This is a genomic window from Halomonas sp. SCS19, from assembly GCF_040147015.1.
In the GTDB taxonomy this organism is placed as follows: Bacteria; Pseudomonadota; Gammaproteobacteria; order Pseudomonadales; family Halomonadaceae; genus Halomonas; species Halomonas litopenaei.
On record NZ_JAMSHN010000001.1, the window covers coordinates 1,036,005 to 1,945,743 of the forward strand.

The 909,739-nt window shown below is 64.9% G+C and carries 806 protein-coding genes, 17 tRNA genes, 3 rRNA genes, 2 other RNA genes and 6 pseudogenes (1 of these 834 running past the window's edge); 404 read left to right on the forward strand and 430 right to left on the reverse strand.

Annotation, left to right across the window (positions count from 1 at the left end; genetic code table 11):
* The 4 genes in view from edd to NFH97_RS04260 are tightly spaced (at most 18 nt apart) and all read left to right on the forward strand, a layout consistent with a single transcriptional unit that may run on beyond the window.
* Positions 1 to 282, forward strand: partial view of a phosphogluconate dehydratase gene (gene edd / locus NFH97_RS04245; protein ID WP_045991024.1) — the 3' end only. The gene continues 1,608 nt to the left of window position 1, outside the view; 282 of the gene's 1,890 nt are visible here — the last part of the coding sequence; the start codon falls outside the window, past its left edge; its stop codon occupies positions 280 to 282.
* Between the two features lie 8 nt (positions 283 to 290).
* Positions 291 to 1,259, forward strand: coding sequence for a glucokinase (gene glk, locus NFH97_RS04250; RefSeq protein WP_108131377.1), 969 nt, complete (start codon positions 291 to 293; stop codon positions 1,257 to 1,259).
* Positions 1,256 to 2,242, forward strand: a complete 987-nt coding sequence (locus NFH97_RS04255; RefSeq protein ID WP_045991022.1) for a D-hexose-6-phosphate mutarotase — start codon at positions 1,256 to 1,258, stop codon at positions 2,240 to 2,242. The genes glk and NFH97_RS04255 overlap by 4 nt, the downstream gene beginning before the upstream one ends.
* 18 nt (positions 2,243 to 2,260) lie before the next feature.
* Complete coding sequence (locus tag NFH97_RS04260; protein ID WP_045991021.1) at positions 2,261 to 3,217, forward strand: carbohydrate kinase family protein; 957 nt, start codon at positions 2,261 to 2,263, stop codon at positions 3,215 to 3,217.
* 51 nt (positions 3,218 to 3,268) lie between these two features.
* On the opposite strand, the gene NFH97_RS04265 is transcribed toward NFH97_RS04260, so the two are convergent.
* From NFH97_RS04265 to zwf, 5 genes are all read right to left on the reverse strand, one after another.
* Positions 3,269 to 3,691: a hypothetical protein gene (locus NFH97_RS04265; RefSeq protein WP_045991020.1), complete on the reverse strand. Its 423-nt coding sequence runs from the start codon at positions 3,689 to 3,691 to the stop codon at positions 3,269 to 3,271.
* A 36-nt stretch (positions 3,692 to 3,727) separates the two neighbouring features.
* Entirely contained in the window at positions 3,728 to 4,408 is a 681-nt protein-coding gene (locus NFH97_RS04270) for a Rossmann-fold NAD(P)-binding domain-containing protein (protein WP_124802692.1), read from the reverse strand.
* Between the two features lie 196 nt (positions 4,409 to 4,604).
* Positions 4,605 to 5,267: a bifunctional 4-hydroxy-2-oxoglutarate aldolase/2-dehydro-3-deoxy-phosphogluconate aldolase gene (locus tag NFH97_RS04275; protein WP_045991018.1), complete on the reverse strand. Its 663-nt coding sequence runs from the start codon at positions 5,265 to 5,267 to the stop codon at positions 4,605 to 4,607.
* Positions 5,268 to 5,285: 18 nt separating this feature from the next.
* Entirely contained in the window at positions 5,286 to 5,969 is a 684-nt protein-coding gene (gene pgl, locus NFH97_RS04280) for a 6-phosphogluconolactonase (RefSeq protein WP_349622264.1), read from the reverse strand.
* A 1-nt stretch (position 5,970) separates the two neighbouring features.
* Positions 5,971 to 7,470: a glucose-6-phosphate dehydrogenase gene (zwf, locus tag NFH97_RS04285; protein ID WP_045991016.1), complete on the reverse strand. Its 1,500-nt coding sequence runs from the start codon at positions 7,468 to 7,470 to the stop codon at positions 5,971 to 5,973.
* 331 nt (positions 7,471 to 7,801) lie between these two features.
* On the opposite strand from zwf, the gene NFH97_RS04290 reads away from it, so the two are divergent.
* From NFH97_RS04290 to NFH97_RS04305, 4 genes are all read left to right on the forward strand, one after another.
* Positions 7,802 to 8,659, forward strand: coding sequence for a MurR/RpiR family transcriptional regulator (locus NFH97_RS04290; protein WP_045991062.1), 858 nt, complete (start codon positions 7,802 to 7,804; stop codon positions 8,657 to 8,659).
* Positions 8,660 to 8,774: 115 nt separating this feature from the next.
* Entirely contained in the window at positions 8,775 to 9,653 is an 879-nt protein-coding gene (locus NFH97_RS04295; RefSeq protein ID WP_349624481.1) for a putative selenate ABC transporter substrate-binding protein, read from the forward strand.
* Positions 9,653 to 10,486: an ATP-binding cassette domain-containing protein gene (locus tag NFH97_RS04300; protein ID WP_349622263.1), complete on the forward strand. Its 834-nt coding sequence runs from the start codon at positions 9,653 to 9,655 to the stop codon at positions 10,484 to 10,486. Before NFH97_RS04295 ends, NFH97_RS04300 begins: the two co-directional genes overlap by 1 nt.
* Positions 10,483 to 11,991: an ABC transporter permease subunit gene (locus NFH97_RS04305; protein ID WP_349624482.1), complete on the forward strand. Its 1,509-nt coding sequence runs from the start codon at positions 10,483 to 10,485 to the stop codon at positions 11,989 to 11,991. Before NFH97_RS04300 ends, NFH97_RS04305 begins: the two co-directional genes overlap by 4 nt.
* 171 nt (positions 11,992 to 12,162) lie before the next feature.
* Here the strand turns inward: NFH97_RS04305 and NFH97_RS04310 are convergent, their stop codons facing one another.
* Positions 12,163 to 12,525: a RidA family protein gene (locus NFH97_RS04310; RefSeq protein WP_045991015.1), complete on the reverse strand. Its 363-nt coding sequence runs from the start codon at positions 12,523 to 12,525 to the stop codon at positions 12,163 to 12,165.
* A 240-nt stretch (positions 12,526 to 12,765) separates the two neighbouring features.
* On the opposite strand from NFH97_RS04310, the gene NFH97_RS04315 reads away from it, so the two are divergent.
* The 4 genes from NFH97_RS04315 to NFH97_RS04330 all read left to right on the forward strand — a co-directional run bounded on the left by NFH97_RS04315 (position 12,766) and on the right by NFH97_RS04330 (position 15,385).
* Entirely contained in the window at positions 12,766 to 13,044 is a 279-nt protein-coding gene (locus tag NFH97_RS04315) for a BufA1 family periplasmic bufferin-type metallophore (RefSeq protein ID WP_045991014.1), read from the forward strand.
* An 81-nt stretch (positions 13,045 to 13,125) separates the two neighbouring features.
* Positions 13,126 to 14,127: an MNIO family bufferin maturase gene (bufB, locus tag NFH97_RS04320; RefSeq protein WP_349624483.1), complete on the forward strand. Its 1,002-nt coding sequence runs from the start codon at positions 13,126 to 13,128 to the stop codon at positions 14,125 to 14,127.
* The gene (locus NFH97_RS04325; protein WP_349624484.1) at positions 14,124 to 14,888 is read left to right on the forward strand and encodes an HvfC/BufC family peptide modification chaperone; all 765 of its coding nucleotides are present in this window, start codon (positions 14,124 to 14,126) and stop codon (positions 14,886 to 14,888) included. The genes bufB and NFH97_RS04325 overlap by 4 nt, the downstream gene beginning before the upstream one ends.
* A complete protein-coding gene (locus NFH97_RS04330) occupies positions 14,885 to 15,385 on the forward strand; it encodes a DoxX family protein (protein ID WP_124802700.1) in 501 nt (166 codons plus the stop codon). Before NFH97_RS04325 ends, NFH97_RS04330 begins: the two co-directional genes overlap by 4 nt.
* 70 nt (positions 15,386 to 15,455) lie before the next feature.
* On the opposite strand, the gene NFH97_RS04335 is transcribed toward NFH97_RS04330, so the two are convergent.
* Together NFH97_RS04335 and NFH97_RS04340 are read right to left on the reverse strand one after the other, a co-directional pair.
* The gene (locus NFH97_RS04335; protein ID WP_108448124.1) at positions 15,456 to 16,310 is read right to left on the reverse strand and encodes a universal stress protein; all 855 of its coding nucleotides are present in this window, start codon (positions 16,308 to 16,310) and stop codon (positions 15,456 to 15,458) included.
* A gap of 183 nt (positions 16,311 to 16,493) precedes the next feature.
* Positions 16,494 to 17,996, reverse strand: a complete 1,503-nt coding sequence (locus NFH97_RS04340; protein WP_045991010.1) for a SulP family inorganic anion transporter — start codon at positions 17,994 to 17,996, stop codon at positions 16,494 to 16,496.
* 292 nt (positions 17,997 to 18,288) lie between these two features.
* Here NFH97_RS04340 and NFH97_RS04345 point away from each other — a divergent pair, with 292 nt between their 5' ends.
* From NFH97_RS04345 to NFH97_RS04380, 8 genes are all read left to right on the forward strand, one after another.
* On the forward strand, positions 18,289 to 19,389 hold the full coding sequence (locus NFH97_RS04345) for an aminoglycoside phosphotransferase family protein (RefSeq protein WP_349624485.1): 1,101 nt from the start codon (positions 18,289 to 18,291) through the stop codon (positions 19,387 to 19,389).
* Between the two features lie 91 nt (positions 19,390 to 19,480).
* Complete coding sequence (locus NFH97_RS04350) at positions 19,481 to 20,758, forward strand: ABC transporter substrate-binding protein (RefSeq protein WP_349624486.1); 1,278 nt, start codon at positions 19,481 to 19,483, stop codon at positions 20,756 to 20,758.
* Positions 20,745 to 22,454, forward strand: coding sequence for an ABC transporter permease (locus NFH97_RS04355; protein ID WP_045991009.1), 1,710 nt, complete (start codon positions 20,745 to 20,747; stop codon positions 22,452 to 22,454). Before NFH97_RS04350 ends, NFH97_RS04355 begins: the two co-directional genes overlap by 14 nt.
* A gap of 111 nt (positions 22,455 to 22,565) precedes the next feature.
* A complete protein-coding gene (locus NFH97_RS04360) occupies positions 22,566 to 23,225 on the forward strand; it encodes an ATP-binding cassette domain-containing protein (protein ID WP_258183891.1) in 660 nt (219 codons plus the stop codon).
* Positions 23,212 to 23,925 (forward strand): TIGR04283 family arsenosugar biosynthesis glycosyltransferase, encoded by a 714-nt coding sequence (locus NFH97_RS04365; protein WP_349624487.1) that lies wholly within the window; start codon positions 23,212 to 23,214, stop codon positions 23,923 to 23,925. The genes NFH97_RS04360 and NFH97_RS04365 overlap by 14 nt, the downstream gene beginning before the upstream one ends.
* A complete protein-coding gene (locus NFH97_RS04370) occupies positions 23,915 to 24,583 on the forward strand; it encodes a TIGR04282 family arsenosugar biosynthesis glycosyltransferase (protein WP_349624488.1) in 669 nt (222 codons plus the stop codon). The genes NFH97_RS04365 and NFH97_RS04370 overlap by 11 nt, the downstream gene beginning before the upstream one ends.
* Positions 24,580 to 25,161, forward strand: coding sequence for a sigma-70 family RNA polymerase sigma factor (locus NFH97_RS04375; RefSeq protein WP_045991008.1), 582 nt, complete (start codon positions 24,580 to 24,582; stop codon positions 25,159 to 25,161). Before NFH97_RS04370 ends, NFH97_RS04375 begins: the two co-directional genes overlap by 4 nt.
* The gene (locus tag NFH97_RS04380) at positions 25,158 to 25,448 is read left to right on the forward strand and encodes a zf-HC2 domain-containing protein (RefSeq protein WP_349624489.1); all 291 of its coding nucleotides are present in this window, start codon (positions 25,158 to 25,160) and stop codon (positions 25,446 to 25,448) included. Before NFH97_RS04375 ends, NFH97_RS04380 begins: the two co-directional genes overlap by 4 nt.
* Positions 25,449 to 25,704: 256 nt before the next feature.
* Here the strand turns inward: NFH97_RS04380 and NFH97_RS04385 are convergent, their stop codons facing one another.
* Positions 25,705 to 26,199 carry a DUF302 domain-containing protein gene (locus tag NFH97_RS04385; RefSeq protein WP_052704195.1) on the reverse strand — a complete coding sequence of 165 codons (495 nt, stop codon included), beginning with the start codon at positions 26,197 to 26,199 and terminating at the stop codon, positions 25,705 to 25,707.
* Between the two features lie 295 nt (positions 26,200 to 26,494).
* Between NFH97_RS04385 and NFH97_RS04390 the strand changes: the two genes are divergently transcribed.
* Positions 26,495 to 27,187, forward strand: coding sequence for a DUF3047 domain-containing protein (locus tag NFH97_RS04390; RefSeq protein ID WP_124802708.1), 693 nt, complete (start codon positions 26,495 to 26,497; stop codon positions 27,185 to 27,187).
* A gap of 2 nt (positions 27,188 to 27,189) precedes the next feature.
* On the opposite strand, the gene purU is transcribed toward NFH97_RS04390, so the two are convergent.
* From purU to gbcB, 8 genes are all read right to left on the reverse strand, one after another.
* Positions 27,190 to 28,074, reverse strand: a complete 885-nt coding sequence (purU, locus tag NFH97_RS04395; protein WP_349622253.1) for a formyltetrahydrofolate deformylase — start codon at positions 28,072 to 28,074, stop codon at positions 27,190 to 27,192.
* Entirely contained in the window at positions 28,071 to 28,739 is a 669-nt protein-coding gene (locus NFH97_RS04400) for a sarcosine oxidase subunit gamma (protein ID WP_349624490.1), read from the reverse strand. Before NFH97_RS04400 ends, purU begins: the two co-directional genes overlap by 4 nt.
* 95 nt (positions 28,740 to 28,834) lie before the next feature.
* Complete coding sequence (locus NFH97_RS04405; protein WP_349624491.1) at positions 28,835 to 31,876, reverse strand: sarcosine oxidase subunit alpha family protein; 3,042 nt, start codon at positions 31,874 to 31,876, stop codon at positions 28,835 to 28,837.
* Entirely contained in the window at positions 31,873 to 32,238 is a 366-nt protein-coding gene (locus NFH97_RS04410; RefSeq protein ID WP_108131358.1) for a sarcosine oxidase subunit delta, read from the reverse strand. Before NFH97_RS04410 ends, NFH97_RS04405 begins: the two co-directional genes overlap by 4 nt.
* A 15-nt stretch (positions 32,239 to 32,253) precedes the next feature.
* On the reverse strand, positions 32,254 to 33,504 hold the full coding sequence (locus NFH97_RS04415; RefSeq protein WP_108448117.1) for a sarcosine oxidase subunit beta family protein: 1,251 nt from the start codon (positions 33,502 to 33,504) through the stop codon (positions 32,254 to 32,256).
* Positions 33,505 to 33,596: 92 nt separating this feature from the next.
* The gene (glyA, locus tag NFH97_RS04420) at positions 33,597 to 34,904 is read right to left on the reverse strand and encodes a serine hydroxymethyltransferase (RefSeq protein ID WP_108448116.1); all 1,308 of its coding nucleotides are present in this window, start codon (positions 34,902 to 34,904) and stop codon (positions 33,597 to 33,599) included.
* Positions 34,905 to 35,348: 444 nt separating this feature from the next.
* On the reverse strand, positions 35,349 to 36,557 hold the full coding sequence (locus NFH97_RS04425) for a GlxA family transcriptional regulator (RefSeq protein WP_349624492.1): 1,209 nt from the start codon (positions 36,555 to 36,557) through the stop codon (positions 35,349 to 35,351).
* A gap of 155 nt (positions 36,558 to 36,712) precedes the next feature.
* Positions 36,713 to 37,819, reverse strand: coding sequence for a glycine betaine monooxygenase reductase subunit (gene gbcB / locus NFH97_RS04430; protein ID WP_124802720.1), 1,107 nt, complete (start codon positions 37,817 to 37,819; stop codon positions 36,713 to 36,715).
* A gap of 360 nt (positions 37,820 to 38,179) precedes the next feature.
* On the opposite strand from gbcB, the gene gbca reads away from it, so the two are divergent.
* Entirely contained in the window at positions 38,180 to 39,466 is a 1,287-nt protein-coding gene (gbca, locus tag NFH97_RS04435) for a glycine betaine monooxygenase oxygenase subunit (protein ID WP_349624493.1), read from the forward strand.
* Positions 39,467 to 39,629: 163 nt separating this feature from the next.
* Here the strand turns inward: gbca and NFH97_RS04440 are convergent, their stop codons facing one another.
* From NFH97_RS04440 to NFH97_RS04510, 15 genes and pseudogenes are all read right to left on the reverse strand, one after another.
* Complete coding sequence (locus NFH97_RS04440; protein ID WP_349624494.1) at positions 39,630 to 43,112, reverse strand: putative bifunctional diguanylate cyclase/phosphodiesterase; 3,483 nt, start codon at positions 43,110 to 43,112, stop codon at positions 39,630 to 39,632.
* 371 nt (positions 43,113 to 43,483) lie between these two features.
* The gene (locus tag NFH97_RS04445; RefSeq protein ID WP_349624495.1) at positions 43,484 to 44,635 is read right to left on the reverse strand and encodes a sugar diacid recognition domain-containing protein; all 1,152 of its coding nucleotides are present in this window, start codon (positions 44,633 to 44,635) and stop codon (positions 43,484 to 43,486) included.
* A gap of 133 nt (positions 44,636 to 44,768) precedes the next feature.
* Positions 44,769 to 45,044, reverse strand: a complete 276-nt coding sequence (locus NFH97_RS04450) for a hypothetical protein (RefSeq protein WP_045990997.1) — start codon at positions 45,042 to 45,044, stop codon at positions 44,769 to 44,771.
* A 180-nt stretch (positions 45,045 to 45,224) separates the two neighbouring features.
* Complete coding sequence (gene fdhF / locus NFH97_RS04455) at positions 45,225 to 48,179, reverse strand: formate dehydrogenase subunit alpha (protein ID WP_349624496.1); 2,955 nt, start codon at positions 48,177 to 48,179, stop codon at positions 45,225 to 45,227.
* Positions 48,179 to 49,936 carry an NADH-ubiquinone oxidoreductase-F iron-sulfur binding region domain-containing protein gene (locus tag NFH97_RS04460; protein ID WP_349624497.1) on the reverse strand — a complete coding sequence of 586 codons (1,758 nt, stop codon included), beginning with the start codon at positions 49,934 to 49,936 and terminating at the stop codon, positions 48,179 to 48,181. The genes fdhF and NFH97_RS04460 overlap by 1 nt, the downstream gene beginning before the upstream one ends.
* A 104-nt stretch (positions 49,937 to 50,040) precedes the next feature.
* Positions 50,041 to 51,165, reverse strand: a complete 1,125-nt coding sequence (locus NFH97_RS04465) for an electron transfer flavoprotein subunit beta (RefSeq protein WP_349624498.1) — start codon at positions 51,163 to 51,165, stop codon at positions 50,041 to 50,043.
* Entirely contained in the window at positions 51,155 to 52,579 is a 1,425-nt protein-coding gene (locus NFH97_RS04470; RefSeq protein ID WP_349624499.1) for an electron transfer flavoprotein subunit alpha/FixB family protein, read from the reverse strand. Before NFH97_RS04470 ends, NFH97_RS04465 begins: the two co-directional genes overlap by 11 nt.
* A 119-nt stretch (positions 52,580 to 52,698) precedes the next feature.
* Positions 52,699 to 54,729, reverse strand: a pseudogene (locus NFH97_RS04475) (DUF3483 domain-containing protein); the annotation flags it as partial.
* 60 nt (positions 54,730 to 54,789) lie between these two features.
* Entirely contained in the window at positions 54,790 to 56,892 is a 2,103-nt protein-coding gene (locus tag NFH97_RS04480; protein ID WP_349624500.1) for an oxidoreductase, read from the reverse strand.
* 202 nt (positions 56,893 to 57,094) lie between these two features.
* On the reverse strand, positions 57,095 to 57,640 hold the full coding sequence (locus NFH97_RS04485; protein WP_222515607.1) for a DUF5943 domain-containing protein: 546 nt from the start codon (positions 57,638 to 57,640) through the stop codon (positions 57,095 to 57,097).
* A gap of 42 nt (positions 57,641 to 57,682) precedes the next feature.
* Complete coding sequence (locus tag NFH97_RS04490; RefSeq protein WP_045994977.1) at positions 57,683 to 58,696, reverse strand: dipeptidase; 1,014 nt, start codon at positions 58,694 to 58,696, stop codon at positions 57,683 to 57,685.
* A gap of 285 nt (positions 58,697 to 58,981) precedes the next feature.
* The gene (gene mtgA, locus NFH97_RS04495) at positions 58,982 to 59,680 is read right to left on the reverse strand and encodes a monofunctional biosynthetic peptidoglycan transglycosylase (protein ID WP_045994978.1); all 699 of its coding nucleotides are present in this window, start codon (positions 59,678 to 59,680) and stop codon (positions 58,982 to 58,984) included.
* A 198-nt stretch (positions 59,681 to 59,878) separates the two neighbouring features.
* Entirely contained in the window at positions 59,879 to 60,994 is a 1,116-nt protein-coding gene (gbdR, locus tag NFH97_RS04500) for a choline metabolism transcriptional regulator GbdR (protein ID WP_045994991.1), read from the reverse strand.
* A 577-nt stretch (positions 60,995 to 61,571) separates the two neighbouring features.
* A complete protein-coding gene (gene fghA, locus NFH97_RS04505) occupies positions 61,572 to 62,429 on the reverse strand; it encodes an S-formylglutathione hydrolase (protein ID WP_045994979.1) in 858 nt (285 codons plus the stop codon).
* Between the two features lie 209 nt (positions 62,430 to 62,638).
* Positions 62,639 to 63,748 (reverse strand): S-(hydroxymethyl)glutathione dehydrogenase/class III alcohol dehydrogenase, encoded by a 1,110-nt coding sequence (locus tag NFH97_RS04510; protein WP_045994980.1) that lies wholly within the window; start codon positions 63,746 to 63,748, stop codon positions 62,639 to 62,641.
* Positions 63,749 to 63,932: 184 nt separating this feature from the next.
* Here NFH97_RS04510 and NFH97_RS04515 point away from each other — a divergent pair, with 184 nt between their 5' ends.
* The gene (locus NFH97_RS04515; protein ID WP_045994981.1) at positions 63,933 to 64,862 is read left to right on the forward strand and encodes a LysR family transcriptional regulator; all 930 of its coding nucleotides are present in this window, start codon (positions 63,933 to 63,935) and stop codon (positions 64,860 to 64,862) included.
* Positions 64,863 to 65,519: 657 nt separating this feature from the next.
* On the opposite strand, the gene NFH97_RS04520 is transcribed toward NFH97_RS04515, so the two are convergent.
* Positions 65,520 to 66,656: a hypothetical protein gene (locus NFH97_RS04520; RefSeq protein WP_222515610.1), complete on the reverse strand. Its 1,137-nt coding sequence runs from the start codon at positions 66,654 to 66,656 to the stop codon at positions 65,520 to 65,522.
* A 183-nt stretch (positions 66,657 to 66,839) separates the two neighbouring features.
* On the opposite strand from NFH97_RS04520, the gene NFH97_RS04525 reads away from it, so the two are divergent.
* Complete coding sequence (locus NFH97_RS04525) at positions 66,840 to 67,010, forward strand: hypothetical protein (protein WP_222515611.1); 171 nt, start codon at positions 66,840 to 66,842, stop codon at positions 67,008 to 67,010.
* On the opposite strand, the pseudogene NFH97_RS04530 reads toward NFH97_RS04525, so the two are convergent.
* From NFH97_RS04530 to NFH97_RS04560, 7 genes and pseudogenes are all read right to left on the reverse strand, one after another.
* A pseudogene (locus NFH97_RS04530) lies at positions 67,000 to 67,989 on the reverse strand (IS30 family transposase). The gene NFH97_RS04525 and the pseudogene NFH97_RS04530 overlap by 11 nt on opposite strands.
* A 177-nt stretch (positions 67,990 to 68,166) precedes the next feature.
* Entirely contained in the window at positions 68,167 to 69,084 is a 918-nt protein-coding gene (locus tag NFH97_RS04535; protein WP_371931873.1) for a branched-chain amino acid ABC transporter permease, read from the reverse strand.
* Between the two features lie 70 nt (positions 69,085 to 69,154).
* Complete coding sequence (locus NFH97_RS04540) at positions 69,155 to 70,042, reverse strand: branched-chain amino acid ABC transporter permease (protein WP_045991867.1); 888 nt, start codon at positions 70,040 to 70,042, stop codon at positions 69,155 to 69,157.
* Between the two features lie 70 nt (positions 70,043 to 70,112).
* Positions 70,113 to 71,360 carry an ABC transporter substrate-binding protein gene (locus tag NFH97_RS04545; RefSeq protein ID WP_108448079.1) on the reverse strand — a complete coding sequence of 416 codons (1,248 nt, stop codon included), beginning with the start codon at positions 71,358 to 71,360 and terminating at the stop codon, positions 70,113 to 70,115.
* 139 nt (positions 71,361 to 71,499) lie between these two features.
* Positions 71,500 to 72,252, reverse strand: coding sequence for an ABC transporter ATP-binding protein (locus NFH97_RS04550; protein ID WP_045991865.1), 753 nt, complete (start codon positions 72,250 to 72,252; stop codon positions 71,500 to 71,502).
* The gene (locus NFH97_RS04555; RefSeq protein WP_349624501.1) at positions 72,249 to 73,025 is read right to left on the reverse strand and encodes an ABC transporter ATP-binding protein; all 777 of its coding nucleotides are present in this window, start codon (positions 73,023 to 73,025) and stop codon (positions 72,249 to 72,251) included. Before NFH97_RS04555 ends, NFH97_RS04550 begins: the two co-directional genes overlap by 4 nt.
* A 335-nt stretch (positions 73,026 to 73,360) precedes the next feature.
* Complete coding sequence (locus tag NFH97_RS04560) at positions 73,361 to 74,740, reverse strand: L-serine ammonia-lyase (RefSeq protein ID WP_349624502.1); 1,380 nt, start codon at positions 74,738 to 74,740, stop codon at positions 73,361 to 73,363.
* Between the two features lie 239 nt (positions 74,741 to 74,979).
* Between NFH97_RS04560 and NFH97_RS04565 the strand changes: the two genes are divergently transcribed.
* Together NFH97_RS04565 and NFH97_RS04570 are read left to right on the forward strand one after the other, a co-directional pair.
* Positions 74,980 to 75,903: a LysR substrate-binding domain-containing protein gene (locus NFH97_RS04565; protein WP_124802750.1), complete on the forward strand. Its 924-nt coding sequence runs from the start codon at positions 74,980 to 74,982 to the stop codon at positions 75,901 to 75,903.
* A gap of 179 nt (positions 75,904 to 76,082) precedes the next feature.
* Entirely contained in the window at positions 76,083 to 76,730 is a 648-nt protein-coding gene (locus NFH97_RS04570; protein ID WP_108131340.1) for a hypothetical protein, read from the forward strand.
* Between the two features lie 216 nt (positions 76,731 to 76,946).
* Here NFH97_RS04570 and rpoD read toward each other — a convergent pair whose 3' ends face one another.
* The 3 genes from rpoD to rpsU form a co-directional block, all read right to left on the reverse strand.
* Positions 76,947 to 78,782, reverse strand: a complete 1,836-nt coding sequence (rpoD, locus tag NFH97_RS04575; RefSeq protein WP_108131339.1) for an RNA polymerase sigma factor RpoD — start codon at positions 78,780 to 78,782, stop codon at positions 76,947 to 76,949.
* Between the two features lie 312 nt (positions 78,783 to 79,094).
* A complete protein-coding gene (gene dnaG, locus NFH97_RS04580) occupies positions 79,095 to 80,909 on the reverse strand; it encodes a DNA primase (protein WP_045991859.1) in 1,815 nt (604 codons plus the stop codon).
* A gap of 178 nt (positions 80,910 to 81,087) precedes the next feature.
* Positions 81,088 to 81,303 carry a 30S ribosomal protein S21 gene (gene rpsU / locus NFH97_RS04585; protein ID WP_013333229.1) on the reverse strand — a complete coding sequence of 72 codons (216 nt, stop codon included), beginning with the start codon at positions 81,301 to 81,303 and terminating at the stop codon, positions 81,088 to 81,090.
* A 389-nt stretch (positions 81,304 to 81,692) separates the two neighbouring features.
* Between rpsU and tsaD the strand changes: the two genes are divergently transcribed.
* Positions 81,693 to 82,721 carry a tRNA (adenosine(37)-N6)-threonylcarbamoyltransferase complex transferase subunit TsaD gene (tsaD, locus tag NFH97_RS04590; RefSeq protein WP_349624503.1) on the forward strand — a complete coding sequence of 343 codons (1,029 nt, stop codon included), beginning with the start codon at positions 81,693 to 81,695 and terminating at the stop codon, positions 82,719 to 82,721.
* 79 nt (positions 82,722 to 82,800) lie between these two features.
* Here the strand turns inward: tsaD and NFH97_RS04595 are convergent, their stop codons facing one another.
* Entirely contained in the window at positions 82,801 to 83,388 is a 588-nt protein-coding gene (locus tag NFH97_RS04595) for a glycerol-3-phosphate acyltransferase (RefSeq protein ID WP_348827625.1), read from the reverse strand.
* 204 nt (positions 83,389 to 83,592) lie between these two features.
* On the opposite strand from NFH97_RS04595, the gene folB reads away from it, so the two are divergent.
* Positions 83,593 to 83,958: a dihydroneopterin aldolase gene (gene folB, locus NFH97_RS04600; protein WP_045991856.1), complete on the forward strand. Its 366-nt coding sequence runs from the start codon at positions 83,593 to 83,595 to the stop codon at positions 83,956 to 83,958.
* Positions 83,958 to 84,500: a 2-amino-4-hydroxy-6-hydroxymethyldihydropteridine diphosphokinase gene (gene folK / locus NFH97_RS04605; RefSeq protein ID WP_045991855.1), complete on the forward strand. Its 543-nt coding sequence runs from the start codon at positions 83,958 to 83,960 to the stop codon at positions 84,498 to 84,500. The genes folB and folK overlap by 1 nt, the downstream gene beginning before the upstream one ends.
* Before the next feature lie 13 nt (positions 84,501 to 84,513).
* Here the strand turns inward: folK and NFH97_RS04610 are convergent, their stop codons facing one another.
* The 8 genes from NFH97_RS04610 to NFH97_RS04645 form a co-directional block, all read right to left on the reverse strand.
* Positions 84,514 to 85,674, reverse strand: a complete 1,161-nt coding sequence (locus NFH97_RS04610) for a tRNA nucleotidyltransferase/poly(A) polymerase-related protein (protein ID WP_348827624.1) — start codon at positions 85,672 to 85,674, stop codon at positions 84,514 to 84,516.
* Complete coding sequence (gene glpE, locus NFH97_RS04615; RefSeq protein ID WP_045991853.1) at positions 85,671 to 86,009, reverse strand: thiosulfate sulfurtransferase GlpE; 339 nt, start codon at positions 86,007 to 86,009, stop codon at positions 85,671 to 85,673. The genes NFH97_RS04610 and glpE overlap by 4 nt, the downstream gene beginning before the upstream one ends.
* Before the next feature lie 66 nt (positions 86,010 to 86,075).
* Complete coding sequence (locus NFH97_RS04620; RefSeq protein WP_045991852.1) at positions 86,076 to 86,888, reverse strand: symmetrical bis(5'-nucleosyl)-tetraphosphatase; 813 nt, start codon at positions 86,886 to 86,888, stop codon at positions 86,076 to 86,078.
* A gap of 39 nt (positions 86,889 to 86,927) precedes the next feature.
* On the reverse strand, positions 86,928 to 87,308 hold the full coding sequence (apaG, locus tag NFH97_RS04625) for a Co2+/Mg2+ efflux facilitator ApaG/CorD (protein ID WP_045991851.1): 381 nt from the start codon (positions 87,306 to 87,308) through the stop codon (positions 86,928 to 86,930).
* On the reverse strand, positions 87,305 to 88,117 hold the full coding sequence (gene rsmA / locus NFH97_RS04630) for a 16S rRNA (adenine(1518)-N(6)/adenine(1519)-N(6))-dimethyltransferase RsmA (protein ID WP_045991850.1): 813 nt from the start codon (positions 88,115 to 88,117) through the stop codon (positions 87,305 to 87,307). Before rsmA ends, apaG begins: the two co-directional genes overlap by 4 nt.
* 41 nt (positions 88,118 to 88,158) lie before the next feature.
* Entirely contained in the window at positions 88,159 to 89,208 is a 1,050-nt protein-coding gene (gene pdxA / locus NFH97_RS04635; RefSeq protein WP_349624504.1) for a 4-hydroxythreonine-4-phosphate dehydrogenase PdxA, read from the reverse strand.
* Between the two features lie 11 nt (positions 89,209 to 89,219).
* Entirely contained in the window at positions 89,220 to 89,861 is a 642-nt protein-coding gene (locus NFH97_RS04640; protein ID WP_045991849.1) for a SurA N-terminal domain-containing protein, read from the reverse strand.
* A 77-nt stretch (positions 89,862 to 89,938) separates the two neighbouring features.
* Positions 89,939 to 92,401, reverse strand: coding sequence for an LPS-assembly protein LptD (locus NFH97_RS04645; RefSeq protein WP_045991848.1), 2,463 nt, complete (start codon positions 92,399 to 92,401; stop codon positions 89,939 to 89,941).
* A gap of 188 nt (positions 92,402 to 92,589) precedes the next feature.
* Here NFH97_RS04645 and NFH97_RS04650 point away from each other — a divergent pair, with 188 nt between their 5' ends.
* From NFH97_RS04650 to NFH97_RS04660, 3 genes are all read left to right on the forward strand, one after another.
* The gene (locus NFH97_RS04650; protein ID WP_045991847.1) at positions 92,590 to 93,630 is read left to right on the forward strand and encodes an aminoglycoside phosphotransferase family protein; all 1,041 of its coding nucleotides are present in this window, start codon (positions 92,590 to 92,592) and stop codon (positions 93,628 to 93,630) included.
* A complete protein-coding gene (gene murU, locus NFH97_RS04655) occupies positions 93,627 to 94,304 on the forward strand; it encodes an N-acetylmuramate alpha-1-phosphate uridylyltransferase MurU (protein ID WP_045991846.1) in 678 nt (225 codons plus the stop codon). Before NFH97_RS04650 ends, murU begins: the two co-directional genes overlap by 4 nt.
* A gap of 88 nt (positions 94,305 to 94,392) precedes the next feature.
* Entirely contained in the window at positions 94,393 to 94,812 is a 420-nt protein-coding gene (locus tag NFH97_RS04660; RefSeq protein ID WP_108131335.1) for an OsmC family protein, read from the forward strand.
* A 137-nt stretch (positions 94,813 to 94,949) separates the two neighbouring features.
* Here NFH97_RS04660 and coq7 read toward each other — a convergent pair whose 3' ends face one another.
* Positions 94,950 to 95,594 (reverse strand): 2-polyprenyl-3-methyl-6-methoxy-1,4-benzoquinone monooxygenase, encoded by a 645-nt coding sequence (coq7, locus tag NFH97_RS04665; RefSeq protein ID WP_108131334.1) that lies wholly within the window; start codon positions 95,592 to 95,594, stop codon positions 94,950 to 94,952.
* A 373-nt stretch (positions 95,595 to 95,967) separates the two neighbouring features.
* Complete coding sequence (locus NFH97_RS04670; protein WP_045992116.1) at positions 95,968 to 96,309, reverse strand: histidine triad nucleotide-binding protein; 342 nt, start codon at positions 96,307 to 96,309, stop codon at positions 95,968 to 95,970.
* Positions 96,310 to 96,531: 222 nt separating this feature from the next.
* On the opposite strand from NFH97_RS04670, the gene NFH97_RS04675 reads away from it, so the two are divergent.
* Complete coding sequence (locus tag NFH97_RS04675) at positions 96,532 to 97,776, forward strand: cation:proton antiporter (RefSeq protein ID WP_045992117.1); 1,245 nt, start codon at positions 96,532 to 96,534, stop codon at positions 97,774 to 97,776.
* A 43-nt stretch (positions 97,777 to 97,819) separates the two neighbouring features.
* Here NFH97_RS04675 and NFH97_RS04680 read toward each other — a convergent pair whose 3' ends face one another.
* Positions 97,820 to 99,247, reverse strand: coding sequence for an aminotransferase-like domain-containing protein (locus NFH97_RS04680; protein WP_108448063.1), 1,428 nt, complete (start codon positions 99,245 to 99,247; stop codon positions 97,820 to 97,822).
* Between the two features lie 115 nt (positions 99,248 to 99,362).
* On the opposite strand from NFH97_RS04680, the gene NFH97_RS04685 reads away from it, so the two are divergent.
* Positions 99,363 to 100,355, forward strand: coding sequence for a DMT family transporter (locus NFH97_RS04685; protein WP_108131332.1), 993 nt, complete (start codon positions 99,363 to 99,365; stop codon positions 100,353 to 100,355).
* On the opposite strand, the gene NFH97_RS04690 is transcribed toward NFH97_RS04685, so the two are convergent.
* The 4 genes from NFH97_RS04690 to phaR form a co-directional block, all read right to left on the reverse strand.
* Entirely contained in the window at positions 100,325 to 101,197 is an 873-nt protein-coding gene (locus NFH97_RS04690; protein WP_045992119.1) for a phosphoribulokinase, read from the reverse strand. The genes NFH97_RS04685 and NFH97_RS04690 overlap by 31 nt on opposite strands.
* Positions 101,197 to 101,631, reverse strand: coding sequence for an acyl-CoA thioesterase (locus tag NFH97_RS04695; protein ID WP_045992120.1), 435 nt, complete (start codon positions 101,629 to 101,631; stop codon positions 101,197 to 101,199). Before NFH97_RS04695 ends, NFH97_RS04690 begins: the two co-directional genes overlap by 1 nt.
* Before the next feature lie 63 nt (positions 101,632 to 101,694).
* Positions 101,695 to 102,978 carry a phosphoribosylamine--glycine ligase gene (gene purD, locus NFH97_RS04700; RefSeq protein ID WP_045992121.1) on the reverse strand — a complete coding sequence of 428 codons (1,284 nt, stop codon included), beginning with the start codon at positions 102,976 to 102,978 and terminating at the stop codon, positions 101,695 to 101,697.
* 102 nt (positions 102,979 to 103,080) lie between these two features.
* Positions 103,081 to 103,554, reverse strand: a complete 474-nt coding sequence (gene phaR, locus NFH97_RS04705) for a polyhydroxyalkanoate synthesis repressor PhaR (RefSeq protein WP_045992122.1) — start codon at positions 103,552 to 103,554, stop codon at positions 103,081 to 103,083.
* Positions 103,555 to 103,673: 119 nt separating this feature from the next.
* On the opposite strand from phaR, the gene NFH97_RS04710 reads away from it, so the two are divergent.
* Positions 103,674 to 104,387 carry a 16S rRNA (uracil(1498)-N(3))-methyltransferase gene (locus NFH97_RS04710; RefSeq protein WP_349624505.1) on the forward strand — a complete coding sequence of 238 codons (714 nt, stop codon included), beginning with the start codon at positions 103,674 to 103,676 and terminating at the stop codon, positions 104,385 to 104,387.
* Between the two features lie 39 nt (positions 104,388 to 104,426).
* On the opposite strand, the gene rloA3 is transcribed toward NFH97_RS04710, so the two are convergent.
* The 3 genes from rloA3 to NFH97_RS04725 form a co-directional block, all read right to left on the reverse strand.
* Positions 104,427 to 105,005 carry a retropepsin-like aspartic peptidase RloA3 gene (rloA3, locus tag NFH97_RS04715; protein ID WP_045992177.1) on the reverse strand — a complete coding sequence of 193 codons (579 nt, stop codon included), beginning with the start codon at positions 105,003 to 105,005 and terminating at the stop codon, positions 104,427 to 104,429.
* Positions 105,006 to 105,143: 138 nt separating this feature from the next.
* A complete protein-coding gene (locus NFH97_RS04720) occupies positions 105,144 to 106,442 on the reverse strand; it encodes a lytic murein transglycosylase (protein WP_348827617.1) in 1,299 nt (432 codons plus the stop codon).
* A 220-nt stretch (positions 106,443 to 106,662) separates the two neighbouring features.
* On the reverse strand, positions 106,663 to 107,964 hold the full coding sequence (locus NFH97_RS04725; RefSeq protein ID WP_349624506.1) for a DASH family cryptochrome: 1,302 nt from the start codon (positions 107,962 to 107,964) through the stop codon (positions 106,663 to 106,665).
* 320 nt (positions 107,965 to 108,284) lie between these two features.
* Here NFH97_RS04725 and NFH97_RS04730 point away from each other — a divergent pair, with 320 nt between their 5' ends.
* The 6 genes from NFH97_RS04730 to NFH97_RS04755 are packed head-to-tail and all read left to right on the forward strand — an operon-like array spanning position 108,285 to position 114,147.
* Positions 108,285 to 111,137, forward strand: a complete 2,853-nt coding sequence (locus NFH97_RS04730) for a monovalent cation/H+ antiporter subunit A (protein WP_213228097.1) — start codon at positions 108,285 to 108,287, stop codon at positions 111,135 to 111,137.
* A gap of 1 nt (position 111,138) precedes the next feature.
* Positions 111,139 to 111,483, forward strand: a complete 345-nt coding sequence (locus NFH97_RS04735; RefSeq protein ID WP_045992127.1) for a Na+/H+ antiporter subunit C — start codon at positions 111,139 to 111,141, stop codon at positions 111,481 to 111,483.
* Positions 111,480 to 112,988, forward strand: coding sequence for a monovalent cation/H+ antiporter subunit D (locus NFH97_RS04740; protein ID WP_108448056.1), 1,509 nt, complete (start codon positions 111,480 to 111,482; stop codon positions 112,986 to 112,988). The genes NFH97_RS04735 and NFH97_RS04740 overlap by 4 nt, the downstream gene beginning before the upstream one ends.
* Positions 112,985 to 113,485: a Na+/H+ antiporter subunit E gene (locus NFH97_RS04745; RefSeq protein ID WP_045992129.1), complete on the forward strand. Its 501-nt coding sequence runs from the start codon at positions 112,985 to 112,987 to the stop codon at positions 113,483 to 113,485. The genes NFH97_RS04740 and NFH97_RS04745 overlap by 4 nt, the downstream gene beginning before the upstream one ends.
* Positions 113,479 to 113,748 carry a K+/H+ antiporter subunit F gene (locus NFH97_RS04750; protein WP_045992130.1) on the forward strand — a complete coding sequence of 90 codons (270 nt, stop codon included), beginning with the start codon at positions 113,479 to 113,481 and terminating at the stop codon, positions 113,746 to 113,748. Before NFH97_RS04745 ends, NFH97_RS04750 begins: the two co-directional genes overlap by 7 nt.
* Before the next feature lie 15 nt (positions 113,749 to 113,763).
* Positions 113,764 to 114,147, forward strand: coding sequence for a Na+/H+ antiporter subunit G (locus tag NFH97_RS04755; RefSeq protein WP_045992131.1), 384 nt, complete (start codon positions 113,764 to 113,766; stop codon positions 114,145 to 114,147).
* A 227-nt stretch (positions 114,148 to 114,374) separates the two neighbouring features.
* Here the strand turns inward: NFH97_RS04755 and hemH are convergent, their stop codons facing one another.
* Complete coding sequence (gene hemH / locus NFH97_RS04760; protein ID WP_108448054.1) at positions 114,375 to 115,445, reverse strand: ferrochelatase; 1,071 nt, start codon at positions 115,443 to 115,445, stop codon at positions 114,375 to 114,377.
* A 108-nt stretch (positions 115,446 to 115,553) separates the two neighbouring features.
* Between hemH and NFH97_RS04765 the strand changes: the two genes are divergently transcribed.
* Both NFH97_RS04765 and NFH97_RS04770 read left to right on the forward strand, forming a co-directional pair.
* Positions 115,554 to 117,134: a cryptochrome/photolyase family protein gene (locus NFH97_RS04765; protein ID WP_213228101.1), complete on the forward strand. Its 1,581-nt coding sequence runs from the start codon at positions 115,554 to 115,556 to the stop codon at positions 117,132 to 117,134.
* Positions 117,131 to 117,511, forward strand: a complete 381-nt coding sequence (locus NFH97_RS04770) for a thiol-disulfide oxidoreductase DCC family protein (RefSeq protein WP_222568201.1) — start codon at positions 117,131 to 117,133, stop codon at positions 117,509 to 117,511. Before NFH97_RS04765 ends, NFH97_RS04770 begins: the two co-directional genes overlap by 4 nt.
* Positions 117,512 to 117,652: 141 nt before the next feature.
* Here NFH97_RS04770 and NFH97_RS04775 read toward each other — a convergent pair whose 3' ends face one another.
* The 9 genes from NFH97_RS04775 to rnr form a co-directional block, all read right to left on the reverse strand.
* Entirely contained in the window at positions 117,653 to 117,955 is a 303-nt protein-coding gene (locus NFH97_RS04775; RefSeq protein ID WP_045992135.1) for a DUF6482 family protein, read from the reverse strand.
* 396 nt (positions 117,956 to 118,351) lie between these two features.
* Positions 118,352 to 118,645: a hypothetical protein gene (locus NFH97_RS04780; RefSeq protein WP_045992136.1), complete on the reverse strand. Its 294-nt coding sequence runs from the start codon at positions 118,643 to 118,645 to the stop codon at positions 118,352 to 118,354.
* Between the two features lie 78 nt (positions 118,646 to 118,723).
* Positions 118,724 to 120,112 carry a replicative DNA helicase gene (gene dnaB / locus NFH97_RS04785; protein ID WP_045992137.1) on the reverse strand — a complete coding sequence of 463 codons (1,389 nt, stop codon included), beginning with the start codon at positions 120,110 to 120,112 and terminating at the stop codon, positions 118,724 to 118,726.
* A 209-nt stretch (positions 120,113 to 120,321) separates the two neighbouring features.
* Positions 120,322 to 120,768, reverse strand: coding sequence for a 50S ribosomal protein L9 (gene rplI / locus NFH97_RS04790; RefSeq protein ID WP_045992138.1), 447 nt, complete (start codon positions 120,766 to 120,768; stop codon positions 120,322 to 120,324).
* Between the two features lie 16 nt (positions 120,769 to 120,784).
* Positions 120,785 to 121,636 (reverse strand): hypothetical protein, encoded by an 852-nt coding sequence (locus tag NFH97_RS04795; RefSeq protein ID WP_222515625.1) that lies wholly within the window; start codon positions 121,634 to 121,636, stop codon positions 120,785 to 120,787.
* Between the two features lie 10 nt (positions 121,637 to 121,646).
* On the reverse strand, positions 121,647 to 121,874 hold the full coding sequence (rpsR, locus tag NFH97_RS04800; RefSeq protein WP_016853668.1) for a 30S ribosomal protein S18: 228 nt from the start codon (positions 121,872 to 121,874) through the stop codon (positions 121,647 to 121,649).
* Between the two features lie 45 nt (positions 121,875 to 121,919).
* Positions 121,920 to 122,291: a 30S ribosomal protein S6 gene (gene rpsF / locus NFH97_RS04805; RefSeq protein ID WP_045992140.1), complete on the reverse strand. Its 372-nt coding sequence runs from the start codon at positions 122,289 to 122,291 to the stop codon at positions 121,920 to 121,922.
* 164 nt (positions 122,292 to 122,455) lie between these two features.
* Positions 122,456 to 123,217, reverse strand: coding sequence for a 23S rRNA (guanosine(2251)-2'-O)-methyltransferase RlmB (gene rlmB / locus NFH97_RS04810; protein ID WP_502878709.1), 762 nt, complete (start codon positions 123,215 to 123,217; stop codon positions 122,456 to 122,458).
* A gap of 156 nt (positions 123,218 to 123,373) precedes the next feature.
* Complete coding sequence (rnr, locus tag NFH97_RS04815; protein ID WP_108131325.1) at positions 123,374 to 125,848, reverse strand: ribonuclease R; 2,475 nt, start codon at positions 125,846 to 125,848, stop codon at positions 123,374 to 123,376.
* Positions 125,849 to 126,111: 263 nt separating this feature from the next.
* On the opposite strand from rnr, the gene NFH97_RS04820 reads away from it, so the two are divergent.
* The 3 genes from NFH97_RS04820 to NFH97_RS04830 all read left to right on the forward strand — a co-directional run bounded on the left by NFH97_RS04820 (position 126,112) and on the right by NFH97_RS04830 (position 126,502).
* A tRNA-Leu gene (locus NFH97_RS04820) sits at positions 126,112 to 126,198 on the forward strand.
* Positions 126,199 to 126,263: 65 nt separating this feature from the next.
* A tRNA-Leu gene (locus NFH97_RS04825) sits at positions 126,264 to 126,350 on the forward strand.
* Positions 126,351 to 126,415: 65 nt separating this feature from the next.
* Positions 126,416 to 126,502 (forward strand) — tRNA-Leu (locus NFH97_RS04830).
* Between the two features lie 201 nt (positions 126,503 to 126,703).
* Here NFH97_RS04830 and NFH97_RS04835 read toward each other — a convergent pair.
* Both NFH97_RS04835 and NFH97_RS04840 read right to left on the reverse strand, forming a co-directional pair.
* Positions 126,704 to 127,576 carry a DNA/RNA non-specific endonuclease gene (locus tag NFH97_RS04835; protein WP_315901102.1) on the reverse strand — a complete coding sequence of 291 codons (873 nt, stop codon included), beginning with the start codon at positions 127,574 to 127,576 and terminating at the stop codon, positions 126,704 to 126,706.
* 115 nt (positions 127,577 to 127,691) lie between these two features.
* Positions 127,692 to 127,967 (reverse strand): Lrp/AsnC family transcriptional regulator, encoded by a 276-nt coding sequence (locus NFH97_RS04840; RefSeq protein ID WP_045992143.1) that lies wholly within the window; start codon positions 127,965 to 127,967, stop codon positions 127,692 to 127,694.
* 346 nt (positions 127,968 to 128,313) lie between these two features.
* Here NFH97_RS04840 and NFH97_RS04845 point away from each other — a divergent pair, with 346 nt between their 5' ends.
* Positions 128,314 to 128,628, forward strand: coding sequence for a high-potential iron-sulfur protein (locus NFH97_RS04845; protein WP_045992144.1), 315 nt, complete (start codon positions 128,314 to 128,316; stop codon positions 128,626 to 128,628).
* 127 nt (positions 128,629 to 128,755) lie between these two features.
* Here NFH97_RS04845 and NFH97_RS04850 read toward each other — a convergent pair whose 3' ends face one another.
* The 10 genes from NFH97_RS04850 to NFH97_RS04895 form a co-directional block, all read right to left on the reverse strand.
* Positions 128,756 to 130,321, reverse strand: coding sequence for a SpoVR family protein (locus NFH97_RS04850; protein WP_108131324.1), 1,566 nt, complete (start codon positions 130,319 to 130,321; stop codon positions 128,756 to 128,758).
* 100 nt (positions 130,322 to 130,421) lie between these two features.
* Positions 130,422 to 131,708, reverse strand: a complete 1,287-nt coding sequence (locus NFH97_RS04855) for a YeaH/YhbH family protein (RefSeq protein ID WP_045992146.1) — start codon at positions 131,706 to 131,708, stop codon at positions 130,422 to 130,424.
* Positions 131,709 to 131,771: 63 nt separating this feature from the next.
* Entirely contained in the window at positions 131,772 to 133,694 is a 1,923-nt protein-coding gene (locus NFH97_RS04860) for a PrkA family serine protein kinase (RefSeq protein WP_108131323.1), read from the reverse strand.
* 337 nt (positions 133,695 to 134,031) lie between these two features.
* A complete protein-coding gene (locus NFH97_RS04865) occupies positions 134,032 to 136,044 on the reverse strand; it encodes an NADPH-dependent 2,4-dienoyl-CoA reductase (protein WP_287163144.1) in 2,013 nt (670 codons plus the stop codon).
* 418 nt (positions 136,045 to 136,462) lie between these two features.
* A tRNA-Asp gene (locus tag NFH97_RS04870) sits at positions 136,463 to 136,539 on the reverse strand.
* A gap of 3 nt (positions 136,540 to 136,542) precedes the next feature.
* A tRNA-Val gene (locus tag NFH97_RS04875) sits at positions 136,543 to 136,619 on the reverse strand.
* A gap of 63 nt (positions 136,620 to 136,682) precedes the next feature.
* Positions 136,683 to 136,759 (reverse strand) — tRNA-Asp (locus NFH97_RS04880).
* Between the two features lie 29 nt (positions 136,760 to 136,788).
* A tRNA-Asp gene (locus NFH97_RS04885) sits at positions 136,789 to 136,865 on the reverse strand.
* Between the two features lie 40 nt (positions 136,866 to 136,905).
* A tRNA-Val gene (locus NFH97_RS04890) sits at positions 136,906 to 136,981 on the reverse strand.
* A 179-nt stretch (positions 136,982 to 137,160) separates the two neighbouring features.
* Entirely contained in the window at positions 137,161 to 137,871 is a 711-nt protein-coding gene (locus NFH97_RS04895; RefSeq protein ID WP_222515629.1) for an alpha/beta family hydrolase, read from the reverse strand.
* 165 nt (positions 137,872 to 138,036) lie between these two features.
* Here NFH97_RS04895 and ccoN point away from each other — a divergent pair, with 165 nt between their 5' ends.
* From ccoN to fnr, 10 genes are all read left to right on the forward strand, one after another.
* On the forward strand, positions 138,037 to 139,461 hold the full coding sequence (ccoN, locus tag NFH97_RS04900) for a cytochrome-c oxidase, cbb3-type subunit I (protein WP_045992149.1): 1,425 nt from the start codon (positions 138,037 to 138,039) through the stop codon (positions 139,459 to 139,461).
* A 23-nt stretch (positions 139,462 to 139,484) separates the two neighbouring features.
* A complete protein-coding gene (gene ccoO, locus NFH97_RS04905; RefSeq protein WP_108131320.1) occupies positions 139,485 to 140,102 on the forward strand; it encodes a cytochrome-c oxidase, cbb3-type subunit II in 618 nt (205 codons plus the stop codon).
* A gap of 2 nt (positions 140,103 to 140,104) precedes the next feature.
* On the forward strand, positions 140,105 to 140,317 hold the full coding sequence (locus tag NFH97_RS04910; protein WP_045992151.1) for a CcoQ/FixQ family Cbb3-type cytochrome c oxidase assembly chaperone: 213 nt from the start codon (positions 140,105 to 140,107) through the stop codon (positions 140,315 to 140,317).
* Complete coding sequence (ccoP, locus tag NFH97_RS04915) at positions 140,314 to 141,255, forward strand: cytochrome-c oxidase, cbb3-type subunit III (protein ID WP_045992152.1); 942 nt, start codon at positions 140,314 to 140,316, stop codon at positions 141,253 to 141,255. Before NFH97_RS04910 ends, ccoP begins: the two co-directional genes overlap by 4 nt.
* Before the next feature lie 116 nt (positions 141,256 to 141,371).
* A complete protein-coding gene (gene ccoG, locus NFH97_RS04920) occupies positions 141,372 to 142,790 on the forward strand; it encodes a cytochrome c oxidase accessory protein CcoG (protein ID WP_349624507.1) in 1,419 nt (472 codons plus the stop codon).
* A complete protein-coding gene (locus NFH97_RS04925; RefSeq protein ID WP_349624508.1) occupies positions 142,790 to 143,314 on the forward strand; it encodes a FixH family protein in 525 nt (174 codons plus the stop codon). The genes ccoG and NFH97_RS04925 overlap by 1 nt, the downstream gene beginning before the upstream one ends.
* Positions 143,314 to 145,788, forward strand: a complete 2,475-nt coding sequence (locus NFH97_RS04930; protein ID WP_349624509.1) for a heavy metal translocating P-type ATPase — start codon at positions 143,314 to 143,316, stop codon at positions 145,786 to 145,788. Before NFH97_RS04925 ends, NFH97_RS04930 begins: the two co-directional genes overlap by 1 nt.
* Positions 145,785 to 146,015, forward strand: coding sequence for a cbb3-type cytochrome oxidase assembly protein CcoS (gene ccoS, locus NFH97_RS04935; RefSeq protein ID WP_349624510.1), 231 nt, complete (start codon positions 145,785 to 145,787; stop codon positions 146,013 to 146,015). The genes NFH97_RS04930 and ccoS overlap by 4 nt, the downstream gene beginning before the upstream one ends.
* Positions 146,012 to 146,698, forward strand: coding sequence for a sulfite exporter TauE/SafE family protein (locus NFH97_RS04940; protein ID WP_349624511.1), 687 nt, complete (start codon positions 146,012 to 146,014; stop codon positions 146,696 to 146,698). Before ccoS ends, NFH97_RS04940 begins: the two co-directional genes overlap by 4 nt.
* A gap of 154 nt (positions 146,699 to 146,852) precedes the next feature.
* The gene (gene fnr, locus NFH97_RS04945; RefSeq protein WP_045992157.1) at positions 146,853 to 147,593 is read left to right on the forward strand and encodes a fumarate/nitrate reduction transcriptional regulator Fnr; all 741 of its coding nucleotides are present in this window, start codon (positions 146,853 to 146,855) and stop codon (positions 147,591 to 147,593) included.
* A 160-nt stretch (positions 147,594 to 147,753) separates the two neighbouring features.
* Here the strand turns inward: fnr and ttcA are convergent, their stop codons facing one another.
* From ttcA to NFH97_RS04975, 6 genes are all read right to left on the reverse strand, one after another.
* Positions 147,754 to 148,713 carry a tRNA 2-thiocytidine(32) synthetase TtcA gene (ttcA, locus tag NFH97_RS04950; protein ID WP_253555350.1) on the reverse strand — a complete coding sequence of 320 codons (960 nt, stop codon included), beginning with the start codon at positions 148,711 to 148,713 and terminating at the stop codon, positions 147,754 to 147,756.
* Between the two features lie 387 nt (positions 148,714 to 149,100).
* The gene (locus NFH97_RS04955) at positions 149,101 to 149,340 is read right to left on the reverse strand and encodes a hypothetical protein (protein WP_239452527.1); all 240 of its coding nucleotides are present in this window, start codon (positions 149,338 to 149,340) and stop codon (positions 149,101 to 149,103) included.
* Between the two features lie 95 nt (positions 149,341 to 149,435).
* Positions 149,436 to 150,128, reverse strand: coding sequence for a 3'-5' exonuclease (locus NFH97_RS04960; protein WP_308812406.1), 693 nt, complete (start codon positions 150,126 to 150,128; stop codon positions 149,436 to 149,438).
* Positions 150,125 to 151,948 carry a DUF294 nucleotidyltransferase-like domain-containing protein gene (locus NFH97_RS04965; RefSeq protein WP_222568206.1) on the reverse strand — a complete coding sequence of 608 codons (1,824 nt, stop codon included), beginning with the start codon at positions 151,946 to 151,948 and terminating at the stop codon, positions 150,125 to 150,127. Before NFH97_RS04965 ends, NFH97_RS04960 begins: the two co-directional genes overlap by 4 nt.
* Before the next feature lie 102 nt (positions 151,949 to 152,050).
* Entirely contained in the window at positions 152,051 to 153,844 is a 1,794-nt protein-coding gene (locus NFH97_RS04970) for a sodium:solute symporter family protein (RefSeq protein WP_108131315.1), read from the reverse strand.
* 38 nt (positions 153,845 to 153,882) lie between these two features.
* Positions 153,883 to 154,140: a DUF4212 domain-containing protein gene (locus NFH97_RS04975; RefSeq protein ID WP_045992160.1), complete on the reverse strand. Its 258-nt coding sequence runs from the start codon at positions 154,138 to 154,140 to the stop codon at positions 153,883 to 153,885.
* Between the two features lie 391 nt (positions 154,141 to 154,531).
* Between NFH97_RS04975 and NFH97_RS04980 the strand changes: the two genes are divergently transcribed.
* Positions 154,532 to 158,476, forward strand: coding sequence for a hybrid sensor histidine kinase/response regulator (locus NFH97_RS04980; protein WP_222515632.1), 3,945 nt, complete (start codon positions 154,532 to 154,534; stop codon positions 158,474 to 158,476).
* A 91-nt stretch (positions 158,477 to 158,567) separates the two neighbouring features.
* On the opposite strand, the gene NFH97_RS04985 is transcribed toward NFH97_RS04980, so the two are convergent.
* Positions 158,568 to 160,091: a protein adenylyltransferase SelO gene (locus NFH97_RS04985; protein WP_349624512.1), complete on the reverse strand. Its 1,524-nt coding sequence runs from the start codon at positions 160,089 to 160,091 to the stop codon at positions 158,568 to 158,570.
* Positions 160,092 to 160,203: 112 nt separating this feature from the next.
* On the reverse strand, positions 160,204 to 160,902 hold the full coding sequence (locus NFH97_RS04990) for a GntR family transcriptional regulator (protein ID WP_045992163.1): 699 nt from the start codon (positions 160,900 to 160,902) through the stop codon (positions 160,204 to 160,206).
* A gap of 291 nt (positions 160,903 to 161,193) precedes the next feature.
* Here NFH97_RS04990 and NFH97_RS04995 point away from each other — a divergent pair, with 291 nt between their 5' ends.
* The 10 genes from NFH97_RS04995 to NFH97_RS05040 all read left to right on the forward strand — a co-directional run bounded on the left by NFH97_RS04995 (position 161,194) and on the right by NFH97_RS05040 (position 174,672).
* A complete protein-coding gene (locus tag NFH97_RS04995; RefSeq protein WP_108131311.1) occupies positions 161,194 to 162,189 on the forward strand; it encodes a TRAP transporter substrate-binding protein in 996 nt (331 codons plus the stop codon).
* Between the two features lie 67 nt (positions 162,190 to 162,256).
* Complete coding sequence (locus NFH97_RS05000; RefSeq protein ID WP_222515635.1) at positions 162,257 to 162,814, forward strand: TRAP transporter small permease subunit; 558 nt, start codon at positions 162,257 to 162,259, stop codon at positions 162,812 to 162,814.
* Positions 162,814 to 164,163: a TRAP transporter large permease gene (locus NFH97_RS05005; protein ID WP_124802791.1), complete on the forward strand. Its 1,350-nt coding sequence runs from the start codon at positions 162,814 to 162,816 to the stop codon at positions 164,161 to 164,163. The genes NFH97_RS05000 and NFH97_RS05005 overlap by 1 nt, the downstream gene beginning before the upstream one ends.
* A gap of 76 nt (positions 164,164 to 164,239) precedes the next feature.
* A complete protein-coding gene (locus NFH97_RS05010) occupies positions 164,240 to 165,595 on the forward strand; it encodes a malonyl-CoA decarboxylase (protein WP_222568211.1) in 1,356 nt (451 codons plus the stop codon).
* The gene (locus tag NFH97_RS05015) at positions 165,592 to 167,115 is read left to right on the forward strand and encodes a malonate--CoA ligase (RefSeq protein WP_108131308.1); all 1,524 of its coding nucleotides are present in this window, start codon (positions 165,592 to 165,594) and stop codon (positions 167,113 to 167,115) included. The genes NFH97_RS05010 and NFH97_RS05015 overlap by 4 nt, the downstream gene beginning before the upstream one ends.
* 189 nt (positions 167,116 to 167,304) lie before the next feature.
* Positions 167,305 to 168,330: an AraC family transcriptional regulator gene (locus NFH97_RS05020; RefSeq protein ID WP_045992169.1), complete on the forward strand. Its 1,026-nt coding sequence runs from the start codon at positions 167,305 to 167,307 to the stop codon at positions 168,328 to 168,330.
* A gap of 81 nt (positions 168,331 to 168,411) precedes the next feature.
* The gene (locus tag NFH97_RS05025) at positions 168,412 to 170,226 is read left to right on the forward strand and encodes an FAD-dependent oxidoreductase (protein WP_261395050.1); all 1,815 of its coding nucleotides are present in this window, start codon (positions 168,412 to 168,414) and stop codon (positions 170,224 to 170,226) included.
* Positions 170,223 to 171,662 (forward strand): coniferyl aldehyde dehydrogenase, encoded by a 1,440-nt coding sequence (locus NFH97_RS05030; protein WP_349624513.1) that lies wholly within the window; start codon positions 170,223 to 170,225, stop codon positions 171,660 to 171,662. The genes NFH97_RS05025 and NFH97_RS05030 overlap by 4 nt, the downstream gene beginning before the upstream one ends.
* A 74-nt stretch (positions 171,663 to 171,736) precedes the next feature.
* A complete protein-coding gene (locus NFH97_RS05035) occupies positions 171,737 to 173,701 on the forward strand; it encodes an acyl-CoA synthetase (RefSeq protein WP_349624514.1) in 1,965 nt (654 codons plus the stop codon).
* Positions 173,702 to 173,796: 95 nt separating this feature from the next.
* On the forward strand, positions 173,797 to 174,672 hold the full coding sequence (locus NFH97_RS05040; protein ID WP_349624515.1) for an SDR family NAD(P)-dependent oxidoreductase: 876 nt from the start codon (positions 173,797 to 173,799) through the stop codon (positions 174,670 to 174,672).
* A 13-nt stretch (positions 174,673 to 174,685) separates the two neighbouring features.
* On the opposite strand, the gene NFH97_RS05045 is transcribed toward NFH97_RS05040, so the two are convergent.
* Entirely contained in the window at positions 174,686 to 175,996 is a 1,311-nt protein-coding gene (locus tag NFH97_RS05045) for a DUF2252 domain-containing protein (RefSeq protein ID WP_045992173.1), read from the reverse strand.
* A 113-nt stretch (positions 175,997 to 176,109) separates the two neighbouring features.
* Here NFH97_RS05045 and NFH97_RS05050 point away from each other — a divergent pair, with 113 nt between their 5' ends.
* Positions 176,110 to 177,621 carry a DNA-3-methyladenine glycosylase 2 family protein gene (locus NFH97_RS05050; RefSeq protein ID WP_349624516.1) on the forward strand — a complete coding sequence of 504 codons (1,512 nt, stop codon included), beginning with the start codon at positions 176,110 to 176,112 and terminating at the stop codon, positions 177,619 to 177,621.
* Positions 177,605 to 178,138: a methylated-DNA--[protein]-cysteine S-methyltransferase gene (locus NFH97_RS05055; RefSeq protein WP_349624517.1), complete on the forward strand. Its 534-nt coding sequence runs from the start codon at positions 177,605 to 177,607 to the stop codon at positions 178,136 to 178,138. Before NFH97_RS05050 ends, NFH97_RS05055 begins: the two co-directional genes overlap by 17 nt.
* Before the next feature lie 179 nt (positions 178,139 to 178,317).
* Here NFH97_RS05055 and NFH97_RS05060 read toward each other — a convergent pair whose 3' ends face one another.
* Positions 178,318 to 178,674 carry a DUF427 domain-containing protein gene (locus NFH97_RS05060; protein ID WP_045992174.1) on the reverse strand — a complete coding sequence of 119 codons (357 nt, stop codon included), beginning with the start codon at positions 178,672 to 178,674 and terminating at the stop codon, positions 178,318 to 178,320.
* 410 nt (positions 178,675 to 179,084) lie between these two features.
* On the opposite strand from NFH97_RS05060, the gene NFH97_RS05065 reads away from it, so the two are divergent.
* A complete protein-coding gene (locus NFH97_RS05065) occupies positions 179,085 to 179,810 on the forward strand; it encodes a hypothetical protein (protein WP_052704305.1) in 726 nt (241 codons plus the stop codon).
* A gap of 394 nt (positions 179,811 to 180,204) precedes the next feature.
* A complete protein-coding gene (gene chrA, locus NFH97_RS05070) occupies positions 180,205 to 181,425 on the forward strand; it encodes a chromate efflux transporter (protein ID WP_349624518.1) in 1,221 nt (406 codons plus the stop codon).
* Positions 181,426 to 181,681: 256 nt separating this feature from the next.
* Here the strand turns inward: chrA and NFH97_RS05075 are convergent, their stop codons facing one another.
* Complete coding sequence (locus NFH97_RS05075; protein ID WP_045991757.1) at positions 181,682 to 182,398, reverse strand: DUF3581 family protein; 717 nt, start codon at positions 182,396 to 182,398, stop codon at positions 181,682 to 181,684.
* 258 nt (positions 182,399 to 182,656) lie between these two features.
* Here NFH97_RS05075 and nhaD point away from each other — a divergent pair, with 258 nt between their 5' ends.
* The 5 genes from nhaD (at position 182,657) to NFH97_RS05100 (ending at position 189,872) form a co-directional block, all read left to right on the forward strand.
* Positions 182,657 to 184,135 (forward strand): sodium:proton antiporter NhaD, encoded by a 1,479-nt coding sequence (gene nhaD, locus NFH97_RS05080; RefSeq protein ID WP_045991758.1) that lies wholly within the window; start codon positions 182,657 to 182,659, stop codon positions 184,133 to 184,135.
* A 259-nt stretch (positions 184,136 to 184,394) separates the two neighbouring features.
* On the forward strand, positions 184,395 to 184,907 hold the full coding sequence (locus tag NFH97_RS05085) for a substrate-binding domain-containing protein (protein ID WP_231498441.1): 513 nt from the start codon (positions 184,395 to 184,397) through the stop codon (positions 184,905 to 184,907).
* Positions 184,876 to 186,096, forward strand: a complete 1,221-nt coding sequence (locus NFH97_RS05090) for a putative porin (protein WP_231498440.1) — start codon at positions 184,876 to 184,878, stop codon at positions 186,094 to 186,096. The genes NFH97_RS05085 and NFH97_RS05090 overlap by 32 nt, the downstream gene beginning before the upstream one ends.
* Positions 186,096 to 188,957, forward strand: a complete 2,862-nt coding sequence (locus tag NFH97_RS05095) for a bifunctional diguanylate cyclase/phosphodiesterase (RefSeq protein ID WP_349624519.1) — start codon at positions 186,096 to 186,098, stop codon at positions 188,955 to 188,957. The genes NFH97_RS05090 and NFH97_RS05095 overlap by 1 nt, the downstream gene beginning before the upstream one ends.
* Positions 188,958 to 189,062: 105 nt before the next feature.
* Positions 189,063 to 189,872: a PEP-CTERM/exosortase system-associated acyltransferase gene (locus tag NFH97_RS05100; RefSeq protein ID WP_052704270.1), complete on the forward strand. Its 810-nt coding sequence runs from the start codon at positions 189,063 to 189,065 to the stop codon at positions 189,870 to 189,872.
* A gap of 68 nt (positions 189,873 to 189,940) precedes the next feature.
* On the opposite strand, the gene NFH97_RS05105 is transcribed toward NFH97_RS05100, so the two are convergent.
* The 3 genes from NFH97_RS05105 to nanR form a co-directional block, all read right to left on the reverse strand.
* On the reverse strand, positions 189,941 to 191,068 hold the full coding sequence (locus tag NFH97_RS05105) for a DUF3541 domain-containing protein (RefSeq protein ID WP_261391981.1): 1,128 nt from the start codon (positions 191,066 to 191,068) through the stop codon (positions 189,941 to 189,943).
* A gap of 228 nt (positions 191,069 to 191,296) precedes the next feature.
* Positions 191,297 to 192,091 (reverse strand): trimeric intracellular cation channel family protein, encoded by a 795-nt coding sequence (locus NFH97_RS05110; RefSeq protein WP_222568417.1) that lies wholly within the window; start codon positions 192,089 to 192,091, stop codon positions 191,297 to 191,299.
* 98 nt (positions 192,092 to 192,189) lie between these two features.
* Positions 192,190 to 192,897, reverse strand: coding sequence for a transcriptional regulator NanR (nanR, locus tag NFH97_RS05115; RefSeq protein WP_045991761.1), 708 nt, complete (start codon positions 192,895 to 192,897; stop codon positions 192,190 to 192,192).
* Positions 192,898 to 193,062: 165 nt separating this feature from the next.
* Between nanR and NFH97_RS05120 the strand changes: the two genes are divergently transcribed.
* The 13 genes from NFH97_RS05120 (at position 193,063) to NFH97_RS05180 (ending at position 208,505) form a co-directional block, all read left to right on the forward strand.
* Positions 193,063 to 193,893, forward strand: coding sequence for a phosphogluconate dehydrogenase C-terminal domain-containing protein (locus NFH97_RS05120; protein WP_108448026.1), 831 nt, complete (start codon positions 193,063 to 193,065; stop codon positions 193,891 to 193,893).
* 60 nt (positions 193,894 to 193,953) lie between these two features.
* Positions 193,954 to 195,219 carry a ribulose-bisphosphate carboxylase large subunit family protein gene (locus NFH97_RS05125; RefSeq protein ID WP_222515644.1) on the forward strand — a complete coding sequence of 422 codons (1,266 nt, stop codon included), beginning with the start codon at positions 193,954 to 193,956 and terminating at the stop codon, positions 195,217 to 195,219.
* Complete coding sequence (locus NFH97_RS05130; RefSeq protein WP_349622226.1) at positions 195,216 to 196,574, forward strand: four-carbon acid sugar kinase family protein; 1,359 nt, start codon at positions 195,216 to 195,218, stop codon at positions 196,572 to 196,574. The genes NFH97_RS05125 and NFH97_RS05130 overlap by 4 nt, the downstream gene beginning before the upstream one ends.
* A gap of 60 nt (positions 196,575 to 196,634) precedes the next feature.
* Positions 196,635 to 197,651: a TRAP transporter substrate-binding protein gene (locus NFH97_RS05135; RefSeq protein ID WP_349624520.1), complete on the forward strand. Its 1,017-nt coding sequence runs from the start codon at positions 196,635 to 196,637 to the stop codon at positions 197,649 to 197,651.
* 118 nt (positions 197,652 to 197,769) lie between these two features.
* The gene (locus tag NFH97_RS05140; protein WP_349624521.1) at positions 197,770 to 198,357 is read left to right on the forward strand and encodes a TRAP transporter small permease; all 588 of its coding nucleotides are present in this window, start codon (positions 197,770 to 197,772) and stop codon (positions 198,355 to 198,357) included.
* Positions 198,354 to 199,628 (forward strand): TRAP transporter large permease, encoded by a 1,275-nt coding sequence (locus NFH97_RS05145; protein ID WP_124802823.1) that lies wholly within the window; start codon positions 198,354 to 198,356, stop codon positions 199,626 to 199,628. Before NFH97_RS05140 ends, NFH97_RS05145 begins: the two co-directional genes overlap by 4 nt.
* Positions 199,629 to 199,695: 67 nt before the next feature.
* Positions 199,696 to 201,156, forward strand: a complete 1,461-nt coding sequence (locus tag NFH97_RS05150) for an aldehyde dehydrogenase family protein (RefSeq protein WP_253029029.1) — start codon at positions 199,696 to 199,698, stop codon at positions 201,154 to 201,156.
* A gap of 120 nt (positions 201,157 to 201,276) precedes the next feature.
* Positions 201,277 to 202,173: an NAD(P)-dependent oxidoreductase gene (locus NFH97_RS05155; RefSeq protein ID WP_045991769.1), complete on the forward strand. Its 897-nt coding sequence runs from the start codon at positions 201,277 to 201,279 to the stop codon at positions 202,171 to 202,173.
* Between the two features lie 176 nt (positions 202,174 to 202,349).
* Positions 202,350 to 203,561: a mandelate racemase/muconate lactonizing enzyme family protein gene (locus tag NFH97_RS05160; RefSeq protein ID WP_124802827.1), complete on the forward strand. Its 1,212-nt coding sequence runs from the start codon at positions 202,350 to 202,352 to the stop codon at positions 203,559 to 203,561.
* A 316-nt stretch (positions 203,562 to 203,877) separates the two neighbouring features.
* A complete protein-coding gene (locus NFH97_RS05165) occupies positions 203,878 to 204,423 on the forward strand; it encodes a (2Fe-2S)-binding protein (RefSeq protein ID WP_502878688.1) in 546 nt (181 codons plus the stop codon).
* Positions 204,410 to 206,785, forward strand: a complete 2,376-nt coding sequence (locus NFH97_RS05170; RefSeq protein WP_349624522.1) for a xanthine dehydrogenase family protein molybdopterin-binding subunit — start codon at positions 204,410 to 204,412, stop codon at positions 206,783 to 206,785. Before NFH97_RS05165 ends, NFH97_RS05170 begins: the two co-directional genes overlap by 14 nt.
* Positions 206,786 to 206,845: 60 nt before the next feature.
* Positions 206,846 to 207,850, forward strand: a complete 1,005-nt coding sequence (locus NFH97_RS05175; RefSeq protein WP_348815341.1) for an XdhC family protein — start codon at positions 206,846 to 206,848, stop codon at positions 207,848 to 207,850.
* Entirely contained in the window at positions 207,840 to 208,505 is a 666-nt protein-coding gene (locus NFH97_RS05180) for a nucleotidyltransferase family protein (RefSeq protein ID WP_253555322.1), read from the forward strand. Before NFH97_RS05175 ends, NFH97_RS05180 begins: the two co-directional genes overlap by 11 nt.
* Before the next feature lie 219 nt (positions 208,506 to 208,724).
* On the opposite strand, the gene denD is transcribed toward NFH97_RS05180, so the two are convergent.
* The 5 genes from denD to ltnD all read right to left on the reverse strand — a co-directional run bounded on the left by denD (position 208,725) and on the right by ltnD (position 213,648).
* Positions 208,725 to 209,696 (reverse strand): D-erythronate dehydrogenase, encoded by a 972-nt coding sequence (gene denD, locus NFH97_RS05185; protein WP_349624523.1) that lies wholly within the window; start codon positions 209,694 to 209,696, stop codon positions 208,725 to 208,727.
* 135 nt (positions 209,697 to 209,831) lie between these two features.
* Entirely contained in the window at positions 209,832 to 210,629 is a 798-nt protein-coding gene (otnI, locus tag NFH97_RS05190) for a 2-oxo-tetronate isomerase (RefSeq protein ID WP_213228157.1), read from the reverse strand.
* Positions 210,630 to 210,712: 83 nt separating this feature from the next.
* Positions 210,713 to 211,360 carry a 3-oxo-tetronate 4-phosphate decarboxylase gene (gene otnC / locus NFH97_RS05195; RefSeq protein ID WP_045990915.1) on the reverse strand — a complete coding sequence of 216 codons (648 nt, stop codon included), beginning with the start codon at positions 211,358 to 211,360 and terminating at the stop codon, positions 210,713 to 210,715.
* Complete coding sequence (otnK, locus tag NFH97_RS05200) at positions 211,357 to 212,649, reverse strand: 3-oxo-tetronate kinase (RefSeq protein WP_213228159.1); 1,293 nt, start codon at positions 212,647 to 212,649, stop codon at positions 211,357 to 211,359. The genes otnC and otnK overlap by 4 nt, the downstream gene beginning before the upstream one ends.
* A gap of 57 nt (positions 212,650 to 212,706) precedes the next feature.
* Entirely contained in the window at positions 212,707 to 213,648 is a 942-nt protein-coding gene (gene ltnD / locus NFH97_RS05205) for an L-threonate dehydrogenase (RefSeq protein WP_213228161.1), read from the reverse strand.
* A 502-nt stretch (positions 213,649 to 214,150) separates the two neighbouring features.
* On the opposite strand from ltnD, the gene NFH97_RS05210 reads away from it, so the two are divergent.
* On the forward strand, positions 214,151 to 215,182 hold the full coding sequence (locus NFH97_RS05210; protein ID WP_108131284.1) for a LacI family DNA-binding transcriptional regulator: 1,032 nt from the start codon (positions 214,151 to 214,153) through the stop codon (positions 215,180 to 215,182).
* A gap of 106 nt (positions 215,183 to 215,288) precedes the next feature.
* On the opposite strand, the gene NFH97_RS05215 is transcribed toward NFH97_RS05210, so the two are convergent.
* From NFH97_RS05215 to zapE, 3 genes are all read right to left on the reverse strand, one after another.
* Entirely contained in the window at positions 215,289 to 215,492 is a 204-nt protein-coding gene (locus NFH97_RS05215; RefSeq protein WP_045990910.1) for a CsbD family protein, read from the reverse strand.
* A 187-nt stretch (positions 215,493 to 215,679) separates the two neighbouring features.
* Positions 215,680 to 216,171 (reverse strand): GNAT family N-acetyltransferase, encoded by a 492-nt coding sequence (locus tag NFH97_RS05220; RefSeq protein ID WP_249742799.1) that lies wholly within the window; start codon positions 216,169 to 216,171, stop codon positions 215,680 to 215,682.
* 110 nt (positions 216,172 to 216,281) lie between these two features.
* Positions 216,282 to 217,616 carry a cell division protein ZapE gene (gene zapE / locus NFH97_RS05225; protein ID WP_213228163.1) on the reverse strand — a complete coding sequence of 445 codons (1,335 nt, stop codon included), beginning with the start codon at positions 217,614 to 217,616 and terminating at the stop codon, positions 216,282 to 216,284.
* Positions 217,617 to 217,769: 153 nt separating this feature from the next.
* Here zapE and NFH97_RS05230 point away from each other — a divergent pair, with 153 nt between their 5' ends.
* Together NFH97_RS05230 and NFH97_RS05235 are read left to right on the forward strand one after the other, a co-directional pair.
* Positions 217,770 to 218,258, forward strand: a complete 489-nt coding sequence (locus NFH97_RS05230) for a DUF2946 family protein (protein WP_287163198.1) — start codon at positions 217,770 to 217,772, stop codon at positions 218,256 to 218,258.
* Positions 218,259 to 218,331: 73 nt separating this feature from the next.
* The gene (locus NFH97_RS05235; RefSeq protein WP_287163199.1) at positions 218,332 to 219,705 is read left to right on the forward strand and encodes a PepSY-associated TM helix domain-containing protein; all 1,374 of its coding nucleotides are present in this window, start codon (positions 218,332 to 218,334) and stop codon (positions 219,703 to 219,705) included.
* Between the two features lie 241 nt (positions 219,706 to 219,946).
* Here NFH97_RS05235 and NFH97_RS05240 read toward each other — a convergent pair whose 3' ends face one another.
* Positions 219,947 to 220,876 (reverse strand): DUF808 domain-containing protein, encoded by a 930-nt coding sequence (locus tag NFH97_RS05240; RefSeq protein WP_045990907.1) that lies wholly within the window; start codon positions 220,874 to 220,876, stop codon positions 219,947 to 219,949.
* 95 nt (positions 220,877 to 220,971) lie between these two features.
* Between NFH97_RS05240 and NFH97_RS05245 the strand changes: the two genes are divergently transcribed.
* From NFH97_RS05245 to NFH97_RS05265, 5 genes are all read left to right on the forward strand, one after another.
* On the forward strand, positions 220,972 to 221,346 hold the full coding sequence (locus NFH97_RS05245; RefSeq protein WP_260425278.1) for a hypothetical protein: 375 nt from the start codon (positions 220,972 to 220,974) through the stop codon (positions 221,344 to 221,346).
* Positions 221,347 to 221,648: 302 nt separating this feature from the next.
* Complete coding sequence (gene wecB / locus NFH97_RS05250; protein ID WP_287163202.1) at positions 221,649 to 222,806, forward strand: non-hydrolyzing UDP-N-acetylglucosamine 2-epimerase; 1,158 nt, start codon at positions 221,649 to 221,651, stop codon at positions 222,804 to 222,806.
* Entirely contained in the window at positions 222,799 to 224,991 is a 2,193-nt protein-coding gene (locus tag NFH97_RS05255; protein ID WP_287163204.1) for a glycosyl transferase family protein, read from the forward strand. The genes wecB and NFH97_RS05255 overlap by 8 nt, the downstream gene beginning before the upstream one ends.
* On the forward strand, positions 224,988 to 228,137 hold the full coding sequence (locus NFH97_RS05260; RefSeq protein ID WP_287163226.1) for an NfrA family protein: 3,150 nt from the start codon (positions 224,988 to 224,990) through the stop codon (positions 228,135 to 228,137). The genes NFH97_RS05255 and NFH97_RS05260 overlap by 4 nt, the downstream gene beginning before the upstream one ends.
* Before the next feature lie 101 nt (positions 228,138 to 228,238).
* Positions 228,239 to 229,105 (forward strand): DUF4434 domain-containing protein, encoded by an 867-nt coding sequence (locus NFH97_RS05265; RefSeq protein ID WP_287163228.1) that lies wholly within the window; start codon positions 228,239 to 228,241, stop codon positions 229,103 to 229,105.
* A gap of 76 nt (positions 229,106 to 229,181) precedes the next feature.
* Here NFH97_RS05265 and astB read toward each other — a convergent pair whose 3' ends face one another.
* From astB to NFH97_RS05290, 5 genes are all read right to left on the reverse strand, one after another.
* Positions 229,182 to 230,537, reverse strand: coding sequence for an N-succinylarginine dihydrolase (gene astB / locus NFH97_RS05270; protein WP_213228275.1), 1,356 nt, complete (start codon positions 230,535 to 230,537; stop codon positions 229,182 to 229,184).
* 157 nt (positions 230,538 to 230,694) lie between these two features.
* A complete protein-coding gene (astD, locus tag NFH97_RS05275) occupies positions 230,695 to 232,164 on the reverse strand; it encodes a succinylglutamate-semialdehyde dehydrogenase (RefSeq protein ID WP_213228175.1) in 1,470 nt (489 codons plus the stop codon).
* Complete coding sequence (gene astA / locus NFH97_RS05280; RefSeq protein WP_045990904.1) at positions 232,164 to 233,207, reverse strand: arginine N-succinyltransferase; 1,044 nt, start codon at positions 233,205 to 233,207, stop codon at positions 232,164 to 232,166. Before astA ends, astD begins: the two co-directional genes overlap by 1 nt.
* On the reverse strand, positions 233,207 to 234,277 hold the full coding sequence (locus NFH97_RS05285; RefSeq protein WP_108131271.1) for an arginine N-succinyltransferase: 1,071 nt from the start codon (positions 234,275 to 234,277) through the stop codon (positions 233,207 to 233,209). The genes astA and NFH97_RS05285 overlap by 1 nt, the downstream gene beginning before the upstream one ends.
* Positions 234,278 to 234,315: 38 nt before the next feature.
* Positions 234,316 to 235,530 (reverse strand): aspartate aminotransferase family protein, encoded by a 1,215-nt coding sequence (locus NFH97_RS05290; protein WP_287163232.1) that lies wholly within the window; start codon positions 235,528 to 235,530, stop codon positions 234,316 to 234,318.
* A gap of 266 nt (positions 235,531 to 235,796) precedes the next feature.
* Between NFH97_RS05290 and NFH97_RS05295 the strand changes: the two genes are divergently transcribed.
* Positions 235,797 to 236,528: a class I SAM-dependent methyltransferase gene (locus NFH97_RS05295; RefSeq protein WP_487563977.1), complete on the forward strand. Its 732-nt coding sequence runs from the start codon at positions 235,797 to 235,799 to the stop codon at positions 236,526 to 236,528.
* Positions 236,529 to 236,619: 91 nt separating this feature from the next.
* Here the strand turns inward: NFH97_RS05295 and NFH97_RS05300 are convergent, their stop codons facing one another.
* The 7 genes from NFH97_RS05300 to fabV form a co-directional block, all read right to left on the reverse strand.
* Positions 236,620 to 237,114, reverse strand: coding sequence for a cysteine hydrolase family protein (locus NFH97_RS05300; protein WP_287163234.1), 495 nt, complete (start codon positions 237,112 to 237,114; stop codon positions 236,620 to 236,622).
* 339 nt (positions 237,115 to 237,453) lie between these two features.
* Positions 237,454 to 238,842, reverse strand: a complete 1,389-nt coding sequence (gene ltrA, locus NFH97_RS05305) for a group II intron reverse transcriptase/maturase (RefSeq protein ID WP_287163236.1) — start codon at positions 238,840 to 238,842, stop codon at positions 237,454 to 237,456.
* Positions 238,843 to 239,375: 533 nt separating this feature from the next.
* Entirely contained in the window at positions 239,376 to 239,600 is a 225-nt protein-coding gene (locus NFH97_RS05310; RefSeq protein ID WP_124802861.1) for a hypothetical protein, read from the reverse strand.
* Between the two features lie 722 nt (positions 239,601 to 240,322).
* Positions 240,323 to 240,544, reverse strand: coding sequence for a hypothetical protein (locus NFH97_RS05315; RefSeq protein ID WP_045990898.1), 222 nt, complete (start codon positions 240,542 to 240,544; stop codon positions 240,323 to 240,325).
* A gap of 442 nt (positions 240,545 to 240,986) precedes the next feature.
* Entirely contained in the window at positions 240,987 to 241,499 is a 513-nt protein-coding gene (locus NFH97_RS05320; RefSeq protein WP_287163239.1) for a DUF417 family protein, read from the reverse strand.
* A 794-nt stretch (positions 241,500 to 242,293) separates the two neighbouring features.
* Positions 242,294 to 243,271, reverse strand: a complete 978-nt coding sequence (locus NFH97_RS05325) for a GlxA family transcriptional regulator (protein ID WP_181248576.1) — start codon at positions 243,269 to 243,271, stop codon at positions 242,294 to 242,296.
* A 181-nt stretch (positions 243,272 to 243,452) separates the two neighbouring features.
* Positions 243,453 to 244,649, reverse strand: coding sequence for an enoyl-ACP reductase FabV (fabV, locus tag NFH97_RS05330; protein WP_108448002.1), 1,197 nt, complete (start codon positions 244,647 to 244,649; stop codon positions 243,453 to 243,455).
* Positions 244,650 to 244,905: 256 nt separating this feature from the next.
* Here fabV and NFH97_RS05335 point away from each other — a divergent pair, with 256 nt between their 5' ends.
* Positions 244,906 to 245,295, forward strand: a complete 390-nt coding sequence (locus NFH97_RS05335) for a DUF7079 family protein (RefSeq protein ID WP_108131267.1) — start codon at positions 244,906 to 244,908, stop codon at positions 245,293 to 245,295.
* A 12-nt stretch (positions 245,296 to 245,307) separates the two neighbouring features.
* Here the strand turns inward: NFH97_RS05335 and NFH97_RS05340 are convergent, their stop codons facing one another.
* A complete protein-coding gene (locus tag NFH97_RS05340) occupies positions 245,308 to 245,793 on the reverse strand; it encodes a glutathione peroxidase (RefSeq protein ID WP_287163240.1) in 486 nt (161 codons plus the stop codon).
* An 84-nt stretch (positions 245,794 to 245,877) separates the two neighbouring features.
* The gene (locus NFH97_RS05345) at positions 245,878 to 246,429 is read right to left on the reverse strand and encodes an NUDIX hydrolase (RefSeq protein ID WP_231498436.1); all 552 of its coding nucleotides are present in this window, start codon (positions 246,427 to 246,429) and stop codon (positions 245,878 to 245,880) included.
* Between the two features lie 171 nt (positions 246,430 to 246,600).
* On the opposite strand from NFH97_RS05345, the gene NFH97_RS05350 reads away from it, so the two are divergent.
* On the forward strand, positions 246,601 to 248,247 hold the full coding sequence (locus NFH97_RS05350) for an acyl-CoA dehydrogenase family protein (RefSeq protein WP_287163242.1): 1,647 nt from the start codon (positions 246,601 to 246,603) through the stop codon (positions 248,245 to 248,247).
* 52 nt (positions 248,248 to 248,299) lie between these two features.
* Here NFH97_RS05350 and NFH97_RS05355 read toward each other — a convergent pair whose 3' ends face one another.
* Positions 248,300 to 248,908, reverse strand: a complete 609-nt coding sequence (locus tag NFH97_RS05355) for a LysE family translocator (RefSeq protein WP_083970155.1) — start codon at positions 248,906 to 248,908, stop codon at positions 248,300 to 248,302.
* A 248-nt stretch (positions 248,909 to 249,156) separates the two neighbouring features.
* Between NFH97_RS05355 and NFH97_RS05360 the strand changes: the two genes are divergently transcribed.
* Positions 249,157 to 249,879 (forward strand): response regulator transcription factor, encoded by a 723-nt coding sequence (locus NFH97_RS05360; protein ID WP_108131263.1) that lies wholly within the window; start codon positions 249,157 to 249,159, stop codon positions 249,877 to 249,879.
* Between the two features lie 30 nt (positions 249,880 to 249,909).
* Here the strand turns inward: NFH97_RS05360 and NFH97_RS05365 are convergent, their stop codons facing one another.
* Both NFH97_RS05365 and NFH97_RS05370 read right to left on the reverse strand, forming a co-directional pair.
* Positions 249,910 to 250,179: a hypothetical protein gene (locus NFH97_RS05365; RefSeq protein ID WP_124802871.1), complete on the reverse strand. Its 270-nt coding sequence runs from the start codon at positions 250,177 to 250,179 to the stop codon at positions 249,910 to 249,912.
* Between the two features lie 288 nt (positions 250,180 to 250,467).
* Positions 250,468 to 250,872: a GreA/GreB family elongation factor gene (locus tag NFH97_RS05370; protein ID WP_045992777.1), complete on the reverse strand. Its 405-nt coding sequence runs from the start codon at positions 250,870 to 250,872 to the stop codon at positions 250,468 to 250,470.
* Positions 250,873 to 251,238: 366 nt separating this feature from the next.
* On the opposite strand from NFH97_RS05370, the gene NFH97_RS05375 reads away from it, so the two are divergent.
* On the forward strand, positions 251,239 to 251,844 hold the full coding sequence (locus tag NFH97_RS05375; RefSeq protein WP_108448535.1) for an exopolysaccharide biosynthesis protein: 606 nt from the start codon (positions 251,239 to 251,241) through the stop codon (positions 251,842 to 251,844).
* A gap of 146 nt (positions 251,845 to 251,990) precedes the next feature.
* Here NFH97_RS05375 and NFH97_RS05380 read toward each other — a convergent pair whose 3' ends face one another.
* Entirely contained in the window at positions 251,991 to 253,694 is a 1,704-nt protein-coding gene (locus NFH97_RS05380) for a dihydroxyacetone kinase family protein (protein WP_349624524.1), read from the reverse strand.
* Between the two features lie 369 nt (positions 253,695 to 254,063).
* Here NFH97_RS05380 and NFH97_RS05385 point away from each other — a divergent pair, with 369 nt between their 5' ends.
* Positions 254,064 to 254,669, forward strand: coding sequence for a hypothetical protein (locus NFH97_RS05385; RefSeq protein ID WP_045992774.1), 606 nt, complete (start codon positions 254,064 to 254,066; stop codon positions 254,667 to 254,669).
* 82 nt (positions 254,670 to 254,751) lie between these two features.
* Here the strand turns inward: NFH97_RS05385 and NFH97_RS05390 are convergent, their stop codons facing one another.
* Positions 254,752 to 256,413 carry an amidohydrolase gene (locus tag NFH97_RS05390; protein WP_349624525.1) on the reverse strand — a complete coding sequence of 554 codons (1,662 nt, stop codon included), beginning with the start codon at positions 256,411 to 256,413 and terminating at the stop codon, positions 254,752 to 254,754.
* A gap of 539 nt (positions 256,414 to 256,952) precedes the next feature.
* Positions 256,953 to 257,039 (reverse strand) — tRNA-Leu (locus tag NFH97_RS05395).
* A gap of 344 nt (positions 257,040 to 257,383) precedes the next feature.
* Between NFH97_RS05395 and NFH97_RS05400 the strand changes: the two genes are divergently transcribed.
* The 14 genes from NFH97_RS05400 (at position 257,384) to NFH97_RS05465 (ending at position 273,567) form a co-directional block, all read left to right on the forward strand.
* Positions 257,384 to 258,838 carry an SLC13 family permease gene (locus tag NFH97_RS05400; protein ID WP_249742803.1) on the forward strand — a complete coding sequence of 485 codons (1,455 nt, stop codon included), beginning with the start codon at positions 257,384 to 257,386 and terminating at the stop codon, positions 258,836 to 258,838.
* A 186-nt stretch (positions 258,839 to 259,024) separates the two neighbouring features.
* The gene (queA, locus tag NFH97_RS05405) at positions 259,025 to 260,053 is read left to right on the forward strand and encodes a tRNA preQ1(34) S-adenosylmethionine ribosyltransferase-isomerase QueA (protein ID WP_108131254.1); all 1,029 of its coding nucleotides are present in this window, start codon (positions 259,025 to 259,027) and stop codon (positions 260,051 to 260,053) included.
* 105 nt (positions 260,054 to 260,158) lie between these two features.
* The gene (tgt, locus tag NFH97_RS05410; RefSeq protein WP_441319075.1) at positions 260,159 to 261,277 is read left to right on the forward strand and encodes a tRNA guanosine(34) transglycosylase Tgt; all 1,119 of its coding nucleotides are present in this window, start codon (positions 260,159 to 260,161) and stop codon (positions 261,275 to 261,277) included.
* Between the two features lie 66 nt (positions 261,278 to 261,343).
* A complete protein-coding gene (yajC, locus tag NFH97_RS05415) occupies positions 261,344 to 261,682 on the forward strand; it encodes a preprotein translocase subunit YajC (RefSeq protein ID WP_045992761.1) in 339 nt (112 codons plus the stop codon).
* A 185-nt stretch (positions 261,683 to 261,867) separates the two neighbouring features.
* Positions 261,868 to 263,718, forward strand: a complete 1,851-nt coding sequence (gene secD / locus NFH97_RS05420) for a protein translocase subunit SecD (protein ID WP_108131253.1) — start codon at positions 261,868 to 261,870, stop codon at positions 263,716 to 263,718.
* A gap of 34 nt (positions 263,719 to 263,752) precedes the next feature.
* Positions 263,753 to 264,676, forward strand: coding sequence for a protein translocase subunit SecF (gene secF / locus NFH97_RS05425; protein WP_045992759.1), 924 nt, complete (start codon positions 263,753 to 263,755; stop codon positions 264,674 to 264,676).
* Positions 264,677 to 264,921: 245 nt separating this feature from the next.
* Positions 264,922 to 265,977: a CNNM domain-containing protein gene (locus NFH97_RS05430; RefSeq protein ID WP_213228205.1), complete on the forward strand. Its 1,056-nt coding sequence runs from the start codon at positions 264,922 to 264,924 to the stop codon at positions 265,975 to 265,977.
* Positions 265,978 to 266,095: 118 nt separating this feature from the next.
* Positions 266,096 to 266,941 carry an ABC transporter substrate-binding protein gene (locus NFH97_RS05435; RefSeq protein ID WP_349624526.1) on the forward strand — a complete coding sequence of 282 codons (846 nt, stop codon included), beginning with the start codon at positions 266,096 to 266,098 and terminating at the stop codon, positions 266,939 to 266,941.
* Positions 266,942 to 267,203: 262 nt separating this feature from the next.
* Complete coding sequence (locus tag NFH97_RS05440) at positions 267,204 to 268,313, forward strand: hypothetical protein (RefSeq protein WP_349624527.1); 1,110 nt, start codon at positions 267,204 to 267,206, stop codon at positions 268,311 to 268,313.
* Entirely contained in the window at positions 268,303 to 269,928 is a 1,626-nt protein-coding gene (locus tag NFH97_RS05445; RefSeq protein ID WP_349624528.1) for an AMP-binding protein, read from the forward strand. The genes NFH97_RS05440 and NFH97_RS05445 overlap by 11 nt, the downstream gene beginning before the upstream one ends.
* Positions 269,925 to 270,443: a TRAP transporter small permease subunit gene (locus tag NFH97_RS05450; RefSeq protein ID WP_045992755.1), complete on the forward strand. Its 519-nt coding sequence runs from the start codon at positions 269,925 to 269,927 to the stop codon at positions 270,441 to 270,443. Before NFH97_RS05445 ends, NFH97_RS05450 begins: the two co-directional genes overlap by 4 nt.
* Positions 270,440 to 271,711 carry a TRAP transporter large permease gene (locus tag NFH97_RS05455; protein ID WP_349624529.1) on the forward strand — a complete coding sequence of 424 codons (1,272 nt, stop codon included), beginning with the start codon at positions 270,440 to 270,442 and terminating at the stop codon, positions 271,709 to 271,711. The genes NFH97_RS05450 and NFH97_RS05455 overlap by 4 nt, the downstream gene beginning before the upstream one ends.
* 74 nt (positions 271,712 to 271,785) lie before the next feature.
* Entirely contained in the window at positions 271,786 to 272,832 is a 1,047-nt protein-coding gene (locus NFH97_RS05460; RefSeq protein ID WP_349624530.1) for a TRAP transporter substrate-binding protein, read from the forward strand.
* Positions 272,833 to 272,907: 75 nt separating this feature from the next.
* Positions 272,908 to 273,567 carry a GntR family transcriptional regulator gene (locus tag NFH97_RS05465; RefSeq protein ID WP_349624531.1) on the forward strand — a complete coding sequence of 220 codons (660 nt, stop codon included), beginning with the start codon at positions 272,908 to 272,910 and terminating at the stop codon, positions 273,565 to 273,567.
* 121 nt (positions 273,568 to 273,688) lie between these two features.
* Here the strand turns inward: NFH97_RS05465 and NFH97_RS05470 are convergent, their stop codons facing one another.
* Complete coding sequence (locus NFH97_RS05470; RefSeq protein ID WP_045992751.1) at positions 273,689 to 274,513, reverse strand: inositol monophosphatase family protein; 825 nt, start codon at positions 274,511 to 274,513, stop codon at positions 273,689 to 273,691.
* Positions 274,514 to 274,756: 243 nt separating this feature from the next.
* Between NFH97_RS05470 and trmJ the strand changes: the two genes are divergently transcribed.
* The 14 genes and pseudogenes from trmJ to der all read left to right on the forward strand — a co-directional run bounded on the left by trmJ (position 274,757) and on the right by der (position 288,611).
* Positions 274,757 to 275,599 (forward strand): tRNA (cytosine(32)/uridine(32)-2'-O)-methyltransferase TrmJ, encoded by an 843-nt coding sequence (trmJ, locus tag NFH97_RS05475; RefSeq protein ID WP_349624532.1) that lies wholly within the window; start codon positions 274,757 to 274,759, stop codon positions 275,597 to 275,599.
* 191 nt (positions 275,600 to 275,790) lie between these two features.
* A pseudogene (cysE, locus tag NFH97_RS05480) lies at positions 275,791 to 276,588 on the forward strand (serine O-acetyltransferase); the annotation flags it as partial.
* Between the two features lie 356 nt (positions 276,589 to 276,944).
* Entirely contained in the window at positions 276,945 to 277,415 is a 471-nt protein-coding gene (locus tag NFH97_RS05485; protein WP_045992750.1) for an Rrf2 family transcriptional regulator, read from the forward strand.
* 41 nt (positions 277,416 to 277,456) lie between these two features.
* Complete coding sequence (locus NFH97_RS05490) at positions 277,457 to 278,617, forward strand: aminotransferase class V-fold PLP-dependent enzyme (protein ID WP_222515675.1); 1,161 nt, start codon at positions 277,457 to 277,459, stop codon at positions 278,615 to 278,617.
* A gap of 125 nt (positions 278,618 to 278,742) precedes the next feature.
* Positions 278,743 to 279,069, forward strand: coding sequence for a HesB/IscA family protein (locus NFH97_RS05495; RefSeq protein WP_045992748.1), 327 nt, complete (start codon positions 278,743 to 278,745; stop codon positions 279,067 to 279,069).
* A gap of 208 nt (positions 279,070 to 279,277) precedes the next feature.
* Complete coding sequence (ndk, locus tag NFH97_RS05500) at positions 279,278 to 279,703, forward strand: nucleoside-diphosphate kinase (RefSeq protein WP_045992747.1); 426 nt, start codon at positions 279,278 to 279,280, stop codon at positions 279,701 to 279,703.
* Between the two features lie 100 nt (positions 279,704 to 279,803).
* A complete protein-coding gene (gene rlmN, locus NFH97_RS05505; protein ID WP_222515677.1) occupies positions 279,804 to 280,931 on the forward strand; it encodes a dual-specificity RNA methyltransferase RlmN in 1,128 nt (375 codons plus the stop codon).
* Between the two features lie 120 nt (positions 280,932 to 281,051).
* Complete coding sequence (pilW, locus tag NFH97_RS05510) at positions 281,052 to 281,783, forward strand: type IV pilus biogenesis/stability protein PilW (RefSeq protein ID WP_349624534.1); 732 nt, start codon at positions 281,052 to 281,054, stop codon at positions 281,781 to 281,783.
* A gap of 31 nt (positions 281,784 to 281,814) precedes the next feature.
* Positions 281,815 to 282,894, forward strand: coding sequence for a RodZ domain-containing protein (locus NFH97_RS05515; protein WP_222515679.1), 1,080 nt, complete (start codon positions 281,815 to 281,817; stop codon positions 282,892 to 282,894).
* Positions 282,895 to 282,903: 9 nt separating this feature from the next.
* The gene (gene ispG, locus NFH97_RS05520) at positions 282,904 to 284,016 is read left to right on the forward strand and encodes a flavodoxin-dependent (E)-4-hydroxy-3-methylbut-2-enyl-diphosphate synthase (protein ID WP_045992780.1); all 1,113 of its coding nucleotides are present in this window, start codon (positions 282,904 to 282,906) and stop codon (positions 284,014 to 284,016) included.
* Positions 284,017 to 284,076: 60 nt separating this feature from the next.
* The gene (gene hisS / locus NFH97_RS05525; protein WP_261395062.1) at positions 284,077 to 285,360 is read left to right on the forward strand and encodes a histidine--tRNA ligase; all 1,284 of its coding nucleotides are present in this window, start codon (positions 284,077 to 284,079) and stop codon (positions 285,358 to 285,360) included.
* A 28-nt stretch (positions 285,361 to 285,388) separates the two neighbouring features.
* Positions 285,389 to 286,048, forward strand: coding sequence for a YfgM family protein (locus tag NFH97_RS05530; RefSeq protein ID WP_045992744.1), 660 nt, complete (start codon positions 285,389 to 285,391; stop codon positions 286,046 to 286,048).
* A complete protein-coding gene (gene bamB, locus NFH97_RS05535) occupies positions 286,045 to 287,211 on the forward strand; it encodes an outer membrane protein assembly factor BamB (protein ID WP_349624535.1) in 1,167 nt (388 codons plus the stop codon). Before NFH97_RS05530 ends, bamB begins: the two co-directional genes overlap by 4 nt.
* Positions 287,208 to 288,611 (forward strand): ribosome biogenesis GTPase Der, encoded by a 1,404-nt coding sequence (der, locus tag NFH97_RS05540; protein WP_045992742.1) that lies wholly within the window; start codon positions 287,208 to 287,210, stop codon positions 288,609 to 288,611. The genes bamB and der overlap by 4 nt, the downstream gene beginning before the upstream one ends.
* A gap of 166 nt (positions 288,612 to 288,777) precedes the next feature.
* Here der and NFH97_RS05545 read toward each other — a convergent pair whose 3' ends face one another.
* Entirely contained in the window at positions 288,778 to 289,653 is an 876-nt protein-coding gene (locus NFH97_RS05545; protein WP_045992741.1) for an ATP-binding protein, read from the reverse strand.
* Positions 289,654 to 289,833: 180 nt separating this feature from the next.
* Here NFH97_RS05545 and NFH97_RS05550 point away from each other — a divergent pair, with 180 nt between their 5' ends.
* On the forward strand, positions 289,834 to 290,637 hold the full coding sequence (locus NFH97_RS05550) for a M48 family metallopeptidase (protein WP_108131243.1): 804 nt from the start codon (positions 289,834 to 289,836) through the stop codon (positions 290,635 to 290,637).
* A 169-nt stretch (positions 290,638 to 290,806) separates the two neighbouring features.
* On the forward strand, positions 290,807 to 291,079 hold the full coding sequence (locus NFH97_RS05555; RefSeq protein WP_045992739.1) for a hypothetical protein: 273 nt from the start codon (positions 290,807 to 290,809) through the stop codon (positions 291,077 to 291,079).
* 142 nt (positions 291,080 to 291,221) lie between these two features.
* On the opposite strand, the gene aroE is transcribed toward NFH97_RS05555, so the two are convergent.
* The 4 genes from aroE to dprA form a co-directional block, all read right to left on the reverse strand.
* Positions 291,222 to 292,043 carry a shikimate dehydrogenase gene (aroE, locus tag NFH97_RS05560; RefSeq protein ID WP_349624536.1) on the reverse strand — a complete coding sequence of 274 codons (822 nt, stop codon included), beginning with the start codon at positions 292,041 to 292,043 and terminating at the stop codon, positions 291,222 to 291,224.
* Between the two features lie 56 nt (positions 292,044 to 292,099).
* Positions 292,100 to 293,032, reverse strand: a complete 933-nt coding sequence (gene hemF / locus NFH97_RS05565) for an oxygen-dependent coproporphyrinogen oxidase (protein ID WP_108448514.1) — start codon at positions 293,030 to 293,032, stop codon at positions 292,100 to 292,102.
* A 95-nt stretch (positions 293,033 to 293,127) separates the two neighbouring features.
* Complete coding sequence (gene tsaC, locus NFH97_RS05570; protein WP_253029253.1) at positions 293,128 to 293,688, reverse strand: L-threonylcarbamoyladenylate synthase type 1 TsaC; 561 nt, start codon at positions 293,686 to 293,688, stop codon at positions 293,128 to 293,130.
* 177 nt (positions 293,689 to 293,865) lie between these two features.
* Positions 293,866 to 295,179, reverse strand: a complete 1,314-nt coding sequence (dprA, locus tag NFH97_RS05575; protein WP_349624537.1) for a DNA-processing protein DprA — start codon at positions 295,177 to 295,179, stop codon at positions 293,866 to 293,868.
* Between the two features lie 218 nt (positions 295,180 to 295,397).
* Between dprA and def the strand changes: the two genes are divergently transcribed.
* The 6 genes from def (at position 295,398) to NFH97_RS05605 (ending at position 301,810) form a co-directional block, all read left to right on the forward strand.
* The gene (gene def / locus NFH97_RS05580; RefSeq protein WP_349622184.1) at positions 295,398 to 295,910 is read left to right on the forward strand and encodes a peptide deformylase; all 513 of its coding nucleotides are present in this window, start codon (positions 295,398 to 295,400) and stop codon (positions 295,908 to 295,910) included.
* Between the two features lie 147 nt (positions 295,911 to 296,057).
* The gene (gene fmt / locus NFH97_RS05585; protein WP_349624538.1) at positions 296,058 to 297,035 is read left to right on the forward strand and encodes a methionyl-tRNA formyltransferase; all 978 of its coding nucleotides are present in this window, start codon (positions 296,058 to 296,060) and stop codon (positions 297,033 to 297,035) included.
* Between the two features lie 71 nt (positions 297,036 to 297,106).
* Positions 297,107 to 298,411, forward strand: a complete 1,305-nt coding sequence (gene rsmB, locus NFH97_RS05590) for a 16S rRNA (cytosine(967)-C(5))-methyltransferase RsmB (protein ID WP_213228278.1) — start codon at positions 297,107 to 297,109, stop codon at positions 298,409 to 298,411.
* A gap of 59 nt (positions 298,412 to 298,470) precedes the next feature.
* Positions 298,471 to 298,677 carry a dodecin gene (locus NFH97_RS05595; protein WP_045995219.1) on the forward strand — a complete coding sequence of 69 codons (207 nt, stop codon included), beginning with the start codon at positions 298,471 to 298,473 and terminating at the stop codon, positions 298,675 to 298,677.
* A gap of 178 nt (positions 298,678 to 298,855) precedes the next feature.
* On the forward strand, positions 298,856 to 300,229 hold the full coding sequence (gene trkA / locus NFH97_RS05600; RefSeq protein WP_045995220.1) for a Trk system potassium transporter TrkA: 1,374 nt from the start codon (positions 298,856 to 298,858) through the stop codon (positions 300,227 to 300,229).
* 132 nt (positions 300,230 to 300,361) lie between these two features.
* Entirely contained in the window at positions 300,362 to 301,810 is a 1,449-nt protein-coding gene (locus NFH97_RS05605) for a TrkH family potassium uptake protein (protein WP_108448511.1), read from the forward strand.
* A 39-nt stretch (positions 301,811 to 301,849) separates the two neighbouring features.
* Here the strand turns inward: NFH97_RS05605 and NFH97_RS05610 are convergent, their stop codons facing one another.
* The gene (locus NFH97_RS05610) at positions 301,850 to 302,737 is read right to left on the reverse strand and encodes a LysR family transcriptional regulator (protein ID WP_349624539.1); all 888 of its coding nucleotides are present in this window, start codon (positions 302,735 to 302,737) and stop codon (positions 301,850 to 301,852) included.
* 99 nt (positions 302,738 to 302,836) lie between these two features.
* Between NFH97_RS05610 and NFH97_RS05615 the strand changes: the two genes are divergently transcribed.
* From NFH97_RS05615 to NFH97_RS05625, 3 genes are all read left to right on the forward strand, one after another.
* Positions 302,837 to 303,406, forward strand: coding sequence for a lactoylglutathione lyase family protein (locus NFH97_RS05615; RefSeq protein WP_349624540.1), 570 nt, complete (start codon positions 302,837 to 302,839; stop codon positions 303,404 to 303,406).
* 97 nt (positions 303,407 to 303,503) lie between these two features.
* A complete protein-coding gene (locus tag NFH97_RS05620) occupies positions 303,504 to 304,736 on the forward strand; it encodes a TraB/GumN family protein (protein WP_253029223.1) in 1,233 nt (410 codons plus the stop codon).
* A 179-nt stretch (positions 304,737 to 304,915) separates the two neighbouring features.
* Entirely contained in the window at positions 304,916 to 306,067 is a 1,152-nt protein-coding gene (locus tag NFH97_RS05625) for an alpha-hydroxy acid oxidase (RefSeq protein ID WP_349624541.1), read from the forward strand.
* Here NFH97_RS05625 and NFH97_RS05630 read toward each other — a convergent pair.
* The 6 genes from NFH97_RS05630 to NFH97_RS05655 all read right to left on the reverse strand — a co-directional run bounded on the left by NFH97_RS05630 (position 306,064) and on the right by NFH97_RS05655 (position 313,734).
* Entirely contained in the window at positions 306,064 to 306,654 is a 591-nt protein-coding gene (locus NFH97_RS05630) for a carboxypeptidase-like regulatory domain-containing protein (RefSeq protein ID WP_349624542.1), read from the reverse strand. The two genes, NFH97_RS05625 and NFH97_RS05630, sit on opposite strands and share 4 nt — an antisense overlap.
* Positions 306,655 to 306,756: 102 nt before the next feature.
* On the reverse strand, positions 306,757 to 308,172 hold the full coding sequence (locus NFH97_RS05635) for a hypothetical protein (protein ID WP_349624543.1): 1,416 nt from the start codon (positions 308,170 to 308,172) through the stop codon (positions 306,757 to 306,759).
* A gap of 352 nt (positions 308,173 to 308,524) precedes the next feature.
* Positions 308,525 to 309,406, reverse strand: coding sequence for a tRNA-uridine aminocarboxypropyltransferase (locus tag NFH97_RS05640; protein ID WP_222568257.1), 882 nt, complete (start codon positions 309,404 to 309,406; stop codon positions 308,525 to 308,527).
* A gap of 171 nt (positions 309,407 to 309,577) precedes the next feature.
* Positions 309,578 to 310,300: an SIR2 family NAD-dependent protein deacylase gene (locus NFH97_RS05645; protein ID WP_045993075.1), complete on the reverse strand. Its 723-nt coding sequence runs from the start codon at positions 310,298 to 310,300 to the stop codon at positions 309,578 to 309,580.
* Positions 310,301 to 310,347: 47 nt separating this feature from the next.
* Positions 310,348 to 312,090 (reverse strand): bifunctional isocitrate dehydrogenase kinase/phosphatase, encoded by a 1,743-nt coding sequence (aceK, locus tag NFH97_RS05650; protein ID WP_108131228.1) that lies wholly within the window; start codon positions 312,088 to 312,090, stop codon positions 310,348 to 310,350.
* Between the two features lie 165 nt (positions 312,091 to 312,255).
* The gene (locus tag NFH97_RS05655) at positions 312,256 to 313,734 is read right to left on the reverse strand and encodes a TrkH family potassium uptake protein (RefSeq protein ID WP_124804928.1); all 1,479 of its coding nucleotides are present in this window, start codon (positions 313,732 to 313,734) and stop codon (positions 312,256 to 312,258) included.
* 161 nt (positions 313,735 to 313,895) lie between these two features.
* Here NFH97_RS05655 and NFH97_RS05660 point away from each other — a divergent pair, with 161 nt between their 5' ends.
* From NFH97_RS05660 to NFH97_RS05670, 3 genes are read left to right on the forward strand one after another with little or no spacing between them, the layout of a single operon-like run.
* A complete protein-coding gene (locus tag NFH97_RS05660; RefSeq protein ID WP_045993072.1) occupies positions 313,896 to 314,672 on the forward strand; it encodes a pseudouridine synthase in 777 nt (258 codons plus the stop codon).
* Positions 314,672 to 315,469 carry a tRNA cyclic N6-threonylcarbamoyladenosine(37) synthase TcdA gene (tcdA, locus tag NFH97_RS05665; protein ID WP_045993071.1) on the forward strand — a complete coding sequence of 266 codons (798 nt, stop codon included), beginning with the start codon at positions 314,672 to 314,674 and terminating at the stop codon, positions 315,467 to 315,469. The genes NFH97_RS05660 and tcdA overlap by 1 nt, the downstream gene beginning before the upstream one ends.
* Positions 315,470 to 315,488: 19 nt before the next feature.
* Entirely contained in the window at positions 315,489 to 315,722 is a 234-nt protein-coding gene (locus NFH97_RS05670) for a DUF1653 domain-containing protein (RefSeq protein ID WP_045993070.1), read from the forward strand.
* Positions 315,723 to 316,086: 364 nt separating this feature from the next.
* Here NFH97_RS05670 and bfr read toward each other — a convergent pair whose 3' ends face one another.
* The 5 genes from bfr to lptF form a co-directional block, all read right to left on the reverse strand.
* On the reverse strand, positions 316,087 to 316,572 hold the full coding sequence (gene bfr / locus NFH97_RS05675) for a bacterioferritin (protein WP_045994716.1): 486 nt from the start codon (positions 316,570 to 316,572) through the stop codon (positions 316,087 to 316,089).
* A gap of 335 nt (positions 316,573 to 316,907) precedes the next feature.
* Complete coding sequence (locus tag NFH97_RS05680) at positions 316,908 to 317,114, reverse strand: (2Fe-2S)-binding protein (RefSeq protein ID WP_045994717.1); 207 nt, start codon at positions 317,112 to 317,114, stop codon at positions 316,908 to 316,910.
* Between the two features lie 197 nt (positions 317,115 to 317,311).
* Complete coding sequence (locus tag NFH97_RS05685) at positions 317,312 to 317,791, reverse strand: RDD family protein (protein ID WP_045994718.1); 480 nt, start codon at positions 317,789 to 317,791, stop codon at positions 317,312 to 317,314.
* A 184-nt stretch (positions 317,792 to 317,975) separates the two neighbouring features.
* Positions 317,976 to 319,040, reverse strand: a complete 1,065-nt coding sequence (lptG, locus tag NFH97_RS05690) for an LPS export ABC transporter permease LptG (RefSeq protein WP_349624544.1) — start codon at positions 319,038 to 319,040, stop codon at positions 317,976 to 317,978.
* Entirely contained in the window at positions 319,037 to 320,119 is a 1,083-nt protein-coding gene (lptF, locus tag NFH97_RS05695) for an LPS export ABC transporter permease LptF (protein ID WP_083970631.1), read from the reverse strand. The genes lptG and lptF overlap by 4 nt, the downstream gene beginning before the upstream one ends.
* Positions 320,120 to 320,313: 194 nt before the next feature.
* On the opposite strand from lptF, the gene NFH97_RS05700 reads away from it, so the two are divergent.
* The 4 genes from NFH97_RS05700 (at position 320,314) to NFH97_RS05715 (ending at position 326,837) form a co-directional block, all read left to right on the forward strand.
* Positions 320,314 to 321,831 carry a leucyl aminopeptidase gene (locus NFH97_RS05700; protein ID WP_287163273.1) on the forward strand — a complete coding sequence of 506 codons (1,518 nt, stop codon included), beginning with the start codon at positions 320,314 to 320,316 and terminating at the stop codon, positions 321,829 to 321,831.
* A gap of 241 nt (positions 321,832 to 322,072) precedes the next feature.
* Positions 322,073 to 323,167 (forward strand): branched-chain amino acid aminotransferase, encoded by a 1,095-nt coding sequence (locus tag NFH97_RS05705; protein ID WP_287163275.1) that lies wholly within the window; start codon positions 322,073 to 322,075, stop codon positions 323,165 to 323,167.
* Positions 323,168 to 323,233: 66 nt separating this feature from the next.
* Positions 323,234 to 323,758 (forward strand): DNA polymerase III subunit chi, encoded by a 525-nt coding sequence (locus NFH97_RS05710; RefSeq protein WP_287163277.1) that lies wholly within the window; start codon positions 323,234 to 323,236, stop codon positions 323,756 to 323,758.
* 232 nt (positions 323,759 to 323,990) lie between these two features.
* Positions 323,991 to 326,837: a valine--tRNA ligase gene (locus NFH97_RS05715; RefSeq protein WP_349624545.1), complete on the forward strand. Its 2,847-nt coding sequence runs from the start codon at positions 323,991 to 323,993 to the stop codon at positions 326,835 to 326,837.
* Positions 326,838 to 327,014: 177 nt separating this feature from the next.
* Here the strand turns inward: NFH97_RS05715 and NFH97_RS05720 are convergent, their stop codons facing one another.
* Entirely contained in the window at positions 327,015 to 327,260 is a 246-nt protein-coding gene (locus NFH97_RS05720) for a hypothetical protein (protein WP_108131220.1), read from the reverse strand.
* A 265-nt stretch (positions 327,261 to 327,525) separates the two neighbouring features.
* Here NFH97_RS05720 and NFH97_RS05725 point away from each other — a divergent pair, with 265 nt between their 5' ends.
* Complete coding sequence (locus tag NFH97_RS05725; protein WP_349624546.1) at positions 327,526 to 328,332, forward strand: hypothetical protein; 807 nt, start codon at positions 327,526 to 327,528, stop codon at positions 328,330 to 328,332.
* Between the two features lie 24 nt (positions 328,333 to 328,356).
* On the opposite strand, the gene NFH97_RS05730 is transcribed toward NFH97_RS05725, so the two are convergent.
* Complete coding sequence (locus NFH97_RS05730; RefSeq protein WP_124804938.1) at positions 328,357 to 328,818, reverse strand: META domain-containing protein; 462 nt, start codon at positions 328,816 to 328,818, stop codon at positions 328,357 to 328,359.
* Between the two features lie 226 nt (positions 328,819 to 329,044).
* On the opposite strand from NFH97_RS05730, the gene NFH97_RS05735 reads away from it, so the two are divergent.
* The 4 genes from NFH97_RS05735 (at position 329,045) to NFH97_RS05750 (ending at position 333,210) form a co-directional block, all read left to right on the forward strand.
* Positions 329,045 to 329,449, forward strand: a complete 405-nt coding sequence (locus NFH97_RS05735; protein ID WP_045991298.1) for a DoxX family protein — start codon at positions 329,045 to 329,047, stop codon at positions 329,447 to 329,449.
* 272 nt (positions 329,450 to 329,721) lie between these two features.
* A complete protein-coding gene (locus NFH97_RS05740; protein ID WP_108448499.1) occupies positions 329,722 to 331,185 on the forward strand; it encodes a DASS family sodium-coupled anion symporter in 1,464 nt (487 codons plus the stop codon).
* 385 nt (positions 331,186 to 331,570) lie between these two features.
* Positions 331,571 to 332,035 carry an NfeD family protein gene (locus NFH97_RS05745; RefSeq protein WP_108131216.1) on the forward strand — a complete coding sequence of 155 codons (465 nt, stop codon included), beginning with the start codon at positions 331,571 to 331,573 and terminating at the stop codon, positions 332,033 to 332,035.
* 137 nt (positions 332,036 to 332,172) lie between these two features.
* Positions 332,173 to 333,210: an SPFH domain-containing protein gene (locus NFH97_RS05750; RefSeq protein WP_045991301.1), complete on the forward strand. Its 1,038-nt coding sequence runs from the start codon at positions 332,173 to 332,175 to the stop codon at positions 333,208 to 333,210.
* Positions 333,211 to 333,385: 175 nt separating this feature from the next.
* Here NFH97_RS05750 and rpoH read toward each other — a convergent pair whose 3' ends face one another.
* From rpoH to ftsY, 4 genes are all read right to left on the reverse strand, one after another.
* Positions 333,386 to 334,252, reverse strand: a complete 867-nt coding sequence (rpoH, locus tag NFH97_RS05755; RefSeq protein WP_045991302.1) for an RNA polymerase sigma factor RpoH — start codon at positions 334,250 to 334,252, stop codon at positions 333,386 to 333,388.
* A gap of 130 nt (positions 334,253 to 334,382) precedes the next feature.
* Positions 334,383 to 335,426, reverse strand: coding sequence for a permease-like cell division protein FtsX (gene ftsX, locus NFH97_RS05760; RefSeq protein WP_045991303.1), 1,044 nt, complete (start codon positions 335,424 to 335,426; stop codon positions 334,383 to 334,385).
* Positions 335,423 to 336,091 carry a cell division ATP-binding protein FtsE gene (gene ftsE / locus NFH97_RS05765; RefSeq protein ID WP_045991304.1) on the reverse strand — a complete coding sequence of 223 codons (669 nt, stop codon included), beginning with the start codon at positions 336,089 to 336,091 and terminating at the stop codon, positions 335,423 to 335,425. Before ftsE ends, ftsX begins: the two co-directional genes overlap by 4 nt.
* Positions 336,088 to 337,635 (reverse strand): signal recognition particle-docking protein FtsY, encoded by a 1,548-nt coding sequence (gene ftsY, locus NFH97_RS05770; RefSeq protein ID WP_108448498.1) that lies wholly within the window; start codon positions 337,633 to 337,635, stop codon positions 336,088 to 336,090. Before ftsY ends, ftsE begins: the two co-directional genes overlap by 4 nt.
* A 171-nt stretch (positions 337,636 to 337,806) precedes the next feature.
* On the opposite strand from ftsY, the gene rsmD reads away from it, so the two are divergent.
* Positions 337,807 to 338,481 carry a 16S rRNA (guanine(966)-N(2))-methyltransferase RsmD gene (rsmD, locus tag NFH97_RS05775; protein WP_108131214.1) on the forward strand — a complete coding sequence of 225 codons (675 nt, stop codon included), beginning with the start codon at positions 337,807 to 337,809 and terminating at the stop codon, positions 338,479 to 338,481.
* Between the two features lie 164 nt (positions 338,482 to 338,645).
* Complete coding sequence (gene zapB / locus NFH97_RS05780; RefSeq protein ID WP_045991307.1) at positions 338,646 to 338,867, forward strand: cell division protein ZapB; 222 nt, start codon at positions 338,646 to 338,648, stop codon at positions 338,865 to 338,867.
* A 171-nt stretch (positions 338,868 to 339,038) separates the two neighbouring features.
* On the opposite strand, the gene NFH97_RS05785 is transcribed toward zapB, so the two are convergent.
* The 7 genes from NFH97_RS05785 to prfB form a co-directional block, all read right to left on the reverse strand.
* Positions 339,039 to 339,620 (reverse strand): GNAT family N-acetyltransferase, encoded by a 582-nt coding sequence (locus NFH97_RS05785; RefSeq protein WP_231498432.1) that lies wholly within the window; start codon positions 339,618 to 339,620, stop codon positions 339,039 to 339,041.
* Positions 339,592 to 340,533 (reverse strand): hypothetical protein, encoded by a 942-nt coding sequence (locus NFH97_RS05790; RefSeq protein ID WP_349624547.1) that lies wholly within the window; start codon positions 340,531 to 340,533, stop codon positions 339,592 to 339,594. Before NFH97_RS05790 ends, NFH97_RS05785 begins: the two co-directional genes overlap by 29 nt.
* Positions 340,530 to 340,841 carry a BolA family protein gene (locus NFH97_RS05795; protein WP_045991309.1) on the reverse strand — a complete coding sequence of 104 codons (312 nt, stop codon included), beginning with the start codon at positions 340,839 to 340,841 and terminating at the stop codon, positions 340,530 to 340,532. The genes NFH97_RS05790 and NFH97_RS05795 overlap by 4 nt, the downstream gene beginning before the upstream one ends.
* Positions 340,842 to 340,913: 72 nt before the next feature.
* Entirely contained in the window at positions 340,914 to 342,380 is a 1,467-nt protein-coding gene (locus NFH97_RS05800) for an MFS transporter (RefSeq protein ID WP_108131212.1), read from the reverse strand.
* 163 nt (positions 342,381 to 342,543) lie between these two features.
* Entirely contained in the window at positions 342,544 to 342,930 is a 387-nt protein-coding gene (locus NFH97_RS05805) for a hypothetical protein (protein ID WP_045991311.1), read from the reverse strand.
* A 159-nt stretch (positions 342,931 to 343,089) separates the two neighbouring features.
* A complete protein-coding gene (lysS, locus tag NFH97_RS05810; RefSeq protein WP_124804943.1) occupies positions 343,090 to 344,619 on the reverse strand; it encodes a lysine--tRNA ligase in 1,530 nt (509 codons plus the stop codon).
* Between the two features lie 150 nt (positions 344,620 to 344,769).
* A protein-coding gene (gene prfB / locus NFH97_RS05815) for a peptide chain release factor 2 (protein WP_197037043.1) occupies positions 344,770 to 345,868 on the reverse strand; the annotation gives its coding sequence in 2 pieces (ribosomal slippage) (positions 344,770 to 345,792 and positions 345,794 to 345,868; 1,098 coding nt in all).
* 386 nt (positions 345,869 to 346,254) lie between these two features.
* Between prfB and NFH97_RS05820 the strand changes: the two genes are divergently transcribed.
* From NFH97_RS05820 to NFH97_RS05840, 5 genes are all read left to right on the forward strand, one after another.
* Positions 346,255 to 347,886 carry a peptide ABC transporter substrate-binding protein gene (locus NFH97_RS05820; RefSeq protein WP_045991314.1) on the forward strand — a complete coding sequence of 544 codons (1,632 nt, stop codon included), beginning with the start codon at positions 346,255 to 346,257 and terminating at the stop codon, positions 347,884 to 347,886.
* A gap of 120 nt (positions 347,887 to 348,006) precedes the next feature.
* Positions 348,007 to 349,620 (forward strand): peptide ABC transporter substrate-binding protein, encoded by a 1,614-nt coding sequence (locus NFH97_RS05825; protein WP_349624548.1) that lies wholly within the window; start codon positions 348,007 to 348,009, stop codon positions 349,618 to 349,620.
* A 75-nt stretch (positions 349,621 to 349,695) separates the two neighbouring features.
* The gene (gene oppB / locus NFH97_RS05830) at positions 349,696 to 350,622 is read left to right on the forward strand and encodes an oligopeptide ABC transporter permease OppB (protein WP_045991315.1); all 927 of its coding nucleotides are present in this window, start codon (positions 349,696 to 349,698) and stop codon (positions 350,620 to 350,622) included.
* Between the two features lie 9 nt (positions 350,623 to 350,631).
* The gene (locus tag NFH97_RS05835) at positions 350,632 to 351,516 is read left to right on the forward strand and encodes an ABC transporter permease (protein WP_045991316.1); all 885 of its coding nucleotides are present in this window, start codon (positions 350,632 to 350,634) and stop codon (positions 351,514 to 351,516) included.
* A 20-nt stretch (positions 351,517 to 351,536) separates the two neighbouring features.
* The gene (locus tag NFH97_RS05840) at positions 351,537 to 353,171 is read left to right on the forward strand and encodes an ABC transporter ATP-binding protein (protein ID WP_108131209.1); all 1,635 of its coding nucleotides are present in this window, start codon (positions 351,537 to 351,539) and stop codon (positions 353,169 to 353,171) included.
* Between the two features lie 104 nt (positions 353,172 to 353,275).
* Here the strand turns inward: NFH97_RS05840 and NFH97_RS05845 are convergent, their stop codons facing one another.
* The 3 genes from NFH97_RS05845 to NFH97_RS05855 all read right to left on the reverse strand — a co-directional run bounded on the left by NFH97_RS05845 (position 353,276) and on the right by NFH97_RS05855 (position 357,997).
* Positions 353,276 to 354,322, reverse strand: a complete 1,047-nt coding sequence (locus NFH97_RS05845; protein ID WP_108131208.1) for an MBL fold metallo-hydrolase — start codon at positions 354,320 to 354,322, stop codon at positions 353,276 to 353,278.
* Between the two features lie 47 nt (positions 354,323 to 354,369).
* Positions 354,370 to 356,304, reverse strand: coding sequence for a TonB-dependent receptor domain-containing protein (locus tag NFH97_RS05850; protein ID WP_222515704.1), 1,935 nt, complete (start codon positions 356,302 to 356,304; stop codon positions 354,370 to 354,372).
* A 364-nt stretch (positions 356,305 to 356,668) separates the two neighbouring features.
* Entirely contained in the window at positions 356,669 to 357,997 is a 1,329-nt protein-coding gene (locus NFH97_RS05855) for an OmpP1/FadL family transporter (protein ID WP_308812410.1), read from the reverse strand.
* Positions 357,998 to 358,391: 394 nt separating this feature from the next.
* Between NFH97_RS05855 and NFH97_RS05860 the strand changes: the two genes are divergently transcribed.
* From NFH97_RS05860 to NFH97_RS05870, 3 genes are all read left to right on the forward strand, one after another.
* Positions 358,392 to 358,841 (forward strand): MerR family transcriptional regulator, encoded by a 450-nt coding sequence (locus NFH97_RS05860; protein WP_045991319.1) that lies wholly within the window; start codon positions 358,392 to 358,394, stop codon positions 358,839 to 358,841.
* Positions 358,838 to 361,519: a heavy metal translocating P-type ATPase gene (locus NFH97_RS05865; protein ID WP_349624549.1), complete on the forward strand. Its 2,682-nt coding sequence runs from the start codon at positions 358,838 to 358,840 to the stop codon at positions 361,517 to 361,519. Before NFH97_RS05860 ends, NFH97_RS05865 begins: the two co-directional genes overlap by 4 nt.
* A 95-nt stretch (positions 361,520 to 361,614) precedes the next feature.
* Complete coding sequence (locus NFH97_RS05870; RefSeq protein WP_349624550.1) at positions 361,615 to 362,070, forward strand: VOC family protein; 456 nt, start codon at positions 361,615 to 361,617, stop codon at positions 362,068 to 362,070.
* A gap of 159 nt (positions 362,071 to 362,229) precedes the next feature.
* Here the strand turns inward: NFH97_RS05870 and recJ are convergent, their stop codons facing one another.
* From recJ to ffh, 11 genes are all read right to left on the reverse strand, one after another.
* Positions 362,230 to 364,041 carry a single-stranded-DNA-specific exonuclease RecJ gene (gene recJ, locus NFH97_RS05875; RefSeq protein ID WP_253555207.1) on the reverse strand — a complete coding sequence of 604 codons (1,812 nt, stop codon included), beginning with the start codon at positions 364,039 to 364,041 and terminating at the stop codon, positions 362,230 to 362,232.
* 131 nt (positions 364,042 to 364,172) lie between these two features.
* Entirely contained in the window at positions 364,173 to 364,790 is a 618-nt protein-coding gene (locus NFH97_RS05880; protein WP_287163305.1) for a glutathione S-transferase family protein, read from the reverse strand.
* A gap of 120 nt (positions 364,791 to 364,910) precedes the next feature.
* Positions 364,911 to 366,302, reverse strand: coding sequence for a threonine synthase (thrC, locus tag NFH97_RS05885; protein ID WP_287163306.1), 1,392 nt, complete (start codon positions 366,300 to 366,302; stop codon positions 364,911 to 364,913).
* Between the two features lie 91 nt (positions 366,303 to 366,393).
* Positions 366,394 to 367,710 carry a homoserine dehydrogenase gene (locus NFH97_RS05890; RefSeq protein ID WP_045991328.1) on the reverse strand — a complete coding sequence of 439 codons (1,317 nt, stop codon included), beginning with the start codon at positions 367,708 to 367,710 and terminating at the stop codon, positions 366,394 to 366,396.
* A 104-nt stretch (positions 367,711 to 367,814) separates the two neighbouring features.
* The gene (locus NFH97_RS05895) at positions 367,815 to 368,552 is read right to left on the reverse strand and encodes a DsbC family protein (protein WP_045991329.1); all 738 of its coding nucleotides are present in this window, start codon (positions 368,550 to 368,552) and stop codon (positions 367,815 to 367,817) included.
* 3 nt (positions 368,553 to 368,555) lie between these two features.
* Positions 368,556 to 369,452: a site-specific tyrosine recombinase XerD gene (xerD, locus tag NFH97_RS05900; RefSeq protein WP_240184197.1), complete on the reverse strand. Its 897-nt coding sequence runs from the start codon at positions 369,450 to 369,452 to the stop codon at positions 368,556 to 368,558.
* 154 nt (positions 369,453 to 369,606) lie between these two features.
* Positions 369,607 to 369,963 (reverse strand): 50S ribosomal protein L19, encoded by a 357-nt coding sequence (gene rplS / locus NFH97_RS05905; RefSeq protein WP_045991330.1) that lies wholly within the window; start codon positions 369,961 to 369,963, stop codon positions 369,607 to 369,609.
* 110 nt (positions 369,964 to 370,073) lie between these two features.
* A complete protein-coding gene (trmD, locus tag NFH97_RS05910) occupies positions 370,074 to 370,880 on the reverse strand; it encodes a tRNA (guanosine(37)-N1)-methyltransferase TrmD (RefSeq protein WP_108131204.1) in 807 nt (268 codons plus the stop codon).
* A 42-nt stretch (positions 370,881 to 370,922) separates the two neighbouring features.
* On the reverse strand, positions 370,923 to 371,492 hold the full coding sequence (gene rimM, locus NFH97_RS05915; RefSeq protein WP_045991332.1) for a ribosome maturation factor RimM: 570 nt from the start codon (positions 371,490 to 371,492) through the stop codon (positions 370,923 to 370,925).
* A gap of 50 nt (positions 371,493 to 371,542) precedes the next feature.
* Positions 371,543 to 371,791 (reverse strand): 30S ribosomal protein S16, encoded by a 249-nt coding sequence (gene rpsP, locus NFH97_RS05920; protein WP_045991333.1) that lies wholly within the window; start codon positions 371,789 to 371,791, stop codon positions 371,543 to 371,545.
* 277 nt (positions 371,792 to 372,068) lie between these two features.
* Positions 372,069 to 373,478 carry a signal recognition particle protein gene (ffh, locus tag NFH97_RS05925; protein WP_045991334.1) on the reverse strand — a complete coding sequence of 470 codons (1,410 nt, stop codon included), beginning with the start codon at positions 373,476 to 373,478 and terminating at the stop codon, positions 372,069 to 372,071.
* Between the two features lie 267 nt (positions 373,479 to 373,745).
* Between ffh and NFH97_RS05930 the strand changes: the two genes are divergently transcribed.
* Both NFH97_RS05930 and NFH97_RS05935 read left to right on the forward strand, forming a co-directional pair.
* Positions 373,746 to 374,546 (forward strand): cytochrome C assembly family protein, encoded by an 801-nt coding sequence (locus tag NFH97_RS05930; protein ID WP_045991335.1) that lies wholly within the window; start codon positions 373,746 to 373,748, stop codon positions 374,544 to 374,546.
* Between the two features lie 75 nt (positions 374,547 to 374,621).
* Positions 374,622 to 375,917 carry an HlyC/CorC family transporter gene (locus NFH97_RS05935; RefSeq protein ID WP_045991336.1) on the forward strand — a complete coding sequence of 432 codons (1,296 nt, stop codon included), beginning with the start codon at positions 374,622 to 374,624 and terminating at the stop codon, positions 375,915 to 375,917.
* 214 nt (positions 375,918 to 376,131) lie between these two features.
* On the opposite strand, the gene NFH97_RS05940 is transcribed toward NFH97_RS05935, so the two are convergent.
* Both NFH97_RS05940 and NFH97_RS05945 read right to left on the reverse strand, forming a co-directional pair.
* Complete coding sequence (locus NFH97_RS05940) at positions 376,132 to 376,761, reverse strand: 1-acyl-sn-glycerol-3-phosphate acyltransferase (RefSeq protein WP_371931875.1); 630 nt, start codon at positions 376,759 to 376,761, stop codon at positions 376,132 to 376,134.
* Between the two features lie 74 nt (positions 376,762 to 376,835).
* On the reverse strand, positions 376,836 to 377,486 hold the full coding sequence (locus NFH97_RS05945) for a TetR/AcrR family transcriptional regulator (RefSeq protein ID WP_108131203.1): 651 nt from the start codon (positions 377,484 to 377,486) through the stop codon (positions 376,836 to 376,838).
* 180 nt (positions 377,487 to 377,666) lie between these two features.
* Here NFH97_RS05945 and NFH97_RS05950 point away from each other — a divergent pair, with 180 nt between their 5' ends.
* Together NFH97_RS05950 and NFH97_RS05955 are read left to right on the forward strand one after the other, a co-directional pair.
* Complete coding sequence (locus NFH97_RS05950) at positions 377,667 to 378,350, forward strand: SOS response-associated peptidase (RefSeq protein WP_222568279.1); 684 nt, start codon at positions 377,667 to 377,669, stop codon at positions 378,348 to 378,350.
* Positions 378,350 to 381,274: an insulinase family protein gene (locus tag NFH97_RS05955; RefSeq protein WP_287163313.1), complete on the forward strand. Its 2,925-nt coding sequence runs from the start codon at positions 378,350 to 378,352 to the stop codon at positions 381,272 to 381,274. Before NFH97_RS05950 ends, NFH97_RS05955 begins: the two co-directional genes overlap by 1 nt.
* Positions 381,275 to 381,498: 224 nt before the next feature.
* Here the strand turns inward: NFH97_RS05955 and sbcB are convergent, their stop codons facing one another.
* From sbcB to minC, 4 genes are all read right to left on the reverse strand, one after another.
* Positions 381,499 to 382,989, reverse strand: coding sequence for an exodeoxyribonuclease I (gene sbcB / locus NFH97_RS05960; RefSeq protein WP_108448491.1), 1,491 nt, complete (start codon positions 382,987 to 382,989; stop codon positions 381,499 to 381,501).
* A 215-nt stretch (positions 382,990 to 383,204) separates the two neighbouring features.
* Positions 383,205 to 383,459, reverse strand: coding sequence for a cell division topological specificity factor MinE (minE, locus tag NFH97_RS05965; RefSeq protein WP_045991341.1), 255 nt, complete (start codon positions 383,457 to 383,459; stop codon positions 383,205 to 383,207).
* Positions 383,456 to 384,277 (reverse strand): septum site-determining protein MinD, encoded by an 822-nt coding sequence (gene minD / locus NFH97_RS05970; protein ID WP_045991342.1) that lies wholly within the window; start codon positions 384,275 to 384,277, stop codon positions 383,456 to 383,458. Before minD ends, minE begins: the two co-directional genes overlap by 4 nt.
* A gap of 172 nt (positions 384,278 to 384,449) precedes the next feature.
* Entirely contained in the window at positions 384,450 to 385,190 is a 741-nt protein-coding gene (gene minC / locus NFH97_RS05975) for a septum site-determining protein MinC (protein WP_045991343.1), read from the reverse strand.
* A 258-nt stretch (positions 385,191 to 385,448) separates the two neighbouring features.
* Here minC and NFH97_RS05980 point away from each other — a divergent pair, with 258 nt between their 5' ends.
* Positions 385,449 to 388,226, forward strand: a complete 2,778-nt coding sequence (locus NFH97_RS05980) for a DUF349 domain-containing protein (RefSeq protein ID WP_287163314.1) — start codon at positions 385,449 to 385,451, stop codon at positions 388,224 to 388,226.
* 150 nt (positions 388,227 to 388,376) lie between these two features.
* Here NFH97_RS05980 and phbB read toward each other — a convergent pair whose 3' ends face one another.
* Positions 388,377 to 389,123 (reverse strand): acetoacetyl-CoA reductase, encoded by a 747-nt coding sequence (gene phbB / locus NFH97_RS05985; RefSeq protein WP_045991345.1) that lies wholly within the window; start codon positions 389,121 to 389,123, stop codon positions 388,377 to 388,379.
* A gap of 369 nt (positions 389,124 to 389,492) precedes the next feature.
* On the opposite strand from phbB, the gene NFH97_RS05990 reads away from it, so the two are divergent.
* Together NFH97_RS05990 and NFH97_RS05995 are read left to right on the forward strand one after the other, a co-directional pair.
* Positions 389,493 to 389,569: transfer RNA gene (locus NFH97_RS05990), tRNA-Met, on the forward strand.
* A 403-nt stretch (positions 389,570 to 389,972) separates the two neighbouring features.
* Positions 389,973 to 390,917, forward strand: a complete 945-nt coding sequence (locus NFH97_RS05995) for a thioredoxin family protein (protein ID WP_287163315.1) — start codon at positions 389,973 to 389,975, stop codon at positions 390,915 to 390,917.
* 104 nt (positions 390,918 to 391,021) lie between these two features.
* Here NFH97_RS05995 and NFH97_RS06000 read toward each other — a convergent pair whose 3' ends face one another.
* Complete coding sequence (locus tag NFH97_RS06000) at positions 391,022 to 392,206, reverse strand: MalY/PatB family protein (protein ID WP_287163316.1); 1,185 nt, start codon at positions 392,204 to 392,206, stop codon at positions 391,022 to 391,024.
* A gap of 83 nt (positions 392,207 to 392,289) precedes the next feature.
* On the opposite strand from NFH97_RS06000, the gene NFH97_RS06005 reads away from it, so the two are divergent.
* On the forward strand, positions 392,290 to 392,724 hold the full coding sequence (locus NFH97_RS06005; RefSeq protein WP_287163453.1) for a hypothetical protein: 435 nt from the start codon (positions 392,290 to 392,292) through the stop codon (positions 392,722 to 392,724).
* Positions 392,725 to 392,732: 8 nt separating this feature from the next.
* Here the strand turns inward: NFH97_RS06005 and NFH97_RS06010 are convergent, their stop codons facing one another.
* Complete coding sequence (locus NFH97_RS06010) at positions 392,733 to 393,068, reverse strand: hypothetical protein (RefSeq protein WP_249743018.1); 336 nt, start codon at positions 393,066 to 393,068, stop codon at positions 392,733 to 392,735.
* Positions 393,069 to 393,130: 62 nt separating this feature from the next.
* Here NFH97_RS06010 and NFH97_RS06015 point away from each other — a divergent pair, with 62 nt between their 5' ends.
* The 7 genes from NFH97_RS06015 to NFH97_RS06045 all read left to right on the forward strand — a co-directional run bounded on the left by NFH97_RS06015 (position 393,131) and on the right by NFH97_RS06045 (position 397,505).
* A complete protein-coding gene (locus NFH97_RS06015; RefSeq protein WP_287163318.1) occupies positions 393,131 to 393,934 on the forward strand; it encodes a hypothetical protein in 804 nt (267 codons plus the stop codon).
* 136 nt (positions 393,935 to 394,070) lie between these two features.
* Positions 394,071 to 394,475, forward strand: coding sequence for an acyl-CoA thioesterase (locus NFH97_RS06020; protein ID WP_045991349.1), 405 nt, complete (start codon positions 394,071 to 394,073; stop codon positions 394,473 to 394,475).
* 2 nt (positions 394,476 to 394,477) lie between these two features.
* On the forward strand, positions 394,478 to 394,945 hold the full coding sequence (ybaK, locus tag NFH97_RS06025; RefSeq protein ID WP_045991350.1) for a Cys-tRNA(Pro) deacylase: 468 nt from the start codon (positions 394,478 to 394,480) through the stop codon (positions 394,943 to 394,945).
* A 99-nt stretch (positions 394,946 to 395,044) separates the two neighbouring features.
* Entirely contained in the window at positions 395,045 to 395,359 is a 315-nt protein-coding gene (locus tag NFH97_RS06030; RefSeq protein WP_045991351.1) for a hypothetical protein, read from the forward strand.
* Positions 395,343 to 395,864 (forward strand): DUF501 domain-containing protein, encoded by a 522-nt coding sequence (locus NFH97_RS06035; RefSeq protein WP_108131195.1) that lies wholly within the window; start codon positions 395,343 to 395,345, stop codon positions 395,862 to 395,864. Before NFH97_RS06030 ends, NFH97_RS06035 begins: the two co-directional genes overlap by 17 nt.
* A 54-nt stretch (positions 395,865 to 395,918) precedes the next feature.
* Positions 395,919 to 396,470, forward strand: coding sequence for an LOG family protein (locus NFH97_RS06040; RefSeq protein ID WP_287163319.1), 552 nt, complete (start codon positions 395,919 to 395,921; stop codon positions 396,468 to 396,470).
* Positions 396,471 to 396,536: 66 nt separating this feature from the next.
* Positions 396,537 to 397,505, forward strand: a complete 969-nt coding sequence (locus NFH97_RS06045) for an NAD(P)H-quinone oxidoreductase (protein WP_108131193.1) — start codon at positions 396,537 to 396,539, stop codon at positions 397,503 to 397,505.
* Positions 397,506 to 397,707: 202 nt separating this feature from the next.
* On the opposite strand, the gene NFH97_RS06050 is transcribed toward NFH97_RS06045, so the two are convergent.
* Together NFH97_RS06050 and NFH97_RS06055 are read right to left on the reverse strand one after the other, a co-directional pair.
* Positions 397,708 to 398,214, reverse strand: coding sequence for a hypothetical protein (locus NFH97_RS06050; RefSeq protein ID WP_108131597.1), 507 nt, complete (start codon positions 398,212 to 398,214; stop codon positions 397,708 to 397,710).
* 321 nt (positions 398,215 to 398,535) lie between these two features.
* Positions 398,536 to 398,991 (reverse strand): annotated as a pseudogene (locus NFH97_RS06055) (tetratricopeptide repeat protein); the annotation flags it as partial.
* 258 nt (positions 398,992 to 399,249) lie between these two features.
* Here NFH97_RS06055 and NFH97_RS06060 point away from each other — a divergent pair.
* Positions 399,250 to 400,281: an NADP(H)-dependent aldo-keto reductase gene (locus NFH97_RS06060; protein WP_253555189.1), complete on the forward strand. Its 1,032-nt coding sequence runs from the start codon at positions 399,250 to 399,252 to the stop codon at positions 400,279 to 400,281.
* 176 nt (positions 400,282 to 400,457) lie between these two features.
* Positions 400,458 to 401,234: a peroxide stress protein YaaA gene (gene yaaA / locus NFH97_RS06065; protein WP_287163322.1), complete on the forward strand. Its 777-nt coding sequence runs from the start codon at positions 400,458 to 400,460 to the stop codon at positions 401,232 to 401,234.
* 124 nt (positions 401,235 to 401,358) lie between these two features.
* Here the strand turns inward: yaaA and NFH97_RS06070 are convergent, their stop codons facing one another.
* The gene (locus tag NFH97_RS06070; RefSeq protein ID WP_287163323.1) at positions 401,359 to 401,940 is read right to left on the reverse strand and encodes an isochorismatase family protein; all 582 of its coding nucleotides are present in this window, start codon (positions 401,938 to 401,940) and stop codon (positions 401,359 to 401,361) included.
* Positions 401,941 to 402,078: 138 nt separating this feature from the next.
* Here NFH97_RS06070 and NFH97_RS06075 point away from each other — a divergent pair, with 138 nt between their 5' ends.
* Positions 402,079 to 402,924 carry a Tim44 domain-containing protein gene (locus NFH97_RS06075; RefSeq protein ID WP_045991358.1) on the forward strand — a complete coding sequence of 282 codons (846 nt, stop codon included), beginning with the start codon at positions 402,079 to 402,081 and terminating at the stop codon, positions 402,922 to 402,924.
* 224 nt (positions 402,925 to 403,148) lie between these two features.
* On the opposite strand, the gene NFH97_RS06080 is transcribed toward NFH97_RS06075, so the two are convergent.
* From NFH97_RS06080 to NFH97_RS06100, 5 genes are all read right to left on the reverse strand, one after another.
* Entirely contained in the window at positions 403,149 to 403,898 is a 750-nt protein-coding gene (locus tag NFH97_RS06080) for a hypothetical protein (protein ID WP_052704223.1), read from the reverse strand.
* Between the two features lie 185 nt (positions 403,899 to 404,083).
* Complete coding sequence (locus NFH97_RS06085) at positions 404,084 to 404,833, reverse strand: carbonic anhydrase (RefSeq protein WP_249742988.1); 750 nt, start codon at positions 404,831 to 404,833, stop codon at positions 404,084 to 404,086.
* Between the two features lie 175 nt (positions 404,834 to 405,008).
* Positions 405,009 to 405,206 carry a hypothetical protein gene (locus tag NFH97_RS06090; RefSeq protein ID WP_222515712.1) on the reverse strand — a complete coding sequence of 66 codons (198 nt, stop codon included), beginning with the start codon at positions 405,204 to 405,206 and terminating at the stop codon, positions 405,009 to 405,011.
* 165 nt (positions 405,207 to 405,371) lie between these two features.
* Positions 405,372 to 405,548 (reverse strand): aldehyde dehydrogenase family protein, encoded by a 177-nt coding sequence (locus tag NFH97_RS06095; protein ID WP_287163325.1) that lies wholly within the window; start codon positions 405,546 to 405,548, stop codon positions 405,372 to 405,374.
* Complete coding sequence (locus NFH97_RS06100) at positions 405,529 to 406,428, reverse strand: LysR substrate-binding domain-containing protein (RefSeq protein WP_287163327.1); 900 nt, start codon at positions 406,426 to 406,428, stop codon at positions 405,529 to 405,531. Before NFH97_RS06100 ends, NFH97_RS06095 begins: the two co-directional genes overlap by 20 nt.
* 200 nt (positions 406,429 to 406,628) lie before the next feature.
* On the opposite strand from NFH97_RS06100, the gene NFH97_RS06105 reads away from it, so the two are divergent.
* The 11 genes from NFH97_RS06105 to NFH97_RS06155 all read left to right on the forward strand — a co-directional run bounded on the left by NFH97_RS06105 (position 406,629) and on the right by NFH97_RS06155 (position 419,922).
* The gene (locus tag NFH97_RS06105) at positions 406,629 to 407,606 is read left to right on the forward strand and encodes a TRAP transporter substrate-binding protein (RefSeq protein ID WP_287163328.1); all 978 of its coding nucleotides are present in this window, start codon (positions 406,629 to 406,631) and stop codon (positions 407,604 to 407,606) included.
* Positions 407,606 to 408,175: a TRAP transporter small permease gene (locus NFH97_RS06110; RefSeq protein ID WP_287163330.1), complete on the forward strand. Its 570-nt coding sequence runs from the start codon at positions 407,606 to 407,608 to the stop codon at positions 408,173 to 408,175. Before NFH97_RS06105 ends, NFH97_RS06110 begins: the two co-directional genes overlap by 1 nt.
* Positions 408,172 to 409,443, forward strand: coding sequence for a TRAP transporter large permease (locus tag NFH97_RS06115; RefSeq protein WP_287163331.1), 1,272 nt, complete (start codon positions 408,172 to 408,174; stop codon positions 409,441 to 409,443). Before NFH97_RS06110 ends, NFH97_RS06115 begins: the two co-directional genes overlap by 4 nt.
* 2 nt (positions 409,444 to 409,445) lie before the next feature.
* Positions 409,446 to 410,819 carry an NAD(P)H-dependent oxidoreductase gene (locus NFH97_RS06120; protein WP_287163332.1) on the forward strand — a complete coding sequence of 458 codons (1,374 nt, stop codon included), beginning with the start codon at positions 409,446 to 409,448 and terminating at the stop codon, positions 410,817 to 410,819.
* 60 nt (positions 410,820 to 410,879) lie between these two features.
* Complete coding sequence (locus NFH97_RS06125) at positions 410,880 to 411,164, forward strand: putative quinol monooxygenase (RefSeq protein ID WP_287163334.1); 285 nt, start codon at positions 410,880 to 410,882, stop codon at positions 411,162 to 411,164.
* A gap of 131 nt (positions 411,165 to 411,295) precedes the next feature.
* On the forward strand, positions 411,296 to 412,198 hold the full coding sequence (locus NFH97_RS06130; protein ID WP_287163336.1) for a LysR family transcriptional regulator: 903 nt from the start codon (positions 411,296 to 411,298) through the stop codon (positions 412,196 to 412,198).
* Between the two features lie 81 nt (positions 412,199 to 412,279).
* Positions 412,280 to 413,488: a YbfB/YjiJ family MFS transporter gene (locus NFH97_RS06135; protein ID WP_287163337.1), complete on the forward strand. Its 1,209-nt coding sequence runs from the start codon at positions 412,280 to 412,282 to the stop codon at positions 413,486 to 413,488.
* A gap of 428 nt (positions 413,489 to 413,916) precedes the next feature.
* Complete coding sequence (gene adhE / locus NFH97_RS06140; protein WP_287163339.1) at positions 413,917 to 416,712, forward strand: bifunctional acetaldehyde-CoA/alcohol dehydrogenase; 2,796 nt, start codon at positions 413,917 to 413,919, stop codon at positions 416,710 to 416,712.
* 274 nt (positions 416,713 to 416,986) lie between these two features.
* Positions 416,987 to 417,925: a helix-turn-helix domain-containing protein gene (locus NFH97_RS06145; RefSeq protein ID WP_222515717.1), complete on the forward strand. Its 939-nt coding sequence runs from the start codon at positions 416,987 to 416,989 to the stop codon at positions 417,923 to 417,925.
* Between the two features lie 118 nt (positions 417,926 to 418,043).
* Positions 418,044 to 419,444, forward strand: a complete 1,401-nt coding sequence (locus NFH97_RS06150; RefSeq protein ID WP_287163340.1) for an amidase — start codon at positions 418,044 to 418,046, stop codon at positions 419,442 to 419,444.
* Between the two features lie 106 nt (positions 419,445 to 419,550).
* A complete protein-coding gene (locus tag NFH97_RS06155) occupies positions 419,551 to 419,922 on the forward strand; it encodes a DnaJ family domain-containing protein (protein ID WP_108448480.1) in 372 nt (123 codons plus the stop codon).
* A 27-nt stretch (positions 419,923 to 419,949) separates the two neighbouring features.
* Here NFH97_RS06155 and NFH97_RS06160 read toward each other — a convergent pair whose 3' ends face one another.
* From NFH97_RS06160 to NFH97_RS06225, 14 genes are all read right to left on the reverse strand, one after another.
* The gene (locus tag NFH97_RS06160; protein WP_287163341.1) at positions 419,950 to 420,414 is read right to left on the reverse strand and encodes a hypothetical protein; all 465 of its coding nucleotides are present in this window, start codon (positions 420,412 to 420,414) and stop codon (positions 419,950 to 419,952) included.
* Between the two features lie 236 nt (positions 420,415 to 420,650).
* Entirely contained in the window at positions 420,651 to 421,877 is a 1,227-nt protein-coding gene (locus tag NFH97_RS06165) for a benzoate/H(+) symporter BenE family transporter (RefSeq protein WP_287163342.1), read from the reverse strand.
* Between the two features lie 196 nt (positions 421,878 to 422,073).
* Positions 422,074 to 422,847 carry a benzoate diol dehydrogenase BenD gene (gene benD / locus NFH97_RS06170; RefSeq protein WP_287163343.1) on the reverse strand — a complete coding sequence of 258 codons (774 nt, stop codon included), beginning with the start codon at positions 422,845 to 422,847 and terminating at the stop codon, positions 422,074 to 422,076.
* Positions 422,848 to 422,900: 53 nt separating this feature from the next.
* Positions 422,901 to 423,671 (reverse strand): ABC transporter ATP-binding protein, encoded by a 771-nt coding sequence (locus NFH97_RS06175; protein WP_287163344.1) that lies wholly within the window; start codon positions 423,669 to 423,671, stop codon positions 422,901 to 422,903.
* Positions 423,668 to 424,489 (reverse strand): ABC transporter ATP-binding protein, encoded by an 822-nt coding sequence (locus NFH97_RS06180; protein ID WP_287163345.1) that lies wholly within the window; start codon positions 424,487 to 424,489, stop codon positions 423,668 to 423,670. Before NFH97_RS06180 ends, NFH97_RS06175 begins: the two co-directional genes overlap by 4 nt.
* A complete protein-coding gene (locus NFH97_RS06185) occupies positions 424,486 to 425,580 on the reverse strand; it encodes a branched-chain amino acid ABC transporter permease (RefSeq protein ID WP_287163346.1) in 1,095 nt (364 codons plus the stop codon). The genes NFH97_RS06180 and NFH97_RS06185 overlap by 4 nt, the downstream gene beginning before the upstream one ends.
* 91 nt (positions 425,581 to 425,671) lie before the next feature.
* On the reverse strand, positions 425,672 to 426,532 hold the full coding sequence (locus tag NFH97_RS06190; RefSeq protein ID WP_045991438.1) for a branched-chain amino acid ABC transporter permease: 861 nt from the start codon (positions 426,530 to 426,532) through the stop codon (positions 425,672 to 425,674).
* A 90-nt stretch (positions 426,533 to 426,622) separates the two neighbouring features.
* Complete coding sequence (locus NFH97_RS06195) at positions 426,623 to 427,894, reverse strand: ABC transporter substrate-binding protein (protein WP_349624551.1); 1,272 nt, start codon at positions 427,892 to 427,894, stop codon at positions 426,623 to 426,625.
* A gap of 138 nt (positions 427,895 to 428,032) precedes the next feature.
* Positions 428,033 to 429,052, reverse strand: coding sequence for a benzoate 1,2-dioxygenase electron transfer component BenC (gene benC / locus NFH97_RS06200; protein ID WP_287163348.1), 1,020 nt, complete (start codon positions 429,050 to 429,052; stop codon positions 428,033 to 428,035).
* A 20-nt stretch (positions 429,053 to 429,072) separates the two neighbouring features.
* Positions 429,073 to 429,561 (reverse strand): benzoate 1,2-dioxygenase small subunit, encoded by a 489-nt coding sequence (gene benB / locus NFH97_RS06205; protein ID WP_108131177.1) that lies wholly within the window; start codon positions 429,559 to 429,561, stop codon positions 429,073 to 429,075.
* Positions 429,562 to 429,584: 23 nt separating this feature from the next.
* The gene (locus tag NFH97_RS06210; protein WP_287163349.1) at positions 429,585 to 430,952 is read right to left on the reverse strand and encodes a Rieske 2Fe-2S domain-containing protein; all 1,368 of its coding nucleotides are present in this window, start codon (positions 430,950 to 430,952) and stop codon (positions 429,585 to 429,587) included.
* Between the two features lie 166 nt (positions 430,953 to 431,118).
* Positions 431,119 to 432,078: a catechol 1,2-dioxygenase gene (gene catA, locus NFH97_RS06215; RefSeq protein ID WP_108131175.1), complete on the reverse strand. Its 960-nt coding sequence runs from the start codon at positions 432,076 to 432,078 to the stop codon at positions 431,119 to 431,121.
* A 106-nt stretch (positions 432,079 to 432,184) separates the two neighbouring features.
* Positions 432,185 to 432,475: a muconolactone Delta-isomerase gene (gene catC, locus NFH97_RS06220; RefSeq protein ID WP_045991433.1), complete on the reverse strand. Its 291-nt coding sequence runs from the start codon at positions 432,473 to 432,475 to the stop codon at positions 432,185 to 432,187.
* Between the two features lie 75 nt (positions 432,476 to 432,550).
* A complete protein-coding gene (locus NFH97_RS06225) occupies positions 432,551 to 433,669 on the reverse strand; it encodes a muconate/chloromuconate family cycloisomerase (protein ID WP_124804967.1) in 1,119 nt (372 codons plus the stop codon).
* Between the two features lie 274 nt (positions 433,670 to 433,943).
* Here NFH97_RS06225 and NFH97_RS06230 point away from each other — a divergent pair, with 274 nt between their 5' ends.
* Positions 433,944 to 434,846, forward strand: coding sequence for a LysR family transcriptional regulator (locus tag NFH97_RS06230; protein ID WP_045991431.1), 903 nt, complete (start codon positions 433,944 to 433,946; stop codon positions 434,844 to 434,846).
* A 61-nt stretch (positions 434,847 to 434,907) separates the two neighbouring features.
* On the opposite strand, the gene NFH97_RS06235 is transcribed toward NFH97_RS06230, so the two are convergent.
* From NFH97_RS06235 to NFH97_RS06285, 11 genes are all read right to left on the reverse strand, one after another.
* Positions 434,908 to 435,270: a RidA family protein gene (locus NFH97_RS06235; protein WP_108131173.1), complete on the reverse strand. Its 363-nt coding sequence runs from the start codon at positions 435,268 to 435,270 to the stop codon at positions 434,908 to 434,910.
* Between the two features lie 130 nt (positions 435,271 to 435,400).
* The gene (gene pcaG, locus NFH97_RS06240) at positions 435,401 to 436,039 is read right to left on the reverse strand and encodes a protocatechuate 3,4-dioxygenase subunit alpha (RefSeq protein ID WP_083970203.1); all 639 of its coding nucleotides are present in this window, start codon (positions 436,037 to 436,039) and stop codon (positions 435,401 to 435,403) included.
* Positions 436,040 to 436,101: 62 nt separating this feature from the next.
* Positions 436,102 to 436,839, reverse strand: a complete 738-nt coding sequence (gene pcaH, locus NFH97_RS06245; RefSeq protein WP_287163350.1) for a protocatechuate 3,4-dioxygenase subunit beta — start codon at positions 436,837 to 436,839, stop codon at positions 436,102 to 436,104.
* 214 nt (positions 436,840 to 437,053) lie between these two features.
* Positions 437,054 to 438,034 (reverse strand): pca operon transcription factor PcaQ, encoded by a 981-nt coding sequence (gene pcaQ, locus NFH97_RS06250; protein ID WP_287163351.1) that lies wholly within the window; start codon positions 438,032 to 438,034, stop codon positions 437,054 to 437,056.
* 28 nt (positions 438,035 to 438,062) lie between these two features.
* A complete protein-coding gene (locus NFH97_RS06255; RefSeq protein ID WP_045991427.1) occupies positions 438,063 to 438,500 on the reverse strand; it encodes a hypothetical protein in 438 nt (145 codons plus the stop codon).
* 458 nt (positions 438,501 to 438,958) lie between these two features.
* Positions 438,959 to 439,786, reverse strand: coding sequence for a 3-oxoadipate:acetyl-CoA acetyltransferase (locus tag NFH97_RS06260; RefSeq protein ID WP_124804970.1), 828 nt, complete (start codon positions 439,784 to 439,786; stop codon positions 438,959 to 438,961).
* Between the two features lie 370 nt (positions 439,787 to 440,156).
* Positions 440,157 to 441,335, reverse strand: coding sequence for an alpha/beta fold hydrolase (locus tag NFH97_RS06265; protein ID WP_349624552.1), 1,179 nt, complete (start codon positions 441,333 to 441,335; stop codon positions 440,157 to 440,159).
* An 18-nt stretch (positions 441,336 to 441,353) separates the two neighbouring features.
* Positions 441,354 to 442,559: a 3-oxoadipyl-CoA thiolase gene (gene pcaF, locus NFH97_RS06270; RefSeq protein ID WP_349624553.1), complete on the reverse strand. Its 1,206-nt coding sequence runs from the start codon at positions 442,557 to 442,559 to the stop codon at positions 441,354 to 441,356.
* 87 nt (positions 442,560 to 442,646) lie between these two features.
* Complete coding sequence (locus NFH97_RS06275) at positions 442,647 to 443,426, reverse strand: CoA-transferase subunit beta (protein ID WP_108131169.1); 780 nt, start codon at positions 443,424 to 443,426, stop codon at positions 442,647 to 442,649.
* Positions 443,423 to 444,244 (reverse strand): CoA transferase subunit A, encoded by an 822-nt coding sequence (locus tag NFH97_RS06280; protein WP_108131168.1) that lies wholly within the window; start codon positions 444,242 to 444,244, stop codon positions 443,423 to 443,425. Before NFH97_RS06280 ends, NFH97_RS06275 begins: the two co-directional genes overlap by 4 nt.
* A gap of 183 nt (positions 444,245 to 444,427) precedes the next feature.
* On the reverse strand, positions 444,428 to 445,816 hold the full coding sequence (locus NFH97_RS06285) for a class-II fumarase/aspartase family protein (RefSeq protein ID WP_349624554.1): 1,389 nt from the start codon (positions 445,814 to 445,816) through the stop codon (positions 444,428 to 444,430).
* A gap of 356 nt (positions 445,817 to 446,172) precedes the next feature.
* On the opposite strand from NFH97_RS06285, the gene NFH97_RS06290 reads away from it, so the two are divergent.
* From NFH97_RS06290 to NFH97_RS06300, 3 genes are all read left to right on the forward strand, one after another.
* The gene (locus tag NFH97_RS06290; RefSeq protein ID WP_349624555.1) at positions 446,173 to 446,964 is read left to right on the forward strand and encodes an IclR family transcriptional regulator domain-containing protein; all 792 of its coding nucleotides are present in this window, start codon (positions 446,173 to 446,175) and stop codon (positions 446,962 to 446,964) included.
* Positions 446,965 to 447,032: 68 nt separating this feature from the next.
* Entirely contained in the window at positions 447,033 to 448,004 is a 972-nt protein-coding gene (locus tag NFH97_RS06295) for an AEC family transporter (RefSeq protein WP_349624556.1), read from the forward strand.
* A gap of 164 nt (positions 448,005 to 448,168) precedes the next feature.
* On the forward strand, positions 448,169 to 449,092 hold the full coding sequence (locus NFH97_RS06300; protein WP_349624557.1) for a DMT family transporter: 924 nt from the start codon (positions 448,169 to 448,171) through the stop codon (positions 449,090 to 449,092).
* A gap of 21 nt (positions 449,093 to 449,113) precedes the next feature.
* Here NFH97_RS06300 and aroQ read toward each other — a convergent pair whose 3' ends face one another.
* The 4 genes from aroQ to dacB form a co-directional block, all read right to left on the reverse strand.
* Entirely contained in the window at positions 449,114 to 449,554 is a 441-nt protein-coding gene (aroQ, locus tag NFH97_RS06305) for a type II 3-dehydroquinate dehydratase (protein WP_108131164.1), read from the reverse strand.
* Between the two features lie 260 nt (positions 449,555 to 449,814).
* Positions 449,815 to 452,790, reverse strand: a complete 2,976-nt coding sequence (glnE, locus tag NFH97_RS06310) for a bifunctional [glutamate--ammonia ligase]-adenylyl-L-tyrosine phosphorylase/[glutamate--ammonia-ligase] adenylyltransferase (protein ID WP_349624558.1) — start codon at positions 452,788 to 452,790, stop codon at positions 449,815 to 449,817.
* A 181-nt stretch (positions 452,791 to 452,971) separates the two neighbouring features.
* The gene (locus tag NFH97_RS06315) at positions 452,972 to 453,346 is read right to left on the reverse strand and encodes a diacylglycerol kinase (protein ID WP_045991417.1); all 375 of its coding nucleotides are present in this window, start codon (positions 453,344 to 453,346) and stop codon (positions 452,972 to 452,974) included.
* Positions 453,347 to 453,383: 37 nt separating this feature from the next.
* Positions 453,384 to 454,862 (reverse strand): D-alanyl-D-alanine carboxypeptidase/D-alanyl-D-alanine endopeptidase, encoded by a 1,479-nt coding sequence (dacB, locus tag NFH97_RS06320; RefSeq protein WP_349624559.1) that lies wholly within the window; start codon positions 454,860 to 454,862, stop codon positions 453,384 to 453,386.
* Positions 454,863 to 455,178: 316 nt separating this feature from the next.
* On the opposite strand from dacB, the gene NFH97_RS06325 reads away from it, so the two are divergent.
* Positions 455,179 to 456,603 carry a mechanosensitive ion channel domain-containing protein gene (locus tag NFH97_RS06325; protein ID WP_349624560.1) on the forward strand — a complete coding sequence of 475 codons (1,425 nt, stop codon included), beginning with the start codon at positions 455,179 to 455,181 and terminating at the stop codon, positions 456,601 to 456,603.
* On the opposite strand, the gene NFH97_RS06330 is transcribed toward NFH97_RS06325, so the two are convergent.
* On the reverse strand, positions 456,597 to 456,926 hold the full coding sequence (locus NFH97_RS06330) for a DMT family transporter (protein ID WP_045991415.1): 330 nt from the start codon (positions 456,924 to 456,926) through the stop codon (positions 456,597 to 456,599). The genes NFH97_RS06325 and NFH97_RS06330 overlap by 7 nt on opposite strands.
* Positions 456,923 to 457,339 (reverse strand): PACE efflux transporter, encoded by a 417-nt coding sequence (locus tag NFH97_RS06335; protein ID WP_108131159.1) that lies wholly within the window; start codon positions 457,337 to 457,339, stop codon positions 456,923 to 456,925. The genes NFH97_RS06330 and NFH97_RS06335 overlap by 4 nt, the downstream gene beginning before the upstream one ends.
* Before the next feature lie 113 nt (positions 457,340 to 457,452).
* On the opposite strand from NFH97_RS06335, the gene NFH97_RS06340 reads away from it, so the two are divergent.
* Positions 457,453 to 458,358, forward strand: coding sequence for a LysR family transcriptional regulator (locus tag NFH97_RS06340; RefSeq protein WP_108131158.1), 906 nt, complete (start codon positions 457,453 to 457,455; stop codon positions 458,356 to 458,358).
* 59 nt (positions 458,359 to 458,417) lie between these two features.
* Here NFH97_RS06340 and trmB (NFH97_RS06345) read toward each other — a convergent pair whose 3' ends face one another.
* On the reverse strand, positions 458,418 to 459,107 hold the full coding sequence (gene trmB, locus NFH97_RS06345; protein WP_045991412.1) for a tRNA (guanine(46)-N(7))-methyltransferase TrmB: 690 nt from the start codon (positions 459,105 to 459,107) through the stop codon (positions 458,418 to 458,420).
* Positions 459,108 to 459,650: 543 nt separating this feature from the next.
* Here trmB (NFH97_RS06345) and NFH97_RS06350 point away from each other — a divergent pair.
* From NFH97_RS06350 to NFH97_RS06360, 3 genes are all read left to right on the forward strand, one after another.
* Entirely contained in the window at positions 459,651 to 461,582 is a 1,932-nt protein-coding gene (locus tag NFH97_RS06350) for a beta-ketoacyl synthase (RefSeq protein ID WP_045991411.1), read from the forward strand.
* Positions 461,582 to 462,061: a pantetheine-phosphate adenylyltransferase gene (gene coaD / locus NFH97_RS06355; RefSeq protein ID WP_045991410.1), complete on the forward strand. Its 480-nt coding sequence runs from the start codon at positions 461,582 to 461,584 to the stop codon at positions 462,059 to 462,061. Before NFH97_RS06350 ends, coaD begins: the two co-directional genes overlap by 1 nt.
* Before the next feature lie 187 nt (positions 462,062 to 462,248).
* Entirely contained in the window at positions 462,249 to 462,497 is a 249-nt protein-coding gene (locus NFH97_RS06360) for a YfhL family 4Fe-4S dicluster ferredoxin (protein ID WP_045991409.1), read from the forward strand.
* Between the two features lie 137 nt (positions 462,498 to 462,634).
* Here the strand turns inward: NFH97_RS06360 and NFH97_RS06365 are convergent, their stop codons facing one another.
* The 10 genes from NFH97_RS06365 to NFH97_RS06410 all read right to left on the reverse strand — a co-directional run bounded on the left by NFH97_RS06365 (position 462,635) and on the right by NFH97_RS06410 (position 472,006).
* Complete coding sequence (locus NFH97_RS06365; RefSeq protein WP_349624561.1) at positions 462,635 to 463,072, reverse strand: TadE/TadG family type IV pilus assembly protein; 438 nt, start codon at positions 463,070 to 463,072, stop codon at positions 462,635 to 462,637.
* A 3-nt stretch (positions 463,073 to 463,075) separates the two neighbouring features.
* Entirely contained in the window at positions 463,076 to 464,701 is a 1,626-nt protein-coding gene (locus NFH97_RS06370; protein ID WP_349624562.1) for a pilus assembly protein TadG-related protein, read from the reverse strand.
* 154 nt (positions 464,702 to 464,855) lie between these two features.
* Positions 464,856 to 465,275, reverse strand: a complete 420-nt coding sequence (locus NFH97_RS06375) for a DUF3613 domain-containing protein (protein WP_083970208.1) — start codon at positions 465,273 to 465,275, stop codon at positions 464,856 to 464,858.
* Positions 465,272 to 466,081 (reverse strand): tetratricopeptide repeat protein, encoded by an 810-nt coding sequence (locus NFH97_RS06380; RefSeq protein WP_349624563.1) that lies wholly within the window; start codon positions 466,079 to 466,081, stop codon positions 465,272 to 465,274. The genes NFH97_RS06375 and NFH97_RS06380 overlap by 4 nt, the downstream gene beginning before the upstream one ends.
* A gap of 22 nt (positions 466,082 to 466,103) precedes the next feature.
* Positions 466,104 to 466,982, reverse strand: coding sequence for a type II secretion system F family protein (locus NFH97_RS06385; protein ID WP_222568320.1), 879 nt, complete (start codon positions 466,980 to 466,982; stop codon positions 466,104 to 466,106).
* Between the two features lie 44 nt (positions 466,983 to 467,026).
* Positions 467,027 to 467,905: a type II secretion system F family protein gene (locus NFH97_RS06390; protein WP_124804983.1), complete on the reverse strand. Its 879-nt coding sequence runs from the start codon at positions 467,903 to 467,905 to the stop codon at positions 467,027 to 467,029.
* Complete coding sequence (locus tag NFH97_RS06395) at positions 467,902 to 469,182, reverse strand: TadA family conjugal transfer-associated ATPase (protein WP_222515740.1); 1,281 nt, start codon at positions 469,180 to 469,182, stop codon at positions 467,902 to 467,904. Before NFH97_RS06395 ends, NFH97_RS06390 begins: the two co-directional genes overlap by 4 nt.
* Before the next feature lie 43 nt (positions 469,183 to 469,225).
* A complete protein-coding gene (locus NFH97_RS06400; RefSeq protein ID WP_348827500.1) occupies positions 469,226 to 470,521 on the reverse strand; it encodes a type II and III secretion system protein family protein in 1,296 nt (431 codons plus the stop codon).
* Between the two features lie 229 nt (positions 470,522 to 470,750).
* Positions 470,751 to 471,644: a Flp pilus assembly protein CpaB gene (cpaB, locus tag NFH97_RS06405; protein ID WP_349624564.1), complete on the reverse strand. Its 894-nt coding sequence runs from the start codon at positions 471,642 to 471,644 to the stop codon at positions 470,751 to 470,753.
* 122 nt (positions 471,645 to 471,766) lie between these two features.
* Entirely contained in the window at positions 471,767 to 472,006 is a 240-nt protein-coding gene (locus NFH97_RS06410; protein ID WP_349624565.1) for a Flp family type IVb pilin, read from the reverse strand.
* Positions 472,007 to 472,445: 439 nt separating this feature from the next.
* On the opposite strand from NFH97_RS06410, the gene NFH97_RS06415 reads away from it, so the two are divergent.
* The 3 genes from NFH97_RS06415 (at position 472,446) to NFH97_RS06425 (ending at position 475,922) form a co-directional block, all read left to right on the forward strand.
* The gene (locus NFH97_RS06415; RefSeq protein ID WP_231498423.1) at positions 472,446 to 473,789 is read left to right on the forward strand and encodes an MATE family efflux transporter; all 1,344 of its coding nucleotides are present in this window, start codon (positions 472,446 to 472,448) and stop codon (positions 473,787 to 473,789) included.
* Positions 473,790 to 473,940: 151 nt separating this feature from the next.
* Positions 473,941 to 475,248, forward strand: coding sequence for a short-chain fatty acid transporter (locus tag NFH97_RS06420; RefSeq protein ID WP_045991402.1), 1,308 nt, complete (start codon positions 473,941 to 473,943; stop codon positions 475,246 to 475,248).
* 170 nt (positions 475,249 to 475,418) lie between these two features.
* Positions 475,419 to 475,922 carry an acyl-CoA thioesterase gene (locus NFH97_RS06425; protein ID WP_045991401.1) on the forward strand — a complete coding sequence of 168 codons (504 nt, stop codon included), beginning with the start codon at positions 475,419 to 475,421 and terminating at the stop codon, positions 475,920 to 475,922.
* 107 nt (positions 475,923 to 476,029) lie between these two features.
* Here NFH97_RS06425 and NFH97_RS06430 read toward each other — a convergent pair whose 3' ends face one another.
* From NFH97_RS06430 to NFH97_RS06440, 3 genes are all read right to left on the reverse strand, one after another.
* The gene (locus NFH97_RS06430) at positions 476,030 to 476,344 is read right to left on the reverse strand and encodes an I78 family peptidase inhibitor (RefSeq protein WP_349624566.1); all 315 of its coding nucleotides are present in this window, start codon (positions 476,342 to 476,344) and stop codon (positions 476,030 to 476,032) included.
* A gap of 356 nt (positions 476,345 to 476,700) precedes the next feature.
* Complete coding sequence (locus NFH97_RS06435; protein ID WP_045991399.1) at positions 476,701 to 476,832, reverse strand: entericidin A/B family lipoprotein; 132 nt, start codon at positions 476,830 to 476,832, stop codon at positions 476,701 to 476,703.
* A gap of 159 nt (positions 476,833 to 476,991) precedes the next feature.
* Positions 476,992 to 477,738 (reverse strand): sulfite exporter TauE/SafE family protein, encoded by a 747-nt coding sequence (locus NFH97_RS06440; protein WP_045991398.1) that lies wholly within the window; start codon positions 477,736 to 477,738, stop codon positions 476,992 to 476,994.
* Between the two features lie 91 nt (positions 477,739 to 477,829).
* On the opposite strand from NFH97_RS06440, the gene NFH97_RS06445 reads away from it, so the two are divergent.
* Complete coding sequence (locus NFH97_RS06445) at positions 477,830 to 478,255, forward strand: HIT family protein (RefSeq protein ID WP_045991397.1); 426 nt, start codon at positions 477,830 to 477,832, stop codon at positions 478,253 to 478,255.
* A gap of 108 nt (positions 478,256 to 478,363) precedes the next feature.
* Here NFH97_RS06445 and NFH97_RS06450 read toward each other — a convergent pair whose 3' ends face one another.
* The 4 genes from NFH97_RS06450 to NFH97_RS06465 are packed head-to-tail and all read right to left on the reverse strand — an operon-like array spanning position 478,364 to position 481,045.
* Positions 478,364 to 479,419 carry a nickel/cobalt transporter gene (locus NFH97_RS06450; RefSeq protein ID WP_349624567.1) on the reverse strand — a complete coding sequence of 352 codons (1,056 nt, stop codon included), beginning with the start codon at positions 479,417 to 479,419 and terminating at the stop codon, positions 478,364 to 478,366.
* Positions 479,413 to 480,072 carry a DUF1007 family protein gene (locus NFH97_RS06455; RefSeq protein ID WP_349624568.1) on the reverse strand — a complete coding sequence of 220 codons (660 nt, stop codon included), beginning with the start codon at positions 480,070 to 480,072 and terminating at the stop codon, positions 479,413 to 479,415. The genes NFH97_RS06450 and NFH97_RS06455 overlap by 7 nt, the downstream gene beginning before the upstream one ends.
* 44 nt (positions 480,073 to 480,116) lie before the next feature.
* Positions 480,117 to 480,494 (reverse strand): hypothetical protein, encoded by a 378-nt coding sequence (locus NFH97_RS06460; protein ID WP_349624569.1) that lies wholly within the window; start codon positions 480,492 to 480,494, stop codon positions 480,117 to 480,119.
* A gap of 17 nt (positions 480,495 to 480,511) precedes the next feature.
* Positions 480,512 to 481,045 (reverse strand): hypothetical protein, encoded by a 534-nt coding sequence (locus NFH97_RS06465; RefSeq protein ID WP_108195008.1) that lies wholly within the window; start codon positions 481,043 to 481,045, stop codon positions 480,512 to 480,514.
* A gap of 212 nt (positions 481,046 to 481,257) precedes the next feature.
* Between NFH97_RS06465 and NFH97_RS06470 the strand changes: the two genes are divergently transcribed.
* Positions 481,258 to 482,394 (forward strand): glycerate kinase, encoded by a 1,137-nt coding sequence (locus NFH97_RS06470; RefSeq protein ID WP_349624570.1) that lies wholly within the window; start codon positions 481,258 to 481,260, stop codon positions 482,392 to 482,394.
* A 182-nt stretch (positions 482,395 to 482,576) separates the two neighbouring features.
* Positions 482,577 to 483,050, forward strand: a complete 474-nt coding sequence (locus tag NFH97_RS06475) for a Dps family protein (protein WP_108131144.1) — start codon at positions 482,577 to 482,579, stop codon at positions 483,048 to 483,050.
* Between the two features lie 78 nt (positions 483,051 to 483,128).
* Here NFH97_RS06475 and NFH97_RS06480 read toward each other — a convergent pair whose 3' ends face one another.
* The 3 genes from NFH97_RS06480 to NFH97_RS06490 are packed head-to-tail and all read right to left on the reverse strand — an operon-like array spanning position 483,129 to position 488,502.
* Entirely contained in the window at positions 483,129 to 484,571 is a 1,443-nt protein-coding gene (locus tag NFH97_RS06480; protein ID WP_349624571.1) for a DNA recombination protein RmuC, read from the reverse strand.
* A gap of 12 nt (positions 484,572 to 484,583) precedes the next feature.
* Entirely contained in the window at positions 484,584 to 486,050 is a 1,467-nt protein-coding gene (locus tag NFH97_RS06485; protein WP_108131142.1) for an aminoacyl-histidine dipeptidase, read from the reverse strand.
* 34 nt (positions 486,051 to 486,084) lie between these two features.
* Positions 486,085 to 488,502, reverse strand: a complete 2,418-nt coding sequence (locus NFH97_RS06490; protein ID WP_349624572.1) for a GNAT family N-acetyltransferase — start codon at positions 488,500 to 488,502, stop codon at positions 486,085 to 486,087.
* A gap of 374 nt (positions 488,503 to 488,876) precedes the next feature.
* Between NFH97_RS06490 and dctP (NFH97_RS06495) the strand changes: the two genes are divergently transcribed.
* The 4 genes from dctP (NFH97_RS06495) to NFH97_RS06510 all read left to right on the forward strand — a co-directional run bounded on the left by dctP (NFH97_RS06495) (position 488,877) and on the right by NFH97_RS06510 (position 493,063).
* Positions 488,877 to 489,983: a TRAP transporter substrate-binding protein DctP gene (dctP, locus tag NFH97_RS06495; protein ID WP_045991388.1), complete on the forward strand. Its 1,107-nt coding sequence runs from the start codon at positions 488,877 to 488,879 to the stop codon at positions 489,981 to 489,983.
* A gap of 86 nt (positions 489,984 to 490,069) precedes the next feature.
* Entirely contained in the window at positions 490,070 to 490,582 is a 513-nt protein-coding gene (locus tag NFH97_RS06500; protein WP_045991387.1) for a TRAP transporter small permease subunit, read from the forward strand.
* Positions 490,579 to 491,907: a TRAP transporter large permease gene (locus NFH97_RS06505; protein WP_045991386.1), complete on the forward strand. Its 1,329-nt coding sequence runs from the start codon at positions 490,579 to 490,581 to the stop codon at positions 491,905 to 491,907. Before NFH97_RS06500 ends, NFH97_RS06505 begins: the two co-directional genes overlap by 4 nt.
* A 196-nt stretch (positions 491,908 to 492,103) precedes the next feature.
* A complete protein-coding gene (locus NFH97_RS06510; RefSeq protein ID WP_349624573.1) occupies positions 492,104 to 493,063 on the forward strand; it encodes an alpha/beta hydrolase family protein in 960 nt (319 codons plus the stop codon).
* Between the two features lie 83 nt (positions 493,064 to 493,146).
* Here the strand turns inward: NFH97_RS06510 and NFH97_RS06515 are convergent, their stop codons facing one another.
* From NFH97_RS06515 to NFH97_RS06525, 3 genes are read right to left on the reverse strand one after another with little or no spacing between them, the layout of a single operon-like run.
* The gene (locus NFH97_RS06515) at positions 493,147 to 496,191 is read right to left on the reverse strand and encodes an efflux RND transporter permease subunit (protein ID WP_349624574.1); all 3,045 of its coding nucleotides are present in this window, start codon (positions 496,189 to 496,191) and stop codon (positions 493,147 to 493,149) included.
* A gap of 3 nt (positions 496,192 to 496,194) precedes the next feature.
* Positions 496,195 to 497,352, reverse strand: a complete 1,158-nt coding sequence (locus tag NFH97_RS06520) for an efflux RND transporter periplasmic adaptor subunit (protein ID WP_108131137.1) — start codon at positions 497,350 to 497,352, stop codon at positions 496,195 to 496,197.
* A 16-nt stretch (positions 497,353 to 497,368) separates the two neighbouring features.
* Complete coding sequence (locus NFH97_RS06525) at positions 497,369 to 497,962, reverse strand: TetR/AcrR family transcriptional regulator (protein WP_108448433.1); 594 nt, start codon at positions 497,960 to 497,962, stop codon at positions 497,369 to 497,371.
* A gap of 217 nt (positions 497,963 to 498,179) precedes the next feature.
* Between NFH97_RS06525 and NFH97_RS06530 the strand changes: the two genes are divergently transcribed.
* Positions 498,180 to 499,835 carry an ABC transporter permease gene (locus NFH97_RS06530; RefSeq protein ID WP_231498506.1) on the forward strand — a complete coding sequence of 552 codons (1,656 nt, stop codon included), beginning with the start codon at positions 498,180 to 498,182 and terminating at the stop codon, positions 499,833 to 499,835.
* Positions 499,836 to 499,914: 79 nt separating this feature from the next.
* Here NFH97_RS06530 and NFH97_RS06535 read toward each other — a convergent pair whose 3' ends face one another.
* Positions 499,915 to 501,060: an ABC transporter ATP-binding protein gene (locus NFH97_RS06535; RefSeq protein ID WP_222515751.1), complete on the reverse strand. Its 1,146-nt coding sequence runs from the start codon at positions 501,058 to 501,060 to the stop codon at positions 499,915 to 499,917.
* 382 nt (positions 501,061 to 501,442) lie between these two features.
* On the opposite strand from NFH97_RS06535, the gene NFH97_RS06540 reads away from it, so the two are divergent.
* A complete protein-coding gene (locus NFH97_RS06540; RefSeq protein ID WP_222515752.1) occupies positions 501,443 to 502,462 on the forward strand; it encodes a Fe(3+) ABC transporter substrate-binding protein in 1,020 nt (339 codons plus the stop codon).
* 146 nt (positions 502,463 to 502,608) lie between these two features.
* Here the strand turns inward: NFH97_RS06540 and NFH97_RS06545 are convergent, their stop codons facing one another.
* Both NFH97_RS06545 and NFH97_RS06550 read right to left on the reverse strand, forming a co-directional pair.
* Entirely contained in the window at positions 502,609 to 503,118 is a 510-nt protein-coding gene (locus NFH97_RS06545; RefSeq protein WP_146164618.1) for a hypothetical protein, read from the reverse strand.
* 122 nt (positions 503,119 to 503,240) lie between these two features.
* Positions 503,241 to 504,149, reverse strand: coding sequence for a LysR family transcriptional regulator (locus tag NFH97_RS06550; RefSeq protein WP_261395131.1), 909 nt, complete (start codon positions 504,147 to 504,149; stop codon positions 503,241 to 503,243).
* A 202-nt stretch (positions 504,150 to 504,351) separates the two neighbouring features.
* Between NFH97_RS06550 and NFH97_RS06555 the strand changes: the two genes are divergently transcribed.
* The 4 genes from NFH97_RS06555 to NFH97_RS06570 all read left to right on the forward strand — a co-directional run bounded on the left by NFH97_RS06555 (position 504,352) and on the right by NFH97_RS06570 (position 509,018).
* The gene (locus NFH97_RS06555; protein WP_108131132.1) at positions 504,352 to 505,719 is read left to right on the forward strand and encodes a uracil-xanthine permease family protein; all 1,368 of its coding nucleotides are present in this window, start codon (positions 504,352 to 504,354) and stop codon (positions 505,717 to 505,719) included.
* Positions 505,716 to 507,170 carry an amidohydrolase family protein gene (locus tag NFH97_RS06560; protein ID WP_108131131.1) on the forward strand — a complete coding sequence of 485 codons (1,455 nt, stop codon included), beginning with the start codon at positions 505,716 to 505,718 and terminating at the stop codon, positions 507,168 to 507,170. The genes NFH97_RS06555 and NFH97_RS06560 overlap by 4 nt, the downstream gene beginning before the upstream one ends.
* Complete coding sequence (locus NFH97_RS06565; RefSeq protein ID WP_197037042.1) at positions 507,164 to 507,877, forward strand: sulfite exporter TauE/SafE family protein; 714 nt, start codon at positions 507,164 to 507,166, stop codon at positions 507,875 to 507,877. The genes NFH97_RS06560 and NFH97_RS06565 overlap by 7 nt, the downstream gene beginning before the upstream one ends.
* 73 nt (positions 507,878 to 507,950) lie before the next feature.
* On the forward strand, positions 507,951 to 509,018 hold the full coding sequence (locus NFH97_RS06570) for a sodium:calcium antiporter (protein WP_124804999.1): 1,068 nt from the start codon (positions 507,951 to 507,953) through the stop codon (positions 509,016 to 509,018).
* A gap of 8 nt (positions 509,019 to 509,026) precedes the next feature.
* On the opposite strand, the gene NFH97_RS06575 is transcribed toward NFH97_RS06570, so the two are convergent.
* Together NFH97_RS06575 and NFH97_RS06580 are read right to left on the reverse strand one after the other, a co-directional pair.
* Positions 509,027 to 509,755 carry a haloacid dehalogenase type II gene (locus tag NFH97_RS06575; protein ID WP_287163400.1) on the reverse strand — a complete coding sequence of 243 codons (729 nt, stop codon included), beginning with the start codon at positions 509,753 to 509,755 and terminating at the stop codon, positions 509,027 to 509,029.
* 79 nt (positions 509,756 to 509,834) lie between these two features.
* On the reverse strand, positions 509,835 to 510,716 hold the full coding sequence (locus NFH97_RS06580; protein ID WP_287163401.1) for a LysR family transcriptional regulator: 882 nt from the start codon (positions 510,714 to 510,716) through the stop codon (positions 509,835 to 509,837).
* A gap of 89 nt (positions 510,717 to 510,805) precedes the next feature.
* On the opposite strand from NFH97_RS06580, the gene NFH97_RS06585 reads away from it, so the two are divergent.
* Positions 510,806 to 511,552 (forward strand): NAD(P)H-dependent oxidoreductase, encoded by a 747-nt coding sequence (locus NFH97_RS06585; protein ID WP_287163403.1) that lies wholly within the window; start codon positions 510,806 to 510,808, stop codon positions 511,550 to 511,552.
* Between the two features lie 38 nt (positions 511,553 to 511,590).
* On the opposite strand, the gene polA is transcribed toward NFH97_RS06585, so the two are convergent.
* Positions 511,591 to 514,392, reverse strand: coding sequence for a DNA polymerase I (gene polA / locus NFH97_RS06590; RefSeq protein ID WP_348815219.1), 2,802 nt, complete (start codon positions 514,390 to 514,392; stop codon positions 511,591 to 511,593).
* A gap of 297 nt (positions 514,393 to 514,689) precedes the next feature.
* Between polA and NFH97_RS06595 the strand changes: the two genes are divergently transcribed.
* The 4 genes from NFH97_RS06595 (at position 514,690) to NFH97_RS06610 (ending at position 519,343) form a co-directional block, all read left to right on the forward strand.
* On the forward strand, positions 514,690 to 514,959 hold the full coding sequence (locus NFH97_RS06595; protein ID WP_045992628.1) for a DUF2782 domain-containing protein: 270 nt from the start codon (positions 514,690 to 514,692) through the stop codon (positions 514,957 to 514,959).
* Positions 514,960 to 515,125: 166 nt separating this feature from the next.
* Entirely contained in the window at positions 515,126 to 516,091 is a 966-nt protein-coding gene (locus tag NFH97_RS06600) for a homoserine kinase (RefSeq protein WP_045992627.1), read from the forward strand.
* Positions 516,088 to 518,007 carry a biosynthetic arginine decarboxylase gene (gene speA, locus NFH97_RS06605; protein WP_349624575.1) on the forward strand — a complete coding sequence of 640 codons (1,920 nt, stop codon included), beginning with the start codon at positions 516,088 to 516,090 and terminating at the stop codon, positions 518,005 to 518,007. The genes NFH97_RS06600 and speA overlap by 4 nt, the downstream gene beginning before the upstream one ends.
* A gap of 229 nt (positions 518,008 to 518,236) precedes the next feature.
* Positions 518,237 to 519,343 (forward strand): alcohol dehydrogenase family protein, encoded by a 1,107-nt coding sequence (locus NFH97_RS06610; RefSeq protein ID WP_349624576.1) that lies wholly within the window; start codon positions 518,237 to 518,239, stop codon positions 519,341 to 519,343.
* Between the two features lie 35 nt (positions 519,344 to 519,378).
* Here NFH97_RS06610 and NFH97_RS06615 read toward each other — a convergent pair whose 3' ends face one another.
* The 5 genes from NFH97_RS06615 to NFH97_RS06635 all read right to left on the reverse strand — a co-directional run bounded on the left by NFH97_RS06615 (position 519,379) and on the right by NFH97_RS06635 (position 524,606).
* Positions 519,379 to 520,056 (reverse strand): fumarylacetoacetate hydrolase family protein, encoded by a 678-nt coding sequence (locus NFH97_RS06615; protein ID WP_108131123.1) that lies wholly within the window; start codon positions 520,054 to 520,056, stop codon positions 519,379 to 519,381.
* A 148-nt stretch (positions 520,057 to 520,204) separates the two neighbouring features.
* Positions 520,205 to 521,206 carry an ectoine hydroxylase gene (gene thpD, locus NFH97_RS06620; RefSeq protein ID WP_348815217.1) on the reverse strand — a complete coding sequence of 334 codons (1,002 nt, stop codon included), beginning with the start codon at positions 521,204 to 521,206 and terminating at the stop codon, positions 520,205 to 520,207.
* A gap of 346 nt (positions 521,207 to 521,552) precedes the next feature.
* On the reverse strand, positions 521,553 to 523,352 hold the full coding sequence (locus NFH97_RS06625; RefSeq protein WP_349624577.1) for an ArnT family glycosyltransferase: 1,800 nt from the start codon (positions 523,350 to 523,352) through the stop codon (positions 521,553 to 521,555).
* Positions 523,353 to 523,356: 4 nt separating this feature from the next.
* Positions 523,357 to 523,689: a lipid-A-disaccharide synthase N-terminal domain-containing protein gene (locus NFH97_RS06630; RefSeq protein ID WP_222568354.1), complete on the reverse strand. Its 333-nt coding sequence runs from the start codon at positions 523,687 to 523,689 to the stop codon at positions 523,357 to 523,359.
* Positions 523,686 to 524,606, reverse strand: a complete 921-nt coding sequence (locus NFH97_RS06635) for a glycosyltransferase family 2 protein (RefSeq protein ID WP_349624578.1) — start codon at positions 524,604 to 524,606, stop codon at positions 523,686 to 523,688. The genes NFH97_RS06630 and NFH97_RS06635 overlap by 4 nt, the downstream gene beginning before the upstream one ends.
* A gap of 245 nt (positions 524,607 to 524,851) precedes the next feature.
* On the opposite strand from NFH97_RS06635, the gene NFH97_RS06640 reads away from it, so the two are divergent.
* The 3 genes from NFH97_RS06640 to NFH97_RS06650 are packed head-to-tail and all read left to right on the forward strand — an operon-like array spanning position 524,852 to position 527,496.
* A complete protein-coding gene (locus tag NFH97_RS06640) occupies positions 524,852 to 525,349 on the forward strand; it encodes a GNAT family N-acetyltransferase (protein WP_349624579.1) in 498 nt (165 codons plus the stop codon).
* Complete coding sequence (locus tag NFH97_RS06645) at positions 525,346 to 526,386, forward strand: alpha/beta hydrolase (protein WP_349624580.1); 1,041 nt, start codon at positions 525,346 to 525,348, stop codon at positions 526,384 to 526,386. Before NFH97_RS06640 ends, NFH97_RS06645 begins: the two co-directional genes overlap by 4 nt.
* Positions 526,387 to 526,437: 51 nt before the next feature.
* Positions 526,438 to 527,496 (forward strand): zinc-binding metallopeptidase family protein, encoded by a 1,059-nt coding sequence (locus NFH97_RS06650; RefSeq protein ID WP_108131117.1) that lies wholly within the window; start codon positions 526,438 to 526,440, stop codon positions 527,494 to 527,496.
* A gap of 150 nt (positions 527,497 to 527,646) precedes the next feature.
* Here NFH97_RS06650 and NFH97_RS06655 read toward each other — a convergent pair whose 3' ends face one another.
* Entirely contained in the window at positions 527,647 to 528,633 is a 987-nt protein-coding gene (locus tag NFH97_RS06655) for an alpha-E domain-containing protein (RefSeq protein WP_349622135.1), read from the reverse strand.
* 4 nt (positions 528,634 to 528,637) lie between these two features.
* On the reverse strand, positions 528,638 to 530,095 hold the full coding sequence (locus tag NFH97_RS06660; RefSeq protein ID WP_349624581.1) for a circularly permuted type 2 ATP-grasp protein: 1,458 nt from the start codon (positions 530,093 to 530,095) through the stop codon (positions 528,638 to 528,640).
* A 584-nt stretch (positions 530,096 to 530,679) separates the two neighbouring features.
* Between NFH97_RS06660 and NFH97_RS06665 the strand changes: the two genes are divergently transcribed.
* Both NFH97_RS06665 and NFH97_RS06670 read left to right on the forward strand, forming a co-directional pair.
* Positions 530,680 to 531,618, forward strand: coding sequence for a transglutaminase family protein (locus NFH97_RS06665; protein WP_349624582.1), 939 nt, complete (start codon positions 530,680 to 530,682; stop codon positions 531,616 to 531,618).
* 70 nt (positions 531,619 to 531,688) lie between these two features.
* Positions 531,689 to 532,177: a phosphatidylglycerophosphatase A family protein gene (locus NFH97_RS06670; RefSeq protein WP_108131115.1), complete on the forward strand. Its 489-nt coding sequence runs from the start codon at positions 531,689 to 531,691 to the stop codon at positions 532,175 to 532,177.
* 187 nt (positions 532,178 to 532,364) lie between these two features.
* Here the strand turns inward: NFH97_RS06670 and NFH97_RS06675 are convergent, their stop codons facing one another.
* The gene (locus NFH97_RS06675; protein WP_108448412.1) at positions 532,365 to 532,883 is read right to left on the reverse strand and encodes a fasciclin domain-containing protein; all 519 of its coding nucleotides are present in this window, start codon (positions 532,881 to 532,883) and stop codon (positions 532,365 to 532,367) included.
* A gap of 403 nt (positions 532,884 to 533,286) precedes the next feature.
* On the opposite strand from NFH97_RS06675, the gene NFH97_RS06680 reads away from it, so the two are divergent.
* From NFH97_RS06680 to NFH97_RS06690, 3 genes are all read left to right on the forward strand, one after another.
* Complete coding sequence (locus NFH97_RS06680) at positions 533,287 to 533,550, forward strand: hypothetical protein (protein ID WP_045992616.1); 264 nt, start codon at positions 533,287 to 533,289, stop codon at positions 533,548 to 533,550.
* Entirely contained in the window at positions 533,547 to 533,765 is a 219-nt protein-coding gene (locus NFH97_RS06685; protein WP_108131112.1) for a hypothetical protein, read from the forward strand. The genes NFH97_RS06680 and NFH97_RS06685 overlap by 4 nt, the downstream gene beginning before the upstream one ends.
* A 481-nt stretch (positions 533,766 to 534,246) precedes the next feature.
* Complete coding sequence (locus NFH97_RS06690) at positions 534,247 to 535,584, forward strand: Na+/H+ antiporter family protein (RefSeq protein WP_349625490.1); 1,338 nt, start codon at positions 534,247 to 534,249, stop codon at positions 535,582 to 535,584.
* A 103-nt stretch (positions 535,585 to 535,687) separates the two neighbouring features.
* Here NFH97_RS06690 and NFH97_RS06695 read toward each other — a convergent pair whose 3' ends face one another.
* Positions 535,688 to 536,578: a LysR family transcriptional regulator gene (locus tag NFH97_RS06695; RefSeq protein ID WP_045992614.1), complete on the reverse strand. Its 891-nt coding sequence runs from the start codon at positions 536,576 to 536,578 to the stop codon at positions 535,688 to 535,690.
* Between the two features lie 173 nt (positions 536,579 to 536,751).
* Between NFH97_RS06695 and NFH97_RS06700 the strand changes: the two genes are divergently transcribed.
* The 13 genes from NFH97_RS06700 to NFH97_RS06760 all read left to right on the forward strand — a co-directional run bounded on the left by NFH97_RS06700 (position 536,752) and on the right by NFH97_RS06760 (position 551,862).
* On the forward strand, positions 536,752 to 537,948 hold the full coding sequence (locus NFH97_RS06700; protein ID WP_349624583.1) for a M20 aminoacylase family protein: 1,197 nt from the start codon (positions 536,752 to 536,754) through the stop codon (positions 537,946 to 537,948).
* Positions 537,949 to 537,992: 44 nt separating this feature from the next.
* A complete protein-coding gene (locus tag NFH97_RS06705) occupies positions 537,993 to 538,217 on the forward strand; it encodes a DUF3311 domain-containing protein (RefSeq protein WP_045992612.1) in 225 nt (74 codons plus the stop codon).
* Complete coding sequence (locus NFH97_RS06710) at positions 538,210 to 539,685, forward strand: sodium:solute symporter family protein (protein WP_045992611.1); 1,476 nt, start codon at positions 538,210 to 538,212, stop codon at positions 539,683 to 539,685. The genes NFH97_RS06705 and NFH97_RS06710 overlap by 8 nt, the downstream gene beginning before the upstream one ends.
* A 169-nt stretch (positions 539,686 to 539,854) precedes the next feature.
* Entirely contained in the window at positions 539,855 to 540,523 is a 669-nt protein-coding gene (gene acuR, locus NFH97_RS06715; protein WP_349624584.1) for an acrylate utilization transcriptional regulator AcuR, read from the forward strand.
* Between the two features lie 131 nt (positions 540,524 to 540,654).
* Positions 540,655 to 541,635 (forward strand): acrylyl-CoA reductase (NADPH), encoded by a 981-nt coding sequence (acuI, locus tag NFH97_RS06720; RefSeq protein WP_349624585.1) that lies wholly within the window; start codon positions 540,655 to 540,657, stop codon positions 541,633 to 541,635.
* Between the two features lie 253 nt (positions 541,636 to 541,888).
* A complete protein-coding gene (aldA, locus tag NFH97_RS06725; protein WP_349624586.1) occupies positions 541,889 to 543,313 on the forward strand; it encodes an aldehyde dehydrogenase in 1,425 nt (474 codons plus the stop codon).
* Positions 543,314 to 543,408: 95 nt separating this feature from the next.
* Positions 543,409 to 544,644 carry a mandelate racemase/muconate lactonizing enzyme family protein gene (locus NFH97_RS06730; RefSeq protein WP_349624587.1) on the forward strand — a complete coding sequence of 412 codons (1,236 nt, stop codon included), beginning with the start codon at positions 543,409 to 543,411 and terminating at the stop codon, positions 544,642 to 544,644.
* A 4-nt stretch (positions 544,645 to 544,648) separates the two neighbouring features.
* On the forward strand, positions 544,649 to 546,265 hold the full coding sequence (locus NFH97_RS06735; RefSeq protein WP_349624588.1) for a GMC family oxidoreductase: 1,617 nt from the start codon (positions 544,649 to 544,651) through the stop codon (positions 546,263 to 546,265).
* 92 nt (positions 546,266 to 546,357) lie between these two features.
* Positions 546,358 to 547,125 carry an IclR family transcriptional regulator gene (locus tag NFH97_RS06740; RefSeq protein WP_045992605.1) on the forward strand — a complete coding sequence of 256 codons (768 nt, stop codon included), beginning with the start codon at positions 546,358 to 546,360 and terminating at the stop codon, positions 547,123 to 547,125.
* Positions 547,118 to 548,053 (forward strand): LysR substrate-binding domain-containing protein, encoded by a 936-nt coding sequence (locus NFH97_RS06745; RefSeq protein WP_348827468.1) that lies wholly within the window; start codon positions 547,118 to 547,120, stop codon positions 548,051 to 548,053. Before NFH97_RS06740 ends, NFH97_RS06745 begins: the two co-directional genes overlap by 8 nt.
* 159 nt (positions 548,054 to 548,212) lie before the next feature.
* Positions 548,213 to 549,175 (forward strand): NAD(P)-dependent oxidoreductase, encoded by a 963-nt coding sequence (locus NFH97_RS06750; RefSeq protein ID WP_348827467.1) that lies wholly within the window; start codon positions 548,213 to 548,215, stop codon positions 549,173 to 549,175.
* 70 nt (positions 549,176 to 549,245) lie between these two features.
* The gene (locus NFH97_RS06755) at positions 549,246 to 550,667 is read left to right on the forward strand and encodes an aldehyde dehydrogenase family protein (RefSeq protein WP_349624589.1); all 1,422 of its coding nucleotides are present in this window, start codon (positions 549,246 to 549,248) and stop codon (positions 550,665 to 550,667) included.
* A 178-nt stretch (positions 550,668 to 550,845) separates the two neighbouring features.
* Positions 550,846 to 551,862, forward strand: coding sequence for an Rpn family recombination-promoting nuclease/putative transposase (locus tag NFH97_RS06760; RefSeq protein WP_349624590.1), 1,017 nt, complete (start codon positions 550,846 to 550,848; stop codon positions 551,860 to 551,862).
* A gap of 154 nt (positions 551,863 to 552,016) precedes the next feature.
* Here the strand turns inward: NFH97_RS06760 and NFH97_RS06765 are convergent.
* The 7 genes from NFH97_RS06765 to NFH97_RS06795 all read right to left on the reverse strand — a co-directional run bounded on the left by NFH97_RS06765 (position 552,017) and on the right by NFH97_RS06795 (position 556,910).
* Positions 552,017 to 552,092 (reverse strand) — tRNA-Thr (locus tag NFH97_RS06765).
* Between the two features lie 72 nt (positions 552,093 to 552,164).
* Positions 552,165 to 552,239 (reverse strand) — tRNA-Gln (locus NFH97_RS06770).
* A 7-nt stretch (positions 552,240 to 552,246) separates the two neighbouring features.
* Positions 552,247 to 552,322: transfer RNA gene (locus NFH97_RS06775), tRNA-Phe, on the reverse strand.
* 95 nt (positions 552,323 to 552,417) lie between these two features.
* Entirely contained in the window at positions 552,418 to 552,690 is a 273-nt protein-coding gene (locus tag NFH97_RS06780; protein WP_045994673.1) for an oxidative damage protection protein, read from the reverse strand.
* A 179-nt stretch (positions 552,691 to 552,869) separates the two neighbouring features.
* Positions 552,870 to 553,949 carry an A/G-specific adenine glycosylase gene (mutY, locus tag NFH97_RS06785; protein WP_349622120.1) on the reverse strand — a complete coding sequence of 360 codons (1,080 nt, stop codon included), beginning with the start codon at positions 553,947 to 553,949 and terminating at the stop codon, positions 552,870 to 552,872.
* A 154-nt stretch (positions 553,950 to 554,103) separates the two neighbouring features.
* Positions 554,104 to 556,464 (reverse strand): AsmA family protein, encoded by a 2,361-nt coding sequence (locus NFH97_RS06790; protein WP_349622119.1) that lies wholly within the window; start codon positions 556,462 to 556,464, stop codon positions 554,104 to 554,106.
* Entirely contained in the window at positions 556,461 to 556,910 is a 450-nt protein-coding gene (locus NFH97_RS06795; protein WP_045994670.1) for an acetyl-CoA sensor PanZ family protein, read from the reverse strand. Before NFH97_RS06795 ends, NFH97_RS06790 begins: the two co-directional genes overlap by 4 nt.
* A gap of 173 nt (positions 556,911 to 557,083) precedes the next feature.
* On the opposite strand from NFH97_RS06795, the gene hisB reads away from it, so the two are divergent.
* From hisB to hisF, 4 genes are all read left to right on the forward strand, one after another.
* Positions 557,084 to 557,677 carry an imidazoleglycerol-phosphate dehydratase HisB gene (gene hisB, locus NFH97_RS06800; protein WP_045994669.1) on the forward strand — a complete coding sequence of 198 codons (594 nt, stop codon included), beginning with the start codon at positions 557,084 to 557,086 and terminating at the stop codon, positions 557,675 to 557,677.
* Between the two features lie 100 nt (positions 557,678 to 557,777).
* Positions 557,778 to 558,419 (forward strand): imidazole glycerol phosphate synthase subunit HisH, encoded by a 642-nt coding sequence (hisH, locus tag NFH97_RS06805; RefSeq protein ID WP_045994668.1) that lies wholly within the window; start codon positions 557,778 to 557,780, stop codon positions 558,417 to 558,419.
* Between the two features lie 134 nt (positions 558,420 to 558,553).
* Entirely contained in the window at positions 558,554 to 559,294 is a 741-nt protein-coding gene (gene hisA, locus NFH97_RS06810; RefSeq protein ID WP_108131090.1) for a 1-(5-phosphoribosyl)-5-[(5-phosphoribosylamino)methylideneamino]imidazole-4-carboxamide isomerase, read from the forward strand.
* Positions 559,295 to 559,303: 9 nt separating this feature from the next.
* Positions 559,304 to 560,077, forward strand: a complete 774-nt coding sequence (gene hisF / locus NFH97_RS06815; protein ID WP_045994666.1) for an imidazole glycerol phosphate synthase subunit HisF — start codon at positions 559,304 to 559,306, stop codon at positions 560,075 to 560,077.
* A gap of 108 nt (positions 560,078 to 560,185) precedes the next feature.
* Here the strand turns inward: hisF and NFH97_RS06820 are convergent, their stop codons facing one another.
* Together NFH97_RS06820 and NFH97_RS06825 are read right to left on the reverse strand one after the other, a co-directional pair.
* Complete coding sequence (locus NFH97_RS06820) at positions 560,186 to 560,770, reverse strand: YjaG family protein (RefSeq protein ID WP_045994665.1); 585 nt, start codon at positions 560,768 to 560,770, stop codon at positions 560,186 to 560,188.
* Positions 560,771 to 560,901: 131 nt separating this feature from the next.
* A complete protein-coding gene (locus tag NFH97_RS06825; RefSeq protein ID WP_349624591.1) occupies positions 560,902 to 561,195 on the reverse strand; it encodes an MGMT family protein in 294 nt (97 codons plus the stop codon).
* Between the two features lie 71 nt (positions 561,196 to 561,266).
* On the opposite strand from NFH97_RS06825, the gene NFH97_RS06830 reads away from it, so the two are divergent.
* Positions 561,267 to 561,956, forward strand: a complete 690-nt coding sequence (locus tag NFH97_RS06830; RefSeq protein ID WP_108131591.1) for a type 1 glutamine amidotransferase — start codon at positions 561,267 to 561,269, stop codon at positions 561,954 to 561,956.
* Here NFH97_RS06830 and mnmH read toward each other — a convergent pair.
* The 4 genes from mnmH to NFH97_RS06850 all read right to left on the reverse strand — a co-directional run bounded on the left by mnmH (position 561,953) and on the right by NFH97_RS06850 (position 566,444).
* On the reverse strand, positions 561,953 to 563,059 hold the full coding sequence (mnmH, locus tag NFH97_RS06835) for a tRNA 2-selenouridine(34) synthase MnmH (protein ID WP_349624592.1): 1,107 nt from the start codon (positions 563,057 to 563,059) through the stop codon (positions 561,953 to 561,955). The two genes, NFH97_RS06830 and mnmH, sit on opposite strands and share 4 nt — an antisense overlap.
* Positions 563,056 to 564,093, reverse strand: coding sequence for a selenide, water dikinase SelD (selD, locus tag NFH97_RS06840; protein WP_045994662.1), 1,038 nt, complete (start codon positions 564,091 to 564,093; stop codon positions 563,056 to 563,058). The genes mnmH and selD overlap by 4 nt, the downstream gene beginning before the upstream one ends.
* Positions 564,094 to 564,244: 151 nt before the next feature.
* Positions 564,245 to 565,621: a DNA repair protein RadA gene (gene radA / locus NFH97_RS06845; protein ID WP_045994661.1), complete on the reverse strand. Its 1,377-nt coding sequence runs from the start codon at positions 565,619 to 565,621 to the stop codon at positions 564,245 to 564,247.
* Positions 565,622 to 565,667: 46 nt separating this feature from the next.
* Positions 565,668 to 566,444 carry a helix-turn-helix domain-containing protein gene (locus NFH97_RS06850; protein WP_349622118.1) on the reverse strand — a complete coding sequence of 259 codons (777 nt, stop codon included), beginning with the start codon at positions 566,442 to 566,444 and terminating at the stop codon, positions 565,668 to 565,670.
* A gap of 190 nt (positions 566,445 to 566,634) precedes the next feature.
* Between NFH97_RS06850 and NFH97_RS06855 the strand changes: the two genes are divergently transcribed.
* Positions 566,635 to 566,904 (forward strand): YiaA/YiaB family inner membrane protein, encoded by a 270-nt coding sequence (locus NFH97_RS06855; protein WP_045994659.1) that lies wholly within the window; start codon positions 566,635 to 566,637, stop codon positions 566,902 to 566,904.
* 5 nt (positions 566,905 to 566,909) lie between these two features.
* Positions 566,910 to 567,635, forward strand: a complete 726-nt coding sequence (locus NFH97_RS06860; protein ID WP_348815193.1) for a PspA/IM30 family protein — start codon at positions 566,910 to 566,912, stop codon at positions 567,633 to 567,635.
* A gap of 151 nt (positions 567,636 to 567,786) precedes the next feature.
* Here NFH97_RS06860 and NFH97_RS06865 read toward each other — a convergent pair whose 3' ends face one another.
* Together NFH97_RS06865 and NFH97_RS06870 are read right to left on the reverse strand one after the other, a co-directional pair.
* Positions 567,787 to 568,242 carry a copper resistance protein NlpE N-terminal domain-containing protein gene (locus NFH97_RS06865; protein ID WP_045994657.1) on the reverse strand — a complete coding sequence of 152 codons (456 nt, stop codon included), beginning with the start codon at positions 568,240 to 568,242 and terminating at the stop codon, positions 567,787 to 567,789.
* 101 nt (positions 568,243 to 568,343) lie between these two features.
* The gene (locus NFH97_RS06870) at positions 568,344 to 569,240 is read right to left on the reverse strand and encodes an AEC family transporter (protein WP_045994656.1); all 897 of its coding nucleotides are present in this window, start codon (positions 569,238 to 569,240) and stop codon (positions 568,344 to 568,346) included.
* A 136-nt stretch (positions 569,241 to 569,376) separates the two neighbouring features.
* On the opposite strand from NFH97_RS06870, the gene hisC reads away from it, so the two are divergent.
* The 3 genes from hisC (at position 569,377) to NFH97_RS06885 (ending at position 571,945) form a co-directional block, all read left to right on the forward strand.
* Positions 569,377 to 570,432, forward strand: a complete 1,056-nt coding sequence (gene hisC / locus NFH97_RS06875) for a histidinol-phosphate transaminase (RefSeq protein WP_045994655.1) — start codon at positions 569,377 to 569,379, stop codon at positions 570,430 to 570,432.
* Positions 570,433 to 570,481: 49 nt separating this feature from the next.
* Positions 570,482 to 570,886 (forward strand): SMU1112c/YaeR family gloxylase I-like metalloprotein, encoded by a 405-nt coding sequence (gene gloA2, locus NFH97_RS06880; protein WP_213230845.1) that lies wholly within the window; start codon positions 570,482 to 570,484, stop codon positions 570,884 to 570,886.
* Positions 570,887 to 570,952: 66 nt separating this feature from the next.
* Complete coding sequence (locus NFH97_RS06885; protein ID WP_287165935.1) at positions 570,953 to 571,945, forward strand: 2-hydroxyacid dehydrogenase; 993 nt, start codon at positions 570,953 to 570,955, stop codon at positions 571,943 to 571,945.
* 779 nt (positions 571,946 to 572,724) lie between these two features.
* On the opposite strand, the gene rrf is transcribed toward NFH97_RS06885, so the two are convergent.
* From rrf to NFH97_RS06935, 10 genes are all read right to left on the reverse strand, one after another.
* Positions 572,725 to 572,840: ribosomal RNA gene (gene rrf / locus NFH97_RS06890) — 5S ribosomal RNA — on the reverse strand.
* A gap of 95 nt (positions 572,841 to 572,935) precedes the next feature.
* Positions 572,936 to 575,823 (reverse strand): 23S ribosomal RNA (locus tag NFH97_RS06895).
* A 199-nt stretch (positions 575,824 to 576,022) separates the two neighbouring features.
* Positions 576,023 to 576,098, reverse strand: a tRNA-Ala gene (locus tag NFH97_RS06900).
* Between the two features lie 38 nt (positions 576,099 to 576,136).
* A tRNA-Ile gene (locus tag NFH97_RS06905) sits at positions 576,137 to 576,213 on the reverse strand.
* A 103-nt stretch (positions 576,214 to 576,316) separates the two neighbouring features.
* A 16S ribosomal RNA gene (locus NFH97_RS06910) occupies positions 576,317 to 577,854 on the reverse strand.
* The 16S, 23S and 5S rRNA genes sit together here with 2 tRNA genes alongside, the layout of an rRNA operon.
* A gap of 640 nt (positions 577,855 to 578,494) precedes the next feature.
* Positions 578,495 to 581,410, reverse strand: coding sequence for an FAD-binding and (Fe-S)-binding domain-containing protein (locus NFH97_RS06915; RefSeq protein ID WP_287163479.1), 2,916 nt, complete (start codon positions 581,408 to 581,410; stop codon positions 578,495 to 578,497).
* 85 nt (positions 581,411 to 581,495) lie between these two features.
* On the reverse strand, positions 581,496 to 583,559 hold the full coding sequence (locus NFH97_RS06920) for a hypothetical protein (protein WP_349624593.1): 2,064 nt from the start codon (positions 583,557 to 583,559) through the stop codon (positions 581,496 to 581,498).
* 141 nt (positions 583,560 to 583,700) lie between these two features.
* Positions 583,701 to 584,357 carry a LutC/YkgG family protein gene (locus tag NFH97_RS06925; RefSeq protein ID WP_349624594.1) on the reverse strand — a complete coding sequence of 219 codons (657 nt, stop codon included), beginning with the start codon at positions 584,355 to 584,357 and terminating at the stop codon, positions 583,701 to 583,703.
* The gene (locus NFH97_RS06930) at positions 584,354 to 585,784 is read right to left on the reverse strand and encodes a LutB/LldF family L-lactate oxidation iron-sulfur protein (RefSeq protein WP_349624595.1); all 1,431 of its coding nucleotides are present in this window, start codon (positions 585,782 to 585,784) and stop codon (positions 584,354 to 584,356) included. Before NFH97_RS06930 ends, NFH97_RS06925 begins: the two co-directional genes overlap by 4 nt.
* Positions 585,781 to 586,536 (reverse strand): (Fe-S)-binding protein, encoded by a 756-nt coding sequence (locus NFH97_RS06935; RefSeq protein WP_045992224.1) that lies wholly within the window; start codon positions 586,534 to 586,536, stop codon positions 585,781 to 585,783. Before NFH97_RS06935 ends, NFH97_RS06930 begins: the two co-directional genes overlap by 4 nt.
* A 428-nt stretch (positions 586,537 to 586,964) precedes the next feature.
* Here NFH97_RS06935 and NFH97_RS06940 point away from each other — a divergent pair, with 428 nt between their 5' ends.
* The 3 genes from NFH97_RS06940 to NFH97_RS06950 are packed head-to-tail and all read left to right on the forward strand — an operon-like array spanning position 586,965 to position 591,025.
* Positions 586,965 to 587,741: a GntR family transcriptional regulator gene (locus NFH97_RS06940; protein ID WP_045992225.1), complete on the forward strand. Its 777-nt coding sequence runs from the start codon at positions 586,965 to 586,967 to the stop codon at positions 587,739 to 587,741.
* Between the two features lie 3 nt (positions 587,742 to 587,744).
* On the forward strand, positions 587,745 to 589,640 hold the full coding sequence (locus NFH97_RS06945) for a sensor histidine kinase (protein ID WP_287163486.1): 1,896 nt from the start codon (positions 587,745 to 587,747) through the stop codon (positions 589,638 to 589,640).
* Positions 589,637 to 591,025, forward strand: coding sequence for a sigma-54-dependent transcriptional regulator (locus NFH97_RS06950; protein ID WP_213227304.1), 1,389 nt, complete (start codon positions 589,637 to 589,639; stop codon positions 591,023 to 591,025). The genes NFH97_RS06945 and NFH97_RS06950 overlap by 4 nt, the downstream gene beginning before the upstream one ends.
* Here the strand turns inward: NFH97_RS06950 and NFH97_RS06955 are convergent.
* The 3 genes from NFH97_RS06955 to NFH97_RS06965 form a co-directional block, all read right to left on the reverse strand.
* Positions 590,989 to 591,672 carry a metal-dependent hydrolase gene (locus NFH97_RS06955; protein ID WP_045992228.1) on the reverse strand — a complete coding sequence of 228 codons (684 nt, stop codon included), beginning with the start codon at positions 591,670 to 591,672 and terminating at the stop codon, positions 590,989 to 590,991. The genes NFH97_RS06950 and NFH97_RS06955 overlap by 37 nt on opposite strands.
* Positions 591,673 to 591,824: 152 nt before the next feature.
* Positions 591,825 to 592,412 (reverse strand): gamma carbonic anhydrase family protein, encoded by a 588-nt coding sequence (locus NFH97_RS06960; protein ID WP_287163491.1) that lies wholly within the window; start codon positions 592,410 to 592,412, stop codon positions 591,825 to 591,827.
* Positions 592,413 to 592,453: 41 nt separating this feature from the next.
* The gene (locus NFH97_RS06965) at positions 592,454 to 593,794 is read right to left on the reverse strand and encodes a sodium-dependent transporter (RefSeq protein ID WP_287163492.1); all 1,341 of its coding nucleotides are present in this window, start codon (positions 593,792 to 593,794) and stop codon (positions 592,454 to 592,456) included.
* Positions 593,795 to 593,905: 111 nt separating this feature from the next.
* Between NFH97_RS06965 and prlC the strand changes: the two genes are divergently transcribed.
* The 4 genes from prlC (at position 593,906) to NFH97_RS06985 (ending at position 599,793) form a co-directional block, all read left to right on the forward strand.
* Positions 593,906 to 595,954 (forward strand): oligopeptidase A, encoded by a 2,049-nt coding sequence (gene prlC, locus NFH97_RS06970; RefSeq protein ID WP_287163495.1) that lies wholly within the window; start codon positions 593,906 to 593,908, stop codon positions 595,952 to 595,954.
* A 60-nt stretch (positions 595,955 to 596,014) separates the two neighbouring features.
* A complete protein-coding gene (locus tag NFH97_RS06975) occupies positions 596,015 to 596,263 on the forward strand; it encodes a YheV family putative zinc ribbon protein (RefSeq protein WP_108449991.1) in 249 nt (82 codons plus the stop codon).
* Positions 596,264 to 596,540: 277 nt separating this feature from the next.
* The gene (locus NFH97_RS06980; protein WP_045992233.1) at positions 596,541 to 597,533 is read left to right on the forward strand and encodes a TAXI family TRAP transporter solute-binding subunit; all 993 of its coding nucleotides are present in this window, start codon (positions 596,541 to 596,543) and stop codon (positions 597,531 to 597,533) included.
* 73 nt (positions 597,534 to 597,606) lie between these two features.
* On the forward strand, positions 597,607 to 599,793 hold the full coding sequence (locus NFH97_RS06985) for a TRAP transporter permease (RefSeq protein ID WP_124805095.1): 2,187 nt from the start codon (positions 597,607 to 597,609) through the stop codon (positions 599,791 to 599,793).
* Positions 599,794 to 600,039: 246 nt separating this feature from the next.
* Here the strand turns inward: NFH97_RS06985 and metF are convergent, their stop codons facing one another.
* Positions 600,040 to 600,888 carry a methylenetetrahydrofolate reductase [NAD(P)H] gene (metF, locus tag NFH97_RS06990; protein ID WP_108131758.1) on the reverse strand — a complete coding sequence of 283 codons (849 nt, stop codon included), beginning with the start codon at positions 600,886 to 600,888 and terminating at the stop codon, positions 600,040 to 600,042.
* A gap of 248 nt (positions 600,889 to 601,136) precedes the next feature.
* Here metF and NFH97_RS06995 point away from each other — a divergent pair, with 248 nt between their 5' ends.
* Positions 601,137 to 602,066 (forward strand): AEC family transporter, encoded by a 930-nt coding sequence (locus NFH97_RS06995; RefSeq protein ID WP_349624596.1) that lies wholly within the window; start codon positions 601,137 to 601,139, stop codon positions 602,064 to 602,066.
* 35 nt (positions 602,067 to 602,101) lie between these two features.
* On the opposite strand, the gene NFH97_RS07000 is transcribed toward NFH97_RS06995, so the two are convergent.
* The 6 genes from NFH97_RS07000 to metK all read right to left on the reverse strand — a co-directional run bounded on the left by NFH97_RS07000 (position 602,102) and on the right by metK (position 610,481).
* Positions 602,102 to 602,755 carry a glutathione S-transferase family protein gene (locus tag NFH97_RS07000; RefSeq protein WP_213227314.1) on the reverse strand — a complete coding sequence of 218 codons (654 nt, stop codon included), beginning with the start codon at positions 602,753 to 602,755 and terminating at the stop codon, positions 602,102 to 602,104.
* 270 nt (positions 602,756 to 603,025) lie between these two features.
* Entirely contained in the window at positions 603,026 to 603,829 is an 804-nt protein-coding gene (locus NFH97_RS07005; protein WP_045992239.1) for a UDP-2,3-diacylglucosamine diphosphatase, read from the reverse strand.
* Between the two features lie 269 nt (positions 603,830 to 604,098).
* Positions 604,099 to 605,526, reverse strand: coding sequence for an adenosylhomocysteinase (gene ahcY, locus NFH97_RS07010; RefSeq protein WP_349624597.1), 1,428 nt, complete (start codon positions 605,524 to 605,526; stop codon positions 604,099 to 604,101).
* A gap of 42 nt (positions 605,527 to 605,568) precedes the next feature.
* Positions 605,569 to 607,608: an NAD-dependent DNA ligase LigB gene (gene ligB / locus NFH97_RS07015; RefSeq protein ID WP_349624598.1), complete on the reverse strand. Its 2,040-nt coding sequence runs from the start codon at positions 607,606 to 607,608 to the stop codon at positions 605,569 to 605,571.
* A gap of 275 nt (positions 607,609 to 607,883) precedes the next feature.
* Complete coding sequence (locus tag NFH97_RS07020) at positions 607,884 to 608,351, reverse strand: hypothetical protein (RefSeq protein ID WP_349624599.1); 468 nt, start codon at positions 608,349 to 608,351, stop codon at positions 607,884 to 607,886.
* Positions 608,352 to 609,260: 909 nt separating this feature from the next.
* Complete coding sequence (metK, locus tag NFH97_RS07025) at positions 609,261 to 610,481, reverse strand: methionine adenosyltransferase (protein ID WP_045992242.1); 1,221 nt, start codon at positions 610,479 to 610,481, stop codon at positions 609,261 to 609,263.
* A 371-nt stretch (positions 610,482 to 610,852) separates the two neighbouring features.
* On the opposite strand from metK, the gene tkt reads away from it, so the two are divergent.
* The gene (gene tkt / locus NFH97_RS07030; protein ID WP_045992243.1) at positions 610,853 to 612,844 is read left to right on the forward strand and encodes a transketolase; all 1,992 of its coding nucleotides are present in this window, start codon (positions 610,853 to 610,855) and stop codon (positions 612,842 to 612,844) included.
* 165 nt (positions 612,845 to 613,009) lie between these two features.
* On the opposite strand, the gene NFH97_RS07035 is transcribed toward tkt, so the two are convergent.
* Positions 613,010 to 614,062, reverse strand: coding sequence for a class I fructose-bisphosphate aldolase (locus tag NFH97_RS07035; protein WP_045992244.1), 1,053 nt, complete (start codon positions 614,060 to 614,062; stop codon positions 613,010 to 613,012).
* A gap of 174 nt (positions 614,063 to 614,236) precedes the next feature.
* Between NFH97_RS07035 and NFH97_RS07040 the strand changes: the two genes are divergently transcribed.
* From NFH97_RS07040 to fba, 5 genes are all read left to right on the forward strand, one after another.
* Positions 614,237 to 614,620: a CidA/LrgA family protein gene (locus NFH97_RS07040; RefSeq protein WP_349624600.1), complete on the forward strand. Its 384-nt coding sequence runs from the start codon at positions 614,237 to 614,239 to the stop codon at positions 614,618 to 614,620.
* A complete protein-coding gene (locus tag NFH97_RS07045; RefSeq protein WP_045992246.1) occupies positions 614,617 to 615,333 on the forward strand; it encodes an LrgB family protein in 717 nt (238 codons plus the stop codon). Before NFH97_RS07040 ends, NFH97_RS07045 begins: the two co-directional genes overlap by 4 nt.
* A gap of 136 nt (positions 615,334 to 615,469) precedes the next feature.
* The gene (locus NFH97_RS07050; RefSeq protein WP_108449997.1) at positions 615,470 to 616,498 is read left to right on the forward strand and encodes a type I glyceraldehyde-3-phosphate dehydrogenase; all 1,029 of its coding nucleotides are present in this window, start codon (positions 615,470 to 615,472) and stop codon (positions 616,496 to 616,498) included.
* Between the two features lie 67 nt (positions 616,499 to 616,565).
* Positions 616,566 to 617,729 carry a phosphoglycerate kinase gene (locus tag NFH97_RS07055; RefSeq protein ID WP_045992248.1) on the forward strand — a complete coding sequence of 388 codons (1,164 nt, stop codon included), beginning with the start codon at positions 616,566 to 616,568 and terminating at the stop codon, positions 617,727 to 617,729.
* 145 nt (positions 617,730 to 617,874) lie between these two features.
* Entirely contained in the window at positions 617,875 to 618,939 is a 1,065-nt protein-coding gene (fba, locus tag NFH97_RS07060) for a class II fructose-bisphosphate aldolase (protein WP_045992249.1), read from the forward strand.
* A 100-nt stretch (positions 618,940 to 619,039) separates the two neighbouring features.
* Here the strand turns inward: fba and NFH97_RS07065 are convergent, their stop codons facing one another.
* Together NFH97_RS07065 and NFH97_RS07070 are read right to left on the reverse strand one after the other, a co-directional pair.
* Positions 619,040 to 620,128, reverse strand: coding sequence for a hypothetical protein (locus NFH97_RS07065; protein ID WP_045992250.1), 1,089 nt, complete (start codon positions 620,126 to 620,128; stop codon positions 619,040 to 619,042).
* Between the two features lie 268 nt (positions 620,129 to 620,396).
* Complete coding sequence (locus tag NFH97_RS07070; RefSeq protein ID WP_108131769.1) at positions 620,397 to 621,416, reverse strand: AraC family transcriptional regulator; 1,020 nt, start codon at positions 621,414 to 621,416, stop codon at positions 620,397 to 620,399.
* Positions 621,417 to 621,835: 419 nt separating this feature from the next.
* On the opposite strand from NFH97_RS07070, the gene NFH97_RS07075 reads away from it, so the two are divergent.
* From NFH97_RS07075 to NFH97_RS07085, 3 genes are all read left to right on the forward strand, one after another.
* Entirely contained in the window at positions 621,836 to 622,357 is a 522-nt protein-coding gene (locus tag NFH97_RS07075) for a 2,4'-dihydroxyacetophenone dioxygenase family protein (protein ID WP_348827446.1), read from the forward strand.
* A gap of 122 nt (positions 622,358 to 622,479) precedes the next feature.
* Positions 622,480 to 623,571 carry a zinc-binding dehydrogenase gene (locus NFH97_RS07080; RefSeq protein ID WP_213227328.1) on the forward strand — a complete coding sequence of 364 codons (1,092 nt, stop codon included), beginning with the start codon at positions 622,480 to 622,482 and terminating at the stop codon, positions 623,569 to 623,571.
* Positions 623,568 to 624,554: a 3-hydroxyacyl-CoA dehydrogenase gene (locus NFH97_RS07085; protein ID WP_349624601.1), complete on the forward strand. Its 987-nt coding sequence runs from the start codon at positions 623,568 to 623,570 to the stop codon at positions 624,552 to 624,554. Before NFH97_RS07080 ends, NFH97_RS07085 begins: the two co-directional genes overlap by 4 nt.
* A gap of 42 nt (positions 624,555 to 624,596) precedes the next feature.
* Here NFH97_RS07085 and NFH97_RS07090 read toward each other — a convergent pair whose 3' ends face one another.
* Positions 624,597 to 624,884, reverse strand: a complete 288-nt coding sequence (locus NFH97_RS07090) for a DUF4235 domain-containing protein (protein ID WP_052704310.1) — start codon at positions 624,882 to 624,884, stop codon at positions 624,597 to 624,599.
* 250 nt (positions 624,885 to 625,134) lie between these two features.
* Here NFH97_RS07090 and NFH97_RS07095 point away from each other — a divergent pair, with 250 nt between their 5' ends.
* The 9 genes from NFH97_RS07095 (at position 625,135) to NFH97_RS07135 (ending at position 634,475) form a co-directional block, all read left to right on the forward strand.
* Positions 625,135 to 625,827, forward strand: coding sequence for an HAD-IA family hydrolase (locus NFH97_RS07095; protein ID WP_349624602.1), 693 nt, complete (start codon positions 625,135 to 625,137; stop codon positions 625,825 to 625,827).
* Between the two features lie 258 nt (positions 625,828 to 626,085).
* Positions 626,086 to 627,171, forward strand: coding sequence for a LacI family DNA-binding transcriptional regulator (locus tag NFH97_RS07100; protein WP_045992256.1), 1,086 nt, complete (start codon positions 626,086 to 626,088; stop codon positions 627,169 to 627,171).
* The gene (locus NFH97_RS07105) at positions 627,168 to 628,139 is read left to right on the forward strand and encodes a sugar kinase (RefSeq protein WP_045992257.1); all 972 of its coding nucleotides are present in this window, start codon (positions 627,168 to 627,170) and stop codon (positions 628,137 to 628,139) included. Before NFH97_RS07100 ends, NFH97_RS07105 begins: the two co-directional genes overlap by 4 nt.
* Before the next feature lie 119 nt (positions 628,140 to 628,258).
* Positions 628,259 to 629,236, forward strand: coding sequence for a 2-hydroxyacid dehydrogenase (locus tag NFH97_RS07110; RefSeq protein ID WP_349624603.1), 978 nt, complete (start codon positions 628,259 to 628,261; stop codon positions 629,234 to 629,236).
* A gap of 71 nt (positions 629,237 to 629,307) precedes the next feature.
* Entirely contained in the window at positions 629,308 to 630,321 is a 1,014-nt protein-coding gene (locus NFH97_RS07115; RefSeq protein WP_108131778.1) for a TRAP transporter substrate-binding protein, read from the forward strand.
* A 60-nt stretch (positions 630,322 to 630,381) separates the two neighbouring features.
* Positions 630,382 to 630,987 carry a TRAP transporter small permease gene (locus NFH97_RS07120; RefSeq protein WP_349624604.1) on the forward strand — a complete coding sequence of 202 codons (606 nt, stop codon included), beginning with the start codon at positions 630,382 to 630,384 and terminating at the stop codon, positions 630,985 to 630,987.
* The gene (locus tag NFH97_RS07125; protein WP_349624605.1) at positions 630,984 to 632,291 is read left to right on the forward strand and encodes a TRAP transporter large permease; all 1,308 of its coding nucleotides are present in this window, start codon (positions 630,984 to 630,986) and stop codon (positions 632,289 to 632,291) included. Before NFH97_RS07120 ends, NFH97_RS07125 begins: the two co-directional genes overlap by 4 nt.
* A 58-nt stretch (positions 632,292 to 632,349) precedes the next feature.
* Complete coding sequence (locus NFH97_RS07130; protein WP_349624606.1) at positions 632,350 to 633,057, forward strand: HAD family hydrolase; 708 nt, start codon at positions 632,350 to 632,352, stop codon at positions 633,055 to 633,057.
* A gap of 242 nt (positions 633,058 to 633,299) precedes the next feature.
* Complete coding sequence (locus NFH97_RS07135) at positions 633,300 to 634,475, forward strand: acetyl-CoA C-acetyltransferase (RefSeq protein WP_108450007.1); 1,176 nt, start codon at positions 633,300 to 633,302, stop codon at positions 634,473 to 634,475.
* A 175-nt stretch (positions 634,476 to 634,650) separates the two neighbouring features.
* Here the strand turns inward: NFH97_RS07135 and NFH97_RS07140 are convergent, their stop codons facing one another.
* From NFH97_RS07140 to rlmE, 18 genes are all read right to left on the reverse strand, one after another.
* A complete protein-coding gene (locus NFH97_RS07140) occupies positions 634,651 to 636,192 on the reverse strand; it encodes a sodium:solute symporter family protein (protein WP_349624607.1) in 1,542 nt (513 codons plus the stop codon).
* Positions 636,185 to 636,487, reverse strand: coding sequence for a hypothetical protein (locus NFH97_RS07145; protein ID WP_181248653.1), 303 nt, complete (start codon positions 636,485 to 636,487; stop codon positions 636,185 to 636,187). Before NFH97_RS07145 ends, NFH97_RS07140 begins: the two co-directional genes overlap by 8 nt.
* A gap of 115 nt (positions 636,488 to 636,602) precedes the next feature.
* The gene (locus NFH97_RS07150; protein WP_349624608.1) at positions 636,603 to 637,835 is read right to left on the reverse strand and encodes an MFS transporter; all 1,233 of its coding nucleotides are present in this window, start codon (positions 637,833 to 637,835) and stop codon (positions 636,603 to 636,605) included.
* A 109-nt stretch (positions 637,836 to 637,944) separates the two neighbouring features.
* Positions 637,945 to 640,077 carry a polyribonucleotide nucleotidyltransferase gene (gene pnp, locus NFH97_RS07155; protein WP_045992263.1) on the reverse strand — a complete coding sequence of 711 codons (2,133 nt, stop codon included), beginning with the start codon at positions 640,075 to 640,077 and terminating at the stop codon, positions 637,945 to 637,947.
* Between the two features lie 234 nt (positions 640,078 to 640,311).
* A complete protein-coding gene (gene rpsO, locus NFH97_RS07160; RefSeq protein WP_045992264.1) occupies positions 640,312 to 640,581 on the reverse strand; it encodes a 30S ribosomal protein S15 in 270 nt (89 codons plus the stop codon).
* Between the two features lie 90 nt (positions 640,582 to 640,671).
* A complete protein-coding gene (truB, locus tag NFH97_RS07165) occupies positions 640,672 to 641,625 on the reverse strand; it encodes a tRNA pseudouridine(55) synthase TruB (RefSeq protein ID WP_222516166.1) in 954 nt (317 codons plus the stop codon).
* Positions 641,625 to 642,041: a 30S ribosome-binding factor RbfA gene (gene rbfA / locus NFH97_RS07170; RefSeq protein WP_349624609.1), complete on the reverse strand. Its 417-nt coding sequence runs from the start codon at positions 642,039 to 642,041 to the stop codon at positions 641,625 to 641,627. Before rbfA ends, truB begins: the two co-directional genes overlap by 1 nt.
* Before the next feature lie 21 nt (positions 642,042 to 642,062).
* Complete coding sequence (gene infB, locus NFH97_RS07175) at positions 642,063 to 644,600, reverse strand: translation initiation factor IF-2 (protein WP_045992267.1); 2,538 nt, start codon at positions 644,598 to 644,600, stop codon at positions 642,063 to 642,065.
* Positions 644,601 to 644,627: 27 nt separating this feature from the next.
* Positions 644,628 to 646,121 (reverse strand): transcription termination factor NusA, encoded by a 1,494-nt coding sequence (gene nusA, locus NFH97_RS07180; RefSeq protein ID WP_108131788.1) that lies wholly within the window; start codon positions 646,119 to 646,121, stop codon positions 644,628 to 644,630.
* A gap of 73 nt (positions 646,122 to 646,194) precedes the next feature.
* Positions 646,195 to 646,656, reverse strand: coding sequence for a ribosome maturation factor RimP (gene rimP, locus NFH97_RS07185; RefSeq protein ID WP_045992269.1), 462 nt, complete (start codon positions 646,654 to 646,656; stop codon positions 646,195 to 646,197).
* A 211-nt stretch (positions 646,657 to 646,867) separates the two neighbouring features.
* Positions 646,868 to 646,944 (reverse strand) — tRNA-Met (locus tag NFH97_RS07190).
* Between the two features lie 136 nt (positions 646,945 to 647,080).
* Positions 647,081 to 647,167: transfer RNA gene (locus tag NFH97_RS07195), tRNA-Leu, on the reverse strand.
* 17 nt (positions 647,168 to 647,184) lie between these two features.
* Positions 647,185 to 647,619 carry a preprotein translocase subunit SecG gene (gene secG / locus NFH97_RS07200; RefSeq protein WP_222516168.1) on the reverse strand — a complete coding sequence of 145 codons (435 nt, stop codon included), beginning with the start codon at positions 647,617 to 647,619 and terminating at the stop codon, positions 647,185 to 647,187.
* Positions 647,620 to 647,623: 4 nt separating this feature from the next.
* Entirely contained in the window at positions 647,624 to 648,370 is a 747-nt protein-coding gene (gene tpiA / locus NFH97_RS07205; RefSeq protein WP_045992271.1) for a triose-phosphate isomerase, read from the reverse strand.
* A 182-nt stretch (positions 648,371 to 648,552) separates the two neighbouring features.
* Positions 648,553 to 649,902 carry a phosphoglucosamine mutase gene (gene glmM, locus NFH97_RS07210; RefSeq protein WP_108450011.1) on the reverse strand — a complete coding sequence of 450 codons (1,350 nt, stop codon included), beginning with the start codon at positions 649,900 to 649,902 and terminating at the stop codon, positions 648,553 to 648,555.
* On the reverse strand, positions 649,895 to 650,758 hold the full coding sequence (gene folP, locus NFH97_RS07215; protein WP_181248652.1) for a dihydropteroate synthase: 864 nt from the start codon (positions 650,756 to 650,758) through the stop codon (positions 649,895 to 649,897). The genes glmM and folP overlap by 8 nt, the downstream gene beginning before the upstream one ends.
* A 113-nt stretch (positions 650,759 to 650,871) precedes the next feature.
* Entirely contained in the window at positions 650,872 to 652,863 is a 1,992-nt protein-coding gene (gene ftsH, locus NFH97_RS07220; protein WP_348827435.1) for an ATP-dependent zinc metalloprotease FtsH, read from the reverse strand.
* A gap of 303 nt (positions 652,864 to 653,166) precedes the next feature.
* Positions 653,167 to 653,835, reverse strand: a complete 669-nt coding sequence (gene rlmE / locus NFH97_RS07225) for a 23S rRNA (uridine(2552)-2'-O)-methyltransferase RlmE (protein ID WP_349624610.1) — start codon at positions 653,833 to 653,835, stop codon at positions 653,167 to 653,169.
* 282 nt (positions 653,836 to 654,117) lie between these two features.
* On the opposite strand from rlmE, the gene yhbY reads away from it, so the two are divergent.
* Entirely contained in the window at positions 654,118 to 654,444 is a 327-nt protein-coding gene (gene yhbY / locus NFH97_RS07230; protein WP_349625491.1) for a ribosome assembly RNA-binding protein YhbY, read from the forward strand.
* A 114-nt stretch (positions 654,445 to 654,558) separates the two neighbouring features.
* Here yhbY and greA read toward each other — a convergent pair whose 3' ends face one another.
* The 4 genes from greA to dapB all read right to left on the reverse strand — a co-directional run bounded on the left by greA (position 654,559) and on the right by dapB (position 660,654).
* A complete protein-coding gene (greA, locus tag NFH97_RS07235) occupies positions 654,559 to 655,035 on the reverse strand; it encodes a transcription elongation factor GreA (RefSeq protein WP_108131792.1) in 477 nt (158 codons plus the stop codon).
* Positions 655,032 to 658,262: a carbamoyl-phosphate synthase large subunit gene (carB, locus tag NFH97_RS07240; RefSeq protein ID WP_108131793.1), complete on the reverse strand. Its 3,231-nt coding sequence runs from the start codon at positions 658,260 to 658,262 to the stop codon at positions 655,032 to 655,034. Before carB ends, greA begins: the two co-directional genes overlap by 4 nt.
* A gap of 51 nt (positions 658,263 to 658,313) precedes the next feature.
* Entirely contained in the window at positions 658,314 to 659,459 is a 1,146-nt protein-coding gene (gene carA, locus NFH97_RS07245) for a glutamine-hydrolyzing carbamoyl-phosphate synthase small subunit (RefSeq protein WP_349624611.1), read from the reverse strand.
* Positions 659,460 to 659,835: 376 nt separating this feature from the next.
* The gene (gene dapB / locus NFH97_RS07250; protein ID WP_287163525.1) at positions 659,836 to 660,654 is read right to left on the reverse strand and encodes a 4-hydroxy-tetrahydrodipicolinate reductase; all 819 of its coding nucleotides are present in this window, start codon (positions 660,652 to 660,654) and stop codon (positions 659,836 to 659,838) included.
* 152 nt (positions 660,655 to 660,806) lie between these two features.
* Here dapB and NFH97_RS07255 point away from each other — a divergent pair, with 152 nt between their 5' ends.
* Positions 660,807 to 661,874, forward strand: a complete 1,068-nt coding sequence (locus NFH97_RS07255; protein WP_349624612.1) for an esterase-like activity of phytase family protein — start codon at positions 660,807 to 660,809, stop codon at positions 661,872 to 661,874.
* A gap of 16 nt (positions 661,875 to 661,890) precedes the next feature.
* Here NFH97_RS07255 and NFH97_RS07260 read toward each other — a convergent pair whose 3' ends face one another.
* From NFH97_RS07260 to NFH97_RS07270, 3 genes are all read right to left on the reverse strand, one after another.
* Positions 661,891 to 662,712, reverse strand: coding sequence for a class I SAM-dependent methyltransferase (locus NFH97_RS07260; protein ID WP_349624613.1), 822 nt, complete (start codon positions 662,710 to 662,712; stop codon positions 661,891 to 661,893).
* A gap of 141 nt (positions 662,713 to 662,853) precedes the next feature.
* Positions 662,854 to 663,789: a DMT family transporter gene (locus tag NFH97_RS07265; RefSeq protein WP_349625492.1), complete on the reverse strand. Its 936-nt coding sequence runs from the start codon at positions 663,787 to 663,789 to the stop codon at positions 662,854 to 662,856.
* Entirely contained in the window at positions 663,779 to 664,309 is a 531-nt protein-coding gene (locus NFH97_RS07270) for a MarR family winged helix-turn-helix transcriptional regulator (RefSeq protein WP_124805081.1), read from the reverse strand. The genes NFH97_RS07265 and NFH97_RS07270 overlap by 11 nt, the downstream gene beginning before the upstream one ends.
* A 182-nt stretch (positions 664,310 to 664,491) precedes the next feature.
* Between NFH97_RS07270 and corA the strand changes: the two genes are divergently transcribed.
* Positions 664,492 to 665,457 (forward strand): magnesium/cobalt transporter CorA, encoded by a 966-nt coding sequence (corA, locus tag NFH97_RS07275; protein ID WP_222569905.1) that lies wholly within the window; start codon positions 664,492 to 664,494, stop codon positions 665,455 to 665,457.
* Positions 665,458 to 665,479: 22 nt separating this feature from the next.
* Here the strand turns inward: corA and NFH97_RS07280 are convergent, their stop codons facing one another.
* From NFH97_RS07280 to grpE, 5 genes are all read right to left on the reverse strand, one after another.
* Entirely contained in the window at positions 665,480 to 665,752 is a 273-nt protein-coding gene (locus tag NFH97_RS07280; protein WP_349624614.1) for a DUF2218 domain-containing protein, read from the reverse strand.
* Between the two features lie 105 nt (positions 665,753 to 665,857).
* The gene (locus tag NFH97_RS07285; RefSeq protein ID WP_348827431.1) at positions 665,858 to 666,772 is read right to left on the reverse strand and encodes a DMT family transporter; all 915 of its coding nucleotides are present in this window, start codon (positions 666,770 to 666,772) and stop codon (positions 665,858 to 665,860) included.
* Between the two features lie 213 nt (positions 666,773 to 666,985).
* Positions 666,986 to 668,122, reverse strand: coding sequence for a molecular chaperone DnaJ (gene dnaJ / locus NFH97_RS07290; RefSeq protein ID WP_045992286.1), 1,137 nt, complete (start codon positions 668,120 to 668,122; stop codon positions 666,986 to 666,988).
* Positions 668,123 to 668,212: 90 nt separating this feature from the next.
* Positions 668,213 to 670,138, reverse strand: a complete 1,926-nt coding sequence (gene dnaK / locus NFH97_RS07295; RefSeq protein WP_349624615.1) for a molecular chaperone DnaK — start codon at positions 670,136 to 670,138, stop codon at positions 668,213 to 668,215.
* Positions 670,139 to 670,297: 159 nt separating this feature from the next.
* Complete coding sequence (grpE, locus tag NFH97_RS07300) at positions 670,298 to 670,942, reverse strand: nucleotide exchange factor GrpE (protein WP_348815169.1); 645 nt, start codon at positions 670,940 to 670,942, stop codon at positions 670,298 to 670,300.
* A 397-nt stretch (positions 670,943 to 671,339) separates the two neighbouring features.
* Between grpE and recN the strand changes: the two genes are divergently transcribed.
* Positions 671,340 to 673,013, forward strand: coding sequence for a DNA repair protein RecN (gene recN / locus NFH97_RS07305; protein WP_213227359.1), 1,674 nt, complete (start codon positions 671,340 to 671,342; stop codon positions 673,011 to 673,013).
* A 228-nt stretch (positions 673,014 to 673,241) separates the two neighbouring features.
* On the opposite strand, the gene fur is transcribed toward recN, so the two are convergent.
* Complete coding sequence (gene fur, locus NFH97_RS07310; protein ID WP_045992290.1) at positions 673,242 to 673,688, reverse strand: ferric iron uptake transcriptional regulator; 447 nt, start codon at positions 673,686 to 673,688, stop codon at positions 673,242 to 673,244.
* Between the two features lie 72 nt (positions 673,689 to 673,760).
* Here fur and NFH97_RS07315 point away from each other — a divergent pair, with 72 nt between their 5' ends.
* Entirely contained in the window at positions 673,761 to 674,216 is a 456-nt protein-coding gene (locus tag NFH97_RS07315; RefSeq protein WP_045992301.1) for an outer membrane protein assembly factor BamE, read from the forward strand.
* Positions 674,217 to 674,380: 164 nt separating this feature from the next.
* On the opposite strand, the gene NFH97_RS07320 is transcribed toward NFH97_RS07315, so the two are convergent.
* The gene (locus NFH97_RS07320; RefSeq protein WP_349625494.1) at positions 674,381 to 674,680 is read right to left on the reverse strand and encodes an RnfH family protein; all 300 of its coding nucleotides are present in this window, start codon (positions 674,678 to 674,680) and stop codon (positions 674,381 to 674,383) included.
* A gap of 88 nt (positions 674,681 to 674,768) precedes the next feature.
* Complete coding sequence (locus tag NFH97_RS07325) at positions 674,769 to 675,203, reverse strand: type II toxin-antitoxin system RatA family toxin (RefSeq protein WP_045992292.1); 435 nt, start codon at positions 675,201 to 675,203, stop codon at positions 674,769 to 674,771.
* A 221-nt stretch (positions 675,204 to 675,424) separates the two neighbouring features.
* On the opposite strand from NFH97_RS07325, the gene smpB reads away from it, so the two are divergent.
* The 3 genes from smpB to NFH97_RS07340 all read left to right on the forward strand — a co-directional run bounded on the left by smpB (position 675,425) and on the right by NFH97_RS07340 (position 678,479).
* Positions 675,425 to 675,916: an SsrA-binding protein SmpB gene (smpB, locus tag NFH97_RS07330; protein WP_045992293.1), complete on the forward strand. Its 492-nt coding sequence runs from the start codon at positions 675,425 to 675,427 to the stop codon at positions 675,914 to 675,916.
* Positions 675,917 to 675,970: 54 nt separating this feature from the next.
* Positions 675,971 to 676,350, forward strand: a transfer-messenger RNA (tmRNA) gene (ssrA, locus tag NFH97_RS07335).
* A gap of 995 nt (positions 676,351 to 677,345) precedes the next feature.
* Positions 677,346 to 678,479 carry a mandelate racemase/muconate lactonizing enzyme family protein gene (locus NFH97_RS07340; protein ID WP_349624616.1) on the forward strand — a complete coding sequence of 378 codons (1,134 nt, stop codon included), beginning with the start codon at positions 677,346 to 677,348 and terminating at the stop codon, positions 678,477 to 678,479.
* A gap of 510 nt (positions 678,480 to 678,989) precedes the next feature.
* Here NFH97_RS07340 and NFH97_RS07345 read toward each other — a convergent pair.
* A complete protein-coding gene (locus tag NFH97_RS07345) occupies positions 678,990 to 680,390 on the reverse strand; it encodes an aldehyde dehydrogenase family protein (RefSeq protein ID WP_213227364.1) in 1,401 nt (466 codons plus the stop codon).
* A gap of 194 nt (positions 680,391 to 680,584) precedes the next feature.
* On the opposite strand from NFH97_RS07345, the gene NFH97_RS07350 reads away from it, so the two are divergent.
* Positions 680,585 to 681,331: a GntR family transcriptional regulator gene (locus tag NFH97_RS07350; RefSeq protein WP_162816541.1), complete on the forward strand. Its 747-nt coding sequence runs from the start codon at positions 680,585 to 680,587 to the stop codon at positions 681,329 to 681,331.
* Between the two features lie 107 nt (positions 681,332 to 681,438).
* Here the strand turns inward: NFH97_RS07350 and NFH97_RS07355 are convergent, their stop codons facing one another.
* The 6 genes from NFH97_RS07355 to thpD (NFH97_RS07380) form a co-directional block, all read right to left on the reverse strand.
* The gene (locus NFH97_RS07355; protein WP_349624617.1) at positions 681,439 to 682,425 is read right to left on the reverse strand and encodes an NAD(P)-dependent oxidoreductase; all 987 of its coding nucleotides are present in this window, start codon (positions 682,423 to 682,425) and stop codon (positions 681,439 to 681,441) included.
* A gap of 29 nt (positions 682,426 to 682,454) precedes the next feature.
* A complete protein-coding gene (locus NFH97_RS07360) occupies positions 682,455 to 683,219 on the reverse strand; it encodes an HpcH/HpaI aldolase family protein (protein WP_108450028.1) in 765 nt (254 codons plus the stop codon).
* Between the two features lie 55 nt (positions 683,220 to 683,274).
* The gene (locus NFH97_RS07365) at positions 683,275 to 684,774 is read right to left on the reverse strand and encodes a tripartite tricarboxylate transporter permease (RefSeq protein ID WP_349624618.1); all 1,500 of its coding nucleotides are present in this window, start codon (positions 684,772 to 684,774) and stop codon (positions 683,275 to 683,277) included.
* A gap of 13 nt (positions 684,775 to 684,787) precedes the next feature.
* Positions 684,788 to 685,252: a tripartite tricarboxylate transporter TctB family protein gene (locus tag NFH97_RS07370; RefSeq protein ID WP_349624619.1), complete on the reverse strand. Its 465-nt coding sequence runs from the start codon at positions 685,250 to 685,252 to the stop codon at positions 684,788 to 684,790.
* 85 nt (positions 685,253 to 685,337) lie between these two features.
* Entirely contained in the window at positions 685,338 to 686,249 is a 912-nt protein-coding gene (locus NFH97_RS07375) for a tripartite tricarboxylate transporter substrate binding protein (protein WP_213227372.1), read from the reverse strand.
* Between the two features lie 708 nt (positions 686,250 to 686,957).
* Complete coding sequence (gene thpD / locus NFH97_RS07380; protein ID WP_349624620.1) at positions 686,958 to 687,884, reverse strand: ectoine hydroxylase; 927 nt, start codon at positions 687,882 to 687,884, stop codon at positions 686,958 to 686,960.
* Between the two features lie 487 nt (positions 687,885 to 688,371).
* Between thpD (NFH97_RS07380) and NFH97_RS07385 the strand changes: the two genes are divergently transcribed.
* The 9 genes from NFH97_RS07385 to NFH97_RS07425 all read left to right on the forward strand — a co-directional run bounded on the left by NFH97_RS07385 (position 688,372) and on the right by NFH97_RS07425 (position 698,916).
* On the forward strand, positions 688,372 to 688,686 hold the full coding sequence (locus NFH97_RS07385; RefSeq protein ID WP_349624621.1) for a DUF3008 family protein: 315 nt from the start codon (positions 688,372 to 688,374) through the stop codon (positions 688,684 to 688,686).
* 109 nt (positions 688,687 to 688,795) lie between these two features.
* A complete protein-coding gene (locus NFH97_RS07390) occupies positions 688,796 to 689,470 on the forward strand; it encodes a response regulator (protein WP_349624622.1) in 675 nt (224 codons plus the stop codon).
* Positions 689,470 to 690,885 carry an ATP-binding protein gene (locus NFH97_RS07395; protein ID WP_349625495.1) on the forward strand — a complete coding sequence of 472 codons (1,416 nt, stop codon included), beginning with the start codon at positions 689,470 to 689,472 and terminating at the stop codon, positions 690,883 to 690,885. Before NFH97_RS07390 ends, NFH97_RS07395 begins: the two co-directional genes overlap by 1 nt.
* Positions 690,886 to 691,346: 461 nt before the next feature.
* Complete coding sequence (locus NFH97_RS07400; protein ID WP_349624623.1) at positions 691,347 to 693,866, forward strand: bifunctional diguanylate cyclase/phosphodiesterase; 2,520 nt, start codon at positions 691,347 to 691,349, stop codon at positions 693,864 to 693,866.
* Positions 693,867 to 694,021: 155 nt separating this feature from the next.
* On the forward strand, positions 694,022 to 694,468 hold the full coding sequence (gene mntR / locus NFH97_RS07405) for a manganese-binding transcriptional regulator MntR (RefSeq protein ID WP_045993173.1): 447 nt from the start codon (positions 694,022 to 694,024) through the stop codon (positions 694,466 to 694,468).
* 261 nt (positions 694,469 to 694,729) lie between these two features.
* Positions 694,730 to 695,737: a metal ABC transporter solute-binding protein, Zn/Mn family gene (locus NFH97_RS07410; RefSeq protein WP_349624624.1), complete on the forward strand. Its 1,008-nt coding sequence runs from the start codon at positions 694,730 to 694,732 to the stop codon at positions 695,735 to 695,737.
* Positions 695,738 to 695,792: 55 nt separating this feature from the next.
* Positions 695,793 to 696,629: a metal ABC transporter ATP-binding protein gene (locus NFH97_RS07415; protein ID WP_045993172.1), complete on the forward strand. Its 837-nt coding sequence runs from the start codon at positions 695,793 to 695,795 to the stop codon at positions 696,627 to 696,629.
* A complete protein-coding gene (locus NFH97_RS07420) occupies positions 696,626 to 697,774 on the forward strand; it encodes a metal ABC transporter permease (RefSeq protein WP_045993171.1) in 1,149 nt (382 codons plus the stop codon). The genes NFH97_RS07415 and NFH97_RS07420 overlap by 4 nt, the downstream gene beginning before the upstream one ends.
* Positions 697,771 to 698,916, forward strand: a complete 1,146-nt coding sequence (locus NFH97_RS07425; protein WP_045993170.1) for a metal ABC transporter permease — start codon at positions 697,771 to 697,773, stop codon at positions 698,914 to 698,916. The genes NFH97_RS07420 and NFH97_RS07425 overlap by 4 nt, the downstream gene beginning before the upstream one ends.
* A gap of 154 nt (positions 698,917 to 699,070) precedes the next feature.
* On the opposite strand, the gene NFH97_RS07430 is transcribed toward NFH97_RS07425, so the two are convergent.
* Positions 699,071 to 699,859: a transporter substrate-binding domain-containing protein gene (locus NFH97_RS07430; protein ID WP_045993169.1), complete on the reverse strand. Its 789-nt coding sequence runs from the start codon at positions 699,857 to 699,859 to the stop codon at positions 699,071 to 699,073.
* Between the two features lie 137 nt (positions 699,860 to 699,996).
* Between NFH97_RS07430 and NFH97_RS07435 the strand changes: the two genes are divergently transcribed.
* From NFH97_RS07435 to NFH97_RS07455, 5 genes are all read left to right on the forward strand, one after another.
* Positions 699,997 to 700,935 carry a LysR family transcriptional regulator gene (locus tag NFH97_RS07435; RefSeq protein ID WP_349624625.1) on the forward strand — a complete coding sequence of 313 codons (939 nt, stop codon included), beginning with the start codon at positions 699,997 to 699,999 and terminating at the stop codon, positions 700,933 to 700,935.
* A gap of 117 nt (positions 700,936 to 701,052) precedes the next feature.
* A complete protein-coding gene (gene dctP / locus NFH97_RS07440; protein ID WP_045993167.1) occupies positions 701,053 to 702,087 on the forward strand; it encodes a TRAP transporter substrate-binding protein DctP in 1,035 nt (344 codons plus the stop codon).
* Positions 702,088 to 702,323: 236 nt separating this feature from the next.
* Positions 702,324 to 702,827 (forward strand): TRAP transporter small permease, encoded by a 504-nt coding sequence (locus NFH97_RS07445; RefSeq protein WP_045993166.1) that lies wholly within the window; start codon positions 702,324 to 702,326, stop codon positions 702,825 to 702,827.
* The gene (locus NFH97_RS07450) at positions 702,824 to 704,101 is read left to right on the forward strand and encodes a TRAP transporter large permease (protein WP_045993165.1); all 1,278 of its coding nucleotides are present in this window, start codon (positions 702,824 to 702,826) and stop codon (positions 704,099 to 704,101) included. The genes NFH97_RS07445 and NFH97_RS07450 overlap by 4 nt, the downstream gene beginning before the upstream one ends.
* A gap of 7 nt (positions 704,102 to 704,108) precedes the next feature.
* Positions 704,109 to 704,885 carry a M15 family metallopeptidase gene (locus NFH97_RS07455; RefSeq protein WP_204248955.1) on the forward strand — a complete coding sequence of 259 codons (777 nt, stop codon included), beginning with the start codon at positions 704,109 to 704,111 and terminating at the stop codon, positions 704,883 to 704,885.
* Between the two features lie 9 nt (positions 704,886 to 704,894).
* Here NFH97_RS07455 and NFH97_RS07460 read toward each other — a convergent pair whose 3' ends face one another.
* From NFH97_RS07460 to NFH97_RS07475, 4 genes are read right to left on the reverse strand one after another with little or no spacing between them, the layout of a single operon-like run.
* Positions 704,895 to 705,782, reverse strand: a complete 888-nt coding sequence (locus NFH97_RS07460; protein ID WP_052704378.1) for a DUF7281 domain-containing protein — start codon at positions 705,780 to 705,782, stop codon at positions 704,895 to 704,897.
* 13 nt (positions 705,783 to 705,795) lie between these two features.
* Positions 705,796 to 707,049 (reverse strand): hypothetical protein, encoded by a 1,254-nt coding sequence (locus NFH97_RS07465; protein ID WP_349624626.1) that lies wholly within the window; start codon positions 707,047 to 707,049, stop codon positions 705,796 to 705,798.
* A complete protein-coding gene (locus NFH97_RS07470; RefSeq protein WP_045993163.1) occupies positions 707,046 to 707,672 on the reverse strand; it encodes a condensin complex protein MksE in 627 nt (208 codons plus the stop codon). The genes NFH97_RS07465 and NFH97_RS07470 overlap by 4 nt, the downstream gene beginning before the upstream one ends.
* The gene (locus NFH97_RS07475) at positions 707,669 to 711,358 is read right to left on the reverse strand and encodes an ATP-binding protein (RefSeq protein WP_045993162.1); all 3,690 of its coding nucleotides are present in this window, start codon (positions 711,356 to 711,358) and stop codon (positions 707,669 to 707,671) included. The genes NFH97_RS07470 and NFH97_RS07475 overlap by 4 nt, the downstream gene beginning before the upstream one ends.
* A 210-nt stretch (positions 711,359 to 711,568) precedes the next feature.
* Between NFH97_RS07475 and NFH97_RS07480 the strand changes: the two genes are divergently transcribed.
* Positions 711,569 to 712,198, forward strand: coding sequence for a hypothetical protein (locus NFH97_RS07480; protein ID WP_071211124.1), 630 nt, complete (start codon positions 711,569 to 711,571; stop codon positions 712,196 to 712,198).
* A gap of 36 nt (positions 712,199 to 712,234) precedes the next feature.
* Here the strand turns inward: NFH97_RS07480 and NFH97_RS07485 are convergent, their stop codons facing one another.
* The 10 genes from NFH97_RS07485 to NFH97_RS07530 all read right to left on the reverse strand — a co-directional run bounded on the left by NFH97_RS07485 (position 712,235) and on the right by NFH97_RS07530 (position 727,333).
* Positions 712,235 to 714,064 carry a TRAP transporter permease gene (locus NFH97_RS07485; RefSeq protein ID WP_083970441.1) on the reverse strand — a complete coding sequence of 610 codons (1,830 nt, stop codon included), beginning with the start codon at positions 714,062 to 714,064 and terminating at the stop codon, positions 712,235 to 712,237.
* A 74-nt stretch (positions 714,065 to 714,138) separates the two neighbouring features.
* A complete protein-coding gene (locus tag NFH97_RS07490; protein ID WP_045993161.1) occupies positions 714,139 to 715,113 on the reverse strand; it encodes a TAXI family TRAP transporter solute-binding subunit in 975 nt (324 codons plus the stop codon).
* A 239-nt stretch (positions 715,114 to 715,352) separates the two neighbouring features.
* Positions 715,353 to 716,357 carry a Gfo/Idh/MocA family oxidoreductase gene (locus tag NFH97_RS07495; protein WP_045993160.1) on the reverse strand — a complete coding sequence of 335 codons (1,005 nt, stop codon included), beginning with the start codon at positions 716,355 to 716,357 and terminating at the stop codon, positions 715,353 to 715,355.
* A 187-nt stretch (positions 716,358 to 716,544) separates the two neighbouring features.
* The gene (locus NFH97_RS07500; protein ID WP_108131839.1) at positions 716,545 to 718,275 is read right to left on the reverse strand and encodes a purine-cytosine permease family protein; all 1,731 of its coding nucleotides are present in this window, start codon (positions 718,273 to 718,275) and stop codon (positions 716,545 to 716,547) included.
* 490 nt (positions 718,276 to 718,765) lie between these two features.
* Positions 718,766 to 720,268, reverse strand: coding sequence for a CoA-acylating methylmalonate-semialdehyde dehydrogenase (locus NFH97_RS07505; RefSeq protein WP_045993158.1), 1,503 nt, complete (start codon positions 720,266 to 720,268; stop codon positions 718,766 to 718,768).
* Between the two features lie 64 nt (positions 720,269 to 720,332).
* A complete protein-coding gene (gene iolE, locus NFH97_RS07510; protein WP_045993157.1) occupies positions 720,333 to 721,232 on the reverse strand; it encodes a myo-inosose-2 dehydratase in 900 nt (299 codons plus the stop codon).
* Between the two features lie 77 nt (positions 721,233 to 721,309).
* Positions 721,310 to 723,172 carry a 3D-(3,5/4)-trihydroxycyclohexane-1,2-dione acylhydrolase (decyclizing) gene (gene iolD, locus NFH97_RS07515; protein ID WP_045993156.1) on the reverse strand — a complete coding sequence of 621 codons (1,863 nt, stop codon included), beginning with the start codon at positions 723,170 to 723,172 and terminating at the stop codon, positions 721,310 to 721,312.
* Between the two features lie 110 nt (positions 723,173 to 723,282).
* Entirely contained in the window at positions 723,283 to 725,199 is a 1,917-nt protein-coding gene (locus NFH97_RS07520; protein WP_045993155.1) for a bifunctional 5-dehydro-2-deoxygluconokinase/5-dehydro-2-deoxyphosphogluconate aldolase, read from the reverse strand.
* A 260-nt stretch (positions 725,200 to 725,459) separates the two neighbouring features.
* Entirely contained in the window at positions 725,460 to 726,368 is a 909-nt protein-coding gene (locus tag NFH97_RS07525; protein WP_045993154.1) for a sugar phosphate isomerase/epimerase family protein, read from the reverse strand.
* Positions 726,369 to 726,499: 131 nt separating this feature from the next.
* A complete protein-coding gene (locus NFH97_RS07530) occupies positions 726,500 to 727,333 on the reverse strand; it encodes a TIM barrel protein (RefSeq protein ID WP_349624627.1) in 834 nt (277 codons plus the stop codon).
* Between the two features lie 402 nt (positions 727,334 to 727,735).
* On the opposite strand from NFH97_RS07530, the gene NFH97_RS07535 reads away from it, so the two are divergent.
* Both NFH97_RS07535 and iolB read left to right on the forward strand, forming a co-directional pair.
* Positions 727,736 to 728,599, forward strand: coding sequence for a MurR/RpiR family transcriptional regulator (locus NFH97_RS07535; protein WP_045993152.1), 864 nt, complete (start codon positions 727,736 to 727,738; stop codon positions 728,597 to 728,599).
* A gap of 85 nt (positions 728,600 to 728,684) precedes the next feature.
* Positions 728,685 to 729,491 (forward strand): 5-deoxy-glucuronate isomerase, encoded by an 807-nt coding sequence (gene iolB, locus NFH97_RS07540; protein ID WP_349624628.1) that lies wholly within the window; start codon positions 728,685 to 728,687, stop codon positions 729,489 to 729,491.
* A 194-nt stretch (positions 729,492 to 729,685) separates the two neighbouring features.
* On the opposite strand, the gene NFH97_RS07545 is transcribed toward iolB, so the two are convergent.
* On the reverse strand, positions 729,686 to 730,627 hold the full coding sequence (locus NFH97_RS07545) for a sugar phosphate isomerase/epimerase family protein (protein ID WP_349624629.1): 942 nt from the start codon (positions 730,625 to 730,627) through the stop codon (positions 729,686 to 729,688).
* A 206-nt stretch (positions 730,628 to 730,833) separates the two neighbouring features.
* On the opposite strand from NFH97_RS07545, the gene NFH97_RS07550 reads away from it, so the two are divergent.
* The 3 genes from NFH97_RS07550 to NFH97_RS07560 all read left to right on the forward strand — a co-directional run bounded on the left by NFH97_RS07550 (position 730,834) and on the right by NFH97_RS07560 (position 733,013).
* Positions 730,834 to 731,883 (forward strand): LacI family DNA-binding transcriptional regulator, encoded by a 1,050-nt coding sequence (locus NFH97_RS07550; RefSeq protein ID WP_349624630.1) that lies wholly within the window; start codon positions 730,834 to 730,836, stop codon positions 731,881 to 731,883.
* A gap of 141 nt (positions 731,884 to 732,024) precedes the next feature.
* Entirely contained in the window at positions 732,025 to 732,396 is a 372-nt protein-coding gene (locus tag NFH97_RS07555; RefSeq protein ID WP_287163560.1) for a TA system antitoxin ParD family protein, read from the forward strand.
* On the forward strand, positions 732,393 to 733,013 hold the full coding sequence (locus NFH97_RS07560; RefSeq protein ID WP_213227419.1) for an ATPase: 621 nt from the start codon (positions 732,393 to 732,395) through the stop codon (positions 733,011 to 733,013). Before NFH97_RS07555 ends, NFH97_RS07560 begins: the two co-directional genes overlap by 4 nt.
* A 40-nt stretch (positions 733,014 to 733,053) precedes the next feature.
* On the opposite strand, the gene iolG is transcribed toward NFH97_RS07560, so the two are convergent.
* Positions 733,054 to 734,040 carry an inositol 2-dehydrogenase gene (gene iolG, locus NFH97_RS07565; protein WP_349624631.1) on the reverse strand — a complete coding sequence of 329 codons (987 nt, stop codon included), beginning with the start codon at positions 734,038 to 734,040 and terminating at the stop codon, positions 733,054 to 733,056.
* Positions 734,041 to 734,349: 309 nt separating this feature from the next.
* Between iolG and NFH97_RS07570 the strand changes: the two genes are divergently transcribed.
* From NFH97_RS07570 to NFH97_RS07605, 8 genes are all read left to right on the forward strand, one after another.
* Positions 734,350 to 735,465 (forward strand): ABC transporter permease, encoded by a 1,116-nt coding sequence (locus tag NFH97_RS07570; protein ID WP_045993147.1) that lies wholly within the window; start codon positions 734,350 to 734,352, stop codon positions 735,463 to 735,465.
* Complete coding sequence (locus NFH97_RS07575; RefSeq protein ID WP_045993146.1) at positions 735,465 to 736,277, forward strand: ATP-binding cassette domain-containing protein; 813 nt, start codon at positions 735,465 to 735,467, stop codon at positions 736,275 to 736,277. The genes NFH97_RS07570 and NFH97_RS07575 overlap by 1 nt, the downstream gene beginning before the upstream one ends.
* A gap of 15 nt (positions 736,278 to 736,292) precedes the next feature.
* Entirely contained in the window at positions 736,293 to 737,123 is an 831-nt protein-coding gene (locus NFH97_RS07580) for an SDR family oxidoreductase (RefSeq protein WP_045993145.1), read from the forward strand.
* Positions 737,124 to 737,135: 12 nt separating this feature from the next.
* Positions 737,136 to 738,287: a phytanoyl-CoA dioxygenase family protein gene (locus NFH97_RS07585; protein ID WP_349624632.1), complete on the forward strand. Its 1,152-nt coding sequence runs from the start codon at positions 737,136 to 737,138 to the stop codon at positions 738,285 to 738,287.
* A 68-nt stretch (positions 738,288 to 738,355) separates the two neighbouring features.
* Positions 738,356 to 739,360: a sugar ABC transporter substrate-binding protein gene (locus NFH97_RS07590; protein WP_349624633.1), complete on the forward strand. Its 1,005-nt coding sequence runs from the start codon at positions 738,356 to 738,358 to the stop codon at positions 739,358 to 739,360.
* Positions 739,361 to 739,490: 130 nt separating this feature from the next.
* Complete coding sequence (locus tag NFH97_RS07595; RefSeq protein ID WP_045993143.1) at positions 739,491 to 740,459, forward strand: sugar phosphate isomerase/epimerase family protein; 969 nt, start codon at positions 739,491 to 739,493, stop codon at positions 740,457 to 740,459.
* An 84-nt stretch (positions 740,460 to 740,543) separates the two neighbouring features.
* Positions 740,544 to 741,755: a Gfo/Idh/MocA family protein gene (locus tag NFH97_RS07600; RefSeq protein ID WP_349624634.1), complete on the forward strand. Its 1,212-nt coding sequence runs from the start codon at positions 740,544 to 740,546 to the stop codon at positions 741,753 to 741,755.
* Positions 741,756 to 741,772: 17 nt separating this feature from the next.
* A complete protein-coding gene (locus NFH97_RS07605) occupies positions 741,773 to 742,780 on the forward strand; it encodes a Gfo/Idh/MocA family protein (protein ID WP_349624635.1) in 1,008 nt (335 codons plus the stop codon).
* Between the two features lie 129 nt (positions 742,781 to 742,909).
* Here the strand turns inward: NFH97_RS07605 and NFH97_RS07610 are convergent, their stop codons facing one another.
* From NFH97_RS07610 to NFH97_RS07635, 6 genes are all read right to left on the reverse strand, one after another.
* Positions 742,910 to 743,698: a hypothetical protein gene (locus tag NFH97_RS07610; protein WP_349624636.1), complete on the reverse strand. Its 789-nt coding sequence runs from the start codon at positions 743,696 to 743,698 to the stop codon at positions 742,910 to 742,912.
* Positions 743,699 to 743,719: 21 nt separating this feature from the next.
* A complete protein-coding gene (locus NFH97_RS07615; protein WP_045993139.1) occupies positions 743,720 to 744,460 on the reverse strand; it encodes an SDR family NAD(P)-dependent oxidoreductase in 741 nt (246 codons plus the stop codon).
* 100 nt (positions 744,461 to 744,560) lie between these two features.
* A complete protein-coding gene (locus NFH97_RS07620) occupies positions 744,561 to 745,349 on the reverse strand; it encodes an SDR family NAD(P)-dependent oxidoreductase (RefSeq protein ID WP_045993138.1) in 789 nt (262 codons plus the stop codon).
* The gene (locus NFH97_RS07625) at positions 745,346 to 746,704 is read right to left on the reverse strand and encodes an MFS transporter (RefSeq protein WP_213227432.1); all 1,359 of its coding nucleotides are present in this window, start codon (positions 746,702 to 746,704) and stop codon (positions 745,346 to 745,348) included. Before NFH97_RS07625 ends, NFH97_RS07620 begins: the two co-directional genes overlap by 4 nt.
* A gap of 62 nt (positions 746,705 to 746,766) precedes the next feature.
* Positions 746,767 to 747,648, reverse strand: coding sequence for a polysaccharide deacetylase family protein (locus NFH97_RS07630; protein ID WP_045993136.1), 882 nt, complete (start codon positions 747,646 to 747,648; stop codon positions 746,767 to 746,769).
* A 569-nt stretch (positions 747,649 to 748,217) separates the two neighbouring features.
* Positions 748,218 to 749,234 (reverse strand): GntR family transcriptional regulator, encoded by a 1,017-nt coding sequence (locus NFH97_RS07635; protein WP_349624637.1) that lies wholly within the window; start codon positions 749,232 to 749,234, stop codon positions 748,218 to 748,220.
* Between the two features lie 381 nt (positions 749,235 to 749,615).
* Between NFH97_RS07635 and NFH97_RS07640 the strand changes: the two genes are divergently transcribed.
* The 5 genes from NFH97_RS07640 to NFH97_RS07660 all read left to right on the forward strand — a co-directional run bounded on the left by NFH97_RS07640 (position 749,616) and on the right by NFH97_RS07660 (position 755,204).
* Positions 749,616 to 751,136, forward strand: a complete 1,521-nt coding sequence (locus NFH97_RS07640; protein ID WP_231498543.1) for an NCS1 family transporter — start codon at positions 749,616 to 749,618, stop codon at positions 751,134 to 751,136.
* Between the two features lie 67 nt (positions 751,137 to 751,203).
* Positions 751,204 to 752,583, forward strand: a complete 1,380-nt coding sequence (locus NFH97_RS07645; RefSeq protein WP_349624638.1) for an amidase family protein — start codon at positions 751,204 to 751,206, stop codon at positions 752,581 to 752,583.
* 41 nt (positions 752,584 to 752,624) lie between these two features.
* Positions 752,625 to 752,927, forward strand: coding sequence for a hypothetical protein (locus NFH97_RS07650; protein ID WP_045993133.1), 303 nt, complete (start codon positions 752,625 to 752,627; stop codon positions 752,925 to 752,927).
* Between the two features lie 29 nt (positions 752,928 to 752,956).
* Complete coding sequence (locus NFH97_RS07655; protein WP_349588149.1) at positions 752,957 to 753,997, forward strand: CobW family GTP-binding protein; 1,041 nt, start codon at positions 752,957 to 752,959, stop codon at positions 753,995 to 753,997.
* Positions 753,990 to 755,204, forward strand: coding sequence for an ABC transporter substrate-binding protein (locus NFH97_RS07660; RefSeq protein ID WP_045993131.1), 1,215 nt, complete (start codon positions 753,990 to 753,992; stop codon positions 755,202 to 755,204). The genes NFH97_RS07655 and NFH97_RS07660 overlap by 8 nt, the downstream gene beginning before the upstream one ends.
* Positions 755,205 to 755,382: 178 nt before the next feature.
* On the opposite strand, the gene NFH97_RS07665 is transcribed toward NFH97_RS07660, so the two are convergent.
* Together NFH97_RS07665 and gap are read right to left on the reverse strand one after the other, a co-directional pair.
* On the reverse strand, positions 755,383 to 756,126 hold the full coding sequence (locus NFH97_RS07665) for a sulfite exporter TauE/SafE family protein (protein WP_045993130.1): 744 nt from the start codon (positions 756,124 to 756,126) through the stop codon (positions 755,383 to 755,385).
* A 134-nt stretch (positions 756,127 to 756,260) separates the two neighbouring features.
* Positions 756,261 to 757,262 carry a type I glyceraldehyde-3-phosphate dehydrogenase gene (gap, locus tag NFH97_RS07670; RefSeq protein WP_045993129.1) on the reverse strand — a complete coding sequence of 334 codons (1,002 nt, stop codon included), beginning with the start codon at positions 757,260 to 757,262 and terminating at the stop codon, positions 756,261 to 756,263.
* Between the two features lie 360 nt (positions 757,263 to 757,622).
* Here gap and NFH97_RS07675 point away from each other — a divergent pair, with 360 nt between their 5' ends.
* Positions 757,623 to 758,099 carry a methylglyoxal synthase gene (locus NFH97_RS07675; RefSeq protein ID WP_045993128.1) on the forward strand — a complete coding sequence of 159 codons (477 nt, stop codon included), beginning with the start codon at positions 757,623 to 757,625 and terminating at the stop codon, positions 758,097 to 758,099.
* Between the two features lie 20 nt (positions 758,100 to 758,119).
* Positions 758,120 to 759,790 (forward strand): glucose-6-phosphate isomerase, encoded by a 1,671-nt coding sequence (pgi, locus tag NFH97_RS07680; protein WP_045993127.1) that lies wholly within the window; start codon positions 758,120 to 758,122, stop codon positions 759,788 to 759,790.
* Between the two features lie 304 nt (positions 759,791 to 760,094).
* On the opposite strand, the gene NFH97_RS07685 is transcribed toward pgi, so the two are convergent.
* Together NFH97_RS07685 and NFH97_RS07690 are read right to left on the reverse strand one after the other, a co-directional pair.
* A complete protein-coding gene (locus NFH97_RS07685; protein WP_222516209.1) occupies positions 760,095 to 760,514 on the reverse strand; it encodes a fluoride efflux transporter FluC in 420 nt (139 codons plus the stop codon).
* A 22-nt stretch (positions 760,515 to 760,536) separates the two neighbouring features.
* On the reverse strand, positions 760,537 to 760,905 hold the full coding sequence (locus NFH97_RS07690) for a fluoride efflux transporter FluC (RefSeq protein ID WP_124805054.1): 369 nt from the start codon (positions 760,903 to 760,905) through the stop codon (positions 760,537 to 760,539).
* A 422-nt stretch (positions 760,906 to 761,327) separates the two neighbouring features.
* Between NFH97_RS07690 and ybiO the strand changes: the two genes are divergently transcribed.
* The gene (gene ybiO, locus NFH97_RS07695) at positions 761,328 to 763,703 is read left to right on the forward strand and encodes a mechanosensitive channel protein (protein ID WP_261395253.1); all 2,376 of its coding nucleotides are present in this window, start codon (positions 761,328 to 761,330) and stop codon (positions 763,701 to 763,703) included.
* A 293-nt stretch (positions 763,704 to 763,996) separates the two neighbouring features.
* Here ybiO and NFH97_RS07700 read toward each other — a convergent pair whose 3' ends face one another.
* Genes NFH97_RS07700 through hemC form a run of 4 tightly spaced genes read right to left on the reverse strand, consistent with a single transcriptional unit; the run spans position 763,997 to position 768,546 of the window.
* Positions 763,997 to 765,223, reverse strand: a complete 1,227-nt coding sequence (locus tag NFH97_RS07700) for a heme biosynthesis HemY N-terminal domain-containing protein (RefSeq protein WP_045993949.1) — start codon at positions 765,221 to 765,223, stop codon at positions 763,997 to 763,999.
* A complete protein-coding gene (locus NFH97_RS07705; protein ID WP_349624639.1) occupies positions 765,220 to 766,824 on the reverse strand; it encodes a uroporphyrinogen-III C-methyltransferase in 1,605 nt (534 codons plus the stop codon). Before NFH97_RS07705 ends, NFH97_RS07700 begins: the two co-directional genes overlap by 4 nt.
* A gap of 25 nt (positions 766,825 to 766,849) precedes the next feature.
* Positions 766,850 to 767,614 (reverse strand): uroporphyrinogen-III synthase, encoded by a 765-nt coding sequence (locus NFH97_RS07710; RefSeq protein WP_045993947.1) that lies wholly within the window; start codon positions 767,612 to 767,614, stop codon positions 766,850 to 766,852.
* On the reverse strand, positions 767,614 to 768,546 hold the full coding sequence (gene hemC, locus NFH97_RS07715; RefSeq protein WP_045993946.1) for a hydroxymethylbilane synthase: 933 nt from the start codon (positions 768,544 to 768,546) through the stop codon (positions 767,614 to 767,616). The genes NFH97_RS07710 and hemC overlap by 1 nt, the downstream gene beginning before the upstream one ends.
* Positions 768,547 to 768,876: 330 nt before the next feature.
* Between hemC and argH the strand changes: the two genes are divergently transcribed.
* The 8 genes and pseudogenes from argH to NFH97_RS07755 all read left to right on the forward strand — a co-directional run bounded on the left by argH (position 768,877) and on the right by NFH97_RS07755 (position 776,407).
* Complete coding sequence (gene argH, locus NFH97_RS07720; RefSeq protein WP_045993945.1) at positions 768,877 to 770,292, forward strand: argininosuccinate lyase; 1,416 nt, start codon at positions 768,877 to 768,879, stop codon at positions 770,290 to 770,292.
* Positions 770,289 to 770,423: pseudogene (lptM, locus tag NFH97_RS21190) on the forward strand (LPS translocon maturation chaperone LptM); the annotation flags it as partial. The gene argH and the pseudogene lptM, both read left to right, overlap by 4 nt.
* A gap of 83 nt (positions 770,424 to 770,506) precedes the next feature.
* Positions 770,507 to 771,814 (forward strand): diaminopimelate decarboxylase, encoded by a 1,308-nt coding sequence (lysA, locus tag NFH97_RS07730; RefSeq protein ID WP_349624640.1) that lies wholly within the window; start codon positions 770,507 to 770,509, stop codon positions 771,812 to 771,814.
* On the forward strand, positions 771,814 to 772,647 hold the full coding sequence (gene dapF, locus NFH97_RS07735; RefSeq protein WP_045993942.1) for a diaminopimelate epimerase: 834 nt from the start codon (positions 771,814 to 771,816) through the stop codon (positions 772,645 to 772,647). The genes lysA and dapF overlap by 1 nt, the downstream gene beginning before the upstream one ends.
* Before the next feature lie 115 nt (positions 772,648 to 772,762).
* The gene (locus NFH97_RS07740) at positions 772,763 to 773,482 is read left to right on the forward strand and encodes a DUF484 family protein (RefSeq protein ID WP_045993941.1); all 720 of its coding nucleotides are present in this window, start codon (positions 772,763 to 772,765) and stop codon (positions 773,480 to 773,482) included.
* Positions 773,475 to 774,455, forward strand: coding sequence for a tyrosine recombinase XerC (locus NFH97_RS07745; protein ID WP_222516413.1), 981 nt, complete (start codon positions 773,475 to 773,477; stop codon positions 774,453 to 774,455). Before NFH97_RS07740 ends, NFH97_RS07745 begins: the two co-directional genes overlap by 8 nt.
* On the forward strand, positions 774,452 to 775,210 hold the full coding sequence (locus NFH97_RS07750) for an HAD family hydrolase (protein ID WP_349624641.1): 759 nt from the start codon (positions 774,452 to 774,454) through the stop codon (positions 775,208 to 775,210). Before NFH97_RS07745 ends, NFH97_RS07750 begins: the two co-directional genes overlap by 4 nt.
* A 75-nt stretch (positions 775,211 to 775,285) precedes the next feature.
* Positions 775,286 to 776,407 carry a fimbrial protein gene (locus tag NFH97_RS07755; protein WP_349624642.1) on the forward strand — a complete coding sequence of 374 codons (1,122 nt, stop codon included), beginning with the start codon at positions 775,286 to 775,288 and terminating at the stop codon, positions 776,405 to 776,407.
* A gap of 40 nt (positions 776,408 to 776,447) precedes the next feature.
* On the opposite strand, the gene yihA is transcribed toward NFH97_RS07755, so the two are convergent.
* Positions 776,448 to 777,056 (reverse strand): ribosome biogenesis GTP-binding protein YihA/YsxC, encoded by a 609-nt coding sequence (gene yihA / locus NFH97_RS07760; RefSeq protein ID WP_108131866.1) that lies wholly within the window; start codon positions 777,054 to 777,056, stop codon positions 776,448 to 776,450.
* A 232-nt stretch (positions 777,057 to 777,288) separates the two neighbouring features.
* On the opposite strand from yihA, the gene NFH97_RS07765 reads away from it, so the two are divergent.
* The 6 genes from NFH97_RS07765 to NFH97_RS07790 all read left to right on the forward strand — a co-directional run bounded on the left by NFH97_RS07765 (position 777,289) and on the right by NFH97_RS07790 (position 783,157).
* Positions 777,289 to 777,909 (forward strand): c-type cytochrome, encoded by a 621-nt coding sequence (locus NFH97_RS07765; protein ID WP_045993937.1) that lies wholly within the window; start codon positions 777,289 to 777,291, stop codon positions 777,907 to 777,909.
* Positions 777,910 to 778,123: 214 nt separating this feature from the next.
* Positions 778,124 to 778,765 carry a thiol:disulfide interchange protein DsbA/DsbL gene (locus NFH97_RS07770; RefSeq protein ID WP_045993936.1) on the forward strand — a complete coding sequence of 214 codons (642 nt, stop codon included), beginning with the start codon at positions 778,124 to 778,126 and terminating at the stop codon, positions 778,763 to 778,765.
* Positions 778,762 to 779,586, forward strand: coding sequence for an endonuclease/exonuclease/phosphatase family protein (locus NFH97_RS07775; RefSeq protein ID WP_045993935.1), 825 nt, complete (start codon positions 778,762 to 778,764; stop codon positions 779,584 to 779,586). The genes NFH97_RS07770 and NFH97_RS07775 overlap by 4 nt, the downstream gene beginning before the upstream one ends.
* 237 nt (positions 779,587 to 779,823) lie before the next feature.
* Entirely contained in the window at positions 779,824 to 780,384 is a 561-nt protein-coding gene (locus NFH97_RS07780) for a TRAP transporter small permease subunit (RefSeq protein ID WP_349624643.1), read from the forward strand.
* Entirely contained in the window at positions 780,385 to 781,788 is a 1,404-nt protein-coding gene (locus tag NFH97_RS07785; protein WP_108131869.1) for a TRAP transporter large permease, read from the forward strand.
* A 265-nt stretch (positions 781,789 to 782,053) separates the two neighbouring features.
* Positions 782,054 to 783,157: a TRAP transporter substrate-binding protein gene (locus NFH97_RS07790; protein ID WP_045993932.1), complete on the forward strand. Its 1,104-nt coding sequence runs from the start codon at positions 782,054 to 782,056 to the stop codon at positions 783,155 to 783,157.
* Between the two features lie 138 nt (positions 783,158 to 783,295).
* Here the strand turns inward: NFH97_RS07790 and NFH97_RS07795 are convergent, their stop codons facing one another.
* The gene (locus NFH97_RS07795) at positions 783,296 to 783,721 is read right to left on the reverse strand and encodes a YqaA family protein (RefSeq protein ID WP_045993931.1); all 426 of its coding nucleotides are present in this window, start codon (positions 783,719 to 783,721) and stop codon (positions 783,296 to 783,298) included.
* A 74-nt stretch (positions 783,722 to 783,795) separates the two neighbouring features.
* Between NFH97_RS07795 and thiD the strand changes: the two genes are divergently transcribed.
* The 5 genes from thiD to NFH97_RS07820 all read left to right on the forward strand — a co-directional run bounded on the left by thiD (position 783,796) and on the right by NFH97_RS07820 (position 788,492).
* Entirely contained in the window at positions 783,796 to 784,626 is an 831-nt protein-coding gene (gene thiD, locus NFH97_RS07800) for a bifunctional hydroxymethylpyrimidine kinase/phosphomethylpyrimidine kinase (protein ID WP_124805046.1), read from the forward strand.
* Positions 784,627 to 784,808: 182 nt separating this feature from the next.
* Positions 784,809 to 785,654, forward strand: coding sequence for a universal stress protein (locus tag NFH97_RS07805; RefSeq protein WP_045993929.1), 846 nt, complete (start codon positions 784,809 to 784,811; stop codon positions 785,652 to 785,654).
* A gap of 86 nt (positions 785,655 to 785,740) precedes the next feature.
* Entirely contained in the window at positions 785,741 to 786,352 is a 612-nt protein-coding gene (locus NFH97_RS07810; protein ID WP_349624644.1) for a chalcone isomerase family protein, read from the forward strand.
* 90 nt (positions 786,353 to 786,442) lie between these two features.
* Entirely contained in the window at positions 786,443 to 786,880 is a 438-nt protein-coding gene (gene dtd / locus NFH97_RS07815) for a D-aminoacyl-tRNA deacylase (protein ID WP_349624645.1), read from the forward strand.
* A 199-nt stretch (positions 786,881 to 787,079) separates the two neighbouring features.
* Positions 787,080 to 788,492 (forward strand): uracil-xanthine permease family protein, encoded by a 1,413-nt coding sequence (locus tag NFH97_RS07820; RefSeq protein WP_124805045.1) that lies wholly within the window; start codon positions 787,080 to 787,082, stop codon positions 788,490 to 788,492.
* 73 nt (positions 788,493 to 788,565) lie between these two features.
* Here NFH97_RS07820 and NFH97_RS07825 read toward each other — a convergent pair whose 3' ends face one another.
* A complete protein-coding gene (locus tag NFH97_RS07825) occupies positions 788,566 to 790,512 on the reverse strand; it encodes an ATP-binding cassette domain-containing protein (RefSeq protein ID WP_108131872.1) in 1,947 nt (648 codons plus the stop codon).
* Between the two features lie 71 nt (positions 790,513 to 790,583).
* Between NFH97_RS07825 and NFH97_RS07830 the strand changes: the two genes are divergently transcribed.
* From NFH97_RS07830 to NFH97_RS07860, 7 genes are all read left to right on the forward strand, one after another.
* Positions 790,584 to 791,111, forward strand: coding sequence for a TIGR02444 family protein (locus NFH97_RS07830; protein ID WP_240184267.1), 528 nt, complete (start codon positions 790,584 to 790,586; stop codon positions 791,109 to 791,111).
* A gap of 158 nt (positions 791,112 to 791,269) precedes the next feature.
* On the forward strand, positions 791,270 to 792,292 hold the full coding sequence (locus tag NFH97_RS07835; protein WP_108131873.1) for a TRAP transporter substrate-binding protein: 1,023 nt from the start codon (positions 791,270 to 791,272) through the stop codon (positions 792,290 to 792,292).
* Positions 792,293 to 792,509: 217 nt separating this feature from the next.
* Complete coding sequence (locus tag NFH97_RS07840; protein WP_045993924.1) at positions 792,510 to 793,088, forward strand: TRAP transporter small permease; 579 nt, start codon at positions 792,510 to 792,512, stop codon at positions 793,086 to 793,088.
* Positions 793,089 to 793,122: 34 nt separating this feature from the next.
* Positions 793,123 to 794,406 (forward strand): TRAP transporter large permease, encoded by a 1,284-nt coding sequence (locus tag NFH97_RS07845; RefSeq protein ID WP_045993923.1) that lies wholly within the window; start codon positions 793,123 to 793,125, stop codon positions 794,404 to 794,406.
* Positions 794,407 to 794,451: 45 nt separating this feature from the next.
* Positions 794,452 to 794,895: a universal stress protein gene (locus NFH97_RS07850; protein WP_045993922.1), complete on the forward strand. Its 444-nt coding sequence runs from the start codon at positions 794,452 to 794,454 to the stop codon at positions 794,893 to 794,895.
* A gap of 169 nt (positions 794,896 to 795,064) precedes the next feature.
* Entirely contained in the window at positions 795,065 to 795,781 is a 717-nt protein-coding gene (gene bamJ, locus NFH97_RS07855; RefSeq protein ID WP_045993921.1) for a BamJ family beta-barrel-assembly machinery protein, read from the forward strand.
* Positions 795,782 to 795,785: 4 nt separating this feature from the next.
* Positions 795,786 to 796,832 (forward strand): alpha/beta hydrolase family protein, encoded by a 1,047-nt coding sequence (locus NFH97_RS07860; RefSeq protein ID WP_124805043.1) that lies wholly within the window; start codon positions 795,786 to 795,788, stop codon positions 796,830 to 796,832.
* 109 nt (positions 796,833 to 796,941) lie between these two features.
* Here NFH97_RS07860 and NFH97_RS07865 read toward each other — a convergent pair whose 3' ends face one another.
* Together NFH97_RS07865 and NFH97_RS07870 are read right to left on the reverse strand one after the other, a co-directional pair.
* Positions 796,942 to 797,568 carry an SCO family protein gene (locus NFH97_RS07865; RefSeq protein WP_260425393.1) on the reverse strand — a complete coding sequence of 209 codons (627 nt, stop codon included), beginning with the start codon at positions 797,566 to 797,568 and terminating at the stop codon, positions 796,942 to 796,944.
* Complete coding sequence (locus NFH97_RS07870) at positions 797,565 to 798,086, reverse strand: hypothetical protein (RefSeq protein ID WP_124805042.1); 522 nt, start codon at positions 798,084 to 798,086, stop codon at positions 797,565 to 797,567. The genes NFH97_RS07865 and NFH97_RS07870 overlap by 4 nt, the downstream gene beginning before the upstream one ends.
* Positions 798,087 to 798,243: 157 nt before the next feature.
* On the opposite strand from NFH97_RS07870, the gene NFH97_RS07875 reads away from it, so the two are divergent.
* Positions 798,244 to 799,155, forward strand: a complete 912-nt coding sequence (locus NFH97_RS07875) for an AEC family transporter (RefSeq protein WP_108131876.1) — start codon at positions 798,244 to 798,246, stop codon at positions 799,153 to 799,155.
* Between the two features lie 642 nt (positions 799,156 to 799,797).
* On the opposite strand, the gene NFH97_RS07880 is transcribed toward NFH97_RS07875, so the two are convergent.
* Positions 799,798 to 800,727: a LysR family transcriptional regulator gene (locus NFH97_RS07880; protein ID WP_045993916.1), complete on the reverse strand. Its 930-nt coding sequence runs from the start codon at positions 800,725 to 800,727 to the stop codon at positions 799,798 to 799,800.
* A gap of 246 nt (positions 800,728 to 800,973) precedes the next feature.
* Here NFH97_RS07880 and NFH97_RS07885 point away from each other — a divergent pair.
* Positions 800,974 to 801,843: pseudogene (locus NFH97_RS07885) on the forward strand (DMT family transporter); the annotation flags it as partial.
* 58 nt (positions 801,844 to 801,901) lie between these two features.
* On the opposite strand, the gene trmB (NFH97_RS07890) reads toward NFH97_RS07885, so the two are convergent.
* The 3 genes from trmB (NFH97_RS07890) to thiS all read right to left on the reverse strand — a co-directional run bounded on the left by trmB (NFH97_RS07890) (position 801,902) and on the right by thiS (position 803,815).
* On the reverse strand, positions 801,902 to 802,648 hold the full coding sequence (gene trmB, locus NFH97_RS07890) for a tRNA (guanosine(46)-N7)-methyltransferase TrmB (RefSeq protein WP_045993958.1): 747 nt from the start codon (positions 802,646 to 802,648) through the stop codon (positions 801,902 to 801,904).
* Between the two features lie 85 nt (positions 802,649 to 802,733).
* On the reverse strand, positions 802,734 to 803,528 hold the full coding sequence (locus NFH97_RS07895; protein ID WP_045993915.1) for a thiazole synthase: 795 nt from the start codon (positions 803,526 to 803,528) through the stop codon (positions 802,734 to 802,736).
* 86 nt (positions 803,529 to 803,614) lie between these two features.
* Positions 803,615 to 803,815 carry a sulfur carrier protein ThiS gene (thiS, locus tag NFH97_RS07900; protein ID WP_181248714.1) on the reverse strand — a complete coding sequence of 67 codons (201 nt, stop codon included), beginning with the start codon at positions 803,813 to 803,815 and terminating at the stop codon, positions 803,615 to 803,617.
* 106 nt (positions 803,816 to 803,921) lie between these two features.
* Here thiS and NFH97_RS07905 point away from each other — a divergent pair, with 106 nt between their 5' ends.
* Positions 803,922 to 804,314: a DUF423 domain-containing protein gene (locus NFH97_RS07905; protein WP_222568042.1), complete on the forward strand. Its 393-nt coding sequence runs from the start codon at positions 803,922 to 803,924 to the stop codon at positions 804,312 to 804,314.
* Between the two features lie 9 nt (positions 804,315 to 804,323).
* On the opposite strand, the gene NFH97_RS07910 is transcribed toward NFH97_RS07905, so the two are convergent.
* Positions 804,324 to 804,737: a PaaI family thioesterase gene (locus tag NFH97_RS07910; protein ID WP_045993913.1), complete on the reverse strand. Its 414-nt coding sequence runs from the start codon at positions 804,735 to 804,737 to the stop codon at positions 804,324 to 804,326.
* Between the two features lie 200 nt (positions 804,738 to 804,937).
* The gene (locus tag NFH97_RS07915; protein ID WP_348827394.1) at positions 804,938 to 807,124 is read right to left on the reverse strand and encodes a malate synthase G; all 2,187 of its coding nucleotides are present in this window, start codon (positions 807,122 to 807,124) and stop codon (positions 804,938 to 804,940) included.
* Between the two features lie 473 nt (positions 807,125 to 807,597).
* Here NFH97_RS07915 and NFH97_RS07920 point away from each other — a divergent pair, with 473 nt between their 5' ends.
* Together NFH97_RS07920 and NFH97_RS07925 are read left to right on the forward strand one after the other, a co-directional pair.
* The gene (locus tag NFH97_RS07920) at positions 807,598 to 808,620 is read left to right on the forward strand and encodes an alpha/beta hydrolase (RefSeq protein WP_052704447.1); all 1,023 of its coding nucleotides are present in this window, start codon (positions 807,598 to 807,600) and stop codon (positions 808,618 to 808,620) included.
* Complete coding sequence (locus NFH97_RS07925; RefSeq protein ID WP_348815130.1) at positions 808,605 to 809,141, forward strand: hypothetical protein; 537 nt, start codon at positions 808,605 to 808,607, stop codon at positions 809,139 to 809,141. The genes NFH97_RS07920 and NFH97_RS07925 overlap by 16 nt, the downstream gene beginning before the upstream one ends.
* A gap of 108 nt (positions 809,142 to 809,249) precedes the next feature.
* On the opposite strand, the gene NFH97_RS07930 is transcribed toward NFH97_RS07925, so the two are convergent.
* Both NFH97_RS07930 and NFH97_RS07935 read right to left on the reverse strand, forming a co-directional pair.
* Positions 809,250 to 810,755, reverse strand: a complete 1,506-nt coding sequence (locus NFH97_RS07930) for a YifB family Mg chelatase-like AAA ATPase (RefSeq protein WP_348827393.1) — start codon at positions 810,753 to 810,755, stop codon at positions 809,250 to 809,252.
* A gap of 119 nt (positions 810,756 to 810,874) precedes the next feature.
* Entirely contained in the window at positions 810,875 to 811,255 is a 381-nt protein-coding gene (locus NFH97_RS07935; RefSeq protein WP_045993910.1) for an accessory factor UbiK family protein, read from the reverse strand.
* 385 nt (positions 811,256 to 811,640) lie between these two features.
* On the opposite strand from NFH97_RS07935, the gene NFH97_RS07940 reads away from it, so the two are divergent.
* The 3 genes from NFH97_RS07940 (at position 811,641) to glnK (ending at position 813,808) form a co-directional block, all read left to right on the forward strand.
* Positions 811,641 to 811,979 (forward strand): P-II family nitrogen regulator, encoded by a 339-nt coding sequence (locus NFH97_RS07940; protein WP_045993909.1) that lies wholly within the window; start codon positions 811,641 to 811,643, stop codon positions 811,977 to 811,979.
* A 49-nt stretch (positions 811,980 to 812,028) separates the two neighbouring features.
* Positions 812,029 to 813,279, forward strand: coding sequence for an ammonium transporter AmtB (locus NFH97_RS07945; protein WP_348827392.1), 1,251 nt, complete (start codon positions 812,029 to 812,031; stop codon positions 813,277 to 813,279).
* A 190-nt stretch (positions 813,280 to 813,469) separates the two neighbouring features.
* Entirely contained in the window at positions 813,470 to 813,808 is a 339-nt protein-coding gene (gene glnK / locus NFH97_RS07950) for a P-II family nitrogen regulator (protein ID WP_045993907.1), read from the forward strand.
* A 173-nt stretch (positions 813,809 to 813,981) separates the two neighbouring features.
* Here glnK and NFH97_RS07955 read toward each other — a convergent pair whose 3' ends face one another.
* Positions 813,982 to 814,197 carry a DUF3820 family protein gene (locus NFH97_RS07955; RefSeq protein WP_045993906.1) on the reverse strand — a complete coding sequence of 72 codons (216 nt, stop codon included), beginning with the start codon at positions 814,195 to 814,197 and terminating at the stop codon, positions 813,982 to 813,984.
* Between the two features lie 155 nt (positions 814,198 to 814,352).
* Between NFH97_RS07955 and NFH97_RS07960 the strand changes: the two genes are divergently transcribed.
* Entirely contained in the window at positions 814,353 to 814,988 is a 636-nt protein-coding gene (locus NFH97_RS07960) for an SDR family oxidoreductase (RefSeq protein WP_124804498.1), read from the forward strand.
* A gap of 102 nt (positions 814,989 to 815,090) precedes the next feature.
* Here NFH97_RS07960 and NFH97_RS07965 read toward each other — a convergent pair whose 3' ends face one another.
* Complete coding sequence (locus tag NFH97_RS07965) at positions 815,091 to 815,867, reverse strand: ferredoxin--NADP reductase (protein WP_045993904.1); 777 nt, start codon at positions 815,865 to 815,867, stop codon at positions 815,091 to 815,093.
* Between the two features lie 187 nt (positions 815,868 to 816,054).
* Between NFH97_RS07965 and NFH97_RS07970 the strand changes: the two genes are divergently transcribed.
* On the forward strand, positions 816,055 to 816,981 hold the full coding sequence (locus tag NFH97_RS07970) for a LysR family transcriptional regulator (RefSeq protein WP_045993903.1): 927 nt from the start codon (positions 816,055 to 816,057) through the stop codon (positions 816,979 to 816,981).
* Between the two features lie 58 nt (positions 816,982 to 817,039).
* Here the strand turns inward: NFH97_RS07970 and NFH97_RS07975 are convergent, their stop codons facing one another.
* Positions 817,040 to 817,471 carry a host attachment protein gene (locus NFH97_RS07975; protein WP_045993902.1) on the reverse strand — a complete coding sequence of 144 codons (432 nt, stop codon included), beginning with the start codon at positions 817,469 to 817,471 and terminating at the stop codon, positions 817,040 to 817,042.
* Between the two features lie 290 nt (positions 817,472 to 817,761).
* Here NFH97_RS07975 and NFH97_RS07980 point away from each other — a divergent pair, with 290 nt between their 5' ends.
* A complete protein-coding gene (locus NFH97_RS07980; RefSeq protein WP_253554885.1) occupies positions 817,762 to 818,280 on the forward strand; it encodes a hypothetical protein in 519 nt (172 codons plus the stop codon).
* 29 nt (positions 818,281 to 818,309) lie between these two features.
* On the opposite strand, the gene NFH97_RS07985 is transcribed toward NFH97_RS07980, so the two are convergent.
* Both NFH97_RS07985 and hemE read right to left on the reverse strand, forming a co-directional pair.
* Positions 818,310 to 818,651, reverse strand: a complete 342-nt coding sequence (locus NFH97_RS07985) for a VanZ family protein (protein ID WP_349624646.1) — start codon at positions 818,649 to 818,651, stop codon at positions 818,310 to 818,312.
* A gap of 25 nt (positions 818,652 to 818,676) precedes the next feature.
* Positions 818,677 to 819,753 (reverse strand): uroporphyrinogen decarboxylase, encoded by a 1,077-nt coding sequence (gene hemE, locus NFH97_RS07990; RefSeq protein WP_108131917.1) that lies wholly within the window; start codon positions 819,751 to 819,753, stop codon positions 818,677 to 818,679.
* Positions 819,754 to 819,924: 171 nt separating this feature from the next.
* Between hemE and ribA the strand changes: the two genes are divergently transcribed.
* The 5 genes from ribA (at position 819,925) to NFH97_RS08015 (ending at position 822,501) form a co-directional block, all read left to right on the forward strand.
* Complete coding sequence (ribA, locus tag NFH97_RS07995; protein ID WP_045993900.1) at positions 819,925 to 820,560, forward strand: GTP cyclohydrolase II; 636 nt, start codon at positions 819,925 to 819,927, stop codon at positions 820,558 to 820,560.
* An 84-nt stretch (positions 820,561 to 820,644) separates the two neighbouring features.
* Positions 820,645 to 820,929, forward strand: coding sequence for a hypothetical protein (locus NFH97_RS08000; RefSeq protein ID WP_045993899.1), 285 nt, complete (start codon positions 820,645 to 820,647; stop codon positions 820,927 to 820,929).
* 174 nt (positions 820,930 to 821,103) lie between these two features.
* Complete coding sequence (locus NFH97_RS08005) at positions 821,104 to 821,421, forward strand: hypothetical protein (protein ID WP_306169227.1); 318 nt, start codon at positions 821,104 to 821,106, stop codon at positions 821,419 to 821,421.
* A gap of 282 nt (positions 821,422 to 821,703) precedes the next feature.
* Complete coding sequence (locus NFH97_RS08010) at positions 821,704 to 822,000, forward strand: hypothetical protein (protein ID WP_108131883.1); 297 nt, start codon at positions 821,704 to 821,706, stop codon at positions 821,998 to 822,000.
* A 204-nt stretch (positions 822,001 to 822,204) separates the two neighbouring features.
* Complete coding sequence (locus tag NFH97_RS08015) at positions 822,205 to 822,501, forward strand: hypothetical protein (protein WP_045993896.1); 297 nt, start codon at positions 822,205 to 822,207, stop codon at positions 822,499 to 822,501.
* 217 nt (positions 822,502 to 822,718) lie between these two features.
* Here NFH97_RS08015 and NFH97_RS08020 read toward each other — a convergent pair whose 3' ends face one another.
* Together NFH97_RS08020 and djlA are read right to left on the reverse strand one after the other, a co-directional pair.
* Positions 822,719 to 824,269 carry a Na+/H+ antiporter NhaC family protein gene (locus tag NFH97_RS08020; RefSeq protein WP_108131884.1) on the reverse strand — a complete coding sequence of 517 codons (1,551 nt, stop codon included), beginning with the start codon at positions 824,267 to 824,269 and terminating at the stop codon, positions 822,719 to 822,721.
* 418 nt (positions 824,270 to 824,687) lie between these two features.
* Entirely contained in the window at positions 824,688 to 825,467 is a 780-nt protein-coding gene (djlA, locus tag NFH97_RS08025) for a co-chaperone DjlA (RefSeq protein WP_108131885.1), read from the reverse strand.
* A gap of 228 nt (positions 825,468 to 825,695) precedes the next feature.
* Between djlA and NFH97_RS08030 the strand changes: the two genes are divergently transcribed.
* Positions 825,696 to 825,878 (forward strand): hypothetical protein, encoded by a 183-nt coding sequence (locus NFH97_RS08030; protein WP_108131886.1) that lies wholly within the window; start codon positions 825,696 to 825,698, stop codon positions 825,876 to 825,878.
* A gap of 89 nt (positions 825,879 to 825,967) precedes the next feature.
* Here NFH97_RS08030 and dxs read toward each other — a convergent pair whose 3' ends face one another.
* From dxs to NFH97_RS08045, 3 genes are read right to left on the reverse strand one after another with little or no spacing between them, the layout of a single operon-like run.
* A complete protein-coding gene (gene dxs, locus NFH97_RS08035) occupies positions 825,968 to 827,881 on the reverse strand; it encodes a 1-deoxy-D-xylulose-5-phosphate synthase (protein WP_349624647.1) in 1,914 nt (637 codons plus the stop codon).
* Positions 827,882 to 827,897: 16 nt separating this feature from the next.
* Positions 827,898 to 828,767: a (2E,6E)-farnesyl diphosphate synthase gene (gene ispA, locus NFH97_RS08040; protein WP_045993952.1), complete on the reverse strand. Its 870-nt coding sequence runs from the start codon at positions 828,765 to 828,767 to the stop codon at positions 827,898 to 827,900.
* A gap of 4 nt (positions 828,768 to 828,771) precedes the next feature.
* Complete coding sequence (locus NFH97_RS08045) at positions 828,772 to 829,050, reverse strand: exodeoxyribonuclease VII small subunit (RefSeq protein ID WP_045993891.1); 279 nt, start codon at positions 829,048 to 829,050, stop codon at positions 828,772 to 828,774.
* A gap of 338 nt (positions 829,051 to 829,388) precedes the next feature.
* On the opposite strand from NFH97_RS08045, the gene serA reads away from it, so the two are divergent.
* The 4 genes from serA (at position 829,389) to NFH97_RS08065 (ending at position 835,030) form a co-directional block, all read left to right on the forward strand.
* The gene (gene serA, locus NFH97_RS08050; RefSeq protein ID WP_108449470.1) at positions 829,389 to 830,639 is read left to right on the forward strand and encodes a phosphoglycerate dehydrogenase; all 1,251 of its coding nucleotides are present in this window, start codon (positions 829,389 to 829,391) and stop codon (positions 830,637 to 830,639) included.
* A 241-nt stretch (positions 830,640 to 830,880) separates the two neighbouring features.
* Positions 830,881 to 831,783, forward strand: a complete 903-nt coding sequence (locus NFH97_RS08055) for a DMT family transporter (RefSeq protein ID WP_306169226.1) — start codon at positions 830,881 to 830,883, stop codon at positions 831,781 to 831,783.
* Between the two features lie 282 nt (positions 831,784 to 832,065).
* The gene (locus NFH97_RS08060; RefSeq protein ID WP_349624648.1) at positions 832,066 to 833,421 is read left to right on the forward strand and encodes an 8-oxoguanine deaminase; all 1,356 of its coding nucleotides are present in this window, start codon (positions 832,066 to 832,068) and stop codon (positions 833,419 to 833,421) included.
* Between the two features lie 259 nt (positions 833,422 to 833,680).
* On the forward strand, positions 833,681 to 835,030 hold the full coding sequence (locus NFH97_RS08065; protein WP_052704445.1) for a uracil-xanthine permease family protein: 1,350 nt from the start codon (positions 833,681 to 833,683) through the stop codon (positions 835,028 to 835,030).
* A gap of 96 nt (positions 835,031 to 835,126) precedes the next feature.
* Here NFH97_RS08065 and NFH97_RS08070 read toward each other — a convergent pair whose 3' ends face one another.
* On the reverse strand, positions 835,127 to 835,690 hold the full coding sequence (locus NFH97_RS08070) for a GNAT family N-acetyltransferase (RefSeq protein WP_162816504.1): 564 nt from the start codon (positions 835,688 to 835,690) through the stop codon (positions 835,127 to 835,129).
* A gap of 243 nt (positions 835,691 to 835,933) precedes the next feature.
* Here NFH97_RS08070 and NFH97_RS08075 point away from each other — a divergent pair, with 243 nt between their 5' ends.
* The 3 genes from NFH97_RS08075 to NFH97_RS08085 all read left to right on the forward strand — a co-directional run bounded on the left by NFH97_RS08075 (position 835,934) and on the right by NFH97_RS08085 (position 838,114).
* Positions 835,934 to 836,743, forward strand: coding sequence for an enoyl-CoA hydratase (locus NFH97_RS08075; RefSeq protein WP_045993886.1), 810 nt, complete (start codon positions 835,934 to 835,936; stop codon positions 836,741 to 836,743).
* A 123-nt stretch (positions 836,744 to 836,866) separates the two neighbouring features.
* Positions 836,867 to 837,703, forward strand: coding sequence for an IclR family transcriptional regulator (locus NFH97_RS08080; protein ID WP_108131892.1), 837 nt, complete (start codon positions 836,867 to 836,869; stop codon positions 837,701 to 837,703).
* A 36-nt stretch (positions 837,704 to 837,739) separates the two neighbouring features.
* Positions 837,740 to 838,114 (forward strand): Rieske (2Fe-2S) protein, encoded by a 375-nt coding sequence (locus NFH97_RS08085; RefSeq protein ID WP_349624649.1) that lies wholly within the window; start codon positions 837,740 to 837,742, stop codon positions 838,112 to 838,114.
* Between the two features lie 114 nt (positions 838,115 to 838,228).
* Here the strand turns inward: NFH97_RS08085 and NFH97_RS08090 are convergent, their stop codons facing one another.
* The 7 genes from NFH97_RS08090 to NFH97_RS08120 form a co-directional block, all read right to left on the reverse strand.
* Positions 838,229 to 839,659, reverse strand: a complete 1,431-nt coding sequence (locus NFH97_RS08090; RefSeq protein ID WP_348827384.1) for an MmgE/PrpD family protein — start codon at positions 839,657 to 839,659, stop codon at positions 838,229 to 838,231.
* A gap of 15 nt (positions 839,660 to 839,674) precedes the next feature.
* A complete protein-coding gene (locus tag NFH97_RS08095; RefSeq protein WP_348827383.1) occupies positions 839,675 to 840,814 on the reverse strand; it encodes an AbrB family transcriptional regulator in 1,140 nt (379 codons plus the stop codon).
* A 3-nt stretch (positions 840,815 to 840,817) separates the two neighbouring features.
* Positions 840,818 to 841,555: an SDR family NAD(P)-dependent oxidoreductase gene (locus NFH97_RS08100; protein ID WP_349624650.1), complete on the reverse strand. Its 738-nt coding sequence runs from the start codon at positions 841,553 to 841,555 to the stop codon at positions 840,818 to 840,820.
* 25 nt (positions 841,556 to 841,580) lie between these two features.
* Complete coding sequence (locus tag NFH97_RS08105) at positions 841,581 to 843,086, reverse strand: tripartite tricarboxylate transporter permease (RefSeq protein WP_108449461.1); 1,506 nt, start codon at positions 843,084 to 843,086, stop codon at positions 841,581 to 841,583.
* 14 nt (positions 843,087 to 843,100) lie between these two features.
* On the reverse strand, positions 843,101 to 843,562 hold the full coding sequence (locus NFH97_RS08110) for a tripartite tricarboxylate transporter TctB family protein (RefSeq protein WP_108449460.1): 462 nt from the start codon (positions 843,560 to 843,562) through the stop codon (positions 843,101 to 843,103).
* Positions 843,563 to 843,713: 151 nt separating this feature from the next.
* The gene (locus NFH97_RS08115) at positions 843,714 to 844,685 is read right to left on the reverse strand and encodes a Bug family tripartite tricarboxylate transporter substrate binding protein (RefSeq protein WP_108449459.1); all 972 of its coding nucleotides are present in this window, start codon (positions 844,683 to 844,685) and stop codon (positions 843,714 to 843,716) included.
* A gap of 390 nt (positions 844,686 to 845,075) precedes the next feature.
* Positions 845,076 to 845,771 (reverse strand): GntR family transcriptional regulator, encoded by a 696-nt coding sequence (locus NFH97_RS08120; protein WP_349624651.1) that lies wholly within the window; start codon positions 845,769 to 845,771, stop codon positions 845,076 to 845,078.
* 309 nt (positions 845,772 to 846,080) lie between these two features.
* Here NFH97_RS08120 and brnA point away from each other — a divergent pair, with 309 nt between their 5' ends.
* Positions 846,081 to 846,209 (forward strand): type II toxin-antitoxin system BrnA family antitoxin, encoded by a 129-nt coding sequence (gene brnA / locus NFH97_RS08125; protein ID WP_502878689.1) that lies wholly within the window; start codon positions 846,081 to 846,083, stop codon positions 846,207 to 846,209.
* Positions 846,210 to 846,235: 26 nt separating this feature from the next.
* On the opposite strand, the gene NFH97_RS08130 is transcribed toward brnA, so the two are convergent.
* Together NFH97_RS08130 and NFH97_RS08135 are read right to left on the reverse strand one after the other, a co-directional pair.
* The gene (locus NFH97_RS08130; RefSeq protein WP_349624652.1) at positions 846,236 to 846,850 is read right to left on the reverse strand and encodes a MarR family winged helix-turn-helix transcriptional regulator; all 615 of its coding nucleotides are present in this window, start codon (positions 846,848 to 846,850) and stop codon (positions 846,236 to 846,238) included.
* A gap of 84 nt (positions 846,851 to 846,934) precedes the next feature.
* On the reverse strand, positions 846,935 to 848,134 hold the full coding sequence (locus tag NFH97_RS08135; RefSeq protein ID WP_222516231.1) for a GGDEF domain-containing protein: 1,200 nt from the start codon (positions 848,132 to 848,134) through the stop codon (positions 846,935 to 846,937).
* Positions 848,135 to 848,834: 700 nt separating this feature from the next.
* Here NFH97_RS08135 and hmgA point away from each other — a divergent pair.
* From hmgA to NFH97_RS08155, 4 genes are all read left to right on the forward strand, one after another.
* Entirely contained in the window at positions 848,835 to 850,154 is a 1,320-nt protein-coding gene (gene hmgA, locus NFH97_RS08140; RefSeq protein ID WP_349624653.1) for a homogentisate 1,2-dioxygenase, read from the forward strand.
* 33 nt (positions 850,155 to 850,187) lie between these two features.
* Positions 850,188 to 851,210, forward strand: a complete 1,023-nt coding sequence (locus NFH97_RS08145; RefSeq protein ID WP_349624654.1) for a fumarylacetoacetate hydrolase family protein — start codon at positions 850,188 to 850,190, stop codon at positions 851,208 to 851,210.
* A gap of 138 nt (positions 851,211 to 851,348) precedes the next feature.
* Positions 851,349 to 851,984, forward strand: coding sequence for a maleylacetoacetate isomerase (gene maiA, locus NFH97_RS08150; RefSeq protein WP_349624655.1), 636 nt, complete (start codon positions 851,349 to 851,351; stop codon positions 851,982 to 851,984).
* A 143-nt stretch (positions 851,985 to 852,127) separates the two neighbouring features.
* Positions 852,128 to 853,336: a multidrug effflux MFS transporter gene (locus NFH97_RS08155; RefSeq protein ID WP_349624656.1), complete on the forward strand. Its 1,209-nt coding sequence runs from the start codon at positions 852,128 to 852,130 to the stop codon at positions 853,334 to 853,336.
* 88 nt (positions 853,337 to 853,424) lie between these two features.
* Here NFH97_RS08155 and NFH97_RS08160 read toward each other — a convergent pair whose 3' ends face one another.
* Positions 853,425 to 853,829, reverse strand: coding sequence for a hypothetical protein (locus NFH97_RS08160; RefSeq protein ID WP_222516236.1), 405 nt, complete (start codon positions 853,827 to 853,829; stop codon positions 853,425 to 853,427).
* A 78-nt stretch (positions 853,830 to 853,907) separates the two neighbouring features.
* Positions 853,908 to 854,804, reverse strand: coding sequence for a PhzF family phenazine biosynthesis protein (locus tag NFH97_RS08165; protein ID WP_349624657.1), 897 nt, complete (start codon positions 854,802 to 854,804; stop codon positions 853,908 to 853,910).
* Between the two features lie 273 nt (positions 854,805 to 855,077).
* Between NFH97_RS08165 and pyrB the strand changes: the two genes are divergently transcribed.
* On the forward strand, positions 855,078 to 856,106 hold the full coding sequence (gene pyrB / locus NFH97_RS08170) for an aspartate carbamoyltransferase (RefSeq protein ID WP_124804516.1): 1,029 nt from the start codon (positions 855,078 to 855,080) through the stop codon (positions 856,104 to 856,106).
* Positions 856,107 to 856,149: 43 nt separating this feature from the next.
* On the opposite strand, the gene NFH97_RS08175 is transcribed toward pyrB, so the two are convergent.
* On the reverse strand, positions 856,150 to 856,923 hold the full coding sequence (locus NFH97_RS08175; protein WP_349624658.1) for a helix-turn-helix transcriptional regulator: 774 nt from the start codon (positions 856,921 to 856,923) through the stop codon (positions 856,150 to 856,152).
* A 149-nt stretch (positions 856,924 to 857,072) separates the two neighbouring features.
* On the opposite strand from NFH97_RS08175, the gene NFH97_RS08180 reads away from it, so the two are divergent.
* Positions 857,073 to 857,885 carry a carbon-nitrogen hydrolase family protein gene (locus NFH97_RS08180; RefSeq protein ID WP_349624659.1) on the forward strand — a complete coding sequence of 271 codons (813 nt, stop codon included), beginning with the start codon at positions 857,073 to 857,075 and terminating at the stop codon, positions 857,883 to 857,885.
* 83 nt (positions 857,886 to 857,968) lie between these two features.
* Positions 857,969 to 859,291 (forward strand): APC family permease, encoded by a 1,323-nt coding sequence (locus NFH97_RS08185; RefSeq protein ID WP_349624660.1) that lies wholly within the window; start codon positions 857,969 to 857,971, stop codon positions 859,289 to 859,291.
* 91 nt (positions 859,292 to 859,382) lie between these two features.
* Here the strand turns inward: NFH97_RS08185 and ruvX are convergent, their stop codons facing one another.
* From ruvX to NFH97_RS08235, 10 genes are all read right to left on the reverse strand, one after another.
* Positions 859,383 to 859,838, reverse strand: a complete 456-nt coding sequence (ruvX, locus tag NFH97_RS08190) for a Holliday junction resolvase RuvX (RefSeq protein WP_349624661.1) — start codon at positions 859,836 to 859,838, stop codon at positions 859,383 to 859,385.
* Positions 859,838 to 860,395 (reverse strand): YqgE/AlgH family protein, encoded by a 558-nt coding sequence (locus NFH97_RS08195; RefSeq protein WP_045993847.1) that lies wholly within the window; start codon positions 860,393 to 860,395, stop codon positions 859,838 to 859,840. The genes ruvX and NFH97_RS08195 overlap by 1 nt, the downstream gene beginning before the upstream one ends.
* A gap of 151 nt (positions 860,396 to 860,546) precedes the next feature.
* Entirely contained in the window at positions 860,547 to 861,512 is a 966-nt protein-coding gene (gshB, locus tag NFH97_RS08200) for a glutathione synthase (protein WP_108131902.1), read from the reverse strand.
* A 119-nt stretch (positions 861,513 to 861,631) separates the two neighbouring features.
* Entirely contained in the window at positions 861,632 to 862,297 is a 666-nt protein-coding gene (locus tag NFH97_RS08205) for a CvfB family protein (protein ID WP_240184275.1), read from the reverse strand.
* Between the two features lie 381 nt (positions 862,298 to 862,678).
* The gene (locus NFH97_RS08210) at positions 862,679 to 863,023 is read right to left on the reverse strand and encodes a hypothetical protein (RefSeq protein ID WP_083970522.1); all 345 of its coding nucleotides are present in this window, start codon (positions 863,021 to 863,023) and stop codon (positions 862,679 to 862,681) included.
* Positions 863,024 to 863,169: 146 nt separating this feature from the next.
* Positions 863,170 to 864,750 carry an aldehyde dehydrogenase (NADP(+)) gene (locus tag NFH97_RS08215; RefSeq protein ID WP_349624662.1) on the reverse strand — a complete coding sequence of 527 codons (1,581 nt, stop codon included), beginning with the start codon at positions 864,748 to 864,750 and terminating at the stop codon, positions 863,170 to 863,172.
* Between the two features lie 22 nt (positions 864,751 to 864,772).
* Positions 864,773 to 865,762 carry an AraD1 family protein gene (gene araD1, locus NFH97_RS08220; protein ID WP_349624663.1) on the reverse strand — a complete coding sequence of 330 codons (990 nt, stop codon included), beginning with the start codon at positions 865,760 to 865,762 and terminating at the stop codon, positions 864,773 to 864,775.
* Between the two features lie 14 nt (positions 865,763 to 865,776).
* Positions 865,777 to 867,039, reverse strand: a complete 1,263-nt coding sequence (locus NFH97_RS08225) for a TRAP transporter large permease (RefSeq protein ID WP_349624664.1) — start codon at positions 867,037 to 867,039, stop codon at positions 865,777 to 865,779.
* 7 nt (positions 867,040 to 867,046) lie between these two features.
* The gene (locus tag NFH97_RS08230; RefSeq protein WP_348827373.1) at positions 867,047 to 867,550 is read right to left on the reverse strand and encodes a TRAP transporter small permease; all 504 of its coding nucleotides are present in this window, start codon (positions 867,548 to 867,550) and stop codon (positions 867,047 to 867,049) included.
* A gap of 72 nt (positions 867,551 to 867,622) precedes the next feature.
* Positions 867,623 to 868,639 carry a TRAP transporter substrate-binding protein gene (locus NFH97_RS08235; RefSeq protein WP_348827372.1) on the reverse strand — a complete coding sequence of 339 codons (1,017 nt, stop codon included), beginning with the start codon at positions 868,637 to 868,639 and terminating at the stop codon, positions 867,623 to 867,625.
* A gap of 187 nt (positions 868,640 to 868,826) precedes the next feature.
* Between NFH97_RS08235 and NFH97_RS08240 the strand changes: the two genes are divergently transcribed.
* The 6 genes from NFH97_RS08240 to NFH97_RS08265 all read left to right on the forward strand — a co-directional run bounded on the left by NFH97_RS08240 (position 868,827) and on the right by NFH97_RS08265 (position 876,417).
* On the forward strand, positions 868,827 to 870,356 hold the full coding sequence (locus NFH97_RS08240; protein ID WP_349624665.1) for a UxaA family hydrolase: 1,530 nt from the start codon (positions 868,827 to 868,829) through the stop codon (positions 870,354 to 870,356).
* A gap of 368 nt (positions 870,357 to 870,724) precedes the next feature.
* The gene (locus tag NFH97_RS08245) at positions 870,725 to 871,783 is read left to right on the forward strand and encodes a GntR family transcriptional regulator (protein WP_349624666.1); all 1,059 of its coding nucleotides are present in this window, start codon (positions 870,725 to 870,727) and stop codon (positions 871,781 to 871,783) included.
* 605 nt (positions 871,784 to 872,388) lie between these two features.
* The gene (locus NFH97_RS08250) at positions 872,389 to 873,369 is read left to right on the forward strand and encodes a tripartite tricarboxylate transporter substrate binding protein (protein ID WP_045995210.1); all 981 of its coding nucleotides are present in this window, start codon (positions 872,389 to 872,391) and stop codon (positions 873,367 to 873,369) included.
* 10 nt (positions 873,370 to 873,379) lie between these two features.
* Positions 873,380 to 873,850, forward strand: coding sequence for a tripartite tricarboxylate transporter TctB family protein (locus NFH97_RS08255; protein WP_348827370.1), 471 nt, complete (start codon positions 873,380 to 873,382; stop codon positions 873,848 to 873,850).
* 3 nt (positions 873,851 to 873,853) lie between these two features.
* The gene (locus NFH97_RS08260; protein WP_045995208.1) at positions 873,854 to 875,368 is read left to right on the forward strand and encodes a tripartite tricarboxylate transporter permease; all 1,515 of its coding nucleotides are present in this window, start codon (positions 873,854 to 873,856) and stop codon (positions 875,366 to 875,368) included.
* Complete coding sequence (locus NFH97_RS08265; RefSeq protein ID WP_253029205.1) at positions 875,365 to 876,417, forward strand: Ldh family oxidoreductase; 1,053 nt, start codon at positions 875,365 to 875,367, stop codon at positions 876,415 to 876,417. The genes NFH97_RS08260 and NFH97_RS08265 overlap by 4 nt, the downstream gene beginning before the upstream one ends.
* Positions 876,418 to 876,819: 402 nt before the next feature.
* Here the strand turns inward: NFH97_RS08265 and NFH97_RS08270 are convergent, their stop codons facing one another.
* Positions 876,820 to 877,308 (reverse strand): DUF2938 domain-containing protein, encoded by a 489-nt coding sequence (locus tag NFH97_RS08270; RefSeq protein WP_349624667.1) that lies wholly within the window; start codon positions 877,306 to 877,308, stop codon positions 876,820 to 876,822.
* 154 nt (positions 877,309 to 877,462) lie between these two features.
* Here NFH97_RS08270 and NFH97_RS08275 point away from each other — a divergent pair, with 154 nt between their 5' ends.
* Positions 877,463 to 877,975 (forward strand): helix-turn-helix domain-containing protein, encoded by a 513-nt coding sequence (locus tag NFH97_RS08275; RefSeq protein ID WP_349624668.1) that lies wholly within the window; start codon positions 877,463 to 877,465, stop codon positions 877,973 to 877,975.
* Between the two features lie 127 nt (positions 877,976 to 878,102).
* Here NFH97_RS08275 and NFH97_RS08280 read toward each other — a convergent pair whose 3' ends face one another.
* Genes NFH97_RS08280 through NFH97_RS08290 form a run of 3 tightly spaced genes read right to left on the reverse strand, consistent with a single transcriptional unit; the run spans position 878,103 to position 879,851 of the window.
* On the reverse strand, positions 878,103 to 878,843 hold the full coding sequence (locus NFH97_RS08280; RefSeq protein ID WP_349624669.1) for a 16S rRNA (uracil(1498)-N(3))-methyltransferase: 741 nt from the start codon (positions 878,841 to 878,843) through the stop codon (positions 878,103 to 878,105).
* Positions 878,843 to 879,385 (reverse strand): protein-export chaperone SecB, encoded by a 543-nt coding sequence (gene secB, locus NFH97_RS08285; RefSeq protein WP_349624670.1) that lies wholly within the window; start codon positions 879,383 to 879,385, stop codon positions 878,843 to 878,845. The genes NFH97_RS08280 and secB overlap by 1 nt, the downstream gene beginning before the upstream one ends.
* Positions 879,386 to 879,428: 43 nt before the next feature.
* A complete protein-coding gene (locus tag NFH97_RS08290) occupies positions 879,429 to 879,851 on the reverse strand; it encodes a rhodanese-like domain-containing protein (protein ID WP_349624671.1) in 423 nt (140 codons plus the stop codon).
* 494 nt (positions 879,852 to 880,345) lie between these two features.
* Between NFH97_RS08290 and gpmI the strand changes: the two genes are divergently transcribed.
* The 3 genes from gpmI to NFH97_RS08305 all read left to right on the forward strand — a co-directional run bounded on the left by gpmI (position 880,346) and on the right by NFH97_RS08305 (position 884,567).
* Entirely contained in the window at positions 880,346 to 881,917 is a 1,572-nt protein-coding gene (gene gpmI / locus NFH97_RS08295) for a 2,3-bisphosphoglycerate-independent phosphoglycerate mutase (protein ID WP_108449612.1), read from the forward strand.
* Between the two features lie 182 nt (positions 881,918 to 882,099).
* Positions 882,100 to 883,191, forward strand: a complete 1,092-nt coding sequence (locus NFH97_RS08300; RefSeq protein WP_349624672.1) for a murein hydrolase activator EnvC family protein — start codon at positions 882,100 to 882,102, stop codon at positions 883,189 to 883,191.
* A 71-nt stretch (positions 883,192 to 883,262) separates the two neighbouring features.
* Positions 883,263 to 884,567, forward strand: a complete 1,305-nt coding sequence (locus tag NFH97_RS08305; RefSeq protein WP_349624673.1) for a S41 family peptidase — start codon at positions 883,263 to 883,265, stop codon at positions 884,565 to 884,567.
* 39 nt (positions 884,568 to 884,606) lie between these two features.
* Here NFH97_RS08305 and NFH97_RS08310 read toward each other — a convergent pair whose 3' ends face one another.
* The 3 genes from NFH97_RS08310 to NFH97_RS08320 form a co-directional block, all read right to left on the reverse strand.
* The gene (locus NFH97_RS08310) at positions 884,607 to 885,869 is read right to left on the reverse strand and encodes a UbiH/UbiF/VisC/COQ6 family ubiquinone biosynthesis hydroxylase (protein ID WP_349624674.1); all 1,263 of its coding nucleotides are present in this window, start codon (positions 885,867 to 885,869) and stop codon (positions 884,607 to 884,609) included.
* Between the two features lie 229 nt (positions 885,870 to 886,098).
* Positions 886,099 to 887,427, reverse strand: a complete 1,329-nt coding sequence (ubiH, locus tag NFH97_RS08315; protein WP_349624675.1) for a 2-octaprenyl-6-methoxyphenyl hydroxylase — start codon at positions 887,425 to 887,427, stop codon at positions 886,099 to 886,101.
* 485 nt (positions 887,428 to 887,912) lie between these two features.
* Positions 887,913 to 888,497: a UPF0149 family protein gene (locus NFH97_RS08320; RefSeq protein WP_045990983.1), complete on the reverse strand. Its 585-nt coding sequence runs from the start codon at positions 888,495 to 888,497 to the stop codon at positions 887,913 to 887,915.
* A 232-nt stretch (positions 888,498 to 888,729) separates the two neighbouring features.
* On the opposite strand from NFH97_RS08320, the gene NFH97_RS08325 reads away from it, so the two are divergent.
* From NFH97_RS08325 to NFH97_RS08335, 3 genes are all read left to right on the forward strand, one after another.
* Positions 888,730 to 889,041 (forward strand): cell division protein ZapA, encoded by a 312-nt coding sequence (locus tag NFH97_RS08325; protein WP_045990982.1) that lies wholly within the window; start codon positions 888,730 to 888,732, stop codon positions 889,039 to 889,041.
* Positions 889,042 to 889,251: 210 nt separating this feature from the next.
* Positions 889,252 to 889,436, forward strand: a non-coding RNA gene (ssrS, locus tag NFH97_RS08330) — 6S RNA.
* A gap of 36 nt (positions 889,437 to 889,472) precedes the next feature.
* Positions 889,473 to 890,093 (forward strand): 5-formyltetrahydrofolate cyclo-ligase, encoded by a 621-nt coding sequence (locus NFH97_RS08335; protein WP_253554819.1) that lies wholly within the window; start codon positions 889,473 to 889,475, stop codon positions 890,091 to 890,093.
* A gap of 388 nt (positions 890,094 to 890,481) precedes the next feature.
* On the opposite strand, the gene ilvA is transcribed toward NFH97_RS08335, so the two are convergent.
* Positions 890,482 to 892,044 carry a threonine ammonia-lyase, biosynthetic gene (gene ilvA, locus NFH97_RS08340; RefSeq protein WP_260425355.1) on the reverse strand — a complete coding sequence of 521 codons (1,563 nt, stop codon included), beginning with the start codon at positions 892,042 to 892,044 and terminating at the stop codon, positions 890,482 to 890,484.
* A 204-nt stretch (positions 892,045 to 892,248) separates the two neighbouring features.
* On the opposite strand from ilvA, the gene rpiA reads away from it, so the two are divergent.
* Entirely contained in the window at positions 892,249 to 892,923 is a 675-nt protein-coding gene (rpiA, locus tag NFH97_RS08345; protein ID WP_045990979.1) for a ribose-5-phosphate isomerase RpiA, read from the forward strand.
* A gap of 6 nt (positions 892,924 to 892,929) precedes the next feature.
* Here the strand turns inward: rpiA and waaA are convergent, their stop codons facing one another.
* The 3 genes from waaA to NFH97_RS08360 are packed head-to-tail and all read right to left on the reverse strand — an operon-like array spanning position 892,930 to position 896,760.
* Positions 892,930 to 894,228, reverse strand: coding sequence for a lipid IV(A) 3-deoxy-D-manno-octulosonic acid transferase (gene waaA, locus NFH97_RS08350; RefSeq protein WP_213229449.1), 1,299 nt, complete (start codon positions 894,226 to 894,228; stop codon positions 892,930 to 892,932).
* Between the two features lie 2 nt (positions 894,229 to 894,230).
* The gene (gene hldE, locus NFH97_RS08355; RefSeq protein WP_045990977.1) at positions 894,231 to 895,661 is read right to left on the reverse strand and encodes a bifunctional D-glycero-beta-D-manno-heptose-7-phosphate kinase/D-glycero-beta-D-manno-heptose 1-phosphate adenylyltransferase HldE; all 1,431 of its coding nucleotides are present in this window, start codon (positions 895,659 to 895,661) and stop codon (positions 894,231 to 894,233) included.
* Positions 895,651 to 896,760: a glycosyltransferase family 9 protein gene (locus NFH97_RS08360; protein ID WP_108131936.1), complete on the reverse strand. Its 1,110-nt coding sequence runs from the start codon at positions 896,758 to 896,760 to the stop codon at positions 895,651 to 895,653. The genes hldE and NFH97_RS08360 overlap by 11 nt, the downstream gene beginning before the upstream one ends.
* Between NFH97_RS08360 and NFH97_RS08365 the strand changes: the two genes are divergently transcribed.
* Positions 896,759 to 897,481, forward strand: a complete 723-nt coding sequence (locus NFH97_RS08365) for a 3-deoxy-D-manno-octulosonic acid kinase (RefSeq protein WP_349624676.1) — start codon at positions 896,759 to 896,761, stop codon at positions 897,479 to 897,481. The two genes, NFH97_RS08360 and NFH97_RS08365, sit on opposite strands and share 2 nt — an antisense overlap.
* Positions 897,482 to 897,609: 128 nt before the next feature.
* Here the strand turns inward: NFH97_RS08365 and NFH97_RS08370 are convergent, their stop codons facing one another.
* The gene (locus tag NFH97_RS08370) at positions 897,610 to 898,755 is read right to left on the reverse strand and encodes a glycosyltransferase family 4 protein (RefSeq protein WP_349624677.1); all 1,146 of its coding nucleotides are present in this window, start codon (positions 898,753 to 898,755) and stop codon (positions 897,610 to 897,612) included.
* 38 nt (positions 898,756 to 898,793) lie between these two features.
* Between NFH97_RS08370 and NFH97_RS08375 the strand changes: the two genes are divergently transcribed.
* The 3 genes from NFH97_RS08375 (at position 898,794) to NFH97_RS08385 (ending at position 902,427) form a co-directional block, all read left to right on the forward strand.
* A complete protein-coding gene (locus NFH97_RS08375; protein WP_349624678.1) occupies positions 898,794 to 899,906 on the forward strand; it encodes a glycosyltransferase family 9 protein in 1,113 nt (370 codons plus the stop codon).
* A gap of 87 nt (positions 899,907 to 899,993) precedes the next feature.
* A complete protein-coding gene (locus tag NFH97_RS08380; protein ID WP_045990973.1) occupies positions 899,994 to 900,752 on the forward strand; it encodes a glycosyltransferase family 2 protein in 759 nt (252 codons plus the stop codon).
* A gap of 40 nt (positions 900,753 to 900,792) precedes the next feature.
* A complete protein-coding gene (locus tag NFH97_RS08385) occupies positions 900,793 to 902,427 on the forward strand; it encodes a sulfatase-like hydrolase/transferase (RefSeq protein WP_108131939.1) in 1,635 nt (544 codons plus the stop codon).
* Positions 902,428 to 902,537: 110 nt separating this feature from the next.
* Here NFH97_RS08385 and waaF read toward each other — a convergent pair whose 3' ends face one another.
* Positions 902,538 to 903,611: a lipopolysaccharide heptosyltransferase II gene (gene waaF / locus NFH97_RS08390; protein ID WP_502878690.1), complete on the reverse strand. Its 1,074-nt coding sequence runs from the start codon at positions 903,609 to 903,611 to the stop codon at positions 902,538 to 902,540.
* Positions 903,604 to 904,560, reverse strand: coding sequence for an ADP-glyceromanno-heptose 6-epimerase (rfaD, locus tag NFH97_RS08395; protein ID WP_108131940.1), 957 nt, complete (start codon positions 904,558 to 904,560; stop codon positions 903,604 to 903,606). The genes waaF and rfaD overlap by 8 nt, the downstream gene beginning before the upstream one ends.
* 92 nt (positions 904,561 to 904,652) lie before the next feature.
* Here rfaD and glyQ point away from each other — a divergent pair, with 92 nt between their 5' ends.
* Positions 904,653 to 905,615 (forward strand): glycine--tRNA ligase subunit alpha, encoded by a 963-nt coding sequence (gene glyQ, locus NFH97_RS08400; RefSeq protein ID WP_349624679.1) that lies wholly within the window; start codon positions 904,653 to 904,655, stop codon positions 905,613 to 905,615.
* A 2-nt stretch (positions 905,616 to 905,617) separates the two neighbouring features.
* The gene (glyS, locus tag NFH97_RS08405) at positions 905,618 to 907,684 is read left to right on the forward strand and encodes a glycine--tRNA ligase subunit beta (protein ID WP_349624680.1); all 2,067 of its coding nucleotides are present in this window, start codon (positions 905,618 to 905,620) and stop codon (positions 907,682 to 907,684) included.
* Between the two features lie 686 nt (positions 907,685 to 908,370).
* Here the strand turns inward: glyS and NFH97_RS08410 are convergent.
* Positions 908,371 to 909,537, reverse strand: coding sequence for a zinc-binding dehydrogenase (locus tag NFH97_RS08410; RefSeq protein ID WP_349624681.1), 1,167 nt, complete (start codon positions 909,535 to 909,537; stop codon positions 908,371 to 908,373).
* Positions 909,538 to 909,739 lie beyond the last annotated feature (202 nt).

Sequence of the window (909,739 nt, forward strand, 5' to 3'; positions counted from 1 at the left end):
GCGCTGGACGGTGGCCCGCTGGCCAGGCTGCGTGATGGCGATGTGGTGCGCCTGGACGCCGACAAGGGCGAGCTGTCTGTCGTGCTCAGCGACGCCGAATGGCGGGATCGTCCCAAGCGCGTGGCCGAACTGGACCACTACCATGTGGGTCTGGGTCGCGAGCTGTTCGGCGGCTACCGTCACCTGGCCATGGGCGCCGAGGAAGGCGCCGGCGTCTTCGGTGGCTTCGAGGCCGACGACCTCGAGCGCCAGCAGGGACAGATCCACGACGAGGACGCCTGAGTTCGCCCATGACACGCCAAGCGCTGATCGGGGACATCGGCGGCACCAACGCACGCTTCGCGCTGGTGTCGCCGGGCAAGACTGCCCCCCACGACATCCTGACCCTGCCCTGTGCCGACTATCCCGGCGTGGTGGAAGCTGCCCGTGACTACCTCGAGCGGGTGGGCGCCAGCGGCGAGAAGGCCCCGCGGGAGGCGTGCCTGGCGTTCGCCTGTCCGGTGCACGCCGAACGGGTCAGCATGTCCAACAATCACTGGAGCTTCCTGAAGGGCGAGGTCAAGCGTGACCTTGCCCTGGATGACTTCAAGGTCATCAACGACTTCATGGCTCAGGCGCTCGGCGTCCCCCACGTCGATTCGCATGATCTGGTCAGCATCCAGACCGGCGAGGCCGAAGGGCACGCCGCTCGACTGGTCATCGGACCGGGCACTGGCCTCGGCATGGCTGGCCTCTTCCCGGCACGGCGCGCCTGGGTGCCACTGCCCAACGAGGGTGGCCATGCCAGCTTCGCGCCCACCGACGAACAGGAGCTCGAGATCTATCGACGCCTCCACCGTCGCTATGGCCGGGTCAGTGTGGAACGCATCCTGTGCGGCCAGGGCCTGCTCGACCTTTACCGAGTACTGGCCGAGATCGATGGTCTGGAGGCCAGCGCCAGCACGCCGGCTCAAGTCACCGAGGCCGCCAACCGCGGCGACCCGCTGGGGCGTGATACCATTCTGCGCTTTCTCAAGATCCTCGGCGACGTGGCGGGCGACGCTGCGCTGACCCTGGGTGCGAGAGGCGGCGTCTACCTGTGTGGTGGCATCGTGCCACGGCTGATCGACTGGCTGCCTCACAGTGGGTTTCTCAGCGCCTTCTGCAACAAGGGAAGGATGCGCCCTTACAACGAAGCCATCTCCATCCAGGTGGTCACGGCCCCGTGGACGGGGCTGCTGGGCGCCGCCGAGGCGCTCCACAACGAGGAGGTCGAATGATTCCGGCAACGCTCAAGACACGTATCGACGAGGTAGAGGGCCAGGGGCACATCCACTGGGCCGGCCGCGACATCTGGGTGGCCAACGAGAGCTGGGGCCAGCTGGCGATCTCGTTGCAGGGCGCCCAGGTGCTTCACTTTCAACCTGCGCCCGACGCCACGCGAGCCGCAGGCGCATCTCCCGCGCCCGACCCCACGCGAGCCGCAGGCGCTTCTCCCGCCAAAGCCACCGTCGACAGCGGTGCGGATGATCCTCTGGTGCCCGCTGGCTGGCTGTGGGTGACCCCCACGCCCCAGGACGTGCCGGGTGCGATTCGTGGCGGCATCCCCCTGTGCTGGCCGTGGTTCGCCGACGAGAACACCGCCGACGAGTCCCCCGACCGCTCCGGCCCGATGCACGGCCCGGCGCGCAAGGCCGACTGGCAACTGGACGCGGTGGACGAGCACGAAGACGGCGTCGAGGTGCACCTGTCACTGCCACAGCGCCTGCACAGCCAGTTGCATCCCCGTGCGGTGGTCCAGGCCAACGCCCAGCGTCTGCACGTGGAGCTGATCACCGAGCACCTGGGCGAGACGCCGGTGAAGATGACCGCCGCCCTGCACAGCTATCTGGCGGTGGATCAGGTCTTCGCCTGTCGCGTCGAAGGCCTCGTCGGGGCCCGCTACCTGGACAAGCTCAAGGGCTTCGCCGAGAGCGAGCAGGTGGGTGAGCTCGGGGTCCGTGAAGGCGTCGATCGTATCTATCATTCCAACGCCGAGGTGGTGCTCGATGACGGCCAGCGCCGCCTGCGAGTGGCTCGCCAGAACAGCGACTCGGTGGTGGTGTGGAATCCCGGCGAGACACCCAACCCGGACACCCCGCTGGACGCCGCCCGCCGTTTTCTGTGCGTCGAGTCCGCCAACACCCGCCTCGATCCGGTGTGGCTGGTACCCGGCGCCCAGCATATGCTCGGCACCACCCTGTCGCTGGCCGACAACCACTGATCGACGAGGAATCCCGCCATGACCCCCGTGATCGCCTTTGGTGAAGCCCTGGTCGACATGCTCTCCAGTCGTCTCGGTGATGCCGCCGAGGGACCAGAGACCTTCACCCCCTACGCCGGTGGCGCGCCGGCCAACGTGGCCGTGGCCTGTGCGCGACTGGGACTGACCAGTCGCTTTCTCGGCATGCTGGGCGACGACCACTTCGGCGACTTCCTGGCCCGTGAGCTCGAGCACCACGGCGTCGACGTCTCCGGCGTATCGCGCACCCGCGAGGCCCGCACCGCCCTGGCCTTCGTCTCCCGCGACGCAGACGGCGAGCGCACCTTCGACTTCTATCGTCCTCCCGCCGCCGACCTGTTGTATCGCACCGAGCATCTGCCCCATGGAGTGTTCAGCGAGCCCGCCATCGTCCACCTGTGCAGCAACAGCCTTACGGACGATGCCATCGCCGCCACCTCCCTGGCGATCACCGAGATGGCCTCCCGGGCTGGCTGTCTGGTCAGCGTCGATGCCAACCTGCGTCACAACCTCTGGCCCGAGCACAGCATCGACGTCGGCCTGGTCACCCGCCTGCTCGACCAGGCCGACCTGATCAAGCTGTCCACCGATGAACTCGACGCCCTGCGGGGTGATCACCCACGTGACGACTGGCTGGCCGAACGCCTGGCCGCCGGTGCTCGCCTGATCGTGATCACCGATGGTCCCGGTGCAGTCGCCGCCCACACCACCCAGGGCGTCAAGCGCATGACACCGCCGCCGGTCAAGGCGGTCGATACCACCGCCGGTGGCGATGCCTTTATCGGCGGTCTGCTGGCGGCTCTGGCCGACCACGACTGGCAGCGCCCCAACTGGCAGCACGACGAGGCCTTCCTCGAACGCGCCCTGACCCTGGCCTGTCGCTGCGGCGCCCACGCGGTGACGCGCCCCGGCGCCTACGCGGCCCTGCCGCGCCGCGAAGACGTGATCGACAGCTGACATCACGACAACCTCGGGTGACCCGAAAGTCCCCCGCCGCCATGCCAGGGCCTATCGCCTCCCCGCCCTGGCATGGCGCCAGCGATTGACCAGCCTGTGGACGATCAGCGGCAGAAAGATGGCAGCCACCGCGCAGCCCTGGAACCAGGCCAGACGATAAGGGTGCGCCCATGCGCCCGAGTATCCAGTCAGGATCCCCGTGCAGGTCAGCACGATGGCCGCGGTGATCGTTGCCGCCAACCACTCGAGCCTGACCCAGCGCCGCGACCAGCGGTACACCACGACTCCTTCGACCAGCGACAGCAACACAACCCCCCACGAGTGGTAGCCCAGGGTCATCCCCCAGGACACACCACCCCGATACTCCCTGCCCAGGTAATCGGCGATCTCATGACCGACGCTGTACCCCACCACCAGTAGCAGAAAGCGCAGTCCTGGTAGTCCAAGCACGCGGTAAAGCAATCCTAGCTTCATTGACGGCCTATTCCATCACTGCGTTGACGGCTTGGGTCAGGCCAGGTCCCTGGCCTGCACCAGATGCCTTCCGGCTGGCGCGCTGATGGCGCCCTGCACCAGCGCCTCGGCGATGCGGGCCACCGGACTGGGTCGCCACTGGCGCGGCAGCAGCGGACGCAGACCGCGAGAAAGCGCGAGCCCCAGGCGCTCGGCGTGGCGCACCTCGGCTCGCTCACCGTCGATCAGGCCCGGCCTGACCAAGGTCAGGCTGGGGTAGTCGAGGTCGAGCAACTCGGCTTCCAGTTCGCCCTTGACCCGGGAGTAGAAGAAGCGCGAGCCACGATCGGCGCCTAGCGCCGAGTTCAAGGCAAAGCGTTCGGCACCGGCGGCTCTGGCGCGGCGCGCAAACCACAGCGGCAACTCGAGATCCACACGTCGAAAGGCCTCTCGCGAGCCGGCGGCCTTGAGGGTGGTGCCCAGTGCGCAGATCACGCCATCCGCCTTCCACCACTCGTCATTCCCCGCCAGCGCCTGTGCATCACCTCGTCCAGTCTTGTCCGGTCGCAGTGACTCCAGATCGGCGAAATCGACGACCGGGGCGGCTAGCCTTGGGTGCTCCAGCGTCAGCGGTCGGCGTACCGGTGCCCGCACCTCGGTGACGTCGGGATGGGCCAATGCCTGGCGCAGCGCCTCGCTACCCACCAACCCCGTCGCGCCCAGTATCAACAGTTTCATAGGTTTTCTCCGCTCGCTCAGGCAACCATCATCCCATGGCGGCGGACAAAAAAAATCCGGCCAGAGGCCGGATCAAGGACAGCACCAGCTGTCGAGAGAGCACATGGATAGGCATGACGCCCTTCCGGTGCAGAGAGCTCAGGAATCATGACGAAGCGGCCAGCGCCGCTTCGTCATCGAGCATTCGGTGATGGCTTCAGTGATGGAAACGATCCGCGGCTTCCTTGGCCAGGGCGCGGATGGCGTCCCAGTCACCGGCGTCGACCAGCGACTTCGGGGTCAGCCAGGAGCCGCCCACGCACATGACGTTAGGCAGCGCCAGGTACTCGGAGGCGTTGCCCAGGTTGATGCCGCCGGTGGGGCAGAAGCGAGCCTCGCCAATGGGGCCGGCGAAGGCCTTGAGCGCCTTGACGCCACCGCTGGCTTCGGCCGGGAAGAACTTGAAGCGACGATAGCCGTACTGCCAGCCGGTCATCAGCTCGGAGATGGTGGCCACCCCCGGCAGCATCGGCACCGGGCTCTCGACGCCATAGCGGTAAAGCGCCTCGGTGGCGCCCGGGGTCACCACGAAGTCGGCACCAGCCTGCTCGACCTGACGATACTGGGCAGGTGTCAGCACGGTACCGGCGGCGATGCTGGCCTGGGGCAGCTCCTTCTTCAGCCGGGCGATGGCCTCGATCGCGCAGTCGGTGCGCAGGGTCACCTCGAGCACGCTGAGACCGCCTTCGACCAGGGCGCGGCCCATGGGCACGGCGTCCTCGATGCGATCGATGACGATCACCGGGATCACCTCGGCCTTCAGGCAGATGCTGTCGAGCTCGGTGGTGCGGGTAGACGGAAGCTGTTTTTCAATGGTCATGAGCGTGGCTCCAGGAAATCAGGGCGCCCAGTAGACGGCCAGCGGGCAGCTAAGAAAGGCACGAATGGGCAGTTCACGTACGTTGTCACCGGCCATGGCGCTTCCCAGCACGGCGCGCTTGTCGTCACCGGTCAGGTGCAGGTAATGGCGGCGGGCATGGTGCAGGCGCTCGGCGCTCAGGGTAATGCGCGCCTGGGGCTGGCTCGGTGTGCGCACCGCCACCACATGGGCATCGGTGCTCAGTGCCAGGTCCAGTTCGCGACTGTCAGGAAAAAGTGAGGCGGTATGGCCATCGCCGCCCATCCCCAGGATCACTACCGATGCCGGCCAGGACAGGCCCGTCAGTCGCTGGGCGACCTCGTCGGTGCCTTCCTCGGGGGTATCGTGTTCGGTGGTGAGCGGGACAAAGGTGGCCGCCTCGGCCCGGTTGATCAGCAGGTGCTTCCTGACCAGCCGGGCGTTGGAATCGTCGGCCTCGGCAGCGACCCAGCGCTCGTCGGCCAGGGTCACGTCGACCCGATCCCAGGGCAGTGTTTCCCGGGACAGTGCCTCGAAGAACGGCACTGGGGTGGAGCCGCCGGACACGATCAGCAGGGCGCGATCCTGGGACGACAGATCCTCGCGCAGCGCCGTGGCCACGGTCTGGGCCAACTGGTGCGCCAGTTGCTCTCGGGGAGACGGAGAAAGTTGCTCGCTGCTCATGTCAGTAGTCCTCGTACCAGCTGCGTCCGTCCTGGGTGATCATGGCGATGGAGGCCACCGGTCCCCAGGAGCCTGCCGGATAGCGGCGCGGCGGCTCGTCACGATCCTGCCAGGTAGCGATCAGCTCGTCGCACCAGTGCCAGGCATGCTCGACCTCGTCACGCCGAACGAACAGGTACTGCTGGCCCTTCATGACTTCGAGCAGCAGACGCTCGTAGGCGTCGGGGATACGTGCCTTGGGGAAGGCGCTGTTGAAGTCCAGGTGCAGCGGGCCACGGCGCAGGCGCATGCCCTTGTCGAGACCACTGTCCTTGGTCAGCACCTCGAGGCGGATACCTTCCTCCGGCTGCAGCCGGATGATCAACTTGTTGGCGGCCAGCGCCCGCTGATCCGGGTCGAAGATATAGTGCGGCTGCTGACGGAAGTGGATCACGATCTGTGACAGCTTCTCGGGCATGCGCTTGCCGGTACGCAGGTAGAAGGGCACGCCGGCCCAGCGCCAGTTGGACACCTCGGTCTTCATCGCCACGAAGGTCTCGGTATGGCTGCGGGTATTGGCGCCTTCTTCCTCGAGATAGCCGGGTACACTGGTGCCGTCGCTGGTGCCGGCGGTGTACTGTCCGCGCACCACGTCACGTCCGATCATGTCGTCGGTGAATGGCTTGAGCGCCTTGAGCACCTTGACCTTCTCGTCGCGGATGGCGTCGGCGTCGAGGTTGGCCGGCGGGTCCATGGCGATCAGGCAGACCAGCTGCAGCAGGTGGTTCTGGACCATGTCCCTGAGCTGGCCAGCCTCGTCGAAGTAGCCCCAGCGGCCCTCGATGCCGACCTTCTCGGCCACCGTGATCTCCACGTGGGAAATATGGTTCTGGTTCCACTGGGTTCCGAACAGCGGATTGGCAAAGCGCAGCGCGATCAGGTTCTGCACCGTCTCCTTGCCCAGGTAGTGGTCGATACGATAGACCCGTGACTCGGGGAACACCGCCCCCACCGCATCGTTGACCTCCCGCGACGACTCCAGGTCGTAGCCGATCGGCTTCTCCACCACCACGCGGCTTTGCTCGTCCAGGCTGCCACTGGCCTCGAGGTGGCGGCAGATATCGCCATACAGGCTCGCCCCCACCGCCAGATAGACCACCAACGGGCGCTGCTGACCGCCCTGCTCACGCCACTCTGCGATGGCGCCATAGCCTTCCACTGTGGTGAAGTCCACCGACAGGAAGGACAGGCGATCGAGGAAACGGGCGACCACCTTGTCATCGAGCTCGCTCGACTTGACGTATTCCTTCAAGGAGCCATGGATGCGCTCGCGGAAGGCCTCCTGGTCGATGTCCTGACGCGCCAGGCCAAGAAGCCGGGTGTCATCATGCAAGAGTCCTTCGCGGTCCAGCTGGTAGAGCGCCGGGAACAGCTTGCGGCGAGACAGGTCGCCCAGGGCGCCGAACAACGCCAGATCGATGTCGGTACGCTCGGCGTCACCGGATCGGGTGTGTCGTGTCATAACCGTCCTCGTTTGGTGGTAGACCCCTGGATATCGCAGAAGGCTATCGAGCGAGATGTGTCCTGCTTACCGTCAGGGTATCTAAGTTTACAAAAAAATGGTCAACTTTCGACGGCCAGATTGAAAAATATTTTGTAAACTTACACAAAATATCCCGCTGGCGCGCTTATACGTTGGATGTAGATCGGTGGAGCGCTAGGATAGCCGCCAATACGTAGTTAAATCACCACATCCCCAGAGAGAATTGTCTCGGGTACCCCAATAAATGCGCCGCTGCCCGCGCACCACCGCGCAGTTGCCCGCGCCTTTCGTCACGGAGCCGACCTCGACCATGGTTCGCCACGACCTTATCGAACGCATTCGCACCCGCCTCGACGAGCTCAACCGCTCCGAGCGCAAGGTCGCCGACGTCATTCTGGCCGACCCCGCCGCCGCAACCGGCATGAGTATCGCCAGTTTGGCTCAAGCTGCCTCGGTCAGCGAACCTACCGTCAATCGCTTCTGCCGAAATTTCGAGGCCAAGGGCTATCCCGACTTCAAGATCCAGCTGGCCCAGAGCCTGGCCGGCGGCACCCCCTATGTCAGCCAGGCGGTGGAACCCGATGACGGTGCCGAGGCCTACAGCGGCAAAATCTTCGGCGCCACCATCGCGGCGCTGGACCTCGCCAGTCGGGAGGTCGCTCCCGAGCGCATCGAGCGCATGGTCGACTACCTGATCCAGGCCAAGCAGATCCACTTCTTCGGCCTCGGTGCCTCCGGCGCGGTGGCCCAGGACGCCCAGCACAAGTTCTTTCGCTTCAACCTGCCGGTCAGCGCCTACATCGACGTACTGATGCAACGCATGGTCGCCTCGGCCTGCCACACCGGCGACGTGGTGGTGGTGCTGTCCTATACCGGGCGCACCCGGGAACTGGTCGACATCGCCGCCCTGGCCCGTGAAAACGGTGCCGTGGTGCTCGGTATCACCGCGCCGGACTCACCTTTGTCGCGCCAGTGCACCGAAACCCTTGCGGTCAGCGCGCCCGAAGACACCGACCACTACATGCCGATGACCTCACGCATGGTACAGCTTGCGCTGATCGACGTGCTGGCCACCGGCGTCACCCTGCGTCGCGGCGAGGACTTCCTGCACCACCTCAAGAAGATCAAGGACAGCCTGCGCAGCACAAGGTACAGCGTCGACGAGTGACAACAACGTCAGGCCCGCTCCTCGGCTTGCCTCCTTAGCGTATTGGCACAACAATAGCGGCCTGTCTTGCGTCCCTGTCCGCACGCCGCCATCCACACCATTGCCAGGAAGCCTCATGCGATCACTGCCATCCCTGCCCTCTGTTCTGACCGTCTTGAGCCTGGGGCTGTTCAGCCTGCCGACGCTGGCCGACCAGACCGAGACCTTCCGCTTCACCGCCATCCCCGACGAGGACGAATCGCGTCTGGTGGAGCGCTTCTCGCGGGTGGCCGACTATCTGTCCGAGACGCTCGAGGTCGAGGTCGAGTACGTGCCGGTGAAGTCCTACGGTGCGGCGGTCACCGCCTTCCGCAACGACCAGGTTCAGCTGGCCTGGTTTGGCGGTCTGTCCGGTGTCCAGGCCCGTCGCCTGGTGCCCGGTTCCCAGGCGCTGGCCCAGGGCGTCGAGGATGCGGCCTTCGAGAGCTATTTCATCGCCCACTCCAGCACCGGACTCGAGGCCGCCGACCAGCTGCCCGAAGAGATCGAGGGCAAGACCTTCACCTTTGGCGCCAAGACCTCCACTTCCGGTCGCCTGATGCCGGAGCACTACCTGCGCGAGCGCTTCGACGCCGCGCCGGAAGAGCTGTTCTCACGGGTCGGCTTCTCCGGTGATCACTCACGCACCATCGCCCTGGTCGAGGCCGGCACCTACGAGCTGGGCGCGGTCAATTTCAAGGTGTGGGACGCGGCGCTGGAAAATGGCGATGTCGACACCGACAAGGTCAGCGTGATCTGGTCTACCCCGAGCTACCCGGACTACCAGTGGACCCTGCGCGGCGACGCCGATGAAGCCTTCGGCGAAGGCTTTACCGACAGGGTTCGCCAGGCACTGCTCGAGATGGAAGATCCCGAACTGCTGGAGAGCTTCCCGCGTTCCGGGTTCATTCCCGCCGACAACAGCATGTACGCCCCCATCGAGACGGTCGCCGAGAGCCTCGGCCTGCTGCGCTGATGGACGATGGCCAACGTCAGGTCACCGGCGGCCGGGACAACGGCCACGGTGACTTCCCGACACTGATCCTCGACGGGGTCGACCTGGGCTACGCCGACCATACGGTGCTGCATGACGTCCACCTTCGCCTTGCGCCCGGCGAGCGCGTCGCCCTGCTCGGGGAAAGCGGCGTCGGCAAGTCCACCCTGCTGGCGGAGCTGCGCCGCCGTCTTGGCCGCCACGCCGCCTGGTGTCCCCAGTACCACGGCCTGGTGCCTCAGCTATCGGTCTACCATAACGTCTACATGGGCAGGCTGGAGCGCCACTCGGCGCTGGTCAACCTGTGGAACCTGGTCAGGCCGCTGCGCCAGGCCTGGGAAGATGTCGCAAGTCTGTGCGCTGAACTAGGGCTCGAAGGCGCCATCAGGCGCCCGGTAGGTCGGCTGTCGGGTGGCCAGCGCCAGCGGGTCGCCATTGCCCGTGCGCTCTATCAGCGCCGCCAGGTATTTCTCGGTGACGAGCCGGTCGCCAGCGTCGACCCCCACCAGGCCATGGCGCTGCTCGATCGAATCGATACCCAGCACGCTACCACGGTGATGGCGCTGCACCAGCGCGAGCTGGCGCTGAGCCACTTCGATCGCGTCTGGGGGCTGGCCGACGGTCGCGTGGTGCTCGACGCGCCCAGCCAAGATCTAAGCCTTGATGATCTCGACGCGCTCTACCCAAGTGCGTCACGCACGGTCTCCTCTCCCGCTGCTCCCAGCCCTGCTCGCGACGACAACAGCGATTCGCCGGCCGAGGCCAGCGCTCGCCACGCCTTGCACCAGGCCGGCGAGGAGCAGGCACGACCGTGAGCGCCGCGCAAGCGACACGCCCAGGCCTGTTGGCCGGCGACGGTATCGGTGCCCGCCTGGCACGCCACAGCCTGTGGCTGGTGGTGCTGGCTGCCCTGGCGATTCCGCTGGCCGACCTCGAAGTATTGAGCCGCGATCCCTGGGGCGAACTCGGACGCATGGCAATGGGCCTGGCGCTGCCTGACTTCGGCGCCATCGAGACGCCCCTGCAGGCCATCGGCCTGACCATCGCGGTGGCCTTCTGGGGCACCCTGGCCGGCGTGGTGCTGGGCCTGCCCCTGGCGCTGGTCTACGCCCGCTCACGCCTGGTGCGCGCGGCCAGTGCCGCGGTGCGGGCGGTACATGAGCTGTTCTGGGCGCTGCTGTTCCTGCAGGTGTTCGGGTTGTCCGCGCTGACCGCCCTGGCGGCCCTGGCGATTCCCTACGCCGGCATCTTCGCCAAGGTCTACGCCGAGATCCTCGAGCAGACGCCCCAGGCGCCCCAGGCGGCGCTGCCCGAGGGTACCGGGCGCCTTGCCCGGCTGGCCTATACCGAGCTGCCCCAGGCCTTCGCCCAACTGGCCGCCTACACCCGCTACCGCTTCGAGTGCGCGCTCAGAAGCAGCGTGCTGTTGGGTTTTGTCGGTCTGCCGACACTGGGCTACCAGCTCGAGAGCGCCTTTCGCGAGGGTCGCTACTTCGAGGCCGGCGCCCTGCTGTGGGCCTTTTACCTGCTGATCGCCACCCTGCCCTGGTGGGCCCATCGGCGCCTGCTGCTGCCACTGGGACTGGCCAGCGTGTGGTTGCTGGGCCCCTGGCCCGAGATCGACCCAGGCCTGTTATGGCGTTTTGTCAGCGTAGACATCTGGCCCCGCGCTTTGCTTGAGGGCGACATCGGCGGTGTGCTCCGCTGGCTGGCCGAACTGCCCGACCTCGTCGGCGCGGTGGCCAATACCCTGCTGCTGGGGCTGCTCGGCACCGTCGGCGCCCTGCTGCTCGCCCTGGTGCTGTGGCCCCTGGCCTCGCGCCACTTCGGCAATCGCGTCAGCCAGGGCATCGGCCAGGGTCTGCTGATCTTTCTGCGCTCGACCCCGGAGCTGATGCTGGCCTTCGTCTTCCTGTTGCTGCTGGGGCCATCGCTGCTGCCGGCCTGGCTGGCCCTGGCGCTGCATAACGGCGCCCTGATCGCCTTCCTGGTATGTCGCCACGCCCAGGCCATCGAGCCCGGCATGCCGGGACTCCCGGCCTCGGGGCGGCTGGCCTACGAGCTGTTGCCGCGGCTGTACCCGGGCATGCTGGCGCTGGTCTACTACCGCGCCGAGGTGATCCTGCGCGAAAGCGCCCTGCTCGGCATGCTTGGGGTCGCCACCCTCGGTGACAATATCGATGACGCCTTCCAGACCTTGATGTTCGATGTGGCCTTCGCCCTGCTGGTGATCACCGCCCTGCTCAATATCGCCGTCGACGCCCTGGCCCGCCGTCTGAGGCCCTGTGAGCCGCCTATGGAAGACCCCTGCCTGCGCTGAAGGGAAGACCCCTGCCTGCGCAGAAGACAAGACGCCTTGAAGGGCGGCACATGCGCTTTATCCGGCGCACCCTGACGCCAGGACCAATGCCTCAAAACCGACACAAACGACAACGCCGGCCACGGGGCCGGCGTTGTCGTTCGAGCGGACGGCTACATCACTGCGGCTCTGTTACAGGCCCTTGACGGCGGCGGTGACGGTGATCTCAACCTTCAGTTCCTTGGCCGGCATCGGCGCGCACACGCAGGTACGGGCGGGGGCGTGGCCTTCCGGCACCCAGGCGTCCCATACCGCGTTCATGGCGGCAAAGTCCTCGCCGTTCTGCAGGTAGATGGTGGCGCTCAGCAGATGCTCGCGGTCGCTGCCCACTTCGGCCAGCAGCTCATCGACACGCTCCAGCATGCTGGTGGTCTGGGCGGTGATATCCCCCTGACGGGCGTCCGGTCCGGCGACCTGACCACACAGGTAGGCAACACCGTGGTGGATGACGGCGCGGCTCATGCGGGTCTTGGTGTCGTGACGCTGAATGCTCATCGCTCTCTCCAAAAAAGTCGGTATTTCTAAAAAATCTCGAAAAGACAGCCGATTCGACCACCTCTTCACCAGTGTCTTCTCTGCAACGTTAGACAGCCGCCCAATATAGCCAACTTCTCCCTGCGCCAGATAGTCTGTTGTCGCGCTTTTGCCTCTTTTGCGATGTCAGGTATCCCTCACCCCGGCGACATAGTCACGACAGTCCTGCTGTCGCCCAACCGTTTATATGAGGGTTTGCAAATGAAACGTTCCGTCATGATGGCCGCCGTGCTGTCCACCGCCCTGGCGCAAGCCGGCGCCATCGCCACCGTCCAGGCCGCCGATGGCGACATGGAAAAGTGTTACGGCGTCGCCCTGGCCGGAGAGAACGACTGCAAGGCAGGGCCAGGCACCACCTGCGCCGGCACCTCTACCGTCGACTACCAGGGCAACGCCTGGACCCTGGTCCCGGAAGGCACCTGTACCGATATCGAAACGCCCCACGGCAATGGCAGCCTGAGCGAGGTCGAGCGCCCCTGAGCCAGAGCACTGGCGCCACGGGGAGGCTATGGCCTTCCCGTGACGTTTACACGCCAAGCCTCAAGCCATAGCGAATCGCCCATGCCCTCTTCCCTGTCATCCAGCCTTCCACGCGAGTCGCTCGAGACGCCCGTCTCGGCGTCCTTGCCAGCGCCACAGCCAATGGCGGCCAATGCGGTCGGTATCGGCCTCAAGTTTCAGCATATGCAGGCGCTGGTCCATCTGGCTCACTCGGTTCACTCAGCCCAGTCGGCCCAGTCGGCCCAGGCCCCGGACTTTCTCGAACTGCACGCCGAGAACTACATGAACGCCGGCGGGCCCCTTCAGGATCGACTCGATGAACTGGCACGCTGCTACCCGCTCTCGGTCCACGGCGTCGGCCTGTCGCTGGGTAGTGCCGAGGGCATCGACCCGGCCCACCTGGAGCGTCTTGCACGCCTGGTCGATCACCTGAACCCCGCGCTGGTCTCCGAGCACCTGGCCTGGAGCCGTCTCGACGGCCACAGCTACAACGACCTGCTGCCGGTGCCGCTGACCGAGGAATCGCTGCGCGTCCTCGGCGACAATATCGCACGCACCCAGGACCGTCTCGGCCGGCGCCTGCTGGTGGAGAACCCGAGCCTCTACGTCAGCCTCGACAATCGCTTCAGCGAGACCGAGTTCCTCCAGCGGCTGGTGGACACGACCGGCTGTGGGCTGCTGTTCGACGTCAACAACGCCTATATCAGCGCCGCCAATCTGGGACGCGACCTGGATGCCTATCTGGACGAAGTGCCCTGGGCCGCCGTCGGCGAATGGCACCTGGCCGGCCACAGCCTCGATGCCGCCGGCGAGCTGTACATCGACGACCATGGCAGCGCCGTCAGTGAGCCGGTGTGGCAACGCTACCGCCAGGTGCTCGCCCGGCGTCCCGGCCTGCCCACCCTGATCGAGTGGGACAATCGGGTGCCGACGCTAGAGCGCTGGATGCAGGAGGTCGGCCTGGCACGGCGGCATCAGCATACAGCCCATGGCCCCGACGCCGATGCGAGCACCACCCTGGCAGCCAGCGCCTCGGCGCAAGCCACAGGGAGAGCGCCATGAGCGGCCTGCTCGATTGGCAGCGCAGCTTCATCGATGCCATGCATCGCCCCCAGGCGACGCCACCACAGCTCGGCCACAAGGCCGGGCTCGACGTCTACCGCAACAATGTTCGCTCAAGCCTGATCGAGGCCCTGAAGGAAGCCTTTCCCCATACCCTGACCCTGCTGGGCGAGGGCTGCTTCAGTGCCGAGGCCGCAAGCTACGCGGCCACAAGCCCCCCGCAGGACCCTCGACTCAGCCGCTACGGCCGGGGCTTTGCCGACGCTCTGGCGCGCGCACCGGCGCTTGCGCCCTATCGCTTCGTCGCCGATATCGCGCGACTCGAGCACGCCCGGCTTCAGGTCAGTCACGCAGCCGAGGCAGTGCCGCTGGAGGCGTCCGATATCGGCGCCGTCCTTGACGACCAGCGGCTCGTCCAGGCCCGTCCGGCCAGCCGGACCATCCGTTGCCAACATGACGTCGAAGCCCTGTGGCAGGCGCTGGAGAGCGGAGAGGGTGGCGCCCCCCTGGGCGAGCGAGGCGCCGGCCACTGGCTGGTGATCCGCTCGGGTCGCCAGGTCAGGCTTAGGCCACTCGATGCGGCAAGCGCAGCGTTATACGGCTTGCTGGACACACCGACCTCGCTGTCCCAGGCGCTGGGCGAACTGGCCGACAGCGGCGTGGCAGAGGATACCCTCGGCCACGCCCTGGGCACCCTGGTCGGCCATGGCGCGCTCGCGGTACTGGACCCCGCCCCCACTTTGCTACGAGGCACCCCATGACACCGATGACAAACCTGCTGGACACCTACTACGGGCGACTCTGCCCCTGGCTCGAGCGTCGTTCGCTGGACCTGGTGCTGGCGTTGATGCGCCTGGTACTCGGCGCCGTGTTCTTTCTGTCGGCGCTGACCAAGGTGGAGGGGTTCGGTATCGCCGACAGCACCTTCTTCCTGTTCGAGCACGAATACGCCCTGCCGTTGATTTCACCGGTGCTGGCCGCCTACCTGGCAACACTCGCCGAGTTCTCGTTGTCGCTGCTGCTGTGGGCGGGGCTTGCCACACGACTGGCGGCCTTCGGGCTGTTGATCATGACCCTGGTGATCCAGACCTTCGTCTATCCCGAGGCCTGGGTCACCCACGGACTCTGGGCGGCGAGCCTCGCCACCCTGATCCTGCGCGGCGGCGGCTGTCTCTCGCTGGAGTGGCTGCTATGCAGGATGAAAGGCAAAGGTCGCGAACCGGTGACGCGGCAGCAGGACCGCGCCGACGACGCATAGACGCATAAAAAACGACCCGCCGCCGAACAGGATTCGGCGGCGGGTCGATGTCGATGTCGGCTCAGCCTCGTCAGCGCAGCAGCAGCACCGGCAGCGAGGTGCGCCTGAGCACACTGGTGGTGGTGCTGCCCACCAGCAGATGACGAATCCGCGAGTGGCCATAGGCTCCCATCACCACCATCTCGATGGCGTGGTCCTTCTGGTAGGCGCGCAGGGTCTCCTCGACCTCTCCGGCGCGAATCTCGCCCTGGGCCTCGTGACCGGCGCCCTTGAGGCTGTCCAGCGCCCACTCCAGCTGGGTGCGGTTATCACCGGTATCGGCGCCGACCATCACCACGTGACAGGCGATCCCCTTGAATAGCGGGCTCCTGGCCAGCAGCTCGACGCCCTTGCGGGTGGTCTTGCTGCCATCGAAGGCGATCATCACCCGAGTCGGCGGCGTGAAGCTCTCCGGCACCATCAGAATCGGCCGATGCAGACCGCGAACCACCCGCTCGAGATTCGAGCCCAGGTGCTCGCTGGCCTGCTGGGCGCTCTCGCCCCGCTTGCCGATCACCAGCAGGCGGATCTCGTCTTCCAGCTCCAGTAGTGTCTCCACCAGGGTGCCGTTGCGCTGTCGGCAATGCAGGTCATCAACACCACTGGCGCTGGCGCGATCCTTGGCCGCCTTGAGCATCAGGCGGCCGTGCTCCTGGGCGACCTTGGCCCGCCGCTCATCGAGACTGGCCAGCTCCTCGAGCAGGTGCTCCCTGGCGCCGAGTCCCAGGTTACCGGACAGATCGGCCTCGGCGGTCTGGGGGTGGTTATCCACCACGTGAAGAAACGTCAGCGGCGCATCGAGGGCCTGACTGGCCCAGGCGGCAGAGTCGCAGACCCCTTCGGAAAACTGGGACCCGTCGATGGCGGCCATCACCTGTTCTGTCATGAAATCGTCCTGCCTGGCGTTGGGGGCGAACGCGCGTCCTCAGACGTCGCGTTCCATCGATTGTGGCCTTGTCGTCGCGCCCGAGCGGGGCGCGACCCTCAGACCTGTTGTCTAGCCCGATCCGGGTGTTACCTCCAGTTCTACACCAACTGGCACACACCCGTCACATCTTCGGCGCCTGCCTCAGTGACCACCCATCAGCTTTTCCACCGCCGCCGGGTTATCGTGGATGGCGTAGCGATCGACGATGGTGGCGCTGGCCTCGTTGAGCCCGATCAGCTCGACGTCGGTGCCCTCACGGCGGAACTTGATCACCACCATGTCCAGCGCCTGGACCGCGGTGATGTCCCAGAAGTGGGCACGTGACAGGTCGATGACCACCTTCTCGACGCTTTCCTTGAAGTCGAAGGCGGCGGAGAAACGCTGAGACGAGGCGAAGAACACCTGGCCGACCACGCGGTAGCGCCGTCCCTTGCCAAGCTCCTCTTGCTGTTCCAGCTCGTCACTGGCGATGTACAGGAAGTTGCCGACCTTGTTGGCGAAGTTGAGCGCGGCGATCAGCACACCGACGAACACACCGATCGCCAGGTTGTGGGTCCACACCACTACCGCCACGGTGGCGATCATCACCACATTGGTGGACATCGGGTGCTTCTTGAGGTCGCGCAGCGAACTCCAGCTGAAGGTACCGATGGACACCATGATCATCACCGCCACCAGCGCCGCCATGGGGATGCGCGAGACCCAGTCCGACAGGAACACCACCATCAGCAGCAGGAAGACCCCCGCCAGCAGGGTAGACAGGCGTCCACGCCCGCCGGACTTGATGTTGATCACCGACTGACCAATCATCGCGCAGCCCGCCATGCCGCCAAGCAGACCGGTACCGATGTTGGCCAGACCCTGGCCCTTGCACTCGCGGTTCTTGTCGCTGGAGGTATCGGTCAGATCGTCGACGATAGTGGCGGTCATCATCGATTCGAGCAGACCGACCACGGTCAGCATGACCGCATAGGGGAAGATGATGCCGAGGGTCTCGAGATTCAGCGGCACGTCAGGCCACAGGAACATCGGCAGGGTATCGGGCAGCTCGCCCATGTCACCGACGGTGCGGATGTCCATGCCGGTCGCCAGGTAGACGCCGGTCAGCACCAGGATGCACACCAGCGGGGACGGCAGCAGCTTGCCGATCCTGGGCACGTAGGGGAACAGATAGATGATGCCGAGACCCGCCGCGGTCATCGCGTAGACGTGCCAGGTGACGTTGGTCAGCTCGGGCAGCTGGGCCATGAAGATCAGGATCGCCAGGGCGTTGACGAAGCCGGTCACCACCGAGCGCGAGACGAAACGCATCAGGTCGGCCAGGCGCAGATAGCCGGCGATGATCTGCAGTACCCCGGTCAGCAGGGTCGCGGCCAGCAGATATTGAAGTCCGTGCTCCTTGACCAGGGTCACCATCAACAGTGCCATGGCGCCGGTGGCGGCAGAGATCATCCCCGGCCGGCCCCCGGCGAAGGCAATGATCACCGCCATGGAGAAGGAGGCGTAGAGGCCAATCTTGGGATCGACACCTGCGATGATGGAGAAGGCGATGGCCTCCGGAATCAACGCCAGGGCCACGACGATGCCGGACAGCACGTCGCCCCTAATATTGGAAAACCAGTCTTGCTTGATCGATCGCATCATGAGGCGGTCCAGGGGGAGTGGTTGTGAGATATCGCGACAAGCGGCCCAGGGCCGACCGTTTCTCCACGACAGCAGCGCACCGGGAGGCGTTAGCCTGGCGCTGTCATGATGTAGTGGAGACACGGGAAGGGGCGCAGTTTACCAGAACCACCCGAGCAAGGCGACGCTGCTACCCAGCCTGACTCCGACCAGTCTCGATCCGGCCAAGCCCGCCCGGTGGCATCTTCTTAAAAAAATGTGTAAGGATCGTTGCCCCCTGCCGACTCAGCTGACTACGTCCAAGGAACGCGACATGGAGCGATGCGCCTCGACGCCACCGTCATCGCGAACGGAGAGCCCATCGCCGGGCCCGCCGCTGATAGCGCTCGAGCATAGTCTCGCGCGCCATGGGAGGCCTCTGTCCGGGCATCGACTGGAGCCACTGGCCGATACCGGCCTGGCCCACTGGCATGTGCGCCTGGCCGGCGGCAGTGACAAGGGCGGCTGGCTGGCGCGGTTGCCCAAGCAGAGCCAGATGGGGCTGGACGCGGCGTCCAACCTGGCCTATCAGGTCGCCTGCTTTGACCGCGCCCAGGCCAGTGGCCATACACCCAGACTCGATGACTGGCTGCCCTGCGACGACCTGCTGCCCAGAGGCGCGCTGGTGGTGGAGGCCATCGATGGCCGTCCCGCCAGCCTGCCCTCGGACCTGCCGGCCCTGACCTCGGCCCTGGCCAGCCTGCACCGGTTGCCGCTGCCCGATCAACGCGCCCCCCTGGCCTCACCGGTGGATCCCTGGCGAGAGATGCTCGACGAGATCGCCACCCAGGCCCGCTTTCTCCCCGGGGCCGGGCTGTCTCGCACCAGCACTGCCCTGATCGAACAGGCGCTGGCACAGCTCCCTGAGCGACTTCGCATCGCCGACGACGAGATTCGCCTAATCAGCTTCGATGCTCACCCCGGCAACTTTCTGATCACGCCTCACGGACGCGCGGTACTGGTGGATCTGGAAAAGTGCCGCTATTCGCTACCCGGCTTCGACCTGGCCCACCTGAGCCTTTACACCTCCACCACCTGGGACCTCAACAGCCGCGCGGTGCTGTTCGTCGAGGATCTGGTGGCGCTGTATCGGCGCTGGCAGGAACTGATGGCCGAAGACAGTCATCACAGCGACTGGTCGACGCTGATCACCTGTCGTCGCGCCATGTGGCTATGGTCGCTGACCTGGTGTGCCAAATGGCGTGCCCAGCAGCGCCGCCAGGTCGACAGGCAGCACAGTGGTGAAGACTGGTCGGCACAGCTAAGCGACCATGCCTTGATCGCCCATGTGGCCGACCGCGTCGATCACTACCTCTCGGCCCCCATCATCAGGCGTGTCGCCGACGAACTCGAGGAACTCGCCCGTGCCGGCTGACGCTCCCGGCTCTGTCCGGCCCTGCCCGGTTCTATCCAACCCTGTCCGGCTCTATCCGACCCTGCCTATCCATCGTCACAAGGACGCGACCATGACCACGCCTTTTTCCTGTAGACGCCCGTTGTCCGACCTCCGCTTGACCTGGCCTCCCGGTGGCGCCTTCGTCCTCACCGCCCTGGCTGCCCTGGGGCTAGGCTCGCCCGCCTGGGCCCAGGATACGTCCACGCCGCTGAACCAGCCGTGGCAGGAGATCGAGCAGCAGGCCAGGGGGCAGACGGTCTACTTCAACGCCTGGGGCGGTGACCCCAACGTCAATGGCTATCTCGACTGGGTCGCCGACGAGCTCGAACAGCGCCACGACATCGATCTGGTCCACGTCAAGCTCGACGACACCGCCGCTGCGGTCTCCCGGGTACTGGCCGAGAAGTCCGCCGGCAACGTCGACGAGGGCGCCATCGACCTGATCTGGATCAACGGCGAGAACTTCGCCGCGATGAAGGCCAATGATCTGCTGCTCGGGCCCTTTGCCCAGCGGCTGCCGAACTTCGCGCTGACCTCGCCGGACGCCAATCCCGAGATGACCACCGACTTCACCGTCCCCACCGAGGGTTTCGAGTCACCCTGGGGCAAGGCCCAGCTGACGTTCTACTACGACAGCGAGCGTGTCGAGGCGCCGCCGACCAGCATGGCCGCCCTGCTCGACTGGACCGAGCAGCATCCCGGGCGCTTCACCTACCCACTGGTCCCGGACTTCCACGGTTCCACCTTTCTCAAGCAGGCGCTTATCGCACTGATCGACGACCCGGCGGTGCTTGCCCGCCCCATCGGCGAAGCCGACGCCGAAGCGACCATGGCACCGCTGTGGGACTATCTCGATGCCCTGCATCCCCATCTGTGGCGCCAGGGGCGGGACTTCCCCGCATCCGGGCCTGCGCTCAGAAGCCTGATGGGCGACGGCGAACTGTCGCTGGCCTTTACCTTCAACCCCGCCGAGCCTGCCGCTGCGGTCAACAACTACCAACTGCCTCCCTCGATTCGCAGCTATGTGCTCGACGGCGGGACCATCGGCAACGTTCACTTTGTCACCATCCCGTTCAACGCCAGCCACCAGGCCGGCGCCATGGTCACCGCCAACTTCCTGCTCTCGCCCGAGGCCCAGGCGCGCAAGCAACGCCTGGACGTGTGGGGCGACCCCAGCGTGCTCGATCTCGCGCGCCTGAATGAGGCCGAGCGTCAGGCACTGACGCCCATGGATGACCAGCCAGCGCGACTGGCGCCACAGGCCCTGCAACAGACCCTGCCCGAGCCGCACCCGAGCTGGATGGAAGCGGTAGAGGCGGCCTGGCTCGAGCGCTATGGCAGCCGCTGATACCTCGACCTTCTCCCGCCTGGTGGGGCTGGCGCCGGCGCTGACGGTGCTGCTGCTGGTGGCCCCGGTGGTGGCCGGCCTGGCAGGCGCTGCAGCGCCGGCCTTCGGCTGGCTGCCGGTGCTCGGTGGAGAGCAGCTGAGCCTGGCGCCCTGGGTGAGCCTGGCGAACACCCCCGGGCTTTTCGAGATGCTGGTGCTCAGCTTCACCACTGGCCTGATCAGCACCGCCCTGGCCCTGACCATCGTGGTGCTGTTTCTCGGTGCCTTCGCCGACAGCGCCGCCTTTGTCTGGCTCAAGCGCCTGCTGTCGCCGCTGCTGGCGGTGCCCCACGCCGCCGCCGCCATCGGACTGGCCTTTCTGCTGGCGCCCTCGGGCCTGGCCATGCGCCTGGTCTCCCCGGCCTTGAGCGGTCACGCCACGCCTCCTGACTACCTGTTTCCCGGTGATCCCTTTGGCCTTGCGCTGGTCGCCGGACTGGTGGTCAAGGAAGTCCCCTTTCTGCTGCTGATGAGTCTATCGGCGCTGCCTCAGTGCCAGGCCGACGATCGTCGGCACCTGGCACTGTCGCTGGGTTATTCGCCGGTGACCGCCTTTCTCAAGGCGGTACTGCCGAGCCTGTACCCGCTGATTCGGCTACCGGTCTATGCGGTCATCGCCTTTGCCTCGTCCAATGTCGATGTGGCCATGATCCTGGGCCCGTCCACCCCACCGACCCTGGCGGTCAGCGTGGTCCGCTGGCTTGGCGATCCTGACCTGTCGATGCGCTTCATGGCCTCCGCCGCAGCGCTGAGCCAGCTCGGCATCACGCTGCTGGCACTAGCCTGCTGGTGGTGCCTGGAACAGGCCGTACGCTGGTGCGCCACGCCACGCCTGACCGACGGCCGACGCAACAGCGGTCAACGCCTCGGTAGCCTGCTGGGCGGCGGTCTGACCTGGCTCAGCGTCACCCTGCTCGGTGCCAGTCTGCTGGGGCTGACGCTGTGGTCGCTGGCGGCCTTCTGGCCCTTTCCCTCGGCCTGGCCCACGCCCCTGACCCTGGCCAATTGGGGTCGTGCGCTGCCAGGCCTGCTGCCGGCCGCCCTCGATACCCTGTGGCTGGCGCTGGCCGCCACCGCTCTCGCGACCATCCTGGTGATCGGCTGTCTTGAGAGCGAAGCGCTCAATCACCGCAGCATGGGAGCGAGCGCCACCCTGGTGCTCTACCTGCCGCTGCTGGTGCCACCGGTCGCCTTTCTCTACGGTCTGGTGCAGCTTCAGGCGCAGCTGTCGGTGGCACCGGGCTTCATGGTGGTGGTACTGGGACACTGCCTGTTCGTGCTGCCCTACGTCTTTCTGTCACTGGCCGAGAGCTACCGGCGGCTTGACCCCCGCTGGGCCCAGGTCGCCGCAGGGCTCGGCCATGGCCCGGCCGCCGCCTTTGTACGCGTTCGCCTGCCGCTGCTGCTGGCCCCCATCGCCACCGCCGCCGCCGTGGGGGTCGCCGTCAGCGTCGGCCAGTATCTGCCGACGTTGCTGCTGGGGGCCGGACGCCTGACCACCCTGACCACCGAGGCGGTATCGCTTGCCTCCGGGGGGGATCGTCGCCTGACAGCGGTCTATGCCCTGGCCCAGCTACTCTTGCCGGCACTCGGTTTCGCCCTCGCCATCGGCTTGCCGCGCGTACTGCATCGCCACCGACGCGCCCTGCTGACCTGAACCGCCTCAACGCCATCCGAGCCCACCATGTCACAGACACCAGACACACGATGCCACCTCCCCCCCACGTCTCCAGCGAACCCGACGGGCGCACTGGTCTTCGATCGGGTCGTGATCTCGCTGGACGGTGCCCCCCTGGTATCACTGAATGCTCAGGTCGCCCCCGGCGAGGTGGTCAGCGTCATGGGGCCTTCCGGTGTCGGCAAGTCCACCCTGCTGGCCTACGCCGCGGGCTTTCTCGCCCCCGCCTTTGACGCACAGGGCGAGGTGCGCCTCGGCGACAGGCGAGTCACCGACCTGCCTGCCTCGGCCCGCCGACTCGGTCTGCTGTTCCAGGATGCGCTGCTGTTTCCCCACCTCAGCGTCGCCGGCAACCTGGCCTTCGGCATGCCGTCGTCTGCCAGCCGACGCGAGCGTCGCGAGGCCATCGAAGAGGCCCTGGCGGATATCGGTCTTGCCGGATTCGGTGAGCGCGATCCGGCAACGCTATCCGGCGGCCAGCGCGCTCGCGTCGCGCTGATGCGCACCCTGCTGTCGCGTCCCCAGGCGATGCTGCTGGATGAGCCCTTCTCCAAGCTCGACGCCGCGCTCCGCCAGGAGATGCGTGACCTGGTCTTCCAGCGCATCCGCGACCATCGTCTTCCGGCGCTGCTGGTCACCCACGACAGGGCAGACGCCGAGGCAGCTGCGGGCCCGATCGTCGAACTGGCGGCCGCCACCGAAGCCCCCGCCGGGGCCGCCTGGCAGGGTGCCCGCCGTGCCTCTCGCTGAACCAGGCTCCCCGATCGTCGCCCCACGTCTGTGTGTGGTCATTCCCGTCCTCGATGAGGCAGCGACCATCGTCGCGGGTCTTGAGCGGCTATCCGAGTGGCGCCAGCAGGGCGTCGAGGTGATCGTCGTCGATGGTGGCAGCGAAGACGATACCCAGGCGCTTGCCCGTCCCCTGGCCGATCGGGTCATCGACGGCCCCCGCGGCAGGGCGCGCCAGATGAACCAGGGCGCCGCAGCGGCGAGTGCGCCGTCCTTGCTGTTTCTGCACGCCGACACTCGACTGCCCGCGGCGGCCATGCCGGCGATACTGAAGGCGCTGGAGAAACGCCATTGGGGGCGCTTCGACGTGCGCATCCTGGGCCGGTCGCGCTGGCTATCATTGATCGCCGCCTGCATGAACCTGCGCTCACGCCTGACCGGCATCGCCACCGGCGATCAGGCGATGTTCATGCGTCGCAGCGCCTTCGACGCCGTCGGTGGCTTCCCCAACCAGCCGTTGATGGAAGACATCGAAATGTCCAAGCGCCTCAAGCGGCTGTCGCCGCCCGCCTGCCTTGGCTTCAAGGTGCTCACCGACGGTCGCCGCTGGGAGCAGGGTGGCGTTCTGACGACGATATTGCTGATGTGGCGACTGCGCTTTCGCTATTGGTGTGGGGCCGATCCCGTTCGCCTGGCCGAGGAGTATCGCCATGTGCGCTGACCACGATAGCGACGGGCTGGCAAGCAGCCTTGGCCAGGTTGGCCTGAAGCTGGCCATCCTGGCCAAGGCGCCGATTCCCGGCCTGGCCAAGACGCGGATGATCCCCGCCCTCGGCGCCGAAGGCGCCGCTCGTCTCCAGCACAGACTAATCGAGTACACCCTGAAGACGGCGCTGGAGACGACGTCCGCGCGCAACATCACGCTGTGGACGGCGCTTGAGCATGACCATCCGTGCTTTGTCGATATCCGCCAGCGGTTCGGCGTGACGCTGAGACCACAGCCTGAAGGCGACCTGGGGGTGCGCATGCACGCGGCGCTGTGCTCGGCAGGTGGCCCGAGCCTTCTAATCGGCACAGATTGCCCGATATTGGATAAGACATTACTAAAAACTTGTCATAAACGGCTTAAAGACGCAGATAGCGTCTTTCTTCCGGCCGAGGACGGCGGCTATGCTCTAGTTGGAGTTCGTCGCCCCGATCCCCGTCTCTTCCGAGGAATCGACTGGGGCACGTCCAGCGTCATGTCCCAGACGCGCACACGTCTTGCGGAGCTTTTGTGGACGCTGGAGTGTCCAACGACCGTATGGGACCTGGATACGCCCCAGGACCTGGCTCGCCTCGCCGACATGGAAGCCCTCGCCCTGGAGATTCTGCCGTGACCCAAGAAACGCTCACCGACCGCCACAAGAAACTCGCCGCCGTGCGCCCCCGCCTGGTGTCCTTCGCCCGCATGCACCTGCGCGATCATGCCGCCGCCGAGGACGCCGTGCAGGAAGCCATGATCGCCGCCATCGAGAAGAACGACAGCTTTTCGGGGCGCTCCGGCTACGAAACCTGGGTATTCGGCATCCTCAAGTACAAGCTGCTCGACCAGATGCGCCAGCAGAAGCGTCATGGTCGCTGGGAGCCCTTCGATGAAGAGCACAGCGACGACGCCATCGACCGCATGTTTCAACAGGATGGGCACTGGGCCGCCGACGCCAAGCCCCAGGCATGGAGCACCCCGGAGCAAGCGTTCGAGAACGAAAATTTCTGGAAAGTATTCGACGCTTGTATGCTGAGTCTTCCAGAAAACGTGGCTCGCGTTTTCTCCCTGCGCGAATTGATGGGCCTTTCCACCGACGATATTTGTAAGGAAGTGGGCATCAAGGAAAACAACGCTTGGGTGATCCTGCATCGGGCTCGCCTCAAGCTTCGCGCTTGCATTGAAAAGGGATGGAAGGAGGACGCGGCATGATGATGTGCAAGGCCGCTACGCGGCTGATGTCAAAGCAGTTGGATGCCCCCCTGACGGCCAGGGAGCGTATTTCGCTGCGGTTTCACTTGATGTTGTGCTCGGCTTGTCGTAACTGCGAAAAGCAGTTCGGCATGCTGCACCGGGTCGGCAATGCCTATAACGGCACAATTGATAAACCCCAGGACGGTACGTCCCCTGGCGCGACTACCGACAACGTCGCCAGTGATCAGGACCTGCTGAAGGTAAAGCAAGCGATGGCCGAGGCGGAGACCCGTCGCCAGAACTGAAGGACTCGGCTGACGGACTTGGCGCAAGGACCTCGACTGCCAGACCTCGACTGCCCTACCTCGAGGGAAGCATCTCGCTGGTCGACCCACCATTCTGCCTCCCCCTGGCGGGCCACCAAGGCAGCCCGCCGACGGGGCGCCAGTTACCCCCCACCTGAGTCAGCCTCAAGCGATTGCGTGCCAGATCCCCGGTAAAGAGGTCCCGAGCCGGACCCGGTGAGCAAGGCTCGGGAGATGCCTGGGCAAGACCAGGCCATCATTGCTGGCCCGCTGCCTCCCGCGCCAGCCCGGTCAGGGCCTCGGCGATCTTGTCCACGGGCAGCTCGCAGTCCTGTAGGCCGTGGCGCTCCACCAGGTAGTGAGGGTCGTTCCACTCGATCACCAGGTGATCATCCTGCTGGCGAACCAGCATCTTCTGGGGAAGGTCCAGCGCGACACTGCCCTCGCACTGCATCAGTCGAGTGCCCACCTCGGGCTTGCCGAAGATGTAGGTGCGTGTCGCTGGCAATTCCAGCTCCACCCCGGCGGCGTTGGCCTGGTGGTCCACGCTTGCCATCAGTCCCATTCCCCGTTTTTCCAGCCCCTCCTTGAAGCGAGATTCCACCGCCTCCAGGCTATCGGTCGACGTCAGGCTGGCAATACCGCTGTCGCTCACCTCGACCTCGCCCTGCGCCCAGGCCATGGTCGCCATCGATCCCGCCAGCACGCTGCCCAGGCACAGGGTGAACATCTTGCGATAGCACTGCTTCATGATGGAGCTTCCTTTCCAGGTCAATGTGCCTACAGCATGGTCGCCGGTCCCCGACCACCACAAGGGGAAATCTCTCACAATCCGGGTTGACGCTGTGTAAGGTTCAACGCCGGGGCGACGACCCAGTACCCATAGCCGACGCGACTGGGCATAGTGCGCGCAATGCAGCTACACGATGTGCGCACAGGCGATGGCCGCCCACACGATTTGGACCTGATGGTTCATATCGTTCATATCGTTCATATCGTTCACGTCGTTTCAGCCGCTTCCCCGATTGCCGACGACAGGAGCCTGCATGGCCCGGATTCTTCCCCTTCGCCACCTCGCTGCCCCACCGCCGCGTACCCTGACCTGCGCCCTTGTCTCGGCTGCGGTCCTGATGGCCTCCTGCGCCCAGGCCCAGACCTTCAGCCCGCGCGCCATGCTCGACTGGCCAACCAAATCCTTCGCCGGCGAAACGGCCTACCGACTGGTCGAGCGCGATGGCGTCAGCGTGCTCGAAGCGCGCTCCCGGGGGCAGGCTTCGGCCCGCTATCTGGAGCGCGACATCGACCTCGGCGAAACGCCCTACCTACGCTGGTGCTGGCAGGTATCCGGGGTCTATTCCGGGGTCGACGAACGCACAGAGAGTGGCGACGACTATCCCGCCCGGGTCTACGTGGCCAGACGCACCGGCCTTCTGCCCTGGCAGGTGGAGTCGGTCAACTACGTGTGGTCATCGAATCAGCCGGCAGGCACCAGCTGGCCCAACGCCTTTACCGATCGCGCCGTCCTGCTGGCGCTGCAAAGCGGAGGTGCCAAGGCTGGGCAGTGGGTCGGCGAGGTGCGCGACGTGGCCGCCGACTACCGTCGACTGTTCGGCGCGAGCCCCGACGGCGTCGATGGCCTGGCGCTGATGAGCGATGGCGACAACGCCGGAGGCGACGCCACCGCCTGGTTCAGCAAGATGGAGTTCAGCGCCTCGTCGTCGCCGCCTGTCTGTCCCTGACGTCAGCGCTGGAACACCACCGTGCGCGAGCCGTTGAGAAACACCCGACGCTGCAGGTGCAGGGTGACCGCCCGGGCCAGGGTGATGCACTCGATATCACGCCCCCGGGCCACCAGGTCCTCGGCGGTATCGGCGTGGGTGACCGGCTCCACCCCCTGGGTGATGATCGGGCCTTCGTCCAGGTCATCGTTGATGTAGTGGGCGGTCGCCCCGACCAGCTTGACGCCCTTCTCGAAGGCCTGGTGGTAGGGCTTGGCGCCCTTGAAGCCAGGCAGCAGCGAGTGATGGATATTGATCGCTCGACCGGCCAGGCGTTCGCTCATCTCGCTCGACAGCACCTGCATGTAGCGCGCCAGGATCACCAGCTCTGCGCCACTGTCCTCGACGATCCGCCACACCTGGGCCTCCTGCTCGGCCTTGGTCTCGGCGCTGATCGGCAGATGGTGATAGGGCAGCCCGTGCCACTCGGCCAGCGGCGCCAGATCGGGGTGGTTGGACACCACCGCCTTGATGGCCACCGGAAGCTGGCCGGTACGATAGCGATAGAGCAGGTCATTGAGGCAGTGATCCGCCTTGGAGACCATGATCACCACCGGCGTGAGGCGCTCTGGCGAGGTCAGCTCGAATGCCATGGAGAACGGTGCCGCGCGCTCGGCAAAGGCCGCCTCGAAGGCGCCTGCATCGAACTCGCCCCCCTCGGGAGGGCGAAACTCGGTGCGGATGAAGAAACGACAGGAGCTGCTGTCGTCAAAGGACTGCTGCTCGGTGATGTAGCAGCCCTGCTCGCGCAGAAAGCGGGTGACCACGTCCACGGTGCCAAGACGACTGGGGCACTGGGCGGTCAGGATCCAGTGGGTCGTGCGCACGGCGCTCACGCTGATCGTCATGTCGTCTCCCCGGCGGTGACGTCACGCTCGACGCCGATGGCGAACTCCTCACCGGCATCGAGCAACCAACGATAAACGTAGTCGGCGAAACTGCGCCGCACCACCAGCTCCCAGCGTCGCTCGTCGGGGCGACGCAGGATGACGCTGGTCTTGGCCAGCACCGTGGTCACCCCCTTGCCCACCGCAAAGTGGCGCGGGTGGACGTCGTAGACCACCGACTTCATCAACAGCTCGCGCAGGGCCTGGTCATCACCGGTCAGCTCGATCACCGTCTGACCGGCGCTGACGTCAGAGAAGGCCACGCTGGCGTCACCCAGGGCGCTGCGCAGCGCCGTCTCCACGCGGAAGGCGTCACTCTGGGGCAGCACGGCAAGCCACTCGTCGGGACTTAGCCACTGCAGCGAAGCCCTCTCTCCCTGACTGAGTTCCAGCGGACGCGCCGGCAACGACAGCCCCAGCACCGCGCGCACCGCCTCGTCGAGCACGATGGCGCCACCGCGAAGGATCAGATGGTCATGCAGGCGTTCGCGCATCACCACCCGCGAGTGGGCACTGGGCGTCGGGCAGCCGACATGCTGAAACGACCAGGCCAGCGGTGACTCCAGGGGGATGCCTTCGTCCGGGAAGGCATCAAAGGTACGGGCACGTTCTATAGCTTCAGACATTCTGGCGCTCTCCCTTGGGGTCGAGAAAAAAGGGGGTGGAGACGATGTCGGCCTCGTGGACCTTGCCGCTCAAGAGGCGGGAAGCTGGTACATGCCTAGACATTCTGGCGCTCCCCCTTGGGGTCGAGGAAGATGGTGGAAACGATCTCGGCCTCGTGGACCTTGCCGTCGACACAGGGTAGGTAGACGGTCTCGCCCATCCGCTGGTGGCCACCCTTGACCACCGCAAGGGCGAAGCCGGTTTCGAGCGTCGGGCTGTAGTAGCTCGAGGTCACGTGGCCGACCATCGGCATGGGAATCGGATGGTCAGGGTCGAGCACGATCTGGGCGCCCTCCTCCAGCACCACCGACGGATCCCTGGGTTTCAGCCCCACCAGCTGCTTGCGGTCCTGGCGCGCGGTGTCGCTGCGGGTCAGCGCCCGCTGGCCGACCCAGGAGAATGGCTTGTCGTAGCCCACCGCCCACTGCATGCCCAGATCCTCCGGGGTCACCGAACCGTCGGTGTCCTGACCTGCGATGATGAAGCCCTTCTCGGCGCGCAGCACGTGCATGGTCTCGGTCCCGTAGGGTGTCAGGTCGTACTTCTCGCCGTGGGCGAACAGCGCCTTCCACACGTGCATGGCAGCGTGGGCCTGGACGTTGATCTCGTAGGCCAGCTCGCCGGTGAAGGAGATCCGGAACACCCGTGCCGGCACCCCGGCCACCTTGCCCTCACGCCAGTCCATGAAGCGAAACGCCTCGCGATCCAGATCGATGCCCTCGGTAAGCTCGCTCATCAGCTCCCGCGCCATGGGGCCGGTGACGGTCATGGTGGCCCAGTGGTCGGTGACCGAGGTAAAGCTCACGTCGAGCTCCGGCCACTCGGTCTGGTGCCACAGCTCCAGCCACTCGAGCACTCCCGCGGCGCCACCGGTGGTGGTGGTCATCAGGAAGTGATCCTCGGCCAGACAACTGGTGGTGCCGTCATCCATGACCATGCCGTCGTCCTTGCACATCAAGCCGTAGCGCACCTTACCCACGCCCAGCTTGGCCCACTTGTTGGTGTAGATGCGGCCGAGAAACTCGCGGGCGTCCGGCCCCTGGATATCGATCTTGCCCAGGGTCGAAGCGTCGAGGATGCCGACGCCTTCGCGCACCGCGCGGCACTCGCGCATCACCGCCTCGTGCAGGGTCTCGCGCTTGCCGTTGACGGTCCTGGGGAAGTACCAGGGCCGCTTCCACTGGCCCACGTCCTCGAACTCGGCGCCCTGCCCGACGTGCCACTGGTGCAGCGCGCTGTAGCGCTCGGGATCGAACAACGCACCGCAGTGGCGACCGACGATGGCTCCGAAGGTGACCGGGGTATAGTTGGGCCGGAACACGGTGGTGCCGACCTCGGGAATCGAGCGCCCCAGGCAGCGCGCGGCGATGGCCATGCCGTTGATATTGCCAAGCTTCCCCTGATCGGTACCGAAGCCCATGGCGGTGTAGCGCTTGACGTGCTCGATGGACTCGAAGCCTTCCCGGGTGGCAAGCTCGATCCCGGCGGCGGTGACGTCGTTCTGCAGGTCGACGAACTGCTTGGGCGCCCGCAGGGTCGGCTTTTCGTGGGGCACCTGGAACAGCGCCACCGCCGCACCGTCTCGCCGCGACGCTACCGCCGGCAGTATAAGCTCGGCACTCTCGAAGCCGGCCTGGCTCGCCGCCTCGAGGCCGGCGTCGCGACCTTCCGCCAGCACCTCGGCCAGGCCAAAGGTGCCGCCGGCTGCACCGGCCGCCAACATGCCCCTGGGCAGGTTGGGCACGAAGGCGATCAGGTCGTCGCGCCAGCTCGGCCGCGTTCCGGTATGGGAGGCCAGGTGAATCACCGGACTGAATCCACCGGAACTGGCCAGCGTGTCGCAGTCGAGCGTCTCGCTGGCGCCGGTAACGCGAAAGGCGTCGATATCGATGGCGGCGACCCGCGCTGAGGTGACCCGCTGCTCGCCCCTGGCCTCGACCACGGCGGCACCCGGCAGAATGCGGATACCGCGCGCCCGGGCGACCTCGACCAGTTCACCGTCGGGGGCGGGGCGGGCGTCGGCCACCGCCACCACCTCGCGGCCGGCGTCCAGCCAGTCGAGCGCGGCACGGTAACCGTCGTCGTTGCTGGTGGAGACCACCAGCCGCTTGCCCGGCACTACCCCATAACGGCGGATGTAGGTGGACACCGCCGAGCACAGCAGATTGCCCGGCACGTCATTGCCGGCGTAGACCAGCGGACGCTCATGGGCCCCAGTGGCCAGCACGACGCGTGCGGCGCGCACCCGATGCAGGCGCGAGCGCGACTGACGGCGTCCCTCCACTCGAGGCGCGCAGTGGGCCAGGTGCTCGCTGCGCCGCTCGTGCAGGGTGACGAAGTTGTGGTCGTGGTAGCCGTTGGCGGTGGTGCGCGGCAGCAGCGTCACCTCGGGGTTGGCGGCAAGCTCCTCCAGCACCTCCTCGACCCACTGCGACGCCGGACGATCGTCCAGCAATTCCTGCCCGTCCAGCAGCGATCCGCCAAAGCGCTCCTGCTCGTCACACAGGATCACCCGGGCGCCGCTGCGCGAGGCGGCCAGGGCGGCAGCCAGTCCCGCAGGCCCTGCCCCGATCACCAGCACCTCGCAGTGGCGATTGATGTGGTCGTAGATATCCGGGTCGCGCTCCAGCGGGCTGCGCCCCAGCCCCGCGCTCTTGCGGATATAGCGCTCGTAGGTCATCCACAGCGAGGCCGGCGCCATGAAGGTCTTGTAGTAGAAACCGGGGGGCATCAGCTTGCCGCCAAGCTTGCCGATGGTCCCCATCAGGTCGCGCTGGACGTTGGGCCAGCCGTTGGTGGAACGTGCCGTCAGCCCCTCGAACAGGGCCTGCTGGGTGGCGCGCACATTGGGCACCTGCTCGGCTTCGGCCTGGCCGAGCTGGACCACCGCATTGGGCTCCTCGGCACCGGCGGCGACGATGCCGCGGGGACGCGAGTACTTGAAGCTGCGATTGACCACGTCCACCCCGTTGGCCAGCAGCGCCGAGGCCAGGGTGTCCCCGTGAAAGCCGGTGTACTCCTTGCCATTGAAGGTAAAGCGCAGGGGCGTGCTGCGGTCGATCAGTCCCCCTGTGTCGAGGCGATTGGGCTGGCTCATGCGCGAACCTCCTGGGCGGCGGTGGCGATATCACTGTCGTCAAGGGACTCAGGCGCGGACGCCACCACCCCGTCGGGGTTGTCCCGGGTAAAGCGCGGTCGCTCGCCGATGCGATAGGTCTCGAGGATTTCGTAGCTCTGGGTGTGGCGCGTCACGTTGAAAAACTTGCGACAGCCCACCGCGTGGACCCACAGCTCGTGGTGGATGCCGCGGGGGTTATCGCGGAAGAACAGGTAGTCGCCCCACTGCTCGTCGGAACAGCCGGCCGGATCCTCGGGGCGTGCGATGTGCGCCTGCCCCCTGGGATGAAACTCCTCTTCCTCGCGCCACTCGTCACAGTAGGGACAATGGATATGGAACATGGAAACCTCCTGAAATCAGTGGGCGACACCGGCGGCGCCGTGTTCGTCGATCAGCGCGCCGCTGTGGAAGCGGTCGATCGAGAAGGGGGCAGCCAGCGGGTGCATCTCGCCCTTGGCCAGGCTCGCCGCGAACACATGCCCGGAACCGGGGGTCGCCTTGAAGCCACCGGTGCCCCAGCCGCAGTTGAAGTAGAGCCCCTCGATCCGGGTCTTCGACAGGATCGGACAGGCGTCCGGGCAGGTATCGACGATGCCGCCCCACTGCCGGTTCATGCGCACCCGCGAGAAGATCGGGAACATCTCGACGATGGCCTGCAGGGTGTGCTCGACGGTGGCGTAGCTGCCACGCTGGCCGTAGCCGTTGTAGCCGTCGATGCCCGCGCCGATGACCAGGTCGCCCTTGTCGGACTGGCTGATATAGCCGTGCACGTGGTTGGACATCACCACGGTATCGAGCACCGGCTTGAGCGGCTCTGACACCAGCGCCTGCAGCGGGTGGCTCTCCAGCGGCAGGCGCAGCCCGGCCAGCGAGGCCATCACCCCGGAGTTGCCGGCGGTCACGCAGCCCACGGTGCGAGCCTCGATATCGCCGCGATTGGTGTGCACCCCAAGGATGCGGCCGTCACGGATCTTGAACCCGGTCACCTCGGTCTGCTGCAGGATGTCGACGCCGAGGGCATCGGCACCTCGGGCGTAGCCCCAGGCCACGGCGTCGTGGCGGGCGACCCCGGCGCGGGGCTGCCAGGAGGCCCCCATCACCGGGTAGCGCGCGTTCTTCGAGCAGTCGAGGATCGGCACGATCTCCTGCACGCCCCTGGCGTCGAGCACCTCACCGTCGATGCCGTTGAGCCGGTTGGCGTTGACCCTGCGCTGGATGTCGCGCATGTCCTGCAGGGTATGGCCAAGATTGAGCACGCCACGCTGGGAGAACATCACGTTGTAGTTGAGATCCCGGGACAGCCCTTCCCACAGCTTCATCGAGTGCTCATAGAGCGCGGCAGCCTCATCCCACAGATAGTTGGAACGCACGATGGTGGTGTTGCGGGCGGTGTTGCCGCCGCCCAGCCAGCCCTTCTCGATCACCGCGACATTGCGCACGCCAAATTCCTTGGCCAGGTAGTAGGCGGTGGCCAGGCCGTGGCCGCCACCACCGACGATGATCACGTCGTAGGCGGCCTTGGGGGTCGGGTTGCGCCACTGGCGCTGCCAGTTCTCGTGGTGACTCAGGGCGTGGCGGGCCAGCGCGAATCCGGAGTAGCGTTGCATAGGGTGTCCCTCAAAACTCTGGGCTAGAGCGTGTCTGAAAAGTGCCTGGGCGGTCGCTGGTGCGTCACGACCGCCGGGGGGCATCATGCCGATCAGGCCGGCTCGGCAGCGGCTTGCCGAGGGGTCGGATAGACCGGGTGGCGCGCGCACAGCTCGCCGACCCGCTGGCGTACGTCGGCCTCGATGGCGGCGGTGTTCTCGCCACGGGCCAGCACGTCCAGCACATCGCAGATCCAGCCGGCAAGCCGCTCGCACTCTTCGGCATCGAAGCCGCGGGTGGTCACCGCCGGGGTCCCGATGCGCAGGCCCGAGGTGACGAAGGGGCTCTGCGGGTCTCCCGGTACCGCGTTCTTGTTGACGGTGATGTGCGAGCGACCCAGGGCTGCGTCGGCGTCCTTGCCGGTGATCCCCTGGCGAATCAGCGAGACCAGAAACAGATGGTCTTCGGTGCCGCCGGAGACCACGTCGTAGCCGCGCTCGAGAAAGGTCCCGGCCATGGCCTTGGCATTGACGATGACCCGCTCCTGGTAGCGCACGAAGTCCTGGTTCATGGCCTCGCGGAAGGCCACCGCCTTGGCCGCGATGACATGCATCAGGGGGCCGCCCTGCTGGCCGGGGAAGACCGCGCCGTTGAGCTTCTTGTACAGCGCCTCGTCACCGCTGGCGGACAGGATCAGGCCACCGCGCGGCCCGCGCAGGGTCTTGTGGGTGGTGGTGGTGACCACGTGGGCGTGGGGCAGCGGGCTTGGATAGAGCCCGGCCGCCACCAGACCGGCGACGTGGGCCATGTCCACCAGCAGCCAGGCGCCGACGCTGTCGGCGATGGCGCGAAAGCGGCGCCAGTCGACCACCTGGGAGTAGGCCGAGAAGCCGGCGACGATCAACTTGGGGCGATGCTCCCTGGCCAGACGCTCGACCTCGGCGTAGTCGATCTGGCCGGTGGCCTCGTCCAGACCATACTGCACCGCGTGGTAGTGCTTGCCGGAGAAGTTCGGTGCCGCGCCATGGGTCAGGTGACCGCCATGGGCCAGGCTCATGCCGAGCACGGTATCGCCGGGGGACACCAGCGCCATGAAGGCGGCGGCATTGGCCTGGGCGCCGCTGTGGGGCTGCACGTTGGCGTAGTCGGCGCTGAACAGCGCGCAGGCCCGCTCGATGGCCAGACGCTCGACCACGTCGACGTGCTCGCAGCCGCCATAGTAGCGCTTGCCGGGATAGCCCTCGGCGTACTTGTTGGTCAGCTGGGTGCCCTGGGCCTCCATCACCGCGGGACTTGCGTAGTTCTCGGAGGCGATCAGCTCCACATGATCCTGCTGGCGAACGACCTCGTCGGCGATGGCCTCGGCGATCTGCGGATCGAACCGGGACAGTGACGAGCTGGACAGATGAGCGCTTGGCATGGGTATCTCCGGTAATGGCGAAGCGCCTCTTCGCGGCCGCTTTCGCCTGGTCGATGTTGTCGTTGTGATGGCTGACGAAGACGGGCAGTCCCCCGCCTCCAAGGTAAGCCGCTATCCCGGCGCCGACATTCTGGAAACGACATCGGCGTCGCCGTCAGGGACATCGACGCTGCCCGGACCGGCCCAGACGGGCCCAGACGGGCCCAGACGGGCCCAGACAGACAGAGACCGGCCCAGACGAGCGCAGGTACCCGTCGGGATAAGGTCATTGAAGCCGAGCGGCTCCTTCAAAACTTGAACAAATGCGACAGCTTTGTTGGACGCAGGCATGAGCCGAGCGCCGTGGACGAGCGCTTGGATGACGTTGCCAGCGTCACGATCAGGGGAGCTATCAGAGGCATTATCAGGAGCAATATCAGGGGCAATTGCGCCAGCGGGGGGCGCTCAGCGATGCCCCAGACGTGCACCGACATGCAGGAAGAAGGGATCGACGCCGGCCTCCTCGCGACCGACGGGATCGCGACGCAGGCGCGAGGGTGACTGTCCGAAGGCGCTGCGGAAGTGGCGGGAAAAGTGGGCGGTGTCGGCGAAACCACAGCGCTCGCCGATCTCGGTGACGCTATGGTCGGTGAAGTACAGGAGCCACAGACCGTAGCGCAGGCGCAGATCCCGGGCGAACTTCTGCGGGCCGACGCCGAAGGCCTGGCGAAACTTGCGCTCGAGGCCTCGGCGGGAGGCGCCGGCGCGCGTCGCCAGCTCATCCACCGACAGCGGCTCGCCCAGATGCTGCTCGAGAATCGCCACGGCACGACGCACGATGCGGTCCTCGATGCGATCGAAGACCACCGGCTGGGGCTGGGAGTGGTCGCCGCTTCGGTGGCCGTCCAGCAGCATGATGTGCAGGCTCTTGCGTGCCCAGGCGCGTCCCAGGTGGCGCTCCACCAGATAGGCGGCCAGGTCCGCCGCCGCAGCACCGCCGGCACAGGTCAAGCGGTCGCCATCGTCGACATAGAGGCGGTCGGCCACCGCGCTGACGGCGGGAAAACGCCGGGTCAGATCCAGGTGGTGGTACCAGCTGACGCAGCAACGCCGCCCCTCCATCACACCGGCCTGGATCAGCGAGTAGACCCCGGTGCACACCCCCACCAGCGGCACGCCCAGCGCTGCCGCATGGCGCAGATAGTCGAGGGTGCCGCCATCTCGCTCGGGGCGGTTTCGCTCGAGAGCCCGTCGTTCATGGCTCGTTCGCTCAGGGCTATCAGCTTCCTCGCCATCCCCCAGCACCCCGCCGATCACCACCAGGTAGTCGAACTGGCGGGGATCACAGAAAGGCTGCCCATGGCGCCCCCCTATCGGCTCGCAGGGTGAGATCACCGCACCACAGCTTGACGCAACCTCGGCGCCATCCTCTGACAGAAAGCGCCAGCGGCAACGTAGCTGACGACTGCGATCGCCCTCGTCGGACGCCAGCCGCAGGCAGTCGACGAAGGCAGCAAAGGGCAGCAGGGTAAAGCGCGACAGCAGCACAAAGCCCACCGACAGCGCCGGCGTGAGCGGCTCGCCGCCAGAGACATCGGCGTGCCCTTGCTGTGCTGACGCTGGTGCCGGCGATGGCCGTGATGGATGGAGCGGGTGCAGGGGCGAGGATGGCATGGCGTCCGAATACCAGCAAAAATCAGACTCCAGCCTAACCGAATTTCTCACGGCCCTCCTATTTATCAACGCCATACGGAGTCACCTGCACCGGACGGTTACACTACTGCGGCGCTGGGTGGCCCACGACCCTCCTCCGCCGGGAGCCACCGCCGCTACCAGTCCACCGTGACGTTACCCCTGGGCCGACTGCAGCAGGACAGGATGAAGCCCTCGGCCACGTCCTCGTCGGTGATGCCACCGTTGTGTTCCATGTCCACCTCACCGGCGACCAGTGGCACCCGGCAGGTGCCGCAGATGCCCATGCCGCAGGCCTTGGGAATATGCAGTCCGAGCTTCGAGGCCGCAGCGTGCACGGTCTCGCCCGGCTGGATGCGTACGCTCTTGCCCGCCGAGGCGAATTCGACACAGTGCATGTCGGCCGCCACGAGCTCCTCGGCCTCTGCCTCGGCCTGCTCCGCCAGCTCGTGGACGTCTTCCTGGACGTCGACCGGCGTGGCACCGAAGGATTCCTCGTGGTAGCGACTCATGTCGAAGCCACGCTGGGTCAACAGACGCCTGACCGCTGACATGAAGGGCGTGGGCCCGCAGCAGAAGACCTCTCGATCCAGAAAATCAGGCGCCATCAGCTCCAACATGGGCTCCGACAGGAAGCCGCGGAACCCCGACCAGGCCTGGTTCAGCTCGTTGTCCCGCTCACACACGATATTCAGCCGGAACTCGGGAATCCGCGAAAAGATATGCTCAAGCTCACGGTGGAAGATGATGTCCCTGGGGGTCCTGGCGCAGTGGATAAAGGCCAGGTCCACCGCCGCATTGGTATCGAAGAACCAGCGGGTCATCGACATCAGCGGCGTGATGCCGACCCCGCCGGAGAGCATCAGCACCTTGTCGGCGGTATGGTCGATGCAGTTGAAGTCCCCCACCGGACCGTGCACCGCCAGCTCGTGGCCCACGTCCATCTGGTCATGCAGCCAGTTGGAGACGCGCCCCCCCGGCACCCGCTTGACGGTGATCGAGAAGCTGTAGGGGATGGAAGGTGAACTGGCGATGGTATAGGAGCGGAAGACGCACTCGCCATCGATCTCGAGCTCCAGAGTGACGAACTGCCCCGGCTTGAAGAAGAACATCACCGGCTGCTCGGCCATGAAGCAGAAGGTTCGGACGTCCCAGGTCTCCTGGATGACCTTGACGCAGCGCACGACGTGGCGGCCATTGGCCCAGGTCTGGGTGGTCACCGGATTGAGAAAATTCGTCACCATGGCGGTTTCGCTCGCAGACAGTCGGCGGTTCACCCAGGCCCCGAACCTCGTTCGAGGCCTGGTCATTGAGCGCATTCTGCCCCTCGCGCCTCGCGCGCCACTTGTCTGATCGCGACATCAGCATACTCGAATCCTCCGGCCACGCTCGCTGCAGCGACAAAGAGGTCGCAACGGCATCATCTGGTGTCGCCGCCAGATACCCAGGGTCATCCCCCTTGCCCCAGACTGCGCAGCATGACAACCGCGACGCACGCCAGCCAATAGCGCCGCTAATGCTTTCCCCTGATCCATAGCGGCGCCCCTTGCCATGGGCCACCGCGCCCATCGACACCGCATCTATCGCATCACGAGGAGTGCACCATGGAGCCCATCGCCCATCTCAATCTGGAGGATCCCCTGGGGGACGCCCGTCGTTTCGCCCTGGAGACGATGTCACACCACCCCTTCGGCTTCTCGTTGCCGCAGCCGTTCTACAACGATGAACGACTGTTCCAGCTCGACATGCAGACCATCTTCGAGCGCGAGTGGATCTTCGCCGGCATGAGCTGCGAGATTCCCGCCAAGGGCAACTTCATCACCCTCGACATCGGCCATAATCCGGTGGTCATCGTGCGCGGCGATGGCGACGCCATTCACGCCTTCCACAACACCTGCCGCCATCGCGGATCTCGCCTGTGCTCCACTGAAAAGGGCAAGCTGGCCAAGCTGGTGTGCCCCTACCATCAGTGGACCTACGAGCTGGACGGACGCCTGCTGTTCGCCGGCACCGAGATGGGCGAGGACTTTCGACTCGAGGACTACGGACTCGCCCCGGTCGCGCTGACCGAGGCCGGCGGCTACCTGTTCGTCAGCCTCGCCGAGAATCCGCCGGACGTGAGCGACCTCAAGGCCATCTTCGACAGCTACCTGAGCTTCTACGACATGGCCAACCTCAAGGTGGCCGTGACCACCACCATCGAGGAGCAGGCCAACTGGAAGCTGGTGCTCGAGAACAACCGCGAGTGCTACCACTGCAACGGCTCTCACCCGGAGCTGATCAAGTCGCTCTACGAGTTTGACGACACCGAGGACCCCCGTGCCACGCCGGAATACCGCAGTCTGGTGGCACGCAAGCAGCAGGAGTGGGACGGCCTCGGCATCCCCTGGAAGATGAGCTGGGCGGGAGGCAAGCGCAATCGTCTGACCCGCACTCCGCTGGTCGAGGGCACCGTGTCCATGACCATGGACGGCAGGGCCGCCTGTCGCCGGCCGCTGACCCATCAGGGCATCGAGGACATGGGCTCCCTGCGCATCCTGCATCTGCCCAACAGCTGGAATCACTTTGTCGGCGACCACGCTGCGGTATTCCGGGTGATGCCGCTGGGGCCCCAGCGCACCCAGGTCACCACCAAATGGCTGGTCCACAAGGATGCGGTGGAGGGTGTCGACTACGACGTCGAGAACCTGAGCCGGGTGTGGGACGCCACCAACGCCCAGGACCGCCGGCTTGCCGAAGAGAACCAGCGCGGCATCAATTCCCTGGCCTATCGTCCCGGTCCCTACTCCCCCACCTACGAGTACGGGGTGATCGACTTTATCGACTGGTACCGCACCACCTTGGCAGCCAACCTGGGCAGCAGCCCGGCGTTGAGCCTGGCCAGCGGCTAGGCACTGGCGGAAAAGCCCCTACGCTCGGCCCCCTGGGTGCCTCTCTGTCACGGCCTGGTGTCTTGACCTGCTGACATAGCCTGCCGTCATCGCTTGCGCTGAAACCAGCCCTGGTGTCGTCTTCGAAACGACACCAGGGCGGATTTCAGGACTCGGCGGGCGCTCAGCGTCGGCGCGCTTCCGCCCCAATCAAGTCCTGCCGATCCACCGGGACCTCCTGCTGCGGCGCCAGATGGGGGCGACGCAGCAGGCCGGCAAGCTCCCGGAAAGGCACCGGTCGAGAGAACAGATAGCCCTGGAAGGTGGTGCACCCCAGGTCCTTCAGGGCGGCACATTGATGCGGTGTCTCGACCCCTTCTGCCAGCGCCTCGAGGCCCAACTCCTGGGCCAGGGTGATCACGCTGCGACAGACCGCCAGGTCGGGCTCGCTGTCCAGGCACTGGGCGACAAAGCCACGATCGATCTTGATCTTGTCGATCGGTAGGGACTTGAGGTAATCGAAGCTCGAGTATCCCTTTCCGAAGTCATCGATCGCCGTGGTGACCCCGCGGGCCGCCAGGGCCCTCAGTGTACGTGCCACGCGTTCCTGGTCATCCAGCAACATGCCTTCGGTGATTTCCAGCTCCAGACACTCGGCATGCAGGTGGGTCTGATCCAGCGTCTGGCACACGCTCGATAGAAAATCCATGCGATGAAATTCCAGCGGTGACAGGTTCACCGCCACCCGCCCCGGCTTGAGTCCACTTCGCCATAGGCGCTTGGCGTCGTAGCAGGCCCTGCGCATCACCCAGCGCCCCAGATCGATGATCTGGCCGGTTTCTTCGGCCAGTGGAATGAACTCCGACGGCGGTACCCAGCCGAATTCGGGATGGGACCAGCGTATCAATGCCTCCAGACCGGTGATCCTGCCCTCGCCATCCACCTGGGGCTGATAGAACAACTGCAGACGCTGCTGTTCCATGGCAATACGTAGCGCGTTGCGCAGGGTCACATGACGCCCGGGGACACCGTCCAGGGTGCGTGTGAACAACTGATACTGGTTTCGCCCGCGTTGCTTGGCCTGGTACATGGCCAGATCGGCCTGCTGGATCAGCCGTTGTGGCGACAGGGTGGTCCCGGTGTCCAGCAAGGCGATCCCGATACTCGCGGATATCTGCAGCTGGAAGCCGTCGACGCGGCAGGGTTCACGCAACTGGTTCAGCAGACGCTCGGCCACCGCGATGGCCTTGTCCTTGCCACCGATATCCACCAGCACCAGCACGAATTCGTCCCCGCCCAGGCGCGCCAGGGTATCCGAGCGTCGCTGCCCTCGGCTCAGACGTTTGGCGACCTGTATCAGCACGCGATCACCGACCTCATGCCCCAGGCTATCGTTGATCGGCTTGAACGCATCCAGATCGATGAACAGCACCGCCAGCCCCTGCCGATGACGTGTCGCCAGGGCCACGTCATGCTCCAGTCGGTCGGCCAGCAGGGTGCGATTGGGCAGACCCGTCAGGGCGTCGTGGGTGGCCTGGTGGGCCAGCATCTCTTCCTGAACCTTGCGCTGACTGACGTCATCGACGATGCCGATGTAGTGACTTACGCCTTCGCGGAGCGCATGCACCGGCGAGAGCGTCAGGTCGTACCAGCGACCGCCTCCTCCTCCCTGGCTGGCCAGCGCAGTAACCGAGCCCGGCTGCTGGGTCTTCATCCAGTGACAGATCTCGGCTTCCGTCACCGGGTCCAGACACATGGTCCTGGCAAGCTCACTCGCCAGCAGCCCGGTCACCGAGGATGCCGAAGCATCCAGCATGCGGCACAAAGCTGCGTTGGCATACATCACGGGGCAGCCCCTGGACTGGGCGTCGAAGATCACGACCCCATTGCTGCTCTCCCTGAGACAGTGCTCCATGATCGACAGCCTGGCTTGCTCCTTCTGACGCAGACTGATGTCGGCGAAACTGGCGAAAAGGCCCACACAGGCCGCCCCCACCCGGACCTGCTGCAGGCGTATCCTGAAGGTAGAATCCGCGATCGAGCACTCGAACACCACGGACCGCTGTCGCCCAGTCATGACATTGTCGAAGTGCTTCATCAATTCATCGGGCGCATCACCGCATCCCAGCAGTCGACTGGCTACCTCGGTGAAGGGTCGAGCGATAGCCTCCCCTGCGCTGTCATCCAGAGCTTCCGTGGCAGAGTCGTTGAGCGCACCGATCAGGCCCGAACGTCGAACCTGCAGCATCGGCACGGGGTGTAGTCCGAACAGGGAATGAAACTCCTGTTCACGCGTCGCCAGCGAAATCGCCTGCTCTCTACGCAATCGCGCCAGCGCAATCCAGGTCATCAGTTGATAGGTGACAAAAAGGCCCAACGCCAGCAACAGCGCAGGCAATAGCACCCACTTGAGCGACAGCGGCTTCGATGCCTGAACCCGCAGCAGCGTGCCGCCAGCCAGGGCAATATCGTCTCGCATCACGCCGGCCAGCCTGCCGCGCTCGACCCAGACCTCGCGGGCAGCATGATCCAACGCTTCTGCTGGGCGGAGCCCCAACAGCGACAGGTTCGCCGTCAGTCCTTCACTCATATGCTCAAGCCACAGCGTCGTGTCGACCAGTACGACCAGCCGGGGGCCCGCAGCACCGAAGCTGTTGACCTCCAGCAGCGCCGCGCCTTTGCCCGGAATCCACCAGCGCATGGCCTCGTTCTGACGCTGTTCGAGCCAACTTCGAACCTCGTGCAACGCCAGCATTTCTTCGAGTCGAGACGTCGCCCCACCACCGTCAGCGGGGTTCCAGCGCAATGCGCCCTTGTCCTGCCACCAGACGTAGGCAGGCACCTCTCCCCGGGCTGCGGGACCGGTGGGTTCCGGCGACCCTCCTGCCTGGGTCAGCGGAAGGCTCCATTCGCTCCAGCCCAGGCGGTAGCGTTCTTCCCAATTGGCGATGCGCTCACTCAAGGCATCCAGCTGCGTGCTCAGATCCTGTTTCAGATCGAGCGAATAGAGGTGGTAGCCCCCAAAGCCCACCAGCATGCTGAGACTGGTGCCGATAAGCCCGACCTTGATCACCCTGGGCGCCAGCCGTCGCAAGCTCAAGCTGCGCTGGCGGGCGACCAGCCAGAAGATGACTCCGTAGGTAAACACCATGACGGTGCCAAGCGGTCGAGACTCGAACAGTACAAGGCGCCAACGAGGGGCATCCTCCGTCGTCCAAAGGATCGAAAATCCCAGCGCACCAGCCACCATGCACACGATTCCCAAGGCCGCGTAGCGCCTGCGCCCGACGCCTCGACCGTGCCACAGACAGAAGGCGAACAGCAGCATCAGCAGCAACGACATTGCCGGCAGCGCCTCGAGGCTCACCTGACGATTGACTTGATCAAGCAGCCATAGCCCTTGTCCCAGGCTGTACCCCAGCAGCGCCAACGAGGCCAGCCGCCTGCCACGATCACAGCCGATAACCAGCGCCAGAATACCGAGCGTCGCCAGCAACGACGCCACCGCGCCCCAACGGCTGAAAGTCAGAAGATCGAACAGGAACAACGAGGAAGAGGAGGAGGCGAACAGGGTATGCAGGGCCATCAGGGCCCCGAAGGTCAGCACCACCAGCAGCAGTGGCGGAAAGCCCAGACTCCGCTCTTCCTCGGACTTCCAGTCACTCATCGGCCGGCCTCAGTGGTGAAGGAGCGTCCAGATGGGCGGCGCAAGCCTCCTGGGCGAACGCCTTAGATCAGCCCGCCTCAGGGGAAAGCTGCACAGATTTGTCTCCCTGCTAATTATCCTGCACAAAATGTCGCTACGACTCTCAGTAACTAATTCGTAATTTAATGTAAGAAAAAAGCCACAAGCTAAGCGCCGTGGCTTCACATTCTTATGGCAGGCAAGCCCTGACGGCTGGCTTTGTGGCAACCGCCACCCTACCTGCAGACACACCAGCAGGCCCGATGCCCCCTGCGACATGATGACTGACAGCATCGAGGCACAAGCCCGCAAGCCACCGCTCGCCGCCAGCAAGAAAGATCAGCCTGTGGGTTTCAATGAGCGCCGTCGCCGGACGACAGCTCCAGACCCAGGAAAAGCTCCACCAGGCCGGTGAAGCAATGGGGAGAAATACCGGTAATCTCGTGGATGCGATCCAGCCGATAGCGCAGAGTGTTGCGATGGACATGCAGGGCATCGGCGCAGCGACTCAGGTTGCCCTCGTGCTCGATCAGCATTGCCAGGGTCTTGAGCAGACGCCCATGGCTGTCGGCGCCACGGATGCGCTCGACCGCCTCGCGCAACTGCTCGCCTTGCCAGCCATCGTTCAGTGGCGACAGCAGCACCGGAAGGCGCAGCTCGTCGTAGTGATAGGTCATTCGCTCGGGAAACTGGCGCTTGCCGATCGCCAGTACCTGCCGGGCGCTCTCGTAGGACAGGTGGAGGTGGCCGGGTGCATCGAAGGCACGCCCGACGGCGACCTTGACCCCGTGAATATCGTGGCGTGCCAGTCGCGCCAGCAGGGCTTCGATAGCCCCGTCGGGGCCTGGGTGTGCGCCCTGCCTGCGCTGTCCAGCCTGATCCATCACCGGCTGGAGCACCAGAGCGCGATGGGGTGACACCTGGGTGACCAGGCTGTCGTGGGCCAGAAGGTCCATCAATCGCTGCATGGCGTCCAGATCTGCGCTGGGCGATCCTCTGTCCAGTTCGATCAGCACCGCCAGTCGTCGACAGGCGACGTCGATCCCTAGTCGCTCGGCCCAGTCATGAAGTTGCTCGGAAGAAAGCTCAGCGTTGACCCATGACAGGATAAAACCTTCCCGGTGGCGCTTGGCCCACTCAAGCTGACTCAGCATGTCGGCCTGTTCGACCAGCATCTCGGCGGTCACCTTGACCAGCCGCGCCGCCTGACGTACCTGCGATGGCGGACCGGTGATACCGAGCACCCCCACGGTCTCGCCGGCGCACTGAAGCAGCAGATTGATGCCCGGCCGAGCTCCCTTGAAAGCATCGACGTCATGCTCGGATATCTCGAGTCCATTGCCACGCTGAAGCGCCAGCATTGCGCCATCATGCAGGGTACCCAGACGCGAGTGATCACCGCTGGCGATGATCACCCCGCGCGCGTCCATCACGTTGATGTTGGCGTCGAGAATATCCTGGGTCTTGTCGATGATCTGCTGTGCGAGCTCAGCGCTTAGAATCATGGGGCCACCTGCCGCCGCTGGCGAAGAAACGCCATCTTCGCCTTGCGACTGAGCGGCTGCAAGCCGGCGGTCTAGCCTGCGCCCCAGGCTAAGCCATAGACGGCACCACAGTCGGCGCCCTAGGCTAGGCGCCCTAGGCTGAGCCCTTCCCTGCAGCCCTGGATTCGCCGTTATCATCGAGCCCCAGCAGGTGGGCCTGGATGGCCTGATGGACCGACGGCAACAGCACCTCCTGCTTGTCCATCAATTCGCGCACCAGCGCCGCAAGGCCGGGCAGGCCGACCTCACGTGCCTTGAGCCGGGCCATCCTGGCGCAGGTCTCCGGGCAGGCATCCTCGGGCAGGCGCACTCCCAGCGCCAACAGCCGATCACGAAAGTCACGACCGTCGATCAGCTCGGCAATCATCATGGTGGGTGACTCCTTGTTGCTGTGTCTTACGTTCAGATTAGGGCTTGTCTGAAAAGTGCCTGCGCTCGGTAATACGGCGTTAAAAATCGGATCAAAATGCTCATTTACACCCCGTAAACTGCGCTTTCTCACCGATTTTTGCCTTGTCTAACCTTCGCTCGTCGACTTTTCGGACAGCGCCTAGGTGACCTGGGCCGGCTCGGCGCGACTCAAGCGACAGGCGGCATACTTGAACTCCGGAATCTTGCCGTAGGGGTCCAGCGCCGGATTGGTCAGCAGATTGACCGCCGCCTCCACATAGCAGAAGGGCACAAACACCATGCCGTCGGGCATGCCGTCGTCGAGCCGCGCCACCAGGGTGATGGCGCCACGCCGGGTGGTGATGGTCACCCGCTCTCCCGGGTGCAGGCCCAGCCGGGTGAGTTCCCCCGCCGACAGGCTGGCCACCGCCTCGGGCTCCAGGTCGTCGAGTACCTGGGCCCGGCGAGTCATCGAACCGGTGTGCCAATGCTCGAGCTGGCGTCCGGTGGACAGCACCGTCGGGTAGTCGCGGTCGATGGGTTCGTCGGGCGGCAGCGGCAGCGCCGGCGAGAAGCGCGCCTTGCCGCTCGCCGTGGGGAAGGCCTCGGAGAACACCACGTCTTCGCCCGGCGCCCCTTCCGCCAGGCAGGGATAGGTAACCGCGCCTTCGCGCTCGAGTCGCTCCCAGTCGATATGGTTCAGCGAGCCCATCCCCTTCTGCATCTCGGCGTAGACCTCGCGCGGGTGGCCATAGTCCCAGTCGAGGCCGAAGCGCCGCGCCATCTCCTGGATGATCCACCAGTCAGGCCGCGCATCACCGGGCAGCGGCAGCGCCTGGCGCCCCAGCTGCACCTGACGGTTGGTGTTGGTCACGCTGCCGTCCTTTTCCGGCCAGCTCGAGGCCGGCAGGATGACGTCGGCGAACTGCGCCGTCTCAGTGACAAACAGATCCTGCACCACCAGATGGTCGAGGCTTGCCAGCGCCCCACGGGCGTGGGTCAGGTCCGGGTCCGACATGGCCGGGTTCTCGCCCAGAATGTACATGCCACGGATGGTGCCGGCGTGGATGGCGTCCATGATCTCGACCACGGTGAGGCCCGGCTCGGGATCCAGGGCGTCGCCGCTGCCGTCGCTGCTTGTGCCAGCGTTGCCCCAGAGTTCCTCGAAGGAGGCCCGCACCTGGGCGTCGGACACCGGCTGGTAGTCCGGCAGCACCATCGGGATCAGGCCGGCGTCGGAGGCTCCCTGGACATTGTTCTGGCCACGCAGCGGATGCAGGCCGGTGCCGGGGCGCCCGGTGTGACCACAGGCCAGCGCCAGCGAGATCAGGCAGCGGGCATTGTCGGTGCCGTGGGTATGCTGGGAGATCCCCATGCCCCAGAAAATCATCGCCCGTTCGGCGTTGGCGTATTCCCGCGCCGCCGCGCGGATCTCGTCGGCGGGCACGCCACAGGCCATGGCCACCGACTCCGGCGTCTGATCGCGCACCGCTGCCTTGAGCCGCTCGAAGCCCTCGGTGTGCTCACGGATATAGGCCTCATCGAAGAGCTGCTCGTCGATGATGACGTTCAGCATGGCGTTGAACAGCGAGACGTCGGCCCCCGGGGTGAAGCGCAGTACCCGATGGGCATAGGCGCCCATGGCCTGGCCCCGTGGGTCGATGATGATGAACCGGGTGCCACCCTTGGCCGCCTGCTTGAAGAAGGTCGCCGCCACCGGATGATTGACCGCCGGATTGCAGCCGGTGAGGATCACCACGTCGGCGTTCAGCGCCTGCATGAAGGAGGCGGTCACCGCACCGGAGCCGATGCATTCCATCAGCGCCGCCACCGAGCTTGCGTGACACAGCCGGGTGCAGTGGTCGACGTTGTTGGAGCCGAAGCCGGTGCGTACCAGCTTCTGGAACAGCCAGGCCTCCTCGTTGGAGCACTTGGCACTGCCGAAGCCTGCCAGCGCCCAGGGACCGTGGTCGGCCTTGAGCCGGGTCAGGCCCCCGGCGGCCAGCGCCAGCGCCTCGTCCCAGTCGGCCTCGCGAAAATGGGTCAGTGGCCGGGCGGGATCGAAGCCCTCGTCCATGCCCTTGGGCACGCCCTCGCGCCGCACCAGCGGCCGGGTCAGCCGCGACGGGTGGCGACCGTAGTCGAAGCCGAAGCGTCCCTTGACGCACAGCCGTCCCTGGTTGGCCGGGCCGTCGCGGCCTTCCACGTAGAGGATGGCGTCATCCTTGACGTGGTAGGTCAACTGGCAGCCGACGCCGCAGTAGGGACACACCGAGTCCACCTTGCGCTCGGCGCTGTCGCTGTTACCACGGCCCTGGGCATCGATCAGGCTGGTCGGCGACAGGGCGCCGGTGGGACAGGCCTGGACGCACTCGCCGCAACCCACGCAGCTGCTCTGGCCCATGGCGTCATCGAGGTCGAACACCACCTTGCTGGCGGCGCCGCGATGGGCCATGCCGATGACGTCATTGACCTGCACCTCACGACAGGCGCGCACGCACAGGGTGCAGTGGATACAGGCGTCCAGATTGACCGTCATCGCCGGATGGCTGGTGTCGTGGCCTGCTGTCGCGGAAGCATGGCTCCTCCCACTCGCATCATCTGCTATCGGCGGGCACTGGCCGGGAAGGCGAGCGCCGGGCGCATGACGCACGACGTCGGGCCTGCGCCTGGGGTAGCGTGCGCGGGCGCGGGTGGCGTCCACCGCCAGCTGATCGGCCATCTGCCACAGCTGGCTTGCACGGTCCGGGCTATCGTCGCGCGGCGGCTGATCGCTGAGCAGCAGTTCCAGCACGCCCTCGCGGGCGACCCGGGCGCGCTCGGACGACTGGCTCCTGACTACCATGTCAGGGCGCGCCTCCCTCAGGCAGCTGGCGGCGAGCACCCGCTCGCCTTCGATCTCCACCATGCAGGCGCGGCAGTTGCCGTCGGCGCGGTAGCCGCTGGCGTCCTTGAAGCACAGGTGCGGTATGGTCTCCCCGGCACGCTTGGCCACCTGCCACAGGGTCTCGCCGGGCCAGGCGCTCACCTCGACACCATCCAGCGTCAGCGTGAAGGACTCGAGCGTCGAATCATCTGCGACGTGGGAGACAAAAGCGTTCCGGGATCCGGTCATCAGCATGCTCCCTCGGCGGTATCGGTGACGATGATGTCGTGGCGCCCCAGGTCATCGCGGAAGTGGCGCAGCAGACTCAGCACCGGATTCGGCGCCGCCTGCCCCAGGCCACAGATCGAGGCGTCCTGCATCACCCGGGACAGTCGCTCCAGGTCCTCCACCACCCATCGATCGCGCTCGAGCAGGCTCAGCATCTTCTCGCTGCCGACCCGACAGGGGGTGCACTGACCGCAGGATTCATCGGCGAAGAAGGCCAGCAGGTTGGTGGCCACCGCACGCAGGTCGTCCTGGTCGGACAGCACGATCACCGCCGCCGAGCCGATAAAGCAGCCCTCGGCCTGGAGGGTGTCGAAGTCCAGTGCGATATCCGCCTTGGCGGCAGGCAGGATACCGCCGGAGGCGCCCCCCGGTAGATAGCCGGCCAGCTGATGGCCCTGCGCCATGCCGCCGCCGTACTCGTCGACCAGCTCGCGCAGGCTGATGCCGGCGGGCGCCAGATAGACACCAGGCCGCCGCACCCGCCCGGACAATGAAAAACTGCGCAGGCCGCTGCGCTCGCGCCGGCCCTGACCGGCGTACATGGCCACCCCCTCGCGCCACAGCACCGGTATCCAGTACAGGGTCTCGACGTTGTTGACCAGCGTAGGCCGGCCAAACAGGCCCTTGTGGGCGACCAGCGGCGGACGATGCCTGGGCTTGCCGGGCTTGCCCTCCAGCGACTCGATCATCGCCGACTCTTCGCCGCAGATGTAGGCCCCGGCGCCACGCCTGAGGATAAGCTGGCCCGGCTGCGCGATACCGGCGTCTTCGAGCTCCTCGATGGCCTCGATCAGTACCCGGTGGACGCCGGGATACTCGTCGCGCAGGTAGATATAGACGCCTTCTGCCTCAACCGCCCAGCAGGCCACCAGGGCGCCTTCCAGCATCTGGTGGGGGGCGCGCTCCAGGTAGTAGCGATCCTTGAAGGTCCCCGGTTCACCTTCGTCGGCGTTGACCGCGCACCAGCGAGGACCGGGCTCGGCGCGAACGCTCTGCCACTTGCGATGGGTCGGGAAACCCGCGCCGCCAAGCCCCCGCAGGCCCGCGCGCTCGAGCATCGAGGTCAACTCATCGGCCGTCACCTGGCCTTCCCGGCAGCCGCGCAGCAGCTCGTAGCCGCCCTCTCGGCGATATTCATCGAGGTGCTGCCACAGCACCGCCTCGGGGTGGATCTTGCCGGTTTCCACCAGCACCTCCACCGCCTGCGGGGTGGCGTGGCCCAGGTGGTGGTGCCCCACCTCGACCACCGGCGCCAGGTCGCAGCGGCCCATGCAGGGGGCGCGGGTGACACGCACCTGCTCGGGGTCGAGACCGCCGCTCAGGGCCTCGGCCAGACGCTCGGCCCCGGCCAGTTCACAGGACAGCGAGTCGCACACGCGCACCGTCAGTGCGGGTGGCGGCGCCTCGCCGTCATGCACCACATCGAAGTGAGCGTAAAAGGTCGCCGTCTCGTAGACCGCCGCCATGGGCAGCGTCATGTAGCTCGAAAGCGCCCTCAGCCAGTCAAGCGCCAGATGACCATTGGCGTCCTGGATAGCGTGCAGGTGCTCGATCAATAGATCGCGCCGCCGCAGCTCGGGGTGCTTGCGTTCATCGCCCAGCAACCGACGCAATGCCTCGAGGAGGTCGGGGTCGGTCTGGCGCCCCTTGAGGGTCGCCCGGGTACGCCGGGATCGGCTGGCGTCGGAAGTCACGGTGGTATCGGGTTCGACGGTCATTGCTTGACTCTAGTTATGTCCATGTAAGGCAGCGGTGCGGACTTTGCCGGGTCGACGCGCCCTGCCACTGGCGGTCCCTGCCTTGATGCTGGCACCGCTTGGCGTCAGCGTCCATCGCCTTGTGGACTACCTTGTTGACCGTGCCGGGCCCCGCCGGCAGGCAAGACGCCCTCTGCCTCGAGCATCGACAGGATGGCGGCGGCCCCTTCTGTGGCCGAGACATCCTCGAGCACCCGACCACCGCCACCTTCGGCCTTGACGGCGGCGGCCTTGAAGCGATCCCGGGCGCTGGTGGCGGTGACGATCTTGAGCCGCCTGGGGCGGGCGCGGGCCGGTATCAGCGGCCACTGCTCCACCGCCGGGTCCAGCACCAGCTCTTCGCCTGACTCGACCAGACGCAGCTGACCACGCCGGGCCGGACCGAAGGCGCTCTGGCGCGCGGCCGGTGCCGCACTGTCCACCCCCAGGATGGCCGGCAGGGTCACCGCCAGACGGCGTCGCTGTCCCTGCGGCAGCGCCTGCAGCACGATGGCCCGGAACAGCGCGGTCTCCTCGCAGTCATTGACCTTGCCTGGCTCGCCGTCCTCAGCGTGCCGATGGCGACCCTCGATCGTTTCAATACGCTCGAGGGCCACCACCCCAGGGACCCAGGCCCAACCGAGTTGCTCGGCCAGCACCATCGGCAGCATGCCGGTGCCCTCGCCCTGCTCGGCACGCATCCCGCACAGCGCCAGGCGCGCCTGACGGTGGTGAGCGTCCTCCGCCGAGGGCGATGTCAGCGACGCCCGAAGTGGCGCCATGGCGTCCGCCGCCGCCGGTGCCTGGATCCAGCGAATGGCGTCCAGGCCCATGCCCAGATAGCCACGCAGCGCCGCTTCGGTGTCGTCGCCCTCCGCCCCCAGGTGCCAGGGAATCAACTCCACCTCGGGAGGGGTCGTCTTCTCAGCCACTAACGCCTCTCTCAGTGACAGCGCCTGTCTCAGCGACAGCGCCATTTCCAGCGCCCGGGCGTCGCCATCGGCACGCTGGGCGCGACCGGTGAGGCGGTGGCGTCCCACCGACAGCAGCACATCCATGCGAAGCGAGGTGATGTCGCTGGCTTGCGGGTAGGTGGCGTCTGCGCTGGAGGCCTTGGCCTTTGCCTTGGCTTTGTTTTTGACACCGCCGTTGGCATCGGCACTGGCGCCGATCTGGGCCTCGCCATGGGGGGAGGAAGATTCAGGCAACATTCAGGGCCTCCTTCGAGGATGTTTCCGCTGGCCGGGACTCGTGGGTATCGCCACGCTCGCTATCACCTTTGCCTCCACGTTCCCCCCCGGCCTCGACCAGACGTACCAGTTCGGCGAGGATCTCGTCGCCATTGCCAATCACCGACAGATCGGCCCGCTTGACCATATCGCAGCCGGCGTCGCGGTTGACGGCGATGACCTTGTCGCAGCGCTGGATCCCCTGCAGGTGCTGGATCGCACCGCTGATCCCCACCGCCAGGTAGACCCGGGCGCTGACGAAGGTGCCGGTGGCCCCCACCTGGCGATGGCGTGGCATATGGCCGTCGTCCACCGCCACCCGGGAGGCGCCTTCGCTGGCGCCCAGCGCCTGGGCGGCCCGGTGAAAGCCGGGCCAGTCGCCAACGCCATTGCCGCCGGACAGGATAAAGGGCGCCTCGTGCAGCGCGATCTCGGCAGGGTCCACCGCCACCGCGCCAAGATCCTCGACCCTTGCTTGGGGTGCTTGGGGCGCGTGCGGTGGCTCCAGGGCCATCGCTCTCGCCTCATGGCGGGTCTCGACCACCGGCTCGGCGCACTCGGCCAGCGCCATCAGGATGCGCGGCAGCGGCCGGGGCTGGTCCTCGCGCCCGGACCCGGTCCGACAGACGCAGGACCCGCCGGCATCGAGCCCGCCATCCGCCTCGACCCGCCACACTCCACAGGCGGGCCGCTCACCCAGCCGCACCGCCAGCCTGCGCCCCAGATCGCCGCCATCCAGGGCGGTATCGGGAAACAGCCAATGGCGCGGGGCCAGCGCGTCGTCCACTCGGGTACAGGCCGCCAGGCGTGCCTCGGGGGCGTAGCCCTGCGCCACCGCCAGGCAGACCACCCGATCGGCCCCGGCCTCGCCGAGCGCCTGCTCCAGCGCGGGTGGCGGCGAATCCCCGAACAGGATGGCCACCACGGCCAGTTCAGCACCCTCTGGCTGCGAACCGTTATCGGCCAGTCGGCGGGCCAGGCCGAACAGATCGCGATCGTGCTCGGTCAGCCTGCCGGTGGCGGTATCCGGGACCACCGCGATCCAGCCCGCCGGGGCTTCCAGCGTCACCGCGCGGCGCCGGTCGCGGGCGGCCTGAACGTCTGGGGTCTGGGCGCGACCTGCAGGCGACGCGGTGGCTCCTGCCTGGACGCCGCTGCGATCGATACGCCGGCGACCGTTGGGGCCAATAAAGCCCACCGCGTGCGGGTTCCGGCGCAACCGTCCCTGGGGACCCATCCACGCCGGTGGCGAGGTGGCGCCCTCCAAAGCGGCCAGCACCGACTGATGCTGCGGATGCAGACGGTTGCGGGCGATCCACTCTTGCCGGGGATCGCGACGCCGCCGAGCCGTCTCTACCGGGGTGCTGCCTCGCGTCGCTTCATCGGACGTGCTCATTGGCTCAGCTCCTCTACATCATGGCCCACGCCTCGGTCCACGGCCGGGTCGGCCTCTCTTGCCTCACCTCCTTTTGCCACACCTCCTTTTGCTACACCCTCGGCGACCGTCCCGTCGTGTGCTGGCGCCTTGCGCGCTTGGTGCTTGCCGGCAGGCGGCTCGATCAGCGCCTCCGCCACCAACTCGGCGATATCGCGCACCTGGGCGGTGGCATCGACCACCCCTTCGAGCATGGCGGTGCACTGGGGGCAGCCCACCGCCACCAGCTCGGCGCCGGTCTCGGCCACGTCGGCCATGCGCATGTCGGGAATCCGACGCTCGCCAGGTACGTCGGTGATCGGGGCGCCGCCACCGCCACCGCAGCAGCGTGAACGGAAACCGGAGCGCTGCATCTCGGATAGCTCGATGCCGAGCGCCGCCAGCACCTGGCGCGGCGCCTCGTATTCGCCGTTGTAGCGCCCCAGATAGCAAGGGTCATGGTAGGTGACACGGCCACGCTGACGGGACTCGAGCGTGAGCCGTCCGTCGGCGATCAATTCCTGGATAAAGGTGCTGTGGTGGCGCACCCGGTAGTCGCCGCCGAAGGCGCCGTACTCGTTGCCAAGCACGTGGAAGCTGTGGGGGTCGCAGGTGACGATGGTCTGAAAGCGATAGTGTGAAAGCGTCGCCACGTTGGCCCTGGCCAGACGCTGAAAGGTCGCCTCGTCTCCCAGCCGGCGCGCCACGTCGCCGCTATCGCGCTCCTCGTTACCAAGCACGGCAAAGTCCACCGCTGCTGCCCGCAGGATCTTGACCAGGGCACGCAGAGTGCGCTGGTTACGCATGTCGAAGGCGCCATCGCCCAGCCACAGCAGCACATCCACCTGGCCGTAGTCGCGCATCAGCGGGAGCACCAGGTCGGCCGCCCAGTGCATGCGTGACCCAGGGGCAAAGCCGCCGGGATTGTCGGTGGCGATCAGATTGTCGAGCACCGCCGCGCCCTTGCCCGGGGTCTTGCCGCGCTCCAGGGTCAGGTGACGGCGCAGGTCGACGATGGCGTCCACGTGCTCGATCATCATCGGGCACTCTTCCACGCAGGCCCGGCAGGTGGTGCAGGACCATAGGGTATCGGCATCGAGCAGGGCGCCACCCGCCTCGACGACGATGGGTCCTCCCGGCCGGCCCTGGTTCTGAGACTTGTCTTGACCTCTATCTTGAGTGAGCGGCCGGCCGGGATAGGGCGAGCCGTGGTAGCTGTCGGCGCTGGCACCGGTCATGCCCCGCACCATGTCCTGGATCAGCTTCTTGGGATTGAGCGGCTGGCCGGCGGCGAAGGCCGGGCACACCGCCTCACAGCGCCCGCACTGCACGCAGGCATCGAAGCCCAGGCGCTGGTTCCAGGTGAAGTCCTCGGGACACGCCACCCCCAGCGGCGCCTCGGGGTCGTCCAGATCGAGCGCCTTGAGCCCGGTGGAGAGCGGCGTGCGCCCCTCGCGCTCGCTTGAGCGCGTGGAAAAGCGCTCTGCCCGGCGATGCCAGGCCAGGTGCAGCGCACCGGCGAAGGCGTGCTTCATCGGCCCGCCCCAGGTCATGCCCAGCAACATCTCGGCGAGCCCCAGTGCGAGTCCCACCAGCAACACGCCGGCAAGCGCCCAGCCGAGGATGCCGCCGAGCCAGCCTGGCGGCAGCAGCGAGGACAGCAGGCCGACCAGTGCAACGCCGGCAAGGCTTGCCGAGAAAACCGTGAGGCTCCTGGGCAGGCGCATCCAGGGGCCACGTGACAGCCGCGCCGGCGGCGAGCGCCGCCGCCTGGCGACCAGCCTGGCACCGACCAGCATCAGCACGCTGGCGGCCAGCATCAGGCCGGTCAGGCCGAGCCTTAGCCCCGCCGGCATCGGCACCAGCAACACCAGCAGCATCAGCAGCGCAGCGGCGACGAAGCCTCCGGCGGTGGCCACGTGGGTGTGGGCGAAGGCCTTGTCCCGGGCCACCACGTGGTGCAGATCCACCAGATAGCGGCGCGGCATCGCCGCCAGGCCCGCCAACCAGGGCACCGGTGAGGGCCGCCCGCGTCGCCACAGGGTGAAGCGTCTGGCCCCACCCACCAGGGTCAGTGTCAGCACGGCCAGCACCAGCACGGCCAGCAGGTCAGGAAGAACGGTTGCGGGCATCTTCTATCTCCTCTCGACGAGGGTCAGGCGGGCGGCGACTGGGCCACCCTCGTGGCTCGCTCAAACGTCCTTGCACAGACGCAGGGCGTCATAGATGGCGGCGTGCACGTTGCGCGGCGCCACCCCGTCGCCCAGTCGGAACAGCACGAAACCGGCGCTGCGATCTCCAGCGCTGCGACCTTCTCCGTCCAGGTGCGCCAGGCAGGGCTGCGGCCTGGCCGCATAGAGCGCTTCCAGATCGACCTGACCGCGATTGAGCGAGGCCTCCTTCATCTCGAGGTAGAGCCGCTCGTCCGGGCGCACGCCGTTCTCCACCACGATCTGGTCGACCACACGCTCTTCCTGCACCCCGCTGTACTCGTTCTCGAGCACCGCCACCAGCGACACCCCCTCGCGGTAGACCTCGTGCAGCATCAGGTCCGAGGTCATGATGACCTCCTTCTCGTACAGGCTGCGGTAGTAGGTGGGGAAGGTGGTGCCCCCCACCGCGGCCCCGGGCTTGATGTCGTCGGTGACGATCTCGACCCGGGCGCCCTTGTCGGCCAGAAAGTCGGCGGCGGATACCCCGGAGAACTCGCAGATGGAATCGAACACCAGCACGTTCTGGCCCGGTGCCACCTTGCCCGAGAGGATGTCCCAGGTGCTGACAACCAGACTCTTTTCCGGGTCAGGGTCGAAGCCCCAGTCGGCGTACTGGTCGAGAAACGGCTGTCCGCCGGTGGCCAGCACCACCAGGTCGGGCCTCAGGTCGTCGATGGTGGGTACATCGGCCCGGGTGCCCAGGCGCAGGTCCACCTTGAGCCGGGCAAGTTCGAGCTGATACCAGCGGGTAATCCCGGCGATCTGGTCGCGACTCGGGGCCCTGGCCGCCAGGGTGATCTGGCCGCCCAGGCTGTCCTCGGCCTCGAACAGGGTCACTTCGTGGCCGCGCGCGGCCAACACCCGGGCGGCCTCCATGCCGCCGGGACCGCCACCCACCACCACCGCGCGACGCCTCGGGCCTTCGCTCTGGCTGATGACATGCGGCAGGCCCATGTACTCCCGCGATGTCGCCGCGTTCTGGATGCACAGCACGTCGAGACCCTGGTACTGGCGATCGATGCAGTAGTTGGCACCGACGCACTGACGGATCTGATCGACCTGGCCCATCTTGATCTTGGCGATCAGGTGGGGGTCGGCGATATGCGCCCGGGTCATCCCCACCAGGTCGACGTAGCCGCCTTCGAGGATGCGGTTGGCCTGGGTCGGGTCCTTGATGTTCTGGGCGTGGATCACCGGCACGCTGACCACTTCCTTGATGCCCGCGGCCAGGTGCAGGAAAGGCTCCGGCGGATAGGACATGTTGGGAATGACGTTGGCCAGGGAATTGTGGGTGTCACAGCCGGAGCCGACTACGCCGAAAAAGTCCACCTTGCCGGTGGCGTCGTAGTAGGCGGCGATGGCCTTCATGTCGTCGTGGGTCAGCCCATCGGGGTGGAACTCGTCGCCGCAGATGCGCATGCCCACCACGAAGTCGTCGCCGACCTCGGCACGCACCGCCTTGAGCACCTCCAGGCCAAAGCGCATGCGGCCCTCGAAGGTGCCGCCCCAGGCGTCCTCGCGCTTGTTGACGCGGGGGCTCCAGAACTGGTCGATCAGGTGCTGGTGCACGGCGGACAGCTCGACCCCATCGAGACCGCCCTCCTTGGCCCGGCGAGCGGCCTGGGCGAAGTCACTGACGATACGCCAGATTTCCTCTTCCTCGATGGTCTTGCAGGTGGAACGATGGACCGGTTCGCGGATGCCCGAGGGCGACACCAGGGTGGGCCAGTCGTGGCCATCCCAGCGCGAACGACGCCCCATATGGGTAATCTGGATCATGATCTTGCCGCCGTGGCGGTGCACCGCCTCGGCCAGATTCTGAAAGTGCGGGATGATGCGGTCGGTGGACAGGTTGACTGAGCTCCACCAGGCCTGGGGGCTGTCGATGGAGACCACCGAGGAGCCGCCGCAGATGCATAGCCCGCAGCCGCCCTTGGCCTTCTCCTCGTAGTAGCGCACGTAGCGCTCCGTGGTCATGCCACCGTCGGTGGCGTGGACCTCGGCGTGGGCGGTGCTGACCACGCGATTGCGAATGGTCTGACTGCCGATGGTGATCGGCTCGAAGATCGCGTCAAAGGCCATGGGGAAACTCCTCTGCCCGGACGAAGGTGGAACCACGACAGACGCCTTGGCCTGCGGTGGTCGCTGACTGGGGTCGCTGACGGGAGCCGCTGGCTGGGCTCGCCGACGGAGGTTGCTGGCTGAGCTTGCCGATGGGGTTGCTGAACAGGGTCACCCAACAGGGAGACCAGGGCGGCGCGCCGAATCGACGAGATAGCGCAGCTCAGCGAGACACGGTGGCGAGCGGCTGGACCTCGAAGCGGCCTACCTCGCAGCCTGGCTCGGCGGCGCTCTGGGTCTGCTCGGCACGGGTGCGAAGTGCCGACCCCGAGGCCGCCAGAATCTGGTCCATGGCACCGGCGAACCAGCCGGTGAACATGTACTCGACCCGGTAGCCGACCTTGCCCAGCTGGTAGACGAAGGCGCTGTGTTCCAGTCGCACCCGGGCGGTACCCGCCTCCAGGTCGATGGCCTCGGTGATGAAGCGGCCCCAGCCCCGCTGGGACAGACGCGTCATGTAGTGCTCGAACACCGCCTCGCCGGCCAGACCGTGCAACTCGGCCTCCTTCTCGCACCAGTGCCAGGCGCTCTTGTAGCCGGCGTGGTAGAGAATCTCGGCGTAGGCCTCGACGCCCAGCGCCTGCTCCACGGCGATATGGTTGTTGATAAAGAAGTGTCGCGGCACATACAGCATCGGCAGGGCGTCGGTGGTCCAGACACCGGTCTCGACGTCCACCTCTATGGGCAGTTCAGGCGCCATCTTGGTCACGGTCGACTCCTTGGCAGGCGGTATTGTTGTGGTGGTTATGTGCTATTCGCCCCAGACATCGGCCAGCACCCGTACCCAGTTCTCGCCCATGATCTTGCGCACCTGGGCCTCGCTGAGGCCGTGGCGCAGTAGCGCCTCGGTGAGGTTGCCGAACTCGCCGATGGTGCGAATGCCCTTGGGGTTGATGATCTCGCCAAAGGAGGTCAGGCGACGGGCGTAGCCCTTGTCGTGGGTCAGCCACTCGAAGAAGGCCTGGTCGTGGCCCTGGGTGAAGTCGGTGCCGATACCGATGGCGTCTTCGCCGACGATGTTCATCACGTAGACGATGGCCTCGACGTAGTCGTCGATGGTGGCGTTGACCCCGGCCCGCAGGAAGGGGGTGAACATGGTCACGCCGACGAAGCCGCCGTGGTCGGCGATAAACTTGAGCTCCTCGTCGGACTTGTTGCGCGGATGTTCCTTGAGCCCGGAGGGCAGGCAGTGGGAATAACAGACCGGCCTGGACGACTCGAGGATCACTTCGCGCGAGGTGTTGGCGCCAACGTGAGACAGGTCACACATCACCCCGACCCGGTTCATCTCGGCGACGATCTCGCGACCGAAGCCGGACAGGCCACCGTCGCGCTCGTAGCAGCCGGTGCCCACCAGGTTCTGGGTGTTGTAGCAGAGCTGGACGATACCGACGCCGAGCTTCTTGAAGATCTCGACGTAGCCGATCTGGTCCTCGAAGGCATGGGCATTCTGAAAGCCGAAGATGATGCCGGTCTTGTCTTCCTGCTTGGCACGCCGGATGTCCGCGGTGGTGCGCACCGGCAGCACCAGGTCGCTGCACTCTTCCATCAGCGCGTTGGTGGCCACGATATTGTCCACCGTGGCCTGGAACCCCTCCCACACCGACACGGTGCAGTTGGCCGCCGACAGCCCACCACGGCGCATGTCTTCGAGGAGTTCACGGCTCCACTTGGCGATGATCAGACCGTCGATCACCGTGGCCTCGCGGTGAAGCGCCCGGGCGTCGATGGCACCAGTTTCGGTTTGCGTCAGAGGGGAGTTCATCGCTGTTGTCCTTACCCGCTTCAGGGAGAGCGCCAGCAGCAGAACGCTGGCGTTGTGCGGGCAGGATAGCGCCGCCCCGGGGGGCCACGACGCCTGATTGCGACGACGAGAATTCCAAAAGCGTCACCGCCGTTCCGGCAGCGACAAAAGGCACCCGTGGGCAAAGGAAAGAAGCGAAACGACGCGCCTCAAAACACCGCGAAGACGTGCCGGAAGCAAAGGGGCGAAGGGAAAAAGAAGCGAATGGACAGAACCCAAAGGATCAAGGACTGCGACGCCTGCCGGCTACAGCTTCTCCAGGTAGCCAAGGCCCAGGTTATTCATCTGTCGCTGAATCCAGGCGGCGTGACGGGCGGTGCGCGGCCCCGGGTGCGAGGCGCTGCGCTCTCGCGGGTTGGGCAGCACCGCCGCCAGGCGGGCCGCCTGGGCGGCGCTCAACTGATCGGCACCGACGCCAAAGTAGTGGCGACTGGCGGCCTCCAGGCCAAAGACCCCCCGGTCGAATTCGACGATATTGAGATAGACCTCGAGGATGCGCTCCTTGGGCCACAGCAGTTCCATCAGGGTGGCGAACCAGGCCTCGAACACCTTGCGCACATAGTCCCGCCCGGTCCACAGAAACAGATTCTTGGCGGTCTGCTGGGTAATGGTGCTGGCCCCGCGCAGCGAGCCTCCGTTCATGGCGGACTCGATGGCACGCTTCAACTCCACCAGGTCGAAGCCATGATGATCGGGGAAGCGCTGGTCTTCCGCCGCAATCACCGCCAGCTTGGCGTTGTCTGACAGCTCATCCCAGGGACGCCAGCGCTGCTGGATGTCCAGCGGCTCGCCGGAGAACCAGGACGAGACCTCGCGCTCCAGCATCACCATGGAGCCGAACACCGGCACCACGCGAAACACCAGCACCAGCACCACTGACCCCAGCGCAAAGGCAAGGGTGGCGCGTAGCAGAAGTCGGCTGAGAGGGCGCCACCAGTTGCGCATGCATCGGGCTCGGTTGGAATCGATCCGGGGAGTATATCAAGGCCTTGGGTGGGGCGGGCAATCGCCGCTGTCAGCATTTTACCGGTGTGGCCAAAGGCCCTCCTGCCGATATCTGGCGTCCAGGCATGCCGAAGCCTGCTCCCTGGCCTCGGCCAGCAAATTCGGCCAGCGAAGGCGCATTGTTCAACACGCCCTTCGCTACTTGGGCAACACCTTGAAGCTGCCGTAGGTCGGCTCCCCCCGCGCTTCTTCCAACGCCGACAGCGCCCGGGATACCGGTTCGTCAGGGGCAGCCGCCAGCAGCGGGGATACGGTGCTACCGGCCACCACCGGCGAGAAGGCGCTCCAGCCCAGTCGCTCCTCCCGCGGCGGCAGGCCGAAGCACTCGCGGTAGCACTTGGAGAAGTGCGGGGTGGAGACGAAGCCACAGGCGGCGGCGATGTCGATGATCGACATCGAGGTCTGCTTCAACAGCTGACGGGCGCGATTGAGCCGCAGGCGCATGTAATAGCGCGACGGCGAGCAGTGCAGGTTGCGCTGGAACAGCCTTTCCAGCTGGCGCCGCGACAGGCTGACGTAGCGGGCCAGCTCGTCCAGGTCGATGGGCTCCTCAAGGTTGTTCTCCATCAGCGCGACGATCTCCTGCAGTCGCGGCTGGGTGGTGCCGAGCATATGCTTGAGCGGCACCCGCTGCTGGTCCTGCTCACCACGCACCCGGTCGCACACGAACATGTCGGAGATGCCCGCCGCCAGCTCGCGCCCATGGTCTCGCCCGATCAGCGTCAGCATCATGTCCAGCGGCGCCGTGCCGCCGGAGCAGGTGAAACGGTCCCGGTCCATGGCAAACAGCTTCGACGTCAGGCCGATGCCCGGGTAGGCCTCCTGCAGCGCTGCCTGGCACTCCCAATGGGTGCTGACCTCATAACCCTCGAGCAGCCCGGCCCGGGCCAGCGCCCAGGCGCCGGTACACACCGAGCCAAATCGCTTGAGGTGGCGTGCCTGGGCCTTCAGCCAGCTGACGTGGCCCTGGTGCACATGGCGGGTCGGCGCCACGCCGCCGCAGACCACGACCATATCCAGCGACAGCGGCACCGTGATCGACGAGTCCGGCGTCACGGTCAGGCCGTCGCTGGCCTGAAGCGGCGCACCATCCAGGCTCAGGGTGAACCAGCGATAGAGTTCCTGGCCCGATAACTGGTTGGCCATGCGCAGCGGCTCGATGGCCGAGGCCAGCGAGATCAGGGTGAAATGCTCGAGCAGCAGAAAACCTACGGTCTGTGGCCCCTCGGGCCGGCTAGGCAGGGTCATGGTCATCTTCTCCACAGCGTCGGCCTCCTCGTCGCAAGCCACGAGGTACCGTCACGTCCATTTGTTGTTATCGCGACGTCGTAAACGGAACAGGACTCGCGCATGGTGTCGACACCCTCGACGTTGCCAGCGTCGCTACGGGTATCGCAGGCAGGAGCGTCCGTGCTTTTCTCCGACGACTTTACGCCTGGCGACTGAGTCTCGGCATCACAATAATCGCTATCGGCTGCCGCTTGACCAGTCGTCTCCGACAATGATGTCGCAGGTGACTATGACGAGGTCGCATCTGTCACCTGACAAGGCAAAGGATCGGCCATATTTCCCCATTCACGACAGGGCTATCTCTCCAGGCGACCCGTTGATGCCTTGCCGGGACGCCGCCTTTGGCTCGCCAGCCAGCGCACGCCCACCCCCTGCCCGGACACGCCAACACCCAGCACTCTCTTCCCCCACTCCATGGTCCGGAAGTTCAGGCCGCAGAAATCCCGGGCAAAAAAATAAGCCCAGAAACACCACGGCCCCCGATGATCGGGGGCCGTGGTGGATACCTTGGAGGGTACTGCAGGCTGGCGAGAAGTCTCACTCAGCGCTTGGCGTAGAGTTTCTCGGCGTGGTAGCGCAGGTGATCCTCGATAAAGGTCGCGATGAAGAAGTAGCTGTGGTCGTAGCCGGGCTGACGACGCAGGATCAGCGGGTGATCGCGCTCGGCACAGACCGCCTCCAGCCGCTCCGGACACAACTGCTCATCGAGGAAGTCATCGGCGTCGCCCTGGTCGATGAACAACGGCTGCCGTGAGGCGCCACGGGCCACCAGTTCACAGGCGTCGTACTGGGTCCACTTGCTGGAATCCTCGCCCAGATAGGCCGAGAACGCCTTGCGCCCCCAGGGGCACTGGGTCGGATTGACGATCGGCGAGAACGCCGACACCGAGCGGTAGTGTCCCGGCTTGCGCAACGCCAGAATCAAGGCACCGTGGCCTCCCATGGAGTGACCGCTGATGGACTCGCGACCGTTGAGCGGGAAGTGCTGACGAACCACCGAAGGCAGCTCCTCGGTGACGTAGTCATACATCCGGTAGTGAGCCTTCCACGGCTCCTGGGTGGCGTTGACGTAGAAGCCCGCCCCGGACCCCAGATCGTAGCTGTCGTGCTCACCTGGCAGGTCAGTCCCCCGGGGGCTGGTGTCGGGGCAGAGGATGGCGATGCCCAGTTCCGCCGCCAGCCGATGGGCACCGGCCTTCTGCATGAAGTTTTCGTCGGTGCAGGTCAGCCCCGACAGCCACCACAGCAGCGGCACCTTCTCCGTCTCGGCCTGGGGCGGCAGGTAGATGGCGAAGGTCATCTCGCAGTCCAGCGCCCGCGAATGATGACGATAGCGCTTGTGCCAGCCGCCGAAGCTGCGATTGGCGCTGACCAGTTCCAGATGTTCGCTCATGGACATGGCGACTTCCCCTCAACGATGAAGCCCCGAGGTCCGGGGCGGATAAAACGACGCGGTGCGTTCTGGCGGACGACGCGGCCGTCTGGCGGTGGGGCGAGCTGGCATCAATACTGCGCCAGCAATCGACTCACCGCCAATCGGCGCCCGCCTGGCCCATCGTTTGGGTCAGGCGGGCGTGGCCTCATCAGCGCCGTCTCGATGCTATCGGCTCAGTAATGCAGTACGGTGCGGATGCTCTCGCCGGCGTGAAGCAGGTCGAAGGCCTCGTTGATCTTCTCGAACTCCATGTTGTGGGTGATGAAGTCGTCGATGTTCAGCTCGCCCTTCATGTACTGCTCGACGTAGCCCGGCAGCTGGCTACGGCCCTTGACGCCACCGAAGGCGGAGCCCTTCCATACCCGACCGGTCACCAGCTGGAAAGGCCGGGTGGAGATCTCTTCGCCGGCGCCGGCGACACCGATGACGATCGACTCGCCCCAGCCCTTGTGACAGCACTCCAGCGCCGAGCGCATGACGTTGACGTTGCCGATGCACTCGAAGGAGTAGTCGACGCCACCGTCGGTCAGGTCGACGATCACCTGCTGGATGGAATCGCTGTAGTCCTTCGGATTGACGAAGTCGGTGGCGCCAAACTGCTTGGCCAGCTCGAACTTGTCCGGATTCACGTCGATGGCGATGATACGACCGGCCTTGGCCATCACCGCACCCTGGATTACCGCAAGGCCGATGGCACCGAGACCGAACACCGCCACGGTGGCACCCGGCTCGACCTTGGCGGTGTTCATTACCGCGCCGATCCCGGTGGTCACCCCGCAGCCGAGCAGACAGATCTTGTCCAGCGGCGCTTCCTTGGACACCTTGGCCAGCGAGACCTCCGGCACCACGGTGTACTCGCTGAAGGTGGAAGTGCCCATATAGTGATAGAGCGGCTTGCCATCCAGCGAGAAGCGCGTGGTGCCGTCAGGCATCTGGCCCTTGCCCTGGGTGGCGCGGACCGAGCTGCACAGGTTGGTCTTGCCCGAACGGCAGAACTTGCACTCGCCGCACTCGGCCGTGTACAGCGGGATGACGTGGTCGCCGGGCTTCAGGCTGGTGACGCCCTCCCCCACTTCTTCCACCACACCGGCACCCTCGTGGCCCAGTACCGAAGGAAACAGCCCCTCCGGGTCGGCCCCGGACAGGGTATAGGCGTCGGTGTGACAGACGCTGGTAGCGACCACCCTGACCAGCACCTCGCCGGCCTTGGGGCCTTCGACGTCGATTTCGGTCAGGGTAAGCGGCTTGCCGGCTTCCAGGGCAATGGCGGCGCGAGACTTCATGGCAATCTCCTCGGATCGGGGGTTGCACGCCAGGCATGAACGACCAAGCCTGGCGCACTGAAGTAAGGGGCACGGGTCATCCTGACCCGGTGGATGATGACCACAGTCTAGACCTCGCTACGGACTGGGATAAAGCACGCATTCGGCATAACATTGTTGCTGTCTCGCAACAATGGAGAGCTCCATGCATCCTTGGGCCGGCATTGAAGCCTTTATCGAAGTGGTACGCCTGAAGTCCTTTGCCGCCGCCGCCCGACGCCTGGGTGTATCCAGCTCCCACGTCAGCCGACAGGTGGCCGCCCTGGAAAGCCGGCTCGATACGCCGCTTCTGTATCGCACCACCCGCCAGATAAGCCTGACCGAGGCCGGTCGGCTCTACTATCAGCAGTGCGAGGCGCTGGTCGACGGCTTTCGCGAGGCCGACGCCGTGGTCAAGGACTTCGAGGCTCACCCCAGGGGCGAGCTGGCGCTGACCTGCGCCACCACCTTTGGCGAGCGCTACGTGGCGCCTCTGATCAATGACCTGTTGATCCAGTACCCCCAGCTCGGCGTGCGCCTGCACTTCACCAACCGCCAGGTGGACCTGATCGAGGAAGGCTTCGATATCGGCATCCGCATGGGCACGCTGGAGGACAGCACCATGATCGCCCGCCGCCTGGCCGATCGCCGCGAGTACGTGGTGGGCTCCCCCGACTACTTCCAGCGCTATTCGCAGCCCCACGCCCTGTCCGAGCTGAAGCACCACCGCTGCCTGCATGGCTCACGCGATCGCTGGCGCTTCGCCGTCGACGGCATTCCCCGGGAAGTGGCGATCAAGGGCCCCTGGCAGGGCAACTCCGGCCCGGCCCTGCTCGACGCCGTACTGAAAGGCGTGGGCCTGGGTCAGCTTCCCGACTACTACGTCGAGCATCACCTGGCCCGGGGTGAGCTGGTCTCGGTGCTCGACACCTACCGTCACAGCGATACCGGCGTCTGGGCCGTCACCCCCCACCACCGCCACCGCTCCCCCAAGGTCCGCGTGGTCATCGACTACCTGGCCGAACACCTCGCAGAGCGCCTGCCACCGCGATATCGCGACCGGCGAGGCATCGACGAGCCAGCGCCATCCGATTAACCCCCAGCGACAAAAAGGCCCTCGATACACTTTCGTATCGAGGGCCTTCAACGCCTGGCCACCAAAAGCCTTGCCTCCTATTGCCTGACATCTGTAACTATTGAGAAAAGTCCCATCCTCCTGATACTCGAGGCCGTAGTAGCTGGGAACAAAGATATTGTGTTCTTCCTGCCACTGATGGGAAAGACGGATGGCCTCACGGATTTGCTCGGGGGTCATTTGTGCTTCGAGGCGGGCTTTATCATCGTCGCCTGCTGGGGAAAGGAGGTCACAGTATTTGTATGCCTGGACGAGATCGATATCTGTACCGATTCCTTCTTCGTAGACTTTTGCCAAGCCAGAAAAGCCATCCATCGGATTACCATAGGGAAGCCCTTCGATTTTAGACATCCATTCAAAGACTTTTTCTTCGTCTTGAGAAACACCATCACCATCATAAAACATTTGAGCAACATTAGAAGAAGAAATCTTATCACCGGCATTAGCCGCTCCGATAAACCGTCTAAGAGCCGCTTCATAATCAACTTCCACCAGACCAACTGGCATTTTCCCTTTATAAGCAAAGGCAATTTCCCTCTGGGAGTTAATATAACCATTTTCAGCAGAAACTATTATACGGTCACAAAGGGAATATGCTAGCCGGAGAGGCACTCGTCTTCATTCCCGGAACAACATCGCCGCGATCTCAGGAAGCTCTGTTCCTCGAAGACGAGCAAGACGATCGAGGATAACTAACTCCAGCATCACCCCACCGGTTTCTTGTAGTGATGGAGCCTTGGTTAGCGCTTCGAAACGGCTATAATCAAATATTGCTGGTTGATCCTGAAATTCGGGAAGTAGGTAAGCGTGAATGGCGTCCCGTGCCTGGAGCAACTCAGTATCGCTCATGGAGTCACCAGCGAAAATGATTCTCGTGGCCGCTACTTCCGCCGGTCCAAAGGATGCTTCTGCGCGAGCCCGCTCCACTATATCTTCACTGAGATGCAATTTCTCGCTGACTCCTATTTCATCCTGACACTGTAGTTGGTTGATGACGAAATAGGAGTCAGCGAGTCCATCGATCACCGGGGAGGTACTGCGAGATAAACTGGTGCATAAAATCGCACTAACACAGTAATGCTCGTACGGGTCCATATGTGGATCTGGCGAAATCGCATTGACTGAGCCCACCATCTCTCTCGTAATAGAACTTTCCTCCACGAGTTGCATATAAAATGTCAGATGTTTTCCAGCATTGCATACTCGATCGGAGGCGTAGTCCATGTCGAGACGGCCCATCTCGAAGTCAGCTTGCTCAAGCTTTTCCATCGTTTGAGAAAGCCGATGTACCACTCTGTCCTTGCCCACCCTTACCGCAGACATCAGTATGAAATCGACTAGTTTGAGTACAGGCTCTTGTGCCTCGAGAGAGCGAACAGGGCGCCAGCCGATGACTCCCCGTTCCGGATCATTGAGGTCTTCATTTACCCAGCATGGCAGGTCCCCACTACGCGCAGCCCCCTCCACCAGCGTGCAAATCTCTTTCGGGAGTACGCGACAATAGCCTTCTCCGCGCAGCATGCCGGTATCGCAGACGATGGTCTCTTCGGGCGCAACCCTTGATCTAAGCACAGAATAACATGTGTGCCAGAGGCCGTTGCGCTGACCGGATTTATCGACGATACAGAGATCAGGGTCGTTGTAAAGTGAGTTCTCGTTCACGAGACTTTCTTCACCAGAGAAGGCTATTGATGCAAAGCTGAGCAATAACGCGAAGGTGATAAATCGATTATAATTATTATTAGTCCAGCACATGTTTTCCAACCTCAAAGTTACGGATCGAAAGATAAGTGGTCGCCAGCTGATTAATTATATGTGCCATTTTGGGATGATCAATATCAATCTCCTCACCCCGTGAACCTGACACCGGTAATCCCCCGAAAAACCAGTGTGCTCAAAAGTAGAATTTTCCGTATGCTAAACGCAGGAAAATTCTGCATGAAAAAATCAGGCTCTTCGTCGCTGGGTGTGGAATTCGCCCCCAGAGCTGGGCCAGGATATGACCTCCACATGGACAGGAGGTACGACATGGACGGCACGCAGATTCTGACCCTCGGCCTGGGCCTTGAAGCGCCCTGGTTGCTGAAGGACCCTGAATTCAAGCAATAAGCGCAGCACCTGCGGTATGCAGGGCTCCTGAGTATTCCCCCAAGCATACCTGCGCCGGTGTCCGATAACCGAGCCGCTTTCGGGGGCGGTTATTCAGCTTGTTGACCACCCTACGCAGCTTGGCGTCGGTGACCTGGCGGAAGTCCGTTCCTTTGGGGAAATACTGCCGTATCAGCCCATTCGTGTTCTCGTTGGACCCACGCTGACCGAAGCAGTAGGGATCACCGAAGTACGTCGCCGCCGTCACCGCCTTGGCCACGGCTTCATGGCCGGCGAATTCCGAGCCATTGTCCAGCGTTATGGTCTGGACCGCTCCCCGACGCGGCTTTAACAGGCGGATCATGGCCGCTTGCGTCAGCTCCGCCGAGATCCTGGGCAGCCGGGCCGCAAGCGAATAGCCGCTGCGACGCTCTACCAGCGTGAACAGCCCCGATTGCTTGTGCCCCTGAATCACGGTGTCGCCCTCCCAGTGGCCGATGAAGCGCCGACCATCGACCTCAGCCGGGCGGTACTCGATACCGACCCGGCTGGGGATCTTGCCCAGCCCGGCGCTCTTAGCCTGAGCCCGGTGCTTTCTGCGACGTTTGGGCTGACGGAGATGCCGCCAGAGATTCCCCCCCAGTGCCTTGTCATCCCAGATCAGCGAGTAGATCCATTGATGACTGACACCTACACCGGCCAAGGGCGCCATGAAGCCGCTGATCTGCTGTGGGCTCCACTCCTCACGCAGCCGGCCGACAACGGCGGCCATCATGCTCGGCAGGCGCTTCGTCCACTTGCAGGCGGTACGGCGCCGATGATCACTGAGGGCCTGGGCCTGCCCGGGATCATAGCCATCGGCAGTGGCGTTGCGGCGCAGCTCAGACTGATCGTGCTGCTGTGGAGGCCCAGCTCCCTGCCGATCTGCCGCTGGCTGATGCCCAAGTCATAGTGTGTGGATCTGGTATCGTTGGGTCTGGGTCAGCTGTCGGTATCTCATGCTCTGCTTCACTTTGGTCGGTAAAGCAGGGAGGGTACCGGCGCTGGCCCTCCTGCCTCTACCGTGCTGTCCAAGGTGCTGCGGTTATTCTATGAATCCAGGAAACGTCAGAATTACAACAAAAAAAAGCCCGACCTTAGAGGCCGGGCAGCGGGAGAACAGCGGCAATCGCCGTGTCTATTTGAAGTTCTTGCGTACCATGTTCTGGATCTCGCCGACGATACCGCTGCGAAAGCTCAGGACGCAGAGCACGAAGATGGACCCCAGGATGACACTGACCCAGTTGCCCAGCGGCGACTGCGCCAGCTGAGTCTGCAGGCTGACCACCAGGCCAGCGCCGACCAGCGGGCCGAACAGGGTGCCGACACCACCGACCAGGGTCATCAGGATGACCTCGCCGGACATGTGCCAGTGGGCATCGGTGAGCGAGGCAAGCTGGAACACCACCGTCTTGGTCGCGCCGGCAAGGCCAGCAAGCCCCGCCGAGATGACGAAGGCCACCAGCTTGTAGGCGTCGACGTTGTAGCCCAGCGACACCGCCCGTGGCTCGTTCTCGCGGATGGCCTTGAGCACCTGACCGAAGGGCGAGTGCACGGTGCGCTGGATGATGGCGAAGCCGATCACGAAGATCGCCAGCACCACGTAGTACATCGCCAGGTTGTCGGACAGATCGATCAGCCCCAGCAGCTTGCCCCGCGGCACACCGTGCAGGCCATCCTCGCCCCCGGTGAAGGGCGCCTGGATGTAGAAGAAGAACATCATCTGGGCCAGCGCCAGGGTCACCATGGCGAAGTAGATGCCCTGTCGACGGATCGCCAGCGCCCCGAACAGGGTGCCGAGGATCACCGCCGCCAGGGTGCCGACGACGATCCCGAGTTCCGGCGTCAGGCCCGGATAACTCGACAGCAGAAAGCCGGTGACGTAGCCCCCGGTGGCGAGAAAGGCGGCATGGCCGAAGGACAGCAGCCCGGCGAAGCCCAGCAGCAGGTTGAAGGCACAGGCGAACAGCGCGAAGCACAGCACCTTCATCAGGAACACCGGGTAGGCAAACAGCGGCGCGACCAGGGCGATGGCCAGCAACACGATCATCAGCATGCCCTGGCGTCGGCGCGCGGCGCGGGCCCGGGTCTGAGTCGGTGTCGGCGAGGTAGTGGTTGTGGACATCTCAGGCCTCCTTTCCAAACAGCCCGGCGGGCCTCAGCATCAGCACCATGATCATCACCAGGAAGATTACGGTGTTGGCTGCCTCCGGGTAGTACACCTTGGTCAGCCCCTCGATCAGCCCCATGGCAAGACCGGTCAGGATGGCACCGAGGATCGAGCCCATGCCGCCGATCACCACCACCGCGAAGACCACGATCAACAGACTCGAGCCCATGGTCGGTGACACCGGGTACAAGGGCGCGGCGAGTACCCCGGCGAAGGCCGCCAGGGCCACCCCGAAGCCATAGGTCAAGGTGACCAGCAGCGGCACGTTGACGCCGAAGGCCTGCATCAAGGCGGGGTTCTCGGTGCCCGCCCGCAGGTAGGCGCCAAGCCGGGTGCGCTCGATGATGAACCAGGTGCCCAGGCACACCACCAGTGCCGCCACCAGCACCCAGCCGCGATAGGTCGGCAGGAACATGAAGGGCAGCTTGATGCCGCCGCTCAACGCCTCGGGAATCGGGTAGCTGGCCCCGGACACGCCGAACAGGTTGATCAGGCTACCCTCGAAGATCAGCGCCAGGCCGAAGGTCAGCAGCAGCCCATAGAGGTGATCCAGATGGGCAATGCGCCGCAGCACCAGACGCTCGAGCAGAGCACCGAAGGCGCCGACCACCAGCGGCACCAGCAACAGCGCCAGCCAGTAGTTGATGCCCAGGTACTGAGCCCCGAGCAGTGCAGCAAAGGCACCCAGCATGTACTGGGCGCCGTGGGCGAAATTGACGATCTTCAGCAGACCGAAGATGACCGCCAGCCCCAGGCTGAGCAGCGCATAGAAGGCGCCGTTGATCAGCCCCAGCATCAGCTGGCCCATGAACACCGCCAGCGGTACGCCGAATATCATGGTCATGATGATTTCCCTTGAGCATCAGGCCGGGGCACCACCCTGGAGACCCCGGCGTAGATCGAGCGCGGGCGGCTCAGTTGACGAGCTTGCAGGAACTCTCGGACAGCGGACGGTAGGCCTCTTCGGCCGGGATCGTGGCCTGGATCTCGTAAAGGTCCCACTCGCCCTCGGAGTCGGCGGGAGCCTTCACCTCGGCCAGGTACATGTCATGCACCATGCGGCCATCCTCGCGAATCTGGCCATTGCGAGCGAAGAAGTCGTTGATCGGCGCCTCGCCCAGCTTGGCCCTGACGGTGGCAGGATCGTCGGTGCCAGCTTCTTCCAGCGCCTTCAGGTACTGGGTGGTGCTGGAGTAGATGCCGGCCTGAACCATGGTCGGCATCTTGCCCACCCGCTCGAAGTAGCGCTCGGCCCACTCGCGGGACTCGTCATCCATGTCCCAGTACCAGCCGGTGGTCAACAACAGGCCCTGAGTCGTCTCCAGGCCCATGGCATGGACGTCGTTGAGGAAGATCAGCAGGCCGGCCAGCTGCTGGCCACTCTGGGTCAGGCCAAACTGGCTGGCCGTCTTGATCGCGTTGACGGTGTCGGAGCCGGCGTTGGCCAGACCGACGATCTTGGCGCCGGAGCCCTGGGCCTGAAGGATGTAGGAGGAGAAGTCGCTGGTCGGGAACGGATGGCGAACGCGATCGATGATGGTGCCACCGTTGTCGGTGACCACCTTTTCCACGTCGCTCTCGAGGGCATGACCGAAGGCGTAGTCGGCGGTGAGCATGAACCAGCTGTCGCCGCCCTGCTCGACCACCGCCTTGGCGGTACCGTTGGCCAGCGGATAGGTGTCATAGACGTAGTGAATATGGTTCGGGGTGCAGTGTTCGTTGGTGATGCTCGAGGCCGCCGAGCCGGAAATGATGGCCAGACCGCCGGCCTCCTCCAGCACCTTGGTCACGGCGATGGACACCGAGGAGGCGACCATGCCGGCCACCAGGTCGACGTTCTGCTGGTCGACCCAGCCGCGCACGGTGTTGGCGCCCACGTCGGCGCTGTTGCGATCGTCGGCGCTGAACACCTCGATGGGGGCACCGGCGACTTCGCCGCCGAAGTCCTCCACCGCCATCTTCAGCGCTTCGAGGCCGCCGGGGCCGGCCAGGTCACGGTAGGTGCCGGACATGTCGGCCAGATAGCCGATACGCACCTCGCCATCGCTGATGGCGTCCTGCGCCATGGCCGACGATGCCAGGCCCAGGCCGGTGGCGGCGGCGACCGCCAGGGCCAGGTGGCGGCGGGCAAGACGGGGGGAGGAAGCGTGTACCTTGGTCATGGGAGGCTCCTGGGGCCAGCGGCCCTTGTTGTTGTTGAATAGGTTGTTGTTTAGAAAGTGGTTGTTGAACGGCTACTGCCGGACATCTTGTGGTTGATGCAAAGGTTATCTAAAGCCTGGAAGACAGCGGCCATGGACACTAGACCCCGAGCAGGCTGTTGAGGTGCTCACGACGAGCGTCCAGATCACGCGCCTCGATGGTCTCGATGATGCGACCGTGTTCCATCACGAAGTGGCGATCGGCCAGGGGCGCGGCGAAGCGGAAGTTCTGCTCCACCAGCACGATGGTCATGCCCCGAGACTTGAGGGTAATCAGCACCTCGGCGAGCTTCTGGTTGATGACCGGTGCCAGCCCCTCGGTGATCTCGTCGAGCAGCAGGATCTCGGCCCCGGTACGCAGGATGCGGGCCATCGCCAGCATTTGCTGCTCGCCGCCGGACAGCCGGGTCCCCTGACTGCGACGCCGCTCGTAGAGGTTGGGGAACATGGCGTAGATGTCATCCAGGCTCATTCCGCCCGAGCGCACGGTGGGCGGCAGCAGCAGGTTCTCCTCGACGTCGAGACTGGCGAAGATGCCACGCTCCTCGGGGCAGTAGCCGACCCCCAGACGCGGGATGTGATGAGGCTTCATGGCCAGGGTCTCCTGGCCGTTGATCTTGATCGAGCCACTGCGCGAACCGACCATGTTCATGATGGTCTTCAGGGTGGTGCTGCGTCCTGCCCCGTTGCGCCCCAGCAGGGTCACCAGCTCTCCCCGCTTCACGCGCAGCTCCACGCCGTGCAGGATATGCGACTCGCCGTAGAAGGCGTTGACGTCCGCTAGACTGAGCGCTTCGTCGCCGTGGGCGCCGACCGCCGGTGACGCAGTTGGCCTGTCGAGAGTCTGATTCATGCGCTGACCTCCTCACCGACGCTGGCTTCACTGCCCATGTAGGCTTCACGCACCGCCGGATCGGCCGAGACGCTGGCATAGTCGCCTTCGGCCAGTACCGAGCCCCGGGCCAGCACGGTGATGCGATCACAAAGACGACTGACGACGCTCAGATTGTGCTCGACCATCAACACGGTACGCCCGGCAGAAACCCGCCGAATCAGCTCGACGATACGGTCGACGTCCTCGGCTCCCATGCCCTGGGTGGGCTCGTCGAGCAGCATCACGGTGGGCTCCAGCGCCAGGGTGGTGGCCACCTCCAGCGCACGCTTGCGTCCGTAGGGCAGCTCCACGGTGAGGACATCGGCGACGTCGGCCAGTCCCACTTGCTCGAGCAGTTCCATGGCACGCTGGTTGAGTGGCTCCAGCGAGCGCTCTGACTTCCAGAAGTGGAAGGAGGTGCCGAGCTTGCGCTGCAGGGCCACACGCACGTTCTCGAGCGCGGTCATGTGGGCGAACACGGCGGATATCTGGAACGAACGCACCAGCCCCAGCCGCGCGATCTCGTTGGCCCGCATGCGGGTGATCGGCTTGCCGCGATAGAGGATCTCGCCGCGGGTCGGCGGAAGAAACTTGGTGAGCAGATTGAAGACCGTGGTCTTGCCGGCGCCGTTGGGGCCGATCAGGGCGTGGATATGCCCTTCCGTGATCTTGAGATCCACGCCGTCCACGGCGGTGAAGCCACGAAACGACTTGGTCAGGCCACGGGTCTCTAGCACGTACTGCTGGGTCATGTGGCGTCCTCTGCGGGACCGGGGTCCCTGGCTTGAGGTTGTTATGGTTGTTCGATGCCGCGATGGCGACGCTCTACTTTACGTTTACGTAAGCTAGAAGAGTCAAAGGCCCGACGCAATTGGCCAAGCGTTGAACAAGACCAAAGATGTATTCTCCGCATTTCAATAGGTTGCTTACGACAAACCGGCAACACCTTGGCCCCGCGAGGTTTTCCCCCTGAAAAGCACAAGGCCCCCGTCGCGCTGGCGCGACGGGGGCCTGAAAGAAGAGGCTCCAATGGTTCGGTCCTCGTCGAGCGACTGGTCAGCCACCACGACCAGCGCCCGCGTCCTGCTCAGCACTCGATGGCGTTGACGGCGAGCCCCCCCTTGGAGGTTTCCTTGTACTTCTCCTGCATGTCGGCGCCGGTGTCGCGCATGGTGCGGATGGCCTTGTCCAGCGAGATGAAGTGCTCACCATCACCGCGACAGGCCATCAGGGCGGCGTTGATGGCCTTGACCGAGGCAATCGCATTGCGCTCGATGCAGGGCACCTGGACCAGGCCTCCGACCGGATCGCAGGTCAGCCCCAGGTTGTGTTCGAGGCCAATCTCGGCGGCGTTCTCGACCTGGGGAACGCTGGCCCCCATGACTTCGGCGAGTCCGGCCGCGGCCATGGCGCAGGCCGATCCCACCTCACCCTGACAGCCCACCTCGGCGCCGGAGATGGAGGCATTCTTCTTGCACAGGATGCCGACGGCGCCGGCGGTCAGCAGGAAGTTGACCACGTCCTTCTCACAGGCACCGGGCTGAAACTTCATGTAGTAGTGCAGCACGGCGGGAATGATCCCCGCGGCGCCATTGGTGGGCGCGGTGACCATGCGCCCACCGGCGGCATTTTCCTCGTTGACCGCCAGGGCGTAGACGTTGACCCAGTCCATCGCCGAAAACGTCGTGGCGATCAGCCCCGCGTCATCGCCCATCGCCTCGAGACGGCGATACAGTGACGCGGCGCGACGCTTGACGTTGAGCCCGCCAGGCAACACCCCTTCCCCCTCGACACCACGGTTGACGCAGGCCTGCATGGCTTGCCAGATATCCCACAGACCGGAGCGCACCTCGGCTTCGCTGCGCCAGGCCTTCTCGTTTTCCAGCATCAGCTCGCTGATGCTCATGCCATGCAGACGACACAGCGCCATCAGTTCCGCGCCGCTGTTGAAGTCGTAAGGCAAGGGGGTGGTGTCGGAATCCAGCGCTCCGTCCCGGGCCTGGGCCTCGTCGATGACGAAGCCACCTCCGACCGAGTAGTAGGTCTCGCGCTTGACCTCCTCGCTGTGCCCCTTGGCCACCAGCGTCATGGCGTTGGGGTGATAGGGCAGGCTCTCCTCGTGCCACTTAAGGTCTCTGGCCCACAGGAAAGGCACCGCCACCTGACCACCGAGCAACAGGGTCTGGCTCTCGAGCAGCTCTTCGATGCAGGGGCCAACAACGGCCGGATCGATGCGGTCTGGACGCTCACCCATCAGTCCCATCACGCAGGCGCGATCGGTGGCGTGGCCCTTGCCGGTGGCCGACAGCGAACCGTAGAGGTGAATCTCGATCCCCGCGACGCGCTCCAGCAGGTCCTGCGACCGCAGCGCCTCGACGAAGTCGTAGGCGGCCTTCATCGGCCCCACGGTGTGGGAGCTGGACGGCCCGATCCCGATCTTGAACAGGTCGAATACGCTGATAGCCATGGCGCTGCCTCTTGTACGAATGACGCGAAGTGTGGGGCATGAGGGGCGGAGGTCCGAGACCTGCGAGGTCAATTTCGCTAAAGCGAGGGCTGTCGTGCCTCCGGGATATCGTTATGCTGGCTGCCATCGCTTCGATGGACAAGGCAGAATATCTTGCCTTCACTATAGCTCAGCTAAACCATACCTAAACCACCGCCATACCACGGCCAGACCATGACCTCTTGTCGGAACACATCGCAATGAGTCGACTGCTCAACGCCCAGACCCACGCCTGGCTGAAGGGTTTCGCCGTCAGCGCCCGCCACCTGTCCTTCACGCGAGCGGCGGAGGAACTGCACGTCACCACCGGCGCCGTCAGCCAGCAGATCAAGCAGCTGGAGGACCGGCTGGGCTTCAAGCTGTTCCGGCGCCTGCCCCGTCGCCTGGAACTGACCGAGGAAGGCAAGCGCCTGGCCGCCGTGGTGGACGACGCCTACCAGGCGGTGGGACTCGAGGTGAGTCGCCTGCGCAGCGGGGTAATGAGCGGGGTCATCCGCCTGCGCTCGGTGCCCTCCTTCCTCAACAAGTGGCTGATGCCCCGCCTGCCGCGTCTGCAGGCCAGGTTTCCCGATATCGAACTGCATATCACCGCCGAGGACAGCAACATCTCGTTGCGTGACGGCGACTTTGACCTCGCGCTCGACCTCAACGACGGCCACTATCCGGGACTTGCCATCACCCCGCTGATGCAGGAACGCATCTTCCCGGTCTGTTCACCCGGCCTGCTGAAGGGCCGCCCACCGCTCAGACGTCCCGAAGACCTGGCCTGGTACCCGCTGCTGCATGACATCACCGCCTGGCGCGGCAGCCAGGAGTATGGCGAGTGGCGCCACTACCTGTCCGCCATCGGCGCCCCTTCGATCAATCTGGAGCGTGGCTACACCTTCAACCGCAATCACCTCACCATGGAGGCCGCCATCGCCGGCATGGGCGTGGCGATCGCCCGGGAAACACTGATCACCAGCGAGTTGAAGAGCGGCGCCCTGATCGCCCCCTTCCGTGCCCGGGTCGACAGTGGCAAGCAGTACGGCATCGTCCACGCGGCAGGCGCCACCGACGATCGCCGGGTCAAGGCCGTGCACGACTGGCTGGTGGAGGAGGCCGGCCGCAGCGCTAACCACTAGCCCCCGTGCCTGGACGAGCGGCCCTGACCAAGCCATCGGGCACCTGTCTTGCGCCTTACCTATGCTGTATAAGCATATGGCGAAGACTGGCGAAGAATCCTTCGGGATTCCCAGACACTCCCCCGGCTCGACGGGTATAATCACTTCCAGATACACCCCTTTTCTGGAGATTGAGAGGGATGCTCAATACCCCCCCTTCCATCACGCCTACCATCAGCTTTCGCGCGACCTGCGCCAGAGCCTTGCTCTATATCCTGATCATCGGCGCGATGATGCAGGGCGTGCTGTGGGAGACCGGCCTGCCCGAAAAGATTCGCTTCAGCGAAGTCGGCTTTACCGAGAGCATGCAGACACTGTGGCTGCTGATCAGCTGCCTCTTGCTGATCTACGCCCGCCAGGTGCTGGGCGGCCTGCCACGGGTGACGCTATTGATGTTCGGTCTGCTCGGCGCCGCCCTGATTCGCGAGCAGGACGCCTTTCTCGACGCCTACGTTTTCGACGGCGCCTGGCAGACCCTGGTGACCCTGCTGCTGCTGCCCATTCTCTATTGCGTGCTTCGCCAGCGTCACGCCTTCGTACGCGAGTTCGAGGAGTTCGTCGAAAGCTTCGCCTTCGGCCTGTTTGCAGCAGGCTTCCTTTGCACCTTTGCCTTCTCGCGGCTCTACGGCCGCAGCGAGATGTGGGAGGCCCTGCTCGCCGAACGCTACGTCAGGGTATTCAAGGACGCCGCCGAAGAGGTCACGGAACTGTTCGGCTATACCCTGCTGATGTTCGCCATGGTCGAACTGGTGCTGTGGATCCGCCGGCGCCAGGCCAGAAGCCAATAGCTCGCGACCACCACAGCGTCGTGACACGACAACGCCCGCGGCCATCACCGCGGGCGTTGTCACTTTCAGCCTTCGCTCGCCGGAAACGCTCGCTTGCGGCAGCGCTTCACCCTGATTCGATGACATGAAAAAACGCCCGTGGCTTCCGCCACGGGCGTCCTGTGCTCACCCTACTGCTTCGCTGTCGAAACAAGCCCTGCTCGGTCGAGACAGGCGTTACTCGTCGAGGAAGGAGCGCAGCGGTTCGGAGCGGGTCGGATGGCGCAACTTGCGCAGCGCCTTGGCCTCGATCTGACGGATACGCTCGCGGGTCACGTCAAACTGCTTGCCGACCTCCTCGAGGGTGTGGTCGGTGTTCATGTCGATACCGAAGCGCATCCGCAGCACCTTGGCTTCGCGGGCGGTCAGGCCACCGAGCACGTTGCGCGTGGCTTCGACGAGGCCCTCGCCGGTGGCCGAGTCGATCGGCAGCACCATGGTGGAGTCTTCGATGAAGTCACCCAGGTGCGAATCGTCGTCGTCACCGATCGGCGTCTCCATGGAGATCGGCTCCTTGGCGATCTTGAGCACCTTGCGCACCTTGTCTTCCGGCATCTCGAGACGTTCGCCCAGTTCTTCAGGCGTCGGCTCGCGCCCCATCTCCTGCAGCATCTGCCGCGAAACGCGGTTGAGCTTGTTGATGGTCTCGATCATGTGCACCGGAATACGGATGGTGCGCGCCTGGTCGGCGATGGAACGCGTGATCGCCTGACGAATCCACCAGGTGGCGTAGGTCGAGAACTTGTAGCCGCGACGATATTCGAACTTGTCCACCGCCTTCATCAGGCCGATGTTGCCTTCCTGGATCAGGTCGAGGAACTGCAGGCCGCGATTGGTGTACTTCTTGGCGATGGAGATGACCAGACGCAGGTTGGCCTCGACCATCTCCTTCTTGGCACGGCGAGCCTTGGCCTCACCGATGGACAGGCGACGATTGACCTCCTTCACCTCGCTCACCGGCAGCTGGATCATCTCCTCCTCGAAGGCGATCTTGCGCTGGGCACGCTGAACGTCGGCCTTGAGCGGCGCGAGACGATCGGCGTAGCGGGCGTTGTCGGCCATGAAGTCGTCGAGCCAGTCGAGCCGGGACTCGTTGCTCGGGAAGGCCTTGATAAAGGCCTTGCGCGGCACCTTGGCCTGCTTCACCAGGAGCTGCATCACCGTCTTTTCCTGGGCACGCACCTGCTCGACGCTGATGCGGACCTGTCCGACCAGACGTTCGAAGTGCTTAGGCACCAGCTTGATCGGAGAGAACAGCTCGGCCAGACGTGCCAGCTCTTCCTGAGCCTCACGGGACTGACGACCGTGGGTCTCGATGGCGGCGTTGGCGGCCTGGCTCTGCTCGCGAATCTGCCCGAAACGCGCACGGGCCTCTTCCGGATCCGGACCACCACCGGAGTCGTCCTCTTCTTCCTCGCCGTCTTCGTCGTCGTCGCTGGCAGCCTGCTCGTCTACCTCGGGCACTTCGGCCTCGGCCACGCCGGGGATGCCTTCGTCGGGGTCGATGAAGCCGGAAAACAGGTCAGAGAGACGTCCCGGCGCTTCCTCGTCCTGGGTGGCATCGTAGGCATCGAGGATCGACTCGACGGCACCCGGCACATAGGCCAGCGCCGACATGACTTCACGGGTGCCTTCTTCGATGCGCTTGGCGATCTCGATCTCGCCTTCACGAGTCAACAGCTCGACGGTGCCCATCTCGCGCATGTACATGCGCACCGGGTCCGTGGTGCGACCGACATCGCTTTCCACCGCGGCCAGGGCCGCCACTGCCTCTTCAGCCGCGGATTCATCGGTTGAGTGATCCGACATCATCAGGGTATCTTCGTCGGGAGCTTCCTCGACGACGTTAATACCCATGTCATTGATCATGCCGATGATATCTTCCACCTGGTCGGGGTCGGCGATATCTTCGGGAAGGTGGTCGTTGACCTCGGCATAGGTCAGGAAGCCCTGTTCCTTGCCGCGCGCGATCAACTCCTTCAGACGTGACTGCTGCTGCGCATTTCCAGCCATAGAAACCCTATCTCGACGAAGAAGAATGAAGCACCTGAAGCGCTAAGGTGGAGAAACTCGGTAAGCCGGACAGTATAGCGGTTTTGGGGCCACTTCTGCCAGTCTGGAGTGTTTGCGCGATGTCTCAGGTGTGTTAGTTTATCTGGTTGCGCCACTTGTCAGCGCCGTATCCCTTAGATGGTGATGGTAGGACAAAATTCAACCCTACCCGCATCCATACCTCATATTTGTCGTCGATCGCTCACAGGTTCTTACCATTAGTGGTAGCCGAACCTGCCGTCGTGACAGCGCTCGCGCCCTGCCGCAAGCGACCTAGCGCCCCGCCGCCAGCAACTCCATCAAGCGCCCGCGTTCTTCACTCGACAACCGCTCGCCGGACTGTTGCCGCCTCAGCAAGGCGTCGATCTCTTCCTGCCGGGACGGAGTCTGACTGGCTCTCTGAAAATAGCTCACCAGACCATCGAGCTCCGCCGCCCTGGCTGCCACCGGGATCAACAACTCCCGTCGCGCCAGCGCCGCCAACCGCTCACCGTCCTCGCTACCGTGGAAGTGCATCAGCAGCACCTGAGCGCTTGAGTAGCCGCCAGCGCGCAGCAAGGTAATGACCTCCCGGCACAGCCGGGCGTCCTCGTCCTGCCCCCCGCACCAGTCCAGCGATTCGGGCAAGCGCTCCACCAGCCTGGGCTCGTGAACCAGCAATTGCAGGGTTCGCGCCATCAGGCCAAGGGCGCCCCCGGAACGGCGCGGCCGTGGCGCCGGCTCGCCGTCCTCGACGACGGGTTCGAAAAACTCATCGACCGGCGCGACGTCGTTGTCCTCGGGCGCCGGCGCCAGCAGCGCCTCGAAGCGCGACTGCTCGACCCCGGTGCGACGCGAGAGTTCGGTCAGCATCAGCGACTTGAGCACCCCCTGCGGCAGCTTCTCGATCGCTGCCAGCACCTGACTGGCGTAGCGCTCTCGCGACTCAAGCTGGGCCAGATCGCGCCCCTGGGCGGCGTGCTCGAACAGAAACTCCGACAGAGGGCTTGCGCACGTCACCCGATCCTCGAAGGCCTCGGTTCCCTCCTTGCGCACCAGGGAGTCGGGATCCTCCCCCTCCGGCAGGAACAGGAAGCGTGCCTGGCGACCATCGATCATCTCCGGCAGCACCGTTTCCAGCGCCCGCGCCGCCGCCTGACGTCCCGCCTTGTCGCCGTCGAAGCAGAACACTACTTCGCTGACCAGACGGAAAAGCCGACGCAGGTGATCGGCGGTGGTGGCGGTGCCAAGCGTCGCCACCGCGTTGCGGATGCCGAACTGGGCCAGCGCCACCACGTCCATGTAGCCCTCGACGATCAGCAGGCGTTCCAGGCGATGATTGGCCTGACGTGCCTCATAGAGGCCGTAGAGCTCGCGCCCCTTGTGGAACACCGGCGTCTCGGGCGAGTTCAAATACTTGGGCTTGGCGTCGCCCATCACTCGGCCGCCGAAGCCAAGCGTCCTGCCGCGAATATCGCGGATCGGAAAGACCACCCGGTCGCGGAAGCGGTCGTAGCTGCGGCCACTGTCCTCGTGATGCACCAGCAGGCCGTACTCGATCTGCACCGATTCATCGACGCCCTGGCTGCCCAGGTGTCGCTTCAGCGCCTCCCACTGGGCCGGCGCGTAACCGATGCCGAAGGTCTCGCGCACCTCATCGGACAGCCCTCGACCCTCGAGGTATTCGCGCGCCGCCTTGCCTTCCGGCATCTTGAGCCGCTCGCGAAAATAGCTGGCCGACATTTCCAGCAGGTTGACGCCTTCCTTGCGCTTCTTCTCGCGGGCCTGGGCGCGAGGGTCGTCCGCCCCTTCCCTCGGCACTTCCATTCCCATCCGCGAGGCCAGCTGCTCCACCGCTTCGGGAAACCGCAGCTTGTCGTACTCCATCAGAAAGCGCAGGGCGTTGCCGTGGGCGCCGCAGCCGAAGCAGTGATAGAACTGCTTGTCCGCACTGACCGTGAAAGACGGGCTCTTTTCCTGGTGGAAGGGGCACAGACCGGAATGGTTGCGCCCGGCCTTTTTCAGCTTGACGCGCTCTCCCACCACTTCGACCACGTCGACGCGGGCAAGGAGATCATCGATGAAACGCTGGGGAATCTGACCGGCCATATTCTGCTCGACAGGAGCCCTCTCGACTGAAGCGCGCTAGACAATGCACTAGCAGGAGCAAGAGAAGCGAAGCGGGAGTCGGCGACAAACGTCAGAAAAACAAGCGGCCACCTCAATGGCGGCCGCTTGGCGTCCTCCTGAACCGAGGGCGGCGGACCGCGCTCGACTCAAGTACGGATCAATAGAGCCGTTCGAAACGCTTGCGCTCGCGCTGGAGCTTCTTGGCGTGACGCTTGACAGCGGCAGCAGCCTTGCGCTTGCGCTCGGCAGTCGGCTTCTCGTACTGCTCACGACGACGAACCTCGGACAGAACGCCGGCTTTTTCACAGGAACGCTTGAAGCGACGCAGAGCGACGTCAAACGGCTCGTTATCACGTACTTTGACAGAAGGCATTAAGCACTCACCTACCTTGGGTAACTTGAGTTCGGTTTGTACGCACACCTTCAAGGCCAATACCCCGCACCACTCCTTGTCCGGCCAACCCTTGAGCTGACAACAGCTCAGCGCAGGAACCCTGCGGGCATGACCTGAAACGGAACAGAGACGGGGGAAGCGAGCCCTGGATGCACGACCCAGTCTTGCAGCGGACAGTATTTTAGTGACCATCCCGCTTTCTTGCAAATGCTTTCGTCTCGCTCACCCTTCAATCTGTACCCGCCGCCAGCGCTGCTTGCCTGCCACAAGGCGCGCCGCGGCCGCCGAAAGGGAGCCCGTCGCTTATGCAGCGGAAGCCAAATCGGCGTAGAATACTCCCCCCTTTCACCGTTTCCCGAGCCCGATCCATGCGCGTACTAGGCATCGAAACCTCCTGCGACGAGACCGGCGTCGCCCTTTACGACACCGACCGCGGCTTGCTGGCCGATGCGTTGCATAGCCAGGTGGCGATGCACGCGGACTACGGCGGTGTGGTGCCGGAACTCGCCTCTCGCGACCATACCCGGCGCCTGCTGCCGTTGATCGACCAGGTGCTCTCTGGAGCACAGCTCGAACGCACCCAGCTGGACGCCATCGCCTACACGGCAGGCCCCGGACTGGTCGGCGCGCTGATGGTCGGCGCCAGCACCGCCCACGGCATGGCCCGCGCACTCGGCATTCCGGTGCTCGGCGTTCATCATATGGAAGGACACCTGCTCGCTCCCATGCTCGAGGACGAGCCTCCGGCCTTTCCCTTCGTGGCATTGCTGGTCTCGGGCGGCCACACCCAGCTGGTCCAGGTTGACGGCATCGGGTGCTATCAGCTGCTGGGCGAATCGGTGGACGATGCCGCCGGCGAAGCCTTCGACAAGGCTGCCAAGATGCTGGACCTCGATTATCCCGGCGGCCCGCGGGTAGCCGCCCTGGCCGAGGGCGGCGACCCGGGCCGCTTCCGCTTCCCCCGGCCGATGACCGATCGCCCGGGTCTCGACTTCAGCTTTTCGGGGCTCAAGACCCACACCCTGACCGCCATTCGTCAGTTAGCACAGGCTGGCCAGCTCGACGACCAGGCCCGCGCCGACGTCGCCAGGGCCTTCGAGGAAGCCGTCGCCGACACCCTGGCGATCAAGTGCCGTCGGGCCCTCAAGCAGACCGGGCTCACCCGCCTGGTGGTGGCCGGCGGTGTCAGTGCCAATGTGCGCCTGCGCGCCAAGCTGGAAGAAGCGACGCGAAAACAGGGGGCTCGCGCCTACTACCCTCGCGGCCGCTTCTGCACCGACAACGGGGCCATGATCGCTTATGCCGGTGCTCAGCGTTTGATCGCAGGAGAAAAGGATATCGTGGGTCAGATGCAGGCGGTGCCGCGCTGGCCGATGGATCAACTCAGTGCGCCGTAGTCGACTAGCAAGAAGAAAGGGCCATGATTGCGCTCTCTATACGCCCAGGTGCCCTGCCTGCCCCATCGAGCCGGTCGCGTTACAGGTGGGGCTCCTTGCCCTGGCGCAACCGGCCGATATTGATGGCGTGGCGGGCCACCACAAGACCGGCGAATACCAGCACCACCCAGACAAAGTCCGGCGCCAGCCACAGGCTCAGCAGCGGGGCCAGGGTGGCGCTGGTCAGTGAGGCCACCGCCGCGGTGTGCGCCCACCAGGCAAGCAGCACCCAGATCACGGCGCTGACCAGGGCTACCCCAGGGGTCAACAACAGCATCACGCCGAAGGCGCTGGCCACCGCCTTGCCACCACGGAAGCGAAACCACGCCGGGTAGCAGTGGCCCAGCAGCACACCGAGCCCCACCAGGCCTAGCCCCCAGGGCGGCAGTTCGAGCCACAGGCCGAGCAGCAGCACAGGCCAGCTTTTCAGGGCGTCGATCGCCAGCGTCGCCAGCGCCAGCGGCACGCCGTGCTGGCGAAGCACATTGGAGAAGCCGGGATTGCAGGAGCCGCTGAGCCGCGGATCCGGGCGCCCGGCCCAGCGGCAGACGCTGATGGCGCCCAGCCAGGTGCCGCTCAGGTAGGCAAGAGCGGTCAAGGGCAGTATCACTTCCAACGATGAACCCATGGCGACTCCTGACCCGACGCAACCGGTGCTGGCGAAAGATGCCACACTCAAGGGCATTCCGTCGTAGTTTGCCAGTACGAGCACTCGCGAGTCACCCGCGGCCTGTTTCCCGGGGGGCGGCTCAAGTACAATCGGGCGCCTTGTCACACCTGCTTTTCCCGGTTCTTGCTTAGCGGCCGGGAGGACAATCACCGGGGATCACCGATGGATCAGGTACTGATCGAAGGCCTTGAACTGGATACCGTCATCGGCGTCTATGACTGGGAGCGCAGCATCACCCAGCGCCTGACGCTGGACCTGGTCCTGGCCACCGACATCCGCGCTGCAGCGCAAGACGATGACCTGAGCCAGACCCTCGACTATGACGCCATCAGCCGTCGCATCGGGGTCTTCGCCGAAGAACACAGCTTCGAGTTGGTGGAAACCTTCGCCGAGCGGCTGGCGGAACTATTGCAGGAGGAGTTCGGCGTGCCCTGGCTGAAGATGACCCTGCGCAAGCCCGGGGCGGTGGCCAACGCCCGCGCCGTAGGCGTCAGCATCGAGCGCGGTCAGCGCCCCGGGGGCCACTGATGGCGCTGGTAACCCTGAGTCTTGGCAGCAATATCGAGCGCGACCAGCATATTCGCGTCTGCCTGGACGCCCTGTCGGAGACCTTTGGCGAGCTTGCCATCTCGCGGGTCTACGAAAGCAAGCCGGTCGGCTTCGAAGACGGTCGCAACTTCTACAACCTGGTGGTCGCCCTCTACAGCGACTGGTCCGTTGGCGAACTGCAGGCCTGGTGCAAACGTCTCGAGGCCGCCAATGGTCGACGCAAGGACAGCCCCAAGTTCAGCCCTCGCACCCTCGACGTGGACATCCTCACCGTCGGCGAGCAGGTAGGCGACATCGACGGCGTCAGCCTGCCGCGAGGCGAAATCCTGCACCACGCCTTCGTGCTCTGGCCCATGGCCGAGCTGCTGCCGGAGCACCGCCACCCCCTCGACGGGCGCTGCTATCAAGAGATCTGGCAGGCCTTCGACGCGGACGACCAGCCGTTGTGGCCCATCGAGTTCCACTGGGGGGATCGGGCGCTGCCTTCACGCGCAGCACTCGAGGGGACTCTCGAGCAGTAGCCCCGCAAGCCCGCTAGCGCCAGGCGTCTTCCAGGACGGCAAGCCGCCTGTGTCGTAGCTCCTGACCCAGCGCCGCACCCTTGAAGCCCTCATCGAGCAGGTCTCTGGGCGAGAGCGCCCGCGCCGTACGATAGCCCAGCGCCAAGCGTTCGGCGTCCCCGGGACGCCTAAGTGCCAGCACCGCCAGCAGCGGCGCCACCCGCTCACCGCGGCGCCAGGCGTCGATGCCATCGAGCCAGTCCATGGCGATCAACGGCGCCGAGCGATCACCGTCCTGAGCAAGCGACGCCGCCAGCTGTCGGGTCGACGCCAACTGATGCCCGGCGTCACGATAGTCGTTGGGTAGCTTGAGGCGTTCCTCCAGGGCCTTGCGTGCGGGCGCACTCAGCGCCTCCACCAGGCGCCCCCAGCGCCAACAGGGCGAACCGGACAACGCCTCGGGCAATCTCGTCATCCGCACAAGCGCGCGCTCCAGGGCATCACCGCCCGCCTCGTTCAGCGCCGGCATCAGCCGCTCAAGTGCACCGCAGGCGGCCAGGGCATCGAAGTAATGCCGCGGCTCGGGCTCGCCGAGCGCTTTCTCGGTCTCCACCCAGACCCGCTCGGCCACCAGATGGTCGAGCTCACCGCTGTCGGCCAGTTGGCGCATCAGCGCCTGGGTCGGTTCGGCGATGCGAAAGCCAAGACCTGCATAACGGGCCAGAAAGCGGGCGGTACGCAGCACCCTCAAGGGATCCTCGACGAAAGCCGGGCTGACGTGGCGCAGCAGTCGATCATCGAGGTCTCGACGGCCATCGAAGGGATCCACCAGCGCGCCGTCGAGTGACTCGGCCATGGCGTTGATGGTCAGATCGCGGCGGGCCAGGTCTTCCTCCAGGGTCACCTCGGGGCTGGCGTGCACCACAAAGCCGGTATAGCCGTGACCGGACTTTCGCTCGGTCCGCGCCAGGGCGTACTCTTCGTGGGTCTCGGGGTGCAGAAATACCGGAAAGTCGCGCCCCACCGGGCGAAAACCACGCTGGCGCATGGCCTCGGGGGTGGCACCGACCACCACCCAGTCGGTGTCCTTCACCGGCCAGCCAAGCAGCGCGTCGCGTACCGCGCCACCCACCCGATAGACCTCCAGCCCCGCACAAGGCTCGTCGCCCTGACGCTGCTCGCGTTCCTGGGTCATGACGCCGTCCGGCTCACCCGTTCGGGCAGGCGATGCTGCCACTCGGTAAAGCCACCATCGAGGCTGTAGACGCGCTCGAAGCCCTGGGCGCTGAGCCAGCTTGCCGCCTGCTGGCTGGAATGGCCGTGATAGCACACCACTACCAGGGGTCTATCCTTCGGCGTCTGTTCGACCAACGGCCCTACGCTGTGGTTGTCCAGATGGCGGCTGCCGGGAATGTGGCCCTGGGCGTAGCTGCCGGGATCGCGAATATCGACGAGACACAGCTCGCCTTGCTCATCGAGCCACTGGCTCAGGCGCTCGATATCCAGATGTTCGAAGGCGGCGGACGTCATATGGACTCCTTGATAAAGGGAAGGGTCGGGCACGGGGAAGCGGGTATCGGCGAGTGGCCTGCGGCGTTACGCAAACTGCCGACTGGGCACGCTGATGCGCTCGCCGCTGTCCAGGTCCAGCGCGGTCAGACTGCCGCCCCAGACGCAGCCGGTATCCAGCGCCTCGGCGCGAACCCGACTGCCGATGGCCTCGCCGTTGAGCGCGGCCCAGTGGCCGAACAGCAGCCAGGGATCATCCTGGCGAGGGTACTGAAACCAGGGAGCGAAGCCATCCGGCGCACTGTCCAGGCCTTCCTTGGCGTCGAAATCCAGGCGCCCCTCGGCGTCGATGAAGCGCATACGGGTCAGGGTGTTGACGATGGCCCGCAGGCGGTCGACCCCTTCCTGGTGCGGCTTGAAGCGGCGCGGACGATTGCCGTACATGCGCGTGAGAAAATCGCCGGCACGCTCGCCGGTCAGCATCCACTCGACCTCACCGGCCAGCGACTCGGCCTGATCCAGCCCCCACTGGGGCGGCAGGCCGGCGTGGGTCATCAGGGTATTGCCATCGCGCACCAGCAGCGGCCTGGCCTGGAGCCAGTCGAGCAGGGTCTCGCGATCCTCGGCCTCTAGAATATCGTCGATGGTGTCCTTGCGCTTGGTCGCGGCGCCACCTCGCGCCACCGCCAGCAAATGCAGGTCGTGGTTGCCTAGCACCACCCTGGCCGCCTCCCCCAGCGCCATCACTTCGCGCAGGCAGGCCAGCGACCCCGGCCCGCGGTTGACCAGATCTCCGGCCAGCCACAACTGATCCCGACGTGGATCGAAGTCGAGCGCCTCGAGCAGGGCGATGAATTCCTCGTGACAGCCTTGAAGGTCACCGATAGCGTAGCGTTTCATAGGATCTCGGGGCTCTTGAAGGGCGTTCGATTCGCCAGATCAGTGAATCTGGTTGGGTGTGGCCAGGCGAAACACCGTGATCGGCACCTCGAAGGGACGCTGGCTGGCGGTGTCCACGCAGGTGTAGGCCCCTTCCATGAACCCTACCGGCCCGTCGAGAATGGCACGACTGGTGTACTGAAAGGTCTGACCGGGGCCTATCATCGGCTGCTTGCCGACCACCCCCTTGCCGCGAACCTCCTGGACCTGCCCGCTGGTCTGGGTGATCTTCCAGAAACGCGCCATCAACTGGATATTCCCCGGCGAATGATTGTGCACCGTCACCGTGTAGCTGAACACGAAGCGGTTCTCCATCGGCGAAGATTCATCTTCACGATAGGCGGGCTCCACATCGACCCTTACGTCAGGCATCTCGCTCATGACGGATTCTCCTCTGCACTCAAGGCGTTGGCGATGGACACGAACTCTTCCACCTCCAGCGTCTGGGGCCGCCGGCTCGGATCGATACCGAGGGCCTCGAGGGCGTCACCGTCGATGCGTCCCTTGAGATTGTTGCGCAGCGTCTTGCGCCGCTGACCGAAGGCCTCGCGCACCACGTCGAACAGCAACGTCTCGTCCTTGGCCCGCCCCTGGGGTCGCTCACGCGGGGTCAGCCTGACGATGGCCGAGTCCACCTTGGGACGCGGCACGAAGGCCTCCGGCGGTACCACGAACAGCGAATCGACGTCGCAGAAGTACTGCGCCAGCACCGACAGCCGCCCACGATCACCTCCGCCCGGTGGCGCCGCAAGACGATCCACCACCTCCTTCTGCAGCATGAAGTGCATGTCCTGGATGGCGTCGCCGGCCCTGAGCAGGTGCGAGATCAGCGGGGTCGAGATGTTGTAGGGAAGGTTGCCGACGACCCTGAGTGGCTGGCCTTCGCCGCGTAGCGCAACGAAGTCCATCTTGAGGGCGTCGCCTTCGTGGATGACGAAGTTCGGGTGATTGAAGAATTGCACCCGCAGCCCCGGAATCAGGTCCCGGTCCAGCTCGATGACCTCGAGATCACCGTCGGTGGCATCGAGCAGTGGTTCGGTCAGCGCCCCCTGGCCTGGGCCGATCTCGACCATACGGTCGCCGGGGCGCGCCCCGATGGAACGCACGATGCGCGAGATGACGCCGGGATCACGCAAGAAGTTCTGACCGAAGCGCTTGCGGGCCCGGTGCGCCGTGGGGCGGGATGACATGCTTGAATCCTTTGCAAAACGAGGGTTGGGGTGACGGACCTTCAGCGCTCGGCCACCCGGCTGCCCATATCCTCGGCGAGGGCAATCGCCACCGCCAGGCTATCGGGACTGGCGGTGCCATGCCCGGCCAGGTCCAGGGCGGTGCCGTGGTCCACCGAGGTCCGTGCCAGCGGCAGCCCTAATGTGATGTTGGCGGCCTGGCCGAATCCCGAGTACTTGAGCACCGGCAGACCCTGGTCATGATACATCGCCAGCACCGCGTCGACGCCGTCGAGATGACGCGGGGTGAAAAGGGTATCCGCCGGCAGCGGCCCGTCAAGGGCCAGTCCTTCTTCACGTAGCCGTTCGAGCACCGGGGTGATGATCTCGATCTCTTCGCGCCCGAGATGCCCATCCTCGCCGGCGTGGGGGTTCAGACCGCACACGGCGATCCGCGGAGAGACAACGCCAAAGAAGTCTGTCAGGTCCCGGGCCAGAATACGCAGCACTCGCTCGAGACCCTCTCGAGACAGCGCGTCGGCCACCTCGCGCAGCGGCAGGTGGGTGGTCGCCAGGGCCACCCGCAGCGGTATCGAACGCAATGAATCAGTGGTGGCGTCGGCCGAGACGACGCGCCCGTGCAGGGCGCTGTCGGTGGCCAGCATCATGACCACCTCCTCGACCCCGCAGGCATCGCGCAGGTACTCGGTGTGGCCGGTGAAGTGGTGATGGCCCGCGTCGCGGATCACCCCCTTGTGCAGCGGCGCCGTGACCATCGCCGAGGCCTTGCCGGCCAGGCACTGGGCCACCGCCATATCCAGGGTCTCGAGCACATAGTCGGCGTTGGCCGTCGACAGCACGCCAGGCTCGCTGGCCTCCTTGAGCGCGACCGGCCATACCGCCAGACGCTGCCGGCGCGGCCCCGGGTGCGCCTCGCCCGGTGCCGCTATTACCACCTCGACATCCAGTCCGAGCGCCAAGGCGCGAGCCCTCAACAGCTCTGGGTCGCCAATGGCGACCCAGTCGGTGGCGTGGCGCGCAGCCAGCATCAGGGCAAGCTCGGGACCGATGCCGGCGGGTTCGCCGGTGGTCACCACGATCGGTGCCTTCATCCGCTGCGACATCAGCCCTGGTTCAGGCGCTTCTCGACGAAGGCCTCGCCGCGAATTTCCTGAACCCACTTCTCGAGTTCATCGCCGGCCTTGCGCTGGAAGATCGCCTGGCGCGCCTCCTCGCGGCTGGTACCGACGCCTTGCTGCTGCAGATAGCGCTCGACCTCGGACTCGGAGATGTTGATCCGGCTGGACACCTGGGCCTGCTGGACCTTCATGATCAGCATCTCGCGACGGATCTGATCACGCACCTGGGACAGGCTCATGCCCTGGGACTCGAGCCGATCGGCGAACTGCTCCAGGCTGACACCGTTCTGGTTGGCCACGGCGCGCACCTGACGATTGAGCTCGGTATCGTCGACGCTCAGGTTCATGCGCTCGGCCATCTGCACCTCGATCTCCTCGACGATCATGCGGTCCAGAATCTGCTCACGCAGGGCCTGCTCCGGAGGAGTGTCCATGTCGCTGGCGCGCAGTCTGGCCATGGCCTGCTCGACACGGTCATCGAGCTGGGAGGCCATGATGGCGTCCTCGTTGACCACGGCGACGATCCGATCCAGCGGCTGGCGGTAACCGTCCTGGGCGTGGGCCGCCACGGTGGTCAGTGCCAGACAGGCGGCCATCGCCAGGGCGGCAAGGGGTCGGCTACGCATAGTCATGCTTCCTCGTTCACTCAGATTCGATGCGGCGAGCACGTCTCGTGCTCGCCGTTGGGGATACGCCAGGGTATTTAGTTCAGGCCGGGACGGTAACCGGGCACCGCAGACTGGAAGTAGGTGTCCGCGTCGCCACCGATGCCACCGAAGCCCTTGAGCACAAAGCGCAGGAAGAGCCCGCGATCCGTGGTGTCGTCCTCGATGTTGTTGGCGGTGTCCTCGTCTTCGATCCACTCGCGCCACACGACCTGCACACCATAACAGCAGTCGTTCCACTGCACACCCGCCATCTGGTCGAGGGCACGGTCGTTGGTGTTGTCGTAGAGCACCCGGCCGATGACGTCGAAACGATCCGTCGCCTTGTAGGCGAAGGACATGTCGTACTCTTCGCGGTTGTAGTTGCGAACGTCATCGTCATCGTCGGCGTTGTCGAAGCCTTCGATCTCCCAGCGGTAGCCCAGGTTGAGCACGTGACCGGCGTCGGCACGGTACTGCACGCCGAGGCCGGTGCTCTCGGTGCGACTCTCCTCGTCGTCGTAGAGCCACTGCCAGCGGGTGCTCCAATTGTCGGTGATCTGCCAGTTGATTCGGGTCACCCAGGGCGAACGATCGCGGGTGGCTTCGTAGTAGTCGAACGACTCCTCATCGCCGGGCAAGGTGTCGGGATCACCGGCCATATCGATATTGCGGTCCTCGAAGTAGGCCGACTGCCCGACCCCCACAGACAACCGCTCGCGGCCGCTCTGGTCTTCGAGGAAGCGGCTTTCCACGCCGTAGGACAAACGGTTCAGGTCGCCCAGACGATCGCCGCCGGAGAAGCGGTACGGCGACCACAGCTGGCCCCAGGAGAACGCCAGTTCCTCGGTGTCGAAGTCGGGGAAGTCACTCTGGTCGCGCTCCGGTACGTAGGCGTAGTTGAGGCGTGGCTCGAGGGTCTGGCGCCAGTCGTCACCGCCAAAGGCGAAGTCGCGCTCGAAGATCAGCCCGGCGTCGATGGTGGTCACCGGTGCGGTCAGCGTCGGGCTCTCGCTGTTGTCGGTGATGCGCTCGTCATAGTCGAGGTCATAGCTCGTGTGCTGCAGCGCCACGCGGGGTTCGAAGAAGCCCCAGCTCGGCTCGAAGCGGTAGCCCACCGCCGGCGCCAGATCCAGGCGGGCGCCCTTGACGTCTTCCCTGAGCGGGATGCGGCGCTGGGTATCCTCGTAGTCGTAGAAGCCGTTCTCGTCGCCCTCGATATCGCGCCAGAAGTAGGTGGCGTTGGAGTTCCACTCCTGATAGAAGCCGAGGTCCTGGGACCAGCGGCCGTTGGCGGTCAGGCTCGGCAGCCGGTAGAAGGGCTTGTCGCCTTCGTCGACCGGATCGTCCAGCAGCTGATAGCCCTGGGCCTTGGCCTGGAGGTTCCAGGTGTCGCCGAGGTAGTCGATCTGGGCCAGACGCGCCATGTTGCTGGTATCGGTCTCACCAAAGGTACGCCCGAAGTCATCGAAATAGCGGCCGTCACTGGCGGCGCCATAGCGCAGCCGGTAGGGAACGCGCGAGCTGAAGCGCCCGTAATGGCTGTAGTCGAAGTACCAGCGTTCGTCGCCGTTCTCGAGCTCGGTGGTGGAGTCGTCATCTCCGGCGGACTCGTCGTCACCGATGTAGGCGCCTTCCAGGGTGCCCTGATCGGTGGGAAACAGGTAGCGGAACTCCGCCCCCATCAATAACCCGCTGTCGTCGATCCAGCGCGGGGTGATGGTGGCGTCATAGTTGGGCGCCAGATTCAGATAGAAGGGCTGCGCGTAGTCGACACCACCGTCGGAGACGCCGATGGTCGGCCACAGGAAGCCTGTCTGGCGCCGCTCGTCGATGGGAAAGCGCACCCAGGGCCAGTAGAACACCGGCACATCGCCTACCTCCAGGCGGGCATGCTTGGCGGTACCGTAGCCCTGATTGCGATCCAGCAGAATATCGTTGCCGATCAGGCGCCAGGTGCTGTCGCCAGGCTCACAGGTGGTGAAGCTGGCCTCGCGCAGACGAAAGACGTTGTCACTGACTCGCTCGAGCTGGATGGCATCGCCGCGCAGGCGCGACTCGTGGGCCACGTAGTGGGCCGAATCGATGGTGGCCTGGTCGCTGTTCAGCGACACCTCGGCGCTGTCACCGCGCACCAGCAGGCCCTTGTCGCGCAGGGTCAGGGGACCACTGGCGTTGGCCAGGTCACGCTCCGGTGGTACCTGCACCCGGGTTGCCTCGAGCTGGGTATCGCCCTTGCGCAGCACCACTTCACCGTCGAGCACGGTGTCACCGTCGGTGCCGTAGTTGGCGGTGTTGGATTCGCTGTTGACCTGGCCATCGATGGCCGGCGCAGGAAGGCGGTATTCGGGCTGAACGTAGTAGCCTCGGCACACCGTCCCGGCGGGACGGTCATCGCCCCAGGGCTGCCAATCCATCTGGCTTGCCGGCAGGGGTTCAGGTGGGGCCGCCCACAGGGGGGACGACACCAGACTGGTGGTGGCGAGGCCCGCCAGGGCCGTCCATGCGTATCGCTTGGCCATGTTGCACGCTGTCCTCGACGGGGTGAATCGGTATTATACAGGCCGCGGCCGACCTGTAACGCCGATCTGTTCCAACGAGATTCGCGCCACGGCCGCCCTTGATCCATGCACAGCATGCGGTGAGGCCAACGGAGCGTCAACCGACATTGGCATCCTTCGCCCTGCCGCCACCAGGAGTTTTCCCCCCGATGTCCCAGGCTGAAAGCCCCCGCCGACTCGAGCAACTGCGCCTTTGGGCACAGGCACAGCACCCGTCCATCGAGGGCTCGAGCGATCTCGTGCTGGCCGCCGGCGACGCCAGCTTCAGGCGTTACTACCGCCTCACCCTGGAAAGTGGGGAGACCCGCATGCTGATGGACGCCCCACCCCCCCAGGAGGACGTCGGCCCCTTCGTCGCCATCGCCCGTGACTGGCACGCAGCGGGCCTGCCGGTACCCCGGGTCTATGCCGTGGACGCCGACCAGGGCTTCGTGGAGCTTGAGGACCTCGGCGACGAGCCGCTGCACCTGGCCCTCGACGGTGCCGACGAGGCCACCACCCACGCCCATTTCGACGCCGCCATCGCGCTGCTCGAGGAGCTTCAGCGGAAGGCTCCGAGCGATAGCCTGCCGCCCTACGACGCCGTAACGCTGGCCCGGGAGCTGGACCTGTTCCCCGACTGGTGCCTCGCCCAGTGGCTGGAGTTGGATGGCCAGCCTCCCGGCTGGCCTGCGCTGCGCCAGGCGCTGATCGAACAGGCGCTGGCCCAGCCGGTGGTCACCGTGCACCGCGACTTCGATGCCATGAACCTGATGCGTCACGCCGCCGAACTGTGGTTGATCGACTTCCAGGACGCCCTGGCAGGCCCCATCACCTATGACCTGATCTCGCTGTTGCACGGGCGCTATCGGCGCTTCGATGCGGCCACCCGGGCGGCCTGGAGCGAGGCTTTCCGCCAGCGCGCGATAGCCGACGGGCGCCTGTCTGACTCGGTAGATAGCGACAGTTTCCTGCGCTGGGTCAATGCCATGGCTGCCCAGCGTGCGCTCAAGGTGCTCGGCATCTTCTGTCGCCTGACCCTGCGCGACCAGCGCGACGGCTACCTGGCGCGTCTACCTCACTTTCTTGCCCATCTTCAGGACAGCCTCGAGGGGCTGGAGGGCCTCGCGGGACACGCCGACTTCAGCGCCTGGGTCGAAGACAGCCTGCGCCCGCTGATCGAAGCCCGCGTCGCAGAGGTGCGCCCATGAAAGCCATGATCCTGGCCGCCGGTCTCGGCAAACGCATGCGGCCGCTGACCGACCACTGCCCCAAACCCCTGTTGCCGGTGGCCGGCGAACCGCTGATTGGCCACCACCTCAGGCGCCTGGCCGGCTGCGGTATCGAACAGGTGGTGATCAACGTCAGCTACCGTGCCGACCAGATTATCGAGACCCTGGGCGACGGTGAACGCTACGGGGTATCGATTGCCTACAGTCGCGAGGACGAGCCGCTGGAGACCGCCGGCGGTATCGCCAAGGCTCGCCCACTGCTCGGCGAGGAGCCCTTCGTGCTGGTCAGCGCCGATGCCTTCTGCGACATCGACCCCAGCGCCCTGCCCTCTCTGGAGGGCGATCTGGCCCATCTGGTGCTGGTCGACAACCCCGTCCACAACCCGGACGGCGACTTCCACCTGGCGGCCGGCGGCAGAGTTTCGAGCGACGGCTCGCCAAAGTTGACCTACTCGGGGATAGCGCTGATCGACCCGCGTCTGGTGAATGACCTGCCCGCTCCCTGCTATCCTGTCGCTCCACTGCTTCGCGAGGCCATGGCCCGCGACCTCGTCGCCGGCACCCACCATCGGGGAGACTGGGTCGACGTGGGTACGCCCGAGCGCCTCGAGGCGTTGAATCACCGACTCGGCGGCGCTCCTGGCGAACGCTGATTGAGTCCGGCTGCATCCTGCAGACCGCATCTTGCAGACCGCATCAAAAAACATCGACATCACTATCGCAGAAAAAGAAGGAATCCCCATGAAAGCCAGCGTCAAATGGACCGACGGCCGTCAGTTCGTGGCCGAATCCGGTAGTGGCCACGCCGTGGTCATCGACGGCCCCCCCGATCACGGTGGCCGCAACACCGGGCCGCGCCCGATGGAGATGCTGCTGATGGGCATGGGCGCCTGCACCTCCTTCGACGTGCTGGAGATCCTCGAGAAGTCCCGCGCCCCGGTGGAAGACTGCGTCGCCGACATCGAGGCCGAACGCGCCGACAGCGTGCCGTCGGTGTTTACCAAGATCCACGTGCACTTCACCGTCACCGGCAAGGGGCTCAAGGAAAAGCAGGTCCAGCGCGCGGTGGAACTCTCCGCCGACAAGTACTGCAGCGCCTCCATCATGCTGGCCAAGGGCGGCGTCGAGGTCACCCATTCCTACACCATCGTCGAATCCTGAGGCCGCTTCGAGCGCCGCGCAGCAGCGAGCGCCTCGGATCGACAGCCACCCTCACGCAAAAGCCCCTGCCGATCGGCAGGGGCTTTTGCGTGAGGGCGAGGCCATCGCAGCATCAGGCGCTGGCCACCGGCACAGGATCAGATGCGGTAGACGCTCTTGGTCATCACCCTGGACATCAGCGTCATGCCGGCCTTGACCGGGCCAGGGAACCTGGCGCCACCAGCCTCCAGCGCCTGCTGGGCGTGGTGGGCCTCGTCGATGGCCATCTGCCTGAGCACCGCCCGGGAGCGCTTGTCCCCTTCGGGCAAGGTCTCGAGGTGCTCGTCCAGATGCTTGCCAACCTGCTCCTCGGTGGCGGCGACAAAGCCCAGGCTGACACGATCGCCAACCGCCCCCGCCAGCGCCCCCATGCCGAAGGACGCCGCATAGAACAGCGGATTGAGTCGACTGGTCGGCGCATTCAACTCCCTGAGCCGGTCCTCGCACCAGGCAAGGTGATCGATCTCTTCCTGGGCGGCTTCCTCCATCTGGCCGCGCACCTCCGGCAATTTGGCGGTCAGGCCCTGGCCCTGGTACAGCGCCTGGGCGCATACCTCTCCGGTGTGGTTGATGCGCATCAGGCCGGCCGCGTGATGGCGCTCATCCGGGCTCATTTCGCCGTCATGGATCGTATCGACCGCGGGCGTCGGCCGAGATGCCCGCGCCGCCCCCGGCACCAGGGTGCGCAATACATTGTCGAACTGATGGATGGCCCGATCGGCGGGGCTGAGAGAGCGGGACATGGCGCGATCCTTGTACGACTAAGTGAGCCAGCGAACATGGGCGAAACGATGAACGTTCGCATCAAGGGATTATTCTACGCAAGCGTCGGCGGCACTCAAGCGCCGGCTTTTCAAATGGGGCACCGGCCCCTCGGCAGCGCCTAGAAACAAAAAGCGATCGGCGCCGGTTCTTCATGTTGAGGGCGGCGACGCCTCGACGCTCAACACACACCAAAAGCGATCGGCGCCGGCTTTTCAAATGGGGCACCAGCCCCTCGGCTGCGCCTAGAAACAAAAAGCGATCGGCGCCGCCTGGGGGACACCAGGCGACGCCGGAGAATGCACGGATGCGTCGAGCGCTTGAACTGCCGGAAGAGACTCCGTTGCGCGCCGGCTAGCCAGCCGGCCATGTGAAGCGACGACCGCCCATCACGTGCATGTGAATATGATAGACCGTCTGGCCGCCGTCTTCATTGCAATTCATCACCACCCTGAAGCCGTCTTCGGCAAACCCGAGGTCCTTGGCCAGACGCGAGGCGGTCAGCGGCAGGCGCCCCACCAGTGCCTGGTCTTCCTCGGTGATGTCGTTGAGGGTGGCAATATGCTTCTTGGGGATGACCAGCATATGGGTCGGGGCCTTGGGATCGATATCGTTGAAGGCCAGCACCTGATCGTCCTCGTAGACGATATCGGCGGGAATCTCGCGGTTGATGATCTTGCAGAACAGGCAATCCATGGCAGGCTCCGGGGCACACTGAAAAAACGGTGTCTTCGAGATTACCCGCCAACAGGGCTGCTGTCAGTCCCCTGACTCGCCCGATCACTGACCCAGGCCCCATGAGCAACGTTCCCAAACCGCCAGTTATGCACCTCTGGTCATCGCGCTCGCCTGCCCCCCCAAGCCATTGCGGCTATGGTACAACCGTAGCTCCCATGCATTTTCGGAGTGTCGCCTGCCATGCATCACACCGCCCTGCTGCTGATCCTTCTGATCATCATCGCCTTTGCCCTGCTGTCGCGGCGCATCTCGGCCTCGCTGATCAGTCTGCCCATGGTGTTCATGGCCGCGGGGATGGGGCTGGGCGCGCTGACGCCGGACCTGGTGCCCATGGACATGCAGCAGGAGCTGACCCAGGTGATCGCCGAGATCACCCTGATCATCGTGCTGTTCGCCGATGCCTCGGTGGTCAAGCTGAAGTCTCTGCGCCAGAACCTGGCGATTCCGCTGCGCATGCTGTTGATCGGCATGCCCCTGACGGTCTTGCTGGGCACGCTGATGGCCAAGTGGGTCTCGCCGGAAGCAGCCTGGGGCACCGCCATGCTGGTGGCGGCGATTCTTACCCCGACCGACGCGGCCTTGGGCCAGGCGGTGGTATCGAGCCCCAGCGTGCCGGAACGTATCCGCCAGTCGATCAACGTCGAAAGTGGGCTCAATGATGGTCTGGCTGTACCCGTGATTCTTGCCTCGGCACTGCTGGCGGTGGCGGCCACCGGCACCGAGGTCGCCGACGCCCCGAACAACCTCTGGACCTTCGCCCTGCTGCAACTGACCCTCGGGCCGCTGGTCGGGGTGCTGTTCGGCTGGGGCTTTGCCCGCCTGCTCGACGCCGCCATCGACCGCGGCTACGTCACCGTCATCTATCAGGGCATCCTGTTTCTGGCGCTGGCCTTCCTGATCTATCTGGTCGCCGAAACCGTCGGCGGCAACGGCTTTATCGCGGTGTTCCTCGGCGGCCTGACCTTCGGCAACCAGCTACGCCATGACACCACCTTCATCGAGGAGTTCATGGAGAGCGAGGGCCAGCTCTTGACCATCGCCACCTTCCTGATCTTCGGTGCGGTAATGGTGCCGCTGGCCCTCTCGCATGCATCCTGGAAGACCGTGGCCCTGGCGCTGATGTACCTGTCGGTGATTCGCATGATTCCGATCTGGATATCGCTCACCGGACTCGGCTTGTCCGCCTATGAAAAGACCTTCCTCGGCTGGTTCGGACCTCGGGGGTTGGCCAGCATCCTGTTCGCACTGCTGATCTACGATCAGTACCCGATCCCCGGCAGCGACGAGATCCTCGCCTGCGTGGTGTTGACGGTCATGATCTCGGTGGTGCTGCACGGCGTCAGCGCCCAGCCCATGGCCCAGCGCTTTGTCGGCTCTGGCGCCGCCAAGGACGCCCCCGTCAAGCAGGCGCCTCCCGGCCACTGAGCCCCCCTCCAGGATGAGCGGGACTGGCATGGCACCACGAAGGTCAGTCCCCGCCCCGGGCCGCCCGCTCCATGGCCCGGTCCAGCGCCCTGAAGACGTCATCATCCAGCGACTGCGCCACATTGAAGCGCAGGTAGTGACTGTTCGCCGTTTCCGGGCTGAACACCTCCCCAGGCGCCAGTACCAGATCCTCGTCCAACGCCGCTCTGGCCACGTCCTTGGCGCAGAGCCCCGCGGGCAGTCGCGTCCACAGAAAGAGCCCCGCACTGGGCTCCACCCAGGGCTCCAGGCCCGCCGAGCGCAGTCGCGGCATGACCTGTCCCATGGCGTCTGCTAGGCGCGTCCTGAGCACGTTGAGGTGACGTCGATAGGCGCCTTCCCTGACCAGCTGGAACACCAGCTCTGCCGACAGCGCGCTGGCGCCAAAGGAGGTCGCCAGCTTCAGGTCGACCAGCTCCTCGAACCACTCGGGGCGGATGGCGATATAGCCACAGCGCACCGAGGCCGACAGGGTCTTGGAGAAGCTGCCCACCTGGATTACCCGCTCGAGCCCGTCCAGCGCCGCCAGGCGTGGTGACGCCTGGTGCTCGAAGTCGGCGAAGATGTCGTCCTCGATGATCAGCAGGTCGTGACGCTCGGCCAGGCGCAGCACGCGGTGGGCCACCGCCAGTGACAGGCTGGCACCGGTTGGATTATGCAGCCCCGAGTTGGTGATATAGAGCCGCGGACGATGCTGCTCGAGGGCCTCGGCAAGGCGCGATAGGTCCGGCCCCGCAGGGCTGAAGGGCACCCCCACCACCTTGACCCGGTGGGCACGCAGCAGGGCATGAAAGTTGAAATAGCAGGGGTCATCGACCAGCACGCGGTCGCCCGGCTCGAGCAGAAACCGACACAACAGATCGATGGCCTGGGTGCCGGACTCGGTCAGCAGGATCTGGGACGGCGCCGCCTCGACACCCCGCTCGGTAAGGCGATGCGCCAGCACCTGACGCAGTGCTTGCAGGCCCTGGGGCGACGCATAGTCGGTCAGGCTGGCGACAGCGCCGGAACGCCTCGCCAACTGCCTCAGCCCACGGCGAATCTCCTCGTGGGGCATCCACTCTGCCGGCAGCCAGCCACAGCCTGGCCTCAGCCGGTAATGGTCGCTCTCGAGCGCCTGGCGGGTCAGCCACAGCGGGTCCACTTCGCGCTCGCGACGGGGCGCCAGCTCCGCCAGGGACAGCGGCGGCAAGCGATCACCGACGAAAAAGCCGGCGCCGCGACGGGAATGGATGGCGCCCTCGGCGACCAGCCGATCGTAGGCCTCGACCACGGTGGAGCGTGACACCCCGAGCGATTCAGCCAAGCCGCGAATCGACGGCAGGCGCGCACCTGGCGCCAGCTGACGCTGGGCCATGCGGCGCTGGATCAGCGCTACCACCTGCTCGACCAGGCTGATGCCCGCCCGACGATCGATGTCCTGTGCCTTCATCTGTACTGGAGGCTCCACCATGACAGTTTGTCAAAACTGTACTGCACCGTCTCTGGCTGCACCAGCGCACGCCCTTCACCCTAGGCGCTACTGACCCGCCACGGAGTTCGCGCAGATGCCCTCACGACACCGACCATTGAACCCGACACACCGCCCGGACCTTGGCAAGGGCTGGGCCTGCGGCGCCCTCGGCATGGCCATCTTCAGCGGTTCATTGCCCGCCACCCGGGTGGCGGTGAGGGCCTTCGATCCGCTGTTTCTGACCTTTTCCAGGGCCAGCCTGGCGGGACTGGTGGCGGTGGTATTGCTGGCGTGCCTGAAGGGACGCCGGCCGCGGACCGATGAGCTTGCATCGCTGGGGCTGGTTGCCGCCTGCGTGGTGGTGGGGTTTCCACTGCTGACCGCCATGGCGCTGGAGCACGTCAGCGCAGCGCACTCGCTGGTCTATATCGGCCTGCTGCCGATGGCTACCGCGCTGTTCGGGGTGCTGCGTACCGGCGACAGGCCCCGCCCGGCGTTCTGGGCCTGCTCGTTGAGCGGTGCTGCGCTGGTCGCAGGCTTCGCGCTCGGCCAGCCTGGCAGCGCCTCCTTGACCGGCGATCTGTTGATGCTGGCCGCCGTGACCGTCTGCGGGCTCGGTTACGCCGAGGGCGCGCGACTATCAAGACGGCTGCAAGGCTGGCGGGTGATCTGCTGGGCGCTGACCCTGACCCTGCCGTTGATGCTGCCTCTGGCGGTCGCATCGCAACCGCCGACCCTGCAGGGTATCGGCAGCGCCGCCTGGTGGTCGCTGGGCTATGTATCGCTGTTCAGCATGCTGATTGGCTTCATCTTCTGGTATCGCGGCCTGGCGCTCGGTGGGGTGGCCGCGGTGGGTCAGCTACAGTTGCTGCAGCCGTTTCTCGGGCTTGGCCTGGCGGCCTGGTTGTTGAACGAGTCGATCAGCGTGGCGATGCTCGCCACCTGTGCCGCGGTCGTGGTGTGCGTCGCCGGCGCAAAACGCTTCGCCACACCAGCTCCGGTGCCGTCGATCCCGACCTGTCAGTCAGACGAAGCCGGCATCAACGGTGCGGCAGCTCAACGAAAACGTCGTTGGGCCAGCAGATGACGCACCAGCGGACCGAGGATCAGCTCCATCGCCAAGGATAGACGAGAGCCGGGCACCACCAGGGTGTGGGGGCGACTCATGAAGGCGTCCTGAATCATCGCCAGCAGGTAGGGAAAATCCACGGTGGACGGATCGCGGAACCGGATCACCACGAAGGACTCGGCATCGGTGGGGATATCCTGGACCTCGAAGGGGTTCGAGGTATCTACCGTGGGCACCCGCTGAAAGTTGATATGGGTACGCGAGAACTGCGGCAGGATGTAGCGCACGTAGTCATCCATGCGCCCCAGGATGGTGTCGATGACCGCTTCCTGGGTGTAGCCGCGGGCATGCATGTCGCGGTCGATCTTCTGGATCCACTCGAGGTTCATGGTCGGGGCGACGCCCACCAGCAGATCGACGTGGCGGGCGATGTCCACCTCACTGGTGACCAGCCCACCGTGCAGACCCTCGTAGAACAGCAGGTCGGTACCGGTGGGCAGCGGCTGCCATTCGGTGAAGGTGCCGACCTGGTAGCCGGCCTCGATCATCTTCTTGTCTTCGGCGTGGATATAGTGCCGGAAGGTCCCGGCGCCGCTGTCACCGTACTCCTGGAACAGCGTCTCCAGGCGATCGAGCAGGTTGGCCTCCACCGCAAAGTGGGACAGCTCATCCTTGCGCTCGGGCTCCTCGCGAAAGATCCGCGCCATCTCCTGGCGGGTGTAGCGATGGAAGGCGTCACCATCGACGAAGGCGGCATGGACATCTTCCCGGGCGAACATGCGCTCGAAGGTACGCTTGACCGTAGTGGTGCCGGCACCGGACGAGCCGGTGACCGCGATGACTGGATACTCCCTCGACATCAGCCAGCCCTCGCCAGGGCGTCACGTACCGCTTCGGGCACCGCCACCGCACGCCCTGCCTGGGGGTCGACCACCATCAGGTTGAGCCTGGCGGTCGCCACTATCCGCTGGTCGCTGTCGCGACGCATGCGATGGTAGACCGTGATGGCCTTGCGCGCCGGTTCGGGGATGGCGGTCTCGACCGTCAAGGCATCCGGCCAACGAGACTCGGCCTGGTACTGCACCGCCAGGTCAGCGGCGACACTGGGATAGCCTCCCATGTCACCTTCGTGAAGCCCGAGATGGGCCAGGGCGGCCGCCCTGGCCTCGTGCAACAGCGAAATCACGGCGTCATGGCCCAGATGGTGCCCGTAGTTCATGTCGGTCACGCGCACCGTCAAACCATGACGGTGGACGATCGCCTGCTCGGGAAACTCCAGTTTGACGCGTTCCATGCTCGCTCCTTGCTGATTATTGTTGGTCAGTACCATGGGGCAAGCCAGACCGGTACCCGACGATCAGGACTGCCGGGCCATGGCGCGGTGGGCGATGTCCGAACGCCAGAAGGCGCCTTCGAAACTCACCGTCTTGACCCCGCGGTAGGCCAGCTCCCGAGCCTCGCCAAGATCCTGACCGAGGGCGGTCACGCACAACACTCGTCCGCCGGAGGTGACCACCTGGCCATCCTTTTCCGCGGTGCCGGCGTGGAAGACCTTGACGCCCAGGGCCTCGGCACTGTCGCCTCCGCTGATCACGTCGCCCTTGCGGTAGCTGCCGGGGTAGCCTTCGGCGGCCATCACCACACCGATGGCCGGACGCGGGTCCCAGCGGCAATCGTGACCGGACAGGCGACCCTCGGCGCCGGCCAGACACAGCTCGGCCAGATCGCTCTGCAGGCGCATCATGATCGGCTGGGTTTCGGGGTCGCCGAAGCGGCAGTTGTACTCGATCACCTTGGGTTCACCCGCGTCGGTGATCATCAGCCCGGCGTAGAGGAAGCCGGTATAAGGATGCCCTTCGTCGGCCATGCCACGCACCGTGGGGCGAATCACCTCGTCCATGATGCGCTGGTAGACGCTGTCGGTGACCACAGGTGCCGGCGAATAGGCGCCCATGCCGCCGGTGTTGGGGCCGGTGTCGCCCTCGCCCACCCGCTTGTGGTCCTGGCTGGTGGCCATGGGCACGATGGACTCGCCATCCACCATGACGATAAAGCTGGCTTCCTCACCTTCGAGGAATTCCTCGATCACGACACGAGCACCGGCATCACCGAAGGCGTTGTCTTCGAGCATGTCGCGCACCGCCGCCTCGGCCTCGGCCTCGGTCATGGCCACGATGACGCCCTTGCCCGCCGCCAGGCCGTCGGCCTTGATGACGATGGGTGCGCCCTTGTCCCGCAGATAGGCCAGCGCCGGTTCCACGGCGGTGAAGGTGCTGTAGTCAGCGGTGGGAATGGCGTGGCGAGCCAGAAAGTCCTTGGTAAAGGACTTGGATCCCTCGAGCTGGGCAGCGCCCTGGGTCGGGCCGAAGATCGCGAGCCCGGCATCACGAAAACGATCCACCACTCCCTCGACCAGCGGCGCCTCGGGGCCCACGATGGTCAGGCCGACGCTCTCGCGCCGGGCAAAGTCCACCAGCCCGTCGAGGTCGGATACCGCGATATCGACGTTGGTCAGTCCCGCCTCCCGTGCGGTGCCGGCATTGCCTGGCGCCACGAAGACCGAGGAGACGCTGGACGACTGGGCGACCTTCCAGGCCAGGGCATGTTCGCGGCCACCGCCGCCGATGATCAGGACCTTCATCCGCTCAACTACCTTTCGAGTACCAAATGAGGCGGCATTATGGCAGAAAAAGCCCGCTCTCGCCCTCCTGGCCTCTCTCCATCAGAGCCGGGCGTGGGAGGGTCAGGAGGAACGCTCGTCGTCGTCCTTGGTGGTCCCGCCCTGGCTGGTTCCGCCCTGGCTGATGGTGTTCTGCCAGAAACGCATGTTTTCCTCGGCCAGCTCGCGCATCAGCTCCATCGGCGAATGCCGCATGGCCTGCTGCCACTGATCCTGCATCTTCTTCTGCTGCTCCATCATCAACCGGGTGCCCTGCTCCAGGTAGCGCGCCAGGGGCAGCGGCTGAGACATGGCGTACACCCGAATCAGCTGTTGCAGCAGGTCATTGGAGAACACCTCGGCGTCGCTGTCGGCCTGCTCCTGCTCGATGATGATCGACAGCAGAATGGTACGCGTCAGGTCCTCGCCACTCTTGGCATCTTCCACACGGAAAGGCACTTCCTCGAGAATCAGGCTTCGTAGATCCTCGAGCGTTACATAGCGGCTCTGTTCGGTATCATAGAGCCGGCGATTGGCATACTTGCGAATCACGCGCACGGCGCTGCTCCTTTGTTCGTGGGAAGCCCAGGGACTGCAGCTGCAGATCCTCGGCTTCATTCGCATCCATTTTGCACCGCGACACGGCCCTTGCAAGACAAACCGGTACTCGAGGCTCCATGAATCTGATACTTCTCACCCGGAACGACGTCGATGACGCCGGGTTGGCACGGGTCCGCGACCCCCGGCGCCTGGCCCACCTGCGCCAGGTCCACCGCGCCCGCCAGGGCGACGTGATGACCCTGGGACTGGAGAACGGCCCGCTGGGCCGCGGTCAGCTCGTGTCGCTGACGGACGATGAGGCCTGCTTCGACGTTTCCGGGCTCGATCAGGCTCCGCCCGCGGCGCTGCCGGTGCACCTGGTGCTGGCGCTGCCTCGCCCACGCATGCTGGCAAGAAGCATAGAGCATGCCACCGCGCTGGGGGTGAAGCGCATCACGTTGCTGCATAGCCGCAGGGTGGAGAAGAGCTACTGGCAGTCCCCCGAACTCGATCCCGCCAAGATCCACCAGCACCTGGTGCTTGGCCTGGAGCAGGCCCGCGATACTGCGCTGCCGGTGGTGGACACGGCGCGGGGCTTTCGGCCCTTCGTCGAGGACCGTCTGCCGTCCCTGCTGGAGGGACGGCGGGGCCTGTTGGCGCACCCCGGGATGGCGAATGCCTGCCCTCGAGGCCTGACCGAGCCCGTGACCCTGCTGGTCGGCCCCGAGGGCGGCTTCATCGAATGGGAGGTGGAACAGATGCTGGCGGCAGGCTGCGAGGGCATCCACCTGGGCGAGCGCATCCTGCGGGTAGAAACCGCGGTGACCGCGCTACTGTCCAGGCTGTTCTAGGCCAACCCTGTAGACCACACCAGCGGTGCCATCGACGTATCAGCTCTCGCTGTCCTCGTCATCGGCACCGTCATCCTTGTTGGTGCCGTACTCGCCCTCTCCCTCATGCTCGATGACCGGAGAGTTCTCGTCGCAACTCGGCTCGATCATGAAGGTCTCGCGCACGTCCAGCAGCCCGAGCTCACCGATGGTACGGCGCCCCAGCAGCATCGGGTAGTTCATCTCTTCCCGGTTGCGCAGGCTGAACTGCTCCTCGTGGATGGTGTCCCCCATGCACACCTCCATCAACACCACCAGGCGCTCGTCGCGACCGCCGGCCCCGCGCACCGTCATGTCGCGATAGAGCGGGCGTTCGAGCTGCTTCTTGAAGGTCTCGCCGGTCTCCTCGTCCTCGAGCTCGAGGGCGAAACGCACCCAGGGCTCGCCTTCCTTGTCGAAGCGCTCGATATCCCGGGCATCCAGCGAAGACGTCAGCGCCCCGCTGTCCAGCTTTGCCTTCACTTCGACGTCCCAGGGCTCCAGGGTCGCCATCTCGACCCAGCCAAAGACGTCAGGGCCGTCATCGGCCAGGGCGCCGCCGGCCGGCGCCATGCACAGGGGAAGCGCCGCCAGCGCCATCCGTCGGGCGGGGCCCGACAGCCATCGATTCCAGAGAGTCATCGTGCCATTTCCATGTGGAGGGCGTCCCGCCGGACGCCGATACGTCAGGCCCCTGAGTCAGGGGCCGCCTTGATGTTTTCAGGGCTGATTGATCGCTCAGTGGCTCAGGCGTTCGAGCAGGTTGAGCGTGGCGAAACCGTCGGGCACCAGCCCCTGGTCGCGCTGCCAGGCGCGCAACCCTGCCCGGGTATTGGGACCCATGATGCCGTCCGGGGTTCCCACCTCGTAGCCAAGCGCCTGAAGCCGCGACTGCAGCGTCTTCACCTGAGTACGAGAGAGCGGTTGCTCGTCACGAGGCCAGCCACCCTCGATGCCGGCGCGCCCGGCGATACGGTCGCTCAGCGAGGCCACCGCCAGGGCGTAGCTGGTGGCGTTGTTGTAGCGCAGAATGGCGCGGAAGTTCGGTCCCACCAGGAAAGCAGGACCACGCGCGCCGGCAGGAGTGATCACCGACGCCTCATCGAAGGCCGGCAGATCGCCACCGCCCAGCGGGCTCACACCCAGGCCGGCCCAGGCCGAGGCGCTCTTGCGGGTATCGAGCTCGGTCTGGGCGTAGTCGAACCCGGACGGCAGTTGCACCTCGACACCCCAGGGCTCGCCCTGACGCCAACCGGCACGATCCAGATAGTTGGCAGTCGACGCCATGACGTCGGGGATACTCGCCCAGATATCACGGCGACCGTCGCCGTCTCCGTCCTTGGCGTAGGCCACGAAACTGGAAGGAATGAACTGGGTGTGGCCCATCGCCCCCGCCCAGGAGCCCTTCATGCGCTGCGGTGTGATATCGCCGGCGTCGATGATCTCGAGCGCTGCCATCAGTTCACCGCGTGCAAAGTCTCGGCGCCGACCGTCATAGGCCAGGGTCGCCAGTGCCTCCAGGGTCGAGAAGTCACCGAAGTTCTGGCCGTAGTTGCTCTCGATACCCCAGATGGCGGTAAGGACCTCGGCGGGCACACCGTAGTCGGCCTCGGCGCGGTCGGCCGCAGCGCGATTGGCGGCGAGCTTGTCACGCCCCTGGGTCACCCTGGCGTTGGAGACCGCGGTATCCAGGTATTGCCAGATCGGGCGCACGAACTCCGGCTGGGAGCCGTCGAGTTCGATCACCCGGGGACGGTAGCGCAGGCCATCCAGCGCGCGCGCCAGGGTCGCTTCGCTGATGCCTTCTGCACGCGCCTGATCACGAAAGCCGGCCAGCCACTGATCGAAGCTCTGGGGCTCGGCTGTAGCGGCGGCAGGGGCGGCCTGCCCAGACGCTTCGCCACTGGCGCTGGCGGTGACGCTTGCACCAGCACTGGCATTGGTACCGGCCGCGGCATCGCCGGAGGGGGCGGCGGAGGTACTCTGGCAACCGGCCAGGGTCACCACGAGAAGGGCGGGGAACAATCGGGTCAGCATGATGAAGCAATCCTTGGCGATCAATATGCGGGCATGATGACCCAGGACCCGCTGTCATACCAGCCAGTCAGGCCGCCAGAGCATCGCAAGATGTGGCACCACTACCACCAAGGTGAGAGCCACCCGCAGGGGCAAGAGACCTCATACGGTAGGTCGAACAACGTAGTGAACAGGGCATCGCTCGTTCTTCCCTACACCGGTGCCTCAATGCCCCAGTGCCTCAATGCCCCAGTGCCTCGTAGGAAGACGGCTGCAAGCTCACCTCCTTCCAGTGGCGGACATAGCGTTCATCGGGGTCGTAGCGCCGGCTCTGTTCGTCGATATCGAAGATCCTGGGTTTGGCGTTGCGGCCCACTCCTGCGATGTACTTCCAGTTGCCCCAGTTGCTGGCGACGTCATGGTCGATCAGACAGCGTTCGAACCAGGCGGCGCCGTGGCGCCAGTCCTCCCCGAGATCGTGTACCAGGTAGCTGGCGACGAGCTGACGCGCTCGATTGGAGAGCCAGCCGCTGACCGACAACTCACGCATGGCTGCATCGATCAGCGGCTGCCCGGTAGCGCCCAGGCGCCAGCACTCGAATGCCTGCCCCGGCGATGATGGGGGATCGCCGAACAGCGCTTTGCCTTCCTGGCGTGCCGCCCAGTGGAAGTACTCGCGCCATAACAACTCGTGATAGAAGTGGCGAGATGATGCGTTGGCACCCCGCCGGTCTTCCCATTCTCTCAGTGCTTCGAGGACCTGGGTCGCCGACACACAGCCAAGCGCCAGCCAGGGCGATAGACGGGACGAAAAGCCAGCGCCGATCAAACCATTGCGCGTCTGCTGATAGGTCGCCAGCAAATCGGACTCCCACACGACGTCGTCGAGACGCTGCCAGGCGGGCGCTTCACCGCCCGCAAAGGCAAGCCCGGCGCTGTCGGGCGCGTCGTTCAAGGCGTCCGCTTCGCGTGACAATCGCTGCAACGAGGGCAGTCCGCGCGGCGCTCGCTCCGGCCACGCCGGCTGCGTCGCCGGGGCCGGACGACTGTGGCTTCGAGGAGACGCCTCGCCGAGACGACGCCGGAAAGCCGACCAGCTTGCCGGTACCTCATCCAACGTCATCGGCAACGTCTGCGACGTCCACAGCGTGCCCGCACCACGACGCTCCAGTCGACACTGCCTTGGCAGGCAGCGTGCCAGACGCTCAAGCTGGTCGTCCCCGCCTGCTGCCTCGCTGGCCACCACCCGTGTCACCTGATACTGCTCGGCCAGCCGGGCGACCAGCGACACCGGCTCGTCCACCGCCACCAGCAGGTCGCTACCCTTCTTCAACAGCGTCCCACGCAACTCCTTGAGACACTGCCACAGAAAGCGCAGCCGACGAGCGCCGATACCGGCCACGCCGTCTGCCGATGTGCCATCAAGCAGCGCCTCGTCGATCACGAACACCACCAGGCGCTCGCTGACCGAGGGCGCGATGTCCAGCAAGGGGTTGTCGGCCAGCCGCAGTTCCCCACGCAACCACACCAGCTCTGTTTCCATGTCACGCTCCCGACAGGCCTGAGGATTCGCGGCACGCGCCCCGTGGGCACAGATCGTGCGCTACCGACGGAGGCATTGCCCTACTGCATAGCGATAATATATAGGCCTTGTACACTACATGTACAATTTTTAGAGCGCCTACGGCTATCACGTTGAATCCGCACGGGGCAGCGGTCCGTCCATCTTTCGGGTAAAGTGGGTCGGCGCTTCAGGGTGAGCTGATCAACACCCCTGGCGGTAGGCCAAGGCATTGTGAGGGCTCGTGTTTTCAGACCATCGCGGCGCTCACCACGTTCAAGGACAGGCAGGATGACCGACAGATGACTTTGCTATGGATTCCCTTGCTCCCCCTTCTCGGTGTGCTGGTCCCCGCATTGACCGGATCTAGAGGCCGCCCTCTTTGCACCCTCGCCACGGCGGTCCTTCCCGCCATTGCCCTGGCCATGACCCTGGCCCAGCTACCCGCCCTGGGTGCCGGGGATATCCCTCGGGTCTCCCTGAGTTGGGTGCCCCAACTGGGGCTGGACCTGGCCTTTCGCCTCGATGGCCTGTCACTGCTGTTCAATGTGCTGATCCTGGGCATCGGCCTGCTGATCATCCTGTACGCCCACTACTATCTGGACGCCAGCGAGAACTACGCCCGCTTCTACGCCTACCTGATCCTGTTCATGGCCTCCATGGTGGGCATCGCCATGGCCGACAACCTGCTGGTGCTGTGGTTCTTCTGGGAGTTGACCAGCCTGTCATCCTTCCTGCTGATCGGTTTCTGGTCACACCGCTCGGAGGCGCGCAAGGGCGCGCGCATGGCGATGACGGTCACCGGCGCCGGTGGCCTCGCCCTGCTGGCGGGCTTTCTGCTGCTGGGCGATATCGTCGGCAGTCTCGACATGCAGGTGGTGCTGGAAAGCGGCGAGACGATCCTGGCCGACCCGCGCTACCCGCTGATGCTGGTCCTGGTGCTGCTCGGCGCCTTCGCCAAGTCCGCCCAGTTCCCGTTCCACTTCTGGCTTCCCCATGCCATGGCGGCACCGACTCCGGTGTCTGCGTACCTGCACTCCGCCACCATGGTCAAGGCGGGGATCTTCCTGATGGCGCGCCTGCATCCCGCCATCGCCGGCAGCGAGCTGTGGTCGGCCATCGTGACCGTGATCGGTATCGTCACCATGGTGTATGCCGCCTGGTTTGCTCTGATCAAGGCGGATCTCAAGGGTATCCTGGCGTTCTCCACCGTCAGCCATCTGGGCCTGATCACCGTACTGCTGGGCATCGGCAGTCCCATGGCGGTGCTGGCGGCGCTGTTTCATATCCTCAACCACGCCACCTTCAAGGCCGCACTGTTCATGTGTTCGGGGATCATCGACCATGAGGCCGGCACCCGCGACCTGGCCCGGCTGGGCAAACTGGCCAAGGCGATGCCGGTCACCTGCGTGGTGATGAGCATCACCGGCGCCGCCATGGCGGGCGTGCCGCTGTTCAATGGCTTCATCTCCAAGGAAATGTTCTTCACCGAGGCCCTCGAAACCCACGCCTTCGGCGGCCTCAGCCTGGTGCTGCCGGTACTGGCCACCATTGGCGGCGTGCTGTCGGTGGCCTATTCCGCGCGGCTGGTCCACGCGGTGTTCTTCTCCCCTCCGCGCCACGCGCCGCCCAAGACGCCGCACGAGCCGCCCCATCTGATGCGAGCTCCGGCGGAGCTGTTGGCGGTGCTGTGTATCCTGGTCGGCCTGTTCCCGGCGCTGATGGCCACCTGGCTGATGGCGCCTGCGGTCGAGGCGGTGCTGCTCGAGCCGCTGGAGTTCCACCTGGCCCTGTGGCACGGCTTCAACCTGCCGCTGGCGATGAGCGCCGTGGCCCTGGTCGCCGGCGTCATCACCTATATCCTGCATCGCAAGATTCGCCAGTTCGTGCGGGACTTCCCGCCGCGTGATGCCAGCCGTATCTTCGAGGGTGTCATCCAGTGCATCGGCGATCGCGCCGAGCGCATCACCGAATGCGTCGACAACGCCTCGCTGCAGCGCTTCATGACCCTGCTGCTGACCGCCTCCCTGGTGGTCGGCGCCATCGGTCTGGCCCAGATGGATACCCTGACCGGGGCCAAGGGCAACCAACCGGTGGACAGCGTGCTGCTAGTCGGCGCCCTGCTGCTGGTGTTCACCGGCATTGGCACCGCCATTACCCATCGCCATCGTCTGATCTCGCTGCTGATGCTGTCGGTGGTGGGCCTGCTGGTATCACTGACCTTTGCCCGCTTCTCGGCACCGGACCTGGCGTTGACCCAGCTATCGGTCGAGGTGGTCACCATGATCCTGCTGATGCTGGCGCTGTTCTTCCTGCCCCAGAAGACCCCTCGGGAATCCACCCCGGCGCGGGCGCTGCGCGACCTGGTGCTGTGTACCGGACTGGGCGGAGTGATCGCCGGACTCAACTACACCGTGTTGACCCGCGACACCGAAAGCATCTCGGACTTCTTCCTCGACAACAGCGTGCCCGGCGGCGGCGGCCACAATGTGGTCAATGTCATCCTGGTCGACTTCCGTGGCTTCGACACCCTGGGCGAGATCACGGTGCTGGCGATCGCCGGTCTCGCCATCTTCAAGCTGCTCAACCGTCTGCGCCTGTTCATGCCTCACAGCGACAGCGAGGGACGCATCTGGGCACCGGACCGCTACCCGATGATTCTGACCACCATCTCCCAGACGGTACTGCCGCTGGCACTGCTGGTGTCGGTGTTCATCTTCCTGCGCGGCCACAACCAGCCCGGTGGCGGCTTTATCGCCGGCCTGATCACCGCGGTGGGATTGATCCTGGTGTACATGGCCCGGGGCGTTGCCTGGACCCAGAAGCGTCTCGACTTCCCCTACCAGCCGGTGGCGATCCTCGGCGTCGGTGTCGCCGCCCTGACTGGCTTCGGCAGCTGGCTGTTCGGCGCACCCTTCCTGACCTCGTCCTTCGGCCATTTCCATATCCCGCTGATCGGCGATATCGAACTGGCCACCGCGATGCTGTTCGATCTCGGTGTCTATCTGGCGGTGGTCGGTGCGACCCTGATGATCCTGGCCAACCTGGGCAAGGTGACCACCCCCCACCGTCCGGCCAAGGAAGACCATGACGCGACGGAACGCGGCCTGCACCGCACCGACGACCCCACCCCCGACGGCAAGGAGACCGTGTGACATGGAAATGCTCTATGCCATAACGACCGGCGTGCTCGCCGCCAGTGGCCTGTATCTGATGCTGCGCGGCCGAACCTTCCCAGTGGTGGTCGGTCTGACGCTTCTCTCCTACGCCACCAACCTCTTTCTGTTCTCCATGGGCGGACTGACCACCGGTGGTTCCGCCATCATCGACGGCAAGAGCGACTACAGCGATCCGCTGCCCCAGGCGCTGGTGCTGACCGCCATCGTCATTGGCTTCGCCATGACCGCCTTCGCGGTGATCCTGGCGATGCGTGCACGGGGCGACATGGGCAATGACCACGTGGACGGGCGCAAGGCCGAGGACAAGGAGGAGCGACGCTGATGTCCCACCTGATCGTGATGCCCATCGTGCTGCCGCTGGCAGCAGCGGTGGCGCTGCTGCTGACCCGATTCGGCAATGCCACGCTCAAGCGTGGTCTCGGCCTTGCCACCACCCTGGCGCTGCTGGTGATCAGCGTGATGCTGCTGCGCCAGGCGGCCAGCGGCGAGATCCAGTACTACGCCCTGGGCAACTGGCAGCCGCCCTTCGGCATCATCATGGTGCTGGACCGGCTATCGGCGCTGATGCTGTTCGTGACCTCGATGCTGGCGGTTGGTGCGGTGCTGTTCGCCTGCGGCGGCGACGACGAGAAGGGCAGCAACTTCCACGGCCTGTTCCAGCTCCAACTGATGGGAATCAACGGCGCCTTCCTGACCGGCGACCTGTTCAACCTGTTCGTGTTCTTCGAGGTGCTGCTGCTGGCCTCCTACGCCCTGCTGGTCCACGGTGGTGGCAAGGCGCGCATCCAGTCGGCGGTGCACTACGCCGTGCTCAACCTGGCGGGATCGGCGCTGTTCCTGTTCGCCGTGGGTCTGCTGTACGGGGCCACCGGCACCCTCAACATGGCGGACATGGCCCAGGCGGTGAGTCAGCTGCCGGGAGAGCGTCAGGGCATGGTCGTCGCCGGCGCTCTGCTGCTGCTGGTGGTATTTGGCCTCAAGGCGGCGGTACTGCCACTGTATTTCTGGCTCCCGCGGGCCTACGCCAGCGCGCCGCCGCCGGTGGCCGCCCTGTTTGCGGTGATGACCAAGATCGGCGTCTACGCCATCCTGCGGGTCTACTGGCTGGTCTTCGGCGACCAGGCAGGTCCCCTGGAGGCGCTTGAGCAGAGCTGGGTGTGGTGGCTTTCGCTCGGCACCCTGGCGATTGCCGGTGTCGGCGTGCTGGCCGCCCGCGACCTGCGTCTGCTGGTGGCCTATCTGGTACTGGTGTCGGTGGGCACCCTGCTCGCCGGCGTCGGCATGCGCTCCCCCGAGGCGGTGTCGGGCCTCCTGTTCTATCTGGTGCACACCACCCTGGTCACCGGCGGGCTGTTCCTGCTGGCGGACATGATCGGCGTCCAGCGTGGCAAGGCCGGTACCCGCCTGGTGCGCGGCCGGATACCGCGCAACGCCACGGCGCTGGGCCTGATGTTCCTGATCGGGTCCATGGCGGTGGCGGGCCTGCCCCCGCTGTCCGGGGCGCTGGGCAAGGTCATGCTGATGAACGCCGGCGACAGCGCCCAACGTCTCTGGTTCTGGCCTCTGCTGCTGGCCACCGGCCTGTGCGCCATCGTGGCGCTGTCGCGGGCAGGGTCCACCCTGTTCTGGCGCAGCCAGGCCAGCGATGACGGCGATTCGCTGTCCCCCTGGCAGTGGGCGGGCACCGGCTGGCTGCTGGCATCGTCGCCGTTGCTGGTGATCCTGGCCGGCCCCCTGGCCGGCTACACCGAGGCCACCGCAGAACAGTTGAGCGACCCGCAACCGATGATTCAGGCCGTTCTGATCGATCAGGGAGACGCCCAATGAACCGACGCACTCGCTCACTACTGCCGACACCGCTGCTCAGCCTGCTGCTGCTGGTCGTGTGGCTGTTGCTGGTCAACACGGTCTCGGTCGGTCACCTGCTGCTTGGCGGCTTTCTGGCCGTGCTCATCCCCTGGCTGACCTACCCCTTCTGGGACATGCAGCCCGGTGTAAAGAAGCCCTGGAAACTGCTGCGCTTCTTCTTCCGGGTGATCGGTGACATCGTGGTGGCCAACATGCAGGTGGCCTGGATCATCATCAATCCCTGGCGCCGCACTCGGCCCCACTTCGTCGAGTATCCGCTGATGCTCGAGGAGCGATTCACCATCACCCTGCTGGCCAGCACCATCACCCTGACCCCAGGGACGGTGTCGGCCAACCTGCGCATGGACGGCAAGACGCTGCTGATCCACGCTCTGGACGTGCGTGACGAACAGACCCTGATCCGCACCATCCGCGAACGCTACGAGCAGCCGCTGAAGGAGATCTTCGAATGCTAGACACCGCCTTGACCATCAGTTTGGCGCTGGTCTGCCTGGCGCTGCTGCTGAACCTGTTTCGCCTGACCGTGGGCCCGGACATGCCCGACAGGATCCTGGCGCTGGATACCATGTACGTGAACTCCATCGCCCTGATCATCCTGATGGGAGTGTGGCTCAACTCCAAGACCTACTTCGAAGCCGCGCTGCTGATCGCGCTGCTCGGCTTCATCAGCACCATTGCCGTCTGCAAGTATCTGCTGCGCGGCGATATCATCGAGTAACTTCGGGAGAATTCCATGTTCTACGTCATTCTCGAGGGGCTGATCTCGGTGCTGCTGATCGCCGGCGGGCTGTTTGCCTTCATCGGCTCGCTGGGCATGGCCCACCTGCGGGACTTCTACATGCGCCTGCACGGCCCGACCAAGGCCACCACCCTGGGCATGGGCTGCATCCTGTCCGGCTCCATGGTGTACTTCAGCGCCACCCAGGAAGGCACCCACCTACAGGAGATGCTGATCACCCTGTTCCTGTTCATCACCGCCCCGGTAAGCGCCCACATGCTGGCCAAGACTGGCCTGCACCAGCGCCTCAAGTATCTGGACAAGACCCGCGGCAAGCCGCTCGAATTCCGTGAGGAAGAGGTTGGGGATAAGCCGGTGCCCCACCCCGACCGAGACTAAGGCTTGTTCGAAAAGTGCCTGCGCTCGGTAATACGGCGTTAAAAATCAGGTCAAAATGCTCATTTACACCTCGTAAACTGCGCTTTCTCACCGATTTTTGCCTTGTCTAACCATCGCTCGCCGGCTTTTCGTACAAAGCCTGGGCATCATGCAAGCCAGACACGAAACGGGCAGCCCATGGGCTGCCCGTTCTGTGTCTGGCTATCGTGGCGCGAAAGGCCGAGCGATCAGATCCAGCCGCCCAGTTCGCGCTTGACGATATCGGCCAGCACCGCGATATGGTCGTCGCGATCGTTGAGACACGGAATGTAGATGAAGTGCTCGCCGCCGGCCTCCATGAAGGCGTCGCGGATCTCTTCCTCGATCTCTTCCAGGGTCTCCACGCAGTCGGCGCTGAAGGCGGGGGACAGTACGGCGATACTCTTGTGTCCCTGACGCGCCAGCTCCGCCACCTTGTCGACGGTGGCGGGGCCCACCCATTCTTCAGGCCCGAACTTGGACTGGAAGGCGGTGACCACTTCGTCCTCGGCGTGCCCCAGCCGTTCGCGCAGCAGCCGAGTGGTCTTCCTGCACTGACAGTAGTAGGGGTCGCCTTCCTCCAGAAAGCGCTTGGGTACGCCGTGATAGGACGCCACCACCACCGAAGGCTGGTGCGTCTCGTTCTCCAGGCGTTCGCTGACCGAGGCGGCCAGGGCCTCGATGTAGCCCGGCTCGTCGAAGTAGGCCGGCACCGTTCGCACCGATGGCTGCCACTTGCGCTTCATCAGCTGACGGAAGAACTGATCGCAGGCGGTGGCGGTAGTGGGCGAGCCGTACTGGGGATACAGCGGGAAGAACAGGATACGCCGACATCCCTTCTCCTCCAGCTCCTTGAGCGCCTTGTCGGTGGAAGGATTGCCGTAGCGCATGCCGAAGCTGACCTCGATCGAGTCCCCCAGCTCAGCGCGCAGCCGCGTCGACAGCTTCTCGCTCTGGCTTCTGGTGATGGTCAGCAATGGACTCTCGTCCTTGTCGGTGTTCCAGATGCTGCGATAGGCCGCCCCGGAAGCAAATGGCCGGCGACTCAGGATGATCAACTGCAGCAGTGGCTGCCAGAGCCAGCGCGGATAGTCGACCACCCGCTGGTCCGACAGAAATTCGCTGAGATAGCGGCGCATGGACCAGTAGTCGGTATCGTCCGGCGTACCCAGGTTGGCGACCAGCACGCCGATCTTTTCACGTGCGACGGCGGGGTGGTCGACCGGCGCCTGCTCCGGGCGATGGGCCTCCACCACTGAGGGGGGAACGGACTGATCCATGAAGGTGACTTCCTCTTGGTAGCGAATGCACAAAGCCTATCACCGGTGGGTATCAGGCTCGAATGAAGTGTTACTATGAAGAGGATTTGTACAATTTTTGGTGAACCCATGTCCAGATCCTTGATCCTGATCACCGGCGACCAGTTGAGCCTGGACCTCGGACTCTTGCAGACCACTGGCGACGACGACGTCGTCGCGCTGTGCGAGGTCGCCGAGGAAGGCCGCTACGTGCCGCATCATCCTCAGAAGATCGCCATGATGCTGTCGGCCATGCGCCACTTCGCCGCCACTCTTCGCGACAAGGGCTATCGCGTCCACTACAGCGCCCTCGATGATCCGGACAACGCCCATGGCCTGCTGGCGGAGGCGGAACGCCTCGCGCAAGCCTACGACTGTTCGCGGATTGTCACCACAAGGCCCGGCGAATGGCGGCTGCTGGATGCCATGGAGCGCCGCCAGGGCGGGATACCCTGGCAATGGGTCGAGGACGACCGCTTCTACTGCACGCCTGGTGAATTCGGCGACTGGTTGTCCCATCGCCGGCAGCCTCGCATGGAGGGCTTCTATCGACTGATGCGTCGCCGCACCGGCCTGCTGATGGAGGGCGATGAACCCATGGGCGGCCAGTGGAACTTCGACAAGGACAACCGACGGCCCCTGCCCCAGCACTACACGCTGCCCAAGCCTCCCCGCCACACCGTCGACGACATGACCCGTGAGGTGCTGACACTGGTGGAGGAACACTTCGATGAACACTTCGGTCGTCTGGATGGCTTCCACTGGCCGGTCACCCGACGCCAGGCGCTGGTCGATCTCAGACACTTCATCGATCACCTGCTGCCGAGCTTCGGTGACGTCCAGGACGCCATCAGCGACAGCGATCCCTTTCTCTTCCACTCGCGCCTGTCCGCTCCCATGAACCTTGGCCTGCTCAGCCCGAGAGAGGTCTGCGAGGCCGCCGAAACCGCTTATCTCGAGGGGCATGCACCGATCAATGCGGTGGAAGGTTTTATCCGCCAGATCCTCGGCTGGCGAGAGTACGTCAGGGGCATCTACTGGACCCGTATGCCGGACTACAAGGGCTATAACGCCTTGCAGGCCCGCAGGGGTCTGCCCCACTTCTACTGGAGCGGTGACACCGGCATGCGCTGTCTATCCCGCGCGATCGGCATGACCCGGGACAACGCCTACGCGCACCATATCCAGCGTCTGATGGTGACCGGCAACTTTGCTCTGCTGTGCGACGTCAGCCCCGAGGCCCTGTGCGACTGGTACCTGGCGGTCTACGCCGACGCCTGCGAATGGGTCGAATTGCCCAATACGCTTGGCATGGTGTTGCACGCCGACGGTGGACTGATGGGCTCGAAGCCCTACTGTGCGTCAGGCAAGTACATCGATCGGATGTCTGACCATTGCCGCCACTGTCGCTATGACGTGAAAAAGACCCTGGGCGAAGACGCCTGTCCCTTCAACAGCCTCTACTGGGACTTTCTCGAACGTCACGCCGACACCCTGGCGAGCAATCCTCGCATGAAGCTGATCTATGGCTCGCTGCGCCGCATGAGCGATGACAAGCGCAGCGCCATGCGCCGCCAGGCCACGTCCTTTCTCGACAACCTGGCATGCGAACCGAGCTACGGTCAGGGTCCCCACCGCGACGGCTATCGACCTCAGGGAGCGAATCCATGAATCGGTTCGAGACACTCGCCACACCGCTTGCGCTGTTTCATGATGGTCAGTGCCCACTATGCCGCAAGGAGATCGCCTGGCTGAGGCGGCATCCGCGCAGCCGGCTGATCCACTTTATCGATGTCCGCGACGACGATTTTTGCGCCGAGGCCTGGGGCCAGCGCTTCGATGACATGCTGGGCAAGCTGCACCTGCGCGACGCCACAGGTCGCTGGTTCATCGGCATGGATGCCACTCGCGCATTGTACGCGACGCTGGGTCATCGCCGTTGGGTGCAGCTAAGCAGCGTACCCGGTTTGCGTGGACTGCTGGACATCGGCTATCTGGGCTTCGCCCGACTGCGCCCCTGGCTAACAGGGACTCAAAGGAAGCGATAAGGCAGGTCGACACCGCCAAGGGCCCTGGCAGCTTGCGCCAGGGACTTGTTCGGTGAACGTGGGTACATCAGTGGCAAGGCAGAGACGGCGAGACTGCCGTCGAGAGGGTTCCAGCACCAGGGTGGTGTGGAACGATGTCACTCAAAACACCAGGGGCATACGTGAGGCCAGCGGTTCGGCATAGTGGGCCTCGCGACCGATCACCTCGTCGTGGGCCACGTGCTGGACCAGGTAGGCGCGGTGGATACCGGCACGCTTGAGCTCCAGGTAGACGTCGTCCAGCGAGCGGAACAACACCGGCTTGCCGCGGCGGCAGAGCATCTTGCGGGCACCTTCCACGTCTTCCAGTTCGACCTGGTAAAAACGGCTGCCGGCATGGCCGATCACGCGAATCTCGAAGTTGTCGTGGCGGCCGACAAAGGCCTTGAGATCATTAATTTCCATCGTATCTTTCGCCTCTTTTCATCCTGTCGCGACGGGGGTCCTGTGGCCCCCGCCCTCCTTATGTGACGACACTACGGCGACGAGCGTGCCGATGATATTTCGGCAGACCATGACGCTCGTTTCATTTCCCTGTGCCGCGCATGTGACTCTCTGATCATGGCACAGCCTGGGCCCTTCGGGTGACATTCCCGTGACGGTGTGAAGAATTTCTCTGATCTGGATACATATTGGCCGTTTCGCGCGCACAGCGGGTTAAACGACCTCCATGATCGCGGCGGAGAAAAGGGGGTCTTCAGCGGCAGGCAGCGCCTTTGCGGGAGGAAGTGGAGAGCTTGAAGGAGGGAAAACGAAGGCCCGCGACACGAATGCTCGCGGGCGACGGATCCGGCGGTGAGACTACTGGTAGTCGGAGGGATCGATGGCCTTGCCGAGGGAGTTGCGGTCGACCCAATTGCCGGCCTTGGTCTCCTTGTAGCGAAACACCACCTTGTCGCCGATCTGCACCGGCAGCTCGGAGTCTTCTGTCTGGTAGCTGTAGTCCACGCCGTCCACTACCAGGTGATAGCGATACAGATCGGGCATGCCGAGCCATTCCTTGAACGGGCCTTCCCGTTCCACCGAGGTCAATTCGCCACGGGCTTCCAGCTTGGGCGCGCGACGGCGATTGCCGCGTCGAAATCCGCCTGCCATGTCAGGTCTCCTTCACTGTGTCTGTCGAAATCGCAAGGGGCGGCATTATACGAGCCCGTCGGTCAGGCTCAAGCACGTTTATTCGCCGAAGGTATCACCGTAGCTGTCCGGCGCCAGATCCTCGAAGCGGGTGTACTTGCCGATAAAGGCCATGTGCACCGTCCCGATGGGACCATTACGTTGCTTGCCGATGATGAATTCGGCGAGCCCCTTGTTGTCGGGATTATCCGGGTTGTAGACCTCATCACGATAGACGAAACCGATCAGGTCGGCGTCCTGCTCGATGGCCCCGGATTCACGCAGGTCCGACATCACCGGACGCTTGTTGGGGCGCTGCTCCAGCGAGCGGTTGAGCTGCGACAGCGCAATCACCGGGCAGCCGAACTCCTTGGCAAGCCCCTTGAGCGAGCGCGAGATCTCCGAAATCTCGCCGGTACGGTTGTCACCGAACCCCGGCACCTGCATCAACTGCAGGTAGTCGATCATGATCATCGCCAGGTTGCCGTGCTCGCGCACCACGCGACGCACCCGTGAGCGCATCTCGTTGGGCGACAGCGCAGCGGTGTCATCGATGAACAGTTGCTTGTCCTTGAGCAGGTTGACCGCCGAGGTCAACCTCGGCCAGTCCTCGTCCTCGAGCTGACCGGAGCGCACTCGGGTCTGGTCGATACGCCCGAGTGACGACAGCATGCGCAGCATGATCGAGTCCGCCGGCATCTCCATGGAGAACACCATCACCGGCTTGTCGCTGGACACCACCGCGTGCTCCACCAGGTTCATGGCGAAGGTGGTCTTGCCCATGGACGGGCGGCCGGCGACGATCACCAGGTCGGAGGGCTGCAGCCCGGAGGTCATGTCATCGAGATCGCGAAAGCCGGTCGACAGGCCGGTCATCTCGCCTTTCATGTTGAACAGCTCGTCGATGCGATCGACGGCCTTGGTCAGCAGCTCGCTCATGCCGATGGGGCCGCCGGCCTTGGGGCGGTCCTCGCTGATCTGGAACACCAGCCGCTCGGCCTCGTTGACCAGCTCATCGGCAGGACGCCCATTGGGGCTGAAGGCGCCGTCGGCGATCTGGTTGGCCGCCTGGATCAGCTTTCTCAGGGTGGCGCGTTCGCGCACGATGTCGCCATAGGCGCGGATATTGCTGGCCGAGGGAGTGTTGCGGGCCAGCTCCGCCAGGTAGGCGAGCCCGCCCACGGTGTCGAGCTGGTCGCGCCCCTCCAGGGCCTCGGACAGGGTCACCACGTCCAGCGGACGGCTCGACTCGGCCAGCGCCACCATGGCGTTGAACACCAGGCGATGCTCGTAGCGATAGAAGTCGTCGGCCACCAGCCGGTCGGCGATATTGTCCCAGGCCTGATTGTCGAGCATCAGGCCACCCAGCACCGACTGCTCGGCCTCCACCGAGTGCGGCGGAACCTTCAGCGCCGCGGCTTCACGATCGATGGTCTGGACGTCACTCATGCGCTTGTCTCTTCGCTGTTGTTCACGGCGCCATGCCACTGGATCCAGGCTGTGTCCGAAAAGTCGACGAGCGCAGCCACTCTCCAGACAAGCCTTAGTCTACCCGAAGCCGGGTCCGTCGCACGATCACCCGTGCGGGCGATCGCGAGCCACAAAAAAGGGCGCGGGATGTGACTCCCGCGCCCTTGCCACTGCCGTGGGAGACGACCTTACTCGGCCACCACCACCACGCGCACGGTGGCGTCGACGTCGGCATGCAGGTGCAGCACGATGTCGTATTCGCCGGTCTGGCGGATCGGGCCTTCCGGCATGCGGACTTCGCTCTTGGCGACGTCGATACCGGCGCTGGAGATCGCCTCGGCCAGGTCACGCGGACCGATGGAACCGAACAGCTTGCCTTCGTCGCCAGATTTGGCGACCAGAGACAGCTCGATGTCGTTGAGCTGCTCGGCGCGAGCTTCGGCTTCGGCCTTGCGCTCGGCGGCCTGAGCTTCGAGCTCGGCACGCTGGGCTTCAAAGGCAGCGATGTTGTCCTTGGTGGCCGGTACGGCGAGACCGTAGGGCACCAGGTAGTTGCGGCCGTAACCAGGCTTGACGGTGACCTTGTCACCGAGACCGCCCAGCTTGCCAATGTTGTCGAGCAGAATGACTTCCATCTCGTAAACCTCTATGTCAGTTGCTGTGACCCAGACGCCCGCGGAAGTCCGCGAAGGTATCGATCAGGGCCACAACCAGCACGATGAGAATCATGGGCCAGGTGGTGATCAGCAGCAGATAGAACGCGACCAGCCACAACCCGTTCATTCCCTTACGTCCAACTACACCATGTGTCAGGCCGATGCCGGCCATCAGCAGCGGAATCCAGGCCAGCATGCCGATCCCGGGGAGACCCAGCAGGGTGCCGGCGATCACCAGCACCACCAACAGGATCAGCTCCCTCGGGGTGAGCCGCAGGGCGTGGAACTCTTCCCGGAAACCTCCCGGGTTGTAGAGCCCCGCCTGCCAGCTGCGTGCCAGGGCCAGACAGGCCACCGCAGCGAGCATCACCACCAGACCGGTGACACCGCTGATGACCAGCTCGGCCAGCCGACTGGCGTCGAGCCCCTGGGCAGCCAGCTCGTCGAGCATGGCCGCCACCTCGGAGGAACTCTGGCGCAGCTGCTCCAGCATCAGGGCGGTGTCTGCCTTGGGCAGGAACACCCCCAACTGGATCATCGCAGCGCCGGCCAGCGACCCCAGGATCAGCGCCTCGCCCCAGCGCATGCGGGAGCGCAGCACGATGGCCATCAACAGCGCCAGCAGGGTGGTCGCCAGAGGGATCGGATCTCCCTGGGTCCACCACCAGCCTGCCGGCACCGCCGCAGCGGCGATCACCGGCATCGCCGGTGCCATGCCCTTGCGCAAGGTCACCAGAGCGGCAATCGCCGCCCCGAACCAGAACAGCCAGGGCACCGCAGACGCCACCAGCGCGACCAGAGTCGCCTGGGGCATGCCTTTCATCGACCATCGGGCGACGGGCAGCATCGGCGACGACTTACTGGTGGCTGTCGGTGTAAGGCAGCAGGGCCAGGTAGCGTGCGCGCTTGATCGCGGTGGACAGCTGGCGCTGGTAACGGGCCTTGGTACCGGTGATGCGGCTGGGAACGATCTTGCCGGTCTCGGTGATGTAGGCCTTGAGCGTGTCCAGATCCTTGTAGTCGATCTGCTTCACGCCTTCAGCGGTGAAACGGCAAAACTTGCGGCGACGGAAAAAGCGTGCCATGGAAAGACTCCTTATACGTGCGTTGCAGAGCTAGTGATGCGCGGCTCAGGCGGATTCAGCGGTGCGCGGCTTTTCTTCGCGACGGGCACGCTTCTCTTCCACCGGCTTCATCATCGGAGACGCTTCGGTGATGGCTTCCTTGCAGCGCACCACCAGGCTGCGAATGATGGCGTCGTTGAAACGGAAGATGTTCTCGATTTCCTCGAGGGTCTCGCCGCTGCACTCGACGTTCATCAGCACGTAGTGAGCCTTGTGGATCTTGTTGATCGGGTAGGCCAGGTGACGGCGGCCCCAATCCTCGAGACGGTGAACAGTACCGGCGTTCTCGGTGACGATGCTGGTGTAGCGCTCGACCATGGCCGGAACCTGCTCACTCTGGTCCGGGTGGACCATGAAGACGATCTCGTAGTGACGCATGGATTCTCCTTTCGGTTTGGCAGCTTCCGCAGGGGCCTGAGTAGTCTCGGCGCCGGGGGAAGCAAGGAGTGAATAACAATTAGCCTGTCCCGCGCAGAACGCACGGGCGCCCAGATTCTACGGAGTTGTGATCAGGGTTGCAAGCCGATGCTGGGGCGACACCGTCATCCGCGGGCCTTGAGCTCGCGCTGGCGCACCACCTCGAACAGACAGACGCCGGTGGCCACCGACACATTGAGACTCGAGACGGTGCCCGCCATGGGCAGCTTGACCAGGTTGTCGCAGGCCTCCCGGGTCAACCGACGCATGCCCTTGCCCTCGGCCCCCATCACCAGCGCCATGGGCCCGGTGAAGTCGGCAGCGAAGACGCTGGCGTCGGCCTCGCCGGCGGTACCGGTGATCCACACCCCTTCTTCCTTCAGTCGCGCCATGGCGCGGGCCAGGTTGGTCACCTGATAGACCGGCACGCTCTCGGCGGCACCGCAGGCCACCTTGCGCACGGTGGCGTTGAGCGGTGCCGACTTGTCCTTGGGCACGATCACGCCGTGCACCCCGGCGGCGTCGGCACTGCGTAGACAGGCGCCGAAGTTGTGAACGTCGGTGACACCATCGAGGATCAGCAACAGCGGCGGCGTCTCCAGCGGCCAGGCCTTGAGCTTGTGCCACAGGGACTCCTCGCCCTCCGGCGCCAGTGGCGGACAGAACGCCACGATACCCTGATGGGAGGCACCCTGGGAAAGGCCGTCGAGCTCTTCACGAGGCACGCTCCTGAGCCTGGCGCCGCGACTGCGCGCGGTATCGACCAGCTCACTGAGACGACGCTCTGCGTCGCCCTCCTGCACCCACAGTTCCTTGGGTGATTCGCCACGCTCCAGCAGTGCCCGGACGGCGTGAACGCCGAACACACTGTCGAGGCCGTTCGGCACTGCCGGACCATGCTGACCACGCCCCTTGCCACGCGCCTGAGTACGCGCCTGAGTACGCGCCTGGTCATGCGTCTGGGACTGGCTCTGGCCGTGGCGACGGCGTCTGGAATCATGCTTGGCCACGGGCGGCCTCCTGGTCAATCATCACGCGGGTGTTCATCCCTTGTTGCCACGCCGCGGACCGCGGCGCCGACGTCCGCCCTTCTTCTTCGGGGCGTCCTGTTCGCCGACCCCGGAAGGGCCGTCGGCACGGCGCTTGGTGTCGCCCTGGGCCGACCTGCCGCCACGCCCCTTGCTGGCCTGGGCGGGCTTGTCACCTTGCCCATTGCTACGCCCCTTGCCCTGCGCGCCTGCGTCGCGACGCTTGCGCGGTGCCCGACGAGGGCGCGGCTTGTCGTCGGCCATCTCGAAGTCGATCTTGCGCTCGTCGAGGTCGACTCGAGCCACCTGAACGGTGACCCCATCGCCCAGACGATAGCTGGTGCCGGTACGCTCGCCCTTGAGACGATGCTTCTCGGGCTCGTAGTGGTAGTAGTCCGACGGCAAGGAGGTGACGTGGACCAGCCCCTCGACATAGAACGCGTCGAGGCGCACGAAGATACCGAACTGGGTGACCGAGGCGATGGTACCGTCGTAGACCTCGCCGAGCTTGTCGGACATGAACTCGCACTTGAGCCAGCCCTCGACGTCACGGGTGGCGTCGTCGGCACGACGCTCGGTCATCGAGCAGTGCTCGCCAAGTTCGAGCATCTGCTCGAAGGTATAGGGACACCACTTGGTCGGCGGCTCCACCGGCGCTCCCTCGGCGCGCAGCACGGTGTTGGTCTGGCGCGGTCCGCGGATCACCGAACGAATGGCGCGGTGCACCAGCAGATCGGGATAGCGACGAATCGGCGAGGTAAAGTGGGCGTAGGCCGGGTAGGCCAGGCCAAAGTGGCCCTCGTTGTGGGGCGAATACACCGCCTGACTCATCGAGCGCAGCATCACCGTCTGGATGATGTCGGCATCGTCGCGACCCTTGATCGCCTCGGCCAGGTCACGGTAGTCCTGGGGCGTCGGTTCATCACCACCGCCGAGTGACATGCCGATCTCGTTGAGGAACAGCCGCAGCTTGTCCAGGCGCTCCGGCGACGGACGCTCGTGGATACGGTACAGCGCCGGCAGGTCGTGCTTGTCGAGGAAGCGCGCGGTGGCAACGTTGGCCGCCAGCATGCACTCCTCGATGATCTTGTGGGCGTCGTTGCGCGAGCGCGGCACGATCTTCTCGATCTTGCGCTCGTCGTTGAAGACGATGGCGGTCTCGGTGGTCTCGAAGTCGATGGCACCCCGTTCGGTGCGCGCTTCTCGCAGCAACTGGTAGAGGCTGTGCAGGTTCTTCAGCGACGGCACCAGCGACTTGTACTCCTGGCGCAGGGCCTCGCCTTCCTCCCCCTCGTCCTGAAGGATCGCCGCCACCTTGTTGTAGGTCAGCCGGGCATGGGAACGGAACACCGCCTCGTAGAAGCGATAACGGCTGATGGCCCCGGTCTTGGAGATGTTGAGCTCGCACACCAGCGCCAGACGATCGACGTCCGGATTCAGCGAGCACAGTCCATTGGACAGCAGCTCCGGCAGCATCGGCACTACCTGCCCCGGGAAGTACACCGAGTTGCCGCGGGCGATGGCCTCCTGATCGAGCGGGCTGCCGGGACGCACGTAGTGCGACACGTCGGCGATGGCCACCAGAAGCTTCCAGCTGCCCGAACGCGTCTTGTAGGCGCACACCGCGTCGTCGAAGTCCTTGGCGGTCTCGTCATCGATGGTGACAAGCGGCTTGTCACGCAGGTCGATGCGGTGGAGCTTGTCCTCCTCGGCGACCTCGGCGGACATGCTGGCGATCTGGTCGGTGACATCCGGCGGAAACTCGGACGGGATCTCGTAGCTTCTCAGCGCGATGTCGATCTCCATACCGGGATCCATACGCTCTCCCAGCACCTCGATGACCTCACCCACCGGCTGCACCCGGGTCTCGGGCTGCTTGACTATGCGTGCCGAGATGACCTGGCCGTCCTGGGCGCCACCACAGGCGCTGTGCGGGATGATCACCTCCTGGGTGATCCGATTGTTCTCGGGGATCAGTACCCCGAACTCGGGAGTATTCTCGCGATACACACCGACGATGGTCTGGGTGTTGCGCGCGATGACGTCCACCACCGTGGCCTCGTCACGGCCCCTGCGATCGCGTCCGCTGATGCGCACCAGCACGTGGTCACCGTGAAACACCCGGCGCATCTGTCGCGGGGGGATCACCAGATCAGGCTTCTTGCCGTCGTCGCGCAATAGAAAGCCGAAACCGTCCCGATGCCCCAGCACCTTGCCCTTGATCAGATCGAGCTTGTCGATCAGCGCATAGGCGTTGCGACGGTTGCGCAGCACCTGGCCGTCCCGCTCCATCGCGGACAGTCGGCGACGCACAGCCTCGCGCAGGTCCTCGTCATCGAGACCCAGCTGATCACTCATGGCCTCATGGGTCACCGGCGCCCCGATTTCCTCGAGCCGCTTGAGCAGGTATTCGCGGGACGGGGCGGGGTTGTCGTACTTGTGGGCTTCGCGGAGAGCGTGTTCGTCGGCGTCGAGCGTCCAATGGGTCATGCGAAAGGCATCCTTGGCAGGGTCGAGGACGGCAGGTGAGCGCCGACTCCCGGGCGCGAGCGTGCGGTCTTGTCGAAAATTTGTCGTAACATGCGCGCAGTATAGCGCTGGCGCGGCCTTGACCCAACCATAAGCGCCCGTGGATAGACCCGCCGCCCACCGAGGGCCCATTCAGGCGATGGTCACAACGGCAAAAAAAATCGCGCGATTCCCTATCGAGACGCTTGCATTATTCAGATGATTCGGTAACATACGCGCCACTTGCCCAGATGGCGGAATTGGTAGACGCGCTAGCTTCAGGTGCTAGTGTCCTTATGGACGTGGAGGTTCAAGTCCTCTTCTGGGCACCAACGATCCTTCGGGATCACGACGATGCAAGTCGTCACGCTCTTTGTCAGTCAAGCAGCACGTGTTCGCCCAGGTGGCGGAATTGGTAGACGCGCTAGCTTCAGGTGCTAGTGTCCTTATGGACGTGGAGGTTCAAGTCCTCTCCTGGGCACCATCGACTCGTCAGGGTCGACGAACACGACAGACTGATGCAAGATTGACAAGAGAATCGCATGACATGCCCAGGTGGCGGAATTGGTAGACGCGCTAGCTTCAGGTGCTAGTGTCCTTATGGACGTGGAGGTTCAAGTCCTCTCCTGGGCACCATCGTCATGCAGACAACGGATCCACATCGGATCAACAAGAACCCGCGCCTCGTCGCGGTTTTTTTGTGCCTGAAATCTGCACCGCTCCCGGCTATCCCTCTACCTCACCTTCCTCTTGCACTATCCCTCTGCGCCCCCTCCTGACGCAGCAGAACAGCAACAGCCAGCTCCGCCGTCTTTCCGGCACCCGCGAACTCTCTACCTAGTCGAATCGAGAGGGCAACTCGGCCACCTGGGACAATGCCCAGTCGCCGACCCCCGCGACCGACTCCCAGTCGGCTTCCTGGCTCGCCGCCAGCCGCGGCAGGAAATTCAGCCCGGTGCTTGCTTCTACCTCGTCGATGCTGACCAGAAACTGCTTGAGCGACTCGTCGCCACGCACGTCCTGGGGCATCACAAACGCCACCGCCAGCGGCGTATCGCCCGGCACCACCACGATCTTGTAGAACGCCACCGGCACCTCGACGAAGCCGACGCGATCGAGTAGACGATCGATCTCGAGATCGGTGATTCGTGTCTCGGCGTAGATCGGGCCGGTGATCACCTGCAGCCGGCCGAAGCGCGGCAGGAAGTGGTCCATCACCACCTCCTCCAGGCGCTGCCACAGCTGCCGATTGAGCGCGGGCTTCTGCGGCATCATGTTGCTCATCAGAAAGCTGTCGTCCTGGGCGTCTTCTCCCCACACCTTGGCCATGGCGTAGTTCGGGGCCAGGTGGCCGCGGTCGTAACCACTGCCCGAGTAGCTCGTGGTGCTGACAGGCCACAGCGTGCGCCAGTCCTGGCGAAAACCGGGGCGTGGCCCGATCTGCCGATCCCCGCTCTGGCGTAGCTCATAGCTGACCCACAGCGCACCGACGCGGACATCCGACCATCCCAGCAGATAGCCATCGTTACGCATGACGCGGGTGAAGGACAAGACGCCGGGCTCGGCCCACTCGGTTACCCCCATCCAGCTCATGCGATCACGGTAGCCCTGCTCTGTGCTGTGCCACAGAAAGGCACCCGCGGCGACCAGCACCAGCGAGACAAGGAGGTTTCGGGGGCGGGGTATCAGGCGATCGAGTGAAAGGTCCACACGCTTCCTTGATGCAAAGAGTCACGAGATGGCGAAGAGGTGCTGGTCGCCGGCGCGTCGAACGAGCGGCGTTGCGCCGGCCCGGCGCAGTCACCGGGCCGCCGACGCGATCTTGCTACCACCCCAGCGAGAACATGGTCTCCAGGTCGTGACGGGAGTGCACCTGCATGGCGTTGAGGGTCTCGGTGTCGGCGATCCCTTCCACCGCGTTCAGGCGCCCGGTGACGAGTTCGGCCAGGCTCTCGAAATCACGGGTGCGCGCGATCGCCACCAGGTCGTAGCGACCACAGGTGGAGTACACCTCGCTGATGCCGTCGACCTCGGCGAGGCGCTCCGCCACCGCCTTGACCTGGCCCTTTTCGGCATTGATCAGGATCACTGCATTCTGCATGGTCGCCCTCCTTCGATGTCCGTCTTCGCCTGGCCAACCAAGCCCACGGCACAGACGGCAAGATGTGGTGTGCTCGCGGCGCAGTATATCAGCGCCGGCGCGGCACGGGCAGCACCACCCGACAGGCACCACCTGCGTGGCGGATTGCCGCAGCGGAGTAGCGAGGATTCGCCAAGACTCAAAGGCTTAGCTAATCTGAATGTTCAGCGCCGCCTAGAGCGCACGAGGTCGCCCAGGCTCACCGGGCACACTCGATAACATCGGTCCAGCAGAAACGGACCCAACCAAGACCGTTCGACTATCGACTTCGATCACCATCGATCGAGCCACAACGAGGAGCCCCACCATGGCCAAGCACAGCCGCCGTGACTTCCTGCGCCACAGTCTGCTGGGCATCGCCGCCCTGCCTCTAGGCGCTGGCGTACTGTCCCGCACCGCCCTGGCCCAGAGCCTGCCGCGCCTGGATACCGACAACGCCCAGGCCAAGGCGCTCGGCTACGTCGAGAACGCCAGCGACGCCAGTGGCAACGCCGCCTACGAAGAGGGAGAGACCTGCGCCAACTGCATGTTCTTCAACGCCGAGACCGAAGGCTGCCAGCTGTTCCCACAGAACAGCGTGGAGCCGGGCGGGTGGTGCCAGTCCTGGACCGCCAAGCCCTGACGTCTGGCTGACCAGCGTCGGATTCACCAGGGGTAGGCTGAAAAGAGCGCGCCCCTGAGCCACACCAGAACGACAACACCCCGGGCCGATGGCCCGGGGTGTTGTCGTCTGCCGCTATTGCCGAGTCTCAAGCGCCTTCTTCGCTGTCCGGCAGCGGCCACTGATAGCGACGCACCACCTCGTCGCCGTCCCAGGACTCCAACTTGACCGGAAAGCCCCACAGTTGATGCAGATGACGGATCACCGGATAGACACTGCGTGCCAGCGGTCGCCGCTGATCCTGCACGTGGCGCAGCGTCAGCGAACGATCACCACGGATATCCGCCTCGTAGACCTGAATATTGGGCTCACGCAGCGACAGCGCATACTGCGTGGACAGCGCCTCGCGCACCCGCCGGTAGCCTCGCTCATCGTGGATGGCGCCGACTTCCAGGGTCTCCTCCTGATCATCGTCGACGATCTGGAACAGCTTCAGATCGCGAATCACCTTGGGCGAGAGAAACTGCTGGATGAAGGACTCGTCCTTGAAGTTGCGCATGGCAAAGTTCAACGTCTCGCGCCAGTCACTGCCGGCGATGTCGGGGAACCACTCGCGGTCCTCGTCATTGGGCGCCTCGCAGATACGCTTCAGGTCGGTGAAGATGGCGAACCCCAGGGCGTAGGGGTTGATGCCGTTGTAGTAGGGGCTATCGAAGGCCGGCTGACTGACCACGGCGGTGTGCGACTGCAGGAACTCGAGGATCAGCCCTTCGTCCACCGCGCCCTCGTCGAACAAGCGATTCATCAGGGTGTAGTGCCAGAAGGTCGCCCAGCCTTCGTTCATCACCTGGGTTTGGCGCTGGGGGTAGAAATACTGGGCCAGCTTGCGCACGATGCGCACCACCTCACGTTGCCAGGGCGCCAGCAGCGGAGCGTTCTTCTCGATGAAGTACAGCAGGTTTTCCTGGGGCTCCGGCGGATAACGCCCGCCACCTCGAAGCCCCAGCGGATCGTCCTCGGACGCCATGGGCTCGGCGATGCTGCCCACATCACCGGTCGGAATGGTGCGCCACAGGGTGTTGACCTGGGTCTGCAGGTAGTCTTCGCGTTCCTGCTGACGGCGAGCCTCCTCCTCGGGAGATACCGGGGACGGACGCTTGTAGCGGTCGACGCCATAATTCTGCAGGGCGTGACAGGCGTCGAGCAGCTGCTCCACCGCCTGGACACCGTGGCGCTCTTCGCACTGGCTGATGTACTTGCGGGCGAACACCAGGTAGTCGACGATCGAGGAGGCGTCGGTCCAGGTCCGAAACAGATAGTTGCCCTTGAAGAAGGAGTTGTGGCCATAGCAGGCGTGCGCCATGACCAGCACCTGCATCATCAGGGTGTTCTCTTCCATCAGGTAGGCGATGCAGGGGTCTGAATTGATCACCAGTTCGTAGGCCAGCCCCATCTGACCACGCCGATAGGCCTGCTCCACCGCCAGAAACTGCTTGCCGAAGGACCAGTGGTGATAGCCCACCGGCATGCCGACGCTGGCGTAGGCGTCCATCATCTGCTCGGTGGTGATGATCTCGATCTGGTTGGGGTAGGTATCGAGCCGGTACTCGTCCGCCAGTCGCGCGATCTCGGCCTCGAACTCGGTGAGATCGTCAAAGCTCCAGTCGGAGCCGGTGGCGATGGGCTTGGCGTGGCGCTTGGTCAAGGTGGTCATGGAGCTCCCCTCCTCTCCGGGGCTCTATCATCGCCCGGAGTTGCGTAGCGCTTGTTCAGGGGCCGCAAGGCCCCGGCCTGCTGTCGAGTCGACCGAGAGGTCAACTCTCGGCGCGACGCTTGAACAAGGCACGGAACACCGGATAGATATCCCCCGGCTCGACGATCTGACGCATGGCGAAACGGTCAGGATAGGCCGCCTCCACCCGCTCGTACTCTTCCCACAAGGCCTGGTGGGCGTGGGGCGTGATCTCCACGTAGGTGAAGTACTGCAGGCGCCCCATCAGTGACTTGGTCAGGAGCTCGCGACAGTTCACCGAATCATCGTCCCAGTTGTCGCCATCCGAGGCCTGGGCCACGTACAGATTCCACTGCCCCGGCGGGTAGCGCTTGTCGATGATCTCGTCGACCAGGGTCAAGGCGCTGGAGACGATGGTGCCGCCGGTCTCCCGGGAGTAGAAGAACTCCTCCTCGTCGACCTCCTTGGCGGCAGTATGATGCCTGACGAAGACCAGCTCGACCCGCTCGTAGCTGCGCTCGAGAAACAGGTACAGCAGCAGGAAGAAGCGCTTGGCGATGTCCTTGTGGGCCTGGGTCATCGACCCGGAGACGTCCATCACGCAGAACATCACCGCCTTGCTCGATGGCTGGGGCTGGTTGATCAGGTGGTTGTAGCGAAGATCGTAGGTGTCGATGAAGGGCACCGCCTCCAGGCGCCGCTCCAGGCGCTCGATCTCGTCCTTGAGCTCCTGGATGCGAGCGGGGTTTCTGAGCACCGGATCCTTGCGTTCCTCGACCTCCAGTGCCTCCTGAGCCTCGCGCAGGGCCCGACGAATGGGCGCCCGCATGGCGATACGTCGGGCCTGGGCCTCGCGCATGGAGCGCACGATGTTGATCCTCGCCGGCACCCCGTCCCGGGACACCCCGGCGCGCACCGGCCGCACCTCCTCGACGTCGACCAGCGGCTTGCGCTCCAGGTGGGGCAACTCCAGGCCGTCGAAGACAAACTCGAGAAATTCCTCCCGCGTCAGGGTGAAGGCGAACTCGTCCATGCCCTCACCCTGATTGGAAGCGCCGCCTTCGCCGCTGCCATCGCCACCACCGCCGCCACCGTCCGGACGGCGCAGGCGATCCCCTTCCTGAAATTCGCGATTGCCCGGCGCGACGATGGAGCGACGCCCCCCACTGCCGTGCTGGAACACCGGCTCGGAGATATCACGGCTCGGGATCGAGACCTTCTCGCCGCGCTCCATGTCGGTGATGGAACGGCGATTCACCGCCTCCTCCACGGAGCGCTTGATATGGGTCCGATAACGGTCAAGAAAGCGCTGGCGGTTGACCGCGCTCTTGTTCTTGGCGTTGGCTCGGCGATCGATGAAGTAGGTCATGGGACCTCCTGGGCGCAGTCGACAAGGGTGGCAGGCACCGGGACGCTCCCGGTGCCTTCACGGCTACTGCGACTTGCGCACCCTCAGGTACCACTCCGACAGCAGGCGCACCTGCTTCTCGGTGTAGCCTCGATCCTTCATCCGCGCCACGAAGTCCTCATGTTTCTTGATATCGGCAGAGGATGCCTTGGCGTTGAAGGAAATCACCGGCAGCAGCTCCTCGGTGTTGGCGAACATCTTGTGCTCGATCACACCACGCAGCTTCTCGTAGGACTGCCAGCCCGGATTCATGCCGTTGTTCTGGGCACGTGCCCTGAGCACGAAGTTGACCACCTCGTGGCGGAAGTCCTTGGGATTGGAGATGCCCGCCGGCTTCTCGATCTTTTCCAGCTCGTCATTGAGCGACTGGCGATCGAACAGCTCGCCGGTCTCGGGATCCCGGTACTCCTGATCCTGGATCCAGAAGTCGGCGTAGGTGACGTAGCGGTCGAAGATGTTCTGACCGTACTCGGAGTAGGACTCCAGGTAGGCGGTCTGGATCTCCTTGCCGATGAAGTCGACGTAGCGCGGCGCCAGGTACTCCTTGATGTAGCGCAGGTAACGTTCGAAGGTTTCCTTGGGCAACTGCTCCTGCTCCAGACGCTGCTCCAGCACATACAGCAGGTGCACCGGATTGGCCGCCACCTCATGGTTGTCGAAGTTGAACACCTTCGACAGGATCTTGAAGGCGAAGCGTGTGGACAACCCGTCCATGCCCTCGTCCACCCCGGCGCTGTCGCGATACTCCTGGATCGACTTGGCCTTGGGATCGGTGTCCTTGAGGTTCTCGCCGTCATAGACCCGCATCTTGGAGTAGACGCTTGAGTTCTCCGGCTCCTTGAGCCGCGACAGCACCGAGAACTGGGCCAGCATGCGCAGGGTATCCGGCGCGCAGGGAGCCTGGTTGAGCGAGGAGTGCTCGAGCAGCTTCTTGTAGATGTTGATCTCTTCGGAGACCCGCAGGCAGTAAGGCACCTTGACGATGTAGACCCGGTCGAGGAAGGCCTCGTTGTTGCGATTGTTGCGGAACGCCTGCCACTCGCTCTCGTTGGAGTGGGCCAGCACGACGCCATCGAAGGGTATCGCGCCCATGCCCTCGGTGGGGTTGTAGTTGCCTTCCTGGGTGGCGGTCAGCAGCGGGTGCAGCACCTTGATCGGCGCCTTGAACATCTCGACGAACTCCATCAGGCCCTGGTTGGCTCGACACAGGCCACCGGAGAAGCTGTAGGCGTCCGGATCATCCTGGGAGTAGAGCTCGAGCTGGCGGATGTCCACCTTGCCCACCAGCGAGGAGATGTCCTGGTTGTTCTCGTCGCCAGGCTCGGTCTTGGAGATGGCGATCTGATTGAGCCGCGAGGGATACAGCCGCACCACCCGGAACTGGGAGATGTCACCACCGGACTCCTTGAGTCGCTTGGCTGCCCAGGGCGACATCACGCTGCGCAGGTGGCGACCGGGAATGCCGTACTCCTTCTCGAGCAGCTCGCCGTCTTCTTCGGGCGAGAACAGGCCAAGCGGGGACTCGTGCACCGGAGAACCCTTGATGGCGTAGAACGGCACTTTTTCCATCAACAGCTTGAGCCGCTCGGCCAACGACGACTTGCCGCCCCCCACCGGCCCCAGCAGGTAGAGAATCTGCTTTTTCTCTTCCAGGCCCTGAGCGGCGTGGCGGAAGTAGGCCACGATCTGCTCGATGGCCTCCTCCATGCCATGGAATTCACTGAACGCCGGGTAGCGGCGTATCACCTTGTTGGAAAAGATCCGCGCCAGCCTCGGGTCCTTGGCGGTGTCGATCACCTCCGGTTCACCGATGGCCTCCAGCATGCGCTCTGGCGCACTGGCGTAGACGGAAGGGTCTTGACGGCAGAGTTCCAGATATTCCTGCAGGGACATTTCTTCCTGCTGGACGCGAGCGAAGCGGTTCTGCACATGGTCGAAGATGCTCATCGATGCCTCCTGTGATGCCCGGGACTCGATCTGGACGACGTCACCCACCCTTGCCTGCCATCGCCCTTGTCGAGGGGGTACTCTCAGCGTAGAACAGCATTAGCCAATGACGATGCTCGGATCTTCAACGCTGAACGTCCTTACCTATAAGAACTCATGCCAGCAGAAGCGTTTCATTGTCCAGACGTAATTCGACCTAAGAGGGTCAAGAGGCACCAAAGCCGAGGTAGCCGACGGCCGGGAAGCCAGCGCCGGACGCCACCTGCCCGGTCCTCATGAGGCACGACAGCGCACCTCCTGAGGATTACCGAATCTGCATATTTTATTGTCGACAATCCTACAGTGACGCCGCCAGACGCACGCCCTGATCGATGGCGCGCTTGGCGTCCAGCTCCGCTGCCTTGTCCGCCCCACCGATGATCGACACCCGAACGCCGGCGGCCTCAAGTGGCGCTACCAGCTCACGCACCGACTCCTGCCCGGCACACACCACCACACTGTCCACGGCCAGGGTGCGCTCCTCGCCGTCAACGCTCAGATGCAGGCCCTGGTCGTCGATACGCTGATACTCGCAGCCGGGTATCGCCTGGACTCCCCGATGGCGCAGCGAGGCCCGATGCACCCAGCCAGAGGTAGTGCCGAGCCCCTTGCCGGGCTTGGAGCTCTTGCGCTGCAGCAGAAAGACCTCCCGCGGTGACTCGGGACGCTGTGCGGGCTTGAGCCCTCCCGGCGCGCTCACGGAGAGATCCACGCCCCACTCGTCACACCACTCGGCCAGGGGGTCGTCACCCGGGGCGACGTGGGTCAGTAACTCCGCCACGTCAAAGCCGATACCGCCGGCGCCGATGATGGCGACCCGCCGCCCGACCCGCCCGGGTGACTCGATTGCCTCTGCGTAGCTCAGCACACTGGCATGATCGGCACCGGGCAACTGAAGCTGGCGGGGACGGACGCCGGTGGCCAGCACCACATGATCAAAGCCCTCAAGATCAGCCACCGTTGCTTCACAGGACAGCCTGACGTCGACACCGGTCTTGTCGAGCATGACCCGGAAGTAGCGCAGCGTCTCGTCGAACTCCTCCTTGCCAGGTATCCGACGGGCAAAGTTGAACTGCCCCCCCAGACTGGCCTGGCGCTCGAACAGGGTGACCCTGTGGCCCCGCTCGGCGGCACTGACGGCGGTAGCGAGTCCAGCAGGACCGCCCCCTACCACCGCCACCGTCTGCGGCGTGGCGGCCGGCTCCAGCGACAGCTCGGTCTCGTGACAGGCGCGAGGGTTGACCAGGCACGAGGTCAGCTTGCCCTGGAAGGTGTGGTCGAGGCAGGCCTGGTTGCAGGCGATGCAGGTGTTGATCTCGTCTGCCCTGTCGCCGCGAGCCTTGGCCACCCAGGCGGGGTCGGCCAGCAGAGGCCGAGCCATGGAGACCATGTCGGCGTGGCCCTCGGCGAGCACCCGCTCGGCCACCTCGGGCATGTTGATGCGGTTGGTGGTGATCAGCGGAATTGTCACCGCCTGGCGCATGCGCCGGGACACCTCGGTAAAGGCCGCCCGCGGCACACTGGTGACGATGGTCGGCACCCTGGCCTCGTGCCAGCCGATGCCGGTGTTGATCACGTCGGCACCGGCGGCTTCCACCGCCCGCCCCAGGGCGATGACCTCGTCATGGGTGCTGCCGTCCTCCACCAGGTCGATCATCGACAGCCGGTAGATCAGCAGAAAGCGATCCCCCACCGCCGCGCGTACCCGGCGCAAAATCTCCAGCGCAAAGCGACAGCGATTGTCGAAGTCGCCGCCCCAGCGATCCTGGCGCTGATTGGTGCGCCGACAGATGAACTGGTTGATCAGGTAGCCCTCGGACCCCATGATCTCGACGCCATCGTAGCCGGCCTGCTGGGCCAGGCGCGCGCAGCGCACGTAGTCGTCGATCTGCCGCTCCACATCCTCGTCAGTAAGCTCACGCGGCACGAAGGGATTGATCGGCGCCTGGATCGCCGACGGCGCCACCAGCTCCGGCGAATAGGCGTAGCGCCCAGCGTGCAGGATCTGCATGCAGATGCGTCCGCCCTCGGCGTGCACCGCCTCGACGACCTGACGGTGTCCCTCGAGCTGGTCCTCGCTGGTCAACTGCGAGGCCCCCTGGAAGACGGCGCCTTCGGCGTTGGGGGCGATGCCGCCGGTCACAATCAGCGCCACTCCCTCGCGGGCGCGCTCGGCGTAGAAGGCGGCCAGACGCTCGAAGCCGCGCGGTGCTTCTTCCAGGTTGGTATGCATGGAGCCCATCAGCACACGATTGGGCAGGCTCAGATGGCCCAGGCGCAAGGGAGTGAAGAGCTGGGGATAGGCGGTCACGGGGCGGTCCTTCGCAGCACAGGCTGCGCGTTGTTGTTGGCGGTGTCGGATGGCGCGCTCACACAATTGGCGCCACTCATCGACCAATTTCAAACAACTGTATGATAGCAGTCCACCCTCTGCCACCCCCCTCGATGAAAATGCGCGCAAAACGCATCGTCGGGCAAAGGTTTCTTTCTGGCCAGCTCCGGGGATAGCTCTTGAAAGAGCTCTTGAAAGAGCTCCTGAAACAGCTCCTAAAATAGCCCCTGGAATCGCCCTCCTGGAACAGCTCTCTGGATAGCCCTCCAGTCAACCCTCGTCCACCACCGCTGACCTGACGCACACGAAAAAGGCCCCGCTGCGTAGCAGCGGGGCCTTCCGAAATAAGCGCCGGTAACAGGACCGGACTTTTCCAGCGAACTGGATCGAGTGAAACTGGCGGACCGGACGGGACTCGAACCCGCGACCTCCGGCGTGACAGGCCGGCATTCTAACCAACTGAACTACCGGTCCGCGTGGTGGGTGATACCGGATTCGAACCAGTGACCCCCAGCATGTGAGGCTGGTGCTCTAACCAACTGAGCTAATCACCCACGTTATTTCACACGGTGCGATGTCTCGAGTTTCCTGAAGACGTCGTCTTTGGCTTGTCATCGTGGCGGACCGGACGGGACTCGAACCCGCGACCTCCGGCGTGACAGGCCGGCATTCTAACCAACTGAACTACCGGTCCGCAATGATGACCAATTCGAGAAGAGACGCTGGCGGACCGGACGGGACTCGAACCCGCGACCTCCGGCGTGACAGGCCGGCATTCTAACCAACTGAACTACCGGTCCAGCGCTCTCTACTCTACGTGTCCATCCATCATTTTCATGATGGTGGGTGGTACAGGGTTCGAACCTGTGACCCCCAGCTTGTAAGGCTGGTGCTCTCCCAGCTGAGCTAACCACCCCTGGTCACGTGGCGCTGCATTCTACAGAACATCCGGGAGATGTCAACGCGCCCCACGCATCTTTCTCGTTTTTTTTGTCCCGACTTTTGTCCGTGCATTCATCGACTTGGGCCGAAAGCCAGACGCCACAAGGGCTGGCGCCACAGCGCCGTGATATCCACCCTTGTAGAAAGAAGCGCTCACGACTTGCCCATGGCGTCCGCGGTAGCGCGCGCCGCCTTTCCCATCAGGTCCTGGCGCGACAGTCCACTCAAGCGCCGCGGCGACCAGTCGTGGTCGCCATCCTCGAGCCATTCAAGACGCGCATGCGCCGGCAACTCATAGCCCGCCACCTCGTCGCGAGTACCGAAAGGGTCCCGGGTACCCTGCAGTACCACCAGAGGGCAAGCCAGCGACGGCCAGTGATCCAGACGCAGGCGCTCGGGCTTGCCCACGGGATGAAAGGGGTAGCCAGCCAGCACCAGCCCCGGTGCACCGTCCTCGGCGGCCAGCAGACTGGCCACCCGCCCGCCCATGGACTTGCCGCCGAGCCACAGCGCCCCCGGCACCAACTGCGACAAAACGTCACGCCAGAGGCGCATTTCCTCCACCAGCCGAGCCACCCTGGGCGGCGGCCGCCGACGCCCCGCCGCACGCATCTCGCGCAGATAGGCAAACTCGAATGACAGCGTCTGTACGCCGGCCCTGGCCAGCGCCGCGCGCCATTCAAGCAAAAAGGGTGAATCGTGTCCGGCACCGGCCCCATGCGCCAGCAACAACACGTCTCGGCAAGGTGGTCCCTCCAGGATCACCGGCGCCAGGCCGGGCACCTGCCACTCGCCACGGTGCCCGGCGGCGAGTGCCTGGCTGAATTCCTGAGTAAAAGCGTCGGGTAAAACGAGTTGTGACACGGCAAAGTTTCCAAAGTTCACTGCCACCAGAGGCTAAGTTCTTCTCACTGCCAGGCTGGGCTAGAATTCTGAGTGGTTGTTGATCTGCATCATTCTGAGGCAATTGCCGGGCAGGCACTATGGCCGGGGGATCGTCCCCTTTACGCGATCGATGGGAAACTGATCATGAGCACAGCATTTGAACATCCGACCTACAACTACAAGGTGGTCCGGCAGTTCGCGATCATGACGGTGGTGTGGGGCATCGTGGGCATGACCCTCGGTGTGATTCTCGCCGCCCAACTGGTCTGGCCGGAACTCAACCTTGGCTTGCCCTGGACAAGCTTCGGTCGGCTTCGCCCGCTGCATACCAATGCGGTCATCTTCGCCTTCGGCGGCTCCGCCCTGTTCGCGACGTCCTACTACGTCGTCCAGCGCACCTGCCAGGTGAGGCTGATCAGCGACAAGCTGGCCGCCTTTACCTTCTGGGGCTACCAGGCGGTCATCCTGTGCGCGGTCGTCACCCTGCCGCTGGGCCTCACCGAGGTCAAGGAATACGCCGAGCTGGAATGGCCCATCGACATTCTGCTCGCGGTGGTGTGGGTGACCTACGCAGCCGTCTTCCTAGGCACCATCAAGGTCCGCAAGACCTCCCACATCTACGTGGCCAACTGGTTCTTCGCCGCCTTCATCCTGACCGTTGCCGTACTGCACATCGTCAACAGCGCGGCCCTTCCGGTCACCGCCACCTACTCCATCTCCATCTACTCCGGCGCCATCGACGCCATGGTGCAGTGGTGGTACGGCCACAACGCGGTAGGCTTCTTCCTGACCGCCGGCTTCCTCGGCATGATGTATTACTTTGTGCCCAAGCAAGCCGAGCGCCCGGTCTACTCCTACCGCCTGTCCATCGTCCACTTCTGGGCGCTGATCATGGTCTACATGTGGGCCGGCCCCCACCACCTGCACTACACCGCCCTGCCGAACTGGGCGCAGTCGCTGGGCATGGTGATGTCGATCATTCTGCTGGCGCCCTCCTGGGGCGGCATGATCAACGGCATGATGACCCTCTCCGGGGCCTGGCATAAGCTGCGAACCGACCCGACCCTGCGCTTTCTCGTCGTCGCGTTGTCGTTCTACGGCATGTCGACCTTCGAAGGCCCGATGATGGCGGTGAAGACCGTCAACGCCCTGTCCCACTACACCGACTGGACCATCGGTCACGTCCACGCCGGCGCCCTCGGCTGGGTCGCGATGATCACCATCGGCTCGATGTACCACCTGATTCCACGCCTGTTCGGTCACACCGAGATGTACTCCGTCAAGCTGGTGGCGGTGCACTTCTGGCTGGCCACCATCGGCACCGTGCTGTACATCGCCGCGATGTGGGTCAACGGCATCCTGCAGGGCCTGATGTGGCGCGCCATCAACGAAGACGGCACCTTGATGTACACCTTCGTCGAGACCGTCGAGGCCAGCGGCCCCGGCTACATCGTGCGCCTGATCGGTGGCCTTTTCTGGGTGACCGGCATGCTGATCATGGCCGTCAACGTGGCCATGACCGTCAAGGGTTCCGCCAAGCGCGGCGCGCCCCTGCCCCAGACCGCCTGAGTCAACGAAGGACCGAGACTGACATGAAACACGAGATCATAGAAAAGAACGTCGGTTTGATGGCGGTACTGGTGCTGGTGGTGATCAGCTTCGGTGGCCTGGCCGAGATCGTACCGCTGTTCTTCCAGAAGCAGACCACGGAGCCGGTCGAGGGCCTCGAGCCGCTGTCCGCACTGGAACTGGAAGGCCGGGACATCTATCGCCGCGAAGGCTGCGTCGGCTGTCATTCGCAGATGATTCGCCCCTTCCGTGCCGAGACCGAGCGCTATGGCCACTACAGTGTGGCCGGTGAATCCGTCTACGAGCACAACTTCCTGTGGGGGTCCAAGCGCACCGGCCCGGACCTGGCCCGCGTCGGCGGTCGCTACAGTGACGACTGGCATCGTGCCCACCTCTACAACCCGCGGGACGTGGTGCCCGAATCGGTGATGCCGGCCTACCCCTGGCTGTTCGAGAACACCCTGGACGGCGAGGACACCCCGGCCAAGATGCGCACCCTTCAGAAACTGGGCGTGCCTTACACCGACGAGCAGATCGCCAACGCCACCAGCGAGGTCCGCGGTGAGCGTGAAATCACCGCCCTGGTCGCCTACCTGCAGCAGCTTGGCACGGTGTTGCCCAGCTCGGCGAAGAGCCCGTAACCATGGATATCGGAACCTTTCGCGGCATCTTGACCGGCATCCTGCTGATCGCCTTCCTGGGCCTGGTGGCCTGGGCCTACTCGAGCCGCCGCAAGCGTGAGTTCGATCAGGCGGCGCAGCTGCCGTTCGCCGACGACGACGAACAACCGAATCGTGACCGCACGGCCGAGCGACAGGCCGATTCCCGAGAGGACAGGGGAGAGAAGAACACATGAATACGCTTTGGGGTGATGCCCTCTCAGGCTTCTGGAGTGCCTGGATCATCGTCATCACGCTCGGCACCATCGGCTTTGCGTTCTGGCTTCTGTGGGCCAACCGCAAGACCGACAAGCGCCCTGACGCCGACGGCACCGTCGAGACCACCGGCCACACCGCCGATGGTATCGACGAATACGACAACCCGCTGCCTCGCTGGTGGTTTCAGCTCTACGTTGCCACGGTGATCTTTTCCCTGGGCTATCTGGTGCTGTATCCGGGCCTCGGCAACTTCGCCGGTGTGCTGGGCTGGAGCCAGGAAGGTCAGTGGGAGGAAGAGGTCGCCCAGGCCGAAGAGCGCTTTGCACCGATCTTCGAGAAGTACCAGCAGGTACCCATCCCGGAACTCGCCCAGGACGGTGACGCCATGCAGGTGGCCGAGCGCATCTTCCTCAACAACTGCGCCATCTGCCACGGCTCCAACGCCAAGGGCGGCTACGGCTTCCCCAATCTGACCGACGACGACTGGCTCTACGGCGGCGAGCCCGAGCACATCGTCACCACCATCAACAACGGACGCAATGGCCTGATGCCGTCATGGCAGCAGCTCGGCGCGGACAATATCGAGAACCTGACCCAGCATGTGCTGTCGCTGTCCGGCCAGGCCGAGGACGCCGAACGTGCCGAAAAAGGCGGCGCCGTCTTCACCTCGGTATGTGCCGCCTGCCATATGCCTGACGGTACCGGCAACCAGGCGCTGGGCGCGCCCAATCTGACCGACGACAGCTGGCTGTACCAGGCACCGGGCCAGAGCCTGGCCGACTCCGTGCGTCAGACGCTGCGCAACGGCCGCAACGGCCATATGCCGGCGCAGGCCGCCTACATCGGCGAGGAGCGGGTCCACCTGGTCGCCGCCTATGTCTATGGTCTGAGCCAGAATCAAGACCAGAGTCAGTAGTGACCCCAGCGGGATCGCTCCCGCGGCGAGTGCGGCGCTTGGCCGCACTCGCCACCCACCTACCCGTCAATCGCTAGACTGGGGCTTCGGCCCCATCGACGCGATGTGAGTCTGCCATGAGCGACAAGATCCCTGCCCACGACGTCACCGACCCTGCGGTGTCGCACCATTCCCCCGACAGCCAGAGCATGTACGAGAGCCGCCGGCACATCTACGTACGCGAGATCAAAGGCGTGTTCCAGCGTGTCCGTCGGGTCGCCAACTGGGCGCTGATGCTCGGTTTTCTGCTGCTGCCCTGGATTCCCTGGGGTGATCGACCGGCGGTCTGGTTTGATCTGCCGGGGCGCGAATTTCATATCTTCGCCGCCACCTTCTACCCCCAGGAATTCGTGCTGCTGTCCTGGCTTTTGATCATCTGCGCCTTCGGCCTGTTCTTCATCACCGTCTTTGCCGGTCGAGTATGGTGCGGTTACACCTGCCCCCAGAGCGTCTGGACCTTCCTGTTCATCTGGGTTGAGCACCGCATCGAGGGGCCGCGCAATCGTCGCATCAAGCTCGACAAGCGCTCCTGGGACGCCGACAAGGCCTGGCGCAAGAGCGCCAAGCACGCCATCTGGCTGATCATCTCGGCGGCCACCGGCATCACCTTCGTCGGCTACTTCACTCCGATCGGTGGCCTGGTGATGGATCTTGCCACCCTCTCGGCCAGCGGCTGGTCCTATTTCTGGGTCGGCTTCTTTATCGTCTTCACCTACCTGAACGCCGGTTGGCTGCGCGAGCAGGTCTGCCTGTACATGTGCCCCTACGCCCGCTTCCAGTCGGTGATGTTCGATCGCGACACCCTGATCGTGTCCTACGACTACCACCGCGGGGAGCCTCGCGGCCCGCGCAAGCGCAACGCCGACCCGGCAGAGCAGGGCCTTGGCCACTGCATCGACTGCGACCTCTGTGTTCAGGTCTGCCCGACCGGCATCGATATCCGCGACGGTCTGCAGTACCAGTGCATCACCTGCGCCGCCTGCATCGACGCCTGCGACAGCGTCATGGACAAGATGGGCTACCCCCGTGGCCTGGTGCGTTACACCACCGAGCACGCCCTCGACGGCAACAAGACCCACCTGTTGAGACCACGCCTGATCGGCTACCTGGTCGCCCTGGTGGTGATGATCGGCCTGTTCGTCTGGACCATCGCCGACCGCACACCGCTGGATGTGGATGTGGAGCGCGATCGCGCTCGGCTCTACCAGACACTGACCGATGGACGCATCGCCAACTCCTACGCCATGACCGTGCGTAACCTCGACAACCGCCCTCATCGCTACGTGATCGAGGTAGCCGGCATCGAGGGTCTCGAGAGCGACACCACCGCCATCGAGGTTCCCGCCAACCAGTCCCGCCAACTGGTGATGACCTTGAGCGTGAATCCTGATCAGATGGAACAACGCAGTGCCGATATCAGCGTTCGCGTCCTCGCCGAGGACGATCCGTCCGTGGCCATCGAACGTGAAAGCCGCTTTATAGGAGTTACCCCCTGATGTCCCTGTCCGATCCCCAGGTGCCGCCCTGGTACAAGCAGTTCTGGCCCTGGTTCCTGATCGCCCTGCTGCTGTCGTCGGTCACCTTCAGCATGGTCTACCTGGCCTTCTCGATCCGCTACTTCGACGGTTCGGTGCCGGACGATTACTACAAGGAAGGTCTGGCCATCAACGTCCAGCTTGAAAAGCAGCAACGTGCCGAGGCGCTGGGGCTGGCGGCCGAGCTGCGCATCGACGCCACCACCGGCGACGTGGTGGTAACGCTCGATGGCGACGAACGCCCAGAGCGGCTGGACCTGGCGCTGAAGTTCCCCACCGATGGCGCCCGCGACCGGGCCCTGGTGCTGACCCACACCCGTGCAGGCCACTATGTCGGCACCCTCGAGCGCAATCTGCGCTATCGCTGGTACCTTCAGCTGCAGCCCCACGCAGAAGGCGCGTCGGGACAGCAGCCTGAATGGCGCCTGACCGGCGAGGCAGAGTTCCCGCGGGAGACCTCCGTGCGCCTGACACCGGGACTCTGATGGCGGCCTCGTGCTACCACTGTGGCGCTCCGGTGGAGGCCACAGCACCCTGGTCGATCACCCTGGATGGCCAGCGCCATCCGCTGTGCTGCCCGGGCTGCGAGGCGGTGGCCCAGGCCATCGTCGGCGGCGGCCTGGACAGCTACTATCGCTTTCGCACCGCCCTGCCGGAGCGCCCATCGCCGACACCCGCCGACGAGGCCCGCTATCAGGTATTCGACGATCCGGGCCTGCAGGATCGTTTCGTGCGTCAGGATGGCGACACCAAGGTAGCGACCCTGGCGGTGGATGGCATCACCTGCGCCGCCTGCGCCTGGCTGATCGAACACCGCCTGAATGCCCTCGACGGCCTGGAGAGCTGCGCTGTCAATCTTTCCCAGCATCGCCTTCAGGTGCGCTGGGATCCCGAACGCCTGTCGCTGTCGCGCCTGCTGGCCGAGATGGCTGCCATCGGCTATCCCTCCCAGCCCTACGAGCCGGACCAGGCTCAGCAGCGGCTCAAGCAACAGTCGCGCCAGATGATAAGACGCCTGATCGTGGCGGCCGTCGGCATGATGCAGGTGCTGATGTTTTCCATCCCGCACTACGTCGACGGCGGTGATCTCAGTAGCGAGTTCGAGCGCCTGTTTGCCTGGCTATCGCTGGCGCTGACCACTCCGGTGGTACTCTACTCGGCCCAACCCTTCTTCGTCGGCGCCCTGCGCGATCTGCGAACCCGCGTGCTGGGCATGGATGTGCCGGTGGCCCTGGCCATCGGTGGTGCCTTTATCGCCAGTACCTGGTCGGTCGTGAGCGACTCCGGTGACCGCTACTTCGACTCGGTCAGCATGTTCACCTTCTTCCTGCTGTTCGGACGCTACCTGGAGTCTCGCGCCCGTACCCACTACGGCCGTAGCGGCAATGCCCTGGCCAGCGCGCTGCCGAGCGCTGCGGTGCGCCTCGACGAGCATGGCGATGAACGCGTCATCCCCGCCAGTCGGCTGGTCCCGGGTGACCGGGTTCGGGTCAGTCCCGGCGCCCAGATTCCCGCGGACGGCACCCTGACCTCGGGCCTTGCCCAGATCGACGAGTCGCTGCTGACCGGCGAATCGCTGCCCCGCCTGCGTCGCCAGGGAGATGCCGTGCACGCCGGCACCCTGTGCATGGACAGCCCGATCGAAGTGATGGTCACCCGCGTCGGCGACGATACCCGCGCCGCCGGCATTCTCGATCTTACCGACCGTGCCTTCGCCCATCGTCCACGTATCGCCCGCCTGGCCGAGCAGGTGGCCCATCGCTTCGTGTTGAACCTGCTGGTCATCACCGCCCTGGTGGCGCTGGTCTGGAGCCTGATCGACCCGAGCCGCAGCCTGTGGATCACCCTGTCGGTACTGGTGGTGACCTGCCCCTGCGCCCTGGCGCTGGCGACCCCCACCGCCCTGACCGTGGCCCACGGCCGGCTGAGACGTGCCGGGGTACTGGTGACCCGAGCCGATGCGCTGGAGACCCTGGCCTGCCTCGATCGCGTCGTCTTCGACAAGACCGGCACCCTGACCCGGGGACGCATGCAACTCGCCGAGCACCGGCCGCTGAGCGACGCCGAAGGAAGCGCCAACAATGGCGAGATGGACGCTGCCGCCAAGCGCCGTCATCTGGCACTGGCGGCGGCACTGGAGACCGGCTCGGAGCACCCCATCGCCCGCGCCTTCGCTGCCTGGCGCGACGCCAGCTGCCAGGCCAGCGAACTGCGCAATCACCCGGGCCAGGGCGTGGAAGGCGTGATCGACGGCCGGCGCTGGCGACTGGGCCAGCCGCACTTTGCCTGCCTGGGCCAACCCGTTCCTGAGCTCCCTGGCGCAGGGCTTTGGTTGCTGCTGGCCAGCGAAGGCAAGCCCCAGGCCTGGTTCAAGCTCGACGATCAGCCCCGTGACGACGCCGCCGAGACCCTCGCCGCCCTCGCCCAGCGAGGGCTTGCCATCGAGATCCTGTCGGGCGACCGCGCCGTCAACGTTGGCCAGCTGGCCCGCACGCTGGGCGTCGGTCAGTGGCGTGGCGAGGCCACCCCGGAGGACAAGCTTGGGCACTTGAAGGCGCGGCAGGCACAGGGCGAAAAGGTGGCCATGGTCGGTGATGGCATCAATGACGTGCCGGTACTGGCCGGCGCCGACCTTGCCATCGCCATGGCCGGGGCCAGCGACCTCACCCGCACCCGCGCCGATCTGGTATTGCTGGGCGAACCGCTCACGGGTATCGTCGAAGCCATCGAGGTGGCCCGCCAGACCCGTCGCATCATTCGCCAGAATCTGTCCTGGTCGGTGCTCTACAATGTCGTGGCGCTGCCCGCAGCGGCGCTGGGCTTCGTGCCCCCATGGCTTGCCGCCATCGGCATGTCACTCAGCTCGTTGCTGGTCATCGGCAATGCCCTGCGTCTGCGGCGCGGACGCACCAGGCCGACCGCGACGCCTTCACCCGTCACCGCTAGCCCCGGCCCATGAGCATCCTTTACCTGTTGATACCCTTGTCGTTGATCCTGCTGGGCCTGGCGGTCTGGGCCTTCTTCTGGGCGGTGCGCAACGACCAGTTCGAGGACCTCGAAGGCCCCGCCTATCGCATCCTGTTCGAAGATGAAGACGACACTCGCAATGCCGATGACGGCGCTTCCTCGTCCGAAACGCCTGCGCAGACATCCGATCGTGATCCATCGTCCAGAGGGCCTGAGTGAATCCTACCGGCCTCGAGCTGCCTCCCATGATGGCGGCCTTCGTGTTTGGTCTGCTTGGTGGTGCACACTGTATTGGCATGTGCGGCGGCATCATGAGCGCTCTGACCTTTGCCATCCCCCCCAGCATGCGTCAACCTTGGCGGGTGGGCTCTCTGGTGCTCGGCTACAATGTAGGTCGTATCACCAGCTACTGTGTGGCGGGCGCTCTGGTTGCCACCCTGGGTTCGGTGATCGGCCTTTCGCCGACTCTGCGTGGCCTGATGCAGATCGTCGCCAGCCTGATGTTGATCCTGATGGCGCTTTACATTGCCGATCTATGGAAAGGCCTGCGTCACGTCGAGGCACTGGGACGTCACCTCTGGAGGTACCTGGAACCCGCAGGCAGACGCCTGTTGCCGGTGGTGCGTCTGCCCCAGGCGGTGGCGCTGGGCGCCATCTGGGGCTGGCTGCCCTGTGGCCTGGTGTACTCGATGCTGGCCTGGAGCCTGGCACGGGCCGAACCCCTCGAGGGCGCACTGCTGATGGCGAGCTTCGGTCTTGGCACGCTTCCGGCGCTGGTGGTGACGGGCCTCGCCGCCAGACAAATGCAGGCCCTGCTGGCGCATCGGGCAACACGCCTTGTCGCCGCTGGCATGATCATCGCCTTTGCCGTCTGGCAACTTTGGACTGGGCTGCATCAATGACGCATCCTACCTCTAAGTTATTAATCCTAAAGAGGTAGACGCCACTTTTAGCTGATCTGAGGGTGTAGAATAGTGCCATCAACGTGCTGTACGGGCGACGTCTGTTCTCCCCATGGCCCAGTCAATATCGATCCCAGATCCACAGGAGCTGCGAATGAGTCCTACGGCCCAAGATCGGCGGCGTCCCATGCTGCATGAGACTCGCTGTGAGTCCTGCAGCCTGAGTTCCTTGTGCCTTCCGCTGTCGCTGGAGACCGCCGACCTCGAGCGCTTCGATTCCATCATCCGTCGTCACCCGCCGATCAAGAAAGGCACACGATTGGTCGAGCAGGGAGATCGCTTCACCAGCGTCTTCGCGGTCCGGTCGGGGAGTCTCAAGCAGATCACCACCGAAGGCAGCGGCGAAGCTCAGTTGACCAACTTCTTCCTGCCCAGTGAACTGGTTGGGCTGGATGGCATCGACGACGGCCGCTATCCCGGCAGCGTGGTGGCGCTGGAGACCACCACGGTGTGCGAGATTCCCTTCGACCGCCTCGATGCGCTGACCCAGACCCTGCCGGAGCTGCGTGCCCAGCTGTTTCGCACCCTGAGCAAGGAGCTGCGAGAGGACCGCCGGATGATGCAGCTGCTGTCACGCAAGACCGCTGATCAGCGCCTGGCCTGCTTCTTCCTCGGCCTGTCGGATCGCTTCCGCCGCCGCGGCTATTCACCGTTCAGCTTCCGCCTGTCCATGTCCCGCGCCGACATCGGCAATCACCTGGGGCTGGCGGTGGAAACGGTCAGCCGTATCCTCGGGCGTTTCCAGCAGCAGGATCTGGTGGCGGTATCGGGACGTGAGGTCAATATCCTCGACCTGACCGCGCTGTCGACCCTGGCCGACACCGAAGTTACCTGAGCGGATCTGGCAGCAGCGTGCCGGGCCTGGCCGGCAGGGCCCTGTATCCAGGATCTGGAAAGCAAAGCGTAATAGATGGCGTGTGACAAAAAAGAGGCCGCATCCGGAGATGCGGCCTCTTTTGCTGTCATGGCGTCCTGCACATTCGCTGCTGGCGAGATCAGTCGGCATCCACCACGTCGATGCGCCGGGCCTGGCGTTCGGCCTGCACGGCCTCCAGCCCCTCGAAGTCGAACAGTTGCCGATCCGCCAGCTGCGACGGCGCCACATTGGTCACCGCCTTGAACATGCTCTCGAGGCGCCCGGGATGCTTGACCTCCCACTCGGCCAGCATCTCCTTGACCACCTGGCGCTGCAGGTTGGGCTGGGAACCACACAGGTTGCACGGGATGATCGGGAACTCCATCGCCTCGCTGTAGGCCTGGATATCGGCCTCGCGGCAGTACGCCAGCGGGCGGATGACGATGTTCTTGCCGTCGTCGGAGAGCAGCTTGGGTGGCATCGCCTTGAGGCTGCCACCGAAGAACATGTTCAGAAACAGCGTCTCGAGAATGTCCTCGCGGTGGTGGCCCAGGGCGATCTTGGTCGCCCCGATCTCCTCGGCGAAGCCATAGAGAGAGCCGCGCCGCAGGCGTGAGCAGAGCGCGCAGGTGGTCTTGCCCTCCGGCGTCTTCTCCTTCACCACCGAATAGGTGTCGCGCTCGAGGATGTGGTAGTCCACGCCGATACTGTCCAGATAGTTCGGCAGCACATGCTCCGGAAAGCCCGGCTGCTTCTGATCCAGATTCACCGCCACCAGCGAGAAGTTGACCGGCGCGTTGCGCTGAAGGCTGCGCAGGATCTCGAGCATGGTGTAGCTGTCCTTGCCACCAGACAGACACACCATGATCTTGTCGCCTTCCTGGATCATGCCGTAGTCGATGATGGCGTTGCCGGCCTGGCGGCGCAGGCGCTTCTGCAGCTTGTTGAACTCACGCCGTGCCTTGGCCTGAACGTGAGCTTCCGTCTGGTCGCCATCCGCAGCAGGGTCGGCCGGGCTGTCGCCGGCATCGATCGAGAGATGGTCATCCTCGGGGGTACGGGGATCGAACAGGGTGGCGGAGGCGGACTGTGGCGACATGGGAGCGGGACATCACGGCTGAAAATGAAAGAGGCGCCAGTCTACCATCCGGACGCTTTAGTGGCGAAGAGGTCAGCGACCGCTTACCCCGGCGAGGACAATAAGGGGGGGGGGCTTTTCGTCGGCGGCACATCGGAAACCGCCAGGGACGACACCGCCGTAGTGGCGCCCTTGCGCGTCGTGGCCTGGTCTGGTCTGGTCTGGTCCGGCAAGTCGAAGAACGCAAGTGCCTGTCAGCCAGGCCCTAGGCGCTGTCCGAAAAGTCGACGAGCGAAGGTTAGACAAGGCAAAAATCGGTGAGAAAGCGCAGTTTACGGGGTGTAAATGAGCATGTTGATCCGATTTTTAACGCCGTATTACCGAGCGCGGGCACTTTTCAGACAAGCCCTAGACGACGTTCAGCGCCAGCAGATAGCGCACCACCACGCCCAGCAACAGCAGCAGGATGCCGGCACGTTGCCAGCCAAACTCGCGCACGGTCAGGGTCAGTCGCTTCTCCCAGAACTTGACCATGCCCCACAGGTCCCGGGTACGGCGATAGTACTGGAGGTAGGCCACCAGCACCGAGACCAGGCCCAGCGCCAGCAGCGTGGGCTCGAGAAGGGTCAACATGGCGTGCAGACTCATGACAGGATCTCCTTGCAGGTGAATGGTTGCCGGTGCGGGTGGCACCGGGTCAGCGCGGATGACGGCAACGGGTCAGCGCGGATGACGGCAACGGGTCAGCGCGATGGCGCCGTGAGTGCCCCGCTTTCCAGGCGCAGATGCATCAGCGCCGTGGTGACGGCGTCGCCCAGGGCCGTATGGCGTCCCATGATCGGGACTCCAAGTCGCTCTGCCAATTGTTCAAAGGTCGGCTGCACCTCGATTTCCGGGTGACTTCGGCGCAGCCGCTTGCGGTACTGCTGGGCCACGTCGATGGTGGCGTTGGGCAGCGAGAAGCCAAACTCCGCCTTCAGGTAGCGATCCAGCATGGCCAGGTCGAAGTCGATACACCAGCCGACCAATGGGCGATTGCCGATAAATTCCAGCAGCGTCGTCAAGGCCTCGCGCACCTCGAGGCCGCCTTCCAGGTCGACCCCACGCAGGCGATGGATACAGATGGAGTCACCACTCAGACTGGCAGGACGCGCGAGCCGCAGGTCCAGCGACTCGCTGGTCAAGACGCGATCGTCACGAATGCGCACCGCAGCGATGGACACCAGCTCCGCATGACGGGTATCCAGGCCGGTGGTTTCGCAGTCCAGGGACACCAGCTCGTCGCCGGTATAGGGATTGAACAGCCAGGCGAAATCGCCATCGGCCTGCCGACGCCTGTCGGCCACACGCCTGATCGCTCTCAGCATCGGGTACTCTCCCAAGCGAAACCATTGACGCCAAGGCAGCTTGCCCTGGGGGGCTGCCTCGACACTCATGCATACTCCAGGTGATAGCGGTGGGACAGGCTGGCCTTGAACTCCTTGACCAGGTGCAGCGCCTCGCGCAGCAAGTCCCGCTCCAGCGAATTGAGCGACTGCACCACCACCCTGTCCGGGGCGTCCGTGGCCCGGGCATCGTCGCGCCGGTAGGCCAGCTGCGCCCGAAGCCGAAGCTCACAGAACAGCGACAACGCCTCGCCGAGATCCTCCGCCACCACTCGCTCGATGCGCCCGAGTGACGCCAGCGCCGCCAGCCGGTCGTGGGTCGAGGTCTCGCGCAGCCCGCACTCCAGCGCCATGGTGCGAACACCGTGGACGATGGGAAAGATGCCACCCTTCTTGATGTCGACGCCGTGCTCGGGCTTCTTCAGCGTTCCAAACAGGGTCAAGGGCGTCGAGAACCGCAACACTCCCCTCGCCAGATGGGTCAGCAACAGTTCATTGCCCCGTGTTTCTTCGATCAGCACGTCGTGGAGTCGGTCCACCAGGGCAAAGTCACCGGCCACCCCCGAGGCGTCGGCAAGCACCGCCAGACGCATCAGGCTTTCTCCGTCGGGTTCGCTGACCCAGCGACGGATGCGCGCGCGCCATTGCGCAAGGGTGCCGACCCACTGGGGGTTGGAGACCATGATGTTGCCCGGGCAGCGCGGATAGCCCAGATCGTCGAGCACGCTGGTGAACCGCGCGGTATCTGCGCTGAGCTCGTCCCACTGCTGGTCATCGGCCAGGATCAGCGCATTGTCCTGGTCGGTCTTCAGGATCTGCTCGCCGCGCCCTTCGCTGCCGAGCACCAGCAGACAGGCGCGCTCGCGCTGAGGGGCCGGCATCGAGAAGTGCCAGGCCTTGCTGATGATGCGCCCATTGAGCGCCGACAGCATGCCCATGGCGAAGCGCATGCGTACCCCTTGGGCCATCAGCGCCTCGACCAGCTCCGGCGCACGCTGACTTGCTTCGCTGAGCGAGGCCAGGGTCGTCGCCTGCTCGACCTGCAGGCTGACCACGTAGCTGCGGCTGGAAAAGAAGCTGAGCACATCGGTCAGCTCCACGACACCGATCAGCCGCTGGCCCTGAAGCACCACCACCCTGGCCACCTTGTGGCGGGTCATCTCGATCAGTGCCTCGAACAGGTACTGGCTTTCATCCACCGTCACCAGCGACAGATGAGCGATACCACCGACCTCGGCATCACCGTCGCACCCCTCCAGCACCAGGGCCTCGAGCAGGTCGGTCTTGGTCAGCATGCCAGGACCGTCGGGCGTCTCGACCAGCAGGCTGTCGGCGCCCTTGTCCTTGAGGGTCAGCACGGCGTCGCGAATGCATGTCGTCGAGCCGACCTTGAGCGGCTCACGCATGCACTCGTTCACCCGGGCGAGCATGAATCCGGCCAGGGTGACGCCGCCCTCGGCGCGACGTTCGGCCAGCAAGCGCGTCTTGCTGATCAGGCGCTGGTGAAAGTAGTCCGAGAAGGCGGCGTTGTTCTCGCACAGCGACAGAAACAAGGTGTGCGGCATCAGGTAACACAGGCTTTCTTCTTCGGCGACGAAGCGGTAACGGCTCTGGCCGTTGATCACGCTGATGGCACCGAACAGATCGCCCCCGGTGTAGTGGCCGATGCGCCCCCCGGCGGGGCCCTCGGCCGGGTCCAGTTCGGCGACTTCGCCCTTGTGGATCACAAAGACGAACTCGCCGGACTGCCCTGCATCGAGGATCACGTCATCCCGCCCGTAGTAGGCGATATCCAGCCCGCCCAGGACCCGCTCGCGCTCGGCCTCGTCGAGCAATGAAAACGGTGGATGAGTGAAGTCGATGTCGATCATGTCTGCTCCATGACCGACCCCGGCGAGGCCGGGGTCGGGGAGTGTTGTCGTCTGGCAGGGAGCGGCGGATGGTGGTCCGACGCCCCTGCCTGATGGCCCGCTCTAGTGAGCGTGGGCCTCACCCGCGCCTCTCGGCACACGCACGTTCTCCACCAGTTCCTGGATGTGCTCCGGCGGTGCCGCGGTTGCCCGCGAGACCACGAAGGCCACAACGAAGTGGAGGATCATGCCGAGGGTACCGATACCCTCCGGCGAGATGCCGAACCACCAGATCGAAGGATCGGTGTTGATGAACTTGGTGTAGACGATGTAGATGAAAGTGAAGCTCAGACCCAGCACCATGCCGACGATGGCCCCTTCGCGGTTCATGCGCTTGTCGAAGATGCCAAGCAGGATCGCCGGGAAGAAGGACGAGGCAGCAAGACCGAAGGCAAAGGCCACCACCTGGGCCACGAAGCCCGGCGGGTTGATGCCGAAGTAGCCGGCTACCACCACCGCCACCGCAGCAGCACTACGCGCCGCCAGCAGCTCCCCCTTCTCGCTGAGGTTGGGATTGATCTGCTTCTTGATCAGGTCATGGGACACCGCCGCCGAGATCACCAGCAACAGACCGGCTGCGGTGGACAGCGCCGCGGCCACGCCACCGGCGGCCATCAAGGCGATCACCCAGGCCGGCAGGCCGCCGATCTCGGGGTTGGCCAGCACGATGATGTCGCGGTCGATATAGACCTCGTTGGGGCTGTCGGTAGGCGTATTGGTCACCACCCGCTGCCCGTGCTCGCCGGGAGTTTCCTCTTCCAGCGGGCCGCTTTCGAAGGTCGGCTTGCCCTCGAACGGCGCGCCCGGCCCCATCTGCACCCGACCGTCGTCGTTCTTGTCGAGCCAGCCGATCAGGCCCACGCCTTCCCAGCTCTTGAACCAGGCCGGTGCCTCTTCGTAGCTGGTCTCGTGTACCGTCTCGATGATATTGGTGCGGGCGAACACGCCGACCGCCGGAGCGGTGGTGTAGAGCAGTGCGATGAACACCAGCGCCCAGCCGGCGCTGACCCGGGCGTCACGCACCCGCGGCACGGTGAAGAAGCGCACGATGACGTGGGGCAGACCCGCGGTACCGCACATCAGGGCTGCGGTGATAAAGAACACGTTGATCATCGGCTGACTGCCGTCGGTGTAGGGCGTGATGCCCAGATCCGTCAGCAGACCGTCGAGACGATCGAGAATGTACTGGCCGCTGTCGTTGCCGGCGGCATCGACGAAGGTGGCACCGAGCCCGGTCTGCGGCAGCACGTGGCCGGTCATCATGATCGACAGGAACACCGCCGGCACGATGAAGGCGGTGATCAGCACGCAGTACTGGGCCACCTGGGTGTAGGTGATGCCCTTCATGCCACCGAGCACCGCGTAGAAGAACACGATGACCATGCCGATGACCACGCCCAGATTGACCTCGACTTCGAGGAAACGGGCGAAGACGATACCGACGCCGCGCATCTGACCGGCGACATAGGTAAAGGACACGAAAATAACGCAGATGACCGCCACGGTACGGGCGATATTCGAGTAGTAACGGTCACCGATAAAGTCCGGCACCGTGAACTTGCCGAACTTGCGCAGGTAAGGCGCCAGCAGCATGGCCAGCATGACGTAGCCACCGGTCCAGCCCATCAGGTAGACCGAGGCGTCGTAACCCAGATAGGCGATAAGACCCGCCATGGAGATGAAAGAGGCCGCCGACATCCAGTCTGCCGCGGTAGCCATGCCATTGGCGGCAGGGTGGACGCCGCCGCCGGCGACGTAGAAATCCTTGGTAGACCCGGCACGCGACCAGATCGCGATACCGATGTAGAGCGCGAAGGACGCCCCTACAAATATATAGGTAAGTAGTTGTACATCCATGGAATCAATTCCCGTTCATTGACGTTATTTTGCGGGTGTCACTGTTCGTGGACGTCGTACTCTTCATCGAGCTTGTTCATCTTCCAGGCATAGAAAATGATCAGCACGATAAAGGTGTAGATGGATCCCTGCTGTGCAAACCAGAAGCCGAGCTTGAAGCCAAAGAACTGGATATTGTTGAGTACATCCACCAGCAGAATGCCGAAGCCATAGGAGACGATGAACCATACGGCCAGACAGCCGAGGATGGTTCGTATGTTTCGTTTCCAGTAGGCCTGTGCGCTCTTGTCTAGCATAAGGCTACCCTCAAGAAGTGGTTTGATCGCCAAATGCCGCCGCAAAGACGACACAAAGGCTCGAGAAGCAGACTAGACAAAATGGCCTTTCCTGGAACGATAACTTTAGTCGAAAAGCATAAATGCACCGCACCAAGAAAACCATTACATTAAATATTTCAGCAACTTACAAACATTCCTGGAATATTAGCCGATGGTCTATCACTACAAAGGTGCAATCCACCTTAGTCGCGATCCAAGGCCTTGAGACCAGGCAATGCCTTTCCCTTGATGGCGCAAAATTCCGTCAATGCTTCGCGCTTCAGGCGCCCGAATCGAGGCAACCACGCTGCGCCCCTGCCGAGCAGGCCGCCAATGCCCTAGAATGGCCGCTGACGTCGAGGAGGTGCCCATGTTTGCCGGTTGGCTATTGATCGCTGTTTCACTGCTCTACATCGCCGTGCTGTTCGCCATCGCCTGGCGCGGCGATCGTCGTGCACGCCACCTGGGGGCCAGCCATCGTCGCCCGCTGGTCTACAGCCTGGCGCTGGCGATCTACTGCACCTCCTGGACCTTCCACGGCGCCGTGGGCCAGGCGGCGACCTCCGGCTGGTCGTTCGCCAGCATCTTCGTCGGTCCGGTACTGACGCTTCTATTGTTCTGGCCGGTACTGGCCAAGATGGTGCGGGTCGCCAAGCACCAGAACGTCACCTCGATCGCCGACTTCATCGCCTCTCGCTACGGCAAGACCCAGTCTCTGGCGGCCTTCGCCAGCCTGGTCGCGCTGATCGGCACCCTGCCCTACATCGCCCTGCAGTTGAAGGCCGTGTCCACGTCCTTTGCCGTGCTCACCGACGCCTCCGACATCACCCAGGCGCCGCTGTTCGGTGACACCGCCTTCTATGTGGCCATCGTCATGGCGATCTTCGCCATCCTGTTCGGTACCCGCCATACCGACGCCACCGAGCACCACGAGGGCCTGATCCACGCGGTGGCCTTCGAGTCGCTGGTCAAGCTGGTAGCCTTCCTGATCCTCGGCGCCTACGTCACCTGGGGCATGTTCGATGGCCTGCAGGACCTGATGACCCGGGCCGACACCCACCTGCAGCTGCAGCGGCAACTGGCCCAGCAGGACTTCGGCCAGAGCTTCTGGGCCCAGACCCTGCTGGCCATGCTGGCGATCCTGTGTCTGCCGCGTCAGTTTCACGTCACCGTGGTGGAGAACACCCACCGCGACGACGCCGCCCGCGCGCGCTGGATGTTCCCGCTGTACCTGGTGCTGTTCGCCTTCTTCGTGTTGCCGCTGGCCGCCGCCGGCCTGACCATCTTCGCCGGCACCGACGTATCACCCGATACCTATGTGCTGTCGCTGCCGATGGCCGCCAACCAGAGCTGGCTGGCCCTGCTGACCTTTATCGGCGGCTTCTCCGCCGCCACCGGCATGGTCATCGTCGCCGCCGTGGCGGTCTCGATCATGATCTCCAACGAGATCGTCATCCCGGCACTGTTCCGCATGCGCTGGTTCGACACCAAGGCTCGCGACTACGGACGCCTGGTCCTGCGGGCACGGCGCATTACCATCGCCGTGATCCTGGCCATGGCCTATGGCTTCTATCAGCTGATCGGCGAATTCACCTCGCTGGCCTCCATCGGCATGCTGTCCTTCGCCGCCGCCGCCCAGTTCGCCCCGGCGCTGATCGGCGGGCTCTACTGGAAGCGCGGCAATCGCCTGGGGGTCATCGTCGGCATGAACGCGGGCTTCGCCATCTGGGCCTACACCCTGCTGTTGCCAGCGATGATCAACGCCGGTGTATTGCCCGCCGGCTGGCTCCAGGGTGGGCCGCTGGGGATCGCCTGGCTGTCACCGACCTCGCTGTTCGGCCTGCACGTGGGTGACAGCTTTACCCACGGCGTGATGCTGTCGCTGGGGGTCAACCTGGTGGCCTACATCTTTGTCTCCCAGGTAACCCCTCAGCGGGTGGTGGAACGGATTCAGGCGTCGCTGTTCGTCGACAGCGTCGAGACCCGCCAGACCTCGGTCAATCGCCCCTGGACCGGGGCTACCACGGTCGGCGACCTGAAGGTGCTGTGCCAGCGCTTCCTCAGCGCCGGCCAGGTCGACCGCGCCTTCTCGGACTACGCCCGGCGCAACGGCAAGGCGCTGGAAGACAGTGCCCGAGCGTCCATCGACGTGATCCAGTTCACCGAGCGCTTTCTGGCCTCGGTGCTGGGCGCCTCGTCGGCGCGCATCGTCGTCAACTCCGCGCTGCAGGGGCGTGGCATCGGCATCTCCGACGTCATCTCCATCGTCGATGAGGCCTCCCAGGTGCTGGAGTTCAATCGCGCCCTGCTCCAGGCCACCATCGAGAACATCAACCAGGGCATCAGCGTGGTGGATCAGAACCTGCGCCTGGTAGTGTGGAACCAGCGCTATCTGGAGCTGTTCCGCTTCCCTGACCACCTGATCCGTGTCGGCGCACCGATCGACCGCATCTTCCGCTACAACGCCCATAACGGCGAGTACGGCCCCGGCGACCCGGAAGAGCACGTGGAATTGCTGCTCGACAACATCCGCGAGGGCCAGCCCCACCGCTACGTGCGATATCGCCAGGACGGCAGCGTGCTGGAGGTCCAGGGCAACCCCATGCCCGGTGGCGGCTTCGTCTACACCTATCAGGACATCACCCAGCAGAAACGCACCGAAGAAGCGCTGATCCGCTCGGAAAACAATATCCGCATCTATACCGACAACGTGCCGGCGTTGATCGCCTACTTCGACCGGGAGTGTCGCTACCTCTTTACCAACCGTGCCTACGAGCAGGCCTTCAACATCAACCGCAACGAGGTCATCGGCAAGAAGGTGACCCAGGTGATTCCGGAGACCATGGCCGAGGAGCGCATTCCCTGGATTCAGCGCACCCTGAGTGGCGAAAGGGTCAGCTTCGAGGTGTCGCTCGAGATCACCAACGAAGGCCTGCGCTACATGCTGGTGACCTATACTCCGCACTTCGGCGACAGCGGCGCGATCCTCGGCTTCTTCGCGCTCTACCAGGACATTACCGAGCGCCGGAGGGCCGAGATCGCCCTCAAGGAAACCAACGAGACCCTGGAGGAGCGGGTACGCTCGCGCACCCTGGCCCTGTCCGAAGCCAACGCCGCGCTGCGCCAGGAGAACCGAGTGCGCGCCGAAGCCGAGCAGGCCCTGCGCCAGGCCAAGCAGGTGGCCGAGGACGCCAACGCCTCCAAGACGCGCTTCCTGGCCGCAGCCAGCCATGACCTGCTGCAGCCACTCAACGCGGCGCGGCTGTTTACCTCGGCGCTGTCCCAGGACATGGGCGCCGAGGACATGAAGCGCACCATCGGCCATATCGACAGCTCACTGCAGTCCGCCGAAGAGCTGCTCGGCACCCTGCTGGATATCTCCAAGCTGGACGCCGGCGCGCTGACCCCCAGACGCAGCCATTTTGCGCTGACCGACATCCTGCGCCCGCTGCAGGCCCAGTTTGCGGTGATGGCCGAAGATCGCGGCCTGGACCTCAAGGTGGTGGGGTCGGCCCTGTGGGTGGACAGCGACAGCCAGATGCTGCGCCGAATCATCCAGAACTTCCTGTCCAACGCCATCCGTTACACCCAGGAGGGCCGGGTGCTGCTGGGCATTCGCCGGCGCGGTGAGCGCCTGCTGATCGAGGTATGGGACAGCGGCCCCGGCATCCCCGAGGCCAAGCAGGCCGAGATCTTCCAGGAGTTTCGTCGCCTGGATCAGGCCTCGCGCCACAAGGAAAGCGAGAAGGGACTGGGCCTCGGCCTATCCATCGCCGACCGCATGAGCCGGGTGCTCGACCACCCCATCCGGGTGCGCTCCTGGGTCGGCGTGGGCACGGTATTCTCGGTCAGCGTACCCAGGGTCGAGGCAAAGGCCCCGGCCGAGGACACGGACTCCCGGCCTGCGCGCAAGGTCGCCAGCAAGCTCGACGGCAAGCGCATCCTGTGTATCGACAACGAGTCGCTGATCCTCGAGGGCATGAAGGCGATGCTGTCGGGCTGGGGCTGCGAGGTGTTCACCGCCACCTCCATCGGTGGCGCCAAGTCGGTGCTGCGCCATCTGGACGATGACCCCGACGCCATCCTCGCCGACTATCACCTGGACAACGAGGTCACCGGCCTGATGGCGCTGGACGCCCTGGGGGAGCGCCTGACCGGCGCGGTGCCCGGTATCGTGATCACCGCCGACCGCACCGAGGAGGTGGCCGAAGAGGTCCGCCGCGGTGGCTACCAGCTGCTGCTCAAGCCGGTGCGCCCGGCCGCCCTGCGGGCACTGCTGACGCGCACCCTGCAGGCCAGCCAGGCACCGCAGTAGCCGGCGCGAGCCCTGCTGGCGAAAGTTCTGTCGGCGTAAGTCCTGCTGGCGAGCAGCCCACCGGCGGCGACGACGTTGCCGGTGGGGTCCCTCAGGTACCGCAGAAGGTTCTGAGCACTCGCTCGTCGCGCCCGGGTGGGGCCAGCAGGCTGGTATCGTCCGGGATCCGGTAGGGCCGGGTCACGGCGGCGAGCAGCGTCTCGAATACGCTCAGGTCGTCGTCATCGATGGCGGCGCGAATGGCCTTCTCGACCAGATGATTGCGCGGTATCACCTGGGGGTTGGCCGCCGCCAGGCGCGCGCCGACGACCTCGTCGGAGACGCCTTCACGGGCCAGACGCTCGCGCCAGCGCGGCAGCCAGGCCTCGAGCCTGCCACTGCGCTCGAAGCCCTCGGCAAGCGCTGCCTCATCACCGGCCAGCGCCCGGGACAGATGGGCAAAGCTCAGGGTGAAGTCGGCGTTGCCCTCTTCCATGGCCTTGAGGAAGTCCTCGCCCAGGGCCAGGTCCTCGTCTGCCACCTGGCCCCCCTGACCATCGGTCGAGCGGCTTTCCGGCTGGCCTTGCGAGTCATCAGCCCCGAGTCCCAGCTTGGCACGCAGCACCGCCGTCCAGGCGGCGTCATGGCACTCAGCGAAGGCCTCGATGGTCTCGGTGGCCAGCGCCACCGCTCGCTCCTGATCGTCACTGATCAGCGGCAGCAGCGTCTCGGCCAGGCGCGCCAGGTTCCACTGGGCGATGGCCGGCTGGTTGTCCCAGGCGTAGCGCCCGCGTTCATCGATGGAGCTGAACACCCTGTGCGGGTGGAAGGCGTCCATGAAGGCGCAGGGACCATAGTCGATGGTCTCCCCCGAGATCGCGCAGTTGTCGGTGTTCATTACCCCATGAATAAAGCCGAACCCCTTCCACTGGGCGACCAGGCTTGCCTGGCGCTCGACCACCGCCTCGAGCAGCGCCAGCGCGCGCTCGGCCTCGGGCAAGTCGGCCAGCTCGGGGTAGTGGCGCTCGATGCAGAAGTCCACCAGCAGCGACAGCGCCTCGCTGTCACGACGGGCGGCAAAGTACTGAAAGGTGCCGACCCGCACATGGCTCGAGGCTACCCGGGTCAGTACCGCCCCGGGCTCTACCATCTGGCGCACCACCTGCTCGCCGCTGGCCACCGCCGCCAGCGCCCGGGTGGTGGGCACCCCCAGTGCGGCCATGGCTTCTGACACCAGATACTCGCGCAGCACCGGTCCGATCGGCGCGCGACCATCACCGCCGCGGGAAAAGGGCGTGCGTCCGGCGCCCTTGAGCTGGACCTCACGCAAGCCACCGTCTCGATGGGCTAGCTCGCCCAGCAGGATCGCCCGACCATCGCCGAGCTGTGGCACGAAGTTGCCGAACTGATGCCCGGCGTAGGCCGCGGCGATCGGCGTCGCTCCGTCGGGCACGGCGTTGCCACCAAGCACCTCGGCGGCACGGGTCGCGTCGAAGGGGTCAAGGTCGAAACCCAGCGCCTCGGCCAGCGGACGATTGAAGGCCAGCAGACGCGGCGCCGCCACAGGGGTGGGCGCCATCTCGGCGCGCATACGATCGGGCAGGGACGCATAGCGCCCGGAAAAGGCAGGAAACATGGGCTGCTACCTCAGGCTGGCAAGTGGGATGCCGACTACCCTCGGCCCTGCCTGTGGTGGTCGTCAAGCGACATTGCTTGCGACACCACCATCTCGGTACGGCAGGGCCCGGCTAGTTCGAGGCAGTGGCGCGCCGCAACTCGCCCCCTCCCTCCTCCAGCTTGCGCACGCTGGAGACAAAGTCGCTGAAGCGCTCGCCCTGGATCAGCACGTGGTCACGCAGGATGCGCTCGGCGCTCTCGGCATCACCGGCTTCGATCGCCTGGAGCACCTCACGGTGTTCATCGAGCGAGCTCTGCATGCGTGAACGCACCTGCAATTGCAGGCGTCGATAGGGCTTGAGCCGCTGCTTGAGGGTCTGGGCCTCTTCGGCCAGGAAGGCGTTGTGGCTGGCCTGATAGATGACGCTGTGGAAGGCTTCGTTCTCGTAGTAGTAGTCGTCGCTGTCACCGGTCTCGCCGGCGCGGCGGCATCCTTCGAAGGCGTCGCGCAGGGCCTTGAGTTCATCGGCTGAGATTCTCCGCGCTGCCAGTCGACCGCACATGCCCTCGAGTTCGGCCATCACCTCGAACATTTCGATCAGTCGCTCGAGCCCTAGCCTGGCGACAAAGGTGCCCTTCTTGGGGTAGACGGTCACCAGGCCACTGGCCACCAGCTGCTGGATGGCCTCGCGCACCGGGGTACGCGATACCTGGTAGGTCCGGCACAGCTCTTCGGGGTCCAGTCGCTCACCCGGTGTGCGCCGACCATTGATGATGTCGTCCTCGAGAGAGTCCCGCAGACGCTGGGCGTTGGAGGGCTTCTTGCTCATATGGCTGTCCCCTGGCTGTCCCTTGGCTGAACTCGAATCGTTCCAGCATATCCTGTCCTGATGCGACTGACCCCTCGGCGCCCTCACCCCACCATGGTCTAAGCCCTACGAATTGACAGGAATATACATGCTGGCTATTGATGTATACATCATAGCAGATAAAAAATGTTTGACCTCCATCCCCCGCGCCGACCTCGGCGCGTTTATCCCACCACCACAACAGTGATCATCACGCTCGCTACAACACCCACTACAACAATCATCACAACAACAACGCCTCGAGGAGTCACCATGAAACGCCAAGCTCTCACTCTCGCCGTCGCCGCCATCGCCACCGCCAGCGCGTCTATTGCCAGCGCCGAGACCACCCTGCGCGTGTCCCACCAGTTTCCCGGTGGCCAGGGCGACGTGCGCGACGAAATGGTCCAGTTGATGGCCAAGGAGGTCGAAGCCGCCGGCGTCGACCTGGCCCTGCAGGTCTATCCCGGCCAGTCGCTGTTCAAGGCCAAGGAGCAGTGGGGCGCGCTGGTACGCGGCCGCCTGGACATGACCTCGCTGCCGCTGGACTACGCCAGCGGTCGCCATCCCGAATTCTCGGCCACCCTGATGCCGGGTCTGGTGCGTAATCACGAGCGTGCCCAGCGCCTCAACGACTCCGAGTTCATGGACATGATCAAGCAGGTGATCGAGGACGCCGGCGCTCGCGTGCTGGCCGACGCCTGGCTGGCCGGCGGTTTTGCCTCCAACCAGCAGTGCATCACCTCGCCCGACACCGTGCAGGGCCAGACCATGCGTGCGGCTGGCCCGGCCTTCGACGAGATGCTGGCCACCGCCGGCGCCTCCATCGCCTCGATGCCATCGTCGGAGATCTATACCGCCATGCAGACCGGCGTGCTCGACGGCGCCAACACCTCGTCGGGTTCCTTCGTCTCCTATCGCATCTACGAGCAGGTCAGCTGCCTGACGGCGCCGGGCGAGAACGCCCTGTGGTTCATGTACGAGCCGATCCTGATCTCCGAACAGAGCTGGAACGGGCTCAACGAGGAGCAGCAGCAGGCACTGATCGACGCTGGCGAGAAGGCCGAGGCGTACTTCGCCGAGCAGGCCGCCCAGCTCGACCAGACCATGGTGGAAGTGTTCGAGGAAAACGGCGTCGAAGTGGTCCAGATGTCCCAGGAAGACTACGACGCCTGGCTCGAGGTAGCGAAAGAGAGCGCCTACAAGAGCTTTGCCGAGAACGTCGACAACGGCCAGGCACTGATCGACGCCGCCCTGGCGGTGGAATAGACCGAGGTGGGCGCGGCCGCTGGCCGCGCCTCGTCGTTCGTCGCTGTCGTGTCACCTCGGAGGCTCCATGTCACACACACCGTCCCACTCTCCCCCCCACGTCTCTGCACCCGCAGCCCCCGGTTCCCGGCGACATGCCTCCGGCCCGGTGGGCGCTTTCTGTCGGCTGATGGACCGGCTATCCATCGCTATGGCAGTGGTGGCCGGCGCCGCCCTCTTTGCAGGGGTGCTGGCCGTCTGCCACATGATCTTCGTGCGCTACCTGCTCGGTGAAAGCACCACCTGGCAGACCGAATTCGCGATCTTCTCGATCACCGGCGCCATGCTGCTGGGCGCCCCCTATGTGCTGCTGACCGGCGGCCAAGTGGCGGTCACGGTGCTGCCCGATGCGCTCAAGGGCGGCATCAAGTGCGCCATGAACCTGGTCGCCTCACTGTGCGGCCTGGCCTTCTGCATCGCCCTGGCCTACGGCTCCTGGCTCTACCTGCTGGAGGCCTACCACGGAGGCTGGACCACCGGCACGGTGTGGAATCCGCCGCTGTGGCCAGCACTGGTGCCGCTGGCGCTGGGCTCGACCCTGCTGGCGCTGCAGTACCTGGCGGAAATTCTGGGAGGAGCACGCTGATGGATCCGGTTACCAGTGGCATCCTTATCGTTACCGCCCTGTTCGTGCTGATGGCCATCGGCACGCCCATCGCCTTTGCCCTCGGCGGCGTGTCCCTCGCCGCCCTGGTGATGGACCGGGGCGTCAGCGAGCTGACCTACTTCGGCGAGACCTTCTTCGGCAGCCTGGCGTCGTTCGGCTTCGTCGCGATTCCGATGTTCATCCTGATGGGCGCTGCCGTGGCTTCCTCCCCCACCGGCCGCGACCTCTACCGTTCGCTGGACCTGTGGCTCGGCAAGGTGCCGGGGGGACTGGCCATTTCCAATATCGGCGCCTGCTCGATCTTCGCCGCCCTGTCCGGCTCGTCGCCTGCCACCAGCGCCGCCATCGGCAAGCTGGGTATCCCCGAGATGCGCAAGCGCGGCTATCCCGACGGCGTGGCGGCTGGCTGCATCGCCGCCGGCGGCACCCTGGGCATCCTGATTCCGCCCTCGGTCACCATGATCGTCTATGGCATTTCCACCGAGACCTCGATCGGACGGCTGTTCATCGCCGGCGCCCTGCCCGGCATCATGCTGGCGCTGTTGTTCATGGCCTGGACGCTGATCGCCTGCAAGCTGGCCGGTGGCTATGACACCCCCAGCCCCGTCGCCGATGCCGCCCGCGAGCTCAAGGACACCGTCGCCAGGAACGTCGAGACCAACATGAAGGCGCTGGTGCGGGTGCTGCCCTTCCTGGTGGTGGTCAGCGGTATCCTGTTCGCTCTCTACGGCGGTGTCGCCACGCCCTCGGAGGCGGCCGGTGCCGGGGCCTTCCTGTGTCTGGCCCTGGCCATCGTGGTCTATCGCATGTGGCAGGTGAAACCGCTGACCACCATCATGCGCGACGCTCTGCGCGAGAGCGTGATGATCATGCTGATCATCGCCTGCGCCGAGATCTTCGCCTACGCCCTGTCGTCGCTGTTCATCACCCAGACGGTGGCCGAGGCGATCGCGGCACTGGAGGTCAATCGCTGGGTACTGATGGGGATCATCAACGTCTTCTTGCTGGTGGCCGGTTTCTTCCTGCCGCCGGTGGCGGTGATCGTGATGACCGCGCCGATCCTGCTGCCGATCATTCTGGCGGCCAACTTCGATCCCTACTGGTTCGCGGTGGTCCTGACCATCAACCTGGAGATCGGCCTGATCACCCCGCCGGTGGGCCTTAACCTGTTCATCATCAAGGGGATCGCGCCGGATATCGCGCTCAAGGACATCCTGCTCGGCAGCCTGCCCTATGCCCTGTGCATGGTGCTCGGCATCGTGCTGCTGTGCTTCTTCCCGGGCATCGCCACCTGGCTGCCGGACCTGATCATGGAGAGCGCCGGATGATCCCGACGCCGACGCGTGTGACCAGCGGGCCACCAGGCCCGCTCCCACCTGGCCCAGCCCCGAGGAGATGTCCCCGATGAACTTCAGCTTTCTGCAGGAACTGTTCTCCAGTATCACGCAGCGTGACGCCTTGCTCAGACGCCGGGGCGATGGCCCGCCGCTGGAACATACCCAGGTGATCGACGCCTGTCGCAAGCTTCTGGAAAGCGATGGCGAGGCCTCCAGCATCGCCCTGGCCGGCCAGGCCCTGGACGGCTACAGCTGCCTCGATGAAGACGAGAAGACGCGCTTCTTCAAGTGCCTGACCGAGCAGTTCAGTGCCGATGCCGAGGCCGTCGACGGCGCCTACGAGTGCTACCGGGACAGTCGCGGCAATGTCGACCTGCAGCGACTGTTCGAGGCCTGCGAACCGCAGCGCCAGGAGCTGTTGCGCCGGCTCAACCTTACCGCCGGCGGCACCTATGAGCTGGTGCGCATGCGCGAGGACCTGCTGCCCCGGCTCAAGGCCTTCCCGGCGCTGGAGGCGCTCGATGCCGACTTCGCCCACCTGTTCGCGTCCTGGTTCAATCGTGGCTTTCTGGTGCTCAAGCGGATCGACTGGAACACCCCGGCGGCGGTACTGGAGAAGATCATCCGCTACGAGGCAGTGCACGAGATCTGCGACTGGAACGACCTGCGCAGGCGCCTCGACGCCCGGGACCGGCGCTGCTTCGCCTTCTTTCACCCGGCCATCGGCGACGAGCCGCTGATCTTCGTGGAGGTGGCCCTGACCAGGGGCATGCCCGAGCGCATCCAGCCGATCCTGGACGCCAACCACGAGGCCATCGAGGCCGAAGACGCCGACAGTGCGGCCTTCTTCGGCATCAGCAACTGCCAGGTCGGCCTGCGCGGCATCTCCTTCGGCAACTTCCTGATCAAACAGGTGGTCAAGGAGCTGAAGTCGGAACTGCCGCGGCTGAAGAACTTCGTCACCCTGTCACCGGTACCCGGCTTTCGCGCCTGGCTGGACGCCGAGCGCCAGGACCAACGCGGTCGCCTCGACGACGACACCCGCGCCCTGCTGGCCGAGCTCGATCAGGACGACTGGCTCGAGGACTCCGAGCGCAGCAAGGCCCTGGGTGAGGTGATCAAGCCGCTGGCCGCTCACTACCTCACCAAGGAGCGCAACGCGCGCAATCTGCCGCTGAATACCGTCGCTCGCTTCCATCTCGGCAATGGCGCCGAACTGCACCGCATCAACTGGCTCGGTGATACCTCTCGCCGGGGGCTGTCACAGTTCGGCTCACTGATGGTCAACTATCTCTACGTGCTCGACGACATCGAAGGCAACCATGAGCGCTACACCACCGAAGGCAAGGTGGCCTGCTCGTCTCAGGTCAGGGACCAGCGTCGTCGCGCCCGCAAGCACTTGAAGGGAGATCCCGTCACATGAATCACAACCTCTTTGCCACCTTTGAAAAGCGCATGACCGAGCGTGGCGACGCGCCCTTCATCACCACCCGCGAAGGCCGTGACTACCGCTACAGCGATGCGCTGGAAGCGGTGGCCAGGCTCGCCGGGGCGCTGGTCGCGCTCGGCGTGGGGCCCGGTGACCGGGTTGCCGTCCAGGTCGACAAGAGCCCCGAGGCGATCCTTCTGTACCTGGCGAGCCTCAAGGTCGGCGGGGTCTACCTGCCGCTCAATACCGGCTACACCAGCGAGGAGATTCGCTACTTCCTCGGTGACGCCGAACCCGCCCTGTTCGTCTGCCGCCCGGATTCACTCACGGCCGCCCGCGAGGTCGCTGCCTCCTGCGGTGGCGCCCGAGTCGAATCCCTGGGCACCGCCGCCGACGGTAGCCTGATGGAGGCCGCCGAGGCGGCCACACCGGTCACCGAGATGCTCGAGCGCGGGCCGGATGACCTGGCCGCGATCCTCTACACCTCTGGCACCACCGGCCGCTCCAAGGGCGCCATGCTGAGCCATCGCAATCTTGGCTCCAATGCCGAGTCGCTGGTCGAGGCCTGGCGCTTCGACGAGCACGACCGGCTGATCCATGCCCTGCCGATCTTCCATACCCATGGGCTGTTCGTGGCCTGCAACGTGATCCTGATGGCCGGCGCCAGCATGCGCTTCCTGGCGAAGTTCGACCCGGACGTGATCTTCGAGGAAATGGCCGAAGGCACCACCATGATGGGGGTGCCGACCTTCTACACCCGGCTGCTCAAGGATCCCCGCCTGACCCGCGAGGCCACCGCCCGCATGCGCCTGTTCACCTCGGGGTCGGCGCCGCTGACGGCGGAGACCCACGAGGCCTTCGAGGCCGCCACCGGCCACGCCATCCTCGAGCGCTACGGCATGACCGAAACCAACATGAACACCTCCAACCCCTACGACGGTGATCGCATCGCCGGCACCGTGGGCATGCCGCTGCCCGGCGTCGAGGTGCGCATCACCGACCGTGAGGGTGGCAACCATACGCCGCTGCCCCAGGGCGAGATCGGCATGCTCGAGGTGCGCGGCCCCAATGTGTTCCAGGGCTACTGGCGGATGCCCGAGAAGACCGCCGAGGAGTTGCTGGAAGATGGCTTCTTCATCACCGGCGACCTGGCCCAGATCGATGAGCGGGGCTATGTGCAGATCGTCGGACGCGACAAGGATCTGGTGATCTCCGGCGGCTACAACGTCTACCCCAAGGAGGTCGAGGGGCATATCGACGAGATGGACGGCGTCGCCGAATCCGCGGTCATCGGCCTGCCCCACCCTGACCTGGGCGAAGGGGTGACCGCGGTGGTGGTGCCCGCCGAAGGCGCCTCGCCCCAGGAGGCCGACGTCATCGCCGCGCTGAGCGACAAGCTGGCCCGCTACAAGCAGCCCAAGCGGGTATTCTTCGTCGACAGCCTGCCGCGCAATACCATGGGCAAGGTGCAGAAGAATCAGCTGCGCGATCGCTTCAAGGACACCTATCGCTGAGTCCGGGACGCCTCTTCGGCGCAGCTCGACACTCGCTCTATCATCGGCGGCGCCCTGCGGGGCGCCGCCGGCGTATACCAGCACCTCCCGCTTCGGCATATTAGACGCCTGGCATCTATATCTTTTGACCAAGCGCGGCCCCGCGCACAGAGCGATATACTGATCACACCCTGTCCCGGAGATACCCCCATGCAGCCCATGGTGCGTGCCGCGGCCCTGACCGGCTACCGTACCCTGCTCGACGAGCAGGGTGTCGATGCCGACCAGGCGCTGGCACGACTGTCGTTGCCGCCGGACTACCTCGACCGGCCGGACCGCCTGATTCCGGTGGCCACCAAGATCGACCTGCTCGAACTGGGTGCCCAGATGAGCGGCTGTCGCCACTTCGGCCTGCTGCTGGGGCGCTACCAGAATATCTCGATGCTGGGCATGGTGGGCCTGCTGATCCAGCAGTGCGCCACCCTGCGCGAGGCGATGGTCACCGTGGCCGAGGAAATCGGCCGCCACGTGCAAGGACTCGATGTGCGTCTCGAGGAGCGCGATGACCAGGCCTACTACCACTTCACCTATCGTGTGCCCGGGCGCAGTGCCCCATCACGCCAGCACAACGACAATACCTTGATGGGCGCCTACAACATCCTCACCTTCCTCTACGGCGAGCCGATCAAGCTGCGCGCGGTCTACCTGTGCGGCGAGGAGCCAAGAGACCTCGAACCCTACACCCAGCAACTGCACTCGGCGCTGCGCTTCAATCATCCCGAGAACACCCTGGTGTTCGACCGCAGCTGTCTCGACCACGCCATCGCCGGAGGCAGTCCGGCCCTGCGGCACCTGATCAACTCCTTGATGCACCGTCATCGCTGGGACGACATCGAAAGCAAGGTGGAGTGGATCATCACCAACCTGCTGCCGCTCGATCAGGTCAGCCTTGAGGCCGTGGCCCAGGCCCTGGACGTACCACCGCGTACCCTCCAGGACCGCCTGCTCAAGCGCGGCCTGAGCTTCCAGCAGTTGCTCGATCGCGTACGCATGCGCAGCGCTCGGGTCTACATGCTCGACACCCAACTGAGCCTGACCGAGATCGCCGACCTGCTTGGCTACAGCCAATTGAGCGCCCTGACCCGCAGCTTCAAGCGAATCATGGGCGAGAGTCCCGCCCAATGGCGACGAAAGCATAAGACCGAAACGCTCGATATTGCGCGATCTGTCAAATAGCGCGCGCCTTCGGTCAATCCGTCCGGCCCTGCCTTCACTATGCTCGGTGTAGACAACAACGACAGCGTGAGGGGCCAGTCCATGACGTCCAGCCAAGACGACCGTTTCGACTATGACCAGATCATCATCGGCACCGGCTTCGGTGGCTCGGTGAGCGCGCTGAGGCTCTCGGAAAAGGGCCATCGCGTGCTGATGCTGGAGAAGGGCCGGCGCTGGAAGGACGAGGAATTTTCGGACAACTCCTGGAACCTGAAAAAATTCCTGTGGGCCCCCAGGCTCGGTCTGACCGGCAATCTGCAGATCAGCCTGACCCGCAAGATCACCGCCCTGCACGGCGTCGGCGTCGGCGGCGGCTCGCTGGTCTACGCCAATGTGCACCTGATTCCCAAGGACGAGGTCTTTGCCGCCGAGTCCTGGACCCGGGTCCATGGCGACTGGAAGCAACGCCTGGCACCCTTCTACGGCCTTGCCCAGCGCATGCTCGGTGTCACCCGTAGCCACTACGAGAACGCCGCCGACGAAGCGCTGAAGGAAACCGCAAGGCGCATGGGCCGCGAACACACCTACCAGAGGGTCAATACCGGGGTGCTGTTTCCCGAGGATCCCGACGACGCCAGCGGCGCCGAGCGCGGTGATCCCTACTTCGACGGCGACGGCCCCGAGCGCAACAGCTGTCAATACTGTGGCGGCTGCACCATGGGCTGTCGCCACAACGCCAAGAATACTCTGGTCAAGAACTACCTGTGGTTTGCCGAACGCAACGGCGTGGAAATACGCGCCGAGAGTGAGGTCACGCGCATCGAGGCGCTGCCCGATGCCAAGGGACAGCGCGACGGCAGCGCCGGCTACGAGATCACGGTGCAGTCCTCCACCGCCTGGTTCGCCAAGAAGCCCTACCGGCTGCGCTGCCGGGGCCTGGTGCTGTCCGCTGGCGTATTCGGCACCATCCCGCTGCTGCTCAAGGCCAGGGACCAGGACCAGACCCTGCCCCGGCTGTCATCGCGCCTGGGGCGAGAGGTCCGCACCAACTCCGAGACGCTGATCGTCAACACCGCCAGGTTCGCCGACGCCAGCGGCCAGCCCCAGGAAATCTGCCACGGCCCGACCATCACCTCGATGTTCGATCCCGATGACGAGACCCGTATCGAGATCAACCGCTTCCCCCGCTACGGCGACGCCACCTTCGCGCTGCAGAGCGCCGTGCCGCTGACCGATACCCATGGTCAGGTGCCGCGCTCGGTCAGCATGCTGATCAATATCCTGCGCCAGCCGCTGACCACGTTGCGAATGCTCAACCCGGTGGGCAAGTCGAAACACTCGATCATCTTTCTGGTGATGCAGACCAGGGACACCTACGTCCACCTGAAGAGCCAGCGCCCCTGGTACACCATGTTCAAGCCCGGCTGGTCGGTATACCAGGACAAGGATGACCGGGCGCTGTCGAACTACTTCCCCATCGCCCACGAGGCGGCGCGTCACTTCGTCGAGGCCGCCGGTGGCGGCGAGGCCGGCAACGTGGCCACCGAAGTGCTCTCCGGCGCCCCCAGCACCGCCCACCTGATGGGTGGCGTCGCCATCGGCACCAGCGCCGAGGATGGCGTCGTCGATGATCGCGGTCGCGCCTTCGGCTACCACAATCTAAGGGTCATCGATGGCTCGCTGATTCCCGGCAACCTGGGGGTGAACCCTTCGCTGACCATCCTCGCCCTGGCGGAGTACGCCTGGGCCGAGGAGCCTGTGTTCGATGAAGGACGGGCCGCCGAGGTGTCCCGCATCCACTTTTCCAAGCCCCTGCCGGGCTCCTGCTCGGCCCTGGACGGCCACGGCGACCTGCACGGCCTGATTGCCAGCGACGCCGCCACAACGACCACCGCGACCTCTGGAGTCGACGCATGAATGCCCCCTTGATGTCACCCGATCCCCGCACCCTCGATCAGCTTGAGCAGTCCTTCCACCAGCAGCGAAGCGCCTATCTGGCGGCGCCGGTACCAAGCTACCGGGAGCGCATCGGCCACCTAAAGGCCCTGGCCAACATGCTCAAGGACCACCAGGAGGCGTTCGTCCAGGCGATCAGCGACGACTTCGGCAATCGCTCCCGCGAGGAGACCCTGTTCTGCGAGTTCGTGGTGGTGCTCGGCGATATCAAGGACGCCATCAAGCACCTGAAGTCGTGGATGAAGCCCCAGCGCCGCCGGGTCGACCACAGCCTCTACTTCGGTGCACGCAACAGCGTCATCCCGCAACCGCTGGGCGTCGTCGGTGTACTGGTGCCCTGGAACTTTCCGCTGAACCTGAGCCTCGCCCCCTTGATCGGCATCTTCGCCGCCGGCAACCGGGCGCTGGTCAAGATGTCGGATCGTTCTCCCCGACTGGCCCAGCTGCTGATCGACCTCAGCCCCGACTACTTCCCCGAGGAAAAGCTCAAGTTCTTCGCCGACGACGGCGAGCTGGGGCCTCACTTCACCCGCCTGCCCTTCGACCATCTGGTGTTCACCGGGTCCACCGCCACCGGGCGCAAGGTCATGGCCAACGCCGCCGACAACCTGACCCCGGTCACCCTGGAATTGGGCGGCAAGGCACCGGCGATCATCGCCCCGGACTTCTCCCTGGCCGAGGCCGCTCGGCGAATCCTGTTCGTCAAGCTGCTCAACGCCGGCCAGATCTGTACCACGGTGGACTACCTGTTCCTCCCGGAAGGTAGCGTGGATGCCCTGGTCGACACCGCCAAGGGCATCGTCGGACACCGCTACCCCGACCTCTCTAGTCCCGACTACACCTCGATCATCGACGACGCCTCCTTCGCCCGGCTCGAGGCAACCCTGGAGGACGCCAGGGCCAAGGGCGCGCGGGTGATTCCCCTGTCGCAACAGCCAAGCGACCCTGAGACCCGCAAGTTCGCCCCGCACCTGGTGCTGGACGTGACCGATGACATGGAGATCATGCAGCGCGAAATCTTCGGTCCGCTGCTACCGGTCAAGACCTACCGCCAGCCGGAAGAAGTCATCGACTACATCAACGCACGTCCTCGTCCGCTGGCGCTGTATCCGTTCTCCCAGGACAGGGCGCTGGTGGACCTTTACATCGAGCGTATCCAGTCGGGCGGCGTCTCGGTCAACCATGCCCTCTTGCACGTGGGCCAGCATGACCTGCCGTTCGGTGGTGTGGGTGACAGCGGCATGGGTCACTACCACGGCCGCGACGGCTTCATCACCTTCTCCAAGATGCGCCCGGTCTACCGTCAGGGCCCTGTCGACAGCATGAAACTGTTGATACCGCCCTATACCAGCACCACCCACAAGGTCCTCAAACTGATGCAGTGGCTGGTCCGCTAGCACGTTCAACAACAACACTTACGATTGCTGCTGTCGCGCCTGGTCCCGACGCCGCGACGCCTCGAGAAACCAAGATGACCATCGACACCGCCTCCGCCGCCGCCTCGCCCCTGCCCTCCTACCTCGAGCGAATTAGTCGTTTTCCGGCGATTCGCGATCGCGCCGACATCGAGGTCATCGAGGCAACCCCCTGGGCCTCGCTGGAGCTGCCCGACAGCACCCTCGAGCTGATTCAGATCAGCGCCAGGCGCCGACCCGACGCCACCGCGCTGCGCTTCGTGATGGACGCCACGGCCCAGCAGCAGGGACAGCGCTACACCTACGCCGAGTTTCTTGCCCGTGTGGTGCAGGCTGCCAACGCCTTTCACCGCCTCGGCGTGGACGCAGACGACGTGGTGTCCTTTCTGCTGCCGAGCCTGCCCCAGACCCACTTCACCCTGTGGGGCGGCGAGGCGGCCGGCGTGGTCAACCCGATCAACCCGATGCTGGAGCCCGAGCATATCGCCGGCATCATGAACGCCGCCGGCACCCGAGTGCTGGTGGCGCTGGCGCCCTTTCCGGGCAGCGACATCTGGGACAAGGTGGAAGCCATCAAGGACCGGGTACCGAGCCTCGAAAAGGTGCTGTACGTCGATGCCGCGCGCTTTCTCGGCGACGACGAAGCCCGCGCTCTGCGCGAACGTCTGCCGCTGCCCGACGCCGCCGACTGGTGCGAGGACTTCGACCGTTGCCTCGATCGGGCCCCCGCCGATCGGCTCATCAATGAACGTAGGATTCGCCCCGAGGAGCGCGCCTCGCTGTTCCACACCGGGGGCACCACCGGGTTGCCCAAGCTGGCACCCCATAGCCACGCCAACGAGGTGGCCAACGCGGCGATGATGCAGATGCTGTTTCGCCACCGAGAGGACGCGGTGATCCTCTGTGGCCTGCCGCTGTTTCACGTCAACGCCGTGCTGATCACCGGCCTGGTGCCGCTGATGATCGGCGCCGAGATCCTGCTGGCCACCCCGGGCGGCTTCCGCAGCCCCGGCCTGGTCGACAACTTCTGGTCGCTGGTGGAGCGCCACCGGGTCAGCTTCTTCAGTGCGGTGCCGGCGATCTTCTCTCGCCTGCTCGAGGTGCCCTTCGGTGACGCCGAGGTATCGAGCCTCGAAAGTGCATTGAGTGGCGGCGCGCCCCTGCCCCGGGCAGTCCACGGCCACTTCGAGGAGCTGACCGGCATCTCGCTGATCGAGGGCTTCGGCATGACCGAAGGCACCTGCGGCAGCATGGCCAACCCGCTCGCAGGCGAGCGTCGCACCGGATCGGTGGGCCTGGCGCTGCCCTATACCGGTGCCCGGGTGGTCGCCCTCGACGACCAGGGCCGCTACCTGCACGACTGTGCAGTCAACGAGATCGGGACACTGTTGATCCGCGGCCCCAACGTCTTCGACGGTTACTCCAGGCCCGAACAGAACCGCGACATCTGGGTCGAGGATGGCTGGTTCAACACCGGCGACCTGGCCCGCCAGGATGCCGACGGCTATTTGTGGATCACCGGGCGCGCCAAGGACCTGATCATCCGCGGGGGGCACAACATCGATCCGCAGATGATCGAAGACGCGCTCTACCGCCACCCCGCGGTGCAGATGGCCGCTGCCGTGGGCAAGCCCTGCGACCGGGTCGGCGAACTGCCGGTGGCCTACGTCAGCCTGCAACCGGGTCGCAAGGTCAACGAGGACGACCTGCTCAGCCACTGTCAGGCCCACCTGGCCGAGAAGGCCGCCATCCCCAAGAACATCTGGATCCTCGACAGCATTCCGCTGACGGCGGTGGGCAAGGTGTTCAAGCCGGCCCTACGCCAGGACGCGGTCACCCGGGTGTATGGCGAGATCGCCGACGCCGAACTGGGGTCCGGGGTGGCACGCATCACGGCATGCCAGGATGCGACCCTCGGCCTGGTGGCGGAGATCAGGGTGCCGGGCGATGTCGATCTCTCCTCTCTCAAGGCCCGCCTCGAGGCCTTCCCGATCCCCTGCCGCTGGCGACAGGCATCCTGATCACCGAGAGCGTTTGGCACACCGTCGACCACCACCATCCACAAGAGGCCACGCTTGTCAGACTGCCATGACAGGCTGGCGGCTGGAGAGTCACCATGTTCGAACATCGTCACTTCGTCATCACCGGAGGTTCCTCGGGTCTGGGCCTGGCGCTGGCACAGCGGCTGGTACGCGAGGGCGCGCGGGTCACCCTGGTGGCCCGCAACGAACAGCGCCTGCTTGCCGCGCTCGAGACGCTGCGAGGCGAGTCGCCGGCGGCGGTGGTCGACTGCCGGGTGGCGGACGTCACCGGTGAAACCGCGACGCAGGAGGCCATGGCCGCCATCGCCGCCGAAAGCGGCGCCATCGACGGTCTGATCAACTGCGCCGGGGTAATGCGCGAGGGCTACTTCGAGACACTGACCCAGCGGGACTTTCGCGAGGTCATGGAGGTCAACTACTTCGGCCCGCTCAACGCCACTCGGGCGGCGCTGCCGTTCCTGGCGGCCCAAGGCGGGCGCCAGCACGGACACAAGGGCAATGCCCCCGCGGCTTGGCTGATCAATATCGCTTCGGTAGCGGGCTTGACCGGGGTCTTTGGCTACACCCCCTACTGCGCCAGCAAGCACGCTCTGGTGGGACTGACCGAGTCGCTCTACTACGAGCTCGCACCCCAGGGCATCCGGGTACAGCTGGTGTGCCCCGGCGAGTTCGACTCGCCCATGGTCGACACCCTGGAACAGGGCCGGACGCCGGAAAATCGCGCCCAGACCCTGTCCATCCCCAAGGCCAGCCTGGACGCCATCGCTGACGATACCCTCACGGGACTGCACAAGGGTGACTACCTGATCGTGCCGACCCGCCAGGCACGCCTGGCCACCCTTGGCATGCGCCTGGTGCCCGGTCTGTCGCGCAAGCTGATGACGCGGACCCTGGCGCGGGTCTATCGAGGCCCTGCCCGCGAGCCGCTGGAGCCGGGCGAGCAGACCTGAGCCAGGCCAGGCATCACTGCCGATCCTTGCGTGACTGCACAAAGGTCTGATGGTCCTGGGCCACACAACGCGCGTAGCTGTGCGCCAGGGTGGTCACCATCTCGACCACCTGATCGAGGTGACCGTCGACCCGCCGGCCCACCGCCCGGGCAAAACGGCCCGGATCGTCCGGCGTCAGCGCAGCGGCGCCGCGCAGGTGCTCGCGGGCGAGGATGCCACCCCACTGCTTTACCAGCTGGCGATAGTCCTTGCCGCCCTTCAGCTTGTGGGTAGGAAAGTCTTCCTTGTAGGGCGAGCGCTCGCGCACCGAGAACACCTTGTCGCCCAGGTGCAGCCAGCCCAGGTAGATATCCGGGTGTTCGGCGATGGCGTGGAAAGCGGCGGCATGGCGAATGCCCTCATGCGGGAAGGTCGCCTTCCAGGCGCGCTTGCCGGCCTCGCTCATCAGCACCAGTCCGGCCGGCCCAGGCTGCTCCTTGACGTCGAGAATGACATCGTCGTGCTCGTGGTCCTTGCCACCCTCGATCAGCACGTAGAAACGGTCCAGTCCCAGTGAACCGGTGCCCGCATCCAGACGCCGCGCGGTGTCCTTGATGCGAAAGTGCTCGTCCTCGGACTCGCTGCGCTCGCCTTTCAGGGTATCGCGATACTCCTCGTTGATGGCCTTGCGCAACTGGCTGTCCAGGTGGGCAGGCAGGTTGGACAGCTTGCCCTCACGCTCGAGCCGGCGGCCGTCATCGTCGAGCCGGGTCCACTTGTCGAGCATCTTGGCCCGACTCTTCTTGCGCTCGACCTTTTGCATGAACGGCTTGAGCGGCCCCTTGGCGCTCTCCACATTGACGTACCCTGGGGTCTCGCCTCGGCGATGGTCGGCAAGCTCCCGATGGTAGGCCAGCACCAGGTGCTTGAGACCACGGCGCAGCGCCTTGGGCGAAAGACCCTGATTGTCGTGGGCGTCCAGCACCAGACTGATGGCCAGGCGCCAGAGATCATACTGATAGTCACCGATCAGCGAGTCGTCGAAATCGTCCATGCCGTAGCGCACGTGGTCATCGTGGTGGCCATAGGCGCCGAAGTTGAAGGCGTGGGCGTCACCCTGCAACCAGGTCTGGGTGTCGACCTGACCGCCGTAGAGCGAAAAGCGCCAGTCATGCCAGACATCGGCCCAGTACAGATGATTGGTGCCTCGAAAGAAGGCGTAGGGCGAGGCCGCGATCTTGTCGAACTTGGCCTGCCGGTCGTCTTCCCTGAGACCGGTATTGGCTGCCTCGATGGCGTCAAGCACCTGACGCGGACGATTGTGGCGAGTCAAGGGTAGCGACATGCGGTTCTCCTGTGCGGGGGGGACAACGATCTTCCAGTGAGTGCCGATTTCCGCCATTGTGGGGACAAGGACGCGATAGACTTGTCCTCAAGCATACCGTCTGGGAGAGGGACATGCCTGCGCCGTCCACCAACCTGAACGCCACCCGCCAGCCAGGCGCCCCGGGCCACGCATCAGGCGCCCGCGCATCCCACCCCATGACGCTTGACCTCGCGACGCTGCGACGTGCCCGGCTCAGCCGGGACCCACGCTTCGACGGTCGCTTCTTCGTGGCGGTGCTGACCACCGGTATCTTCTGTCGGCCCATCTGTCCGGCGCGACTGCCGCGGGAAGACAACGTGCGCTACTACGAAAGTGCGCTGGGCGCGCTCCAGGCGGGTTACCGACCGTGTCTGCGCTGTCGTCCCGACAGCGCCCCCGGCTCGCCTGCCTGGCAAGGTAGTGACACCACCCTCAAGCGAGCGCTTGCGCTGATCGACCAGGGCGCACTGGATGGTGACTCGGTCGAGGCCCTGGCCGCACGGCTCGGTATCGGAGCTCGCCATCTACGAGGGCTGTTTCAGCGCCACCTGGGCATTACGCCATCGGGCTATGCGCAGCATCGTCGCTGTCTGTTCGCCAAACAGTTGCTGCATGAATCGAGCCTGACCATCGGCGAGGTCGCGCTGGCCAGCGGCTTCGGCAGCGTACGACGCTTCAACGAGGTGTTCCGCGAGCGCATCGGACTCAGCCCCCGTGATATTCGCCGGCGCGTGTCGAGCACCAGCACGCGCAAGGACACAGGGCAGGGGCTCGGCCAGTGCCTGAGCCTGACCCTCGGCTATCGCCCCCCTTACGCCTTCGCCACGCTGCGCGACTTCTTCGCCCGCCGAGCGATCCGCGGTCTCGAGTGGGTCGGCGACGATCACTATGGCCGACGTTTCTGCTGGCGTAGCGCCCGTGGGCACTTCACCGCCTTCCATCAGCCCGAACGCCATGGCTTTCGTGTCGAACTGGTCATCGACGATCTGAATCAGGTGACCGGCGTCATCGCCAATATTCGGCGCATGCTCGACCTGGACGCTACCCCCTCATTGATCGACGCGACCCTGCGCGACGCGGCTCCCGGTCTGTCACTGGTGGAAGGCCTGCGCCTGCCTGGGCTATGGTCACCCTTCGAGGCTGCCGTTCGCGCCGTACTCGGCCAGCAGGTCAGCCTCGTCCAGGCGCGCGCCCTGACCCAGACGCTGGTCGATGCCCTCGGCGAGAGGACCCCGGACGGTGGCTGCCACTTTCCGAGCGCGGCGTCGCTGGCAGGCTCGCCGCTTGCCTTTCTCGGCATGCCCGACAGCCGACGCCAGACGCTTCGACGCCTGGCCGAGGCGGTGGCAGGTGACGAGCGCAAGCCTCCGCACTGGGAGGACATTCTCGGCATCGGCCCCTGGACCGCCGGCTACGCCCGTCTAAGGGGCGAAAGCGATCCCGATGTCTGGCTCGCCGGTGACGCCGTGATTCGACGCGTCCTGTCCCCCCCTTCATTGGCTGGGGGCGACAGCGACATCGGCATTGACATCGACAAGGCCCGCCCCTGGCGCAGCTATCTGCTGCTGCAACTCTGGAGTCATGACCATGACAACGACCCTTGATCCCATCGCCTGTCTCGACGCCTTCGCTGGACTCGAGGTCTACCATCCGCCCGAGGTCGACGCCCTGGGAGCCATCGTCATCGCCGCTACCGCTGGCGGCGTCGCCCGACTCGACTTTATCGACGTCGGCCGGGCCGAGACCATCACGACTCGCCCCTCGGAGCACACTCGCGCCTGCCGCGAACAACTTGATGACTACTTTCAGGGGCGACGCCAGAGCTTCTCGCTGCCGCTGGATCCCCTGGGCACCGACTTCCAGCGTCAGGTGTGGAAGGCGCTGTCGGAGATCCCCTTCGGCGAGACCCGAAGCTACGCCCAGATCGCCGAAGGACTCGGCCGCAAGGGAGCCCACCGGGCGGTGGGCGCGGCCAACGGACGTAATCCCATCGCCATCGTGGTGCCCTGCCACCGGGTCATCGGCAGTGATGGCAGTCTGACCGGTTATGCAGGTGGCATGGGGCGCAAGCAATGGCTGCTGGCCTTCGAGGCCCAGGAAGTGCCGCTGGAACTGTGCTGACCAGTTCCTGACCGCCTGACCGCCTGACCGCCTGACAGGGCTCTCTATCGTCAGGTGGCATGGGGCGCAAGCAATGGCTGCTGGCCTTCGAGGCCCAGGAAGTGCCGCTGGAGCTGTGCTGACCAGTTTCTGACCGCCTGACCGCCTGACAGGGCTCTCTATCGCCAAGCGGCCCCTCTTCAGGATTCGACGCTGGCGGTCGCCACCCTGGGATCGAATACCAGGTGGGCGCGGATCGCCTGGACGCCATCGAGGGGTTGCTCGTAGCTCCACACCGAATCTTCGTAACGGCGGCCGTTGACCTCCACATGGAAGTAGCGAGCGTCACCCTTGAACGGGCAGTGGGTGCGGGTGTCGCTTTCCACCAGACGGCTCATGTCGACGTCGCTGCGAGGCAGGTAGAGACGTGGCGGGTAGCCCGGTTCGGTGAGTTCCAGCGCGTGCAGGGTGTCGGCCAGGACCTGGCCTTCGACGTCCACTCTTACGCGGGTGGTCAAGGGGTAGATCGAGATTCGCTCCGTACGGGGGGTATCCATCGGCAGCATCCTCTGCGTGTCGGGAAGATGACGGTCTCGTCGAGTGCTGGCGAAGACCGAACCGGATTCCCGGGTGCCCTGCGCGGGCCCATTACGAAGAACCCCCGACGCCATCGCCTGCTCTCAAATTTCCATGAATCACAGTACCACGCCTGTAGAACACACTTTCAGCGTACTTTTTGCTGATTCAGCCTGATGCGCCGATTCAGCACAGCACTATCGCCCAGAGCTAGTGAGTGCTTATTAAGTGGTATCCGATATCCAGGTTTTTTATGCTAAGGACCGGGCGTGCGCTGAAATTCGGGCGTCGCTCTTGTCATGTCGTCCGTCCGTTCGACTGCCCCCCTCGTTCGACTGACCTGGTGTCTCATTCGCCCCGTCGCCATCCAACGCTCATCCAAGGACATCCGATGCCCCCCTTTGCACGTACCTCCCTCATTCTGGCGCTTCCTCTGCTGACCACCGCCTGCGCCGGCATGTCCACCAGCAAGCCTGCCGTGGCCCAGCAGCTCGACTGGTCCGCCGCTCCGGTCTATTCCACCCTGACCCTGAGCGCCGGCTTCCAGCCGGATCCCCAGACCCTCGACGTGATGGCCGGCGGCAATACCCGGGCCAGTGTGGTCAGCGCCGACTGCGCCGGCTTCGTCAACGCCGAGGCTCCGGATGTGGACATCAACTACACCGCCGGCAGCTATCCGCTGAAGATCGCCGCCACCTCGGCCAGCGATACCACCCTGGTGGTCTACGACGCCAGCGGCATCTGGCACTGCAGCGATGACGCCGACGGCACCGATCCGGCGGTGGTACTGACCTCGCCCCCCAGCGGCAACTACAACGTCTGGGTCGGCAGCTACGATGGCAGCGGCCAGCTGGCACCCGCGACCCTGGTGGTATCCGAGTCGCTGTCCACCAGCAGCGCAGCGTCGGCCGGCGCCTCTGCCAGCGCATCGAGCAGCTACGTCGGTGGCGAGATCGAGTGGGGCGACGACGGCAGCCAGTGGAGCCACGACGGTGAGTGCGATGATCCTCGCTTCGCCGGCCCCGGCGTTGCCAGCGGCAATATCGAAGCCGATCGTTTCCACGACGCCAGCGACTGCCGCAGTCTGTATGAACAGGGCCGCCTCTACCTGCGCTAGGGCTTGTCTGAAAAGTGCCTGCGCTCGGTAATACGGCGTTAAAAATCGGCTGGTTCGCCAGCCCGGTCAAAATGCTCATTTACACCCCGTAAACTGCGCTTTCTCACCGATTTTTGCCTTGTCTAACCTTCGCTCGTCGACTTTTCGGACAGCGCCTAAGGCTTGCCTGAAAAGTACCGGCGCTGGCTCACTGGCGGGATGGGGCCCTGGCCGAAGGGCCAGTCGGCCAGACTGGGGATAGAGTGGAGATTGAGTTGAGATAGGGTGGAGACAGAGCGCAGACAGAGAGGGGGCATGACGCCCCCTGTCCATGCCACCTGCCTTCCGTTATCTCCTTTCATTTCACTGTCACCTCGAGGTGCCAGACTGGACTGCCACTTTTCGCGGTGACGTCATGGAACACAGCCCTCAACAATCGCAACAACCCCTCCGACAACAGCCGCGACGCCACCTGGATATCTTTCTGACCTTCCTTGGCCTCGGGCTGACGTCCTTCGGCGGTCCGGTCGCTCATCTGGGGTACTTCCATCAGGTCTTCGTCAAGCGCCGAGCCTGGCTGAGCGAATCCGCCTACGCCGAACTGGTGGCGCTGTGCCAATTTCTTCCCGGCCCGGCCAGCAGCCAGGTGGGGCTTGCCATCGGACTGATCCGCGGCGGCCTGGTCGGCGCCCTGCTGGCCTGGCTCGCCTTCACCCTGCCCTCGGCACTGGCGATGATGGCCTTCGCCTATGGTGCCGGTGCCATGGACGGCGCCCTTGGCGAAGCGCTGATCCACTCGCTCAAGCTGGTCGCCGTGGTGGTCGTCGCCCAGGCCCTGACCGGCATGGCCCGCAGCCTCTGCCCGGATCTTCCGCGTGCCGGGATGGCGCTGGTGGCGCTTGCCATCATGCTGGTCGTCGGCGGCATCGGCGCCCAGGTGGCGGTCATCGTGCTGGGAGCCCTGGCAGGTCTCCTGCTGCTGGAAGGCGCGACGTCAACGTCGACCGACGACGCTGGCGTGCCGGCACCATCGCTGGCGTCCTGGGCGAGTCCCGTTGCCCTGGTGCTGTTCGCGCTGCTGCTGGGAGGGCTGCCCCTGCTGCACTGGCTCTCGCCCAACGCCTGGACGACGCTGGCCGACGGTTTCTATCGCGCCGGCGCACTGGTGTTTGGCGGGGGCCATGTGGTGTTGCCGCTGCTGGACGCCGAGGTGGTCGGCCGCGGGCTGGTCTCGACTCAGGAGTTTACGGCTGGCTACGGCGCCGCTCAGGCTGTTCCGGGGCCGCTGTTCACCTTCGCCGCCTATCTGGGCAGCGTTGCCGGCGGCGTGTGGGCGGGCGCCCTGGCGCTGGTCGCCATCTTCCTTCCCGGGGCCCTGCTGGTGATCGGGCTGTTGCCGGCCTGGCAACGGCTCTGCCGTCGCCCTCGCCTGAGGGCCGCCATGAGCGGTGCCAACGCCGCTGTGGTCGGGCTGCTGGGGGCCGCCTTCATCGATCCGGTGTGGCAAAGCGCCATCGTCTCGACCCTCGACGTGGCGATCGTGGTGGCAGGATTCGTGCTGCTGAAGCGGCTGCCGGTGTGGGCACTGGTGCTGGCGTTTCTGGCGTTGGGGCTGGTCAGGGGGCTGCTGGGCTAGGGCTTGTCTGAAAAGTGCCTGCGCTCGGTAATACGGCGTTAAAAATCGGCTGGTGCGCCAGCCCGGTCAAAATGCTCATTTACACCCCGTAAACTGCGCTTTCTCACCGATTTTTGCCTTGTCTAACCTTCGCTCGTCGACTTTTCGGGCAGCGCCTAGGGCTTGGCTGGTACGAAAGGTGCCTGCCTGCCCATGAAGAAGGTGTCGCTCCCGACGCCGGCGATACCAGCAGCCGGCCGTCAGGTCCGGCCCGGACTCAGCAGGGAGTGCCGGCGTGATCCCGCTTCAACTGGTAGAACTGGTCGACGATGTCGTCCATGGCCTCGGCGTCATAGGGACACAGGCCACTGACCACCAGCTTCTTGCCACCATGACCGATACTTTCTCCAGCGGCGTCGATGGCGAACTCGAGGTGCACGTCACCGCGCTTGCCGATGACCTCCAGGCGGGAATCCAGCAGCCGTAACGCCGGCGCCAGCGCATCCAGTCGCGTCAGCGAAAAGCCCATGCTGTCGTAGATCACCAGCGGCCGCTTGGGATTGAACATGACACCGCAGTCTTCCATCAGCGGCTTCATGTAGTGAGGAAAGTTCTTTCCAGAAAACGCCACGTAGCAGCGCGTGAAGGCTTCGACGACGCTCTCGTCGAAGGTCACCTCTCCGCGCCGTTCGACCTCCAGATAGCACTTGCCGTCATCGTCCAGCACCCGTATCACCCGGTCGCCTTCCTCGCGAAAACTGAGCGCCCGATCCGCCCCCACCATGGCGAGAAAGCGAAAGTTCATGTGCGGCGACAGTCCGAAACGCTTCAGCACCAGAGCGAACAACAGGTCGCCCGGCACGCAGAACCGCCGTGCGCCCGGTGTGTGAATGGGGTTGAAGTCGCCGGCTATGCACTTGGCGAAGCGGCTCGCCTGGTCAGCGGAAATCACGATGCGATCATCGACGCAGGAGTGGTAGTCATCAAGAAACATGGAGCAGGCGCCTGGCTGAAACTGAAGATGGAGCTCCCGGAGGCTCTCCAGGCGAGCATGATGCCACAGAACCTGCCGAGATGAGCACCGCCGGCATCAACTAGCACAGATTCTTGCCCCGACAACCGGACAGGGCCTCACTACTCCTACCAAAGGTGCATTCCAGCGCGCCTTTGGCAGCATATTGCAGTGCAAAACGCTGTGGTAGTCTCGACGTCGATTTCTCCCTTTCTCATTCACTTTCAGGATGACATCGTCATGCATAATTATGACAACAAGAGGATACGACGACCGGGTCGCTGGCTCGTCCTCGCCGCTCTGCTGTTGATGGGGCTCACCCTGGCGGGAGCCAGCCAGGCGGTGACCGGAGAACTCGACCTCACCGGCTCCTTCGCCGGCTTTCTGGCGGTGGCCATCTTCGTGCTGGCCTACGCCCTGGTGATGGCGGAAGAAAAGCTGCACATGCGCAAGTCCAAGCCCGTGCTGGTGGCGGCAGGCCTTATCTGGGCGCTGATCGGCTGGACCTACGTGCAATCCGGTATGCCGGATGAGGCCGAGCATGCCTTCCATATGACGCTGCTGGAATTCTCCGAGCTGATGCTGTTCCTGCTGGTAGCGATGACCTACATCAACGCCATGGACGAGCGCCGGATCTTCGATGGCCTGCGTTCCTGGATGGTCCAGAAAGGCTTCAGCTACCGCACCCTGTTCTGGCTCACCGGCGGCCTTGCCTTCGTCATCTCGCCGATCGCCGACAACCTGACCACGGCGTTGCTGATGTGTGCGGTGGTGACCAAGGTGGCCGAAGGTGACAAGCGCTTCATCAATCTCTGCTGTATCAACATCGTGGTCGCAGCCAACGCAGGTGGCGCCTTCAGCCCCTTCGGCGACATCACCACCCTGATGGTCTGGCAGGCCGGCCTGATCGAATTTCAGGAGTTCTTCGAACTGCTGATTCCCTCGCTGATCAACTTTGTGGTCCCGGCGGTGGTGATGAGCTTCTTCATCCACAATCGCACCCCGGACAGCCTCGAGGAGACGGTGGAGCTCAAGCGTGGGGCACGCCGCATCATCGTCCTGTTCCTGCTCACGGTGGCCACCGCCGTTGCCTGCCACACCCTGCTGCACCTGCCGCCGGTGCTTGGCATGATGACCGGACTGGGCTATCTGCAGTTCTTTGGCTTCTATCTGCGCAAGAGCCTGCCCAAGTCGCTGGATCGCAAGCGCACCGTCTATACCCAGAAGGGCGACTGGAAGAAGCTCGAGCAACTCGGCAGCGTGGTCCCCTTCGATGTGTTCAACCGGGTCGCCCGGGCTGAGTGGGACACCCTGCTGTTCTTCTATGGTGTCGTCATGTGCGTTGGCGGTCTTGGCTTCATGGGCTATCTCGGACTGCTGTCTGACGTGATGTACAACCAGTGGGACGCGACCTGGGCCAATATCGCGCTCGGTGTCATTTCGGCGGTGGTCGACAACATTCCGGTGATGTTCGCGGTACTGACCATGGAGCCAGAGATGTCCCACGGCCACTGGCTGTTGATCACCCTGACCGCTGGCGTCGGTGGTAGCCTGCTGTCGATCGGTTCCGCTGCTGGCGTCGCGCTGATGGGCCAGGCACGCGGCTATTACACCTTCATGGGCCACCTGCGCTGGGCCCCGGTGATCGCGCTGGGCTACGCCGCCAGCGTCGCGGCGCACCTGTGGTTGAACCAGGCCAGCTTCGCCATTCAGGGCTGAATCCCGGCCGTCCCTCTCTCTGCCATGCCACCTTCGCAAGCACCACATCGCCTTGCGTTGGTGGCATAAACTCTTTACTACCTCTCTTTTCCCCCACAGTGACTCACCTTAGGATAAGCTTGTTAATGCACAAGCTGGGCGCATTTGATGCGTAACGACATCTGGCTATCTACCTATAAAGAGCGTTTTTCTGCGGCCAAGCCCAAGAAATGCGACGTCGCAAGGAAGCCATGCAGGGAATCCGGAGCACTATGACACAGTGGATGCCACTCTCCAGGTGGCGATTGTCCTCCATCGAGGCTGCAGAGAGGCTGCGTTGATGCGTCGGTTATCTCTTCGCCTCCTGTTCTGCATCTGGACGGTCCTGATCTCCGGAGGGCTGGCCAGCACGGCTGCGTGGGGAAAGACCGCAGACGAGGTGGTGGTCATTTCTCATCCTGGCCTTGCCCTGAACGAGCTCGACCGCGATACCTTGCGGGCGATCTTTGCCATGCGCCTGCGCACCTGGCCCAGCGGGCAAGGCGCGGAGGTGTACGTCCTGGCCAGTGACGACCCCGTCCACGCCACCTTCGTCAAGGAATGGCTGTCTGTCTATCCTCACCAGTTGCAGCTGGCCTGGGACCGCATCGTCTTTTCGGGTACCGGGCAGGCGCCACATCGTGTGCGCAGTCAGCAAGACATGATCGACACGGTGGCCACCACCCCCGGAGCCATCGGCTACATCGAAAGGGAGTATCTGGATGAGCGCGTCCAAGCCATTGCCAGGGATTAGGTCGGTGGGTTGCCGCCTGGGGCTGCTGGCGCCTTCGCTGCTGGTGCCGCTGCTGCTGGTGTCCACCGCACAGGCGTCCCCCCTGGACACCTTCCAGGTGCACGGTTTTCTGAGCCAGGCGCTGGTGATCACCGACGACAACAACATGTTCGGCGACAGCAGCGATAGTGGCGGCAGCTGGGACTACACGGAGCTCGGCATCAACGCCTCCATCCGACCCACCGAGAACCTGCTGCTGGCCGCCCAGGCCCTGAGCCGGCGCGCCGGCGAGGTCGACAACGGTTCGGTGGAACTCGACTACGGTATCGTCGACTGGCAGATGCTGTCCGACCGGGATCGCACCTTCGGCATTCAGGTCGGGCGCTTCAAGAATCCCTTCGGCTTCTACAACCAGACCCGGGACGTGGCCTTTACCCGACCCAGCATTCTGCTGCCACAGTCGATCTATTTCGACCGCACCCGTTCCCTGGGGCTGTCTGCCGACGGCGTCAGCCTCTACCACGAAGAGCGCATCGACAACGGCGTGATCCATGCCCAGCTGGGTGTCGGCCAGGCGCAGGTGGATGACGATGTGGAAGAGGTGCTGGGTCTCGATGTGTTACCCGGCTCCTTCGACGCCGACACCTCGGCGGTAGGCCAGGTGCGCTACGAACACGACGGCGGTCGCATGGTATTTGCCGTCAGCGCGGCTTCGGTCAAGGCCGACTACGATTCCCCCGGTGCCTTTCCCGGAGACGGCAAGCTCGATTTCCAGCCGTGGATCTTCTCTGCTCAATACAACGCCGAGCTGTGGAGCCTGACCGCGGAGTACGCGCTGCGCGACGTCAGCCTCACCGGCTTCGACGCCTTCGAGGACAACGAGAACCAGGGTGAAAGCTGGTACGTGCAATATCGCCGGCGCTTCCTCGACGACTGGCGCTGGCTGGTCCGCTACGACAGCCTGGTCAACGACCGCGACGACCGCAACGGCACCGACTACGAACGCGAAGGCCGTGGTCCGGCCCACTCCCAGTACGCCAATGACTGGACCTTCGGTCTACAGTGGCAGCCCCATTCACGGGTCATGCTGGCGGGCGAATATCACTATGTGGACGGGACCGCCTGGCTGCCGGTTCAGGATAATCCAGATCCTGAAGACACCGAGCGACGTTGGAACATGTGGCTCTTCCAGCTCTCGTTGAGGTTCTGATGCCGGTTACCAGCCCGTCACGCCCCGAGCGCCTTCGCCTGGGCCTCACATGGCGAGTGGTCACCCTCACCAGCCTTTTGCTGGTGGCGTTGGCAGTGCTGTTCACCTACCTGTCTCACACCAACCTGACACGTCAGTTCACCGCCACGCGCCAGGAGCAGATCGAGCGCCAGCAGCGTGAGCTCGAGTTCGCCATCCGCCGTTCGGAAAAAGGGTTGCAGCAGCTGGCGGGACTGATCGCGGCCTCGCCCGACCTGGGCCCTGCGCTGGAGCAGGGGGCCCCGCCGTCACCGCCCGAGGCGCTGTCCCCTGCGTTGGCCTCACTGTGGCCCTCGCTCCAGCTGGAGGCGGGTATCGAACAGATGCTGGTCTACGATGATCGCACCCGTGCGGTCATGTCGCTGGGGCTCGAACCAGGCCAGTCGCCGCCGCCTCATTATCGGCGCTGGGTGGAAAGCGTCATGTCCCGGGAGCTCCCCCTGTCGCCGCTCGAGTGCTCTCCCGAGTGCCGCCAGTATGCCGTGGTCCCGATACTGGCCAGCGGCGGCAGCGCAGGCACCCTGCTGCTGTCTCGCTCGTTGGCGGACGTCGCCCGCCAGACTCGCGAGATATCCACCAGCGAGGTCGCCCTGATCAGCGTCGATACCAGCGCCACCGAAGCCGCCTTTGAACCACGTCGACTGGACGGCTGGAAGGGACGGGTACAGGCGGTGACCAACGCCTCACAGAGCCTGCCGCTGCTGCACCAGGCAAGCCGAAAAGGTTCCCTCGAGGCATTGGCGCAGGAACCCCTGCGCCTCGAACAGCAGGGACGTCATCTCGAGCTTTCCGCCGTCCCGCTGACCTCGTCCTCCGGGGCTCGTGCACCCGCCTATTTCGTGCTGATCTCGGACATCACCACCCAGATCCATGCCATCCAGCTCGATACCCGGACCCAGATGATGGCCAGTCTGTTTGGCTGGCTGTCTGCCGAACTCCTGCTGCTGGCGATCCTGCTGCGTCCCATGGCTCGACTGCGCCGGGTGGCCTCGGTGCTGCCGCCGCTGGCCAGTGGTGGCTTTTCCCAGGCGCGCGAAGCCTTGCCGCTGGCGCCACGTCGCCTGCCGGACGAGATCGACGTGCTGGAATCCAGCACCCTGACCCTGGCCGACAAGCTCGAGCGCCTGCAGCGCCAGGTGGCTCAGCGGGGGGATGAGCTGGCACGTCGTATCGATGAATTGGCCAGGGAGCGGGACTTTGTCAGCAATCTGATCGATACCGCCCAGGTGCATATCCTCACGCTGGACGAAGAGGGGCGCATCGACATGGTCAACGACTACCTCAAGGACCAGCTCGGCTGCCCCTCCCAGGAACTGCTGGGGCGTCGTTTCGACGACATCTTCGGCGCAGGCCCGGGGGACAGCGAGCCCAGCCAGACCTTGCATCAGGAAGAACGCACCCTGACCCTTCCCGATGGGGAGCCACGCACCATCATCTGGTACCACAGCCCGCTGAAGAGCGGTGCCAAAGCCTCCCTGGCACGCATATCGGTGGGACTCGATATCACCGAGCGCAAGGCCGCCGAGGCCAGACTGACCTGGCTCGCCGAGCGTGATCCGCTGACCGAGCTCTACAATCGTCGCTTCTTCCTGGAGTCGCTGCGCAAGGCCCTGGCCCGAGACGAGCAGGGCGTGGTCATGCTGCTGGACCTTGACCAGTTCAAGGAAGTCAACGAGCTCAGCGGCCATCATGCCGGGGATCGCATGCTGCATACCGTGGCCCGCCTGCTGCAGCAGGAGTACGCCCACCGAGGGGTCATCTCGCGCCTCGGCGGCGACGAGTTCGCCCTGCTGCTGCCTGGGGTCGACGACGACCACGCGATCCGCGTCGCCCAGCACCTCAACCAGTTGTTCGAGAGCCTCGGGTTCGTCGCCGAAGGACGTCGCCACCGGGTCACTGCGAGCATCGGTATCGTCCCCTTCCCCACCGAGGGCGCCACCCCCGCCGACCTGATGGCCAGCGCCGACGTGGCCATGTACAAGGCCAAGGCCAGCAACCTGCAACGCTGGCACCTGCTGGCCACTCTGGAAAACGCCCGGGATGAGCTCAACGAGCGTGTCTACTGGGTCGACCGTATTCGCCGAGCCCTGGTGGAGGGTGACTTCGTGCTGATGGTGCAGCCCATCGTGCGGCTGGAGGATCGCTCGATCCGCCACTACGAGGTGCTGCTGCGCATGCGCGACGACGATGGCAGCCTGATATCACCGGCACGATTCATCCCGGTGGCCGAACATTCCGGCCAGATCGTGGCCATCGATCGCTGGGTGCTGCATCACTGCGTGCATGCCCTGGCGAGGCTCGAGGGCATCAGCCTGGCGGTCAACCTGTCCGGACAGTCGCTCCACGACGAAGGGCTGAAGCAGTACCTGGCCAACCTGCTGACGGTCAGTCAGGCCGATCCCCATCATCTGGTGCTGGAAGTCACCGAGACCGCCGCCGTCACCGACTTCTCCACCGCCCGCGGGGTGCTGCAGAGCGTCCGTGATCTAGGCTGTCGGACCGCGCTGGACGACTTCGGCGTCGGTTTCTCGAGTTTCCACTATCTGGGCCAGTTGCCGGTGGACTATATCAAGATCGATGGCTCCTTCATCCGCAGCCTGGCGACCAATCCCGACAGCCGCGTCATCGTCAAGGCGGTGTCGGACATCGCCACCGGCTTCGGCAAACAGGCCGTGGCGGAGTTCGTCGACCAGGAGGCGCTGATTCCGCTGCTGTCGTCCTACAACATCACCTATGGCCAGGGGTATCACCTGGGCCGTCCTGTGCCCTTCAAAGAGGTCTTCGCCTTCGATCCAGTGATCGACATCGATTCGGTAAACTAGTGCATATTGAATGGGTATTATCATAGACAGGGTGTACTGGTGCAGGGAGCCGGGCGCCCGCCGGGCCTTTGCGGCCCGGCTATAACAACACGGAGGTGATCCCCCATGCCAGCAGCAGACACCGAGAGGCCATCCCGGCAACAGCGCCTGCTGGAGCAGTTCGCCGACCAGTTCCGGGTGATCCTGGTAAAGACGGTCGCGGACAGGGAGCGGGTCTATTCGCTGCGCCATGACGTCTTTCTACGTGAGCTTCAATACGCCCTGCCAGGCGACAGTGACAAGCAACAGGAGCATGATGACTTCGATGAACAGGCCATCCACTGCCTGGTCGAACATCGCTCAAGCGGTCTCGCGGCGGGCTGCGTGCGACTGGTATTTCCCCCCGTCGATCGTCCGGATGACCTGCCGGTGATGAACGCCACCCGCAGCGTCTTCACGGCGCCTTCGCTACATCCGCGACAGCACGACGGGCGCCAGATCGCCGAAATTTCTCGCCTGGCGATCTCGCGGCTTTTCCGGGCCCCAAGCAAGGGCGAAGAAACGCTGCCGGTACAGTTTCCTCCGGAGGAACGCCAGGCATTTCCGTTGATCGTCACCGGCCTGTTCTTGAGCGCCCACGCCCTTGCCGGCCTGACCGCACGGCGACACCTCTACGCCCTGATGGAGCCTCCCCTGGCGCGGCTGTTGACCCTGTCCGGCTTTCGTTTCCAGCCGGTGAGCGACACCATCCACTACTGCGGTACCCGGCGTGCCTACTACATCGACAACGAATGCGCCGAGCGCGAGCGCAATCCGCTGCTGACGCCGCTTTACCTTCGTCTGCACGAGTCACTGGGGGCCCAGTTGCCCGCCACCCGGGACCACCTCGACGGACTAGGGAGCCTGTGGCGCTCAACGTCGAGCTGCCGGGTATAGCGAGGCGTCGGTCGAGTGTCTGGCCTCTCGACCCGACCCTTGAGCGGACTTCCGACCCGGCCTCCAACTCAGTCCTCTGGCGACGTAGCCAGGGACCGCCCAGGCAGTCGGCAGTCACGCTCCTCGGAGATGTTCTTGAGGACCAGCCGGGGCCCTGAATACAACCGCCCGTCCCACCCCAGCGTCATGATCGCCAGCACGTTGCGATGCTCACCTTCGCCCAGATCGAACCCGCCGTCGGTAGCGGGCAGGATGCCCGACTGCGGATCCCGTCGTGCCAGCAGCGCTTCATGCAGCACCGCCACCAGCGGATGATCGGCCTGCCCTGCCAACTGCAGCGACAGCGCCACCTCGGCGATGATATCGGCCTTGACCTGCAACAACACCTCTCCCTGGCCGAGCAACGCCGCCACCGCCCAATCGAGCTCGCCGTCGGACAGCATCCGCTGGTAGTAGTGGCTCGCGGCGATGATGAAGTGGGTCAGGCCGTAGACCCAGTTGCGATATTCCGCCGGTGACAGCTCCTCGATCCGTCCGGGTGGATAACGGTCACGAAAGGCCCGGGCGAGTTCGCCACGCAGATCCACGATCCCCAGCTGGGCCAGGAAGGCGGCCTGGTTGGCCACCTGGGCGGCATACACCGACAGCACCTCGGGGTCGGTCAGAAAGGCCCGCCAATCCACTGCGCCCACGGCCTGCTCAAGCAAGCGCCGGTCAGCCTCGGAAAGTTGTCCAAGCAAGCCGTGGTAGCGGGCCTGGGCCAGCCGAAACAGGATGCTCCGAGGCAGCATCATGTCGACATGTTCCGACAGCATGGCCTTGCGCCGACGCTGCTTGGGGCTGGTCTCGGGGTAGGCCGCCAGCAACTCGCGATTGCGCTGGCGAAGCCGGTCACTGTCCGCGACGGTGAAGGCGTCACGCGCGAGCTGATCGAGCAGGCGTCGGCCGTAGGCATGATTGGCGCACAGGTAGGCAGGGTCACCGGTCACCCGCCACAGCCGCTGGGCGTAGTGGCGCTGCTTGTCGGCGGGAAGAAGGTCGAAGGAGGTTTCGTAGACGGCACGGATCTCGGCGGCGGCGCGTGCGCAGTCAGCACAGGCAGTCCTGACAGTGAGCGCCGACTCGCTGCCAGCGCCGGCCGAGACGCTGTGAGCACCCACCGATACGGCCAACCCCGACGCCAGCAGCAGCACCATAAGCACAGCCGCAGCTCGCGACCTCTTCCACAAGCGACAAACTGCACTGTCCATGCCATCTCTCCTGCCGGCGAGCAACGCCCGAGGATGGGCGTCACACCCGCAAGATAGATGCCTCCCGCCTGCCCGCGCCAGAGGCAATCGCCTGGCATCGATCGCAGAGATCCCAGCACAGAGTTGCAGACGGCGATGCTCGAGCATCGAGGAAGAAAACCGTCAATCGAGGGCTCAGTCGACGTCCTCATCCTCGGGCCACAGGCGGGCGGCCTTGCTTCGGGAGACCATCCTCACCCGCATCTTGGGACGCGCGACGTCGGCGGACGATACCGTCTCGCGGGCCGATGTCAGCGGTGTGTCATTGCCATCGGCCGGCATCGACGCCGGGGCAGCGGGCTCCGCCGCCCGACTCGACGCCGACTGGCCTGGAGATGGCTCGATCACCACCCAGGCCAGCACCGGCAGCGCCAGCTGCCAGCGGATTGCCGCGAGCCGCAGCCCCAGGGTGGTGACAAGCGACAGCAGAATGCCAAGCCTGGGGGCGCCGAGGCTTGCCAATGCCACGAAGACCACACCGCCGGCGATGGCGGCGGTGGCGTAGACCTCACGACACAGCACCATCGGCACGCGCCTTGCCAGCACGTCACGGATCATGCCGCCGGCCACCCCGGTAAACAGCCCCATCAACACCGCCACGACCCCCGAGGTCCCCAGCAGCATCGCCTTGTTGGCACCAATGATCACGAACAGCGCCAGACCAAAGGCGTCGGCCACCGGCAGCACCACCCGATTGAGGCGATGGATATAGTGAAATCCGACCAGCGCGCACAGCACCGTGGCCAGGATCACCCAAAGATAGGTCGGATCGCGGATCCAGAACACCGGGGCGACACCCAGCACCAGATCACGCAGGGTCCCTCCTCCGACGGCGGTCACCGCCGCCAGCACCAGCATGCCGATGGGATCCATGCGTGAGCGGCACGCCAGCAAGATGCCCGACAAGGCGAAGACCACCGTCCCCGCCATGTCCAGGGCGTAGACCAGATCACTATCCAAGGTCCCGTTCCTTCTCGATAAGTGTCGCCCGTCCGGGGCGAGCGTCAAAAGCGGGAATCAATGCGCCCTCAACTGGGAGCGTACACCGAACGCGCCCTTTCCAGATGACGCGTCATCTCGCGAATGGCGGCGCCTTCGTCGCCGTTCTTCAACGCCGCCAGGATGCGCTCGTGCTCCTCCAACGTCACATGCTCGCTGCCCTTCCAGTGGATCAGCGAGGTATGGAACCTGGCCAGCCACTCGAACATCGCCCGACTGACCGCGATGAAGATAGGGTTGCCGGTGGTCTCCGCGATGGCAACATGAAACCCCATGTCCGCCGCGATAAAGGCATCGATGTCCTTGTTCAACGCCACCCGCTGGCGCTCCACCAGCGCCTCGAGGCGCGCCAGATCCTTGGCGCCCACCTGCCGCGCCGCCCGCGCCACCATGCCCACCTCGAAGAATAGCCGCGCCTCCTTGAGGTGTTCGAGCGAGGCGGGTTCGGTCGACAGCAGGTGCATCGCGGTCAGTTCTATCTGGGCCAGCATGCCGTCGGCACTGGGCGTCAGCACCTTGGGCCGCTGCCCGTGGTGGATCGACACCAGCCCCAGCCGCTCCAGCGCCTGCATCGCTTCGCGGATGGCCGGCCGGCCGACCCCGAAGGTATCCATCAATTCCCGCTCAGAGGGCAGGCTGTCCCCCGGCGCATAGTCGCCGTTCAGCAGTTGCTGATAAAGCCGATCGAACACCTCGTCGGACAGTTTGCGGCGAGAAATCTTCAACGAGTCGCTCATGGCCTCTACCTCGCGGCGCCAGGCCCCGCAGCATACCCATGCCAGCGGTCCTGGAACATGACACTCGACCAAGGTCGTGTTTGACAGCCCCGGCCACTTATATTGTCATCATACCAGTTGCAGCACAGCTTGCCTCTTCCACTTTTTCACACAGGTTACCTGGCCATGACGACCATTGCCTTGATCGGTGCCGGCGGCAAGATGGGCGCCCGCCTCTCCCGCAATCTCAAGACTTCGGACTTCGACGTGCGTCACGTCGAGGTCAGCGAACAGGGCCGCCAACGGCTTCGCGACGAACTCGACATCGAGTGCGTCGACAGCGCCGAGCAGGCGGTGGCCGGCGCGGATGTGGTCATCCTGGCCGTTCCCGACACCCTGATCCAGAAGATTGCCGCCGAGCTGTCACCGTCGATCGAAGCCGGCACCATGGTGGTCTGCCTGGACGCCGCCGCCCCCTTCGCCGGCCATCTGCCCGAACGTGACGACCTGGTCTACTTCGTCACTCACCCTTGCCACCCCCCGATCTTCAACGACGAGACCACCCTCGAGGCCAAGCGCGACTATTTCGGCGGCAGCCACGCCACCCAGCATATCGTCAGCGCCTTGATGCAGGGCGATGACCGCCACTTTGCCCTCGGCGAGGCCGTGGCCAGGACCATCTATGCCCCCGTCGGGCGCAGCCATCGCGTCAGCGTTGAACAGATGGCGCTGCTGGAACCCGGTCTGTCGGAAACGGTATGTGCCACACTGTTATCGGTGATGCGTGAAGCGATGGACGAAGTCGTGGATCGAGGCGTCAGCCATGAGTGCGCCAGGGACTTTCTGCTTGGCCATCTCAACATCCTCGGTGCGGTGATCTTCGATGAACAGCCCGGCGCTTTCTCGGATGCCTGCAACAAGGCGATCGAGAACGGCAAGCCGATGCTGATGCGCGATGACTGGAAGCGGGTGTTCGAGCCGGACGCCATCGCCGACAGCATTCAGCGCATCACCTGAGGGGCCACGCTCTCCACAGAGTCTGACGACAGCGCCATCGCGAGTACCAAGAGGCCAGGCATGAACCGAATCGAAGCCAGCTACCTGATCGAGACCCCCTTCGAGGTGGAGCAGGCCTGCCAGGTGATGGCCGGGGAGCAATCCTGCGGCACCTTCACCCGCCTGGCCGCGGAAACCGATGACTTTCGAAAGCGTCATGCGGCCAGAGTCGAGTCCATCGAATTGCTCGACAGCGTCGACGCGCCCTCGCTGCCCATGCCGACCCGGCCCCAGCCGCCCGGCACCCGCTACCAGCGCGCCCGGGTGCGATTGTCCTGGCCCCTTGAGAACCTCGGTCCGTCGTTGACCACGCTGATGGCCACCCTCGCCGGCAATCTGTATGAACTCAAGGAATTCTCCGGGCTCAGGCTGCTCGACGTCAGCCTGCCCCACGCCTTTGCCGAGGCCTGCCCCGGGCCCCAGTTCGGCATCGACGGCACCCGCCGCCTCAGCGGCGTCGACCAGGGTCCCCTGATCGGCACCATCATCAAGCCCAGCGTCGGGCTCTCACCCGATGCCACCGCCGAGGTGGTGAAGGAACTGCTGGATGGCGGCATCGACTTCATCAAGGACGATGAACTCCAGGCCAACGGCCCGCACTGCCCGTTCACCGAGCGGGTCGACGCGATCATGCCGCTGGTGCTCGAACATGAGCAGCGCACCGGACGCAAGGTCATGGTGGCCTTCAACATCACCGGCGAGATCGACGAGATGCGCCGGCACCACGACCACGTGCTGGCCGCCGGCGGTAGCTGTGTGATGGTCGCCCTGAACGCGGTGGGTCTGGCCGGCGTCAGTCATCTGCGGCGCCACTGTGAGCTGCCCATCCACGGCCACCGCGCCGGCTGGGGCATGTTCAGCCGGGAGCCGCTGCTGGGCATGGACTTCGCCGCCTGGCAGACCTTCTGGCGCCTGGCCGGCGTCGATCACCTTCACGTCAATGGTCTGGCCAACAAGTTTTCGGAATCCGACGACAGCGTCGCCGCCAGCGCCCGGGCCTGCCTGACGCCGCTGTTCGAGCCCCCGGGACCGGCCCACACCGTGATGCCGGTATTCTCGTCCAACCAGACCGCCTGCCAGGCCATCGACACCTGTCGCGCCATGGGGGGCGGCAGCGACATGATCGTCACCGCAGGCGGCGGCATCATGGCCCACCCTGGAGGTATCGCCGCCGGCGTCAGAAGCCTGCGCCAGGCCTACGACGCCGCTGCACGCGGCATCTCGCTGTCCGACCACGCCCGTGACCATGGCGAATTGGCCCAGGCTCTGGAGACCTTCTGCCCATGAACGACCTGCTGCTGAGCTACTACGGCGACGACCTGACCGGCTCCACCGACGCGCTCGAGGCCCTGGCCTGCCAGGGCGTCCCCAGTGTGCTGTTCACCGCTCGCCCCAGCGCCGAGCAGCGCGCCCGCTTCGACCACTGTCGTGCCCTGGGTCTGGCCGGCACCAGCCGCAGCGAGTCCAATGACTGGATGCGCCGCGAGCTCAAGCGTTCCTTCCAGTGGCTGGCCGAACAGGGCGCAGCGCTGACCCACTACAAGACCTGCTCCACCTTCGACAGCAGCCCTGAGGTCGGCAGCATCGGTTGTGCCATGGAGGTCGCGCGCGGCGTCTTCGGCGAGACACCGATCCCACTGGTGGTGGGGGTGCCGCAGATGCGCCGCTACACCGTCTTCGGCGAGCTCTACGCCGCCTATCAGGATCAGATCTACCGCATCGATCGACACCCCGTGATGTCGCGCCACCCGGTCACCCCCATGCACGAGGCGGACCTGCGCCGCCACCTGGCCGCCCAGACCACTCTGCCGGTCGGCCTGATCGATGTGCCCAGCCTGGCCCTGCCGGATATCGACGAACGCGTGGATCACGCCCTCGCCGAGCATCCGGCGGTGCTGTTCGACGTGCTCGAACCCGCCCATCAACAGGTGGTGGGTCATCAACTCTGGCGCACTCGCCCGCAGCAACAAGGCGGCAAGGGCGGCTTCGTGGTCGGCTCGTCCGGCGTCGAGTACGCCTTGCTCGCCGAGTGGCAACGCCTGGGGCTGGTGGAAGGTGGCGAGGACTTCACTCCGCCCCGTTCGGTCGAGCGCATCGCGGTGGTCTCCGGCAGCGTCTCCAGCACCACCGCACGCCAGATTCACTGGGCGGTCGAGCATGCCGGTTTTCAGCGCATCGAGCTCGACCCTCGCAGCCTGGCCATCCCCGCCCATCGCAACGAGGCCATGGCTACCGCCATCCTCAAGGCATTGGATGCCCTGAGCAGTGGCCGCAGCGTCATCCTGCACACCGCCATGGGACCCGACAGCCACGACGACAGCCTGGCCACCGAATCCAGCCGCCACAGTCTGGGCAAGGCCCTCGGCGAGATGCTCAAGGCGCTGGTGGACGATCAGGGGCTGACCCGGGTGTGCGTCGCCGGCGGCGACACCTCGAGCCATGCCATCACCGCCCTGAACATCCATGCCCTGACGGTCAAGATGCCGCTGCCGGACACCCCGGGTTCGCCGCTGTGCCAGGCCCACAGCGACGACCCGCGCTACCAGGATCTAGAGATCGCCTTCAAGGGCGGTCAGATCGGTGGCGACGACTACTTCGAGCGGCTAAGGCGAGGACGAGCCCTGGCCGACCACGAGCACTGATCCGGCCGTGCCACCGGGCACGGCCACACCCAAGCGTCATCCCGCAAAGAGGAAACAACAATGACGACGACTGTACGCCACGCAACACGCCGCCCCGCCTTTCACCTCAAGCCCTGCCTGCTGGCCGTGGCACTGGCCGGATTTGCCCTGCCAGCGGCTGCCGCCCAGACCATCACCGTCGGCCACACCACCTCGGACAGCTCTCACTACTCCGAGGGTATCGATGCCTTCAAGGCGACCCTGGAGGAGCTGTCCGACGGCGAATTCACGGTCAACGAGCAGCCCTCCGGTGCGCTGGGCGGCGAGCGCGCCATGATCGAAGGCCTGCAGATCGGCACCATCGACGCCGTTGTCACCTCCACCGGGCCGCTGGGCAACTTCGTCCCCGAGACCTACGTGCTCGACCTGCCGTTTCTGTTCAAGGACTACGACCACGCCCGCTGCGTGCTGGATGGCGAGGTCGGCCAGGACCTGCTCGACAAGATCGGCGAGCACGACCTGGTGGGTCTTGCCTGGACCGAGAACGGCTTCCGCCACATGACCAACAGCCAGCGTAACATCGAGACCCCCGAAGACGCCCAGGGTCTCAAGATCCGTACCATGGAAAACGAGATGCACATGGCGGCGTTCAACGAGATGGGCGTACATCCGACACCGATGGCCTTCCCGGAGCTGTTTACCGCGCTGCAGCAGGGCACCGTGGACGGCCAGGAAAACCCCATCTCGGTGATCCTCACCGGCAATCTGTGGGAGGTCCAGGATCGCCTGTCGCTGACCGGCCACGTCTATTCTCCGGCCATCATGCTGGCCTCGCCGATCCTCTGGGACGGCCTGTCCGATGAGCAGAAGGGCTGGTTCATGGAGGCCGCCCAAGCCGGCGCCGAGGCCACCCGAGCGATGGTGTCGAGACTCGAGACCGAAGGCGTCGAGGAACTCAAGGCCAAGGGCATGACCGTGGTCGATGACATCGACAAGTCCCAGTTCCAGGCCGCCGTCGAGCCCTCCTACTCGGTCTACACCGACGAGTACGGCTCGGAGATGCTCGATCGCATTCGCTCCAGCGACTGCGGCAGCTGATCGTCCACTGATCCTCGACTGACCTTCCCGCCCGAGCGCTCGCTACCTGCCGTTGGCGAGCGCTTGGGCGGTCAAGCCTGACCCGTCCTCGGGCCTTACCCGCGATGAGGAAAGCCCCATGCTGGATCTGTTCTTCCGTCTCGAGCGGGCCATCTCCCAGGTCGTCCTCTACGCAGCGGTGCTGATGTTGATCGCCTCGGTAAGCCTTGGCTTCTACCAGGTGCTGACCCGGTTCGTGTTCGACGCCCCCTCCACCTGGTCGGAGGTGATGGCCCGCTCCACCATGATCTGGTGCGTCTTTCTGGGCGCCGCAGCGACCTTTCGCGGCGGCTACATGATGGCCGTCGAAGTGATCTACAAGCTGGTGCCGACCTCCGCCCTCAAGGCGCTGGAGATACTGATCGCCACCTGCTGCATGATCGTCCTGGCGATCCTGGTGATCTACGGCTATCAGATGACGCTGCGCGTGCAGAACCAGATGCTCTCCGGCGTCGGCATCTCGATCGCCTGGATCTACGCCGCCATTCCGATCGGCGCCGCCTTTTCGCTGCTGTCGGTGATCACTCGACTGATCGCCCAGTTGACCGGACGCGAGACCATCGGCGTGGTCGATGCCGAGGCCCCCGCACACGTGCCTGAACCCGAATCCAGTCCTGGCCCTGACACTGGGACCTCGTCCGGTACCGAAGGGAGGAAGCAGCCATGAACGCCGCTATCGGACTGTCGCTGATCATCCTGTTCGCCCTGGGCGTGCCGATCGCCGTGTCGATCCTGCTGGCGTCGGTGATCGGTATCGAGTTCTTCACCCGTTTTCCGCTGCTGATGGTGCCCCAGCAGATGTTCGTCGGCATCGACAACTTCCCGCTGATGGCGATCCCCTTCTTTATCCTGGCCGGCAACCTGATGGCCGCCGGCGGCATCTCCCAGCGCCTGGTGGACCTGGCCAAGTCCATCGTCGGCGGGCTCCAGGGCGGGCTCGCCATGACCTGCGTGCTGACCTGCATGATGTTCGCCGCGGTTTCCGGCTCGAGCGTGGCCACTACCTTCGCCATCGGCTCCATCCTGATTCCGGCGATGGTGGCCCACGACTACCCGCGTCCGCTGGCGGCCTCGATCCAGGCCTCCTCGGCGGAGCTCGGCGTACTGATCCCGCCCTCCATCCCCTTGATCCTCTACGGCGTCAGCACCGACACCTCGATCGGGCGCCTGTTCATTGCCGGTATCGGTCCGGGGTTGTTGATCGGCTCGGCGCTGCTGCTGTTTCTGTACATCTTCTGCAAGCTGCGCGGCTACGGCCTGCGCGACCGCGAGGATCGCGCCGCCTTCACCACCTCAATGCGTCGCGCCTGGGCCGCTCTGCTGATGCCGGTGGTGGTCATCGGCGGCATCTATGGCGGGGTCTTCACCCCCACCGAGGCCTCGGCGGTGGCGGTGTTCTACGCCCTGATCGTCGGCGGTCTGGTCTACCGTGAGCTGCCGTTGTCGGAGCTGGTGCCGATCCTGCGCCAGAGCGTGATTTCCACCGCCACGGTGATGCTGATCATCTCGGCGGCGGCGCTGTTCAGCTTCCTGATCAGCCGCTCGGGGCTGCCCGGCGAGGTTGCCGCCTGGGTCACCCAGGTGTTCGAGAGCCCGGTCAGCTTCCTGCTGGCGGTGAACGTGATGCTGCTGGTGATCGGCATGTTCGTCGAGACCTCGGCGGCGATCCTGGTGCTGGCCCCGATCTTCACCCCCATCGCCGTGCAGTACGGCATCGACCCGGTGCACTTCGGCCTGATCGTGGTGGTCAACCTGGCGCTCGGCATGTTCACCCCTCCGCTAGGGGTCAATCTGTTCGCCGCCTGCGCGGTGGCCAAGCTGTCCATCGACGAGCTGATCCCCTGGCTTGCGCGCTTCGTGCTGGTGGTGCTGGTCTGCCTGATGGCCATCACCTACATGCCCTGGATCTCGCTGGGCCTGGTCGATCTTTTGTACTGATACCGATCACTGCCCCGGCCGCGCCGGGGCCCACCCCATCTTCCGCCCCTTCTCAGGAGTCGACAGAATGCACGCCCTCCCCCTCACTCCACCCACCGGCGCCCTGATCGGCGGTCACTGGGTCGATACCGCCGACACCCTCGAGGTGCTGCGACCGGCCAGTGGCGAGGTCATCGCCCGTATCGCCGCGTCCAGCGCAGCCGACGTCGATGCTGCGGTGGCCTCCGCCCGGGCAGCCTTCACAGGCGAGCTTGGCCAGTGGTCGACGTTCTCGGCGCGGGCGCGCAGTGAATTGCTGTACGCCTTCAGCCAGGCCATCGACGCCGACAGGGACACCCTGGCCGCCCTCGAGTGTGCCGACACCGGCAAGCCGATCAGCCAGGCCCGGGGCGATATCGCCGCCTGCGCGCGCTACTTCCGTTTCTACGCCGGCGCCGCTGACAAGCTCCACGGCGAGACCATCCCCTTCGATTCCGACTATGCGGTGATGACGCTGCGTGAACCCTGGGGCGTGTGCGCCCAGATCATCCCCTGGAACTACCCGGCCCAGATCTTCGGACGCTGCGTGGCGGCGGCGCTGGCCGCCGGCAACACCTGCGTGCTCAAGCCCGCCGAGGACGCCTGTCTGAGCGTGCTGCGCCTGGCCCAGCTGGCCGTCGACTGCGGCCTACCGGAAGGCGCGCTCAACCTGGTGCCTGGCCTCGGCCGTGAAGCCGGCGCCGCCCTGGCCGCCCACCCCGGCATCGACCATCTGTCGTTCACCGGCTCGCCGGAGACCGGCACCCTGGTGACTCAGGCGGCGGCGGTGCACCACGTGCCGGTGACCATGGAACTCGGCGGCAAGTCGCCCCAGCTGATGTTCGCCGACGCCGACCGTGAACGCGCCCTGGACGCCGTGGTACGCGGGATCATCCAGAACGCCGGCCAGACCTGTTCCGCCGGCAGCCGTCTGTTGGTGGAGCAGAGCATCCACGATGAGGTGGTGGCGGCACTGAGCGAGCGTTTCGCGCGGTTGACCTGTGACGTCGGCGAGAACGACCCGGACTGCGGACCGCTGATCAATGAACGCCAGCGCGACAAGGTGATGACGCTGATCCAGGCGGCACAGGATGACGGTATCCACATCGCCGCCCGTGGACGCCTGGCCGACGACGCCCCCCGGGACGGCCACTTCGTGGTCCCCCACCTGTTGACCCAGGTGCCGCAAGGCCACGGCGTCAGCCGCGAGGAGCTGTTCGGGCCGGTACTGGTGGTCCAGGCCTTCGCCGACGAGGCCGAGGCCGCACGCCTGGCCAACGCCACCGACTTCGGCCTGTGTGCGGGCATCTGGACCGCCGACGGCGGCCGCCAACTGCGTCTGGCCAAGGCGATCCGTTCGGGCCAGGTGTTCGTCAACAACTACGGCGCCGCCGGTGGTATCGAGCTCCCATTCGGCGGCGTCGGCCGCTCCGGCCACGGCCGCGAAAAGGGCTTTGAAGGGCTCAGGAGCTATACCCGCATCAAGACCATTGCGATTCATCACGGCTAGACGTCGCTGGAAACGTCTGGGCCTGGCACGAAAGGTGCCGGCCCTCCTCTAGGCCGTCACCCAGGACTATCAAGCACCAACCACCATCATCACCACTACCACCACCACAAGGAAAGGGACATGACCACCTCGCTTCACGTCGGCCTGATCGGCGTCGGCCTGATGGGCCACGGGATCGCCACCAGCCTGCTGCGCGCGGACCATCGCCTGAGCTTTCTCGATCACCCCGGCAATCAGCCCAGCGACGACCTGATCGACAAAGGGGCAAGCGCTCTGACCAGCGCCCGCGAGGTCGCCGAGACCGCCGATCTGGTGATCCTGTGCGTCACCGGCACTCCCCAGGTGGAAAGCGTGCTGTTCGACGAAGGCGGCGTGCTGGAGGGGCTCAAGCCAGGCCAGATCGTGGTTGACTGCTCCACCGCCATCCCCAGCTCCACCCAGGCCATCGACGCCAGGGTGCGCGAGGCCGGTGGCCGTTTCGTCGACGCCGCCATGACCCGCACCCCGAAGGAGGCCGCCGAGGGCCGCCTCAACCTGATCGTCGGTGCCGATCAGGCGCTGTTTGACGAGCTCAAGCCGCTGTTTGGCGCCTTCGCCGAGCACATCACCCACGGCGGCCCGGTGGGCGCCGGCCACACCCTGAAGCTATTGCACAATTTCGTCTCGCTGGGCTTCACCGCCGTACTGGCCGAGGCCAGCGCCGCCTCTCGACGCGCCGGCATCGACGACGCCGTGCTGCTCGAGGTGCTGGGCAACGGTGGCGGCGGCGGCGTGGTGCTCGAACGCCTGCGTCCCTTCCTGACCGACGCCGACCCTGCAGGCTTCCGCTTCAGCCTGTCCAACTCGCTCAAGGACGTGGGCTACTATCAAAGCATGTCCGAGGACCTCGGCGCCTCGCGCCAGCTCAGTCAAGCGATCACCCGGCTCTACCAGGACATCGTCGATGCCGGCCACGGTGAAAGACTGGTCCCGGAATTGGTCAGTCTGCTCGGCGAATCACAGTCAAAGCAGCCATGATGCTTGCGTCACACGTCATTTGACGGCGGCCACTCGCAAGCTGCCTGAGCGGATCAAGCGACGCCAGCAAGGGTGGCCATTGAAGATGCACAACAGCGATGAACGGTGGCGGTACGCGGCAATGACGAACGGGGCCGATCAACGGTAGCGAAACACTGAACCTTGCGGAGACCAGCATGAAGATCCAGCGTATCGAAACCCTGCGTCCTGCGGCTCGTCCGTCGCTGATCTGGGTGCGCGTCCACACCGAGGACGGCCTGGTGGGCCTGGGCGAGAGCTGGTTCGGCACCGACGCCATCGACGCCGATGTTCATGGCCGCCTCGCTCCCCTGCTGCTGGGCGAGGATGCCTCCCGCATCGAGGCGCTGCACCGCAAGATGCAACCCTACGTGGGCTTTGGCGGCACCAGTGCCGAGACCCGCGCGCTGTCCTCCATCGACGTGGCCCTGTGGGACCTGGCTGGTCAGCGTGCCGGCCTGCCTCTGCATGACCTGCTCGGTGGCGCCACCCGAGCGCGGGTGCCGCTCTACAACACCTGCGCCGGCCCCGACTATGTGTCCAAGTCCGCCGAGGTACGCCCGGACAACTTCGGCATCAAGAGTGGCTCGGGGGATGACGGGGCGTCTCCCCGCTACGAGGACCTGGACGCCTTTCTCGAGCGTCCGGCAGAGCTCGCCGCAGAGCTCCTCGAGATGGGCATATCCGCCATGAAGATCTGGCCCTTCGACTTCGCCGAAGGCGCCCACCACGGCATGTCCATCTCGCCCGCCGATCTCAATCGTGCGCTGTGGCCGTTCGAGGAGATCCGTCGTGTCCACGGCGATCGCATGCGCCTGAAGGCGGAACTGCACGGGCTCTGGAGTCTGCCGGCGGCGCGCACCATCTGCCAGGCGCTGGCGCCCATCGACCCGGACTGGATCGAGGACCCACTGTGGATGGATCGCTTCGACCAGCTCGGCGAGCTGGCCGACACCTGCGTCCCCCTGGCCGGCGGCGAGACCCTCGGCGGCCTGGGGCAGATTCGCGACCTGCTGCATCGCGGACGTATCCACACCCCGATCATCGATGTGACCTGGGGCGGCGGCGTCAGCTTCGCCCGCAAGGCCGCCGCCCTGGCCGAAGCCGAGGGCCGCCCGATCGCCTTCCATGACTGCTCCGGCCCGGTGACGCTGGCGGTCTCCACCCACCTGGCCATGGCGCTTGCCAACGTCGCCGAGCAGGAATTCACCCGGGCCTTCTACTACGGCTGGTACGCCGACTGCGTCGAGGGCCTGCCGCCGATCGAGGACGGCATGATCCGCGTCAGTGGCGAGCCCGGGCTGGGCATTCGCCTGAATCCCGAAATGCTCAAGGGCGACGCACTCCATCGACGTCTCAGCGAGAGCTAGATTCACTGACGCCCTGAACTCCATGTCGAGAAGCAGCCCTCACCACGAGAGGCGCCAGACGCCCCCGGCGCCTTTGCGGTAACCGCCATCCACGCATTTCGCCCGTTCCCGCATTCAACGTTGCCCACTAGTCGACTGGTCTATAGTATCGCGACATCGCTTATTAAGAGGCAGATGGTGTGCCAGTTACGGCATCCCGACCGTCCTCGCGTCCCCTGTTGCCTCAAGAACGGGTAAAAGGGACGCAGACAAGAAAAATCAGAAGCACCAACGGACCCTGAAGCTACGCAATGAAACCAGCGAGGAACCAGCCCCCATGACCAGCTTCACCCTGAACGGCGAAGCGGTGAGCGTCGAGGTGGATCCCCAGACCCCACTGCTGTGGGTACTGCGCGATACCCTGGGCCTGACCGGCACCAAGTTCGGCTGCGGCATCGCCCAGTGCGGCGCCTGCACCATCCACTTCAACGGCTCGGCCACGCGTAGCTGCGTGCTGCCGCTGGCCGCCGCCGAAGGTGCCGAGATCACCACCATCGAAGGCCTCGACGCCGACGGCAACCACCCGCTGCAACAGGCCTGGCGAGAAGAACAGGTGCCCCAGTGCGGTTACTGCCAATCCGGCCAGATCATGCAGGCGGCCGATCTGCTCAAGCGCAAGCCTTCCCCCAGCGATGACGAGATCACCCAGGGCATGAGCGGCAACCTGTGCCGCTGCATGGCCTACGTGCGCATCCATCGCGCGGTGAAGCGCGCCTCCTCGCTTCAGCAGGGCGGCGTCGAGACCTTCGACCCCGCCACCGCTACTGCTACCCGCACTGCAACCCGTACCAGCGCCGAGGAGCCCCGCCATGAGCCGGTTTGATGACACCCTGGCGGCCCATCGAGGCGCTTCCGCAGTCCGCAGCGATACGTCCCCGGCCGACCGAAACGCAGGCCCCGGCCTTAGCCGCCGCGGCTTTCTGATCGGCACCCTGGGCGCCAGCGCGGTCCTCGCCTTTGGCCTGCCCGGCATGGCCTTCGGCGCCGCCGACGCGGCCAGCGAGGCCCTGGCCAAGGGTCGCTTCGAGCCGACCCTGTGGTACGCCATCGACGCCCAGGGTCACGTCACCCTGCACTGCACCAAGGCCGAGATGGGCCAGCACGTGGGCACCAGCCTGGCCCGCCTGGTGGCCGAGGAACTCGAGGTCGACCCGGCGACGATCGCCATCGAATACGTCGACAGCGACCCCAAGTGGGGTTACATGATCACCGGGGGTAGCTGGTCGGTGAACCACAGCTTCCTGCCGCTGTCCCGTGCCGGCGCCGCCGGACGCCAGGCGCTGATCGAAGCAGGTGCGCGCCTGCTCGAGGTCGACGCCGCCGACTGCCAGGCCCGTGACGGTCAGGTCATCAGCGGCGACAAGCGTATCGGCTACGGCGAGATCGTTGCCAGCGGCACCCTGTCGCGCAGCTACAGCGCCGAAGAGCTTGAAGCCATCGAGCTCAAGCCGGCCTCCGAGCGCCGCGTGCTGGGCACCTCCGGCCGAGCCCAGGACATCCCCGCCAAGACCACCGGCGAGGCCGTCTTCGGCATCGACGCCAAGGTCGATGGGATGCTCTACGCCCGCCCGGTGCTGCCGCCTACCCGTTTCGGCTCCCGCGCCACCTCCATCGATGACAGCGCGGCCCAGTCCATCGCCGGCTATCGCCAGACCATCCGTCTGGAGGACCCCTCGGGCCTGTGCCAGGGCTGGCTGGCGGTGATCGCCGACAACTTTTCCGCCGCCATGCGCGCCACCGATGCACTGAAGATTGAATGGGAAAACGGCTCAGGCATCTCGATCACCGAGGCCGACATTCTCGATGAAGGCCGCCGCCTGACCCAGTCGCCGAGCCGTGACAACGGCGCCCTGTTCGTCGATATCGGCGAGGTGACGTCGACCCTCGAGCAGGCCGCGTCCGCCGAGGACGTGTCGCTGATCGATGCCACCTACACCACGTCCAGTGTGCTGCACTTCCAGCTCGAGCCGGTCAACGCCACCGTGGTCGAGCGCGACGGCCACTGGCACGTCCACTGCGGCAACCAGCAGCAGTCCGTGGCGGTGCCCCTGGTGGCCAAGGCGCTGGAAGTCGACGAGAGCCAGGTGACCTTCCATCAGTACTATCTGGGCGGCGGCTTCGGACGCCGTCTCTATGGCGACTATGCTGTGCCTGCTGCGCTGGCCGCCAAGGCCGTGGGCGCCCCGGTCAAGATGGTCTTTACCCGCCCCGATGACAGTCGCATGGATTGCGTGCGCTCACCCTCGGTGCAGCGGCTGCGCTCGGCCCTGGCAGCCGACGGCGCTATCCAGGCCAGCGAACACGCCGCCGCCGCCGGCTGGCCCACCGCCGATATCGCACCCGGCTTTCTCGGCGAATTCGTCGAGGGTGGCGGCAAGATCGATTCCTTCGCCATCAGTGGTGCCGACCACTGGTACGCACTGGGCGCCCAGCGGGTGTGGGCCCAGCAGAACCACAAGGCCCACGAAGCGTTCGTTCCCGGCTATCTGCGCGCGGTGGGGCCAGGCTGGACCACCTGGGCGGTGGAGAGCCATATCGACGAACTGGCGCTGGCCGCCGGACAGGACCCCGCCGAGTACCGCCGGAACCTGCTCAAGGCCGAAGGACGCAACGCCGGCGAGGCGCCCAACAGCGTCGGCGGCGCCGAGCGCCTCAAGACAGTCCTCGAACGCACGCTCGACAAGGCCGGCTGGAACGAGCGCGACGCCCTGCCCGAGGACACTGGTCTCGGCGTGGCACTGAGCTTCGGCCAGGAACGCCATATGCCGACCTGGGTGGCCTGTGTCGCCCGTGTCAAGGTGGACCGTGCCAGCGGCGAGGTGACCGTCGAGAAGCTGACCTCGGTGGTGGACGCCGGCACCCTGGCCCATCCCGACGGTGCCATGGCCCAGTTGGAAGGCTCGCTGCTGTGGGGTCTGTCGATGGCCCTGCACGAAGGCACCGAGTACGCCGAAGGCCAGCCTGCGGACCTCAACCTGAACAGCTACACGCCGCTGCGCATGCATCAGGTGCCGGAGCTGGACCTTGAGTTCGTCGACAACGACCACACCCCGGTCGGCTTGGGCGAACCTGGCACCTGCGTTGTAGCGCCGGCCATCGCCAACGCCATCGCTCACGCCACCGGCGTGCGCCTGCGCGACCTGCCGATGCGGCCGGAGGCGCTCAAGGCCGCACTGGGGGCCTGACCCGCCACCCGAGCGCCACGCTGATCGCGTGGCGCTCGTCACACACAGGACACGCTGACCATGCAACATCTGGATCTTAGGGTGGTGCGACGTGCCCTCGCCTGGCTACGCGACGGGCGTACCCTGTGGCTGGCCACGGTGCTGTCCACCTATGGCTCCTCACCACGCGAACCCGGCGCCTGGCTGGCTGCCACCCGTGACGGTGATCACGTTGGCTCGCTGTCCGGCGGCTGCGTCGAGGAGGATTTTCTTGAGCGCCTTGGGCAGGGTGATTTCGATACGCCGGTCAGGCGGGTGCGCTACGGCGCCGGCGACGACGTCGACTACCCGGCGCCCAGCCTTCCCTGTGGCGGCGTGCTCGACGTCCTGGTCGAACGCTTCGCCCCCGACCAGGCGGCACTGGCGCACTTCTCGGCCCTGGAGGCGGCACTGGAAGGACGCAAGCCGCTGATTCGCCGGGTAGACCTGGACACCGGCACGCTCTCGCTCACTCAGGACGATGGCCTGGGTGATCGCGTCGTTCTGGTCGATGGGAATGGTGAGGCCAGTGCGCAACTGCGCGTCGGCCCGGCCGCCCGACTGCTGCTTGCCGGGGTCTCGCCGGTGGCCGTCGCCTGCGCCCAGTTCGCCGTGGGGCTCGGCTTCGAGGTGATCGTCTGCGACCCTCGGGAAGGCATGCTGGAGTCCTTTATCGATGAACTCGGGGGCGCCTCCGGCAACATCGAGAAGGTGGCGACCCTACCGTCACGCTTTATCGCCGAAGGTGGCTGCCATGCTGCCACGGCGGTAGTGGCGCTGACCCACGACCCGCGCATCGATGATCTGGCGATGATCGAGGCGGTACGCTCCGAGGCGTTCTACATTGGGGTGATGGGATCGCTGCAGACGTCCCGGGCGCGGGCCGAGCGGCTATTCCGCAGCGGTGGTCTGAGCGATGACGAGATCGCGCGTATCCATATGCCGATCGGCTTGAACCTGGGCAGCAAGACCCCGGCGGAGATCGCCCTGGCGGTGATGGCCGATATCGTTCGGGTACGCCGGGGCAAGGACCGCCATGCGCTCTAGCGGCCAGTCGGGCACTCCTGCTTCAACCCCCTCTCGTGAGGATGGCCGCCATCCGTCCCACGCCACCCCGCTGATCTGTGTAGTAGCGGCGGCGGGTCGTTCACGGCGCTTCGGCGCCGCGGACAAGCGCCATGCACGCCTCGAAGATGGTCGCCGGCTGCTGGCGGCAAGCCTTGCGGCGGCGGCCGAGCTGACCCCTCGGCGGCTGGTGGTGCTGGGGCCGGGCGAGAGCCTCGCCGACTGGGCCCGTGCACCGTCTGCCAGCCTCGAGCTGCTGTCGCTTGAACGTCCCAGCGACGCCCTCGGCGACAGCCTGTCGGCGGCCTTTCGCTGGCTGCTTCAGCAACGCCAGCAGCAAAGTCCTGAGCTCACCGCAGCGGCGGTATGGCTCGGCGACATGGCCTGGATCTCGGCGCCGACTTGCCGCCGGCTTGCCGCCAGCGCCAGGGCCGACCGACTGGTCCGGCCGCGCTTTCACGGCCAACCCGGCCACCCGGTGATCGTTGGCTGCGACTTCTGGCCCGAGATGACTCAGCTTCACGGCCAGGACGGCGCCCGAGCGTTACTACACCGCCACCGCCAGGCACTGCTCGAGATCGACGTCGATGATCCCGGCGTGGTGCGCGACCTGGATACCCCCGAAGACCCACGCTAGGCACCCTCGCTAAGGGCTCTCGCCAAGCCCCCGCGCTAGGCGCTGTCCGAAAAGTCGACGAGCGAAGGTTAGACAAGGCAAAAATCGGTGAGAAAGCGCAGTTTACGGGGTGTAAATGAGCATTTTGATCCGATTTTTAACGCCGTATTACCGAGCGCAGGCACTTTTCAGACAAGCCCTAGACCCTGGGCAACCACCGTCAGCCCCGATTCTCCACCGCTAGCCCGTCGCCTGATCCTCGACAAAGGCCTCGACGATGGCATCGAAGTCGCTGTCACCGACAAAGCCAAGGGCCTCGGCCTTGGCGGTACGAAAACGCCCAGGCCAGCTCTCGACGATGGCGCGGATACGCTCATCCTGCTCGAAACTCACCAGTTCCCGCGCCTGAGCGCCACCCTGACGCTCCAGCGCGTCGAGCATGGCCGCCACGCGCACGCTGATACCCGGCAGCATGAAGGCGCGGAAGTCACCCAGGGCATCGGCGGCAACTTCGGCGCCGTGGACCAGCGCCTGAACCACCTTGCCAGGCGACATCACGAACAGTTCGAGCTCGGTGGGCACCGGGCACACCGCTGCCTCGCCGTTCAGGGGCTCACGCAGGATACTCGAGGCAAAACTCGAGGCCGCAGCGTTGGGCCGGCCTGGACGAATGACGATGGTCGGCAGGCGCAGCACCAGACCGTCGATCAGGCCCCGTCGACTGTAGTCGTTGATCAACAGCTCACACATGGCCTTCTGGCTGCCGTAGGAGCTCTGGGGCCGCAGCGCGGTCATGTCGTCGAGCACCTCAGGCAGCTCGCCGCCGTACACCGCCACCGAGCTGGCCATGATCACCCGGGTCGCGGCCAGGCCGCGCTGGCGACAGCCGTCGAGCAGCGCCCGGGTGGCGTCGAAGTTGACCGCTAGCCCAAGCTCCAGATCGGCCTCGGCGGCGGAGCTGACCACCGCCGCCAGGTGGTAGATCACGTCCGGGGCGCCATCCAGCAGGGCGTCCCAGGCTCCCTCTTCGGTAAGATCCCGAGCGGTGGACGTCACCGCCACCTGGCCCGCATCCTGTGGGTGAGGCGGCGTGCTCTGGTCGACCAGGGTCAGGCGCGAAAGCGGCTGGCCGTTGACCTCGCCCTTGGCCAGCAGCGCCTGAACCAGACGCTTGCCAAGGAAGCCGGCTGCACCAGTAATCAAGATATGCATGGGTGTTCTCCTCCTTTAGGGACGATGGCCCACGCCGGGCGCTGCCCCAGCGATACACCAGAGGCACCAGTCATCAAGATATGCATGGAAGCTCTCCTTATTTTGTGACGGTGGCCCGCTTTATCCAGTGACGAGTTAGCTGGCAACAACGCCATGGGCGCGCGCCCAGCCCAGGCCATCGACGGTGTCACCTGCGGGGCGGTATTCACAGCCGACCCAGCCGTCATAGCCAAGGGCGTCGAGACGCTCGAGCACCGGGCCAAAGTTCACTTCCCCCTGGTCCGGTTCATGGCGCTCCGGGACCCCGGCGAGCTGCACGTGTCCCACCACGTCGAACTGGGCTTCCAGGGTACGGATCAGGTCGCCCTGGACGATCTGGCAGTGGTACAGGTCGAACTGCAGCCTGAGGTGGGGCGAGCCGACGCGCTGGATCACCTCCCTGGCAAGCTCCTGGCGCTGCAACAGGAAGTCCGGCATGTCGCGGCCGTTGATCGGCTCGATCAACAGGGTACGCCCGGCCCGGCCACAGGCCTCGGCGGCATGGGAAAGGTTGTCGACGTAAGTGGCCAGATGGGCCTCTCGGGTGGCCTCGCTGGCGCCTTGCGGCAGCAGCCCCGCCATGGCATGCAGGCGCGGACAGTCGAGCGCCGCGGCGTAGTCGAGCGCACGCTCGAGCCCCTCGCGGAACTCCCCCTCGCGCCCCGGCAGGCTGGCAAGGCCTCGCTCGCCGGCCTCCCAGTCGCCGGGGGGCAGGTTGAACAGCACCTGCGTCAGCCCATGTTGGTCGAGCCGCTCACGCAGTTCGTGCGCCTCGAAGTCGTAGGGGAAGAGGTACTCGACGCCGGTAAAGCCCGCCTTGGCGGCGGCGCCAAAGCGGTCGAGAAAGTCGTGCTCGGTGAACATCATGCTGAGGTTGGCGGCCAGGCGGGGCATCTCGCTCTCCTGATTGTCATTGTCGTGCGGGCCTCGCGTCGGGGGCCCAGTATCGAGGCATTGCCGACGCCAATAGCCCCGGGTCAGTCGCGGGGGAAGCGTGCTTCGAGTTCCTCTACCTGTTCTGGCGTCAACCCTCGAGGATTCTGGCCGCGCAGCAGCAGGAACAGCTTGGCGGTCTCCTCGAGCTCTTCGGTGGCGTAGACCGCTGCCTCCAGCGACTTGCCCGCCACCACCGGGCCGTGGTTGGCCAGCAGCACCGCGCTGTGCTTGCCGGCGAGCCCACGTACCGCGTCGCCGAGGCTGGGGTCCCCCGGCACGTGGTAGGGCACCAGCGGCAGGCGGCCGACGCGCATCACGTAGTAGGCGGTCAGCGGCGGAATGCAGTCGTGGTGGTCCACATCCGGCAGGCAGGATACCGCCACCGAGTGGGTCGAGTGCAGATGGACGATGGCCTCGGACTGGGGCCGCTCGGCGTACATCGCCATATGCAGGAAACTTTCCTTGGTCGGCTTGTCGCCATCGAGCCATTCCCCAGTCGCCGACAACGTCGAGATGCTGGCCGGATCGAGTCGTCCCAGGCAGGCGTTGGTCGGGGTCATCAACCAGCCGCCGTCGTCCAGACGCACACTGATATTACCGCTGGAGCCCATGGTCAGGCCGCGGTCGAACAATGACTTGCCGTAGGTCGCGATCTGCTCGCGCAGACGATTGACGTCACGTGCACTCATTGGCTCATCTCCTTGAGCACCTGAAAGCCGCGGCTGAAGATATCGACGCCGCCGAAGTTGCCGGACTTGAGCGCCAGCGACAGGGTCGACCCGCCGACGCGGGCCTGGGTCCAGGGCACCCCGGCATCGATCTGCCCGCCGATATGCAACTGGTCCAGCGACAGCGCCGAGACCACCGCACCGGAGGTCTCGCCGCCGGCCACCAGCAACCTGCCGACACCTTCGTCCACCAGAGTGGCGGCCAGGGTCGCCAGGGCCCGCTCGACCAGCTCGCCCGCCTTGGCCACGCCCAGGCGCTGCTGGGCGGCCTTGACCCGCTCGGGTGCAGCCGAGGCGTAGACCAGCACCGGCTCGTCTGGCGAGTCCTGATAGTGGCGACGCACGAAGTCCAGCGCTTCAGCGATGGGCGCGTCACCCTCGGCCAGCGCCAGCGGGTCCAGGGCGATCCCCGGATGGCGCTCGAGGAAGTGCTCGACCTGGGCCAGGGTAGCCCGCGAGCAGCTACCGGAAAGCACCAGGGCCTGCCCCTGGGCCGAGGCCAGCCGAGCCGCGTCGTCGACCGCCTCAAGCCAGCCCTTGCGCCGATACTCGGCGGGCAGCGCCTGGCCAAGGCCCGAGCCGCCGGTGACCAGGGGTAGCTCGACGCAGGCCGCAGCCAGCACCTCAAGGTCGGCGTCATCCAGGGTGTCACAGATGACGTGGCGGACCTTGTCACCTCCCAGGCGTTCGAGGTGGCTGGCACAGGCCTCTGCGCCCTGGCGGATCACCGAGTGAGACAGAAGCCCCACCGCATGCGAGGTCTGCGCGCCCAGCACCCGCACCAGATCGGCGTCGGTCATCGGATTGAGCGGGTGATCCTGCATGCCGCTGTCGTTGAGCAGACGATCGCCGACGAACAGGTGACCCTGATAGACCGTGCGTCCGGTGGTCGGAAAGGCCGGCACCATCACCGTCTGATCGCCGCCAAGGCGCTCGAGCAGAGCATCGGCTACTGGCCCGATATTGCCGTCTGCGGTGGAATCAAACGTCGAGCAGTACTTGAAGAAGACCTGGCGTGCGCCCTGTTCGGTCAGCCAGTCCAGCGCCGCCAGGCTGTCGGCCAGCGCCTCCTCCACCGGGCAGGTACGCGACTTGAGCGCGACGACCACGGCGTCGACACCTTCCGGAAGCGGCTTGCCGGTGGGCACACCGAGCATCTGCACGGTGCGCATGCCGGAGCGCACCAGATTGTTGGCCAGGTCGGTGGCGCCGGTGAAATCATCGGCGATGGCGCCGAGTACCAGAGTCATGGTCAGTCCTCGTCAAATACGGTGAATAAAGGGGAGGAACACAGCCGCGACGCGGCCTTATCCGGCGTCGTCGTCATTGGCCGCGGGCAGTGCGATCCCTGCGGTGGCGGCGTAGACCTTGACCACCGCGGCGTCGTCCTCGCGTCCCAGCCCCATGCCGCTGGCGGCGGTAAACTGCTGCAGGGCGCTGGCCGCCACTGGCATCGACAGGCGCAGTTCGCGGCCGGTGTCGTGGACGATGTTGAGGTCCTTGACGAAGATGTCCACGGCCGACAGCGGATGATAGTCGCCGTCCAGAATGTGCGGCACCCGGTTCTCGAACATCCACGAATTGCCCGCCGACTGGGTAATCACCCGGTACAGCGCGCGACCGTCGATGCCCATCTTCAGTCCCAGCGCCATGGCCTCGGCGGCGGCGGCGATATGCACCCCGGCCAGGTGCTGATTGACCAGCTTGACGCTGGAGCCAGGCCCCGGCGCGTCGCCCAGCCGGTGGACCGTGGCCGCCATGGCACCAAGCGGTGCCTCGGCCAGGGCGAAGGCCTCGGCACTCCCGGAGGCCATCACCGACAGCTCTCCGCTGGCCGCCTTGGCCGCCCCGCCGCTGATCGGGGCGTCGAGCATCATCAGCCCAGCCTCTGCCAGTCGGCGTCCCAGGGATTCGGCGAAACTCGGCGCCACGGTGGCGCACTGGATCACCAGGCTGCCCGACGCAAGCGTCGCTGCCAGGCCATCTTCTCCAAACAGCACCGCCTCGACCTGATCGGCGTTGACGACCACCAGCAGCACCACGTCACAGCGCGGCGCCAGCTCGCGGGCCGACGCCACCGCCTCGCCACCGGCTTCCTCGAAGGCCTGACGGGAGGCGCTGGAAACGTCGCAACCGATCACGTCAAGGCCGCCACGCAGAAGGCTTCGGGCGATACCCATGCCCATGGCGCCAAGTCCCACCACGCCACAGACAGGGGATCCGGCGGATGTCGTGGATGATTCACTCATGCTGCTCTCCGGTAACGAGGCCGTCAGGGCCGACAAACAAGAGTATGGCCTGCTTCGACTTCATCTGCGGAAGGAGCAGGGAGGCGGTATCTGTCCCCGGCACACCGAAGGCCAGCGACCAATACCGATAACAGGACGATAGGGAATCCGGTCGGCGATGATGGGTGAAGATCACCGCTGCTGCCCTGTAAAATGTTAGCGCTAACATTTTTAGTCCAGAGTCCCTTGTTGCACAAGCACGAAAGCGATAGGCATCGACCAATGTCTAACTACCGCCGTGATCCCGGTGTCGGGACCATGGGTGCCCCGAGGCGTGCAGCGCTTGATCCAAGCTGCCCTGCATGAAGCGCTCGGCATCAGCCGCTCGAGGCCGAGGCGCTGGGCCATGTCCCCACTGACCTGCGACGCAGGGACAGCCTGGGAACGAGCGAGCCAGCGCGCCCCATTCGGCATACCATGGAAGGCAGGCGTCCCTCTGATGCCATCGATCAAGGAGAGTCCGATGAACGAGACCCAGGGCGGTGATCGCCGCCGCCGCAAGGGCCTGGACAACCCGACGCTTGACGACGTCGCCCGTGAGGCTGGAGTTTCCTCGATCACCGTGTCTCGGGCGATTCACCGCCCGGACAGCGTACGCGAGACCACCCGCAACAAGGTGGAAGCGGCGATCGCCAAGGTTGGCTATGTGCCCAATATGGTGGCCGGTAGCCTGGCCTCGGCCAGCTCGCGCTTCATCCCGGTGATCGTGCCGTCGCTGTCCAATGTGGTGTTCGTCGAGGTCATCCAGGGGCTGCAGGCACAGTTCGACCAGCACGGCTACCAGATGCTGCTGGGCAACACCGACTACAGCATGCAGCGCGAAGAAGAGCTGATCCGCACCTTTCTCGGCTGGTCCCCCACCGCCCTGGTGACCACCGGCCTGCGCCACCAGCCGGGGCTAAGCGCGCTGCTGGAACGTTTTCCTCGACCGCTGGTGGAAATCATGGAACTGGGCCCGGCGCTGGACATGAACGTCGGCATGGACCACGAAAAGGCAGGCGCCGCCATGGCCGATCATCTGATCGCTCGGGGCTACCGTCATATCGTCTTCGCCGGCACCCGGCTCGAGTCCAACTATCGCGCCGCCCAGCGCTACGCCGGCCACCGCACCAGGCTCGAGAAGGCCGGACTTGCGGCCCCGCTGATGGAGTGGCACCAGGACAGCCACTTCGACCTCGGCGCCACGGCGCTGGACGAGGTCCGTCGCCACCACCCGGGCGTCGAGGCGATCCACTTCGTCGACGATGTGATGGCCAGCGGCGCCCTGCTGGGCGCACAGCGCCAGGGCCTGCGAGTGCCCGACGACATCGCCATCGCCGGGTTTACCGGGCTGCCCTTCGGCCGCTCGCTGATGCCGCGTCTGACCACCATCTCCTCCCCCCGCGAGGCCATCGGCCGGCTCGCCGCCTCGCAGATCATCGACCGTCTGGAGGGCCGTGACCCCGAACGCCAGATCGACGTCGGCTTCGCCCTGCTGGAAGGTGAGAGCACCTGAGGACACCAGACCTGACCCACAACGAACAACGGGGAGTCACGATGACTCCCCGCTGGTACAAGACGCTGCCTGCCCGCACGGGCGACAGAGCCCGCGGCACTCGCCGCTACTGATCGAGCCGACCCTTGAGCTTGTCGAACTCCTTCTCCACTTCTTCTCTGGCCAGGCCAAACTTCTGCTGGATGATGCCGATCAGCTTTTCCTTGTTGCCTTCGGCCTGCTGAATCTCGTCGTCGGTGAGTTCTCCCCACTTTTCCTTGGCGGCACCGCTCAGTTCCTTCCACTTGCCTTCGATGGTGTGCTTGTCCATGGCATGATCTCCGGGTCAGTCGATCTCATAAAGGTAGATGGCATACTCCTGACGAAGGCTAGCCTGCGGCAAACCCAGCGGCTAGCCCACCCCACCACACACCTTCGTTTTTTATAAAAAATTCAATCAGATAACTTCCGCAAAAGACTGTTTGAGCACAGTCCATCCTCCGACCAACCTTTTCACTTCACCCATCAATCAGCCGCCGCATGATGGTGACCCGCTCACCCAGATAGTCGAGCTCTTCGAGCTCCTCCCACCCCAGCCGGCGATACAGTGACTGCTGATCCGGCGTGTAGAGGTGAAGCCATTCGATGCCGTGGTCGCGAGCCTCCTGCTCTACCCGCCTTACCAGCGCGGAGGCGAGTCCCTGACCGCGTTGTTCGGGTGGCACGTAGACCGAGGCGAGCCACGGTGACAGTTCCCGGCGAATACTCATGTCATCCGGCGACAGGCTCGCCGTGCCCAGGGCCTGCCCCTCCTTCATCGCCACGAACACCGAGGGCACCCCGGCCGGACCGCACATCTGAGCCACCGCCTGGCGCCAGCCGGCGATGTCGGCCTCCGGATGCAGGTGCCCCCAGGCGCCAAAGGTCCAGTCGGCGACCTGGTCAAGCTGTTGCGAAGCGGCGCTCAAGCGCTCGATGGTGATCCCGTTCATCTGTCGATTTTCGTCCATTGCTGTCCACTTCCGTCTATTGCCGTTCACTTGTGAGCGTTATTGTCCCTGCCGACACTTTTCGACGGCGCCTGCCGATCGCGGCCTCGCCCAGGCTGACGCCGCAAGGATCAAGGCAACCGGCGCTGCCCGAAGCGCGCCAGCTGCATTTCGCCAAGCCGGCTCAGGGTGCGCCGGAAGGCAAACGCCAGATAGCCATCGGGATAAAGCTCCTCCATCGCCACCGACGCCTCGATCACCAGCGGTACCCGACGGTCGTAGCATTCGTCGACCAGGGCAATAAAGCGACGCACGCTGTCGTCCCTGGCCCCCAGCGGCGGCAGTACGCGATCACCGGCGGCCACCCGCTCACTGGCGTCTTCTGTGCCACGAGCGATGGGACGCGGGGCGCCCGGTTGCCGATCCGGCGCGGCTCTGCCGTCGCTGTCATCCTCATCAGGCCTGGAAGCCAGGCACGGCACCTCCCCCAGCAACAGCGTATCGAAGCGATCACATAGCGCGATAAAGTCGAGCGCCGCCAGCGGCGCCTCGCAAAGGGCAGCGAAGTCGCACCACAGTACCTGGCCTTCGAGGCCTCTGGCCTCCAGCTTGCGGCCGCCAAGCGCCAATGTTCGGGGCGTCGCCGCCCTGCCGCTCAGCCGAACAAACTGCTCGGACAGGATGCCGGGGTCGCCGGCCCTACGCACAAAATAGCGCTGGTGAACGTCGCCGGGATGGCGGCGATGATCCTGACCGCCATCCAGTTCGAGCACCTGAAGATGGGCCTGCATCGCGGCGATGGCCGGCAGGAAACGCTCGCGATTGAAGCCATCGCGATAGAGCTCGGCCGGCGGCTGGTTCGAGGTGGCCACCAGCGTCAGGCGTCTGGCGAACAGCTGCTGCATCAGCCCGCCCAGCAGCATGGCGTCGGCGATGTCCTCGACGAAGACTTCATCCAGACACAGCACCCCGACCTCGGCGGAAAGCTCCTCGGCGAGCCTTGCCAGCGGGTCGGGCTGTCCCCGCCAGTAAAACTGACGCTGGTGCACCCAGCGCATGAAGTGATGAAAGTGCCAACGACGCACCGTCACCGGACTGCAATCGACGAACAGATCCATCAGCCAGGTCTTGCCACGACCCACCGGCCCCCAGAGGTACAGGCCCCGGCTCGTCACGCCGCCAGCGAGCTCCTGCTGCAAGGCGTCCAGCGCCTCGACCGCCCGGGCCTGGGCGGCATCGGCAACCAGATGTCCCTCCTCCAGCAGCGCCTGATAGCCCAGCGACAACGGCTGACATCGAGACTGGTTCAACGGCCCATGGAGCGGCCGATCCAGCCGTTGGCTGCCAAGCGATGGCGCCTCTCGGTCCGGCCCAGGATGCGGTTGCAGGCCTTCACCGCTTGCTTCATCGATCCCGCCGCCGATCCTGTCACCGGTCCCTTCGCCCTCTTTGTAGCCGTCACTCATCGATAGATCCCTGGCTGGTGGTATCGACCCGTGTGCCCCCATTGCCGCCGGCACAGGTCCCTCGGAAGAGCATGCCTCCACCGTGGGCAAACGCCAGGCGCTGCACTATAGTGGCCCGTCTGCATATTCCCGATCGCCAAGGTTGCCTCTTTCATGCCCTCAGCCGCTCGTCTCTTGAGCTCCCGACCCCGCCGTCAGCGCCGGGTCTGCCTGCTGGCGGTGCTGGCCATGCTGATGCTCTTCGTGGGCCCACTGATCAGCCAGGTCCAGCGCCTGGCGATGGAGGACGAGGCCGGTCGACAACACCACCATGGACATGGTCACCACCAAGGCCTGGCTCAAGGCACCGGACAAGGCCATGCCCAGAATGATCCCACGCCGAGCGCCGCGGAAGTAGAGGGGCACGGCACGTTTGAGCCTGCCGTCGAGGGGGCGATCGGTGACGCCGGGCATCATCACCTGGCCGCCTGTGGCTACTGCGTACTGTTTGCCCAGGTGCCGTGGCTGGCCCTGCTGTTGCTGGTATTGGTTAGCCTGGCGCCGCGGGCCCCGCCGGCACGTTGTGCTGCAGGCATTCCCCCCGTTGTCAGCGGGCGCTTCCAGCGTCCGACTCCCCGCGCCCCTCCCGCGTCATTGTCGTGATCCATCGAGGCCACCGCCTCCAGAGCCACCGAACGGCATCGCCGTCGGCAACTCCGCCTTCAAGAGAATGACCATGACGACGCACGCGAAACCCGTTGCGCCGGCGCTGAAGACGCTGGTGATACGACTGCACTTCTATATCGGCCTGCTGGTCGGCCCCTTCATCTTCTTCGCCGCCCTCACCGGCACGCTCTATGCGCTGACCCCGGCACTGGAGCAGGCACTGTACCGGGACGCGCTGACCACCGGTTCGGACAGCGCTTCCGCGACCTTGGCCCGGCCATTGTCACGCCAGATTGCAGCGGCCCAGGACTATCTCGATGATTCCGCCCTGCCCAGCGCCGTGCGCCCGGCCCCCGAACCCGGCGCCACCACCCGGGTGATGTTCGCAGACCCAAGCCTTGATGCCGGCGAACACCGGGCCATCTTTGTCGACCCGCAAAGCCTCGAAATCCGTGGCGACATGACTGTCTACGGTACCAGTGGGGTACTGCCGCTACGCCGGATCATCGACCAGATCCACCGCAGCTTGATGCAGGGCGATCCCGGCCGCCTCTACAGCGAGTTGGCCGCTTCCTGGATGTGGCTCGCCGCCCTCGGCGGACTGGCCATCTGGGCGGTCACCCCCTCGCCCCGAGTGCAGCCCGGCAAGCAGACCCGCACCGCCCGTCGCTTGCGCACCCGCCGACGCCACAGTCTGCTGGGGCTGTTCCTGCTGGTCGGCCTGCTGGCCCTGTCGGCCACCGGCATGACCTGGTCGAAGTACGCCGGCGACAACTTCTTCACCATGCTCAAGGCCGCAGGCTGGGGGACGCCTCGGGTGTCCCAGTCGCTTCAGGCCCACGACGTCGCCTACGACGCACACGCCGACCACGCCATGCCCGGCGCTCACCCGACCGTATCGGGGTCGCTTGAGGCCTTCGACGCGGTCGAACGCCAGGCCCGTGAGGCAGGCCTCGACGCCGGCAAGATCGAGTTGCTGGTGCCCGGCGACAATCAGGCCTGGAAGGTGCGCGAGATCGACCGTAGCTGGCCGTCCCAGGTGGACGAGGTGGCGATCCATCCGCAAAGCTTCCAGGTGCTCGATCAGGTGAGCTTCAACGACTACCCGCCTGCGGCCAAGCTCACCCGCTGGGGCATCGACGGCCATATGGGCATCCTCTTCGGCCTGCCCAACCAACTGCTGCTGGCCGCCCTCGGCATCGGCATCATGACCATGGTCGGCTGGGGCTACGCCATGTGGTGGCGCCGCCGTGCCCTGACCCGCGACAGCCAGACGCTGTGGCAGGCCCTGCTGGAACTACCGCTGTCGGTGCTGGCGCTCATTTCGCTGGTGGCGCTGCTGCTGGGCCTGGCGATGCCGGTAATGGGGGTAAGCCTGGTGATATTCCTGACGGTGGACGCCCTGCGTACCCTGGTCGCGGCACGCCGACGCGCTACCGGCTAGGCCCCACATCAGTAAAGACAGGAAAGGGCCATCGGCAAAGCCAGGAAAGGGCCATCCACCACACAAGAAGGGCGACCCACGGGTCGCCCTTCTTGCTTGATGCCAGGAGCACGCTCCGCCCCTGTCTACCTATCCGCGATCAATGGCCCTTGCCCCGAAGCCGCTGGATGCCGGTCCACACAGCGACCAGGGCAGCACCCACGGCCAGGACGAACGAAGCATGATCGACCAGCATTGGCATTCAGTGGCCCTTGCCCCGAAGCCGCTGGATGCCGGTCCAGACGGCCACCAAGGCAGCACCCACGGCCAGGCCGAACAGGCCATTGCCCAGCATTGGCACCAGCCCGTGCATGATGGCGTCGAGGCCGGGAAGGGCTACCTCGGTCTCGGCCAGCCCCTCGATCCAGTGCCCGACCACCGGGATGCCGTGGGCAAGGATGCCACCGCCGACCAGGAACATCGCCAGGGTGCCGAAGATCGACAATCCCTTCATCAATAGCGGTGCGCCCTTGAGCAGTCCTCGGCCCAGGGCCTGTGCCAGGCCGCCGTCCTTCTGCGTCAGGTAGAGCCCCAGGTCGTCGAGCTTGACCAGCCCCGCCACCAGGCCGTAGACGCCCACGGTGATCAGCAGGCCGATGGCCACCAGCACCGCGATCTGCTGGCTCAGGGGGGCGGCGCTGACGGTGCCCAGCGCGATGACAATGATCTCCGCCGAGAGAATGAAGTCGGTGCGGATGGCGCCCTTGATCTTGTCGCGTTCAAAGGCCTTCATGTCGGTTTCGCCGTCGGCCAACGCCGCCAGTCGCGCCTGGCGCTCCTGCTCGGCGTCTTCCTTGTGCAGGAACTTGTGGGCCAGCTTTTCGGCGCCCTCGAAGCACAGAAAGGCCCCGCCAAGCATCAGCAGTACCGTCACCAGCCAGGGCACGAAGGCGCTGATCAACAGCGCGCCGGGAATCAGGAAACACTTGTTGAACAGCGACCCCTTGGCCACCGCCCACACCACCGGCAGCTCGCGATCCGCCGCCACGCCGGTGACCTGCTGAGCATTGAGCGCCAGATCGTCGCCGAGAACACCGGCGGTCTTCTTGGCCGCCACCTTGGTCATCACCGAGACATCGTCGAGCAGGGTGGCGATGTCGTCGATCAGGGTTAACAGGCTACTTCCAGCCACAGGGCATCCCTCCTTGGCCTGGGAAAACTTGGGTAGACTCAGCATAACCGCTCGGCCCCTTCGCCGCCGCAGCAATTGCCCCGGAGGTCTATGCCATGTCGCAAGCATCCACTGGAAAGCCGGCAGCATCAAAGGCCCATCCAGACTTGCCCGATGCCAGGCCGCAGCCGGCTTCAGATCCCGCTGCTGACGACCTGACAGCCGACAAGCTGACGCCCGACGACCTGGCGCTCTTGCTCGAAGGTGTGCCCGAGGGGTACAGCGAGGTGCACTACCGGGGACGCCGCTACGCCATGACCCGACGCACCTTCAATCGAGGGCGCTCGCTCAAGGTGTTCGCCCGGGAGTTGGGCGGCAACGATATGGTCAGTCTCAACGGCTACCTGACCGCTCGTGGGTGGCAACTGAAGCCTTGCGAGATGAGCGAGCACAAGGTGCTCGACTTCCTTGTGCATTGCAAAACCGGCTGACTTGCTGGCTGGGTCGTCCCGGGATTGGATTCCCGCCGCTGCTCTCTCCACGCTCGCCGCTACCCTCTCTCCACGCTCGCCGCCACCCTCTCTCCACGCTCGCCGCCGCCCTCTCTCCACGCTCGCCGCCACCCTCTCTCCCAAGAGTCGCTCCCCCTCTCCCTTACGAGGTGTCGCTCTCTCGCCGCTTTCGGCAAAAAATATCCTTTTGTTGACCTAGATCACTGCGATTGCACCCAGTTCGCACCGAAGTATGCTGAGATAATCAAAGAATACTTTACTCCGCTCCCATGGGACGTCTCATGCCTGTCGTCATGCTCGTTGTTGGAACCCGTCCCGAGGCGATCAAGATGGCCCCGGTCGCCCAGGCCATACAGGCATGCCCGGCACTATCACTGCATCTGTGTGCCAGCGGCCAGCACGACGAGATGCTGTTCCAGGCACTGTCGCTGTTCGACCTCACGCCGGACAGCAATCTGGCGGTGATGAGACCAGCGCAGACCCTCAACGGTCTGATGCAGGCCATGATCCAGGCACTCGACCAGGACATGTCACGGGTGGCCCCCGACCTGGTGATGGTCCATGGTGATACCGCCACCTGCTTTGCCGCGAGCCTCGCGGCCTTCCACCGGCGGGTCCCGGTGGCTCACGTGGAAGCCGGGCTGCGCACCGGCAATATCGCGTCGCCCTGGCCGGAGGAGGCGTACCGCAGCATGGTGGCGCGTATCGCCCAGCGCCACTACGCTCCCACCGCGTCGGCGCGTCACAACCTGCTGCGCGAGCAGGTGGCGCCGGATTCCATCCTGGTGACCGGCAATACCGTCATCGACGCCCTAACCTGGATGAAAAGCCGCCTCGACCGCCAAGGCTATCGCCCGGCAGCCCCCTCACCGCTTGCCGCGCTGCGCGACGACGCCAGGCTGGTGCTGATCACCGGCCACCGCAGGGAAAACCACGGCGATGGCATCCGTACCATCTGCACCGCCATCGCCGCACTCGCCGCTCGCTACCCGGACGTCGACCTGGTCTACCCGGTCCATCTCAACCCGGCGATCAAGGACGTCGTCGAACACGCCCTGGCGGGCATCCCCAACGTGCTGCTGGTGCCTCCCCAGGACTACCGTGACTTCGTCTGGCTGATGGGCCGCGCCTGTCTGATCCTCACCGACTCCGGCGGCATCCAGGAGGAGGCTCCCGCCCTCGGTGTGCCGGTGCTGGTGATGCGCGAGCACACCGAGCGATGCGATGCCCTTAGCGCCGGTACCGTCATCCTCACCGGCAGTGACAGCGACGCCATCGTGGCCGCCTCGGCGCGCCTGCTCGACGATGAAAAGGCGCGCCGGCGCATGGCCGCGATCCCCAATCCCTACGGTAGCGGCGACGCCGCCAGGCAAATCATCGCAGACCTCAACGATTGGCTTGTCCGCGCCGTCGAGACACTCGAGGCCGGCGATGCCTGAGTTATCCCCCGAGCTGTCACTGTGGCTGGTCGACGCCACCATCCATGTGCTGTACGCCCTGAAGTACGTCGCCATAACGCTGTGCCTGCTGATGCTGGCCATGGGCATCGATGATCTGTTTCTCGATCTGATCTACTGGACCCGGCGTAGCTGGCGCTACTGGTCGATCTATCGCGATAACCCCAGGGCCAACGAGGAGCGCCTGTATCAGGCCCGGGAGAAACCGTTGGCGGTCATGGTGCCGGCCTGGCAGGAAGTCGGCGTGGTCGGCCAGATGGCCCAGCTGATGGCCAGCACCATGGACTACGAGAACTATCAGATCTTCGTCGGCACCTACCCTAACGACCCCGAAACCCAGGCCGAGGTAGATGCGGTCTGCCAGAGCTTCAGCAACGTGCACAAGGTGGTCACGGTACGCCCCGGCCCGACCAGCAAGGCCGACTGCCTGAACAACATCATCGAGGCCATCGCGCGCTTCGAGAAGGCCGCCGGGATCGAGTTTGCCGGCTGCATCCTGCATGACGCCGAAGACGTCATTTCGCCGATGGAGCTTAGGCTTTACAACTATCTGCTGCCGGACAAGGACCTGATCCAGGTCCCGGTCTACCCCTTCCGTCCACGCTGGTATCAGCTCTCCGGCGGCCACTACATCGACGAGTTCTCCGAGTACCACGGCAAGGACGTGCTGATTCGCGAGGCCATGTGCGGCCAGGTGCCCAGCGCCGGGGTCGGCACCTGCTTCAGTCGTCGTGCGCTGGCCCACTTGAGAGAGCTCAATGACGGCATCACCTTCGACATCTGGAGTTTGACCGAAGACTACGATATCGGCTTTCGCCTGCACGAAAGCGGGCTTTCCTGTGTCTTCGTGCGCTACAGCGTCGAGCGCGACGAGCTGTCGCCTCGGCGCGAACACGCCCACGGCCTGTCGATTCGTGACAGCAAGGTGATCTGTGTGCGCGAGCATTTCCCCACGGCGCTGGGCGCGGTGGTCCGGCAGAAGTCACGCTGGATTACCGGTATCGTCTTCCAGGGTTATCAGCATCTGGGCTGGAGCCGCACCAACTGGCGTCTCAACTACTTTCTGTGGCGCGACCGTCGTGGCCTGGTGGCCTACCCCCTGGCGCTGGTCGCCACCCTGCTGATGCTGATCTTGGCAGGGCTTTGGCTGTACGCCGTGCTGTCGCCACAGGCCTGGCACTTCCAGTCGATCCTCGGTGGCTGGTTGCTGGAGACCCTGCTCACCATCAATGGCCTGTTGCTGGTCAACAGGGCCTTCCAGCGCTTCTACTTCGTCAAGATCTACTACGGCTGGCGTCAGGGCCTGCTGTCCTTTCCACGCATGCTGTGGAGCAATCTGGTCAACTTTCTGGCCAACGTGCGGGCCTGGAAGCTGTTCTTCACCCGGGCGCGCCACCGCACCTTCGCCTGGGACAAGACCACCCACGACTTCCCCCAGCTCGACGACGCCGTGCAAGTCTCTCTCGAAGCCCTGTTGATCGAGGATGGCGTTGTCACCGCGAGCGATATCGAGCGCATAGGTATTGAAGTCGGAGCACGTCGGCGACCCAGAGAGCTGATTGCTCGAGACCTGGTGTCCGGGGCGACGCTGGCCAGGCTGGATGCCAGGCGGCGGGGCATCGCCAGCGTCGAGATCCATCCGCTGGTGCTGTCGCCCGCGCTGATCGACGCCCTGCCCCGGCATGTCGCCCTGCGCTACGCCACGCTGCCCATCGGCGAGAGCGGCGACAGCCTGATCATCGCCACCGAGACCGCCTTGAGTCCGGTCGCCATCGGCGCCATTGGCCGGCGCATCAAGCGTCCTGTCGAGCAGCGTCTGGTCCCGCTCGGTCGCGTCACCCTTGGCCTGCGCCACTGGTACCTGCGAGAGCTTGGCGACGTCGACCGGGACCGGCTGCTTGAACTGGATGCAGACGCCGACGCCGCACGCCTCGATGGTTACTGCGCTCACCAGTACCTGCTCGGAGAACTGTTGCTGGAGCAAGGGCTTATCACACCCGCCCTGTTCGGTCAGGCGATGATCGACTTCGATCCTGAACAGGGTCGTCTGGGCGACTTCCTTGTCGCACGCGGGATGATCGAATCGAACGACCTTGAGCGAGCACTCGCGCTCCAGGCGGACCACCGCCGACAGGCGGCCCGCAGTCTCGAGGATGTGGCGGTATGAAGGCCAGGGCGATGTCGCTGCTGATCGCCGTGTCGCTGGCTCAGCTGCTGGCTCAGCCACCGGCCTTGGGGCTGAACCAGTTCGAGGAGTTTCACAGCTACCCTTATCTCGACAAGGCCTACCGAGCAGCAGAACAGCGCGACTGGGCGCAAGTCCAGCAGCTGATGGAGCACCTGATCAGCCAGGTGCCCGAGAACGTCGAGGCCTATCGCCTGCTGGCCCAGGCACTGGCGAAGCAGGGCAATCTGGATGGCGCCATGGCGGCGCTGGGGGCGCTGGACGCCAACGTGGCGGCGGTCCAGATCAATGCCCTGCGCCAGGCCTGGATCGCCGACGGCCACGCCAGCGAGGGCGAGTTGACGCTATGGCTCAGCGAAACGTCGGGCAGCGCCCGGGAGGCCCTGTGGAGCGCCCAGGCCAACTATTTGCGCGCAACCCGCGGCGCCCGGGCAGCACTGGAATGGCTTGCTACGGTGCCCGCCCGGCAGGACGCCCTGGCACGGGACCGCTACCGTGCCGCCCTGGCCGAGCAGATCCAGGACTGGAACGGCGTGATCGATGCGCTGGTGCCCCACGCCATGGAAGATGCGCTGAACGACGACGACTGGCGACGCCTGTCGATCGCCATGATTCAGACCGATGATGCACGAGGCATCAATGCCTTGATCGCCAGGCTTCCCGAGGGCGACGTCCGACATTTCGTGCTGCGCGCAGGCGCCGATCGCGCCATCGCCCTGGGCTACTCCGGGATCGCCCAGCGCTGGCTGGCCACCCTGGAGCAGTCGGATCAGCTGGACGCCAGCGACACCCGCAAGCTGCTGCAGACCTCGCTGGCAGTGGGCGACACCGACAGGGTCCGCCAGATGGCCAGCCGCCAGGACATGGATTGCCTGACGCTGGTGAGCTGGCTCAGCGATCATGGCGACCCCGAGGCCTTGAGCACCTTCACCGAGTGCGACGCAAAGGAAGATCCGCAAAGCTGGCTGATACTCGCCGATCGTCTCGATGCCCTCGAACTGCTGGAAACCACGGAACTGCCGGAGGCCTGGCACCAGCGACGCGATCGGGTGCTGCTGGATCGCTATCGCGCCGACGGGCTGGATGACAAGGCGCTGCGCCTGCTGACACGTCAGCCACAGACGCCGGCGATCCTGCGCGAGCGCGCCGAGGTGACCCAGCGGCTGGGACGCCCCGAGGCCGCCGAGCTATGGCAGCAGCACTATCATCTGACCGGCGATTCCGGCTCGCTTGAGCAGGCAAGCTATCTGTATCTGGCATCACAGCGGCCCCAGGCGGCCCGGCGACTGCTGGAGCAAGCCTTCAAGCTTGCCCCCGAGCGGCTATCGGCGACCTCACTGGCGCGACTGGCCCAGCTTTACGCCGACGACAATGCCGGCGTCACCGATTCAACGCTGGAAGCGCTGGTACGCCAGCTCCGACTGGCCGATACCGAGCGCAACAACCTGCTCGAGCAGCTTGCGCGCCACGATCGTTGCCCTGTCGTTCGCAGCGTGGCCGACGCCAGCACGCCACCCTGGGTGGCCCTCGGGATCTGCTCGCAAGACAGGCCCGCCCAGGCCGCCGCCTATTTTCAGAGGGCGCTGACACAGCTCACCCCGCGCCAGCCAGAAGCTGGCGCGGTGACGGCTGCAATGACGCAGCCAGAGATCCAGGCCCGCAAACGCCTGGCGTTCGCGCTGTTTGCCGCCGGCGACCCCGACGCCGCCTGGCGTCAGTGGCGAGCGTTCGAACGCGACGGCGCCAGCGACGGCGAACTCGACCAGACAGACCGCCTGGCCGGCGCGCGCAGTGCCCTGGCAAGTGGCGACACCGAGGGCGCCTGGCGCTGGTGGCCCAAGGATAGCGACAGCCCTGAGGCGAGGCTGCTCGGCGCGCGCATCGCCTTGGCCCGCCACGACGGCTCTGGCGCCGTGGCGCTGGCCAGAGACGCAGTGGCAGCCGCCGGCGGAAAGCCCAAGACCGACGCCGCCGTCCTGGAAGGCGCGAGCCAAGTGGCCCGCCAGGCCGGAGACCCGACCCTCGCACGCCGCTGGCTGACCCAGGCCCAGGCGGCCTCGCCGGGCTCGCCAAGACTTGCCCGGGAGCTGGGACTGACGCTCGCTGCAACGGAGGAAGCAGGTGCTCGGTCAGAGGCCATTGCGCTGCTGGAGCGCGCCCGTCCGGCCTATCCAGAGGACTACGTCAGCGCCGCCACCCTGGGGAACCTCTACAGCACCATTGGCGACAACGCCCGCTCCATGACGCGCATCGAGGACGCCATCGACCTGCAGCCCTTCGACCTGGCGGTGGGCGAGGACAGCCTCGAGGCCATGGCCGAGCGCCGCTACCGGCTGCGAAGGACCCACGAGACGCTGACGCGGCGCGACCGGATCACGCTGACCAGCAGCTGGTCGCCAACCAGCCCGACGCCGGGGATACGCAGTGACCCATCGAACCACGATAACGACGACGATAGCGGCCACGATATCAACACCCAGGTGGTTCAATGGGACCACGCGCTTGGCCACGATCCGATCCACCAGGGACGGGAGCTGGCCGGCTACATGAGGGCCATCATCGGCGGCGATGATCGTGACGACTACGGGCGAGGACGCTCCCTGGGCCTGGGACTGCGGGCCAAGCCGTTGGCCCGTCACAACCTGAACCTGTACGCCGAGATGTTCGCCGAGTCCCAGAAAAACGATGACGAGCACACCGACTACAATCTGCTGCTGAGGGCCACCGGCTCCTTTCTGGATCAGGGCGATTACAGCAGCGAATGGCGCGTAAGCCAGGAGCAGTGGAATGAGCGCTCGCTCTATCTCGACGCCGCCTGGTGGACCCAACGTGGCGATGTCCAGCTGTTCGGTCGCTACCGCCAGGGCCGCACCTTCAAGCTGCCGACCGGCTCGGCCCAGACGCTGATGCCCTACGCCAGTCTCCAGGCCACCAGCCACGACACCACCGGCTGGGACGAGGATGTACGCCTCGCCGCCGGACTGCGCTGGGAGCTGTGGTACGACGAGGATCACTACAACGCCTTTCGCCGCAAGCTGAGCGTCTCCACCGAGTACCAGCAATCCCTGGGGGGCAACCTCTACCAGGAACGCGACGGCTGGATGATCCATCTGGAGCTGAGCCTGTGATGAACTCAAGCATTCTTGTGGCCGGACACCTCAAAGGCACCGCGGTGCCAGTCCCATTCGCTGGCATTGTCGCGCCACTCACCCTGACGGTGGTCCTTGCCATGCCCGTGGGGACGGTCGCTGCCGCCGACGACAGCCCCCTGACAAGAGCCGCCGAGAACTACCGCAGCGAAACCCTGTTCTACCAGCCTCAGAATCGCGATGCGACGCTCAGCCGACAGCAGTGGCAGACGCTGTGGCGGCGTACCCGTGAGAACGGCGTCGAGACATTGATCGTGCAGTGGACCCAGTACGGCGAAGAGACCTTCGGTGGCGCCGATGGCTGGCTGGCCAACGCCCTGGTCGATGCCGAACGCCAGGGACTCGAGCTGATTATCGGTCTCTATCAGGACCCCGAGTACTACGAAACCCTCCCCGACAACGCCCGCTTCCGTCACTACTGGTACCAGCAGTTGGCCAAGGCCCACGCCCGACAGCAGCAGATCCAGCGCCAATGGCCACTGACGCCGGTGGGCTGGTACCTGCCGGAAGAACTCGATGACTGGCTGTTTCGTGAACCCGGCGTACGCCAGGAACTGACGCGCCAGTTGGCCAGCGCCAGCCAACAACTGACGGGCCCGCTGCACCTGAGCATGTTCAGCGGAGGCTTCGTGACGCCAGGGGTCTACGCGGCCTGGGCCGAGGACATCGCCGAAAGCGGCTGGCAGGTGTGGTGGCAGGACGACGAAGGCGCCCGCAACCTGGATCCGCCCATGCGCCAGGCCTACCGCGACGCCCTGAGCTGTCGCATCGGCGTCGTCCGCGAAGCCTTCGCCCGCACCAGCGCGACCGAATCCGACTTCCAGGCAATGCCCGCACGCCCCCGTCAGCGCGGCAGCGACTGCCATCCGGACGCGGTCTTTTCGCTGCGCTACATGCCCTGGGCAGAGGCGCTACGCCAAGGCCCACCTGGCGCTCTCGCTCAATAAAAAACCCCACCAAGAGGTGGGGTCGAATCGACAAACAGCAACCAGGATACGCGTGTTCATTTGAGCCCATCGCGGCTCAGTTGCCAGCTCCCTGGAAGGGGTACACAGGGCCCAGCGCGAGGAGGGACGTCAGCTCGTCCAGCGCCGCCAATGTCTCCTCGGCGAGCCTGGGATCGGCCAGGTCTTCCGGTGCCAGACGTTCGCGGTAGTGACGCTCGACCCAGGCGACCAGGTCGGCGTAGAGGGCGTCGTCGAGCAGCACCCGGCCGGACAGCGCCTCGCGCTCGGCCTGGCTCAGCACCACCCTGAGCCTCAGGCAGGCCGGACCACCTCCGTTGCGCATGCTCTGCTTGACGTCCTTGACCACCACCTCGCCGATCGGGTTGTTGCCGGCCAGCAGGTGATCCTGGATGCACCGCCACACCGCCTCACGCTCCTGACACTCCCCCGGCACCACCAGGGTCATGCTGCCGTCGTCATTGGACAGAAGCTGGGAGTTGAACAGGTAGGAGGCCACCGCATCCTCGAGGCTGACCGCCTCAAGCGGCACCCGCACCGGAATCAGCGGCGTCGACATCTTCTCGCGCAGTGCATCGAGGGTGGCCTCTTCGTCACGGAAGGCCAGCTCGTGGTAGAGCAGCACCGGGCCATTGCCCACAGCGATGACGTCATTGTGGAAGACCCCGGCATCGATGGCGTCGGGATGTTGCTGGGCGTAGACCACCTGATGCTCGCCAAGTCCGTGCTGACGGGCGATGGCCTGGCTGGCCTCCAGGGTCTGGCGGGCCGGAAAGCGACGCGGCTCGACGCCGTCACCACCGAAGGCCTGACGCCCGTAGACGAACAGGTGCACCCCTGGCTCGCCGTGCTCGCCGCACAGCCGGGTGTGGTTGGCCGCGCCTTCATCGGAGAACGCCGGCGTCGCCGGCAGCACCGGGTGATGGGCGAAGTGGGCGGGATCGGCGAAGATCGCCGCCAGCACCCGACCGGTGGTCTCCGGCTCCAGAAAGCGGTGGAAGCTCGACTGCAGGTTGGCCGGGGTGAAGTGCACTCGACCGTCAGCGGCATCCAGGCTCGGTGTCACGGTGCCGGCGTTGGCCGTCCACATGCTGGAGGCGGAGCACACCGCGCGCAGCAGTTGCGGCGCCTGGCTGGCGGCCTGGGCCAGCACCTGACCGTTGTCGCCGGCAAAGCCCAGCGAGCGCAGCGCCCCCAGGTCAGGGCGCTGCTGCGGCGGCAGCACGCCCTGGACGTAGCCTGCGTCCTTCAGCGCCTTCATCTTGGCCAGGCCCTGCAGCGCCGCCTCGCGGGGGTTGGACACCAGGCCACCGTGGGACATCGACGCCACGTTGCCGTGGGCCAGCCCTGAGTAGTTGTGGGTCGGCCCCACCAGGCCGTCGAAGTTGACCTCGACCACGTCCCGCTGGCTCATATCGCTCACAGACTCACCCCCGGCGGCAGCTTTTCGGGCAGATTCAGGGCTTCGCTCTCGACAGAGGCGACCGGGTAGGCACAGTAATCTGCTGTGCCAGATAAAGAGCGCGCTGGGCGCGTTGTCGCATCGACGAAGTTAGCTGCTGATAGCGTCATCACAGACTCACCCCCGGCGGCAGCTTTTCAGGCAGATTCAGGGCTTCGCTCTCGACGGAGGCGACCGGGTAGGCGCAGTAATCTGCTGCGTAATACGCACTGGGGCGATGGTTGCCGCTGTCGCCGACGCCGCCGAAGGGCGCGTCGCCGGAGGCGCCGGTGGTCTGGCGGTTCCAGTTGACGATACCGGCGCGGATGCGCAGCAGGAAGTCGTCCCAATCGGCCCGCTCACCACCGATCAGCCCGGCGGACAGGCCATAGCGGGTGTCATTGGCGAGTGCGATGGCGTCGTCCCAGCTCTGGTAGCGGTAGACCTTGAGCAGCGGCCCGAAGTGTTCCTCGTCCGGCACCTCGACCCCGGTCACATCGACGAGTCCCGGTGTCAGCAGGCTGGTGCCCGTCTCGACCTGGCGCATGCGCGACAGCACCTTGCCACCGCGAGCCTCCAGGTCTGCCTGAGCGGCGAGCAGCCCCTCGGCCGCCTCGACGCTGACCAGACCACCGTAGAACGGCGCCTCCTCGGCAAAGGGCTCGGCCACGCGCAGGCGCTCGATGGCACCGCTCAGGGCGTCGATCAGGCGATCACCGGCCTCGCCCTCGGGCACGATCAGGCGGCGGGCACAGGTGCAACGCTGGCCCCCGGACAGAAAGGCCGACTGCAGGATGGTCAGCACCGCGGCGTCCTCGTCCGGCACGTCCTTGACCACCAGCGGGTTGTTGCCGCCGAGCTCCAGCGCCAGCACCTTGCCCATCTGGCCGGCGAACTGCTTGTGCAGAAGGCCACCGACCTTGGCGCTGCCGGTAAACAGGAGGCCATCGATACCGGCATCGGCGGACAGCGCCTGGCCGACCTGTGCCGCGCCCTGGACCAGGTTGATGACGCCCGCCGGCAGGCCGGCCTCGAGCCAGCACTGCAAGGTCAGGTCGGCGGTCAGCGGGGTCTGCTCGCTGGGTTTGAACACCACGGTATTGCCGGCCAGCAGCGCCGGCACGATATGCCCGTTGGGCAGATGGCCGGGGAAGTTGTAGGGACCGAATACCGCCATCACGCCATGGGGGCGATGGCGCAGTACCGCTCGGGCGTCACCCAGGTCACGCTCGCGCTCGCCGGTGCGCTCCTCGCGGGCACGGATGGACAGCGCCACCTTGCCGATCATGGCGCCGACCTCGGTGCGTGCTTCCCACAGCGGCTTGCCGGTCTCGTGGGCGATGCTGGCCGCCAGGTCCTCGCGGTGGCTTTCAAGCACGCCTCGGAAGCGCTCGACCAGGGCTTCACGCTCGTCAAGCGAGGTCAATGCCCAGTCGGGAAAAGCCTTGCGTGCGCTGGCAACGGCCTGGGCGACCTGCTCGTCGCTGGCGGCCTTGCCCTGCCACAGCTCGGCGCCGGTGATCGGGTCGAGCTTGGTGAAGGCCTCGGCGTCGCCGGACATCCACTGTCCATCGATAAGCAATTGTTGTGTGGGTTGCATCACGCCTCCTCGTCGGAATTCAGCACGCGCAGGGTGTCGCCGGAGGCGACCTCCAGCCTGCGCGCCTCGTTGTCATTGAGCACCAGCACGCCGTCGGCGTCGGGACCGCGCCCGACCCAAGCGGCACGGAAGTCGGCCATGCGGGTGGTCGCCGCCAGCCACTGTGGCCGCTCGGCGCTGTCGGCGTTGGGGTCGACCTCGACACGCACGTGTCGCGACAAGCGCACGCCCTTGACGTCGTCGATGTAGGCCTCGACCGTGGGACCGCCGTCGAAGATGTCGATATAGCCTTCCCAGCGCAGCCCCTGCTTCTTGAGCATGGCCAGGGCCGGGCGGGTGTGCTCGTGGACCTGACCGATGCAGGCACGCGCCTGCTCCGAGAGAAACGGCGTATAGATCGGGAACTTGGGCATCAGCTCGCCGATAAAGCTCTTCTGGCCAAGGCCGGTCAGCCGATCCGCCTCGTTGAAGTCCATGGGGAAGAAGTTGGCCCCCAGGCAGTCCCAGAAGGCGCTGCGTCCGTTCTCGTCGAAGCGTCCGCGCATCTCGGCCAGCACCTTCTCGGGAAAACGATCGCGGAACTCGGCCATGAACAGCCAACGCATCATCGACAACAGCGCGCCGTTGCGCTGATGGCGGCGATCGGCACCCCGGAACTCCGGGCGCAGAAACAGCGAGGCGACCTCGGCGTCGCCGGTGTGATCCGAGCTCAGAAACAGCGTATCGACGGTGCGATGCAGGTCGAGCTGCTTGGACGAGTGCGCCAGGGTGCCCACGCGGTAGTGATAGAACGGCACTTCACGCCCGACCTGCCCCTCGATGGCGCAGCAGCCGGCCAGATGCCCGCTCTCCTCGTCCTCCAGCACGAAGAAGTAGAGACGCTGGTCCACCGGGGTCTGCTCGTTGAACGCGCTCGTGGCGGAGGCGATCTTGTCCGCCAGAAACTCGCGGTTATCGGGAAGGGAGGTGAAGCCGACCCCGGTCTCCCGGGCCAGCGCCTGGAGTTCGTCCAGGTCCCCTTCCATGATCGGTCGCATGCGCATTACAGCTCTCCCTCATCGTAGCCCGGGTCGAGCCCGTCATCGCTCAGCCCCAGCGGTGCCGCCAGCACCGCACGTCCTTCTTCCACGCCCAGCAGTTCGGCGTGGGCCGGCGACAGCATCAGCTGGCCGGTGGGCGACAGCGCGTAGCGCGCCACCGTGCAGCAGAAGCCGTCCAGGCGCTGGTTGGCGACCATCGCAGGCTCGGCGTCGGGTAGAGCGTGCTCGGGGCGGATGCGTACCGGGTGCCAGGCGGCGCGACGGAAGGACTCGAGGCGCATGCGATCGCCCTTGATCACCGGGCCTGCGTCGAACAGGTCGACGTGGCGCGAGCGCAGGAAGCCCTCGGCCAGCATCTCTTCCAGCGCCGCCTCGTGGGCCGGGTGCTCGCGCCCGATGGCCGCGCGCGCCTTGGGCGTCAGCAGCGCCAGGTACAGCGGGAACTGCGGCATCACCTCGGCGATGAAGCTCTTCGAGCGCACGCCTGCGATGTAGTTGATCTCGTGGTAGTCGCGCACGAAGAAGTGGCGACCGACACTGTTCCAGAACGGCGACTCGCCGTCGTCGTCCAGATACCCCGGGAAGGCCATCGCCAGCACCTCGGCGAAGCGCTCGGGGTACTGGGCGATGAACATCAGCCGGGCGCGGCGCAGCAGGCTCTCGGCGCTGGTGCCCTTGTACCGCGGATCCAGCGACAGCGCGCACAGCAGGCTCGCATCCGAGACCTCATGGGACAGCGCCAGGGTCGGCACCTCACGGCGAACATTGAGCTGCTGCGAGGCGTGGATCAGGGTTTCCTGGCGATAGGTGTAGTACGCCTCGTTGGCCCCGGCCAGGGCGCGGATTGTCGCCGTACCGACCACCTCACCCCGCTCGCGATCCTCGAGCACGAAGGTGTAGTGTTCGTCGCCGGGTACCTCGGCCTCACTGGCAAACGCCCGCTGGGAGCGCGCGATGCGCTCTTCCAGGCGATCACGGTGGGCCGGCAGGTTGGTCAAACGTGGCTGGGCGGAACCCGCCAGGCGCTCCAGCGCCGGCAGGTCACCTAGCCGCACAGGGCGAACGGCCAGCATCGGATGCCCTCCCGTCAGCTCATGTTGATCGGCACCTTTCACGACGCGCTGACCATCCGTGCGATGGCGCGTTCGAGACGCTCGAGTCCCTCGACGATGTCGGCCTCGGGAATCACCAGCGACGGCGCCATGCGCAGCACGTTGGGGCCGGCGATCAGCGCCATCAGACCTTCCTCGATGGCCAGCGGCAGGATGTCCTTGGCGCGACCTTCATACTCGGGGGCCATCTCGGCACCGATCAGCAGTCCCATGCCACGAATTTCCTTGAACACACCGTGCTTGCGGTTGATCGCTTCCAGGTGCTCGCGGAACAGGTCGTGACGCTTGGCGACGCCACCGAGCACTTCCGGCGTGTCGATATGGCGAATCGCCGCCAATGCCACCGCCGAGGCCAGGGCGTTGCCGCCGTAGGTAGAACCGTGGGTGCCCAGCACCAGCACCGGGGCGACGCGATCGGTGGTCAACATGGCGCCCACCGGGAAACCACCGCCCAGGCTCTTGGCGCTGGTCAGGATGTCCGGGGTGATGGCGTAGTCCATGTAGGCGTACAGCGAGCCGGAGCGGCCCACGCCGGTCTGCACCTCGTCGAACACCAGCAGGGCGTCGTGCTCGTCGCACAGGTCACGCAGGCCCTGGAGGAACTCGGGCGTGGCCGGCACGATGCCGCCCTCGCCCTGCATCGGCTCGACCATGATGGCGCAGGTGTCGTCGCCGACCAGTTCGCGCACGCTGTCCAGATTGTTGAACTCGGCGTGGAGCACGCCTCCGGGCACCGGCCCGAAGCCCTGGGAGTACTTGGGCTGGCCACCCACGCTGACGGTGAACAGGGTGCGACCATGGAAGGACTGACGGAAGGAAATGATCTTGTCCTTGTGGGCCCCGTGCTTGTCATGGGCCCAGCGACGCGCCAGCTTCAGCGCGGCCTCATTGGCCTCGCCACCGGAAGAGCACAGATAGACCTTGTCGGCGAAGGTACGCTCGGTCAGCTCCCGAGCCAGCTCCAGTGCCGGCTCGTTGGTGTAGACGTTGGACAGGTGCCACAGCTTGTCGGCCTGGGCCTTGAGGGCTTCGACCAGCACCGGGTGGCAGTGACCCAGCGAGTTCACCGCGATGCCGCCGGCGAAGTCGATGTACTCGCGGCCTTCCTGATCCCACAGACGGCTGCCTTCGCCGCGCACCGGGATGACCTTCTGAGGAGCGTAGTTGGGCACCATGTACTGGTCGAAGTCGGCACGGCTCGGGGTATGGCTCATCGGGGATCTCCGCTGTGGTTGGCGTTGCCCGTCGTCGGACGGGAGCGCGCAGCTTGCGCGCTACTGCAAAGCATGAAATGGATCGATGCTTCGAGTATAGGGACGCCCTCGCCCCACGGCTTTCAGCAATGGGACCCGCTTTTTCACAAAGCTCTGTCCTTGCGCCCTGCCCTTGCACCATCGTCATGACGCCTACCTAGGCTTCGTCTAGGCTGAAGACTCCCGCAGGACCTGACCCGATCCCTACCACCTCCAGGGGCTCCGCCATGCTCAACACCACCGTCTGGAACCGCTGGCGCTATTCGCTTTATGCCCCCGTCTACGACACGGTGGCCCAGCGTACCTTTGCCAGGGCGCGGCGGCGCTCCCTGAATCAGGTGTGCTGGCAGTCGGGGATGAAGGTACTGCTGGTGGGGGCCGGCACCGGTCTGGACCTGCCGTGGCTACCGCGCGACCTGGAGATCCACGCCAGCGACCTGTGCCCGGCGATGGTCAAGCGTCTCAAGGATCGCGCCTGTCGGCTTGGCATCGACGTCGAGGCCAGAACCATGGACGCCGAGCGGCTGGACTACGCCGACAACAGCTTCGATGTGGTGGTGATGCACCTGATCCTGGCGGTGATGCCGGATCCGGCAAAGGGGCTCGCCGAGGCCCATCGCGTCCTCAAAGGCGACGGCCAGCTATGCGTGATGGACAAGTTCCAGAGCGATGAGCGGCCCTCGGGACTGGCGCGCAGGGGACTCAATCTGCTGACATCCGCCATCGCCACCGATATCACTCGCCAGGCCCGGCCATTGCTGGACCAGGCAGGGTTTGTCATCGAACAGGACACTCCGGTGATGATGGGCTCGTTGTTTCGTGCGTTGATCGCCGCCAAGGCCGACCACGCCGAGCCTCGACCAGCGAAACCGCGACCAGAAGAACCTCGACCAGAAGAACCTCGACCAGCCGAATCTCGACCAGCAGAACCTGGGCCTACTGAACATCAGTCCGGCTGAGCCTGCGTCCACTGGCGATGCTGGCGGCGCCACCGGGCAGGCGTGTCAGCTTCAAAGCGCTTCCACAGCCGGCGCAACTGACGTTCGTCGCTCACCCCCACCCGCTCGGCGATGTCTCGCGGATGTCGCTGGCGCTGAAGGTTCGCGCTCCCCGCTGCATGGCAAAGGTCAGGGTCGCTTCACTGACGAAGTCCACTGCGTATCCCAGATCGGAGGCCACCCTGGTGGTGGTCTCGCAGCACTGCTCGGTGCGAATACCGCTGATCCATAGCCGAGACACCTCTCGACCGCGTAGCCAGCGGTCCAGCCCTGTATCGGTGAAGGCGTTGTGGGCGGTCTTGTAAAAGGTCACATCAGCGGGGTCTTCGAAGCCCTCCATGGCTCGGGTCAATCCATTGTCGGGATCAAATGCGCCCTGGCTTCCCGGCTCCGTATGGATGATTCGCACCATCAACATGCCTGCCTCGCGTGCCAGGTCGATCAAGGAGCGCTGAGCTTCCGGCCAATCACCGAGTCGAGTGGCATCCCAGTAGGGGCGCGCGAGAAACGAGGCCTGAACATCGATGACGAGAAGTGCTGTGGTCATGTCCAATCTCCAGCAAAGGGGGGGAGATTGCAGACTAGTGCCCCGCAGCAGCGATGCGCAGTGCAGGGCCGGCCCTGAAGGGGGCAGATTCGGACATGACGTGACTATCGAGGATTCCGTCCATCGGCACCAGCATAGGAATCGGTATCGGCTGCCCTGACCTTTCTCCCATCAATGGACGAGCGCTGGATACCAGCAGACCGCAGCAGCGTAGCCACGGTTGAGCATGTCATGAACGCAGGGGCATTCGAACGCAGCATCCTTCAAATCGAGTAGGAGGGGGAGTCGCCTCCCCCGTCCTCTCACACCACCGGGCATACGGTTCCGTACCGCGGCGGTTCACGAAGAACGACTAAACCTTCTTACCGTATCCAGCACCGAGACCAAGCCCAGCCTGTCGAACCACTTCTTCGGCAGGGACTGATTCATGTGCGAGGCTCCGGCATTCCACCAGGGGCCGCGCCCATTTCCCGCCGACTTCCACGCCCGATCATCACCCAGCCCCAGCGCCAGAAGCTTTCGGCTCCGAGTCTTCGGGCGCTTCCACTGCCGCCAGATCACGCAGCGCAGTCGTCGGCGTATCCAGCCGTCTAGCACTTCCAACGGGCGCTTCACGTCGACGAGACTGAAGTAGCTGGCCCAGCCCCGCAGGACTGGCACCAGTTCTTCTATGACCCGACGGATATTACGCCCCCTGCCACGCTTGAGGATCTCGCGGACACGCTGCATCAGTCGCTGCAAACTGGCTTTGGCCAGTGTCAGCTTCGGTAGCTTATGCCGGGTTAACGTGTAGCCCAGATACCCGCGGTACCACGGCCGATCCACCGCGCTCTTGGCGTGATTGACCGTCAGCCTGAGCGAGCTCTCGAGAAAATCACTCAGGCTAGCCATGACGCGCTCGCCCGCTCGCCGACTCCTGACATACACCTGCAGGTCGTCGGCGTAGCGGCAGAAGCGATGACCCCGGCGCTCCAGTTCCTTGTCCACATCATCCAGCAGGATATTCGCCAGCAGTGGGCTCAATGGCCCACCCTGGGGTGTCCCCTGCCGGCGTGGTGCAGCCAGGCCGTTCTGGAACAAGCCGGCTTCCAGGTAGCGACGAATCAAGCGCAGCACCCGCTTGTCGTGGACGCGACGCGCGACCCGCGCCATCAGCAGGTCGTGATTCACTCGATCGAAGAAGGCTTCCAGGTCGAGGTCGACCACCCAGAGGCGGCCGGCGGACACATGGGCTTTCATCGCCGAGACGGCCTGCTGGGCGCTGCGGCCCGGGCGATAGCCATAGCTCGATGCGGAGAACGCTGGATCGAAGAGTGGCGTCAGCACCTGCAGCAGCGCCTGCTGGATTAGCCGATCGGTAACGGTAGGGATACCAAGCTGCCGGGTCCCGCCCTTGGGCTTGGGAATTTCGACGGCTCGGATTGGGCTAGGGTGGTATTCACCTGCCAGCAACCGCTCGCGCAGTGTCGGCCAGTGCTGTTTCAGGTGATCTGCCAACTGGGCCACCGTCATGCCGTCGGCACCCGGTGCTCCCTTGTTGTTGGCCACCCTCCGGTAAGCCCGCGCCATGTTGGCCTTATCCACCACGGCCTCCATGAGCGGGGTAGGCTCCGCTTTCGTCCACGATGACGACGCCGGGACCGTCTCGACGCCCACCGGCCGGGACTCAGGGTACTGCCCCTGCCCCTCTGGGTGAGTGACGGTATCAGCGCCATGCTCTGTCTTCATGATCGATCCTCGAGACGTCATCGCCTACTCGCGGTTCTTCATGTTCGGCCCTTGGTGCCGCGGTGGACCAGCACTTACTATGGCCTCTGCTGACGTCTGGTGGCCCATCCCGTCGCCTCTCGACGCCGGTAGCCCCGTGGCAGACCACCAGACCTCCCAGGGTAAGACGCGCGACCTTCCCGCTTATGCCTGTCGGATTTACGTCATGGCGTTCCGTGCAAGTATCGGGCTTCAGCCAATCGTGCCGCCTCACCCCACCACGACGCCTCGTATCCGCTTCCTGTTCGTCAGGCCAGCGTTTTGCCTTGGGCTTCCTTCAGATTCTCCCTCGCGGGAGACACCCTTGCCGTCGGCTAGCACTTCCCCTTGCCGGGCGTGCAGGGGACTTTCACCCCCGAGTCATCCCGAGGCACCACTCTCGGGAACAGCGCCAGCGCCATGCCTGGCGCACACGCTAAAAAGGCCCACCTGAGTGAGCCTTTCACGTAGCGGTCGCGAAACGCGACAACACTGCTGCCGTCTTTGCTGACGACTTACATATTCGCTTCCTGGAACGCCGCGATGGTCTCGCGCAGCAGTTCCTTCAGCTCTGCAACCTCCTGCTCGAGGGCTGCAATCTTGGCCTGGCGCTCTGCGCTTTCGGCATTCTCCTGGATCCGCTGCATGTTTTTCTGCAAGGTATCGGAATCCATGGCGAAGGCTGAGCCGACGGCCATCATCGAGACCAGCGCTGCAGTTGCCAACATCTTGGTTTTCATGTCTCTCTCCTCGTTTTCGTCGAACATCCTTCGACCACTTGTCCTGACCGCCGCCCCTGGATGGCGCTGCCGGGTGGTGGCAGGAAGCGGTAATCAACCAACGTTAGTGAAAGCCAAGGTGCGTCACGGCCACCGACAGGTAGGCGCTTCGACGACCACTCCCGAGCTCTTCCGCCGGACATCCAATGTCACGCTTCAATCGCTCTGCAAGACCGCGTCCCTGCGGCCAGTGAGCCAATCCTTCGACTCAAGTCCTTGAGGCGCTCGGTCCATGAACGTCCACGTGTCGGCGAACAGGCATCGATATCCGTTCGAAAAACACTGTTCACAAATCGACAAGATCAATCTAAAGGGCACCATTTCAGCACGCAACCGACGCTTGCTCTGCATGACCAGACTTGCACAGTCCGAACATTGGTTTGACCACTAGCGCTTTTGGCTGGCGGCATCTACCCAGCGGAAACCGCCTGCATATTGATGCCCAACTTCTTGTCACAACCGACCCAAAGAGCGCTTCAAACCCGCAAGGCAAGACGGCGTCCCTGCCGCTGTAGATAAGGGAGTCATCAAGATGAGCACACCTTTTCTATCACCTTACCGACATTTCCCTTCACGCTTGCATGTCCTTTTGGCTAGTTCATGCGCTGCCAGGGCGATCCTCTCGGGTTGCAGAGCGAGCGCCCTTTACGTCAGCGTTCAAGCGTGTCTTTCTCCAGCTTGTGTTACTGGGACTCTTCCAGGCTCTCTACGGTCATTTGCAGCAGGTCCTTGAGCTCAGCCACTTCCTGCTCCAGGGCCTCGACCTTCTGCTCTTCAGAGGCTTCGGTGCTGCGCTCTTCGATTTCCTGCATGCGCTTTTGCAGGGTGTCGGAGTCCATGGCATAGACACTGCCAGCGGCAAACATGGAGGCCATCACTGCGGCAAAGATCATTTTGGTTTTCATGTCACTCTCCTTGGAGTCGTCGATAGTGTTTCGACGTTGAATCGTTCTGATATTTTGTGCGTTATCGAGCATCCCTTGGGATCATCTTCCTGGACGCGCCGACACTCTGCCCTCTACTTCTATCTTCGGTCTAACCACTTTCCGTCTTTCCGACTCTCGTCGTAACGTTTTGTTACCCGGCAACATCAAATCTAATCGGCATCCCTCATATTGGCAATTGCAAATATGTCCATCTAATCATTCAGGCACAATATTCGTTTAAGCTGCTGATTTAATTCACCCAAACTTCTTGATTAGAAAAGTGCGCCGACACGGACTCTTGCGCCCACACACCTTGGTAGCCATGTCCTCCACCAGCGCCCCTTCACAAAGGGACCAGGCGCGGAGCGGGCTTTCCAGCCCGGGAAAGCCACACTCCCGAGACCGAAAAGCCCTTTCATTTCTATGCAGCATCAGCAACCAGAGCGTCTTCCTTGGCATGCTGTGCACTGCGCTCTGCACTCACTGCCTGCCAGGCTGAGCCGGTGATCACCAGCGATGCGCCAAGCAGTACCAGATCCTTGGCCAGGAAGCCTCCGAACAGGGACGGGAACGCCAGGGTGTCACCGGACAGGCTGCTGACGTGCAGCACACCCGGCGTGGTCAACAGGAAGCTGGTCGTTGTCAGAAAGATCACGCTTGCCAAGGCACCACCCACCAGGCCGGCTTTTTTCGAGATGGGATAGGCGGCTACCAGCAGGCCGACGATAATCTCGGCGGTTCCGATCGCGGCCGATACCTGATTGACACTGGCGACATCATAGAGCCAGGCCATCAGTGGCGAACTGGCCACAATGCCCTGGATCGCTGCAGCTTCATCGGGGTGATACTTGAAAAAGCCGATCCAGAAAAGAATGGCGACGACGCCGTACAGGGCCACATAGAAACCCAGTCGAGAAATGGTGGTGTGGTTCATGTCTAACTCTCCGTCTTCACTTTTTTAGTTTGCGTGGATGGCATCCTGACACCTCCACTTTGCTGCTACCGTTTCATTAACGTTTCATTCGAATATGCACAGAATTCCGACCTCACTAGCGGCAGGCTTCCGAGCAACTCGTCTGTTGTTCATGGTGGTTGGTAGGTGTTACCTGCGACTTTCTTACACGCCTTCTTCATTTTTTTTCGTCCCGGGCCGCTATCGACACGCCCATCGACATTCCCGGGACGAAAGAAGAGCCATTTGCTTGGCCGTTGCCTGACCTCAGCCAGCGGACAAGCCGTAACGGCTCCAGGAGTTACGGTATCTATGTAGCATTTATTGGAGATTCCTTACGTGCCAATGCTGTGCCGGTCTATGCACTCGGCGACGCAAAAGAAGGAAATACGCCAATTGCTAGCGGGTAGGCACATCGGGCAGTGAACGGTAGAGATAACAAGAGGCGAAACGATAGGACGACAGAAGTCGGGGAGAGATCAGCGAGAGGAGTCGTGCTGGATATGATGTAGAGCGCAGAGGCGAGTGGAGCGCGTGCAGACGGGACGAGTGCAGACGAGGCGAGTGGAGCGCGTGCAGACGGAACGAGTACAGACGGGGCTAGAAATGCGGGAGTGAGCAGGGGCTAAGCGAGAGGTGCCGGAGCGAGAAGTTGAAACGCGACGGAGGGGAGAAGCACGATGAAGACAGCAGCCGTTACTCTCAGGAGCAGACCATTCCGACAAGCGTCGCTCATCAAGGCCTGAAGACGTACCGGATACAGAAGGCGTCGAGCGTCAGCCCAGTCGCTCTTCTCTCGGGGTCATGCCGAAGTGGTTGCGATAGGCCGTGGAAAAGTGGGCGGCAGAAGAAAAGCCGGTCTGCAGGGCGATCTCGCCCGCGGGCTGGTCGGTGTCGCGCAACATTCGACGGGCCTTCTGCAGGCGCAGGTCCAGATAGTAGCGGCTCGGCACCGACTTCAGGTACTTCTTGAACAACCGCTCCAACTGACGGCGAGAGATCCCCAGGTGCTCGGCAAGTTCATGGGTAGACAGCGGCTCCTCGATGTTGGCTTCCATCAGCTGGACCGCCTCGACCAGGCTGTCCGGCGCATGGGCCAGGCGAGAACGCAGGGGGATCTGCTGGGGCTCGTCCCCCATGCGGATGCGCTCCATCACGAAATACTCGGAGATACGAGTGGCAAGGCCTGAGCCGTGGTGGCTTTCCACCAGGGTGATCATCATGTCCATGGCGGCGGTCCCCCCACCGCAGGTGATCCGGTCGCGGTCGATCTCGAACAGCTGCTGTGACAGGCGCACCCTGGGATGGGCCGCCGCGAAGGCCTCGAAACGCTGCCAGGGTAGCGTTGCCTGGTAGCCATCCAGCAGGCCCAGCCGGGCCAGGGCTTCGGTGCCACCGCCGATACCGCCAAGCACCACCCCGGACGCCGCCAAACGCCTGAGCCAGGCGGCCAGGTCATCAGGAATGCCCCCCGGCAGCTTGGCCGGACCACACACCAGCACCATGTCGGGTTGCGACTCCGCCTCCCCCAGCGCGGCGCGTGGCAACACCGTCTGCTGGGAGGCGCTGGTAACCGCGTCGCCGCCACTGGCGTAGCTGGTCAATCGATACAGGGTCCGCCCGTGCAGCAAGTTGGCCACGTGCAGCGGTTCGGTGGCACAGGCGTGCGCCAGCAGCGAAAACCCCGGCATGACCACGACCCCGACCTGTCGAAGCAAATCCGGCGAACGTGTTGTGCTGACGGTGTGTGGCATGGGGGGTCTCGAGGAGTGTGCGCGAGGCATATATTACGCCACTGATCTGCGAGATTCAGCGCCCATGTCCGTTGCGCATGGGCTACACCAGGTCGACACCCACGGCAGCTGGCTTCACATCGAAGGAGGCCGCGACCTCTCGGTCGCGGCCTCCTTCATCGCCGAACGGCAGTCCTCTGGTTTACAGCTGCACCACGTCGAACTCGGCGACAGGATCGACGTCGGCGTCGTAGTCGACGTCATCGCGCTCAAAGCCAAACAGCTTCAGGAATTCGTGCTTGTAGCCGGCGTAGTCGGTGATGTCGAACAGGTTGTCGCTGGTCACCTGGGGCCACAGGTCCTTGCACGCCTGCTGGACATCGTCACGCAACTCCCAGTCGTCCAGGCGCAGGCGCCCGACGTCATCGGTGGTCGCCTCGCCACCGTAGAGGCGCTCGCCGAACAGACGATTGAGCTGATCGATGGTGCCTTCGTGCAGACTTTGCTCCTTCATCACGCGGTACACCATGGCGATGTACAGCGGCATGACCGGAATCGCCGCACTGGCCTGGGTCACCACGGACTTCAGCACCGCCACGTTGGCGCCGCCACCGCTCTGCTTGAGCGAGTCATCGATGGCGGAGGCTGCCCGGTCCAGGTCTTCCTTGGCCTTGCCAAGGGCGCCGTGCCAGTAGATCGGCCAGGTGATCTCGGTACCGATGTAGCTGAACGCCACACTGCGAGCGCCGGGTGCCAGCACGCCGGCCTCGGACAGCGCCTCCATCCACAGTTCCCAATCCTGGCCACCCATGACGTCGATGGTGTCGGCGATCTCCTGCTCGGTCGCCGGCTCCACCTGGGCTTCGATGATGGTGTCCTTGTTGGTATCGATGGCGGTAGCACGATAGGTCTCGCCGATGGGCTTCAGGCAAGAGCGCTTGAGCTCGCCGGAATCGGGCAGCTTGCGCACCGGGGAAGCCAGCGAGTAGACCACCAGATCGATCTGGCCCATGTCGGCCTTGATCAGCTCGATCGCCTTGTCACGAGCCTCGTGGGAGAAGGCGTCGCCATTGATGGACTTGCTGTAGAGCCCTTCTTGCTTGGCGAACTTGTCGAAGGCGGCAGAGTTGTACCAGCCCGCCGTGCCCGGCTTCTTCTCGCTGCCCGGCTTCTCGAAGAACACCCCCAGGGTATCGGCGCCGTAGCCGAAGGCCGCAGTGACGCGCGCGGCCAGACCGTAGCCACTGGAGGCGCCGATGACCAGCACCTTCTTGGGCCCTTTGGATGCATCGAGGCCGCGCGCACGGGTCGCCTCGATCTGCTCGAGGACGTTCTTCTCGCAACCGACGGGATGGGTGGTGGTGCAGATGAATCCGCGTACCTTGGGCTTGATGATCACGACAGACCTCTTCGTTACTCGCGGCTCCCGAGGGAGAGCCATCCAATGTGTAGAGCGTGGTCGCGATATTCTAGCGGCACAGCGCCGCCCTGTCCGCCTTTGTGCACATGCCCCTGACTTCCCGCGCTTTTCCTTGCCGCGCATTGCGCCTGAACACACCAGGGCCCTGTCCGGCTGTGCTGGCGATCGCGTCGCTCTCTTGCCCACCGGCACGGGGTCGGGCAGGATGCTGCCCACCGCTTGAGGAGACCGCCCGATGGATGCACAGACCCTGGTCGATGAACGCGGCGAGCTGTGGCTTGCCCTGGCGCCCATGTGGCTCGAACGCGAGCCCAGAGAGTCCGACTATGCGCGGATGGTCGAGGTGATCGAGCGCGACGGCATCGCCCTCAAGGACCTGGAATGGGTCTTTCGGATCGAGCTGGCGCCGGTATTGTCGCGTCAGCAGATGTCGGTCGCCGGTGAGTGGCGCAAGTTCGATGACCACCAATTGATGCGCCGTCTGGTCGCCCACAACCTTCGCCTCAAGGGCTGGCGACGCAAGTTCTGGGCGCTGTTCTCGGGTCTGACCACCATGATGGTGCGCCATCGCTACAACGAACTGGTGGAACGGCTGGTGGTGGCGCGCGGAGGAGACATACGCTGAGCGCCAAAGAGGTCAGGATTCGTCCAGTGCCCGCTCGAGGTCCAGCATCATGGCGTCGCCCCCATCGCGAGGCCCATAGCGCTTGAGCACACGGCCGTCTCGGGCGACCAGAAACTTGGTGAAGTTCCACTTGATGGCGCGCGTCCCCATCCATCCTGGGGCTTCGGCCTTCAGGCGTTTGAACAGCGGATGGGCCTTGGCGCCATTGACCTCGACCTTTTCCATCAAGGGAAAGGTGACACCGAACTCACGCTCACCGAAAGCGCAGAACTGCTCGGCGGACTCCGGCGACTGCCGTGCGAACTGGTTGCAGGGGAACCCGAGCACGGTGAAGCCGCGCTCGCGGTGTTCACGATAGAGCACCTCCAGCTCCGCCAGCTGAGGGGTGAAGCCACACTTGCTCGCCACATTCACCACGAGCAGCACTTGGCCACGCAGGGCGCGGAGGTTGAAGGGCTCGCCGCTATGGGTGCGGCACTCGACATCATGCAGGGTCATGGGATGAACTCGCGCTTGCTGTCTTCACGATGACATGCCCGACGTCATTGCGCCAGTCGCAACGCCCTGGCGGCAAAGCGGCATTCAGTTGTCCCCCTCGCGCTCGAGCAGCAACTCGAGGGCCAGCCGCGTATCCGGCGTCACGCCGGCGAGCTCGAGGGCTCGACGCGGTGACATCCATGCCACACTGGCGACCTCCTCGGCCTGCAGCGACAAGGGGCCGTCCCACTCTACGCAGTAGACGCTGCCGAAGATGCGATACCCGTCCTCATCGTAGCGAAACTCCAGGCAATGGCGCAGCGCTACTGCGCGGATACCGAGCTCCTCGGCCAGCTCACGACGGGCCGAGACGTGGACCGCCTCCCCCGCGCCGACCACGCCTCCCGCCGCCAGGTCCAGTCCGCCGGGAAAGGCTTCCTTGGTCAGCGTTCGATGCTGCACACATAGTTCACCGCGGCGATTGCGTACCACGATGTAGGTGGCGCGGTGCCAGAACCGATAGCGGCGCATTTCTGCGCGCCAGGCGCTGCCACAGGGACGATTGCGGGCATCCACCACCTGCACACGCTCCCGGGCGATCACCGCTGCGGGCGCCTCACGCTGGTTGTCAGGGGACGCCTCGCCAGCATTCGTCACGCCAGAGGCCGTGGGAGCCGAGTCGAAAGAGGAAACAGGGCACATCGAAGGGCTCCACCGAGAAAGCCCCAAGACTACCCATCCCGTCCCGTTGCGTCATCCCTCTCGTTTGACCCGAGGGGCACAGCACACCATGCTGACTATCAGGTCTTTCGTCATCAGGACAGGGCCATGCATGACCAAGCTCCGCGAGAGTGCCTGGCGAGCCACCGGGTCGACAATCAGCCGTACTCTCTTCCCTTCGACGCCTTCGCCGACGACGCCGTGCTTCAGTTCTGGCTGGCCCATCTGGCGCCGGCCTGGGTGAGTTGCCGACTGTCCCTGCTGGGCCAGGATGTCGGTCGTGCGGAGACCCAGCGACTGGGTGACGAGGCCAACCGCCACCCACCCTCATTGCGACTTTTCGATCGTCATGGTCGCCGGCTCGACGCCGTCGATTACCACCCGGCCTACCACGCCCTGATGCGCCTGGCTACCACCCGTGGCGTCCATACCATGGCCTGGACGGAGGAGGGGCGCGGCGGCCATCAGGCGCACGTGGCGGGACTCTATCTGCTGACCCAGGCCGAAACTGGCATCTGCTGCCCGGTGACCATGACCCACGCCGCCTACCCGGTGCTGCGTCGAGAACGCTCGCTGCCGGATTGGTGGACCTCACGGCTGCTCGTCGAGGACTACGATTCCAGGGCCCTACCGGCGAGCGACAAGCACGCCCTGACCTTCGGCATGGCGATGACCGAGAAGCAGGGTGGCAGCGATGTGCGCACCAACACCACCCGAGCCGAACATGGCGAGGACGGCTGGCGCCTGTACGGACACAAGTGGTTCATGAGCGCCCCCATGTCCGACGCCTTCCTGACCCTGGCTCAGCGAGACGAAGGCCTCAGCTGCTTCCTGGTGCCTCGCTTCGCCCCTGATGGCGAGCGCAACGCCATCGAGATTCAGCGACTGAAGGACAAGTGCGGCAATCGCGCCAATGGCTCCGCCGAGATCGAATATCGGGGGGCCTGGGCCCACCCGCTCGGCGACCCTGGGCGCGGCATCGCCACCATCCTGGAAATGGTTCAGCAGACCCGTCTCGACGCCGCCAGCGCCCCGGTGGGCATGATGCGCCAGGCCTGGCGCGAGGCCTGGCAGCATACCTGTCAGCGTCATGCCTTCGGGGCGCCCTTGGCCGAGCAGCCGGTGATGCGGGCGGTACTGGCGGATCTGGCGCTGGAGGTGGAGGCCGGCGTAGCGCTGATGCTGCGCACCGCTCAGGCCTTCGACGGCGCCAGCCGCGGGGAGGAGCAGGAGCGCGCCCTGGCCCGGCTGCTGCCGAGCCTGGCCAAGTACTGGCACAACAAGCGCGCCCCCGGCTTCATGGCCGAGGCCATGGAGTGCCTCGGAGGCATCGGCTACGTCGAGGAAGCACCGCTGGCGCGGCTCTACCGCGAAGCGCCGGTCAATTCCATCTGGGAAGGGTCCGGCAACGTGATCTGCCTCGACGTGCTGCGGGTCATGGCGCGACACCCCGAGGCCATGGCGGCCCTGTATCAGCTGTTCGAGCATGCCCGAGGTGGACATCCGGATCTGGATCGCGCCTTGGCCCTGCTGCCTCAGCCACAGACCAGCGAAGACCTGGTGCCCAGGGCCCGCTGGCTGACCCAGTGGCTGGCCCAGTGCACCCAGGCAGCGCTGCTGGTCCAGCACGCGCCCCACGAGGTGGCGGATACCTTCTGCCGCACCCGCCTGGGCCAGCACCCGAGCCCGGCCTATGGCGTGTTGCCGACGGCAAGTCCGCTGGACGCCATCCTCCATCGCTCAGCGCCAGCATGAACCGACATCGCCAGCAGCCTCGGCCACGAAATGCTCGCAGCCGACGGCGGCCTTATCCCGCCAGTACCCTCAGCGCCAGCCCCAGCAGCAGCACCCCGCTGATGCGATTGATCCAGTGGGCGCGAGCCTGGAGCCAGGGCAGCACGCGGGAGTGCGACAGCCCCAACGCCACGATGACGTACCAGCCACCGTCGATCAGCATCGCCGTCAGCACAATGATGGCACGCTCGATCGAGGACATTTCGGGACTGACAAACTGACTGAGCAGGGCGACGAAGAACAGGATCAGCTTGGGATTACCCAGGGCAACCAACAGCCCTTCTCTCGCAGCGACGCGGTGACTGGCGGCGGTGGGTCGGGCGCCCAGCGCTCCGCCACGCCCGGCCCTCAGCGCCTTTATGCCAAGCCAGGCCAGATACAGTGCCCCACCGATCGTGATCACGCGAAAGGCGGATGGATGGCGTTCGATCACCTCCCCCAGTCCCCACACGGTCAGCAAGGCGTAAAGGCCGACGCCCAGCGCATGGGCGATCGCCGCCACCACCCCGGAGCTGCGTCCCCCTCCCAGGGTATGACGAAGCACCAGGGCCAGACTTGGACCAGGAGACATGGCCCCCATGGCACAGATGGCGGCCAGAGACATCCACAATGACAGCGGCATCACACTCCCTCGTGAGAATTCCGATGGACTAGACGACGAATGGCGCACAGTTCAGCGTGCTGACACCTACGACCCACGGCGCTCAGCGGCCATCCTTTGCGGCCTGAATCAAAAAAACCATTCTTCGGAAATGACAAAGTTCACGCCCAATGGTCATTTACAAGCATATTAGTATCGATAACGATACTAAATCGGCATCACCAAAAAACGATAACGATCAATCATCGCATGGGAACAGGGAGGGGACGATGTCTGCCCTTCAGGAAGGTCCGATCGTCCGGCTGATCACGCACCCCAACGTGCAGTCGCAGTTGTTCACCCATCACCTGAGCCAGGTACTCGACTGCCAGGTCAGTCCTCTTGCCCCGGAGGCGGTGTCCGGCCTGGAAGCGGAACTGTCGAACTCACCTCCTGGTGTGCAACTGTGGCTACTGGACGCCGATCAGCTATCGCACAGCGACATGCATCGCTGCCACGAGCTCAAGGCACAGTTTCCCGACATTCTGCTGGCGGCGTTCAACCTGGCCAACCAGGAACAAGCCGCTGAATTGTTGGCGTCATTGCACCTTCAGGGCATCTTCTATCGCCGCGACGAACTGGACAATATCTGCAAGGGAATCATCCAACTCCTCGATGGCGCCCTGTGGATGTCGCGTCCGCTGCTACAGCAGATGTTCGAATATTTCCGACGACAGCAGTTCAACACCTACCGTCCCGTCGCCGGTCTGACCCAGCGGGAGCTGGAAATTCTCGGCTTCATCGGCAACGGCGCGTCCAACCAGGATATCGCCACCCAACTGTTCCTGAGTGAGCATACGGTCAAGTCTCACCTGTACAACATCTTCAAGAAGATCAAGGTGCATCACCGCGCCGAGGCCGCACACTGGGCGCGCAAGCACCTGGGCATCCCGCCCCCCATGACCAAGAATTCACATCGCAGCCGTCTGCCCCGGGAGCTCGAGCCTCGCTGAACCGATCACGACATGGCCTTGCGGCCAGGCTCACTGCAACGAGAACAACATCATCGCCCCGGCACCACTGCTGGACGAGGAAGAACGATTGCCGCGCCCGGTGACCAGCACCTCCAGCCGGCCCCCGGACGCCTGCTGGATGACGGTCATGCTGAACCTTCCGTCGGGCAGGCGCTCTACCCGAGGCGCCCGTCCCGCCCAGGTCCCGCTCCTGTGCTCCTGCCCCGGGCCCGTCCACTCCCACTGAGCGGTGAAGGGAATGCCCTGAGTACCGGAGAACCGCACGACAATATCGGCCACGGCAACGCCTGTACCCGCGAGGAAAAGCCCCAGCCCGAGGACACACCCTGAGAACCGGTGAGTGAATCGGCCCATCTCCCTCCTCCTTTGCTCATCCAGGCGATGCCAAAGGCTTCGGCTGCGCTGCTCACTGGGCCTTGAGCGAGAAGTCGATGAGCGAAAAGTCGACAAGCGAAGGTTAGACAAGGCAAAAATCGGTGAGAAAGCGCAGTTTACGGGGTGTAAATGAGCATGTTGATCCGATTTTTAACGCCGTATTACCGAGCGCAGGCACTTTTCAGACAAGCCCTAGCGATGAAACTGACGCTCTCGCTCGGGCTGCCACAGTATCTCTTCCACCCGCCAGCGCCCTGGCTTGCCCAATGCCACCTGGGTCGTCCACTCTTCCCCGACCCGACGGGTCAACAGCTCGGCGCCCAGCGGCGCCATCACCGATAGACCATCTTCGGTCGTCGCCAGCGCATGAGGATAGACCAGCGTGCGCGTCAGAAGTCGATCCGTGTCGACGTCCCTGAGCACAACCTTGCTGTTCATGCTGACCACGTCATCGGGCATCTCGTCCGGGTCGCGAATCTCGGCACGCTCCAGTCGCTCTTCCAGCAGGTCGGCGGCAGCCCGTTCGGTTCCGCAGGCTTCATCGATCAGGCGCTGTAAACGCTCCGCATCAAGACGGTTGGCAAGTCTCAACGACATCCTTGGCACCTCACTGCTAAACGTCGGCCTGCGTCGAAGACAACGATCGAGAATCAGGCCTGGCAACAAAAAAAGCCCTCCCCGATATAGGGAAGGACTCGTATCAGTTTCAGCATACGACAACTTCTAAAAATAAGAAACTACTTATATTAAACTCGCACCCGCCTCGCCCCTTGCCTGGACACCGTTCTGTCGCCGTCGCATCGACAAGCGCGGACGCAGTTGACGACCGATGTGACAGGCCTGGCAAGCCTGCCTCTACACTGCCGCCTGCCTCCGGAGGCGACAAGCGCGCTGGGTTCACGGCATGGACAGGCGGCTTTTCCAGCCCCCATACTACGTCGCTTTACCCACGCCCGAGGCCCCATGCCGACGAGTTCCACCGCTTCAGAGTCCTCTCCAGAATCCTTGACCGAACTGCTCGACCAGCTACAGGCCGCCAGCCAGGACAAGCGCTGCCTGAGTCTGGCTGAGGTCATCAACGCCGTCGGCAGGCGCAGCTTTGCCCCCATTCTGCTGGTCGCAGGCCTGGTCACGCTCACTCCGCTGATCGGTGATATCCCCGGTGTGCCCACCATGATGGCGCTGCTAGTCGTGCTTGCTGCAGCACAATTGCTGGCCGGAAAAAAGAGCGTCTGGCTGCCGGCCTGGCTGGCGCGGCGTGAGGTGGAGACCGACAAGGTCGAGCGAACCATCGGCTGGCTGCGCAAGCCGGCCGCCTGGATCGATCGGTTGTTGAAACCGAGGCTGACTGTATTCACCGGTCAGATCGCCCGTTACCCCATCGGCCTGGCCTGTCTGGCCATTGCGCTCGCCACGCCACCGATGGAACTGATTCCATTCAGTGCCACGCTCGCCGGCGCGGCTCAGACCATGTTCGGCCTGGCCCTGCTGGCGCGAGACGGCCTGATGGCGCTACTGGGCTATCTCTTCACCCTATCCACCGCCTGGGTGGTGCTGGTGGCGCTCTAGCACGAAGCCCCTCTTTAGAGCAAAGCCGGCGCGGCCCACTCTCTCTGATCACTGTTCGGCCTGGCGCTACTTGCGCGAGACGGACTGATGGCGCTACTGGGCTATCTCTTCACCCTATCGACCGCCTGGGTGGTGCTGGTGGCGCTCTAGCGCTGGCTGCAGGACCGGTCGATGGCCTCGAGCCATTTTGCCACCGCCTCGGCGCCACCGTCGGGCACGCCCATCACCCGATCGCCGAGGTAGGCCGCGCGACCAAAGCGTGGATGCATGCGGGCCGAAGCCTCGACGCCGCGCCAGGCCGCCTCGACCGCCCGAGCAAAGGCCTGAGATCCGTCCAATCCCTCTGCCAGCGCGGCCTCGAAGGCCTGGCTGGCCGGCACCAGAGCATCCAGCATGGTGCGATCCCCAGGAGCAGCACCTCCGATCTCGGCGATAGCGTCGCCGGCGGCCTTGAGCGCTCTTGCCCAATCCTGCGCCGCGACCTCCCCTTCGCTCGGCAATGCCTGCGACGCACGCAGCAGGGCAAAGGCGTAGAAGGGACCTGAGCTTCCTCCGATCGCTCGCCTCAGGGCCTCCCCGGCTCTGGCCAGGCAGTCGGCAGGCGCACCAAAAGCGCTGTCCGGCAGCTTGCGCAGCGCCTGGGCCGCGCGCACCATGCTGGCCCCCAGGTCGCCGTCGCCGGCGGCACTGTCGAGCTCGGTCAAGCGCTCCTCGCTGGCCACCATGGCGCTCGCCACCGCCGCCACCGCTCGCTGAAGTCGCTCGCAGGGTGGTCCAGCCTCGTCGGCGCCCGGCAGCGGCTCATCAAGCACGCTGGCAGTCACACTCTTCACCTCCGCTGCCACTTCGGCACTGCCTGGCCAGATGCGTACCTCGGTCGGCGACGTGAGCAAGTCCTCGCGGGCTTCGTCGAGCACCATCAACGACAGCGAGCACCCCGGCATTTCCAACGCCGTCATGAAGTTGCCGCACCACCCCAGCACCGGCTCGGCCCCCAGCTCACGCAGCCTGGTCAAGGCCCGTCGCGCCACGATGGCAAGCTCCATCGGCGGTGTGCCGCCGAGACCATTGACCAGCACACCCAGGCGACACCCCTTCACCGACAACGCCTGGCTCAGAGATTCCAGCATGCTATCGACGATGGTATCCGCCGGCAGCATGGCCGACTTGCGAACCCCTTTCTCGCCATGGATGCCCAATCCGAATTCGATCTCGTCATCACCGAGTTCGAACCCCGGCCGGCCGACCGCCGGCACCGTGCAGGCACCCAAGGAAATACCCATGGTCGCCACCGATTCGGCCGCTCCCCGAGCCAGCGCGGCGACCTCCTCGAGGGGTAGACCACGGGCCACAGCGGCACCGGCGATCTTGTGCACCAGTACCGTCCCGGCCACACCACGACTCTGCTCCCGGGGTAGTGAATCGCGCAGCGCCACGTCATCGGCGACCATCACCACCTCTACTGGAATCCCCCGGACCCTTGCCAGTTCAGCGGCAAGGCGGAAGTTGAGACGATCCCCGGTATAGTTCTTTACCACCAGCAGGGCCCCACGTGGACCGGCGCAGGCAAGGATCGCCGCCAGCACGGCATCGACGCTCGGTGAGGTAAAAACGTCTCCCGCCACGGCGGCCGTCAACATGCCGCGCCCGACGTAGCCAGCGTGGGCAGGCTCGTGTCCGCTGCCGCCGCCGGATATCACCGCCACCGGCCGACGCTCAGGGTCTTCAGACAAGCTAGCGTCGATGACCACGTTTTCTTCATCCATCAACGCAAGCCCAGGATGAAGGGCCACCATGCCTTCCAGCATCTCGCGAACGCTGCCTCTGGGATCGTTGATCAGCTTCTTCATGATGAGCCTCCTGCCCGACGGTGGATTCAGAATGGCAACATGGATGAGCCTCGAACCCTTGTAAAGCCGGCGCACGAGCCTCGCCCCGCGCTTCACGCACGGCCACGGTGCGCTGAAGCGAAGAGCTGGCCACAGGTTTTTCCGCCACACTGGGCCAGTTGTGCCCAAAAAACAGCAAAGTAGCGCTATCGCACAACCATGCTCATGGCCACCTGATCCTGGTCAAAGGCACAGCCGTCTAAGGGGGCTATTCTGATCTTGCCGACCAAGGATTGGTCGAGTGACAAGTCAGCGACGGCATGGACGCCGTCGCATCGCTTTTCGGGGGCAAGAGGTGGCATTCCGTCCCTCTTCCCAGCAGGGACCGATATGAAAACCTCTCGCCATGACCTGAAACTGTCCGACCCGCTTCACGACTACCTGCAACACCCTTCCACACGACACGCCGTGGACGCCCTGCTCGCCCATGAGCTGGAGCACCTGGCGGTCGGCATGCAGTGGGACGAACTCATCAACCACTGCAATACGCTGATTCTGGCGCATCAGATCCGCAACGATTATCTGGAAATCCTGCTGAAGGCGTCGAAGCGCATCTGGAAGCCATTGATCAAGGGCACCATCTGGCGCGAGCTCTCCATCGGAGAACTCGCCCCGGAACAGCAACCGAGCCCCCAGAACGTCTGGACCCAAGGGTTGTTTCGGTGCTTCATCAATCGCGACAACGGCCAGCCACTGACCACCTTGCTGAGCTGGCATCAGGGCGAAGGGCTGGTGGCCGCGTTCAGCATCGAACCGCGGGATGTCCAGGACATTCCGCCAGGGTGGGAGATCGATGGACAGGACTCCCGCTACTGGCGGACCCAGCCCGGCCTCGCCGAGTATCATCACTCTTCGCTGCTGGACATTTCATCGCTGGTGGGCCTGGCCGAGACCGCCATCACCGCCCTGAGTCAGACTGAAATCGAGCCATCGTGAACGGGTAAACCGGCGCCCTCCCCCCTTCGCCGCAACCTCAGCATCTCGGCCTTGCTCCATGCCTTGTGGGGCGCCTTTCGGCCTATTGGTCCCGCACAAATACTCGCTCTCCGGCAATCCAGGTTTCACTCACCCGGGTTTGCCAGAGTTCCGCCGGATCGGCACGCAGAATATCGGTATCCACCAGCACGAAATCCGCCCACTGCCCCGGCATCAAGCCACCCAGGCTACCCTCCTGGTGCGCCGCGTAGGCCGCATCGACGGTAAAGCCGCGCAGGGCTTCGGCCACGGTGAGCTTCTGCCCGGGCAGCCAGCCTCCTTCGGGCTGGTCGTCGCGGTCTTCCCGAGTCACGGCGGCGTGCAAGCCGTAAAAGGGGTTGGCAGGCTCGACCGGAAAGTCGGAACCCGCGGCGATACGACTACCGCTGTCCATGAAAAAGCGCCAGGCGTAGGCACCGGCAAGACGCTCCTGGCCTAGCCGGTCGCCGGCCATGTTCTTGTCACTGGTCGCATGGGTGGGCTGCATCGAGGGAATGACGCCAAGTTCCGTAAATCGCGGTATATCATCGACGCCCACCACCTGCGCATGCTCGATGCGATGGCGAAGCTCACGCCGCTGGGGATCCTGCTCCAGGCTACGCGCATAGACGTCCAGAGCGACACGATTGGCGCGGTCGCCTATCGCGTGCATATTGGCCTGGAATCCCTGGCTGCTGACCTGATCGACCAGCGCCTGCAGGGCGTCCTGATTCTGGATCATCAGTCCGCTGGAATCGGGTCGATCACTGTAGGGCGCCAGCAGCGCCGCGCCTCTGCTGCCGAGGGCGCCATCTGCATAGATCTTGACGCTGCGAATATCCAGCCAGTCTTCGGGGTCGTCGTGGATGCCCTGCGCGAGAATCTCGTCAAGCTGTGGGTCGCTTGAAGACACCATCGGATAGATGCGCACCCCCAACTCACCTGCATCGGCCCTGGACCGGTACATCTCAAGCTCAGCGGCGCTGGCGCCGGCATCGTGCATTCCAGTGATGCCAAGCTCCTGCAGATGTGCCACAGCGGTATCGAAGGCCTTGGCCATTTCCTGTGCACTGCGCGGGGGAATCTTGTCGGTGATGAGCAACTCGGCATTGTCGATGAAAACGCCGGTCGGTGTGCCGGCATCATCACGAATGATCTCGCCCCCTTCGGGTGCCTGGGTCTCGCCATCCACGCCTGCCATTTCCATGGCCTTGCTGTTGACCCAGATCGCATGCCCATCCACTCGACTCAGCACCACGGGGCGATCGGCAATCACTTCATCGAGCACTTGCGCGGTGGGAAATGCCTTGCCGTCCCACAGCACCTGATTCCATCCCCTGCCGCGTATCCATTCCAGATCAGGATTTGCCGCGGCGAAGTCGGCGACTTCATCAGCGCTCTGCTCGGCCGACGCCAGGCCACGCAGCTCGACCTCGAGCAGACTATAGCCGAGCCCCATCAGATGTCCGTGGGCGTCGATCAGGCCAGGCAACAGCGTGCGGCCTCCCGCATCGATCGTTGCCTGTGGTTCAGGGTACTCCGATAGCAGTTGCTCATCGCCTCGTGCCACCACCTTGCCATCCTCGACGACAAGGGTGGTAAAGCTCACCAGCTGACGATGGACATCGAAACCGTAGCCGTTGGCATCATGAATCACGGTGGTATCGGCACAAACACCAAGACTGGCGCCGGCAACCGACAACGCAAGCAACGTTTTATTGAGCATGGGCCCACCCTGTCATCTTGTTGTCATAAGGCCTGAATCAACTTTCATCCTAGCCGTATTGTTCGGCGGCACCCTACGAGCATGGGGGATACAAGGAAGGACTATTACTTACAAACACCGAGGAAAAAGGAGGCAAATAGACGAAGAAAAGACCACCAACCTGGCATACAACATCGGCACGTATTGTCACCGCTGCCTACCGAGATGCGTGCGGTGCATGCCTTCGAATCAGGCTTGAGCGTCTTGAAGGTCCTGAGCGGATAAGGCGCTCGATTTGTCGAACCGGCTGACAGACATGGTCAGGCGAGACAAGCGCCGGAATGGGTACTGGGCTTGTTTCGAGGCTCGCGACCTTTCGCGTGGACGATGGTCTGGTCGTGACAACACCGACCCTCATGATCTGCTGACCCGAGCTTGAACGGTCTCTCAGGTTGCCCATCGAGGGTACTGTTCTGGCCTGTCTCGAGTCGCTAGCGCCTAGGGAACTGCAGATAGGGGAAAACGAGCGTAAGGAGGGAATACACGAACTGCATTGGGAATGGTGCCGGTGGTCGGACTCGAACCGACACACTGTTTCCAGCGGCGGATTTTGAATCCGCTGCGTCTACCAATTCCGCCACACCGGCAACGGGCGAGGATTATACGTGGGTGGCGCCAGAGGTCAATTCCCCTGAGCCGCTCGGTGGCGCCTGTCGGGGCCGATGGCGCCGTTGTCGAGGCGACTCCCGCCCCTGTCGGGCGCGGCACCCACCGCATCCGGCCGAGCACCGACCTGGGATCGGACTCGGCCGTTGTCAGCCAAAGCCCCACCGGCCGTCGGTTTCGGCACCCTGGCGGCAGGTGGGTCATTCCTCCATGTCTTGACGCTCGCCCGCTCGGGTTAGACCTTGGTAGACTGCGCTCCGCCTGCCCCAGGTCAACCAAGCCCCTGGTCAACAAGACCCGCGTCCAGCCCAGAATGGAGTCGCCCATGGCTGACACTCGCAATGAAGCCGTTCCCCATCCGTCCATCGCCAGCCGCATCGGGCTGGTGCTGGGTCCGCTGTTGTTGATCGCCACCCTGGTGCTGCCCCCGCCCGGCGACATGTCCCAGGCCGCCTGGGGCTGCGTCGGCATGGCACTGCTGATGGCCAGCTGGTGGTCCACCGAGGCGATCCCGATCCCGGTGACCTCGCTGATCCCCCTGGTACTGGCCCCGGCGGTGGGCATCGGCAGCATCAAGGAGGTCGCGGCCAGCTACGCCAATCCGATCATCTATCTGTTCCTCGGCGGTTTCCTGCTCGGTATCGCGATGCAGACCTGGAACCTGCACAAGCGTATCGCCCTGCACGTGCTGAAGGTCGTCGGCAGCGAGCCCAAGCGCCAGATCGCCGGGTTCATGATCGCCACCGGCTTTCTCAGCATGTGGGTGTCCAACACCGCCACCTCGATCATGATGCTGCCCATCGGCATCTCGGTGCTGAGCCTGCTCGAGGATTCCGACCCTGATGAGCTGCGCCGCTTTGCCACCGCGCTGCTGCTGGGCATCGCCTATTCGGCCAGCATCGGTGGTGTGGCTACCCTGATCGGCACGCCGCCCAATGCCCTGCTGGCGGGTTATCTTGCCGATGACCGCGGTATCGACCTGGGCTTCGCCCAGTGGATGCTGGTCGGGGTACCGATCAGTGTGGTGATGATGGCGCTGACCTGGTGGTGGCTGTCCCGCGGCGGCTTCTCGCTGAAGGTCGGCAAGGGTGACAGCGACAACCTGATCAAGGACCAGCTCACCGAGATGGGCCCGATGAGTGCCGCCGAACGCCGTGTCGGCCTGCTGTTTCTGGCCGCGGCGACGCTGTGGATACTGCGCCCGCTGCTCAATGACATGGGCGCCTCCTGGCTGTCCGACACCACCATCGCCATCGTCGCCGGCATGGCGCTGTTCCTGATTCCTTCCGGCCGTCGTTCCGGCGAGGCGCTGATGGTGTGGGAAGACGCGGTGAAGCTGCCCTGGGGCATCCTTCTGCTGTTCGGCGGCGGCCTGGCGCTGGCCGGCGCGATCAGCAAGTCGGGGCTGGCCGAGTGGATCGCCAACCAGCTGTCGATCCTCGGCGCCCTGCCGGTGCTGGCGATCATCGGTGGTGTGGTGCTGGTGATCATCTTCCTCACCGAGGTAACGTCCAACACCGCCACCGCGGCGGCCTTCCTGCCGCTGCTCGGCGCCCTGGCGCTGTCGCTGGATCTGCCGGTGATGCTGATCACCGTGCCGGCCGCCATCGCTGCCAGCTGCGCCTTCATGATGCCGGTGGCCACACCACCCAACGCCATCGTCTTCGGCACCGGCCATATGAAGATTCAGTCGATGATTCGTGCCGGCTTTGCCCTCAACCTGATCAGTACGGTGGTGGTGACGCTGATGGCCTATGGACTGATCCTGCTGCTGTGGTAGCCACTCCGATGGCCCTTGGCCATCGACCCGGCTGCGCTGCCCGTCACCCGGTTAGCCGATTCGGACTGACGCTGATGGCGTGGTCGTGACACAAGATCGACGCCGTTTCCTGACGTGGCGGTCAGGAAACGGTATCCTTGTGCGCCTTTGGCATCCTTCATCCCGCCTGACGACTTGCGAATTCCCATGCAGCGCGCCGACTTTCATTTCGAGCTCCCCGAAGAGCTGATCGCCCGTTACCCGTCCGACGTTCGCAGCGACTGCCGCCTGCTGTGTGTCGACGGCGCCAGCGGACACCTCGACCACCGCCGCTTTCCCGACCTCGAGCAATTGCTCGAGCCCGGCGACCTGCTGGTGTTCAACGACACCCGCGTGATCCCCGCCCGTCTGCACGGCCACAAGGCCAGCGGCGGCAAGGTGGAAATGCTGCTCGAACGGCCGCTGGACGCCCATCGGGGGCTGGTCCATCTGCGTTCGAGCAAGTCGCCCAAGCCCGGCACCGAGCTTCACTTCGAGGGCGGCATCCAGGCGGTGGTCGAAGGCCGCCGCGACGCCCTGTTCGAGCTGCGCTTTCTCGGCGATACGCCGATGATCGCGCTGCTGGAGCGCCACGGCCATATGCCACTGCCGCCGTACATCACCCGCGACGACGAGCTGTCCGACCGCGAGCGCTACCAGACCGTCTACGCCCGCCGCGACGGGGCGGTGGCCGCGCCGACCGCCGGGCTGCACTTCGACGAGCCGCTGCTCGAGCGGCTGGCCGAGCGGGGCGTCGAGTCCGCCTACGTGACCCTGCACGTGGGCGCCGGTACCTTCCAGCCGGTGCGCGTCGACAATATCCACGAGCACCACATGCACAGCGAATGGATCGAGGTGGGTGACCAGGCCTGTGCCCAGGTGCGCGCGGCCAAGGCTCGCGGCAACAAGGTCATCGCCGTCGGCACCACCAGCGTGCGCTGCCTGGAGACGGCCAGCCAGTCGGGCGAGATCGCGCCCTTCTCCGGCGACACCGACATCTTTATCTACCCGGGCTACGAGTGGCGCTGCGTGGACGCCCTGATCACCAACTTCCATCTGCCGGAATCGACCCTGCTGATGCTGGTGTCTTCCTTCTCCGGCTACGACACCGTGATGAAGGCTTACCGCGAGGCGGTAAAGGAACGCTACGCCTTCTTCAGCTACGGCGACGCCATGCTGCTGACGCCGGCACGCTGACCCTATTTGCCAGGCGGTGGCTGCTCGGCCGAGCGGTCCACCGTCGTCAGGCTCGAATCAACGCCCCCAAGGGGCACGGAGAGACCCATGCGCGAGCAATGCTTCATGCGCTTCGACAAGCTGGCCGAGGACGGCCGGGCCCGCCGAGGTCGCATCACCTTTCCCCGCGGCACCATCGAGACCCCGACCTTCATGCCGGTGGGCACCTACGGCACGGTCAAGGGCATGACCCCGGCCTCGGTGGAAGAGATCGGCGCCGAGATCATCCTCGGCAACACCTTTCACCTGTGGCTGCGCCCCGGTACCGAGGTCATCGAGGCCCACGGCGACCTGCACGACTTCGCCCAGTGGCACAAGCCGATCCTCACCGACTCCGGCGGCTTCCAGGTGTTCTCGCTGGGCGAGACGCGCAAGATCACCGAGCAGGGCGTGCACTTCCGCTCGCCGGTGGACGGCTCCAAGGTGTTCATGGGACCGGAAGAGTCGATGGCGGTGCAGCGCTCGCTGGGCTCCGACATCGTCATGATCTTCGACGAGTGCACCCCTTACCCCGCGACCCACGACGAGGCGCGCCGTTCGATGGAGATGTCGCTGCGCTGGGCCCAGCGCTCCCGCGATGCCCACGGCGACTCACCGTCGGCGCTGTTCGGCATTATCCAGGGCGGCATGTACCCGGATCTGCGTGAGGCTTCGCTCAAGGGCCTCGGCGACATCGGCTTCGACGGCTACGCCATCGGCGGGCTGTCGGTGGGCGAGCCCAAGGAAGAGATGATCAAGGTGCTCGACTACCTGCCCGAGTGGATGCCGGCGGACAAGCCGCGCTATCTGATGGGCGTCGGCAAGCCCGAGGATCTGGTCGAAGGGGTACGCCGCGGGGTCGACATGTTCGACTGTGTGATGCCCACCCGCAACGCCCGCAACGGCCACCTGTTCACCGCCGAGGGCACGGTCAAGATCCGCAACGCCAAGCATCGTCACGACACCCGCCCGCTGGAAGATGACTGCGACTGCTACACCTGTCAGAACTTCTCGCGGGGCTATCTGCACCACCTGGACCGCTGCGGCGAGATGCTCGGATCGATGCTCAACACGATCCATAATCTGCGTCACTATCAGCGTGTCATGGCCGGTTTGCGCGGTGCTATCGAAGCGGGTACATTGGCTGACTTCGTGGAAGGGTTCTATGCCAGGCGTGGCCTGCCGGTTCCCCCCGCCCCGAATTGATGACCCGGTCGGCAGCCGCCGGCCGTCTGACTCCCTTTTCCCCACGACTTCAGGAGACCGTCGTACATGTTGGACTTCTTCATCTCCCCGGCCCTGGCCCAGGATGCTGGCGCTGCCGCCGGTGGTGGTATCGCCCAGATCGTGATGCTGGTCGGCTTCGTGCTGATCTTCTACTTCCTGCTGTGGCGTCCCCAGGCCAAGCGCGCCAAGCAGCACAAGCAGCTGATCGCTGGCCTGTCCAAGGGTGACGAGATCGTCATCGGCGGTGGTCTGATGGGCCGCATCACCCGGGTCAGCGACGACAGCGAGTTCCTCGCCATGGAAATCAGCGAAGGCACCGAAGTCAGCGTGCAGAAGAACGCCGTGGCCGCCGTGCTGCCCAAGGGCACTATCAAGTCCATCTGATTGGTGTCATTCCCCTTCGGCCCTGTGCGCCGAAGGGGGCCCCATGCTGACGCGGGGGGAGCCGATCGGTCGGCTGTCGCGCGTTGGCGAGGCAGCCGCACCCTTCGCTTTGGAAAGTCCCCGGAGCACCTCTCGAGCGCCCCCGGCTTTCCCTTATTTGTCAGCAACCTGAGGGCAGAGCCCCGATGCTCAATCGTTACCCTTTATGGAAGTACCTGCTGATCCTGGTGGTACTTCTTGTCGGCCTGGTCTACTCCCTTCCCAATCTGTTTCCCGAAGACCCAGCGGTCCAGATCAGCAGTGATCGTGGCGAGCTGAGTTTCAGCCAGTCCCAGCAGCAGAGCCTGGAACAGGCCCTGGCCGAGGCGGACATCGACGTCAAGACGGTGGAACAGGAGCCCAACAGCCTGCTGATCCGGCTGAACGACGCCGAGGACCAGATTCCCGCCCGTGACCTGATCGCCCAGCAGCTCGGCGATGACTATGTGGTCGCGCTGAACCTGGCAGAGTCCACCCCCGAGTGGCTGTCTTCGCTGGCGGCCTCGCCCATGACCCTTGGTCTGGACCTGCGTGGCGGCGTGCACTTCCTTTTGGAAGTGGACATGGAAGCGGCGGTCAACCAGCGTCTCGAGGTCAACGCCAGCGCCATGCGCGAGACCCTGCGTGAAGAGCGCATCCGCTACCGCAACACCGAGATCGACGGCCGCACCATCTCGCTGGACTTCATGAACGCCGAGGACCGCGACGCCGCCGAGACGCTGATTCGCCGCGAGTTCCCCGACTTCCAGTACCAGGACGTCGAGCGTGAACGCGGCGCCAGCCTGGCGATGACCCTGACCGACGCGTCCGTGGACGAGATCCAGGACTACGCGATCAACCAGAACCTGACCACCCTGCGCAACCGCGTCAACGAGCTCGGCGTGGCCGAACCGCTGGTACAGCGTCAGGGCCCGGATCGCATCGTGGTCGAGCTGCCCGGCGTGCAGGACACCGCCGCCGCCAAGCGTATCGTCGGCGCCACCGCCAACCTGGAGTTCCGCCTGGAGGCGCGCACCGACACCCCGTCCAACGAGACCGAGGCGCTGTCCTTCCGCAACGAGCCCGGACGCACCGCCGACCTGATGCGCGACGTCATCATCACCGGCGACAGCGTGTCCAGCGCCAGCCGCGGCTTCGACGAGAACGGTCGCCCCCAGGTCAACATCAACCTGGACGGCACCGGCGGCACCCTGATGAACCGCGCCACTCGCACCAACATCGGTCGCAACATGGCGGTGGTGTTCATCGAGCACAAGACCCGTGATCGAACGGTGATGGAGGACGGTGAGCAGGTGACCGTGCGTGATCCCTACACCGAACGCGGCATCATCAGCCTGGCCACCATCCAGAGCGCGCTGGGCAACAGCTTCCGCATCACCGGGCTGGAATCGCCCACCGAAGCCGGCGAGCTGGCACTGCTGCTGCGCTCCGGTTCACTGGCGGCACCGATCTACTTCGCCCAAGAACGCACCATCGGCCCGAGCCTCGGCGCCGACAATATCGAGCGCGGCATGCTCTCGGTACAGATCGGTCTGCTGCTGGTCGTGCTGTTCATGTTGATCCGCTACAAGGTGTTCGGCGTCATCGCCAACATCGCCCTGGCGTTGAACCTGACCCTGCTGGTCGCCGCCATGTCGATGCTCGGCGCCACCCTGACGCTGCCCGGTATCGCCGGTATCGTGTTGACGCTGGGCATGGCGGTCGACGCCAACGTGCTGATCTTCGAGCGTATTCGTGAGGAGCTGCGCACAGGACTGTCGGTGCAGCAGGCGATCCACGCCGGCTACGAGCGCGCCTTCAGCTCCATCGTCGACGCCAACATCACCACCCTGCTGGTGGCATTGATCCTGTTCTCCATCGGTACCGGCCCGGTCAAGGGCTTCGCCGTCACCCTGTCGCTGGGCATCCTGACCTCGATGTTCACCGCCCTGCTGGTGACCCGTGCCATGGTCAATCTGATCTACGGCGGCAAGCCGGTGAAGAAGCTATGGATCTAAGCCCATGTCCACTTGCACACAACGGGGAGAGGGTATGAAACGCCTCACCAACCTGAATCTCGACTTCATGGGCCAGCGCAAGATCGCCTTTGCCATATCGGCGATCCTGATCCTGGTCTCACTGGTGTCGCTGGTGGTGCAGGGCCTGGCCCTGGGCCTCGACTTCACCGGCGGCACCCTGGTCGAAGTCCGCTACGCCACCGCCCCGGCGCTGGACAGCGTGCGCGGCGCCCTCGAGGGAGCCGGCTTCAATGACATCTCGGTACAGACCTTCGGCGCCGCCAATGAGGTGCTGATTCGTCTGCAGCAGACCTTCGAGGCCAACGTCGGCGACCAGGTCGTGGGCCTGCTGGCCCAGGGCGGCGCCCAGGTGGACCTGGTGCGTGCCGAATTCGTCGGTGCCCAGGTCGGCGGTCAACTGCGTGACCAGAGCGGTCTCGGCATGCTCGTCGCCCTCGGCGTGGTCATGCTCTACGTGGCCTTCCGCTTCCAGTACAAGTTCGCCATCGGCGCACTGCTGGCACTGGTCCATGACGTGATCATCGTGGTCGGCGCCTTCTCGCTGTTCCAGATGGAGTTCGACCTGACGGTGCTGGCCGCCGTGCTGGCGGTGATCGGCTACTCGCTCAACGACACCATCGTGGTCTATGACCGTATCCGCGAGAATATCCGCAAGTCGCGTATCGACGACATGCCGGCGATCTTCAACGAGGCGATCAACCAGACCCTGTCCCGCACCCTGGCGACCTCCGGCACCACCCTGCTGGTACTGCTGGCGCTGGCCTGGCTCGGTGGCGACATGATCCACAACTTCTCGGTGGCCCTGCTGATCGGTATCGGCGTGGGTACCTTCTCGTCGATCTACGTGGCGGCGGCCCTGCTGATCAAGCTCAAGCTTCAGCGCCGCGACCTGATCCCGGAGAAGAAGGAAGACGCCGAGGAAGAGCAGCTGCCCTGATATCACCGCAACTGCCCCTCGAGGCCCCGTCGTGGATCATCCGCGGCGGGGCCTCTTGCTTTCCGAGGTCGGTGCACGATCACGGCGAGCCGGCACCGCTGTCGGCGGCCTCTCAGTTCACTTCGAAAACCATGCCGCAACGCGAGATAGGTCGTTTCCTTCCAGAAAATGCCCGCCGTCACTTGCCCTGGCCAGCGCCCCCTTTCATGCTTGTCATCCACCCCATTAAAACGTGACGAGGCCGCATGTTCCTGCTGATCGCCTTTGCCGTACTGTCCATCGGCGCCTCCTTCCTGTGTTCGGTACTGGAAGCGGCCATCCTGTCGCTGACACCGAGCTATATCGCCCAGGTCCAGGAGACCAACGAGCCGCTGCACAAGAAGCTGAACGCCCTCAAGCGGGATATCGATCGCCCGCTGGCGGCTATCCTGACGCTCAACACCATCGCCCACACCGTTGGCGCCACCGGCGTCGGCGCCCAGGTCGCGGTGGTCTTCGGCGAGGCCTGGCTGGGCGTCGCCTCGGCGGTGATGACGCTGGCCATCCTGATCCTCTCGGAGATCATTCCCAAGACCATCGGCGCCACCTTCTGGCGCCAGCTGTCGCCTTGGCTACCGCCTATCCTCAATACCCTGATCCTGATTCTCAAGCCGTTCATCTGGATGTCCGAGCAGATCACCCAGCGCATCGGCGGCAATGCCGCCGACACCGATATGCGTGGCGAGATCAAGGCGCTGGCACGCATCGGCCTGGACGAGAAGGCACTGGACCAGGACGAAGCCAGAACCATCACCAACATCCTCAACCTGCACGAGATCAAGATCAGCAAGGTGATGACGCCAAGAACCGTGTGCGTCACGGTGCGCCCATCGATGACCGTGGCCCAGTTCGAACAGGAACTGGTGCGCTCGCCGTTCACCCGCTTTCCGGTGATGGACGGCGGCGAGCAGGCCATCGGCTATGTGCACAAGGCCGACGCCTACCAGGCGGATGAATCCGTGGACATGAAGGAGATCATGCAGGACGCCCCCTCGGTACAGGCCGACGACAGCGTCGAGCACGTCTTCACCATGATGCTCAGGGATCGTCAGCATCTGGCGGTGGTCTATGACGATCACGGCACCTGGGTGGGCCTGATCACCATGGAGGACGTGATCGAGACGGTGCTCGGCCAGGATATCGTCGACGAGACCGACAACGTCACCAATATGCGCAAGTACGCCAAGCAGCGCTGGACCCAGCGTCGACAAGGCAGGTCAGCCAAGACAGACTCCGGCGACCCGGCCAGCCAGGGTTCCTGAACCCCGGCGCCAGGGAGCGTTCGCCAGTACGCAACGCAACGTAGCACGGCGACGCTCCCCCTTTGCCCGAGCATTTGCGATAACATCTCCATTGAAAATGATTATCAATGGAGAAAGCATGTACAAGCCTCTCGCCATCGCCGCCCTGCTCAGCGTCACTGCCCAGGCCTGGGCGCAACCGGTGCCGGAAAGGGTCGTCGCCCTCGACTACGCGGCCCTGGACATCCTCGACAACCTGGCGCAGCGCGAGCGTATCGCAGGTGTCGCCCAGGCAACGCTTCCCGACTATCTGTCCGACTATGCCGACGACGCCTTCACCGACGTGGGCACCCTCAAGGTCGCCGACATGGAAGCCCTTGAGTCGCTATCACCCGATGCCATCCTGATCAGCGGGCGCCTGGAAGCCGAACGCGCAAACCTGGAAGCTCTTGCCCCGGTCTACGCCGTGGCGACCGAGGGCGAGGACGCCTGGGACCAGCTCGAACATCGGGTCGACGATCTGGCTGCGCTGTTCGATGCAAAGCAAGCGGGTGAGCAGGCGCTTGCGGACCTGCGCCAGGCGCTCGATCAGCAGTTGGCCGAGATCAACGGGACGCCGAAGGTACTGGTGGTCGTCCACAACGACGGAAAGCTTATCGTCCAGCACAACGCCGTCGTGCATGACCTGATGGGACTGGCCTCGCCCGAACTTCCCGAGAACGTCGAGAGCGTGACGCGTGGTGAGCGTACCTTCACGCCGCTGACGCCGGCGCAGATCGCCGCCACCCAGCCCGACCTGGTGTGGGTGGTGGACCGCAGCGCCGCCATCGGCCAGACGCCTCTCGATGTCGAGGCGCTGACGCAGGCCGTCGGTGACGATCTGGCGATCGCCGTCGGCTCGCCGCGACTCTGGTATCTGGCCGGCCAGGGCCTGGACAGCACCCGCCTCCAGGTCGAAGAGGTGTTGGCCGCGCTGGCGCCCTGACCACGGTCACACCGAACTCACTGCACCAACAACGAATGACGCCCCCGCGGCCAGGCCGCGGGGGCGTCGTCGTTGGCGGGGCCAGAGCCGCACCGGCTCTCCACAGCGGCCATCCGATGCCCCCGTCCAACCGCCATGAATCGCCCCCTCCAGCGGCCTAACAGCCGCTACCTCCTGGGAGGTATGGCGCACCAGGGCATGCCATCTAGCCTTAAATGGCATACCAGACAACCCACCAGGCATGCCGAAGGCGACGTACACCATGACCTCTCATCTGCTTCAGGACATCGCCCCCCAGACTCCGCTGTCGGATCCGCTCTCCCCGGCCGCAGCACAGAGTGCCGTGATCGAGCTTGAAGGGACTCGCCTGGTCGCCGTTACCACCCTACCGGAGCGTGCCAGAGGCGCCATCGGCAAGCGGGAAACCGCGACCTTTCGCCAGGCCATCGCCACGGCCAGCGAACATCGCCTGCCGCTGATGATGCTGATCGACTCCGCCGGTGCCAAGGTCGACGAAGGCGTGGCGGTACAGGGCGACTTGCGTGCCTTGATAGGAGACCTGCTGGTCGGACGCCAGCGCATCCCCGGGGTCCTGGCGGTGCTGGGGCACAATACCTTCGGCGGTGCCAGCCTGGTGGCCATGTGCGCCGACCAGCGTCTCTACACGCCAGCCAACCGTCTGGCGATGAGCGGGCCTCGCCTGCTGTATGCCCGCAATCTCCACCAGCACCGAGTGGACGCCGTCATCTCGGCGGCGTCCCGACTCAGGCGCGATCCCGCCGGCCATGCCACGAGCGGGACACCGACAGCGCTGCGCGACGACATCGCCAGGTGGCTCGCCTCGTCGCGCCGAATCGACCTCAATGGCGGTTCCGCTACTGAATCCGTCGCCACCTTGCCGTCAGCTCGGGTAAGCCGGTCGCAGCAGGAGCAGCACGCTTGGGTCACCTGCCACGGAAGCGCCCCGCCGGATCACCAGGATCTCGCAGACCTTGCTCAGGCAATCCAGCGCCTCCCCGCTGGGCTTTCGCTGATACTGCGCTGCCAGTGGAGCTGCCACAGCCTGAGGGCCATCGATGAAGCCAGGCTACAAAGCCTGGCGCTGGTGCGCCTGGCCAGCTCCATCGAGTACCGAGTGCGCTCGGGTGCCGCCGTTGAGCTGGTGATCGATGGTGAACTCTCGGGTGGCATCTATCTCGCCCTCGCCGCCTGCGCAAGCCAGGTGAGACTCACCGCCAGAGGACGCGTTCGCAGCCTGCCCTCACGGGTGGCCGCGCTGATCACGCCTAGAGGCGATCATCCACAAGCCAGCGCCGAACACCTCCACGCGCTTGGCATCATCGACACCCTGGAGGCCTGGGATGAACACTGAGGCCAGCTGCCGCAACGTCTTTCGGATGTTTCAGGATGTCGCCGAGCGGGTGGGGCATGGACCCCTGCTGACCACAGCGCCATTCAACAGGGCCTCCAGCGGGGCTTCCAACAGAGCCACCAGCGGGGCTTCCAACAGAGCCTCCAGCGAGCCTTCCACCACCCTGTCCTACGCCGACGCCATGGCCCAGAGTGCCCGCCTGGCCCGCGCCCTGACAGCGCTCGGTGTCAGGCCGGGGGATCGCGTCGCCGCCCAGGTCGACAAGTCCCCGCAAGCCTTGCTGCTGTACCTGGCGGTGTTGCGTCAGGGCGCCATCCATCTGCCACTCAATACCGCCTATACCGCCACCGAGATCGCCTATTTTCTGAGTGACGCCGCGCCGGTGCTCTATGTCGCTTCCTGCGCGTGCATGGCCGCCAACGAAGAAGCCTTGAACCGCCACCCCGGTATCCAGCGGCTCACCCTGGAGGCGGACGGCTCGGGCAGTTTGATGACACTCGCGTCGGAGCAGGCCGAGCGCCACCGAGTCCAGCCTCGTCGAGGCGACGACGTGGCCCTGATTCTCTACACCTCCGGCACCACCGGCAGCCCCAAGGGGGCGATGCTCACCCACGCCAATCTGGCCAGCAATGCCAGGGCGCTGACCCGACTCTGGGAGTTCGGCTCAAGCGACGTGCTGATCCACGCCCTGCCGCTGTTTCATGCCCACGGCCTGGTCATCGCCACCCACTGCGTGCTGCTGTCCGGCAGTCGCATGCACCTGCTGCCGCGCTTCGATGCCGATACCGTGGTTCACCTGCTGCCCGAAGCCACGGTGATGATGGGCGTCCCTACCTACTACAGCCGGCTGCTGGAGCACCCTGACCTCAGCGCCGCGGCCACCTCGGGGATGCGTCTTTTCGTCTCGGGCTCCGCGCCCCTGAGCGAGGCCACCGCCAGACGCTTTCACGCCTTGACCGGGCACACCATCCTGGAGCGCTACGGCATGACCGAGGCCACCATCATCAGCTCCAACCCGGTGGTTGGCGAACGTCGCCTCGGCTCGGTGGGCCTCCCCATCGAGGGCGTCAGCCTCAGGATCACCGATGACCACGACACCCCGCTCGCCAGCGGCAACGTCGGACACCTCCAGATCAAAGGCCCTGCCGTGATGAAGGGCTACTGGCGGCAGCCACAGAAGACCCGCCAGGAGTTCACCCCTGACGGCTGGTTTCGCACCGGCGACAACGGCCGTATCGATGAGGATGGCTACCTGACCATCGTTGGTCGCAGCAAGGATGTGATCATCAGCGGGGGGTACAACGTCTACCCGGGCGAGGTCGAAGCGCTGCTCGACGCCATGGAGGAGGTCAGTGAATCCGCGGTGATCGGGCTGCCCCACGCCGACTTCGGCGAAGCGGTGACCGCCGTGGTGGTGGCGGCCGCTGGCGCCACCCTGGACGAAGATGCCATTCGCCGCCGTCTGCGCGATGTACTGGCCGCCTACAAGGTTCCCAAGCGGGTACTGGTCGCCGACGACCTGCCACGCAACACCATGGGCAAGGTGATCAAGGCCGAGCTCAGGGACAACCATCGAACCCTCTACCTTGGCCGCTCGGCTGAAGGTGCCTCATGAATCCCTTCCTCCGGCTGTGCCGCACCCTGGGCGATGCCGGCTTTTTCGCCGCCCTGCTGATCATGGTGTTCCTGGTCGCTTCGATCATCTGGGAGGTCATCAGTCGATACCTGCTGGGGGCTCCCACCGTCTGGGTCACCGAGGTCTCGGGCTATCTGGTCTCCGGCATCCTGTTCATGGCCATCGCCCGGGTCTATCGGGAAGGCGGTCATGCCCGCATGTCGCTGCTGGAGGGACGGCTGTCGATCGCCGCCCAGAACCGTCTGGGGCTGGTCGTCGACGGCTGCACCCTGGTGTTCGCGGCCTTCGCCTTCTGGGCCACCCTGGAACTCGCTCTCCTGTCCTATCAGCTCAACTGGCGGTCCTCGACCACCCTGGCGGTACCGCTGTATCTGCCCCAGTCGCTGATGCCGGCGGGCTCCGCGATCTTTGTGCTGGAACTGATCGCCCAGATCCACCAGAAGCTGGCGCACTTCAAGGCGCCCGCCACCGACGAGGACGGACCCACGCCATGATGATTCTCAGCGTCGCCCTGAGTCTGGCCATCCTGTTGATCCTTGGCGTCCCCGTGGCCTTCGCCCTGGGGCTCGCCGCCCTGGTGGGCATCATCTACCAGGGTGGCCTGGCCGCCAGCCTGGCCATGTCCGACATCATCTGGGGCACCACCTCGGAGTTCGTGCTGGTGGCCATACCGCTGTTCGTGCTGATGAGCGAGATCGTCAACGTTTCCGGGGTGGGCCGCGACCTGTTCGAAAGCGTCGACAAGTGGCTGGGACGCCTGCCCGGCGGCATCGCTATCAGTGCCATCGTCGCCGGCGCGATCTTCGGTGCGGTCAGCGGCACCGCCGTCGGCGTCGCGGCAGTCATCGGCAGCGTCGCCATCCCGGAGATGCTCAAGCGCCACTACAGTCCCGAAATGGCCACCGGCACCGTCGCCGCCAGTTCGGGGCTCGGCATGATCATTCCTCCGAGCCTGCCGCTGATCATGTATGGCGTGGTCACCGAAACCTCGATCGCCGAGCTGTTTTCCCACGCCATTGTGCCGGGGCTGGTGATCACCGCGCTGTTCGCCTCTTACGTCTGCGTCGTCCAGGGCCTGTCAGGCAAACGGGCGCCGACGATCGGTTTTGCCGCCGATCTGGGCTGGATCAGGTCACTGCTCCAGGCCGGCCCGGTCATCGCCCTGATCGTGGTGGTCATCGGCAGCATCTATCACGGTATCGCCACCCCTACCGAAGCGGCCGCCATTGGCGTCGGCGGCGCACTGATCATTGCCCTCGGGCGCAGGGGCCTGACGCGAAAGAGCCTGACCACGGCGCTGATCAAGGCCACCCGCACCAGTTGCATGCTGCTCGCCATCCTGGCCTCGGCGATGCTGTTCAGCTATGCGCTGAGCAACGCCCAGCTACCCCAGCAGCTTGCCAGAGTGGTGGTGGAGGCCGAACTCGGCGCCTGGACCTTCTTCCTGCTGGTCATGCTGATGCTGTTCGTTCTCGGCACCCTGCTCGATGCCATCTCGTTGGTCATCATCGCCGTGCCCATCGTCTTTCCTGCGATCCTCGCCTACGGCTTCGACCCCGTCTGGTTTGGCGTGGTGGTGATGGTCAACATGTGCTTCGCGGTGATCACCCCCCCCATCGGCCTGTGCCTCTACGTGGTCAGGGACTGCGTCGAGGGCATCCGGATCAGTCAGGTGGTGCGCGGCGCCCTGCCGTTCATCGCCCTCTACGTCGTATCCATCGTCATCCTGTGCGCATTTCCCGAACTGGTCACCGGTCGCTGACCCAGTGATGTCCCGCCCCTTGCGACCGAGCTTACGTCCGAGCTCCGCCGGACCTTCCTCAAGAGGACAACAAGATGAAATACTCCCTCTCCCGCCGTCGCTTCATTGCATCCGCGTCCGCCACCCCGTCCCCTACCCTGGCCATCGCCCTGACGACGGCCCTGGTCGCCGGACTGCTCACCACGACGACGACCCAGGCCGCGGAAACCCTGCGTCTGGGCCACTACTTTCCCGCCGAGGACTTCCGCGGGCGTACCACCCAGTACCTGGCCGACCAGCTCGACCCGACACTGCTCGAAATCGATGTCTTCCCCTCGGAATCCCTGGTCAAGGGACGCGACGGTCTGATGGGCACGGCACGCGGCACCGTAGATCTGTACAGCCTGTTCGGCGGCTACGTGGTGGGTACCGTGGGCATGATGAAGATCTTCACCGTGCCGTTTCCGCCCGACTCCCTGAACGACGCCGACGTGCTGGCCTTCGCCAACGACCCGCGCGTGCTCGAACCGCTGGGCGAAGCCTTTGCCGCCTCCCAGGTCAAGCTGCTGGGGTTCATCAACTCCTCCGGGCAGACCACGCTGTTCCTGGCCGAGTCGATCGACGGTCTGGACCAACTCGAAGGTCGCAAGATCCGTGGCGTGGGCGGCTACACCGACCCGGCGCTCGAAGACCTTGGCGCCACCGTGGTGTTCATGAGTGCCGCCGAGCAGTTTCTGCAGCTTCAGACCGGCGGCGTCGATGGTGTGATCACCACCGATTCCTCCTACGTCAATCTCGGGCTCTCCGAGGTCGCCCCAGTAGTGCTTGCGAGCTCGATGGTGCGCACGCCCTATCCGCTCATCATGAACCTGCGCAAGTACAATGGACTGAGCCAGGACGCTCGCGACGAACTCCATCGGGCGGTCGAGGCCACCATCGAGTGGTCGAGCGCCAACTTCACCGAGGAGTCCGAACGTCTTCGCCAGGCGGTCGATGAACAGGCCGAGACGGTGTACACCTTCAGCGAGGAGGATCTGGCGCTTGCCGACAGCCTTCGCGACAAGTACCTGTCGGCGTATATCGAGGAGTTCGGCGAGTCCGCCGGTGCGCTGGTGGAGGTCTACCGCAGCTATCTCCAGTAATCTCGACGGCGGCATCCGGCAAGACGACGTCCGGGTGCCGCCCTCCGTCCACGTGTCTACTGCAGGGACCGCTCGATGGCATCGCCCACCAGGACTACCGAACACATTCGCCAGCAGCTTGAGGATCGCATCCTGCGGGGCAGCTATCCGCCGGGACACCGGCTGAACGAGCGCGACCTGGCCGCCGAGTTCGCGGTCTCTCGTACTCCCGTCCGCGAGGTCATTCGGATGCTCACCTCCGAGGGCCTGGTCGAACACCGTGCCAACCAGGGTGCCTTCGTCCGGCGCAATTCGCTCAAGGATATTCTCGACATGTTCGAGATGCTGGCGCTGCTGGAGTCCTCCGCCGCCAGGCTCGCCGCGCGCCAGAGTACCGCCGATGACATTCCCCCATTGCTGCAGGCGGCCCAGAAAACCATCGACACCGCGGCAATCACCGCCGAACGTTACACCAGCGCCAACAGGGCCTTCCACGAAGCGATCTATCGCCTGGCCGCCAACGAGGCCCTAGCCGGCCAGATCACCGACATCCGACGCAAGATCGAGCCCTATCGCGGGCACATCCACCGCATCGCCGGCATGCGCAGCATGTCGGCCGAGGAGCATCTCGAAATCGTCTCGGCCATCGCCGACAAGCGTGAGGGAGCGGCGGCGGATGTGATGTTTCACCACCTGGACATGCAGCGAGCGGAGTTTTCCGGCTTCGTGTTCTCGCTGACCAAGGCGCTGGCCTAGCCCGCGCCATGGCGGCGACCAACGGCCGGCACCACAGACGACAACGCCCCCGCGGCCAGGCCGCGGGGGCGTTGCTGTGACGGCGTCACGATTACCGCTCGCTCGCGCGAGCGGTGCCGAATCAGTCCTCTTCGGGCTGACTGGGCGCGGTATGCACGTGGGGCGCAAGCTGCTTGATCAACGCCTTGAACAGGCGCGGGTTGGCGGCCATCAGGGCGCCTTCGATACGCACCGAGGGCTGGCCATCCGGGGTGCCGATCAGGGCACCGGACTCCTTGAGCAGCAGCGAACCGATGTCCAGGTCCTGCTCCTCGACTCCCAGCACGAAGGCGGCGTCGGCACGACCGGCGGCCAGACGGGCCATGTCGAGCAGGCCACAGGCGCTGGCTTGAAGCTGTTCGGCCTGGGGGCCGAGCTGCTGCACAAGGGTCAGGTAGGTCGGCAGAAAACGCGAGCGCAGGTAGGTATCGGGAAGCCCCAGCGACAGGCGGGCGCCAGCGGCGCTCTTGATCTTGGACACACGCAGACGCTTGCCATTGAGCTGGGCGCCACGGCCACGGCTGGCAAGGTATTCGTCATCGCTGAAGGGGCAGATCACCACCGCGTGCTCCGGACGGCCCTTGATCAGACATACCACGGACAGGGCGAACTCAGGGGACGCCACACTCAGGTTCGAGTAACCGTGGAAGGGTTCGATGCGCCACAGGATATCCGCGCCTTCGCCTTCACCGGCACGGTGGGGCGTGTAGCGACCGACGACCCCGTGCTGGGGATAACCGCGGGTCAGCTGGCGGGTAATCAGGGATTCGGCGTTGCGAGCGGTGTCCTCGAGCAGACGGTCGAGGTTGTGCTCGTCGTGGGCATTCTCGATTCGTTCGCGAATGCGCAGAAACTGTTCGCCGGCGCTGCGGGCAGCGCGCAGGGCGTACTGGACCATCGGATGCATGATCGGGCCTTGGGAGTCGGTGGTGTTAAAGAACGGAGTCGACGTGGGTAACTGACTCGGCGCGAATCCTAGCAGACCACGGGCATGAATGCCACGCACTTCGCCCCAGCGCGCATCTACCCATGCTAGACTGGCGCCCCTGGCGCTGCCGACCGGTCCGCCATCAGCGCCCTTGCATCGGTCATTGAATAGACCACTGCACCAACCACCGCATCAACCCGCCGCGTCGTTACAGGATCTTCCATGCTCGAGCGCATTCGCATCGTTCTCATCGGCACCAGCCACCCCGGCAATATCGGCGCCACCGCCCGCGCCATGCACAATATGGGACTCGCCGATCTGGCCCTGGTCGCACCACGCTGCGAGGTCATCACCGCCGACAGTGTGTCCCGCGCCTCCGGGGCAGATGCCCTGGTCCACGACGCTCGGGTGGTCGACAGCCTCGAGCAGGCGGTCACCGACTGCACCCTGGTGGTGGGAGCCAGCGCGCGCTCGCGCACCTTGCCCTGGCCGATGATCACCCCGCGTGAGCTGGGCGAGCGTCTGCCCGCCGAGCTGGCCACGCCCGAGGCCCGCATCGCGCTGGTCTTCGGCCGCGAGGACAGCGGCCTGTCCAACGCCGAACTGCAACGCTGCCACGCCCACGTCCACATCCCCACCAATCCCGACTTCAGCTCGCTGAACCTGGCCGCGGCGGTGCAGGTGCTGGCCTACGAATGCCGCCTTGCCTGGCTGGCCCAGGCCCAGACCCAGACCCAGAATAAGCCAGGCCCGGCACAGGACGATGAGGAAGAAGCGCAGCCACTGGCCAGCCACGAGGAGCTGGAGCACTATTTCGCTCATCTGGAACGCGCGCTGATCACCATCGGCTTCCACGACCCGGCGAAGCCTCGCCAATTGATGGCCAGGCTGCGCCGAGTGATCCTGCGCTCGCGCCCCGAACGCATGGAGCTCAACATCCTGCGTGGCATCCTCAGTGCCACCGAGAAGGCCGCAGGCGGCCAGGCGCTGGGCGCCCGCGAAAGCGAGCCGGAATTACAGCAAGAACATGACACGCACCAGGGCCAGAAGCCGGCCCAGGACTAGCCCGAACCGACAACAGAACCAACAGCAGAACCAACAGCAGGATCAGCGCCAGGCCGGCGGCTCTGGAGCGACACGGCGTCCACCTTCGAGCCGCTGAGCTTAACCAGATCACTGACTCGACAGGTGGCAGGCTTGAATGGCCCACCACCAGCCCCCACTATGATTCTCTTGACCGACTCAGGGACCGCCGCATGTTTCAACGCCTACGCGAAGACATCAACAGCGTATTTGCCAGGGATCCGGCGGCGCGCAACTTTCTTGAAGTCCTGACCAACTATCCTGGCCTTCACGCATTGCTGCTGCACCGGATCTCCCACCAGCTGTGGAAGCGCAATCTCAAATGGATCGCGCGTACCCTGTCGACGCTGGGCCGCTGGTTCACCGGCATCGAGATCCACCCCGGTGCCACCATCGGCCGGCGCTTCTTCATCGACCACGGCATGGGCGTGGTGATTGGCGAGACCACCATCGTCGGCGACGATGTCACCCTCTACCAGGGCGTGACCCTGGGCGGCACCAGCTGGAACAAGGGCAAGCGTCACCCGACCCTGGAGGACGGCGTGATCGTCGGTGCCGGCGCCAAGATTCTCGGCCCCTTCACCGTCGGCGCTGGCGCCAAGGTCGGCTCCAACGCGGTGGTCACCAAGGAAGTCCCGGCCGGCGCCACCGTGGTCGGCATCCCCGGCAAGATCGTCCAGCGCCGCGACCCGGACAGCGACCCGGGCCTCGAGGTCGACCCGGCCCGTCGCGAGGCGATGTGCCAGAAATTCGGCTTCGACGCCTACGGCATGAGCCAGGACATGCCCGACCCGGTGGCCAAGTCGATGCAGGCCATGCTCGACCATATGCACGCGGTGGATGAACGCATCAGCGGCATGTGCAAGACCCTGAGGCAACTGGACCACAGCTACCGCGACGGCCAGATGCCGGAAATTCGCGACGAGGACTTCGCCGAGATACTGGAAGACGTCGACCGCGCCTGCGCGCCGGTGATCGGGCGTGACGCCAACGCCGATATCCTGGGCTCCGACACCGCCACCAGCGGCAACGAAAGCGCCAGCGGCAATGAAGACGTCGGGCCAGGCATCTCCGACCAAGGCACCTCCGACCCAGACACCTCCGACCCAGGCACCACCGACAAGGACAGTGCCGGCGGCAGCGAGACGGCCAATGACGCCGAGCACGGGGCCGAGCGGGAAGACGAGGCGACGACGGCACGGCGCCAATAGTTGACCACGACACTCGGTCTTTCCCATAATATCGCTTTGATCCAAGCGTCGTCGGCTACCGACCACGCCCACACTTTCCGGACCGCCGACCCATGTCGGCGTCGAGGGTTCGCCCCATGCGCCTGACCACCAAGGGACGCTACGCTGTCACCGCCATGCTCGACATGGCGGTCAACGCCGACCAGGGCCCGATCTGCCTGGCCGACATCGCTCGGCGTCAGCAGATCTCGCTGTCCTACCTCGAGCAGCTGTTCGCCCGCCTGCGGCGCGCCGGCCTGGTCGACAGCGTGCGCGGGCCAGGCGGTGGCTACCTGCTGGCGGAGCCGGCAGCGTCCATCTCGGTGGCCCGGGTCATCGATGCGGTCAAGGAGTCGGTGGACACCACCCGCTGCGGCGGTCTGTCCGACTGCCAGAAGGGCGACACCTGCCTGACCCATCACCTGTGGTTCGAGCTGTCCGAGCGCATCCAGGACTTCCTCGACGGCGTCACCCTGGGCGAGCTGGCCGAGCGCCAGGAGATCGCCGAGATCGCCGGGCGTCAGCGCCGTCGCCAGCACAACGACGACATTGTGACCTCGGCGCCCTGAGCTAGACTTTCGCCCCTCTGCCCGCCAACGATGACATCGCCATGACTTCACCCGTCTATCTCGACTACGCCGCTACCACCCCGGTCGACCCCCGTGTCGCCGAGGTCATGAGTCGGCACCTGACCCTCGAGGGCACCTTCGCCAACCCGGCGTCGCGCAGCCATATGCCCGGCTGGCTGGCCGAGCAGGCGGTGGAGAACGGCCGGCGCCAGGTCGCCGACCTGATCAAGGCCGACCCGCGAGAGATCGTCTGGACCAGCGGCGCCACCGAGGCGGACAATCTGGCCATTACCGGCTTCCTCAGGGCCAACCGCGACAAGGGCCGCCACCTGGTCACCTCCATCATCGAGCACAAGGCGGTCATCGATACCGCCAAGGCGGCAGAGCGAGAGGGCTTTGACGTCACCTGGCTGACGCCCCAGGCCGACGGAAGCGTCAGCCCTGGCCAGCTGGCCGAGGCCATGCGCCCCGACACCGTGCTGGTATCGCTGATGGCGGTGAACAACGAACTCGGCACCATCAACGACATCCCCGCCCTGGCCGAGGTGGCCCATGACCACGGCGCCATGATCCACGTCGACGCAGCCCAGGCGGTGGGCCGCATCGACCTCGACGTGGGGCGAAGCAAGGTCGACATGATGTCGCTGTCCGGTCACAAGGCCTACGGCCCCAAGGGCATCGGCGCGCTCTATGTGCGGCGTAGCCCCGATCTTCGTCTCGAGGCGCTGATCCATGGCGGCGGCCACGAACGCAGCATGCGTTCCGGCACCCTGGCGACCCACCAGATCGCCGGGATGGGCGAGGCCTTCGCGCTGGCGGCGAACGAAGGCGAGGCCGATCAGGCACGTATCCAGAGCCTGCGGGATCGCCTGGTCGAGGCCATCGCCGATCTCGACGGCGTGCACTGCAACACCCGCCTCGAGGCCTCGGTGCCCAACATCATCAACCTCGGCTTCGAGGGCGTCGACGGCGAGTCGCTGCTGATGGCGCTGCGCGACATCGCCCTGTCGACCGGGTCGGCGTGCAACTCGGCCAGCGTCGAACCGTCCTACGTGCTCCAGGGCATCGGGGTGCCGCGCCGCCTGGCGCTGGCCTCGCTGCGCCTGAGCATCGGACGCTTCACCAGCGAAGACGACATCGACCGCGCAGGCCAGGCCCTGCGCACCGCGCTGATTGGCCTGCGCCAGCGCGCCATGCCGTGAGGCCTGAGCCCCGCGCCATGCCTTGAGACATGCCTTGAGAACATCACCCTTCGACGGGCAGCGCACGACAGAGACAGTTTCGGTGACTGCCGCCCAGGCGGCAGCGCCCGACCCAGGAGAATGATATGGCACACCTGAAGATCACCCCCGCCGCGGCCGACCAGATCCGCCGCGTGCTCGACGAGCGAGGCCAGGGGCTTGGACTGCGGGTCTCGGTCAAGCCCAGCGGCTGCTCCGGCTACAGCTACGTCCTCGACTTCGCCGACGACGTCCAGGCCGACGATGCCCTGTTCGAGGAGCACGACGCTCGGGTCTATGTCGCCCCGGAAGCGCTCGAGATGCTCGACGGCAGCGAGGTCGACTACGTCAACGAGGGGCTGAACCGGTTCTTCCGTTTCAACAATCCCAACGTCAAGGACGAGTGCGGCTGCGGCGAGAGCTTTACCGTCTGAATTCGCCGTGATCGCGGCAGAACTCGCCGGCGCAGCGACGAACAATTGTGTTCAAGGCGCCACGAGGACGCTATAATCTGCGCTCTTCGGCGCAACACGCCGCATCGCTTCGTTTTCCCGCGTCGCGCCGCCCCGGTCCCCGGGGCGGCGCGACGCCATCTACCTGGCATCCATGCCCACTTCCTGGGCCCAACTACTGGAGAGTTTCATGGCTACAGAGCGCACTCTGTCCATCATCAAGCCCGACGCCGTCGCCAAGAATGTCATCGGCGAGATCATCACGCGCTTCGAGAAGGCCGAACTGAAGGTCGTCGCCGCCAAGATGGTTCACCTGTCCCAGGAGCAGGCCGAAGGCTTCTACGCCGAGCACAAGGAACGCCCCTTCTTCGGCGACCTGGTGTCCTTCATGACCTCTGGTCCGGTCGTGGTGCAGGTGCTGGAAGGTGACAACGCCATCGCCAAGAACCGCGAGCTGATGGGCGCCACCAACCCGAAGGAAGCCGACGCCGGCACCATCCGCGCCGACTTCGCCTCCTCCATCGACGCCAATGCCGTCCACGGCTCCGACTCCCCCGAGTCCGCCGAGCGCGAAGTGAGCTACTTCTTCGGCGCAGACGAGATCTGCCCGCGCTAAGGGCGTCGGGGTCCGACCCTCGTGATTGCGGCCCCATCGGTGAACGGATGCCCCTGGCATCCGTTCGCTCCTTTCTGCCCACCGACCCGCTGAACCTGCCATGAACACCACCGCTGCTCCCCAACGCGTCAACCTGCTCGGCATGACCCGAGAAGAGATGGAAGCCTTCTTCCTCTCCATCGGCGAGAAGAAGTTCCGTGCCGCCCAGGTGATGAAATGGATTCACCACGAAGGCGTCGACGATTTCGCCGCCATGACCAACCTGTCCAAGGCGCTGCGCGCACGCCTCGAGGAAACCGCCGAGGTACGCGGTCCCAAGGTCGTCTATGAAGGCGCCTCCAAGGACGGGACGCGCAAGTGGGTAGTGGAGGTCGAGGACGGCAGCTACGTCGAAACCGTGCTTATCCCCGCCGACAACGGCAAGCGCCGCACCCTGTGTGTGTCATCCCAGGTCGGCTGCTCGCTGGACTGCAGTTTCTGCTCCACCGGCAAGCAAGGCTTTCAGCGCAACCTCACCAGCGCCGAGATCATCGGCCAGGTATGGGTCGCCTCCAACAGTGGCGGCTCACGCAAGGACAGCGCCAATCGTCCGGTCACCAACGTGGTGATGATGGGCATGGGCGAACCCTTGATGAACTACGACAACGTCGTGCCGGCGATGAAGCTGATGCTCGACGATCAGGGTTACGGCCTGTCGAAACGCCGTGTCACCCTGTCCACCTCCGGGGTGGTACCGATGCTCGACCGCCTGGGCGACGAACTCGACGTCAGCCTGGCGATCTCGCTGCACGCCGCCAATGATGCGCTGCGCAGCGAACTGGTACCGCTCAACCGCAAGTACAACATCCGCTCACTGCTGGACGCCTGCCACCGTTACCTGGCCAAGTGCGACGACACCCGCCAGGTCACCATCGAATACACGGTGATCAAGGACGTCAACGACCAGCAGGAGCATGCCCGTGAACTGGCGGAACTGTTGAAGGAACTGCCCTGCAAGATCAACCTGATCCCCTTCAACCCCTTCCCCCATTCCGGCTACGAGAAGCCCTCCCGCAACCAGGTGATGCGCTTCCAGCGCTGGCTCTACGAACTGGGTCATACCGCGCCGATCCGTTCGACCCGGGGCGATGACATCGACGCTGCCTGCGGCCAGCTGGTAGGACGGGTCAAGGATCGTACGCGTCGTCACGAACGCTACATTCAGTCGATCCAGATCGACGCCGACTGACCCTGCCGTCTTGACTTCATTCCGGCATGGCGCTTTGATATTCGGGCCTTTTCCTGCCCACGGGCGGGTGTCGCCAGACGCCTTCCCGCCACGGCCAAGCAGCGGGAGTACGACAACGCCATGACGTGCCAGGCAGACAGCTCAAGCGCCGGCCTGCGCGGCCTGGTCATCGGACTGGCCATCGCGCTTCCCCTGACGCTTGCCGGCTGCGCCGTCGCCGTGCCCCAGTCCGACGAGTCCCCCGCCGTCGCCTATCGCAACCTCGGCGAAGCCTACCTGCACCAGGGCAACCTTCCCCGCGCCACGGCGGCACTCGATCGCGCCGTCTCGCTCGATCCCGATGACGCCGCCGCGCTGCAGGCCCTGGCACTGATTCACCAACGCCAGGGGGAAGCGGCGCTGGCGGACGAGTTCTTTCGACGCGCCCTCGATGAAGACCCGAACTTCACCCGGGCACGCAACAATTACGCCGCCTTCCTGTATGATCGGGGGCAAACCGGTGAGGCCTGCGAGCAGCTTGAACAGGCCAGTCACGATATACACTATGCCCACCGGGCCCAGCTGTTTGCCAACCTGGGACGCTGCCGGTGGGAACTCGGCGAGGTCGAGACGGCCAGGGCGGCGCTGGAGCGATCCCAACGCATCGACTCGAGCCTGCCCGCGAGCCACTTGACCCTCGCCGAACTGGAATACGCACAGGGCAACCTTATGCGCGCCCGATCACAGCTGGATCGCTTCGTGAGCCAGGCGGGATGGACCACCGCCGCCAGGCAGCTTGCCGCTAGCCTGGGAGACGCCGACACCGGCGCCCGGACATCGGCCGAACCCGACCAGCCTTCACGCGCGCTTTGATCACTGTTTACACGATGAAGGAAGCTCAGCCATGAGCGACAGTCAGTACACCGACTCCGAGGTCTCCTTGTCCAAAACGCCCTCCGGGGACGCCTCTCCCGGCGCCTTGCTGTGCCATGAACGAGAGAGCCAGGGGCTGACCCGCGAGGAAGTCGGGGCAGCCCTCAACCTCCGTCCCGCCGTGATCGAGGGGCTGGAGATCGACAACTACGATGAAGTGCCGGTGGTGACCTACCGACGCGGCTACCTGCGCAGCTACGCCCAGTTGCTCGGCGTCGATGTCGGCCGGGTGATGGCGCTGTACGAAGCGCGCATGGGCAACGAGGAAGTCGAGCGCAAGGTCACCCCGGTGTACATCAACAAGCCCCCCTCGCGCCTGGGCGCCTGGCTGTTTCGGCTGATGACCCTGGTGGTCATCGCCGGCCTGATCGGGCTGACCCTGATGTGGTGGCAGAGCCGTGGTGGCAGCGAGCCGCCCGAGGTCAGCGACAACGGCCCGGTCTCGGTGGACACCATCGACGGCAACGCCGCGGTCAGCGACGAGGGCACCGAGGGCGACGACAACCTGCCCCCGCTGCCCGCCGAGGACAGCGAGATGGGACTGGTCGATGGCGAGCAGGCCTCCGCCGACAGCGCTGCAGAAAGCGCCGGCGCCGAGCCTGGCGCCTCGACGCCGAGCACCGTGGCGGCCACCGAAGCGGCTGCCGCCGAAGCCAGCGAGCCCGCTGACGACAGCGCCAACGACAGCACCGACCAGGCTGCAAGCGTGAGTGCCGACGACGCCAGCGCCGAGCAGACAGCTAGCGCCGACGATGCACAGGGCACCGAGGATGAGGGCGCCGCCGAGGCCGCGCCGGCTGCCGACAGCCGTCGTATCCTCAAGCTGACCTTCAACGAGCAGTCCTGGACCGAGATCTTCGACAGCACCAATACCCGTGTCTTCGTCGGCCTGCAGTCACCGGGCACCGAAGCCACCGTGGAGGGCGAGCCGCCCTTCCGCATGACTGTCGGCAACGCCACCGGCGTGGAGTTGTTGTGGGGCGGAGAAACCGTCGACCTGCAACAGCGTGCCGGCAGAAACAATGTCGCCCGCTTTACCCTGGGAGAGTGATTGATCGCCATGCATTCGCACTCACCGATCAAAAGACGCCAGTCACGCCAGATTCATGTCGGTTCGGTACCGGTCGGGGGCGACGCTCCCATCTCGGTGCAGAGCATGACCAACACCGACACCCTGGACGTCGAGGCCACCCTTGGCCAGATTCGTGCCCTCGAACAGGCCGGCGCCGATATCGTGCGCGTCTCGGTGCCGACCATGGACGCCGCCGAGGCCTTCGGTCGCATCAAGCAGGGCACCCAGGTGCCGCTGGTGGCCGACATCCACTTCGACTACCGCATCGCCCTGCGCGTGGCTGAGCTCGGCGTCGACTGCCTGCGCATCAACCCCGGCAATATCGGCCGTGAAGACCGCGTCCAGGCGGTGGTCTCCGCCGCCCGTGACAACGGTATCCCGATCCGTATCGGCGTCAACGCCGGCTCGCTGGAGAAGGACCTGCAGAAGAAGTACGGGGAACCGACACCGGCGGCCCTGGTCGAATCGGCGATGCGCCATATCGATCACCTGGATCGCCTCGACTTTCCCGACTTCAAGGTCAGCGTCAAGGCCTCCGACGTGTTCATGGCGGTGGCCGCCTACCGTGACCTGGCCTCACGCATCGAGCAGCCGCTGCACCTGGGTATCACCGAGGCAGGCGGTCTGCGTTCGGGCACCGTCAAGTCCTCCATCGGCCTTGGCATGCTGCTGATGGACGGTATCGGCGACACCATCCGGGTATCGCTGGCAGCGGATCCGGTCGAAGAGGTCAAGGTCGGCTTTGACATGCTCAAGAGCCTGCGCCTGCGGGCCAAGGGTATCAACTTCATCGCCTGCCCAAGCTGTTCGCGTCAGAACTTCGACGTCATCAGCACCATGAACGCCCTCGAAGAGCGCCTCGAGGATGTGATGACGCCGCTGGACGTGGCCGTCATCGGCTGCGTGGTCAACGGCCCCGGCGAGGCCAAGGAAGCCGACCTGGGTCTGACCGGCGGCACCCCGGCCAACCTCGTCTACATCGACGGCAAGCCCGCCAGCAAACTGCGCAATGACCACCTGGTCGACGATCTCGAGGCGCTGATTCGCCAGAAGGTCGCCGAGAAGGAAGCGACAGAACGCGACGTCATCGCTCGCCTGTAACACTCTCGCCCGGCGAGGCCGGGCGAGGGCCGTGACTACGGCGAGACCAAGGAGCAAGTTTTGAGCAAGAAGATCCAGGCCATCCGTGGCATGAATGACCTGTTGCCCGACGCCTCGCCGGTGTGGCAGTACTTCGAGTCCCAGGTTCAGGCGCTGATGAAGCGCTACGGCTACAACGAGATCCGTACCCCTATCGTCGAGCAGACGGCCCTGTTCGCCCGCTCGATCGGCGAGGTCACCGACATCGTCGAGAAGGAGATGTACACCTTCGAGGACCGCAACGGCGACAGCCTGACCCTGCGCCCCGAGGGCACCGCCAGCGCGGTTCGCGCGGCGATGGAACATGGCCTTCTGTACAACCAGACCCAGCGGCTGTGGTACACCGGCCCGATGTTCCGCCACGAGCGCCCGCAGAAGGGCCGCTACCGTCAGTTCCATCAGGTCGGGGTCGAGACCTACGGCCTGGAAGGCCCGGACATCGACGCCGAAGTCATCCTGCTGTCGGCGCGCCTGTGGAAGCAGCTCGGCCTGTTTGATCACGTCACCCTGGAGCTCAATTCGCTGGGCTCCAATGAGGCGCGCGCGGCCTACCGCGACACCCTGGTGGCCTACTTCGAGCAGCACCGCGAGGTCCTCGACGAGGACTCGCTGCGCCGCCTGACCAGCAACCCGCTGCGTATCCTCGACTCGAAGAATCCGGCCATGGCCGAGATGCTGAGCCAGGCGCCCCAGCTGATGGATCACCTGGATCAGGAGTCCCGCGAGCACTTCGAGGCGCTGACCGCGCGCCTCGACGCCGCCGGCATCGACTACGTGATCAACCCGCGCCTGGTGCGCGGTCTCGACTACTACTGCCGCACCGTGTTCGAGTGGACCACCGACGCCCTCGGCAGCCAGGGCACCGTGTGCGCCGGCGGACGCTACGACGGCCTGGTCGAGCAGCTCGGCGGCAAGCCGACCCCGGCGGTGGGCTTCGCCATGGGCATCGAGCGTCTGATCCTGCTGCTCGAGACCCTGGACATCGTGCCGCAGGAGGCCCGCGCTCCGCTCGACGCCTACGTGCTGGGCATGGACGCCAGCACCGACGGCGACGCCATGGCCCTGGCCGAGCGCCTGCGCGATGAGCTGCCGGCCCTTGGCGTGCAATTGCACTGTGGCGGCGGCAGCTTCAAGAGCCGCATCAAGAAGGCCGATCGCAGCGGTGCCCGCCTCGCCCTGCTGATCGGCGAAAACGAACGTGAAAACGGCCAGGTGGCGATCAAGTTCCTGCGTGACGACCGCGAACAACGCGTGGTCGAGCAAGCGTCCTTGGCCACCACCCTGACGAGCCTGCTGTCCGAGTGACGGCACGACCATTAGAAGGAGACCGCCCGTGGCGGAGCTGAGAACCGAAGAAGAACAGCTTGAGGCGATCAAGCGCTGGTGGAAGGAAAACGGCACCTCGCTGCTCGCCGGTGCGGTACTGGCCGCCGCTGGCGTGTTCGGCTGGAACGCCTGGCAGGACTACCAGCAGGGGCAGGCCGTGGCCGCCTCCAGCAGCTACCAGCAGCTTCTTGACCTGGCCAGCCGCGACAGCCTCGACGACGGGGCCCTGGCCCAGGCCCAGGGGCTGGTCGACACCCTGCAGGAAGACCACGACGGCACCCTGTACAGCGAGCTTGCGCTGCTGCTCGAGGCCCGCCTGGAGGTCGACGCAGGCGATGTCGAGGGCGCCCGCGAGTCGCTGGAGACCCTCATCGAGGGCAGCGACGATGGTTACCTGACCGGCCTCGCCCGCCTGCGCCTGGCGCGCCTGCAGAGCGCCGAGGGCAACCACGAGACCGCCCTTGCCACCCTCGACGGTGACATCCCCGAGGCCCTGGCCGCCCAGCGCGACAACGTGCGCGGCGACATCTACCACGCCACCGGCCAGCACGACCAGGCCGCCGAGGCCTGGCAGAGCGCCCAGTCACTGGCCGAAGAAAGCGGTCAGCCGCTCTACGGTATCTCGCTCAAGCTCGACGACCTCGGTGATCAGGAGGCCACCCTATGAAGACCCCGTTTAACCGAACCCGGATCGCCCTGGCGACCGCCGTCACCCTGACCGCCCTGCTGACCGGCTGCGCCAGCAAGTCCGAGCCCCAGTATCCACCCAAGGAGCTCAAGGACTTCGCCGAGTCCACCCGGGTCGAAACCCGCTGGAGCGAAGGCGTGGGCGCAGGCCTGGGTGAGGCCACCTACCCCATCGAACCCGCCCTGGCCGGTTCCACCCTGTTCGCCGCCGACGAGGAAGGCCTGGTCGAGGCGTTCAACACCGCCAACGGCGACACCCAATGGGAAGCCGAACTGGAATCACCGATCTCCAGCGGTATCACCGCAGTGGACGGCGATCTGTTCCTGGCCACCCGCAACGGCGAGGTGGTCGCCCTCGACCAGCGCAATGGCCGGGTCAAGTGGCGTACCCGTGTGCCCAGCGAAGTGCTGGCCGCGCCCCAGCCGACCACCCAGCTGTTGATCGTGCAGGCGGTGGACGGCACCGTGACCGCCCTGGATCGCCTGTCCGGTGACCGCCAGTGGGTGTTCAGCGCCAATATGCCGTCGCTGACCCTGCGCAGCACCGGCACCCCCACCGCCATCGATCAGGTGACCTTCGCCGGCTTTGCCAATGGCCGTCTGTCGATCATCGACAACCGCTCGGGCCAGCAGATCTCCGAGCGCACCATCGCCGTGGCCACCGGCATGAATGACATCGACCGTCTGGTCGACCTGGCCGGCCAGCCGGTGCTGACTCCGGACGGCCGCCTGTTCGTGACCAGCTTCAATGGTCGCCTGGTGGCGCTCAACGCCCAGAGCGGCGAGACCCTGTGGTCGACGCCGTTGTCCAGCTACCACACCCCGGTGCTGGTGGGCGAGACGCTTTACGTGGTCGACGAGGCCAGCCGCCTGATCGCCTTCGACGCCAACAGCGGCAACGAGCTGTGGCGCCTGGAGGACCTCTACGGTCGCTCGGTGACCGCCCCGGCCTTCGCCGACGGCCGCATCGTGCTCGGCGACGCCGAAGGCTATGTGCACTTTATCGACGCCAGCAGCGGACGCCTGGTCGGCCGCACCCATATTGACGGCTCAGGCATCAGCGTGCGCCCTCTCACCGACGGCAAGCGCGTGTACGCCCTGGCCAATGACGGAAGCCTGGAGGCTCTGGACATCCGCCCATGACCCCCGTGATCGCACTGGTCGGCAGGCCCAATGTGGGCAAGTCGACCCTGTTCAACCGCCTGACCCGCTCTCGCGACGCCCTGGTGGCCGATTTCCCCGGCCTCACCCGGGATCGCAAGTACGGCAACGGTATGCTCGGCAACAAGGCCTACACCGTCATCGACACCGGCGGCATCAGCGGTGACGAAGAAGGCATCGACGCGGCCATGGCCGAACAGTCGCTGCAGGCCATCGACGAAGCCGACATCGTGCTGTTCCTGGTGGACGCGCGTGCCGGCCTCAATGTCGCCGACGAGGCCATCGCCAACCACCTGCGGGTCAACCAGAAGAAGACCTGGCTGGTGGTCAACAAGACCGACGGCCTCGAGGAACACTCGGCCATGGCCGACTTCTGGCAGCTCGGTCTCGGCGATCCCCGGCCCATCGCAGCGGCCCACGGCCGTAATGTCACCGCGCTGATCGACGAGGTGCTCTCGCCGTTCCCCGAGCGCGACATGGACATCCCCGCGGACACCGGCAGCAAGGGTATCCGCATCGGTGTCATCGGTCGTCCCAACGTGGGCAAGTCGACCCTGGTCAACCGCCTGCTGGGCGAAGACCGGGTGGTGGTATTCGATGAAGCCGGCACCACCCGCGACGCCATCGAGATCCCCTTCGAGCGTCGCGGCAAGCCCTACGTACTGGTCGATACCGCCGGCGTCCGGCGGCGCAAGAACGTCACCGAGGTGGCCGAGAAGTTCTCGATCATCAAGACCCTGGACGCGATCAAGGAGTGCCACGTCGCGATCATGGTGCTCGATGCCCGCACCGGCCTGGTGGAGCAGGATCTGCACCTGCTCGACTATGTGCTGACCTCTGGCCGCGCGCTGGTACTGGCGGTCAACAAGTGGGACGGCCTGGAAAGCGAGGCCAAGGACAAGATGCGCGCCGAGATCAAGCGCCGTCTGGGCTTCGCCGACTACGCCGAGCTGCACTTCATCTCGGCCTTGCACGGCACCGCCGTGGGCGACCTGTACCCGTCGCTGGAGCGCGCCTTCGCCTCCGCCAACAGCCACTGGTCGACCAACCGTCTGACCACGCTGCTGCAGGACGCCGTCGAGCAGCACCAGCCGCCGATGGTCCACGGCCGCCGGATCAAGCTGCGCATGGCCCACCAGGGCGGCAGCAATCCGCCGATCATCGTGGTCCACGGCAACCAGACCGACAAGCTGCCCGAAGCCTACAAGCGCTACCTGACCAACACCTTCCGCAAGGTGCTCAAGGTCCGAGGCACGCCGATGCGCTTCGAGTTCCGCTCCGGCAAGAACCCCTACGACCGCCTGGCCGAAGCCTCCGACAAGGAAAAGGCCAAGAAGCGCGAACTGGGGCGCACCAAGGAGGCGCGCAAGAGCCGCCGCTAAGCGTCACCGGCGTCATTCGCCGCTCTTTCGCCCCTGGTGTTGAACGACAACGAAACGCCCGGTCCCTCGCCAGAGGAACCGGGCGTTTTCGTGCACGCATGCCGCCGGATGTCGAGACCATGCCTCGCTCGCTGCTGAGCCTGGCCTGCAAGCCTGCGGCAGCGCCTCAGGCTTGCTCTGCCAGGCGACGAGCCCCTACCCAGTCCAGCGCAAACTGGTAGGCACAGCGGCCGCTGCGTCCGCCTCTCATGGTGGCGAAGCGGGTGGCCGCCACCGGCGCTTCGTCATCCCAGTCCTGCGGCTGGCCCAGGCGCTCGACCCAGTGGCGACAGGTATCGAGATAGGTCTCCCGGTTGAACGGATGAAACGCCAGCCACAACCCGAAGCGGTCGGACAGCGAGATCTTCTCCTCCACCGCATCGCCGTGGTGCAGCTCCTCGCCGTCCGGCGTCAGGTGGCTCTGCTGGTTGTCGCTCATATGCTCCGGCATCAGGTGGCGCCGGTTGGAGGTGGCGTAGATCAGCACGTTTTCCGGGGGGCCGGTCAGGGTGCCGTCGAGGACACTCTTGAGCGCCTTGTAGGCGTCGTCGGAGCCTTCGAAGGACAGATCATCGCAGTACACCACGAAGCGCGCCGGTTCGTGACGCAACTGCTCCACCAGCAGCGGCAGTCCGGCCAGGTCGTGGCGGTCCACCTGGATCAGCCGCAGGCCTTCATCAGCCAGGGTGTTGAGCAGCGCGCGCACCATCGACGACTTGCCGCTGCCACGAGAGCCCCACAGCAGCGCGTGATTGGCCGGCAGACCGCGCAGAAAGGCCCGCGTATTGGCCAGCAGCTCACGCTTCTGGCGCTCCACCCCGACCAGATCGTCCAGGCTCAGGGCATCCCGAGGCGGCACCGGCACCAGTTGCCCGCCGAGGGCGTGGCGCTGCCACAGCGCAGCGACGTCACGACGCCAGTCCACCGCAGGGCGGGGCTCGGGCAGCCAGGGTTCGACGCGATCGAGAAGGGCCAGCAGGCGCTGGGCGAGTTGAGTGTCCATCGGGGCAGGTGTCCTTGTAACGAATGATGGCCGCCGGTCAGGGTCTGTCGCTGGATAGCGACCGGCCGTGCACTACCTTTGCTGTTGACCCTTCCAGCAGTCCGGGTATCTTGAGGCCAGTTGCCACCGATTCTACACGCTCGGGCTCGACCCCGGCGGATCATGACAAGGAGACCCCCCATGCGCTGGATGAAGGCCGTGGGCGCCTGCGCCCTGATGGTTACCGTTGCTGCCTGTTCCACCTCACCCACTGGTCGCTCCCAGATGCTGTTGCTAGACGAACAGCAGCTCAGCCAGATGGGGGCCCAGGCCTTCGACCAGTACCAGCAGGAGCTGCCCACCGTGAGCGGGCGCCAGCTCGAGTACGTGCAGTGCGTGACCCGCAACGTGGTCCAGGCGCTGCCGGAAGACCAGCGCAATCAGAACTGGCAGGTCAAGGTGTTCGAGTCCGAGGACGCCAACGCCTTTGCCCTGCCGGGCGGCTACGTGGGGGTCAACACCGGCCTGCTCGACGTCGCCACCAACCAGGACCAGCTGGCCACCGTCATCGGCCACGAGATCGGCCACGTGCTGGCCCACCACGCCAACGAGCGCGCCTCCACCGAAAGCGCGACCCAGCTTGGCATGTCGGTGGTCGGTACGGCCCTCGGCTCCCAGGGGGTCACCGGCAGCGACCAGCTGATGGCGGCCATGGGCATGGGCGCCCAGTACGGCATCCTGCTGCCGTTCTCGCGCAGTCACGAGAGCGAGGCCGACACCATCGGCCTGCAGCTGATGGCCGACGCCGGCTTCGATCCCCGCGCCAGCGTCCAGCTGTGGCAGAACATGAGCGCCGCCGGCGGCGGGCAGCCGCCGGAGTGGATGTCCACCCACCCGGCACACGGCAACCGTATCGCCGGGCTCGAGGCGGGCATGAACGACGCCATGGCCCGCTACGAGCAAGCCCAGGCACGTGGCCTGACGCCCAGCTGCAAGGCGCCCTGAACCAGAACAGCCCAGGCCCGTGGCCTGACGCCCAGCTGCAAGGCGCCCTGAATCAGAACAGCCCAGGCCCTGCAGCCCGTCCCCAGGCTGCTGACAAGGGGGCATCTATCGCCGAGGCCTCTATTCCTGGAGGCCTCGGCTCCCGTCACTTCCACGCTTCGTTGGTGCCATGAAACTCACCTCCACCAGGCTCGGCCTGATCCTGCTCGTCGTGCCCATTGTGGTGCTGTTGACCCTGTTCTTTGTGGAACTCGGCGATATCCGCCAGTGCGAACTGGTCGACCAGGGCCACTGGAACTACCTGGCCGGCCACTGTGGCGACACGCCGTCGCCCTTCGTTCCCTGGATCGTCCGCAGCCCCTGGCTGGTCAACGGCGGCCTGCTGGTGTCGGTGGTCGGGCTGGGGCTGTGCATGCTGGGGCTCTACCGTCGACGCGGCTGAATCGTGGCGCGCGGCTGGTGACTGACGACCAGGGGCTGACGGCTCCTGACCGACGACATCGACGCCCAACGACAACGGCGCCCCATGGCAGTGAGCCAGAGGCGCCGTTGTCGTTGCTGCGGATGTGTCCGCGAAAGCGGCTTCAGCCGGCGTCGAGCTCTGCTCGCAGCTTTCGATGCAGTGGGCCGGTGTCCGGCGTGACGCCACGCCAGCGTTCAAAGGCCGCCGCCGCCTGTTCCACCAGCATGCCGAGACCATCGCTGGTGCTCGCCCCTCGCTCGGCCGACCAGGCCAGAAACACCGTCGGCTCGGCGCCGTACATCATGTCGTAGGCGACAGCCCCCTCGTTGAAGAGATCCTCCGGCAGCGGCGGCAGGTCCCCGGCAAGGCTTGCGCTGGTGCCGTTGATGACCAGGTCATAGCGCTCGTCGACGGCGTCGTAGCCGCCGCCCATCACGGGGCCCAGGTCGGCGAAATCCCGCGCCAGCGCCTCGGCCTTGGCGGCGGTGCGGTTGGCCAGCCGCAGCGAGGCGGGACGTCGCGACAGCAACGTTTCCAGCGCGCCGCGCACCGCGCCTCCGGCACCCAGCACCAGGATACGTGCACCCTCAAGCCTTACCTGCTGGCGCTCCAGGTCCGCCACCAGGCCAATACCATCGGTATTGTGACCCTCGACGCTGCCATCGGCCTTGAGCGTCAGGGTGTTGACCGCCCCGGCCCGCTGCGCCTGTTCGCTCAGGCTGTCGCACAGCCGGTAGGCGTCTTCCTTGAACGGCACCGTCACATTGGCGCCGCGCCCGCCTTCGGCAACAAAGGCGCGCCAGGCTCCGCCGAAGTCCTCCAGTGGCGCCTCGATGGCGGTGTATTCCAGCGATTCACCGGTCTGCTCGGCAAAGGTGCTGTGGATCACCGGCGATTTCGAATGCCCCACCGGATTGCCGAACACACAGTAACGATCGTTCATCGGACGGTTAACCTCGCTCTTGACGTTGTCGTATGCCGCATTGTGACCGCTGACGGTCATCGCGCTTGGCTCGAGGCCTCTTCACCAAGCCAGTCCCGGGGCACCAGATAGGCATCCAGCGCCGCCTCGGGAGAGCCGGGCTGCGGCTGGTAGTCGTACTGCCAGCGCGCCAGCGGCGGCATCGACATCAGGATGGACTCGGTGCGACCGCCGCTCTGCAGGCCAAACAGGGTGCCACGGTCCCAGACCAGGTTGAATTCCACGTAGCGACCTCGCCGATACAGCTGGAATTCACGTTCGCGCTCGCCCCAGGAGGTATCGCGACGACGTTCCACGATGGGCAGATAGGCGTTCAGGAAGCCATCCCCTACCGCGCGCTGAAACGCGAAGCAGCGGTCGAAGCCCCCCTCGTTGAGGTCATCGAAGAACAGACCGCCGACACCACGGGTCTCGCCTCGGTGCTTGAGGAAAAAGTAGTCGTCGCACCAGCGCTTGTAGCGGTCGTAGACGTCGTCACCGAACGGCTGGCACAGCTCATGGGCCACCCGGTGCCAGTGACAGGCGTCTTCAAACTGGGGGTAGTAGGGCGTCAGATCGAAGCCGCCGCCGAACCACCATACCGGCGCCTCGCCCTCGGCACTGGCGATGAAGAAGCGCACATTGCCGTGGCTGGTGGGTACGTGGGGATTACGCGGATGCAGCACCCAGGACACCCCCACCGCCTGAAAGCCGCGCCCGGCGAGTTCCGGTCGTGCTGCGGTGGCCGCCGGGGGCAGGGTCGCGCCGTGGACGTGGGAGAAATTGACCCCGCCCTTTTCGAACAGCGCGCCTTCCTCGATGACCCGGGAACGGCCGCCGCCGCCTTCCTCACGCACCCAGTCGTCTTCATGGAAGCGCCCTTCGCCGTCGGCCTCGGCCAGGGCCTCGCACAGGCGATCCTGCAATTCCAGCAGGTAGCGTTTGACCTCTTCGAGATTGGGCTCGGACACGTCTGCTCCTGTTGTTAAGTAAAAAGCGATGAGTAAAAACGATGAACAAAAGCGATGCGTAAAAAGGTGCGCCCAGGGCCGGGCCGAGAGCCATGTCAGTGGCGCAGGGTCTCGCGGCTTAGCAGGTCACGGATGGTGCTGGGGCGAGGATTGCCGCCCAGCTCTCCCGGCACGACCGCGTCCAGCTCGTTGCCGAAGATTCGCCGAATGTCCGCTTCACTCATGGCCGGCGCTTCTCCTGCCCGGTTGGCCGAGGTGGACACCAGCGGCCCGCCGAAGGCACGACACAGCGCCTGTACACCGGGATGATCGCTGACCCTCAGCGCCACCTTGTCGTGGCAGCCTCGTACCAGCGACGGGGTGCGACCATTGTCCGGCACCAGCCAGGTGTTGGGGCCCGGCCAGCTGGCGACAAGAGGCGCATGAAGGTCGGCCGGCAATCCTTCGAGCCAGGGAGCAAACTGCTCGATGGTGGCGGCGATCAGGATCACCCCCTTGGCCGGGTCACGGCGCTTCAGGCGCAACAGCCGGGTCAGCGCCTCTTCGTTGTCGGGATCGCAGCCCAGGCCCCAGACGGCCTCGGTGGGATAGGCAATGACACCGCCACGACGCAGGGCGTCGACGACGGGCACGAGGGAGGAATCGGAATCACTCATGGGGTCGTTATCTGAATCGGTACCGAATCGAAAGATCAGGGTAGGGAGTATCGTTGCGCCATGCTAGCACGGCGTCGGGACTTGCGTCGCACGCCGCTGTCGCCGCCGACGTAGGCGATCCGCCCGTTCCCCCACGGCCATGGGCACCCTGTTCGGCCGGGCCTCGTCATCGGGCGGCTAGCCCTTGCCCCCATCCAGGCGCACCCAGCCGCCGGCCACCAACCCGGCCTGTCCTGCGATCTCGAGCAGCGTCAGTTCACGCTGGCAGGCGGCCACATCGCATCCCGCCAGCCCCATCAGATCGTCCACCGCCAACGGGGTGGCGCTCAGCAGATCGAGCAGCTTGCGACCCGGGGAAGGCGCGGGCCTTGCCGTGGAGCGCTCGGAGGCGCTGTCTAGAGGACTATCGACAGGATTATCGACAGAGCTATCTACAGGACCATCTACATGGCGAACTACACGACCATCGGCGGCACCAGCCGCAATGCACTGCGGGGTCGCGCGTCGCGGCCCCCAGCACGCCAGTTCCTCGAACAGGTCGTCGGGGTGTCTGACCAGGGCGGCGCCCTCGCGGATCAGCCGCAGGCAGCCCCGGGCCTGGGGCGAGTGGATGGAGCCGGGTAGCGCCAATACCTCGCGGCCCTGCTCGCCGGCCAGGCGGGCACTGACCAGCGAGCCGCTGTGTTCGGCGGCCTCCACCACCAGCACACCGCAGGACAGCCCGGTGACGATGCGGTTGCGTCGGGGAAAATCCCCCGAGCGAGGCCGCGTGCCGGGAGGAGACTCCGCCAGCAGCAGACCACCGTCGTCGCGAAGGCGCCGATACAGGGCGCCGTGCTGGCCGGGATAGACCACGTCGACGCCGCCGGCCAGCACCGCGATACTGCGCCCCCCAAGATCCAGCGCCGCCGCCTGGGCGGCACCGTCGATGCCGAGCGCCATGCCGCTGACCAGACACCAGCCGGCCTCCGCCAGCGCCACCGCAAAACTGCGCGCATTGACCAAGCCTTCGCGGGTGGGCCGCCGCGACCCCACCAGGGCAAGCCTCGGCGGTACCAGGGCATCGAGATCGCCAAGCGCCCACAGCAGCACCGGCGGGTCCGGGATCTGGTCGAGCAGGGCCGGCCAGCGCGGATGATCGGGATGCAGCAGGTGGCGCGCCTCGGCCCGCTCATGGAGGCGGCCTCCATTGGCAGCGCTGCGCTCTTTGCTGCCGTCTTGGGCGGCTTGTGAGCCTTGGCTGGCTTGGCTGGCGTGAAGCTCCCCGGCTTCGCCGGCCAGCCACGCCTCGGCCTGCTCGATCAACGCCGTCAGCGGGCTGCGCCTGGGATGATCCAGCCACAAGCGCAGTTCCGCCGCGGCCCCGGGTGGCAGCCGGGCCAGCCAGCCACCGGGCCAGTCAGGGTTTAACTGGCGCAGGCGAGCCAACCGTCGTGGGCCCACCTGAGGCAGTGCGTTCAACGCCATCCAGCGTGCGAAGCCAAGTTCCATGACAGAGCCCTCCCTGGCCGAGTGCCGGCAGTATAGGCAGGCAGGCGCGACACGCCTTGGCGGTCTTCGCCGTCTCGGCTCCAGGCGGTGCGCGACGGCGATTCTGGCATGTTATAGTAGCGACCTATCACGCTCATTGGCGCCAACGACTAGGGTCACCCCCGGCGTCGTCCTAGAATGGGCAACACGAACCGAACGAATAACGGTGGTACCACAGCATGGCCAGACTCCCTATTCTCGAGTTTCCCGACGAGCGGCTGCGCAACAAGGCAGTGCCCGTCGAAAACGTCGATGACGAGGTCCGCCAGCTGGTCGATGACATGCTGGAGACCATGTACGCCGCACCGGGTATCGGCCTCGCCGCCACCCAGGTGGACGTGCATCGCCGAGTCATCGTGATCGACGTCAGCGAAGATCAGTCCACCCCGTTGGTGCTGATCAACCCCGAGGTCACCCCGCTGGGGGACGAACGGGAACCGATGCAGGAAGGCTGCCTGTCGATCCCCGAGTACTACGCCGAGGTGCCGCGCGCGCTGCGGGTACACCTGAAGGCTCAGGGACGCGACGGCGAGCCCTACGAGCTCGAAGCCGACGGACTGCTGGCCCACTGCATCCAGCATGAGCTCGACCACCTAGAGGGCGTGCTGTTCGTCGACTACCTGTCACCGCTCAAGCGTGACCGGGTGATGAAGAAGATGCAGAAGCGCCATCGCCAGATGCAGGGCGCCTGAGCCGCTGCGCAGCCCTCAGGCCGCCGCCATCTCGGCCCCGCAACCGCCTACGACGAAGACCGACAACGTGAATCACGTTGTCGGTCTTCGTCGTTTCGCCCGTCTCCGTTACTATTGTCCCCGCATTCTTCGGCCAAGGCCCTGAACATGACCCGATCGCTGCGCGTGATCTTCGCTGGCACGCCCGACTTCGCCGCCGAGAGTCTCTCGGCGCTGCTGGCCAGTCACCACCAGGTGATTGCCGTCTATACCCAACCCGATCGCCCCGCCGGGCGCGGCCGCAAGCTGACGCCAAGCCCGGTCAAGTCGCTGGCGCTGGAGCACGGCCTGCCGGTGTACCAGCCCGAGCGGCTCAGGGACGAAGCCGAACAGCGCGCCCTGGCGGCGCTGGACGCCGACGTCATGGTGGTGGTGGCCTACGGCCTGATCCTGCCGCTGCCGGTGCTCGAGGCACCGCGTTTGGGCTGCCTCAACGTCCACGCCTCGCTGCTGCCGCGCTGGCGCGGTGCGGCGCCGATTCAGCGGGCGATCGAGGCCGGCGATGACGAGAGCGGCGTCACCATCATGCAGATGGACGAGGGACTCGATACCGGCGACATGCTGATCATCCGGCGCACCGAGATCCTGCCCACCACCACCGGCGGCGAACTGCACGATCGCCTGGCCGAGATCGGTGGCAAGGCCATGGTCGAGGCCCTCGACCGACTCGCCGACGGTGAGCTTGCCGCCACGCCGCAGCCCGAACAGGGCGTCACCTACGCCTCCAAGCTCAGCAAGGCCGAGGCCGAGCTGGACTTCGCCCAGCCCGCCGCGACCCTGGCCGCCCGGGTGCGCGCCTTCAATCCCTGGCCGGTGACCTGGTGCGCGCTGGGCGATGAGCGTCTACGTATCCACCTGGCCGAGCCGGCCGATGGCGGCGCACCAGAGTCGCCCGGCACCATCACCAGCGCCGACACCGAGCTGCTGGTGGCCTGTGGCGCCGAGGGCCGCGAGCGCCTTCGCATCACCCGGGCCCAGCTGCCCGGCGGCAAGGCGCTGGCGGTATCCGAGCTGTTGCGCGCCAGGGCCGAACGCTTTCCCCAGGGCACGCTGCTGGGACGTCCTTTCCCGGAGACCTCCGCATGAGCGATTCTCAACCCCCACGCGATCGCAAGCCACCCCACCATGGCCGTCGTCACGCCAACGCCCGACGCGACATGGGTGACTGTGTCCGCGCCGCCGCAGCCAAGGCGCTGGTGCCGGTGATCACCGGCAAGGGCTCGCTGGCCACCCTGGACGACCATCAGGTGGTGGCCCGCGACCGTGCCCTGTTCAAGGCCATGTGCTTCGGCGTCTGCCGCACCCTGCCACGGCTCGAGGCACTGGCCGCCCAGCTGCTCGAGAAACCGTTCAAGAGTCGCGATGCCGACATCCAGGCGCTGCTGCTGCTGGGCGCCTATCAACTCCTGTACCTGCGCATCCCGGCCCACGCGGCGGTAGGCGAGACCGCCGGTGCCGCGCGATTGCTCGGCAAGGCCTGGGCCACCCGGGTACTCAACGGCTGTCTGCGCCGGCTGCAGCGCGAGTCGTCGACGCTGGAAGCCGAAGTCGACCGTGACCCGGCGGTGGCGCTGTTGCACCCGCGCTGGTGGCTCAAGTCGCTGCGCCAGGCCTGGCCCGATGACTGGCAGGCGATCTGCGAGGCCAACAACCAGCCCGGACCAATGACCCTGAGGGTCAATCGTCGCCACAACGACCGCGAGCAGTATCTGGATATCCTCGACGGCGCCGGCATCTCCGCCAGGCTCTGCGCCCACGCCCCGGACGGGCTGGTGCTGGAGACCGCCCGCGACGTGGACGCCCTGCCCGGCTTCGCCCAGGGCCACGTCAGCGTCCAGGACGAGGCCGCCCAACTGGCTGCGGTGCTGCTTGGCCCGGTGGTGGCACCGCGGCCGGGTGCACGGGTGCTCGACGCCTGCTGCGCCCCTGGTGGCAAGACCGCTCACCTGCTCGAGCTGTTCGACGTCGACCTGCACGCCATCGACTCCGATGCCGCGCGCCTGGCACGGGTGGAAGACACCCTGACTCGTCTGGGCCTGTCGGCGACCCTGGCCCAGGGCGACGCCACCGAGCGTGACTGGTGGGACGGTACCCCGTTCGACGCCATCCTGCTCGACGCCCCCTGCTCCGGCAGTGGCGTCATCCGCCGTCATCCCGACATCAAGCGCCTGCGTCGGCCCAGCGACATTGCCCAGCTGGCCCAGCTGCAGCGCGCGTTGCTCGACAATCTGTGGCCGCTGCTCAAGCCCGGCGGCACCTTGCTCTACGCCACCTGCTCGGTGCTGCCGGAAGAGAATCGCGACCAGATCCGCGACTTTCTCGCGCGCACCCCGGACGCCAGCGAGCAGATGCCCGACGGCATCGCCTGGGGCCAGGTTTCCGGGGCCGGACGCCAACTGTTACCGAAGGTCGACAGCCATGACGGCTTCTTCTATGCCAGACTGGTGAAGGCGGGCCGCTAGTCCGACCAGGACGTCGGCCTGGCCGCCCGTGACCTATGCTTCTCCAACAGGGAGTCTGTATGAGCCAACACGTCTACAAGCAGATCGAGTTGACCGGTTCCTCGGAAACCAGCATCGAAGATGCGGTACAGCGGGCCATCACCAAGGCCTCGGAAACCGTGCATGACCTGCGCTGGTTCGAGGTGACCGATACCCGCGGCCATATCGAGAATGGCCGGGTGGCCCACTGGCAGGTCACGGTCAAGGTCGGCTTCACCCTCGACTGACCTCCGAGGCTGATTCGACCCGGAGACCCACGGGACTTGCATTGCACAAGTCCTGCGGTGTTTCCTTTCAGCACAGGGCGGGACTCTCCCGCCCTGTTGTACTGTTCAGAGCTCGGGTATGCTGGCTCAATGCTGCAACGCACCATAGGCTCTGAACCCCTCTTCGGACACGACGACGATGAAGATCATCATTCTCGGCGCCGGCCAGGTTGGCGGCACCCTGGCGGAGCACCTGGCCCGCGAGGAGAACGACATCACGGTGGTGGACACCGACGGTGAGCGCCTGCGCGAGCTGCATACCCGGCTCGACATCCGCACCGTCTCCGGGGCGGCCTCCTACCCCATGGTGCTACGCCAGGCCGGCTGCGAAGACGCCGACATGCTGATCGCGGTGACCAACTCCGACGAGGTCAACATGATCGCCTGTCAGGTCGCCCATACCCTGTTTCGTACCCCGACCAAGATTGCCCGAGTGCGCGCCACCGCCTACCTGGCGCGCAAGGGACTGTTCGCCCACGAGGCGGTGCCCATCGACGTACTGATCAGCCCCGAGCAGGTGGTCACCGACCATATTCGCCGGCTGATCGAGCACCCCGGCGCCCTGCAGGTGCTGGAATTCGCCGGTGGACTGGTCCAGCTGGTGGCGGTCAAGGCCTTCTACGGCGGTCCGCTGGTCGGCCAGGAGCTCGGCTTCCTGCGCCGTCACATGCCCAGCGTCGACACCCGGGTGGCCGCCATCTACCGCCGCAACCGTCCGATCATTCCGCGTGGCGACACCGTGATCGAGGCCGACGACGAGGTCTTCTTCATCGCCGCCCGGCGCGATATCCGCGCGGTGATGAGCGAGCTTAGGCGACTGGATCGCGACTTCCGCCGGGTGGTGATCGCCGGCGGCGGCAACATCGGCGAGCGCCTGGCCGAGCACCTCGAGCACAGCCACCAGGTCAAGATGATCGAGCACAGCCTCGAGCGCTGCACCCAGCTCTCCGAACGCCTCGACCGCACCGTGGTACTGCACGGCAGCGCGACCAGCAAGCGCCTGCTGGAAGAGGAGAACATCGAGGACTGCGACATCTTCTGTGCGCTGACCAACGACGACGAGGTCAACATCATGTCGTCGATGCTGGCCAAGCGCATGGGTGCCAAGAAGGTACTCACCCTGATCAACAACGCCGCCTACGTGGATCTGGTCCAGGGCGGCGAGATCGACATCGCCATCTCGCCCCAGCAGGCCACCATCGGCAGCCTGCTGACCCATGTGCGCCGCGGTGACATCGTCAACGTCCACTCGCTGCGCCGCGGCGCCGCCGAGGCCATCGAGGCCATCGCCCACGGCGACAGCCAGTCCTCCCGGGTGGTCGGTCGTGCCATCGGCGACATCGACCTGCCCGGTGGCTCCACCATTGGCGCGGTGGTGCGCGGCAAGGAAGTGCTGATCGCCCACGACGACGTGGTGGTGGAGAGCGGTGACCACGTCATCCTGTTCGTGGTCGACAAGCGCAAGATCCGTGACGTCGAACGCCTGTTCCAGGTCGGATTGACCTTTTTCTGATGGGCGCGCCCCTCGCCCCTGCCGCCATACCAAGGAGAGCCGCCGCATGAGTCCGATGCCGACCGGGCTTGAGACGACGACCCGTCCCGACATGTCCCCCGCCTGTTGCCGTCAGCAAAGGGGCAAGACGCCATGAGCCTGAGGATGATCCTGCGCATTCTCGGGCTGCTGCTGATGATGTTCAGCCTGACCATGGTGCCGCCCATCGCCATCTCGCTGTTGTTCGGCGACGGCACCTGGGACGCCTTTTTGATCGCCATCGCCATCACCGTGCTGACCGGCGCGCTGATGTTCCTGCCCAATCGTCGTGCCCGGCGGGAATTGCGCACCCGCGACGGCTTTTTGATCGCCGCCATGTTCTGGACGGTGCTGGGGCTGTTCGGTTCGCTGCCGCTGATGCTCACCGGCAGCACCGCACTGTCGTTCACCGACGCGGTGTTCGAGTCGTTTTCGGGGCTGACCACCACCGGCGCCACGGTGATCACCGGCATCGACTTCCTGCCCGAGGCGATCCTCTACTACCGTCAGCAGCTGCAGTGGCTCGGTGGCATGGGCATCGTGGTGCTGGCGGTGGCGATCCTGCCGACCCTGGGGGTCGGCGGCATGGCGCTGTACCGTACCGAGATCCCGGGGCCGCTCAAGGATTCCAAGCTGACCCCGCGGATCACCGAGACCGCCAAGGCCCTGTGGTACATCTACGCCACCCTGACGGTGGTGTGCATGCTGGCCTACATGGCCGCCGGGATGGACTGGTTCGACGCCCTGGGTCACAGCTTCTCCACCGTGGCCATCGGCGGCTTCTCGACCCACGACGCCAGCATCGGCTACTTCGACAGCGCGGTGATCGAGGCCATCTGCATCGTCTTCATGCTGATCTCCGCGCTCAGTTTCAGCCTGCACTTCCTGGCCTGGCGCGAACGCCGTATCGGCCACTACTGGGAAGACTCCGAGGCGCGCTTTCTGTTGCTGTACCTGACGGGGCTTGCCAGCATCACCGTGGTGGTGCTGTGGTTGACCGGCACCGAAGAGACCACCGTGGGACTTCGCCACGGCATCTTCGAAGTGGTCTCGGTGGCCACCACCGCCGGCTTTTCGGTGGCCGACTTCTCCGCCTGGCCCGGCGCCCTGCCGCTTTTGCTGTTCATCGCCGCCTTCGTCGGCGCCAGCTCCGGCTCCACCGGCGGCGGCATGAAGGTCATCCGCATCATCCTGATCATCAAGCAGGGCATGCGCGAGATCATGCGCCTGATCCACCCCAATGCGGTGATCGCGGTCAAGATCGGCAAGGTCAGCGTTCCCGATGGCATCGCTCAGGCGGTGTGGGGCTTCTTCTCGGCCTATGTGCTGCTGTTCTTCCTGATGCTGGTGGGGGTGATGGCCACCGGGGTCGACCAGGTCACCGCCTGGTCCACGGTGGGCTCGGCGCTCAACAATCTGGGGCCGGCGCTGGGCGAGGCCAGTCTGCACTACGGTGACATGCCGACCATGGCCAAGTGGATCCTGGTGATGGCGATGCTGATGGGCCGCCTGGAGATCTTTACCGTTCTGGTGTTGTTTACCCCGGCCTTCTGGCGCAAATAGGACCGATCCTGGCGCCCTTTCCTTTGTCGTAGCCCTTCGCTAGAGGGCGGTGTCGGTACCCGCCACCGCCTCTCGCATCACCGAAAGCGCCCGCTGTGCCCGGGCCGACAGTGGCCACTCGGCGCGCTGGATCAGGTAGAGGGTATCGCTGACCTCGGGGGCACCCTCGACCACACGGATGGCGTGCTGGTCCTCGAAGGCCTCCCGGGCAAAGCGTGGCAACACGCTGAAGCCCAGCCCCTGGGCCACCGGCGCCAGGATCAGGCCAATCTGATTGGTAAAGCCGCTGCTCGGCCAGCGAGCGTAGCCCGGCGAGCCCGGAAAGCGCCGACTGAGCAGACGGGTGGCCAGGGCCTTGCCGTCCGGATGGTCGATAAAGCCCAGCGCCATCAGCTCATCGAATGTCTCGACACGGGTGTTGGCCGGTACCACCAGTTCCAGCGCCTCGGTGGCAAACTCGCTGACCATCAGACTGGCGTCGTCGGGACGCTCGCCCACCAGCCCCATCTCCACCTTGCCGTCGATGACGGCCTCGACGATCTCCCGCGTCGGACCGAAGCGATGGCGAATCGCCAGCCCCGGCGCGCGCTTCTGCAACGCCAGCAGACGCGGGTAGATCGCAAGCCCGATGCTCCCTGGTGTCATCAGGCTGATCTCGCCATGATCGTCCAGATCACCGGCCAGGCGCTGGGTGAGACGCTGATCGACCCGTTCACGTTCGTTCAGATAGTCCAGCAGGGCGTGGCCGGCCGGGGTCAGCTCGAGCCGCCGGGGCCGGCGAATGAACAACAGTCCCAGCTCGGCCTCCAGGCGCTGGATATGCTGGCTGACCGCCGCCTGGGTCAAATCGAGGCGCTCGGCGGCGCGGGTAAAGTTGCCCTGCTCCACCAACGCCTGAAACGAGCGTAGCCAGAGCGGATTTGCCATAAGCATCTATTATCATCACCATAACGTCGCGTCGATTTTCATTATAGCGATCCCGGCCCAGACTGTGCTCATCATTCCTGCATCAAGAGGTGACACTCCATGAGCCAGCAAGACGCCTTGGCAAACGCCAACCACGACGCTCCCGCCAACTCTTCAAGCAACTCTCCAAACAGTTATCCCCGCAGCTTCTCCCATATCGGCATCTCGGTGCCGGACGTGGAGGCCGCGGTGGCGTTCTACACCCAGGTGCTGGGCTGGTACCAGATCATGGCGCCGACCACCATCGAGGAAGACGACTCCGCCATCGGCGAGATGTGCACCGACGTCTTCGGCCCTGGCTGGGGCAGTTTCCGTATCGCCCACCTGTCCACCGGTGACCGGGTAGGCGTGGAGCTGTTCGAGTTCGCCAACCACGAGGACCCGGAGAACAACTTCGAGTACTGGAAGACCGGCGTGTTCCACTTCTGCGTCCAGGATCCCGACGTCGAGGGCCTGGCCGAGCGCATCGTCGCCGCCGGCGGCAAGAAGCGCATGCCCAAGGTGCGCAAGTACTATCCCGGCGAGAAGCCCTACCGGATGATCTACATGGAAGATCCGTTCGGCAACATCCTCGAGATCTACTCCCACAGCTACGAACTGACCTATTCCGCTGGCGCCTATCAGGACTGAACGCCAGACAATGTCAGCTCGAGGGCAGGCCAGGGTTTGGCCTGCCCTCCTCGTTCATGGATAATCGATCCTTCACATTCTCAAGGCCCCGAGCCCCATGAGCGAGATCGACGACATTGCGCTGGCCGAGCGGCCCGAGACCCGAGGCGGCCCCCGACGTGACCTCCGCGTCGGCGACACCACCTTTACCCTGCTGGGCACCGCCCACGTCAGCGCCGAGAGCGCCGACGAGGTGCGCGACCTGATCGATTCCGGCGACTTCGACGCCGTCGCCATCGAGCTGTGCGACGCCCGCCACAGCAACCTGGCCAATCCCGACGCCCTGGGTGACCAGGACCTGTTCCAGATTTTTCGTCAGGGCAAGGCCGGCATGGTCGCCGCCAACCTGGCCCTCGGCGCCTTCCAGCAGCGCATCGCCGAGCAGTCCGGCATCGAACCCGGTGCCGAGATGCGCGCCGCCCTGGAGGCCAGTCAGCGCCACGAGCTTCCGCTGCTGCTGATCGACCGGGACGTGGGTCTGACGCTCAAGCGGATCTACCAGAACGTGCCCTGGTGGCAGCGCTTTAGCCTGCTGTCGGGCCTGCTCGGCAGCGTGCTGTCGCGCCAGGAAGTCTCCGCCGAGGAGGTCGAGCGGCTCAAGCAGGGCGACGTGCTGGAATCCACCTTCAGCGAATTCGCTGCCGAGTCGCAGTCGCTGTTCACCCCCTTGATCAGCGAGCGCGATCGCTACATGGTCATGCGCCTGGCCCAGCAGTGCCCACCTGGCAAGTTCAAGCGGGTGCTGGTGGTGATCGGCGCCGGCCACCTCAAGGGCATGGCCGAGCATCTGGAAGGCCCGCCTGCCGAGGACCCGGCCGAGGAAATCGCCGCGCTGGAGGCCACCCGGCCGCCGTCGAAGGTGTGGAAGATGCTGCCCTGGCTGATCACTGCCCTGGTACTGACCGGCTTCGCCATCGGCTTTTCGCGCAACACCGAGCTCGGCTGGCAGCTGGTGGTGGAATGGTTCGTGATCAACGGCGTGCTGTCAGGGGGCGCCACCCTGTTGGCCCTGGCCCACCCGGTCACGGTGATCGCCACCGTGTTCGCCGCCCCGTTGACCTCGCTCAATCCGACCATCGGGGCGGGCTTCGTCGCCGCCGGGGTGGAACTGGCCATGCGCAAGCCCAAGGTGCGCGACTTCTCCACCCTGCGTCACGACGTTACCCAGGTGAAGGGCTGGTGGAAGAACCGTGTCTCGCGCACCCTGCTGGTGTTTCTGACGGCGACCCTGGGCTCCGCCGCCGGCACCTGGATCGCCGGTTTTCGTATCGCCGACAGTCTGTTCGGCTAGCCCGGCTGCCTCGTTCGGCACCCTCGCGCCGCCGCCCCCTCGGGCGGCGGTGTCGTTTCGCCGCCCCCTACCATCAACGCGAACCCGCTCCGGGTCCACGCCAGCCCGCCATCGAAACCGGCTCCGAAGCCCGCTTAGACTATGCTCAAAGGAACAGCCTGCTGAACGGAGTCGGCCCCATGACCCGCAGCACCATCGAGGCGCTTCGCCAAGGCGCGAGACGACGACTCCCACGGCTGGTCTTCGACTATATCGAAGGAGGCTCCGGCGCCGAGCAGGCGCTGGCCGCCAACCTCCAGGCCATGTCACGAGTGGCGCTGGCACCGCGCCTGGCCGACGTCAGCCGGCGCACCCTCGGTACTCGCATTCTGGGCGAAGATATCGCGCTGCCGCTGGTGCTCTCGCCGGTGGCCCTGGGCGGCCTGGCCTGGGCCGACGGGGAACGCCTGGCCGCACGCGCCGCTGCGCGAGCCGGGGTCCCCTACACCGCCGCCACCCTGTCCAACGCCCCCCTTGCGCATATCGCCAGGGGCTGCCCGCGCCCACCCTGGTTTCAGCTGTTCGTGTTCAAGGATCGTGCCCTCAGCGAGCGACTGATGGACGATGCCCTGAGTCTCGGCTGCCGTGTACTGGTGCTGACCATCGATATGCCGCTGCTGGCCGATCACCACCGGGGACTCGGCCACGACGTCAGGCCCGATCCGGCCACCGCCCTCAAGCTCGCCTGGGGGCTGGGCCGTCACCCCGGCTGGTGGTGGCGCCACCTGCGCAGCCGTCGTTTCGCCCTGGGCAATCTGGACGGACCGCTCTCGGCCCCGGACGGCATCGCCTCACTCGCCAGTTGGCTCGACGACCAGCTCGATCCCTCACTGGGGTGGAGTGATCTGGGCTGGGTCCGCGCCCGCTGGCCAGGCGCGCTGGTCGTCAAGGGTGTACTGGACGCAGACTCGGCGCGCCAGGCCGCCGAGCAGGGGGCCGACGCCGTGGTGGTGTCGAATCACGGGGGGCGCCAACTGGACGCCGCCAGGGCCACCATCGCGGCGCTTCCCGAGGTGGCGGCGGCGGTGGGCGAGCGTCTCGAGGTGCATCTGGATGGAGGGATTCGCAGCGGCCTGGACATCCTTCGGGCGCTGGCCCTGGGCGCCGACGCCGTGCATATCGGCCGTCCCTATCTGTACGGACTGGCCGACGCGGGCGAAGCCGGCGTCGAGCGCTGCCTGTCGATCCTGCGCCGGGAGCTGGATCAGGGCCTCGCCATGTGCGGCTGTTCGAGTATCAGGGAAGTGGATGCACGCGCGCTGGCAGCGAACGGCGATCTCATCGATCGTTAGCCGGGCGGCGGCGCTGCGCCACAGTCGTTGCCTTCCGCCAGGCGCCACCGGTAATTGTCGCGTTGTATCGCGCGGGAAATCGCCTCTTTGGCGACGTGATTGCCGACCTGATCCCCGGGGCTCTTTTCCTTGACCATCGTCTCGGCAGAGCGTCCAGCGGGCGCCTCGGCATCGAACGCCAACATGGGCAGGTTCACCGTGATCGGCTGGCGCAGCGTATCCGGGACCATCTCCATCACCTCGATCCACAGCGTCCGGTAGCCGTCGCGCTCGATCTTCCAGCACTGAGGACGGAGCCCGCTTGCTGCCATCAACAACTGCCCACCGATATACGAATGTCCCGGAATGCCGAACCGCCCGTTGCTGTCGGTCACATCGGCGGCCTCGGCAAAGCCCTCGGCCGAGACCCTGGCCCCCGCCAGTGGGGCCCCGGTACGGGCGTCGATGACCTGCCCCTGCAATGGCTGGCGCGCCCAGCGCTCACTGATCACCGGCACGCAGCCAGAAACCAGCGACATCAGTACCAGCAACAGTGCCAGCACCGCCATCAACGAGATGCTTCGCCGACCACCCGTCGCCAGCCTCATGGGACTTCGCCTGTGCAGAATCGTCGACAGAAACTCTACGCCATCCCTGACCCATCGTTTCAACGCTGGGCGGGCCGGTGGTGACGCCACAGTTCCAGACCGTCAGGCCAGCGAACGACCGGCTACACGCAGGCGACTGTACTCTTCCAGCGCCGATGATTCGGTCATGCTGCAGATCCAGTCATGCACGAGGCGTCCACGATGGTAGGCCTCCCAGACCTCGCGGCTCGCCCCTTCCCAGGGCTGCGCCATGGCCTGGCGGTACACCCTGAGCACGCCGGGCGGCAACCGCTTCACCCACAGCGTCAGCCGCGGCGAGGCGCCATGGCCCTCGTCCAGCAGTCGCACGAAGGCCGCTTCCGGCAGGCGCAACGCCGGCAGGGCGGCATCGAGCAGTCCACATAAGGTGCGGTAGCCCTCGAGCTCCAGCCGTTCCAGCTCCGGATCCCGATATTCGACCCGGGTGGCCAGGCTGTCGAAGGCCTCGAGCAGAGCGCGACAGCCGACCTCCGCGCTCAGCAGCCTCAACTGAGGCTGTCCCTCCCGGATGTTCTCCAGGTGGGCCACGAAGGCATCGGCGGCGTGATTGACCAGGGTGCGCCCCAGCGCCAGTCGCAGGTAGTGAAAGAAGCGCCCCAGTTCCTCGACGTTGTCCCGCTCATAGCGGCGCAGCGCCCAGTCCAGCATGCCACCGAGGCTCCAGCGGCGTACTACTCCGTGGCGCGAGAAGCGCCGCTCCTCCAGACTCGCCCAGGGCTCTCCCTGGCGGGCCAGCCCCTCTATGTAGGCCTGTTTGAGCGATGCCACCAGGGACGTCGGGTCGATCAACCCCCGCTCCACCACCGCCTCCAGACGAGACAGGGTCCGTGCAATGACCTCGGCGGCATCCACTACATAGCTGGCCGGATGGCGATGATCCTGGCCCAGCCCCAGGACACCACGCATGGCCGTCTCCTGGTCGCTCTCGGCACGATAGCAGTAGCCCTGGCGGCCACGGCCATCGTCGCCCACTTCGCGCCACACCGCCTGCTCACCCAGCAGCACCGCGCCCTGGACATGGGTCAGCGAGATCCCCTCCTGCTTGCCGATGGTGCGGAGCGCCTGGGCCTGGGCGTCGAAACGACACAGCTCGTTGAGCAGGGCCGCGCCCTGGATATCGTCCTTGGCCAGCGGCAGCTGGCGGCCTCCCAGGGCCGACATATGGCTGTCGAACCAACCGCAGAGCGCAAGTTCTCCGGCCTGACCAAAGGGAGGTCGACCGATATCACGCAGCAGGCTGCCCACCTCGACCAGACAGATGAAGGCGTCTTCCAGACCATCGAGGCCACAGTCACCCGCCCGCTTGCCCAGCTTGCGATAGACCATCTGCACGATCCGGCGCCCCATCTGCTGTCGCTCCAGCGAGGCCGACAGCAGGCGCCTCTGGCTTGCGTGAGCCAGCACCGCGCCCTGCTGGGGCAGCAGCTGCAATCGACGCAGGCTGGCACTGTGGACGACCCGGGTACGGTCCTTTTCCAAGCGACGCTCCAGCGTCGCCACGGAAAATGCGGCATCACCATCCACCGCCAGCGATGGACAGCGATCTCCCGGGAGAGGTCGGCAGGGGTGAAAACGCCTACGAAAATCCATAACGCTCCTCGTGCGCCAAGCCGCACAGATTGACGAAACTGTGTCAAAAGAAGAGCGTCTCCCAGAAAAAGCCCGGGCGAACTAGGATATTCGCGACACCACAAGCCAGCGGTCGTGGATAGGGAATGTAGCTTTATACCGACAGGTCCGAAAAAACCCGCTCAATACGGCATAGTTATGCGTATACCGACACCGATCCTGGCGTTGTCGTCGCCTCGCCTCGATGCCTGACCACGCCCTCTCACCCTCGCCGTGCGGCCAGCCTGCGCATGGCCGGGCTTGGCGTCTCGATCTTGTGGTAGCGCCGACTGGCGGCGTAGCTGTCGTTGAAGACGTCGAAGTAATCGTCGAGCACCGAAGCGGCGTCTTCCTCGCCGCTCTGACGCAATAGCTCGGCGGCCACCTCGGCGGTGCACAGATGCGCCTGGGAAGCGGGCTTGCGCAACCGATAACGCGTCAGTCGATCGGTTCTCAACGGCAGTACCGGCAGGCGTTCCAGGTAGGGGCTCTTGCGAAAAATCCGCCGCGCCTGACGCCAGGTACCGTCGAGAAGGATCAGCACCGGGATGCGCTCCCGGGGGACTCGCCGGACCGCCTCCACCTCGACCACGCGGTCGGCGTAGTCGGGCTGGTCGTCGGGGAATACCACGAAGGGGGCGTAACGCTCGTCGGCCAGGAGCGCCAGCAGCTGTTCATCGGGCGTGGTGCGGTACCAGGTGAAGACACGAGTGGGCGCCAGCACGTCGGCGATCAGACGGCCGGTGTTGGTCGGCTTGTGGTGCTCCAGCGGATGGGTGATCAGCCACACCTGTACCCGAGAGTCGGCCTTGGCCTGATAGGGACACAGGCAGTTGAGTTCGGGCAGATTGCAGCCAGCGCAACGGGTGACGAAACTGCCGCGCGCCTTGAACTCTCGTCGCGGGGGGCGCGGATGACCGGTGGCAGGGTCCCTGTCGAGGCTCGGGCTCTCGCCGAGGTGCGGATCCCCGACAGCGCTCGGCTCACCCGGATGACGATCGGCGGACGCCTCCTCGGTGGTTGAAGCTTCCTGAGCCGAGCCGGAATCTTCGGAGCGGGCGTCTTGCTGGGAGGGGGCGGAATCGGCGAAACGAGAGTCACACATGGGCGGGATGCAGGCTGCGGCAAAGGGCGCCCAATCTACCACGCCCCATTGCCTGCGTCAGGCAAGCCACGCGAAAGACCGCTCTCTCTACCACCCGTTCGAAGGCTCTCTACACAGGCAGCTCGAAGGCTCTTTAGACAACCCGCTCGACGGCGCCACCATCGCCTGGGCCTAGCCCAATTGCGGCATGAACAGTCGACCTTCACGCTGCCAGTGACGGGTCAGGGCGGGCACGCCTTCGCCTGCCGGCATCACCAGCCGGGCAACGCCAGCAGGCACCCTGAGCGATTCGTCGGGGTCCACCAGCACGCAGTCGGCATCGAAGGGCAGTTCGTTGATCAGGGCCGCCGCCGGCATCACCGCCAGCGAAGTGCCGACCACCAGCAACAGGTCCGCCTCGGCGACGATCTCGCAGGCGTCCTGATAGGCCGGCACCGCCTCGCCAAACCAGACCACGTCCGGGCGCAGTTGGCTGCCACGGTCACAGACGTCGCCCATGGCGATATTGCGACGCCCCAGCGGATAGCGCATGCGTTCGTCTACCGAGGAGCGCGCCATCATGATCTCGCCATGCAGGTGCAGCACCCGCCGGGAGCCCGCTCGCTCGTGCAGATCGTCGATGTTCTGGGTGACGATGCTGACCTCGAAGCCACGCGCCTCGAGGTTGGCCAATGCCCGGTGGGCGGCGTTGGGACGCGCACCACGTACCTGGTCCCGACGGGCGTCATAGAAGCTCAGCACGCGCTGCGGGTCTCGTGCCCAGCCCTCGGGGGTGGCGACGTCCTCGATGGGATGATCCGCCCACAGGCCATCGGCGGCACGGAAGGTCTGGATTCCGCTCTCGGCGCTGATGCCGGCGCCGGTCAGCACCACCAGGTGGGGGGCCTTGGACATGAACTCGCTCCACAGCTTTGAGAGTCTGAATCAGCGCCGCCACGGACTCAGTAGGTCAGGCCCCCGGGGTCCGAGGCGAAGCGCTGCTTGTTGCGATAAGGGTAGACGTCGATCACCTGACCGTCGGTGATCGCCGCCTGCAGGCTCTTCCAGTAGTCGGCATCGAAAAGCTCCGGATGCAGTTCGAAGAACAGCTTGCGCAACTGCACATTGGCGAACAGGAAGGGCCCGAATTCCTCGGGGAAAATATCATTGGGTCCCACCGAGTACCAGGGTTCGTCGGCCAGCTCCTGCTCGGGGTAGAGGGGCTCCGGGATATGCCGGAAGTTGCACTCGGTGAGATAGCTCACCTCGTCGTAGTCGTAGAAGATCACCCGCCCGTGGCGGGTCACCCCGAAGTTCTTCAGCAGCATGTCGCCGGGGAAGATGTTGGCCGCTGCCATCTGCTTGATGGCATTGCCGTAGTCCTTGAGCACCGCACGGGTCTCGGTCTCGTCGCACTGTTCCAGATACAGATTCAGCGGGGTCATCATGCGCTCGGTGTAGCAGTGCTTGATGATGACCTTGTCGTCCTTCAGGTAGACGTTGCTCGGCGCCACCTCAAGCAGATGCTCCAGACATTCGGGATCGAAGTGGTCCTTGCGCGACACCAGGTAGGAAAACTCCTGGGTATCGGCCATCCGGCCGACCCGGTCATGGCGCTTGACCAGGCCGTACTTCTCGCGCACGTTGTCGCGACTCATCGCCTTGGACGGGTCGAAGCGATCCTTGATGATCTTGAACACGGTGCGGTGTGAGGGCAGCACGAACACCGCCATCACCATGCCGCGCACCCCGGGGGCGATGATGAACTTGTCCTCGCGCCGCGCGATCTGCTGGTTCAGGGCGCGGAAGAACTCGGTCTTGCCGTGCTTGAAGAAGCCGATGGCAGCGTAGAGTTCGCTGATCGGCTTGTCCGGCATCAGCATGTGCAGGTAGGCCACGAACTCACGGGGCACGGTGGCATCGACCTGGAAGTAGACCCGGGTGAAGGAGAAGATGATCGACACCTCGTCGGGCTCGATCAGCACCGTATCCAGGTGCAGCCCCTTGCCCTCCTCGTGGAGCACCGGCAGCACCAGCGGCACCTGCTCGCCATCGCGGTGGATGCGGCCGACCAGGTAGGCGCCCTTGTTGCGGTAGAAGACGCTCTTCAGCAGTTCGATTTCGGTGTCCGTGCCGTCCGCCAGCCCTTGCGGCAGGTGCTCGACCAGAAAGTCACGCGCCAGATGTCCGCAGTGGCCCAGGTCGATGAACTCCATGCCCAGTTCGGCCCCCTCCAGCGCCTCGGCGATGGCCCTTGACCAATCCCCCTCCACCGCGATGTGTCGGCACAGCTCGATGCCCGAGTGGTGTGACGCGGCGTCCCTGGAGGAGTTGACGAACATCCAGTCATCGCGGATGTGGCGGTGATGAAAGATCGAGCAGAACAGCGAATTGAAGTAGGTCTCGGCCAGCTCGTAGTCGAGTCGCTGACCGATCAGCTCGACATAGTGCCCCTTGGCCTCACGCCAGCACTCGCAGTGGGTCAGGATGTCCTCGTCAAAGGTGCGCTGCAGGCGCCCCAAGGTCTCGTCGACCTTCTCCTGATAGAGGTTGATCCGCTCCGCCGAGGCCTGCTGGGCCTCGCGCCAGGCGGCGTCGCGAAAGCGTCGATTGGCGTCCAGGGTGATCTGCTTGAAGCGCGAGCGGTACTCGTCGAATCCATGCAGGATGGTGGCGGCGATGCGATAGGCAGGGGACAGTTTCATCACGGGGCTCCCGACGGGCGTCAGCTCAGAATGACCGCCGCCGCCACCTTCGGCGAGACGACCAATGTCGACTGTCATGTTGCCGTGCAACATGGCAGCCGCCAAGCCGTCTGTCCAACCCGGCACACTACGCCCTCGATCACCTCCCCCACCGCCGCCAAAGACCTATTTGCGCCAGAACATCGGGGTCAACAGTACCAGCACGGTCAGGATTTCCAGGCGGCCCATCAGCATGCCCACACACAATAGCCACTTGGCGGCGTCGGGCAGGGTGGAAAAGTTGCCGGCTGGGCCGATGATATCGCCAAGTCCTGGCCCGACGTTGGCCACCGCCGTGGCCGCCCCGGTCAGTGCCGTGACCAGATCGAGGCCCAGCATGGCGAGGGCCAGGGCGAGGCCGGCGATGGTCAGAAAGAAGAAGAAGGAGAAGGCCACCACGCCCCGGCTGATCTCATCGGACAGCGGCGCACCGTTGTAGCGAGAGACGAAGACCCCATGGGTGTGGATCAAGAAGCGCAGCTGGCTGAGCAGCATCTTGATCGCCACCTGGAAGCGAAAGATCTTCATGCCTCCGCTGGTCGACCCACTGCAGCCACCGACAAAGGTCAGATAGAAGAACGCCATGGCGGCGAACGGGCCCCACTGGCTGTAGTCGTCGCTGGCGTAGCCGGTGGTGGTCACCACCGAGACCACGTTGAAGGCGGTGTGAGTCAAGGCATCGAACATCGCCTCGCCTCGCCATACCCGGTAGAGGCTGAGGATCAGCGTCACCACCACCAGCAGCCAGACCAGCCCACGGACCTGCTCGTCGCGCCACAAGGCCAGCGGCGAGCCGCGCAAAAAGCGGATGTAGAGCACGAAGGGCAAGGCGCCAAGCAGCATGAAGAAGGTGCCCATCCACAACAGATGCGGCTGGTCGGCGTAGGCCCCGAAGGAGGCGTCAGAGTTGGCGAAGCCGCCGGTCGACACCGAGCTCATGGCGTGTACCACCGCGTCTACCGGTGCCATGCCGCCGATACCGTAGGCCAGGATCGCCACCAGGGTACCCAGGGCGTATATGCCGAGCGTGGCCTTGGCGATGCCGCCGGTGCGCGGCATTACCTTGTCCGACCAGTCCGAGGATTCGGTCTGAAAAAGGCGCATGCCGCCGACCTTGAGAAACGGCAGGATGGCGATGCCCATGACGATGATGCCGATGCCGCCGAGCCACTGCATCAAACCCCGCCACAGCTTGAGACCATCGGACAGCTGGTCGATATCGGTGAGGATGGTGGAGCCGGTCGTGGTGATCGCCGAGACCGACTCGAACACCGCATTGGTCAGCGACAGATGGGGCGCGCCAAGCACCAGCGGCAGGCTGGCGAAACCGCTGATACTGACCCAGCTCAGGGTGGTCAACACGAACATCTGCTGGGTCTTGAGCGCCACCGGTATCCGCCAGGTCAGCCACCAGCACATCAGCACCGTGGCCAGCACCACCAGCAGAGAGCGAGCGAAGGCCGGCGCGTCGGCGTCGCCTTCCCATACCAGCACCCCCCAGGGCAGCAGCATGAACAGCGCCAGCACCAGCCAAAGTACCGACAGTACCTTGAGGACCGGTGCCCAGTCCCTGCACCAGCGCAGCATCCCTATCCCTCGGGTCATAGCCTGCTCTCTCACCGATTGTCGGGGCTCATCATAGACCAAAGCCGTAGCCAGAGATGCCCCTCGACTCACGGAGTCGTCGCAATCCGGATGACAGATCGCCGCAACATGGCGACAATAGCGCGCCTCGAGCCCGCATTCACGCCATAGGTATCGCCGCGATGTCCCTGCCCTTGCCCATTCTCTACCAGGACGACGATCTGGTGGCGGTGCACAAGCCGTCCGGGCTGCTGGTGCATCGCAGCGCGCTGGCCCGTGGCGAGCGCGAATTCCTGCTGCAGCGCCTGCGCGACCAGTTGGGCCAGCGGGTCTACCCGGTGCACCGGCTCGACCGGCCTACCTCGGGGGTCATGGTGTTCGCGCTGTCCTCGGACATGGCCCGGCGGCTGGCCGAGGCCTTCACCGAGCGCCAGGTGACCAAGCGTTACCTGGCGGTGGTGCGCGGCATCGGCCCCGAGACCGAGCGCATCGACCGGGCACTGCGCGAGGAAGACGGTAGCCGGCCCAAGGCCGAGATGCCGGCGATGCCCGCGATCACCGAGGTGCGCCGACTCGACAGCGTGGAGCTGCCGGTACGTATCGACCGCTACCCCCAGGTTCGCTACTCGCTGATGGAAGCCCGCCCGCTGACCGGCCGGCGCCACCAGATACGCCGCCATCTGTCCGGCATCGGCTACCCGATCATCGGTGACGCCAAGCACGGCAAGGGCAATCACAACCGCTTCTTTCGCGACAGCCTTGACTGCGATCGGCTGCTGCTGGCGGCGACCTCGCTCGAGTTCGAGCATCCTCGCCATCGCACCCCGATGGCGCTGTGCTGCCCACTGGACGCCTGCATGACGCGGCTGTTCGACCGTTTCGGCTGGCGCGCCCACCTGCCCCGGCCAGTCAGCACCACCAACGCCAACGTGACCGCAACGACCCAGCGAGATTCCTGATGAGCACTGACCCCAGCGACAACGACTATGACCTGCGCTTTGGTGGTATTCGCCGTCTCTACGGCACCACCGCCAGCGCCCGTCTGGCGCAAGCCCACGTGGTGGTGGTCGGGGTCGGCGGTGTCGGCAGCTGGGCGGTGGAGGCGCTCGCCAGAAGCGGCGTCGGCAAGCTGACCCTGATCGACCTCGACGACGTCTGCGTATCCAACGTCAATCGTCAGCTTCACGCCCTCGACGGCACCATCGGGCGGCCCAAGGTGGAAGTGCTGGCCGAGCGCTGCCGGGCCATCCACCCCGGCATCGAGGTCGTCGCCGATGTCGCCTTCGCCACCCCGACCAATCTCGCCGAACGCATTCCCGAGGACGCCGATCATCTGATCGACGCCATCGACAGCGTGGTGGCCAAGGCCGCACTGATCGCCTGGTGCAAGCGCCGCAAGCTGCCGCTGACAGTCACCGGTGCCGCCGGCGGCCAGACCGACCCCACCCGGATCAAGGTGGCCGACCTGACCCGCACGGAGCATGACCCCCTGCTTGCCAAGGTGCGCTCGCGCCTGCGCCGCGACCACGGCTTTTCGCGCAACCCCAAGCGCCGCTTCAGCGTCGAGTGCGTCTACTCCGACGAGCAGCTGGTCTACCCCGGCCAGGACGGTGAGGTCTGCCACACCAAGCCTGGTGCCGGCGAGTCCACGCGCCTGGACTGCGAGAGCGGCTTCGGCGCCGCCACCTTTGTCACCGGCAGCTTCGGCTTTGTCGCCGCCTCGCGGGCGCTGGCCAGACTGACCCGGGTGAAATGAGCCAGACAAGGAACCGACCATGACAACCCCGCAATCCCCCCTTCCGGTGCCCGGCATCTATCGCCACTACAAGGGCCCGCTCTACGAGGTGACCGGCGTCGCCCATCACAGCGAAAGCGAAGAGGCCCTGGTGGTGTACCGCGCGCTCTACGGGGACTACGGCCTGTGGGTGCGCCCGCTTGAGATGTTCTGCGAGAGCGTCGACGTCGAAGGTGTCACCACTCCGCGCTTTGCCCTCGAGAAGGCGTTCTAGGGCTTGTCTGAAAACTGCCTGCGCTCGGTAATACGGCGTTAAAAATCGGCTGGTGCGCCAGCCCGGTCAAAATGCTCATTTACACCCCGTAAGCTGCGCTTTCTCACCGATTTTTGCCTTGTCTAACCATCGCTCGTCGACTTTTCCGACAGCGCCTAGCAGGCCCTGACGGCGCCCGGATCCATGTCGCCGGTCCGACGCTGCCAGTTCGATAACGCTGGTCTAGCAGCGCCAGCCCGGCGACACAAGTCCACACGACCTGGCCAGCACGCAGGCAACGGAACACGCAGACGCAAAAAGGGGAAGCCGCTGACTTCCCCTTTTGCTTGCCTGGGCGCTGTCGATGCGATGCGCCAGCGCTAAATCACTCTTCGCCACCGGCCTTTTGCATTTGCGTCTGCAGATACGCCTGCAAGCCGACCTTGTCCATCAGACCCAGCTCGGTCTCGATGATGTCGATGTGCTCTTCCTCGTCGTCGAGGATCTTCTGGAACAGGTCACGGCTGACGTAGTCCCGCACCTGCTCGCAGTAGGTGATGGCTTCGATCAGGTCGTCACGCCCGGTATGCTCCGCGGCCAGGTCGGCCTCGAGCATCTCGCGGGTGTCCTCGCCGATATGCAGCTTGCCGAGGTCCTGCAGGTTGGGGATGCCTTCGAGAAAGAGGATGCGCTCGATCAGAATGTCGGCGTGCTTCATCTCTTCGATGGACTCGTCGTACTCCCACTTGGCCAGCCGGGCCAGGCCCCAGTCCTTGTACATCTTGGCGTGCAGGAAGTACTGATTGATGGCCACCAACTCGTTGCCCAGCACCTTGTTGAGATGCTCGATGACCTTGGGATCGCCTTTCATGGAAAACTCCTCAATGCTTGCCGGACTTGTGCTTGCCGGTGATTGCTGACCGGCCGTGGCCAGTCGTCGTTGATCGAACCGTCTTGCATCGGACGCCGCAGAGGCGACGTCTCTCCTTGGCCTCGCCCGCCTTCACAGGGCAACAGACGCGGGGCTACAGACACACTGGCACGACAAGCAATGCCCTACCAGCTCCCGTCAAGAAGCAGTATAGGGCATCCATGAAAAAACTCAATAAAATCAGAATCTTGAAAACCGCAACTACAACGATATCGATTGCTAATTCAAAAGACTACCGCAAAGGAAGTAGCGCAAGAGCGTACCGACGACCAAGGCTATACCGCATAGGCCAGCGCTTCGACTTCCAGACTCGACGCTTCCTGGATGGCGTCGCGGGTGATCTGCTTGCCCACACAGGCGCATTTGCCGCACTGGGTGCCACAACCGGTCTCACGCTGAACCTGACGCCAGCTACGCGCGCCGTCATCGACGCTCTGACGAATCTGTCGGTCACTGACCCCTTTGCACAGGCATACGTACATCGCCATCTCTCCTGAATCACTATAGCCAATGTAAATGATTCCCATAGCGACGCGCAACCTTTTCAAGAGTAATTCGTATTTACCTTAGCTAAAGATTTGAATTTACATGACTCAGCTCAAGCGCTGCCCCTGCCGACAGCCAATCGACAGCATCCACAAAACCAGGAAGGAAACAGAGGGGAGCGACTCGTGCAGGGTTATCGCTTCGCCGCCTTCGGCAGCACTACCACCTGAGTGCCAGACGCCAGATCCGCCCAGCTGCGCCGTTCCGCGTCGAACAGCACCCACCAGTGGCCCAGCCCCAGCGGCACGAAGGAAAACGCTCCCACGGCGAAGCGCAGCATGGTCTGACGCAGGCTGATGGGCCCGCCGTCGAGGGTCTGGACGCGCAGGCGCCAGGCCTGCATCCCCAGGGTCATGCCCCCGCGGCGCCAGAAGAAGGCAAAAAAGGCAAAGGCCGCGACCACCAGCAGCAGTCGCAGGCTGAGCACCTGCCAAACGCCTGCCCCCACCTCTTCCGGGGCCAGGCCCAGCAGCTTGCGCACCACCAGCACGTGCAAGGTGGTGATCGCGATCCAGATGGCCAGCAACAGAAAGCTGTCGTAGAACATGGCGCCCAGACGCCGGCCCAGCCCTGCGGGCCAGACATCATCGAGATGGGGAAAACGTCGTGTCATCGGGTTTGCTCAGCAGGTGAAGTCTCGGCAAGGCGCATACTAACGTTGGCGCCGGGACTATCGAGAGTGCCCAAGCCGGCGCCAGGCATGCCGCCCTTCACCCCGACCGCCTCGATAGATGAAGTCCCAGCAAGGCGCACACTAACGTTGGGGCCGGGTCGATCGAGAGTGCCCACGCAGTCCTTCACCCCGACCGCCTCAATAGGTGAAGTCCCAGCAGGGCGCACACGAGTGTGGGGGCCAGCACCGCCCAAGCCGGCGAAAAGCCGAATACCGTGGAGGCCGGTGCCAGCAGATCCTGCAGGTACTTGAACACCAGCCCGGTGATGACCCCGTAGAATACCCTCGTCCCGGCGGCCACGGTGCGCAGCGGGCCGAACACGAAGGACGCCGCCACCAGCACCAGCGAGGCCATGGTCAGGGGCATCAGCATCTTCTGCCAGAAGTACAGAAGCGGCTGGGTGGCCTCCAGGCCCTGCTCGTCCAGATAGTCGGCGTAGGCCCACAGCTCGCTCGGTGCCTGGGTCTCCACGTCGCGCAGCAGACGCGACAGCTGAGTCGGCGACAGGCTGGTGTCCCAGCGCAGGCTAGCCACCTTGTCGACCTCGGTGCGGTCATCGGTAAAGCGGGTCGTCTCGACCTGCTGCAACTCCCAGAAGTCGCCCTGCCACACCGCACGCCTGGCAGTGGTTACCGAATCCAGCCGGTGGCCGTCGAATTCGTAGCGGGTCAGATCCAGCACGGTGTCGTCGGCGCGAATCGCACCAAAGCGATAGAAGTCGTCGCCCTCGCGCTGCCAGCCACCGCGTTCGGTGACCACCGCGCCCTCGCCCTGCATCTGCTGCACCTTCCAGGCGTGGGCGAACTGCTCGGTTCTGGGGCTGACGAACTCTGCCACCGTCAGCACGATCACCACCACCAGGATGATCGGCTTCATCACCCCCCAGACGATGCGCGCCAGCGACCGTCCCGCCGCCCGCATCACCGTCAGCTCGTTGTTGGAAGCCATGCTGCCGAGTCCGATCAGGGCGCCGATCAGCACGCCTACCGGGGCATACTGATAAAAGCGCCAGGGCAGGCGCATGCACAGAAACAGGAAGACCTCGAAGGCACCATAGCCGCCTTCGATGTCTCCGAGGTCATCGATATAGGTGATGATCAGGTCCAGGCCCAGCAGCACCACCTGCACTACCAGAATGGCAGCGAGGACGTTGCGGGCGATGTAGCCGTCCAGGCGATCGAGAATCATCCGCTCATTCCCTTGCGTTGGGCATTGAAGGCCAGTCCCAGGCCGAGGATCAGGAAGCCTGCGTGGATCGGCCACATGCCGATGACGGCAGGCAGGCTGCCGCTGCCGATGGCGTCCATGGCCGCCAGCAGCAGACTCAGGTAGGCCACGTACAGAAAGATCGCCGGCAGCAGCTTGGCAAAGCGGCCCTGGCGTGGATTGACCCGGGACAGCGGCTGGGCCAGCAGGGTCAGCACGAACACCATCAGGGGAGCGCCGAGTCGCCACTGCAACTGGGCCCTGGCCTCGGGCGAAGCGTCATTCAGCAGGGTCGTGGTGGTGGCAAACTCCGCCGAGTCGGTCTCGACCGCCTCCACCGCCCGCGCCAGACGCACGGCGTAGGTACCGAACTCGAGCCGCTCGGCGTCGGCGCGACCGGCCTCTGCGCTATAGCGTTCACCGTCTTCCAGCACCAGATAGCGACTGCCAGTGTCCGGATCCACCGACTGGTAGCCCTGGGTCGCCCGGGTCACCACGCTCTCGGGGGAGCCGTCATTGCGCTTCTGGCGTTCGCTGATGAACACCTCCTGCATGCGCTCGCCGTCCTCGGACACGTCGCTGGCGTAGGCGATACGCCCACTACCGAACTCCTGAAAACGCCCTGGCGCCAGCGCCGAGAAGTCGAGCTTGCTGCGCTGTTCTTCCAGCACCAGTTCGTTGTGCAAGGCACCGGCGGGGGTCAGCCACAGGCTGAATATCCCGACCAGCAGTGCCACCAGGGCGGCGGGCACCAGGCTGACCGTCAGCAAGCGGTTGGGGCTGGTGCCGCAGGCCACCAGCACGGTGATCTCGCTGTTGAGGTAGAGCTGGCCATAGGCCAGCAGAATTCCGAGAAAGAACGCCAGCGGCAGGATCAGCTCGAGAAAGCCCGGCATGTGATAGAGCATCAGCGAGCCGAGGATGTTCGCCGGGATCTCGCCTTCGGCGGCGTTGGCAAAATAGCGGATAAACCGACTGCCCATGATCACCAGCAGCAGCACCCCGGCCACCGCCGACATGGTCAGCAGAATCTCGCGGGTGAGGTAACGGAATATGATCAATGCGCGCTCCTGCTCTCGGTCGTCCTCACCGGTCGTCCCTGATCCAGTATAGGTCCCTGATCGATGTCTCTACCCGATCGGTCGCTGCGGCCACGGTGATCATGCAAACCCCGGGGGCCTTGGGTACACTGGATGGACTCGGCATCGTGCCGGCATTATCCAGAATCCCCCCACACTTGTCTTGTGGAGTCAGCATGGAATTCCCTGTAAAGACGGCCAACCCGGTCAAGATCGAGACCGCTTGCCTGGTCATCCCGGTGTTCAAGGACGGTGAACTTACTCCTGCCGCCGCCAAGCTCGACGACGCCAGCGAGCGTCTGATCGGACAGTTGATCGAGCGTGGCGATTTCAACGCCAAGCTCGGCAACGTCCAGCTGGTGCCCTTTGCGCCTGGGCTGTGCGCCGACCGCCTGCTGCTGGTCGGCTTCGGCGAGCGCGACAAGTGCCACGAAGGCGCCTTCTGCAAGGCCGTGGACGCCGCCTTCGCGAGCCTCGGTCAGCTGACCGTGGACGAAGTCTCGGTAGCCCTCACCGACGTGCCCGTCGAGGATCGCGACGCCGGCTGGAAGGCCCACAAGATCGCCGAGAGCGCGCTGCGCGCCAGCTACCGCTTCACCGACTTCAAGCAAGAAAGTGGCCCGGTTCCCAGCCTCAAGACGGTGTCGATCCTGCTCAGTGAGGGCGAAGACCAGAACGCGGCCAGCGAAGGCGCCCGCCAGGGTGCCGCCGTTGGCCAGGGCATCAACCTGGCCCGCCAGCTCGGCAACCTGCCGGGCAACGTCTGCACGCCGCGCTACCTCGCCAGCGAGGCCGAGCGCCTGGCCAGCGAATCCGATGGCGCCCTGACCACCGAGATCCTCGACGAGGCAGCCCTCGAGGAGCTCGGCGCGCACTCGCTGTTGTCCGTCGGTCATGGCAGCGACGAGCCGTCGCGGCTGATCGTGATGCGCTATCAAGGCGCGGACGACGAAAACGAGTCGCCGCACGTGCTCGTCGGCAAGGGCATCACCTTCGACACCGGCGGCATCTCGCTCAAGCCCGGTGCCGGCATGGACGAGATGAAGTTCGACATGTGCGGCGCCGCCAGCGTGTTCGGCGCGGTAGCCTCGATCCTGGCGATCAAGCCGAAGATCAACCTGGTCGCCATCGTCGCCGCCGCCGAGAACATGCCCAGCGGTCGCGCGACCAAGCCTGGCGACATCATCAAGACGCTGAAGGGGCTGTCGGTGGAGGTGCTCAACACCGACGCCGAAGGCCGCCTGGTACTGTGTGATGCCCTGACCTACGCCGAGCGCTTCGAGCCGGCCAGCGTCGTCGACATCGCCACCCTCACCGGTGCCGCCATCATTGCGCTCGGCCACCACGCCACCGGCCTGATGTCCAACGACGACGACCTGGCGCTGGACCTTCTCGACGCCGGCGAAACCGCCTGGGATCGCGCCTGGCATCTGCCGCTGTGGGACGAGTACCAGGAACAGCTGGACTCCAACTTCGCCGACCTGGCCAACATCGGCGGGCGCCCGGCGGGCACCATCACCGCCGGCTGCTTCCTGTCGCGCTTCGCCACCGACTTCCCCTGGGCGCACCTGGACGTGGCCGGCACTGCATGGAACAGCGGCAGCGCCAAGGGTGCCACAGGCCGCCCAGTGGGCCTGCTGACCCGCTACCTGCTCGACCGCGAGGCAGAGGTGGTCAACACCGACCAGGACTGACCCGGCAAGTCCGCAGTCCGCGCGGGTGCCGACAGACGTCGGCACCCGCCCCGGCGGGCATCCCCGTCCTACAGGCTTTCCCGACCCACAGGCTTTCCCGAAAGGGCGAGCCTGTGTCATTCTGATTCCATCGGCAGGCGCGATGCCTGCCCACCCCATCCCGGTCGAGCCCCCTGACTCGACCTCGATCCGCTGTCGCCGCAGAGCCCTTGCGGCGCGATACGATTCTGGAGAACGACCCGTGTCCATCCAAGGCTTCTCGCTCGAGCCCAACGCCAACGCCACCGACGCGAGCATCCGTAACACCATTCTCGAGAACCCGGGCTTCGGTCGTCACTTCACCGACCACATGGCCCACATCCGCTGGACCGAGGACGCCGGCTTCCACGGCCATCAGGTACGTCCCTACGGCCCGCTGTCACTGGACCCGGCCGCCTCGGTGCTGCACTACGCCCAGGAAATCTTCGAGGGCATGAAGGCCTACCGCCACGCCGACGGCAGCGTCTGGACCTTCCGCCCGGAAAAGAACGCCGCGCGCTTTCGCGCCAGCGCCCGTCGCCTGGCCCTGCCGGAACTGTCCGACGAGGACTTCATCGGCGCGGTCAAGGCGCTGGTCGCCCAGGACATCGACTGGGTGCCGACGCCGGCAAGCGCAGCCGAGGAATCCAGTCTCTACCTGCGCCCCTTCATGATCGCCTCCGAGGCCTTCCTTGGCGTGCGCCCGTCCAAGGAGGTGGACTTCTACGTCATCGCCTCGCCGGTGGCGGCCTACTTCAAGGGTGGGGTCAAGCCGGTATCGATCTGGCTGTCGTCGAACTACAACCGCGCCGCCCCCGGCGGCACCGGCTACGCCAAGTGCGGCGGCAACTACGCCGCCTCGCTGCTGGCCCAGAAGGAAGCCGCCGACCACGGCTGCGACCAGGTGGCCTTCCTCGACGCCGTGGAAAACACCTGGATCGAGGAACTCGGCGGCATGAACCTGTTCTTCGTCACCCGTGACGGCCGTCTGGTCACCCCGCGCCTGACCGGCACCATCCTCGAGGGGGTGACCCGGGATTCCATGCTCGAATTGGCCAAGGATGAAGGCCTGACCCCGGAAGAGCGCCCCATTAGCATCGACGAGTGGCGCGATGGCGTGGCCTCCGGCGAGATCACCGAGGTCTTTGCCTGCGGTACCGCCGCGGTCATCACCCCCATCGGGCGACTGGTCAGCGAGGACGGCGTGATCGAGCACCCCGAGGGCAACGAGCTGGCCAGTCGACTGCGCAAGCGTCTGCTCGACATCCAGTACGGCCGTGTCGAAGACACCCATGGCTGGCTGACCCGTCTTGCCTGATCCGGCTCCTTCCCTACTAAAAGGCCGCCCCCGGGCGGCCTTCGTTCAGCCATCAAGTCAGAGCGCATGACCAAGATCGACTTCTACATCCTGCCGGACACCACCCTCGAGGCCCGCCTCGCCTTCGCCTGTCGGCTGACCGAGACCATCGCCCGCAAGGGCTACCGGCTCTACCTGTACGCCGAAGACGAAGCCATGGCCCGTGAGCTCGACCAGCGTCTGTGGGACTTTCGTCCCGACGCCTTCGTCCCCCATGCGCTCGAGGCCGGGGGCGGGGCCGATGCAAGAGCGGCCGGGGGCGGGGCCGGTATGCAAGAGACCGGCGACGGGTCGCAAGAGGCCGGTATCGAGAACGCAAGGCCGGTACCCGTCACCATCGGCTGGCAGGGCCCGCCGCAAAGCCTCGACCCGCCGCCCCAGGCGATGCTCAACCTGTCGCCGGAAATCCCCGAGTGGTTTTCTCGCTTCGAGCGAGTGGCCGAGATTATCAACCAGCACCAGGACGTACTGACGGTCAAGCGCGAGTGCTGGAAGACCTACAAGCAGCGCGGCTACCCGGTCACACCGCACCACCTCAAGGGTCAGGGGTAGGCTCCTGTCACCAAATCCTCTGGACACTGCCGGTCATCCCGTCAGCCCCTGACGCCCCGCCTCGGATCAGGGTATAATCGAGCCCATTTTTCGCAGGCCTCACTCGCGCAACCGCTCTTCGGCGGGAAGCTTTCGAGCCCGAGCGCCGGCTGTCGAACTCCAAGCCCAGCGCCATGCGCGAGCCTCTGTCTCGTGCCTGGCATGCCCCGGGCTCCGCTAGCAAGAGTACCCCATGGACAAGACCTACCAACCCGAAAGCATCGAAGCCCGCTGGTACGAGCGCTGGGAAAACGACGGACGGTTCGCGCCCTCGGGCAAGGGCGACCCCTTCGCCATCATGATTCCGCCGCCCAACGTCACCGGCAGCCTGCACATGGGTCACGCCTTCCAGGACACCATCATGGACACCCTGATCCGCTGGCGGCGGATGCAGGGTCGCAACACCCTGTGGCAGGTGGGCACCGACCACGCCGGCATCGCCACCCAGATGCTGGTGGAGCGCAAGGTCGCCGCCGAGGAAGGCAAGACGCGCCACGACCTGGGGCGCGAGGCCTTCATCGACAAGGTGTGGGAATGGAAGCATGAGTCCGGCGGCCATATCACCCGCCAGCTCCGTCGCATGGGCGCAAGCCTCGACTGGAGCCGCGAGCGCTTCACCATGGATGAGGGCTTCTACAAGGCGGTGCAGGAGGTCTTCGTCCGCCTGTACGAAGAGGATCTGGTGTATCGCGGCAAGCGCCTGGTCAACTGGGACCCGACGCTGAACACCGCCATCTCCGATCTCGAGGTCGAGAATCGCGACCAGCAGGGTCAGTTCTGGCACTTCCGCTATCCGTTGGCCGACGGTGTCACCACCGACGCCGGCCTCGACCATCTGGTGGTCGCCACCACCCGCCCCGAGACCCTGCTCGGCGACAGCGCCGTGGCGGTCAATCCCGACGACGAGCGCTACGCCGCGCTAGTCGGCAAGTTCGTCGAGCTGCCGCTGGTCGGCCGTCGCATCCCCATCGTCGCCGATGAGCACGCCGACATGGACAAGGGCTCGGGCTGCGTGAAGATCACCCCGGCCCACGACTTCAACGACTACGAAGTCGGCAAGCGCGCTGGTCTTCCGCTGATCAATGTCTTCTCGAAGACCGCCCATATCCTCGAGGCCGCCGAGGCCTTCGACATCCAGGGCCGTCCGCTGACCGACATCGACACTAGCCTGCCTGCGGCCTACGCCGGCCTCGACCGCTTTGCCGCTCGCAAGGCCATCGTCGCCGACATGGAGGCCGAGGGCCTGCTCGAGAAGACCGAGACGGTCAACAACACCCTGCCCTACGGCGATCGTTCCGGTGACGTGATCGAGCCGCTGCTGACCGATCAATGGTTCGTGGCGGTGGAAACCCTGGCCAAGCCGGCCATCGAGGCGGTAGAAAACGGCGACATCCAGTTCGTGCCCAAGAACTACGAGAACATGTACTTCTCGTGGATGCGCGACCTGCAGGACTGGTGCATCTCGCGCCAGCTGTGGTGGGGCCACCGTATCCCCGCCTGGTATGACCAGGAGGGCAACGTCTATGTGGCGCGCACCGAGGCCGAGGCCCGCGAAAAGCACGGCATCGCAGGCGACGTCGCCCTGACCCAGGACGAGGACGTACTCGACACCTGGTTCAGCTCCGGGCTGTGGACCTTCGGCACCCTCGGCTGGCCCGAGCAGACCGAAGAGCTCAAGACCTTCCATCCCAGCAGCGTGCTGGTGACCGGCTTTGACATCATCTTCTTCTGGGTCGCGCGGATGATCATGCTGACCCTCAAGTTCACCGACGAGGTGCCGTTCAAGACGGTCTACGTCCACGGCCTGGTGCGTGACGGCCAGGGCCAGAAGATGTCCAAGTCCAAGGGCAACGTGCTCGACCCCATCGACCTGATCGACGGCATCGATCTGGAGGCGCTGGTCGACAAGCGCACCGGCAACATGATGCAGCCGCAGAAGGCCAAGGCCATCGCCAAGGCGACCCGTTCGGAGTTCCCCGACGGCATCGAGGCCCACGGCACCGACGCCCTGCGCTACACCTTCCTGTCCCAGGCCACCACCGGTCGCGACATCAAGTTCGACATGGGCCGGCTGGACGGCTACCGCAACTTCTGCAACAAGCTGTGGAACGCCTCTCGCTACGTCTTGATGAACGCCGAGAACGAGGACTGCGGCCGCGAAGGCGGCGAGGTCGAGCTGTCGCTGGCCGACCGCTGGATCGAGGCCCGCCTGCAGCAGACGGTGGATCAGGTCACCCGGGCGATGGAGGAGTTCCGCTTCGACCACGCCTCCCAGGCGCTTTACGACTTCGTCTGGAACGAGTACTGCGACTGGTATCTGGAGCTGTCCAAGCCGGTACTGTGGGACGAAGGCGCCAGCGAGGCCGCCAAGCGCGGCACCCGGCGCACCCTGGTGCGGGTGCTGGAAGCCATCCTGCGCCTGGCCCATCCGATGATGCCCTACATCTCCGAGGAGATCTGGCAGCGCGTGGCGCCGCTCGCCGGCACCCTGGAGGGGGACAACGACTCGCTGATGGCCAAGGCCTGGCCGCTGGCGGACGAGGCGTTGATCGACCAGGACGCGATCCGTGACATCGAATGGCTCAAGGGGGTGATCGTGGCGGTGCGCAATATCCGCGCCGAGATGAACATCGCCCCGGGCAAGCCGCTCGACGCCCTGCTGACCAAGGGCAGCGAGGCCGACCAGGCGCGCCTGAGCGCCAACCGCCTGTTCCTGTCCAAGCTGGCCAAGCTGTCGTCCATCGAGTGGCTCGATGACGCAAGCACGGCGCCGCTGTCCGCCACCCAGCTGGTCGGCGACATGGAAGTGCTGGTGCCGATGGCAGACCTGATCGACAAGGACGCCGAGCTCGCCCGCCTGGGCAAGGAGATCGACAAGCAGGACAAGTTGATCGGCGGCGTCGAGAAGAAGCTCGCCAACGAAGGCTTCGTGGCCAAGGCCCCGGCTGCCGTCATCGACAAGGAGCGCGGCAAGCTCGAGGAGTACCAGGCCGCCCGCCGGGTGCTGGTCGAACAGCGCGACAAGATCGCAGCCCTGTAGTCGCAGCGCTTTAGTCGCGGCGCTCTAGTCGCAGCGCTTTAGTCGCGGCGCTCTAGTCGCGGCGCTCTAGTCGAGTCCCGGCCCAAGCCGGCACGACCGACGTCAGCACCACCCGAGCCGACCCCGCCACTGGCGGGGTCGGCTCTTTTTGGTCCGCCATGATCTCAAGTCAGGGTCTCAGCCTACCTTGAGTCCTTGCCTGGCACGCACGATGGCGGCCTCCACCGCCGCCAGGGCGCGTGGCGAATTCTTCCAGCAGCTGGTGTTGAGCATCGATGCCACCTGCTCGGCGATCTCCCGGGCCTCGAACGTCGCCAGATGCTCGAAGGAGTCGATACCAAGCTGCTCGAAGCGACTGATGACGGTCGGCCCTACCCCGTGAAGCGCCAGCAATGCCGCTCTCTCTTCGTTGCTGAAGGCCATCCCCCCCCCTGGCGGAACGTCGCTATTGGTTCGTGCCTGCCCCTCGCCTCAGGCAACCGTCTGCGTCGCCTCAGCCTGATCGGGTACGACACAAAGATGACGGTATTACTACAAATTTAAGTTTCTTCTATTAAAGTATTTTGCGGCACAGTGAAGCTGTCAGCACAGCCGTTCCTTCAGGCCAATCGCCGATTCGGCCGCAGATACGACAGCAGACCGAACAACGGCCATACCAACGCGTACAACAACAATAGACATTTACAACATGACGCACTCGGGCCTTTCCCCCCTGGCGTTCCCTGGCACTGCCGGGCTCGCCGCCCTGCCACGCCTTCGCCGCCGAACACGGCGTGCCCTGCTGTACCTGGCCGAGCTGTGTGGCCGTGTCGACCTTCAACGTCGCTGGCTGAATGCCAACGACCTGCCGCTGGTCGACATCGACCCAAGGCGCATCGCGCGCTGCGTCACGCGCTCTGGCTTGAGCCGTGAGTTGATCAGTGAAGGCGACTGGGACATCAGCCATGTTGCACCACTTTGCCAGGCACGCCTGAACGAGACCGCTGCAGTCGAGGACATCTTCGCCCACGACAGGCACTTCCGCGAGACCGCCCAGTACGCCCAGATGCATCAAGCGGTGGCTCACTATCGTTCCGGCGAGTGCACCGACCCGGCACAGCAAGGCGCCTACTGGTGTCGCAGCGAGGAGGATATCGCTCGCTACTTCGAGACGCTGTCTCGTGCCTACCACGGCATTCGCCGACACGGCTACAAGACCCAGCAAGAACTGGCTCGCCAACACCCCGACGACAGTCGCCACCCCGATGACGAAATGCAGGTATTGATTACCCGGGATGGCGAGGTCGTGCTCGGCTACGGCGGTTCACACCGCCTGGCCATCGTGCAATTGCTGGGACTAGCTTCCGTTCCGGTGCGCGTGGTGGCGATCCATCCCCGGTGGCTCGATCGCTTCCAACAGCGAAAGCACAGCCTGCGATCCTGCCTGCATCATGCAAGCCGCGCTGCAGCCGACATCTCGAGTACCGCGCTCAGGAGGGACAACCGGAGTCGCTGATCGCCCCGATGAACACTGGCCCGGTCAGCTAGCGTCGCGAAAACCGCCCAGCACCAGCGAGTTAGGGCCGAAGAACACCAGTCGGTCATGGTCGATCAGGTAGCGATAGGCGTTGTCGAGCATCTCGCGGACCTGCTGGGCCCCCTGGGGATTGGCACAGGCCATGCGGGTGGCGGTCAGTTCGCTGAAGTCGATACGCTGGCTGTCACCGAAGCTCACCGTGCCGGTGAAGCGATTGCAGCCGTCGCTACCGCTGACACTGCCATCGGAAGCCACCTCGAAGTACGGCTTCTGCGGCATCGACAGGCGATCGCTGGTGCCCACCAGCAACAGGTTCCAGCGCTTGCCGACCAGCGGGCTCGAGACGCTGCCCGGGGCCGCCGTGTCGCCCCCACCCACCGTGGGCCCAGGCTGGCTGGAGCAGGCACTGAGCGCCAGGGTGAAAAGAGCGAAAGCGGCGGTGCGGCGAAGTCGTGACGGAACCATGCTATCTTCCTTGCAGCTGAGTCATCTGGATAAAGCCTAATATGCCAGAATTGCCTGCGTGGTCCGACCGTTTCGGTGATTCTGGTGTTGCGACCGAAGGCACCATGCCGACGTCATCGCGATCATGCTGCGAAGCCACGGATAACTCGGCGCGACTGTTTTCTGCCCAACGCCAGAAGTGAAAGGCTCTCGAGTCAAAAAAGCCCCTAGTGAAAAGGAAGTCACCATGCTCAACGCCCTCGACAACGACGACCTGGGAAAGCTGATCCTGCGCCTGGCCCTTGGCGTGATGATCCTGCTGCACGGCGTCAGCAAGCTGATCAATCCCGGCAGCCTGTCCTGGATCGGTGAAACCCTGGCCTCCCATGGCCTGCCCACTGTGCTGGCCTATGGCGTCCTGCTGGGCGAAGTCGTCGCACCTGTCATGGCGATCCTCGGCTGGAACACTCGCATCGCCGGTCTGCTGATCGCCGGCAACATGGTGGTGGCCATCTATCTGGCGCATATGGGTGAGCTGTTCAGCCTGACCAGCAGCGGCGGCTGGGCGCTGGAGCTGCAGGGCATGTTCCTGTTCGGCGCCCTGGCGATGATGTTCCTGGGCAGCGGCCGCACCGCGATCAAGCCCGACTAGGGACCGTTCACCTCCTCTCGCGCCATGCCGGGCAGTTCCCGGCATGGCGTCGGCCGCAGCCCTCACCCAACTCCTGCACCGTTATCTCCTGCCTTGGCGCTGCGACCTCCTCAGCGCAAGTTGCACTCGACATGACCATTTCGACGAAAGTCGTACTTCTGCTTGATGTCCGTCATTCGGACGTCGCTTCGTCTATGCGTAAATGAGCACAACACCTTCGGATTCTCTCTGTGGAGAGGTGATCACTCGATCTTCCCCAAAGGAGCTCGCTTATGCTCGCATTCAAACCGCTCCCCGCCCTGGTCTCGGTGACCCTGGGGCTGGCGCTCTGGTTCGTAATCCCCGTACCTGACGGCGTCAATCCCGAGGCCTGGCACCTGCTGGCGATCTTCGTCGCCACCATCGCCGCCATCATCGGCAAGACCATGCGCATCGGCGCCCTGGCGATCATTGCCATCACCGTGGTCGCGCTGACCGGCGTCACCAACCCGGACAGTTCCAAGGGCGCGGTCTCCGACGCCCTCTCGGGCTTTTCCAACCCGCTGATCTGGCTGATCGGCCTGGCCATCATGATCTCCCGCGGGCTGTCGAAGACGGGTCTGGGCAACCGCATCGGCTACGCTTTTATCGCCGCCTTCGGCAAACGCACCCTCGGCATCGGCTACGCCCTGTCCCTGGCGGAGCTGACCATCGCCCCGATCACCCCCAGCAACACCGCCCGGGGTGGCGGCATCATGCACCCGATCATGCGCTCCATCGCCGACAGCTTCGGCTCCTCCCCCGAGTCCGGCACCAGCAAGAAGATCGGCGAGTACCTGGCGCTGGTGAACTATCACGCCAACCCCATCACCTCGGCCATGTTCATCACCGCAACGGCCCCCAACCCCCTTATCGTCGACCTGATCGCCAAGGCTACCGACTCCGCCATCTCGATCACCTGGACCCAGTGGGCGCTGGCCGCGCTATTGCCCGGCCTGGTCGCCATCGCCTTGATGCCGGCGGTGCTGTACGTGCTGTATCCGCCGGAGCTCAAGCGCACCCCGGACGCCACCTCCTTCGCCCGCGAGCAGCTCACCGCCATGGGCGCGCTCGACCGCGCCGAAAAGATCATGATCGGCGTGTTCGGCCTGCTGTTGATCCTGTGGGCCGGTATCCCGGCGATGCTGTTCGGCCCCGAGTTCAAGGTAAACTCCACCGCGGTGGCGCTGCTGGGACTGTCCATCCTGCTGGTCACCAATGTGCTGACCTGGGATGACATCCTCGGCGAGAAGTCCGCCTGGGACACCATCGTGTGGTTCGCCGCTCTGGTAATGATGGCAAGCTTCCTGGGCAAGCTCGGACTGATCGGCTGGTTCTCCGGGGTCATCGAGGAGGGCATCAGCAGCTTCAATATGGGCTGGTTCGGCATGGCCCTGGCGCTGACCGGCGTCTACTTCTACGCGCACTACTTCTTCGCCAGCACCACCGCCCATATCACCGCCATGTACGCCGCCTTCCTGGCCGCCGGTATCGCCCTCGGCATCCCTACCCTGTACATCGCCCTGCTGCTGGCCGGCGCCTCCTCGCTGATGATGTCGCTGACCCACTACGCCACCGGCACCGCCCCGATCATCTTCGGCTCCGGCTATGTGGAACTCGGCACCTGGTGGAAGGCCGGACTGGTGATGAGCCTGGTCAACCTGACAGTGTGGGTCGGTGTCGGCAGCCTATGGTGGAAGGTGCTGGGGTACTGGTAAGACGCCCGGAAGGCGGGTCCGCTCTTGATCAGAGCAGGAGCCTGGTCAACCTGACCGTCTGGGTCGGTGTCGCAGACTCTCTACGGTGGAAGGTGCTGGGGTACTGGCAAGACGCCCGGAAGGCGGGTCCGCTCTTGATCAGGGCAGGAGCCTGGTCAACCTGACCGTCTGGGTCGGTGTCGCAGACTCTCTACGGTGGAAGGTGCTGGGGTACTGGTAAGCCCCGTAACACGACAGACTTCCAGGCCTCGTGATATTGGACCACGCGCCACCGCAATCGCGGTGGCGCTGTCATCTGCGGGTCTCGCCGGCTTGCCGGGTCACGGCCGGCGGCGCAGAATCGGACAGGACAGGACGTCATTTCGCTGCTTCCAAGAGGCCCCTCATGGATTTTCTATCTCCCGCGCTGTGGTGGCTGCTGGCCGGACTCGCGGCTCTGCTGGTCGAGCTGCTGACCGGTTCCTACGTGCTGCTGGCCCTGGCGGCGGCACTCGCCCTCACCGCCCTGGCCGCCTGGCTGGGCGCCACTTTCACCCTGCAACTGATCGTCCTGGCGCTCGCCTGTGCCGTGCTGGTGCCGCTGGCGATTCGACAGCTCAGACGACGCGGCCGAGGCGCGAAAAAAGGCTTCGGCGTGGCTGGCAGCGGTGGAGGCCGCGGTCAACGCTTCGTGCTGGTCAGCCGCGACTTCGATGACGCACCCTGCATCAAGCTCGACGGTGATCTCTACCGTGCCAGCCTGGCGGACGAAGCAGGGAGTGGTCCTGCCCTTCGTCCGGGTGACGAGGTAACGCTGGTCCGCTTCGAGGGCACCCAGGCGGTGGTCCGTCCCGCCGGCGAAGGTTCTTGATCCCGGTCATGCGCTCGTTCGGGCAGCGGCCGCCAGACGCTATCGCCACTCGCCCGCCCATTGCCTAAGCTGGCTTTCGGCGGCGGGATGCCGTCGGTCGCCCTGGGCGACACTCTCGATACCAAGGAGGTACCTGCATGTTGCCGTATGCCATAAACCCGGGGCTATTGATTGCCCTGGTGGTGGTCGTCATCGCCGTAATCATGGTGATCAAGGGACTGGTGATCGTTCAGGAGTCCGAGGTGATGGTGATCGAGCGCCTCGGCGCCTACCACCGCACGCTGCAGAAGGGCATCAACTTCATCGTTCCGTTCTTCGACAAGCCAAGACCAATCAAGATGGTGCGCTACCTGCGCAAGGGCCAGGAGTTCACCCCGGTGCTGAGTCAGGAGACCCGCATCGACCTGCGCGAGTCGGTCATGGACTTCCCGTCCCAGCCGGTGGTCACCACCGACAACGTGACGGTGCGCATCGACGGCGCCATCTACTTTCAGATCATCGATCCGGCCAACGCCGTCTACAAGATCGAGAACATGAGTCAGGCGGTGGAGGTACTGGCCAAGACGACGCTGCGCTCGGTGGTCGGCCAGATGGAGCTGGACAAGATCTTCGAGTCCCGCGCCGAGGTCAACGCCAAGATCAAGGAACAGATGGAGGAACCTGCCTCCAAGTGGGGGGTGGCGATCAATCGCATCGAGGTGCAGGACATCGAGATGCCGACGGAGGTCAAGGAGGCCATGCACCTGCAGATGTCCGCCGAACGTCGCCGTCGAGCCACCGTCACCGAGGCCGAGGGCGAAAAGGCCGCGGCCATCGCCAAGGCCCAGGGCCAGAAGGAGTCAGCGATCCTCAACGCCCAAGGCGACAAGGAATCCGCCATTCTGCGTGCCCAGGGCGAAAGTCGCTCCATCGAGCTGGTACTGGGTGCCATGGGCGAAGGCGAGAAGAGCACCAGGGCGGTCATCGGCTATCTGCTCGGCCAGTCCTATATCTCGATGCTGCCGGAGATGGCCAAGCAGGGAGAGCGTGTGTTCGTGCCCTACGAGAGCTCGGCCCTGCTCGGCGCCATGGGCGCCTTTCGCGATCTCAGCGCCGGTGACGAGGCGCTGGGCGACATTGCCCGCCGCGCAGCCGCCGCTGGCGGCCTGACGGGTGCTGCCAGCGCCCAGGGCTAGGCGCTGGTACCAGGGCGTGTAGCGACTGGTATAGCGGCTGGTATAGCGGCTCAGGCAACCACCCTACAGCCCTTGTGGCAGTCGCCCTGGTACAAGCTCAGCCACAACTGAAAACGCCCGAACCGTGAGGTTCGGGCGTTTTCGTCCTGCCAGCGGCTGGCGCAATCGATGGCGGTCAGGCCGCCATGCTATCACCCAGACGTTCGCGGATCTTCTTCATGGCGTTCTTCTCGAGCTGACGAATGCGCTCGGCGGACACACCATAGACATCGGCCAGTTCATGCAGGGTCGCCTTGTTTTCGGCGAGCCAGCGCTGGCTCAGGATATCCCGCGAGCGCTCGTCGAGCTCGGCCAGCGCGCCCTGGAGGCGGCGGGTGGCGTCCTGCTCCCAGTCGCTGTCCTCGAGCTGGGTCGCCGGGTCCTGGCTGGCGTCGTCCAGATAGTGAACCGGTGCCTGATAGGCCGAATCCTCGTCCTCGGACGGTGAAGCATCGAAGCCGGCATCATGGGAGGCCAGACGACCTTCCATCTCGCGCACCACCTCGGGCTTGACGTCCAGGTCCTTGGCGATGGCGTCGACCTCGTCGCTGTTCAACCAGGCCAGGCGCTTCTTGGCGCCGCGCAGGTTGAAGAACAGCTTGCGCTGGGCCTTGGTGGTGGCGATCTTGACGATGCGCCAGTTGCGCAGCACGAACTCGTGGATCTCGGCCTTGATCCAGTGCACCGCGAAAGACACCAGGCGTACGCCCTGGGTCGGGTCGAAACGCTTGACGGCCTTCATCAGGCCGACGTTGCCTTCCTGAATCAGGTCAGCCTGGGGAAGTCCATAGCCGGAATAGCTGCGTGCGATGTGCACGACAAAACGCAGATGGGACATGACCAGACGGCGGGCGGCTTCCAGATCGCCTTCCTGCTGAAGGCGATGGGCCAGGTCCTGCTCTTCATCCACCGTCAGCAGCGGAATGCGATTGACGGCCTGAATATAGCCGTTGAGGTCGTGCCCCGGTGAAAGATGACCCACCGGCAGAAGACTGTTGCTCATGTGCAGGTTGTCTCCTCGAAGACCAACAAGATTTCGGATGCACCTTGGAGGATAAAAATAGGAAGAAGTTCCCCTTTGGTCGTAGACATCCGACGAAACCGTACAAGAAACGGGTGATTACCTGTTGCCGCTAGCGTGGCTTGATGCCCGCCAAGTGGCGGCTGACGGCGATCCAGGCTCCCAACCAGCCCAATAGTGTACTACAAGTCAGCAATGTTGTAGAGCCGACAAGGCCCAGGGTCGGTAGCTGATAGTGCGCGCCGTAGCTGGCCGCCAGCGATGCCACCGGCGCCGCCAGCCAGTCGCTGCCCAGGGTCAGAAGCCCCCACGCCAGCAGTCCGCCGCCCAGGCCATACCAGGCGCCGCTGTACAGAAAGGGTCGGCGTACAAAGGCATGGGTGGCGCCGATCAGGGTCACCACCTCGATCTCCTTGCGCCGGTTCTCCACCGCCAGGCGGATGGTGTTGCCCACCACCAGCAGCACGCCCAGACCAAACAGCACCCCCAGCGCCAGGGTCAGGCGACGACCCAGCTCAGCCAGTTGCCGCAGACGCTCGATCCAGGCCAGGTCGAGGCGCACCTCGGCCACCCCGGACATCGCCGACAGGCGCTCGGACAGCGCCGCCATGGCCTCCGGAGACGGCGTCGTCGGCGAGATCACCACCGCGGCGGGCAGCGGATTCTCGTCGAGCCGCGCCAGGGCATCATCGAGCCCCAGGGATTGCTGGAATTCCGCCATGCCCTGCTCGGCGGTGATCAATTCGGTGGCGGCGACCTCCGACTGAGCCTCCAGCGCTTCCAGGATGCGACCGGTCTCGGACTCGCTCACCCCCTTGTCGAGGTAGGCCGTCAGGGTGGCGCTGGCGTCCAGCTCGGCGTCCACCAGCTTGGCGCTGTCCAGTGACAGCCACAGGGCGCTGGGCAGCACCAGGGCGATGGCGATGGCGAGCATGGTCAAGAGGCTACCCACCGGCTGGCGCACCAGCCGGCGCAGGCTGTCCACACACATGGCGCGATGGTGGCGCAGCCAGGCTTGCCACTGCCCCTGTGCGCGCACCGTCTGCTGACGCGCACCGCGAGGTGACGTCGAGGCCTCCTGGCGGCCGCCCGTACGTGCGGCGGCCGAGGCGCCCCTGGGCGTCGCCGCGCCCTTGCGCGAATGGCGAGCGCTCATGCGGCCTCCTCGTCGGCCACCAGGCGCCCCTCGCTCAGGCGCAGGGTGCGGTGACGCAGCCTGGCGATCAACGCCAGATCGTGACTGGCGATCATCACCGTGGTGCCGATGCGATGAAAGTCCTCGAACAGCCCCATGATATCGGCGGACAACTGAGGGTCGAGATTACCGGTAGGCTCATCGGCCAGCAGCAGGGCGGGCTTGTTGACCACCGCCCGGGCGATGCCCACGCGCTGCTGCTCGCCGCCGGAAAGTTCGATGGGAAGCGCCTTTTCGCGGTGCAGCAGGCCGACCTTGTCGAGTGCGGCGCGGACCCGCCGCGCGATATCCCGCGGCGCCAGGCCGCGGATCTCCAGCGGCAACGCCACATTGTGATAGATCGAGCGGTCGAACAGCAGCTGGTGGTCCTGGAAGACCACCCCGATCTGACGCCGGTAGAACGGCAACTGGCTGGGATGCAGCTTGTCGATATCGTGACCGGCGACCATCACCCGTCCGCGACTGGGTCGCTCCAGGCGCATGATCAGCCGAAGCAGCGAACTCTTGCCGGCACCGGAATGGCCGGTGAGAAACACCATCTCGCCCCGCGAGACGCGAAAATCGATATTGGAGAGCGCCTCGAAGCGCCCTCCATAGCGCTTGCCGACGTGCTCGAAGGCGATCATTCGTCGGCGTCACTCGGGCGACGATCGAACAGGGCGTCGACGAAGTCCTCGGCCTTGAACGGCCGCAGGTCATCCAGACTCTCACCCACCCCGATAAAGCGGATCGGCGTCTTCAGCTGCTTGGCCAGGGCGAAGATCACGCCCCCCTTGGCGGTACCGTCGAGCTTGGTCAGGGTGATCCCGCTGACCGGAACCGCCTCGTTGAAGGTGGCCGCCTGGGACAAGGCGTTCTGGCCGGTACCGGCGTCGAGCACCAGCATCACCTCGTGAGGCGCCTGCGCATCGAGCTTGCCCATCACCCGATGGACCTTCTTGAGCTCTTCCATCAGGTGACTCTTGTTGTGCAGGCGACCAGCGGTATCGGCGATCAAGACGTCGACGCCACGGGCACGGGCCGCCGCCACGGCGTCATAGATCACCGAGGCGCTGTCGGCGCCGGTGTGCTGAGCCACCACCGGCACGCTGTTGCGCTCGCCCCACACCTTGAGCTGCTCTACCGCAGCCGCGCGGAAGGTATCCCCCGCCGCCAGCATCACGCTCTTGCCCTCGCGCTGGAAGCGCTGGGTCAGCTTGCCGATGGTGGTGGTCTTGCCGACGCCGTTGACGCCCACCACCAGGATGACGAAGGGCCCACCGTCGGCGGTCTCGAGGCTCAGGGGCTGGCTGACCTCGCCGAGCATGGCGGCCAGCTCCTGCTGCAGCGCACGATACAGCGCCTCCGGGTCCTTCAGCTCCTTGCGCGAGACGCGATCGGTCAGCGCCTCGATGATTTCGCTGGTGGCCTCGATACCGACGTCGGCCATCAGCAGCTGGGTCTCGATGTCCTCGATCAGCTCGTCATCGATCTGCTTGGCACCCATGAACAGGTCGGCCAGGCCGTCGCTCAGGTTGGCCCGAGTCTTGCCAAGGCCCTCGCGCATGCGCGCAAACCAGCCCTTCTTCTCGCCACCCTTGCCACCCTGCACCGGCGCTCTGGGCTTTTCCTGCAGGGCCGGGCCGGTGGGACGGCTGGGCTCGATCACCTCGGCGTGCTCGCGCTGGCCGGTGCCAGCGTCGGGAGCTGGCGGACTTGCAGGCTCGGGCACCTCCGCCTCGGCCAACTTGTGCGCCGAGGCCGGCGATTCATCTTCGGCGGGCTCGCCAGCCGGCTGGGGGGCGGCAGGCGGCGCCTGGTCGGCTTGCGACTCGCCGGACTTCTGCTCGACAGGCTCTTGCTTGACGGGCTCTTGCTTGTCGGGCTCAGGTTCAACGGGCGCCTGCTCGGCAGGGGTGGACGGCTCGGCAGGCGCTGGCGCTGCCGGCTCGACAGGCTCCGGCACCACCGCCTCGGCGGTCTCGGTCGGCTCGGGGCCAGATTCCCGGCCCTGCTGGGGCGGCTCGGCATCCGACGGTGAGCCTTGCGACAGCTCGTCGCCGAGGGGCTGTTCAGCCTCCCTGTCAGCCGCGCCTTCCGCCTCATCTGCAGACGACTGATCGACGACTTCCTGGTCCTTGGCGGGTTCTTCGCCCGTGTGCTTCTTCTTGCGCTTGAAAATACCGAACATGGATGACCTGACGCCTCAGCCGGTGAACGAACCGCCACATCCTACCACCCTGCCCGCTCGCTGTGGACACAGGACAGCCCCGAGGCGGCGACGCGACGCTGCCCACAGCCTGCCACAGAAGCGATGGCGAAGGCATGACGGCACCCTGCCATGGGGGTAGAATCGCCGCCCATGAGTCGACAACGTCCTTCAAGAAACCGTCCGCGCGGCGGCGCCGGAAAACCCCGCTCGGGCAAGAGTCCCTCGAGCGGTCGGCCGCCTGGCAAGCTGCGCATCATCGGTGGCGAACACCGCCGCCGCCAGCTACCGGTGCTCGACAAGCCCGGCCTGCGCCCGACCCCGGACCGAGTGCGCGAGACCCTATTCAACTGGCTCGGGGGCGAGCTGTACCGCGTTCGCGTGCTCGATCTGTTTGCCGGCACCGGAGCTCTGGGCCTGGAGGCGCTATCGCGCGGCGCCAGCGAGGCCCTGTTCGTCGAGCGCGATGCCCAGGTGGCCCAGGCGATCAGCGATAACCTGGCGACGCTGGCGATCGATCGCGCCCAGGTACGCCGCGCCGACGCCGCCGCGCTGCTGAAAGACGATACCGCCAGCCCCTTCGACCTGGTGTTTCTCGACCCGCCCTTTCGCCAGGGCCTTGCCGAGCCCTGCTGCCAGGCCCTGGAAGCCGGCTGGCTGGCGGATGAGGCCTGGATCTACGTGGAGGTCGAAAGCGGTCTGACTCCCGCCGTGCCCCCCACCTGGCAGCTACACCGAGAGGTCCGCGCCGGAGACAGCATGGGGCGTCTGTATCGACGCAGCGAAAGCGACGCCGACTCGCTCAAGGACGCTGCGCCTGAGAGCTGAGCCGGCAGTACCCCAAGCACGCGACTGTCGCAATTCCTGAGCCGAATCAGCAAAGCAGCCCCGTCGCCGCCCGGCGACGCTTGTTCGCCGGCGGCGGCGGCGTTACGCTCGTTCCATCGGGGCGCGCGTAGCGCCTTCACCCCACGTCATGTCAGGAGACGAGGATGAGCACGGAACTCTTCAACCAACTCGAAAAGAAGGTCTCCAGCGCCCTTGAGGCCCTGGAATTGCTGAAACTGGAAGCCGAGGAGTTGCGCGAGGAAAACGCTCGCCTGAAGCAGGATCGCGAAGAGTGGGAACGTCGCCTGACCGCCATCCTGGGCCAGCTCGATGAGGTGGAAGGCGAAACGGGCAATACCGAACAGGCGCCCGCCCATAGCCTCTGACCTGCCTTGTGTGCCGGCAGTGTCGACTCGAACGGCCGACTCGAACGGCTGATGCGAACGATCGACACGAATGAAAAGGGCTCCCATGGGGAGCCCTTTTGCATTGCGCGTACGATGGAAGCCCAGCCGCAGGCGGCCCAGACTAAAGAAAGCCGAGCGCTTCAGGCTGTTTCAGTCAAGCGCCAGCGACATCAGCAAGGCATCGACACGCTCGCCGCCATCGGCCAGCGGCGGATAGTAGCCGCGACGCACACCATCCTCGGCGAAGCCGGCGGCTCGGTAGCAGGCGATCGCCGCGCCGTTGTCGGCACGCACCTCCAGCAGCAGTCGCTCCGAGCCCCACTGGCGCGCTACCGCAATCAGGCTTGTCAGCAGCCGTGCGGCAAGCCCTTGGCGGCGAGCTTGCGGGGCCACCAGGATCGCTTCCAGCTCGGCCTCGAAGGGCTGGCGTGCCAGCAAGGCGTAGGCGTGAATAGCCCTCTGCCCCGTCATGCCCGCATCAAGGCCGCCTTCAACGCCGACATCACCCGCCGGACCCAGCCGATCGATCCCCAGCAGCAGGCGCTGGTCATCTTCCAGTGCCTGGGCCAGCGCCTGAGGGCTGGACAACGGCGCTGACGCCATCGCTTCCAGTCGCAAGAGGGCGTCAAGATCGGCGGCGCCAAGGACACGGACAGGACCGTAGCCGCCGCTATGCGGACAGCTCTGCTGGCCCGCTGTCGCCTCAAGCGCCATCGCTGTCGTCTCTGGCACCATCGCCTCCAGCACCATCACCTCGAGTGCCGTCGCTCCACTGTGCCTGCCACTCGCCGATCTGCGACCACAGCCGGCGCTTGGCCTCGGCACCGACGCCGTCATCGGCGAGCAGTTCGTCGAGCCCCGGGCCCTGCCACAACGGCAGCGCCAGGGTCTGGCTGCGCGGAGGCTGCGCGCTGTTGTCGGTGGTGTCAGGCGGGGCCAGTGCTTGCATCAGCGCCTCCTGGCGGCCGAATACCAGCACCCGCTCCGGAGCCCAGCCACGACGAGCGCGACCGGCCACAAAGGCCTTGAGCCCCTGACGCGCCTCGTCCAACGGCCGCCTGACCGGCAAGCCCTCTTCCAGCGGCCAGGCAAGGGAGTCGAACACCGGTCGCTGCGACGGCCTGACCCCGGCGCCGGTCAGGATATTGAGCAGAAGCCGCTGGTGCAGGGGCCCCAGCGGTTCGTCACGGGCAACCAGCAAAAGCCAGCGACCGTCGAGACAGGCCACCTGACAGCCGAAGCGCAGCGGCTCGGCGCCTTCCTCCACCTCATCCTCTGCCGGCATGGCCGTAGGGGCCGTCGCTGCACCGTCGTCTGCATCGGGCACGATATCACCGAGCAGCGCCCTGGCCTTGCGCGGACCAGCCGGCGCCTGGGGGGCAGGAGCCTGGACGGCAGAGGACGAATCAGCGACAGCGGCCTGCTCGGTCGCCCCGGCGGACGTGTCGCCACCGCCGGCCGAGGCGGGCATGTCATCGAGCAGCGCATGCAGGCCCTTGGCACCGGGCTGGGGCCGCTCTTCGGGTACCGGCTCGGGCCAGTCGCAGGCTTCGGTCTCGCGGGCGTTGGGTAGCTGATAGCGGGCCACCCAGGCGGTCAGCCCCATGGCATCCAGATAGGCGAGCCGTGTCGGCTCCGGCGTCACGAGCGTGAGCCGCCCATGCAGTTGGGCGAGTCCGGACGCGGTGCACTGCGGCTATCCCACTCACCGGGGGTGTAAAGGTGCAGCGCCAGGGCGTGGACCGGGCCGGACAGTTCATCGGCCAGCAGCGAGTAGATCTGCTGGTGGCGCTTGACCGGCATCAGCCCGGAAAAGCGCTCGGAGACCAGGGTCACCTTGAAGTGGGTTTCCGAGTTCGGCGGCACGCTGTGCATGTGGCTCTCGTTCTCGACCACCAGTTCGGTGGGCTCCAGGGCCTTTAGCTTGTGTTCGATGGTCGCCTGAATACTCATGATGGGTACTCGCGTCTGTGACGGTTAATTTTGTACATACTGTGCCATTGTACGCCCTCGCCCAGCCGCTGACTAAGCCCGATCCGCGACCCGGTTCGGGGAGTCCTCGCCCACTCGTTCGGAGTAGCCGGCCCGCGCGGCCTTCTTCTGCTCCCGCGCCGCACGATACGCACGATGGGCCCGGGGGATACGCACCAGGCTGATCACCAGCGCCAGCAAGGTGGTGGCAGCGCCGACCCACAACGCCTGCTGAACGCCAGCGCCGGCGGCCAGGCACAGCCCGACCAGGGCCACCCCCAGCGACTGCCCCACCGTGCGGGTGGTACTCATCACCCCCGAGGCGTTGGCGCTGCGGGCCTTGGGTACGCTGGTCATCAGTTCACGGTTGTTGGGCGGCTGGAACAGGCCGAAGCCTGCGCCACACAGGGCGGTACGCCACAGGCTGTCGATCGCGCTGGCGTCCTGCGGCAGCGCCGCCAGGCTGACCAGCCCCAGCAACAGCATGACCAGGCCGACGCTCGCCACCACGCTCGGGTTGAAGCGATCGGCCAGACGACCAGACAGCGGCCCGACCACCATGATGGTCAGCGGCCAGGGGGTAAACAACCAGGCGGTATGCAGCGCCGAGTAGCCCATCTGCTGCTGGTAGAGAAACGACAGCGCAACGAAGGTCAGCCCCTGTCCGATGAAGGCGGTGCCCTGGGCGGACACTGCCAGGCTGAAACGCGGTTCACGAAACAGCCCCAGCGGCAGCAGCGGATGGGGAGCCCGCCCCTGGCGACGGATAAAGGCCACCGCCGACACCACCGTCACCGCCAGCCAGGCCAGGATCTCGGCCAGCGGCGCGCGATGACCGACGGCGTCCATGCACATGAACAGTCCCGCCAGCATGGCCATGGAGGCCAGGGCGCCGAAGGCGTCGAAGTTGCCCTCGCGGCGTTCCTCCCTGGGCAGGGCTCGCCAGGCCATGACCGCGGCGGCGGCGCCCAGCGGCACGTTCAGGGCGAACAGCCACGGCCAGTTGGCCACCGACAGCACCAGACCACCGATCGACGGGCCGGCGGCGTAGCCCCCCGCCACCACCAGCGACGACAGGCCCAGGGCGCTGCCGAGCAGGCGCGAGGGAAAGATCGAGCGATAGAGGCTCGGCCCGATCGACAGGGTGGCGGCGGCGCCGACGCCCTGCAGGGCACGAAACACCAGCAGGGTCTCGAAGTTGGGCGACAGCGCGCTGCCTAGCGCCGCCACTACGAACAGGGTGAGCCCTGCCACGTAGACCTTGCGCCGACTGAGCAACTCACTGGCGGCGGCGAACACCAGCAGCATGGCCGCGCAGACCACCTGGAACAGGTTGGTGATCCACACCGCGCGGGCATCGGACACGCCCAGATCCCGCGCCATGGAGGGCAGCGCGATATTGATCATGGTGGTGTCCACCACCGCCATCAGGGTCCCCAGCACCAAGGCGATGACCGCCAGCCGTCGCTCCGGCCCGGGCAGGCCGTCGTCGCCGTCACGGGTGGAGAACAGTCGACTCATCGGGGCAATTCCTGGTGTTGTCTAGGCGGGTGTTGTCTTGCATCGGGGTGGTCAGGCACAGGAGGTCATGCCGGCACGCAACGAGACCGGCCGTGGCCGGTCTCGTCGACACCTGCGGGGTACATCCGGCAGACACTGATCAGCGGCGGCAGGCCGCGCTGTTTCAGTCCTGCTCGAGGTCGGCCAGCAGTTCGTCGTCCACCTCGGAGATCTCAAGCGCAGCCTCGCCATCCAGATCGATCGCCAGATAGCTGTGCTCGACCTGCAAGAAGCGCTGGAACAGCTCCCAGTTCAGGGCCTCGGGCCACTGCCGTTCGTCCTCTTCCCAGGCGCGCAGTTCGTTCTCGAGCACCTCGAGATAGCGCTCGCGAACGAAGGCTTCCAGCGCCTCGGGGGTGTCCATCTCCGGGATCAGGTAGACCGTGCTTTCCCGGTCGACGTCGGCGAGCGTGAGGTCGTCATCGCCCATGGTCGGTTCCAGGGCATTGATCCAGTCAACAAAGTGCTGGGTGGGTCTGACGCTCAGGGCGGAGCGGTTGAGCAGTTTCATCGCGGTCTCCTCGACGTCGAATCGCAGCCATTATGGGTGCTAAGGGCCTCGCTTGCCAGCAAAAGCCCGGCCCCGCCGACAATCCATCGGCCCGACCCCGCCGACAATCCATCGACCCGACCACTGGGGACATTGTCCTCGGTGGCCAGGCCGAACGGCTCAGGCCTCGCCGGCTTCCGGGCGCATCGCCGGGAACAGCAGCACGTCGCGGATCGAGGGGCTGTCGGTGAACAGCATCACCAGGCGGTCGATACCGATGCCCTCGCCGGCGGTGGGCGGCAGGCCTACCTCGAGCGCGCGCACGTAGTCGGCGTCGTAGTACATCGCCTCCAGGTCACCGGCGTCCTTCTCGGCCGCCTGGGCGCGGAAGCGCTCGGCCTGGTCCTCGGCGTCATTGAGCTCGGAGAAGCCGTTGGCGATCTCACGGCCGCCGACGAAGAACTCGAAGCGGTCGGTGACGAAGGGATTGGCGTCGTTGCGCCGCGCCAGCGGGCTGACCTCGGCCGGATACTCGGTGATGAAGGTCGGCTGGTCCAGGCGCGCCTCGGCCACCTCCTCGAAGATCTCGGTCTGCAGCTTGCCGAGTCCCCAACCATCCTTGACCTTGATGCCGAGGCGCTCGGCCAGGGCACGGGCGGCGTCGAGGTCGTCGATGTCCGCGGCCTCGATGCCTTCGCCGTGAGCCAGGATCGCCTCGCGCAGGGTCATCCGCACGAACGGCTGGCCCAGGTCGTAGGTCGCTCCCTGGTAGTTCAGGGTGGTGGTGCCGAGCACCTTCTGGGCGATCTCGCGCAGCATCGCCTCGGTCAGATCCATCAGCGCCTGGTAGTCCACGTAGGCCCAGTAGAACTCGACCATGGTGAACTCGGGGTTGTGGCGGGTGGAGAGCCCTTCGTTACGGAAGTTGCGGTTGATCTCGAAGACCCGCTCGAAGCCCCCCACCACCAGGCGCTTCAGGTAAAGCTCTGGCGCGATACGCAGGTACATGTCGATGTCCAGCGCATTGTGGTGGGTGATGAAGGGACGCGCCGTGGCGCCGCCGGGGATCGGCTGCAGCATCGGCGTTTCCACCTCCATGAAGCCGCGATCCTCGAAGAAGCGGCGCATGGCGCTGATGATGCCGGCACGGGTCTCGAACACCCGGCGCGAGTCCGGGTTCATGATCAGGTCGACATAGCGCTGGCGGTAACGCGCTTCCATGTCGGTGAGGCCGTGGAACTTGTCGGGCAGCGGGCGCAGGCTCTTGGTCAGGAGCTTGGCCTCGCGCATCATCACGTACAGGTCGCCCTTGCCGGACTTGTGCACCGGGCCCTGGCCGGCCACGATGTCGCCGATGTCCCAGCCCTTGATGTCCTCGAGCAGGGCGGAATCCAGCCCCTTCTTGTCGACGTAGAGCTGGATCTGGCCGCTGACGTCCTGGATCACGATAAAGGGACCGCGCTTGCGCATGATGCGCCCGGCGACCGCGGCCTCACGGCCCAGCGACTCCAGCGCTTCCTTATCGTACTCACCGAGTTCCGCCTCGAGCTCGGCGGCCAGGCTGTCACGGCGAAAGTCGTTGGGGAAGGCGCTGCCGCCCTCGGCCTCGGCGCGCTCGCGACGAGCCGCCAGCTTGGCGCGGCGCTCCGCGATCAGGCGGTTCTCTTCGGCAACGGCGTCATTGGTGGAAGGCGTATCCTGGTTGGCCATGGCTACTCGTCTCTGTCACGGCAGGGAAGCCGCCACGGCGGTTCCCCGAACGGCCCCGGCACGGGACCCATGAATGGTGGTGGCGAAACGCCCCGGGGCCACTTGGCTCCCGGGGCGAGGTCGCGACGCGGTGGGCTTGGCGACGGTCGCTTAAAGCCCCTGCTTGAGGCTCGCGACGATGTACTGGTCAAGATCGCCGTCGAGCACCTTGTCGCAGTTGCTCGACTGCACGCCGGTGCGCAGGTCCTTGATGCGCTGGTCGTCCAGCACATAGGAGCGGATCTGGCTGCCCCAGCCAATGTCGGCCTTGGAGTCCTCGGCCTCCTGCTTGGCGGCATTGCGCTTCTGCATTTCCAGCTCCCACAGCTTCGCCTTCAACTGCTTCATGGCGAAGTCGCGGTTGGCGTGCTGGCTGCGCTGGCTCTGGCACGACACCACCACGCCGGACGGCTCGTGGGTGATCCGCACCGCCGAGTCGGTGGTGTTGACGTGCTGACCACCGGCGCCGCTGGAGCGGTAGGTGTCGACGCGCAGATCCGCCGGATTGATCTCGACCTCGAAGCTGTCGTCGATCTCCGGCGACAGGAACACCGAGGCAAAGGAGGTGTGGCGGCGGCCGCCGGAGTCGAACGGACTCTTGCGCACCAGACGATGCACCCCGGTCTCGGTGCGCAGCCAGCCGAAGGCGTACTCGCCCTGGACGTGCACCGTGGCCGACTTGATCCCGGCCACTTCACCGGCCGACAGCTCGATGATCTCGGCCTTGAAACCGTGGGACTCGGCCCAGCGCAGATACATGCGCAGCAGCATGTTGGCCCAGTCCTGGGCCTCGGTACCGCCGGAGCCCGCCTGGATGTCGAGATAGGCGCTGTTCTCGTCCATCTCGCCGGAGAACATGCGCCGGAACTCGAGCTTCTCGAGGTTGGCCTGCATCGAGGCCAGTTCCTTCTCGACCTCGGCCACGGTGGCCTCATCGTCTTCCATCTCGGCCAGCTCCAGCAGGTCGCGGCTGTCGCCGAGGCCCTGGTCCAGCTCGTCGATGGTGGCGACCACCAGCTCCAGCGAGGCACGTTCCTTGCCGAGCTTCTGGGCGTAGTCGGGGTCGTTCCAGACCGCCGGGTCCTCGAGCTCGCGAGTGACTTCCTCTAGCCGATCTTTCTTTTCGGCATAGTCAAAGATACCCCCTCAGGACGTCTGTCCGCTCAGACAGGTCCTTGATGAGGTTGTGAATCGGGTTGGTTTCCAACATGAAGTTCGCCTTTTGTCGTCCCTCGCCGGGTGCCGGCGTGCGCTCGCGATGCGCCGGTGGCGATGGGCCAGTTGCGATGATCGTCGGCCAGGCCGCGATAAAGGGGATGCATTGTAGCCAAAACGTCTAACCCCGTCATCCTGCTCCTGCCATCGAGCCCCCTTGCCACAAGGGCTCCCACGGGGCTATCGACGAAACGCAAGACGTCATGAAAATTTTCGTCTGGACAGCACCGGAGCCACGGCGCGATGGTCGATATCGACTAAGCGGGCTTAGCCGGTGTCGCACGCCTTGTGCGGCCTTCCCACAATGGCCGTGGTCGCAGCGAACCGCGCTGCCAACGGCCCGGCCCGCGACAACAATGCCAACACGAACAAGGAACTGACATGATCGCGAACCGTGCTCGCTGGGCCCGCCGCCTGGCGCTGGCCTCCGGCCTGACCCTGTCCTCGCTGGCGGCCGCCATCAGCGCACCGGCCATGGCCGAGACCCTCGATCTTGGCGTCACCGGCGAACTCGCCTCCTTCGACACCTCCCAGATCTCTGGCGGCGTGTGGGAGTCCCAGATCCTGATGGACGTTTACGAGGGCCTGGTCAAGAACGCCCCGGACGGCGAGATCCTGCCCGGCATGGCCACCGACTGGGAGGTCTCCGAGGACGGCAAGACCTACACCTTCAGCCTGCGCGAGGATGCCCGCTGGTCCGACGGCGAGCCTGTCACCGCCGAGGACTTCGTGTTCGGCTGGCGCCACCTGCTGGACCCGGCCAACGCCTCCAAGTACGCCTATATGCTCTATCCGGTGGTCAACGCCAGGGAGGTCAACACCGGCGAGCTGCCCCTGGAGGAGCTTGGCGTAGAAAGCCGCGACGAAGGCCGCACCTTCGTGGTCCAGCTGACTCAACCGACGCCCTACTTCCTGCAGCTGCTGACCCACTACACCGGCTACCCCCAGCCACAGCACACCTTCGAGGAGTACGGCCGGGACTACGTGGATCTCGACAACATTGTCACCAACGGTGCCTTCACCCCCACCGAGTGGATCTCCCAGTCGCGCATCACCGTGGTCAAGAATCCCGAGTACTACGAGGCCGACCAGGTGGCGCTGGACGGCGTGCGCTACCACACCATCGAGGATCGCAACGCCGGCGTCTCGCGCTTTCGCGCGGGCGAGCTGGACATCATGACCGAGTACTCCTCGAGCATGTACCCGCTGTTGAAGGAAGAGATCCCCGAGGCCACCCACATGGCCACCTACCTCGGCAGCTACTACTACGTGTTCAACCACCGCGACGGTCATCCCACCGCCGACCCCAGGGTGCGCGAGGCGCTCAACATGGCGGTGCGCCGCGACGTCATCGCTCAGCAGATCATGGGCGGCACCTTCCAGAAATCGCTGTCCTTCGTGCCTGACGGCATCGATCACTACCAGGTGCAGAACACCAGCTTCGAAGACGCCGACGGCAATGACATCACCGATGACATGAACGCCCGCATGGCCCGCGCCAAGCAATTGCTGGAAGAGGCCGGCTACAGCCAGGAGTCACCGCTCGAACTGCGCCTGCGCTACAACACCACCGACGAGCACAAGAAGATCGCGGTGGCGGTGTCGTCCATGTGGCGCCCGCTGGGTGTCGAGGTGGAGCTGGTCAATGCCGAGGCCACGGTGCACTACCAGACCATCGCCGAGGGAGACTTCGACGTGGCCCGGGCCGGCTGGATCGCCGACTACAACGACGCCGAGAACTTTCTGGCGCTGCTGCGCTCCGGCGTCGGCAACAACTATGGCGCCTACGCCAACGAGGAGTTCGACGCCCTCTACGACCAGGCCGCTGCCACCCTGGACTTAGATGAGCGCAAGGCCGTCATGGAAAGCGCCGAGGCCCTGGCCATGGACGACGACGCCCTGATCCCGATGCTCTACTACGTCTCGCGCAACCTGGTGAACCCGAAGATCAGCGGCTGGGAAGACAACATCGAGGACGATCACCCGTCTCGCTGGATCTCCTTCGACGAGTAGCAGCGCTGGGACTTGTAAACAGCAGCGCTGGGCTATCTTCAAGGACTCGCTTCAAGGACTCGCCTCCACCAGGAGGCGAGTCCCCTACCGATGCTCTGCCTACCCCACAAGGACTTCACTATGGTCTCCATGGACGCCTTTCGTCCGCTGGCACTTGCCGGCCTGATGGCAACGACAAGCCTCGGACTCTGTCTGCCCGCTGCCGACGCCCAGGCCGCCACCCTGCAGGTCGGCAACGGCGCCGAACCCAGCACCCTGGATCCGCAGAAGGTCAACGGCAACTGGGAGAGCCGGATCACCCGCCAACTGTTCGATCGTCTGATCAACTACGGCCCCGACGGCGCGCTGGTGCCGGGCCTGGCCGAATCCTGGGAGCTGTCCGACGACGGTCGGGTCATCACCTTCCGGCTGCGCGAGTCGCAGTGGTCCGACGGCGAGCCAATCACCGCCGACGACGCCGTCTTCGCCCTGCGACGCCTGGTGACGCCGGCCACCGCCAACCACAACGCCAATCTCTACTACCCCATCATCAACGCCCGGGCGATCAACACCGGCGCGGCCGAACCCGAGAGCCTCGGCGTCACCGCTCTGGATTCCCACACCCTGGAAATCCGGCTGTCCGAGCCCACCGCCTACTTTCTTCAGGCCATGGCAATGACCGAGGCCGCACCTCTGCCCCGCCACCTGCTCACCAGCGACGTCGAGGACTGGACCCGGCCAGGCACCCTGGTGGCCAGTGGACCCTTCGTGCTCACCGACTGGAAGCCCCAGGACAAGGTCGAGGTGGCGCGCAACCCTCGCTACTACGCCGTCGATGAGGTGGCACTGGAGGGTGTCGACTTCCACGCCATCGAGGACACCTCGGCGCTGATGAACCGTTTTCGCTCAGGCGAGCTCGACATCGCCTACGGTGCGGTGCCTTCCGCGCGCTTCGAGTGGGCCCAGGAGAACCTGGGCGAGTCGCTGCGCGTCGGGCCGCTGATCGGCAGCTACTTCTATATGCTCAACCTGCGTGAAGGCACGCCGCTCAGCGATGAGCGGGTGCGCGAGGCGCTGAACCTGGCGCTCGACCGCGAGGTGATCACCGAGCGCCTGCTGGGCATGGGCCAGACGCCGTCCTACTGGTTTGTGCCCCGCACCATCGCCTCGCCTACCTCGGCAAGCCTCGACTTCCATGATCAGGACATGGACAGCCGCCGGGCCAGGGCCCGGGAGCTGCTGGATCAGGCCGGCTACGGGCCGGATCGACCGCTTGAACTTGAGCTGTCCTACAACACCCTGGAAGACCACAAGAAGATCGCCGTGGCCATCGCCGCCATGTGGCGCCCGCTGGGGGTGGAGATCGAGCTGGTCAACCGCGAGGCGGCGGTGCACTTCGCCGGCCTGCGCCAGGGCGACTTCGAGATCGCCCGCTACGGCTTCGTGGCCACGGTCAACGACCCCTACGACTTCCTCAACGCCTACGCCGCGGGAGGCTCGGCGGCGGCCAGCACCGGCTACGCGGACCCCGAGTACGACGCCCTGGTCGAGGCCAGCACCCATGAGCTCGACGCGGACCGACGCGCCGCGCTGATGAGCGAGGCCGAGCAGCGCCTGCTGGAAGCCGACGTGATGCTGCCGATCTACGACTACGTGGTCGTCAACCTGGTCTCGCCGGACGTCAAGGGCTGGCAGCCCACGACGCTCGACGTGCATCCGCTGCGCTACGTGTCCGTGGACGCCGACGCGCCCTGACGATCACCCGCTCCAACCCCATCGCGGGCGCGGCCAGGGATGGCCCGCCCTCCATGTCAACCGAGGAACGGCGCCATGCTGAGCTACACCTTGAAACGCCTGGCCCAGGCCATACCGACGATGCTGATCGTCATCACCATCGCCTTCTTTCTGATGCGCATCGCCCCCGGCGGGCCCTTCGACGGCGAGCGCGCCCTGCCGCCGGAGATCGAGGCCAACCTGATGGCCGCCTACCACCTGGACGAACCGCTGTGGCAGCAGTACTTCCGCTACCTGGGCAACCTGGTCCAGGGCGACTTCGGGCCCTCGTTCAAGTACAAGGACTTCACCGTCACCGAGCTGATCATGCAGGGCTTCCCGGTAAGCCTGCAGATCGGCGGCCTGGCGATCCTGCTGGCGCTGGCGATCGGCCTGCCGCTGGGCATCATCGCCGCACTCAAGCGCAATACCGCCGTGGACTACACGGTGATGGGCACGGCGCTGGCCGGCATCGCGGTGCCCAACTTCGTGGTGGCGCCGGTGCTGGCGCTGGTGTTCGGGGTGCTGCTCGGCTGGCTGCCGGCGGGGGGCTGGAACGACGGCGCCCTGCCCAACCTGATCCTGCCGGTGATCGCGCTATCGATCCAGCAGATCGCCTACATCGCGCGGATGATGCGCGCCAGCATGATCGAGGTGATGGGCAGCCACTATATTCGCACCGCCCGAGCCAAGGGACTGACCGAGGCCGAGGTGGTCTGGCGCCACGCCCTGCGCCCCGCCCTGCTGCCGGTGACCTCCTACCTGGGCCCGGCCATCGCCGGCATCATCACCGGCTCCGTGGTGATCGAGCAGATCTTCGGCATCCCCGGCATCGGCCGCTACTTCGTCCAGGGCGCGCTCAACCGCGACTACACCCTGGTGATGGGCACGGTGGTGTTCTACGGCGCCCTGATCGTGTTGATGAACCTGATCGTGGACCTGATCTACTCGGCCCTTGATCCCCAAATCCGCTATGACGACTGAGGCGACGCCATGAGTACCGATTCCCTCGCCCCGACCGCCGCCCCCGTCGGCGACAGCCTCGGCCGCGACGCCTGGCGCCGGCTGAGCCAGAACCGCGCGGCCATGGCCAGCCTGTGGCTGCTCGGCCTGATGACCCTGGCCTGCTTTATCGGTCCCTGGCTGACCCCCTGGGGGCTGGCCGACGTCGACTGGAACGCCTTCGACGTGGGCCCGACCCTGGAAGGCGGCCACTGGCTCGGCACCGACGCCAACGGCCGCGACCTGCTGACCCGCACCCTCTATGGGGGCCAGGTGTCGCTGTCGGTGGCGCTGGTGGCGACCTTCGTCAGCCTGATCATCGGGGTGCTCTACGGCGCCGTGTCCGGCTATGTCGGCGGGCGCGTCGACAACCTGATGATGCGCTTCGTCGACATCATGTACTCGCTGCCGTTCATGTTCCTGGTGATCCTGCTGATGGTGGTGTTCGGCCGCAACATCTTCCTGATCTACGCCGCCATCGGCGCGGTGGAGTGGCTCGACATGGCGCGTATCGTGCGCGGCCAGACCCTGGCGCTCAAGCAGCGGGAGTTCGTCGAGGCGGCCCACGCCCTCGGCGTCAAGGACGGCAAGATCGTCACCCGCCACCTGATCCCCAACGCCATCGGCCCGGTGATCGTCTACGTCACCCTGACGGTGCCCAAGGTCATCCTGCTCGAGAGCTTCCTGTCGTTCCTCGGCCTCGGCGTGCAGGAGCCGCTGACCAGCTGGGGCGTGCTGATCTCCGAGGGTGCCGACATGATGCAGACCTCGCCCTGGATGCTGCTGGTGCCCTCGGTGTTCCTGGCGCTGACGCTGTTCTGCCTGAACTTCCTCGGCGACGGCCTCAGAGACGCCCTGGACCCCAAGACCCGCTGATCGACGACGGAGACGCGACCATGACCGACACACAACCCAAGAACCCCCGTCGTCCCGCCCGCGAGGCGCTGCTCGAGATCGAGGGGCTCAGCGTCAGCTTCGAGCTGCCCCACGGCACCGTCCAGGCGGTCAGGGACGTCAGCTTTGCCATCAATCCCGGCGAGACCCTGGCGCTGGTGGGCGAATCCGGCTCCGGCAAGTCGGTGACCTCCACCGCCGCCATGCGCCTGCTGCCGGAGCTCGCCCGGGCCGAGGGCGTCATCCGCTTCAAGGGCGAGGAACTGCTGGGTGCCACCGCCAAGCGCATGCGCCGGATTCGCGGTGGCAATATCGCCATGATCTTCCAGGAGCCGATGACCTCGCTCAATCCGCTGCACCGCATCGGCGACCAGATCAAGGAGGTGCTCGACCGCCACCAGAGCCTCAAGGGGCGCGCCGCCACCGCCAAGGCCATCGACCTGCTCGAGCAGGTCGGCATCCCCGAACCGGCAAGGCGGGTGTCGAGCTACCCCCACGAGCTGTCCGGCGGCCAGCGCCAGCGGGTGATGATCGCGATGGCCCTGGCCGGCGAGCCGGAGATGCTGATCGCCGACGAGCCCACCACCGCGCTGGACGTCACCGTCCAGGCCCAGATCCTCGAGCTGCTCAAGGACCTGCAACGCCGCTACGGCATGGCGATCCTGTTCATTACTCACGACCTGACCATCGTCAAGCACTTCGCCGACCGGGTCTGCGTGATGCGCCACGGCGAGCTGGTCGAGCAGGGTGAGACCCGGGAGGTCTTCGCCAACCCGCGCCACGAGTACACCCGCATGCTGATCGACGCCGAGCCACGCGGGCGCAAGGCGCCGGTGGCCGACAGCGAGCCCATGGTGCTCGAGGCCAAGGACATGCGCGTACGCTTCGCCCTCAAGAAGCGCCTGTTCGGTCCCAGCGAGTACTTCGAGGCGGTGCGTGGCATCGACGTCAGCATCCGTCGCGGCCAGACGGTGGGCATCGTCGGCGAATCGGGCTCCGGCAAGTCGACCCTGGGCCGCGCCCTGCTGAGGCTGCTCAAGAGCCAGGGCGAGATCCGCTTCCACGACACCCGCCTCGACGTGCTGGACAAGACCGCCATGCGGCCGATCCGCTCGAAGCTGCAGGTGGTGTTCCAGGACCCCTACGGCTCGCTGTCGCCGCGGCTGACCGTTGGCGACATCATCGGCGAAGGGCTCAAGGTCCACGCCCCGCACCTGTCCCGCGCCGAGCGCGAGGCCCAGGTGATGGCGGCGCTCAAGGAGGTGTCGCTGGATCCTTCGATGCGCAATCGCTACCCCCACGAGTTCTCCGGCGGCCAGCGCCAGCGGATCGCCATCGCCCGGGCGCTGGTGCTCAAGCCGGAGTTCCTGCTGCTCGACGAACCCACCTCAGCGTTGGACCGCTCGGTGCAGGTCACCGTCATCGACCTGCTGCGTGACCTGCAACAGAAACACGGCCTGACCTACCTGTTCATCAGCCACGACCTGGCGGTGGTGCGAGCGCTGGCCGACACCGTGCTGGTGATGAAGGACGGAGAGATAGTGGAACAGGGCAGCGCCGAGGCGCTGTTCGCCGCGCCGAAGACCGAATACACCCGCAAGCTGCTGGCCGCCGCCATGCTCGATCAGGTGGCCTAGGCCAAGCGATCTACGAGCTCTACCTACGTAACGTAACAGGCGCTGCTTGAGCAGCGCCTGTTGTGCGAAGGCAGCGGCCGCTGCTTTGGCTCGTATGAACGTCTCTACTCTGTCGGATGCTCGCCTGCGTAGACACGCTCGGCCTGGGCCAGCGAACAGCTCATCAAGAGGTCCAGGGCACCCAGCGCCTGGTCGCTGACGAAGGGATGGGGATCGCCGGCTTGCCGCTGCTCCAACGCCTCGATCCGCGCCAGGGTGTTGTCGCGGGTGGGATGGTTGGACAGGAAGACGTCCACGCCCTGCTGTTCAGAGATCGTCTTCATTCGTGAGGCGGAGGCCGAGTACTCCCGCAAGCGGGCCTCGTCCGGCCCGAAGTTGAAACCGGTACCGCCCCACAGCACCGCCCGATGGGTACTGTCGCCATCCTTCAGCGGAATCACCAGCGACAGCGTGCCGAGGGTATGGCCGGGGGTCACGTAGGCCTCGAGGGCGGTATCGCCAAGAGTCAGGGTGTCGCCGTCGGCGATGGTGATATCGCGCACTGGAGGCTCGCCCCAGCGGGGATTGTCGATGGCCAGCTCCGGCTGTTCGAGGGCGGTCCAGTCCGCATCGCTCATGACCACCTGGGCTCCGTAGTTGTCGACCAGGTACTGCTGACCACCGTAGTGATCACCGTGGGCGTGGGTCACCACCAGATAGGTGATGTCCTCGGGATCCAGGCCCAGATCCACCAGCCCCTGCTCGATAAACTTCTGCGCTTCCTCGTTGTTGTTGAGGGCATCGATCAGAATGATCCCCTCGTTGGTGGTCAGCGCCCAGCTGGCGACGCCGGGCGTGCCGACGTAGTAGAGATTGTCGAATACCTGGGTCGGCATCGGCTCGGCCGGGCCGCGCTGGCGCCGGTCATCGCGACTGGACTCACGACGCTCCCGCTCTGCCGCCTCGCCTTTCGGACGCTGGCCCGCCACCTTGAGCCTGGCCGACAGGTCACACAGGCTGGACAGCCCGGGGAAGGCCTGTCCGGCCGCCAGGCCCCGCTCAGCCAGCTGCTCGGCCAGCTGCTCGGGCAGCTGCTGGGGAGGTTCATCCACCGCCAGGGCGGTCTGACTCAGGGTGAGGCTTACCACGGCCCCTGCGATCATCGCTTTCATGGTCCTTCCTGTTCGCTGCTGTTCGTTTAGGTGGGTCGCTGCGCGCTTTAGAACTCCAGGTCGAGCCCGACCCAGTAGCGCCGTCCATCGTCCACATGACCGAAGTTATCGAACTCGATGTCCTTGTCGGTCAGATTGTAGATGCCGGAAAGCACACGGATCTGTCGTGTCGCCTGCCAGCTGAGCCCCGCGTCCCAGGTAGCGTAGGATGGGGCCCGGATGGAGGTGCTGCTGTTGCTTGAGAGGTTCACCGGCTGGCTTTCTTCGCCGCGGAAGGTAAAGCGCAGCCAGGGAACGAGGGCCTCGGTGGCCTGCCAGTTGACGGTGGTATTGAACAGGTGGCGAGGCACCTGGGTCAGCGGCTGACCCTCGTTGTCACCGCTCTTCTGTTCGGAATCGGTGTAGGTGTAGGAGGCCTGGGCCTGCCAGCGTTCGCCGATCGGCATCTGGACACCAGCCTCGATGCCCTTGGTGATGGCGTCATCGATATTGACGTTGGTGCGGGCGTCCGGGTCGCCGGCCGCCGCATCACCGCAGTCGCGATCGCCACAGGCGATGGTGGAGATCTTGTCATCGAAGTCGTTGTAGAACAGCGTCAGGCTGGCCTGAAGGCCGTTGGCGCCGTCATGGACCAGCCCCATCTCGTAGCTACGGGACTCTTCCGCGTCCAGATCCGGGTTGCCGTAGATATCGCCGCCCCGGCTCTCCTGGACCCAGTCGCCTGACAGCTCGCGCAGGTTGGGCGCGCGGAACCCGGTGGACATACCGCCCTTCAGGGTCCAGTCGGGCAGCAGGCTCCAGACACCGTAGAGTCTTGGGCTGTAGTGGTCGCCGAAGAACTCGTGATCGTCCATGCGCAGCCCGGCGGTCAACGAGAAGCTGTCGGTCAGATACCATTCGTCTTCGAGAAACAGCGCGTACTGGTAGACGGTGATCTCGTCGGTGCCTGCCAGGGCGTTGGTGGTGGTGTCCTCGAGTTTCTCGTCCTCCCAGGTGCCGCCGAAGGTCACGAAGTGGTCGCCCAGCGGCAGTACCCAGCGTGAATCCGCCACCGTATTGTGAATCTCGATATCGCGACCGACGTTGTCGGTTTCCTCCAGCTGCACGTAGGAATCCGAGGTCAGCAACCCCCAGTTGCCCTGGTGGGACAGCGCAACGGTCTTGTGTCGATTTTCGGTCTCGGCGTCGCTCGAACGCTCGGGCAGCGAGAATCCGGCACGACTGGTGCGATCCTGCTCTCGTCGACTGACATCAAGCGAAAGTGAGTGATCGGGCGTGGCCTCCAGCGACAGCCGCGCGGCCAGGTTGGAAAACTCGCGCTTGGCATAGCCGCGCTCGATCTTGTCCTCCTGGCGATGCTGGTACTGACCGGTCAGCTGCAACCCGAGGACGTCGTCGGCCAGCGGACCGGACACATACAGCTGATTGTTGAATTCGTTGCCGGAGTCACTGTCTTCCTGAATCGTCGCCTCGGTACGCAGTTGGGTGACCCAATCCTCCGCGACCTTGCGGGTGATGATGTTGATGACTCCACCGATGGCATCGGACCCGTACAGGGTCGACATGGGGCCGCGGATGACCTCGATACGCTCGATGGCGCTCAACGGTGGCAGCCAGTCCTTCTGGAAGCCGCCCCCGCCGCTCGGCTGGGATTCCCGCGAAGTCTGCCGGCGACCGTCTACCAGCCACAGGGTGTACTGCGCCGGCATGCCACGCAGGCTGACGTCTTCGCCATCGCCACCGCCGGTCACCACGACGCCGGGCACATCCTGTAGCGCATCGGTGATGTCCCGGTAGGCACGTTTTTCAAGCGATTCCCGGGTCACCACGCTGATCGAAGCCGGTGCCTCGGTCTGCGTCTGCTCATAGCCCGCAGCGGTAACGACGATATTGTCCAGGGCGAGATCCTGTTGCGCCTGAACAGACAGGGAAGCCGCCCCCAGGGGCAGAACAGACCAGCGAATCATCAAGCGAAGGGACATCCGGAGCACCAGGTTGTTGTATTGACCAAATACGATTGATTCGCAATGTTAACCAACCGGGATACGTCCAGACAGCGTTTAGCGATCAGAAAACCGGCAAACCGATGCAACGGGATGTTCGACAATAGTGGACTTCGCCGATTCGCGTGCTATCACCCTGACGGTGAAGCATCGCTGTTGTTACCCCCTGCCCTTCCAGAAAGGCCTCCACTTGCAACGCTGATATCTTCTCTTGGCATGGCTGGCTTCCACGAACGACAGCGCCCCCTCCTGGGAGGGGGCGCTGCGCAGGGTCTGACTATGTTCTAGCGGAAGCCAATATCGGTCGCCTGGACCGAGGTGGTGGCCGGTCAGAAGCGATAGGTCAGAAGCGATAGGTCAGCTGGGCACCGAAGGCCTGGGCGGTGTTTTCGAAGTCCGCCTCGTAGGTGCCGCGATTTTCCTCTTCCTGGGACAGCTCGGCGTCGGATTCGTGGATATAGGAGTAGGCCACGTCCACGGTCAGATCCGGGGTCGGGGTCCAGCCGGCACCCAGCGAGAAGATGATGCGATCATCAGACGGCACACGCACGCTGCGGTACTCGTCCTTGATCGGGGTCTCGTCGTAGGCGAGGCCAGTACGCAGCACCCACTGGGGGTTGAGCTGATAGGCGGTACCGATGGAGTACTGCCAGCTGTCCTCATAGTTCTGGGCCTCGACGATCTCGCGAACATCGTTCTCGACACGCAGCTCATCGAACTCGCTCCAGTTGGTCATGGCGGCGCCGGCCATCACCGTCCAGCGATCATTGAGCTCGTGGGTTACCGAGAAGTCCCACACCTCGGGCAGGGTGATCGACAGATCGGCGTCGACTTGCTGGCTCGCAGTGCCTACAGGGACTACGGGGCCGATACCAGCAACGACCGTCGGGTCACCCTGTCCACGTACATTGGTAAAGCGCGCCTTGCCTTCGAGGTCATACTCCACCTCAGAGTGGTAGGCGAAACCGAAGGTGGTGTGCTCCCAGGGCTTGTACATGGCGCCGAAGGTAAAGCCCCAGGCGTTATCGTCACCCTCGATGTCCACATCCCCTTCGCCTGCGACTCCGGTAGGAGTGAAGGCACCGGTTTGGTCAAAGAAGCCCACCGGGCCTCCCTGAGTATTGGCAGTCAGCTCACCATCGATCTGGTTGTAGGTCAGGCCAAAGCCGGCCGAGAACTGCTCGCTGAACTTCACCGAGATGGTCGGCTGAACGGTGACCACCTCGACCTTGCTGCGATCGCCGAAGAAACGGCCCTGGAACTGGCCTTCGTAGTCGGTGATCAGACCGAAGGGCGCGTAGACACCGAGGCCAAAGTGCAGGTTGTCGTTGATCGGCTGGACGTAGAAGCCGAAGGGAATAAAGGTGTCCGGCACCATATCGCCTTCGTTGGAGCCCGTGGCGCTGCCGTCGGCATTCTTGATGTCGGTGTCCACGGTCAGGAAGGCGGTACCGGCGGTGACCTGGGCACGATCGAGAAACGACATGCCGGCCGGGTTGCCGAACACGATGGTGGCGTCGGTCACGGTGGAGGCACGGCCCGCGTTGGAGGTGCCCTGGCCACTTACACCCTGCTCGTTGAGCTGAAAGGCGCCGGCCATCGCCTGGCCGGAAAGAGCAGCGGTGGCCACGGCAACCGCCAGGGTCAAAGGCTTGAAGTTGTTGTGCATCATGTCGGCGTCCTTATTATCAGCAAGCGTGTCGGCGTACTTGTTATGGCGTAGTGGTTATTGTGCAGTTGCGTCCGCACACTTGTCCGGGCGCAGTTCCTTTCGAGCACTCTTTGTAATTTGTTTGACCTGAATTGCTTGGCCCTGTCGACGGGCCTGCTCGCAGTGTTTGCGAAGGCGCCAAAGAGTTCAAGGCCAAACGTTCGTTTTAATGGCCAAATTACTCATACTTTGGTCAAAGAACATTTGCCAATTCAGTCATTTCAAAGACTTAGACAAGCTAAACAAAACGCTTCCTGCATACTTCAGGCGCCCTTGACCTTTGTGCAACACACAGGTTTTACACTATCCCCATCGTTCTCCCATGCGCAGCGCCGATGGGCGCCGAGGAGTGCACATGAAGGTCAGTGAACTGGCAAGAATCACCGGCGTGACCGCCGAGACGGTGCGCCACTACACCCGCGAGGGCCTGCTGGCGCCCGATCGAGACCCTGACAACGGCTATCACCTCTATGGCGACCGCGATCGCGAGCGTCTGGACTTTATCCAGCGCGCCCGAACCCTGGGATTCAGCCTGGCCGAGATTCGCGACATCCTGTCCCATGCCGATCAGGGGGATTCGCCCTGCCCCATGGTGCGCGACCTGCTGGCCGAACGGCTGCCGCAGATCCGCAGGCGCATCGCCGAGCTCGAGGCCCTGGCAGCGCGCATGGAAGACGCCATGCAGAGCTGGCAACACCTGCCCGACGGCGTGCCGGACGGACACAGCCTGTGCCGTCTGATCGAAAGCGTGCCGACGGCGTCCGTACCACAATCCGCCACGGCCAGACAGCGGGAGTCGTCATGAATCGCCTCGAGGAGCACCAATTTCAGGTGACCGGAATGTCCTGCCAGGGCTGCGTCGGGCGCATGCGCCGGGCCATCCAGGAGCACGACGCCGAAGCCCAGGTCGAAGGCGACCCCGGGAGCGGCACGCTGTCGGTTGCCTCATGCCTCGGCGCCGACGAATTAGCCGCCCTGCTGTCGCAAGCCGGCTACCCCACCGAGGCGAGTGCCACCGATGAGCAGATAGCCAGCGACAGCACGACCACGCCGCTAGCGCCCGCCGAGGCGCCATCGCCTCAGGAAGCGTCCTCAGCGTCGCCGCATAGAGAGACCTCAGCGTCGCTGCAAGAAGCGCCCTCAGCGCCTTCGCAGCGTCTGGCGATCCAGGGCATGACCTGCGCCGGCTGCGTGGCCAGTGTGCAAAAGGCGCTGGCCGCCACCTCAGGGGTCGAGCGCGCCGAGGTCAACTTCGCCTCCCATACCGCGCGGATCCACGGCGACGTCGACGCCGAGGCGCTGGTTCAAGCGGTGGAATCCGTGGGCTACGGCGCCGAACCCATCGTCGACCTGCGCCAGGCCGAACGCCAGCGTGCCGAACGCAACCAGCGCGAATACCGACGCAAGCTCAAGGGCAGCCTAGCCTCGCTGGCGCTGGCGGTTCCGCTGATGGTGATGATGCTGATCCATCACCCTGAGCCGACGGGTCTTGCCCGCCTTGGCTGGGGACTGGTGGGCCTGGCGACGCTGGCCGTGCTGGCGTTCCCGGGACGCGCCTTCTTCGTCGGCGCCTGGAAAGCGCTGCGTCACCACCAGGCCAACATGGATACCCTGATCGCACTGGGCACCGGCACCGCCTGGCTCTACTCCATGGCGGTGGTGGTGGCTGCCCCTTGGCTGCCACAGGCCGCCCGAGGGCTCTACTTCGAGGCCTCGAGCATGATCATCGGCCTGGTGTTGCTGGGCAAGGCGCTGGAACTGCGTGCCCAGGGCAGGACCTCGGACGCCCTGCATCGCCTGCTCGACCTGCAGAGCCAGAGCGCCCGAGTGGTACGTGAAGAGGGCGAGCTGGACCTGCCCATCGACGAGGTTCGCCAGGGCGATCTGATCCGGGTGCGGCCCGGCGAGCGCCTGCCCGTGGACGGTGAGGTAGTCGAAGGCGACAGCCATATCGACGAATCGATGCTCTCGGGTGAGCCCGCGCCGGTCGCCCGAGGCCCGGGCGACGAGGTCAGCGCCGGCACGGTCAACGGCCGGGGGTCGTTGGTGTTCCGCGCGACCCGCGTCGGTGCCGATACCCGACTGGGGCGCATCACCGAACAGGTAGCCAACGCCCAGGGCTCCAAGCCGCCCATCGGCAACCTGGCCGATCGCGTTTCGGCGGTGTTCGTGCCCAGTGTGATGATCATCGCCGTGCTCACCGCCCTGGCCTGGTACCACCTCGGCCCCGAGCCGCGGGTCATCCATATGCTGGTCACCGCCACCACGGTATTGATCATCGCCTGCCCCTGCGCACTGGGCCTGGCTACCCCGTTGTCGACCATGATCGGGGTGGGCAAGGCCGCCGAGCACGGCGTGCTGATACGCTCCGGCGAAGCGCTGCAGACCGCCAGTCGACTGACCACCCTGGTCGTGGACAAGACCGGCACCCTGACCGAGGGTCGCCCCCGGGTCACCGACTGCCGCTGGTTCGATGGCAAGGCCAGCACCAGCGACGACCGCACCCGGCTGCTGGGTCTGGTCGCGGCTATCGAGGCCCGTTCCGAACACCCCCTGGCCGAGGCCCTGGGCCGCTATACCCACGACCATGCCCATGCCGACGCCGGCACCAGCGACGAACCTGGCAACAACGCCTATAACATTTCTTCTACCACCAACAGCACCATCGAGGCCTTCGAAAGCCTGACCGGGCGCGGCGTGCGTGCCCGGGACGCCGAGGGACGCCGCCTGGCCATCGGCAATGCGGCGATGATGCAGGAAGAAGGCGTCACACTCGCTGACCATGAGCTCGACGACTGGCAGGCCCAGGCCCGCACCCTGGTCTATCTGTCGCTGGACGGCGTCCTGACGGCGGGCTTCGCCATCGAGGATCCGTTGCGCGAGGACAGCCTCGACGCGGTGGCGCGACTGCGGGCCGATGGCCTCAAGGTGGTGATGCTGACCGGCGACAATAGCGCCACCGCCCGTGCGATCGGGGAAGAGGTCGGCATCGATGAGGTCCACGCCGAGCTGTCGCCGGAGGACAAGCACGCCGAGATCGAGCGCCTTCAGGCCGAGGGCGAAGTCGTCGGCATGGTGGGCGACGGCATCAACGACGCCCCCGCCCTGGCCCGGGCCGACGTCGGCTTCGCCATCGGCCAGGGCACCGACGTGGCCATCGAAAGCGCCGGGGTGACGCTGATGCGCTCATCGCTTCACGGCGTCGCCGCCGCCATCGAGATCAGCCAGGCGACCCTGGCCAATATCCGCCAGAATCTGTGGGGCGCACTGGGCTACAACGCCCTGTGCATCCCCATCGCGGCCGGCCTTTTCTACCCGCTCACCGGCACCCTGCTGTCACCGATGATCGCTGGCGCCGCCATGTCGGCCTCGTCGATCACCGTGGTGGCCAACGCCAACCGGCTGCGACTCAAGCGCCTGCGCCCCCAGAACGCGCGAGCGCCACGCCCCGCCACCCCGCCATCGCAGGAGGTGCTGTCATGAGCATCGTGGTGACCCTGACGGGACTGGGATTGATCGGCCTGATTGTGTGGTGGTTCTGGCTATCCTGAAGAGACCGCCACGCCTAGGAGCGCCCCATGAGCAAGCCTTCCGAGAGTGACCTGGATTCGCCCCCCTGCCCCCGCCTCAGGTCGGTGCTGGAAACCGCCCTGTACGTGGCCGACATGGCGCGGGCGCGCGCCTTCTTCGAGGAGGTGATGGGGCTTGAGCCCTTCAACGCCGACCATCGCTTCACCGCCTACCAGGTCGGCCCTTCGGTGCTACTGCTGTTTCTCGAGGGCGAGACCCTGGAGACGGTGGTGCTGCCGGATGACATGGGCACCATCCCGCCCCACGACGGCCGCGGCTGGGTGCATATGGCGCTGGCCATCGACCGCAAGGAGCTCGGTGCCTGGGAGACGCGCCTCGGCGCCCACGGGGTCGAGATCGAGGGTCGTACCCACTGGCCCAAGGGCGGCGAGAGCCTGTACTTCCGCGACCCCGACGGCCACCTGCTGGAACTCGCCACCCCGGGCATCTGGCCGAACTATTGATAACAGCATCGACACTGTCGCGGGACGACTCGATCGGGCACGTCAGCCGAGCGGCCCCGTCGACAGGCCCAGTCGACGGGCTGGGTCGATGGGCTTATTCGACGGGCTTATTCGACGGGCTTATTCGACGGGCTTATTCGACGGGCCTAGTCGACCGGCTTATTCAACGGGCTCTGCGTGCTCCACCATCAGCTGCAGTGACTCGCGTCCGCGGAAGCGGTTGCGATTGAGCTTGTAGGCGCAGTGGAGGGTGGCGCCCACGTCGAAGTCCGGCAACTGGCCCGGGGTCAGGCAGCGAAACCAGATGGCCTTCAGGGTCAGTCCGCGACAGGACAGCTCCAGGGTCAGGTGACTGCCGTCACCCACCGGCTTGAGCCGCTCCACCAGAAAGCGCCCCTCGAACAGCGGCGCCTCGAACTCGCGGCCGAAGGGGCCAAGGCCCTCGATCTCGGCCAGGGTCTCGAGGCTTAGCTGATGCTCGCCGAGTTCACCGTCGGTGTAGAGCCTGGGCACCAGTTCCAGATCGCCGAGCTGTTCGCTGACCGCGGTGATCAGCGCCTGGCGGAAGTCGTCGAGACGTTCCTGTACCACGCCGACGCCAGCAGCGCCCCGGTGGCCGCCGAAACGCGTAAGCGCCTCGGGGGCCAGGTCGTGGGCGCGCTGCAGAGCATCGCGCAGGTGCAGCGCCTCCACCGAGCGTCCGGAGCCGGTCAGCATGCCGGCCTCTGCGGCGGGGGTCAGCACCAGGGTCGGCCGTCCGTAGGCCTGCACCAGGCGCGAGGCGACGATGCCCTGAACCCCCGGATGGCCGTTCTCCAGATAGACGATGACCACCGGCTCGTCGGCGTCCAGCGCCCGGCGGGCCAGCAGCCTGGCCTCGGCGACCATGTCGGCTTCGATGGCCTTGCGCGACTGGTTGTCGGCGTCCAGGGTCTCCAGGTGACGCCGCGCCACCCCGTCATCCCCGGCGAGCATGAAGTGAAGCGCCGCGTAGGGATCGTCGAGGCGCGAACGGGCGTTGATTCTCGGCCCCATCTGGAAGCCCAGGGTCTCGGCGTCGAAGGGCACGCTGTCGGCGCCCAGGCGCTCCGCCATTACCCGCCAGCAGGGCTCGCCCATGCGATTGATCAGCGCCAGACCGTGGCGCACCACCGCCCGGTTGATGGCGCTGCCACCCAGTGACACACAGTCGGCCACGGTGCCCAGCGCCACGTAGGACAGCCAGGGCGAGAGCTTGGGCGTGGACGGCGACAGTACCGCCTGTTCGATCAGTACCTGGCGGGTCAGCGACATCAACAGCCAGGCCACCATGCAGCCGGCGATGGTGGCGTCCGGGTAGTCGCAGTCGGCTCGGGTCGGATTGACCGTGGCATAGGCCGAGGGCGGCGGCCCTTCCTGGGGCAGAGCGTGGTGATCGCTGACCACCACGTCGATTCCCGCCGCCTTGAGCCTGGCGATACGCGCCTCGTCGCTGCTGCCGCAGTCGGCGGTAATCACCAGGCTGGGCCGCGGGGTCAGCTTCAGAGTGCGCTCCACCAGCGGCAGGCTGATGCCATAGCCGTCATGAATACGGTGACCGATCAGACTGTGCAGACGTGACTCTGGCACCCCGAACAGTTCGTTCAGGGTGCGCCGGATCACCACGTGGGAGGTGATGCCGTCCACGTCGTAATCGGTGAGGATGCCGATGTGCTCGCCCTCGGCCACCGCCTGGGCGATGCGCTCGGCCGCTCTCGGCGCATCGGCCAGACGCTCGGGATGGACCAGATGACGTAGACTCGGGTCGACCAGCGGGCCGAGTTCGCCCTGGTAGTCGGGCAGGCGTCCGGCCAGCAGCCGGGCCTGAAGCTCCGACAGCCCGGCCTCGAGTCCCTGCCGATACAGCCTTTCGTTGCGAGGACGCGGTTCGATACGCGGACGCGGCTCGGCATGCTCGCTCGAGCCGGCATTTGCCGGAGAAGAGTGGGACATCGGATTCTCTGGAAGGTTGAAGCGAGGCTGGCGCAGGAGGGTGTCGGGAACCGAGAAGGTCGGCGCAGATGGCGTGCTGACCGCCACCTGCGCCGACGCGATACCGGCGCGTCCAACGCAGCTGGATCGACTTAACTGATCGGCAGCATCACGTGTTCGCGATAGGCGCTGCGCTGGGTCAACTTCTCGTACCAGGCCTCGAGGTTCGGCAGGCTCGGGCGCTCGATATCCAGGGCGAACCACAGGTAGACGTAGGCCCCCAGCGGAATATCACCGATGCCGAATCCCTCGCCGGACAGCCAGGGCTGGCGGGCCAGCGCACCGTCGGCGATACGCAGGCTCTTCTCGAACCCGGCCAGGCCACGCTCGATGGCCGCATCGTCGCGGGTCTCGGGGGTGCCGCGCACCAGGTTCATGATCAGATCCCGATAGGGGCCCGCCAGACTGCCAAGCGCCCAGTCCATCCACATGCTGCAGCGCGCCCTGGCGCCGGCAGAGTCGGTCGCGAGCCGACCGTCACCGTGCACATCGGCCAGATAGCGGACGATGGTGTGGGATTCCCACAGCACCAGGTCGCCGTCCTCGAGACAGGGAATCAGGCCGTTGGGATTCTTGGCCAGGAATTCCGGCGTATCGAGCCCACCGAAGGGCCCTCCCAGATCGACCCGTTCGAGGTCGATCCCCAGCTCGATGGCACACCAGACGGGCTTCTTGACGTTGACCGAGTTGTTGCGTCCCCACAGCTTCATGGAAGTCTCCCTGTCGGGATGCCCGGCAGCGGGCACCCTTGGCAAAAACCGATGGATAAGAACCGATTGGCACAAAACCGAGCCGAACGCCGCAAGGCGCTCGGCCCCATGCCGAAGGCCTCAGCGACGACGATGTTCGGCGACGAAGGCCTGTACCGCTTCGAGTCTAGCCGGCAGCACCTCGTAGCGTTCCTCGCGCTCGAGCAGATCGTCCATATGTGGCGGTAGCGGCACACCCGGGAAGCCGGCCTTGACCACTGCCTCGGCAAACTTGGCCGGGTGGGCGGTGGCCAGGGTGATCATCGGCGTAGAGGCGTCCCTGCGCTCGCGCTCGGCGGCACGATAGCCGGTCGCGGTGTGGGGATCGAGGATCTCCTGGGTGCGGTGGTGGGCCTCGCGGATCACCTCGAGGATGGTGTCGTCATCCACGCTGTGGCTCGAGAAGACCTCGCGCAGCCGGCCCAGCGGGGCTTCGGCCAGCACCGTCGGCTCGTTCTGGAAGCGCCCGAGCAGCTCGTCCACGGCGCCGCCGTCGCGGTCGTAGGCTTCGAACAGCAGACGTTCGAAGTTGGACGACACCACGATGTCCATGGACGGCGCCAGGGTGGCCAGCAGCTCCTGCTTGGAGAAGTCGTTGTCGGCCAGGGTACGGTGGAGGATATCGTTGGCGTTGGTGGCGACGATGAACTGCTTCACCGGCAGCCCCATGCGGTAGGCCACGTAGCCGGCGAAGACGTTGCCGAAGTTGGCCGAGGGCACGCAGAAGCTGACCTGACGCTGGGGCGCACCCACCGCCACGGCGGAGGCCACGTAGTAGACCACCTGGGCCATGATCCGCGCCCAGTTGATCGAATTCACCGCCACCAGCCGAGCCCCATCGAGGAAGCTCTGGTCGGCGAAGCTGGCCTTGACCATGGCCTGGGCGTCGTCGAAGTTGCCTTCGATGGCGACGTTGAAGACGTTGTCGGCCAGTACCGTGGTCATCTGCCGGCGCTGTACCTCGGACACCCGGTTGTGGGGGTGCAGGATAAAGATGTCGAGGTTGTCACAGTGACGACAGCCCTCGATCGCCGCCGAGCCGGTGTCGCCGGACGTGGCGCCCATGATCACCGCGCGCTCGCCACGCTTCTTGAGGAAGTGATCGAGGATACGTCCGAGCAGCTGCAGGGCCACGTCCTTGAACGCCAGGGTCGGACCGTGGAACAGCTCGAGCAGGAAGTGGTTGGCGTCGAGCTGATTGAGCGGCACCACGGCGTCGTGACTGAAGGTCGCGTAGGCGTCCTTGACCAGGACACGGAAGGTGTCGTCGTCGATCTCGCCACCGACGAAGGGCTTCATCACCCGAAAGGCGATCTCGGCGTAGGACAGCCCGGCCATGTCGGCCAGGTCGTCGGCGCTCAGGTGAGGGAAGTCCTCGGGAACGTAGAGGCCACCGTCGGCGGCCATGCCGGTAAGGACGACTTCTTCGAAGGACAGCGCGGGCGCCTGCCCGCGGGTGCTGATATAGCGCATCTTGTGATTCCTTGCCGCCGCCCGGGGCGCGGCCTGAGATTCCAGCGAAGCGCCCGCGAAAGCGAGCCTGGGCCCGCTCCCGCAGGCATCATCAGTCCTGCTCGTCGAGGCTCTCGACGCGAATGCGGGTCACCGAGCCGGCGATGTCGGCCAGGGACTCGATGCGGCGAATGGCCTCGTTCATGTGCTTCTCGAGGGTACGGTGGGTCAGCAGGATGATCGGCACCAGTTCGCCCTCGGTGGCCTCCTTCTGGATCAGCGCCTCGATGGAGATACCCTCCTCGGAGAGGATGGTCGCCACCCGCGCCAGCACGCCGGGGCGGTCCACCGCCAGCAGGCGCAGGTAGTAGGCCGTGGTGATGTCTTCCATGGGCATGATCGGCAGCTCGTCACAGTCATCGGTGACGCCGCAGAAGGCCAGATAAGGCGTGCGATAGCGGTGCTCGGTGGAGATGTCGCGGGCCACGTCGAGCAGGTCGGCGACCACCGCCGAGGCGGTGGGCTCGTCGCCGGCGCCGGCACCGTAGTAGAGGGTCGGACCGACGGCGTCACCCATCACCGCGATGGCGTTCTTGACCCCGTGGACGCTGGCCAGGAGCCGCTCCTTGGGAATCAGCGTCGGATGGACGCGCAGTTCGAGGCCGTCACCGGTGCGCTTGGAGATGCCCAGGTGCTTGATGATGTAGCCCAGGTTATCCGCCTGCTCGACGTCCTCGGCGGTGACCCGTGAGATACCCTCGGTGTAGGCCTTCTCGAACTGCAGCGGCACACCGTAGGCGATGGACGCCAGGATGGTCAGCTTGTGGGCGGCGTCGATGCCTTCCACGTCGAAGGTCGGATCGGCCTCGGCGTAGCCCAGTGCCTGGGCCTCGGCGAGCACGTCCTCGAACGCCCGGCCCTCGTCGCGCATATGGGTCAGGATGTAGTTGCCGGTACCGTTGATAATACCCGCCACCCAGCTGATGCGGTTGGCACCCAGGCCCTCGCGCAGCGACTTGATTACCGGGATACCGCCGGCCACGGCGGCCTCGAAGGCCACGATCACGCCCTTTTCATGGGCCGCCTTGAAGATCTCGTTGCCGTGCACCGCGATCAGCGCCTTGTTGGCGGTGACCACGTGCTTGCCATTCTCGATGGCCATCATCACCAGCTCGCGGGCCACGTCGTAGCCGCCGATCAGCTCCACCACCACGTCGATGTCGGGGTTGGTCGCCACCTCGAAGACGTCCTTGGTGGTACGAATACCGGTAAGGTCACAGGCGGGATTGATGCTGCGATGGGCGACCTGCTCGATCACCAGCGGGCGACCGGCACGCCGAGCGATCTCGTCGGCGTTGCGCGTCAGTACATTGAAGGTGCCGCCACCGACGGTACCCAGCCCACAGATTCCCACTCTCACCGGTTTCAATGTCATTCTCCCTTCTCGACCGTCGCCGCAAGCGACGGCTGTGTCAGCGATTTGGCGAGGCCCGAGTCTGGCTCGGGCCTTCTCGATTGTGTTGTCGGACGGGCTTAGCCGTCGATACCGAGGCGTTCGGCCAGCCGTTCGGCGGGCACATAGCCCGGGACCATGGTGCCGTCGGGCAGGATGATCGCCGGCGTGCCCTGCACGCCCAGCTCCAGCCCCAGATGATACTGCCGCTCCACCGGATTGTCGCAGCTTGTGGCGCCGCTCGGAACCTCTCCACTCTTGGCGGCGGTCATCGCCTCGCTGGTATTGTCGGCGCACCACACCTGTTCGAGCTGGCGGGCGCCTTCGCTCTGCATGCCGCCACGCGGGAAGGCCAGGTAGTTGACCTGGATGCCCAGCTCGTTGAGGCGCGGCACTTCCTCGTGCAACTTGCGGCAATAAGGACAGGTGGTATCGGTGAAGACGTGGATGGTGGCCTTGGGCTCATCGACCCCGCGATAGACGATCTGCTCGGACTCGTCGATGGCCGCCACGCGGCTGGCGCGGCTGGCGTTGCGGCTCTGCTCGGACAGGTTGACCAGGCCGTCCTCGGCGTTCTGGTACAGATCCCCCACCAGGAAGTGGCTGCCGCTCTCGTTGGTGTAAAAGGACTCCCCGGTCTCCAGACGCACCTCGTAGATGCCGTCCATGGGGGTATCCAGCACCTGACTCACCGGCATCTTCTGGCCGTTCACCTCAAGCTCATTGAGCGCGGCGGGAGGGGCCGCCAGCGCACCGCTGGTCCACAGGGCAGCGGTGAGCAGAGCGGGCAGGGAAAGCACGAACAGAGGGCGTTTCATGGGTCAGCCTCGAGGATGATGGTCGGCGTGCAGGGCTTCCAGTCGCGCCTGCGCCACATGGGTGTAGATCTGGGTCGTCGACAGGTCCGAGTGCCCCAGCAGCATCTGTACGACACGCAGATTGGCCCCATGATTCAACAGATGGGTGGCAAAGGCGTGCCTCAGGGTGTGTGGCGACAGCGGACGATCGATGCGTGCCACACTGGCGTAGTGCTTGATTCGGTGCCAGAAGGTCTGGCGGGTCATGGCGCCGTCGCCCCGTCCGGGGAACAGCGCCGGACGCTGGATATCGCTCATCAGCTCGCTACGCCCCTGGCGCAGGTAGCGCTCGAGCCAGTGGCCGGCTTCCTCGCCCAGCGGCACCAGACGGTCCTTCTGCCCCTTGCCGCGCACCCGCACCACGCCCTGGCGCAGATTGACCGCATCGGTGGTCAGACCGACCAGTTCGCTGACGCGAAGCCCTGCGCCGTACAGCACCTCGAGCATGGCGCGATCGCGCAGTCCCAGGGCGGTGGACAGGTCCGGCGCATTCAGCAGGCGCTCGACCTCGTCCTCGTCCAGGGTGTCCGGCAACGATGGCCGCACCCGCGGCAGGCGCACCCGGGCCAGCGGATCCGCTTCGATCATCCCTTCGGCCAGGGCCCAGCGGTAGAAGCGCCTGAGACTCGACAGCAGCCGGGCATTGCTGGTGAGCTTGTAGCCCTGCTCGCGACGCGAGTCCAGCCAGTCCGGCAAGGTCCGCTCACCCGGCGTGAGCAACACGCACGACTGATCAGCAAGCCACTTGGCCCAGGCCTCCAGATCGTGGCGATAGGCGCTCAGGGTATGGTCGCTGACGCCCTGCTCGAGCCATAGCTGGTCGAGGAAGCGGTCGATTGTCTGACGATCGCCGGCGCTCAAGCAACACCTCCTGGGCTGTGGGGCTGGCCATCGAGGGCACTGGTGAAGCACGAGAAGGCCCCCAATGCACCGACACCCCGCCCCACGAAGGTGGTGACGGGGTGTCGGGCGAGGGAGGCGGGGCCTCCCTCGGACTGGCAGACGCTTACGCGTCTTAGGCCAGCTTTTCCTTGATGCGCGCAGACTTGCCGCTACGCTCACGGAGGTAGTACAGCTTGGCCTGGCGCACGTCACCGCGACGCTTGACGCTGATGGAGTCGACCAGCGGGCTGTAGGTCTGGAAGGTACGCTCGACGCCGACGCCGTGGGAGATCTTGCGCACGGTGAAAGCGGAGTTCAGACCGCGGTTACGCTTGCCGATGACCACGCCTTCGAAGGCCTGGAGACGCTCGCGGTTGCCTTCCTTGACCTTGACCTGAACGACGATGGTGTCGCCCGGTGCAAAGTCCGGCACCTGCTTGCTCATCTGCTCGGCTTCGAGCGCCTGGATCACCTTGTTCTTGCTGCTCATTTGACTCACTCCTGAAATCGTTGTGATCCATCGATCGGTCGTGGGTGCCGATGGATCGTGATCCCGGCCCTCGAAGCTCGAGCGCGCGGGTCATTGATGACGCAGGTCCGTCAGCGGCGACTGGCCGCCTCGTCGGAATCCCGACGTTCGTCCTGCACCTCCGCCTTGTCGGCGTGTTCGTCGATGAACTCGTTCAACAGCCGCTTCTGCTCCTTCGACAGCTGCCTGCCCTCGAGCAGGTCGGGCCGCCGTTGCCAGGTACGCCCCAGGGACTGTTTCATCCGCCACTGACGGATCTGTCCGTGGTGACCGCTGAGCAGTACGTCCGGCACCTTGCGACCGTCGATTTCCTCCGGGCGCGTATAGTGCGGACAGTCCAGCAGACCGTCGTTGAAGGAGTCCTCGACCGCGGAATCCTGATGCCCCAGTACACCGGGCACCAGCCTTGCCGCCGTATCGATCAGCACCATGGCGGGCAGCTCTCCCCCGCTCAGGACATAGTCGCCGATCGACCACTCCTCATCGATGTCCGCTTCGACCACGCGTTCATCGATGCCTTCGTAACGCCCCGCCACCACCACCAGGGGCGGTCCGGACGCCAGTTCCCGCGCGCCCTGCTGATCCAGTCTGCGCCCCTGGGGCGACAGGTAGATCACCTTGGGACGCTCGCCGGTGGCCGCCTGGGCTCGGCTGCGGGCGTCGTGGATGGCACTTCTCAGGGTGTCGACCTTCATCAGCATGCCGGGACCACCGCCATAGGGGCGATCATCCACGGTGCGATGGCGGTCGGTGGCGTAGTCCCGGGGGTTCCAGAACTCCAGCGTCACCTGGCCCTTGTCGACGGCCCTGCCGGTCACGCCGTGGCGAGTAATCGCCTCGAACATTTCCGGAAACAGTGACACCACCCCTATCCACACGTTATCGATCTCCTGTCGACGCGGTTTTCGAACGCACTGCGCTCAAAACTCCGGGTCCCAGTCGACCAGCATCTCTCCTGCCTCGAGATCGACGCGCTTGACCACGTCATCGGGCAGGTAGGGAAGCAGACGTTCGCGATCGTCCGGGGCGTCGCCGCCCTTCACGACCATGACGTCGTTGGCACCGGTCTCGAACAGGTAGGCCAGGCGTCCCAGAGACACCCCTTCCAGCGTGACGACCCTGAGGCCTTCCAGCTGGTGCCAGTAGTACTCTTCACTGTCGAGTTCGGGCAGGTCTTGCTTGGCCAGCAGGATGTCCGCTCCGGCCAGACTCTCGGCGCGGTCACGGTCATCGACACCGTCCAGTTGGGCGACCAGGCCCTGTCCCTGCTTGCGCCCCTGCTTGAGGCGGTGGCGCGAAATCTGTCCGTCGTGACGGACCACCCATTCGGCATAGTCGAGAATGCCTTCCATGGGTGAGGTGTAGGAATACACCTTCAGCCAGCCCTTGATGCCGTAAGGACTGGTCAGCTTGCCCAGCACGACGTAATCGTCGCTGTGGCGATCGTCTTGCGCTTGGCGCTGCGCGCTAGGGCGTTGTGGCGATGCCATCTGGGTCAAACCTCTTTCACACCGGGACATTCACAGGCAAGGCTTGCGCCTCAGGCCTGCTTGCGAGCTTCCTTGACCAGCTCGGCGACGCGGTCAGACAGCTGCGCGCCGTGGGACTGCCAGTGGGCGATGCGGTCGAGGTCGATGCGCAGACGCTCTTCCTGGCCACGGGCCACCGGGTTGAAGAAGCCCAGACGCTCGATGAAGCGGCCGTCGCGGGCGTTGCGGGAATCGGTCACGGCGAGGTGGTAGAAGGGACGCTTCTTGGCGCCACCACGTGCCAGACGAATGGTAACCATACGTTGACTGTCCTTCGGTTGGGATTTCAGATAACGGCGACGGCCAGGCCAGCCACCGGTGTTTCGCTCACGACGAGGGCCGCGCCAGGCGCGGTCCTCGAGTGAAGAGGCAGTATTCTACGGAAAACCACCCCCCAAGGGAACCTTTTTTGCCGCTCATCCCTTGACGAGCGGCGCACCAGCGGTGCCAGGGCCGGGAGTGGCGGGCCCAGCGTATTGCATCTTCATCACGCTTCGGCGCTTGGCATTAAAAACAGCATCAGCGAAAAAAACTGACTCAGCGCCAGGGCATGCCGCCGGGGCCACCCATGCCGCCCATGCCACCGGGGCCGCCAGGGCCACCTCCGCCCATCATGCCGGACATGCCCCTCATCATCTTCTGCATGCCGCCTTTCTTACCGGCCTTCTTCATCATCTTCTGCATCTGCTTGTGCTGCTTGAGCAGACGATTGAGGTCCGGCACCTGCAGGCCGGCACCGGCGGCGATACGGCGCTTGCGCGAGCCGTTGATGATGTCCGGATTACGGCGCTCCTTCGGCGTCATCGAGTTGATCAGCGCCTCGAGCTTGCCAAGCTCCTTTTCGGGCCCAGGCCCCTGGGCCATCTCGGCCATCTGCCCCATGCCCGGCAGCTTGCCCATCAGGCCGCTCATGCCGCCCATCTTCTTGAGCTGCTGGAGCTGTTCGCGGAAGTCCTCGAGATCGAAGCCCTGGCCTTTCTTGACCTTCTTGGCGAGCTGTTCGGCCTTGCCCTTGTCGACGGTACGCTCGGCTTCCTCGATCAGCGACAGCACGTCGCCCATGCCGAGGATGCGCGAGGCCACACGATCCGGATGGAAGGGCTCGAGGGCATCGACCTTCTCGCCGACACCCATGAACTTGATCGGACGACCGGTGACGTGACGCACCGACAGGGCGGCACCGCCACGGGCATCACCGTCGGCCTTGGTCAGCACCACCCCGGTCAGCGGCAGGGCATCGGCGAAGGCGCGGGCGGTGTTGGCCGCATCCTGGCCGGTCATGGAGTCGACCACAAACAGCGTTTCGGAGGGCTCGATGGCCTGATGCAGCCCCTGGATCTCCTGCATCATCGCTTCGTCGATGGCCAGGCGACCCGCGGTATCGACCAGCACCACGTCATGGAACTGGATCTTGGCGTGTTTCAGCGCCGCCGTGGCGATGTCCACCGGGGCCTGATCCGAGCGCGACGGGAAGAAGTCGACCTCGACCTCCTTGGCCAGGGTCTCGAGCTGGTCGATGGCGGCGGGGCGGTAGACGTCGGTGGAAACCACCAGCACCTTCTTCTTTTCGCGCTCGCGCAGATACTTGCCCAGCTTGGCCACCGAGGTGGTCTTGCCCGCACCCTGCAGGCCGGCCATCAGCACCACGGAGGGCGTGCCCTTGAGCGACAGCCCTTCGTTGGCCTCGCCCATGGTGACTTCCAGCTCCTGCTGGACAATCTTGATGAACTGCTGGCCCGGCGACAGGCTGCGGGAGACCTCCTGGCCCACGGCACGTTCGCGCACTCGCTCGATGAACGCCTTGACCACCGGCAGGGCAACGTCCGCCTCGAGCAGCGCCTTGCGCACCTCGCGCAGGGTGTCCTTGATGTTGTCGTCGGTCAGGCGTGCCTGACCCTTGATCGACTTCAGCGTCTGGGACAGACGCTCGCTCAGGTTCTGAAACATGGGCCTCTCCAAATGCGATGGCCTCAAGGCGCCCTTGTCGAGACGCCCCTTGAGACGGCCGCCGGTGCGCGGCCTTGACGATGGCGCAAATTATACGCCTTGTGGCGCGGACTCTCCATGCAGTTGCCGGCAAGACAGCCGAAGAAGGCCGCCCGCTGGCTGTCAGCCGAGGCGCTATCCGGTATAGTCGGTGTCGAGGGGAAGGCATTCCCCGGACCCAGGATCCCTATCTTCAAAGGCGCCGGCAAGGCGCACGGACAGCACAGCATGCAGGCGTTACCTCTGGCTCTACTGGCCTTTGTCTTCTATCTGGCGGCTGCCTCCTGGCAAGGGCTGACCCTGATTCGCCGGGTTCCTCCGCGCGATCTACTGGTGCGTGGCTTCGGCACCCTGGCGGCGGCTCTCCACCTGGTCGTCGCCGGCGGCCTGCTTGCCCTCGAGGGCTCGATGCTGCCAGGACTGTCCACCAGCGCGGTGCTGGTCACCGCCCTGGCGGTGGTGGTGCTGCTGGGCGCCAGCCTGTTCAAACCGGTGCTCAATATCGCCGCCGTGCTGTTCCCCTTTGCCGGCGTGGTGCTGCTGCTCGGTACCGAACTACCGACCCCCACCAGCGCAAACGGCATGACCCCCGGCATCGCCTTCCACGCCGTCAGCTCCGCCCTGGCCTTCGCGGTGCTGGCCATCGCCTCGCTGCAGGCGATACTGGTAGGCGTCCAGAACAAGGCCCTCAAGCATCACCGGATTCGCGGCGTGGTACAGGCACTGCCGCCGCTGACCACCATGGAGCGGGTGCTGTTCGAGATGATCTGGGTGGGCATGGCCCTGCTTACGCTGGCCATCGCCAGCGGGTTCGTGTTCCTCGACAACATGTTCGCCCAGCACCTGGTCCACAAGACGGTGCTGTCGCTGCTGGCCTGGCTGGTGTTCGCGGTACTGCTGCTGTGTCACTACCGCCTTGGGTGGCGAGGCATGCGGGCGGTGCGCTGGACCCTGGGAGGCTATATCGCACTGCTTCTGGCCTACTTTGGTAGCAAGTTTGTCCTTGAGGTGCTGTTAGCGCACAGCTAGACAGGAGGTCTCCTTGACACTCCCGGCCCGACCCCCTACAACTCGACCCCTACCCGCGACCAAGGATTTCACGTCTTGAACGACGACTTTCCGGTGGGCCTGCTGTTCGGCCTGCTCTTTCTGCTGATTGCCCTATCGGGCTTCTTCTCCAGTTCCGAGACCGGCATGATGTCGATCAACCGCTATCGGTTGAGCCACCAGGCCAACAGCGGACAGCGCAACGCCAAGCGCGTGATGCGCTTGCTCGCGCGTCCCGACCGGCTGATCGGCGTCATCCTGATCGGCAACAACTTCGTCAACAACCTGGCGGCCTCCATCGCCACCATCATCGCCATCCACTTCTTTGGCGATGTCAGCGGCCCCGCCATCTCCACGGCGATCCTGACCATCGTGGTGCTGATCTTCGCCGAGGTTACCCCCAAGACCTTCGCGGCGGTGAAGCCGGAGCGCATCGCCTACCCGGCCTCGATGATTCTGGAGCCGCTGCTCAAGCTGCTATATCCGCTGGTGTGGGTGGTCAACGTGATCTCCAACGGCCTGCTCAGGCTGCTTGGCGTCAAGAATATCGACGGCAATGGTGACAATCTCACCCGCGACGAGCTGCGCACCGTGGTCCACGAGGCCGGCACCCTGATCCCCCATCGCCACCAGGCCATGCTGCTGTCGATTCTGGATCTCGAGAATGTCACCGTGAACGACATCATGGTGCCGCGCCATGAGGTGGTCGGCATCGATCTCGACGACAGTCTCGAGGATATCCTGACCCAGATCCGCACCAGCCAGCACACCCGGCTGCCGGTATTCAAGGGCGACATCAACAGCATCATCGGCATGCTGCACCTGCGCAATGCCGCCCGCTTCCTGTCCAGAGGCGAGGTGACCAAGGCGGCCATCGTGCAGGAAGCGCGGGAGCCCTACTTCATTCCCGAATCGACGCCGCTGCACACCCAGCTGTTGAACTTTCAGAAGCAGAAGCGCCGGATTGGTATCGTGGTGGACGAGTACGGCGACGTGGAGGGTCTGGTGACCCTGGAGGACATCCTCGAGGAGATCGTCGGTGAATTCACCACCGACGTGGCCGGCCAGGAACAGGACATGCTGCCCCAGAGCGATGGCAGCCACGTGATCGACGGCACCGCCAATATCCGTGATATCAACAAGTCGCTGGGCTGGCACTTGCCCACCGACGGCCCCAAGACGCTGAACGGGGTGATACTGGAACACCTCGAGTCCTTCCCCGACGGCCCGGCCTGCCTGCAGATCGGCAACATCCGCATGGAAATCCTCGAGATGCGCGACAACCTGATCACCTCGGTCAGCTGCTGGCCTGGCACTCGCCGCGTCCTGGCAGAATCCGACGCGGGCGACTGACCACCGCAAGGACCAGAGGGACGTCAGTCGCGACGCGACATGCAGGGAAGGAACCGGCGGGCAAGGCCCCAGCAGGCAGAGTACTTGCCAGCAAAGCACTGACAAGCAAAGCACTAACGAGAAAGGGACGGCCGAGGCCGTCCCTTTCTGCGTTATCCCTTCCCTAACCCGACCTTCCCTCTGTCGGAGCCTGCGCACCCCGGCGGCGGCTGCCTCAGGGCTGGCCGGTCTCGACCCAGCGATCGGCTTCGGCCTTGAGTTCGCGCACCCGGGCCTCCAGCGACTGACGGGTGGCTTGCCCCGGCGGCACCGGCTCGTCGAAGTAGAGCGCCACCCGGGCGCGGCAGCGCCTGGGGAAATGGGCCAGGGCCTTGCCGTGACGATTGGACGTCCACGAGCCCCACAGGCCCGACAGCGCGGCAGGAATCACCGGCACCGGATCCCTCGACAGGATCAGGTCGAGGCCCCGGCGGAAGGTCTTGACCTCACCATCCGACGTCAGCCGCCCTTCCGGGAACAGCATCACCACGTCGCCGTTTCTCAAGGCGCGGCTGACTTCTTCCAGGGCGCGACGCACATTGCCCGGGTCACGACGATCCGACTCCACGGGTATCGCCCCGACCATGCGAAACAGCCAGTTGAGGCGCTTCGACTCGTAGATCGGACGATCCATCAAGAAGCGCAGCGGCCTGGGGCTGCCGCCGCCCATCACCAGTGCATCCATGAAGCTGACATGATTGCACACCACCAGCGCCGGCCCGCGCGGGGGCACGAAGCGACGCCCCTGGAAGCGAAGTCGGTACAACACATGGATAAAGGCAAACACGAAACGTCGGATATACACCGCCGGGGCGCGATAGAAGCGCCAGGCAGCGATGCAGGCAAGCAGGCCAACGAGGCCCCAGACGAGTACGTCGATCACGGCGTGTCGTTCACCTGTCTATCGCCCCTCTGGTCACGGCCTATCTGCTTGAGTCCGGCGAGGGTGGTCGACAGCAGTTGATCGAGCAGCTCCTCGACCTCGAAGGCGCCGCCCTGGGAATAGCCAAGACGGTCATTGAGCCCCAGCTGCACCAGGCCATGAACGCTACCCCACAGGGTTCGCGCCAGGCGCTGCGCCTCGAGCGATTCGAGATCCGGCTGATACTCGGTCAGGGTCCCCTCGACCCGGGCAAACAGCGCGCCGATCATATCGGTCTGGCGCTGATCGAGCTCGCCTTCCTGGGCCAGCGGATAGTCGAACATCAGCTGCCAGCGATGGGCGTCTTCGCGGGCGAACTTCCAGTACCCCTGGGCCAGGGCACGCAGCCGGGCCTCAGGCTCGGTGGTGTCCACCAGCAGGGGCTCCATCACCGTGCGCAGCCGACCGAGGCTTTCCAGGTTGACGTGCTGAAGCAGGTTGTTGAAGCTGCCGTAGAGTTTCAGCAGGGTGCTCGGCGCACAGCCCACCTCCCGGGCCAACGAGCGCAGCGACAGGGCATGCACCGGCTGCTCAGCCAGCCAGGCATCGCAGGCGGCCATCACCTGGGCGTGAAGCTCCTCGGGGGCATGCTGTCTTGGACGCGCCATCGCTCTTCTCTCTCGCGGCCGGACATCGGCGGCTTCAGGTTCAGCGGTATCGTTCAGCATACATTAATCGAACACTGTTTTCGACCGCTCATTATGCCCCCTTCGCCGCGACAACGGGCTCAAGGCTTTCCTGACACCGGGAGCTTGGGTACGCTGGCCCTCCAGATCGCAGGAGCCCCCATGACCGGCCGTCTCTATATTCCCGCCCGCGCCATCGAGACCGCCCTCGACGACCTCGATGCTCCGGCCCAGGCCATCAGCGGCGTCAACATGGCCCCGCGCCGTCCACTGTCGATCATCCGCCTGGAAGCTGGACGCCCTACCCTGGGGATCGGTTTCTGGGGCCTGACACCGCCCTGGTTGCAGGTGCTCGATCACGCCCCCCACTGCGCCCGCGCCGAAAGCCTCGACTCGCGCCCGATGTTCCGTGACGCCTTCCGCGCGCGGCGCTGCCTGGTGCCGGTAGCCGGCGCCTACGCCTGGCAGCCGCGTCCGAACTACAAGCAGCCCTTCCTGATCACCAGAGCAGACCGCGGGCCGATGCTGCTGGCCGGACTATGGTGTAGGTTTCACACCACCCTTACCGACTATAACGACTCCTTCGCCTTGATCACGGTACCTAGCCCTGGCTTTCTAGCCCCCCTGACCGACCGTCTGCCGGCGGTCGTGCCCCCCGGTCAAGCGAGGGCCTGGCTGGACCCGCAGAGTGATCCCGAGGACCTCAAGCCACTGTTGAGCCCCCCTCCCGGGGAACTGTTGGGCGCTTTTCCGGTATCAAGACGAGTGAACAATCCTCAAGAGCAAGACCCATCCTGTGCCCACCCCATCGGCAAGATGTGGCGCCAGACTTCCAAGGAGACGTGATGGCTTCGACCCTCACACGACGCGGCGCCAGCGCCCTCGTCGCCACCCTGATCGGCCTGTGGCTACCGCTGGCTCAGGCTTCCGCGGCCCCGGCCGCTACCAGCGAGCAACCCCCCACGGCTCAGGCCGACGCCGACGTGGCCACCGCCACGACGCCGATCGTCAGCCCCCACGATGATCGCGACTATCGCGTACTGACCTTGGACAACGGCCTCGACGTCCTGCTGGTCAGCGATCCCGAGGCCGACAAGGCGGCGGCGTCACTCAATGTATCGGTGGGCAGCGCCCAGGATCCCGATGACCTGCAGGGGCTCGCCCACCTGCTCGAACATATGCTGTTTCTGGGCACCGAGGCCTACCCCGAGCCCGACGCCTACCAGGGCTACATCAGCCGCCACGGCGGGCGCCACAACGCCTTCACCGCCTCGCTGGACACCAACTACTTCTTCGATGTGGAGCCCGAGGCCTTCGAAGGCGCTCTGGATCGCTTCAGTCGGTTCTTCATCGACCCGCTGTTCAACGCCGACCGCCTGGGCAGCGAGCGCAACGTGGTGCACTCCGAATATCAGGCGCGCCTGCGCGATGACGCACGCCGCGAGAACGAGGTCCTCGACGCCCTGCTCAATCCGGCCAACCCCACCGTGGGTTTCTCGGTGGGCAGCAAGGAGACCCTGGCCGAGCGGCCCGAAGGGGAGCCCAGCCTGCGCGAGCGGGTCATGAACTTCTACGACAACCACTACGGTGCCAACGTCATGCATCTGGCGGTGGTGGCGCCGATGCCGTTGGATCAACTGCAGACACTGGTGGTCGAACGCTTCGCCGAGGTGCCCGATCGCGGCCTCGAGGCACCCGTCATCGACACCCCACTGGTGGATCGCTCACGCCTGCCGCTGGCCGCCGAGGCCCAGTCGCTGCGCGACGCTCGCCGCGTCAGCTTCCTGTTCCCGGTGCCCGACCCCGTGCTCAGCTATCGCCACAAGCCGGCCAGCTACATCGCCAACCTGATCGGTCATGAGGGGCCCGGCAGCCTGTTGAGCCGCCTGCGCGAGGCCGGCTGGGCCGACGGCCTGTCCGCCGGCGTCACCCGAGGTGACGGCCGCCATGCACTGCTGGCCGTGGATGTCAGCCTGACCCCTGAGGGTCGCGAGCATCTCGATCGCATCCAGGCCAGTCTGTTTGCCACCATCGAGCAGATTCGCCAACAGGGCATCAGCGAGGAACGCTACGACGAGCAGGCCAGCCTGTCCGAGCAGGCGTTCCAGTTCCAGCAGCACGGTAACGCCCTGGACGAGGCCATGCGCCTGTCCATGAGCCTGACCCACTACCCGCTCGAGGACGTCAACCGCGCCGGCTACCGCATGGACGGCCTCGACGCAGAGGAAGTGCGTCGCTGGCTCGATGCGCTGCGCCCCGACAACATGATCCGCCTGTACACCGGCCCCGAGGTCGAAGGCGACCAACGCAGCCGCTACTACGACACCGCCTGGCAGGAGACGCCATTGGCCGATACCGCAGCCGAACCCCTGGCGGGGCTGGCACTGCCCGAGCCCAATCCCTTTATCGCCGAGGACCTGGCGCTGCTTGAGGCCCACGACGAGCGCCCCTCACTGCTGATCGACACCCCCGAGGCCGACGCCTGGTACAAGGCCGATGCCGAGTACGATACGCCCAAGGCCTCCTGGCGCTTCAGCCTGCAGCACCCTGGCGCCAGCCAGTCCCCGCGCCAGGCCGTGCTGACACAACTGCTGGCCGGCTGGCTCAACGACAGCCTCAACGAGAAGCTCTACGCCGCACGCCTGGCGGGACAGAAGTATGAAGCCTATGCCCACTCGCGTGGCATGACGCTGTCCTTCACCGGCTGGCGTGACCGCCAGGACAGGGTGATACGGGAGGTGATCGACCAGCTCAAGCAGGGTGAGATCCTCGACGCAAGCGTCGCCCGAGTACGCTACGGCCTGGAAAAGCAATGGGGCAATGCACCACGCAATCCGCTCTATCACCAGGGGCAACGCACCCTGTCCGAGGCGCTGATTCGGCCCCAGTGGTCCCCCCAGGTACTGCTGGAGGCGCTGTCCGACCTCGAGGCCCAGGACCTGCGCGACTTCCGCGAGCGCTTCCTCGACGAGCTGCACCTGCAGGCGCTGGTGGTCGGCAACCTGGAAGAGTCGCTGGCACGCGACGAGGCCGAACAGGCCATCGCGGCGCTTGAGCCCAGTCTTGGCGCGGACGCCATCACCGACCTGCAGGTACTCAAGGCGGTCGATCTGCCGAGCCTGACGCCGGACTCCAGCCGAGACGAGTCGCTGCTGATTCGCTACCTGCAGGGGCCGGACCAGGGTATCGCCACCCAGGCCCGCATCGCGGTGCTCGGCAAGCTGCTCGAGACCCCCTTCTACCAGCAGTTGCGCACCGAACAGCAGCTCGGGTACATCGTCAGCGCAGGCTACTCACCGCTGCTGCACGCTCCGGGCATCAGCCTGCTGGTGCAGTCTCCCTCCACCCAGAGCGACGAGCTCAAGGCCAGGGTCAGCGACTTTCTCGACCGTGTGCCCGAGCGTCTGGACAGCCTGGATGACGACACCCTGGCCACCTATCGCCAGGCGGTCCACGACGAGATTACCCAGCGTGATTCGGGCCTCGAGGAGCGCACCACCCGCCTGTGGCAGGCGCTGTCCTACGGCGACACCGACTTCGATAGGCGTGAGCGGCTGGCCGCCGCGGTGCTCGAGGTCGACGCCGCCAGCCTGAAGGAAAGCTGGCAGCGTCTGGGTGGCGCCGCAGTGGTGGACGTGACCTTCGATCCGGGCGCCTCACCCAGCGACGTCATGGCGTTGAAAGGCGACCTGGAAGCCCTGCCCGGTGACGAGGAAGAAGCGCTGTCACCGACGCCGGGGGACACCAGCGCCCAGGCGGCCAAACCCTGAAAGGGCTCTACCAAAAGGCCCTGCCCCACCCCATCGCCCCCTGCTTGGGGGCGATCCCGCCCGGCTGGCGACGCCGCCGCCGACAGCAGTGACGACAAGGCCCGACCGGCAGCGCCGGTCGGGCCTTGTGGTTTCACCCGCTTCATCACATCTGATTCATGGCGCCATATTGATGATGCCCGACACGGCCAGCGCGACGCCGTGCGTCTGCGCCAGGCTGCCCCCTAGCCGAACGCCTGGGCGGGCATGATCGACTCCACAAACATCACCATCTCCTCGAGGATCTGGCGTTCGCGATCGCTCAGCGAGGTCTGGTTCAGACGCTCGATTTCACGCGCGAAGTCCTTTAGCGTCAGGCTCGCCAGCGCCGAGTCGTTCATCCGCTCCCACCGGAAGGTCTCCCAGCGCGCCTGCTCCTCGCCGGTCAGGGTGTCCGGATAGCTGCGGGCGCGGTAGCGAAACAGCATCTCCTCGAGGCGCGGGTCCTGGAAGGCAAAGCTGGCGTCGACCAGATCCCAGGGATCCATGGCACGCACGCGCTCCATCTGCTGGCGGTCGGCAGGAGAGAAGAACCCGCCGGAGTAGAGCATCAGGTCAGGATCCCTCGGCGGCTCCGGCGGTGGCTCGGCGAACACCTCCTGCACCTTGGCGACGATATCGGGGTCCTTGGCCAGCCGCTGGTAGTGACCGCGACAGGCGTCCATCTCGAGCCCCATGCGCGCCACGATCTCACCATACTCGCCCTGATGGGGCCCCGACACATCCTTGAGCGCACTGGGCGGAAAGATCACCGGACACTTGTTGATGTGCACGACCTTCAGCGGAATCCGGCTTTCGCCCTCGGCCAGGTCGTCATTGCTGACGAATACCCGAGCACGAATCTCCTGGGCCGAGAGACTGAGCATGTCGGCAGGGTCCAGCGACAGGTCGTAGACGATGACGCCGTTGGGATTGGTCGGGTGTTCGGCCAGGGGCATCACCAGAGACCCGCAGGCACGGCTGGCCGGATAGCGCCGGGAAATATGCACCACCGGCTTGCGCTGGGTCGTATCCAGGCGTTTGCGCACCTCACGCTTGGCCCTGAGCGACAGCAGGTAGTCGAACAGGTTGGCATTGGCGCCACGCAACAGTCGCGCCAGGGCGATGGTAGCGCGCACATCGGCCAGGGCGTCGTGGGCGCCGGCATGCTCGATACCGTTGGCCGCGGTCAGGTCTTCCAGGCGAAAGCTGGGACTGCCGTCCTCGCGCCTTGGCCACTCGATGCCCTCTGGCCTCAAGGCGTGAAAGGCGCGCACCACGTCGATCAGATCCCAGCGCGAATTGCCGTTCTGCCACTCCCGTGCATAGGGGTCGATCAGGTTGCGGTAAAACAGGTGACGACTGACCTCATCGTCGAAGCGCAGGCTGTTGTAGCCCACCGCACAGGTCCCGGCGACGCTCATCTCGTCGACGATGGCGCCGGCGAACTCGGCTTCGGGCACACCGTTGCGCCTCGCCTGCTGGGGCGTAATACCGGTGATCAGGCAGGCCATGGGGTGCGGCAAGGCATCATCGGCGGGCTTGCAGAACAGCTCCACCGGCTCGCCAATCTCGTTGAACTCGGCGTCGGTACGGATGGCCGCGAACTGCGAGGGACGATCGCGCCGAGGATCGGCACCAAAGGTCTCGTAGTCGTGCCACAGAAAGGTCAGCGGAGCGGCTTTCGGCTGCGCCATGGGATTGCGGTCTCCACGCGTACGTCAAAGGCCCGTCAGCCTAGCACAGGCCAACGCCGGGCTCAGCCTGCACGATCACAGGTCGAGTCCGGCGCGGGAAGGAAATACACGAAAGACGCCCCAGGGGCGTCATCTTGATGGCTGGCATTGTCGATATCGCATCGGCGATGTGGCATCGACGATATCACGACGTTCAAGCAACACCAGGCGCTGCATCAACTGCTGCGCGGCAGGGTCACGTTGAGCTCGAGCACCGAGCAGTTGTCCTCGCTGTCCAGCGACATATTGATGGCATCGTCGTCCACCTCGACATAGCGGCGGATGACCTCAAGCAACTCCTTCTCCAGCATCGGCAGGAAGTCAGGCTGTCCCCGCTGGCTACGCTGGTGCGCCACGATGATCTGCAGCCGCTCCTTGGCGACAGACGCGGACTTCTTGCGTTCGCGCTTCAGGAAATCGAGTAGTTTCACCGGCGACCTCCTCCTCCGAACATGCGGCTCAGCAGGCTTTTCTTCTGATACTCGTGGAAGCGCAAGGGCACCTCCTCTCCGATCAGGCGGCTGACCGTATCCATATAGGCCTGGCCAGCGTCACTGCTGTCGTCGTGGGTGACCGGGACCCCCTGGTTGGAGGCTCTCAGCACGGCCTCGGACTCGGGAATCAAACCTACCAGGTTGATGGCCAGGATCTCGCGAATGTCCTCGAGATTCAGCATGTCTCCCTGGTCGACCCGTCCGGGGTTGTAGCGGGTGATCAGCAGGTGCTCCTTGATCGGGTCCTTGCCCTGCTCGGCCCGCCGGGTCTTCGATGACAACAGCCCAAGGATACGGTCGGAGTCACGCACCGAAGACACCTCGGGGTTGGTCACCACGATGGCCTCGTCGGCGAAGTACATGGCCAGCTGGGCACCACGTTCGATACCGGCGGGTGAATCGCACAGTATGTAGTCGAAGTCCTTGGTCAGGGTGTCCAGCACCTTCTCGACGCCCTCCTGTGTCAAGGCATCCTTGTCCCGAGTCTGGGAGGCAGGAAGGATATGCAGGTTGTCCACGCGCTTGTCACGGATTAGCGCCTGGTTCAGCCCGGCCTCGCCCTGGATGACGTTGACCAGGTCGTAGACCACACGGCGCTCGCAGCCCATGATCAAGTCGAGGTTCCGCAGACCGACATCGAAGTCGATCACTACCGTCTTGTTGCCTCTGAGTGCCAGCCCGGTGGCAATGGCTGCCGCACTGGTTGTCTTGCCGACCCCGCCTTTACCGGAGGTCACAACGATGATCTTGGCCAAGTGTCGCATCCTGTCGTCGTAAAGTTGTTGGTCCTGTGTGGTCACCGCAGTGACCAGGCACGGCCTTATAAAAATCGCTGTCCCGCGCTAAAGCGCCCGCTGATGCGGCAATGCCCCGCTGAAGGCGCTTCACAAGCCCGGCTAAAGGCTCCTTACAAGCCCAGCCGAAGGCTCACTTCAGCGCGGTGATCCCCAACTGATCGTCCGTCAGCACGACCTGGACGGAGGAGCCGAGCAGTTGGGGGTCGATATCTTCGAGACGCTTGTAGTTGCCCGCCACCGACAACAGCTCCGCATGCAGCTCACGGCAGAAGATGCCTGCCTGGTGGTCGCCGTGAATGCCAGCGAGGGCACGCCCCCTGAGGGCACCGTAGACGTGGACATTGCCCGCCGCCAGCACCTCGGCCCCGGCATTGACCGCACCGATCACGGTCAGGTCGCCGTCGGGAGCGGTGATCTGCTGGCCGGAACGCACGGTGCCACGAAAGATACGTCCGCCATGAGGCGCGTCAGCCTCCACTTCCTCGACCACGGTGACGTCTTCGTCTTCCTGCACCGGAACGCTTTCCAGGGTACGCGCACGGGCGGCATCCTGGGGGGGGAACCAGCCAAGTCCGAGCGCCCAGGCGGACTGCTTGACCGGATCGGCACCACCGCGCACCGCTACCGGCAGCAGCTTGTGCGCCCGGCACACCGCACAGATACGTTCCAGGGCCAGGTGAGGTTCGTCGAGCTTCTCGACGCTGAGCACCACCGGGGTGTGCTGAAAGAAGGCTGGCGACTGCGAGAGCTTGCCCGCGAGCTGATCGCGAATTTCCTCGGGATCCGCACTGGAAAGCTCCATCACCGTCATGGGCAGCATCCCACCCTTGAACGTAAACGCCATGCTGTCCCTGTCCACTTTGAGGCTCATTGCCGAACTCCACGTCGGGTGTTGGTCGGGGGATGATCTCAAGCTAAGTCAGAGCCCCCGGTCCTGCAACCGATCATAAGCCTCAATTGTCCTCCTGTCAGTGTCTCCAATCAGCCACAGCCCTGCGCTGAGGCCTTTTCTGATGGTGGCGCGCATGCTTAGATAAACTTTCTATCTCGACGCCCGGCTTAGCCTGGCGCAATAACAAGATGGTGAAGCCGTTTCGCCACCTTTCTTTATTTCTTTGCAGGAAGCCCCATGCCCGGACTCCTCCGCCGCCTTTTCTCGCCACGCTGGCGACATCCCGATCCACAGGTCCGACGCGACGCCGCCGAACGGCTCGACCCCCAGAGCCAACGCGAGGCCCTCGAGACCCTGGTCCAGGACACCGAGCCCGACGTCCGTCTCGCCGCGGCGAGACGCCTGGACGACCCACAGCGACTGCTGGAGCTGCGCGTCGAGGGTAAAGGATCACGCGAGCTGGATCGTCAGCTCATCGCGCTGCTGATCGGTCGCCAGGGCGGCATCGAACTTGGCCGCCGCCAGCAGATCGTCGAGTCCCTGGACGACGCGGCGATGCTCGAGGAGATCGCCCTCCAGGGCGATAACCAGCAGCTGCGACTCGCCGCCCTGGCCAGGCTCGATGACGAGGCCGCCCTGATTCGCCAGGCCTGCGACAACGGCATCGCCGCCGTACGTCACGCCGCCGCCGAGCGGGTCACCTCCGAGGAAGGTCTCAAGCAGCTGGCCCAGGCGGCCCGCCGGGATCGCCACGTGGTGCGCGACGCCAAGGAACGCCTGGGTCGACTGCGCGCCGACGCCGACGCCGTGGAACAGGCTCGGGAACGACGCGAGCAACTGCTGGCCAGTCTCGAGCAGCACGCCCGTGCCACCTGGGAGCCTCTCTACGCTGGGCGCTTCCGCCATCTGGAGCGCGAGTGGTCTCGACTGGCGGATCTGCCCGACGCCGGGCAGGAACAGCGCTACCAGGAGGCCAGCCTGCGCTGTCGCAAGGTGATTCACGATCACGAGGCCCAGGAACACGCCCTGCGTGCCGACCGACAGCGCCGCGAGCAGGCCGACCAGGACCGAGAGGCACTGGTCATGGCGCTGGAAGAAAGCCTGGCCGCGCTCTATCAGGGCGAATATGTCGGTGAACAGGACCTTGCCAGCCTGCGCGCTCAGAAGCAGTTGATGGCCAACCGCTGGCAGGCACTGTCCGAGATCCACCTGGCCGACGACGGCCTGCGCCAGCGCTACGACAAGGCCTTGAAGAACTACGACGCCATCAACCAGGCCCACCAGCGCCTGGTCGAGCGCGCCCTGCCGCTGGAGGAAGCCATCAGGGCCGGCGACGAGGCTGCGCTCAAGCAGCTGGTGAGCGACTGCAAGTGGCCCGAAGGTCTGCCGCCAGACCCGAGGCTCGAACGTGCCCGACACCATCTTCGCCTGGAGAAGGATCTTTCCGGAGACGAACCGTCGGAGTCCCAGCTCACACGCTTCGATGAGGAACTGGATCGTCTCGAGGCGCTGCTCGACGAGGGTACCTTCAAGGGAGCAAGCCGCCTGCACCAGCGGCTTCGCCACCTCGCCGATCAGCTGCCGTCCTCGGCCGGTGCCCAGCAGTCTCGACTCAAGCGCCTCGGCGCACGACTCGCCGAACTGCGTGACTGGCGCGGCTTCGTCGCCGGTCCCAAGCGCGAGCAACTGTGCCAGGCCATCGAGGCCCTGGAGCAGGAAGCCACCCTCACCGACCGTGACCGTGACCGCCGCCATCGCCAGCTGGTCAAGGAGTGGAAGGCACTGGGCGACGCCGCGGCCAACCGCGAGCAGTCCGAGCGCTTTCGGGCAACCTCCGAACGTATTCGCGAGTCGCTCAAGGCCTGGCGTGAACAACAACAGCGCCTGCGCGAGGCCAACCTGGCAGAACGCGAAGCGCTGTGCGAGCAGATCGAGGCCCTTCTGGAGCAGCCCGCCGCCCAGGCCGACCCCGACGCGCTGCGCGAGATCCGCGACCAGGCCAGGGAACAGTGGCGCCGCACCGCCCCTGTCCCGCGCGATCACGCTGAGGCCATCGGACGACGCTTCGGCCGCATCCGGCACCAGTTGCAGGCGCTGATCGATCGCCGCGCCAACGAGATCGCCGACGCCAAGCGTGAGGTGATCGACCAGGCCCGAGCGCTGGTCGATGCACGACTGCCGGCACGCCAGCGAGCCGACCAGGCCAAGGCACTGCAACAGCGCTGGCGCGAACTGGGGCGCGCGCCCAAGGGCGAGGAGCAGACCCTGTGGCGAGAATTCCGCCAACTATGCGACCAGATCTTCGCCCAGCGTGACGCCGAGCGCGATGATCGTGCCCAGCGTGCTCGCGAGCGCCTGGAACAGATGCAGGCCCTGATCGACCGCATCGATGCCTGGCAACCCGCGGCAAGCAGCGAGGCCGACTGGCTGGACAAGGCGGTGGATGAGGCCAGCGCGCTGGAACCGCTGCCATCGGGCCGGCGCACCGAAGGCATGCGCAAGCGCTGGACCGGCATCGTACGGGCTCGGCGCGAGCGCCTGGAGCGGCTCTCCGTGGCAGAGGTCGTCGGTCGTTGGCGCGAGGTCAAACCGCTGATTCTCGAGCACCTTGAAGCAGACGATGACTGCCTCGCCGGTCGCCTCTGCAGTGATGTGGAGATTCCTGCCGCGTTATCGTTGCCGCCGGCGCTGAAACAGGCCCACGCACAGCGCAACGCCGCACGACGCGATCCTGCTCCAGCGGAGGAAGTCGCCGAGCGTCTGGCACGACTGCGGGTGCACCTGGCGCTCCTGGCGGGCCATCCGATCGGCCACCAGGACGAGCCACTGCGCCTGGCGATCCAGGTCGACCGCCTCAACGATAGCCTTGGCCAGGCGCCGAGCCGGGAAGACGAGCTGATCTCGGTACTGTGTGGGCTGCTGGCCACCGGTCCAGTGTCGCGCCAGCAGTGGGAGCGCGAGGTACAGGAGCTCGACGCCCTGCTGGATGGGCTGAGTCAACTGCCACCACCCTGAGCGATGCACGGCTTGCCGTGCCTTCCCCCCTCTTTCAACCCCTGAACTCTTTCAACCCCTGAAAACCACGATGCGAGGCCTTTTGGCCTCGCATCGTGGTTTCTGGCGAAATGTACATCGCCGAGCCTCGTGAGCCCGGCGCGACGTCTGTCAGCCCATGAACTGACCGCCATTGATGTCGATATTGGCACCGGTGATAAAACCGTTGTCCTTGCTGGCCAGGAAATTGACCAGGCGGCCGATCTCTTCCGGCGTGCCGTACCGCTTCATCGGGATGGTCTCGCGAATGGCCTCGCGCACCTTCTCCGGAATCTTCATGATCATGTCGGTGGCGATATAGCCAGGCGAGATGGTGTTGACGGTGATGCCCTTGGTCGCAGTTTCCTGCGCCAGCGCCATGGTCAGACCGTGCATGCCGGCCTTGGCGGCGGAATAGTTCACCTGGCCGAACTGACCCTTGCGGCCGTTGATGGACGAAATGTTGATGATCCGTCCGTAGCCCTGCTCCAGCATGCTCTCGATCACGCTGCGGCAGGTATTGAAGACGCTGTTGAGGTTGGTGTCGATGACCACGTTCCACTGGTCCGCCGACATCTTCTTCAAGGTGCCATCCTTGGTGATACCGGCACAATTAACCAGCACTGCGATCGGCCCATGCTGGTCCTCGATCGCCTTGACGCCATTCTGGCAGGCCTCGAAATCGGTCAGATCGATGCCGGCGATGTCGATATTGTCATAGCCATCCGACTTCTGGGTCTCCAGCCAGGTCTTGGCCTTGTCAGGATTGTTGTAACCGGCCACTACCTGATAGCCGGCATCCGCCAGTTCGCGACAGATTGAGCTTCCGATACCACCAGTACCACCGGTGACCCACGCGACGGGCTTTTGCTGAGTCATAGACGACCTCCCTGATTGTCCTTCACGCCGCCGCTTGGCGACGGCACTTGTTGTTGCAAGCATGTATAGCAGTGGATGCTCTGGTGCTGCGCATTCGCGCAACCAGGAACCTCGGGCCCAGAGCGATCGCGGGTGGCCTCCTGCCACTGCGACGCCCAGCCCCACCTGCCTACCTCGGCAGGCCTTCGTCGTGGTACTGCGTCGAATCAACGTCCACAACGACTATCCACCAGGCTAGCGTCTAGCACTGACATTTGCATGACAGCCCCTCCAGTATGGACCACAGCGCCCGAACGGCACGACCCATCACACCCGAAATCGCACAGGGTTGACGCAGCCAGAATTATCCGTATACTACGTCCTCGTTGATGCGGGGTGGAGCAGTCTGGTAGCTCGTCGGGCTCATAACCCGAAGGTCATCGGTTCAAATCCGGTCCCCGCTACCAAATACGAAAACGAGGCAGTCCTTCGGGACTGCCTCGTTTTTTTGTTGGCTGTCCGGTGCTGGCCGAGGCCAGCGCTTCGCCACCAGACGCCGTTGCGGCATCGCTGTACTACGAAGCCCGCCCCCTGATTAAATCTTAATTTTTCTGTGCCAATTCGATATTTTTTGGCGCTTCCGTGTCCCCGGATTAGCCATCCACCCCTCCTTCTTTCGTCGAAGAGCTGACCTCGATCAACCCGAGTCGGTCAAGAATCGACCGTCGCCGCAGCCCTTTACCGCGTCTTGGGCACACCGCTGGCCAGTCATCGATTCCAGGCATGCTCCGGCGTATCGGCAGGCGCCTTGAAGTCGGTGGCCGTCGCCCGCATCTTTAGGGCAATTCACTTTTGACAAGGTTGTGTCCCATGCCCATCGTCGACCCTCGTACAGGCGAACCTCTGAGCAGCGATCCGAGCAGCGAACCCGCCCAGGGTGCCGCCGCGGCGTCCCAGGGGCCGGCCGACAGCGACCTGATCTTCGACGTCGACCGCAGCAACATTCAGCAGGTGCTGGAGCTGTCCATGCGCATCCCGGTGCTGCTGGACTGCTGGGCTCCCTGGTGCGAGCCCTGCAAGAACCTGATGCCGGTGCTGGAAAAGCTGACCCGCGAGTACGCCGGCACCTTCCTGCTGGCCAAGCTCAACATCGACGACAACCAGGACATCGCCGGCCAGCTCGGCGTACGCTCGGTACCCGACGTCAAGCTGATCAGCCAGGGCGGTCTGGTGGACCACTTCCAGGGCGCCTTGCCGGAAAAGGAAATTCGCGAGTGGCTGGGCCGCTACTTCCCGGCCCCGGAAGATGCTCCGGCAAGCCCCGAAGAACAGGCCGAACAAGCCCTGGCGGCGGGCGACACCGCCACCGCGCTGGAGATCCTGCAGCAGCTGACACAGCAGTACCCCGACCACCTGGCCTACCAGATTCAGATGGCCCGAGTGCTGGTGGCGGAAGGTCGCACTGACGAAGCGCGCGCCCTGCTTGACGCGCTACCTCCGGAAGACCGCGACGGTCCCGAGGCCCGCGGCGTTCGTGCCAGCATCGAGTTCGGCGAAGAAGCGCCCGACGCCGAGACCCTGGCCGCCCTGGAGGGACGTGACGACAGCGAGGCCAACTATCTGAGGGCACTGCGCCAGGTGGCCGACGGTGACTATGAACCCGGTCTGGAAGGCTTGCTGGCAGTGATGAAGCGCGACCGTGCCTACGGTGACGACCTGGCGCGCAAGACCCTGCTGCGGGTGTTCGACGCACTCGGCGCCGATCATCCGCTGACGGTGAGCTACCGCCGCAAGCTGTTCGCCCTGCTCTACTGAGTGGATCGAGACGTCGAGCGCCTTGCCGCTCATCGCCTGAGCATGAAAACGGGGCCCCTTCGAGGGCCCCGTTTTCGTTGTCGAGGATATTACGCCAGCGCCACTCAGCCGCCCAACACCTGGTCCAGGCGCGCCAGCGCCTCGTCAAGCTGGGTGGCCGTGGTGCCGAAATTGAGCCGCGCAAAGCCCGGCCAGCCGAAGTCGGCGCCATCCGACAGCGCGACCCCGGCTCGCTCGAGCAATGCCTTGGCCGGCGACTCCTCGCCACCCAGGGTCGACTGGCGCAGATCGAGCCAGGCCAGATAGGTCGACTCGGGGGCGCTGAAGCCCACGCCGGGCCAGCCAGCGACGCGCTCGACCAGCGTCTGGCGGTGGCCACGCAGTACCGTCAACAACTCCTGGCGCCAGGGCTCGCCGTGGCGATAGGCGGCCTCAGCCGCCACCAGCCCGAGCACATTGGCGTCCGGCATCAATCCCTTGGCGGTATCACGAAAGCGCTTTCTCAGGCCGGCGTCGGGGCAAATCGCGCAGGCAGCGGTCAGCCCAGCCAGATTGAAGGTCTTGGACGGCGCCCACAGAGTGATGATGCGATCGGCCAGCGCCGGGAAGGCGGCGGCCAGGGGCTGGTGGCGCGCTCCTTCGTCGAGCAGCAGGTCGCAGTGCAGCTCGTCTGAGACCACGATCAACCGATGACGCTCGACCAGTTCGGCGAGTCCTTCGAGCTCTTCGCGGCGCCAGGCTCGTCCGGTGGGGTTGTGGGGCTGGCACCACAGAAGCAGCCGGGTCCGCTCGGTGATCGCCGCCTCCAGCGCCTCGAGGTCCAGCGACCAGGGCTCGCCCGGCGCCTGGGGCGGGCGCATGGCTGCCTGCTGGGGCTGGCGCCCGGTGCGCCTGGCCACCTGCAAGAACGGCGGATAGATAGGCGTCACCGTCAGCACCCCATCGCCAGGCTCGGTAAAGGCCAGGCTCGCCAGGTGCAACGCCGGTACCACCCCCGGCAGCCAGTGCTGCCAGCGGGCCTCGATGTCCCAGCCATAGTGGCTGGCACTCCAGTCGATCAGCGTCTGTTCCAGACTTTCCGCCACCAGACCGTAGCCAAAGACGCCGTGATCGATGCGCGCCGACAGCGCCTCGACCACCGCCTCGGGCGAGCGGAAGTCCATGTCCGCGACCCACAGCGGCAGGACGTCATCACCGTGGCGGTGCCACTTCTGTGACGGCCAATGTGGCGAACGATCATCACCGCGGGGCTGTCGTCGATCGATCGGCGTGGCAAAATCGGGTTTCATGGTCATCTCCCTGACGATGGCTGGTCGGTTGCCAGGATACCCTGGCCAAGCACTTGAAGGACGCTTCCCCCATGACAAGCACCATGCCGCATCACGGATTCTTCGCCAAGGTATGCCGAGGAATGCCTGCCCTGATCGGCCAGTGGCTGGCGCTTGGACGCGGCGACCCCGATCGCCTGGCGCTGATCCTGGCAGAAACCGCCCGGGTCGCCGGCCTCGGCGACCCGGGAGAGACCCCGGACGGCGCCACACTGGAGCGCTGGGCCGCCGCCGACAACGACGAGATCCCACCCCACTGGGCGGTGCGTACCGCGCTGTTCCTGCTGGTCCAGATGCCTGCCCGGCCGACACCCGGCGATGAGCCCGAGGCCTGCGCCTGGGCCTACTGCTGGCTGCGCAATCGCACCTTCGACAGCCGCGACGCCGCCGTCGACGCCCTGCCGGAACACCTTCGCCAACCACTGGCGGCCGCGGTGACCGCCGCCTGGGTCGATCGTCAGGGGCTCAGGCTGGTCTAGGCACCGCGCTAACGACGCCGCCGGGTCGGCCGCTTCGGCCGAAAGCCGTCGGGCTTGGTCGACAGCCATTCGACGAAGGAACGAATCTCCGGATGTGCCAGCAGCGCCTCGCGGCTGCGATAATGGTCGGCCAGCTCACGCTCGCTCAGCAGCGCGTGAAGATGGCGGTGGCAGCCATGGCACACCCACAGGATCGCCGTCAGGCGCTCGACGCGATCGTGGCGCTTGCGATAGCGCGCCTTGCCGTGCAGCGAACGCGGTATCAGATGATGCTTGGTCAGGGGCGCCCCTCGCGCGCACAGCTCGCAGCGCTCTGGCCTCGGGGGCGGCGACAGCTCGGTCATGGTCATCTCGCTTGAACCTGGTCACCAGATACCTACGATAACCCAAGGAACCCCCTCCCCTCATGGACGTCCCCCTTCATTGGCAACTGGCCAAACTGCTTATCTCCGTCGGCGTCGTGCTTGGCCTGTCGGTCATCGCCGAACGGGTCAGCACCCGGGTCGCCGGCCTGCTCTCCGGCTACCCACTGGGCACCGCCATCGCACTGTTCTTCATTGGCCTGGAGCTGTCGCCCCAGTTCGCCAGCGACAGCGCCGTACACACCCTGGCCGGCTTCACCGCGACCCTGGCACTGGGCGGCGGCTACCTGCTGGCCGCACGCGGTGACGGGCTCAAGGGCGTGGCCCAGGGAACCGCGGGTGGCCTTGCCGCCTGGCTCGCCGCCAGCAGCCTGCTGACCCAGGTCGATTTCAGCCGCCTCGGTGGCACCCTCACCACCCTGGTCGCCATCATCGTCTTCACCTGGCTGTATCGCCGGGTCCCCGACGTCAAGGCCACCCCCAAGGGCGGTTTCTCCTGGCCGGCGCTGGCGCTGCGGGCAGGGCTCGCCGCGGGTATCATCTTCCTGATCACCGGCCTCGCCCATGTGGTGCCGAGCGCCTGGGCCGGGGTCATGGCGGCGTTCCCGGTGACCATGTACCCGTTCCTGGTGATCCTCCACCTGACCCAGGGGGCAGCGCCGGTGGCCACGGTCATCAAGCACTATCCTGCGGGCCTGGGCTCGCTTCTGTGCTACGCCCTGGTGGTGTCACTGACCTACGCAAGCCTCGGCCTGTGGCCAGGCACCCTGCTGGGCTTCGCCGCCGCCACCCTATGGCTGTTGTCGTGGATGCGAGTGCAGCAGTGGTGGGCAGGCCGCCGAAGTTGAGAGACAAGGGCTGAGCTAAAGGCTGAGCCAAGCGTTGAGCCAAGACGGGCGCGCCGACGCCCGCATCTTGACCTAGCGCTTGCTTGGGATAATCCTGAAACCCTGACATCACCACCACAACAAACGAGAACGCCCTATGCTGACCCGCACCATCGAGCCCGCCTTCTACGACACCGACGCCCTCGGTCACGTCAACAATACCCGCCTGCCGGCCTGGTTCGAGCTGGCACGCAACGACCTCTTCCGCCTGTTCACCCCGGACCTGGACCCGGCCAAGTGGCGGTTGATCATGGCACGCATGGAGATCGACTATCGCGCCGAACTCCACTATGGCCATGACATCGAGGTTCGCACTTACCTGTCACGCCTGGGCAACAGCTCCTTCACCGTGACCCAGGAAGCCCACCAGAAGGGCGAGCTGACCAATCTCGGCCACACCGTGCTGGTGCACTTCGACCACCAGACCAAGAAGGCGGTGCCGATTGAAGGCGAACTGCGCGAAGCCCTGATGGAGCACCTTCACGAACCGGAGATCGCCTGACCATGACCCCTGCCGTCAAGACGCTGGAAAAGGCCGGCAGACCGTTTTCCACCCTCAGCTACGAGCATGACCCGCGCTCGCCGGCCTACGGCGAGGAGGCGGCCGAGGCGCTGGGGCTGGACCCCGCGGCGGTGTTCAAGACCCTGCTGGCCAGCATCGATGGCCAGCGCCTGGTGGTGGCCATCGTGCCGGTGTCGCGCAAGCTCGACCTCAAGACCCTGGCCAAGGCGGCCAAGGGTCGCAAGGCCGCCATGGCCGAGGCTGAAGCGGCCGAACGAGCCACCGGCTATGTGGTCGGCGGCATCAGCCCGCTGGGTCAGAAGAAGCGTCTGGCCACCTTTATCGATGACAGCTGTCACGACCACAGCCAGATCCACGTCAGCGGCGGACGCCGCGGCCTGGAAATCACCCTGGCCCCGGACGACTTGATCGCGCTGACCGATGCCCAGGTGGTGGCGCTGGCGAGATAGCCCTTCGAGACAGCCCCGTTCCCGGTAAAAAGACCGGCCGAACAAGCGTCAAAATGGCAAAAATGCTAGGGTGGAGCCATATCGACACCAGAGGTGCCCATGGCGATCCGCTACACCCTGTGGCTGGACCCGGACGACAAGGTCCGCCATCGCGCCGCCGAGGCCAGCCTGGAAGCCTTCTTCCTCGAGCGCTTCGCCGACTATCCGCACATTCGCTTGTTCGGCGCCGATCCCTACGATTATGATGCCCCGTTCAATCGCCTCTACGACGTGCTGATCGCACGCGGCGCCGAGTTCATCGAGCGCGAGCAGGCCTACGTCCCCACCCCGGAACAGCTCAATCGTGCCTTCTTTCGCGCGGTGGGGCGCTCCACCAAATTCGTAAGAGACAACCCCGATGGTGATCCGTCCTGACACGCCCCCCGATGCCGCCCAGACGGCGATCATCGCCGAGCAGCTCGGTCGCGAGCCCCGCGGCATCGAGGCCCTTGCCGCCACCGACGGCGAAGGCACTCCGCTGGTGCTGCGCATGGCCCCGATCGTCGACGGCAAGCCGTTTCCCACCCTGTTCTGGCTAAGCTCCGAGCTGCTCAAGGTGGAGCTGTCACGGATCGAGGCAGCCGGCGTGATCAAGTCGCTGGAGGCCCGGCTAAAGGAAGATGACGACTTCCGTGCGGCCTACCATGCAAGCCACCAGGACTACATCGCCACCCGCTGGGCGCACATGAGCGCCGGGCAGCGTGCCGAGGTCGAGCGTCTGGGCTATGACAAGGTGCTGCGTGAACGCGGCATCGGCGGCATCGCCAACCACGATCAGGTGCGCTGCCTGCACACCCAGTACGCCCATCACCTGTGCGGCAACAATGTGATCGGCCAGTGGGTCGACGAGCACTACGGCATCATCGATCTATTGCCCTGAGCTGCTCGCAGACAAGCGCTCTCCCCCTTCACGCCGCGACAGGAAGAACGTTCCATGGCCCAGATCTGTGTCTATCTTGGTTCACGCCAGGGCGAAGATCCCCGCTTTCTCGAAGATACCCGCGCCTTCGGCCGGCGCCTGGCCGAACGCGGCCATGGCCTGGTCTACGGTGGCGCCAGTGTCGGCCTGATGGGCGCGCTGGCCGATGCCACCCTGGAGGCCGGTGGCCAGGTCATCGGGGTCATGCCCCACCACCTGGTTGACCGGGAACTGGCCCACGATGGCCTGACCGAGCTGATTCGTGTCGGCGACATGCACGAGCGCAAGGCCCAGATGGCGGCCAACGCCGACGCCTTCGTGATGCTGCCGGGCGGGATCGGCACCCTGGAGGAATTCTTCGAGACCTGGACCTGGCGCTACCTCGGCCTACACGCCAAGCCCATCGGCATTCTCGACACTTGCGCCTTCTATCGCCCTTTGCTTACGTTCCTCCACGCCGGGGTGGACCAGGGCTTTCTCGACACCGCCACGCTCGATACGCTGATCAGTGCAGCCAACCCCGACGCCCTGCTGGAGGCGCTCGAGGCCCGCCTGGACAAGCGCTAGGCTCCTGCGTCCAGGCGGCTTCTCAGCCGCCTCGTCGACCTCTCATTTCATCATGGAGGATGTCCGATGTACGCCATGCAGCAAGACGGCGACCGCCTGATCTGGCGGTCCACCGACGATCTCCCCGCCCCCCAGGCCAGAGAAGTGCATATCGAGGTGGCCTGGGCCGGCGTCAATCGCGCCGACCTGATGCAGCGCGCCGGTCAGTACCCACCGCCCCCAGGCGCCTCCGAGGTGCTGGGACTGGAAGTCAGCGGTAGCGTGGTGGCGCTCGGCCCCGAGGTCGAAAAGCTCCAGGTTGGACAGCAAGTGTGCGCGCTGCTCGCCGGTGGCGGCTACGCCGAGAAGGTCTGCGTGGACGAACGCCAGGTGCTGCCGGTGCCCGATGGCCTTGGCCTGCGCGAGGCCGCCGCCCTGCCGGAGGTCTACGCCACCGCCTGGCTGAACCTGTTCATCGAAGGCCAACTCGCCGAAGGCGAGCAGGTGCTGCTGCATGCCGCCGCCAGCGGCGTCGGTACCGCCGCGATCCAGCTGTGCCGCGAGTTCGGTCACCCCTGCTTTGTCACCGTGGGCAGCGATGAAAAGCTCAAGCGCTGCCTGTCGCTGGGTGCCAGGGCGGGCTGGAACCGCCACCAGGGCAGTTTCGTCGAGGCGGTCAAGGCATTCGGCGAGGTCAACCTGATCCTCGACCCGGTGGGGGCCAGCTATCTGGCCGACAATCAACGGGTGCTGGCCGCCGATGGACGAATGGTGGTGATCGGGCTGATGGGCGGACGCCACGCCGAGCTCGATATCGGCCGCCTGCTGATGAAGCGCCAGCGCCTGATCGGCTCGACCCTGCGGGCCAGGTCACCGGAAGACAAGGGCAGGATTCTGGGTGAACTCGCTCGCCACGTATGGCCAAGGCTCGAGCGCGGCGAACTCGCTCCGCTGATCGACGCCGACTGGCCCATCGAGGAGGTCGAGGCCGCCCACCAACACCTCGCCGACAATGCCAACACCGGCAAGCTGCTGCTGCGTGTCGCCGCCGATTGATCTCGCTCCCTGAAGGTTCACACCAGCGCACGTTATCCACAGACGGTCAGTCGGACCGGCTGTGGGTAACTGTTCAGGTAGGCAGGCTCCCAACAGCTCCATAGAGAGCGGCGCCACATAGAGCGGCGCCATGGCGAAGCAAAGAGTGCGACAAAGAACGCGAGAAAGAGTGAGCGTCAGCGAGAGCGATAAACAGTGAGCGTCAGCGGCGCGCGCTGAGCTCCTGGGTGCGGGCAAAGGTCAACTGCAGAAGCCGGGCGTCCTCGCCGGCGCGATGGCGCTGGATGCCCCGCTCCTCGATCACCGACTCCTTGATGTCGCTCCACATCGCCATCTGGGTCTCGTCGAGCAACCGCCGCAGCGCTTCCAGGCGGAAGGCGGGAATCATGCCGGCGTGGTGGAACAGCAGCGACATCCAGGTGTTGTCGTACCCCCAGCTATCGCTGTAGGCGATGCCGATATCGTGCAGCTCATCGTTAAGCCAACGGGCGACGTGACGTACCGGATAGCCCTCGCGCTCGAGCCGGGCCCGGGATATCCCGTGCAGCAGCTCGGCCTTGGGATCCCAGTGGGTCCATTCCTCGAGGGGCTGAATCAGAAAGGCGCAGCAGCTGCCATCCGGCCGCGCCAGGCCGATCTCGATCGGGTAGCTGCCGCGCCCGAATCCAGAGGCTTCGATATCCAGCAGAGTCGGTAACACCACAGGCAGCAAACCTCGTCGTGACAGTCGGCCAAAACGCCTCCCCGACGTCACCCGACAACGAAAACCGTACCCGAGGCCCAAACTACCAGCGGCGGCCAGGGAATCCTGAACCGCCGCTCGTCTCGGCCTCACCGGGACCCGTGCGCGACCCAACCGTCGCGCCTGATACCTCTAGTGTCGCTGTTGGGCTTCCGCTTTGTCCAGCGTGACACCGTCTTGCCTGGTGGACTGCCCCGGAACAGGCTGTCCATTGGCCAGGGCGCTATTGGCCGAACCTGGCGAGGCCTGCCGTGCCAAGGTTTGCTCTGACGAGGCCTGCCCTGGAGAAGCCAGCACCGCCCAGTAGGCGGCACGCTCTGGATCCACCGGTAGCGACAGCTCACCATCCCGGTAGGCGCGCTCCAGGCGCGCCGCCGCCAACGCATGACCCGCTTCCCCGGCCCGGGCGTACCAGGTCACGGCGTGGTCGTGGCGCGCCGGGTACAGCGCGCAGCCATGTTCGTGGATCTGGCCTGCCTGGTACTGCGCCCTGACGTCCCCGCCATGGGCGGCCTGCAGCACATAGCGAGCGCCGCGTGCCTTGTCCTGGGGTGCCCGTGACCGGTGAAACAGCATGTGCCCGTACAACGACAGTGCTGCCGGGTGTCCGGCGTCCGCACAGCGTTGAAACAGACGCATGGTCAGCCTCTGGGTTCGCGGCGAGCGGGGCAACCAGCGAGTGTGAAACAACTGCTGGGCCAGACGGTACTCGAGCCGCGTCTTCAGTGACGATGCCTGCTGCATGGCAACAACCTTGAGTCCAAAGGATGGAAGTCGGACCGGACACCTCCTGTGTCGCGGGCGATCTCCTGTTGAATCGACGGTGCCACGGACTCCTCCGCGGCAACGGGGTGGCAAGCATACGCCTGGCCCGATACGGACTCAACCCCCGGGATTTGGCGACCCCTGTCGGCCAAAGGTACCATCTCGATGCTTTGCAGCAAAAACGGTCCGGCGGCGGCGCTGCGCCCCCCTGACAAAGGCCTACCACAAGGAGTCCCCATGCAGATCCGTCCCCTTGGCAACACCGGCATCGACGTCAGTCGCCTGTGCCTTGGAACCATGACCTTCGGCGAGCAGAACACCGAGGCCGAGGCCCATGCCCAGCTCGACCGCGCGGTGGCCTTCGGCGTCAACTTCATCGACGCCGCCGAGATGTACCCGGTGCCGCCCAAGGCCGACACCCAGGGACTGACCGAGAGCTATGTAGGCTCCTGGCTCAAGGGCCGCCAAAGCCGCGACGACGTGGTCATTGCCACCAAGGCTGCCGGCCCCGGTATCAAGCACATCCGCGGCGGACCTCGCCTGACTCGCGCCCATCTTCATGAGGCCATCGACGCAAGCCTTGCACGCCTGAACACCGACTACGTCGATCTCTACCAGCTGCACTGGCCGGACCGTTCGACCAACTTCTTCGGTCGCCTGGGCTATAACCACGACGAGGACGAGCAGGCCACCGATCTGGAAGAGACACTGTCGGCCCTCAAGGAACTGGTCGATGCCGGCAAGGTACGTGCCGTGGGTCTGTCCAACGAGACACCCTGGGGCGTGATGCGCTGCCTGCAACTGGCCGAGTCCCTGGGCCTGCCGCGGGTCGCCTCGATACAGAACCCCTACAACCTGCTCAACCGGACCTTCGAGGTGGGGCTGGCAGAGATCGCTCACCGCGAACAGGTGGGACTGCTGGCCTACTCACCGCTGGCCTTCGGTGTGCTGTCGGGCAAGTATCTGGACGGCGCCCGTCCGCCTGGCGCCCGCCTGACCCTGTGGGACCGCTTCAGCCGCTACAGTTCCGATCAGGCGATCGATGCCACCCGCGCCTACGTCGAACTGGCCCGCGAGCACGCCCTGGACCCGGCCCAGATGGCGCTGGCCTACGTCAACTCGCGCTCCTTCCTGACCAGCAACATCATCGGCGCGACCACCATGGAGCAGCTCGAGAGCAACCTCGCCTCGGAAGCCCTGGTGCTGGCCGACGAAGTCATCGAAGGCATCGAGGCCATCCATCACAGGCTGCCCAACCCCAGCCCCTGAAGCGGCCTCGCCCCCCCAGCCCCGGCCTCAAGTAGAGAACAACGCCTGCCCTTGCCGGCAGGCATGCCCTCTTTACTATGGCGTCCATAGCCTCGCCCTCGTCCCGAGCGGCGGCGGGGCTTGGTACAATGACGGCCACTTGCCAATTTTCCCTACCTGACATCAGGAGCACGCCCATGCTCAGCGTGATCTCTCCGGCCAAGACGCTGGACTTCGAGACCCCGGCCACCACCGATATCCACAGCGAGCCCGACTACCTCGACCGCTCCCGCGAGCTGATCGACATCCTGCGCGACTACAGCCCGGCCCGCATCTCGGAGCTGATGGGCGTCAGCGACAAGATCGCCGGACTCAACGCGGCGCGCTTCGGACAGTGGCAGACCCCGTTCACTCCGGACAACGCCAAGGTCGCCGCCCAGGCCTTCCAGGGCGACGTCTACGTCGGCCTGCAGGCCGACGCCTTCGATGAAGCCGACAACCGCTTCGCCCAGGATCATCTGCGCATCCTGTCGGGCCTCTATGGCCTGCTGCGCCCGCTGGATCTGATCCAGCCCTATCGCCTGGAAATGGGCACCCGTCTGGAAAACGCCAAGGGCAAGGACCTCTACGCCTTCTGGAAGCCGCTGCTGACCGAGGAGCTCGACCGGGCGGTGGCACAGAGCGGAACACCTGTGCTGGTCAACCTGGCCTCCAACGAGTACTTCAAGGCCATCGATGCCAGAAAGTTCAAGGCCGAAGTGGTCACCCCGGTGTTCAAGGACTGGAAGAACGATCGCTACAAGATCATCAGCTTCTACGCCAAGAAGGCCCGGGGACTGATGGCCGCCTGGATGATCCAGCAACGCCTGGACGACAAGGAAGGGCTCAAGGACTTCGACGTGGCCGGGTACCGCTTCAACGCCGCCGAGTCCGAGGGTGGCACCCTGGTGTTCACCCGCGACAACCCCGCCTGAGTCGCGCCGCCGCTACGCCGGTAGCGCTCGTCCGTGCGCCGCAGATGGTGCACGGTGCCACCTTTCAGCGATCATGAAGGCGTGGCTTTATTGACTGGCTTGGCTGGCGCGCCAGCTGTGATCCTCAGGGCGCCAGCCGCAGCGACCGGGACGCCCTGGGGCGCAGCAGTTCACGATGCACCTCGCGAAAGGTCGCGTCGTCACAGCGTTCCAGCCATTCGTAGGCCACCATGTCGGCGCTGACTTGCCAGGCGCCGGCCTGTCTTGCGCGCTCGCCGGCAAGTCTCGCTTCATCGCTGCGGCGACTGACGCAGCCTTCGACCAGCCAGAACAGCTCGACACCCCGTTCCAGCAGGCCAAGTGCCGTCTGCAGCACACAGATATGGGCTTCGGCCCCGGCAATCACGACCTGACGCGGTGCAGCCGCCTCGAAGGCCTGTGCAATATCGCGCTCCCGGCAGGCGTTGAAGTGACTCTTGGTGAACCAGCGGGTGCTCTGTGGCAGGGCACATTTCAGTCGCGGCTCGGTCGCCCCGAGCCCCTGAGGATACTGCTCGGTCACCCACACAGGCACCTCCAGGCGCTCTGCCACGGCCGCCAGCCAGCCGATCTCGGTGATCGCCTGATCCCCTCTTTCCACCACCGGCATCAATGCCGTCTGCACGTCGACCACCAGCAGCAGACTGTCACTACGTTCGATCAGCATGGGGTCTCCTCGACTTTTCGTTGTACACGGCTTCCCGCGGCGCCCGTTATCGCTAGAATGGACGAGCGACGTGCCTCTGACCACCAGGGTCAAAGGCCCAGACTGGCCAATGCAGGCCGAACTACGGAGATGTCTTCGATGCGTCACCTTCTCGTGATGATCCTTGTCGGCGTGATGGGCTTCGGCCTTGCCGTCGACAGCGCCGACGCCCGCCGCCTGGGTGGCGGCAAGAGTGTTGGTTCCTACTCGCGCCAGGCCAGCCCCAGTGCGACCCAGTCGCAGAACACCGCTCGTCCCAACGCCGCCCCGACCGCCGGCAAGAAAAGCGGCCTGATGGGCGGTATGCTCGGCGGTCTGCTGGCCGGCAGCCTCCTCGGCGCGCTGTTCTTCGGCGGCGCCTTCGATGGCCTCGGCATGGTCGACCTGCTGCTGATGGCAGGCGCGGCCTTCCTGCTGTTCAAGCTGCTGGCACGGCGGCGCACGGCCACCGCATCGGCGGGAGGCGGTTCATCCGGCATGCACCGTGAACAGCACCAGAGCTCACCGTTCAACATGCCAGGCTCCGCCGGAGGTCTCGGTGCCCACAGCGCAGGCACTCAGACCGGAGGGCCTCAGGGAGACCCCGCCTGGTTCGACCGTGAACGCTTCCTCGGCGGCGCCAAGGAGCACTTCATGACCCTGCAGCGGGCCTGGGACAACAACGACCTGCCGCGCATCCAGGAGTACGTGACGCCGGAACTCTACAACCTGCTGCGCGAACAGCGGGCCCAGGAGCCGGCCAACAACCAGACCGAAATCGTGCGCCTGTTTGCGGAGCTCGGCGGCGTTCAGGAGTTCGCCAACCAGGCCGAGGCGCGGGTGCTGTTCCACGGCGTGCTCAAGGAAAACGGCAGCGAAACCGAGTTCAACGAGACCTGGCACCTGATCCGCGAAATGCGTGACGATGCCCCCTGGTACATCCAGGGCATCGAGCAGAACGGCTGATCATCGTCGCTGCCTGCCGCCCTCAGCGGCGGGCAGTGATGGCCACCCAGCCCACAGATAGGCAACGCAAAAAGGCCGAGATCCTGGATCTCGGCCTTTTTGTGTTTCTGACGGGCTCAAGGGCCGGTGGGTGCGTCTGAAGGCGCCATGAAGGCGCCAAGCCTGACCAAACCGGGCCTGTAGAACCGACGCCCGGAGCAAAAGCCCCGACCAGAAGGTTCGACTTACTGGGCCGCCTCGTCGGTCGCCTGCTCGACCTCGTCACCGGCTTCCTCGACCGCCTGACCCGCACTTTCGGCAGCCGCATCGGCCCCCTGTTCGGCATCACCGGCCATATCGCTCAGGGCATTCTGGGCGTCCTCTGCCAGATTGCTCATGCCCTCCATGGCCTCGTTGGCCTGCTCTTGCACGGCATCAGCAGCATCACCCAGCGCTTCCTGAGCGTCGTCGACCAGGTTGGAGGCTCCTGCGGCAGCCTCGTCGGCCTGTTGCTCGGCGTCCGCGGCGGTTTCGTCCATCGCCTGCTCGGCGTCCTCGGCCTGCTGCTCGGCATCGGCGGCGGCTTCATCCATCGCCTGTTCAGCGTCGGCAGCAGTTTCATCCATCGCCTGCTCCGCCTCTTCGGCCTGCTGTTCGGCATCGGCAGCGGCTTCATCCATCGCCTGCTCAGCGTCGTCGGCGGTCTCGCTCATCGCCTCTCCGGCGTCCTCGGCCTGCTGCTCCGCTTCGGCGGCGGCTTCATCCATCGCCTGCTCGGCATCGTCGGCGGTCTCGCTCATCGCCTCTCCGGCGTCCTCGGCCAACTGCTCCGCTTCGGCGGCGGTCTCCTGCGCCTGCTCTTCCACCGCTTCGCGTGCATCGTCCACCTGAGCGCCAGCGTCTTCGGCCGCGTCGTCCTCGCAACCCGCCAGTACCAGCATCATGGACGCCACAGCGCTGGCCAGGGCCAGACGACGAAACATTCCTTGCTTCATGAAGCACCTCCAGGAGAAAAATTTGTAACTTCCCCGTTTACATTAGAGTGACAATCGCGACTTGGCTAGTACCGACAGCATCAATGATGCCATGCAAGTGCCGGCCCGGACCCAGCGCAGCAGCGCCGACGACGTCCGGGAGCGATGGTTATCACCATGTGACAAGGTGTTGTCGAGAGACAGAACTACTTGAGTGGCACTCTGGCATTCAGAGGCTGCAGCGGCCGGTTATTGGCGTCCCCGATCGCAGCAGAGAACGACTCGACCTGATCAGATGAAATATCCTGCGTGCTCTGCATGATCACCCAGCGGACGCCTTCGGAGCAGGGTGGAGTGGTCAAGGAACCGTTCAGGCGATAGTAGTCATGCTGGGCCGGCAACATCTGCGTGAAGTTCACGGTATCGGTTACGTCGGCACGTTCACCGGCGGTATCCGGCAGGCTATCGGCAAGCGAGCGCAATGCTGCATTTTCCTCGCCTTCCTCGAACAGCACCGTGACTACCGCCAGGTTGCCGTCCTTGTCGCTGTGCACCAGATGCGCTTCCAGCGGGAAACGTTGTCCGTCTACCGTGTGCTCGGAAGGCGCGTGAAAGTGCATCTGCTGCAGGGTGAAGAGATCCCCATCAAGCGTCAGCGTGTTGCCCTCGGGGGAGGCTACCTGCACCGTGTGGCCATTGTTGAAGACCCTGGTCCCGGTGGTCGCGTAGTCAAGTTGTAGCGGTGGAAGTTCGGCATCGATAGCGCCGTCGATATCGACGGGCGACTGGTTGCGACCCAGGCCACACATACTGAAGTCGTCGTCGATGTCAGCCCAGTGGGCAGGTCCCGTGTCTCCCGTGTAGGACCAGTGTGACGTTTCGGGCGCGGCGGCCATCACTGCCTGGGACATCATCAGGCCGCTCAGTGCCGCCGCAATCTTGATCCGCTTGATCATGAAACAACTCCGTTGCACACAGAAAAGGCCTGCCCCTAGGGGACAGACCTCTTATCCTGATACTCCTCAGCGGCGAAGACAGGCGACATCACCGACCCACAAGGTCAGTGTGAGCAGCCCCGTCCTTCACGCTGCCTCTTTCGGCATAGCGCCGCTGACGGTGACGCCTGTTACATCAGTTGGTGGCTTCCTCGGCCGACTCTTCCATCTCTTCGCCCATGTCTTCCATGGACTCACCGGCATCCTCGACCGCCTGATCCATTTCCTCGCCGGCCTGCTCGGCAGGGCCTTCCTCTTCGCAGGCGGCCAGACCACCCGCCATCATGGCGACCACGAAAGCCATTCCGAAACGACGCATCATGCTGTTTTTCATAACATCTCCTTGTCTAAGACGTTGGTCTTGATTCCCTTTCACCCTAGCGCTGTCGGTTGACCCTGGCCAGGGTCCAGGGACGCTCACAGAGGGTTCAAGCCACAACCCTAAGTCTACTTGACTCTAGCAGGCGGCACGCGCTTCGCACCGTATCCGAGGAAACCATCAGAAGGGATAGTCGCGAGGCTCGTGCTGGACGCTGACCCATTGCACGGTTGTCATCTCGTTCAGCACCCAGTCGCCGTTGAAGCGGCCGATCCCGGAATTCTTCTCACCACCGAACGGCATGCCATCAATCGCCGTGCCGTTGCCGTTGCCGTCGCTAATCTGACATCCCTTCAAGCTCCGATGCCACCACTGCGCTCTTTATCCAGGTGATGAAGCTCCTGACCTTATGGCGTCTCAGGTGAGCGTGAGGACAGACGATCCACAACGATGACTGCCACACCGAAGGCGGACTTGCTAACGGGCAGGTCAGGGACCCAGCGGCCATCTCGCGTGCTGCGATAACGCCACTTTCCAGGGCGATGCCGGCGCCCTGCACGGCGAGGTCAATCGACATGTACGCACGATCAAACAGCACACGAGTCAGAGGCCTGCCGGGTTGATAGCCGATCCGAGCGAACCAGTCAGGCCACTGCACCAGATTCTTGACCGAATGAATCAAGCGGTACTGCTCGAGCTCGGCAATGGTCACCGATCCCGGGGCCAGATAGTCCGGAGAACACAGTGGCAACATCGGCTCATTGACCAGTCTCTCGGAGTGCAGTCCTGACCAGTTGCCATCGCCATGACGAATTTCGAGATCGATGTGTTCCTTCGTGTAGTCCGGTGGGTCGTTGGTCGCATCCAGACGAAGTTCGATATTCGGATAAGCCTCCAGAAACTCGGTGAGCTTGGGCACGATGCACTGGGTAGCAAAGGTCGGCGCAATGCGCACATTCAACACGGTAATTGCGTTGTGGCCGCGCAGATGTTCGGTGGCAGCCTCGATACGCTCCAACTCATCGTGAATCATGGCGAAGTAACGATCGCCCGCCTCGGTCAGGACCACCTTGCGACCGACACGATTAAACAATCGCGTACCAATGTGGTGCTCCAGGATCTGGATCTGCTGACTGATGGCAGATGGGGTTACGCCGATCGCCTGGGCGGCCTGCTGCATCGTGCCGGTTCGGGCGGTGGCATGAAAGGCCATGATGGCGCGCAGTGGAAGTGTCATTGTTTAGAATTCCTAACCTGAACCACCTTAAAAGTAATTTGTGCTTTACAGCCAGCCTAGCCTAGGCTGACTCAAGCGGCAGAACAAATACCTTTTACAAAAATTTTCCTTATTTAAAACAATAAGGTAAGCCGCTTGTTGCAAAAAATTGTCGATACAACAACACCTCCGGGAAACACCCGGCAGCTGGAGAATTCGCCATGAAGCATTCTTGCACCGCTCTCTCTGTCTTGTTGGCCGCGACCCTGGTCACCCACGCCGAGGCACGCGAGCTTCGCCTGGGCCACGCCTCCACTGAATCTAACCCTCGACACGATGCCGCTCTCTACTTTGCCAAGCGCGTGGAAGAGTTGTCCGATGGCGAACTGACCGTCTCGGTGAATGGCAATGCCCAACTGGGTGACGATGTCGAGATGATGACCGGATTGCGACTGGGCACCATCGACCTGTCCATCTCGAGTCAGGGGGCCCTGGCCAGCGTGGTAGAGGAATCGACGTTGATCGGACTGCCCTTTCTGTTCGAGGACTCTCAGGCCGCCTGGACGGTGCTCGATGGTGACGTGGGCGAAACCCTGAGCCAGAAGGCCTCCGATAACGGTATCGTGGTGCTGGGCTTCTGGGACAACGGCATTCGCCTGATCACCAACAGCGTTCGCCCAGTGGTCGAACCCCAGGATCTGGCGGGGCTCAAGATCCGCATTCCCCAGGACCCAATGGCCTCGGACATCTTTTCGGCGCTGGGCGCCAACCCGGTGCCGATCCCTTTCGCCGAGACCTATGTCGCGCTGCAACAGGGAGTGGCCGACGGCCAGGAAAACCCCGCCGTCAACATTCACTCCCAGAAGTTTCACGAGGTCCAGGACTACCTGTCACTCTCCCACCACAAGTACGAGTTTCTGCCGCTTCTGGCCAGCCAGGTCACCTGGGGAAGTCTGACCGAGGCGCAACAACAAGTTCTGCGCCAGGCGGGGCGCGAATCCACCGACTTCCAGCGCAATGACGCCTACCAGGCGAATCAGGACCGGCTGATCGAAATTGAAGCCAGTGGCACCGAAATCAGCGAAGTGAATACCGAAGCCTTCCAGGCCGCGGTGGCCCCGGTATACGACAAGTGGCGCAAGGAATATCCGGAGTTTGTCAGCCAGCTCTCCGCTGCCGCCAAGCAGGCAAGTGAGTAATGGCGGTGGTCTCGTCTCAAACAGGGCGGGAGACATCTCCCGCCCTGGCGGTCGTCCATTTCATCGACCGAGGCATCCTGCTGCTGGCACAGGGAGTCGGGCTGATCGCCATGGTGGCGTTGTTCGTCGCGGTCTTCGCCGGCGTCATGCTGCGCTACTTGAGCGATCAGGGAGCTGCCTGGGTGAACGAGGTGCCCTATCTGCTGTTCCCTTGGCTATGTGCCAGCGGTATCGTCATCGCGGCTCAGCTCGGGGCGCACATCCTGGTTGAGTTTCTCGTCCATCAACTGCCCGAGCGTATGGCGCGACGCCTGGTGCTCTTCACCCAGGGGCTGTCCGCCGGTCTGTTCGCCTTCCTGGCGTTCCATGGATTGACGATCATCCAGATCACTTCGGCAGAGCGCTACCCCACCCTTGGGCTACCCACCGCCTACGCGTACAGCGCCCTGGTGGTCGCCTGCGCACTACTCGCCGTGACTGCCATCACCACGCTGCTGCTGGCCGTTCTCAGCGAAAGACCGCCAGGAGAGTTGCGAAAATCCGAAATCTCGTCGGAGGGAGCGTCATGACCCTGACCATGCTTTTCGGCTTCGCGGTGTTGATGGTGCTTGGGCTGCCTGTGGGTTACGCCTTGATTCTCAGCGCGACCATCGCGCTGGTCATCATCGGTGATCTGCCCAGTACTGTGATCCTGCTGAAGGTGTTTCAACCACTGCAGAACTTCGTGCTGATCGCGATCCCCTTCTTCATTCTATCCGGTGCGTTGATGATGACCGGCTCGCTGGGCCAGCGATTGATCGCCTTTGCCACCCGTCTGGTCGGGCGCTTCCGGGGCGGTCTTGGTCAGGTCAACGTGGCGGGATCGGCGTTGTTTGGGGGCGTCTCCGGCTCTGCGGTAGCCGATGCTTCAGCGATTGGAGGCATGCTGATCCCGTGGATGTCCCGAGAAGGTTATCCACCGCCCCTGTCTGCCGCGATCACCGCCTCATCCTCGATCATCTCGGTTCTGATCCCGCCGTCGATTCCGTTGATCCTGTACGCCACGGTATCCAACGAGTCGGTCGCGGGCCTGTTTGTGGCTGGCATCGTGCCGGGATTGATGCTGGTACTGGGACTGGCGTTCGTCTGCTGGTTGATGGGCTATCTGCGCGACCTGCCCCTTTTCAGCGGCGACGACAACAGCACCTCGCTTGGCCGAGCTCTGGCAACGGCGGCACCGGCCATCTCGCTGCCATTGTTGATCGTATTGCTGCTGCGTTTCGGCATCGCCACCCCCACCGAGGTCAGCGTACTGGCGGTGGGTTATGCCCTGCTACTGCGCGTGGCCATTTACCGCGACCTGACCGTCAACGCTTTTGTCACCAGTCTGCTGGCCACCCTGGTCACCACCGGCGTGGTGATGATCGTCATCGCCGCCTCGAATCTGGTGGGGTATGTGCTGGCCTTCGAGAATATCCCCTCCCGGGTCTCGGACTGGGCTCTGACGGTCTTTTCCGAGCCTTGGCAAATCATCCTGATGATGAACCTGGCGATGTTGATCGTCGGCATGTTCATCGATCTGTCGGCCGCCATTCTGCTGCTGGCCCCACTGTTCGTGACCATGGCCAATGCCATCGGCCTCAACCTGACCCAATTGGGGGTGATGATGACGATCAATCTTGCGATCGGTCTCTTTACCCCTCCCGTTGGCACGACGCTGTTCATCTCGTCGGCAATCGCCAAGGTCAATGTCGGTGCCGTCGCGCGTGAACTCTGGCCGTTCTATCTGGTGGCCGCCTCTGTGCTGCTGCTGGTGGCATTTGTGCCCTCCCTCACCACTTTCCTCCAGGAGAGTTAGTCATGAATCTATATCCCAAACTGGTCCAGCTGGCCGACAAGGACACCCCCATTCGCGTCGGGCTGATCGGCTCCGGCAAGTTCGGCTCCATGTTCCTGTCCCAGATCCGACACATTCCCGGCATGCACCTGCTCGGCATCGCCGATCTGGACCGAGCGCGCGCCAGAGCGGCCTTGGTCAACACCGGCTGGAACGCCGATGCCAGTACCACGGACTGCCTGGATGACGCCCTGAAAAGCGGCAAGACCTGCCTGACAGAGGATGCCGAAGAGTTGGTCCGCCATGGCGCCCTTGATGTAGTCATCGATGCTACCGGCAATCCCTCGGCAGGTATCCGCCATGCGCTTCTGGCGGTGGACAACGGCAAGCACATGGTGATGGTCAATGTCGAAGCCGATGTTCTCGCAGGTGCCTACCTGGTGGAGAAATTCAATCAGGCCGGCCTGGTCTACTCGATGGCCTACGGGGACCAGCCGGCCCTGGTGTGCGAAATGATCGACTGGGCCAGAACCTGTGGCTTTCGCGTGGTGGCGGCGGGCAAGGGCACCAAGTACCTGCCCAGCTATTCGTCTTCGACCCCGGATACGGTCTGGGAGCACTACGGTCTGACCCCGGAGGAGGCTGCGGCAGGCGGCATGAACCCGCAGATGTTCAACTCGTTCCTCGACGGCACCAAGTCCGCTATCGAGATGGCGGCCATCTCCAACGCTTCAGGTCTGATCGCACCCAAGGAGGGTCTGAGTTTCCCCCCGGTGGGCGTCCATGACCTGCCTCGGATTCTCAAGCCACGCGCCGAAGGCGGCATTCTCGAACAGGCCGGCATGGTCGAGGTCGTCTCCAGCGAGGAACGCGACGGCCGCCACGTCTTCGGTGACCTGCGCTGGGGGGTGTACATCACCTTCGAGGCCATGGAAGACGCGGGCCAGGGCGCAGACTACGTGCGACGGTGCTTCCGCGAGTACCAGGTCATGACCGACCCCAGCGGGCGCTACGCCACCTTGTTCCGGCCATCGCACCTGATCGGCCTGGAACTCGGAGTCAGTGTGGCCAGCGCGGCCATTCGCAATGAGCCAACCGGCACCCCCACCGGCCTGAATTCCGACGTGGTAGCTGTCGCCAAAAAGCCGCTGAGTGTCGGCGAGAGACTGGATGGGGAAGGCGGCTACACCGTCTGGGGGCGTGTCACCAGAGCGGTTGATTCGCTCAAAATGGGCGGTCTGCCTATCGGGTTGGCTCACGGCATGACCCTCAAGCGCGAGGTTCCCGAAGGCCAGGTGGTCAGCTGGGACGACGTGAATATCACCGACTCCCAGGCGGTGCGCGTTCGTCGCGAGATGGAAGATGTCTTTCGCCAGCGCCTGAACGGTCATCGCTGAACGCTACGTCAGTATCACCGGCACGGGGGCTTGCCCCCGTGCCGCTCGGAGCTCCCCGAAATGATCTACGTCATCGCCAGTTCCATTGCCAGACCATTATATCTGAACGACTATCGCGCCTCTCTGCTTGGGCTCGTGGCCCCGACCCGCAAGGAACCTGGCTGTCTGCTCTACGACCTGCACTGCAATCGCGACAACCCGACCCACTTCATCTTCTATGAAATCTGGGACAGCCAGGCGGCCTTAGACTCCCACTCGGAGTCTAGACACTTGACTGATCATCTCGAGCGCAGCAAGGACTGGGTCGCGTCAAGCGAACTTCATCTGCTAAAGCGCATCGCTTGATTGTGAGTGAAGTGCCCATTGGCGTTATGCTGTAGGAAGTTCTCTCATCAGCGCGGTGTCCACCGCTCCCGGCATCTCCCCTGGCCAGGACCGAAGCTGCGCAGCACCATCTTCCCGTCAGGTAAAAGCCCATGGACGCCTCAGACCTCAGGTTCTTTCTGGCCGTGTGCGAGGCCGGTAGCATGAGCGGCGCCAGCGAGGCGCTGTTCACGGTCCAGTCCAACGTCACATCCCGCATCCGAAAGCTTGAAGACGAGCTGGGTACCACGCTGTTCGTGCGCGGTGCCCGCGGGGTGGCGCTCACTCCGGCGGGAGAGCGCCTGCTGCCCCATGCACGCCGAGTCAGCATGGCGCTCAGAGACGCTTCGGCCTCCGTATCCGACAGTGACACCCTGGCGGGCCGACTGTCGATCGGGGCGCTAGAGACCACGACCGCCAGCCGGCTGTCGCCTTATCTGGCGGCATTTACTCGGCGCCATCCCGACGTCGATCTGTCCATCATTACCGGGACTTCCCGGGAACTGGTCGATCAGGTGCTGGCCGGCCGCATCGACGGGGCCTTCGTCGGCGGTCGGGTCTACCACAAGGAGATCGAGGACCAACCCATCTTCAAGGAGGAACTGGTGGTGGTCGCGGCGAAAGAACACCGCGATCTGAGCGACAGCCTGGGGATGGCCAATCTCAAGCTTCTGGTGTTGCGTCCCACCTGTGTTTACCGGACCTTGCTCGAGACACTGCTGATCCGCAACGATATTCGGGACTACCGGGTGCTTGAGTTCGCCACCCTGGAGTCCATCATCGGCGGCATCTCCGCCAATATCGGCATCAGCCTGCTCCCTCGCTTTTTGATCGACAACACCTACGCCGGCTATCCGCTGTCGGTGCATGCCATCGATCCCTCCCTGGCCATCATGGAAACCACGTTCATCAGCGCCAGAGAGCGCCCCAGGGCGGCGGCGCTGCGCGCCTTTCTCGACATCGTTCGCCCAGACAATCTGCTGCGTCACCCGACGAGCCATCTCATGTCGCGATAGCACCTGCGGTTTTATTTCATTAGTCCGTGGCGGCGGGGCTGCCTAGAGTGCGATTTCCTCCTCGTTGTCGGGTCATCGCACATGAAAGGGAACGCTGTAACCGCCCCCTCCTTCCCCATCCGGTCGCTCGCCGCCGCCTTTCTCGCCGTGCTGGTCGGTGTGGGTCTCTCTCGCTTTGCCTACAATCCGCTGATGCCGGCGACCATCCTCGCAGGATGGTTCAGCCCCTCCCACGCCATGTACTTCGCGGTGGCCAATCTGGCGGGCTACCTGCTGGGCGCCCTGACGGCCCCGAAGCTTGCGACCCTCGTCGCCCCCCACAAGCTGCTCAGGCTGTCCATGCTCGTCGCAGCCGCCGTCTTCTTCTGCTCGACCACTCCGCTGTCCTTCACCTGGTTCTTCACGCTGCGCTTTGTCTCCGGCGTCGTCGGGGCCTTCGCCATGGTGCTGTCGGCCTTGACAGTACTCCCCCTGATCCGGGAGCGTTATCAAGGCGTTGCGTCGGGCATCATCTTTGCGGGTGTCGGGCTGGGTATCGTCGTTTCCGGTTCGCTGATTCCCTACCTGCTGACCAGCGGACTGGCCTCAACCTGGGCCTACCTCGGTGCCATCGCACTGGTCGCCTGTCTCTTCAGCTGGTCCTGGTGGCCCCAGGCCGTATCGACAACCCCGCCGATCGCTGCGGAAGTCCGCCGGCATTCGCTGCCGGAGCGGAGCTTCAGCGCCACCTTTACCGTCTACTCACTTGTGTCATGTGCTCTGGTCGGCCACATGATCTTTCTGGTGGACTTCCTCTCGCGAGGCCTGGGGCACAGCATCCAGGTCGGCAGCACCCTGCTGATCGTGTTCGGCATCGGTGCCGTCGGCGGCCCGATCGTGGCCGGAAGAATGTCCGATGCCGTCGGCATCATCGCCACCACGAGACTGATGATCGTTCTGTGCATTCCCTCCATCGGCGTACTGGCCATGGATGCCTCCTTGATCGGTATCGCCCTGTCGTGTCTTGTAACGGGCTCGGCGGTGACCGCGATTCCCTCGGTGGTGCTGGGCAGAATCAAGGAATTGACCAGATCGCCCATCAGACGCCGCCAGGCCTGGGCCACGGCGACGGCCTGCTACGCCATCGCCCAGACCACCACCAGCTTCTTTCTGGCGGAAACACTTCGCTTCAGCGGTGAACGCTACGACCTGCTGTTTCTTATCTGTACCGCCTTGATGGGGATCGCTCTCGCGATCCAGCTGCTGGCCGACCACCCTCGGCGCCATCGGCTGCCCTGCGAAGGCCCCTGAACGGGGGCCTTGAACGACACCGGTGAAGGAAGGCCTCCCCCACGCCAACGCGGTTCTCGCCGCCACCATCGCCTACCCCTTCGTACCAGCGGATCGGAGCGGCTGAAGCGCCCTCCCTACCCCAGCCCACGGATAGGCCGGGCTGATGCTTGCGATCATCATGATGTTCGAATCAGCGGAATACCGGCGACAAAACTGACCCCTGTCAGCAGAGCTGAATCGAGACAGCCATAGACTGAATCTCGACGGGAAGACATCAAGCCACTTTTCAAGCCGCTTTGCTTCTTAAGCTCGCCGACACCCGAGCCGCACGCTCGCCGACGCCCGAGCCAGGCACATGCCCAGCTCCGAGCAACAGGCGCTGCACACGCCAAGGAGGTTTCGCAGGTCGCTTTTTCTTTCCTTAGTCATGTTACTGGAGGCCAATGATGGCTGTTACCAACCTCGCTGAACTCGACGCCCTCGTCGCCAGGGTCAAGGCCGCGCAACGGGTCTTTGCCAGCTTCTCTCAAGAGAAGGTCGATGCGATCTTTCGCGCCGCCTCGCTTGCCGCCAACCAGGCCCGCATACCGCTGGCCCGCCAGGCGGTGGAAGAGACCGCCATGGGCGTGCTCGAGGACAAGGTGATCAAGAACCACTTTGCCTCGGAGTTCATCTACAACAAGTACAAGGACGACAGGACCTGCGGCGTCATCGCCACCCACGATGAACTCGGCACCATGACCATCGCCGAGCCGGTGGGCCTGATCTGCGGCATCATCCCCACCACCAACCCCACCTCCACCGCCATCTTCAAGGCGCTGATCTCGCTGAAGACCCGCAACGGCATCATCTTCTCGCCCCACCCGCGCGCACGTCACTGCACCAACGCCGCCGCGAAGCTGGTGCTGGAGGCGGCGGTGGCTGCCGGTGCACCGCAGGACATCATCGGCTGGATCGACCAGCCCTCGGTGGCGCTGTCCGAGGCCCTGATGAAGCACGAGGGGATCAACCTGATCCTGGCCACCGGCGGTCCCGGCATGGTCAAGGCGGCCTACTCCTCGGGCAAGCCGGCCATCGGTGTGGGCGCCGGCAACGTGCCGGTGGTAATCGACGAGAGCGCTGACATCAAGCGCGCGGTGGCCTCGATCCTGATGTCGAAGACCTTCGACAATGGCGTGGTGTGCGCCTCAGAGCAGGCAGTGATCGTGCTCGATGAGGTCTACGACGAGGTGCGTGAACGCTTCGCCTCCCACGCGGCCTACCTGCTGTCCGCCGACGAGGCCGACCAGGTCCGTCAGGTGCTTCTGAAAAATGGCGCGCTCAACGCCGCCATCGTCGGCCAGTCGGCGGCGACTATCGCCGGGCTCGCCGGCATCGAGGTGCCCGCCGACACCAAGATCCTGATCGGCGAGGGCGAACGGGTCAGCATCGACGACGCCTTTGCCCACGAAAAGCTGTCACCGACGCTCGGCATGTTCCGCGCCAGCTCCTTCGAGGACGCGGTGGACCAGGCCTGCACCATGGTCGAGTTCGGTGGCATCGGCCACACCTCGGGGCTCTACACCGACCAGGACACCCAGCAGTCGCGTGTCCGCTACTTCGGCGACCGCCTCAAGACCGCGCGTATCCTGGTCAATATCCCCACCTCCCACGGCGGCATCGGCGACATGTACAACTTCGACATGGCGCCCTCGCTGACCCTCGGCTGCGGTTCCTGGGGCGGCAACTCGATCTCCGAAAATGTCGGTCCCAAGCACCTGATCAACACCAAGACCGTGGCCAAGCGGGCGGAAAACATGCTGTGGCACAAGCTCCCCGAATCGATCTACTTCCGTCGCGGCAGCCTGTCGGTGGCGTTGACCGACCTCAAGGACAAGCAGCGCGCCTTTATCGTCACCGACCGCTTCCTGTTCAACAACGGTTACGCCGATGAGCTGATGGCCCTGCTCAAGGGCCTCGGCATGGAGGTCCACACCTTCTACGACGTCGAGGCCGACCCCACCATGTCGATCGTCGACAAGGGCGCCGAGGCCATGGCCAGCTTCCAGCCCGACGTGATCCTGGCGCTCGGTGGCGGCTCGCCGATGGACGCCGCCAAGATCATGTGGGTCAAGTACGAGCACCCGGACGTGCACTTCCAGGATCTGGCGATGCGCTTCATGGACATCCGCAAGCGGATCTACCAGTTCCCCACCATGGGCGAGAAGGCCAGCCTGGTGTGCATCCCCACCACCTCCGGCACCGGCTCCGAGGTCACGCCCTTCGCGGTGGTTACCGATGACGCCACCGGCATCAAGTACCCGCTGGCGGACTACCAACTGACCCCGGACATGGCCATCATCGATGCCAACCTGGTGATGAAGATGCCCAGATCGCTGACCGCGTTTGGCGGCTACGACGCCGTGACCCACGCGCTGGAGGCCTACGTCTCGGTGCTGGCCAACGAGTTCTCCGACGGTCACGCGCTGCAGGCGCTGAAGCTGCTGAAACAGTACCTGCCGGCCAGCTACCGTGAGGGCGAGCGCAACGCCGTGGCCCGCGAGAAGGTCCACAGTGGCGCCAGCATCGCCGGCATGGCCTTCGCCAATGCCTTCCTTGGCGTGTGCCACTCCATGGCCCACAAGCTCGGCGCCGAGTTCCACCTGCCCCATGGCCTGGCCAATGCGCTGCTGATCACCAACGTGGTGCGCTTCAACGCCAACGACAACCCGACCAAGCAGACCGCCTTCTCCCAGTACGACCGACCCAAGGCGCGCAGCCGCTACGCCGAGGTCGCCGATCACCTGGGGCTGTCCCTGGCCGGCGACCGCACCGCCCAGAAGGTCGAGCGCCTGATCAACTGGCTCGATGAGCTCAAGCGCGAGCTGGACATCCCCGCCTCGATCAAGGACGCCGGCGTCCCCGAGGCCGACTTCCTGGCCAAGCTCGATGAAGTGGCCGCGGAAGCCTTCGATGACCAGTGCACCGGCGCCAACCCGCGCTACCCCTTGATCAGCGAGCTCAAGGAAGTGCTGCGAGCGTCCTACTACGGGGAGGTCTATGTAGAGGGAGAGACCTTCGCCGGCACCACCGTGATCAAGAAGAGCGAAGCGCGCGCGCCGGCCCGGGCGCTTGCCGATGACCCTGCCAAGGCCCCGGAAAAGGCCCCGGAAAAGGCCCGACAGAACGCCAGGGACGAAGCGAGCACACCCACCGGCAAGGCGGCTGGCCGCAAGGCGAAAAAGGAGAAGGCCGACGCCTGAGTCCAAGCTAGCGCCAGAGCCCTTGGCAGGGCTTGATCGAAAGGGGTCCCGCCACGACCACAGCCCCCGCGAGAGCGATCTCGCGGGGGCTGTTGCGTCTCGCAAACAGTCACCAGTGCTTATCCCCTGCGCTAAGGGCCCAACCGGCGTGCATGCCGCCACCAAACCCGCCTGCGCTATGCCTGTGCTATACCTGCGCTATAGTGTCGGGACGATGGCTGCATCAATGTCCATTTTGAGACCCTGTGGCCGCCCCGCCTGGAAGGACACCTGCATGACGGCCGCCTTTACCACCCGACAGATCGACTCCCGAGAGCGCTTCGCCTTCTGGCACGACGTCGTCTGCAGCCACTGCATTCCAGCCGACAGCCAATGCCTCGACGAACGGCCCTTCCATGGCAGTCTCAACGTCAGGCAATACGGCGACGTCGCCATCAGTACCATGGCCGCCTCTTCCCACCGCTGGCGCCGGCAGTCACACCACCTGTCCCGCGACAGCGACGATGACCTGTGGCTCGGCTTTCTCGAGAACGCCACGGCCAGACTCGACCAGGATCAGAGGCGTATCGCCATCGGGCCCGGCGACCTGGTGCTGTACGATGCCTGCCGCCCGTTCGAATGGTGCCTGAGCGCCAGCGCGCTTCATCTGGTGCGCCTTCCTCGGGCGCCCTTGATGCGTCGCCTGACCTCCACCGAGCCGCTGACCGCGCGACCTATCCCGGCGACCTTGCCCGGCGCCACCTCTTTGAAGGCGTTGATCCGAGACGGCGCCCGGCTAGACGCCGAAGCGTCGTCGATCGGGCTCGGCGAGGCGATGGTCGATCTGGCGGCTCTGGTGCTCGAGGGGCTGGGCGGCGCTGGCGACAGTCGCAATGACGCGCTCTACCGACGCCTTTGCCACTACCTTCGACAACAGCACCAGGACCCGTCCCTGAGCCTCGATCGCATCGCCCGGGACAACCATGTCTCTCGGCGCACCCTCACCCGGCTGTTCGCTCAGCACGGTCACACCCCCATGGCAGTCCTGTGGGCGATTCGCCTGGAGCAGAGTCGCGCCACCCTGCGGGCAGGTGGTATCCGCAGCGTCACCGAGGTCGCCCTGGAGCATGGCTTCACCAGTGTCTCCCATTTCAGCCGTAGCTTCCGTCAGGCCTACGGTCATCCGCCCTCTACCTTGCTGCAAGCAGGTCGCCACGCACCCGAGACGATGTGACCCCACCAGCTCGCTCTGGCCCTCTCGGGCCACCGCTTGGCCCGTTCAGGCAAACCTGAGTCCCACGCCCTGCCTACCCTGAAGGTGAGCGTCTTCTCTCACCATCAGGATGACAACAATGACAGACCATCCGCTGCACTTTGACGGCCTTATCGAGGTCGGCCGTCGAATCCAGTCCAGGGAACTGAGCGCCGTCGAGGTCACTCGAACCATGCTCGAGCGAATCGACAGCGTCGATACCACCCTGAACAGCTTTGTCACCGTCATGGCCGACAGTGCACTTGAACAGGCCGCCCAGGCGGACCGCGATCTGGCCGCTGGCATCCACAAGGGGCCGCTTCAGGGTGTTCCAGTGGCCGTCAAGGATCTGCTGTGGACAGCGGGGACCCGGACGACCCACGGCATGCCCCTGCACCGTGACCACGTGCCCCGGGAAACGGCCAGCGTGGTCACACGCCTCGACCAGGCCGGGGCCGTGCTGCTAGGCAAGCTGCAGCAGACCGAAGGCGCCTTCGCCGATCACCACCCCGACATCACGCCGCCCACCAACCCCTGGGGCGAGGCTTTGTGGTCAGGCGCCTCGTCCAGCGGTTCCGGCGTGGCCACCGCCGCCGGGCTGTGCTTTGGCTCGCTGGGCACCGACACCGGTGGCTCGATTCGCTTCCCCTCGGCCGCCAACGGCGTCACCGGCCTCAAGCCGAGCTGGGGCCGAGTCAGCCGACACGGCGCCTTCGAGCTGGCGGCCTCGATGGACCACATCGGGCCGATCGCCCGCAGCGCCGCCGACGCAGGGGCGCTGCTTGGCGTTATTGCCGGTGCCGACGAACGTGACCCCACCGCCGTCCCCCTCGCCGTGCCGGATTACCTGGCCGGCATGACACGGGGCCTGAAGGGCCTGCGTATCGGGCTCGACCCTCACTGGGCCATCGAAGCGGTGGATAACGAAACCCGCGGCGTCCTCGAACAGGTCGTGTCCACGCTAGGACAGCTCGGTGCAGTGATCGAGGAAATCGACTTTCCCGACACCCAGCAGGCGGTATTCGACTGGGCGCCACTGTGCGGCGTGGAGACCGCCGTCGCCCACGCCGAGACCTTCCCCAGCCAGCGCGAAGCGTACGGCCCTGGTCTTGCAGGTCTGATCGACCTGGGCCGCGCCCAGAGCGCCATGGACCACCAGCAACGACTGCTGCGCCGGGCCGAGTTCAAGGGCCGGGTCGATCGCCTCTTGGCCAGTATCGACCTGCTGATCGCCCCGGTCACCGCCTACGCCGCCCCGTCGATGGCCTTCATGGAGAAGTTTGGTGAGGATGAAGCGCTGTTTTCCGGCATGCTGCGCTATACCTGTCCTTTCGATCTGAGCGGGCACCCGGCCATTACCCTGCCGGCGGGCTTCAGCCAGCAGGGCGGGCCCATCGCCTTCCAGTTCATCGCACCGATGTTCGACGAAGCGATGCTGGTACGCGCCGGCTGGGCCTTCCAGCAGGTCACCGACTGGCATCGTCGACATCCAGAGCTGTAGCCCTCGAGCCTTCCTTCTCTTGAAGGTTCCCGGTGGCGGGTGATGGGAGCGCTCCGATGGCCTAAAGTCGGGTCAACAGGACCGCTTTACGCCACGAGGTGCTCCCATGTCCCTGCTCGACCAACTGGCCGAGGCACGTATCCAGAAGGCGCAGCAGGAAGGCGCCTTCGACGACCTGCCGGATCACGGCAAGCCCATCGAACTCGACGACGACAGCATGATTCCCGAGGCGCTGCGGGCAGGCTACCGACTGCTGAAGAACTCAGGCTATCTGCCCCCGGAGCTTCAGCTTCAGCGCGAGATTCGTGAGGTGGAAGACCTGCTGGCGCAGACACAGGAAGCCGCCGAGCGAAGCGCTTGCGAGAAGCGCCTGCGTCTTCTGCGCGCACGGCTTGGCGAAAGCGGGCGGGGTGCCAGTCGGCTTCTTGAGCTGGGGCGCTATCATGACCGGCTGCTGGAGAAGTGGGAGGGAGACTGACCCTGCGGTTACCGTCAGTACGGTGCGCTAGCGTGAGTCCGACCGGGTGCTCGACGGGACGGCACGCCTGCACCAGCGCCGTGACCGCCACAGCCCCAGCGCCAGCAAGACACCGGCGGCGATGACCGGCAGCATGGGAGGCGACGCCGGCGTCCTGAGGGCGACCCCGACCTGAGCGTAGAGCGAGGTCGCACACAGCACAAAGCCGGCCAGCGGCACCGTCCAGGTCGCCCAGTCGGCCCCCCGCCGAAACGGTCCCCACAGCAGAACCCCGACCAGCATCGCCACGCTGAGACAGGCGCCCCCCAGGGCGTGCATCAGCGCCAGCAGGACCTGCCGGGTGCCTGGAGCGACCGACTCCCAGTCGAGCCCCATGGCGGCGGCGTGGTAGGGCATGAATTCGCTGCGGCCGAGATAGACCAGACCAAAGGCGATCAGAATCAGGGTCGCCAGCGCATGGCAGGCGAGAGCACTTCTTGAATACGGGGTCACGGCGGTTTCCTGGCGATCCGAGCGAGTACAGCGGACATCTTTGCCCAAATAGGGCTCCGCCGATGATAGCCGGCAACTTTGTCACCCCGCGCTCCCACCCTGACGCAGCGATCGTTTCAGCACACTAATCCAGCGATACCAGACGGCCGCAGGTCAGGCTCACCGAGGATGCTGACATCGATGAATTCGCGACGCTCGAGCGCCATTCGGCCTGGAACCATGCATCACCGCCAGCGTCAGGCTGCGGCGCGTCCACCATGCAGCAACCTGACCGCCAGCATGCCGATCACCACCCCCCAGAAGGCCGCGCCCAGACCGAACAGGCTCATGCCCGAGGCCGTCACCATAAAGGCGATCACCGAGGCCTCGCGGTGGTCCTCGGCGGCGATCATGGCGGCCAGGTTGCTGGTGATCGCACCGATCAAGGCAAGCCCCGCCAGTACCGCCACAAAGGCGCCGGGCAAGGAGGTGAAGAGCGCCACGATAGTGCCAGCGAACAGCCCGCCGACCAGGTAGAAGACGCCGTTGGCGACCCCGGCGACGTAGCGACGGCCCGGGTCCTGGTGGGCATCCTTGCCGGTGCACAGCGCAGCGGTGATGGCCGCGATCACCGTGGTGATGCCGCCAAAGCAGGCGGTGGCGAAGGAGGTCAGGCTGGCCACCGTCAGGATCGGCCGAGCCCTGGTGTGGTAGCCCGCCGCATGCAGGATCGCCATTCCCGGCAGGAACTGGCCGGTCAGGCTCACCACCACCAGCGGCAACGCCAGGCTCAGGGTGCTGGTGATGCTCCACTCGGGAGCGATGAAACGGGGAATCGCCAGGTGCACACCGACGCCGGCGAGACTCGCGCCTTCCAGCACCACGGCGAGCACCACACCGGTGATCAGCAACAGGATCAGGCAATAGCGCGGCGCCAGCCGCTTGAACACCAGATAGGCCAGCAGCATGCCGACGGCGAGCCAGGGCGAAGTCTCGATGGCCGCAAAGGCACCGAGGCCGAACTGGAACAGGATGCCCGCCATCATGCCGGCGGCCACGCCCGACGGAATCAGCGCCATCAACCGGTCGAAGCTGCCGGTGACACCGATGATCAGCATCAGCACCGCCGCTGTCAGGTAGGCGCCTACCGCCTCGCCCAGCGACAGCTCCGGGAACAGGGTGATCAGCAGCGCCGTACCCGGCGCCGACCAGGCCGTCACCACCGGCACCCTGAGCCACAGGCTCAGGACGATGCCCGACACCGCCGCCCCCAACGAAATGGCCCACACCCAGGAGGTCATCATCTCGGGTGAGATATCCGCCGCCGCACCGGCCTGGAAGAAGATCGCCAGCGGCCCCGAGTAGGAAATCAGCACCGCGACAAAGCCTGCCGTCACCGCCGACAGCGACAGGTCACGAAAAAGGGACGACCCCGCAGCCGCCCCTTGGGGTGCGGTTACGGTATCGGAGTCTGTTTGGCGCATGGGCTGGCTCCTTGATGATGGCGTCGATGTACGGCCAGTAATGTCAGCTGGTGGGACCCCCGGCGACGTCGATGGAAGACAAAAAAGGCCCGGCACACGGCCAGGCCAAGGAGGATACAAGATTCACCACGCCGTCCCGGTGCCCCGCAGGTACAGCGGGATGCAAGCTGGGTCCACGTCACGCGGCATCAACCGGCTAGCCCAGGTCGCCGCCGGCCACCGGCACCACCGTGCCGGTGATATAGCTGGCGTCGCGGGAGGCCAGAAACAGGATCGGCCCAACCTGCTCGTCCAGGGTGCCGTAGCGGTGCATCAGGCTCGACGCCAGGGTCTGGTCGATCAACTGCTGGTACCACAGCTTGTCCTGTTCGCTCTGGGGCTCGGCGTTGCGCGGCGTCAGCCGGGGCGGCGCCTCGGTGCCGCCGGGGGCGGTGGCGTTGACCCGTACGCCGTGCTCGGCCATCTCGATGGCCAGCGCCACGGTCATGGCGTTCACCCCGCCCTTGGCCGAAGCGTAGGGCACCCGATTGACCCCGCGGGTGGCCACCGAGGAGACGTTGACGATATTGCCGCCGCTGTCGATCAGGTGGGGCAGCGCCGCGCGACAGCACCACAGCGTCGGAAACAGCGAGCGACGCACCTCGGCCTCGACCTGCTCCGGTGAATACTGGGTGTAGGGCTTGGCCCAGATGGTCCCACCGACGTTGTTGACCAGTACGTCCAGTCGCCCGAAGCGCTCGATGGCGCTCTTGATGGCGCTCTCGGCGCCCTCCCAGGTCTCCAGATCGGCGTTCAGGGCAAGGACCTCGATCCCCTGCTCGCCAAACTCGCGGGCCACCTGGTGGACATGTTCGGCACGATCGACCAGCACCAGGGCAGCGCCCTCGTCACCGGCCCGCTCGGCCAGACGCCGCCCGATCCCCTGGGCGGCGCCGGTGATCAGCATCACCTGTCCTTCGAATCGCTTCATGTTGCTGTCCTTCTGCTGTCGGATGCGGTGGGTGAAGTGGCCACGGCGTGGCCTCAGCCCACACCGAGGTGGGTATCGAGGATCGAGGGATCGGCCCTCAGCGCCTGGCTGTCACCGTCGAACACCACCTTGCCCTTGACGATCAACAGGTGGCGGTCGCCCACCTCGAGCAGGTTGTCGATGTTCTTGTCGACGATGATGCTGGCGATGCCCGAGGCCTTGATGGTGCGCAGGATCGACCAGATCTCGTCGCGGATCAGCGGCGCCAGCCCTTCGGTGGCCTCATCGAGAATCAACAGGCGCGGGTTGAGCATCAGTGCGCGGCCGATCGACAGCATCTGCTGCTCGCCGCCGGACAACAGCGAACCATCGTGGCCGATGCGCTCCTTGAGCCGGGGAAAGGTGTCCAGCACCCGCTCGATGTCCCAATCGGTGCGACCGTCAGTTCCCGGACGTGCGGCCATCACCAGATGCTCGCGCACGCTGATACCGGGAAAGATGCCCCGCCCTTCCGGCACATAACCGATACCCTGACGGATGATCTGCCAGGGACGGCGCTTGCGGGTGTCCACCCCCATGATCCGCACCTCGCCATGGCGCGGCGGCACGAAGCCGAGGATCGACTTCAAGGTGGTGGTCTTGCCCATCCCGTTGCGACCGAGCAGGCTCAGCGTCTCGCCGGCCCTGAGGGTCAGGTCCACCCCGTGCAGCACATGGCTTTCGCCGTAGAAGGTGTGCAGGCCGGTGGCCTCGATCAACGGCGACTCGACATCCTCGGCAGCGTCCACCCGTTGAGTTCCCGCCTCCTTGATCGCCACATTCATGACGTCACCTCGCTATTGCTGGAGCCGTTGCCGATATCGACGCTATCGCTGTTCGGGCGACTGTCCTCGCTGCTGTCGTGACGTCCCAGATAGACGTCACGCACCGTTTCGCTTGCACGAATGTTCTCGGTGTCGCCGCTTTCCAGCACGCAACCATCGACCATCACGGTGATGCGATCGGCCAGGCGGAACACCGAGTCCATGTCGTGTTCGATCAGCACGATGGTGTAGTCGCGAGACAGCCGCTTGAGCAGGTCGGCGACCTGGTCGGTCTCCTCGCGGCCCATGCCGGCCATCGGCTCGTCCAGCAGCATCAGCTGTGGCTGGGTCGCCAGCACCATGGCGATCTGCAGCTGGCGCTGCTCGCCGTAGCTCATGCCGGAGGACACCGTATGGGCCCGGGTCACCAGACCACAGGTGTCCAGCGCGGCCAGCGCCCGCTCATCGACTTCACGGGCCCGCCGGCGCGAGCGCCAGCTGCCGATGACGCCACCGTGGTGGATACGCGCGGCCAGCTGGCAGTTCTGCAGACAGCTCAGGCGCGGAAAGATATTGGTCTTCTGGTGGCTGCGACCGATACCGAGTCGGGCGACCTGGTGGGCCTTCTTGCCCTGGATCGCACTGCCGCGATACTCGATCTCGCCGCGGGTCGGCGGAATCTCGCCGGACAGCAGATTGATCAGGGTGCTCTTGCCGGCACCGTTGGGACCGAGGATGGCGTGGATCTCGCCCTGCTCGACCTCGAAGTCGACGTCATTGACCGCCAGCAGGCCACCGAAGCTGCGGGTCAGCCCGCGGGTCTTGAGCATGCTGCTCATGAGGACACCTCCCCGGCGCTCTTGCCAACGTTCTTGCCGTCGCTGTCGGAGGCGGAAGTCTGTTTGCCCGTCGCCAAATTGTCCTTGCCACCGCCAAGCCGCCCCAGCAGCGACGCCTGGCGCCCCGGCGGGTCGAGCAGTAGCCCAGCGATGCCCTTGGGCAGCACCAGCACCGCGATAATGATGGTCAGGCCCATCAGGATCGGCCAGTGGTTGGTCAGGTGCTCGTAGAAGTACAGCAGCAGTTCGTAGGCGAAGGCGCCGAGGATCGGCCCGAAGATGGTGCCCATGCCGCCGAGGATGACCATCATCAGCACCTCGCCGGAGTGGTGCCAGCCAAGCTGGGCCGGGTTGGCGAAGCCGTACTGCATGGCCGCCAGCATGCCGGCGACGCCGGCGATCATCGCCGACACCACGAAGGCGATCAGCTTGTATCCGGTAGTGGCGTAGCCCAGCGCCTGCATGCGGTGCTCGTTGTCGTGGATGCCGTCGAGCACCTGGCCGAAGTGGGAACGGGTCAGGGCGCGCAGGATAAGGTAGACCGCCACCAGGAGCGCCAGGCAGAAGTAGAAGAACGTCAGCGGGTTGTCGAGGTCGATCAGCGGTGTCTCGCCCATGGCAAGGCTCGGGCGGAACATGATGAAGACGCCGTCGGTACCGCCGGTCATGCTGGAGGTGCTGACGGTGTAGAACAGCATCTGGCCGAAGGCCAGGGTGGTCATGATGAAGAAGATGCCCTTGGTGCGCAGCACCAGCAGGCCGACGATGGCGGCGACCAGGCCGGAGACCAGCATCACCAGCGGCAGCATCCACCACAGCGAGGCGGCGCTGAAGTCGGGGCTGGCCATCGCCAGGGTGTAGGCCCCCAGGCCGAAGAACAGCGCATGGCCCAGGCTGACCAGGCCGAGGATACCGACCAGCAGGTCGAGACTGACGGCGAACAGGGCGAAGATCAGCATCAGGGTCAGCTTCTCCATGAAGAAGGCGCTGGACTCCCCGAATACCGCCGGCCCCCAGGCCGGATAGGCGATCAGCAGCGCCAGGCCCGCCAGCAGCAGTACCGTCACGCGCTTGGGATATCGATGCAACATGGTGTTTCTCCTCCAGACGGGTATCCCGTCTGCAAAGGGGTCCGATCAGGCGGCAAGGGATGCCCGAGCGGAGGGTGATTGTCGTCGGGTCTCAGGCGAACAGGCCGCGCGGCTTGATCAACAGCACCAGCGCCATGATCAGGTAGATCAGCATGCTGGCCAGGCTCGGGATCAGCACCGGACCGAAGGTCTCGGCCATGCCGATCAACAGCGCGCCGAAGAAGGCTCCCTTGATCGAGCCGATGCCGCCGATGACCACCACCACAAAGCAGGTGATCAAGATCGAGTCCCCCATGCCCGGCGTGATCGACGACAGCGGCGCCGCCATCATCCCGGCAAAGGCCGCCAGTGCCACGCCGACGCTGAAGATCAGGGTGAACAGGGTGCGGATATTGATGCCGAGCCCTTCGACCATCTCGCGATTGACGGCGCCGGCGCGGATCACAATACCGAGCCGGGTGTGGCGGATGATCCAGTAGATGGCCCCCGCCAGCACCAGGCATACCGCCGCCACGAACAGCCGATAGACCGGGTACTGCAGGTTGTCGGTCAGGGCGATGGCGCCGGTAAAGGGCTCCGGCAGCGCCACCGAGTGGACGTCGCCGCCCCAGATGATGCGCTGGGCCTCGTTGAGCACCAGGATCAGGCCGAAGGTCAACAGCACCTGGTAGAGGTGGTCACGCTTGTACAGGGTGTCGAGAAACAGCCGCTCGATGACCAGCCCCAGCAGCACCGCGATGGGCACCGCGATCAGGATCGCCAGCCAGAAGTTGCCGAGGCGCTGGGTCAGGTCGAAGGCCAGATAGGCGCCGATCATGTACATGGCGCCGTGGGCCAGGTTGATGATGCCCATGATGCCGAAGATCAGCGTCAGGCCGCTGGCGATGAGGAACAGCAGCAGGCCGTACTGAAAGCCGTTGAGCAGCTGCACCCCGAAGAAGGCAAGGTCCATGAAGAACTCCTTTGGCGTTGGCCCGCCCAAGAGCGCCCGGTATTCGCGGGCACCTCGGCCAGGTCATTGACGCGGTGAACGAAGGTCGCCTCAGCTCTTCATCGGGCAGGCGCTGTCGGGAACTTCCAGCTGCTCGCTGGCGATCGAGGTGACGTGGTGCTCGCCGTCCCTTACCTCGCGCAGGTAGACGTTCTGGATCGGATGGTGGGAGGCCGAGAAGCTCACCGGGCCGCGCGGGCTGTCGAGTTCCACCGCTTCCAGCACAGCGATCAAGGCCTCGCGGTCCGGCTCGCCGTCAATCGAGGCGTAGGCCTGAGCCAGCAGCTTGCCGGCGTCGTAGCCCTGCACCGCGTAGGTATCCGGGGCCTCGCCGTAGGCCTCCTGGTAGGCCGAGACGAAGGCCTGGTTCTGGGGTGTGTCCAGGGTCTCGGCGTAGTGCATGGTGGTCTGTACGCCGTTGGCGGCCTCACCCAAAGCCCCCAGGTTGCCGTCGGTCAAGAAGCCCGAGCCATACAGCGGAATGCTGTCGTTGAGCCCGGCGGCGGCGTAGTCCCGCACGAAGCCGACCCCGCCACCACCGGCGAAGAAGGTGTAGACGGCGTCAGGGGCGATGCTGGCGATCTGCGCCAGGTAGGTCTGGAACTCGGTGCTCGGAAACGGCACCAGGATCTGCTCGACGATCTCGCCACCGGCATCGGTGAAGGCCTGCTCGAAGCCAGCCAGGTCTTCCTTGCCGCCGGCGTAGTCCCAGGTGATGGTGACGATCTTGCGATGGCCCTGATCATAGGCCACCTGCCCCATGGGATAGCTGTTCTGCCACATGCTGAACGAGGTGCGAAAGACGTTGGACATGCACAGCTGGTTGGTGGCCGCCTCGAGTCCGGCGTTGGGAATGATGGTGATGGCGCCGGTCTGCTTGGCCACCCGCAGCATGCCCATGGCGACGCCGGAGTGGACCGGACCGATGACCACGTCGACGCCATCACCCTTGACCAGGCGGCTCATGTTCTGGGGCGCCTTGGAGGGGTTGGCCTCGGAGTCCAGGGTCACGTACTCGACGCCATGACCACCGAGGCTGCCGCCCTCCTGCTCGATGGCGAGCTTCAGCCCATTGGTGATGGACTCGCCCAGTGCCGCGTAGGTGCCGGAGTACGGCAGCATCAGCCCGAGCTTGACGTCGTGCTCGGCCAGGGCCTGGGTGGACAGGGCGGCGCCGGCCAGCGCCAGGGTCGCGGCCTGCAGCGAACGTGCAAGCGGGCTGTGGCGCCGGGATGACAGGGAAGCCTGGCGGCGGCTGTACGTGTTATCGGTGGTGGGCGTGTTATCGGTGTTGAGGTTTTTATCGATAGTGAGCTTGGCCATGATCATGTCTCGTCAGGTTGTGATTATCGTTATGAGATTGCGGGGCTCTCGGTCGACAGGGAGCCCCGGCCTGCGGCTGTCTGTTGTCGGCAAGGGCGAAAGGTCTCCCTTGCCAGATCTGGTTCCGGGCAGGACGCGTCAGTTGGGCGTGAACTTTTCGTAGTGAAAGCTCGCCGGCTTGATGCCCTGCTGGTCGAAGTGCTTGAGCACCGCGTCCACCATCGGCGGCGGGCCGCACAGGTAGACGTCGACGTCGCCGTCATGCAGCTTCTGCGGGTCCATGTGATGGGTGACGTAGCCCTTGCGCTCGTGGCTGCTGTCCTCGTCGGCGACCACCGTCAGGTAGTCGAAGTCGGGCAGCGCCTCGACCGCCGCGTCGAGTTCTTCGCACTTGACCAGGTGATCGTCCTTGGTCACGCCATAGATCATGTGGATCGGCTGGCCTGCTCCCTCGCCCTGGGCCTCGAGCGCGGCAAGCTGCTTGAGCATCGACAGGAAGGGAGCAAGCCCGGTGCCGCCGGCCAGCATCAGGATCGGGCGCTGGATGGCGCGCAGGTAGAAGCTGCCCATGGGGCCGGTCACCGCCATGGCGTCACCGGCCTTGGCCTTGTCCGCCAGATAGCCGCTCATCAGCCCGTCCGGCACATTGCGGATCAGGAAGCTGGCGCGGGATCCCCCCGGCAGCGAGCTGAACGAATAGCTTCTGTGCTCACCACAGCCCGGTACCTCCAGGTGCACGTACTGCCCCGGCAGGAAGTTCAGCGGCTCGCCTTCGATATCGATGGCAAGCTCGATGGAGTCCTCGGACAAGGGTTCGACGTGGACCACCGTGGAGGCACGGCTGTCGACCTCGGTCTTGCATATCGTCGAGGCCACCGGCACCGACAGCACGCAGTCAGAGGACGGCACCATCTGGCAGGTCAGCACCTGCCCCTCGTGCAGCTCCTCGTCGGACAACGCCTCATCGATGTACTCGTCACCCAGCTCGAACTCGCCCTGGTCGCAGTGGCACTTGCAGGTGCCGCAGACGCCGTCGGAGCAGTCCATCGGCAGATTGACCTTGTTGCGGTAGGCCGCATCGAGGACAGTCTCGCCCTCGTTGCAGTCGATAAAGCGCGACACCCCGTCTTCGAAGTTGAGCGCGATGGTGAAGCTCATGGTCGTTCTCCTTCACCGACTTAAATGTGATAAACGTCGATGACCTGGTGGATATAATCGTTATTGAGCTGCACCTTCTTGCGCGTGATAAGCGGGCTGTCACCGGACACGTCCAGGGTGTAGAAAGACACCCCGAAGTAGCTGTCGGTCTGCTTGTAGCGGTGGCTCAGGGTGTGCCAGTTGAAGCGCACCTCCAGGCTGTCGCCCTCCTCCTTCATCACCTCGATATTGGTGATCTGGTGGGTGGTGCGCGGCTCCGGCGTGCTGGCGCCACTGCGCTCGGTCTTGATCCGATAGACGCGATCTTCGAGCCCTTCCCGATTGGGGTAGTAGATCAGCGAAATCTCGCTGTTCGGGTCGCCGGTCAGGGTGTCGTCGTCGTCCCAGCAGGGCATCCAGAACTCGGCCTTCTTGTGGTACAGGGTCAGCCACTCGTCCCACTCGCGTTCGTCCAGAAGGCGTGCTTCGCGATAAAGAAAGGCCTGGATGTCGTGATAGCTGATGCTCATGATTCGTCTCCTTTCCGCAGGATTCAGGCTGAGGCCGTGGCGATGAACTGGCTGCGTTCCTTGTCGATGGCGCGCAGCATTTCCTCGACCCAGTGCTGGTGGTGCAGCACGTAGAGGCCTTCGTCCTCCGGCGAGGCACCGCTCTTCAGCGGCTTCATGTCGATGGCGCTGGCGTCTTCGTCGGGACCATCGATCCACTGCTTGGCGCCACGCGACAGGTCATTCCACTCGGCCAGGGCACCGTTGTAGCCGTTCTGGCAGCCGCGAAACTCTTCCAGATCATCCGGCGTGCCCATGCCGCTGACGTTGAAGAAGTCCTCGTACTGGCGGATGCGCACGCGACGGTTCTCCGCCGATTCACCCCTGGGCGCGAAGCAGTAGATGGTGACCTCGGTACGATCCACCGCCAGCGGACGCAGCACCCGAATCTGGGTCGAGAACTGGTCCATCAGATAGACGTTGGGGTACAGACACAGGTTGCGGGTCTGGTTGACGATGTTGTCGGCGCGGGCCTCGCCCAGCTCCTTCTCGATGCGCTCCTTGTGCTCGTAGACCGGACGCACCTCGGGATTGAGCAGCCGGGTCCACAGCATCATGTGGCCGTTCTCGTAGGAGTAGAAACCGCCCTTGGACTTGGACCAGCCGTCGGCGTCCACCGCCTTGGTGCCGCCTTCGTCGTAGTTGCGACGGTCCATGGTGGAGGCGTAGTTCCAGTGCACGGTGCTGACGTGGTAGCCGTCGGCGCCGTTCTCGGCCTGCAGTTTCCAGTTGCCGGTGTAGGTGTAGGACGAGGTGCCACGCAGGATCTCGAGGCCTTCCGGGGCCTGGTCGACGATGTTGTCGATGACCTTCATGGTCTCGCCCAGGTACTCCTCGATGGGCATGACGTCGTCGCTCAGGCTGCCGAACAGGAAGCCCTTGTAATTGGCGAATTTCGGCAGGCGTTTGAGGTCGTGGGAGCCGTCCTGCTTGAAGGCGTCCGGGTAGGCGCCGGCCTTCTCGTTCTTGGCCTTGAGCAGACGGCCGTCGTTCTTGAAGGTCCAGCCGTGGAAGGGACAGGTGAAGGTGCCCTTGTTGCCCTGCTTGCGACGGCAGAGGGTGGCACCGCGGTGGGCGCAGGCGTTGATCAGGGCGTGAAGTTCACCCTCCTTGTCGCGGGTGATGACCACCGGCTGGCGCCCCATGTTCAGGGTGAAGTAGTCACCGGGCTCGGCGATCTGGCTCTCGTGGGCCATGAACAGCCAGTTGCCCTCGAAGATGTGCTTCATCTCGAGCTCGAAGAACTCGGGGTCGGTGAACATGCTGCGGTGGCAGCGAAAGACGCCCTGTTCGGGGTCATCCTCGACGGCACCACGCACGCGGGCTTCGATCTGATCGAGTTTATTGCTCATCGTTGTTCTCCTCTCTCATTCGGGCAGCTGTTCCGAGTCGCTCGCCCAGCCCACCCTTTGGGGCAACATGCCCGTAGGGCAGGCGTGGCTTGGCGCGGCGCTGTCCACCACGGGGGCTCCCGTGGAACTCGGCGGTTAGTTCAGGGTTGTCGCGAGTCCAGGCGGCTCAGCCGTCTTCGAGGGCGCGGGGGCGCTTGTGGCGCTGCTGCAGCTCGGTCTCGCTGGTGGCGGCAAGCTCGATGTCGAACACCACCTCGGTGAAGGGCCCCTCGAGGCCACGATCGCTGGCCTCGCTGGCGTCCTCGATGCGCCTGGCGTCCACCACCAGCTCCTCGCGGGTGGCGAAGGCGAAGTCGTCGTAGGTGTAGGGGTCGCCGGCGAGGTTGATCTGGGTGGTCAGGTGCTTGTACCCGGGCGCCGAGATAAAGAAGTGGATATGCGCCGGTCGCTGGCCATGACGACCGAGCAGGTCCAGCACCTGCTGGGTCGGGCTGTCCGGGGGGCAACCGTAGCCGGAGGGGATGATGCTGCGCGCGCGATAGCGGCCATCGGCGTCGGTGTAGATGGTACGACGCAGGTGGAAGTCGGCCTGGGACGGGTCGAAGAAGCTGTAGTTGCCCTTGCTGTCGGCGTGCCAGATCTCGACCTTGGCCCGTGAGATCGGCTGGCCCTGGGTATCGCGTACCTGACCGGTCAGCCACATTGCCTCGGCGTCGGTGTCCGAGCCGTCGTCCAGGCGCGCCTCGCCCTCGGACTCCGGGGCACCGGCGACGTACAGGGGCCCCTCGATGGTGCGCGGGGTACCCCCGGCAAGGCCGCGGGCGGCGTCCTCGGCGTCCATGCGCATGTCGAGGTAGTGGTCGAAGCCCAGACCCGGGGCCAGCAGGCCGTACTGGGTCTCGGCGCCGAGCGCGTTGAGCACGCTGACGCCCTGCCAGAATTCTTCCGGGGTGACGTCGAAGTCATCGATCAGCTTGTACAGGTCCGACAGCAGACGGTGCAGGATTTCCTTGGCCCGCTCGTTGCCTTCGGTCTTGTCGAAGCCGGCGACGGTATTGAGGAAGTCCTGTACCTCCGGGGTGTCGAAGATGCGCACTGACTTGGTGGTGGGATTGAGACTGTTCATCTGGCGGTCCTCAGGTGTGGCGTACTTGTCGTTATCGTTGTTGGCGGTACTGGCCGGGGCCTGGCGATGCGCGCTGCCCCGACGTCTGGCTGGCCAGGGGCTGACCCTAGCTGTCGTCATCGCGGATCGAGGACGGGTGGCGGCACAGCGGCTTGACGCGGATCTCCATGTAGGGAAACAGCGGCAGGTTCGATACCAGCTCCTGCAGCTCGGCGTTGTCGGCCACGTCGAACACGCTGACGTTGGAATAGCTGCCGGCCACCCGCCACAGATGGCGCCACTTGCCGGAGCGCTGCAGCTCCTGGGCGTAGTCCTTCTCGCGGGCCTTGATCTCGGCGGCGCGCTCCGGCGCCATATCCGGCGGCAGCTTGACGGTCATTTCCACCTGAAACAGCATCTTCGTTCTCCTCTCGATCGGGGGCCGTCGATGCAGCCCTGGAGGCTCGCGCGGCCGGTCTGATGGCGATGTCGCTCAGCTGCGTGCGTACTCGCGCAGCTTGTCGTGATCCAGTTCGAGCCCGAGTCCCGGGCCTTGCGGCAGCGCCACGCCAAAGTCGTCGTAGCGCAGGGGGGTGGTGACGATGTCATCGGTCAACAGCAAGGGGCCGAACATCTCGGTGCCCCAGGCCATCTCGGGCAGGGTCGCCCAGGCGTGCAGCGAAGCGGCGGTACCGATGGTGCCCTCGAGCATGGTGCCGCCGTAGAGGCCAATGCCCCCGGCGTCGGCCAGGTGGGCCAGGCGCAGCGCGCCGCGCGGCCCGGCGCTCTTGGCGATCTTCAGGGCGAAGGCGCCGCTGAAGCCGGACTCAATCAGCGCCAGCCCGCAGCGCAGGTCCTGGACGCCTTCGTCGGCCAGCATGGTGACCTCGAAGCGATTGGCCAGCCGCGCCAGTCCTGCCCGCTCGTGGGCCGGAATCGGTTGCTCGATCAAGTCGACCCCGGCCTCCTCGAGGGCAGCGATGGCGCGCACCGCGGTGGCTTCATCCCAGGCCTGGTTGACGTCGACCCTGACGCTGGCGCGATCCCCCAGGGCGGCCTTGATGGCGGCAACGTGGCGCACGTCGTGATCCACCTCGTTGGCGCCGATCTTGAGCTTGAAGTCACGATGGCGACGCTGCTCGAGGCGCTTTCTGGCCTCCTCGATATCCTTGTCGGTATCGCCACTGGCCAGCGTCCACAGCACCGGCAGGTGATCGTGGCGGGCGCCGCCCAGCAGTGTCGCCAGGGGCACGCCGAGACGCTTGCCCTGGGCATCCAGCAGCGCGGTCTCGAGCGCCGACTTGGCGATGACGTTACCCTTGGCCAGCTTGTCGAGCCGGGCCATGGCGAGGTTGACGTTGTCCGCCGCCAGGCCGACCAGCGCCGGCGCCAGGTAGGTGTCGATGTTGACCTTCATGCTCTCCGGGCTTTCCGGGCCATAGGCCAGGCCGCCGATGGTGGTGGCCTCGCCGATGCCTTCGATACCGTCTGCGCACTTGAGGCGTACGATCACCAGCGTCTGGGTGGCCATGGTGGCCATCGACAGCTTGTGCGGTCGGATGGTGGGCAGGTCGACCAGCAGGGTCTCGACGCTTTCGATCAGGGCGGTCATGGTGGCTCCGGCGATTACCATCAGCTCGTTGTCATCCACGGGCTGGCGATCTGGGTGATGAGGAAAGCCGCAAGCGCTGTAAGCCTCGGCGACTCGTAAGCGATCAAGCCATACCTTGGTAAGATTTCTCTTACGCTGCGAAGCACCACTGCCATCGACATCGGAAGAGACCTACGGCGGAAAGGCGCTTGATCCGGCGATTGAGTGCAGTGTGATTGTCTTTGAGGGGCACAACCAATATGGTCTGGGTAGATCGCAATACCCTGGAGGTATCATGGAGCTTCGACACCTGCGCTATTTCTGTGCCGCAGCGGAAGAGCTGAACATCACCCGGGCGGCCGCCAGGCTGCATATGGCGCAGCCCCCTTTGACCCGGCAGATCAATCAGTTGGAGGAAGAATTGGGGGCCCAGCTATTCATTCGTGGTCCCCGAGGGCTGACCCTGACGCCCACCGGCAAGTTCTTCCATGAGCATGCCCTGCAGATGCTCGAGAAGCTCGATACCACGGTGGCGGCGGTACGCCGTATGTCTCGAAGCCACAAGGAAATGTTCGGTATCGGCTTTGTGCCCTCGCTGTTTTACGGCCAGCTGCCGCTGCTGGTGCGCGAGTTGCGACAAAAGGACGAGGTGGAGCTGACCCTGGCCGAATTGACCACGGTGGAGCAGGTGCAGGCGCTCAAGGCAGGACGTATCGATATCGGCTTCGGACGCCTGAGGATCGACGATCCCGACGTGGAACAGGAGGTGCTGTTCGAGGAACCGATGATGGCGGCGGTGCCGGAGGGCCACCCGCTGGTGGGCACCACCCCGACCATGGAGGAGCTCGCCCGCTACCCGCTGGTGCTGTATCCGGCGAGCCCGCGCCCGAGCCTTGCCGACCTGGTGCTGGGGCTGTTTCGCCGCCGGGGGCTCAAGGTCACGGTGGTGCAGGAGGCCAACGAGATGCAGACGGCGCTGGGCCTGGTGGTGTCGGACTTCGGCATCACCCTGGTGCCGGAGCAGGTCAAGCGACAGAACCGCGATGGCATTCGCTACCTGTACCTGGCGGAGAAGCACATAACTTCACCGATCGTCTGCAGCCGGCGCCGGGGAGAGACGCCCAGCGCGACCATGCAGGCGGCCAACGCCATCCTTGAGGTGCTGGTGGAGAATCGTCGGACGGGCAAGTACCCGTGAAACATATCGAGGGGCGGCAGGGCCAGGGCCCTGCCTGCGGCGCGTTGATAGCGCTGCGGTGTTAGCGAAACTCTTCCCCCGCCGCGGCCACGAAGGCCATCTCGACCAGCAGTTCGGGGTTGGCAAGCTCGGCCTTGACGCAGGCGCGGCTGGGAGCGGTGCCGGGCTCGAACCAGGCCTCCCAGGCGACGTTCAGGGCATCGAAGTGGGCAAAGTCGGTCAGGTAGATGGTCACCGAGATGATCCGTGTCTTGTCGCTGGCCACCTTGGCCAGCGACTCCTCGGCCTGTTCGAAGATCTGCTCCACCTGGCCGGTGATATCGGCGCGGGTGTCCGCCTCGGCGACTTCGACGAAGTGGGCCATGCCGTTGAACACGGTGATGTCGGACCAGCGGGGGGTGGGGTTGATGCGGTGGATATCCATGGGGGGCCTCGAAGCCAGGGCGGGAAAGACCGCTAGCATAGGCCATGGAAGCGTCGGTGCAAACGCGGGCAAATAGCGACACGGACGTCGCGGTTCACGCCGCGACGTCCGTGTGGTCAGGCGAACGCGATCAGAAGTCGAAGAACACCGTCTCTCCCTCACCCTGCAGCACGATATCCAGACGATAGCGTGGCAGGCCGCCTTCCCCGCCCTCTTCACGCCGGGCGATCAGCGTCTGGCGCCGGGCCGGCGACTCGATCGCACCCAGCACCGGACAGCCGGCATTGGCTTTGTGCTCGTCATCGAAGTAGAGCCGGGTCTGCAGATGCAGGTTCACGCCCCGGGCAAAGATCGTCAGGTTGATGTGCGGGGCCATGGTGCGACCGTCGGGCCGAGCGATGGCGCCGGGCTTGACGGTCACAAAGCGCCACTCGCTGTTGCCCTCGGCGGTGGTCGCGGTACGCCCGAAGCTGTTGAACGGCGCCTTGAGGTCGAACGCCGTCTGATAGTCACCATTGGCGTCGGCCTGCCAGGCCTCCAGCAGGGCGTCGCGGACCAGGTCGCCGTTGCCGTCGATGACCCGTCCTGCCACCTCGATACGCTCGCCTTCGGCGTTATCCTTGGCCAGTTCGTTCCAGATCTCCTCGTCGCGCTCGGGCAGGCCGGCGACGGCCAGCGCCAGGCCGATGTGCACGTAGGGGCCGGCGGTCTGGGACGCGGTCTCGCGCAGCATCAGGTTCGCGGTGGGGGTAAGGTTTGGCTGTTGCATGAGGTCTCCTCGCTGCCGTGGGCCGACTCGGGCACCACGGCACCTGTTGTTCCTGTTCTTGTTCACTGATTCTCGAAATAGGTCTGCAGTTCGCCACGCACCACCAGGTCGAAGCGGTAGGCCAGGGCGTCCATGGGACGCGAGCGGGCCATGTCGAGTCGACCGATCATGGTGCCCACGGCCTCCTCGTCCTTCAGGGTCTGGACGATGGGGCAGATCGGAATCAGCGGGTCACCCTCGAAGTACATCTGGGTGATCAACCGGGTGGAGATGGCCGGGCCCATGACGCTCACATGAATGTGCGCCGGGCGCCAGGTGTTGATGCCATTGGGCCAGGGATAGGGGCCGGGCTTGATGGTGCGGAAGTGGTACCAGCCATCGTCGTCGGTGAGACAGCGCCCGACGCCGCCGAAGTTGGGGTCCAGCGGGGCCAGATAGCTGTCCTTCTTGTGGCGATAGCGGCCACCGGCATTGGCCTGCCACATCTCTACCAGAGTCTGCGGCACCGGCTTGCCGAACTGGTCGACGACCCGGCCGAACATGATCACCCGCTCCCCCACCGGCAGACCGGGGCTATCGGCATCGCGGAAGTTCAACAGCAGGTCGTTGTCATGGGGTCCGATGCGCAGGCGGCTAAACTCGGGGCCGGTGAGTTCCGACACGCTGGGGGTCTGGAGGCTGACCAGCGCCTGGGAGGGGGAGCGCGGCACCGAGGTCTTGTAGCCGGGGGTGTAGGCGGCGGGGTGCCACTGGCGATCCCGCTCGACGAAGCGACGATTGAGGTTCCGATTGAGGGTCATGGGGGAAGAGGTCCTGGCGTGATTGTTGGTTGTTCACACGCGCCTCGAGACACGAGGCGATGACAGCAGTGTGACCAGCCAAGCCCGGGGAGCCAATTGAGACCTTGGCCGGTCGTCATAACCCAGGGGTTATGATGACCGGGTCGCGGGGCGTCGGATCGCAGGAACGAGTACGTACTGGCCTGCTGCTTCGCCCCCGGATATTTCGGCGCCGCTACTGGGGTCTTGCCGCGGCGGCCTGGCGCAGCGACTCGGCGAAGCCTTCCAGCGCCAGGCTGGGGCTCAAAGAGGTGTTGGTACACAGCCCTACCGAGCCACCCTGGTGCTCGAAGGACAGTGCCAGCTCGACCAGCTGGCCGCTTTCCAGATCCTCGGCCACCGCCTCGAAGGGCGCCACCCAGATGGCATCGGTGTCCAGTGTGAAGCGCCGGCTGACCGGCAGCGACAGGGTCTCCAGACAGGGCGCGGGCAAACTGATGGCGTGACGCACACAGAAGCTGTCGACCCGCTGACGCAAGGTGGTCTGAGGGGGAGGCACGGCCCAGGGGTAGTCGCTCAGGACCTCGGGAGGACAGGGCGAGGCGGTGGCCAGCGGATGCCCCTGGCGCACCACCAGCCGCAGCGATTCGTAGTAGAGATGTTCGAAGGCCAGGTCACGAATCTCGCGGGCTTCGGTCATACGCCCCACCACCACGTCGAGCTCACCCAGCGCCAGCCGCGACAGCAGAAAGGCGCTGGCGCCGGTGGTCACGGTCACGCTGGTCTCCTGGCCCAGCGGCGAGGCCTGGAAGTGCTGAATCGCCGCCGGCAGCAGCCGCGATTCCACCGTCGACAGCGCCCCGACCCTGAGCCAACGCTGCCCACCATGGCCGTCGGCCAGCGCCACCACGCCCTCTTCCAGGGCGCGCAGCGCAGGCCCCGCGTGGCGCAACAGGGTGAGTCCCGCCTGGGTCAGACTGACGCCCTGGGCGCTACGCTCGAACAGGCTGGCGCCAACGATCTCCTCGAGTTCACGGATGGCCTTGGAGATGCCCGGCTGGGTGATCGCCAGGGCATCGGCGGCACGGGCGAAGCTGCGGCTGCGCGACACCTCGAGGAAGGCGTTGAGATGGCGCAGCTTGATACGATGATTGAGCATGGTGGCCTGCGATCTGGCGACGTGACGGGTGTCCAGCGTGGCGCCGTGGCGTGGCACCTCGTCAGCCTCCACCACGCCGACAGCGCTAGCGACAGGCCGCCAGCACGCGCTCGATGGGCTCGTCGGCGCCACTCAGCGGGAAGCGTGAGGGACGGGTATCCTGGGGTGTGACCACCGCCACGTTGCCGCCTTGCAGGGTCTTGGTCAAACCGAGGGGAGACGGGGCGAACCACACGCCGTCGTGGGGGGAGTGGCGTGACTCCAGGCGATACCCGATGCCGTCCACCAGCACCTCCAGCGGCTTGCGCCGATCGGCGCCCATCTGGGAGGCATAACCGGCCACCGATACCATGGGCACACCGTTCCAGCACACCAGTGCCAGAGAATGACCGCTGCCATCATCGACTCGCGCCGCCGGGGCGTCGCCGAACATCTGGTGGGCCTGGGTGTAGCGCCACTCTGCCGACGCCGTATTCGCCATCAAGGTGCCGAGCAGTATCGCCACAAACGTCTTGAACCACATCAATAGTTGACCTCTTGCTGCCGAAACGGGCATGCATCGGGCACTCCCTGCCTGACGGAATCCTCTCCTTCTCCTTTTGCCAAGTCTAGCAACTGACCGAGGATCCACGAATGGAGCAGCAGGGTTGCCCTGCCACCTATGGCATGGCAAGTCACCAACGGGCAGGAAGCATTGCTGCCTGCCTGGAGGATTCTGTGCTCCGTGAGTCAGCTATTTACCACTCTTTTACCCCAAGCGGCAAACCATGTCCCTTATGCCGATGATTCGCCGCTTCCCCAGCCCAGTTCCTTAGCCAGGCCCGGCGCATGCCCTTCAGGGAGCCTGAGCCCCCGATACAGGCGCTTCTCGATCAGCAACAGACGAACCGATGGGGAAGCAGCCCAGACGGTCATCGCCAGCTATGGCGGATGTTCCAGTCCGAGAGCGCCAGCCTTCCAAAGGCTGAAGATGCCTCCCGATCATTCAGTCAGGTCGAGCATCCGGCGGGCCTGCTGCCAGGTGGCCACCGGCCGCTCGTACTTCTCGCACAGGGTCACGACGCGCTCGACCAGGGCCGCATTGGAGGGAGCCAGGGTATGACGATCGAGGCGCACGTTATCCTCGAGCCCGGTGCGGGTATGCCCGCCCGCAGCGATCGACCACTCGTTGAGCAGGGCCTGGTTGGGCCCGATCCCGGCGCCGCACCACTGGGCGTCCGGTGCGAGCCGATTCAGCGTTTCGACGTAGAAGTCGAGGGTGGGCTTGTCCACCGGCATGGCGTTCTTGACGCCCATGACGAACTGGACGTAAAGCGGCCCCTTGAGTTTGCCTTGTTTCGACAGCGCCACCGCCTGATGGATATGCGACAGGTCGAACGCTTCGATCTCGGGCTTGACGTCGTACTTGAGCATTTCGTCGGCGAGCCACTCCACCAGCTGGGGCGGATTCTCGTAGACGCGGTTGGGGAAGTTATTGGAGCCCACCGAGAGGCTTGCCATATCGGGCTTGAGACGTAGCATGCCGCCGCGCGCCTCTCCGGCCCCGGAGCGACCGCCGGTGGAAAGCTGGATGATCATGCCCGGGCAATGGGTCTTCAGGCCTTCCATCAGCCTGGCAAACTTCTCCGGATCCGACGTGGGCGACTGATCGTCGTTACGCACATGACAATGGGCGATGGCGGCTCCCGCCTCGAAGGCCGCCTGGGTGCTTTCGACTTGCTCTTCGATGGTCACGGGAATGGCCGGATTATGTTCCTTGCGGCCCACGCTGCCAGTGATGGCGACACAGATGATGCAGGGAGTAGACATGAGTCCTCTCTTGTTATCGAAACGCTAAGATAGGGAAAACCAAGACGAGCAGCCCCACGACGGGCAGGCGACATTGGTCCCGAGCTCATCCTTGAAGTAACGGTGGGCCTGCAAGTGGAGCGAGATGCCGCAGGCGAACAGAGGCAGGCTCGAAGGCGATGCCAGGTACCGGGGTCCTACTGACGATAGGTCTGCCGATGCGGGCCGGCGAACTGACGTCCGCACCGTTTCACGACGGCATCAGGCACGCTCGCGCCGGGGATGCTGACGCAGGAACAAGGAGCCGCCAGACACAGGCCGACATCACCAGACATGGGGCTCCCCGTCACCTTCATTCAGTGGCTTCCATCAAACGCATGACGACGAACCTTCAGGGCTCGACCGTCCCCCAGCCCAGTTCCTTGGCCAGGGCAAAGGCATGATTGGCCGCCGGCACGCCGGCATAGATGGCCACGTGCATCAGCACCTGCCGCAGCTCCGCCTCGCTGAGGCCGATACGCTGGGCGGTCTTCAGGTGCAGGGTCAGCTCCTCGCGCCCCAGGGCGGCGAGAATGCCGGTGGTGATCATGCTGCGCTCGCGTCTCGTCAGGTCGTCGTTGGACCACAGCTCGCCCCAGGCCAGCCGTGTGATCATCTGCTGAAACGGAGTGTCCAGGCTGTTGGCATTGTGGGTGGAGCGGGCCACGTGCTCCTCGCCCAGCACCTGCTTGCGGGTCGCAAGGCCAGTGGAATAGTCGACGCCCTCCGCGCCCACGTCTCCCAGGTCCACCGCCATCACCGCCAGCAGCTTCTCGGCGAATCGGCTTGGCGCCTCTACCGAAGGCACGTGACCGACGCCTTCGAGTACCTCGAGCGGGGCGCCGTCGCACTCGGCCGCCAGGGCCTCCAGGGTGGCCGGTGGCGTCGCCAGGTCCTCGCTGCCACCGAACAGCTGCACCTTGACGCCCTTGCCGGAAAGCTTGCCGGTGAAGGTGTCTCGCCCCAGCATTTCGCAGAGCAGCGCGTAGGACTCGTCGTCACCGCGCCCCATCTGGGTACACCAGCCCGCCTTGAGGGCCGGCTCGGCGTCGAAGCAGGCGGGAGCGAACCAGCGCGGCACGATCTCGCCGGACATCGCCGCCAGGCCCTCGCGCCGCACACGCTCGGCCCTGGTGGTCCATAGCTCGCTGGTGCCGATCACCGCCCCGGTGTTGGTCAGGGCGGCGGAGAGCAGGCGCTCGCCGTGTTCGCTGATCAGCTGCTGCCCCACCACGCCACCGATGGAGGTACCGACGAAGTGGAAGCGTCCGGCGCCGGCGTGGTCGGCCAGGGCGATGGCTTCCTTCGCCAGTTCGGCCGGAGTGATCGGCCCGTCGCCCCAGGCCTGGCTGGCGCCGTGACCGGGCAGGTCCCAGGTCAACACCCGGTAGCGTGGCAGCAGCACCGGCAGGACGTCGTCCCACACCGCCTGGCTCATGCCCAGCGGATGCGCCAGCACCACCAGAGGATTGGCCTCGGCGCCGAGCAGGCGATACGCGACACTGCGTCCTTCGATATTCAGAAATGCCATGACCTCTCTCCTGTTCCTCTATACCCGTTCGATCAGGGTGGCGATGCCCTGCCCCACGCCCACACACATGGTGCACAAGGCGTAGCGCTTGCCGCTCCTGTTGAGCTCGTGTGCGGCGGTCATCAACAGGCGTGCGCCGGACATGCCGAGCGGATGGCCCAGGGCGATGGCCCCGCCGTTGGGGTTGACCCTGGGGTCATCGTCGGCGACGCCGAGGTCGCGCAGACAGGCCAGGGCCTGGGCGGCGAAGGCTTCGTTGAGCTCGATCACGTCGATCTCGTCGATCGTAACGCCGCTGCGCTCGAGCAGCCGGCGCACCGCCGGGACCGGGCCATAGCCCATGATGCGCGGCTCCACCCCGCCGGTGGCCATGCCGACGATACGCGCCATCGGCACCAGGCCATGGCGCTCCACCGCCGCCTGGCTTGCGACCAGCATGGCACAGGCGCCGTCGTTGACCCCGGAGGCGTTGCCGGCGGTGACACTGCCATTGTCCTTGAAGGGGGTCGGCAAGGTGGCCAGCTTCTCAAGGGTGGTGCCGGCGCGAGGATGCTCGTCGATGTCGAACACCAGCGGCTGCTGCTTGCGCCAGGGGATCTCGATGGGGGTGATTTCCTCGGCGAAGCGACCTTCCTGCTGGGCCTGGGCAGCCTTTTGCTGGGAGCGCACGGCAAAGGCGTCCTGATCGGCGCGGGAGATGTCGAACTGTTCGGCCACGTTCTCGGCGGTCTCGGGCATCGAGTGGGTATCGTGAAGCTTCTTCATCAGCGGGTTGACGAAGCGCCAGCCGATGGTGGTGTCCTCGATCTGCTGCCCCCGTGAAAAGGCGCCTTCCGCCTTGCCCATGACGTAAGGCGCCCGGGACATCGATTCCACCCCGCCGGCCAGGGCCAGATCCATCTCGCCGGCCTTGATCGCGCGCATGGCGGTGCCTACCGCATCCATGCCGGAGCCGCACAGACGATTCATGGTGGTACCGGGCACAGAGGTCGGCAGACCCGCCAGCAGCGCCGACATGCGCGCCACGTTGCGGTTGTCCTCGCCGGCCTGGTTGGCACAGCCCATGAACACCTCTTCGATGGCGCCTGGGTCAAGCTCTGGCGCCTGGGCCAGCACCGCCTTGAAGATGTCGGCGGCCAGGTCGTCGGGACGCACGCTTGCCAGGGTGCCACCGAAGCGCCCGATGGCGCTGCGACGGGGATGACAGAGAAAGACGTCGGTCATGTCGGACTCCTTGGTCACCCCGCGCACTGGCGCAGGGTGTGTCGGGGAAGGGGCGAAATGGAGGTCTGGTTGGGGCTGACGGGCCGGTTACTGGCCGCTGTGGGCACGATCGGTGCGCGCCTTCAGCTCACGCAGCACCTCGAGCTCATGGGCACTGGGGACCGGCGTGGTCTCGAGTTCGGCGGCGAAACGAATGTCCCAGCCGGTGGCCTCCTGGACCTGCTCACGCGTCACGCCGGGATGCAGCGAGACCACCGTCAGTTCACGATCCTCCGGGTCCGGCTTCATCACGCACAGGTCACTGATCACGCGAGTCGGCCCCTTGCCGATATTGGGTACGCCGTCGCGTCCCTTGCCGTCGCGACCAAAGCCCAGGGTGGTGATGAAGTCGACGTCACGCACGAAGGCCCGCGGCGAGTGCTTCAGGGTGATGAACACTTCACCTGCGTTGGTGGCGATCTCCGGGGCGCCGCCGCCGCCGGGCAAGCGCACCTTGGGTGCGGTGTAGTCGCCGATCAGGGTGGTGTTGAGGTTGGCGTAGCGATCGATCTGGGCGGTGCCCAGAAAGCCCACACTGACCTTGCCGCCCTGCAGCCAGTAGCGAAACATCTCCGGCACCGACACCGTGGTCAGCGCCGACTCGCACAGCTCGCCATCGCCGATCGACAGCGGCAGCACGTCCGGCCTGGTCTGCAGGGTGCCGGATTCGTAGATCAGCACCACCTCGGGGGCATGGGTCAGTCGCGCCAGGTTGGCGGCCTCGGACGGCAGGCCGATACCGACGAAACAGGTCATGCCGTTTTCCAGCGCCCGGGCGGCGGTGACCGTCATCATCTCGCTGGCGCTGTAGTCGATTGCGGTGCTCATCGGGCGTCCTCCGCGGTGTTCATGATGTTGTCGTCGATCCAGCGGGTGAAAGCGTCACGATCGCGGGCGATGGCGTCCCACTCCTTGTAGAAGCGGTTGTCACGCGGGTAGTAGCCGTGAGCGTAGGACGGCAGCGAGCCCTTTTCGGCCACGGCGATGGCGTCGATGGCCCAGCCTGGGATCACACAGGCGTTGGGGTGGGTGTCCAGGTCATCGACGATCTCCTCGACGGTGACGATGGCGCGGCTGGCTGCCAGCACCGCTTCCTTCTGCACCCCGATGATCCCCTCGACCAGCACATTGCCGGCACGGTCGGCCTTCTGGGCGTGAACGATGGAGACGTCCGGGCGCACCGAGGGCACCGCCGCCAGGCGCTCGCCGGTGAAGGGGCACTCGATGAACTTGATCTGGTCATTGACGTTGGGCAGCTCGCTGCCGACGTAGCCGCGCAGCACCGCCAGCGGCAATCCGGCGGCGCCAGCCTCGAAGGCGCAGGCCATGGCGGCGTGGCTGTGCTCGAGAATCTCGACCTTGTGGGGCCAGCCCTTTTCCACCGCATCACGCAGGCGATGGAGCGAGCCGACGCCAGGGTTGCCCCCCCAGGAAAAGATCACCTTCTTCACGCAGCCGGCACCGATCAACTGGTCGTAGATCAGGTCCGGGGTCATCCGGATCAGGGTGAGGTCGCGCCTACGCTGGCGAATGACCTCATGCCCGGCGGCGAAAGGAATCAGGTGAGTAAAGCCTTCCATGGCGACGGTGGCGCCGTCATGGACGTAGCGCCTTACCGCTTCGTCAAGACTCAGGATCTCGGCCATGTGGGTTGCCTCTGTTAACGATGAACCAATGCGGTGGACAGAACAGCCTTGTTCGCTATGTGAACGTAGGTTTGTTATACGAACAAGTTACTGCCGATCGTCAGGGCCGTCAAACGCAAAAAGGGCGGGAACGGCATACGCCGCTCCCGCCCCTTCTCGTTTTTCTACCTATCAATCAACGTGTTAGCGTTGCTCCAGCCACTCCCTGGCCTTGCTGACCTGTTGTCGACTGCTACCAATGTATAACGCCGGATCGGTGGCGGCCTTGAGCTGCTCGACACTGATATCGAGGGGCTGCCGGGGAGCCTCACTGCTCTGCTCTGCGGTGGATGGCTCGCCCGCCTCCGCCTTCAGCACTCCGTGCAAGACCTCGTGATAAGGACGCCCCTGGCGGCGCGCGGTCTCGGCAGCCTCGGCCGCCAGCGCCTTGGCCCTGTCGCTGCCGAGGTGGGGTGTCAGCAGGCGCGCCACCGGCTCGGCCATGATCGCGCCGCCGGTCAACGCCAGGTTGGCGGCCATGCGCTCAGGATGTACTTCGAGTCCCTCCAGCAGGGTTGCCGCCTGCTCCAGCGCCCCTTCCACCAGCAGCACCGATTCGCTGAGCGGTGCCCACTCGGCGTGCCACTCGCCGAGGCCCCGTTCCAGCGGCTGAGCCACGGCACCGATGATCACCGTGGTGTGGCCGTGCACCCGACGCGACGCGCCGCGAATCAGGGCGCAGCGTACCGGATTGCGCTTGTGCGGCATCGACGACGATTCGCCCATGCCAGGGGCGCTCGGCTCGCTGACTTCGCCAACCTCTGTCTGGGTCAGCAGGGCGACGTCCAGCGCCAGGCTTTCCAACGCCCCGGCGACGGCGTCCAGGGCGGTCTGCAAGGCATGGATCGGCTGGCGGTCGGTATGCCAGGGCAGTACCGGGCAGGACAGGCCAAGCTCCTCGGCCAAGGCCTGCATCAGCTCGACCCCCTGTTCCCCCCAGCCCGAGTGCACCCCCACTGCACCGCCGAACTGCACCGGCAGTCCTTCGGCGGCGATATCCCCAAGCCGGCGTCGCGCGCGCTCGAGCCCGATGCCCCACTGGGCCGCCTTGACCCCAAAGGTCATCGGCAGCGCTTGCTGCATCAGGGTACGGCCGACCATGGGCGTCTGCTCGTGGTCACGCATCAGCGCGAGAACCGCGTTGCGACAGCGCTCGAGCAGGCCATCCAGGCTCGCCAGGCGCGGCGTCAGCAGGTGCATCAGCGCCGAATCCACCACATCCTGGCTGGTCGCCCCCTGGTGCCAGCACGCCTTGAGCTCGTCCGGCAACGCCGCTCGCCCGGCCTTGACGAAGGGGATCGCCGCGTTGCCGCCGCTGGCGATACCCCGGGCGATGGCCGCGGTGTCAAAGTCATGATGCTCAAGCGCCGCCGCCATGCGCCCGGCGCTGCCCGCTGGCAGTGCGCCGACACCTTCCTGGACGCGCGCCAGGGCGAGTTCGAAGGCCAGCATCGAGGCCACCAGGTCATCGTCGCGACAGGCTTCCAGGGCACTCTGGCTCATGAATGGATGGCTCAGCAGGGCGTCGGACATGGCAAGGTTCCTCTTCTTCTGGGGAGCGAATGGGGCGTATCGACCGGGGCGAGTTCAAGGGGATAGCAGCAAGGAGGCAACGACAAGGACACGCGATGGCGACAGCGTGGCCGCTCCACCAATAGTCGCACAGGTGTTCGCACCTCGAACAAGCATGCTAGATTATCGACAACACGGGAGCAAACCGTCGCCCACAGAAGACGAATGTCTTCTTGCCGCCATGACATCGGGGGCCGTATCCGGACGCTGCCCTGCTATCATCGTCGCTCGGGCTGTACAACGCTCTCACGTCGTGGCGCTCGATCACTGCAACACTAGATCTTAGTGACACTCGAATCTGAAAAAAGGACACCTCGATGGATACGGCACCGGCCGACGCCGCCCTGAGCCCGGATGACCGCGACTTCGTCACTGCCCTCGCCAGCGGCCTCGACGTCATTCTGGCCTTCGATGAGGCCCACCCTCGGATGACCTTGAGTGAGGTGGCGACGCGCACCGGCATGAACCGTGCTCGCGCCAGACGCTTTCTGCTGACGCTGCACGCCCTGGGCTATGTGCGCAAGGACCACCGCCACTTCGAGCTGGCGCCGCGAGTGCTCAAGCTCGGCTACGCCTTCCTGTCCGCCAACAATTATCAGCACCTGATCCAGCAGGTGCTCGAGGACATCACCACAGAAAGCGGCGAATCCTCTTCTCTTGGCGTACTCGACGGCGATGAGGTCACCTATGTGGCGCGCTCGGCGTCGCGCCAGCGGCTGATGGCCATCACCCTGTCGGTGGGCACGCGGCTGCCCGCCGCCTACACCTCGATGGGGCGCATGCTGCTGGCACAGAAGACCGACGACGAACTGAATGCCTTTATCGAGCGCACCACCCTCGAGCGCTTCACCGACAAGACGATCACCGACAAGGCTGAGCTCAAGCGCGCCATCCTCCAGGCTCGCCAGCAGGGCTATGCCATCGTCGATCAGGAGCTGGATTCTGGGCTGCGTTCGTTGGCAGTACCCGCCTTCGACGCCAACGGCGAGCTGATCGGTGCGATCAATATCAGCACCAATGCCGCCAGAATCGACCACGACACCTTGCTTGAGCGCTACCTGCCGCTGCTCCAGGGCAAGGCTCGCCAGATTCGCGCCAACGTGAGCTGATCGCCCTTGTCTGAGCGCACCGGGGACAGGCGCACATGGGGAAGTATGACAATGGCAGGGAGGCCTGAATGCTAGCGATACTCTCCATCACCACACCGATCTTTCTGCTGATCGGCGTCGGCTTTCTGGCCCGTCGCTGGAACCTGGTGTCGCCGGTGCAGCTCTCCGGTGTCGCCAACTTCGTGCTGTACGCCGCGCTGCCGGCACTGATCCTCGGCGCCCTGACCCGCAACTCGCTTGGCGAGGTGATCAGCCTGCCGCTGCTGGCGGCCTACGCCCTGGGCTCCGTGGCCACCTTCGTCGCCTGCCTGTGGCTGCCGCGCAATCGCCAAAAGAAGTCCCCCACCGAGCGGGCCATCCAGGCCCTTGGCATGTCCGCCTCCAACAGCGGCTTTGTCGCCTACCCGATCGCTGCCCTGGCGCTGGGTCAGGCGGCGGCGGGCATCATCATGGTCCACACCATGATGGTCGAAATCCTGCTGGTGATTCCCGGCGCCCTGGTACTGGCCGAGGTCGGTCAGCAGCGCGACACCCGCGCCGGTGATGCCCTGCGCCAGACCCTGACCAGGCTAACCCGCAACCCGATCCTGATCTCGCTGAGCCTGGGGCTGGCACTGGCGGCACTGGGAATACGCCTGCCGGCGACGCTGGATCGCACCATCGAGCTGCTGGCCGGCGCCGCCGGGCCCGCTGCGCTGTTCGTCATCGGCGGCACCCTGTACGGCCTCAAGATCCGCGGCATGGTCAAGGACATGGGCCAGATCATGCTCGGCAAGCTGGTCCTCCACCCGATGCTGGTGCTGGGCATGCTGCTGGCCTTCCAGGCTGTCCTGGCGCCCTTGCCCCCCCTGATCTTCGCCGGCGCCATGATCTTCGCCGCCTGCCCGATGATCAGCATCTACCCGCTGATCGCCCAGCGCTTCGGCATGGAGGGCGTGGGTGCCGCCGCCCTGATGGCAAGCACGCTATCGAGCTTTGTGACTCTTAGCGTTGTCCTGTGGGCGCTATCACATACCGGCCTGATGCCGCTGCTTGGTTGACACCATTGCGGTGCCGACGAGTGACTGAGGCCTGATGCCCAACCCTGGCTGACTCGCTGGCGACCGACTGCTGGCTCACGTACCATGAAAGGCATCATTTAGCTTGCTACTTTTTTTGTCGGCGCCGAATGTCGCCGTCCCGCTTCGACCGCCAACGGCCCGCCATGTCCACACCTTCATCGACACCAGACACTACGCCCCTGACGCCGCCCCAGGCCCTCAATCGCGACCGGCCGATGAAGGGCATCGCCTTCATGCTGGCGGCGGGGCTCTTGTTCTGCATGCTCGACACCGGGGTCAAGACTCTGGCCCAGGACTATTCGCCGGTGCAGGTGGTATGGGCGCGCTACGTTGGCCATATGCTGGTGCTGACCGGCTACCTGGTCTATCTGGGACGTGGGCCGGGCATGACCATGCTCAAGACGTCATCCCTGGGCGGACAGTTCGTTCGTGGCCTGCTGCTGCTGGGGGCCAGCACCTTCGCCTACCTGGCCTTTCGCACCCTGCCGATCCTGCAGGTCTACGTCATCAACTTCAGCTCGCCGCTGCTGGTGACCCTGCTGGCGATTCCGCTGCTCAAGGAGCGGGTCGGCTGGCGCCAGTGGCTGGCGATCCTGGTGGGCTTCGGTGGGGTGGTGATCTGCGTGGGCCCGGTGGACTGGCGCGCCAACCCGGCGATACTGCTGCCCTTCGGTCTGACCGCCTGTTTCGCCCTCTACCAGCTGTCTACCCGACGCTTCGGGCGCGAGGACCATCCCCTCACTTCGCTGTTCTACGCGGGCCTTGCCGGCGCCCTGGTCAGCTCAGCGGTGGTTCCGGCCTTCTGGACCCCGGTGGCACTGGGAGATCTGCCGCTGTTCGTCTTCGTCGGCCTGATGGGCGCCGCCAGCCAGCTCACGCTGATCCTGGCCATGCGCTACGCGCCGGCCTCGCTGGTCTCGCCCTTTCTGTATCTGCAGATCGTCTGGGCGGCGCTGTTCGGCTTCCTCTTCTTCGGCGACGTGCCACGCCCGGAGACCTGGATCGGCGCGGCGCTGATCAGCGCCGCGGGAATCACCCTGGCGCTGACTCGGGGGCGCGATCGCTGAACCGGCGTCAGCCCTTTCCGATCACCCCTTCCTGATCACTGCATCCAGGGCGGCGTGGTAGCCCTGACTGCCGAGCCCGGCGATGACGCCATCGGCACGCAGCGAGACGTAGGAGTGGTGGCGGAAGCTCTCGCGCTTGTGCACGTTGGACAGGTGCACCTCGATCACCGTGCCGTCGAAGGCGTTCAGGGCATCGAGGATCGCCACCGAGGTGTGGGTATAGGCTGCAGGGTTGATGATGATGGCGACGGTGCCATCGAGACGCGCGGCATGGATGGCGTCGATCAGCTCACCTTCGTGATTGCTCTGACGACTGGCGAGCTCCCACCCCTCGAGCACGGCGTGCTCGCGCAGCGCGTTGTCGATATCGGCCAGGGTCTCGTGGCCGTAGATCTCGGGCTCGCGTGTGCCCAGCAGATTGAGGTTGGGGCCATGCAGGACCAGTACCTTGCCACTCATCAAGGATTCTCCTTCAACAGTTCATGCCGGTGGTGGGCAAAAGAGAGACGGCCTGCTCGTCGGCGGCACGCTTTCGCTCATCCTCACAGAAGTGCCTGAAGGCGTCCACGCCCAGGACCACGAACCGGCTGGCGCGAACCGGCAGCGAGTTGCGACGCTTGAACCCTCAGACATGTCGCTTCATCAGGTGTTTGCCCTGTTGCCCAGACGTGCCTCGCCCTCTTGCGATGTACCACTCGAGCGGGGCTGGGCCCCGCCGTCAATCACCCCTGTTCAGGCTCGAGCCAGGCTTTCCAGGCGTCGATGATGGCTCGGCGGTGGTCCTTGAACGCCTCGACGTCGCCGCGGGCGCTTTCCCGCGTCAGGGCGGCGCGGTGGTTGGCGCTGCGCGCGGCCAGGTAGGCGTCGCGCAGCGCCTGGGCCTCGCCGGCCTCGAGGTGGTCGGTCTCCTCCAGGGTCTCGAGGATGCGCATGTTGTCGCTGAAGCGCATCAGCTCCGGTGTCTGGTGAGACAGCGCCAGCACCGCGTACTGACACAGGAACTCGATGTCGACCATGCCGCCGGGATCGTGCTTGAGGTCGAAGGTATCGGCGGAGCCCTTCGAGCCCAGGTGGTCGCGCATCTTGTGGCGCATCTTGACCACCTCCTCGCGCAGCGCCTCGCGATCGCGCTCGCGGCCGAGGATCTCCCGGCGCACCTCTTCGAAGCCTTCGGCCAGGGTCGCGTCACCGGCCACCACCCGGGAGCGCACCAGCGCCTGGTGCTCCCAGGTCCAGGCCTGCTCGCGCTGGTACTCTGCGAAGGCCTTGAGCGGGCTGACCAGCAGACCGGAGTTGCCCGAGGGGCGCAGCCGCATGTCGACCTCGTAGAGCGAACCCGCCGGCGTCACCGCCGACAACAGGTGGATAATGCGCTGGCCCAGCCGGGTGAAGAACACGGTGTTGTCGATGACCCGCTTGCCGTCGGTCTCGCCCTGGGAGGCGCAGTCGTGCAGGAACACCAGGTCGAGATCCGAGCCGTAGCCAAGCTCGATGCCGCCAAGCTTGCCGTAACCGACGATCAGAAACTCCGGCGCTTTACCGGCGCGCTCGCCGTCCTTGCCCAGTGGATAGCCGTGCTTGCGGGTCAGGGTCTTCCAGGCCATGGCCAGCACGGCGTCGAGGATCACCTCGGCGATGTAGGTGAGGTAGTCGCTGACCTTCATCAGGTGGCGGGTGCCGGCGATGTCCGAGGCCGCCACATGCAGCACCTGGGCGTGCTTGAACACCCGCAGCGCCTCGAGCTGGGCTTCCTCGTCGTCCTCGGGAATCCGCGCCAGGGTCTGGCGCAGCTCGTCGGCCAGGCGTTCCTTGTCCGCCGGGGTGTAGAGGGTGTCCGGAGTCAGCAGCTCATCGAGCAGGATCGGGTAGCGGGCGATCTGTTCGGCGATCCAGGGACTTGCACCACACAGCTTCATCAGGTGGCCCAGGGCGTCGGGGTTCTCGCGCAACAGCGCCAGATAGGCGGTGCGCCTGAGCACCGCCTCGATCAAGGGCAGCACCCGCTCAAGCGCCGCATCCGGTGCCTCGCTCTCGGCCACCGCGTCCAGCAGCAGCGGCATCAGTGCATCGAGGCGCTCGAAGCCCACCCGCTGCATGGCCTGCACCTGGCGTGACCCGGCCAGCCCCTTGATTCGCTTGAGTGCGGTGGCGGCATCGTCGAAGCCGGCGTCCTGCAGTGTCGCCTGGGCCTCGTCATCGTCCGGCTCACCGCGCCATAGCTGGCGCCAGGTGTCGAGACTGGCGCCCTCGTCGACGCCATCTTCCTCGACCTCGTCCTCGGGGTCGCTGATGACCGCGTCGAAGTGCTTGCGCACCCGCCCACGCACTTCGTCCAGGCGCGCCATCAGCGCCGGCCAGCCCTGGGCGCCCATGGCCAGCGCCACCCGCTCGCGGTCGAGGTCGTCGTCGGGCAGCGCCTGGGTCTGGCGATCCTCGAGGGCCTGGATGGCGTGCTCCAGATCACGCAGAAAGGCGTAGTCCGGCAGCAGTTCGTCGATCACTTCCTGGGGCAGCAGGCCCAACTCCGGCAGGCGCTGCATGGCGGTCTTCAGCGAGGTTACCTGCAGCTCCGTATCGCGCCCACCGCGGATCAACTGAAACGCCTGAACGATGAACTCCACCTCGCGGATGCCGCCAGGCCCCAGCTTGATATTGCCCTGCATGCCCTTGCGACGGACCTCGCGATTGATCATCGCCTTGAGCTCGCGCAGCGACTCGATGGCGCCGAAGTCCAGGTACTTGCGGTAGACGAAGGGACGGATGCTCGACAACAGCTCATAGCCGGCGTCGATATCGCCGGCCACCGGGCGCGCCTTCAGCATGGCGTAGCGCTCCCACTCGCGGCCCTGATCCTGGTAGTAGCCGGCCAGCGACGAGAAGCTGCCGACCAGGGGCCCACCGTCACCCAGCGGGCGCAGGCGCATGTCGACGCGAAAGACGAAGCCGTCGGCGGTCACCGGGTCCAGCGCCGAGATCAGCTTCTGCCCGAGTTTGGTGAAGTACTCGACGTGGTCCAGCGACTTGCGCCCACCCTGGGTCTCGCCCTTCTCGGGGTAGGCGAAGATCAGATCGATGTCGGACGACAGGTTCAGCTCGCCGGCGCCCAGCTTGCCCATGCCGAGCACCACCAGGCGCTGTTCGCTGCCGTCCTCGCGCGGGGCAGGACGCCCCCAGCGGGTCTCGACAAAGCGCTCGAGCCAGCCAAGCGCCCCTTCCAGGCAGACCTCGGCCAGGCGCGACACCGCGGCACCGGTGGCCCAGGCGTCGACGCCCTCGGGACGGTTGATGTCGCGCCATACGATGGCCAGCATGCGCGCGGCACGAAAGCGCCGAATCGCCGCCTGCATGGCAGCTTCGTCCTCGGCGGCCTCGAGGCCCTCGTCGAGCAGCTGCCTGAGCGCCTCGGGCGTCAAGGCACGGTCCAGCTCGCCGCTGGAGTCCAGGCAACCCAGCCACTGGGGATGGCGACACAGGGTCTCGCAGGCGAACTCGGAGATCGCCAGCACCCGGGCGAGCTCGACCCGACGATGGGGCTCCAGCGCCTGATAAAGTTCGCCGGGGGGCTCATTGCCGCTCATTTCGGCGACGTTGTCTGCCTGTTCGAGCCGCGAGGCAAGGCGCTCCCAGGCGGCATCCAGGGCGCCGACAAGGGCGGTGGGGATGTCGTCTCGGGGCAAGAAATCCTGGCTCAGCTGCATGGCGGCTCTCCTTGTTCACTCGTCGCCCCCGTGCGCAGATCACGGCGGGCCTGTGCTCCTCCCCTGAGCATACTCAAGCCCGGGCGTGTGAGCACGGTCCCTTAGGCCATCGGGCAAGCCCGGGCATGTGAGCACGGTCCCTTGGGCCATCAGGCAAGCCCGGTCGTGTGAGCACGGCCGCTTATGCCATCAGGAACTTCTCCACGGCCAGCAGCCCCCAGGTCAGCCCCGCCATCGCCAGCGACAGCATCACCGCCGCCGAGCCGATGTCCTTGGCCCGACCGGACAGCACATGGCGCTCGGGGCCGATGCGATCGACCACGCTCTCGATGGCACTGTTGAGCAGTTCCACGATCAGCACCATGAAGCAGCTACCGACCAGCAGGATCCACTCCACCGGGGTGTCACCGATCCACCAGGCCAGCGGTACCAGCACCAGGCACAGCGCGAGCTCCTGACGGAAGGCAGATTCGTGACGAAAGGCGGCCCGCAGGCCCTTGAGCGAGTAACGCGTCGAGTGAATCAGGTGGCGCCAGCCGGTGTGTCCGGGCTTCATGAGGGTTCCTCGTGGCGAAAGGGGCGCTCCCGGCCCCTCAGTGGTTGGCAATCATGCGGTCGAGATCCAGGGATACCAGGTCAAGCACCCTGGCCCAGCTGATGTAAGGGGTGTTGGCGGTGCCGTTGACCAGCACGGTGAAAACGCCGAAGCGGTGGCTGGCGGTACGGAAGTAGCCGGTTACCGCGCGTACCGCCACCGGCTGATTGAGGGTGCCGGTCTTGAGCGTCACGTGGCTCTGGAAGGTCGGCGAGCCGCGCCGGATAAAGCGCATGGGGCCGTTGGTCGGGGCCTGCAGGCCGGCGTTGAACACCGGGAACAGGTCCGCCCGCCCGAACATGTACTCGAGCAGGGCGTTGCCGCCCCGGGCCGAGATCTTGTTACCGGTGGTCAGGCCGCTGCCGCTTTCCAGGGTCACCTCGCCGTGGCCGGGCACCCGGGCGACGAAGGCCTCCAGCGCCGCACCGGCCTGATCGAGTTCGACCCGCGGCCCCTCCACCAGATCCAGCGCCAGCACATCGGCCATGTAGTTGTTGGAGTAGTTGAGCATGCGCAGCAGGATCTCCTGCAGCGGCTTGCCGTCCACCGCTGCCAGGCGACGGGCGCCGCCGGGGGGCGCCTCGCTGCTGGTGGCCACACCGCCTTCGACGAGGATGCCGGAGCGCGCCAGCATGGCGTTGAGGGTCGCCGCCGTCTGGGCCGCCGGGTCGGCGCTGGCACGGTAGACCTCGCGCGGCAGGGCGTTGGACGAGATCTGGCCGCTGACCGTCAGGGTCTCGCCTTCGGCGCCATTGACCCGGGTCGCCTGCAGGCTGGTGCCGGCGTTGGCGCCCTGGGTGGTGACCCTGTTGTTGACCGCGAACAGCGGCGCCTGGCTGTTGCAGCCGGTGATACGCGCCGGGCCGCCGACGGCACCAGGCGCCACCTGCACGCACCAGCTACCGTAGTTGACCCCGGCCGAGGTCAGCAGCGCGCTGTAGGCGTTGTCGGAGCGCTCGCGGGCGGTGCAGCGATCGATGGTCCGGCAGGTCACCGGGCCGAAGCGCCATTGACTGACCACCAGCCGTCCGGTCACCCGGCGCACCCCGGCCTGGTGCAGACGCTGGGCCAGGCGCCACAGGTCCTCGCTGGTCAGGCTGGGATCGCCTCCCCCCACCATAACCAGATCGCCGGTCAGGGTACCGTCGCTTCCCGGGCGCGCGGTGCTGACAAGCTCGGTGGTGAAACGATGCTGCGGGCCCCAGGCATCCAGCGCCGCTGCCGCGGTGTAGACCTTGGTCACCGAGGCCGGGGTAAGCTGGCGCTCCGGGGTCAGGCTGCCGAGGGTCTCGCCAGGCGCGTCACCGGTGCCGAGCAGACGTGCCTCGGCACTGATCAGAAAGCCCTGCTTGGATAATTCGGCCAGATTGCCGAAGCCGGCGGCCTGCGCCGAGGCGGCGGACAACAGCGTGAGGCACAACGCCACCAGGGCGGAAACGAGGAGAACGGGCCAGGCGAATGGCGAGCGAGGCGACATGAAGACTTCCCTGCGATGAACGGGCGTTGCGCCCATGTGGCGCAACGAGGGCCGAGTCTACCGCCTGGCGTCCAAGGATTCGACTATAGCTTGATGACATGACCACGCACGCTCTCTACGCCACCGGGCCGGCGGCGGATCGGTGACGATTCTCACAATCCTCGGAGAACCACCCGCCTAATTCGACCGACGTCACCCGACGCACGACCGCGCGTATCGACGAGCAGAAACAGCGCCAGCCAAGCACAGCCTGCAGTGGCTAAGCCAGGAAAATACCAGCATGCTGAGAAGCGACTTGCATTCGTGGAGAAAGGCCATGCGCGGGATCCTGTACGTACTGATCCTTGGCACCATGCTTGGCAACGTCGTACTCGACAGCAGCGCACGTGCCCAGGAGGCGCCGAGCGTCGAGGGCACCCAGACGATCGCGGTCTCAGAGCGCACCGAGGATGCCGATATCGAACGTCGATTGACCGGCATTCTGGCCTCGGCCGGCTGGTATCGTAGTCTCGCCGTCGAGGTCAAGGAAGGCATCGTCTACCTGGACGGTGCGACGGCCTCGGGGAACCACCGCGACTGGGCCGGTTCCCTGGCCGCCAAGACCGAGGGCGTTGTCGCCGTCGTCAATCGCATCGAGGTGCAGCCCGAATTCACGCTGTCGCTGACGCCGGTCATCGACGAACTTGGGCGCTTTGGCCGCGAGGCGTTGACCTATGTACCGCTGGCCTTGCTGGCGTTGCTGGTGCTGCCGCTGGCCTGGCTGCTTGCACGCCTGGTCTCGGCGCTGGCCAGGCGTCTGTTGCGCAAGCGTGTCGCCTCGCCCTTTCTACGCCAGGTGCTGGCCCGTGCCATCGCCCTTCCTGTGTTGCTGCTCGGCATCTATCTCATCCTGCAGGTCGCCGGGTTGACCGGCCTGGCGTTCTCCGTGGTCGGCGGCGCCGGCATGATCGGCATTGTCGTATCCTTTGCCTTTCGCGACATCGCCGAGAACTTCCTGGCCACGCTGATCATGTCGATACGCCAGCCCTTTCGTCGCGGCGACTGGATCACCGTCGCAGAGCACAGCGGAATCGTGCAAAGCATGAACGCCCGCTCGACGGTGCTGCTGTCTGCCGAGGGCAATCATATTCAGATTCCCAATGCCACGATCTTCAAGACGATCGTCATCAACTACTCCACCTCACCAGGCCTCAGGACCAGCGTCGATATCGGCATCGGCTACGATGACTCTGTCACCCATGCCCAGACGCTGATCCATCAGGTTCTGACCGCGCACGAAGCGATCATCGCGCACCCCGAACCCATGGTACTGGTCGATGCCCTTGGCGCATCCACGGTCAATCTCAAGGCCTACTTCTGGTTTGACGGCCAGACCATCGCCGGCGTCAAGCTGCGCTCGGCAGTACTGCGCCAGATCAAGAACACCTTGACCGAAGCCGGTATCTCGATGCCGGACGAGGCCCGGGAAATCATCTTTCCCCAGGGGGTACCCGTCGTTTCCCCATCAGATGTCTCCGCCGTCGAGCCGCCTCAGGGAGTCGCGACACCGGCCACGACAGCACAGAGCAACGTCGTCCCGGCCAGCGACAATGCCGACGTCACCAGTGCCGAAGGCGGCCTCGAGACCGAACGCCGGGCCATCGAGCAGTCCATCGGCACTACGACGCCGCCGGAAGGCCGCACCGACCTGCTGGGCGGCAACGACTCAACCCGGTCACACGACGAACCACCTCATCAGTGAGAGGACACCGAGGAAAACAGCTGAATGACAGCGACACCCCCCACGATCATGGCCAATCCGATCACCGCGGGAAGGTCTGGCTTCTCGCCGTAGACCACAATACCCACCAGGGTCACCAGCACGATGCCAAGCCCCGCCCAGAAGGCGTAGGCGATGCCTACCGGCACGCTGCGCAGCACCAGTGACAACAGATAGAAGGCCGCCAGGTAGCCGACCACCACCACCACGCTTGGCCACAGCCGGGTGAACTCGTTGGAGGCCTTGAGCGCCGAGGTGGCGATGACCTCGGCCACGATGGCGAGCGCCAGGTACAAGTAGCTCATCCGTTTGCTCCGTGGAGTCGACGTTCGACGAGGCGGTCGAACAGGGAATTGAAGACCATGGCATAGACCAGAAAGAACAGCATGAAGCCGGCGTCGAGCCAGAATGCCTCGACCAGGCCGATCTCCATCCACCAGGCCACCGCCGGCAGGGTCATGATCAGAAGCCCGGTCTCGAAGCCCATGGCCTGGGCGAAACGCTGGGACAGGGTGCGCCGACGGGTCGGCAGCCAGCGATCGAACAGCCAGTTCCAGACCAGGTTCCAGAGCATGGCGGCGGTGGCCAGCCCCGCCGCCAGCGCGCCCATCTCACCCAGACCGTGGCCTGTCAGCACGCTGGCCAACGGGGTGACGATCACCAGCCCGCCGAGTTCAAACGACACCATATGGACCAGGCGTTCCTTGAGCGACCGCATTTCACTACTCCCGCCGACGGCATGATGACTATCGATGGATCGCTATTCTAGTGACTTGGACGATGGTTGCCAGGTAGCTACTATCAGGTTTTACGATAGGTGAGACCCACCCCATGCACTGGACTCTGGATCAGCTGCGCCTGTTCATTGCCTGCGCCGAGCGCGGCTCCTTCTCCGCCGCGGCGCGCCACCTTGGCCGCGCCCAGTCGGCAGTGAGCACCGCCATCGCCCATCTCGAGCTCGATCTGGCCTGCGAGTTGTTCGACCGCAGTTCGCGCTCGCCAACCCTGACCCCGGCGGGTCAGGCGCTACTGCCGGAAGCCAGGGCGGTGCTGGCCCAGTGCGAGCGCCTGAATGCGCGAGCCGCGACCCTGTCCCAGGGCGAGGAGGCCCAGCTGGTGGTGGCCATCCACGAGGCGCTGGTCGAGATGCCGCCGGTGGATGCCACCCTGGAGGCACTGGCGCAACACTACCCGGCGCTGTCGCTGACCCTGCTCTACGGCGCCCAGGGCGACGTCGCCGACTGGGTCGAACAGGGCACCGCCCATCTCGGCATCCTGTTGAGCCAGGCCCACACCGCCGGCCCGCTGGAGGGTCAGCGTATCGCCCACCTGCGCCAGCGCTGGGTGGCGGGTAGCGACCACCCCCTGGCCAGCGTCCACTCGGTGACCCCTAGCGAACTGGCCCATCATCGCCAGCTGATGATCGCCTCGCGCCAGCCAGACCGTCAGGCCGAACAACCGTTGAGCCCCCAGCACTGGCGACTCAACAGCTTCTACTCCATGGCCGAGTTGACCGCCCGCGGGCTTGGCTGGTCGCTGGTACCGGAGCACATCGCGCACTATCCACCCTTCCGGCGCCAACTGGTCGAGCTGACCGGACCGGGACTCGGCGAGCCCCCCACCATCGAGGTGGAGACCGTGGCCCGCCGCGACGCCGCCCGTGGCCCCATCGCCAGCTGGCTCGCCCGGACCCTGGGCGAAAGCTTCCGCGCGCTAGAGCACAATTCGTCCCGGTGAGCCATGTGCCGTGCCCCCCCCCTGGTAGAGTGCCGGCCTGGGAGTCGGCGAGTGGCCGCTTACATGCCGGGCATCAGCCCCGGGCGATGGTCAAGGTTGACGACCAGGTGCCACAGCGGCTGGTGGTGCTCATGGTACTTGCGCTCGAAGTGGGTGAGCGGGTCATCGCCGGGGTCGAAGGGCCCCAGCGGTGTGGTGACGCCGGTGGCCCGGGACACGGCGATGGCGAACTCCTCGATGTACAGACGCCAGTTGGAGCGCACCTCGAGACGTCCGCCCAGGCCGACGATGGCGGGAAATACCGGATGCCCGTGCCAGCGCAGCTTGAGCTGCACCGACTTGGGATAGGGGTTGGGGTACAGCAGGTAGTGGCGCTCCGGTCGCCAGCCTTCGGCCAGCGCCAGCCGCCAGAAGTCGACCAGGTCGGCGCGCACCAGCAGGGCGTTGTCCGGCAGCCGGCCGTGGTCCCGCGACAGTCGATCGGCGCTGCGATCGACGCCGATCACGCAGTGCTCGGGAAACCGCTCGGCCAGCTTGCGGGTCGACAGCCCGACCCCGCAGCAGGCGTCGAGAATAAGCCCTCGCTCACCCTGAGCCCTGCGCCAGGTCTCGGCCTCGGCGAAGGCTTCACGGGTGTGCTCGGCCAGCGGCTTGCGCCAGACATGGGACAGACCGCGACTGACCCGACGCGGCAGGTCCTCGTGGGGGCCGGTCTGGTTCGAGGTGACGATGCGGGGGGCGTCGGACATGGGCGATCTCGGGCAGTGGAAACGGCGAGGCGAAGACCTGGTCTTGCCCTGGCGTGCAGTGTATCAAGTGCCTCACGCGTAAGCAGGGGCTTACACCGCAGGACTCGTCCCGCCTTCACCATCCACGTTGTCGAGCGAGACCAGGCGCGAGCCCCGGCGCCAAGCCTTTCTCCCCCTTGGCTTCACCGAAACGCGCATGACTGAGGCAAGACCAAGTGCTAACATCGCTGGCCTGAATCCCTCTCCCATGGCAATATCGAACGGCGTTTTGCTTGGGGCGCACGCGGCATCGCGCGAGGCACGACTCCTCGCCGCCAGAATGGTGAGGTTCAGGCTCCTCTCGACCGACGCTTGCAGGCGATCGTCACGCTATCGCTGCAAGGCAACACGAGAGTCGAGCCGTCTTTACCTCGTTCACGGACAGCCAGGCTGTCCGGGGCTGTCGCAGCGCCCTTCAATGTCGTTTCTCCGCTCCGAGAGCGAGCCTTTCACCCGCTTCAATACGAGGACTCCGGCTTGTCACACTTACCGGTGATCGTGGGCATGGGCGGCGTCAACCCGGCCGGCCGTACCTCGGGCCACCAGGCCTTCCGTCGCACCGTGCTCGACGCCCTTCCCGAGGCCGAGCAGACCTCCACCCTGCTCGGCCTGGCGGCGATGATGCGCCTGGCGCACTGCGACGCCGACCAGCGCTGGCACAACGCCCAGGGGCAGGTGCTCGATGCCGCCCAGCTGGCGCAGGAGACCCGCGACCAGGTGCTCAGTCACACCCTGATTCGTCGCATCGAGGATCCCCGTTTCAATGACGAGGGGCTGCCCGCCAATCGCCGCGCCAACCTGGCGCTGGAATCGCCGTTGACCTTTCGCCTGCGCCGCAGGCAGCTACCGGACAACCTGCCGCCCACCTGGCAGGTGCGTGAGGTCGATCGCCATCATCTGGAAGTCACGGTACCCGCCGGCCAGATGGACGTGATGCTGCCGGAGACCCGCCAGGCCCAGGTCCGTGCCGCAGGCCAGTTGCCCAGCGGCTTCGACCCGAGTCAGCTCTACCGTAGCGTGCACCACCCGCGCGGGCTGTCCATGGCGGTATTCGCCGCCAGCGACTGCCTCGGTGACAGTGGACTCGACTGGGACTCGCTGCGCGACCGCCTGGACCCGGACGCCATCGCCGTCTATGCCGGCAACTCCATCGGTCAGCTCGACGACGAGGGCTGGGGAGGCCTGCTCAAGAGCTTCGTCTCGGGCAAGCGCGCCACCTCCAAGCAGATGCCGCTGGGCTACGGCCAGATGCCCGCTGACTTCCTCAATGCCTATGTGCTGGGTAGCGTCGGTGCCACCGGCGCCGCTCTGGGCGCCTGCGCCAGCTTCCTCTACAACCTGCGCCTGGGCATCGACGACATCAGAAGCGGCCGCCGCCGCATCGTCATGGTCGGCACCTCGGACGCCCCGATCACCCCCGAGATCATCGAGGGCTTTCGCACCATGGGGGCGCTGGCCGACGACGACAGCCTCAAGGCGCTGGACGCCCTGGAGCTTCTGACCGACGCCGACTACCAGCGCGCCAGCCGCCCCTTCGCCCGCAACTGCGGCTTTACCATGGGTGAGTCCAGCCAGTTCGTGATGCTGATGGACGACAGCCTGGCGCTGGAAGTGGGTGCCGATATCCTGGCCGCCGCACCGGAGGTGTTCGTCAACGCCGACGGCTGGAAGCGTTCGATCTCGGCCCCCGGCATCGGCAACTACGTGACCCTGGGCAAGGCCTGCTCGCTGATTCGCGACATGCTCGGCGAGACCAGCCTGCGAGAACGCAGCTATATCCACGCCCACGGCACCTCGACGCCGAAGAACCGCACCACCGAGTCCCATGTGTTCGACGCCGTGGCCAAGGCCCACGGCATCACCGACTGGCCGGTGGTGGCGATCAAGGCCTACCTTGGCCACTCCCAGGGCAGCGCCGCCGGCGACCAGCTCACCAACGCCCTGGGCAGCTTCGCCTACGGCCTGCTGCCGGGCATCTGTACCCTCGACCGGGTCGCCGACGACGTCCACGCCGAGCGCCTGCGACTGTTCAAGGACACCCAGGCGTTCAAGGCCGACGCCAGCCTGATCAACGCCAAGGGCTTTGGCGGCAACAACGCCACCGGGGTGCTGATCTCCCCCGAGGCCACCGAACGGCTGCTGGCCAAGCGCCACGGCGCCGATGCCATGGCCGCCTGGCGCGAGCGTCGCGAGGCCACGCGGGCCCAGGCCGCCGTCTACCACCAACAGGCCGATGCGGGACACTTCGCCGTGCGCTATCGTTTCGGTGAAGGCGTGCTGGAAGGCCCTGAGCTTGAGGTCGGTGCCGACAGCATCCACATCCCCGGCTACCAGCAGCCGGTGTCGCTGAGCGTGGACAATCCCTTTGGCCGGCTCGACGAAGCCGGCGACGAGCTGGACACGCCGTTCGCTGACGAGAGACAGGAGAAGAGGTGATGACCACCGCCATCTATCCTGGCACCTTCGATCCCATCACCAATGGCCACTATGACCTGATCGAGCGCGCCTCGCGGCTGTTCGGCAAGGTGGTGGTGGCCATCGCCTCGAGCCCTGGCAAGGGCCCGACGCTGGACCTGGACACCCGCCTGGCGCTGACCCGCGAGGTGGTTGCCTCCCTTGGCAACGTCGAGGTGGTGGGCTTTTCCGGCCTGATGACGGAGTTCATGAAAGAGCAGAACGCCCGGGTGCTGCTGAGAGGACTGCGCGCCGTCTCCGACTTCGAGTACGAGCTGCAATTGGCCAACATGAACCGCGCCCAGATGCCAGACCTGGAGACCGTGTTCCTGACCCCGGAGGTGGAGAACTCCTACATTTCCTCCACTCTGGTGCGGGAGATCTCTCGGCTGGGCGGCGACATCTCGAAGCATGTGCACCCCAAGGTCGCACAAACCCTGCGTAGCCATTACAATACTTGACCATCACACTGGGAATTGACCTCGGCGCGCTGCGATCAGGCCGTGGTCTTCCCGTTGATCCCGAACTCCAGGGTGGCTATCGGCCATGCCGAGCCCCCGTGCAGCCTGCCCGGCCCCCTCGCGACGGCGAGATTCCGGCGGCACGCTGCCTTGGCCCTGTGGCCACGACTCTGCGCGAGGACCCCCAATGTCACTGATGATCACCGACGAGTGCATCAACTGCGACGTCTGCGAACCGGAATGCCCCAATGGCGCCATTTCTCCCGGCGAGGAGATCTACGTCATCGACCCCAACCTGTGCACCGAATGCGTGGGCCACTATGACGAGCCCCAGTGCCAGCAGGTGTGTCCGGTGGACTGCATTCCGCTGGACCCGGAGCGGGTCGAGAGCCACGATCAGCTGATGGAGAAGTACCACATCATCACCGCTGCCTGAGTCCGGCAACGGGCCAGGCCTGCTCGACGACGCAAGCCACGCCCCGCACACCACCTCTCGCAAGCCACGACCCGAAAATCTCAACGAGCCGCCCAAGGGCGGCTCGTGTCGTTTCAAGGCCAGGGGCGGCACGCCGGCTAGAGCTTGATCACCGCCCGCCCACTCAAGGCGTCGGGCAGATCGGGGACGCTGATGCCCGCCACGCTCAAGGTCTTTATCGAAAGCGAGCGCTCAAGACACACCGTGAGGGTGTCGCCCTCGATCGCCACCCTGGCACCTTCGATGCAGCCAGGGGTATCGTCGGCGAGCCAGCCCATGGCCTCGATGCTGTCCAGCACTCGCTGGGTGGCCTCGGCCAGCATATCCTCGTCGGCGAGCCAGGGGGCGCTCGCCACCACCGCGGCAGACCTGGCCGCCTCGCTGGTCACCTGGGTCAACTGGTGCTGCTGCACCATGGCCACCGAATAGCTGACCAGGGCGTACAGCAACAGCAGGAAGATCGGCAGCACGATGGCAAACTCGATGGCCACTGCTCCGCCCTGGCGGCACGCCCGCGTGCCCTTGCCTCTATGCATGGTCTAGGTTCCTCCTCGACAGCCGGCCTGGGTTGCCTCGCAGGCAGTCAACGACTCGACGCCTCCGGCGTCCACCGCCAGCACCCGCACCTCCAGGGTGTTGATACCGATGCCCAACCCCTCGAGCAGCGGCTCGAGCAGTATCGTATTGACGTCCGTGAGGGTCCCGGACAACAGCGCCGAGAGCCCCAGGTCTGATAGCAGGCCGCTGAGCACGCCGGTCAGTTGAGCCCCCCCCTGGTCATCGAACTCCGCTCCCTTCTGCGCTGGCCAGCGGATGAGCTGCGTGGCATCACCAGTCCCGCCGGAGCGCACGGTCTGCGACACCGAGCCGATGCCGAGCAATCCAGTACCCTCCACCGACTGGGTAACCTCGAGCATTTCGCGCCTGGCGGCGAGCGTCAGCGCGAGGCTATCGTCCGCTGGGGCCAGTGAACCGATCGCCGCCTTGCCACTGGCCCCGGTCACTCGCGTGCTCGCCTTCACACCGATCAGCCCAAGAACATTCAGCTCGACATCCAGCGCCAGCCCGAGCTGGGCATTGCGTGCCACGCTGCGATAGCAACTGGAAGGTGCACAATCGCTCGCGAGGCTTGCCGCTGAGGGCCCCGGAGGGCCCACGGCGATGCTCGGCGGCGAGATAACGTCGAGTTCAAGCGAGATATCGGCAAGGCCTAGCCCCAGGCCGACAACAAGCGGCGAGAGATCGGCCACGCCGAGGTTGACGCCATCCTGCTGCTTGCTGGTCGTCAGCAGCAGCGCCCCTTCGAGCAGATCCCGTACCGGAACGCGCGCCTCGAGCAAGGATGTCATCGACACTTCGCCGCTGGTATCGATCGCCAGCAGCTCGCCCAGGGTGAAGCTCTCGCCTGGCGCGTCGCCAAGCACCGGGTTGCCACCCGCCAGATCCAACACCGATGCCAGTCGACTGCCCAGCGTGTGCAGATTCAGAGGTTCGTTCAAGGTCTGGGCCAAGTTCTGAGTCAGGCCCTCATCGAGGTCGACGTCCAGCGCGTCCACGTCCAGCACCTCGCCCAGGCTGACGTCCAGGCCCACGCCGTCATCTGCACCCAGCACGGTGAGATCGAGACTCCCCCCGATCAGCTTGCCGAGCAGCGCATCGAGCAGCGTCGACTCGCTGGTATCGAGCGCAAGCAGGCGGGTGCCGGCGCTCAGGGTCACCACCGCGGTTCGCCGCGCCACACCGCTGGCCTGGAGCATGACCAGATCTTCCACCTCGTTCCCGAGCAGCTCTCCCAGGTTGGCCAGCAGGCTGCTGGGCACCTGGCGGTTCAGGACCACGCTGACGGCGTTGGCCAGTCCCGCCTCGTCATCAAAAGCACCTTCATCGTCCAGCGCCCCCTGGGTCACCGCCAGAGTGGCCTCGCCCTGTTCGCTATCGGCGCCCACGACGACGCCGTTGGCCGCGGCGGCGGCGATGGCGGCCTGGCGCAGCTCTCCCGAGCGGCACGCCTCGCCCTGAAACAGCGCGTCGCAGCCTGCTGCCGTCGAGACCGCCGCCAGGTCGGCAGCCTGCTGAAGTCGGCGCTGCTCGAGATACAGGCGACCGGCGTCCAGTGCCAGCGTCACCACCACCACCAGTCCCACCAGCAAGAAGGCGGTCATCACGCCGATGGCGCCACGCTGGGAGGCTGGGCCACACCTGCGCTCCTTCGCTCGCCCAATCGCCTGAGCACGATCGCCCTCCGGCCAGCCGTTTCTGGCCTTTCCGGTTACGTGATTCGGCCAGGGCTCAACCCGCGGCGATGGCGCCATGGCACGTCTAGTCCTCGCCAAAGCCCGTCTCGATATAGCGCTCAGGAATCGGGTGGCCGAAGCTGTCCACATAGCGCTGGTAGATCTGACCTTGCACCTTGCCCGAAAGCGCCTGGGGCGAGGGTGACGCCAGGCGCCCGTCGCGCTGGACGGCCAGCAGCGTGCGGGTACGCTCGCCGAAGGGATCCCGGGTGGCCGGCAGGCGCACGACCTGCGACGAGGCAACGGCCTGGGAGCTGGTCTGCGCGGTTCCTGTCTGCTGCGCGCTGGCACTGTCGGGCCAGAACACCAGCGCCAGACTGACCAGCAGGCAGATAAGGGCGACGGTGACCAGCGTTCGCGGCTCGAGCAAGGTCTTTTTCGACAACAGGTTCGACAGCATGGACAGGCGCTCCTTGCACGGATGGATGGATCGACGAGGCTTCATGACTCTTCACTCTCGGCCTGCGCCCCCGGACGTGATACCGACCGCGATGCCGAGCCCGATGCAGAGAGCTCTGTGGCTGCAGCGCTATCGCGCACGCCCACCAGCCGTGCATCCACGCCGAAGTGCCGGGCGGCGTCGGCGGCACGCTGCCGCTGTCCGCTGCGGCTCAGCGCCAGCACCAGATTGGCGGCGGCCTGCTCGTGCCCCGGGTCCAGCTCGAGCGCGGTGCGGAACTCCTCGGCAGCGGCCCGATTGTCCCCCGCCAGCATCAGCAGATAGCCCAGGTCGTTGCGAATGCGTGGATCAATCGGCCGTGTCTGGCGGGCTTCGCGCATCAGCGCCAGCGCCTGCTCACGCCGTCCCTCACTGAAGGCATTGCGGGCCAACCCGCGATAGCCGTCCGCGGCCAGGCAGGTGCCCAGCAGGGCCTCGTAGGCCCGGTCGCTGGCGACAGTGTCGCCGACGGCGCGTAGCGCCTCGCCCTCAAGCCGCCAGGCCAGCGGTAGACCATAGTCGCCGGCCTCTAGATGGGCCGCGGCCGAGCGCGGCTTGTCGTCGTCCAGCATGCGCTGGATCAGCGACAGCTCGACGCCGATCTCGGCGTCGTAGCGTCGGCCACAGGGGCCGACGCTCTGCTCCGGGGCGGCCCGCGAGATGTCCGGTGACAGCGCGCCCAGCGCCGCCATCGACGTCGGGCCATCCGGTGTACTCGAGCATCCGGTCATCAGCACCACACCGGTGGCCAGCCACAGGGGACGCATCTTCGGTGATGGCGAGCGCTTGTTCAGCGTTGTTGTCATGCGCATGGGCGCCTCCAGCGATCCGTTGTCATGGTCCACCGAGCGACCCCATCAGGCCGCTCAGGTTGACCAGCGCAGGCCCTGCCATGACGATCAGCAGGGCGGGAAACAGGCACAGCATCATGACCAGCGACATGGTGCCGGAGAGCTGGCTGACCTTCTGTTGCAGCCGGGTACGCCGCTGCGCCCCGAGGCGATCGACCAGGGTCGCCAGACTATCCCTGGCTCGCCCGCCGGTACGGGCGATCTGGGCGAACAGCAGAAAGAACTGCTCGACCCCTTCGCTGGCCTGCACCGCGGCCGCCTCTTCCAGCACCCGTTCCCGGTCCTGGCCGCTGTCGATACGATTGGCCACGACACGTAGCTCCAGCACCATGTCCGGGGTGGTCGCACCAAGCTGCTGGATCAGCCGGTTGAGCAGGCTCTCCAGGGTCATGCCGGTGTCCCACAGCATCCGCGTCACCTGCAGCACCAGCTCGATATCCTCGTCGAGTCGCCGAATGCGCCGCCGCCGCTTGCGCTCCATGGCGAGCCAGCCGAGCCCGAGCGCGAAGCCTCCCCAGGCGGCTCCCATGGCGACCACCGCCAACGGTGGCCTACCACCGGCCAGCGCCAGAAGCCCCCCCAGCATCACCGCACCGACAGCGAGCACGCCCCAGGCCAGCAACACCGCAAGCTGCGCCTTGGCACCGACATGCCCACACTGGCGCAGACGCAGCGACAGTCGCGCCGCCATGCCCTGCTGACGGGACCGACTACGCCACAGGCCGCGCCCCTCGCGCAGCAGCCGGGATTCGTCGTGGCGTCGCTCGCCCTCGGCGCCCAGCGGCCGGCGGGCGCTGATCAACAGCAGTGACGCCGCCAGCGCCAACGCCATCACCGCCCCGCTCCACCATAGGTTCCACATCCGCGCCTCCTGTTCGTTATCGTCATGTCGCGACGCGCCCGGGTTTACACCGACTTGAGCATTCGCCACAGCAGCCAGCCGCCGCCGAGCTGCAGCGCCACCGCCAGCATCAACGCCTGGCGTCCGCCGGCGCTTTCGAGCATCGGTGCCAGAAATTCCGGCTGGGTGAAGTGGATAAACAGCGTCAACGCCAGCGGCGACAGTCCCAGCACCCAGGCGCTGACGCGGGTCTCGCCGGTCATGGCGGCGAGTTCTCGGCCGCTTTGCTCGCGTTGATGCAGGGCCGAGGCGAAGGCGTCGAGCATCTCGGAAAGGCTGCCGCCGTGACGCTGATTGATGCGTATCGCGGTGGCCAGCAGCCGCAGTTCGTCGAGCCTGAGTATCTGGCCCTCCCGGGCCAGGCCCTCGTCCAGCTCCTGGCCCAGCTGGCGACGCAGCTTTACCCGGGAAAGGGCATCCGACAACGGCGGTCGAGAGCGCTTGATGGCCTGTTCGAAGGCGGTTTCCAGGCCCTGACCGGCGCTGAGGCCTCGCGTGATATGCCCAAGAAAGGGCCCAAGCTGGCGCCTCGCCCGGCGTCGCAGCCTCGCCGCTCTGAAGCGAATCAGGGCGTTGGCTGCCAGCACCATGACCAGCACCATGGCGGGGCCCCACACCGCCCCCAGCCGCGACAGCAGTAGCATCGCCAGCACCAGCAGGCAGCCTCCCGACAGCGCCACGACGGCCGGCGAGGCCGGCAGCCCCGCTGCGGTGAGTCGCTCCACCAGCCACTCCATCAACGAATCCTGGGACATCAGCCGCCGCCGGGCGGTACGTGTGCCACCTGCGGCGCGTTCTGTAAGCGCACTGGCGCTCTTCAGCAGCAGCCAGGCGGCGCCCCCCAGGCATAGGGCTACCAGCGAAAACATCCCCCAGACCGTCATGGCGAAGGCTCCTGCAGGGAGCTCAGCAGCCGGCGCCAGCCGATCGGTGAGTCATCGTCGCCCGGTGGCTGCAGCGAGGGCACCGCGCCACCGCCGGCTCGGTACAAGGGCTCCAGCTGGACTTCGCCGCGCTGGAGACCACCGACTCGCAGTACCTCGGCCACCCGACGCTTGCCGTCGCTGCCCCGCTCCACATGGACGATCAGATCGAGGGCGGTGGTGATGATCTGGCGTACCAGGGCGTCGGTGCCCTGAAAGCGTGACATCCGTACCATCATTTCCAGGCGCACCACGGCGTCGCCGGCGGAGTTGGCGTGCACCGTGCTCATGGAGCCCTGGTGGCCGGTATTCATGGCCTGCAGCATGTCGAGCACCTCGTCGCCCCGGCTCTCCCCCAGCAGCACCCGGTCAGGACGCATGCGCAGGGCGTTCTTGACCAGGGCGCTGGCGCCGACTTCGCCCTCGCCTTCGATGTTTGGCGCCCGGGTCTCGAGGCGTACCACGTGTTGGCTCGCGAGTTGCAGCTCGGCGCTGTCCTCGATGGTCACCACCCGCTGGCTGGCCGGTATCGCCCCACTCAAGACGTTGAGCAGGGTGGTCTTGCCGGCACCGGTGCCACCGCTGATCAGCACATTGCAGCGCTCTTCCACCGCCCGGCGCAGAAAGGTCATGAGGTTGGGCGGCACACTGCCCATGGCCACCAGGTCATCGGCACCCAGCGCCTCGCGGCGAAACTTGCGAATCGACACGCTGGGGCCATTGAGCGACAGCGGCGCGATGATGGCGTTGACCCGGGAGCCGTCGGCCAGTCGCGCGTCGACCATGGGGCTCGACTCGTCCAGCCGTTTACCCAGGGGGGCCAGCATGCGTCGCACCACCCTCAGCACATGGTCGTCGTCGAGGAAGTTGACCGCGCAGGGTTCGAGCCGACCACCGCGCTCGATAAACACCTGGGAATGGCCGTTGATCAGGATGTCCGAGATACCGTCATCGGCGAGCAGCGGCTCCAGCGGCCCAAAGCCGTTGAGCTCGCGGCAGACACCTTCGACCAGCCGCTCGAGACACTCGTCGGAACGGGCGTAGCCCCTGAGTCTGAGGGTCTCCTCGATCAGCTCCCGCACCCGCTGGCGTAGCTGCAGCGGATCGTCCAGCAGCCCCCGTGAATCATCCTCGAGGCGCTCGATGACCAGCTGGTGCAACTCGCTGACCAGCCCAGGCCCCACGACCGGGGCGGACTGGGGCTCAGTTTCCTGGACTCGCTTTTGACGAAAGTGCATGCATCCTCCTGATCTCCGAACACCAGCCGTCGAACGCCAACCTTCAGGGACTGAAGCCGACCTCGGAGACACGCTGGATCTCCTGGGCATCACGGGGATCGAACATCAGCTCGAGAAAATTGGGGTCATAGTCCTCGAAAGCCTCCCCAGGCATCGGCCCCAGATCGACGCCGGCAGCAAGTGGCCGCACCAGGTGGGGGGTCACGATCATCACCAGCTCCTTCTCGTCGCGATCCAGTCGGGTGGAGCGAAAGAAGCTGCCGATCACCGGGATATCGCCAAGCCCCGGAATCTTGTCCACGCTCTGGATGATGTTGCGACTGACCAGGCCACTGATGATGAAGCTCTCGCCGTTGCCGAGCTGCACGGTGGTGTCGGTCCTGCGCACGTTGAGTGCCGGCACCGCCACTCCTGCGGTCTGCACGCCCCGGGAGAAGTCGAGTTCGGACACCTCGGGCGCCACCTTGAGCATGATCCGACGCTCATCGAGCACCGTCGGCGTCAGCTGCAGGCGAATACCGAACTCCTTGAAGTCGACGCTGATCTCGTCATCGCCGCTTTGCACCGGGAAGGGAAACTCGCCACCGGCCAGGAAGCTGGCGGTCTGGCCCGACAGGCTGACCAGGCTGGGTTCGGCCAGGGTGTAGGCGAAGCCGTTGGCGCTCAGCGCACTGATCGCCGAAAGCACCCCGCTGGTGTTGACCTGGATGATCGAGAAGCCACCGTCTCCGGCGTTGGGTGCCACCGCACCGCCAGAAAGGAAGTCGAGGGTCTCGTCGCTGCGCCCCAGCGCGAAGCGGGTCGAGCCGGCCTGGTTGCGACCGATGAAGAAGCCGGCCGAGGCCATGCGACTGCGGTTGACCTCGACGACGCGGATATCCGTCTGCACCTGAACAGGGCCTAGCTGCTGGCTGGCATCGATGGGAGGGGTAGCGAAGCGTGACACCGCCTGATCGTGGCGTTCCAGCGACCTCGTAACGCCACGGATCTCGGCGCTGGAAGAATGGGGGGCCAGCGAGTACTCGCCTTCGAGCCCCTCGCCGCCGGCGGGACGTACCTGAATGAGCGTCTCACGGGGCTGGCTGGCCCCCGCCGTCCACACCTTGAGGGTGGTGCTGCCCGGCCCCACCGCGGTGACCAGCAGCGAACGCGGGTCCAGAACCTGGGCCTCGACCACGTCTCCCCGCCCCACCGCCGTGCGGGTGATACGGCCGGGCTGGCCCAGCCACTCCTGATCGCCGACCGCCAGGGTCAGCGGCGGCTGTTGCGCCAGCGCCTGGCCGTTGCTTGTCGTGACGCCGGCCAGCATAAGTGCCAGACCGACTACAAGGCCAAGCACCAGGCTACGCCCAAGGCCGAACATCAGGCACGGTGCCGAGGGGGCCGCGTTCGCCAGACGGCTAACCGGTGTTCCGGCGCACGTACCCCCGCGCCCCGATCTGCGTGGGACGATCTCATTGTCTCGCGTCATGGTCCTTCCTGTTCCCTGCGCGGGCGCGGTATCTCGCCTTTCCCTCGGCGACTACCGGCCTCTCGTTATGGTTGTCTGCCTGCTTCCTCCACCGCCGTCACGGCAGGGTGACCACGCTGCGACTGGCGCCGACGTGCTGCACCACCCGATAGCCGGTCTGTGGCGGCGCGGGAGCACTTTTCGCTGCCGGTCGCTCGACACCGGTCAACTCCTCGAAGCTGACGGTCTGGCCCGGCTCACTGAGGCTCTGGCCCAGGGATACCGGCAGGAAGCTGGCGCCGCCTGCCATCATGCGCAGATCATCGATCCCCTCGCCAAAGCCGGCGGCCTCCTCGCTGCCCACCACCGCCAGGCGCAGCCGCCCGGTGGTCTCGGCCAGCAGCAACCGGGCGGTCTCGGTCTCGGGCATCGCCAGCACCGCGGTGCGCTCTCCACCCTTTTCGTCGTCACCGTCCACGCCCACCAGTCGCTCGCCGACCCCCAGCACCGACACGTCGGCAAACAGTCGTCGCGCCAGGCGGTGTCGCTCGCCACCATCCCCCTGAGCCTCGGCAAAATAGAGCACGTCGACGCGATCCCCCGGGGCGACGAAACCACCGCCACCGATCACCGCATCGATGCCGACCCCCACCGCGCGAAAGCCCGGTGGCACCACCTCGGCCAGAGCGCTGCCACCGACAAAGCCGCTTTCACGCAGCACGTCGCCTTCCGCCAGAGGACGTGCCAGGCGCGTGTCGGGCAACTGATCGAGAGCAGAGAAGGTGCTTGCAGGCGGCTCGGGGAAGTAGGCCAGGCGCAACGCGTCTTCGAGATCGGCAGGACGTTCCCCCGCTGCCAGGTCCCTGGCCGCCACCAGAACCGGATGGCCCAGAGGTTCGGGGGAAATGGTCTCTAGCGCGACGTTAGCGCCTTTAGACGGGTCCCCTTTGGAACCTAGATTCCAGCCAACAATTGCCAGCCCAAGGGCAACAATCACCAGGATTGCTGCCATTGCCCTCAAGACACGTGGACTAAGGCTTTCTTTCTCGCCGGAACTTGCCATCAGCTAGTCTCCACCACTTACGCACTTACCCGAAGCCAATCGAAAAGAAGGTCATTATTTAAAAAACCATCTCAACCCTCGGTAGTAAGTGCGCTTTTGACGTCATCCAGAAGGCCGTCCAGAAGTGTTGTCAGTGTCCCGGCTTCACCGCCACCGAAAACCAGAAAAAGCGCGGCGGCTATAAGAGCCACGACAACGCCATACTCGATAGCGGTAGCACCGCGCTGTCCACGGTAGCGGGGGTGATTCAGGGTGGAAATATTGCGCACAGGGGCCGCCTCGCCCCGGGAAAAGCGCTGGAATACTTTCATTTTGACACTCCTGCGTAAAATCGTTTTTTTCTTTGTATATCGTCAGCTTTTCGCGAGTGATTCCTGTTTTCTTCTTATACCTCCTGCCTTTTATTAATCCTTTTTTATTAATATCGACCTCCCTTTATTAGTAGTCATCCTGACTATTTTTGTCATCCTCTAGAATGAAACCAAACGTATCTATTGATTAACAGGAGATACAGATTGTTTCATCACACGAGATGACACTTGAATGATATATCGGACATTTCAACTCCAGACATGGCCCTGCCCTGAGCAACCACTTCCCGCAACGCGACCGCCATGCCTGGCGACGGCATTACCTTGAGGCCGTCGCCTTGGGGTCATGGCCTTGACCCACTTCCCCCATCACCGGACACTTGCCCACCTCGCCGCCGTCCCGTTGCGCCCTTGCCTTCAGCCGAACAGGCCTTTCATCGTGTCGACCTCCACCAGCACCTTCTCGTCCACCCTCGAACGCCTGCCGCGCATCGCCGGCCTGGCCTGGCCGATCATCCTGTCCAATATCACGGTGCCGCTGCTGGGCCTCGTCGACACCGCCGTGGTCGGCCACCTGCCCGACTCACGCTACCTGGCCGGAGTGACGCTGGGCGCGACCCTGTTCGGCTTCCTCTACTGGGGGTTTGGCTTTCTGCGCATGGGGACCACCGGCCTGACCTCCCAGGCGCTGGGACGCGAGCGCGACGATCAGGTGCGCCATCTGCTGGGGCAGTCGTTGCTGTTGGCAGGAGGGATCGGACTTGCGCTGATCCTGCTGGGTGACCCGCTGATCGCGCTGGGGCTATGGCTACTGGATGGAAGCCCCGAGGCTACCGGGCTCGCCGAGAGCTATGCCGCCATTCGTCTGCTGTCGGCGCCAGCGGTGCTGGCCAACTACGCCATCCTCGGCTGGTTCCTCGGCCAGCAGAACAGTCGAGTGACACTGTTGCTGCTGCTGACCAACAACGGCGTCAATATCGTGCTCGATGTGCTGTTCGTGGTGGGGCTCGACATGACCAGCGACGGCGTGGCCTGGGCCACGGTAATCGCCGACTACACCACCGCCGCCCTGGGGCTGTGGCTGTGCCGTCGACGCCTGGGCCGACTGGGTGGACATTTCGAGCGGGCGCGACTGTTGACCATTGGCGCCTACCGGGAGCTGTTCTCGGTCAACGCCAACCTGTTCGTGCGCACCCTTGGCCTGCTGTTCGCCCAGGCCTTCTTTACCGCCCAGGGGGCGTCCCAGGGGGACACCGTGCTGGCCGCCAACGCGGTGCTGCTGCAGTTCATCATGCTGACTTCCTACGGCCTGGACGGCTTCGCCAACGCCGCCGAGGCCCTTACCGGTCACGCCATCGGTCGCCGTCGTTTCGATGACTTCGCTCTCTCGGTGCGCGCGGCGGCGTTGTGCTCGCTGGCCACCGCGGCCCTGGCAAGCCTCGCCTTCGCGCTAGGCGGCAACGCCCTGATCGCGCTGCTTACCGGCCTGCCGGAGGTGCGCGCCACGGCGGCCCAGTTTCTGCCCTGGATGGTCGCCATGCCGCTGATCGCGGTGTGGAGCTACCTGCTCGATGGGGTCTTCATCGGCGCCACCGCGATTGCAGAAATGCGCAACTCCATCTTCATCGGTCTGGCGGTCTATCTACCGCTGTGGTGGCTGACCCAGGGTCTCGGCAACCACGGCCTGTGGCTGGCCTTTACGACCTTTACCGCAGTGCGCTCGGCGGTACTTGTGACCTACTATCTTCGCTATCGCAGCACGCGCTGGCGTGACACCGCCTGAGGAGCGACGGCCGAAGATCACCGATGGTGAATGTGCCGAGACGTTATCTGCCTTAAAGGTGGTTTTGACTCACGGGCGCCTGCTGCGGCACCGTTGACTCCCAGTGGCCCGGGAAGGCCCTCTTTCACAACCAGAAGAAGCGATACACGCCATGCTGAGAGCATTGTCACGACCCGCCGTGAAACTGGTGGAACGCTATCTGCCAGATCCCTACATCTTCGTCCTGTTGCTGACGATCATCGCCGCCGCAGCAGCCATCGCCATCGAACGCCAGTCGCCCATGGCCGTGCTCACCTATTGGGGTGATGGCTTCTGGAACCTGCTGAGCTTCTCCATGCAGATGCTGCTGGTGCTGGTCACCGGCTTCATGCTGGCAAGCTCACCGCCGGTCAAGCGACTGCTGCAGAGCCTGGCAGGCCTTGCCAACAATGCCGGCGCCGCCATCCTGCTGGTGACCCTGGTGTCGCTGGCGGCCAGCTGGATCAACTGGGGCTTCGGCCTGGTGGTCGGCGCCCTGTTCGCCAAGGAGCTGGCCCGGGTCATTCGGGTGGACTACCGCCTGCTGGTGGCCAGCGCCTACTCCGGCTTCGTGGTCTGGCACGGTGGTCTTGCCGGCTCGGTGCCGCTGACCATCGCCACCGATGGCCACTTCTCGGTGGAGCAGATCGGCGTGATCGGCACCAGCGAGACGATCTTCTCCTACTTCAACCTGTTGATCGTGCTAGCTCTTTTCATCGCGGTGCCGCTGGTCAACCGGCTGATGCTGCCCGGCGAAAAGGAAAGCGTCTACGTCGATCCGGCGCTGCTGGGAGATGACGAGGACCGTCGGGTACGCATCACCCGCCCGGCCGAGCGCCTCGAGAACAGCATGACTCTGGCGCTGCTGGTAGGCGTACCGGGTCTGATCTATCTAATCAGCTACTTCGTCGGCGGCGGCGGTCTGAACCTGAACGTGGTCAACTTCATGTTCCTGTTCCTGGCCATCATCCTCCACCGCACCCCCCAGAGCCTGCTCAACAGCCTGCACGAGGGCATCAAGGGTGGCGCCGGCATCGTCATCCAGTTCCCCTTCTACGCCGGCATCATGGCCATCATGATCCAGTCGGGACTGGCCGAGACCATGTCCGAGGCGATGATCTCCTTTGCCACCGAGACCAGCCTGCCGTTCTGGACCTTCCTCAGCGCAGGCATCGTCAACATGTTCGTGCCCTCCGGCGGCGGCCAGTGGGCGGTTCAGGCCCCGGTGGTCATTCCTGCCGCCCAGGCGCTTGGCGTAGATATTCCCCGTGCAGCCATGGCCGTGGCCTGGGGTGACGCCTGGACCAACCTGCTGCAGCCCTTCTGGGCGCTGCCGGTACTTGGCATCGCCGGGCTAAAGGCCAAGGACATCATGGGCTTCTGCCTGATCCAGTTGTTCGTCACCGGTATCATCATCTCGGTCTGCCTGACCTGGCTGTAGAGGCCTCCCGGAGCGTCAGCCGGGCGCCTGGCGGCCTGTACAGCCGAGGCGACAACTGACTTTCAACGAGCGCCTTGTCCCCTTGCCGGGGGGCAAGGCGTTATGCTGTGGTGGAGCGCCAGACAGACGCCAACAGCCCCCCCCGCGCACCGTATTCCGAGGAAACTTCGATGGCAGAGCAGAGCCTACCGGGTCAGCACGAATTGAGCATGACCGTACTGATGACCCCCGACATGGCCAATTTCAGTGGCAAGGTACACGGTGGCGCCATCCTCAAGAAGCTCGACGAGGTCGCCTACGCCTGCGCCAGTCGCTACTCGGGCCATTATGTGGTGACCCTGTCGGTGGACCAGGTGCGCTTCAAGCAACCGATCCACGTGGGCGAGCTGGTGACCTTTCTGGCCAGCGTCAACCATGTGGGCCGCTCTTCCATGGAGATCGGCATCAAGGTGGTGGCGGAGGACATCCGCCAGAAGGTCATTCGCCACACCAACAGCTGCTACCTGACCATGGTGGCGGTGGACCCCGACGGCCGCCCGGCCTCGGTGCCTCCGCTGACCCTGGACACGCCGATCCGCAAGCTGCGCTACGAAAAAGCCGCGCTGCGCAAGAAGTTGCGCAAGCAGGCCGAAGAGGAAGAGATGCGAACGAACCAGGAACTGGGCGAGCGCTGACGGCGTACCATCCCCCGACAGCTCGATACGTCTTCACACAACAAGTCCACACAACAAGGCCGCCCCGAAGGGCGGCCTTGTCGATTGCCGGGCGGGCAGCGTGACGCTCAGCCGCAGGCCAGCTCACGAATGACATCGGCATCATCCAGGCGCACGTTGAGGCGATCCAGCCGCAGGTCCATGGTGGCAACCCCGCCGGGACGCAGCACCCGCACCGTCTTGGCCCCGCTCTCGGCCTTGAGCCGTTCATCGAAACTGGCGTCGTAGCTCTGGCCGACCAGACCCTGCACCGCCTCGGCGTCGCAGGCCTCGGCCAGGGGAGCGCGCTCCGGCGGCAGCGGTGCCGGTTCGCCAGATCCGCCGGACGACGACGAGCAGCCGGCCAGAGCCGCGACCAGCAGCAGGGGAAGAAGTGGTTTCATCGATGGCCTCCAGTGCCAGAAATCCTTGTGCAAGCGCCCGCCAGCCTCGTATCGCTGCAGCGCGCCTCAAAACCTATCACGACGCTGCGCCTGACGGACAGGCCGTGGTCAACTCGTTGCCAACTGACAGACCTGGCGGTCGGGACGACGAACATGGAACCTGTTGGAGACAGCAATGACGGGAAAGTTCCGACGGAGAAACGGATAGCGCGAGTCAGCAGAGGCACGGCGACAAAGAGCCCCCATGGGGAGAACAGCGACGACGAGGCGGCTCACCGCCGTGGCTCTTCTCGCTGCCCCTGCGTTTCCTGGCTCGGTCTAGCGGGAACGTTTCCGGCTAGACCGAGCTTTTCTGGCTAGCTGGAGCTTTTCTGGATCGCCTCTCCACCCTTCTCGATATCCTCGCCCACCCCACGAACGGTGTTGCAGCCGTTCAACAGCGCCAGGGTGAATACTGATACCAGAATCAACGACAGCATCCTTTTCATGGTTCCTATCTCCTTGCAGCCAGGCAGGTAAGCGAAATACATCATCCTCTGACAATCTAGCACGATCACCGCCCATCGCTAGCCTCCCAGCCAACGCTCGGACGAGGTAATCCGCCACGCGGCACAACGCCAGACGCCGTCCGGCAACTGCGAAGCCCCTCACGACAGCGCCAGCTTGAGAATGATCACGCCAATCACCGCCACCGTCAGCCACTTGACCACCATGGCGCCACGGGAACTCATGTTGACCTTCACCGCCAGCCAGGCCCCGGTCATGCTGCCGGCAGCCAGCACCAGGCCGTAGCTCCAGCGCACCTGGTCGTGCCACAGAAAGATGGCCAGCGCCGGCAGGGTGTAGACCAGGATGATCAGTACCTTGAAGGCGTTGACCTGGCCAAGATCGATCTTGAGCATGCGATAGAGCACGATCATGAACAGGATGCCGACACCCACCTGCAGGAAGCCGCCATAGAGCCCGATGACAAACATCGCCAGATAGACCCCCGGGGTCAGTCGCTCGACGGTCAGCGGGCGGGTGTCGAGCTTCGGCTGGGGCAACAGCATGATGATCGCCGCGGCCACCATCACCACCATCAAAATGGTTTCGAACAGGGCGTCGCTGACCCTGAGCGCCAGCCACACCCCCAGCATCGAGCCCAGTACCGCGGGCACCGACAGGCGCAGGCTGAGACGGATATGACGGGCACCGGCGCGGAAGAAGTTGGCCACCGCCGACACGCTCTGCAGGGTGATCGACACCCGGTTGGTACCGTTGGCCACCTGCGGCGGCAGGCCCAGAAACATCAACAGCGGCAGGGTCAGCATCGAGCCCCCGGCCGCCAGCACATTGATAAAACCTGCCACGATACCCGCAAGCAGCAGGGCCACTCCCTCGACTGGCGTCATCTGTCGTCCTCTGTTCGAATCATCTACGTTGTCACCCTGCCCACCCGCTCTGATGTACCCTAGGCGCTGGACACCATCCTGGAGGCCTTGCATGAGCGACTTCGTCGTCGATCCGCGCCTCGTCGCGGACAGCTACCCCATCACCGAACTGCCACTGTGTCAGCTGCGGCTGATGGACGACGCCCGCTATCCCTGGCTGGTGCTGATCCCGCGCCGCGCCGAGGTGAGCGAGGTGTACGATCTGTCCGAACAGGACCAGCAGCAGCTATGGCGAGAGGCCACCCGCATCGGCAAGGCGTTGAAGGCCTATGCCAGCGGCGACAAGCTCAATATCGCCAGCCTCGGCAATATGGTCGCGCAACTGCACATCCACGTCATCGTTCGCCACCAGGGAGACCCCGCCTGGCCTGGCCCGGTGTGGGGTCAGGGGCAGGCGACGCCCTACGACAAGGACAGCCTTGCCGCCACCAAGGACCGTATCCTGGCGCTGGCAGGCGGGCTGTCCTTCAAGGGTTAAACGAGACGGTGTCATGCTCGGGGCAGTGCCCCGGGCATGGCCCCGGGCCGCCAGATAGCGGACTACAGCCCAGGTCCCATCGCGAAAGCCAGGCCGAAGCGGCCTGGCTCAGGCTCCCAGTCCCCCTGGTCGCCCTCCGGGGGACATCAGTGGCAGGCTGGGGTCGCTGGCGCCGACCTGAGACATCAGCAGGATCCCGAGCCCGGCGATCAACAGCCCCCCGGTCAGCGCCACCAGCGCGCCCAGCCGCGCCATCACTCGACCACGAGCGGCGGAGGTCCGTGCGGCACGAGCGGCGACCCAGTCCCGCGCCAACACGCTGGCAAGCCCCAGCGTCGATACCGTCAAGGCGGTACCCAGCGACATCGCCAGTACCGCGGCCACCCCCATCCAGGGCTGGCCGAGCAGGCTGGTCACCCCCATCAGCAGCACCGCCCCTGAGCAGGGTCTTGCGCCGATCGCCAGCACCGCAAGCCAGGCCTCCCGACGCGGCCCGTGGGGCGAGACATGATGATGGCCGGAGCAGCAATCGTGGTGTTCGTGGTGACCGTGGTGGTGTTCGTGGTGACCGTGGTGTTGGTCGTGGCGGTGCGCTTCATGAGGGCCATGGTGGCCATCATGAGAAGGCGTCAGGTCCGCCGAGGAGGATCGCGCGATCTTGAGCAGTCGTCCAAGCGCCCGTGCACTCAGCCACAGGCCCAGCAGCGCGACCAGCGCAAAGCTCAGTCGCTCGACCCAGACCACGCTGCCCAGGGCCTCCCGGGTCAGCCAGCCAAGTCCCTGCACCAGCGCCAGGATCAGCACGATGGCCACCGCGCCCTGCAGCAGGGCGGCCGCCACCGACAGCGCCAGGGCCCGCCGCCAGGCTCCGCCCTGGGAGACCAGGTAGGCGCTGATCACGGCCTTGCCGTGGCCTGGCCCGGCGGCATGGAAGACACCGTAGAACAGGCTCAGGCCGATCAAGGTCAGCCAGGCGTCGGAGGAAGGCGTCCGGTCGAGCAGCGTTACCGCCTGGGTCAAGCGGCGGTGCAGGTCGGCCTGCATGGCGATGACCCAGTGTCCGAGGGCGTCCAGCGCACCGCTGGCCTCGAGCGCCAGGATGAGCACCGCCACCACGCCCAGTGCAAGAACCAACTGCAGCCAGGGTCGCTGCCTGCTCAGCATGACACCCGCCCCGTCTCGGCAAAGAAGCGACCGAGCCCCTGGGGGGCGCTATCGTCGACATCGAGCTGGGCCGCCGCCATGACCTTCTCGGGATCGGGGTCGGCGACGATGATCGACGCCTGACAGGCATCCGGCACGCTCAACGCCTGGGCCAGAGGCCCCTCGTCGTCGGCTTCGTGCACCACCTCGACGTAGTAGGAGGGATCGAAGACGCGATATTCCAGGGTACTGCCGGCAAGGTCCTGAGGCTCGGCCAGCGGCAGCCGAAAGTGCAGCACCACGCGCTCGTCACGGGCCATCACCGTGGCTTCGCTGACCGCTGCGAAGGCCAGCGCCTTGCCGTCGACCTCGGCCTCGGTAAAGAAGTCCCGAGGCGCAAGATTGACCAGCATGTCGCCCCCCAGCCGATCCAGCGCGGCGTCCTGGCCATCCTCGGCGGCGCGAGCCTCCTCGAGCAGCACCAGGCTGTAGAAGGGATCCAGGCGCCACACCTGGCGCAGGGCGGTGACCCTGCCCTGGTCGTCGGTCTCGAGCGTCACCGACAGATCCACCCAGCTATGGGGGTGCGCCATCGCCAGTGTGGCGGGCGCCAGCCACAGGCCGGCGCCCAGCGCGAGAGACAGAAGAAATGCCGCCACGGCGCGGCGATGCAAGTCCAAAGCGGCCTGAAATCCGGCCACAGCACGCGAGAGATAGATCAACGGGCGAGTCTTCCTTGTAGTTCGACAAACAGGGGTTCCACCACCGCAGGCGGCAGGCGCCGCCCGCCACGGTAGCCTTGCAGCGAGACGCTGGCACCGGAGGCGCCGGCAGGCTCGACCCGCGCCTCGAGGCGATAGCCCGGCGGACGTGCCAGGGAGGCGTCGATGCGCCCCAGTTCGCCGTCGGCCTGGGTGATGACATAGCCCTGCTCAAGCAGCATCGCCAGGGTTTCGTTCAGGGCCGGCCCGGGCGCTACCGCGACCAGCATCTGGCGCGGCGGCTCGGCTACCGACGATGAGCCGGCGCACCCCGACAGCCAGACGGCCATCAGCACCACCGCCAGCAGTCTCTTTCCGGGGGCCTTTCGCTCCACTGATGTCCACCTTCGCGTCATTGCACACCCCCGCTGCTGGATGCCACCGACGCCAGTTGCTGACGCACCGATGCACAGAAGTCGGCGTCACTGGCGGTGCGCGACTCACGTAGCTGGCCGGTCCAGTCAAACAGGCGAATATCCCGCGTCAGACGGACGTCCTGGCCATCCAGCGCCACCGAGACCCGCTCGACTCGGGTCGCATCGTCGTTGGTACCCCAGCCCCAGGAGCCAAAGCCGACCCCTACGCCGGCGCCGACGTGGCCACCGCTGCCACCCAGCACGAAGCCGCCCAGGCGTGGGCGCACGGCGTCGGCGTTATGGTAGGTGGTGCGCTCGGTCTTCTCGGCGCTGACCACCCCGAGTGCGGTATCGGTATCACGCACCAGGAAGTCGCGGCCTTCCAGCACCGTGACCACATCGGCCAGGGATACCGAGCCGGCTACCACCGGCCATTGACACCCGGACGAGGGAGCGGGTTCCGCCACCGGCATCTGCTGAGGCGTGCTCTGACAGGCGCTTAGCCAGGGCAACAGGCCCAGCACCGCCACTGATGAGCATTTCGCCCAAATGTTGCGGCCTCTATCGGGCAAATTTTTGTACATTTGCATCAGGACCTCCCAGCCAGGGGCGTGAAATACTGTCAAGAGTCTACGCTGTCCCGAGCCACGGGCAAACGCTCGCCCAGCCGAACCTCGGGCCCAGCGGCGATCCGCCTGTCGCCCCTCAGGCGTGCGCCCACCTTTTCACCAGAGGACCGACCATGAACCTGTTGATCTGCCCCGACAGCTACAAGGATGCCCTGGCCGCCAGCGACGCCGCCCGCGCCATTGCCGAGGGGGCCCGCCGCGCCGACCCGGACATCACCATCGACGAGTGCCCCATGGCCGATGGCGGCGAGGGCAGCCTCGACGCCCTGCTCGGCGCCACCGGGGCCGAAAAACGCAGCGCCAGGGTACAGGACGCCCTGGGGCGCCCCGCCGAGGCCGCCTGGGGTTGGCACTCAGAGTCCCGCACCGGCTATATCGAGCTGGCCGAGGCCAGCGGCCTGCAGGCGCTGAGCTCGTCAGAGCGCACCGCGCTGGACAGCACCACCCACGGTGTCGGCGAACTGATCCTGGCCGCCCTGGACGCTGGCGCCGAACGCCTGTTGATTACCCTGGGCGGCAGCGCCACCAACGACGGGGGCGCCGGCATGCTGGTGGCCCTGGGCGCCCGCCTGCTCGACGCCGACGACCAGCCGATTCCCCCCACCGGGGCGGGACTCGAGGGACTGGCACGGGTGGATCTGTCGGGGCTCGATTCGCGCCTGGCCGATGTCAGGGTGGAGGCGGCGGTGGACGTGGACAATCCGCTGCTGGGCGAGCGCGGCGCCAGCGCGGTCTTCGGTCCCCAGAAGGGTGCCAGCGAAGCCGATGTAGCGCGCCTGGACGCCGCCCTGGCGCACTGGGCCGACAAGGCCGCCGAGTGCCTCGGCGAGGACCTGCGCGACGCCCCCGGCACGGGCGCGGCCGGGGGCATGGGCTTTGCCGTCGCTGCCTTCCTTGGCGGCGAGCTTCGCCCCGGTATCGAGATGATCATGGAACAGGCCGGCATGGACAAACGCCTGGCACGAGCGGATCTGGTGATCACCGGCGAGGGTCAGCTCGATGGCCAGAGCCTGTCGGGCAAGACCCCGATCGGCATTTCGCGGGCGGCCCGCGCCAAGGGGGTGCCGGTGATCGTGCTGGCCGGTCGTATGGCGCCGGGCTGGCAGGCGGCGCTGGACGAGGGCGTCAGCGCCGCCTTCGCCCTGGCCGACGGCCCGATGGCACTGGACGAGGCGCTGGAACGCTGCGCCGAGCTGCTCGCCGATCGAAGCGAGAACCTGATTCGCACGCTCCAGGCCATCGGCCGTTGAAGGGAGGCCCGGCCTACCGAGGTGACAGGGCTGCCCTTGAAAGCGGCCTTCGTCGTCCCTATGTCATCCCTACGTCATAGGCAGGCGTCATCAATGGACACTATCGTGGCGATGGAAGAGATTCACTCTCCAACGCCCTCCCTTAGGGATAGACTGGAACACAGCGATCAAGGAGGTATTGCATGAGCGACACTAACGCCATCGGCCTGCATTCAGGCAGCGCCAGCGATCTGGCCGAAAAGCTCAACGAGCTCCTGGCCAACTACCAGATCTTCTACATGAACGTTCGTGGCTATCACTGGAACGTGAAGGGCTCGAACTTCTTCGAACTCCACGAAAAATTCGAGGAATTCTACACCGACCTGCTGGCCAAGGTGGACGAGGTCGCCGAGCGCATCCTGACCCTCGGTCACAAGCCGGTTCACGCCTACAGCGACTATATCTCGCTGTCGCGCATCACCGAGGCCAAGGACGTGCATGACGGCGAAGCCTGCGTGCGCGGCGTGCTGGAAGGCTACCAGCGGCTGATCGAACTGCAGCGCGAGATCCTGTCCGTTGCCTCCGACGCCGACGATGAAGGCACCGCCTCCCAGGTCGGAGACTACATCCGAGAGCAGGAAAAGACCGTGTGGATGCTGGGCGCCTACCTGGGCTGACCCCCTAGCGACCCACGCAGTGCAAAGGAAGACGCCCCGCTCGGCTTGAGCGGGGCGTCGTCGTTTACGGCGGTCACTTCAGTCGTCGTCGACGGCCTGACCATCGTTGCCCAGCGTCGCCGGCGACTGAGCCGCCCTTTTGAGCTCCTCCGGCAGCGGCTTTTTCATCCGCGCGCCGAGGCGTTCGAGCTCGAGCGCCTGAGCGACCAGGCTACCCTGGCCCTGGGACAACCGGTTCATCGCCTGGTGATGACTGGCGCTGGCGCGCTCCAGGTGCTTGCCGACGTCGTCGAGGCTGTCGACGAACCCCGAGAACTTGGCCAGCAGGCGCTCTGCCCGTGACACGATGACCCGGGCGTTCTCGTTCTGGCGCTCCATGCTCCAGAGCCCCGCCACGGTACGCAGACTGGCCAGCAGGGTGGTCGGGGTGACCACCACCACCTGGCGGTCGAAGGCTTCCTGGAACAGCGAGGGATCGCGCTCGAAGGCCGCGGCGAAGGCCGGTTCCACCGGCACGAACAGGAACACGAAATCCGGCGAATGCAGCCCCGGCAGGGCCGGGTAGTCCTTGGCGGCGAGCCCGCGGATATGGCTGCGCAGCGAGGTCAGGTGAGCGCTCATGGCGCTTTCGCGCTCGGTCTCGTCGTCGGCGTTGACCACCCGGGTCCAGGCGGTCAGGGAGACCTTGGCGTCGACGATCAGGTGGCGATCCTCGGGCAGGTAGATGATGGCGTCGGGACGCTGGCGTCCCTGCTCGCCGTTCATCGACACCTCGCGGCGGTACTCGATGTCGCGCCGCAGGCCGCTGCGTTCCAGCACGGTCTCCAGCATCAACTCGCCCCAGCCGCCCTGGGCCTTCTGGTCACCCTTGAGCGCCCGGGCAAGCCCCGCCGCCTCCTCGCCGAGGCGGGCGTTGAGACCCGCCAGCTGCTCGATCTGGGCCTTGAGCGATACCGCCTCGCGGCTGTGCTGTCCGGTCAGGTCCTCGACCCGCTGGCGGAACTGGTCCACCTGCTCGCGAAACGGCTTGAGCAGCGACTCGAGTCCCTCGCGGCTCTGGGTCTGGTAGGCCTGCTGGCGCTCGTCGAAGACCTGGCCTGCGAGCCGATGAAATTCCTGCTTGAGCTGCTCCCGGGAGGATTCCACCAGCGCCATCTGCTCGCGATGACGCGCCGCCATCTGCTCGCGCTCGGTCTCCAGGCGGGCGTTGTGCTCACGCACATCGGCGAGCTGCTGACGGGCGGCGCCGAGCTCGCCCCGCTGGGTCTCGAGCTGCTCTCGGCTGGCGTCGAGCTGGGCATCGCTGATGGCCAGCTCCTGCTCGAGCTGGCGTGCGACCTCGCGCCGCTGCTCGAGCTGAGCCTTGGTCGTCTCGAGCTCTGCTGCCAGGGCCTGTTCACGCCGCTGCCCCTGTCGATACCCTCGCCAGGCCAGCGCCAGCAACGCAATCGCCAGCAGCGAGACGCCGGCAAGAGCCGGCGCCAGGGGCTGGGCGAACAGTGACTCGAGGGCCGGACTCATCTCAGCCTCATATCAGCGGGTGCCCTCGGCCAGGTCGCCGATCAGCGCCTTGAGCAGGCCGTAGAATTCCTCCACCGAAGCGATCTCGACGCGCTCGTCCGGCGAGTGGGCGCCGCGAATCAGGGGGCCGAAGGAAATCATCTGAAGCTCGGGGTACTTGCCGCCGAGAATCCCGCACTCGAGCCCGGCGTGAATGACCTTGATCTCCGGGTCCACCGCCAGGCGCTGACGATGCAGCTCACAGAAGCGCTTGAGCAGGTCGCTGTCGGGCTGAGGCGTCCAGCCGGGGTAGCCGTTCTCGACCCGGGTACGGGCACCGATCAGCTCGAACAGCGCGGTGAAGCGCTCGGCCAGATCCATGGTGGCGCTGTCGCGCAGTGAACGCACCAGGGCGCACAGGTGAAAGCGGCCGTTCTCGAGGCTGACCACGCCCAGGTTGTTGGAGGTCTCGACTACGCCTGGCACCTCGACGCTCATGCGCTCGACACCGCAGGGCGCGGCATGCAGCGCCGCCACCAGCAGGCGGCTGGCGTGGCGGGTCAGCGCTTCCTCGCGCGGCGTGGCGCAGGGCTCCAGGGTCAGCCGCAGGCCCTCGTCGACGCCGGACAGCTCTCGGCGCATATCGGCCTCGAGGCGCTCGATGCGCGAGCGCAGCGCGTCGATCTCGTCCCGAGGCACCATCACCACCGCCTCGGCCTCGCGGGGGATGGCGTTTCTCAGGGTGCCGCCACGGTAGTCGACCAGGCGCACCTCGCAGCTGTCGAGGGCGCGCAGCACCCGCACCAGCAGGCGATTGGCGTTGCCCAGCCCCTTGTCGATATCGATCCCGGAGTGGCCACCACGCAGTCCCTTGAGGCTCAGCGTCAGCGCTTCTTCATCCTCGCCCACCGACTCCACCGGCAACTGGGCCTCGACCACCACGTCGGCGCCACCGGCACAACCGATGTAGACCTGGCCACGGTCCTCGGAGTCAAGGTTGAGCAACAGGCTGCCCTCCAGCCAGCCTTCGGCCAGATTCAGCGCACCGCCCATGGAGGTCTCTTCCTCCAGGGTGAAGATCGCCTCCAGCGGACCATGGACGAGTTCATCATCGCCGAGGATCGCCAGCGCCGCCGCCACCCCCAGGCCATTGTCGGCGCCCAGGGTGGTCTGGTCGGCCTTGAGCCAGCCGTCCTCGACCCGCGTGACGATGGGATCCCGGGTGAAGTCGTGGGGCTTGTCGGCGTTGGCCTGGGCCACCATGTCCAGATGGCCCTGGAGGATCACCCCCGGTGCCCCTTCGCGCCCGGGGCTCGCCGGCTTGGACAGACGCAGGTTGCCGTAGGCGTCACGGTCGTGGGCGATGCCGCGCTCGTCTGCCCAGGCTTCAAGGATCTCGACCAGAGCCGCCTCGTGGCCCGAGGGGCGCGGCGTGTTGCACAGGGTACGGAAGTGACGCCATACGGCGGTCGGAGCGAGGCTATCGAGATGTTCGTTCATGATGTCTATGTCTGCCTTTGCGAATGTTGGCACTCTACCCTCGCCCCGGGGCCTTGGAAAGGGTCTCCAGCAGTGCCAGGGCTCGGCCCACGGCGTCCCGCAACCATTGCTTGACCTGTGCCTTGCCGCGCAGCGATAGCCCCTGCGCCAGGGAACTTTCCGAACGCCCCTGAAACGCCCACGCTGCGAGCCAGGCCAGACTGTCGTGGTCATCGTCAGCCTTGGACCTCGCCTTGGACATGGACGACGACATGGGCGGCGACAGTGACAGCGACGCCAGCCGGCGAACCAGGGCCTGGATGGCCGGACGCGCCAGCGCCGGCTCGCGCTGGCCCCTGGCCAGGTCCTGGAGCTCACGACGATCCTCGGCGTCGAGAGAAAAGCGGTCCTCGGCGTCGAGAGAAAAGCGGTCATCGGCGTCGAATGCATAGCGATCGCCGACGCTCGCCAGCAGCGCCAGTACCAAGGGTGGCGACAGGCGTGTCAGTTCGAAGGCCAGCAGCCCCGGCAACTGCCGCTCAAAGCGCCGCGACAGCCGCTCGATCAGGTCCCGGTTGTGCTCCCCCAGGGCCAGCGCCACCATCGCCGCATGCTCGCCGGTGGCGGCCTCCCGGGTCAGTCCCAGGCGCACCGGACGAAAGCCCTGCGCCTGCCAGAAAGCCAGCAGCTCCGGATCGGCGCCGAAGCTCGCCCCCAGCAGTGCCTTGCCGGCCTGTTCGGCCTGGCATGCCGCCTCCTGGATCAGCCTCGCCCCGCACCCCAGGCGGCGCCAGTCGGGGTGTACGGCAATCCGAGTGATTCGGGCGCTGGGTGCCTTCAGCGCCGCGGCTTCACCGGCGTGGGCCGCCAGCGACTGGGCCATCAGGTGACCACGCGGGCGTCGCTGTCCCAGCAGCACTCGCTCGGCCAGATCGGCATCGAAGCCGCCCTCATCGACGCTCACGCACACCGCCAGCGGCGCACGTGGTGTTCCAAGGATCGAGATGCGGGTCGCCGGCGCGTCAAGCAGCGCCCGCAGGTCCGCCGGGGTGGTGCGGTAGTGAGCCTGGACCAGCAGGCCGAAGATGGCTCTCAGGGCGGCTTCGTCCCGGGCCAGGACATCGCGATCGAGCGTGGTACAGGGCAGCTCGGCCAACTTTTGACCAGGGCAAGGCGCACTCACCCTCGCCCCCTTCGGCACTGTGGGAAGTTCTGCATCCAGACACAGCAGCGCGTCGATGGCCCGCTCAAGGGGGTCTCCATCGGCCCAGCGTATCGGCGTCCTGAGCGCGATGGCCTGCCACTGGGGCGTCTGCGCCTCCAGATGACGACGAAAGCGCAACGCAAAGCCTCGCCCCGAGCCCTCGTAGCCGTGCACCGTGGTGGCGAAGGCGAGCCGCGGAAATGCCGCCAGCCACTCGCCCAGCAGCGCCGCCGGAATCGCCGCCGCCTCGTCCACCAGCAGCAGCGAGCCGGGGCCGCCGGCTTCCCCCCGGGCGACGGCGTCCGTCAGAGCGTCAGGGGCGATAAAACGCACCCGCCCCCCGGGCGCCTCGAAGCCCCTTTCGTCGCCCTGTCCCTCGGGCAGCAGCGCCGCCAGGCGCTCGAATACCGGCGCCACCGAGGACGCCCGTGGCGCGGTCACCAGGATATCCAGCGGCGCCTGGCGCTGCTGCTCGGCCTTGACCAGCAAGCGGGCGCAGGCGATGCCCAGCGCCGCCGACTTGCCGCGACCACGGTCGGCTGTGATCACCAACGGGCGGCGACGCCTGAGCCGCGTCAGCCGACGTACCACCTCGGCCTGGTCGGGGCTCAGGCAATCCGGGTCGGGGCTGTCTAGACACGGGCTGTCTGGACAAGGGTTGTCTGAACATGAGCCATCGGCAAAAGGGCTTTCCTGGCCATCATCGGGCGTTGCCGTCAGGCCCTCCCCCTGCCGCCAGCGCAGCATCCCGGGAAAACCCGCCAGCAGCCGATGGCAGCGCTCTAGATAACGGCTCGTGAGCTGGTCCGGCCGCCAAGGGTGAGCCGCCAGGCGGCGGTAGTCGTCGTCGGGTCGGCGGCCACCGTCGTCGGGGGTCAACAGCACCAGCAGGCCTCCCGCCACCAGGGTGCCGGCCACCGCCCCCAGGGCGTCAGGATCGAGGCCAGTGCCTGGCGAGGCGGCGTCGAACACCACCAGGTCGTGCTCGCCGCCGAGCCGGGTACGCGCCTTGGCGGCGGGAAGGCGCTCAAGCGACGGCGGGGGGTTGGCTGCTCTGTCAGGGGCCCTGTCAGCAGTCTCGTCGATCGACGTTTCCCCGACCCACAGCGGCGCCGACCATCCGCCTTGGGCCAGGCACTCGCGGGCAACGCCCCGCGCCCGGTCAGGAGCCTCGCTCACCCACAGCAAGCCGCGAAAGCGCCGCCCTCGCAGTTGCTGTCGAAAGGCAGCGAGCCGCGCGAGGTCCTGTCGGGTCAAAAAGTGGGACATTAAGGCTCCCTGATAAATCAACTTTGGTCTAAAGGCTGCGCCGATTAAACGATCGAGCCGACTACGGCAGCGCAGCATAGATGTCGCTCTAACTTATTCATTTTGCTGAATTGTCGAAACTTTTTCTCACACCATCGACTGTGCAGCCGCCAAAAAAGTGTGCCGTTTCATCGACATGGGTCGCATCGATCATCTCTTGAAGACCGTGCTAGCTTGATGAAGCCGAGGCGCCATCGTGGGCCAACCCCACGCTGGAACGCCACTACCCCCAGGCACCGAACCCAAGACAATGGCCCAGGGTGCCGGACGCAATTTCGGTGAGGCAGCGATCGCCTCCTTTGCACAGAACACAACAACCCACGGGGAGCACCTGCATGAAGCAAATGACCAAGTTTACCCTGACCAGCATGGCTGCCGGCATCGCCCTGGCCGCCCTGTCGAGTGGCGCCATGGCCCAGGAAAAGTGGACCATGACCACCACCTGGCCGGAAAACCTCGACCTGATCCAGATCGACAAGCACTGGGCCGAGCTGGTCAACCAGCTGGCCGGGGACGAGATCCAGATCGAGTTCTACGCTGGCGGCACCCTGATGCCCGGCACCGAGGTCTTCGACGCCACCGAGACCGGCAGCATCCAGGCCGCCGGCGACTGGCCGGGCTACTGGGCCGGCCGCAGCCCGGCGTTCTCGCCGCTGGCAGCCACCCCCAGCCTGTTCAACGGCATGGACTACCTCAACTGGATCACCCAGTGGGGCGGCTTCGAGCTCTACCAGGAGATCTACGGCCAGTACAACCTGGTCTACCTGCCCTACGGTATCACCAACAACGAGTCCGGCTTCCGCGGCGGCACTCCGATCGCTTCTCTCGCCGACATCGAAGGCAAGCGTCTGCGTCTGTCCGGGCGTGACCAGGGCCGGGTGCTCGAGCAGCTTGGAGGTTCCCAGGTCACCCTGGCCGGCGGCGAGATCTACCAGGCCATCGAGCGTGGTGTGGTCGACGGCGCCGAGTTCTCGACCCCCGGTGTCGACTACAAGGCCGGCTTCTCCGAGGTTGCCGACTACTGGATGACGCCGGGCTGGCACCAGTCTGCCAGCGTGTTCGGCGTGATGATCAACAAGGACGCCTGGGACGCTCTGTCCGAGGAGACCCAGGAGAAGCTGAAGATCGCCTCCGAGGCCACCATGGCCTGGTCGCTGGCCTGGTCCGAGAAGCAGTCCACCGAGGGTACCGCCAAGTTCCTCGAGGACGGCACCACCATCAACCAGCTGTCCGAGGAAGACCTGGCCCAGATCCAGGAGGTCACCAACCAGGTGATCGTGCAGGGTTCCTGCGAGGACCCGATGCTCGGCAAGGTCTACCAGTCGATGATCAGCTACATGCAGGACTACGCCCAGTGGCGTGACGTCTCGGTGCCCTACAACATGAGCCGCGTCACCGACAACCTGCCGTCGCTTGACGAGATCGAAGCCTGCCTCGAGTAACAACCAGGCACGTTTCTGTCACTACCGGCCGGCGGCTCTCAGCGCGAGGCCGCCGGTCATCGTTGGACTTCGACGAGAACCCCACCATGAACGCCATTGCCAAGGCCATCGACTGCTTGAACGAGTGGTTCGGCCGTTTGATCGCTCCGCTGATCGCGATCATCACCCTCGTGGTGGTCTACGACATCGCGATGCGCTTCTTTATCGGACGCCCCAGCGACTGGGCCTTCGACGTCACCACCATGCTGTTCGGTACCCATTTCATGCTGATGGCCGCCTACGGGCTGCGCCACCACGCCCATGTGGAGGTGGACATCGTCAAGCAGCTGCTGTCCCGGCGCGGTCGCGCACTGATCGACCTGCTCGGCTACCTGCTGTTCTTCACCCCCTTCATCATCATGTTCATCACCTATAGCTGGCGCTTCTTCGAGCGCTCCTGGAGCCGCGCCGAGTCCACCTACGGCATCGTCTCGATCCCGGTCTACCCAGTAAAGGCCGTGCTGGTCATCGCCAGCGTGCTGATCCTTCTGCAGGCCATCGCCATCGTCATTCGCGCCATCAATGAGCTGACAGGCCAGGGCGTGGAGGAAGCCAAATGAGCGCTGAACTTCTGACCATCTTCATGTTTGCAGGCCTGATGCTGGGGCTGTTCATGGGCCACCCGTTGGCCTTCGTGCTGGGCGGTGTCGCGGTACTCGGCGCCTGGTTCGGCCCCGGTCCCCAGGTGCTCGGCATCATCATCAACAACATCTATGGGCGCGCCATGGACAATTATGTCCTGGTGGCGATCCCGCTGTTTATTCTGATGGCGCGCTTTCTCAACGACTCGGGCGTCACCGAGAAGATGTTCGAGAGCATGCGCCTGTTGCTCGGACGCGTGCGCGGCGGCCTGGCGCTGACCGTGGTCATCGTCTCGGTGCTGCTGGCGGCCACCACCGGCATCGTCGGCGCCTCCATCGCGGTGATGGGCCTGATCGCCCTGGCACCGATGCTCAAGTACGGCTACAACAAGGGCCTGTCCGCCGGCGTCATCATGGCCAGCGGCTGTCTCGGCATCCTGATTCCGCCAAGCATCATGCTGATCCTGATGGCCAGCTACTCGCCGGTGTCGGTGGGCGCGCTGTTCGCCGGTGCCCTGGTGCCGGGTCTGCTGCTGGGCTCGATGTACGCGCTCTACGTGCTGGTGATCTGCCTGATCAAGCCCGACTTCGGCCCTCCTGTAGGTGCCGAGGAGCGTGCCGAGACCAGCACCGGGGAGCTGGTGATCCGCTTGTGCAAGTACGTACTGCCGCCGATGAGCCTGATCCTCGGGGTGCTGGGCGCCCTGTTCACCGGTATCGCCACCGCCACCGAGGCCTCGGCCATCGGCGTGACCCTGGCCTTCCTGCTGTTCCTGATCTTCGGTGATCGCAAGCTGTCGACCTGCTACAACACCTTCATCGAGGCCGGCAAGACCACCACCATGGTGATGTTCGTGCTGGTGGGGGCGACCGCCTTCACCGGGGTGTTCTCCATCGGCGGCGGCATGGACGTGATCAGCGAACTGGTGCTGGCGATGCCCGGTGGCACCACCGGCGCACTGATCCTGATGTTCCTGCTGGTATTCGTGCTGGGCATGTTCCTCGACTGGACCGGCATCGTGCTGCTGAGCTTCCCGATCATGCTGCCGATCATCGAGACCATGGGCGTCGACATGCTGTGGTTCGTGGTGATGGTGGCGGTGGTATTGCAGACCTCCTTCCTGACCCCGCCCTTCGGCTATGCGCTGTTCTACCTGAAGGGCGTGGCGCCACCGGAGGTCGAGACCCTCGACCTGTACAAGGCGGTGATCCCGTTCTGCGCGCTGATATTGATTGCCTGCGTGCTGATGTCCTACTTCCCCGCCCTGGTCACAGGCCTGCCCTCGATGCTGCTGGGCTACTGACCCTCAGGGTAACCTCCAGCACAACCACACAGCCCCCGCTTCGCGGGGGCTACTCGTTTAGAACGACGATTTTGACAGTGCGTTTCCGGCATATTCTTCGACTTTTCACCCCCTCGCGCTCCTGATTGGGTAAAGCCTCGACGCCGTTCCTGCATCGTATTAAGAGTTCTTAGACACTCTGTGCAAGGGCAGCATCATGGCCAACGTGACCCGCTTCACCCTCTCCGCCTCCGATGCCTATCCGCTCGGCGCCAGCCACTTCGAGGCCACACAGCCGCTACGTGGGGTGGTGATCATTCACTCCGCTTCGGCGGTGCCACAACGCCTCTATCAGGCCTTCGCACTATTCCTGGCCGAGCAAGGCTTCCACGTGCTGAGCTACGACTATCGCGGCATCGGGCGGTCGCGACCGGAGCATCTCGAGAAACTGGGGGTGCGCATGCAGGACTGGGCCGAGCTAGACGCCGACAGCGTGACCCAGTGGGCTCGCCAGCACTGGCCGGACTTGCCGCTGCTTGCCATCGGTCACAGCTTCGGTGGCCATGCCATCAGCCTGGGCGACGCCAGTCGACACTTGAGCGGCGCGGTGCTGATCGCCTGCAATGCCAGCTGTCTGCGCTTCATCTCATCTCCCTGGCTGCGGCTGCGCGCCTGGATGCTGCTCAAGCTGATATTTCCCTTGCTGTCCCGCCTCAATGGCTATGTGCCCTGCCGACGGCTCGGTATCAGCGAGGACGTGCCGGAGGGCGTGGCCCGCCAGTGCAGCCGCTGGACCAGCCTGCCGCGCTACTTCTTCGACGACCCGGAACTCAACGCCGAAGTGCGATTCGCCCGCGTGGCGTTACCTCTGCTGGTGGTGGGGCTCGACGACGACCCCTACGCCAGCAGCGACAGCATCGACCTGCTGGCAGGCTACTTCACCGGGGCTTCGATCAAGCGCCTGCAGCTGTCTCCCAGGGTAATGGGCAGTGGTGTGCTGGGGCACCTGGAAGGATTTCGCCGCCGCCACCGTGACACCCTGTGGCCGCTGGTTTCTTCCTGGCTGGTGGAGCGGGCCCCGTCGACGCAGCCAGATGGCGTGTCAGCCGCCCCCTGGTCCCCCATCGCCGACGAGGCTGGCCCCCATGGGGCCAGCGTTCAGGGAGCAGGCGGCTAGGCAGCGGCGGTTGGAATGTCGCGCCAGAATCAGCCGGCGCGCACTCGCACCATGGTGCGGGTGGCTAGGCAGCGGCGGCAGGATCAGCCAGCGCGAATTCGCATCAAGGTGCAATACGCCACCGGCAGGATCACCAGGGTCAACAGGGTGGCGACGCCCAGACCGAACACGATGACCACCGCCATGGAGGCGAAGAAGGCATCGGTGAACAGCGGCAGCATCCCCAGCATGGTGGTCACGGCGGCCATGGTCACCGGCCGCACACGACTGACCGCGGCCTGGATCACGGCGTCGTGGGCATTGTCCTGCTGGCCACGCTGCACGTTGATCTCTTCCATCAGCACGATGGCGTTCTTCAGCACCATGCCGATCAGGCTCAAGGTGCCGAGCAGCGCCATGAAGGTGAAGGGCGCCCCGAGCAACGCCAGGCCACCGATGATACCGATCAGCATCAGCGGCACGATCGACCAGATCGCCAGCGCCTGGCGCAGCCGGCCAAACAGCAGCACGGTGATGATGAACATGCCGAGCAGGCCCATGGGCAGCGATGACAGCAGCGCCTTCTGAGCGTCGCTGGCAGTTTCGTACTCACCGCCCCATTCGATGGCATAGCCCGGCGGCAGCTCGATGGCCTCGACCAGGGGACGCAGCCGCGCCAGCACGCTGGCAGCGGTCTCACCGGACAGCGGCATCGGCTCGGCGTACACCGCCAGCATGCGATGCCGGTCACGACGCTTGATCAGCGGATCACGCAGCTCGGTGTGCAGCTCGCCGAGCACGTTGCCGGCGCTGAGATAACGTCCCTGCTCTTCACTCCAGACGTTGACCGCGCTGAGGTTGTCGATGTCGTGGCGCTGGTCCTCCCGGGAGCGCATCACGATCGGAATCAGCTCGCTGCCTTCGCGGTAGACGCCGACCTGCTCGCCGTCATTGTTGAGCCTGAGCGCCTGGTGCAAGGCGTCCCGGGTGACTCCGACGCGACGTGCCTGTTGCTCGAGGAACTCGGGCACGATGACGCTCTCGCGATTGCTCCAGGACAGCCGGATGCTGTCGGTCATCGGCTCATCCTGGAAGATGCCACGCACCTCGGCGCCCAGGCGGTGCAGGGTCTCGGGATCGTCACCGTAGATGCGCGCCTCGATGCTGGCCTTGGCCGAGGGGCCGACCTGCAACGCCTGGACCTTGTACTGGACCCGGGGGAAGTCCTCGCGCAGGGTCTCGATCACCTCTTTCATGCGGGCTTCCCGGGACGCGCGGTCCTCGGTCTCGACGATCAGCTGACCAAAACTCGCATAGCGGTCCTCGGGGGCATAGGTCAGGGTGAAGCGCTGTGCGCCGCCACCGATCACGCTGGTCACCCGGGTCACGTCCAGCATCTCCAGCACCTGCGTCTCGAGGCGCGCGATGGTGCGCTCGGTCTCCAGCACGTCGGTGCCCTCCGGCAACCACACATCGGCAAAGAACAGCGGTGTGGTGGCGTCGGGAAAGAAGGCGTTCTTGACCTGCCCCGACAGCGACAAGGCACCGGCCAGCAGCGCCACCGCCAGCACCAATGTCAGGTAGCGGAACCGAATCCCCACCACCAACAGGCGGCGAAACACCCGGAACAGCAGGCCACGATAGGGATCGCTATCCCCCTCCTCGCCCGCTTCGATGCGTTCCTTGAAGAACAGATCGAAGAAGAAGGGGGTCAGGGTCAGGGCGGTGATCCAGCTCAGGAACAGCGAATAGCACAATACCCAGAACAGTGACCCGACGAACTCGCCGGTAGCGTCCGGCGACAGCCCGATGGGAGCAAAGGCGGTGATCGCGATGACCGTGGCACCCAGCAGCGGCAGGCGATTCTGACCGACCACCTCCAGCGCCGCCTGGCGCTTGGTCTTGCCCCGGGCAAGGCCGATCATCATGCCCTCGGTGACCACGATGGCGTTGTCCACCAGCATGCCGAGGGCAATGATCAAGGCGCCCAGCGAGATCTTCTGCAGCTGGATGCCGTGGATCGACATCATGATGAAGGTGCCGAGGATGGTCAGCAGCAGGATCAGGCCCATCAGCAGCCCGCTACGCACCCCCATGAACAGCAACAGCACCAGTATGACGATGCCGACCGCCTCGGCCAGGTTGATCAGAAAGCCGTTGACCGCGTCCTCCACCACCTCGGGCTGGTGGTAGACGGTGGCCAGTTCCATGCCCATCGGCATGCGCTGTTCGAGCTCGGAAAGCCGCTTCTCGACCCGTTCGCCGACCTCCACCACGTTGACGCCGGAACCAAACGAGATGCCGATGGACAGCGCGGACTGCCCCCCTGCGTGGTAGAGCAACTGGGGCGTATCGGTGGTCTGGCGAGTGACCTCGGCGATATCGCCAAGGCGGATCAGGCCGTCACCGGGACGGCCCACCACCAGCCGCTCGAGCGACTCGACGCTGTCGAACTCGCCGGTGGGCTGCACCGACAGCGACAGGCCATCGAGCTTGATATGGCCCGCGTCGCCCACCACGTTCTGGGCGTTGAGCAGGTCACTCAACTGCTGTGGCGAGATCCCCAGCGCGCGCATCCGGTCACGGTCCAGCGACACCACCACCTGGTCCTGCACGGTGCCGGCGATGGCGACCTTCTTGACCCCGTCGACCAGGCGCAGCTCCCGCTGCAGCAGGTCGGCGTGGTCTTCCAGGTCCTGCTGGCTGTAGTCCTCGCCGGTCAGGGTCAACAGCAGGCCGAAGACGTCACCGAAGTCATCGTTGACGATGGAGGTCCCGGCGCCAGGGGGCAGCTCGGCCTGGACGTCGCTGATCTTGCGCCGCAGCAGGTCCCAGTACTGGGCAAGTTCGTGCTCGCGCACCGTGTTCTCGAGCTCCACGGTGATCTGCGACAGGCCGTCGGCGTTGACCGAGCTGACCCGCTTCAGGTCGGGCATCTGCTGGATCGCCTTCTCCAGGCGCAGGGTGACCTCCTCTTCTACCTGTTCTGGCGTGGCGCCGGGGTACTGGGTCGAAATGATGGCGTTGCGGATGGTGAACTCGGGAAACTCCAGCTGCCCGAGCCCGAAGAAAGACACCACCCCGCCAACGGCCAGCAGCAGGGTGATCATCCAGCTGATGACCTTCTGGCGCAGAAAGTAGTCGACCATCGATCAGAGCCCCTCTTCCTTGATCCAAGGTCGTACCCTGCGTCCTTCCTGCATGCGTTCGGCACCGGCGGCGACCAGCCGGTCGCCGGCCTCGAGCTCGCCCTCGATCAGCATCCCCTGAGTGGTGATACGCCCCGGCACGACCGGCACCGCCTCGACACGTCCAGGGCCGTCGGCGCGGGACTCGTCGTCGGGCACGAAGCGCCACACCACCGCCTGGTCAGGCTGCGATTCCCGCGTGGCCACCGCCGCCACCGGCACCCGCCAGGGATCCTGGCTATCACCGGTCAGGGCGCTCATGTCCAGCAGCACCGTGGCGCTCATGCCCGACAGCACCGTGATGTCGTCGGGTTCAGGCAGGGTCAGGGTGACCTCATAGCTCAGCGACCCCTGGCTGACGCTGCTGTCGTGCTCCTTGTAGCGGGCCGGGTAGCGCTGCTGCTGGTTCTCGGCGAAGGTCACCCAGACCACCGCATCCTCGCCGTCCTGCACCGCCTGGGCGCGCTCGTCATTGATCCGGCGGACCTGCTGCTCCGGCAGCTGGAAGGTCACGTCGATGGATCCCGGCTGCTGCAGCTCGGCGATGGTCTGCTGGGCACCGACCACCTGATAGTTGTCCACCGGGACCGACGCAATCACGCCGCTGAAGGGCGCGCTGAGCTCGGTGTAGCTGAGCTGGTCCTGGGCCTGCTTGAGCTGGGCCTGGGCCGACAGAAACTCGGCACGCGCCTCGTCGAAGCGGGACCGACTGATGGCACCACGCTCCAGCGAGATACGCATACGCTCGTAGGTCGCCTCGGCCAGGTTGTAGCTCGAACGGGCGTTGGCCAGCTGGCTCTTGGCATCACGATCATCGAGGCGGGCGATAAGGTCCCCCGCTTCCACCTCATCCCCCGGCTGCACGGCCAGCTCGCGCAGTTCCCCACCGACCCGGAACGACAGCTCCGAACGCTCCGAGGCCTGCACCTGGCCGGGATAACGCATCAACATGCCCTGGCGCCCGGCGTCCAGCGACACCAGCTTCACCGGGTGTACCTGCTGCTGGGACAAGGGCGGCTGGTCGGATTCACAGCCGGCGACAAGCGCCACGACGGCAAGCAGACTGAACCTGGCCAGCAGGCGCTCAAGGCGCGACGTCGGAGGAAACGTAGAGAAGGTCATGGGGGCTCCTGAGGCGTCAGGGACGCGAGTTGTCGTGGCGAACGGCAATGGCGTCCCAGGCCATCGCAAAGGCCTGGTCGATATTGGTGTGGGTGGGCTCGAACGGGTGGCTCCCCTGGCTCTGCACCAGGTGGTAGATCGGGCGGAACATGAAGCTTTCCAGCAGCGCAAGCCCAACCGGCTTGAGCACGCCATCCCGATGCCCCTGGGCGATGGCATCGAGCAAGGGCGCCAGGCGCAGATCGTTGCGCTCGCGGACCCGATCATTCATCCATACCGAATGGCTGAAGGCGTCGTGGAAGCGAAACAGGCGCGGCTGGTCGAGGGCCAGATGAAACAGCGCATGCCACATCTCGCGCAGCGCCTGGCGCAGCTCGAGTGCCGCATCGAAGGCCTCCAGGGCGGTATCGATCAGCTGGTCACAGACGTGCACAAAGGTCGCCTCCAGCAGGGCGTCCTTGTCGGCAAAGTGGATATAGAGGGTGGCGGGCGACACCCTGGCGCGACGCGCGATACGGGCCACCGAGGCCACGCCGAAGCCGTGCTCGGTGACCTCGACCAGGGTCGCCTCGAGCAGTGCCACCCGCTTGGTGTCGTCGCGTGGGCGCATGACATTTACCCTCTTTTGAGATGCCTCTTAAAATAAATGAATAGTTATTCACTTTCAAAGCCCGCCGAGCCAAGGTCTCACTTCCGTTTGGTGCGCGTCTCCATGCCTCCCCTTGATGGCCAACTGCAGCCGCCGGCACGGACTGGTATGATCTGGCCTCCCGTCCGTCAGCGGTGCCCGCAGCAGGAGTCCGTCCGTGTCCAGCAGTACTCATTCCGTGGCCAAGGTTCGTTCCCGGCGGCTTTCGCGCTGGGGCTGGTTGACGCTGGCGGTCGCCGCGGTGGTGGCACTGCCGGTGCTGGTGATCCTGGCCCATATTCTGGTGCCCGCCGGCGATATCTGGCGTCACCTGGCCGACACTGTGCTGACGCGTTATCTGCTCAACACCCTGTTCCTGGTACTCAGCGTCGGCCTTGGCACCCTGGCCATCGGTACCGGCTGCGCCTGGCTGGTAGTGATGTGCCGTTTTCCCGGCAAGCGCCTGTTCGAATGGGCCATGCTGCTGCCGTTGGCGGTACCCACCTACGTCATCGCCTACGCCTACACCGACTTTCTGCAGTACGCAGGGCCGGTGCAGGAGGCCCTGCGCGAAGCCTTCGGCTGGTCCCGCGGGGACTACTGGTTTCCCGACATCCGCTCGTTACCGGGTGCCGCCACCCTGATCACCCTGGTGCTCTACCCCTACGTGTACATGCTGGCCAGGGCGGCCTTCCTCGAGCAGTCGGTGTGCATGCTCGACGTGGGACGCACCCTGGGCCGCGGCCCCTGGCAGATGTTTACCCAGGTGGCGGTACCGCTGGCGCGACCGGCGCTGGTGGGGGGCGTGTCGCTGGCCTTGATGGAAACCCTCAACGAGTTCGGCGCGGTGCAGTACTTCGGCGTGGATACCTTCACCACCGGCATCTATCGCACCTGGTTCGGACTTGGCGAGCAGGTCGCCGCCGCCCAGCTGGCGGCGTGCCTGCTGGCCTTCGTGATCCTGTTCGTGCTGCTGGAGCGCTGGTCCCGGGGCAAGCGCCGCTTCCACCACACCTCTCACCGCTACCAGCAACTACCGGAGTACCGTCTAAGCGGTGCACGCGCCTGGGCGGCCACCCTGGCCTGCGCGCTGCCGGTGACGGTGGGCTTCCTGTTGCCCTGCCTGCTGCTGGGGTACATGGCGCTGAAGGCCGGAGACAGCGTGCTGGGCAGCGCCTTTTTCGAGTACGCCGGCAACAGCCTGCTGCTGGCAGCCGTCGCCGCCCTGATCGCGGTGGGGCTGGCGGTGGTGCTGAGCTATGGCGCCCGACTCGAACAGGGCCCGCTGACCCGCACGGCCACGCGGGTGGCCTCGCTGGGCTACGCGATACCGGGGTCGGTGGTGGCGGTAGGCATCCTGATCCCCTTCGCCTGGGTCGACGTCCAGCTCAACCAGCTGTACAAGGCCGCCACCGGGGAGGTGATCGGCCTGATCCTCAGCGGTACCGCCTTTATCCTGATCTATGCCTATGTGGTGCGTTTTCTCGCGGTGTCGTTCAACGCCGTGGAAGCGAGCCTGGGCAAGGTCACCCCGTCGATGGACGCGGCCGCCCGCACCCTCGGCGAGACCGCCACCGGCACCCTGCGCAAGGTGCATACGCCGATCATGCGCGGCAGCCTGCTGGCCGCCGGGATCCTGGTCTTCGTCGACGTGATGAAGGAGCTGCCGGCCACCATCATCCTGCGCCCGTTCAACTTCGACACCCTGGCGGTACGAGCCCACAACCTGGCCGCTGACGAACGCCTGGCCGAGGCCTCGACAGCGTCCCTGGCCATCGTTGCCGTGGGGATCATTCCGGTGGTGCTGCTGAGCCTGGCGATGCGCCGCTCGCGCCCGGGCCAGGCCAGCGACTGACGCTGGCCCCTGCTGGATACGACTGGATACGACCCGATACGAATAGTGCCCCCCCCCTGGTGCGCCAGGGCCAGGGGCCCTAGACGGCCTCGACGCCGGACGCCTCGGCGGGGAACACGAATACCTGGGCCGGGTCGAGACTGACCTGCACGGCCTGGCCTTCCCTCGGCAGAAAGACCCCGGGTACCCGGGCGTGCATGTGGGCCTCCTGGCCATCGATACCGTGCACGCAGAGGTGCAGCAGACTGCAACGCCCCAGCAGTCGTGCCATCAGCACGTGGCTGTGGTGGGCGTGCTGGCCGGCGCTCTCGATCTCCACCACCCTGAGCGCCTCCGGGCGCATCAGCACCTGGGCGCGGGCGCCGTCAGGCAGGTCGGTGGCGACGGGCCCCACCGCGGTATGCACATAGCCGCGCTCGGCGACGCCTTCCAGGCGATTGACGTCCCCGAAGAAGGTCACCACGAAGGGGTCGGCCGGCGCGCAGTAGAGCTCTTCCGGCGTGCCTACCTGCACCACCCGACCATCGCGCATCAGCACGATGCGATCGGCCATGAACATCGCCTCTTCGGGGTCATGGGTCACCAGCAGGGTGCCGGCGCCCACCTGCTTGAGCACGTGCAGGGTGTCATCGCGGATACGGTCCCTGAGACGCGCGTCGAGGCTCGAGAAAGGCTCGTCCAGCAGCATCAATTGCGGCGAGGGCGCCAGAGCCCTGGCCAGGGCCACCCGCTGCTGCTGGCCACCGGACAGGGTGTGCGGGAAGGCCTCGGAGTAGCCGTCCATGCCCAGCTGTGCCAGCAGCTCCAGGGCACGTTCACGGCGCGCCCGCGCCGGCATCCCCTTGAGCCCGAAGGTCACGTTGTCGAGCACGCTCAAGTGGGGAAACAGTGCCGATTCCTGGAAGGCCAGCCCCACGCTGCGCTTCTCCGGCGGCACGTGAGGACGCCCCGGTGCGGCCAGGGTCTGGCCGTCGAACTTGAGCTCCCCCTGCTGCAACGCCTCGAGTCCGGCGACGATGCGCAGCAGCGTCGTCTTGCCACAGCCCGACGGCCCGAGCAGGCACACCACCTCGCCCGGCGCGATGTCGAAGGAGGCGTCGCTGACGGCAAGCTTGCTGTCGTATCGATGCTGGATATTGCGCACAGCCAGCAGAGGATCGGCGACAACGCCTTCCTCGAAGGTCTGCTCGGAAACGGTGGCGGAGCTGGCAAGGTGTGAGGTCATGGAGGGGATCGCGTGTCGAAGGTCGGATGGACGACGGCGAAAGCCGATGGATTGGCCATGGTAACGCGAATCCTTTCGACACGCCTTCTCCTTTGCCTGTGCGATATCTCCCGCTCCAACAGGTCAGCCTCGCAGTTCTGCCGGCTCCCGAAGCAGCGGGTGCCAGGGGGCGCAGCGCCAGGCTGGAGCGCCCGATGGTCGGAGGTATCCGCCCCCGACGCAGCCCCCATCAGTACATCGATCGTGCCCCCTCCACTATGCCGAGAGAAGCACCCTACATCAGCCCAAGGAGGCACAGTGATTGACGCCGTGCCCGGGAGGTCGTTCAATACGGACACCGAATGACACGTATTATCATTCCATCCGCCACTCGAGGTCTCCGATGTCCAACGTCTCTCGTCTTGCCATCGCCATCGCCCTGGCCGGCGCTTCCGGTCTCGCCTACGCCGACGGCAGCGTCAATGTGTACTCGGCACGTCACTACGACTCCGACCAGGCCATGTACGACGCCTTCACCGAACAGACCGGCATCGAGGTCAACGTGCTGCAGGGCGATTCCGACCAGCTCATCCAGCGCATCAAGCGCGAGGGCGAGGCCAGCCCCGCCGACATCATGATGACCGTGGACGCCGGCCGCCTGTGGCGCGCCGAGGAGGAAGGCATCTTCGCGCAGGTGGACTCCGAGGTGCTCAACGAGCGCCTGCCCGAGAGCATGCGCCACCCCGAAGGCGACTGGTTCGGCTTCAGCCAGCGCGTGCGGGCGATCTTCTACAACCCCGAGACCATCGAGCCCGAGCAGGTCGACAGCTACGAGAAGCTGGCGGACCCCAGCCTCAAGGGCAAGATCTGCATCCGTTCCTCCAACAACATCTACAACCAGTCACTGCTGGCCTCGATGGTCGAGCACCACGGTGAAGAAGGTGCCGAAGAGTGGGCCCAGGGCGTGGTCGACAACATGGCTCGCGACCCCGAGGGTGGCGACCGCGACCAGATCAAGGGCGTGGCCAGCGGCGAGTGCGACGTGGCGGTGGCCAACCACTACTACTACGTGCGTCTGCTGACCTCCGACGACGCCGACGAGCGCGAGGCCGCCGAGAGCGTGCAGATCCTGTTCCCCAACCAGGAGGACCGTGGTGCCCACGTCAACGTCGGTGGTGCCGGCCTGGTCAAGGGTGCACCTAACCACGACAACGCCGTCGCCTTCCTCGAGTTCCTGGCCTCCGACGAAGCTCAGGAACTGTTCGCCGTGGGCAACCACGAATTCCCGGTGGTCGAGGGTGTCGCCGTGGACGAGGTACTCGGCTCCTGGGGCGAGTTCAAGAAGGACGAAGTCAACGTCAGCGTGCTGGGCGAGAACAACCCGGAAGCGGTCAAGATCTTCGATCGCGTCGGCTGGCGTTAAGCCCGTCCACGCCAGGCCCTCGCCGCTGACGAGGGCCTGCGCAAGAAGCACAAACGCCAAGGCCACAACGACAGGGCCCGTGCCGATCGGCACGGGCCCTGTCGTTAGTGCAGCCAATGGACCCGTCATGGGCCCAACAGCGGCAGTCAGCCGTCGGTGGACTCCAGACGCAGATCATCCGGATGCTGCCACACATCCAGGCTGCCCATACGGCGGCCGCGGTCGTTGAGGAAGGTTTCCAGCGTCACGGTGGTGTCGCTGCCGGCCCGGGAGAAGACCAGACGATCGGACGTCTCGCGGGTGGAGGTCCAGTCACTGCCCAGGCACTGGCCAAGGGCCTCACCACCGGCCACCAGGGCACCACGCGGGTCGTCACTGTCCATCCGTCCGAAACAGGAGTAGTGATCCGGGCGCTGCGCCGAGGTGATCAGACAGGAGTCGTGGAAGGCCTGGACATCGGTTTCCCAGCTGCGGGTCAGCCGAGTGTCGTCGAAGCGTCCCTTGATGTCGGTGAAATCATTGTCGGCACTGGCCACGGCCTGATTGAGGGCGTCGCAGTCGAACATCTCGGCCGCCGTCTGCGGTTGTGAGGTCGACGCACAGCCAGCCAGTGTCAGCATGGCCACAGCGGCCCATCCCATCTTTCCCCGTGTCATATCCTTGTCTCCGGCAGTGAGGCCGTGGCAACCACGACCAGATAAGCAATCCATGACCGACACCATAGCACCCGCAGTGCCATCTCGGCAGTCTGAAGACCTACTTCGCGTGACGCGAGTGACTAGACGGTGGTGGCGACATCCAGTTCCTTCAGCGCCTCATCCAGCATTTCGGCGAATACGGCGATGGCCAGAGGCAGCGGACGATCCTTGGCCACACACATTTCCAACTGTGCCGCAGCGATACCGCGATCCCGCAAAGGCACAAAGACAAGCTCCCCCTCGGCCAGTTCACGTGTCACATCCAGCGGATTGAGAAACGCCACCCCCACGCCCTCTCTGGCGAGCGACTTCATGCTCAGGATGCGGCCACACGCGGCAACGGCGGAGAGCCGCACGTCCTGAGTGGACAGCGCGCGTTCCAGAGTAGAGCCACGAAACATTGCCTGGTCCGGCAAGATCACCGGGACGTTCTCGAAATCCTTGAGGCGCAGCTCGCACGCCCTGGCCAGAGCGTGCCACGGCGCCATGACCGCCCCGAAACGCAATTCGAGCCGTCGCAGGGTACGCAGACGGGGATTGGACGGCGGATTGATGCAAAGTCCGATGTCAGCCTCTCCCGACAGGATAGCGTCGATGATGGGGTCGGTAAGATCGGTGGACAGGTCGAAACGCACACGAGGATAGCGCTCCATGAAGCGCCGAATGGTCACCGGCAGCAGGCGGTCGGTCACTGACTCCACCGACGCGACCCGCACCTCGCTGGTACCGGTGCCACGGATATCGTCCAGCACCCCCAGCAGCTGACGTTCGTCCCGCTGCCACTGTCGCACCTGATAGACCAGCAGCTCGCCCGCCGAGGACAGACGCAGGCCGCGGGGAAGCCGCTCAAACAGCGGTACGCCAAGCTCGTCCTCCAGCTTGAGGATCTGGCGATTGACCGCCGATGCTGCCACATGGAGCTGGTCTGCGGCCCTGCGGATCGACCCTTGTCGGGCAACCTCATCGAAATAGCGTAGCGCGGTGGTCATCAAGGGCACGCGGTGTCTCCTGATTCGTCAGACCATGGCTGGCTCACTAATCGTTGCCATTTCGGCAACACATCTCACGAAAAACGATGATAGACGCGCACACTGACTCAGCGCTAGCTTTCACCTGAAACCCGCTGAAGAAACGCGGTTCGGCATACACCTGGACGCACACTCTTGAACGACAACAACAATGAGGCCACCCATGTCTTCTCCTCTTCACACCGATTCCGTCGATCCGGTGGATGAACGGCTGCCACTGAAGGCCGCCATCCTCTACGGCTTGCAGCACGTACTGGTGATGGCAGCCGCACCGATCACGGCGGTCTTCCTGGTCGGCCAGGCGCTGGGCTTCGGGCCTGACGTCACGGTACCGCTGATGAGCGCCACCTTCCTCGCCTGTGGCCTCGGCACCCTGCTGCAATCCATCGGGGTTCTGGGCTTCGGCGCGAGACTCCCGTTCGTGCAGGTCCCTGGCGGTGCCCCCATCGTCATCTTTCTGGCGATCGCCCAGGCCACCGATATCCAGACCGCCACCGGTGCGGTGATTCTGACCGCCTTGTTCTACTTCCTGGCACTGCCCTTCTTCACCCGAGTTCTCCGCTTCTTTCCGCCCATCGTGATCGGCACCATGCTGCTGCTGGTGGCCATCAACCTGGTCAAGATCTTCGGTGGCCTCATCGCCGGGCGCCCTGACAGCCCCGACTTCGCTGCCCCTTCGACCATTCTGCTGGCGCTGGCCACCATCGCCTGCATCGTCGTGAGTGCCAGAGTGTTTACCGGCGCCCTGCGTCGCATCTCGGTGATGATCGGGCTTGTCATGGGTGCGCTGATCGCGGCAGCCTTCGGTCACCTCAGCGTGGCGGGCATCCTCGATGGCCCCTTGATCGCCCTGCCCCAGCTCTTTCCTTTCGGCATGCCCAAGTTCGACCTGCTGGCGTCGCTGCCGCTGATCATCTTCAGCGTAGTGTCGATGACCGAGGCCACCGGCCAGACCATGGCCACCGCCGAGATCGTCGGCAAGCGAGGCGACGCCAAGGCCCTGGTTCCCAGAAACATTCGCGCCGACGCCCTGGGCTCGCTGTTCGGCGGCTGCCTCGGCACCTCGCTGATCATCACCAGCGGCGAGAATATCGGCATCATCCGGGCCACTGGCGTGCGCTCGCGCTATGTCACCATCGCCGCCGGCTGTCTGCTGATCCTGCTGGCCATGCTGGCACCTCTGGGCCGACTGGCCGCCACCCTGCCGACACCGGTGGTAGCCGGCACCGCCGTCATCGTCTTCGCCATCATCGGGGTCATGGGCATCAATATCCTGCGCCGCGTCGACTTCAATGAGCACGGCAACCTCTTCACGCTGGCCTCGGCGCTGGCCATGGGTCTGCTGCCGATCGTTGTACCGGGCTTCTACTCTGCCTTCCCGACCCACCTGCAGATCATCCTGGGTAATGGACTGGCCATGGGCACCCTCACCGCGGTGATCGTCAACCTGGCCTTCTACCACCTGGGCAGCGGCAACAGCGCCCGAGAGACCCAGCCCACCCACACCGAAGCTCCGGAGACAGATTCATGACGCTCGATCAGCAACTGCGCCAGCGACTCTCGGCCAGCGAGCTGCTGCTGTGCCCTGGCGAACTGCTTGCGAATGGAAGCATTCAGCGTGACATGGGAGTCGTGACGAGCGCCGGGCGCTTCATCGATATCGGACCCAAGGAAGCCCTGGTCGCCCGTCATCCGACGCTGCCCCCGATCGACCTGCCGGGACACCTGATGATGCCGGGGTTCGTCGACAGCCACCATCATCTGACCCAGTCACTGGGCAAGTCGCTGGTGTTCGGAGAACCCTCCGAAATCTTTCGACGCATCTGGGTGCCTCTGGAATCCAGCCTGGACGAGCGACTGCTTCACTTGTCGTCCAAACTGGCGGCGCTCGAGGCCTTGCGCGGAGGCTTTACCACTGCGGTGGACGCGGGCACCCGCAGTGCGGGGGAAATCGGCGCACTCGCCAAGGCGGCCGAAGAGAGCGGGCTTCGCTGCGTGCTCGGCATGATCTGCAATGATCGGGGCGGTAGCGCTTCGCCCCAGCAACGCAACGCCATTCTCGACCGTGCAGTGGCCCACCTGGCTGACTACCGCGACCACGCGTTGATCCATCCATCCCTGGCAATTTCCATTCCCGAAGCGGCCAGCGACGATATGCTCAATGACGTCGCCACGCTATGCCGCGACAAGGGAGCGATCTTCCAGAGCCACGTCAATGAGCACCTCCAGGCGGTCGAACGTTCTCTGGTAACGCGCTCACAGCGGCCGCTGGAGCATCTGCACGCGGTGGGCGCACTCGGCCCACAGACTCTGATCGCCCACGCCACCCTGGTCACGCCAGACGAACTCAATCTGCTGCGAGATACCGATACCGCGGTGGCCTTCAATCCGGTCGCCAGCAGCTGGAAAGGCAACGCGGTGGCGCCCGCCCTGCAGATGGCGGCGCTTGGCATCCGTTTCGGGCTCGGTACAGACGGTACCCGCAGTGATGGCTTTCGCCTGATGGATGCGGCCGAGACCAGCCAGCGAATGGCCTTCGGTCTGGCTACCGGCGACAGCTCCTGTGGCGGTGGCTGGCGCTGGCTGGAGCACGCTACCCAGGGCAGCGCCGAGTGCTGCGGGCTTGGCAGCATCACCGGCGACATCACTGTGGACAAAGCCGCCGACTTCCTGCTGGTGGACCTCGAGGTGCCTGAGATGACGCCTTCCTGGGACCGGCCCTGGGAACTTGTGCGCTACGGCAATCGGGATCAGATCGAAGCCGTGTTCACCGCTGGCCGACTGAGACTGTGGCAAGGCTGGCCAGTGGACTGGGACGCACGGGCACTGCTTGCTGAAGTCCGCGAGGTGGCTCCCGCCGCCATCAACAAGGCACCGATCCAGCGGGTCCATCCGACCTCCGAGGTGCATCGCGAGCGCCATGGAAAAGCTGGTGAAGCGACGCCCTCAAGGCAGCGAGGCAATGGGGAGCCCCGATGCTGACGACCACTACCTATGCGATCGCCGCCGTAGCCACCCTGCTGGCGTCCTTCGTCCAGGGAGCCATCGGTATCGGTTTCGCGCTGATTGTGGCCCCGGTGCTGGGAATTCTGGCACCGACTCTGCTGCCGGTGGCATTGCTGGTCCTGATGCTTCCGCTGAATCTGCTGGTGGCGCTGCGCGAGCGCGAGGCCATCGATTGGCGCGGCAGCGCCTGGATCAGCGCTGGACGATTGCCAGGCACCCTGGCCGGGCTCGCGGTGTTGATGGTGCTGAGCACTCAGGGGCTCAACCAGTTGATCGGAGCGTCCACCGTGCTCGCGGTGCTGGTCGCCCTCTTTGCTCCGGTGTTTCGACCGGGCACCGGCGCCTGCCTCACGGTGGGTGCCATCACCGGCGTCACCGAAACCGCCACCGGGGTCGGTGGCCCTCCCCTGGCCCTGCTCTACCAGCATCGACCGGGTCCCGAGCTACGCTCCACCATTGCCTGCTGCTTCGTGGTCGGCGAGGTACTGTCACTGTTGATTCTCGCCATGGCAGGTGCCGTGCAACAGACACAGCTGTGGTGGGCGCTCGCTCTTCTTCCCCCTCTGCTGATCGGAACCGTCTTGAGCCGAATCATGCACCAGCGTCTGGATGCGAAGCGCCTGCGTCAGGGCGTCCTGTTGTTTGCGCTGCTCTCCGGGCTGTTCCTGATGGTGCCGCGATAGCCAGCGTCTGTCTTTTGCGCGAGCGATCAGGAAGGCTAAGCTGACAGGGCCACTTCTCGCTCAAGGATAGGGAATGTCCGCCATCTTGCTCTGGACGCTGGTCGCCATCATCGCCACCGCCATCATCTGGAAGGGCAGCGGTCTGCTCGAACGCTCGAGCCAGCGCCTGTCGGCCTACTACCGGCTGCCGGAAATCGTTCAGGGCGCCATCGTGGTGGCGGTGGGCTCGAGCTTCCCGGAGCTGTCCACCACCGTCATCTCGACCCTGGTCCACGGCGAGTTCGAGCTCGGTGTGGCGGCCATCGTCGGCTCGGCGCTGTTCAATATCCTGGTGATTCCCGGGCTCAGCGGGCTGGCCTCGAAGTCACCGCTTCAGGCCAATCGCGACCTGGTCTACAAGGAAGCCCAGTTCTACATGATCGCGGTGGCGGTGCTGACCCTGACCTTCGCCTTCGCCGCCATCTACCATCCGGTGGAGACCTCGCCCCAGGGCGGCAGCATCCAGGGCGAGATGACCCGCTGGCTGGCCTTGATGCCGGTAGCCCTGTACGGGCTCTACCTATTTGTGCAGTACCAGGACACTCTGGATCATGAATCCGACGAGGACGTCAGCGACATCCGCCCGGGACGAGAGTGGGGACGACTGGCGCTGTCGCTGGTGGTCATCGTGGTCGGCGTCGAGGGGCTGGTGCGCGCGGCGATCAACTTCGGCGAGATCTTCGGCACCCCGAGTTTCCTGTGGGGCATCACCGTGGTCGCGGCCGGCACCTCGATTCCCGATGCCTTCGTCTCCATCCGCGCGGCACGCCAGGGACGCGGCGTCACCAGCATCGCCAATGTGCTAGGCAGCAACACCTTCGACCTGCTGGTGTGCATCCCGGCAGGCGTGCTGATCGCCGGTACCGCGGTGATCGACTTCTCGCTGGCGGCGCCGATGATGGCCGCGCTGACCTTCGCCACGGTGCTGCTGTTTCTGATGATGCGCACCCACATGATCCTGTCGCGGCGCGAGTCGATCTGTCTGCTGGTGGTCTACGCGGCCTTCGTGGTGTGGGTCTCGCTCGAGTCCTTCGGCACCATCGACCTGGTGCCGCACCTGCCGCCATCGGGCGCTGTCAGCGCCCACGCCACGACTGGATAGCGATGACACTAGGCGCCCAGACGATCGGCCAGATCGATCAACGAGGTGCAGTGGAAATCGTTGTCGGGCGAACCTTCCACCGCCTTGGGGGCGTCTTCGCCGAACTCATGGGGACGCTCGATGTAGGCGGTCTTGAGGCCGCAGCGGCGGGCGGCGTCGAGGTCATCCTGGTGGGCGGCCACCAGCATCACCTCCTCGGGGGCCACCTCGAAGACCTCGGCCACTCCCAGGTAGGTGTCGGGATGGGGCTTGTAGGCGCGGAAGACCTCGGCGGACAGGATCAGGTCCCAGGGCAGGCCGGCGTGCTTGGCCATATTGGCGAGCAGCCCCAGGTTGCCATTGGACAGGGTGCACAGGGTAAAGCCGCGCTTGAGCCGTGACAGCCCCTCGACGCTGTCGGGCCAGGGCGCCAGACGATGCCAGGCGCGGTTGAGATGGGCCCTGCCCGCCTCGTCCAGTGCCAGCCCGTGGCGATCGAGCAGCTCATCGAGAATCATCCGATGCAAGTCGTCGATACGCGTCCAGCCAAGCTCGCCGGACATCACCCTGTCCATGGCCGGCCGATAGCCCGCGCGCCAGGCTCTGGCGAAGTCCGCGGGCGTCATCGGTGCCGAGGCGCCTGGCGACGTGAGCAAACCCAGCGCCTCGACCTCCCGGACGATGCTCCCGTGCCAGTCGACCACAGTGCCGAAGATATCGAAGGCGAGTATCTGCGGGCGTACCGGTGCTGTCGTCATGATCGCTCTCCTTGTTTCGCGGCCGGTGGGTCTTGTCCAAAGTCGTAGCGGTACCCTACGGCGGGTACCAAGGCTTGGCCTAGCGCTTTGGGTCTGCCGCCCCGGGCGCCAACCTCGCCCTGAGCGACTCGGCAAGAAAGTCGAGAAACAGGCGTATACGCACGACCTGACGCATGTCCTGGTGGGCCAACAGCCACAGGTCGACCGCCAATGCCTCCAACTCATCTCCTACCTGTTTCAAGCCGACATCAGCATCGCCCAGATAACGAGGAAGCACCACCGCCCCCAAGCCACGCCTGGCGGCCTGCTGCCGCCCCAGCAGGCTATCGCAACGGAAGCGGACCATCGCTTGCTCGACCTTGTCTTCCATCCAAGCCGCCAGCGCCGCATCGTCGGGGCGCTGTCCCTGATCGATCCAGGCGGTAATATCGCCCGGCTCGGAGATGTCGCCATCGCGAGCCACGTAGATCGCCTGGCGGATCGAACCGACTCGCCGACCCACCAACGTCTCGGGCGGCTGGTTGGAGGGCCGAATCGCCACCTCGGCGTCGCGAGCAGCCAGATCATAGAGGGCATTGGAGACCGAGACATCAAGCACGATGGCGGGATGGCGTTGCTGGAACGCCTCGAATACCGGCATCAGCAGCCCCTGCAGCAAGGAGTCTGTCAGGGTGACGCGAATGACGCCCTCCAGCCGTTGATCCCTCCCCTGGATGCGGCGCGTCACCCCTTCTACCTCCTGGTGCACGCGCGCTGCCGCCTGCGCCATCTCTTCCCCCGCCAAGGTGGGCTGGTAACCACCGGGTGAGCGCTCGAACAACAGCACGCCCAGGCGCCGCTCGATGTTTCGCAAGCGCCGAAACACGGTGGCGTGGCTGACGCCAAGCTGGCGTGCCGCCCCTGAGAGAGAGCCCGAGCGCGAAATCTCGAGCACCGTCCTCAAGTCGTCCCAACTGTTCATTTTTGCAAAGCCTACCGACAAGAATAGGGAATTTTGTTGCACAAGTGTAAGGCATAGCCTGAACCACACCCACCGCAACGGAGTCGACCATGAATGTCCTGATCGTTCACTGTCACCCTGAACCCCACTCCTTGAACGGCGCCTTGACCGCCATCACCGCCGACACTCTGACCTCCCAGGGCCATAGGGTGGTCATCAGCGACCTGTACGCTGAAGGCTTCGATGCCATTGAACACCCTCGCCACTATCGCAATCGCCAGGATTCGCAGGTGTTTAGGGCACTGACGGAACAACGCCATGCCTTCGAAGGAGGACAGCTTCCCGAGGATGTGGCAAGAGAAATCCAACGGCTGGAACAGGCAGAGCTGGTGATTTTTCAGTTTCCACTGTGGTGGCATGGACCACCGGCCATGCTCAAGGGCTGGTTCGATCGCGTGATGGTGTACGGAGGGATGTACTCCGGAAGTCGCCGCTATGATCACGGGCGACTCAAGGGCAAACGCGCCATCTGCGCGGTGACGACAGGATCGCCGGCGGAAGCCTTCGAGCCCGCTGGCAGAGCGGGAGACATTGTTAGGCTGATGTACCCCTTCCACTGTTCCCTGTATTACCTGGGCCTCGAAGTGCTGCCACCACAGCTCGCCTTCGGCATCCAGGGCGGCGGCCTCGCCTATCAGGAGGAGACCGCATTCTGCCGGCACCTCGAAAGCACCAAGGCCGACTGGCGGGCCAGGCTCAAGGGCCTGGAAGGGGAGTCGACGATCCCCTTCTCAGGGTGGGATGACTGGGACGAGCAAGGTCGGCTGGGCCTGCGTCATCCTCTGCGATGGCGATAGAAGCTCCGACTCGGCACTCCAGTATCCGCGGCAACGCCTTAGTGCGCTTCGTCCCAGTTGTCACCGCACTCGGCCTCGACGATCAGCGGTACGTCGAGGCTGGCGGCGTTCTGCATGCGCGTCTTGACCTCTTCCATGAAGGTCTCGGCCTGGTCATCTCTGACCTCGAACACCAGTTCGTCATGGACCTGCATCACCATCCAGGCGTCGAAGCCGTCGCTGCCGGCCTGGTCTGCGAGCCAGGCGTCCATATCGATCATCGCGCGCTTGATGATGTCCGCCGCGGTGCCCTGCATCGGTGCGTTGATGGCGGTACGCTCGGCGCCCTGGCGCCGGGCACGGTTCTGGGAGTGGATCTCCGGCAGGTAGAGCCGGCGTCCGAACACCGTCTCGACGTAGCCGTCTTCGGCGGCCTGGGCGCGGATGCGCTCCATATAGCGGGCCACCCCCGGGTAGCGATCGAAGTAGCGGTCGATATAGGTCTTGGCCTGGCTCTGCTCGATATGCAGCTGGCGGCCCAGGCCCCAGGCACTCATGCCGTAGATCAGGCCGAAGTTGATCGCCTTGGCGCTGCGCCGCTGCTCGCCGTTGACCTTGTCCAGGGCCACCCCGAACACCTCGGCGGCGGTGGCGGCGTGGATGTCCTTGTCCTCGGCGAAGGCTGACAACAGGCCCTTGTCGCCGGACAGGTGGGCCATGATGCGCAGCTCGATCTGGGAGTAGTCCGCCGCCACGATGCGATAGCCCGGGCGTGCCACGAAGGCCTGGCGGATGCGCCGTCCCTCGTCGGTACGAATCGGGATATTCTGCAGGTTGGGGTCGGAAGACGACAGCCGCCCGGTGGCGGTCACTGCCTGGTGGTAGCTGGTGTGGACCCGGCCGGTGGCCTTGTTGACCAGCTTCGGCAGCTTGTCGGTGTAGGTCGAGCGCAGCTTGGACAGGCCGCGATGCTCGATGATCACCTTGGGCAGCGGGTAGTCCAGCGCCAGCTCCTCGAGCACCGCCTCGGCGGTGGAGGGCGCGCCCTTGGGGGTCTTCTTGATCACCGGGATGCCCTGCTCCTCGAACAGGATCTGGCCGAGCTGCTTGGGCGAGCCGAGGTTGAACTCGCGCCCGGCAAGCTCATAGGCGCGGGCCTCGAGCTCGCGAATGCGCTCCCCCAGCTCCCGGCTCTGGGTGTGCAGTAGCTCCGCGTCCAGCGCCACGCCGTTGCGCTCCATGCGCGACAGCACCCGCACCAGCGGGCGTTCGAGCTCGTCGAGGACCTCGGCCAGGCGGCCAGTCTCGTCCACTCGTGGGCGCAGCGTCTGGTGCAGCCGCAGGGTGATGTCGACGTCCTCGCAGGCGTAGGGCGCAGCCTGTTCCAGTGCGATCTGGTTGAAGGTCAGCTGCTTGGCGCCCTTGCCGGCGATGTCCTCGAACTTGACGGTGCCCTCGCCCAAGTACTTGAGCGCCAGCGAGTCCATGTCGTGGCGGGTGGCGGTGGAGTCGAGCACGTAGGACTCGAGCATGGTATCCACCAGGGGCCCCTTGACCGGGATGTCGTAGCGCGCCAGCACCGAGATATCGTACTTGAGATTCTGGCCGATCTTGGCGATCGCCTCGTCGGCCAGCACCGGCGCCAGCGCCTCGAGCACCGCCTTGCGATCGAGCTGGGCCGGGGCGTCGAGATAGTCGTGGCCCAGCGGAATGTAGGCCGCCTCGCCGGGCGTCAGGCACAGGCCGACACCGACGATGTCGGCCTCCATGTAGTTGAGGCTGGTGGTCTCCAGATCGAAGCAGAAGGCCTCGGCAGCGGCCAGTCGTTCAAGCCAGGCGTCCAGCTCGGCCTGTTCAAGGATCACCGTATCCTGACGCTCGCTGGAAGGTGCCGTCTGGGCCTTGTTCTTGTTAGCGCCTTCGCCTCCGTTGTCCCCCTCGGGGGTGTCGGAACCACCGGCGACATCATCGACGCCTTCATCCTGGCCGGCCAGCAGCTCCGACAGCCAGTTCTTGAACTCCAGGCGTTGATACAGCGTCTTCAGCGCCTCGCGATCCGGCGCGGCGATGGCCAGATCATCGAGGCCGAGCTCCAGCTCGCAGTCGGTCTTGATGGTCGCCAGTTCGTAGGACAGGTAGGCCTTGTCGCGGTGCTCCTCGAGCTTCTTCGGCAGCGTCTTGGCGCCACGAAACGACAGCGTCTTGACCTTGTCGAGATCGCCGTAGATGACGTCGAGCCCGCCTTCCATGCCCTGCAGCAGGCCGATGGCGGTCTTTTCGCCCACTCCGGGGACTCCGGGGATGTTGTCGACCTTGTCACCCATCAGCGCCAGGTAGTCGATGATCAGCTCCGGCGGCAGGCCGAACTTGTCGTTGACCCCGTCCACGTCGAGGGTCTCGCCCTTCATGGTGTTGACCAGGGTGATATGGCCATTGACCAGCTGGGCCATGTCCTTGTCACCGGTGGAAATCACCGCGTCGCGACCGGCGTCGGTGGCCATCTTCGCCAGGGTGCCGATGACGTCGTCGGCCTCGACCCCCTCGATGCACAGCAGTGGCAGGCCGAGCGCACGCACGCACTCGTGCAGCGGCTTCACCTGAGCGCGCAGGTCGTCGGGCATCGGTGGCCGCTGGGCCTTGTACTGGTCGTAGAGCTCGTCGCGGAAGGTCTTGCCCGGGGCGTCGAAGATCACCGCCATGGGACTGTCCGGGTAGTCCTTGATCAGCCGCTTGAGCATGTTGATCACGCCCTTGATGGCGCCGGTGGGCTGACCCTCGGAGGTGGTCAGCGGCGGCAGAGCGTGGAAGGCACGGTACAGATAGGAGGAACCGTCGACGAGAACGATGGGGCTTGAGGCCATGGATCGGCGTCCCTGTAAGGATAAATGACTACGATGCCACCCATGATACGCATCCCTTTCGTCTTTTGCCGGACGCTTTTGCGACCCTCGACGCGGTCACGGCCATCGCCCTGTCCTTGCGTCAGCCCCTGGCCCGCCCCACGCCCGCCCCCTGTGCCGGCCATCAGGCGTCGACCTGGGGCATCGGCCTTGTTCCTTTACTTTGCGAGGGGAACCTGTGCCGACGTATCATGGTCTGATCGAACAGTGTTCCCTTTGCTTTGCCAACCGCTCATTCTCCCATCCTGGAGACCCACCATGACGATCACCCGCATTGCGAGCGCCCTCCTGCTGTCGCTGGCCCTGCTGGCCGCCGCCGCGCCGGTGCTCGCCCAGGCGCAACCCGACATCAGCGTCCGCCAGGAAGCCAACCAGACGCTGCGCGAGTACCGCGTCAACGGCAAGCTGTACGCCATCAAGGTCGAGCCCAAGGATGGCAGCGCCTACTTCCTGGTCGACCGCAACGGCGACGGCAACTTCGAGCGCCAGGGCGGCGACAACGTCGAGATCCCCGGCTGGGTTCGCTGACCCAAGGCCGTTGCCTGGGCGGCGCGCCCGCCGCTGCGTCCCCTAGCTGTTGATGCCCGTCTGGCAAGCGGCGCGAAAGCCCGCTGAGACCACTCCCGTAGATCACGTGCAACTCGGTGCCAAGTCGCTACAATAGGCGCCTTGGCAACCCCGGGCGAGACGATTCATGGCCGTATTCACTCCGCTTGACGACGCACAGGTCGCAGGCTTTCTCAGCCGTTTTGACGTCGGCGAACTGACGAAGCTGCAGGGCGTGCCCGCGGGCACCGAGAACAGCACCTTCTTTGTCACCACCGACCGTCGCGAACTGGTACTGACGCTGTTCGAGCAGGGAGAGCACGAAGAGCTGCCGTTCTTCGTCGAGCTGCTCGACTTCCTCGACGAGCACCGAATCCCGGTGGCCGGGCCGATTCACGACCGTGACGGTATCGCCCTGCACGAGCTGGCGGGTCGGCCGGCGCTGCTGTTTCCGCGCCTGCCGGGCGCCCACCCCAGCGCGCCCGACGTGACCCAGTGCCGAGCGCTGGGGCAGGCGCTCGGCGAGATGCATCGTGTCTCCCGCCACTTCGGTGGACACCGTCCCAATCCCCGCGATATTCACTGGCTGTCGGCCATGCACCACAAGGTGCTGGTCTACCTCTCGCCCGAGGACCAGGCGCTGATGCAGGACGAGGTCGACGCCTATCAGGCCGCGCTGGAAAGCGCGGAGCCGCTGCCCCAGGGAGCCCTGCACGGCGACCTGTTTCGCGACAACACCCTGTTCGACGGCGAGCGCCTGGGTGGCATCATCGACTTCTACAACGGCTGCACCGGCGACCTGCTGTTCGACCTGGCCATCGTCATCAATGACTGGGCCACCGACGCCGACGGTCGCCTGGTAGCCGAGCGCCACGACGCTCTGCTCGAGGCCTACCTGGCCGAACGCCCGCTGACCGCCACCGAGCGCGAACTGTGGCCGCTGATGCTGCGCCTGACCGCCCTGCGCTACTGGCTGTCTCGCCTGCTGGTGGTCTACGTTGACCCGCCGGCCCACGACCTGACCCCCCACGATCCCGAACAGTTCCGGCGCATCCTGCTTGCGCGCCTGGAACATGGAGCCCTGCCCTTGCCAGATATCGAGGCCCGCCCGTGAGCCACAAGCCCGACGCCGACTCCGCCGTGCAACGCGCCCGCCGCACCTGGAACATCGACCAGTGGGGCAGCGGCTACTTTGACGTGGACGAGGACGGACAGGCACTGGTCCGCCCCCTAGGCGAGGTCGAACCCGGCCCCAGCCTGCCGCTGCGTGGCCTGGTCGACCAGGTCCGCCAGGCCGGCCTGCGCCTGCCGGTGCTGATCCGCTTCACCGATATCCTGCACGACCGGGTCGAGCAGCTGTGCGCGGCCTTCGACCAGGCCATGGGCGAGGAAAACTTCGAGAGCGGCTACACCGCGGTGTACCCGATCAAGGTCAACCAGCAGCGCCGAGTGGTGGAAGAGATCCTCGCCACCAACGAGCGCGGGCGCGACCGGGTTGGCCTGGAGGCCGGCAGCAAGCCGGAACTGCTGGCGGTGCTGGCGCTGTCCGGCGATGGCCCCTCGCTGATCGTGTGCAACGGCTACAAGGATCGCGAGTACATTCGCCTGGCGCTGATGGGCGAGAAGCTCGGCCACCGGGTCTACCTGGTGGTGGAAAAACTCTCCGAGCTGCCGATGATCCTCGAGGAAGCCGAACGCCTGGACGTGACCCCGCGCATCGGTCTGCGTGCCCGGCTGTCGTCGGTGGGCCGTGGCAAGTGGCAGGACACCGGTGGCGAGAAGTCCAAGTTCGGCCTGACCGCCGGCCAGATCCTGACCGTGGTCGAGCGCCTGACCGAAGCCGGGCGACTCGACAGCCTGCAGCTGGTGCACTTCCACCTGGGCTCCCAGATTGCCAACATCGGTGATATCCAGCGTGGCCTGCGCGAGTGCGCGCGCTTCTACCAGTACCTGCGCCAACTGGGCGCGCCGGTGGACACCGTGGACGTGGGCGGTGGTCTTGGGGTCGACTACGAGGGCACCCACTCGCGCAACTTCTGCTCGATCAACTACTCGATGCTCGAGTACGCCCGCAACGTGGTCTACGCCTTCAACCAGGTGTGTGCCGCCGAAGGTCTGCCGCAGCCGCATCTGATCAGTGAATCCGGCCGTGCCCTGACCGCCCACCACGCGGTGCTGATCACCAACGTGATCGGCGAGGAAAGCGTGGACACCGCGCCGCCGACCGAACGCAAGAGCGACGACCCCGAGGTCGAGGCGCTGTGGCGCACCCTGGACTTCCTCAAGCGCGAGCCTGAACCGCGTGGGCTGGTGGAGGCCTGGCACGACCTGATCCAGGACATGGGCGACCTGCACGACCGCTTCGTGCTGGGGGCCGCCGATCTGGCCGCCCGTGCCGAGGGCGAGAGCGTCTACTTCGCCGCCTGCGCCGCCCTGAGGTCACAGCTCGACCCACGCAACCGCGCCCACCGCGAGATCCTCGACGAGCTGGCCGAGAAACTCGCCGACAAGCTGTTCGTCAACTTCTCGCTGTTTCAGTCGATGCCCGACGTCTGGGGCATCAAGCAGATCTTCCCGGTGCTGCCGCTGTCCGGGCTCGACCGTCGCCCAAGCCGCCGTGGAGTGATTCAGGACATCACCTGCGACAGCGATGGGCGCATCGACAGCTACGTCGACGGCCAGGGCGTCGAAACCACCCTGCCGCTGCCGGAGTGGCGCGAAGACGACGAGCGCCTGCTCGGCTTCTTCATGGTCGGCGCCTACCAGGAGATCCTCGGTGACCTGCACAACCTGTTCGGCGACACCGACGCCGTCGATGCCTCACTGGATCGCGACGGCGGCTGGCGCCTGACCAACCTGCAGTGGGGCGACCGGGTCTCCGACGTGCTCGGCTACGTCAACTTCAACGCCGACGTGCTGCGCGAACGGCTCCGGGTCCAGCTCACCCGCAGCAACCTCGACCCACGCGAACAGCGTCACTTCCTCGATGATCTGTCAGAAGGGCTCGACGGCTACACCTACCTGGAGTGAGCCGACCCGCACGCCCCACTCCGTGTGAGCCTTCGCCCGGCGATGCCTAGAGGTATCGCCGGGCACCTGCTATTGGGGACTTGAGCTCTTGCGCCGGGTCCACGCTCGTGGCGAGATATGCATCAAGCCAGACACATCTTGACCACAGGAGGACAGCGCCATCGCATCCCCGGCCCCCTACCCCCAAGACTCACAGCCCCGAGACTCACAGCGCAGCATTCCCCCCACCATGATGGCGGTGGTCACCACCGGCAACGGTGGCTACGACAAGCTCAGCTATCAACAAGTCCCGACCCCGACGCCGGGCCCCGGAGAGGTGCTGCTGCGGGTGCTAGCCGCCGGCGTCAACAACACCGAGATCAATACCCGGCTCGGCTGGTACTCCGCCAGCGTCAAGAGCGACACCCGGGCATCGGCGGACGCCTTCGATGACAGCGCCGAGAACGCCGCCGACGCCGAGGATGGCGGCTGGAATGGCGCCACTCCCTTTCCATTGATTCAGGGCACCGACTGCTGTGGCGAGGTGGTGGCCCTGGGCGCGCCGGGAGAGGAAGGAGCCAACGCCTCGGTCACGGCGGACCTGCTGGGCAAGCGGGTACTGGTACGCGCCTGCATGCGCACCAGGAGCTTCGATCACTGGGACTCGGTGTGGATGGCCTCTGACTTCGACGGAGCCTTCGCCCAGTTCGTCAAGGTGCCCGCCAGCGAAGTGTTCCCGGTGGACTGCGACTGGAGCGACGAGGAACTTGCCACCATCCCCTGCGCCTACGGCACCGCAGAGAACATGCTGCACCGCGCTGGTGTCAGCGCCGGTGATCGGGTGCTGGTCACCGGTGCCTCGGGAGGTGTCGGCTCGGCGGTGGTGCAGCTGGCCAAGCGCCGGGGCGCCCACGTCACGGCGGTGGCGGGCAGCGCCAAGCACGAGGCGATCCGCGCCCTTGGCGCCGACCGCCTGCTCGACCGCGACGATGACCTGCTGGCAAGCCTCGGCGAGTCGAGCATCGACGTCGCGGTGGATAACGTTGCGGGCAAGGGCTTTGGCGGGGTGCTGGAGGTGCTCGACCGCGGCGGCCGCTACGTCTCCTCCGGCGCCATCGCAGGGCCGGTGGTGGAACTCGACATGCGCAAGCTGTACCTCAAGGACGTGCGCCTGATCGGCTCCACCGCCTGGGACGAGCCGATCTTTCCGGACATGATCGGCTACATCGAGCGTGGCGAGATTCGTCCTCTGCTGGCCAGGACCTTCCCGCTTGCGCAGATCGTCGAGGCCCAGCAGGCCTTTCTCGAGAAGCAGCACGTGGGCAACTTCGTGCTGCTGCCGCCGCCACTGGACTGACGCCGAAGGCGTCGGGACTGCGGGTTAGCCAGGCGTCAACCGAGCACGCGGGTCTCGAGGGCGTGGCGCTGGCCGCTGGGCAGTGTCAGTTCGAAAGCCAGGGTCGCGCCCTTCTCCAGCTTGCCGACACCGGCCGGGGTGCCGGTCAGTACCACGTCACCCGGGGCCAGGGTGAAGTGCTGGCTCATCTCGGACAGCAGCGCCGGGATCGCGAACAGCATGTCTCGGGCCACGCCGTGCTGGCGACGTTCACCGTTCATGTCGAGGCTGAACTCGATGGCCGACCAGTCGAGCGGCGCCTCGATGGGCACGAAACGCGACAGCGGGCAGGCGCCGTCGAAGGCCTTGGCGATCTCCCACGGATGGCCCTTCTTCTTCAGCGCCGACTGGACATCACGCAACGTCAGGTCCAGCGCAAGCCCGACCCCGACCACTGCCGCCTCGGCCTGCTCGGGCGTGGCCTCACGCAGGGTCTCGCCGATCAACAGCGCAAGCTCGGTCTCGAAGTGTACGTCGGAGCGCTCGAAGGGACCGCCGATCGGCTCTTCCAGGGGCACCACACTGGTCGCCGGCTTGATGAACAGCAAGGGTGCGTCGGGTACCGGGTTGTCGAGCTCCTTGGCGTGCTCGGCGTAGTTGCGTCCAACACAGACCACCTTGCCAAGTGGTTGGGAGAAGGCGTCACCGTCGACAAAGCTCGGGACGAGAGACATGGCAGGCTCCTGAAGGCATGAAGAAGGATAGGAAACGACACGGCCCAGCGAACGGGGTCGCGTGGCATGCAAAAAAGGCGCGCCCAGGGCGCGCCTTTCGAGTCTATCCCAGCCATCGCGCTCATCGCGAGCGGTGGCGACCGTCGCTTCAAGGATTGAAATCGCTGCCAGGCTCGTGGGCCAGGAAATCCGGGCGACGGCGGTTGGCCGCAAACGGCTCGACGCAGCGGTTGTCGACGCGGTTGTAGACAAAGAAGGCGTTGCTGCGCGGATCCGGCGACATGTTGGCGTTGGAGCCGTGCAACGTGTTGCAGTCGAACAGCAACAGCCCACCAGCGCTGCCCTTGGGCGCCTCGATACCGTTGCGATCGATCAGCTGGCGCAGGGCTTCCTGACTCGGCACCCCGATCTCCTGCTTCTGCAGCGACTTCTCGTGGTTGTTGTCCGGCGTCTCGCCAATGCACGGCACGAACACCCGATGGGAGCCGGGAATCAGCATCAGCGGACCGTTGAACTCGTGGTTGTCGGTCAGCACGATGGAGGCACTCACCGCGTGCATGTCGGGCATGCCGTCCTCGGCGTGCCAGGTCTCGAAGTCCGAGTGCCAGTTGAAGCCCTTGCCCTCGAAGCCCGGCTTGTAGTTGATGCGCGACTGGTGGACGTAGCTCTCGCCGCCGAGAATCTGGCGAGCGCGGCCGACCAGACGTTCATCATTGGCCAGGTGGGCGAACACCCGGGACAGATAGTGCACGGCAAACAGCGAGCGGATCTCCTTGCCGCTCGGCTCGACGATGCTGTAGTCCTTGCCCCGATAGGCGTCGTTGTCGAGCAATGCCTTGAGCTCTTCGCGCAGGCGTGCGAGCTCTTCGCCACCGAGGAAGTCGGGCTCAAACAGAAAGCCCTTCTGCTCGAACTCGTCGAGCTGCTGCTGGCTCAGCGGCCCCTGGTCGGCGCTGCCCTTGACCACCGGGCCCTGGCGGTCGACCCACAGGCTGTCCATCGGTTCGGGCAATCGCGTCGGGTAGCGGGTGGCGCGAGCCTGGCCGCTGTCGAGCCCGGCGAAACGTTGCCAGTCGAAACGCTGCTGGTCTTGTGGGTCCAGGTTGCTGCGATGCTTGGTTTGCGGATTGGACGATGTCTGCACTTCCATCCGATCACCCTCCCTTGGTATTGATCAGCTTTCAGATTCGAACACGTACCCGCGGCGCTACTTACCTGTACACCAGCGACTTACCTGTACACCAGCGACGGCCCAGAAATGCTGCGCCACACAGGCGTCACTGACCGTCAAAGGCCATATCACCGACTGCATCAAGGGCAGCATTCAAGGCCACATCACAGGGTGCATTTGAGGCCGCACCCAGAGTGCATCTAAGGCTGAATTCAAGGCTGAATTTGAGGTATAGCGCCGCCCTGAAGGAGAAGGCTATCTCCCCGAGCCCAAGCTACAAAAGCCGCCTCTTGAATTCAACCCTTGCACAATTTGCGTCTAACTTTCATCGATGCGTCACTCCTGCTACCTCGCCGGTGACAGGCTGTGTCTCGGTGAAGTAGCGCCAGGCGCCGGAGCCGGGCAGCGATGTTGGCGCCAGGTAGATCGGTGCGGCATCGCGATCCTGAGGGCAGCCGGCGAAGGCGCTACCCGGCAGCAGCAGCCAGTCGTGGCGATTCTGATGGCCGAGGTCGAACCCTTGGCCAAGCTCGCCGCAGTCGATGTCTTCCAGATCCTTGTCCACCACCAGCATCCAGCGCCGCGACGGCGCCTCGGCGAGCCAGGCCATGGCGGCAGGAAGCTCTTGCTCGATGGGCGTCATGTCGCCGAAGTGAACACTTGGCGTGCGCGCATGCAGCAGGATCTCCTCATCGAAGTTCAACAGCGCCACCTTGCCGGTCGGCCCCACCAGCTCCGCCACCCTGGCCATCATGTCCCGGGGCGAGCGCTCCGGGTCCATCCAGACGTAGCCTTGGGTACTCCACCAGCCCCACAGGCACCACAGAAATAGGGTCACGGCAACCAGGCCCCGGCGCGGCCTCAACACAAGCGCCAGGCCCAGGGCCAGACCCCCCAGCGCCAGCCACTCCCACCAGGGAGTGATCCCGTAGCGATGGGCCAGACGCTCCAACGGCGCGACATCGCAGAGCCCTAGAAGGCCAGCCAATCCCAGCAGCCCGCCAAGCAGGATGACGGCTCCAAAACCCGTGCGATTGGGGCCGATCCGCCTGGCAAGCGCCGGCAGCAGTGGCGCCAGCGCCAGCACCATCAGCGGCAGGGTCGGCAGCATATAGACGCCGCGTTTACCCGGTGACAGCGAGAAGAAGATCACGATCAACACCACGGCGCTTACAGGCAGCAGCGAACGCGCATCGCCGCGGCGAATGCGTCGCCACCAGTTGGGAAAGGCCCAGGGAAAGGTCAGCACCAGCGGCATCCAGGCCCAGGGCAGCACCTGGGCGATGTAGTAGTACCAGGGACGCAGGTGGGCCCAGGAGTCGGCGTAGCGCTCACCCGTCTGCTTGAACAGAATATTGTCACGATAGGCCGCCAGGCTTGGGTCGTCGCTCAGGCTGGTGATCAGGATCATCGGCAACCCCCAGGCCAGCACCACCGCGAGCAGGCACCCCAGTCCCTCGCGAAGGTCGCGAAGGCGGAGCGGCGTCAGCCGGCCAGGCCCCCTGTTACCGCTGACACCGCCGCGCCCCAACCACCACCAGGCGGGCAGCAGCGCCAGCGGCAGAAAGCCCACCCCCTTGGTCAGGATGCCGCCCCCCATGGCCGCAAAGCCCGCCCGCCACCACCAGCGAGAGGGCCCCAGCAGGGCATGGCGCAGCAGCCCGTAGGCGCCCAGGGTGGTAAAGAAGGTCAACAGCATGTCGATCTGGGCGGTCTTGGCCTGCAGCACGAACTGCAGGGTCGCCAGGGTGGCAATGCCCGCCAGCAGACCAATGCGCTGGCCATACAGGCGCCGGCTCAGATCCACGATCAGCGCCAGGGTGCCGAGCCCGGCCAGCAGCGACGGCAGCAGAAAGCCGATTCGCATCGAGCCGGTCAGCCAGATGCCCAGGGCGCTTGCCCACATGAAGATCGGCGGCTTGTCAGCGTAGAGTTCACCGCCGCGATGGGGGATCCAGAAAACTCCGGTCACCAGCATCTCGATGGCATTCAAGGCAAAACGGGGCTCATCGGCGGGCCAGGGGTCCCGCCAGCCGAGACCGAGCGCCAGCAGCAGGGCGGCGAAAGCGCCAAAGGCCAGCCACACCGTCCAGGGCAGGCGAAGAGGCATTCTCAAGGGGGGCATGACGCTATCCTCCGGCACGCGACGACGTCGACTTGATGGAGGCCTGCGACGTTTCTTGCTGGCGGAGACCCGAACTGCAGAACCTGTTGCCACGCAATAACGTCAGGTTGCGTAGATAGATAAAGAGCCCGGCCCCCTGCCCGAGCATGAACACCGGGTCTCGGCGATGGATGGCATAGACCAGCAGGGTCACACCCCCGGCCAGGCTGAGAAACCAGAAGGCCACCGGCACCACGCTGCGTTTCGCCCTCTCACTGGCGATCCACTGCACGACAAAGCGCGCCGAGAACAGCGCCTGCCCGAGAAAGCCCACCGCCAGCCACCAGGACAGCGTCATTGCGACGGCCCTGCGGCGGCCTGGTTCAGGGTAATGCTGCTGCTTGAGGCCGTACTGCCAAAGACGACACGGGGCAGGACAACATCGAGACCGTCAGGCATCGGCTGCTGCCGACCAGTTTTGCTGACGGTGGTGTCCGTCACAAAGGCCAGCTCCCCATGCCACAGCGTCGTCCCGACCCGAGGCGGGTCGAGCGCATCATCGATACCACGACAGTCCACCGGCAGTCGCGAGCGACGTTGCAGCCAGCGCACTCCGATCAGGTCGGTGATGCCGACCCACAGGCGGTTGCCGAGACCATAGTGGGAACGCCCCGCCCCCCGGGGGCGGTGATTGACGGGGCGGGACAGACAACGCCCGCCCTGGGCAGTGACCAGGGCGGGCAGAAAGCGATGCATATGATCGAAGTACGGTAGCGAAAGAAACGCCTGCCGGCGGATCACCTTGAGACCACAGCCGCTATCCGGCGAGCCATCGCCGAGCAGTCGTGCTCGAACCGCATTGGCCACCCTAGAAGACAGCCGCTTGAGCGCGGAGTCCTGGCGCGTGACGCGATGGCCGCCCACCAAGTCCACCCGCGCCGCCTTTGCGGCTTCCAGCAACGCAGGAATATCGGCGGGGTCATTCTGGCCATCGCCGTCCAGGGTCGCCAGCCACTCGCCTCGGGCATGCCTCGCTGCCTGCCATAGGGCGGTGCTCTGACCCGCGCTATCGCAATGGCGAAGTGGCCTCAGCGAGTCCTGACGGTGCGCCCGCGTCACCAGCAGCGGCCAGGTATCATCGTCAGAGCCATCGTCTACCACGATGACCTCGTAGGCCTGGTGCGACAGCGCCCGTTCGACTTCATCGAGCAGCGTGGGCAGGTTGGCGGCTTCGTTATGGGCGGGGATAACTACCGACAGGGTTACAGCGTGCATGGGATTCGCCTCGGACTGGGGAATACCGTCACCTTGCCCGGCGATACTTAAGCCACCCTTAATTCATAAATGCCGCCCTTGGTCACGACGTCACCGAGACGTCACCACGCTCACAGCGTCGCAGGAGCCTCCAGGCGAGACACCTTCATCGATCTCCTGTGCGAGACGACGTGCCACCGCATACTCGATGTCCGAAAACCGTTCCACCTGAGGTACCCTGAAGGCACCACTGCATCGAGGTAGCCATGTTGCGTTTCCAGCAAGAGGACCCCGCCGCCCCCGCCATGGCGGCGATGATCCGCGCCCACCGCCGCGGGCTGAAGAAACTGGCGCCCACCTCGCCGCCGGAAAGCCGCCATGCCCTGACCCTGGATGAACTGAAGGCGCCGGAGGTGACCCTGTGGGGGCTGTGGGAGGATGACGATCTGGTCGGCTGCGTCGCCCTGAAGGATGTCAGCCACGACCATGGCGAGATCAAGTCCATGCGGACGGCACCAAGCCACCTTCGCCGGGGTCTGGCCTCCTTGATGCTCGACAAGGTGATCGAGGAGGCCAGACTGCGTGGCTATCGCCGGCTGAGCCTGGAGACCGGCTCACAGCCGGGCTTCGCTCCGGCTCGCCAGTTCTACACGCGTCACGGCTTTACCCCCTGTGCGCCCTTCGCCGGCTATGTCGAGGATCCCAACAGCGTCTACATGACCTTGGCCGTCATCGATGGCGAGCTGAAGGAGGCCAGCCGATGAGCGAAAGTGATGACGCCAGTCCCGACAACAGCGCCACACCGTTGCCCCTCGACAGTGCCGGCACCCGCGAGCTGTCCTGCGCCGAAGCGGTAACCTTCGACAGCGGTGATACTCGCTGTCGCGGCTGGTGGTTTGAAGGTGTCGACGATGGTGCGGTGGTGGTCATGGCCCACGGTCTTGGTGGCACGGTGGCAGGCGGCCTTGTCGGCTACGCCCAGGCCCTGCATCACGCCGGCCACAGCGTGCTGGTCTTCGACTATCGTCACTTCGGCCGCTCCGACGGCGAGCCTCGCCAGCTGCTCGGCATCAAGCGCCAGCAACAGGACTACACGGCCGCCATCGAGTACGCCCGGGGCCGGGCACCGGCCCTCCCGCTGGTGCTGTGGGGTACGTCGTTCTCGTCGGCCCATGTCATCACTCTGGCGGCTCGTCGCGACGATGTCGCTGCGGTCATCGCCATGAATCCGATGCTCGACGGTCGGGCCTCGTCGCTGCTCAAGCTCAAGGACGCAGGACCTGGCACCTTCCTGCGCATGACCGGAGTGGGACTCGCCGACCTTGCCAGGGGTTGCCTCGGCCGGGCTCCTCGGTACCTGCCACTGGCCGGCGAGCCGGGGACCCTGGCCGCGCTCTCCGCCCCGGACGCCCTGACGGGGATCCTGTCGTTTGTCGATGACGACTTCGACAATCGTATTGCGCCACGCGCCCTGCTGGCGCTCGGGCTCTACCGTCCGGTCACCCGGGCCCGCCAGGTTCACTGTCCGGTGCTGCTGCAACTTTGCCTGCGTGACAGCGTCGCGCCGATTGTCCCCGGCTACCGACTGGCCGAAGCACTGGGATCACGGGCCACACTCAAGACCTACGACACCGGCCACTTCGAGATCTACGAGGGTGACTGGCGGGCGGCCTTCGCCGACGACCAGCGGGAATTTCTCGCCCAGGCGCTGGCGCAGTCGCCGGCGCCAGCGCCCACGGCCCACGCCACCGAGTCGCCTCAGCACACTCCAGACGAGACCGACCCGCCGCCCGCCCGGTAGCCTGGCTATACTGGCGACGACACCTGACTGGCCACGCCCGAGGGCATGCGAATGCGCCATTACCCCTGCCAACGCTGTGACAACCGCCTGTTCTTCGACAATACCCTCTGCCTGGTATGCCACTCCGAACTTGGCTGGTGCCCGGGTTGCCATGCCCTGGTGACGGTCGATCTCCAGCCCGATGGTCGCTACCGTTGCGTCGACGACACCTGCGCTACGCTACTGGTCAAGTGCCACAACTATTCCGTGGAAGGGGTCTGCAACCGCATGATCACCAGCGAGGAGGCCGACCGTGGCATGACGCTGTGTGACTGCTGTCGCCACAACCAGGCCATCCCCGACCTGTCGGTGCCCGGTCATCGTGAACGCTGGGCCAAGCTCGAGAGTGCCAAGCGCCGGCTTTTCTACACCCTCGACCTGCTGGGGCTGCCCCACGAGGTGGATGGCCGCCGTGCCAACCCGCCGCTGGCCTTCGCCTTCCTCGCCGACGAAGTGGCGGCGGAAGGCGACTGGCACTCCAGCGACGAGGGCATGCCGGTGTTCACCGGTCACGCCGGCGGACTGATCACCATCAACGTCAAGGAAGCCGACGACGTCGAGCGCGAGCGCCTGCGCAACGACTTCAATGAGGCCCACCGCACCCTGATCGGCCACTTCCGCCACGAGATCGGACACTATTACTGGGAGTTGTTGATCAAGAACCGGGACGAGCCAGCCTGCATCGAGGTATTCGGTGACCACAACAACCCCAGCTACAGCGAAGCCCTCGATCGCCACTATCAGCAGGGACCACCGAATGACTGGCGCGGCCGCTTCGTGTCGGCCTACGCCACCATGCACCCCTGGGAGGACTTCGCCGAAACCTTCGGCTTCTACCTGGACATGGTCGCCATCCTCGATACCGCCGGACACTTCGGCATCACCCCCACCGGCTTCGACGAGGACCTCGAAGCGATGTTGACCACCTTTCGCCGCCTGAGTCTCGGCTTCAACGAGATGAATCGCGAGATGGGGCTGCTCGACTTGGTGCCGGAGGTGATCACCCCGACCATCGCCTGCAAGCTTTGCTATATCCACGACATGGTGCTGGCGGCGCGACGACAGCAGTAAGCCGCCCGTCGTCCCACCTAGCACCACCATGCGGCCCTCTTTCCAGAGGGGCCGCAACGCTTGGCAAGATTCGGCTTGGCTAGATCCGGTTTGGCTAGATTCAGCAGTGGCTCAGCGCAGGCGGGCCGGGGCATACCCGGCCCACCGGTCTCACGCCTGGTCGCTGGCCGCCAGTAGCTCGCCATCGCCCAGGTCATCGAGGGTCGGGAAGTAGGTGCGGGCGATCGCCGTATGCAGCTCGGCAAAGCCCTGCTGCAACACGTCGATAAAGTCGTGCAGAGCCTCGGGGGAGCGCACCAGGGCACGGACGTCGGCCTCGGCCACATCGGCCAGCACCAGCGTTGCCGTTGCCAGGGCGCGTTCGTGGCGAGGCAGCGAGCGCAGCGCGCGAATGCTGTCCTTGAGACTGCGCGACACCGAACGCGGGAACAGGGAGTCCTGCACCAGGAAACGCAGCACGTCGGTGGCCCTGACCCGACAGCGCACGTGCTGTCGATACATCTGGTAGGCCGTCAATGACTTGAGCACGCTCATCCACTGCAGGTGCTCGAACGGACGAATCTCGTCGCTGTCACGCTGCAGCAGGTTGGCCGAGCGCACATCGATGATGCGGGTGATCATGTCGGCCCGTTCGAGCTGGCGCCCGAGCATCATGAAGGTCCGTGACCCACCGTAGCTGAGGGTGCCCTCGATCAACCCGATCAACGTCTGACAGCCGCGAATCACCAGCTTCAGAAAGCGCTCTCGGCGTCCCGGGCCGAGGCCCGCATCAGCGTGGGCACTGGCGGTCATGTAGAGCTGGTTGATTTCTTCCCAGACCTCCCGCGGTACCACGTCCCGCGTGGTGCGCAGATTCTCGCGGGCCTGGGCAAGGGCGGACAGGATCGAGCCGGAGTAGCGTCGGTCGGCACACAGGAACTGCACCACGTTGCGATCGTTGGGCTCGTCGTAGAGGGTCTCGAACACCTCGGCGCCCCCGGTGATATCGATCATCGCCGCCCATCCCAGCGGTTGGCGGTAGGGCATGTCGAGCATCAGGTGACTGGAGACGTTGATCAGGCGGGCGGTATCTTCGGCACGCTCGATGTAGCGGGCCATCCAGTACAGGTTTTCGGCAACTCTGGAAAGCATCAGCATGGTCTCAGTCCTCCCCCGTCTCGACGATCCAGGTGTCCTTGCTGCCGCCCCCTTGGGACGAGTTGACCACCAGCGAGCCCTTGACCAGGGCCACACGGGTCAAGCCACCGGTGGTGACGTAGGCGCCGTCCTGGCCCGACAGGATGAAGGGGCGCAAATCGACGTGGCGCGGCTCGGGCCGGCCATCGAACAGCGTGGGGGTGGTGGACAGGTTCAGCATGGGCTGAGCCATGTAGTTGCGTGGGTTCTCCTGGATCAGCCTGGCGAAGGCATCACGCTCGGCCTGGGAGGCCTGGGGGCCCATCAGCATGCCGTAGCCGCCGGACTCGTTGGCGGGCTTTACCACCAGTTCATGCAGGTGCTCCAGCACATAGCGGCGGTCTTCCTCGAGCATGCACAGGTAGCTCGGCACATTGGGCAGCAGTGCCTCCTGATCCAGGTAGTACTTGATCAGTTTCGGCACGAAGGCGTAGACCACCTTGTCATCGGCGACACCGGCCCCCGGGGCGTTGGCCAGCGCCACCTTGCCGCTGCGCCAGGCCCGCATCAATCCGGGCACGCCCAGCACCGAGTCCTTGCGAAACGCCTCCGGGTCGAGGAAGGCGTCGTCGACGCGGCGGTAGATCACGTCCACACGGGTCAGCCCCTGGACGGTGCGCATGTAGACCACGTCGTCGTCATCGACCAGCAGATCCGGGCCCTGGACCAGTTGCACACCCATTTGCTGGGCCAGGTAGGCGTGCTCGTAGTAGGCCGAGTTGTAGATACCCGGGGTCAGCACCACCACCTGGGGATCGTCCCAATGGCGTGGCGACATGCCCGCCAGCATGTCGTAAAGCTGGGGCACATAGTCGTCCACCGGATGAATCTTGCCCGGGGCAAACAGCTCCGGCAGCACGCGCTTGGTCACGTTGCGATTCTCGAGCATGTAGGACACCCCGGACGGTATCCGCAGGTTGTCCTCCAGTACGTAGACGGTGCCGTCGCCACCACGCACCAGATCGGAGCCGCAGATATGCGCCCAGACCCCGTGGGGCGGATCGATCCCTACACACTGGGGGCGAAAGTTGACGGATTGCTCGAGCACCGCCGCCGGCAGCACGCCATCCTTGACGACCTTCTGGTCGTGGTACAGGTCGTCGATGAACAGGTTGAGCGCCTCGACCCGCTGCTTGAGGCCTGCCTCGGTGCGTCGCCACTCGTCGGCGGGGATGATGCGAGGCACGATGTCGAAAGGCCAGGCGCGGTCGATCATGCTGCCCTCGGAATACACCGTGAAGGTGATCCCCATGGTGCGAATGGCGATCTCTGCTGCGTTCTTGCGCTCTTCCAACTCGTCAGGGGCAAAGCCCGCGAGCACGTCACACAGCATCTTGGCCGCCTCCCGCGGCATCCCGGGCGTCGCCACCAGTTCGTCATAGAACCCTGCGCAGTCGTACTGCTGCCAATCCACATGGCTCATCGGCACACCCTCGATTGTTTTCGGCATCCGGCGACCCGACCACGACGATGGCACCCCCGCCTTCGACCGTACCGGGTCCCTCCTTGCTGTATAGCAAGCCCTGTACCAGACCGCCGAGAATAGGCCGCAGCGCCGAGCCTTCTCGCCGAATGGGCTGGCGCAATTGAGCAATTTGGACAAAAAGCGACCACTTGCTCCTGCCGAAAGTGCCCCACGAACCAGCAAGAAGGGGCAGCGAGCACCGATCTGGTGCAATCATGGCGCCCCCCGGCAAGCGCGGGCGGTAGCCCTCGGCAGCCCTTGCAGAAGCCGGTCGATGGCACCTGCTGCTGACGACGCCCACCTTTCGGGCTTGAGAGAAAGGCAGGAGTCGGGTACATCTTGTCGCCACGGTTCGGGGGGGATATCGTCACCTTCTGCAACATTCGCCGACACCCAGGAGCCTCCTCGCTTCCCATGCCTGCCTCTTCTCGTTCCGCACTCCCTGGCTCGTGCGCACCGCTGTCCTGCCCTGCTCAAGACAGCGGCGCCAGGCGGTGCCGTCTGGCCAGCCTTGTCAGGGGTGGCACGGCGGGATCCGGCAGATGATCTATCGACTTCGCCACACCACGCGCTACCACTACAGCGAGATCGTGACACTCAGCGAGAACGAGGCCTGCCTGATGCCCCGTGAGATGGCCTACCAGCAGGTTGCCTGGGCGCAATTGTCGATCTCGCCGGGCGAGTCGCTACGCCAGAGCCGACAGGACGCCTTCGGCAACCATATCGCGCTGTTCGCGGTCGACACCCCCCATACCCAGCTCGAGGTCACGCTGGAGGCGCAGGTCATGACCTCGCCTCGCGCCACACCGCCGCAGGCCATCATTAGCTGGGAGCGGTGTCGAGAGCTGTTGGCAGACCGCCACCAGCCAGGTTTCCGCGAAGCACAGCCGTTTCTTGAAAACTCCGCCTATATCGAGCGCCGCCCGCTGCTCGCCGCCTGGGCCGAAGACTGTTTTCCCGCTGGTGGCGATCTGGTGGACTGCGTGGAGCGCTTGAACCGTCGCATCCATGAGGAATTCCGCTACGACAGCGAGTTCAGCGACATGGAGACGACACCGTCCCAGGTGCTCCAGCATCGCCGTGGGGTGTGTCAGGACTTCGCTCACCTGGCCATCGCCACCCTGCGCTCGGTGGGTCTGGCCGCGCGCTACGTCAGCGGCTATCTCGAGACTCGACCGCCTCCAGGACAGCCTCGACTGATGGGCGCCGACGCCTCCCACGCCTGGTTCTCCGTACTGATACCCGGCTGGGGCTGGCTCGACTTCGACCCCACCAACGGTGTGCGCGCCGGCGAACGACACCTGTTGCTTGGCTGGGGCCGCGACTACGACGACGTGGCGCCGCTCAAGGGCGTGGTGACCGGTGGTGGGCGCCAGCGCCTCGAGGTGGAAGTGGACGTTGTTCCCGCCGGGGAAGTCGCGGCCACCTGCCCGACCTCCGCCAGCCCTGGCGATCACCCGGCAGCGCCGATAGCCGGCTGATTCGCTGTCCTTTATATTGCGCAGGCTCTGCCCGGCCTTGCCCTGCCCACCGTCTTCCAGGAGAGATTCCATGCAGGACCTGTTGATCTGGATTGCCACCGGCTTCGGCCTGGGCTATTCCCCCTGGGCGCCGGGGACGGTCGGCTCCCTGATCGGACTGCCGGTCGCCTGGTGGCTGTTCCGGCTGCCGCTCGGCACGCGCCTGGCCGTTACCCTGACGCTCCTCGTGCTGGCCGTTCCCGTCTGCCACTTCGCTTCGCTGTGGCTGGGCGGCGGCGACCTGCCCCAGATCGTGCTCGACGAATGGGTGGCCCTGCCCATCGCGGTGCTGGCCTTCTCGCGCTACCGACGGCGCATCATCCTGCCGCTGGGCTATCTACTGTTTCGCCTGTTCGATATCTCCAAGCTGTCCCCGGTACGCGAGATCGAAGGTATTGGCGGGGGACTCGGCATCGTCGCCGACGACGCAATGGCGGCATTGTATGCAGCCCTGACCCTGGTACTGCTGGTGCGCCTGACCCGCCGCTACTGGCAACGAGATCCCGAGCAGTCCTCATAAGCCAATAGCGGCCTGCCAATGCCGGGCGGCGCTTCCTAAATCCACAGCCCTGACACAAAAAAAACCGCCCTCGACGGGCGGCCAAACGGGACAGGGGTCTATCGAAACAGTGACCGGGGGAACTCGTGCCCGGCCTCTGGCGACCAGTGCAGCAGATGTTGCACTGGCGTCAGTCACTCAGCATCGGTTATTCAGGGATCAGCACGCTGTCCACCACGTGGATCACCCCATTGCTGGCCTTGATGTCGGACTCCACCACGGCGGCATTGCCTACGCTTGCCGAGCCTTCCTGGGCGTCGATGGCCATGTCGGTTCCCTGCAGGGTGGTCACCTCGGATGACTCCTCCAGTGACACTTCTCCTTCCACCATGTGGTAGGAAACGACCTCGACCAGACGTCGGTGGGAGGCCTTGTCGTCGCTCATCCACTCATCGAGCTGTCCTGGCTGCAGGGTACCGAAGGCTTCGTTCGTTGGAGCAAAGAGCGTATAGGTTTGATCTCCCTGTAGCGGCTCGTCGAGGCCAGCCTTCTCGACAGCATCAAGCAATGTCGAGAAACGTCCGTCGGCCTGGGCGACTTCGAGCAGATTGCGTGAGGGATCCTGCTGTTGCTGCTGATCCGCTTCGGCCACCCCGCCAGCGAGCAGCGCTACGCCGAGCACGCAGCTCGGCAGGAACGACGTTGCGGCAGACATTGCTTTTTTCATGCTCTCGCCTCATTGCGGTGATTGCTCCGAGATGTCGCGTCGCCACTGCGCGCCTCCCGGGAACCTCTCTGTCGGGGCTGTTCAACCAGGACGACGCAGTTCATGTACAAAAATTAGATCAAGAACAAGTAATGTACAAGAAAAAGTTTTACGACAGCTTTCGCCACTCTGATCATCAAAGCGTCATCTTTTGACGTCATGATATGGGCGCTGCTCGGAAAGACGGTAATGACGGCGAGATGCCGATACGCTTCCGGCGACAGAAAACCTATACAATACTTGCATATCAAGCCTGGCGATGAGAACCTTTCGTACCGTTGAGGCTCGGCCAGGAGGGCCATGCGCAGCCTCGCTTCCACAACGGAACGAACGACGGCACGTCATGCGCCAAGGAGGGCGACCCGTGTACTACCCGATTTCCTGTACCCGCTGTGGCCACGACCTGGCCAGCACACCGGGACCTGTAACGGCTCAGCCCAATGACTGGGAAGAGCTGAACTGCACCGAGTGCGGTGAGTTTCATGCCACCCTGGGCGCCTGGGAAGAACAGCAGACGCCCGACCGCCTGCGCTTTCTCAACAAGTCTCGCAGCCTGATGATGGCCATGCGACGTGAGCACGATGCCTTGATCGAGCAGCAGCACACCAAGGGAGAGCGAGTCGCATGATCACCGTCGCCCTGGACCTGAGCTGCACCATCTGTGGCCACTCCCGCTTCACGCTGCCTGTTGGTCAAGACGACGGCGACAGCGTTCACTGCGCCAACTGCACTGCCTACAAGTGCAAGGCTATGGACCTGGAGCGCGCGCTGATGGCGACCCTGCCACCGTCCATGCCTGCAGTACCGGCTTCCTCTGGCGCCGCCCAGGCGGTACCCGCCTGAGCGATGGCTTGAGAGACAGCGTTTCTGCGCCCCGCTTTTCGCCGACGCGTCCTGGCGATTCACGCCGCCCCTTTCGGGGCGGCGTTTTTGATGGAAGGCAGCGCAGCCGCTTCTTTGCTTTCTTCCTTTCCTCCTTTCCCCCCTTGCCACCATGGCGGCGACCATCGAGACCGCTATCGAGGCAACTATCGAGGCCAGTGCGGGCCACGGCCCAGGTTTGGGGTATCATTCGCCCGCTAGCGAACGGCCGTCAGGCTTCAACCTCCCCTAGAAGAGGACCAGCCCTCCGCGGTTACGCCACGCTCGCCGGCACTCTCACGCCCCCTGGACACGTGGCTCATGACGAGCCGGAGACCCCATGCAAGAGACCGCCCTTACCGACCCTTCTCCCAAGGCAAACCGTTTTGCCCGCACCCGCGCACTGCCGACCATTGCTCTGTGCGCCCTGATCTACGCCTCGACCCTGTCCGTCGGCTACCACATCAACGCGGCGGTGTTGACGATCCTCAGCATGATCGTGCTGTGCCTGCTGCGGATCCCCGTGGCCATCGCCCTGATCAGCGCCGCCATGCTAGGCGCGCTGCACGCCGGGCTGTCGATGAACGACGCCATCGGCGCCTTCAATGACAACCTGCTGGTCGGCGCCCAGGTCGGCCTGACCTACGTGATGATCGGCGCCTTCGCCGTGGCGCTGTCACGCTCGGGCCTGCTCGAACTGCTGGCCGATGCTATCTCGGCGCGCCTTGGCAGCGACGAGCAAAGTACCCGCAAGGGCGTCAAGTGGACGCTGTTCGGCCTGTTCATCGTCGCCTCACTGATGTCGCAGAATCTGGTGCCGGTGCACATCGCCTTCATTCCGATCCTGCTGCCTCCGCTGCTTGTGGTGCTCGATCGCCTGCGAGTCGACCGCCGCGCCGTGGCCTGCATCCTGGCCTGCTCGATCAGCGCCAGCTACCTGCTGCTGCCCACCGGCTTCGGTGCCATCTTTCTCAACGAGATCCTGCTGGCCAACGTCAACAGCGTCGGCGCGGACTACGGACTGACCGCCACCGCCGACATGGCCCCCAAGGCCATGGCACTACCGGTGCTGGGCCTGGTCGCGGGACTGCTGGTGGCCGTTTTTATCAGTTATCGCCGCCCGCGCGACTACGTCACATCAAGTACCACCGCCGCCGCCAGGCCCGCCTCGCCGGCTCGCCTGAAGCCGCTGCAGCTGGTCATCACCTTGGGAGCCCTGGCGGTGGCCCTGGTCTTTCAGCTCAAGTTCGACTCGCTGTTGCTCGGAGCCATGGTCGGTTTTCTGATCCTGGGGGTCTCCGGTATCTTCCGCTGGCAGGAGCAGGATGACGTCTTCACCGACGGGCTGCGGATGATGGCGCAGATCGCGGTCATCATCACCGTCGCCTCCGGCTTTGCCGGCGTGCTGACCGCCACCGGCGAAATCGAGCCTCTGGTGGCGGCGTCGGCCGAACTGATCGGCGGCAACATGGCGCTGGGCGCAGCGGTGATGCTGGTGGTGGGACTGTTCATCACCATCGGCTTCGGTGACTCCTTCGCCAGCGTGCCGATCCTGGCACCCATCTACCTGCCACTGGCGCTGACCCTGGGCTTCGACCCGCTGGCGGCGATGGCCTTGCTGGGCGCCTCGGCGGCCCTGGGCGACGCTGGCTCGCCGGCCTCGACCATCACCCTGGGCGCCACCGCCGGGCTTAACGCCGATGGCCAGCACGACCACATTCGCGACAGCGTCATCCCCACCTTCCTGCACTGCAACATCGGCATGCTGGTGTTCGCCTGGATCGCCGCCATGGTGCTGTAATGCGCAGCACCTGACACCAAGCCTCGCAGCAATGGCAAAGGCCACCCCTCGGGTGGCCTTTTGCACGGCACCAGGCCAAGCGCAGATAACAGGGCGCGGCCGTTCAGGCCAGCGATTGCGACTCTGCCACCTCGATCAAGCGTCGGACCGCCGGCAGGCTGGCATCCCTGCGCCAGACCAGCATCAGTGGCAGCACTATATCCAGATCCTCCAGAGGAAAGCTGACCACGCCTTCCGGGGCCCCGGCCATGGTCATTTCCGGCAATATCGTGCAGCCCATGCCCGCCGCCACCAGGCACAGCATGGTGGCGTTGTCGGTGCCTTCCTGCACCACGTGGGGGGTGAAGCCACGTCGCTGAAAGGCATGGATCAGCTTGTCGTGATAGACCGGTGTCGCGCTGCGCTCGAACCAGATGAAGTCTTCACCGGCCAGGTCCGCCAGTCGAGAGGGGGGATGCTGCGCCAGGCGCGACCCTTCGCTGGCTACCAGCACAAGACGGTCTTCATAGAGGCAGTGGCTGTCGAGCTGATCATCATCGTCAGGGGGAAAGAACAGCATCCCCGCATCCAGCTGATGATGGCGCAGCGCCTCCACCTGGGGCGCGGACAGCAGCGACTGTACCTTGAGGCTGACGTCCGGGTAACGCTGGCGATACCCGTTGAGCAGCTTGACGATCTGGGGCACCCACAGGTGCATGACGGTGACGCCCAGACGCAGCTGTCCGAGCTGTCCATCGGCAATCCGACGAGCATCGAGCTTGGCGGTCTCGAACTCTCGCAACAGTCGTCGCGCTTCGCCGTGAAAGGCAACCCCCGCAGCGGTCAAGCTTACGCCCTGACGTGATCGCTCCAGCAGGGTGGCTCCCACCGACTCCTCCAGCAGCCTGAGCTGGCGGGTCAAGGCCGGCTGGGCCAACGGGATCTTTCTTGCCGCGCTGGAAATCGCGCCCTCCTCGACCACCGTCAGAAAGTAGCGCAGCTGCTTGAAGTCCATGTTCGATCCTTGTTGAGCGGGGCCACCACGCCAGTACCAGGGTTCACCCAAGTCGACGGCTCATACGGCAAATCCATACAATAAAAGCATGGAAATATAAAAATAATAATATTTTATCTATGACATACCGCCAACCATGATGAAGGACACAATCAACAAGCGTCCGGAATCTCATGACTCAGCCTATCGACCCCACCTTCTTCGACGACCAGCACAGCAGCTTGACCGAACTGCGCCAGCACTTTCATCGGCATCCGGAGCTCGGCTTCAAGGAACACGCCACCTCCGCGCGTGTCTGCGATGAGCTGGAGCGGCTCGACATTCCCTTCGACCACGGCCTGGGCGGCACCGGTGTCGTGGCCACCATCAGAGGGCTTGGCCCCGACAACGGTCGCCGTATTGGCCTGCGCGCCGACATGGACGCGCTGCCGATTCAGGAGGCAAGCGACCACGGCCATGTCTCCGAAGTGCCTGGTGTCATGCATGCCTGCGGCCACGATGGCCACACCACCATGCTGATCGGCGCCGCTCGCTACCTCGCCCGCCACCGCGATTTTTCCGGCACCATCCACCTGGTGTTCCAACCGGCGGAAGAAGGCCTGGGCGGTGGACGAGCGATGGTCGAGGAGGGGCTGTTCGAGCGCTTCCCCATGGATGCGATCTACGGCCTGCACAACTGGCCGGCTCTGCCCCGGGGGCAGGTGGCGATTCGCCCGGGCCCGATCATGGCCGCCACCGATCGCCTGGATATCTGCATCCGCGGCAAGGGCGGCCACGGCGGGGTGAACCCACACCTCTCTACCGACCCGGTCAGAATGGCCGGCGCTCTGATCCAGGCCCTGCACAGCGTGGTCTCGCGCGATGCCGACCCGCTGTCTCCAGCGGCACTGAGCCTGTGCGGCATCAAGGGAGGTGAACTCGACGGCTTCGCCATCATTCCCGACGAGGTCCGACTGAGCGGCACGGTGCGAACCCTCGACAGCGCTACCCAGGATCGCATCGCCGAGGCCATCCAGCGCACCTGCGATGGTGTGGCGGCGACCTACGGCGGCGAGATCGAGGTCGATCACCAGCGCATTTTTCCGGCCACGGTCAATCACCCGGCGGCGACCGACCACGTCATCGCCACCGCGAAGGAACTGCTGGGAGAGGCCGCACTGGAGCGCGACGTGAATCCCAGCCTTGGTGGCGAAGACTTCGCCTTTATGCTCGAAAAGTGCCCGGGAGCCTACTTCTTCCTCGGCAGCGCCGAATCGGACACCACCCCGCCGCTTCATAACGCTCGCTACGACTTCAACGACGCCATCATTCCCGTAGGCAGCCGACTGCTGGTTGCCATCGCTCTTGGCGCCTTGAACGACCATCGCTGAGGCGATGCCGACAACGACCACACTCAACAACAAGAGGTCTTCCCATGAACCACCAAAAAGGCATGCCTTCCAAGGGCCTGCTGATCTACTTCGTGCTGTGCACCCTGGCCATGGTGTGGCCGGGTGCGCTGATCGCCAATCGCATCGATCCGATGGTGCTCGGCATGCCGTTCTTCATGTTCTGGTACGTGGCCTGGGTCTTCGCACTGTTCGTGGGCCTGTTGATCGCCTATCGCAAGGATACCGGCGAGGAGGCAGACCATGAGTGATTCTCTGCTGATCACCGCCATGACGGTGGGCTATCTGGTCATCGTGCTGCTGGTGGGCCTGCGCGCAAGGCGTGGCCAGGGCTCCTCGCTGGAAGGCTACGTGGCGGGCGGTCGCCATATGGGCCTGCTGGTGCTGTTCTTCATCCTCGGTGCCGAGATCTTCTCCGCCTTTGCCTTCCTCGGCGCACCGGGTTGGGCCTACAGCAAGGGCGCCCCGGCGTTCTACATCATCGCCTACCTGACGCTGGCGGTGATCGTGTGGTGGCTGATCGCGCCGCATATCTCGCGGCTGGGTCGCCGCCACGGCTTTCTGACCCAGGCCGAGTTTCTGTCGGCCTGCTACCCCACTCCAAAGAATGTGCTGGGCCTGGTCATCGGTGTCGTCAGCGTGCTGGCGATGATTCCCTACCTGACGATCCAGATCGCTGGCGCCGGCATGCTGTTCGAAGCGGCGACCTCTGGCACCATTCCGTTCTGGCTTGGCAGTCTACTGGCCTGCGGCGTGGTGGCCGCCTACGTCTACGCCAGCGGCCTTCAGGGCATCGGCTGGACCAACCTGATGCAGGGCCTGATGATGGTCGTCATCGCCTGGGCACTGGGGCTGACCACGGCCGAGCAGTTCTTCGGCGGCGTCGGTGAAATGTTCCAGCAGATCAAGGACCAGGCGCCGGAATACCTGACCATGCCCGGCGCCACCGGGATGGGCTGGGGCGCCTTCTCCACTGCGGTGCTGGTCAGCGCGCTGGGCTGCGTGATGTGGCCTCACATCTTCATGAAGTTCTATAGCGCCAAGGACGTCAGGACGCTCAAGCGTGTCTTTGTGCTCTACCCGCTCTACAGCTACCTGCTGGTACCGCTGCTGATCATCGGCTTCGCCGGCATCGTGCTGCTCGCTGACACGCCACTGGATTCGCCTGACCGGGTGCTGCTGACCATCGTGGTGGAACTCGCCGACCTGCCCGCCTGGGTGATCGGACTGGCACTGTCCGGCGCCTTGGCGGCGGCCATGTCGACCGCCGCCAACCTGGCCCACACATCGGCCACCATCCTGGTACGTGACGTGGTCCAGTTCACGCCCAGGATGCGCGCCCTGCCCGAGCACAAGGCGCTGTCACTGACGCGCTACGGGGTCATCGCGATATCGCTGATGGCGTACCTGCTGGCGCTGGCCAACCCCGGCTCGCTGGTCAGCCTGCTGCTCGGGGCCTACGGCATTATTGTGCAACTGCTGCCGATGCTGCTGGGTGCCCTGTTCTGGCGTCGCGCGTCCCAGACCGCGGCCTTTATCGGGCTGAGTGTCGGCGCCGTCATTACCCTTCTGCTGCAATTCGGTATCGATGCGCCTTTCGGCTGGCACCCGGGCTTCTGCGGGTTGGTGGTCAACTCGGCGATCTTTGTCGTCATCAGCCTGATGCGCAAGTCGCGCGAGTCTCGCTCGCCGGTCGAGTGCCTGTCACCCCAGGTCTGATAGACCCTCGTCGATGACCTGCTCCAAGCGCCAGCGGCCCGATACCGGGCCGCTGGTGTCGTGTCAGGTGACGCTGTCGCCCCCCGTGGCCACCCTCGCGTGTCTTCTCGTTTGCCCTCGTGGTCAGCCCCATCATTGATTTTATAGACATCTGGTCTAAAATCATTGCATGACCAATCCGACGATAGCCAGGCGCCGGGGGCGACCGCCGAAGACCGACTACAGCGTCGGCGCCACCCAGGGCGACGCCAGAGCGGCGCTGATCGCCAGCGGCCTCGAGACCCTGACCGAACACGGCTTTCTGAGCGCGGGACTCGACGGCATGCTCAAGCGTGCCGGGGTGCCCAAGGGGTCCTTCTATCACTACTTTGCCAGCAAGGAAGCCTTCGGCCAGGCGGTGCTCGAGCGCTACGCCCGCTATTTTGCCGACAAGCTCGACCGCCATCTTTCCGACGATTCCCGGCCACCGCTCGAGCGCGTGCAGGCCTTTGTCGACGATGCCAAGGCCGGCATGGCGCGCCACGACTATCGCCGTGGCTGTCTGGTGGGCAATCTCGGTCAGGAGGCGGCTGGCTTGCCACCGGACTACCGCGAGCGGCTGATCGCCACGCTCGCCGACTGGCAACGACGTCTCGCCGCTTGCCTGGAAGAAGCCCGCCACCACGGCGATATCGCCTCCGACAGAGACCCTGACCGGCTGGCCGAGGCCTTCTGGATCGGCTGGGAGGGCGCCATCATGCGCGCCAGGCTGGAACGCAGCCCGCGCCCGATCGATGTGTTCACCGACAGTTTCTTTTCGGGCCTGGACACCCAACGCCAGGGTCGTCCGTCGCCATGAACTGAACTGAGCCGACCTGACTGGACAATAGTCCGACACTGAACCGAGAGCCCGCTCCTGCGGGGTCGTATACGGCGCCCTGATACTGCTTGCGCCAATTTATAGACAAACCGTCTAAAAAGGAGACCGCCATGTTCGACGCCATCGTGATCCGCAAGGAAGGCGACACTCAGAAGGCCGCCATCGAGTCACTGGATGACCAGGCCCTGCCCGAGGGCGACGTGACCGTGAACGTCGACTACAGCACCCTGAACTACAAGGACGGGCTGGCCATCACCGGCAAGGGCCCGGTGGTCAAGTCCTTCCCCATGGTCCCGGGCATCGACCTTGCCGGCGTGGTGGAAGCCTCGCAGCACCAGGACTTCCAGCCGGGTGACCGGGTGGTCCTGAACGGCTGGGGCGTCGGCGAGAAGCACTGGGGCGGGCTGGCCCAGAAGGCACGCCTGAACGGCGACTGGCTGATCCCGCTGCCCGAAGCCTTCAGCACCAGAAACGCCATGGCCATCGGCACCGCCGGCTACACCGCCATGCTCTCGGTGCTGGCGCTGGAGCGCCACGGGGTGACCCCGGACCAGGGCGAGGTGCTGGTCACCGGCGCCAGCGGTGGCGTCGGTAGCTTTGCCATCACCCTGCTGGCCAAGCTGGGCTACGAAGTCGTTGCCTCCACCGGCAAGGTCGAGGAGGCGGACTACCTGAAGGCGCTCGGCGCCACCTCGATCATCGACCGCGGCGAGCTCGAACAGCCCGGAAAGCCCCTGGCCAGGGAACGCTGGGCGGGTGCCGTCGACAGCGTCGGCAGCCACACCCTGGTCAATGTGCTGGCCTCGACCCGCTACGGCGGCACGGTGACCTCCTGCGGCCTGGCCCAGGGCATGGACCTTCCCGCCACGGTGATGCCCTTCATCCTGCGCGGCGTGACCCTGGCCGGCATCGACAGCGTGATGCAGCACAGAGAAGTTCGCCTGGAAGCCTGGCAGCGCCTGGCCGAGCTGATGCCTGAAGAGCGTCTCGACGATATCGCCAGCGAGATCCCGCTGAGCGAGGCCATCACCACCGCAGAGCGCCTGATGGAAGGCAAGGTCAGAGGCCGCGTGGTGGTCGCCACCCGCTAGGCCCGATGACACGTGCCCTGCTGGCCGTCGCCGGCAGGGCGCCTGATGTTGCTTTCCTCGGCGCTTTCTCGGGCCTTACCTGACGCTAACCTAACGCTTACCTGGCGCTGTCTTGGCTTCCTGCCGGCTCGCTTACAGGCACCAACACACCAGCTCATATTCCATATGCGGAATTTTATTTCTACATAAGGAATTTTCTTGACGCCCTCAGGGTCGCTTCCTAGGCTGGTTTGAACTTGACGAGGAATCAGCCATGAGCACCCATGGGAATTTCATCAACAACGACTTTGTCAGCGTCCCTCAGGCCAGCATGATCCCGGTCTACTGCCCCGCCACGGGAGCGATGGTGGGCGAGGTACAGGCCGCCACCAACGCCCAGGCGATGGAAGCTGTCGAGGTCGCGGCCAGGGCCCAGAAGCACTGGCGCAGGCTGACCAGTGCCGAGCGGGCGGTACATATGCAACGCCTGGCCGACGCCCTGATGGAGCGTCGCGAGGCCATTGGGCGGGCGCTGGCCGAAGAGTCGGGAAAGGGCCTCGAGGACGCCACCAACGAGGCGGTATACGCGGCCGATATCACCCGCTACCACGCCGAATGGGCGCGACGGATCGAGGGCGATATCGTGCCCAGCGACACCCCTGACGAGAGCCTGCTGCTCACTCGGGAGCCGATCGGCGTGGTGGCCTGCCTGATTCCCTTCAACTACCCCGTCTTCACCCTGCTGCGCAAGATTGCACCGGCGATGATCACCGGCAACAGCGTGATCGTGCGCCCGAGCAACAACACTCCGCGTTCGGCCTTCGAAATTGCCCGGGCCGTCCAGGCGGCCGAGATCCCGCCGGGGGTGGTCAACATCCTGAGCATGGACCACGCCACCGCCGAGGCCGTGTGTACCCACCCAAGGGTCGGCATGATCACCCTCACCGGCAGCGTCGGCGCCGGCCGCAAGGTGCTGGAGTACTCCCAGGTCAATATCGCCAAGTCGTCGCTGGAACTGGGTGGCAAGTCACCGGCCATCGTCGAGCCCGACGCCGACCTCGAGCAGGCCGCCCGTCAGATCGTGGCCTCCAAGACCACCAACTGCGGCCAGCTGTGTACCGCCATCGAGCGGGTCTACGTGCATCAGTCCATCGCCGAGCCCTTCATCGCCCTGCTCAAGGCCAACATGGAGGCCTGCACCTTCGGCAATCGTGCCGAGGACCCCAGCCACATGGGCCCCCTGATCAACGAGAACACCCGCCTCAATGTCCACCAGATGGTCGAACGTGCCATCGACGACGGCGCCACCCTGGCCGCCGGCGGCGCGATTCCCCCTGGCCCCGGACACTTCTACCCGCCGACCCTGCTGACCGACTGCCGCCAGGACATGGAGATCGTCCAGGAAGAGATCTTCGGCCCGGTACTGCCGGTGCTGACCTACGCCGATGTGGATGAAGCCCTGGCGCTGGCCAACGACCACCAGTTCGGCCTTGCCTCGGTGGTGTTCACCGAGAACTACCGCACCGCCATGAAGGTGGCCCACAACATCGAGGCAGGCGAGGTCTACATCAATCGCACCCCATCGGACCCCTACCAGGGCTACCACGCCGGCTGGAAGCGTTCGGGCCTCGGCGGCGACGACGGCAAGCACGGCATGCTGGACTACACCCAGACCCGGCTGGTGGTATTGAACTACTGACGCCATCCCGCGCTACCCCACACCCAAGCCCATCACCGCCGCGTCTGCGTCTGGCGGTCGGCCGCTTGCTGCCCTTTTCAGAGGACTCGCCGTTCATGAAAGTCGTCAGTTGTGAAAGCCATGTGGTCGCCACACCTCCGCCCCACATCGGCGGCATGTACTGGATCTTCGTCAAACTGGGAACCGCCTGTGGCATCGAGGGCGTCGGCGAGGTCTATGCGGCGACCTTCCACCCGCAAGTGGTGGTCGCCGCCATCGAGGACGTGTTCGAGCGCTACCTGAAGGGACGGGATCCCCACCATCTGGAACGGCTGTATCGCGAGACCTACTCGAGCGGCTTCACCCAGCGCCCGGACCTGACCATGATGGGGGTGCTCAGCGGCCTCGAGATGGCCTGCTGGGACATCGTCGGCAAGGCGGCTGGCCAGCCGGTACATGCACTGATCGGCGGCAAGCTCCACGATCGGCTGCGCTCCTACACCTACCTCTATCCCTGGGCCCCCGGCGGTGAATATGACTACGACAATGTCGAGCTGGCGGTGGAGTGCGCCCTGGAGCAGAAGGCCCTCGGCTTTACCGCGCTCAAGTTCGATCCGGCGGGCCCCTACACCGCCTACTGCGGGCATATGCTGTCACTGGAGGCGCTGGAAAAGAGCGCAACCTTCTGCCAGCGCATCCGTGAGGCGGTCGGCAACGGCTGCGACCTGCTGTTCGGTACCCACGGCCAGATGACGCCGGCCTCGGCGATCCGCCTGGCCAAGCGCCTCGAACCCTTTGACCCGCTGTGGTTCGAGGAGCCGGTGCCACCCGGCCAGAGCGAGGCCATGGCCAGGGTCGCCGACCATACCTCCATCCCAGTGGCCACCGGTGAGCGGCTGACCACCAAGTACGAGTTCCATGACCTGCTGCGCCACCAGGCCGCCTCGATCCTGCAGATGAACCTTGGCCGGGTCGGCGGCATCCTCGAAGGCAAGAAGATCGCCGCCCTGGCCGAGGTCCACTACGCCCAGATAGCGCCCCACCTGTACAACGGCCCGGTGGGTGCGGCGGCCAGTATTCAGCTCGCCGCCACCACACCCAACTTCCTGATCCAGGAGAGCATCGGCACCTGGGACGGCTTCCACGCCGAGGTGCTCGAAGCCAAGATCGAGTGGAGTGACGGCTTTATCATTCCCTCCGATCGACCGGGGCTCGGGGTGGAACTGGACATGGCGGTGGTTAGGGCCCACTCGCCCTACACCGGCAAGCGCCTGCACCTGAGCATGGACGCCACGCCCTACGACGTCGTCCAGCAGTCCTGCACCCGCTGGAAGACCCGACCGGAGGCCTGAGGCGATGGACTACGACTTCATCATCGTCGGTGCAGGTTCCGCAGGCTGCGTGCTGGCCCACCGGCTGAGTGCCAGCGGACACCACAAGGTACTGATCGTCGAGGCCGGCGGCCGTGACAGTTCCCCCTGGCTTCGGGTGCCGGTGGGCTTTGCCAAGACCTACTATCACCCCGGCTACAACTACATGTACTACAGCGCCGAGGAGCCGGCGTTGGCCAACCGGCGGATCTACACACCCCGGGGCAAGGTCCAGGGAGGATCGGGCTCGATCAACGCCATGATCTATGTGCGAGGCCAGCCATCGGACTTCGATGACTGGGAGCGCGCGGGTAACCCGGGGTGGGGCTACCAGGCGCTGTTGCCCTATTTCAGGAAACTCGAGCAGCACCCTGCAGGCGATACCGAATTCCACTCGAGCCAGGGACTGATCGGCATCACCCCGCTGAAGGAAATCGCCCATCCGATCTGCCAGTCCTACCTCAGGGCTGCCGATGAACTCGGCTATCCGCTCAATGACGACTTCAATGGCGCCTCCATCGAAGGTGCCGGCCTCTATGAGACGAACATCCGCCGAGGCCGTCGCGATTCCAGCAACACCGCCTACCTGAAGCCGGCGCTCGAGCGCTCCAATCTCACCCTCAAGCACGTCAGCCAGGTTCAACGGGTGCTGTTCGACGATCAGCGTCGCGCCAGCGGCATTGAATACCGAGAGCAAGGCCAGTTGAAGACCCTGCGCGCACGCCGCGAGGTGATCGTCTGCGCCGGTGCGGTGGACTCGCCAAAGCTGCTGATGCTCTCGGGACTCGGGGACAGCGAGAAGCTGCGACAACACGGGATCGCAGCGCTCCAGCAGCTGCCCGGCGTGGGCCGAAACCTGCAGGATCACCTGGCCGTCAGCTACTTCTATCGCGCCAACTGCCGGACCCTGAACGACGACTTCAACTCTCTGCCCGGCCTGACCAGGGCAACGATGAAGTACCTGATCAATCGCAGCGGCCCGCTGGCGATGAGCGTCAACCAGGCCGGAGGCTTCTTTCGCGGCCATGCCGACGAACCCGCGCCCAATATCCAGCTCTACTTCAACCCGCTGTCCTATCGCATCCCGGCACCGCCGGACACGACACTGACCGCGGATGCCTACTCCGGCTTCCTGCTGGCCTTCAATTCCTGCCGTCCCGACAGTCGTGGCACCATCGATCTGGCCAGCGCCGATGCCAATGAGCCGGCGGTGATCCGGCCGAACTATCTGGGAACCCGGCGAGATCAGGACGAGGCCATTCAGGGCAGCCGGCTCATTCGCGCGCTGGCCGAAACGGCGGCCCTGGGTGCCGTCATCGACGCCGAGGTCACTCCGGCGGATGCCGTCCACGATGACCAAAGCATGTTAGAATACTTTCGCGCCAACGCAGGCTCCATCTATCATCTGTGCGGTACCTGCGCCATGGGGCCCGACCCTCGCGAGGCGGTGGTCGATGGCAGTCTCAGGGTGCATGGCGTGTCCGGGCTCAGGGTCATCGACGCCTCGATCTTTCCCAACATCACCTCGGGTAACCTCAATGCACCGGTGATGATGGTGGCGGAAAAGGGGGCCGACCTGATCCTTCAGGACCACCCGATCTGAACGACGCCCAGGAGCCACATCGCCCCTGAGTCTGACCGGACGAGTCATCTGCATTCGTCCTCGCATTCGCGTTTTGGAGACCGCGGCTGATCATGAATTCGGAAAGGACCTCGGAAAAGACCAAGGCTCCGGCGGTCGATCATAGCGTCATGATCCTGGACCTGCTGGCGGCCACCAGCTATCCCATGACGCTTTCGGAAATCTGTGACGCTACCGGTATTTCGCCGGCCACCGGTCACCGTGTCATCAACGCCCTGCTTCACCACCAGCTGGTGGCCCAGGATCCAAGCCGCAAGAAGTCCTACTGCATCGGCTCACGCATCTTCCAGATATCCTCCACCATCTATAACAAGCAGAGCCTGATACCCTACTTCTATCCGATCGCGGAAATCCTGAAAAACGAAATCCACAAGACCATCTTTCTGTGCGTGCCCATCGGCAACAAGGTCGTGGTGGTGTCCAAGATCGACGGTGCCAGTGGCGCAAGCTTCAACCTTTACGTGGGCAAGACCATGGCGCTGCACGAAGCGGCCAGTGGCAAGATCATCCTGGCGATGCGCGACGAGGACTCCTGGCAGGGCTATCTCGCCGACGAGCTTGGTCTTGCTCCCGAGAACAAGGGAGTGAAAGGCGTCATGGCGGAACTGGGGCGGGCCCATCGGCTCGGTTACGCCACCTCCAACGGCGCGCCTGAGCAGGGCGTCAGCTGCATCGCCGCACCGGTGCTCAACCTGCGTAACGAGCCCATCGCAGCGATCAGCGCCGCCATCAGCAGCGACACCCTGAGCCCCCAGGAGGCGCGCCGCTACTCCAAGAACCTGGTGCAGGCCGCGCGCCAGCTGTCGTCCCGCGTTGTCTGACGTCCCGCGTCATCAGACATCCACGGCACCGCTGCCGCTGGATCGCCTGCCGCCCTTGAGTGCGCTGAAGGGATTCGAGGCCGCGGCGCGACTATCAAGCCTGCGCGCCGCAGCCGAGGAGCTGCACCTCTCCCACCCCGCCATCGCCAACCAGATACAGCGTCTGGAGCAGAGCCTGGGGACGAAACTGTTCGCCCGCCGGGGCCGGCATATCGAGCTCACCGCATCCGGGCGACGTTTCTACCCTGTCGTGCGCGACGCCCTGGAAGCGCTGATCCTGGGCGCCGAAACACTGCGTCGCCAGCCCTGCCTTGAACCCCTGCGCGTGCAGGTCTATGTGACCACCTCGATCCGCTGGCTGGCCCCACGACTGGCACAATTTCACCAGCGCTATCCCGAGACCGAACTGAGGATCAAGACCTACAGCCTGGACTGGACCTTCGACAGCGCCCACGCCGATATCGCCATCCTCTTCCGTGATGGCCCGCTGCCCTTTCGACTTGACTGGACACCGCTGTTTCCCTCGACGCTGACCCCTGTGTGCAGCCCGTCGCTGGTGATGGGGCATTCGTTGCCGCTATCCCCTGAGGCGCTGCAGGCCTTCCCGCTGATCAGCGTCTATACCGAGAGCTGGAGCTGGCAGGGCTGGTTCGACACCCAGTCGCCTCCTGCCACACGGCCCGCGCCACCACGCGCCCTGCAGGTCGACACCCTGGCTGCGGCGCTCGAGATGGCCGCCCGAGGTGAAGGCGTCGCCCTAGTCAATGGCCCCTTCGCCGAGGATGACCTGGCCACGGGCCGGCTGATCAACCCGATGGGCAAGGTACAGCCCGCCAGCGGCGAATGGGGCATCGCCTCCCCCTCCCATCTGGCCGACGATCCGCGAGTGGTGGCCTTCCGCACCTGGCTGCTGAGTCAGCGGGACTGAGTCGCCTTCACTCAACAAAAGTGACCAATCACCAAGAAAAGATGAATTGTCGTCTGCCCCCGCCGTGCCTAGCGTGAAGCCTACCTGCAGCATTTCATCCGCCCCCGCGCAAGGATGTCACTGCAAGGTGATCGGCTCACCGGCATGAGATAACCTCCCATGAACATCGGCTTTATCGGACTTGGCAACGTCGGCGGCAAGCTCGCCGGCAGCCTGCTGCGCAACGGCTATCACGTCACGATCCGCGACCTCGACCCCGAGATCACTCGACGCTTCATCGACCAGGGCGCTGCCGCCGCCAGCAGCCCCAGAGCAGTGGCCGAGGCCAGCGACATGATCATCACTTGCCTGCCATCTCCTCGCGCCTGCAGCGCGGTAATGGAAGCCGAGGATGGGGTCATCGCCGGGCTATCTGCCGGCAAGGTGTGGCTGGAGATGAGCACCACCGATGCCCAGGAACTAGTACGCATCGCCGCCAGGGTCGCCGCCACCGGCGCCCTCGCCATGGAGACACCGGTCTCCGGCGGCTGCCACCGCGCCGCCACCGGCAACATTTCGATCTTCGCCGGCGGTGATCGCGACACCTTTGAACGGGTGTTGCCGGTGCTGACCACCCTGGGGCGTCGGGTCCTGCACACCGGACCTCTAGGCACGGCCTCGATGCTCAAGGTACTGACCAACTACCTCGCCACCGCCAACCTGTGTTCGGTGGCCGAGGCCTTGACCGTGGCTCGCAAGGCCGGCCTGGACATGAACACCGCCTTCGAGGCCATCCGTATCTCCTCGGGCAATTCCTTTGTCCACGAGACCGAATCCCAGGTCATTCTCAACGGTAGCCGCGATATCAGCTTCACCATGGATCTGGTGCTCAAGGACGTGGGCCTGTTCGACGCCCTGGCCAGAAGCCTCGAGGTGCCCCTCGAGATATCGCCGCTGCTGCTCGACATCTTTCAGGATGGCCAAGAGCGCTATGGCTCCCGTGAGTGGTCATCCAACATCATCCGGCGCCTTGAGGACGCCTGCGGCGTCGAGGTGCTCGGCGACGGCTTCCCCGCCGAACTGACCGACACCGAGCCGGAAGAGGTCGGCCATGAAGTGGTCGTGCGCGGCAGGTCCGGATAAAGGGCTGCCAGGCTGACCGCGACGGCATACGCCGGTCTTGATCATCATCCGAGCCAACGAGGACCTCGCCATGCACTACAGAGAACACTTCTTTATCGATGGCCGCTGGCACACGCCCAGCGACAGCGAGCGCTTTGGCATCCTCGACCCTGCCACCGAGAATCTGTGCGCCTCGGTGCCAAGAGCGCACCGAGCGGACATCGACGCCGCCGTCGAGGCGGCCCGGCGCGCTCTGCCCGACTGGTCGGCGACCCCCGCCGGGCAACGGCGCGAGATACTTCTCGCCGTCGCCGACGAGATGCAAAGGCGCCACGCAGACCTGGTCGAGGCGCACGTCATCACCCTGGGCTGTCCGGTCCAGATCACACCCGCCATGCACGTGGATGGCCCCATCGAAGGCATGCGCTACTACGCCGAGCGGGCCTTGCGTTCCGAAGAGATCGAACGCCGCAATGGCGTCGCCATCGTCCGCGAGCCGGTCGGCGTGTGCGCGCTGATCAACCCCTGGAACTACCCACTGCATCAGCTGGTCGGCAAGCTGGCCCCGGCCCTGGCGGCGGGCTGTACCGTGGTCACCAAGCCGGCCGAACAGACGCCGCTGCAGGACTTCATCATGGCCGAGATCTTTCACAGCGTCGGCCTCCCAGCCGGGGTCTTCAACCTGGTGACGGGCTCCGGCAGCGAGATCGGCCCTCTGCTGGCGAGCCATCCCGAGGTCGACATGGTGTCCTTCACCGGCTCCACCCGCGCCGGTATCGAGGTGGCCATCAACGCCGCCGCCGGGGTCAAGCGAGTGTGTCAGGAGCTGGGGGGCAAGTCGCCGCTGATCATCACCGAGGACGCGGACCTGCCCCGGGCGGTGCGCTTCGGGGTGGAAAACGTGATGGCCAACAGTGGCCAGACCTGCGACGCCTTCACCCGCATGCTGATACCACGCTCACGTCTGGCCGACGCCGAACGCATCGCCCTGACGGTCGCCCGGGAGCAGGTGGCAGGTGACCCGACAGACACCGCCACCACCATGGGGCCGCTGGTGTCCCGACGCCAGCGCGACAGCGTACGCCAGCACATTCAGCAGGGTATCGCCGAGGGAGCCCGCTTGATGCTGGGTGGTACCGAGGCCCCTGAGGGGCTGGAGCAGGGCTACTATGTTCGCCCCACCCTCTTCAGCGACGTCAGCAACCACATGGCAATCGCACGCTCAGAAATCTTCGGCCCGGTGCTGTGCCTGATTCCCTACGACGACCTGGAACAGGCCATCGAGATCGCCAACGACACGCCCTATGGGCTGTCTTCCGCCGTCTACGCCGCCAGCGCCGAAGCCGCCCTGCCCATCGCCCGCCGCCTCAAGGCCGGCCAGTGCTACCTGCAAGGGGCGGACTTTTCCTTCGATGCCCCCTTCGGCGGCTTCGGCCAATCCGGCAACGGTCGCGAATGGGGCGAAGAGGGCCTGGAGGAATATCTGGAAACCAAGGCCATCCTGGGGGGTTGAGGGCTTGTCACTACGCCTCTCTCTGAACAAGGTCTGAACAAGACTTTGCTCAAACTTCTGACATTTGGTCAGGTTTCCACCCAATCGACTCCGTAGCCGTACATGCCAGCCATTAGCCGCCAGGATGATTGCCATCTCCTTCCATTACTGGCTCTCGCCAGTCGGCGGCTGATATCCCATGAACCACCAGCACGACCACAGCTACAAACTGCTGTTCAGCGAACCTAGAGTCATTCGAGACCTCCTGACAGGCTTCATCAAGGAGGACTGGATAGCGCATCTCGACCTCGACTCACTGGAGAAGGTCAGCAGCAGCTTTGTCAGCGACGACCTGCGCGATCGGGAGTCCGACGTCATCTGGCGCGCACGCTTCGGCGATGACTGGATCTACGTCTATCTGTTGATCGAATTCCAGAGCACCATCGATCCCTTCATGGCGCTGCGCATCATGACCTACGTGGGCCTCCTGTATCAGGACCTGATCAAGCAGCAGAAGCTCTCGCCCCACGCCAGGTTGCCCCCGGTGCTGCCCGTCGTGCTCTACAATGGAGAGAAGCGTTGGAACGCCGCCGTCGACGTATCGGACCTCGTGCAAAGCGTGCCCAGGGAGCTGGAGCGATACCGTCCACGAATGCCCTATCTTCTGCTGGACGAAGGCGCCATCGTGGACTCGGAGCATTGGTCGCCGGAGGCACGCAACGTGGTAGACGCCATATTTCGACTGGAACACCACCGTGGCACCAGGGAGGCGGTCGAACTGATCGGGCTGCTGGCAAGATGGCTCGAAGCGCCGGACCAGACTCGTCTGCGCCGTCACTTCGCCATCTGGATCAAGCGCGTGCTGCTGCCCAACTGGATACCCGAGAGCGAAGGAACCGAGTGGCAGAATCTCAACGAACTCAATGAGGTACACAACATGCTGGCCGAGCGTGCAAAACGATGGCCCGAGCAGTGGAAGCAACAGGGTCTTGAAGAAGGCCGCCAGGAAGGCCGCAAGCAAGGACGTCAGGAAGGCCTGCTGGAAAGCGAACAGAAGGGCGAACAGAAGGGCGAACAGAAGGGCGAACAGAAGGCTCGTCTGGAGGTCGCCCGCAACATGATCGAGCGGACTCAGCTAGATGACCAGACGGTGGCGGATCTGTCGGGGCTGGACATCGCGCAGGTCAGGACGCTGAGAGACGAACTCAAGCGCTAGGGCTTGTACGAAGAGTGCCTGCACAGGTGCCGAACGCCTGAAGTGCACCCGCGCTGCCGGGCACGACACCATGATTCACCCACGCACAAAAAAACCGCCTCAAGGGGCGGTTTTGATGTTGCAGCAAGTCGTTGATCCATAACCATCTTTTAGATGGTGCCGGCACCAGGAGTCGAACCCGGGACCTACTGATTACAAGTCAGTTGCTCTACCAACTGAGCTATGCCGGCTCGGGCCGACCGGAAGGTCGCTTGCTGCTCTGGTGTTACGCCTTGGGCGTCTCACCCGAAACGGGGTTGGCGTGGCTGGGGTAGCAGGATTCGAACCTGCGCATGCCGATACCAAAAACCGGTGCCTTACCACTTGGCGATACCCCAGCAGAGTTGGTGGCCAGAGACGGAATCGAACCGCCGACACGGGGATTTTCAATCCCCTGCTCTACCAACTGAGCTATCTGGCCCCTTGCCAACGCGACGTATTAAACCAATTCCTCCGTTTTCCGTCAACCCCTTTTCTTTCAAAATGATGGCGAGCGCTTTTCAAGGCGTCGCAAGGCTAGGCGTCACGCGGGACATAGCCCTCGGCGCGGTCGGTCTCTTCATTGTCGAAGAAGCGCTCCATCTGCTCCATCAGGTACTCGCGGTTGGCCGGGTCCATCATGTTCAGATGCTTCTCGTTGATCAGGCGGGTCTGCAGCGCCTGCCATTCTTCCCAGGCCTGGCGTGACACGCTCGCCTGGATTTCCTGCCCCTTCTTGCCCGGCAGCGGGGGGAAGGGCAAGGCGTCGAGCTCCTTCTGGTACTTGCGGCAAAACACGGTCTGACTCATGGCGGTCTCCTTTCTATGGTACGGCCTGCTGGCTATGGTGTGGCCTGCTGGCACGAGGATAGCAGTGTGCCCCGCCCAGACTTAAGCGTTCTGTTGCTGCAGAGCCGTGGCGCTCGTCCCGGGCTCCCTGTGCGCCAAGGTCAGCGCGGGGGCAGCACGGGGGGGGGGCAGCACGGACGTCAACGCGACGGTGGCTGGCTCAAGGCAAAGGGAGCAAGTGAGGCGAGCAGCTTCTTTACCGGTGCGGCAAGCCCCACCGACTCCGGCGCCTGGGGGTCGTACCACAGCCGTCCCTCGGCAACGCCATCGACTCGCCCGCCACGTGCCGGCACCGGCGTGATTTCCAGGCGAAAGTGACTGAACACATGAACGAAGCTCGACCAAGGCTCGTCTCGCTCGGCTCCTGGCGCGTGGGTATCGAGCCAGGCATCGATCTCGGCGTCGCTGTCGAACTGGGGAAGCCCCCACAGCCCGCCCCACAGCCCCTGGGAAGGCCGCTGCTCCAGCAGGATGCGCCCGGCCTCGTCGCTCAGCACCAGCATGCGGGTATGGCGCAAGGGGATCGCTTTCTTCGGCTTGGACTCCGGGAAGCGCTTTTGTTCCCCTCGGGCGCGGGCCACACAGACATCGGCGAACGGGCAGCGCTCGCAGTCCGGCTGGCCACGGCGGCACAGCGTCGCCCCAAGGTCCATCATGCCCTGGGTGAAATCCACCATTCGCTGTTCCGGCGTGTAGTGCTCGGCCAGGTGCCAGAGCTCGCGTTCCACCGCTGGCCGACCGGGCCAGCCTTCCAGCGCGTGCAGGCGCGTCAGTACGCGCTTGACGTTGCCATCCAGAATGACGGCTCGCCTGCCGGTGCTCTGGGCGATGATCGCCCCGGCGGTCGAGCGGCCAATGCCGGGCAGCGCGGCCATGGCATCGAGGCTGTCCGTGGGAAACTCGCCTGCATGCTGTTCCACCACGACTCGGGCCGCCTTGTGCAGATTCCGGCCTCTGGCGTAGTAGCCCAACCCGGTCCACAGATGAAGGACCTCATCCTGGCTGGCCTCGGCGAGGGCCTTTACATCGGGAAAGCGCTGCATGAACCGCTCAAAATAGGGAATTACGGTAGCAACCTGGGTCTGCTGCAGCATGATTTCCGAGACCCACACCCGGTAGGCAGTACGATCATGCTGCCAGGGAAGATCGTGGCGACCGTGCACATCGAACCAGTCGAGCAGGCGCCGGGAAAACACCTCTGTACTGAGCAGCGGCGACACTCGACCGCTATCCTTGTCGCCTTTCGCCCGACTGTCAGGGCCAGAGACTTCTGATAAATATTTCATAAAACCAATTAGTTATCATCACTCAAAAGTCAGACACGAAAAAAAGCGCCGACACGGAGGTCGGCGCAGTGACTGGCTTGCTTGATGCTCAATTAAATAGACCACGGACGGCGTCACGAAGTTCCTTGCCCGCCTCTTCTCCGATGCGTTCGTCGAGACGTTCGAGCTCCTTGCCCAGCCGCTCCTCGACTTCCTCGTTGACGCGGGAGCGGGCCTCTTCGGCGACCAGCTCGCCCAGATTGGCCTTGAAGGCGTCGGCGTCAAAGCCGCACCACTGGCTGCTGTCACCCTCCAGGCTGCCTTCGCAGCGCACCGGGAAGGGCACCTTTTCGAGACGCCGATTGACGCTGCAGGCGGCATCGGCGGTGTCGACAAAGCGCGCCGCCCCGTCGGCATCGAAACGCTGGCTGCCCAGATCGAGCTGGCCACCACCACTGACCTCGATACCCGGCAGGGTGATCAGCAGGTCGTCGTTCTGGGCGACGCCGTCACGGATGGTGAAGCGCGCGCTGATGTTCTCGAAGCGGGTGTTCTCGCTCCACTCGCGGGTGGTCTGCTCGCCTTCGAGGCGCGCCACGGCGGTACACAGCTGACGCGAAATATTGGCGCGGGGAATGCTGCCCTCGTTGATCCGCGTGTCCAGGGTTCCGTTGAGGTGACGGGTCAGCTCATGGCGAGCGTTGCCGCGGGTGGTCAGTTCACCACTGGCATGCAGCGAGCCGCTGAGCGGGGCGGGCTCCTGCCCAAGCGATGTCAGCAACGACTCCAGACGCACGCCCTCGACCTCCGGCGCCAGCTGCCAGGCGAGGTCATCGCCGCTGGCGTCTATCACCCCGGTGGCCTTAAGCCGACCTTCATGGAAGCCCGCTTCGAAGCCGGTCAGACGATGCCTGCCACCCTCGCCCTGCATGCTCAAGGACACATCCTGGTAGCGCTGGCCGCCCAGGATCAGCTGACCCAGCGCCAGCGATACGCTCTCGTCCAGCCCGGCCAGAAAGCTTTTCGGCAGGATCGCCGGTGCACCGTCCTGGTCCTGGGCCAGCGCCGACGCGATACCGGGAATGCCGTTGGCGGCGGTGTCCTGCTCGGGCGGCGGCAGATAGCTGTCGGCGTCGAGGCGGTCGCCTTCCAGATCGAGATCGACCCGGGTGCCATCGAAGCGTGCGCCGAGGGAACCGGAGAAGGTGTTGTCATCGAGCACCAGCGTCAGGCCATTGAGCGAGAGCTGCTCGAGGGTGCCTTCCACCGGACTGGTCAGCGCCACTTCCGACAGCGCCTCGTCGCTGGACATGCTGGGCATGGCGTCCATGCGCGCAAGCCAGGCACGCAGCGACAACGGTGCCAGACGCACCTGGCCGTCATAGCGTGGCGCCGAATTCAGCTCCTTCAGGTTGAGATTCCCCTTGATCGACAGACCATCGGGGCCGCTCAAGGCGATATCGCGCAGCTGAGCGGTACCGGCGCCGAAGTCCGACTCCAGCTGGAACGAAAGCGTCATGGCCACACGCTTCTCGCCTAACTGGGGTGCCAGCAGGCTGGCGTCCAGTTGACTCGGCGCCATGTGCAGACGCTGCTCGCCAAGGTTCAGCACCACCTCGTCGCTGGTCAGGGTCGCCTCCTGGGGTTCCGAGGCACCGGCCAGCAGAGTACTGGTCTCCAGCGTCACGTCGCTGAGCACGTGGCGGCTGTCGGCGAGACCCAGATTGACGTCGCTCTCCAGGGTGACATCGCTTTGCAGGCCAGGGGTGCGCTCTTCCGTTGTTTCGCCCTCACCGCCGCCATCGAGCTGGTCGAACACCTTCAGCTGGAAGGTGGAGCTGAGCGGAAAGGCGGTATCCGGATTGACGTTGCTACCGTTGATGGTGAGCTTCTCGGCCTGCCACTCACGGCCGGCCTGATGATCGACCAGGCTCAAATGGCCCTTGGTCACCTCGACGCTGGCGATGTTCAGGGCCACCGACAGACCGCCTTCATCATCCGGGTTGGGGCCTGCGCTGGCCGGCGCCAGCGCCTTTTCGGCGTCATCGGCCCTGTTTTCGAGGCGTTCGAGCAGCGCCTCCCAATTGCCGGTGCCATCACTGTCGCGCTCGAGATTCAGCGACAGCCCATCCAGGGTCAGGCCATCGATGGCGATTTCGCCGCGCAACAGCGGTGTGAACGCCAGGCTGACCGAGGCCTCGGAGAAGGCAGCAAAGGCCTGGGCGTCATCCGCCTGATCCGGCAGGCGCGCTTCGGCCTCGGCCACGCTGACACCAATGCGCGGATAGAAGGACCACTCCAATGGGCCTTCCAGCGACAGTTCGAGCCCGGTGTGCTCCTTCACCACGGACACCAGCCTCGGCTTCATGTCCTCGGGGTTGAAGAAGGTGGTGACGTAGACCACCGCGCCCACCGTGACCAGGGCGAGGACGCCGACGACCGCCAGCAGGGTTCTTACGAGTCGTTTCATTTGCCGCTTTCTCCGGTGGGCAGATCGAGTTGGAAATCATCGCCGCTTCGCGTCAGCTGATAGCCCAGACGCTTTAGCAGCATCTGGTCGGCCAGGGTCAGCTGCGAACCGGCCACGCTCAGCGCCACGCCGTCACGGTTGGCGGCAGCGCTGATCAGCGCCAGCAGGCGCGAGCCCACGCCGCGCCGGCGAGTGGTCTTGCGAACACAGAGGTCGAACATGCGCCAGCGCCCGTCACCAGGACTGACGGCGACAGCACCGAGCAGGCGATCATTGAAGCGCGCCGCCCAGAAGAAGCCATGTTCGAGCTGGCGGGTCACGTAGGCTCCCGGCGGGAGCTTGATGCGCTCCTCCGGCGCATCGGCATAAATGCGGGTCAGATCGATCCGCACCTGTTCATCGGCGTCCCAGACATCCTGGTCGACGCGAAAGAGGGTCACCGGCATACGCTGTCTCCCTTGGCCGGAGGGCGGCGACGGCCGCCACTGGAATGGCTGCATTGTAGCGGATGGGGGTGCCGATTCACTATAATGGCTGTCTTGTGCGCCTCGCACCGCGACCGGCCCACCTTAGAAACAAGGCCCCCAATTCCGACATGCGCGTGAGCGCAGGAGACGACATGTCCGAGCGTATTGCCACGGTCAGCCGTGACACCAAGGAAACCCAGATCAGCGTCACCCTCAACCTCGACGGCGAGGGCAACCTCAAGGGTGAAAGCGGGGTTCCCTTCCTCGACCATATGCTCGACCAGGTGGCCCGCCACGGCATGGTCGACCTGGACATCAGCGTCAACGGCGATTTGCACATCGACGACCACCACACCGTCGAGGACCTCGGCATCACCCTGGGACAGGCGTTCAACCAGGCCATCGGCGACAAGCGCGGCATCTATCGCTACGGCCACGCCTATGTGCCGCTGGACGAGGCACTGTCCCGGGTGGTCATCGACTTCTCCGGCCGTGCCGGCCTGTCCATGAACGTCGAGTTCACCCGCGCCACCATCGGGCGTTTCGACACCCAGCTTTTCTGGGAGTTCTTTCAGGGCTTCGTCAATCACGCCCAGGTCACGCTGCATATCGACAACCTGAAGGGCTTCAATGCCCACCATCAGGCGGAAACCATCTTCAAGGCCTTCGGCCGCGCCCTGCGCATGGCCGCCGCCGAGGACCCCCGCATGGCCGGCAAGCTGCCCTCCACCAAGGGTAGCCTCTAACGCCGCCGGCTGCGGTCCAACAGCAACAAGACGACAAGACACCAAGCGAGGCGGTCGCCGGCAGCGGCGCCCCTCCGGGCCAACCACCAAGGAGCGCTTCATGACCATTGCCGTCATCGACTACGGAATGGGAAACCTCCATTCCGTCGCCAAGGCACTGGAACACGTCACCCACGAGAACGTGCTGGTGACCCGCGACGCTCGCTCGATCCAGGGCGCGACCCGTGTCGTGCTACCGGGACAGGGCGCCATACGCGACTGCATGGGCGAACTGGAGCGTACCGAGCTCAGCGGCCTGGTTCGCGAGCTGCTGGCCAGCCAGTCCAAGCCGCTGCTGGGCATCTGTGTGGGTCAGCAGATGCTGATGGACCACAGCGACGAGAACGGCGGCATCGACTGCCTGGGCCACCTCGCCGGTCAGGTGAAGCGGTTTCCGCTGGACATGCAGGACAGTGACGGCGCTCGCCTGAAGGTCCCGCACATGGGCTGGAACCTGGTGGCGCAGCCCAACGCCCACCCGCTGTGGGAGGGTATCGAGCCCGGCTCGCACTTCTACTTTGTGCATAGCTACTATGTGGCCGCCGAGCATGACGCCGAGGTCTTCGGCACCACCGACTACGGCAGCGTCAGCGCCCATGTGGCGGTGGGTCGTGACGCCACCTTTGCGGTGCAGTTCCACCCGGAAAAGAGCGCTCGTGCCGGCCTCAGGCTGCTCGAGAACTTTGTCCAGTGGAACCCCTGACCCAGACCTGAGCGCCGGCCGGGCAGGCGCTCGCTTGCCCTGGCCGCCGCCCGACATCTGCACCGGCACGGCCCACGCCCTGCCTGCATCGATCACACTGGCACGCCCCTGAAAAGGCACCCCGAGGACACAACATGCTGGTAATTCCCGCCATCGATCTCAAGGACGGACAGTGCGTTCGTCTCAAGCAAGGCCGCATGGACGAGGCCACCACCTATGGCGACGACCCCGTCGCCATGGCCGCTCGCTGGGTCGAGGCCGGCGCGCGGCGCCTGCATCTGGTCGACCTCAACGGCGCCTTCGAGGGGCGTCCGGTCAACGGCGAGGCGGTGACCGCCATTGCCCGCCAGTACCCCGACCTGCCGATCCAGATCGGTGGCGGCATTCGCAGCGCCGAGACCATCGAGCACTACCTCAAGGCCGGCGTCTCCCAGGTGATCATCGGCACCAAGGCGGTCAAGGAGCCTGACTTCGTGACCGAAATGTGTCGCGCCTTCCCCGGCCATATCATCGTCGGCCTCGACGCCCATGATGGCCGTGTGGCCACCGACGGCTGGGCCGAGGTGTCCGAGGTGATGGCGGTGGATCTGGCCAAGCGCTTTGCCGACGACGGCGTCTCCAGCATCGTCTACACCGATATCGCTCGCGACGGCATGATGAACGGCGTCAACGTCGAGGCCACGGCAGCCCTGGCCCGGGACGGTGGCATTCCGGTCATCGCCTCCGGCGGCGTGACCAACCTCGATGACCTGCGCGCCCTGGTGGCGGCTGGCGAGCCGGGCATTCTCGGCGCCATCACCGGACGCGCCATCTACGAAGGCAGCCTGGACGTCGCCGAAGGGCAGCGCCTGTGCGACGAACTGACCCAAGGCTGAGGAGGCTCCATGGCTCTTTCCAAACGCATCATCCCGTGTCTCGACGTCGACGCCGGCCGTGTGGTCAAGGGTGTCAACTTCGTCGGCATCCGTGACGCCGGCGACCCGGTGGAGGTGGCGCAGCGCTACAACCAGCAGGGTGCCGACGAGATCACCTTTCTCGACATCACCGCCAGCCACGAGGACCGCGACACCACGGTGGAGATGGTCGAGCGCATCGCCGGCGAAGTGTTCATCCCGCTGACGGTAGGCGGCGGCATCCGCACCTGCGACGATATCCGCACCATGCTCAACGCCGGCGCCGACAAGGTCTCGATCAATACCGCAGCGGTGACCAACCCTGAGTTCGTACGTGAAGCCGCCGAGCGATTCGGTAGCCAGTGCATCGTGGTGGCGATCGACGCCAAGCGCGTCAGCGAGGAAGGCGAAGCCCCTCGCTGGGAGATCTTCACCCACGGCGGCCGTCGTCCCACCGGGCTCGACGCGGTGGAATGGGCCAAGAAGATGGTCGAGTACGGCGCAGGCGAACTGCTGTTGACCAGCATGGACCGCGACGGCACCAAGGCCGGCTTCGACCTCGGCGTCACCCGCGCCATCAGCGATGCGGTGGCGGTGCCGGTCATCGCCTCCGGCGGTGTCGGCAACCTCGACCACCTGGTCGAGGGCGTGACCGAAGGCCACGCCGATGCGGTGCTGGCGGCCAGCATCTTCCACTTCGCCGAGTACACCATCCCCGAGGCCAAGCGCTATATGGCCGACAAGGGCATCACCATGCGCCTCTGACCGACGCCTTTGGCTGGCTCTTCAGCCAGGGCTTGCAGAGCCAGCAACCAACCACCCCCGCCCGGGCAACCCGGCGGGGGTGGTCGTTTGTACGGACTGAAACCGACCTCAGTCCAGGGTCAGCCCCAGATTGCTGACACCACCGTTGCGTCCAAGCTTTCTCAACGCCTTGACGTGCTTCTTGCTCGGCTCTTCCTCCGCCGCCTCCAGCGCCGCATCCTGAAAGTCGTTCTCGTCTTCCATCAGCGGGTGCTGCTTGACCAGTTGGGCGAGCTTTTCGGCATCGTCTTCTCCCTCGGTCAGCTCGATAAAGGAGCGCACCGCTGCCTTCGAGACCTTGCTGACCTCAAGCACCGCGTCCGGCGCATCGCCCCTCAAGGTGTCGAGGATCGCCGATAGCGCGACCACCGCATCGAGGGCACGACGAGCGCCGAAGCTGTCGTCCTGTTGAGGAGGCTCCAGCTCGCCAAGCTTTTCGGCCTGGAGATCGAAGTCGATCTTGGCGTCCTTGACCGTCAACTGCTCCCACACCAGATCGAGGATCGCCCTCATGCCCGCCAGATCCCCGTGACCGCTGGTATCGGCGTAGAGCGCATAGTTGGGCAGCATGCGCTCGGTCAACGCGGCCATGAAGGCCTGTTGCTGACGTAGAGTCAGCGCCTGCAGGCGCTGGTGAAATCCTGGCTTTGCCATGATGGCTCCTGTGCTGGCGATAAACGGGCTGCCGGCCCCTTTATTCAAGGTTCAAGGTTCAAGGGGCGAGAGTCGAGGGTCGCGTGTCGAATGTCGGGAAAACGGCGATGGCCGAAAGCGGACTGGGCGACTCAAGGCCAGAAGAGCTCCTGGGCGATCCGTCCACGCTCATCGAAGGCCACACCTTCATCGATCAGACGCTTGCGCTGCTCGTCGGCTCCGCCATGGTCGGCGAGCTTGCGCGAGGCCGTCACCACCCTGAACCAGGGCAGCTCATGCCCCGACGGCAGATCGCGCAGCGCCCGCGCGACCATGCGTGCGCTGGCCCCATCGGTCATGGCGGCGATGCGTCCGTAGCTGGTCACCCGCCCCGAAGGAATCTCGCTGATGATGGTAAGAATCTGTTCTCGGACGTCCGGATTCATGTAACCTTTCGTTCTGGTTGCATTTTCATCGAGGGATGGCGCCGCCCACCCTCAATCTGAGCGAGGCCCCCATGCACCTTCATCTGCTCAAGCACCATCCAGACCTGGGCCCCGCACGCATCGGCGACTGGCTTGCCAGCATGGGCCACAGCTTCACCGTCTTCCACCTCTACGACGGTGAGCTGGTGCCGCGCCCCGGGGACTGCGACGCCCTGATCATCCTCGACGATCTCGAGGACCGCGACCAGGCACCCTGGCTCAAGGCCGAACGCAAGCTGATCGACCAGATGCTCGACGGCCACAAGCCGCTGCTCGGGCTCGGCGCCGGCGCCCGGCGCATCGCCGAAGCGCTGGACGCTCCGGTGGGCCGTGGCACCCAGGCCGAAGCCGGCTGGCAGACCGTCAGCCTGGCCGACGACAGCCCCTTCGACCTGCCCGACGACTTCCCCGCCCTGCTGTGGCATCGCCAGGTGTTCGGACTGCCCGATGACGCCCTGCCGCTGGGCGGCACGCCGACAAGCCCGGTGCTCGGCTTCGCCTGGGACGCCGGCCGGGTGGTTGGCCTGGCCTGCCATCTGCATCATCACCAGGAGAGCCTGACGGCCTTTCTCGAGACGATGCCGTTGCCGCAAGGCGCCGACGCAAGCCCCAGGACCCAGTCGCCAGAAACGATTCTTGCCGAGGCCCGGCGCCTGGATACCCTGGCGCCGCTGCTGGATCGCCTGCTGAGCCAGTGGCTGCGCACGGCACCGGACGTCTAATTCGCCACCGCGTCCCGCTGCAGCTGGCTCCAGGCCCTGGCAAACTCGAGGCAGCTGTCCCAGTCACCGACATGCAGGAAGCGACGCTCGGTGTGCTTCTCCAGCTGGTAGCGGTACATGGGGTCATAGTACTCGGTAAGCAAAGGCGCCAGCCAGGTCTCGTGGGCCTGGCGGTTTCCGGCCTCGTGCTCGCGGAAGGCCAGCGCCTGCAGCCGCTGCAGGCGGGCCAGTCGCGCGCTGCCCAGGCGCTTCTTCAGTCGCCCCAGCGCCGTCGACAACTGCTTGCGCATCAGTGACCAGCCGAGGCGCTCGCCGAACTGATTGCGATAGATCGTCCACAGGTCGTCGATGTAGTCCTTGTGGATCTGGTTGAGGCGCCAGTCCAGCGGCATCTCGACGCGGATCCTCGGCGCCGGCTCCATTCCCCGCCAGAACTCGAGCGGTATATTGGCCGCGCCGATGTGGCGCGACTCGTCTTCCAGCACCAGCGGCCCGTGCAATGACAGCAGTCGCAGGCCCATGGCGTGCTCGAAGTCGATCTGGCTGGGGGCGATCAGTGGATGGCGGCCGAAGGCCGAGCCCTTGTGACGGGCGCAGCCCTCCAGATCCAGACCGTTGTCCAGGGCCTGCACGATGGACGTCTTGGCGCAGCCGGTCAGGCCACCCACCACCAGCATGGGCTGGGCGGCGGCGTCATCGATGCGTGCGCACAACGCCTGGCGCATGGCCTTCCAGCCACCCTCGATGCGCGGTCGTTCGACGCCGGCCTCAAGCAGCCAGCGCTGGGCGATCTGCGAGCGCAGGCCACCCCGAAAACAGTAGATGATGGCGTCCGGGGCCGCCTCGAGCTGACGCTTCCAGGCTTCGATGCGCGCGGCCTTGATCTCGCCGGACACCAGCCGCTCGCCCAGGGCGATGGCGGCCTGCTGGCCGGACTCCTTGTAGGCGATCCCGACCTGATGGCGTTCCTCGTTGTTCATCAGCGGCAGGTTGACCGCCCCGGGCAGGCTGCCCTGGGCGAACTCCACCGGCGCCCGCACGTCGATCAAGGTGCGCCCCTCGACCAGCAGGGCGGGATCCGCCGGGACCAGCGGCAACTTCATCCGCGCACCTCGATCAGCGCCTCACCGCTGGCCTCGACGACCTCGCCGAAGGGTGCAAGCTCGATACCGAACTCGCGGCCGACCCGCTCGACATCGTCCTCCCAGGACGGGTGTACCGAGATCAACAGACCGCCCGAGGTCTGCGGATCACACAGCCACTGCCAGTGGGCCTCATCCATCTGCGGCAGGCTGGCCCCCAGGGCGTCACGGTTACGACGGGTGCCGCCGGGTACCGCGCCCTGGCGCCGGTAAGCCTCGGCCTCGGCCAGGCGCGGCAGGCGGCGAAAGTCGATGCGAGCCGCCACACCACTGGCCGCGCACACCTCGGACAGGTGGCCAGCCAGGCCAAAGCCGGTGACGTCGGTCATCGCACGCACCCCTTCGATGCGCGCAAGGGCGGCACCGATACGGTTGCTGATCAGCATGGTTTCCCGCGCCAGGCCATGGTGACCGCTTTCCAGAAGCCCCTGCTTCTCCGCCGTGGTCAGCATGCCCACCCCCAACGGCTTGGTCAGGAACAGCAGATCGCCGGGCTTGGCGCCCTTGTTGAGCTTCAGGTGCTTGAGTTCCACCAGACCGTTGACCGCGAGACCGAAGATCGGCTCCGGGGCATCGATGGAGTGGCCGCCCGCCAGCGCCAGACCCAGCTCACGACATACCGCCTGAGCCCCGGCCACCACGTCACCGGCGATGTCCGCGCCCAGCTTGTCCAGCGGCCAGCCCAGAATGCCCAACGCCATCACCGGGTCACCGCCCATGGCGTAGACGTCGCTAATGGCGTTGGTGGCGGCGATGCGGCCGAAGTCGAAGGGGTCATCGACGATCGGCATGAAGAAGTCGGTGGTGCTGATCATGCCGCGCCCGTCGCCCAGGTCGAAGACGGCGGCGTCCTCGCGTCCCTGGTTGCCGACGATCATCTTCGAGTGGCTCGCTCCCGGACCGGCCTTGGCCAGGATGCTGTCGAGCACATCGGGGGCGATCTTGCAGCCACAGCCGGCACCGTGACTGTATTGGGTCAAGCGGATGGCGCTCATGGAAGTCTCCTTGGCAATGATGGGCCCATTCTACACCAGCAGGACCGGCGGAATCGGCACGGCGCAGTCACCATCGTCCTGATCACATCCCGGGTAACAGGCTGTGATCAGGGTATGGTCTGGCGCCCTGGTGATCAGTTCATGGGTGGGGTCACAGTACTTCGAGGGCGTCGGCGAGCTTGTCCACCGCCACCACCTCCATCCCCGCCGGTGAGTTCTTGGGAGCGTTACCCCGGGGCACGATGGCGCGGGTAAAACCGTGCTTGGCGGCCTCGACGATACGCTCCTGGCCGCTCGGCACGGGGCGAATCTCCCCGGACAGGCCAACCTCGCCGAATACCACCAGCTCGCGCGGCAGTGCCCTACCCTGCAGGCTCGACACCACCGCCAGCAATACCGCCAGGTCGGCACTGGTCTCCAGCACCTTGACCCCGCCGACGACGTTGAGAAAGACGTCCTGGTCGCCGGTAAACAGGCCACCGTGACGGTGCAGCACCGCCAGCAGCATCGACAGGCGATTGGCATCCAGCCCCACCGCGACGCGGCGCGGGTTGCCCAGCGCCGACTCATCGAGCAGCGCCTGCACCTCCACCAGGATCGGCCGGGTGCCTTCCCACACCACCATCACCAGGCTGCCGGGGGCCTGCTCCTGCTGACGCGAAAGGAAGATCGCGCTGGGGTTCTTCACCTCCTTCATGCCGTGTTCCAGCATGGCGAAGACGCCCAGCTCGTTGACCGCGCCGAAGCGGTTCTTCTGGCCGCGCAGGGTACGGAAGCGGGAATCGGCGCCGCCTTCCAGCAACAGGGAGGCGTCGATCATGTGCTCGAGCACCTTGGGCCCGGCCAGGCTGCCGTCCTTAGTGACGTGGCCGACCAGCAGCAGCACCGTGCTGGACTGCTTGGCGAAACGGGTTAGTGCCGCCGCGGATTCGCGTACCTGGGCCACACCACCCGGCGCCGACGAGATGTCCTCCAGATGCATGGTCTGGATCGAGTCGATCACCAGCACCTCGGGGCGCTCGCGCTCGGCCACCGCCAGGATGGTCTCGACGCTGGTCTCCGCCAGCATCTTGAGTCCCTGGGTCGGCAACTGCAGGCGGTGGGCGCGCATCGCCACCTGGGACAGCGACTCCTCGCCGGTGACATAGAGAACGCTGCGCTCCTGAGCCAGCTTGCAGGCGGTCTGCAGCAGCAAGGTGGACTTGCCGGCCCCGGGGTGGCCGCCCAGCAGCACCGCGGAGCCCGGCACCAGACCGCCGCCGAGTACGCGGTCGAACTCGGCAAAGGTCGACGACAACCGCGGCACCTCCGACAGATCCACGTTGGCCAGATCCACCACCTCACGCGACAGGCTGCCGGCGTAGCCACCGCGCGCCGTCGCGCCGGCGCTCGACCCGCTTCTGGCAGGCGAGGACAGACGCACCTCGGTCAGGGTGTTCCACTCCTGGCAGCTGGAACACTGCCCCTGCCATTTGCGGTACTCGGCACCGCACTCGGTGCACACGAAGGCGCTCTTGGCCTTGGCCATGAATCCTCTCTCTATCGGTTCAATCGGGTTCGTTCGTCAGCGATGGTCAACACTGCGGCTTGCCGCCGTGTCCCGGGTAGCACTTGTCGTCCTCAGCACGGCGGTAGCGGCGAAACACCTCCATCTCCCAGGGACGCATGGCGATCATCAGGCTGACACCAAAGCGCTGCTCCAGCGGCAGCGACAGATCTTCCTGGTGACAGTGGCGAAGGTCCAGCGCCAGCCGCCGAAGCTTCTGCTGCATCACCTCATTGGAGCGCACCGACAGCATGCCATTGACGAACAGTCTTATCTCGCCCGGGCGATCGAAGCGACACGCCAGGAAATCCTCCTGGACCCGGGACTCGAAGAAGCGCTGGATAGGCCCTTGCGGCTGCCACTGGAAGTCATAGCTGATCAGCAGCTTGATGCGATTGCCCGGCAGCAGCTCGATCAATCCCATACGATCGAGCCGCACCAGGTGCGTTATCACCTGAGGCTCGCCGAGCGAATAGGTCGCACAGATATCTTCAAAGCGCCAGCGATTAAGCGCACAGAAGGCCACCAGCAGCAGCGACATGTCAGAGACCAGCTCCTGCTCAAGCTCAGGGGCGATCGCGTCGACCAGCGCCTGGGGCTCCAGCTGGCGTACAAGGTCTGTGATCTCGAGACCGACCAGGGCACACACCTGATCCAGGCGCTGCAGCGAAAACTGGCGCTCGGCGAACAGCCGCTTGACGCTGGCCTCGGACAGGCCAAGCGCCGCCGCCACCTGCTGATAGGTGACGCCATTGGCCCGCAGTGCCGCCTTGAGCGCATCCACAATCGCCACCGTCTGCGCCATGACTCACATCCCTCATCGCCGAAAGCCCCGGCCAAGGTAGCAGAATACGCGACTCACGGCTCAACAACACGCTACCTTCCGGATCCTGCTGGCGTACCGCGCCCCGACCTCGCCATAGTGCCATCGACGCCGCGCTCGCCACACCCTGTAGGCGATGTCGGCTCCACCACCCAGCAAGCAGGAGATCTCCATGGAAAATGAAGCGAGCAACAATTCGTCAGGCTGGCTGTTCTTCGTCAAGGTCACCTTTGCCATCGCGCTGGCCGCCATGGCGGTCGGTATCGTGATGGCGCCCATCGACCTGCTGGTCAAAGGCTATCTCGGCGTGTGTTCACTGTTTCTGGTCTCCACCACCATCACCCTGTCCAAGACGCTACGCGATGACCACGAGAGCCGGCGCTTCCACAACCGCATCTCCGAGGCCCGCACCCAGCAACTTCTCAAGGAATACACGGAGTAGCCACCATGTCACTTTGGACGAAACTGCACACCCTGGTTCGGGCGACAGCTCACGAACCGGTAGAAAAGCTGGTGGATGCCAACGCATTGCGGATCATGGCCCAGGAGATCCGTGAGGCCGAGCAGGCCTTGCACCGGGCACGCCTCGATCTCGCTGGCCTGATCGCCGAACGCAGACAGCTCGAGCGCCACAACCAGCAACTGGCCGAGCAGCTCGAAGCCAGAGAGCACCAGGCTCGCGCGGCCCTCGAACAGGACGATGAAGCGCTGGCCTTGGCCGTGGCCAGCCGCATCGCCGAGGTCGAAAGCCAATTGACCTCACAGCGACAGCACGCCGAGGCCTTGTCGCGACAGGAACAGACCCTGCGCGAGGATCTCGGACAAGCAGCCCAGTCACTGCGCCACTACCAGCGCGAAATGAAACTGGCCAAGGCGCGAGGCGGCAATGCTGGCCTTGGGCGGAAGCTGGGCGCTTGCAGTACCGGGCTCCAGCGACACATGGACGAAATTGCAACCAGCTACGAACGCATCCGCACGTCCCAGCAACACCAGGCAGAGGTCACGACGGCCCTCAAGGAGCTGGATGAAGAGGCCAGCGGCCAGGATCTGGATCGACGCCTCAGGACGTCGGGTATCCTCGAGGGATCGATGGACGCCAGGAGTGTGCTTGCCCGGCTGAAGGCCCAAGGGAGCGCGGCTGCCGTTCCAGGCGAATCGCCCAGTGGGGCATGAGCCCTGCGATCAGCGCGAGCACCGCCAGCGCTTCGAAACAGCTCCAGGCGGTGCCGAGCGGGCCTGTCGGCACAATACCATCACGTCAAGACGCCAAAGGGCGGCCCACCTGGGGCCGCCCTTTGTGTTCGACACTTGCATGTCGTGCGACTTACTGCTGGCGGGTCAGCTGCAGCATGTCGTTGTTCTGGAAGCGACGACGCTGGGGGTCGATCAGCTCCAGAGTCTGCGGATTGACGCGCATGAAGTAGTAGGTCTGGCCTTCACCGTTGGGGACCAGCTCGTAGACGGTGGCCTCCGGATTGTCGGCGGTACCGGTCAGCACATCCCAGTTGCCGGAGTAGTTCTCGTTCGGCGGATTCTGGGGATGGTTCTGGTAGGCCGCGGTCAGATCGAAGGTGCGCTGCGCCGGGGCGCTCTGGTCTTCACCTTCCATGGTAACCGTCAGGGCGATGCCGTCGCAGTTACGGCACGGCAGGGTCCCCTGGTAGGTCGCCGAGGTCGCCTGGATGGCTTCACCACCGGATCCCTCGTCGCTGGGGCCACTCGCACAGCCGGCCAAAAGGGCGAGCATGGCGGATCCCGCCAGCAAAGTCCTGAGTTGCATATTAGTCCTCCTAACCATTGAGCATGGAACCGACGAATCGGCAGCCTGCCGACAGCATAACCTCCCAGCTTCGTTGCGCACAGCCCTGTATCGCTGCCGGCTCACGACACCGGAGGCATCACGTGGGCGAACACCAGGCCAAGCACGATCGGCATCACGATCAGACTACCGAGGTTGCCGATCAGCACCAGCGACGCCACCGAATGCGGCTGCTGGCGATACTGCTCGGCCACCAGGTAGTTGAGCACCGCCGGCGGCAGGGCAGCGAACACCCACAGCGACGCGGCCTTGAGCCCCTCTAGTTCAAGCAGCATGATCAACGGCCAGGCCAGCAATAACCCGGAAAGCGGGCACAGCACCGCTCCGAGCAGTCCGGTCTTCCAGTCACCGAAGTCGATGTCGAGCATCCGCACGCCCAGGGCGAACAGCAACAGCGGGATGCACACACCACCGAGCATATGCATCGCCTCCAGCAGCCAGCCCGGTAGCGAAAGCCCGGACAGATTGACCGCCAGGCCAGCGAGGCTCGCCAGCACGATGGGCATGCGCAAAAGGCGCCACAGCGGCGTATGGGGACTGAGCATCTTCAGTCCCAGCGAGAAGTGCAGCAGCATTTCGACGATGAACAGCACCACTGCCGCCGGCAGCGCCTGCTCACCGAAGGCCAGGATCAGCAGCGGGATGCCCATGTTGCCGGAATTGTTGAACATCATCGGCGGCACAAAGGTCTTCGGCTCGAGCCTGAGCCACTTCACCACCGGCCATACCAGCAGCCCCGACCCCACTACCACCACGGCGCCGGCCAACGCCAGCCAGGCGTAGTCCTCAAGCGGCGCCTGGCGGTCGGCCAGCACCACAAATACCAGCATGGGCACGAACAGCTCCATGTTGAGGGTGTTGAGGCTACGGATGTCGGGAGAGCGCAACTTGCCATAGAGGGTACCGGCCCCCGAAATCAGAAATACCGGTAGCAGAGTGGCGAGGATCTGAGCGGTCATGGAGTCTCTTAGGCGGCAAACGGTCAGCGCTCGCAGCCTAGCACGTCAGCGACTTGCGCAGGGCCCTGGCAGCGGTCACCATGACCAAAGTGGTAATCAAGCCTTCGATTCTGCCAAGCCTGCCAAGCGAGAGACCATGAGCCAGTTGTGGAGTCCCAACGTTCGGGAACTGACCCCCTACGTGCCGGGCGAACAGCCCCGCGAGAAGCTGATCAAGCTCAACACCAACGAGAACCCCTACCCGCCCGCGCCTGGCGTGGAACGGGTCCTGCGCGAGTTCTCGGCGGACCATCTGCGGCGCTACCCGGACCCCACCTCGAGCGCCCTGCGTGAGGCCCTGGCCCAGGCCCTCGGCACGACCTCCGCCAACGTCTTCGCCGGCAATGGCTCCGACGAGGTGCTGGCGCTGGCCTTCCAGGCCTTCTTCCGCCAGGACAAGCCGCTGGCGATGCCGGATATCTCCTACAGCTTCTATCCGGTCTACTGCCGCATGTACGACATCGACAGCCAGCGTTTCGCGCTGGACGATCAGTGGCGTGTCGACCTGGACGCCCTGGCCAGCGACAGCGGCGGCGTGATCTTTGCCAACCCCAATGCCCCCACCGGTCACGGCCATGGCCGCGAGGCCATCGCGGCCTTGCTCGACAAGGTCACCGACCGCGTGGTGCTGGTGGACGAAGCCTACGTGGACTTTGGCGGCGAGAGCGCCGTTCCCCTGGTCGAGCGCTACCCCAACCTGCTGGTGACCGGCACCTTCTCCAAGTCGCGCAGCCTGGCAGGGCTTCGCCTTGGCTACGCGGTGGGCTCACCGGAGTTGATCGAGGGTCTGACCCGGGTGAAGGACTCCTTCAACTCCTACCCGGTGGACGCCCTGGCCAGCGCCATCGGCATCGCCGCACTGGAAGACAGCGACTACTTCGAGGCCACGCGTCAGGCGGTGATCACCACACGCGAACGTACTCGCCAGCGTCTCGATGACCTGGGCTTCGAGGTGCTACCGTCACAGACCAACTTCGTGCTGGCGTCACACCCCAAGCACGACGCAGCCCAGCTTTTCGTCGGTCTGCGCGAGCGCGGCATCCTGGTACGCCACTTCAATACCGAGACGCTGCGCGATCATCTGCGTATTTCCATCGGCACCGATGACGAGATGGACTCGCTGATCGAGGTGCTCAGCGACCTCTGTCGCTAGGCCACAACATCGGGCGCCGCGCGGCGCCCCTTCTTTGCAAGAGGCCCCCATGAGTGAGCGTCTGCCGTTGACCGGAGTGCACCACGTCGCCCTGATCACCGCCGACTACGAACGCGCCCGGCGCTTCTATATTGAGGTGCTCGACGCCCGCATCCTCAACGAGGCCTACCGCCACGAGCGTGACAGCTACAAGCTGGACCTTGCCCTGCCCGGAGGCATCCAGCTCGAGCTGTTCTCCTTTCCCTCTCCGCCACCTCGGCCAAGCTATCCCGAGGCCTGCGGTCTTCGTCACCTTGCCCTGGCAACATCAGACCTGGACGCCAGCGTCGCGTTGCTGAAGCGGCGTGGCGCGCGACCCGAACCTATCCGAGTCGACGAGTTCACCGGTGCCCGCTTCACCTTCTTCGCCGATCCTGACGGAACGCCTATCGAACTCTACGAGACGCAAGCCTGACGTCACCGCAACCACACAGCGCTTCAGCCGATTCCGCCACTGTCCCTGACCCGCGAGGCAAGCACCATGCTCAAGGTAGGCTTCTTCAGCTCTCAGCCCTACGAACGCCCCTTCTTTTCCGATGAGCATCACCCGCAGCTGAGTATCGTGAACTTCGAGCAACGCCTCAGCGCCCGCACCGTGACCCTCTGCCAGGGACTCGATGCAGTGTGCGTATTCGTCAACGATGAGCTGGATCGCACCGTGCTCGAGCGTCTGGCCGTGGTAGGAGTGCGTCTGGTCGCGCTCAGGTGTGCAGGATTCAACAACGTTGACCTCGACGCCGCTCGCCGGCTCAACATCCAGGTGTGTCGCGTACCGTCCTACAGCCCCGACGCCGTTGCCGAGCACTGTGTCGCCCTGATGCTCACGCTCAGCCGCAAGATCCACAAGGCCTACAACCGGGTGCGTGAGGACAACTTCGACCTCAATGGCCTGCTCGGCTTCAACCTCGCCGGCAAGACCGTCGGGATCGTCGGCTTCGGCCAGATCGGCCGCTCCCTGGCGGGTATCCTGAGCGGCTTTGGCTGCCGCGTGCTGGTCACCGACCCAGCCCCCATCCGTATCCCCGACCAAGCCGCCATCGCGCAGGTCGAGTTCGATGAACTGCTGGCACACAGCGACATCATCTCGCTGCACTGTCCGCTCACCCCAGACACCCACCACCTGATCGACGAGTCGGCCTTTTCCCGAATGAAGGACGGGGTGATGCTGATCAACACAAGCCGCGGCGCCCTGGTCGACACCCGCGCCTGCATCGAGGCCCTGAAGCGTCGCAAGCTCGGCTACCTGGGTCTCGACGTCTACGAGCAGGAAGCCGGCATGTTCTTCGAGGACCGCAGCGACGACATCCCGCTGGACGACGTCTTTGCCCGCCTTATCAGCTTCCCCAATGTCGTCGTCACCGGCCACCAGGGCTTCTTCACCCGGGAAGCCCTGAGCGAGATCGCATCGACCACGCTGGAAAGCCTCACCGCCTTCGAGGACGGGCGCCCCCTCGATCAGCACTGTCAGCTCTAGAGAGTCGACGCTGCCCTGAACAAAAGAAGCCCGACTCCTCTTCGAGTTGGGCTTCTTTTCGGTACATGCCTACCCTGTACCCTGAGGGGGGCCGCATGGGATGAAGCACGAGCTGAACGTAGAGAGCCCATGCATGCGGCTCTTTACAAAAAAGAAGGCCCGATTATCTTCCGATAATCGGGCCTCTTCTGAATAAATGCCTGATGGACGGGCCGGCCTTCTGCTCTACAGCGCCCGTCCGTCCTGGCCGCCGCTCTCCCCTGAAGACTGCCGGATGACGCCACCAAGGTAACAATGTTTCTACTCGTCTCATCCCTGAGACTCGCCCTTCGTTCCTCAAGGCCCGCCTGCGGCGGTTCTCCCCTGTTCCCGACAGGGTAGTCGCATGGGGGTGAGTCACCCCGAGCTTTTGCAGCGAAGCTGCAAGGGGTGACGAACGACGCGAGCTTGCGAGCGGCCGGACCGCGCCGAGGGGGTATCGGCGCGGCCCCACATATAAAGAGGGGGGTCTTCCCATGCATATGAAAAAGCCCGATTATCTCTCGATAACCGGGCTTCTTCTGAATAAATGCCTGACGCCTCTGCGGCCACTTCGTGGCCTTGAGCCTGGGCTCGGGGCGCCGCAAGCAGCTTTACATCCCTCGCCCGTTCGAGCCTGACAATGCGTTGCATTGTCCGGGCGGCTCTCACCCTACTCTCGCATGCGAGGAAGGGTCATCGTACAGACATAAACAAAAACCCCCAACTCCTTCGGAGCTGGGGGTTTTGTTTATGTAAATGCCTGACGATGACCTACTCTCGCATGGGGAGACCCCACACTACCATCGGCGCTGAGCGGTTTCACTTCTGAGTTCGGCAAGGGATCAGGTGGTTCCCACTCGCTATGGTCGTCAGGCGGAAAAAAGACAACGTACACCATGCTGACGATACGCTTCATCGTATCCGTCAATTGATTCGAGACATCATCGACCAAAACCCTTTGGGTGTTATATGGTCAAGCCTCACGGACCATTAGTACCGGTTAGCTCAACGCCTTGCAGCGCTTCCACACCCGGCCTATCAACCAGCTGGTCTTGCTGGGTCCTTTAGGAGGCTCAAGGCCTCAGGGAGATCTCATCTTGAAGGGGGCTTCCCGCTTAGATGCTTTCAGCGGTTATCCCGTCCGTACATAGCTACCCGGCAATGCCACTGGCGTGACAACCGGAACACCAGAGGTACGTCCACTCCGGTCCTCTCGTACTAGGAGCAGCGCTTCTCAAATCTCCAACGCCCACGGCAGATAGGGACCGAACTGTCTCACGACGTTCTAAACCCAGCTCGCGTACCACTTTAAATGGCGAACAGCCATACCCTTGGGACCGACTTCAGCCCCAGGATGTGATGAGCCGACATCGAGGTGCCAAACACCGCCGTCGATGTGAACTCTTGGGCGGTATCAGCCTGTTATCCCCGGAGTACCTTTTATCCGTTGAGCGATGGCCCTTCCATACAGAACCACCGGATCACTAGAACCTACTTTCGTATCTGCTCGACGTGTCTGTCTCGCAGTTAAGCACCCTTATGCTCTTGCACTCACTGCACGATTTCCAACCGTGCTGAGGGTACCTTCGTGCTCCTCCGTTACTCTTTGGGAGGAGACCGCCCCAGTCAAACTACCCACCACACACGGTCCTCGAACCGGATTACGGTCCTGAGTTAGAACGCCAATGATGCCAGGCTGGTATTTCAAGGTTGGCTCCACCCCATCTGGCGACAGGGTTTCAAAGCCTCCCAGCTATCCTACACAAGCAACATCAGCGTCCAGTGTGAAGCTGTAGTAAAGGTTCACGGGGTCTTTCCGTCTAGCCGCGGGTACACAGCATCTTCACTGCGATTTCAATTTCACTGAGTCTCGGGTGGAGACAGCGTGGCCATCATTACGCCATTCGTGCAGGTCGGAACTTACCCGACAAGGAATTTCGCTACCTTAGGACCGTTATAGTTACGGCCGCCGTTTACCGGGGCTTCGATCAGGAGCTTCGCGTGAGCTAACACCATCACTTAACCTTCCGGCACCGGGCAGGCGTCACACCCTATACGTCCGCTTGCGCGTTTGCAGAGTGCTGTGTTTTTAATAAACAGTTGCAGCCACCTGGTATCTTCGACCGCGTCAGGCTCCGGTCGCGAGGACCTTCACCCTAATGCGGCGTGCCTTCTCCCGAAGTTACGGCACCATTTTGCCTAGTTCCTTCACCCGAGTTCTCTCAAGCGCCTTGGTATTCTCTACCTGACCACCTGTGTCGGTTTGGGGTACGGTCTCACAGTATCTGAAGCTTAGAGGCTTTTCCTGGAAGCGTGGCATCGATGACTTCCTGACCGTAGTCAGTTCGTCTCGCCTCTCGGCCTTGAGGATCCGGATTTACCTGAATCCTCAGCCTACCGGCTTTCACCAGGACAACCAACGCCTGGCTCACCTAGCCTTCTTCGTCCCCCCATCGCAATACTGTGAGGTACGGGAATATTGACCCGTTTCCCATCGACTACGCCTTTCGGCCTCGCCTTAGGGGCCGACTCACTCTGCTCCGATTAGCGTCGAACAGAAACCCTTGGTCTTCCGGCGGGGGAGTTTTTCACTCCCCTTGTCGTTACTCATGTCAGCATTCGCACTCGTGATACCTCCAGCATGCTTCTCAACACACCTTCATCGGCTTACACGACGCTCCTCTACCGCTCGCCATTCGGCGAACCCGTAGCTTCGGTACCTGGTTTGAGCCCCGTTACATCTTCCGCGCAGGCCGACTCGACTAGTGAGCTATTACGCTTTCTTTAAAGGATGGCTGCTTCTAAGCCAACCTCCTAGCTGTCTAAGCCTTCCCACATCGTTTCCCACTTAACCAGGATTTCGGGACCTTAGCTGACGGTCTGGGTTGTTTCCCTTTTCACAACGGACGTTAGCACCCGCTGTGTGTCTCCCACGCTTGCACTCACCGGTATTCGGAGTTTGCCTCGGGTTGGTAAGTCGGGATGACCCCCTAGCCGAAACAGTGCTCTACCCCCGGCGGTGATACGTGAGGCGCTACCTAAATAGCTTTCGAGGAGAACCAGCTATCTCCGGGCTTGATTAGCCTTTCACTCCGATCCACAAGTCATCCAAATCTTTTTCAACAGATCCTGGTTCGGTCCTCCAGTTGATGTTACTCAACCTTCAACCTGCTCATGGATAGATCGCCCGGTTTCGGGTCTATTTCCAGCGACTGGTCGCCCAGTTAAGACTCGATTTCTCTACGCCTCCCCTATACGGTTAAGCTCGCCACTGAAAATAAGTCGCTGACCCATTATACAAAAGGTACGCGGTCACCAAACAAGTTGGCTCCCACTGCTTGTACGCATACGGTTTCAGGATCTATTTCACTCCCCTCTCCGGGGTTCTTTTCGCCTTTCCCTCACGGTACTGGTTCACTATCGGTCAGTCAGGAGTATTTAGCCTTGGAGGATGGTCCCCCCGTCTTCAGTCAAGGTTTCACGTGCCTCGACCTACTCGATTTCACAACACTCAGGTTTCGGTTACGGGGCTATCACCCACTATGGCCAGACTTCCCAGTCTGTTCACCTACCAGTTGTGTTGCTTAAGGGCTGGTCCCCGTTCGCTCGCCGCTACTAGGGGAATCTCGGTTGATTTCTTTTCCTCGGGGTACTTAGATGTTTCAGTTCCCCCGGTTCGCCTCTCATGTCTATATATTCAACATGAGATACCCAAGTTACCTTGGGTGGGTTTCCCCATTCAGAGATGTCCGGGTCGCAGGTCGTTTGCCACCTCGCCGAACCTTATCGCAGGCTTCCACGTCTTTCATCGCCTCTGACTGCCTAGGCATCCACCGTATGCGCTTCATCGCTTGACCATATAACCCCAAAGGGTCTGTCAATCGATGATGTCACGACAATTGCCGGATACGCTTGAAACGTATCTTACTTTGTCAGCATGATATACATTGTTAAAGAGCGTTAGAGCAAAAGCTCTAAGCGAGAGACTTGATATCGCCTGGTGGCGAACAAGCATCTTGCTTAGAACTTGACGACTGTTTTACTCGAGATGAGAAATGGTGGAGCCTAGCGGGATCGAACCGCTGACCTCAACACTGCCAGTGTTGCGCTCTCCCAGCTGAGCTAAGGCCCCATATCGATTTGGGTTGTTGACCAGAACCAGCTGAGAAATGGTGGGTCTGGGCAGATTTGAACTGCCGACCTCACCCTTATCAGGGGTGCGCTCTAACCAACTGAGCTACAGACCCATTTGTCACGCTGGGTCTTAGCATTTAACCCAAACAGTCACTGCTCTTGCTTGATCAGGTAATTCATTGTGAGCACTTACCGACAGTCAGATGACGTGTCGTTTAAGGAGGTGATCCAGCCGCAGGTTCCCCTACGGCTACCTTGTTACGACTTCACCCCAGTCATGAACCACACCGTGGTGATCGCCCTCCGAAGTTAGGCTAACCACTTCTGGTGCAGTCCACTCCCATGGTGTGACGGGCGGTGTGTACAAGGCCCGGGAACGTATTCACCGTGACATTCTGATTCACGATTACTAGCGATTCCGACTTCACGGAGTCGAGTTGCAGACTCCGATCCGGACTGAGACCGGCTTTATGGGATTAGCTCCACCTCGCGGATTCGCAACCCATTGTACCGGCCATTGTAGCACGTGTGTAGCCCTACCCGTAAGGGCCATGATGACTTGACGTCGTCCCCACCTTCCTCCGGTTTGTCACCGGCAGTCTCCCTAGAGTTCCCGACCGAATCGCTGGCAAATAGGGACAAGGGTTGCGCTCGTTACGGGACTTAACCCAACATTTCACAACACGAGCTGACGACAGCCATGCAGCACCTGTCTGAGAGTTCCCGAAGGCACCAATCCATCTCTGGAAAGTTCTCTCGATGTCAAGGGTAGGTAAGGTTCTTCGCGTTGCATCGAATTAAACCACATGCTCCACCGCTTGTGCGGGCCCCCGTCAATTCATTTGAGTTTTAACCTTGCGGCCGTACTCCCCAGGCGGTCGACTTATCGCGTTAACTGCGCCACAAAGCTCTCAAGGAGCCCAACGGCTAGTCGACATCGTTTACGGCGTGGACTACCAGGGTATCTAATCCTGTTTGCTACCCACGCTTTCGCACCTCAGCGTCAGTGTCAGTCCAGAAGGCCGCCTTCGCCACTGGTATTCCTCCCGATCTCTACGCATTTCACCGCTACACCGGGAATTCTACCTTCCTCTCCTGCACTCTAGCCTGACAGTTCCGGATGCCGTTCCCAGGTTGAGCCCGGGGCTTTCACAACCGGCTTATCAAGCCGCCTACGCGCGCTTTACGCCCAGTAATTCCGATTAACGCTCGCACCCTCCGTATTACCGCGGCTGCTGGCACGGAGTTAGCCGGTGCTTCTTCTGTGAGTGATGTCCTCCCTCGAGGGTATTAACCTCAAGGCTTTCTTCCTCACTGAAAGTGCTTTACAACCCGAAGGCCTTCTTCACACACGCGGCATGGCTGGATCAGGCTTTCGCCCATTGTCCAATATTCCCCACTGCTGCCTCCCGTAGGAGTTCGGGCCGTGTCTCAGTCCCGATGTGGCTGATCATCCTCTCAGACCAGCTACGGATCGCAGCCTTGGTGAGCCGTTACCTCACCAACTAGCTAATCCGACATAGGCTCATCCGATAGCGCAAGGTCCGAAGATCCCCTGCTTTCCCCCGTAGGGCGTATGCGGTATTAGCCTGGGTTTCCCCAGGTTATCCCCCACTACCGGGCAGATTCCTATGCATTACTCACCCGTCCGCCGCTCGACGCCTCCTAGCAAGCTAGGATCGTTTCCGCTCGACTTGCATGTGTTAGGCCTGCCGCCAGCGTTCAATCTGAGCCATGATCAAACTCTTCAGTTTAAAGTCTGATAGTCCGTTAAGCGGACCAAACTTGGCTCAAGGTTCAAACGTCTCGTTTGACGAGTCGCTTGCCTTGATATTTCAGTGACATTGTCACTGACTCATCGGCAAGCGCCCACATGAATTACCTGATCAAATTATTAAAGAGCGTGCTCTGGGCTCTATAGAGAGCTTAAAGAGCTGCTCTTGCGGCACCCGGCCGGAAGAGCGTCTCGCTTTGCAGCGCCTGTTGGCGCAGCGCCCTGCGAGGAAGGCGTATTCTACACAATCGAAGCGTTTCGTCAAGGCTTTCTTTTTTCGCCGTGCAAGCGATACCTGCAGGACCCAAGAGAAAGCGAAGCGAGCCTGACGCGCATCCTGCGATGCCGTCCTGGCGACTCCGATCGAGTGGCGAGCATTTTACCGATTTCTCGTTGCCCGTCAAGTGGGGAATTTTTCGAAGACTTTAAAAAGCCTTTTCAAAACAATCACTTTCACCACCCTTCACCGCCTGTGACGTTTGCTCGTCGCCGGCAGCGGATGCGTACTTTACGCATCCCCTCCGCCCTTGGCAATACCCTTATGCAAAAAAGTTTATCGAGCTGTCTTCGGGGCGTCATCGACAGCGGTTCAGGCTTCAGTCGCGACCTGGAGCAGGGCCTTACAGCGAGACGGTGCGCTCTTCCGATACGCCCCCTTGAGCAGTCGGCTGACTCGCGCGGTCCAGCAACTCCAGTATGGAGTGATAGGTAAGACCGGAGTGCTGGGTCATGCCCATCTCGCAGGTTCTCGAATTGGAGACACCAAAGTCACAGCCCGCCACCTGCCCCGACAGATCGCGCAGCGATGAAGCCGTCAGTTCCGGTACGCGCAAGCCCTTGTCGCCGGCAAATCCGCAGCAACTGATACCATTCGGCACCACCACCTCCCTGGCACACGCACGCGCCAGCTCCACGAAGGAGTCGGTCAGCCCCTTGCGATGGCTGGAGCAGGTCACGTGCACCGCCACCTTGCAGTCCAGCGGCGTCACCTCCAGGCGCGGCAACAGGTGGTCATGGGCGAAGGCCACCGGCTCCTGCACCTTCAAGCGCTCATCCAGATGCCCCTCGACCTGCAAGCTGCAAGGACTGGTATCGAACAGCACCGGGAAACGACCGTTCTGGCTCGCGACCAGCAACTCCCGGTTGAGTTCGCGCGCCTTGTGCGTCGCCTCGTTATCCATCCCCTTGGAGGAAAATGCCATCCCGCAACACAGGTGGCCTGGCATTTCGGGAATGATGACGTCATACCCGGCTCTGTCGAGCAGACTCAGTACGATCTCCATCACCGCACGCGCCGATTCGTCCCGCTTGTCGGCGCCAAACACCCGAGTGGCGCAGGAAGGGAAGTACACCACCGAATCGCGCGGCCCCTCGGCGGACGATGCGCCCGCCGATGGCCGCGACGACTTGAGCACCCGAATCGGGGCGGCGGCAGGTATCGCCGGTATCCACTGTGGGACACGCTTGCCGCTGGCCTTGTGAACACCCTGACTGGCTCGGGCCATCAAAGCGTCGCCGATGATCCCACGCCCCAGGCTGGCCGCACGTAGGCCGCCCCGGGCAATCTTGGTAGCCCCGGAGAAGTGACGCCCGATTCGCCTTGCCAATTCCTGCTTGCCGACATGACGTTCCTGGCGCATGGCGAGCACCATCTCGCCGGTATTGATACCGACCGGGCAGCGCGTCCCGCACATGCCATCGGCGGCGCAGGTGACATCGATATCGTAAAGCGCACTCTGCTCGAAGGCATCGCGACGCTCTCGCTCTTCATCGCTCAACTCATACAGGGCTGCCAGGCGAGCTCGCTCGCGGGTCAGCACGATGCGCTGGCGAGGCGTCAGCGTCAGCTCGCGTGAAGGACACACGGCTTCGCAGAAGCCACACTCGATGCAGCGATCGACGATGGGATCGGCCTCGGGCAATGGCTTCAGATTTTCGAGGTGCAGCGTCGGGTTGCGCGTCAGCATCACATCGGGGTTGAGCAGATGGCCCGGATCGAACAACGCCTTGATCTGCCACATCAGAGCATAGGCCTCTTCGCCCCACTCCAGCTCCACAAAGGGTGCCATATTGCGGCCGGTGCCGTGCTCGGCCTTGAGCGAGCCACCGAAGTCCACGGCTACCAACTGGGCGACATCTGCCATCAGCGCCTGGTAGCGCTCCTTCTCCCCCGGACGCTCAAAGCCCTGAGGGAAGACGAAGTGCAGATTGCCTTCCAGGGCGTGACCAAACAGCAGGGCGTCGTCGTAGCCATGGCGCTTGAACGCCTCGGTCAGGGCGGCGACACCCTCCTCCAGCCGTTCGATGGGAAAGGCCACGTCCTCGATCACCACGGTAGTTCCGAGATCACGCACGGCACCGACGGCGGGGAACAGTCCCTTGCGTACCTTCCAGTAGAGCGCGTAGCTGACCGGGTCTTCGGTGAAGGCGATGGGCTCGAGGGTGGTGATGCCTTCCAGCGCCTGGCCGACCTCCTCGATACGCGCCTCCAGCCGAGGCCCATCCTCCTCGCGGACATCCACCAGCAATGCCGTGGCGCCGTCCGGTAGCTCACGCAGCTGCTCCGGCATGCCCGGCTGCCGCTCCACCGAACGCAGCCCCGCACGATCCATCAGTTCCACCGCCGCCACGCCGGTGCCACGCAAGGCGATGGTGGCGCGGCAGGCGCTGCCGAGATCCGGGAAGAAGATCAGGGCGGCGGCCTTGCGCGGCGGCTCTGGTACCGACTGATAGGTGATGCGGGTGATGCAGCCCAGGGTACCCTCGGAGCCGATCATCAGGTGGGCCAGGATATCCACACCATCACGGAAATCCACCAGGCTGTTGAGAGCGTAGCCGGTGGTGTTTTTCAGGCGATACTTGTGGCGAATGCGCTTGGCCAGCTCGAGATCGGTGCGCACATTGGTCGACAGTCGCTCCAGCCCATCGAGCAGGGCCGCATGGCTTTGACGAAAGGCTGCCACGCTGTCGGCATCGGCGGTATCCAGTACCGTGCCATCGAGCAGCACCATGCGCAGGCTGTCCAGGGTCCGATAAGTATTCTGGGCGGTGCCACAGCACATGCCCGATGCATTGTTGGCGGCGATGCCGCCGATCATGCAACTGGCGATGGACGCCGGGTCCGGCCCGATCTTGCGCCCAAAGGGCGCCAGCAGCTCGTTGGCCCTGGCGCCGATAACGCCTGGCTGCAGGTCAATTCTGGCACCGTCATCGAGCACACGAGCATCGCGCCAGCCACGTCCCAGCTGAATCAGCACCCCATCGGTGATGGCCTGACCGGACAGCGAGGTACCTGCGGCGCGGAAGGTCATCGGCCAGTTGCCCTCGCGGCAGGCGCCAATGACTTCGACAAGCTCCTGTTCGGTCTCCGGCCTCACCACCAGGCTCGGCACCAGCCGATAGAAGCTGGCATCGGTACCGTAGGCCAGCCGGCGCAGCGGATCCTGGACCAATCGCTCGGTGGGCAGGCGTTCGGTCAGCATCGCCGTCAACTCGTCGATGGAAATGCTGGGCTTGGTGGTGGTGATGGCCGTCATGGTGCGCTCCCTGTCTGATTATTCGCTATTGCAGCCGTTCAGATACTAAAACGCCACTCCGAAGAGTGGCGTTTGGCGCTAGGGGTTAGCCCCTGACGTCGATCTGGACGATGCCGCCGCCCCCGCCATAGCCGCTGACGGTAACGTCATAGACACCTGGCTCCAGACGGGTTTCGATCAGCGACCCGAGTTGGGTACTGCCACCGTCGTCGTCCTGGAAGAACACGCCCTCACCCTCGAGCTCCAACAGCGTATCCACGGCGTCGGACTGAGTCTCGATGCTGATGACGCCAGCCTCTTCGACCACCAGCTGGTAGTTGAGCCTACCGCTGGCATCGAGTTGACCGTAAAGGGTCTCGCCGGTGCGAATTTCACCCTCGGAGCGCAGTTCGCCGCTGAAGGGCGTCTGCGACAGGCTCAGCGAGTAGGTGCCGGAGCCACTGAAGCTTCGCGCATCGACACTGTAGGTACCAGCCTCGAGGATCGCGCTGATACGCGAATTGGTACCCGAGCCACCATCGTCATCGCTGGTGTCGATTCCTTCGCCGCGCAGGCCAAGCATGGCGTCGAAGGCGCTGGAGTTCATATCCAGGGTCACCTCTGCGGCGTCTTCCAGGGTGAAGCTGTATTGATTGACACCGCTGGCCCCCACCATGCCGCGCACCGTCTCTCCCTGCTGCAGCTCACCGCTGTTGCGCATTTCGCCATCGAAGGCAGTGACGTCGGTCTCCAGCCGGAACATGCCCGAAGCGACACCCGAGTAGCTTGCCACCTCGATGCGATAGCTGCCGGGCTCGAGCACCTCGCTCAGCCGCGAATTGGTACCACCGCCGCCGTCATCGTCGCTGAGCGACACACCGTTGCCCTCGAGATAGAGCTGGGTGTCGAAGGCAGAGGACGACAGTGCAATCGTCACCTCGGAGGGCTGCTCGATGTCCAGGGTGTAGGCATTGGGTTGAAACCCGCCGGCCATGCCCTGCACAGACTCACCTGGCTCGATGGCCCCTTCGTTCTTCAACTCGCCGTCGAAGGGCGAGGTCGAAAGCTCCAGCGAATAGCCGCCGGACTCGCCCCCGTAGCCGCTGACCACCACCCGGTAGTCGCCCGGCATCAGTACGCTGTCGAGATGAGAGTCGGTACCGCTGCCCGAATCATCGACCTCGATATTGGTCTGGCCGCCGCGTACCCGCAGCACGGTGTCGAAATCGCTGGAGGCGAGCGACAGATTGACGCTGGTGGGCTCGTCGATCTTGAGGCTGTAGGTGTTGCTGGAGGAGGCGTCGGCCAGGGTACCGGTGATGCTGTCACCGGAGCGCAGCGGTCCGGCATTACGCTCGCCGCTGGAAAGATCGGCTTGCTGCATCGACAGACGATAGCCGTCACCGACGCTGACGAAGTCATCCTGGCATTCCAGGTCCACGCGTTCCTTGACCGGCTGACCAGGCGTCACACGCACCTCATAGTCACCAGGATCGAGGAACGCCTTCAGGGTCTGCTGGTCATCACCGCAGCGCGCGGCCTTATGCTCGACACCATTGCCACTGAGCACCAGCGATGCGTCAGACGCACCGGCAAGCACCAGAGAGACCTGGCGAGCCTGCTCGAGCGAGAAGCTGTAGCTCGCCGCCTCGCCTCCCAGCGCCCCGACGACGTCCTGGTCGTCGCCCAGCGTCTCGGACGCCTGGGCCTCAGTCGGCTTCAGCGAGTAGGGGCCAAAGCCTGCCATGTCGTCGCTGCTGACGACCACCAGCGAGCACCCCTCGGCGGAAGACAGCAACAGCGATGCCGGCGCCTCCTGGGTGCTGCTCGCACCTCCCTGCCACTTGCCGTCTTCGGAATACACCGAGAGGCTGGCGGCAAAGGGTGAATCGAGCTGGTAGAGCACACCAGATTCGGCCTCGCCGCAGACCCAGCGACGGTCGTGGCGCGAGCCATCCTTGAGGTTGATCCCGCTTTGCGAGGTCAATTCGCCCTCAATCGCTTCGCCCAGCGCAACATCCGGCGCCTCGACAAACCGCCCGCCCTGGCTACCGCCGTCGTCCTGGCATCCGCTCAGCAAGACCGCCATGGACACCCCGCTGATCACCAGCAAAGGGGAAATGGCCTTGCAAAGTGGGCGTTTCGACCCCGGACACTGCTGCTTGGACATGCCTGCCTCCATCAGTTGAATTTCGCTTCCTGCGCCGACAACAGAACATCGTCGGGAACGCACACTATAGCCAACTTGCATGACGCGCGTCAGGACGCAAACCACTCCGATGTCGCAGGTGTCGCACGCGAGCACGGTGAATCAGGCGTCGCGCAGGATGACCACCAGTTCTCTTGGACCGTGTACGCCGTAAGCCAGCGTCTGCTCGATATCCGAGGTCTTGCTCGGCCCCGAGATCAGCAGCGCATTGGTCGGCATGGCGCTCGCCCAGCCTTGCCCGGTGACGACATCGAAGAAGGTGTCTTCGACGCTGTCGGCATCGAGCACGGCGATATGCAAAGGCGGCACCAGGCTCAGCAGACGCGGTTCATCCGGGGTCGGCCACAGCCACAGACTGCCGGTCTCGGCGATGGCGCCACGGGTGGACGTAAGGCCAGCCTCGACGCCGTCGAACAGCTCACGCTTCCAGCCCTCGATGTCACGGTCGGCGTCGACCAGTTCGACCTCATGATCCGCCAGGGCCTCACGGGCCTGCTGCGCTACCGGATGCTCCCGGCCCAGCGCCAGGCGCTTGACGCCTTTGTCCGCCAGCACCTTGGCGAGGGTCTCGGTCCAGCCGGCAGAGTCACAGTGAATCACCTCACCATGCACCGAGGAGATCCAGTGCTCGAAGCGCTCGAGTCGTTCGTGGCGCGACCACTGGCGCCCGGTGACCACGCCGAAGTCGCTGTCGGGGGCCGACAGCGGTCCGCCCTGGCGATCGCGCAGGCGACCCAGAATGTTGTCTCTGGCACTCATTCGCCCTGCTCCTTGCGATGACGCTTGATCAGCGTGTGAAGTGACGTCTTGGCCGGCTTCGGGGCGCTGCGGTACTCCGTCCAGGGCCCCAGGTGGGACGGCGCCAGCGCACGGAAGCTGCCGGCGACCAGGGTAGCGCCTCGCCAGGCTCCGGGATGGGTAGCCAGCCACTGCCAGCTCTTCCACGCGGCGACCTCCTTGCGCGAGCGCTTGACCCCGGCACCGGGCACATTGCCGACGCCGTCGCCCACGGCCTCACGCCGCAGACGCACCAGCAGGTCCGGTATCGGTATCTTGACCGGGCACACCTCACCGCAGGCGCCGCACAGGCTCGACGCCGACGGTAGATCCTTGGTCGCTTCAAGCCCCATCAGGTGCGGCATCAGGATGGCGCCGATCGGCCCCGGGTAGGTGGTGCCGTAGGTGTGACCGCCGACCCGGGTGTACACCGGGCAGTGGTTCATGCAGGCGCCGCAACGGATGCAGCGCAGGGTGTCGAGCAGTTCATCGTCCTGGTAGACCCGCGAGCGACCGCTGTCGACCAGCACCAGATGCACCTCTTCGGGGCCGTCATGTTCGTCGGCCTTGCGTGGAGAACTGATCATGTTGAAGTAGGTAGTCACGTGCTGGCCGGTGGCAGAGCGCGTCAGCAGGGCGTAGAGCGGCGGCACGTCGGCCAGGTGCTCGACCACCTTCTCGATGCCGGTCACGGCGATGTGCACCGGCGGCGCGGTGGTGGTCAGGCGCCCGTTGCCTTCGTTCTCCACCAGGCACAGGGTACCGGTCTCGGCCACCGCGAAATTGACCCCGGACACCCCGACATCCGCCGTCATGAAACGCTCGCGCAGCTGGGCCCTGGCCGCTGCGGTCATCGCGTCCACGTCGGTGGTGCGTTCGGTCCCGGTGCGCTCGTGCATGATGTCGGAGATTTCACCGGTGTTGAGGTGAATCGCCGGCATGATGATATGAGACGGCGTCTGCTCATTGAGCTGCACCAGATACTCGCCCAGATCCGACTCCAGGGCATCGATGCCCGCCTTCTCCAGATGGGCGTTCAGGTGCATTTCCTCGGACACCATGGACTTGCCCTTGATCACCGAGGACGCGCCATGACGCTGACATATCTCGGTGATCAGCTCGCAGGCCTGCTCGCCGTTCTCCGCCCAGTGAACGCGGATGCCGTTGGCCTCGCAGTTGGCCTCGAGCTGTTCGAGCAGGTCGGGCAGCTTCGACAGTGCACGTAGCCGGATATTGGCCCCCAGCTCACGCAGGGTCTCCAGGTCCCAGTCGTCGAAGGCCTTGCGCCGCTTGCCCATCAGGCCGTCCATCGCCTTGCGGAAGTTGGCACGGATCTGCGGATTCTCCAGCGCCTCGTGGGCCTGGCGATGGAACGCCTGGGGGGTAAAGGTCTGAACAGGCTGGCTCATGAGGTCCTCCGCCACAGATAGGAAGCGATGTGCTCGCCTTCGAGCGTGCTGTCGCGGTGGGCCAGACGCCCGGCGATGTTCATCAGACAGCCACAGTCGGAGGTCACGAAACGCTCTGCGCCGGCGGCTTCGATGGCACGACTCTTGTCTTCGACCATGGCACCGGACACCTCCGGATGGCGCACCGCAAAAGTCCCGCCGAATCCACAGCATTCGCTGGCCCGCTCCTGCTCCACCAGCTCGACCTGGCCAAGCTTGGCCAGCAGCGCGGGGCCGGTCTCGGCGAGGCCCATTTCGCGACGGGCGCTGCACGAGGTATGCATGGCAACCTTCTCCGGCGCGCCTCGATCCTCAAGCGTCAGGTGGCAGACGTGGACCAGGAATTCGGTCAGTTCGAACACCCGATCGGCGACCTCCCTGGCCCTTGCCTCCTCGGGGGTGCCGGCAAACAGCGAGGGATAGTGGGTGCGCATCATGCCGCCACAGGAGCCCGACGGCACGATGATCGGCCAGGGCTCGGGAAACAGGTCGAGCTGGGCCCTGGCCACCGCCCGGGCCTCGGTGTGGTAACCAGAGGTGTAGGCGGGCTGGCCGCAGCAGGTCTGGTCGTCGGGGAAGATCACCTCGATCCCTTCACGCTCGAGCAGCCGAACGGCATCGAGGCCAGCCTCGGGATAGAGCATGTCGATCAGACAGGTTCCGAACAGGTAGACCTTGTCGGGGCGAGGGGGATAAAGCTTGACGGCGGTCATCGCGGGGTCCTCAGGGTCAGGCACGGCAGGACGTTGTCGTTGTTCCCGGTATCAATAGCGGCACAACAGAGGCGAGCAGGCTACCGCTGCACGCCTCGTCTGGACCGCCGGAACCGAGGCCCCCGGAGCATCATCGGTCTTGCCAACGACCGCCAGGGATAGAGTTGGAGTAAATTGGTAAAACCAATTGACAACGCCGAATCTAGGCACAGTAGGTTCGCTCTTCCAGAGTGTCAAACCAGACGCCGATTTTTGCTCGGACTTTGCGCTATACTTTGGTCTATGTCCCGATGGCTGTGAACGTAACAGGTTGATAATCTGGGAAGAACGAGGATCAGGACAGGCAACAGGACAACCCCGTTTATTGGTAATACCAATTAGTTGTCGTTACACTGGCGGCCTCGTTCCCACGTCGATGATAAACCGCCATGGCCTACCAGCCCGTGCGCCAGCCTCGCCTGGCCGATGTGATCACCGAGCGCCTCGAGGCGCTGATTCTGGAAGGCAGCCTGACCCCCGGCCAGCGCCTGCCCCCCGAACGCGAACTGGCCGAGCGCTTCGGTGTCTCGCGCCCGTCGTTGCGCGAAGCGATCCAGAAACTGGCCGCCCGCGGCCTGCTGGTCAGCCGCCAGGGCGGTGGCACCTATATCACCGAGGCCCTCAACAGCGGCTACAGCGACCCGCTGCTGGAAATGCTGTCTCGCCACGGCGAGTTCCACCTGGACCTGCTCGAATTCCGTGACGCCATGGAAGGCCTGTCAGCCTACTATGCGGCGCTGCGCTCGACACCCACCGACAGGGCGCTGTTGATTCAGCGCTTCGAAGAGCTCGAGACGTCCTTTCTCGGCGAGGACCCCCAAGGTGAGGCCAAGGCCGACGCCGCCTTTCACCTGGCGATCGCCGAGTCCGCCCACAACGTCCTTCTGCTGCACACCATTCGCGGCATCTTCCACCTGCTGGAACGCAGTATCGTCGACAATCTCGCCCATCTGTTCGAGAAGCCAGAGGCACGCCCCCGCCTGATGCAGCAGCATCGGGCACTGCTCGACGCCATCCTCGAGGGGCGCGCCGAAGACGCCCAGGCGCTGGCCCACGAACACCTGGTCTACGTCGAAGAGGGTCTGCTCGAGATGGAGCGCGCCGAGACCCGCTCGCAGCGAGCGTTGCGGCGAGCCCAGGTCATGCCGCCGCGCCGGTCGCGCTAGTCGATGCGCCGCTGGTCACGCTGGCTGAATCGTCGCACCCTGGCGCTGGCGCTGGCGCTGGGTCTCGCCCTGGTGCTGTGGCAGAGCGCCACCCTGGCTCGTGAGCAGGCGCTGGCCTCGCTCAAGCGTGATGCCGATACCGAACTCAGGCTTTCCGCCACTGGCCTGACCGGTTACCTGTCACGCCACGAATACCTGCCGGAACTGCTTGCCACCCGGGAAACCGTCAAGCGATACCTGAGCGCCCCGGACGGCCAGGACGTGATGCCGCTCAACCGACTGCTCAACCGTTTCCGGAGTACCACCGGCGTCTCCGACATCTACCTGCTCGACGCCGAGGGCACCACCCTGGCGGCCAGCAACTGGCACCGCCCCGACAACTTCATCGGCCAGAACTATCGTTTTCGCCCCTACTATCAGGACGCCATCGCCGGGCACTACGGCCGCTTCCACGGCCTCGGCGTGGTATCGATGGATCGCGGCTACTACTTCTCGGCACCGGTCTGGCTCGACGAAGTCAATCCCGACGCCACCCCGGCCGGGGTGATGGTGGTCAAGGTCCGCGTCGATACGCTGGAGGCGAGCTGGCAGAGTCCGGGGACCAGCCTGCTGGTGGTGGATCAGAACGGTATCGTGTTCATGGCCAGCCAACCCGAGCTGCGCCTGACCTCTCTCACCCCGCTGGCGCCACCGCGCCTGGCCGAGCTGCGCGACTCGCGGCGTTACGCCGATGAAGCACTGAAGCCGAGCGGCCTCGAGGTCGTCGATCACCTCGCCAACGACGCCAGACTGGTGGGCTTCGACAGCGGCCCGTTGGCGTCCGGGCACTACCTTGGCGTCACTCGGGACTTTCCCACCCTGGGCTGGCAGATGCATATCCTCAAGCCCATGGCCCCGGTGATCGAGGCCCAGTGGCAGGCGATGCTGATGGGGGGTGGTCTATACGGCCTGCTGGCACTGGCCGGAGGCATCGGCTGGCAGCGCCACCGACTGCGCCGGGAGCGCGAAGCCTTCGCCGAGCGTGAGCGCACCACCCTGGCGCAAGCCCGTGACGAGCTCGAGCGCAACGTGGCCAGCCGGACCCGCGACCTGCTCGCCACCAATCGCCGGCTATCCGACGAGATCGAGGAGCGCCGGCGCACCGAGGCGACCCTGCGCCAGACCCGTGACGAGCTGACCCAGGCCGCCAAGCTGGCGGTGCTCGGCCAGCTCGCCGCCGGCATCAACCACGAGCTCAATCAACCACTGGCGGCCATCCGCGCCTACGCCGAGAACGCCCGGGGCTTTCTCGCCCGACAGCGCCACGACACCGTCGACGCCAACCTCGGCGAGATTATCGAACTCACCGGCCGCATGGCCGAGATCAGCGCCCAGTTGCGCCAGTTCTCGCGCAAGAGCGGTGAGCCGCCAAGCCCGGTGTCGACCCGCGCCTGCCTCGACTACGCCTTGCGCCTGTTCAAGGCACGCCTCGGCGAGCAGCAGGTCGAGGTGGTGTTCGACACCCCGGAGGAAGCGCCCTGGGTACTGGCCGACCTGGTCAGACTCGAGCAGGTGCTGGTCAACCTGATCGGCAATGCGCTCCAGGCCATGGCACAGACGCCGTCACCACAGCTGATACTGGGCGTGGCCGCCGCCGATGGCCGCGTCAGGCTATGGGTCGACGACAACGGCCCCGGCGTCCCCGAGGACCAGCGCCGCCAGGTGTTCGAGCCCTTCTACACCACCAAGGCCCCCGGCGCCGGACTGGGGCTCGGGCTGTCCATCTCCGCACGGATCATCGATGATCTCGGCGGCCGCCTGCAGGCCGGTGTCTCGCCTCTGGGCGGAGCACGCTTTACCATCGAGCTGCCCCAGGCCGAGCACGTCCTCCCGCCCCACGATGAGAGCCACGCCACATGACCGACGAAGCCCCCGTGATGATCATCGACGACGAAGAGCACCTGAGGGTCACCCTGGGCCAGACGCTGGAACTGGCCGGCTATCGACCGCTGCCCTTTCCCAGCGCCGAACAGGCCTTGGCCACCCTGGACCGGGACTTCAGCGGGGTGGTGATCAGCGATATCCGCATGCCCGGCATGGACGGCATGAGCCTGCTCAGAGAGATTCGTCAGCGCGATCCGGACCTGCCGGTGGTACTGATCACCGGTCATGGCGACGTATCCACCGCGGTGGAAGCCATGCGGGAAGGCGCCTGGGACTTTCTCGAGAAGCCGTTTCCCGGTGAACGCCTGGGCGAGGTCGTGCGGCGAGGCGTCGAGAAGCGTCGACTGAGCCTGGAAAACCGCTTCCTCAAGGCCGAGCTCGAGGCCCAGCAGACCGCGCCAGGCCCACGCCTGGTAGGGCGCACCCCGGCGATCAAGCGGCTGTCGTCGATGGTCCAGCGCATCAGTCAGGTCGAGGCCGACGTGCTGCTGTTCGGCGAGACCGGCGCCGGCAAGGACCTGGTGGCCCGCGCGATCCACGAGCGCAGCGCCCGCGGCGGCAAGCCCTTCGTCGCCATCAACTGCGGCGCGGTGCCCGAGAGCACCATCGAGTCCGAGCTGTTCGGCCACGAGAAAGGCGCCTTTACCGGCGCGGTGGAGCGGCGCATCGGCAAGTTCGAGCATGCCGCCGGCGGCACCGTCTTCCTCGACGAGATCGAGTCCATGCCGCTGGCGCTGCAGGTCAAGCTGCTGCGGGTACTGCAGGAGCGCCAGGTCGAGCGCCTGGGCAGCAATACCCCGGTGACACTCGACATTCGGGTGATCGCCGCCACCAAGATCGACCTCAAGGCGGCCGCCGAGGCCGGCGAGTTCCGCGAGGACCTGTACTACCGCCTCAACGTGGTGACCCTGATGATTCCGCCGCTGCGCGAGCGCCGCGAGGATATCCCGCTGCTGTTTCACCACTTCGCCGCGGTGGCCGCCAGCCGCAGCGGCATGGAGGCGCCACCGCTGGACGCGGCCGGCGTCACCGCGCTGCTGGCCCACGACTGGCCCGGCAACGCCCGTGAGCTACGCAACCTGGCGGAGCGCTACGTGCTGCTCGGCAGCACCTGCGACTACCGCCTCGACGCCTTGATGGAAGGCGTCGGCAGCGACGGTGGCGAGCTGCCGCTGCCCCAGCAGGTGGAGCTGTTCGAGAAACAGCTGGTCAGCCAGTCGCTGGCCCGCCACCACGGCCGTATCAACGAGGTCTGCGAGCACCTGGGACTCCCGCGAAAGACCCTCTACGACAAGCTCAAGAAGCACGCCCTCAAGCCCGACGACTATCGCCAGCGCCCCGACACCAGCGCCACGCCCTGATCGACCAGCCCCTGCAGCGCGTCCCAGGACGGCAGCCAGGGCGCCAGACTCAGGGTCACGCACAGCATCGCCAGAGAGTTGCCGGGATCGCCCCAGTCAAACGGTTTGAAGGCGGTACCGAAGGAGCGTTTCAGTCGCGCCCCGTTCAGATCCACGCTGTAAAGCTCATCGAGCAACAGATGGATGGCAAAGCCAAAGGTCAGGGCGCCGCCGTGGGCCCAGGCCATGGCGTCCGGTGGTGCGAACAGATGGTGGCTGAGCGCCGCGGTCGCCAGGCCGCACATGGCCGCGGCCAGTAGCGAGTGCCAGAGCCCCCGGTGGACGGTGAAGCGGGCAAAGATCGCGCCGGCCACATAGCGCACCGCCAGATAGATGGCGCCGCACACCAGCAGCAAGGTGCCGTCGGAGAAGCGCTCCTGCAGCATCACCGCGCCGGCCACCACCGCCGGCACCGCCATCAGATTGAAGATCAGCCGGATCGCCTTGGAGCTGTCGGAGTCGATATCGGGGAGGATGCCGCCCAGGGTCGTCAGCGCCAGCATCGGCAGGCTGTCGAGCGCCGACCATAGCCCCGCCTGCCAGCCACCATGGGCCAGCACCGCGCCGCCGGCGGCGGCCACGCTGAGGTGGGTGCGGAAGTTGGCCATGCCGGGCGGGCTCCTCGAAAAGGCATATACTGGATAAATGACCAGATTATCGCCCGGCAGTTCAATAGAAACAATTGGTTGGAAACATACTGGATAAAAAAACACGGACCTGCGCGGGCAGATCCGTGTTCTTCACCACTGCGGCTCTGTCGTCAGCCCTGGGCCGAGGCCAGGTACTGATCCTTGAGCTTGACGTAGTTGCCTGCGGTGTAGGGGAAGAAGGCGCGCTCTGAATCCTTCAGCGGGCGCAGCGCCTTGGCCGGGTTGCCGGCGTAGACGTGGCCGCTTTCCAGGCGCTTGCCGGGGGGCACCACCGCACCGGCGGCGATGATCACCTCGTCCTCGACCACTGCCCCGTCCATGACGATGGCGCCCATGCCGACCAGGATCCGATTGCCCAGGGTACAGCCATGCAGCACCGCCTTGTGGCCGATGGTGACTTCATCGCCGATGGTCAGCGGCCAGCCGCCTTGATTGAAGTCGCTGGCGTGGGTGATGTGCAGCACGCTGCCGTCCTGCACGCTGGTGCGCGAGCCGATGCGAATCCGGTGCATGTCACCGCGAATCACCGCCATCGGCCACACCGAACAGTCGTCTCCCAACTCCACGTCACCCAATACCATGCACTGGGGGTCGATATAGACCCGCGTGCCCAGCCTGGGGCTTACGCCCTGCCAGGAACGGATCACCGGATAACCCGGCGCACCATCGTGCGCTTCCGTTGCCACCCTGTCTGCCATCGCTGTCTCTCCTGAAGGTTGTGCGCCGGTCGGTCGCGGCACTACAGCAGACCGCTGAACAGCACCACCAGTACCAGCGGAATCGATACCCAGCGTACCACGGCGCGCCACACGCGAAAGCCATTGGGCCCCGCATCCAGCGCCCGCAGCGCTTCCTGTTCAGGCATCACCCAGGCGGCAAAGATGGCGATCAACAGACCGCCCAGCGGCAGGAATATCTCCGGCGGGATGGTGCTGACCACGCCGAAGAAGTTCATCTCGCCGATCAGCTGGACATCGCTCAGACTCGAGAACGACAGCACGCACAACAGCCCCACCAGCCATACGCACAGGCCCACCACCAGGGCGGCCATGCGCCGCGACAGCCCCCAGCCCACCAGGGTCGAGACCATCGGTTCGGCCAGGTTGATCGATGAAGTCCAGGTCGCCAGCAGCAGCAGCAGGAAGAAAAGTCCCAGCCAGAAGGGACCACCGGGCAGCTCGGCGAAGGCCACCGGCAGGGTCACGAATACCAGTCCTGGACCCTCCCCCGGATCCATGCCCTGGGTGAACACCACCGAGAAGATCGCAATACCGGCCAGCAGCGCCACCAGCACATCAAGTACCGCCACCGCGCCGGCGGCGCCAGGCAGGCTCTGGTGGTCGGGCATATAGGCGCCGTAGGCCATCAGCGCGCAGGCCCCCACCGCCAGGGTGAAGAAGGCATGTCCCATGGCGTGCACCAGCACCATCGGCGTCAGCGCCGAGAAATCCGGGGTGAACAGCCAGGCCATGGCCGGACCGAAGCCGTCCATGGTCACGGCGTGGCCGGCCAGCACGATCAGCAGCAGGTAGAGCGCCGGCATCAGCAGGTTATTGAGGCGCTCCAAGCCCTTGGCCACGCCGGCGGCGACCACCACCATGGTCATCACCAGAAACAGCGTATGGTTGAGCGTCATCCGCAGCGGGTCAGCCAGGAAGGCGTCGAAGCCTGCGCCGATTTGCGGCGCGCTCTGGCCAGCGAAGCCTCCGCTGAAGGCCTTGACCATAAAGTCGATGGACCAGCCGGACACCACCGAGTAAAACGACAGGATACAGAACACCGTAAAGGCGCCGAACAGCCCCAGCCACTTCCAGTGGCTCGAGGTGCCGCGCTGACGCGCAAGCTCAGCGAGCGACTGCATCGGGCTGCGCCGACCGGCCCGGCCGATCATGATCTCTGCCATCATCACCGGCAGGCCCAGCACCACCACGAAGCCTACATAGAGCAGCAGGAAGGCGGCGCCCCCGTTCTCCCCGGTGATGTAGGGGAAGCGCCAGATATTGCCAAGACCGACGGCGGCCCCGGTCACGGCCAGGATAAAGGCGCGGCGCGAACTCCAGCGTTCCAGCGTTTGGTTCATGGTCTTTCGGTGTCCAGATCGAGAAAAACGAAGGCCGCAAGACTAGCACATTGAAACCGCCGGCAGTCGCCCGCATTTACTGAACCATTGTCGAATTCCCGAGAGGTGCCCATGTCCCGCAATCCGCTACTAGAACGCCACACCCTGCCGCCCTTCGGCGAAATTCGCCCGGAGCACGTCGCCCCTGCGGTGGAAGCACTGCTCGAGGAGCTGCGCGAAGGCGTCGAGAAGCTGGTGGCCGAAGCCGAGCGCGACACCCCCAGCTGGGACAGCCTGGCGGCGCCGCTGGAAGAGATGAGCGATCGCCTGGCCCAGGCCTGGTCGCCGGTATCGCACCTCAACTCGACCATGAGCACACCGGAGCTGCGCGAGGCCCACGACGGCTGCCTCGAGAAGCTCTCCGCCTACAGCACCTGGATCGGCCAGCACGAAGGCCTGTTCCGCGCCTGGCAGGCGCTCAAGGACAGCCCGGCCTTCGCCGAGCTCGACGAGGCTCGCCAGCGCTCGGTGGACAACGCCCTGCGTGACTTCCGCCTGGCCGGCGTCGACCTGCCGGCAGACAAGAAACAGCGCTCGGCGGAAATCCGCACGCGCCTGTCGAGTCTGTCGAGCACCTTCTCCAACCAGCTGCTTGACGCGACCCAGGCCTGGGCGCTGGAACTCGACGATGACAGCCGTCTGGCCGGCCTGCCCCAGAGCGCCCTGGACACCCTGGCGGCCAACGCCGAGGCCAAGGGCAACAAGGGCTATCGCATCACCCTGGACTTCCCCAGCTTCTTCCCGGTGCTGAGCTACGCCGAAGACCGCGAACTGCGCCGTGAGGTCTACACCGCCTTCGTCACCCGGGCCTCCGAGAAGGGCCCCAACGCAGGCGAGTACGACAACGCCCCGATCATGGAAGAGACCCTGGCGCTGCGCCGCGAGATGGCCGAGCTGCTGGGCTTCTCCAGCTACGCCGACTACTCGCTGGCGACCAAGATGGCCGACAGCCCCAGCGAGGTCATCGGCTTCCTAGACGACCTGGCCAGACGGGCCCTGCCCCAGGGCCAGCAGGAGTTCAGCGAGCTCGAGGCCTTTGCCCGTGACGAGCTGGGGCTCGAGGAACTCGCCCCCTGGGATGTGGGCTACGCCAGCGAGAAACTGCGCGAGGCCCGCTACGCCATCTCCCAGGAGCAGCTGCGCCCCTACTTCCCTGCGCCCAAGGCGGTCGCCGGGCTGTTCAGCGTGGTCGAGCGCCTCTACGGCGTGCAGGTCGAGCAGGATCCCGACGCCCCCAGCTACCACGAGGACGTCAGCTTCTACCGGGTGCTCGAGAACGGCCAGCCCATCGCCGGCTTCTATCTTGATCTCTACGCCCGGGAAGGCAAGCGCGGCGGCGCCTGGATGGACGAGTGCCGGGTGCGTCGTCTTCATGGCGTCGAGCTGCAGCTGCCGGTGGCCTACCTGACCTGCAACTTCACCCGCCCGGTGGGCGACAAGCCGGCGCTGTTGACCCACGACGAGGTCACCACCCTGTTCCACGAGTTCGGCCACGGCCTGCACCATATGCTCACCCGCCAGGAGGTGGCCGACGTCTCGGGCATCAACGGGGTGGCCTGGGACGCGGTGGAATTGCCGAGCCAGTTCATGGAGAACTTCTGCTGGGAGCGTGAAGGGCTGGATCTGATCTCCGGCCACGTCGACACCGGCGAGCCGCTGCCCGACGAGCTGTTCGACAAGCTCACCGCGGCCAAGAACTTCCAGTCCGCCATGGGCATGCTGCGCCAGGTCGAGCTGTCGCTGTTCGACTTCCGCCTGCATCTGGAGCCGGCCGCGCCGTCTGCCGCCGACATCCAGGCGCTGCTGGACGATGTCCGCGCCAAGGTCTCGGTGGTACCGCGGGTCGAATTCAACCGCTTCCAGAACAGCTTCGGCCACATCTTCGCCGGTGGCTATGCGGCGGGCTACTACAGCTACAAGTGGGCCGAGGTGCTGTCCGCCGACGCCTGGAGTGCCTTCGAGGAGGCCGGCACCTTCGACGCCGAAACCGGCGCTCGCTTCCGCCGCGAGATCCTCGAGCAGGGCGGTGCCAGAGACGCCGCCGAGCTGTTCAAGGCCTTCCGCGGCCGCGAGCCGAGCATCGAACCGCTGCTGCGCCACAGCGGCATCCGCGCCGCCTGACCATCCGTCTCGTCGACGCCCCCGCCGCCAGCAGGGGCGTTGCCATTTATGGAGACCGACATGACCGTCAAGAAACGCTTTATTGCCGGCGTCGTCTGCCCCCGCTGCGCCGCCATGGACCGGATCCGCGCCTGGGAGCAGAACGGCGTGCGCTACCGTGAGTGCGTCAGCTGCGACTTCTTCGAACAGCTACCGATCGAGGACGACGTGGTCGAGGAGCTCGCCACCCGGGTCAACCGGGAGTCCGAAGCCCCCGCCACTGAAGAGATCCAGCCGGTTCGCATTCTCGACCCCGGCAAACGCCACTGATTCAGCACGCGACGCTTTCGCGCTCAAGGGTGTGCGGATATCCGCACACTCTAATTCGGCAAACGTGCGAAACTTCGGACAAAGGCCTTGTCGACATTTTCGACCAATGTCTAAAGCGCCTTTTATAACCAACTGATTTACAGATAAATTCTTGGGTCGGGCACACCCCTTGCGATACCTCTTGCGTTGACCGACGTCCGGTCAGGCTCGGTCTTGGCGTCTAGGCTTGAGACCGCAGCACGATAACCACAACGTCCATCGCATTGGGAGACATTGCATGAGCACCTCTACCCGGCTCCTCACCGGCGTCCTCGCCACCACCTTCGCCGGCACCCTGCTGGTGTCCGCTGCCGCCCAGGCAGACCGTGAAGACTGGCCCGAAAGCTTCACCGTGGGCACCGCGAGCCAGGGCGGCACCTACTTCGTCTACGGCTCCGGCTGGGCCAACCTGGTCGCCGACCAGCTCGGTCTGTCCGGCGGCGGCGAAGTCACCGGTGGCCCGACCCAGAACCTGGCGCTGGTGCACGGCGGCGACGTGGCCTTCGGCCTGACCACCATGGGTCCCGCCTCCGACGCGGTGAACGGCAAGAGCCCGCTGGCCCCCGGCGTGAAGATGGACAACGTCTGCGCCATGTTCCCGATGTACGAGACGCCGTTCTCCATCACCGCCCTGTCTGACAGCGGCATCACCTCGATCTCCGAGATTCCCGACGGCGCTCGTATCGGCTTCGGCCCGGCAGCCTCCACCTCCGACACCTACTTCCCGGCCATCCTCGAAGAGCTGGGCGTCAACTTCGATCGCCGCAACGGCGGCTGGTCTGACCTCGGCGGGCAGCTGCAGGACGGCCTGCTCGACGTGATCGCCTTCGCCGCCGGCATTCCGATCCCCGCGGTCAGCCAGCTCGAGGTGCAGACCGACGTCAACATCGTCGAATTCACCGAGGAAGAGCAGCAGCAGGTCCTCGACAAGTTCCCGGTCTCGGCCTTCCAGATCCCGGCCAGCACCTACACCACCCTCGAGGAAGACGCCCGTGCGGTGTCCATGTGGAACTTCGCCATCGCCGGCTGTGACCTGCCCGAAGACTTCGTCTACGAGGTCACCAAGCTGACCATGGAAAACAACGACAAGATGCTCGACGTGCACCGCAGTGCCGCGACCACCATTCCCGAGAACATTCAGTACAACACCGTGCTGCCGTTCCACCCCGGCGCCGCGCGCTGGTACGAGGAAAACGGCTACGAGATCGATCCGTCCATGATCAAGCAGTAATCAGGATCACCCGCCCGCGGCCAGTCCGCGGGCGGGCACCCGGCCGGTCGTCCGTTTCTCAAGGTATCGCTCCATGACCCACACCCCAGATTCTCCCCGCGACGAGGATGCGACCGACGCTTCGGTCGAACCCATCGTCGCCTCGGGCGTCGACGACGAAGCCGTCGAACCCAATCGCCGTGTCTTCCAGGGCGGCAAGTGGTGGCTGTTCGGCGTACTCGCCGTGGCCTACACCGTCTTTCACCTGGTCTCGCTCAATATCTACCCCATCGAGACCTGGTCGTTCCGCATCATCCATATCGCCGGCGCGCTGATCCTCGGCTTCGGCCTCTACACCGGCTCGCGCTTCGTCGAGGACGGCCAGGACGGTGCGCCGCGCTGGGCCAGCGTGATCGCCCTGGCGTTGCTGCTGCCCGCAGGCTACGCCCTGATCCAGGTGGTGCTGATGCAGCAGACCATGGCCGGCGGCGCCATGCGCATCGAGCCGGCCATCGAAAACTGGCACTACGGCGCCCCGCTGATCCTCGCCACCGTCGGCGCCATTGCGCTTTCCTGGTTTCCCCGTCAGGCCCGCCACCAATTGCTGCTGGCCGACGTCGTGTTGATGGTCTGCGCCGCCGCCGTGGCCGGCTACCTGCTGGTGGTCTTCAACAGTCCGCTGCGCGCCTCCACCGGCACCTCCTTCGCGCCCATGGGCATCAGCTGGGCCGCCATCTCCGGCTCGCTGCTGATCCTAGAGCTGACCCGCCGCGTCGCCGGTCTGGCGCTGGTGGTGATCTCCGCCATCTTCCTGGCCTACGTCTTCATGGGCCCCTGGCTGCCGGGCTTCCTCGGCTATCCGGGGCTGTCGCTGGGGCGCTTCTTCAGCCAGGTCTACACCGACGCCGGCATCCTCGGCCCGACCACGGCGGTGTCCTCCACCTATATCATCCTGTTCATCATCTTCGCGGCCTTCCTGCAGGCCTCCAAGGTCGGTGACTACTTCGTCAACTTCGCCTTCGCCGGCGCCGGTCGCGCCCGTGGCGGCCCCGCCAAGGTCTCGATCTTCGCCTCCGGCCTTATGGGCATGATCAACGGCACCAGCGCAGGTAACGTGGTGTCCACCGGCTCGCTCACCATCCCGCTGATGAAGAAGGTCGGCTATCCGGCCAGAAGCGCAGGCGCCATCGAGGCGGCCGCCTCCACCGGTGGCCAGATCATGCCGCCGATCATGGGTGCCGGCGCCTTCATCATGGCCGAGATCACCGGTATTCCTTATACCGAGATCGCGGTGGCCGCGCTGATCCCGGCGATCCTGTACTTCGCCTCTGTCTACTTCATGGTCGACTTCGAGGCGGCCCGCAAGGGCATGCGCGGCATGCGCAAGGAAGAGATTCCGCAGTTCTCCAAGCTGATCAAGCAGGTCTACCTGTTCGCCCCGATCATCATCCTGATCACAGCGCTGTTCATGGGCTACTCGGTGATCCGCGCAGGCACGCTGGCGACCGCCTCCGCCGCGGTGGTGAGCTGGCTGTCACCCCACAAGATGGGCATTCGTTCCATCCTGCGGGCCCTCAGCCTGGCCGGCACCATGTCGATCCAGATCATCGCGGTATGTGCCTGCGCCGGCCTGATCGTCGGCGTCATCGCCCTGACCGGCGTCGGCGCGCGCTTCTCGTCGCTGCTGCTGGGCCTGGCCGGTGTCAGCCAGCTGCTGGCGCTGTTCTTCGCCATGTGCATCTCGATCCTCTTGGGCATGGGCATGCCCACCACCGCCGCCTACGCGGTGGCAGCATCGGTGGTCGCCCCGGGCCTGATCGACATCGGCATCCAGCCGCTGGTGGCGCACTTCTTCGTGTTCTACTTCGCGGTGGTCTCGGCGATCACTCCGCCGGTGGCGCTGGCCTCCTACGCGGCGGCGGGTATCTCCGGCGACAACGCCATGGGCACCTCGGTGGCCTCGTTCAAGATCGGTCTGGCAGCCTTTATCGTGCCGTTCATGTTCTTCTACAGCCCGGCCATGCTGATGGAAGGCGACTGGCCCCAGATCCTGCGGGTCGGCACCACCGCCACCATCGGCATCGTGCTGCTGGCGGCCACCGTCCAGGCCTGGTTCTTCGGACCGGTGAAGGCCTGGCAGCGGCTGGTGATGCTGATCGGCGCCCTGTGCCTGATCTACGGCGGCATCGTCACCGACCTGGCAGGACTGGCCATCGCCATCGGTCTGTTCGTGATGCAGCGCGCCAGCGGCGGCGGTACCCGCAGCGCCACCGCAGGCTGAACCCGCCCCCCTTTAACCCCGCACCTTGAGCCCCGCCCTCTGGCCCCGCCCCATGGCGGGGCTTTTTCGTGCCTGGGGCTCCCCCATGACGACGGCCGCCCGCCGTTGGCCTGCCCCCAACGGCCAGGCTTCTTCGTTTTTCTACCCTCCCCCAGAACGACGTCGGCCCCGCACAGGGCGGGGCCGACGTTCTTGTTGTTGTGGTCGCGACTGGCTAGCGCGACCCGTCCAGCGTTGTTGTTGGTGTCATGAGCGGCCGGTGATGTTGTCGACGATCTTCAGCGTCGGCTCGGCCTGGTTGAGGGTGTAGAAGTGCAGTCCCGGGGCGCCGCCGTCGAGCAGGCGCTGGGCCAGGCGCGAGATCACCTCTTCGCCGAAGTCGGCGATGGCGGCGCTGTCATCACCGTACGCCTCGAGCTGCTTGCGAATCCAGCGCGGGATCTCGGCACCGCAGGCGTCGGAGAAGCGCGCCAGCTTGGAGTAGTTGGTGATCGGCATGATGCCGGGGATGATCGGTGCTTCCACGCCAAGCTGGCGAGCCCGCTCGACGAAGTGGAAGTAGGCGTCGGCGGTGAAGAAGTACTGGGTGATCGCCAGATTGGCACCGGCATTCATCTTGCGGGCAAAGTTCTGCAGATCCGACTCGAAGCTCGCCGCCTGGGGGTGAGACTCCGGGTAGGCCGCCACCGCAATCTCGAAGTGATCACCGGTCTCCTCGCGGATGAACTCCACCAGCTCGTTGGCGTAGCGCAGCTCGCCGATGCCGCCCATGCCGGAAGGCAGGTCACCGCGCAGGGCCACCAGGCTATTGATGCCCTGGGCCTTGTAGTCGGTCAGCAGCTCGCGCAGCTGGGCCTTCTCGCTGCCGACGCAGGACAGGTGCGGCGCGGTGGTGATGCCGCACTCGCGCACCGCATTGACGGTGGTAATGGTGCGATTCTGGGTGGAACCGCCGGCACCGTAGGTGACGGAAAAGAACCGCGGGTTGCGCTCGGCCAAGAGGTCCCGGTTGCGCATCAGCTTCTCCCGCCCGGCGTCGGTATTCGGGGGGAAGAATTCGAAGCTGATGCCCAGCGGGTGCTCTTGTGCGCTCATCTCGGGGTCCTCGTGAAGCGTGTCAGGCTACCGCAAATCGGCGGCCGTAAAGGTGATGGGTGCCATTGTGACGACTCGGCCTCACCCCGACCAATGAAAGTTTCGCGGGTAAACTTCAATTCTCTTCATATAAGAAAGGTGAGACTCATAACCATCTGTTCTAAAAAATGACCTCGGCAGCCGGCCCGGGCTGACACCGGCGCGCCCAGACGGCATGATACGGGGCCTGGCACCCAAGGATGATGAACATGGCCGTCGACCCGACCTCGCTGATGGGCCCCCTGTGGACCCTGCTCGCCTTCGTCGCCCTCGGCGTCCTGTCCGCCAGGCGGCTCAAGGTCGACCCTCGTCCCATCGCCACCCTGCTGATCTACCTGATCGCTCCGCTGACCTTCTTCCGCGCGCTGGTACTGGGCGGTCCGACGCCGGTCTACCTCGCCTTGACCGCCGCCCTGTTCGTGATCGCAAGCCTGGTGGCCGTGTTCATCAATCGGCTGGGCAAGCGCTGGCTGGGGGATGAGGAAGGCTCGGTGCTGGCGTTTTCTGCCGGTACCGGCAACACCGGCTACTTCGGTTTGCCGGTGGCGCTGGTGTTGCTGCCCCCCTCCGGCGTCACCCTGTACCTGTTCTGTGCACTCGGCGTCACCCTTTACGAGTTCACCGTCGGCTTCTATCTAAGCGCCCGCGGCCGCTTTACGGTGCGTGACAGCCTGCTCAAGATCGCCAGGCTGCCGCTGATCTACGCCTTTCTGGCGGCGCTTTTGGTGGAAGGAGTCGGCATGACGGTGCCAGCGGCGGTGACCGATGCCATGTCGGTGTTTCCAGCGACCTACACCCTGCTCGGCATGATGATCATCGGCATGACCCTGGGTCGTGTTTCCGTGCGCTCGCTGGATGGGCGCTTTATCGGCGCCTGCGTGGCGGTGCGTTATGCCCTGTGGCCACTGCTGATGCTGGGCGCCGTCCTGCTGCTCAAGGCCACCACCGGGCTGTCACAGGACATGGCGTTGGCGCTGCTGTTGATCGGGGTGGTGCCCATGGCCGCCAACGTGGTGGTGGTGGCCATGGAACTCGGCATCGCGCCCGAGAAGGGCGCCCTGGCGGTGTTGATCACCACCCTGGCCGCGCCGCTGGTGATTCCGCTGTACCTGAGCGGGATGCTTGGACTGGTGCAGTGAAGCTGAAAGGCGAAAGTCGCTAGCGCCGAGAGTGACTAGCGGGGAAACACGGGCGCTACCAATACCGCCTTGCCGGAAGGCCGCGATCTCAGACGCTCCACGTAGGCTCGGACATTTGGCGCCGCCTCCATCAGCGAGGCGGCGGGCGGCGTGGCCTCCAGATAGTCGAGCATCGGCGCCGCCAGGGCATCGGCCAGGGTGAAGCCATCACCGACGAGAAAGTCTCTCCCCGCCAACTGGTGTTCCAGGATGGTCAGTATCCGTGCCACCTCCGGGGCCGCCTCGCGTACCCGGTCTTCCCTCACCTCGCCATTGGGCCCCTTGGGAAAGACCAGTTCCAGCAGGTAGCGCCGCACGATGGCCTGGTCGGCCTGGGTGGCCAGCGCAGCACACCACTGGTCCACCTGAGCCCGCGTCCAGTCATCCCTGGGTAGCAGGTCGGGCCCATCGAAGGCGCCCTCCAGGTAGCGGCAGATGGCAACGCTCTCGTACAGACGGCGTTCGCCGTGAATCAGCACGGGAATCTTGTCGAAGGGATTGAGCGCCTTGAACTCCGGTGAATGCAGCTCGACCCGACGTCCTTCGACCTCCATCCCGACACTGTGCTCGATGCCCTTCTCGTGACACACCAGCACCACGCTGCGCACGAAGTTCGAGAACGCGGGACCCACGATATGTACGCTTGCCATGCCAACCTCCTGGTTACCAGACGATAAACCGCCGGCCCTTGCCGATATATACGCCGACGTGTGCGCGCGTCGCGCTCGTCTTGCAGCATGGCCGCTGGCAGCATGAGTTCAACAACTTATTTTTACGCCGCAGACGACGCCACATGGCAGGCACGGTCAATGACCCGCGGCTGAAGAAGAAATTGCGGGTGGCCAGCAGAACGCTGGCGAAGGCCAGCGCCCCGCCCGTTAGACAAATCGAAGTGGTGAAGGAAGGCTCAAAAGCGCTCCTCAGGCCCCCGCCAGGGCGCCCTCGGGGCAGGCGCGGGGCATCGAAGGCTCGGCCTCGATCACCTGCCCTTCCCAGTCGATCAGCGCCAGGCTGCCGTCGGGACGCTCGATCAGCGCCGTGCAGTGCTCCACCCAGTCGCCGTCGTTGCAGTAGAGCACGCCGTCCTGGGCACGAAATCCGGCCTTGTGGATATGCCCGCCGACGTAGCCATCGAGTCCTTCCCGGGCCGCCTGGTGGATGGCCGCCTGCTCGAACTGTTCGACATAGCGCTGGGCCGCGCCGATGCGCCCCTTGACCGCCGCCGCCAGCGACCAGTAAGGCAGGCCCAGCAGGCTGCGCGCCTTGTTGCACCAGCGATTGAGCGACAGCACAAACTGATGCATGCCATCACCCAGCGCCATCAGCCAGGGGGCCAGGCGCACATGGGTATCGAACTCGTCGCCGTGGCTCACCAGCAGACGGCGACCATCGGCGGTCTCGTGGATCGCCCGGCGCTCGATGCGCACCCGGTGCATACGGATGCCACACAGCTGACGCAAGGCCGCGTCGTGGTTGCCGGGAATATAGATGATCTCGCAACCGCCCTTGGCCAGGCGCAAGAGACGCCCCACCAGGCGCTGCTGCTCCGCCGGCAGCGACGCCCGCCGGTGCATGGCGATAAGGTCGATCACATCCCCCACCAAGTAGAGGCGCTCCGGGCGCACGCGGCGCAGCAGCCGCGACAGCAAGGCGGCCTGGCAATCCCGGGTGCCGAGGTGAAGATCGGAAATGAACAGGGTTCGAGCGGTCAGTGACGTGGCCATGGGCATTCTCCTGTGACGCCCACCCAGCCTGTCCTGCCCCGGTGACACTGCCATGGCGCGGCCATGACGAAACGATGACCGGTGCCGCCCCCTGCCCCGCTATTCCCCACGCTCGCCCCAGGCTGACTACCTAGCCCTGATTCCCCACCCTGCACCGCCCTGACCAAGGCACGCAGGGCAGGCACAGCCCCCTTTCCGGAAAGCCTGGGCCTGGAGTGAACCTGGTGCGTCAACGTGGTCGAGCGCAGGCACTCTTGATAGGCCAAGCCTCAGTAACGATAGTGGTCTGGCTTGTATGGCCCCTCCACCGGCACTCCGACGTACTCCGACTGAGCCTCGGTCAGCTGAGTGATCACGCCGCCAAAGCCCTCCACCATGTAGCGTGCCACCTCCTCGTCGAGATGGCGTGGCAGCACCGTGACATCGATCATGCCGTCGCGTTCGTCGGGGCCCAGCTCGGCAAAACGCCGGGCATACAGATGCATCTGCGCCAGCACCTGATTGGCGAAGGAGCCGTCCATCACCCGCGAGGGATGACCGGTGGCGTTACCCAGGTTGACCAGACGCCCCTCGGCCAGCAGGTAGATCACATTGCGGCTGTCGGGATCGTACGTCTGCCCCGGCTCGGCGTCTCGGTAGATCTTGTGCACCTGGGGCTTGACCTCCTCCCAGAGCCATTGCTTGCGCATGTAGGCGGTATCGATCTCGCTGTCGAAGTGGCCGATATTACAGACCACCGCGCCATTCTTGAGAGCGCCCAGCATGGCGGCGTCACAGGCGCCGATATTGCCGGTGCAGGTCACCACCAGGTCGGTCTTGCCGAGCAGTTCGAGATCGAGACTGTCGACGCCACGATTGATACCGCCACGATAGGGAGAAACCACCTCGTAACCGTCCATGCAGGCCTGCATGGCACAGATCGGGTCGATCTCGGCGACGCGCACGATCATGCCTTCCTGACGCAGCGAGGCCGCCGACCCCTTGCCCACGTCCCCATAGCCCACCACCAGTGCCTGCTTGCCCGCCAGCAGGTGATCCAGCCCACGCTTGATGGCGTCATTCAAACTGTGACGGCAGCCGTACTTGTTGTCATTCTTCGACTTGGTGACGGCGTCGTTGACGTTGATGGCCGGCACCTTCAAGGTGCCTGCCCTGAGCATCTCGAGCAGTCGATGGACACCGGTGGTGGTCTCTTCACTGATGCCGTGGATGGCGTCAAGCTTGTCCGGATGTCGCTCGTGCAACAGCAGCGTCAGGTCACCGCCATCATCCAGCACCAGATTGGGGGTCCAGCCGTCGGCGCCATCCACCGTCTGCTCGATACACCACCAGAACTCGTCCTCGTTCTCGCCCTTCCAGGCAAATACAGGGATGCCTGCTGCGGCGATGGCGGCGGCGGCGTGGTCCTGGGTGGAAAAGATATTGCAGGACGACCAGCGTACGCTCGCACCAAGGTCGACCAGGGTCTCGATCAACACCGCGGTCTGAATCGTCATGTGGATACAGCCGGCGATACGTGCGCCCTTGAGCGGCTGAACCTCACGGTACCGGGTCCTGAGGGACATCAAGGCCGGCATCTCGCTTTCGGCGATGCGAATCTCGCGGCGCCCCCAGTCGGCCAGGCCGATATCGGCGACCCGGTAGTCATCCTGACGCTGAGCCCACTGCGCCCTTTGCGAAGCCTCGGTCGGAGTCATGCTCGCCTCCTGCTGGTTATCCAGCCTTCACTATAGGAGTCACTATGGCGGACTCGCCAACCAGGGCGCTGCGTCGATCTCTAGCCGGGCGCCAGCATCACTTTTCAGTCGAGTCGCTGAGGGGGAAGCTGGTGCGCGGTGTAAGGGACTAGCTGGAGAGCGGTTCGAAGGGCTATGCGAAAGGCTATGAGAAGGGCTAGCTGAGCCCAGCGTGGCAATCGAACGTGTCGCGTCATCGTCGAAGGCCCCGACGAAGCCAGCAATACCGGCGTCGGCCAGTTGCCTCGCCAGGGCGTCGACCTCGGGATGCGAAAGAAACGCTCGCCAGCGCCTGGCGCCAACATCACCGACGCCGGGGCGGCGGCGCCAGCCGGCTGCGTCCAACGCCGACAGCGTGCGCCAGGAGTCGTGCTCGGAGATACCCCCAGCCGAGGGCGCTCCCAGGGCGCTTAGCCACTGCGTGAAGCCGCGATGGCTGGTCTCGGAGAGGGCAACACCAAGACGCTCTGCGGTGACCTTGCCGATGCCGCTTGCCTGGGCCAGTCGCTCTGGCGACAGTTCCCGCCAGTCCAGCAACCCCGCCACCAGGCCGGCGTCCACCAGCGCCTTCCAGGTGCCTTCCCCGACACCGTCGAGATCCAGCGCCGATGAATCACTGAGCCAGGCCAGGCGAGCCAGAAACTGCTGCCGACAGCCCGGGGTCGGGTGCCAGCAACTCAGCAGGTGAAAGTCCGATTCCGCGGGAACCTCGAGGTCAACCCTCTCGGCTGCGCGCCAGGCCACCCCCTTTAGCTGAGGGATGATCAGCCCGGCCAACTCGATGATCGCCTGATCGCCGGGCCGCAGGTCCCACTCGCGCCAGCGTGACAGACTCCCCAGGCTGACCTGGCTCAGCCTGCGTCCATCCACCTCCACCGGCACAAGCCGGGCCACCGGGGTGATGCGACCGCTGCGACCAATGCGGAACGCTATGTCGGCTACCTCCGCCAGGGCCTCTCGCGGTGGATACTTCCACGCCAGTGCCCAGTGCGGCGGCTCGGCCTGCCAGACCGTACCATCCGGCCTGCGCCCACGCCGTAGTACCACGCCATCGGTGGCGAAGGGCAGCGGCGAGCGATACCAGCGCTCGCGCCAGGCGGCGGCGTCCTCCTGGGATTCAACAGGGTGGGTGTATCGCGATATTTGACCCAGGCCCAGGCGCTCGAGCCCTGACAGTCGATCCTCAAGCGTCCGCGGCCCCATCGGCCAGGACCAGACGAACAGACCGATACGCTGGCCCAGCGCAGGGGACAACTCATCGCGGGCAAGCCAGCCGGCCACATGGGAGCGTGCCCCTGCCCCGCCATCCCGCTGCTGGACATGATCTTCAAGGCGCTCATACAGCTCACCCTGAAACACCAGACCATCGCCGTCGGCAAGCGACTGCCAATCACCTGCCAGGCGCTGGGGAATCGACGGGATGACCGCGGCATGGCGTGTCCAGTCCTGGCCGGTCCGCCCGTCCCCACGACTGTACACGCCCGCCAGGCGGCCTCCGTGATAGACAAGACTGACCGCCACACCATCCACCTTGGGCTGAATCCAGACATCGGTAGCGCGGTCGGCCGGTGCCGCAGGCGGCGAGCCTGGACCTTCAGTCACCAGCCAACGCTGCACCTCGGCAGCGTCCTGCGCCTTGCGCAGCCCAGTATGCGCCACAGGATGGCGCTGCCAGGGGATGGCACTATCCGCTGTCGGCGCGGAAGCCCTATCCTTGAAGTCCGCCACCTCGAGCTCGGGAAAACAGCGCTGGAGTTCGCGCCACCGACGTTCGGTCTGGTCGAACACATCATCGCTGACCGGCGAGCTGCCGTCCTTTCGGTAGGCCTGCTCCCACTGCCGCAGGTGGCTGGTCAACTCGGTGATGCGACTGGACGCCGTGCTCGCCGTCCAGTCAGGACAGCTGGCGTTGGCCCACGACGGCAGGACCAGCGACACCACGAACAGCAGGCATCGCCAGCTGGCTGAGGAATGGAGAGACGAGAGGGTGGTGCTTTTCTGACGAGATACGAAACTCTGACAAGAGACGAGACGCCCGGCCATCTGGCCCTCCTTGGTCACGACCGAAGGTCACCATCGCAGACCACGACCTGACATGACGGCCGAACGCCTCGGCCGAACGCCTCGACCGATCGGCACGTTCGAACGGCGTGATCAGACGGCATACCTGAACGGCGCGGCTGTACGGAGAGCCCGTATGCTGAGGTGCTACTGGCGACGCTTTCTCAGATGGCGATCGGTACGTCGTACCGACCACCATGTCAGCACCAGCAACGGCGAGGTAATAGCGACGCCGAGCAGCACCTGTTGACCGATGCTCATAATCGAATATCTCCCAAGGGTTCGCTCTCGAACATCGTTGCATCATGCCCCAGGCACGAAAGGCGCTGCGTCGACAGCACAAAGGCGGGCACGCTCAGTGCAATGACGATGACGGCGGTCAAGAGTCCCTGGTGCTGAAGCAGAATCATCATGATGGCGGCGGCAGTCACCAGGAACGTTGCCAGTGCGGCGGTAGCCTCCAGCGCCAACTTGGTCATGAATAGCTCACGATACTGGAGATAATCATCGTCACCGTCCGGCGATACCACGTCATGGGAGTATCGCCATCCAGCCTCGGTGGTCCCGTCATCGCCAGCCCCCTTACGCGACGGCAACTCCTTGCGCCAGAGTTCCTGCTGTGACGCCAGCCTGGTTCGCGAGCAGGTCGGGTCCGCGTGAAGACGCTGAAAGTGCCCCTGATGATGGCGCTGATAGAAGTGATAGTGGTGCCTTGCTTCGCCCATCTTCTGATCCCCCTGTCGTTGCTACCGTCTTGGCGCAGCGCTCATGTCCCTGATCTGGTCTCACCCGCACTTTGGCTCTTCTTCGTGCCGCCCGGGGCACCAGCCAGTATTCCTGTCACGGGCGCTATGGCCTCTTTCCATCGTGCCGACCACACCATCGTGCCGACCACACTTCAATCGCGGCCAAGGCATGTCCTTCCACGAACCGCCTTCTGTCCAGCGCCCCAAATGCCAAGGACATGGATATATACCGACGTCAAACTCACACAGGCCATACATGCCTGTCGCCGAAAGCGCCTCTTTCCTGACATCTATCAGGCGGCTCGCCAGCGTTTTTTATCGCTGATCATTCTCACGTTCTGGCCGCCTTCCAACCGCTTTCTAACCGTTTTTCCGGCGACGTGGGCGTCACTTTCCCGTTCAGGCCACTTGGCCGCCGATGGTTCTTGAACAGCGGTTTCCCGACAGCGGTTTCTCGACAACGATCTGGCGATGGACGACGACACATCGAACCTTTGACTACCGAGAACCAACGACCATCACTGGCTGCCTGACAGATGGTGACGCGCTGATGCGATACCGCGCTGCCGACTTAGCGGCATCTGCATCCTGCCTCCATCTAATATTAGCCGTGAGCCAAAGGCTTCTCCGCCCGCATGCGCGGATATGAAAAGGAATGAGATGATGTCGCCGTTTGACGCATAACCCGGCGACAAAGAGGTAGGCAAAGACGCACAATCACCGCCAGGTCACCAGAAGACTTGCGACCGCTCTGCCAACGTCGCTTCGCACATTCGCGGCAAACGCCCCCCGCCGCCACAATGCGACAAGGCCCGCCTGGCGAACCAGGCGGGCCTTGTCATGTCGGCAGGCGCGTGAACGCCTCGCCGCTGATGCCACAAAGAGGGATCAGATACCGGCGGCGGCGCGCAGAGCGTCGGCCCGGTCGACCTTCTCCCACGGGAAGGCGGTAAAGGTCTCGGTGTGGATCTCGCCTTCGGTATCGGTCCAGCTATAGCTGGTCTCGAAGGGCTCACGGCCAAAGTGACCGTAGGCTGCGGTCAGCTGATACATGGGATGCAGCAGATCCAGCATGCGAGTAATGGCATTGGGGCGCAGGTCGAAGTGATCGCGCACCAGCTCGACGATACGCTCGTCATCGATACGACCCGTGCCGAAGGTGTTGATCGACACCGAGGTCGGCTCGGCGACACCGATGGCGTAGGACACCTGGATCTCGCAACGCTCGGCCAGTCCCGCCGCTACCACGTTCTTGGCCACGTAGCGGCCGGCGTAGGCGGCGCTGCGGTCGACCTTGGACGGGTCCTTGCCGGAGAAGGCGCCACCACCATGTCGCGCCATGCCGCCGTAGGTGTCGACGATAATCTTGCGCCCGGTCAGGCCACAGTCACCCACCGGACCGCCGATGACGAACTTGCCGGTCGGGTTGATGTGATAACGCGTGCTGTCGGACAGCCACTCCGCCGGCAGTACCTGCTCGATGATCTCGCGCTGGACCATCTGGCGCAGCTGCTCCTGGTCGATGTCCGGATCATGCTGAGTGGACAGCACCACGGCATCGACCGCACAGGGCTTGCCGGCATCGTCGTAACGGAAGGTCAGCTGGCTCTTGGCATCGGGACGCAGCCAGGGCAGCAGGCCACGCTTGCGCAGCTCGGCCTGGCGCTCCACCAGCCGATGGCTGTAGTGGATCGGCGCCGGCATGTAAGAGTCGGTTTCGTTGGTGGCATAGCCGAACATCAGGCCCTGATCACCGGCGCCCTGATCCTCGGGCTTTTCGCGATCGACGCCCTGGGCGATTTCGACGCTTTGCTTGCCGATCAGGTTGAGCACCCCGCAGGTCTCGCCGTCGAAACCGACGTCGGAGGAGGTATAGCCGATATCCATGATCACCTTGCGCACCAGCTCCTCGAGATCCACCCAGGCGGAGGTGGTGATCTCGCCGGCCACGATGGCGACACCGGTCTTGACCAGGGTCTCGCAGGCCACACGGGCATTCTTGTCCCGCGCGATCAGGGCATCGAGCACGGCATCGGAAATCTGATCGGCAATCTTGTCCGGGTGTCCTTCGGACACGGACTCGGAGGTAAACAGGGAGTATTCGCTCATGGCGTCCTCGACCCTCTGTAGGATAATCGGCAGGCGGGCCTGGCAAGATGGAAACGGGAGCGACCGTGATCGACGATCGCACTATGCAGATTCCGCGTGGACCTGGCGGGACGAAATTCTACACGCTCGACCGTCCGGTTCCTAGCGACAGGCCGGGCCATGGCAGACCCTGCCAGGCATGGATCAAGTCCCCGGCATTTGATGGATCTGTCATTTCCGGCGACAATATGTCCCCGATCGATCCGCGCCGCCCCTCCCGCCCTCGTTGTCCACAGGCACGACAGGCGGCGCCTATCCTTGACGCCGCTGCGCCGCCCCCACCGGGCAGGCCAACGTCAGATTGCCACTTTGCCCCAGGCGAGGAGCCCTCAATGCCGTCCCGTTTCGAACTGGCCAACGCCATTCGCGCCCTTTCCATGGATGCCGTCCAGAAGGCCAACTCCGGCCACCCCGGAGCCCCGATGGGTATGGCCGATATCGCCGAGGTGCTGTGGAACGACTACCTCGTTCACAACCCTGACGATCCCAAGTGGGCCGATCGCGACCGTTTCGTGCTGTCCAACGGCCATGGCTCCATGCTGCTGTACTCCCTCCTGCACCTGTCAGGCTACGACCTGGGTCTGGAAGAACTGCAGAACTTCCGCCAGCTCCACGCCAAGACCGCAGGTCACCCCGAGTACGGCTACGCTCCCGGCGTCGAGACCACCACCGGCCCCCTCGGCCAGGGCCTGGCCAACGCCGTCGGCATGGCCATGGCAGAGCGCACCCTGGCGGGTCAGTTCAACCGCCCGGGCCACGAGATCGTCGACCACTACACCTACTGCTTCCTCGGCGACGGCTGCCTGATGGAAGGCATCTCCCATGAGGTCGCCTCGCTTGCCGGCACCCACCAGCTCGGCAAGCTGATCGCCTTCTACGATGACAACGGCATCTCCATCGACGGCGAGGTCGAAGGCTGGTTCACCGACGATACCGCCAAGCGCTTCGAAGCCTACGGCTGGCACGTGGTACCGGCGGTGGACGGGCACAAGCCCGAGGAGATCAAAGCCGCCATCGAGATGGCCCGCACCCAGCAGGATCGCCCGACCCTGATCATCTGCAAGACCGTCATCGGCTTCGGCGCCCCCAACAAGCAGGGCAAGGAAGAATGCCACGGCGCGGCACTCGGCGAAGAGGAAGTCGCAGCGGCGCGCAAGCAACTCGACTGGCCCCACGCGCCCTTCCATATCCCCGAGGATATCTACCAGGGCTGGGACGCCTGCGAGCGTGGCCAGAAGCACCAGGCTGACTGGCAGGCTCGCTTCGAGCGCTACCAGCAGGAGCACCCGGAGCTGGCCCGCGAATTCCTGCGTCGCCAGAAGGGTGAATTGCCGAGCGAGCTCAACAGCGAAGCGCTGGTCGAGGCCGCCCAGCAGAAGGGCGAGTCCGTGGCCTCACGCAAGGCCTCGCTGAACTGCCTCAACGAGCTCGGCCCGCAGCTGCCGGAGCTGCTGGGTGGCAGCGCCGACCTGGCGCCTTCCAACCTGACCTTCTGGAAGGGTGCCGAGGCCATCAGCGCCGAAGCAGCCGGCGGCAACTACCTGCACTACGGGGTACGCGAGTTCGGCATGGGCGCCATCATGAACGGTATCGCCCTGCACGGCGGCTTCGTGCCCTACGGCGCCACCTTCCTGATCTTCATGGAATACATGCGCAACGCCGTGCGCATGGCGGCGCTGATGAACCAGCGCGCCATCTTCGTCTACACCCATGACTCCATCGGTCTGGGCGAGGACGGCCCGACCCACCAGCCGATCGAGCAGCTGACCAGTCTGCGTACCACCCCGAACCTGTGCACCTGGCGCCCCTGCGATGCGGTCGAGACCGCTGCCGCCTGGGCCCACGCGGTCAAGCGCAGCGCCGGCCCCACCGCGCTGGTACTGTCCCGTCAGGGCCTGCCCCACCAAGAGCGCAACAAGAGCCAGCTGGCCAACATCCAGCGTGGTGGCTACGTACTCAAGGACAGCGAAGGCACCCCTGAGCTGATCCTGATCGCCACCGGCTCCGAGGTGACACTGGCCATGCAGGCCGCCGAAACCCTGGAAGCCGAAGGCAAGCAGGTGCGCGTGGTATCGATGCCGGCCACCGACGTCTTCGACAGCCAGGACGCCGACTACCGTGAGTCCGTCCTGCCGCGCAGTGTTCGCGCCCGTCTGGCCATCGAGGCAGGCCATCGCGACTACTGGAGCAAGTACGTGGGCCTCGACGGCGACACCATCGGCATGTCCAGCTTTGGCGAGTCGGCCCCGGCGGGCGACCTGTTCAAGCACTTCGGTTTCACCGTGGACAACCTGGTGGAACGCGCCAAGGCGCTGCTGGGTTAAGTCCAGCGCGGGCCGGCACGCCCGGCCTGTTGCGACCGAAAGCGTGACCAGCAGAAACGAGCAGGGGCACGGCTTACGCCGTGCCCCTGCTGTATCTAGCGACCTTGATGGTCGGCCTAGGCGGTCTGATCCTCTATCCTGCGCGGTTGTTGAGGCAGGCTTGGATCAGGCGATGGTGACATCCGGCGCCAGATAGACGTCCTGAATGGCGTTGAGCAGGCTTACCCCGTCACGCATCGGCTTCTGGAAGGCCTTGCGACCGGAGATCAGGCCCATGCCACCGGCCCGCTTGTTGATCACCGCGGTACGCACCGCCTGGGTCAGATCGCCTTCTCCGGTGGAGGCACCGCCGGAGTTGATCAGCCCGGCACGGCCCATGTAGGCGTTGGCCACCTGATAGCGGGCCAGATCGATCGGGTGATCGCTGGTCAACTCGCTGTAGACCTTCTCGTGGGTGTTGCCGAAGCCGATGGTGCGATAGCCATCGTTGTTCTCGGGCAGCTTCTGCTTGACGATGTCCGCCTTGAGCGTCGCCGCCAGGTGGACCGCCTGACTGGTGAGGTCGGAGGCCACATGATAGTCGGTGCCCTCATGCTTGAAGGCCGGGTTACGCAGATAGGCCCACAGCACCGTCACCATGCCCAGCTCGTGGGCGCGCTCGAAGGCCGCGCTGATCTCTTCGATCTGGCGACGGCTCTCGGGGGAACCGAAGTAGATGGTCGCACCCACGGCGACGCACCCCATGTCGAAGGCCTGGTCGACCTCGGCGAACAGGGTCTGATCGTAGATCGCCGGATAGGTCAGCGTCTCGTTGTGGTTCAACTTGAGCATCATCGGGATGCGGTGGGCATAGCGGCGCGCCACCGACGACAGGCCACCCAGGGTAGAAGCCACGGCGTTGCAGCCGCCCTCGATCGCCAGCTCCACAATGTTGGCCGGATCGAAGTAGATCGGGTTGGGTGCGAAGGAGGCGCCAGCGGAGTGTTCGATCCCCTGATCCACCGGCAGGATGCTGAGGTAACCGGTGCCCCCCAGACGGCCATGGTTGAACATCGTCTGCATGCTGCGCAGCACCGCCGGCGAGCGGTCGGAGTCCATCATCACCCGGTCGACGAAGTCCGATCCCGGCAGGTGGAGTTGCTCCTTGGCGATACCGCGACATTCATGAGTCAAAAGGTCCTCTGCCTCGGCACCCAGCCAGCTGGCAATATCACTCATCATCAATCTCCCTGTCATGCCCGACCCAGTCGGGCGGTAGGCGAATAGTCAGTCTACACAGGGTAGCGGATGACGCGCTGCAACGAGAGCCCCTGCTGACCAAGGCACCATGAGTCGGCACAATGGCTCAATTCCCCTGGCCCCGGCCAGTGACAATGACCCAAGAGGATTGCAATGTCCGTGTTACGAGGCTTTTTATGGCTTTCGCTGCTGTGGCTGGTCGGCGACCTGGTGGTCAGCCTGGGTGAACTGCCGCTGTCCCCCGGCGTCGTCGGACTGATGCTATTGACTGGTGTCTTCGTACTACGAGGCCGCATGCACGAAGACGTGGCAGCGGCGGCACAGCCGCTGATCATGCTGCTGGCGATGCTGATCATGCCCGGCGTGGTCGGGGTGTTCTGGGTGCTCGACCAGATCTCGGGGCACTGGCTCTCCGTAGGGCTGGCGCTGACCCTGGGCACCCTGCTGAGCGTTGCCAGCACCCTGTGGCTGATGCGCCGCCTGCTGCCGGCGACGCCCTCCGAGGCGACCACCACCGCCCAAGGAAAGACCTCATGAACCTCGCCGTGGTCGATCACCTCGATACCCCAATGCTGGCCATCGCCCTGTCCATCGGCGCCTACTTGGCCGGCATGGCGCTGTTTCGGCGGCTCGGCTCTCCCGGCTGGTGCCCGCCGGTACTGCTGGCCTCGTTGCTGCTCGCCGCGACGCTCAAGGCGGCCGGCATCGCCTACGTCGACTATCGCCAGGGCGCCCAGTGGCTGATGCTGTTGCTGGGCCCGGCCACGGTGGCCCTGGCGGTACCGCTCTACCAGCAGATGCACCACATACGCGCGCTGTGGAGGCCGCTGCTGGTCTGCCTACCGGTGTCGACGGTGCTGGCCGCCTGCTATGCGTTGCTGATCGCCTGGGCACTGGGGGCGCCGCCGGAACTGCTGGCCTCGCTGGCACCCAAATCGGTGACCGCTCCCATCGCCATGGGCATCACCGAGCGCCTGGGCGGCTCCGTGCCGATCCTGATGGGGGGATTGTTGATCACCGGCGTCGCGGCCACCGCCTGCGTCAGCCTGTTCGGCCGGCTCTTGAAGATCACCGATCAGCGCCTGCTGGGGCTGGCACTGGGCATCAACGGCCACGCCATCGGTACTGTGCGCGCCTTCGAGCTGGGCCCCACCGCCGGTGCCTTCGCTTCTCTCGGCATGACGCTGACCGGGGTGCTGACGGCACTGATGATGCCGCTGGCCTGGCGCCTGGCCGGCATGCTCGGCTGAACCGATTCAGCTTTATTTTTATGCTACCTGCGCGGTTTTATGCCCAGTGTGACGCCGCTGGAGCCGCGACGCGCGGGGCGATTTGAGATAGACTTTCGCGCCTGTGTCCATCCCTCCGTGGAGAGTATCGAGCCCCATGGCCCAGCGTATTGCCATCAATGGCTACGGCCGCATCGGCCAGTGCGTCCTGCGAGCCCTCATCGAACGCAACGACCCCAGCTTCGAGGTGGTGGCGATCAATGAGCTCTCGGGACTCGATACCATTACCTACCTGACTCGCTACGACACCACCCACGGACGCTTCCCCGGCCGGGTGGAAAGCCGCGACGGCCATCTGATCATCAACGGTCATGCGATCCGGGTGCTGTCCGAAGAGGACCCTGACCGCCTGCCCTGGCGGTCACTCGGCATCGACCTGGTGCTGGAGTGCTCCGGCAGCTTCAAGGATCGCGCCACCGCCGAGCGCCATCTCGCGGCAGGAGCCGGCCGGCTGTTGTTCTCCCAGCCGGCAGAAAGCGACGTCGACGCCACCATCGTCAGCGGCATCAATGACGACGACCTGACGCCCGATGCCCGGGTGGTCTCGGCAGCGTCCTGCACCACCAACTGCCTGGTGCCGATCCTGACCGTGCTCGACGAGGCGCTGGGCATCGAGCACGGTGTGACCACGACCATTCACTCGGCCATGAACGACCAGCCGGTGATCGATGCCTACCACCAGACCGATCTGCGCCTGACCCGCTCGGCGATGCAATCCATCGTGCCGGTGGACACCGGCCTGGCCCGAGGCATCAATCGCCTGATGCCGCACCTGGCGGAGCGCTTCGAGTGCCTCCATGTACGGGTGCCGACGATCAACGTCTCGGCCATGGACATGTCCATCTGCGTCAAGCGCGATACCTCGGCCAGCGAGGTCAACCGACTGCTGCGCGAGGCCAGCGAGTCACGGCTTCCTGACCTGCTGGGGTATACCGAGGAGCCCATGGCGTCCATCGACTTCAACCACGATCCCCGCTCCGGTATCGTAGACGCCACTCAGACGCGGGTGGCCGGTGGCCGCCTGCTCAAGCTGCTTTGCTGGTTCGACAACGAATGGGGCTTCGCCAACCGCATGCTGGACGTGGCCGGGCGCCTCGCCAGCCTTCCCCGGGTTCCCGAGCGATGACACTTCCACTGACCAGCCGTTGCCATTCGCTGTCTCCCTCAGACTTTCCAGACGAGGATCTGCCGACATGAACGTGCGCAAGATGACCGATCTCGACCTCAAGGGTCAGCGGGTACTGATTCGCGAAGACCTCAACGTACCTGTCAAACACGGCCAGGTGACCAGCGATGCCCGTCTGCGCGCCAGCTTGCCGACCATCAAGGCAGCTCGCGACGCAGGTGCCAAGGTGCTGCTGATGAGCCACCTGGGCCGCCCCACCGAAGGAGAGCCCGCCGACGAGTTCACCCTGGCACCGGTGGCGGCCTACCTCGGTGACCTGCTGGACTGCCCCGTGCGCCTGGTGACCGACTATCTCGAGCAGGAACCGAGCCTGGAAGACGGCGACGTGGTACTGCTCGAGAACGTGCGCTTCAACCAGGGCGAGAAGAAGGACGACGAAGCCCTGGCCAAGCGCTACGCCGAGCTGTGTGACGTCTTTGTGATGGACGCCTTCGGTACCGCCCACCGTGCCCAGGCCTCGACCCACGGGGTGGCCCGCTTCGCACCGACCGCCTGCGCGGGCCCCTTGCTGGCCGCCGAACTCGATGCCCTGGAAAAGGCGCTGGCGACTCCCAGGCGCCCGATGACCGCCATCGTCGGCGGCTCCAAGGTCTCGACCAAGCTCGAGGTGCTCAACGCCCTGTCCGAGAAGTGCGACCAGCTGATCGTCGGCGGCGGTATCGCCAACACCTTCATCGCCGCGGCGGGTCACAATGTCGGCAAGTCTCTTTACGAGGCCGACCTGGTGGACAAGGCCAAGGCGCTGATGGCCAGGGTCGAGATTCCGCTGCCCACCGATGTGGTCGTGGCCACCGAGTTCTCCGACTCCGCCGAAGCCGTCACCAAGCCGGTGGACCAGGTCGCCGACAACGAAATGATCCTCGACATCGGCCCGGATACCGCCGCCCGCCTGGGCGACATGCTCAAGAGCGCCGGCACCATCCTGTGGAACGGCCCCGTCGGGGTGTTCGAGATCGACCAGTTCGGTGGCGGCACCGAGGCCCTGTCCAAGGCCATCGCCGAAAGCGACGGCTTCTCCATCGCCGGCGGCGGTGACACCCTGGCAGCCATCGACAAGTACGGCATCGCCGAGCAGGTGTCCTACATCTCCACCGGAGGCGGCGCCTTCCTCGAGTACGTCGAGGGCAAGGAACTGCCGGCGGTCAGCGCCCTCGAGGCGGCCGCTCGCTGAGGTTTGCCGAAAAAGCAGCGGCGCTCGCCGGTGCTTTCTACCAAGCCTAAGCCCCGGGGCCGGCCATCGCCGGCCCTTTGACAACCCAAGCGACATGGGCGCGACAGCATCGCGCTCTCGACCTCTTCAAGAATCAGGTACCTCCATGGCACTCGTCAGTATGCGCCAATTGCTGGACCACGCCGCCGAACATGGCTACGGCGTGCCGGCCTTCAACGTCAATAACCTCGAGCAGGTTCGCGCCATCATGGAAGCCGCGGACGCCACCGATTCCCCGGTGATTCTGCAGGCCTCCGCCGGCGCCCGTAAATACGCCGGCGCCCCCTTCCTGCGCCACCTGATCCTGGCCGCCGTGGAAGAGTTTCCGCATATTCCGGTGGTCATGCACCAGGACCACGGCACCAGCCCCGCTGTGTGCCAGCGCTCGATCCAGCTCGGCTTCTCCTCGGTGATGATGGACGGCTCCCTGGGCGAGGACGGCAAGACCCCGGCAGACTACGACTACAACGTCGACGTCACCCGCCGCACCGTCGAGATGGCCCACGCCTGTGGCGTCTCGGTAGAAGGTGAGCTCGGCTGCCTGGGCAGCCTGGAAACCGGCATGGCCGGTGAGGAAGACGGCATCGGCGCCGAGGGCAAGCTGAGCCACGACCAGCTGCTGACCGACCCGGAAGAGGCCGCCGACTTCGTCAAGGCCACCGGCGTCGACGCCCTGGCCATCGCCATCGGCACCAGCCACGGCGCCTACAAGTTCACCCGTCCGCCCACCGGCGACACCCTGTCGATCCAGCGTATCAAGGAAATTCACGAGCGCATCCCGGATACCCACCTGGTCATGCACGGCTCCTCCAGCGTGCCCCAGGAGTGGCTCGAGGTGATCAACGCCAACGGTGGTGCCATCCCCGAGACCTACGGCGTCCCGGTGGAAGAAATCGTCGAGGGCATCAAGCACGGCGTGCGCAAGGTCAACATCGACACCGATCTGCGTCTGGCCTCCACCGGTGCGGTACGTCGCTTCCTGGCCGAGAACCCGGCAGAGTTCGACCCGCGCAAGTTCCTCAAGCTTACCGTCAGCGCCATGAAGGACATCTGCATCGCCCGCTACGAAGCCTTCGGCACCGCCGGCAACGCCAGCAGGATCAAGCCGATCAGTCTGGAAGGCATGTTCGAGCGCTACGCCCGAGGTGAACTTGATCCAAAGGTGAAGTAAGCGTCGATCAGATTCCCGCAGCGGTAACGCAAAAACGCCCCATGCCGGCAAGGCTTGGGGCGTTTCATTGTGCGCCGCTGGTACAACACCGAACCGCTCGTCAGCAGGTGGACTCTTCCAGCCGTCGCCGCAACGGAATATTGGCCTCCGTGCGGGCCGAGGACACCGGTAGCTCGGCGCGAATGTCCTCGATGGCATTGAGCAGCGGCTCCAGCGCGGTGAGATGGCGCGGGGCACGCAGTCGCCTTTCAAGCGCCCGATAGACCTCATCGGGGTCTTCCCCCGGCGCCTGGCTCGAGGTAAAGGGTGCCCGCCGCGCAGCAGGCGCCACCGAGACAGGCTCGAATAACCGCGCGTAGGGGTCTTCGCCGGACCAGGTCAGACACAGCAGATGATCCCGGGTGACCTGAACGTTCAGTTCCGGATAACTGCGGGCAAGACGCACGAGACAGTCAACGACATCATCGGTAAGAAACGCCGCCAGGGCGTCATGTTCCGCCGTGCAGGCGACGAAATAGCGAGAAAAGGCGCCCTCTCCCCAGCGTTCGCCGGTGGAACCGTGGTGCAACAGTCGCCACTTGCCCTCTCGCGGGTTGCAAAGATCCACCGCCGCCACCTCGAAGAGATCGCAGATCAGGCCGTTGCGATGATAGGTCCGACGGTCCTTGTCCATGCCCTCGTCATAGGCGAAGCGATAGACCCAGTATTCGCCACCGACGCGCTCATCGGCCGCCCTGCGGCAGTACTCAAGCTCGCCATTGTCCGCATAGGTACGCTGAAAGTCGGTGATCTTTCGCCGGAGCGTCGTCAGCATCGCATCAAGATCGACATCGGGCTCGGCCAGTCGAAAGTCGAGCTCCGCCGCACGCCGCACCAACAGTCGCAGGAAGGCGGCCACCCGCTCGGTGGCGTGCCAGTCGAAACCCAGCAAGGCTGCCCCGACCAGCGCCAGCGGAATCAGCCACGGCCAGGAGAGCCCTCCCGCCAGGGTGATGATAAAGCCGAGCGTGCCCAGCAACAGGCAGAGAAGCCCCAGCGCCAGAATCGTGGAGGAAGGACGCGGATTGAGCGACACGTCCTCGTCCCGGGCGCGATCCAGGATCTGGATCAGCGACTCCCGTGATCTGGCCGCTTCCGCGGCATGCTGCTCGCGGCGCGTAAACCGATATGCCTTCCATAGCGGCGTCATCGTCGCGCCTCTCCTTCGCTCATGGTGATAGCTCTCTTGATGGCAACCTTGATGACAGTGATGTCAGCAGCAACAAGTCTAGTGTCCACCAAGACCTGGGCGCCCCTTGGCATGGCCACATCAGGGGTACACGGGCCGTCCCCATGGAGAGTGAAACACATCCTTCGGACCACACCCGGCTGCAGCTGTGCTGAAGCGATAACCTAAGCGCACTTCAGCGCAATCGCCTCGCGCCCACCACCCGGGCTGCCGACTCGAAGACCAGCGCCTAACCTGCGCCGTTCGATCTCCGCCGCTGGTGCTGGCGCCAGCGACTCGGCGCAACCCCAAACCAGCGGCGACAACCTCGCGTCAGCGCGCTCAACTCGGAGTAGCCCAGCAGATTCGCGATATCGGTCAACGGCAGCGACGTTTCCCGAAGATAATGAATCGCCAACTGCCTGCGGACCTCATCGACCAGATCCTGGAAACATCGCCCCCTGGTGGCCAGACGTCGCTGCAGCGTTCTCGGGTTCAGCGCCAGTCGCCTGGCGATGTCATCGAGTCCAGCGCCCCCCTGCCCCAGCTGCTGACGGATTTGCCACGACACTTCATCGACCAGATCTTGAGGGAGTTGTTCCGGCCGGTAGGTCAGATACTGCTCCATCAAGCGATGCAGACGTCCGTCGGCGGTCACCAGAGGACGCTCGAGGTCGGAACATTCCAGCAGCCAGCCATCGGAAGGGCTGTTGAAGGTCGGCACCACCCCCAGCAAACGCTGATACAGGAGCGCAGGCACGCTGGGGGACGTCGCCAGATAGATGGCCCTGGGACGCCACTGCGGCCCCAGCAGCAACGACAGCAGGCGCTGGCCGACGCCTACCGGCAACTCGCTGATCTGGCGACCGGGAGCCGCCCCGCCCCCCACCATGGTGTAGCTGAGAAAGGCTTGGCGGGGGCCACGTTCGATGTCGATGACCGCACTGCTCGAGTGGGCGGAAAAGTGATCTGCCAGCGCCTCCAGCGCCAGGCCGACCGTGGCGGCATTCTGAATCAGGTAGAGCAAGGGTCCGAAGATATCGACTCCCTGGTACTGGCCGAACTTCAGGCCGAACAGCGAATCTCCGGATGCTTCGGCACAGTTTTCGAGCAGCATCGCCAGACTCGAGAACTCGATGATGCTTTCCGGCGACTCCAGCAACGAGAGCGATAGTCCCACCCTGGCAAGCTGGGCCTCGGGGTCGATGCCCTGCTGGCGCGCGAAGTTGGCGAAACCGTGCAGTGACGACGCTCGCGAATAGTCGGCCATGCTCTCTCCCTCAGCCTGACTTCCTTACCACCTACGTTGCTCGGATGCTGATTCTCTCTTCAATTTTCGAAGCGATACATCGTTTTCGAGGCGGTTGATCCTGGGACTCTTGCCTCCAGCGCGCTTGGCCTAGGCGCTGTCCGAAAAGTCGACGAGCGAAGGTTAGACAAGGCAAAAATCGGTGAGAAAGCGCAGTTTACGGGGTGTAAATGAGCATTTTGATCCGATTTTTAACGCCGTATTACCGAGCGCAGGCACTTTTCAGACAAGCCCTAGCCCTCTCCATCTAAGGTCTAGCCCTAAGTGTCGTGCAAGGTCAAATCCTTGTCATCAAATGTCAAATCGGAGGATGTCAGGCAGACGAGGATGATGCTTCGAAGACGTTTCTTTGATCCATCCACGACAAGAGCGACAACAAGATGCCATTTCCTTTCCAGTTTTCGACCCATGATGCCCTGTTGACCCTGGATACCCAGGAACTTCCCATCTATGAAGACGCGCTGCCAGGCATCCCCGGCGTCGACGTCCAGCCGCTGTTTCTCGACCCGCACAACGGCGTCTGGGTGCTGCGGGTGAAGTTCAAACCCGGTGTGGTGCTGCCCAAGCACTACCACACCGGTACGGTGCACTTCTTCACCCTGTCGGGACGCTGGCACTATCTCGAGTATCCCGATCAACCCCAGACCGCCGGCTGCTACCTGTACGAGCCCGGCGGCTCCATCCATACCTTCGCCACTCCCGCCGACAATGACGGGATCACCGACACCTTCATGGTCGTCGAGGGCGCCAACGTCAACTTCGATCAGCAAGGCAACTATCTGGGGCTGATGGATGCCAGCAGCATCATGGGGCTCATCGATGCGCTGATCACCGAGCGTGGCCTCGACCCTGCGCGCTATGTCACGCCTCCCCAACCGCACTACACCGACGCGCCGCGCTAGCCCGCCAAGATCACGCCTCCACGCGGCGTCAATCGACAAGACTCCCTACAACAATTGCGCTCGGTATGTGTCCCGCCAGGCAGGTGCCGCGGGGCCCGTCATCGACGCCAAGGAGATTCCCCATGCGCGCGATCGTCCTGCGCAACGAGCGACTCGGCCTCGAGTCACTGCCCGACCCGACGCCGGAAGCGGGAGAAGTGCTGGTCAAGACCCTGGCCTGCGGTATCTGCGGCAGCGATCTGCACATGGCAGATCACTGTCACGATGCGCTGGCGGGGCTTCGCAAGGGCCGCGTTCCGGTGGCCTTCGAACCGGACCAGGGCGTGGTCTTCGGCCACGAATTCTGTGCCGAGATCCTCGACCACGGCCCCGGCTGCGACAAGCGATACAAGGCCGGAACCCGCGTCTGCTCGGTGCCCTACGCGGTCAACGCCCAAGGCTTTCATCACATCGGCTATGCCAACGCCTACCCCGGCGGCTTCGGTGAGCTGATGCGCCTTCAGGAACACAGTCTGCTGGAGGTGCCCGGCGATTTGCCCAGCGAACTGGCGGCACTGACCGAGCCACTGGCCATCGGCCGCCACGCCGTCGCCAGAGCCCGGCTCGCCGGAGGCGAAGTGCCGATCGTGATCGGCTGCGGTCCGGTCGGCCTGTCGGTGGTGATGGCACTGAAGGCGGCCGGCTTTGGCCCGGTGGTGGCCACCGACTTCTCCCCCCATCGGCGCCAACTGGCCGAGTGCCTGGGTGCCGATATCGTTGTCGATCCGGCCGAACGTGCCCCCTTTGATTGCTGGCTCGAGGCCGCAGAAGCGCCACAGGGCTTCGACATGTACGGCCCCATGGCAATGCTGTCGATCGGCGCTCAGCCCAGGCCTTGCGTGGCCTTCGAGTGTGTCGGCGTGCCCGGTCTGATCGCCCGGACCATGCTCGACCTGCCACCAAGAAGTCGGCTGGTGGTGGTCGGCGTCTGCATGCAGACCGATCAGATCGAGCCGATCGTCGGTATTGGCAAGGAGCTGGACCTCAGCTTCTCGTTCGGCTACCGCCCCGAGGAGTTCGCTGCCACCCTCACCGACCTCGCCGACGGCCGCCTCGATGCCGCCCCCTTGATCACCGACCGCGTCACCCTCGACGGGGTCCCTGCGGCCTTCGAGACGCTTCGCCATCCCGGTGATCACGCCAAGATTCTGATCCAGCACGGAGACAGAACATGACCCCGAGCCTTTCCTCTTCTCTCGAAAATGGACCACACAGGCTGTGCGTGCTGGGTGGCGGCGTCCTGGGTGGCCAGATCGCCTGGCACAGCGCCTTCAAGGGCAAGAGTGTCATCGTCTATGACATCGACGACACGGCGCTGGAGCGCTGCCGCGCAAGCCATGACCACTACGCCGGCATCTATCAGGCCGACGTGGGCGCCAAGCCCGAAGCCATCGCCGCCACCCGCGCGCGGCTCGCCTACACCAGCGACCTGGCCGAAGCGGTGGCCGACGCCGAACTGGTGATCGAAGCCGTACCCGAGGATCCCGAGATCAAGCGCCAGCTGTACCGGACCATGGCACCGCTGCTCGGCCCCGAGACCCTGGTGGCAACCAACTCCTCGACCCTGCTGCCCGCCGACTTCGCCGATGACAGCGGACGCCCGGAGCGCTACTGCGCGCTGCACTTCGCCAACCTGGTGTGGATCATGAATGTGGCCGAGGTGATGGCTCACCCACGCACATCACGCACTACCCTGGAGTCGGTTACGCGCTTCGCCATCGACATCGGCATGATCCCCATTCCGGTCGAAAAGCCGCGCAACGGCTATCTGATCAACAGCTGGCTGGTGCCACTGCTGACAGCTTCCCTGACCCTGCTGCGTGAGGGCATCGGCAGCGCCGAGATGATCGACCGCACCTTCATGAAGATGTGGAGCTCTGCAGCGGGGCCCTGCGGCATGATGGACATCATCGGCATGAAGACGTGCTTCAACGTCAGCCACCACTGGGGCGAGGTCGACGACAACGACGAAATGCGGGCCAACGCCAACTTCATCCATCAGCATTATCTTGCCAACGGAAAGCTCGGTCTGCCCAGTGGCGAGGGCTTCTACCGCTATCCCGACCCCGCCTATTCCCAGAGCACCTTCATGGCGGTCCCCGACCACAGCGAAGCAGGTCACATCGCGGCCCAGGTGCTCAAGGGCATGGCGGGTTGACCCAGGAAGGGGCGGTGGGCGACGCCCCTTGCTGTACTGTGATCAACGCTTGCCGGGCAGCAGCCTGGCAGAACGCCCGCCCTTGCGGGTCTTGTCCAGCGCCTTGCGCCCGGCGCTACGGCCCACTACGCGGGCCACGCCGACCATCACGCCGGTGGCGGCTCCCCACAGGATCGCCTCGCGCCACTCGACGTCGTCGCGATCCGGATTTTCCGGCGGTTCCTTGTCCGATACCTTTTGATAGGCACGCTTGGCGGCCTTGCGTGACATCACGCTGGCCCCCACCGCGGCCGCGGATCCCACGATGGACCACAGTGTCTCTTCTTTCATGAGTACCTCCTTGAACCATGGCCGGGGCCATCCCGCCCCGAGAATGTGGTGTTTCGAACACCGCAGTGTTTCAGCATAGCGAAGAGGTCCTCGCCGCCTCAAATTCCCCTTTTCCGCACCGCAATAGTGCGGACTGCGCAGCGTGAAAAAACAGTGTTCAAAAATTGTGGTTTTCGACTTCGAACACAGGCAGACTCCGCAGAAATCTGCAACACTGTTCGATAACGCAACGAATCGCGAGGTCGCCTCCATGGCTCGCCCCCTCTGCCTGCTGTTCGACTGTGACGGTACCCTGGTGGACAGTGAACCCCTGCTGGCCGCCGAGATGGCCGTCAGCCTCTCCGCCGCCGGACTGCCGTTCCAGGCCGAGGACTATATGGGCGACTTTCGCGGCGCGCGCTTTCGCAATATCGTCGCCACCCTCGAGGCACAACATGGTCAGGTCGACCCTGACCACCTCGAGGTGCTGGAAGCGAGCATGCGCGCCAACCTCAACCGCCGCCTGGCCACCGACCTGACCCCCATCGCCGGTGCCACCGAGGCCCTCGCCGCGCTGTCGCACTACCCCATGGGCGTGGTTTCCAACGGCCCCGAAAACAAGGTGCGCACCTCGCTTGCCACCGTGGGCCTGACCGAGGTGTTCGGCAATCGCCTGTTCAGCGGCTACACGGCCAACTGCTGGAAGCCGGACCCCTGCCTGTACCTGCATGCCGCCAGCATCATGGGCTTCGCCGCCGAGGACTGCATCGCCATCGATGACGCCATCGTCGGCGTCAACGCGGCCCTGGCCGCAGGCATGACCGTGGTCCACCTCAATCGCTTCGCCGATGCCGAAGAAACGCCCGAAGGCGCCCACATGATCACCAGCATGTTCCAGCTGCCGACGGTCATCTCACGGCTGCAGAAGGATCGCGACAGACACGCCATGCTCTCCAGCGGCTAAATTCCGCTGCATATACCCTGAGGCCCGGCAATTGTCGGGCCTTTTCATTGCTCTACATCACCTCAAGACCTTTGTCTAAGGCACGCCTTGTTGCTGGCTTCGGCCTTTAGCGCCTAAGCTTGTCAGCCAATGGGAACGTTCCCATACGGACTTCTCGACGTCCTGCCGTTGTCGCATCACCCGGCCTGCTCACCTCGACAGGGCTCGCCAGCGTCGCCCTTGTAAACGGACGATGCCATCTTATCCAAGAGCCGCCCCATGAATGACCGCCGTCGACCCGCCACCATCCTCGAAGTCGCCCGCCAGGCTGGCGTCTCCAAGACCAGCGTCTCGCGCTACTACAGCGGTGAACGAGAACGGCTGTCCGGGGCCATGCGCGAGCGTATCGTCGCTGCCGCCACAGCGCTGGGCTACCAGCCCAATCCCATGGCCCGGGGCCTCAAGGGAGGCCCCTCCGGCCTGGTCGGCATGCTGGTGGCCGATATCCGCAATCCTTTTTCGGTGGCGATCATGCATGGCGTCGAACAGGCCTGTCGTCAGGCGGGACTGTCGTTGATGGTGTGCAACAGCGATAACGACCTCGAGCAGGAGCGCCAGCAGCTGGCGCTCCTGTCGTCCTACCGTATCGAGGGCCTGGTGGTAAACGCGACCGGCCGCCACAGCGACGCCCTCGCCCAGCTGGCCGACAGCGGCACGCCGTTGGTACTGCTCGATCGCAGCCTCGCCGACGTCCATGCCGACGAGGTAGGGCTCGACAACGACGCCGCCATCGACATGGCCATCGCGCACTTGCGCGAACAGGGCTACGGGCGCCTGTTGTTCATTACCGAACCGCCGGCCCAGGCCAGCTCTCGTCAAGCTCGTCTGGAGCGCTTCAACCAGCGCTGCCGTGACGGCTCGCTATCCGGCGACACCCTGGTCATCGAGCTTGGCGATCGCCAACGCCTGGACCAGGCATTGGCTCGATTTGTCGATAGCGCAGGCGATTCCCGCCCGGCGATCCTCTGCGCCAATGGCCAGGTAACCCTGGCACTGACCCGACGCATGAAGGCCCTCGGCTACCTCCTGGGAGAGATCGGGCTGATGGGCATCGACGAGCTAGAGTGGTGTGACCTGACCGAACCGGGCATCACCACCCTTGCCCAGCCAACCGGTGCCATCGGTCAGGCCGCCGTCGACTGCCTGCGCGCCCGTGCCGTCGGGCCTCGGCAGGCGCCGCAGCGTGCGACCTTCGCCCCGACGCTGACGGCAAGGGGCTCCACCCAGCCCGCTGCCACCCCTTCCGTCACTGCGGAGCCTTCCTCAGTGTCCTCTTCGTCTTCCACCTCAGAGACCTCCTCATGAACCAGAACACTCCTGACATCCTTACCTTCGGCGAGGCCATGACGCTGTTCGCCGCCGACGCCCCGGGCGACCTGGCCGAGGTCGAGCGCTTTTCGCGCAGCTGTGCCGGCGCCGACACCAACGTGGCCATCGGCCTGTCACGGCTGGGCTTCAAGGTGGGCTGGCTCAGTCGGGTTGGCGAAGACTGTTTTGGCCGCTACCTGCGAGCGAGCCTGGAGCGCGAAGGCCTCGACTGTCGCCACCTGATCACCGACGCCGAGCACGCCACCGGTCTGGTGTTCAAGGAGCGCGCGGTGGGTGGCGCGGACCCCAGAGTCGAGTACCGTCGCCACAACAGCGCCGCCAGCAAGCTGTCGCCGGCCGACGCCCAGGACGTCGACTTCAGCACCCTGCGCCATCTGCACGCAACCGGCATCCCGCCTGCGTTGTCCGCCAGCTGCCGTGAACTCTCGCAGTTTCTGCTCGAAAAGGCCCGCCAGCATGGCACCAGCGTGTCCTTCGATCCCAACCTGCGTCCGACCCTGTGGGCCAGCGAAAGCGAGATGCGCGACACCCTCAACGGCCTGGCCGCCCAGGCCAACTGGGTGCTGCCCGGTCTGTCCGAGGGCCAGTTGCTGACCGGCCAGACCAGCGCCCACGATATCGCCGGCTTCTACCTGGATCAGGGTGCAGATGCCGTGGTGATCAAGCTAGGCCCGGAGGGCAGCTACTATCGCGGCACCCTGACAGGGCAAGACGAAGCCTTCACCGTGGCCGGCGTCCCGGTGGAGACGGTGGTCGATACCGTCGGCGCCGGGGATGGCTTCGCCGTAGGCTTCGTCAGCGCCATGCTCGATGGTCTCGATCCACGCCAGGCGCTCAAGCGCGCCAACCTTATCGGCGCCGAGCAGGTCCAGGTACCGGGCGACATGGAAGGACTCCCCGACCGCGAGCGCCTGGACCAACTGGAAGCCGCAACCGCGGCCTGACGCGCCGACTGCCGAAGGCCCCCTTGCCTTCGGCAGACGTCACCCGACGCGGCCCCCGGCTGCCCCATGCCGAAAAGGACGGCCGGCAACCCACCGCACCACAACGACAAGAGCACCCCATGACCAAACGCATCCTGGTATTTCGCGAGATCAACCAAGAGCAGCTCGACGCCCTGCGCGAGGAGTTCCACGTGGACTACCTGCCGGGCGTCTCGCATACCGAGGACCCGGCCTTTGTCGACGCCCTGTCACGGGCTCACGGCCTGGTTGGTTCAAGCCTCAAGATCACCTCCTCGCTGCTCGACAGGGCGCCGAACCTCGAGGCTATCGCCAGCATTTCGGTGGGCTACGACAACTATCCCCTCGACGAGCTGACCCGCCGCGGCATCCTGTTGTGCAACACCCCTGACGTCTTGACCGAGACCACCGCCGATACGGGCTTTCTGCTGATCATGAGCACCGCACGGCGAGCCGTCGAACTGGCCGAGCTGGTCAAGCAAGGCAACTGGAAGGAAAGCATCGGCAAGCCGCTCTATGGCAGCGACGTCCACGGCAAGACCCTGGGCATGGTCGGCATGGGCCGCATCGGCGCAGCCATCGCCCGCCGCGGCGCCCTGGGCTTCGGCATGAAGATCCTCTATACCAAGGCCTCACCCAAGCCTGAGCTCGAGCGAGAACTCGGCGCCCAGCGACGCGAGCTGGAAGAGCTGCTCGAGCAGGCCGATTTCGTCTGCGTCACGGTGCCGCTCTCCCGCGAGACCGAAAAGCTCTTTGGCGCCGCCGAGTTCCAGCGCATGAAGCCCGGCGCCATCTTCGTCAACCTGGCCCGTGGCAAGGTGGTAGACGAAGCCGCCATGATCGCGGCGCTGCAAGACGGCACCCTGCACGCCGCCGGCCTCGACGTCTACGAGCAGGAGCCGCTGGCGGCGGACTCACCGCTGCCGCACATGGCCAATGTGGTCGCCCTGCCCCATATCGGCTCGGCCACCCACGAGACGCGTACCGCCATGGCCCAGCGCGCGGTGGACAATATCCGCCTGGCGCTCAAGGGCGAACGCCCGTTGAGTCCAGTCAACGACGAAGTGCTGAACGACTGAAGATCCATGGGGTGGCCGGCCCCATCCCCTGAATCGGCCAACGCCTGACAACACAATAAATCGAGGTTTACATGACTCATACCCCCAAGCCCCTTTCCCGCACCTCCATTGCGCGCCTCGGCCACGGTCTGCTGGTCGGCGCTACCCTGTTCGCCGGGCTCGGCCTCGGTGCAAGCGCCCAAGCCTTCGATCTGCGCTTCGGTCACGGCGGCACCGAGGACACTGCCTACCATCTCGGTGCCACCCGCTTTAAGGAACTGCTCGAACAGTCCGACACCGACCTCGGTGTGCAGATCATGGGCAACTCCGTGCTCGGGCACGAGACAGAAATGTTCGAGCAGCAGATGGCGGGTGCCCTCGACATGTCGATCATCAACCCGGGATTGATCACCGACTTCTCGGATACCGCCAACGTCTTTTCCATTCCCTTCCTGTACCGCGACCAGGAGCACTGGCAAACCGTGCTCGACGGTGAGGTTGGCCGTGAGATTGCCGACCAGATCACCGCCGAGACCGGAGTCAAGGTGCTGGCATTCTTCGGCGGTGGCAAGCGCCAGATCGTCTCCAGTCGGGCACTCGACAGCCTCGAAGATCTCGAGGGCATGAAGCTTCGCACCAACCCCACCAAGCCGCTGATCACCGCCTGGTCTGCCCTCGGCACCGAGCCCACCGTGATGGCCTGGAAGGAAATCTATACCGGCCTGCAACTGGGCGCCATCGATGGCCTGCTCAACGAAGCGGAGTGGATCCACCGTATGCGCTTCCATGAGGTGGCGCCGCACATCGGCCTTTCCGAACACGACATCACCGTGCGCCTGCTGACCATGTCCGAGATGACCTGGGACCGGCTGGACGAAGCGCAACAGGAGGCGGTCATGGATGCGGCTTACCAGGCCGCAAGCTATGCCCGCGGGGTACAGCTCGATCAGGACTCCGAGGCGCTCGACCTGCTGGTCGAAGAAGGTGCGACCCTGCATGAACTCGACCGCGAGAAGATGCAGGAAATCGTCAGTGAGCCGCTGGCCGAGGTGATCGAGGAGATGGGCCTGACCGAGCTGCATCAAATGATCGTCAACGCCGAGTAACCTCCCCCCCCCCCCCGCACCGGGGCAAGCCCCGGTGCCAACCTTCAAGAGGATGAGACCATGAGGCTCTTCCTGAACATGCTCTCGCGCGCGAATCGCGTGCTCGAGAAACTACTGCACTGGATATTGCTGGCGTTGCTGTTCGGTTTTATCGCCATGATCATCTACCAGATCGTCAGCCGGAACCTGCCGCTGCTGCCACGCCTTTACTGGACCGAAGAATTCAGCCGGTTTGCCTTCCAGTGGATGATCATGCTGGGCACCGCCATCGGCGTGCTTCACGCCGATCACTTCGTACTCGAGGCCTTTCCCCGTGGCACTCGTGCCGATCGCCTAACCCGTTGGATCCGTGACCTGGCATGCCTTGCAGTCGGTGTCATCTTCGTCGTGTATGGCCAGGAATTCGCCGCCTCAGGCCTACGCCGCAGCGCTACCGCCTCGGGGCTTTCAATGATCTTCGTCTATTCGGCCTTTATGGTCTGTGGCCTGTTCATCGTGCTATTCGCACTTGAGCGTCTGGCCCGGGCCGTGCTCGACGGCCTTGATGCCATGGAAGCCGCCATGAACACGCCAGATCCCGTGCAGGAGGCCATAGCGGCCCAGCAAGAACACCATCTCGACCTGGATGCGCCTCAACAGAGTACCGGCGCCGGGAGGCCATCATGATCTCCATGGATGCCACCTTTATCCTGCCATGGCTGCTGTTTGGCCTGCTCGGCGTGCTTATCGTTGTTGGTGTACCCATCGCCATGGCCCTGGTGCTGACCGCAGTAGGCATGGTCATCCTCGATCCTCGCCTGACCTACTGGGTCATGTTCCAGCGCATGTACAACGGCATGGACTCCTTTGTGCTGCTGGCTGTGCCGTTGTTCCTGCTGGCCGGCAATCTGATGAACGCCGCACGCATCACCGACCGCCTGATCACTCTTTGCATGCGTCTCGTCGGTCACGTCAAGGGGGCGCTTGCCCACGTCAACGTCATGGTCAGCATGCTGTTCGCCGGCGTGTCGGGTTCGTCCACCGCCGACAGTGCCGGTGTCGGTACCGTGCTGATCCCGGCCATGCAGCGTGAAGGCTACCCCACGCACTTCGCTGTGGCCGTGACCGCCGCATCCTCAGTCATGGGCATCATCATTCCTCCATCGATCAACATGATCGTATGGGGCGCCCTGACCAATACTTCCATCGCCGGGCTCTTCTTGGGCGGGATTCTTCCGGGGGTAATGATTGGCGTCGCCCAGTTGCTGATGAACATGGGCTACGTGCGGCGCTACCAGGTGCCGGTACGCCCCCGAGCCAGCTGGCGCCAACTGGCCAGCTCCAGCAAGGACGGACTACTCGCCGCAGGCATCCCGGTGGTGATCATCGGCGGTATTACCCTGGGTATCGTAACCCCCACCGAAGCGGCGGTAATCGCCGTGCTCTACGCTCTGATACTGGGTTTCATCGTTTACCGGGAGCTGAGCTTTCGCCAGGTTCTCGATGCCTCGACCGATACCGTGCGGTTGTGCTCGCTCTCGCTCTTCAGTCTGGTGGGCGCGGCCATCTTCGGCTATCTAATCAGCTTCTATCAGATCCCGCCCAAGTTGATGGAAGGCGTCAACATCACCAACCCGGTGACCCTGTTGATCATCATGACGCTGGTGATGCTGCTCATCGGCACCTTCATGGATTCGCTGCCCGCCATGGCCATCATGGCACCGATCTTCCAGCCGCTGGCGATGCAGGCCGGGGTGCATCCGGTGCAATTCGGTGTCATCGGCGTCATGGCGCTGGGGCTCGGCCTCATTACGCCGCCCTATGGACTCTGCCTGATGATTTCCGCCAAGATCGGAGGCATTCCGCTGCTGAAAGCGCTCGCCACCACCCTGCTGTATCTAGCGGTAATGCTGGCAGTGATTCTGCTGCTGATCGTCTTTCCCGACATCGTTCTGGCAATCCCGCGCCTGATCGCGCCGGATTTCGTCTGATCATCATCCGCCGCGACCGTCCCCACTGTCGCGGCCTTCCTCCTTTTCTGAGGTATCCATGTCCGACACCACCGCCCCCCTCTGCCTGCTGTTCGACTCCGACGGCACCCTGGTCGACAGCGAGCCGCTGCTCGCCCGGGCCATGGCCGAGACCTTCCCCGACTTCGGCCTGCCGTTCACGCCCGAGCAGTACATGGAGGAGTTTCGCGGCGTGCGCTTTCTCGACATCGTGCTCGAACTCGAGCAACGCTTCGGCGCCCTCGATGACGCCCGGCGCGACGTCATGGAGGATCGCCTGCGGGACAATATGGCCGCGCGCATGAAGGCCGAGCTGACCCCGGTTCCGGGCATCCCGGAAGCCCTTGCAGCGCTTTCCGGCCACCCCAAGGCGGTGGCCTCCAACGGCCCGCTGGCCAAGATCCGCCTGGCCATGGCAACCAGTGGACTGGCGCCGCACTTCGGCGACAATCTCTACAGCGCCTACGAGTTGCAGGTGTGGAAGCCGGACCCCGGGTTGTATCTCGCCGCCGCCGAAGGCATGGGCGCCGAACGGGAGAACTGCGTGGTGATCGACGACGCTGCGGTAGGGGTGGAAGCCGGACTCAAGGCCGGCATGCAGGTCATCCACATCAACCACTTTCCCGACGAGGAGCACACCCCGGAGGGCGCCATCGCCATCACCCACGCCAGCGAACTGGTGACAGCCATCGAGCGCTTGAACCTGGAGCGGCGAGGCCACCAGCGGGGCGTCGCCGCCACCGAGTGACCGGGCCAGGGCGCTGCGAGACACTCGTCCAGGCCCCCCCCAGGCCAACCGGTGGTCTTTTCGCCACTCTTTGCTACTTTAGCGATCGTCGGTGCTCTATGCGCGATTGACCACAACGGCTCGCGAATTGATCTTGATCGCTATACTAAAGTCCCCCGTCGAAACCGGGCATACAGGGATTGCCGCGTTGCACAAGGCTCCCTATGCTGACGGGACAGCCCCTTAAAGTCAGGAGACACTCCATGCAAGAAGTGGTGATCGTTGCTGCACGCCGTACCGCCGTTGGCGCCTTCGGTGGCTCCCTCGCCGGCATTCCCGCCAGCGACCTTGGCGCCGCCGTGATCAAGGACGTGCTGGCACAGACCGGCGTCAAGCCGGAACAGGTCGACGAGGTCCTGCTGGGGCAGGTGCTGACCGCAGGTGTCGGCCAGAACCCCGCCCGTCAGGCGTCCATCAAGGCAGGCCTGCCCGACGCCGTGCCCGCCATGACCATCAACAAGGTCTGTGGCTCCGGCCTCAAGGCCCTGCATCTGGGCGCCCAGGCGATCATGCTCGGCGACGCCGAGGTGATCATCGCCGGCGGTCAGGAAAACATGTCGGCTTCCCCGCACGTGCTGCCCAATTCACGCAACGGCCAGCGCATGGGTGACTGGAAGGCCATCGATACCATGGTCCATGACGGCCTGTGGGACGCCTTCAACAACTACCATATGGGCATCACCGCCGAGAACCTCGGCGAGAAGTACGGTGTCACCCGCGAGGAGATGGACACCTTCGCCGCCGCCTCCCAGCAGAAGGCCGCCGCCGCGATCAAGGAAGGCCGCTTCAAGGGCCAGATCGTGCCGATCGAGATTCCCCAGCGCAAGGGCGACCCGGTGGTCTTCGACACCGACGAGAACCCGCGCGAAGTGTCCGCAGAAAAACTCGGCACCATGCGTCCGGCGTTCAAGAAGGACGGCAGCGTGACCGCCGGCAACGCCTCCTCGCTCAACGATGGCGCCGCCGTGGTCATGCTGTGTTCCGCCGACAAGGCCAAGGAGCTCGGCCTGGAGCCGCTGGCACGCATCAAGGCCTACTCCAACGCTGGCGTCGACCCGGCGATCATGGGCATCGGCCCGGCCCCGGCCACCCGCCGCTGCCTCGAGAAGGCCGGCTGGAGCATCGATGAGCTGGATCTGGTCGAGGCCAACGAGGCCTTCGCCGCCCAGGCCATCTCGGTCAACAAGGAACTCGGCTGGGATACCGACAAGATCAACGTCAACGGCGGCGCTATCGCCCTTGGCCACCCGATCGGCGCCTCCGGCTGCCGCGTGCTGGTGACCCTGGTCCACGAGATGATCGCCCGCGACGCCAAGAAGGGCCTTGCTACCCTGTGTATCGGTGGCGGTCAGGGCGTGGCGCTGGCTATCGAGCGCTGATCGGTGTCTCGACGCAAGAAGGCGCTGACCGACAGGCCCTCGCCAATCAAGCACTGGCCAAGTTAGCACTTGCGAAGTAAGCACTGCCCACATAGGCCCCTGCCCAGCAGGGGCCTTTTTCATGCCACGTTGAGCGCCCCCAGGACGCGCTCGCTGTCGCCTCGGGCGCCAGGGCTCACACCCCGTTGTCTACCGCCCTTCCTCTTGTCGCTCGGCCATGACGCTCTTCCCGGTGGGCTCCCCACCGCTTTTCCGCCCAGGCGGGCGCCGCCAGTCGGAAGAAGCGCTCGACCACGGCACGATCGGTAGGGGCGCTTGCCAGGCTCGTCACGACGAACACCGGCAGGTTGACCAACAGCCCCCAGAAGCCGGCATGGATGCCCAGCGGATGCGGCCACAGGGTGATGCAGGCCACCGTCACCACAAAGCCCGCGAGGATGCCGGCGGTCACGCCGCGAGCGTTGGCCCGGGGCCAGAAGAACATGCCGATGAAGGCTGGCAGCACCTGGGAGGCGAAGCCGAGACCGATCAGCAGGATCATCACCAAGCTCCCCGGCTCGGCGATCGCCAGCGGCGCAATCACCAACGCCATCAAGGGCACGATCAAGCGCTTGGCCCAGCGCCCGGCACGCTCATCGCTGAAGCCGGCCCAGGGCCCTATCACGTCGCGGCTGAGGCTCAGCGCCACCGAGTGGATAAAGGGCTCGGACGAGGACATCGAGGCGGCCAGGGTGCCGGCGCCGAGCAGCCCTACCAGCAGCACCGGCAAGTTGGCCATGGCGTACTCGAGCACCACGGTATCGGCACGCTCGAGCCCCGGCAGGGCGAAGACGCCGATAAAGCCCACCGTGACCAGCGGCAGGATCACCAGATAGTAGCTGGGCAGCCAGGTGGCAGAGAGCCGTAGGGTGCGCGCCGAGGTAGCGCTCATCCACTGGGTCCACACCGGCGGCATGAACGACAGCATCGAGACGATGATCGAGGTGGTCCAGAAGGCAAAGCTCATGTCGCCACCGGCGCCGGGAAGGGTCAGAAACGCCGGGCGCTCGGCGAGGGCCTGACGGTACACCTCGTCAAATCCCCACTGACCGGTGGCGCTGTGGGTGGCCCACAGACCGACGGACCAGGCCACCGCGAACATCAATATGCCCTGGAAGACGTTGGTACGACCGATGGCCCGCTGTCCGCGCAGGGTGAGATAGACCGCAATGGCGCCCAGCACGATCACCACCCCCAGCCAGATCGGGATGCGCCCACCACTCATCACGTTGAGGATGTAGGCCGAGCCGATGGTCTGCAGCACCGCGTAGGCCAAGGAGCCGATCGCCATCACCAGCGCCGCCAGCGCACCGAGCCCCGGGCTCTGGTAACGATCGGCGATGGCACTGGCCTGGGTAACATGGCCGAAGTGGGCACCGAAGGCCCACACCCGGGGGCCGAAGTACCAGGCCACCAGTGCCAGATAGCCCAGGTAGACCACCACGTAGAACACCGGCACGCCCTTGGCGTAGGCCCAGCCCGGCGCCCCCATGAAGGTGTAGGCACTGACGCTGCCGGCGGCGATCAACAGATACAGCGTCACCGGGCCCATGCTGCGCCCGGCCACGCCCCACTCCTCCAGCGCGTTCGACGAGCGCTCGGCGCGACCGCCCAGGCCGATGACCAGGGCCAGCAGGACGTAGCCAAGGGTCAGACTCAGCGGCAACCACTCACTCATCGTCGACCTCGCCCTCTCCCACCTTTCCAATCCTTGCGTGCGTATCGCCATTGCCAGCTTGCTCGCCGGCTTCGTCCTGACCTCGATGGAGCAGACGGTTGCCCAGCAGCATCGTCAGCGTACAGCCAACCAGGATCAGGTAGCTCCAGGCCACCAGCGCCGGCAGGCCCAGCACCAGCCGCGCTTGATTGACCAGCGCGATCACGGGCCAGATACCCGCAGCAAAGACGGCGACGGCCGCCACCAGCACCAGCCAGCCACGCAGGCTCGCTGGCACAACAAGGGAAGAAGACATCGAGGCTCCTCGACTCACGGTAAGTCCATCATCAAACAACAAGAACGAAAGCGAGCCGAGGTTACCCTCTGCCACGACTCGCCATAAGGGCTGACGCCCTGCGCCATGCCCGGGATCAAGTCCGCGAAGACGTCCCGGGCGGCCTGGTTTCCTGCCGGCTGACCACCCGCGCAGGGGTCACTGCGATCAGCAGCGCCGCCGCCACGAACAGCCCTCCCGCCGCCAGCAGCACCGCCGATAGCCCGAGCGCATCCACCACCTGGCCGCCGGACAAGGCGCCGAGGCCTATCGACAGGTTGAACACGAAGGCCATCATGGCGGTGGCCGCCTCGGGATTGGTGGCCGAGCGCAGGATCCAGGTCTGCAGGCTGACCGAGATACCGCCGAACACCAGCCCCCACAGCATCAGCAACACCGTGGCGCTGAACGGGCGGGTACCCAGCCAGGGAAAGGCCAGGGTCGTGGCCGCCAGCACCAAGGGTATCAGCAGTACCGTGAGGTAGGGCCGGCGACCGGCGAGGCTACCGGCAATGAAGTTGCCGGCGAGCCCCGCCGCGCCGAACAGCAGCAACAGGCGAGAGACATCGCCCAGCGCCACCCCGCCAAGACGCTGCAGTATCGGGCTGACGAAGGTATAGGCGCCAAAATGGCCGACCACGATAAGCGCAGTCGCCAGGGCGCCGATGCACACGCCGGGCACCCTGAGCTGGCCACCGAGACTCGCCAGTCGCACCGGCTTGCGGGCGGGCAAGCTCGGCAACAGGTGCCACAGCCCGATGCACACCACCACACTCAGCCCGCCAAGAGCGGCGAAGGCGGTACGCCAGTCACTGACGTCACCCAGCCAGGTTCCCGCCGGCACCCCCAGCACCGTGGCAGCAGCGACACCGCTGAAGATCAGCGACATCGCCCGCGGCACCTGCTCGAGCGCCACCAGTCTGCCGGCGAGTCCGCCGGCGATGGCCCAGAAGCCACCGATGCAGCAGCCGATCAGCACCCGGGTGGCCAGCAGCCAGCCAAAGCTGTCCATCAATGCACCAAGGACACTGGCCAGGGCCATCAAGGCCATCAGCCCGGTCAGCAGGTAGCGGCGATCGAGGCGCCCCACCGCCACCGGCAACAGCGGCGCGGCGAACGCCGCCACGACGCCGGGCACGGTGATCATCAAACCCGCCTTGCCCTCGCTGACGTCCAGCGAGGAAGCGAGCTGGGACAACAGCCCGATGGGGAGCTGCTCGGCGGTCACCAGCAGAAAGATGCCGGCCATCACACTGACCACGGCCCACCAGTCGCGGCGACGGGTGGTGGCCTTGGCGGGCGCGGCCGAAGAGGAATCGAGTTGCGTCATGTCCATCTCATTACCGCCCGGTGATCGCGCCGACAGGCCGAGATCAGCGGGACACACACAAAAACGCCCCCGTGGCGTCAGCGACGGGGGCGTCAGACACCGAGTGCGATCAGATCTCGGTTTCGGCTTCCTCGGCTTCGAAGGCAGCCTTCTCTTCTTCGGTCATTTCCTTGATCGTCAGCTTGACGCGATTGCGGTTGTCGATGTCGAGCACCTTGACCACGATCTCGTCACCCTCATTGAGGTAGTCACGCACGTCATTGACGCGCTCGGGCACGATCTGGGAGATGTGCACCAGGCCGTCGGTACCCGGCATGATGTTGACGAAGGCGCCGAAGTCGGCGATACGCACCACCTTGCCACGGTACAGCTTGCCGATTTCCGCCTCGGCGGTGATCGCCAGCACGGTATCGATGGCCTTCTTGGCGGCCTTCTTGTCCTCGGCGTAGATGCGCACGGTGCCGTCGTCGTCCAGATCGATGGAGGCGCCGGTGTCGTCGCAGATCTTGCGGATGGTGGCGCCACCCTTGCCGATGACGTCGCGGATCTTGTCCGGGTCGATCTTGATGGTGGCCATGGAGGGCGCGTTGTCGGAGACCTCGGCACGGCTCTCGGCGATCACGGTGTTCATCTGCTCGAGGATGCTGATGCGCGCCTCATGGGCCTGGTTCAGGGCCGTTTCCATGATCTGCTCGTCGATACCCTCGATCTTGATGTCCATCTGCAGGGCGGTCACACCCTCGGCGCTGCCGGCCACCTTGAAGTCCATGTCGCCGAGGTGATCCTCGTCGCCGAGGATGTCGGTCAGCACGGCGTAGCCGTCAGCGTCCTTGACCAGGCCCATGGCGATACCCGCTACCGGTGCCTTGATCGGCACGCCGGCGTCCATCAGTGCCAGCGAGGTGCCGCAGACAGAGGCCATGGAGCTGGAGCCGTTGGACTCGGTGATCTCGGAGACCACGCGAATGGTGTAGGGAAAGTCCTCTTCCGCCGGCAGCATGGCCTGGACGCCACGACGGGCCAGACGACCGTGGCCAATCTCGCGACGCTTGGGACCGCCCATGAAGCCGGCCTCGCCCACCGAGTACGGAGGGAAGTTGTAGTGCAGCAGGAAGCGGTCCTTGCGCTCGCCTTCCAGCGACTCGATCAGCTGGGAGTCACGCAGGGTGCCCAGGGTCGCGACCACCACCGCCTGGGTCTCGCCACGGGTGAAGATGGCGCTGCCGTGGGTCTTGGGCAGGGTACCGGCCTCGATGGCCAGCGGACGCACGGTCTTGTGGTCACGGCCGTCGATACGCGGCTCGCCCTTGATCACGCGGGCACGTACCACGCGCTTCTCGAGACCGGCGAAGGCGCCTTCGACCTCGGAGGCCTCGAACTTGCCGTCTTCTTCACCGGCCAGCTTCTCGACGGCCTCGGCCTTGAGTGCGGACAGGGCATCCTGGCGCTGCATCTTGTCGGTGATGCGGTAGGCTTCGCCGACCTTGGCTTCGAAGCCCTGGGCCAGGGCTTCCTTGAGCGCGGTGTTCTCGGCGGCGGGCTGCCACTCCCACTTGGCCTTGCCGGCCTCGGCGGTCAGCTCGTTGATCGCCTGGATGACGGTCTGCATTTCCTGGTGGCCGAACAGCACGGCGCCCAGCATCTCGTCCTCGAGCAGCTCTTCGGCCTCGGACTCGACCATCAGCACGGCCTTCTCGGTACCGGCCACGACCATGTTCAGCTCGGAGCCGCCGAGCTCCTCGACGGTCGGGTTGAGGAAGTAGCCACGCTCTTCATTGAAGCCCACACGAGCGGCGCCGATGGGACCATTGAAGGGCACGCCGGAAATCGCCAGCGCCGCCGAGGTGCCGATCATCGCGGCGATGTCCGGATCGTGGTTGCGATCGGTGGACAGCACGGTACAGATGACCTGGACTTCGTTCATGAAGCCCTTGGGGAACAGCGGACGGATCGGACGGTCGATCAGTCGCGAGGTGAGGGTTTCCTTCTCGGTGGGACGCCCTTCACGCTTGAAGAAGCCGCCGGGAATCTTGCCGACCGCGTAGGTCTTTTCCTGGTAGTGGACAGACAACGGGAAGAAAGGCTGGCTCGGGTTGGCCTCCTTTCTGGCCACCACGGTGCACAGCACCACGGTGTCGTCCATGGTGACCATCACGGCACCGGTGGCCTGGCGGGCGATGCGCCCGGTTTCCAGGGTGACGGTGCTGCGACCGTACTGAAACGTCTTCTTGACCGGATTCACGGCGACTTCCTTTACTTTTCGATGTTTGGGTCGTTTTTGACTCGGCGACTATTTTAGGGGGTCAAGCCCGTGAGGGCCACCACAAAGGTCAAGGGAGTTTCAAGTGGCCGCCGCTGCCTGCCGCGACCGCGCACAACGCTGTACCACCAACGACAACGGGCAGCCCCGTGGGGCTGCCCGTTGTCTGACGCCGCTTCCCGAAGGAAGCCTTGTCGCGCTTGCTGCTCGTGCGTCTTAGCGACGCAGACCCAGACGCTGGATCAGGGACTGATAGCGCTCGAAGTCCTTGCGCTTGAGGTAGTCAAGCAGCTTGCGGCGCTGGTTGACCATGCGGATCAGGCCACGACGGGAGTGGTGATCCTGCTTGTTGGTCTTGAAGTGATCCTGCAGGCCGTTGATGTTGGCGCTGAGCAGGGCCACCTGAACCTCGGGGGAACCGGTGTCGCTGTCACCACGGCCGTATTCGTTGACGATTTCGGCCTTCTGTTCGGCGGTAAGTGCCATCTGTCTCTCCAGTAAGCAATATGCCTGAATGATGAATGTCGGAGACCACGCATATTTGCAGTCTCCAGCTGCCGCAACCCCTTGAGGGGGTCAGTCTTGCCCTGAGCCCGCGACGAACGTGCTCAGAAGGCGCCGGGGCACGATATCCCCGGTAGGCTCGACCAGACCGAGACCGATAAAGGACTCACCCTGATAGAGGCGATACAACGACTCCTCGGCCATGGCCGAATCGCCGCCCTCGAGCTCACCGCGTGCCGGGCGTCCAAAGCGCAGGGCCTGGACACCTGCCTCACTGAGGCGATGAGCCGGGAGGTGTTGAAGCAGACTGTCGATCGGTGCCAGGCGCGCTTGGCGCTGGCCGTCGTCCTGGGCCTCGAGCGTGTCGAAATCGACCATGCCGTCGGCATCGAAGGGGCCGGTCTTCAGCCGTCTGAGCTGCGAGATATGCCCTTCGCAACCCAGCGCCTTGGCCATGTCCTCGGCCAGCGTACGCACATAGGTGCCTTTGCTGACCCGGACCTCCAGGTCGAATCCTGGGGACTCGCCCTCGAGGCTGGCGGAAAGTAGCCGAGCATCATACACCCTTATCCGCCGGGTTGCACGATCTACGCTTTTGCCCTCTCGCGCCAGTTCGTAGAGCTTGCGCCCCTGGTGCTTGAGCGCGGAATACATCGGCGGCAGTTGATCCTGCTCGCCGATGAAATTCGCCACTACCGACGCGACGTCGCTGTGCTCCAGCGCCGGCACCGGCGCCTCGGCGATGACCTCGCCTTCGGCGTCACCGGTATCGGTGCTCTGCCCGAGCTCGACTCGGGTGCGGTACACCTTGTCGGCCTCGAGCAGCTGGTTGGAAAACTTGGTAGCCTCGCCGAACAGCACCGGCAGAAGTCCTGTCGCCATGGGATCCAGGGTACCGGTATGACCGGCCTTCTGGGCCTGGTACAGGCGCCTCGCCCGCTGCAGTGCAAAGTTGCTGGACATGCCCTTGGGCTTGTCCAGCAGCAGTACACCATCGATCGGCAGTCCTCGACGACGACGGGCCATCAGTCCTTGGCCCCGTCCTCGCCGCTGTCGTTCTCGTCATCCCTCTCGGGTTGGCGAGAGCGATCGCTGGCCACCGCCTCTTCGATCAGCGATGACAGGTGCTGACCACGCACCACGCTTTCGTCATAGTGAAAGCGCAGTTCCGGCACGTGACGCAGCTTGATGCGACGCGCCACCTGGCTACGCAGGAAACCGCCGGCGCGCTTGAGCACCTTGAGGTTTTCCTTGATCCGTTCCGGGTCCTGCTCACCCAGCAGGGTGATGTGGACATCGGCGTAGCCGAGGTCACGACTGACCTCGACCCCGCTCACGGTGACCATCCCCAGGCGCGGGTCCTTGACCTCGCGCTGGATCAGGACCGCCAGCTCCTTCTGGAGCTGGTCGGCCACTCGGTCGGTACGCTTGAATTCGCGCATGGATGACGACTCCTCGAACGCTTACAGCGTGCGCTCGACCTTGACCTGGTCAAAGACCTCGATCTTGTCGTTGACCTGGACATCGTTGTAGTTCTTCACCCCGATGCCACACTCCATGCCGTTGCGCACTTCCTGGACGTCGTCCTTGAAGCGGCGCAGCGACTCGAGCTCGCCTTCGTAGATGACCACGTTGTCGCGCAGTACGCGGATCTTCTTGTTACGGAAGACCGTACCCTCGACCACCATGCAGCCAGCCACGGCACCGATCTTGGGCGCGCGGAAGACGTCACGGACCTCGGCAATACCGACGATCTCTTCCTTCCACTCGGGCTCGAGCATGCCGCTCATGGCCTGCTTGACCTCATCGATCAGGTGGTAGATGACGCTGTAGTAGCGCAGCTCCAGACCTTCACGCTCGATGATCTCGCGGGCGGCCGCATCGGCACGCACGTTGAAGCCGACCACGATGGCCTCACTGGCCAGCGCCAGGTTGGCATCGGTACCGGTGATACCGCCAACGCCGGAGGACACCACGGACACCTGCACCTCGTCGGTGGACAGCTCCTCGAGGGCGCCCTTGATCGCTTCCAGGGAACCCTGGACGTCGGCCTTGAGCACGATGTTGACCTTGGCGGCCTCGCTCTGGCCCATCTGGGAGAACATGTTCTCCAGCTTGGCCTTCTGCTGGCGTGCCAGGCGAATCTCGCGGTACTTGCCCTGGCGGAAGTTGGCGACTTCACGCGCCTTCTTCTCGTCGGCCACGACCATGAAGTCGTCACCGGCTTCCGGGGTGCCATCGAGACCCTGGATCTCCACCGGCATGGCGGGACCCACGGCGTCGACCTGCTTGCCGAGTTCGTTGGTCAGGGCACGCACACGGCCGTAGTGCAGACCGGCCAGCACGATGTCGCCCTTCTTCAGGGTACCGTTCTGGACCAGCACGGTGGCCACCGGGCCGCGACCCTTGTCGAGGCGAGACTCGACCACCACACCCTTGCCGGGTGCGCTCGGGACCGCCTTGAGCTCGAGCACCTCGGAGACCAGGTGAACGGCTTCCAGCAGCTCCTCGATGCCTTCACCAGACTTGGCGGAGACGTGGACGAACTGGGTGTCGCCACCCCACTCCTCGGAGATCACGCCGTGCTGGGACAGCTCGTTCTTGACCCGGTCGGGATCGGCTTCCGGCTTGTCGATCTTGTTGACCGCGACCACCATCGGCACTTCGGCAGCCTTGGAGTGCTCCACCGCCTCGATGGTCTGGGGCATGACGCCGTCGTCGGCCGCCACCACCAGGATGACCACGTCGGTGGCCTTGGCACCACGGGCACGCATGGCGGTAAACGCCGCGTGACCAGGGGTGTCGAGGAAGGTCACACCGTCGCTGTCGTCCTCGACGTGATAGGCACCGATGTGCTGGGTGATACCGCCGGCTTCACCGGTGGCCACCTTGGCACGACGAATGTAGTCGAGCAGCGAGGTCTTGCCGTGGTCGACGTGACCCATGACCGTGACCACCGGAGAGCGGGTGATTTCCTCGCCCTCGTAGGAGATGGCTTCGAGCACTTCGGTCTCGAGGGCATCGTCCTTGACCAGCTTGGGCGTGTGGCCCATTTCTTCCACCACGATAGCCGCGGTGTCCTGGTCGATGGTCTGGTTGATGGTCACCGCGGCGCCCATGGTGAACATGGCCTTGATGACCTCGTTGGCCTTGATCGACATCTTGTCGGCCAGTTCGGCCACCGAGATGGACTCGGGAATCGAGACCTCACGCACGATCGGCTGGGTCGGCTTCTGGAAGCCATGCTTGCCGTTGCCCTGGCTGCCGCCACGACGGCTGCCACGACGCTCGGCGCGCTTGGCCTTCTTGCCACCGCCACGACGACGCTCTTCGCGGTCGCTGCGATCATCGTCGTCACGCTCGCCACGGCCTTTCTTGCCGGTCTTGGCGGCGGCCTTCTTGACGGCGGCACGACGCACGTCGCCACGACCTTCCTTGGGCGGCGCCGGCGGCTCGTCGCCAGCCGGAGCAGAGGTGTCGAGCTCGGGCACCGGAATGTCGGGCACGACGGCGGCCTCTTCGGCCTCGCGCTTGGCCTTGGCGGCCTGCTCGGCGTCCTGGCTCGCCTTCTGCTCGGCGCGCTGCTTGGCTTCTTCGGCCTCCTGAGCCTCGCGACGTGCACGGGAATCGGCCATGTCGCCGACCAGCTGACGCGGACCGTGGTCCTCCACCGGCGCCGGGGCTTCTTCCTGGGCCTCGTCACGCTTGACGTAGGTGCGCTTCTTGCGGACCTGGACCTCGATGGTCTTGCCGCGCTCGCTGGTCTTGATCTTGCTGCGCGTCTTGCGGGTCAGGGTGATGCGATTGCGCGCAGCCGCGCCCACACCGCTGCCACCGCCATGGCTCTTGGTCAGAAAGTCCAACAGCTTGCGCTTGTCTTCCTCGGACACGGCGTCGGCTTCCGACTTGTGCTCGAGTCCGGCTTCTTTCATCTGTTCCAGCAGACGGGGCACTTCACGCCCCACCTTCGCTGCAAAATCCTTAACGGTCATCTCTGACATTACGACCCTCCTCAGCCCGTGACCCTGTTACTGTTCGCTCTCGAACCAAGGCGCACGGGCGGTCATGATCAATGCCGCGGCGCGCTCTTCGTCCACCTCTTCGATGTCCACCAGATCATCGACAGACTGTTCAGCCAGATCTTCCATGGTCTTAATGCCACGGCTGGCCAGGATGAAGGCCAGATGGCGCTCCATTCCGTCCATCTCCAGCAGATCATCCGCCGGCTGGGCTCCGTCCAGTTCCTCCTCGGAGGCAATGGCCAGGTTCAAGAGCTCGTCCTTGGCGCGAGCTCGAAGCTCCTCGATGAGGTCTTCGTCGAACTCTTCGATTTCCAGCATTTCCTCGACCGGTACGTAGGCCACCTCTTCAAGCGAGGTGAAACCTTCCTCGACCAGCAGCCGAGCGACATCATCATCGATGTCCAGGTGCTGAACGAAGTGCTCGACCAGACTGTCGATTTCCTGGTCGCGCTTGGCCTCGGCGTCGGCTTCGGTCATGACGTTGATACGCCAGCCGGTCAGCTCGGACGCGAGACGCACGTTCTGGCCACTACGGCCGATGGCCTGGGCCAGGTTGTCCTCGGCGACGGCCACGTCCATGGCGTGGGCATCCTCATCCACCAGGATGGAGGCGACGTCGGCCGGGGCCATGGCGTTGATCACCAGCTGTGCGGGATTGTCGTCCCACAGCACGATGTCGACGCGTTCGTTCTGCAGCTCCGAGGACACCGCCTGCACGCGCGAACCGCGCATGCCGACGCAGGCGCCCACCGGGTCGATGCGACGGTCATTGGTCTTGACCGCGATCTTGGCCCGGGAGCCCGGATCACGCGCCGCACCCTTGATCTCGATAAGCTGCTCGGCGATCTCGGGAACCTCGATCTTGAACAGCTCAATGATCATCTGCGGGTTGGTGCGCGACAGGATCAACTGGGCGCCACGCGCCTCGGCGTCGACCTTGACCAGCAGTGCGCGCACCCGCTCGTTCATGCGGTAGCGCTCACCGGGGATCATCTCGCTGCGCGGCAGGAAGGCCTCGGCGTTGTCGCCCAGGTCAATGATCAGGCCGTCACGTGTCGTCTTCTTGACGATACCCGCGACCAGTTCACCTTCACGCTCGGCATAGATGCGCACGACCTCGGCACGCTCGGCCTCGCGCACCTTCTGCACGATGACCTGCTTGGCGGTCTGGGCGGCGATACGACCGAAGGCCGCATTCTCGATGCGCTCCTCGACCACGTCACCCAGGCCCAGCGGCGGATCCCGCTTTTCGGCGAAGGTCAGCTTGATCTCGGCGTCGGGTCCGTCGAAGTCATCGTCCTCGACCACCACCCAGCGGCGGAAGGTCTCGTACTCGCCGGTCATCCGGTCGATGTGTACGCGGACGCTGGCTTCCTCATCCTCGAAGCGCTTGCGCGAGGCACTGGCCAGCGCCGCCTCGACGGCTTCGAAGATGACCTCACGGGGGACACCCTTCTCGTTGGAGATCGCGTCAACGACCGCCAGAATTTCTTTACTCATGCCTTAAAGCCTCGCCAAAAAACCGATCCTTGTTCTCTCTTGTCGCGCATCAGTCGTCGCGCATCAGTGAGCGTCACTCGTCAAACTGAGGAACCACCCGCGCCTGATCGATGCCGTCGATCGGAAAGCAGTATTCCTCACCGTCGATCTGCACCAGCACCTCGTCACCCTCGGTTCCGGCGAGCACGCCCTGGAACTTGCGCCGACCCTCGAAGGGAGCGCGCAGCTTCAGAGCCACGTGATGGCCAGCGTAACGGGAGAACTGATCGAGACGGAACAGCGGACGATCCATCCCGGGCGAAGACACCTCGAGACGGTACTCCCCGGCGATGGGATCCTCGACATCCATGATGGCGCTGACCTGTCGACTGATATCGGCACAGTTGTCGACACTGACGCCATCGGCGTGATCGATGTAAATCACCAGACGGGAATGTTTTCCCTGGGACAGATAGTCGATACCCCAGAGCTCGAACCCCATGGCCGTTACCACCGGTTCGATCAACGCATTGAGCGCAGCATCTTTGGTCGCCACGAATGAAAGCTCCTACAGCCGTTGCATCAGCACCTGGCCGGGAGTGAACAGGAAAGTCAGGTGGCTGATTGGCGTTCGCGCCGCCGGGCGAGCCCCGGCAAGCTGCTAACAAAAAGCCCCTTCACAGGAAGGGGCTTTTTCCAAGAAACCTGTCACCATCTGGCAGAAGTTCGCATGCCCCTTGAGGATACCTGCATGCCTGCCAAGAAGATGGTAGCGGGGACCGGATTTGAACCGATGACCTTCGGGTTATGAGCCCGACGAGCTACCAGACTGCTCCACCCCGCATCAATCTAGGCCGGTGAGTATACTGCGCCTTGACCAGGGCGTCAAGGCATTTCACCGAACCGCCAACCCTGAGAGAAGATCACCGGTCATCACCGGGAGAGCTTGTCATCCACGCCGTCATTGCAGAAGACGAGGATGGTGCCGAAGGCGGGACTTGAACCCGCACGACCGTAAGGTCACTACCCCCTCAAGATAGCGTGTCTACCAATTCCACCACTTCGGCTAGGGGAGTTCCGGAGATCAGCCTTGGCTGTCCTCCAGCACTGGCGCTGCATTATCCACGTCGCTTGAACCTTCGTCAAGCGTAGGCGCAGAATTTTCCTGACTTTCTTCCTCAAGCGCAGGCGCACTGTTCTGGGTGCTTTCGTCATCCAGGGTCGGCGCGCTGTTCTGCCGCTCGATCACCTCGGCGTCGGGAATACCCGCTTCTGGCGCGGAATTGCCCGCCTCGGAGGCGAAGTAGGCCAGGGTCAGGGAAGTGGCGAAGAAACACGCCGCCAGCGCCCCGGTCGCCTTGGACAGGAAACTGCCGCTGCCACGGGAACCGAAGACGGTCTGGGAGGCACCGCCACCGAAGGAGGCGCCGGCATCGGCGCCCTTGCCCTGCTGCAGCAGGATAAGAACGACCAGGGCGATGGCGATCGCCACATGGATCATGAGAATGGCAACTTGCATGGATTCAACCTGCTGACTGACAAATGGCTAGAAAATCGTCGACCTTCAGCGATGCTCCGCCGATCAGGCCGCCGTCGATGTCCGGTTGGGCCAGCAATTCCGCCGCGTTGTCGGGCTTCATGCTGCCGCCGTAGAGAACCTGCATGGACGCCGCCAGGGCGCCATCGTAACGTTCGAGTCGTGCACGAATCGCCGCATGCACCTGCTGCGCCTGCTCAGGCGTTGCGGTACGACCGGTGCCGATCGCCCAGACCGGCTCGTAGGCCAATACCAGGCGCGCGCGCTCGTCACCGTCGAGGGCTTCCATCACCGCCTCGAGCTGACCGAGCACCACCGCCTCGGTACGCTCGGCGTCGCGCTCTTCCAGGGTTTCCCCCAGGCACAGCACCGGCGTCAGCCCCTGACCCAGCGCGGCCTGCACCCGTGCCAGCACCGCCGCGTCGTCTTCACCGAACAGGGTGCGCCGCTCGGAGTGTCCGACCAGCACCATGTCGGCGCCGACGTCTGCAAGCATGGCGCCGCTCACCTCGCCGGTGAAGGCTCCGCTCGGCTGGTCGCTCAGGGTCTGGCCGGCCAGCCTGACGCTCTGCGGCAACCGCTCCCTGGCCACCCCGACATAGGGAAAGGGAACCGCCAGGGCCAGCGTCACCGCCTGCGGCAATTCGGCGCCGGACAGCGCCTCGGCGAAGGTATCGATCAGGCTCAGCGAGCCATTCATCTTCCAGTTGCCGGCGATCAGCGGTGCACGCATGGAACATCCTCTTTCAAGGTGGGCCGAAATGGTATAGGAGCGGCCCTGTCAAGACAAGATTTGCCGCGGGATCGAAGCCTTCGGTCCCGCGCTGGAGCAAGCCGACAAGGCGCTCTCGCCGGCATCAGGGTCCACCAGGCCTCGCGTCATGGCACCGCGAAACCGGGCGGTGAGATCAGGGTTCAGCCGACCAGCTCACGCACGTCATCGGCCAGACGCCTGGCCAGCCCTTCGACATCCAGATGAGGGCGCCCCTCGACCATGACGCGAATCAGCGGCTCGGTACCCGAGGGGCGCAGCAGCACGCGGCCCTCATCGCCAAGCTCGGCCTCGACCGCACGGGTGGCCTGTTCGAGACTCGGGTCGGCCATCACCGCCTTGGCGTCGACGCCCGCCGACAAGCGCACGTTGACCAGCGACTGGGGCGCCTTCTCGAAGCCGTGCAGCAGACGTGACAGCGGCTTTTCCTCACGCACCATGTAGGACAGCACCTGCAGCGCCGAGACGATACCGTCGCCGGTGGTCTGCACGTGGCGACAGACGATATGCCCCGAGGACTCGCCACCCAGCTGCCAGTCGTTGGCGGCCAGGCGCTCCATCACGTAGCGATCGCCGACCTTGGCACGCTCGAAGGGCACGCCCATGGACTCCAGCGCTGCAGCCAGCCCGAAGTTGCTCATCAGGGTACCGACCACACCACCACCCAACTCGCCACGCTCGTGACGGTCCTTGGCGATCAGGTAGAGCATGTCGTCACCGTCGATCTCGTGACCGTCGGCGTCCACCATCAGTACTCGATCGCCGTCGCCATCGAAGGCGATACCCAGATCGGCGCCTTGCTGGATCACCGCCGCGCGCAGCGCCGCGGGATGGGTCGAGCCCACCTCCTGGTTGATATTGAGGCCGTCGGGCTCGGCCCCGACCAGGCTGACCTTGGCCCCGAGCTCCTTGAACACCGCCGGCGCGATGTGATACGTCGCGCCATGGGCGCAGTCCAGCACGATACGCAGGCCGTGCAGGTTGACCCGGTCGGGGATCGTCGACTTGCAGAACTCGATATAGCGCCCGGCGGCGTCGTCGACCCGGCTGGCCTTGCCCAACTCCCCCGGTGACACCGTGGTCAGGGTCTCATCCAGTGCGCGCTCGATGCGCTCCTCGATCTCATCGCCCAGCTTGGCGCCCTCGGCCGAGAAGAACTTGATGCCGTTGTCCTGGTAGGCGTTGTGGGAAGCGGAGATGACGATCCCCGCATCCGCGCGAAAGGTCCGCGTCAGGTAGGCGATACCCGGTGTCGGCATCGGACCGAGCAGCATCACGTCAACGCCCGCCGCCGACAGTCCCGCCTCGAGGGCCGACTCGAACATGTAGCCGGAGATCCGGGTGTCCTTGCCGATCAGTACCCGCGCCCGCTGACGGCGTGGCTCGAGCACGCGGCCGGTAGCCCAGCCCAGCTTGAGCATGAAGTCCGGCGTGATCGGCGCCTGACCGACAGTACCGCGAATGCCATCCGTGCCAAAATAGCGTCTAGCCATGGTGTTCTCCTTCCTCGAGAACGGCCCAGGTCATGTTCACCGCGTCCACATGGGGCCCCACATCGTGAACGCGTAGTATCCGTGCGCCTCGCTCCACCGCCAGTGCCGACAAGGCCAGACCGCCCGACAGGCGCTCCTCGACCGCACGGTCGAGCACCTTGCCGATCATGCTCTTGCGCGACATCCCCACCAGCAGCGGAAGCCCCAGGGCTTCCAGGCGCTCCAGGCGATGCAACAGGCGAAGATTATGCTCCACGGTCTTGGCGAAGCCAAAACCTGGGTCAAGCAACAGTCGCTCTCGCTTGAGACCGGCGGCCTCGCACTCGGCGATGCGCCTTTCGAGGAAGTCTGCGACCTCTTCCTCCACCGGCCTGTCATAACGGGGCGCGTCCTGCATGTCGCCCGGCTCGCCGAGCATATGCATCAGCACCACCGGCAGCCCGGTGCCGGTCGCCGCCGCGACGGCGCCCTCACGACGCAGGTTGCGCACATCATTGATCATGCCAGCCCCGGCCTGGGCGCTTTCGCGCATGACCTCCGGCGTCGAGGTATCCACCGACACCAGGGCATCCAGCTCCCGTACCAGCGCCTCGACCACCGGGATCACCCGGTCGAGCTCCTGCTGCGCGGTGACCGGCGTCGCACCGGGCCGCGTGGACTCGCCGCCCACGTCGATGATGGCGGCACCCTCGGCAAGCATCTGTTCGGCATGGCGCAGGGCGTCGTCGATGACCACGTGATGGCCACCATCGGAAAAGGAATCGGGAGTGACGTTGAGGATCCCCATGATGCGGGGAAAGGTCAGATCGAGGCGGTGTCGACCACAGGGCAGTACAGCGGGGTAACGAGCGTCCATCGAAGAGGATGTCCTGGGAAAATCTGGGTATTCACCAAAGAATACTAATGCGAGAGGCGGGTCATGCAACGCCAGAGGCGCCCCGCGGGGCGCCTCTGTGAGCGGGCGGGCCGTCAGCTACCGGCGGGGCCGCCAAGGGGGTCGGAGGGGCGACGGCCGGAGCCTTTGTCATCCTCTTCCTCGTCCCCGTCGCTGGTGTCGGCGCCGGACTCCGGCTCCTTCGACGGCTCGGGATCACCGGTGACCGGAGAGCCGCCGCCGGAACCGGGCTCATCCCAGTCCTTGGGCGGACGCGGGTCACGCCCTTCCATGATGTCCTTGAGCTGATCCGCATCGATGGTCTCGTACTGCATCAGCGCTTCGGCCATGGCGTCGAGCTTGTCGCGATTGTCCTCGAGGATCTGACGCGCCTGCTCGTAGCAGCCGTCGATGATCTTGCGCACTTCCTTGTCCAGACGCGAGGTGGTTTCGCCCGACTTCAGCTTGCCACCACTCTGACCAGGGCCGCCGAGGAACTGGTGAGACTCGTCCTCGTCGTACATGATCGGCCCCATCTCCTCGGACAGGCCCCACTTCGCCACCATGTTGTGGGCAAGTTCGGTGGCACGCTTGATGTCGTTGGAGGCGCCGGTGGTGACACCGTTCGGCCCCAGCGTCATCTCCTCGGCGATGCGACCGCCGAACAGCGAACAGATCTGACTGATGATCTGCTGGCGCGACAGGCTGTAACGATCCTGCTCCGGCAGGAACATGGTCACACCCAGGGCGCGGCCACGCGGAATGATGGTCACCTTGTAGACCGGGTCATGCTCCGGCATCACCAGACCGATGATGGCGTGGCCCGACTCGTGGTAGGCGGTGTTGAGCTTTTCCTTCTCGGTCATGACCATGGAGCGGCGCTCGGCCCCCATCATGATCTTGTCCTTGGCCAGCTCCAGCTCTTCCATGCCCACCAGGCGCTTGTTGCGACGAGCGGCGAACAGCGCAGCCTCGTTGACCAGGTTGGCCAGGTCGGCACCGGAGAAGCCAGGGGTACCACGGGCGATGAAGGTCGGCTTGACGTCATCGGCCAGCGGCACCTTGCGCAGGTGCACGTTGAGGATATGCTCGCGACCACGGATATCGGGAAGCGGCACCACCACCTGACGGTCGAAGCGGCCCGGGCGCAGCAGCGCAGGGTCGAGCACGTCGGGACGGTTGGTGGCGGCGATGACGATGATGCCTTCATTGGCCTCGAAGCCATCCATCTCGACCAGCAGCTGGTTCAGCGTCTGCTCGCGCTCGTCATTGCCGCCGCCCATGCCGGCGCCGCGCGAACGACCCACGGCGTCGATCTCGTCGATGAAGATGATGCAGGGTGCCTGCTTTTTGGCCTGCTCGAACATGTCGCGCACACGGGAAGCACCCACACCGACGAACATCTCGACGAAGTCAGAGCCTGAGATCGAGAAGAACGGCACCTTGGCCTCGCCGGCGATGGACTTCGCCAGCAGGGTCTTGCCGGTACCGGGAGGCCCGACCATCAAGACACCGCGGGGGATGGTGCCACCCAGCCGCTGGAACTTGGTCGGATCACGCAGGAAGTCGACCAGTTCCTCGACTTCCTCCTTGGCCTCGTCACACCCCGCCACGTCGGCAAAGGTGGTCTTGATCTGATCCTGGGACAGCAGTTTGGCCTTGGACTTGCCGAAGCTCATGGGGCCGCCCTTGCCGGCACCACCGCCCTGCATCTGGCGCATGAAGAACATGAAGATGGCCAGGATCAGCAGAATCGGGAAGCTCGCGATCAATAGTCGCGTCCACAGACTCTGCTGTTCCGGCTTCTTGCCCACCACGGTGACATTGTTGGACAACAGATCGTCCATCAGCTTCGGGTCCTCCGCCGAGGGGCGGATGGTCTGGAAGCTGGAGCCATCGTTGCGCTCACCGCTGATCGTGTAACCGTCGATGGTTACACTGCGTACCTGCTCGTTTTGCACCTGTTCGACGAACTGGGAGTAGTTCATCTGGTTGGGTGCGTTCTCGACGCTGAAGTTGTTGAACACCGTCAGCAGCACCGCCGCGATGACCAACCACAGAATCAGGTTCTTCGCCATGTCGTTCAAGGGACCACCCTCAATTGCAAGAATCTGTCGGCCTAGGTGCCTAAGGGTTCGACACTACATGACCCGGCCTGGTTCAGCCAGCCTGATCGGATCCAACGAAGCGGCGCAAGCGCCCCTTCCGCCGGGACTCACCCTCGGAAAATGCCGAAAAAATGTCGATGCGATGACTGCCTGGCAGGCCATCGCACGCCATCATGTGTCCTTTCCTGCCTGTACCATGCCTCAAGACTGGCACAGCCAGGCCATTTTTGCCGGTATCGCTCCGGTAGGCGCGGCCTATCAGACGTCGACCGGCGCCGATGCTCAGCCCTTGAATCCCTGGGCCAGCAGGTAGACCTCGCGGGAGCGTGCCCGCGATGCCCCCGGCTTGCGCGTCACCACCTTTTGAAAGGCGCCGCGCAGCTCCTTGAGATATTCGTCGAAGCCTTCGCCCTGGAACACCTTGGCCAGGAAGGTCCCCCCGGGGCGCAGCGTCTGGCGAGCCAGGTCGAGCGCCAGCTCCACCAGGTACATTGCCTGGGGCTGATCGATAGCCGCCATACCACTCATATTGGGGGCCATGTCCGACATCACAAGGTCCACGGGGCGATCAGCGAGCCTTGCCAGCACCTCTTCCAGCACGCTTTCCTCGGTAAAGTCACCCTGAACGAAGTCGACCCCGGCCAGAGCGTCCATCTCGAGGATGTCCGAGGCGATGACCACACCGGCGTCACCGACACGCTCTGCGGCGATCTGGCTCCAGCCGCCCGGCGCCGCCCCCAGATCGATGACGGTCATGCCCGGCTTGAACAGCTTGTCCTTGTCGTCCAGCTCCACCAGCTTATAGCTGGCCCGGGAACGGTAGCCGTCCTGCCAGCTCTGCTGAACGTAGCGATCATCGAAGTGTTCCTTCAACCAGCTGGCGCTGGTCTTGCTCGCGCTGCTCTTGCCGGATGAGGTTTTTTTACCGGAGGGGGGACGGGATGCTGCCACTGAGCCACCTGAAAGAAGATTTCCTGAACAATTGCCGGAAGGGCGTTGCTCGAAGTGCATTTGCTGCGGACACCCGGCATGGCCGCCGGAGCCGAACCGCGTGGCGGGGAGGCTCGCCGCAGGAACCGAGGGGCGGGCTGCACGACGCATCGAGCGGCTTTGCCACCGCCGGCGAACGGCTGCCTGGAGATTGTCATGCACAAGCGCTTTCACCGCACGGGGAATCCCCGTACCATGTGCTGTCACGCGCCCTACGGCCAAAACGGAATGAAGCAAGATACCATGAGCTTGTCACAGGCACAAAAGAAAGCAATGCGCAGCATCGGCCACCACCTCGACCCGGTGGTGACGGCCTCGGAGAACGGTATTTCCGAAGGCATGCTGGCCGAGCTCGAACGAGCCCTGAACGACCACGAACTGGTCAAGGTGAAGCTCGCGATCCCCGACCGCGACGACCGCACCGCTGTGCTCGACGAACTCGTCGCCAAGAGCCGCTCCGAGCTGATCCAGAAGATCGGCAAGGTGGCCCTGCTGTACCGCAAGAACCCCAAGGCCAACCCGAAGCTGTCCAACATCACCCGCTTCGAGAACCACCACGGCCGCCACTGACGCACCGGCGCCGCTGCGCCCACCACCGGGCGCCGACGAGCCTGTCGCCAGAAAAGACACCGCCCCGCCAGGAATCCTGGCGGGGCGGTGTCGTCTGGATCGAAGGAGCCGGGTCTAGATGTGCTCGACGCCGGTGATCTCGTACTCGACCTCACCACCGGGGGTGCGGACCAGCACGACCTCACCCTCTTCCTTGCCGATCAAGGCACGGGCGATGGGCGAGGTGACCGAGATGCGACGCTGCTTGATGTCGGCCTCGTCCTCACCGACGATGCGGTAGGTCACCTCTTCGTCGGTATCCAGATTCAGAAGCTCGACGGTCACGCCGAAGATCACCTTGCCGGTCTTGGGCAGCTTGGTGACGTCGATGACCTGGGCGTTGGACAGCTTGCCCTCGATCTCCTGGATACGCCCCTCGATGAAGCCCTGCTGCTCGCGAGCGGCGTGGTACTCGGCGTTCTCCTTGAGGTCGCCGTGCTCACGCGCTTCGGCGATGGCAGCGATCACTGTCGGGCGAGCCTCGCTCTTGAGCTGTTCGAGCTCTTCACGCAGGCGTTGCTCACCGGCGACGGTCATCGGGACCTTGTTCATGTATTCGCTCCTGCATGCAGTTCCTGTAGCCGCCGCACGGTCACGGCATTGCCGTACTCGAGCGCCAAACAAACGGCACTGGCCCCTGCCAGCGTCGTGGCATAGGGAACCTTGCGGGCGAGTGCGGTGCGGCGGATCACCGAGGAGTCATTGATGGCCTGGCGGCCCTCGGTGGTATTGACGATATAGGCGATCTCGTCGTTCTTGATGGAATCGACGATGTGTGGCCGGCCTTCGTAAACCTTGTTGACGACCTCGACGGGCAGACCAGCCTGTTCAAGGGCTGCCGCCGTTCCTCGGGTCGCACAGAGTGTGAAGCCCAATGTTACCAGAGAACGCGCCACTTCGATAACACCCGCCTTGTCCGGTTCGCGAACCGACAGGAACGCCTTGCGATCGCCGGTCAGCGCCGGAATCGCCTCACCTGCACCGAGCTGGGCCTTGTAGAAGGCCTCGGCGAAGGTGTCGCCGGACCCCATCACCTCGCCGGTGGACTTCATCTCCGGCGACAGGATCGGGTCGACGCCAGGGAACTTGTTGAACGGGAACACCGCCTCCTTGACGCTGTAGAAGTGCGGCACGATCTCGCGCTCGAAGCCCTGCTCCTTGAGGCTGACGCCAGCCATGCAACGGGCGGCCACCTGGGCCAGCGAGGTACCGATGCACTTGGACACGAAGGGCACGGTGCGCGAGGCGCGCGGGTTGACCTCGATGACGTAGATCTCGCCGTCCTGCCAGGCCAGCTGGACGTTCATCAGGCCCTTCACGCCAAGCTCCACGGCCATGCGCTTGACCTGCTCGCGCATCTCGTCCTGAACCTCGGCCGGCAGCGAGTACGGCGGCAGCGCACAGGCAGAGTCGCCTGAGTGCACACCAGCCTGTTCGACGTGCTGCATGATACCGCCGATCACCACCTGCTCACCGTCGGACACCGCGTCGATGTCGATCTCGATGGCGGCGCTCAGGAAGTGATCGAGCAGCACCGGCGAGTCGTTGGAGACCTTGACCGCGTGGGTCATGTAGTTCTCCAGCTCGCTGGCGTCATAGACGATTTCCATGGCGCGCCCACCGAGCACATAGCTCGGGCGCACCACCAGCGGGTAGCCGATCGCCTCGGCCTTGCTGAAGGCCTCGTCAAAGCTTCTGGCGGTGGCGTTGGGCGGCTGCTTGAGGCCCAGCTTGTCGATCATCTGCTGGAAGCGCTCGCGGTCCTCGGCGCGGTCGATGGCGTCCGGGGTGGTACCGATGATCGGCACACCGGCGGCCTCGAGCGCACGTGCAAGCTTCAGCGGCGTCTGCCCGCCGAACTGCACGATCACCCCGACCGGCTTCTCCTTGTCGGCGATCTCGAGCACGTCCTCCAGGGTCACCGGCTCGAAGTACAGACGATCGGAGGTGTCGTAGTCGGTGGACACGGTCTCCGGGTTGCAGTTGACCATGATGGTCTCGTAGCCGTCGTCGCGCATGGCGAAGGCGGCGTGGACGCAGCAGTAGTCGAACTCGATGCCCTGACCGATACGGTTGGGGCCACCGCCCAGCACCATGATCTTCTTACGATCGCTGACCTCGGCCTCGCACTCCTCCTCGTAGGTGGAGTACATGTAGGCGGTGTCGGAGGCGAACTCGGCGGCGCAGGTGTCGACACGCTTGTAGACCGGACGGATACCGGCGTCATGGCGCGCCCTGCGCACATCGTCCTCGGACACGCCCAGCACCTTGGCCAGGCGAGCATCGCCAAAGCCCTTGCGCTTGAGACGATAGAGTTCGCGCGCGTCCAGCGACGACAGCGGACGGCTGGACAGATCCTGCTCGATCTTGACCAGATCCTCGAGCTGCACCAGGAACCAGGGGTCGATGTTGGTCAGCTCGAACACTTCTGCCACCGACATGCCGGAGCGCATGGCATCGGCGATGAAGAAGATACGCTCGGCGCCGGCGGCCTGCAGCTCGCCCTTGATCAGCGCCATGTTCTCGTCGCTGAACTCGGTGACGATGGGATCGAGACCGTCGTTGCCGGTCTCCATGCCACGCAGCGCCTTCTGCAGCGACTCCTGGAAGGTGCGGCCGATGGCCATGACCTCGCCCACCGACTTCATCTGGGTGGTCAGACGGTCGTTGGCCTGGGGGAACTTCTCGAAGGTGAAGCGCGGAATCTTGGTGACGACGTAGTCGATGGACGGCTCGAAGGACGCCGGGGTGCGACCGCCGGTGATGTCGTTCTGCAGCTCGTCCAGGGTGTAGCCCACCGCCAGCTTGGCGGCGATCTTGGCGATCGGGAAGCCGGTGGCCTTGGAGGCCAGGGCGGAGGAACGCGACACCCGCGGGTTCATCTCGATGACCACCATGCGGCCGGTCTCGGGGTCCACGCCGAACTGGACGTTGGAGCCACCGGTCTCGACGCCGATCTCGCGCAGCACCGCAAGGGATGCGTCGCGCATGATCTGGTATTCCTTGTCGGTCAGCGTCTGGGCCGGCGCCACGGTGATGGAGTCACCGGTGTGCACGCCCATGGGGTCGAAGTTCTCGATGGCACAGACGATGATGCAGTTGTCGTTCTTGTCACGAACGACCTCCATCTCGTACTCCTTCCAGCCCAGCAACGATTCGTCGATCAGCAGCTCGTGGGTCGGCGAAAGCTCGAAGCCGCGCCCACAGATCTCCTTGAACTCTTCCTTGTTGTAGGCCACGCCGCCACCGGAGCCACCCATGGTGAAGGACGGCCGGATGATCACCGGGAACCCCAGCTCTCCCTGGATCTCCCAGGCCTCATCCATGCTGTGGGCGACCTTGGCCTTGGGGCACTCGAGACCGATGTTCTTCATCGCCTTGTCGAAGCGATCGCGGTCCTCGGCCTTGTCGATGGTGTCGGCGTTGGCGCCGATCATCTCCACGCCGTACTTTTCCAGTACGCCGTGGCGATCGAGATCCAGCGCGCAGTTCAGCGCGGTCTGGCCGCCCATGGTCGGCAATACGGCGTCGGGACGCTCGGCCTCGATGATCTTCTCCACCGCCTGCCAGGTGATCGGCTCGATGTAGGTGGCATCCGCCATGGCCGGATCGGTCATGATGGTGGCCGGGTTGGAGTTGACCAGGATGACGCGAAAACCCTCTTCGCGCAGCGCCTTGCAAGCCTGGGCGCCGGAATAGTCGAACTCGCAGGCCTGGCCGATGACGATGGGGCCAGCGCCGATGATAAGGATGCTTTTCAGGTCTGTACGCTTGGGCATGGTGCTTCCCGCAAGAAAATTGGACGATGAACCGGAATCTGTGTCGGCGCCTTAGCGACGGCTGCGCATCATGTCGATGAAGCGGTCGAACAGCGGCGCCACATCGCGGGGGCCGGGGCTCGCTTCGGGGTGGCCCTGGAAGCTGAACGCCGGACGGTCGGTACGCTCGATCCCCTGCAGGGTGCCGTCGAACAGCGAGCGGTGGGTGGCGCGCAGGTTATCCGGCAGCGTGGTCTCGTCGGCGGCAAAGCCGTGGTTCTGGCTGGTGATCATCACGTGGCCGCTGTCCAGATCCTGCACCGGATGGTTGGCGCCGTGGTGGCCGTGATTCATCTTGACCGTAGTGGCACCGCTGGCCAGCGCCAGCAACTGGTGGCCCAGGCAGATGCCGAACACCGGCACTTCGGTCTCGAGGATCTCGCGGATGGCGTCGATGGCGTAGTCACACGGCTCGGGGTCGCCGGGCCCGTTGGACAGAAAGACGCCGTCGGGGTCGAGCGCCAGCACCTCGGACGCCGGGGTCTGCGCCGGCACCACGGTCAGCTTGCAGCCGCGACTCGCCAGCATGCGCAGGATGTTGAACTTGACGCCGTAGTCGTAGGCCACCACATGGAAGGGCCGCTCGGCCCCTTCGGTATCGGCGTAGCCCTTGCCCAGCGCCCACTCGCCCTCGTTCCAGACGTAGCGCTCGCTGCAGGACACCACCTTGGCCAGATCCATACCCTTGAGCCCGGGGAAGGCGCGGGCGGCTTCCAGGGCGCGCGCTTCGGCGTCGTCACCCAGGGCCTCGTCGCCGGCCACGATGGCACCGTTCTGGGCACCCTTGTCGCGCAGGATTCGAGTCAGCCGGCGGGTATCGATGTCGGCGATGCCCACCACGTTCTGGCTGGCGAGATAGTCCGAGAGGCTCTGGGTAGATCGGAAGTTGCTGGCGACGAGCGGCAGATCGCGGATGACGAGGCCCGCGGCGGCGATGCTGGCGGACTCGACGTCCTCGGGATTGATGCCGGTATTGCCGATATGGGGATAGGTGAGGGTGACGATCTGTCGGGAATAGGAGGGGTCGGTCAAAATTTCCTGATAGCCGGTCATGGCCGTATTGAACACCACCTCACCACTGGTCTGCCCATCAGCGCCAATGGCCGTGCCGTGGAATACGCTGCCATCTTCCAGGGCCAAGATTGCGGGTTTGTTCAACGCTACGTCCTCCCAAAGCTCGTCAAGGTATCTACGACCGCCGCCATACGCTCGCCGGCGTCGGCGACCTGTCGCCAGGCCATTCGGCACCGACCCGGCCCATCGTGCGTCAAGCACACAAGGAGCCGGGCCGTAAAAAAGCGGGACGAAACCCGGTGTTTGACCGGTTTCATCCCGCTTGTTGTCATTCGCTCGGAATGCAGAGCCGGCACCTATGCTGCGAGAGACGTACTAAACGCTCTCGACGCGACACTTTCATGCCCGGCCCGGCCAAAATTTTTGGAATGTTACAGCATCTGGGCCGGGCTGACTACCCCGGAACAAGCACTTTGCCATGGGTAACACCACCCGCGACGTCGCCAGAGGCCCACAAAACTCAGTCCAGGCCCAGCACGTCGGACATGCCGTAGCGTCCCGCCTCACGCTCGGCGACCCAGCGTGCTGCGCGCACCGCGCCCCGGGCGAAGGTCATGCGGCTGGACGCCTTGTGAGTGATCTCGATGCGCTCGCCTTCGGTAGCGAACATCACGGTATGCTCCCCGACGATATCGCCGGCACGCACCGTGGCGAAGCCGATTTCCTTGGGATCGCGAGGACCGCACTGGCCTACCCGCTCGAACACCCCGTGCTCCTTGAGGTTGCGATCCAGCGCCCCGGCGACCACCTCGCCCATGCGCAGGGCGGTACCGGACGGCGCATCGACCTTGTGACGATGGTGGGACTCGATGACCTCGATATCATAGCCCTCGTCGCCCAGCGCCTTCGCTGCAGTCTCCAGAAGCTTAAGGGTCAGATTGACGCCGACGCTCATGTTGGGCGCAAACACCGTGGGCACTCGCTCGGCATAATCGTCGAGCTCGGCCTGCTCGTCATCGGACAGACCGGTGGTGCCGATGACGATGGCCTTGCCATGCTCGGCACAGAAGGCCAGGTTGGCCAGGGTCACCTTGGGCGCGGTGAAATCGATCAGCACGTCGAAGTCATCGACGATGGCCTCGAGGGAGTCCACCGCCGCCACGCCCTGGCGGCCGACTCCGGCCAGCTCGCCCAGATCGGCGCCAGCCAGCGAACTGCCCGGCTCGACGATGCCGCCGGCGAGGACGGCGTCGTCGTCCTGCATCACGGCGTTGACCAGGGTGCGGCCCATGCGGCCGGCGACGCCGACGATGGCGATACGGGGGGCGGTACGGCTCATGCAATCTCCTGGAGAAACGAGAGTTCGAACAGACAGGCGGATCAACGTAGATACGCCAAAATGTAAAGGGATTCGGCGCAGTATACCAACGTCGCTCCCTCTTGCCTCGCCCTGGCCTTCACGCTGACATTCCCGCCCGACAGGACCGCCCCATGCCGTTCAGAAAAATGCTCCGATTGCCCCTTATCAGCACGCTGGCAGCGTCCCTGTGGCTTGGCGGCTGCACCGCCCAGGTCAAGCCGACCAGCTTGCAGGGCGAGGCCCCCGCCCAGCCGGGGCTGAGCATGTGCGGCACCCTGGCACTACCGAGCCAGTGGCGTCCCACCGAAAACAACACCAGCGTTCCCCTGGGTGGTCTCTCGGCCATGGCCTGGGACACAGACGACAACCTGCTGCACCTGGTATCCGATCGCGGGCGCGTGCACCAGGCAAGGCCAGTACTTGAACTCGGCCGCCTGGTAGACCTGCGCCCGATCACCAGCCACCGATTGAAGGCGCAGGACGGTACGCCGCTGGAAGGCAAGGCAGCAGACGCCGAGTCGCTGGTGCTGGCGCGGGCCGATGATGGCGTCACCGGCAACACCGAACTACTGGTCGGCTTCGAGCAGGACCATCGCGTGCAGCGTTTCGCTCTCGACGGGATGCCAGAGGGGGACGCCCTTCGCTCACCGCTTACCCTTGATGCAGGTGCCAATGAAAGCCTGGAAGCACTCACCCGGGTGCCGGGCATCGGACTGATAGCGGGGCTGGAGTCACCCCCCGATGGCATGAACGCGCAAAACGGTGTCAGACACACCCTTCTGTTCAGCCTGGCAGAGAACGCTACCGACACGCGCCGGTGGCACTACCCACTGGCCTCACCGGCCGACAGCGCCCTGACCGACCTGCTGGCCATTGAGAAAACTGCCACAGAGACTCCACCGCGGCTGCTGGCGCTGGAACGGGCCTTTTCTCCGCCACGTCCGCTGACCATCAGCTTAAGCCTGGTGGAGCTGCTGCCACCGCCGCAGGTACGGGTGACACGCCTGGCCAGCCTGTCCGCCGGAGAAGGCTGGCGCGTCGACAACATGGAGGGGCTGGCGCGATTGCCCGGTGGCGAATTTCTGATGGTCAGCGACGACAACTTCAGCGCCCTGCAGCGCAACCTGCTCGGCTGCTTTCGACTGCCCGATAAGGCGCTCTCTCTCGACGCTGGATCTGCCCGTGCCAACGGCCGGTAATGCCACTGCCCGCTGATCAGCGGCGGGCCACCAACAGGTGGTGATTGAACCCGTCGGGGCCCCACAGCCAGGCCGACTCAGCATCGGTGAAGCGCAGCGGCTCGCGCCTGACCCGGGAGAAGCCGACCGACTGCAGCGTCTTGACCACGGTACGCCCGGGGATCGCGACGTGGTCCACCGGCAAGACGTCGTCACCGGCGCGCACCTGACCAGGCACCAGACTCCAGGGCCGGGGCCGCTCACCCGGGGCGACGCCTGGGTCGTAGCGATAGCTGGTCAACGCCTCGAGGCGATCCATACGCGCCGGGTCAAGCACGTAGTCGTGGGTGATATCGAGCCACACCAGCAGGCCACCGGGCTTGAGCGCCTCGAACAGGTTTCGGCAAGCACGGGTGAGCATGGCCTGATGCTGGATGAAGTGGAAGGCGAAGACACTGACCAGGGTATCGAAGGGCGCCTCCGGCAGAACAAGCTTGCGATAGGCGTCCTCGACCCGAAAGCCGAGGCCCGGTGCCTGGTGGCGCCGGCTGGCCAGCGCGACCTGGGAGGGACTGATGTCGATGCCCAGCACCTCTTGCGCACCCTTGCCCTTGAATTCGGCCGCCAGCGCTCCGTTGCCACAGCCCACATCAAGAAGACGCTTGCCGACCAGATCTTCTTCCAGATTGAGATAGTGAAGAACGGAACCGGTGAAGGTGCCGTATCGCTCGTCGCGGGCCAGCTGGTCATAGCGCTCGCTCAGCGCCTCGGAGAAGACGTCGTTGGCAAGGCCGCGGTCGCCAGGCTGCTGACAAGGGGAAACGGCTTGTGCGCCGAGAAGGGGGCTGGCTGACGGCATGGGGGGCTCCTTGGCATTGATGCGCCTTTGCCCCACCTTTACAGCTTCATATAACCACCACCACACCGCACTAAGCCAAATCCGTACACCGCCCACCTCTTTGCCCAATGATGCAAAGATGTCTGAGTAAAACTCGCCTGCTCACGCCTGGCTGCGCAGCTTGACGTCCCGCCGCAGCAGCAGCGCGATGGCCAGCACGACCAGCAGACTGCCCGGCAGCCATTCGAGTGCAAGGCGTTCAGGCGCCTGGGCAAACAGCAACAGCATCGACACAAAGGGCACCAGATAACCGTAGGCGGTAACCGCCGCCGGGGTCAGGATGGCGGTCGCCCGCTGCTGCAGCCAGAAGGTCATTCCGCTGGAGAAGAGCCCGAGATAGGCCACCACCGTCAGATCGAACAGCGTCATTCGGCCCAGCGCGGCCGGATCCCCGAAGACCAGACCCGAAAACCCGATCAGCAGTGCCCCCATCACCAGGCTCCACAGGGTACGCACCCCCGCGTGCTCAGATAGCCAGCCCTTCGCCAACCCCAATTTGGACAACACCGGATACATCGCCGAGGCGATGCAACCAGCGAAGAAGGCGGCTTCGCCCACGCCGAACTGCATGCGGGCAAAGGAGCCACCGGCCTCGGCCCAGGCCAGCCCCACGGCGCCGACGGCGCCAAGTACCAGCAAGGCCAGCAGCGCCAAAGCACGGTGCTCGACCCCCACCAGCCGGCCCAGGCCGTAGGCCAGCAGCGGCACGCTGACGAACAGCGTGGCCATGGACAGCGCCGTGGTCAGGTGCGCCGCCCAGAACATGGTGCCGAAGAAGCTCGCCAGACAGAGCCCCATCAACCCATAGAGCCCGAGCCCGGCCAGACTCGGCCGGAGACCAGGCGCACCCCACACCAGCGGCAACACCGCCAGAGCGGCAATCACGAAGCGCAGTGCGGTCAGCGACAGTGGCGGAAGCCCTTCACTCAACATCCCCACCGCCGGAAAGGACAGCCCCACCAGCGTCGCCCACACCAGCATCCCGACGTGGGCCCACCACACACTGCTATCGCTGGACACCCGGCAATCAGTCGTCATCACGGCTGACCTCCCCTTCCAGCGCCAACAGCAACTGGCGTAGACCAGCCGCCAGGCCTGCCGCCTCATCATCTGCCAGGGTGGCGCGCATCGAAGCGAGTTCAGCCAGGTAGGCGTCCAGCAGCGCCGGCATCATGGCCTTTCCCGACTCACTGAGACGAATCAGTACACTGCGACGATCTTCAGGGTTGGCAACACGCTCCACCAGGCCACGACTGGCGAGCCGATCGAGGCGGTGGGTCATGGCCCCTGAACTCAGCACCACCGCCTCGCACAGGGCGTTCGGTGTCAGCCCCTCGTGCACGTCGCGCCGGTAGAGGGTCGCCAGCAGGTCAAACTCGCCTTCCTTCAAGCCGTGCTGCCGGAATACCGCCTGAACCCGACGGTCGACATGCTTCAGCACGCGATACAGCCGGGTAAAGATGCCCATGTCGCCAGGGTCGCGATCCGGGAGAACCCTGCACCACTCCGCCATCAGTCGATCGATGGCATCGTTCGGCCCGGTGGACGGAACCTGCATATCACTTATCTCCAAGAAAAGTATCTTCACTTGAAGATAGTTATTCCGACGCAAAATGCCAAGCCCCTCATGCCCACAACGCCGAACAGCGATGGTCGCCTGGGCGCAACATGCAGTCGGCAACCGCGACGTAGCGTCTACCTTTTCCTCAGAACCACGATAACAACCGCAAGGGGACAACGATGATCGTCAACTGCGTGGCGTATGAAGAAGGACGGCGTCTTTGCAACATCGACAGAGGCGAGATCGATGACTACCGCTCGCGCTCGAACTGCTTTGTCTGGGTGGCGCTGCACGACCCGGACGCCGAGGAGCTCTCCACCTTTCAGGACATCTTCGCGCTGCATGAACTGGCCGTGGAGGATGCCCTGGTCGGCGAACAGCGCCCCAAGGTGGAGGAATACGGCGACGCTCTGTTCGTCGTCACCCAAGTGATCAGCGTCAATCAGGGCGAGGTGCAGCATGGCCAGCTGGCCATCTTTGCCGGTCCCGGCTATGTACTGTCGGTACGTCAGCACTCCGGGCGTGGATTCACCGACGTGCGCGCCCGCTGCGAGCGCGAGCCCGAACTGCTCAAGCAGGGGCCGGCCTTCGTGCTCTATGCGCTGATGGATGTCGTAGTGGACCGCTACTTCCCGGTGCTCGAAGAACTCGAGGCCGAACTGGAAAGTATCGAGGACCAGATCTTCGTCCGTGGCAGCGCCCGCGCCAGCCTTGAGCGGCTGTATCAGCTCAAGCGCCGCACCATGTGCGTCAAGCACGCGGTGACCCCACTGGCCGAAGCCAGCTCCCACCTGTTCGGTGGACGCGTCCCGACGCTGTGCTACGAGACCCAGGACTACTTCCGCGATGTCTACGACCACCTGCATCGAATCGAGGCGGCCATCGATACCATTCGCGAAACCATCATTACCGCCATCCAGGTCAACCTGTCGATGGTGGCGATCGACGAGAGCGAGGTGCACAAGCGCCTAGCCTCCTGGGCGGCGATCTTCGCGGTAGCGACCATCCTCGCCGGCATCTGGGGGATGAACTTCACCCATATGCCGGAGCTGGACTGGCGACTGGGCTATCCGCTGGCGCTGGGGATGATGGTGCTGTGCTGCGGCGCGCTCTACCGACGCTTCCGTCGCACCGGCTGGCTATAGCGCCAATCGCGTCCAGCCAAACTCACTGCCAGACGACGCTGACCGGCTCCTTGCCCGCCATCCGCTCCAGGTGGCTGGCCACCACGTCCTTGAGGCGCTCCAGCCGCTCGGCGTCCTCGGCCTGGAGATCGACGCTGAGCTGCGAGTCGGACGCCTTCATCCAGCACTCGCCGCCGGGGAACACCACGTGACCGCTCTCGGCATCCACCTCGAGCTTGTGGGCCCAGTGCTTGCACAGGCGATTGATCAAGCGTTGCCCTGATGCGGTCTCGACGAAGGCTCGGGATTCCACCATGCTTTCCACCGTTTGTGAGAATACGAATATATCGCAGAATCATATCCCCCATGTCATCTCGGCGTCAGGCAACGGCGTGTTGCTGTTCATCGTACCCACGCATGTCTAGCCGTTCTCGGGCGGCGAGCGCCGGCGCGGCCACCCCAGGCGACGGCCTTCCATGGCGGCCAGGGCGGCACCGCCGAGCAACAGCGGCAGCGCCAGCAGAAAGCCGCTCGACAACGGCTGGCCAAACAGCCAGAGATCGGCCAGCACCGGCCACACCAGGGCGATGTACTCGAAGGGGGCAAGCCTCGACACCTCGGCAAAGCGCAGCGCCAAGGTCATGCAAATATGCGCCGCGCCGCCCAGCAACCCGGCCAGGATCAGCAGCGTCAGCGTCTGGGTCGGCAGTGCTACCCAGCCCAGCGGCAGGGTCGCCAGGCCCGCCAGGGTGCAGGCCAGCACAAAGTAGAAGGCGATGGCACCGGCCCCCTCAGTGCGCGAGATGCGCCGCACCGTGACCAGCGCCGCAGCCGTCAGCGACGCCCCCAGCACACCGAGCGCGTAACCCGACAACTGCCCGGCCTTGTCGGCGTTGCCGATATCCGGCACCACCAGCACCGCCACCCCGCCCACGGCGAGCAACAGTGCCAGCGCTCGCGGTGGGGTAAAGCGCTCGCCCAGCAGCACCACGCCGCCGATCGCCATCAGTACCGGCGCCAATTGGGCCAGCAAGGTGGCCTCGGCTACGGGCAGGCGCGCCAGGGCCGCAAAGGTGGCAAACATCGAGGCGGCGCCGAGGCTCGAGCGCAGCAGATGGCCCAAGGGGCGCCGGGTCGCCAGCCCTGCCGGAAACTCCCGACGCCAGGCCAGAAACAGCACGATCGGCAACAGCGCAAAGGCCGAGCGATAGAACACCACCTGGCCCAGCGGCACCTCGTCGCTCACCCACTTCACGCACACCAGCATGGCGGCGAACAGCACCCCGGAGGCGATGCGCAGCACGATGCCCGCCAGGGGCCTATCCCTATCACTCATGATCATCGTCCCTGTTCAGAAGAGCCGCGCCGTCCACAAGCTCTGCCCCACCCAATCAAGCTGCCCATCAGAAGCGCCCGAGCGTGACGCCCCGCTGACGGCCCATGTGCAGCCGACACAAAAAACCGACCCCCGGCGCCAGGCGTCGGGGGTCGATCATCGTCACTAAGCCCTGGTCGGCGCAGGATCACGCCTGGCCCGAGGCTACGCGACTTACAGCTTCATATCTTCGAAGAACTTCTTCACCCCGTCGAAGAAGCTCGACTTCTTCGGCGAGTGCTGGGCGTTGCTGCCACCCAGGCTGTCCTGGAACTTGCGCAGCAGATCCTTCTGTTCCTCGCTGAGCTTGACCGGGGTTTCCACCACCACCCGGCACAACAGATCGCCGGCGGGGCCGCCGCGTACCGGCTTGACACCCTTGCCGCGCAGTCGGAACAGCTTGCCGGTCTGGGTTTCCGCCGGAATCTTCAGCTTCACCCGACCATCCAGCGTCGGCACTTCGAGCTCACCGCCGAGGGCTGCGTCGACGAAGTTGATCGGTACCTCACACTGCAGGTGACGCCCTTCGCGCTCGAAGATATGGTGCGGCTTGATCGCGACCTGCACGTACAGGTCCCCGGGCGGACCGCCGTTGATACCGGCTTCGCCCTCGCCATTGAGACGAATGCGATCGCCAGAATCGACGCCGGCCGGAATCTTCACCGACAGGGTGCGGGTCTCGCGCACGCGACCTTCGCCATGACAGGCGTGGCACGGCACCTTGATGTGCTGGCCGCTACCGTGACAGGTCGGGCAGGTCTGCTGCACGGCAAAGAAGCCCTGCTGCATGCGAACCTGACCGTGTCCGTGACAGGTCGGGCAGGTTTCCTTGGTGGAACCCGGCTCGGCACCTTCGCCGTCGCAGCGCTCACATTCGATGTGACGCGGCACACGGATGTCGACACTGGTGCCGGCCACCGCGCTCTCGAGGTCAAGCTCGAGGTTGTAGCGCAGGTCGCTGCCCCGCTGGGGCGCATTGGGGTTACGACGTCCGCCGCCACCGCCGAAGATGTCACCGAAGACATCACCGAAGATGTCACTGAAGCCGCCAGCCCCGGCGCCGCCAAAGCCACCACCGCCCTGGCCGTCGACGCCGGCATGGCCAAACTGGTCGTAGGCCGCACGCTTCTCGCTGTCGGTCAGGACCTCGTAGGCCTCGGACACTTCACGGAATTTTTCCGCTGAGGTGTCATCGTCCGGGTTACGGTCCGGGTGGTACTTCTGTGCCAGGCGCCGATAGGCCTTCTTGATGTCCTTCTGATCGGCACCGCGCTCGACACCTAGTACCTCGTAGTAGTCTCTCTTGGACATGGGTCTGTCCGCCTCCGTCGCGACGCTCAGCAACACCAACGCGGGAGTCCGGCTCCCGCGTTGGCGTCATCCGAGGTTCAGATGTCGTGGTTACTGCTTTTTCTGGTCGTCGTTGACTTCTTCGTACTCGGCGTCGACCACGTCATCTTCCTTCTTGGCGCCAGCGTCGGCGTCACCCGCCTGCTGGCCAGCGTCCGCCTGCTCGGCGTACATCTTCTGCGCCAGGTTGCCGGAGGCCTCGGTCAGGGCGTCGAGCTTGGCCTGGATGGCGTCCTTGTCGTCGCCCTGCAGCGCTTCCTCGAGCTCCTTGATGGCGCTCTCGATGGCCTGCTTCTCTTCATCGGAGGCCTTGTCGCCGGCTTCCTCGAGGGTCTTGCGAGAGGCGTGGATCATGCCATCGGCCTGGTTGCGCAGCGCCACCAGTTCCTCGAACTTCTTGTCCTCGTCGGCGTGGGCCTCGGCGTCGCGGACCATCTGCTCGATCTCGTCGTCGGACAGGCCGCTGGAAGCCTTGATGACGATGGACTGTTCCTTGCCGGTGGCCTTGTCCTTGGCGGACACGTTGAGGATACCGTTGGCGTCCAGGTCGAAGGCGACCTCGATCTGCGGCACACCGCGCGGCGCCGGCGGAATGTCCGACAGGTCGAAGCGACCGAGCGACTTGTTGCCGCTGGACTGCTTGCGCTCACCCTGCAGCACGTGAATGGTCACGGCGGTCTGGTTGTCGTCCGCGGTGGAGAACACCTGGGTCTTCTTGGTCGGGATGGTGGTGTTCTTCTCGATCAGCGGCGTCATCACGCCACCCAGGGTCTCGATACCCAGTGTCAGCGGGGTCACGTCCAGCAGCAGCACGTCCTTGACGTCACCGCCGAGCACGCCGCCCTGGATCGCAGCACCCACGGCCACGGCTTCGTCCGGGTTGACGTCCTTGCGGGCGTCCTTGCCGAAGAACTCGGCGACCTTGGCCTGAACCATTGGCATACGGGTCTGGCCACCGACCAGGATGACGTCGTCGATCTCGGAGGCGGACAGGCCGGCGTCGGACAGTGCGGTCTTGCACGGCGCCAGCGAACGGCTCACCAGCTCTTCCACCAGCGACTCAAGCTTAGCCCGGGTCACCTTCACGTTGAGGTGCTTGGGACCGGTGTTGTCGGCGGTGATGTAAGGCAGGTTGACGTCGGTCTGCTGGGCGCTGGACAGCTCGATCTTGGCCTTCTCGGCGGCTTCCTTCAGGCGCTGCATGGCCAGGTTGTCGCCAGACAGGTCGATACCGCTGTCGGCCTTGAACTGGTCGACCAGGTAGTTGATCAGCTTGAGGTCGAAGTCCTCACCACCCAGGAAGGTGTCGCCGTTGGTGGCCAGCACCTCGAACTGCGTCTCGCCGTCGACGTCGGCCACTTCGATGATGGAGATATCGAAGGTACCGCCACCCAGGTCATAGACCGCGATGGTCTTGTCGCCGCGTGACTTGTCCATGCCATAGGCAAGGGCAGCCGCGGTCGGCTCGTTGATGATGCGCTTGACCTCGAGCCCGGCGATGCGACCCGCGTCCTTGGTGGCCTGACGCTGGCTGTCGTTGAAGTAGGCCGGCACGGTGATGACCGCCTCGGTCACTTCTTCGCCCAGGTAGTCCTCGGCGGTCTTCTTCATCTTCTTCAGCACTTCCGCGCTGACCTGGGGCGGTGCCAGCTTCTTGCCCTTGACCTCGACCCAGGCGTCGCCGTTGTCGGCTTCGGTGATGGTGTAGGGCACCATCTTGATGTCCTTCTGGACGACGTCATCCTTGAAGCGACGGCCGATCAGGCGCTTGATCGCGTACAGGGTGTTTTCCGGGTTGGTCACCGCCTGACGCTTGGCCGCCTGACCCACCAGGGTCTCGCCATCATCGGTGTAGGCGATGATGGACGGGGTGGTACGTGCGCCTTCTGCGTTCTCGATTACCTTGGCGCTGTCGCCGTCGAGCACGGCCAGACAGGAGTTGGTGGTACCAAGGTCAATGCCGATGATGCGTCCCATAGGAAATCCTCGAATTCGTGTCTTGCGTAACTGAAGTTTGGCTTGCGGCGTTCGCCGCGGGGTTGCCGACTATCTGGGGGGCGTCTCCGCCGATTTCAAGGCCCCATGTTCAACTCCTGTCGACAACCCGTATCGGTCAGGCCCCGTGGGCCGGATGTTTCAGCCGGCCGTCTGGCTCACTACCACCATCGCCGGGCGCACCAGGCGTCCGTTGAGCACGTAGCCCTTCTGCATCACGTCGATGACGGTGTTGGGGTCGACCTCGGGGTTCGGCACCATGGCCATGGCCTCGTGGTACTGCGGGTCGAACGGCTCGCCCTGGGGCTCGACGATCTCGACGCCGAACTTGGCCAGTACGTCGAGCTGCATCTTCAGGGTCATGGAGACACCCTCGCGATGCACCTCGGAGGCGTCCTCACCCATGGCCTCAAGCGCCTTTTCCAGGCTGTCGACCACCGGAAGCAGGTCCTTGATGAACTTCTCCAGCGCAAACTTGCGCGCCTTCTCGGCCTCGGCTTCCGCCCGCCTGCGCACGTTCTGCGCCTCGGCGGCGGCACGCAGGGCCTGGTCCTTGGCCTCGGTCACGCTCTGCTCGAGCTCCTCGACGCGGGCCGCCAGCACCTCGGCCTCGGGGTTGTCACCGCCTTCCACGGCCTCGGCCTGTGCCTCATCCTCAGCCTGATCGACGATGTCCTCGAGTTCGCCCTCGACGGCCTCGGCAGCATCGACCGCCTGCTCCGGCTCGCCTTCCTGCTCCTGGCGAGCGAGTTCGTCATCCAACGGGGTCTGGGGATCTTTGGCCATGTGCAGCCTCCTGAAGAAGTCCAACAATTGCGGTAGCACCGCCTTTACAGTGGCTGGTCCGGGGACCAGAGGTTGCAGAGGTATATGGGGTTGGCCACAACAATCTCAAGGGGAAAGACGCAGATCCTGATCAGACTTTCCCCGGCAGGCCCAGGATTTGCCGCAGCGCTGACCCGCAACCACTGAAGTTGCTGCGCAAGGATGCATTGAGGGCGCGCCTGGACTACTGTATAAACAGACACCACATGGATGGATAAACAGTAATGACAACCCCCACCCATTGCGCCATATCGATGCTCTAGCGATTGCGCGTGCGATTGCCGCACCCATCGCCCTGTACGACCGCCACCCTTGCACTGACCGTCGCACCGCTCGGTGACGCCACCAGGAGGCACGCATGCTGACCGAACTCTCGATCCAGGACTTCGCCATCGTCGACCACCTCGAACTCGAGCTCGAGGGCGGCATGACTGCCATCACCGGCGAGACCGGCGCCGGCAAGTCGATCCTGCTTGGCGCCCTGGGCCTGTGCCTGGGCGAACGCGCCGACGCCGGCAGCGTGCGCCACGGCCAGTCCAGAGCCGACCTGAGCGCGCGCTTCGACATTGCCAATCTGCCCAACGCCCGGGCCTGGCTTGCCAACCGAGAACTGCCCGATGACGACTGCCTGCTGCGGCGCGTGGTCACTAAAAGCGGTCGCTCCAAGGCCTGGATCAACGGCCAGCCGGCCACCATCGCCGACCTCAAGTCGCTGGGCGAGACCCTGATCGAGATCCACGGCCAGCACGCCCACCAGGCCCTGCTGGCCGAGGACACCCACCTGCGTCTGCTCGACGACCTGGCCGGCCACCGTGAATCGGTGAGTCGGCTGGCCGAGCTCTACCGTGAGTGGCAGTCCACCCGGCGACAACTGAAACGGCTGGCCGACGACGGCGATGAAATCCGCGCCCGTCGCCAGCTGTTGCGCTATCAGGTGGAAGAACTCGACCAACTCGGCCTGGGCGAAGACGAGCTCGAGCAGCTCGAACGTGAACAGGAGCTGCTGGCCCACGCCGAATCGCGCCTGGCGGAGACCCAGTTCGCCCTCGACTGCTGCGATGGCGAGGAAGGCGGCGCCCTGCCCCTGCTCCACCAGGCCAGCCAGCGCCTGGCCGCCCTGCCCGGCAGCGACAAGGGAGCCCTGGCCAACGCCATCGCCTTGCTCGGTGACGCCAGCATTCAGCTCGAGGAAGCCGGCCGCGAACTGCATCAGGTGGTCGCCGACGTGGAGCTGGACCCGGAGCGCCTGGCCTGGGTAGAGCAGCGCCTGGGCGAGGCTCACCGCATCGCTCGCAAGCACCATGTACTGCCCGACGAGATCGTCGCCCTGCACCAGCGCCTGACGGCAGAACTTCAGGGACTGGAGGGCGGTGACGAGGACCTCGAGGCGCTGACCGAGAAGGCCGACGCCCTCAAGGCAGAATGGCGTGCCCTGGCAGAGACCGTCAGCGCCGCTCGCCAAAAGGCCGCCAAGCGTTTCGGCAAGGAAGTCCAGCAGCAACTGGCGTTTCTGGCCATGGGCAAGGCCCGCTTCGAGGTCGACGTCAGTCGGCGCGATGCCGCCGCCCCAGAGGGCATGGACCGGGTGCGCTTTCTGATCGCCGCCAACCCCGGCCAGCCGCCACGCCCGCTGGCCAAGGTAGCCTCCGGTGGCGAGCTGTCGCGTATCAGCCTGGCCATCCAGGTGATCGCCGCCCAGCACTCCACCATCCCCAGCCTGGTGTTCGATGAGGTCGACGTCGGGGTGTCCGGTGCCACCGCCGAGATCGTCGGCCAGCTGCTCAAGCGACTGGGCCAGGGTGGCCAGGTACTGACGGTGACCCACTTGCCCCAGGTCGCCGCCCAGGCCCACCACCATCTGCACATCGAGAAGAAGGCGCGCAAGGATTCCACCCGCACCCGCATGGCGCATCTGGACGAAGCCGGGCGGGTCGGCGAGCTGGCGCGCATGCTCGGCGGCGTCAAACTCTCGGACCAGACCCTGGCCCATGCCCGCGAAATGCTCGACGCAAGCCAAAGGGCGCACCATTAGGCCCGGCGAACCCAGACAGCACAGAAAAGCGATACTGACGAGCAGTACGCAAGAAAAAGCAGCATTTTACAGTGAGCCAACAACGCAAGCGCCACGCCCCCAATTGACGGGGACGTGGCGCTTTTGTGTATCCACTGGCCGAACAGCGCTGATCACATCTTCCAGACACGAGAAAGCCTCCGCCCGGGGGCAGAGGCTCTTGCTCAGCGCTACGCGCAGAGGGATCCGTTACTTCTTGGCGATGCCTTCCTGACGCGTCGCCTTGGAACCCTTGGGTCTGACGTAGAGGACCAGCGCGTGATCGACGAGTTCGAAGCCGTGCTCCTCGGCGATCTCCTGCTGCCGACGCTCGATGGTCTCGTCGAAGAACTCGATGATCTCACCGCTTTCCAGGCACACCATATGGTCGTGATGCTCTTCCTGGGAGAGCTCGAAGACCGCATGGCCACCGTCGAAATTGTGTCGGATCACCAGGCCCGCCGACTCGAACTGAGTCAGCACGCGATACACCGTCGCCAGGCCCACATCTTCACCGGCTTCGAGAAGCGTCTTGTACACGTCCTCGGCGCTGAGGTGGTGCTGATCGGTGGCAGATTCGAGGATCTGCAGGATCTTTACGCGCGGCAGAGTGACTTTCAGTCCAGCCTTGCGCAATTCATGGTTCTTGTCGGCCATGGTTGCTCTTCGCAGTATCAGGTAGGGTCGGGTATGATCGACCGACCCCACGATAGTGAAGAACAGGCGCAAATGCAAAAGTTGACCGGAATTGTCACCCTTTCACTGGCCCTGGCGCTGACCAGCGGCTGCACCTACTTCAGCGTGTACAAGCGCGACCTGGCACAGGGCAACCTGGTGACCAACAGCATGGTCGAACAGCTGCGCCCCGGCATGTCCCGACAGGAGGTCATCAACCTCATGGGCTCGCCGCTGCTGGAGGCCCCGTTCAGCGCCGACCAGTGGGACTACGTCTACCGTCTCGACGAAGCTTACGGCGACGTGATGCAAAGACGCGTCACCCTGACCTTCGCCGGCAACAACCTGGTCAATATCGACCGGGAAGGCGACTTCAGCATGAACCCGGACGTGGCAGGCAAGCATAGCTACGGCGTAGGCCCCACCAGCGGCGGCGGCGACGATAACCCCGAGGGCGAAGCCAATATCGAGCCGATCTACAACCGCACCGTGGATCCCGAGCGCGAGTAAGCCGTTGGCGCCAGCGAGAACACGCATCAGGGTGGCCACAACGGCCACCCTAGTTGGTTCTACGCCTGGCTGGTTCTACGCCTGGTGGGCTCTACACCTAGGCGCTTCCATGCGCAGCGCCTTCGCTCAGACGGCGACGCACCTGCCCCGGCCGCCCAGGGTCGCTAGGAGGAAGAGCGGCTACGAGCCGCCCTCTCTGCCCTCGCCGCCTTGGGATCGATCTTCAACGGTCGATAGACCTCTACGCGATCACCGTCACGCAGCATCTGCCGTGAGGGTTCTTTCAACGCCTTGCCGAAGATACCGAGACTGGCCTCGCTGAAGGTTTCCACAGGCAGTTCGGGAAACAGCGACGGCAGGTCGGCCAACGCCAGCGCTTCGCTGGCGGTCGTGCCCTTGGCGACGCGCAGCGCGACAAGACGTTGCTTGTGCGGCAAGGCAAAGGCCACTTCCACGCGAAGCACCTCGTCGCTTGCGTCTTCCTTTATATCTGGCCCCGCCGAGTGATCGGCAGGTGCCGGCTCGACACGAGGAGCCGAGGGTCTCGCGCTGTCAGCGGCCATAGAGCTCATCGGCACGCCGCGTGAAGGCATCCACCTGCTGGCCCGCGATCTGCTGGAAGACCTTGCCAAAGGCCATGCCGAGCAGCCGGCTGGAGAACTCGAAATCCATCTCCAGGCTGACCTTGCACACGTTCTCGCCCATGGTGATGAATTTCCAGCGTCCGTCCAGTCGCTTGAACGGCCCCTTTACCAGCGACAGCTCGATACGGTCAGGCTCGTGCAGGTCATTTCGGGTGACGATGGTCTGCTCGATGCCGGCCCGCCCCAGGGTCATTTCGCCGATCAGGTGCGATTCGTCCTTCTCCAGCAGCCGCGCGCGACGACAGCCCGGCAGAAACTCCGGATAGCGCTCGAAATCGTTGACCAGATCGAACATCTGCTTGGGGGTGTGCCGCACCATGGCGGACCGATTGACGGTTGGCATTGACCTCTCCGCTGACTTCCAGAAGCCCAGGGCGTATCATGAGCGGTTATTTCGGCCTCAAATGGTAGCACGCTTCCCCGGCAGAACTGGAGACAGCCGAAAGGGGGACCGACGGGCAGCGCCGCCGTGGCAACCGCCTGGCGTCGACCCGGAAGGCTACACATCGGGCCACATCGGTTACGACACCGCTTCCACGACCGATTCAGACATCAAGAGGTTCCATGGCCAGCAAGAAGGGAAAGGACAAGGGTCCCGGCAACAACACCATCGCTCAGAACAAGAAGGCGCGCTTCGAATACCATATCGACGAGTCCTTCGAGGCCGGGCTGGTGCTGGCGGGATGGGAGGTCAAGAGCCTGCGTGCCGGCAAGGCCCAGCTCACCGACACCTACATTCTGGTGAAGAACGGCGAGGCCTGGTTGCTCGGCAGCCATATCATGCCGCTCAACACCACCAGCACCCACGAGGTGGCGGACCCCACGCGCACGCGCAAGCTGCTGCTTCATCGCAAGGAGATCGCCAAGATCTTCTCGCGCACCCAGGATAAGGGGCACACCTGTGTGCCGCTGAAGCTGTACTGGAAAGGCAGCCGGGTGAAGTGTGAGCTGGCGCTGGTGACGGGCAAGAAGCTCCACGACAAGCGCGCCACCGAGAAGGATCGCGACTGGCAGCGTCAGAAGGGCCGCGTCATGCGGGAACAAAACCGCGCCTGAGTCGTCAGATGTAGTACAGACCGCCGGATCTTTGGTACACTGGCGGGGCGTTACGGGGGCGACATGGTTTCGACGCCGATGACAACCCCTGAGGTGCATGCCGAGAGCGTGATGTATCTCGTAAATCCAACATCACGACTAAATAGTCGCAAACGACGAAAACTACGCTCAGGGCGCGCTGGCAGCGTAAAAACTGCTAGCTTCTAGTCCTACCCGGCGGCGACGTGCTCATCCGTTGCCAATGGGCTACGAGCCAAGATAGGTGAGATCGCGGTTGGCGCTGTCCTCTCGTCAATCGCTAAACTTTGGAGGAATCGCGTTTCGGGATCCTGCCCGTCGGAGCCCGAGGCGTTAAATCAAATGACGGAACTAAGCATGTAGAGCCAATGGGCGAGTGTCGGCGGACGCGGGTTCGATTCCCGCCGCCTCCACCAACACCAGAAGAAGACCACCTGTTAAAGGGTGGTCTTCTTCGTTTCAGGGCGCCCCCCCCCCCCCTGAAAAGCAGAGCCAAGGGCGAGGTCGGCGCTCTCTACAGACCCAGGGGTTCGATTCCCGCCGCCTCCACCAACACCAGAAGAAGACCACCTGTTAAAGGGTGGTCTTTTTCGTTTCAGGGCACACCCAGAAAAGAAGAGCCAAGAGCGAGGTCGGCGCTCTCTACAGACCCGGGGGTTCGATTCCCGCCGCCTCCACCAACACCAGAAAGATGCCACCTTCCCAAAGGTGGCATTTTTCGTTTCAGGGCGCCCCCCCTGAAAAGAAGAGCCAAGAGCGAGGTCGGCGCTCTCTACAGACCCAGGGGTTCGATTCCCGCCGCCTCCACCAACACCAGAAAGATGCCACCTTCCCAAAGGTGGCATTTTTCGTTTCAGCCTCCTAGATAAGGAAGCCTCTAGGGCGAAGTCGGCGCTCTCCACAGACCCCGGGGTTCGATTCCCGCCGCCTCCACCAACACCGACGAAAAAGCCACCTCATCTGAAGGTGGCTTTTTTCTACCTGGAAGATACAAAGGTTAAAGGTGAGCCAAGGGCGAGGTCGGCGCTCTCTACAGACCCAGGGGTTCGATTCCCGCCGCCTCCACCAACACCAGAAAAGAAGAGCCAAGGGCAAGGTCGGCGCTCTCTACAGACCCAGGGGTTCGATCCCAGCAGCCTCCAGCAACACCGACGAAAAGGGCTTGCCAAGACGCCGATCCCATCGAGCAACGCGATTTCCATGGTGTCGAAAGAGCCGGCTAGTGCTAAAGTCATATTGTTATGTTTTTAAGCACGCAGGAAACTTTGATAGAAGCACGAACCTCGTCAGGTACCGCAGGTGGACTCCGGCCCAGCGCTGCTTGAAAGCCTTGTCGTCGACATCACGATACTTCGGTCATCCAGATGGCTCCTGGTGGCGATCAGGCACTCTTGAAAATGGATCTGAAAACATGAACAAACCTCTCGTCATCCGCGAAGCAAGTGCCTTCGTCTATCGCTGCCCTCTGGAAACCCCGGTCGAGACTTCCTTCGGCACCATGTCGGACCGCCCTATGGTCGTGGTTCGTGTTACCGACGAGGATGGTCACCACGGCTGGGGGGAAATATGGTGCAACTTCCCGATGGTAGGGGCTGAGCACCGCGCACGACTGGTCAGCAGTGTATTTCGGCCCCTTCTACTGCAGCAACGCTACGAATCTCCCCAGCATGCGTTCGATCACCTTCAGGCGAGCACCCGTGTACTGATGCTGCAGTGCGCAGAACCGGGCCCCTTTGCCCAGTGCCTCGCTGGTATCGACCTGGCTCTATGGGACCTCTGTGCACGTCGTGAGCAACAGCCATTGTGGCGCTATCTGGGCGGCGCCTCCGACCGCATCTCGGTGTACGCCAGCGGCCTCAACCCTACCGAGCCCGAGCGCCTAGCCCGCAAGATGGCAGACCAGGGCTTTACCCGCTTCAAGCTCAAGATCGGTTTCGGCTCTCAGCGCGACCGAACCAACCTGCTGGCGTTACGCGACACCCTGGGGGACGACGCCAGCCTGATGGTAGACGTGAACCAGGGCTGGGATTTGCAGCAGGCCCGCGAACAACTACCGGCCCTTGAAGACCTGAATCTGAAGTGGATCGAGGAGCCCTTGTTGTCCACGGCACCCTGGCAGGAGTGGAAGGCTCTGGCGGAGCTAACCGACATTCCGCTGGCAGCCGGAGAGAACCTGATGGGCGAAGAACGCTTTCAGCAAGGAATTGATAGTGGTGCACTGGCCATCGTTCAGCCCGACGCGGCCAAGTGGGGGGGTATCAGTCGAGGGCTGCCTCTGGCCAAGATGATCATGCAGGCAGGCCTTGGCTACTTCCCCCACTACCTGGGTGGCGGCGTTGGCTTGCTGGCCTCCGGTCACTTGCTCGCATCCGCTGGAGGCGAAGGCGCACTGGAGATCGATTCCAACCCCAACCCGCTTCGTGGTGATCTGGCCGGGCCTCTTGGTCAGATTGAGCGTGGCACGGCTCATCTGGGAGAATCACCAGGCATCGGCAGCCTTGATGGCCTGGAGAGTCTGACAAGCTACCTGGTCAAGGAGTTCTGACGGCTCGGAGGTGAATGACGCGACTTCTGACGCTATTGTCCGGCGCTGGTCCCGATGATGTTCATGCTTGAGCAAGACCGTTCGTCGTATGTACCAGCATCCCTCGCCAGGGTGAAGCATCACATCGCAAACTTGTCGACATCCTGGCACTCAGTGGCCAGGCTATCCGGGACCGCGACCGCTCCTCCGCTCTCCTGGCTTGGAGAACGTAGACGGCTGACCTGAGCCCATCGCTGCAAGAAACAACTAACACACCATCACAAGACGGTAGACGGTCGCTACCAAGCGACCGTCTACCGTCCTCTGTGGACACGTTGCCACGCTCGCCCCCCTTGCGATCAAGGGCCGAGCCTCCTGCCTTGCTATCAACACCCATCCCACTGCTACGAAGAAATGTGAACCGGCGTCAGCGATTTTCGCCGGACAGGCACCCGCCTCGCGGGTGCTCTGTCCATGGCAAACCGTTGGAAGGGTGCCAGCGACGCACTCTCGTCGACCGACGCGCCTCTGCTATACCTTGGCTCTTTGATAGATTGAGTGCTCAGTCGTATAAAAATGAATGACAGATTGTCCGTTCGAGCCACCAACCCCCAAGGCGCTGTCCTTCACTCCGACGAAGGGCAGATGGTTCTCGGGGAAGCTACCACAGTTGACATGCAGCATCCCCGCATCGCAACGGGACAGGAACTCATCGACAGTTGCACAGTTCTCGGAATACAGGCACGCACTCAATCCATATGCAACGTCATTGGCAACCTCAAGACCTTCCTCGATGTTGCTATAAGAAATCACAGCAATCACCGGACCGAACACTTCCTCACGTGCGACTTCCATCTCGCGGGTAACACCGCCAAGTACCGTCGGCGCGTAGTAGAAACCACCACCCTTACTGGCGACATGCTCACCGCCAGCCACGACCTTCGCCCCTTCTCCCTGCGCTCGCTCCACGAAGGTAGCAACGCTATCCAATTGTGCTTTGCTAATAAGAGGACCAATACCTCCGCCATCCTTGCTGTCAGGCTCAGGTCTCTTCTGTACAGCCTGCGACGCCAACAGCTCGACCATAGACTCCACCAGGGACTCGTGCACCAGAACGCGACTGATGGCGGTGCAACGCTGACCGGATACGGCAAATGCTGCCGTTGCGACTTGCTCGGCGACAAGAGCGAGATCATGTGAATCGTGGACAATGACCGGATTCTTCCCTCCCAACTCGAGACTTACCTCTGCAAGGTGCGAGACGGCCATTTGCGCAACTTTCTTTCCCACAGACGTTGACCCGGTAAAGCTGACAGCAGCAACACCATCGTGCCCCACCAGGGTACTGGCTAAAGCGCCGTTACCGACTACCGTCCTGACCAGCCCCTTGGGAAAGAAGGCATCAGCGATCTCCTGAAACTTGACCAAGGCTCCAGGCGCCAGGGACGCAGGCTTGAGAATGATGGCATTGCCATAAAGCAATGCCGGTATCGCCTTCCTCATGGGTGTACTAAAAGGAAAGTTCCAGGGGTTGATACCTACCACAACGCCCCTTGGGCGTCGAACCGTGTATGTCAGCGTGCCAGGAACCTGTGAGGGCAGCACCTCCCCCGATGGGTTGGAGGCACGCGCTATCATGGCCCGGCCTTCTCCAAGTGCCTTGGCAACCTCACCATGGCTCTCTGCCAACACCTTGCCGGTCTCCATCGTCATGACACTGGCTATCTGGTCCTTCTCTCCCTCCAGGGCATCGAGGAACTCTCCAATAATAGCGCCCCGCCTAGGTTGAGGAATTTCGGCCCATTCAGACTGGGCGGATTGTGCAGACTGAATGATGACATCCAACTCGCTTTCTTCAGTGATCACGTAGCTTGCCACCAGCTCATCAGGAGCTGCAGGGTTGTAAGTATCTAATTTGTTTACATTGTTCATCAGAGCCACCTCATGCATCAGTATTGAAGAATTATTTGAAACACCATTGCCACTTGAATGTGGCTATTCAGTCAGATTCCCTACACCGCGCCACCGGCAAGCTGGCAGACATGCTCATCTCTGCCCCCCACCAAGTTCTTGAAAAGGAAATAAAAAGCCTCTATCTTGTAGAGACGACTACAAAGGTTGACACCATGACCGCGAAGCTCTCGATCAATCACCAGATCTCCAGAAAGAAGGGGCAACCCCTTTACATGCAGGTAGTGGATGTTATTCGAAGCCACTTGACAGAAGGCGTGTGGAAGCCTGGCGACGAGCTCCCTTCTTTTGACAAGCTTGCGAGTGAACTTGGTGTTTCCCGCATCACGATTCGAGACGCCATCAGCATTCTTTCCGATGAAGGCCTTCTTGTCTCGACGCGTGGACGTGGAACCATCGTCACGGAAAAAAGTCGTGGGCACCGCCGCTTTCGTCTTGAGACGACCTTCGAGGAACTGGTCAGCACATTGCGTACGGACCATCCCGACCTGACCACACTCGAATTGAGCCGTGGCCCGCTTCCTTCGGGGTTTCGTGGATCCCCTGTCGGCGAATATCAGTCCATCAAGCGCATACATGTTCGCGATGATCTGCGCTACTGCGTTATCAAGATTCATATCGCGACGTCGCTCTATGACCAGGAGAAGGATCTTTTTCTGTCATCTCTCGCTCTTCCGATTTTTGCAGAAAAATTCGCAGATCACGTTCATCGTATGACGCAAAAAATGAAATTCGGAAAGTGTGACGTCACTACCAGCCAACTACTTGGCTACCCTGCAGGGGACCCGGTAGCGTTTGCATGGCGATCACTGACTAATGACAAGGACGAAATCATCTACGCAGCAGAAATCACCTACAGGGCGGATATTGTCGAAATCGATCTCGACCTCTTCTCTAGATAGAGAACTTCTAGATAGAGAACTTCTAGACAAAAAAATTCTGGATAGAGTTCTTATAGATAGAGGATTTATAGATAAAGCCATTTCCACAAGGCTATCCGCCCCTGCAACTACAACCGTATTCGACAGTCGCTACGTTCCAGAACCTCCTGGTTGACCAACCTCTCTGATACCTTTCCACTTTCGATTGTCTCGATATCCTCACAGATCATCAGCCCAGCCTTCTCAATAGCTTGAACCGTATCAGCTCCACTATGCGGCGTAAAAACAGCCCCTGGGGATGAGAATATCGGATGATTGGTATCAGGCGGCTCAACGATGTAGGTGTCTATTGCTACCCCACCGATGCTTCCTGAGGCCAGTGCTTCCGCGGCTGCATCTAGATCAATCACGTCACCCCTGGCCAGGTTGATCAAACAAGCACCTTGGCGCATCATGGCGATTCTCTCTGCATTGACGAGCGCCGTGTTGCCTTCCCCGCCAAACACGTGCAGCGAAATGACATCCGATGACGCCATTACCTCCTCAAGTGTCCCAAGTTGTATTCCGTGACGCTCGATAAACGGGTGATCTGGATACTTGTCGGTTGCCATCACCTTCATCCCCAGCGCCAAGGCCTTGCCAGCAACAAGCTTTCCAATGTGGCCAAGACCTACGATGCCCAGCGTTTTTCCGGCGACCTCATTGCCTACCTGACGATTCCACCGCCCCCCAACGACGTCCTGATGCGCCTGAGGAATGTGGCGCAACATCGAAAACATCAAGCCTATCGCCAGCTCGGCCACTGCATTACCGTTGGAACGTGGGGTATTCAAAACGGCGATACCGTTTCGTGTGCAGGCATCGACATCGACATTTTCATATCCGACACCAAACCGAAGGATTGCTTTCAACTCCGGCATCGATGACAACAAGCTTTCGTCTACTCTGTGAAGCCCTGCAACGAGATATTGTGCGCTTGCCACCTGTGTGGGATCCGTTTCGCACTGCGACACGAAATCGCCAAACGACTGGAAGCTCCAGCCAGCGTTGGAAATCGCCTCCATCACAGGAGGCGACGTGGAAAACTTTGGAGAGCTTGAAACAATGCGTGCCATATATTTCTCCTCGCTGTAGTGCTCGGCTCTCAGCTTACGTAGGACGAGGCAACTTGGCGTGAATTCCGGATCAACACATTCACATCACTGGCGACAGAGACGAAGTCGAAATCGGCTTCGATAAATGCCTTCGCCTGTTCCGGAGTCGTGGCTAACGTCCCGGCAAACTTCTCTGTCCTGCGTACAACGCTCAAGGCGTCAATAATCTTGTCGGTCACTTCCTTGCTCCCTGCTTGCCCAGGCATTCCCATACTGGCCGACAGGTCGCCTGGACCAAAGAACACTGCGTCGACACCATCGACAGCAAGGATTTCGGGAAGGTTGTCCAATGCCTCCAGCGTCTCCACCTGCACGATAAGAAACAGGCTACCGGAAGCATTGGCGACGTAGTCACCGATAGCACCGTAGCGGCTGGCACGGTGAATTGCGGCCATACCCCGCACTCCACGCGGCGGATAATGCATCTGCTCGACTGCCTGCTTTGCTTCCTCTGCGTTCTGCACAAAGGGCAGCATCAGCGTCGAAGCACCAGCATCGAGGTATCGCTTGATCAGCAGCGGGTCGTTCCAGACGAGGCGGACCATAGGTACCGTCGGTGTGCCATCCAGTATCCGGAGATGGTGGATGACATCCTGAAGTTCGACAGGCGCGTGCTCGGTATCAATATTCATCCAGTCAAACCCACACCAGGCGAGACCTTCCGTCGCATCAAAGCTATTGAGTACACTCCACATGCCAACGGCGGGTCTATCACGAGTCACCAGCAATTGCCTGAAAGCATTGATCATGGTCATTTTATATTCTCCTAAGTTTTTCACTTTCCGTAACATTAAACAGAATCTTCAGTCGTTATTTCTGTTTCTTGTAATCCAGTGCCTTTCTTGTCTCACGAAACGCCGATACCAGAACGATGGATGCGGCAAGAAGGAGCAAGATCATTGCCAAGGGGTACTCGAGAGACATAAAGGACAAGAAATTATTATCTGTAATAATCAACCCTTGCCTGAGGCTCTCTTCGAATATGGGGCCCAGTACGAGACCAATTACGATTGGTGCGATAGGCACCTTGAGGAAGCGAAGAGCAACACCGACAATCCCGAAGAAGATACCGACGCCAACATCAAACATTCGTCCCGAGGCACCATAGGAACCCACCACCGAAAGTACCAGTACAGCCGTCATCAACAAGGGTTCGGGTACGCGAAGTGTCCGAGTAAGAATGGGAGCCATCACCAGGGCGGCGACAAACATCAAGATGTTGCAAACTATCAGTGCGACAAAGGTAGAGTTCATCAGTCCTGGGTTTTCCGAGAACAACCTTACTCCTGGTTGAATACCCTGGATGATCAGCGCAGACATCATGAGTGCAGTGACCGGATCTCCCGGTATCCCAAGCGCCAAGGTAGGCACGAGCGCCCCCCCGGTCACACCATTGTTGGATGCTTCGGCCGCAATAATGCCTTCGGGTTCTCCTGTACCCAACTTGTCCCGATAACGTCCGCTGCGCTTTGCCTCCGCGTAGGAGATAAAACTTGCTGTAGCGGCTCCCGTACCCGGCAGAATACCGACGAAGGTACCAATAAGACAGCTTCTCAATACTGTCTTCCAGCGCAGCATGATCTCTTTGAGTTTCGGAATCTTCATCCCGACACGAACACCGCTTTCGCCGGCTGACACCGCCTTTGTTCCCAAGCGATAAAACACTTCACCAAAGGCAAAGAGCCCTACAATGACGGGCAGCAGAGGAAAACCATTCGACATGGCGAAAACATCGAAGGTAAATCGTGCCTGACCTGTCATCTGGTCGATCCCAACCGTCGACAGAAAAAGACCAAACACTCCAGCCAATAACCCCTTTATCAGACTACCTTGCGCTACTCCAATAATACATGTCAGAGCTACAGTGATCAGGGCGAAGGTTTCTATCGCACCGAATCCAAGCGCAAACTGAGCCAATCTTGGTGCAGCAAAGATCAGCACCACAGTGGAGAAGAGCCCACCAATCAAGGACGCAGTAGCGGCCCATCCAAGTGCTGCGTCTGCGTGACCCGCCCGGGTCATCGGATAGCCATCGAGGCAAGTCGCTGCAGACTGGGGCGTCCCAGGAGTATTGATCAATATTGCAGAAATTGACCCTCCGAACACGGAGGAGCAATAGACCGCGATGACCAGCGAGATGGCTGCCACCTGACCCATGGCGAAGGTAAAAGGCAGTGCAATGGTAATAGCGAGGATAGAGCCCAACCCCGGCAGTGCACCGACAATGATGCCGAAGATAGTCCCCAACGCCATTGCCAGGATAACGTCAGGCTGCAGTACTGCCCATATGGATGACACTAACATTTCCATTAGACCATTCCTCCTAAAACCCAACGCTTAATATTGAGGACGGCAGGAAAATATCCAACCAGTGAGTAAAGGCGTACCAGACAACCAACGGAAAAATCGCCCCTACAGCAGCAACTACTTTCAGATTTCTATATCCCACGACACAGGGAAGTAAAAGACTAAAAATGATGGCTGAGACAAGAAATCCCAGCACAGGAATCACTGCTACGAATATCGACACACCGGCCACCACACTCCACAGCCGTTTGTGATTTACCTGCTCTGCCTCCTCATTCACGAAGAACCATGCTCTCACCAAAATCAGAAAAGAGAGCGACAGCCAGATAACAAGCAATGCCTTTGGAAATAGAACAGGACCGACGCCATAGTCAAACAGTGGGTTTTTGTTGGCTTCCATTGCGCCAACTTCGTTGAGAAGTATTGCTCCTGTTATTAGACCTGTTGCGCCCAGCAGCATGTCTCTCGAGCCAGCATTCATTAGATCACCTCGTTCCAGGTAACGACCTTGTCCGCTATCTAAAATCACCGGAATAGGTGCTGGTCATGCAAGGGCTGTAAGATTCCTATTGCCCTACCGACATGCCAGCACTACTGAGCAGCTCAAGATTTGCTGCGGCATCGTTCTCATAGACTTCCTGAAATGCTTCGCCAGCCAGGAAGGCGGGGGTGATCTTTTGATTCTCGAGCGCAGTCATCACTGACTCATCCTGAAGAGCCACACCTACACTCTCAGCGAACTTGGTGACGTATTCTTCCGGTACACCTTGAGGCGCCACGAAACCCAACCAGTTCTCCAGCACGACGTCATAGCCCAGCTCTTTCATGGTCGGAACGTCGGGGTAGCCGTCGCAGCGCTCTTGGCCCCAGCAGGACAGTACCTTGAGGTCAAACTGTTCGGCGACGTAGCTCATTTCCGTGGTGCCATCCAGCTCCCCGCCCATGATCGCCTTGGTGACCTCTCCAGACGCCTTGTAGGGGATATGCTTGATGTCCAGTCCCACCATATGGCTCAGGGCAACGACGGCCAGGTGAGGCATGGTCCCGATCCCTGTCGATGCCAGACGCAGGTTGCCCGGATTCTCCTGGGCGTAGGTCACCAGCTCCTCAAAGGAATTGAACTCGGAATCTTGACCCACGACGGTTGCATAGGTCGTCACGCTAACCTCCGCAACGGGGAGGAAGTCATCGGACTGATACGGTAGCGGACGAAGCAGAGGCTGAATGGTGACGGGCCCCTTGGGAGTGAAGAACATGGTGTAGCCATCGGCATCCGCCTGCATTGCCTCGGCTGCGGCTATGGTGCCTGCGGCGCCGGTGACGTTGCGGATCACGATTTCGGCGCCTAATTCGCGCTCTAGCGCGGGCTCCAGTGTCCTCACTACCAGGTCCGTGGTTCCTCCAGCGTTGAACGGGACCAGTACAGTGATGGGTCGATCAGGATAGTCGGCGAGCGCCAGACCACTGGTCGCTGCCATGGTTAGACCCGCGATGACGCTGACTACTCGGTGTGCTGTTGTCATTGTCTCACCCTCATTTGAGCGTTGGCCGGTATCCGGCGTTGTCGATGGAAGAACTCTGGTAGGTGCATGGCGCCCGGGGCCAGAGGAACATCCGGTAGACCGCCCCTGTTCATGCGACGGCCATGGGCCGCCCGACCGAACCGTGGCCAGAACAACCTCCGAGGGCTCCTTGCCATCGTCGATGCGGCGGACAAAACAACTATAGTCATATTTTTATGTTTTTAGGCGTAGACCTTCGTCTTAACCGAGTCATCCCCATGGTCGGCTCGTGACCACAGCGACTTCGCCAGCACACGCAAAGGCACCGTCCAGCGCGTCCGAGACCCTCAAGGCCTTTGCTGGCGGCCGCTTTGGTAGAACCCTGCGAAGACCGCTGCCCCAGCGAAACAGGCGGCGAACGCGATCTTGTGCCTGGATTCCGCCCCCGCCCCCAACCAAAAAAGCCACCTTGTGTATCAAGGTGGCGTTTGCTGCTGGAAGTTCTCGAGTCCCAGCGACGATGGCCAGGTAAGCGCATGACAGTGCCTGTGATGGCGGAGAGGTAGGTGACGTCGGCGCTCCCTGCGAGCGGGTGAGCATCCTCGGTGCCCTACTTTAGTCTCCCGAGGTCTCTATCTCGTCAGCCGCTCTGTTCAACCTTGCTGCACTCACCCTCTCCGGCTCTCACTCTTCCTGACGCTTTCCATCGACAGGCTTGAGCGGGCTGTAGTCCTTGCGCGTGGCCAGGAACTCGGGGCGAGGCTTGTTGCCGCAGTAGGGATCGTGGAGGGTATTCTCGACACTGTTATAGACGAAGAACAGATTGCTCCTCGGCCAGCAGGACATATTGATATTGGAGCCGTGCAGCGTATTGCACTCGAACATCACCAATGAGCCAGAATCGCCTTTCGGCGCCTCTATATCGTTCTCCAGCATCAGTTTCTTCAGGCTGGCGGCATCCGGCACACCGATGTCCTGGCTCTTCAATGACTCCTTGTAGTTGTCCTCCGGGGTGCGTCCGACACAAGGAACGAATTGCTTGTGGGACCCGGGAATCAGCATCAATGGGCCGTTGAATTCACCGTTATCCGTCAGGATGATAGAGCAGCTCAGTGACCGCATCCGAGGCATACCATCTTCGCTATGCCAGGTCTCGAAGTCCGAGTGCCAGTCAAAACCTTTCCCCTTGAAGCCGGGCTTGTAGTTGATACGCGACTGATGGATGTAGACGTCGCTACCGAGTATCTGCTGCACCATGGCCAATAGCCTCGGGTCCCGTGTCAGACGACTGAAACGATCCGAGACCTGATGTATGCCGAAGATCGACCGAATCTCCTGTTTTCCGGGCTCCAGCACCGTCCCTTCAGACAACTTGAGGTCTTCGTCCTCTTCGTACTCCCGCAATTCCTGGATAAAGGCATCCATCTCCTCCTTGTCGAAGAAGTTCTCGAAAGAGAGAAAGCCTTTTCTATCAAACTCATCAAGCTCTTCTTCGCTCAGGGGGCCGTTCGCTCGCTGCTGTTCATCGCAATGAACGACCGGGTCGATGCGCTCGAACATGCCCAGCTTGCGCTCCAGGCGTGTCGGAAAAAGATCCTGTGTATCTCGCATGGTGGCTTGCTCCCTTGTCATGGCAGAATCGCTGAACGAAAGACGAAGACGCCACGCCTGCCCGAGTCACCAATAAACCGTCGCGGACAAGACTCGATGGGCGCTTTATGTCAAAGCTGTTGCAATAGCGTCTAAACAACGTCAATTCGAAAGTCATCAAGGTAATCCTTTACGTCGCCATCAGACGCTGCCAGAGCAGGGCGCTGTTTCGTACTTCTTATTGAAAAGAGTTGTAACGCCGTGTGACTTCACTTCTTCACATTACTTCGAATCTCGACGGTCAGATTCAGCGGCGGCCAAGGTAGCACCGCTGTGCCCAGGCAAAAGCGCAAAAACCTCCAGCGAAAGGACACCTCCACGAAAGAACACAGGCAGACACACTCCCTGGCGAACGTCGCTCTTCCTTTCATATGATTTCGCCCACTCGCCTCTGGATACGTTTCGGTATTCAGGCAACTGGCGTTGAAGACGTAAATGGCAAGTGATTATGCTGGGACTGATCCGGGTCGAACCTGGCGGAGTCTGGCTTTTCGTCGTTGGGTCTGTCGAGCCTGCCAGGCAGCAAACTATTAACGCCGGTACGACAATCTTCTTTCCCTTCAAGGAGGTAACCATGCCAGCGAAATCGAAAGCCCAGCAGATGGCGGCAGGAGCGGCCCTCGCTGCCAAGCGCGGAGAACAGAAGGTGAGCGAACTCGACGGTGCCGCCCGGTCGATGTACGACTCGATGAGCGAAGACGAACTGGAAAAAATGGCGTCGACCGAGCGTACCGGCAAGCCCAGGCACGATTCGCAGTCCTAGCCAGAGAACAGCGTCGGATCAAGGCTCCCGTCGATCCTTAAGCGTAGATTAAGGTTTTGCGCCCCATACTGCCTGAGAGACAGTTGGGTAGATCGACGGAGAAGACGCCATGCGGGCACTACTGGTGGAGGATGACCCTCTGTTGGGGGACGGTATCAAGGTCGCACTTGAACGAGAGGGCTATGCAGTCGACTGGTTCACCTGCGGCAAGCCGGCTATCGAGGCTCTGGCCCTGGAGGCGTTCTCGGTGGTGATCCTCGACCTTGGCCTACCCGACTGCGATGGACTGGATATCCTGAGACGCCTGCGCCGGCAAACTGCCCTGCCGGTCCTGATCCTGACCGCCCGTGACGCCGTGGAAGAACGTATCCAGGGCTTGGACGCCGGGGCAGACGACTATGTACTGAAGCCCTTCGACCTCCAGGAACTGCTGGCGCGCCTGCGCGTGGTGATTCGACGAGCGGCCGGTCGCGCCAGTTCCACCATCGACGTCGGCACGCTGTGCATCGATGAGGCTCGCCATTGTGTCGACTGGAAGGGACGCGGTATCGCCCTGAGTCGTCGCGAGTTCGCCCTGCTGATCGAGCTCGCCCGTCATCCCGGCCAGGTACTGTCGCGTCCCCGCCTGGAGAGCCTGCTTTACGGCTGGGGCGAAGAACTCGAGTCCAATGCGCTGGAAGTTCACGTTCATCATCTTCGCAAGAAGCTGCACAAGGAGATGATCACCACGGTGCGTGGCATCGGCTATCGCCTCAATACCGACTTCCTGGCCATCACCCCGTGATGTCGATCCATCGCTATCTTTTCCGCACCCTGGCCCTATCCCTGGCCATGGTGGCGCTATTGTCGGTGGTGGCCGCCTGGCTGATCTCGCAAAACGAGCTGGAGGAAATCCTCGATGCCCAGCTCGCCTTCACCGGCAGGGGGCTGATGAGCATGCTCCCCGAGGCACCCGAGGCAGACGACTTTCAACGTCTGGCCCGATGGATGGACCAGCGCAAGGCCAGCGCCCACCTGTACACCGACAGCGGCACGTCCGATGACCTGCCGGTGCCACCCGGCCAGACCTATCACCATGAAGAGCGCAAGATGGGCTTCGGACTGTGGACCGAGACCGGCCAGCCGGTGGTGATTGGCCCTGGATGGCAAGACGTCGATCGCCAGCCCCAGATGCCGCCACCTGGTGAGCAGGGTTTCGAGTGGCGATCGCTGGGAGAGTCTCGCTGGCGAGTCTTTGCCCTGCATGACCCGAGTCGTGGTCTGTGGCTACAGATCGGTATCGAGCGGGACTTCTTCCTCGACATCATCGAGCGCATCGCGCTCAATCACCTCTGGCCCATGCTACTGCTGATGCCGCTGTGCCTGTTGCTGGTGCTGCGCCATATCCGTCGCGGCCTGCGCCCCATCGAGCGACTATCGCAGCAGGTGGAGCATCGCGACTCCGCCGACCTCAGCCGCATAGCACTGGACGTACCGACGGAACTGGCTGGCCTCAGAGGGTCGCTCAATGACTTTATCGGGCGACTCAAGGCGACCCTGGAAAAGGAGAGACGTTTTACCGCCGATGCCGCCCACGAGCTGCGCACTCCGCTGGCAGCCCTCAAGATCCACCTGGACAACGCCCTGGCGGGCGAAGGCGACGCCCTGCCCAAGGCTCGTCAGGGTGTCGAACGACTCCAGCGCGTGGTAGAGCAGCTTCTGGTACTCGCACGGGTCGATCGCCACACCGCCGCTGCACCGGAAAGCGTAGACCTGCGCTCCCTGCTGCTGGACCTCGCGGCCGAGCTCTGGCCGCTGGCCGACGCCCGTGGCCAGCAACTCCGCCTGGAAGACGTCGACCCGACCACGGTCATGGGCAATGCCACGGAGCTCGGCATCATGATCCGCAATCTGCTGGACAACGCGCTGCGCTACACACCCGACGGTGGCACCATCGAAGCCATCCTCCAGACAGAGCCCCAGGGTGTTCGCCTAAGCATCCTCGATAGCGGCCCCGGCATTCCCGATACGCACATGGAGCGTGTCGCCGAGCGCTTCCACCGCGCCAGCGACGCCACCATCACCGGTAGCGGTCTGGGCCTTTCCATCGTGCTTGCACTGGCTCATCAGCAAGAGGTCGAAGTCAGCCTGAATAACCGTGAGACTGGAGGGTTGGACGCCACGCTCCGCTGGCGTCAGCGCGCCATCGCCGCGAGGTGAGGCGCTTTCACTGACCGTCGCCGGCCCACCCGGAGGAAAACGTCACAGCTGTCCGCCCATTTGCTCCAAAGCTCATTGTGAAGGGGCACGGAAATACCAGAATGCTTGCCTGATGTAACAGGGGGTCACGTAAATCTTTGCCCGAATCGGCAACCAGGGTCGACTCGACTAAAGACAGCCGCACGCTTCGGCGCCGTCTCAGCGGCTGGCATCGCCTGCTTACGGTTAAATTTTTCTCCCGAGACAGACGCCGGCATTTACACTTTTTTCATCGCCAAGACAACAATATAGCGTCCTGTATCACGCAAGCATTGACCGACAATTCTATACTCAAACGCGAATCCATCACGCTGGCGTGGCGGCCCTTCAGCCCGGCAGGAGCCTTTGCTCTACGCGCCAGGTCATGCTAATCAATGAAGAGGTTGTCTTAAGGCCTTACTACAAGGGACCCACCCCGACCCATGCCACCCATCTTTATTACCTACCCGCAGGTCGCCCAGGCCATACAGGGAGTACACACGCCCTGGCTCGTCGCCCTGTCGTGTCTGGTGGCACTGGTATCGGTGTATTCGGCCATGGCCGTCGGCGAACGCGTTCACTCTGCGCGATGGCAACATCGACGCAGGGCCTGGTGGCTGGCCGGTGGCACCATGATGGGGCTCGGCATCTGGAGCATGCACTTCACCGGCATGCTCGCCTACCGTCTGCCCTTTCCCGCCCATCATGGTCTGTGGCTGACCCTGGCTTCATTGCTGCCGGCGGTGGTCGCCGGCCTGATCGCCGTGGCGGCGATGGCTCGCAGAGGACTGTCCACCACGCGCAAGATCATCGCGGGATGCCTGCTGGGGCTGGGTATCGCCACCATGCACTACACCGGCATGGCAGCCATGGAAGCGCCTGCCAGCATGCGCTTCGCTCCCATTCCCTTGCTGCTGTCACTGGTGATCTCGCTGCCCTTTGGTATCGCCAGCATCTACAGCTTCCATGCGTCCAGACACTTGCCCCGCGTGCAGGGCATTCGCCTGGGCAGCCTGCTGGCCGCGGTGTTTGCCGCCCTGGCCATCTGCAGCATGCACTATTCGGCCATGATGGCGGTGTACTTTCTGCCGGACCCAGGCTGGCAGGCGACAACACCAATGGCCCATCACGGCTCGCTACTGGCCACCGCCGTCGCCGTGCTGTCATTTCTGTTTGCGGTGGCCACCCTGATCACGGTGCTTGTCGACAGGCGGCTACAGGACAGCGCCATGCGCATGCAGGTCTCACGCCGCCAGTTGGTGGATGTCATCGAATCGATGCACGATGGCGTCGTACTGCTGGATCAGCGTGCCCGCATGATCATGTGCAACCACGCCTTCGAGACCCTGACCGGTGTGCCCCATACCGACCTCCAGGGCCACTCGATGCTCAAGCTCAATACCCTGCTGCGGCTCGATCAGCATCGCAGCCAGGTACTGCGCTCGCTGCGAGAAAATGGCGCCTGGATCGGCGATGTCGAGGTCCGACACCGCCAAGGTCGCCGCTTCCCTGCGCGCCTGAGCATCAATCGTGTACGCGCCGATGAAGACGGTAGCGGGCATTTTGTCGCCACCCTCAGCGATACCTCCGCCCACCATGACGCCCAGCAGCATATCCGTTACCAGGCCTATCACGACGGTCTGACCACCTTGCCCAATCGCAGTTCGCTGCAGGAACGCATCCACGCCCTGCAACTGGCCAGCGACATCAGTGGCAGGCACATCATGTTGCTGCTAGTGGATATCGACAACTTCAAGGGCATCAATGATGCCCTCGGTCAGGCCACCGGAGATCGCCTGCTCAAGGCGCTGGCGGCCCGTCTCAGGCCCTGGGCCAGGCAAGCCAACGATCTGGCCCGGCTGAGCAGCAATGAATTTGCGCTGCTCTACGACGGTCTCTCGGTCTCCCCGGAGAATGCCATGGGGCAGGCCAGGGAAAAGGCGCGCAGCGTACTGGAATCCTTGAACGGCGACTATTCGCTGGCCGGCGAGCGCCACAGCTGCCGCGTCAGCGGCGGCTACCTGTTGTTTCGTGGCGGTGACCTCGGCGTCAGCGAACTGCTCAAGCGCGCTGGCCTGGCCCTGCTCGAGAGCAAGAGCGAGGCCGCCCAGCGTCCTTGCGCCTTTGAAGCCAGCATGGTCGAGCGCCTGAATGCTCGACTCAGGCTCGAGCGACAGCTCAAGGACGCGGTGGTCGGCGAGCAATTGCGCCAGTACCTGCAGCCTCAGGTCGATCACCAGGGCTCGATTACCGGCGCAGAAGTACTGCTGCGCTGGGAGCATCCGGAGCTGGGGCTGGTCTCGCCGAGTGCCTTCATCAGCCTGGCCGAGGACACCGGCCAGATCGTCGAACTGGGCAACTGGGTGCTGCGCAAGACCTGTGAGCTGCTGGCCGACTGGCAACACGATCCCCACAGAAGCGCCTGGACCCTGTCGGTCAACGTCAGCGCCCGGGAATTCCAGCGCGCCGACTTCGTCACCGGCGTGGAGAGGGCGCTGACGGATACCGGAGCACCTGCGAGTCAGCTGACCCTGGAGCTCACCGAGTCCTTGATGCTGGGTGAGGCCTATCCGGTCATCGATACCCTGACCCACCTGCGCACCCTCGGGGTGCGCTTTGCCATCGATGACTTCGGTACCGGCTATTCTTCTCTGGCCTACCTCAAGCGCCTCCCGCTGGACAGCCTGAAGATCGATGTGGCCTTCGTCCGCGATCTGACCGATGACCCCACTGCGGCTCCCATCGCCCAGACCATCATCGCCCTCGCCCAGACCCTGCAACTCGGCGTCATCGCCGAGGGTGTCGAAACCGTGGAGCAGCAAAAGCGGCTGCTGGAGCTGGGCTGTCGTTCATTCCAGGGTTATCTGTACTCGAAGCCCCTTCCTCTCCATCAATTCCTGGCCCTGTCGTCGCGCCGCCGACTGCCGGTAGGTGGATCGGCGATGCCACTGCTTCAGGGCTGACGTTTTTCCTGGCCTGGGCATATACGAGAAGGTCTCGACACGGGTACGCCTCTTCCCGCGGAACACCTCTACGTGAGGTATCACCTTTGCTGAACTTGCATTACCGCCACCAATTGGCAAGATGGACACCCTGACCCGAGGCGACTCCATCCCCCATGAACGACCCCCTCAACCACGACGAACGCGCATCGCTGATTTCCCCGGAAAGTCACGTCGAGGGGTTTCGCAAGGCACGAGACGCCCGCCGCACCGAACTGATCGAAGACTACGTCGAGCTGATCTCGGATCTGATCACCGACGGCGGTGAAGCGCGCCAGACCGATATCGCCCGCCGCCTGGGCGTCGCCCAGCCCACCGTCGCCAAGATGCTAAAGCGTCTCGATGACGAGGGCCTGATCATCAAGCGCCCCTACCGCGGCATCTTCCTGACCGACAAGGGCAAGGCCCTGGCCGATGCCAGCCGCGAACGACACCAGATCGTCGAAGCCTTCCTGATCAAGCTGGGCATCAATCCCGAAACCGCGCGGGTCGATGCCGAAGGCATCGAGCACCATGTCAGCGCCGAGACCCTGGCCGCCTTCGAACGCTTTCTGAAACGCTGACGCCATCGCCGGGGCTTATCCGGCTCCGTGCCCCCCTCTGCCAACACTATGCCAGCCCTCTGCCAGCCCCGGCCACCTCCAGGCGACAGGGCCTGTCGGTGCGCTCCAACGCGCGAATAGCCTGACTCGATCACCTCGATTAGCGCTCTACGCTTGACGCGAGGGGCCTTAGGCGCCAAAACTTAGCCACGTCTATAAATGATAGCCAAATAGCACTTCGGTGCTGCTTGCGCGTCGTTCTTGCCCCGAGGAGCCCTGTTCATGCGTCGTTCAGCCCCGGCTTCGGCCCTGCTGACCCTGGCCTCGCTGGCCGCTCTGACCACCACCCAGGTTCACGCCCAATCCGACGCCGCGAAGACACAGGCACCGCTGGATGTGGTCGTCACTGTCGGCATGCTCGGTGATCTGGTCGAGCAGGTGGGCGGCGACTGCGTCGCGGTCAACACCATGATGGGGCCGGGGATCGATCCCCACCTGTACCAGGCCAGCGCCCGTGACGTGCACGATCTCGATCAGGCCGAGCTGATCCTCTACAGCGGCTTTTCACTGGAGGGCCAGCTCGGCAAGGTGTTCGATCGATTTTCTCGGATCAAGCCCACCGCTGCGGTAAGTGAGCAGGCCGTCGGCGACGACCAACTTATCCACACCCAGGACGCCTATGGCGTCGACCCCCACCTGTGGATGGATGCAGGACTGTGGGCCCAGAACGTTCCTGTCATCGCTGAACTGCTGGGAGAGCAGCGTCCGCACTGTGCCGAGGCCATGCAGCAGCGCGCCGAGGCCTACCAGGCGTCACTGGCCGAACTCGATGACTGGATTCAGGCCAGCATCGACAGCATCCCGGCCGAGCAACGCATCCTGGTGACCGCCCACGACGCCTTCGGCTACTACGGACGCGCCTACAGCATCGAGGTGGCCGGCATCCAGGGGCTATCCACCGCCACCGAGACCGGCGTGGCCGATATTCGCCGCATGGCCGAGCTGGTGGTCGAGCGTGGCGTTCCCGCCATGTTCGTCGAGAGCACCATCAATCCGCGCACCGTCCAGGCGGTGATCGACGCCGCCGCCGATCAGGACCACCGGGTCGAGATCGGCGGTCAGCTCTATTCCGACGCCATGGGCGCCAAGGGCACCCTGGAGGGCACCTACATCGGTATGCTCAAGAGCAACACCGAGCATATCGTCAGCGCCCTGGGCGGTCAGCCCGCCCCCTTGCCCGAGGCCCTCGCGGAGCAGATCGCCTCCGCCAGCCAGGACGCCGACCAGTGAACACCACCGCCCCGCAGCGCTTGAACGCCACCGCGAGGTCGACAGGAGCCACACCATGAGCGAGCAGCTCCACGAACCCGACCTGGCCCTCCACGTGGAGGACCTGACGGTCAGCTACCATGGCAAGCCGGTGCTGTGGGACATCGATTTCGACGTACCGCCCGGTGTCATGGCCGCCATCGTTGGCCCCAACGGCGCCGGCAAGAGCACCTTGATCAAGAGCATCCTCGGCCTGGTGCCCAGCGTCGCCGGCCACGTCACCCTGCATGGACGCCCCTACCGCCAGGCGCGGCGGCGGGTCGGCTACGTGCCCCAGCGCTCTACGGTGGACTGGGATTTCCCCACCACCGCACAGGACGTGGTCGGCATGGGCCTCTACGGCCGGCTGGGCTGGCTCAGGCGGCCCGGCCGCCGCGAACGACACGAGGCCATGCAGGCGCTGGAGATGGTCGGCATGGACGGTTTTGCCGATCGCCAGATCAGCCAGTTGTCCGGCGGCCAGCAGCAGCGGGTGTTCCTGGCCCGGGCGCTGGTCCAGAAGGCCGACGTCTACTTCCTCGATGAGCCCATGGCAGGCGTCGACGCCACCACCGAACGCGCCATCGTCGACATCCTGCGCAGGCTGCGGGACCAGGGCAAGACGGTGATCGTGGTCCACCACGACCTGCAGACGGTGCGCAGCTACTTCGACTGGATGCTGATGCTCAACGTGCGAGTGATCGCCCAGGGGCCGGTCAACGACGTCTATACCGCCGACAACCTGCGCCGCGCCTACGGCGGCCAGATCGCCCTGCTCGACGATGTCACCGGCGCCATTCCCGCCGAGCGCGAGCTCGCCGGCCAGCGACCCGAGGCGCGCCCGCAGGAAAGTCGTGAAGAGGTGCCGAGATGAGCCTGAACGCCCTGCTCGGCGACTACACCCTGCAAAACGTGGTGATGGGCGCGGCGATGCTGGGTCTGGTCAGCGGCGTGCTCGGCTGTTTCGCGGTGCTGCGCAAGCAGAGCCTGCTCGGCGATACCCTGTCCCACGCGGCGCTACCCGGTGTCTGCCTGGGCTTCATCATCGCCGGGGGCCGCGAGATGGGCAGCATCCTTGCCGGCGCGCTGTTCACAGGCTCCTTGGCGGCGCTGGTGATGCTGCTGCTGACCCGCATGAGCCGGCTCAAGACCGACGCTGCCCTGGGCATCTCGCTCAGCGTGTTCTTCGCCATAGGGGTGGTGCTGTTGACCTATATCCAGGGCACCGGCAACGCCTCCCAGGGGGGGCTCGACGCCTTCCTGTTCGGCCAGGCCGCCGCCACCCTGCGCAGCGACCTGTGGATCATGGCCGGCGTCAGCGGCGTGGCTCTGGTGCTGGTCGGCGGGCTGTGGAAGGAATTCAAGCTGGTGTCCTTCGACGCCGAATTCGCTGCCACCCAGGGCCTGCCGGTCACACTGCTCGAAGCCTTGATGACAGTGATGATCGCCCTGGCCGTGGTGGTCGGCCTGCAGATGGTCGGCGTGGTGCTAATGGCTGCCATGGTCATCGCCCCGGCGGTGGCGGCGCGTCAGTGGGCCAACAAACTGGAGACCATGGTCATGCTGTCGGCGCTGTTCGGTATCGTCGGTGGCGTCACCGGCGCCTTGATCAGTGCCCTCGGTCCGGGGCTCGCCACCGGGCCGCTGATCATCCTGAGCCTGTCCAGCGTGGTGCTGGTATCGCTGCTGTTTGCGCCTCACCGGGGCTTTGTGTGGGAAATCCTCAAGCTTCAGCGTGATCGGCGCCAGCTACGTCACCAGAGGGTGCTCACCACCCTCTACCAGCTCGCCAGCCACCACGCCGATCGCCAGTATCGCTCCGAGAAACGCATGGTGGACGCCTACCTGGGCACCGACAGCCGGCGCGCGCTGGAGCGCTTGACCGCCCGTGGCCTGATCACCCAGCAGACCCCGCCGTCCCACGAACCCGGTGACCACAAGCGCTGGGTACTGACGCCGGAAGGCTGTCGCGAGGCCGAACGCATCCTCGATGACCTGGGCCGGGGAGGCCGCGCATGATGGCATCGCTGTTCAACAATATTCCGCTGATGATCATGCTGGTCGGCGCCCTCGTCGGCATCGCCTCCAGCCTGGTCGGGACCTTTCTGGTACTGCGCGGCACCAGCATGCTGTCCGACGCCATCGGACACTCCATCGTCTTCGGCATCGTGGTGGTGTGGTTGCTGACCCACCAGGCCAGCGGCCCGCTGCAGATCATCGGTGCGGCGCTCACCGGCATCTTCACGGTGTTTCTTACCGAGCTGCTGGTGTCGACCCAGAAGGTCAAGAAGGACGCCGCCATCGGTCTGGTGTTCCCGGTGCTGTTTTCCCTCGGGGTCCTGCTGATCAACCTCTACGCCAGCGACGTGCACATCGATGCCCACACCGTGCTGCTCGGCGAGATCGGCTTCGTGTGGCTCGACACCCTGCCTATCGGCGGTGTCGAGGTGCCCCGGGCGCTGGTCTCCATGGGCGCCATGACGGCGCTGAACCTGGCCTTCGTAGCGGCCTTCTACAAGGAGCTGAAGCTCGCCACCTTCGACAGCGCCCTGGCCAAGGCGCTGGGCTTCGCGCCGACCGCGCTGTTCTATGCGCTGCTGCTGTTGACCAGCGGCACCGCGGTGGCCGCCTTCGACGCTGTGGGCGCGGTGCTGTTCGTGGCCTTTGTCATCGTGCCGCCCTCGGCGGCCTACCTGCTCACCGACCGGCTGTGGAAGATCTTCGTCTACGCCTCGCTGATCGCCGCCGCCTCCAGCGTCTCGGGCTACTATCTGGCGGTGGCCTGGGACGTCTCCATCGGCGGCATGATGGCGGTGATGACCGGCGTCTTCCTCGCCCTGGCCTTCCTCCTCGGCCCGCGCTACGGCGTCTTCGCTCAATGGCTCGAACGTCGCCGCCAGCGCGAGCTGAACGAGAGCCGTACCCTGATGGTGCACCTCTATCACCACGAGGACGGCCCGGAGAAGGCGGTAGAAAACGTCACCATGGCGCTGCGTGATCACCTGATGTGGGACCCCGCCCGTGCCGAGCGGGTGGTGGAGCGCTCGCGCCAGCGCCATCTGGTCGTCCAGGAGGGCGAGCGTCTGCACCTGACCCAGGCCGGACGCAACCTGGCCCGGGAGATACTCGAGCCCGGCGCCAAGGCCGAGACCGGGGCCTGAAGCACCGCGCGGACCCGGATACGCCTCTGGCAGCGACATAAGCCCAGCTAGCGCAACAAAAAGGGCGGCCAATGGCCGCCCTTTTCGTGTTCCAACTACCGGTAGCAAAATCGCTTACTGGGCCTGGCGAGGGTCCGGCCAGGCCAGACCATCCTCAGATCTTGATGTCGTAGTCCACGTACTTGTGCATCAGCTCGTCGTAGGTGCCGTCTTCCTTGATCTCGGCCAGGGCCTGGTTGAACTGCTCGGCGAGCTCCTTGTCGCGGGGACGGAAGGCCACCGCCACACCATGGCCGAAGTACGACTTGGGCTCACGGATCAACTCGGAGCTGACCACCACCTCGCTGTCGGCCTCGTCCACCTGCAGATTGGCCAGCGCCAGCGGGTAGTACATGAAGGCGCTGTCCAGGCGTCCGGTCTTGACGTCCAGCGCCAGGTCCTCGGCGGTGGCGTAGCGACGAACCTCCATGATGTCGCCATAGGTGTCGGTGATGAAGCGATCGCGGATGGTGCCGCGCTGTACACCCACCGTCAGGCCTTCGAGGCTGTCACGATCGTCGGGGTCGATCTGCTGGTCGCGCAGGGTCACCCACACGCTGGGGTTGGAGTAGTAGGGTTCGGAGAACAGCACCTGCTGTCTGCGCTCCTCGGTGATCGCCATCGATGACATGATGGCGTCGTACTTGCGCGCCATCAGCCCCGGGATGATGCCGTCCCAGCTCTGCTCGACCCACTCGCACTGGCGCTGGATGCGCCGGCACACCTCTTCCCCGAGTTCCACCTCGAAACCGGCAAGGGTGCCATCGGGAAGACGATACTCGAAGGGCTCGAACGGGATATCCACCCCCAGCTTGAGTGGCTCATCCGCCTGAACGGTGGTGGAAGCAAGGGCGGAGAGCCCGATCAGGGCGCCAAGCAGCAGGGGGCGGGAAAACGATCGCATCCGTGAGATTCCTTTTTTGCGTTATGGTTATTGATCTATGCCTTTTGGGCCTGATGAGTCTGCCACTCTCCGCCTGCGCCGCCAAGCCACTTGCAGGACAATGACAGACACCGCCCCACCACGACCAAGGAATTCCGATGCTCAACGGCCGTGCCCTGGCCTATCTGTGTGAAGTGCAGCGCCGTGGCTCGCTGCGCGCCGCCGCCGTCCACCTCAATGTGGACGTTTCGGCCATCAGCCGATTGATCCGGCGCCAGGAAGAAGAGCTGGCGACGCCCCTGCTGACCCGCCACCCCGACGGCGTCTCGCTGACCGAAGCCGGGCGCCTGCTGGTCGACCACCATCGCGCCCAGTGCGACGCCGAAAGCGCCACCCTGTCGCGGCTCAACGCCCTGCAGAGCCTGAACAGCGGGGAGGTCCGTCTGGCGGTGGGCGAAGGCTTCATCGCCGATCTGATCAACGCCCCGCTGCAGACCTTCATGACCGCCCACCCGGGCATCGACATCGTGGTGGTGATGGCCGGCGTCAACGAGGCCATGGCCCTGATCCGCGATCGCGAGGTGGACCTGGCGCTGCTTTATGCCCCACCGGTGGACCCGACGCTGCACTGCCATGTCGAGCGCCGCCACCCGCTGGACCTGATCGTACCCGCCGACCACCCGCTGACGCGGCGCCAGACGCCGCTGACCCTCTACGAGATCAGCGACTGGCCGCTGGCGCTGATGGACAACCCCTTCGGCATGCGCCAGATGGTCGATCAGGTGGCCCACCAGGAGCGCCTGCATCTGACCTCACGGCTGCACACCAATTCGGTGGCGGTGCTGAAGAACTTCGTGCGCTCCGGGATCGGTGTCACCTTCATACCGGAACTGACCGTTGCCGACGATATCGAGCAGGGGCTGATCCGGGTGTTGCCGCTGGCCCATCCGGTGCTCAATGGTGCCCGCGCCCAGATCGTCAGCCGCCAGGATCGACCGCTCTCGGTGGCCGCCGAGGCGTGCCTGTCCCATCTCAGACGAGGCATGCGCTTCTTTCAGGATGACGCCCCTCGCGTCAAGGCAGCTTGCCGCTACTGAGGCGTTGCCTGAAGATCAACGCCATAGGGTTTGATTAGTCAACGCGACAACGCCTAGTCTCGATATCGACTTGCAACGATGCCGTTTTACAACAACACGACAACACCGGAGAGTCCCATGAGCCTGTTTCGTCCCCTTCCCCTGGTCGCCGCCCTGTCCACCGCTGCGGCGCTGAGCCTGTCGGCCGCTTCGGCGCTGGCCGCCACCACCGTCAACCTGAGCTACAACGGCGCCCCGGATCCGGACAAGAACGCCGTCCACGTCTTCGCCACCAACCTCAAGGAACTGGTGGAAGAAAAGACCGGCGGTGAGCTCGAGCTCAAGCTCTACCCCAACAGCATGCTGGGTGAAGAGCAGGAGCGCATGGAGCAGACCATGGCCTCGCCGAGCCTGAACATCGCCTCCTTCGCCGGCATGTCGCCGATCGTTCCCGAGGTATTCGTCAGCGCCATCCCCTTCCTGTTCAAGGATTTCGATGACGCCCGCACCTTCTTCGACGAAGGCGCCTACTGGCAGGCGGTGAAGGACGATCTCGAGGGCCGCGCCGGACTTGAGCTGCTGGCGGTGGTCGAGGAAGGCGGCTTCCTGGCCTTCACCAACGACAAGACACCGATCGCCGAGCCGGCCGACTTCGAGGGCCTGCGCTTCCGCGCCATGGACCCGAGTCAGGTGGCCCTGTACGAAGCCTTTGGCGCCTCCGGCACCCCGATCCCCTGGACCGAGGTCTACATGGCGCTGAAGACCGGCGTCGCCGACGGCCAGATGAACCCGCCGATGTACATCATCCTGGGCAGCCTGTACGAGGTGCAGGACTACCTGACGCTGGCCAACATCCAGTACTCCGACCAGTTCCTGGTGGGCAACGCCAGCATGATCAACGGCTGGGATGAAGAGACCCAGGCGGCCTTCCGCGAGGCGGTGGCCGAGGCCAACCAGCTGGCTCGTGAGCACAACCAGGCCAAGGTCGACGAGCGCATCACCTACCTCGAGGAGCAGGGCATGGAGGTCATCCGTCCCAGCGCCGACCAGCTCGAGGCCTTCCGCCAGCAGGGCCAGCCGGCCTATCTGGAGTGGCTCAAGGATCAGAACATCGAGCAGCGCTACATCGACATGGCCCTGGATGACGCTGGCGTCGAGCTCAGCAGCGAATAACCGCTAGACCGTGCTCAGGCCCTGGCGGGCCTGAGCCAGACAGCCCAAGCAAGCGCCTGGTGGCCATACCCGTCGACCAGGCGCTGCCCAGAGCGCGGCTGCCTTGAGCCCCTCTAAACTGGGACTTTTCACTAAAGCCCGGTCGCTGGAAAGCCTCAATCTCCGGATAATCCTCGATTGGATGCTGCCCGAGGGCGCTCCGCCGATCTTCACCCCTGCCGTGGAAGCCTTTGCCCATGTCCTGGTCACTTGCCCACTCTCCGCCGCTGATGGCCCTGCGGCGACTATCGCTATGGGTCGCCAGCGCCCTGCTGGTGATCGACTTGCTCGCCATGCTCTACGGCGTGCTCGCGCGCTACCTGGCCGGCGGCGCGCCGATCTGGACCGATGAGCTGGCCCGCTACCTGATCATCGGCGCGGTGATGCTGGCGCTTGGCAGCGTCTGGATCGAGGGCGGCCATATGCGTGTCGCCCTGATCGAGCGGCTGATTCCGCGCCTGGCCAGCAGGCTGCTGTCCTGGTACCAGTGGCTGTTGACCCTGGTGCTGGCCATCGGCGGTGCCTGGTTCAGCTTCCAGTACGCCCAGTCGGTGGCCATCTTCCAGAGCCAGGGGCTTGGCATCAGCCGCGCGGTACCGGTGATGTCCGTGCCTATCGGGTTCGCCCTGCTGGCGCTGATGGCGCTGTGCCACGGGCCTCACCCGCTGCCCACCCTGGACACCGAGGAGCCGCACTCATGACCCTCGCCATGCTGGCGGTGTTTATCATCCATGTGCTGCTCGGCCTGCCACTGTTCATCTCGCTGCTGGCCACCGCGGTGGTCGGTTTTGCCTTCGTCGACCTGTCGATGATCCCGCGCATGATGCCCCAGCAGTTCTTCGGCGGCATCGACGCCTTCTCGCTGATGGCCATCCCGCTGTTCATCCTCGCCGGCAACCTGATGAACGCCTCGAAACTGACCGACCGGCTGATGGCCCTGGCGCGCCTGCTGGTGGGCCACCTGCGTGGCGGCATGGGCCACGTCAATGTGGTCTCCAGCGTGTTCTTCGCTGGCGTCAACGGCTCGGCGGTGGCCGACACCTCGGCGCTGGGCTCGCTGCTGGTACCGGCCATGCGCAAGGAAGGCTACTCCACCGCCTTTGCCGCCGGCCTCACCGCCGGCAGCTCGCTGATCGGGCCGATCATCCCTCCCAGCATCTTCATGATTCTGTACGCCTCTCTGACCAATACCTCGGTGGGTGACCTGTTTCTGGCAGGCGTCATCCCCGGGCTGCTGCTGGGCGCCGCCTTCATGGGCATGAACGCCGTCTACGCCAGGCGCAAGGGCCTGCCCAGGGGCGATGGCTGGCCCGGGGCGCGCCAGCTGGGCATCGCCGCCCTGGGGGCGCTGCCCGCGCTGATGGCGCCCTTCCTGATCGTCGCCGGCATCGTCATGGGCCTGGTCACGCCGACCGAGTCGGGCGCGCTGACCGTCGCCTATGTGGCGCTCTACGGCGTGCTTGCCGGCAACCTGAGCCTGGCCGGGCTGTGGCGGGCCTGCGTGGACACCACCCGCCTGACGGCGGCGATCTTCGTGATCATGGCCGCTTCCAGCACGGTGAGCTGGCTGTTGTCCTACGCCCAGGTACCCAACCAGTTCGTCGAACTGCTGACCCCCTACGTCGACAACCCGGTGGTCATCCTGCTGCTGCTGAGCCTGATCACCTTCATCACCGGCATGTTCATGGAGGAAGTCTCGGCACTGATGCTGCTGACGCCGATCTTTGCCCCGGTGGCAATGATGGCGGGTATCGACCCGGTCCATCTGGGCATCATCATCACCCTCAATATCACCATCGCGCTGATCACGCCGCCCATGGGTGCCTGCGTCTTTGTCGCCGCCGCCGTCAGCCGGCTGGAGATCACCGCGCTGTTTCGCACCATCTGGCCCTTCGTGGTCATCGCCCTGCTGGTCCTGGTGGCACTGATCCTGGTGCCGTCACTGACCCTGTGGCTCCCGACCACCCTGGGATGAGGCAACCATGACCCAAGATCGCTCTTCTCGTGATGCCTGCCGCGATCCGCGCCACACACCGATCCCCCTCGCGTCGGAACCGGCCTGGTCGCAGCTACGCCAGATTGCCATCCAGGGGCTCGACGAGCCGCTGGTGCCGATGAGCCTGGCACCGGCGCCGGTAAAGGTATTTCCGGCCTACGCCCGCCTCGGCATCCCCGGGGCGATCAACGAGTGCTATGTGCGCGAAGGCGTCTACCGCCGGGTGCTCGCCGCGGCACGCTCGCTGCCCCAGGGCGTTGGTTTGATCGTGCTCGACGGCTGGCGCCCCTGGCGGGTCCAGCAGTACCTGTTCGAGACCTTGATGGAAGCGATTCGCGGTAATCACCCCGATATCGCCGAAGATGAACTGCTCGAGCGCACCCGGGAGTTCGTCGCAGAGCCGAGCACCAGCCCGACCGGCCCCAGTCCGCACTTGAGCGGTGGCGCGGTCGACGTGACCTTGTGCGATGAAGACGGCCTGCCGCTGCCCATGGGTACGCTGTTCGACGAGGCGATACCGGCCTCCCACACGGCCTTCTACGAAGCCAAGGAGGCCCCCAGCGCGACCGAACGTGAGGTCCGCGACAATCGCCGCCTGCTCTACCACACCATGGCCGCCCAGGGCTTCACCAACCTGCCCAGCGAATGGTGGCACTTCGACTTCGGTGACCAGCTATGGGCGCACTACGGCGGCCACCCCCAGGCGCTATACGGCCCGGCGGAACTCGACACCATCGAGAATCGCTGGCGGCGCCAGCTCTAGGGAAATGACTCAGCGCAGCGCCACAGCCTCGAGGGGGCCAGCGAACCACTGCTGGCGCAGGCCACGCTGCTGATCGAGGATCAGCGCGAGGTAGTCGCGCAAGGGGTGGGCGGCGGGCAGACGCGCGCAGTGGCGTTCGAGTGCTTTCTTGTACGGTAGCTGCTCCGCGCGTTGGTGCTGTGAGTCGGCCTCGTGCGCTAGCCAGGAAAGGCGTGGCAGCAACATCCCGTCAGCGCCGCTGGAAAGCGCTTCGCGAACACCGGCAGCGTCGAAGTCGCCCAGATACAGGTGCGGTCGCTGGTCGCGAAAGCGCCGCCCCCAGGCCACCACCAAGTCATCGAAGCCCTTGCGATAGATTTTATCACCGCGATAGACCACCAGCGGATTGGCGAAACCACCCAGCTCCGCCTGCGTCACTTTCAACTCATGGACGCTATCCAGATTCTCCACCTGTACCAGGGCGTCGAAGGCGGCAAGCTCAAGCGTTCGCCCATCTACCTCAAGGGTCTCTCTCACAACTGCCGGAAACCCGGGGCGATGCTGGGTGCTTGGTGCGCTCACCAGCACCCGATAGCGTCGGGGTGGCTCGCGCACGTTCTTGTCTTCCCGGATCCCGAGCTTCGCCTGTTCGACCGTGGACAAGCCACTCAGCGACTGCCCCAACCCCGGCTGCTTGAGGCTGTCGAGCATGGCATCAATGTCGGCCAACAGACGCCGGTCAAAGCGCAGCGTCTTCCCCCAGCGATAGCCATCCAGCCAAATATCGTGGGCGTCGCACCAGGCCTCGATATTGGCAATAGCTGCAGTCTCGCGCTTGCGCTCGGTGCGGGGGGAGATATCCAGTTCTCCCTGAATGTTCTTCAGGACATTGCGCGCACGGTTACTCAGTTCGATCACGTATCACCTCTGCCTAGACCACCAGCGCCAGGCTGACGTCGTGGATCAACTGGACGTCGTTGAAGGGCCCGGCCGGGCTCTCGTCGGGGATCAGCCGAAAGGCGCGCTGCTCCTCACGGGGCAGACCCTGGTACTCGGCGATGACCTGAAACAGCCAGATCTCCGGGTCCCACTCGAGTTCGCTCTCGCTCAGGTACGCCAGGGCGCTGGTGCCCGACGAGGCGCCAGCGGCGGGTGCCTGCTCGTCGACCACGTCCAGGTAGAAGCGCTCGACGTCCTGCTTGAGCGCCTGCTGGCGGGCCTCGACCATGCTCTGCGCCTCGACCATGGCAGGGCCTGCCACCTCAGCCTGCTCCGGCCGGTGGACCGCCACCGGCAACTGGTGCAGCAGCCCCGTGAGCACCTCGGCGTCGCGATGGTGATCCAGCGCCGGGGCGGCGGCGGCGTGCAGCGGGCTTGCGTGGTTGAACAGCTCCGGCACCTCGCTGCGGCGGGTGTAGTTGCCCGGCACAAAGCCCGGATGCTCACGCAGGAAGGCGGCCATGCCAGCCACCAGCCGGCTCTGCTTCTGCTGCTGACGAAAGCGCGCCATCAGCTCGATCAGTCTTCCCTGGACCTCGCGCAGGTTGGTGTAGTGCTGGCTCAACTGCTGCTGCAGCTGGCTGATCAGCAGCTTGCGCAGGGAGCCGTCGCTGCCGACCAGATCGATCAGCTCGTCGAAGTCGATCAGCGCCATGCCGTCGAGCAGGCGCACGATCTGCTTCTGGGCGCGGTCGTTCTCGCGGATCTTATCGTTGAGTCGGCTGACGAAGCCGAAGTCACTGTTGAGCCGCTGCCACAGGCTGTCGATGGCGTCGGCGAAGCGGCCGTTGAGGTCGTCCACCTCCTGGCGCAGACGCAGCATCAGCGGCCCCTGCTGCCAGTGCTCGCCCAGGCTGACCGCCTCGCGGTAGCTCTGCACCAGGTTGCGGATCTGCTCCAGGGTCTCGCCGACGTCGGCGTTGACGTGGCGGCGGGTCTCGTCGGCCAGCATCTCGGCGATCAGCTCGCGCACCTTGGGGGTCAGCTTGACCGCGCCGTGCTCGTCGGGCCGCCACACAATCCGCGCCGCCAACAGCTTGCGCAGAGCGCCTTCGGTGAGGGTCTCCAGCGGCACCTCGTCGCGGATATAGCCCTGCATCAGCACGTCGGCGTAGCGCCCCAGCAGCGACAGCCGCTCGGTGCCGGTGGCAACCAGCCGGCTCTCGAGCGAGTGTTCCTCGCTCATAGCAGCGTCTCTTGGCGGGCCGGCGCCTCGTCATCCACCGGCAGGTTCTCTTCATCGCGGATAAAGCGCACCAGCTCCACCAGATAGTCGATCTTGGCGGTCACCAGAAAGACCTGGCGGTCGGCGTGGGGCTGCAGCAGGTAGCCGTGCTCCTTCAGACGCTTGAACACCTGCTTCATCTGGGCGTCGAGCTGCTCGCTCTGGGAGCCGAAGAAGGGATCGGTGGCCAGCCGCTCCAGGCGCTCGCGCAGGCTCTGGTTGTCCTCGCACTTGGCGCTGAACTCGGCGGGCTTGAGCACGTCGCCGGGGGCCGCCAGGGAGTCCTGGCCCAGCGCCTCCTGCACCAGCTGCAGCCATTCGAGCAGCGGCAGCAGGCTGTTGACGGTCTCGCCGAGCTGGCGCGACAGCTGCTCGCGGGCGTCTTCGTTGAGCTGACGCCAGGCCAGAAAGTGGACGCTGCGATCCTCGTTGGTGGCCAGGCGGCGGTTGAGCGGGCGCAGGTAGATGTCGATCTGCTCGCGCACCTCCTCGTCCTGGAGCTTGCGAAAGGCGCTCTCGTCGCTGACGGCGCAGATGAACTCGCCGGCCAGCAGCCGTTCGAGCAGGGGACCATGTTCGATCATTGGGTGACCTCCTCGGCGCTGCGCTGCTTGAGACGCTGAGCCAGCTTGCTCAACCGCGGTTCGATGCGCTTGAGCCGGCGCCGGCCCGGCTGGGCGGCGTCACGGTCGATCAGGTAGCGGTTGTGGAACAGCAGCAGCACGTCGGACTCCGGGTTGGGGAAGGCGCCGACGATGTGGATATGGTTGCTGTCGCAGGCCTCGAACAGCTTCTCGACGTTGTGATAGGCCAGGGTGCCGATCTCGTCGATGGGCCAGTGCACGCTGATCTCGGCCTGGCCGCGCAGCAATCGGGTAAAGGCCAGCAGGAACTTGCACAGGATCAGGTAGGCCATGCCATGGCTCGAGGATTCGAGCAGTTGGCGATCGTTCTTGATCACCAGGTCGGTGCCGCCCTCGTTAAGGTGCAATTCCAGGCGCAGCAGGCTCTCGAAGCTGTACTGCTGGTCGCTGCGCAGCAGGTCGACCACGTCGGCCAGGGCATTGAGGTAGTCGTCCCCCGGCAGTCCGCCGGTCTCCTGCCAGTCGCGATAGTCCTGGGCGAAGCGCTTGAGCGGCTCCCAGAAGCCCAGCTCGTCGATGGTCGACTGAATGCGCACTTCGGCCTTGGTGATGCCCTCCAGGCGCAGGTCGTCGGCGACCTCTTCGGACAGCCGCCGACTCTGGGCACTGATGCGCCGGTTGAGGTCACGAAAGACGGTAAAGAACTTGTCCAGATCGGCGCCGAGATTGCGCCCCTGCTGGACCAGCTGCTGCTGCTGGTCCTCGAGCAGCTTGAGCATCCCGCGCAGCAGCGGCAGCAGCCGGCGCGGGCTGGGCTCGGCACCGTCGGCGGCGTCATCCTCGCGCAGCTTGGCGCGCTCGGCGCTCATGGTATCGACAAAGCCGGTGCTGGCGCCCTTGATCAGCTCGCTTTCGACCTGCTCGCAGCCCTTGCGCAGGGCGTCCATCTCGCGCCCACGCTCCGACAGCGCCTGGCGGGTGCGCTCGATGCGCTCGTGGACGTCGCCGGGGGCATCGTGCCGGGGCGCTGGAGAGGGGTCCAGCGGCAGTTGCTCGACCTGCACCAGCAGTGGCTTCAAGGCGTCGATCACCTCGGCCTCGGCGCTGCGTTGGGCCTTCAGTTCGCCCAGCGCCTGCTGGTGGGCGGCGCGGTCGGACTGGAATTCGGCCTTGCGCTGCTCTCGTTCGCGCTCGGCACCCTCCTTGTCGCGTACCAGCCGGGTTTCCTTGTCGACCAGCTCGGGCTTGCGCTGGCCCCAGTCCAGGCGCATGAAGCGGCGATAGTCTTCCAGCTGCTCCTGGCGCGAAGCGGTCAGCCGGATACGCTCGTCCAGCGAGGCCAGTCGCGCCTTGGTGTCCTTCAGCGAGGCCAGGTCCACGCCCTGCTCCTGCAGTTCACGGTCGAAGGCCGCCTCTAGCTCCTTGCGCTGGCGCTGATGCTCGCTCTTCTGGTCGCTCTGGTACTGCTTCAACTGGCGGATCTGGTCATCGACGCCGTCGAGGCGGCTCTGGCCGTCGGCCTTCACCTCCAGCATCTGCGCCTGGTGGGTCTTGGCCAGGGTATCCAGGGCGGCGCGCTTCTCCTCCTTCAGCCCATCGTGGCTGGCGCGCTGGGCGGCCAGCGCCTCCTCCAGGCCCTGACGCCGCGCCTTCTGCTGGCGGGCGTGACGCTCCTGCAGCTGGCTGCGCGCGTCGCGGGCGTAGTCGACCTCGGACTCGGCGCGCTTGAGCTCCATGCGCGCACGGCGCACCGCTTCCTCGGCGGACTGCACCCGCTCGTTGGCCGCCTTCATCTGGCGCTCGGCGGCCTGCACCGCGCTCTCGGCACGCACCTGGGCGGCCTCGGCCTGCTCGATGGCGGCCAGCAGGCTGGCCTCCTCCTGGGCGTACTCGGGCACCTCGACCGCGGCCAGATCCAGGCCCACCCCGAACAGCTCATCGTGGTCCTGCTCGCCGACACGGGGCGACAGGTCGCGGCGCTCCAGCAGCTCCGGCGCGATCACCTTGCCCAGACGCTGCTCCCAGCCGGGACGATGGAAGCGCAGGAAATGACGCAGTGTGCCCTGGGCCGGATCACGTTGCTGGTGCAGGCCATAGGTGTGAGCTTCGGCCCTGGCGAGCTGATGACGGGCCTCGTCGAGTTCCTTTTCGGCCTGATCACGGGCGCGCTTGAGGGTGTCGAGCTCCTCGCGCAGCGCCCCCAGCGTCTCGCTCGCCGCCTCGCGGTCGGTCTGGGCCTGGTCGAGGCGAGCCTGGGCCAGCTCCGCCTCCTGGATTTCCTCGGCGCTGGCAGCGCTGGCGGCCAACTGGGCCTTGAGCTCGGCCAGCCGCTCGACGCCGCTTTCCAGGCGCTCACGGTAGCTCTCGTCGAGCTCCTGGCGCTGCTGCTGGTAGCGCTGTTCGAGCTCGCTTTCCTGACGCCACTGCTGGTCACGCAGCTCTTCGCGGGTCTCGCCCAGCTCGTCGATGCGCGCCTGGGTCTCCTCGGTCTGGCGGGCCAGCTCATCGCCCAACTCACGCAGGCGTCCTTCAAGGCGTGACTGGCTTTCCTGGAAGGCGTTCTGCATCACCGCCAGGTGCTCGCGCAGCTGCTGGCTCTGGTCGCGCCACTGGGGCAGCGCCTGGACGTCACGCTCCAGCGCCGGCATGTCGGCCTCCTCGTAGGCCTCGAAGGTCGCCTGCAGGTCAGAAAGCTCGCGCTGGGTCTGCTCCAGCTCGCTGGTCATCTCGCTCAAGCGGTCGTTGAGGGCATCGCGGGCCTGTTCGTAGGCGGCTTCACGCTCCTGGAACTCGCGCTGGCGGTTGCCGATCTCGGCCTCGGCGTCGGCCAGGGTGCGCTCGGCGCGGTGGCGGTCGGCCTCGAGCTGGGGCTTCAACTGCCACAGGGTCGTCTCGCGCTCGGCGATCTCCTGATCGAGCTCATCGAGCTTGCCAAGCGATCGCTCCAGCGGTTCCAGTCGCTTGGACTGGCGCATCTGGGCGATCCACTCCCGCGCCTTGGTATTGCGGATGCGGGTCACCGGCAGTTCGACGCCGTCCTCCTCGAAGATCGCCGCCAGCATGGTCTTGAGGGTATCCATCTTGCCCTCCTTGGCGTGCACCGCGCTGATCAGCTTCTCCATATGACGGATGCGATGCTCCGGCTTGACCAGGCTGAACTGGGCAGCCATCTGGCGAAGGCGCAGGCTTTCCTTGCGGTTGCCCTGCTGGTGGGTGAAGTCGTTCTGGATCACCGAACGAAACTCCGAGGTAGCGCCGAGCTTGGGCGACACCGGAATTCCCTCACGACGCAGCTGGCTGGCCCAGTCGCTGTAGTCCAGCGCCGCCACCCCGGCCTCGCTCTCCACCAGATAGTGCCCGGGCTGGTAGGGCGCACCGACAAAGCGATACTCGACGCCACCGTCGCTCTTGCGGGTCAGCACCGCCTGGCAGACGTTGCCCGCCTCGCGGCGGTACTCGTAGATCAGGTAGCTGTTGCGGTTGGGCAGATAAAAAGCGTCGAACTTCTTGCGGGTCTTGGGCACCACCTTGTTGGGCAGCTCACCGTAGAACACCGGGACCAGCCGCTGCAGCGTGGTCTTGCCCGAGGCGTTGGTGCCGCAGATGTTGGTATGGCCGTCGACGTCCAGCTCGACCACCCCCTCGAGGTGGCCGTGGATCATCACGATGCGCAACAGGTGAGCCATTGGGATTCCTTGATCGCTTGCCCGGTAGGAGGGCTATTCTGCCAGAGACGAAGCGCCCTGACAGTGCGACCAGAGTTGCCCGACAGCAAGCTTTCGCCTACAAGGTTCCTGCGACAGGGAGAGCCCGACGCCCCCCCGTCACCCCGAACGACTCCTTGCTCCGCATCCATCAATGGCTATCCACGCACCACACCACAGGGGAAGACCGCCATGCACTTCGCCACCCTCGGCCCCGAGGACAGCAACCACGCCCTGGTGCTCGCCCGCTACCTCGACGATCGCAGGCTCAAGGAGCCTGACCTCACCGACATCGAGCCCCGGATCAGCCTGGTGGATGACTTCATCGGCGCCTTCGAGGAACTGGTCGCCGGGGGCTACGACTATGTGCTGCAGGTCAGCGCCCACCCCAGCCACGCCGACTGCGTCGGGCGCTTCATGCATCGCGCCTTTCCGGTGGACGCCTTCATCGCCCCCAGCCGCCCGCTGGCGCTGGTAGCCCGCGCTGACGTGGCCCAGCCGAAAAGCGTGCTGCGACAGCCCGCCACCCGCCACTACACCGACCTTTCGACCTTCGCGGAACACGACGCCCCCACCATCGTCGCCGCCCTCGAGCAACTGCTGGACGGCCAGGCCGACGCCGCCATCGTCGCCGAGGACGCCATCGAGCGTCATCCCGACCGGCTGCGGCTGATTCAGCCCCTGGGGCCCGCCCTGGATACCTGGATCCTTTACGCCAATCGGCCCCTGTTCCCGGACAGGGAGCAGGGGCCGATGCTGGGCGCCAACGACGCCATGGCAGAGCACTTCAGGGAAACGAGTCGTCGCGCGGATCGAGGCTAAACCTGACGGAGCGACGCGATACTTGCCACCACGCTTTTACACCGGCCAGGGTACGAAGATGACACCGAGCCCGAGTGCCACCAGGGCAGCCCTGAGCCACCAGGCGAAACGCCCGATCAGCCCGTAGGACACCAGGCCGAGGCCGATCAGCACGCCCAGGGTGGTGGCCAGGGCAGCGAAGACGCCGGAGCCAAGGTCGAGCAGCGCCGGGTGCGCGACCATCGCCAGCGGAATGACGTAGAGCCCGACCCCCAGCGCCATGGCCTTGCCCGCCACCTTCAGCCAGTTCTCGTCGGCCATGCCGGCGGCGATGAACACCGCACCACATACCGGTGGGGTGATGGTGGACAGCAGCGCGAACCAGAACACGAACAGGTGGGCGGTCAGCAGCGGCAGGCCCAGTTCGGTCAGCGCCGGCCCCGCCACCGAGACGCAGATGACGTAGGCGGCGGTAGTCGGCACCTCCATGCCCAGCACCAGGCAGGCCAGGGCGGTAAGCAGCAGCGCCGGCCACAGCTGCCCACCGGACAGCGACAGTATCGCCGAGGTGACCTTGACCCCGAGCCCGGTCAGCGACAGCACCCCGATGACCAGGGAGGCGCACAGGATGATCGCGCCGATGACCGCGATCTGGCGCCCGGCGGTCAGCGCTGCCTGGGCCAGGCGGGCGCGGAACTCCGTCCCCGACACCTTCAGCTCGGTGTTCATGGCCAACAGCGCAAGGCCTGCGAAGATCGCCACGCTGGCGGCGTACTGGGGGGTATTGCCGGCGTGGAAGATGCGCTCGAGCAGGATCGCAAAGGGCACCGCGAAGAAAAGTGCGGTGGTGATCACCTCACGCGCTGCCGGGCGGTCCTCGGCGGCCACCGGCTTGAGATCGAAACGGGTGGCGAAGGCGTTGATGCCGAGCCACACCGTGGCGAAGTAGAGAAAGGCCGGCAGCAGCGCCGCGGCCATGATCTCGGTGTAGGGGGTGCCGGTCAGCTCGACCATGACGAAGGCCCCTGCGCCCATCAACGGCGGCATGATCTGGCCCCCGGACGAGGCCACCGCTTCCACCGCCGCCGCCAGCGAGCGTGGATAGCCGAGTCGCGCCATGGACGGGATGGTGATGGCTCCGGTGGAAGCTACGTTGGCCGACGCCGAGCCCGAGATCGAGCCCATCAGCGCACTAGAAATCACCGATACCTTGGCGCCGCCACCGGTCAGGCGGCCCGCCGCGGCGCCGGCCAGGTTCATGAAGCCACGCCCCGCCTCGCCCGCGTTGAGCACCGCACCAAAGATCACGAAGATCGCCACCACCGAGACACTGACCCCGGTCAGCTTGCCCCACAGCCCGCCCTCGGCGATGGTCAGCGAACCGACCAGGCTGGCCATGGGCAGGCCAGGATGACCAAACTCGCCGGGCACGTACTGGCCCAGGGCCGCATAGCCCAGCGCGATCGCGGTCACCAGCGGCAGCGGCCAGCCGATGGCACGCCGGGCGGCCTCCAGCGCCACCACAATCAGCAGTAGACCCACCGCCATCTGCAGGGGGGTGTCGATAAAGCCGTACTGGCCGCTCAGGGCGTCCTCGTTCAAGGCAATATAGCCGCAGGCGGCGATACCGAGGGCGGTCAGCCCCAGGCCGCTGATGCGCTGCCACGGCGTGCGGGCGGAAAACACCAGCACCCAGGGCAACACCAGCGCCATGTGCAGTGGCCGACTGATCAGTGCCGGCGTCAGGCCGTGGAAGATCAACCCCAGGTGAAACACCACCGACAGGGCACCGAGCGCGATCCATAACGGGGCACCCGGCCACGGCGAACGAACAGGGTCACGCGCGTCAGCCGCTGCGGCCGACGAAGAAGCGTCGCTTGAGTTCATGAATTCAGCACATCATCGATGAAACGGAGCGGGCCCACAGGGGCCCGCCGGGTCGAGATCTGGGCAGGATCGTCTCAGCGCAGGGCCTCGGGCACCTTCACGTCGACCTCGTCGTAGTAGCGCAGGGCGCCGGGGTGCAGCGGCCCCTCGAGGTTGGTCAGCATCTGCGGCGAGATCGCCTGCCACCAGGGCGAGGTCTCGGCCATGGCCTCGCGGCGCTCCCAGAAGGTCCTGGTCAGGGTGTAGGCGGTGTCCTCGTCCATCGCGCTGGTGGTGTAGGCCACCACCGGCAGCGAGGTGGTCAGCACGTCCTCGTCGATACCGGCGTAGGTGCCGGCGGGGATGGTCTGGGGCGCGGCGCCGGTGGCCTCGACCTGTGCTTCGGTGAACGACACCAGGCCGACATCATGGCTCGCGGCGGTCTCGATCACGTTGGGTGCCGGGAAGGAGCTGGCGGTGGCAAAAGCGTCGATCTGGCCGTTCTTGAGCGCGTCGGGGGCGCTGCCCACGTCGGCATCGTCGACCTCGACCTGGTCGGCGAGCTCGAATAGCTCGAGATAGCGTGCGGCCTCGCGGGCACCGAAGGAGCCCTGGCCGATCAGCAGGTGCTTGCCGGCCAGTTCATCGATGCCGAGGGTGTCCTGCTCGCCCGCCACCACGAAGTGCATGGTCAGCGAGGGAATCGGGAAGAGTGCACGAATGTCCTGCAAGCGCGGATGGTTGCGACTCTCGAACGGGCCGGTACCCTCGCGGGCGCGGGTCACCAGGCCGGGCGGTGAGGTGAAGACGTAGTTGCCGGGACGCGCCATCACCTCCATGACGTTCTGCACCGAGCCCTGGCTCTCTTCCAGGGTCAGGGTCATGTCACCCTCGGTGCCGGCCTTGATCGCCTCGGACAGCTCCACTCCCATCTGGTAGTAGGCGGTGCCGGCGGAGGCGGACTTGTAGGTCAGGCGGGTCTGGGCGTGGGCGCTTGCGGCGGTCAGCACGACGCTACCGGCGAGCACAGCCGTCAGGGCCTTGAGGCCACGGCTTCGAAGATGACGCATTGAGGGGGTCTCCAGTCGACAGCGGGCGTGGCCAGTGCCTCGTTTTGCTTATGCTCCCGCCAGGCTTCAGGATCTGGCGGGAATGGCCGGCCAACAGCATATTCGACTGGCGTGATTCGTGCCACGGCGCCAAGACACTCGTGGCCCCAAGAAAAAGTCGCGGGCGCCGAGCATAGCGACGCCCGTGGCCAATGATGTCAGACGCCCGCGCTATCAGGGCAGGCAGCGTGACACCAGTTTCAGCGGTAGAAGGCGGGACGCTCGGCCAACGCGATCGGCTCGACCTGCTGCGAATGCCGCGCCTTGACGCAGGCGTCACTGGTCACCGCCGCCACATAGCCATCCCAGGCGGTAGGGCCATGCCGCTCGCCCTTGGCGGTGGCATCGACCCACTCCTGAAACTCCACATCGAAGGCGTCGATAAAGCGGTCCTTCCAGTGGGTGATCACGCCCAGAGAATCCCGTGCGCTGTGACGCAGCGGCACGCTCGCCGGTTGCGGCAGATCGGCAACGCCGCTCTCCCCCACCAGTTCGCAGCGAATGTCATAGCCGTACTGGCAGTTGAGGAAGCTCTCGATGGTGATGACCATGCCCTTGCGGGTGCGCAGGATGATCAGCGAGGGGTCCTGCAGATCACCCTCCACCAGGCTGGAAACCCGCGGCTGGATGACCTGGGCGCTGACGTAGTCGTCCTCCAGCAGCCAGCGCATCACGTCGAACTCGTGGACGCAGGAATCGATCAGGCCCGCATCGCCGGAGAAGTTGGCCTGGGCATTGCGATGCGCGCACTTGGCGATCAGCGGCTGGCCGATGCCACCCTCGTCGAGCAGCGCCTTCAGCTGGCGGTAAGCCCAGTCGAAACGGCGCATGAAGCCTACCTGGACCAGCGCACGACCCGAGGCAATCTCGGCCTCGACGATACGCAGGCAGCCCTCGGCGGTGGTGGCCAGTGGCTTTTCGCAGAATACCGGCTTGCCCGCCTCGATGGCGGCCAGTACGAATTCCTCGTGGGTCGGTCCCCAGGAGGTCACCACCACGGCGTCGACCTCGGCGGCGTTGATGACGTCGTGGCCGCTGGCATAGGCCCTGGCCTCGATGCCGACCTCGTCGATGGCGGCCTGCGCCTGCTCGAGGCCGACATCACTGGCGGCCACCACCCTCGCACCCTTGAGGGTATGGTTCAGCCGGCGCATATGTTCCTTGCCGATGGCTCCGGTACCGATGATGCCGATAGATAGCGTCATGTCTGGCTCCTTTCTGTTATTGACCACTTGTTGAAATCGCACCTGCTGCCCTCCCATGGGTCGAAAACGTCGTGTGGGCAGCGTCGAGGCTCTACCAGCGTCGCGGCGCTGGTGCCAGAGCCAGGTGGCGTGGCCGCCCGATCGCTCGGGCGGCCATGTCACTTAGCCTTGTTGAGGGTTGGGGTCATCACACATGGGGATCGTCTGCGGCAAGCGCCGCCGCCGGGCGACGACGATGAATCCAGATCGAAGCGCACACGAAGTACACCAGCGACAGCGGAATCACCAGCCACTTGAAGGTTTCCACGTAGTCGACGACAGCGGCGTTGTCACCGGTCCATGACCACAGTGCCGCCAGGATGATGATCACCAGGCAGGCAAACGAGATCAGGTACAGCGGATCACGACGATTGACCGCGGGCTGCGCCTGGGGCGACTCGCCGGGCAGTTCCGGCGGATCCACCGGGCCATAGGCCTCTTCGTAATAGTCGATACCGGACTCGGTGTTCGCGCCCATCCGGCGGCACAGCAGCGGGTAGAGCAGAAAGCTCAGGGTCCACACCGGGAGAAACACGACAAACAGATGCACCTGGGGCAGGGCAATGAGCACGACGCCGAGGATCACCCCGATGGCCCAGGTCAGCATGGCCGGACGATTGTCCTCGAGCCCCTGATGTTCGCGCCACAGCGGGCGGATCGACAGGCGCGGCAGCAGGAAATGCTCGGCGGCGATGATCGCGCCGATGGGGGCCATCATCATCACGAAGTAGGACAGGACGTTGAGCAGCGAACCGAAGACGAACGGGAAGCAGGCGACGACCGTGGTGGCAGCCCCCACCACCAGGGCAACGTTGAACGGCTTGTGACGATGGAACACCGCCTGGAATGCGAGCCCAGAGCGATAGAGGCTGGGGATCGAAGTGGTCCAGCCGGCGATCACTACCGCCACCAGCCCCATGGCGCCGAGCAGACGGAAGGCGATGGCGCCCGGATCAAGATCGACCATGGCTTCCTTGAGCAGCATCGCCGAGGTGGCGCCAAGGATGCCCGCACAGACCCAGGCCATGAAGTGGCCGATGTACATGCCAGAGGCCGAAAAGTAGCCGTAGGAGGACTTGCGCGCGAAGCGCAGGATGCTCATGTCGCTCATGCCGAGGTGCATCGGCAGGTTGATGCCCCAGGCCCAGGCGGCGATGACCCACATGTTGATGCCAGGCTCGCCTTCGGGAGTAACGCCGGTCCACACCAGTGCACCGAGCACATTGCCCAGGCCATCGATGCCTTGCTCGGCGCCCAGGTGGGTGACGATGGGGATCGACAGGATACCGCTGACCAGGAACATGATCGCCATCCAGGGCGCGCATACGGTGGAAAAGTTGGCGATGCGCTTGAAGCCCTTGAGTGTCAGCCAGACGGTAAAGGCGCCGACCAGCAACGCCAGGATCACGAAGCTGGCACTGGTGGGATAGAGTCCCACCTGGGGCGGAATATCGGTCAGCACCCGGAAGGCCGAGGCCGAGACCGTGATCATGGCGCCGGCGATGACGGCGTAGAAGACACCATTGAGGATGTTGTAGACGGTGGAAATTTTCTTGCCGGCAAGCCGGGCCAGGAACCAGTACACCGTCATGCGGGTGCGGGTAGCCACCGGACTGCAGATCCAGGCCCAGGACAGCACCGCCATGAAATTACCGAGAATCAGGCCCCAGATCAGATCACCGGTGGAAACACCTAAGGTGACCAGCGCTGCGCCGATGACGAATTCGGTGCCGGCCACGTGCTCACCGGAGTAGGCCCCGAGAAAGTACTTGCCGCTCAACTGCCGGCTGGGGGGAATGCGTTGATATTCGAGCTCTTCGCTCTGGGCGTTGTCGTCCGCTGTCGCGGTCGCCTGCGCCCCTGCCGCTTCTGTGCTCATAACGTTGTCCACTTGTTATTGGAGGATCGATGGCCCTTGTGACCGGTTGCAAACGGTCAGGACTCCAACCTCGGCGGTCCATGCTTTTCCACGGCCCGCACCAAATGAAACATACATTCCGAAAGAAAAAACAACAAACCAAACGTTCTATACTTTAGTCGACTCGAACGCCTGATCCGACAAAATTGTAAATAACGTAATCCATGACGACACCTTTAACTGAATTGGCGCACACAAACATCATCTATCCGCCTTAACCACTCGCTCCAGTCCCACGCTTCAACACCTGCCGCGATAGCCAAAAAGAAGGCGCCGGATTCAGCGCCTTGGCAAGCGTGAAACGGCGCAACCGGATAGCATCCGCCCCCGGTACGCCGCAGCATCGCCGACGGGACAGGGCACCAACGCCGAAGCGGGACGCTTGATGCATCGCCAAGGCGACACACGCACCGCTACGGCGTCATACGCAGTCACAGGACCACAGCTACAGCTACAGCGTCGGCATGGTGAAGTGACCGCCGCTATCACGTACCTCGCTGGGCCAGCGCTGGGTGATGGTCTTCATGCGGGTGTAGAAGCGCACGCCGTCGGGGCCATGCATATGCAGCGGGCCGAACAGCGAGCGCTTCCAGCCGCCAAAGCTGTGAAAGGCCATGGGCACCGGGATCGGCACGTTGACGCCGACCATGCCGACCTGAATGCGCTCGCAGTACTGGCGAGCGGCGGCGCCGTCACGGGTAAAGATGGCGGTACCATTGCCGTATTCGTGGTCGTTGACCATGGCCAGGGCGTCTTCGAAGCTGTCGACGCGGGCGATCGCCAGCACCGGGCCAAAGATTTCCTCGCGGTGGATGCGCATGCCCGGCGTGACGTGGTCGAACAGCGACCCCCCGACGAAGAAGCCATTGCCGGCGTTGTCGATAGTCGCCTCGCGTCCGTCCACCACCAGCTCGGCGCCCTCGTCGACGCCGGCCTGGATATAGCCGACCACCTTGTCCAGGTGAGCGCGGGTGACCAGCGGCCCCATGTCGTGGTCGGGCCCCTCCTTGATGCCGGGGCCGACGCTCAGCGTCTGCAGCCGTTCGACCAGCTTGGCGCGCAACCGCTCGGCGGTCTCCTCGCCCACCGGCACCGCCACCGAGATCGCCATGCAGCGCTCGCCGGCGCTGCCGTAGGCCGCGCCCATCAACGCATCCACCGCCTGGTCGAGGTCGGCATCGGGCATCACCACCATGTGGTTCTTGGCGCCGCCCAGCGCCTGAACCCGCTTGCCGTGGGCAGACGCCGTGGCGTAGATGTATTCGGCGATGGGCGTCGAGCCGACGAAGCTGACCGCCTGCACCCGCTCATCGGTGAGCAGCACGTCCACGCTCTCCTTGTCGCCATTGACCACGTTAAACACGCCGTCCGGCAGGCCGGCTTGCTTGAGCAGCTCGGCCAGACGCATCGGCGTGGACGGATCCTTCTCCGATGGCTTCATCACGAAGGTGTTGCCACAGGCCAGCGCCACCGGGAACATCCACATCGGTACCATGGCCGGGAAGTTGAACGGTGAGATGCCGGCGCACACGCCCAGCGGCTGCATCAGCGAGAAGCTGTCGACACCGGTGCCGACGTTGAGGGAATGTTCGCCCTTCTGCAGGTGCGGTATGCCGCAGGCGAATTCCACCACCTCGAGCCCGCGTGTCAGCTCGCCCTTGGCGTCGGAGAACACCTTGCCGTGCTCGGAGGAAATCAGCCGCGCGATCTCGTCGGCGTGCTCTTCCACCAGCGCCTTGAACTTGAACAGAATGCGTGAACGCTTGAGCGGTGACATTTTGGCCCAGCCGGGGAAGGCTTCGTCGGCGACGCGGATGGCGTCACGGGTCTCGTCGGCGCTGGACAGTGCTACCTGACGTGTCACCTCGCCGCTGGCCGGGTCGAAGACCTCGGCAGTGCGGCCACTGTGGCTGGCCTGGGGCTGGCCGGCGATAAAGTTGCCCAGAATGGTCATGCGGTGCTCCTGATACAAAGAGTTATCGAACAGATGACTGAAGACATCGGCACGGGGGTCGCTGTCACGAGGCCAGGGCCAGCCCGGCCTCGTCGCAGCAGCGTGCAAGATGGTCATAGCCCTTGCGGGCATAGGTCAGTGGATGGGCCACGGCGGGATCCTGCTCGGCCTCCACCACCACCCAGCCCTGGTAGTCGTGCGCGACCAGCCCCTGGAACAACCGGCCATAGTCGATGAAGCCATCACCGGGCACGGTGAACATGCCGTCCAGTACCCCTTCCAGGAAGCTCCGGTTGCGGTTGCGCACATCGGCCAGCACCTCGGCACGGATATCCTTGCAGTGCACATGGTTGACGCGTGCAGCGTGACGCTCGAGCACGCCGAACGGATCGCCACCGGCAGCCACCAGGTGGCCGGTGTCCAGCAGCAGGCCCAGCGCCGGTCCGGTGGCCGCCATCAGCCGGTCGATGTCGGCCTCGGATTCCACCAGCGTTCCCAGATGGTGGTGATAGGCGATCTGCACGCCCTCGCGCTGGCAGTGTTCGGCCACCTGGTCAAGGCGCTCGGTAAACAGCGTCCATTCCTCGTCGCTCATGGTGGGGCGATGGCTCAGCGGTACCCCCATCTGTCCATGCACGCAGCGCGAGACCTCGCAGAACACCATGACCCTGGCGCCGAGCGCCTTGAGCAGTTCCAGATGGGGCGTCAGCGCTGCGATCTCCTCCTCGGCGCTGCGGGTCAAAAGCTCGGCGCTGTACCAGCCTGACACCAGCGACAGTTGGTGACGCTCGAGGATCGGCCCCAGGGTGGCGGCGTCGCGGGGGAACTTGTGGCCCAGCTCGAAGCCGTCGAAACCGGCCTCTCGTCCCTCGGCGAGGCAGGTCTCCAGCGGGGTGTCTCCGCCCAGCGAGGGCAGGTCATCATTGGTCCAGGTCAGGGGGTTGATGCCCAGTCTTATGCTCATGGCGTCCTCCGGCGTTCGGTGCTCCAGGCGCCGGCGCGCCTGGAATATTTGGTTGTTGTGGCAGAGCGGACTCGGGCCTAGAGATTTCTGGCCTGACGCGCCTTGTGGGACTGATAGCGCTCGCGGGCGTCCACCACCTCCTGACGCGGCGAGACTTCAGGCACCGCCACGTCCCACCAGGCACCACCTTCCTTGGTGTCGTTGAGGCCATCGGTGTCGATGGCGATCACATAGCTGATGTCGGACGCCTTGGCGCGCTCGAGGGCCTGCTCAAGCTCAGCGATATTGGCGACCTTCTCGCTATTGGCGCCCAGGGCGGCGGCGTGGGCGGCGAAGTCGGTCTTGGGCGCGCCGGCCTCGACGCTCAGGCAGTCCTCCAGCCGGTTGTTGAAGCCGGGGCCGCCGCAGAATTGCTGAAGTCGATGGATGCAGCCATAGCCGCGATTGTCGAGCACCACCGCGATGATCTTGTGCCCCAGCATTACCGAGGTGGCGATCTCCGAGTTCATCATCAGGTAGGAGCCGTCACCGACCATCACGAACACCTCTGAATCGGGCAGCGCCATCTTGGTGCCGAGGCCTCCGGCAAGTTCGTAGCCCATGCAGGAGTAGCCGTATTCCATGTGGTAGCCGCGATCGAAGCGAGTACGCCACAGTTTCTGCAGCTCGCCCGGCAGCCCCCCCGCGGCACACACCACGATGTCGCGTTCGCCGGCGGCGCGGTTGACCGCCCCCACCACCTCGGCGTCACAGGGCAGCCCGGTGCCGCGATCCTGGGTCACCCGTTCCACGGTGGCATTCCAGTCATCGCGCAGCGCGGCCGCCCGCTCGCTCCAGGACGAGGCCGGCCGCCACGGGGCGGTGCCCTGCTCGAGCCCGTCCTTCAGGCTGACAAGGCTCAGGCGGGCATCGCCCACCAGCGGCTGGGCGTAGTGCTTGACCGCATCGAAGGAGGCCACGTTGAGACACAGTATCTTCGCCTCGGGGTTGATCAGCGCCCGGGAGCCAGAGGCGAAATCGCCAAGCCGGGTGCCCACGGCGATGATCAGATCCGCTTCCTGGGCCAAGCTGTTGGCGGCGGCTGAACCGGTCACACCCAGGGTGCCGACGTTGCTGGCATGGTCCCAGGGCAGCGCGCCCTTGCCCGCCTGGGTCTCGGTCACTGGCACCTGGTAGCGGCTGACGAAGGCGTCGAGCTCAGCCAGCGCCTCGGCGTAGTGGACGCCGCCACCGGCCACCAGCAGCGGTCGCTCGGCCGAGCGGATCAAGGCGATGGCTTCGTCGAGCTCGCGCGGGTCGGCGGCCTGACGGCGCAGGTGGTGTACCTTCTCGGCAAAGAAGTGCTCGGGGTAGTCGTAGGCCTCGGTCTGGATGTCCTGGGGCAGCGCCAGAGTCACCGGACCACACTCCACCGGGTCAGTCAGCACCCGCATCGCCTGGGGCAGCGACGTCAGCAGTTGCTCCGGCCGGGTGATGCGATCGAAGAAGCGACTCACCGGCTTGAAGCAGTCGTTGGAGGTCAGGGTGTGGTCGTGGAAGTTCTCGACCTGCTGCAGCACCGGATCGGGCTTGCGCGTGGCGAAGGTGTCGCCCGGCAGCAGCAGTAGCGGCAGTCGATTGACGTGGGCCACCGCCGCCGCGGTTACCATGTTCACCGAACCAGGACCGGCGGAGGCGGTACAGGCCATCACCTGGCGCCGATTGAGCGTCTTGGTGAAGGCAATGGCGGCGTGGCACATGGCCTGCTCGTTGTGGGCGCGGTAGGTCGGCAGCGTCTCACGGGCCTGATACAGCGCCTCGCCGAGACCAGCCACGTTGCCGTGGCCGAAGATCGCCCAGACGCCGGGAAACAGCGGCTTGATCTGGCCGGCGACGTTCACCTTCTGGGCCTGCATGTAGCGGATCACCGCCTGGGACATGGTCAGTCGAATCGTGGACATGGCAATGCTCTCGGAGATGGCTGCCGGGTCCTGAGAGGACCCGGATTATCGTTATCTTGGTCATGGTCTGGGAGCGCTACCACGCTCACCCCCATTTCGCTCATTCTCGTTCAGACGCTCTGGCGTTCTTTCCAGCAGTCCACCAGTTCGCGGTAATTGGCGACGACATCGTCGATCAGCGCCTGGTCGTCGGCCTCGCCGGCGAGCCAGCGACGGCTGGGCTCGGCAAAGATCGAGCGCCCCACCGCGAAGCCCTTGCACACGTCGAACCCGGCACTGTCCATGAAGCCCTTCTTGAGCATCTCGAGGGGCGCATCGAGCCCCAGCATCACCACGCCGCGACAGTGGGGGGCCCGTCGTGCCAGCAGCACGCTGATGCGCTCCCAGGCCGCGGGGGTCTGCGGCGGCAGCTTCCACCAGTCGGGATAGACGCCGAGGTTGTAAAAGCGCTGCATGGCGTTGAGAAAGGTATCGTCATCGCTTTGCTGATCCTTGGGCGGAATGATCTCGAGCAGCAGCTCGTGCCCGGTCCGGAGGCAGGCGTCATACAGCTCCACCACCTGGCGCTCCTGGGTGCGGCGCAGGTCGAGCTGGTCCTCCGGGTGGTAGAACACCAGGCACTTGACGATGTGCTCGCGAGGCCAGGCGGCCAGTCGGGCACCGATATTGCGCCCGCCTTCCAGCTCGATGGGACGCGAGCTCGGCAACTCCACCGGGCGGCCAATCCACCAGCCGCGCCCGGTCACGTCGTTGAGTGCATCCTGACCGTAGGTGTCGTCGATCAGCACGCCCATCTGGCTGTCACCGATATGTCCGGCGCCCTGCTCCGCCGCCTGCACCAGCAGCCGTTTCAACGTCTTGATCCTTCCAGGGTCGGCGCCGACCTCCCGGGCCATGTCGTAGAATTGCTTGCGATGGTCGAAGGCCAGCACGCACAGATCCGACCACTGCGTCGGGCTACGCTGGGTGGTGACCCGGTGCAGGTGGTTGAGCCGCGTGTCCAGGTCGGGACGCGGGATATCCTCGGCGCGACTCAGGTAGTCGTCGAGTTCCTCGCTGCTGGGAATCGCCGGGGCACAGCCGTGGCGGGAGACCACCAGGGCCCCGCAGGCGTTGGCGTAGGCACAGCTTTGCTCATGACTTTCGCCGTTGAGCCAGCCGCGCAGAAAACCGCTGAGGAAGGCGTCACCGGCACCCAGCACATTGAGCACCTCGACACGTACCCCGGTGAATACCTCGAACTCGGACTCGCTGTCGGGAATCTCACCGTCGAGCACGGTGCAGCCCTGCGCCCCCAGCTTGAGCACGATGGAGGCATCGCTCAGCTCGCGAATGCGCTTGAGCGCGGTGATGGTGTCGGTGCTGCCACCGGCGATGTGGACCTCTTCCTCGGTGCCGACCACCAGGTCCAGGTCCGGCAGAATGGTCTGCAGGTGGGCGCTGACACCATCATCGGAGATAAAGCGGGTCTCGCCGTCACCCAGCGAGGTCAGGCCCCACAGCACCGGACGATAGTCGATATCGAGAATCACCTTGGTGCCGGCCGCCTTGGCGTATTCGATGGCGGTCTTGCTGGCCTGATAGGTGCCGTCGGTGGAGAAATGGGTACCGGTGATCAACAGCGCCCGACTGGAGGCGATGAACTCGGGATCCATGTCATCGGCACTGATCGCCATGTCGGCGCAATTGTCGCGATAGAAGATCAGCGGAAAGGTGTCCTGATCCTTGATGCCCAGGATCACCAGACCGGTGAGTCGTTCCTGGTCGGTGATGACCTGACTGACGTCCACGCCCACCCGGGCCAGTTCCTCGCGTACGAAGCGCCCCATGTGCTCGTCGCCGACCCGCGTCAGCATGGCAGACTTCAGCCCCATGCGAGCGGTACCGTAGGCGATATTGGCCGACGAGCCGCCGAGGTACTTGTTGAAGGACGACATGTCCTCGAGCCGGCTGCCGATCTGTTCGCCGTAGAAATCCACGGCCGCTCGGCCCAGGCAGATTAGGTCCAGCGTCTTGTTGGTGGTCATGGCGTCACCCTGGTGTGGTCACGATAAGCCGTGCTCTGCCCGTGACGGGCGTCCCGACGACTTTGGATTGTTCGTTCTATTTGAATCCATGATAGAACTGATATTCCACTCGTTCAATCTCTGGAACAGCCGATTCAGTTCATCTTTGGTCGTAGCAGTGTCCGGGAAGCACGGGAGCCTGCCGTTACGCTACCGGGCGGCAAGTCGCCCCGCCCGGTGGCGTCGGACAGGGCGTGGAGGTAGCGCGGCCAGGACGAGCCTCAGCGTGGGTTGAAGTAGGTATCGACGTAGCGCTGGATCTCCTGGCGCATAAAGCGCGAGGAGTCTTCGGCGCGCTCTTCCCAGGCGAACACACAGGCGGTCATGATGCCGTCGAAGCCGACCTCGGCCAGCGTCTTGAAGAACAGATCCCAGTCGATCTCGCCCTGGCCGATATCCAGATGCTGGTGGATGCGTGCGGTGGAGCCCGGCGGATTGATGATGTAGCGCAGCCCCGACGATCCCTTGTGATTGAAGGTATCCGCCACGTGGACGTGGGCCAGCACCGGGGCGCTGTCACGGATCATCTGCGCCATGTCATCGCCAAAGTGGAAGGTATGGGGTGCGCAGTAGAGAAACTTCACGTTGTCCGAGTCGATGGTACGAATCATGTCCACCGCCGGGTGCAGCGTCTCGACAAAGTCATCCGGGTGTGGCTCGACGTTGAGCTGGATGCCTTCGCGCTCGAAGATCGGTACCAGCTCCTCCATCGAGCGCCACCAGGCGGCCTCGCTGGATTCGGTGGTGGCGCCGCCATGGCAGCAGGCTGAGCAACTGCCACGCTCGGGGTGCGGGCCACGACCGAACTCGGAGTTCATGGTGTCCACCCCCATTTCCACCGCCACCTCGATGGCCTTCTTCCAGTACTTCACCGCCGCCTGGCGCTCGTCCTCGTGGGGACTGGCCCAGCGGAACATCGGCAGCAGCGAGGCGATCTCGACCTCGCTGTCCTTGAGCGCCTGCTTGAAGGAGCGCAGGCGGGACGGGAACACCCGGGGGTGGACGAACCAGTCGAAGAAGTCATCCCGGGGCGACAGCTCGAGATAGTCGTATCCCAGGTCCTTGGCCAGGCGCGGCAGCTTTTCCAGGGGCACGTGGCGATGCATGAAGGGGTCGAGGGCGATTTTCATGGCAGTCTCCTTATCGTTGTTCACGCTCAGTTTCAGGAAGTTGTCATTGATCCAGGTGGGTGGCGTTCGGCCAGACACGGGTGGATCGCAGCGTGGTCAACCTCAATGGATGTGGCGGTCACGGCGGCGATTCAGGCCACGCCATCGCGGATGACATCAATGCTGCGCGCGAGGGCATCCGCCGGATCCTGCAGCGCGTGTACCGACTCGGCGAAGGGCTCGAAGGACAGGTAGCCGCGATAACCATCGGCGAGCAGGCGACGCACCTGTTCGACGTTGTCGAGGCGATCGCCCTCACCCACCAGCACCCGGTCGCCGTCGAGCATGGCGTCGAAGGTCAGCGTCGGATCCTCGACGCCGGACAGGTGAACCAGGCCGGTGCGCGCGGCGAACAGCGCCGATTCACCGGCCCCTCGATGGTGAAAGGTGTCGTGCACCAGCGATAAGCGCGCCGACTCCGATGGCCCCAGGATGGCGACGGCCTCGTCGATGGCGGCCAAAGCGTCAGCCTTGAGTCGCAACGACGAGCGAGGAAAGCCCAGTGGCTCGACGAACCCCACGAGCCCATGACGACCAAGGATTGGCCCCAGCTCCACCAGCGCCTTTACCACATCGGTGGCTGTTGGTGCCTCGTCGGGCGCGGCGACCAGCGGACACAGCACCAGACCCCGGGCGCCCGCCGCCGCTGCCCGTTCGGCCAGGTGCTCGGCCTGAACGGCGCGCTCCTTGCCCCACACATTGAACGGATACAGCGCATTGACGCTGAGCACGCTCAGACCCAGCTCCCGGGCCAGCTCTCCGGCGGCAACGGCCTGCTCGAGGGTCGCCAGGCTGTTGTCGCCGACGTCGTTGCGCAGCTCCACCGCGTCGATGTCGAGCTCGACGGCCAGGCGCATCAGCTGCTCGATGGAGTCGCGAGGACAGACCATATGGTTAAGGGCAAAGTGCAGTGATCGAGATGCCATGGGGCGCTCCCTGAGCCGAGAAGAAGGTGCCGGAAACGTCACATCAGAACTGTTTGCAACCGGTTAGGTCGCACTTTAGAACAAAAATTCCCAAGGTCAAATGGAGGGAATGTTTCCTCCTTTGATGCCTTGGCATTCAGCTGATTGTGGCTTTTTCCCGCTAATCAATCATCTGGGCTCGGCTTCTAGCCCACGAAGACCGACGGCGTGGCCGCAACTTGTCGACCAAAGTACAAGGCGACCCCCTCCTCCAGGGGAACAATGATAGCCTTGGCACTGAATGAAACGTTCCATCCGAACGTTCTATACTAAAGCATAAATGGAATTTTTATTCCCAATTGACTAGGGTGATCCCAGACGACGGCCAACGCTGGGCAACACCCTGCAACCGAGTGAACCGCCATGGCAGAGCTACCTCAGGATTTCAGCGCGCTGGAAGCGCAGATCACCGAGCAGTACCCCGACCTCAGCCGTCGCCTGCAGCAGACGGCGCGTTTTCTGCTCGATCACCCGCAGGAAGTAGCCTTTTCCACCGTGGCGAGGCTGGCCGAGCAGGCGGGCGTCACGCCGTCCACGCTGATTCGCTTTGCCAACAGCCTTGGGTTCAAGGGCTTCTCGGACATGCAGAAGCTGTTTCGCTCACGCCTGGTGGATGAGTTGCCCAACTACTCAGAGCGCATCCACGCGGTGCGCTCCGCCACCGGCGAGACCCCCAGCGGCTCTCAACTGCTGTGGGAATTTGCCGACGCCAACCGGGAAATGCTCGAGCAACTCCCCGGGCGTACCGACCCGCGCCAGCTGGAGAGCGCGCTGGACCTTCTGGAAGGCGCCGAGGCGGTGCACCTGATGGGCATGCGCCGCACCTTCCCGGTGGCAAGCTACCTGCAGTACGCACTCAACCACGTCGACAAACGCTGCTTCTTGATCAATGCCCTGGGCGGTATGCATCAGGAACAGGCACGGGCCATCGGTCCCCGCGACGCCCTGCTGGCGGTGAGCTTCTCGCCCTACGCATCGGAAACCCGCGAAGTAGCCGAACAGACCCGTGATAAAGGCGTGCCGGTGGTTGCCATCACCGATTCCACCCTGAGCCCGCTGGCCCGCGTCGCCGACGTGACCCTGGTGGTACAGGAAGCGGAAGTGAAGAGCTTCCGCGGCCTCACCGCCACCCTGTGCCTGGCCCAGAGCATGGCCATCGCCCTGGGCGTGCGCCAGGACAGCGCCGCCGACAAGGGCTCGTCTCCCGAGGCCCCCGCCTCGGGCTAGCCGCCAGCTCGCCCCTCGACACTCTGGCCCGCCCACGCCCCGCGCCCTGCGCGACCGGGCAGGCCACCAACAGGAGATCCTGTCCATGACATCGCTTCTTGTACGCCCCCAGAGCCCCGACGCCGACGGCAAGGTGCTGGAAGTCACCCCGCAATCCGCTGGCTGGGACCACGTCGGCTTTCGTGTCCACCGGCTGCAAAAGGGCCAGCGTCTGAGCGGCGAGACCGGCTCACGCGAACACTGCCTGGTGCTGTTGAGCGGACGTGCCACCGTCGCCGGCGCCGGCGAACGCTGGGAGGACATCGGCGAGCGCATGGACATCTTCGACAAGGTGCCACCCTACTCGGTCTACCTGCCCGATGGAGCGGACTTCGAGGTCGAGGCACTGACCGATCTCGAGATCGCGGTGTGCAGCGCACCGGGCCACGGCAACCACAAGGCCAGGCTGATCGCGCCACAGCAGGTCAAGTGCTCCACCCGCGGCGGCGGCACCAACACTCGGCATATCCACGACATCCTGCCGGAGACCGAACCCGCCGACGGCCTGCTGGTGGTCGAGGTCTACACACCGCCAGGCAACTGGTCGAGCTATCCGCCCCACAAGCACGACGTCGACAATCTGCCCGAGGAGTCGATCCTCGAGGAAACCTACTACCACCGGCTGAATCCGAGCCAGGGCTTCGCCTTTCAGCGGGTCTACACCGATGACCGCTCGCTGGACGAGACCATGGCGGTAGACAATGGCTGCTGCGTGATGGTGCCTCGGGGCTACCATCCGGTGGGTGCACCTCACGGCTACGAGCTTTACTACCTCAACGTGATGGCCGGTCCCAAGCGCGAATGGAAGTTCAAGAACGACCCTGAACACGACTGGATCGTGCAGCAACAGTAACCGTACAAACTCCGCCGATTCCGGCAGCCCAGGTAAGGGCTGGCGTCATCGGCGGACCAAGGAACGTCTCTCTCTTTGCCCCGCCACCGGCGGGGCTTTTTTATGGTGCATCGCTTCCCTTTTCCGCCAGCCGCAGGCATGTCAGCCGCGGACAGGCCATCTTGGCAGCAGCCTTGACCAGCCTATTCATATCGCTAACGACTGATGCTCTGCTTCAGCGCGTCGATCGACGACTGGATACCGGCCTCGGTGGACATGGTGAAGTCCTCCATCTCGAGGCTGACCCAGTCGTTGTAGCCCTGCATCCGCACCACCGAGAAGAACTCCTTCCACCACTGAAGATCATGTCCCGCCCCCACCGCCACATAGTTCCAGGCGCGATTGGCGACGTCGGTGACCTCGGCGAGCTCGAGCAGACCGTTGACATCGGCCAGTCCCCGCTCGATGCGGGTATCCTTGCCGTGGCAGTGGTGGATGGCATCGCCCAGTGCCCTGGCCGCGGCGATCGGGCAGGCGCCCTTCCAGAACAGATGCGAAGGGTCCAGGTTCATGCCGACCTTGGGCCCGACCTCGTCACGCAGGCGAAACAGGGTCTGGGGGTTCCACACCAGCATCGCCGAAAAATTTTCCAGCGCGAATCGCTCGACACCGACCTCATCGGCCAGCCTCACCAGGCCGTGCCAGTAGGGAAAGGCGCAGTCTTCCCACTGGTACCGATCGCGCTCGGGCATCTCATCGGGCCAGCTCTTGGTGTAGACGAGCCAATTGGGCACGCTGTCCCCCGGCGCCGCCGCCGGCAGGCCCGACATGGTGACGATGCGCTTGACCCCGATCTCACCGGCGAGCCGGATGGTCTTTTCGATCTCACCTCGGTGGCGCTCGCCGAGTTCCCCCGGGTCGAGCGGATTGCCGGAACAGTTCAAGGCGGCGATCTTCAGTCCCCGGGCGTCGATCTCCTTCAGGCGTGAGGCCAGCAGGCTTCTATCGGCGAGCAGTTCGTCGGCACGAAAATGCGGCGCCGGCGACCAGCCACCACCGGTCATCTCGATACCTTCCACCCCGAGCGCCACGCACTTGTCGAGCATCTCGGTAAAGCTGAGGTCCGCCATCACATCGGTACAGATGGAGAGCTTCATGGCATTGTCCTTGTCATATGGCTGTGTGGTTTCGCCGTTGCTCGGGTGGACACATCGGCGGCGGCGCGGGCACAAAGGGCTCTTCCGACGGCGACCTATGCCAACACCTCAAGAGGGTCAACACCGTCATCCGACACGATGCAACCGGTTGCAAATAGGCCAGCACGAGCCTAGTATGGAATGAAAAATTCCGTCAAGGAGCATCGATGAATATTCGTTCCGATCGCGACCAAGGTCGCAAGGTGACCTCCGCCCAGGTGGCCGAACGGGCCGGTGTCTCCAAGTGGACGGTGTCGCGGGCCTTCACTCCCGGCGCCTCGATCTCAGAGAATGCCCGACAGCGCGTGATGGAGGCCGCCGAAGCCCTGGGCTATCGCCCCAACCTGCTGGCACGAAGCCTGACCACAAGACGCACTCAACTGATCGGCGTCGTCGTCGATCAATTCGCCAACCCGCATACCCAGGCGATGCTGAATGCCGCCACCCTGGCGCTGCAACAGCGGGGCCAGCTGTCGATACTCTTGAATATTTCACCACCAGTGCGCTCCGGTGAGCTGCTCGATATCGCCGAGCGCTTCCAGGTCGACGGGCTGTTGTTTCTCGGCACGGTGCTGAGCGAGGACATCGTGCGCTTTGCTACCGAGCGCCAGCACGTGCCGTTGGTGCAGCTGTTTCGTACCACCGAGGTGGACGGGGTGCAGATCGTGGCAATTCAGGAGCATGCGGCTGGCACCGAAATCGCCCGGCTGCTGCTCGGCGAAGGTCATCGACGGCTGGGCTATCTGGCCGGCCCCGACAGCGGCAGATCACGACTGCCCCGTCTCGACGGCTATCGCCAGACGCTTGAGGATCACGGCCTGACCCTGGCAGCCACGCTGGCTACCACGGATTATCGTCACGCCCTGGGGTATCAGGCGATGCACGACTACCTGCAAAGGACACCGGCGGCACAGCGCCTGGATGCGCTGTTCTGCGAAAACGACATCCTTGCCATCGGCGCCCTCGATGCCCTGCACCAGGCCGGCCTCGACGGACAGCTGGCGATCGTCGGCTTCGACGATATCGAGCTGGCCGCCTCACCGCGCTACCGTCTGACCAGCTACCAGCCGAACCTCGATGCGGTGGTGGACAGCGCCATCACACACCTGCTCGATCGACGTATCCCAGGTGACCCAACGCTGCTCCCAGGCCGGCTGGTGGTGCGCGACTCTCATCGCGCCAACCCAGAGCCTCCTCCCGCAGCCCCGTCACGATAAACCGCGCTGACGTGCTCGTGCATGAACAAGGTTCCATACCGGAACCCGCTATACTAGATTGAAGGGAATAGCAGTCCTTGGCCCCAGCCGCACAAGCCATAAAGGGCGAACTAGCGACGCGGCGCAACGGCAGGAACTCGAATGGCACAGACGATAAAGCTCAATGACGACGAACTACTGGCGGCCGCCAAGGAGAGCAAGGATCTGTTTTCCCGCTCCCTTAACGGCCAGATAGAGTACTGGGCTCGGCTTGGTCGCTTCGTCGAAGAGTCCGGCCTGTTCGACCTGCAGCGGGTGAACCTGGCGCTTCAGGGCAAGCTGGCGGTGGATGAACTATCGCTTCCCGAGCAGCATGCTCACGCCCAGATGTTGTGGCACGCCCTGGAGACTCTCGATGGTACAGACGACACCTTGCTCAAGGATATCGAAGGTGCCGGAGCGGACATCCATGGGCTGGATGACCAACAGCAATTGACCAGCCATCGTGGTCGCGGGGCACGCGATAACTCATGAGGGGCCACCCGCCCCCTATTCTGCACCTGCTGGCCGGGATCAATGGCGCCGGCAAGACCACCTTTTTCTACCGCCAGATCAAGCCCCGTGCGGACGTGCCCTTCATCAACGCCGACGAAATTCAGCGACACCGCTGGCCTGACGAAATCGACAATCCCCAGCGATCCTACGAAGCCGCGACTATTGCCGCCACACAGCGCGAAACCATGATCCGCCAAGGCAGATCCTTCGCCACCGAGACGGTCTTTTCGCACCCTTCCAAACTCGAACTGATTCGCCAGGCGCAACACCAGGGGTTCATGGTGGCGCTCTACCATATCCATGTGGCCACCCCTGAGCTCGCCGCCATGCGCGTAGAGACGCGCCGGCAGCTAGGTGGACACGATGTCCCCGTCGACAAGCTCTACTCGCGCTTTCCAAGGACGCTGACCTACCTTCGCGAGGCGGTCAGGCTCGCCGAGCGCACGCTGGTCTTCGACAACTCACGTATCGGGAAGACCCATCGCCACCTGTTGAGCCTGAGCCACGGGCTAGTGACGCGGCTCAGCGAGGACTTGCCCGACTGGGCACTCGCCCAGTACGGGCCGGAGATTCGACGCTATCGCGGGGAAACATAGCCAACACCCAAACATGGATTCGCGCCTCCCCTCTATCTCTTTACACCTCCTCGACGTAGACCGTGCGCCCCTCGCGACGTGAGATATCCGCCGCCTCGGCCAACCGCAACGCCTCGACGCCATCGGTGATACCGGCGCGGGGCGCGCGGCCTTCCCGCCAGCTCTGGTAGAAGTCGTCAAGCTCGCGGCGATAGGCCTCGGCGTAGCGCTCGAGGAAGAACCAGCGCGGCGCTTCCTCCAGTTGGCCCTGCTTGCCGACGAACTTGAGTCGGGTGTCGCACTCGTTCTGGGCCTGCAACATGCCGTCACTGCCGAAGGCCTCGATGCGCTGGTCGTAGCCGTATACCGCGCGCCGAGAATTGCTGATGGTGCACAAGCGCCCCGAGGCCGTCTTCATGACCACCACCGCGCTGTCCACGTCGCCGGCCTCGCCGATGGCCGGGTCCACCAGACAACTGCCGCTGGCGTAGACGCTGACGATGGGCTCGTCGAGCAGCCAGCGGGCCATATCAAAGTCGTGGATCATCATGTCGCGGAACAGCCCACCTGACCCCTTGACGTACTCAAGGGGCGGCGGCTCGGGGTCGCGGCTGGTGATCGCCAGCGTCTCCAGCTTGCCGATGCGGCCCTGCCCCAATTGATCCTTGAGCGCCGAGAACTGCGGGTCATGGCGACGATTGAAGGCCAAGGCGCAGAGGCTTTTCGCCACACGCTCGGCGGTCGCCCGTGAAGCCGCCAGGTCCAGGGCGATAGGCTTCTCGCACAGCATTGCCTTGCCTGCCGATGCGGCGCGCTCCAGGTAGTCGATATGGGTCGCGGTGCTGGAAGCGATCAGCACGGCGTCGATCTCCGGGTCCTCGAACACGTCATCGATGTCCCGAGCCCGGGAGCCGAAGTCCCGCGCCAGGGTCTCGGCCGCCTCGGGGTAGGCATCCACTACCGCCGCCAACGTGACCTCGGGATGGGCGGCGATGGACAGTGCGTGCACCCTGCCGATCCTTCCTGCTCCGATCAATGCCAGTTTCATCGTCTGCTCCTTGTATCCATGTGCATTGCCGCGAAGGGGTATGCCTTGGTGGCTTTCAGGCGAACGCCATTACCACGATCAATCGTCGATCGACAGCGAGACCCCAAGCCTGTTGCCCAGCCTACGCAAAAAGGAACAAACATTCCGCATAGACCAAAGTATAGAATTTTTGAATTGTTAATTTCTCCCTTGGAATCTACATTTCATAACACGACGAATCGAAACATCCGTCCGCGAGTTCGAAACACGTCCATCAACACTGCGGACGTCTCCGCCCCTACAACAAGACGACCCTCACAAGGAGTCACCATGAGCACCACCGCCTCTCCCACCAGCCAAGATAAGGACGAGCGTCTTGCCCACGTCAGTCCGCTGAAGAAAGCCCTGCACCGACCGGAGTTCGGCTCCGTCGCCGGCGCCCTGCTGGTCATCGTGTTCTTCGCCCTGGTTGCCTCGGGCACCGGCATGTTCTCCGGCGCCGGGGTGATCAACTTCCTCGAAGTCTCTGCCCAGCTCGGCATCCTGGCCGTAGCGGCGGCGCTGTTGATGATCGGTGGCGAGTTCGACCTGTCGATCGGTTCGATGATCGGCTTCGCCGGCATGTTGATCGCTATCCCTGCGGTGCAGTACGGCTGGCCCATCTGGGCGGCGCTGTCCTTCGCCTTCGGCTGCGCCCTGGCGATCGGCGCCTTGAACGGCTGGCTGGTGGTCAAGACCGGACTGCCTTCCTTTATTGTCACCCTGGGCTTTCTGTTCATCCTGCGCGGGGTGGCTATCGGCATTCCCCGTCTGATGGCGGATCGCACCCAGATCGGCGGGGTCCATGACGTCATCGGCAACGACTGGTTCGCGGCGCTGTTCAGCGGAGAGGTCGGCGAGGGCTTCTTCCTCTGGCTGTCCGAGATCGGCGTAATCGGTACCAACTTCGCCGGCAATCCCACCGTCAGCGGCATCCCGGTCTCCATCGTGTGGTGGCTCGGCCTGACCGCGCTGGCCACCTGGGTGTTGCTGTTCACCCGCTTCGGCAACTGGATCTTCGCCTGCGGCGGCGACAAGGAAGCGGCACGCAACGTCGGTGTCCCGGTCAATCTGGTCAAGATCGTGCTGTTCATGTTCACCGCCTTCGCCGCCTGCGTGTTCGCCGCCCTGCAGGTGATGGACACCGGCTCGGCCGACTCCATCCGCGGCATCCTCAAGGAGCTCGAGGCGATCATCGCGGTGGTCATCGGCGGCGCCCTGCTCACCGGTGGCTATGGCTCCGCCATCGGCGCCAGCTTCGGTGCGCTGATCTTCGGCATGGTGCAGATGGGTATCTTCTATACCGGCGTCAACACCGACTGGTTCCAGGTATTCCTCGGCGCGATGCTGCTGATCGCGGTGCTGTTCAACAACTACGTGCGTCGCAAGGCGCTGGAGGCCAAGTAATGAACGCTCCCGTCCCGATGATCGAAATGCGCGACGTAGCCAAGCACTTCGGCAGCGTGATCGCCCTGAGCGGCATCTCCATGAAGGTTCACTCCGGCGAGGTCATGTGCCTGCTCGGTGACAACGGCGCCGGCAAGTCGACCCTGATCAAGACCCTCTCGGGGGTCCACGTACCGACCCACGGCGAGTTCCTGGTCGACGGCAAGGAGGCCCACTTCAGCTCGCCCTCGGATGCCCTCGACGCCGGCATCGCCACGGTCTTCCAGGATCTGGCGATGATCCCGCTGATGTCGATCACCCGAAACTTCTTCATGGGCCGCGAGCCCACCAGGGGCTGGGGACCGACCCGTCGCGTCGACTGGACGTTCGCCGATCGCGTCGCCAAGGAAGAGATGGCCAAGATCGGTATCGATGTGCGCGATCCGGCTCAGCCGGTCGGCACCCTTTCCGGTGGCGAGCGCCAGTGCGTGGCCATCGCCCGGGCGGTGTACTTCGGCGCCAAGGTGCTGATCCTCGACGAGCCCACCTCGGCGCTCGGGGTCAAGCAGGCCTCGGTGGTGCTGCGCTACATCGCCAAGGCCCGCGCCGATGGCCTGGCGGTCATCTTCATCACCCACAACGTGCACCACGCCTATCCGGTGGGTGACGCCTTCACCATCCTCAAGCGCGGCTCCAGCTTCGGCACCTTCCGCAAGGACGAGGTCAGCCGTGAGGAAGTGCTCAACATGATGGCCGGTGGCGCCGAGCTCGAGAGCCTGGACGCCGAGCTTGCAGAATTTCAGCGCGCCGACGGCAACGGCCAGGCGGCCTGAACAGGGAGAGTCTCCATGCAAGATCGTTCATTCAAAGGTCAGGTGGCCATCGTCACCGGTTCCACCCAGGGACTGGGCGAGGCGGTGGCTCGCCACCTGCTGGGTCGTGGCCTGTCCGGCCTGGTCATCTGCGGGCGCCAGCGGGACAAGGGCGAAGCCCTGGCTCGCGAGCTCGAGGGTCTGGGTGAGGACGCCAAGGTGCTGTTCGTGCCCACCGACATGACCCGGGTCGACGACTGCCGCCGGCTGGTGGCCCAGGCCGACGAGGCCTTCGGGCGCATCGACATGCTGATCAACTGCGCCGGCAACACCGAGCGCGGCACCCTGCTCGACACCGACGAGGCCGCCTACGACAGACTGTTCGCGGTCAACACCAAGGCGCCCTTCTTCCTGATGCAGGAAGCTGCGCGGCGAATGATCCGCGATGGTATCGAAGGCCGCGTGGTCAATATCCTCAGCATGTCCGGCCACGGCGGTCAGCCCTTCATCTGCGCCTACAGCGGCAGCAAGGGGGCGCTGGCCACCCTGACCCGCAACGCCGCCTACTCGCTGCTGCGCAATCGCATCCGCGTCAACGGCCTCAACATCGGCTGGATGAACACCCCGGGCGAACACCGCATCCAGACGGATACCCACGGCGCCGAGGATAACTGGCTGGAAGCGGCCGCCCGCGCGCAGCCCATGGGGCGCCTGCTGGAGCCTGAGGAGGTCGCCAGCGCGGTGGCCTTCCTGGCCAGCGACGCCTCAGGAATGATGACCGGGACCATCGTCGACATGGACCAGAGCGTGCTGGGCTGTCACGACAGCGCGCCGCAGCCGCCCGCCGCCATGCGCTGGCCTGACTGAGGAGGACAGACGATGGAGCATTTCATCGATCAAACCCAGCTTGATGTGGCCGCCTTCGAGGCCCTGGTCCAATCGACGACCAATGCCGAAGAACTGCCCCAGGCCGAGCGCATCGTCTCCGGCATCCCGCTCTACCGCGCAAGCCATGCCCTTGACTGTCTCGCCGACCCGCAGCGGCGGCGCACGCTGCTTGACGAGTGGCATCACTGCCTGCTGGACGGTCCCGGGGTGCTGGCGATCACCGGAATGATGGAGCGGACCACGGTGGACCGCGCCAGCGAGAGCTTTCTTGCGCTGATCGAAGCTGAACGGGGGCACGGCCAGCAGGGCGACCATTTTGCTGCGCCGGGTGCCAATGATCGCCTGTGGAATGCCTTCCAGAAACATGGCGAGGCCGACCCGGACGGTTTCGTCGACTACTACGCCAACCCGGTGCTGGCACTGGTAGCCGAGGCCTGGCTTGGCCCGGGCTACCAGATCACCTCCCAGGTCAATGTGGTTAAACCGGGCGGGCGCGCTCAGTTGCCTCATCGCGACTATCACCTGGGTTTTCTGAGCGAGGCACAGGCGCTGGGCTACCCCCTGTCATTGCAGGTCGCCTCACAACACCTGACGCTGCAGGGCGCCGTGGCCCACGACGACATGCCGCTGGAAAGCGGACCAACCCAGTTGTTGCCTCACTCCCAGCGCTACCCAGAAGGCTATCTGGCCTACCGCGACCCGGCCTTCCAGCAGGTGTTCGCCCGCCATCGCGTTCAGCTACCGCTGACCAGGGGCGACGGCCTGTTCTTCAACCCGGCGCTGTTTCACGCCGCGGGCGACAACGACAGCCAGGACCTGCGGCGCATGGCCAACCTGCTGCAGATCTCCTCGGCCTTTGGCCGTGCCATGGAGAGCGTCGACAACACCCGCCTGGTGCGCGCCGGCTTTGCCGCGCTAAAGGCCCGCTTCCAGCGCGATGGCTGGACAGCGGCGATCCGCGCAGGTGTGACCGCCCTGGCCGAGGCCTACCCGTTCCCGGCCAATCTGGATCGCACCCCACCCCAGGGCGGGTTGGCCCCCCAGAGCCAATGCGAGCTGCTGACACTGGCCCTGGACGAAGACTGGGACGCCGAACGCCTGGACCGGGCACTCGACCAGATGGCGCAGCACCGACGCGCCTGAATCACTGCATCAACGTGACACCCCTGAGCACCATCACCCGCAACACCAACAACAATCGGAGTACAGCCATGAGCAAGATCACCGAAAAGACCAGCGCAACACACACCGGGGTCAAGCGCCCCAATGCATTCTCCAGGGCCATCACCGGCGCCCTGGTCGCTGGCGCCATGGCGCTGTCGGCGAGCCAGGCGGCCGTTGCCCAGGACGCCGACCCGCTGAAGTTCGTGGCGATCACCCATATCGTCGCGGCGGACCCCTTCGGCAACGTCCTCAAGCGCGGTTTCGAGGATGCCGCCGAGGAGATGGGAGTGGAGCTTCTCTACAACTCTCCGGCCCAGTACGACACCTCCCAGATGCTGAGGATGATCGAGCAGGCGATTGCCACCCAACCCGATGGCCTGGCGCTGACCATGCCCGACGCCAGCGCCTTCGCCGAGCCGGTGCGCGAGGCCATCGCCGCCGGTATTCCGGTGGTGGTGCTCAACACCGGCGAAGAGATCGCCGGCGAGATCGGCGCACTCAACTATGTCGGTCAGAGCGAGTACCGCGCGGGCAAGATGGCCGGTGAGCGCATGAAGGAAGCCGGCGTCGAGAGCCCCATCTGTATCAACTTCGCCCCCGGCCAGTCGCAGCTTGATGCCCGCTGCAAGGGCTTCACCGACGCCTTCGACGGCAGTGCCGAACAGATCTCCACCACCCAGGATCCCACCGCCATCACCAATGCCGTGCTCGCCCACCTCAACTCGAGCCCGGACACCGACGGCGTGCTGAGCCTGGGATCGCTGGCCACCGACCCGCTGATCAACGAATTCCGTAGCCAGGGCGCCATGGGCCAGATCGCCTTCGCCACCTTCGACCTGTCCGCCGAGACGCTGGAAGCGGTTCGCGATGGCGAGATGCTGTTCGCCATGGATCAGCAGCAGTACCTTCAGGGCTACCTGCCGATCATCTCGCTGGCGCTGTACAACCGCTACGGCCTCAAGCCCACCAACAATATCCAGACCGGGCCAAACTTCATCACCCAGGAAAACGCCGAACAGGTCATCGAGCTGACTCAGCAGGGCTATCGCTAAGCGGCCACCTCACCCAATGGCCATCCGCCACCATGGCAAGGCCGGCGACTCACCGAGCAGGCCTTGTCGGTATTGATCATCCACACCTCGCCCGCCCTTCATGGGCGGGTTCGCTTGACAGGAGCATCACATGAAAATCGGCCTCGTCACCGACAGCCTGGCCAATATGTCACTGGACGACCTGCTCGCCTTCTGCGCCGAACAGGGCATCGAGTGCGTGGAATTTTCCATCGGCAACTGGTCGGACTCGCCCCACCTCGACGCCGCAGCACTGCTCGACAGCGAAGCCGCACGCCAGGACCTCAAGGCCAGGCTCGCCCACCATGGCGTCACGATTTCCGCCTTCAACGCCAACGGCAACTCGCTGCATCCCACCGATGGTGAGCGCCAGCACAGGGTGGTCGAGCAGGCCATCGCGCTGTCCCGTCACTTCGAGGTGCCCCGGGTCAATCTGATGTCAGGCCTGCCTGGCGGTGGCCCGGATGACCGTTTCCCCAACTGGGTGACCGCCGCCTGGCCACCGGAAACCGCCCAGATGCTCGACTACCAGTGGAACGAGGTCGCGCTGCCCTACTGGCGCAAGCTGGCCGACCACGCCCGCGGCGAAGGCATTCGTGAACTATGCCTGGAGATGCATGGCAACCAGCTGGTCTACAACCTGCCGGGCTTCCTGCGCCTGCATGGCGAGATCGGCGACATCGTCGGCCTCAACTTCGATCCCAGCCACCTTCTGTGGATGGGCGCCGATCCCATCGAGGTGGTCCAGCGCTACGCCCGCCACATCTACCATGTTCACGCCAAGGACACCGCGCTCAACCCGGCGGCGGTGGGCCTGACCTCCCGTCTGGACAATCAGCCAATGGGCGATTTCCGTGATCGCGGCTGGTCCTACGTGACCCTAGGGTACGGCCAGAAACTCGAGTGGTGGAAGGACTTCTGCTACTGGCTGCAGGCCGGGGGCTACCAGGACGGCGTGCTGAGCATCGAGCACGAGGATATCAACCTGTCGCGCCGGGAGGGCGTGGTGCGCTCGGTGGAACTGCTGCGCGCCTGCATGCCCAGCGAAAAGCCCGACTACGAGCTGCCCAACGCCAACTAGGCCACGCCGGTGATCGCCCGGCTCGACCAGCCTCACCATCCCCGGGCGACGTGACCGACGTGGCCCACCAGCGGAGACAAGCGAATGCCCAAGGCGCTCAACGTTGGCCTGATCGGTAGCGGCTTCATGGGTCAGGCCCACGCCGATGCCTATCGCCGTGCCCGTACGCTCTACCATGATCTGCCGCTGCGTCCTCGCCTGGTCGCCATCGCCGACCAGGGCGATCAGGCCGCCAGGGCCGCCGCCGAACGGCTGGACGTCGAGCGCGCCTACGGCGACTGGCGGGAGCTGGTCGCCGACCCGCAGGTGGAGGTGGTGGACATCACCTCGCCCAACGCCCTGCACTTCGACATGGCGATGGCCGCCATCGACCATGGCAAGCACGTCTACTGCGAAAAGCCCCTGGCCATGAACGATGACCAGGCGGCGAAGATGGCCGAGGCGGCCCGCGCCCGCGGGGTCAAGACCATGGTCGCCTTCAACAACATCAAGACGCCGGCGGCCCTGCTCGCCAGGCGGCTGATCGACGAGGGTGCCATCGGCACACCGATACGCTTTCGCGGCACCTTCGACCAGGGCTTCTTCAACGATCCCGAGCTGCCCTGGTCCTGGCGCTGTTCGCGCCAGCAGGCCGGCACCGGGTCACTGGGCGACCTGGGCGCCCACACCATCAGCGTCGCCCAGTTCCTGATGGGCGATATCGAGGAGGTCTGCGCCCAGAGCCAGATCCTGTTTGCGACCCGGCCCGTGGTGGATGGAGCCGGCGAGGGCGCTGGCTACGCCAGCAAGGCGACAGCAGGCGCCGAGCGTCGCGAGGTCGAGAACGACGACCAGACCCAGGCGCTGGTGCGTTTCGCCAGTGGTGCCGGCGGCGTGATCGAAAGCTCTCGGGTGGCCGCCGGCAAGGTCTTCGGCATCGGCTGGGAGGTCAGCGGCAGCGAGGGCACCCTGGTGATGGACGGCGAGCGCTTCAACGAGCTCAAGCTCTTCCGCTACGCCGACCGGCGTGAGGATCGCGGCTTCAAGACCCTGCTGGCGGGCTCCCAGGTGCCGCAGTTCCGCGCCTTCTTTCCGTTCGACTACGGTGGTGGCGGCATCGGCTACTTCGACGTCAAGGTGATCGAGGTCCACGACCTGGTCCAGGGCATCGCCTCATCTGCCGGCTGCTTCCCCGACTTCGCCTTCGGCCGCCACAACCAGAATATCCTCACCGCCATCGACGTCTCCTGCCAGGAGCGTCGCTGGGTATCGGTGCCCGCCCCCCAGCAGCGCTCATCCGCACAACTCACACCCTGACCGCAAGGAACCCGACCATGATCGACGCACCGGTACGCTGGGGCATCCTCTCCACCGCCAATATTGCGCGCATCAAGCTGATACCGGCGATGCGGGCGAGCGCCCACGCCGAGGTTCTGGCGGTGGGGTCACGCAACCAGGAATCGGCCCAGGCGTTTGCCGACGAGATGGATATTCCGCGCGCCTACGCAAGCTACGAAGCGGTGATCGACGACCCGGAGGTGGAGGCGGTCTACATCCCGCTGCCCAACCATCTGCATATCGAGCTGGCCCAGAAGGCGCTGGACAAGGGCAAGCACGTTCTGTGCGAAAAGCCCCTGGCGCTTACCGCCGAACAGGCGGCGAGCCTCAGGGTGCCGCCGGGACTGTTGTTCTGCGAGGCCTTCATGGTGCGCCACCAGCCGCGCTGGCTGGCGGTCAAGGAGCGCATCAAGGCCGGCGACTATGGCGACATCCGCATGGTTCAGGCCATGCTCACCTTCGGTCTCGACGACCCCGGCAACTACCGCATGCGCCCGGAGTTCGGCGGTGGCGCGCTCTATGATGTCGGCTGCTACGCGGCCATGGCGACTCGCTTCGCCTTTGGCTGCGAACCCCGGCGGGTGATGGCCCACGCAAGCCGCGACCCGGAACATGGCGTGGACGTCGTCGCCAGCGTGCTGCTCGACTACGGCGAGGGGCGCCACGCCAGCCTGATGGTCTCCACCGCCACCAGTGCCGCCCAGCACCTGCACATCGTCGGCAGCCAAGGTGCCATCGATCTGCCAGAGCCCTTTATCGCTCCGGTCGAGCGCCCGACCCGGGTGGTTCACGACAACGTCTTCGACCTCTATCAGAGCGACCCCAAGACGGAAACCTTCCCGCCCATGGACCAGTACGAACAGGAGGTCAGTCGTTTCTGCCGCGCCCTGCGCGGTGAGGAGGTCGGGCTCTATGGGCTGGAGGATTCCATCGCCAATCTCAGGGTGATCGACGCCATCTTCGCCTCGGTCGACAGCGGCGGCTGGGCCGCAGTAGCGCAGTAGCGCAGTAGCGCAGTAGCGATATTCGTGAGGCATTTCCCCGCTACGGCGGGGCTTTTTTTGGTTCATCGCACCTTGCCTGGAGCAAGGCCCGACAAGAGCCCGGGCGGGGCGCGCGCCCCCCTTCCGGTCTCACGCGTGACGCGGGCTGTGCAGACGCCTCTGCCACGCCCACAGGGCGCTACTGGTGCCCAGCGAGGCAGCCAGGGCGAGGCCAAAGGACAGCACGGGGGAAAGATGGGCGGCGGTTGCCGCAAGGACGGCGCTGAAGGCCACCAGGCTGAGCATGCCAAGCTGGGTGTCGACCAGGGTGGCCCGGGCGACCTCGGCGCCGTAGCGCTGGTGCAGGGTCAGGGCGATGGTCAGCATGCCGATGGGAAAGCTCAGGGCGACGCCGGACAGCGCCGGGGCGATATCCGCCAGCACCACGGTCGCCAGACACACGATGCCCCCGGCCAGGGTGCCGCGTATCAGCAGGTCGGCCCAGACTAGCGGCGCCGACACCGCCGTCCGCGACAAGCCCAGCGCGCGCATCAGCCGCATCGCCAGGGCCAGGCAAGCGATGAACAGTACCAGCGCGAGCCCCGTGCCGCCTGGCAAGACGGCAGCCAGCGCCGCCACCGGCAGCCATAGCACGGCGGCCAGGGCGACAGCCGCCAGCGCGCCCTGCCGCCCCGCCAGCAGCACATACGCCAGACAGAACGCCAGGGTCGCGAACATCGCGTGCAGCGAGCCCAGCGCCGCCTCGGCAACGAAGGCGCCGGGCTGCTCGCCCAGCATGAAGAAGTAGCCGGGGCCCAGCACGATCGGGGTGCCGGCCAGCACCCCGCCCAGGCGTGGCCCCAGGCGCACCACCGCCACCGACACGCCGATCACTACCAGGGCGGTGGACAGCCACTTGACCAGCAGAAGGGTGAGCATTCACGGACTCCTGTCTGGCCGCTACATCACGTCGCCGCTATTGGGCCCGAGGGTCTGGCCCAGGTACAGGTCGCCATCCGGAGACGCCGCCAGCATCAGCGCCGAAGGCGCCACTTCCTCGGCCCTGCCGAAGCGTCCGAGCGGCAATTCCGCCTCCTTGTCGGCGATCCATTCCGGGCTCAGTCCCTCGAGCATCGGGGTCAGGATGGGGCCAGGCGCGATGGCATTGGTCAGCACATTGAAGGGTGCCAGCTCCCGCGCCATGGACTTGGTCAGCCCCAGCACGCCGGCCTTGGCGGCGCAGTAGTGGGACAGCCCCATGCCGCCCTTGAGCGCCAGCTGCGAGGCAACATTGATGATCCGCCCGGCCTTGCGCTCGACCATATGCGGGGCCACCGCGCGGCTGACCAGAAAGACCCCGCGCAGGTTGATGCCGATCATGCGGTCGAAGGTCTCGCTGGTCATCTCGAGAAACGGCGTCTCGTCGAGGATGCCGGCGCTGTTGACCAGCACGTCGATCACCTGGTGGGTGCTGATCACCTCATCGACCATGGCCTTCACCGAGGCTTCGTCGGAAACATCGACCCGATGGGTGCTGACCCGGGCGCGCAGCGCGCGGGCCACCTGATCACAGGCATCGGCGTTGAGGTCGGCCACCGCAACGGTGGCACCTTCGGCGTGGAACAGGTTGGCGATGGCACGGCCGATACCGCTGGCGCCGCCCACCACCAGGGCAACCTTGCCCTGAAGTTTCTGTGACATGGGATTCTCTCCACTCGCTGGGGGCACGAGGCGAGGGCCGCCGCCCTCGCCTCGCGTCGCTGGCTTGGATGCGCCTTGGCCGGCGCCTTGACGGCTGGCCTCAGCTCGGCCAGCGCACGGTCAAGCCGCCGTCCACGATCAGTTGCTGGCCGGTCACGTAGGAGGCATCGTCACTGGTCAGAAAACGTATCGTGCGAGCGACCTCGTCGGCGTGGCCGACCCGGCCGGCAGGGATCACCTTGCCTGCGGCGGCAAGGCCATCCGGGCCCAGGGAGTTGACCGGGTCCAGTGACTGCGGGGTCTCGATCAGCCCGGGGATCAAGGTATTGACGCGGATGCCCCGAGGGGCAAGCTCCACCGCCAGCGACCTGACCAGGCCCATCAGCCCGCTCTTGGCGGTGGCGTAGTGGGCGTGCTCGTCCCAGCCATAGACGCCGCCGGCGATGGACGACACCGCGACCATGGCGCCAGGCCCCGTCATCACCCGCGCCGCGCTGCGAAATATCCGCATCACGCCGGTCAGGTCCACCGACAGCATGTCGTTCCAGGCGTCGTCGGTCAGATCCTCGAGCGCGGCCTGACGCAGGATGCCGGCACCGGCCACCGCGATATCGAGCCTGCCGAAGCGGTCGATGGCGGCCTGGGCCAGGGCGTCGCACTGGGCGCCATCGCGCACGTCCAGCGCCACCGCCACACACTCGCCGCCGGCATCGGCCACCGCCGAGACGGTCGCCTCGACGTCATGGGGGTCACCGGGGTAGTAGCCGGCAACCACCTTGGCGCCTGCCCTGGCGTAGCTGACCGCCAGCGCCTGGCCGATGCCACTGGCGGCACCGGAGATGATGGCGACCTTGCCGGCCAGACCATCGTCGCGTGTCAGAGCACTCATGCCACCGCCTCCTCGAGGGTGTCGTGTTCACGATGGTCCACATGACGGGTGCCGAACATCAAAAGTCCACTGAGCACCAGCGGCAGCGAGCCCGCCAGGATCGCCGACCAGGTCATGCTGACACCCGCGGTCAGCAGCACCGACACCAGACCGGAGCCGATGATAGCCCCCACCGGTGCCATGACGTGGGCCACGTTGGCCCCGGTGCCGCGTACATGGGGCGGGAAGGATTCACCCATGTAGAACAGGATGGCGGCGAACGGACCGAGCAGGAAGAACAGGGTGACGGCGTACATCAGGTAGACGAAACCGTCGCTGGCCGGGCCAAGCAGCATCAGGATGCTGGCGACACCGCCGAGCAGAAAGCCCATCAGCACGGTGTTGCGCCGACCGATGCGGTCGCCCAGCCAGCCGTGGCTGAGGTAACCGACAAAGCCCACCGCGTTGGCCAGGATCAGCACGTACAGCGAGCTTTCGAAGCTGACGCCCTTGGCCTCCACCAGCACCGTGGTGCCCAGCACCGCGAACACCTGGATCGCCATCCAGCTGAACAGCCAGACCAGCGACAGCGAGATGGTGTGACGACGCAGTTCCGGCGTGAACACGCCCTTGAGCCCCAGGTTGCTGCCGGTGTTGACCTCGACGTCGTGCTCGGCGGCAAGCTGGGCCGCACCCTCGGCGTCACCCGCCTTGCGCCGCCGCTCGACCTCCTTGATCGCGGCGAAGACCGGCGACTCGGGCAGCCGGACCGCCATCACGATAACGATGATCGAGGCGCAGGCGGCGACGAAGAAGCTGCCGCGCCAGCCGACGATCGGCAGCAGCAGCGAGGTCATGCCGGCGGCCAGCAGGGCACCGACCGGCCAGCCACTCTGCACCAGGCTGTACATGAAGCCGCGGCCCTTGGCCTTCTTGTAGATCTCATTGAGATAGACGGCGTTGACCACCTCTTCGGAGACCGCAAAGCCGGAGAAGGCGCGAATGATCACCATGGAAGCGGCGCCGATGGCGATACCGGACAGGCCGGAACTGACGGCGCCGCCGATCACCAGCAGGATCAGGGTCTTCTTGCGACCGAAGCGATCGAGCATGGTGCCGACCACCAGCGACACCAGGAACACCCCGATGGTGGCCCAGGTGTTGACCGCGGTGGCCTTGGCGGTGGTCCAGCCGAAGTCCTCGGCGATGACCGGCAACAGGGTGCCGAACAGGGTGTAGTCGTAGACCGACGCCACCCAGGCGATAAAGCAGACCAGCGAGGCGTAGCCGATCTGTTTCTTGGTGATGACAGCGTTCCAGGGCTCGTCCGCGTCGGGACGGGCCCCGGAGGGCGCGGTTTGGGTTGGCTCGGTCATTGACGTCACCCTCTTTCGTTATTGTGGTGTGGTTGTCAGGGGAGGCGCGATGGAGGTCGCGCTCAGCCGCGTGGATGGCGGCTGGCGAAATCGTCGGCGATCTCGTCGAAGGTGCAGAAACGCACGCCTTCGTGGCTCTGCATGTGCTCGATCAGTCGCTCGAGCATCATCAGCACCTGGGGACGGCCGGAGACGTCGGGGTGGATGGTCATGGTGAACACCGCGTAGTCGTTCTCGCGGTAGACCCAGTCGAACTGGTCCTGCCACATCTCGCCCAGCTGGCGCGGGCTGACGAAGCCATGACTGTTGGGGGACTTCTTGATGAACATCATCGGCGGCAGGTCGTCGAGGTACCAGTTGGCCGGGATCTCGATCAGGTCGGTCTCTTCGCCGCGTACCAGCGGCTTCATCCACTCCTTGGCCGGCTTGGAGTAGTCGATCTTGGTCCAGGAGTCACCGACGCGCACATAGTAGGGGTGGAAGTCGTTGTGCATCAGGCTGTGGTCGTACTTGATGCCACGCTCGAGCAGCAGCTCGTTGGTCACCGGGCTGAATTCCCACCAGGGCGCCACATAGCCGGTCGGCCGCTTGCCCGACAGCTGGGTCACCAGCTCGATGTTGTAGTCGAGCACGTCGCGTTCCTGCTCGCGGGTCATGGCGATGGGGTTCTCGTGGCTGTAGCCGTGGACCCCGACCTCGTGACCGGCGTCGACCACCGCCTTCATCTGCTCGGGAAAGGTCTCGATGCTGTGGCCAGGAATGAACCAGGTGGTCTTCAGGTTGTAGCGCTCGAACAGCTTGAGCAGGCGCGGTGCACCGACCTCACCGGCGAACAGGCCGCGGGAGATATCGTCGGGGGAGTCCTCGCCACCGTAGGAACCGAGCCAGCCGGCCACGGCGTCCACGTCGACACCAAATGCACAGAGAATCTCTTTCTTCGCCATCTTGAACACCTCGTCTTGTTGCTTGGTCTTGTTGGGGCTTGCGGTGGCGCCGCTGGCCCTGGTGTCGGTCGTGCGCTTGCTGGACTACCGACGTGCCATCGGTCCTGCGGCGTCAGCGGTTGTGTCGACCGCCATCAATTGAAGACTGGATACAAAGGTCATTTTTGTCAAGACGGAGATTTCAGGCGTAGAGCAGCGCGTCGCGACGCTCGCCAATGACCAAAACCTGCGACTCAGGCCCGGTTACAGGCAAGTATGGCGATACAAGGCCGACCATTCAGGCTTTCAGCAACAGCCAAAAGTGCAAACCTTCTTCGACCAATGGGTGAGAACAGACGAGCCCTAAAAATGCCGATCGAATAAAACGTCATTTTTTATGGGCGCGGTATCCAACTGACATTTTTTATTTCTAGACCAGGGGGGGGTGACAGGACAGCACGCCGGCCTGGGGCAGGCCGACCGCAAGACTTGAGGAAAGGCCGCAAAAGGCAAAAGACCAGAAACAAAGGAACATGCAGAGGACGGAGGGCAAGGCGGCGCCGACGCACGCCTTGCGCCCTGCGCTGGCGTCAGACGATACGTTGAAGGTAGGGGGGAAGGTCAGGTTCGGGGAACACCGACAGCACCTTGAGCCGACGGCGGGTGCGCTCGGCAGCCGCCTGGAGGTGGGACTGCAGACTCGAGGCGGCGGCGTCGAAGGCGCCAAACAGCAGGTGATCGATCACCAGCTTGTGCTCCATCAACAGGGGCTCGTCCCGAGGAACCCCCAGCGTCTGGAAGAACATGCGATTGACGATGACCGGCAACTGGCTCTGGGCGATCATCTCGCCGGCCTTGCGATTGCGGTAGTGGCGCAGGCAACCCTGGTGCAGGTCACGTTCCAGTCGAGCGATGGTCGCGGCAGACTGCTGCTCGGGGTGATCGATCAGTCGCTGCACCCGGTCGCGCATTACCTCGAGCTCTTCACGTTCGATCAGCGGGCCAGAGGCCTTGAGCGCCGCCGGCTCCAGCAGCACTCGAATCTCGTAGTCCTCGGCCACCGCCTGGGCGGTCAGCGGCCCCGCCAGCCAATGGGAGTGGCGATCCTTTTCGATCAGCCGCTGGCTGCGCAGCCGTCCCAGCACCTCTCGCGCCACGGTGCGGCTGACGCCGTAGTAGTCGCTGAGGCTGGTCTCGACGATGCGGAAGTGACCAAACGCCAGACAGGTGGCCACCGCCTCCTCGACCTCGGCGTGGATGCGCTCGGCCGCCGGACGGGTATCCACCACCGGTGACTCATCGATGCCGAGACCAAGACGCTCAGGGGTCAGCGCCTCCCGCGCCGGCTCCACCGCTCCGGGATCGGGTGTCGCCAGAAAGCCGCGCCCTTCAAAGCGGCTGATCAGGCCCTGCTGGTGCAAAAGCTCCAGCGCCTTGCGTACCGGCCCACGACTGGTGCCGAACAGCCGTGCGATAGGCCCTTCCAGCAACACCTGATTGGGCGGCACCCGCCCCGACTCGATGGCTTCTCGCAGTGAATCCTGGATCAGCGCGTAGCGGGGGGCGCGACTGCCCTCCTGCCTCGACCTAGCTGGCGTACTCAGCACCCGTTCCTCCCTGACGTCCAATCACCTGACCTCTCGCTTACACGCCACCGATGTCCGGCAGCCACGATCCAAGGCCCGGCAGCCGGGCAACAAGCGCCCATCTTGACACCTCTTCAGGACCCTTTCGAGCCACTCGGAAATGACGTTTGTTGCCAACTTCACAAGATCCATGCCCGTCTGCACGAACACAAAAAAGCCTTTTTACCGGAAAACAGCCTATTACAGATTGTCCTCGGCCCCTATGCGGCTTAAGGCGCAGGACGGCCCTTGCCAAAAAATGATTTTTGTATCCATACTGCATTTATGCGAAACGGAGATATCTCTTCGTCCGACGTCGCTATCGCCTCCAACAACAACCAACGACATTCAAGGAGCGCTCCCGTGGCCACACCACAAGACGCCCCCACCCCCGCCACTTCGGCGGCAGCCCGCGACAGCGGCGACCACCTGCTGGAAGCGGCGATCCTGCCGGTCTGGCTGAATCAACGCACCATCGGCTTTTTTGGCTTCATCTGGCTATGGATCGGCATGGCGGTGATCATCGCCACCTTCCAACTGGGTGCCGGCGGGGTCGCGGGCCTTCCGCTGATTCAGGTCGTCGCCATCATCTTCCTGGCTAACCTGGTGCTCGGCGTGGTGATGAGCCTGACCGCCGACATCGGCACCGAACACGGGCTCTCGTTCGCGGTCTACCTGCGCGCGCCCTTCGGGCTCAAGGGCACCCACCTGCCGGCGGTGTCTCGCGGGGTAGTGGCGGCCATCTGGTTCGGCGTACAGACCTATCTGGGTGCGCTGGCCCTGAACGGCATCGTCGAGTACCTGTGGGGCCTGGACAACTGGATCCTGTGGTATGTGCTGTTTGCCGTGGTCCAGATCGTCAACACCGCCCTGGGCATCCGCGCGGTGGAGCTGCTGGCGTCGATCGCCGCCCCCTGCATCGTGGCCATCTCGGTGTGGATGTACTTCACCCTCGACGTGCTCGCCGAGACCCAGGGCATCAATATCTGGACCTTCGTCGGCGACCAGAATGTGGCCGCCCTCGGCCTGTTCTTCGCCAACATGGCGTTCTGGTCGGCGCTGGCGGTGGATATCCCCAACCTGACCCGCTTCCTCAAGACAAAGGGTGGCGAGCGCAGTTTCTTTCAGCGCAACAAGAACGTCTTCGTCGCCCAGTTTCTGGCACTGCCGGCCACCCAGGCCTGGATCGCGCTGATCGGCGGCGTGTCCTTCATCGCCGCCGGTGACTGGAATCCGGTCACCGTCATTCAGGGACAGGGCGGCGGCCTCACCCTGATCGCACTGCTGGCGATGGTGATCCTGGCCCAGTGGTCGACCAACAACGCAGCCAACCTGATCCCGGCGGCGCTGACCTTCGTCAACGCCGGCGCGCCAAGGGTCAGCTACCCGGTCGCCCTGGTCATCGCCGGCATCATCGGCACCGCCTCGATGCCCTGGCTGATCCTCAACAACCTGTTCACTTTCCTCAGCTACTACGGCGCCGTGCTGTCGGCGGTGGGCGGCATCATGGTGGCCGACTACTACCTGCTGCGTCGGCGTCGCCTCAACGTTCCGGCGCTGTACGATCCCAACGGCCAGTTCCGCTTCAGCGGCGGCTTCAACCCCGCCGGCCTCATCGCCTGGATCATCGGCGGTGGCCTGGCGCTGATCTTCCTCGAGTACGCCTACGCGGTAGGCTTCGGCTCGGCCCTGGTGGTCTATATCGTACTGATGAAAGCCTGGGTGCTGCGGCGCTATCCTCAGGAGGAGATCACCTCCGGCTACGACGACCGATTCCTCGCCACCTCGGTGGGCCGCAACTGGGTCTACACCGAAAAGGGACGCTTCGAACGCCTGGAAACCGGTGACATCCCCGACTCCGCGCTCAAGCGCGAGGATCGCTGAGTCGTCGCCTGGCGCCGCCCGCGGCGGCGCCCGCGGCGGCGCCCACCACCCGCTACAGGAGACGTGCATGCCTGCACAACCCTTCACCGCCCTGGCCATCGGCGAGGCCATCCGACGCGGCGAACTCGATCCGGTCGCGTTGACCCGCCAATGCCTGACCCGGGCCACCGACAGTGACGCCGTCTTTATCTCGCTGACCGAACAACGCGCCCTGGTCGAGGCCGAGGCCTGTGCCGAGCGTCAGCGCTCGGGCACCCTGCGCGGGCCGCTGGACGGCGTGCCGCTGGCCTGGAAGGATCTGTTCGACATCGCCGGTACCGCCACCACCGCCGGCGGCAAGGTGCTGGGCAAGACGCCGGCCGAGCGCGACGCCGAGGCGGTACGCCACACAGCCGGCGCGGGCATGGTCTGCATCGGCAAGACCAACCTCACCGAGATCGCCTACTCGGGGCTTGGCCTCAACCCCCACTACGGTACGCCGCACCATACCCCTCCCCCCACCTCGAGCGAGCACGAAAGCAGAAACGAGAACGCGCCCAGGGCCCCCGGCGGGTCCAGCTCCGGCTCCGCGGTGGCGGTCGCCCAAGGCATCGTGCCGGCCGCCATCGGCACCGACACCGCCGGATCGCTGCGCGTCCCCGCGGCCTTCAATGGGCTGGTGTCCTATCGTCCTTCCCAGGCCCGCCACTCGCGACTGGGAGTGACACCGCTGGCCGACAGCCTGGACACCATCGGCGTCATCGCCAGCACCCTCGAGGACTGCCTGGCCATCGACGACACGATGCGCGGCAGCGCGCCGCTGGTTCGTGCCGCCGCCGTGCCCGAACAGTCGGTGATCGTGCTCGATGCAAGCTGCCTCGACGACCCGAGGGTATCCCGCGCCGTGGGCGACAATCTGGAGGCCTGCGCCAGCCGCCTTAGGGACGCCGGTTTCCGCATCGTCCGTCGCCGCGTGGCGAGCGTCGCCGACACCCTGGAGGCCATCACCCGCCACGGCTGGATGGGCGCGGCGGAGGCCTACACCGAGTACCGCGCCCTGCTGGAAGGCCCCGATGCCGAGGCCATGGACCCCAGGGTACGCAAGCGCCTGGAGGCCGCCCGCCAGATGCCCCCGGACAGCGTGGTCAGCCTGTACCGCCTGCGCCAGGCGCTCAAGACGCGGCTGCGCGAGGAGCTCGCGGGCGCGACCCTGCTGACGCCCACGGTGGCGCATGTGGCGCCCTTGCTCGCGCCGCTGGAAGCCGACCCCGAGCACTTCGCCGAGGTCAATCTGGCGACGCTGCGCCTGAGCATGGTGGCGAGCCTGCTCGACTCGCCGGCGGTGGCGCTGCCCAGCGGGCGCGACGACGACCGCCAGCACACCAGCCTGCAGCTGAGCGGCCCCTGCGGCGAGGACGAAGCGCTGCTGCGGGTGGCCCTTGGCGCCAGCTCGGCGCTGACGGCGTAACTCACATTCATTCGGCGCCGACGGCGCCATCGGAGGTTGGCATGTGCGGACTGTGCGGCGCACTCGGCGGCGAAAGCCACTGGAGCACCAACATCGAGGACCCCGAGCAGGCCCACTTCGCGCGCAGGCGCGCCCGCGCCTACCGGGTCACCCTGATCAATCGCGTGCTGAGCCCCCGCCGAATCACCATCGAGGACTTCCAGGCAGCGAGCTTCGTGCTCGCCACCGCCACCGGCAAGCGCGAGATCGTGCAGGACCTGGGCGGCGTATGGCTGCAGGCAGAACGCATGGGCGGTCATGAACTCGACCCGCTCGATCCCGCCTTCCTGGCCTCGCTGCAATGACGCCAGACCACCACGACGAGGACACCACCATGAACGAGACGACACCGCTGGTGCCGGTGCACGTGATCTCGGGCTTTCTGGGCGCCGGCAAGACCACCCTGCTCAAGTCGGTGCTGGCCAGCGAAGCCTTCGGCGACAGTGCGGTACTGATCAATGAGTTCGGCGACGTCGGTCTCGACGACCGCCTGCTCGGCGAGATCGCCGAGGATGCGGTGCTGCTGTCCAGCGGCTGCGTCTGCTGCACCATCCGCGGCGAACTGTCAGAGGCGCTCAGACGCCTGCTGTCCCGACGCCAGGACGGCGAGATCCCGGCGTTCAAGCGGATCGTGCTGGAAACCACCGGACTCGCCGATCCGGGCCCGATCGCCTCGACCATCACCGCCGACCCGGTACTGCGCCACCACCTGCGCCCCGGCACCAACCTGACCCTGGTCGACGCGCTCAACGCCGTCGACAGTCGCGCCCAGCACCCCGTCTGGGAGGCCCAGGTGGCGGTGGCCGACAAGCTGGTGATCAGCAAGGCCGACCTGGTCGAGGAAGACACCCTGGCAGGGCTCGAGGCCATGCTGGATACGATCAACCCGGCAGCCCAGCGGCTGGGCGCCGAGGCGCTACGTCAGCCCAGTGATGAACTGTTCGCCAGCGGACCGCACCTGCAGCGTTTCACCCCCGGCCAGGTGAAGTCCTGGCTCGGCCCCTGGCGCAAGCCACCTCAGCATGATCCGGACCATCTCGGCGACATTCGCTCCTTCCGCCTCGGCCTCGAGGGCGAGGTCGACTGGACCTGCCTCGGCATCTGGCTGTCGATGCTGCTCAACCGCCATGGCAGCGATATCCTCAGGGTCAAGGGCGTGCTCCACGTCCAGGGCGACGATCGACCGGTGATACTCCACGGTGTCCAGCACACCATCCACCCGCCGGAGCACGTGGAGGCCTGGCCTTCGGACGACCGCCGCTCGGAGCTGATCTTCATCACTCGGGACATCGACGCCGAGCGCGTGACACAATCGCTTGCGACCTTCATGGACAAGGTCAGCGACCATCCCAGCCCAAGGATCCTGCATGCCTGACACCGCCAAGCCCAGCGCCCCCTTTGTCCAGCGCAGTCCGGTCACCCTGCGGGTACTGGGCACCTCGGTGACACTGCTGGAGAGCATTCGCCAGCGCGCTCGCGAGGACCTGGGCCTGCGCCTGGAATTCACCGTCATGGACGGGGTGGCGGCACAGCGTGCGGGAGTGCTGGCACCGGACAGCTTCGATATCTACGACCAGTGGTTTCACAACGTCGATTTCGTGTGGCCGGCCGGGGCCATCCAGCCCATCGAGCTTTCGCGCATCCACCACTGGGATGCGATCAACGACCTGCCGAAGACCGGCCGACTGACGCCCCACGCGCCGCTCGGCGCCGGTGGTAATCCGGTCGACCGGCTCTATATCCAGGCCGACGGCAGCTGCGGCGCCCGTCCCAGCGAGCGCATCACCATGCTGCCGGTCAGCCACAACGTGGACAGCTTCGGCTACCGCCTGGACATGCTGCCCCACGGCCTCGACAGCGAGCAGGAAAGCTGGGGCTGGCTTTTGGACCCGCGCTGGCGCGGCATGGTCAGCCTGCAGAACGACAGCGCCATCGGCGCCATCGACGCGGCCCTGGCCGCCAAGGCCGCTGGCCTGGTGCAGTTCGAGGACCTGGGCAACCTGAGCGTCGCCGAGATCGACTGCCTGATCGATTGCCTGATCGAGCTCAAGCGGGCTCAGCACTTCCGCACCTTCTGGAGCAACCAGGACCAGGCCTCTTCGGACATGCTGCGCGGTCGCGTCGGCATCGAGAGCCTGTGGTCACCGGCGATGACCGACCTCAAGCAGCGCCAGCTCAAGGTGCGCATGGCGGCACCCAGGGAAGGCTATCGCGCCTGGTACGGCGGCATGTCGCTGTCACGCAGCATCGAAGGCCGCAGCCTGGACGCCGCCTATGAGTATCTCAACTGGTGGATCTCGGGCTGGCCCGGCGCCGTCATGGCACGACAGGGCTACTACATCTCGACCCCTGAATTGACCCGCCCTCACCTGTCTGCGGCGGAATGGGACTACTGGTACGCCGGCAAGCCCGCCGCGGAGGAACTCGCCGGACCGTCAGGCCCCTGCGGCATGATCCACAAGGGGGAGGTACGCGACGGCGGCGACTACATGACGCGCATGAGCCGCATCGCGGTGTGGAACACGGTGATGGACGAGCACAACTACCTGGTGCGGCGCTGGAACGACTTCATGTCGGCGTGAGCCCGCTACAGCCCGTCGCTCGGCTCTGCCCGAAAAGTCGACGAGCGAAGGTTAGACAAGGCAAAAATCGGTGAGAAAGCGCAGTTTACAGGGTGTAAATGAGCATTTTTGACCGGGCTGGCGCACCAGCCGATTTTTAACGCCGTATTACCGAGCGCAGGCACTTTTCAGGCGAGCCCTAGGCGAGCGCCTTGATGATCAACTGTACCCCGACCACCGCCATGGCCAGTATCACCAGCCGGTAGAACAACCGCTCGTTGACCCGGTGCTGCAGCCACAGGCCAGACCTGATGCCGAACCAGGCCACCGGCACCAGCGCCAGCGACGCCCAGATACTGGTCAGGTTGATCTCGCCAAGCCACAGGTAAGGCGGCAGCTTCATGGTATTGACCGCGGCGAACACCAATGTGGTGGTGGCGATGAAGGTGGTCTTGGGCAGGCGCCTGGGCACCAGGTAGAGGTTCATCGGCGGGGCGCCGGCGTGGGCGATAAAGCTGGTGATACCGGTGGCGATGCCCGCGGGCCAGGCCCAGAAAGAGGCGATCGGCCTGGAGGCCGCCGGCTTCACGATCATGTAGGCGACAAACAACAGCGAGATCACCCCCAGCAGCAGCCTGACGTGGTCCTCGTCGAGGCTGCCCGCCACCAGGGTAGCCACCACCACGCCGATCGCCATGCCGGGGATCAATCGCTTCACCTCAGCCATATCCTGGTGCCCCCACCAGGCCTTGACCGCCAGAACGTCCATCACCAGCAGCAAGGGCAATAACAGGCCAGCGGCGGCGATAGGATCTATCGCAAGCGCCATCAGCGGCACCGACAGGGTACCGAAGCCCCCGGCGAAGCCGCCCTTGGAGATGCCGGTCAGGTAGGTGGAGAGGATGATCAGGCCCCAGGCGAGCCAGGAGTATTCGGGCAGCATGGCATTCCTTGCGCGCAAAGACGCCGAAACAGTGACTGCTTCGGCGTCTGTACCAATGATGGGGGCGGCGAATCGCCCCGACCATCAGAGTGCCACACCAGGCCCGCCGATGGCAGCGGGCGGGGGCTATTGGCTTACTTGGCGGCCTGCATGGCCAGGGCGGTATCCAGCATGCGGTTGGAGAAGCCCCACTCGTTGTCGTACCAGGCCATGACCTTGACCAGGCGACCGTTGACGCGGGTGTGGTTGGCGTCGAAGGTCGAGGAGGCCGGATCGTGGTTGAAGTCGATGGACACCAGCGGCTGGGCGTTGACGTTGAGCACCGGAGAATTCTCCGCCGCCTTGGCCACGATCTCGTTGATCTCTTCCTTGGTGGTGTCGCGCGAGGCGTTGAACACCAGATCCACCAGCGAGACGTTGATCACCGGCACGCGCACGGCCAGGCCATCCAGCTTGCCGTTGAGCTCCGGCAGCACCTTGCCCACGGCAGCGGCAGCGCCGGTCTTGGTCGGGATCATGGAGTGGGTGGCGCTACGCGCGCGGTACGGGTCCTTGTGGTACACGTCAGACAGGTTCTGGTCGTTGGTGTAGGCATGGACCGTGGTCATCAGGCCATTCTCGATACCGACGGCGTCGTTGAGCGCCTTGGCCACCGGCGCCAGGCAGTTGGTGGTGCAGGAGCCGTTGGAGACGATGGTATCGCTGGCCTTGAGCACGCCGTCGTTGACGCCGAACACGATGGTGGCGTCGCCGTCGGGGCTAGGCGCGGAGACCAGCACCTTGGCGGCACCGGCCTCGACGTGCTTGCCGGCGTCGGCGCGCGTGGTGAACAGGCCCGTGCACTCCATCACGATGTCTACGCCGAGCTTCGCCCAGGGCAGGCTGGCCGGGTCACGCTCGGACAGAATAGCGATACGGTCGCCATCGACGCTCAGACTCTCCTCGTCATGTTCTACCTTGAAGGGAAAGTGACCGTGAGCGGTGTCATGGCGCAGCAGGTGGGCGTTGAGCGAAGGATCACCGAGATCGTTGATGGCAACGACCTCAATCCGGTCCCGGTAACCGTTTTCGTACAGTGCGCGCAGCACGTTGCGACCGATACGTCCGAAACCGTTGATGGCAACCTTGAGCGTCATAGCGAATATCCCCCTGAGCGGCGAAAGCGTTCTTGCGTGAAAGCTGGTGAGTCGACGGTAGGCGGATTCACTAAAGATGCAAATCCCCCGCAAGGACGTCGTCAGTGGGCACCAATGTGGTACAGACAGCGCCGGGACTCAAGCACTATTTTGTTAAACTTACAACATTTCTCCAAAAACATTGATGAAGGACACTCTAATAAGCACGAAATTTCGACAACTTACTGCCCACGCCTTCTCTATGAAGGCCCGCGCTAGACCTTAGTCGCATCGCCAAGCCGTAGTAATATTACCTTCAACGCTCTAAGGTATCCCTCATCCCGGTGACACCATTCACCACGCCTTTATCCCGGAGGCCCCATGCCCCAACCCGTCAAGGAAGTCAGCCGCATTCTGCCGGCTCGCAAGCGCATCGCCCTGGTCGCCCACGACGGCAAGAAGCAGGAACTGATGGAGTGGGCCTCCCGCTGGAAGGACACCCTGATCGCTCACCAGCTGCTCGGCACCGGCACCACCGCCGCGCGGCTCAGCCGCACCCTGGGGCTGGAGGTGGAAGGCCTGATGAGCGGTCCGCTGGGAGGCGACCAGCAGATCGGTGCTCGCATCACCGAGCAACGACTCGACCTGCTGATCTTCTTCTGGGACCCCTTCGCCCCCCAGCCCCACGACCCGGACGTCAAGGCGCTGCTGCGCCTGGCCGCCCTGTGGAACGTGCCGGTGGCCTGCAACCCCTCCAGCGCCGACTTCATGATGAGCTCGCCCTGGCTCGGCCAGGACTACGAGATGCAGATCCCGGATGCCAACGCCTGGATTTCCTCTCGCAGCGATAACAACTGACCAATATCGAGGATTCTCCCGTGTTCCAGCTGACCCGAAGCGTGACCTGGCAGTCGCTGTTGAAGCTTCGCGACGAGACCGCCGACGACCGGATTCGCGACTACTTTGCCAAGGATCCGAAGCGGTTCGACAAGATGAGCCTGCGCGTGGGCGGGCTTTTTCTGGACTACTCCAAACACCAGATCTCCGACGCGGTGCTGGAGAAGCTGGTCGAGCTGGCCGAACACTCGGCGCTGGTCCAGCGTCGCGCCCAGATGTTCTCCGGCGACATCATCAACGTCACCGAGGACCGGCCGGTACTACACACGGCGCTGCGCAATCTGGGGGACAGCCCGGTCATCGCCGATGGCAAGGACGTGATGCCGGAGATCCACGCCACCCGCGAGCAGATCAAGCGCTTCTCCGAAGAGGTCCGCAGTGGCAACTGGAAGGGCTACAGCGGCGAGCGTATTCGCGACGTGGTCAACATCGGCATCGGTGGCTCCGACCTCGGCCCCAACATGGCCAGCCGCGCCCTGCTCAAGTACCGCCAGGCGGACCTGAACTTCCACTTCGTCTCCAACGTGGACGGCGCGCATATCCAGAAGGTGCTGAGCCGCCTCGACCCGGCCACCACCCTGTTCATCGTCTCGACCAAGACGTTTTCCACCCAGGAGACGCTGCTCAACGCCCGCACCGCACGGCGCTGGTTCGTCGAGAACGCCGGCGATGACGCCGACATCGGCGCTCACTTCATCGCCGCCTCGACCAACCGCAAGGCGGCGATGGAGTTCGGCATCCGCGAGGAGAACGTGTTCGAATTCTGGGCCTGGGTCGGCGGTCGCTATTCGATGTGGTCCTCGATCGGCCTGCCCATCGCCCTGGCGATTGGCTATGAAGGCTTCATCGAAATGCTCGAAGGCGCCTACGAGATGGACCAGCACTTCCAGAACGCCCCGCTCGGCGAGAACATGCCGGTGCTGATGGCGCTGATCGGTATCTGGTACATCAACTTCGTCGGTGCCGAGACCCAGGCCATCGTGCCCTACGACCAGGCCCTGCATCAGCTGCCGGCCTTCCTGCAGCAGCTCGACATGGAGTCCAATGGCAAGTCGGTCGATATCTTCGGTCGCCCGGTGGACTACAAGACCGGCCCCATCGTGTGGGGGCAGACCGGCTCCAACGGCCAGCACGCCTTCTTCCAGCTGTTGCACCAGGGCACCCGCTACGTGCCCATCGACTTCATCGCCTCGCTGAAGCCCGAGCCCGGCGTCGAGGACCACCACTTCGCCCTGCTCACCAACATGCTGGCCCAGGCCAACGCCTTTATGGAAGGCAGCAGCAAGGGCGGCGACCTGGACCCCTACAGCTGCCCCGGCAACCGCCCCTCCAGCGTGCTGCTGCTCGACGAACTGACACCACGCAACCTGGGCGCGCTGATCGCGCTCTACGAGCACAAGGTGTTCGTCCAGGGGGTGATCTGGAACATCAACTCCTTCGACCAGTGGGGTGTCCAGCTGGGCAAGCGCATCGCCGGCGAGATCAGCGAGAAGATCGACGAGCGCAGCCAGGACTTCGACGCCTCGACCCAGGGACTGCTGGGCCTGGTGCGGGAGCACTTCCAGGCGCCCGGCAAGAGCGTGGAAAAGGCCGCTGAAAAGGCAGCGAAGAAGACCGCCAAGCCCGCCGGCAAGGACGCCAAGGCCAAGTAAGCGGGGCGGAGGCGGAAGGTGCCGAGCACCGAGTGCTCGGCACGGGCCCGCCATGGCGGGCACCCAGCGACGGACAAGAAAAGCCAACGGGCCACCCCGGAGTCTGCGCTCCAGGGTGGCCCGCCTAGGTCTGGCTCGCGCGGGTCTGGCTCGCGCTGTTCTGGCTCGCGCTGGTCTGGCCTGCTTTCCGCTGGCTCGCGGGGGCCGGAATAGCGGGATAGCGTCTGGCGTTAGCGCCTGGCTTGCCGAGACGAGGCCTGGGCTACTTAAACGACCGCCGGGGCTACTCTGACGAGCGTCTGGGCTACTCGGACGAGCCTCTGACCAGGGCCCGCCGTGCGCTGACGTCACCGGCCCAGGCCGCCGCCAGCCATAGCGGCACGCTCAGCACCACATAGGCCAGCGCCAGCCAAGGGCTGCCGCCGGTGGCCAGGCGGGCCGCTTCGAGGCTGAACAGCGAAAAGGTGGTGAAACCTCCACAGAAGCCCGCCACGACAAGCGGATGAAGGCTCGCCAGCCGAGGGCTGTCGCTCAGGGCCGCATGGGAAGCAAAGCGGGCAATCAACCAGGATCCCAGCACGTTGACCAGCAGGGTCGCCCAGGGAAAGGACGACGCCACCAGGCCCGAGACCGCGACGCCGGTCAAGAGGCGACACACCGATCCCAGGGCGCTGCCAAGGCCCACCGCCAGATAGAGCCGCCAGACGCTTGTTGCCTGACTCATGCTTCTCCCCTCTGCCGACACCTCACAGGCCACCCCCGAGGGCAAGTCCCGCCACCACGGCGGCCAGGCCGGCCAGCAGGGTCAACGAGACGTTGAGCGCGGCCGCTGCATGACGACCTTCGCGCATCAGGTCCAGGGTCTGCAGACTGAAGGAGGACACCGTGGTGAAGCCGCCCATCACCCCGCTCAGCAGCATGAGTGCCGCGGTCGAGCCTGCCACCAGGCGACTGGCCAGCAGGCCGATCACTAAGGCTCCCAGCAGATTGACGATCAGGGTCCCCCAGGGGAAGCGTACTCCCCAGGCGGCCGCTGCCCGACGACTGACGAACAGTCGCCCCATGCCTCCTGCGGCGCCCCCCAGCGCTACCGCTGCCAGCGTCCACCACTCCATCACCAATCGCCTCGGCCAAAACCGCCATGGTATGCAAATACCTGGGCGATGTCGTGACCGGTGGCAATACCGCTGGACCTCGCCCTCGGCGTGGCGAAACGGGCTGATCGCAGATGGCCCGTAAAGCGACAAGGCACAGACAATACCGAGCCTCGGAAGGCGGGAAATCAAAGACGCTGAAGGTGCTGAAAATCTAAAAAAAACGCCGCCCGAGGGGGCGGCGAAGTTGTGCTTGCCTAGCAGGGATGAAGCGCATGGGATGCGTTCACGATCAATATGGCACAGAATTGGCAATCCGTACAACTTTTGTACATCCTTGATTGCGTACAAGCGGCAAACGGGCATGTTAGCCTGCGACAGATTCGTCCAAGGACGCCCCTCTGCCCCGACGGGCCCACCCATCAAAGGAGAAGGTTTGCGTGATGCGATCACGACTCTGCTCTCGACTCTTCAGCGTGCTGATGCTCGCGCTCGTGCTGCTCGCGGGACCTGCCATCGCCCAGCAGGGCGGTGACGCCAGCGGCTCTGGCGGTTCCTCCAGTGACGGTCCGGCCTACTCGACCCTGGCCGACCTGCTGGAAAACGAACAGGCGCGCAGCCAACTGATCGAACAACTGCGACAGATGGCGGAAAACGCCCCCGAGCAGGCCCAGGCCGCCGGTGAACAGGCCGTCGACAGCGCCGCCGAGGCTACCCTGCCCAAGCAACTGGCGGACATGACCAGCCGCGTGGTCAGCGAGTTCGGCAATCAGTTCGAGAATCTCGCCGCCATCTTCGGTGGCATGATCGACGGCGCCCTGACCGAAGGCGAACTCAACTTCGATCTGTTCACCCAGGCGGCGATCAACCTCGGCCTGGTGATTCTGGCGACCTTTGTGCTGTTCGTGATCATCAGGCGTCTGGTCAGGCCACTGTTCACACGGTTGAGCCAATATTCGCAGAACGGTCAGAACCTCAACCCCACCATCCGCCTGGTGCTGTGCGTGGTGCTGGCGGTGTTCGTGGACGCCGCCGTGGTGGGTCTTGCCTACGTCGGCGGCAACCTGGCCGCCACTTTCGCCATCGGTGAAACGGGTAGCCTGTCGACCCGGGCGTCGCTGTTCCTCAATGCCTTCCTGGTCATCGAGCTGTTGAAGGCGGCCGTGCGCATGCTGTTCGCCTCACGCTACGAGGGCCTGCGACTGCTGCCCATCACCGCTCCCAGCGCGTCCTACTGGAATCGCTGGATCGCCCGGCTGATTGGCCTTACCGGCTACGGCCTGATGGTGGTGGTCCCGTTGATCAACACCTACCTGTCTTACCGTGTCGGTGAGGGCATCGGCGCTCTGATCATGATCGGCGCCTACCTGTACGCCATCACCGTGGTGCTGATCAATCGCAGCCGCCTGCGCGATGGGCTGTTCGATGCCGCTGTCAGGTCCAGCCTGTCGGCCTCCCGTGTCGCGCTGCGCCTGCTCGGCCGCATCTGGCATCTGCTGGCGATCACCTACTTCACCGTGGTGCTGGTGCTGACCCTGACACGCCCCGAGGACGCCCTGCCGTTCGTGCTGATCGCGACCCTCAAGACCCTCGGTATCGTGCTGGCTGCCATGCTGGTGTCGCGCCTGCTGGCCCAGGCCATCGGTCGTCGCATCACCCTGTCCGGTGAGCTGCGCAAGAAGCTGCCGCTGCTCGAGGCACGCCTCAACTCCTATGTCCCGACGATGCTGCGCGCCTTCAACGTGCTGATCCTGATCGTCGCCGCCATGGCCCTGCTCAACGCCTGGGGCGTGTTCGACATGGCCACCTGGTACGCCTCCGAAGCGGGTCGCGTGCTGGTCAGCCAGGTGATCAACGTGGCCATCATCCTGATCGTCGCCGCGGCGGTCTGGATCGGCCTTGCCAGCCTGATCGAACACAAGCTGAATCCGACCACCGGCCGCGGCATGCCCTCGGCCCGGGCCCAGACGCTGCTGTCGCTGTTCCGCAATGCCCTGGCCATCGCCATCGTCACCATGACGGCGATGATCGTGCTGTCGGAAATCGGCATCAACATCGGACCGCTGATTGCCGGTGCCGGTGTGCTCGGTCTGGCCATCGGTTTCGGCGCCCAGAAGCTGGTGCAGGACATCATCACCGGTATCTTCATCCAGGTGGAAAACGCCATGAATACCGGCGACGTGGTGACCCTGGGCGGCATCACCGGCACCGCCGAGAAGCTCAGCATCCGCTCGGTGGGTATCCGTGACCTACACGGCACCTACCATCTAGTGCCGTTCTCCAGCGTCGATGTGGTCTCCAACTACATGCGTGGCTTCGGCTACCATGTGGGCGAATACGGCGTCGCCTACCGCGAGAACGTGGACGAGGCCATCGTCGCCCTGCGCAACGCCTTCGACGAACTGTCCTCCGACGAGGACCTCAAGTCCGAGATCCTCGAACCCCTCGAGGTGGCCGGTGTCATCGCCCTGGCCGACAGCTCGGTCAACATCCGGGTGCGCATCAAGACCACCCCCGGCAACCAGTGGGCGGTGGGCCGTGCCTACAATCGTCTGGTCAAGCTGCATCTGGACGAGGCGGGCATCGAGATCCCCTTCCCGCACACCACGATCTTCTTTGGCGAAGACAAGCAGGGCCAGGCGCCCGCCGCCAACCTGCGCCTGGTCGAGAAGGATGTGGTGGCGACCGGCGAAGCCAGGGATACCGCACCGCTGCCCGGCGAGGACGGCAGTATCGACTCGCCCCGCGAGCACGAGACCCGCGAGGATGCCGAGACCAACGCCAAGTTCAGGGGCGACTACGACCCCGACGGCAACTGACAGACCTTACCTGCAACGCTTCTGGGGCGGCCTACGGGCCGCCCCTTTTTATTGATCGAATCGCCAGGGTGCCGAGCCCTGACGCCACGCTCTGGCGCCACAGCTCTGACGACACAGGCGTGGCGGCAGCTGCACGCCGCAAGCCGGGCCTGTACTCGCCTTCAGCATGGTGACGCCACGCCGCGCTGGCGCGGCGCACGAGACCCATCCACCAGGACCACAAACGCCACGGGCGGGGCCGAAGCCCCGCCCGTGGCGTTTGTGGGTACTGCTTAGTAGATCGAACGCCTGGCTCAGGCCTGCTGAGCGTCGCTCGGCTGCGGCAACGAGGGCAGCGACTTGTCGAGCAGCTCGACGCTCTGGCGATAGTACAGCTGGCTCTTGTTGTGCTCGCCCAGGTTGGCATAGAGCCGCGCTAGCTCGGCACAGACCACCCCGCTGGGACGCTGACGCTGGCTCGCCTCGAAGTACTCCTGGGCCTTGCCCCAATAGGCGTTACGCAGCGCCAGACGCCCCAGGGTCAACAGCAGGTCGGGATCATTGGGCCGCTCCTGCAGCCACTTCTCGGCGGTCACCAGCTGACGTGAAGCGTCCACCCCAAGCAGGCCATAGCGCAGCACCAGACGGCTGTCCCAGTTGGTCTTGAGCGAGTGGCGCAGCAGTTTCTCGGCGATCACCTGTTCGTCGCAGCGCACCAGCGTCTCGACGTAGAGCACCAGCAGGTCGATGTTGGTGCGCAGGTACTCGGGCATGTCGGACCACAGGTTGCGCACCCGCTCGATATCCTCGGGATTGCGCGTCTCCTGCAGGATCAGCTCGCGGTAGGCCTGCAGCTCGAGCTGTTCACGCTCTTCCCGGGCGATCAGCTGCTGGTCGGCCAGACGCGGCAGCAGGCGACGCAGGCCGTCCCAGTCGCTGACGCTGATATAGGCGGCCTTGAGCTGCTTGAGCACCTGGGGATGGCGCGGCAGATGACGGTCCAGACGGGTCAGGATCGCCAGCGCTTCCTCGTACTGCTGGCGGTCCAGCATCAGCTGGGCCTGCATCATGCCCACCGCGGGATCGGCGCCGTCGGTGGAGATGTGGGCCCGCTTCAGCAGGGTGTCGGCCTGGTCATAGCGGCCCTGGTAGTGGGCCGCCAGGGCGGCAGACAGGTAGTTGACCAGCGGGGTGCTGGAGTCATCGGCGGCCTTGACCAAGGCCTTCTCGGCGCGCTTCCAGCGACCTTCGGCCAATGCCACCAGGCCGCGCACGGTGCGCTTCATCGCGGTGCGATTGCGTGCCCGCGAGTTCCACACCTTGAAGCGGCTGACCGGACGGCTCAGGCGGAACAGCACGCGCAGGGCAAAGTGCAGCACCATGAACAGGGCCAGCAGGATCACCAGGCCAAACCAGAACGAAGTCTGGAAGGAGGTGTCGCCCACCCGCACCAGCCAGTAGCCGGGCACCGACATCATCAGCTGACCAAACAGCGCCCCGAGCGCGAGGCCAACGACAATGAGCAGGATCAGCTTTCTCATGCGTTATCTCCCTGGCCGGAAGCGCCCGCTTCGAAGCGCTGCTCGATGAACCGGGCCAGCGCCTGCTGGGAAGCGCTGATATCGGGAAGCTCCGGGCGGATGGACTTGCCCTTGAGCTCGCCCAGACGAGCGATCACCGACTGCACCGACTCGTCGTCGACGTCGTAGTAGCCTTCGAGCAGGGTGATGGCCTTGTCGAGGCTGGCCTCGTACAGGCCGGTCTCTTCCTTGAGCAGGGCCAGCTGGGACTGCTCCAGCACCAGGCGCAGGCTCTGACGCAGATAGGACTCCTGCTCCGGGGTGATCAGGGCTTCCAGCGCCTGGTCGTGGTGGCGTACCGTCACCAGCTCCTTGAGCTCTTCACCGACCCGTGCCAGCTGCTCCTGCCAGGCACCGGAAGGAGCCTCCTCGATGGTGGTATCGGCGGTGAACTGCTCGATGTCCTGGGCCAGCGGCAGGCCGGCGATCTGCTCCTGCTGGGCGTTCAGGGCCAGGTAGAGGCCAGTCCGGTCAACCTTGGGCACCGTCTGCAGGGCGGCAAGCTCCTCGGCGATGGCGCGGCGTACCGGGACCAGTGCCGGATTGTTGGCCTCTTCCAGGCGAGCGTCGGCGGTGCGCAGCAGCGCCGCAGCACCTTCGACGTCACGCTCGAGCTGCAGGCGCTGATTGGCCAGACGCAGCAGGTAGGCGGCCTCGGCGTGCAGCCAGTCACGCTCGTCGGCGTTCTGTTCCTTGGACAGCTCGGCCAGTACCCGATCGAGGGTCTGGTTGACGTCGGACTTGTAAGCGTCGAAGTCGCTCTTGATGCCGTCCACCGCCTGGCCCATGGTCTCGCGACGCTCGGCAAGGCCGCTTTCCAGCTGGGACGACAGCTCCTGGACCTCGGCCACGCTGGGGCTGTTCTGCTTGAGCTGGTCGATGCGCGCGGACATGGCCTGCTGCAGCTGCCAGCCCTTCCAGCCGACAAAGGCCACGCCGGCGATCAGGATCAGCACCAGCACCAGGGCCACGACGCCGGCCTTCCCGCCACCAGAGCCGCCACCAGAGCCGCTGGAAGACGAAGTCGCGGCACCGCCGGCGCCGGCAGAAGCCCCACCGTTACCACCCTTGCCTGCCGCTGGGCTGGGCTTGTTGTCACTGGGCTTGTTGTCACTAGCTTTGGCGCCACTGGCCTTGGTGTCACTGGACTTGCCATCGCCGGGCTTGCCGGCACTGGCCTTGCCGCTGTTGTCGGGCTTGCTTGCACTGGGCTTGCTGGCACTTGGCTTGCTGGCACTGTCCCCGGCGGCGCCCTTCGCTGCAACCGGAGCGGCGTCACTCGGCGTGGCCTTGGCGGTGCCTGCGCTCGACGATGTGGCGCCGGCAGGCGATGAGCTGCCCGTCGCCGCAGCGGGTGTGGAGGATGCCGCGCTGGCACTGGACGAAGTGGATCCGGTCGAGCTGCTGCCACTCTTGTCGCGACGCCGCGACCGCCGCTGGGAGCCCCCCTTGCCCGCGCCGCCCTTCGAGGCGTCCGTGCCTGAGGTCGCGCTTCCTGTGCCCTGCTGGCCGGAAGCGGACGGGGTCTGCTGCTCGTCCTGATCGTGCTGTTGGTTGCTCATCTGTCGCTAGCCCTTTTAGAGATCTTCATTCGCCATCCTCTGGGTCGCAGGTCCTTGCCACCGCGGCCGCCAGCGCCGCAGGAGACGCGCCAGACGCCACGACCGGGATGCGAAATCCCAGCGTTTTCGCCAGTGTAGCCAACCGCTGGCTGGATACGACAAGCGGTTGTTGAAAGGCGGCCTCTGAACACCATCTTGCCAGATGTTCAAGGATTTCTCCGCTACTGACCACCAACGCCTGATAGCCCCCTTGTTCGAGCCATGTTCTGGCCCCGGCGTCGGGAGTGATCAGGCGACGTCGATACACCTCGAGACGCGTGACACGCGCGCCCCTCTGCCCCAGGGTGTCGCCCAGCAGCGGGCGGCCACCTTCGCCCGCCACCAGCAGCACTCGCTGGTGCTCCAGGCGCTGCAGCGAGGCCAGCGCCAGCAAGGCCTCGCTGGTCTCTTCTCCGGCGGCGGGGGCAGGCACCCTCACCTTTAGCCCCAGCGCCTGGTGCAAGACCATCGCCGTGGCCTGCCCGACGGCGTACAGTTCAAGCCCCTGGGGCAGCTGTGGCCAGTAGCGATCCAGCGCCTCGACCAACCGCTCGGCGGCGGCGGGACTGATGACTACCACCTTATGAAAGTGGTCGATGTCGAGCCAGGCCGAGCGCACATCTGCCGTCTCTGGCACAGTTTCCTGCCGCATCACCTCGAGCCGCTCGGTGCTGAACCCCTTGCTTTCGATGGCCTCGGCCAGCGCCTGGGCGCGTTCGCCGGGCCGGGTGATCAGTACCGGAGTGCCCATCAACGCGGCCCGTAGACCTCGGCCAGGATATCCCCGGCGCCCTGCTCGAGCAGCTGCTCGGCGACGCGGATCCCCAGCGCCTCGGGTTCGTCCACCGAACCACGCCCCTCGGCACGCAGCACGCGGGAACCGTCGGGCGTGCCGACAAGGGCTCTCAACCACAGGGTTCTGCCATCGTCCTGATAGATGGCGTGCCCACCGATGGGCACCTGGCAGCCGCCTTCCAGACGTGTATTCATGGCCCGTTCGGCACGCACTCTGGTCGCCGTCTCGATATCGTCGAGCGGTGCCAGCAGCGACACCAGCTCGGTGTCGTGCATGCGGCATTCGATGCCAAGCGCGCCCTGACCACAGGCCGGCAGGCAGATCTCCGGCGGCAGCTCCTGGGCGATACGTTCACCCAGCCCCAGCCGCTTGAGCCCGGAGGTAGCCAGCAGGATGGCGTCGAATTCGCCAGCGTCGAGCTTGGCCAGGCGAGTCTGGACATTGCCACGCAGGCTGATGACCTCGAGGTCAGGGCGGGCCTCGCGCATCTGCAATCCGCGGCGCAGGCTGGAGGTGCCCAGACGGGCGCCCTCGGGCAGGTCCTCGAAGCGAGCATAGTCATTGGAGACGAAGGCATCGGTGGGCTCGGCGCCTTCCAGGATCACCGAAAGCCCCAGGCTCTCGGGAAACTGCATCGGCACATCCTTCATGGAGTGCACCGCGATATCGGCGCGGCCGTCGAGCATCGCCTCCTCGAGTTCCTTGACGAACAGCCCCTTGCCGCCAACCTTGGCCAAGGGCGTGTCGAGAATCTTGTCGCCGCGGGTCGACATCGGTACCAGCTCGACCTCGAGCCCGGGGTGAATCGCCATCAGGCGATCGCGAACATGTTCGGCCTGCCATAGGGCTAACTGGCTCTTGCGCGTCGCGATACGCAGCCTGGACATCTGTTGCACGTTGCTCTCCCTGGTCGGGCTTGCGACCAAATCGCCGCGTCCGCCATGTTAAATGAATGACGTCATCATAAAGCACGGTCTCCGTCAGTAAAATCGACGGCGACGGGACCCGTTGCCGCGCCTGCCAGAAGCGCCTGCTGCCACCCTCGTTTCAGGGGCTGATGCCGCACCGTCCTTGCCGGCCCGCTGCACCCTCGCCTCAAGGGCCGACTCTGGTACACTTTGGGCATACCAACGACAACGGCTGCCGGCTCCGTCAGCGCCCTCGGCGCCGGCCACCGATCACGTCGCCATCGCATCGTCATTCAGGAAGTCCATTCAATGAGCCAGACCACCAACCAGTCCTGGGGCGGCCGCTTCAGCGAACCCACCGACGCCTTCGTCGCTCGTTTCACCGCCTCGGTCGATTTCGACCAGCGCCTGGCCCGCCATGACATCCAGGGCTCCATCGCGCATGCCACCATGCTCGCCCAGGTTGGCGTGCTGAGCGAAGAGGAACGTGACGCCATCCTGACCGGGCTCAAGGAGATCGAGACGGAGATCGCCGAAGGGCGTTTCGAGTGGTCGGTGGCGCTGGAAGACGTGCACATGAACATCGAGGCACGGCTGACCCAGAAGATCGGCATCACCGGCAAGAAGCTGCACACCGGGCGCTCGCGCAACGACCAGGTGGCCACCGATATTCGCCTCTACCTGCGCGAGGAGATCGACCTGGTCGCCAGCGAGCTGGCGCGGCTGCGTGCCGGGCTGATCGAGCTGGCCGAGGGCGAGGCCGACACCATCATGCCGGGCTTCACCCACCTGCAGACCGCTCAACCGGTGACCTTCGGCCACCACCTGCTGGCCTGGCAGGAGATGCTGGCCCGCGACCATGAACGCCTGCTGGACTGCCGCAAGCGGGTCAACGTGCTGCCGCTGGGCGCCGCCGCCCTGGCCGGCACCACCTACCCCATCGATCGTCACCTGACCGCCGAGCTGCTCGGCTTCGAGCGCCCCGCCGAGAACAGCCTCGACGCGGTCAGCGATCGTGACTTCGCGATCGAGTTCACCGCCTTCGCGAGCCTGCTGCTGATGCACCTGTCGCGGATGAGCGAGGAGCTGGTGCTGTGGACCAGCGCCCAGTTCGACTTCATCGACCTGCCCGATCGCTTCTGCACCGGCTCCTCGATCATGCCGCAGAAGAAGAACCCGGACGTGCCCGAGCTGGTGCGCGGCAAGACCGGCCGCGTCTACGGTCACCTGATGGGCCTGCTGACGCTGATGAAGTCGCAGCCGCTGGCCTACAACAAGGACAACCAGGAAGACAAGGAACCGCTGCTCGACACCCTGGATACCGTCAAGGGTTGCCTGCGCGCCTTCGCCGACATGGTGCCGGCCATCGTCTCCAAGGGCGATTCCATGCGTGAGGCCGCGCGCAAGGGCTTCTCCACCGCCACCGACCTTGCCGACTATCTGGTACGCAAGGGCGTGGCCTTCCGTGACGCCCATGAAATCGTCGGTCAGTCCGTGGCCTACGGCATCGAGAGCGGCAAGGATCTGTCGGACATGAGCCTCGACGAACTGCGCCAGTTCTCCGACGTCATCGGCGAGGACGTGTTCGAGGTGCTGACCCTGGAAGGCTCGGTGGCCGCCCGCAACCATATCGGTGGCACCGCCCCCGACCAGGTGCGCGCCGCTGCCCAGCGCGCCCGTGAGGCCCTCAAGACCCTTGCGACCGGCCAGGGAGGCGCCCAATGAACCGCCTCGTCAAGGTGCTGCGACCCGCCCTGTTGCCGGCCCTGCTGCTGGCCCTGATGGCCCTGGCGGGCTGCGGCCAGAAAGGCCCCCTGTACCTGCCCGGTGACGAAGAAGCGGCGGAGCGCTACGGCCCCCGCGAAACCGTCGAGGACGAACAGGGCGAAGAGGACAGCCAGGAAAGCGACCAGAGCGCGACCGAGGACGAGAGCTGAGCATGGATCACTTCAACTACCGAGACGGCGAGCTGCACGCCGAAGAAGTGCCTCTGGCCCGCATCGCCGAGGCGGTGGGCACCCCCTGCTACGTCTATTCACGTGCCACCCTGGAGCGCCACTTCCAGGCCTACCGCGAGGCGCTGGGTAGCCACCCGCATCTGATCTGCTACGCGGTCAAGGCCAACAGCAACCTGGCGGTGCTCAACGTGCTGGCGCGCCAGGGTGCCGGTTTCGACATCGTGTCTCAGGGCGAGCTCGAGCGGGTGCTGGCCGCCGGTGGAGACCCGGCCAAGGTGGTGTTCTCCGGCGTCGCCAAGCGCCCCGACGAGATGGCGCGCGCGCTCGAGGTCGGCATCAAGTGCTTCAACGTGGAGTCGCGCCCAGAGCTTGAAGTGCTCAATGAAGTGGCAGGCCGCCTGGGCAAGGTGGCGCCAGTGTCATTGCGGGTCAATCCCGACGTCGACGCGGGTACCCATCCGTATATCTCCACCGGACTCAAGGACAACAAGTTCGGTATCCCGGTGGACGAGGCACTGGAGGTCTACCGCCTGGCCGCCGAACTGCCGCACCTCAAGGTCACCGGGCTCGACTGCCATATCGGCTCGCAGCTCACCGAGATCGCTCCCTTCCTCGACGCCCTGGAGCGTCTGCTGGTGCTGCTCGACCGCCTGCGCGAGGAGAACATCGAGGTCTCGCACCTCGACCTGGGCGGCGGCCTCGGCGTGCCCTACAGGGACGAGACGCCGCCGGCCCCGTTCGACTACGCCTCGAAGCTGCTCGAGCGCCTGTCGCGCTGGGACGGCGGCGAGCGCCTGACGCTGCTGTTCGAGCCGGGCCGCTCGATCGCCGCCAACGCCGGCGTCATGCTGACCCGGCTGACCTACGTGAAGCCCGGCGAAACCAAGAACTTCGCCATCGTCGACGCGGCCATGAACGACCTGATTCGGCCCTCGCTGTACCAGGCCTGGCAGGCGATCATCGAGGTCGATACTCGCCTGGACCGCGCAAGCGACGTCTACGACGTGGTCGGCCCGGTGTGCGAGACCGGCGACTTCCTCGGCAAGGAGCGTCAACTGGCGGTGGCCCCCGGCGACCTGCTGGCGGTGCGCTCGGCAGGCGCCTACGGCTTCGTGATGGCCTCCAACTACAACAGCCGCCCGCGTCCGGCGGAGGTACTGGTGGACGGCGACGGCTATCAGGTGGTGCGCCGACGCGAGACCCTCGAGGACCTCTGGGCCGGTGAGTCGCTGCCCGGCGAATCGCAACCGGGATCGGCATCGGGATCGACGTCAGGAGCACCGCGCTGATGCTTCTGCACTTCACCAAGATGCATGGCCTGGGCAACGACTTCATGGTGGTCGACCTGGTCACCCAGCGGGCCCGCATCGAAGCCGAGGAAATCCGCCGTCTGGCCGACCGGCGCTTCGGTATCGGTTTCGATCAGCTGCTGGTGGTGGAACCGCCGCGGGACCCGGACATGGACTTTCGCTACCGGATCTACAACGCCGACGGCAGCGAGGTCGAGAATTGCGGCAATGGTGCGCGCTGCTTTGCCCGCTTCGTACGTGACAAGCGGCTGACCCACAAGCGCCAGATCCGGGTCGAGACCGCCGGCGGCCCGCTGGTGCTGGATGTGCATGACGACGAGCAGGTCAGCGTCGACATGGGTGCCCCGCGCTTCGCCCCGCCGAGCCTGCCCTTCGAGGCCGACGAGGACCGCCTGCGTCACACCCTCGAGGTCGACGGCGAGACCCTCGAGATCGCCGTCGCCTCCATGGGCAACCCCCACGCGGTGATCAAGGTCGACAGCGTCGACCAGGCGCCGGTGGAGCGCCTGGGCCCGCTGGTCGAACACCACCCGCGCTTTCCCAAGCGGGTCAACGTGGGCTTCATGCAGGTGGTCTCCAGCCACGAGATTCGCCTGCGGGTGTTCGAGCGCGGCAGCGGCGAGACCCTGGCCTGTGGTACCGGCGCCTGCGCTGCGGTGGCCTGCGGCATTCGCCAGGGCCTGCTCGAAAGCCCGGTGACCGTCCACCTGCCCGGCGGCAGCCTGACGATCCGCTGGGAAGGTGGCGAGCGCCCCTTGATCATGACCGGCCCCGCCGAGCGGGTGTTCGATGGACGAATTCCGCTGCGTTGACCCCAGGCGCACAGGACTCGACGGGACTGGGCTAAGCTGCCAGCAAGGTACCGGTCCCTCGCTTTCCCGGAAAATCGATCCAGCCTAGACATTGAACTCCAACAGGAAGACGCGCATGCCTCAAGCCGCCCCAGAGCCCCGCAAGACGCTCGACCCGGACCGCGTCGCCGAATGGCTGGCACGCCACCCGGACTTCTTCGTCGGTCGCGAAGGCCTGCTGCAGAGCCTCACGATTCCCCACCCGGAGACCCAGGGCGCCACCTCGCTGCTGGAACGGCTGGTCCATGACCTGCGCAAGCGCGCCGAAGGCGCGGAACTGCGGCTCGAGCAACTGCTCGACTCGGCCCGCCACAACGAGGCGCAGTATCGGCGCACCCGCGAGCTGGTGCTGGCACTGCTGGAAGCCCAGGACAACGACGCCCTGGGCCAGGCCCTGGCCACCCAGCTAAGCGAGCGCTTCCAGACGCCAGCGGTGTCGCTGTGGTGCCCCGCCAGCCTGACCGATCGCGACCCCAGACCGCCCCAGGCCCCGCGTCACGTGCTCGACGACCACACCGGCCAGCGCCTGACCGCGCTACTCGATGGGCGCGCCAGCCGCTGTACCCGTCTTACCCCCACCGACTGGAAGCGCCTGCTGCCCCACGCCAAGGCGCCGACCAAGTCGGGCTCCTGCGCCATCGCCCGCATGACCCTGGGCGAGCCCCAGGGCTTTGTGGTGCTGGCAAGTCCTGATCCCGACCACTTCCGTGCCAGCATGGACACCCTGTTTACCGAGTACCTGGCCGAGGTGCTGGTGCGCCTGAGCGTGCGGCTGTGCGAGCGTGATGATGGCTGAAAAGGCGGCTGAGACGACGGCTGAGACGACGGCCAAGTGGCAGCTTGCCGGCGCGGTAGCGGACTTTCTCGATGAGCTGGGTCGCACCGCCAGTGCTGCCACCGTCGACGCCTACCGGCGTGACCTGGCCACCTTCGAGAACTGGTGGCACGCCCAGGCCAATGACACCGACGCCAGGCCGCCGGATGATCAGGCCCTGACGTCCCACACGCTCCGGCGTTTTCTGGCCGCCGAACGCAGCCGAGGCATGGCACCGCGCAGCCTGAAGCGCCGCCGCGCCGCCCTGTCGCGACTGTGTGAACACCTGGTGGCGGCTGGCCGACTCGACTACAACCCGGTCGGCCTGAGCCGCGGCCCCCGGGCACCGAAGGATCTACCTCGGCCGGTGGACGTGGACCTGCTGGCGCGCTTTCTCGACACTCCCCACGACGGCTCGCCGCTGTCGGTACGCGACCAGGCGATGCTGGAGCTGCTCTATTCCAGCGGGCTACGGCTGGCGGAGCTGGCGGCGCTGGATCTCCCCGACCTCCACGGCGGCCGGGTGCGGGTCCTCGGCAAGGGCAACAAGCCGCGCCAGGTGCCGGTGGGCTCGCGTGCGCGCCAGGCCATCGACCAGTGGCTCGGCGTGCGCTCGGTGCTGGCCGCCGACGGCGAAACGGCGCTGTTCGTCGGCCAGCAGGGCCACCGGCTGGGCCATCGTGCCATCCAGGCACGCCTGGTCACCCAGGCCCGCCGGCGCGGCCTGCCGGAGCACCTGCATCCCCACCGCCTGCGCCACTCCTTCGCCAGCCACCTGCTGGAATCGAGCCAGGACCTGCGCGCCGTCCAGGAGCTGCTGGGCCACGCCAACCTGTCCACCACCCAGGTCTATACCCGGCTGGACTGGCAGCACCTGGCCGAGAGCTACGACAAGGCCCACCCCCGCGCGCGGCGCAGCCAAAGCGACGACAGCCATTCCGGAGACACCCCTTGATCGACCACGCGGCAGCGGACGACTTCAGCCGACTCAAGGCCATCACCTTCGATCTGGACGACACCCTGTGGGATAACAGCGGCGTCATGCAGCGCACCGAGCAGGGCCACGTCGACTGGCTGACCGAACAGCTCGGCGCCTGGCAGCGCGGCCGCGAGGAGCCGTTGACGCCCCCCATCGCGCTTTCGGACTACCTGCGTGAACGCCAGGCTCTGGCCAGGCGCAGCTGGTCGCGGCGCGGCGACTTCAGCTGGCTGCGTGAGCGCACCCTGATCCAACTGCTGGAGAAAAGCGGCGTCAACCGGGCGGCGGCTCACTGGTGGGCGGCGCTGGCGATGCAGCGTTTTCACTCGCTGCGCATCCTGGTCACGCCCTTCCCCGACACCGACGCCATGCTGGAAAGACTGAAGGGCCGCTATCGTCTCGGCAGCATCACCAACGGCAACGTGGCCTTCCACCGTCTGCCGCTGGCCCGCCACTTCCAGGCGCGTATCGCCGCCGGCGAGATGTTCGCACCCAAGCCCGATCCACGGCCCTTTCTGGCGATGCTGGCACGGCTTCAGGTCAAGGCCTGCGAGACCCTGCACGTGGGCGATTCGTGGGATGAAGACGTGCTGCCGGCGATTCGCCTGGGCTTGCGGGCGATCTGGATCGCGCCGCCAGAAGCCGAGACGGCCCCCTTGCCACGCGGCGTGACCCGACTGTCTCGGGTCACCGAACTGCCAGCCCTGCTCGGTGAGCATCAGGATCAATAAAGCGAGAAAAACCCCGGCGACCGCCGGCGCCACGTGGTAAACCGGCAGGCACCTGTACCCTGAGTGCCTGCCGCCATGCCCCGCCCGCTCTATCGCCCCCTCTCTTCATCCCCGCCGACCCGGCGTCACCTGCGACGAGTGCTCAAGCTCGGGCTGGCGTTTGCCCTGGTTTCGGGACTGGGGCTTGTTTCGGGGCTGTCTTCGGGGCGTGTTTCAGGACTGGGGCCCGGTCTCTCCCTGCCGCTGGGCATCGCGCCAGCCCTGGCGGCACGCCCTACCTGCGACACCGTACGCCCGCCCGGTACCTGCGGCCTCTACAGCACCGGCATGTCCTACCCCTCGACCTTGTCCGGCACCACGCCGGAAGGCAACACCGCGGGGGTAGCCTCCTTCCACACCACCTACGCCTGCCAGACCGGCAGCGACGGCCGCGTCTACATCCTGCTCGATACCCAGGGTTCCTACGACAGCGCCACCGGTGACGCCAAAAGTGCAATACCGGGCTTCTACTTCGACAAGGCCGACACCAGCATGGGCGGCCATCACCACCAGACCCTGGTCGCCGCCCTGCGCACCGCCAACCACGCATCTGGCTGTGTCTCCGGCAGCGTCGTGACCGAGATACCGATCGTGCGTCATGGCGACACCGAACCGGGCTACTACAGACAGTTTACCTACTCGCCTCATACCCACGTGGCGACCAGCACCGGCGCCAGCGACAACTATACCGGTACGGTCGTCGGAGTTGGCGGCGCTTACGTCACCGTGATCGAGAGCACCTGCAAGATGTGGACCCCCTACATCACCCTGCCCGATATCGACCTCAGCGAACTGCCGGGAGCAGGATCTCGGGGCGGCACCACCACCGCCTACCTGAGCTTCAACGACTGCGATGAGGTCAACATGGCGGATTTGTCCATACGCTCGAGCGGCGCCAGCGTCATCAACGCCCGCCAAGGCATCCTCGGCAACGCCGACACCTCAGGTGAAGGCGCCAAGGGCATCGGGCTGGCGCTGGAAATCGACGCTTTTTCTGCCCACGACTTCGCCCCCGCGGACCTGTCTGGCTCGCGAGCGATTGGCCTGATGGGGGAGGCGCCCAAGGTTCCGTTACGCGTCAGCTACTACCGCTATGCCGAGCAGGCATCCGGTGGGCGCGTCAAGGGGCTGCTGGAGGTCACCGCCACGTACAAGTAGCCGGCGGGCTCGTCAGGCTGGCTAGGGCTCGTCAGGCTGGCTAGCCTTCGTGCGCAAGCCAGCCGTCCAGGCGCCGATGGGCCTCGTCGACGCCCTGGCGCTTGAGCGCCGAGAAAAGCTGCACGCTGACCAGGTCCTCCCACTCACGCAGCCGCGAGCGCACCTGCTGCAGGGCATTCTTGGCCGCGCCCTGCTTCAGCTTGTCGGCCTTGGTCAGCAGGATATGCACCGGCAGGTCGCGCTCATCGGCCACATCCAGCAGCGCCAGGTCGAACTCGGTCAATGGGTGACGCACGTCCATCACCAGCACCAGCCCCTTGAGCGAAGCTCGCTTCTGGAGGTATTCGGCCAGGTGGCGCTGCCACTCCAATTTGACCTTTTCGGGCACCTTGGCGTAGCCGTAGCCGGGCAGGTCCACCAGCCGGCGCTCGCTGTCCTCGCCCAGCGAAAAGACGTTGATGAGCTGGGTGCGCCCCGGCGTCTTGGAGGTACGCGCGAGCGCCTTCTGTTGGGTGATGGTGTTGATCGCGCTGGACTTTCCGGCATTGGAACGTCCGGCAAAGGCGACCTCGACACCACTGTCTTCGGGGCATCGGGCCAGCGTCGGCGCACTGGTGAGGAATCGGGCCAAGGAGTAGTTGAAAGCCATGAGATGGAAGAAATCCTGACGGTGATCAAAGGTAGGGTCGAGGGCCCTGGCATTCCCGCCCCCGGGGTGTTTGGTTATAGTAAGCTTTGAGGCGGCTGCGACCCGGGGAATCATCATAACATTGTGCCGCTGTCGCCAGCGACCGGCCTCAGCGCGGGCGCTTCCCCCTGCAGTGAAGGCCACGCCTTCCGCGGGACCGTGAAAACATTAAAACGGCATAAGTGAACTAGCGATGAGACAGTTACTGGCAAGCCTGGCAATCTCCATCGGCGTCGTCGGCGCCGCCCATGCCGACCTCCAGAGTGACGCAGACGCCGCCGCAGGACGCGACAAGGCTACCGCCTGCGCCGCCTGCCACGGCCAGACCGGCGCCAGTATCGCGCCGACCTTCCCCAACCTGGCCGGCCAGCAGGCCTCCTACCTGGCCAAGCAGATCATCGACATCCGTGACGGCACCCGTCCGGTGCCGCAGATGGCGGGGCAGGTGGACAACTTCAGCGACCAGGACGCCTGGGACGTGGCCGCCTTCTTCGCCGGCCAGGACCCGGTGGTGGGGCAGGCCAAGGATGACGAGGCGTTGCTCGAGCGCGGCGAGGCGCTCTACCGCGCTGGCGACCTGGCCAAGGGCATCCCGGCCTGCAGCGCCTGCCATGGCCCGACCGGCAGCGGCATCGGCTCGGCGGTCTATCCGGGGCTTTCCGGCCAGCACGCCGGCTATGTGGTCAGCACCCTCCAGGCATTCGCCTCCGGCGCCCGCGCCAACAGCCCCGGCGGCGTGATGGCCGACATCGCCGCCAAGATGAGCGATGCCGACATGGAAGCCGTGGCCAACTACGTCCAGGGCCTGCACTGATCGATTCACCTTTCGATGCGTCCCGCGGGGCGGCCCTTGTGGCCGCCCCGTTGCGTTTACCAGCAAAGATAGACATGCGACGCCTGCCCAATCGGGATATTCGGGAACCCTTCGAACGTTGTAGACTCAAAACAGCGTTCGCTTTGCGGCTCCAGGTTCGTCGCGCCCTCGCGCCGCCATGGCATGCCCGCCTCAATCAAGGAGAAAACATTCTATGCTGAAGTCACTGATGATGGGCCTCGCTGGCCTTAGCCTGTCGACCATGGCGGTCGCCGCCTCGATCACCGAGGGCGAGGACTACACCGTCGCCCCCAATCAGGTCGAGCTGGGCAGCGACGATGGCAAGATCAACGTGACCGAAGTGTTCTGGTATGGCTGCCCACACTGCTACTCGCTGGAAGATCCGCTCAACGCCTGGGTCGCCGAGCTGCCCGATGACGTCGAGTTCGAACGCATGCCGGCCACCCTGGGCGAGACCTGGGTCAAGCATGCCAAGGCCTTCTATGCCGCCCAGCAGCTCGAGATCCTCGACGAGGTGCACGAGGACTTCTTCGACGCCATCCACCAGGAAGGCGAGCAGCTTACCGAGCCAGCAGACATCGCCGCCTTCTTCAGCGACTACGGTGTCAGCGAAGAGCAGGCGCTCAAGGCGCTGGACGGCTTCGGCGTGAAGTCCCAGATCAATCGCGCCAGCGCCACCATGCGCAACCTCGAACTGATGGGCGTCCCCGCGCTGATCGTCGATGGTCGCTACATCGTCTCGCCGAGCACCGCCGGCAGCCTCGACAACATGCCGCGCATCGCCGAGGCGCTGGTGGAGCAGATCCGCAGCGAACAGGAGTCTGGAGCCCAATGACGTCACTGGCCGAGGAACGCCACCCCACGCTGGACAGAGGTCACCTGAGGCTGGTGACCTTCAACCTGCAGGTGGGTATCCAGACCTCGGCCTACCACCACTACCTCACCCGTAGCTGGCAGCACCTGTTGCCTCACCCGCGTCGGCAACGACGTCTGGACATGATCGCCGAGGTGCTGTCGCACTTCGACATGGTGGGGCTACAGGAGGTGGACGGCGGCAGCTTTCGCTCGAACCAGGTCAATCAGCTCGAGTACCTGGCCATGCAAGGCGGCTTCCCCCACCACTATCAGCAGCTCAACCGCAACCTCGGTCGACTTGCCCAGCACAGCAATGGCCTGCTCTCCCGGCTGGCACCCAGCCGCATCGAGGAGCACCGCCTGCCGGGGACCCTGCCCGGCCGGGGCGCCATCCATGCGCGCTTCGGCCAGGGCCCCGAGGCCCTGCACCTGTTCGTCGCCCACCTGGCCCTGGGCCAGCGCACCCAGAACCTGCAGCTCGACTACCTCAGCGAACTGATCCAGCCACTCAAGCACGTGGTGGTGATGGGAGACCTGAACTGCACCCCGGATCGCCTGCACGCCCACGACCGCTTCTGTGCCTCGTTGCCGCTGCATCCGGTGCGACCGGCACTGAGCTACCCTTCCTGGCGCCCCAGCCGAGCGCTGGACCATATCCTGCTGTCGTCGTCGCTGGAGGCCGATGAGGCCGAAGTCCTCGACCGACTGTTTTCGGACCACCTGCCGGTGGCCGTCGATATTCGCCTGCCCCAGCCCTGCCTCGCCGCCATCCAGGCCGATCAGCCCGAGCAGCCTGCCTGAGCCATCCTGTCGGCGGCGGACGCCAAGCCAGCGGACCTCGACTTTTGGTGTCATGACAGTGCTACCTCGACTGCCGTATAGTCAGCGTTGACGTGCACCGAGATTCGCTAATGTCTCCGCGTGCCACACTATCCATGACGCCAGGTCCCCCCGGCAAGCCGACGTCCTGCCCTGGCGACGGCGTGCCCGGGCGCCAGCCTGGACAATGATCGCCCTGACACCACCAGCGAGTTCCTAATGTCTACATCTTCCGGCTTGCCGGGGCCACTGGCGGCCCTGGACGCCTTCTCCGAACGCCTTGGCAGGGGCCTTTCCTGGCTGATCCTGGCGATGATGATCATCCAGTTCCTGATCGTGGTGCTGCGCTATGCCTTCAGCGTCAACAGCATCCCCATGCAGGAATCGGTGATGTACATGCACGCCGCCGTGTTCATGCTGGCGGCGGCCTACACCCTGAAGCACGGCGGACACGTGCGCGTCGACATCTTCTATCGCGCGATGTCGCCCAGGCGCAAGGCGCTGGTCGACCTGCTCGGCACCCTGCTGCTGCTGCTGCCGGTGATGGGCTTCGTGATCGCCACCAGCCTCGGCTACGTCGGCAAGTCCTGGGCCATCTTCGAGGGCTCGCCCGACGCCGGCGGCATCCCCGGGGTGTTCCTGCTGAAGACGCTGATACCGGCCTTCGCCGTGCTGATGATTGTCCAGGGCATCGTCGAGATCTACCGCAACATCCTGATTTTAAAGGGGCGTCTCGACCCCAACGCCCTTACCCACGACGCCGACGAGGAGCACCTGTAAATGCTGGAGTTCATGCCCCTGGTGCTGTTCGGTGTCATCTGTACGGTCTTGATGTTCGGTTTTCCGGTCGCGCTGTCGCTGGCCGGTACCGCCCTGGCCTTTGCCGGGCTCGGCTACGGCCTGGAGTCCCTCGGCATCGATGCCAACTTCGACGGCAGCTACCTCAACGCCTTCCCCAATCGCCTCTACGGCATCATGACCAACACCACCCTGCTGGCGGTGCCCTTGTTCGTGCTGATGGGCGTGCTGCTCGAGAAGTCCAAGGTCGCCGAAACCCTGCTCGACGCCATGGCCCTGCTGTTCGGCTCGCTGCGCGGCGGACTCGGCATCTCGGTGACCCTGGTCGGCATGATGCTGGCCGCTTCCACCGGCATCGTCGGCGCCACCGTGGTCACCATGGGCCTGATGTCGCTGCCGACCATGCTCAAGCGCGGCTACAGCCAGTCGCTGGCCACCGGCACCATCTGCGCCACCGGCACCCTGGGTCAGATCATTCCGCCGTCCATCGCTCTGGTGCTGCTTGGTGACGTGCTGTCCAGCGCCTACCAGCAGGCCCAGCTGTCCATGGGCATCTTCAGTCCCAAGACGGTGTCGGTGGGCGATCTGTTCATGGGGGCGCTGGTCCCGGGCCTGATCCTGGTGCTGGTGTATATCGTCTACGTCAGCCTGGTGGCGCTGTTCAAGCCCAGCGCCGCCCCTGCCGCCGATCGCCAGGAACTGATGGCCGAGCTGGGCCACACCTCGGGCATCGGCCTGTTGCTGCTCAAGGGCCTGGTGCCGCCCATCGTGCTGATCGTCGCGGTGCTCGGCTCGATCCTGGCCGGACTGGCCACCCCCACCGAGGCTTCCGCGGTGGGTGCCTTCGGCGCCCTGGTGCTGGCTCTGGCCTATCGTCGCCTCGATCTGGCCACGCTCAAGGACGTGCTGCGCTCCACCACCCACGTCACCACCATGGTGTTCCTGATCCTGATCGGCGCGGCACTGTTTTCACTGGTATTCCGCGCCTACGGCGGTGAAGAGCTGGTCACCCATCTGTTCGAGAACATGCCTGGCGGGGTAGTCGGCGCCACCATCATCGTGATGCTGGTGATCTTCCTGCTCGGCTTTATCCTCGACTTCATCGAGATCACCTTCGTGGTGGTGCCGATCGTCGGTCCGATTCTGCTGGCCATGGGCCTGGATCCAATCTGGCTGGGCATCATGATCGCGATCAACCTGCAGACGTCCTTCCTGACGCCTCCCTTCGGCTTCGCCCTGTTCTACCTGCGCGGGGTGGCCCCGGAGTCGGTACCGACGTCCGCAATCTACCGAGGCGTGATTCCGTTCATCGTGCTGCAGCTCGGCATGCTGCTGGCCCTTTCGTTCTTCCCGGAACTGGCCACCTGGCTGCCGGAGCAGTTCTGATGCCGAAAACCTCAGCGCCGGGCCCTTTCACTCTCGATGCTGGCCCGCAGCTCGCCACCTGGCTGCCGGAGCCGTTCTGATCCGGCGCGTTGGCGATGCGTGGACGGCAGCCCACGCCGGGGGGGGGCCCGGCGTCTATAGTTGCCCGACGAGCCATCGCCCGCTTCACGGCGTCTCGGGCCATCCCGCGAGACGCCAACTACCCGCCGGCCCTACCCTGGCCGGCAGGTCCCGACAACGCCAATACCATACAAAGGGGACTTACATGCAACGCAGCTCAATCGCCAAGGCCATTACCCTCGCCGGTGCCTCCGGTCTACTGCTGGTCGGAGCCCAGGCCCAGGCCCAGGACACCTTCGAGTGGAAGCTGGTCACCTCCTGGCCGAAGAACTTCCCCGGTGTCGGCCAGGGTCCCGAGCGTCTGGCCAAGCTGGTCGAGGAAATGTCCGACGGCCGCCTGACGATCGAGGTGTTCGGTGCCGGCCAGCTGGTACCGGGCTTCGAGGTCTTCGACGCCGTCGCCGAAGGCACCGCCCAGATGGGCCACTCTGCCTCCTACTACTGGAAGGGCAAGGCGCCCGCCGCCCAGTTCTTCGCCGCCGTGCCCTTCGGCATGAACGCGCAGGAAATGAACGCCTGGCTGCACTATGGTGGCGGCCTGGAGCTGTGGAACGAGCTCTACGATGACTTCGGCGTCGAGGTCATGACCGCCGGCGCGTCCGGCGTACAGATGGGCGGCTGGTACAACCAGGAAATCAATTCGGTCGACGACCTGGACGGCCTCAAGATGCGCATGCCGGGCCTCGGTGGTGAGGTCATGAACCGCATGGGCGTGGCCATCGTCAATATGCCCGGCGGCGAGATCTTCACCTCGCTGCAGTCCGGCGCCATCGATGCCACCGAGTGGATCGGCCCGTACAACGACCTGGCCTTCGGCCTGCATCAGGCCGCCGAGTACTACTACTACCCGGGCTGGCATGAGCCGACGGTGATGTTCGAGGCCATCGTCAACGATGAGGCCCTGGCCGAGCTGCCCGCCGACCTTCAGGCGATCCTGCGCACCGCGGTGCGCGACGTGAACCAGGACGTGCTGGACGAGTACACCGCGCGCAACAACGATGCCCTGGCCACCCTGATCAACGAACACGACGTCCAGCTGCGCAAGCTGCCCGACGACGTGCTCGCCCAGGCTCAGGAGATCTCCGCCGAGGTGGTGCAGGAACTGGCTGACTCCAGCGATATCGCCGGTCGCATCTACGAGTCGTACCGCGACTTCCAGGACAAGGTGGTGAACTACCACGCCATCTCCGAGCAGGCCTACTACAACGCCCGCAACCCGGACGGCGGCACTGACTTCGGCCAGGAGTAACCCATCCAGAAAGTGTCGAGCATTGCCGACACAAGCACCCAGGGGCCGCCTCGCGCGGCCCCTGTCCGTTTTCGGGGCACGGGCGGACATCGTGTCGACTCTCGAGCCTTGCTCGAAGCGCTCGCTCTCGAGCAGTGATCAGCCGCAGCTGAAATAGCGTTCGGCAAACCACAGCAGCACCGCGTAGCGCCCGCCCTTGCTGACGACGATCCACAGCGTGGCACGCCACCACGGCAGCCGGGCGATTCCCGCGAGTACCGTCAGCGGATCCCCCACCACCGGCAGCCAGGCCAGCAGCAGACTCGCTTCTCCGCCCTTGCGATACCAGCGCTGGGCTCGTGCCAGTCCCGCCCGGGAGGCGGGAAACCAGCGCCGATCCACATACTGGGTGGCGTAGCGGCCCAGGGCGACATTGACCAGACTGCCCAGGGTATTGCCCAGGGTGGCCACCAGCCACAGCGCCAGCGGCGCTTCGCCCCGGCACCACAGCCCGGCCAGCCATAGCTCGGACCCTCCGGGCAGCAGGGTGGCGCTGGCAAACGCCATGACAAACAGACTCAGCATGATGCGCTCGACATTGGCTCTCTCAGCGCCGCCTCTTGTATTCTGTGTCTTCTGCTGACTTTCGGGTGTCTTTCATGTCCCACGCCGTATCCATCCCTCACACACTGACCATCGCCGGCTCCGATCCTTCTGGCGGCGCCGGCCTCCAGGGCGACCTCAAGACGCTGTCGGCCCTGGGCACCTATGCCACCAACGTCATCACCGCGGTGATCGCGCAGAATACCTGTGGGGTACGCGAGGTGCACCCGGTGGCTGCAGAGAGCATCCGGGTGCAGCTCGATCACCTGCTCGACGACGTGCGCATCGACGCGGTGAAGATCGGCATGGTCGCCAGCCGCGAGGTCGCCGAGACCCTGCGAGAAGCGCTCGAGGCCAGGCGTCCCCGCTGGATCGTGCTCGACCCGGTGATGGTGGCCAAGAGCGGCGACATCCTGGTGGATGAAGCCGGGATCAGTGCGGTACGCGATGTGCTGGTGCCGCTGGCCGACGTGATCACCCCCAACCTGCCCGAGGCGGCGGTGCTGCTGGGGGTCGAGCCGCCCACCAGCGCCGATGCTATGGAGGCGATGCTGCCCGCGCTCAAGCAACTGTCAGCCCCCTATGTGCTGCTCAAGGGTGGCCATCTCGATGGTGATAGCTGTCCCGACCTGCTGGCCTCGCCCGGTGGCGATCGCTGGCTGCCGGCGCCGCGCATCGATACCCAGAACCTGCATGGTACCGGTTGTGCCCTGTCCTCGGCGATCGCCGCCAAGCTGGCCCATCTGCCACAGGACGCCGACGAGGCGCAGGTCATCGACGCCATCGGCGACGCCAAGCGCTGGCTGCACCAGGCGCTCGACGCCAGCCGGCGGCTGTCGGTGGGCCAGGGGCGCGGCCCGGTGCATCACTTCCACGCCTGGTGGTAGCGGCAGGAGCCGTGGCGGGCGATGGCGGGTCGTGGAAGCCACGATGCGCCCGGTCTGATCTGATCCGAGCGCAGGACGGGCGCTATCGTGCACTGACAGGGACTGACGACGCCGTCGCTTGCGCGAATCGGCACGTCCGCCCATGCTGAAGGTTCACCCACTGGCGTCGTGAGGGCAGAGCCATGACTCGCACCCTGCTGTTTGCCTGTGACCTGTCGGCAGAAAACCGTTCCGCCTTCGGCCGCGCCATCCGCCTGGCCAACGAGATGGGCGCCCGTCTCGATGTACTGCACGTGCTGGATCCCTACCTGCCCCACCGGGTGCTGCGCGACCTGGAAGGTGCGGTAGTAGATGACATCCACGCCATCGCCACCGACCTGCGCGAAGACTACGCACTGGCCGAACCGCCGCTGCTGGTGCAGACGGTGACCGGCGCCCCCTACGCCGAGATCATCCGTGAGGCCCACGATCGCAACGCCGAGATGATCATCCTCGGCACCCATCGCAAGCGCGGACACCCTGACCTGATCGGCGGCACCACCCTGGCCCGGGTGCTGTTGAGCGCCCCCTGTCCGGTGCTGACCGTCAGCCAGCCCCCCGCAGAGCCGTGGAACGACATTCTGGTCCCGGTGGACTTCTCCCTGACCTGCCGTCGCACCCTGCGCGAGACCCTGCGACACTTTCCGGAATCCCGCCTCGAGTTGCTCCACGCCTGGGACGTGCCAGGCGAGCGCGAACTCGGCTCCGATACCGACTTTGCTCAGTGGCGCGATCGTGAGGTCATCCGACTTAGACAGCAGCTCGAACAGGAGATCGACCACCTGATGGCGGAATTCGATCGGGTGCCGGAACTGGAACTGGTGCTGGAACAGGGCGACCCCCTGGACGTGTTGATCGCCCATCTGCGCCGTCAGCCTCCCGATCTGCTGGCACTGGGCAACCGCAGTCAGGCGGGCCGACGCAGTCAGATTACCAAGCGTCTTCTGGCGGAGCCCCGTTGCGACATCATGCTGTGCCGCGCCTGGTAGTCACGGGAAGAACGCTCTACAAAAACTGTACATAAGTCATATCTCGCGCCATGATGTGTACAACATCATGTCACGGGAGTTTCATCATGCCTTCGCGACAACCCCGACAGCACCCGCTGGTTCGGCTGCTTGCCGCGGTCAGCCTGATCACCTGTCTGACCCTGACCATGGCCGCGCCCCCCGAGGCCAACGCCCAGACGTCGACGCAGCAGGTCAGCGTCAAGAGCGCTAGCTTTGCCACCCAGATCGACGATGGCCGGCGCTACGAGATGATCGGCCACGGGCTCTTCACCTATCTGGTGTGGGACGCCTACGCCGGCGCCTACTACCAGGCCGCGGGGTACCCCCGCCCCGCTCCCGAATCCGACGTCCCGCGCCGGCTGGTGCTGCACTACTTCCATGCCATCGAGGCCGATGACTTCGCCAGCACCACCCTCGATACCGTACGCGAGCAGGTCGGCGCCGTGGACTTTCCGTCGATTCGCCGCCCGCTGACCGCGCTGGTCGACAGCTATCGCTCGGTCGCGCCGGGCGACCGCTATTCGCTGACCTGGGATGGCGAGAGCCTGATCCTGGCGCTTAATGGTGCCCCGCTGTACCGCTCCAACGACAAGGCGCTTGCCAACGCCATGTTCGCCATCTGGCTCGGTGAAGATCCCCTGGACCGCGACTTCCGCGACGCTCTGCTGGGGCGCTGACGCCGGCGCCTCCCTGGCCAGGCAGGCCCGTGCTAGGCTAGCGGGCCCTGCTGTGTGCAATCCCCCACCCGTTGCCAGAGGAAGCCCTGCATGAAAGCCCTGATCCAACGTGTCCGCCGTGCCAGTGTCGAGGTCGAGGATCGCACCGTCGGCGCCATCGACCACGGCCTGCTGGCCCTGGTCGGGGTGGAAAAAGGCGATGACGAGGCCTCGGCCGAGCGCCTGCTGCACAAGCTGCTGCACTATCGCGTGTTCGCAGACGACCAGGACAAGATGAATCTCAATGTGCAGCAGGCCGGCGGTGGCCTTTTGCTGGTGTCCCAGTTCACCCTGGCCGCGGATACCCGCAAGGGGCTGCGTCCCAGCTTCTCCAGCGCGGCGCCACCGGCCGAAGGCGATCGTCTGTTTCACTACCTGCTCGACCAGGCCCGCCAGCGCCATGCACCGGTGGCCAGCGGCGAGTTCGGCGCCAATATGCAGGTGGCACTAGTCAACGACGGGCCGGTGACCTTTCTGCTCGAAAGTTGATTCCCCTCCCCCTGGCGCGAGCGCCAATAGGCAGCGAACGCGGCGACCTGCCACCTTTCTGATCTTCGTAAGCCCGATCGCAACGCGATGTCGGCGGGGCGGTAAACCAGGCTCTCTCGTCTAATCCCGTCTCATCTTGATGTTTATGGAAACATTTACCACAATCACCTGTATACAAAAACAACCGGTGATCGTATCCATGAGCAACGCCCGCTACCCCGTCAGCGTCTCGGTCTTCGACTTCCACGGCCGGCCACCGCTGAGCCGTGCCCTGCCACTGTCGCTGCAACACATCCTCGCCATGATCATGGGTACCATCACGGTGCCGATCATCGTCTCCGGTGCCATCGGCGCCTCCACCGCCGAAACCCTGCTGCTGATCCAGATTTCGCTGGTGGCCTCGGCGCTGTCGACGCTGATCCAGCTGTTCGGTGTCTGGCGCTTCGGTGCCCGCCTGCCGACCATCTTCGGTGTCGGCTTTGCCTACGTGCCCACCCTGACCGCCGTGGGCGCCCAGTATGGCCTCGGCGGCATCCTCGGCGCCCAGTTGATCGGCGGCATGGCGATGCTGCTGGTCGGGTTCGGTATCCGCCCGCTGCGTCACCTGTTTCCGCCGGTGGTGGCGGGGGTGGTGGTGCTGGTGATCGGCCTGTCGCTCTACGACATCGCCATCCACTACATGGCCGGGGGCAAGGGGAGCGCCGACTACGGTGGCGGCAGGCAGTGGCTGGTGGCGCTGGTCACTCTGGCCGTGGTGCTGGCGATTTCCCAGTTCGGGCGGGGCTTCATCAAGCTCGCCGCGATCATCTGCGGCATCGTGGTGGGCTACGCGCTGGCACTCGCGCTGGGCATGGTGGACTTCACTGCGGTGCATCAGGCGGCCTGGTTCAGTGCGCCGCGCCCGCTCCCCGTGACGCTCGAATTCGCGCCGGTGGCGATCCTGTCCATGGTGATCATCTGCGTGGTCAATTCGGTGCAGACCATCGGTGATCTATCCGCTACCACCATCGGTGGCATGAATCGCGAGCTGGGCCATCGGGAGCTGTCCGGGGGCTTGCTGGGCAACGGCCTGTGCACTCTGGTCGGTGCCCTGTTCGCGGCTCTGCCGACGGCGTCGTTCAGCCAGAACGTCGGTATCGTCGCCATGACCAAGGTCATCAGTCGTTCGGTGCTGGCACTGGCGGCGCTGTTTCTGCTGGCGGCGGGACTGATGCCGAAGTTCGGCGCGCTGATGACCACCATTCCCTATCCGGTGCTCGGTGGCGCCACCATAACGGTGTTCGGCATGATCACCATGACCGGTATCCAGCTGCTGACCCGCGACGAGCTGTCCGGGCGCAACATGACCATCGCCAGCCTGGCGCTGGCGCTGGGCCTCGGGCTCGCCGCGGCGCCGCAGGCCATCGCCGCGCTGCCGGACACGATCGAGATGGCGATCGGTGGATCACCCGTGGTGGTGGCGGCGCTCACCGCCGTGCTGCTCAATCTGCTGCTGCCTCACAAGAGCCTGGCCGACGAGCAGGCCGAGCGCGAGCGGCTGGCCGCGCGCATGGAAGCCAGCGACACGGCTCCCGCTAGCGTGCCCGCCTCATCCCGGTGCGACTCGCAATAGCCGTTCGCCACACCCACTCGCCCCTGCTATCGGGCGACCCAGCGACCCGAGGCGCTATCGAACCGAGCGTGGCTCAGCCCGACAGCGCCTCGTTCATTTCCTCGAGCGCCTCTTCGGCGGCGAGCCAGTCGGCCTCCAGCTCCTCGAGGCGCGCCTTGAGCTCGCCCTGGCGCGCCAGACAGTCGGTCAGTTCCTGCTTGCGCGCCGCGTCGGTGTAGAGCTCGGCGTCGCCGAGCTGCGCTTCCACCTCGCCGAGTTCAGCCTGGACCTTCTCCATGGCCTTTTCGGCCTTGTCCCGCTCGCGCTTCAAGGGCCTGAGCTTCTCGCGCAGCTCGGCGGCGGCACGGCGCGAGGCCTTGCGATCCTCCCGCGGGGCGGCCTGGCCAGCCTCGGCCCTGTCGGCCTTGTCTTCCCTGGCCGCACGACGATCGCTTTCCAGGCGTGACTTGAGCCAGGCCCGGTAATCCTCCAGGTCGCCATCGAAGGGTTCGACCCGATGGTCGGCGACCTTCCAGAACTCGTCGACGGTGGCCTTGAGCAGGTGGCGGTCGTGGGATACCACGATCACCGTCCCTTCGAACGACGCCAACGCCTCGGTCAGCGCCTCGCGCATCTCCAGGTCCAGGTGGTTGGTCGGCTCGTCGAGCAGCAGCAGGTTGGGCTTCTGCCAGGCAATCAGGGCCAGCGCCAGGCGTGCCTTCTCGCCGCCGGAGAACAGCTCGACCCGGGCAAACACGTCGTCTCCCGGAAAGCCGAAGCCACCCAGGAAGTTGCGGATATCGCTGTCGGCGGCCTGGGGCGACAGGCGCTGCACGTGGGTGAAGGGGGTCGCCTTGAGATCGAGCCCTTCGAGCTGGTGCTGGGCGAAGTAGCCCACCGCCAGGTGCTCGCCGGGCACCCGACGGCCAGAGAGCAGCGGCAGATCGCCGGTCAGCGACTTGATCAGGGTCGACTTGCCCGCGCCATTGGGACCGAGCAGACCGATGCGCTGTCCCGGCAGCAGAGTCAGCTTCACGTCGGACAGCTGGGTGCGCTCGCTGCCGTCCTCGCGACGATAGCCCAGGCTGGCATCATCGATCACCAGCAGCGGATGAGACGTCTTGTCCGCCGCCGGCAGGGTAAAGTGAAAGGGGGAATCGACGTGGGCCAGGGCGATGTCGCCCATGCGCTCGAGCATCTTCAGTCGGCTCTGGGCCTGGCGCGCCTTGGTCGCCTTGTAGCGAAAGCGGGCGACAAACTTCTCGATTTCCTCGCGACGCGCCTGCTGCTTCTCGGCCTGGGCCTGCTGCAGCGCCAGCTTCTCGGCCCGGGTCCGCTCGAAGGTGGTGTAGTTGCCCCGATAGAGCACCAGGCTGCGACGATCGAAGTGCACGATGTGGTCACACACCGCATCGAGAAAGTCGCGGTCGTGGGAGATCAGCAACAGGGTGCCGGGATAGCGCGTCAGCCACTGCTCTAGCCACAGCAGGGCGTCCAGGTCCAGGTGGTTGGTCGGCTCGTCGAGCAGCAGCACGTCGGAGGGCATGAACAGGGTACGCGCCAGGTTGGCTCGCATGCGCCAACCGCCGGAGAACGCCGACAGCGGCTTGTCCAGATCGTGCTGGGCGAAGCCCAGCCCGACCAGCAACTGGGCCGCGCGGGCTGGCGCGCTGTAGCCGTCCAGCGCCTCGATGGCGCCGTGAAGTTCGGCCTCGCGGTGATGGTCACCGTCGGCCTGGGCAGAGGCGAGGGCAGCCTCGGTACGCCTTAGCTCCGCATCCCCGTCGAGCACGTACTCGATGATGGGGCGAGACAGCGCCTCGACTTCCTGCGCCATATGGGCAATGCGCTGGCCGCCACTCATCTCGACCGCGCCCTTGTCGGCGCCGATCTCGCCGAGGATCAGACCAAACAGACTGGACTTGCCGGCGCCATTGGGGCCCACGATACCGGCCTTGTGGCCGGCGTGCAGGGTCAGGTCGGCACCCTCGAACAACGGCTCGGCGCCGCGTTGCAGGGTTACTTGGCGCAGTGCAATCATCACGGCTCCATCGGGATGAGCCCGCCGGGCCGGGCACCCGCGAGCTTCTCTAATAAAAGAAGGATATCGTCTTGGACCCCGATTCTACCGAATTCACCGCTCGCCTGCGCCCTCGCCTGGCGACTTCGCCGCTATGGGACTTCGCCCTGGCAATCTATGCCCGGCCAGGCGTCGAGCAAGCCTGCCTGACGCTGCAGGATGAGCACGGCTGGGACGTGTGTGAACTGTTGTGGCGATGCTGGCTGTATCAACAGGGCGCCCAGGCAGGTGCACTGCCGTCAGAGGTCGCCGCCTGGCAGCGCGAGGTCACCCAGCCTCTGCGCCGACTGCGCAGGGATCTGAAGCCCCAGGCGCAAGCCGACCCGCAGGTGGCGAGCGTTCGCTCGCGGATCAAGCAGGCGGAGCTCGAAGCCGAGCAACAATGCCTGCAGATGCTCATGAAAATTAGCCTGAACGAACTGGCTTTCTCGCCGATACCCGCCAGACTCCAAGGTCTAGAAAATGTGCTGCTTTCTAGCCAACAACGGCAGAAAAAAACGCAACTTATGGCCATAAGAAGCGTGGAAAGCCAGCTTGACCCTCTTCCGGCAGCGCGCTAGCCTGACGTTAACTGCATGAGAATTCCTGCATTTTTTGCATGATCGATCTTGTTCGCGCCAATAGCACAAGGTCCGAGATTCCGAAGCGAGACACGAAGCAATACAACAGGCGAGCGCGATCCGCCCATAGCTCCAACACCTGCAGAGGAACCACAAGAATGAAGGCAACACAGCTGCTGACCACCGCCAGCATCGGCGCCCTGATGCTGGGTCTTTCCTCCACCGCCATGGCCGACAACTGGCGCTACGCCCACGAAGAGTACGAGGGCGATGTCCAGGACGTCTTTGCCCAGGCGTTCAAGCAGTACGTCGAGGAGAATTCCGACCATTCCGTCCAGGTCTACCGCTTCGGCGAACTGGGTGAATCCGACGACATCATGGAGCAGACCCAGAACGGCATCCTGCAGTTCGTCAACCAGTCTCCCGGCTTCACCGGCGCGCTGATTCCCGAAGCCCAGATCTTCTTCATTCCCTACCTGCTGCCCACCGACGAAGAAACCGTGCTGAAGTTCTTCGACGAGAGCAAGGCGATCAACGAGATGTTCCCCGAGCTCTACGCCGAGCACGGGCTGAAGCTGATGCAGATGTACCCGGAAGGGGAAATGGTGGTCACCGCCGACGAGCCGATCACCTCGCCGGAGGACTTCGACAACAAGAAGATCCGCACCATGACCAACCCGCTGCTGGCGGAGACCTACGACGCCTTCGGCGCGACCCCCACGCCGCTGCCCTGGGGTGAGGTCTACGGCGGTCTGCAGACCGGCATCATCGACGGTCAGGAAAACCCGATCTTCTGGATCGAGTCCGGCGGTCTGTACGAGGTCTCCCCGAACCTGACCTTCACCGGCCACGGCTGGTTCACCACCGCCATGATGGCCAACCAGGACTTCTATGACGGCCTGTCCGACGAGGACAAGCAACTCGTCCAGGACGCCACCGACTCCGCCTACGACACCACCATCGAGCACATCCAGGGCCTCGCCGAAGAAGCCCTCGGCAAGATCCAGGAAGCGTCTGACGAGGTCACCGTGACTCGCCTGGACGACGAACAGATCCAGGCCTTCAAGGATCGCGCTCCGCAGGTCGAGGAGAAGTTCATCGAGATGACCGGTGAAGGCGGTCAGGAACTGCTCGACCAGTTCAAGGCTGACCTGGAAGCGGTTCAGTCCGGCGAGGAGTAATCCTCGTGTGAGCCATCGCTCCCGAAAGGGGCAGCCCTACCCGGCTGCCCCTTTTGTGTTTCCAGAGCCCTGAATAGCGACCCGACAGTCGCCGCCACGCCAGGCGCGCTGCGTGCATCCAGCGTTGACCAGATGGCTGCGAACCGCGACCCAGAGGGCGTACGCTGCGATACAGGTACGTGCGTTTCTCCCGGAATTCCCGACCAAGGATCCCATCATGACCGAAGAAGAATCCGAACAGCACTACCACTCGGGGTTGCCTGGTTTTCTGGGCACCATCGATACGTGGATCAGCAAGCTGGAAGCCATCATTCTTGCAGTGGGTGTGCTGCTGATGGCGGCCAATACCATCGCCAACGTCGTTGGCCGCTTCGTGCTCGGCGAGAGCATCTTCTTCAGCGGCGAGATCAACCGCATTCTGATCATCATGATCACCTTTGCCGGTATCGGCTATGCGGCGCGCCACGGGCGCCATATTCGCATGTCGGCGATCTACGATGCCCTGCCGGTAGGTGGCCGCAAGGCATTGATGATCTTCATCTCCCTGTTTACCTCTCTGGTGATGTTCTTCCTGCTGTACTACTCGGTGATCTACATCGTCGACCTGTATGACAAGGGACGCATTCTGCCCGCCCTTGGCATCCCGATCTTCTGGATCTACCTGTGGGTACCGCTGGGCTTTCTGATCACCGGTATCCAGTACCTGCTCACCGCCATCAAGAACCTGACCTCCCGCGACGTCTACCTGTCGACCGGCGTGCTGGATGGCTACAAGGATACGGAGACCGAAGTATGAGTGACGCGACGGTGGCAGCAGGAGGACAGCCCCAATGACAACCATAATGGTCACCACCATGATCGCCCTGCTGTTGCTGGGCTTCCCCATGATGATCCCGCTGATCACCGCGGCGGTCATCGGTTTCTTCATGATGTTCAACGGCCTGGACCAGATGGACACGCTGATCCAGCAGATGATGGCGGGCATCCGGCCGGCCTCGCTGATCGCCGTGCCGATGTTCATCCTCGCCGCCGACATCATGACCCGCGGCCAGTCGGCAGAGCGCCTGATCAACATGGTCATGGCCTTCATCGGCCACGTGAAGGGCGGCCTGGCGGTATCCACCGCGGCCTCCTGCACCCTGTTCGGCGCCGTGTCCGGCTCGACCCAGGCCACCGTGGTGGCGGTGGGCTCGCCGCTGCGCCCGCGCATGCTCAAGGCCGGCTACTCCGACTCCTTCACCCTGGCGTTGATCATCAACTCGAGTGACATCGCCTTTCTGATCCCGCCCAGCATCGGCATGATCATCTATGGCGTGATCTCGGGCACCTCCATCGGCGAGCTGTTCATCGCCGGCATCGGGCCAGGCCTGCTGATCCTGCTGATGTTCTCCATCTACTGCGTGCTCTACGCGGTGATCCGCGACGTCCCCACCGAGCCCAAGGCGTCCTGGAGCGAGCGTCTCTCCGCGGTGCGTCAGGCGCTGTGGCCGCTGGGCTTCCCGGTGATCATCGTCGGCGGCATCTACGGCGGTATCTTCAGCCCCACCGAGGCCGCCGCGGCCTGCGTGCTGTACGCGGTGCTGCTGGAGTTCGTGGTGTTCCGATCGCTGAAGATGAACGACATCTACGCCATCGCCAAGTCCACCGGCCTGATCACCGCGGTGGTGTTCATCCTGGTCGCCGTGGGCAACGGCTTCTCGTGGATCATCTCCTTCGCCCAGATCCCGCAGGCCATGCTCGAGGCGGCCGGGATCAACGAAGCGGGTCCCACGGGTGTGCTGATCGCCATCTGCATCGCCTTCTTCGTCGCCTGCATGTTCGTCGACCCGATCGTGGTCATCCTGGTGCTGACGCCGATCTTCGCGCCGGCCATCGAGGCCACCGGACTCGACCCGGTGCTGGTGGGTATCCTGATCACCCTGCAAGTGGCCATCGGCTCGGCGACGCCACCCTTCGGCTGCGACATTTTCACCGCCATCGCGATCTTCAAGCGGCCCTATCTGGACGTGATCAAGGGCACACCTCCGTTCGTGTTCCTGCTGATCCTGGCCGCGGCCCTGCTGATCATGTTCCCGCAGATTGCGTTGTTCCTGCGCGACGTCGCCTTCCGCTAGGCGGCGTCTGTCGGATGCGCGGAGACCAAGCTTGAGGAGAGACCGATGTTCAATCGAATCCTGGTGGCGGTGGATGGCTCCAAGGGCGCCCTCAAGGCGCTGGAGAAGGCCGTGGGGCTGCAGTACCTGACCGGCGCCGAGCTCTACATCCTGTGCGTGTTCAAGCACCACAGTCTGCTCGAGGCCTCCCTGTCGATGGTTCGCCCGGACAAGCTGGACCTGCCCGACGATGCCCTCAAGGAGTACGCCTCGGAGATCGCCGTGCATGCCAAGAACCACGCGGTGGAACTGGGAGTACCGCTGGAAAAGGTGCGCGCCTTCGTCAAGGGAGGCCGCCCCTCGCGCACTATCGTGCGCTTCGCCCGCAAGCGCGAGTGCGACCTGATCGTGATCGGCGCCCAGGGCACCAACGGCGACGCCAGCCTGATCCTGGGCAGTGTCGCCCAGCGGGTGTCGGGGTCGGCGCAGTGTCCGACCCTGGTGGTCTAGCGCCACATTCATCACGGCTAGCACAGACGCAGCCGCAACCACAGGCCCGGGTCATGCCCGGGCCTGCCTCGTAGGGGGTAACGCGCGGCGGGTGCGGAACCCTTTTGCCCCTGTTACAGTCACAACAACGACATTCACACTACGGCCAACGCGCCAGCCAAGGATTTCCATGAAGACACTGCTGACTTCCGCCTCCCTGATCGCCCTGCTGGGCGCCGCTCCCATGGCCTTTTCCGCCCCCGAGAGCGACCAGGAAAAGCTTAGCTACAGCCTGGGTGTGACCCTGGGCCAGAGCATCAAGCAAGACGTGGAAGACCTCGACACGGATGCCTTCAGCGAGGCGATCAAGGACGTGTTCGCCGACGACGGCCTCGACATGACCGACGAGGAGATCGCCGCCGCCCTGACCAAGTTCCAGGAAGAGGCCATGGCCAAGCGTGCTGAAGAACAGCAGCAACGTGCCGAAGAGATGGCCCAGCAGGCGGACGCCAACAAGCAGGAAGGCGAGGCCTACATGGCCGAAAACGCCGACAAGGACGGCGTCACCACTACCGACTCCGGACTGCAGTACAAGGAACTCGAGGAAGGTGACGGCGCCTCCCCCGAGGCCGGCGACACCGTGCAGGTCAACTACGAAGGCAAGCTGATCGACGGCACCGTGTTCGACAGCTCCTACGAGCGCGGCGAGCCGGTATCCTTCCAGGTGGGCCAGGTCATCGAGGGCTGGCAGGAAGCCCTGAAGATGATGAACGTGGGCGACACCTGGGAAGTCGTGATTCCGCCGGAGCTGGGCTACGGCGCGCGTGGCCAGGGCCCCATCGGCCCCAACGAGACCCTGATCTTCAAGGTCGAGCTGCTTGACGTGAACCCCAGCGACGAAGGCTGAGTCGATGACTCACCTTAGTCGTGCCAACGCCAGCCTCCTCGCGGGGCTGGCGTTTTTCGTGCTGGCACCTCAGGCCACGGCCGACTCCCCCGACGCCCTGCCCGCGCTGGGTCTCTCGAAGGACCGTCTGGCCACCATCGGCGTCTCGTCCGGCGGCTACATGGCCGCGCAGCTGGCGGTGGCCTGGCCCGAGCGCTTCGATGCACTCGGGCTGGTCGCCGCCGGCCCCTGGGGCTGTGCCCGGGGCGAGCTGGGAGTGGCGCTGGGTCAGTGCATGTTCACTCGCCTTGGCGACCCCGACCTGGCGGCGATCGACAGCCGCCTTGCGGACTACCGCGAGCTCGATCGCGCGGGTAGCGCTGAATCGCTCGACGACCTCAAGGTGTATCTCTGGCACGGTGAGGACGATGGCACCATCGATCCCGACGTCGGACACGCCGCCGCTCGACAATGGCGTGACTGGCTCGCCGACGATGAGCAACTGAAGGCGGTGTTTCAGGACGGCGCGGGGCACGGCTGGCCGGCGCTGGACGCCGCTGGCGAGGCGGACCTGGCCGACTGCGAAGAGGGCGGTGCGCCCTTCCTGCTCGACTGCGGCCTGGACCTGGCCGGCGAGGCGCTGGGCTGGTGGTGGGACGATCTGGCGCCTGCCGGCGAGGCCGACGACCAGCGCCTGCTGGCCTTCGACCAGAGCGAGTTCGACGCCAAGGGACTCGCCGACACCGGCTTTGTCTATCTGCCGAAGCAGTGCGAGAGCGGCGACTGCGCACTGGTGGTGGCGCTGCATGGCTGCCAGATGGGCGTGGACGACGATGAAGGCGCAGCGACGCCATTCACCCGGGCAAGCGGCCTGAACCGTTACGCCGAGAGCAACGACCTGGTGGTGCTCTACCCCCAGGCGGAGGCCAGCCTGGCCAATCCCAAGGGATGCTGGGACTGGTGGGGGTTCAGCGAGAGTACCTGGCAGCGCGACCCTTTGCATGACAGCCGGGACGGTCGTCAGGTCAGCGCCCTGATGCAAATGGTCGACAGACTGCAGGAAGCGCCCTGAGGCGTGGCAAGGGATTTGCCAAGCGCGTGGGCAGGTTGAGCGCCCTCGACAGGCTACAGCAGGCGCCCTGAGGCGCCTGCTTGGCTAGAGGCCTAGGCTTGGCAGGAAGTTAGTTCAACGCCCGATCCAGCGCCGCCGAGAGCGGCCCCGGGGTCGGCGCATGCAATACCCGTTCGATGATTTCGCCGCTGGCGTCCACCAGATAGAGCGAGGCCGAGTGATCCACCAGATACTCCACGGCGGATTCCGGCGTCTCGACCTTGCGCCAGACGACGCCGTAGCGCTCGCCGATATCGGCAAGCTCGGCCTGGCTACCGGTGGCGCCGATGAAGTCGTCGCCGAAGGCCTCAAGGTACTCCGACAACCGCTCCAGGGTGTCACGCTCGGGGTCCACCGAAATCATCAACGGCACCACCCGCCGACGCTGCTCTTCGGGCAGTGCCTGGCGCGCCTGGCGCACCACCGCCAGGCTCATGGGGCAGACGTCGGGACACCAGGTGTAGCCGAAGAAGATCACCGCCAGCTGGTCATCATCGAGATCACTCAGCGCAAAGTCGCCCACGGTCGACGCCAGGCGTATCTCACCAGCGACCAGCCCGTCCTGCTCGGCGGGCTGCCAGGGCTTGAAGGTCCACAACAGGGCCGCCGCCAGCATCACCACCGCCGCCAGGACCAGCCCCAGGGTCCGTCGATCGAAGCCGTGTCGTCGTTGCTGCTGTCGTTGCCGTCGAGTCATGGCAGGCTTCGCTCCACGTCCAGATCGAAGGTACTTCCGAGACGCCCACGCGGCGCATCGAAGCTGACCCGGGCACGCCAGGTCATGCGCTCACGGGTGCAGATGCCGAGCTGTCCCACCCCCTGAAAGCGGCCCGGTTCGCCGCCTTGCACGGCGTCGAGGTGGAAGCGATGCTCGCCCATGTCCATGCCGACCCCTTCGAACACCACCCGTACGTTCTGCGCTTCCACGCCGTCGACGCGCACTTCGAGGGGCAACGACTCCAGCGGGCGAATGTCACCCTCCACCGGGATCGCCAGGGTCAGCCGCTCATCCTCCTCGAGGCCGACGCCGCAGGGCCCCTGGTGCAGATCGCAGCCGGGCGCGGCCGGATACCAGGTCGTCTCCTGGTGATCGCCAAGCTCGTAGCGCAGCAGGTACCATAGGGCGATCAGCAAGGTGACCACGGTCACCGTGATCAGCAGGCGAAGCCGAGGACGACGGGCGCCGCGCGAGGCTGGGGACTGGCGCGAATGCATGTCGGAGGGCTGCCTCCAAAGGGAATGGGCGTAGGGTAAGCTTATCAGCAAAACTCCGACGCCCCCTGCGCGACAATGTCGCAGCCGTCAACGCGCGCTTACTCACGCTCGACGGCGCACTATTCTGCCACCGGCCTCGCCCGGACAAGGAACGTACATGGCCTCCATCACTGCGGCCCTGGGCCCGCTTTTTCTGCTTATCCTGCTTGGCGCCGTGCTGGGTGTCGGACGCATCCCAGGCGGGGACTTCTGGGCGCGCATGGAGCGCCTGATCTACTTTCTGCTGTTTCCCGCCATGCTGGTGGCGACCCTGGCCAGGGCGGACATCAGCCAGGTACCGGTGGCCAGGCTCGCCCTGGTGCTGCTGGGCACCATGCTGGTGCTCTCCGCCCTGCTGTGGTGGCTCAAGCCCCGCCTGAATCTCGACGCCGCCGCCTTTACCTCTGTCTTCCAGGGCGCGGTGCGCTTCAACACCTATGTCGGCGTCGCCGGCGCCGCTGCGCTGCACGGTCCCCAGGGCGCCACGGTGGCAGCGGTGGCCCTGGCGCTGATGATTCCCACGGTCAATGTGCTGTGCGTGCTGACCTTTATCGCCGCGGGCACCCTCGGCCGCTCAGGTCTATGGCGCTCACTGCTCGCCCTGGCCCAGAACCCGCTGATCCTCGCCTGCCTGATCGGCATCGGGCTCAATCTCTCGGGTATCGGCCTGCCGGGCTGGTCGGCGGGAACCCTGGAGCTGCTGGGACGAGCGGCGCTGCCGCTGGGGCTGGTGGCCGTAGGGGTGGCACTGCGACCCCAGGCCCTGCTGAGGCGCGATCTTGGCCTGTGGGTCTCGAGCCTGGTCAAGCTGGTGCTGATGCCGGCGCTGGTGCTGGTGCTGGCGTGGTTGCTGGGCCTCGACCCTGTCAGCCAGGATGTGGCGCTGCTGTACGCCGCCCTGCCCACCGCCACCTCCGCCTATATTCTGGCACGCCAGCTGGGGGGGGACGCTGAGCTGATGGCCGGACTGATCACCGCCCAGACCCTGGCGGCGATGATCAGCCTGCCGCTGTGGATGCAGCTGACCTGAGGGGCCAGGCGAGGCTTTATTAAAAAAGATTCTCGTTTGTGTTGACGAAACAAATGAGAATGATTTACGCTGAGGTTGTCGGCGTTGATGAGTCGCCGGCGCCAGATACCAGACATTGCCAGTCGCTATCTGGTTTCTCCTCCTCATTGCTAGTCACGGTCCTTTCGCCGCTTCCCTCTGGAAGCGGCTTTTTCATGGCCGCTTGGTTCGGTCCCGCGGCCAGCGCTCCTTCGCCTCGTTGCTCACGACGTCCTGCCACCGCTTGATTCCGCCATCCCGAGCCTCTGCCCGGTTTCGCCTGCTGTCTTGGCGCCGCCCCTCGCATGCGTCCCCCTTGGCAGAAAGTTAGCGAGGGTGAGCGGAAACATCGCCTTAATAAAAAATATTCTCGTTACGCTTGAAGAAGAAAATGAGAATGATTTACGCTGAGGTTGTCGGCGTTGATGAGTCGCCGGCGCCAGATACCAGACATTGCCAGTCGCTATCTGGTTTCTCCTCCTCATTGCTAGTCACGGTCCTTTCACCGCTCCCCCGGGAGCGGTTTTCTTTTTTCTGGCCATCGAGGCTTCTGGTCAACCTCGCCCCAAGGCATTGGCTCCTGTTCGTCGCACCGCTCCCTGCGTCTCACCGCTCTCGTTCATCTCACCCCAGTGCCAGCGGCCTGGCCTCGCGGCTATTCGCAGCCCAGGGGCCTGCACCGCTCAGACGCTGGCGCAAGAGCCCCGCCAGGGCTTCCACCGCCGGCCAAGAGGCTGCGGCGATGCGCCGGCTGAAGTACAGGCAGGCGTCACTGGTACCCAGGTGGGGCAGGCCCTCGGCCTCATCCAGCACGCGCATGCGCGGCGTCAGCCGTTGTCGATCGAGGATGCTCACGGCCAGGCCGACTTCCACGGCCTTTTCCACCGCATGGATGCTGGTACTGGTGAAGACCGCGTACCAGTCGCGCCCCTGACTCTCCAGGGCCTCGACCCCGAGAGAGCGGAATGGGCAGTCCAGCGGATGGAGCGCCAGCGGTAACGGCGCCTCGTCGGCGACGCGAAACTCACGGGACGCCGCCCACACCGGCGAGGTCTGCCACAGCGTTTCGCCATTGGTCAGCTGATGCGGACGGTCCAGCGCCACCGCCAGCGACAGCTCACCGCGCTCCAGGCGCCGGGCCAGCTCTCCGCTGGGCGCCGTGACCGCCTCGAGCAGCACATTGGGGTGGCTGGCCAGAAAGTCAGGCAGCACCTGCTCGACCAGATGCGGGGCGTAGCCCTCCGGCATGCCGAAGCGCACCCGCCCGCTGAGTCCCTGTCCGGTCAGTCGCGCCACCAGGCCGTCGTGCTGGCGCAGCAGCTCACGCGCCTCCTGCAGCAAGGCCTCGCCGGCCGGCGACGGCGACACTCCGCGCGGCCCACGGATCAGCAGGCGCGCATCGAGACGCTGCTCGAGGCGCTTGATCTGCATGCTCAAGGCACTGACGGTTCGGTGTCGCAACTCCGCCGCCGCCGCCAGACTGCCCTGCTGGGCCACCGTCACAAAGCTGCGCAGCGCCTCCAGATCCAGCGCCGCTCCCGTGTTCTCGGTCATCGTTGCTCCCCCTATGGCGCCAGACCACCCTACCCGAAGACTTCAACATTATTGAAGTCAGCGTGAAAAACGTTTCGCTACTCGAAAGGCTAGCACCACGGCAGACTGCTCATCCAGCGCTTCATCTATCCAGCGCTGCCGTCATCCACCCGTGCTCAAGGAGGCCCCATGCAGACGCTGCTACCCCGCCTGATCCCCCTGCTCCACCAGCTTCCCCGGCAGCTGGGCAAGCACTCGGGTGCCCTGATGGTCGCCACGGGCTTCGTGGTCTGCTGGAGCAGCGGTTTCGTCGGCAGTCGCATGGCGGTGGACCTGGACGTGCCGGTGATGGGGCTCTATGCCTGGCGCTTTGCCCTGGCAACCCTGCTGGCCTGGATGCTGGTGGTCTGTCGTCTGGGCCATCCGGGGCATCGCCCGAGCTGGCGCCAGGCAGGCCACGAGTTGCTCACCGGTGGTTTGACCGTGGGCGTCTACCTGCTGACGATGCTGGTGGCGGTGGCCGAAGGTGTGAGCGCCTCGGTGGCGGCGCTGATCGGCGCGCTGCAGCCGCTGGCGGCGGCGCTACTGGCACGGCACCTGCTCAAGGAGCGCAGCGACAGCGCACAATGGTGGGGCATGGGGGTAGCGACGCTCGGCGCCATGGCGATGATCGCTGGCGACATGCGCAGCGTCGGCGGCGCCCCCTGGTGGGCCTACCTGCTGCCGCTGGTCGCGGTCGCCGCGGTATCGATCGGCAGCATCCTGACGCCGCCGGCGACCGCCAGGCCCGGCGAGGAGAATGGCGGTGTGGTGTCGCTGTCACTGATCACCCGCCTGGCGCTGCAGCTGAGCGCGGCAACGCTGGTGTTCATGCTGGCGGCGGTGATGCTCGAACCAGGCCTGCCGGCGCTACCTCCGGCGACGCTGGACGCCTGGCTGACCATTGGCTGGCTGGTGGTGCTGGCCACCTTCGGTGGCTACGGCTTCTTCGTGGCGTGTCTGGGGCGCTTCGGGGTGACCCCGACCTCGGCGCTGATCGCGCTGACCCCGGCGGTGACGCTGTTGATGACGCTTTCGCTGTTCGGCGAGCGCCCGGATGGGCTGGGCCTGGCGGGACTGGTGCTGTCGCTGGGTGGCGCCCTGTGGGCGCTGGCGGCCGGGCGACGCGGCCAGGGCCGCGCCGCCGATGCCGGCGTCAGTCGACGCGGCGGAAGATCAGGTCCCAGACACCGTGACCGAGCCGTTCGCCCCGCGCCTCGAACTTGGTCAGCGGACGAAAGTCGGGACGCGGCACATAGGGCGCCGTCTCCGGGGTCGCGGTATTGAGGTAGCCCGGGGCTGCCTCCATCACCTCGGCCATCCATTCGGCGTAGGCTTCCCAGTCGGTGGCCATGTGCAGGGTTCCACCGCTGGCCAGGCGAGTCCGCACCAGCTCGACGAACGCCGGCTGGACGATGCGCCGCTTGTGATGCTTCTTCTTCGGCCAGGGGTCGGGGAAGAACAGCTGCAGGGTGGTCAGGCTGCCCTCGGGCAGGCACTGCTCCAGCACCGCCAGGGCATCCTCGCGGTAGACCCGCAGGTTGGTCAGCCCACGCTTGTCGGCTTCGTCGAGCAACTTGCCGACGCCCGGGGCGTGTACCTCGATCCCGATGAAGTCGGTGTCCGGGTGGGTCTCGGCCTGCTCGATCAGCGAGGCTCCCATGCCGAAGCCGATCTCGACCACCCTGGGCGCCTGGCGGCCGAACAGCGCATCGAGGTCCTGGCGCCCCTGGGCGAGGGTCAGTCCCAGCCGCGGCCAGACTTCCTCGAGCCCACGGGTCTGCGCCTGGGTCATGCGCCCGGCCCGCAGCACATAGCTCTTGATACCACGGCGATGCAGCGGTGCGTCCGGTCCTTCCGGGCCGGTGGTCTTGCCCTCGTCGGGGCGATCTTGGTCGGTCATGATGATGTCTGGGGGCGTGGTGAAAGTGTCAGGGCGAGGAAGCTGAGCAGGAGCGGCAGGCTGGGCCTTGCCGCTCCTGCGGGCTTCAGGCGTTGATGCGGCCGGCGAACGGCGATGACGCCTCGGCGCCGCGACGCGGCATGCGACCGGCGAGAAACGCCTGGCGTCCCGCCTGCACGGCATGCTTCATGGCCTCGGCCATCAGCACCGGCTGGCGCGCGTGGGCGATGGCGGAGTTCATCAGCACGCCGTCACAACCGAGCTCCATGGCCAGGGCTGCCTCGGAGGCGGTGCCGATCCCGGCATCGATCAGCACCGGGACCTTGGCCTGCTCGATGATCAGGCGCACATTGTGCGGATTCTGGATGCCGTGGCCGGAGCCGATCAGCGAGCCCAGCGGCATCACCGCGCAGCAGCCGATGGCCTCGAGTTCCCTGGCGACGATGGGGTCATCACTGGTGTAGACCATCACGTCGAAGCCATCGGCGACCAGCGTCTCGGCGGCCTTGAGGGTCTCCACCACATTGGGATAGAGGGTGTTGTCGTCCCCCAGCACCTCGAGCTTGACCAGCTTGTGGCCGTCGAGCAGTTCCCGCGCCAGCCGACAGGTGCGCACGGCATCCTTGGCGTTGTAGCAACCGGCGGTATTGGGCAGCAGGGTATAGCGCTCCGGCGGCACCACGTCGAGCAGGTTGGGCTCACCGGCCTCCTGACCCAGGTTGGTGCGACGCACCGCGAAGGTCACGACATCGGCGCCACTGGCGGCGATCGCCTCGCCGGTCTCGTCGAAGTCCTTGTACTTGCCGGTGCCCACCAAGAGACGCGAGGAAAAGGCGTGGTCGGCGACCCGCAGCGGGCTGTCCTGAAAGATGTCGGTCATGCTCAAGTCCTTCTCACGAAACGGAACCAGGCCGCCATCGAGCGGCACCTCTAAAGTCGTCGGTATCTACTGGCGGGTGGTTCGCCTCAGCCGCCGCCGATGGCATGGACGATCTCGATGCGATCGCCATCCGCCAGGCGGGTCTCGCCGTGCTGGCTGCGCGGCAGGATGTCCTCGTTGAGCTCGACGGCGATGCGGCGCCCGCCCAGACCCAGGGCGTCGATCAACTCCGCCACGGTCTGCTCACGGTCGAGGGCGTGGGGCTCACCATTTAGCTGAATCTGCATGGCCACCTCATTATCAAGATGTCGCGGGGGCAACATTGTAGCGGCTCGGGCCGCCGCGGGGTACGGTTGAGGGCAGATTCCTCTCTCTCGTCGTCAAGGAGCCTCGATGCCGGATCGTCACTGGTGGATCACCCTCGCCCTGTCCGGCGCCATGGTGGTGGCGCTCGGCGCCTTCGCCGCCCATGGCCTCGACGGACGCCTGCCTGAGCGTCTGACCGCCGCCTTTACCACCGGGGTACGCTACCAGGCCTGGCACACCCTGGCAGGCCTGGCGCTGCTGGCCTGGCGGGCCCAGCAGCCGCTGGCCGCCCAGCTGACGGCACTGAGGCTGTGGTCGGCAGGTATCCTGCTGTTCTCGGGTTCGCTGTACGCCATGGCCCTGGCCGGGCTCTACGGCGTCGGGCTCGGCCCACTGGGGCTGATCACACCGCTCGGCGGCGTGCTGTTGCTGCTTGGCTGGCTGGCGCTAGCCTGGGGACTATGGCGAGCCCGCGTGTGAGATAGCCTCTCAGTCGTTATCGGGCAGTACGTAGGTCGCCGTCACGTGCGCCACCGGCGCTTCGTCTCCGTCGGAGAACAGCTCCACCTCACCCACCGCCAGGCGGCGTCCCAGCTTGATCAAGCGGGCGTTGGCGATCAGATCGCGATCACCCCGGGCGCGCCGTAGAAAGTGGCAGTTGAGGTTGCTGGTGACCGCCATGGGCTCCGGCCCGATCTGGGCCAGGATGGCCACGTACAGGCAGACGTCCGCCAGTCCCATCATGGTCGGGCCGGAGACGCTGGCGCCGGGCCGCAAGTGTTCATCCTCGATGGCCAGGCTCATGGTGGCCCGCATCTCCGAGACGGCTTCGATGGTGCCCATGCGCTGGGGAAAGACGTCGTCCAGAAAATCCTCGATGGCGGCGGCGGTCATCACGGTCATGGTTCTCTCCCTGAAGGCAATCCGGCTCGTGATAGCTTCACCATAACTCAAGCCCGGATACGACGCCTCAACGCCCTCGCTGCTGTGGGCTTTCCCCTCGACACAACGACACACCCCCGGGGAGTCCCGGGGGTGTGTCCAGGGAAACGCCGCCTGGATCGCGGCGTTTGCTTGGCGTACTCGGTGGCGTCCCGAGTGTGTTACTTCGCCTTGTGGACCTGACGCCAGTGGTGCAGCAGCGGCTCAGTGTAGCCGGCCGGCTGCTCACGCCCCTTGAAGATCAGGTCGCTGGCCGCCTGGAAGGCGGTGGACTTGTCGAAGTCAGGGCTCATCGGGGTGTAGGCCGGGTCGCCTTCGTTCTGACCGTCCACCACCTTGGCCATGCGCTTGAGCGTCTCTTCCACACGCGCCGCGTCGACTACGCCGTGGTACAGCCAGTTGGCAATGTGCTGGCTGGAGATCCGCAGGGTAGCGCGGTCTTCCATCAGGCCCACGTCGTGGATGTCAGGCACCTTGGAGGCGCCGACGCCCTGCTCGACCCAGCGCACCACGTAGCCGAGGATGCCCTGACAGTTGTTGTCGAGCTCCTGCTGGATCTCGTCGTCGCTCCAGTCGGCGGAGGCGACCACCGGCACGGTCAGCAGCGCCTTGAGCAGATCATCGCGCTGCTCGCTTTCGTCCAGCTCCTCGAGTTCGCGCTGGACCTGGGCCACGTCGATCTGGTGGTAGTGCAGGGCATGCAGCGCTGCAGCGGTGGGAGACGGCACCCAGGCGGTGTTGGCGCCCGACTTGGGGTGGCCGATCTTCTGCTCGATCATCGCCGCCATCAGGTCCGGCATGGCCCACATGCCCTTGCCGATCTGGGCGCGTCCGCGCAGGCCACAGGCCAGTCCGACCAGCACGTTGCTGCGCTCGTAGGCCTGAATCCAGTCGGCACCCTTCATGTCGCCCTTGCGCAGCATGGGGCCCGCCTCCATGGCGGTGTGCATCTCGTCACCGGTGCGATCGAGGAAGCCGGTGTTGATGAACACCACCCGGCTGGTGGCCTCGTTGATGCAGGCCTTGAGGTTGACCGAGGTGCGGCGCTCCTCGTCCATGATGCCCATCTTGAGGGTATTGCGGGCCATGCCCAGCAGGTCTTCGACACGCCCGAACAGGGTGTTGGCGAAGGCCACTTCCTTGGGACCGTGCATCTTCGGCTTGACGATATAGACGGAGCCGGTGCGAGAGTTACGCGGCTGATCGTCACCCTTGTTGAGGTCATGCAGGGCGATCAGCGACGTCATGATGGCGTCGAGAATGCCCTCGGGCATTTCGTTGCCGTCGGCGTCGAGCACCGCCGGGTTGGTCATCAGGTGACCCACGTTGCGCACGAACAGCAACGAGCGTCCCGGCAGGGTCAACTCGGAACCATCCGGCGTGACGTAGTCACGATCCGGATTCAGGCGACGGGTGAAGGAACTGCCGCCCTTGGCCACCTCGGCGGTGAGGTCACCCTTCATCAGGCCCAGCCAGCTGGCGTAGACGCCCACCTTGTCCTCGGCATCCACCGCCGCCACGGAGTCTTCGCAGTCCATGATGGAGGTCAGCGCGGCTTCCACCACCACGTCCTTGACGTGGGCCGGGTCGGTCTTGCCGATGGGGTGGCTGTCATCGACCTGGATTTCCAGATGCAGGCCATGGTGGGACAGCAGCACGGCACTCGGCGCGGAGGCGTCGCCCTGGTAGCCCACCAGCTTGCCCGGATCCTTCAGGCCGGTCTCGCGGCCGCCGTCCAGAGACACCACCAGGTGGCCATCGCGCAGGAAGTACTTGACCGCGTCACGGTGGGAGCCGGTCGCCAGCGGTGCCGCCTGGTCCAGCACATTGCGGGCGTAGGCCACGACCTTCTCGCCGCGCTTGGGGTTGAAGCTCGAGCCCTTCTCGCAGCCATCCTCTTCGCTGATCACGTCGGTACCGTACAGAGCGTCGTAGAGGCTACCCCAACGCGCGTTGGCGGCGTTCAGCGAGTAGCGTGCGTTGTTCACCGGCACCACCAGCTGGGGGCCCGCCTGGGAAGCGATCTCGCGATCCACGTTTTCGGTGGTCACCTCGACCTTGGCCGGCGGATCGACCAGATAGCCGATTTCCTTGAGGAAGGCCTGGTAAGCGGCCATGTCGTTGACCGGCCCCGGGTGCTCACTGTGCCAGGCCGAGAGTTTCTGCTGCAGCGCGTCGCGCTCGGCCAGCAGGGCCTGGTTGGTCGGCGTCAGGTCGTGGAAGATGGCATCGACGCCCTTCCAGAAGGCATCGGCATCGATCCCCGTGCCAGGCAGCGCCTGTTCGGTGATGAACTGGTCCAGCTCGGCGGCCACCTGCAGGCGATGGCGAGAAATGCGTTGCGTCATTGGGTCTAGCTCCTCGTTGGGCCTTGGGTGCCCCCCTGGCACCTTCCAGCCGGACAGGGGAAAAGGTGACTGCTCCAGAATGATTTTGTGGAAAATCATTCCATTTGTAAACCGAAAACCCCGCTCTACCGCTCAAGGCTAGACCAAATGATGAGCTGTCGAGGGCCTTGTCGATTGGGAAACAGTGGTGCCGAACTCGCTGGGTCGCTAGCATGGAACAGGCAAGGAAGCCCAGACAGGAAGGTGTTGACGTGTGCTGGCGACTCCCTCATCTGACGCCGAAGGCCATACCTCCATGGCACAGGTGAGCAACGACGGCCTCCGGACGGTGTCAGAAGAAGCAGGTGGCCAACGATCGGTCAGGGTGCAACCAGGCGCAGGGTGATGACGCTACCCTCCACGCCATCTGGCCGTCCCAGCACAACCGAGTGCCGAGCAACGCACGCCACCGCCCCTTCCCAGCGGAGGACGCTATGACCGACTACACGCCCCTTGAGACCATCGAACGGCTGACCCCGGTGGCAAGACAAGGCGAAGGCTTGGTGGCGACAGCCGCCCCGGCCATGGCAACGACCCTTGAACGCTATCTGGCGCACTATCGGCTCGATGTCCTGCTCACCGAAGGGGTAACGCTGCACGCGGGTAATATCGAGACGCCACGCTTCCGCCTGTGGACTCAGGTATGGCGCCCGCCCCGCCCTCGGGGCACCGCGGTGGTGGTTCACGGCTACTACGACCACCTGGGCCTGTACCGCCACCTGCTCGAGCTGCTGCTGGAACTCGAGCTCACGGTGGTGCTGTGGGATCTGCCGGGACACGGGCTGTCCAGTGGGGATCGTGCCGACATCGACGACTTTGCCGACTACGGCGACTGCCTGCGTACGCTGCAGCAGCACCTGAGCGAAGCCGGCCTGGCCCAGGGACCTTGGGTCGGCGTCGGTCAGAGCACCGGCGGCGCCATCCTGGCCACCGATGCCCTGAGCCGGGGCGATGACGGCCACTGGTCGGCGCTGGTGTTGCTGGCGCCCCTGGTCAGACCCTGGGGCTGGACCCGAGCAGCCTGGGTCCATCGCCTGGTCAGCCCCTTTGTCTCCAGCGTGCCGCGCAAGTTTCGGGCGAACACCAATGATGACGACTTCGCCACCTTTCTGCGCGAACAGGACCCGCTCCAGCCCGTGCGCCTGCCCACCGGCTGGGTCAGCGCCATGCGCCGCTGGATGCCCCGCCTGATGCAGCTGCCCCCGTGCCAGCTACCGACCCTGATCCTGCAAGGCGAGAAGGACCTGACGGTGGACGGGCCCTGGAATCTGGCGGTACTCGGCAAGAAGTTTCCCGGCGCGCACATCTGCTGTCACCCGCAAGCCCGCCACCATCTGGTCAACGAGGCCGAGGCCATCCGCCTGGACCTTTTCGCCGAAGTGCGCCAATTTCTGGAACAACAGCTCAGTGAAGGGCCTCTACCGAAAAGGATGTCATCTCAATGCCCAGACGCTTGACCCGACAGACGGTACACCGCGCCGGCAGCCACTCCTCCTTGCTGCCCTGGCTGGCGCTGGTGCTGCTGGTCTGGCTGGCCGGCTGTGCCAGCGCCCCCGAGCGCCCCGAGACGCTGCGCCAGGCGCTGCTGGGCCTTGGCCAACAGGCGGCCGAGCGGGTCGCCGAGGCGCCGGCCCTGGCAGGGGAAACCCTGGCCGATCAGGTGCTGCTGCTGTCCCCGCCCAAGGTCGACGAAAGGCTGGAGCTTGGCGTCGGCCGCGTCCAGGAGAGCCTGACCCGTGGCCTGCTGGCGATCGACGACGGCCCCCAGGTGCTGGACTGGCAGCCCGGTGATACCCCCGCCGCCGATACCAATCAATGGCTGGTCGACAGCCGACTGATCGCCGATGGCCCACGCCTGACGCTGTCTGACCGGGAGCTTCTGCCCTACCGCTTCGAACTCCGCCTGCGCCGCCCCGGCGACGGTGCCGCGCTGTGGTCCACGGTCATCAGCGGCGCCTTCGACGCCGACGCGCTCTAGGGCTTGCTGAAAAGTGCCTGCGCTCGTCAACTTCTCGGGCGAAGCCTGGACCCGGGCAGGCGCTATGCCTGGCGATAACGGGTGCATGGAGCGACCGTGCGGCGCCCGTCAGCCCTTGCGCAACAGCCGATCCAGCTGTCGATAGCCGATGGCCTCGATCAGGTCGTCACGGCACGGACGCTCGCGCCCGGCCAGGTCGGCCAGGGTCAGCGCCACCCGCAGTACCCGGTGGTAGGCCCGGGCGGACAGCCGCAGGCGCTCAAGCGACTGCGCCAGCCAGGTGCGCTCGGCCACCTCCAGGGCGCAGGCTCGCTCCAGCGCGGCCCCGGCGAGCTGGGCGTTGAGCACTCCCCTCTGCTGCTGACGCTGACGCGCCGCCATCACGCGTCGGCGCACCATCTCGGTGCTTTCCCCCGGCTGATGCGACGTCAACTGTTCCACCGGCAGCGCCGGCACCTCCACCTGCAGGTCGATGCGATCGAGCAGGGGGCCGGACAGGCGCGCCTGATAGCGCTGGATCTGGGACGCGGTGCATACACAGTCCTGACGCGGATCCCCCAGATGGCCGCAGGGGCAAGGATTCATTGCGGCAACGAGTTGAAAACGAGCAGGAAATCGTCGCTCGTGGCTGGCCCTAGCGATATGGATCTCGCCGCTTTCCAGCGGCTCGCGCAACACCTCCAGCACCTGGCGACTGAACTCCGGCAGCTCGTCGAGAAACAGCACGCCGCGATGGGCCAGCGAGATCTCGCCGGGCCGCGGACGCGAGCCGCCACCGACCAGCGAGACCGCGCTGGCGGTGTGGTGAGGCGAGCGAAACGGACGACGGCCAAAGCCATCGGACAGGGGAAGCGCGCACACCGAGCGAATCGCCGCTACCTCCAGCGCCTCGTCATCGCCAAGCGGCGGCAAGAGCCCGGGCAGTCGGCTGGCCAGCAACGTCTTGCCGGTGCCGGGCGGCCCGGCAAACAGCAGGTTGTGCCCACCCGCCGCCGCCACCTCCAGCGCTCGCCGGGCCTGATACTGGCCACGCACATCGCACAGATCCAGCGCCGCAGGCCCGTCTTGCGGCGGTGCGACGGGTAGGTGAGCAACGAGGGGAATGCGCCCGACCAGGTGGGCGACGACGTCGAGCAGGTGCGCCGCCGGCAGCACCTCCAGTCCATTGACCAGGGCCGCCTCATCGGCGTTGGCCTCGGGCAGGATCAGGCGCCGCCCAGCCTGACGGGTGGCCATGGCGAAGGGCAGCATGCCGGCTACCGGCCGCAACCGGCCATCGAGGGCCAGTTCGCCGGCACACTCGACACCCTCCAGTGCGGCGGCGGGCAACTGGCCGGAAGCCACCAGCAGACCCAACGCGATGGGCAAATCGAAGCGTCCACCCTCCTTGGGCAGATCGGCGGGAGCAAGATTCAGGGTAATGCGGCGTAGCGGGTAGTCGAGGCCGCAGGTGGCGAGGGCGCTGCGCACCCGTTCGCGGCTTTCGCGCACTGCGGTCTCGGGCAGGCCGACCAGGGTCATGCCCGGCAGGCCGTTGGCCAGGTGTACCTCGACCTGCACCTCGGGGGCGTCCAGCCCCAGTCCCGCACGGGTGGCAATGATGGCAAGCGTCATGGGCTCCCTGCCTGACGGAAGGCTCATGACCAGTAGAGCACGCCCACCTCACCGGCGCCCCATGCCAGCCCCCCGCCAGGGCGGGCCGGCATATCTTGTGACGCTCTGCGTCCGAAGCCTCAGGCGGAGGGCTTGTCGGCTGAACCGCTCGACGCCTCGTCCTGCTTGCCCTGTTCCGGCACCGGCGGCACCGGTACCTCGGCGGCTTCCTCGGCCACGGCAGGCGCCGCGGTCGCTTCGCCAGCGGGCGCTGCACGTTCCTCGACCAGGCTCTCCAGCGCCGCTACCTGCTTTTCCAGCGCCTCGACCCGGGAGCGGGTGCGCTGCAATACGTCCATGAGGATGTCGAAATCCTCGCGTGACACCAGTTCGAGACGATCGAAGGCGCCACGCACCACCTGCTGGACCCCCTTCTGGATGTCTTCCGGGGCCTGGGAGGCGCCCTGCAAGCGCTCGCCGATCTGCTGTGCCAAACGGCTGATGCGATCCTGACTGACCATGATGGCTCTCCTTGAAACGTCGATGGGAACTCCGTTGCCGACAGGATACGCAAGCCGGGCGCCCAACGCATGCTTCGTGGCCCTTGCCCATTGGCGCCCGGCGCATTGGCGACTCCCTGATACCTACACGCGCCCCGGCACGCGACCCGACACAGCATGCTCGCCAATGACGCACCACCAATGCGCGCCAGCACCAAAACAGTGCATTAACTTTGATGCAGTGCCGCAAACTCGCGGGTGTTTTTCGTCTCTTGCTTTCCAAAACAACCACAAGCCATTGTAAACAAAGCTTTTGCCAAATTTATGGCACGTATATCGCTATGCATAGATATCCATGCACCGAGCGGAAACAAGCCGCCACCTTATGCACGTAGGGAGCCATGCCATGAAACTGATCACCGCCATCATCAAGCCCTTCAAGCTGGACGACGTCCGCGAGGCGCTGGCCGACAACGGCGTCCAGGGCATCACCGTGACCGAGGTCAAGGGCTTCGGCCGCCAGAAGGGCCACACCGAGCTATACCGCGGCGCCGAGTATGTCGTCGACTTTCTGCCCAAGGTGAAAGTCGAGGTTGCGATCGACGAGGCCCGACTGGACAGCGTGCTGGAAGCCATCTGCAACGCGGCCAACAGCGGCAAGATCGGTGACGGCAAGGTGTTCGTCACGCCGCTGGAAGACGTCATCCGCATTCGCACCGGCGAGCGCGGCTCCGACGCGGTCTGATCCCCGTCCCCTGACCCGACTTCCGATAAAAATATAGCGAGACACTTCCATGGTCGATATCAGTGAACTCAGCTACGCGCTGGACACCTTCTACTTCCTTATCTGCGGCGCCCTGGTCATGTGGATGGCCGCCGGTTTTGCCATGCTCGAGGCCGGCCTGGTCCGGGCCAAGAACACCGCCGAGATTCTGACCAAGAACATCGTGCTGTTCGCGGTCGCCTGCACCATGTATCTGCTGGTGGGCTACGCCCTGATGTACTCCTCCGACGCCGGCGGCTTCATCCCCAACCTCGGCTTCTTGATCGGCGCCGAAAACAGCGTCGATGCGGTGCTGGCAGGTGGTGAAGACGCACCCTACTACTCGGCCCGCGCCGACTTCTTCTTCCAGGTCGTGTTCGTGGCCACCGCCATGTCGATCGTCTCCGGCGCTGTCGCCGAGCGCATGAAGCTGTGGGCCTTCCTGGCCTTCGCCGTGGTCATGACCGCCGTGATCTATCCGGTCTCCGGCTACTGGACCTGGGGCGGCGGCTGGTTGTCCGAAGCAGGCTTCTCCGACTACGCAGGTTCCGGCATTGTCCACATGGCGGGTGCCGCTGCAGCCCTGGCCGGTGTGCTGGTGCTCGGTCCGCGCAAGGGCAAGTACGGCAAGAACGGCGCCATCTACGCCATTCCCGGTGCCAACATGCCGCTGGCGACCCTGGGTACCTTCGTCCTGTGGCTGGGATGGTTCGGCTTCAACGGCGGCTCCGAGCTCAAGCTCTCCGACGTGTCTTCCGCCAACAACATGGCCCAGGTGCTGGTGAACACCAACGCTGCCGCCGCCGGGGGTGTCATCGCCGCGCTGATCCTGGCCAAGATCTGGTTCCGCAAGGCTGACCTGACCATGGCCCTGAACGGCGCCATCGCTGGCCTGGTCTCCATCACCGCCGACCCGCTGTCCTCCACGGCCCTCGGCGCCACCCTGATCGGTGCAGTCGGCGGTGTCCTGGTGGTGGTCGCCATCGTGGTCCTCGACAAGCTGCGCCTGGACGATCCGGTCGGTGCCATCTCCGCCCACGGTGTGGCCGGTATCTGGGGTGTCCTGGCGGTCCCGCTGAACAACGCCGACGCCACCTTCGGCGCCCAGATGCTCGGCATCATCGGCATCTTCGCCTGGGTCTTCATCGCTAGCCTGGTCGTGTGGCTGATCATCAAGGCAATCATGGGTGTGCGTGTCAGCGAAGAAGAAGAATACGAAGGCGTCGACCTGGCCGAATGCGGTCTCGAAGCCTACCCCGAGTTTAACGTCGCCAAGAAGTAAGCCTGAGCTTACCCGCGACACCAGTGAGCTGGCGTGCTCCTCCTGGCCCCTTCGGGGGCCTTTTTTATTGCTGTTCGCCAGGGGTATGCTTTGTCACACTAGTCAGGACAGGCGCAACGGCGCGCCGCCAACGGGTTGGCGCCAGGCACGACCGACGCCGCCCCCACACGGACAGGATGAGGAACCCGCCATGAAACTGGTGACCGCGATTATCAAGCCATTCAAGCTCGACGACGTCCGCGAGTCGCTCTCCGAGATCGGTGTTCAGGGCATCACCGTCACTGAAGTGAAGGGCTTTGGCCGTCAGAAGGGCCACACCGAGCTGTACCGGGGAGCCGAGTACGTGGTCGACTTTCTGCCCAAGGTGAAGCTTGAGGTGGCGGTCGACGACGGTATGACCGAGCAGGTCATCGAAGCCATCGTCCAGGTCGCCAACACCGGCAAGATCGGTGATGGCAAGATCTTCGTCACTCCCCTTGAACAAGTTATTCGTATCCGTACCGGCGAAACCGACAAGGACGCTGTCTGACCGACGATGGCAGCTGTCTTCAGCCACCCCCCTTGAGCAGGTCATTCGTATCCGTACCGGCGAGACCGACAAGGATGCTGTCTGACCTCGACCGACAAGGACGCGGTTTGAGCTCGACCGACAAGGGTGCGGTCTGACGACGGCGACCGGTTCTCCCCGCCAGGTGGCGCCGCTCAGCCGCGGCGTCGCAACGGCTCCAGCAGGTCGCTCAGGCCGTTGTGGTCGATCTCGTGCATCAGCGCCAGCAGGCGTCCGATCTCTCCGGGGGGAAACCCGACCCGGGCAAACCACGCCAGGTAAGGCCCGGGCAGATCGGCGATCAAGGTACCTTGATGCTTGCCGAAAGGCATCGGCAAGGTAACCAGGCGTTCCAGGTCCTGAGGATTCATCGCTGCTCCTGAGCGGGTGGGTGAGGGAAAGACGCACAGGGTACTGGCCTGCGGGCGGCGTCGCCATCGATTCGCCTCCCCATTGAAAGTCTCCCCGTTGAAAGTCTTCCCCATCGACGCCATGGTTATTTCCAGGTATCGACAAGGAGGCCGACATGACCACACTCGTGATAGGTGCCAACGGCCAGATCGGCCGCCAGGTCTGCGCCATCGCCCACCGCCAGGGACATCCGATTCGCGCCATGATCCGTAGCGCCGAGCAACGCGACTGGTTCGAGCAACAAGGTATCGAGACGGTCGTCGCCGACCTGGAGGGCGACTTCGCCTCCGCCTTCGAAGGTTGCGATCAGGTGCTGTTCACCGCCGGCTCCGGCCCGAACACCGGGCCCGACAAGACGCTGTTGATCGACCTCTACGCCGCTACGCGGGTGGCGGACGAGGCCAGCCGCCAGGGGCTGGATCGCATGCTGATGGTCAGCGCCATGCGCGCCGAGCAGCCGCTGCAGGCGCCGGAGAAGCTCAGGCCCTACATGGCCGCCAAGTTCGCTGCCGATGCCTACCTGCGCAGCAGCAAGGTGGACCATGTCATCGTCAAGCCAGGCCGGCTCACCGACGACGACGCCACCGGCCGTGTGGCCACGTCGCTGGACGAGACCGGGGGCAACAACCAGATATCCCGAGCCAACGTGGCCCAGGCCCTGGTCTATCTATTGGGGCAACGAAAGATCCGTAATCACGAGACGGTGCTCCTGGACGGCGAGCGCGAGATCGCCGAGGCTCTCGGCGACTGACCACCGCCACACCGGCAGGCGATTCAATCCGCCAGCACCAACGACGACGCCGATGGCAAGTGGCCATCGGCGTCGTCGTTTGCGGCGTCCTGTCGTGGGGTCTTACTTCTCCACGAAGGCACGCTCGATGACGTAGTCGCCGGGCTCGCCCATGCGCGGAGAAATATTGAAGCCGAGCTCGTCGAGCAGTGCGCTGGTGTCGTCGAGCATGGCCGGGCTGCCGCAGATCATGGCCCGGTCCTGCTTGGGATCGATGGGCGGAAGCCCCTTGTCGTCGGTCAGCTTGCCGGTGCGGATGTGATCGGTCAGGCGGCCCATGGTGTGGAAGTCTTCACGGGTCACGGTGGGGTAGTAGACCAGCTTCTCGCTGATCTCCTCGCCCAGGTACTCGTGCGCCGGCAACTCCTTGGTGATGAAGTCGGCGTAGGCCAGCTCGTTGACGTGGCGCACGCCGTGCACCAGCACTACCTTTTCGAAGCGCTCGTAAACCTCGGGGTCCTGGATCAGGCTGAGGAAGGGCGCCAGACCGGTGCCGGTGGACAGCATGTAGAGATTGCGCCCAGGCAGCAGGTCGTCACATACCAGGGTACCGGTAGGCTTGCGGCTGACCATGATCTGATCGCCTACTTGCAGGTGCTGCAGGCGAGAGGTCAGGGGACCATCGGGTACCTTGATGCTGAAGAACTCGAGGTGGTCCTCGTAGTTGGGGCTGGCCACGGAGTAGGCACGCATCAGCGGCTTGCCGTTGACCTCGAGACCGATCATCACGAACTGGCCGTTCTTGAAACGCAGGCTACGCTCACGGGTCGTGCGGAAGGTGAACAGGGAGTCGTTCCAGTGATGAACGCTCAGCACTTCTTCCAGGGCAAACTTGCTCATGCCAACTCCTTAAAATGCGTGAGCTTATTCCTGAAGTGAATAAAGCCCGATATCAAGTCTTGCGGATAATTCTAAGACCGGCCATATTATCTGTTAAATGGATTGTATGGATAACGCTTATCCAATTCATTGATATAGATGTCCATCGCCGACGTCTTTACCCCTATCGCGCCGGAGAGCCCGTGCCATGCGCTACACCCTTCGACAGCTGGAAGTCTTTGTTGCGGTCGCCCAGCACGAGAGCGTGTCCAAGGCGGCGCGCGCCCTGGCCCTGTCGCAGTCGGCGGCCAGTACCGCGCTGTCCGAACTCGAGCGCCAGTTCGACTGCCAGCTGCTCGATCGCATCGGCAAGCGCCTCAAGCTCAATGCACTGGGCTTCCAGCTGCTGCCCAAGGCGGTCGCCCTGCTCGATCGGGCCGAAGAAGTGGAAGAACTGCTCAGAGGCCAGCAAGGCATCGGCAATCTGGATGTCGGCGCCACCCTGACCATCGGCAACTATCTGGCGACGCTGTTGATCAGCGACTTCATGCAGCGCCACCCCGGCAGCCGGGTAAGGCTGCAGGTCCGCAACACTCGCTCGATCATCGATGCGGTTCGCCATCACCAGCTCGACCTGGGGCTGATCGAGGGGCAGTGCGAGGAGGACGAGGTCATCACCCAGCCCTGGGTCGAAGACGACCTGGTGGTGTTCTGTTCGCCCCGTCACCCGCTGGCCAACCGCGGGCCGGTGGAGCTCGACCGCCTGCTGCGTGAAGACTGGATCATGCGAGAGGAGGGCTCAGGCACGCGCCTGACCCTCGAACAGGCAGCCCGCCATCGGCGTGGTCGCTTCAATATCCTGCTCGAACTGGAGCATACCGAGGGCATCAAGCGTGCGGTGGAGTCGGGGCTGGGAATCGGCTGTGTCTCACGCCTGGCGCTGCGCGACGCCTTTCGGCGTGGCAGCCTGACCCCACTGCCCACGCCGGAACTGGACCTGAGTCGACAGTTCACCTTTATCTGGCACCGTCACAAGTACCTCACCGCAGGCATGCGCGAATTTCTACGCCAGTGCCGGCAGATGACGGAGGGGATCCAGCGCAGCGACGAGATCGATCTGCCGCAGGTGCCCTGAACGGAAACGACTAGCGCTATGCAGGAGAGAGCCCGCCGCGGACGGCGGGCGGCACAGATCAGCGCAGATCGTCGACGGCGTCGGTGATCTTGTCGCAGTCGGCCTTGGTCAGATCCTTGGAGAGGGAGTGGATGACCAGTTTGGCGGTGGGAGCATCGAGCTTGTCGCGCAGGTGGCCAAGAAAGCGCGGCGGCGCCACCATGATCAGCTTTTCCATGCTGTTGTCGACACGGGCACGATACAGTCGATCGGCTACCTCTCGGGCAAAGATGACTTCATGGTGCTGGGTCGCCACCTCCTCGCCGCCAGCCTGACGCGAGGCGGTAGCACTGGATTCATGTACGTCACCGCCCTTGTCGGTCACCAGATCGCCTTCGTGGAGCCGCCCTTCGGCGTGCACCAGGCTCTCGACTTCATTCAGCTTGCGTCCTGTCCGAGTGAAGATTCGCGCACGCGACGCATCGGCTACCACGATATAAGTCGTCGTCATGGTCGGTCCTCGCCTCCCTGTGTTCAGACTTCCCGGCACAATGACCGGTACAAAGTCACCATGGCAACGGACCCCGGCAGCGTCAACTGGTGGTTATTGGCGACACCGGCGTCGCCCTCCACGGACACTGACGAGCCCTGCCTCCTTTGGGGTAGCATGCAGGCATCTGTTACACGCCCCGGCGGCCTGCGGCCCTGTCCGGTTATCGCCTTTGCCTGCGCCGCACCGCTGATACTCGCGGGCCGCCCATCCTGGCGCCCTGCGAGTTCCCCTGCTGGAGGACCTCAACCATGCGCCAGTTCTTCTTTCCCCGCGCCCCACTGGCCCGGCGCACCCTGCTGAGCTGTCATTTCATTGCACAGCTCGGCGTTCTCGCCGCCGGTCTGTGGTGGCTGATCCCCCGCACCCCCTGGGTCGCCATGACCACCTGGAGTGAGAGCTGGCCTCCCCTGGCGCTGGGCGCCGGCCTCACCCTGCTGACCATGGTCGCACTACGCCTGCTGGCCGAGCTGTGGTTGCTGCCCCATCACCTGGGCAGTCAACGGCCCGGCTTCGCCCCCGGCGCGGTGGTCACCCGCTCCTACGATCGTCGTCCGGCGGTGCATGATGACGACAAGGCCTGGACCTCCCAGGCCCGGCCGCTGGAGGACGACGACACGGTGGTCGGCGATGCTCGGGTGACGCGCAAGGCCGAACCGCTGAGCAAACGCGGACATCGCGAGCCCGGCCTCGACCTGAACCGTTCGTCTACCGGCGAGCCCGAATCACAAAGGGTCCAGAAGCCGAGTCGCCAGGAGCCAAGTCTCTGACGCGGTCGACGCTTTGACCGGGAAGGCAATCAGCGGCGAGCGCGCTGGCGCCCTCGATGCCACAGCCAGACCGCCCCGACACCGAGCCCCGCACCCAGGGTATTGGCGACGATGTCCCAGACATCGCCGCCAAGACGCCCGGGTACCGGGATCTGGGCGAACTCGATGGCGACGCCGTAGGCCACCGCCAGTGCCATGGACAGCCCGCTGCGCCCGCTCGCCAACGCCAGCAGTGTTGCCAGGCCGGCGTAGGCGATCAGATGGTTGGCCTTGTCCCAGGGCAGGTCTTCCGGCAGTTCGCTGGCAGGCATCAGACTGCCCCAGGCGATGACCAGGGCGGCGGCGGCGGCCAGCCCCCACCACCACGGCACGAATGCAGACCGCCTGCCCGAGACTTCAGCCTGAGGCGATCTGGGCATGATAGGCCGGGCTCAACTCGTGCAGCGCCTCCATGAAGGCGGTGACGTTGTCGGGGTCGGTGAACTGGCTGATGCCGTGGCCGAGATTGAAGATGTGGCCCGGGCCGTGACCGTAGCTGTCGAGGATACGGCCGACCTCGGCACGAATCGCCGAAGGGTTGGCGAACAGCACATTGGGGTCCATGTTGCCCTGCAGTGCCACCTTGCGGCCCACCCGGCTGCGCGCGCTGGACAGTTCAGTGGTCCAGTCCAGCCCCAGGGCGTCGGCGCCGGTGTCGGCCAGATCCTCGAGCCACTGGCCGCCGTTCTTGGTGAACAGGATCACCGGTACCCGGCGCCCATCCTGTTCGCGAATCAGCCCCGCCACGATCTGTTCCATGTAGCGCAGCGAGAACTCGCGATAGGCCGGCGTGGACAGCGTCCCTCCCCAGGTATCGAAGATCTGTACCGCCTGTGCGCCAGCTCGGATCTGCGCATTGAGGTAGTCGGTCACCGCCGTGGCCAGGGTATCGAGCAGCTGATGCATCACGTCGGGGCTTGAGTAGAGCATGCCCTTGACGTGGCGAAAGTCCTTGCTGGAGGCGCCTTCGACCATATAGGTCGCCAGGGTCCAGGGACTGCCGGAGAAACCGATCAGCGGCACCCGACCGTTGAGCTCGCGACGGATGGTCGAGACCGCGCGCATCACGTAGTCGAGGTCGCGTTCGGCGTCGGGCGCCGTCAGCGCGGCCACGTCTTCTGCGCTGCGCACCGGCTTGCGAAACTTGGGACCCTCGCCGGTCTCGAAGTACAAGCCCAGCCCCATGGCATCGGGGATGGTCAGAATATCGGAGAACAGGATGGCGGCGTCCAGCGGATAGCGTTCCAGCGGCTGCAGGGTGACCTCACAGGCGCGGGCGGTATCACGACACAGGTCCATGAAGCTTCCCGCCTGGGCGCGCACTTCCTTGTACTCCGGCAGGTAGCGACCGGCCTGGCGCATCATCCAGACCGGAGTGCGATCCACCGGTTGACGCGCGAGAGCGCGCAGAAATCGATCGTTCTTCAGTTCCATGCAGGCGTCATCCAGGGAAAATGTGCGACTCATTGTACCGCAATGACTCCCGAACGCGTGGCCTCCTGCGACCCTGTGTCGTCGGCAAGGTGTCGTGAGCCTTGCACGACTTCCTGATAAACTGGGCGCCCCCTTGACGGCGCTGCCGTTGTTTCGACTCCGAGGTACCCCGTGACGATTCGCTTTATCGCCGCCTCTCGCCTGCCCACCCCCTGGGCGACCTTCACCATGCACGGCTTCGAAGACGAGGCCACGGGCAAGGATCATATCGCCCTGACCCTGGGGGAGATCGACGATGGCGCTCCTGTGCTGGGACGGGTGCACTCTGAATGCCTGACCGGCGACGCCCTGTTCTCGATGCGCTGCGACTGCGGCTATCAGCTTCAGGAAGCGCTCAAGCGTATCGCCAGCGAAGGCCGCGGTGTCATCCTCTACCTGCGTCAGGAAGGCCGCGGCATCGGCCTGCTCAACAAGATTCGCGCCTACCACCTGCAGGACCAGGGGGCCGACACTGTCGAGGCCAACGAGCGCCTGGGCTTCGCCGCCGACCTGCGCCGCTATGACCTGTGCGTGCCGATGCTCGAACACCTGGGTGTCGAGGGGCTCAAGCTGATGACCAACAACCCGCGCAAGGTCGACGCCCTGACCCAGGCAGGCGTTCAGGTGGTGGAACGCGTCGCCCTGACCACCGGGCTCAATCCCCACAACGAGCACTACCTGTCCACCAAGGCAGGCAAGCTCGGTCACATGATGGCGCTGGGTGACTTTACCCAGGCCGATGATGTGGATATCGAAAAAAAGTCATAGGCCGCGTAAGGAATCCGGCCCACCCTCGACTCAAGATCAAACGCAACATTACGCTCCATTGATCTTGACCTTCGAGGTGCCGACATGAAACTCAAGCTGCTTTCGATTGCCGCCATTGCCGCCGTGACCACACTTCCGCTGACGGCCCAGGCCGACGCCCGCGCGACCGACCTGGCCCGCGCGCTGAACAGCCAACCCCTGTCCATGCGCGACGCCATGCCCCAGCAGGGCCATGAAGTGATCAACGCCCACATCGCCAGCGACAGCACCGAAGCCCTGCGCAAGGCTCGCCTGCGGCTGCAGTCTCGCCATGTGGAAATGACCGACTTCATGCTCAATCTCGACCTCGGTCGCGCCGCCACCAAGTAACAGCAAGAAAAAAATGCCTTTGTTTTTGCACCGCTACAGACATACGACCGTTTTAATAGAGCCGCATTATCGAAGCCATAAAAGCGATTACCTGGCGCTTTCGATAGAACGCTAACAAAATACACACATCGACAGCGGGTGACGCCACCCGCTGATACCGGAAGGAGCTTCGACATGAAACCCACCTTGATCCTCGCTGCCCTGATCGTCGCCTCTCTGCCCGCTCTGGCCCAGGCTGCACCACCCAAGTACGCCCTGGCCCTGAACGAATCGCCCTTGACCGACCAGGCCCCGTTGGCCGATGACGTGCTGGGACAGCAAGTCGCCGATGTCGAGCCTCTGGCTATCGGTGGTCAGCGTATCGGCAACACCGCCGTCTCGACCCATGATGGCAAGACGCTGGCAAACGCCAGGCTGCAACTGCATCGCGACCAGGCCCAGACCACTCGCTTTCTGCAGCTGGACGGACGGCGTGTCGCGGTGACCATCTAGGCTGCGCTGTGTAAAGGCGACTTAGACCAAGGTCGAATCGGTATTTGACATTCCGTTAGCCTGTTAATATTATTGCCGCAAGTTTTCATGCAGTACCCGTTGGATACATCCTTCGAACGCAGGACAGAGTCAGCAAGGTCCAGGCAGACAAGGATGACAAGCTGCAGAAAAGGCAGGCCCTGAGGGGCCAAAAAATGCCACCAAAATTAAAACGACCGTTTTATTTTGAATCGGTCGAATTCAAGAGAGACAAGGGCCACAAGGCCCAATAGGAGAGACACCATGAAAGCCACTACCAAGATCGCCGCTACTGCCCTGCTCGCCGCTGCCCTGCCGCTGACCGCCCAGGCCGACCGCGCCAGTGACCGTGCCCAGGCGCTCAACGCCGAGCCGCTGTCCAGCCTCAGCGTCGCCGCCCTCGACGCCGCCCATCAGGTCGGCAACGCCCATATCGCCGACAACGGCAGCAATGCGATGGCCAACGCCCGCCTGGAGCTGCTGCGCGAACAGGCCAAGCGTACCGACTTCGCCATGAGCGAGCATGACCTGGACCTGGCCCGTCAGGCCACCACCGGCTAATTTTTGCCGACCAGATTAAAACGACCGTTTGACTTGATGATGACCGGCAACGTCCAAATGACGCCCGGCGTCATCTCCAACAGACGATCGCGAAGGCCAGCAACAAAGGCCCTTCGACAAAGACTGCAAGACGACCGCTGAAACCGACATACGCGATGGCCAAGGGCTCACCCAGAAGCCCATCAGGCCTACAGGAGAGACACCATGAAAGCCACTACCAAGATCGCCGCTACTGCCCTGCTCGCCGCTGCCCTGCCGCTGACCGCCCAGGCCGACCGTGCCACTGACCGCGCCCAAGCGCTCAACGCCGAGCCGTTGGCTCAGGTCAGCGCCAGCGCGCTGGAGGCCGCCCATCAGGTCGGCAACGCCCATATCGCCGACAACGGCAGCAACGCCATGGCCAATGCCCGGCTGGAGCTGCTGCGGGTTCAGGCCAAGCGCACCGACTTCGCCATGAGCGAGCACGACCTAGACCTGGCCCGTCAGGCCACCACCGGCTAAGCGCACCGATCCGATGGGTGTCCGCGGGTAAGGACCCCGGGTACCAACGCAGAGGCCCCGCCGACGTGATGTCGGCGGGGCCTTTTTATGTGCCGGGTCTTTTTGTGCTCGGCCTTTTTGTGCTGGGCCTGGGGGAGGGTCTACCGGACACGGGGCCAGGTGCGGGACCAGGCACTCAGCGACCCGGCGACCCGGCGACCCGGCCGTCGAGCCTACGTCAGCGTGTCTGAGGCGCGGAATCGACCTGCCGTGGCTGCCACAGCGCCTTCATCACCAGCGCGATGGTCAACATCACAGCGACACCGCTGATCGCTCCGATCCAGGTGGTACCGGTGACGCCGGCCACGAAGAAGGCCACCAGTCCTGCGACACCGGCTGTCACCGCGTAGGGCAGCTGGGTGCGCACATGGTCGATATGGTCACAGCTCGACCCCGCCGACGACAGAATGGTGGTATCGGAAATCGGCGAGCAATGATCGCCGAAGATGCCGCCGCTCAGCACCGAGGCGATGGCCAGCGCCATGGGCAGGTCCATGGCCGCCGCCACCGGCATGGCGATCGGAATCATGATGGCGAAGGTGCCGTAGGAGGTACCTGTGGTGAAGGCCACCACGGCGCCGATCAGGAACAGCAGCACCGGTACCAGGCTGGGCGGAATGCTGGCCTCGGTCAGGCTGACCAGGTAGTCGGCGGTGCCAAGCTCGGAGGTGACGCTGCCGATGGACCAGGCCAGCGCCAGGATGATGTAGACCAGGGTCATGCTCTTGATGCCCTCGACCACGATATCCATGGCCTCGCGGAAGTCGAACAGCCGCTGACTCATGCCCATGGCCAGCCCCGTCATCACCGCCACCAGGGTGGCGATCAGGATCGACTGACCGCCATCGGCGTTGCCCACCGCAGTCACCAGGTCATTTTCCGGGAAGTTGCCGGTCCACAGAAACAGCGGCGGAATCATCGCCAGCAACACCCCGATCGGCACCAGCATGTTGCGCTTGCGAGCGGTGTCTTCCGGCGCCTTGAGCTCCATGGCGTCGGTCTCGGAAGGCGGCTTGGCGGTGTCTTCCATCAGCTTGCCGGTCTCCCGGGCGCGACGTTCTGCCCGCGCCATGGGCCCGAAGTCCCACTGGGTGACGACGATATAGAAGATCATCCCCAGCGCCAGCCAGGCGTAGAAGTTCAGCGGAATCGAGGACAGGTAGATCAGGTACTCCGAGCCGCTCACCTCCATCTCGCCCAGCTGAGTGCCGATCAGCCCCATGACGAAGACCACCCAGGTGGACACCGGGCCCAGCAGGCACATGGGGGCCGAGGTGGAATCGACGATGTAGGCGAGCTTCTCGCGGGAGACCTTCATGCGATCGGTGATCGGACGCATCACGCTGCCCACGGTGAGGGCGTTGAAATAGTCCTCGAAGAAGATCAGCATGCCAAGGCCAAGCGTGCTGCCCTGGGCGCCACGGGCGCTGGCGACCTTGCGCGAGATGGCGCGGGCGATGGCGTGGGCGCCACCGGTACGCTGCAGCACGCTGATCAGCACCCCGAACAGGCCACAGTAGATCAGCACGGTGGCGTTCCACTCGTCGCCGATGCTCGGCACGATAAAGTCAGAAAAACTGTTGTAGAGGCCGGCGGCAGGATTGTAGCCGGCGAGCATGGTCGCCCCGAGCCAGACGCCGCAGAACAGCGCGGGAATGACGTTGCGCGTCGCCAATGCCAGCAGGATGGCCAGCAGCGGCGGCAACAGGGATAAGAGTCCGAAGGACATCGGGAGTCTCCTGGGTTCTTGTCGGTCTTGGCCCGAGGGGATGACGCCAGACGGCGTCGTGCGGGCAGCGGGGCATCCTAGGCGCTTGCGGCACAAACGGCAACCGCGCTGTCACATCCCCGCAACCGCCGTTCCAGAAGTACAAGCTAGCGCCGGCCTGCAGCTAGCTGACCACCCTGAAAATTCCCCTCGGACATCGGGTGACGGCGCCGACAGATACCTCCATCACCCCGCGACCCGCCTCCCCAACACCGACAGCCGATACCCTCTCTGGAGATACACCAGGCAACGTCCCGACGGCCCTCGCCTCAGTCAGGACGCCGGGTCTCCACCTCCACCCCCTTCATGCCCTCTGCCGTGTAGCGCTCGCCGGCAACGACGTCAGGCGCCAGGCCAGTGCCACTTGGCCCTGGGGTCGTCAGGCCTGACCGCGGGCCTGGCGAATACGCTGGTAGGCGTTGCCGATCTCGACGGTGCGGGCCTCGGCGACCTCGCGCATGCTGTCGGGCAGGCCACGACTGGCCAGCTTGTCCGGGTGGTTCTCGCTCATCAGCTTGCGGTAGGCGCGCTTGACCTCGGCGTCACTGGCCTCGTCGCTGACGCCGAGCACCTTGTAGGCATCTTCCAGCGGGCTCTGGCTCTCCTGGGTCGCGCCAGCACCGTGGGAGGCGCCGCCCCGCAGCATAGCCTCGATCTGGGCGATCTCGGCCTCGCTGCAGCCAAGCCCGCGAGCCACCCGCATCAGCATGCTGTGCTCGGCCGGGTGCAGCACCCCATCGGCGGCGATGGCGGAAAGCTGCACCTGCAGGAAGATCTGGCGCAGCGCGCTGCGCCCGCGCGTCAGCCGGGCCACCCGTGCGATCTCGCCGTCGAGGTCGAAGTCACTGGCACGCCCGCGCTCGAAGGCAGCGCGGGCGCTGGCACGGGTGTTTTCCGGCAGACGCAGACGCACCAGTAATTGCTCCAGGACCTGGCGTTCCTCGCCGCTGACCTGACCATCGGCCTGGCACACCGCCCCCATCACCGCAAAGGTGGAGTCCATGAACTGACGCTGCATCTCGGCCAGGCCCTTGCTGAGCATCAGACCGCCGCGCAGGCGCCCACCCAGCCACCAGCCGATACCGCCGCCGATCAGCATGCCCAGCGGCCCACCGGCCAGGAAGCCCACTACCGCGCCAATCACGATGATGGTCAGCATAAAATCCTCTCTTGTGCGCTACGTCGCCAAGCGGCGGCGCCACGTCTTTTTCTGTTTCGGCCCTGGCCAACCATCACGGCTATGCCAGGTCCCGCCAAAGGGGTATGAGCAGGCAGCATACCATCGCCGTCGAGCCGGCGGCGAAGGTCCAGCCTTCGCTGTTTCATCGAATGGTCATCTGCAAGCGCGACACTGCACGCCATTTCAAGCCGCTCGGTTCACACTCCCATGCGACTATCGATCACGCGCCTTGCCATCGTCGGCGCCATCGCTTCCGCCAGCATCAGCGTCAGTCTGGCTTCCAATGCTTCGGTATTCCCCTGGCAGGGCTTGCTGGGAGTGGACACGCCGCCATCTGACACTGCCAGGTCCGTCATCGAACGCCTGGTCGAAAGCGCCAGCCATCGCTGAGCCTGCTCCCATACGCCATCGGCCCCCTGGAGCGGGGGCCGATGGCATGACGGACATACTTGCGCCGTGCGCGACGCAGGCACCCTCGCTCAGCGCTTTCGGTGCTTGTCCAGACGGCGACGAATCGCCGCCTCGATACCCTCGGCATCGAGGCCACAGTCACGCAGCAGCTCCGCTGGCTTGCCGTGTTCGGCAAAGACATCGGGCAGGCCCAGGTTGAGCACCGGCACCGCGATACCCTCGGCCAGCAGCAGTTCGTTGACGCCACTGCCGGCGCCTCCGGCCACCACGTTTTCTTCCAGGGTGACCAGCAGGTCGTGGTTGCGGGCGGCCTCTAGCACGGCTTCACGATCCAGCGGTTTGACGCTGCGCATATTGATGTGGGTAGCGTCTAGCCGCTCGGCCACCACCCCGGCGGGGTCATTGAGGCTACCGAAGGCCAGCAGCGCCACGCCCTTGCCCTGACGCCGCGGCTCGGCCACGCCGATGGGCAGCGGCTCGAGGTCGGCGGGAATGGGCACACCGGGACCGGTACCGCGGGGATAGCGTACCGCCGCTGGCCCCGGATGATGGTAGGCGGCGCTGAGCATGGCGCGACACTCGGCCTCGTCCGCCGGCGCCAGCACCACCATGCCCGGTACGCAGCGCAGGTAGGTCAAATCCAGGGCGCCATGGTGGGTCGGGCCATCCTCACCGACCAGGCCGGCACGATCGATGGCAAAGGTCACGTCCAGCTCCTGCACCGCCACGTCGTGGATCAACTGGTCATAGCCGCGTTGCAGGAAGGTCGAGTAGATCGCCACCACCGGCTTCATTGCCTCGCAGGCCATGCCGGCGGCCAGGGTCACCGAGTGCTGCTCGGCGATGGCCACGTCGTAGTAGCGCTCGGGGTACTCCTTGGAGAAACGGATTAAATCCGACCCCTCACGCATGGCCGGGGTGATACCGATCAGACGTTCGTCGGCGGCGGCCATGTCACAGATCCAGTCGCCGAACACGCTGCAGTACTTCTTCTTCGGCGGCGCATTCGACGCGGTCACCGGGGGCTTGGCCTTGGCGGCCTCCGGCGTCTCCAGCTTGGTGATGGCGTGGTAGCCGATGGGATCGGACTCCGCCGGCAGGAAGCCCCGGCCCTTGCACGTCTTCACGTGCAGAAACTGTGGTCCGTCCAGCTCACGCATGCTGGTGAGGGCATCGGTCAGGGCGTCGATATCGTGGCCGTCGATGGGCCCGACATAATTGAAGCCCATCTCCTCGAACAGGGTGGCCGGACTGACCATGCCCTTGACGTGCTCCTCGGTACGCCGCGCCAGCTCCAGCGCGCCCGGCAGGTGGGACAGCACCCGCTTGCCGTTCTCGCGCATGCTCAGATAGGGCTTGCTGACCAGAATCCGTGCCAGGTAGCTGGCCACGCCACCGACGTTCTCGGAGATCGACATCTCGTTGTCGTTGAGCACGACCAGCAGGTTGGCGTTGACGTGGCCGGCGTGGGCCAGGGCCTCGAAGGCCATGCCCGCGGTCAGGGCGCCGTCGCCGATGACGGCACAGACGCGCCGCTCCTGCTTCTGCGTGCGCGCCGCCAGGGCCATGCCCAGGGCCGCCGAGATGGAGGTGCTGGAATGGCCGACGCCAAAGGTGTCGTACTCCGACTCGGCACGCCGGGGAAAGGCGGCCAGACCACCGTAGCGACGAATGCTGGTCATGGCCTCGCGGCGGCCGGTCAGGATCTTGTGGGGATAGGCCTGGTGGCCCACGTCCCACACCAGGCGATCGTGGGGCGTGCGGAAGGCGTGGTGCAGCGCCACGGTCAGCTCGACCACACCAAGGCCGGCGCCGAAGTGGCCGCCGGAAACGCCGACGCTATACAGCAGGTAGGCGCGCAGCTCATCGGCCACGCGCTTGAGCTGCTCTGCGCTCATGGCACGCAGCGCAGCCGGGGTATCCAGAGTATCGAGCAGCGGTGTCGCCGGCCGCTCGGTGGGAATCGTGTCGAACAGCTTCATGTTAGCCCTGTGGTCGTCAGTGATCGCGCTCGATCATGTAGCGGGCAAGCCCGGCCAGAGGCGCCGCCGCCTCGCCCAGCGGGGCGATGGCGTCGAGTGCCTCGTCGATCAGCGCACCGGCCTTGGCTCGGGCGCCGTCAAGCCCGAGCAGGGCGGGATAGGTCGGCTTGTCGCGGGCCGCGTCGGCCCCCGAGGTCTTGCCGAGGGTATCGGTGTCGCCGGTGACGTCCAGCACGTCGTCATGCACCTGAAACGCCAGGCCCATGGCCGCAGCATAGGTGTCCAACGCCCCCAGACGCGAATCGTCCTCGGCCACCGCCACCAGTCCACCGAGGCGAACCGCGGCGCGAATCAGTGCACCGGTCTTGTGGCGGTGCATGGTTTCCAGCATCGCCAGGTCGGGACGTTCGCCCACCACCGCCAGATCCAGCGCCTGGCCGGCGGCCATGCCGTCGCGACCAGACGCCTTGGCCAGGGTCGCCACCAGGGCGCCCAGGCGGGGCGAGCGAGAGCTCGCCAGCAGCTCGAACGCCAGCGTCTGCAGGGCGTCACCGGCGAGAATCGCCGAGGCCTCGTCGAAGGCCTTGTGCACCGTGGGCTGGCCACGTCGCAGGTCGTCGTCGTCCATCGCCGGCAGGTCATCGTGGACCAGCGAGTAGGCGTGGATCAGCTCGATCGCGGCGGCGGGGATATCCAGCTCGTCGTCGTCGGCTCCCAGCGCACGCCCTGCGGCGTAGACCAGGATGGGACGCAGGCGCTTTCCTCCGACCAGCAGGCCGTGGCGCATCGCCGCCTCGAGCCGGGGTTCGACGACGTGGCGCTGTTCGAACAGCCCCTCGAGGCAGCGGTCTACCCGCGCCCGGTCTGCGGCCAAGCGGGCCAGCATGGTGTCAGCGTTCACCCGGTTCCTCCCCGATATCAAAAGGCGACAGCTGCATGCCACCGTCGGCGTTCTCCGTCAGGCTGCGCACCTTGAGTTCGGCCTCGTCGAGCCGCTTCTGGGCATCCCGCGTCAAGGCCACGCCCTGCTCGAAGGCCTTGAGCGACTCCTCCAGCGTCAGCTCGCCGGACTCCAGGCGCTCGACCAGTGTCTCCAGCTGGGTCATGGCCGAGGCGAAGTCGAGCGACTCGTCATCTTTCTGTGTTGGCTGGCGGTCCTGCGTTGCCATGCGCCCCTCCAGGCGGCGGGTCAAAGGCTGACCCGAGATTGCGAGTTCACGGCCGACGATGGGCCACCCGGGAAACGCAGGCTCGCTGACGATGTCCGGCCTTTCCCCAAAGGGCGACAGTATACACGCTCTCCCCCCGGGGTCGTCTGCCCTGGCCCTTATCCGCGGCCCGTGAAGCGCCCCTCGGAAGGACGGCGGTACATGCAGATGGCTCATGCTGCGGTGCAAGGATTTTCAACGTGAAAATGCCGCTCTGTGGTACTCTATGGACCCTGATTTTTCGCCTGCCCCACCACACAGCCGCTGGCTGCCGCCAACTCCAAGAGGTTGATTCGACCATGGCCAAAACGTCCCTGGACAAGAGCAAGATCAAGATCCTGCTGCTCGAGGGCGTCCACCAGAGTGCAGTGGACAATTTTCTCAACGCCGGATACACCAATATCGAGCATATGCCGACCTCGCTCGACGAAGAGTCGCTGATCGAGAAGATCCGTGATGTTCACTTCATCGGCATTCGCTCCCGCACCCAGCTCACCGAGCGGGTGTTCGCGGCGGCCGAGAAGCTGGTGGCGGTCGGTTGCTTCTGCATCGGTACCAATCAGGTCGATCTCACGGCGGCGCTGGTGCGCGGCATTCCGGTGTTCAACGCCCCCTACTCCAACACCCGCTCGGTGGCGGAGCTGGTGCTGGCCGAGGCCATCATGCTGCTGCGCGGGATTCCCGAGAAGAACGCCCGTGCCCACCAGGGCGGCTGGCTGAAGAGCGCCAAGAACAGCCACGAGGCCCGCGGCAAGACCCTCGGCATCGTCGGCTACGGCAGCATCGGCTCGCAATTGTCGGTGCTGGCCGAGGCGCTCGGCTTCGACGTCATCTACTACGACGTCATCACCAAGCTGGCCATGGGCAACTCGCGCCAGGTCGCCAGCCTCGAGGAGCTGCTCGCCCGCTCCGACGTGGTAAGCCTGCACGTGCCCGACCTGCCGTCCACCCGCTGGATGATCGGCGAGGAGCAGATCAGCCTGATGAAGCCCGGCGCCATCCTGATCAACGCCGCCCGTGGCAGCGTGGTAGTGATCGAGGCCCTGGCCGAGGCGATCAAGGAAGGCCGACTCAACGGCGCCGCCATCGACGTCTTCCCGGTGGAGCCCAAGGGCAACGCCGACGAGTTCGAAAGCCCGCTGCGTGGCCTCGAGAATGTCATCCTCACCCCGCACATCGGCGGTTCCACCCTGGAAGCCCAGGAGAACATCGGCGTCGAGGTGTCCGAGAAGCTGGTGACCTTCTCCGACAACGGCACCAGCATCACCTCGGTCAACTTCCCCGAGGTGGCACTGCCGGCCCACCCGGACAAGCACCGCCTGCTGCACATCCACGAGAACGTGCCCGGCGTGATGTCCGAGATCAACCGGGTACTGTCGGAAAACGACATCAACATCTCCGGCCAGTACCTGCAGACCAATGAAAAGGTCGGCTACGTGGTCATCGACGTCGACAAGGCCTACGGCGGCCAGGCGCTCGAAGCCCTGCGCGAGGTGAACCACACCCTGCGCACCCGGGTGCTGTACTCCGAGACCAACTACGCCGACTGAGCGGCGGACGTAGCGCCTGCATGCGGCGAGCTATCCCGCGCGGCAGCTATCGCGCTCGGGATGACGATGAGGCGCCGCTCTCCTTCGGGAGGGCGGCGCCTTTTTACTCGCAGGCCTTTTTACTCGCTTAACGGTCGCGCCCCGTTCGCGCCCCTCAAAAGCCGACACCCAAAAGCCTGTGGCACAGCAAGAAAACGCCTATCCTGAGCGTCTTCCCGATGACCTCTTCAAAGGATGCACGATGCCAACCGGACTGGCCTATCTGATCGTGGTGCTGGTGTGGGCCTCCACCCCGCTGGCCATCAAGTGGAGCGCCGAGGCCGGCGCCCCCATCGGCAGCGTGATGCTGCGCATGGGCCTGGCGCTGATCGCCGGCGCTCTGATCCTGCTGGTGCTGAGGCGCGGCGTCCGCCTCGATCGCCGCGCCCTTGCCAGCTACGCCGCCGCGGTGCCGGGGGTGTTCGGCGCCATGGCGCTGAGCTACCACGCCTCCCAGTTTCTGCCCTCGGGCCTGCTGTCGGTGATGTTCGGCATGGCGCCGTTGATCTCCGGCTTCATCCTCCAGGCCCTGCCCGGCAGCACCCGGCTCAGGCGCTGGCACTGGATCGGCTGCGGCCTGGGGGTGGCGGGGCTGGCGGTGGTGTTCGCCGACAGCCTGACGCTCGGCGGCGGCGCCCAGGTGCTGGCACTGGCCATGATGCTGTCGGCGGTGACCCTGTTCAGCGCCAGCGGCATCGCCGTGCAGCGTGTGGCCGCCGGGCTCGACCCCTTGCAACAGACCGTGGGGGCGCTGGCCGGCTCCATGCCCTGCTTTCTGGTGTTATGGCTCGCCAGCTGCGAACCGCTGATGATTCCACTCAGCCCCCGTGGGCTGTGGGCGGTGCTATACCTTGCGCTGTTCGGCTCGCTGATCGGCTTTCTCTGCTACTACCTGATCCTGTCTCGGCTGCACGCCGCCAGCGTCGCCCTGGTGACCCTGATCACCCCGGTGCTGGCGCTGACCCTCGGCATGCTGCTCAATCAGGAAACCCCTTCACCTTCGATGCTGCTGGGCGCGCTACTGATTCTGGTGGCGCTGGGTGCCTACCTGTTCGGGGATCGTCTGAGCCGGCGTCGGGCCGCCCGCGAGGCCGCCAGGCCCTGAAGCAGAGGGGCACTTGACAAGCCCTGACGTCACGGCCATTTTGTACACAATAACGGTCATATATTGCGCACCACAATGGTACACAGGCCGCTCGATATCGGTGCAGCGTGAACCGTGAAACTGATGACGCTCACCGCCCTCGGCGGCTGTTTCTGAAGGCACCTGAACCAGGTATCCGCTACGCGACGAGCCCTCGCCCTCCTTGACCAAGGGACGGCGTCGGGAGCAGGGCACGATGCTTGGGTAACCCTTCGCTCGGCGAAGCCAACCCAGGAGAACTGCATGAGCTCACATCCCCCCGTCACTTGGATCAAGCATCCACTGGCCGCCAGCGCCCCCGACGCGGCCGGTGGTGTCGTCGTTCAGGACGGCCGAATCATCGAAGCCGTGGCCGCCGGCCAGACGCCCCGACCCCGCGTCGAGCAGACCTTCGATGCCTCCCGCCACGTGCTGCTGCCGGGCCTGGTCAACACCCACCACCACTTCTACCAGACCCTGACCCGGGCCTACTCGCCGGCGCTCAACAAGGAGCTGTTTCCCTGGCTCACCACCCTTTACGACGTCTGGGCCAACCTCGACGAGGCCCAGCTGGCGCTGGCCAGTGAGCTGGCCATGGTGGAGCTGCTGATGAGCGGCTGTACCACCGTGGCCGACCATCACTACGTGTTCTCCGGCGCGCTCGAGCACGCCATCGACGTCCAGGTGGAGACCGCGCGTCGGCTCGGCGTGCGCGCCGCCCTGACCCGCGGCTCGATGAGCGTGGGGCGCGAGCAGGGCGGGCTGCCGCCCCAGTCGGTGGTGCAGGACGAGGCGACCATCCTCGACGAGAGCACCCGTCTGATCGACACCTACCATCAGCGCGGCGAGGGCGCCATGGTGACCCTGGCGCTGGCGCCCTGCTCGCCTTTCTCGGTCAGCCGTGAGCTGATGGTCGACAGCGCTCGTCTGGCCGAGCAGAAGGACGTGCGCCTGCACACCCACCTGGCAGAAACCGAGGACGAGACGCAGTACTGTCAGAAGCTGTTCGGGATGCGACCGCTGGACTACCTCGAGGCCACCGGCTGGCTCAGCGATCGCACCTGGCTGGCCCACGGCATCCACTTCAACGACGACGAGGTCGCCCGCCTCGGCCAAGCCGGCACCGGCATCGCCCACTGCCCCTCATCCAACATGGTGCTGGGCTCTGGCATGTGCCGCACCCTGGAACTCGAGGCCGCCGGCTGCCCGGTAGGCCTGGCGGTGGACGGCTCGGCCTCGGCGGATCACTCCAACCTGGCCGAGGAGATGCGCCAGGCGATGCTGATCGGCCGCCTGCGCTACTCGCCCAGCCAGGTACGTCACCAGGACGTCATCCGCTGGGCCACCGAAGGCTCCGCGCGTTGTCTGGGGCGCAGCGACATCGGCGGACTGAAGGTTGGCCAGCAGGCCGATCTGGCGCTGTTCCGGCTGGACGAGCCGCGCTTCTCGGGCGCCGAGAACCCGCTGGCCGCCCTGCTGCTGTGCGGTGCCCACCGTGCCGACCGAGTGATGGTGGCCGGCCAGTGGCGGGTGGCCGACGGCCAGCCGCTCGACGTCGATCTGGGCGAGCTGATGGCCCGCCACAACGCGGCGGCGGTGCGGCTAAGGCGTGCGGTCTAGGAGGCTCGGGGCGCGCCTGGACGCACACCTTCGAACAGGACGACGGGAAGACAAAAGGCAACAACAGCGAACGACGAACGGATCTCGAGCGCAGCGCGGCACCACGGGCCAGGGCCGACGCTGCCGCCCCCTGACAACGGTCGCCGTGCCACGGCAGTCAGCACAGACGGTCTGACACCTGTCACGGTCTCCGGGGTTTCGCCGCCGACGCTCCGACAAGGACGCCGGTGCTACAACGACAACAGGAGAAAACCCTGCCATGCCCACCCACGACTCCTCCGGGGACACCCTGGAAAGCGCATCTGTGCGCTCGACCCATGACGTCAACGCCATGCCGCCCCTGGGGCGCGCCATTCCGCTGGGCCTGCAACACGTGCTGGCGATGTTTGTCGGCAACGTCACGGTGCCGATCATCATCGCCGGCGCCGCCGACCTGCCGGCGGACCAGACCGCCTTCATGATCCAGGCGGCGATGTTCGTGGCCGGTGTCGCCACCCTGGTGCAGTCGCTGGGGATAGGCCCCATCGGCGCCCGCCTGCCCATCGTCATGGGCACCAGCTTCGGCTTCGTCCCGGTGCTGATTCCCATTGCCGTGGGCATGGGACTTCCGGCGGCCCTTGGCGCAGCCCTGTGTGGCGGGGTCGCCATGGCCCTGGTGGGCATGTTTCTGCCGGTGTTCCGGTTTCTGTTCCCGCCGGTGGTCACCGGCACCTTCGTGGTCATGCTCGGCACCCTGCTGATGCCGGTAGGCTTCGCCTACTGGGGCGGAGGCTTCGGCGCCGCCGACTTCGGCGCCACCCACCACCTGCTGCTGGGGGCGCTGGTACTGGTGGTGACCCTGGGTCTGCACCAGTACGGCCGCGGTATCTGGTCCGAAGCGGCGCCGCTGATCGGCCTGATCACCGGTTACGTGGTGGCCACCATGTTCGGCTATATCGACTTCTCCACCATCGGTGACGCCGACTGGCTGTCGCTGCCGGTGCCGCTGACCATCGGGCTTGAATTCCATCTGGCGGCGATCCTGCCGGTGGTGCTGCTGGCGGTGGTCACCTGCGCCGAGTCCATCGGCGACATCGTCGGCACCACCGCCGGCGGCATGGACCGCGAGCCGACCCACAAGGAGCTCTCCGGTGGGGTCATGGCCGACGGCCTGTCCAGTGTGTTCGCCGCGATCTTCAACGCCTTCCCCCAGATCAGCTTTAGCCAGAACGTGGGCATGGTGGCGCTGACCGGTGTGGTCAGCCGCTATGTGGTGGCCATCGGCGGCGCCTTCCTGCTGCTGGCGGGCCTGATCCCCAAGCTGGGCGCCATCGTTTCCAGCATCCCCAATTCGGTGCTGGGCGGGGCGGTACTGATCATGTTCGGCATGATCGCCAGCGCCGGCATCAAGATGCTTTCCCATATCGACTTCAACAAGCGCAACATGGTGATCATCGGGGTCTCGCTGTCCGCCGCGGTGGGCCTGCCGGCCCAGGAAGGGCTCTACGCCAATCTGAGCGACAACCTCCAGGCCATCATCGAGTCAGGGCTGATCCCCGGCGCGCTGTTTGCCATCGTGCTCAATCTGGTACTGCCCAAGGCCGATCGGGTCTTCCGCGACAGCGTCTGACACGCCACACCGTCCCCTCGAGGACACCATGACGCCACTTTCGGGCCCGCCACGCGGGCCCGCTTCGTTTCCCCAGGACAGGGACGCAGCCCAGGCTCAGCAGCTTCTGACTTCACGGTAGCGATGACGCCTGTAGACCTTCACGCGCTGGCCCTCGAGCGTCGTCATCCCTTCCCACACGAAGCCCGCGTTCTGTGCCACTCGGCTCGACGGCACATTGGTGGGATCGACCACCGCCACCAGCGACTCGCAGTCGGTGATGGCAAAGGCGTGGGCCACCACCGCCAGGGCCACCTCGGTGGCAAGCCCTCTACCCCAATGATGCACGGCGTAACGATAGCCGATGGCCAACTCCCGCTCGCCGTCGAGGATCTCGTGATCGAAGCCGCAAAAGCCCATCAACGCTCGCGATACCGGGTGCACCACCGCCCAGTAGCCAAAGCCCTTGTCGGCGTAGCTCGCGCGACAGGCATCGAGAAAGCGACGGCTACCCGCCATGTCCTGCACACCGTGGAGCGAGTGACGCATCACCCGGGGATCGGCCAGCAGTCGGCTCAAGCCAGGTAGATCATAGCGCTCTAGCGGGCGCAGCCGGCTACGCGGCGTGGCCAGCACGTCGCCCTGCATCGGCCTGGGCCTCAGCCTGTCGTCCTGCATCATGCGCCTCTCGCGTCGTGGATCGCTTGTGCGAATGTACGCCATCCTCCACGGCCATGACCACGGACGCTGGCCGCCAGCAAGCCGCCCCTGACGTCGCCCTGTCGCTAGCCTGACGCCGCTCTGGCGCCGCCCTGGCGTCAACCAGGGAGGCCAGGCCACTCTTCCCCTTTGGTCGAAGCAGGCCCCGAAAAGGCGTCATCACGCGCTAGGCTTGCGAAGTTTTCCCTCGTTGGAGCCATGACGATGCCCGCCTCACCTTCCGCCCAGCCTGACACCGGTGACCTCGCCGTGGTGCGTCACGATGATCGTGGGGTCGTCCATCTGACCCTCAACCGCCCGGCAAGCTTCAATGCCCTGTCCCGGGACATGCTCACCGCACTGGATGATGCCTTTGCCGCAATCGACCCTGATCCTTCGTTGCGGGCGGTGGTGATCGCCGCCGAGGGCCGCGCCTTCTGCGCCGGCCATGACCTCAAGGAGATGCGCGAGCTCGGCGACGAGGACGCCTATCGACAGCTCTTCGCCCAGTGCTCCCGGGTCATGCAGCGCCTGCAGGACTGTCCGGTGCCGGTGATCGCTCGAATTCAGGGGCTTGCCACCGCCGCCGGCTGCCAGCTGGCAGCCAGCTGTGACATGGCGGTGGCCGCCCGCTCGGCGCGCTTCGCCGTCTCCGGCATCAAGGTCGGGCTGTTCTGTTCCACCCCAGCGGTGGCGCTGACCCGCAATATCGGTCCCAAGCAGGCCGCCGAGATGCTGTTTACCGGTGAGTTCATCGACGCCGACCAGGCGCTGGAGTGGGGCCTGGTCAACCGGGTCGCCGAGGACGACGCCCTCGACGACAGTCTCGAGGTGCTGCTCGACAGCCTGCGCGCCAAGAGTCAGGTGGCGCTGTTCACCGGCAAGGCCATGCTGGCCCGCCAGCGAGCCCTGCCGCTGGGCCAGGCCTACGCCTACGCAGGCGAGGTGATGGCCGCCAACATGATGGCCGAAGACGTGGCCGAAGGCATCGACGCCTTCGTCGCCAAGCGCGCCCCCCACTGGCGCCATCGCTGAGCGCCGGACCAGGCTCAGCCAAGGCAGAGCCGCCTGTGGAAGCCTTTTCCGCAAACGCGACAAGCGGCCGCGCCAACAGGTATGCTAAGGACTGTGCCAAACGGTTGACCCAGGAGATGCAAGGTGACGGAAAGCAAGCGCAGAACGGCCGGCCGACCGGCCAGCGGCAAGGCCAGCGGAGGCCACAGCCAGTCGCTGGTGCGGGGACTCAACCTGCTGGAATTGCTGGCGATGCACCCGGGCGGCCTGGCGCTGTCCGACATCGCCGAGCAGGCCGATCTGGCACCGTCCACGACCCATCGCCTGCTGCAGGCCCTGCTGAGCCAGGGCTTCATCACCCAGGATGAGGAACTCGGCGTCTGGCGCATCGACGTCAAGACCTTTCGCATCGGCAACAGCTTTCTCGAGGCACGCGACTTCGTTGCCACCAGCCGTCCTTACCTGCGCCGACTGACCCGTGAGACCGGCGAGACCGCCAATCTGGGCGTGCGTGAAGGCACCACGGCGGTGTTCCTGGCGCAGAGCGAATCGCCCCAGATGATGCGCATGATCACCCGTCTGGGCTCACGTGCCCCGCTGCACGCCTCGGGCGTGGGCAAGGCGCTGATGGCCTGGCTGCCCGACGACGACCTGGAGCGGGTGCTGGCCGAACGCGGCCTGGACCGCGTCACCGTCAACACCCTGTCGAGTCCCTCCGAGCTGCGTCGCGCCATGGCCGAGATCCGTGAACGCGGCTACGCCTGCGACCGCGAAGAGCATGCCATCGGCCTGCACTGCGTGGCTGCCTGCATCCACGATGAACTGGGCACGCCGCTGGCGGCCATCTCGGTCTCCGGGCCGGTGGCGCGTATCCCCGACGAACGCCTGTCCCAGCTCGGCGAGCTGGTGCGCGCCACCGCCGCAGAAATTACCGCCCAGCTAGGCGGACGCATTCCCGCCGCCGAGGACTTCAAGCCCTGACACCCGGGTTCACCGGCTCCCCCAAGAGATCCCCCGATGACCGACGCCTGGCGCAAGTACAAGAGCGCACCGCCGCCCGGGACCGCCGTGCTGGAATCGACCAGCCTGGCCCCGGGCGAGAGCCGCTGCCTCAATCTCGAAAGCGACAACGGCCGCTTCCCGCTGATCCTCGCCCGCCACGCCGATGGCCGGGTACACGCCTACGTCAACGCCTGCCCCCATCAGTACCTGCCGCTGGACGGCCGCGGCAGCAACATCCTCAGCCGCGACGGCGAGCTGTTGATCTGTACCCACCACCAGGCCTGCTTCCGTCTCGACAGCGGCGAAGGCATCTCCGGCCCCGCCCAGGGCGAGGCACTGGACCCGGTCCCGGTGCAGGAAGTCGATGGCTGGTGGGTGATCGGGGAGTGAGGAGGGCGTCTCAATTTAAACAACTAGTGCAACACCTGACAGGCGATAGACAGAAGGGGGAACCAGCCCCCCTTCTGTCTTTTGCTACCACGACAAAGGGTCCAAACCGGACGTTCAGCCATTCAAGCGCTGCGCCAGCACGCTGACATCGTCGAGTTCCAGCACCTTCCACACGTCGGCGATCAGGTCGCTCTGAGCCTGCTCATCGAGAACGCCGTCACAACAGGAACGCACCTTCTGTTCGACTTCTTCATCACTCAGCGGGTTTTCCGGGCCGCCACGATAACGCTCGTCAGCCCAGCCGCTGACGTCTTCGCGCCCCTTCAGGCGCAGGGTGATGCGCGAGCGCATCTTGTCGAAGCCCTGGGCTTCGATCTGTTCATCGAACTCGGTGCGGATGCGCCGCTGCATGTCCTGCATGGCACTGGAAGCCACGAACTCGTCCGAGAACTCGACCTTGCCCGCCTGACGGTTGAGCGCAATCATCGCCAGTGCGGCGGGCAACGAGAACTTGGCCTGGAGGTGATTGGCGGCGATCGGGTAGCGGATAGGATTGAGAATGTTGGAGCCGGCGTGGACGATCACCTCCTCGATATCGTCAGCACTGGCGTCGGCCTCGAGCACCAGGCGTAGCATCAAGTCGATGGTCGGGTGGGTCAGCACGCCGCAGGGGTAAGGCTTGATCGACACCCCAGGCTCGACGATGGACCAGGTCTTGCCGAAGCCCTGGGTCAGCTTGTCCTCGCTGGCGCCGCCGCCCTGCACCGCCATGAAGCCCCAGGGGCCGTCCAGCGCCTCGGGGTCGGCGGTAAAGCCACGACTTGCCAGCAGTGCCGCAGTCACGCCATTTTCCGCCGCGCGGCCTACGTGCAGCGGCTTGGTCATGGTGCCGAAGTTACAGCGGATACCAGCGGCCAGGCTCGCCGCGATACCCAGGCCATGGCGCAAGGTTTCGCCACGAAGCCCCATCAGCTTGGCCGCACTGGCGAAGGCGCCAAAGGTGCCCACGGTGCCACTTGAGTGCATGCCCTGCATGTAGTGCTGGGGCAACATCCATTCAGATATCTTGCTTTCCACCTCGAAGCCGGTGAGGAAGGCTTCCATGAAGCGCTTGCCATCGACCCCGCCGAGCCGCTGGCTGACCACCAGGCTGGCGCTCAGCGGCGGAATGGTAGGGTGGGTCAACAGTCCATAGATGTGGGCCGGGTCCTTGCTGACCTGGCTATCGTCCCAGTCATGGGCGTGACCGGCGGTGCCAAGGACGCGGGCGGCCTGGGCGACCGGCGCTCGGGCATCTCCTTGTCCCAGAACCAGTGCATCGGCGCGACCGCCGGACTCCACAGCCTCCTCGGCCAGGATCTGGACCGAATGCTCCTCCGAGCCGGCGACAAACAGGCCCACTCCATCCAGTACGCAGCGGGTCCCGATGCGCAGCGCTTCCTCGGGAATCTCCTCGAAGCGAACCGATTCGATGAATTCGGCAGCCTCGGCGGTAATGCGGGTGTTGGTGGGCATCTTGGCAAAGACGTTGGTTGCGACAGACATGACGCAGTCTCCTTATCAGGATCGTCGTGAGCATGAGCTCGAGGATTCGTGAAACAAGGGCAGGCGTGACAAGCGAGCCCACAAGGGCCCTGCGAAAAGGTTTACCGACAGGGCGCGGATGGCATGAAAGCCCGCCACCAGGGCGGCGTTCTGGCCCAGGGCCTGGGCGGTCAGGGTCATCTCGGCCATACCCCCCACGGAAAAGCCGAGCACCAGGGTCTGCCGACTCTCCTCCGAGCCCGACATCCCGGCCACCAGCAGCGCCGCCACCGCCGCCATCAGACCGATCAGCAGGAGGATCGGAATGCCGCTGGCGATAGCCCTCGGCAGGGCCAGCAAGCTGGCCCGCTGGAACTTGGCTCCCAGGCCAAATCCCACCACCACCTGGGCGGCGATCAGCACCCACTGGGGCAGATGCAGCACCTGCGGCGGAGACACAGGCAGCAGCTCGGCGCCGGACAACACGCCGGCGACCACCAGCGGCGTCAGGAACCAGGCCGAGGGCATGCCCAGACGCGCGGTCCCCCAACTGGCCAGGGCACACAGCGCCAGCATTCCGATCAGCCACCACGGCCCAAGCTGGACGCCCGAGCCGAACGCCTGTGTCATCGGCTGACCGTTACCGCTTGTCAGCAGCAGTACCGACGGCAGCAGGGTGACGATCAGCCCGACGCGAATGGCGTGCAAGGCGGCGATCGCCGCCCGGTTGGCGCGGTAGCCCTCGCCGATCTCGGCCATCTCGATCACCCCGCCGGGCAGCAGACAGAAATAGGCGGTGGCCTTGTCGAGCCCTGCAAGGCGTGCGAAAAGCGGCGTGCACAGGATCGCCAGGGTCACCCCCAGGGCCGCGGAGGCCAGCATCATTGGCAACCAGCCAACCAACTGACGGGCCACCTCCGGTGTCACCCACAAGCCGACGCTTGCCCCCACCACCATCAGGCCGGCGCGCTGGATCGGTCTGGGAGCCCGGGCCGGCAGGCCCAGCCCCGCCCAGATGCCGATGGCGATGGCCGCCCCCAGCAACCAGCCCAGCGGCAGACCGAGAGCGCTCCAGCTACCGCCACCGATGACGGCAACCATCGCCGGCAGCAGGAAACTGCGCCACCAGTGCGCCATTCGGCCCTGGTCGGGTTCGGGTTTCAGGTAGATGGTCATGGCTTAACCGAGGTAGCTGCCGCCGTTGAGATGGAAGGTCTGGCCGGTGCTGTAGCGCCCCGCCGGCCCGACCAGATGACACACCAGCGCGGCCACCTCCTCGGGCTTGCCCAGTCGGCCAACCAGCGGCCCCTTGCCGCCACTCAACCTGGGCGGCGGCGAGCCTGCCGTCCGTTCGGTATCGATCTGTCCCGGTACGATGCAGTTGGCGGTGACGCCGCGCTCGCCGTATTCCACCGCCAGCGCCCGGGTCAGCCCCACCACACCCATCTTCGAGGCGATCACGTTGGCCCGTTCGGCGGCACCCAGATGAGCGCTGACGCCACCGAAGGTGACAATGGCGGCCTGGTCGGAGGCCAGCAGCAGCGGCAGGCAGGCCCTGGCGGCAAGAAAAGGCCCGTCAAGGTTGACCGCCATGACCCGACGCCAGTCATCGAAGGTCAGCTCGGCGAAGGGTTGATGGGGACGAATGGCGGCGCAGCACACCAGGCTATCGAGCCGGCCGAAGCGCTCACCGACGCTTGCCACGGCGGCATCGACGGCTTCGGGGTCGGCAATATCGGCGGCCAAACCCAGTCCCTGACGTCCCAGTGCCTCGATCTCGGCAAGGGTGTCATCCATCGCCTGGCCGTGATGACTGGCAATGATCACCACATCGGCACCCTGCTCGGCGAGTCCCAGTGCCACCGCACGACCGATATTCCGGCTGCCGCCGGTAACCAGCGCTACACGTCCCGACAAGGGTTCTGTCCTGGGCCCGGTCATGTCATTCACCTCCCGGGGTCGTACTCGGGCCACTGCGTACACGACGCACTGCACCGGACAATGGCTTGTAGAAGATGCTCAGTGCGGCCAGCACGAAGAACAGCAGGGCCACCGGACGCTCGAGGAAGCGGCTTGCGTCCTGATCGAAGATGATCAGCGACTGGGCCAGAGAGTTCTCCACCAGCGAGCCCAGCACCACACCCATGATGATCGGCGCCGCGCCGAAGCCGTAGCGCTTGAGCCAGAAGCCGATGAAGCCGGCAATCAGCATGATGGTGACGTCGACCAGGCTCTGGTTGACGCCGTAGGCGCCCACCACGCACAGCGCAAACACCGCCGGCCACAGGAAGGTGCGCGGGATCAGCGAAATGCGGGAGAACAGCTTGGCGCCGGCCAGCCCGAAGACCAGAAAGACCAGGTTGGCCACCAGCATGGCGGCAAAGATCGAGTACAGCAGGTGGGGCTGGTTCTCGAACAGATAGCTGCCCGGGCGAATGCCGTGAATCTGCAGGCCACCGAGAATCACCGCCGCCGTGGCTGAGCCAGGGATGCCAAGCGCCAGGGTAGGCACCATGGAGCCACCGGTGGCGGCGTTGTTGGCCGCCTCCGGGCCTGCGATGCCTTCGATCTCGCCGGTACCGAACTTGTCGCCGTTCTTCGACCAGCGGCGCGCCTCGTTGTAGCCGATCATGGCCGCCATGGTGCTGCCCTCCGCCGGCAGGATACCGATGAAGGTGCCGATACCGGACGAGCGCAGAATGGTCTTCCACACCCGCTTGAAGTCTTCCCGGGACGGCAGTTTGATGGCGGTGAGCGAGATGCGCTCCTTGGCCCGGTCGATGATGTCGGACTGGGACAACAGCTCCGACACCGCGAACAGGCCAATCAGGATAGGAATGAAGCTGATGCCTTCGTAGAGCTCCGGCACGCCGAAGGTAAAGCGCTCGACGCCGGTGGTCAGGTCTACCCCGACGGTGGCGATCAACAGCCCCAGAGCCCCGCCGATCAGGTTCTTGACCGGCGACTTGCCGCTGATCGAGGCCAGCATCGACAGCCCGAAGATTGCCAGCGCGAAGTACTCAGGTGGGCCGAAGGAGTGGGCGATTCGGGCCAGCGCCGGGGCCGCCAGCACCATCACGATCAAGGAGATGATGCCGCCGATGACGCTGGATACCGCCGCCATGCCAAGTGCGCGACCGGCCTCGCCCCGCTGCGCCATGGGAAAACCGTCAAAGGCGGTGGCGGCGGCAGGCGGAGCGCCGGGGGCGTTGATCAGAATAGCGGTGATGGAACCACCGAAGGTACCGGCGCAGTAGAGCGCCGCCAGCATCGATATCGCCGGTACTGGCTCCAGATAGATGGTGAAGGGCAGCAGCAGGGCCACCGCCATCGATGAGCTCAATCCCGGCAGCGCTCCTACCAGCACACCGATGATGGTGCCAAGCAGGATGACACCGAGTGAGACCGGGTCGGTGAGGATGCCAAGCCCCGTTAGAATAGGATCCATGGTCGTCTCCTTGTTCAGGACAGCCAGGGGCTCAGCACGCCCTGGGGCAATCTGAGCTGCAAGGCGTGGGTAAACAGCAGGTAGATGCACGCCGGCACGCCGATGGCGTAGATCGCCACGGCCAACCGACGCCGCTCACCCCACAGCAACGGGATGGCCAGGCAGGTCAGCACGGTGGTCAGGGTCAGGCCGAGCACACCGAACAGGAATACCGATACCAGCAGCACCAGCGCAGTGGTCCACATGCGCCAGGAGATGACCGGCTTGGTTTCTTCCTCGTGGCCCCGCCCCTGGATGATCATCACCAACGCAAGCACGGCGATCACTCCCAGGATCAGCTGTGGCATGTCTGCCGCCTGCATGCCTTGGGCGAAGGACGGAGGTACGCTGTCGAAGTCGGTAGTGATCAGGTACAGCCCGCCGGCCAGTACCAGCAGGGCGCACCCGGGAAGCAGATCTCGCCAGTGACGAATCATGTGCGACTCCTTCTTGATGTTGATGCCCCGTGGGCCTGGACCGAAGCCGGGCCTGGGGAAACGACCCCATCGATGGCAGCCGAGACGCTCCCTGTCTCATGCCCTGTTTTCAGCCCTGGTTTCAGCCCTGCCCCGCGTCCAGCCTGACGATTCACTGGAGCAGCCCCAGGTCAGTCATGGTGACCTTGCCCGCCTCGTACATGCGGCGGATCTGCTGGTCCCAGGCCTCGCTACCGGCGACGCTGGCGCTATCCAGGCCAATGCCGTCGAGATACTCCTGATAGCGCTCGCTCTGCATGCCATCGAGCATGGCCTGTTCCAGCGCGTCGACGCGCTCCTGGGGGGTGTCCTTGAGCACCACGTAGCCGCGAACGGTGGAGAAGGACACGTCCATGCCGTTTTCGGCCAAGGTCGGCACCTCCGGCAGGGCCCCCATGCGCTCGTCGGCCATCACCGCCAGAGGACGGAATTCTCCATCGGCAATCTGGTCCTGGGTTTCCGAGATATTGAGACCGGCGGCGTCGATATCACCGCGAGACAGGGCGGCGGCAAACTCCGCACCACTATCGAACGGTACGTAGGAAACCCTGATGTCGGCCTCGTTGGCGAAGCTCATGGCGGCGATATGGTCGACACCGCCAATCTGGGTTCCGCCCCACTTGATCGTGCCGGACCGCCCAGCCTCGATCAGATCATCGATGGAGGCGTAATCGCTGTCGCCGCGAACCATGACGATGATCGGGTCGTCGGTCGCCCGAACTACGCCACGAATGTCATCGATACCGATCGGGGCATTGCCGCGCAGCATGGTGAACAGATGGGTCGGAGTGATGGCCATGAGGGTATAGCCGTCTGCTGGCTTGCCACTGACATAGCTCATCGCCACGGAGCCTCCGCCGCCCTTCTTGTTCTGGACGAAGACATTGCTGTCGAGTTGCTCCTGGGTCGACAGGGCCACCATTCTGGCAGTGGTATCGGTGCCGCCACCGGGCGAGGTGTGTACGGCAATCTCTATCGGATCGACAGGGAAGTCGTCCGCCGCCAAGGCGGAGGCGGAGAGCATGGCGAGGGGGCTCGTGGCGATGCCTACCGCCAGCATGCGGATCGTGAACCAATGGCGCATGGTGGTTCTCCTTTGGAGTCGTTGTTGAGAAGTCACTGCATGACCTGCTGCGTCTGGAGGTGCATTGTAAACTGTTAACAGTTTACAGCCTGTAAACTAGCAGAGCGGATCACGTCCCATTAAGTAGACGTTGGTCTACTGCTTATGCGGATTGGTGGGTAAAGGAGCATCGACTCAGCGAGCCCCGCTGGTCGAAGCGATGCCACCTGCGCCTTTGACGCACGCATCACTCGGACCGAGGCGTGAAGCTAGACACCACGAAGCGCTGTCTGCGTGTCGTACTGGCAGATGGCGTTGGTCAGACGTTCCAATCGCGACGCCACTGACTCGCTGGCGATACGCCAATCAGAAGGAACAAGAACGAAAAGGGGCCGGTCGACGTCTCAGGCGTCAAGCCTGTCGATCGTCGTCCGGGGCCGCAGCGAGTGCCTCCTCCATCCGACGCCATCCGGCCATCACGTGATCACGCAGTGCCCTGGACGCCCCATCAGCGTCACGTGCCGAGATCGCCCTGACGATCGTCACGTGCTCGGCGTTCGAAGCCTTCAGGTTGCCGCGTTGCACCAATCCGCGACGACGGAACAAGTGCAGCTGCTTGATCGTGTCGTCATAGTAACGAGCCAGAGCACTATTGCCAGTGTGGGTCATCATGGCGTCGTGGAAACGCAAGTTGAGCTGGTAGTAGTCATCGAGATCCTCGCGCTCGGCGGCCTCGCCCATTCTGTCAACCAGAGCCTCCAGTTCTTCGATCACCTCCTGGGTGGCCCGCTCGACCAGCAGCTCCCCTACCAGAGCGGTCAAGGCACGCCGCACCTCGTACAGTTCGCGGGCTTCGTCCAGACTCATTTCGCGTACGTAGGCGCCGTGATTGGCGACATTGCGGATCAGACCAGCGTACTCGAGACTGCGGCACGCCTCGCGAATCGGTCCGCGACTGATATCAAACCTGGCGGCCAACGCACTCTCGTTGATACGGTCGCCGGCGGACAGCTCGCCAGAAATGATCAACTGCTCGATGGCATCGCGGGCAATGGACGTCAGCGTACTGGAGCGTCGCTGGCCAATCCGATCCTTGGTCGAGTCCATATCGGTCTCCGTGCACTCAGTATCGTCAACTGTTAACAGTATCATGTCATCTCACACCCGCAAGCTCTGGCAGCCCCTCCTTCGAGGGGTCCACTTCATGAGGTCAGGCGTGAGATCTCTCAGCATCGCCCTGACCGCCGAAAAGTACTTGAGAGCAGGCAGCATCGCCGCCAGCCAGTTGGCGGTGGCGACATATCGAGGCGCTGGACCCGGTACCGGTGCAAGAAGTCGATGGCTGGTGGGTGATCGGGTGATCGGGTGATCGGGTGATCGCGAAGTGATGGGGCGAATCCACCTGTCGCAGTGGGAGTGCGCCCCAATCAGTCACAAAGACGGGGCAACGTCGACTTTCCTGTCTGGATGATCGAGTCTCTCGACAAGGAAGCCAGCCGCCCGGGAGTGACTCGCCAATCGATCATCGAGGTGTGGCTGGCCTAGCGCCTGGAGCAGTGCGCGAACAGGCCCTAGCGATCCTGATCGAGCTCGGGAGAACCCGGCGTCTCCATGGGATCGCCGGAGCGGTCCTGGGACCAGGGGCCACTGCCCTGCTCCAGCCGATCGAGCTGGCGCTCGAGCTTGCCGATCACGCTTATCAGTTGATGACACTCGCCCTGAGAGAGAGCGGCCACCACATCGGCCTCCCATTGCAAGGCATCGGGGATCAAGTCGGCCAGTAAGGCCTGCCCCGCCTCGGTCAGTCGCAGGTGCTGTACACGCTGGTCACTGGGCGAAGGCGTTCTTCGGATCAGACCACGCTCCTCCAGGGCCTGTACGGCCCGAGAAATACGCACCTTATCCATGCGAGTAGCTTGGGCGATCTGCTTGGCCGATAGCTCATCGAGGTGCGACAACCACGCCAGCACTCGCCACTGGGCAATGGTCAACTGGTAACGTTCGGCGTACATCTGCGAAAGCGCCTGACTCAAACGGTCCGCCAGGCTGTTCAGCCGGTACGGCAGGAACTGCAAAAGATCCAGATGCGGTACCCCGCTGCTGGTCGGTGTTTCTCGCTTACGCGAGCCCATGGCCTCGCCCCCGTGGTCAGCGTCCATCGCGACAGCGCCACGCCAGCGTGGCACGCCACCATCCGTCACTGACGATAACCAGGAACGCCAGAACCGGCAACGTAGCTCGCGACCTTACCATCAGCATCGCTTTCGCACTCACGCCTGGCTCTCGCGACAGGCTACTACCTGGTCTCTGCCGTCACGCTTGCCGACGTAAAGCGCCTTGTCGGCGCGATGAATCAGCACTTCCAGATTGTCCTCATCGGGCCGGGCTTCGACAATGCCGATGGTAACGGTGACCGCCGCCCCCCTCTCACCCCCCTCAAACGGCAGCGCCAGGTCGGCGACCGCTCGATGCAGACGTTGAGCGACGGGCAAAGCGTCACTCAAGGAGGTATCAGGCAATGCGACCACGAACTCTTCGCCGCCGAAACGCGCGATCAGATCATGGGAACGCAGTGACTCGGCACACACTCGGGCGATCTCCATCAGCACTCGGTCTCCATGACTGTGGCCCCAGGTGTCATTGATAGTCTTGAAGTGATCGACATCCAGCATAAACAGGCTGAAGGGCGCCTGTGCTTCCCGGGCAGACTCAAACATGCTCTGGGCCCGCTTCATGAAGTGCCGACGATTGGCGAGACCGGTCAAGGCATCGCGCTCGGCCAGCTGTCTCAACTGACCTTCAAGGGACTGACGATGCGCCATCTCACGAAGCAATTGTCGGTTTTGGTCGCGCTCTTCGCTCAATATCGCGAACTGCTTGCGCTGCAGGCGCTCTACCCGCAGCAAGGTGCAGAACCCGACCGCATTGGCCATGATCAACAACAGCGCCATGCGCAACACATCGACGGGCGAACTGTCGGCAAAGATGGCAGAGGCGCACAGAAAACCGATACCCAGATACAGGCTCGCCATCGCCACCACGGTGAGCAGGTTGGGAATCAGCAGATAAAAGGCCATGGTAGCAACGATGACAGCCATCATCTGCGTCGAAAGGGAGTCCGGACGTAGCGGAACAATCAGGATGATGCCCGTCGCCATAACCCACAACGGCAAAGCATGCAGCCAGAGGCGCTGCGAATAGCTTCCCCATCGACCAATCGCCCAAGCCAGAAAAAGACAGCTACCGACGACGACCACGCGCATGGCCAGCAACAGGTAGAGCTCGCGGCTCTGGCCGACATAAAAGTAATCGGAAATCGAGAACATGCCGAATATCAATGCGGCAAGCATCCAGGCCAGTCGTGACTCGCAGCGCACCCTCGGCTTGATCGCGCGGCGATACCAGGCTTCTCGCTCAGTTTCACGAAACTGTCCGGTTAACCAATGCACCAGATGGGGCATCTTTGCCATCGACACTTGCTGTTCTCCCTGTGCATAGGCTCGACGTCTGAGGACCGATGCCCACTACCTTCGTCATGTCGAGATCGAAGGGACTTTTGTCCACTTCACGTTGACGGCGTCTTATTATTTTTTAAACAAACGCTTATATGACTTTAAAATAACTCAATAACACGATGATAACGTTACTTTTCGTGGCAGCACTGCCCAATTCTATGCTTTTCGCGGCAATGGCACAGCGTCTGTCGTGCTCTCTCGAAGTCCACTTCACTTGCCAGGAAGTAGCCCCCATCTCGTATTGCGAGCTTCACACCCCGCTGGCTATCACGACGCCGATCCACACTTGCCCAAAGTGGGTGGGCGCGGTCTAGGCGACCTTTCCCCTGCGCTCATACCGTCGCCTGGCCCCTTGGGGATAGTGTCTACACCGCACCCAACCGCCCAGTGAAGCTTCGCACCACGGCATTGCTATAGACGTATGTCTTAGCCCATCAATCTCATGTTTTTAAAGGATAAATCAGATGCCGGTGGGGTTGGCACCGTCTCCCCAGCGATAAGGCCTGGAATATAGTTTCAAATGAAACTATATTCCAGGCATGCCATAGCGATGATGTGACCGCCTCGACCCGAGCTTTATCACAGGACTCAGTATGCAGTGGGGCGGCGAGCATCCCGACACGCCACCTCATCATCCTGAGCGGAGGATTTCCCGATGTCCCGACGTCTCGACCAGACGCCGCTTGCGTATCAAAGCGGTTTTCGTAATCACTTCGCCAGCGAAGCGCTGCCCGGCGCCCTGCCCCAGGGGCAGAACTCGCCCCAGCGCTGCGCCTACGGGCTCTACGCCGAGCAGCTCACCGGCTCGGCCTTCACCGCGCCGCGCAGCCATAACCTGAGAAGCTGGCTCTACCGCATCCGCCCCTCGGTGGCCCAGAGCGCCTACCGCCCGCTGGAGCACGGCGGTCTCGCCACCGCGCCGCTGTCACGTCCCGCCGCGGACCCCAACCAGATGCGCTGGGACCCGGCTCCCCTGCCCGAGGCGGCCACCGACTTCATCGATGGTCTTGCCACCATCGCGGTCAATGGCGACGCCGGCACCCAGGCCGGCTGCGGTGTCCATGTCTATGCCTGCAACCAGGACATGACCGAACGCTTCTTCTACAACGCCGACGGCGAACTGTTGATCGTGCCTCAGCTGGGCACCCTGCGCCTGGGCACAGAGTTCGGCGCGCTCGAGGTGGGCAACGGCGAGATCGCGGTGATCCCGCGCGGGGTCAAGTTCCAGGTCCGCATCAGTGAGGGCGACCAGGCCCGGGGCTATGTCTGCGAAAACTACGGCAGTCCCCTGGAGCTGCCGGGGCTCGGCCCCATCGGCGCCAACGGCCTGGCCAACCCGCGCGACTTCCAGTCGCCGGTGGCCGCCTACGAGGACCTCGAGGGCGACTTCGAACTGGTGGCCAAGTTCTCCGGGGCTCTGTGGGCGACCCGGCTGGACCACTCGCCGCTGGACGTGGTCGCCTGGCACGGCAACGTGGCGCCCTACAAGTACGACCTGGCCAACTTCAACACCATCAATACGGTCAGCTTCGACCATCCGGATCCTTCGATCTTCACCGTGCTGACGTCAGCGTCGGACACCGAGGGCATGGCCAACATCGACTTCGTGATCTTTCCGCCGCGCTGGATGGTGGCCGACAACACCTTCCGCCCGCCCTACTTCCATCGCAACCTGATGAGCGAGTTCATGGGCCTGATCCACGGCGAGTACGACGCCAAGGCCGAAGGTTTCCTGCCCGGCGGCGCCAGCCTGCACAACTGCATGTCGCCCCACGGCCCCGACGCCGAGACCTTCGAGAAGGCCTCCGACGCCAGCCTCGAGCCTCAGTATCAGGGGGCGACCCTGGCCTTCATGTTCGAGAGCCGCTACGTCTTCCAGCCTACCGAAAAGGCGCTGGCCACCGATTTCCGCCAGCGCGACTACGTGGATGTGTGGAAGGGACTCAAGTCCCACTTCGATCCGACGCGGCCCTGACCGACCTCTGCTTTGACCACAAGGAACCCTCTGATGAAACTGGCCACCCTCAAGAGCGGACGCGACGGCGAGCTGATCGTCGTCTCCCGCGACCTGACCCACGCCGTACGCGTGCCGCAGATTGCCACCACCCTGCAACAGCTCGTCGAAGACTGGGACGAGCTGGCCCCGCGCCTTGAAGATATCTACCAGCGCCTCAACGACGGCGCCGCCGAGGAGGCCTTCGAGCTCGATCTTCAAGCGCTGCACTCGCCGCTGCCGCGTACCTATCACTGGGCCGACGGCTCGGCCTATCTCAACCATGTGCAACTGGTGCGCCAGGCGCGCAACGCCGAGATGCCGGAGACCTTCTGGACCGACCCGCTGATGTACCAGGGCGGCGGCGACAGCTTCATCGGTCCCTACGACGATATCGAGGCGGTCAGCGAAGACCACGGCATCGACTTCGAGGGCGAGATCGCGGTGATCACCGACGACGTGCCGATGGCGGTGAGCCCCGAACAGGCAGCCGGCCACATCAAGCTGCTGATGCTGGTCAACGACGTCAGTCTGCGCGGCCTGATCCCCGGGGAGCTGGCCAAGGGCTTCGGCTTCTTCCAGGCCAAGCCGGCCTCGAGCTTCTCGCCGATCTGCGTCACCCCGGACGAACTGGGCGAGGCGTGGAAGGATGGCCGCGTGCACCTGCCGCTGACGGTCCATCTTAACGGCGACAAGTTCGGCGAGCCCGAGTCCGGCCCGGACATGATCTTCAACTTCCCGCAACTGGTGGCCCACGCCGCCCGCACCCGCTACCTGGGCGCCGGCGCGGTGGTCGGCTCCGGCACCGTGTCCAATCCGGACCCGGACGGTGGCCCCGGAAAGCCGGTGGCCGACGGCGGCGTCGGCTACAGCTGCCTGGCCGAGGTGCGTATGGTCGAGAAGATCCTGCACGGCGACAGCAAGACGCCCTTCCTGCGCTTTGGCGACCGGGTGCGCATCGAGATGTTCGACAAGGCCGGCCAGAGCATCTTCGGCGCCATCGACCAGCGGGTGGTGAAGTACCAACCCAAGGACTGAGCCAGCCCCCTTGAGTCCTGGGGCGGACGTCCACCACCGTCGACGCCTCGACGCCCGCCGTCCCCGGCGGGCGTCCCGCCACCGCTCGGGCCGCCACACGAGCATCTGGCCCGCCCCCGCCAATTTCTGGAACCTGCCATGCAACTCTACGGTTACTTTCGCTCTTCGGCGGCCTATCGCGTGCGCATCGTCGCCAACCTCAAGGGCATCACCCTCGACCATCACCCGGTCAATCTGGTCAAGGGCGAGCAGCGTGATGCCGACAATCTGGCGCGCAATCCCCAGGGCCTGGTGCCGACCCTGGTCACCGACCAGGGACAGGCGCTGACCCAATCCCTGGCGCTGTGCGAATACCTCGACGAGCGCTACCCCGAACCACCGCTGCTGCCCGGCTCCGCCGAGCATCGGGCGCAGATCCGGGCGCTGGCCCAGGTCGTCGCCTGCGAGATCCACCCGCTGAACAATCTGCGGGTGCTCAAGCACCTGACCGGCGAGCTCGGGCTATCGGATGACGCCAGGCTCGCCTGGTACCGCCACTGGGTAGCAACGGGGCTGACCGCCGTCGAGGCGATGCTTGAGCACACCATGGGCGACTTCTGCGTCGGCAACGAGCCGACCCTGGCCGACGTCTGCCTGGTGCCCCAGATGTTCAACGCCGAGCGCTTCGAGTGCGACCTCACGCCCTTTGCGCGAGTGCGCGCGGTCTCGGAGCGAGCGCGAGCACTGCCGGCCTTCGACAAGGCGGCACCGGGTGTTCAGCCAGACGCTGTGTGAGATCGGCTACAATAAGCCGACTAAGGAAACACTGACGGAACGATGTCTGCCTCCGAGGAGCAGCATCGACACCGCGAAGGGAGCGCTTTTCGCGCTCCCTTCGCTTTCCCTGACCCAACCGTCACTGACACAAGGAGTTGCGTGTGCTGAACCCGACCTCCCGCGCCACCGTGGCCCTGCTGGCGGCGCTGACCGCCCTGGGCCCGCTGGCCACCGACATGTACCTGCCGGCCATGCCGGCCATGCGCGAGGCGCTGGGCACCGGAGCCGATCAGATCCAGCTGACCCTGTCGCTGTATCTGATCGGCTTCGCCATGGCGCAGCTGCTGTGCGGTCCGCTGTCCGATCGCTTCGGTCGCAAGCCGGTGCTGGCACTCGGGATGGGGGTGTTTCTGCTGGCGAGCCTGGTCTGCGCCTTCGCGCCGAATATCGAGACGCTGCTGGTGGCGCGCTTCTTCCAGGCCCTGGGAGGATCGGCGGGGCCGGTGCTGGGCCGCGCCGCGGTGCGCGACATCCACGGTCCCTTCGAGGCCAGCCGCATCCTCTCCTACATGGCCAGCGTCATGGCGCTGGCCCCGGCGCTGGCCCCGGTGGTCGGTGCGGGGCTACTGGTGTGGTTCGGCTGGGACGCCATCTTCCTGATGCTGGCGCTCTACGCCGCCGCCATGCTGGGGCTGATCGCGATGATGCCCGAGCCGCTGCCACGGGACCGACGCCAGTCGATCAAGCCCTCGGCGCTGGCCATCACCTTCCGCTCGCTGCTCGGCCAGCGCGACTTCGTCGGTTATACCCTGGCCAACGCCGCTGCCTTCTCCGGCCTGTTCGCCTTTCTGTCGGGTTCGTCGTTCGTGCTGATCGACTACATGGGGGTCAGCCCCGGCGTCTACGGCTACCTGTTCGCCGCCATCGTGCTCGGTTTCTTCATCGGCTCGCTGACCAGCGCCAAGCTCAGCCGTCGCCGCAGCCGCCACCAGCTGCTGGTCGCCGCCAGCCTGATCGCCGCCCTCGGCGGCTCTGCCATGGCGCTGCTCGCGCTGGCCGGGGTGCATACCCCCTGGGCGGTCATCGGCCCCCACATGGCCTACATGATCGGCTTCGGCATCATCATGCCGCAGACCATGGGCGGCGCCCTGGCACCCAACCCCCACTGCGCAGGCTCGGCCTCGGCGCTGTTCGGCTTTATCCAGATGAGCATCGCCGCCGGCGTCGGCGCCCTGGTCGGCCAGTTTCATGATGGCACCTCCCACAGCATGGCCATCGCCATCGGCCTGTCCGGTGTGCTGGCGCTGGTCTGCTACCACTTTATCGTCACCGACAAGGGCGACCTGGAAGCGCAGACGGCGTCGGCCTGACGACCAAGCGCTACGGGACCCTCGAACCTTAACGACAGCGGCCCCGCCTGTTTTCAGACGGGGCCGCTGTCGCTTCAGCAGGGCGTATCTACTGACGCCAGGCGCGCACGAACATCCAGGTGCCGAGGCCCCAGGCGCCGTTGACCAGAAAGCCGATGGGGAAGATCGCCGGGTCGATGCCGCGCCCCTTGAGCGGGAACACCACCAGCATGGCCACCAGGGTCAGGGCGATGCCGCCGAACAACCCTGCCTTCCACCAGCCCCCCTGATCGATCCGCCTGAGCGCGAACACCAGCATCATCACAAGCCCCCAGACGCCGCCCCAGAAGCTTGCCGAGAACCAGGCCGGCACGCCCAGGGGGGCAGCGGGTGAGGTGGAATAGGGGGCAAAGGGGATCACCCCGTAGGCGTGCAACAGCCCCACTACCGGCTGGTGGAAACACAGTACGGCGAGAAAGCCGGCAACGAAGGCCAGGACCAGATGACGGGTCATGCAAGACTCCAGAAAGTGCAGTGACTGGGTGGTAAAGGCACGAGCTTCGGTGACGCCTCGATCACCAAGGACGATGCCTCAGTCACGAGGATAGAGACCGCCCTCGCCCATCAGCACCGCCTGCCCCGCGATCTCGACGGTGACCTTGTCCTTGTCGTCGCGGGTGGCGCGGGCGTGGATCTGGCTTGGGCGGTGCATCGCCTCGCCCTGGTGGATGCGCCAGTTGTTGCCCTGGCTCTTCGACTGCTGTCCCAGAAAGCCCGCCAGCGCCGCCGCCGCGCTGCCGGTGGCGGGGTCCTCGACAAAGCTGCCGGCGTGGCGCGAGAACATACGTGCGTGAATCTCGCCGGATTCCTTGGCCTCGCGCACATAGAAGTAGACCTGCTCCACGGCGCTGGGTGACACATGCCGCTGCCAGGCTTCGCCATCGAGCGCCAGCCGCGCCAGCGCCTGGACGTTGACCAGTTCGACCAGGTGAAACGGCAGTCCGCAGGAGGCCTGGACCGGGTCCGCGGCGACGTCATCGAGCTCGAGCCCGGCCAGCTCCGCTGCGCTGGACTGGCCCAGCGTGCTGGTGCCGACCTCCGGCGCGCGCGCCATCTTGAAGCGTGCCAGGTCGCCCTCGTAGGTCACCTTGAGCGGCCCGCCAGCCAGATCCAGAATGACCGGGCTATCGGCGCTGACCTCGCCAGCATTCACCAGCCCCTGGGCGGCGATCAGATGGGCCACGCCAATGCTCGGGTGGCCGGCAAACGGCAGCTCGCGGTGAGGAGTGAAGATACGTACCGGAAAATGCCGGCTCGCCTGGGCCCGCCCGACGAAGGCCGTCTCGGCCAGGTTCAGCTCGTTGGCGATAGCCTGCATGCGCTCCCCCGCGATACCGTCGGCGTCGAGAAACACCGCCAGTGGATTCCCGGCGAACGGTTGGTCGGTGAACACATCGAGCAGGTAGTAGCGGGTCAGGGACGGCAGCATAGGCGGCTCCACTTGGACTTGGTAGACCAGGGCCAGGCTACATGCGCCCGACACCGGTGGCGCCTTCCAGCATAGAGGCCCCGGCGTCCACCTTGCCAGCGCGCGAACGAGCAAACCCCTCTACGGCAAAGTCAACGCTAGAGCGTTGGCAAGCATCCGTCACCGCCTTTACGGCCTCCCTAATCTGATGAGGGGCACGGCAAGCGCTCTTCGAGGCTGAACTCAGTGTGCACCAGCGGTACACTAGCGCCCGTTCCCACTGCCGAGGCCGCCGTGATGTCCCACCTGCTCTCCATCGACTCCCTGTCCCGCGACGATATCGATCACCTGATGCGAGTGGCGGCCGCCATGGAACCCGTCGCCCAGCGACGCAAGGTCACCCGGGTGCTGGAAGGCGCGGTGCTCGGCAACCTGTTCTTCGAGGCCAGCACCCGTACCCGTGTCAGCTTCCACACCGCCTTCTCGCGGCTCGGCGGCAGCGTCTGCGACACCACCGGCTTCACCTTCTCGTCGATGGCCAAGGGCGAATCGCTCTACGACACCAGCCGCGTGATGGCCGGCTACTGCGACGCCATCGTCATGCGCCACCCGGACCAGGGCTCGGTGGCCGAGTTCGCCAGCGCCACCCACGTACCGGTGATCAACGCCGGTGACGGCCCCGGCGAGCACCCGAGCCAGGCGCTGCTGGACTTCTACACCATCGACAAGGAATTCAGCCGCCAGGGCAAGACCCTCAAGGGTGCCCACGTGCTGATGACCGGGGATCTGAAGTACGGCCGTACGGTGCACTCGTTGATCAAGCTGCTGGCGCTCTACGCGCCCATGCGCGTGACCCTGGTGGCGCCGCCGGGGCTCGAGATGCCCAACCACCTGATCGAGCGGGTCAGCCGCCAGGGCCTGGACGTGGAGGTACGCGAGAGCCTGGCCGGTGACTTCTCCGATGTCGACGTGGTCTACACCACCCGCATCCAGAAGGAGCGCTTCACCGCCGAGATGAGCGAAGGCTTCAACCTGTCGCGGGACTTCACCGTCCACCGCGCCTTCATGGACAGCCGCTGCAACCCGTCCACCATCATCATGCACCCGCTGCCCCGGGACAGCCGTCCGGAGGCCAATGATCTGGACGTCGACCTCAACGGCGACCCGCGCCTGGCGATCTTCCGCCAGACCGACAACGGCATTCCGGTGCGCATGGCGATCTTCGCCACCCTGCTCAAGGTCGAGCACCTGATCGAGCGCGACCTGCGCGACGTGCCCTGGTTTGTGCCGGGTAGCGTCGGTGTGGACGACGCCAAGTTCTAGCTGCGGCGGTGCCGGGCGGAAGCCTGGCGCCGGCGCCACAGGTTCAGGGGCGCTCCTGCCAGAAGCGCGAGAACAGCTCGGCCTGGGTGTTGATCCCGAGCTTGGCGTACAGGTGCTTCTTGTGGACCCTGACGGTCTCCACCGAGATAGACAGGCGTCGGGCGATCTCCTTGGTCGACCCGCCGCCCAGCATCAACTGGCTCACCTCGCGCTCGCGATCGGTCAGCCCGAAGCGGGTCGCCGTCTCTTCGACGCCACCTCGGTGCGGATGCCAGGGATGGGGGCCGGGCGTCTCGCCGCAGCGCTCGAAGTGCATGCGCAGTCGCATCAGCTCACCGAGCCAGGGCTCGACCAGATGCAGCAGGCCGATTTCGCTGTGCAGGAAGGTTCGGGTGGAACCCAGCGACAGGCACAGGGTACGACCAGCGCCCAGTGACCGATTGATCTGCACCTCGTCACTGACGATATTGCGCCGGAAGTAGCGCTGGTAGTACTCGGTCGCGGTGAATCGTGCCGGGGCCACGTCATCCAGCGTTACCAGGCCATCGAGGCCATTGTCACGGGCGGCGACATAGAAGGGATCCAGCAGATACAGGCCGCGCTGGTAGTCCTCGAACAGGCCTTCATCGGCGCCGTCGTCCTCGTCGCTTTCGGCCAGGATGGTCGGCGGCTGGTCGGCATGGAAGACCAGCGCCACCCAGGTGTTGTAGACGATGTGGCGCGCCAGGGTGCGGCTGACGGCCTCCCAGAAGTCTTCACTTTCCAGGCGTGCCAGCAGGCGCGCGAAGTCGCGATGCCAGCCCATCGCCTCAAGCATTCCCGTGGTTCCTTCCTCACTGTTCTGCGACATCTGTCGGCGCCTCACCCTATGGGGGTAACCCTGCCATGGAATAGGCAGCCTCGGTGAATAGAGGATACTGACATTCTATAAAACGCCAACCGACAACAACGGCTGTGGAGTCTTCCATGCAGATAGCCCTGGCACAACTTCCCGGCATCGAGGGAAACATCGAGGCCAACCTGGACGCCGCCCTGAGCACCCTGGAACGCCACGGCGACCAGGTGTCGCTGGCGGTCTTTCCCGAAACGCATCTCAGCGGCTTCGCCGAACAAGACCACGTCGACGATCGTGCCCTGGCGCTCGATGGCCCGGAGGTGGCTCGTCTGATCCAGGCCAGCCGTGACCACGACTGCGCCCTGGCCATCGGCCTGCTCGAGCGGGCCGCCGATGGTGTCTACAACACCACGCTACTGATCACCCCGGAAGATGGCATCGCCCTCACCTATCGCAAGACCCACCTGTGGCCCGATGAGCGGGAGCTGGTCGGCCTGGGCCAGCGCATCGGTGTCACCCGCTGGCGCGGGCTGACCCTGGGGCTGATGATCTGCTACGACATCGAATTCCCCGAGACCGCACGTGCCCTGGGCGCGCTGGGCACCGACCTGATGCTGGTGACCAACGGCAACATGGACCCCTATGGGCCGGTACACGCCCGCGCCGCCCAGGCCCGCGCCCAGGACAACCAGTGCTTTGTCGCCATGGCCAACCGCTGCGGTGAGGGCGCCGGCCTGACCTTCGCCGGCCACAGCGCGGCGTATTCGCCGCTTGGCGAGACCCTGTTCGAGGCCGATCGCGACGCGGGGGTACACCTGGTATCGCTCGACCTCGAGCTATTGAATCGTGCCCGGCGGGACTATGACTACCTGGCCGATCGACGCGTCTCGCTGGACCTTCAGCGCGACGACGACTCGCGAGGCCCCGGCTTCCGCCTCATCTGACCCGGCTTTCCTGACCATGATTGCCTGACCATGGTTGCCTGACCCGACTGTCCATCACCAACAACCATAACGCGAGCCCCAAGATGTCTCACTCCAAGCCCCAACTCGGCCTGTGGCAGGTCGTTCTATTCGGCCTTGCCTACATGACACCGATCATCGTCCTCGGCACCTTCGGCGTGCTGGCGGTGGTCTCCGAAGGCGCAGTATCCGGCGCCTACACGGCGGCACTGATCGCCATGCTGTTCACCGCCCACAGCTATGGCCGCATGGCCAGCGCCTACCCGGTGGCCGGCTCCGCCTACGCCTATGTGCGCCACGCCATCAACGATCGACTGGGTTTCATGGCCGGCTGGGCCATCCTGCTGGACTACCTGTTTTTGCCCATGGTGATCTGGCTGATCGGTGCCGCCTATCTGCACTCGGCCTTTCCGTCCGTGCCGGTGCCGGTGTGGCTGATCGCCTTTATCGCGGTCACCACCTTCATCAACATCATCGGCCTCAAACTAGCAAGCCTGGTCAACAGCGTGCTGATGCTGGTTCAGGTGCTGGTGATCGCCGCCTTCGTCGCCCTGGCGGTGCACTACGTACTCGGCGACCCCAGCCAGCCGCTGTGGAGCCTGACGCCCTTCTTCGGCAGCGCCGACAGCCCCCAGATGCCACTGCTGATGGCGGGCGCCGCCGTCGCCTGCTACTCCTTTCTCGGCTTTGACGCGGTGACCACCCTGACCGAGGAGACCCGCGACGCCGAGCGGACCCTGCCCCGCGCCATCCTGCTGATCACCCTGCTGGGCGGCCTGATCTTCATCCTGGTGTCCTACTTCGTGCAGCTCGCCGCGCCGGGCTACCAGTTCACCAATGCCGACGCCGCCGCCTACGAGATCGCCCGCAATATCGGCGGAGACGTCTTCGTCTCGATCTTTCTGATCGGCCTGGTCGTCGGCCAGTTTGCCTCCGGCATCGCGGCCCAGGCCAGCGGCTCGCGACTGCTTTACGCCATGGGCCGCGACGGCGTCCTGTCGACCCGCCTGCTTGGGCGCCTGGGACGCTTCGGCACGCCTACCGGTGGCCTGATACTCAGCGGCGTGGTGGCGCTGCTGGCGTTGACCATGGACGTGCTCTCGGCGGCTTCCTTCATCAACTTCGGTGCCTTCCTGGCCTTCGCCCTGGTCAACCTGTCGGTGATCGCCCACTACTACATCAAGCAGGGCCGACGCGGCCTGGCCGACAGCCTGTACTTCCTCGTCGCGCCGACCATCGGTCTGCTGGCGATCCTGTGGCTGATGGCCAGCCTGGACCGCTCCGCGCTGATGCTGGGCGGGATCTGGCTGGCCTGCGGCCTGGCGTGGCTGGCCTGGCTGACCCGCGGCTTCCGCCAGGCGACACCGGAGCTAAGCCTGGAGGGTTGAACCTGCCTGGGTCGATTGCCCCGAATAAAGCCCGAGGCCAAGGCCTCGGGCTTTTTGGATGCTTCACAAGTTCGGTGCAACAGTGGCGACCTCAGCGGCTCGGCAACCCTTCCTCCCGGGCAAAGAAGCCCTCCAGGATCAGCACCGCGGCGATGCCATCGACGCTTTCCTTGCGGTAATTTCCCCCGTGTCCCTGCTCCCGGGCGATGGCCTTGGCCTCCCGGGTGGTGCCGCGCTCGTCGAACATCTCGCACTCGACGCCGTAGCGGCCAAACAGCCGCTTGCCGAACTTGCGCGCGCGGGTGCTCATCTCGCTCTCGCTGCCGTCCATGTTGAGCGGCAGGCCGACCACAAAACGGTCGGGCTGCCACTCCTCGACCAGCGAGCTCACCCGTTGCCAATCGGGAATGCCATCCCGGGCCGGCAGCGGCTCGAGCTCCCTGGCGCTGCGCAACAGCTCGTTGCCCACCGATACGCCGATGCGCCGGGTGCCGAAGTCGAAGGCCAGGATCAGGCGCTCGCCCGGCTCACGCTTGCGACTGGCCATCAGCCGTGCCCGGCCTCGCGGGTCATCAGGTTCAAGTCGATGCCGAGGATCCCGGCGCTGGCCGACAGGCGCTGCTCCGGCGGCGTCTCGAACAGCACGTTGGCGCGGCCTTCCACGGTCAGCCAGGCGTTGTCCATCAGCTCGTTCTCGAGCTGACCGGACTCCCAGCCGGCGCAGCCCAGGCACACCAGAAAGCGCTCGGGACCCTCACCCTTGGCCAGCGCCTGGAGCATGTCCATGGAGGTGGTCAGGGCGATATCGTCGGTCACCTGGATGCTCGAATCCCAGGGTTCGGCGGAGCCCGAGTGCAGGATAAAGCCACGATCCTTGTGCACTGGGCCACCGTAGTACACCGGTGCCTGAGCGTTGGCCGCTTCTTCCACGCTGATCTCGAGCTGCTCGAACAGGGCGTCGAGGGTCAGGTCGGTGGGCTTGTTGACGATCACGCCCATGGTGCCGTTCTCGTCGTGGTCGCACAGGTAGCTGAGCGTCCCGGCGAAGTTCGGGTCTTCCAGATGGGGCATGGCCATCAGGAAATGGTTCTTCAAGCTTTGCATGTGACTCCCAGGCGGTCTTGCGCGCCGTCCAGATGCGTGGCCAGGCCTCGGGGCGAGTCGTCGCCCCGACGGCCCGGCAGGATGCCCCCAGTGTACCATCCGGGGGCATGGCGCTCAGTGACTGTGGGGAAAACTCGACGTGATCGACGGTCTAGCCGCGCGCCGCCAGGCGGCGCTCGATGGCGTCCATCAGCAGGCCGGCGATGTCTGTGCCGCGCTGGTCATCGATCTCGCGCACGCAGGTCGGGCTGGTGACATTGATCTCGGTGATGTAGTCACCGATCACGTCGAGCCCGACGAACATCAGGCCCTTCTCCTTGATCACCGGCTTGACCTGCTCGACCAGCCAGTAGTCGCGATCGGTCAGCTCGCGGCTGACGCCACGACCGCCGGCGGCGAGGTTGCCGCGGGTCTCGCCGGCGGACGGGATCCGCGCCAGACCAAAGGGCACCGGTTCGCCGTCCACCAGCAGGATGCGGGTGTCGCCGTCCTTGATCTCGGGAAGGAAACGCTGAGCCATGATCTGGCGACGGCCGCGTTCGGTCAGGGTCTCGATCACCGCCCCCAGGTTCCGCCCCTCGGGGCCGATGTGGAAGATGCCGCTGCCGCCCATGCCGTCCAGCGGCTTCAAGATGACGTCGCCGTGCTCGGCCTGGAAGGCGCGGATCTCGCTGTCGCGACAGGACACCAGGGTCGGTGTGCAGCACTGCGGGAACTGCTGGGCGAACAGCTTTTCGTTGCACTCGAACAGCGGCCGGGTCGGGTTGACCACCAGCACGCCCTCGCGCTCGGCGAAGGCCAGCAGATGCACGGCGTTGAGGAAGTGGCCATCCACCGGCGGGTCCTTGCGCATCAGGATGACGTCGAGCTCCGCCAGCGGCCGCGACTCGACCTCGCCCAGGTCGAACCAGTGCTGCGGGTCACGGTGGACCTGCAGCGGGCGCTGGTGGGCATAGGCGCGGCCTTCCTTGAGGAACAGGTCTTCCTGTTCCATGTAGCAAAGCGACCAGCCGCGATCCTGAGCGGACCACAGCATGGCGAGACTGGTGTCTTTCTTGTAGGTCAGCTGGTCGATGGGGTCCATCACCACGCCGACACGAAGGGGGCGATTGGTCATTCGGGGGTCGTCCGCTAGCGGTAGATGCCGTCAAGTATGCCCGACACCCCAGGCACCACCAAGGTCAGTCGCTGTCGGCCGCTTGCCTACACCCGGCGACACGCCGATTCAGACTCACTTCAGTCGCCGTCGCCGTCGCTGGTCGCGGTGGCGCCTGAGTCCCTGGGCGCCAGGCGCACCCCGCTGTCCTCGATGATGATCAAGCGTCGCTTGTAGAGCCGACCGATGGCCTGCTTGTAGGCATTCTTGCTGACGCCCAGGCGCGCCTTGATCTCGGCGGCCTGACTCTTGTCCGACAGCGGCAGGTAGCCGCCAGCGTCGCGCAGTGCCTTGAGCACCTGTTCGCCGACCACGTCCAGACGGGCCGAGCCCGGCGGCAGTAGCGACAGGTCCAGCCGGCCATCCTCGCGCACCCGCTTGACGTAGCCTGTCAGGCGCTGGCCGCGGCGCAGCGGGCGGCTGATCTCATCGTGATAAATCAGCCCCCAGCAGCGGTGATCGACCACCGCCTTGACCCCCAGGTCGGTGGTGTCGGCGATGACCAGGGCGACCTCATCGCCGGCACGATGGTCATCGCTGTGATCGGTGATGTAGCGCTCGAGACGCTGGGAGGCCACCGGCCGCCCGCTGCGGTCCTCGCTGACCTTGACCAGTACACGCCGGCCCACGGCCGGCGTCAGGCGCTGTTCGCTGAGTGGCAGCAGCAGGTCACGCTCGTGGCCCCAGTCGAGAAAGGCGCCGAAGTCGGTGACCTGCACCACCCGCAGATCCGCCACCTCACCCATGGCGACCTTGGGTGAGCCGTGGCCCTGACGAGATCGTCCCGACGAGGTCGACCGCGAGGACTTGCCGGCAGCACTTCGAGAGCGGCTGTTCGCAGGGTCGTTCGAGGCGCTGTTCGAAGAGCGATGCGAAGACGGCTTGTCATTGCTGGAGCGCGGTGGTGTACCACGACGGCGGGAATCTGACATGGGGAGGGGTTCCACAAGAATGTGCAGCCCCATTATGGCGACTGCCGCGGGCATATGATACCGCCCGCGGCACTTGCCTTGCTGACACCTGCAAGCTGACGCCTGCAAGCTCACACCCGCAAGCTCGCACCTACAAGGTCAGGTCCACAGACGGCCTGTACCCTGCCTTTGAGACGAACGCCTGTGCAACGACGCTCAGGTCGGCCAGCTGGGCCCTCGCTTGCTCAACCGCCGGGTGTTGGAGGATGTCTTGCGCCCCAAGGGTTTGATCGCCGCCGTCAGCACCTGGTCGGGGCTGCGGCCACTGATCGCCGCCCGCTGGGCGGCCATGGCGGCCTGGGTAAAGGCCGTCATCTTCTCGGTGACCATGCGCAGGTCCTCGCCGGGAGCCACCGACCAGAACCCTTTCATCCCCATCAGTCGCATGCCGATCACCATCTGGGCCTCGACCAGCATCTGGGTCATCTTCATCCCCATCATCCAGTAGCCAAGGGGCGTACCCCATTGAGCCATCGGGGAGGCTGCACGACGTCTCGCCATCATCCTTCTCCTTCATCAGCGGGCAGGAATACCCATTTCAGAGTAGTTGGGTAGACGCTATCCCTTACAAGCTACTCGATCCGGGCGCCCAGCGCTCACCTCAATGACGGTGATTTTCTTCATCGACAGCGACTGATGGGAAAGGCTCAGCTCTCGCGCTTGCCATCCACCAGGCGGCTGACGTTCAGCGGGTTGCCGTCCTTGAGCGCTTGCGGCAGCAGGGCGTCCGGCAGGTTCTGATAGCACACCGGGCGCAGGAAGCGGTGGATGGCTGCGCTGCCGACCGAGGTGGTGCGCGAGTCAGAGGTGGCCGGATAGGGGCCACCGTGGACCATGGCGTGGCACACCTCGACCCCGGTGGGCCAGCCGTTGGCCATCACCCGACCGGCACGCCGCTCGAGGATCGGCAAAAGGCCACGGGCCGCGTCGATGTCGCCGTCGTCCATCTGCAGGGTCGCGGTCAGCTGGCCCTCGAGCCCCTCGGCCAGTGCCTTGACCTCGTCCAGGTCGGCACACTCGACCACCAGCGAGGTCGAACCGAACACCTCGGCCTGCAGCGCCTCATCATTGAGGAAGTCGCTGGCCTTGGCCACGAACAGGCCGGCCTGGCACTGGTTGGGGCCGTCGCCCTGGGGGCCGCGTGCCACTTCACGGGCCTTGTCGCTGCCGCCCAGGGTGTTGACGCCCTGGGTGTAGGCGTCGTGGATGCCCGGCGTCAGCATGGTCTGGGCGCCGGCGCCCTTGACCGCTTCGGCGGCGGCCTCGACGAAGCCGTCGAGCGCCTCGCCCTTGACCGCGATCACCAGCCCCGGGTTGGTGCAGAACTGGCCGGCACCCATGGTCAGCGAGCCGACGAAGGCCTCGCCCAGTTCCTTGCCACGGGCCTTGAGCGCCTCGGGCAGCAGGAACACCGGATTGATCGAGCTCATCTCGGCGTACACCGGGATCGGCTCGGGACGCGCCTGGGCGGTCTTCATCAGGGCGGTACCACCGCTGCGCGAGCCGGTGAAGCCCACCGCCTTGATCCGCGCGTCGCTGACCAGGCCCTGGCCGACCTCGCGACCGGAGCCGAACAGCAGCGAGAACACGCCTTCCGGCAGTTCACAGCGAGCCACCGCCTTCTGCAGCGCGCGGCCGACCAGCTCGGAGGTGCCGGGGTGGGCCGAGTGGGCCTTGACCACCACCGGGCAGCCGGCAGCCAGGGCGGATGCGGTGTCGCCGCCGGCCACCGAGAACGCCAGTGGGAAGTTGGAGGCGCCGAACACCGCCACCGGACCCAGAGCGATGTGGCGCTGGCGCAGGTCGACCCGCGGCATCGGTTCACGGTTCGGCAGGGCCGGATCGTGCCGCACGTCGAGCCATTCGCCGGCACGCACCACCGAGGCGAACAGACGTAGCTGACCGCAAGTGCGGCCACGTTCGCCCTCAAGACGTGCCTGGGGCAGGCCGGACTCCTGCATGGCGCGCTCGATCAGGGCGTCACCGAGCGCCTCGATCTCCTCGGCGATGGTCTCGAGAAAGGTCGCACGGGCCTCGAGGCCGGTCTCGCGGTAGCTATCGAAGGCCGCCCAGGCCAGTTCGCAGGCGCGCTCGACCTCGGCCTTGGAACCTGCCTTGTAGCCAGGCTCGAGGGTCTCGCCGGTGGCCGGGTTGACGGCGTGGATGGGCTCGCCCTTGGCCTCGATGGCCTGGCTGCCGATCAGCTGCTTTCCTTCCAATGAATACATAAAAACTCCTTGAAAATTTGCCTTAAAGCGACTCGATTACCGGCTTTGAAGCTGACACGCGCTTCAGCACATTGCTCAACGGGCGCGTGGTGATATCACACTCGATACGCATTTCATCACCATCTTCAAGGGCAATATCATCACCGAAGCTCAGTACCGCGGCGCCAAAAAAGTGAACATGCAACTGGTTCGGCTGACAAAAGGTTGCATACTTGAAGTGGTGGTATTCAAGGTTACTCACCGAATGACACATGTGCTTTTCACCGCTCATGAAGGGGCGATGCCAAAGCTGTTCGCCACCCCGATGCAATGACACATTTCCCTTGATCTCCTCGGGGAGTTCGCCAACGAAGATCTCGGGACCGATGCTGCAATCGCGCAGTTTTGAATGCGCCAGATACAGGTAGTTCTGTTTTTCCGTCACATGATCGGAAAACTCGTTTGCCAGGGAGAAGCCGACTCTGAAGATTCGGCCTTGGTCATTGACGATGTAAATCCCGGCAAGCTCGGCTTCTTCCCCACCATCCAGGGCGAAGTCCGGCATCGTGATCTCGGCAAAAGGGGCGCGTAGCGTATGACCCGTGCCCTTGTAGAACCATTCAGGCTGCGCACCGACCTCGCCTGCTGCGGGCTTCCCTCCGGCGACACCCAGGTCAAACATGCGCTGAGTATCGGTGGGCTGTGCCGTCTTCGCCTCGACGTTCTCGCCTTCATGCATCTGGCTACGCGGAGCCGCGCTGCCAAGATGGGTCAGACCGGTCCCGGTCAACAGCAGGTTGGCAGGCTCGGGGTGGGTGATCGGCGCGCGAAGACGGCCCTCGCTGATGGCCTTGTCGTAGGACAGGGTGGCATCCGTGCGAAATTCGGACAGCACAGCGTCCAGCTTACGCTCCTGGTTCGCCGCATGAAGCGCAATGGTGTAGAGAGGCTGTGCCAGCAGTTCCAGCTCATCGCCGTTGACGATAGCTGCAACAACCTCGTTACTATCGTTTACCACTTGTACAATATACATGAATATCTACCTTGTTAATTAATAAACGCAAGGGACAAGCCAGGAATATAAGTAATAACCAGCAGCGCAAGCAGCAGCACCAGGAAGAAGGGAAGCGAGGACCTCAGGAATTGCAAGGTGTTCAGCCTGGCGATATTACAGCTCACGAACATCAGCACCCCGAGAGGCGGAGTGATCTGCCCGATCAAGAGATTGAAGAGCATGATGACGCCGAAATGGACGAGACTGATATCCAGAGCGTTTAGCAGCGGAATCAAGATCGGAACGAGGACGATGATCACGGCGATGGTTTCCATGAACATGCCGATAACCAGCAACGCAAGGTTAAGCAGCAACAGCACCATCAACCGATCGTCCGTCAGCCCTGTAATCCATGTAACCACCTCCTGCGGCGCTTGCAGAATGCTCAGCGACCAGGCCAAGGGGGCCGAGGCAGCGATAATAATCAGGATAGAAGCAGCTTCACGAGATGTTGAAACAAGCAGCCCGCCCATATCCTTCCAGCTTAATGTCTTGTAGACAAACTTTCCGACGAAAAAGGAATACGCGACAGCGACAGCGGCAACTTCGGTAACCGTAAAGATCCCCATCCGAAAGCCAACGATGATCAGCACGGGCATCAGTAGCGCCCATACCGACTTCTTGAAGTAGCTGGCTACGCGAGAACGTTGGAAGCCTTCATCCTTCGGGTATTGCTTGACGACGCTGATACCGGTGATAAGAAGGGTCAGCAGCAGGGCGATCAGCAGGCCTGGCAAGATGCCTGCAATGAAAAGATCGCCGATGGAGATATTGGCCTGCCAGCCGTACACCACCATCAGGATCGAAGGCGGAATGATCGGCGACAGCGTGGCAGAAGAGGCGGTCAGCGCAACCGAGAACCCCCGATCGTAGCCGTTTCGCTCCATCTGCGGGACCATGACCCGCGTGGTGGCTGCACAGTCGGCAAGAGAAGACCCGGAAATGCCCGCCATCAAGACGCTGGAGAGAACGTTGACGTGGGCGAGCCCGCCTCTCAAGTGGCCTACCAGCGACCGTGTAAAGTCAAAAAGCCGTTCGCTGATGCCACTCTTGTTCATGATGCCGCCGGCGAGCATGAACAGCGGTATTGCCAACAGTGGAAAGGATTCGACCCCGGAAGAAACCCGCTGAGCCAGAACATTCAGCGGAATATCCAGAGAAATAATGGATACGACAGAGGCGCCGAGCATCGCCAGGGCGATCGGCATACCAAGGAGGATCAGGGAAAAAAGTATAGCGAGTATAATAATCAGCATTTCACACCTATACATTTTCCATGTCGGTTTCGAATGCATTGAAAGAGCATTCGACCACAGCGTTCACCATTAAATGAAAAACACTGAACACAAAGAATATCGGCATCGCATAGGCGAACCAGGCAAGCGAGATCCCCAGGATAGGAGAGGTACTGCTGGCAACCGTCTGACAGTACTCGTATCCGAGGAACGCCATGGCGCCAAGAATCACGATAGAAAGGACGAGTACCAGGGTATGTACCACACTTCTTATGCTTCTCGGCATCGCAGCTATCACTGAATCTACAGTGATATGCTGCTTTTCAGCAAAAGCCACACTGGTTCCGACAAATGTCAGCCAGACAATCAATAGTTTCGACACACTTTCGCTCCAGACAAAGGGAGCACCAAGAATGTATCGAAATGCCACCCCCAGTGTGAGAAGCAGTGCCATCACACCGAGGATCACGCCGATGGACACCTTCTCGGTCGCAAGCAGACCGCTGTTCACTTTTACGAGAAAACTAGTCATGTATCACCATTGACCAATCGCCGCCTTGCCCAGCGCGTCAACTCGGCGAGGCAAGGCGGGAGGTAGCAGTAGTTAGTTGCGATAGTTTTCAATCGCGGTCATGACGCGACGATAGTCTTCTTCACCCCAGCGATCGACCAGGTTTTCCCTGGCTTGCACTGCGGCTTCCTCGAAGGAGGCACGGTCGATATCCTCGATGACGTTGATGTTGCCACCCGCACGAAGCTCTTCGAGCATGGAACCTTCACGCTCGGTCTGCAGCTCGTAGTTCTCCTGGGCAAGCTCTTGAACGACCTCTTGGAGAATTTCCTGATGGCTTTCCGACAGTGACTCGAACTTCTGCGAGTTCATCAGGACAACCTGGCTCTGCAGCATATGCCTGCTCATGACCAGTTGATCCTGAACTTCATAGAACTTGCGGGAATAAATGGTGGGAATCGGATTCTCCTGTCCATCGACAGTCCCCTGCTGGAGCGCCAGGTAGACCTCGCTGAACGGAATCGGGGTGGGTGAGGCGTCGAAGGCTTTTACCATTTCTACCCACGCCGGCGACTCGGGCACGCGCACCTTGAGGCCCTTCATATCCTCGACGCTATGCACCTCATCACCGTTGAACGTGAGGTTGCGCCAGCCCCAGTACCAGGTCTTTGCCAGAGGTACCAGGTTATGCTGCTCCTTCAGCTCGTCAAAGATCGGCTGATAGGCCTCCCCCTCGAGGATATGTCTTGCTTCATCCCAGCTCTGGAAGATGAAAGGCGCGTTTGAAATCTCCATCGCGGGGAGAAGCGTACTGGCACCGGAGTACCCTGGCACGACAATGTCGATGGAGCCGTTCTTGGACTGCTGGAGCAGCTGTACCTCGGAACCTAGCTGCTCACTCGGGAAGACCTGAACCTTGAGCTCGCCATCGGTCCTTTCTTCTACCCGTTCGCCCAGCTCACCTAGCAGTTCATAGCTAGCTTCACCAGGATTGAAAGTATGGCCAAGTCGCAGCGTGGTCGCTGCGTGAGCGGTACCAGCGGCAAACACCATGGCGCCTGTTGAAAGCGTGAAGGTTGCAGCGGTCAATAATGCTTTTGCTTGTTTCATCGAGTCACCTGTTGTCGCTGTTTTTTATCGGCCCTGGTGAGGGCGACCGGGCAGCATGCGGGGCCAAAGCTAAAGCAAATGCTCATTGCGCGCAATGACCATTTTGTGAGACTATAGTCTAATCGCCACGATTGCCAAAGCTGATAGGCTTTCCGCCAGTTTGTGATTTCTCTTCCAGAGGCCGTCCATGCAGCTAATTAACAACACGCCTGCTGTCATTCGTTTGCATCCCCAGGACAATGTCGGGGTCGCCACTCGTGCCCTGCCGAAAGGTATGCCGATTGACGACGATTCGAACCTGTCCTTGCAGAATATTGACGCGGGCCACAAGGTTGCCTTGAAGGCAATCGCTGCTGGCGACAGCATCACCAAATATGGCCAGGTCATCGGCAACGCCAGCAGTGATATCGCTCAGGGCGAGCATGTGCATACGCACAACGTTTCGATGCTCGAGCGGACCACTTCTCTGGAAGGATTTTCGCCGGCAGCGATGACCAACGCCGACGAGAGCGAGCGGAATTTCAATGGTTATCTACGCTCGGACGGCCAGACGGGAACAAGAAACTATATTGGCATCCTCTCCACGGTGAACTGCTCGGCAACGGTCGCAAAAATGGCCGCAGAACAGCTCAATGCATCCGGAGAAGTCGAAGCCCTGGGCTATGACGGAGTCGTTCCGGTAACCCATGGCTCCGGCTGTGCCATGAATACCGAAACAGAAGGCTTCGCCTTTCTGGAGCGCGTCATCGCAGGCTATGCAAGACACCCGAACTTCGCCTTCGTGTTGATCATTGGTCTCGGCTGCGAGACCAATCAGGTCAAGCAATTGGTGGAAAAATCGGGATTGACCGATACATCTCGTCTCTACTACTTCAACATCCAGGATGTTGGCGGCACCAGGGCAAGTATCGAACTGGCGCGCGAGAAGATCCTCGATATGGCCCGTAGCCATCCAAGAGCCGAGCGCCAACCCAGCCCTCTCAGCAACCTTACCGTAGCGCTTCAGTGCGGCGGTTCAGACGGCTACTCGGGCATCACCGCGAACCCAGCCCTCGGGCACGCTGCGGACCTCATCGTCAAGCATGGTGGGAGCGTGATCCTCAGCGAAACTCCCGAAATCTATGGCGCCGAGCATCTTCTCCTGGATCGAGCCATCAGCAAGGACGTGGCAAGCAAGCTCCTGGATCGCATCGCCTGGTGGAAGCACTACACAGAGATCAATGGCGCCGAGCTGAATAACAACCCGTCTCCGGGAAACAAGGCCGGAGGTCTGTCGACGATCCTTGAAAAATCGCTGGGTGCCGTCGCCAAGGGCGGATCGACCAGTCTCAACGACGTACTTGAGTATGCCCAGCCACGCACGCAGCCGGGGTTCAATTTCATGGACAGCCCGGGCTACGACCCGGTATCGGTGACAGGGCAGATCGCATCCGGTTCCAATATGGTGTGCTTCACGACGGGGCGGGGTTCGGTATCAGGCTACAAGCCGGCACCGTCCATCAAACTCGCGACAAATACCGCCATGTATGAACGCATGTCCGAAGACATGGATATCAACTGTGGCGTTATCGCTGACGGCATGGCGAGTGTCGAAGAGGTCGGCGAGATGATCTTCGAGCGGATCATCGCGGTCGCATCGGGCGAATCCAGCGCTAGCGAAACCCTGGGGTATGGCAACAATGAGTTCGTCCCGTGGATGGTCGGCGCCGTGACCTAGGCCGACGCCTTGACTGCAGCGGCCATGGGTCACGGACACCAGCGCAACGAAAGCTTGCCGCGAGTGCCCCCTGCGCCTGACAGCGATACGCAGGCAGGGGATGTACGTCCAGCCGATGCAGTCCTTTACGCTAGCCGGCCAGGGTATTGCGGGCCCCGGGGGACCAAGGCCAAATGGGTCGAGGACAGTCTGTCCGACCAGGAAAAGACCGCCCCTGCGAGGCCCGATGCCAGGCCATCAGTCTTACAGCGCTCGGCTTCAGGCCCTTTGGCGCTAGCGGTAGGCAAGCCGACGAACAATGATCTGAGCCAAGCGAATACGGTTTCTTGAAGGGTAGACCCCTCCATTGACACTATCGCCATCTCATCATGGCAAGCTTCAAGCGCAAGGCCGGAAAACCACCACAACAAAAGCTAAAAAGAATTGTTGCGACACGGTATTGGAGAGTCGAGATGGGTACGCTAAAGGATCAGCTCTACCACATATTAATCGAGAGCATGGAAAGCGGTAGCCTCGAAACGGGGCTTGTTCTGCTGGAAAGCAATATTTCCGAGCTTTTCAAGATTAGTCGTTCCCCTGTGCGTCAGACACTGGAACGGCTTCACAATGAAGGAAAGATCAGCCGCTTTGATGGCAGGGGCTACCTGGTGGGGAGTCAGCCTTCTGACGTTATCAGACGCCAACTCACCGAGAAGGACTTCGCACAATCCAGCGGAAAGATGGCGGTCCGCCGGACCGACTCCTGGCGAAAGTTTGCCGAAGAAATCGAACGCGATATCGTTCTCTGCTCCATGCTAGGTCGTATGGAGCTAAACGAACTAAAACTGGCAAAGTTTCTCGATGTTAGCCGAACCACGACTCAAAAGATTCTACTTCACCTTCAGTCCCTGGGTGTTGTTGAAAACAACAAGTACAGTAGCTGGACAGTGGTACCACTGGATGATGACAGGCTGCATCAGCTATACGAGGCTCGACAACAGCTTGAGCCCTTCATGATCGCCCAAGCCACCGAAAAACTGCCCAGTGCCGATATCAAACGCTACATTGACCGGCTCGATAGCGCAGAAAACCAATACCCGAACATCCGGGGAGAGCTTCTCGACGAACTGGAAAACGACCTGCATCAACATGCCATGATAGCGGGGGGTAACGATGAAATCGTTACCATGCTTCAACGTACCCGCCCCATCCTCTTGATAAGCAAGCACCTTCTCGGGAGCAAGATCGACTTTCCTCAGAGCGATCCCTTCTTTGACGAGCATCGCGAAGTTTTCAGTTTGATGCTTTCGCGGAAGCCGACTCAGGCTCGCCATTCCCTGTTCAAGCATCTCACGGCGTCAGAGTCCAAGGTACAGCATCGTTTGGAGCAGTTTCGCGATAACCCGGAAGTCGATATCCCGGAATATCTTCGCAGCCCCGGCGGATAGAGAAGTCATTGTTGTCGGGGCTTGGCCGACGACGAATTGTCTTCGACAAGCAGGGTCTACCAATGCCAGGTGCCCTGCCCCCACTCGGCACCTGACTCTCGCGCACCTGTAGGGGACCTCCTTGTAGGCTTGCTACCGCCATGCTCCTCCAACCAGGTTCGCCATGCATCGGGGCGTCTTTCTATTCCGGATTTGCATTAACAAAGCCAATTTCTAGACGGCGATGACTCTTGTCTACCCTCCCTTATAGCCGTCATCTTTCTGGCGATCTGAGCCGCTGGTGGCCAACAAGAGTCCACCATTGTGTCTGTCGGCCAGGGTAGAGCAATAGTCCCCACCGCCAACCGGCACCTCTCACAACCATCTGTTATTGAATGATTTTATAGTCTTTTCTGCCTCTCTGCGGCCTCGCCACGGGTATCTTTTGCTTGGCCGACCCGAGCACTTATCGCCTTTTCTTCCGCGTGAATCCGTGGCTCACAAAAGAGCCCTTTTTCGGCCGGGAACTAAACTAAAGTCTAAAAAACGTTCATTGTACGCAATGAACACAGCGTGCTAGATTCGTTACTCCCTACAATCCATAATTAGACGATCCAGGCATGCCAATGAAAGCCATAATCAACACAAAAACCGTCAAGACCGTCACCGCAACGCTGTTGCTCGCAGCCTCCAGTTCTGCCTTTGCTGCCTATCCGGAAAAGCCCATCACCATCATCGTCCCCTGGGCGGCCGGTGGAGGCACAGACGCCACCGCGCGGACCATTGCCACCGCACTCGAAGAGGAGCTTGGCCAGACGGTCAACGTCGTCAACCGCACAGGCGGCAGCGGCGTCGTCGGTCATAGCGCCATGGCCACGGCTCGCCCCGATGGCTACACGCTGGGCCTGGTGACTGGCGAGCTCAACATGATGCACTGGCAGGGGCTGACCAACCTGACCTACGAAGACTACACCCCGATCGGGCAGATCAACTTCGACTACCCGGGGATTCAGGTCCGCGCAGATGCTCCCTATGAGTCTCTGGAAGACCTGGTAGCAGCCATCCGGGAAGAACCCAAGGGAACCTTCCAGGCATCCGGTACCGGTCTGGGGGGCGTCTGGCACCTGGCCTTCGCCGGTTTCCTGATGGATCAGGGTATGGAAGCTGACCGCGTCACCTGGATTCCCAGTCAGGGCGCCGCACCGGCCATGACCGAACTTGCCGCTGGCGGCCTGGAGATCGTTCCGAGCTCTGTTCCTGAAGCACGTTCGATGATCGAAGCGGGACGTGCCAAGAGCCTGGGCGTGATGGGACCGGAGCGCATCGAGAGTTTCCCTGACGTTCCGACTATCCAGGAGGCGATCGGCAGCGACTATCTTGTCGGCGAATGGCGCGGCATTGCTGGGCCAAAGGGAATGGATCCCGAGGTCGTCGCTACGCTGGAGACCGCACTGGAAGCAGCTTACAACAGCGATACCTATCAGGACTTCATGTCCCAGCAGGGGTTCGGCACCGAGTGGCGTAACGCGGAAGAGTTCGGCCAGCTGATGGTCGAGATGGACGCGGTCTACGGTGAGATCATCGAGAACGTCGGTCTGGGCAAGTAAGGATTGCTAGATGAGAGATTTCATCTTGGGGCTAGCCTTCATGCTGTCGGGCTGCATCGTCATCTATGTAGCCCAACAGTACCCGACGATGGCTAGCCTGCAATTTGGGCCATCTCTGTTTCCCTCCCTCATAGGGGGAGGGTTTCTTATAGGTGGTTTGTTCCTATCGGTAAAGCAGGTCCCCATTTTAAAGACCCAGTATGCCAGTAACACTCCGGGCAATAACCGGCCGCTTCCTATCCGGTCGCTCCTGGCGTCACTTCTTCCCTGCGTGATGATTATCTTCTATATCCTCACCAGTGAATTCCTGGGCGCAGCGGTTAGCCTCGCCATTGGTATTTTCGTTCTTATGCTTTCCCGTAAGGCTTCACTTCTTCTATCCCTGGCCGTATCCATACTCGCATCACTGATCATATATTTTATTTTCTCCACCTACCTAATGATTCCCCTTCCCGAAGGGTTGATGAGATTCTGGGGATAAGTCATGGATACCATTCTTCTAGGGTTACAGCTAGTCTTCAATGTCGAGACCTTGCTCGTCATTCTAGCCGCCTCCGTCTTTGGTGTTTTCGTTGGTGCCGTACCAGGTCTTACGGCTACCATGGCGGTGGCCTTGCTGGTACCGATCACCTTTTACATGGATCCGGTTCCGGCTATCGCGGCGATCGTGACCACATCTGCCATGGCGATATTCTCCGGCGACATTCCTGCGACCTATCTGAATATTCCTGGAACACCATCCTCCGCTGCCTATGTAGGTGACTCCCACCTTCTGGCGCGGTCCGGACGGGCCCGGGAAACCCTTGGCGTCAACCTGGTTTGCTCGGTATTTGGTGGAATCTTCGGCACCATTATTCTTGTCTTCGTTTCTCCGTCACTGGCGGAGGTCGCTCTTCAGTTCAGTTCATTTGAGTATTTCTGGCTGGCCTTGCTGGGTTTGAGCTGCTCGATCTTTATCGCTATCGGCTCCAGGGTAAAGGCCTTCCTGTCATTGATGATCGGCCTTCTCTTGTCCACTGTCGGGCTGGACATGATGAGTGGTGCTCCTCGTTTTACCTTCGGCATCCCGGACCTCATGGCCGGCATCAACTTCATACCGGTCATGATCGGCATGTTCGCGCTCAACGAGTTGATGCTCTTCTATGGTTCACGTGGCGATGGTAGAGCAATGCCGTCGCTTTCCAAGGATAGCGTCTTCAGCCAAGTTCCAGGACACCTGAAGGCCTACTGGCCCAACATGTTTCGCGGAGGATCGATCGGTACCCTGATCGGGGCGCTCCCTGGCGCCGGTGCCGACATAGCCGCCTGGATTTCCTACGCCGTGGGCAAAGGTCGCTCAAAGCAAAAGGAGGCATACGGGACGGGCCATATTGAAGGCATTGTCGATGCCAGCTCCGCCAACAACTCTGGCATCAGCGGCGCCTGGGTGCCGGCTTTGGTGTTCGGCATCCCGGGAGACTCCATCACGGCCATCGTCATCGGAGTGCTGTACATGAAGGGCATGAACCCCGGCCCCACCATCTTCATGGATGGCAGTGGGTTGATCTATGCACTTTTTGTCGTCTTTTTCCTGGCTAACCTGGTGATGCTGCCCATTGGATATGCCGCAATACGGTCGGCAAAAGTATTTATCCTGACGCCAAGGAAGGTACTTATGCCGATTATCCTTTGCTTCTGCATCGTTGGCGCATTTTCGATCAACAATTCGATTACCGATGTCTGGATCATGCTTATTATCGGCGCGGTGGCATCGATCCTGGCGAGGTGCGATTTCCCGATGGCGCCCGCCATCCTGGGGCTGGTGCTGGGCACTACCCTGGAAAATAACTTCATGAGCTCCATGCTCAAGAGCAATGGCGACCTGCTGGCCTTCTTTTCACGCCCGATCAGCGCAGGGCTAGGCGCCCTCGTCATTCTGCTGTGGCTCTCGCCGTTGCTGACCATGGCCTACAAGAAGTTCAAGCACGCCAACTCCAACAAGGCACAGGAATTATCATGAGACGCTATACGACACCGTGGTTGGAAGATGTCCTGGTGACACTTTTCAGAGAGGCCGGCGCATCCGAAGAAGTCAGTCGGACGACCAGCAGCATCCTCATCGAGGGGGACCTGCTGGGACACCATACCCATGGGGTAAAACTGGCCAACGGCTACCTCAAGGACTTGAAGTCCGGCCATGCACGTGGTGATGCGTCGCTGCTCGAATCCCGCCAGATCAGCCCTGTGGCGGCGGCCTACGACGGACACTATATCCTCGGCCCTTACCTGGTCCAGAAGGCGCTTGAGCAAAGTGCTGATGCGGCCAGGACGTCGGGGATCGGTATCGTCAGCATCAAGCGATCCCACCACATTGCCTGCCTGGCCTCCTATCTGAAGCCCTTCGTCGACCAGGGTCTGATGCCGATCATCATGACGTCTGACCCGGCGGTAAAGTCGGTGGCGCCATACGGGGGGCTCGACCCAGTCTACACACCCAACCCGATCGCCATGGGAATCCCGAGCCGAATCCAGCCGATCATGCTGGACGTCAGCATGTCCACCGTCACCAACGGCAGCGTGGCCAAGGCCAGGGCCGAGGGCTCAAGGCTCGATCATCCGGTCATCCTCAGCAACCAGGGGGTCGTCAGCGACAACCCTGAAGATTACTTCACGGATCCTCAGGGCAGCATTCTCCCGCTTGGTGGGCGCGAGTTTGGCCACAAGGGCTTTGCCATGGGATTGATGGTTGAGGCACTGACCTCGGCTCTTGGTGGCTTCGGACGCAAGGACGATCCAAGTGGGTGGGGGGCCTCGGTGACCGTCATGGTGATCGATCCGGCACTATTTGCAGGGAGCAGCGACTTCCTCGACGAAACCGACCACCTGGTCGAAGCCTGTCTGCAAGCCAAGCCCGTTGACCCCGAACGTCCTGTGCGGCTGCCAGGCCAATCGGGGCTCAGGCGTCGCACCGAGTTTCTCGATCAGGGCATCCCGCTTCCCGGCGAAGTGGTCGCAGAGCTTCGCAGCGCCATCGAGGATTCGTCATTGAAAGGAACCCTGGACGTTTGAGCCATCAAGGCTGACCGCAATGCTGCGCCAGGGACGAATGAACCAGGGCATTGTCCCTCGTCCCGGCATCCTGGATAGCCCGGTTCACATAAGCCCGGCTCACATGAGCCGGGCTATTCACGAGAGGCTATTGGCGTCCTGCGGGGGAAAGGCTGGACAACCACGCCCAGTCAGAATGTAAGCGCTCACTAGCACGAATTTGCACGCCGGTATTGCAGAGCTCAGGCGCTCGTCGTACGCGCCCTAGGCGCTGTCCGAAAAGTCGACGAGCGAAGGTTAGACAAGGCAAAAATCGGTGAGAAAGCGCAGTTTACGGGGTGTAAATGAGCATTTTGACCGGGCTGGCGCACCAGCCGATTTTTAACGCCGTATTACCGAGCGCAGGCACTTTTCAGACAAGCCCTAGAAGGCGAGCATGCCCCCAAGCCCGGCTACCCAAAGGCCGATACCAAAGCTTGCGTGCGCCGTCAGGCTGCGAAGCCTGGCGATGTTTGGCTGAGGGGTCCTGCGGGCGGCGATGCCTGCGCCCAACCCCGGTTGCAGCACCAGAAACGGGGCAAGCACCGTCACCACACCGAACACCAGCGCGGACACGAACGCCGGTCGTTGCTGCCAATCCGATCCGACAAGTACCAGAAACACCAGGGCGAACACCACGCCCGTGAGATAGTGAAACGTCCACCCCAGCGCCGCCTCTGCGCGTATCGGCGCGCTTCCCGAGATGGGGCGATGGACGACAGTGCCTCCCGCCAGGTGACCCAGCCAGCGCCCCACCAGGGCGTAGTCCAGAGAGGGAATGCCGAGTACCCGGCGCTGCGCCAGCGCGACGACATCCATGAAGGCGGTCGCCCCCACGCCAAGCCAAATGGCATCAACCAGAAGTCCTGCCACTGCACTACTCCTTCAGCACAGAGAGCTCGCTGCCGAGCCGATCGAAGAGAAACGCATCCTGATGGCCAAGAGGCGGCAACGTCGCGCGCTCTCTTGAAAGTTCAGGCAAAGCCGAAGTAGCTTACGACCTCAAGTCAACTTTAGGTCAAGCGCCATGCTCGACATCTCCGAGGTCTCCCGGCAAAGCGGCGTCGCCGCGTCGAAACTGCGCTATTACGAAGAGATCGGACTGATCCGCTCGATCGGACGTAGTGGGCTGCGGCGGGTCTTTGCGCCGGACGTGCTGTCACGCCTGTCGCTGATCGCCCTGGGACAGGCAGCCGGGTTCTCGCTGGCCGAGATAGGCGACATGCTTGGCCCGGAAGGCAACCCCGACATCGACCGCGAAAGACTGGGTGCCAAGGCGGACGCCCTGGACCGGCGCATCAAGCAATTGAGCGCGATCCGCGATGGCCTGCGCCATGCCATGACCTGCACCGCACCCCGCCACCTGGAATGCCCCACCTTTCAGCGCCTGATGCGCATCGCGCTTGCCAGGCAGTCAGCGCGAGGGCCTGGACGACAAGGGGCGAATGGAGCGAAAGCGGCGAGAGGGGCGAAAGGGGCGAATGGAGCAAAAGAGGCGAGAACCCAGCATGGACGAACAAGACTGAGGCGAGATGGCTGAACGGATCTCTACCACCAGCGCAAAAAAGGCCCGACTCCTCGAAACAGGAGCCGGGCCTTTTTCGACACGCGGATCAGGATGCCGGATCGGGTCAGCCGGGACAACGCTGAGCGCCTAAAGTAAGCACTTACATATCCCCGAAGCGTGATTGCAGAAGCGTCATCGCCACCACCGGGGCGGTTTCGGTACGCAGGACCCGTGGTCCCAGGGTCAGCGCCGCAAATCCTTGTGCCGTCGCCGCCTCGACCTCGCGCGGGGACAGGCCACCCTCGGGGCCGATCAGCACGCAGGCGCTGGCGACATGCTCGGCGCGCTCGAGCACGCCTGGCGTACCCGGGTGGAGCACCAGCCTGAGCGCCTCGTCACGCTGGCCCAGCCACTCGCTCAGCGACTGCGGGGCCCTGACCTCGGGCACCGTGGCGCGGCCGCACTGCTCGCAGGCGCTCACCGCCACCGCCTGCCAGTGGGCCAGCTTCTTTGCCTCACGCTCGCCCTTGAGGCGCACATCGCCGTGCTCGGTGTACAGCGGAGTGATCGCGGCGACGCCGAGCTCCACCGCCTTCTGGATGGCGTAGTCCATGCGATCACCCTTGGAGATCGCCTGGCCGAGGTGCACAGACAAGGGCGATTCGCCGTTTCCATCGCGCACTTCGAGTATGTGAACGCTTACTTTCTTGCGATCGGACTCGGCGATGTCGGCACGGGCTTCGCGACCCTGACCGTCGAACAGCACCAGGGAATCACCGGGCTTGAGCCGCAGCACGCGCCCCACATGTCGCGCGGCTCCTTCGGGCAGAACGACGTCGCCGCCGGCGACAAGCGCGGCGGCGACGTGGATGCGGGGGCCCTGGAAGGCGGCGTCGCTCATCAGTGGGCGGTCGGCGCCTGCTCGCCCTGGGCAGTGCCCTGAGCATCGCCCTGCTCGGCCTCGCGGCGCTTCTTCTGGGCGTAGAGCGCCTCGAAGTTGACCGGTGCCAGCATCAGCGGCGGGAAGCCGCCACGATTGACCAGGCTGTCGACACACTCGCGGGCGTACGGGAACAGCACGTTGGGGCAGAAGGCACCCAGGGTGTGGTCGAGCTGGTCACCTTCGATGCCGGTGATGCGGAACAGGCCGGCCTGTTCGATCTCGGCCAGGAAGCAGGTGGTGCCGCTCTCGCTGTGGGTGACCTGGGCGGTGACCTTGATCACCACCTCGAAAAGGCCGTCGGCGACCTTGGTGCTGCGGGAGTCCAGGTCGAGGCCGACCTTGGGCTTGAACGGCTGACCGAAGACGCCAGGTGAGTTCGGCGCCTCGAAGGAGATGTCCTTGACGTAGATGCGCTGCAGCGAGAACTGCACCTGCGGCTTTTCCTGATCCTGCTGACCGGCGGCCTGGGCGCCAGCGTTCTGGTTGTTGTCGTCTGCCATGAGAAAGATCCTTGAATCGGGTAATCAGAAATCGTGCGGACGGTCACTTCTTGACGATGGGCAGGTTATCGGTCTGCCACTGGGTCATGCCACCCTTGAGCTTGAACACGCGCTCGAAGCCAGCCTTCTTGAGCTTGGCCGCCACGGCACCTGAGCTCTGGCCGTGCTTGCACACCACCACGATGGGCGAGGCCTTGACCTTGTCGAGCTCGTTGAAACGGGAATCGAGGCTGCTCTGGGGAATGTTGCGAGCGCCGGCGATGTGTCCCGCCTTGAAGTCGTTCTTGTCGCGAACGTCCAGAATTACCGCGTCTTCGCGGTTGACCATCTGGGTCGCTTCGCTGGTGGTGACGCCACCGGCGTTGGCGTTGCGCAGCTCATACAGCAGCCAGGCCGTCAGCACGGCCAGGAAGGCAGCCACCAGCAACGGGTGATTCTGCACAAATTCGAACAGCTGATCGATCATGGGGTCGGCTAACTCTCGTCGGATGCAAAAATGGTGGTGGCCTGGGTGGCGAAATCGGCGTCCATGGCCTTTGTTACAAGATCTATGTCACAAGACCTGTGCCTCAAGGCCGGTGTTGCGAGTCCAGTCTACAGACCGGACGACGCGAGACGCAGGTACGTTGCCCGCGCTCGATCACCGCTACCCGCCGCAGGGCGGCCAGTATACACGACTCGGGGGCGATGCCGCCTGCCTCCGGACACTGCCTCGTCGGGTCAATGACGACCGCTGCCAGCGTGCGATATGATGCCGCAAGGAGGATCGTGTCGCGAGCCTGAAACCGCAAGCCACGAGACTCACGAAGACGCGCCGATCTTATTGTCGGGCGCGCTTCCCGAATCGCCAGGCACCAGCGTTTACCCACGACACCCCAGGACATCCGGCGACGACGCCAGGCGTCGAGCGCCAACAAAAGGATGCCGGGCGAGGTCATCTTGAGCTAGAGGCAATTCCTCATGACGGATACTGCGACCGCACCGCGCCCGGTGGCGCTGATCATCCTCGACGGCTATGGACACAATGAAGACGCCGCGTCCAACGCCGTCGCCGCCGCCGACACCCCCAACATGGACCGCCTGTGGCAGCAACGCCCGCACACCCTGATCCACACCGATGGCCGCCACGTGGGCCTGCCGGACGGTCAGATGGGCAACTCCGAGGTCGGTCACATGAACCTCGGCGCCGGGCGCATCGTCTACCAGGACTTCACCCGCATCACCAAGGCCATCGAAGACGGCGAGATCGACGACAATGCCGTGCTGACCGCGCCCATCGACGCGGCGGTGAAGGCGGACAAGGCGGTCCACCTGCTCGGCCTGCTGTCCCCCGGTGGCGTTCACAGCCACGAGGATCACCTGCTGGCGGTGGCCGAGATGGCCGCGCGGCGTGGCGCCAAACGCATCTACCTGCACGGTTTCCTCGACGGCCGCGACACCGCGCCCAAGAGCGCCAGAGCCTCCATCGAGCGCGCCAACGCCAAGCTTGCCGAGCTGGTGGGTCAGGACAACGGCTTCGTCGCCTCGATCATCGGCCGCTACTTCGCCATGGACCGCGACAACCGCTGGGACCGCGTCGAGAAGGCCTATCGCCTGATCACCGAGGGCCATGGCGAGCACCAGGCCGAGAGCGCCGAAGCCGGCCTCGACGCCGCTTATGAGCGTGGCGAGACCGACGAATTCGTCGCCGCCACCAGCGTGCGCCCGAACGGCAAGCCGGTCGCTGCCGAAGACGGCGATGCCGTGCTGTTCCTGAATTTCCGCGCCGACCGCGCCCGCGAGCTGACCCGTGCCTTCGTGCTCGAGGACTTCGACGGCTTCAACCGTCAAGTACAGCCGACGCTGGCCGCCGACGGCCTGGTCATGCTGACCCAGTACGCCGCGGATATTCCCGCGCCCTCGGCCTTCCCGCCAGCGGACCTGAACAACACCCTGGGCGAGGTCATGGAGAAGCGCGGCAAGACCCAGCTGCGCATCGCCGAGACCGAGAAGTACGCCCACGTCACCTTCTTCTTCTCCGGCGGCCGCGAGAAGGAATTCGAGGGCGAGAAGCGCGAGCTGATTCCTTCACCCCAGGACGTCAAGACCTACGACGAGAAGCCCGAGATGAGCGCCTTCGAGCTCACCGACACCCTGGTCGACGCCATCGACGGCGGCAGCTTCGACCTGATCATCTGCAACTACGCCAACGGCGACATGGTCGGCCATACCGGTGACTTCAACGCCGCCAAGGCCGCCATCGAGGCGGTAGACAAGTGCGTGGGCCGGGTGGTCGAAGCGATCGAGCGCGCCGGCGGCGCCTGCCTGATCACCGCAGATCACGGCAACGCCGAGCAGATGGTGCACCCCGAGACCGGCAACCCCCAGACTGCGCATACCACCTTCCCGGTGCCGCTGGTGTACGTGGGCAGCCGCGAGGCCCGGCTAAAGGACGGCGGTCGCCTGTGCGACCTGGCGCCGACCCTGCTGACCATGATGGGCGAGTCGGTGCCGGAGGAGATGACCGGCGAGGTACTGATCGAGCTGTCGTGAGACCTCTGCGCACCGCAGCCCCAGTCGCGCCATCGAGGCGCCAGCCCGGCAGCTGCCCACCACCACGTACGACGCCGCCCCGCCCGGGGCGGCGTTGTGGGTTTGTCCGCGCGGCTGTCGCCCTGGGCGCAGCGGTCCTGTGGCTGGGTGGCCTACCGCTCACTCCTGTGACACAGGCCGGCTTGCCGCTTGCTCAGGCCAGTCCCAGCGAACAGCAGGCCAGGCAAAGGCTCGACGCCATCGGCGAGCGTATTCAAGAGGCCAGTCAGCGCCTGGCCAGCACCGATAGCGCCCGCGACCAGGCCAGCGAAGCCCTGCGCGAGGTGGAAACTGCGCTGGCCGAGACCCATCAGCGCCTGGATACGCTGCAGGCCGAACGCCGTCGGCTCGACCAGGAGATGGCCGAGCTTGCGCATCGTCGAGAACTGATGGAAGCCGAACGCCGGGAGCAGCGGGCGGCCCTGGGTCGTCAACTCGATGCGCTCTATCGCATGGGCCTGACACCACAGTTGAAGCTGCTGCTGAATCAGGACGACCCAGCACGACTGGACCGCATGCAGGCCTATCTCAACCATCTTGCCGACGCCCGCAACGAGCGCCTCGACCTGCTCGCTGAACTGGACAAGCGTCTGGAGGACAATCGCCGCGAGCTCGAACACCGCAGCGAGGAGCTGGCTTCCCTGGAGGCCGATGTGGCGGCCCGTAGCCAGGCCCTGGCCAGGCAGAGCCGCGAGCGTCAGGCGCTGGTGGCACAGCTCGACCAACGCTACGACACCGAGGCCTCGAAGCTGGCATCGCTGGACCAGGACCGGGCCCACGCCGAGCGGGTCCTGCGCGAGGTGCAGGAAACCATGGCACGGCTCGAGCGCCCGCCGCCGTCCACCGCCATCGAGCGCACCCGAGGCGACCTGCCGTGGCCGGTGCAGGGCATGATGCTGTCGCGCTTTCGCGAATCCCGCGGCGTCCACCGCAACGGCATCCTGATTCAGGCGCCATCCGGGACTTCGGTCGAAGCGGTTCACCCCGGCCGGGTGGTGTTCGCCGACTGGATGCGCGGCTTCGGCAATCTGCTGATCGTCGACCACGGCGACCAGGTGATGACCCTCTACGCCCACCTGCAACGCTTCGAGACGGAGGTTGGCAGCCGTGTGGAGCGCGGCCAGACACTGGGCCGCGTCGGCGTCAGCGGAGGCCGCGACGCTCCGGGGCTGTATTTCGAGGTACGCCGTGGCGGTGACCCCATCGATCCTGGTGGCTGGATCGCGCGGCGCTGAGCACACGCCATTTTCAACCATCCGGCCTAAGGCTATGCTTGAACCTTGCCCCTACGTCGAGCGGAGACCGCATGACCGAACCCCGAGCCGCCCACCGTCCCTCGCGCCTCAAGACACTGACCGGGACTTGCCTTGCGTGGTGCCTCGCCGCGTCCCTGGCCTGGCCTTCGCTGGCCAGCGCCCAGGCGACCGACGATGATCTGCCGATCAGCGAGATCCAGGCCTTCTCCGAGGTGTTCGAGCGGATCAAGCGCGGCTACGTGGAAGAGGTCGATGATGCGACCCTGCTCAAGAACGCCATGCGCGGCATGCTCTCGGAGCTAGACCCCCACTCCAGCTACCTCGACGCCGAGGCCTATCGCAACCTGCGGGAGACCACCGAAGGCGAGTTTGGCGGGATCGGCATCGAGGTCGGGCTCGACGACGGCCAGCTGACGGTGATCTCGCCGATCGACGACACCCCGGCCGAGCGCGCGGGACTTCAGGCTCAGGACGCCATCCTGCGCATCGACGAGACCCCCACCGATCGGCTATCCCTGCAGGAAGCGGTGGACATGATGCGTGGCGAGCCAGGCACCGAGATTCGCCTGACAGTGGTCGGCGCCGGCGATGGTGCTCCACGTGAGGTCACCCTGGCCCGGGAAATCATCCGTACCGACAGCGTGAAGAGCGACATCCTCGAGCCCGGCTACGGCTATCTGCGCATCAGTCAGTTTCAGGCCCGCACCGGCGAGCAGGTAGAGGATGCCCTGACCGAATTGCGCGACCAGGGGGCCCTGTCAGGCATCGTGCTGGACCTGCGCAACAACCCCGGCGGCGTACTGCAGTCGGCGGTGGACGTGGCCGACGCCTTCCTCGACCGTGGCCTGATCGTCTACACCGAGGGGCGACTGTCCGATAGCGACATGCGCTTTTCGGCGACCCAACGCACCGCGGCGCCGGACGTGCCGCTGGTGGTGTTGATAAACGGCGGCAGCGCCTCCGCCGCCGAGATCGTCGCAGGCGCCCTGCAGGACCAGCGCCGAGGCGTGGTGATGGGCACCGAAAGCTTCGGCAAGGGCTCGGTGCAGCAGATCATGCCGCTGGGCAATGGTGAAGGGCTCAAGCTGACCACCGCGCTCTACTACACCCCTAACGGTCGCTCGATCCAGGCCCAGGGTATCGAGCCCGACGTCGAGGTCGTGCGCGGCCGTCTCGAGGTCGCCGATACCAGCAACCTGCGCATTCGCGAGTCAGATCTTGAAGGACATCTTGGCGATGGTGGAGATCGCGCCGGCAGCAGCCGCAGCGATCGGCTGGACGGCGACTACCAGTTGGGCGAGGCACTGAATCTGCTGAAGGCGCTGAACGTGATCAGTCAGCGCGACACGCGTTAAGCCGGGCGACGAGGCCCTGGCCTGCACTCTGCCTGCCCCCTAGCGACAGCTAAGCGGCAGGCGTCCGCGTGAGCCGGTGGCCTGCTGCATGATCAGGCGCTTGATCGGAGACAGCCGGTCGACGCCGGAAAGCCCCAGGTTGCGCGCCAGCGTCAGGCCCGGGTGGCGGCTGCCGAACAGACGCCGAAAGCCTTCCATCAGCACCAGCATCATGGCGTTATCGCCACGCCGACGTCGCTCATAGCGTGCCAGCAGGCTCACGCCGCCAGGTGCTACACCACGACGGCGCCCGTTCAGCAACTCTTCGGCCAGTACCGCCGCATCGAGAAAGCCCAGATTCACCCCCTGGCCGGCCAGGGGGTGAATGCTGTGAGCGGCGTCGCCGATCAGCGCAAGCCCCGGCAGGTGGTAGCGCTCGGCGTGGCGCTGGCTGAGCGGAAAACTCCTGGCCTCATCCAGCACCTCCACCGCACCCAAGCGATGATCCAGCGCCTCGGCCATGGCCTGGCCCAGCGCCGCCGGCGAGAGTGCCGCCAGACGCTCGGCTTCCTGCGGGGTGGTGGACCAGACGATCGAGCAGTAGTGGCTGTCTCCCGCCACCGTCAGCGGCAGGAAGGCCAGGGGGCCGGTGGCCAGAAAGGCCTGACGGGCTACACCGCCGTGACGCCGCTCGGTCTTCACCGTGGTCACCAGCGCGCACTGTCCGGTGTCCTGTTCACGTACCGCTATCCCGGCCAGCTCGCGCAGCGGTGAACGTGCACCGTCGGCGCCGACCACCAGCGAGGCGGCCAGCACGCTGCCATCATCCAGGGTCACCCGCCGACGAACGGCGCCGTCGTCCAACGCCACCACCTTGCGACCATGCAGGCGTTGCACCTGAGGCAGCCTCGACAGCTCGGCTTCCAGCGCCGCAAGAATCACATCGTTTTCGACGATATGGCCAAGCACCGGTACGCCGGCCTGATCGGCGCGGAAGCCGACCTCGCCGGAGCCATCGGCGTCCCACACCTGCATGGCGGTGTAGGGCGTGGCGCGCCAGGCGTCGATGCGCGGCCAGGCACCGAGGCCTTCCAGCAACCGTCGAGACACCGGGGTCAGGGCGCTGACGCGGGGCGCCGGCACACTGCCAGGCAGGTCATCCGAGTCCAGCGGGCCCGGACGCGGGTCCACCATGGCGACCGTCCAGCCTTCCCGTGCCAGCAGCACGGCCAGTACGGCACCTACCATGCCGATACCGGCGATCACCACATCGACTCCCGTCGGCGCTGCCTTGGCGGCTGAACCCTCTGCCTGCTCCTTCATCGGCGTCTCGCTCTCCCAGTCTTCCTGACAATCACTGACTCGCTTGCACCACGTGCCTTTGCGGATTCGCCCTCAGGGTCGCGGCAACGCAGCGCACCCAGTGTACCGCCAAGGGCAATCCTATGCTCGACCGCCAGGCTTTCAGGGGCAGTGCCTGAAGGCTGCCTGACGCCATGGGAAGGCCCTGTGAGCCAGATGACACCAACGGGCCAGGGTTGCCCCTACCCAGTTATCGTTCGCTGCCCATGGCCCGCCTGGCGAGGCCCCGCCTCAGCGGCCCTGCGAGGTTCAGGCCAATCAGTCCCGCGGCACGGGCGTGGGACAGCAGTGGCTGGTCGATGCCGAACAGCCGAATCAGGCCGTCGCTGAAGCGCACCACATTGCGCTGGTCCGTTTCGCGGCGTCGCTCGAAGGCGGCCAGGGTCGCCGCGCTGCCAGGCGCCTGGCCGGCCTCGAGCCCTTGCTCGATGGCCTCGACCAGGTCGATCACCCCTCGCAGCGCGAGGTTGAAGCCCTGGCCCGCCACCGGGTGCAGGGCGTGGGCGGCGTTGCCCAGCACCGTCAGTCCCGGCCGTGTCGTCTCCCGCGCGGTGACCAGCGACAGCGGGTAGACGTGACGCTGGCCGACCTTGACGAAGGCGCCGGCTCGATCGCCAAAGGCGGCCTGCAGCTCTTCGAGAAAGGCGCGGTCCGACAATGCCAGGCGGCGCTGTTCGCTGCCCTTTTCATGGGTCCACACCAGCTCCATGGCCTGTCCCGGCAGCGGCAGCAGCGCCATCGGGCCTTGCCGTGTGAAGCGCTCGTAGGCAACGCCCTGGTGGGGGCGCCCGACCGCGACATTGGCGATCATTGCCACCTGATCGTAGGGGGCCGCGTCGCTCTCGATCCCCAGCGCCTCCTTGAGGCCAGAGCGACCGCCGTCGGCCAGCACGGTCAGGCCAGCCTCCAGCACGCTGCCGCTGGACAACCACAGACGATGGCCTGCGGCCACGGGTTCGATACGCTCCACCCGAGCCGGACAGTGCCAGTCGAGCGGCAGTGCGGCCAGGCGGCGATGCAGCACCCGCCCCATCCAGGCGTTGGGTACCACGTAGCCGAGCGCCTCGACGCCCATTTCGTCGGCACGCAGGCGCGTCGCACCAAGGCGCCCCTTCTCACTGACATGGATCAGCGAGATCGCGCTGGCCTTCGCGGCCATGGCCGACCACACCCCGAGGCGCGAAAAGTGCGCGGCGGACCCCGCCGCAATGGCGCTGGCGCGGGCGTCGAAGCTTGGCTGCCAGGCGTCGTCTTCTCCCGCCGAAGGCGCCGCTTCCTGCGGCAACGGTGCGAGCGGTGCCATCGGTGCGGCCTCGACCACCGCGACCTTTAGGCCGGAATGTTCGATCAATTCCGCCAGGGCCGCCCCCAGGCTCGCCCCCACCAGCCCCCCGCCGATGATCGCCACGTCGACCCGCTCGACCGCATGGCCACCCTCCTGGCAAGACGCCTGAGGGGCGTTCGCTGAAAGGCGGCTTGCCGTTGGTTCCACAGTGCTCTCGGGGGTGTCTTGCGGCATTACTGTATTCCTGTAATAACTTTACGTAATCAAACATTTATTAGCGTGCTAGTTGGCTATAAAACCACCAACTACCCTGGCGAAACAGCATCCTGATTTATACCTCAACCACCAGCATCCCTCCCTTGCAGGACCTGTGACACGAGACTCTTCTGGAAAATTGGCGCACCCATGTGCGCGGTAATCCGACGATCATCCGGTCCACGACGACCCGACCCACGACTACTCGGTCGTCGACCAGCGGCGGCGCCCCGGGCGGCGGCAAAAAGCGTCCACGACACCAGAGGCACGCCCCGATGAGAAAGGTGTGATCGCCGAGAAAGGCATGATCGCCAAGGATAGGTAAGCGGCCGATTCGCCGGCGACCCGAGCCCAGAAGTGCGCTGCCGGATCGATCACACCATCCAGCATAGCAGGCTCTGACGACGGGAAAAGGAGGGAAAAATCCCGAACTTTGCAGGCATCGTTCGGGACTTTGGCAAACGTCAGTGGGTGGTGGGGGGCGTCTCGTCGACCTGCTCGACCTGCGGGGTGCCAGGGTGCTGTTCGGTATAGAGCAGCATCGCCGCCATGCGGGCGTGTTCGGTCAGGGCAAAGAGGTCGTTTTCGTTCTCGGCGCTGTCGTCGATATCGGTCTCGATGGCGGCCAAACCCGCGAGATCCTCGATGGCCTCCCTGAGCGGCTCGGACCACTTCTTTCTGGGCGCGTCGCCTGCATCCTCCACCACTTCGAGAAAGCCGAGGGTCCACTCCTTGAGGCCCTGGGCCCGCTCGGCCAGCGAGAACATCTCGTCAGGCAGCAGCGGTTCGAAGTTCAGCTCAGTGCTGGCCAGGGCGTCCAGGGTCTGGCGGCGCCAGCCGAGCAGGCGTTCGGCGCTGGGCTCGTCTCTGGGCTGGTCGACCCCGAGGGTCAGGCAGACCTCCTCGAGCCAGGCCTCGGCGGTGAGGTCGTGCAGGCCGAGTGCCGCGCACAGGCGCCCGTCGAGAAAGGCCGGCGACTGCATGCTGCCATGCAGCAAAAAGGTGTCGGCGATGGTGGAGAAGTCCTGGCGTTCGTTGATCAAAGACATGATGATATCCGCTGAAGAAGAGGTTCAGGGTGGCAATACCGCGGCGCCCCCGGGGTGACCAGAAGCCGCTTGCCAATGGCATCGGCAAGCGCCGTCGGTGATCCCGTCTTGAGGTGTCGCGTTGACCCCCCGCTGAAGGCTCTCTTATAGTGACTCGCAATCGATCCCCGATGGTAACGCATCCTGCCCGTTCGGCGCTGCGTTAGCCAAGGCCCGCCCCGGAGCCAGGCCCATGAATGACACCAAGCGGCATACCACCGACATTACGCTGCTAGAACGCCCCTACACCATCGCCTGTGCCCCCGAGGAGCAGGAGGGACTGGAGCGTGCTGCCCGCTATCTGGACCAGGCCATGCAGGGGATCCACGCCCAGGGCAAGGTGGTGGATCGGGAGAAGATCGCCATCATGGCTGCACTCAACCTGGCCCACGAACTGCTGGGCCTGCGTGACGAGAAGCGTGCAGGCGAAGCCAGCCTGAGCGAGCTGAACACCCGCCTGGAACAGGCGCTCGCCAAGGCGCCGAGTCGCGATTCCGACGTCTGATCAAGGCTGATCAGGGCTTTCGGTACCTGAGCCCGCATCACGTCCCGTACCGCCCCGGTGGTCCGCGCCCCGCCTCATCTGCGAGAGCCGTGCCAGCACCTCATCCCCTTGCTGGTGTCTCGCGACCAGCGCGCCTGGTCGACACTGCCTCCCCAAGCACTCGAAGGCATCTTCACTTTGGCGCCAGGCCCCGGTCTGGTAGCATGGAGGAGTTCCCTGGGGTGTGCGCCAGTCGTTACAGTCCCTCGAGCCTATGCGCAGTACCCAGGGGGCCAAATGCTAGCCGGGCCCGTGTGCAAGTCCGTGCGACGGAAAGCCTGACGGCTCGGCTGCGGCCACCCACCTTGAACCTATGGGTTCAAGGGCCAGAACGACAGCGGCACTCTGGGGAACCTCGAATGAACGATCTGCGCTCTTCCATTGACGCACAGATGACGCTCGGACACTTGTCACGTACCGAGCTGCGGCGCGAACTACGCCGCCGCCGCCGGGCCCTGAGCCCGCGCCAGCAGCAGGCCGCCAGCCAGTCACTATTGGCTCGCCTGCGTCGCCTTCCTGAACTGCTGAGTGCCCGTCGCGTGGCGCTCTACCTGCCCAATGACGGGGAGATCGATCCTCGCCCCCTGCTCGACTGGCTACGCCAGCGGCGCGCCCAGGCCTATCTTCCGGTGCTGCGCCCCCTGAGCGACAATCGCCTGTGGTTCGTCCGCTACGACGAGCACACCCCCATGGTCGCCAATCGCTTCGGCATCAGCGAACCCTGCAGCCGTCACGGCGCCCATCCGTCGCGCCGTCTGCCGCCCTGGGCGCTGGACGCCATCCTTCTACCGCTGGTGGGCTTCGACGACGCCGGCCAGCGCCTGGGCATGGGTGGAGGCTTCTACGATCGCACCCTGGCCTTCGCCCATCCCGACAGCGGACAGGGCGGCCCCAGGCCACGCCTGATCGGCCTGGCCCATGACGTCCAGCGTGTCGAACGCCTGCCGGTGGCCTCCTGGGACGTGCCGCTGAACGCCATCGTCAGTGATCAAAGAGTGATCCGCCCTGCCTGAAACGCCTCCGGCCGCCCCTGAGGGCGGCCGGAGTTGGATCTATGCCGATGTCGTGACCATGGTGCCTGGTGCCTTCAACCTCCCACCAGCGCCTGGGCGTAGCCGGTCGCCACGACTCCCAGGCCGAACACCAGCACCAGTGACATGATCAGATCGGGCTTGCGTTTCATTCCTGACTCCCTTCATACGGCCGCTTGCCGTATTGTCTTGATGTTGTGGTCAAAGCGACTGACTCAGACTATAGGGTGATCACCCACGTATGGCAATCATCACGCTTCCACGATGAAGCCCGTCAGCCAGGCGTCATCATGCCCAGCAAGTAAGTCAGCGCTTGCGCGCGCAGGATACGCCGCTTTGCCTCGACTTCCAAGACGTCATCCCGCCATGGCTATGCCATAAATAGTTGGTAGGCGGGATTGTCACTTTCCTTCCAATAGCGATAGCCAATGGCGTCAAAATGTTCCTCGACGTGGGAGCGATCCCCGTTGGGAATCTGCATGCCGACCAGCACCCGACCATAGGCAGCACCGTGGTTGCGGTAGTGGAACAGCGAGATGTTCCAGTCCTGGGGCAGATGGGTCAGGAAGTTCATCAGCGCGCCTGGGCGCTCGGGAAATTCGAAGCGATAGACTTCCTCGGTGAACTCGGTACGGGGCCTGCCGCCGCCCAGATGACGGATATGCAGCTTGGCCAGTTCGTTGTCGGTCAGATCCTCGACCGGGTAGCCCGCCTCGATCAGTTTGCCGATCAGCGCCTGGCGATCCTCGCCGCCCGGCTTGACCTGTATGCCGACGAAAATGTGGGCCTGGTCGGCATCGGCGTAGCGATAGTTGAATTCGGTGACCATGCGCTTGCCGATGGTGCGGCAGAACTTCTTGAAACTGCCAGGTCGCTCGGGAATGGTCACCGCCAGGATCGCCTCGCGCTGTTCGCCGAGTTCGGTACGCTCGGCGATATGCTGGAGCCGATCGAAGTTGGTGTTGGCGCCAGAATTGATGCATATCAGGGTCTGGCCCTCGGCCCCGGTCTCCTGGATGTACTTCTTGAGACCGGCCAGCGACAGCGCGCCGGAGGTCTCGGACACCGCCCGGGTATCCTCGAAGATATCCTTCACCGCCGCACACATCTCGTCGGTGTTGACGGTGATCACCTGGTCCACCAGGTCCCGCATCAGGGAAAAGGGAATCTCGCCGATCTGCGCCACCGCCACGCCCTCGGCGAACACCCCGACCTGTTCAAGGATGACCCTTTCACCGGCCTCCAGCGCGGCCTTCAGGCAGGCGCTGTCCTCGGCTTCCACCCCGATCACCTTGATCTCCGGGCGCAGGTACTTGATGTAGGCCGCCATGCCGGCGATCAGGCCACCACCGCCCACCGGAATAAACACCGCATCGATGGGGCCGCTGTGCTGACGCAGGATCTCCATGGCCACGGTGCCCTGTCCGGCGACCACATCGATATCGTCAAACGGCGGGATATAGGTGTAGCCGTGGGCCTCGACCAGCTCCTGAGCGTGCTCTGCGGCGGCGGCGAAGGCGTCGCCCTTGAGGATGACCTTGGCGCCCCAGCCGCGTACCGCAGCCACCTTGATCTCCGGGGTGATGCGCGGCATCACGATCACCGCCTTGACGCCCATCTGCTTGGCCGCCAGCGCCAGGCCCTGGGCATGGTTCCCGGCGGAGGCGGCGATCACGCCCTTGGCTTTCTGCTCATCGGTCAGGTGAGCCATGCGATTGTAGGCACCGCGCACCTTGAAGGAGTGCACCGGCTGAAGGTCTTCACGCTTGATCAGAATCTGATTGTTGAACCGTCGCGACAGCATGGGCGCAGGTGAGATCGGCGTTTCTCGGGCGGCTTCGTAGACCCGGGCCTGGAGAATCTTCTTGACGGTAGCTTCGAGCATTCTGGTATCCAGCGTGAGGGAGGCGGGCAAAACCCCTATTGTTAGCATCGCCTCACGCCCAACGTCCAGCGCCAGCCACCCCAGGCAGACATTGCTTGCCTCGGTGCCGAGCTGCCGCGACCGCGATGAGGGCGGAAGCGGGCGGAGCCCAGGCACCACGGTGACACGCCACACAGCGTTTCTTCCGTCTTTCGCGATGCCCTATAATGGCCGCAGCTTTCCTCTTCTCACGCTCCCCATCGCAGGTATTCCATGACCCAGGACGAACTCAAGGACGCCGTCGCTGCCGCCGCCATCGACGAGGTCCGCCCGATGCTCGGCCGTGACATCGTGATCGGTGTCGGTACCGGCTCCACCGCCAACTGCTTCATCGACCGCCTGGCAGAGCTGCGCGGGGACTTCCGCGGAGCGGTGGCCAGCAGCGAGGCCAGCGCCCAACGATTGAAGGGGCACGGCATCGACGTCTACGAGCTCAATGAAGTCGGCACCATGCCGGTCTATGTCGACGGCGCAGACGAAGTGAACGCTCACCTACAGATGATCAAGGGTGGGGGTGCCGCGCTGACCCGCGAGAAGATCGTGGCGGCCTGCTGCAAGACCTTCATCTGCATCGCCGACGCCTCCAAGCGGGTCGAGCGGCTGGGCGACTTCCCGCTGCCTATCGAGGTGATTCCCATGGCCCGCTCCTACGTCGCCCGGGAACTGGTCAAGCTTGGCGCCGATCCGGTCTATCGCGAGGGCGTGGTCACCGACAACGGCAATCAGATCATCGACTGCTACGGCCTCGACATCGATGACCCCGTCGCCCTGGAGACCCGCATCAACGCGATCGTCGGAGTGGTGACCAACGGCCTGTTCGCCGCTCGTCCGGCGGATATCCTGCTGATCGGCGGCGCCGACGGCATCAGCCGGCATCTACCCGCCTGAGCCCGGTCACCTGCCTTGGCTGTGGCCAAGCAGCCGGTCCAGGCCAGCGAGGGTGGCCTCCAGCGCACCCCGGTGGGTGTCGATGACGCCTTGCCCGGCCTCGCTCAGCCGCTTGCGCTGTTCTGCATCCTCGAGCAGCGCGGCGACACGCTCGACCAGCTCGTCGGCGTCGGCGATCTCGACCAGCGCGCCGGCGTCTCTCAGCAGCTGGGCCACGTCCTCGAAATTGTCGAGATGCGGGCCGGTCACCACCGGCACGCCCATCAGCGCGGGTTCGAGCAGATTGTGGCCGCCGATGGGCACCAGACTGCCGCCGACGAAGGCCAGGTCCGCAGTGCCGTAGAGCGCCTGCAGCTCCCCCATGCTGTCGCCAAGATAGATCTCTGCCCTGGCGCTGGGGACGCGCCCCCGGGAGCGCCTGACGGTCTCGAAGCCGGCCTCCTGGCACAGCCTGGCGACCTCCTCGAAGCGCTGCGGATGGCGCGGCACCAGCACCAGCAGGATATCGGGAAAGCGCGCCTGTAGGCGGCGCTGGACCCCGAGCAGCAGCTCATCCTCACCGGGATGGGTGGACCCGGCGACCCAGATCGGGCGATGCCCGATGGCTGCGTGCAAGCGCTCACTCACCTTGAGAGATGCATCATCAAGGGCCATGTCGAACTTCATCGATCCGACGACCTGGATGTGGTCGGACGCCATGCCCAGTTCGACGAAACGCTCGGCATCCTCACCGGACTTGGCCGCCAGCCAGTCGACACAGGCCAGCGACTCGGCCATCAGCGGTCTCAGGCGCCGATAGCCACGAAAGGCACGGGGTGACAGGCGACCATTGACCACCGCCACCGGGATACCCCGCCTGGCGCAGGCTCTCAGCAGGTTCGGCCACAGCTCGGTCTCGAAGAAGATCGCCTGGCGAGGGGCCAGACGCTGGACAAAGCGGCGCGCGGCGCCGGGAAAGTCGAGCGCCACGAAGACATGGCTCAGGGGAGCGGCCGCCTCCGCCTCGGGAACGTCGTCCACCAGCGAGAGCACTCGTTCGGCACCGGTGGCGGTCATGGTGCTGACCACCAGTCGGTGATCGGGATGGCGCAGGCGCAGGGCGCGTATCAGCGGGCGTGCCGCCACCACCTCGCCCACCGAGGCGCAGTGCAGCCATAGCCGCGGACGCTCGTCGGCGAAGGGCCGCAGACAGCCCATCCGCTCGCCACGAGCGCGATCCGGCAGCTGTTCGCGCCAGACCCGTCGCCAGATCAGCGGCGACAGCAGTCCGATGGCACCTGAATAGGCGAGCCGTGGCCAGCTCACCCTCAGCTCTCGCGATCGAGGATGGTCGAGATCATGGCGGTGGTGGAGACGCCATCCTCGAAGCCGAGCACCTTGACCTCGCCCCCGGCGTCACGCACCGCTTCGCCGCCGGCGATATCCTCGGGCCGGTAGTCCCCGCCCTTGACCAGCACGTCCGGCAGCACCGATTCGATCAAGCGAGCCGGCGTATCCTCGGCGAAGGGCACCACCCAGTCCACCGCGCCGAGCCCGGCCAGCACCTGCATGCGGCGATTGAGCGGATTGATCGGCCGCTTGGGGCCCTTGAGCCGACGGATCGAGGCGTCGTCGTTGACCGCCACGATCAGCCGGTCACCGAGCTGGCGGGCGTGCTCCAGGTAGGCCACGTGGCCGGCATGAAGAATGTCGAAACAGCCGTTGGTCATCACCACTCGCTCGCCACGGGCCTGGGCGGCGCGCACCGCCAGCACCAGCGGTGATTCCTCGATGACGCCGAATTCGGCCAGCTTGTCGCCGTGCAGCGCGGTGTAAAGCTCGGCGATGGACAGCGTCGCGGTGCCGGGCTTGGCCACCACCAGACCCGCCGCCAGATTCGACAGGGTCATGGCCTCGGCGAAGCCGTGACCGGCAGCCAGCGCCAGGCCCAACACCGCGATCACGGTGTCGCCGGCGCCGGTGACGTCGTAGACCTCACGGGCCCGAGTCGGCAGGTGCAAGGGGTCATGGCCTTCGCGAATCAGCGTCATGCCCTTCTCGCTGCGGGTGATCAACAGCGCCTCGAGCTCGAGCTCCTCGCGCAGCGCTTCGCCCTTGGTGGCCAGGATGTCGTCGCTGGGGCAGGGCCCGACCACCGCCTCGAATTCGGCCAGGTTGGGGGTGATCACGCTGGCACCACGATAGCGCCGGAAATCGCTGCCCTTGGGGTCCACCAGCACCCGCTTGCCGGCCCGGCGCATCTCCGGGATCACCATCTCGACGTTGGCCAGGGTGCCCTTGCCGTAGTCGGACAGGATGATCAGGTCGAAGTTGTCGGTGGCCTCGATCAGCCTGGGCGCCAGCTCCGAGGTGTCGATCTTGTCGAGTCCATCCTCGAAGTCCAGCCGGATCAACTGCTGATTACGGCTCATCACCCTGAGCTTGGTAATCGTGGGCATGCCGGGGGTACGGTGAAAGTGAGTACTTACACCCACCTCCTCCAGGCGCGCGGTCAGACGGTCGGCATTGTCGTCGTCACCGACCAGTCCGGCCAACGCCGCGTGGGCGCCCAGGGAGGCGATGTTCAACGCCACGTTGGCGGCGCCGCCCGGACGATCCTCGCACTCTTCCACGCGCACCACCGGCACCGGGGCCTCCGGTGATATCCGGGAGGTGCCGCCGTGCCAGTAGCGGTCCAGCATGACGTCGCCCACCACCAGCACGCGGGAGCGCTCAAGCGCGGTCAGATCAAGCTTCATCGGGTGACTCCCTATCGAGGTCGGAGCGGTGTTGCGAGGCGGTGTCGGCGAGCAGGGTATCGAGTCGCTCGATCACGTCGTCGGCGCGAATCAGCGACATCGCATCGGGATGGCGGACCCGCTGGCCCCAGGTGATGGTGTCGGGATCCGCCTGGAGGAACTCCCGGACGGCGTCAGGGTAGCGATTGACCACGTAGTCGCGCCACAGGTAGGGCGCGGCGCGATCGGGGTTGGTGGTGGCAAACAGGCCCACCACCGGGGTAGCCAGGGCGTTGGCCATGTGCACCGGGCCGGAATCCGGGGCGATCACCACCCGGGCGCGATCGATCAGCGCCAGCAGACCCTTGAGCGAGGTGGCGCCGATGGCGTCGATCACCGCCTCGGGGTGACACAGCGACTGAATGCGCGAGCCCATCTCGCGCTCCTGGGTACTGCCGCCCCCGGTCATCACCGTCTTCAGGCCAAACTGGGTCCAGGCGTGCTCCACCACGGCGGCGTAGCCTTCCGCCGACCAGTTGCGAAAGTTGCGCAGGCGCGGATTGGCACATGGACTGATCAACAGGTAGGCGCTGTCGCCGGTGAGCTCCCGGGCCTCGGCGTAGGCGCTGTCCGGCACCGGCAGTCGCCACTCCAGCGAGGTATCCTCGACTCCCAGCAGGCGCGCGAAGTCCATGAACGACTCCAGCACGTGGGCGCGCTCTCGCGGGGCCAGCTGACGATGTGTGAACCAGTACTGTCGGTCCTTGGCCCGCGCCGGGTCGAAGCCCACCCGCACCTTGGCCTTGAGTCCCAGCGACAGCACGCTGGCTCTGAGCGCCTGCTGCATGTGCAGCAGCACGTCGAAGCGTGTATCGGCCAGCTCGCGCCATAGCGCCCGCATGCCCTTGAGGCCGGTCGACTTGTCGTAGACGACAAACTCGACCCCTGACAGGCCGGTCAGTAGACTGTATTCGCCCTTGCCGACGATCCAGGTGATCCGCGCCTCGGGCCATTGGCGCTGCAGGGCTCGAACCGTGGGCACCAGATTGCACACGTCTCCCAGGGCAGAGAGACGCAGCACGCCGATGTGGGCAGGACGAGCGGGCAGAGGATGCTTCATGCGGTTGGCAACGTATCAGTCAGGAAAGGTGGGCATTTTATACGATGCCACCAGTTTATGTGACGCTGTACCGCGGCCACAAATCGGACCCGCTCTGCTGGCGCCAGAATACTGGCGCGAGGCAGGCCTGGTGACCGGACAGGCGCCGGGTCGCGGCCAGAGTCTGTTTCTCGAGGTGGGCGATCGTCAGTGGGTGCTGCGGCCCTACCGCCGCGGCGGTCTCGTCGCCCGGCTATCGACCTCCCGCTACCTGTGGACCGGGCTCGAACGCAGTCGCGCCTTTCGCGAAGTGCGTCTGACGGCGCGGCTTTACCAGGCCGGCCTGCCGGTGCCGCGGCCGGTGCTGGGAGGCGTCGTTCGTCATGGCCCAAGCTACGAGGCCGCGCTGATCACCGAACGCCTGCCGGCCACCCGAGCGTTGGCAGAGCATCTCGGCAGCGGTGATCTGGCCACGGGCCTGCTCCATGAAGTGGGCCAGGTCATCCGACGCTTCCACGATCATGGCCTCGACCATGTCGACCTCAACGCCCGCAACCTGCTGGTCGACGACAGCGACCGGGTCTGGCTGATCGACCTGGACCGCTGTCGCCTGCGCGCCCCTGGCAAATGGCGCGAGGGCAATCTGGCGCGACTGGGACGTTCGCTGGCCCGCTTCTGCGTCGACGAGAGGTCGGCCCAGCAGGCGCTCGAAGAGATCCGCCGCGGCTATAGCGACGCCTAGCCTGTGATCGATAGCGGCCTTGATCGATAGCTGCCTGTGATCGATTCTCGGCTTCAAAACACCTTTACAGCACCACCCACATCGATAGCGACCGCTTACTCACATCTCTGAGCAAGCGGTGTCACTCGTCAGACGGCAGGCCGGCCAGCGAGCACGTCGTCATAGACCTGAGTCAGCCCCTCAACATGCTGTGACAGCAGGAAGTGCTGCTTGACCCGACGTCGCGCCTCTTCGCCCAGACGTCGCCTGAGCTCGCCATCTTGCGCCAATTCCAGCATGGCGGCGGCCCATTCGGAGGCGGATTCGGGGTCTGCCAGGCGGCCACTGTGAGCGTCGATCAACTCGGGGATGGCGCCACTACGCGAACCAATCACCGCCTTGCCGGCGGCCATGGCCTCGATCACGGTCAGGCCGAAGGCCTCGTTGCGCGACGGCACACAGACCACGTCGAGCACCTCGAACAACCGCGCCAGGTCACGCCGAAAGCCGGTAAAGGTGATGCGCTGCGACAGTCCCTGCTCGGCGACCAGCGCCTCGAGCTCGGCCACGTACTCCTCACGACTGCCCTCCTCGGCGCTGAGTCCACCGATGATGACCCCATGGATATCGAGCGCCGGATGCTCGGCGATCAGTCTCGCCAGGGCCTCGACGAACACCCGCTGGCCCTTGCCGGGCGTCAGTCGCCCCGCCACTCCGATGGTGGTGGCCGACGCTGGCAGCCCGAGGCTTGCGCGCAGGGCGCGCCGCTCGCCGGCGTCCAGACGCGGCGCCAGCGGCGCCGGGTCGATCCCCAGGTACAGTCGCTGGATACGCTCGGCCGGCAGAGCGAAGGCCTTGACGTTACGTCGCCGGGTCGCCTCGCTGATGGACAACAGCCGCGACACCCGTCCGTAGGCCCAGCGGTGATACAGGTCCTTCTTCGGCCGGGTGACCCCCATATGGTCGGTGAACACCACCTTTAGCCGAGGACGCAAGGTCGCCAGCAGAGCTGCCAGGCGCAGGTCGCTGGACTTGTGGCAGTGCAACAGGCGGATGTCGTGACGAGCCAGGTACTCAAGCCACCGGCGCACACCGAAAAGCGCCGAGCCTCTGGAGCGGGCAGTCAGCGTCGGCACACCGGCATCATCGAGGCTCCTGGCCACCCGCGACCCGCCCAGTGCCAGGGCATGCACCTGCCACCCCTGAGCGGCAAGCTCCGGTATAATCCTCGAAGGATACATTTCCAGTCCGCCCCAGCCGTCCGACAGGCAGATGTGCATGACCTTGTGACTCAAGGTGGTCTCCTTTCCGATAGCGGGGCTCGGGAGCCCAAATGACAGCAACGACGGCCTCGGCCGACGCTCGTGCCCCTCGACTGCTGGTGGTACGCAACGACAAGCTTGGCGATTTCATGCTCGCCTGGCCAGCACTCGCCGCCCTCAAGAAGGCCAAGCCCGCCCCTCATGTCAGCGTGCTGGTACCCGCCTATACGGCGCCGATGGCAAGGCTCTGTCCGTGGATCGACGACGTCGTCATCGACCCGGGTGAACAGGCGCCGAAGGATGCCCAGCGTGCCCTGCTGGCGACGCTGCGCCAGAGCGGTTTCACGGCGATGCTGACGCTCTACTCCACCACCCGCATCGGCTGGCTCGGCCTTCGCTCGGGGATTCCCCTGCGCATGGCGCCAGCCACCAAGTGGGCCCAGCTATTCTACAACCGTCGCGTCACCCAGCGCAGATCCCGTTCGGCCAAGCCTGAATACATCTACAACCTGGAACTGGCCGAGGCCATGATTCAGGCGCTGGGACTCTCGTCAGGACAGCCGTCGCAACAGCACCCTGCGCCCCCCTACTGGCCCCTGGCCCCGCAACAACGTGACGCTCAGCGTAGCGCGCTGGGCCAGGCGCTGGGGCTCGACGACACGCGCCCTTGGGTGTTCCTGCACCCGGGCAGCGGCGGCTCGGCGGCCAACCTGACTCCCGAGGCTTACGCCGGGCTTGCACAGGGTATCGATCGGCGCCTGGCCGAGTCGGGTGAGCGTCGGCCCCACTGGATTCTTACCGCCGGCCCCGGCGAAGAAGCCGTGGCCGATGCCCTGGTCAAGACGCTGGACGAGGCTGGGCTCAGTGCTTACCGTCAGCCGGCCTGCGCAGGGCTCGCCGACTTCGCTCGCAGTCTGGCGGCGGCCGACGCCTTTATCGCGGGTTCCACCGGCCCGCTGCACGTGGCAGGCTGTCTCAACCTGATCACCGTCGGCTTCTACCCGTCCCATCGCTCGGCCACCCCGCTGCGCTGGCAGACCTGCAACGACGCCGACCGGCGACTGGCGTTTCATCCACCGACGGATGCCGCTCACCAGGACATGTCGGCCATCGACCTGGAGACCGCCGCCGCCGCCACTGCAGCGCGTCTGAGGAAGGTCAACCACCATCGGTCGACGGCATAGCAACAGCGTATCGGCGCATCCCACTCGCCACAGCGTATCGGTTGTTGGCACCAGCACCCCATCAAGCCCTTCGTATAGGCAGGCCCCATGACCCCGATTACCGGCATCATCATTACCCTCAACGAGCAGGACAACGTCGAGGAGGCCATCGCTTCGCTGGCTCCGGTGTGCGACGAGGTGATCGTGGTCGATTCCGGCAGCAGCGATGACACCGTTGCCCTGGCCGAGGCCGCCGGCGCTAGAGTGATCCATCAGCCCTATCTGGGCGATGGCCCGCAGAAGGCCTTCGCCGTCCCCCAGGCGTCCCATGACTGGATCCTGGCGCTGGATGCCGACGAGCGCCTGGACGACGACGCCGTGGCGGCGATTCGCGAGCTGTCGCTGGACGACCCGCGCAAGGCCTACCGCTTCAAGCGTCGCAACTTCGCCGGCCGCCACTGGATTCGCGCGGCGGGGTTCTACCCGGACCCGGTGACCCGGCTGTACAACCGCACCACCTCGGGCTATCTGCCCAAGAAGGCGCACTCCTCGGTCCAGGCACCGGAGGTGGTCGACGTGGACGCCCATCTGCGTCACTTCACCTACCGTGACCTGTCCCACTGGATGCAGCGCATCGATCAACTGTCGACCCGCGACGCCTGGGCGATGAAGGAACGTGGTGTCACCCCCTCGTCGACTCGTCCCACGCTGCACGCGATGACAGCCATGCTGCGCAAGCTGGTGCTCAAGGGCGGGCTGCTGCAGGGCCAGGATGGCATGACCGTCGCCATCACGACGGCATTCCATGCGTACATGAAGTATGCAAAGCTGAACGAACTGTACGAGAACGAGCGAGCCGATCGCTGATTCGTATCGGTTTCACGGAACGACACCTGGCGCCTCGATCATGCCCCTGCACCGCCCCGCCACCTCGACCTGGCTTCGCTGGGCCGTCCATCTGATTCTCGGCCTGTCCGTGGGCCATGCCCTGGTCATGGTCACCCGGCTGCCCGGCTGGTGCCTGCCGCTGCCGGCACTGGTGTGGTGTGCCCTGGCCGGATGGAAACGCTGGGGCGCACCACCTCCACCACGGCTGCGGGTGCAGGTGATCCCCTGGGCGCTGGCGCCACTGGCCTTCTGGGGCATCTACGTCTACCTGGCCAACAGCTTCGGCCAGGTAGACATGGGCGCGGTCTATTTCCACCTGCAGGCGGGCATTGCCAAGCACGGCGGCAGCGAACGCAGCGTGGCGGCGATACTGTACACCGCAGCCATGTTGCTGATTCTGGCGGCCTACACCTGGCTGGTGCGAGCCGACTACCGCTGGCAACGCTGGGACCACTGGCTGGCCTTCGTGCTGCTGGTCGCAAATCCGATGTTCTACTCCATGGGCCAGCGCGGCGCGGCGGTGGTCACCGACCCCGGCACCTGGCTGGAGCGTCGCTACGTCGAACCGGTGATCCTCAAGGCGCCACCGCAGCCTCCCAACCTGCTGTTGATCTACCTGGAGAGCCTCGAGCGTACCTACGCCGACGAGGCCCGTTTCGGCGACGCCTACGCCGACCTGGCCGCCTTGGAAGCGGATGCAGTGGTGTTCGACAACGTTCGCCAGCTCGACAACACCGGCTGGACCATGGCCGGCATGATCGCCAGCCAGTGCGGCACACCGCTGATGCCCGCCGGCCTGCTCCACGACAGCCAGTTCGAGCCGCTGCACCACGTGGTACCCGGAGTCGCCTGCCTGGGAGATCTGCTCGCGGGGCTTGGCTACCGCCAGACCTTCATGGGCGGCGCCAGCACTGAATTCGCCGGCAAGGGGCTGTTCTACGAAGACCACGCCTACGACCGCGTGCTGGGGCGCGAGCAGCTTGCAGGCCGCCTCGACGACCCGGACTACCTCAATAGCTGGGGCCTCTACGACGACAGTCTGTACGCCATGGCGGAAGAGGAAGCAAAGCGCCTGGATCGTCAGGACGGTCCCTGGAACCTGACCGTGCTCAATCTGACCGCCCACGCCCCGGCGGGCTATCCGGCCAGGGCCTGCCAGGCCAATCAGGGCGAGCACGATGGTGTGGATATCCTGTACGCGGTGAAATGCTCGGCCTGGCTGACCCGCCGGCTGATCCAGCGCCTTGGCGACCAGGGGCTGCTGGAGGACACCCTGGTGGTGATTGCCAGTGACCATCTGACCATGCGTGTCTCGGCCTGGGATCAGCTGATTCAGACGCCTCGCACCAACACCCTGATGATGATGGGCAATGCGCTGACGCCCCAACGCATCTCGACCACCGCCACCACCATGGACACCCTGCCGACGCTGCTGGAGGCGATGGGCTTCACCATCGACTGGCACCGCGCCGGACTGGGCGTCTCGCTGTTCTCGAACGATCCGACCCTGGCCGAACGCTACGGCCTGGAAGCGCTCAACGGGTACATGCGTGAAGAAACCGCGCTGCAGCAACGCCTGTGGCAAGGCCTGGCCCCGGCGTATCGCAACGACGGACAGCCCGACAGCCCGCCCGAGGCGCCCCAGCAGCCTTGACCTTGGCGTCTACCTGCCTGGGCGCCCATATGAAGAGTAGCGGCGACAGGGCGCCTGGATGACGACCAGGACGGCTGGACAAGGCTTCACAGACGACACCTTGCCCCGGATCACTCGTTGCTGGCGTCGATCCGGTTCGGGGCCTCGTCTGTCAGGATCGCCTCCAGCACGCTGTCCACAGTGATCTGCTTGAGGCAGTTGGTATGCCCGAGCGGGCAATGTCGCTCGAAGCAGGGCGAGCAGGACAAAGCCAAATAGTGAATCCGGGCGTTGTCGGTCAGCGGCGGCGTATAGGCCGGCGACGAGGAGCCATAGATCGCCTGGATACGCGTCCCTACCGCGGCGGCCACATGCATCAACCCGGAGTCATTGGTCACCACCTGACGACAGTCGCCAAGCAGGTCGACGGCATCCTCCAGGCGGGTCGCGCCACACAGGTTGTGGGCATGCTCGAGACCGGTCACGATCTCCTCGCCCGCCGCATGATCCTTGGGCCCACCCAGCACCCTTACCTCGAACCCTTGAGCAATCAGCTCCCCGGCCAGGCGATGGAAGTAGGCCAGCGGCCACTGCTTGGCGGGGCCATATTCCGCCCCTGGCATCAGGCCAATGGCAGGACGCACGCCGAGTCGATGTTCATCATGCAACCGCGCCAGGTTGATCGCATCCTGATGCAGCCGTGGCTGGGGGATCTCGAAGTCGCCGGCAGCGGCAGCGTCCGCCGGCAGCCCCAGCGAGACGAAGCGCTTGACGGTCTGGTCAAGCACGTCGCGCTGCAGCTCACGGCGCTCGTTCAACAGGCCAAAACGGTGTTCCCCGGTGAAGCCGGTTCGCCTGGGTATCCGCGCCAGAAAAGGCACCAGTGCCGACTTCCAGGAACGCGGCAGCACGATGGCATGATCGAAGCGTCCCTTGAGCGACCTGGCCAGCCGTCGTCGGGCGGAAAAGCCGAAGACGCCGTGTCCGACGGCCAGCTCGACGACCTCGTCGACCTCATCCATGCGCTCGAGGATCGGCCTCGACCAGGCAGGTGCCACCACCGCCAGGGCGGCGGCGCCCTGCTGCTTCAGCGCCTTGAACAACCCCTGGGCCATGACCATGTCACCGACCCAGCTGGGACCGACCACCAGCAGCCGCTGGCCCGCCAGCCGCGGCTGCGCCATGACCGGCGCAGCTTCAGCCATTCAACCACTCCAGATAGCGGGTCACGCCCTCGGCCACGGTGTGGAATTCCTTGTCGTAGCCGGCCTCGCGCAGCCGCGAGATATCGGCACGGGTGTAGCTCTGGTAGCGCCCCTTGAGCTCTTCCGGGAAGTCGATGTAGTCGATGCGGCCCTTGCCGTAGAAGTCGATGACCGTCTCGCCGATGGTCTTGAACGGCTCGGCGCGGCCGGTACCGAGGTTGTAGATTCCCGACACCTCGGGGTTGTCCAGAAACCACAGATTGACGTCGACCACGTCGCCGACATAGACAAAGTCACGGCTCTGCATGCCCGCGTCGTAGCCGTCCCAGGCGCCGAACAGGCGCAGGTTCTCGCCGGCGCTGATCTGGGTGTGGTGATGGAAGGCCACGCTGGACATCTTGCCCTTGTGCTGCTCGCGGGGACCGTAGACGTTGAAGTAGCGAAAGCCCACCACCTGGGTCTTGAGTTCGGCCTGGCGCGAGCGCACGTACTGGTCGAACAGCAGCTTGGAGTAGCCGTAGACGTTGAGCGGCTTCTCGTGCTCGGGGGACTCCACGAACACCTCGCTGCCGCCGTAGGTGGCCGCCGACGAGGCGTAGAGGAAGGGAATGCCCTCCTGCTCGCAGAAGTGCAAAAGCTCCTTGGAGTAGGTGAAGTTATTCTCCAGCATGAAGCGTCCATCCCACTCGGTGGTGTCCGAGCAGGCACCTTCGTGGAAGATCGCCTCGATGGGCGGAAGCTGGTTCAGCTCGCCGCGCATGTGGGCCTTCACCCGGGACAGGAACTCGTCCTTGTCCATGTAGTCCCCGAGGGTCAGGTCCGCCAGGTTGACGAACTTGGTGCCGTCCCGCAGGTCATCCACCACCAGGATGTCGGTGCGCCCCCGGTCATTGAGGGCCTTGACCAGATTTGAACCGATGAAGCCGGCTCCGCCTGTTACTACGATCATGGGAAAACCTCTGTTGGCGCTGTGCCTATAACCGAATTGCCTGTGATTGTATACTTGACGGCTCGTGAATTCATGGCCAACGGTGCTTCCCAATGACACAGTCGACGCCAGACGTGGCAACCTTCCAGGGCCTGATCCTCGCCCTGCAACAGTACTGGGCCGAACAGGGCTGCGTGATCATGCAGCCGCTGGACATGGAAGTCGGTGCGGGCACCTTTCACCCGGCCACCTTCCTGCGCTCCATCGGACCCGAAACCTGGAACTCGGCGTACGTTCAGCCGTCTCGCCGTCCCACCGATGGCCGCTACGGCGAAAACCCCAATCGCCTGCAGCACTACTACCAGTTCCAGGTGGTCATGAAGCCCTCCCCGGCCAACCTCCAGGAACTGTATCTGGGGTCGCTTGAGCGTCTCGGCATCGAGCCGCTGGTCCACGACATCCGCTTCGTCGAGGACAACTGGGAGTCACCGACCCTGGGTGCCTGGGGACTCGGCTGGGAGGTCTGGCTCAACGGCATGGAGGTGACCCAGTTCACCTACTTCCAGCAGGCCGGCGGTATCGAGTGTTTCCCGGTCACCGGTGAGCTGACCTACGGCCTCGAGCGCATCGCCATGTACCTTCAGGACGTGGACAGCGTCTACGACCTGGTATGGACCATCGCACCCGACGGATCCCGCGTTACCTACGGTGACGTCTACCTGCAGAACGAGCGCGAGCAGTCCACCTACAACTTCGAGCATGCCGACGTGGACGCCCTGTTCGGCAACTTCGACCACCAGGAAAGCGAGTGCCAGAAGCTGCTCGCCGCCAACCTGCCGCTGCCGGCCTACGAGCAGGTACTCAAGGCCTCCCACACCTTCAATATGCTCGACGCCCGCCACGCCATCTCGGTCACCGAACGCCAGCGCTATATCCTGCGCGTGCGCACCATGGCCCGCGACGTGGCCCACGCCTACTACGCCTCACGCAAGGCGGCCGGTTTCCCGCTGGCCCCGGAAGCGCTGCGACGTGAACTTCTCGACGACGAACCCCTTGCCGCACAGGGAGACGCATAAGCATGGCCGCCCACACCCTCTTGCTTGAACTCGGCGTGGAAGAACTTCCGCCGGGAGCCATCGACACTCTCTCCGACGCCTTCGCCGAGGGCGTGCGTCGCGGCCTCGCCGATGCCGGCGTCGACTTCCAGGGCGTCACCGCCTACGCCTCCCCCCGCCGGCTGGCGGTACGGGTCGAGGCACTGGCCGACAAACAGCCCGACCGCGACGTCGAAAAACGCGGCCCTGCCCTGGCGGCAGCCTTCAAGGATGGCGAGCCAACCAAGGCAGCCCAGGGGTTTGCTCGCTCCTGCGGCGTCAGCGTCGATGAACTGATCCATCTGGAGACCGACAAGGGCACCTGGCTCGGCTACCGCGAACAGCAACAGGGCGAGGCCACCGTCGCCCTGCTGCCCGCCATCATCGACAAGGCTGTGGCGGCCCTGCCGGTGCCCAAGAACATGCGCTGGGGCGCTTCCCGCATCGAGTTCTCCCGCCCGGTTCATTGGCTGGTGGCGCTCTACGGCGACCAGATCGTACCCGCCACGGTGCTGGGCCTTGAGGCCGGCCGCGAGACCCGCGGACACCGCTTCCACGCCCCCGAGGCCATCGCCCTGAAACATGCCGACGACTACCTCGGTGCCCTGGAGGATGCCTGGGTGCTGGCCGATCGCAGCAAGCGTCGCGAGCGCATTCGCGAACAGGTACTGGCCGAGGCAGAACTGCTCGAAGCCACCGCCGTCATCGACGAGGACCTGCTGGAAGAAGTCAGCGGCCTGGTCGAGTGGCCGGTGGCGCTGACCGGCAGCTTCGACGAGCGGTTCCTCGAGGTGCCGGCGGAATGCCTGATCTCGTCGATGAAGGCCAACCAGAAGTACTTCCACCTGCTGGATGCGGACGGCAAGCTCAAGCCCGCCTTCATTACCGTGTCCAATATCGACAGCCGCGAGCCGGACAAGGTCATCGCCGGCAACGAGAAGGTGATTCGCCCTCGTCTGGCCGATGCCGCCTTCTTCTACGAGACCGACCGCAAGCGCCCGCTCGCCGAGCGCATCGAGGGCCTCTCCAGCGTGGTGTTCCAGAAGCAGCTCGGGACGCTCGCCGACAAGGCCAGACGCAGTGCCAACGTGGCCGCGCACATCGCCAGCCGGACCGGCGGTGACGAATCCCGCGCTCGCCGTGCTACGGCCCTGGCCAAGTGTGATCTGGTCACCGAAATGGTGCTCGAGTTCCCGGAGCTTCAGGGCATCATGGGGCGCTACTACGCCGAGCACGATGGCGAAGACGCCGAGGTCGCACGCGCGCTGGAAGAGCAGTACCTGCCGCGGTTTGCCAGCGACGCCATCCCCCAGACCCTGACCGGACAGGCCCTGGCCATCGCCGATCGCCTGGATACCATTACCGGGATCTTCGGCATCGGCCAGCGCCCCAGCGGTACCAAGGACCCCTTCGCCCTGCGCCGTGCTTCCATCGGCGTGCTCAATATCCTGGTCAAGGGTGAGCTGGATCTGGACCTGCGCGAGCTGCTCGAGCTGGCCGTGGCCCAGCATGAGGCGCTGCCCAAGGCAGACGGCCTGGTCGATGACGTCCTTGGCTACATGCTCGATCGCTTCCGTGCCTGGGCCCAGGACGAAGGGATCGGTGCCGAGGTTTACCTGGCGGTGCGTGCACGCCCGGTGACCCGCCCGCTGGACTTCGCCCGTCGCCTGCGCGCCGTGGCGCAATTCGCCACGCGTGATGAAGCCGCCGCCCTGGCCGCCGCCAACAAGCGAGTCGGCAACATCCTGTCCAAGCAGGATCACGATGGACGCACCGAGGTCGACGAGAGCCTGCTCTCCGAGGACGCCGAGAAGGCCCTCAAGAACGCCGTGGCAGCTTGCCAGGAGCAGGTCGCTCCGCTGTTCCAGCAAGCCCGCTACAGCGACGCTCTGGACGTGCTGGCAAGCCTTCGGGCACCGGTCGATGCCTTCTTTGACCAGGTGATGGTCATGGCCGAAGACGAAGCCGTTCGTGCCAATCGTCTGGCCCTGCTGGCAAGCCTCCAGGCGCTGTTCCTCGAAGTAGCGGATATCGCCGAACTGCAGCAGTAATCCAGCCCCTGGTGGCAACGAGGCCGGTCCCGCAAGGGGCCGGCCTTTTTTTGTATCGACAGGCTGAGCCCGCCCGGCACGCCACCCCACGGCCCCAAACCTTCTGAACCCTTCATAGGGGATACCACAGCCGCTACGAACGCAGGAGTGAGCCAATGGGATGTCGCATGGAGAGTCAAACCTGGCGATGCAGAGTGTGGCACTCGCCACCGACGTTTCACGTGGAACATTGCCCAGATAGAAAGCGCCGGCGGCGACAATGTTTCACGTGGAACATACAGGAGTACAGGCAAGGGCAGGCTCTCATGTTTCACGTGAAACCCGCCCCGCTTGATGTACCTCCAGTACGCCGCCTGTTGCTTGTACCCCAACGCGAGCCCTGAGCCTCACGACCTCTGCTTTTCTTGGCGCCCCGCCTCCGTCGCTTTACTCAGCGCCCCGTCTCCGCCACTTTACTCAGCGCCCGGCCTCTGCCGCTTTACTCAGCGCCCCGACTCCGCCGCCTTACTCAGCGCCCCGACTCCGCCGCTTTACTCTGAGCCCCGATTCCGCCGCGCTACTCTGCGCCCCGATTCCACCGCGCTACTCTGCGCCCCGATTCCACCGCGCTACTCTGCGCCCCGATTCCACCGCGCTACTCTGCGCCCCGATTCCACCGCGCTACTCTGCGCCCCGATTATGCCGCTTTACTCAGCGATACGTTCCGCCAGCCGCTGATCCATGATCACCAGCGTCTTGCCCAGTTCGAGATCATTGTCCTGCGGGTCAGTTGCCGACAGGCCCACGCTCGGGCGGCGCTCTCCTATGGTGCCCGAACGCAAGCCACTGCTCACGGCGCCGTTGGCGAGCCACTCAGGCAAGTCGTCAGCCCTCAGACGACGTCCGATAGCGGGCCTGAGTCCGTGGCGATCCATATAACGGAGCATGGCCTCCAGGTCGTCACGGCTGCCGACGCTGATCCCTTCCAGATGCAGCAACTTGCGAATCGCCGGTCCCACCAGATCACCCTCGACACGGCCACTCTCGAGAAAGCCCACCAGGGCGATATGCCCATTGGTAGCCATTGACGGCAGAATGGCATCGACCAGAAACTGCCCGCCCACCACATCGATGGCACGCCCTACGCCAACCGACTCGGTGATGGCCATCACCTGGGACGCCACGTCGGCCGCCCCGCCCTCCCGGCCGATCACCGCTACCGCGCCTAAATCCCTGAGCCGTGATGCCAGAGCGGGTCGCGACGTCACCACAATAGGCCGAGCACCGGCCGCAGCTGCCATCTGCAGGGCCTGCAGCGACACGTTGCCGGTTCCCGCCAACAGCAGGTAACGGCCCTTCAGCTCATCCAGGTCGCCAAGCGACTTCCAGGCCGTGACGCCGGAGATCGCCAATGCAGCGGCTTCCTCGAGCCGCCAGCCAGATGGCACGGCAACCAGCGCACGACGGGGAACGATGACCTCCTCCGACAACCAGCCATCACCAGGACCGCCCAGCTTTGAGGCGTGATAGGACTCCTTGAAAGCACCAGATATCCAATCGATGGTGTAGTGGCCCAGCACCGGTTGTCCCACCTCGAGATCAATGACATCCCTTCCCGTTTCCAGCACCACCCCAGAGCCTTCAGACAGCGGCACGAAGGGGCGTGTCATCTGCGGCAGATAGCTGCCGTCCTGCAGCGCCCTGTCGCGGTAGTTCAGCCCGACCGCAGCGACCCTGACACGCACTTCTTCGCTGGCCAGGTCACGACGTGCTACCTGGTATTCATGGATTCCTTCAGGCCCCACCCTGTCAGAGCGGAATTGACGAAAGTGACGTAGCGATACCAATGGGCGTAGACGAGCTTCCAGTAACATGGGAACAACCTCCTCGTTGGTCTTCCCCTATCCTGGCCCGTCCGAGACCAGCGCAGTAGCGAAGCTCACGGAGTACTGTCTTGCGCTAGACTCAACAATGAAGCCCCGAGTCAGAGCCGTCTCTCGCCGCACCGGCGCCCATCGACCCTGGCCCCATAGCGACTCGTGCAATGACCAACCCCTGCCTCTGGACGAAAGTGCA

Excerpts from the sequence above, each read along its gene's own strand:
- NFH97_RS04515 (WP_045994981.1), top strand. The coding sequence starts at position 63,933 with ATGCATCCTTGGGCCGGCATTGAAGCCTTTATCGAAGTGGTACGCCTG.
- hisF (WP_045994666.1), top strand. The coding sequence starts at position 559,304 with ATGGCTCTTTCCAAACGCATCATCCCGTGTCTCGACGTCGACGCCGGC.
- NFH97_RS06285 (WP_349624554.1), bottom strand. The coding sequence starts at position 445,816 with ATGTCCGACGCCCTGCTGAGCCATCCATTCATGAGCCAGAGTGCCCTG.
- polA (WP_348815219.1), bottom strand. The coding sequence starts at position 514,392 with ATGGCCTCAAGCCCCATCGTTCTCGTCGACGGTTCCTCCTATCTGTAC.
- NFH97_RS06790 (WP_349622119.1), bottom strand. The coding sequence starts at position 556,464 with ATGAAACGACTCGTAAGAACCCTGCTGGCGGTCGTCGGCGTCCTCGCC.
- NFH97_RS06040 (WP_287163319.1), top strand. The coding sequence starts at position 395,919 with ATGGCCCAGATCTGTGTCTATCTTGGTTCACGCCAGGGCGAAGATCCC.
- fba (WP_045992249.1), top strand. The coding sequence starts at position 617,875 with ATGGCACTCGTCAGTATGCGCCAATTGCTGGACCACGCCGCCGAACAT.
- NFH97_RS07820 (WP_124805045.1), top strand. The coding sequence starts at position 787,080 with ATGAGCAACGCCCGCTACCCCGTCAGCGTCTCGGTCTTCGACTTCCAC.
- ispA (WP_045993952.1), bottom strand. The coding sequence starts at position 828,767 with ATGCTGGCCCGCTTGGCCGCAGACCGGGCGCGGGTAGACCGCTGCCTC.
- NFH97_RS06335 (WP_108131159.1), bottom strand. The coding sequence starts at position 457,339 with ATGCGGTCGCTCAAGGAACGCCTGGTCCATATGGTGTCGTTTGAACTC.
- rbfA (WP_349624609.1), bottom strand. The coding sequence starts at position 642,041 with ATGCGCGAATTCAAGCGTACCGACCGAGTGGCCGACCAGCTCCAGAAG.
- thiS (WP_181248714.1), bottom strand. The coding sequence starts at position 803,815 with ATGCAGATTCAGCTAAATGGTGAGCCCCACGCCCTCGACCGTGAGCAG.
- NFH97_RS06505 (WP_045991386.1), top strand. The coding sequence starts at position 490,579 with ATGAGCGCTGAACTTCTGACCATCTTCATGTTTGCAGGCCTGATGCTG.
- NFH97_RS04370 (WP_349624488.1), top strand. The coding sequence starts at position 23,915 with ATGTGCGCTGACCACGATAGCGACGGGCTGGCAAGCAGCCTTGGCCAG.
- NFH97_RS05030 (WP_349624513.1), top strand. The coding sequence starts at position 170,223 with ATGAATGCCCCCTTGATGTCACCCGATCCCCGCACCCTCGATCAGCTT.
- NFH97_RS06915 (WP_287163479.1), bottom strand. The coding sequence starts at position 581,410 with ATGACGGCCATCACCACCACCAAGCCCAGCATTTCCATCGACGAGTTG.
- trkA (WP_045995220.1), top strand. The coding sequence starts at position 298,856 with ATGAAGATCATCATTCTCGGCGCCGGCCAGGTTGGCGGCACCCTGGCG.
- NFH97_RS07350 (WP_162816541.1), top strand. The coding sequence starts at position 680,585 with ATGACCGCGAAGCTCTCGATCAATCACCAGATCTCCAGAAAGAAGGGG.
- NFH97_RS07795 (WP_045993931.1), bottom strand. The coding sequence starts at position 783,721 with ATGCTGAGTCTGTTTGTCATGGCGTTTGCCAGCGCCACCCTGCTGCCC.
- NFH97_RS05870 (WP_349624550.1), top strand. The coding sequence starts at position 361,615 with ATGAGCAAGCCTTCCGAGAGTGACCTGGATTCGCCCCCCTGCCCCCGC.
- NFH97_RS07690 (WP_124805054.1), bottom strand. The coding sequence starts at position 760,905 with ATGGAGTGGTGGACGCTGGCAGCGGTAGCGCTGGGGGGCGCCGCAGGA.
- ffh (WP_045991334.1), bottom strand. The coding sequence starts at position 373,478 with ATGTTTCAGAACCTGAGCGAGCGTCTGTCCCAGACGCTGAAGTCGATC.
- NFH97_RS07505 (WP_045993158.1), bottom strand. The coding sequence starts at position 720,268 with ATGACCATTCTGGGCAACTTTATCGCCGGCCAGCCCCAGGCCAGCCAC.
- NFH97_RS05550 (WP_108131243.1), top strand. The coding sequence starts at position 289,834 with ATGCGCTGGATGAAGGCCGTGGGCGCCTGCGCCCTGATGGTTACCGTT.
- NFH97_RS04930 (WP_349624509.1), top strand. The coding sequence starts at position 143,314 with ATGGCGGCCTCGTGCTACCACTGTGGCGCTCCGGTGGAGGCCACAGCA.
- zapE (WP_213228163.1), bottom strand. The coding sequence starts at position 217,616 with ATGAGTGACGGCTACAAAGAGGGCGAAGGGACCGGTGACAGGATCGGC.
- mnmH (WP_349624592.1), bottom strand. The coding sequence starts at position 563,059 with ATGAAGTTGCCGCTGGTCCCGGCGGATCCCGCCCTGCTGGTCGAGGGG.
- NFH97_RS05010 (WP_222568211.1), top strand. The coding sequence starts at position 164,240 with ATGAACTTCAGCTTTCTGCAGGAACTGTTCTCCAGTATCACGCAGCGT.
- astA (WP_045990904.1), bottom strand. The coding sequence starts at position 233,207 with ATGCGCATGCGACCGATCATGGAAGGGGACCTGGACGAACTCCAGGCG.
- NFH97_RS06190 (WP_045991438.1), bottom strand. The coding sequence starts at position 426,532 with ATGGACCTTGCCTTCTTCGGGGTGCAGCTGCTCAACGGCTTTCAGTAC.
- NFH97_RS06850 (WP_349622118.1), bottom strand. The coding sequence starts at position 566,444 with ATGGCGCAGACGGTGGCGATTGTGGATGCGCTCAAGGCGGCACTGCGG.
- NFH97_RS04440 (WP_349624494.1), bottom strand. The coding sequence starts at position 43,112 with ATGAGTGACTGGAAGTCCGAGGAAGAGCGGAGTCTGGGCTTTCCGCCA.
- NFH97_RS05040 (WP_349624515.1), top strand. The coding sequence starts at position 173,797 with ATGTTCGAACATCGTCACTTCGTCATCACCGGAGGTTCCTCGGGTCTG.
- NFH97_RS05640 (WP_222568257.1), bottom strand. The coding sequence starts at position 309,406 with ATGTGTGACTCTCGTTTCGCCGATTCCGCCCCCTCCCAGCAAGACGCC.
- NFH97_RS04685 (WP_108131332.1), top strand. The coding sequence starts at position 99,363 with ATGCCCTCACGACACCGACCATTGAACCCGACACACCGCCCGGACCTT.
- NFH97_RS07860 (WP_124805043.1), top strand. The coding sequence starts at position 795,786 with ATGACTCACCTTAGTCGTGCCAACGCCAGCCTCCTCGCGGGGCTGGCG.
- NFH97_RS06090 (WP_222515712.1), bottom strand. The coding sequence starts at position 405,206 with ATGAAAAACAGCATGATGCGTCGTTTCGGAATGGCTTTCGTGGTCGCC.
- NFH97_RS04645 (WP_045991848.1), bottom strand. The coding sequence starts at position 92,401 with ATGGCCAAGCGATACGCATGGACGGCCCTGGCGGGCCTCGCCACCACC.
- NFH97_RS04980 (WP_222515632.1), top strand. The coding sequence starts at position 154,532 with ATGTTTGCCGGTTGGCTATTGATCGCTGTTTCACTGCTCTACATCGCC.
- NFH97_RS04860 (WP_108131323.1), bottom strand. The coding sequence starts at position 133,694 with ATGAGCATCTTCGACCATGTGCAGAACCGCTTCGCTCGCGTCCAGCAG.
- glyS (WP_349624680.1), top strand. The coding sequence starts at position 905,618 with ATGGCCGCCCACACCCTCTTGCTTGAACTCGGCGTGGAAGAACTTCCG.
- NFH97_RS06960 (WP_287163491.1), bottom strand. The coding sequence starts at position 592,412 with ATGGCAGACAGGGTGGCAACGGAAGCGCACGATGGTGCGCCGGGTTAT.
- NFH97_RS06580 (WP_287163401.1), bottom strand. The coding sequence starts at position 510,716 with ATGAACAGTTGGGACGACTTGAGGACGGTGCTCGAGATTTCGCGCTCG.
- NFH97_RS06005 (WP_287163453.1), top strand. The coding sequence starts at position 392,290 with ATGCCGCATCACGGATTCTTCGCCAAGGTATGCCGAGGAATGCCTGCC.
- NFH97_RS06150 (WP_287163340.1), top strand. The coding sequence starts at position 418,044 with ATGACAGACCATCCGCTGCACTTTGACGGCCTTATCGAGGTCGGCCGT.
- NFH97_RS04460 (WP_349624497.1), bottom strand. The coding sequence starts at position 49,936 with ATGACCGTCGAACCCGATACCACCGTGACTTCCGACGCCAGCCGATCC.
- NFH97_RS05065 (WP_052704305.1), top strand. The coding sequence starts at position 179,085 with ATGCCCCCCTTTGCACGTACCTCCCTCATTCTGGCGCTTCCTCTGCTG.
- NFH97_RS07555 (WP_287163560.1), top strand. The coding sequence starts at position 732,025 with ATGGCACAGACGATAAAGCTCAATGACGACGAACTACTGGCGGCCGCC.
- NFH97_RS05710 (WP_287163277.1), top strand. The coding sequence starts at position 323,234 with ATGACCAAGATCGACTTCTACATCCTGCCGGACACCACCCTCGAGGCC.
- NFH97_RS05835 (WP_045991316.1), top strand. The coding sequence starts at position 350,632 with ATGAGTACCGATTCCCTCGCCCCGACCGCCGCCCCCGTCGGCGACAGC.
- NFH97_RS07595 (WP_045993143.1), top strand. The coding sequence starts at position 739,491 with ATGAAAATCGGCCTCGTCACCGACAGCCTGGCCAATATGTCACTGGAC.
- NFH97_RS07445 (WP_045993166.1), top strand. The coding sequence starts at position 702,324 with ATGTCCTGGTCACTTGCCCACTCTCCGCCGCTGATGGCCCTGCGGCGA.
- NFH97_RS04565 (WP_124802750.1), top strand. The coding sequence starts at position 74,980 with ATGAGTCGACTGCTCAACGCCCAGACCCACGCCTGGCTGAAGGGTTTC.
- NFH97_RS05160 (WP_124802827.1), top strand. The coding sequence starts at position 202,350 with ATGAAGATCCAGCGTATCGAAACCCTGCGTCCTGCGGCTCGTCCGTCG.
- NFH97_RS07625 (WP_213227432.1), bottom strand. The coding sequence starts at position 746,704 with ATGACCGAGCCAACCCAAACCGCGCCCTCCGGGGCCCGTCCCGACGCG.
- nhaD (WP_045991758.1), top strand. The coding sequence starts at position 182,657 with ATGCATAATTATGACAACAAGAGGATACGACGACCGGGTCGCTGGCTC.
- NFH97_RS04450 (WP_045990997.1), bottom strand. The coding sequence starts at position 45,044 with ATGATGATTGCCGAGCTGATCGACGGTCGTGACTTTCGTGATCGGCTG.
- NFH97_RS05605 (WP_108448511.1), top strand. The coding sequence starts at position 300,362 with ATGAGCCTGAGGATGATCCTGCGCATTCTCGGGCTGCTGCTGATGATG.
- NFH97_RS08185 (WP_349624660.1), top strand. The coding sequence starts at position 857,969 with ATGTCTCACTCCAAGCCCCAACTCGGCCTGTGGCAGGTCGTTCTATTC.
- NFH97_RS07520 (WP_045993155.1), bottom strand. The coding sequence starts at position 725,199 with ATGACCACCAACAAGACGCTGGACCTAATCTGCCTGGGCCGAGCGGCC.
- NFH97_RS04340 (WP_045991010.1), bottom strand. The coding sequence starts at position 17,996 with ATGATGCGATCGATCAAGCAAGACTGGTTTTCCAATATTAGGGGCGAC.
- bamJ (WP_045993921.1), top strand. The coding sequence starts at position 795,065 with ATGAAGACACTGCTGACTTCCGCCTCCCTGATCGCCCTGCTGGGCGCC.
- NFH97_RS06035 (WP_108131195.1), top strand. The coding sequence starts at position 395,343 with ATGGTGATCCGTCCTGACACGCCCCCCGATGCCGCCCAGACGGCGATC.
- argH (WP_045993945.1), top strand. The coding sequence starts at position 768,877 with ATGAGCCAGACCACCAACCAGTCCTGGGGCGGCCGCTTCAGCGAACCC.
- NFH97_RS06110 (WP_287163330.1), top strand. The coding sequence starts at position 407,606 with ATGGCGGTGGTCTCGTCTCAAACAGGGCGGGAGACATCTCCCGCCCTG.
- NFH97_RS05455 (WP_349624529.1), top strand. The coding sequence starts at position 270,440 with ATGATGATTCTCAGCGTCGCCCTGAGTCTGGCCATCCTGTTGATCCTT.
- NFH97_RS04410 (WP_108131358.1), bottom strand. The coding sequence starts at position 32,238 with ATGTTCCATATCCATTGTCCCTACTGTGACGAGTGGCGCGAGGAAGAG.
- NFH97_RS07935 (WP_045993910.1), bottom strand. The coding sequence starts at position 811,255 with ATGGTCAGTCAGGATCGCATCAGCCGTTTGGCACAGCAGATCGGCGAG.
- NFH97_RS07255 (WP_349624612.1), top strand. The coding sequence starts at position 660,807 with ATGCCGTTCAGAAAAATGCTCCGATTGCCCCTTATCAGCACGCTGGCA.
- NFH97_RS05035 (WP_349624514.1), top strand. The coding sequence starts at position 171,737 with ATGACCATCGACACCGCCTCCGCCGCCGCCTCGCCCCTGCCCTCCTAC.
- NFH97_RS05260 (WP_287163226.1), top strand. The coding sequence starts at position 224,988 with ATGAAGGCCAGGGCGATGTCGCTGCTGATCGCCGTGTCGCTGGCTCAG.
- NFH97_RS07875 (WP_108131876.1), top strand. The coding sequence starts at position 798,244 with ATGGCCTCCATCACTGCGGCCCTGGGCCCGCTTTTTCTGCTTATCCTG.
- NFH97_RS06860 (WP_348815193.1), top strand. The coding sequence starts at position 566,910 with ATGTCACTTTGGACGAAACTGCACACCCTGGTTCGGGCGACAGCTCAC.
- NFH97_RS07785 (WP_108131869.1), top strand. The coding sequence starts at position 780,385 with ATGCTGGAGTTCATGCCCCTGGTGCTGTTCGGTGTCATCTGTACGGTC.
- NFH97_RS04380 (WP_349624489.1), top strand. The coding sequence starts at position 25,158 with ATGATGATGTGCAAGGCCGCTACGCGGCTGATGTCAAAGCAGTTGGAT.
- ccoN (WP_045992149.1), top strand. The coding sequence starts at position 138,037 with ATGAGCACAGCATTTGAACATCCGACCTACAACTACAAGGTGGTCCGG.
- NFH97_RS06085 (WP_249742988.1), bottom strand. The coding sequence starts at position 404,833 with ATGATCAAGCGGATCAAGATTGCGGCGGCACTGAGCGGCCTGATGATG.
- NFH97_RS05545 (WP_045992741.1), bottom strand. The coding sequence starts at position 289,653 with ATGGACACTCAACTCGCCCAGCGCCTGCTGGCCCTTCTCGATCGCGTC.
- NFH97_RS07135 (WP_108450007.1), top strand. The coding sequence starts at position 633,300 with ATGCAAGAAGTGGTGATCGTTGCTGCACGCCGTACCGCCGTTGGCGCC.
- NFH97_RS05210 (WP_108131284.1), top strand. The coding sequence starts at position 214,151 with ATGAACGAGACCCAGGGCGGTGATCGCCGCCGCCGCAAGGGCCTGGAC.
- NFH97_RS04675 (WP_045992117.1), top strand. The coding sequence starts at position 96,532 with ATGCATCACACCGCCCTGCTGCTGATCCTTCTGATCATCATCGCCTTT.
- dnaG (WP_045991859.1), bottom strand. The coding sequence starts at position 80,909 with ATGGCCGGTCAGATTCCCCAGCGTTTCATCGATGATCTCCTTGCCCGC.
- NFH97_RS06315 (WP_045991417.1), bottom strand. The coding sequence starts at position 453,346 with ATGAAGCCCGGACACACCGGCTGGCGCCACCTGATTCACTCGACGCGT.
- pcaF (WP_349624553.1), bottom strand. The coding sequence starts at position 442,559 with ATGACCGACGTCTTTCTCTGTCATCCCCGTCGCAGCGCCATCGGGCGC.
- purD (WP_045992121.1), bottom strand. The coding sequence starts at position 102,978 with ATGAAGGTCCTGATCATCGGCGGCGGTGGCCGCGAACATGCCCTGGCC.
- NFH97_RS07260 (WP_349624613.1), bottom strand. The coding sequence starts at position 662,712 with ATGCCGTCAGCCAGCCCCCTTCTCGGCGCACAAGCCGTTTCCCCTTGT.
- NFH97_RS06075 (WP_045991358.1), top strand. The coding sequence starts at position 402,079 with ATGCGTCACCTTCTCGTGATGATCCTTGTCGGCGTGATGGGCTTCGGC.
- NFH97_RS06975 (WP_108449991.1), top strand. The coding sequence starts at position 596,015 with ATGACCGTCAAGAAACGCTTTATTGCCGGCGTCGTCTGCCCCCGCTGC.
- NFH97_RS05555 (WP_045992739.1), top strand. The coding sequence starts at position 290,807 with ATGAAACTCACCTCCACCAGGCTCGGCCTGATCCTGCTCGTCGTGCCC.
- NFH97_RS07845 (WP_045993923.1), top strand. The coding sequence starts at position 793,123 with ATGACAACCATAATGGTCACCACCATGATCGCCCTGCTGTTGCTGGGC.
- NFH97_RS07500 (WP_108131839.1), bottom strand. The coding sequence starts at position 718,275 with ATGAGCACAGAAGCGGCAGGGGCGCAGGCGACCGCGACAGCGGACGAC.
- apaG (WP_045991851.1), bottom strand. The coding sequence starts at position 87,308 with ATGAGCGAGATGCCTGACGTAAGGGTCGATGTGGAGCCCGCCTATCGT.
- NFH97_RS07580 (WP_045993145.1), top strand. The coding sequence starts at position 736,293 with ATGCAAGATCGTTCATTCAAAGGTCAGGTGGCCATCGTCACCGGTTCC.
- NFH97_RS07840 (WP_045993924.1), top strand. The coding sequence starts at position 792,510 with ATGACCGAAGAAGAATCCGAACAGCACTACCACTCGGGGTTGCCTGGT.
- NFH97_RS04975 (WP_045992160.1), bottom strand. The coding sequence starts at position 154,140 with ATGCTAGACAAGAGCGCACAGGCCTACTGGAAACGAAACATACGAACC.
- zwf (WP_045991016.1), bottom strand. The coding sequence starts at position 7,470 with ATGACACGACACACCCGATCCGGTGACGCCGAGCGTACCGACATCGAT.
- NFH97_RS05930 (WP_045991335.1), top strand. The coding sequence starts at position 373,746 with ATGCAGGCGTTACCTCTGGCTCTACTGGCCTTTGTCTTCTATCTGGCG.
- fdhF (WP_349624496.1), bottom strand. The coding sequence starts at position 48,179 with ATGACCGGATCCCGGAACGCTTTTGTCTCCCACGTCGCAGATGATTCG.
- NFH97_RS06330 (WP_045991415.1), bottom strand. The coding sequence starts at position 456,926 with ATGAGCTACTTGTACCTGGCGCTCGCCATCGTGGCCGAGGTCATCGCC.
- NFH97_RS06515 (WP_349624574.1), bottom strand. The coding sequence starts at position 496,191 with ATGGTCGACTACTTTCTGCGCCAGAAGGTCATCAGCTGGATGATCACC.
- NFH97_RS04405 (WP_349624491.1), bottom strand. The coding sequence starts at position 31,876 with ATGAGCCAGCCCAATCGCCTCGACACAGGGGGACTGATCGACCGCAGC.
- NFH97_RS07280 (WP_349624614.1), bottom strand. The coding sequence starts at position 665,752 with ATGGTGGAATCCCGAGCCTTCGTCGAGACCGCATCAGGGCAACGCTTG.
- ccoS (WP_349624510.1), top strand. The coding sequence starts at position 145,785 with ATGAGCATCCTTTACCTGTTGATACCCTTGTCGTTGATCCTGCTGGGC.
- NFH97_RS05895 (WP_045991329.1), bottom strand. The coding sequence starts at position 368,552 with ATGAAACGCCCTCTGTTCGTGCTTTCCCTGCCCGCTCTGCTCACCGCT.
- NFH97_RS06510 (WP_349624573.1), top strand. The coding sequence starts at position 492,104 with ATGGCCAACGTGACCCGCTTCACCCTCTCCGCCTCCGATGCCTATCCG.
- bfr (WP_045994716.1), bottom strand. The coding sequence starts at position 316,572 with ATGAAAGGCGATCCCAAGGTCATCGAGCATCTCAACAAGGTGCTGGGC.
- NFH97_RS05100 (WP_052704270.1), top strand. The coding sequence starts at position 189,063 with ATGCCAGCAGCAGACACCGAGAGGCCATCCCGGCAACAGCGCCTGCTG.
- NFH97_RS08410 (WP_349624681.1), bottom strand. The coding sequence starts at position 909,537 with ATGTTACTGGAAGCTCGTCTACGCCCATTGGTATCGCTACGTCACTTT.
- NFH97_RS07970 (WP_045993903.1), top strand. The coding sequence starts at position 816,055 with ATGCGCTACACCCTTCGACAGCTGGAAGTCTTTGTTGCGGTCGCCCAG.
- NFH97_RS05515 (WP_222515679.1), top strand. The coding sequence starts at position 281,815 with ATGAGCGACAGTCAGTACACCGACTCCGAGGTCTCCTTGTCCAAAACG.
- NFH97_RS07410 (WP_349624624.1), top strand. The coding sequence starts at position 694,730 with ATGCGTCGTTCAGCCCCGGCTTCGGCCCTGCTGACCCTGGCCTCGCTG.
- NFH97_RS04925 (WP_349624508.1), top strand. The coding sequence starts at position 142,790 with ATGTCCCTGTCCGATCCCCAGGTGCCGCCCTGGTACAAGCAGTTCTGG.
- NFH97_RS07145 (WP_181248653.1), bottom strand. The coding sequence starts at position 636,487 with ATGTCTTCTTCCCTTGTTGTGCCAGCGAGCCTGCGTGGCTGGCTGGTG.
- purU (WP_349622253.1), bottom strand. The coding sequence starts at position 28,074 with ATGACGATCAGCGTGAGCGCCGTGCGCACGACCCACTGGATCCTGACC.
- NFH97_RS07865 (WP_260425393.1), bottom strand. The coding sequence starts at position 797,568 with ATGACTCGACGGCAACGACAGCAGCAACGACGACACGGCTTCGATCGA.
- NFH97_RS04465 (WP_349624498.1), bottom strand. The coding sequence starts at position 51,165 with ATGTTGCCTGAATCTTCCTCCCCCCATGGCGAGGCCCAGATCGGCGCC.
- NFH97_RS05440 (WP_349624527.1), top strand. The coding sequence starts at position 267,204 with ATGACCTCTCATCTGCTTCAGGACATCGCCCCCCAGACTCCGCTGTCG.
- NFH97_RS05145 (WP_124802823.1), top strand. The coding sequence starts at position 198,354 with ATGAACGCCGCTATCGGACTGTCGCTGATCATCCTGTTCGCCCTGGGC.
- NFH97_RS06670 (WP_108131115.1), top strand. The coding sequence starts at position 531,689 with ATGCAGGACCTGTTGATCTGGATTGCCACCGGCTTCGGCCTGGGCTAT.
- NFH97_RS05670 (WP_045993070.1), top strand. The coding sequence starts at position 315,489 with ATGACAACCCCGCAATCCCCCCTTCCGGTGCCCGGCATCTATCGCCAC.
- gbca (WP_349624493.1), top strand. The coding sequence starts at position 38,180 with ATGGAGCCCATCGCCCATCTCAATCTGGAGGATCCCCTGGGGGACGCC.
- NFH97_RS06545 (WP_146164618.1), bottom strand. The coding sequence starts at position 503,118 with ATGACACGGGGAAAGATGGGATGGGCCGCTGTGGCCATGCTGACACTG.
- maiA (WP_349624655.1), top strand. The coding sequence starts at position 851,349 with ATGCAACTCTACGGTTACTTTCGCTCTTCGGCGGCCTATCGCGTGCGC.
- NFH97_RS06230 (WP_045991431.1), top strand. The coding sequence starts at position 433,944 with ATGGAGCTTCGACACCTGCGCTATTTCTGTGCCGCAGCGGAAGAGCTG.
- trmB (WP_045993958.1), bottom strand. The coding sequence starts at position 802,648 with ATGACCGACCAAGATCGCCCCGACGAGGGCAAGACCACCGGCCCGGAA.
- folP (WP_181248652.1), bottom strand. The coding sequence starts at position 650,758 with ATGGACGCTCGTTACCCCGCTGTACTGCCCTGTGGTCGACACCGCCTC.
- iolE (WP_045993157.1), bottom strand. The coding sequence starts at position 721,232 with ATGAGCATAAGACTGGGCATCAACCCCCTGACCTGGACCAATGATGAC.
- NFH97_RS05120 (WP_108448026.1), top strand. The coding sequence starts at position 193,063 with ATGACGACCATTGCCTTGATCGGTGCCGGCGGCAAGATGGGCGCCCGC.
- NFH97_RS06600 (WP_045992627.1), top strand. The coding sequence starts at position 515,126 with ATGGCCGTATTCACTCCGCTTGACGACGCACAGGTCGCAGGCTTTCTC.
- NFH97_RS07270 (WP_124805081.1), bottom strand. The coding sequence starts at position 664,309 with ATGCAGGTTCCGTCCACCGGGCCGAACGATGCCATCGATCGACTGATG.
- NFH97_RS05310 (WP_124802861.1), bottom strand. The coding sequence starts at position 239,600 with ATGAAAACCAAGATGTTGGCAACTGCAGCGCTGGTCTCGATGATGGCC.
- NFH97_RS07390 (WP_349624622.1), top strand. The coding sequence starts at position 688,796 with ATGCGGGCACTACTGGTGGAGGATGACCCTCTGTTGGGGGACGGTATC.
- NFH97_RS06595 (WP_045992628.1), top strand. The coding sequence starts at position 514,690 with ATGACGATCACCCGCATTGCGAGCGCCCTCCTGCTGTCGCTGGCCCTG.
- dacB (WP_349624559.1), bottom strand. The coding sequence starts at position 454,862 with ATGTCGCCTCGCTCGCCATTCGCCTGGCCCGTTCTCCTCGTTTCCGCC.
- NFH97_RS04730 (WP_213228097.1), top strand. The coding sequence starts at position 108,285 with ATGACTTTGCTATGGATTCCCTTGCTCCCCCTTCTCGGTGTGCTGGTC.
- NFH97_RS05095 (WP_349624519.1), top strand. The coding sequence starts at position 186,096 with ATGCCGGTTACCAGCCCGTCACGCCCCGAGCGCCTTCGCCTGGGCCTC.
- NFH97_RS04965 (WP_222568206.1), bottom strand. The coding sequence starts at position 151,948 with ATGATCGACATCGACTTCACTCATCCACCGTTTTCATTGCTCGACGAG.
- NFH97_RS06440 (WP_045991398.1), bottom strand. The coding sequence starts at position 477,738 with ATGACGCCAGTCGAGGGAGTGGCCCTGCTGCTTGCGGGTATCGTGGCA.
- NFH97_RS07605 (WP_349624635.1), top strand. The coding sequence starts at position 741,773 with ATGATCGACGCACCGGTACGCTGGGGCATCCTCTCCACCGCCAATATT.
- NFH97_RS04315 (WP_045991014.1), top strand. The coding sequence starts at position 12,766 with ATGAAACGTTCCGTCATGATGGCCGCCGTGCTGTCCACCGCCCTGGCG.
- lysS (WP_124804943.1), bottom strand. The coding sequence starts at position 344,619 with ATGGCCAACCAGGATACGCCTTCCACCAATGACGCCGTTGCCGAAGAG.
- NFH97_RS07920 (WP_052704447.1), top strand. The coding sequence starts at position 807,598 with ATGACCGACTACACGCCCCTTGAGACCATCGAACGGCTGACCCCGGTG.
- bamB (WP_349624535.1), top strand. The coding sequence starts at position 286,045 with ATGAAGACCCCGTTTAACCGAACCCGGATCGCCCTGGCGACCGCCGTC.
- NFH97_RS08385 (WP_108131939.1), top strand. The coding sequence starts at position 900,793 with ATGCCCCTGCACCGCCCCGCCACCTCGACCTGGCTTCGCTGGGCCGTC.
- NFH97_RS04560 (WP_349624502.1), bottom strand. The coding sequence starts at position 74,740 with ATGGCTATCAGCGTATTCGACCTGTTCAAGATCGGGATCGGGCCGTCC.
- NFH97_RS05075 (WP_045991757.1), bottom strand. The coding sequence starts at position 182,398 with ATGTTTCTTGATGACTACCACTCCTGCGTCGATGATCGCATCGTGATT.
- NFH97_RS04670 (WP_045992116.1), bottom strand. The coding sequence starts at position 96,309 with ATGGATTGCCTGTTCTGCAAGATCATCAACCGCGAGATTCCCGCCGAT.
- NFH97_RS06100 (WP_287163327.1), bottom strand. The coding sequence starts at position 406,428 with ATGACACTTCCACTGCGCGCCATCATGGCCTTTCATGCCACCGCCCGA.
- NFH97_RS06980 (WP_045992233.1), top strand. The coding sequence starts at position 596,541 with ATGAGCACCTCTACCCGGCTCCTCACCGGCGTCCTCGCCACCACCTTC.
- NFH97_RS06475 (WP_108131144.1), top strand. The coding sequence starts at position 482,577 with ATGAGCGACACTAACGCCATCGGCCTGCATTCAGGCAGCGCCAGCGAT.
- rimM (WP_045991332.1), bottom strand. The coding sequence starts at position 371,492 with ATGGCATCGCCACAACGCCCTAGCGCGCAGCGCCAAGCGCAAGACGAT.
- NFH97_RS08205 (WP_240184275.1), bottom strand. The coding sequence starts at position 862,297 with ATGGGTGAGGTGGCGGATCTGCGGGTGGTGCAGGTCACCGACTTCGGC.
- NFH97_RS07090 (WP_052704310.1), bottom strand. The coding sequence starts at position 624,884 with ATGAAAGAAGAGACACTGTGGTCCATCGTGGGATCCGCGGCCGCGGTG.
- NFH97_RS07710 (WP_045993947.1), bottom strand. The coding sequence starts at position 767,614 with ATGGGCACTCCGGTACTGATCACCCGGCCCGGCGAACGCGCCCAGGCG.
- NFH97_RS06685 (WP_108131112.1), top strand. The coding sequence starts at position 533,547 with ATGATCACCGTCGCCCTGGACCTGAGCTGCACCATCTGTGGCCACTCC.
- NFH97_RS05795 (WP_045991309.1), bottom strand. The coding sequence starts at position 340,841 with ATGAGTATTCAGGCGACCATCGAACACAAGCTAAAGGCCCTGGAGCCC.
- NFH97_RS06225 (WP_124804967.1), bottom strand. The coding sequence starts at position 433,669 with ATGACCGCCCTGATCGAAAGCGTCGAGACCCTGCTGGTCGACCTGCCC.
- NFH97_RS06490 (WP_349624572.1), bottom strand. The coding sequence starts at position 488,502 with ATGTCCCACTTTTTGACCCGACAGGACCTCGCGCGGCTCGCTGCCTTT.
- NFH97_RS05215 (WP_045990910.1), bottom strand. The coding sequence starts at position 215,492 with ATGGACAAGCACACCATCGAAGGCAAGTGGAAGGAACTGAGCGGTGCC.
- dxs (WP_349624647.1), bottom strand. The coding sequence starts at position 827,881 with ATGAAGCTGTTCGACACGATTCCCACCGAGCGGCCGGCGACACCGCTG.
- NFH97_RS06425 (WP_045991401.1), top strand. The coding sequence starts at position 475,419 with ATGGCAGAGCAGAGCCTACCGGGTCAGCACGAATTGAGCATGACCGTA.
- def (WP_349622184.1), top strand. The coding sequence starts at position 295,398 with ATGGCCAGACTCCCTATTCTCGAGTTTCCCGACGAGCGGCTGCGCAAC.
- NFH97_RS07915 (WP_348827394.1), bottom strand. The coding sequence starts at position 807,124 with ATGACGCAACGCATTTCTCGCCATCGCCTGCAGGTGGCCGCCGAGCTG.
- NFH97_RS07360 (WP_108450028.1), bottom strand. The coding sequence starts at position 683,219 with ATGACCATGATCAATGCTTTCAGGCAATTGCTGGTGACTCGTGATAGA.
- NFH97_RS06855 (WP_045994659.1), top strand. The coding sequence starts at position 566,635 with ATGGAAAATGAAGCGAGCAACAATTCGTCAGGCTGGCTGTTCTTCGTC.
- NFH97_RS04795 (WP_222515625.1), bottom strand. The coding sequence starts at position 121,636 with ATGCTGCCCGTCGCCCGATGGTCGATGAAAGGCATGCCCCAGGCGACT.
- NFH97_RS04300 (WP_349622263.1), top strand. The coding sequence starts at position 9,653 with ATGGACGATGGCCAACGTCAGGTCACCGGCGGCCGGGACAACGGCCAC.
- NFH97_RS06280 (WP_108131168.1), bottom strand. The coding sequence starts at position 444,244 with ATGGCCGAGATCCTGAGTCTTGACGAAGCGGTAAGGCGCTACGTCCAT.
- NFH97_RS04985 (WP_349624512.1), bottom strand. The coding sequence starts at position 160,091 with ATGTTTCCTGCCTTTTCCGGGCGCTATGCGTCCCTGCCCGATCGTATG.
- NFH97_RS07045 (WP_045992246.1), top strand. The coding sequence starts at position 614,617 with ATGAACCTCGCCGTGGTCGATCACCTCGATACCCCAATGCTGGCCATC.
- NFH97_RS06015 (WP_287163318.1), top strand. The coding sequence starts at position 393,131 with ATGGACGTCCCCCTTCATTGGCAACTGGCCAAACTGCTTATCTCCGTC.
- iolD (WP_045993156.1), bottom strand. The coding sequence starts at position 723,172 with ATGTCCACGATTCGACTGACCATGTCCCAGGCGGTGATCCGCTACATG.
- NFH97_RS07080 (WP_213227328.1), top strand. The coding sequence starts at position 622,480 with ATGCGCGCGATCGTCCTGCGCAACGAGCGACTCGGCCTCGAGTCACTG.
- NFH97_RS07955 (WP_045993906.1), bottom strand. The coding sequence starts at position 814,197 with ATGAATCCTCAGGACCTGGAACGCCTGGTTACCTTGCCGATGCCTTTC.
- glpE (WP_045991853.1), bottom strand. The coding sequence starts at position 86,009 with ATGACGTCCGCCGCCTTCGAACATCTGGATATCGAGCGCCTGAGCCAG.
- NFH97_RS07755 (WP_349624642.1), top strand. The coding sequence starts at position 775,286 with ATGCCCCGCCCGCTCTATCGCCCCCTCTCTTCATCCCCGCCGACCCGG.
- NFH97_RS06130 (WP_287163336.1), top strand. The coding sequence starts at position 411,296 with ATGGACGCCTCAGACCTCAGGTTCTTTCTGGCCGTGTGCGAGGCCGGT.
- NFH97_RS07420 (WP_045993171.1), top strand. The coding sequence starts at position 696,626 with ATGAGCCTGAACGCCCTGCTCGGCGACTACACCCTGCAAAACGTGGTG.
- NFH97_RS04660 (WP_108131335.1), top strand. The coding sequence starts at position 94,393 with ATGAAAGCCAGCGTCAAATGGACCGACGGCCGTCAGTTCGTGGCCGAA.
- NFH97_RS08105 (WP_108449461.1), bottom strand. The coding sequence starts at position 843,086 with ATGGATCCTATTCTAACGGGGCTTGGCATCCTCACCGACCCGGTCTCA.
- NFH97_RS06180 (WP_287163345.1), bottom strand. The coding sequence starts at position 424,489 with ATGAGCAGCATGCTCAAGACCCGCGGGCTGACCCGCAGCTTCGGTGGC.
- ndk (WP_045992747.1), top strand. The coding sequence starts at position 279,278 with ATGGCTACAGAGCGCACTCTGTCCATCATCAAGCCCGACGCCGTCGCC.
- NFH97_RS08360 (WP_108131936.1), bottom strand. The coding sequence starts at position 896,760 with ATGAAGCATCCTCTGCCCGCTCGTCCTGCCCACATCGGCGTGCTGCGT.
- NFH97_RS07395 (WP_349625495.1), top strand. The coding sequence starts at position 689,470 with ATGTCGATCCATCGCTATCTTTTCCGCACCCTGGCCCTATCCCTGGCC.
- NFH97_RS07610 (WP_349624636.1), bottom strand. The coding sequence starts at position 743,698 with ATGCTCACCCTTCTGCTGGTCAAGTGGCTGTCCACCGCCCTGGTAGTG.
- NFH97_RS05385 (WP_045992774.1), top strand. The coding sequence starts at position 254,064 with ATGAAAACCTCTCGCCATGACCTGAAACTGTCCGACCCGCTTCACGAC.
- NFH97_RS05950 (WP_222568279.1), top strand. The coding sequence starts at position 377,667 with ATGACCGGCCGTCTCTATATTCCCGCCCGCGCCATCGAGACCGCCCTC.
- NFH97_RS04750 (WP_045992130.1), top strand. The coding sequence starts at position 113,479 with ATGCTAGACACCGCCTTGACCATCAGTTTGGCGCTGGTCTGCCTGGCG.
- NFH97_RS07535 (WP_045993152.1), top strand. The coding sequence starts at position 727,736 with ATGGCAGAGCTACCTCAGGATTTCAGCGCGCTGGAAGCGCAGATCACC.
- NFH97_RS07490 (WP_045993161.1), bottom strand. The coding sequence starts at position 715,113 with ATGCGTCATCTTCGAAGCCGTGGCCTCAAGGCCCTGACGGCTGTGCTC.
- NFH97_RS06500 (WP_045991387.1), top strand. The coding sequence starts at position 490,070 with ATGAACGCCATTGCCAAGGCCATCGACTGCTTGAACGAGTGGTTCGGC.
- NFH97_RS04270 (WP_124802692.1), bottom strand. The coding sequence starts at position 4,408 with ATGAAACTGTTGATACTGGGCGCGACGGGGTTGGTGGGTAGCGAGGCG.
- yihA (WP_108131866.1), bottom strand. The coding sequence starts at position 777,056 with ATGGCTTTCAACTACTCCTTGGCCCGATTCCTCACCAGTGCGCCGACG.
- pgl (WP_349622264.1), bottom strand. The coding sequence starts at position 5,969 with ATGAGCAGCGAGCAACTTTCTCCGTCTCCCCGAGAGCAACTGGCGCAC.
- NFH97_RS05745 (WP_108131216.1), top strand. The coding sequence starts at position 331,571 with ATGGATTTTCTATCTCCCGCGCTGTGGTGGCTGCTGGCCGGACTCGCG.
- NFH97_RS07325 (WP_045992292.1), bottom strand. The coding sequence starts at position 675,203 with ATGCCAACCGTCAATCGGTCCGCCATGGTGCGGCACACCCCCAAGCAG.
- NFH97_RS04695 (WP_045992120.1), bottom strand. The coding sequence starts at position 101,631 with ATGGAACGCGTCAAACTGGAGTTTCCCGAGCAGGCGATCGTCCACCGT.
- gbcB (WP_124802720.1), bottom strand. The coding sequence starts at position 37,819 with ATGGTGACGAATTTTCTCAATCCGGTGACCACCCAGACCTGGGCCAAT.
- NFH97_RS06395 (WP_222515740.1), bottom strand. The coding sequence starts at position 469,182 with ATGCACTTTCGTCAAAAGCGAGTCCAGGAAACTGAGCCCCAGTCCGCC.
- NFH97_RS06630 (WP_222568354.1), bottom strand. The coding sequence starts at position 523,689 with ATGACGCTGTCCTGGTGGCTGGCGGTGGGCTTTCTCGGGCAGGCGCTG.
- truB (WP_222516166.1), bottom strand. The coding sequence starts at position 641,625 with ATGGCCCGTCGTCGTCGAGGACTGCCGATCGATGGTGTACTGCTGCTG.
- NFH97_RS07400 (WP_349624623.1), top strand. The coding sequence starts at position 691,347 with ATGCCACCCATCTTTATTACCTACCCGCAGGTCGCCCAGGCCATACAG.
- NFH97_RS07590 (WP_349624633.1), top strand. The coding sequence starts at position 738,356 with ATGAGCAAGATCACCGAAAAGACCAGCGCAACACACACCGGGGTCAAG.
- NFH97_RS07615 (WP_045993139.1), bottom strand. The coding sequence starts at position 744,460 with ATGTCACAGAAACTTCAGGGCAAGGTTGCCCTGGTGGTGGGCGGCGCC.
- NFH97_RS04545 (WP_108448079.1), bottom strand. The coding sequence starts at position 71,360 with ATGACCAAGGTACACGCTTCCTCCCCCCGTCTTGCCCGCCGCCACCTG.
- hemE (WP_108131917.1), bottom strand. The coding sequence starts at position 819,753 with ATGGAACTGAAGAACGATCGATTTCTGCGCGCTCTCGCGCGTCAACCG.
- NFH97_RS07910 (WP_045993913.1), bottom strand. The coding sequence starts at position 804,737 with ATGACCGTGATGACCGCCGCCGCCATCGAGGATTTTCTGGACGACGTC.
- NFH97_RS06710 (WP_045992611.1), top strand. The coding sequence starts at position 538,210 with ATGAGTGATTCTCTGCTGATCACCGCCATGACGGTGGGCTATCTGGTC.
- NFH97_RS06585 (WP_287163403.1), top strand. The coding sequence starts at position 510,806 with ATGAATGTCCTGATCGTTCACTGTCACCCTGAACCCCACTCCTTGAAC.
- NFH97_RS05470 (WP_045992751.1), bottom strand. The coding sequence starts at position 274,513 with ATGCATCCGATGGTCCAGTACGCCCTGCGCGCTGCCCGCAGCGCCGGC.
- NFH97_RS07805 (WP_045993929.1), top strand. The coding sequence starts at position 784,809 with ATGACTCGCACCCTGCTGTTTGCCTGTGACCTGTCGGCAGAAAACCGT.
- NFH97_RS05645 (WP_045993075.1), bottom strand. The coding sequence starts at position 310,300 with ATGTCCAAGGCCCCCCACCTGGTGGTGCTGACCGGCGCCGGCATCAGC.
- NFH97_RS06275 (WP_108131169.1), bottom strand. The coding sequence starts at position 443,426 with ATGAGCACCGCAATCGACTACAGCGCCAGCGAGATGATGACGGTCACC.
- NFH97_RS06825 (WP_349624591.1), bottom strand. The coding sequence starts at position 561,195 with ATGAATCCGGACGTCCGAGAACAGATTCTTACCATCATCAGCGAGATT.
- smpB (WP_045992293.1), top strand. The coding sequence starts at position 675,425 with ATGGCCAGCAAGAAGGGAAAGGACAAGGGTCCCGGCAACAACACCATC.
- NFH97_RS08115 (WP_108449459.1), bottom strand. The coding sequence starts at position 844,685 with ATGCGCCATTGGTTCACGATCCGCATGCTGGCGGTAGGCATCGCCACG.
- dnaJ (WP_045992286.1), bottom strand. The coding sequence starts at position 668,122 with ATGTCCAAGAGAGACTACTACGAGGTACTAGGTGTCGAGCGCGGTGCC.
- NFH97_RS07050 (WP_108449997.1), top strand. The coding sequence starts at position 615,470 with ATGGCCCAGCGTATTGCCATCAATGGCTACGGCCGCATCGGCCAGTGC.
- NFH97_RS05460 (WP_349624530.1), top strand. The coding sequence starts at position 271,786 with ATGAAATACTCCCTCTCCCGCCGTCGCTTCATTGCATCCGCGTCCGCC.
- folK (WP_045991855.1), top strand. The coding sequence starts at position 83,958 with ATGGCGCTGGTAACCCTGAGTCTTGGCAGCAATATCGAGCGCGACCAG.
- NFH97_RS08070 (WP_162816504.1), bottom strand. The coding sequence starts at position 835,690 with ATGATGCAGGACGACAGGCTGAGGCCCAGGCCGATGCAGGGCGACGTG.
- NFH97_RS08000 (WP_045993899.1), top strand. The coding sequence starts at position 820,645 with ATGAAACTCAAGCTGCTTTCGATTGCCGCCATTGCCGCCGTGACCACA.
- NFH97_RS06480 (WP_349624571.1), bottom strand. The coding sequence starts at position 484,571 with ATGAGTCCGGCCCTCGAGTCACTGTTCGCCCAGCCCCTGGCGCCGGCT.
- denD (WP_349624523.1), bottom strand. The coding sequence starts at position 209,696 with ATGCATATCTTGATTACTGGTGCAGCCGGCTTCCTTGGCAAGCGTCTG.
- NFH97_RS07475 (WP_045993162.1), bottom strand. The coding sequence starts at position 711,358 with ATGGCTCACCTGTTGCGCATCGTGATGATCCACGGCCACCTCGAGGGG.
- NFH97_RS06660 (WP_349624581.1), bottom strand. The coding sequence starts at position 530,095 with ATGAGCCATGTGGATTGGCAGCAGTACGACTGCGCAGGGTTCTATGAC.
- rpsF (WP_045992140.1), bottom strand. The coding sequence starts at position 122,291 with ATGCGTCACTACGAGATCGTCTTCATGGTCCACCCGGACCAGAGTGAG.
- NFH97_RS06390 (WP_124804983.1), bottom strand. The coding sequence starts at position 467,905 with ATGACGGTCTGGGGGATGTTTTCGCTGGTAGCCCTATGCCTGGGGGGC.
- NFH97_RS05625 (WP_349624541.1), top strand. The coding sequence starts at position 304,916 with ATGACCCGCAGCACCATCGAGGCGCTTCGCCAAGGCGCGAGACGACGA.
- NFH97_RS06650 (WP_108131117.1), top strand. The coding sequence starts at position 526,438 with ATGCGCCATTACCCCTGCCAACGCTGTGACAACCGCCTGTTCTTCGAC.
- rpsU (WP_013333229.1), bottom strand. The coding sequence starts at position 81,303 with ATGCCTTCTGTCAAAGTACGTGATAACGAGCCGTTTGACGTCGCTCTG.
- rplS (WP_045991330.1), bottom strand. The coding sequence starts at position 369,963 with ATGAGCAGCAAGAACAAGGTGATCCAGGCGCTCGAAGCCGAGCAGATG.
- NFH97_RS05155 (WP_045991769.1), top strand. The coding sequence starts at position 201,277 with ATGACCACCTCGCTTCACGTCGGCCTGATCGGCGTCGGCCTGATGGGC.
- tgt (WP_441319075.1), top strand. The coding sequence starts at position 260,159 with ATGCGCTTCGACAAGCTGGCCGAGGACGGCCGGGCCCGCCGAGGTCGC.
- aroE (WP_349624536.1), bottom strand. The coding sequence starts at position 292,043 with ATGAACGATCGTTACTGTGTGTTCGGCAATCCGGTGGGGCATTCGAAA.
- NFH97_RS06940 (WP_045992225.1), top strand. The coding sequence starts at position 586,965 with ATGGCCTACCAGCCCGTGCGCCAGCCTCGCCTGGCCGATGTGATCACC.
- pdxA (WP_349624504.1), bottom strand. The coding sequence starts at position 89,208 with ATGAAGGCACCGATCGTGGTGACCACCGGCGAACCCGCCGGCATCGGT.
- NFH97_RS04680 (WP_108448063.1), bottom strand. The coding sequence starts at position 99,247 with ATGAAGGCACAGGACATCGATCGTCGGGCGGGCATCAGCCTGGTCGAG.
- NFH97_RS05430 (WP_213228205.1), top strand. The coding sequence starts at position 264,922 with ATGTTCCTGCTGATCGCCTTTGCCGTACTGTCCATCGGCGCCTCCTTC.
- corA (WP_222569905.1), top strand. The coding sequence starts at position 664,492 with ATGATCGTCAACTGCGTGGCGTATGAAGAAGGACGGCGTCTTTGCAAC.
- fghA (WP_045994979.1), bottom strand. The coding sequence starts at position 62,429 with ATGTCCATGAGCGAACATCTGGAACTGGTCAGCGCCAATCGCAGCTTC.
- glmM (WP_108450011.1), bottom strand. The coding sequence starts at position 649,902 with ATGGCTAGACGCTATTTTGGCACGGATGGCATTCGCGGTACTGTCGGT.
- NFH97_RS06950 (WP_213227304.1), top strand. The coding sequence starts at position 589,637 with ATGACCGACGAAGCCCCCGTGATGATCATCGACGACGAAGAGCACCTG.
- NFH97_RS07685 (WP_222516209.1), bottom strand. The coding sequence starts at position 760,514 with ATGAGTCAGGCAACAAGCGTCTGGCGGCTCTATCTGGCGGTGGGCCTT.
- NFH97_RS06445 (WP_045991397.1), top strand. The coding sequence starts at position 477,830 with ATGAGCGACTTCGTCGTCGATCCGCGCCTCGTCGCGGACAGCTACCCC.
- NFH97_RS07570 (WP_045993147.1), top strand. The coding sequence starts at position 734,350 with ATGAGCACCACCGCCTCTCCCACCAGCCAAGATAAGGACGAGCGTCTT.
- NFH97_RS05015 (WP_108131308.1), top strand. The coding sequence starts at position 165,592 with ATGAATCACAACCTCTTTGCCACCTTTGAAAAGCGCATGACCGAGCGT.
- mntR (WP_045993173.1), top strand. The coding sequence starts at position 694,022 with ATGAACGACCCCCTCAACCACGACGAACGCGCATCGCTGATTTCCCCG.
- NFH97_RS05060 (WP_045992174.1), bottom strand. The coding sequence starts at position 178,674 with ATGGATACCCCCCGTACGGAGCGAATCTCGATCTACCCCTTGACCACC.
- NFH97_RS04345 (WP_349624485.1), top strand. The coding sequence starts at position 18,289 with ATGGAGCGATGCGCCTCGACGCCACCGTCATCGCGAACGGAGAGCCCA.
- NFH97_RS05465 (WP_349624531.1), top strand. The coding sequence starts at position 272,908 with ATGGCATCGCCCACCAGGACTACCGAACACATTCGCCAGCAGCTTGAG.
- NFH97_RS07945 (WP_348827392.1), top strand. The coding sequence starts at position 812,029 with ATGGTCGATATCAGTGAACTCAGCTACGCGCTGGACACCTTCTACTTC.
- NFH97_RS05125 (WP_222515644.1), top strand. The coding sequence starts at position 193,954 with ATGAACCGAATCGAAGCCAGCTACCTGATCGAGACCCCCTTCGAGGTG.
- NFH97_RS06290 (WP_349624555.1), top strand. The coding sequence starts at position 446,173 with ATGGATACGGCACCGGCCGACGCCGCCCTGAGCCCGGATGACCGCGAC.
- NFH97_RS04840 (WP_045992143.1), bottom strand. The coding sequence starts at position 127,967 with ATGCAGAATGCAGTGATCCTGATCAATGCCGAAAAGGGCCAGGTCAAG.
- yajC (WP_045992761.1), top strand. The coding sequence starts at position 261,344 with ATGTTGGACTTCTTCATCTCCCCGGCCCTGGCCCAGGATGCTGGCGCT.
- astB (WP_213228275.1), bottom strand. The coding sequence starts at position 230,537 with ATGAGCCAGCGGGACGTGGTCGAGGTCAACTTCGACGGCCTGGTGGGG.
- NFH97_RS06865 (WP_045994657.1), bottom strand. The coding sequence starts at position 568,242 with ATGCAACTCAGGACTTTGCTGGCGGGATCCGCCATGCTCGCCCTTTTG.
- djlA (WP_108131885.1), bottom strand. The coding sequence starts at position 825,467 with ATGCTGACCATCATCGTGATTGGCGCGGTAGTGGGCTTCCTGGCCGGT.
- NFH97_RS05360 (WP_108131263.1), top strand. The coding sequence starts at position 249,157 with ATGTCTGCCCTTCAGGAAGGTCCGATCGTCCGGCTGATCACGCACCCC.
- NFH97_RS05840 (WP_108131209.1), top strand. The coding sequence starts at position 351,537 with ATGACCGACACACAACCCAAGAACCCCCGTCGTCCCGCCCGCGAGGCG.
- prlC (WP_287163495.1), top strand. The coding sequence starts at position 593,906 with ATGTCCCGCAATCCGCTACTAGAACGCCACACCCTGCCGCCCTTCGGC.
- NFH97_RS06060 (WP_253555189.1), top strand. The coding sequence starts at position 399,250 with ATGCAGATCCGTCCCCTTGGCAACACCGGCATCGACGTCAGTCGCCTG.
- NFH97_RS06420 (WP_045991402.1), top strand. The coding sequence starts at position 473,941 with ATGCTGAGAGCATTGTCACGACCCGCCGTGAAACTGGTGGAACGCTAT.
- NFH97_RS05090 (WP_231498440.1), top strand. The coding sequence starts at position 184,876 with ATGAGCGCGTCCAAGCCATTGCCAGGGATTAGGTCGGTGGGTTGCCGC.
- NFH97_RS05845 (WP_108131208.1), bottom strand. The coding sequence starts at position 354,322 with ATGAAAGCGATGATCGCAGGGGCCGTGGTAAGCCTCACCCTGAGTCAG.
- NFH97_RS04425 (WP_349624492.1), bottom strand. The coding sequence starts at position 36,557 with ATGCCATCCTCGCCCCTGCACCCGCTCCATCCATCACGGCCATCGCCG.
- NFH97_RS06340 (WP_108131158.1), top strand. The coding sequence starts at position 457,453 with ATGCACTGGACTCTGGATCAGCTGCGCCTGTTCATTGCCTGCGCCGAG.
- NFH97_RS07545 (WP_349624629.1), bottom strand. The coding sequence starts at position 730,627 with ATGAAGCTCTCCATCTGTACCGATGTGATGGCGGACCTCAGCTTTACC.
- NFH97_RS08320 (WP_045990983.1), bottom strand. The coding sequence starts at position 888,497 with ATGTCTTTGATCAACGAACGCCAGGACTTCTCCACCATCGCCGACACC.
- NFH97_RS06185 (WP_287163346.1), bottom strand. The coding sequence starts at position 425,580 with ATGTTGCATCGATATCCCAAGCGCGTGACGGTACTGCTGCTGGCGGGC.
- NFH97_RS04775 (WP_045992135.1), bottom strand. The coding sequence starts at position 117,955 with ATGGAAATTAATGATCTCAAGGCCTTTGTCGGCCGCCACGACAACTTC.
- NFH97_RS08120 (WP_349624651.1), bottom strand. The coding sequence starts at position 845,771 with ATGGACTCGACCAAGGATCGGATTGGCCAGCGACGCTCCAGTACGCTG.
- NFH97_RS05055 (WP_349624517.1), top strand. The coding sequence starts at position 177,605 with ATGACAACGACCCTTGATCCCATCGCCTGTCTCGACGCCTTCGCTGGA.
- yhbY (WP_349625491.1), top strand. The coding sequence starts at position 654,118 with ATGAGCTTGTCACAGGCACAAAAGAAAGCAATGCGCAGCATCGGCCAC.
- NFH97_RS06030 (WP_045991351.1), top strand. The coding sequence starts at position 395,045 with ATGGCGATCCGCTACACCCTGTGGCTGGACCCGGACGACAAGGTCCGC.
- NFH97_RS04970 (WP_108131315.1), bottom strand. The coding sequence starts at position 153,844 with ATGGATGTACAACTACTTACCTATATATTTGTAGGGGCGTCCTTCGCG.
- NFH97_RS05945 (WP_108131203.1), bottom strand. The coding sequence starts at position 377,486 with ATGGCGCGTCCAAGACAGCATGCCCCCGAGGAGCTTCACGCCCAGGTG.
- ligB (WP_349624598.1), bottom strand. The coding sequence starts at position 607,608 with ATGGCCGGGCGTCTCGTCTCTTGTCAGAGTTTCGTATCTCGTCAGAAA.
- NFH97_RS05400 (WP_249742803.1), top strand. The coding sequence starts at position 257,384 with ATGGCTGACACTCGCAATGAAGCCGTTCCCCATCCGTCCATCGCCAGC.
- NFH97_RS07375 (WP_213227372.1), bottom strand. The coding sequence starts at position 686,249 with ATGGCAGCGACCAGTGGTCTGGCGCTCGCCGACTATCCTGATCGACCC.
- NFH97_RS07630 (WP_045993136.1), bottom strand. The coding sequence starts at position 747,648 with ATGGCGAAGAAAGAGATTCTCTGTGCATTTGGTGTCGACGTGGACGCC.
- lysA (WP_349624640.1), top strand. The coding sequence starts at position 770,507 with ATGGATCACTTCAACTACCGAGACGGCGAGCTGCACGCCGAAGAAGTG.
- NFH97_RS05450 (WP_045992755.1), top strand. The coding sequence starts at position 269,925 with ATGAATCCCTTCCTCCGGCTGTGCCGCACCCTGGGCGATGCCGGCTTT.
- NFH97_RS07140 (WP_349624607.1), bottom strand. The coding sequence starts at position 636,192 with ATGAGTGAGTGGTTGCCGCTGAGTCTGACCCTTGGCTACGTCCTGCTG.
- thrC (WP_287163306.1), bottom strand. The coding sequence starts at position 366,302 with ATGCGCTATATCAGCACCCGCGGGCAGGCGCCCGCGCTGTCCTTCGAA.
- ftsX (WP_045991303.1), bottom strand. The coding sequence starts at position 335,426 with ATGAGCGCTCGCCATTCGCGCAAGGGCGCGGCGACGCCCAGGGGCGCC.
- astD (WP_213228175.1), bottom strand. The coding sequence starts at position 232,164 with ATGCAACCCACACAACAATTGCTTATCGATGGACAGTGGATGTCCGGC.
- NFH97_RS06255 (WP_045991427.1), bottom strand. The coding sequence starts at position 438,500 with ATGTGGTTCAAGACGTTTGTGGCGATACTGCTCGGCACCTTGATGGCG.
- NFH97_RS08005 (WP_306169227.1), top strand. The coding sequence starts at position 821,104 with ATGAAACCCACCTTGATCCTCGCTGCCCTGATCGTCGCCTCTCTGCCC.
- otnI (WP_213228157.1), bottom strand. The coding sequence starts at position 210,629 with ATGCCCCGCCTGGCCGCCAACCTCAGCATGATGTTCACCGAGCACGAC.
- NFH97_RS07040 (WP_349624600.1), top strand. The coding sequence starts at position 614,237 with ATGTCCGTGTTACGAGGCTTTTTATGGCTTTCGCTGCTGTGGCTGGTC.
- NFH97_RS04650 (WP_045991847.1), top strand. The coding sequence starts at position 92,590 with ATGTCCCAGGCTGAAAGCCCCCGCCGACTCGAGCAACTGCGCCTTTGG.
- NFH97_RS04755 (WP_045992131.1), top strand. The coding sequence starts at position 113,764 with ATGTTCTACGTCATTCTCGAGGGGCTGATCTCGGTGCTGCTGATCGCC.
- oppB (WP_045991315.1), top strand. The coding sequence starts at position 349,696 with ATGCTGAGCTACACCTTGAAACGCCTGGCCCAGGCCATACCGACGATG.
- NFH97_RS06485 (WP_108131142.1), bottom strand. The coding sequence starts at position 486,050 with ATGAACGAACATCTCGATAGCCTCGCTCCGACCGCCGTATGGCGTCAC.
- NFH97_RS05135 (WP_349624520.1), top strand. The coding sequence starts at position 196,635 with ATGACGACGACTGTACGCCACGCAACACGCCGCCCCGCCTTTCACCTC.
- NFH97_RS08075 (WP_045993886.1), top strand. The coding sequence starts at position 835,934 with ATGCCCGCCTCACCTTCCGCCCAGCCTGACACCGGTGACCTCGCCGTG.
- cpaB (WP_349624564.1), bottom strand. The coding sequence starts at position 471,644 with ATGGCAGCAATCCTGGTGATTGTTGCCCTTGGGCTGGCAATTGTTGGC.
- NFH97_RS07525 (WP_045993154.1), bottom strand. The coding sequence starts at position 726,368 with ATGAAAATCGCCCTCGACCCCTTCATGCATCGCCACGTGCCCCTGGAA.
- NFH97_RS06795 (WP_045994670.1), bottom strand. The coding sequence starts at position 556,910 with ATGCCGGTGACCCTCTTTCGCGTCGACCAGGATGTCTGGGACGCCGAT.
- rloA3 (WP_045992177.1), bottom strand. The coding sequence starts at position 105,005 with ATGGCGCTGGCGGCGCTTCCCCTGTGCATGGCGCCGGCCGGCGGCGCC.
- gap (WP_045993129.1), bottom strand. The coding sequence starts at position 757,262 with ATGACGCTCAAGGTTGCCATCAACGGTTTCGGACGTATCGGTCGCAAC.
- NFH97_RS05820 (WP_045991314.1), top strand. The coding sequence starts at position 346,255 with ATGATCGCGAACCGTGCTCGCTGGGCCCGCCGCCTGGCGCTGGCCTCC.
- hisC (WP_045994655.1), top strand. The coding sequence starts at position 569,377 with ATGAGCCAGTTGTGGAGTCCCAACGTTCGGGAACTGACCCCCTACGTG.
- NFH97_RS06640 (WP_349624579.1), top strand. The coding sequence starts at position 524,852 with ATGTTGCGTTTCCAGCAAGAGGACCCCGCCGCCCCCGCCATGGCGGCG.
- NFH97_RS06380 (WP_349624563.1), bottom strand. The coding sequence starts at position 466,081 with ATGCGCATGACAACAACGCTGAACAAGCGCTCGCCATCACCGAAGATG.
- rlmN (WP_222515677.1), top strand. The coding sequence starts at position 279,804 with ATGAACACCACCGCTGCTCCCCAACGCGTCAACCTGCTCGGCATGACC.
- dtd (WP_349624645.1), top strand. The coding sequence starts at position 786,443 with ATGAAAGCCCTGATCCAACGTGTCCGCCGTGCCAGTGTCGAGGTCGAG.
- rpoD (WP_108131339.1), bottom strand. The coding sequence starts at position 78,782 with ATGGCTGGAAATGCGCAGCAGCAGTCACGTCTGAAGGAGTTGATCGCG.
- NFH97_RS05265 (WP_287163228.1), top strand. The coding sequence starts at position 228,239 with ATGCCCGTGGGGACGGTCGCTGCCGCCGACGACAGCCCCCTGACAAGA.
- NFH97_RS07415 (WP_045993172.1), top strand. The coding sequence starts at position 695,793 with ATGAGCGAGCAGCTCCACGAACCCGACCTGGCCCTCCACGTGGAGGAC.
- NFH97_RS05000 (WP_222515635.1), top strand. The coding sequence starts at position 162,257 with ATGTCACACACACCGTCCCACTCTCCCCCCCACGTCTCTGCACCCGCA.
- iolG (WP_349624631.1), bottom strand. The coding sequence starts at position 734,040 with ATGAAACTGGCATTGATCGGAGCAGGAAGGATCGGCAGGGTGCACGCA.
- trmJ (WP_349624532.1), top strand. The coding sequence starts at position 274,757 with ATGCTCGAGCGCATTCGCATCGTTCTCATCGGCACCAGCCACCCCGGC.
- phbB (WP_045991345.1), bottom strand. The coding sequence starts at position 389,123 with ATGACTCAGCAAAAGCCCGTCGCGTGGGTCACCGGTGGTACTGGTGGT.
- NFH97_RS05735 (WP_045991298.1), top strand. The coding sequence starts at position 329,045 with ATGCTCAACGCCCTCGACAACGACGACCTGGGAAAGCTGATCCTGCGC.
- NFH97_RS08260 (WP_045995208.1), top strand. The coding sequence starts at position 873,854 with ATGGATACCATTCTTCTAGGGTTACAGCTAGTCTTCAATGTCGAGACC.
- NFH97_RS08335 (WP_253554819.1), top strand. The coding sequence starts at position 889,473 with ATGACGCTCGGACACTTGTCACGTACCGAGCTGCGGCGCGAACTACGC.
- NFH97_RS07100 (WP_045992256.1), top strand. The coding sequence starts at position 626,086 with ATGAATGACCGCCGTCGACCCGCCACCATCCTCGAAGTCGCCCGCCAG.
- ccoG (WP_349624507.1), top strand. The coding sequence starts at position 141,372 with ATGAGCGACAAGATCCCTGCCCACGACGTCACCGACCCTGCGGTGTCG.
- rpsO (WP_045992264.1), bottom strand. The coding sequence starts at position 640,581 with ATGGCACTTACCGCCGAACAGAAGGCCGAAATCGTCAACGAATACGGC.
- NFH97_RS07450 (WP_045993165.1), top strand. The coding sequence starts at position 702,824 with ATGACCCTCGCCATGCTGGCGGTGTTTATCATCCATGTGCTGCTCGGC.
- NFH97_RS08145 (WP_349624654.1), top strand. The coding sequence starts at position 850,188 with ATGAAACTGGCCACCCTCAAGAGCGGACGCGACGGCGAGCTGATCGTC.
- NFH97_RS06735 (WP_349624588.1), top strand. The coding sequence starts at position 544,649 with ATGGACTACGACTTCATCATCGTCGGTGCAGGTTCCGCAGGCTGCGTG.
- NFH97_RS04765 (WP_213228101.1), top strand. The coding sequence starts at position 115,554 with ATGTCCAGATCCTTGATCCTGATCACCGGCGACCAGTTGAGCCTGGAC.
- secF (WP_045992759.1), top strand. The coding sequence starts at position 263,753 with ATGAAACGCCTCACCAACCTGAATCTCGACTTCATGGGCCAGCGCAAG.
- NFH97_RS07585 (WP_349624632.1), top strand. The coding sequence starts at position 737,136 with ATGGAGCATTTCATCGATCAAACCCAGCTTGATGTGGCCGCCTTCGAG.
- NFH97_RS08110 (WP_108449460.1), bottom strand. The coding sequence starts at position 843,562 with ATGATTCGTCACTGGCGAGATCTGCTTCCCGGGTGCGCCCTGCTGGTA.
- NFH97_RS05140 (WP_349624521.1), top strand. The coding sequence starts at position 197,770 with ATGCTGGATCTGTTCTTCCGTCTCGAGCGGGCCATCTCCCAGGTCGTC.
- hisH (WP_045994668.1), top strand. The coding sequence starts at position 557,778 with ATGACCATTGCCGTCATCGACTACGGAATGGGAAACCTCCATTCCGTC.
- NFH97_RS06760 (WP_349624590.1), top strand. The coding sequence starts at position 550,846 with ATGAACCACCAGCACGACCACAGCTACAAACTGCTGTTCAGCGAACCT.
- greA (WP_108131792.1), bottom strand. The coding sequence starts at position 655,035 with ATGAACAAGGTCCCGATGACCGTCGCCGGTGAGCAACGCCTGCGTGAA.
- ftsY (WP_108448498.1), bottom strand. The coding sequence starts at position 337,635 with ATGTTCGGTATTTTCAAGCGCAAGAAGAAGCACACGGGCGAAGAACCC.
- NFH97_RS08180 (WP_349624659.1), top strand. The coding sequence starts at position 857,073 with ATGCAGATAGCCCTGGCACAACTTCCCGGCATCGAGGGAAACATCGAG.
- tcdA (WP_045993071.1), top strand. The coding sequence starts at position 314,672 with ATGAGCACTGACCCCAGCGACAACGACTATGACCTGCGCTTTGGTGGT.
- NFH97_RS07340 (WP_349624616.1), top strand. The coding sequence starts at position 677,346 with ATGAACAAACCTCTCGTCATCCGCGAAGCAAGTGCCTTCGTCTATCGC.
- NFH97_RS07765 (WP_045993937.1), top strand. The coding sequence starts at position 777,289 with ATGAGACAGTTACTGGCAAGCCTGGCAATCTCCATCGGCGTCGTCGGC.
- NFH97_RS04770 (WP_222568201.1), top strand. The coding sequence starts at position 117,131 with ATGAATCGGTTCGAGACACTCGCCACACCGCTTGCGCTGTTTCATGAT.
- NFH97_RS04850 (WP_108131324.1), bottom strand. The coding sequence starts at position 130,321 with ATGACCACCTTGACCAAGCGCCACGCCAAGCCCATCGCCACCGGCTCC.
- NFH97_RS06300 (WP_349624557.1), top strand. The coding sequence starts at position 448,169 with ATGTCCACACCTTCATCGACACCAGACACTACGCCCCTGACGCCGCCC.
- NFH97_RS04325 (WP_349624484.1), top strand. The coding sequence starts at position 14,124 with ATGAGCGGCCTGCTCGATTGGCAGCGCAGCTTCATCGATGCCATGCAT.
- NFH97_RS06625 (WP_349624577.1), bottom strand. The coding sequence starts at position 523,352 with ATGCCCCCCTTGAGAATGCCTCTTCGCCTGCCCTGGACGGTGTGGCTG.
- ispG (WP_045992780.1), top strand. The coding sequence starts at position 282,904 with ATGCATTCGCACTCACCGATCAAAAGACGCCAGTCACGCCAGATTCAT.
- NFH97_RS06155 (WP_108448480.1), top strand. The coding sequence starts at position 419,551 with ATGTCCCTGCTCGACCAACTGGCCGAGGCACGTATCCAGAAGGCGCAG.
- NFH97_RS04725 (WP_349624506.1), bottom strand. The coding sequence starts at position 107,964 with ATGGAAACAGAGCTGGTGTGGTTGCGTGGGGAACTGCGGCTGGCCGAC.
- yaaA (WP_287163322.1), top strand. The coding sequence starts at position 400,458 with ATGCTCAGCGTGATCTCTCCGGCCAAGACGCTGGACTTCGAGACCCCG.
- NFH97_RS05825 (WP_349624548.1), top strand. The coding sequence starts at position 348,007 with ATGGTCTCCATGGACGCCTTTCGTCCGCTGGCACTTGCCGGCCTGATG.
- ccoO (WP_108131320.1), top strand. The coding sequence starts at position 139,485 with ATGAAACACGAGATCATAGAAAAGAACGTCGGTTTGATGGCGGTACTG.
- NFH97_RS05655 (WP_124804928.1), bottom strand. The coding sequence starts at position 313,734 with ATGACCCGAGGGATAGGGATGCTGCGCTGGTGCAGGGACTGGGCACCG.
- fmt (WP_349624538.1), top strand. The coding sequence starts at position 296,058 with ATGACCCGATCGCTGCGCGTGATCTTCGCTGGCACGCCCGACTTCGCC.
- NFH97_RS07980 (WP_253554885.1), top strand. The coding sequence starts at position 817,762 with ATGCGCCAGTTCTTCTTTCCCCGCGCCCCACTGGCCCGGCGCACCCTG.
- NFH97_RS06945 (WP_287163486.1), top strand. The coding sequence starts at position 587,745 with ATGCGCCGCTGGTCACGCTGGCTGAATCGTCGCACCCTGGCGCTGGCG.
- NFH97_RS06000 (WP_287163316.1), bottom strand. The coding sequence starts at position 392,206 with ATGAAACCCGATTTTGCCACGCCGATCGATCGACGACAGCCCCGCGGT.
- NFH97_RS07905 (WP_222568042.1), top strand. The coding sequence starts at position 803,922 with ATGCCGGATCGTCACTGGTGGATCACCCTCGCCCTGTCCGGCGCCATG.
- NFH97_RS05045 (WP_045992173.1), bottom strand. The coding sequence starts at position 175,996 with ATGTCGCTACCCTTGACTCGCCACAATCGTCCGCGTCAGGTGCTTGAC.
- chrA (WP_349624518.1), top strand. The coding sequence starts at position 180,205 with ATGGAACACAGCCCTCAACAATCGCAACAACCCCTCCGACAACAGCCG.
- dprA (WP_349624537.1), bottom strand. The coding sequence starts at position 295,179 with ATGGAACTTGGCTTCGCACGCTGGATGGCGTTGAACGCACTGCCTCAG.
- NFH97_RS06080 (WP_052704223.1), bottom strand. The coding sequence starts at position 403,898 with ATGAAGCAAGGAATGTTTCGTCGTCTGGCCCTGGCCAGCGCTGTGGCG.
- NFH97_RS06235 (WP_108131173.1), bottom strand. The coding sequence starts at position 435,270 with ATGGATATCCACCGCATCAACCCCACCCCCCGCTGGTCCGACATCACC.
- NFH97_RS07055 (WP_045992248.1), top strand. The coding sequence starts at position 616,566 with ATGAACGTGCGCAAGATGACCGATCTCGACCTCAAGGGTCAGCGGGTA.
- NFH97_RS06560 (WP_108131131.1), top strand. The coding sequence starts at position 505,716 with ATGACGCTCGATCAGCAACTGCGCCAGCGACTCTCGGCCAGCGAGCTG.
- secD (WP_108131253.1), top strand. The coding sequence starts at position 261,868 with ATGCTCAATCGTTACCCTTTATGGAAGTACCTGCTGATCCTGGTGGTA.
- NFH97_RS08250 (WP_045995210.1), top strand. The coding sequence starts at position 872,389 with ATGAAAGCCATAATCAACACAAAAACCGTCAAGACCGTCACCGCAACG.
- NFH97_RS05715 (WP_349624545.1), top strand. The coding sequence starts at position 323,991 with ATGGACAAGACCTACCAACCCGAAAGCATCGAAGCCCGCTGGTACGAG.
- fur (WP_045992290.1), bottom strand. The coding sequence starts at position 673,688 with ATGGCCGACAAGAACCATGAATTGCGCAAGGCTGGACTGAAAGTCACT.
- hldE (WP_045990977.1), bottom strand. The coding sequence starts at position 895,661 with ATGAAGCTTGATCTGACCGCGCTTGAGCGCTCCCGCGTGCTGGTGGTG.
- hemH (WP_108448054.1), bottom strand. The coding sequence starts at position 115,445 with ATGGATCAGTCCGTTCCCCCCTCAGTGGTGGAGGCCCATCGCCCGGAG.
- NFH97_RS05485 (WP_045992750.1), top strand. The coding sequence starts at position 276,945 with ATGCGCCTGACCACCAAGGGACGCTACGCTGTCACCGCCATGCTCGAC.
- NFH97_RS04275 (WP_045991018.1), bottom strand. The coding sequence starts at position 5,267 with ATGACCATTGAAAAACAGCTTCCGTCTACCCGCACCACCGAGCTCGAC.
- NFH97_RS07930 (WP_348827393.1), bottom strand. The coding sequence starts at position 810,755 with ATGACGCTTGCCATCATTGCCACCCGTGCGGGACTGGGGCTGGACGCC.
- NFH97_RS06020 (WP_045991349.1), top strand. The coding sequence starts at position 394,071 with ATGCTGACCCGCACCATCGAGCCCGCCTTCTACGACACCGACGCCCTC.
- NFH97_RS07465 (WP_349624626.1), bottom strand. The coding sequence starts at position 707,049 with ATGAGCGAGGAACACTCGCTCGAGAGCCGGCTGGTTGCCACCGGCACC.
- nusA (WP_108131788.1), bottom strand. The coding sequence starts at position 646,121 with ATGAGTAAAGAAATTCTGGCGGTCGTTGACGCGATCTCCAACGAGAAG.
- NFH97_RS04470 (WP_349624499.1), bottom strand. The coding sequence starts at position 52,579 with ATGAGCACGTCCGATGAAGCGACGCGAGGCAGCACCCCGGTAGAGACG.
- NFH97_RS06210 (WP_287163349.1), bottom strand. The coding sequence starts at position 430,952 with ATGAGCAATAAACTCGATCAGATCGAAGCCCGCGTGCGTGGTGCCGTC.
- araD1 (WP_349624663.1), bottom strand. The coding sequence starts at position 865,762 with ATGTATATTGTACAAGTGGTAAACGATAGTAACGAGGTTGTTGCAGCT.
- pcaH (WP_287163350.1), bottom strand. The coding sequence starts at position 436,839 with ATGACCCTCAATCGGAACCTCAATCGTCGCTTCGTCGAGCGGGATCGC.
- NFH97_RS05355 (WP_083970155.1), bottom strand. The coding sequence starts at position 248,908 with ATGCCGCTGTCATTGTGGATGTCTCTGGCCGCCATCTGTGCCATGGGG.
- gpmI (WP_108449612.1), top strand. The coding sequence starts at position 880,346 with ATGACGGATACTGCGACCGCACCGCGCCCGGTGGCGCTGATCATCCTC.
- NFH97_RS06540 (WP_222515752.1), top strand. The coding sequence starts at position 501,443 with ATGTCCAACGTCTCTCGTCTTGCCATCGCCATCGCCCTGGCCGGCGCT.
- NFH97_RS06615 (WP_108131123.1), bottom strand. The coding sequence starts at position 520,056 with ATGTCTCTCGTCCCGAGCTTTGTCGACGGTGACGCCTTCTCCCAACCA.
- NFH97_RS08030 (WP_108131886.1), top strand. The coding sequence starts at position 825,696 with ATGCGACTATCGATCACGCGCCTTGCCATCGTCGGCGCCATCGCTTCC.
- NFH97_RS04310 (WP_045991015.1), bottom strand. The coding sequence starts at position 12,525 with ATGAGCATTCAGCGTCACGACACCAAGACCCGCATGAGCCGCGCCGTC.
- NFH97_RS05800 (WP_108131212.1), bottom strand. The coding sequence starts at position 342,380 with ATGAGTCGACTGTTCTCCACCCGTGACGGCGACGACGGCCTGCCCGGG.
- NFH97_RS06325 (WP_349624560.1), top strand. The coding sequence starts at position 455,179 with ATGCGCGGGATCCTGTACGTACTGATCCTTGGCACCATGCTTGGCAAC.
- NFH97_RS08275 (WP_349624668.1), top strand. The coding sequence starts at position 877,463 with ATGCTCGACATCTCCGAGGTCTCCCGGCAAAGCGGCGTCGCCGCGTCG.
- carB (WP_108131793.1), bottom strand. The coding sequence starts at position 658,262 with ATGCCCAAGCGTACAGACCTGAAAAGCATCCTTATCATCGGCGCTGGC.
- NFH97_RS06635 (WP_349624578.1), bottom strand. The coding sequence starts at position 524,606 with ATGCACGCTGTAACCCTGTCGGTAGTTATCCCCGCCCATAACGAAGCC.
- NFH97_RS05725 (WP_349624546.1), top strand. The coding sequence starts at position 327,526 with ATGACGCACTCGGGCCTTTCCCCCCTGGCGTTCCCTGGCACTGCCGGG.
- NFH97_RS07110 (WP_349624603.1), top strand. The coding sequence starts at position 628,259 with ATGACCAAACGCATCCTGGTATTTCGCGAGATCAACCAAGAGCAGCTC.
- NFH97_RS05720 (WP_108131220.1), bottom strand. The coding sequence starts at position 327,260 with ATGGCCTTCAGCAACGAAGAGAGAGCGGCATTGCTGGCGCTTCACGGG.
- NFH97_RS07315 (WP_045992301.1), top strand. The coding sequence starts at position 673,761 with ATGCAAAAGTTGACCGGAATTGTCACCCTTTCACTGGCCCTGGCGCTG.
- tkt (WP_045992243.1), top strand. The coding sequence starts at position 610,853 with ATGCCGTCCCGTTTCGAACTGGCCAACGCCATTCGCGCCCTTTCCATG.
- NFH97_RS08365 (WP_349624676.1), top strand. The coding sequence starts at position 896,759 with ATGCGGTTGGCAACGTATCAGTCAGGAAAGGTGGGCATTTTATACGAT.
- NFH97_RS07645 (WP_349624638.1), top strand. The coding sequence starts at position 751,204 with ATGCCTGCACAACCCTTCACCGCCCTGGCCATCGGCGAGGCCATCCGA.
- hemC (WP_045993946.1), bottom strand. The coding sequence starts at position 768,546 with ATGTCCAGGCTGCGTATCGCGACGCGCAAGAGCCAGTTAGCCCTATGG.
- dapB (WP_287163525.1), bottom strand. The coding sequence starts at position 660,654 with ATGAGCCGTACCGCCCCCCGTATCGCCATCGTCGGCGTCGCCGGCCGC.
- NFH97_RS05680 (WP_045994717.1), bottom strand. The coding sequence starts at position 317,114 with ATGTACGTATGCCTGTGCAAAGGGGTCAGTGACCGACAGATTCGTCAG.
- ybiO (WP_261395253.1), top strand. The coding sequence starts at position 761,328 with ATGCGATCACGACTCTGCTCTCGACTCTTCAGCGTGCTGATGCTCGCG.
- NFH97_RS07425 (WP_045993170.1), top strand. The coding sequence starts at position 697,771 with ATGATGGCATCGCTGTTCAACAATATTCCGCTGATGATCATGCTGGTC.
- acuR (WP_349624584.1), top strand. The coding sequence starts at position 539,855 with ATGACCAATCCGACGATAGCCAGGCGCCGGGGGCGACCGCCGAAGACC.
- NFH97_RS07660 (WP_045993131.1), top strand. The coding sequence starts at position 753,990 with ATGCCTGACACCGCCAAGCCCAGCGCCCCCTTTGTCCAGCGCAGTCCG.
- NFH97_RS04330 (WP_124802700.1), top strand. The coding sequence starts at position 14,885 with ATGACACCGATGACAAACCTGCTGGACACCTACTACGGGCGACTCTGC.
- NFH97_RS06730 (WP_349624587.1), top strand. The coding sequence starts at position 543,409 with ATGAAAGTCGTCAGTTGTGAAAGCCATGTGGTCGCCACACCTCCGCCC.
- NFH97_RS04480 (WP_349624500.1), bottom strand. The coding sequence starts at position 56,892 with ATGGCCTTTGACGCGATCTTCGAGCCGATCACCATCGGCAGTCAGACC.
- NFH97_RS06870 (WP_045994656.1), bottom strand. The coding sequence starts at position 569,240 with ATGACCGCTCAGATCCTCGCCACTCTGCTACCGGTATTTCTGATTTCG.
- aldA (WP_349624586.1), top strand. The coding sequence starts at position 541,889 with ATGAGCACCCATGGGAATTTCATCAACAACGACTTTGTCAGCGTCCCT.
- NFH97_RS06115 (WP_287163331.1), top strand. The coding sequence starts at position 408,172 with ATGACCCTGACCATGCTTTTCGGCTTCGCGGTGTTGATGGTGCTTGGG.
- NFH97_RS04265 (WP_045991020.1), bottom strand. The coding sequence starts at position 3,691 with ATGAAGCTAGGATTGCTTTACCGCGTGCTTGGACTACCAGGACTGCGC.
- NFH97_RS07035 (WP_045992244.1), bottom strand. The coding sequence starts at position 614,062 with ATGAGTGATATTGCCAGCTGGCTGGGTGCCGAGGCAGAGGACCTTTTG.
- NFH97_RS08225 (WP_349624664.1), bottom strand. The coding sequence starts at position 867,039 with ATGCTGATTATTATACTCGCTATACTTTTTTCCCTGATCCTCCTTGGT.
- NFH97_RS06195 (WP_349624551.1), bottom strand. The coding sequence starts at position 427,894 with ATGGCCAAGCTCACTATCGATAAAAACCTCAACACCGATAACACGCCC.
- ccoP (WP_045992152.1), top strand. The coding sequence starts at position 140,314 with ATGAATACGCTTTGGGGTGATGCCCTCTCAGGCTTCTGGAGTGCCTGG.
- NFH97_RS05860 (WP_045991319.1), top strand. The coding sequence starts at position 358,392 with ATGAAGGTCAGTGAACTGGCAAGAATCACCGGCGTGACCGCCGAGACG.
- NFH97_RS06520 (WP_108131137.1), bottom strand. The coding sequence starts at position 497,352 with ATGACCTTCTCTACGTTTCCTCCGACGTCGCGCCTTGAGCGCCTGCTG.
- NFH97_RS04990 (WP_045992163.1), bottom strand. The coding sequence starts at position 160,902 with ATGAGCAAGAAGCCCTCCAACGCCCAGCGTCTGCGGGACTCTCTCGAG.
- NFH97_RS06010 (WP_249743018.1), bottom strand. The coding sequence starts at position 393,068 with ATGACCGAGCTGTCGCCGCCCCCGAGGCCAGAGCGCTGCGAGCTGTGC.
- NFH97_RS05220 (WP_249742799.1), bottom strand. The coding sequence starts at position 216,171 with ATGGACGAAAATCGACAGATGAACGGGATCACCATCGAGCGCTTGAGC.
- NFH97_RS06295 (WP_349624556.1), top strand. The coding sequence starts at position 447,033 with ATGCTAGCGATACTCTCCATCACCACACCGATCTTTCTGCTGATCGGC.
- NFH97_RS07000 (WP_213227314.1), bottom strand. The coding sequence starts at position 602,755 with ATGGCAAGCGTACATATCGTGGGTCCCGCGTTCTCGAACTTCGTGCGC.
- benB (WP_108131177.1), bottom strand. The coding sequence starts at position 429,561 with ATGAGCATCAGCTATCACGACATCCAGGCCTTTCTTTATCGCGAAGCA.
- NFH97_RS06885 (WP_287165935.1), top strand. The coding sequence starts at position 570,953 with ATGCTCAAGGTAGGCTTCTTCAGCTCTCAGCCCTACGAACGCCCCTTC.
- NFH97_RS05740 (WP_108448499.1), top strand. The coding sequence starts at position 329,722 with ATGCTCGCATTCAAACCGCTCCCCGCCCTGGTCTCGGTGACCCTGGGG.
- NFH97_RS07485 (WP_083970441.1), bottom strand. The coding sequence starts at position 714,064 with ATGAACTCAAGCGACGCTTCTTCGTCGGCCGCAGCGGCTGACGCGCGT.
- coaD (WP_045991410.1), top strand. The coding sequence starts at position 461,582 with ATGACCACCGCCATCTATCCTGGCACCTTCGATCCCATCACCAATGGC.
- NFH97_RS06780 (WP_045994673.1), bottom strand. The coding sequence starts at position 552,690 with ATGAGTCAGACCGTGTTTTGCCGCAAGTACCAGAAGGAGCTCGACGCC.
- dapF (WP_045993942.1), top strand. The coding sequence starts at position 771,814 with ATGCTTCTGCACTTCACCAAGATGCATGGCCTGGGCAACGACTTCATG.
- NFH97_RS07265 (WP_349625492.1), bottom strand. The coding sequence starts at position 663,789 with ATGACGACTGATTGCCGGGTGTCCAGCGATAGCAGTGTGTGGTGGGCC.
- benC (WP_287163348.1), bottom strand. The coding sequence starts at position 429,052 with ATGAGCTTCACCATCGCGCTCAACTTCGAAGACGGGGTGTCGCGCTTT.
- NFH97_RS06645 (WP_349624580.1), top strand. The coding sequence starts at position 525,346 with ATGAGCGAAAGTGATGACGCCAGTCCCGACAACAGCGCCACACCGTTG.
- rsmB (WP_213228278.1), top strand. The coding sequence starts at position 297,107 with ATGGGTGACTGTGTCCGCGCCGCCGCAGCCAAGGCGCTGGTGCCGGTG.
- NFH97_RS06705 (WP_045992612.1), top strand. The coding sequence starts at position 537,993 with ATGAACCACCAAAAAGGCATGCCTTCCAAGGGCCTGCTGATCTACTTC.
- ttcA (WP_253555350.1), bottom strand. The coding sequence starts at position 148,713 with ATGTCGCCACAGTCCGCCTCCGCCACCCTGTTCGATCCCCGTACCCCC.
- NFH97_RS08085 (WP_349624649.1), top strand. The coding sequence starts at position 837,740 with ATGACCGACGCCTGGCGCAAGTACAAGAGCGCACCGCCGCCCGGGACC.
- dctP (WP_045993167.1), top strand. The coding sequence starts at position 701,053 with ATGAGCCTGTTTCGTCCCCTTCCCCTGGTCGCCGCCCTGTCCACCGCT.
- ubiH (WP_349624675.1), bottom strand. The coding sequence starts at position 887,427 with ATGCCGCAAGACACCCCCGAGAGCACTGTGGAACCAACGGCAAGCCGC.
- otnC (WP_045990915.1), bottom strand. The coding sequence starts at position 211,360 with ATGAGTGCACGTGACGTCAATCGTCTGCGCGAGCAGATCGCGACCTAC.
- secB (WP_349624670.1), bottom strand. The coding sequence starts at position 879,385 with ATGGCAGACGACAACAACCAGAACGCTGGCGCCCAGGCCGCCGGTCAG.
- NFH97_RS07355 (WP_349624617.1), bottom strand. The coding sequence starts at position 682,425 with ATGGCACGCATTGTTTCAAGCTCTCCAAAGTTTTCCACGTCGCCTCCT.
- rnr (WP_108131325.1), bottom strand. The coding sequence starts at position 125,848 with ATGACCCATTGGACGCTCGACGCCGACGAACACGCTCTCCGCGAAGCC.
- NFH97_RS08055 (WP_306169226.1), top strand. The coding sequence starts at position 830,881 with ATGCCAACCGGACTGGCCTATCTGATCGTGGTGCTGGTGTGGGCCTCC.
- NFH97_RS04490 (WP_045994977.1), bottom strand. The coding sequence starts at position 58,696 with ATGAACTCCCCTCTGACGCAAACCGAAACTGGTGCCATCGACGCCCGG.
- pilW (WP_349624534.1), top strand. The coding sequence starts at position 281,052 with ATGACGTGCCAGGCAGACAGCTCAAGCGCCGGCCTGCGCGGCCTGGTC.
- NFH97_RS05285 (WP_108131271.1), bottom strand. The coding sequence starts at position 234,277 with ATGCTGGCCGTTCGCCCTGTGCGGCTAGGTGACCTGCCGGCGCTGGAG.
- NFH97_RS05865 (WP_349624549.1), top strand. The coding sequence starts at position 358,838 with ATGAATCGCCTCGAGGAGCACCAATTTCAGGTGACCGGAATGTCCTGC.
- radA (WP_045994661.1), bottom strand. The coding sequence starts at position 565,621 with ATGGCCAAGGCCAAGAGCGCCTTCGTGTGCACCGAGTGCGGTGCCGAG.
- metK (WP_045992242.1), bottom strand. The coding sequence starts at position 610,481 with ATGAGCGAATACTCCCTGTTTACCTCCGAGTCCGTGTCCGAAGGACAC.
- NFH97_RS05390 (WP_349624525.1), bottom strand. The coding sequence starts at position 256,413 with ATGCTCAATAAAACGTTGCTTGCGTTGTCGGTTGCCGGCGCCAGTCTT.
- glyA (WP_108448116.1), bottom strand. The coding sequence starts at position 34,904 with ATGCCAAGCGCTCATCTGTCCAGCTCGTCACTGTCCCGGTTCGATCCG.
- rpoH (WP_045991302.1), bottom strand. The coding sequence starts at position 334,252 with ATGAGCAACAGTCTTCTGCCGGTGGGTCATCTTTCACCGGGGCACGAC.
- NFH97_RS05295 (WP_487563977.1), top strand. The coding sequence starts at position 235,797 with ATGCTCAACACCACCGTCTGGAACCGCTGGCGCTATTCGCTTTATGCC.
- NFH97_RS08020 (WP_108131884.1), bottom strand. The coding sequence starts at position 824,269 with ATGTCCTTCGGACTCTTATCCCTGTTGCCGCCGCTGCTGGCCATCCTG.
- NFH97_RS04550 (WP_045991865.1), bottom strand. The coding sequence starts at position 72,252 with ATGAATCAGACTCTCGACAGGCCAACTGCGTCACCGGCGGTCGGCGCC.
- NFH97_RS07675 (WP_045993128.1), top strand. The coding sequence starts at position 757,623 with ATGCCCCAACCCGTCAAGGAAGTCAGCCGCATTCTGCCGGCTCGCAAG.
- hisA (WP_108131090.1), top strand. The coding sequence starts at position 558,554 with ATGCTGGTAATTCCCGCCATCGATCTCAAGGACGGACAGTGCGTTCGT.
- NFH97_RS04610 (WP_348827624.1), bottom strand. The coding sequence starts at position 85,674 with ATGACCCAGGAACGCGAGCAGCGTCAGGGCGACGAGCCTTGTGCGGGG.
- NFH97_RS08165 (WP_349624657.1), bottom strand. The coding sequence starts at position 854,804 with ATGCTGCCGTCCCTGACCCGCTACTACCTGCTCGATGTGTTCACCGAC.
- NFH97_RS08060 (WP_349624648.1), top strand. The coding sequence starts at position 832,066 with ATGAGCTCACATCCCCCCGTCACTTGGATCAAGCATCCACTGGCCGCC.
- NFH97_RS05730 (WP_124804938.1), bottom strand. The coding sequence starts at position 328,818 with ATGGTTCCGTCACGACTTCGCCGCACCGCCGCTTTCGCTCTTTTCACC.
- NFH97_RS07600 (WP_349624634.1), top strand. The coding sequence starts at position 740,544 with ATGCCCAAGGCGCTCAACGTTGGCCTGATCGGTAGCGGCTTCATGGGT.
- otnK (WP_213228159.1), bottom strand. The coding sequence starts at position 212,649 with ATGACTCTGGTACTCGGCGCCATCGCCGATGATTTCACCGGCGCCACC.
- NFH97_RS05320 (WP_287163239.1), bottom strand. The coding sequence starts at position 241,499 with ATGAACCACACCACCATTTCTCGACTGGGTTTCTATGTGGCCCTGTAC.
- NFH97_RS07575 (WP_045993146.1), top strand. The coding sequence starts at position 735,465 with ATGAACGCTCCCGTCCCGATGATCGAAATGCGCGACGTAGCCAAGCAC.
- NFH97_RS04845 (WP_045992144.1), top strand. The coding sequence starts at position 128,314 with ATGGCCAAGCACAGCCGCCGTGACTTCCTGCGCCACAGTCTGCTGGGC.
- NFH97_RS07345 (WP_213227364.1), bottom strand. The coding sequence starts at position 680,390 with ATGAACAATGTAAACAAATTAGATACTTACAACCCTGCAGCTCCTGAT.
- NFH97_RS08135 (WP_222516231.1), bottom strand. The coding sequence starts at position 848,134 with ATGGCAAAGATGCCCCATCTGGTGCATTGGTTAACCGGACAGTTTCGT.
- NFH97_RS08255 (WP_348827370.1), top strand. The coding sequence starts at position 873,380 with ATGAGAGATTTCATCTTGGGGCTAGCCTTCATGCTGTCGGGCTGCATC.
- NFH97_RS05380 (WP_349624524.1), bottom strand. The coding sequence starts at position 253,694 with ATGAAGAAGCTGATCAACGATCCCAGAGGCAGCGTTCGCGAGATGCTG.
- rpiA (WP_045990979.1), top strand. The coding sequence starts at position 892,249 with ATGACCCAGGACGAACTCAAGGACGCCGTCGCTGCCGCCGCCATCGAC.
- NFH97_RS04260 (WP_045991021.1), top strand. The coding sequence starts at position 2,261 with ATGACCCCCGTGATCGCCTTTGGTGAAGCCCTGGTCGACATGCTCTCC.
- glnK (WP_045993907.1), top strand. The coding sequence starts at position 813,470 with ATGAAACTGGTGACCGCGATTATCAAGCCATTCAAGCTCGACGACGTC.
- NFH97_RS06675 (WP_108448412.1), bottom strand. The coding sequence starts at position 532,883 with ATGAAAAAAGCAATGTCTGCCGCAACGTCGTTCCTGCCGAGCTGCGTG.
- NFH97_RS05245 (WP_260425278.1), top strand. The coding sequence starts at position 220,972 with ATGTCGCAAGCATCCACTGGAAAGCCGGCAGCATCAAAGGCCCATCCA.
- NFH97_RS06830 (WP_108131591.1), top strand. The coding sequence starts at position 561,267 with ATGCACCTTCATCTGCTCAAGCACCATCCAGACCTGGGCCCCGCACGC.
- NFH97_RS05325 (WP_181248576.1), bottom strand. The coding sequence starts at position 243,271 with ATGCCACACACCGTCAGCACAACACGTTCGCCGGATTTGCTTCGACAG.
- NFH97_RS05615 (WP_349624540.1), top strand. The coding sequence starts at position 302,837 with ATGAGCCAGCAAGACGCCTTGGCAAACGCCAACCACGACGCTCCCGCC.
- NFH97_RS06430 (WP_349624566.1), bottom strand. The coding sequence starts at position 476,344 with ATGAAACCACTTCTTCCCCTGCTGCTGGTCGCGGCTCTGGCCGGCTGC.
- NFH97_RS06610 (WP_349624576.1), top strand. The coding sequence starts at position 518,237 with ATGATGGCGGTGGTCACCACCGGCAACGGTGGCTACGACAAGCTCAGC.
- NFH97_RS05850 (WP_222515704.1), bottom strand. The coding sequence starts at position 356,304 with ATGTCCCTTCGCTTGATGATTCGCTGGTCTGTTCTGCCCCTGGGGGCG.
- NFH97_RS05660 (WP_045993072.1), top strand. The coding sequence starts at position 313,896 with ATGTCCCTGCCCTTGCCCATTCTCTACCAGGACGACGATCTGGTGGCG.
- NFH97_RS07700 (WP_045993949.1), bottom strand. The coding sequence starts at position 765,223 with ATGAGAAAGCTGATCCTGCTCATTGTCGTTGGCCTCGCGCTCGGGGCG.
- NFH97_RS07020 (WP_349624599.1), bottom strand. The coding sequence starts at position 608,351 with ATGGGCGAAGCAAGGCACCACTATCACTTCTATCAGCGCCATCATCAG.
- NFH97_RS05230 (WP_287163198.1), top strand. The coding sequence starts at position 217,770 with ATGCCCTCAGCCGCTCGTCTCTTGAGCTCCCGACCCCGCCGTCAGCGC.
- NFH97_RS06955 (WP_045992228.1), bottom strand. The coding sequence starts at position 591,672 with ATGGCCAACTTCCGCACCCACCTCAGCGTGGCCGCCGCCGGCGGCGCG.
- NFH97_RS06565 (WP_197037042.1), top strand. The coding sequence starts at position 507,164 with ATGCTGACGACCACTACCTATGCGATCGCCGCCGTAGCCACCCTGCTG.
- NFH97_RS04400 (WP_349624490.1), bottom strand. The coding sequence starts at position 28,739 with ATGTCTGAAGCTATAGAACGTGCCCGTACCTTTGATGCCTTCCCGGAC.
- NFH97_RS04415 (WP_108448117.1), bottom strand. The coding sequence starts at position 33,504 with ATGCAACGCTACTCCGGATTCGCGCTGGCCCGCCACGCCCTGAGTCAC.
- NFH97_RS08015 (WP_045993896.1), top strand. The coding sequence starts at position 822,205 with ATGAAAGCCACTACCAAGATCGCCGCTACTGCCCTGCTCGCCGCTGCC.
- NFH97_RS04385 (WP_052704195.1), bottom strand. The coding sequence starts at position 26,199 with ATGAAGCAGTGCTATCGCAAGATGTTCACCCTGTGCCTGGGCAGCGTG.
- folB (WP_045991856.1), top strand. The coding sequence starts at position 83,593 with ATGGATCAGGTACTGATCGAAGGCCTTGAACTGGATACCGTCATCGGC.
- NFH97_RS07455 (WP_204248955.1), top strand. The coding sequence starts at position 704,109 with ATGACCCAAGATCGCTCTTCTCGTGATGCCTGCCGCGATCCGCGCCAC.
- metF (WP_108131758.1), bottom strand. The coding sequence starts at position 600,888 with ATGAGCGCACAAGAGCACCCGCTGGGCATCAGCTTCGAATTCTTCCCC.
- NFH97_RS07740 (WP_045993941.1), top strand. The coding sequence starts at position 772,763 with ATGCCTCAAGCCGCCCCAGAGCCCCGCAAGACGCTCGACCCGGACCGC.
- NFH97_RS06655 (WP_349622135.1), bottom strand. The coding sequence starts at position 528,633 with ATGCTGATGCTTTCCAGAGTTGCCGAAAACCTGTACTGGATGGCCCGC.
- NFH97_RS07960 (WP_124804498.1), top strand. The coding sequence starts at position 814,353 with ATGACCACACTCGTGATAGGTGCCAACGGCCAGATCGGCCGCCAGGTC.
- NFH97_RS04570 (WP_108131340.1), top strand. The coding sequence starts at position 76,083 with ATGCTCAATACCCCCCCTTCCATCACGCCTACCATCAGCTTTCGCGCG.
- NFH97_RS06935 (WP_045992224.1), bottom strand. The coding sequence starts at position 586,536 with ATGACCGCCGTCAAGCTTTATCCCCCTCGCCCCGACAAGGTCTACCTG.
- NFH97_RS07285 (WP_348827431.1), bottom strand. The coding sequence starts at position 666,772 with ATGAGTGATAGGGATAGGCCCCTGGCGGGCATCGTGCTGCGCATCGCC.
- NFH97_RS07880 (WP_045993916.1), bottom strand. The coding sequence starts at position 800,727 with ATGACCGAGAACACGGGAGCGGCGCTGGATCTGGAGGCGCTGCGCAGC.
- NFH97_RS06740 (WP_045992605.1), top strand. The coding sequence starts at position 546,358 with ATGAATTCGGAAAGGACCTCGGAAAAGACCAAGGCTCCGGCGGTCGAT.
- NFH97_RS04255 (WP_045991022.1), top strand. The coding sequence starts at position 1,256 with ATGATTCCGGCAACGCTCAAGACACGTATCGACGAGGTAGAGGGCCAG.
- NFH97_RS08380 (WP_045990973.1), top strand. The coding sequence starts at position 899,994 with ATGACCCCGATTACCGGCATCATCATTACCCTCAACGAGCAGGACAAC.
- NFH97_RS05750 (WP_045991301.1), top strand. The coding sequence starts at position 332,173 with ATGTTGCCGTATGCCATAAACCCGGGGCTATTGATTGCCCTGGTGGTG.
- NFH97_RS06435 (WP_045991399.1), bottom strand. The coding sequence starts at position 476,832 with ATGAAAAGGATGCTGTCGTTGATTCTGGTATCAGTATTCACCCTGGCG.
- nanR (WP_045991761.1), bottom strand. The coding sequence starts at position 192,897 with ATGAGCGACTCGTTGAAGATTTCTCGCCGCAAACTGTCCGACGAGGTG.
- dctP (WP_045991388.1), top strand. The coding sequence starts at position 488,877 with ATGAAGCAAATGACCAAGTTTACCCTGACCAGCATGGCTGCCGGCATC.
- NFH97_RS07130 (WP_349624606.1), top strand. The coding sequence starts at position 632,350 with ATGTCCGACACCACCGCCCCCCTCTGCCTGCTGTTCGACTCCGACGGC.
- NFH97_RS05700 (WP_287163273.1), top strand. The coding sequence starts at position 320,314 with ATGGAATTCCCTGTAAAGACGGCCAACCCGGTCAAGATCGAGACCGCT.
- NFH97_RS06045 (WP_108131193.1), top strand. The coding sequence starts at position 396,537 with ATGTACGCCATGCAGCAAGACGGCGACCGCCTGATCTGGCGGTCCACC.
- NFH97_RS07665 (WP_045993130.1), bottom strand. The coding sequence starts at position 756,126 with ATGCTGCCCGAATACTCCTGGCTCGCCTGGGGCCTGATCATCCTCTCC.
- NFH97_RS05255 (WP_287163204.1), top strand. The coding sequence starts at position 222,799 with ATGCCTGAGTTATCCCCCGAGCTGTCACTGTGGCTGGTCGACGCCACC.
- NFH97_RS07530 (WP_349624627.1), bottom strand. The coding sequence starts at position 727,333 with ATGGCATCTCGATCACTGCACTTTGCCCTTAACCATATGGTCTGTCCT.
- NFH97_RS06175 (WP_287163344.1), bottom strand. The coding sequence starts at position 423,671 with ATGAATGTGGCGATCAAGGAGGCGGGAACTCAACGGGTGGACGCTGCC.
- NFH97_RS05980 (WP_287163314.1), top strand. The coding sequence starts at position 385,449 with ATGCCCGGACTCCTCCGCCGCCTTTTCTCGCCACGCTGGCGACATCCC.
- ahcY (WP_349624597.1), bottom strand. The coding sequence starts at position 605,526 with ATGACTCCGACCGAGGCTTCGCAAAGGGCGCAGTGGGCTCAGCGTCAG.
- NFH97_RS04955 (WP_239452527.1), bottom strand. The coding sequence starts at position 149,340 with ATGAGTCTGCACGCCATGTTGACCCTTCTCGAGCCCACGCTGCTGGCG.
- NFH97_RS07085 (WP_349624601.1), top strand. The coding sequence starts at position 623,568 with ATGACCCCGAGCCTTTCCTCTTCTCTCGAAAATGGACCACACAGGCTG.
- NFH97_RS08065 (WP_052704445.1), top strand. The coding sequence starts at position 833,681 with ATGCCCACCCACGACTCCTCCGGGGACACCCTGGAAAGCGCATCTGTG.
- NFH97_RS07975 (WP_045993902.1), bottom strand. The coding sequence starts at position 817,471 with ATGACGACGACTTATATCGTGGTAGCCGATGCGTCGCGTGCGCGAATC.
- NFH97_RS04780 (WP_045992136.1), bottom strand. The coding sequence starts at position 118,645 with ATGGCAGGCGGATTTCGACGCGGCAATCGCCGTCGCGCGCCCAAGCTG.
- iolB (WP_349624628.1), top strand. The coding sequence starts at position 728,685 with ATGACATCGCTTCTTGTACGCCCCCAGAGCCCCGACGCCGACGGCAAG.
- NFH97_RS06125 (WP_287163334.1), top strand. The coding sequence starts at position 410,880 with ATGATCTACGTCATCGCCAGTTCCATTGCCAGACCATTATATCTGAAC.
- NFH97_RS06350 (WP_045991411.1), top strand. The coding sequence starts at position 459,651 with ATGGGCGGCGTCAACCCGGCCGGCCGTACCTCGGGCCACCAGGCCTTC.
- NFH97_RS07095 (WP_349624602.1), top strand. The coding sequence starts at position 625,135 with ATGGCTCGCCCCCTCTGCCTGCTGTTCGACTGTGACGGTACCCTGGTG.
- ruvX (WP_349624661.1), bottom strand. The coding sequence starts at position 859,838 with ATGGCCAGTCGCAAGCGTGAGCCGGGCGAGCGCCTGATCCTGGCCTTC.
- rpsP (WP_045991333.1), bottom strand. The coding sequence starts at position 371,791 with ATGGTTACCATTCGTCTGGCACGTGGTGGCGCCAAGAAGCGTCCCTTC.
- NFH97_RS08265 (WP_253029205.1), top strand. The coding sequence starts at position 875,365 with ATGAGACGCTATACGACACCGTGGTTGGAAGATGTCCTGGTGACACTT.
- NFH97_RS04555 (WP_349624501.1), bottom strand. The coding sequence starts at position 73,025 with ATGACCCAGCAGTACGTGCTAGAGACCCGTGGCCTGACCAAGTCGTTT.
- NFH97_RS07435 (WP_349624625.1), top strand. The coding sequence starts at position 699,997 with ATGCTCAACGGCCGTGCCCTGGCCTATCTGTGTGAAGTGCAGCGCCGT.
- NFH97_RS08090 (WP_348827384.1), bottom strand. The coding sequence starts at position 839,659 with ATGTCTGTCGCAACCAACGTCTTTGCCAAGATGCCCACCAACACCCGC.
- waaF (WP_502878690.1), bottom strand. The coding sequence starts at position 903,611 with ATGGCTGAAGCTGCGCCGGTCATGGCGCAGCCGCGGCTGGCGGGCCAG.
- gbdR (WP_045994991.1), bottom strand. The coding sequence starts at position 60,994 with ATGACCATGACCCTGCCTAGCCGGCCCGAGGGGCCACAGACCGTAGGT.
- trmB (WP_045991412.1), bottom strand. The coding sequence starts at position 459,107 with ATGTCCGACGCCCCCCGCATCGTCACCTCGAACCAGACCGGCCCCCAC.
- NFH97_RS08245 (WP_349624666.1), top strand. The coding sequence starts at position 870,725 with ATGGCAAGCTTCAAGCGCAAGGCCGGAAAACCACCACAACAAAAGCTA.
- NFH97_RS07370 (WP_349624619.1), bottom strand. The coding sequence starts at position 685,252 with ATGAATGCTGGCTCGAGAGACATGCTGCTGGGCGCAACAGGTCTAATA.
- NFH97_RS08235 (WP_348827372.1), bottom strand. The coding sequence starts at position 868,639 with ATGAAACAAGCAAAAGCATTATTGACCGCTGCAACCTTCACGCTTTCA.
- NFH97_RS04355 (WP_045991009.1), top strand. The coding sequence starts at position 20,745 with ATGGCAGCCGCTGATACCTCGACCTTCTCCCGCCTGGTGGGGCTGGCG.
- NFH97_RS08305 (WP_349624673.1), top strand. The coding sequence starts at position 883,263 with ATGACCGAACCCCGAGCCGCCCACCGTCCCTCGCGCCTCAAGACACTG.
- NFH97_RS04960 (WP_308812406.1), bottom strand. The coding sequence starts at position 150,128 with ATGAGTGTCGAGGCAGCCCCCCAGGGCAAGCTGCCTTGGCGTCAATGG.
- NFH97_RS07745 (WP_222516413.1), top strand. The coding sequence starts at position 773,475 with ATGGCTGAAAAGGCGGCTGAGACGACGGCTGAGACGACGGCCAAGTGG.
- glyQ (WP_349624679.1), top strand. The coding sequence starts at position 904,653 with ATGACACAGTCGACGCCAGACGTGGCAACCTTCCAGGGCCTGATCCTC.
- NFH97_RS06070 (WP_287163323.1), bottom strand. The coding sequence starts at position 401,940 with ATGCTGATCGAACGTAGTGACAGTCTGCTGCTGGTGGTCGACGTGCAG.
- NFH97_RS05805 (WP_045991311.1), bottom strand. The coding sequence starts at position 342,930 with ATGAAACTGCTCAACCGCTCCGCCCTGAGCGTCAGACCCACCCAGCAC.
- NFH97_RS08045 (WP_045993891.1), bottom strand. The coding sequence starts at position 829,050 with ATGGCAACGCAGGACCGCCAGCCAACACAGAAAGATGACGAGTCGCTC.
- tpiA (WP_045992271.1), bottom strand. The coding sequence starts at position 648,370 with ATGCGTGCACCGCTGATCGCCGGCAACTGGAAGATGAATGGCTCGCTG.
- NFH97_RS05050 (WP_349624516.1), top strand. The coding sequence starts at position 176,110 with ATGCCTGCGCCGTCCACCAACCTGAACGCCACCCGCCAGCCAGGCGCC.
- NFH97_RS05105 (WP_261391981.1), bottom strand. The coding sequence starts at position 191,068 with ATGGTGCTGCTGCTGGCGTCGGGGTTGGCCGTATCGGTGGGTGCTCAC.
- NFH97_RS06695 (WP_045992614.1), bottom strand. The coding sequence starts at position 536,578 with ATGGACTTCAAGCAGCTGCGCTACTTTCTGACGGTGGTCGAGGAGGGC.
- NFH97_RS05445 (WP_349624528.1), top strand. The coding sequence starts at position 268,303 with ATGAACACTGAGGCCAGCTGCCGCAACGTCTTTCGGATGTTTCAGGAT.
- NFH97_RS06925 (WP_349624594.1), bottom strand. The coding sequence starts at position 584,357 with ATGAGTGCCAGAGACAACATTCTGGGTCGCCTGCGCGATCGCCAGGGC.
- NFH97_RS06385 (WP_222568320.1), bottom strand. The coding sequence starts at position 466,982 with ATGTGGAACCTATGGTGGAGCGGGGCGGTGATGGCGTTGGCGCTGGCG.
- NFH97_RS06995 (WP_349624596.1), top strand. The coding sequence starts at position 601,137 with ATGGCCGTCGACCCGACCTCGCTGATGGGCCCCCTGTGGACCCTGCTC.
- dnaB (WP_045992137.1), bottom strand. The coding sequence starts at position 120,112 with ATGAGTGACGTCCAGACCATCGATCGTGAAGCCGCGGCGCTGAAGGTT.
- NFH97_RS05855 (WP_308812410.1), bottom strand. The coding sequence starts at position 357,997 with ATGATGCACAACAACTTCAAGCCTTTGACCCTGGCGGTTGCCGTGGCC.
- NFH97_RS07810 (WP_349624644.1), top strand. The coding sequence starts at position 785,741 with ATGCCTTCGCGACAACCCCGACAGCACCCGCTGGTTCGGCTGCTTGCC.
- NFH97_RS04295 (WP_349624481.1), top strand. The coding sequence starts at position 8,775 with ATGCGATCACTGCCATCCCTGCCCTCTGTTCTGACCGTCTTGAGCCTG.
- coq7 (WP_108131334.1), bottom strand. The coding sequence starts at position 95,594 with ATGTCCCGCTCTCTCAGCCCCGCCGATCGGGCCATCCATCAGTTCGAC.
- NFH97_RS04855 (WP_045992146.1), bottom strand. The coding sequence starts at position 131,708 with ATGACCTACTTCATCGATCGCCGAGCCAACGCCAAGAACAAGAGCGCG.
- NFH97_RS07655 (WP_349588149.1), top strand. The coding sequence starts at position 752,957 with ATGAACGAGACGACACCGCTGGTGCCGGTGCACGTGATCTCGGGCTTT.
- NFH97_RS06450 (WP_349624567.1), bottom strand. The coding sequence starts at position 479,419 with ATGCTGAGCAGGCAGCGACCCTGGCTGCAGTTGGTTCTTGCACTGGGC.
- NFH97_RS06410 (WP_349624565.1), bottom strand. The coding sequence starts at position 472,006 with ATGAAAGTATTCCAGCGCTTTTCCCGGGGCGAGGCGGCCCCTGTGCGC.
- murU (WP_045991846.1), top strand. The coding sequence starts at position 93,627 with ATGAAAGCCATGATCCTGGCCGCCGGTCTCGGCAAACGCATGCGGCCG.
- NFH97_RS07780 (WP_349624643.1), top strand. The coding sequence starts at position 779,824 with ATGTCTACATCTTCCGGCTTGCCGGGGCCACTGGCGGCCCTGGACGCC.
- rsmA (WP_045991850.1), bottom strand. The coding sequence starts at position 88,117 with ATGTCATCCCGCCCCACGGCGCACCGGGCCCGCAAGCGCTTCGGTCAG.
- NFH97_RS06360 (WP_045991409.1), top strand. The coding sequence starts at position 462,249 with ATGTCACTGATGATCACCGACGAGTGCATCAACTGCGACGTCTGCGAA.
- NFH97_RS07115 (WP_108131778.1), top strand. The coding sequence starts at position 629,308 with ATGACTCATACCCCCAAGCCCCTTTCCCGCACCTCCATTGCGCGCCTC.
- NFH97_RS05165 (WP_502878688.1), top strand. The coding sequence starts at position 203,878 with ATGACCAGCTTCACCCTGAACGGCGAAGCGGTGAGCGTCGAGGTGGAT.
- NFH97_RS08195 (WP_045993847.1), bottom strand. The coding sequence starts at position 860,395 with ATGCAAAGCTTGAAGAACCATTTCCTGATGGCCATGCCCCATCTGGAA.
- queA (WP_108131254.1), top strand. The coding sequence starts at position 259,025 with ATGCAGCGCGCCGACTTTCATTTCGAGCTCCCCGAAGAGCTGATCGCC.
- NFH97_RS04710 (WP_349624505.1), top strand. The coding sequence starts at position 103,674 with ATGAATCTGATACTTCTCACCCGGAACGACGTCGATGACGCCGGGTTG.
- NFH97_RS06265 (WP_349624552.1), bottom strand. The coding sequence starts at position 441,335 with ATGGCATTTCTGAATATCGAAGGACGCAGTGTCGCGTATCGCCTGCTC.
- aceK (WP_108131228.1), bottom strand. The coding sequence starts at position 312,090 with ATGAAACTGTCCCCTGCCTATCGCATCGCCGCCACCATCCTGCATGGA.
- NFH97_RS07790 (WP_045993932.1), top strand. The coding sequence starts at position 782,054 with ATGCAACGCAGCTCAATCGCCAAGGCCATTACCCTCGCCGGTGCCTCC.
- wecB (WP_287163202.1), top strand. The coding sequence starts at position 221,649 with ATGCCTGTCGTCATGCTCGTTGTTGGAACCCGTCCCGAGGCGATCAAG.
- NFH97_RS07560 (WP_213227419.1), top strand. The coding sequence starts at position 732,393 with ATGAGGGGCCACCCGCCCCCTATTCTGCACCTGCTGGCCGGGATCAAT.
- NFH97_RS07940 (WP_045993909.1), top strand. The coding sequence starts at position 811,641 with ATGAAACTGATCACCGCCATCATCAAGCCCTTCAAGCTGGACGACGTC.
- NFH97_RS08210 (WP_083970522.1), bottom strand. The coding sequence starts at position 863,023 with ATGGCGAGACGTCGTGCAGCCTCCCCGATGGCTCAATGGGGTACGCCC.
- NFH97_RS07550 (WP_349624630.1), top strand. The coding sequence starts at position 730,834 with ATGAATATTCGTTCCGATCGCGACCAAGGTCGCAAGGTGACCTCCGCC.
- NFH97_RS05955 (WP_287163313.1), top strand. The coding sequence starts at position 378,350 with ATGGCTTCGACCCTCACACGACGCGGCGCCAGCGCCCTCGTCGCCACC.
- zapB (WP_045991307.1), top strand. The coding sequence starts at position 338,646 with ATGAGCACGGAACTCTTCAACCAACTCGAAAAGAAGGTCTCCAGCGCC.
- der (WP_045992742.1), top strand. The coding sequence starts at position 287,208 with ATGACCCCCGTGATCGCACTGGTCGGCAGGCCCAATGTGGGCAAGTCG.
- NFH97_RS07150 (WP_349624608.1), bottom strand. The coding sequence starts at position 637,835 with ATGACGCAACTCGATTCCTCTTCGGCCGCGCCCGCCAAGGCCACCACC.
- ilvA (WP_260425355.1), bottom strand. The coding sequence starts at position 892,044 with ATGCTAACAATAGGGGTTTTGCCCGCCTCCCTCACGCTGGATACCAGA.
- NFH97_RS05340 (WP_287163240.1), bottom strand. The coding sequence starts at position 245,793 with ATGACCCTGCATGATGTCGAGTGCCGCACCCATAGCGGCGAGCCCTTC.
- NFH97_RS04640 (WP_045991849.1), bottom strand. The coding sequence starts at position 89,861 with ATGCGTAGCCGACCCCTTGCCGCCCTGGCGATGGCCGCCTGTCTGGCA.
- tsaC (WP_253029253.1), bottom strand. The coding sequence starts at position 293,688 with ATGAGTGATTCCGATTCCTCCCTCGTGCCCGTCGTCGACGCCCTGCGT.
- NFH97_RS05995 (WP_287163315.1), top strand. The coding sequence starts at position 389,973 with ATGCCCATCGTCGACCCTCGTACAGGCGAACCTCTGAGCAGCGATCCG.
- acuI (WP_349624585.1), top strand. The coding sequence starts at position 540,655 with ATGTTCGACGCCATCGTGATCCGCAAGGAAGGCGACACTCAGAAGGCC.
- NFH97_RS06965 (WP_287163492.1), bottom strand. The coding sequence starts at position 593,794 with ATGAACCAAACGCTGGAACGCTGGAGTTCGCGCCGCGCCTTTATCCTG.
- catC (WP_045991433.1), bottom strand. The coding sequence starts at position 432,475 with ATGCTGTTTCAGGTGGAAATGACCGTCAAGCTGCCGCCGGATATGGCG.
- rplI (WP_045992138.1), bottom strand. The coding sequence starts at position 120,768 with ATGGAAGTCATTCTGCTCGACAACATTGGCAAGCTGGGCGGTCTCGGT.
- NFH97_RS05150 (WP_253029029.1), top strand. The coding sequence starts at position 199,696 with ATGCACGCCCTCCCCCTCACTCCACCCACCGGCGCCCTGATCGGCGGT.
- NFH97_RS05595 (WP_045995219.1), top strand. The coding sequence starts at position 298,471 with ATGAGCCAACACGTCTACAAGCAGATCGAGTTGACCGGTTCCTCGGAA.
- NFH97_RS08290 (WP_349624671.1), bottom strand. The coding sequence starts at position 879,851 with ATGATCGATCAGCTGTTCGAATTTGTGCAGAATCACCCGTTGCTGGTG.
- ftsE (WP_045991304.1), bottom strand. The coding sequence starts at position 336,091 with ATGATCGCCTTCGAGCACGTCGGCAAGCGCTATGGAGGGCGCTTCGAG.
- NFH97_RS06750 (WP_348827467.1), top strand. The coding sequence starts at position 548,213 with ATGAACATCGGCTTTATCGGACTTGGCAACGTCGGCGGCAAGCTCGCC.
- NFH97_RS07620 (WP_045993138.1), bottom strand. The coding sequence starts at position 745,349 with ATGAGTGCTCTGACACGCGACGATGGTCTGGCCGGCAAGGTCGCCATC.
- NFH97_RS07385 (WP_349624621.1), top strand. The coding sequence starts at position 688,372 with ATGCTGGGACTGATCCGGGTCGAACCTGGCGGAGTCTGGCTTTTCGTC.
- NFH97_RS08215 (WP_349624662.1), bottom strand. The coding sequence starts at position 864,750 with ATGTATTCATTGGAAGGAAAGCAGCTGATCGGCAGCCAGGCCATCGAG.
- NFH97_RS06260 (WP_124804970.1), bottom strand. The coding sequence starts at position 439,786 with ATGTCTACTCCCTGCATCATCTGTGTCGCCATCACTGGCAGCGTGGGC.
- NFH97_RS05610 (WP_349624539.1), bottom strand. The coding sequence starts at position 302,737 with ATGGCAAATCCGCTCTGGCTACGCTCGTTTCAGGCGTTGGTGGAGCAG.
- NFH97_RS04350 (WP_349624486.1), top strand. The coding sequence starts at position 19,481 with ATGACCACGCCTTTTTCCTGTAGACGCCCGTTGTCCGACCTCCGCTTG.
- NFH97_RS06985 (WP_124805095.1), top strand. The coding sequence starts at position 597,607 with ATGACCCACACCCCAGATTCTCCCCGCGACGAGGATGCGACCGACGCT.
- NFH97_RS06550 (WP_261395131.1), bottom strand. The coding sequence starts at position 504,149 with ATGACCACCGCGCTACGCTATTTCGATGAGGTTGCCCGACAAGGGTCG.
- NFH97_RS06575 (WP_287163400.1), bottom strand. The coding sequence starts at position 509,755 with ATGACGACAGCACCGGTACGCCCGCAGATACTCGCCTTCGATATCTTC.
- grpE (WP_348815169.1), bottom strand. The coding sequence starts at position 670,942 with ATGGCCAAAGATCCCCAGACCCCGTTGGATGACGAACTCGCTCGCCAG.
- NFH97_RS06365 (WP_349624561.1), bottom strand. The coding sequence starts at position 463,072 with ATGCATAGAGGCAAGGGCACGCGGGCGTGCCGCCAGGGCGGAGCAGTG.
- NFH97_RS06665 (WP_349624582.1), top strand. The coding sequence starts at position 530,680 with ATGATCTATCGACTTCGCCACACCACGCGCTACCACTACAGCGAGATC.
- NFH97_RS07770 (WP_045993936.1), top strand. The coding sequence starts at position 778,124 with ATGCTGAAGTCACTGATGATGGGCCTCGCTGGCCTTAGCCTGTCGACC.
- NFH97_RS04520 (WP_222515610.1), bottom strand. The coding sequence starts at position 66,656 with ATGTGCTGGACTAATAATAATTATAATCGATTTATCACCTTCGCGTTA.
- NFH97_RS04620 (WP_045991852.1), bottom strand. The coding sequence starts at position 86,888 with ATGAAACGCTACGCTATCGGTGACCTTCAAGGCTGTCACGAGGAATTC.
- NFH97_RS07105 (WP_045992257.1), top strand. The coding sequence starts at position 627,168 with ATGAACCAGAACACTCCTGACATCCTTACCTTCGGCGAGGCCATGACG.
- tsaD (WP_349624503.1), top strand. The coding sequence starts at position 81,693 with ATGCGCGTACTAGGCATCGAAACCTCCTGCGACGAGACCGGCGTCGCC.
- NFH97_RS06700 (WP_349624583.1), top strand. The coding sequence starts at position 536,752 with ATGACTCAGCCTATCGACCCCACCTTCTTCGACGACCAGCACAGCAGC.
- serA (WP_108449470.1), top strand. The coding sequence starts at position 829,389 with ATGGCCAAAACGTCCCTGGACAAGAGCAAGATCAAGATCCTGCTGCTC.
- NFH97_RS06105 (WP_287163328.1), top strand. The coding sequence starts at position 406,629 with ATGAAGCATTCTTGCACCGCTCTCTCTGTCTTGTTGGCCGCGACCCTG.
- NFH97_RS06165 (WP_287163342.1), bottom strand. The coding sequence starts at position 421,877 with ATGCGCCAAACAGACTCCGATACCGTAACCGCACCCCAAGGGGCGGCT.
- glnE (WP_349624558.1), bottom strand. The coding sequence starts at position 452,790 with ATGCAGCTGAGCCAGGATTTCTTGCCCCGAGACGACATCCCCACCGCC.
- NFH97_RS05180 (WP_253555322.1), top strand. The coding sequence starts at position 207,840 with ATGCGCTCTAGCGGCCAGTCGGGCACTCCTGCTTCAACCCCCTCTCGT.
- ybaK (WP_045991350.1), top strand. The coding sequence starts at position 394,478 with ATGACCCCTGCCGTCAAGACGCTGGAAAAGGCCGGCAGACCGTTTTCC.
- glk (WP_108131377.1), top strand. The coding sequence starts at position 291 with ATGACACGCCAAGCGCTGATCGGGGACATCGGCGGCACCAACGCACGC.
- adhE (WP_287163339.1), top strand. The coding sequence starts at position 413,917 with ATGGCTGTTACCAACCTCGCTGAACTCGACGCCCTCGTCGCCAGGGTC.
- NFH97_RS07070 (WP_108131769.1), bottom strand. The coding sequence starts at position 621,416 with ATGGCCGACTATTCGCGAGCGTCGTCACTGCACGGTTTCGCCAACTTC.
- NFH97_RS04745 (WP_045992129.1), top strand. The coding sequence starts at position 112,985 with ATGAACCGACGCACTCGCTCACTACTGCCGACACCGCTGCTCAGCCTG.
- NFH97_RS07925 (WP_348815130.1), top strand. The coding sequence starts at position 808,605 with ATGCCCAGACGCTTGACCCGACAGACGGTACACCGCGCCGGCAGCCAC.
- NFH97_RS05290 (WP_287163232.1), bottom strand. The coding sequence starts at position 235,530 with ATGAGCCATACCCCGAGCCGTGCCGACTTCGACCAGTACATGGTGCCC.
- NFH97_RS05300 (WP_287163234.1), bottom strand. The coding sequence starts at position 237,114 with ATGACCACAGCACTTCTCGTCATCGATGTTCAGGCCTCGTTTCTCGCG.
- NFH97_RS08325 (WP_045990982.1), top strand. The coding sequence starts at position 888,730 with ATGAATGACACCAAGCGGCATACCACCGACATTACGCTGCTAGAACGC.
- rsmD (WP_108131214.1), top strand. The coding sequence starts at position 337,807 with ATGAGTCGACAACGTCCTTCAAGAAACCGTCCGCGCGGCGGCGCCGGA.
- NFH97_RS06555 (WP_108131132.1), top strand. The coding sequence starts at position 504,352 with ATGTCTTCTCCTCTTCACACCGATTCCGTCGATCCGGTGGATGAACGG.
- NFH97_RS08175 (WP_349624658.1), bottom strand. The coding sequence starts at position 856,923 with ATGCTTGAGGCGATGGGCTGGCATCGCGACTTCGCGCGCCTGCTGGCA.
- NFH97_RS04690 (WP_045992119.1), bottom strand. The coding sequence starts at position 101,197 with ATGTCGAGGGAGTATCCAGTCATCGCGGTCACCGGCTCGTCCGGTGCC.
- mtgA (WP_045994978.1), bottom strand. The coding sequence starts at position 59,680 with ATGCGCAACTGGTGGCGCCCTCTCAGCCGACTTCTGCTACGCGCCACC.
- NFH97_RS08240 (WP_349624665.1), top strand. The coding sequence starts at position 868,827 with ATGCAGCTAATTAACAACACGCCTGCTGTCATTCGTTTGCATCCCCAG.
- NFH97_RS05170 (WP_349624522.1), top strand. The coding sequence starts at position 204,410 with ATGAGCCGGTTTGATGACACCCTGGCGGCCCATCGAGGCGCTTCCGCA.
- NFH97_RS07775 (WP_045993935.1), top strand. The coding sequence starts at position 778,762 with ATGACGTCACTGGCCGAGGAACGCCACCCCACGCTGGACAGAGGTCAC.
- NFH97_RS06470 (WP_349624570.1), top strand. The coding sequence starts at position 481,258 with ATGAACCTGTTGATCTGCCCCGACAGCTACAAGGATGCCCTGGCCGCC.
- pcaG (WP_083970203.1), bottom strand. The coding sequence starts at position 436,039 with ATGCAACAGCCAAACCTTACCCCCACCGCGAACCTGATGCTGCGCGAG.
- minC (WP_045991343.1), bottom strand. The coding sequence starts at position 385,190 with ATGAGCCTCAAAGTGGACAGGGACAGCATGGCGTTTACGTTCAAGGGT.
- NFH97_RS05685 (WP_045994718.1), bottom strand. The coding sequence starts at position 317,791 with ATGACACGACGTTTTCCCCATCTCGATGATGTCTGGCCCGCAGGGCTG.
- NFH97_RS04535 (WP_371931873.1), bottom strand. The coding sequence starts at position 69,084 with ATGCTGATGATCGTGTTGCTGGCCATCGCCCTGGTCGCGCCGCTGTTT.
- NFH97_RS06135 (WP_287163337.1), top strand. The coding sequence starts at position 412,280 with ATGAAAGGGAACGCTGTAACCGCCCCCTCCTTCCCCATCCGGTCGCTC.
- NFH97_RS07065 (WP_045992250.1), bottom strand. The coding sequence starts at position 620,128 with ATGACGCCGCTATGGAAGGCATATCGGTTTACGCGCCGCGAGCAGCAT.
- NFH97_RS06920 (WP_349624593.1), bottom strand. The coding sequence starts at position 583,559 with ATGTCCAAGCAGCAGTGTCCGGGGTCGAAACGCCCACTTTGCAAGGCC.
- lptG (WP_349624544.1), bottom strand. The coding sequence starts at position 319,040 with ATGATTCTCGATCGCCTGGACGGCTACATCGCCCGCAACGTCCTCGCT.
- NFH97_RS05175 (WP_348815341.1), top strand. The coding sequence starts at position 206,846 with ATGCAACATCTGGATCTTAGGGTGGTGCGACGTGCCCTCGCCTGGCTA.
- NFH97_RS05335 (WP_108131267.1), top strand. The coding sequence starts at position 244,906 with ATGGATGCACAGACCCTGGTCGATGAACGCGGCGAGCTGTGGCTTGCC.
- NFH97_RS06570 (WP_124804999.1), top strand. The coding sequence starts at position 507,951 with ATGTCCGCCATCTTGCTCTGGACGCTGGTCGCCATCATCGCCACCGCC.
- NFH97_RS05005 (WP_124802791.1), top strand. The coding sequence starts at position 162,814 with ATGGATCCGGTTACCAGTGGCATCCTTATCGTTACCGCCCTGTTCGTG.
- NFH97_RS05880 (WP_287163305.1), bottom strand. The coding sequence starts at position 364,790 with ATGAAGCTGTGGGGACGCAACAACTCGGTCAACGTCAAGAAGCCCGTC.
- recN (WP_213227359.1), top strand. The coding sequence starts at position 671,340 with ATGCTGACCGAACTCTCGATCCAGGACTTCGCCATCGTCGACCACCTC.
- gshB (WP_108131902.1), bottom strand. The coding sequence starts at position 861,512 with ATGACCAATCGCCCCCTTCGTGTCGGCGTGGTGATGGACCCCATCGAC.
- NFH97_RS08375 (WP_349624678.1), top strand. The coding sequence starts at position 898,794 with ATGACAGCAACGACGGCCTCGGCCGACGCTCGTGCCCCTCGACTGCTG.
- NFH97_RS04995 (WP_108131311.1), top strand. The coding sequence starts at position 161,194 with ATGAAACGCCAAGCTCTCACTCTCGCCGTCGCCGCCATCGCCACCGCC.
- NFH97_RS07870 (WP_124805042.1), bottom strand. The coding sequence starts at position 798,086 with ATGCATTCGCGCCAGTCCCCAGCCTCGCGCGGCGCCCGTCGTCCTCGG.
- selD (WP_045994662.1), bottom strand. The coding sequence starts at position 564,093 with ATGAGCGCCATCCGCTTGACCCAATACAGTCACGGTGCCGGCTGTGGC.
- NFH97_RS07005 (WP_045992239.1), bottom strand. The coding sequence starts at position 603,829 with ATGGCCACGTCACTGACCGCTCGAACCCTGTTCATTTCCGATCTTCAC.
- NFH97_RS06375 (WP_083970208.1), bottom strand. The coding sequence starts at position 465,275 with ATGAAGCCTCGTCGATCCATCCATCCGTGCAAGGAGCGCCTGTCCATG.
- NFH97_RS06525 (WP_108448433.1), bottom strand. The coding sequence starts at position 497,962 with ATGCGCCCACGCGACGACACCAAGCGGGTGGCACTGCTCGAGGCGACC.
- NFH97_RS05435 (WP_349624526.1), top strand. The coding sequence starts at position 266,096 with ATGTACAAGCCTCTCGCCATCGCCGCCCTGCTCAGCGTCACTGCCCAG.
- NFH97_RS07480 (WP_071211124.1), top strand. The coding sequence starts at position 711,569 with ATGCACTTCGCCACCCTCGGCCCCGAGGACAGCAACCACGCCCTGGTG.
- dnaK (WP_349624615.1), bottom strand. The coding sequence starts at position 670,138 with ATGGGACGCATCATCGGCATTGACCTTGGTACCACCAACTCCTGTCTG.
- rpsR (WP_016853668.1), bottom strand. The coding sequence starts at position 121,874 with ATGGCACGCTTTTTCCGTCGCCGCAAGTTTTGCCGTTTCACCGCTGAA.
- NFH97_RS04910 (WP_045992151.1), top strand. The coding sequence starts at position 140,105 with ATGGATATCGGAACCTTTCGCGGCATCTTGACCGGCATCCTGCTGATC.
- NFH97_RS07125 (WP_349624605.1), top strand. The coding sequence starts at position 630,984 with ATGATCTCCATGGATGCCACCTTTATCCTGCCATGGCTGCTGTTTGGC.
- NFH97_RS05110 (WP_222568417.1), bottom strand. The coding sequence starts at position 192,091 with ATGGCGGGGACGGTGGTCTTCGCCTTGTCGGGCATCTTGCTGGCGTGC.
- NFH97_RS04510 (WP_045994980.1), bottom strand. The coding sequence starts at position 63,748 with ATGAAGTCTCGCGCCGCCATTGCCCTGGAAGCCGGCAAGCCGCTTACC.
- NFH97_RS05025 (WP_261395050.1), top strand. The coding sequence starts at position 168,412 with ATGACGTCCAGCCAAGACGACCGTTTCGACTATGACCAGATCATCATC.
- NFH97_RS04540 (WP_045991867.1), bottom strand. The coding sequence starts at position 70,042 with ATGACCATGATATTCGGCGTACCGCTGGCGGTGTTCATGGGCCAGCTG.
- NFH97_RS07965 (WP_045993904.1), bottom strand. The coding sequence starts at position 815,867 with ATGAGCAAGTTTGCCCTGGAAGAAGTGCTGAGCGTTCATCACTGGAAC.
- NFH97_RS07895 (WP_045993915.1), bottom strand. The coding sequence starts at position 803,528 with ATGACCGACATCTTTCAGGACAGCCCGCTGCGGGTCGCCGACCACGCC.
- NFH97_RS07075 (WP_348827446.1), top strand. The coding sequence starts at position 621,836 with ATGCCATTTCCTTTCCAGTTTTCGACCCATGATGCCCTGTTGACCCTG.
- NFH97_RS05235 (WP_287163199.1), top strand. The coding sequence starts at position 218,332 with ATGACGACGCACGCGAAACCCGTTGCGCCGGCGCTGAAGACGCTGGTG.
- NFH97_RS04290 (WP_045991062.1), top strand. The coding sequence starts at position 7,802 with ATGGTTCGCCACGACCTTATCGAACGCATTCGCACCCGCCTCGACGAG.
- sbcB (WP_108448491.1), bottom strand. The coding sequence starts at position 382,989 with ATGGCGCAGCCGAAAGCCGCTCCGCTGACCTTTCTGTGGCACGACTAC.
- NFH97_RS06820 (WP_045994665.1), bottom strand. The coding sequence starts at position 560,770 with ATGGCAAAGCCAGGATTTCACCAGCGCCTGCAGGCGCTGACTCTACGT.
- bufB (WP_349624483.1), top strand. The coding sequence starts at position 13,126 with ATGCCCTCTTCCCTGTCATCCAGCCTTCCACGCGAGTCGCTCGAGACG.
- NFH97_RS07850 (WP_045993922.1), top strand. The coding sequence starts at position 794,452 with ATGTTCAATCGAATCCTGGTGGCGGTGGATGGCTCCAAGGGCGCCCTC.
- NFH97_RS07825 (WP_108131872.1), bottom strand. The coding sequence starts at position 790,512 with ATGATTGCACTGCGCCAAGTAACCCTGCAACGCGGCGCCGAGCCGTTG.
- NFH97_RS07365 (WP_349624618.1), bottom strand. The coding sequence starts at position 684,774 with ATGGAAATGTTAGTGTCATCCATATGGGCAGTACTGCAGCCTGACGTT.
- NFH97_RS07495 (WP_045993160.1), bottom strand. The coding sequence starts at position 716,357 with ATGACGCTATCTATCGGCATCATCGGTACCGGAGCCATCGGCAAGGAA.
- secG (WP_222516168.1), bottom strand. The coding sequence starts at position 647,619 with ATGCAAGTTGCCATTCTCATGATCCATGTGGCGATCGCCATCGCCCTG.
- NFH97_RS06120 (WP_287163332.1), top strand. The coding sequence starts at position 409,446 with ATGAATCTATATCCCAAACTGGTCCAGCTGGCCGACAAGGACACCCCC.
- NFH97_RS04525 (WP_222515611.1), top strand. The coding sequence starts at position 66,840 with ATGAAAAAATCAGGCTCTTCGTCGCTGGGTGTGGAATTCGCCCCCAGA.
- NFH97_RS08095 (WP_348827383.1), bottom strand. The coding sequence starts at position 840,814 with ATGACCATCTACCTGAAACCCGAACCCGACCAGGGCCGAATGGCGCAC.
- thpD (WP_348815217.1), bottom strand. The coding sequence starts at position 521,206 with ATGGAAGTGCAGACATCGTCCAATCCGCAAACCAAGCATCGCAGCAAC.
- NFH97_RS08160 (WP_222516236.1), bottom strand. The coding sequence starts at position 853,829 with ATGACCCGTCATCTGGTCCTGGCCTTCGTTGCCGGCTTTCTCGCCGTA.
- NFH97_RS05020 (WP_045992169.1), top strand. The coding sequence starts at position 167,305 with ATGCAGCCCATGGTGCGTGCCGCGGCCCTGACCGGCTACCGTACCCTG.
- ltnD (WP_213228161.1), bottom strand. The coding sequence starts at position 213,648 with ATGAGTGAATCATCCACGACATCCGCCGGATCCCCTGTCTGTGGCGTG.
- NFH97_RS05370 (WP_045992777.1), bottom strand. The coding sequence starts at position 250,872 with ATGTCGTTGAGACTTGCCAACCGTCTTGATGCGGAGCGTTTACAGCGC.
- NFH97_RS05375 (WP_108448535.1), top strand. The coding sequence starts at position 251,239 with ATGCCGACGAGTTCCACCGCTTCAGAGTCCTCTCCAGAATCCTTGACC.
- benD (WP_287163343.1), bottom strand. The coding sequence starts at position 422,847 with ATGAAGCGATTCGAAGGACAGGTGATGCTGATCACCGGCGCCGCCCAG.
- NFH97_RS04720 (WP_348827617.1), bottom strand. The coding sequence starts at position 106,442 with ATGCTGACCCGATTGTTCCCCGCCCTTCTCGTGGTGACCCTGGCCGGT.
- NFH97_RS04335 (WP_108448124.1), bottom strand. The coding sequence starts at position 16,310 with ATGACAGAACAGGTGATGGCCGCCATCGACGGGTCCCAGTTTTCCGAA.
- NFH97_RS04735 (WP_045992127.1), top strand. The coding sequence starts at position 111,139 with ATGGAAATGCTCTATGCCATAACGACCGGCGTGCTCGCCGCCAGTGGC.
- NFH97_RS07705 (WP_349624639.1), bottom strand. The coding sequence starts at position 766,824 with ATGAGCAACCAACAGCACGATCAGGACGAGCAGCAGACCCCGTCCGCT.
- NFH97_RS08010 (WP_108131883.1), top strand. The coding sequence starts at position 821,704 with ATGAAAGCCACTACCAAGATCGCCGCTACTGCCCTGCTCGCCGCTGCC.
- NFH97_RS05130 (WP_349622226.1), top strand. The coding sequence starts at position 195,216 with ATGAACGACCTGCTGCTGAGCTACTACGGCGACGACCTGACCGGCTCC.
- NFH97_RS05495 (WP_045992748.1), top strand. The coding sequence starts at position 278,743 with ATGGCACACCTGAAGATCACCCCCGCCGCGGCCGACCAGATCCGCCGC.
- NFH97_RS06535 (WP_222515751.1), bottom strand. The coding sequence starts at position 501,060 with ATGACCTCACACCTTGCCAGCTCCGCCACCGTTTCCGAGCAGACCTTC.
- rfaD (WP_108131940.1), bottom strand. The coding sequence starts at position 904,560 with ATGATCGTAGTAACAGGCGGAGCCGGCTTCATCGGTTCAAATCTGGTC.
- NFH97_RS05490 (WP_222515675.1), top strand. The coding sequence starts at position 277,457 with ATGACTTCACCCGTCTATCTCGACTACGCCGCTACCACCCCGGTCGAC.
- NFH97_RS05620 (WP_253029223.1), top strand. The coding sequence starts at position 303,504 with ATGAGCGAGATCGACGACATTGCGCTGGCCGAGCGGCCCGAGACCCGA.
- NFH97_RS05315 (WP_045990898.1), bottom strand. The coding sequence starts at position 240,544 with ATGAAAACCAAAATGATCTTTGCCGCAGTGATGGCCTCCATGTTTGCC.
- NFH97_RS06755 (WP_349624589.1), top strand. The coding sequence starts at position 549,246 with ATGCACTACAGAGAACACTTCTTTATCGATGGCCGCTGGCACACGCCC.
- ltrA (WP_287163236.1), bottom strand. The coding sequence starts at position 238,842 with ATGAAGACAGAGCATGGCGCTGATACCGTCACTCACCCAGAGGGGCAG.
- gloA2 (WP_213230845.1), top strand. The coding sequence starts at position 570,482 with ATGAGTGAGCGTCTGCCGTTGACCGGAGTGCACCACGTCGCCCTGATC.
- NFH97_RS07835 (WP_108131873.1), top strand. The coding sequence starts at position 791,270 with ATGAAGGCAACACAGCTGCTGACCACCGCCAGCATCGGCGCCCTGATG.
- NFH97_RS07470 (WP_045993163.1), bottom strand. The coding sequence starts at position 707,672 with ATGATCGAACATGGTCCCCTGCTCGAACGGCTGCTGGCCGGCGAGTTC.
- infB (WP_045992267.1), bottom strand. The coding sequence starts at position 644,600 with ATGTCAGAGATGACCGTTAAGGATTTTGCAGCGAAGGTGGGGCGTGAA.
- NFH97_RS04595 (WP_348827625.1), bottom strand. The coding sequence starts at position 83,388 with ATGGGTTCATCGTTGGAAGTGATACTGCCCTTGACCGCTCTTGCCTAC.
- thpD (WP_349624620.1), bottom strand. The coding sequence starts at position 687,884 with ATGCGAGATACACAGGATCTTTTTCCGACACGCCTGGAGCGCAAGCTG.
- NFH97_RS08280 (WP_349624669.1), bottom strand. The coding sequence starts at position 878,843 with ATGAGCGACGCCGCCTTCCAGGGCCCCCGCATCCACGTCGCCGCCGCG.
- NFH97_RS07120 (WP_349624604.1), top strand. The coding sequence starts at position 630,382 with ATGAGGCTCTTCCTGAACATGCTCTCGCGCGCGAATCGCGTGCTCGAG.
- NFH97_RS07650 (WP_045993133.1), top strand. The coding sequence starts at position 752,625 with ATGTGCGGACTGTGCGGCGCACTCGGCGGCGAAAGCCACTGGAGCACC.
- hisB (WP_045994669.1), top strand. The coding sequence starts at position 557,084 with ATGTCCGAGCGTATTGCCACGGTCAGCCGTGACACCAAGGAAACCCAG.
- thiD (WP_124805046.1), top strand. The coding sequence starts at position 783,796 with ATGTCCCACGCCGTATCCATCCCTCACACACTGACCATCGCCGGCTCC.
- fnr (WP_045992157.1), top strand. The coding sequence starts at position 146,853 with ATGAGTCCTACGGCCCAAGATCGGCGGCGTCCCATGCTGCATGAGACT.
- hmgA (WP_349624653.1), top strand. The coding sequence starts at position 848,835 with ATGTCCCGACGTCTCGACCAGACGCCGCTTGCGTATCAAAGCGGTTTT.
- NFH97_RS06930 (WP_349624595.1), bottom strand. The coding sequence starts at position 585,784 with ATGAGCCAGCCTGTTCAGACCTTTACCCCCCAGGCGTTCCATCGCCAG.
- NFH97_RS05350 (WP_287163242.1), top strand. The coding sequence starts at position 246,601 with ATGCATGACCAAGCTCCGCGAGAGTGCCTGGCGAGCCACCGGGTCGAC.
- NFH97_RS04445 (WP_349624495.1), bottom strand. The coding sequence starts at position 44,635 with ATGATTCTAAGCGCTGAGCTCGCACAGCAGATCATCGACAAGACCCAG.
- NFH97_RS08310 (WP_349624674.1), bottom strand. The coding sequence starts at position 885,869 with ATGAAGGAGCAGGCAGAGGGTTCAGCCGCCAAGGCAGCGCCGACGGGA.
- NFH97_RS07430 (WP_045993169.1), bottom strand. The coding sequence starts at position 699,859 with ATGCGATCGTTTTCCCGCCCCCTGCTGCTTGGCGCCCTGATCGGGCTC.
- recJ (WP_253555207.1), bottom strand. The coding sequence starts at position 364,041 with ATGTCCCACTCTTCTCCGGCAAATGCCGGCTCGAGCGAGCATGCCGAG.
- NFH97_RS05630 (WP_349624542.1), bottom strand. The coding sequence starts at position 306,654 with ATGAGGCTGGCGACGGGTGGTCGGCGAAGCATCTCGTTGATGGCGGTG.
- NFH97_RS04390 (WP_124802708.1), top strand. The coding sequence starts at position 26,495 with ATGGCCCGGATTCTTCCCCTTCGCCACCTCGCTGCCCCACCGCCGCGT.
- NFH97_RS08230 (WP_348827373.1), bottom strand. The coding sequence starts at position 867,550 with ATGACTAGTTTTCTCGTAAAAGTGAACAGCGGTCTGCTTGCGACCGAG.
- catA (WP_108131175.1), bottom strand. The coding sequence starts at position 432,078 with ATGAACAGTCTCAATCCCACCACCAAGTCAGTGCGCATCTTCGACACC.
- NFH97_RS06145 (WP_222515717.1), top strand. The coding sequence starts at position 416,987 with ATGACGGCCGCCTTTACCACCCGACAGATCGACTCCCGAGAGCGCTTC.